This is a genomic window from Methyloparacoccus sp. NF-16 (assembly GCF_056880625.1).
Genome location: NZ_CP174130.1, coordinates 561,200 through 1,455,146 on the forward strand (window position 1 = coordinate 561,200; position 893,947 = coordinate 1,455,146).

844 protein-coding genes, 17 tRNA genes, 1 other RNA gene, 19 pseudogenes, 2 CRISPR repeat arrays and 5 other annotated features (2 of these 888 cut by a window edge) are annotated in these 893,947 nt (G+C 65.4%); of the genes and pseudogenes, 483 read left to right on the forward strand and 398 right to left on the reverse strand.

Annotated elements, in window-relative coordinates; translation table 11 throughout:
* The 3 genes in view from ACH5N8_RS02640 to ACH5N8_RS02650 are tightly spaced (at most 39 nt apart) and all read left to right on the forward strand, a layout consistent with a single transcriptional unit that may run on beyond the window.
* Positions 1 to 926, forward strand: the 3' portion of a protein-coding gene (locus ACH5N8_RS02640) for an AAA family ATPase (protein ID WP_483282397.1). It extends 79 nt beyond the left edge of the window; only the last 926 of its 1,005 coding nucleotides appear in the window; its start codon lies off the left edge, out of view; it ends in the stop codon at positions 924 to 926.
* 39 nt (positions 927 to 965) lie between these two features.
* A complete protein-coding gene (pyrE, locus tag ACH5N8_RS02645; RefSeq protein ID WP_460026630.1) occupies positions 966 to 1,607 on the forward strand; it encodes an orotate phosphoribosyltransferase in 642 nt (213 codons plus the stop codon).
* On the forward strand, positions 1,604 to 2,656 hold the full coding sequence (locus ACH5N8_RS02650) for a DUF4124 domain-containing protein (RefSeq protein ID WP_483282398.1): 1,053 nt from the start codon (positions 1,604 to 1,606) through the stop codon (positions 2,654 to 2,656). The genes pyrE and ACH5N8_RS02650 overlap by 4 nt, the downstream gene beginning before the upstream one ends.
* A 21-nt stretch (positions 2,657 to 2,677) precedes the next feature.
* On the opposite strand, the gene argB is transcribed toward ACH5N8_RS02650, so the two are convergent.
* The 3 genes from argB to coaBC are packed head-to-tail and all read right to left on the reverse strand — an operon-like array spanning position 2,678 to position 5,282.
* Positions 2,678 to 3,613: an acetylglutamate kinase gene (gene argB / locus ACH5N8_RS02655; RefSeq protein ID WP_483282399.1), complete on the reverse strand. Its 936-nt coding sequence runs from the start codon at positions 3,611 to 3,613 to the stop codon at positions 2,678 to 2,680.
* Positions 3,614 to 3,643: 30 nt separating this feature from the next.
* Positions 3,644 to 4,099: a dUTP diphosphatase gene (dut, locus tag ACH5N8_RS02660; protein ID WP_460026633.1), complete on the reverse strand. Its 456-nt coding sequence runs from the start codon at positions 4,097 to 4,099 to the stop codon at positions 3,644 to 3,646.
* Positions 4,068 to 5,282, reverse strand: a complete 1,215-nt coding sequence (coaBC, locus tag ACH5N8_RS02665; RefSeq protein WP_483282400.1) for a bifunctional phosphopantothenoylcysteine decarboxylase/phosphopantothenate--cysteine ligase CoaBC — start codon at positions 5,280 to 5,282, stop codon at positions 4,068 to 4,070. The genes dut and coaBC overlap by 32 nt, the downstream gene beginning before the upstream one ends.
* Before the next feature lie 107 nt (positions 5,283 to 5,389).
* Here coaBC and radC point away from each other — a divergent pair, with 107 nt between their 5' ends.
* Entirely contained in the window at positions 5,390 to 6,067 is a 678-nt protein-coding gene (radC, locus tag ACH5N8_RS02670) for a RadC family protein (protein WP_460026635.1), read from the forward strand.
* 72 nt (positions 6,068 to 6,139) lie between these two features.
* Here radC and ACH5N8_RS02675 read toward each other — a convergent pair whose 3' ends face one another.
* Together ACH5N8_RS02675 and mutS are read right to left on the reverse strand one after the other, a co-directional pair.
* The gene (locus ACH5N8_RS02675) at positions 6,140 to 6,994 is read right to left on the reverse strand and encodes a DJ-1/PfpI family protein (RefSeq protein ID WP_483282401.1); all 855 of its coding nucleotides are present in this window, start codon (positions 6,992 to 6,994) and stop codon (positions 6,140 to 6,142) included.
* Positions 6,995 to 7,218: 224 nt separating this feature from the next.
* Positions 7,219 to 9,801, reverse strand: a complete 2,583-nt coding sequence (gene mutS, locus ACH5N8_RS02680; protein WP_483282402.1) for a DNA mismatch repair protein MutS — start codon at positions 9,799 to 9,801, stop codon at positions 7,219 to 7,221.
* 162 nt (positions 9,802 to 9,963) lie between these two features.
* Between mutS and pncC the strand changes: the two genes are divergently transcribed.
* The 21 genes from pncC (at position 9,964) to ACH5N8_RS02785 (ending at position 26,534) form a co-directional block, all read left to right on the forward strand.
* Positions 9,964 to 10,464, forward strand: coding sequence for a nicotinamide-nucleotide amidase (pncC, locus tag ACH5N8_RS02685; protein ID WP_483282403.1), 501 nt, complete (start codon positions 9,964 to 9,966; stop codon positions 10,462 to 10,464).
* Complete coding sequence (gene thpR / locus ACH5N8_RS02690) at positions 10,430 to 11,029, forward strand: RNA 2',3'-cyclic phosphodiesterase (protein WP_483282404.1); 600 nt, start codon at positions 10,430 to 10,432, stop codon at positions 11,027 to 11,029. The genes pncC and thpR overlap by 35 nt, the downstream gene beginning before the upstream one ends.
* Before the next feature lie 42 nt (positions 11,030 to 11,071).
* Positions 11,072 to 12,121 (forward strand): recombinase RecA, encoded by a 1,050-nt coding sequence (gene recA / locus ACH5N8_RS02695; RefSeq protein WP_483282405.1) that lies wholly within the window; start codon positions 11,072 to 11,074, stop codon positions 12,119 to 12,121.
* A gap of 26 nt (positions 12,122 to 12,147) precedes the next feature.
* Complete coding sequence (locus tag ACH5N8_RS02700) at positions 12,148 to 12,591, forward strand: regulatory protein RecX (protein ID WP_483283164.1); 444 nt, start codon at positions 12,148 to 12,150, stop codon at positions 12,589 to 12,591.
* A 32-nt stretch (positions 12,592 to 12,623) separates the two neighbouring features.
* Complete coding sequence (alaS, locus tag ACH5N8_RS02705) at positions 12,624 to 15,224, forward strand: alanine--tRNA ligase (RefSeq protein WP_483282406.1); 2,601 nt, start codon at positions 12,624 to 12,626, stop codon at positions 15,222 to 15,224.
* Between the two features lie 29 nt (positions 15,225 to 15,253).
* The gene (locus ACH5N8_RS02710) at positions 15,254 to 16,483 is read left to right on the forward strand and encodes an aspartate kinase (protein ID WP_483282407.1); all 1,230 of its coding nucleotides are present in this window, start codon (positions 15,254 to 15,256) and stop codon (positions 16,481 to 16,483) included.
* A gap of 136 nt (positions 16,484 to 16,619) precedes the next feature.
* Positions 16,620 to 16,820, forward strand: coding sequence for a carbon storage regulator CsrA (csrA, locus tag ACH5N8_RS02715; RefSeq protein ID WP_483282408.1), 201 nt, complete (start codon positions 16,620 to 16,622; stop codon positions 16,818 to 16,820).
* A gap of 51 nt (positions 16,821 to 16,871) precedes the next feature.
* Positions 16,872 to 16,964: transfer RNA gene (locus ACH5N8_RS02720), tRNA-Ser, on the forward strand.
* 178 nt (positions 16,965 to 17,142) lie between these two features.
* Complete coding sequence (gene rpsP / locus ACH5N8_RS02725; RefSeq protein WP_460026644.1) at positions 17,143 to 17,406, forward strand: 30S ribosomal protein S16; 264 nt, start codon at positions 17,143 to 17,145, stop codon at positions 17,404 to 17,406.
* A 24-nt stretch (positions 17,407 to 17,430) separates the two neighbouring features.
* Positions 17,431 to 17,931, forward strand: a complete 501-nt coding sequence (rimM, locus tag ACH5N8_RS02730) for a ribosome maturation factor RimM (RefSeq protein WP_483282409.1) — start codon at positions 17,431 to 17,433, stop codon at positions 17,929 to 17,931.
* A 15-nt stretch (positions 17,932 to 17,946) separates the two neighbouring features.
* Positions 17,947 to 18,696, forward strand: coding sequence for a tRNA (guanosine(37)-N1)-methyltransferase TrmD (trmD, locus tag ACH5N8_RS02735; protein WP_483282410.1), 750 nt, complete (start codon positions 17,947 to 17,949; stop codon positions 18,694 to 18,696).
* 16 nt (positions 18,697 to 18,712) lie between these two features.
* Complete coding sequence (rplS, locus tag ACH5N8_RS02740) at positions 18,713 to 19,060, forward strand: 50S ribosomal protein L19 (RefSeq protein WP_460026647.1); 348 nt, start codon at positions 18,713 to 18,715, stop codon at positions 19,058 to 19,060.
* Positions 19,061 to 19,142: 82 nt separating this feature from the next.
* Entirely contained in the window at positions 19,143 to 19,664 is a 522-nt protein-coding gene (locus ACH5N8_RS02745; protein ID WP_483282411.1) for a methylated-DNA--[protein]-cysteine S-methyltransferase, read from the forward strand.
* Positions 19,654 to 20,550 carry a site-specific tyrosine recombinase XerD gene (gene xerD / locus ACH5N8_RS02750; RefSeq protein WP_483282412.1) on the forward strand — a complete coding sequence of 299 codons (897 nt, stop codon included), beginning with the start codon at positions 19,654 to 19,656 and terminating at the stop codon, positions 20,548 to 20,550. Before ACH5N8_RS02745 ends, xerD begins: the two co-directional genes overlap by 11 nt.
* A gap of 33 nt (positions 20,551 to 20,583) precedes the next feature.
* Positions 20,584 to 21,363, forward strand: coding sequence for an acyl-ACP--UDP-N-acetylglucosamine O-acyltransferase (lpxA, locus tag ACH5N8_RS02755; protein WP_483282413.1), 780 nt, complete (start codon positions 20,584 to 20,586; stop codon positions 21,361 to 21,363).
* Positions 21,364 to 21,396: 33 nt separating this feature from the next.
* Complete coding sequence (locus tag ACH5N8_RS02760) at positions 21,397 to 22,344, forward strand: Gfo/Idh/MocA family oxidoreductase (RefSeq protein WP_460026651.1); 948 nt, start codon at positions 21,397 to 21,399, stop codon at positions 22,342 to 22,344.
* A gap of 94 nt (positions 22,345 to 22,438) precedes the next feature.
* Positions 22,439 to 23,536, forward strand: coding sequence for a DegT/DnrJ/EryC1/StrS family aminotransferase (locus tag ACH5N8_RS02765; RefSeq protein WP_483282414.1), 1,098 nt, complete (start codon positions 22,439 to 22,441; stop codon positions 23,534 to 23,536).
* Entirely contained in the window at positions 23,529 to 24,746 is a 1,218-nt protein-coding gene (lpxB, locus tag ACH5N8_RS02770; protein ID WP_483282415.1) for a lipid-A-disaccharide synthase, read from the forward strand. The genes ACH5N8_RS02765 and lpxB overlap by 8 nt, the downstream gene beginning before the upstream one ends.
* Positions 24,747 to 24,802: 56 nt before the next feature.
* A complete protein-coding gene (locus tag ACH5N8_RS02775; protein ID WP_460026654.1) occupies positions 24,803 to 25,294 on the forward strand; it encodes a GreA/GreB family elongation factor in 492 nt (163 codons plus the stop codon).
* A gap of 5 nt (positions 25,295 to 25,299) precedes the next feature.
* Entirely contained in the window at positions 25,300 to 26,019 is a 720-nt protein-coding gene (locus ACH5N8_RS02780) for a M48 family metallopeptidase (protein WP_483282416.1), read from the forward strand.
* Positions 26,016 to 26,534: a protein disulfide oxidoreductase gene (locus tag ACH5N8_RS02785; RefSeq protein ID WP_483282417.1), complete on the forward strand. Its 519-nt coding sequence runs from the start codon at positions 26,016 to 26,018 to the stop codon at positions 26,532 to 26,534. The genes ACH5N8_RS02780 and ACH5N8_RS02785 overlap by 4 nt, the downstream gene beginning before the upstream one ends.
* Here the strand turns inward: ACH5N8_RS02785 and ACH5N8_RS02790 are convergent.
* Positions 26,528 to 27,826, reverse strand: coding sequence for a hypothetical protein (locus ACH5N8_RS02790; protein WP_460026657.1), 1,299 nt, complete (start codon positions 27,824 to 27,826; stop codon positions 26,528 to 26,530). The genes ACH5N8_RS02785 and ACH5N8_RS02790 overlap by 7 nt on opposite strands.
* Before the next feature lie 273 nt (positions 27,827 to 28,099).
* On the opposite strand from ACH5N8_RS02790, the gene ACH5N8_RS02795 reads away from it, so the two are divergent.
* Together ACH5N8_RS02795 and ppnP are read left to right on the forward strand one after the other, a co-directional pair.
* A complete protein-coding gene (locus ACH5N8_RS02795) occupies positions 28,100 to 28,591 on the forward strand; it encodes a hypothetical protein (protein WP_483282418.1) in 492 nt (163 codons plus the stop codon).
* Positions 28,592 to 28,675: 84 nt separating this feature from the next.
* Positions 28,676 to 28,990, forward strand: a complete 315-nt coding sequence (gene ppnP, locus ACH5N8_RS02800) for a pyrimidine/purine nucleoside phosphorylase (RefSeq protein ID WP_460026659.1) — start codon at positions 28,676 to 28,678, stop codon at positions 28,988 to 28,990.
* Between the two features lie 25 nt (positions 28,991 to 29,015).
* Here ppnP and ACH5N8_RS02805 read toward each other — a convergent pair whose 3' ends face one another.
* The 3 genes from ACH5N8_RS02805 to nadB are packed head-to-tail and all read right to left on the reverse strand — an operon-like array spanning position 29,016 to position 32,348.
* Positions 29,016 to 29,723: a tetratricopeptide repeat protein gene (locus ACH5N8_RS02805; RefSeq protein WP_460026660.1), complete on the reverse strand. Its 708-nt coding sequence runs from the start codon at positions 29,721 to 29,723 to the stop codon at positions 29,016 to 29,018.
* A complete protein-coding gene (locus ACH5N8_RS02810) occupies positions 29,723 to 30,733 on the reverse strand; it encodes an NAD(P)H-quinone oxidoreductase (protein ID WP_483282419.1) in 1,011 nt (336 codons plus the stop codon). The genes ACH5N8_RS02805 and ACH5N8_RS02810 overlap by 1 nt, the downstream gene beginning before the upstream one ends.
* Positions 30,734 to 30,743: 10 nt before the next feature.
* Positions 30,744 to 32,348 carry an L-aspartate oxidase gene (gene nadB, locus ACH5N8_RS02815; protein WP_483282420.1) on the reverse strand — a complete coding sequence of 535 codons (1,605 nt, stop codon included), beginning with the start codon at positions 32,346 to 32,348 and terminating at the stop codon, positions 30,744 to 30,746.
* A 284-nt stretch (positions 32,349 to 32,632) separates the two neighbouring features.
* Here nadB and rpoE point away from each other — a divergent pair, with 284 nt between their 5' ends.
* From rpoE to rnc, 8 genes are all read left to right on the forward strand, one after another.
* Positions 32,633 to 33,205 carry an RNA polymerase sigma factor RpoE gene (gene rpoE / locus ACH5N8_RS02820; RefSeq protein ID WP_460026663.1) on the forward strand — a complete coding sequence of 191 codons (573 nt, stop codon included), beginning with the start codon at positions 32,633 to 32,635 and terminating at the stop codon, positions 33,203 to 33,205.
* An 18-nt stretch (positions 33,206 to 33,223) separates the two neighbouring features.
* The gene (locus ACH5N8_RS02825; RefSeq protein WP_483282421.1) at positions 33,224 to 33,727 is read left to right on the forward strand and encodes a sigma-E factor negative regulatory protein; all 504 of its coding nucleotides are present in this window, start codon (positions 33,224 to 33,226) and stop codon (positions 33,725 to 33,727) included.
* Between the two features lie 68 nt (positions 33,728 to 33,795).
* Entirely contained in the window at positions 33,796 to 34,746 is a 951-nt protein-coding gene (locus tag ACH5N8_RS02830; RefSeq protein WP_483282422.1) for a MucB/RseB C-terminal domain-containing protein, read from the forward strand.
* 105 nt (positions 34,747 to 34,851) lie between these two features.
* Positions 34,852 to 36,300, forward strand: coding sequence for a DegQ family serine endoprotease (locus ACH5N8_RS02835; protein ID WP_483282423.1), 1,449 nt, complete (start codon positions 34,852 to 34,854; stop codon positions 36,298 to 36,300).
* Between the two features lie 4 nt (positions 36,301 to 36,304).
* Entirely contained in the window at positions 36,305 to 38,110 is a 1,806-nt protein-coding gene (gene lepA, locus ACH5N8_RS02840) for a translation elongation factor 4 (protein ID WP_483282424.1), read from the forward strand.
* Positions 38,111 to 38,887, forward strand: a complete 777-nt coding sequence (lepB, locus tag ACH5N8_RS02845; protein WP_483282425.1) for a signal peptidase I — start codon at positions 38,111 to 38,113, stop codon at positions 38,885 to 38,887.
* Positions 38,884 to 39,267, forward strand: a complete 384-nt coding sequence (locus ACH5N8_RS02850) for a DUF4845 domain-containing protein (RefSeq protein WP_483282426.1) — start codon at positions 38,884 to 38,886, stop codon at positions 39,265 to 39,267. Before lepB ends, ACH5N8_RS02850 begins: the two co-directional genes overlap by 4 nt.
* Complete coding sequence (rnc, locus tag ACH5N8_RS02855; protein WP_460026670.1) at positions 39,264 to 39,956, forward strand: ribonuclease III; 693 nt, start codon at positions 39,264 to 39,266, stop codon at positions 39,954 to 39,956. Before ACH5N8_RS02850 ends, rnc begins: the two co-directional genes overlap by 4 nt.
* Positions 39,957 to 39,970: 14 nt before the next feature.
* On the opposite strand, the gene ACH5N8_RS02860 is transcribed toward rnc, so the two are convergent.
* Complete coding sequence (locus ACH5N8_RS02860) at positions 39,971 to 40,444, reverse strand: hypothetical protein (protein WP_483282427.1); 474 nt, start codon at positions 40,442 to 40,444, stop codon at positions 39,971 to 39,973.
* A 386-nt stretch (positions 40,445 to 40,830) separates the two neighbouring features.
* Here ACH5N8_RS02860 and era point away from each other — a divergent pair, with 386 nt between their 5' ends.
* The 9 genes from era (at position 40,831) to ACH5N8_RS02905 (ending at position 49,211) form a co-directional block, all read left to right on the forward strand.
* Complete coding sequence (gene era / locus ACH5N8_RS02865) at positions 40,831 to 41,712, forward strand: GTPase Era (RefSeq protein WP_483282428.1); 882 nt, start codon at positions 40,831 to 40,833, stop codon at positions 41,710 to 41,712.
* Positions 41,713 to 41,717: 5 nt separating this feature from the next.
* Positions 41,718 to 42,437, forward strand: coding sequence for a DNA repair protein RecO (gene recO, locus ACH5N8_RS02870; RefSeq protein WP_483283165.1), 720 nt, complete (start codon positions 41,718 to 41,720; stop codon positions 42,435 to 42,437).
* Positions 42,427 to 43,173, forward strand: coding sequence for a pyridoxine 5'-phosphate synthase (gene pdxJ / locus ACH5N8_RS02875; RefSeq protein WP_483282429.1), 747 nt, complete (start codon positions 42,427 to 42,429; stop codon positions 43,171 to 43,173). Before recO ends, pdxJ begins: the two co-directional genes overlap by 11 nt.
* A 184-nt stretch (positions 43,174 to 43,357) precedes the next feature.
* Positions 43,358 to 44,026, forward strand: a complete 669-nt coding sequence (locus ACH5N8_RS02880; RefSeq protein ID WP_483282430.1) for a hypothetical protein — start codon at positions 43,358 to 43,360, stop codon at positions 44,024 to 44,026.
* A gap of 62 nt (positions 44,027 to 44,088) precedes the next feature.
* Positions 44,089 to 45,126, forward strand: coding sequence for a tRNA dihydrouridine(20/20a) synthase DusA (dusA, locus tag ACH5N8_RS02885; protein ID WP_483282431.1), 1,038 nt, complete (start codon positions 44,089 to 44,091; stop codon positions 45,124 to 45,126).
* Positions 45,127 to 45,152: 26 nt separating this feature from the next.
* On the forward strand, positions 45,153 to 45,710 hold the full coding sequence (gene folE, locus ACH5N8_RS02890; protein WP_460026677.1) for a GTP cyclohydrolase I FolE: 558 nt from the start codon (positions 45,153 to 45,155) through the stop codon (positions 45,708 to 45,710).
* Positions 45,711 to 45,809: 99 nt separating this feature from the next.
* A complete protein-coding gene (mrcB, locus tag ACH5N8_RS02895) occupies positions 45,810 to 48,134 on the forward strand; it encodes a penicillin-binding protein 1B (RefSeq protein WP_483282432.1) in 2,325 nt (774 codons plus the stop codon).
* A gap of 22 nt (positions 48,135 to 48,156) precedes the next feature.
* On the forward strand, positions 48,157 to 48,990 hold the full coding sequence (locus tag ACH5N8_RS02900; protein ID WP_483282433.1) for an SDR family oxidoreductase: 834 nt from the start codon (positions 48,157 to 48,159) through the stop codon (positions 48,988 to 48,990).
* Between the two features lie 38 nt (positions 48,991 to 49,028).
* Complete coding sequence (locus tag ACH5N8_RS02905) at positions 49,029 to 49,211, forward strand: hypothetical protein (protein ID WP_460026680.1); 183 nt, start codon at positions 49,029 to 49,031, stop codon at positions 49,209 to 49,211.
* Positions 49,212 to 49,238: 27 nt separating this feature from the next.
* Here ACH5N8_RS02905 and ACH5N8_RS02910 read toward each other — a convergent pair whose 3' ends face one another.
* The 4 genes from ACH5N8_RS02910 to ACH5N8_RS02925 form a co-directional block, all read right to left on the reverse strand.
* On the reverse strand, positions 49,239 to 50,363 hold the full coding sequence (locus ACH5N8_RS02910) for an ABC transporter ATP-binding protein (RefSeq protein ID WP_483282434.1): 1,125 nt from the start codon (positions 50,361 to 50,363) through the stop codon (positions 49,239 to 49,241).
* A 110-nt stretch (positions 50,364 to 50,473) separates the two neighbouring features.
* On the reverse strand, positions 50,474 to 51,382 hold the full coding sequence (locus ACH5N8_RS02915) for a restriction endonuclease (RefSeq protein WP_483282435.1): 909 nt from the start codon (positions 51,380 to 51,382) through the stop codon (positions 50,474 to 50,476).
* Between the two features lie 110 nt (positions 51,383 to 51,492).
* A complete protein-coding gene (locus ACH5N8_RS02920) occupies positions 51,493 to 52,113 on the reverse strand; it encodes a class I SAM-dependent methyltransferase (RefSeq protein WP_483282436.1) in 621 nt (206 codons plus the stop codon).
* A 59-nt stretch (positions 52,114 to 52,172) separates the two neighbouring features.
* Positions 52,173 to 53,177 (reverse strand): DODA-type extradiol aromatic ring-opening family dioxygenase, encoded by a 1,005-nt coding sequence (locus tag ACH5N8_RS02925; RefSeq protein WP_483282437.1) that lies wholly within the window; start codon positions 53,175 to 53,177, stop codon positions 52,173 to 52,175.
* Positions 53,178 to 53,371: 194 nt separating this feature from the next.
* On the opposite strand from ACH5N8_RS02925, the gene ACH5N8_RS02930 reads away from it, so the two are divergent.
* From ACH5N8_RS02930 to ACH5N8_RS02950, 5 genes are all read left to right on the forward strand, one after another.
* The gene (locus tag ACH5N8_RS02930; RefSeq protein WP_483282438.1) at positions 53,372 to 54,322 is read left to right on the forward strand and encodes an IS5 family transposase; all 951 of its coding nucleotides are present in this window, start codon (positions 53,372 to 53,374) and stop codon (positions 54,320 to 54,322) included.
* A 275-nt stretch (positions 54,323 to 54,597) separates the two neighbouring features.
* Positions 54,598 to 55,881: a sugar ABC transporter substrate-binding protein gene (locus ACH5N8_RS02935; RefSeq protein ID WP_483282439.1), complete on the forward strand. Its 1,284-nt coding sequence runs from the start codon at positions 54,598 to 54,600 to the stop codon at positions 55,879 to 55,881.
* Positions 55,878 to 56,759: a carbohydrate ABC transporter permease gene (locus tag ACH5N8_RS02940; protein WP_483282440.1), complete on the forward strand. Its 882-nt coding sequence runs from the start codon at positions 55,878 to 55,880 to the stop codon at positions 56,757 to 56,759. The genes ACH5N8_RS02935 and ACH5N8_RS02940 overlap by 4 nt, the downstream gene beginning before the upstream one ends.
* Positions 56,756 to 57,598 carry a carbohydrate ABC transporter permease gene (locus tag ACH5N8_RS02945; protein WP_483282441.1) on the forward strand — a complete coding sequence of 281 codons (843 nt, stop codon included), beginning with the start codon at positions 56,756 to 56,758 and terminating at the stop codon, positions 57,596 to 57,598. The genes ACH5N8_RS02940 and ACH5N8_RS02945 overlap by 4 nt, the downstream gene beginning before the upstream one ends.
* A 410-nt stretch (positions 57,599 to 58,008) precedes the next feature.
* Positions 58,009 to 61,269: a PAS domain-containing hybrid sensor histidine kinase/response regulator gene (locus ACH5N8_RS02950; protein ID WP_483282442.1), complete on the forward strand. Its 3,261-nt coding sequence runs from the start codon at positions 58,009 to 58,011 to the stop codon at positions 61,267 to 61,269.
* A gap of 14 nt (positions 61,270 to 61,283) precedes the next feature.
* Here the strand turns inward: ACH5N8_RS02950 and ACH5N8_RS02955 are convergent, their stop codons facing one another.
* The 10 genes from ACH5N8_RS02955 to rnpB all read right to left on the reverse strand — a co-directional run bounded on the left by ACH5N8_RS02955 (position 61,284) and on the right by rnpB (position 71,517).
* Complete coding sequence (locus ACH5N8_RS02955; protein WP_483282443.1) at positions 61,284 to 61,661, reverse strand: YajD family HNH nuclease; 378 nt, start codon at positions 61,659 to 61,661, stop codon at positions 61,284 to 61,286.
* 91 nt (positions 61,662 to 61,752) lie between these two features.
* Positions 61,753 to 62,166, reverse strand: a complete 414-nt coding sequence (gene arfB / locus ACH5N8_RS02960) for an alternative ribosome rescue aminoacyl-tRNA hydrolase ArfB (protein ID WP_483282444.1) — start codon at positions 62,164 to 62,166, stop codon at positions 61,753 to 61,755.
* 2 nt (positions 62,167 to 62,168) lie between these two features.
* The gene (locus tag ACH5N8_RS02965; RefSeq protein WP_483282445.1) at positions 62,169 to 62,960 is read right to left on the reverse strand and encodes a hypothetical protein; all 792 of its coding nucleotides are present in this window, start codon (positions 62,958 to 62,960) and stop codon (positions 62,169 to 62,171) included.
* Positions 62,961 to 63,133: 173 nt separating this feature from the next.
* Positions 63,134 to 63,682, reverse strand: coding sequence for a hypothetical protein (locus tag ACH5N8_RS02970; RefSeq protein WP_460028276.1), 549 nt, complete (start codon positions 63,680 to 63,682; stop codon positions 63,134 to 63,136).
* Between the two features lie 137 nt (positions 63,683 to 63,819).
* Positions 63,820 to 64,128: a c-type cytochrome gene (locus tag ACH5N8_RS02975; RefSeq protein ID WP_460028275.1), complete on the reverse strand. Its 309-nt coding sequence runs from the start codon at positions 64,126 to 64,128 to the stop codon at positions 63,820 to 63,822.
* A gap of 69 nt (positions 64,129 to 64,197) precedes the next feature.
* Positions 64,198 to 65,592: a sigma-54-dependent transcriptional regulator gene (locus ACH5N8_RS02980; protein WP_483282446.1), complete on the reverse strand. Its 1,395-nt coding sequence runs from the start codon at positions 65,590 to 65,592 to the stop codon at positions 64,198 to 64,200.
* 42 nt (positions 65,593 to 65,634) lie between these two features.
* Positions 65,635 to 66,372 (reverse strand): DUF2490 domain-containing protein, encoded by a 738-nt coding sequence (locus ACH5N8_RS02985; RefSeq protein WP_483282447.1) that lies wholly within the window; start codon positions 66,370 to 66,372, stop codon positions 65,635 to 65,637.
* Between the two features lie 63 nt (positions 66,373 to 66,435).
* Positions 66,436 to 68,316: a proton-conducting transporter transmembrane domain-containing protein gene (locus ACH5N8_RS02990; RefSeq protein ID WP_483282448.1), complete on the reverse strand. Its 1,881-nt coding sequence runs from the start codon at positions 68,314 to 68,316 to the stop codon at positions 66,436 to 66,438.
* Positions 68,313 to 70,982, reverse strand: a complete 2,670-nt coding sequence (locus ACH5N8_RS02995; RefSeq protein ID WP_483282449.1) for a YbcC family protein — start codon at positions 70,980 to 70,982, stop codon at positions 68,313 to 68,315. Before ACH5N8_RS02995 ends, ACH5N8_RS02990 begins: the two co-directional genes overlap by 4 nt.
* A gap of 161 nt (positions 70,983 to 71,143) precedes the next feature.
* Positions 71,144 to 71,517: RNase P RNA component class A (gene rnpB / locus ACH5N8_RS03000), an RNA gene on the reverse strand.
* Positions 71,518 to 71,959: 442 nt separating this feature from the next.
* Here rnpB and ACH5N8_RS03005 point away from each other — a divergent pair.
* The 11 genes from ACH5N8_RS03005 to ACH5N8_RS03055 all read left to right on the forward strand — a co-directional run bounded on the left by ACH5N8_RS03005 (position 71,960) and on the right by ACH5N8_RS03055 (position 81,826).
* Complete coding sequence (locus tag ACH5N8_RS03005) at positions 71,960 to 73,318, forward strand: Na(+)-translocating NADH-quinone reductase subunit A (RefSeq protein ID WP_483282450.1); 1,359 nt, start codon at positions 71,960 to 71,962, stop codon at positions 73,316 to 73,318.
* The gene (locus tag ACH5N8_RS03010; RefSeq protein WP_483282451.1) at positions 73,318 to 74,523 is read left to right on the forward strand and encodes an NADH:ubiquinone reductase (Na(+)-transporting) subunit B; all 1,206 of its coding nucleotides are present in this window, start codon (positions 73,318 to 73,320) and stop codon (positions 74,521 to 74,523) included. Before ACH5N8_RS03005 ends, ACH5N8_RS03010 begins: the two co-directional genes overlap by 1 nt.
* Positions 74,524 to 74,527: 4 nt before the next feature.
* On the forward strand, positions 74,528 to 75,442 hold the full coding sequence (locus ACH5N8_RS03015; protein ID WP_483282452.1) for a Na(+)-translocating NADH-quinone reductase subunit C: 915 nt from the start codon (positions 74,528 to 74,530) through the stop codon (positions 75,440 to 75,442).
* A 4-nt stretch (positions 75,443 to 75,446) separates the two neighbouring features.
* The gene (locus tag ACH5N8_RS03020) at positions 75,447 to 76,124 is read left to right on the forward strand and encodes an NADH:ubiquinone reductase (Na(+)-transporting) subunit D (RefSeq protein WP_460028267.1); all 678 of its coding nucleotides are present in this window, start codon (positions 75,447 to 75,449) and stop codon (positions 76,122 to 76,124) included.
* Between the two features lies 1 nt (position 76,125).
* The gene (nqrE, locus tag ACH5N8_RS03025) at positions 76,126 to 76,734 is read left to right on the forward strand and encodes an NADH:ubiquinone reductase (Na(+)-transporting) subunit E (protein ID WP_483282453.1); all 609 of its coding nucleotides are present in this window, start codon (positions 76,126 to 76,128) and stop codon (positions 76,732 to 76,734) included.
* 18 nt (positions 76,735 to 76,752) lie between these two features.
* On the forward strand, positions 76,753 to 77,973 hold the full coding sequence (gene nqrF, locus ACH5N8_RS03030; RefSeq protein WP_460028265.1) for an NADH:ubiquinone reductase (Na(+)-transporting) subunit F: 1,221 nt from the start codon (positions 76,753 to 76,755) through the stop codon (positions 77,971 to 77,973).
* 129 nt (positions 77,974 to 78,102) lie between these two features.
* On the forward strand, positions 78,103 to 78,288 hold the full coding sequence (nqrM, locus tag ACH5N8_RS03035; RefSeq protein WP_483282454.1) for a (Na+)-NQR maturation NqrM: 186 nt from the start codon (positions 78,103 to 78,105) through the stop codon (positions 78,286 to 78,288).
* A gap of 57 nt (positions 78,289 to 78,345) precedes the next feature.
* Positions 78,346 to 78,741 (forward strand): CBS domain-containing protein, encoded by a 396-nt coding sequence (locus ACH5N8_RS03040; protein WP_460028263.1) that lies wholly within the window; start codon positions 78,346 to 78,348, stop codon positions 78,739 to 78,741.
* A gap of 38 nt (positions 78,742 to 78,779) precedes the next feature.
* Complete coding sequence (sbcB, locus tag ACH5N8_RS03045; RefSeq protein WP_483282455.1) at positions 78,780 to 80,222, forward strand: exodeoxyribonuclease I; 1,443 nt, start codon at positions 78,780 to 78,782, stop codon at positions 80,220 to 80,222.
* Between the two features lie 63 nt (positions 80,223 to 80,285).
* A complete protein-coding gene (locus ACH5N8_RS03050; protein WP_460028261.1) occupies positions 80,286 to 80,822 on the forward strand; it encodes an SRPBCC family protein in 537 nt (178 codons plus the stop codon).
* Positions 80,823 to 80,866: 44 nt separating this feature from the next.
* Positions 80,867 to 81,826 carry a beta-propeller fold lactonase family protein gene (locus tag ACH5N8_RS03055; protein WP_483282456.1) on the forward strand — a complete coding sequence of 320 codons (960 nt, stop codon included), beginning with the start codon at positions 80,867 to 80,869 and terminating at the stop codon, positions 81,824 to 81,826.
* On the opposite strand, the gene ACH5N8_RS03060 is transcribed toward ACH5N8_RS03055, so the two are convergent.
* Together ACH5N8_RS03060 and rnd are read right to left on the reverse strand one after the other, a co-directional pair.
* Positions 81,789 to 83,390 (reverse strand): bifunctional aminoglycoside phosphotransferase/ATP-binding protein, encoded by a 1,602-nt coding sequence (locus ACH5N8_RS03060; RefSeq protein ID WP_483282457.1) that lies wholly within the window; start codon positions 83,388 to 83,390, stop codon positions 81,789 to 81,791. The genes ACH5N8_RS03055 and ACH5N8_RS03060 overlap by 38 nt on opposite strands.
* A complete protein-coding gene (gene rnd, locus ACH5N8_RS03065) occupies positions 83,383 to 84,513 on the reverse strand; it encodes a ribonuclease D (protein ID WP_483282458.1) in 1,131 nt (376 codons plus the stop codon). Before rnd ends, ACH5N8_RS03060 begins: the two co-directional genes overlap by 8 nt.
* A gap of 142 nt (positions 84,514 to 84,655) precedes the next feature.
* On the opposite strand from rnd, the gene ACH5N8_RS03070 reads away from it, so the two are divergent.
* The 35 genes from ACH5N8_RS03070 (at position 84,656) to folP (ending at position 103,664) form a co-directional block, all read left to right on the forward strand.
* A tRNA-Arg gene (locus ACH5N8_RS03070) sits at positions 84,656 to 84,732 on the forward strand.
* 38 nt (positions 84,733 to 84,770) lie between these two features.
* Positions 84,771 to 84,846, forward strand: a tRNA-Asn gene (locus ACH5N8_RS03075).
* 210 nt (positions 84,847 to 85,056) lie between these two features.
* Positions 85,057 to 85,431, forward strand: coding sequence for a 30S ribosomal protein S12 (rpsL, locus tag ACH5N8_RS03080; protein WP_460028257.1), 375 nt, complete (start codon positions 85,057 to 85,059; stop codon positions 85,429 to 85,431).
* Between the two features lie 20 nt (positions 85,432 to 85,451).
* On the forward strand, positions 85,452 to 85,928 hold the full coding sequence (gene rpsG, locus ACH5N8_RS03085) for a 30S ribosomal protein S7 (protein ID WP_483282459.1): 477 nt from the start codon (positions 85,452 to 85,454) through the stop codon (positions 85,926 to 85,928).
* Positions 85,929 to 85,973: 45 nt separating this feature from the next.
* Complete coding sequence (fusA, locus tag ACH5N8_RS03090; protein ID WP_483282460.1) at positions 85,974 to 88,076, forward strand: elongation factor G; 2,103 nt, start codon at positions 85,974 to 85,976, stop codon at positions 88,074 to 88,076.
* Between the two features lie 36 nt (positions 88,077 to 88,112).
* Positions 88,113 to 89,303, forward strand: a complete 1,191-nt coding sequence (gene tuf / locus ACH5N8_RS03095) for an elongation factor Tu (protein ID WP_483282461.1) — start codon at positions 88,113 to 88,115, stop codon at positions 89,301 to 89,303.
* A gap of 5 nt (positions 89,304 to 89,308) precedes the next feature.
* Entirely contained in the window at positions 89,309 to 89,620 is a 312-nt protein-coding gene (gene rpsJ / locus ACH5N8_RS03100) for a 30S ribosomal protein S10 (RefSeq protein ID WP_460028708.1), read from the forward strand.
* A 28-nt stretch (positions 89,621 to 89,648) separates the two neighbouring features.
* The gene (gene rplC, locus ACH5N8_RS03105) at positions 89,649 to 90,281 is read left to right on the forward strand and encodes a 50S ribosomal protein L3 (protein ID WP_483282462.1); all 633 of its coding nucleotides are present in this window, start codon (positions 89,649 to 89,651) and stop codon (positions 90,279 to 90,281) included.
* 9 nt (positions 90,282 to 90,290) lie between these two features.
* Positions 90,291 to 90,905 (forward strand): 50S ribosomal protein L4, encoded by a 615-nt coding sequence (gene rplD / locus ACH5N8_RS03110; RefSeq protein WP_483283166.1) that lies wholly within the window; start codon positions 90,291 to 90,293, stop codon positions 90,903 to 90,905.
* Entirely contained in the window at positions 90,902 to 91,195 is a 294-nt protein-coding gene (gene rplW / locus ACH5N8_RS03115) for a 50S ribosomal protein L23 (RefSeq protein ID WP_460028705.1), read from the forward strand. Before rplD ends, rplW begins: the two co-directional genes overlap by 4 nt.
* A gap of 46 nt (positions 91,196 to 91,241) precedes the next feature.
* The gene (gene rplB / locus ACH5N8_RS03120; RefSeq protein ID WP_460028704.1) at positions 91,242 to 92,066 is read left to right on the forward strand and encodes a 50S ribosomal protein L2; all 825 of its coding nucleotides are present in this window, start codon (positions 91,242 to 91,244) and stop codon (positions 92,064 to 92,066) included.
* Between the two features lie 21 nt (positions 92,067 to 92,087).
* Positions 92,088 to 92,360 carry a 30S ribosomal protein S19 gene (gene rpsS / locus ACH5N8_RS03125; protein ID WP_460028703.1) on the forward strand — a complete coding sequence of 91 codons (273 nt, stop codon included), beginning with the start codon at positions 92,088 to 92,090 and terminating at the stop codon, positions 92,358 to 92,360.
* Between the two features lie 34 nt (positions 92,361 to 92,394).
* A complete protein-coding gene (rplV, locus tag ACH5N8_RS03130) occupies positions 92,395 to 92,730 on the forward strand; it encodes a 50S ribosomal protein L22 (RefSeq protein ID WP_483282463.1) in 336 nt (111 codons plus the stop codon).
* Between the two features lie 7 nt (positions 92,731 to 92,737).
* On the forward strand, positions 92,738 to 93,406 hold the full coding sequence (gene rpsC / locus ACH5N8_RS03135) for a 30S ribosomal protein S3 (RefSeq protein WP_483282464.1): 669 nt from the start codon (positions 92,738 to 92,740) through the stop codon (positions 93,404 to 93,406).
* A 14-nt stretch (positions 93,407 to 93,420) separates the two neighbouring features.
* Positions 93,421 to 93,834 carry a 50S ribosomal protein L16 gene (rplP, locus tag ACH5N8_RS03140; RefSeq protein ID WP_460028700.1) on the forward strand — a complete coding sequence of 138 codons (414 nt, stop codon included), beginning with the start codon at positions 93,421 to 93,423 and terminating at the stop codon, positions 93,832 to 93,834.
* Complete coding sequence (gene rpmC, locus ACH5N8_RS03145; protein ID WP_483282465.1) at positions 93,834 to 94,028, forward strand: 50S ribosomal protein L29; 195 nt, start codon at positions 93,834 to 93,836, stop codon at positions 94,026 to 94,028. The genes rplP and rpmC overlap by 1 nt, the downstream gene beginning before the upstream one ends.
* Positions 94,025 to 94,285 carry a 30S ribosomal protein S17 gene (rpsQ, locus tag ACH5N8_RS03150; protein WP_483282466.1) on the forward strand — a complete coding sequence of 87 codons (261 nt, stop codon included), beginning with the start codon at positions 94,025 to 94,027 and terminating at the stop codon, positions 94,283 to 94,285. The genes rpmC and rpsQ overlap by 4 nt, the downstream gene beginning before the upstream one ends.
* Before the next feature lie 38 nt (positions 94,286 to 94,323).
* Positions 94,324 to 94,692: a 50S ribosomal protein L14 gene (rplN, locus tag ACH5N8_RS03155; RefSeq protein ID WP_483282467.1), complete on the forward strand. Its 369-nt coding sequence runs from the start codon at positions 94,324 to 94,326 to the stop codon at positions 94,690 to 94,692.
* A gap of 9 nt (positions 94,693 to 94,701) precedes the next feature.
* The gene (gene rplX, locus ACH5N8_RS03160; protein ID WP_460028696.1) at positions 94,702 to 95,019 is read left to right on the forward strand and encodes a 50S ribosomal protein L24; all 318 of its coding nucleotides are present in this window, start codon (positions 94,702 to 94,704) and stop codon (positions 95,017 to 95,019) included.
* 13 nt (positions 95,020 to 95,032) lie between these two features.
* Positions 95,033 to 95,572 carry a 50S ribosomal protein L5 gene (rplE, locus tag ACH5N8_RS03165; RefSeq protein ID WP_460028695.1) on the forward strand — a complete coding sequence of 180 codons (540 nt, stop codon included), beginning with the start codon at positions 95,033 to 95,035 and terminating at the stop codon, positions 95,570 to 95,572.
* Between the two features lie 9 nt (positions 95,573 to 95,581).
* Positions 95,582 to 95,887, forward strand: coding sequence for a 30S ribosomal protein S14 (rpsN, locus tag ACH5N8_RS03170; RefSeq protein WP_483282468.1), 306 nt, complete (start codon positions 95,582 to 95,584; stop codon positions 95,885 to 95,887).
* Between the two features lie 30 nt (positions 95,888 to 95,917).
* Positions 95,918 to 96,313, forward strand: coding sequence for a 30S ribosomal protein S8 (gene rpsH, locus ACH5N8_RS03175; protein WP_483282469.1), 396 nt, complete (start codon positions 95,918 to 95,920; stop codon positions 96,311 to 96,313).
* Positions 96,314 to 96,327: 14 nt separating this feature from the next.
* Positions 96,328 to 96,864: a 50S ribosomal protein L6 gene (gene rplF / locus ACH5N8_RS03180; RefSeq protein WP_483282470.1), complete on the forward strand. Its 537-nt coding sequence runs from the start codon at positions 96,328 to 96,330 to the stop codon at positions 96,862 to 96,864.
* A gap of 10 nt (positions 96,865 to 96,874) precedes the next feature.
* A complete protein-coding gene (gene rplR / locus ACH5N8_RS03185) occupies positions 96,875 to 97,228 on the forward strand; it encodes a 50S ribosomal protein L18 (RefSeq protein ID WP_483282471.1) in 354 nt (117 codons plus the stop codon).
* A 15-nt stretch (positions 97,229 to 97,243) separates the two neighbouring features.
* Entirely contained in the window at positions 97,244 to 97,747 is a 504-nt protein-coding gene (rpsE, locus tag ACH5N8_RS03190) for a 30S ribosomal protein S5 (protein WP_483282472.1), read from the forward strand.
* Positions 97,748 to 97,753: 6 nt separating this feature from the next.
* A complete protein-coding gene (gene rpmD, locus ACH5N8_RS03195) occupies positions 97,754 to 97,936 on the forward strand; it encodes a 50S ribosomal protein L30 (protein WP_460028689.1) in 183 nt (60 codons plus the stop codon).
* A gap of 2 nt (positions 97,937 to 97,938) precedes the next feature.
* Positions 97,939 to 98,373, forward strand: coding sequence for a 50S ribosomal protein L15 (gene rplO, locus ACH5N8_RS03200; RefSeq protein WP_483282473.1), 435 nt, complete (start codon positions 97,939 to 97,941; stop codon positions 98,371 to 98,373).
* A gap of 1 nt (position 98,374) precedes the next feature.
* Positions 98,375 to 99,700, forward strand: a complete 1,326-nt coding sequence (gene secY, locus ACH5N8_RS03205) for a preprotein translocase subunit SecY (protein ID WP_460028687.1) — start codon at positions 98,375 to 98,377, stop codon at positions 99,698 to 99,700.
* A 30-nt stretch (positions 99,701 to 99,730) separates the two neighbouring features.
* A complete protein-coding gene (gene rpmJ / locus ACH5N8_RS03210) occupies positions 99,731 to 99,844 on the forward strand; it encodes a 50S ribosomal protein L36 (RefSeq protein ID WP_460028686.1) in 114 nt (37 codons plus the stop codon).
* A gap of 60 nt (positions 99,845 to 99,904) precedes the next feature.
* A complete protein-coding gene (rpsM, locus tag ACH5N8_RS03215; protein ID WP_483282474.1) occupies positions 99,905 to 100,261 on the forward strand; it encodes a 30S ribosomal protein S13 in 357 nt (118 codons plus the stop codon).
* A 41-nt stretch (positions 100,262 to 100,302) separates the two neighbouring features.
* Positions 100,303 to 100,689, forward strand: a complete 387-nt coding sequence (gene rpsK, locus ACH5N8_RS03220; protein WP_460028684.1) for a 30S ribosomal protein S11 — start codon at positions 100,303 to 100,305, stop codon at positions 100,687 to 100,689.
* 15 nt (positions 100,690 to 100,704) lie between these two features.
* The gene (gene rpsD / locus ACH5N8_RS03225) at positions 100,705 to 101,325 is read left to right on the forward strand and encodes a 30S ribosomal protein S4 (RefSeq protein WP_460028683.1); all 621 of its coding nucleotides are present in this window, start codon (positions 100,705 to 100,707) and stop codon (positions 101,323 to 101,325) included.
* 9 nt (positions 101,326 to 101,334) lie between these two features.
* Positions 101,335 to 102,330, forward strand: a complete 996-nt coding sequence (locus ACH5N8_RS03230; protein WP_460028682.1) for a DNA-directed RNA polymerase subunit alpha — start codon at positions 101,335 to 101,337, stop codon at positions 102,328 to 102,330.
* A 12-nt stretch (positions 102,331 to 102,342) separates the two neighbouring features.
* The gene (gene rplQ / locus ACH5N8_RS03235; protein ID WP_460028681.1) at positions 102,343 to 102,708 is read left to right on the forward strand and encodes a 50S ribosomal protein L17; all 366 of its coding nucleotides are present in this window, start codon (positions 102,343 to 102,345) and stop codon (positions 102,706 to 102,708) included.
* 89 nt (positions 102,709 to 102,797) lie between these two features.
* Positions 102,798 to 103,664: a dihydropteroate synthase gene (folP, locus tag ACH5N8_RS03240; RefSeq protein WP_460028680.1), complete on the forward strand. Its 867-nt coding sequence runs from the start codon at positions 102,798 to 102,800 to the stop codon at positions 103,662 to 103,664.
* Positions 103,665 to 103,748: 84 nt separating this feature from the next.
* Here the strand turns inward: folP and panD are convergent, their stop codons facing one another.
* Complete coding sequence (panD, locus tag ACH5N8_RS03245) at positions 103,749 to 104,129, reverse strand: aspartate 1-decarboxylase (RefSeq protein WP_483282475.1); 381 nt, start codon at positions 104,127 to 104,129, stop codon at positions 103,749 to 103,751.
* Positions 104,130 to 104,454: 325 nt separating this feature from the next.
* On the opposite strand from panD, the gene tatB reads away from it, so the two are divergent.
* Positions 104,455 to 104,790, forward strand: a complete 336-nt coding sequence (tatB, locus tag ACH5N8_RS03250) for a Sec-independent protein translocase protein TatB (protein WP_483282476.1) — start codon at positions 104,455 to 104,457, stop codon at positions 104,788 to 104,790.
* Between the two features lie 134 nt (positions 104,791 to 104,924).
* On the forward strand, positions 104,925 to 106,031 hold the full coding sequence (locus ACH5N8_RS03255) for a response regulator (protein ID WP_483282477.1): 1,107 nt from the start codon (positions 104,925 to 104,927) through the stop codon (positions 106,029 to 106,031).
* Positions 106,032 to 106,033: 2 nt separating this feature from the next.
* On the opposite strand, the gene ACH5N8_RS03260 is transcribed toward ACH5N8_RS03255, so the two are convergent.
* From ACH5N8_RS03260 to ACH5N8_RS03285, 6 genes are all read right to left on the reverse strand, one after another.
* Positions 106,034 to 107,359: an HD-GYP domain-containing protein gene (locus ACH5N8_RS03260; RefSeq protein WP_483282478.1), complete on the reverse strand. Its 1,326-nt coding sequence runs from the start codon at positions 107,357 to 107,359 to the stop codon at positions 106,034 to 106,036.
* The gene (locus ACH5N8_RS03265) at positions 107,356 to 107,946 is read right to left on the reverse strand and encodes a diguanylate cyclase (protein ID WP_483282479.1); all 591 of its coding nucleotides are present in this window, start codon (positions 107,944 to 107,946) and stop codon (positions 107,356 to 107,358) included. Before ACH5N8_RS03265 ends, ACH5N8_RS03260 begins: the two co-directional genes overlap by 4 nt.
* Complete coding sequence (locus ACH5N8_RS03270) at positions 107,885 to 108,325, reverse strand: response regulator (RefSeq protein WP_483282480.1); 441 nt, start codon at positions 108,323 to 108,325, stop codon at positions 107,885 to 107,887. The genes ACH5N8_RS03265 and ACH5N8_RS03270 overlap by 62 nt, the downstream gene beginning before the upstream one ends.
* A gap of 4 nt (positions 108,326 to 108,329) precedes the next feature.
* Positions 108,330 to 110,954, reverse strand: coding sequence for an ATP-binding protein (locus ACH5N8_RS03275; RefSeq protein ID WP_483282481.1), 2,625 nt, complete (start codon positions 110,952 to 110,954; stop codon positions 108,330 to 108,332).
* Positions 110,955 to 111,101: 147 nt separating this feature from the next.
* Complete coding sequence (locus ACH5N8_RS03280) at positions 111,102 to 115,511, reverse strand: PAS domain S-box protein (RefSeq protein ID WP_483282482.1); 4,410 nt, start codon at positions 115,509 to 115,511, stop codon at positions 111,102 to 111,104.
* A gap of 295 nt (positions 115,512 to 115,806) precedes the next feature.
* Entirely contained in the window at positions 115,807 to 116,391 is a 585-nt protein-coding gene (locus ACH5N8_RS03285; RefSeq protein ID WP_460028006.1) for a hypothetical protein, read from the reverse strand.
* A gap of 243 nt (positions 116,392 to 116,634) precedes the next feature.
* Between ACH5N8_RS03285 and ACH5N8_RS03290 the strand changes: the two genes are divergently transcribed.
* Entirely contained in the window at positions 116,635 to 118,395 is a 1,761-nt protein-coding gene (locus tag ACH5N8_RS03290) for a sigma 54-interacting transcriptional regulator (protein WP_483282483.1), read from the forward strand.
* 29 nt (positions 118,396 to 118,424) lie between these two features.
* Here the strand turns inward: ACH5N8_RS03290 and ACH5N8_RS03295 are convergent, their stop codons facing one another.
* The 5 genes from ACH5N8_RS03295 to ACH5N8_RS03315 form a co-directional block, all read right to left on the reverse strand.
* The gene (locus ACH5N8_RS03295; RefSeq protein WP_483282484.1) at positions 118,425 to 118,820 is read right to left on the reverse strand and encodes an Hpt domain-containing protein; all 396 of its coding nucleotides are present in this window, start codon (positions 118,818 to 118,820) and stop codon (positions 118,425 to 118,427) included.
* Between the two features lie 118 nt (positions 118,821 to 118,938).
* Entirely contained in the window at positions 118,939 to 119,343 is a 405-nt protein-coding gene (locus ACH5N8_RS03300) for a hypothetical protein (RefSeq protein WP_483282485.1), read from the reverse strand.
* 54 nt (positions 119,344 to 119,397) lie between these two features.
* Positions 119,398 to 120,213, reverse strand: coding sequence for a 2,3,4,5-tetrahydropyridine-2,6-dicarboxylate N-succinyltransferase (dapD, locus tag ACH5N8_RS03305; protein ID WP_483282486.1), 816 nt, complete (start codon positions 120,211 to 120,213; stop codon positions 119,398 to 119,400).
* Between the two features lie 20 nt (positions 120,214 to 120,233).
* Positions 120,234 to 121,427: a succinyldiaminopimelate transaminase gene (gene dapC / locus ACH5N8_RS03310; RefSeq protein WP_483282487.1), complete on the reverse strand. Its 1,194-nt coding sequence runs from the start codon at positions 121,425 to 121,427 to the stop codon at positions 120,234 to 120,236.
* Positions 121,428 to 121,583: 156 nt separating this feature from the next.
* The gene (locus ACH5N8_RS03315; RefSeq protein WP_483282488.1) at positions 121,584 to 123,293 is read right to left on the reverse strand and encodes a proline--tRNA ligase; all 1,710 of its coding nucleotides are present in this window, start codon (positions 123,291 to 123,293) and stop codon (positions 121,584 to 121,586) included.
* A 147-nt stretch (positions 123,294 to 123,440) separates the two neighbouring features.
* Here ACH5N8_RS03315 and ACH5N8_RS03320 point away from each other — a divergent pair, with 147 nt between their 5' ends.
* The 11 genes and pseudogenes from ACH5N8_RS03320 (at position 123,441) to ACH5N8_RS03370 (ending at position 134,388) form a co-directional block, all read left to right on the forward strand.
* A complete protein-coding gene (locus ACH5N8_RS03320) occupies positions 123,441 to 123,872 on the forward strand; it encodes a secondary thiamine-phosphate synthase enzyme YjbQ (protein WP_483282489.1) in 432 nt (143 codons plus the stop codon).
* 47 nt (positions 123,873 to 123,919) lie between these two features.
* Complete coding sequence (locus tag ACH5N8_RS03325; protein WP_483282490.1) at positions 123,920 to 124,366, forward strand: DUF411 domain-containing protein; 447 nt, start codon at positions 123,920 to 123,922, stop codon at positions 124,364 to 124,366.
* Between the two features lie 58 nt (positions 124,367 to 124,424).
* Positions 124,425 to 125,414 (forward strand): glucokinase, encoded by a 990-nt coding sequence (gene glk / locus ACH5N8_RS03330; protein WP_460028015.1) that lies wholly within the window; start codon positions 124,425 to 124,427, stop codon positions 125,412 to 125,414.
* 27 nt (positions 125,415 to 125,441) lie between these two features.
* A pseudogene (locus ACH5N8_RS03335) lies at positions 125,442 to 126,124 on the forward strand (protein-L-isoaspartate(D-aspartate) O-methyltransferase).
* A gap of 99 nt (positions 126,125 to 126,223) precedes the next feature.
* Positions 126,224 to 127,147, forward strand: a complete 924-nt coding sequence (gene glyQ / locus ACH5N8_RS03340; protein ID WP_460028017.1) for a glycine--tRNA ligase subunit alpha — start codon at positions 126,224 to 126,226, stop codon at positions 127,145 to 127,147.
* Positions 127,140 to 129,215: a glycine--tRNA ligase subunit beta gene (gene glyS / locus ACH5N8_RS03345; protein WP_483282491.1), complete on the forward strand. Its 2,076-nt coding sequence runs from the start codon at positions 127,140 to 127,142 to the stop codon at positions 129,213 to 129,215. The genes glyQ and glyS overlap by 8 nt, the downstream gene beginning before the upstream one ends.
* A 21-nt stretch (positions 129,216 to 129,236) precedes the next feature.
* The gene (gene gmhB, locus ACH5N8_RS03350) at positions 129,237 to 129,773 is read left to right on the forward strand and encodes a D-glycero-beta-D-manno-heptose 1,7-bisphosphate 7-phosphatase (protein ID WP_460028019.1); all 537 of its coding nucleotides are present in this window, start codon (positions 129,237 to 129,239) and stop codon (positions 129,771 to 129,773) included.
* Entirely contained in the window at positions 129,766 to 130,536 is a 771-nt protein-coding gene (locus ACH5N8_RS03355; RefSeq protein ID WP_460028020.1) for a lysophospholipid acyltransferase family protein, read from the forward strand. Before gmhB ends, ACH5N8_RS03355 begins: the two co-directional genes overlap by 8 nt.
* 645 nt (positions 130,537 to 131,181) lie before the next feature.
* Complete coding sequence (locus ACH5N8_RS03360) at positions 131,182 to 131,430, forward strand: OadG family protein (protein WP_460028021.1); 249 nt, start codon at positions 131,182 to 131,184, stop codon at positions 131,428 to 131,430.
* A 40-nt stretch (positions 131,431 to 131,470) separates the two neighbouring features.
* Positions 131,471 to 133,249, forward strand: a complete 1,779-nt coding sequence (gene oadA / locus ACH5N8_RS03365) for a sodium-extruding oxaloacetate decarboxylase subunit alpha (protein ID WP_483282492.1) — start codon at positions 131,471 to 131,473, stop codon at positions 133,247 to 133,249.
* A gap of 8 nt (positions 133,250 to 133,257) precedes the next feature.
* Positions 133,258 to 134,388, forward strand: coding sequence for a sodium ion-translocating decarboxylase subunit beta (locus tag ACH5N8_RS03370; protein ID WP_460028023.1), 1,131 nt, complete (start codon positions 133,258 to 133,260; stop codon positions 134,386 to 134,388).
* Between the two features lie 432 nt (positions 134,389 to 134,820).
* Here ACH5N8_RS03370 and ACH5N8_RS03375 read toward each other — a convergent pair whose 3' ends face one another.
* Together ACH5N8_RS03375 and ACH5N8_RS03380 are read right to left on the reverse strand one after the other, a co-directional pair.
* Positions 134,821 to 135,570, reverse strand: coding sequence for an ABC transporter ATP-binding protein (locus ACH5N8_RS03375; protein ID WP_483282493.1), 750 nt, complete (start codon positions 135,568 to 135,570; stop codon positions 134,821 to 134,823).
* Positions 135,567 to 136,310, reverse strand: coding sequence for an ABC transporter permease (locus ACH5N8_RS03380; protein WP_483282494.1), 744 nt, complete (start codon positions 136,308 to 136,310; stop codon positions 135,567 to 135,569). Before ACH5N8_RS03380 ends, ACH5N8_RS03375 begins: the two co-directional genes overlap by 4 nt.
* A 126-nt stretch (positions 136,311 to 136,436) precedes the next feature.
* On the opposite strand from ACH5N8_RS03380, the gene ACH5N8_RS03385 reads away from it, so the two are divergent.
* The 3 genes from ACH5N8_RS03385 to ACH5N8_RS03395 all read left to right on the forward strand — a co-directional run bounded on the left by ACH5N8_RS03385 (position 136,437) and on the right by ACH5N8_RS03395 (position 138,845).
* A complete protein-coding gene (locus ACH5N8_RS03385; protein WP_483282495.1) occupies positions 136,437 to 138,029 on the forward strand; it encodes a thymidine phosphorylase family protein in 1,593 nt (530 codons plus the stop codon).
* 102 nt (positions 138,030 to 138,131) lie between these two features.
* On the forward strand, positions 138,132 to 138,407 hold the full coding sequence (locus ACH5N8_RS03390) for a hypothetical protein (RefSeq protein ID WP_483282496.1): 276 nt from the start codon (positions 138,132 to 138,134) through the stop codon (positions 138,405 to 138,407).
* A 12-nt stretch (positions 138,408 to 138,419) separates the two neighbouring features.
* Complete coding sequence (locus ACH5N8_RS03395) at positions 138,420 to 138,845, forward strand: hypothetical protein (protein WP_460028028.1); 426 nt, start codon at positions 138,420 to 138,422, stop codon at positions 138,843 to 138,845.
* Between the two features lie 77 nt (positions 138,846 to 138,922).
* Here ACH5N8_RS03395 and ACH5N8_RS03400 read toward each other — a convergent pair whose 3' ends face one another.
* The 5 genes from ACH5N8_RS03400 to ACH5N8_RS03420 form a co-directional block, all read right to left on the reverse strand.
* A complete protein-coding gene (locus ACH5N8_RS03400; protein WP_460028029.1) occupies positions 138,923 to 139,288 on the reverse strand; it encodes an exosortase system-associated protein, TIGR04073 family in 366 nt (121 codons plus the stop codon).
* Between the two features lie 139 nt (positions 139,289 to 139,427).
* Positions 139,428 to 139,982: an exosortase system-associated protein, TIGR04073 family gene (locus ACH5N8_RS03405; protein WP_483282497.1), complete on the reverse strand. Its 555-nt coding sequence runs from the start codon at positions 139,980 to 139,982 to the stop codon at positions 139,428 to 139,430.
* Positions 139,979 to 140,995, reverse strand: coding sequence for a hydroxylamine oxidation protein HaoB (gene haoB / locus ACH5N8_RS03410; protein WP_483282498.1), 1,017 nt, complete (start codon positions 140,993 to 140,995; stop codon positions 139,979 to 139,981). The genes ACH5N8_RS03405 and haoB overlap by 4 nt, the downstream gene beginning before the upstream one ends.
* Positions 140,996 to 141,113: 118 nt before the next feature.
* Positions 141,114 to 142,703, reverse strand: a complete 1,590-nt coding sequence (locus ACH5N8_RS03415; RefSeq protein ID WP_483282499.1) for a multiheme c-type cytochrome — start codon at positions 142,701 to 142,703, stop codon at positions 141,114 to 141,116.
* A gap of 145 nt (positions 142,704 to 142,848) precedes the next feature.
* Positions 142,849 to 144,080 (reverse strand): IS3 family transposase gene (locus ACH5N8_RS03420; protein ID WP_483282500.1). Its coding sequence is split into 2 segments (ribosomal slippage): positions 142,849 to 143,789 and positions 143,789 to 144,080, totalling 1,233 coding nucleotides; the frame shifts between segments, so codons are not numbered across the junction.
* Positions 143,686 to 143,802 (reverse strand) — a sequence feature (AL1L pseudoknot). It overlaps the preceding gene by 117 nt.
* Positions 144,081 to 144,155: 75 nt before the next feature.
* Between ACH5N8_RS03420 and ACH5N8_RS03425 the strand changes: the two genes are divergently transcribed.
* Entirely contained in the window at positions 144,156 to 145,847 is a 1,692-nt protein-coding gene (locus tag ACH5N8_RS03425; protein WP_483282501.1) for a DUF927 domain-containing protein, read from the forward strand.
* Positions 145,848 to 146,388: 541 nt separating this feature from the next.
* Here the strand turns inward: ACH5N8_RS03425 and ACH5N8_RS03430 are convergent.
* Positions 146,389 to 146,464: transfer RNA gene (locus ACH5N8_RS03430), tRNA-Thr, on the reverse strand.
* Positions 146,465 to 146,538: 74 nt separating this feature from the next.
* On the reverse strand, positions 146,539 to 147,198 hold the full coding sequence (locus ACH5N8_RS03435; protein ID WP_483282502.1) for an LON peptidase substrate-binding domain-containing protein: 660 nt from the start codon (positions 147,196 to 147,198) through the stop codon (positions 146,539 to 146,541).
* Positions 147,199 to 147,391: 193 nt separating this feature from the next.
* Between ACH5N8_RS03435 and ACH5N8_RS03440 the strand changes: the two genes are divergently transcribed.
* Entirely contained in the window at positions 147,392 to 148,258 is an 867-nt protein-coding gene (locus ACH5N8_RS03440; protein ID WP_483282503.1) for a RibD family protein, read from the forward strand.
* Positions 148,251 to 148,994: a pteridine reductase gene (locus tag ACH5N8_RS03445; protein WP_460028634.1), complete on the forward strand. Its 744-nt coding sequence runs from the start codon at positions 148,251 to 148,253 to the stop codon at positions 148,992 to 148,994. Before ACH5N8_RS03440 ends, ACH5N8_RS03445 begins: the two co-directional genes overlap by 8 nt.
* Here the strand turns inward: ACH5N8_RS03445 and folK are convergent.
* Positions 148,987 to 149,481, reverse strand: coding sequence for a 2-amino-4-hydroxy-6-hydroxymethyldihydropteridine diphosphokinase (gene folK, locus ACH5N8_RS03450; protein ID WP_483282504.1), 495 nt, complete (start codon positions 149,479 to 149,481; stop codon positions 148,987 to 148,989). The genes ACH5N8_RS03445 and folK overlap by 8 nt on opposite strands.
* Positions 149,474 to 149,839: a dihydroneopterin aldolase gene (folB, locus tag ACH5N8_RS03455; protein WP_460028636.1), complete on the reverse strand. Its 366-nt coding sequence runs from the start codon at positions 149,837 to 149,839 to the stop codon at positions 149,474 to 149,476. The genes folK and folB overlap by 8 nt, the downstream gene beginning before the upstream one ends.
* Before the next feature lie 80 nt (positions 149,840 to 149,919).
* Here folB and plsY point away from each other — a divergent pair, with 80 nt between their 5' ends.
* The 5 genes from plsY to argF all read left to right on the forward strand — a co-directional run bounded on the left by plsY (position 149,920) and on the right by argF (position 155,511).
* Entirely contained in the window at positions 149,920 to 150,510 is a 591-nt protein-coding gene (gene plsY, locus ACH5N8_RS03460; protein ID WP_483283167.1) for a glycerol-3-phosphate 1-O-acyltransferase PlsY, read from the forward strand.
* A 72-nt stretch (positions 150,511 to 150,582) separates the two neighbouring features.
* Positions 150,583 to 151,200 (forward strand): DedA family protein, encoded by a 618-nt coding sequence (locus tag ACH5N8_RS03465; RefSeq protein ID WP_483282505.1) that lies wholly within the window; start codon positions 150,583 to 150,585, stop codon positions 151,198 to 151,200.
* Positions 151,201 to 151,297: 97 nt separating this feature from the next.
* Positions 151,298 to 153,187: a DNA topoisomerase IV subunit B gene (gene parE / locus ACH5N8_RS03470; protein ID WP_483282506.1), complete on the forward strand. Its 1,890-nt coding sequence runs from the start codon at positions 151,298 to 151,300 to the stop codon at positions 153,185 to 153,187.
* Positions 153,188 to 153,396: 209 nt separating this feature from the next.
* Positions 153,397 to 154,566 (forward strand): acetylornithine/succinylornithine family transaminase, encoded by a 1,170-nt coding sequence (locus ACH5N8_RS03475; RefSeq protein ID WP_483282507.1) that lies wholly within the window; start codon positions 153,397 to 153,399, stop codon positions 154,564 to 154,566.
* 18 nt (positions 154,567 to 154,584) lie between these two features.
* Positions 154,585 to 155,511: an ornithine carbamoyltransferase gene (gene argF / locus ACH5N8_RS03480; protein WP_483282508.1), complete on the forward strand. Its 927-nt coding sequence runs from the start codon at positions 154,585 to 154,587 to the stop codon at positions 155,509 to 155,511.
* Between the two features lie 64 nt (positions 155,512 to 155,575).
* Here the strand turns inward: argF and ACH5N8_RS03485 are convergent, their stop codons facing one another.
* From ACH5N8_RS03485 to ACH5N8_RS03495, 3 genes are all read right to left on the reverse strand, one after another.
* A complete protein-coding gene (locus ACH5N8_RS03485; protein WP_483282509.1) occupies positions 155,576 to 156,556 on the reverse strand; it encodes a malate dehydrogenase in 981 nt (326 codons plus the stop codon).
* Between the two features lie 71 nt (positions 156,557 to 156,627).
* Positions 156,628 to 156,834, reverse strand: coding sequence for a heavy-metal-associated domain-containing protein (locus tag ACH5N8_RS03490; protein ID WP_460028642.1), 207 nt, complete (start codon positions 156,832 to 156,834; stop codon positions 156,628 to 156,630).
* A 41-nt stretch (positions 156,835 to 156,875) separates the two neighbouring features.
* Complete coding sequence (locus ACH5N8_RS03495; protein WP_483282510.1) at positions 156,876 to 157,151, reverse strand: DUF4389 domain-containing protein; 276 nt, start codon at positions 157,149 to 157,151, stop codon at positions 156,876 to 156,878.
* Between the two features lie 104 nt (positions 157,152 to 157,255).
* Here ACH5N8_RS03495 and ACH5N8_RS03500 point away from each other — a divergent pair, with 104 nt between their 5' ends.
* Both ACH5N8_RS03500 and ACH5N8_RS03505 read left to right on the forward strand, forming a co-directional pair.
* Positions 157,256 to 157,843: an alpha-ketoglutarate-dependent dioxygenase AlkB family protein gene (locus tag ACH5N8_RS03500; protein WP_460028644.1), complete on the forward strand. Its 588-nt coding sequence runs from the start codon at positions 157,256 to 157,258 to the stop codon at positions 157,841 to 157,843.
* 5 nt (positions 157,844 to 157,848) lie between these two features.
* Positions 157,849 to 158,034: a hypothetical protein gene (locus tag ACH5N8_RS03505; protein WP_483282511.1), complete on the forward strand. Its 186-nt coding sequence runs from the start codon at positions 157,849 to 157,851 to the stop codon at positions 158,032 to 158,034.
* Here ACH5N8_RS03505 and ACH5N8_RS03510 read toward each other — a convergent pair.
* Positions 158,015 to 158,455 (reverse strand): gamma-glutamylcyclotransferase family protein, encoded by a 441-nt coding sequence (locus ACH5N8_RS03510; protein WP_483282512.1) that lies wholly within the window; start codon positions 158,453 to 158,455, stop codon positions 158,015 to 158,017. The genes ACH5N8_RS03505 and ACH5N8_RS03510 overlap by 20 nt on opposite strands.
* Positions 158,456 to 158,575: 120 nt before the next feature.
* On the opposite strand from ACH5N8_RS03510, the gene ACH5N8_RS03515 reads away from it, so the two are divergent.
* Positions 158,576 to 160,009 carry a helicase HerA-like domain-containing protein gene (locus ACH5N8_RS03515; RefSeq protein WP_483282513.1) on the forward strand — a complete coding sequence of 478 codons (1,434 nt, stop codon included), beginning with the start codon at positions 158,576 to 158,578 and terminating at the stop codon, positions 160,007 to 160,009.
* Between the two features lie 8 nt (positions 160,010 to 160,017).
* Here ACH5N8_RS03515 and rdgB read toward each other — a convergent pair whose 3' ends face one another.
* A complete protein-coding gene (rdgB, locus tag ACH5N8_RS03520; protein ID WP_483282514.1) occupies positions 160,018 to 160,629 on the reverse strand; it encodes an RdgB/HAM1 family non-canonical purine NTP pyrophosphatase in 612 nt (203 codons plus the stop codon).
* A gap of 116 nt (positions 160,630 to 160,745) precedes the next feature.
* Here rdgB and ACH5N8_RS03525 point away from each other — a divergent pair, with 116 nt between their 5' ends.
* The gene (locus tag ACH5N8_RS03525) at positions 160,746 to 161,324 is read left to right on the forward strand and encodes a beta-class carbonic anhydrase (protein ID WP_483282515.1); all 579 of its coding nucleotides are present in this window, start codon (positions 160,746 to 160,748) and stop codon (positions 161,322 to 161,324) included.
* Between the two features lie 61 nt (positions 161,325 to 161,385).
* On the opposite strand, the gene rph is transcribed toward ACH5N8_RS03525, so the two are convergent.
* A complete protein-coding gene (gene rph, locus ACH5N8_RS03530; RefSeq protein ID WP_483282516.1) occupies positions 161,386 to 162,111 on the reverse strand; it encodes a ribonuclease PH in 726 nt (241 codons plus the stop codon).
* A 145-nt stretch (positions 162,112 to 162,256) separates the two neighbouring features.
* On the opposite strand from rph, the gene ACH5N8_RS03535 reads away from it, so the two are divergent.
* Positions 162,257 to 164,626: a penicillin acylase family protein gene (locus ACH5N8_RS03535; RefSeq protein ID WP_483282517.1), complete on the forward strand. Its 2,370-nt coding sequence runs from the start codon at positions 162,257 to 162,259 to the stop codon at positions 164,624 to 164,626.
* A gap of 488 nt (positions 164,627 to 165,114) precedes the next feature.
* On the opposite strand, the gene ACH5N8_RS03540 is transcribed toward ACH5N8_RS03535, so the two are convergent.
* Positions 165,115 to 165,360, reverse strand: coding sequence for a hypothetical protein (locus ACH5N8_RS03540; RefSeq protein WP_483282518.1), 246 nt, complete (start codon positions 165,358 to 165,360; stop codon positions 165,115 to 165,117).
* Positions 165,361 to 165,679: 319 nt separating this feature from the next.
* On the opposite strand from ACH5N8_RS03540, the gene ACH5N8_RS03545 reads away from it, so the two are divergent.
* Positions 165,680 to 165,756: transfer RNA gene (locus ACH5N8_RS03545), tRNA-Pro, on the forward strand.
* Between the two features lie 6 nt (positions 165,757 to 165,762).
* Here ACH5N8_RS03545 and ACH5N8_RS03550 read toward each other — a convergent pair.
* The 13 genes and pseudogenes from ACH5N8_RS03550 to ACH5N8_RS03610 form a co-directional block, all read right to left on the reverse strand.
* Positions 165,763 to 166,845 carry a tyrosine-type recombinase/integrase gene (locus ACH5N8_RS03550; protein WP_483282519.1) on the reverse strand — a complete coding sequence of 361 codons (1,083 nt, stop codon included), beginning with the start codon at positions 166,843 to 166,845 and terminating at the stop codon, positions 165,763 to 165,765.
* A gap of 71 nt (positions 166,846 to 166,916) precedes the next feature.
* A pseudogene (locus ACH5N8_RS03555) lies at positions 166,917 to 167,075 on the reverse strand (helix-turn-helix domain-containing protein); the annotation flags it as partial.
* Positions 167,072 to 167,251 (reverse strand): hypothetical protein, encoded by a 180-nt coding sequence (locus ACH5N8_RS03560; RefSeq protein WP_483282520.1) that lies wholly within the window; start codon positions 167,249 to 167,251, stop codon positions 167,072 to 167,074. The gene ACH5N8_RS03560 and the pseudogene ACH5N8_RS03555, both read right to left, overlap by 4 nt.
* Positions 167,252 to 167,357: 106 nt before the next feature.
* Entirely contained in the window at positions 167,358 to 167,603 is a 246-nt protein-coding gene (locus ACH5N8_RS03565) for a hypothetical protein (RefSeq protein ID WP_483282521.1), read from the reverse strand.
* Positions 167,600 to 169,204, reverse strand: coding sequence for a lambda-exonuclease family protein (locus tag ACH5N8_RS03570; protein WP_483282522.1), 1,605 nt, complete (start codon positions 169,202 to 169,204; stop codon positions 167,600 to 167,602). The genes ACH5N8_RS03565 and ACH5N8_RS03570 overlap by 4 nt, the downstream gene beginning before the upstream one ends.
* Positions 169,201 to 170,064: a phage recombination protein Bet gene (gene bet / locus ACH5N8_RS03575; RefSeq protein WP_483282523.1), complete on the reverse strand. Its 864-nt coding sequence runs from the start codon at positions 170,062 to 170,064 to the stop codon at positions 169,201 to 169,203. The genes ACH5N8_RS03570 and bet overlap by 4 nt, the downstream gene beginning before the upstream one ends.
* Positions 170,061 to 170,243, reverse strand: a complete 183-nt coding sequence (locus ACH5N8_RS03580; RefSeq protein WP_483282524.1) for a hypothetical protein — start codon at positions 170,241 to 170,243, stop codon at positions 170,061 to 170,063. The genes bet and ACH5N8_RS03580 overlap by 4 nt, the downstream gene beginning before the upstream one ends.
* Positions 170,240 to 170,473, reverse strand: a complete 234-nt coding sequence (locus tag ACH5N8_RS03585; protein ID WP_483282525.1) for a hypothetical protein — start codon at positions 170,471 to 170,473, stop codon at positions 170,240 to 170,242. The genes ACH5N8_RS03580 and ACH5N8_RS03585 overlap by 4 nt, the downstream gene beginning before the upstream one ends.
* A gap of 178 nt (positions 170,474 to 170,651) precedes the next feature.
* Positions 170,652 to 171,170: a J domain-containing protein gene (locus tag ACH5N8_RS03590; RefSeq protein ID WP_483282526.1), complete on the reverse strand. Its 519-nt coding sequence runs from the start codon at positions 171,168 to 171,170 to the stop codon at positions 170,652 to 170,654.
* The gene (locus tag ACH5N8_RS03595; protein WP_483282527.1) at positions 171,167 to 171,823 is read right to left on the reverse strand and encodes a hypothetical protein; all 657 of its coding nucleotides are present in this window, start codon (positions 171,821 to 171,823) and stop codon (positions 171,167 to 171,169) included. Before ACH5N8_RS03595 ends, ACH5N8_RS03590 begins: the two co-directional genes overlap by 4 nt.
* Positions 171,820 to 172,059, reverse strand: a complete 240-nt coding sequence (locus tag ACH5N8_RS03600; RefSeq protein ID WP_483282528.1) for a hypothetical protein — start codon at positions 172,057 to 172,059, stop codon at positions 171,820 to 171,822. Before ACH5N8_RS03600 ends, ACH5N8_RS03595 begins: the two co-directional genes overlap by 4 nt.
* Positions 172,060 to 172,132: 73 nt before the next feature.
* The gene (locus ACH5N8_RS03605) at positions 172,133 to 172,357 is read right to left on the reverse strand and encodes a hypothetical protein (protein ID WP_483282529.1); all 225 of its coding nucleotides are present in this window, start codon (positions 172,355 to 172,357) and stop codon (positions 172,133 to 172,135) included.
* A 69-nt stretch (positions 172,358 to 172,426) separates the two neighbouring features.
* Positions 172,427 to 172,822 carry a hypothetical protein gene (locus ACH5N8_RS03610; protein ID WP_483282530.1) on the reverse strand — a complete coding sequence of 132 codons (396 nt, stop codon included), beginning with the start codon at positions 172,820 to 172,822 and terminating at the stop codon, positions 172,427 to 172,429.
* 3,736 nt (positions 172,823 to 176,558) lie between these two features.
* Here ACH5N8_RS03610 and ACH5N8_RS03615 point away from each other — a divergent pair.
* The 9 genes from ACH5N8_RS03615 (at position 176,559) to ACH5N8_RS03655 (ending at position 192,091) form a co-directional block, all read left to right on the forward strand.
* Positions 176,559 to 180,140 carry a helicase-related protein gene (locus ACH5N8_RS03615; protein WP_483282531.1) on the forward strand — a complete coding sequence of 1,194 codons (3,582 nt, stop codon included), beginning with the start codon at positions 176,559 to 176,561 and terminating at the stop codon, positions 180,138 to 180,140.
* Positions 180,141 to 180,393: 253 nt separating this feature from the next.
* Positions 180,394 to 181,338, forward strand: a complete 945-nt coding sequence (locus ACH5N8_RS03620; RefSeq protein ID WP_483282532.1) for a hypothetical protein — start codon at positions 180,394 to 180,396, stop codon at positions 181,336 to 181,338.
* 6 nt (positions 181,339 to 181,344) lie between these two features.
* Positions 181,345 to 182,562 (forward strand): hypothetical protein, encoded by a 1,218-nt coding sequence (locus ACH5N8_RS03625; RefSeq protein WP_483282533.1) that lies wholly within the window; start codon positions 181,345 to 181,347, stop codon positions 182,560 to 182,562.
* Position 182,563: 1 nt separating this feature from the next.
* The gene (locus ACH5N8_RS03630) at positions 182,564 to 184,387 is read left to right on the forward strand and encodes an Hsp70 family protein (RefSeq protein WP_483282534.1); all 1,824 of its coding nucleotides are present in this window, start codon (positions 182,564 to 182,566) and stop codon (positions 184,385 to 184,387) included.
* On the forward strand, positions 184,384 to 187,389 hold the full coding sequence (locus ACH5N8_RS03635; RefSeq protein WP_483282535.1) for a DUF1156 domain-containing protein: 3,006 nt from the start codon (positions 184,384 to 184,386) through the stop codon (positions 187,387 to 187,389). The genes ACH5N8_RS03630 and ACH5N8_RS03635 overlap by 4 nt, the downstream gene beginning before the upstream one ends.
* A 22-nt stretch (positions 187,390 to 187,411) precedes the next feature.
* Entirely contained in the window at positions 187,412 to 187,708 is a 297-nt protein-coding gene (locus tag ACH5N8_RS03640; protein ID WP_483282536.1) for a nucleotidyltransferase family protein, read from the forward strand.
* Between the two features lie 22 nt (positions 187,709 to 187,730).
* Positions 187,731 to 188,030: a HepT-like ribonuclease domain-containing protein gene (locus tag ACH5N8_RS03645; protein WP_483282537.1), complete on the forward strand. Its 300-nt coding sequence runs from the start codon at positions 187,731 to 187,733 to the stop codon at positions 188,028 to 188,030.
* 15 nt (positions 188,031 to 188,045) lie between these two features.
* Positions 188,046 to 191,384 carry a Swt1 family HEPN domain-containing protein gene (locus ACH5N8_RS03650; protein ID WP_483282538.1) on the forward strand — a complete coding sequence of 1,113 codons (3,339 nt, stop codon included), beginning with the start codon at positions 188,046 to 188,048 and terminating at the stop codon, positions 191,382 to 191,384.
* 74 nt (positions 191,385 to 191,458) lie between these two features.
* Positions 191,459 to 192,091, forward strand: coding sequence for a hypothetical protein (locus tag ACH5N8_RS03655; protein ID WP_483282539.1), 633 nt, complete (start codon positions 191,459 to 191,461; stop codon positions 192,089 to 192,091).
* A gap of 396 nt (positions 192,092 to 192,487) precedes the next feature.
* Here ACH5N8_RS03655 and ACH5N8_RS03660 read toward each other — a convergent pair whose 3' ends face one another.
* The 22 genes from ACH5N8_RS03660 to ACH5N8_RS03765 form a co-directional block, all read right to left on the reverse strand.
* Positions 192,488 to 193,540 carry a hypothetical protein gene (locus ACH5N8_RS03660; protein ID WP_483282540.1) on the reverse strand — a complete coding sequence of 351 codons (1,053 nt, stop codon included), beginning with the start codon at positions 193,538 to 193,540 and terminating at the stop codon, positions 192,488 to 192,490.
* Positions 193,541 to 193,956: 416 nt separating this feature from the next.
* Positions 193,957 to 194,475, reverse strand: a complete 519-nt coding sequence (locus ACH5N8_RS03665) for a hypothetical protein (RefSeq protein WP_483282541.1) — start codon at positions 194,473 to 194,475, stop codon at positions 193,957 to 193,959.
* Between the two features lie 153 nt (positions 194,476 to 194,628).
* Positions 194,629 to 194,835 carry a hypothetical protein gene (locus tag ACH5N8_RS03670; protein ID WP_483282542.1) on the reverse strand — a complete coding sequence of 69 codons (207 nt, stop codon included), beginning with the start codon at positions 194,833 to 194,835 and terminating at the stop codon, positions 194,629 to 194,631.
* The gene (locus ACH5N8_RS03675; RefSeq protein WP_483282543.1) at positions 194,828 to 195,937 is read right to left on the reverse strand and encodes a LamG-like jellyroll fold domain-containing protein; all 1,110 of its coding nucleotides are present in this window, start codon (positions 195,935 to 195,937) and stop codon (positions 194,828 to 194,830) included. Before ACH5N8_RS03675 ends, ACH5N8_RS03670 begins: the two co-directional genes overlap by 8 nt.
* A gap of 6 nt (positions 195,938 to 195,943) precedes the next feature.
* Complete coding sequence (locus tag ACH5N8_RS03680) at positions 195,944 to 196,591, reverse strand: hypothetical protein (protein WP_483282544.1); 648 nt, start codon at positions 196,589 to 196,591, stop codon at positions 195,944 to 195,946.
* 10 nt (positions 196,592 to 196,601) lie between these two features.
* A complete protein-coding gene (locus tag ACH5N8_RS03685; RefSeq protein ID WP_483282545.1) occupies positions 196,602 to 196,979 on the reverse strand; it encodes a hypothetical protein in 378 nt (125 codons plus the stop codon).
* Positions 196,979 to 197,287: an SH3 domain-containing protein gene (locus ACH5N8_RS03690; RefSeq protein WP_483282546.1), complete on the reverse strand. Its 309-nt coding sequence runs from the start codon at positions 197,285 to 197,287 to the stop codon at positions 196,979 to 196,981. Before ACH5N8_RS03690 ends, ACH5N8_RS03685 begins: the two co-directional genes overlap by 1 nt.
* Before the next feature lie 2 nt (positions 197,288 to 197,289).
* On the reverse strand, positions 197,290 to 197,655 hold the full coding sequence (locus ACH5N8_RS03695; protein ID WP_483282547.1) for an HMG-box domain-containing protein: 366 nt from the start codon (positions 197,653 to 197,655) through the stop codon (positions 197,290 to 197,292).
* The gene (locus ACH5N8_RS03700; RefSeq protein ID WP_483282548.1) at positions 197,652 to 198,347 is read right to left on the reverse strand and encodes a hypothetical protein; all 696 of its coding nucleotides are present in this window, start codon (positions 198,345 to 198,347) and stop codon (positions 197,652 to 197,654) included. The genes ACH5N8_RS03695 and ACH5N8_RS03700 overlap by 4 nt, the downstream gene beginning before the upstream one ends.
* Complete coding sequence (locus ACH5N8_RS03705; RefSeq protein WP_483282549.1) at positions 198,338 to 198,760, reverse strand: hypothetical protein; 423 nt, start codon at positions 198,758 to 198,760, stop codon at positions 198,338 to 198,340. The genes ACH5N8_RS03700 and ACH5N8_RS03705 overlap by 10 nt, the downstream gene beginning before the upstream one ends.
* On the reverse strand, positions 198,757 to 198,981 hold the full coding sequence (locus ACH5N8_RS03710; RefSeq protein WP_483282550.1) for a hypothetical protein: 225 nt from the start codon (positions 198,979 to 198,981) through the stop codon (positions 198,757 to 198,759). Before ACH5N8_RS03710 ends, ACH5N8_RS03705 begins: the two co-directional genes overlap by 4 nt.
* A gap of 64 nt (positions 198,982 to 199,045) precedes the next feature.
* Positions 199,046 to 200,035: a hypothetical protein gene (locus ACH5N8_RS03715; protein ID WP_483282551.1), complete on the reverse strand. Its 990-nt coding sequence runs from the start codon at positions 200,033 to 200,035 to the stop codon at positions 199,046 to 199,048.
* A gap of 20 nt (positions 200,036 to 200,055) precedes the next feature.
* Positions 200,056 to 200,589 carry a phospholipase D-like domain-containing protein gene (locus tag ACH5N8_RS03720; protein ID WP_483282552.1) on the reverse strand — a complete coding sequence of 178 codons (534 nt, stop codon included), beginning with the start codon at positions 200,587 to 200,589 and terminating at the stop codon, positions 200,056 to 200,058.
* A gap of 3 nt (positions 200,590 to 200,592) precedes the next feature.
* Positions 200,593 to 201,099: a M15 family metallopeptidase gene (locus ACH5N8_RS03725; RefSeq protein WP_483282553.1), complete on the reverse strand. Its 507-nt coding sequence runs from the start codon at positions 201,097 to 201,099 to the stop codon at positions 200,593 to 200,595.
* Between the two features lie 9 nt (positions 201,100 to 201,108).
* On the reverse strand, positions 201,109 to 201,423 hold the full coding sequence (locus ACH5N8_RS03730; protein WP_483282554.1) for a hypothetical protein: 315 nt from the start codon (positions 201,421 to 201,423) through the stop codon (positions 201,109 to 201,111).
* Entirely contained in the window at positions 201,423 to 201,797 is a 375-nt protein-coding gene (locus ACH5N8_RS03735; RefSeq protein ID WP_483282555.1) for a phage holin family protein, read from the reverse strand. Before ACH5N8_RS03735 ends, ACH5N8_RS03730 begins: the two co-directional genes overlap by 1 nt.
* A 9-nt stretch (positions 201,798 to 201,806) precedes the next feature.
* A complete protein-coding gene (locus ACH5N8_RS03740) occupies positions 201,807 to 202,142 on the reverse strand; it encodes a hypothetical protein (protein WP_483282556.1) in 336 nt (111 codons plus the stop codon).
* 74 nt (positions 202,143 to 202,216) lie between these two features.
* The gene (locus ACH5N8_RS03745) at positions 202,217 to 202,435 is read right to left on the reverse strand and encodes a hypothetical protein (RefSeq protein WP_483282557.1); all 219 of its coding nucleotides are present in this window, start codon (positions 202,433 to 202,435) and stop codon (positions 202,217 to 202,219) included.
* Between the two features lie 9 nt (positions 202,436 to 202,444).
* Entirely contained in the window at positions 202,445 to 202,813 is a 369-nt protein-coding gene (locus tag ACH5N8_RS03750) for a hypothetical protein (protein WP_483282558.1), read from the reverse strand.
* Positions 202,810 to 203,175 (reverse strand): hypothetical protein, encoded by a 366-nt coding sequence (locus tag ACH5N8_RS03755; protein WP_483282559.1) that lies wholly within the window; start codon positions 203,173 to 203,175, stop codon positions 202,810 to 202,812. The genes ACH5N8_RS03750 and ACH5N8_RS03755 overlap by 4 nt, the downstream gene beginning before the upstream one ends.
* A 7-nt stretch (positions 203,176 to 203,182) precedes the next feature.
* Positions 203,183 to 204,001 (reverse strand): helix-turn-helix domain-containing protein, encoded by an 819-nt coding sequence (locus tag ACH5N8_RS03760; RefSeq protein ID WP_483282560.1) that lies wholly within the window; start codon positions 203,999 to 204,001, stop codon positions 203,183 to 203,185.
* Positions 203,998 to 204,222 carry a helix-turn-helix domain-containing protein gene (locus ACH5N8_RS03765; RefSeq protein ID WP_483282561.1) on the reverse strand — a complete coding sequence of 75 codons (225 nt, stop codon included), beginning with the start codon at positions 204,220 to 204,222 and terminating at the stop codon, positions 203,998 to 204,000. Before ACH5N8_RS03765 ends, ACH5N8_RS03760 begins: the two co-directional genes overlap by 4 nt.
* Positions 204,223 to 204,314: 92 nt before the next feature.
* Here ACH5N8_RS03765 and ACH5N8_RS03770 point away from each other — a divergent pair, with 92 nt between their 5' ends.
* A complete protein-coding gene (locus ACH5N8_RS03770; RefSeq protein ID WP_483282562.1) occupies positions 204,315 to 204,782 on the forward strand; it encodes a helix-turn-helix domain-containing protein in 468 nt (155 codons plus the stop codon).
* 486 nt (positions 204,783 to 205,268) lie between these two features.
* Positions 205,269 to 205,578 (forward strand): annotated as a pseudogene (locus ACH5N8_RS03775) (DDE-type integrase/transposase/recombinase); the annotation flags it as partial.
* 35 nt (positions 205,579 to 205,613) lie between these two features.
* On the opposite strand, the pseudogene ACH5N8_RS03780 reads toward ACH5N8_RS03775, so the two are convergent.
* The 3 genes and pseudogenes from ACH5N8_RS03780 to ACH5N8_RS03790 all read right to left on the reverse strand — a co-directional run.
* Positions 205,614 to 205,913 (reverse strand): annotated as a pseudogene (locus tag ACH5N8_RS03780) (IS3 family transposase); the annotation flags it as partial.
* Between the two features lie 16 nt (positions 205,914 to 205,929).
* Positions 205,930 to 207,012: an IS110 family RNA-guided transposase gene (locus ACH5N8_RS03785; protein WP_483281294.1), complete on the reverse strand. Its 1,083-nt coding sequence runs from the start codon at positions 207,010 to 207,012 to the stop codon at positions 205,930 to 205,932.
* A 294-nt stretch (positions 207,013 to 207,306) separates the two neighbouring features.
* Positions 207,307 to 208,220: pseudogene (locus ACH5N8_RS03790) on the reverse strand (IS3 family transposase); the annotation flags it as partial.
* Positions 207,826 to 207,942: a sequence feature (AL1L pseudoknot), on the reverse strand. (Overlaps the previous pseudogene by 117 nt.)
* A 51-nt stretch (positions 208,221 to 208,271) precedes the next feature.
* Here ACH5N8_RS03790 and ACH5N8_RS03795 point away from each other — a divergent pair.
* Positions 208,272 to 208,406 (forward strand): annotated as a pseudogene (locus tag ACH5N8_RS03795) (IS3 family transposase); the annotation flags it as partial.
* A gap of 270 nt (positions 208,407 to 208,676) precedes the next feature.
* Here the strand turns inward: ACH5N8_RS03795 and ACH5N8_RS03800 are convergent.
* From ACH5N8_RS03800 to ACH5N8_RS03810, 3 genes are all read right to left on the reverse strand, one after another.
* Positions 208,677 to 209,030, reverse strand: a complete 354-nt coding sequence (locus ACH5N8_RS03800) for a DUF3301 domain-containing protein (RefSeq protein WP_483282563.1) — start codon at positions 209,028 to 209,030, stop codon at positions 208,677 to 208,679.
* A complete protein-coding gene (locus ACH5N8_RS03805) occupies positions 209,027 to 209,710 on the reverse strand; it encodes an SOS response-associated peptidase (protein WP_483282564.1) in 684 nt (227 codons plus the stop codon). Before ACH5N8_RS03805 ends, ACH5N8_RS03800 begins: the two co-directional genes overlap by 4 nt.
* Before the next feature lie 89 nt (positions 209,711 to 209,799).
* A complete protein-coding gene (locus tag ACH5N8_RS03810; protein ID WP_483282565.1) occupies positions 209,800 to 211,782 on the reverse strand; it encodes a peptidase U32 family protein in 1,983 nt (660 codons plus the stop codon).
* A 277-nt stretch (positions 211,783 to 212,059) separates the two neighbouring features.
* Here ACH5N8_RS03810 and ACH5N8_RS03815 point away from each other — a divergent pair, with 277 nt between their 5' ends.
* Positions 212,060 to 212,623 (forward strand): hypothetical protein, encoded by a 564-nt coding sequence (locus ACH5N8_RS03815; RefSeq protein ID WP_483282566.1) that lies wholly within the window; start codon positions 212,060 to 212,062, stop codon positions 212,621 to 212,623.
* 124 nt (positions 212,624 to 212,747) lie between these two features.
* Here the strand turns inward: ACH5N8_RS03815 and polA are convergent, their stop codons facing one another.
* Positions 212,748 to 215,450 carry a DNA polymerase I gene (gene polA, locus ACH5N8_RS03820; RefSeq protein ID WP_483282567.1) on the reverse strand — a complete coding sequence of 901 codons (2,703 nt, stop codon included), beginning with the start codon at positions 215,448 to 215,450 and terminating at the stop codon, positions 212,748 to 212,750.
* A gap of 251 nt (positions 215,451 to 215,701) precedes the next feature.
* On the opposite strand from polA, the gene rpe reads away from it, so the two are divergent.
* The 17 genes and pseudogenes from rpe (at position 215,702) to ACH5N8_RS03905 (ending at position 232,599) form a co-directional block, all read left to right on the forward strand.
* The gene (gene rpe, locus ACH5N8_RS03825) at positions 215,702 to 216,442 is read left to right on the forward strand and encodes a ribulose-phosphate 3-epimerase (protein ID WP_483282568.1); all 741 of its coding nucleotides are present in this window, start codon (positions 215,702 to 215,704) and stop codon (positions 216,440 to 216,442) included.
* Positions 216,418 to 217,110, forward strand: coding sequence for a phosphoglycolate phosphatase (locus ACH5N8_RS03830; protein ID WP_483282569.1), 693 nt, complete (start codon positions 216,418 to 216,420; stop codon positions 217,108 to 217,110). The genes rpe and ACH5N8_RS03830 overlap by 25 nt, the downstream gene beginning before the upstream one ends.
* Before the next feature lie 57 nt (positions 217,111 to 217,167).
* Entirely contained in the window at positions 217,168 to 218,646 is a 1,479-nt protein-coding gene (trpE, locus tag ACH5N8_RS03835) for an anthranilate synthase component I (RefSeq protein WP_483282570.1), read from the forward strand.
* A 67-nt stretch (positions 218,647 to 218,713) separates the two neighbouring features.
* Entirely contained in the window at positions 218,714 to 219,622 is a 909-nt protein-coding gene (locus ACH5N8_RS03840; protein ID WP_483282571.1) for a cation diffusion facilitator family transporter, read from the forward strand.
* A gap of 56 nt (positions 219,623 to 219,678) precedes the next feature.
* On the forward strand, positions 219,679 to 220,248 hold the full coding sequence (locus tag ACH5N8_RS03845; RefSeq protein ID WP_483282572.1) for a transglycosylase SLT domain-containing protein: 570 nt from the start codon (positions 219,679 to 219,681) through the stop codon (positions 220,246 to 220,248).
* A 29-nt stretch (positions 220,249 to 220,277) separates the two neighbouring features.
* On the forward strand, positions 220,278 to 222,485 hold the full coding sequence (gene rlmKL / locus ACH5N8_RS03850) for a bifunctional 23S rRNA (guanine(2069)-N(7))-methyltransferase RlmK/23S rRNA (guanine(2445)-N(2))-methyltransferase RlmL (protein ID WP_483282573.1): 2,208 nt from the start codon (positions 220,278 to 220,280) through the stop codon (positions 222,483 to 222,485).
* Complete coding sequence (locus tag ACH5N8_RS03855; RefSeq protein WP_483282574.1) at positions 222,464 to 222,760, forward strand: acylphosphatase; 297 nt, start codon at positions 222,464 to 222,466, stop codon at positions 222,758 to 222,760. Before rlmKL ends, ACH5N8_RS03855 begins: the two co-directional genes overlap by 22 nt.
* Positions 222,761 to 222,963: 203 nt before the next feature.
* Positions 222,964 to 223,170 (forward strand): annotated as a pseudogene (locus tag ACH5N8_RS03860) (IS3 family transposase); the annotation flags it as partial.
* A gap of 321 nt (positions 223,171 to 223,491) precedes the next feature.
* A complete protein-coding gene (locus tag ACH5N8_RS03865) occupies positions 223,492 to 226,935 on the forward strand; it encodes an HAD-IC family P-type ATPase (RefSeq protein ID WP_483282575.1) in 3,444 nt (1,147 codons plus the stop codon).
* Between the two features lie 85 nt (positions 226,936 to 227,020).
* Positions 227,021 to 227,431 (forward strand): DUF1924 domain-containing protein, encoded by a 411-nt coding sequence (locus ACH5N8_RS03870; RefSeq protein WP_483282576.1) that lies wholly within the window; start codon positions 227,021 to 227,023, stop codon positions 227,429 to 227,431.
* 14 nt (positions 227,432 to 227,445) lie between these two features.
* The gene (locus tag ACH5N8_RS03875; RefSeq protein ID WP_483282577.1) at positions 227,446 to 227,934 is read left to right on the forward strand and encodes a diheme cytochrome c; all 489 of its coding nucleotides are present in this window, start codon (positions 227,446 to 227,448) and stop codon (positions 227,932 to 227,934) included.
* A 10-nt stretch (positions 227,935 to 227,944) separates the two neighbouring features.
* Complete coding sequence (locus tag ACH5N8_RS03880; protein WP_483282578.1) at positions 227,945 to 228,610, forward strand: cytochrome b/b6 domain-containing protein; 666 nt, start codon at positions 227,945 to 227,947, stop codon at positions 228,608 to 228,610.
* A gap of 19 nt (positions 228,611 to 228,629) precedes the next feature.
* Positions 228,630 to 228,836: pseudogene (locus ACH5N8_RS03885) on the forward strand (DUF1153 domain-containing protein); the annotation flags it as partial.
* 34 nt (positions 228,837 to 228,870) lie between these two features.
* A protein-coding gene (locus ACH5N8_RS03890) for an IS3 family transposase (protein WP_483282500.1) occupies positions 228,871 to 230,102 on the forward strand; the annotation gives its coding sequence in 2 pieces (ribosomal slippage) (positions 228,871 to 229,162 and positions 229,162 to 230,102; 1,233 coding nt in all).
* Positions 229,149 to 229,265: a sequence feature (AL1L pseudoknot), on the forward strand. It overlaps the preceding gene by 117 nt.
* A gap of 535 nt (positions 230,103 to 230,637) precedes the next feature.
* The gene (locus ACH5N8_RS03895) at positions 230,638 to 230,907 is read left to right on the forward strand and encodes a hypothetical protein (protein ID WP_483282579.1); all 270 of its coding nucleotides are present in this window, start codon (positions 230,638 to 230,640) and stop codon (positions 230,905 to 230,907) included.
* A 220-nt stretch (positions 230,908 to 231,127) separates the two neighbouring features.
* Complete coding sequence (locus tag ACH5N8_RS03900; RefSeq protein WP_483282580.1) at positions 231,128 to 232,144, forward strand: IS481 family transposase; 1,017 nt, start codon at positions 231,128 to 231,130, stop codon at positions 232,142 to 232,144.
* A gap of 35 nt (positions 232,145 to 232,179) precedes the next feature.
* On the forward strand, positions 232,180 to 232,599 hold the full coding sequence (locus ACH5N8_RS03905; protein WP_483282581.1) for a hypothetical protein: 420 nt from the start codon (positions 232,180 to 232,182) through the stop codon (positions 232,597 to 232,599).
* A 42-nt stretch (positions 232,600 to 232,641) separates the two neighbouring features.
* Here ACH5N8_RS03905 and yjjJ read toward each other — a convergent pair whose 3' ends face one another.
* The 27 genes from yjjJ to map all read right to left on the reverse strand — a co-directional run bounded on the left by yjjJ (position 232,642) and on the right by map (position 255,506).
* Positions 232,642 to 233,976, reverse strand: coding sequence for a type II toxin-antitoxin system HipA family toxin YjjJ (gene yjjJ, locus ACH5N8_RS03910; protein WP_483282582.1), 1,335 nt, complete (start codon positions 233,974 to 233,976; stop codon positions 232,642 to 232,644).
* Between the two features lie 284 nt (positions 233,977 to 234,260).
* A complete protein-coding gene (locus ACH5N8_RS03915) occupies positions 234,261 to 234,503 on the reverse strand; it encodes a hypothetical protein (protein WP_483282583.1) in 243 nt (80 codons plus the stop codon).
* A complete protein-coding gene (locus ACH5N8_RS03920) occupies positions 234,500 to 234,832 on the reverse strand; it encodes a hypothetical protein (RefSeq protein WP_483282584.1) in 333 nt (110 codons plus the stop codon). The genes ACH5N8_RS03915 and ACH5N8_RS03920 overlap by 4 nt, the downstream gene beginning before the upstream one ends.
* A 296-nt stretch (positions 234,833 to 235,128) precedes the next feature.
* Positions 235,129 to 235,629, reverse strand: coding sequence for a hypothetical protein (locus tag ACH5N8_RS03925; protein ID WP_483282585.1), 501 nt, complete (start codon positions 235,627 to 235,629; stop codon positions 235,129 to 235,131).
* Positions 235,630 to 236,037, reverse strand: coding sequence for a hypothetical protein (locus tag ACH5N8_RS03930; protein WP_483282586.1), 408 nt, complete (start codon positions 236,035 to 236,037; stop codon positions 235,630 to 235,632).
* A gap of 64 nt (positions 236,038 to 236,101) precedes the next feature.
* Positions 236,102 to 236,497, reverse strand: a complete 396-nt coding sequence (locus ACH5N8_RS03935) for a hypothetical protein (RefSeq protein ID WP_483282587.1) — start codon at positions 236,495 to 236,497, stop codon at positions 236,102 to 236,104.
* The gene (locus ACH5N8_RS03940) at positions 236,487 to 236,864 is read right to left on the reverse strand and encodes a hypothetical protein (RefSeq protein ID WP_483282588.1); all 378 of its coding nucleotides are present in this window, start codon (positions 236,862 to 236,864) and stop codon (positions 236,487 to 236,489) included. Before ACH5N8_RS03940 ends, ACH5N8_RS03935 begins: the two co-directional genes overlap by 11 nt.
* Before the next feature lie 838 nt (positions 236,865 to 237,702).
* Positions 237,703 to 238,143: a hypothetical protein gene (locus ACH5N8_RS03945; RefSeq protein WP_483282589.1), complete on the reverse strand. Its 441-nt coding sequence runs from the start codon at positions 238,141 to 238,143 to the stop codon at positions 237,703 to 237,705.
* Positions 238,143 to 240,779: a DNA-primase RepB domain-containing protein gene (locus ACH5N8_RS03950; RefSeq protein ID WP_483282590.1), complete on the reverse strand. Its 2,637-nt coding sequence runs from the start codon at positions 240,777 to 240,779 to the stop codon at positions 238,143 to 238,145. Before ACH5N8_RS03950 ends, ACH5N8_RS03945 begins: the two co-directional genes overlap by 1 nt.
* The gene (locus ACH5N8_RS03955) at positions 240,769 to 241,005 is read right to left on the reverse strand and encodes a hypothetical protein (RefSeq protein WP_483282591.1); all 237 of its coding nucleotides are present in this window, start codon (positions 241,003 to 241,005) and stop codon (positions 240,769 to 240,771) included. The genes ACH5N8_RS03950 and ACH5N8_RS03955 overlap by 11 nt, the downstream gene beginning before the upstream one ends.
* Entirely contained in the window at positions 240,992 to 241,489 is a 498-nt protein-coding gene (locus ACH5N8_RS03960; RefSeq protein WP_483282592.1) for a hypothetical protein, read from the reverse strand. Before ACH5N8_RS03960 ends, ACH5N8_RS03955 begins: the two co-directional genes overlap by 14 nt.
* Positions 241,490 to 241,773: 284 nt before the next feature.
* Positions 241,774 to 241,980, reverse strand: a complete 207-nt coding sequence (locus tag ACH5N8_RS03965) for a helix-turn-helix transcriptional regulator (protein ID WP_483282593.1) — start codon at positions 241,978 to 241,980, stop codon at positions 241,774 to 241,776.
* A gap of 101 nt (positions 241,981 to 242,081) precedes the next feature.
* On the reverse strand, positions 242,082 to 242,795 hold the full coding sequence (locus tag ACH5N8_RS03970; RefSeq protein ID WP_483282594.1) for a hypothetical protein: 714 nt from the start codon (positions 242,793 to 242,795) through the stop codon (positions 242,082 to 242,084).
* Positions 242,796 to 242,945: 150 nt separating this feature from the next.
* Positions 242,946 to 244,184, reverse strand: a complete 1,239-nt coding sequence (locus tag ACH5N8_RS03975; protein WP_483282595.1) for a tyrosine-type recombinase/integrase — start codon at positions 244,182 to 244,184, stop codon at positions 242,946 to 242,948.
* Positions 244,185 to 244,278: 94 nt separating this feature from the next.
* A tRNA-Met gene (locus ACH5N8_RS03980) sits at positions 244,279 to 244,355 on the reverse strand.
* Between the two features lie 92 nt (positions 244,356 to 244,447).
* A complete protein-coding gene (locus tag ACH5N8_RS03985) occupies positions 244,448 to 244,969 on the reverse strand; it encodes a phosphatidylglycerophosphatase A family protein (protein WP_483282596.1) in 522 nt (173 codons plus the stop codon).
* Positions 244,947 to 245,909, reverse strand: coding sequence for a thiamine-phosphate kinase (thiL, locus tag ACH5N8_RS03990; RefSeq protein ID WP_483282597.1), 963 nt, complete (start codon positions 245,907 to 245,909; stop codon positions 244,947 to 244,949). The genes ACH5N8_RS03985 and thiL overlap by 23 nt, the downstream gene beginning before the upstream one ends.
* 7 nt (positions 245,910 to 245,916) lie before the next feature.
* Positions 245,917 to 246,354 (reverse strand): transcription antitermination factor NusB, encoded by a 438-nt coding sequence (gene nusB / locus ACH5N8_RS03995; protein ID WP_483282598.1) that lies wholly within the window; start codon positions 246,352 to 246,354, stop codon positions 245,917 to 245,919.
* Positions 246,351 to 246,833: a 6,7-dimethyl-8-ribityllumazine synthase gene (gene ribH / locus ACH5N8_RS04000; protein WP_460026911.1), complete on the reverse strand. Its 483-nt coding sequence runs from the start codon at positions 246,831 to 246,833 to the stop codon at positions 246,351 to 246,353. The genes nusB and ribH overlap by 4 nt, the downstream gene beginning before the upstream one ends.
* A complete protein-coding gene (locus ACH5N8_RS04005; protein WP_483282599.1) occupies positions 246,830 to 247,165 on the reverse strand; it encodes a hypothetical protein in 336 nt (111 codons plus the stop codon). Before ACH5N8_RS04005 ends, ribH begins: the two co-directional genes overlap by 4 nt.
* 19 nt (positions 247,166 to 247,184) lie before the next feature.
* Positions 247,185 to 248,294, reverse strand: a complete 1,110-nt coding sequence (ribBA, locus tag ACH5N8_RS04010) for a bifunctional 3,4-dihydroxy-2-butanone-4-phosphate synthase/GTP cyclohydrolase II (RefSeq protein ID WP_460026913.1) — start codon at positions 248,292 to 248,294, stop codon at positions 247,185 to 247,187.
* Positions 248,291 to 248,947 (reverse strand): riboflavin synthase, encoded by a 657-nt coding sequence (locus ACH5N8_RS04015; protein ID WP_483282600.1) that lies wholly within the window; start codon positions 248,945 to 248,947, stop codon positions 248,291 to 248,293. Before ACH5N8_RS04015 ends, ribBA begins: the two co-directional genes overlap by 4 nt.
* A gap of 10 nt (positions 248,948 to 248,957) precedes the next feature.
* Positions 248,958 to 250,094, reverse strand: coding sequence for a bifunctional diaminohydroxyphosphoribosylaminopyrimidine deaminase/5-amino-6-(5-phosphoribosylamino)uracil reductase RibD (gene ribD, locus ACH5N8_RS04020; protein ID WP_483282601.1), 1,137 nt, complete (start codon positions 250,092 to 250,094; stop codon positions 248,958 to 248,960).
* A 75-nt stretch (positions 250,095 to 250,169) separates the two neighbouring features.
* Positions 250,170 to 250,676 carry a transcriptional regulator NrdR gene (nrdR, locus tag ACH5N8_RS04025; RefSeq protein WP_483282602.1) on the reverse strand — a complete coding sequence of 169 codons (507 nt, stop codon included), beginning with the start codon at positions 250,674 to 250,676 and terminating at the stop codon, positions 250,170 to 250,172.
* A 34-nt stretch (positions 250,677 to 250,710) separates the two neighbouring features.
* On the reverse strand, positions 250,711 to 251,967 hold the full coding sequence (glyA, locus tag ACH5N8_RS04030; protein WP_483282603.1) for a serine hydroxymethyltransferase: 1,257 nt from the start codon (positions 251,965 to 251,967) through the stop codon (positions 250,711 to 250,713).
* A 121-nt stretch (positions 251,968 to 252,088) separates the two neighbouring features.
* Positions 252,089 to 254,680 carry a [protein-PII] uridylyltransferase gene (gene glnD, locus ACH5N8_RS04035; protein ID WP_483283168.1) on the reverse strand — a complete coding sequence of 864 codons (2,592 nt, stop codon included), beginning with the start codon at positions 254,678 to 254,680 and terminating at the stop codon, positions 252,089 to 252,091.
* 25 nt (positions 254,681 to 254,705) lie between these two features.
* On the reverse strand, positions 254,706 to 255,506 hold the full coding sequence (gene map, locus ACH5N8_RS04040) for a type I methionyl aminopeptidase (protein WP_483282604.1): 801 nt from the start codon (positions 255,504 to 255,506) through the stop codon (positions 254,706 to 254,708).
* Between the two features lie 202 nt (positions 255,507 to 255,708).
* Here map and rpsB point away from each other — a divergent pair, with 202 nt between their 5' ends.
* From rpsB to ACH5N8_RS04085, 9 genes are all read left to right on the forward strand, one after another.
* Complete coding sequence (gene rpsB, locus ACH5N8_RS04045) at positions 255,709 to 256,473, forward strand: 30S ribosomal protein S2 (RefSeq protein ID WP_460026919.1); 765 nt, start codon at positions 255,709 to 255,711, stop codon at positions 256,471 to 256,473.
* A gap of 147 nt (positions 256,474 to 256,620) precedes the next feature.
* Positions 256,621 to 257,508: a translation elongation factor Ts gene (gene tsf / locus ACH5N8_RS04050; RefSeq protein WP_483282605.1), complete on the forward strand. Its 888-nt coding sequence runs from the start codon at positions 256,621 to 256,623 to the stop codon at positions 257,506 to 257,508.
* Between the two features lie 74 nt (positions 257,509 to 257,582).
* Complete coding sequence (gene pyrH, locus ACH5N8_RS04055; protein ID WP_460026921.1) at positions 257,583 to 258,311, forward strand: UMP kinase; 729 nt, start codon at positions 257,583 to 257,585, stop codon at positions 258,309 to 258,311.
* Positions 258,308 to 258,865 carry a ribosome recycling factor gene (frr, locus tag ACH5N8_RS04060; protein WP_460026922.1) on the forward strand — a complete coding sequence of 186 codons (558 nt, stop codon included), beginning with the start codon at positions 258,308 to 258,310 and terminating at the stop codon, positions 258,863 to 258,865. The genes pyrH and frr overlap by 4 nt, the downstream gene beginning before the upstream one ends.
* Before the next feature lie 102 nt (positions 258,866 to 258,967).
* The gene (gene uppS / locus ACH5N8_RS04065) at positions 258,968 to 259,750 is read left to right on the forward strand and encodes a polyprenyl diphosphate synthase (protein WP_460026923.1); all 783 of its coding nucleotides are present in this window, start codon (positions 258,968 to 258,970) and stop codon (positions 259,748 to 259,750) included.
* A gap of 20 nt (positions 259,751 to 259,770) precedes the next feature.
* Positions 259,771 to 260,754, forward strand: a complete 984-nt coding sequence (locus ACH5N8_RS04070; protein ID WP_483282606.1) for a phosphatidate cytidylyltransferase — start codon at positions 259,771 to 259,773, stop codon at positions 260,752 to 260,754.
* Positions 260,751 to 261,926, forward strand: a complete 1,176-nt coding sequence (ispC, locus tag ACH5N8_RS04075) for a 1-deoxy-D-xylulose-5-phosphate reductoisomerase (RefSeq protein ID WP_483282607.1) — start codon at positions 260,751 to 260,753, stop codon at positions 261,924 to 261,926. Before ACH5N8_RS04070 ends, ispC begins: the two co-directional genes overlap by 4 nt.
* A gap of 21 nt (positions 261,927 to 261,947) precedes the next feature.
* Positions 261,948 to 263,312 carry an RIP metalloprotease RseP gene (rseP, locus tag ACH5N8_RS04080; RefSeq protein WP_483282608.1) on the forward strand — a complete coding sequence of 455 codons (1,365 nt, stop codon included), beginning with the start codon at positions 261,948 to 261,950 and terminating at the stop codon, positions 263,310 to 263,312.
* Positions 263,313 to 263,330: 18 nt separating this feature from the next.
* Positions 263,331 to 264,092 carry a DsbC family protein gene (locus tag ACH5N8_RS04085; protein WP_460026927.1) on the forward strand — a complete coding sequence of 254 codons (762 nt, stop codon included), beginning with the start codon at positions 263,331 to 263,333 and terminating at the stop codon, positions 264,090 to 264,092.
* A 96-nt stretch (positions 264,093 to 264,188) separates the two neighbouring features.
* Here the strand turns inward: ACH5N8_RS04085 and ACH5N8_RS04090 are convergent, their stop codons facing one another.
* The 3 genes from ACH5N8_RS04090 to pgi form a co-directional block, all read right to left on the reverse strand.
* Positions 264,189 to 265,418 carry a pyrophosphate--fructose-6-phosphate 1-phosphotransferase gene (locus tag ACH5N8_RS04090; protein WP_483282609.1) on the reverse strand — a complete coding sequence of 410 codons (1,230 nt, stop codon included), beginning with the start codon at positions 265,416 to 265,418 and terminating at the stop codon, positions 264,189 to 264,191.
* A 111-nt stretch (positions 265,419 to 265,529) separates the two neighbouring features.
* Positions 265,530 to 266,273 carry a 6-phosphogluconolactonase gene (gene pgl, locus ACH5N8_RS04095; protein ID WP_483282610.1) on the reverse strand — a complete coding sequence of 248 codons (744 nt, stop codon included), beginning with the start codon at positions 266,271 to 266,273 and terminating at the stop codon, positions 265,530 to 265,532.
* On the reverse strand, positions 266,270 to 267,910 hold the full coding sequence (gene pgi / locus ACH5N8_RS04100) for a glucose-6-phosphate isomerase (RefSeq protein WP_460026930.1): 1,641 nt from the start codon (positions 267,908 to 267,910) through the stop codon (positions 266,270 to 266,272). The genes pgl and pgi overlap by 4 nt, the downstream gene beginning before the upstream one ends.
* Positions 267,911 to 268,068: 158 nt before the next feature.
* Here pgi and ACH5N8_RS04105 point away from each other — a divergent pair, with 158 nt between their 5' ends.
* The 5 genes from ACH5N8_RS04105 to ACH5N8_RS04125 all read left to right on the forward strand — a co-directional run bounded on the left by ACH5N8_RS04105 (position 268,069) and on the right by ACH5N8_RS04125 (position 274,655).
* Positions 268,069 to 268,722: a thiopurine S-methyltransferase gene (locus ACH5N8_RS04105; protein ID WP_483282611.1), complete on the forward strand. Its 654-nt coding sequence runs from the start codon at positions 268,069 to 268,071 to the stop codon at positions 268,720 to 268,722.
* Positions 268,723 to 268,799: 77 nt separating this feature from the next.
* On the forward strand, positions 268,800 to 269,726 hold the full coding sequence (hemC, locus tag ACH5N8_RS04110) for a hydroxymethylbilane synthase (protein WP_483283169.1): 927 nt from the start codon (positions 268,800 to 268,802) through the stop codon (positions 269,724 to 269,726).
* 1 nt (position 269,727) lies between these two features.
* Positions 269,728 to 272,109, forward strand: coding sequence for a fused uroporphyrinogen-III synthase HemD/membrane protein HemX (gene hemDX, locus ACH5N8_RS04115; protein WP_483282612.1), 2,382 nt, complete (start codon positions 269,728 to 269,730; stop codon positions 272,107 to 272,109).
* Positions 272,106 to 273,389, forward strand: coding sequence for a heme biosynthesis HemY N-terminal domain-containing protein (locus tag ACH5N8_RS04120; RefSeq protein ID WP_483282613.1), 1,284 nt, complete (start codon positions 272,106 to 272,108; stop codon positions 273,387 to 273,389). The genes hemDX and ACH5N8_RS04120 overlap by 4 nt, the downstream gene beginning before the upstream one ends.
* 45 nt (positions 273,390 to 273,434) lie before the next feature.
* On the forward strand, positions 273,435 to 274,655 hold the full coding sequence (locus ACH5N8_RS04125) for an ABC transporter ATP-binding protein (RefSeq protein ID WP_483282614.1): 1,221 nt from the start codon (positions 273,435 to 273,437) through the stop codon (positions 274,653 to 274,655).
* Here ACH5N8_RS04125 and ACH5N8_RS04130 read toward each other — a convergent pair.
* Genes ACH5N8_RS04130 through ACH5N8_RS04140 form a run of 3 tightly spaced genes read right to left on the reverse strand, consistent with a single transcriptional unit; the run spans position 274,642 to position 276,816 of the window.
* A complete protein-coding gene (locus tag ACH5N8_RS04130; RefSeq protein WP_460026935.1) occupies positions 274,642 to 275,490 on the reverse strand; it encodes an endonuclease/exonuclease/phosphatase family protein in 849 nt (282 codons plus the stop codon). The genes ACH5N8_RS04125 and ACH5N8_RS04130 overlap by 14 nt on opposite strands.
* A 59-nt stretch (positions 275,491 to 275,549) precedes the next feature.
* Complete coding sequence (locus tag ACH5N8_RS04135) at positions 275,550 to 276,191, reverse strand: thiol:disulfide interchange protein DsbA/DsbL (protein WP_483282615.1); 642 nt, start codon at positions 276,189 to 276,191, stop codon at positions 275,550 to 275,552.
* Positions 276,192 to 276,216: 25 nt separating this feature from the next.
* Positions 276,217 to 276,816, reverse strand: a complete 600-nt coding sequence (locus tag ACH5N8_RS04140) for a c-type cytochrome (protein ID WP_483282616.1) — start codon at positions 276,814 to 276,816, stop codon at positions 276,217 to 276,219.
* Positions 276,817 to 276,967: 151 nt separating this feature from the next.
* On the opposite strand from ACH5N8_RS04140, the gene yihA reads away from it, so the two are divergent.
* From yihA to ACH5N8_RS04155, 3 genes are all read left to right on the forward strand, one after another.
* On the forward strand, positions 276,968 to 277,576 hold the full coding sequence (yihA, locus tag ACH5N8_RS04145; protein ID WP_483282617.1) for a ribosome biogenesis GTP-binding protein YihA/YsxC: 609 nt from the start codon (positions 276,968 to 276,970) through the stop codon (positions 277,574 to 277,576).
* Positions 277,577 to 277,868: 292 nt separating this feature from the next.
* Complete coding sequence (locus ACH5N8_RS04150; RefSeq protein WP_460026939.1) at positions 277,869 to 278,270, forward strand: hypothetical protein; 402 nt, start codon at positions 277,869 to 277,871, stop codon at positions 278,268 to 278,270.
* A gap of 117 nt (positions 278,271 to 278,387) precedes the next feature.
* Positions 278,388 to 281,744 carry a GH36-type glycosyl hydrolase domain-containing protein gene (locus tag ACH5N8_RS04155; protein ID WP_483282618.1) on the forward strand — a complete coding sequence of 1,119 codons (3,357 nt, stop codon included), beginning with the start codon at positions 278,388 to 278,390 and terminating at the stop codon, positions 281,742 to 281,744.
* A gap of 290 nt (positions 281,745 to 282,034) precedes the next feature.
* Here ACH5N8_RS04155 and dtd read toward each other — a convergent pair whose 3' ends face one another.
* The 5 genes from dtd to ACH5N8_RS04180 form a co-directional block, all read right to left on the reverse strand.
* The gene (dtd, locus tag ACH5N8_RS04160) at positions 282,035 to 282,526 is read right to left on the reverse strand and encodes a D-aminoacyl-tRNA deacylase (RefSeq protein WP_483282619.1); all 492 of its coding nucleotides are present in this window, start codon (positions 282,524 to 282,526) and stop codon (positions 282,035 to 282,037) included.
* A gap of 3 nt (positions 282,527 to 282,529) precedes the next feature.
* Positions 282,530 to 282,850 carry a rhodanese-like domain-containing protein gene (locus tag ACH5N8_RS04165; protein ID WP_483282620.1) on the reverse strand — a complete coding sequence of 107 codons (321 nt, stop codon included), beginning with the start codon at positions 282,848 to 282,850 and terminating at the stop codon, positions 282,530 to 282,532.
* A 64-nt stretch (positions 282,851 to 282,914) separates the two neighbouring features.
* Entirely contained in the window at positions 282,915 to 283,805 is an 891-nt protein-coding gene (gene sucD / locus ACH5N8_RS04170) for a succinate--CoA ligase subunit alpha (protein WP_460026943.1), read from the reverse strand.
* A complete protein-coding gene (gene sucC / locus ACH5N8_RS04175) occupies positions 283,802 to 284,986 on the reverse strand; it encodes an ADP-forming succinate--CoA ligase subunit beta (protein WP_483282621.1) in 1,185 nt (394 codons plus the stop codon). Before sucC ends, sucD begins: the two co-directional genes overlap by 4 nt.
* A gap of 116 nt (positions 284,987 to 285,102) precedes the next feature.
* Positions 285,103 to 286,068 (reverse strand): HpcH/HpaI aldolase/citrate lyase family protein, encoded by a 966-nt coding sequence (locus tag ACH5N8_RS04180; RefSeq protein WP_483282622.1) that lies wholly within the window; start codon positions 286,066 to 286,068, stop codon positions 285,103 to 285,105.
* A 442-nt stretch (positions 286,069 to 286,510) separates the two neighbouring features.
* Here ACH5N8_RS04180 and ACH5N8_RS04185 point away from each other — a divergent pair, with 442 nt between their 5' ends.
* The 3 genes from ACH5N8_RS04185 (at position 286,511) to ACH5N8_RS04195 (ending at position 289,168) form a co-directional block, all read left to right on the forward strand.
* Positions 286,511 to 287,467: a hypothetical protein gene (locus ACH5N8_RS04185; RefSeq protein ID WP_483282623.1), complete on the forward strand. Its 957-nt coding sequence runs from the start codon at positions 286,511 to 286,513 to the stop codon at positions 287,465 to 287,467.
* Positions 287,468 to 287,597: 130 nt separating this feature from the next.
* Entirely contained in the window at positions 287,598 to 288,566 is a 969-nt protein-coding gene (gene pip, locus ACH5N8_RS04190) for a prolyl aminopeptidase (RefSeq protein ID WP_460028385.1), read from the forward strand.
* Positions 288,563 to 289,168, forward strand: a complete 606-nt coding sequence (locus ACH5N8_RS04195) for a UbiX family flavin prenyltransferase (protein WP_460028384.1) — start codon at positions 288,563 to 288,565, stop codon at positions 289,166 to 289,168. Before pip ends, ACH5N8_RS04195 begins: the two co-directional genes overlap by 4 nt.
* Here the strand turns inward: ACH5N8_RS04195 and pqqE are convergent.
* The 9 genes from pqqE to ACH5N8_RS04240 all read right to left on the reverse strand — a co-directional run bounded on the left by pqqE (position 289,165) and on the right by ACH5N8_RS04240 (position 296,089).
* Complete coding sequence (gene pqqE / locus ACH5N8_RS04200) at positions 289,165 to 290,301, reverse strand: pyrroloquinoline quinone biosynthesis protein PqqE (RefSeq protein WP_460028383.1); 1,137 nt, start codon at positions 290,299 to 290,301, stop codon at positions 289,165 to 289,167. The two genes, ACH5N8_RS04195 and pqqE, sit on opposite strands and share 4 nt — an antisense overlap.
* Entirely contained in the window at positions 290,276 to 290,557 is a 282-nt protein-coding gene (gene pqqD, locus ACH5N8_RS04205) for a pyrroloquinoline quinone biosynthesis peptide chaperone PqqD (RefSeq protein WP_460028382.1), read from the reverse strand. Before pqqD ends, pqqE begins: the two co-directional genes overlap by 26 nt.
* Positions 290,554 to 291,282, reverse strand: a complete 729-nt coding sequence (gene pqqC / locus ACH5N8_RS04210; protein WP_460028381.1) for a pyrroloquinoline-quinone synthase PqqC — start codon at positions 291,280 to 291,282, stop codon at positions 290,554 to 290,556. Before pqqC ends, pqqD begins: the two co-directional genes overlap by 4 nt.
* Positions 291,283 to 291,289: 7 nt before the next feature.
* The gene (gene pqqB / locus ACH5N8_RS04215; protein WP_483282624.1) at positions 291,290 to 292,201 is read right to left on the reverse strand and encodes a pyrroloquinoline quinone biosynthesis protein PqqB; all 912 of its coding nucleotides are present in this window, start codon (positions 292,199 to 292,201) and stop codon (positions 291,290 to 291,292) included.
* Between the two features lie 84 nt (positions 292,202 to 292,285).
* Positions 292,286 to 292,360: a pyrroloquinoline quinone precursor peptide PqqA gene (gene pqqA, locus ACH5N8_RS04220; protein ID WP_460028388.1), complete on the reverse strand. Its 75-nt coding sequence runs from the start codon at positions 292,358 to 292,360 to the stop codon at positions 292,286 to 292,288.
* Between the two features lie 162 nt (positions 292,361 to 292,522).
* Positions 292,523 to 294,142 (reverse strand): citramalate synthase, encoded by a 1,620-nt coding sequence (gene cimA / locus ACH5N8_RS04225; RefSeq protein WP_483282625.1) that lies wholly within the window; start codon positions 294,140 to 294,142, stop codon positions 292,523 to 292,525.
* Between the two features lie 15 nt (positions 294,143 to 294,157).
* A complete protein-coding gene (locus ACH5N8_RS04230) occupies positions 294,158 to 295,042 on the reverse strand; it encodes a carbon-nitrogen hydrolase family protein (protein WP_483282626.1) in 885 nt (294 codons plus the stop codon).
* Positions 295,042 to 295,656 carry a GNAT family N-acetyltransferase gene (locus tag ACH5N8_RS04235; protein ID WP_483282627.1) on the reverse strand — a complete coding sequence of 205 codons (615 nt, stop codon included), beginning with the start codon at positions 295,654 to 295,656 and terminating at the stop codon, positions 295,042 to 295,044. The genes ACH5N8_RS04230 and ACH5N8_RS04235 overlap by 1 nt, the downstream gene beginning before the upstream one ends.
* A gap of 25 nt (positions 295,657 to 295,681) precedes the next feature.
* Positions 295,682 to 296,089 carry a ketosteroid isomerase-related protein gene (locus ACH5N8_RS04240; protein ID WP_483282628.1) on the reverse strand — a complete coding sequence of 136 codons (408 nt, stop codon included), beginning with the start codon at positions 296,087 to 296,089 and terminating at the stop codon, positions 295,682 to 295,684.
* Positions 296,090 to 296,327: 238 nt separating this feature from the next.
* Between ACH5N8_RS04240 and ACH5N8_RS04245 the strand changes: the two genes are divergently transcribed.
* From ACH5N8_RS04245 to hisC, 7 genes and pseudogenes are all read left to right on the forward strand, one after another.
* Positions 296,328 to 296,924 (forward strand): hypothetical protein, encoded by a 597-nt coding sequence (locus tag ACH5N8_RS04245; RefSeq protein WP_483282629.1) that lies wholly within the window; start codon positions 296,328 to 296,330, stop codon positions 296,922 to 296,924.
* A 97-nt stretch (positions 296,925 to 297,021) separates the two neighbouring features.
* Entirely contained in the window at positions 297,022 to 297,681 is a 660-nt protein-coding gene (locus tag ACH5N8_RS04250) for a TIGR03067 domain-containing protein (protein WP_483282630.1), read from the forward strand.
* A gap of 255 nt (positions 297,682 to 297,936) precedes the next feature.
* Positions 297,937 to 298,527 carry a lipocalin family protein gene (locus ACH5N8_RS04255; protein WP_483282631.1) on the forward strand — a complete coding sequence of 197 codons (591 nt, stop codon included), beginning with the start codon at positions 297,937 to 297,939 and terminating at the stop codon, positions 298,525 to 298,527.
* 359 nt (positions 298,528 to 298,886) lie between these two features.
* The gene (locus tag ACH5N8_RS04260; protein ID WP_483282632.1) at positions 298,887 to 300,227 is read left to right on the forward strand and encodes an IS5 family transposase; all 1,341 of its coding nucleotides are present in this window, start codon (positions 298,887 to 298,889) and stop codon (positions 300,225 to 300,227) included.
* Between the two features lie 270 nt (positions 300,228 to 300,497).
* Entirely contained in the window at positions 300,498 to 300,701 is a 204-nt protein-coding gene (locus ACH5N8_RS04265) for a hypothetical protein (RefSeq protein WP_483282633.1), read from the forward strand.
* Positions 300,698 to 300,961, forward strand: coding sequence for a GNAT family N-acetyltransferase (locus tag ACH5N8_RS04270; RefSeq protein ID WP_483283170.1), 264 nt, complete (start codon positions 300,698 to 300,700; stop codon positions 300,959 to 300,961). Before ACH5N8_RS04265 ends, ACH5N8_RS04270 begins: the two co-directional genes overlap by 4 nt.
* Positions 300,954 to 302,022, forward strand: a pseudogene (gene hisC, locus ACH5N8_RS04275) (histidinol-phosphate transaminase). Before ACH5N8_RS04270 ends, hisC begins: the two are co-directional and overlap by 8 nt.
* A gap of 198 nt (positions 302,023 to 302,220) precedes the next feature.
* On the opposite strand, the gene ACH5N8_RS04280 reads toward hisC, so the two are convergent.
* Entirely contained in the window at positions 302,221 to 303,642 is a 1,422-nt protein-coding gene (locus ACH5N8_RS04280; protein ID WP_483282634.1) for an aminotransferase-like domain-containing protein, read from the reverse strand.
* A gap of 128 nt (positions 303,643 to 303,770) precedes the next feature.
* On the opposite strand from ACH5N8_RS04280, the gene ACH5N8_RS04285 reads away from it, so the two are divergent.
* The 5 genes from ACH5N8_RS04285 to ACH5N8_RS04305 are packed head-to-tail and all read left to right on the forward strand — an operon-like array spanning position 303,771 to position 308,171.
* Positions 303,771 to 304,817 (forward strand): DMT family transporter, encoded by a 1,047-nt coding sequence (locus ACH5N8_RS04285; RefSeq protein WP_483282635.1) that lies wholly within the window; start codon positions 303,771 to 303,773, stop codon positions 304,815 to 304,817.
* Position 304,818: 1 nt separating this feature from the next.
* Positions 304,819 to 305,373 (forward strand): glutathione S-transferase family protein, encoded by a 555-nt coding sequence (locus tag ACH5N8_RS04290; protein WP_483283171.1) that lies wholly within the window; start codon positions 304,819 to 304,821, stop codon positions 305,371 to 305,373.
* 2 nt (positions 305,374 to 305,375) lie between these two features.
* Entirely contained in the window at positions 305,376 to 306,575 is a 1,200-nt protein-coding gene (locus ACH5N8_RS04295) for an aminotransferase-like domain-containing protein (protein ID WP_483282636.1), read from the forward strand.
* A 28-nt stretch (positions 306,576 to 306,603) separates the two neighbouring features.
* Positions 306,604 to 307,254, forward strand: a complete 651-nt coding sequence (locus ACH5N8_RS04300; RefSeq protein ID WP_483282637.1) for a glutathione S-transferase family protein — start codon at positions 306,604 to 306,606, stop codon at positions 307,252 to 307,254.
* Between the two features lie 14 nt (positions 307,255 to 307,268).
* The gene (locus ACH5N8_RS04305) at positions 307,269 to 308,171 is read left to right on the forward strand and encodes an EamA family transporter (protein ID WP_483282638.1); all 903 of its coding nucleotides are present in this window, start codon (positions 307,269 to 307,271) and stop codon (positions 308,169 to 308,171) included.
* Positions 308,172 to 308,233: 62 nt separating this feature from the next.
* Here the strand turns inward: ACH5N8_RS04305 and xseA are convergent, their stop codons facing one another.
* The gene (gene xseA, locus ACH5N8_RS04310; RefSeq protein WP_483282639.1) at positions 308,234 to 309,622 is read right to left on the reverse strand and encodes an exodeoxyribonuclease VII large subunit; all 1,389 of its coding nucleotides are present in this window, start codon (positions 309,620 to 309,622) and stop codon (positions 308,234 to 308,236) included.
* On the reverse strand, positions 309,619 to 310,038 hold the full coding sequence (locus tag ACH5N8_RS04315) for an RNA-binding S4 domain-containing protein (RefSeq protein ID WP_483282640.1): 420 nt from the start codon (positions 310,036 to 310,038) through the stop codon (positions 309,619 to 309,621). The genes xseA and ACH5N8_RS04315 overlap by 4 nt, the downstream gene beginning before the upstream one ends.
* Before the next feature lie 314 nt (positions 310,039 to 310,352).
* On the opposite strand from ACH5N8_RS04315, the gene rimP reads away from it, so the two are divergent.
* The 7 genes from rimP to pnp all read left to right on the forward strand — a co-directional run bounded on the left by rimP (position 310,353) and on the right by pnp (position 318,753).
* The gene (gene rimP, locus ACH5N8_RS04320; protein WP_483282641.1) at positions 310,353 to 310,805 is read left to right on the forward strand and encodes a ribosome maturation factor RimP; all 453 of its coding nucleotides are present in this window, start codon (positions 310,353 to 310,355) and stop codon (positions 310,803 to 310,805) included.
* A 36-nt stretch (positions 310,806 to 310,841) separates the two neighbouring features.
* Positions 310,842 to 312,338, forward strand: a complete 1,497-nt coding sequence (gene nusA, locus ACH5N8_RS04325; protein ID WP_483282642.1) for a transcription termination factor NusA — start codon at positions 310,842 to 310,844, stop codon at positions 312,336 to 312,338.
* 28 nt (positions 312,339 to 312,366) lie between these two features.
* Positions 312,367 to 314,955: a translation initiation factor IF-2 gene (gene infB, locus ACH5N8_RS04330; protein WP_483282643.1), complete on the forward strand. Its 2,589-nt coding sequence runs from the start codon at positions 312,367 to 312,369 to the stop codon at positions 314,953 to 314,955.
* Complete coding sequence (gene rbfA, locus ACH5N8_RS04335; RefSeq protein WP_483282644.1) at positions 314,955 to 315,338, forward strand: 30S ribosome-binding factor RbfA; 384 nt, start codon at positions 314,955 to 314,957, stop codon at positions 315,336 to 315,338. Before infB ends, rbfA begins: the two co-directional genes overlap by 1 nt.
* Entirely contained in the window at positions 315,335 to 316,309 is a 975-nt protein-coding gene (gene truB, locus ACH5N8_RS04340; RefSeq protein WP_460028181.1) for a tRNA pseudouridine(55) synthase TruB, read from the forward strand. The genes rbfA and truB overlap by 4 nt, the downstream gene beginning before the upstream one ends.
* 66 nt (positions 316,310 to 316,375) lie before the next feature.
* Positions 316,376 to 316,645: a 30S ribosomal protein S15 gene (gene rpsO / locus ACH5N8_RS04345; RefSeq protein WP_460028180.1), complete on the forward strand. Its 270-nt coding sequence runs from the start codon at positions 316,376 to 316,378 to the stop codon at positions 316,643 to 316,645.
* A 23-nt stretch (positions 316,646 to 316,668) separates the two neighbouring features.
* Positions 316,669 to 318,753, forward strand: coding sequence for a polyribonucleotide nucleotidyltransferase (gene pnp / locus ACH5N8_RS04350; RefSeq protein ID WP_483282645.1), 2,085 nt, complete (start codon positions 316,669 to 316,671; stop codon positions 318,751 to 318,753).
* Between the two features lie 73 nt (positions 318,754 to 318,826).
* Here pnp and epmB read toward each other — a convergent pair whose 3' ends face one another.
* A complete protein-coding gene (gene epmB, locus ACH5N8_RS04355; protein WP_483282646.1) occupies positions 318,827 to 319,807 on the reverse strand; it encodes an EF-P beta-lysylation protein EpmB in 981 nt (326 codons plus the stop codon).
* A gap of 84 nt (positions 319,808 to 319,891) precedes the next feature.
* Between epmB and efp the strand changes: the two genes are divergently transcribed.
* From efp to ACH5N8_RS04370, 3 genes are all read left to right on the forward strand, one after another.
* A complete protein-coding gene (gene efp / locus ACH5N8_RS04360) occupies positions 319,892 to 320,458 on the forward strand; it encodes an elongation factor P (RefSeq protein ID WP_460028177.1) in 567 nt (188 codons plus the stop codon).
* A gap of 81 nt (positions 320,459 to 320,539) precedes the next feature.
* The gene (epmA, locus tag ACH5N8_RS04365; RefSeq protein ID WP_483282647.1) at positions 320,540 to 321,541 is read left to right on the forward strand and encodes an EF-P lysine aminoacylase EpmA; all 1,002 of its coding nucleotides are present in this window, start codon (positions 320,540 to 320,542) and stop codon (positions 321,539 to 321,541) included.
* Positions 321,542 to 321,629: 88 nt separating this feature from the next.
* Positions 321,630 to 321,717 (forward strand) — tRNA-Ser (locus tag ACH5N8_RS04370).
* A gap of 690 nt (positions 321,718 to 322,407) precedes the next feature.
* On the opposite strand, the gene ACH5N8_RS04375 is transcribed toward ACH5N8_RS04370, so the two are convergent.
* Positions 322,408 to 324,012: a hypothetical protein gene (locus tag ACH5N8_RS04375; RefSeq protein WP_483282648.1), complete on the reverse strand. Its 1,605-nt coding sequence runs from the start codon at positions 324,010 to 324,012 to the stop codon at positions 322,408 to 322,410.
* Between the two features lie 343 nt (positions 324,013 to 324,355).
* Between ACH5N8_RS04375 and ACH5N8_RS04380 the strand changes: the two genes are divergently transcribed.
* Positions 324,356 to 325,306 (forward strand): IS5 family transposase, encoded by a 951-nt coding sequence (locus ACH5N8_RS04380; RefSeq protein WP_483282649.1) that lies wholly within the window; start codon positions 324,356 to 324,358, stop codon positions 325,304 to 325,306.
* Positions 325,307 to 325,908: 602 nt separating this feature from the next.
* On the opposite strand, the gene ACH5N8_RS04385 is transcribed toward ACH5N8_RS04380, so the two are convergent.
* Positions 325,909 to 326,586 (reverse strand): response regulator, encoded by a 678-nt coding sequence (locus ACH5N8_RS04385; protein WP_483282650.1) that lies wholly within the window; start codon positions 326,584 to 326,586, stop codon positions 325,909 to 325,911.
* 452 nt (positions 326,587 to 327,038) lie between these two features.
* On the opposite strand from ACH5N8_RS04385, the gene ACH5N8_RS04390 reads away from it, so the two are divergent.
* Complete coding sequence (locus tag ACH5N8_RS04390; RefSeq protein WP_483282651.1) at positions 327,039 to 327,893, forward strand: hypothetical protein; 855 nt, start codon at positions 327,039 to 327,041, stop codon at positions 327,891 to 327,893.
* 230 nt (positions 327,894 to 328,123) lie between these two features.
* The gene (locus tag ACH5N8_RS04395) at positions 328,124 to 329,209 is read left to right on the forward strand and encodes a glycosyltransferase family 2 protein (protein WP_483282652.1); all 1,086 of its coding nucleotides are present in this window, start codon (positions 328,124 to 328,126) and stop codon (positions 329,207 to 329,209) included.
* Between the two features lie 22 nt (positions 329,210 to 329,231).
* Here ACH5N8_RS04395 and ACH5N8_RS04400 read toward each other — a convergent pair whose 3' ends face one another.
* Positions 329,232 to 330,731, reverse strand: coding sequence for a sensor histidine kinase (locus tag ACH5N8_RS04400; protein ID WP_483282653.1), 1,500 nt, complete (start codon positions 330,729 to 330,731; stop codon positions 329,232 to 329,234).
* Positions 330,728 to 331,762, reverse strand: a complete 1,035-nt coding sequence (gene dctP / locus ACH5N8_RS04405; RefSeq protein WP_483282654.1) for a TRAP transporter substrate-binding protein DctP — start codon at positions 331,760 to 331,762, stop codon at positions 330,728 to 330,730. The genes ACH5N8_RS04400 and dctP overlap by 4 nt, the downstream gene beginning before the upstream one ends.
* A gap of 203 nt (positions 331,763 to 331,965) precedes the next feature.
* On the opposite strand from dctP, the gene ACH5N8_RS04410 reads away from it, so the two are divergent.
* From ACH5N8_RS04410 to ACH5N8_RS04420, 3 genes are all read left to right on the forward strand, one after another.
* Positions 331,966 to 333,729 carry a glycoside hydrolase family 3 protein gene (locus tag ACH5N8_RS04410; protein ID WP_483282655.1) on the forward strand — a complete coding sequence of 588 codons (1,764 nt, stop codon included), beginning with the start codon at positions 331,966 to 331,968 and terminating at the stop codon, positions 333,727 to 333,729.
* Positions 333,730 to 333,927: 198 nt separating this feature from the next.
* Positions 333,928 to 334,368, forward strand: a complete 441-nt coding sequence (locus ACH5N8_RS04415; protein ID WP_483282656.1) for a hypothetical protein — start codon at positions 333,928 to 333,930, stop codon at positions 334,366 to 334,368.
* A gap of 84 nt (positions 334,369 to 334,452) precedes the next feature.
* Positions 334,453 to 334,965, forward strand: coding sequence for an O-acetyl-ADP-ribose deacetylase (locus ACH5N8_RS04420; RefSeq protein ID WP_483282657.1), 513 nt, complete (start codon positions 334,453 to 334,455; stop codon positions 334,963 to 334,965).
* On the opposite strand, the gene ACH5N8_RS04425 is transcribed toward ACH5N8_RS04420, so the two are convergent.
* Entirely contained in the window at positions 334,962 to 335,744 is a 783-nt protein-coding gene (locus ACH5N8_RS04425) for a class I SAM-dependent methyltransferase (protein ID WP_483282658.1), read from the reverse strand. The genes ACH5N8_RS04420 and ACH5N8_RS04425 overlap by 4 nt on opposite strands.
* 172 nt (positions 335,745 to 335,916) lie before the next feature.
* Here ACH5N8_RS04425 and ACH5N8_RS04430 point away from each other — a divergent pair, with 172 nt between their 5' ends.
* The 4 genes from ACH5N8_RS04430 to ACH5N8_RS04445 are packed head-to-tail and all read left to right on the forward strand — an operon-like array spanning position 335,917 to position 340,397.
* A complete protein-coding gene (locus ACH5N8_RS04430) occupies positions 335,917 to 336,507 on the forward strand; it encodes an isochorismatase family protein (RefSeq protein ID WP_483282659.1) in 591 nt (196 codons plus the stop codon).
* Complete coding sequence (locus ACH5N8_RS04435) at positions 336,500 to 337,900, forward strand: nicotinate phosphoribosyltransferase (RefSeq protein ID WP_483282660.1); 1,401 nt, start codon at positions 336,500 to 336,502, stop codon at positions 337,898 to 337,900. Before ACH5N8_RS04430 ends, ACH5N8_RS04435 begins: the two co-directional genes overlap by 8 nt.
* Complete coding sequence (locus ACH5N8_RS04440; protein WP_483282661.1) at positions 337,897 to 340,023, forward strand: glycosyl hydrolase family 57; 2,127 nt, start codon at positions 337,897 to 337,899, stop codon at positions 340,021 to 340,023. The genes ACH5N8_RS04435 and ACH5N8_RS04440 overlap by 4 nt, the downstream gene beginning before the upstream one ends.
* A 47-nt stretch (positions 340,024 to 340,070) precedes the next feature.
* Positions 340,071 to 340,397: a hypothetical protein gene (locus ACH5N8_RS04445; RefSeq protein WP_483282662.1), complete on the forward strand. Its 327-nt coding sequence runs from the start codon at positions 340,071 to 340,073 to the stop codon at positions 340,395 to 340,397.
* 31 nt (positions 340,398 to 340,428) lie between these two features.
* Here ACH5N8_RS04445 and ACH5N8_RS04450 read toward each other — a convergent pair whose 3' ends face one another.
* A complete protein-coding gene (locus ACH5N8_RS04450) occupies positions 340,429 to 342,054 on the reverse strand; it encodes a SagB/ThcOx family dehydrogenase (protein ID WP_483282663.1) in 1,626 nt (541 codons plus the stop codon).
* Positions 342,055 to 342,585: 531 nt separating this feature from the next.
* On the opposite strand from ACH5N8_RS04450, the pseudogene ACH5N8_RS04455 reads away from it, so the two are divergent.
* From ACH5N8_RS04455 to ACH5N8_RS04470, 4 genes and pseudogenes are all read left to right on the forward strand, one after another.
* Positions 342,586 to 342,974: pseudogene (locus ACH5N8_RS04455) on the forward strand (bacteriohemerythrin).
* 326 nt (positions 342,975 to 343,300) lie between these two features.
* Positions 343,301 to 343,858 carry a LexA family protein gene (locus tag ACH5N8_RS04460; protein ID WP_483282664.1) on the forward strand — a complete coding sequence of 186 codons (558 nt, stop codon included), beginning with the start codon at positions 343,301 to 343,303 and terminating at the stop codon, positions 343,856 to 343,858.
* A complete protein-coding gene (bamE, locus tag ACH5N8_RS04465) occupies positions 343,858 to 344,172 on the forward strand; it encodes an outer membrane protein assembly factor BamE domain-containing protein (protein ID WP_483282665.1) in 315 nt (104 codons plus the stop codon). Before ACH5N8_RS04460 ends, bamE begins: the two co-directional genes overlap by 1 nt.
* 5 nt (positions 344,173 to 344,177) lie before the next feature.
* A complete protein-coding gene (locus tag ACH5N8_RS04470; RefSeq protein ID WP_483282666.1) occupies positions 344,178 to 344,699 on the forward strand; it encodes a hypothetical protein in 522 nt (173 codons plus the stop codon).
* A gap of 222 nt (positions 344,700 to 344,921) precedes the next feature.
* Positions 344,922 to 345,621: direct repeats of the CRISPR family, unit length 29 nt; unit sequence CGGTTCATCCCCACGGGCGTGGGGAACGC.
* A gap of 148 nt (positions 345,622 to 345,769) precedes the next feature.
* On the opposite strand, the gene cas2e is transcribed toward ACH5N8_RS04470, so the two are convergent.
* The 6 genes from cas2e to ACH5N8_RS04500 form a co-directional block, all read right to left on the reverse strand.
* On the reverse strand, positions 345,770 to 346,072 hold the full coding sequence (gene cas2e / locus ACH5N8_RS04475; RefSeq protein ID WP_483282667.1) for a type I-E CRISPR-associated endoribonuclease Cas2e: 303 nt from the start codon (positions 346,070 to 346,072) through the stop codon (positions 345,770 to 345,772).
* Positions 346,073 to 346,165: 93 nt separating this feature from the next.
* Positions 346,166 to 346,972, reverse strand: coding sequence for a type I-E CRISPR-associated endonuclease Cas1e (gene cas1e / locus ACH5N8_RS04480; protein WP_483282668.1), 807 nt, complete (start codon positions 346,970 to 346,972; stop codon positions 346,166 to 346,168).
* On the reverse strand, positions 346,969 to 347,484 hold the full coding sequence (locus ACH5N8_RS04485; protein ID WP_483282669.1) for a PIN domain-containing protein: 516 nt from the start codon (positions 347,482 to 347,484) through the stop codon (positions 346,969 to 346,971). The genes cas1e and ACH5N8_RS04485 overlap by 4 nt, the downstream gene beginning before the upstream one ends.
* Complete coding sequence (locus ACH5N8_RS04490; protein ID WP_483282670.1) at positions 347,468 to 347,791, reverse strand: UPF0175 family protein; 324 nt, start codon at positions 347,789 to 347,791, stop codon at positions 347,468 to 347,470. Before ACH5N8_RS04490 ends, ACH5N8_RS04485 begins: the two co-directional genes overlap by 17 nt.
* 37 nt (positions 347,792 to 347,828) lie before the next feature.
* A complete protein-coding gene (gene cas6e, locus ACH5N8_RS04495) occupies positions 347,829 to 348,197 on the reverse strand; it encodes a type I-E CRISPR-associated protein Cas6/Cse3/CasE (protein ID WP_483282671.1) in 369 nt (122 codons plus the stop codon).
* A protein-coding gene (locus tag ACH5N8_RS04500; RefSeq protein WP_483282672.1) for an IS3 family transposase occupies positions 348,197 to 349,341 on the reverse strand; the annotation gives its coding sequence in 2 pieces (ribosomal slippage) (positions 348,197 to 349,095 and positions 349,095 to 349,341; 1,146 coding nt in all). Before ACH5N8_RS04500 ends, cas6e begins: the two co-directional genes overlap by 1 nt.
* 506 nt (positions 349,342 to 349,847) lie before the next feature.
* Here ACH5N8_RS04500 and ACH5N8_RS04505 point away from each other — a divergent pair.
* The 3 genes from ACH5N8_RS04505 (at position 349,848) to ACH5N8_RS04515 (ending at position 353,750) form a co-directional block, all read left to right on the forward strand.
* Positions 349,848 to 350,642 (forward strand): class I SAM-dependent methyltransferase, encoded by a 795-nt coding sequence (locus ACH5N8_RS04505; protein WP_460028406.1) that lies wholly within the window; start codon positions 349,848 to 349,850, stop codon positions 350,640 to 350,642.
* Positions 350,643 to 350,776: 134 nt separating this feature from the next.
* Entirely contained in the window at positions 350,777 to 351,844 is a 1,068-nt protein-coding gene (locus ACH5N8_RS04510; protein ID WP_483282673.1) for a hypothetical protein, read from the forward strand.
* 208 nt (positions 351,845 to 352,052) lie between these two features.
* Positions 352,053 to 353,750, forward strand: coding sequence for an NAD-dependent malic enzyme (locus ACH5N8_RS04515; protein ID WP_483282674.1), 1,698 nt, complete (start codon positions 352,053 to 352,055; stop codon positions 353,748 to 353,750).
* A 9-nt stretch (positions 353,751 to 353,759) separates the two neighbouring features.
* Here the strand turns inward: ACH5N8_RS04515 and mutL are convergent, their stop codons facing one another.
* The 4 genes from mutL to ACH5N8_RS04535 all read right to left on the reverse strand — a co-directional run bounded on the left by mutL (position 353,760) and on the right by ACH5N8_RS04535 (position 358,454).
* A complete protein-coding gene (gene mutL / locus ACH5N8_RS04520; RefSeq protein WP_483282675.1) occupies positions 353,760 to 355,589 on the reverse strand; it encodes a DNA mismatch repair endonuclease MutL in 1,830 nt (609 codons plus the stop codon).
* 92 nt (positions 355,590 to 355,681) lie between these two features.
* Positions 355,682 to 356,848: a hypothetical protein gene (locus tag ACH5N8_RS04525; RefSeq protein ID WP_483282676.1), complete on the reverse strand. Its 1,167-nt coding sequence runs from the start codon at positions 356,846 to 356,848 to the stop codon at positions 355,682 to 355,684.
* 2 nt (positions 356,849 to 356,850) lie between these two features.
* On the reverse strand, positions 356,851 to 358,191 hold the full coding sequence (locus tag ACH5N8_RS04530) for an MBOAT family O-acyltransferase (protein ID WP_483282677.1): 1,341 nt from the start codon (positions 358,189 to 358,191) through the stop codon (positions 356,851 to 356,853).
* Positions 358,191 to 358,454: a hypothetical protein gene (locus ACH5N8_RS04535; protein WP_483282678.1), complete on the reverse strand. Its 264-nt coding sequence runs from the start codon at positions 358,452 to 358,454 to the stop codon at positions 358,191 to 358,193. Before ACH5N8_RS04535 ends, ACH5N8_RS04530 begins: the two co-directional genes overlap by 1 nt.
* Positions 358,455 to 358,950: 496 nt before the next feature.
* Between ACH5N8_RS04535 and hrpA the strand changes: the two genes are divergently transcribed.
* The 8 genes from hrpA (at position 358,951) to ACH5N8_RS04575 (ending at position 370,376) form a co-directional block, all read left to right on the forward strand.
* Positions 358,951 to 362,862 carry an ATP-dependent RNA helicase HrpA gene (gene hrpA, locus ACH5N8_RS04540; RefSeq protein WP_483282679.1) on the forward strand — a complete coding sequence of 1,304 codons (3,912 nt, stop codon included), beginning with the start codon at positions 358,951 to 358,953 and terminating at the stop codon, positions 362,860 to 362,862.
* Between the two features lie 75 nt (positions 362,863 to 362,937).
* Entirely contained in the window at positions 362,938 to 363,714 is a 777-nt protein-coding gene (gene kdsB / locus ACH5N8_RS04545) for a 3-deoxy-manno-octulosonate cytidylyltransferase (RefSeq protein ID WP_483282680.1), read from the forward strand.
* A 20-nt stretch (positions 363,715 to 363,734) separates the two neighbouring features.
* The gene (locus ACH5N8_RS04550) at positions 363,735 to 364,670 is read left to right on the forward strand and encodes a DNA ligase (RefSeq protein WP_483282681.1); all 936 of its coding nucleotides are present in this window, start codon (positions 363,735 to 363,737) and stop codon (positions 364,668 to 364,670) included.
* Positions 364,671 to 364,687: 17 nt separating this feature from the next.
* A complete protein-coding gene (locus ACH5N8_RS04555; RefSeq protein ID WP_483282682.1) occupies positions 364,688 to 365,335 on the forward strand; it encodes a DUF2238 domain-containing protein in 648 nt (215 codons plus the stop codon).
* 296 nt (positions 365,336 to 365,631) lie between these two features.
* Positions 365,632 to 367,194: a TolC family protein gene (locus ACH5N8_RS04560; protein WP_483282683.1), complete on the forward strand. Its 1,563-nt coding sequence runs from the start codon at positions 365,632 to 365,634 to the stop codon at positions 367,192 to 367,194.
* Between the two features lie 80 nt (positions 367,195 to 367,274).
* Positions 367,275 to 368,450: an efflux RND transporter periplasmic adaptor subunit gene (locus ACH5N8_RS04565; RefSeq protein ID WP_483282684.1), complete on the forward strand. Its 1,176-nt coding sequence runs from the start codon at positions 367,275 to 367,277 to the stop codon at positions 368,448 to 368,450.
* A gap of 2 nt (positions 368,451 to 368,452) precedes the next feature.
* Positions 368,453 to 369,166, forward strand: coding sequence for an ABC transporter ATP-binding protein (locus ACH5N8_RS04570; RefSeq protein WP_460028393.1), 714 nt, complete (start codon positions 368,453 to 368,455; stop codon positions 369,164 to 369,166).
* Entirely contained in the window at positions 369,153 to 370,376 is a 1,224-nt protein-coding gene (locus tag ACH5N8_RS04575; protein ID WP_483282685.1) for an ABC transporter permease, read from the forward strand. The genes ACH5N8_RS04570 and ACH5N8_RS04575 overlap by 14 nt, the downstream gene beginning before the upstream one ends.
* 74 nt (positions 370,377 to 370,450) lie before the next feature.
* Here ACH5N8_RS04575 and ACH5N8_RS04580 read toward each other — a convergent pair whose 3' ends face one another.
* From ACH5N8_RS04580 to ACH5N8_RS04590, 3 genes are all read right to left on the reverse strand, one after another.
* Complete coding sequence (locus tag ACH5N8_RS04580) at positions 370,451 to 370,879, reverse strand: universal stress protein (RefSeq protein ID WP_483282686.1); 429 nt, start codon at positions 370,877 to 370,879, stop codon at positions 370,451 to 370,453.
* Positions 370,880 to 370,895: 16 nt separating this feature from the next.
* Positions 370,896 to 371,639 carry a TerC family protein gene (locus ACH5N8_RS04585; RefSeq protein ID WP_483282687.1) on the reverse strand — a complete coding sequence of 248 codons (744 nt, stop codon included), beginning with the start codon at positions 371,637 to 371,639 and terminating at the stop codon, positions 370,896 to 370,898.
* A gap of 298 nt (positions 371,640 to 371,937) precedes the next feature.
* Complete coding sequence (locus tag ACH5N8_RS04590; protein WP_483282688.1) at positions 371,938 to 373,812, reverse strand: DNA recombination protein RmuC; 1,875 nt, start codon at positions 373,810 to 373,812, stop codon at positions 371,938 to 371,940.
* Positions 373,813 to 374,075: 263 nt separating this feature from the next.
* Here ACH5N8_RS04590 and ACH5N8_RS04595 point away from each other — a divergent pair, with 263 nt between their 5' ends.
* The 7 genes from ACH5N8_RS04595 (at position 374,076) to ACH5N8_RS04625 (ending at position 385,620) form a co-directional block, all read left to right on the forward strand.
* A complete protein-coding gene (locus ACH5N8_RS04595) occupies positions 374,076 to 374,360 on the forward strand; it encodes a hypothetical protein (RefSeq protein ID WP_483282689.1) in 285 nt (94 codons plus the stop codon).
* An 823-nt stretch (positions 374,361 to 375,183) separates the two neighbouring features.
* Positions 375,184 to 376,095 carry a hypothetical protein gene (locus ACH5N8_RS04600; protein ID WP_483282690.1) on the forward strand — a complete coding sequence of 304 codons (912 nt, stop codon included), beginning with the start codon at positions 375,184 to 375,186 and terminating at the stop codon, positions 376,093 to 376,095.
* 231 nt (positions 376,096 to 376,326) lie between these two features.
* Positions 376,327 to 377,499, forward strand: coding sequence for a hypothetical protein (locus ACH5N8_RS04605; RefSeq protein ID WP_483282691.1), 1,173 nt, complete (start codon positions 376,327 to 376,329; stop codon positions 377,497 to 377,499).
* Positions 377,500 to 377,833: 334 nt separating this feature from the next.
* Complete coding sequence (locus tag ACH5N8_RS04610) at positions 377,834 to 379,696, forward strand: sensor histidine kinase (protein WP_483282692.1); 1,863 nt, start codon at positions 377,834 to 377,836, stop codon at positions 379,694 to 379,696.
* Positions 379,681 to 380,367, forward strand: a complete 687-nt coding sequence (locus tag ACH5N8_RS04615) for a response regulator transcription factor (RefSeq protein WP_483282693.1) — start codon at positions 379,681 to 379,683, stop codon at positions 380,365 to 380,367. Before ACH5N8_RS04610 ends, ACH5N8_RS04615 begins: the two co-directional genes overlap by 16 nt.
* 476 nt (positions 380,368 to 380,843) lie before the next feature.
* Positions 380,844 to 383,564, forward strand: coding sequence for an RCC1 domain-containing protein (locus tag ACH5N8_RS04620; protein WP_483282694.1), 2,721 nt, complete (start codon positions 380,844 to 380,846; stop codon positions 383,562 to 383,564).
* Between the two features lie 130 nt (positions 383,565 to 383,694).
* Positions 383,695 to 385,620: a sensor histidine kinase gene (locus tag ACH5N8_RS04625; protein WP_483282695.1), complete on the forward strand. Its 1,926-nt coding sequence runs from the start codon at positions 383,695 to 383,697 to the stop codon at positions 385,618 to 385,620.
* 38 nt (positions 385,621 to 385,658) lie between these two features.
* Here ACH5N8_RS04625 and ACH5N8_RS04630 read toward each other — a convergent pair whose 3' ends face one another.
* Positions 385,659 to 386,318: a response regulator transcription factor gene (locus ACH5N8_RS04630; RefSeq protein ID WP_483282696.1), complete on the reverse strand. Its 660-nt coding sequence runs from the start codon at positions 386,316 to 386,318 to the stop codon at positions 385,659 to 385,661.
* 428 nt (positions 386,319 to 386,746) lie between these two features.
* On the opposite strand from ACH5N8_RS04630, the gene ACH5N8_RS04635 reads away from it, so the two are divergent.
* The 4 genes from ACH5N8_RS04635 to ACH5N8_RS04650 all read left to right on the forward strand — a co-directional run bounded on the left by ACH5N8_RS04635 (position 386,747) and on the right by ACH5N8_RS04650 (position 393,550).
* Positions 386,747 to 388,366: a hypothetical protein gene (locus ACH5N8_RS04635; protein ID WP_483282697.1), complete on the forward strand. Its 1,620-nt coding sequence runs from the start codon at positions 386,747 to 386,749 to the stop codon at positions 388,364 to 388,366.
* Positions 388,367 to 388,376: 10 nt separating this feature from the next.
* Entirely contained in the window at positions 388,377 to 389,834 is a 1,458-nt protein-coding gene (locus ACH5N8_RS04640; protein ID WP_483282698.1) for a phosphatidylinositol-specific phospholipase C, read from the forward strand.
* A 228-nt stretch (positions 389,835 to 390,062) separates the two neighbouring features.
* Positions 390,063 to 391,928, forward strand: a complete 1,866-nt coding sequence (locus ACH5N8_RS04645) for an MAC/perforin domain-containing protein (protein ID WP_483282699.1) — start codon at positions 390,063 to 390,065, stop codon at positions 391,926 to 391,928.
* Positions 391,929 to 392,026: 98 nt separating this feature from the next.
* The gene (locus ACH5N8_RS04650; protein ID WP_483282700.1) at positions 392,027 to 393,550 is read left to right on the forward strand and encodes a metallophosphoesterase; all 1,524 of its coding nucleotides are present in this window, start codon (positions 392,027 to 392,029) and stop codon (positions 393,548 to 393,550) included.
* Positions 393,551 to 393,591: 41 nt separating this feature from the next.
* Here ACH5N8_RS04650 and ACH5N8_RS04655 read toward each other — a convergent pair whose 3' ends face one another.
* Together ACH5N8_RS04655 and ACH5N8_RS04660 are read right to left on the reverse strand one after the other, a co-directional pair.
* Entirely contained in the window at positions 393,592 to 394,611 is a 1,020-nt protein-coding gene (locus tag ACH5N8_RS04655) for an NAD(P)/FAD-dependent oxidoreductase (protein WP_483282701.1), read from the reverse strand.
* Positions 394,612 to 394,620: 9 nt separating this feature from the next.
* Positions 394,621 to 395,634 (reverse strand): tryptophan--tRNA ligase, encoded by a 1,014-nt coding sequence (locus ACH5N8_RS04660; protein WP_483282702.1) that lies wholly within the window; start codon positions 395,632 to 395,634, stop codon positions 394,621 to 394,623.
* 211 nt (positions 395,635 to 395,845) lie between these two features.
* Here ACH5N8_RS04660 and ACH5N8_RS04665 point away from each other — a divergent pair, with 211 nt between their 5' ends.
* The 3 genes from ACH5N8_RS04665 to ACH5N8_RS04675 are packed head-to-tail and all read left to right on the forward strand — an operon-like array spanning position 395,846 to position 397,062.
* Positions 395,846 to 396,142, forward strand: coding sequence for a hypothetical protein (locus ACH5N8_RS04665; RefSeq protein WP_483282703.1), 297 nt, complete (start codon positions 395,846 to 395,848; stop codon positions 396,140 to 396,142).
* Positions 396,143 to 396,183: 41 nt separating this feature from the next.
* Positions 396,184 to 396,588: a 6-pyruvoyl trahydropterin synthase family protein gene (locus tag ACH5N8_RS04670; RefSeq protein WP_460027887.1), complete on the forward strand. Its 405-nt coding sequence runs from the start codon at positions 396,184 to 396,186 to the stop codon at positions 396,586 to 396,588.
* Between the two features lie 9 nt (positions 396,589 to 396,597).
* Positions 396,598 to 397,062: a DUF1249 domain-containing protein gene (locus tag ACH5N8_RS04675; protein ID WP_483282704.1), complete on the forward strand. Its 465-nt coding sequence runs from the start codon at positions 396,598 to 396,600 to the stop codon at positions 397,060 to 397,062.
* Between the two features lie 48 nt (positions 397,063 to 397,110).
* On the opposite strand, the gene ACH5N8_RS04680 is transcribed toward ACH5N8_RS04675, so the two are convergent.
* From ACH5N8_RS04680 to ACH5N8_RS04695, 4 genes are read right to left on the reverse strand one after another with little or no spacing between them, the layout of a single operon-like run.
* Positions 397,111 to 397,689 (reverse strand): CPBP family intramembrane glutamic endopeptidase, encoded by a 579-nt coding sequence (locus tag ACH5N8_RS04680; RefSeq protein WP_460027885.1) that lies wholly within the window; start codon positions 397,687 to 397,689, stop codon positions 397,111 to 397,113.
* Complete coding sequence (locus tag ACH5N8_RS04685; protein ID WP_460027884.1) at positions 397,680 to 398,186, reverse strand: CYTH domain-containing protein; 507 nt, start codon at positions 398,184 to 398,186, stop codon at positions 397,680 to 397,682. The genes ACH5N8_RS04680 and ACH5N8_RS04685 overlap by 10 nt, the downstream gene beginning before the upstream one ends.
* Positions 398,183 to 398,368 (reverse strand): hypothetical protein, encoded by a 186-nt coding sequence (locus ACH5N8_RS04690; protein WP_483282705.1) that lies wholly within the window; start codon positions 398,366 to 398,368, stop codon positions 398,183 to 398,185. The genes ACH5N8_RS04685 and ACH5N8_RS04690 overlap by 4 nt, the downstream gene beginning before the upstream one ends.
* 17 nt (positions 398,369 to 398,385) lie before the next feature.
* Positions 398,386 to 399,318, reverse strand: a complete 933-nt coding sequence (locus ACH5N8_RS04695; RefSeq protein WP_460027882.1) for a substrate binding domain-containing protein — start codon at positions 399,316 to 399,318, stop codon at positions 398,386 to 398,388.
* A 126-nt stretch (positions 399,319 to 399,444) separates the two neighbouring features.
* On the opposite strand from ACH5N8_RS04695, the gene ACH5N8_RS04700 reads away from it, so the two are divergent.
* From ACH5N8_RS04700 to ACH5N8_RS04720, 5 genes are all read left to right on the forward strand, one after another.
* Complete coding sequence (locus ACH5N8_RS04700) at positions 399,445 to 399,909, forward strand: YybH family protein (RefSeq protein ID WP_483282706.1); 465 nt, start codon at positions 399,445 to 399,447, stop codon at positions 399,907 to 399,909.
* Positions 399,910 to 400,260: 351 nt separating this feature from the next.
* Positions 400,261 to 400,842 carry a superoxide dismutase gene (locus ACH5N8_RS04705; protein ID WP_483282707.1) on the forward strand — a complete coding sequence of 194 codons (582 nt, stop codon included), beginning with the start codon at positions 400,261 to 400,263 and terminating at the stop codon, positions 400,840 to 400,842.
* Positions 400,843 to 401,033: 191 nt separating this feature from the next.
* Positions 401,034 to 401,453 (forward strand): exosortase system-associated protein, TIGR04073 family, encoded by a 420-nt coding sequence (locus ACH5N8_RS04710; RefSeq protein WP_483282708.1) that lies wholly within the window; start codon positions 401,034 to 401,036, stop codon positions 401,451 to 401,453.
* A gap of 21 nt (positions 401,454 to 401,474) precedes the next feature.
* Positions 401,475 to 404,087, forward strand: a complete 2,613-nt coding sequence (locus ACH5N8_RS04715) for a PAS domain S-box protein (protein WP_483282709.1) — start codon at positions 401,475 to 401,477, stop codon at positions 404,085 to 404,087.
* Between the two features lie 70 nt (positions 404,088 to 404,157).
* Complete coding sequence (locus tag ACH5N8_RS04720) at positions 404,158 to 404,499, forward strand: c-type cytochrome (RefSeq protein WP_483282710.1); 342 nt, start codon at positions 404,158 to 404,160, stop codon at positions 404,497 to 404,499.
* 24 nt (positions 404,500 to 404,523) lie between these two features.
* Here ACH5N8_RS04720 and nth read toward each other — a convergent pair whose 3' ends face one another.
* From nth to dksA, 9 genes are read right to left on the reverse strand one after another with little or no spacing between them, the layout of a single operon-like run.
* Complete coding sequence (gene nth / locus ACH5N8_RS04725) at positions 404,524 to 405,171, reverse strand: endonuclease III (protein ID WP_483282711.1); 648 nt, start codon at positions 405,169 to 405,171, stop codon at positions 404,524 to 404,526.
* Positions 405,168 to 405,881, reverse strand: a complete 714-nt coding sequence (locus tag ACH5N8_RS04730) for an electron transport complex subunit E (RefSeq protein ID WP_483282712.1) — start codon at positions 405,879 to 405,881, stop codon at positions 405,168 to 405,170. Before ACH5N8_RS04730 ends, nth begins: the two co-directional genes overlap by 4 nt.
* Positions 405,878 to 406,534 (reverse strand): electron transport complex subunit RsxG, encoded by a 657-nt coding sequence (gene rsxG, locus ACH5N8_RS04735; RefSeq protein ID WP_483282713.1) that lies wholly within the window; start codon positions 406,532 to 406,534, stop codon positions 405,878 to 405,880. Before rsxG ends, ACH5N8_RS04730 begins: the two co-directional genes overlap by 4 nt.
* Positions 406,531 to 407,541 carry an RnfABCDGE type electron transport complex subunit D gene (locus ACH5N8_RS04740; protein WP_483282714.1) on the reverse strand — a complete coding sequence of 337 codons (1,011 nt, stop codon included), beginning with the start codon at positions 407,539 to 407,541 and terminating at the stop codon, positions 406,531 to 406,533. The genes rsxG and ACH5N8_RS04740 overlap by 4 nt, the downstream gene beginning before the upstream one ends.
* Positions 407,528 to 409,078 (reverse strand): electron transport complex subunit RsxC, encoded by a 1,551-nt coding sequence (rsxC, locus tag ACH5N8_RS04745; protein WP_483282715.1) that lies wholly within the window; start codon positions 409,076 to 409,078, stop codon positions 407,528 to 407,530. Before rsxC ends, ACH5N8_RS04740 begins: the two co-directional genes overlap by 14 nt.
* A complete protein-coding gene (rsxB, locus tag ACH5N8_RS04750; RefSeq protein ID WP_483282716.1) occupies positions 409,075 to 409,602 on the reverse strand; it encodes an electron transport complex subunit RsxB in 528 nt (175 codons plus the stop codon). The genes rsxC and rsxB overlap by 4 nt, the downstream gene beginning before the upstream one ends.
* A gap of 5 nt (positions 409,603 to 409,607) precedes the next feature.
* Positions 409,608 to 410,189, reverse strand: coding sequence for an electron transport complex subunit RsxA (rsxA, locus tag ACH5N8_RS04755; RefSeq protein WP_483282717.1), 582 nt, complete (start codon positions 410,187 to 410,189; stop codon positions 409,608 to 409,610).
* A complete protein-coding gene (gluQRS, locus tag ACH5N8_RS04760; RefSeq protein WP_483282718.1) occupies positions 410,186 to 411,109 on the reverse strand; it encodes a tRNA glutamyl-Q(34) synthetase GluQRS in 924 nt (307 codons plus the stop codon). The genes rsxA and gluQRS overlap by 4 nt, the downstream gene beginning before the upstream one ends.
* Before the next feature lie 10 nt (positions 411,110 to 411,119).
* On the reverse strand, positions 411,120 to 411,560 hold the full coding sequence (gene dksA, locus ACH5N8_RS04765; RefSeq protein WP_460027868.1) for an RNA polymerase-binding protein DksA: 441 nt from the start codon (positions 411,558 to 411,560) through the stop codon (positions 411,120 to 411,122).
* Positions 411,561 to 411,696: 136 nt separating this feature from the next.
* On the opposite strand from dksA, the gene ACH5N8_RS04770 reads away from it, so the two are divergent.
* The 3 genes from ACH5N8_RS04770 to ACH5N8_RS04780 all read left to right on the forward strand — a co-directional run bounded on the left by ACH5N8_RS04770 (position 411,697) and on the right by ACH5N8_RS04780 (position 413,585).
* Complete coding sequence (locus ACH5N8_RS04770; protein ID WP_483282719.1) at positions 411,697 to 412,863, forward strand: aminotransferase class I/II-fold pyridoxal phosphate-dependent enzyme; 1,167 nt, start codon at positions 411,697 to 411,699, stop codon at positions 412,861 to 412,863.
* Between the two features lie 84 nt (positions 412,864 to 412,947).
* On the forward strand, positions 412,948 to 413,079 hold the full coding sequence (locus ACH5N8_RS04775; RefSeq protein WP_483282720.1) for a hypothetical protein: 132 nt from the start codon (positions 412,948 to 412,950) through the stop codon (positions 413,077 to 413,079).
* On the forward strand, positions 413,076 to 413,585 hold the full coding sequence (locus tag ACH5N8_RS04780; RefSeq protein ID WP_483282721.1) for an FKBP-type peptidyl-prolyl cis-trans isomerase: 510 nt from the start codon (positions 413,076 to 413,078) through the stop codon (positions 413,583 to 413,585). Before ACH5N8_RS04775 ends, ACH5N8_RS04780 begins: the two co-directional genes overlap by 4 nt.
* 66 nt (positions 413,586 to 413,651) lie before the next feature.
* On the opposite strand, the gene ACH5N8_RS04785 is transcribed toward ACH5N8_RS04780, so the two are convergent.
* From ACH5N8_RS04785 to ACH5N8_RS04795, 3 genes are read right to left on the reverse strand one after another with little or no spacing between them, the layout of a single operon-like run.
* Complete coding sequence (locus ACH5N8_RS04785; protein WP_460027864.1) at positions 413,652 to 414,053, reverse strand: hypothetical protein; 402 nt, start codon at positions 414,051 to 414,053, stop codon at positions 413,652 to 413,654.
* Between the two features lie 32 nt (positions 414,054 to 414,085).
* Positions 414,086 to 415,297 carry a lysophospholipid transporter LplT gene (gene lplT / locus ACH5N8_RS04790; protein ID WP_460027863.1) on the reverse strand — a complete coding sequence of 404 codons (1,212 nt, stop codon included), beginning with the start codon at positions 415,295 to 415,297 and terminating at the stop codon, positions 414,086 to 414,088.
* Positions 415,294 to 417,450: an AMP-binding protein gene (locus ACH5N8_RS04795; protein ID WP_483282722.1), complete on the reverse strand. Its 2,157-nt coding sequence runs from the start codon at positions 417,448 to 417,450 to the stop codon at positions 415,294 to 415,296. Before ACH5N8_RS04795 ends, lplT begins: the two co-directional genes overlap by 4 nt.
* A gap of 55 nt (positions 417,451 to 417,505) precedes the next feature.
* Between ACH5N8_RS04795 and ACH5N8_RS04800 the strand changes: the two genes are divergently transcribed.
* A complete protein-coding gene (locus ACH5N8_RS04800; RefSeq protein WP_483282723.1) occupies positions 417,506 to 418,501 on the forward strand; it encodes a lysophospholipase in 996 nt (331 codons plus the stop codon).
* A gap of 69 nt (positions 418,502 to 418,570) precedes the next feature.
* On the opposite strand, the gene ACH5N8_RS04805 is transcribed toward ACH5N8_RS04800, so the two are convergent.
* From ACH5N8_RS04805 to ACH5N8_RS04820, 4 genes are all read right to left on the reverse strand, one after another.
* Complete coding sequence (locus ACH5N8_RS04805; RefSeq protein WP_483282724.1) at positions 418,571 to 418,765, reverse strand: hypothetical protein; 195 nt, start codon at positions 418,763 to 418,765, stop codon at positions 418,571 to 418,573.
* A gap of 162 nt (positions 418,766 to 418,927) precedes the next feature.
* The gene (locus ACH5N8_RS04810; RefSeq protein ID WP_483282725.1) at positions 418,928 to 419,602 is read right to left on the reverse strand and encodes an HvfX family Cu-binding RiPP maturation protein; all 675 of its coding nucleotides are present in this window, start codon (positions 419,600 to 419,602) and stop codon (positions 418,928 to 418,930) included.
* Between the two features lie 157 nt (positions 419,603 to 419,759).
* Positions 419,760 to 420,227, reverse strand: coding sequence for an RDD family protein (locus ACH5N8_RS04815; protein WP_483282726.1), 468 nt, complete (start codon positions 420,225 to 420,227; stop codon positions 419,760 to 419,762).
* Positions 420,228 to 420,328: 101 nt separating this feature from the next.
* Complete coding sequence (locus ACH5N8_RS04820) at positions 420,329 to 421,255, reverse strand: LysR family transcriptional regulator (RefSeq protein WP_483282727.1); 927 nt, start codon at positions 421,253 to 421,255, stop codon at positions 420,329 to 420,331.
* A gap of 173 nt (positions 421,256 to 421,428) precedes the next feature.
* Here ACH5N8_RS04820 and ACH5N8_RS04825 point away from each other — a divergent pair, with 173 nt between their 5' ends.
* From ACH5N8_RS04825 to ACH5N8_RS04845, 5 genes are read left to right on the forward strand one after another with little or no spacing between them, the layout of a single operon-like run.
* Positions 421,429 to 423,027 carry a proton-conducting transporter transmembrane domain-containing protein gene (locus tag ACH5N8_RS04825; protein ID WP_460027856.1) on the forward strand — a complete coding sequence of 533 codons (1,599 nt, stop codon included), beginning with the start codon at positions 421,429 to 421,431 and terminating at the stop codon, positions 423,025 to 423,027.
* Positions 423,028 to 423,042: 15 nt separating this feature from the next.
* Positions 423,043 to 425,643, forward strand: coding sequence for a YbcC family protein (locus ACH5N8_RS04830; protein WP_460027855.1), 2,601 nt, complete (start codon positions 423,043 to 423,045; stop codon positions 425,641 to 425,643).
* 12 nt (positions 425,644 to 425,655) lie between these two features.
* Positions 425,656 to 426,609 (forward strand): sulfate adenylyltransferase subunit CysD, encoded by a 954-nt coding sequence (gene cysD / locus ACH5N8_RS04835; RefSeq protein WP_483282728.1) that lies wholly within the window; start codon positions 425,656 to 425,658, stop codon positions 426,607 to 426,609.
* Complete coding sequence (locus tag ACH5N8_RS04840; protein WP_483282729.1) at positions 426,609 to 428,015, forward strand: sulfate adenylyltransferase subunit 1; 1,407 nt, start codon at positions 426,609 to 426,611, stop codon at positions 428,013 to 428,015. Before cysD ends, ACH5N8_RS04840 begins: the two co-directional genes overlap by 1 nt.
* A 4-nt stretch (positions 428,016 to 428,019) precedes the next feature.
* Positions 428,020 to 428,370 carry a hypothetical protein gene (locus tag ACH5N8_RS04845; protein WP_460027852.1) on the forward strand — a complete coding sequence of 117 codons (351 nt, stop codon included), beginning with the start codon at positions 428,020 to 428,022 and terminating at the stop codon, positions 428,368 to 428,370.
* Between the two features lie 232 nt (positions 428,371 to 428,602).
* Here the strand turns inward: ACH5N8_RS04845 and ACH5N8_RS04850 are convergent, their stop codons facing one another.
* A complete protein-coding gene (locus ACH5N8_RS04850; protein ID WP_483282730.1) occupies positions 428,603 to 428,983 on the reverse strand; it encodes a hypothetical protein in 381 nt (126 codons plus the stop codon).
* A 375-nt stretch (positions 428,984 to 429,358) separates the two neighbouring features.
* Between ACH5N8_RS04850 and ACH5N8_RS04855 the strand changes: the two genes are divergently transcribed.
* Positions 429,359 to 429,571, forward strand: coding sequence for a hypothetical protein (locus ACH5N8_RS04855; protein ID WP_460028512.1), 213 nt, complete (start codon positions 429,359 to 429,361; stop codon positions 429,569 to 429,571).
* 32 nt (positions 429,572 to 429,603) lie between these two features.
* On the opposite strand, the gene ACH5N8_RS04860 is transcribed toward ACH5N8_RS04855, so the two are convergent.
* Complete coding sequence (locus tag ACH5N8_RS04860; protein ID WP_483282731.1) at positions 429,604 to 432,801, reverse strand: discoidin domain-containing protein; 3,198 nt, start codon at positions 432,799 to 432,801, stop codon at positions 429,604 to 429,606.
* Positions 432,765 to 435,527, reverse strand: coding sequence for a cation-translocating P-type ATPase (locus tag ACH5N8_RS04865; protein ID WP_483282732.1), 2,763 nt, complete (start codon positions 435,525 to 435,527; stop codon positions 432,765 to 432,767). The genes ACH5N8_RS04860 and ACH5N8_RS04865 overlap by 37 nt, the downstream gene beginning before the upstream one ends.
* A gap of 162 nt (positions 435,528 to 435,689) precedes the next feature.
* Between ACH5N8_RS04865 and ACH5N8_RS04870 the strand changes: the two genes are divergently transcribed.
* Entirely contained in the window at positions 435,690 to 436,550 is an 861-nt protein-coding gene (locus ACH5N8_RS04870; protein WP_460028515.1) for an isocitrate lyase/PEP mutase family protein, read from the forward strand.
* A gap of 62 nt (positions 436,551 to 436,612) precedes the next feature.
* On the opposite strand, the gene ACH5N8_RS04875 is transcribed toward ACH5N8_RS04870, so the two are convergent.
* Positions 436,613 to 437,482, reverse strand: a complete 870-nt coding sequence (locus ACH5N8_RS04875; RefSeq protein WP_483282733.1) for a DUF542 domain-containing protein — start codon at positions 437,480 to 437,482, stop codon at positions 436,613 to 436,615.
* 376 nt (positions 437,483 to 437,858) lie between these two features.
* Here ACH5N8_RS04875 and ACH5N8_RS04880 point away from each other — a divergent pair, with 376 nt between their 5' ends.
* Positions 437,859 to 441,221 (forward strand): CHASE domain-containing protein, encoded by a 3,363-nt coding sequence (locus tag ACH5N8_RS04880; RefSeq protein ID WP_483282734.1) that lies wholly within the window; start codon positions 437,859 to 437,861, stop codon positions 441,219 to 441,221.
* A 63-nt stretch (positions 441,222 to 441,284) separates the two neighbouring features.
* On the opposite strand, the gene ACH5N8_RS04885 is transcribed toward ACH5N8_RS04880, so the two are convergent.
* The 3 genes from ACH5N8_RS04885 to ACH5N8_RS04895 are packed head-to-tail and all read right to left on the reverse strand — an operon-like array spanning position 441,285 to position 443,000.
* Entirely contained in the window at positions 441,285 to 441,971 is a 687-nt protein-coding gene (locus ACH5N8_RS04885; protein WP_483282735.1) for an alpha/beta hydrolase family protein, read from the reverse strand.
* A 43-nt stretch (positions 441,972 to 442,014) separates the two neighbouring features.
* Positions 442,015 to 442,464, reverse strand: a complete 450-nt coding sequence (locus ACH5N8_RS04890; protein ID WP_483282736.1) for a DUF2721 domain-containing protein — start codon at positions 442,462 to 442,464, stop codon at positions 442,015 to 442,017.
* Complete coding sequence (locus ACH5N8_RS04895) at positions 442,461 to 443,000, reverse strand: YkgJ family cysteine cluster protein (RefSeq protein ID WP_483282737.1); 540 nt, start codon at positions 442,998 to 443,000, stop codon at positions 442,461 to 442,463. Before ACH5N8_RS04895 ends, ACH5N8_RS04890 begins: the two co-directional genes overlap by 4 nt.
* A 501-nt stretch (positions 443,001 to 443,501) precedes the next feature.
* Between ACH5N8_RS04895 and ACH5N8_RS04900 the strand changes: the two genes are divergently transcribed.
* On the forward strand, positions 443,502 to 444,935 hold the full coding sequence (locus ACH5N8_RS04900; RefSeq protein WP_460028521.1) for a patatin-like phospholipase family protein: 1,434 nt from the start codon (positions 443,502 to 443,504) through the stop codon (positions 444,933 to 444,935).
* 15 nt (positions 444,936 to 444,950) lie between these two features.
* On the opposite strand, the gene ACH5N8_RS04905 is transcribed toward ACH5N8_RS04900, so the two are convergent.
* Both ACH5N8_RS04905 and glpK read right to left on the reverse strand, forming a co-directional pair.
* Positions 444,951 to 447,014 (reverse strand): InlB B-repeat-containing protein, encoded by a 2,064-nt coding sequence (locus ACH5N8_RS04905; RefSeq protein WP_460028522.1) that lies wholly within the window; start codon positions 447,012 to 447,014, stop codon positions 444,951 to 444,953.
* Positions 447,015 to 447,125: 111 nt separating this feature from the next.
* Positions 447,126 to 448,634: a glycerol kinase GlpK gene (glpK, locus tag ACH5N8_RS04910; protein WP_460028523.1), complete on the reverse strand. Its 1,509-nt coding sequence runs from the start codon at positions 448,632 to 448,634 to the stop codon at positions 447,126 to 447,128.
* 169 nt (positions 448,635 to 448,803) lie between these two features.
* On the opposite strand from glpK, the gene ACH5N8_RS04915 reads away from it, so the two are divergent.
* From ACH5N8_RS04915 to ACH5N8_RS04950, 8 genes and pseudogenes are all read left to right on the forward strand, one after another.
* Entirely contained in the window at positions 448,804 to 449,823 is a 1,020-nt protein-coding gene (locus ACH5N8_RS04915) for a TonB-dependent receptor (protein WP_460028524.1), read from the forward strand.
* Positions 449,824 to 450,144: 321 nt separating this feature from the next.
* A pseudogene (locus ACH5N8_RS04920) lies at positions 450,145 to 450,486 on the forward strand (transposase); the annotation flags it as partial.
* Between the two features lie 268 nt (positions 450,487 to 450,754).
* The gene (locus tag ACH5N8_RS04925) at positions 450,755 to 451,270 is read left to right on the forward strand and encodes a hypothetical protein (RefSeq protein WP_483282738.1); all 516 of its coding nucleotides are present in this window, start codon (positions 450,755 to 450,757) and stop codon (positions 451,268 to 451,270) included.
* An 86-nt stretch (positions 451,271 to 451,356) separates the two neighbouring features.
* Positions 451,357 to 451,827 (forward strand): hypothetical protein, encoded by a 471-nt coding sequence (locus ACH5N8_RS04930; RefSeq protein WP_460028606.1) that lies wholly within the window; start codon positions 451,357 to 451,359, stop codon positions 451,825 to 451,827.
* Positions 451,828 to 452,017: 190 nt separating this feature from the next.
* A complete protein-coding gene (locus ACH5N8_RS04935; protein ID WP_483281920.1) occupies positions 452,018 to 452,452 on the forward strand; it encodes a helix-turn-helix domain-containing protein in 435 nt (144 codons plus the stop codon).
* Positions 452,371 to 452,967, forward strand: coding sequence for an IS630 family transposase (locus ACH5N8_RS04940; RefSeq protein ID WP_483282739.1), 597 nt, complete (start codon positions 452,371 to 452,373; stop codon positions 452,965 to 452,967). Before ACH5N8_RS04935 ends, ACH5N8_RS04940 begins: the two co-directional genes overlap by 82 nt.
* A gap of 429 nt (positions 452,968 to 453,396) precedes the next feature.
* Positions 453,397 to 455,631 (forward strand): DNA topoisomerase IV subunit A, encoded by a 2,235-nt coding sequence (gene parC / locus ACH5N8_RS04945; RefSeq protein WP_460028607.1) that lies wholly within the window; start codon positions 453,397 to 453,399, stop codon positions 455,629 to 455,631.
* Complete coding sequence (locus ACH5N8_RS04950; protein WP_460028608.1) at positions 455,628 to 455,897, forward strand: sulfurtransferase TusA family protein; 270 nt, start codon at positions 455,628 to 455,630, stop codon at positions 455,895 to 455,897. Before parC ends, ACH5N8_RS04950 begins: the two co-directional genes overlap by 4 nt.
* Before the next feature lie 42 nt (positions 455,898 to 455,939).
* Here ACH5N8_RS04950 and ACH5N8_RS04955 read toward each other — a convergent pair whose 3' ends face one another.
* Positions 455,940 to 456,650 carry a histidinol-phosphatase gene (locus ACH5N8_RS04955; protein ID WP_460028609.1) on the reverse strand — a complete coding sequence of 237 codons (711 nt, stop codon included), beginning with the start codon at positions 456,648 to 456,650 and terminating at the stop codon, positions 455,940 to 455,942.
* Between the two features lie 132 nt (positions 456,651 to 456,782).
* Between ACH5N8_RS04955 and ACH5N8_RS04960 the strand changes: the two genes are divergently transcribed.
* Entirely contained in the window at positions 456,783 to 457,304 is a 522-nt protein-coding gene (locus ACH5N8_RS04960; protein ID WP_460028610.1) for an RNA pyrophosphohydrolase, read from the forward strand.
* An 18-nt stretch (positions 457,305 to 457,322) separates the two neighbouring features.
* Here ACH5N8_RS04960 and cpdA read toward each other — a convergent pair whose 3' ends face one another.
* The 11 genes from cpdA to ACH5N8_RS05015 form a co-directional block, all read right to left on the reverse strand.
* Positions 457,323 to 458,159, reverse strand: a complete 837-nt coding sequence (gene cpdA / locus ACH5N8_RS04965) for a 3',5'-cyclic-AMP phosphodiesterase (RefSeq protein WP_460028611.1) — start codon at positions 458,157 to 458,159, stop codon at positions 457,323 to 457,325.
* Positions 458,160 to 458,184: 25 nt separating this feature from the next.
* Positions 458,185 to 458,700, reverse strand: a complete 516-nt coding sequence (locus ACH5N8_RS04970; protein WP_483282740.1) for an adenine phosphoribosyltransferase — start codon at positions 458,698 to 458,700, stop codon at positions 458,185 to 458,187.
* Entirely contained in the window at positions 458,700 to 460,592 is a 1,893-nt protein-coding gene (gene dxs, locus ACH5N8_RS04975; RefSeq protein WP_483282741.1) for a 1-deoxy-D-xylulose-5-phosphate synthase, read from the reverse strand. The genes ACH5N8_RS04970 and dxs overlap by 1 nt, the downstream gene beginning before the upstream one ends.
* Before the next feature lie 126 nt (positions 460,593 to 460,718).
* A complete protein-coding gene (gene ispA / locus ACH5N8_RS04980; protein ID WP_483282742.1) occupies positions 460,719 to 461,621 on the reverse strand; it encodes a (2E,6E)-farnesyl diphosphate synthase in 903 nt (300 codons plus the stop codon).
* Complete coding sequence (locus ACH5N8_RS04985; RefSeq protein WP_460028615.1) at positions 461,608 to 461,841, reverse strand: exodeoxyribonuclease VII small subunit; 234 nt, start codon at positions 461,839 to 461,841, stop codon at positions 461,608 to 461,610. Before ACH5N8_RS04985 ends, ispA begins: the two co-directional genes overlap by 14 nt.
* A 131-nt stretch (positions 461,842 to 461,972) precedes the next feature.
* The gene (gene sseA, locus ACH5N8_RS04990; protein WP_460028616.1) at positions 461,973 to 462,833 is read right to left on the reverse strand and encodes a 3-mercaptopyruvate sulfurtransferase; all 861 of its coding nucleotides are present in this window, start codon (positions 462,831 to 462,833) and stop codon (positions 461,973 to 461,975) included.
* A gap of 22 nt (positions 462,834 to 462,855) precedes the next feature.
* Complete coding sequence (dapE, locus tag ACH5N8_RS04995) at positions 462,856 to 463,986, reverse strand: succinyl-diaminopimelate desuccinylase (RefSeq protein ID WP_460028617.1); 1,131 nt, start codon at positions 463,984 to 463,986, stop codon at positions 462,856 to 462,858.
* The gene (locus tag ACH5N8_RS05000; protein WP_460028618.1) at positions 463,983 to 464,324 is read right to left on the reverse strand and encodes an ArsC family reductase; all 342 of its coding nucleotides are present in this window, start codon (positions 464,322 to 464,324) and stop codon (positions 463,983 to 463,985) included. Before ACH5N8_RS05000 ends, dapE begins: the two co-directional genes overlap by 4 nt.
* 6 nt (positions 464,325 to 464,330) lie before the next feature.
* Entirely contained in the window at positions 464,331 to 464,921 is a 591-nt protein-coding gene (locus tag ACH5N8_RS05005) for a DUF2726 domain-containing protein (protein WP_460028619.1), read from the reverse strand.
* 142 nt (positions 464,922 to 465,063) lie between these two features.
* The gene (locus tag ACH5N8_RS05010; RefSeq protein WP_483282743.1) at positions 465,064 to 466,194 is read right to left on the reverse strand and encodes a PilT/PilU family type 4a pilus ATPase; all 1,131 of its coding nucleotides are present in this window, start codon (positions 466,192 to 466,194) and stop codon (positions 465,064 to 465,066) included.
* Positions 466,195 to 466,208: 14 nt separating this feature from the next.
* Positions 466,209 to 467,243: a type IV pilus twitching motility protein PilT gene (locus ACH5N8_RS05015; protein ID WP_483282744.1), complete on the reverse strand. Its 1,035-nt coding sequence runs from the start codon at positions 467,241 to 467,243 to the stop codon at positions 466,209 to 466,211.
* A 98-nt stretch (positions 467,244 to 467,341) separates the two neighbouring features.
* On the opposite strand from ACH5N8_RS05015, the gene ACH5N8_RS05020 reads away from it, so the two are divergent.
* From ACH5N8_RS05020 to ACH5N8_RS05035, 4 genes are read left to right on the forward strand one after another with little or no spacing between them, the layout of a single operon-like run.
* Complete coding sequence (locus ACH5N8_RS05020; protein WP_483282745.1) at positions 467,342 to 468,028, forward strand: YggS family pyridoxal phosphate-dependent enzyme; 687 nt, start codon at positions 467,342 to 467,344, stop codon at positions 468,026 to 468,028.
* A gap of 45 nt (positions 468,029 to 468,073) precedes the next feature.
* A complete protein-coding gene (proC, locus tag ACH5N8_RS05025; RefSeq protein ID WP_483282746.1) occupies positions 468,074 to 468,898 on the forward strand; it encodes a pyrroline-5-carboxylate reductase in 825 nt (274 codons plus the stop codon).
* A 2-nt stretch (positions 468,899 to 468,900) separates the two neighbouring features.
* Complete coding sequence (locus ACH5N8_RS05030; RefSeq protein ID WP_483282747.1) at positions 468,901 to 469,476, forward strand: YggT family protein; 576 nt, start codon at positions 468,901 to 468,903, stop codon at positions 469,474 to 469,476.
* Positions 469,477 to 469,483: 7 nt separating this feature from the next.
* Entirely contained in the window at positions 469,484 to 469,753 is a 270-nt protein-coding gene (locus tag ACH5N8_RS05035; RefSeq protein ID WP_460028625.1) for a DUF167 family protein, read from the forward strand.
* 21 nt (positions 469,754 to 469,774) lie between these two features.
* On the opposite strand, the gene trmB is transcribed toward ACH5N8_RS05035, so the two are convergent.
* From trmB to cas3, 9 genes are all read right to left on the reverse strand, one after another.
* On the reverse strand, positions 469,775 to 470,500 hold the full coding sequence (gene trmB, locus ACH5N8_RS05040; RefSeq protein ID WP_483282748.1) for a tRNA (guanosine(46)-N7)-methyltransferase TrmB: 726 nt from the start codon (positions 470,498 to 470,500) through the stop codon (positions 469,775 to 469,777).
* A gap of 316 nt (positions 470,501 to 470,816) precedes the next feature.
* The gene (locus ACH5N8_RS05045) at positions 470,817 to 470,987 is read right to left on the reverse strand and encodes a hypothetical protein (RefSeq protein ID WP_483282749.1); all 171 of its coding nucleotides are present in this window, start codon (positions 470,985 to 470,987) and stop codon (positions 470,817 to 470,819) included.
* A gap of 49 nt (positions 470,988 to 471,036) precedes the next feature.
* A CRISPR array of direct repeats spans positions 471,037 to 474,674; the repeat unit is 37 nt; unit sequence GTTTCAATCCACTCCCGGCGGTTAAGCCGGGAGATAC.
* A gap of 187 nt (positions 474,675 to 474,861) precedes the next feature.
* Positions 474,862 to 475,152, reverse strand: coding sequence for a CRISPR-associated endonuclease Cas2 (cas2, locus tag ACH5N8_RS05050; RefSeq protein WP_483282750.1), 291 nt, complete (start codon positions 475,150 to 475,152; stop codon positions 474,862 to 474,864).
* 15 nt (positions 475,153 to 475,167) lie between these two features.
* Positions 475,168 to 476,202: a type I-C CRISPR-associated endonuclease Cas1c gene (gene cas1c, locus ACH5N8_RS05055; RefSeq protein WP_483282751.1), complete on the reverse strand. Its 1,035-nt coding sequence runs from the start codon at positions 476,200 to 476,202 to the stop codon at positions 475,168 to 475,170.
* Positions 476,199 to 476,843, reverse strand: a complete 645-nt coding sequence (gene cas4 / locus ACH5N8_RS05060) for a CRISPR-associated protein Cas4 (RefSeq protein ID WP_483282752.1) — start codon at positions 476,841 to 476,843, stop codon at positions 476,199 to 476,201. Before cas4 ends, cas1c begins: the two co-directional genes overlap by 4 nt.
* Before the next feature lie 149 nt (positions 476,844 to 476,992).
* Positions 476,993 to 477,877: a type I-C CRISPR-associated protein Cas7/Csd2 gene (gene cas7c / locus ACH5N8_RS05065; protein WP_483282753.1), complete on the reverse strand. Its 885-nt coding sequence runs from the start codon at positions 477,875 to 477,877 to the stop codon at positions 476,993 to 476,995.
* A 55-nt stretch (positions 477,878 to 477,932) separates the two neighbouring features.
* Positions 477,933 to 479,729 carry a type I-C CRISPR-associated protein Cas8c/Csd1 gene (cas8c, locus tag ACH5N8_RS05070; RefSeq protein WP_483282754.1) on the reverse strand — a complete coding sequence of 599 codons (1,797 nt, stop codon included), beginning with the start codon at positions 479,727 to 479,729 and terminating at the stop codon, positions 477,933 to 477,935.
* The gene (gene cas5c, locus ACH5N8_RS05075) at positions 479,726 to 480,391 is read right to left on the reverse strand and encodes a type I-C CRISPR-associated protein Cas5c (RefSeq protein WP_483282755.1); all 666 of its coding nucleotides are present in this window, start codon (positions 480,389 to 480,391) and stop codon (positions 479,726 to 479,728) included. The genes cas8c and cas5c overlap by 4 nt, the downstream gene beginning before the upstream one ends.
* A 9-nt stretch (positions 480,392 to 480,400) precedes the next feature.
* The gene (gene cas3 / locus ACH5N8_RS05080) at positions 480,401 to 482,644 is read right to left on the reverse strand and encodes a CRISPR-associated helicase Cas3' (RefSeq protein WP_483282756.1); all 2,244 of its coding nucleotides are present in this window, start codon (positions 482,642 to 482,644) and stop codon (positions 480,401 to 480,403) included.
* 360 nt (positions 482,645 to 483,004) lie between these two features.
* Here cas3 and ACH5N8_RS05085 point away from each other — a divergent pair, with 360 nt between their 5' ends.
* Both ACH5N8_RS05085 and ACH5N8_RS05090 read left to right on the forward strand, forming a co-directional pair.
* On the forward strand, positions 483,005 to 484,366 hold the full coding sequence (locus ACH5N8_RS05085) for a lipase family protein (protein WP_483282757.1): 1,362 nt from the start codon (positions 483,005 to 483,007) through the stop codon (positions 484,364 to 484,366).
* 120 nt (positions 484,367 to 484,486) lie between these two features.
* Positions 484,487 to 485,692 (forward strand): STAS domain-containing protein, encoded by a 1,206-nt coding sequence (locus ACH5N8_RS05090; protein ID WP_483282758.1) that lies wholly within the window; start codon positions 484,487 to 484,489, stop codon positions 485,690 to 485,692.
* 72 nt (positions 485,693 to 485,764) lie between these two features.
* On the opposite strand, the gene soxZ is transcribed toward ACH5N8_RS05090, so the two are convergent.
* On the reverse strand, positions 485,765 to 486,091 hold the full coding sequence (gene soxZ, locus ACH5N8_RS05095; RefSeq protein WP_483282759.1) for a thiosulfate oxidation carrier complex protein SoxZ: 327 nt from the start codon (positions 486,089 to 486,091) through the stop codon (positions 485,765 to 485,767).
* Between the two features lie 47 nt (positions 486,092 to 486,138).
* On the opposite strand from soxZ, the gene ACH5N8_RS05100 reads away from it, so the two are divergent.
* Positions 486,139 to 486,627 (forward strand): thiosulfate oxidation carrier protein SoxY, encoded by a 489-nt coding sequence (locus ACH5N8_RS05100; RefSeq protein ID WP_483282760.1) that lies wholly within the window; start codon positions 486,139 to 486,141, stop codon positions 486,625 to 486,627.
* 42 nt (positions 486,628 to 486,669) lie between these two features.
* Here ACH5N8_RS05100 and ACH5N8_RS05105 read toward each other — a convergent pair whose 3' ends face one another.
* Genes ACH5N8_RS05105 through ACH5N8_RS05135 form a run of 7 tightly spaced genes read right to left on the reverse strand, consistent with a single transcriptional unit; the run spans position 486,670 to position 493,369 of the window.
* Positions 486,670 to 488,697: a transglutaminase TgpA family protein gene (locus ACH5N8_RS05105; protein WP_483282761.1), complete on the reverse strand. Its 2,028-nt coding sequence runs from the start codon at positions 488,695 to 488,697 to the stop codon at positions 486,670 to 486,672.
* Positions 488,694 to 489,692, reverse strand: a complete 999-nt coding sequence (locus ACH5N8_RS05110; protein WP_483282762.1) for a DUF58 domain-containing protein — start codon at positions 489,690 to 489,692, stop codon at positions 488,694 to 488,696. Before ACH5N8_RS05110 ends, ACH5N8_RS05105 begins: the two co-directional genes overlap by 4 nt.
* Positions 489,692 to 490,612, reverse strand: a complete 921-nt coding sequence (locus ACH5N8_RS05115) for an AAA family ATPase (protein ID WP_460028286.1) — start codon at positions 490,610 to 490,612, stop codon at positions 489,692 to 489,694. The genes ACH5N8_RS05110 and ACH5N8_RS05115 overlap by 1 nt, the downstream gene beginning before the upstream one ends.
* A gap of 40 nt (positions 490,613 to 490,652) precedes the next feature.
* Positions 490,653 to 491,393 (reverse strand): S-methyl-5'-thioinosine phosphorylase, encoded by a 741-nt coding sequence (locus ACH5N8_RS05120; protein WP_483282763.1) that lies wholly within the window; start codon positions 491,391 to 491,393, stop codon positions 490,653 to 490,655.
* Between the two features lie 34 nt (positions 491,394 to 491,427).
* A complete protein-coding gene (locus tag ACH5N8_RS05125) occupies positions 491,428 to 491,979 on the reverse strand; it encodes a hypoxanthine-guanine phosphoribosyltransferase (protein ID WP_483282764.1) in 552 nt (183 codons plus the stop codon).
* A gap of 6 nt (positions 491,980 to 491,985) precedes the next feature.
* Positions 491,986 to 493,005, reverse strand: a complete 1,020-nt coding sequence (nagZ, locus tag ACH5N8_RS05130) for a beta-N-acetylhexosaminidase (RefSeq protein WP_483282765.1) — start codon at positions 493,003 to 493,005, stop codon at positions 491,986 to 491,988.
* 52 nt (positions 493,006 to 493,057) lie between these two features.
* Complete coding sequence (locus tag ACH5N8_RS05135) at positions 493,058 to 493,369, reverse strand: DUF1244 domain-containing protein (protein WP_460028290.1); 312 nt, start codon at positions 493,367 to 493,369, stop codon at positions 493,058 to 493,060.
* A gap of 202 nt (positions 493,370 to 493,571) precedes the next feature.
* Here ACH5N8_RS05135 and ACH5N8_RS05140 point away from each other — a divergent pair, with 202 nt between their 5' ends.
* From ACH5N8_RS05140 to ACH5N8_RS05155, 4 genes are read left to right on the forward strand one after another with little or no spacing between them, the layout of a single operon-like run.
* Positions 493,572 to 494,117, forward strand: coding sequence for a septation protein A (locus tag ACH5N8_RS05140; protein ID WP_483282766.1), 546 nt, complete (start codon positions 493,572 to 493,574; stop codon positions 494,115 to 494,117).
* A gap of 2 nt (positions 494,118 to 494,119) precedes the next feature.
* Positions 494,120 to 494,422: a YciI family protein gene (locus ACH5N8_RS05145; protein WP_460028292.1), complete on the forward strand. Its 303-nt coding sequence runs from the start codon at positions 494,120 to 494,122 to the stop codon at positions 494,420 to 494,422.
* Complete coding sequence (locus ACH5N8_RS05150) at positions 494,419 to 494,694, forward strand: BolA family protein (RefSeq protein WP_460028293.1); 276 nt, start codon at positions 494,419 to 494,421, stop codon at positions 494,692 to 494,694. The genes ACH5N8_RS05145 and ACH5N8_RS05150 overlap by 4 nt, the downstream gene beginning before the upstream one ends.
* Before the next feature lie 21 nt (positions 494,695 to 494,715).
* Entirely contained in the window at positions 494,716 to 495,984 is a 1,269-nt protein-coding gene (locus ACH5N8_RS05155; protein ID WP_483282767.1) for a peptidylprolyl isomerase, read from the forward strand.
* Between the two features lie 69 nt (positions 495,985 to 496,053).
* Here the strand turns inward: ACH5N8_RS05155 and ACH5N8_RS05160 are convergent, their stop codons facing one another.
* The gene (locus ACH5N8_RS05160; protein WP_483282768.1) at positions 496,054 to 497,151 is read right to left on the reverse strand and encodes a PA0069 family radical SAM protein; all 1,098 of its coding nucleotides are present in this window, start codon (positions 497,149 to 497,151) and stop codon (positions 496,054 to 496,056) included.
* An 88-nt stretch (positions 497,152 to 497,239) separates the two neighbouring features.
* On the opposite strand from ACH5N8_RS05160, the gene aroK reads away from it, so the two are divergent.
* The 3 genes from aroK to hemE all read left to right on the forward strand — a co-directional run bounded on the left by aroK (position 497,240) and on the right by hemE (position 500,021).
* Entirely contained in the window at positions 497,240 to 497,794 is a 555-nt protein-coding gene (gene aroK / locus ACH5N8_RS05165; protein ID WP_483282769.1) for a shikimate kinase AroK, read from the forward strand.
* Positions 497,775 to 498,857: a 3-dehydroquinate synthase gene (gene aroB / locus ACH5N8_RS05170; protein WP_483282770.1), complete on the forward strand. Its 1,083-nt coding sequence runs from the start codon at positions 497,775 to 497,777 to the stop codon at positions 498,855 to 498,857. The genes aroK and aroB overlap by 20 nt, the downstream gene beginning before the upstream one ends.
* Before the next feature lie 84 nt (positions 498,858 to 498,941).
* Entirely contained in the window at positions 498,942 to 500,021 is a 1,080-nt protein-coding gene (gene hemE / locus ACH5N8_RS05175; RefSeq protein WP_483282771.1) for a uroporphyrinogen decarboxylase, read from the forward strand.
* A gap of 30 nt (positions 500,022 to 500,051) precedes the next feature.
* On the opposite strand, the gene ACH5N8_RS05180 is transcribed toward hemE, so the two are convergent.
* The gene (locus ACH5N8_RS05180) at positions 500,052 to 501,632 is read right to left on the reverse strand and encodes an amino acid permease (RefSeq protein ID WP_460028299.1); all 1,581 of its coding nucleotides are present in this window, start codon (positions 501,630 to 501,632) and stop codon (positions 500,052 to 500,054) included.
* Between the two features lie 178 nt (positions 501,633 to 501,810).
* Here ACH5N8_RS05180 and ACH5N8_RS05185 point away from each other — a divergent pair, with 178 nt between their 5' ends.
* From ACH5N8_RS05185 to ACH5N8_RS05195, 3 genes are all read left to right on the forward strand, one after another.
* A complete protein-coding gene (locus ACH5N8_RS05185; protein ID WP_483282772.1) occupies positions 501,811 to 502,941 on the forward strand; it encodes a MalY/PatB family protein in 1,131 nt (376 codons plus the stop codon).
* Between the two features lie 57 nt (positions 502,942 to 502,998).
* Positions 502,999 to 503,760, forward strand: a complete 762-nt coding sequence (gene gloB, locus ACH5N8_RS05190) for a hydroxyacylglutathione hydrolase (RefSeq protein WP_483282773.1) — start codon at positions 502,999 to 503,001, stop codon at positions 503,758 to 503,760.
* Between the two features lie 155 nt (positions 503,761 to 503,915).
* Positions 503,916 to 505,841: an OmpA family protein gene (locus ACH5N8_RS05195; RefSeq protein ID WP_483282774.1), complete on the forward strand. Its 1,926-nt coding sequence runs from the start codon at positions 503,916 to 503,918 to the stop codon at positions 505,839 to 505,841.
* An 84-nt stretch (positions 505,842 to 505,925) separates the two neighbouring features.
* Here ACH5N8_RS05195 and ACH5N8_RS05200 read toward each other — a convergent pair whose 3' ends face one another.
* The gene (locus tag ACH5N8_RS05200) at positions 505,926 to 506,306 is read right to left on the reverse strand and encodes a hypothetical protein (protein ID WP_483282775.1); all 381 of its coding nucleotides are present in this window, start codon (positions 506,304 to 506,306) and stop codon (positions 505,926 to 505,928) included.
* 307 nt (positions 506,307 to 506,613) lie between these two features.
* Here ACH5N8_RS05200 and ACH5N8_RS05205 point away from each other — a divergent pair, with 307 nt between their 5' ends.
* From ACH5N8_RS05205 to ACH5N8_RS05215, 3 genes are read left to right on the forward strand one after another with little or no spacing between them, the layout of a single operon-like run.
* Positions 506,614 to 507,693 (forward strand): ABC transporter ATP-binding protein, encoded by a 1,080-nt coding sequence (locus ACH5N8_RS05205; protein ID WP_483282776.1) that lies wholly within the window; start codon positions 506,614 to 506,616, stop codon positions 507,691 to 507,693.
* 22 nt (positions 507,694 to 507,715) lie between these two features.
* Complete coding sequence (locus tag ACH5N8_RS05210; protein WP_483282777.1) at positions 507,716 to 509,407, forward strand: ABC transporter substrate-binding protein; 1,692 nt, start codon at positions 507,716 to 507,718, stop codon at positions 509,405 to 509,407.
* Entirely contained in the window at positions 509,404 to 511,098 is a 1,695-nt protein-coding gene (locus ACH5N8_RS05215) for an ABC transporter permease (RefSeq protein WP_483282778.1), read from the forward strand. The genes ACH5N8_RS05210 and ACH5N8_RS05215 overlap by 4 nt, the downstream gene beginning before the upstream one ends.
* Before the next feature lie 117 nt (positions 511,099 to 511,215).
* Here ACH5N8_RS05215 and ACH5N8_RS05220 read toward each other — a convergent pair whose 3' ends face one another.
* The 13 genes from ACH5N8_RS05220 to ACH5N8_RS05280 form a co-directional block, all read right to left on the reverse strand.
* Positions 511,216 to 514,602, reverse strand: coding sequence for a type I restriction endonuclease subunit R (locus tag ACH5N8_RS05220; protein WP_483282779.1), 3,387 nt, complete (start codon positions 514,600 to 514,602; stop codon positions 511,216 to 511,218).
* A gap of 220 nt (positions 514,603 to 514,822) precedes the next feature.
* Positions 514,823 to 515,326, reverse strand: coding sequence for a hypothetical protein (locus ACH5N8_RS05225; RefSeq protein ID WP_483282780.1), 504 nt, complete (start codon positions 515,324 to 515,326; stop codon positions 514,823 to 514,825).
* Complete coding sequence (locus ACH5N8_RS05230; RefSeq protein ID WP_483282781.1) at positions 515,326 to 516,027, reverse strand: DUF3800 domain-containing protein; 702 nt, start codon at positions 516,025 to 516,027, stop codon at positions 515,326 to 515,328. The genes ACH5N8_RS05225 and ACH5N8_RS05230 overlap by 1 nt, the downstream gene beginning before the upstream one ends.
* Complete coding sequence (locus ACH5N8_RS05235; protein WP_483282782.1) at positions 516,024 to 517,424, reverse strand: restriction endonuclease subunit S; 1,401 nt, start codon at positions 517,422 to 517,424, stop codon at positions 516,024 to 516,026. Before ACH5N8_RS05235 ends, ACH5N8_RS05230 begins: the two co-directional genes overlap by 4 nt.
* A complete protein-coding gene (locus tag ACH5N8_RS05240; protein WP_483282783.1) occupies positions 517,414 to 519,126 on the reverse strand; it encodes a class I SAM-dependent DNA methyltransferase in 1,713 nt (570 codons plus the stop codon). The genes ACH5N8_RS05235 and ACH5N8_RS05240 overlap by 11 nt, the downstream gene beginning before the upstream one ends.
* A 388-nt stretch (positions 519,127 to 519,514) precedes the next feature.
* Entirely contained in the window at positions 519,515 to 521,200 is a 1,686-nt protein-coding gene (locus ACH5N8_RS05245; protein WP_483282784.1) for a hypothetical protein, read from the reverse strand.
* 259 nt (positions 521,201 to 521,459) lie between these two features.
* On the reverse strand, positions 521,460 to 521,888 hold the full coding sequence (locus ACH5N8_RS05250; protein WP_460027750.1) for a DUF6691 family protein: 429 nt from the start codon (positions 521,886 to 521,888) through the stop codon (positions 521,460 to 521,462).
* Positions 521,888 to 522,352, reverse strand: a complete 465-nt coding sequence (locus ACH5N8_RS05255) for a YeeE/YedE family protein (protein WP_460027751.1) — start codon at positions 522,350 to 522,352, stop codon at positions 521,888 to 521,890. The genes ACH5N8_RS05250 and ACH5N8_RS05255 overlap by 1 nt, the downstream gene beginning before the upstream one ends.
* 64 nt (positions 522,353 to 522,416) lie before the next feature.
* Positions 522,417 to 523,211 carry an SDR family NAD(P)-dependent oxidoreductase gene (locus tag ACH5N8_RS05260; RefSeq protein WP_483282785.1) on the reverse strand — a complete coding sequence of 265 codons (795 nt, stop codon included), beginning with the start codon at positions 523,209 to 523,211 and terminating at the stop codon, positions 522,417 to 522,419.
* Positions 523,212 to 523,269: 58 nt separating this feature from the next.
* On the reverse strand, positions 523,270 to 526,371 hold the full coding sequence (locus ACH5N8_RS05265) for an efflux RND transporter permease subunit (RefSeq protein ID WP_483282786.1): 3,102 nt from the start codon (positions 526,369 to 526,371) through the stop codon (positions 523,270 to 523,272).
* Positions 526,368 to 527,483, reverse strand: a complete 1,116-nt coding sequence (locus tag ACH5N8_RS05270; protein ID WP_483282787.1) for an efflux RND transporter periplasmic adaptor subunit — start codon at positions 527,481 to 527,483, stop codon at positions 526,368 to 526,370. The genes ACH5N8_RS05265 and ACH5N8_RS05270 overlap by 4 nt, the downstream gene beginning before the upstream one ends.
* Complete coding sequence (locus ACH5N8_RS05275) at positions 527,480 to 529,000, reverse strand: efflux transporter outer membrane subunit (RefSeq protein ID WP_483282788.1); 1,521 nt, start codon at positions 528,998 to 529,000, stop codon at positions 527,480 to 527,482. The genes ACH5N8_RS05270 and ACH5N8_RS05275 overlap by 4 nt, the downstream gene beginning before the upstream one ends.
* Positions 528,987 to 529,652, reverse strand: a complete 666-nt coding sequence (locus tag ACH5N8_RS05280) for a CerR family C-terminal domain-containing protein (protein ID WP_483282789.1) — start codon at positions 529,650 to 529,652, stop codon at positions 528,987 to 528,989. Before ACH5N8_RS05280 ends, ACH5N8_RS05275 begins: the two co-directional genes overlap by 14 nt.
* A gap of 165 nt (positions 529,653 to 529,817) precedes the next feature.
* Here ACH5N8_RS05280 and corA point away from each other — a divergent pair, with 165 nt between their 5' ends.
* A complete protein-coding gene (gene corA, locus ACH5N8_RS05285; protein WP_483282790.1) occupies positions 529,818 to 530,972 on the forward strand; it encodes a magnesium/cobalt transporter CorA in 1,155 nt (384 codons plus the stop codon).
* Positions 530,973 to 531,263: 291 nt separating this feature from the next.
* On the opposite strand, the gene ACH5N8_RS05290 is transcribed toward corA, so the two are convergent.
* The 9 genes from ACH5N8_RS05290 to ACH5N8_RS05330 form a co-directional block, all read right to left on the reverse strand.
* Entirely contained in the window at positions 531,264 to 532,517 is a 1,254-nt protein-coding gene (locus ACH5N8_RS05290; RefSeq protein ID WP_483282791.1) for a class I SAM-dependent methyltransferase, read from the reverse strand.
* Positions 532,514 to 533,293 carry a DUF1365 domain-containing protein gene (locus ACH5N8_RS05295; protein ID WP_483282792.1) on the reverse strand — a complete coding sequence of 260 codons (780 nt, stop codon included), beginning with the start codon at positions 533,291 to 533,293 and terminating at the stop codon, positions 532,514 to 532,516. Before ACH5N8_RS05295 ends, ACH5N8_RS05290 begins: the two co-directional genes overlap by 4 nt.
* A gap of 87 nt (positions 533,294 to 533,380) precedes the next feature.
* Positions 533,381 to 534,625 (reverse strand): NAD(P)/FAD-dependent oxidoreductase, encoded by a 1,245-nt coding sequence (locus tag ACH5N8_RS05300; RefSeq protein ID WP_483282793.1) that lies wholly within the window; start codon positions 534,623 to 534,625, stop codon positions 533,381 to 533,383.
* A complete protein-coding gene (locus ACH5N8_RS05305) occupies positions 534,622 to 535,617 on the reverse strand; it encodes an acyl-CoA desaturase (protein ID WP_483282794.1) in 996 nt (331 codons plus the stop codon). The genes ACH5N8_RS05300 and ACH5N8_RS05305 overlap by 4 nt, the downstream gene beginning before the upstream one ends.
* On the reverse strand, positions 535,611 to 536,138 hold the full coding sequence (locus ACH5N8_RS05310; protein ID WP_460027762.1) for a lipocalin family protein: 528 nt from the start codon (positions 536,136 to 536,138) through the stop codon (positions 535,611 to 535,613). The genes ACH5N8_RS05305 and ACH5N8_RS05310 overlap by 7 nt, the downstream gene beginning before the upstream one ends.
* A gap of 15 nt (positions 536,139 to 536,153) precedes the next feature.
* Positions 536,154 to 536,798: a DUF6134 family protein gene (locus ACH5N8_RS05315; protein WP_460027763.1), complete on the reverse strand. Its 645-nt coding sequence runs from the start codon at positions 536,796 to 536,798 to the stop codon at positions 536,154 to 536,156.
* Positions 536,795 to 537,583 (reverse strand): DUF1295 domain-containing protein, encoded by a 789-nt coding sequence (locus ACH5N8_RS05320; protein ID WP_483282795.1) that lies wholly within the window; start codon positions 537,581 to 537,583, stop codon positions 536,795 to 536,797. Before ACH5N8_RS05320 ends, ACH5N8_RS05315 begins: the two co-directional genes overlap by 4 nt.
* Entirely contained in the window at positions 537,576 to 538,127 is a 552-nt protein-coding gene (locus ACH5N8_RS05325; protein ID WP_483282796.1) for a DUF2878 domain-containing protein, read from the reverse strand. The genes ACH5N8_RS05320 and ACH5N8_RS05325 overlap by 8 nt, the downstream gene beginning before the upstream one ends.
* Positions 538,128 to 538,139: 12 nt before the next feature.
* Positions 538,140 to 539,192, reverse strand: a complete 1,053-nt coding sequence (locus ACH5N8_RS05330) for an SAM-dependent methyltransferase (RefSeq protein ID WP_483282797.1) — start codon at positions 539,190 to 539,192, stop codon at positions 538,140 to 538,142.
* 241 nt (positions 539,193 to 539,433) lie between these two features.
* Here ACH5N8_RS05330 and ACH5N8_RS05335 point away from each other — a divergent pair, with 241 nt between their 5' ends.
* On the forward strand, positions 539,434 to 540,570 hold the full coding sequence (locus tag ACH5N8_RS05335; protein ID WP_483282798.1) for a calcium:cation antiporter: 1,137 nt from the start codon (positions 539,434 to 539,436) through the stop codon (positions 540,568 to 540,570).
* Between the two features lie 7 nt (positions 540,571 to 540,577).
* Here ACH5N8_RS05335 and ACH5N8_RS05340 read toward each other — a convergent pair whose 3' ends face one another.
* The 4 genes from ACH5N8_RS05340 to ACH5N8_RS05355 are packed head-to-tail and all read right to left on the reverse strand — an operon-like array spanning position 540,578 to position 544,653.
* Positions 540,578 to 540,883, reverse strand: coding sequence for a hypothetical protein (locus tag ACH5N8_RS05340; protein ID WP_460027768.1), 306 nt, complete (start codon positions 540,881 to 540,883; stop codon positions 540,578 to 540,580).
* A 43-nt stretch (positions 540,884 to 540,926) separates the two neighbouring features.
* Positions 540,927 to 542,843, reverse strand: coding sequence for an ATP-binding cassette domain-containing protein (locus ACH5N8_RS05345; protein ID WP_483282799.1), 1,917 nt, complete (start codon positions 542,841 to 542,843; stop codon positions 540,927 to 540,929).
* 37 nt (positions 542,844 to 542,880) lie between these two features.
* The gene (locus ACH5N8_RS05350; protein ID WP_483282800.1) at positions 542,881 to 543,330 is read right to left on the reverse strand and encodes a DUF2845 domain-containing protein; all 450 of its coding nucleotides are present in this window, start codon (positions 543,328 to 543,330) and stop codon (positions 542,881 to 542,883) included.
* An 18-nt stretch (positions 543,331 to 543,348) separates the two neighbouring features.
* Positions 543,349 to 544,653 carry a citrate synthase gene (locus ACH5N8_RS05355; RefSeq protein WP_460027771.1) on the reverse strand — a complete coding sequence of 435 codons (1,305 nt, stop codon included), beginning with the start codon at positions 544,651 to 544,653 and terminating at the stop codon, positions 543,349 to 543,351.
* 213 nt (positions 544,654 to 544,866) lie between these two features.
* On the opposite strand from ACH5N8_RS05355, the gene truA reads away from it, so the two are divergent.
* From truA to ACH5N8_RS05415, 12 genes are all read left to right on the forward strand, one after another.
* A complete protein-coding gene (gene truA, locus ACH5N8_RS05360; RefSeq protein WP_483282801.1) occupies positions 544,867 to 545,715 on the forward strand; it encodes a tRNA pseudouridine(38-40) synthase TruA in 849 nt (282 codons plus the stop codon).
* Positions 545,678 to 546,337, forward strand: a complete 660-nt coding sequence (locus ACH5N8_RS05365; protein ID WP_483282802.1) for a phosphoribosylanthranilate isomerase — start codon at positions 545,678 to 545,680, stop codon at positions 546,335 to 546,337. The genes truA and ACH5N8_RS05365 overlap by 38 nt, the downstream gene beginning before the upstream one ends.
* Positions 546,318 to 547,532, forward strand: a complete 1,215-nt coding sequence (trpB, locus tag ACH5N8_RS05370; RefSeq protein ID WP_460027774.1) for a tryptophan synthase subunit beta — start codon at positions 546,318 to 546,320, stop codon at positions 547,530 to 547,532. The genes ACH5N8_RS05365 and trpB overlap by 20 nt, the downstream gene beginning before the upstream one ends.
* Positions 547,529 to 548,347, forward strand: a complete 819-nt coding sequence (gene trpA / locus ACH5N8_RS05375; protein WP_483282803.1) for a tryptophan synthase subunit alpha — start codon at positions 547,529 to 547,531, stop codon at positions 548,345 to 548,347. The genes trpB and trpA overlap by 4 nt, the downstream gene beginning before the upstream one ends.
* 16 nt (positions 548,348 to 548,363) lie before the next feature.
* A complete protein-coding gene (gene accD / locus ACH5N8_RS05380; RefSeq protein WP_460027776.1) occupies positions 548,364 to 549,272 on the forward strand; it encodes an acetyl-CoA carboxylase, carboxyltransferase subunit beta in 909 nt (302 codons plus the stop codon).
* A 26-nt stretch (positions 549,273 to 549,298) separates the two neighbouring features.
* A complete protein-coding gene (folC, locus tag ACH5N8_RS05385) occupies positions 549,299 to 550,573 on the forward strand; it encodes a bifunctional tetrahydrofolate synthase/dihydrofolate synthase (protein WP_483282804.1) in 1,275 nt (424 codons plus the stop codon).
* 5 nt (positions 550,574 to 550,578) lie between these two features.
* Positions 550,579 to 551,502: an SPOR domain-containing protein gene (locus ACH5N8_RS05390; RefSeq protein WP_483282805.1), complete on the forward strand. Its 924-nt coding sequence runs from the start codon at positions 550,579 to 550,581 to the stop codon at positions 551,500 to 551,502.
* Positions 551,503 to 551,548: 46 nt separating this feature from the next.
* Positions 551,549 to 552,064 (forward strand): CvpA family protein, encoded by a 516-nt coding sequence (locus tag ACH5N8_RS05395; protein ID WP_483283172.1) that lies wholly within the window; start codon positions 551,549 to 551,551, stop codon positions 552,062 to 552,064.
* A gap of 10 nt (positions 552,065 to 552,074) precedes the next feature.
* The gene (purF, locus tag ACH5N8_RS05400; RefSeq protein WP_460027779.1) at positions 552,075 to 553,583 is read left to right on the forward strand and encodes an amidophosphoribosyltransferase; all 1,509 of its coding nucleotides are present in this window, start codon (positions 552,075 to 552,077) and stop codon (positions 553,581 to 553,583) included.
* 13 nt (positions 553,584 to 553,596) lie between these two features.
* The gene (locus ACH5N8_RS05405) at positions 553,597 to 554,784 is read left to right on the forward strand and encodes an O-succinylhomoserine sulfhydrylase (RefSeq protein ID WP_483282806.1); all 1,188 of its coding nucleotides are present in this window, start codon (positions 553,597 to 553,599) and stop codon (positions 554,782 to 554,784) included.
* Between the two features lie 39 nt (positions 554,785 to 554,823).
* The gene (locus ACH5N8_RS05410) at positions 554,824 to 556,170 is read left to right on the forward strand and encodes a UDP-glucose dehydrogenase family protein (protein ID WP_483282807.1); all 1,347 of its coding nucleotides are present in this window, start codon (positions 554,824 to 554,826) and stop codon (positions 556,168 to 556,170) included.
* 89 nt (positions 556,171 to 556,259) lie between these two features.
* Entirely contained in the window at positions 556,260 to 556,598 is a 339-nt protein-coding gene (locus ACH5N8_RS05415; RefSeq protein WP_483282808.1) for a hypothetical protein, read from the forward strand.
* Here ACH5N8_RS05415 and ACH5N8_RS05420 read toward each other — a convergent pair.
* Together ACH5N8_RS05420 and ACH5N8_RS05425 are read right to left on the reverse strand one after the other, a co-directional pair.
* Positions 556,553 to 558,631: an iron-containing redox enzyme family protein gene (locus tag ACH5N8_RS05420; RefSeq protein WP_483282809.1), complete on the reverse strand. Its 2,079-nt coding sequence runs from the start codon at positions 558,629 to 558,631 to the stop codon at positions 556,553 to 556,555. The genes ACH5N8_RS05415 and ACH5N8_RS05420 overlap by 46 nt on opposite strands.
* Complete coding sequence (locus ACH5N8_RS05425) at positions 558,628 to 560,394, reverse strand: carbamoyltransferase family protein (RefSeq protein ID WP_483282810.1); 1,767 nt, start codon at positions 560,392 to 560,394, stop codon at positions 558,628 to 558,630. Before ACH5N8_RS05425 ends, ACH5N8_RS05420 begins: the two co-directional genes overlap by 4 nt.
* 107 nt (positions 560,395 to 560,501) lie before the next feature.
* On the opposite strand from ACH5N8_RS05425, the gene ACH5N8_RS05430 reads away from it, so the two are divergent.
* On the forward strand, positions 560,502 to 561,605 hold the full coding sequence (locus tag ACH5N8_RS05430) for a fatty acid desaturase (protein ID WP_483282811.1): 1,104 nt from the start codon (positions 560,502 to 560,504) through the stop codon (positions 561,603 to 561,605).
* A gap of 9 nt (positions 561,606 to 561,614) precedes the next feature.
* On the opposite strand, the gene aqpZ is transcribed toward ACH5N8_RS05430, so the two are convergent.
* Together aqpZ and ACH5N8_RS05440 are read right to left on the reverse strand one after the other, a co-directional pair.
* Complete coding sequence (gene aqpZ, locus ACH5N8_RS05435) at positions 561,615 to 562,304, reverse strand: aquaporin Z (RefSeq protein ID WP_483283173.1); 690 nt, start codon at positions 562,302 to 562,304, stop codon at positions 561,615 to 561,617.
* A 158-nt stretch (positions 562,305 to 562,462) separates the two neighbouring features.
* On the reverse strand, positions 562,463 to 565,159 hold the full coding sequence (locus ACH5N8_RS05440) for a PAS domain S-box protein (protein ID WP_483282812.1): 2,697 nt from the start codon (positions 565,157 to 565,159) through the stop codon (positions 562,463 to 562,465).
* Positions 565,160 to 565,531: 372 nt separating this feature from the next.
* Here ACH5N8_RS05440 and aceE point away from each other — a divergent pair, with 372 nt between their 5' ends.
* The 3 genes from aceE to lpdA all read left to right on the forward strand — a co-directional run bounded on the left by aceE (position 565,532) and on the right by lpdA (position 571,624).
* The gene (gene aceE / locus ACH5N8_RS05445; RefSeq protein WP_483283174.1) at positions 565,532 to 568,228 is read left to right on the forward strand and encodes a pyruvate dehydrogenase (acetyl-transferring), homodimeric type; all 2,697 of its coding nucleotides are present in this window, start codon (positions 565,532 to 565,534) and stop codon (positions 568,226 to 568,228) included.
* Between the two features lie 9 nt (positions 568,229 to 568,237).
* Complete coding sequence (aceF, locus tag ACH5N8_RS05450) at positions 568,238 to 569,878, forward strand: dihydrolipoyllysine-residue acetyltransferase (RefSeq protein WP_483282813.1); 1,641 nt, start codon at positions 568,238 to 568,240, stop codon at positions 569,876 to 569,878.
* A gap of 327 nt (positions 569,879 to 570,205) precedes the next feature.
* Positions 570,206 to 571,624, forward strand: a complete 1,419-nt coding sequence (gene lpdA, locus ACH5N8_RS05455; RefSeq protein WP_483282814.1) for a dihydrolipoyl dehydrogenase — start codon at positions 570,206 to 570,208, stop codon at positions 571,622 to 571,624.
* 117 nt (positions 571,625 to 571,741) lie between these two features.
* On the opposite strand, the gene ACH5N8_RS05460 is transcribed toward lpdA, so the two are convergent.
* Both ACH5N8_RS05460 and ACH5N8_RS05465 read right to left on the reverse strand, forming a co-directional pair.
* Positions 571,742 to 573,016 carry an AmpG family muropeptide MFS transporter gene (locus tag ACH5N8_RS05460; RefSeq protein ID WP_483282815.1) on the reverse strand — a complete coding sequence of 425 codons (1,275 nt, stop codon included), beginning with the start codon at positions 573,014 to 573,016 and terminating at the stop codon, positions 571,742 to 571,744.
* On the reverse strand, positions 572,994 to 573,773 hold the full coding sequence (locus tag ACH5N8_RS05465; RefSeq protein WP_483282816.1) for an exodeoxyribonuclease III: 780 nt from the start codon (positions 573,771 to 573,773) through the stop codon (positions 572,994 to 572,996). The genes ACH5N8_RS05460 and ACH5N8_RS05465 overlap by 23 nt, the downstream gene beginning before the upstream one ends.
* 130 nt (positions 573,774 to 573,903) lie before the next feature.
* Here ACH5N8_RS05465 and rpmE point away from each other — a divergent pair, with 130 nt between their 5' ends.
* Positions 573,904 to 574,104, forward strand: a complete 201-nt coding sequence (gene rpmE / locus ACH5N8_RS05470; RefSeq protein WP_460028212.1) for a 50S ribosomal protein L31 — start codon at positions 573,904 to 573,906, stop codon at positions 574,102 to 574,104.
* Positions 574,105 to 574,201: 97 nt separating this feature from the next.
* Here rpmE and ACH5N8_RS05475 read toward each other — a convergent pair whose 3' ends face one another.
* On the reverse strand, positions 574,202 to 576,616 hold the full coding sequence (locus tag ACH5N8_RS05475) for a penicillin-binding protein 1A (protein WP_483282817.1): 2,415 nt from the start codon (positions 576,614 to 576,616) through the stop codon (positions 574,202 to 574,204).
* A 211-nt stretch (positions 576,617 to 576,827) separates the two neighbouring features.
* Here ACH5N8_RS05475 and pilM point away from each other — a divergent pair, with 211 nt between their 5' ends.
* The 23 genes from pilM to ACH5N8_RS05590 all read left to right on the forward strand — a co-directional run bounded on the left by pilM (position 576,828) and on the right by ACH5N8_RS05590 (position 590,589).
* Positions 576,828 to 577,892 carry a type IV pilus assembly protein PilM gene (gene pilM / locus ACH5N8_RS05480; protein ID WP_483282818.1) on the forward strand — a complete coding sequence of 355 codons (1,065 nt, stop codon included), beginning with the start codon at positions 576,828 to 576,830 and terminating at the stop codon, positions 577,890 to 577,892.
* Positions 577,893 to 578,032: 140 nt separating this feature from the next.
* Complete coding sequence (locus ACH5N8_RS05485) at positions 578,033 to 578,632, forward strand: PilN domain-containing protein (RefSeq protein WP_483282819.1); 600 nt, start codon at positions 578,033 to 578,035, stop codon at positions 578,630 to 578,632.
* On the forward strand, positions 578,629 to 579,273 hold the full coding sequence (locus ACH5N8_RS05490) for a type IV pilus inner membrane component PilO (RefSeq protein WP_483282820.1): 645 nt from the start codon (positions 578,629 to 578,631) through the stop codon (positions 579,271 to 579,273). Before ACH5N8_RS05485 ends, ACH5N8_RS05490 begins: the two co-directional genes overlap by 4 nt.
* 108 nt (positions 579,274 to 579,381) lie before the next feature.
* The gene (locus ACH5N8_RS05495) at positions 579,382 to 579,807 is read left to right on the forward strand and encodes a pilus assembly protein PilP (RefSeq protein WP_483282821.1); all 426 of its coding nucleotides are present in this window, start codon (positions 579,382 to 579,384) and stop codon (positions 579,805 to 579,807) included.
* A gap of 160 nt (positions 579,808 to 579,967) precedes the next feature.
* Positions 579,968 to 581,236: a tyrosine-type recombinase/integrase gene (locus ACH5N8_RS05500; protein WP_460028206.1), complete on the forward strand. Its 1,269-nt coding sequence runs from the start codon at positions 579,968 to 579,970 to the stop codon at positions 581,234 to 581,236.
* Positions 581,237 to 581,513: 277 nt separating this feature from the next.
* On the forward strand, positions 581,514 to 581,831 hold the full coding sequence (locus ACH5N8_RS05505) for a helix-turn-helix transcriptional regulator (protein WP_460028205.1): 318 nt from the start codon (positions 581,514 to 581,516) through the stop codon (positions 581,829 to 581,831).
* A gap of 392 nt (positions 581,832 to 582,223) precedes the next feature.
* Complete coding sequence (locus tag ACH5N8_RS05510) at positions 582,224 to 582,658, forward strand: hypothetical protein (RefSeq protein ID WP_460028204.1); 435 nt, start codon at positions 582,224 to 582,226, stop codon at positions 582,656 to 582,658.
* Positions 582,648 to 583,124: a hypothetical protein gene (locus tag ACH5N8_RS05515; protein ID WP_460028203.1), complete on the forward strand. Its 477-nt coding sequence runs from the start codon at positions 582,648 to 582,650 to the stop codon at positions 583,122 to 583,124. Before ACH5N8_RS05510 ends, ACH5N8_RS05515 begins: the two co-directional genes overlap by 11 nt.
* Positions 583,111 to 584,511 (forward strand): AAA family ATPase, encoded by a 1,401-nt coding sequence (locus tag ACH5N8_RS05520; RefSeq protein ID WP_460028202.1) that lies wholly within the window; start codon positions 583,111 to 583,113, stop codon positions 584,509 to 584,511. Before ACH5N8_RS05515 ends, ACH5N8_RS05520 begins: the two co-directional genes overlap by 14 nt.
* The gene (locus ACH5N8_RS05525) at positions 584,508 to 585,035 is read left to right on the forward strand and encodes a hypothetical protein (RefSeq protein ID WP_460028201.1); all 528 of its coding nucleotides are present in this window, start codon (positions 584,508 to 584,510) and stop codon (positions 585,033 to 585,035) included. Before ACH5N8_RS05520 ends, ACH5N8_RS05525 begins: the two co-directional genes overlap by 4 nt.
* Positions 585,036 to 585,183: 148 nt before the next feature.
* Positions 585,184 to 585,807 (forward strand): phage replication initiation protein, NGO0469 family, encoded by a 624-nt coding sequence (locus ACH5N8_RS05530; RefSeq protein WP_483282822.1) that lies wholly within the window; start codon positions 585,184 to 585,186, stop codon positions 585,805 to 585,807.
* Between the two features lie 14 nt (positions 585,808 to 585,821).
* Positions 585,822 to 586,547, forward strand: a complete 726-nt coding sequence (locus ACH5N8_RS05535; RefSeq protein ID WP_460028199.1) for a 3'-5' exonuclease family protein — start codon at positions 585,822 to 585,824, stop codon at positions 586,545 to 586,547.
* Positions 586,544 to 586,918, forward strand: a complete 375-nt coding sequence (locus ACH5N8_RS05540; RefSeq protein ID WP_460028198.1) for a hypothetical protein — start codon at positions 586,544 to 586,546, stop codon at positions 586,916 to 586,918. The genes ACH5N8_RS05535 and ACH5N8_RS05540 overlap by 4 nt, the downstream gene beginning before the upstream one ends.
* A complete protein-coding gene (locus tag ACH5N8_RS05545) occupies positions 586,915 to 587,157 on the forward strand; it encodes a hypothetical protein (RefSeq protein WP_460028197.1) in 243 nt (80 codons plus the stop codon). The genes ACH5N8_RS05540 and ACH5N8_RS05545 overlap by 4 nt, the downstream gene beginning before the upstream one ends.
* Complete coding sequence (locus ACH5N8_RS05550) at positions 587,142 to 587,627, forward strand: RuvC family protein (protein WP_460028196.1); 486 nt, start codon at positions 587,142 to 587,144, stop codon at positions 587,625 to 587,627. Before ACH5N8_RS05545 ends, ACH5N8_RS05550 begins: the two co-directional genes overlap by 16 nt.
* Positions 587,621 to 587,794 (forward strand): hypothetical protein, encoded by a 174-nt coding sequence (locus ACH5N8_RS05555; protein WP_460028195.1) that lies wholly within the window; start codon positions 587,621 to 587,623, stop codon positions 587,792 to 587,794. Before ACH5N8_RS05550 ends, ACH5N8_RS05555 begins: the two co-directional genes overlap by 7 nt.
* Positions 587,787 to 588,110 carry a hypothetical protein gene (locus ACH5N8_RS05560; protein WP_460028194.1) on the forward strand — a complete coding sequence of 108 codons (324 nt, stop codon included), beginning with the start codon at positions 587,787 to 587,789 and terminating at the stop codon, positions 588,108 to 588,110. The genes ACH5N8_RS05555 and ACH5N8_RS05560 overlap by 8 nt, the downstream gene beginning before the upstream one ends.
* 27 nt (positions 588,111 to 588,137) lie before the next feature.
* A complete protein-coding gene (locus ACH5N8_RS05565; protein ID WP_460028193.1) occupies positions 588,138 to 588,596 on the forward strand; it encodes a DUF5681 domain-containing protein in 459 nt (152 codons plus the stop codon).
* Positions 588,593 to 589,078: a hypothetical protein gene (locus ACH5N8_RS05570; RefSeq protein WP_460028192.1), complete on the forward strand. Its 486-nt coding sequence runs from the start codon at positions 588,593 to 588,595 to the stop codon at positions 589,076 to 589,078. Before ACH5N8_RS05565 ends, ACH5N8_RS05570 begins: the two co-directional genes overlap by 4 nt.
* Positions 589,075 to 589,314 (forward strand): hypothetical protein, encoded by a 240-nt coding sequence (locus ACH5N8_RS05575; protein WP_460028191.1) that lies wholly within the window; start codon positions 589,075 to 589,077, stop codon positions 589,312 to 589,314. The genes ACH5N8_RS05570 and ACH5N8_RS05575 overlap by 4 nt, the downstream gene beginning before the upstream one ends.
* 13 nt (positions 589,315 to 589,327) lie before the next feature.
* Positions 589,328 to 590,044 (forward strand): hypothetical protein, encoded by a 717-nt coding sequence (locus ACH5N8_RS05580; RefSeq protein ID WP_460028190.1) that lies wholly within the window; start codon positions 589,328 to 589,330, stop codon positions 590,042 to 590,044.
* Complete coding sequence (locus ACH5N8_RS05585; protein WP_460028189.1) at positions 590,029 to 590,274, forward strand: hypothetical protein; 246 nt, start codon at positions 590,029 to 590,031, stop codon at positions 590,272 to 590,274. Before ACH5N8_RS05580 ends, ACH5N8_RS05585 begins: the two co-directional genes overlap by 16 nt.
* Before the next feature lie 81 nt (positions 590,275 to 590,355).
* Positions 590,356 to 590,589: a hypothetical protein gene (locus tag ACH5N8_RS05590; protein WP_460028188.1), complete on the forward strand. Its 234-nt coding sequence runs from the start codon at positions 590,356 to 590,358 to the stop codon at positions 590,587 to 590,589.
* Positions 590,590 to 590,660: 71 nt separating this feature from the next.
* On the opposite strand, the gene ACH5N8_RS05595 is transcribed toward ACH5N8_RS05590, so the two are convergent.
* Complete coding sequence (locus tag ACH5N8_RS05595) at positions 590,661 to 591,857, reverse strand: ATP-binding protein (protein WP_460028187.1); 1,197 nt, start codon at positions 591,855 to 591,857, stop codon at positions 590,661 to 590,663.
* Positions 591,858 to 591,956: 99 nt separating this feature from the next.
* Here ACH5N8_RS05595 and ACH5N8_RS05600 point away from each other — a divergent pair, with 99 nt between their 5' ends.
* From ACH5N8_RS05600 to ACH5N8_RS05615, 4 genes are all read left to right on the forward strand, one after another.
* Positions 591,957 to 592,166 carry a hypothetical protein gene (locus tag ACH5N8_RS05600; RefSeq protein WP_460028186.1) on the forward strand — a complete coding sequence of 70 codons (210 nt, stop codon included), beginning with the start codon at positions 591,957 to 591,959 and terminating at the stop codon, positions 592,164 to 592,166.
* A 16-nt stretch (positions 592,167 to 592,182) separates the two neighbouring features.
* The gene (locus ACH5N8_RS05605) at positions 592,183 to 592,989 is read left to right on the forward strand and encodes a WecB/TagA/CpsF family glycosyltransferase (protein ID WP_483282823.1); all 807 of its coding nucleotides are present in this window, start codon (positions 592,183 to 592,185) and stop codon (positions 592,987 to 592,989) included.
* Positions 592,986 to 593,807 carry a polysaccharide deacetylase family protein gene (locus tag ACH5N8_RS05610; protein WP_483282824.1) on the forward strand — a complete coding sequence of 274 codons (822 nt, stop codon included), beginning with the start codon at positions 592,986 to 592,988 and terminating at the stop codon, positions 593,805 to 593,807. Before ACH5N8_RS05605 ends, ACH5N8_RS05610 begins: the two co-directional genes overlap by 4 nt.
* Before the next feature lie 266 nt (positions 593,808 to 594,073).
* The gene (locus ACH5N8_RS05615) at positions 594,074 to 596,284 is read left to right on the forward strand and encodes a type IV pilus secretin PilQ (protein ID WP_483282825.1); all 2,211 of its coding nucleotides are present in this window, start codon (positions 594,074 to 594,076) and stop codon (positions 596,282 to 596,284) included.
* 57 nt (positions 596,285 to 596,341) lie between these two features.
* On the opposite strand, the gene ACH5N8_RS05620 is transcribed toward ACH5N8_RS05615, so the two are convergent.
* Positions 596,342 to 599,245, reverse strand: coding sequence for an Rne/Rng family ribonuclease (locus tag ACH5N8_RS05620; protein WP_483282826.1), 2,904 nt, complete (start codon positions 599,243 to 599,245; stop codon positions 596,342 to 596,344).
* A 567-nt stretch (positions 599,246 to 599,812) separates the two neighbouring features.
* Here ACH5N8_RS05620 and rluC point away from each other — a divergent pair.
* From rluC to ACH5N8_RS05700, 16 genes are all read left to right on the forward strand, one after another.
* On the forward strand, positions 599,813 to 600,763 hold the full coding sequence (gene rluC / locus ACH5N8_RS05625; RefSeq protein WP_483282827.1) for a 23S rRNA pseudouridine(955/2504/2580) synthase RluC: 951 nt from the start codon (positions 599,813 to 599,815) through the stop codon (positions 600,761 to 600,763).
* Positions 600,760 to 601,413 carry an HAD family hydrolase gene (locus ACH5N8_RS05630; RefSeq protein WP_460028314.1) on the forward strand — a complete coding sequence of 218 codons (654 nt, stop codon included), beginning with the start codon at positions 600,760 to 600,762 and terminating at the stop codon, positions 601,411 to 601,413. Before rluC ends, ACH5N8_RS05630 begins: the two co-directional genes overlap by 4 nt.
* A 4-nt stretch (positions 601,414 to 601,417) precedes the next feature.
* A complete protein-coding gene (locus ACH5N8_RS05635; protein ID WP_483282828.1) occupies positions 601,418 to 602,401 on the forward strand; it encodes a S49 family peptidase in 984 nt (327 codons plus the stop codon).
* Positions 602,402 to 602,412: 11 nt separating this feature from the next.
* On the forward strand, positions 602,413 to 603,009 hold the full coding sequence (locus tag ACH5N8_RS05640) for an NUDIX domain-containing protein (RefSeq protein WP_460028316.1): 597 nt from the start codon (positions 602,413 to 602,415) through the stop codon (positions 603,007 to 603,009).
* A 162-nt stretch (positions 603,010 to 603,171) separates the two neighbouring features.
* The gene (locus tag ACH5N8_RS05645) at positions 603,172 to 604,053 is read left to right on the forward strand and encodes a hypothetical protein (RefSeq protein WP_483282829.1); all 882 of its coding nucleotides are present in this window, start codon (positions 603,172 to 603,174) and stop codon (positions 604,051 to 604,053) included.
* A 41-nt stretch (positions 604,054 to 604,094) separates the two neighbouring features.
* A complete protein-coding gene (locus ACH5N8_RS05650; RefSeq protein WP_483282830.1) occupies positions 604,095 to 604,970 on the forward strand; it encodes a hypothetical protein in 876 nt (291 codons plus the stop codon).
* A 75-nt stretch (positions 604,971 to 605,045) separates the two neighbouring features.
* Positions 605,046 to 605,969 carry a hypothetical protein gene (locus ACH5N8_RS05655; protein WP_483282831.1) on the forward strand — a complete coding sequence of 308 codons (924 nt, stop codon included), beginning with the start codon at positions 605,046 to 605,048 and terminating at the stop codon, positions 605,967 to 605,969.
* Between the two features lie 100 nt (positions 605,970 to 606,069).
* Complete coding sequence (locus ACH5N8_RS05660; RefSeq protein WP_483282832.1) at positions 606,070 to 606,573, forward strand: TlpA disulfide reductase family protein; 504 nt, start codon at positions 606,070 to 606,072, stop codon at positions 606,571 to 606,573.
* Positions 606,574 to 606,646: 73 nt separating this feature from the next.
* A complete protein-coding gene (locus ACH5N8_RS05665; protein ID WP_483282833.1) occupies positions 606,647 to 606,883 on the forward strand; it encodes a DUF4266 domain-containing protein in 237 nt (78 codons plus the stop codon).
* Between the two features lie 33 nt (positions 606,884 to 606,916).
* Positions 606,917 to 609,574 (forward strand): DUF3570 domain-containing protein, encoded by a 2,658-nt coding sequence (locus ACH5N8_RS05670; RefSeq protein WP_483282834.1) that lies wholly within the window; start codon positions 606,917 to 606,919, stop codon positions 609,572 to 609,574.
* Between the two features lie 61 nt (positions 609,575 to 609,635).
* Positions 609,636 to 610,556 carry an FAD:protein FMN transferase gene (locus tag ACH5N8_RS05675; protein ID WP_460028323.1) on the forward strand — a complete coding sequence of 307 codons (921 nt, stop codon included), beginning with the start codon at positions 609,636 to 609,638 and terminating at the stop codon, positions 610,554 to 610,556.
* Positions 610,557 to 610,620: 64 nt separating this feature from the next.
* On the forward strand, positions 610,621 to 611,949 hold the full coding sequence (locus ACH5N8_RS05680; RefSeq protein WP_483282835.1) for a serine hydrolase domain-containing protein: 1,329 nt from the start codon (positions 610,621 to 610,623) through the stop codon (positions 611,947 to 611,949).
* A gap of 16 nt (positions 611,950 to 611,965) precedes the next feature.
* Positions 611,966 to 612,550, forward strand: a complete 585-nt coding sequence (locus ACH5N8_RS05685) for a hypothetical protein (protein WP_483282836.1) — start codon at positions 611,966 to 611,968, stop codon at positions 612,548 to 612,550.
* A gap of 184 nt (positions 612,551 to 612,734) precedes the next feature.
* Complete coding sequence (locus tag ACH5N8_RS05690) at positions 612,735 to 613,526, forward strand: hypothetical protein (RefSeq protein WP_483282837.1); 792 nt, start codon at positions 612,735 to 612,737, stop codon at positions 613,524 to 613,526.
* Positions 613,527 to 617,264 carry a PAS domain S-box protein gene (locus ACH5N8_RS05695; RefSeq protein ID WP_483282838.1) on the forward strand — a complete coding sequence of 1,246 codons (3,738 nt, stop codon included), beginning with the start codon at positions 613,527 to 613,529 and terminating at the stop codon, positions 617,262 to 617,264.
* 21 nt (positions 617,265 to 617,285) lie between these two features.
* On the forward strand, positions 617,286 to 618,311 hold the full coding sequence (locus ACH5N8_RS05700; protein WP_460028328.1) for an HD domain-containing phosphohydrolase: 1,026 nt from the start codon (positions 617,286 to 617,288) through the stop codon (positions 618,309 to 618,311).
* 168 nt (positions 618,312 to 618,479) lie between these two features.
* Here ACH5N8_RS05700 and ACH5N8_RS05705 read toward each other — a convergent pair whose 3' ends face one another.
* Positions 618,480 to 618,701: an integrase core domain-containing protein gene (locus ACH5N8_RS05705; protein ID WP_483282839.1), complete on the reverse strand. Its 222-nt coding sequence runs from the start codon at positions 618,699 to 618,701 to the stop codon at positions 618,480 to 618,482.
* 351 nt (positions 618,702 to 619,052) lie between these two features.
* Positions 619,053 to 619,706: pseudogene (locus tag ACH5N8_RS05710) on the reverse strand (IS5 family transposase); the annotation flags it as partial.
* A gap of 52 nt (positions 619,707 to 619,758) precedes the next feature.
* Here ACH5N8_RS05710 and ACH5N8_RS05715 point away from each other — a divergent pair.
* Positions 619,759 to 620,990 (forward strand): IS3 family transposase gene (locus tag ACH5N8_RS05715; RefSeq protein ID WP_483282840.1). Its coding sequence is split into 2 segments (ribosomal slippage): positions 619,759 to 620,050 and positions 620,050 to 620,990, totalling 1,233 coding nucleotides; the frame shifts between segments, so codons are not numbered across the junction.
* Positions 620,037 to 620,153 (forward strand) — a sequence feature (AL1L pseudoknot). It overlaps the preceding gene by 117 nt.
* A 121-nt stretch (positions 620,991 to 621,111) precedes the next feature.
* On the opposite strand, the gene ACH5N8_RS05720 is transcribed toward ACH5N8_RS05715, so the two are convergent.
* A complete protein-coding gene (locus tag ACH5N8_RS05720; RefSeq protein ID WP_483282841.1) occupies positions 621,112 to 623,010 on the reverse strand; it encodes a hypothetical protein in 1,899 nt (632 codons plus the stop codon).
* Positions 623,011 to 623,341: 331 nt separating this feature from the next.
* Positions 623,342 to 623,881, reverse strand: coding sequence for a hypothetical protein (locus ACH5N8_RS05725; RefSeq protein ID WP_483282842.1), 540 nt, complete (start codon positions 623,879 to 623,881; stop codon positions 623,342 to 623,344).
* 180 nt (positions 623,882 to 624,061) lie between these two features.
* Here ACH5N8_RS05725 and ACH5N8_RS05730 point away from each other — a divergent pair.
* Positions 624,062 to 625,059, forward strand: a pseudogene (locus tag ACH5N8_RS05730) (IS481 family transposase).
* Between the two features lie 365 nt (positions 625,060 to 625,424).
* Here the strand turns inward: ACH5N8_RS05730 and ACH5N8_RS05735 are convergent.
* The 11 genes from ACH5N8_RS05735 to ACH5N8_RS05785 all read right to left on the reverse strand — a co-directional run bounded on the left by ACH5N8_RS05735 (position 625,425) and on the right by ACH5N8_RS05785 (position 637,470).
* Positions 625,425 to 625,595: a hypothetical protein gene (locus ACH5N8_RS05735; protein ID WP_483282843.1), complete on the reverse strand. Its 171-nt coding sequence runs from the start codon at positions 625,593 to 625,595 to the stop codon at positions 625,425 to 625,427.
* A 256-nt stretch (positions 625,596 to 625,851) separates the two neighbouring features.
* Positions 625,852 to 626,859: a COX15/CtaA family protein gene (locus ACH5N8_RS05740; protein WP_483282844.1), complete on the reverse strand. Its 1,008-nt coding sequence runs from the start codon at positions 626,857 to 626,859 to the stop codon at positions 625,852 to 625,854.
* Positions 626,860 to 626,982: 123 nt separating this feature from the next.
* Positions 626,983 to 628,440 (reverse strand): TrkH family potassium uptake protein, encoded by a 1,458-nt coding sequence (locus tag ACH5N8_RS05745; protein WP_483282845.1) that lies wholly within the window; start codon positions 628,438 to 628,440, stop codon positions 626,983 to 626,985.
* A gap of 63 nt (positions 628,441 to 628,503) precedes the next feature.
* Positions 628,504 to 629,958 carry a sodium:proton antiporter NhaD gene (gene nhaD / locus ACH5N8_RS05750; protein ID WP_483282846.1) on the reverse strand — a complete coding sequence of 485 codons (1,455 nt, stop codon included), beginning with the start codon at positions 629,956 to 629,958 and terminating at the stop codon, positions 628,504 to 628,506.
* A 203-nt stretch (positions 629,959 to 630,161) separates the two neighbouring features.
* The gene (locus ACH5N8_RS05755; protein ID WP_483282847.1) at positions 630,162 to 630,992 is read right to left on the reverse strand and encodes an ABC transporter ATP-binding protein; all 831 of its coding nucleotides are present in this window, start codon (positions 630,990 to 630,992) and stop codon (positions 630,162 to 630,164) included.
* Positions 630,989 to 631,927, reverse strand: a complete 939-nt coding sequence (locus ACH5N8_RS05760; RefSeq protein WP_460028355.1) for an ABC transporter permease — start codon at positions 631,925 to 631,927, stop codon at positions 630,989 to 630,991. Before ACH5N8_RS05760 ends, ACH5N8_RS05755 begins: the two co-directional genes overlap by 4 nt.
* Positions 631,924 to 633,171: an STAS domain-containing protein gene (locus tag ACH5N8_RS05765; RefSeq protein WP_483282848.1), complete on the reverse strand. Its 1,248-nt coding sequence runs from the start codon at positions 633,169 to 633,171 to the stop codon at positions 631,924 to 631,926. Before ACH5N8_RS05765 ends, ACH5N8_RS05760 begins: the two co-directional genes overlap by 4 nt.
* Before the next feature lie 12 nt (positions 633,172 to 633,183).
* The gene (locus tag ACH5N8_RS05770; protein WP_483282849.1) at positions 633,184 to 636,144 is read right to left on the reverse strand and encodes an ABC transporter substrate-binding protein; all 2,961 of its coding nucleotides are present in this window, start codon (positions 636,142 to 636,144) and stop codon (positions 633,184 to 633,186) included.
* A gap of 68 nt (positions 636,145 to 636,212) precedes the next feature.
* Positions 636,213 to 636,422, reverse strand: coding sequence for a hypothetical protein (locus ACH5N8_RS05775; RefSeq protein WP_483282850.1), 210 nt, complete (start codon positions 636,420 to 636,422; stop codon positions 636,213 to 636,215).
* Between the two features lie 176 nt (positions 636,423 to 636,598).
* On the reverse strand, positions 636,599 to 636,910 hold the full coding sequence (locus tag ACH5N8_RS05780) for a YceK/YidQ family lipoprotein (protein ID WP_483282851.1): 312 nt from the start codon (positions 636,908 to 636,910) through the stop codon (positions 636,599 to 636,601).
* 113 nt (positions 636,911 to 637,023) lie between these two features.
* Positions 637,024 to 637,470, reverse strand: coding sequence for a hypothetical protein (locus tag ACH5N8_RS05785; protein ID WP_483282852.1), 447 nt, complete (start codon positions 637,468 to 637,470; stop codon positions 637,024 to 637,026).
* Positions 637,471 to 637,544: 74 nt separating this feature from the next.
* Here ACH5N8_RS05785 and ACH5N8_RS05790 point away from each other — a divergent pair, with 74 nt between their 5' ends.
* The 4 genes from ACH5N8_RS05790 (at position 637,545) to ACH5N8_RS05805 (ending at position 640,629) form a co-directional block, all read left to right on the forward strand.
* Positions 637,545 to 638,075 (forward strand): hypothetical protein, encoded by a 531-nt coding sequence (locus ACH5N8_RS05790; protein WP_483282853.1) that lies wholly within the window; start codon positions 637,545 to 637,547, stop codon positions 638,073 to 638,075.
* A gap of 71 nt (positions 638,076 to 638,146) precedes the next feature.
* Positions 638,147 to 638,692 (forward strand): peroxiredoxin, encoded by a 546-nt coding sequence (locus ACH5N8_RS05795; protein WP_483282854.1) that lies wholly within the window; start codon positions 638,147 to 638,149, stop codon positions 638,690 to 638,692.
* An 18-nt stretch (positions 638,693 to 638,710) separates the two neighbouring features.
* On the forward strand, positions 638,711 to 639,631 hold the full coding sequence (locus ACH5N8_RS05800) for a SphA family protein (protein WP_483282855.1): 921 nt from the start codon (positions 638,711 to 638,713) through the stop codon (positions 639,629 to 639,631).
* A complete protein-coding gene (locus tag ACH5N8_RS05805; protein ID WP_483282856.1) occupies positions 639,628 to 640,629 on the forward strand; it encodes a hydrolase in 1,002 nt (333 codons plus the stop codon). The genes ACH5N8_RS05800 and ACH5N8_RS05805 overlap by 4 nt, the downstream gene beginning before the upstream one ends.
* A 16-nt stretch (positions 640,630 to 640,645) precedes the next feature.
* Here ACH5N8_RS05805 and ACH5N8_RS05810 read toward each other — a convergent pair whose 3' ends face one another.
* On the reverse strand, positions 640,646 to 641,560 hold the full coding sequence (locus ACH5N8_RS05810; RefSeq protein WP_483282857.1) for a 1-phosphofructokinase family hexose kinase: 915 nt from the start codon (positions 641,558 to 641,560) through the stop codon (positions 640,646 to 640,648).
* Between the two features lie 387 nt (positions 641,561 to 641,947).
* Here ACH5N8_RS05810 and ACH5N8_RS05815 point away from each other — a divergent pair, with 387 nt between their 5' ends.
* The 3 genes from ACH5N8_RS05815 to ACH5N8_RS05825 are packed head-to-tail and all read left to right on the forward strand — an operon-like array spanning position 641,948 to position 643,796.
* Positions 641,948 to 642,949 (forward strand): DnaJ C-terminal domain-containing protein, encoded by a 1,002-nt coding sequence (locus ACH5N8_RS05815; RefSeq protein WP_483282858.1) that lies wholly within the window; start codon positions 641,948 to 641,950, stop codon positions 642,947 to 642,949.
* Positions 642,950 to 642,968: 19 nt separating this feature from the next.
* Positions 642,969 to 643,301 carry a chaperone modulator CbpM gene (locus tag ACH5N8_RS05820; RefSeq protein WP_483282859.1) on the forward strand — a complete coding sequence of 111 codons (333 nt, stop codon included), beginning with the start codon at positions 642,969 to 642,971 and terminating at the stop codon, positions 643,299 to 643,301.
* 24 nt (positions 643,302 to 643,325) lie between these two features.
* Entirely contained in the window at positions 643,326 to 643,796 is a 471-nt protein-coding gene (locus ACH5N8_RS05825) for an MOSC domain-containing protein (protein WP_483282860.1), read from the forward strand.
* 46 nt (positions 643,797 to 643,842) lie between these two features.
* Here ACH5N8_RS05825 and ACH5N8_RS05830 read toward each other — a convergent pair whose 3' ends face one another.
* From ACH5N8_RS05830 to ACH5N8_RS05845, 4 genes are all read right to left on the reverse strand, one after another.
* On the reverse strand, positions 643,843 to 647,115 hold the full coding sequence (locus ACH5N8_RS05830; RefSeq protein WP_460028341.1) for an efflux RND transporter permease subunit: 3,273 nt from the start codon (positions 647,113 to 647,115) through the stop codon (positions 643,843 to 643,845).
* A 19-nt stretch (positions 647,116 to 647,134) separates the two neighbouring features.
* Positions 647,135 to 648,304 (reverse strand): efflux RND transporter periplasmic adaptor subunit, encoded by a 1,170-nt coding sequence (locus tag ACH5N8_RS05835; RefSeq protein ID WP_483282861.1) that lies wholly within the window; start codon positions 648,302 to 648,304, stop codon positions 647,135 to 647,137.
* A gap of 10 nt (positions 648,305 to 648,314) precedes the next feature.
* Positions 648,315 to 649,826 carry an efflux transporter outer membrane subunit gene (locus ACH5N8_RS05840; protein WP_483282862.1) on the reverse strand — a complete coding sequence of 504 codons (1,512 nt, stop codon included), beginning with the start codon at positions 649,824 to 649,826 and terminating at the stop codon, positions 648,315 to 648,317.
* A gap of 220 nt (positions 649,827 to 650,046) precedes the next feature.
* Positions 650,047 to 651,669, reverse strand: a complete 1,623-nt coding sequence (locus ACH5N8_RS05845) for a MutS-related protein (protein ID WP_483282863.1) — start codon at positions 651,667 to 651,669, stop codon at positions 650,047 to 650,049.
* Between the two features lie 214 nt (positions 651,670 to 651,883).
* Between ACH5N8_RS05845 and msrB the strand changes: the two genes are divergently transcribed.
* The 4 genes from msrB to ACH5N8_RS05865 all read left to right on the forward strand — a co-directional run bounded on the left by msrB (position 651,884) and on the right by ACH5N8_RS05865 (position 656,009).
* Positions 651,884 to 652,354: a peptide-methionine (R)-S-oxide reductase MsrB gene (gene msrB, locus ACH5N8_RS05850; RefSeq protein WP_460028337.1), complete on the forward strand. Its 471-nt coding sequence runs from the start codon at positions 651,884 to 651,886 to the stop codon at positions 652,352 to 652,354.
* A gap of 91 nt (positions 652,355 to 652,445) precedes the next feature.
* Positions 652,446 to 654,764 carry a polyphosphate kinase 1 gene (gene ppk1 / locus ACH5N8_RS05855; RefSeq protein ID WP_483282864.1) on the forward strand — a complete coding sequence of 773 codons (2,319 nt, stop codon included), beginning with the start codon at positions 652,446 to 652,448 and terminating at the stop codon, positions 654,762 to 654,764.
* 224 nt (positions 654,765 to 654,988) lie between these two features.
* Positions 654,989 to 655,540: a hypothetical protein gene (locus ACH5N8_RS05860; RefSeq protein WP_483282865.1), complete on the forward strand. Its 552-nt coding sequence runs from the start codon at positions 654,989 to 654,991 to the stop codon at positions 655,538 to 655,540.
* Positions 655,541 to 655,568: 28 nt separating this feature from the next.
* Entirely contained in the window at positions 655,569 to 656,009 is a 441-nt protein-coding gene (locus tag ACH5N8_RS05865) for a hypothetical protein (protein WP_483282866.1), read from the forward strand.
* Between the two features lie 241 nt (positions 656,010 to 656,250).
* On the opposite strand, the gene ACH5N8_RS05870 is transcribed toward ACH5N8_RS05865, so the two are convergent.
* The 7 genes from ACH5N8_RS05870 to ACH5N8_RS05900 all read right to left on the reverse strand — a co-directional run bounded on the left by ACH5N8_RS05870 (position 656,251) and on the right by ACH5N8_RS05900 (position 664,102).
* Complete coding sequence (locus tag ACH5N8_RS05870; protein WP_483282867.1) at positions 656,251 to 657,525, reverse strand: NAD(P)/FAD-dependent oxidoreductase; 1,275 nt, start codon at positions 657,523 to 657,525, stop codon at positions 656,251 to 656,253.
* Positions 657,526 to 657,576: 51 nt separating this feature from the next.
* Positions 657,577 to 657,804: a YgaP family membrane protein gene (locus tag ACH5N8_RS05875; RefSeq protein ID WP_483282868.1), complete on the reverse strand. Its 228-nt coding sequence runs from the start codon at positions 657,802 to 657,804 to the stop codon at positions 657,577 to 657,579.
* Positions 657,805 to 657,822: 18 nt separating this feature from the next.
* A complete protein-coding gene (locus ACH5N8_RS05880) occupies positions 657,823 to 661,089 on the reverse strand; it encodes an efflux RND transporter permease subunit (protein WP_483282869.1) in 3,267 nt (1,088 codons plus the stop codon).
* A complete protein-coding gene (locus tag ACH5N8_RS05885) occupies positions 661,086 to 662,171 on the reverse strand; it encodes an efflux RND transporter periplasmic adaptor subunit (RefSeq protein ID WP_483282870.1) in 1,086 nt (361 codons plus the stop codon). Before ACH5N8_RS05885 ends, ACH5N8_RS05880 begins: the two co-directional genes overlap by 4 nt.
* 13 nt (positions 662,172 to 662,184) lie before the next feature.
* Positions 662,185 to 662,340 carry a hypothetical protein gene (locus ACH5N8_RS05890; RefSeq protein WP_483282871.1) on the reverse strand — a complete coding sequence of 52 codons (156 nt, stop codon included), beginning with the start codon at positions 662,338 to 662,340 and terminating at the stop codon, positions 662,185 to 662,187.
* Positions 662,337 to 663,719: a TolC family protein gene (locus ACH5N8_RS05895; RefSeq protein ID WP_483282872.1), complete on the reverse strand. Its 1,383-nt coding sequence runs from the start codon at positions 663,717 to 663,719 to the stop codon at positions 662,337 to 662,339. The genes ACH5N8_RS05890 and ACH5N8_RS05895 overlap by 4 nt, the downstream gene beginning before the upstream one ends.
* A gap of 158 nt (positions 663,720 to 663,877) precedes the next feature.
* Positions 663,878 to 664,102, reverse strand: coding sequence for a helix-turn-helix domain-containing protein (locus ACH5N8_RS05900; protein WP_483282873.1), 225 nt, complete (start codon positions 664,100 to 664,102; stop codon positions 663,878 to 663,880).
* Between the two features lie 746 nt (positions 664,103 to 664,848).
* Here ACH5N8_RS05900 and cydX point away from each other — a divergent pair.
* Positions 664,849 to 664,992, forward strand: coding sequence for a cytochrome bd-I oxidase subunit CydX (gene cydX / locus ACH5N8_RS05905; protein ID WP_483282874.1), 144 nt, complete (start codon positions 664,849 to 664,851; stop codon positions 664,990 to 664,992).
* A gap of 315 nt (positions 664,993 to 665,307) precedes the next feature.
* Here the strand turns inward: cydX and ACH5N8_RS05910 are convergent, their stop codons facing one another.
* Positions 665,308 to 665,814: a hypothetical protein gene (locus ACH5N8_RS05910; protein WP_483282875.1), complete on the reverse strand. Its 507-nt coding sequence runs from the start codon at positions 665,812 to 665,814 to the stop codon at positions 665,308 to 665,310.
* A 127-nt stretch (positions 665,815 to 665,941) separates the two neighbouring features.
* On the opposite strand from ACH5N8_RS05910, the gene ACH5N8_RS05915 reads away from it, so the two are divergent.
* The 3 genes from ACH5N8_RS05915 (at position 665,942) to ACH5N8_RS05925 (ending at position 667,774) form a co-directional block, all read left to right on the forward strand.
* The gene (locus tag ACH5N8_RS05915; RefSeq protein WP_460028742.1) at positions 665,942 to 666,157 is read left to right on the forward strand and encodes a hypothetical protein; all 216 of its coding nucleotides are present in this window, start codon (positions 665,942 to 665,944) and stop codon (positions 666,155 to 666,157) included.
* A gap of 92 nt (positions 666,158 to 666,249) precedes the next feature.
* Positions 666,250 to 667,341, forward strand: coding sequence for an urease accessory protein UreH domain-containing protein (locus ACH5N8_RS05920; protein ID WP_483282876.1), 1,092 nt, complete (start codon positions 666,250 to 666,252; stop codon positions 667,339 to 667,341).
* A 73-nt stretch (positions 667,342 to 667,414) separates the two neighbouring features.
* The gene (locus ACH5N8_RS05925; protein WP_483282877.1) at positions 667,415 to 667,774 is read left to right on the forward strand and encodes a DsrE family protein; all 360 of its coding nucleotides are present in this window, start codon (positions 667,415 to 667,417) and stop codon (positions 667,772 to 667,774) included.
* 108 nt (positions 667,775 to 667,882) lie between these two features.
* Here ACH5N8_RS05925 and ACH5N8_RS05930 read toward each other — a convergent pair whose 3' ends face one another.
* Complete coding sequence (locus ACH5N8_RS05930; protein WP_483282878.1) at positions 667,883 to 669,460, reverse strand: sigma 54-interacting transcriptional regulator; 1,578 nt, start codon at positions 669,458 to 669,460, stop codon at positions 667,883 to 667,885.
* 201 nt (positions 669,461 to 669,661) lie between these two features.
* Between ACH5N8_RS05930 and ACH5N8_RS05935 the strand changes: the two genes are divergently transcribed.
* The 6 genes from ACH5N8_RS05935 to ACH5N8_RS05960 all read left to right on the forward strand — a co-directional run bounded on the left by ACH5N8_RS05935 (position 669,662) and on the right by ACH5N8_RS05960 (position 673,787).
* Positions 669,662 to 670,312 (forward strand): DUF938 domain-containing protein, encoded by a 651-nt coding sequence (locus ACH5N8_RS05935; RefSeq protein ID WP_460028746.1) that lies wholly within the window; start codon positions 669,662 to 669,664, stop codon positions 670,310 to 670,312.
* Between the two features lie 57 nt (positions 670,313 to 670,369).
* A complete protein-coding gene (locus tag ACH5N8_RS05940) occupies positions 670,370 to 670,948 on the forward strand; it encodes a beta-class carbonic anhydrase (RefSeq protein ID WP_483282879.1) in 579 nt (192 codons plus the stop codon).
* A gap of 88 nt (positions 670,949 to 671,036) precedes the next feature.
* The gene (locus tag ACH5N8_RS05945; RefSeq protein ID WP_483282880.1) at positions 671,037 to 671,456 is read left to right on the forward strand and encodes a cupin domain-containing protein; all 420 of its coding nucleotides are present in this window, start codon (positions 671,037 to 671,039) and stop codon (positions 671,454 to 671,456) included.
* A 1-nt stretch (position 671,457) separates the two neighbouring features.
* Positions 671,458 to 671,850, forward strand: coding sequence for a DUF6632 domain-containing protein (locus ACH5N8_RS05950; RefSeq protein WP_460028676.1), 393 nt, complete (start codon positions 671,458 to 671,460; stop codon positions 671,848 to 671,850).
* A complete protein-coding gene (locus tag ACH5N8_RS05955; protein WP_483282881.1) occupies positions 671,843 to 672,580 on the forward strand; it encodes an SDR family NAD(P)-dependent oxidoreductase in 738 nt (245 codons plus the stop codon). Before ACH5N8_RS05950 ends, ACH5N8_RS05955 begins: the two co-directional genes overlap by 8 nt.
* Before the next feature lie 178 nt (positions 672,581 to 672,758).
* Positions 672,759 to 673,787, forward strand: coding sequence for a sodium:calcium antiporter (locus ACH5N8_RS05960; protein WP_483282882.1), 1,029 nt, complete (start codon positions 672,759 to 672,761; stop codon positions 673,785 to 673,787).
* 39 nt (positions 673,788 to 673,826) lie between these two features.
* On the opposite strand, the gene uvrA is transcribed toward ACH5N8_RS05960, so the two are convergent.
* Positions 673,827 to 676,661: an excinuclease ABC subunit UvrA gene (gene uvrA, locus ACH5N8_RS05965; RefSeq protein WP_483282883.1), complete on the reverse strand. Its 2,835-nt coding sequence runs from the start codon at positions 676,659 to 676,661 to the stop codon at positions 673,827 to 673,829.
* A gap of 142 nt (positions 676,662 to 676,803) precedes the next feature.
* Here uvrA and ACH5N8_RS05970 point away from each other — a divergent pair, with 142 nt between their 5' ends.
* Positions 676,804 to 677,148: a DUF4156 domain-containing protein gene (locus ACH5N8_RS05970; protein WP_460028672.1), complete on the forward strand. Its 345-nt coding sequence runs from the start codon at positions 676,804 to 676,806 to the stop codon at positions 677,146 to 677,148.
* Between the two features lie 51 nt (positions 677,149 to 677,199).
* On the opposite strand, the gene ACH5N8_RS05975 is transcribed toward ACH5N8_RS05970, so the two are convergent.
* On the reverse strand, positions 677,200 to 678,405 hold the full coding sequence (locus tag ACH5N8_RS05975; RefSeq protein WP_483282884.1) for a glycosyltransferase: 1,206 nt from the start codon (positions 678,403 to 678,405) through the stop codon (positions 677,200 to 677,202).
* A 101-nt stretch (positions 678,406 to 678,506) separates the two neighbouring features.
* On the reverse strand, positions 678,507 to 679,271 hold the full coding sequence (locus ACH5N8_RS05980; protein WP_483282885.1) for a hypothetical protein: 765 nt from the start codon (positions 679,269 to 679,271) through the stop codon (positions 678,507 to 678,509).
* Between the two features lie 204 nt (positions 679,272 to 679,475).
* Between ACH5N8_RS05980 and amrB the strand changes: the two genes are divergently transcribed.
* Positions 679,476 to 680,891: an AmmeMemoRadiSam system protein B gene (gene amrB / locus ACH5N8_RS05985; RefSeq protein WP_483282886.1), complete on the forward strand. Its 1,416-nt coding sequence runs from the start codon at positions 679,476 to 679,478 to the stop codon at positions 680,889 to 680,891.
* Positions 680,888 to 681,997: an AmmeMemoRadiSam system radical SAM enzyme gene (amrS, locus tag ACH5N8_RS05990; RefSeq protein ID WP_483282887.1), complete on the forward strand. Its 1,110-nt coding sequence runs from the start codon at positions 680,888 to 680,890 to the stop codon at positions 681,995 to 681,997. The genes amrB and amrS overlap by 4 nt, the downstream gene beginning before the upstream one ends.
* A 116-nt stretch (positions 681,998 to 682,113) precedes the next feature.
* On the opposite strand, the gene ACH5N8_RS05995 is transcribed toward amrS, so the two are convergent.
* Positions 682,114 to 682,593 carry a hypothetical protein gene (locus tag ACH5N8_RS05995; RefSeq protein WP_483282888.1) on the reverse strand — a complete coding sequence of 160 codons (480 nt, stop codon included), beginning with the start codon at positions 682,591 to 682,593 and terminating at the stop codon, positions 682,114 to 682,116.
* Between the two features lie 201 nt (positions 682,594 to 682,794).
* On the opposite strand from ACH5N8_RS05995, the gene ACH5N8_RS06000 reads away from it, so the two are divergent.
* The 6 genes and pseudogenes from ACH5N8_RS06000 to ACH5N8_RS06025 all read left to right on the forward strand — a co-directional run.
* The gene (locus tag ACH5N8_RS06000) at positions 682,795 to 683,520 is read left to right on the forward strand and encodes a response regulator (protein WP_483282889.1); all 726 of its coding nucleotides are present in this window, start codon (positions 682,795 to 682,797) and stop codon (positions 683,518 to 683,520) included.
* Positions 683,521 to 684,888, forward strand: coding sequence for an ATP-binding protein (locus ACH5N8_RS06005; protein ID WP_483282890.1), 1,368 nt, complete (start codon positions 683,521 to 683,523; stop codon positions 684,886 to 684,888).
* 53 nt (positions 684,889 to 684,941) lie between these two features.
* A complete protein-coding gene (locus ACH5N8_RS06010) occupies positions 684,942 to 685,541 on the forward strand; it encodes a hypothetical protein (RefSeq protein WP_483282891.1) in 600 nt (199 codons plus the stop codon).
* Positions 685,542 to 686,442: 901 nt separating this feature from the next.
* A pseudogene (locus tag ACH5N8_RS06015) lies at positions 686,443 to 687,308 on the forward strand (IS3 family transposase); the annotation flags it as partial.
* Positions 687,309 to 687,602: 294 nt separating this feature from the next.
* Positions 687,603 to 688,685, forward strand: a complete 1,083-nt coding sequence (locus ACH5N8_RS06020) for an IS110 family RNA-guided transposase (RefSeq protein WP_483281294.1) — start codon at positions 687,603 to 687,605, stop codon at positions 688,683 to 688,685.
* A gap of 16 nt (positions 688,686 to 688,701) precedes the next feature.
* Positions 688,702 to 688,998, forward strand: a pseudogene (locus tag ACH5N8_RS06025) (IS3 family transposase); the annotation flags it as partial.
* A 238-nt stretch (positions 688,999 to 689,236) separates the two neighbouring features.
* Here ACH5N8_RS06025 and ACH5N8_RS06030 read toward each other — a convergent pair.
* The 18 genes and pseudogenes from ACH5N8_RS06030 to asd all read right to left on the reverse strand — a co-directional run bounded on the left by ACH5N8_RS06030 (position 689,237) and on the right by asd (position 711,378).
* Positions 689,237 to 689,560: an RNA recognition motif domain-containing protein gene (locus ACH5N8_RS06030; protein ID WP_460027785.1), complete on the reverse strand. Its 324-nt coding sequence runs from the start codon at positions 689,558 to 689,560 to the stop codon at positions 689,237 to 689,239.
* A gap of 163 nt (positions 689,561 to 689,723) precedes the next feature.
* Positions 689,724 to 689,990 (reverse strand): RNA recognition motif domain-containing protein, encoded by a 267-nt coding sequence (locus tag ACH5N8_RS06035; protein ID WP_460027786.1) that lies wholly within the window; start codon positions 689,988 to 689,990, stop codon positions 689,724 to 689,726.
* Between the two features lie 83 nt (positions 689,991 to 690,073).
* A complete protein-coding gene (locus ACH5N8_RS06040; protein ID WP_483282892.1) occupies positions 690,074 to 691,348 on the reverse strand; it encodes a DEAD/DEAH box helicase in 1,275 nt (424 codons plus the stop codon).
* Between the two features lie 309 nt (positions 691,349 to 691,657).
* A complete protein-coding gene (locus ACH5N8_RS06045) occupies positions 691,658 to 692,152 on the reverse strand; it encodes a hypothetical protein (protein ID WP_483282893.1) in 495 nt (164 codons plus the stop codon).
* 56 nt (positions 692,153 to 692,208) lie between these two features.
* On the reverse strand, positions 692,209 to 692,718 hold the full coding sequence (locus ACH5N8_RS06050; protein ID WP_483282894.1) for a DUF302 domain-containing protein: 510 nt from the start codon (positions 692,716 to 692,718) through the stop codon (positions 692,209 to 692,211).
* 137 nt (positions 692,719 to 692,855) lie between these two features.
* Entirely contained in the window at positions 692,856 to 694,178 is a 1,323-nt protein-coding gene (locus tag ACH5N8_RS06055; RefSeq protein ID WP_483282895.1) for a TolC family protein, read from the reverse strand.
* A complete protein-coding gene (locus ACH5N8_RS06060) occupies positions 694,175 to 697,282 on the reverse strand; it encodes an efflux RND transporter permease subunit (RefSeq protein ID WP_483282896.1) in 3,108 nt (1,035 codons plus the stop codon). Before ACH5N8_RS06060 ends, ACH5N8_RS06055 begins: the two co-directional genes overlap by 4 nt.
* Positions 697,283 to 697,290: 8 nt before the next feature.
* Positions 697,291 to 698,430, reverse strand: coding sequence for an efflux RND transporter periplasmic adaptor subunit (locus tag ACH5N8_RS06065; RefSeq protein WP_483282897.1), 1,140 nt, complete (start codon positions 698,428 to 698,430; stop codon positions 697,291 to 697,293).
* Between the two features lie 75 nt (positions 698,431 to 698,505).
* Positions 698,506 to 699,669 carry a transporter gene (locus ACH5N8_RS06070; RefSeq protein ID WP_460027793.1) on the reverse strand — a complete coding sequence of 388 codons (1,164 nt, stop codon included), beginning with the start codon at positions 699,667 to 699,669 and terminating at the stop codon, positions 698,506 to 698,508.
* 14 nt (positions 699,670 to 699,683) lie between these two features.
* A complete protein-coding gene (locus tag ACH5N8_RS06075; RefSeq protein ID WP_483282898.1) occupies positions 699,684 to 700,067 on the reverse strand; it encodes a hypothetical protein in 384 nt (127 codons plus the stop codon).
* Between the two features lie 790 nt (positions 700,068 to 700,857).
* Positions 700,858 to 703,578, reverse strand: a pseudogene (ppdK, locus tag ACH5N8_RS06080) (pyruvate, phosphate dikinase); the annotation flags it as partial.
* Between the two features lie 72 nt (positions 703,579 to 703,650).
* Entirely contained in the window at positions 703,651 to 704,097 is a 447-nt protein-coding gene (gene atpC, locus ACH5N8_RS06085; RefSeq protein WP_483282899.1) for an ATP synthase F1 subunit epsilon, read from the reverse strand.
* Positions 704,098 to 704,107: 10 nt separating this feature from the next.
* On the reverse strand, positions 704,108 to 704,833 hold the full coding sequence (locus ACH5N8_RS06090; RefSeq protein ID WP_483282900.1) for a cytidylate kinase-like family protein: 726 nt from the start codon (positions 704,831 to 704,833) through the stop codon (positions 704,108 to 704,110).
* 97 nt (positions 704,834 to 704,930) lie between these two features.
* Positions 704,931 to 707,768 carry an RNA polymerase-associated protein RapA gene (rapA, locus tag ACH5N8_RS06095; RefSeq protein WP_483282901.1) on the reverse strand — a complete coding sequence of 946 codons (2,838 nt, stop codon included), beginning with the start codon at positions 707,766 to 707,768 and terminating at the stop codon, positions 704,931 to 704,933.
* A gap of 136 nt (positions 707,769 to 707,904) precedes the next feature.
* Complete coding sequence (locus tag ACH5N8_RS06100) at positions 707,905 to 708,702, reverse strand: ABC transporter permease (protein WP_460027798.1); 798 nt, start codon at positions 708,700 to 708,702, stop codon at positions 707,905 to 707,907.
* Positions 708,699 to 709,442 (reverse strand): ABC transporter ATP-binding protein, encoded by a 744-nt coding sequence (locus ACH5N8_RS06105; RefSeq protein ID WP_483282902.1) that lies wholly within the window; start codon positions 709,440 to 709,442, stop codon positions 708,699 to 708,701. The genes ACH5N8_RS06100 and ACH5N8_RS06105 overlap by 4 nt, the downstream gene beginning before the upstream one ends.
* Complete coding sequence (locus ACH5N8_RS06110) at positions 709,439 to 710,404, reverse strand: PQQ-dependent catabolism-associated beta-propeller protein (protein WP_483282903.1); 966 nt, start codon at positions 710,402 to 710,404, stop codon at positions 709,439 to 709,441. The genes ACH5N8_RS06105 and ACH5N8_RS06110 overlap by 4 nt, the downstream gene beginning before the upstream one ends.
* A gap of 104 nt (positions 710,405 to 710,508) precedes the next feature.
* Complete coding sequence (asd, locus tag ACH5N8_RS06115; protein WP_483283175.1) at positions 710,509 to 711,378, reverse strand: archaetidylserine decarboxylase; 870 nt, start codon at positions 711,376 to 711,378, stop codon at positions 710,509 to 710,511.
* Between the two features lie 169 nt (positions 711,379 to 711,547).
* On the opposite strand from asd, the gene galE reads away from it, so the two are divergent.
* Positions 711,548 to 712,573, forward strand: coding sequence for a UDP-glucose 4-epimerase GalE (galE, locus tag ACH5N8_RS06120; protein ID WP_483282904.1), 1,026 nt, complete (start codon positions 711,548 to 711,550; stop codon positions 712,571 to 712,573).
* A gap of 24 nt (positions 712,574 to 712,597) precedes the next feature.
* On the opposite strand, the gene ACH5N8_RS06125 is transcribed toward galE, so the two are convergent.
* From ACH5N8_RS06125 to ACH5N8_RS06135, 3 genes are all read right to left on the reverse strand, one after another.
* Entirely contained in the window at positions 712,598 to 713,224 is a 627-nt protein-coding gene (locus ACH5N8_RS06125) for a DUF2062 domain-containing protein (RefSeq protein ID WP_483282905.1), read from the reverse strand.
* 111 nt (positions 713,225 to 713,335) lie between these two features.
* A complete protein-coding gene (locus ACH5N8_RS06130; RefSeq protein WP_483282906.1) occupies positions 713,336 to 714,424 on the reverse strand; it encodes a dipeptide epimerase in 1,089 nt (362 codons plus the stop codon).
* Between the two features lie 11 nt (positions 714,425 to 714,435).
* A complete protein-coding gene (locus tag ACH5N8_RS06135; protein WP_460027804.1) occupies positions 714,436 to 715,740 on the reverse strand; it encodes an MFS transporter in 1,305 nt (434 codons plus the stop codon).
* 122 nt (positions 715,741 to 715,862) lie between these two features.
* On the opposite strand from ACH5N8_RS06135, the gene ACH5N8_RS06140 reads away from it, so the two are divergent.
* A complete protein-coding gene (locus tag ACH5N8_RS06140) occupies positions 715,863 to 717,278 on the forward strand; it encodes an aldehyde dehydrogenase family protein (protein ID WP_483282907.1) in 1,416 nt (471 codons plus the stop codon).
* Complete coding sequence (locus ACH5N8_RS06145) at positions 717,271 to 717,594, forward strand: STAS domain-containing protein (protein WP_460027806.1); 324 nt, start codon at positions 717,271 to 717,273, stop codon at positions 717,592 to 717,594. Before ACH5N8_RS06140 ends, ACH5N8_RS06145 begins: the two co-directional genes overlap by 8 nt.
* Positions 717,595 to 717,623: 29 nt before the next feature.
* Here the strand turns inward: ACH5N8_RS06145 and ACH5N8_RS06150 are convergent, their stop codons facing one another.
* The 4 genes from ACH5N8_RS06150 to ACH5N8_RS06165 all read right to left on the reverse strand — a co-directional run bounded on the left by ACH5N8_RS06150 (position 717,624) and on the right by ACH5N8_RS06165 (position 720,051).
* Positions 717,624 to 718,628, reverse strand: coding sequence for an NAD(P)H-dependent glycerol-3-phosphate dehydrogenase (locus ACH5N8_RS06150; protein WP_483282908.1), 1,005 nt, complete (start codon positions 718,626 to 718,628; stop codon positions 717,624 to 717,626).
* A 64-nt stretch (positions 718,629 to 718,692) separates the two neighbouring features.
* Positions 718,693 to 719,169, reverse strand: coding sequence for a protein-export chaperone SecB (gene secB / locus ACH5N8_RS06155; protein ID WP_460027808.1), 477 nt, complete (start codon positions 719,167 to 719,169; stop codon positions 718,693 to 718,695).
* Positions 719,170 to 719,271: 102 nt separating this feature from the next.
* Positions 719,272 to 719,715, reverse strand: coding sequence for a rhodanese-like domain-containing protein (locus tag ACH5N8_RS06160; RefSeq protein WP_460027809.1), 444 nt, complete (start codon positions 719,713 to 719,715; stop codon positions 719,272 to 719,274).
* Positions 719,716 to 719,718: 3 nt separating this feature from the next.
* The gene (locus ACH5N8_RS06165; RefSeq protein WP_460027810.1) at positions 719,719 to 720,051 is read right to left on the reverse strand and encodes an ArsR/SmtB family transcription factor; all 333 of its coding nucleotides are present in this window, start codon (positions 720,049 to 720,051) and stop codon (positions 719,719 to 719,721) included.
* A 203-nt stretch (positions 720,052 to 720,254) separates the two neighbouring features.
* Between ACH5N8_RS06165 and gpmI the strand changes: the two genes are divergently transcribed.
* From gpmI to ACH5N8_RS06180, 3 genes are all read left to right on the forward strand, one after another.
* The gene (gpmI, locus tag ACH5N8_RS06170; RefSeq protein WP_483282909.1) at positions 720,255 to 721,772 is read left to right on the forward strand and encodes a 2,3-bisphosphoglycerate-independent phosphoglycerate mutase; all 1,518 of its coding nucleotides are present in this window, start codon (positions 720,255 to 720,257) and stop codon (positions 721,770 to 721,772) included.
* Positions 721,773 to 721,882: 110 nt separating this feature from the next.
* Entirely contained in the window at positions 721,883 to 723,001 is a 1,119-nt protein-coding gene (locus ACH5N8_RS06175) for a murein hydrolase activator EnvC family protein (protein ID WP_483282910.1), read from the forward strand.
* A 40-nt stretch (positions 723,002 to 723,041) separates the two neighbouring features.
* Complete coding sequence (locus ACH5N8_RS06180; RefSeq protein WP_460027813.1) at positions 723,042 to 724,448, forward strand: S41 family peptidase; 1,407 nt, start codon at positions 723,042 to 723,044, stop codon at positions 724,446 to 724,448.
* A 204-nt stretch (positions 724,449 to 724,652) separates the two neighbouring features.
* Here ACH5N8_RS06180 and ACH5N8_RS06185 read toward each other — a convergent pair whose 3' ends face one another.
* Positions 724,653 to 727,844, reverse strand: a complete 3,192-nt coding sequence (locus tag ACH5N8_RS06185; protein ID WP_483282911.1) for a PAS domain-containing protein — start codon at positions 727,842 to 727,844, stop codon at positions 724,653 to 724,655.
* A 210-nt stretch (positions 727,845 to 728,054) separates the two neighbouring features.
* Here ACH5N8_RS06185 and ACH5N8_RS06190 point away from each other — a divergent pair, with 210 nt between their 5' ends.
* Together ACH5N8_RS06190 and ACH5N8_RS06195 are read left to right on the forward strand one after the other, a co-directional pair.
* Entirely contained in the window at positions 728,055 to 729,173 is a 1,119-nt protein-coding gene (locus ACH5N8_RS06190; RefSeq protein ID WP_483282912.1) for a bacteriohemerythrin, read from the forward strand.
* Between the two features lie 76 nt (positions 729,174 to 729,249).
* On the forward strand, positions 729,250 to 730,434 hold the full coding sequence (locus ACH5N8_RS06195; RefSeq protein WP_483282913.1) for an EAL domain-containing protein: 1,185 nt from the start codon (positions 729,250 to 729,252) through the stop codon (positions 730,432 to 730,434).
* Here the strand turns inward: ACH5N8_RS06195 and ACH5N8_RS06200 are convergent.
* Complete coding sequence (locus ACH5N8_RS06200) at positions 730,431 to 730,979, reverse strand: Got1/Sft2-like family vesicle transport protein (protein WP_483282914.1); 549 nt, start codon at positions 730,977 to 730,979, stop codon at positions 730,431 to 730,433. The genes ACH5N8_RS06195 and ACH5N8_RS06200 overlap by 4 nt on opposite strands.
* A 95-nt stretch (positions 730,980 to 731,074) precedes the next feature.
* Here ACH5N8_RS06200 and ACH5N8_RS06205 point away from each other — a divergent pair, with 95 nt between their 5' ends.
* Entirely contained in the window at positions 731,075 to 731,785 is a 711-nt protein-coding gene (locus ACH5N8_RS06205; protein WP_483282915.1) for a M15 family metallopeptidase, read from the forward strand.
* Positions 731,786 to 731,859: 74 nt separating this feature from the next.
* A complete protein-coding gene (locus ACH5N8_RS06210) occupies positions 731,860 to 733,881 on the forward strand; it encodes a methyl-accepting chemotaxis protein (protein WP_483282916.1) in 2,022 nt (673 codons plus the stop codon).
* A 43-nt stretch (positions 733,882 to 733,924) separates the two neighbouring features.
* Here ACH5N8_RS06210 and ACH5N8_RS06215 read toward each other — a convergent pair whose 3' ends face one another.
* From ACH5N8_RS06215 to ACH5N8_RS06250, 8 genes are all read right to left on the reverse strand, one after another.
* Entirely contained in the window at positions 733,925 to 734,956 is a 1,032-nt protein-coding gene (locus ACH5N8_RS06215; RefSeq protein ID WP_483282917.1) for a zinc-dependent alcohol dehydrogenase family protein, read from the reverse strand.
* 90 nt (positions 734,957 to 735,046) lie between these two features.
* Positions 735,047 to 738,568 (reverse strand): DNA polymerase III subunit alpha, encoded by a 3,522-nt coding sequence (gene dnaE, locus ACH5N8_RS06220; protein WP_483282918.1) that lies wholly within the window; start codon positions 738,566 to 738,568, stop codon positions 735,047 to 735,049.
* Positions 738,569 to 738,579: 11 nt separating this feature from the next.
* The gene (gene rfbD, locus ACH5N8_RS06225; RefSeq protein WP_483282919.1) at positions 738,580 to 739,497 is read right to left on the reverse strand and encodes a dTDP-4-dehydrorhamnose reductase; all 918 of its coding nucleotides are present in this window, start codon (positions 739,495 to 739,497) and stop codon (positions 738,580 to 738,582) included.
* Complete coding sequence (rfbC, locus tag ACH5N8_RS06230; RefSeq protein ID WP_483282920.1) at positions 739,491 to 740,042, reverse strand: dTDP-4-dehydrorhamnose 3,5-epimerase; 552 nt, start codon at positions 740,040 to 740,042, stop codon at positions 739,491 to 739,493. The genes rfbD and rfbC overlap by 7 nt, the downstream gene beginning before the upstream one ends.
* The gene (gene rfbA / locus ACH5N8_RS06235) at positions 740,039 to 740,926 is read right to left on the reverse strand and encodes a glucose-1-phosphate thymidylyltransferase RfbA (RefSeq protein WP_483282921.1); all 888 of its coding nucleotides are present in this window, start codon (positions 740,924 to 740,926) and stop codon (positions 740,039 to 740,041) included. The genes rfbC and rfbA overlap by 4 nt, the downstream gene beginning before the upstream one ends.
* Before the next feature lie 58 nt (positions 740,927 to 740,984).
* Positions 740,985 to 742,058 carry a dTDP-glucose 4,6-dehydratase gene (gene rfbB / locus ACH5N8_RS06240; protein WP_483282922.1) on the reverse strand — a complete coding sequence of 358 codons (1,074 nt, stop codon included), beginning with the start codon at positions 742,056 to 742,058 and terminating at the stop codon, positions 740,985 to 740,987.
* A gap of 433 nt (positions 742,059 to 742,491) precedes the next feature.
* On the reverse strand, positions 742,492 to 742,833 hold the full coding sequence (locus tag ACH5N8_RS06245) for a septal ring lytic transglycosylase RlpA family protein (protein WP_460027551.1): 342 nt from the start codon (positions 742,831 to 742,833) through the stop codon (positions 742,492 to 742,494).
* Positions 742,834 to 743,249: 416 nt separating this feature from the next.
* Positions 743,250 to 744,851: an FAD-binding oxidoreductase gene (locus ACH5N8_RS06250; protein ID WP_483282923.1), complete on the reverse strand. Its 1,602-nt coding sequence runs from the start codon at positions 744,849 to 744,851 to the stop codon at positions 743,250 to 743,252.
* 89 nt (positions 744,852 to 744,940) lie between these two features.
* Here ACH5N8_RS06250 and ACH5N8_RS06255 point away from each other — a divergent pair, with 89 nt between their 5' ends.
* Positions 744,941 to 745,954, forward strand: a complete 1,014-nt coding sequence (locus ACH5N8_RS06255) for an NAD-dependent epimerase/dehydratase family protein (protein WP_483282924.1) — start codon at positions 744,941 to 744,943, stop codon at positions 745,952 to 745,954.
* Between the two features lie 56 nt (positions 745,955 to 746,010).
* Positions 746,011 to 747,135 (forward strand): Rieske 2Fe-2S domain-containing protein, encoded by a 1,125-nt coding sequence (locus ACH5N8_RS06260; protein ID WP_483282925.1) that lies wholly within the window; start codon positions 746,011 to 746,013, stop codon positions 747,133 to 747,135.
* Between the two features lie 49 nt (positions 747,136 to 747,184).
* Here the strand turns inward: ACH5N8_RS06260 and ACH5N8_RS06265 are convergent.
* Positions 747,185 to 747,864, reverse strand: a pseudogene (locus ACH5N8_RS06265) (YqiA/YcfP family alpha/beta fold hydrolase).
* 44 nt (positions 747,865 to 747,908) lie between these two features.
* On the opposite strand from ACH5N8_RS06265, the gene bfr (ACH5N8_RS06270) reads away from it, so the two are divergent.
* Positions 747,909 to 748,373 carry a bacterioferritin gene (bfr, locus tag ACH5N8_RS06270; protein WP_460027556.1) on the forward strand — a complete coding sequence of 155 codons (465 nt, stop codon included), beginning with the start codon at positions 747,909 to 747,911 and terminating at the stop codon, positions 748,371 to 748,373.
* Positions 748,374 to 748,454: 81 nt separating this feature from the next.
* Here bfr (ACH5N8_RS06270) and ACH5N8_RS06275 read toward each other — a convergent pair whose 3' ends face one another.
* A complete protein-coding gene (locus tag ACH5N8_RS06275) occupies positions 748,455 to 748,661 on the reverse strand; it encodes a (2Fe-2S)-binding protein (RefSeq protein WP_483282926.1) in 207 nt (68 codons plus the stop codon).
* 107 nt (positions 748,662 to 748,768) lie between these two features.
* A complete protein-coding gene (gene bfr / locus ACH5N8_RS06280; RefSeq protein WP_483282927.1) occupies positions 748,769 to 749,236 on the reverse strand; it encodes a bacterioferritin in 468 nt (155 codons plus the stop codon).
* 93 nt (positions 749,237 to 749,329) lie between these two features.
* Between bfr (ACH5N8_RS06280) and ACH5N8_RS06285 the strand changes: the two genes are divergently transcribed.
* The 4 genes from ACH5N8_RS06285 to ACH5N8_RS06300 are packed head-to-tail and all read left to right on the forward strand — an operon-like array spanning position 749,330 to position 752,815.
* A complete protein-coding gene (locus tag ACH5N8_RS06285) occupies positions 749,330 to 749,905 on the forward strand; it encodes a YcxB family protein (RefSeq protein ID WP_460027559.1) in 576 nt (191 codons plus the stop codon).
* Positions 749,906 to 749,944: 39 nt separating this feature from the next.
* The gene (locus tag ACH5N8_RS06290) at positions 749,945 to 751,831 is read left to right on the forward strand and encodes an ABC-F family ATP-binding cassette domain-containing protein (RefSeq protein ID WP_483282928.1); all 1,887 of its coding nucleotides are present in this window, start codon (positions 749,945 to 749,947) and stop codon (positions 751,829 to 751,831) included.
* A 22-nt stretch (positions 751,832 to 751,853) separates the two neighbouring features.
* Positions 751,854 to 752,357, forward strand: coding sequence for a hypothetical protein (locus ACH5N8_RS06295; protein WP_483282929.1), 504 nt, complete (start codon positions 751,854 to 751,856; stop codon positions 752,355 to 752,357).
* A gap of 14 nt (positions 752,358 to 752,371) precedes the next feature.
* The gene (locus tag ACH5N8_RS06300) at positions 752,372 to 752,815 is read left to right on the forward strand and encodes a universal stress protein (RefSeq protein ID WP_483282930.1); all 444 of its coding nucleotides are present in this window, start codon (positions 752,372 to 752,374) and stop codon (positions 752,813 to 752,815) included.
* 31 nt (positions 752,816 to 752,846) lie between these two features.
* Here the strand turns inward: ACH5N8_RS06300 and ACH5N8_RS06305 are convergent, their stop codons facing one another.
* From ACH5N8_RS06305 to def, 6 genes are read right to left on the reverse strand one after another with little or no spacing between them, the layout of a single operon-like run.
* Positions 752,847 to 754,214, reverse strand: a complete 1,368-nt coding sequence (locus ACH5N8_RS06305; protein WP_460027563.1) for a sigma-54-dependent transcriptional regulator — start codon at positions 754,212 to 754,214, stop codon at positions 752,847 to 752,849.
* Positions 754,211 to 756,376, reverse strand: a complete 2,166-nt coding sequence (locus ACH5N8_RS06310; RefSeq protein ID WP_483282931.1) for a sensor histidine kinase — start codon at positions 756,374 to 756,376, stop codon at positions 754,211 to 754,213. The genes ACH5N8_RS06305 and ACH5N8_RS06310 overlap by 4 nt, the downstream gene beginning before the upstream one ends.
* On the reverse strand, positions 756,358 to 756,918 hold the full coding sequence (locus tag ACH5N8_RS06315) for a DUF4390 domain-containing protein (RefSeq protein WP_460027565.1): 561 nt from the start codon (positions 756,916 to 756,918) through the stop codon (positions 756,358 to 756,360). Before ACH5N8_RS06315 ends, ACH5N8_RS06310 begins: the two co-directional genes overlap by 19 nt.
* Positions 756,909 to 758,213: a 16S rRNA (cytosine(967)-C(5))-methyltransferase RsmB gene (gene rsmB / locus ACH5N8_RS06320; protein ID WP_460027566.1), complete on the reverse strand. Its 1,305-nt coding sequence runs from the start codon at positions 758,211 to 758,213 to the stop codon at positions 756,909 to 756,911. Before rsmB ends, ACH5N8_RS06315 begins: the two co-directional genes overlap by 10 nt.
* Positions 758,204 to 759,136 (reverse strand): methionyl-tRNA formyltransferase, encoded by a 933-nt coding sequence (fmt, locus tag ACH5N8_RS06325; protein ID WP_483282932.1) that lies wholly within the window; start codon positions 759,134 to 759,136, stop codon positions 758,204 to 758,206. Before fmt ends, rsmB begins: the two co-directional genes overlap by 10 nt.
* A complete protein-coding gene (def, locus tag ACH5N8_RS06330) occupies positions 759,133 to 759,672 on the reverse strand; it encodes a peptide deformylase (protein ID WP_483282933.1) in 540 nt (179 codons plus the stop codon). Before def ends, fmt begins: the two co-directional genes overlap by 4 nt.
* A gap of 150 nt (positions 759,673 to 759,822) precedes the next feature.
* On the opposite strand from def, the gene ACH5N8_RS06335 reads away from it, so the two are divergent.
* The 6 genes from ACH5N8_RS06335 to ACH5N8_RS06360 all read left to right on the forward strand — a co-directional run bounded on the left by ACH5N8_RS06335 (position 759,823) and on the right by ACH5N8_RS06360 (position 766,217).
* Entirely contained in the window at positions 759,823 to 760,860 is a 1,038-nt protein-coding gene (locus ACH5N8_RS06335) for a LysM peptidoglycan-binding domain-containing protein (RefSeq protein ID WP_483282934.1), read from the forward strand.
* Positions 760,860 to 761,975 carry a DNA-processing protein DprA gene (dprA, locus tag ACH5N8_RS06340; protein ID WP_483282935.1) on the forward strand — a complete coding sequence of 372 codons (1,116 nt, stop codon included), beginning with the start codon at positions 760,860 to 760,862 and terminating at the stop codon, positions 761,973 to 761,975. The genes ACH5N8_RS06335 and dprA overlap by 1 nt, the downstream gene beginning before the upstream one ends.
* A 36-nt stretch (positions 761,976 to 762,011) precedes the next feature.
* Positions 762,012 to 762,479: a Smg family protein gene (locus ACH5N8_RS06345; RefSeq protein ID WP_460027571.1), complete on the forward strand. Its 468-nt coding sequence runs from the start codon at positions 762,012 to 762,014 to the stop codon at positions 762,477 to 762,479.
* A gap of 64 nt (positions 762,480 to 762,543) precedes the next feature.
* Positions 762,544 to 764,871: a type I DNA topoisomerase gene (topA, locus tag ACH5N8_RS06350; protein ID WP_483282936.1), complete on the forward strand. Its 2,328-nt coding sequence runs from the start codon at positions 762,544 to 762,546 to the stop codon at positions 764,869 to 764,871.
* A gap of 137 nt (positions 764,872 to 765,008) precedes the next feature.
* Positions 765,009 to 766,007, forward strand: coding sequence for an octaprenyl diphosphate synthase (ispB, locus tag ACH5N8_RS06355; RefSeq protein WP_483282937.1), 999 nt, complete (start codon positions 765,009 to 765,011; stop codon positions 766,005 to 766,007).
* 133 nt (positions 766,008 to 766,140) lie between these two features.
* A tRNA-Pro gene (locus ACH5N8_RS06360) sits at positions 766,141 to 766,217 on the forward strand.
* A 295-nt stretch (positions 766,218 to 766,512) separates the two neighbouring features.
* Here ACH5N8_RS06360 and ACH5N8_RS06365 read toward each other — a convergent pair.
* Positions 766,513 to 766,601, reverse strand: a tRNA-Ser gene (locus ACH5N8_RS06365).
* Positions 766,602 to 766,942: 341 nt separating this feature from the next.
* On the opposite strand from ACH5N8_RS06365, the gene ACH5N8_RS06370 reads away from it, so the two are divergent.
* The 5 genes from ACH5N8_RS06370 (at position 766,943) to ACH5N8_RS06390 (ending at position 771,021) form a co-directional block, all read left to right on the forward strand.
* On the forward strand, positions 766,943 to 767,290 hold the full coding sequence (locus tag ACH5N8_RS06370; RefSeq protein ID WP_460027574.1) for a c-type cytochrome: 348 nt from the start codon (positions 766,943 to 766,945) through the stop codon (positions 767,288 to 767,290).
* Between the two features lie 353 nt (positions 767,291 to 767,643).
* Positions 767,644 to 769,008: a transglycosylase SLT domain-containing protein gene (locus ACH5N8_RS06375; RefSeq protein WP_483282938.1), complete on the forward strand. Its 1,365-nt coding sequence runs from the start codon at positions 767,644 to 767,646 to the stop codon at positions 769,006 to 769,008.
* A gap of 7 nt (positions 769,009 to 769,015) precedes the next feature.
* Positions 769,016 to 769,516, forward strand: coding sequence for a CreA family protein (locus tag ACH5N8_RS06380; RefSeq protein WP_483282939.1), 501 nt, complete (start codon positions 769,016 to 769,018; stop codon positions 769,514 to 769,516).
* A 223-nt stretch (positions 769,517 to 769,739) separates the two neighbouring features.
* Positions 769,740 to 770,123, forward strand: coding sequence for a DUF488 domain-containing protein (locus tag ACH5N8_RS06385; RefSeq protein ID WP_483282940.1), 384 nt, complete (start codon positions 769,740 to 769,742; stop codon positions 770,121 to 770,123).
* A 643-nt stretch (positions 770,124 to 770,766) separates the two neighbouring features.
* Positions 770,767 to 771,021, forward strand: a complete 255-nt coding sequence (locus ACH5N8_RS06390; protein WP_483282941.1) for a cupin domain-containing protein — start codon at positions 770,767 to 770,769, stop codon at positions 771,019 to 771,021.
* Positions 771,022 to 771,192: 171 nt separating this feature from the next.
* Here ACH5N8_RS06390 and ACH5N8_RS06395 read toward each other — a convergent pair whose 3' ends face one another.
* From ACH5N8_RS06395 to ACH5N8_RS06420, 6 genes are all read right to left on the reverse strand, one after another.
* Complete coding sequence (locus tag ACH5N8_RS06395; protein WP_483282942.1) at positions 771,193 to 771,888, reverse strand: DUF2076 domain-containing protein; 696 nt, start codon at positions 771,886 to 771,888, stop codon at positions 771,193 to 771,195.
* A gap of 209 nt (positions 771,889 to 772,097) precedes the next feature.
* A complete protein-coding gene (locus tag ACH5N8_RS06400; protein ID WP_483282943.1) occupies positions 772,098 to 773,390 on the reverse strand; it encodes a dicarboxylate/amino acid:cation symporter in 1,293 nt (430 codons plus the stop codon).
* A gap of 122 nt (positions 773,391 to 773,512) precedes the next feature.
* Positions 773,513 to 774,301 (reverse strand): ParA family protein, encoded by a 789-nt coding sequence (locus ACH5N8_RS06405; protein ID WP_483282944.1) that lies wholly within the window; start codon positions 774,299 to 774,301, stop codon positions 773,513 to 773,515.
* 94 nt (positions 774,302 to 774,395) lie between these two features.
* The gene (gene dnaQ / locus ACH5N8_RS06410) at positions 774,396 to 775,124 is read right to left on the reverse strand and encodes a DNA polymerase III subunit epsilon (protein ID WP_483282945.1); all 729 of its coding nucleotides are present in this window, start codon (positions 775,122 to 775,124) and stop codon (positions 774,396 to 774,398) included.
* A 2-nt stretch (positions 775,125 to 775,126) separates the two neighbouring features.
* Complete coding sequence (gene rnhA / locus ACH5N8_RS06415; RefSeq protein ID WP_483282946.1) at positions 775,127 to 775,582, reverse strand: ribonuclease HI; 456 nt, start codon at positions 775,580 to 775,582, stop codon at positions 775,127 to 775,129.
* Positions 775,579 to 776,202: a class I SAM-dependent methyltransferase gene (locus tag ACH5N8_RS06420; RefSeq protein ID WP_483282947.1), complete on the reverse strand. Its 624-nt coding sequence runs from the start codon at positions 776,200 to 776,202 to the stop codon at positions 775,579 to 775,581. The genes rnhA and ACH5N8_RS06420 overlap by 4 nt, the downstream gene beginning before the upstream one ends.
* Before the next feature lie 214 nt (positions 776,203 to 776,416).
* On the opposite strand from ACH5N8_RS06420, the gene ACH5N8_RS06425 reads away from it, so the two are divergent.
* On the forward strand, positions 776,417 to 778,222 hold the full coding sequence (locus tag ACH5N8_RS06425) for a lytic transglycosylase (protein WP_483282948.1): 1,806 nt from the start codon (positions 776,417 to 776,419) through the stop codon (positions 778,220 to 778,222).
* 99 nt (positions 778,223 to 778,321) lie between these two features.
* Positions 778,322 to 778,693, forward strand: a complete 372-nt coding sequence (gene rsfS, locus ACH5N8_RS06430; protein WP_460027587.1) for a ribosome silencing factor — start codon at positions 778,322 to 778,324, stop codon at positions 778,691 to 778,693.
* A 111-nt stretch (positions 778,694 to 778,804) separates the two neighbouring features.
* Here rsfS and ACH5N8_RS06435 read toward each other — a convergent pair whose 3' ends face one another.
* Positions 778,805 to 779,185 (reverse strand): (2Fe-2S) ferredoxin domain-containing protein, encoded by a 381-nt coding sequence (locus ACH5N8_RS06435; protein WP_483282949.1) that lies wholly within the window; start codon positions 779,183 to 779,185, stop codon positions 778,805 to 778,807.
* A 101-nt stretch (positions 779,186 to 779,286) separates the two neighbouring features.
* Between ACH5N8_RS06435 and ACH5N8_RS06440 the strand changes: the two genes are divergently transcribed.
* Together ACH5N8_RS06440 and ACH5N8_RS06445 are read left to right on the forward strand one after the other, a co-directional pair.
* Positions 779,287 to 780,867 (forward strand): peptide chain release factor 3, encoded by a 1,581-nt coding sequence (locus tag ACH5N8_RS06440; protein ID WP_460027589.1) that lies wholly within the window; start codon positions 779,287 to 779,289, stop codon positions 780,865 to 780,867.
* Between the two features lie 21 nt (positions 780,868 to 780,888).
* On the forward strand, positions 780,889 to 781,092 hold the full coding sequence (locus tag ACH5N8_RS06445) for a hypothetical protein (RefSeq protein ID WP_483283206.1): 204 nt from the start codon (positions 780,889 to 780,891) through the stop codon (positions 781,090 to 781,092).
* 76 nt (positions 781,093 to 781,168) lie between these two features.
* On the opposite strand, the pseudogene ACH5N8_RS06450 reads toward ACH5N8_RS06445, so the two are convergent.
* From ACH5N8_RS06450 to ACH5N8_RS06460, 3 genes and pseudogenes are all read right to left on the reverse strand, one after another.
* Positions 781,169 to 781,321, reverse strand: a pseudogene (locus ACH5N8_RS06450) (PsiF family protein); the annotation flags it as partial.
* Between the two features lie 253 nt (positions 781,322 to 781,574).
* Positions 781,575 to 782,255, reverse strand: coding sequence for a DUF2231 domain-containing protein (locus ACH5N8_RS06455; RefSeq protein WP_483282950.1), 681 nt, complete (start codon positions 782,253 to 782,255; stop codon positions 781,575 to 781,577).
* A 143-nt stretch (positions 782,256 to 782,398) separates the two neighbouring features.
* Positions 782,399 to 782,905, reverse strand: coding sequence for an NUDIX hydrolase (locus ACH5N8_RS06460; protein ID WP_483282951.1), 507 nt, complete (start codon positions 782,903 to 782,905; stop codon positions 782,399 to 782,401).
* 117 nt (positions 782,906 to 783,022) lie between these two features.
* On the opposite strand from ACH5N8_RS06460, the gene ACH5N8_RS06465 reads away from it, so the two are divergent.
* Complete coding sequence (locus ACH5N8_RS06465; RefSeq protein ID WP_460027592.1) at positions 783,023 to 783,319, forward strand: FmdB family zinc ribbon protein; 297 nt, start codon at positions 783,023 to 783,025, stop codon at positions 783,317 to 783,319.
* 194 nt (positions 783,320 to 783,513) lie between these two features.
* The gene (gene aspS, locus ACH5N8_RS06470) at positions 783,514 to 785,301 is read left to right on the forward strand and encodes an aspartate--tRNA ligase (protein WP_483282952.1); all 1,788 of its coding nucleotides are present in this window, start codon (positions 783,514 to 783,516) and stop codon (positions 785,299 to 785,301) included.
* Between the two features lie 107 nt (positions 785,302 to 785,408).
* On the opposite strand, the gene ACH5N8_RS06475 is transcribed toward aspS, so the two are convergent.
* The 3 genes from ACH5N8_RS06475 to ACH5N8_RS06485 all read right to left on the reverse strand — a co-directional run bounded on the left by ACH5N8_RS06475 (position 785,409) and on the right by ACH5N8_RS06485 (position 788,626).
* Positions 785,409 to 785,564 (reverse strand): hypothetical protein, encoded by a 156-nt coding sequence (locus ACH5N8_RS06475; protein WP_483282953.1) that lies wholly within the window; start codon positions 785,562 to 785,564, stop codon positions 785,409 to 785,411.
* Positions 785,565 to 785,644: 80 nt separating this feature from the next.
* Positions 785,645 to 787,051 carry a Re/Si-specific NAD(P)(+) transhydrogenase subunit beta gene (pntB, locus tag ACH5N8_RS06480; protein WP_483282954.1) on the reverse strand — a complete coding sequence of 469 codons (1,407 nt, stop codon included), beginning with the start codon at positions 787,049 to 787,051 and terminating at the stop codon, positions 785,645 to 785,647.
* An 18-nt stretch (positions 787,052 to 787,069) separates the two neighbouring features.
* The gene (locus tag ACH5N8_RS06485; RefSeq protein WP_483282955.1) at positions 787,070 to 788,626 is read right to left on the reverse strand and encodes a Re/Si-specific NAD(P)(+) transhydrogenase subunit alpha; all 1,557 of its coding nucleotides are present in this window, start codon (positions 788,624 to 788,626) and stop codon (positions 787,070 to 787,072) included.
* A gap of 298 nt (positions 788,627 to 788,924) precedes the next feature.
* Between ACH5N8_RS06485 and ACH5N8_RS06490 the strand changes: the two genes are divergently transcribed.
* From ACH5N8_RS06490 to ACH5N8_RS06540, 11 genes are all read left to right on the forward strand, one after another.
* The gene (locus ACH5N8_RS06490) at positions 788,925 to 789,878 is read left to right on the forward strand and encodes an ABC transporter ATP-binding protein (RefSeq protein ID WP_460027597.1); all 954 of its coding nucleotides are present in this window, start codon (positions 788,925 to 788,927) and stop codon (positions 789,876 to 789,878) included.
* Positions 789,875 to 790,630 (forward strand): ABC transporter permease subunit, encoded by a 756-nt coding sequence (locus ACH5N8_RS06495; protein ID WP_460027598.1) that lies wholly within the window; start codon positions 789,875 to 789,877, stop codon positions 790,628 to 790,630. Before ACH5N8_RS06490 ends, ACH5N8_RS06495 begins: the two co-directional genes overlap by 4 nt.
* Entirely contained in the window at positions 790,627 to 792,039 is a 1,413-nt protein-coding gene (locus tag ACH5N8_RS06500; protein ID WP_483282956.1) for a GldG family protein, read from the forward strand. Before ACH5N8_RS06495 ends, ACH5N8_RS06500 begins: the two co-directional genes overlap by 4 nt.
* 2 nt (positions 792,040 to 792,041) lie before the next feature.
* Complete coding sequence (locus ACH5N8_RS06505; RefSeq protein ID WP_483282957.1) at positions 792,042 to 793,013, forward strand: DUF4340 domain-containing protein; 972 nt, start codon at positions 792,042 to 792,044, stop codon at positions 793,011 to 793,013.
* A 35-nt stretch (positions 793,014 to 793,048) separates the two neighbouring features.
* Positions 793,049 to 793,864, forward strand: coding sequence for a bifunctional DNA-formamidopyrimidine glycosylase/DNA-(apurinic or apyrimidinic site) lyase (mutM, locus tag ACH5N8_RS06510; protein ID WP_483282958.1), 816 nt, complete (start codon positions 793,049 to 793,051; stop codon positions 793,862 to 793,864).
* A gap of 107 nt (positions 793,865 to 793,971) precedes the next feature.
* A complete protein-coding gene (fchA, locus tag ACH5N8_RS06515; protein ID WP_483282959.1) occupies positions 793,972 to 794,586 on the forward strand; it encodes a methenyltetrahydrofolate cyclohydrolase in 615 nt (204 codons plus the stop codon).
* 128 nt (positions 794,587 to 794,714) lie between these two features.
* A tRNA-Pro gene (locus ACH5N8_RS06520) sits at positions 794,715 to 794,791 on the forward strand.
* Positions 794,792 to 794,795: 4 nt separating this feature from the next.
* A tRNA-Arg gene (locus ACH5N8_RS06525) sits at positions 794,796 to 794,872 on the forward strand.
* A 21-nt stretch (positions 794,873 to 794,893) separates the two neighbouring features.
* Positions 794,894 to 794,969: transfer RNA gene (locus tag ACH5N8_RS06530), tRNA-His, on the forward strand.
* A gap of 28 nt (positions 794,970 to 794,997) precedes the next feature.
* Positions 794,998 to 795,073 (forward strand) — tRNA-Lys (locus tag ACH5N8_RS06535).
* Positions 795,074 to 795,227: 154 nt separating this feature from the next.
* Positions 795,228 to 795,485, forward strand: a complete 258-nt coding sequence (locus ACH5N8_RS06540; protein ID WP_483282960.1) for a hypothetical protein — start codon at positions 795,228 to 795,230, stop codon at positions 795,483 to 795,485.
* Positions 795,486 to 795,516: 31 nt separating this feature from the next.
* On the opposite strand, the gene ACH5N8_RS06545 is transcribed toward ACH5N8_RS06540, so the two are convergent.
* A protein-coding gene (locus tag ACH5N8_RS06545; RefSeq protein ID WP_483282500.1) for an IS3 family transposase occupies positions 795,517 to 796,748 on the reverse strand; the annotation gives its coding sequence in 2 pieces (ribosomal slippage) (positions 795,517 to 796,457 and positions 796,457 to 796,748; 1,233 coding nt in all).
* Positions 796,354 to 796,470, reverse strand: a sequence feature (AL1L pseudoknot). (Overlaps the previous gene by 117 nt.)
* A 369-nt stretch (positions 796,749 to 797,117) precedes the next feature.
* On the opposite strand from ACH5N8_RS06545, the gene ACH5N8_RS06550 reads away from it, so the two are divergent.
* The 3 genes from ACH5N8_RS06550 to hpnR all read left to right on the forward strand — a co-directional run bounded on the left by ACH5N8_RS06550 (position 797,118) and on the right by hpnR (position 800,080).
* Positions 797,118 to 797,759: a carbonic anhydrase gene (locus tag ACH5N8_RS06550; RefSeq protein WP_483282961.1), complete on the forward strand. Its 642-nt coding sequence runs from the start codon at positions 797,118 to 797,120 to the stop codon at positions 797,757 to 797,759.
* 65 nt (positions 797,760 to 797,824) lie between these two features.
* Entirely contained in the window at positions 797,825 to 798,271 is a 447-nt protein-coding gene (locus ACH5N8_RS06555; RefSeq protein ID WP_483282962.1) for a hypothetical protein, read from the forward strand.
* Positions 798,272 to 798,532: 261 nt separating this feature from the next.
* On the forward strand, positions 798,533 to 800,080 hold the full coding sequence (gene hpnR, locus ACH5N8_RS06560) for a hopanoid C-3 methylase HpnR (RefSeq protein WP_483282963.1): 1,548 nt from the start codon (positions 798,533 to 798,535) through the stop codon (positions 800,078 to 800,080).
* Between the two features lie 60 nt (positions 800,081 to 800,140).
* Here the strand turns inward: hpnR and ACH5N8_RS06565 are convergent, their stop codons facing one another.
* Complete coding sequence (locus ACH5N8_RS06565) at positions 800,141 to 801,316, reverse strand: 5-(carboxyamino)imidazole ribonucleotide synthase (protein WP_483282964.1); 1,176 nt, start codon at positions 801,314 to 801,316, stop codon at positions 800,141 to 800,143.
* Between the two features lie 277 nt (positions 801,317 to 801,593).
* Between ACH5N8_RS06565 and ACH5N8_RS06570 the strand changes: the two genes are divergently transcribed.
* Positions 801,594 to 802,742 carry an IS3 family transposase gene (locus tag ACH5N8_RS06570; RefSeq protein ID WP_483282965.1) on the forward strand — a complete coding sequence of 383 codons (1,149 nt, stop codon included), beginning with the start codon at positions 801,594 to 801,596 and terminating at the stop codon, positions 802,740 to 802,742.
* A 217-nt stretch (positions 802,743 to 802,959) separates the two neighbouring features.
* On the opposite strand, the pseudogene ACH5N8_RS06575 reads toward ACH5N8_RS06570, so the two are convergent.
* Both ACH5N8_RS06575 and purE read right to left on the reverse strand, forming a co-directional pair.
* A pseudogene (locus ACH5N8_RS06575) lies at positions 802,960 to 803,365 on the reverse strand (IS3 family transposase); the annotation flags it as partial.
* A gap of 522 nt (positions 803,366 to 803,887) precedes the next feature.
* Positions 803,888 to 804,376 (reverse strand): 5-(carboxyamino)imidazole ribonucleotide mutase, encoded by a 489-nt coding sequence (purE, locus tag ACH5N8_RS06580; RefSeq protein ID WP_483282966.1) that lies wholly within the window; start codon positions 804,374 to 804,376, stop codon positions 803,888 to 803,890.
* A 118-nt stretch (positions 804,377 to 804,494) separates the two neighbouring features.
* Between purE and ubiG the strand changes: the two genes are divergently transcribed.
* On the forward strand, positions 804,495 to 805,238 hold the full coding sequence (ubiG, locus tag ACH5N8_RS06585) for a bifunctional 2-polyprenyl-6-hydroxyphenol methylase/3-demethylubiquinol 3-O-methyltransferase UbiG (RefSeq protein ID WP_483282967.1): 744 nt from the start codon (positions 804,495 to 804,497) through the stop codon (positions 805,236 to 805,238).
* Here ubiG and ACH5N8_RS06590 read toward each other — a convergent pair.
* Positions 805,222 to 805,698, reverse strand: coding sequence for an SRPBCC family protein (locus ACH5N8_RS06590; protein ID WP_483282968.1), 477 nt, complete (start codon positions 805,696 to 805,698; stop codon positions 805,222 to 805,224). The two genes, ubiG and ACH5N8_RS06590, sit on opposite strands and share 17 nt — an antisense overlap.
* A gap of 531 nt (positions 805,699 to 806,229) precedes the next feature.
* On the opposite strand from ACH5N8_RS06590, the gene ACH5N8_RS06595 reads away from it, so the two are divergent.
* Positions 806,230 to 806,901, forward strand: coding sequence for a response regulator (locus ACH5N8_RS06595; protein WP_483282969.1), 672 nt, complete (start codon positions 806,230 to 806,232; stop codon positions 806,899 to 806,901).
* A 120-nt stretch (positions 806,902 to 807,021) separates the two neighbouring features.
* Here the strand turns inward: ACH5N8_RS06595 and ACH5N8_RS06600 are convergent.
* The 4 genes from ACH5N8_RS06600 to uvrC all read right to left on the reverse strand — a co-directional run bounded on the left by ACH5N8_RS06600 (position 807,022) and on the right by uvrC (position 809,729).
* Positions 807,022 to 807,095, reverse strand: a tRNA-Cys gene (locus ACH5N8_RS06600).
* A gap of 98 nt (positions 807,096 to 807,193) precedes the next feature.
* Positions 807,194 to 807,269: transfer RNA gene (locus ACH5N8_RS06605), tRNA-Gly, on the reverse strand.
* Between the two features lie 18 nt (positions 807,270 to 807,287).
* Complete coding sequence (gene pgsA, locus ACH5N8_RS06610) at positions 807,288 to 807,884, reverse strand: CDP-diacylglycerol--glycerol-3-phosphate 3-phosphatidyltransferase (RefSeq protein ID WP_460027134.1); 597 nt, start codon at positions 807,882 to 807,884, stop codon at positions 807,288 to 807,290.
* 9 nt (positions 807,885 to 807,893) lie between these two features.
* Entirely contained in the window at positions 807,894 to 809,729 is a 1,836-nt protein-coding gene (gene uvrC, locus ACH5N8_RS06615; RefSeq protein WP_483282970.1) for an excinuclease ABC subunit UvrC, read from the reverse strand.
* A gap of 85 nt (positions 809,730 to 809,814) precedes the next feature.
* Here uvrC and ACH5N8_RS06620 point away from each other — a divergent pair, with 85 nt between their 5' ends.
* From ACH5N8_RS06620 to fusA (ACH5N8_RS06640), 5 genes are all read left to right on the forward strand, one after another.
* Positions 809,815 to 811,293: an AAA family ATPase gene (locus tag ACH5N8_RS06620; RefSeq protein WP_460027132.1), complete on the forward strand. Its 1,479-nt coding sequence runs from the start codon at positions 809,815 to 809,817 to the stop codon at positions 811,291 to 811,293.
* Between the two features lie 131 nt (positions 811,294 to 811,424).
* A complete protein-coding gene (gene gltX / locus ACH5N8_RS06625; protein ID WP_483282971.1) occupies positions 811,425 to 812,828 on the forward strand; it encodes a glutamate--tRNA ligase in 1,404 nt (467 codons plus the stop codon).
* A 43-nt stretch (positions 812,829 to 812,871) separates the two neighbouring features.
* Positions 812,872 to 812,947, forward strand: a tRNA-Ala gene (locus ACH5N8_RS06630).
* A gap of 20 nt (positions 812,948 to 812,967) precedes the next feature.
* Positions 812,968 to 813,043, forward strand: a tRNA-Glu gene (locus ACH5N8_RS06635).
* 236 nt (positions 813,044 to 813,279) lie between these two features.
* The gene (gene fusA, locus ACH5N8_RS06640) at positions 813,280 to 815,364 is read left to right on the forward strand and encodes an elongation factor G (protein ID WP_483282972.1); all 2,085 of its coding nucleotides are present in this window, start codon (positions 813,280 to 813,282) and stop codon (positions 815,362 to 815,364) included.
* 103 nt (positions 815,365 to 815,467) lie between these two features.
* Here fusA (ACH5N8_RS06640) and ACH5N8_RS06645 read toward each other — a convergent pair whose 3' ends face one another.
* The 5 genes from ACH5N8_RS06645 to ACH5N8_RS06665 all read right to left on the reverse strand — a co-directional run bounded on the left by ACH5N8_RS06645 (position 815,468) and on the right by ACH5N8_RS06665 (position 822,238).
* Positions 815,468 to 816,130: a class I SAM-dependent methyltransferase gene (locus ACH5N8_RS06645; protein WP_460027129.1), complete on the reverse strand. Its 663-nt coding sequence runs from the start codon at positions 816,128 to 816,130 to the stop codon at positions 815,468 to 815,470.
* Between the two features lie 11 nt (positions 816,131 to 816,141).
* Entirely contained in the window at positions 816,142 to 816,891 is a 750-nt protein-coding gene (locus tag ACH5N8_RS06650; protein WP_483282973.1) for a globin domain-containing protein, read from the reverse strand.
* 159 nt (positions 816,892 to 817,050) lie between these two features.
* On the reverse strand, positions 817,051 to 818,742 hold the full coding sequence (locus tag ACH5N8_RS06655; RefSeq protein WP_483282974.1) for a GTPase: 1,692 nt from the start codon (positions 818,740 to 818,742) through the stop codon (positions 817,051 to 817,053).
* Positions 818,743 to 818,749: 7 nt separating this feature from the next.
* Positions 818,750 to 820,561, reverse strand: a complete 1,812-nt coding sequence (locus ACH5N8_RS06660; RefSeq protein ID WP_483282975.1) for a GTPase — start codon at positions 820,559 to 820,561, stop codon at positions 818,750 to 818,752.
* 18 nt (positions 820,562 to 820,579) lie between these two features.
* The gene (locus ACH5N8_RS06665) at positions 820,580 to 822,238 is read right to left on the reverse strand and encodes an MFS transporter (RefSeq protein WP_483282976.1); all 1,659 of its coding nucleotides are present in this window, start codon (positions 822,236 to 822,238) and stop codon (positions 820,580 to 820,582) included.
* Between the two features lie 143 nt (positions 822,239 to 822,381).
* Between ACH5N8_RS06665 and ACH5N8_RS06670 the strand changes: the two genes are divergently transcribed.
* The gene (locus tag ACH5N8_RS06670) at positions 822,382 to 822,906 is read left to right on the forward strand and encodes a hypothetical protein (RefSeq protein ID WP_483282977.1); all 525 of its coding nucleotides are present in this window, start codon (positions 822,382 to 822,384) and stop codon (positions 822,904 to 822,906) included.
* Positions 822,907 to 822,912: 6 nt separating this feature from the next.
* Here the strand turns inward: ACH5N8_RS06670 and ACH5N8_RS06675 are convergent, their stop codons facing one another.
* From ACH5N8_RS06675 to ACH5N8_RS06700, 6 genes are all read right to left on the reverse strand, one after another.
* A complete protein-coding gene (locus ACH5N8_RS06675; RefSeq protein WP_483282978.1) occupies positions 822,913 to 824,163 on the reverse strand; it encodes a dicarboxylate/amino acid:cation symporter in 1,251 nt (416 codons plus the stop codon).
* Between the two features lie 4 nt (positions 824,164 to 824,167).
* Positions 824,168 to 824,860 (reverse strand): SIMPL domain-containing protein, encoded by a 693-nt coding sequence (locus ACH5N8_RS06680; protein ID WP_483282979.1) that lies wholly within the window; start codon positions 824,858 to 824,860, stop codon positions 824,168 to 824,170.
* A gap of 95 nt (positions 824,861 to 824,955) precedes the next feature.
* Positions 824,956 to 827,859, reverse strand: coding sequence for an aminomethyl-transferring glycine dehydrogenase (gcvP, locus tag ACH5N8_RS06685; protein ID WP_483282980.1), 2,904 nt, complete (start codon positions 827,857 to 827,859; stop codon positions 824,956 to 824,958).
* Between the two features lie 10 nt (positions 827,860 to 827,869).
* Positions 827,870 to 828,256: a glycine cleavage system protein GcvH gene (gene gcvH / locus ACH5N8_RS06690; protein WP_460027120.1), complete on the reverse strand. Its 387-nt coding sequence runs from the start codon at positions 828,254 to 828,256 to the stop codon at positions 827,870 to 827,872.
* Between the two features lie 26 nt (positions 828,257 to 828,282).
* Entirely contained in the window at positions 828,283 to 829,377 is a 1,095-nt protein-coding gene (gene gcvT / locus ACH5N8_RS06695; RefSeq protein WP_483282981.1) for a glycine cleavage system aminomethyltransferase GcvT, read from the reverse strand.
* Positions 829,374 to 830,090: a potassium channel family protein gene (locus ACH5N8_RS06700; protein WP_483282982.1), complete on the reverse strand. Its 717-nt coding sequence runs from the start codon at positions 830,088 to 830,090 to the stop codon at positions 829,374 to 829,376. The genes gcvT and ACH5N8_RS06700 overlap by 4 nt, the downstream gene beginning before the upstream one ends.
* A 51-nt stretch (positions 830,091 to 830,141) precedes the next feature.
* Here ACH5N8_RS06700 and ACH5N8_RS06705 point away from each other — a divergent pair, with 51 nt between their 5' ends.
* The gene (locus tag ACH5N8_RS06705; protein ID WP_483282983.1) at positions 830,142 to 831,440 is read left to right on the forward strand and encodes a transporter substrate-binding domain-containing protein; all 1,299 of its coding nucleotides are present in this window, start codon (positions 830,142 to 830,144) and stop codon (positions 831,438 to 831,440) included.
* Between the two features lie 86 nt (positions 831,441 to 831,526).
* Here ACH5N8_RS06705 and ACH5N8_RS06710 read toward each other — a convergent pair whose 3' ends face one another.
* Complete coding sequence (locus tag ACH5N8_RS06710; RefSeq protein WP_483282984.1) at positions 831,527 to 831,763, reverse strand: YgaP family membrane protein; 237 nt, start codon at positions 831,761 to 831,763, stop codon at positions 831,527 to 831,529.
* 546 nt (positions 831,764 to 832,309) lie between these two features.
* Here ACH5N8_RS06710 and ACH5N8_RS06715 point away from each other — a divergent pair.
* The 5 genes from ACH5N8_RS06715 (at position 832,310) to ACH5N8_RS06735 (ending at position 839,886) form a co-directional block, all read left to right on the forward strand.
* Positions 832,310 to 832,990 (forward strand): ABC transporter ATP-binding protein, encoded by a 681-nt coding sequence (locus ACH5N8_RS06715; RefSeq protein ID WP_483282985.1) that lies wholly within the window; start codon positions 832,310 to 832,312, stop codon positions 832,988 to 832,990.
* On the forward strand, positions 832,987 to 835,545 hold the full coding sequence (locus tag ACH5N8_RS06720) for an FtsX-like permease family protein (protein WP_483282986.1): 2,559 nt from the start codon (positions 832,987 to 832,989) through the stop codon (positions 835,543 to 835,545). The genes ACH5N8_RS06715 and ACH5N8_RS06720 overlap by 4 nt, the downstream gene beginning before the upstream one ends.
* 4 nt (positions 835,546 to 835,549) lie before the next feature.
* A complete protein-coding gene (locus tag ACH5N8_RS06725) occupies positions 835,550 to 836,695 on the forward strand; it encodes a lipocalin-like domain-containing protein (protein ID WP_460027113.1) in 1,146 nt (381 codons plus the stop codon).
* Positions 836,696 to 836,848: 153 nt separating this feature from the next.
* Positions 836,849 to 837,292 (forward strand): YqaA family protein, encoded by a 444-nt coding sequence (locus tag ACH5N8_RS06730; RefSeq protein ID WP_483282987.1) that lies wholly within the window; start codon positions 836,849 to 836,851, stop codon positions 837,290 to 837,292.
* A 128-nt stretch (positions 837,293 to 837,420) separates the two neighbouring features.
* Complete coding sequence (locus ACH5N8_RS06735; protein WP_483282988.1) at positions 837,421 to 839,886, forward strand: glycogen/starch/alpha-glucan phosphorylase; 2,466 nt, start codon at positions 837,421 to 837,423, stop codon at positions 839,884 to 839,886.
* Between the two features lie 19 nt (positions 839,887 to 839,905).
* On the opposite strand, the gene ACH5N8_RS06740 is transcribed toward ACH5N8_RS06735, so the two are convergent.
* From ACH5N8_RS06740 to pepN, 6 genes are all read right to left on the reverse strand, one after another.
* Positions 839,906 to 840,211, reverse strand: a complete 306-nt coding sequence (locus tag ACH5N8_RS06740) for a hypothetical protein (RefSeq protein WP_483282989.1) — start codon at positions 840,209 to 840,211, stop codon at positions 839,906 to 839,908.
* Positions 840,212 to 840,290: 79 nt separating this feature from the next.
* A complete protein-coding gene (locus ACH5N8_RS06745; RefSeq protein WP_483282990.1) occupies positions 840,291 to 841,283 on the reverse strand; it encodes a vWA domain-containing protein in 993 nt (330 codons plus the stop codon).
* A gap of 44 nt (positions 841,284 to 841,327) precedes the next feature.
* A complete protein-coding gene (locus tag ACH5N8_RS06750; RefSeq protein WP_483282991.1) occupies positions 841,328 to 841,888 on the reverse strand; it encodes an MxaK protein in 561 nt (186 codons plus the stop codon).
* Positions 841,876 to 842,859 carry a vWA domain-containing protein gene (locus tag ACH5N8_RS06755; RefSeq protein WP_483282992.1) on the reverse strand — a complete coding sequence of 328 codons (984 nt, stop codon included), beginning with the start codon at positions 842,857 to 842,859 and terminating at the stop codon, positions 841,876 to 841,878. Before ACH5N8_RS06755 ends, ACH5N8_RS06750 begins: the two co-directional genes overlap by 13 nt.
* A complete protein-coding gene (locus ACH5N8_RS06760) occupies positions 842,856 to 843,779 on the reverse strand; it encodes a hypothetical protein (RefSeq protein WP_483282993.1) in 924 nt (307 codons plus the stop codon). Before ACH5N8_RS06760 ends, ACH5N8_RS06755 begins: the two co-directional genes overlap by 4 nt.
* Position 843,780: 1 nt before the next feature.
* Complete coding sequence (gene pepN, locus ACH5N8_RS06765) at positions 843,781 to 846,423, reverse strand: aminopeptidase N (RefSeq protein WP_483283176.1); 2,643 nt, start codon at positions 846,421 to 846,423, stop codon at positions 843,781 to 843,783.
* A gap of 276 nt (positions 846,424 to 846,699) precedes the next feature.
* On the opposite strand from pepN, the gene ACH5N8_RS06770 reads away from it, so the two are divergent.
* Both ACH5N8_RS06770 and ACH5N8_RS06775 read left to right on the forward strand, forming a co-directional pair.
* Positions 846,700 to 850,365 carry an FAD-dependent oxidoreductase gene (locus ACH5N8_RS06770; protein ID WP_483282994.1) on the forward strand — a complete coding sequence of 1,222 codons (3,666 nt, stop codon included), beginning with the start codon at positions 846,700 to 846,702 and terminating at the stop codon, positions 850,363 to 850,365.
* Between the two features lie 177 nt (positions 850,366 to 850,542).
* The gene (locus tag ACH5N8_RS06775; protein WP_460027104.1) at positions 850,543 to 850,914 is read left to right on the forward strand and encodes a hypothetical protein; all 372 of its coding nucleotides are present in this window, start codon (positions 850,543 to 850,545) and stop codon (positions 850,912 to 850,914) included.
* A 110-nt stretch (positions 850,915 to 851,024) separates the two neighbouring features.
* On the opposite strand, the gene gshA is transcribed toward ACH5N8_RS06775, so the two are convergent.
* Positions 851,025 to 852,596 carry a glutamate--cysteine ligase gene (gshA, locus tag ACH5N8_RS06780; protein ID WP_483282995.1) on the reverse strand — a complete coding sequence of 524 codons (1,572 nt, stop codon included), beginning with the start codon at positions 852,594 to 852,596 and terminating at the stop codon, positions 851,025 to 851,027.
* A gap of 85 nt (positions 852,597 to 852,681) precedes the next feature.
* A complete protein-coding gene (locus ACH5N8_RS06785) occupies positions 852,682 to 853,014 on the reverse strand; it encodes a DUF2782 domain-containing protein (RefSeq protein WP_460027102.1) in 333 nt (110 codons plus the stop codon).
* Between the two features lie 169 nt (positions 853,015 to 853,183).
* Here ACH5N8_RS06785 and ACH5N8_RS06790 point away from each other — a divergent pair, with 169 nt between their 5' ends.
* The 5 genes from ACH5N8_RS06790 (at position 853,184) to ACH5N8_RS06810 (ending at position 856,350) form a co-directional block, all read left to right on the forward strand.
* On the forward strand, positions 853,184 to 853,933 hold the full coding sequence (locus ACH5N8_RS06790) for a HesA/MoeB/ThiF family protein (RefSeq protein WP_483282996.1): 750 nt from the start codon (positions 853,184 to 853,186) through the stop codon (positions 853,931 to 853,933).
* A 145-nt stretch (positions 853,934 to 854,078) separates the two neighbouring features.
* On the forward strand, positions 854,079 to 854,507 hold the full coding sequence (locus ACH5N8_RS06795; RefSeq protein ID WP_460027100.1) for a hypothetical protein: 429 nt from the start codon (positions 854,079 to 854,081) through the stop codon (positions 854,505 to 854,507).
* Between the two features lie 88 nt (positions 854,508 to 854,595).
* Positions 854,596 to 855,639 carry a tRNA preQ1(34) S-adenosylmethionine ribosyltransferase-isomerase QueA gene (queA, locus tag ACH5N8_RS06800; protein WP_483282997.1) on the forward strand — a complete coding sequence of 348 codons (1,044 nt, stop codon included), beginning with the start codon at positions 854,596 to 854,598 and terminating at the stop codon, positions 855,637 to 855,639.
* A complete protein-coding gene (locus ACH5N8_RS06805) occupies positions 855,629 to 856,069 on the forward strand; it encodes an HIT domain-containing protein (RefSeq protein WP_483282998.1) in 441 nt (146 codons plus the stop codon). The genes queA and ACH5N8_RS06805 overlap by 11 nt, the downstream gene beginning before the upstream one ends.
* Positions 856,069 to 856,350, forward strand: coding sequence for a YkgJ family cysteine cluster protein (locus ACH5N8_RS06810; RefSeq protein WP_460027097.1), 282 nt, complete (start codon positions 856,069 to 856,071; stop codon positions 856,348 to 856,350). Before ACH5N8_RS06805 ends, ACH5N8_RS06810 begins: the two co-directional genes overlap by 1 nt.
* Here the strand turns inward: ACH5N8_RS06810 and odhB are convergent.
* Together odhB and ACH5N8_RS06820 are read right to left on the reverse strand one after the other, a co-directional pair.
* Positions 856,347 to 857,585 carry a 2-oxoglutarate dehydrogenase complex dihydrolipoyllysine-residue succinyltransferase gene (gene odhB, locus ACH5N8_RS06815; RefSeq protein ID WP_483282999.1) on the reverse strand — a complete coding sequence of 413 codons (1,239 nt, stop codon included), beginning with the start codon at positions 857,583 to 857,585 and terminating at the stop codon, positions 856,347 to 856,349. The genes ACH5N8_RS06810 and odhB overlap by 4 nt on opposite strands.
* A gap of 9 nt (positions 857,586 to 857,594) precedes the next feature.
* Positions 857,595 to 860,387, reverse strand: coding sequence for a 2-oxoglutarate dehydrogenase E1 component (locus ACH5N8_RS06820; RefSeq protein WP_483283000.1), 2,793 nt, complete (start codon positions 860,385 to 860,387; stop codon positions 857,595 to 857,597).
* 278 nt (positions 860,388 to 860,665) lie between these two features.
* Here ACH5N8_RS06820 and moaA point away from each other — a divergent pair, with 278 nt between their 5' ends.
* The gene (gene moaA / locus ACH5N8_RS06825) at positions 860,666 to 861,676 is read left to right on the forward strand and encodes a GTP 3',8-cyclase MoaA (RefSeq protein ID WP_483283001.1); all 1,011 of its coding nucleotides are present in this window, start codon (positions 860,666 to 860,668) and stop codon (positions 861,674 to 861,676) included.
* Positions 861,677 to 861,679: 3 nt separating this feature from the next.
* Here the strand turns inward: moaA and moaB are convergent, their stop codons facing one another.
* Positions 861,680 to 862,207: a molybdenum cofactor biosynthesis protein B gene (gene moaB, locus ACH5N8_RS06830; protein ID WP_460027144.1), complete on the reverse strand. Its 528-nt coding sequence runs from the start codon at positions 862,205 to 862,207 to the stop codon at positions 861,680 to 861,682.
* A gap of 246 nt (positions 862,208 to 862,453) precedes the next feature.
* Here moaB and ACH5N8_RS06835 point away from each other — a divergent pair, with 246 nt between their 5' ends.
* On the forward strand, positions 862,454 to 864,328 hold the full coding sequence (locus ACH5N8_RS06835; RefSeq protein WP_483283002.1) for a potassium transporter Kup: 1,875 nt from the start codon (positions 862,454 to 862,456) through the stop codon (positions 864,326 to 864,328).
* A gap of 22 nt (positions 864,329 to 864,350) precedes the next feature.
* On the opposite strand, the gene ACH5N8_RS06840 is transcribed toward ACH5N8_RS06835, so the two are convergent.
* Positions 864,351 to 864,785, reverse strand: a complete 435-nt coding sequence (locus ACH5N8_RS06840; protein WP_483283003.1) for an NUDIX domain-containing protein — start codon at positions 864,783 to 864,785, stop codon at positions 864,351 to 864,353.
* Between the two features lie 208 nt (positions 864,786 to 864,993).
* Here ACH5N8_RS06840 and ACH5N8_RS06845 point away from each other — a divergent pair, with 208 nt between their 5' ends.
* The 4 genes from ACH5N8_RS06845 to ACH5N8_RS06860 all read left to right on the forward strand — a co-directional run bounded on the left by ACH5N8_RS06845 (position 864,994) and on the right by ACH5N8_RS06860 (position 867,977).
* The gene (locus ACH5N8_RS06845) at positions 864,994 to 865,722 is read left to right on the forward strand and encodes a sulfite exporter TauE/SafE family protein (RefSeq protein WP_460027091.1); all 729 of its coding nucleotides are present in this window, start codon (positions 864,994 to 864,996) and stop codon (positions 865,720 to 865,722) included.
* Between the two features lie 19 nt (positions 865,723 to 865,741).
* On the forward strand, positions 865,742 to 866,683 hold the full coding sequence (locus ACH5N8_RS06850; protein ID WP_460027090.1) for a sigma-54 interaction domain-containing protein: 942 nt from the start codon (positions 865,742 to 865,744) through the stop codon (positions 866,681 to 866,683).
* An 81-nt stretch (positions 866,684 to 866,764) separates the two neighbouring features.
* Positions 866,765 to 867,511, forward strand: a complete 747-nt coding sequence (locus ACH5N8_RS06855) for a DUF5765 domain-containing protein (RefSeq protein ID WP_483283004.1) — start codon at positions 866,765 to 866,767, stop codon at positions 867,509 to 867,511.
* A gap of 31 nt (positions 867,512 to 867,542) precedes the next feature.
* A complete protein-coding gene (locus ACH5N8_RS06860) occupies positions 867,543 to 867,977 on the forward strand; it encodes a protease inhibitor I42 family protein (protein WP_483283005.1) in 435 nt (144 codons plus the stop codon).
* Positions 867,978 to 868,049: 72 nt separating this feature from the next.
* Here ACH5N8_RS06860 and ACH5N8_RS06865 read toward each other — a convergent pair whose 3' ends face one another.
* The 7 genes from ACH5N8_RS06865 to ACH5N8_RS06895 form a co-directional block, all read right to left on the reverse strand.
* Entirely contained in the window at positions 868,050 to 869,273 is a 1,224-nt protein-coding gene (locus ACH5N8_RS06865) for an argininosuccinate synthase (protein ID WP_483283006.1), read from the reverse strand.
* Between the two features lie 129 nt (positions 869,274 to 869,402).
* Entirely contained in the window at positions 869,403 to 870,626 is a 1,224-nt protein-coding gene (locus ACH5N8_RS06870; protein WP_483283007.1) for a DUF1615 domain-containing protein, read from the reverse strand.
* A 37-nt stretch (positions 870,627 to 870,663) separates the two neighbouring features.
* Positions 870,664 to 871,758: an alanine racemase gene (gene alr / locus ACH5N8_RS06875; RefSeq protein ID WP_460028586.1), complete on the reverse strand. Its 1,095-nt coding sequence runs from the start codon at positions 871,756 to 871,758 to the stop codon at positions 870,664 to 870,666.
* Complete coding sequence (gene dnaB, locus ACH5N8_RS06880) at positions 871,745 to 873,133, reverse strand: replicative DNA helicase (RefSeq protein ID WP_460028585.1); 1,389 nt, start codon at positions 873,131 to 873,133, stop codon at positions 871,745 to 871,747. Before dnaB ends, alr begins: the two co-directional genes overlap by 14 nt.
* Before the next feature lie 2 nt (positions 873,134 to 873,135).
* Positions 873,136 to 874,596 (reverse strand): bifunctional D-glycero-beta-D-manno-heptose-7-phosphate kinase/D-glycero-beta-D-manno-heptose 1-phosphate adenylyltransferase HldE, encoded by a 1,461-nt coding sequence (gene hldE, locus ACH5N8_RS06885; RefSeq protein WP_483283008.1) that lies wholly within the window; start codon positions 874,594 to 874,596, stop codon positions 873,136 to 873,138.
* A 215-nt stretch (positions 874,597 to 874,811) separates the two neighbouring features.
* Positions 874,812 to 875,498 carry a Bax inhibitor-1/YccA family protein gene (locus tag ACH5N8_RS06890; protein ID WP_483283009.1) on the reverse strand — a complete coding sequence of 229 codons (687 nt, stop codon included), beginning with the start codon at positions 875,496 to 875,498 and terminating at the stop codon, positions 874,812 to 874,814.
* Positions 875,495 to 875,713, reverse strand: coding sequence for a hypothetical protein (locus tag ACH5N8_RS06895; protein WP_460028582.1), 219 nt, complete (start codon positions 875,711 to 875,713; stop codon positions 875,495 to 875,497). The genes ACH5N8_RS06890 and ACH5N8_RS06895 overlap by 4 nt, the downstream gene beginning before the upstream one ends.
* Between ACH5N8_RS06895 and ACH5N8_RS06900 the strand changes: the two genes are divergently transcribed.
* The 29 genes from ACH5N8_RS06900 to ACH5N8_RS07040 form a co-directional block, all read left to right on the forward strand.
* Positions 875,712 to 876,692: a Tim44 domain-containing protein gene (locus tag ACH5N8_RS06900; RefSeq protein WP_483283010.1), complete on the forward strand. Its 981-nt coding sequence runs from the start codon at positions 875,712 to 875,714 to the stop codon at positions 876,690 to 876,692. The two genes, ACH5N8_RS06895 and ACH5N8_RS06900, sit on opposite strands and share 2 nt — an antisense overlap.
* A gap of 123 nt (positions 876,693 to 876,815) precedes the next feature.
* Positions 876,816 to 877,238: a protoporphyrinogen oxidase HemJ gene (gene hemJ, locus ACH5N8_RS06905; RefSeq protein WP_460028580.1), complete on the forward strand. Its 423-nt coding sequence runs from the start codon at positions 876,816 to 876,818 to the stop codon at positions 877,236 to 877,238.
* A 65-nt stretch (positions 877,239 to 877,303) separates the two neighbouring features.
* Complete coding sequence (locus ACH5N8_RS06910) at positions 877,304 to 877,537, forward strand: FmdB family zinc ribbon protein (RefSeq protein WP_460028579.1); 234 nt, start codon at positions 877,304 to 877,306, stop codon at positions 877,535 to 877,537.
* 187 nt (positions 877,538 to 877,724) lie between these two features.
* A complete protein-coding gene (gene rpsF / locus ACH5N8_RS06915; RefSeq protein WP_460028578.1) occupies positions 877,725 to 878,126 on the forward strand; it encodes a 30S ribosomal protein S6 in 402 nt (133 codons plus the stop codon).
* A gap of 57 nt (positions 878,127 to 878,183) precedes the next feature.
* On the forward strand, positions 878,184 to 878,411 hold the full coding sequence (rpsR, locus tag ACH5N8_RS06920; RefSeq protein WP_460028577.1) for a 30S ribosomal protein S18: 228 nt from the start codon (positions 878,184 to 878,186) through the stop codon (positions 878,409 to 878,411).
* Between the two features lie 34 nt (positions 878,412 to 878,445).
* Positions 878,446 to 879,354, forward strand: coding sequence for a DUF2232 domain-containing protein (locus ACH5N8_RS06925; RefSeq protein ID WP_483283011.1), 909 nt, complete (start codon positions 878,446 to 878,448; stop codon positions 879,352 to 879,354).
* 53 nt (positions 879,355 to 879,407) lie between these two features.
* Positions 879,408 to 879,854, forward strand: a complete 447-nt coding sequence (rplI, locus tag ACH5N8_RS06930) for a 50S ribosomal protein L9 (protein ID WP_483283012.1) — start codon at positions 879,408 to 879,410, stop codon at positions 879,852 to 879,854.
* Between the two features lie 54 nt (positions 879,855 to 879,908).
* Positions 879,909 to 881,195: a lipid IV(A) 3-deoxy-D-manno-octulosonic acid transferase gene (waaA, locus tag ACH5N8_RS06935; RefSeq protein WP_483283013.1), complete on the forward strand. Its 1,287-nt coding sequence runs from the start codon at positions 879,909 to 879,911 to the stop codon at positions 881,193 to 881,195.
* A 40-nt stretch (positions 881,196 to 881,235) separates the two neighbouring features.
* On the forward strand, positions 881,236 to 882,327 hold the full coding sequence (gene ychF, locus ACH5N8_RS06940) for a redox-regulated ATPase YchF (RefSeq protein ID WP_483283014.1): 1,092 nt from the start codon (positions 881,236 to 881,238) through the stop codon (positions 882,325 to 882,327).
* 298 nt (positions 882,328 to 882,625) lie between these two features.
* Positions 882,626 to 883,894, forward strand: coding sequence for a tyrosine-type recombinase/integrase (locus ACH5N8_RS06945; protein ID WP_483283015.1), 1,269 nt, complete (start codon positions 882,626 to 882,628; stop codon positions 883,892 to 883,894).
* A gap of 111 nt (positions 883,895 to 884,005) precedes the next feature.
* The gene (locus ACH5N8_RS06950) at positions 884,006 to 884,596 is read left to right on the forward strand and encodes a hypothetical protein (RefSeq protein ID WP_483283016.1); all 591 of its coding nucleotides are present in this window, start codon (positions 884,006 to 884,008) and stop codon (positions 884,594 to 884,596) included.
* Between the two features lie 459 nt (positions 884,597 to 885,055).
* Positions 885,056 to 885,295, forward strand: coding sequence for a hypothetical protein (locus tag ACH5N8_RS06955; RefSeq protein WP_483283017.1), 240 nt, complete (start codon positions 885,056 to 885,058; stop codon positions 885,293 to 885,295).
* A complete protein-coding gene (locus ACH5N8_RS06960; protein ID WP_483283018.1) occupies positions 885,288 to 885,650 on the forward strand; it encodes a hypothetical protein in 363 nt (120 codons plus the stop codon). The genes ACH5N8_RS06955 and ACH5N8_RS06960 overlap by 8 nt, the downstream gene beginning before the upstream one ends.
* Positions 885,647 to 885,871 (forward strand): hypothetical protein, encoded by a 225-nt coding sequence (locus tag ACH5N8_RS06965; protein WP_483283019.1) that lies wholly within the window; start codon positions 885,647 to 885,649, stop codon positions 885,869 to 885,871. Before ACH5N8_RS06960 ends, ACH5N8_RS06965 begins: the two co-directional genes overlap by 4 nt.
* Positions 885,872 to 886,231: 360 nt before the next feature.
* Positions 886,232 to 886,558: a helix-turn-helix transcriptional regulator gene (locus ACH5N8_RS06970; protein ID WP_483283020.1), complete on the forward strand. Its 327-nt coding sequence runs from the start codon at positions 886,232 to 886,234 to the stop codon at positions 886,556 to 886,558.
* Between the two features lie 357 nt (positions 886,559 to 886,915).
* Complete coding sequence (locus tag ACH5N8_RS06975) at positions 886,916 to 887,176, forward strand: hypothetical protein (RefSeq protein WP_483283021.1); 261 nt, start codon at positions 886,916 to 886,918, stop codon at positions 887,174 to 887,176.
* Positions 887,169 to 888,929 carry a hypothetical protein gene (locus ACH5N8_RS06980; RefSeq protein WP_483283022.1) on the forward strand — a complete coding sequence of 587 codons (1,761 nt, stop codon included), beginning with the start codon at positions 887,169 to 887,171 and terminating at the stop codon, positions 888,927 to 888,929. The genes ACH5N8_RS06975 and ACH5N8_RS06980 overlap by 8 nt, the downstream gene beginning before the upstream one ends.
* Positions 888,926 to 889,600 (forward strand): TubC N-terminal docking domain-related protein, encoded by a 675-nt coding sequence (locus ACH5N8_RS06985; protein WP_483283023.1) that lies wholly within the window; start codon positions 888,926 to 888,928, stop codon positions 889,598 to 889,600. Before ACH5N8_RS06980 ends, ACH5N8_RS06985 begins: the two co-directional genes overlap by 4 nt.
* A gap of 150 nt (positions 889,601 to 889,750) precedes the next feature.
* Positions 889,751 to 890,374 (forward strand): phage replication initiation protein, NGO0469 family, encoded by a 624-nt coding sequence (locus ACH5N8_RS06990; RefSeq protein WP_483283024.1) that lies wholly within the window; start codon positions 889,751 to 889,753, stop codon positions 890,372 to 890,374.
* A 14-nt stretch (positions 890,375 to 890,388) separates the two neighbouring features.
* A complete protein-coding gene (locus ACH5N8_RS06995) occupies positions 890,389 to 891,114 on the forward strand; it encodes a 3'-5' exonuclease family protein (RefSeq protein ID WP_460028199.1) in 726 nt (241 codons plus the stop codon).
* On the forward strand, positions 891,111 to 891,485 hold the full coding sequence (locus ACH5N8_RS07000; protein ID WP_460028198.1) for a hypothetical protein: 375 nt from the start codon (positions 891,111 to 891,113) through the stop codon (positions 891,483 to 891,485). The genes ACH5N8_RS06995 and ACH5N8_RS07000 overlap by 4 nt, the downstream gene beginning before the upstream one ends.
* Complete coding sequence (locus ACH5N8_RS07005; RefSeq protein WP_460028197.1) at positions 891,482 to 891,724, forward strand: hypothetical protein; 243 nt, start codon at positions 891,482 to 891,484, stop codon at positions 891,722 to 891,724. Before ACH5N8_RS07000 ends, ACH5N8_RS07005 begins: the two co-directional genes overlap by 4 nt.
* Positions 891,709 to 892,194 (forward strand): hypothetical protein, encoded by a 486-nt coding sequence (locus ACH5N8_RS07010; RefSeq protein ID WP_483283025.1) that lies wholly within the window; start codon positions 891,709 to 891,711, stop codon positions 892,192 to 892,194. Before ACH5N8_RS07005 ends, ACH5N8_RS07010 begins: the two co-directional genes overlap by 16 nt.
* Positions 892,188 to 892,361 (forward strand): hypothetical protein, encoded by a 174-nt coding sequence (locus ACH5N8_RS07015; protein ID WP_483283026.1) that lies wholly within the window; start codon positions 892,188 to 892,190, stop codon positions 892,359 to 892,361. The genes ACH5N8_RS07010 and ACH5N8_RS07015 overlap by 7 nt, the downstream gene beginning before the upstream one ends.
* Positions 892,354 to 892,677 carry a hypothetical protein gene (locus ACH5N8_RS07020; RefSeq protein ID WP_460028194.1) on the forward strand — a complete coding sequence of 108 codons (324 nt, stop codon included), beginning with the start codon at positions 892,354 to 892,356 and terminating at the stop codon, positions 892,675 to 892,677. Before ACH5N8_RS07015 ends, ACH5N8_RS07020 begins: the two co-directional genes overlap by 8 nt.
* A 27-nt stretch (positions 892,678 to 892,704) precedes the next feature.
* On the forward strand, positions 892,705 to 893,163 hold the full coding sequence (locus ACH5N8_RS07025; protein ID WP_460028193.1) for a DUF5681 domain-containing protein: 459 nt from the start codon (positions 892,705 to 892,707) through the stop codon (positions 893,161 to 893,163).
* Positions 893,160 to 893,645 carry a hypothetical protein gene (locus ACH5N8_RS07030; RefSeq protein WP_460028192.1) on the forward strand — a complete coding sequence of 162 codons (486 nt, stop codon included), beginning with the start codon at positions 893,160 to 893,162 and terminating at the stop codon, positions 893,643 to 893,645. The genes ACH5N8_RS07025 and ACH5N8_RS07030 overlap by 4 nt, the downstream gene beginning before the upstream one ends.
* Complete coding sequence (locus ACH5N8_RS07035; protein ID WP_460028191.1) at positions 893,642 to 893,881, forward strand: hypothetical protein; 240 nt, start codon at positions 893,642 to 893,644, stop codon at positions 893,879 to 893,881. The genes ACH5N8_RS07030 and ACH5N8_RS07035 overlap by 4 nt, the downstream gene beginning before the upstream one ends.
* Before the next feature lie 13 nt (positions 893,882 to 893,894).
* Positions 893,895 to 893,947 carry the beginning of a hypothetical protein gene (locus tag ACH5N8_RS07040; RefSeq protein ID WP_460028190.1) on the forward strand. It continues 664 nt past the right edge of the window, so 53 of the gene's 717 nt are visible here — the first part of the coding sequence; its start codon is at positions 893,895 to 893,897; the stop codon falls past the right edge of the window.

Sequence of the window (893,947 nt, forward strand, 5' to 3'; positions counted from 1 at the left end):
CCAGCCAGGTGCTGGGGCAGGAGCGGCTGGTCGAGTGCATGCTGATCGCCTTGCTGGCGGACGGACACATCCTGGTCGAGGGTGCGCCGGGTCTGGCCAAGACCCGCGCCATCCACGTGCTGAGCCGTGGCCTCGAAGGGGATTTTCACCGTGTCCAGTTCACGCCGGACCTCCTGCCGGCCGACCTGACCGGCACGGAAATCTACCGCCCGCAGGATGGCTCCTTCCACTTCCAGACCGGCCCCCTGTTCCATAACCTGGTGCTGGCGGACGAGATCAATCGTTCTCCGGCCAAGGTGCAGTCGGCCCTGCTGGAAGCCATGGCCGAGCGGCAGATCACCGTGGGACGCACCACCTATCCGCTGCCCGAGCTGTTCATGGTCATGGCGACCCAGAACCCGATCGAGCAGGAAGGCACCTACCCCCTGCCGGAGGCGCAGCTGGACCGCTTCATGCTTTATGTCCGCATCGGCTACCCCGAGGCCCGGCACGAGCGCGCCATCCTGCGGCTGGTGCGCGAGGAGGCGAAACGGGGCGCGCGCCAGGCGGTCGGCACCTTCGCGCCGGTGCCGCAGAGCGTGCTGTTTGCCGCCAGACAGGAAGTGCTGGATCTCTACCTGGCCGATTCGCTGGAGGAGTACCTGCTGCAGCTGGTGCTGGCGACGCGCCATCCCGGCGCCTACGACGAAAGCCTGGGCCGCTGGCTTCAGTACGGGGCCAGTCCGCGCGCCACCTTGGCGCTGGATCGCGGCGCCCGCGCCCGCGCCTGGCTGCAGGGGCGGGATTACGTCCTCCCCGAGGATATCCAGTCGATCGCGCCCGATGTGCTGCGTCACCGCCTGATCCTGAGCTACGAAGCGGAGGCCGATGGCGTCGATGCCGACCGGGTGATCCGCGAGTTGCTGCGGCGGGTTGCCGTGCCCTGAGGATTGACCGCTTTCCCCGAACCGTTTGCCGGAGTTCACGTGCAGCCCTACCAAGAAGCCTTCATCCGTTATGCCATCGATTGCCAGGTCCTGCGTTTCGGCGATTTCACGCTGAAGTCCGGGCGGCGCAGCCCCTATTTCTTCAATACCGGTCTGTTCAACACCGGCGCCCGCCTGGATCGTCTGGGCCAGTTCTACGCCGAAGCCCTGCTGCACGCCGGCATCCAGGCGGATGTCCTGTACGGCCCGGCCTACAAGGGCATTCCCCTGGCCTGCGCCACGGCGATGGCGCTGGCGCGTCGCACTGGCCGGGAGATTCCCTTCGCCTTCAACCGCAAGGAGGCCAAGGATCATGGCGAGGGGGGCACCCTTGTCGGTTCGCCGCTGCAGGGACAGGTGCTGATCCTGGACGATGTCATCACCGCCGGTACCTCGGTGCGGGAATCGGTGGACATCATCCGCGCGGCGGGGGCGACGCCCTCCGGGGTGCTGATCGCGCTCGACCGCGAGGAGCGCGGCCAGGGCGCGCAGTCCGCGGTCGAGGAAGTGGCGGCGCTCTATCGCACGCCCGTCTACAGCATCATCCGGCTGGCCGACATCGTCGCCTATCTCGATGTCAGTGGCCGGGAGACCGAACTGGCCGCGATACGCCGCTATCGGGCCGGAGCCGGCCTGTCATGAGCGTGCCGGGACCGTCGCGGCCGGGATGCCTGGCCGCCGCGGTTCTGTCCCTCCTGCCGGCCGCGGCCCCGGCCGAGACCTATCGCTGGACGGACGACAGGGGTGGCGTGAACTATTCCGATCGCGTGCCGCCCGAGCAGGCCAGAAATCGCCGCGCCCGGCTCAATTCGCTGGGCTTCGAGGTGGAGGTGCTGGAGGCGCCGAAGACGCGCGAGCAGCTCCAGCGCGAACAGCTGCTGCAGCAGCTGCGGGCGCAGCAGGAAAAGGTTCTCAGCGAGCAGCGCGAGCAGGACAGGGCGCTGATGCGGACCTATCGCAGCAGCGACGAGATTCTCGCGGCGCTGAAGATCAAGCTGGATGGCCTCGATGGCAGCATCAAGCTGACCGAGGCCAGTCTCCAGCGCGACCAGGCCCACCTGCGGGTCCAGGATCAGCGCGTCCGCGACCTGGGGGCCCGGGGGCAGCCGGTTCCGGAACCCCTGCGCCAGTCCCTGCACGCTCTGGGCCGGCGCCTGGATGCCTACCGCGCGCAGATGCAGCGCCTGGAGAACGAGAAGCTGGCCACCGTCGACCGCTACAATCGCGACCTGCGGCGCTTCCAGGCCATCAGGGCCATGCAGGCGCGCAACGAAAATCCCAATGCTGACTGGACCCATGCCGTGGTCAAGGCCAGCGGCGACAGCAACAGCGACATCCTCATCAGTGCCGTCGAGTGCGCCGACACGCGCCAGTGCGACCGCTACTGGGAACTCGCGCGGGAACTGCTGGGCCGCGAGTATGGCTATCGGGTATCGGTCGATACCGACAAGATCCTGCAGACTCCCTATCCGCGCAACGAAACCGATTTCGGCATCACCATCACCCGCATCCCCGGGAACCCCCACCAGATGGTGTTCATGGATGTCATCTGCCGGCCGACGACGATCGGCGAACAGCTCTGCAAGAGCGACCGGGCGCGGGAACTGCACGAACGCTTCCGGGCATCCATGGCCCTGCCGGCGGCGGGCGCCGCCACCGGCACCGCGCGACCGGGCGTGACGACGCCCTGATCTGCGGGTGGCGGCGGGGGCTCAGACCCAGGCCGACAGCGCGCCGATGCGGGACGGCATCAGCAGGGTGCCGATGCCGCGGTCGGTCAGCAGTTCCAGCAGTACCGCGTGTTCGACGCGGCCGTCGATGATGTGCACGCTCTTGACGCCGCCCTTGAGGGCATCGGTGGCGCAGTTGACCTTGGGGATCATGCCGCCGCTGATGGTGCCGTCGGCGATCAGGTCGTCGACCTCCGGCAGCGACAGCCCGGTCAGCAGTTCGCCCTGCCGGTCCAGGATGCCGGCGGTGTTGGTCAGCAGCATGAGCTTCTCGGCCCGCAATACCTCGGCCATCTTGCCGGCCACCAGGTCGGCGTTGATGTTGTAGGAGAAGCCGTCGTCGCCGACGCCGATGGGCGCGATGACGGGGATGAAGTCGCTCTGGATCAGGGTGTCGACGATGCCGGGATCGATGCTGCGCACCCGGCCGACATGGCCGAGGTCGATGATTTCCGGTTCGTCGGTCTCCGCCGACCGCTGCGTCACGGAAATCTTCTCGGCCCGGACCAGATCGCCATCCTTGCCGGTCAGGCCCACGGCCGAACCACCATGCTGGTTGATGAGGTTGACGATTTCCTTGTTGACCAGGCCGCCCAGCACCATTTCGACCACGTCCATGGTCTCGGCGTCGGTGACCCGCATGCCCTGCACGAACTGGCTGGTCTTGCCGAGCCGCTGCAGCAGGTTGCCGATCTGCGGCCCGCCGCCGTGCACCACCACGGGATTGATGCCGACCAGCTTGAGCAGCACGATGTCGCGGGCGAAGCTGTGCTTGAGGCGGTCGTCGGTCATGGCGTTGCCGCCGTACTTGATGACCAGTGTCTTGCCCTTGAAGCGCCGGATGTAGGGCAGCGCCTCGATGAGGACATGCGCGATGCGGGCGGCGGATTCGGTTTCCAGAGCGGCTTGTTTCTGCACGGATGCTCCTGACGTGGGTGGAAGGGACGCCTAGCGGTGGCCGGTATGGCCGAAGCCGCCCTCGGCGCGATGGCTGGCGGTGAACGCCTCGACCCGCTCGAACTGGACCTGCAACACCGGCACGAACACCATCTGCGCGATGCGGTCGCCGATGCCGATGTCGAAGGCCACCGGGCCGCGATTCCAGCACGACACGAACACCTGCCCCTGATAGTCGGAGTCGATCAGGCCGACCAGGTTGCCGAGCACGATGCCATGCTTGTGGCCGAGGCCGGAACGCGGCAGCAGCACGGCGGCCAGATTGGGGTCGTCGATGTGGATGGCGAGGCCGGTCGGGATCAGCCGTGTCTCGCCCGGCTGCAGGGTCAGCGGTTCGCTGAGGCAGGCGCGCAGATCCAGCCCCGCCGAGCCCTGTGTGGCGTAGTCCGGCAGGGGAATCTTGCGGCCGAGGCGGTCATCGAGGATCTTGAGCTGGATGGTGTGCATGGTAACGGTCGGCGATAAGGTCCAGGAGTTGATGGGCCAGTACGGTCTTGGGCGCGGTCGGCAGGCGGGTTTCGCCATCCGGCCAGCAGACGTACAGGGCGTTGTCGTCCACCTCGAAGCCCAGCCCCGCGCCGACGGCATTGGCGGCCACCATGTCCAGCCGCTTGGCCGCCAGTTTTGCCCGGGCGTAGGTTTCGAGATCGCGGGTCTCGGCGGCGAAGCCCACCGTGAACGGACGCTCCGGCAGGCCGGCCACCGCCGCCAGGATGTCCCGGGTGCGGGTGAGCGTCAGGGTCAGCGTGTCCGCGTCCTTCTTGATCTTGTCCGCGGATGGTGCCGGGGCGTAGTCGGCGACGGCGGCGGTCCCGATGTAGATGTCGCTGGCGGGTGCCAGTCCCAGCACGGCTTCAGCCATCTCGGCGGCAGATTCCACGGCGACGTGGCGCTCGACGTCGGGGCGGGGCAGGGCGGTGGGCCCGCTGACCAGGCTGACCCGCGCGCCCTGTGCCGTCGCGGCGGCGGCGAGCGCGTAACCCATCCTGCCCGAGCTGCGGTTGGTCAGGTAGCGCACCGGATCGATGGCCTCGCGCGTCGGTCCGGCGCTGATGAGGATGCGCACGCCGGCGAGCCGGCCGGAAGGCTCCGCTGTGATCAGAGCCGCGAGGATCGCGGCAGGTTCCAGCATGCGGCCGGGGCCGGTTTCGCCGCAGGCCTGCTCGCCGGTGGCCGGGCCGAGCAGGCGGATGCCGCGCTGGCGCAGGACGGCGGCGTTTTCCCGGGTGGCGGGGTGTTGCCACATGGCCTGGTTCATGGCCGGCGCCAGGATCACCGGCGCCGTGGCGGCGAGACAGAGCGTGGTCAGCAGGTCGTCCGCCAGGCCGGCCCGCAGCCGGGCCATGACGTCGGCCGAGGCGGGGGCCACCACGATGCGGTCGGCCCAGCGTGCCAGGGCGATGTGACCCATGGCCGATTCCGCCGCCGGATCCAGCAGTTCGCTCGATACCGGATGGCCGGAGAGCGCCTGGAAGGTCAGGGGGCCGACGAACTCGGCCGCGGCCGGGGTCATGACCACGCGCACCTCGGCGCCGGCGCCGCGCAGCAGGCGCAGCAGTTCGGCCGCCTTGTAGGCGGCGATGCCGCCGGTGACGCCAAGCAGGATGTTCTGGCCGCTCAGGGGGCTCACGCTAAGGGTCCGGAAGGGATGATGACGGGGGCGGCATTATGGCAAGTTTGCCGCGAGCCTTCTATGCTTCAGGCCGATTGACGGATACCGAACGGCGGAGCAAGCCTATGCCCATCACCGACTGGCCCGATGCGGAACGCCCCCGCGAAAAGCTGCTGGCGCGGGGAGCCGGCAGCCTGTCCGATGCCGAACTGCTGGCGATCTTTCTCCGCACCGGGATTCCGGGCAAGACTGCGGTCGATCTGGCGCGCGACCTGCTGAAGGACTTCGGCTCGCTGCGCGCCCTGCTGGAAAGCGATTTCGCCCGTTTCCGCCAGAGCCCGGGACTTGGCATGGCCAAGTACGCCCAGTTGCAGGCGGTGCTGGAAATGGCCCGCCGCCATCTCAGGGAGAGTTTGCAGCGCGGCAACGCCCTCACCAGCCCGGACCTGACCCGCCAGTATCTTGCCGCCCAGATGCGTGCCTATCCGCACGAGGTGTTCGCCTGCCTGCTGCTCGACAACCAGCACCGGGTCATCGACTTCCGCGAACTGTTCCGCGGTACCATCGACAGCGCCAGCGTCTATCCGCGCGAGGTGGTCAAGACGGCACTGGCCTGCAACGCGGCCGCGGTGATCTTTGCCCACAACCATCCCTCCGGCGTCGCCGAACCCAGCGAGGCCGACCGGCTCATCACCCAGCGGCTCCGGCAGGCACTGGGACTGGTCGATATCCGGGTGCTGGATCACTTCATCGTCGGCGACGGCGAGCACGCCTACTCGTTCGCCGAGCACGGCCTGCTGTGAGTCTCCCGGGAGGCCGGGAGAGAAAGCATCCGCGGCGACGGCCGCGCCGGCGCGCTGCGCCCCCGGATTCCGTCAGGGCAGCGGCGCGAGCCTCAGGGCCCAGTCATAGCCGGGAACATCGGGGTTGTAGAGGAACATGTCGTACATCTCCTGCATGGCACCGCGGACGAAGCGGTTGGTCTTGGCCGGACTGCCGCCGCGCACCGGCGGGTGCGGGTCGTATTGCAGCTCCAGCATCACAGCCTGCGTGTAGTCTCTGCCGCCATGGCCGTCATGGGCATAGAGCTGCTTGACGATGGCGAGCGCCATGTCGATGCCCGCGGTCACGCCGGCGCCGGTGACCAGCTTGCCGTCGAAGACATAGCGCTGGCCCGGGCGCGGGATGGCCCGGAACTTGGTCAGGATTTCCGCAGCGCGATACCAGTTGCTGGTGGCCTGCTTGCCTTTCAGCAGTCCGGCGGCTCCCAGAATCCAGGCACCGGTACAGACGCTGGTCGTGTAGACGGTGGTCCGGTCGATCCGCCGGATCCAGTCCAGCAGGTCTTCGTCGCGGGTCTGCGCGGCCGTTTCCAGGGTTCCGCCCGGCACCACCAGGATATCCAGCTGCGACACCTCGGCGATCGAACGGCTGACGTTGATGCTGAGCCCGTTGCTGGTGACGACCGGCTGGCGCGTGTCCTTGGCGATCAGGAAAGGTTTCAGTCCGGCCGCGCCGAAGACCTGCATGGGACCGAGAAAATCCATGGCGTTCATGCCGTTGTAGACATAGATGCCGACCCCGTGCTGTTTCACGTTCGGCCGGGGTTGGAGCATCATGAGCTCCGCGTGGGTCAGGGCCCGGGCCAGGCCCGGCAGCAGCAATGCGCACAGCGGCAGCCAGAACAAAAGGAGCCAGGACGGTCGGCGGGGAGGCAGGCGTCGTTTCATGCAGGGTGGTTTCCTTGGCTGCGTGATGAGGTGGAGGCAGCCGGTACGGCTGCCGCGGGACCCCAAGCATGAAAGATGCCTGAATCAGCCAGCCAGCGGGCATTGCTCGCCCGGCTCGGCGTCGGGGGCGGCGACCCCGGCGGCCGGCCAGCCTGTGCCGACGCACCGGCGAAGATGGGCGGGGCGGATTGCGCCATATGGCGCAGATGATTGCGTGATATCGCTCAGCTCATGTCCGGCTGGCCGTTCTGCAGGGCCTTGAGCCGATAGAGAAGGTCCAGCGCCTCGCGCGGCGCCATCGTATCCGGATCGATGGTCTCCAGCAGGGCCAGCACCGGGTTTGCCGCTGGCTGTTCGAAGAGATCCAGTTGCCGGGTGCGGGGCGGGTGCTCGGCCTGCGACTGGCGCTCCAGCTGCGCCAGCTTCTCCCGCGCCCGCTGCACGACGACCGGGGGCACCCCGGCCAGGGCGGCGACCTGCAGGCCGTAACTCTGGTTGGCCGGTCCTTCCTTGACGGCGTGCAGGAACACCACGCCGTCCTGGTGCTCGACGGCGTCCAGATGCACGTTGCGCACTTCCGGGTAGTCGTCCGCCAGCGTGATCAGCTCGAAATAGTGGGTGGCGAACAGCGTCAGGGCGCGGATCTGCCGCGCCAGCTGCTCGGCGGTGGCGAAGGCCAGTGACAGGCCGTCGAAGGTGCTGGTGCCGCGGCCGATCTCGTCCATCAGCACCAGGCTGCTGGGTGTGGCATGGTGGAGGATGTGCGCCGTCTCGGTCATTTCCACCATGAAGGTCGAGCGGCCGCTGGCCAGGTCGTCCGCGGCGCCGATGCGGGTGAAGATGCGGTCGACGGGCCCGATTGCGGCATGCTCGGCGGGTACGAAGCTGCCGATATGCGCCAGCAGCACGATGACCGCCGCCTGCCGCATGTAGGTGGACTTGCCGCCCATGTTGGGGCCGGTGATGATCAGCATGCGCCGCTCGGGCGACAGCTCCAGGTCGTTGGGCACGAACGGGGTGTCGAGCACCGCCTCCACCACCGGATGGCGGCCGCCGGTGATCCGGAGGCCGGTCTCGTCGCTCAGCTGCGGCCGCGACAGGCGCAGGCTCTCGGCCCGCTCGGCGAAATTGGCCAGCACATCCAGCTCGGCCAGTGCCTGCGCCGTTGCCTGAAGCTCGGTGATATGCCCGCCGAGCTGGTCCAGCAGGGCCTCGTACAGCGCCTTTTCGCAGGCCAGCGAGCGTTCGCGGGCGCCCAGCACCTTGTCCTCGAATTGCTTCAGTTCCGGCGTGATGTAGCGTTCCACCCCTTTCAGGGTCTGGCGCCGGACGTAGTCCGCTGGCACCCGGTCGGCCTGGGCGCGGGACAACTCCAGGTAGAAGCCCTGCACGCGGTTGTAGCCGACCTTGAGCGTGGCGATGCCGGTACGCTCGCGCTCGCGTTGCTCCAGTTCCAGCAGGAACTGCTCGTGGTTGTGGCTGAGGTGGCGCAACTCGTCCAGTTCGGCATCGTAGCCCGGCGCGATCACGCCACCATCGCGGATCAGCATGGGCGGGTTGTCGATCAGGGCGCGGCCCAGCAGATCGGCCAGCTCCGGTTGCGGCGGCATGGCCATGGCCAGTGTCTGCAGTCGGGGCGCTTCCAGGCTTCCCAGCATGTCATGCAGGGCCGGCAGGCTGGCCAGCGTCAGCCGCAGGGTGGCGAGATCGCGCGGGCGCGCCGATTTCAGGGCGATGCGGGAGACGATGCGCTCGATGTCGCCGATCGCCCGCAGGCTGTCCCTGAGGCGCGGATACTGGAGGGTGTCCAGCAGCAGCGCGACGGCGTCGTGACGTTCGCGCAGCGTCGCCTGATCGCGCAGCGGGCGGTGCAGCCAGCGCCGCAGCAGCCGCCCGCCCATGGCGGTCACCGTGCGGTCCAGCACGCCGAACAGGGTGAGGTCGGTTCGCCCGGAGGGGTGGGTGTCCAGCTCCAGGTTGCGGCGACTGGCAGCGTCGAGGGTGATTACCTCCGTGTGGCGCTCCAGGCGGATGCCCTGGACATGCGGCAGCGCGGCTTGCTGGGTGTCGCGGACATACTGCAACAGCGCGCCCGCCGCGGCGATGGCCGCCGGCAGATCCGCGCAGCCGAACGCCGCCAGATCATGCACGCCGAACTGCCGCAGCAGCAGCTGGCGGGCGCTTTCCGGCTCGAAGTGCCAGGCTGGCCGGCGGGCGAGGCCGCGGCGCTGCGACAGCGCCGCCGGCAGCGGCCAGTCCTCGCTGACCAGCAGCTCGGCCGGATCGAGCCGTTCCAGCTCGCCGAACAGTGCCTCGGCGGTTTCCGGCTGTTGTACCGTGAGGCGGCCGCCGGCAAGATCCAGCGCCGCCAGGCCGAAGACTTTCCCCAGCGGTGCGACGGTGACCAGCAGGTTGTCGCGACGGTCCTCCAGCAGCGCTTCCTCGGTCACGGTGCCGGGTGTCACGATGCGCGTCACGCGGCGCTCGACCGGGCCTTTCGCGGTCGCCGGGTCGCCGATCTGCTCGCAGATGGCGATCGATTCGCCCAGTTTCACCAGCCGGGCCAGATAGCCCTCGGCCGCGTGGTAGGGCACACCGGCCATCGGGATGCGCTGACCGGCCGATTCCCCGCGCGTGGTCAGTGTGATGTCCAGCAGCCGGGCGGCCTTGCGGGCGTCATCGTAGAACAGTTCGTAGAAATCGCCCATGCGGAAGAAGACCAGACGGTCCGGGTGTTCGCTCTTGATGCGCAGGTACTGCTGCATCAGCGGGGTATGCTGGGGCGACGGCTGTGGCTTCTCGGGCATGCGCATGGTGACAGGGCTGGCTGGGGCTTGGCAATGCTGCGGCGGCTGGGTGGGTATTCTATAGGTCCGGCTTACCGGCTTCGATGCGGGCTGCTGGGCCGGGGTGGCCGGATGGCTGGCCGTTGCCGGTTGCATCCGGCGGGAGCGGGAAGGGAGGAACGGGTGGACGATGCGAAAGACTTGTATGACCTCGCCGACCGGGTGGGGGCGGTGCTGGTGCGGGCCGGGCTGATGCTGGCGACGGCCGAATCCTGCACCGGCGGCTGGATCGCCCAGTGCGTGACCGACATCGCCGGCAGCTCGGCCTGGTTCGACCGCGGTTTTGTGACCTACAGCAATGCGGCGAAGACGGCGATGCTGGGCGTCGCGCCGCAGCTGATCGAATCGCAGGGCGCGGTCAGCGAGGCGGTGGTGCGGGCCATGGTGGCCGGCGCCCTGCATCACAGCCGGGCACAGCTTGCGGTGGCGGTGAGCGGTATCGCCGGGCCGGGCGGCGGCACACCGGAGAAGCCCGTGGGAACGGTGTGGCTGGCCTGGCAGCGGGCCGGCGGCGAGCCGCTCGCCCACTGCGCGCGATTCGGCGGCGATCGCCGGGCCGTGCGCCGACAGGCCGTGGCGATGGCCTTGCATGGCGTGCTGGAACATGTCGGGCCGGGCGGCTGAGCCCCTGCGGCTGTTCTTTGCCCTGTGGCCCGATCCGGCGGCGGTGGCTCGCCTCGCGCTGCGCCGCGCGGCCCTGCGGCGCCAGATCGCCGGTCGCTGGCTGCGGGCGGAGGATTGCCATGTGACGCTGGTTTTCCTGGGTCCGGTCGCGGCGGCCGGGTTGCCGGGCTTGCGCAAACTGGCGGGGGCCATCACCGTGCCGGCTTTTGCGCTGGTGCTGGATCGGCTCGAATGCTGGGGGCGCGGCCGGGTCCTGTGCCTGACGCCCACGCACGTGCCGGCAGAGCTGGCGCTGCTGGTCGGGCGGCTCGAGGCGGGGTTGAGCGAGGCCGGTCGCGCACCGGAGGGGCGCTCCTATCGTCCGCACCTGACGCTGGCGCGCGACGTTCGGCCGGCAACCGTCGACGAGCCCCCGGTCGAGCCGATCACGCTGGCCATTCGCGGCTTCCGCCTGGTGCAGTCGGCCCCGCAGCCGGATGGCGCGCGTTACCGCTGCCTCGACAGCTGGCGTCTTGCCGGCGGCGCAGGCGCAGGGATACCCGGTGGCCAAGACCCTGTGACATAATTCTTTTTTCGCCTCCTCATCACCCAGCCCAGAGTCATCTCGATGGACGAGAACAAGCAAAGAGCGCTCAACGCGGCCCTGTCCCAGATCGAAAAGCAGTTCGGCAAGGGTTCGGTCATGCGCATGGGCGATACCCCGGCCAACCGCGACCTCGAGGTGATTCCCACCGGTTCGCTGACGCTGGACATCGCCCTGGGTTGCGGCGGACTGCCGCGCGGGCGCATCGTCGAAATTTACGGCCCCGAGTCCTCGGGCAAGACCACCCTGACCCTGGAGGTCATCGCCCAGGCGCAGAAACTCGGCGGTGTGGCGGCCTTCATCGATGCCGAGCATGCGCTGGATCCGGGCTACGCCGAGAAGATCGGCGTCAACCTGGGTGACCTGCTGGTTTCCCAGCCCGATACCGGTGAGCAGGCGCTGGAGATTGCCGACATGCTGGTGCGCTCCGGCGGCATCGATGTCGTCGTCATCGATTCGGTGGCCGCGCTGACGCCCAAGGCGGAAATCGAGGGCGAGATGGGCGACTCCCACGTGGGCCTGCAGGCGCGCCTGATGTCGCAGGCGCTGCGCAAGCTCACCGCCAACATCAAGCGTTCGAATACCCTGGTGATCTTCATCAACCAGATCCGCATGAAGATCGGCGTCATGTTCGGCAGCCCGGAAACGACCACGGGCGGCAACGCGCTCAAGTTCTATGCCTCGGTGCGGCTGGATATCCGCCGGCTGGCCGCCATCAAGAGCGGTGACGAGGTGGTGGGCAACGAAACCCGCGTGAAGGTGGTCAAGAACAAGGTCGCGCCACCCTTCCGCAACGCCGAATTCGAGATCATCTACGGCGAGGGCGTTTCCCGCGAGGGTGAACTGGTCGATCTGGGGGTCGGCTACGAGTTGGTGCAGAAGTCGGGCTCGTGGTACAGCTATGGCGGCGATCGGATCGGGCAGGGCAAGGACAATGTCCGCGCCTACCTGAAGGAGCGCCCCGATCTTGCCAGCGAACTGGAGGGCAGGATTCGCGAGAAGGCCTTCGGTACCACGGCGGTCCGGCCGGCGGGCCCTGCGGCGGTGGCCGCCGAGCCGGAGGGCGATTTCTGACCGAGGCGGACGAACTCAGGCAGGCGATCGGAAACGCCTGTCTCGGGTATCTGGCCAGTCGCGAGCACAGCGCGCGCGAGCTGATGCAGAAACTGGCTCACAAGGGTTATCCCGCGGCCAGAATCCACGAGGTATTGGCCGATTTTCAGCAACGCGGACTGCAAAGCGATCGCCGCTTTGCCGAAGCCTTCGTCCGCGCGCGTCTGGCCCGTGGCTATGGTCGCCTGCGGATCGAGCAGGAGCTGCGGCAACGCGGCATCGACGCGCGGGCCTTCGTCGAGCCGGTGGCCTGGGCGGAGGCGGGCGAAGGGCTGCTGGAGCGCGTCCATGACCGCCGCTATGGCGATGGCGTGCCACAATCGCCACAGGAGCGGGCCGCGCGCGAGCGCTATCTGCTGCGGCGGGGATTTTCCCGAGACGATATAGGACGCCTCTTTCGGCGGCTGCGCGAAGGCGGCACAGACGATTGACGCCAGCATCAACAAGGACTAACGGCTGAACCATGACCAGCGCGGAACTGCGGAACCTGTTTATACGCTTCTTCGAGGCGCGCGGGCACAAGCCCGTGGCCTCGAGCCCCCTGATACCGGCCAATGACCCGACCCTGCTGTTCACCAACGCGGGCATGGTGCAGTTCAAGGATGTCTTCCTGGGGCGCGAGGAACGGCCCTATGTGCGGGCAGCTTCCTCCCAGCGCTGCGTGCGCGCTGGCGGCAAGCACAACGATCTCGAGAATGTCGGCTACACGGCGCGTCACCACACCTTCTTCGAGATGCTGGGGAATTTCAGCTTCGGCGACTATTTCAAGCGCGAGGCCATCCAGTATGCCTGGGAGTTCCTCACCGACGTGCTCGGGATTCCGCCGCAGCGCCTGTGGGTCACGATCTACGACCAGGATACCGAGGCCGAGCGTATCTGGTTGCAGGAGGTGGGGGTCGATCCCGCGCGCTTCTCGCGCATCGGCACCAGGGACAATTTCTGGAGCATGGGCGATACCGGTCCCTGCGGTCCCTGCACCGAGATCTTCTACGATCATGGCGAGCACATTCCGGGTGGGCCGCCTGGTTCTCCCGACGAAGAGGGCGACCGCTACATCGAGATCTGGAATCTCGTCTTCATGCAGTATGACCGCTCGGCGGACGGAACCCTGACGCCGCTGCCCAAGCCTTCGGTGGACACGGGCATGGGGCTGGAGCGCATCGCCGCCGTCGTCCAGGGCGTGCACAGCAATTACGACACCGATCTCTTCAGGCCGCTGGTGGCGGCTGCCGCGCGCCTGGCCGGGCTCGACGGCACGGATCACAGTTCCCTGAGGGTGCTGGCCGATCACATCCGTTCCTGTTCCTTCCTGATCGCCGACGGTGTGCTGCCGTCCAACGAGGGGCGCGGCTACGTGCTGCGGCGCATCATTCGCCGCGCCATCCGCCATGGCTACAAGCTGGGCATACGGGAAAATTTCTTCCACCGCCTGGTGGCGCCGCTGTGCGAGCTGATGGGGTCGGCCTATCCGGAACTGGCAGCGGCGCGAACGACAGTCGAGCAGGTGTTGCGCAAGGAGGAGGAACGCTTCGCCGAGACCCTGGAGCAGGGCATGCGCATCCTCGACAGCCAGCTCAGGCAGGTGCGGGGGGGCATGATTCCGGGTGACATCGTGTTCCAGCTCTACGACACCTATGGCTTTCCCATGGACCTGACCGCCGACATCGCCCGCGAGCACGGGCTGGTGGCGGACCTCGCCGGTTTCGAGCAGGCCATGGCGGCGCAGCGCGAACGGGCGCGTGCCTCCAGCCATTTCGCCGTGGACTATTCGCACGAGGTGCATGTCGACAAGCCCTGCGAATTCACCGGCTATGAGCATCTGCGCGAGAATACCCGGATCGTCGGCCTGTATCGCGAGGGGCAGGCGGTGGAGCGCCTGTCGGCAGGCGAGAGCGGCACCGTCATCCTGGCGAAAACGCCTTTCTATGGCGAGTCGGGCGGCCAGGCCGGCGACCGGGGCATGATCCGCTCGGCTGCCGCCAGCTTCGAGGTGGCCGACACCCAGAAGCCGGGGGCGGATGTCATCGTGCATGCCGGGCGTGTCATGGCGGGCGCATTCGGTGTCGACGACGAGGTCAGCGCCGAGGTGGATGCCGACAATCGCCTGGCGACGGCGCTCAATCATTCCGCTACGCATCTTCTGCACGCGGCCTTGCGGCGCCTCTTGGGCGAGCATGTCGCACAGAAGGGCTCGCAGGTTTCCGCGCAGCGGCTGCGCTTCGACTTTTCTCACTTCGAGCCGGTTACGCCGGCACAGCTCGAGACCATCGAACGCCTGGTGAACGAGCAGATTCGCCTGAACAGCCCGGTCCGGGCCGATGTCATGGCCAAGGACGAGGCGCTCAAGGTCGGGGCCATGGCCCTGTTCGGCGAGAAATATGGCGATCAGGTGCGCGTGTTGCGCATCGGCGATTTTTCCACCGAGCTGTGCGGTGGCACCCACGCGCAGCGGGCCGGGGATATCGGTTTCTTCAAGATCGTCGGCGAATCGGGCGTGGCGTCCGGGGTGCGTCGCATCGAGGCCGTGACCGGCACCGGAGCCTGGGAATGGGTCAGGTCGGGCGAGCGGCTGATCGTCGCGCTGGGCGAGCGGGTCAAGGCGGGGCGCGAGCAGCTGGAGGAAAAGCTCGGACAGATACTGGAGCGGAATCGTGGCCTGGAGAAGGAGCTGGAACGACTGAAAGGCCGGCTGGCCAGCGCCTCGGGCGATGATCTGGCGACGCAGGCGGTACAGCTGGATGGCCTCAAGGTATTGGCGGCGCGCGTGGACGACATGGATGCCAAGGCGCTGCGCGAGCTGGTGGACCAGCTGCGCAACAAGCTGGGCAGCTCGGCGGTGGTTCTCGGCAGTGTGACCGACGGCAAGGTCAGCCTGATTGCCGGTGTTTCCAAGGACCAGACCGGGCGCATCAAGGCTGGTGAGCTCGTCAATGCGGTCGCGACCCAGGTTGGCGGCAAGGGCGGCGGGCGCCCGGACCTCGCCCAGGCGGGTGGCACCGACCCGGCATGCCTCGATGCCGCCCTTGCGAGTGTCCAGGACTGGGTCAGGCAGGCCCTGGCCTGACGGAACAGACGCGGAAACCATCGGATACCATGGCCTTATACGTACACAAATATGGCGGCACCTCGGTCGGCAGTGCCGAGCGCATACAGCATGTGGCCGACAATGTCATCCGGGCGCGGCAGCGTGGCGAGGATATCGTCGTCGTCGTTTCGGCGATGAGCGGCGAGACCAACCGTCTGGTTACCCTGGCCAGGGAGATACAGCCCGCTCCCGATCCGCGCGAGATGGATGTCCTGCTGGCCACCGGCGAGCAGGTCACCATCGCGCTGCTGGCGATGGCGCTGCAGCAGCGGGGGTGTCAGGCCACGTCCTACACGGGCGGGCAGGTTGCGATCGTGACCGACAAGGTGCACACCAAGGCCCGGATTCTCGACATCGACACACAGCGCATACGGGCCGACCTCGCGGTTGGCAGGGTGGTCGTGGTGGCGGGTTTTCAGGGGGTGAGCGAGTCGGGCGATATCACCACGCTGGGGCGGGGCGGTTCCGATACCACGGCGGTGGCGCTGGCGGCGGCGTTGCGGGCGGACGAATGCCTGATCTATACCGATGTCGACGGCGTGTACACTACCGATCCGCGTGTCGAGCCCAAGGCCCGCCGGCTCGAGAGGATCACCTTCGAGGAGATGCTGGAAATGGCCAGTCTCGGCTCCAAGGTGTTGCAGATCCGCTCGGTGGAGTTTGCCGGCAAATACAATGTGCCCCTGCGCGTGCTTTCCAGTTTCCAGGAAGGCGCCGGCACCTTGATCAGCTATGAGGATGACAGCATGGAAAAGCCCCTGATTTCCGGGATAGCCTTCAATCGCGACGAGGCCAAGCTGACGATGCTCGGGGTGCCGGATCGGCCGGGGATCGCCTCGCGCATCCTGGGGCCGGTCGCCGCGGCCAATATCGAGGTGGACATGATCGTGCAGAATGTGTCCGAGGATGGCACCACGAACTTCACCTTCACCGTCAACCGCGGCGACTATGCCCGCGCCCTGTCGATCCTCGGGACGATCAGCGCCGAGCTGGGCGCCCGCGAGGTGCTGGGTGATGATTCCATCGTCAAGGTTTCGATCGTCGGTGTCGGCATGCGCTCGCATGCCGGTATCGCAGCCAAGATGTTCGATACCCTGGCCACCGAGGGCATTAATATCCAGATGATCTCGACATCGGAGATCAAGATTTCCGTGGTGCTGAACGAAAAATACCTGGAGCTGGCGGTGCGCTCGCTGCATGAAGCCTTCGAACTGGACAAGGCGGCTGTGTCGGGCTGAGAAAATAATCATTTTCGGCCAGCCGAAAAGTGCTATAATGTCGCTCTCGTTCGGTGCCTGACACGTCGATCGCAGAATTCCCGTAGCCGGGCGTGGCATCGACAGGCAGACGCTCGAAGCTCAAAGGGACGGTTTTATGCTGATATTGACGCGCAGGGTCGGTGAGACGCTCATGATAGGTGACGATGTCACCGTGACGGTCCTGGGTGTCAAGGGCAATCAGGTGCGTATCGGTGTCAATGCGCCCAAGGATGTTTCGGTGCATCGCGAGGAGATATACGAGCGCATCAAGCGAGAGCACCATGCCGACGAGGCAGGTGGCGATCGGCACGACTGATCGGTCTTTCCGGTTGGCAGGCTCGGTCGACAGCAAGCAATTCCCCTATTCGGAGAGATGGCCGAGAGGCTGAAGGCGCTCCCCTGCTAAGGGAGTATAGGGTTAAAAGCTCTATCGAGGGTTCGAATCCCTCTCTCTCCGCCATTCCCATGGGTGGCCGCCGCCATGCGCCAAGCTGTTGCCTTGTCGCGTGTGAGTGGGTGGTTTCGTTCCCCGCAGGCTCCCGGATGTGGTCACGGATCGCGAGGGCTTCTGTGTTTCGTTTTTTTTGGCTATAATGCGCGGATTTTTCGGCCGTGCCGTACTTGTTTGAGGGAAACTGATGGTTACGATTCGATTGTCTCGCGGTGGCGCCAAGAAGCGTCCGTTTTATCATGTGGTGGTTGCCGACAGCCGCAACAAGCGTGACGGCCGCTACATCGAACGTCTGGGCTTCTTTAATCCGGTGGCAACCGGCAAGGCCGAGCGTCTGTCGCTGAACGAGGAGCGCATCCAGTACTGGCTGGGTCATGGCGCACAGGCGACCGATCGTGTTCACAGTCTCTTGAAGGAGTTCCGCAAGGCAAGCGAGGCAGTTGCCGCCTGATCGCCCACCGGCTGGGTTGGCGCTGTGTCCAGGCCGGTCAAGGTCGGCGATGTGGTCGGCGCCTTTGGTGTGCAGGGTTGGGTCAAGATCAGAAGTTTTACCGACCCTCCTGGGAACATCCTCGGCTACTCGCCTTGGCTGTTGGACCTTCGCGGTGAGGCCAAGACCGTCGAGGTCATGGCGGGGCGCGTCCACGGTGGTTTCGTTGTTGCCCAGTTGCAGGGTGTCGAGACTCGAGATGAGGCGGTCGCGCTCAGGGGCGTTTCCGTCAGCGTTCCCCGGCACCGCTTCCCGCGCTTGAGCGATGGCCGTTATTACTGGGCGGATCTGGTCGGACTCGAGGTGTTGACCGAATCGGGTCAGTCGCTGGGACAGGTGCATGGCCTGCTAGAGACAGGGGCCAACGATGTGCTGGACGTGCGAGGCGATCGTGATCGCCTGATTCCCTTCGTCCAGGGCCAGTATGTGAAGAAGGTTTGCCTCGACTCGGGCCGGCTGGTCGTGGATTGGGATCCGGATTTCTGATGGCGCGGGGCTGCGATGCGGTTTGACATCGTCACCCTGTTTCCCGATCTGGTCCGGCGCATGACCGGCGAGGGCGTGACGGGGCGGGCTGTCGCCCGGGGACTGGTTGACTTGCGATTGTGGGATCCCCGCTCGTTTGCGAAGGATCGCTACCGCACGGTTGACGACCGCCCTTATGGCGGTGGTCCGGGGATGGTCATGAAGGTCGAGCCCCTGCGCGACGCCATCCGGGCCGCAAGGCAGGACAGCGAGAATCCGGCCCGCGTGCTCTACATGAGCCCGCAAGGTCGGCTCCTTGATCAGGCCGCCGTGATCGAGATGTCGCGTTGTCCCCGCCTGATTCTGGTGGCAGGGCGATACGAGGGTATCGACGAGCGCCTGATCGAGAGCGAGATCGACGAAGAGTGGTCAATCGGCGATTACGTGTTGAGCGGCGGGGAGCTGGCGGCACTGGTGGTTTTCGACGCGGTCGTACGGCTGCTGCCGGGGGTGCTTGGAGATGCCGAATCGGCACGGCAGGACTCGCACATGGCCGGACTGCTGGATTGCCCCCACTACACGCGGCCCGAGGTCGTTGACGGGCGGGGCGTGCCGGCGGTGCTGCAGTCCGGCAACCATGAAGCGATACGCCGATGGCGCTTGCGCGAATCGCTGCAAAGGACGCGGCTGCGTCGCCCGGATCTGCTGGAGAAGGCCAGCCTGGATCGTGAACAGCGGGCATTGCTTGAGGAATTGGAACGGAACGGCTTGACCGACAGGAACTGAGATAAAGAGAACTGCTATGTCAAACATCATTCAGCAACTTGAAACCGAATGGATGGCCGGGAAGGTCATTCCCGCCTTTGGCCCTGGCGATACCGTCGTCGTCCAGGTGAAGGTCAAGGAAGGTAACCGCGAGCGCTTGCAGGCCTACGAGGGCGTCGTTATCGCCAAGCGCAACCGCGGCTATCATTCGGCCTTCACCGTGCGGAAGATCTCCCATGGCGAAGGTGTCGAGCGCGTATTCCAGACCTACAGCCCGCAGGTGCAGGAGATCCTGGTCAAGCGCCGGGGCGACGTGCGTCGGGCCAAGCTCTACTACCTCCGCGATCGCACCGGCAAGGCGGCGCGCATCAAGGAAAAGATCTAGTCATCACGGCGCGTGGCGCGCGCGGTTCGATCGTTTCTGCGGAAGGGCGGCTTGACCGCCCTTCTGTGCGTCTGCTGTCCGGATGGCTGAAACGCTGCCCGTCGGGCCCGTCAGCCAGGCCTGGATGGAAACCCCGTTTGGCTGGATGGCATTCGAGGTGCGTGGCGAACGGCTGACCGGCATCGACCTGCATCCGGCCGGCGTGGCCAGACCGGAGGCCGAGCGCCGGCCGCAGCATGCCCTGCTGGCCGAGGTGATACGGCAGTTCGAGCGCTACTTCACGCAGCCGGCCTGCGTGTTCGATCTGCCTCTCGCGGAACTGGGCACGGCCTATCAGCAGCGGCTGTGGCGGGCCTTGCGCGCTATCCCGGTAGGCGAGGTTCGCAGCTATGCCGCTCTGGCCGCCCAGGAGCAAAGCGGTCCGCGGGCGGTAGCCTCGGCCTGCCGGGCCAATCCCTTTCCGATCATCGTGCCTTGCCATCGCGTGGTCGCGCGTCACGATCTCGGTGGCTATTGCGGCGCACGGACTGGCCCGATGCTGGATATCAAGTGCTGGCTGCTGCGTCACGAAGGCTATCGGGCGGATGTCCCGGATGCCGGCTGAGTATCCGCTGGTGCGACGCTTCGAGGAGTCGCTGTGGCTGGAGGACGGGCTCAGCGAGAACACCCGCAAGGCATACGTCAGCGACCTCGTGCAGTTTCTCGGCTGGGCCGAACAGAAACGGGGACACTCGCTCGAAGGCGTCGAGACAGCGGATATCGAGGCCTATCTGGCCGGCAAATATCGCGACAACGCCAGCAGCCGGAGCATGGCGCGACTGGTTTCCAGCCTGCGAAGATTCTTCCGCTATCTGGTCCGCGAGGGCGACCTCGGCCAGGATCCGACGCTGGGGATAGAGCCCCCGCGCACCGGCAGGCCGCTGCCCGCCACCCTGACCGAAGCCGACGTGGATGCGCTGCTGGCGGCGCCGGACGTTGCCGATACCCTCGGTTGCCGGGATCGTGCCATGCTGGAACTGCTCTATGCCACTGGCCTGCGGGTCAGCGAACTGGTTTCCTTGCAGCTCGGCCAGGTGAACCTGCGCCAGGGCGTCGTGCGTGTGCTCGGCAAGGGCAGCAAGGACCGGCTGGTGCCCCTGGGCGAGCCAGCCGAGGACTGGGTGGGGCGCTATGTCGCCACGGCCCGGGCGGCGTTGCTGGGGGTGCGGCAGAGCGACGACCTGTTCGTCACGGCGCGGGGGGCGGCCATGACCCGGCAGGCGTTCTGGCATCTCATCAAGCGCTACGCCATCCAGGCCGGCATACGCAAGCCGCTTTCGCCGCACACGCTGCGGCATGCCTTCGCCACCCACCTGCTCAACCATGGCGCCGACCTGCGCGTGGTTCAGCTGTTGCTGGGGCATAGCGACTTGTCCAGCACACAGATTTATACTCACGTCGCCCAGGAACGTTTGAAGGACTTGCATGCCCGCTGTCATCCCCGTGGTTGAAACCGACCGCCGCCCGCCTGCCTCCGCCACGCCATGATTCATCCCACCGCCCTCATCGGTCCCGCTGTCGAACTGGGCGCCGGCGTCACGGTAGGTGCCTTTGCCGTGATCGAAGGCCCCGCCCGTCTCGGCCCTGGCTGCATGATCGACCCGCATGCGGTGATCCGCCCCTTCGTGCGGCTGGGCTGCGACAATCGCGTGCACGCCCATGCGGTACTGGGTGGACTGCCGCAGGATCTGGCTTTCGATCCCGCCACCGAGACCTGGTTCGAGGCTGGCGACGGCAATGTCTTTCGCGAGGGCGTCACCCTCGGTCGGGCCACCCGGGCGGGAACCGCCACGCGCGTGGGGTCGCGCAACTATTTCATGAACAACAGCCATGTGGGGCACGACTGTACGCTCGGCGACAACAACATCCTGGCCAGCGGCGCCACCCTGGGAGGGCATGTCGAGGTGGGCGACCGCGTCTTCATGGGGGGCGGGGTGATGGTGCACCAGTTCTGCCGCGTCGGCAGCTTCGCCATCCTCCAGGGGCTCGCGGGCATCAACAAGGATGTGCTGCCGTTCGCGATGGTGGGTGGCCGTCCCGGCAAGCATTACCGGCTCAACCTTGTCGGTCTGCGGCGAGCCGGCGTCGACGGGGACCGCCTGAAGGCGGTATCCGCCGCCTTTCGCCGGATCAAGGCCCGGCAGTCGCTGGACGGTTTGCCCGAGACCCCTGAACTCGGGTATCTGCGCGCCTGGCTGGCCGCAGGTTCCAGGCGGGGTGGCTGGCTGGGCTTCATCGAGGCCAGGAGCCGCGATGAGGATTGACGGGTATCGCCATGGTGGCGAGGGAGGCGTCTGATGTCACAAACGGATTCCAGACTGCGCTGTGCCGTCGTCGGTACCGGTTATCTGGGCCGCTTCCACGCTGAAAAATATGCCGCGCTGGCGGACTGCGAGCTGGTGGCGGTGGTCGATGTCGACCCCGAGGCCGCACAGGCCGTTGCCGGGAAGCATGGGACCCGCGCTCTGACCGACTACCGTTCGTTGCTCGGGCAGGTCGACGCCGTCAGCGTCGTCGTGCCTACCCGCCTGCATCATGCTGTCGCGCGCGATTTCCTCGCCGCCGGGGCGCATGTGCTGGTGGAAAAGCCCATCACGGTGACCCTGGAGGAAGCGGACGAACTCATCGAGCTGGCCCGGCGACATGATCGGCGGCTGATGGTGGGGCATCTGGAGCGTTTCAACGCCGCCCTGCTCGGGCTGGACCTGGTTCAGGAAAAGCCGCTGTTCATCGAGTCGCACCGGCTGGCGCCCTTCAATCCGCGCGCCAACGATGTCAGCGTGGTGCTGGACCTGATGATCCACGATATCGATATCATCCTCGACCTCGTCGACTCCGAGGTCGAACGCATCGACGCCAAGGGGGTGACGGTCCTGACTGCCGACACCGACATCGCCAATGCCCGACTGACCTTCCGCAACGGCTGCGTTGCCAATGTCACGGCCAGCCGCGCCAGCCTCAAGGTCGAGCGGAAGATGCGCATGTTCATGCCCAACCGTTACCTTTCGGTGGATTTCCAGAACCGGGTGCTGGCCCAGCACCGCAAGGGTGAGCGCGAGATGTTTCCGGGTGTGCCGGAGATTCTCAGCGAGGAGTCGGTGTTCGAGAACGGAGATGCCCTGATGGAGGAAATCAGGCATTTCGTCGCCTGCATCCGCGCCGGCCGGGATCCCCTGGTGTCGGGCGTCGCCGGGCGCCGGGCCCTGGCCACGGCCATCGAGATCACGCGCCTGCTCAGGGCGTGAGGACCCCGCCCGGCCTGCCGGGGCCCTCGGGTACCTGCAACTCGTCCCCTCCGGTAACCGGCCTCTTCCCGCAACACAAGGAGCACCCTTCATCATGATCCCAATGGTCGATCTGAAGACCCAGTATCACCAGCTCAAGGATGAGATCGATGCCGGCCTGCTGGCAGCGCTGGAGAATACCGCCTTCGTGATGGGGCCCAACGTCCAGGCGTTCGAGCGGGAAGTCGCCGACTATCTGGGCGTGAGGCACGCCATCGGTGTGGCCAACGGTACCGAGGCCCTGCATCTGGCCCTGCTTGCCGCCGGCATTGGGCCGGGCGACGAAGTCATCACCTCCGCCTTTACCTTCATCGCCACCGCCGAGGCCATCCGCTACGTGGGAGCGACGCCGGTGTTCGTGGACATCGATCCCAGAACCTTCAACATCACCGCGGCCCGGGTCGAGGCCGCCATCACGCCGAAGACCAGGGCCATCATGCCGGTGCATCTGTTCGGCCAGCCCTGCGACATGGCGCCTCTCCTGGCCGTTGCCGAGCGGCATGGCCTGAAGCTCATCGAGGATTGTGCCCAGTCCTTCGGCGCGACCATCGGTGGGCGGCAGACCGGTGGATTCGGCCTCGCGGCCGGCTTCAGCTTCTTCCCCAGCAAGAATCTGGGCGCCTATGGCGACGGTGGTCTGGTGACAACGGATGACGATGCCATTGCCGCCCAGGTCAGGAAGCTGCGCAACCACGGTTCCGAGGTGCGCTACTACCACGATGCGATCGGCTACAACAGCCGGCTGGACGAGCTGCAGGCCGTGGTGCTGCGGGTGAAGCTGCAACACATCGACCGCTTCAATGCCGGTCGCCGCCGGGCCGCCCGGCTGTACACCGAAGGGATGGCCGATCTGCCGCTGGAAACCCCTTTCGAGGATGGCGTGGGCGTGCATGTCTATCACCAGTACACGCTGCTGACCGACCATCGCGACGCCATCATGGCCGCGCTGCAAGGTGCCGGTATCGCCTGCGCCATTTACTATCCGGTGCCGCTGCACCGGCAGAAGGTGTTCGCCGATGCCTGCCGGGGTGTGGCGCTGCCGCATACCGAGGCGGTCGCGGCCCGCTGCCTGTCCTTGCCGATCTTCCCCGAACTGACGGAGGAGCAGGTGCGGGACGTGGTGCAGGCGATCCGCTCGGCCCTGAATGCCTAGCGCCGACCCGGTCATGGCTGCCGGCGGGAATCCCGTGCAGGCGGGAGCCGGTCACTCGCCGCTGGTCATGATCTCCGCCGGCGAGGCCTCCGGCGACCGCCACGGTGCCGCGCTGTTCCGGGAACTCAGCCAGCTCTTGCCCGGTGTCCGGGGCGTCGGCATGGGGGCCGCGGCCATGCGCGAAGCGGGTGTCGAGCTGTGCGTCGACTCCTCGGGCATCGGTGTGATCGGTCTTGCCGAGATTCTCCGGCATTACGGGGAAATCCGCGCCGCCCTGGCGACAATGCGGCGCGCCCTGTACCAGTACCGGCCGGACCTGCTGATCTGCGTCGACTACAAGGAGTTCAACTTCCGGCTGGCGCAGACCGCCAAGGCCGCCGGCATCAGGGTGCTATTCTATGTCAGCCCGCAGGTGTGGGCCTGGCGCCCCGGACGGGTTCGCACCTATGGCCGCATCGTCGACCACATGGCGCTCATCTTTCCCTTCGAGCTGCCCTACTACGAGGCCTATGGCGTGCCGGCCACCTATGTCGGCCACCCGCTGGCGGGCAAGGTCAAACCGGCCTTGTCCGTGGCGGCGGCCAGGCGGCAATACGACTTGCCGGGCGCGGAGGCGGGCGTGCCCGTCATCGGCCTGCTGCCGGGCAGTCGCGGCAACGAGATCAGGCGCCTGTTGCCGGTGATCCTGGTGGCGGCCGACCGTCTGGCGGCTGAATTCGGTCAGGCCCGTTTCCTGCTCTTTCAGGCACCCTCGGTCGATGATGCTGCCCTGCAGGCGGCGCTGGCGCAGCATGCGCTGACCATTCGCGTCATCCGTGGCCAGGACTACGATGTCCTGCAATGCTGCGATGCGGTCGTGACCGTGTCGGGTACCGCCACCCTCGAAGTGGCACTGCTTGGGGTGCCCATGGTCATCGTCTACAAGCTGTCGCCGCTGAGCTACTGGCTGGGACGGCTGTTGGTCAAGGTGGCCTTCATCGGCTTGCCCAACATCCTGGCGGGCCACGGTGTGGTGCGGGAATTCATCCAGGCCGACGCCACGCCCGACAATATTGCGGCCGAGGTCCGACGCCTGCTCACGGATGCCACCTATGCGGAGCGGATGCGGACCGAGCTGCGGGCGATTCGCGAGAAACTGGGGAATCGCGACGGCTCGGCCGAGCTGGCGCGACTGGCGGCCAGACTGCTCGGCAGGGCGCCGGCATCCTGAGTGTCCCGGGCCAGCCCGTTTCGTCTCGACTTTTTTCTGACATTGGCAAGCACCGCATGAGCCGCGCATTCGTCAAGGAGCAGGATGACCAGGCCGACCGTGAAACACCGGTCCGGCCGCAGAGCCCGCACATCAATTACGTCACGCCCAGGGGGCTGGCGCTGTTGCGGCAGAAGGTCGAGGAGCTGGCTGCGGCACGCCAAACGCTGGCGGGGCGTGAGGATCTGTCCAGTCAGCCGGCGTTGCGGGAGCTGGACCGGGAGCTGGCCTATTACAGCGAGCGCCTGAGTCGGGCCGTGCGGGTCGAACCCCGGATGGCGGACGATGCCGTCCACTTTGGCGCCAGCGTGTGTGTCGAGGACGCCACGGGTGAGCGAATGACGGTGGTGATCGTCGGCGAGGACGAGGCCGATGTCGCGACCGGGCGCATCAGCTGGGTATCGCCGCTGGCGAAGGCGCTGATGAATGCCCGTGTCGGCGACGTGGTGACCTGGCGGCGCCCGGCCGGCGACAGGGAGCTGGAAATCCTGGCGATCAACGGAGGCTGACGCCGGTGAGCGCGCCTGCCGGGGTCACGCTGCGCCGGAGTCCGCGCGCCAGGCAGCTGCGCCTGGTGGTGAAACCCCAGGGAATCGAGCTGGTGATCCCGGATGGGATCGGCGAGACCCAGGCGCTGGCATTCTTCCAGCGTCATCGTGTCTGGGCCGAGCGCAAGCTGGCCGAGATCCGCGAACGCGCGGCGCGGATCGAGCCCGATGCGCCGCTGGCGCGGGGAGGCGCCGTGCCCTTTCAGGGGCAGGCGACGCCCCTGATTGTCACGCCCTCGGCATTGTCCCGGCGTCTGCAAATCCTTCGCCGCGATGATGGAGCCTTCGAAATCACGCTGCCGGCGGGGTATTCCGGCAGCGCCGAGCAGCAGGTCAGGGCAGCCCTGTTTGCCTGGATACGGCGCTGGCTGGAGGGCGAGGCGCGACGGCTGGCGTCATGGCATGGCGAGGAGCCGGGATTGCTGCCGCGAGCCATACGCATCAAGCGCATGAACACGCGCTGGGGCAGCTGTGGCCCCGCCAACGATATCAGCCTGAACTGGGTGCTGGCCTTTGCGCCGCCGGCGGTGCTGGAGTATGTCATTGTGCATGAACTTTGCCATATCCGCCACCGCAATCATTCCGAAGCCTACTGGATGCTGGTGTCCGAGCTGTTGCCGGACTGGCCCCGCCGCCGAGCCTGGCTGAAGCAGCATGGCGTTGCGCTGTTGCGGCGATTTGCATGAGCGGTCGAGGGGCTGGCCGGGCGAGGTCGGTCCTCGGTTGGGTAATCACCCTGGCCTTGATCGGCCTGTTGCAGGCCTTCCTGACCCGCGGCATGGTGGATGGCGGCAGGGTGCCGGCGCTGGGCGGGCAGCAGACGGACGGGCAGGTCTTTGCCGGAATCGCGCAACTGCCCAAGCCGGCCCTGGTCTACATCTGGGCCAGCTGGTGCGGTGTCTGTCGGGCGATGCAGGGTACGCTCAACGAACTGGCCAAGACGCACGCACTCGTTACCGTGGCGACGCAGTCGGGGGATCGTGCCACCGTGTCCGCCTATATGGCCGCACACGATTTTCATGTGCCGACCCTGGTCGATGAGGATGGTCGGATCGCTCGACGGTTCGGGATTCGCGGGGTTCCGGCACTGTTCTTCATCGACCGGCAAGGCGATATCCGCTCGGTCGCGAGCGGCTATACCTCCGCCTGGGGAATCCGTCTGCGGCTCTGGTTGGCGGGCCGCCCGGCGGACGATCAGTAGCCTTCCTTCTCGATCAGGTAGCGCTGCACGGCGGACTCGTAGACTTCGGTGGAGATCTTCACGCCGTAAACCACGGTCTGGCAGTGCTCCTCGAGAATGATGCTGAGCAGGCGGAAGGCATTGCGCGGCGTCAGCTGGCGGACGATGAAGTTGGCCTTGCTGCCACCCTCTTCCTCGAACAGGTCGGCCAGGTGGATGGGCGGGCTGCCGGGCTTGCGGCCGACATTCATCCGTTTCTCGATCAGCCGGATCATGTTGTCGGGCGACCAGTTGATCGACGAGATGGTCTTGATGCGGTCGCTGCGGTAATACTTCTTGAGATCGTGCAGTTCGTAGGGCAGGAACAGGATGATGCCCAGGTTGTCGATCTGGAACAGCTGGTCGTTGAGGATGGGGGTGACCAGCTCGCGCATCTTTTCCGGATCACCCTTGATGCTGGTCGGCTCGTCGACACGGTCAACCAGCAGGTAGACGCCGGACAGCCCGAAATACCGCACCAGTTCCATGAAGCTCTTGAGCAGGGTGAAACGGTTTTCCGTGTTGCGCGGGATGCCGTGGAACTCGAACAGTCCCACGCCGATTTCCTGGATGGTCTTGACCATGCCCTCAAGGGAAACCGGTACCCCGCGGATGTGGCGGTAGATCTCGCCGGCCAGCATCTTGGCCTGCTTGTTCATGAAGAACGGCACTTTCCTCTCGTAGCTGGCGATGCCCATCAGCTTGCGCAGGGTCGCCACCTTGCTGGAAAGATCGTTGGGTGCGTAGTAGAGCGCCGCCAGCAGGAGGAATTTCTCGGCGATTTCCCGGTTGTTTTTCAGCAGGTCCTCGCGCGGCGTGTCGACGATGGTCCGGTACAGTTCCTCGATGCCCAGCTTGAGGATGTAGTCCAGATGATCGTCCAGGGTCATCTTGGTTTCACGGCCCAAGGGGATCTGCTTCTTGCGCTTGAAGAGCCGTGCCAGGGCCGACTTGTCGGCGGCATAGCCAATCGGCAGGTTGCGCGGTCGTGCCACCTCGGCCAGCAGCTCGTTGAACTCCACGTAGGAAATGACCAGCACCTGGTCGCGGTAATCGTTCAGATAGCGCTCGGTGTCGATGCGCATCGACGATTTGCCGGCGCCGCGAATGGCGAAAATCACATAGGGGCTGGGTTTGTCGATATGGAGCAGCACCGATCGCAGGGAGGTGTTCTCCACCATCGAGGTTTGCAGGTAGGGATCCCGGTCGGCGTCGAAGATGACGAAGGGATTGTGTTCAAACTGCCAAACCTGCAGCCACTCTTTGATTTCCATGAAGCTCTCGATGGGATGGTTTAGGTTTTGGGCTGTTGAACGCCTCTAGCTCTCTTGGGGAAGCCTTGATGTCCGGGATCGGCAGTCGCGCTCGTCGGTCGGGAAAGTGCGCATCCAGCAATTTTCGGCGGGGAACTATATCATAGTTAGAATTGGCCCCAAGGCCCCGTCTTCCCGCTGTGGATGACGGTCGTCGGGGGTCCGCCGGGACGGGTGCCGGGGCGCTTGCGCACCGGCCGGACACCTTGGATTCTCCCACAAGTCGCGACGAGCATGACCGAGCCTGACCTGCACGAAACCACGCCGACAGAGGGGCTGCGCGAGCTCTCCGCCGAGGGTGTCCAGCCAAGCTGGACACCGCTGTACTGGTTCGTTGGCGCGCTGACGGTGCTGATCGTGCTGGGCGAATTCTTCCTCGATATCGTGCTGGAGGTCATCGAGACCTTGTGGCTGGTGCTCATCGAGGCACCCGAGGAGATGCTGGAGGATCTGCTGGCCGACTGGCTCAAGCAGCACTTCCCCCAGGATGCCCATCGCTACTCCGAGGTGACGACGGCGATCGGGCTCACGCCGTTGAAGATCGTCCTCATCCTTCTGGCCGCCCGCTGGGGCTGGCGGTACGGCCGCCGGACGCTCTGGCCGCGCCTCAAGCGCTGGGCCGGGCTTCGCTACCTGGAAGTCCGGCTGGCCTGGGGCGAACTGGCCTGGCCCTACCGGCTGCTGGCGGGCCTCATCCTGCTGGGGCTGCTGGTCATCCTGATCTGATGCCGGCGCCGGTGTCTCAGCCAGGCTTTCGATTGTTACCCTGGAAAACCCGAGTTATCCACCCATCCTCACGAGGTTGTATCGATGTCGCAGTTCGAACAGGTCAGTGTCGTCAAGAAATCCAATGTGTACTTCGATGGCAAGTGCGTCAGCCATACCGTGCTGTTCGCCGATGGCAGCCGCAAGACCCTGGGCGTGATCTTTCCCTCGATCCTGACTTTCAGTACGGCGGCGCCGGAAGTGATGGAGGTTGTGGCCGGCCGCTGCCGCGTTCGCCTGGATGGCGAGACGGGCTGGCAGGCGTACGGCGCCGGCCAATCGTTCAGTATTCCGGGCAACAGCCGTTTCGATATCGAGACCATCGAGTTGCTGGACTACGTCTGCCACTTCGGCGAGTGACTCCAGGCGGCCCATCGGGCGTGGCCTAGCGCCGGGATTTTGCCGGTGTCGCCGGTGAAGCCGCCTGGCGTGCGCTGGCCTTGGGGCGGGGCGGCGTCCGTGCCGGCGCCGTGGTCGATTCCACCGTCGCTTCCGACCGCATGGCGTCCCGGTGGCGGTGCTGCTGGTGCCAGACTTCCAGATGGGTCAATGCCGTGTTGAGCTCGGACGGCGACAGTTGTTCGGCCAGTTGCTGGCGCGGCGTCCTGGCCTCGTCCTTGCCGAGTTCGCCGGCGACCGAATACCAGAGATAGGCCTCGGACCGGTTGGCGCCGACGCCGTCACCCTGCCGATACATTTCCGCCAGAATCAGGGCGGCGTCGGCGTTTCCCGCATCGGCCGCCTGGCGGAACCAGCGCGCGGCCTCGGCGTGGTCCTCCTGCGCACCCAGCCCGTAGAAGTGCATGAGCCCCAGCTTGCCCAAGGCCACCGGCTGTCCCGAGCGGGCGGCCTTCTCATACCATTGGTGGGCGTTTTCGTAGCTCTGCTCCACGCCCAGTCCGCGCATGTACAGGTTGCCGAGGTTGACCTGGGCGTCCGGATCCCCGCGCGTTGCCAGTGGGCGGAATTCTGCCAGGGCCCGGTCCCAGTCGCCAGCCTCGACCGCAGCCATGCCCTTGGCGAAATCGGCCGCAGCGAGTCCGGTGGCCAGGAAAAGTCCCGCTAGCCCCGGCCAGAACGGTGCGCATCGCATCAGTCGCCCTCCAGGGTCAGGACGAGCTTGCCGAAGTGTTGCCCACTGGCCAGGTAACGGTGGGCGTCGTCGGCGCCGGCGAGGGGGAAGCGGCGATCGAGCACGGCGCGCAGCTGGCCGTCGCACACCCAGGGCCAGACACGTTTCCGGATGACCGCGGCCAGCCGGACCTTTTCCGCCAGCGAGCGCGAGCGCAGGGTCGAGCCGGTGATCGTCAGCCGCCTGAGCAGGATCGGCAGGAGGTTGATCTCGGCCCTGGGGCCGCCCTGCACGGCGATTAGGGACAGGCGTCCGCCGGGCGCCAGGATGGCCAGATGGTCCTTGAGAGAGGGGCCGCCGACGATGTCCAGGATGACGTCGACGCCTCTGCCTTCCGTCAGCTCGAGCACCCGCGTCCTGAGGTCATCGCGCCGGTAATCGATGGCTTTGGCGCCCAGCCGCTCGCAGGCCGCGCATTTTTCGGCGCCGCCCGCCGTCGCCATGACCTGCGCCCCGGCCAGCCGCGCCATCTGGATCGCGGTGGTGCCGATGCCGCTGCCACCGCCCTGGATCAGCAGGGTTTCGCCGGTCCGCAGCCCGCCGCTCTCGAAGACATTGGCCCAGACGGTGAACAGGGCCTCCGGCAGCGCGGCCGCTTCCGCGAGGGGTACGCTGTCCGGCACCGGCAGGCACAGCGCGGCGGCGGCGCGGACATACTCGGCATAGCCACCGCCCGGCAGCAGCGCGGCGACGCGCTCGCCGACGGCTGGCTGGTGGACGCCGGGGCCGGTCATGACCACCGTGCCCGCGACCTCGAGTCCCGGCGTGGCCGGTGTGCCCGGCGGAGGCGGATAAAGCCCCCGGGCCTGCATGATGTCCGCCCGGTTGACGCCCGCCGCCGCAACCCGGATCAGGGCCTCGTCGGGTCCGGGCACCGGCACGGGTTCGTCCCGGCACGTCAGGGCATAGTGCTCGCCGGGCAAGTCGACGGCCACGGCGCGCATGCGTGCAGGGATGGCGGGTACCGGCATGGATGTCCGCTCAGGCTTTGCGGGGATGCAGGACCGTGTTGCGCGGCGGCGCGGAGGTGTCGGCCTCCGGATGGTCGAGCGTGAAGTGCAGCCCGCGGCTCTCCTTGCGCATCAGGGCGCAGCGGATGATCAGCTCGGCGACGATGACCAGGTTGCGCAGTTCCAGCAGGTCGTTGGTCACGCGGAAGTTGCCGTAGTATTCGGCGATTTCCTGCTTCAGCAGTTCCACCCGCCGCAAGGCTCGCTGCAGGCGCTTGTCGGTGCGGACGATGCCGACATAATCCCACATGAAGCGGCGGATTTCGTCCCAGTTGTGGGCCACCACCACCTCCTCGTCCGAATCCGTCACCTGGGACTCGTCCCAGTCCGGCAGGGGCGGTGGCGGCGGGCGCTGGTGCAGGTTGACCTGGATGTATTCCGCGGTCTGCCTGGCAAACACTAGGCACTCCAGCAGCGAGTTGCTGGCCATGCGGTTGGCGCCGTGCAGGCCGGTGCAGGCGGCTTCGCCGATCGCCAGCAGTCCCGCCACGCTGGTGCAGCCGCGATGGTCGCTCAGGATGCCGCCGCAGGTGTAATGCGCGGCCGGCACGACCGGGATCGGATCGCGGGTGATGTCGATGCCGAGTTCCAGGCAGCGCGCATGAATGGTCGGAAAATGCTGGACGATGAAGTCGGCCGGCCGGTGGGAAATGTCCAGGAACACGCAGTCGGCGCCCAGCCGCTTCATCTCGTGGTCGATGGCGCGGGCGACGATGTCGCGCGGGGCCAGCTCGGCGCGCGGGTCGAAGCGCTGCATGAATGGCGTGCCGTCGCGCAGCAGCAGGCGCCCGCCTTCGCCGCGCACCGCCTCCGAGATCAGGAAGGAGCGGGCATGCGGGTGGTACAGACAGGTCGGGTGGAACTGGATGAATTCCAGGTTGGCCACGCTGGCGCCGGCCCGCCAGGCCATGGCGATGCCGTCGCCGGTGGCGATGTCCGGGTTGCTGGTATAGAGGTAGACCTTGCTGGCGCCACCCGAGGCGATCACGACGAAGCGGGCGCGGAAGGTTTCCACCTGCTGGGTCTGGCCGTTCAGGACGTAGGCGCCCAATACCCCGAGGTCGCCGAGGCCCAGTTTCGCTCCCGTGATCAGGTCGATGGCGTTGTGGTACTCGAACAGGTGGATGTTGGGGTGTTCGCGCGCGCGTCGTTCCAGCGAGGTTTCCACGGCCCGCCCGGTGGCATCGGCCGCATGGACGACCCGCCGATGGGTATGTCCACCCTCGCGGGTGAGGTGCAGCTGATGCGTGCCGCTGTCGGATGCGACTTCCGTGAAGGCAACGCCCTGGTCCAGCAGCCAGTCGATGCAGGCCTTGCCGTGCGAAACGACCAGCCGGACCGTGTCCGGATCACAGAGGCCGGCGCCGGCCTCGAGCGTGTCCTGGATGTGCGATTCGATCGAATCCTCGGCGTCGAGAACCGCCGAGATGCCGCCCTGCGCATAGAGGGTGTTCGATTCGATCAGTGCCGTCTTGGAGATGACGGCGACCGAAATCTGGTCGGCGAGCCGCAACGCAAGGCTCAGCCCGGAGGCGCCGCTGCCTATGATGAGAACGTCGTACCAAGGGGAGGGCATGCGCGCGGTCGCTGGATGAATCGGAATTTCATCGTACTGTAAAAAAAAATCCCCGGCCATCGTCGGGGCGAGGGGCGGGGCGTCCCCGTGGCGGCGGTTTCGATTGAATGGCAGGCAACAAACAAAGATAATGACGCATTCGTTGCCATGCTCAACCCTGTCAGGGTCCGGAACGCGCTGGACCATTCCGGGTGATCGGCCGGCTGTCCAGCAGGCTTTGTGCTGAAACACCTCGGCGACACACCAAAATCAACGGGCTCATTTAGGTCAGGAAGGTTTCCCGGATGGGAGAGGAACTCGACGAGGAACTGGTCAGACGTGTGCAGCAGGGTGACAAGAAGGCCTTCGACAGCCTGGTTCGCAAATACCAGTACAAGATCGCGCAACTCATCAATCGCTATATCAAGGACCAGCACGAGGCGCTGGATGTCGCGCAGGAGACCTTCATCAAGGCTTATCGCGCCTTGCCGGGGTTTCGCGGGGACAGCGCCTTCTACACCTGGCTGTATCGAATCGCGATCAATACGGCCAAGAATCACCTCTCGATGCGCAGCCGTCGCCCCACGGATGACGAGATCGAGATCGAGGACGCGGAACAATTTGAATCGGGGGGGCGTCTCAGGAACTACGAGACACCCGAGGGGATGCTACTGACCGAGGAAATCGCGGCTGCCATTCAGGATGCCCTCAGGAAGCTGCCGGAAGAGCTGCGCATGGCCATCTCGCTCAGGGAGTTCGACGGCTTGAGCTACGACGAGATTGCCAAGGTCATGGGGTGTCCCGTGGGTACTGTCAGATCGCGAATTTTCCGGGCGCGCGAAGCCATCGACAAGCGCCTCGAACCCTTGATTAGGTGAACGACCATGAACAACGACATGCAAGAAAACTTGAGCGCGTACCTGGACGATGAGCTGGGTTACCACGAATCGTTGGGCGTCATGTCCCGCGTGCAGGCGGACCCGCAGGTCGCGGCCAGGCTGTACCGCTACGCGGTTGCCCGCGAACTGATGCGCTCCTCCTCCGCCCTGGTGCCGGATCCGGGGTTCGCCGACCGTGTGCAGGCGGCTCTGGCGGACGAACCGGTCGTGCTCGCGCCGCGCAGCTGGCGGTCCCGCTACCGCGAGAAGGTCACGACGCTGGCGTTGGCTGCCTCGGTGGCGGCGCTGGCCCTGCTGGTGGGGCGCTCCATCAGTCAGCATGTGCCCTGGCAGGGCGGAGAAATGCTGGCGCAGGCCCCGCTCAGTGCGCCAGTCGTCAGGGCCGGCGTGGACCCGGACTTGCAGGACTTCGTCGCCCTGCACAACGAATCCACCTATCTTTCGGGCGCCCAGGGCATGCTGCCTTCGGTCCGGCTGGTAAGCGGTCAGTCCGGACATTGAGTCATTCGGGAACCTTCCACGTGATGCGCGGGCTGCCAAAACAATCCCGAGGAAACTTTCTGGGCCTCATGCTGGTGCTGATCCCCCTGTGGGCACTGGCCGGAGAAGATCACGCCGCAGCACCGGCATCCGGCCTGGAGTGGCTGGCCGGCATGCGCAAGGCGGCCAGCACACTGACCTATCAGGGCGTGGTCGCCTACATCAAGGACCAGCAGGTCGACAGCTTCAAGCTCTACCATCAGGTCCGGGGCGGGCATGAACAGGAGCGGCTGGTCGCCATGAACAGCCCCTACCGCGAGGTGGTTCGCACGGACGGCAACCTGGCCCGCTACACGGGGGAGAACCAGCGGGTGGTGGTCGAGACCAAGCCCGCCAGCCAGTCCGTCCTGATCAACCTTCCCGAGGACTCGGCAACCCTGGAACGCCTCTATCGCGTTCACCTGCGGGGTCGGGAATATGTCGCCGGGGCACTGACCCAGGTGGTTGCCCTGGAGCCGAAGGATGGCTACCGCTACAGCCGCCTCCTGTGGATCGACACCGAAACCTGCCTGCCGCTCAAGCTGGACGTGCTGAACGAGGATGGCCAGTCGGTCGAACAGATGGTCTTCACCACCATCGACACCCGGAACCCGATCGCCCCGGAGGATTTGCAGCCCTCGTCCCGGACGCAATCCGCCGTGACCCAGGTCAGCCACCGTGAGGCACGGCCGCTGGAGAGCCTCAACTGGTCGCTGCGCCGGGTGCCGGAGGGCTTCCAGATTGTCTCCTATTCCCTGTTCATGCGGCCTCCGGCCAACCAGCCCATCGAACATGTCTTGCTGAGTGATGGCTTCTCGACCGTCTCCGTGTACATCGAGAAGCGCGGCAATCCCGTCAATGCCGGCGCTTACCGGCTGGGCGCCGTCAACGTTGAGACCGCCGCCCTGAGCGACCATGTCGTGACGGTGATGGGCGAGGTGCCGGCCAAGACCGTAGGGCTCATCGCCAGCGGCATACAGCCGAAGGCGCCGGCGCCCTGATTCCCGGGGCCCGGAGTCTCCCTGACAACCTGCCGGTCGATGGACAGCCGTTCGATCCCGTTTTTCCATAGCCCTCCTTCCGTGCCTCTCCAGAGCTACCCTACTATGCCTAAAGCCCACTGGTCCCGAGTCCTGCTGCTGGTGTCCGTGACGCTGTTCGCGCCTTTCGGACAGGCGCAGCTTCCCGACTTCACCGCCCTGGTCGAGCAGAACAATGCTGCCGTGGTCAACATCAGCACGACCCAGAAAGTGGCGGCCAACGATTTGCAGCCGCAGCTTCCCGAGGGCATGGAAATTCCCGAAGGAACACCTTTCGATGACCTGTTGCGACGCTATTTCGGCGAAGGCGTGCCCGGCATGCCGGGAGGACCCGGCGGGCCTGGCGGCGAGCCGAGCGAGTCCAAGTCGCTGGGGTCGGGGTTCATCATTTCGCCGGACGGCTACATCATCACCAATCATCATGTGATCAAGGATGCCGACGAGGTTGTCGTCCGGCTCCAGGATCGCCGCGAGCTGGTGGCCCGTATCGTCGGTTCCGACAAGCGCAGCGACATTGCCCTGCTGAAGGTCGAGGCCAGGGAACTGCCGGTGGTGAAACTGGGTTCCTCCGAGGATCTCAAGGTCGGCGAGTGGGTCCTGGCGATTGGTTCGCCGTTCGGCTTCGATCACTCCGTGACCGCCGGCATCGTCAGCGCCAAGGGCCGCAGCCTGCCGAGCGACAATTACGTGCCGTTCATCCAGACCGACGTGGCCATCAATCCCGGCAATTCCGGCGGGCCCCTGTTCAATCTGGACGGTGAGGTGGTCGGCGTCAATTCGCAGATCTACAGCCGCACCGGCGGCTTCATGGGGCTGTCCTTCGCCATCCCCATGGATGTGGCCATGCAGGTGGTCGAACAGCTCAAGAGCCAGGGCAAGGTATCCCGCGGCTGGCTGGGTGTGCAGATCCAGGATGTGACGCGGGAGTTGGCCGAATCCTTCGGCATGAAAAAGCCGCAGGGCGCGCTGGTGGCCAAGATTCTGCCCAAGAGCCCGGCCGAGACGGCCGGGCTGCAGATCGGCGACATCATCGAGGCGTTCAACGGACGCGAGATCGAATCCTCCGCCGCGTTGCCGCCGATGGTCGGCGCCACCAAGATCGGCGAGACCGCCAAACTCAAGGTGCTGCGGCAGGGCAAGAGCATGGAGGTGCCGATCAAGATCGGCATGCTGCCCGACGAGGAGCCACAGGCAGCCGGCGGCGCCGAGGAAAGCGGTGCCGGCAACAAGGTCGAACGCCTGAACGTCACCCTTGCCGACCTGACCGACGCGCAGCGCGAGCAGCTGGAACTGCCCAAGACCGGCGGGGCCCTGATCACCGGCGTGAAGCCGGGACTTGCCGCCGAGGCCGGCATCCGTCGCGGCGACGTCATACTCCGCGTGCAGGATCAGCCGGTCCGCGATGCCAAGCACCTGGCCGACCTGGTCAACGGCCTGCCCAAGGGCAAGACCGTCGCCGTGCTGGTGCAGCGCCGGGGTGGCTCGCAGTTCCTTGCCATCAAGCTGAAGGATTGAGCCGGTGGCGGATCAACAGCACATACGCAACTTTTCCATCATCGCCCACATCGATCATGGCAAATCGACCCTGGCGGATCGCTTCATCCAGACCTGCGGCGGCCTGAGCGAGCGCGAAATGTCGGCGCAGGTGCTCGATTCCATGGATATCGAGCGCGAGCGCGGCATCACCATCAAGGCGCAGAGCGTGACCCTGGCGTACCAGGCTCGGGATGGCGAAACCTATCAGCTGAACCTGATCGATACGCCCGGGCATGTGGACTTCTCCTATGAGGTGTCGCGTTCCCTGGCTGCCTGCGAGGGCGCCTTGCTGGTCGTCGACGCGGCCCAGGGCGTGGAGGCGCAGAGCGTCGCCAACTGCTACACCGCGATCGAGCAGGGGCTGGAAGTCATCCCCGTGCTCAACAAGATCGATCTGCCCTCGGCCGAGCCGGAGCGGGTCTGCACCGAGATCGAGGAGATCATCGGCGTGCCGGCGGACGAGGCCCTGAAGATCAGCGCCAAGACCGGTCTCGGCGTCGACGAACTGCTGGAGCAACTGGTCGCCAAGGTGCCGCCGCCCAAGGGCGACCCCGCCGCGCCCTTGCAGGCCTTGATCATCGACTCCTGGTTCGACAATTACCTGGGCGTGGTGTCGCTGGTGCGGGTGGTCAACGGCTCGATCCATCGCAAACAGAAAATCCTGCTGATGTCGACCGGCAAGAGTCATCTGGCCGACAGGCTGGGGGTATTCACGCCCAAGTCGCTGAACAAGGAGACACTGGAGACGGGCGAGGTCGGCTTCGTCATCGCTGGTATCAAGGACATCTTCGGCGCACCGGTGGGCGACACCATCACCGCCGCCGACCAGCCCTGCGCGGAACCCCTGCCCGGCTTCCAGCAGGTACAGCCGCGCGTGTTCGCCGGACTCTATCCGGTGGACTCCGACGACTATGAGGATCTGCGCGAGGCGCTGAACAAGCTGCATCTCAACGACGCGGCGCTGCACTACGAACCGGAGACCTCCCAGGCGCTGGGCTTCGGCTTCCGCTGCGGGTTCCTCGGCATGCTGCACATGGAGATCATCCAGGAGCGGCTGGAGCGCGAGTATGACCTCGACCTGATCACCACCGCGCCGACCGTGGTCTACGAGGTACTGAAGACCGACGAGGCGACGATCGAGATCGACAATCCGTCCAAGCTGCCGCCACCTAACGAGGTTGTCGAGATCCGCGAGCCGATCATCGAGGCCAACATCCTGGTGCCGCAGGACTATCTGGGCAACGTCATCAGCCTGTGCATCGAGAAGCGCGGTGTGCAGCGGCGCATGCAGTTCATGGGCGGCCAGGTAGCCATCAGTTTCGAGCTGCCGCTCAGCGAAGTGGTGCTGGATTTCTTCGATCGGCTGAAATCCGTGAGTCGTGGCTTCGCTTCCTTCGACTATGAGTTCTTGCGCTTTCAGGCGGCGCCCCTGGTCAAGCTGGACATCCTCATCAACACCGAGCGGGTCGACGCCCTGTCCCTGATTGCCCACCGTGATATCAGCCAGACCCGCGGCCGCGATCTGGTCGAGCGCATGAAGGATCTGATTCCGCGGCAGATGTACGAGGTGGCCATCCAGGCGGCGATCGGCTCCAAGATCATCGCCCGCTCCACGGTCAAGGCCATGCGCAAGAATGTCCTCGCCAAGTGTTATGGCGGCGACATCACCCGCAAGAAAAAGCTGCTGGAAAAACAGAAGGCCGGCAAGAAGCGCATGAAGCAGGTGGGCAAGATCGACATTCCCCAGGAAGCCTTCCTGGCCGTGCTGCGCGTCAACAAGGACTCATAGATGGACTACGATTTTTCCTTCTTCCTGGTGCTGGGGACCTTTGTCACCGGCATCGTCTGGGGTGTGTATGCGCTGATGCAGCGTTACCGGCTGGTCGAGGCAGGGCAGCCTGAGCCGGTACTGGTGGAATACGCGCGGTCCTTCTTTCCGGTGGTGCTGATCGTGCTGCTGCTGCGGTCCTTCCTGGTCGAGCCGTTCCGCATCCCCTCCGGATCCATGATGCCGACGCTGCTGGTGGGTGACTTCATCCTCGTCAACAAATTCACCTACGGCGTGCGCCTGCCGGTACTGAACACCAAGATCATCGAAAATGGCGCGCCCGAGCGCGGCGATATCGTCGTGTTCCGCTTTCCCAAGGATCCGACCGTCGACTACATCAAGCGCGTGATCGGCCTGCCGGGAGACCGCATCGGCTATTACAACAAGCAGGTCTTCGTCAACGGCACCGCCATCAAGCAGACGCCGCTGGGCGTCTATTCGGGTGGCAGCCAGGGCGGCAGCATGGACGGCGAGGCCCTGTTGAACGAGGAGCTTGGCGCGGTCCATCACGACATCCTGGTTCGGGCTGGCGAACCCTCGGCCCGCGAGGGTGAGTTCGTGGTGCCGGAGGGGCACTATTTCGTCATGGGTGATAACCGGGACAACAGCAACGACAGCCGCTTCTGGGGTGCCGTGCCCGAGGCCAACCTGGTCGGGCGCGCATTCTTCATCTGGATGAGCTGGGATTCCGGCAAGCCCGGCATCGCCTTCAACCGCATCGGCACCCTCCTGGAATGAGTGACCGTTCGCCCGGTCGGCGACAGGCGGGTGTCACCCTGACCGGCTTTCTGCTGCTGGCGGCCGTGGCCGCCCTGGCCGGCAAGCTCTTGTTGAGCCTGCTGCCGGTCTACCTCGACCATTTCAAGGTCGTGGCGGCGCTGGAGTCGCTGCAGGCCCAGCCGGACTGGCCGTCGCGTTCGCGGGAGGAGATCCTCGCCACGCTGCAGAAGCGCTGGGAGATCGATTCCGTCACCTACGTGACAGCACCCGATGTGACGGTCAGCCGCGAGGGTCGCCTGACCCGGGTGCGCATCGCCTACGATGTCGCCCGTCCGTTTATCCGCAACATCGAACTGCTCGTCCATTTCGATGACGCGATCGAGGCGGAACCGCGTTGACGCACGAACCCGAAAAGCTGGCCCGCAAGCTGGGCCTCCGGTTCTCCGATCCGGACCTGGTCCGGCGCGCGCTCACCCACCGCAGCGCGGCGGCGGACAACAACGAGCGGCTGGAGTTTCTCGGTGACTCGGTGCTGGGATTCGTCATCGCCGAGCGGCTGTACCAGAAGTTTTCCGGTGCCGATGAAGGTGTCCTGAGCCGTTTGCGGGCCACGCTGGTCAACCAGACCGCGCTCGCTAACATCGCCCGGCAGCTGCACCTGGGCGACCATCTCATCCTGGGCTCCGGTGAACTCAAGAGCGGCGGCTATCGGCGGGATTCCATCCTTTCGGACGCGCTGGAGGCGCTGATCGGCGCCTTGCTGCTGGATCAGGGCATGGATGCCTGCCGGACGTGGATACTCAAGCTGTTTGCCGAGCAGATCGAGGGGCTGTCCATCCGCGACTGGAAGAAGGATCCGAAGACCCGCCTGCAGGAATCCATGCAGGCCCGCGGCCTGCAACTGCCCATGTACACGCTGCGCTCGGTCGTGGGCCAGCCGCATGACCAGAGCTTCGTGGTGGAATGTCGGGTATCGCTGACCGAGGAGACCTGCGAGGGGCGGGGTTCCTCGCGCAAGCGGGCGGAGCAGGCCTCTGCCGAGAAGATGCTGGCCAAGCTGGCCGAGGAATTCGGCCTCAAGACCTGAGCCTTGCCAGCCGCTCAGGGAGCTGGCGGCAGCGTCAGGACGCCGCCGCCGATATCCTCGTTCAGCTCGAGCAGGGTCATGCAGGTGGATGGGGCGTTGCCCATGCTGTAGCGGTAGCGACGCTGTTCGGCGAGGTTGAGGTGACCGATGCCGGGCAGGGGCTCGCTGACGTCGCCCTCGAAGGTTTTGGCGATGGCTGGCGGATTGCGCCTGGCCGGCGTGTAGCGGCGCGCGGCCAGCAGTATGCCCTGGCCACCCGGATAGCCGCCGATGCCGTTGAGCGTGAGCCAGTCGCCGTCGGGTTTGAGCAGAACCCGGCCACCTTCCTGCACATAGCGACCGGCGTTGATGCCGTTGCCGGGCGGGAAGCTCAAGGCATAGGTTCCATCCGCGCGGAACGCCAGGCTGCCGCGGGCACCGTTCACGCTGCTGGCGGTGCGCTTCGCGGCGTTGGGGCAGGTCTTCTTCAGCACGAGATCGGTGTTCATCTTCACTGGCCACTGGGTTCCCGCCAGGACGGGGTCAGCTGCTGGCAGCTTGCGGATTCAGCAGCCACGAGGCGGCGAGCGCGAGGACGAGACGTTGCATGGTTCCTCCGTGGGCATTCAGGGGTATGGGCAGGCTGCCGGATGGTCGCCAGGGCAAGATGTTAGGGGCGGGTTCCGGATGGGTCCAGCATCAGAATGCTCATGTCCGGTCGTGTGGTATCCCGGGGCAAGCGTCCTGCCCGTCTTCTGGCGTCGGCGGTGGTTGCGGCGGAGGGGGGTGGATGCAGCCGTGCTATGCTCTGATTCATGCGCAGCAGCCACCTCTGCACCCACACACATTCTGGAATCAACACAGTGAGCCATAGCTTGAACGCGGGGTTGCAAGCATGAAAGCGGGATTTGTCGCCCTCGTCGGTCGGCCGAACGTCGGCAAGTCGACCCTGCTGAATCATCTGGTCGGGCAGAAGATCAGCATCACCTCTCGGCGGCCCCAGACCACGCGGCACCGGATTCATGGCATCAAGACCACCGAGGTGGGGCAGGCGGTCTATGTCGATACCCCCGGCATCCATGCGAGCGAGAAGCGGGCCATGAACCGTTATCTCAACAAGACTGCCGGTTCGGCGCTGGGCGATGTCGATCTGGTCGTCTGGCTGATCGATCGCGCCGGCTGGCTGCCGGAGGATGAACTGGTGCTGAAGCGGATCAAGGCCGCCGGTGTGCCGGTGATCCTGGCGATCAACAAGATCGACCGGCTGGAGGACAAGGATACGCTCCTGCCCTTCCTGCAGCAGGTCGCCGCCAGCCATGATTTCGCGGCCATGATCCCGTTTTCGGCGCTCAAGGGTACCAACCTGGAGACACTGGACCGCACCATCATGGACCTGCTGCCGGAGGGTGATCCGATTTTCCCCGAGGATCAGGTTACCGACCGCTCCATGCGCTTCATGGCCGCCGAGATCGTCCGCGAGAAGCTGCTGCGGGCGCTGGGACAGGAAGTCCCGCATGCCATCACCGTCGAGATCGAGCAGTTCCGGCAGGACGGCGCGCTGACCCGCATCAGCGCCCTGATCTGGGTCGAGCGCCCGGGCCAGAAGGCCATCGTCATCGGCAAGCAGGGCGAAGTGCTCAAGAAGGTCGGCGAGCGTGCCCGCCATGATCTGGAGCGCATGCTGGAGGGCAAGGTGTTCCTGCAGCTGTGGGTCAAGGTCAAGGAAGGCTGGTCCGATGACGAACGGGCCTTGCGGAGCCTCGGCTACGCGGATTGAGCGGGGTGGAACGGGAAGGGTTCGAGCGGGCGCTGGTCCTGCATGTGCGGCCCCACCGGGAAACCAGTCTCCTGGTCGAGGTGCTGACCGAGCGGCATGGCCGGGTGCGCTGCCTGGCCAGGGGCGCACGCCGGGGCCGGCATCCGCAATCGCATATCCTGCGGCCGCTGAATCCGGTCCGGCTGGGCTGGCTGGGGCGAGGCGAACTGCCGCTGCTGACCCAGGTCGAGGCCGCCGAGCCGGCTCTTCCGTTGCAGGGCCGGGCGCTCTATTGCGGGTTCTACATCGGCGAGCTGTTGCACCGCCTGTTGCCGCTGGGCGATCCGCAGCCCATGGTTCTGGCCCTGAGCCTGGAGGTCCTGGTCCGGCTGGCAGCCGGCGATGACGAAGCGGGCTGTCTGCGGCACTTCGAACTGGCCCTGCTGGAGGCGCTCGGCTACGGACTGCAACTGGAGACCGACGCCGAGGGCCTGCCGATCCAGGCCGGGCGGCGCTATCGCTATCACCCGGAGCAGGGTGCGCTGGCGGCGCCCGCCAACCAGCCGGATGCCGTCGCCGGCGGCACGCTCCTGGCCCTGTGGCAGCGGGCGCCCCTGAGCGCCGGCCAGCAGGGTGAGGCCAAGCGCCTGATGCGTGCCGTCATCCAGCACCATCTGGACGGCCGACCGCTGAAAAGCCGCGAACTCTTTCAATCAGACCCGACCCGATACCGACGTGCAGACTAGACCGCCCATCTACCTAGGCCTCAACATCGATCACATCGCCACGGTCCGCCAGGCGCGGGGAACCCGGTACCCCGAGGTTGTCCATGCCGCGCTCCTGGCCGAACAGGCCGGCGCGGATGGCATCACCGCGCACCTGCGGGAAGACCGGCGCCATATCCAGGACCGCGACATCCACCTGCTGGCGAGCCTCTTGCAGACCCGCCTGAACCTGGAGATGGCGGTGACGGACGCGATGGTCGAAATCGCCCTGGCGGTGCGGCCGGGCGCCTGCTGCCTGGTCCCGGAGAAGCGCGCGGAGCTGACCACCGAAGGTGGCCTGGATGTCGCCGGCAATTTCCCGCGTATCGCGTCGGCCTGCCGGCAGCTGGGCGCCGCCGGCGTCGAGGTGTCGCTGTTCATCGATGCCGAGCCGCACCAGATCGAGGCCTCCCACCAGGCGGGCGCGCCGGTGATCGAACTGCATACGGGCCACTATGCCGATGCGGCCACTCCCGAAGCCGCCATGGCCGAGCTCGATCGCCTGCGCCAGGCCGCCGAGCAGGCCGCCGGTCTGGGGCTGAGCGTGAACGCCGGCCATGGCCTGCACTACCACAATGTTGCCGGGATTTGCCGCATCCCGCAGTTTCGCGAACTCAACATCGGCCATGCCATCATCGCCCGGGCGCTGTTCTCCGGGCTGGAGCAGGCCGTGCGCGACATGAAGGCCATCATGCAGACGGCCCGGTCGGCCATTTGATTGACCCCCGCCCGGGCTTCTGGGATAGTTGACCATTCAATGGGTACTCGGAGACCGCACGGCTTTTCCGGCGAGGCAACCCAATGGCGCGCCAGACCGCGTCCTCCGCGGGTGCGGAGATCCGGTTCTGGACCCTGCGCCGTCACTGCCGCGCCGTCCCGCGAACTGCGCCGTCCTCAAAGGCATGCCTGAACCACGTCACCAGTCTGAAGCCGCGGGCCATCGCCCCGCGCGCCATCTGTCGGCGCCGCGCCTGGCGGCACCTGCCCGGAGCTTCCGGGCCTTTGCCTTGGGCTTGCTGGTCCTGTTCGCGCTGCTCGGCCTGCTGTATCAGTTCCATACCCAGCTGGACACGCTGGAGGCGCGCCTGCTGAGCCAGCCGGCCGGTGGCGAGCGGCTGCAGGCCATGGGCCGGCAGATGGGCGTCCTGCGCGAGCGGCTGCACGGACTCATGGCCGACTCTGTGGAGATGCGGCTGAAGTCGCTTGAGCGCAGCCTGTCCTCGGGCAGGATCAATGCCGAGGATCTGGCCTTGTTCCAGACGCTGCAACAGGATCTCAAGGCGCTGGAAAGCTACAGCGAGGCGTATGGTCCCGCCGGCCTCGACGATGCCGGCCGCGAGCATCCCCGCTACCAAGCGGCGGGCGCCGTGGCGGCGGTCGTCAGCCAGAGCGAGCTGCTGCGGGAAATCTCGCGCCTGCGCCTGTTGCTGTATCTCTGCCTGACCGGACTGGTTGCCGGTGGCGGTTTCCTGGCCACCCGCTCCTGGCTCGCCCATCGCGCCACGCCGGCGCTCAAGAACCCCGCGCGCCCGCGCACCGCCCTGCTGCCCCGGAAGCGGCGCGCCGGCTGATTCCCCCAGAGCCCCCGGCCATCGGCCGGTGGGCGCCGCATCGACAAACGCAACGCCAGGCTGTGTTGAATTCCCCCGCCATCGAGGCCAGCGGCCTCTCCCGGCGCCTTTGCGTGGCGCCCATGCTCGACTGGACCGACCGGCATTGCCGCTATTTCCTGCGACGGATCGCGCCGCAGGTCTTGCTGTACACGGAGATGGTGACCACCGCCGCCATCCTGCACGGCAATCGCGAGCACCTGCTGGGCTTCGATCCCGACGAGCAGCCGCTGGCCCTGCAACTCGGCGGCAGCAACCCCGCCGATCTGGCCGCCTGCGCGCGGATAGGCGAGGCCTGGGGCTACCGGGAAATCAATCTCAACGTCGGCTGCCCCAGCGACCGTGTCCAGCAGGGGCGCTTTGGTGCCTGCCTCATGGCCGAGCCGGAACTGGTTGCCGACTGCGTCGCGGCCATGCGGCAGGCGGTGTCGGTCCCGGTGACCGTCAAGACGCGCATCGGCATCGACGCGCGCGATTCCTACGAGGAACTGGCTCATTTCGTGGCCACCGTGGCCGCCGCTGGCTGCCAGACCTTCGTCATCCATGCCCGTAAGGCCTGGCTGAGCGGCCTTTCGCCCCGCGAGAACCGCGAGATTCCGCCGCTGCGCTACGACGTGGCCGCCGCGCTCAAGCGCGATTTTCCCGGGCTGGAGATCGTGCTCAATGGCGGCATCCAGAACCTCGACGAGGCGGCCCGCCACCTCGAGACCTTCGACGGCGTGATGATCGGCCGCGCCGCCTACCACAACCCCTATCTGCTGGCGGAAGCCGGCAGGCTGTTCGGCAGGCGCGACCCCGCGCCCTCCCGGCGCGAGGTGGTCGAGCGCATGCTGCCCTACATCCAGCGGCAACTGGAGCGCGGAACCCGCCTGCATGCCATCAGCCGCCACATGCTGGGTCTGTATCACGGCCAGCCCGGCGGTCGCCTCTGGCGCCGGCGGCTGGGCGAGGCCGCGACACGCAAGGATGCCGGCGTGGCGGATATCCTCGCGGTGCTGCCGGCGGACCCTCGCGCCGCCCCGGTCTCGCAGCCAGCCGGCGAGCCGTGCGGGGTATACTGACCGCCCTTCCCATCAAGGTGATAGAGATGCAAAACACGGAAATGGAAGAACTCTTCTCCCGGCTGATCCAGGGTATCGGCGAGGACGTGACCCGCGAAGGTCTCCTCGACACGCCCAAGCGGGCGGCGGCCGCGTTCCGCTTCCTCAACAACGGCTACAACCGCAGCCTGGAGAATGTCCTCAACAACGCCATCTTCGAGGCCGATACCGAGGACATGGTGATCGTCAAGGACATCGAGCTGTATTCCCTCTGCGAGCACCACCTGCTGCCCTTCATCGGCAAGTGCCATGTCGCCTATCTGCCCAAGGGGAAGGTCATCGGGCTCTCCAAGGTGGCGCGCATCGTCGACATGTACGCCCGCCGCCTGCAGATCCAGGAGCGGCTGACCAACCAGATCGCCACGGCCCTGCAGACCGCCATCAATCCCGCCGGCGTCGCCGTGGTCATCGAGGCCAAGCACCTCTGCATGATGATGCGCGGCGTGGAAAAGCAGAATTCGGTGATGACCACCTCGTCCATGCTGGGCCTGTTCCGCCGGCAGATCAGCACCCGCTCCGAGTTTCTCAACCTCATCAACCGCTAGGCCTGTCGTGGCCGGCCCGCCCCGCCCATCGGCCTGCCGGCCTGCCAGCCGGGACGGACAACCGTCCCGGTGCGCGCCCCCGGCTCCGGTCGCCTGACGATGCGCGCCGCAAGGACCGCCGCCCGCCCGCCCGCCCGCCGTCCGCCCCGGCGGAGACGCTCGTTCCTGGGGGACTTCGCGCGTCTCCTGCTGTATCCGCTACCTTTCCTGCTTGCCGCCCTGGCCGCCTATGTCGGCTACCAGGACCGGCTGGTCCGTGAACAGTTCGAGGGCAAGCGCTGGGCCCTGCCGGCCCGCGTCTATGCCAGCCCGGCCGAGATCTTCGTCGGCGCCGCCTACGATGCCGACAGCTTCGAGTGGCTGCTGGGGCAGCTGAAGTACCGCCGGGACGCGCAGCTGGCGACCCAGGGCAGCTATGTCCGCCTGGGTGACGAAGTCGTTTTCAAGACCCGCGAGTTCCAGTTCCCGGACAAGCCGGAGCCGGCGCGCGAGCTACGGGCCCAGTTCACCGACGGGCAGATCATCCTGCTGGAAGACATGAACAGCGGCAAATCCGTTGCCCTGCTGCGCATGGAGCCGCCGCAGATCGGCAGCTTCTATCCGGCCCGGCGCGAGGACCGGGTGCTCATCCAGCTCGGCCAGGCACCGAAGAATCTCCTCAATGCCCTCTTCGCCAGCGAGGACCGCGACTTCTATCGCCATCCCGGCGTTTCCCTGCGCGGCATCCTGCGCGCCCTGTTCGCCAATGTCCGCGCCGGCGGCATCGTCCAGGGCGGCAGCACCCTGACCCAGCAGCTGGTCAAGAACTTCTACCTGTCCTCGGAGCGCACCTGGTGGCGCAAGCTCAACGAGATCGCGATGGCCATCATCCTGGATGCCCGCTACTCCAAGGACGAGATACTCGAAGCCTATCTCAACGAAATCTATCTGGGCCAGGACGGCAGTCGCGCGGTACATGGCTTCGGCCTCGCCAGCCAGTACTACTTCGGCCGTTCCGTCGAGGAGCTGGACCTGCACCATATCGCCCTGCTGGTGGCGCTGGTGCGCGGGCCCTCCTACTACGATCCCTACAGGTTCCCCGAGCGGGTGCAGAAACGTCGCGACCTGATCCTCGACGAGATGGTGGCGCAGGGCTATGTCGCGCCGGAGGCGGCGGCGGAGGCCAAGTCGCATCCGCTGGACGTGGTCGCCGACCCGCACCAGTCGGTCACCCGCTACCCGGCGTTCATGGATCTGGTCCGCCGGCAACTGCAGAAGGAGTACCGCCCCGAGGACCTGACCTCCGAGGGCCTGCGCATCTTCACGACGCTGGACGTGAATCTCCAGCGACAGCTCGAACTCGCCATCACGGCCAATCTCGATGCGCTGGACAAGCGCCGGCGGGCATCCCCGCTGGAAACCGCGGCCATCCTCACGCGCCGGGGTACCGGGGAGATCGCCGCGCTGGCGGGCAGCCGCGATCCCGAGTCCACCGGGTTCAACCGGGCGCTGGATGCCGTGCGGCAGATCGGCTCGCTGTACAAGCCGGTGGTCTACCTGACCGCGCTGGAGGAATCCGACCGCTACACGGTTGCCACCCTGCTGCAGGATTCCGCCATCCAGCTGAAGATCCCCGGCTCCACCTGGACGCCCAAGAACTTCGATGGCCGCGAGCATGGCGCCGTCCCCCTGTTCCGCGCCCTGGCCCATTCCTACAACCTGGCCACAGTGCGGCTGGGCATGGACCTTGGCATCGCCCACACCGCGCAGACCCTGCGCCGGCTGGGGGTCGAGCGGCCGGTCGAGATGGTACCCTCGCTGCTGCTGGGAACGGCCACGCTCTCGCCGCTGGAGGTCGCCCAGATGTACCAGACCCTGGCCAGCGATGGCTTCGTCACCCCGCTGCGGGCCATCCAGGCCGTGGTGTCACCGGAGGGCAAGCTCCTGCAGCGCTTCGGTCTCGACGTGCGGCAGGCCTTCGACGCCGCCACGGTCTACATCCTCAATACCCTGCTCAAGGAGGTCATGCGCAGCGGCACCGGCCGGCCGGCGCTGAGCCTGATGCCGGCCAGCCTGCAACCGGCCGGCAAGACCGGCACCACCAACGACCTCCGCGACAGCTGGTTCGCTGGCTTCACCGGCGATTACCTGGGCGTGGTCTGGATCGGTCGGGATGACAACCAGCCGACCGGCTACACCGGCGCGGAGGGCGCGCTGCGCATCTGGGCGACGGTGATGCAGCGGGTCAGCCGCGAACCGCTGGAACTCGACCGGCCGGACAACGTCGATCTCCTGTGGGTCGATGCCCAGCGCGGCGGCCGTTCCGCGGAAGGCTGCCCGGGCGTCATCCGCCTGCCTTTCCGGCAGGGCACCGAGCCCGACCGCAGCGCCAGCTGCGGCGGCAAGCCCGCGAAATCCCCGGCATCCGCCGACGATCTGTTCTGATTGTGTCTGTTGTCTGACTGCCATGACCACGCCCCGACCCGTTCTCATTACCGGCTGCTCCTCCGGCATCGGTCTGTGCGCCGCCCACGGCCTGCGCGCGCGTGGCTTCCGCGTCTTTGCCTCGGCCCGCCGCGACGAGGATGTCCGCCGCCTGGCCGATCTCGGCTTCGAGGCGGTGCGGCTGGACCTGGCCGATTCGGCCTCCATCCAGGCCGCCGTGCAGGCCGTGCTGGACGCGACCGGCGGCACGCTGTACGGGCTCTTCAACAATGGCGCCTATGGCCAACCCGGCGCCGTCGAGGACCTCAGCCGCGAAGTGCTGCGCGAACAGTTCGAAACCAACCTGTTCGGTACCCATGAACTGACCCAGCGCGTCATTCCGGTCATGCGCCGCCAGGGTGGCGGTCGCATCGTCCAGAACAGCTCGGTGCTGGGCTTTGCGGCGATGCGCTTCCGCGGCGCCTACAACGCCAGCAAGTACGCCCTGGAGGGGCTGACCGACACGCTGCGGCTGGAACTGGCCGGCAGCGGCGTGCAGGTGTCGCTGGTGGAGCCGGGACCGATACTGAGCCGGTTCCGCGACAATGCCTTCGCCAAGTACCGGCAGCACATCGACCCGACGCACAGCCCGCACCGCGAGACCTATCTCGCGATGGAGGCGCGCCTGCAGAAGACGGGGCCGGCCGTGCCCTTCACGCTGGGACCCGAGGCAGTGGTCGCCAAGGTGATCCACGCGCTGGAGTCGCCACGGCCGAAGGCCCGCTACTATGTGACCTTTCCCACCTATCTGTTCGGTGCCCTCAAGCGCGTCCTGCCCACGCGAGCCCTGGACTGGGTGCTGGGCAAGGTGGGCTGAAAGGTTTTCGCTGTGACCGACCCAACGCATGACCGACGATGAAGATGCTCAACTATGTCCTGCTGATCGTTGCCGGCGCCATCGGCATGTCGCTGCTGGATGGCGATCCCACGTCCGTCTCCCTGGAGGAGTGGGCCATTTATGCGGTCATGCTGTATGCCTCGTGGCGGCTGGTTCAGGCGCTGATCGAGTACATCCGCGATCACGAGGGCGGTATCTGAGCCTGCCGTCCGCGTCGCGGCGGACGGCTAGCTTGCGAGCGGGAACAGCCTGAGATGGGCCGGCGCGACCCGCGCCAGCCGTAGCCGCGCGCCGCGAGCGGGTGCCGCGCCGCCGGGCCAGCGGACGATCCAGGGCTTGGCATCCGGTGCGGCCGGCAGTTCGCTGGCCGGCCGGCAGTGCACCAGCGTTTCGTGACCGAGATACTCGCTGGCGATCACCTCGACCGTGAAGCCCGCCTCGTCCGCCCCAGCCGCCCGGAGATGGTCCGGGCGGATGCCGGCGAGGCAGACAGGCGGCGCCATGCCGGGCGGTGGCAGCCGGTGCAGCAGGGTGCTGGTTTGCTCGGGACTGGCCGTGGCGACCGGCTGGTCGCCGACCATCACCCGCCCGGCGCCATCCGCTGCCGGCAGCAGGCTTGCCCGGAACAGATTCATTGGCGGACTGCCGATGAAACCGGCGACGAAGGGGGTGGCGGGTGCGTCATACAGCGTCTGCGGGTCGGCCAGCTGTTCCAGTTCGCCGCGATTCAGCACGGCGATGCGCTGGCCCAGCGTCATGGCTTCCACCTGATCGTGGGTGACGTAGACCATGGTGGTGCCGGTGCGCTGCTGCAGGTCGCTGATTTCCGTGCGCACCTGGGTGCGCAGCCTGGCGTCCAGGTTGGACAGCGGCTCGTCCAGCAGGAACACCGAAGGTTCGCGCACCAGCGCCCGCCCCATGGCCACCCGCTGCCGCTGTCCGCCGGACAGCTCGCGGGGCAACCGCTCCAGTACGCCACCGAGGTCCAGCAGTTCCGCCGCCCAGCGCACGCGGCGCTGCCGTTCCGGCGGCGGCAGCCGGCGCATCTTCAGGGGGAATGCGAGGTTCTCCCGTACCGTCATGGTCGGATACAGGGCGTAGTCCTGGAACACCATGGCAATGTTGCGGGCCTGCGGCGTCAGGTCGTTGGCGACCGCGCCGTCGATCAACAAGGTGCCGCTGCTGATGGTTTCCAGACCCGCCAGCAGGCGCAGGAACGTCGACTTGCCGCAGCCCGAGGGGCCGACCACTACCATCAGCTCCCCGTCGCGGATTTCCAGATCCAGTCCGCGAATGGCCGTGCAGCCGTTGGGATAGGTCTTGCCGACCCGTGCGAAACGTATGGTGGCCACGTTCAGATGTTGTCTGGATCAGGTGGGGTTCGTAGAGGAGGCCGGCGGCCAGGTCCTATACCGCCGGCAGAGGGGCATGACCGCATGACTGGCGGCAAGCGCAAACCTTGTTATGCGTCCTGCTCCTCGAAGAAGTCCGAATCGATATGCTTCAATTCAAGCGTGCGGGATGAGGAGACACCCACGCCGACATCAATCATGAAGTCCGCCAGCTGGGCGCCATCAATGAGCGCTATTCTGGGGTCAATATGCTGTACATAGCTGACAGCCTCTGCCGAGAAACTGCCTGTTGTGATAAAGACACCCTTGCGGGCGCGTTTGCCATGGAGGGCGCCTACGAATTTCTGGATCTCCGGTCGGCCGACGGTTCCCTCCCAGCGCTTTGCTTGCAGATAAACCATTTCCAAGCCAAGCCTGTCCTCAGAGATGATGCCATCAATGCCTTCATCCCCAGACTGTCCCACCCGTTCACCGTTGCCGCCAGCCTTCCCGTAGCCCATTTGCAATAGCAGTTCAACGACAAGGTGTTCAAAGAAGCGCGGGCTACATGATTTGACCCTTGCCAGAATTTCTGAAGCCAGATTCTGGCGAATGGTGAGATATGCCGACTCAAGTGCCTCTTCAGGCGACTGGACGCTGTCGGGCTGTTGCTGTTCCTCCTGTGCCTGGTTTGTCGAGCGGCTGCGGAATTCCTGAAATTCCGGATATTGGCCAAGGAACTCTATTGTTATGCGTTCTGGTGGATGTTGCAGAACTTCCCGGCCACGCTGGGTAATGGCAAACTTCCCTCGCGCGGGAGACGCAATCAGGCCGCCTCTTTCCAGATAGACCTTGGCCCACGCCACCCGGTTTGCATACCGTGATTGCTTGCCGCTGGGCAAAAGCTCCTCCTGCTCTTCAGTGGACAGCTTGAAGCCTGTAGCCAGGCGAGCACGCGCATCGGCGAGTGACCACGTGGTGCCATCTACAGCAAGCTTCAGCATGGGAAGGGTCATATCCTGAAATCCTGGTACCGGCATGCATGCCTCAAGTTGTCTGGCTCATGGTTGTGGTTATCGCGTGGTGGACGAGCCGAGAGCCTGGGTTTTTGACCGCCCGGCGCATGGGGTGAGCGATTCCGGACACCCTGTCACGGTTTTTGCGCGATGACATAAAGATGCGGTTCCGGGTACCGGTCATATTCCAGGTGCCGGCACATGCAGCCGGCGTCCGACAACACGCCGAGCATTCCGGGAATGCCCAGGGTACTGTAATACATCCGGGGCCCCATGGCGGAATCCACCTTTTCCTGCGGGGCATCCAGCCCGCCCATGGTGAAGAGGCAGACACCGCCCGGCATCAGGGCGTCCAGCATCCGTTTCAGGACAGGCTCCTGCTCCGGCAGCGGCAGGTGCCAGAGGCTGTCCCATGCCGACATGAAATGGTATCGCCCCGGGAAGGGCCACCTGACGATATCGGCATGATGAAAGATGACATCGGGATGACGTTGCCTGGCCAGCTGGATCATCCGCCCGGACACATCCACGCCTTCGACGGAAAAGCCATGGCTTGCCAGCAGATCGATGATCCTGCCGCTGCACCCGCAGCCAATGTCCAGGGCGGGGCCCCTTGCCGTGACGAAGGCAATCGCCCGCTCGTGCTGCCTGATGCCGTTGTCGCGAGGGAAGTCCTCGCGGTTCCAGATGTCGGCGATCTGATCGTAGCTTTCGGCAATGTCATCGGGTGTCACGGGGTGCTCGCAGGTTCTCATGCTGGCGTTCAGAAGCAGGGGCTTCGCACGGCGGGGCAGGCGTCACCGGCAACACCGGGTTAGCTTTCGATCTCCCACAGATACATGCTCGATTGCCTGTTGAGAATCTGGAGTTCGTATGCAGCGGAACACGCCGATGCCGCAAAGCCATAGCAAACATGAAGGGGGAGCAAGTGCTCCTCCCGCGGATGGCAATAGCGTGCAAAAGGCGCGGATGCCCAATCGATGAGCTGTTGTTTTCTTGCATCTTCGGAGAGCTCCCGACTGGAGCACGTTTCCAGAAGCCAGTGCTCGAATGCACGGTTCATGGCCCTTGCATCATCCGTCTCCGGCGTGAAAAAGGCCCTCATGTTGTGGAACGAAAACCCGGAGCCAATCAGGAGCAACGATGGATTGCCAAGATTACGCATGGCCTGGCCCAGTCTTATATGCTCGGCAGGATCAAGGCTTCTGATCAACGATAGTTGAACGCATGGGATATCCGCTTCCGGGTACATTAAGGCCAGTGGAACAAACAAGCCATGATCGAACCCTCTGGCGTCATCAAGAGCCACGGTGATGCCTGCATTGCCAAGCTGTTCGGCAATGGCGTGCGCTAGCCGCGGTTCACCCGGGCAGGGGTATTCGAGCTCGTAGGATGCCTTTGGAAAGCCGTAGTAATCGTATATGAGAGCCGGTTTCGTGCCGGAGGTTACCGTCGGGCGGCTTTCCTCCCAGTGAGCGCTTGCAACAATGATTGCCGATGGTCTTGCCATGGTTGTCGCGATATGCTTTAACCGCGATACCAGCTCCCCATGGGCTTTGTCCCCCAGGAGTGGCAGAGGTCCGCCGCCATGAGACAGGAACAGCGCTCGATGTTGAGTTTTCAAGGTGGTGATAAGCAAGCTTGATAGGTTCGAGAATATTCGTTGTGAATGGCTCTTGGACTCTTGGACTTGTTCCTCAGGACATCTTATGCGTCCTATGTAAGTTGGCTGGAACGGCGCGACATTGTAGCCTTCAATTTTTGTCCAGCCTTGGCTGACCTCGCCCTGGTCTTGAAGCTCTGATTGCAGACTCGACATTTGTAGAGTCCAGTACCATCACTGTGGAGGTGGGCGAGCCTGCCATCCTTATCGTAGCAGCTCTGAAAAAAAGGCTCATATTGACCGTCTGAATTCCTCATCTTGTAGATCGGCCCATTCCATTTTAGGGAACCTCTGAACAACTCCCTGCGGCAGGATAGCTTTCACCGTTTGCTGCCCCGTTGGATGGCCCCATGAAACAGACCACCTTTGCCTCCCTCAGTTATGACGCCAAGAAGAAGCAAACCCGTCGGGAGCGCTTTGTGCTGGAGATGGAGCAGGTGGTGCCATGGGAGGCGCTGTTGGCCGTGGTCGAACCGTTCTATCCGAAATCAGGCCAGCCAGGGCGTCAGCCGATGCCGTTGAACATGATGTTGCGGATTCACGGTTTGCAACAGGGGTTCAATCTGTCGGACCCGGGGGCTGAGGATGCGCTGTATGAGATCGAGTCCATGCGCCGCTTTGCCGGCATTGAGTTGGGCGAGACCCCGGTCCCGGATGAGACGACGATGCTCAATTTCCGGCGGTTATTGGAACAGCATCAGCTGACGGCCGCCTTCATGAACACCATCAATGACGGGTTGGAACAGGAAGGGTTGCTGCTGAAAGGCGGCACCAGGGTCGATGTCACCCTCATCCATGCGGCCCCCTCGACCCAGCATCGGGACAAGACCCGCGACCCCGACCTACATCAGACCCAAAAGGGCAATCAAGGGTACTTCGGCATGAAGATTCACGTGGGGGCGGATGTCGAGAGTGGTGTGGTTCACACCGTATCGGTCACCCCGGCAAATGTGGCGGATGTTACCGAACTGCCTGACCTCTTGCGAGAGGATGATCGGGCTGGGTTCGGTGATGCCGGCTATGTCAATGATCAGTACAAGCGGGCCGCTCGGCGGGCGGGTGTCTATTGGGGTGTCGCGCTGAAAGCGCGTCCCACGTCCCGCTTGGGGTCCAGCCAGAAGCAGAGGAACCGCAAGCACGCATCGATCCGCAGCCGGGTTGAACACGTATTCCGGATCATCAAGTGCCAGTTTGGCTATACCAAGGTCCGTTACAAAGGTTTAGCCAAGAATGCCGCCCAGGTCTTCATGCTCGTGGGACTGGCGAATCTCTATCTCAAGCGCAGGGCGTTGCTGGCGTGACGGGAGCAATCCGTCCGCAACGTGGGGAAACCCATGCGCAGGCGGCCATCAGGGGAAATCCTTGAGCGAAAAGCCGAGTTTTTCGACCCGTTGAATGGAAAAAACGATCTACCTCCCTCTTCCACGGCAGGAAAACGGAGTTGTTCAGAGGTTCCTACGGATGTGGTGGTGACTGCCATGATCGATATTCAGGTTCTGAAGCGGGAGAGCAAAGGCTTGGCCAGCCTATTGGGTCGACGGTGGGATCGAGTCCAATGTCAGTCAGGTTGCCTGCTTTGAATGGGCGAATAGCCGCGGCCTTGCGGGGCTGGATGCTCGGCGCATGGCTATCCCTGCTCGCGGCCTGTTCCGAGCCGACCGCCGACCGTATCCTGCATCTGTGGGCCATGGGACGCGAGGGCGAGGCGGTGCAGACATTGATGGCGGCTTTCGAGCACCGGCATCCCGGCGTCCGCGTGCAGGTGCAGCAGATTCCCTGGAGCGCGGCGCACGAGAAGCTGTTGACCGCCTACGCCGGCCAGGTACTGCCGGATATCGTCCAGCTGGGCAACACCTGGATAGCGGAATTCGCCGCCCTGGATGCGTTGCTGCCGCTGGATGACTGGCGGGCCGAGGCCGGGGACGCTTTTCCCGGCATTCTGGCCAGCAGTCAGGTGGAGGGGCGGTTGTTGGCGATGCCCTGGTATGTCGATACACGGCTGCTGTTCTACCGCAAGGATCTGCTTGCCCAGGCCGGCGTTGCCGCTCCGCCCACAAGCTGGGCCGGCTGGCGCGCGGCGATGGCGCGGCTGCGCGCGGTGCTGGGCGAGGATCGCCATGCCCTGCTGTTGCCGGTCAACGAGTGGCAGCCCCTCGTCATCCTGGCATTGCAGGCGGGTTCCGGCCTGTTGCGGGACGGTGCCCGCTACGGCGATTTCGAGGCCGAGGCCTTCCGGCGTGCCTTCCGCTACTACCTGGATCTGTTCCGCGACGGTTTCGCGCCGGCGATTGCCGAAACCCAGGTGAGTAACCTCTACCAGGGCTTTACCCGTGGCCAGTTTGCCTTCTATGTCAGCGGTCCCTGGCATATCGACGAATTCCGCCGACGCCTGCCGGCGGCCTTGCGGGACCGCTGGGACACGGCGCCGATGCCGGGCCCGGACGGTCCGGGGCTGTCGCTGGCGGGCGGTGCCAGCCTGGCACTGTGCCGTTCCTCGCCACACCCGGAGGCGGCGAAGGCGCTGATCCGCTATCTGACCGAACCCGAGCAGCAGCTCGCCTTGCACCGGCTGACCGGCGACCTGCCCGCCAGCCGCTCCGCCTGGCGGCGGCCGGAACTGAGCCAGGCGCCGCACACGGAGGCCTTCCGCCGGCAGCTGGAACAGGTGCGACCGACGCCGACCATCCCGGAATGGGAGCGCATCGCCGACCGGATCGCCCACTATGCGAAGAAGGCGGTGCGCGGCGAACTGGGCGAGGATGAGGCGCTGGCTGCGCTGAACCGGGATGTGGACCGCATCCTGGCCAAGCGGCGCTGGCTGCTGGAACGCGCGCAAGCATCGCCGGGGGCAGGGCGATGAGGTATCCGGCCAGCCTGCCGCCCGCCGTCTGGTTCATCGCGCCGGCCCTCGGCCTGATCGCGGTGTTCTTCTTTCTGCCGATGGCGGCCGCGCTGCTGCTCGGGTTCACCGATTTCGACATCTACGCGCTGGGGCGGCTGGACCGGCTGCGCTGGGTGGGGCTGGAGAATTACCGGCGGCTGCTGGCCGATCCGCTGTTCTGGCAGGCGTTGGTCAACACGGCCTATTTCGTTGTCCTGGGCGGGCCGCTGTCGGTGCTGGTCTCGCTGGGGACGGCGCTGCTGGTCAATCACCGGCTGGCGCGCTGGCGCGGGGTGTTCCGCTCGCTGCTATTCCTGCCGGTGGTCACCACGCTGGTGGCGGTGGCGGTGGTCTGGCGCTACCTCTATCAGCCCCGCCAGGGTCTGCTGAACCATCTGCTCGGGCTGGCTGGCCTGCCGCCCATCGACTGGCTGGGCGATCCGCACTGGGCGATGCCGGCCATCGTCCTGATGGCGGTGTGGAAGAACTTCGGCTTCAACATGGTGGTGTTTGTCGCCGGCTTGCAGAGCATCCAGCGGCGCCTCTACGAGGCGGCCGAGATCGACGGTGCCGACGGCTGGCAGCAATTTCGCCATATCACGCTGCCGATGCTGGCGCCGACCTTCCTGTTCGTGACGGTCATCACCCTGATCGGCTATTGTCAGCTGTTTGCCGAGCCCTATGTCATGACTCAGGGAGGGCCCTCGGACAGCACCTTGAGCATCGCCCTGCTGATGTTCCAGGAGGGCTTTCGCTGGTGGAATCTCGGTTATGCGGCGGCGATTTCCTTCATGCTGTTCCTCATCGTGCTGGCGGGGACGCTGCTGCAGGCCCGCCTGCGCCGGGGGCGGGGATGAGGCGGGGACCATGGCCCCGACGGCACTGGCTGCCGTCCTGCCTGGTCAATCTGGCGCTGCTGCTGCTGACGGCCGTTACCCTGTTTCCCTTGCTGTGGATGGTGTCGGTGTCCCTGCTGTCGGCGGAGGAGGCCGCCCGCCTGCCGCCGCCGCTGTGGCCGCGGCAGCCGACCCTGGCCAATTACCGCCTGCTGTTCCAGCGCCTGGACATCGGCCGCTACGCGCTGAACAGCGCTATGATCGCGGCGACCGTCACCCTGCTGTCGCTGCTGCTCAACGCGCTGGCCGGCTATGCCTTCGCCAAGCTGCGCTTTGCCGGGCGCGAGCGGCTGTTCCGCGTCCTGCTGGCGGTCATGGTGATTCCCGGCCAGGCGGCCATGCTGCCCCTGTTCCTGATGCTGCGGGAGCTGGGGCTGATCAATACCTACGCCGGCGTGATCGTTCCCGGGGCGGCCAGCATCTTCGGCATCTTCCTGATCCGCCAGCACGCACAGAGTATCCCCGACAGCCTGCTCGACGCGGCGCGCATCGACGGTGCCGGGGAGCTGCGCATCTTCTGGTCTCTGGTGCTGCCGCTGTGCCGGCCCATCCTGGTGACGCTGGCGATGTTCACCTTCATGGGCAGCTGGAACGACTTCATGTGGCCGCTGATCGTCCTGACCGGCAGCGAACGGCACACCCTGCCGGTGGCGCTGGCCAATCTCCTGGGCGAGCATGTCCAGGACCCGGAACTGATGATGGCGGGCGCGGTGCTGACCACCCTGCCGGTGATCCTGCTGTTCCTGGCCCTCCAGCGCCACTATCTCGAAGGATTGGTCCAGGGCGGCGTCAAGGATTGAGCGGGCGGGGTGGCGGCGGCTGAATTGCCCGCCCGGCGCGCCGGCTGTGCTGGACTTTGCCGTCGTCCTCGCCGGTTCCGCAGGGCGCCGGCGCGCCTGCCCGAGGCGCGTGCCCGCTGTGCCCTTGCGGCAACCTGCCCTCCGGCCATGGATCCGCCATTTCCGATGGTCAGTATTTGGCAGAACTTCCGCCTTTTCCTCCAGCCTAAAATTACAGGATAAATAGCTGCAAGGCTTATGTACCGTGCCCTTGGGCGGGTGGTATCCGGGCAAGCCGCAGGAAATGCCGGCGGTCTCCCACATGCGTGGCCATGCCCGGGCGCCCGGGCACGGTTGTGTTCCCGCGATCGCGATCGTCTCCACGTCAACTCCCTTTCGAGGTGCTCTTGCGAACGAAAGTCACCCGAGACATGCCATGCCTGTATCCGGAAAGCGGCATTCTGTTCGATTCGATACCGTTGGGTATCGTGATCCAGGATGCTGTCGGCGCCATCGTCGGCGCGAATCCCGCCGCCGAGCGGATACTCGGCCTGTCTCTCGACCAGATGCGCGGCAGGACATCGGCGGATTCCGGCTGGCATGCGGTCCGCGAGGATGGCTCGCCCTTTCCGGGATGCGAGCATCCGGCCATGGTGACGCTGAGGACCGGGCAGGCGGTCAACGACGTGGTGATGGGGATCCGCAGCCCGCGGGGGGAGGCGCTGACCTGGATCAACATCAAGTCGGTCCCGATCGACACCGGGGATGGCCAGCCACCCGCCGGCGTCTACACGCTGTTCGAGGACATCACCGCGCGCAAGGCGGCCGAGGCCGAACTCAGGCTGCGTACCCATTTTCTCGAAGTCGCCCAGCGCATGGCGCAGCTCGGCTATTACGTTACCGACATCCAGGCCCAGCGCTGGGTCAGTTCGCCCATGCTTGACGAGGTGCTGGGTATCGACCAGGATTTCGACCGAACAGTCGAGAATTGGAGCCGTCTGGTGCATCCCGAGGATCGGCACAAGGCCACCGCCGAATTCACGCAGGCGGCGCAAGGCCGGCGGAACCTGCATCACCAGTACCGCATCATCCGGCCCCGGGACGGGCAGATACGCTGGGTCGACGCCTGGGGCAGCTTCGAATGCCGGGATGGGCAGGCCTGGTGCCTGATCGGGACTGTCAAGGATATTACCGAGCGCATGGAGGCCCAGCTGGAACTGGAGCGGCACCGGGATCAGCTGGAGCTGCTGGTGGCCCGGCGGGCCCGGGAACTGGAGAACAAGACCGAGGCGCTGGTCAGGACCTCCGAACGGCTGCGGCTGGCGATGGAAGCCACCCGGGATGGTCTCTGGGACTGGAGCCCGGTGACCGGCGAGTTCTATGCCAACGATGCCTTCTTCCGCATGCTGGGCTACGAGCGCCCGATGGGGGACCGCAATCTTCTCCCGCATGCGGTCGCCCTGCTGTCGCGTCGCGAGCGCAAGGCGGTCATCGGCCGCATCCAGCGGGAACTCCGGTCGGCAGGGCATTACGAGCTGGAGCTGCGCATGCGGGCGAGCAGTGGCGCCTACCGCTGGATATTGAGCCGCGGCCGGGTCGTCGAGCGCGACTCGCGGGGCGATCCGGTGCGAGTGGTCGGCACCCATGTCGACGTCACCGAACGCAAGCAGGCCGAGCGCCAGATCCGGGAAAGCCGGGAGAAGCTCATGCTGGCCATCGACGGGGCGAGGCTGGGCACCTGGCACTGGGACATCCCGTCGAATGTGCTTCTCTGGTCCGATTACATGTGCGAACTGTTCGGCGCGCCTCCCGGCAGACCGTTGCGGTACGAAGGGTTTTTGGCCGCCCTGCATCCGGACGACCGCGAAAGCGTCGATGCCGCGATCCGCGCCTCCCTGGAGCGCGGTGTCCACTACGAGAAGGAGTACCGCGTCGTCTGGCCCGATGGCTCCGAGCACTGGATACTCGGCGTGGGCCGCGTCTACCGGAATGCCGCCGGCCAGCCGCTGCGCATGGAAGGGGTGGTCAGCGACATCACCGAACGTAAGCAGGCGCAGCAGGAGCTGCAAGCCAAGACCCGGTTGCTGCAGGAGACGAACGACCGGCTGCGCAAGATGGCCGCACGGGTGCCCGGGATCATCTTCCAGTACCGGCTGCGGCCGGACGGCAGCTCCTGTTTTCCCTATGCCAGCGAGGCCATCCGCAATATCTACGGGGTCGAGCCGGCGGCGGTCAGGGAGGATGCCTCCCCGGTCTTCGCCACCCTGCATCCGCAGGACCTTGCGCCGGTCAGCGACTCGCTCCGGCGTTCGGCGGAGGCGCTGGCCCCCTGGCAGATGGAGTATCGCGTGCTGGGCGGGGATGGCGCGGTGCGCTGGGTATTCGGCGATTCCGTGCCGGAACGGGAGGCGGATGGCAGCATCCTCTGGCACGGCTGCATCTACGACATCACCGAGCGCAAGCAGGCCGAGCTGGCGCTGCGGGAGCTCAACCTCTCGCTGGAGCAGAAGGTCCAGGAGCGGACCGCCCAGCTGGCCGCCGCCAGCGCCGCCAAGACGCAGTTCCTCGCCCACATGAGCCACGAGATCCGCACGCCCATGAATGCCGTGCTGGGGCTGGCGCAGCTGCTCAGTCGCGAGCCCCTGTCGCCCGGGCAGCTGACCATGGTCCGGCATCTTGGCGAGGCGGGCGACGCGCTGCTCAACATCATCGACGACATTCTCGACTTCTCCAAGATCGAGGCGGGACAGCTGCGCATCGATGTGCAGGCCTTCAGCGTGGCGACGGTGCTGGAGCGGGTGCGTCATCTGTTCCAGAATTCGGCTGCCGCCAAGGGGCTGGATTTCCGCGTCAATTCGCCGGCCGCGACGGCGCTTGGCACCCTGCGGGGCGATCCGCGCCGCATCGAGCAGATACTCATCAATCTCTTGGGCAACGCGATCAAGTTCACCGCGACGGGCGGCGTCGAGCTGGTGATCCTGCCCCAGGCCTCGGCCGACGATGCGGTGCGCCTGCGCTTCGAGGTGCGGGATACCGGGATCGGCGTGGCGCCCGAGGCGTTGTCCCGCCTGTTCCAGCCGTTCAGCCAGGGCGATGCCAGCATCACCCGCCGTTTCGGCGGTACCGGCCTGGGATTGGCGATCAGCCAGCGGCTGGTGACGCTGATGGGGGGAGCCCTCGGCGCCGAGAGCAGGCCGGGCCAGGGCAGCACTTTCTGGTTCGAACTCCCCTTCGCGCGCGACGGGGAATCGCCGCCGGTGCCTGTTGCAGCGCCGTCGCCGGTCGGTGCCCGGCTCGCGGGCTTGCGGGTGCTGGCGGTCGACGACAATCGCATCAACCTGCTGGTGCTGGCACGGGCGCTCCAGCAGGCGGGCGCCCTGACGACCCTGGTCGCCGATGGTCAGGAGGCGCTCGACAGGCTGCGCGCCACGCCCGACGGTTTCGACGTGGTGCTGATGGACATCCAGATGCCGGTCATGGACGGCCTCACGGCCACCCGCGAGATTCGCCGGGACGCCGATCTCGCCCATCTGCCGGTCATCGCGCTGACGGCGGGGGTGCTGGCCGAGGAGCGCGAGGCCGCGCTGCGGGCCGGGGTCGACGATTTTCTGGCCAAGCCGCTGGACATGGCGCGCCTGCAGGACCTGCTGTCCCGCTATCTCGGCAGCGCGCGCGAGGCGGCCGTGGTCTGACGGCGGCGCCGGCTTCAGGCTTTTTTCAGCAGGGCTTCCAGACCGGCGAAGGCCTTGTGGGTTGTGCCGGTGCCGTTGCCGGGGCGATCGTCGCCGTAAAGACCGGCGTTGTTGTAGCGGGAATGCTCGTCGTCATGGCAATACAGGCACAGCAACTCCCAGTTGCTGCCGTCCAGCGGGTTGTCGTCGTGATTGTGGTTGCGGTGGTGGACGGTCAGCTCGTGCAGGTTCTGCTGGTTGAACTCGCGGGTGCAGCGACCGCAGACCCAAGGATACATCTTCAGCGCCCGCTCGCGGTAGCCTTTCTCGCGTTCCTCCTTGTCGCGGCGGGCATTGGCGACGACCTGATCGAGCTTGCTGTGGTTGAGGCCGCCTCGGCGTCGTATGGCCATGGTTTTCTCCTGTCGGCTGGAAGGTTGGGGGGGTGCGACCGGCACCGCGGGGGTCCGGTCGATACGAGCGGCAAAGATAGCCGTGCGGCGCTCAATCGGCCAGTCGTGTGCGTTGCCGCTTGGTGTCGGCGCGCCGTTTCTTGTCGCTCAGGCGCCTTTCCCGGGCGGCGCGGCTGGGCCGCGTCGGCTGGCGGATTTTGCCCGGTTTCGCCGTCGCCCGGATCAGCGAGACCAGCCGCTCCAGCGCGTCGGCGCGATTGCGTTCCTGGCTGCTGTGGGTCTGGGCCTTGATGACGATCGTGCCGTTCCGGGCCAGTCGCCGGTCGCCGAGTTCCAGCAGGGCGCATTTGTACGCCTCGGGCAGGCTGGAGGCCCGGATGTCGAAGCGCAGCTGAACTGCGGTGGCCAGCTTGTTGACGTTCTGCCCGCCCGGACCCTGGGCGCGGACGGCGGTGAACACGATGTCTGTCAGCGGCAGGGCGATGCCGGGCGCGATGCGCAGCACGGTCAATACAGGTAGAGGCGGTAGCCGTCGGCGTTCCGCACCGGTTGCGGGGTCAGCTGGCGCTGGCCCAGCCAGATGCGTTCGGCCGGGCGCAGGCGGCGCAGGGTCAGGCGCTCCCGCCAGCCCGGCGCGGGGGCGGCGACGGGGCCGTCGCGCCATGGTTGCCATTGGCCGAATGCCCGGGTCCAGGCTTCCGCCTGGCGGCAGCGGCGGATATGGATGGGGTCCCAGCCATACCAGTCCGGCGGCGTTTCCACCCAGCCGGTCCGGTAGCGCTGGTGCAGGGCCCGCATGCCGGCATCGAGCCGGGCGATTTCATTCTGCAGGCCGGACCATTCGGCCGGATGGCCGGGAAAGAGCAGGCGCCGAGCCAGTTCGAAGCGCAGCGGCGTCAGTCGGGCCAGGCTGGCCATCGGCAGTGACATCAGCACGCTGTTGCTGCCGCGATGCCGAAGCCGGCGCAGGAGGGTCTCCAGTCCGTCGAGCAGGGTCTCCGCCAATATGCCATAGACCAGGTCGTTGCCCAGGTCAGCGATGACGGCCAGCGGCGGTGTCTGGCCGGATCGTTCCGCCAGGTGCTGCCAGAGTCCGCAGCCGAGGATGCCGGGCAGGGCGCGTCCCGCGAACCGGCTCCAGGAGCCGTAGGCGCGGCCATGTCCCATCGCCACGACGAGGTCCAGTGGTGTTCCGAGCCCGCCGCGCAGCAGATCCGGCAGCTTCGGGAAAGCCCGCACCAGGTTGCTGGCGCCGAGCAGGATGATGGTCCGGCGCGGTGGCTCCGGTGCCGGATTCATGCGGGTTGCCGGGCGGTCATGCCGTGCGTGGGGGCGTCAGCCCGGCATGCGCCAGGCGCTTCGTGCGTGAGTCATGGCAACCGGGCGATCAGGGATGCCGGCCCGTCATGGAGAAGGCGGCCTCTAAGGCCGCCTTGCCTGCCGTTACCCATGCTGGCCGGATCGGCCCGGCATCACTTCTTCATGACGCTTGCGGGATTGACATCGCGCGGCAGGATTGGCGTTTCGGTGCTGATCTTGAGATCGGACAGCAGGTTGAGTTCGTTCTCGATCTGCAGGAACTGGCCGGCGATGGTGGCCGAGGTGGCCTTCTTGATGCGCTCGTAGTACTTGCGGAACAGGTCGTTGCGGTCGTCGCGGATCTTGAGTGAACGGCGCGCCAGGTTGTCGGCGATGTCGTCGTTCATGTTGTCGTAATTGGCGGCGTAGTCGCGGATGATGCTGTAGCGCTCGTCGTAGATTTTCTTGAGCTCGGCCTCGTAGGCGTAGTACTCGCGCCAGAAGCCGTCATGCTCGGACGAGCTCAGGTTCAGGGCCTTCTCGATCAGTGCCACCTTCTTCTCGCGGTACTTGGCACGGTCGGCGTCCAGCGCCTTCATTTCCGGATCGTTGGCGGAAATGGGGGTCAGCGGCTTGGGGGTCATGTTGCAGCCGGCCAGCATGACGGAAGCCAGCAGGGATGCCGACAGGAGGCGGCGAGTGATTCCGGAGCGGTTGTTCATGATGTGTTGTCCTTCTTGTGGGTTGCTCGGCATGGCCTCGGGGCGGCTGCCAGGGTGTCGCGGCCGGGTGTCCCCGGACGGGACCGGTCGCCGCAAGGCGGCATTCTATCCCACGCGATGACTTTTCGGGCTTGACTTCACAGCGGCTTCTGGTCGAAGTGATAGAAGCTCTTGTTGAGGTAGTACAGCACGTCCTCGATCTCCTCGCGGGTCCACGGGTTGCCGGTGTGCGAGGCCCAGTCCCGGATCCGTCCACGCAGGGCATCCAGGGTCTTGAGCTTGCGGTTGCGGGCGTGCATCAGGTCCTCGTGGCAGGACTGGCAGTGGTGGTTGTAGAGCTCTTGGCCACGGGCGAAATTCTGTGCCTGTGCGGCCGGTTGGCCGAGCAGCAGTGCCAGGACGACGCCGGCCGGGATGGCCGGCAGGGCGGCAGGACGTTTGGACATGGTGAGGACTCCTTGCGGTTGTGCCGGGACTTCAGACTATACCAGCAGCCCGCATCCGGAAGCCGGGCCTCAGGGAGTCTCCTTCAGCCCGTACTTGCGCACCCGGTAGCGCAGCGTTTCCCGTGTCGTTCCCAGGGCGCGGGCGGCGCCGGTGACGTTGCCGTGATGGCGATTGAGCGTGGTCTCGATGATGTAGCGGTCCATGTCGTCGAGGTCCATGCTGCCGTCCAGCGGTATGAACAGCCCGTCCGGCGTCGCGCCCGGCATGAAGGGCCCCGAGGGCGTCTGCCGGCTTGGCAGTTGCAGCCACTGGCCGGGAAAGACGGGGCCATCGGCAAACAGGACGCAGCGCTCGACCACGTTGCGCAGCTCGCGCACGTTGCCCGGCCAGTCGTGGGCGCGCAGCTCGGCCCAGACCTTGTCCGCGATGACCCGCACCTGCTTGCCGGCCTTGGCGTTCAGCTCGGCGACGAACAGCGGCACCAGCTCGTCGAGGTCATCCTTGACCTCGCGCAGTGGCGGCAGGTTGAGCCTGAAGACGCTGAGCCGATGGAACAGGTCGCTGCGGAAGGTGCCTTCGCGCACCATTTCCTCCAGGTTGCGGTGGCTGGCGGCCAGCACTTGCACGTCGACCTTGATTTCCCGCTCCGAGCCCAGACGGCGGAACTTGCGGTCCTCGATGGCCTTGAGCAGTTTCGCCTGGAGGTCGAGCGGCATCTCGCCGATCTCGTCCAGGAACAGGGTGCCGCCGTCAGCCTGCTCGATCAGTCCCCGGTGGCGGCCGGTGGCGCCGGTGAAGGCGCCGGCCTCGTGACCGAACAGCTCGGACTCCAGGATTTCCCGCGGCAGGGCGGCGCAGTTGAGTTCGACCAGCGGCTGGGTGCCGCGCTTGCCGCCATGGTGGAGGATGCGCGCGACCAGTCCCTTGCCGGTGCCGGTCTCGCCGGCAATGATGATCGCGCTGAAGGGCACATGCGTCAGCCGCGCCAGCATGTCCCGGACCTCCTGGGCGCGGGCGCTCTTGCCGACGAAGGTTTCCGGCGAGTACTTGCGGTGGCCGATCTCGGCCTGTTCGAGCAAGCGCCGTTGCGCCAGGGCGCTGCGCGCGGCGCTGGCCATGACCAGATCCAGCCGGTCCATTTCGCAGGGCTTTTCGAGGAATTCGTAGGCGCCCAGGCGCAGCGCCCGGACCGACTCGGGCACGCTGCCATAGCCGGTCAGGAACAGCCACTCGCCGTGCGGCAGCCGGCCCTTGTAGGTTTCCATCAGGTCCAGGGCGTTGCCGTCCGGCAGGTTCATGTCGGACAGCACCAGCAGGGGTTCCAGATGCTGTTCCTCCAGCAGCTGGCGCGCCTCGGCCAGGTTGTTGGCCCATTCGACTTCCCAGCCGGCCTTGCTGTAGTGGCGGCTGAGCTCGTTGCCGAGCAGGGGTTCATCCTCGATGATGAGTAGCGTATTGGGCATGGAGTGAAGGCGGTTGGGTGGTGTCGGGGTGGCGGCTGTTCCTCAGTCCGGTACGTCGACGTACAGATTGAGCGAGAGCACGTTGAAGATGCGGTCGTAGACCAGATCGCGGTTGATGTACTGGTTCATGTAGCCGATCTCGGTACGGAAGGCGGTATCGAACTTGTAGCCCACGCCGACGAACACGCGATTCTGGTCGAAGCCGGCCACCGGTCCCCAGTCCACGGTGTTGGCGTTGATGAAGAGTTCGTCCCAGCCCACCAGGGACCAGGACGGGTTCAGGGGATAGGATAACCGCAACATTTCCCGGAAGCGGACGGCGGTGCCGGAGCCGACGTTGACGGTGCGCTGTTCGAGCCGGGAGCGGGACTGGAAGGCGCCGGCCGGCGTCGTGGCGGCATAGGTGTACTGTTCCCAGGCCCGGTTCTCATTGGTGGGCTCGCGGGCCAGGGGCGGTATGGCATAGGCGAAGGCGTAGCCGACATGCAGCGCGTGATGCTCGTCGAAGCGGTAGCCGATGGCGTCGTGGGTAATCACGCTGGAGACCTGATATTCCTGTCCCGAGGGTGGAAACGGCCGCGCCGTCTCGGTCGTTCGCAGGGAGACGTCGCCGTAGTACACCCAGGGCGAATCCTTGGCAAACCGGCCGTTGACGATCACGTTGGTCCAGGTGCCGAACAGCTGTTCGGTCCCTTCGTGGGTGTCGGCAGCCGGCAGCGACTGGCAGGCGAGGAGCAGCGGGGTGATCCGCAGGGCGAGTTGAGGCTGTCTGGTCGGCATGAGGGATGGTGTGTCCGTGAGGCGATGCTGGCCAGATTATATTGATCCGAAATCTTTTGTGGGTCATGACGCTGGCCTCGCCGAGCGCAGCTCGGTCGGGCGTCCCGCGCAGAGCCGCATGTAAACGCCGGAGAGCGAGATGCCGTTGAGCACCAGCGCTACCGTGATCAAGGGGGCCAGCCAGGCGTGCTCGCCGCTGACGTGGTACAGCAGCAGATCCTGGCCGAGAAACGCCGGCGTCAGCGGGAAACCGACCAGTCCGAGGAATGCCAGCAGGAGCAGCAAGGCCAGGCCGGGGCGCCACTCGTCCATGCCGCGGAACTGGAACGGATTGTCGCCGGCGGGATGGCACTGCTCCATGCGCCGGATGACCCACAGGCCGAGCAGCCAGGCGCCCAGGATGCCGCCGAGGAAGATTTCCACGTACCCGCGGGCATCCCCGCCCGCCAGCCAGGTCGCCACCGGCGCCAGCAGGCTGCTGAGTCCGGCCTGGGTCCAGGTGCGCAGCGGTTGCCGTTTGCGGGTGAAGGCCAGCAGCGCCAGACAGCACATGGCGAGGGCGGCAAGCAGGCCCAGGTAGGGGCGGGGGGACAGGTCCAGTGCCGCGAGGGTGAGGATCAGCGCCACCGCGGCCACGATCCCGCCATGGCGGACCCGGCTGCCGAGCCGGCCCAGGCGCAGCCCCAGGGCGCGGAAGGAATCCCACAGCAAGGCGCGTACCCGCATTTCAAGGTTGAACTCCTGCAGGGCGACGACCAGCAGCGTGTTCTGCAGCGCATCCGGCAGCGCTTCACGCAGGCTCAGTGGCAGCGACGCCGCCATCGGGCTGGTGCGCAGATCGAAGGCAACGTCGGTGGCACCGGCTTCCCGCAGCCGGTAGGTCACCACCGAGGGCGATACCAGCAGCTGATAGCAGCGCAGGCAGGCATTGCCGAAGCAGTGGATCAGCGCCAGGGCCTCGAAGCCGAGACCCAGCTCGATGAACATGAGTCCCACCTGGGCGATCGAGGCGTAGGCGATCTGGCCCTTGATGTTGGCCTGCATCTGCTCCGACAGCACCGCCACCAGCACCGTGAGCCCGCCGATGACGACGATCAGCAGGCGGGCGGCCCAGGAGGACGCCCAGATCGGCTGGGTTCGCAACAGCAGGAACACCCCGAGATGGATGGACAGCGCGCCGTAGAACATGGCGCTGGACGGGGTCGGACCTTCCATGGCGCGGGGAATCCAGAAGCAGAAGGGAAACTGCGCCGACTTGCCTGCTGCCGCCAGGATCAGCAGCAGGGAAAGACCCAGCAGCGCCAGCTGGCCGGCCGGCGGCGAGCCGTCGCCCATGGCCGCCGCCAGCTCGCTGAAATGGTTGTGGCCCTTGAGAAGCAGGTCGATCAGCAGGGCCGCCAGCAGCAGCCCGAAATCGCACAGCCGGTAGATGCTGTAGGCGCGCAGGGCGTTGCGGATGGGCTGATAGCGGTGACGGTAGAAGGCGATCAGCAGGAACGAGGAGATGCCGACAATTTCCCAGCCGGCGAACAGCAGGTCGAGCATGCCGGAAAAGATCACCAGCTGGACGCCGAAGATGAAGCCGAAGATGGTGACGAAGAAGCGACGGTAGCCCGGCTCCCGGTGCAGGTAATGGCGGCAATAGCGGACGATGACCGAGAACACCAGCCAGGTGCAGAGCAGGTAGACGGCGCCGATGTGGTCGAAATAGAACAGGATCCTCAGCTGATAGTCGCCTTGGCGGAACAGTGTCAGCCAGGGATATTCGTGACGGGGAAAGCCGAGCCGTGCCCATGTCGCCAGCAGCCCGAGGACGGCCAGCCCCAGCAGGCGCGTGGTCCAGCGGCTGATCCGGGCGATGCGGCTTTCGCGCTGGCCCGCGACCAGCATGAGCAGAATGCCGGCCAGCGGCAGCAGCTGGCAGGCCAGGATCAGCGGATTCATGCGCGTCTCCCGGTCAGCCGGTGGACCGGTATGGTCTCGGTGTGTCCCGCATAGATGTCGCGCGAGTGGCGGGCCGTGGGCGTCCTGAAGTCCTCGGGCAGCCGGACCGCTTCCCAGTCACCGGACCGGTACAGGCGGCTCGCGCGGGTGTCGGGGTCGATCGCCGCCAGCCGGACCCACTCATTGTCCAGCCAGTCGCGCATCGATCCGAGCCGGGCGATGGCGGCATCCAGCAGGCTGGTCATCTGCTCGACAACGATCAGGAGGCGCGCGGGCTCGTGCACCTCGATCATCTGTGCCGGCAGCCCCGTTCGCAGGTCGCCCTCCATGCCGTTGGCGACGCCCAAGAGCCCGACGACGTTGTGCGGCAGCTTGCTGCCGGCTCCGTACATGGCGTTGTCGATGCGCGAGAACAGGTATTCCAGGTTGATGCCGCCGCAGACCGGCATCACGGTTGCCAGGATGCGCGCGAGCGTGGACCCGTCGGTATCCGTCGACGGGTCGTAGGAGTGCAGGAACGCGCGCCGGTCCAGGAACAGTCCCGCCGTCAGGGCGCGCCGTCCGACCACGCAGTACAGGTTGTTCGAGTGGTTCAGCTCCGGTCGCGGCTCGAAGATGGAGCCGGCGCGCGCCCTGACATGGGCGATGGCCGCGGCCTTGCCGAGGGCGCTCGGGGCGAGCTCGAACCAGCGGCAGCGTTCGTGCGCGTTGCGCCGCAGCGCCAGCGCCATGGTGGTCCGGAAGCGCGACAGGGATTCCGGGGCGGGGTCGGGCCAGCTCTGGGTGTCGAGGTAGCTGATCCGGTCGCGGCTGGTGTCGTGCAGGGCTGCCACGAACAGGGTGGCGGGCGGGATGTCGATGCCGCGGGCGCGCAGCAGGCTGCGCACCTTTGCATCGTTGGCCATGCCGGCGAAGGCGCGCGCATTGGGTGCGCCGGGCTTGCCCGCGCAGGCGCCGCAATCGTAGGCGGCGAAGTGCGGGTTGTTGGTGCTGCTGGAACCGTGCGCGACCACGACCACCAGCGGCGCGAATGCCTTTATCAGGCCGATACTGCGCAGCAGGCTTTCGAGCCGATCGGCCATTTCCGCATGCGAGAACCCCAGCAGGCGACCGTCCGCCGACGGTTGGTCGGTCTCGCGGACGAGATGCAGGCGACTGTGGGATTCCACCGTGCCGAGCTTTCCCAGACGGAGCAGTTCGGCGCCCGGGCGGAACACGTCCCAGGCCATCTTGGCCGCGTAGCCGAGACCTCCTGTCTGGGTCAGCAGCCAGCCGCGCAGCCAGGACTGCCGCCGCAGGGGTTGCAGGCGGGGGCGGGACCTTGCCGGCACTGCGCCAGTGCCGGACTCGACCACCAGATGGCCGGGCTTGACAGATGCGGGACATTGCGAGACCGGGTAGATGTCGTCGCTACCCTTGTAGAAGAAATCGATGCCGAAATAGCCGGCAACACCGAACGTCTCGATGTCCGGGTCGATTTCCTCCAGGTGGCGCCGCAGCGAGCATTCCCGGTCGTCGAGGCAGAACAGCGCCTGGACCTGTGGATGCCGCTGCCGGTCCGGGTCGGCGGGTGTTTGGCCCAGGGCCTGGAGCAGCTCGGCATGCAGCGAAAATTCCATCGCCTCGTGCCAGACCCGCAGCGTGCGGGGAACCTTTGCCTCGCTCAGCACCGTCGCGAAGGAATCCGACTGCTCGATGCCGGGCGTTGCCGAAACGGAGCGGAACTGGCGGCCGCGCCTGAGATTCAGGATCGCCAGTTCCATCGCCAGTTCGACCGCCAGGTATTCCTTGAGACTGATGGCGCGGCGTGACAGCAGGCTGTCCGGGTACCGCTCGATGACGCGCACCATGCCCGACCAGCCGGGATGGGCCAGTGCTATCTCGAGAAGGTAGCCGCCGTAGAGGCTTTCGTCGCCGACGATGCGTTCCAGGCAATGCAGCAGTGCCTCGTCGACCGGCAGGCGGATCACCGACCGCGCTTCCGGCTCGGCGAACGGATACAGCGGAATGAAGCTGTCCTCGACCAGGCGCCAGATGCAAGGCCACAGCGATTCGCCCGGGCGGGCCACGGTCCAGCGGCTGACGCCCTGGTCGAGGAAATTGGCCGTCAACCGGAACAGCAGGGGATGCACCTGGGCATCGAGGTTGACTTCGAGGCGGGTCAGCCAGGTTTTGCGCATGCCATGCAGCGCCAGCGAGGGCGGCGGATAGTGGGCTTCCGGATCGGCAGCGAACAGCGATGCCCGCAGTGCCATGCGCCGGTCGGGGTCGGGTTCGTTCCGCGCGACCGCCCAATCGATGGCGAACTCATGGATGCGCCCGCGCCGATGACGGGCCTGGTAGTCGCTCAGGGGCAGGTAGCTGCGCGCCCCGTAAACCTGCGCTGCCAGAGCGACGGCCTCGTGGAATGGACGGTTCTGCAGCACATGCAGGGGATTGTGATGAATGAAGTCCTTCAGCGGGCTCTGGGTGGGCAGCCAGCGGGCGATGCCGTCGATGGCGTCATCCAGCCGGAAGCGGATACCGGTCGCCGGTCCGTTGTCAGCGACGCTGGCGGTGGGGACTCCAGGCGCGCCGGCTGGGTTCCGGTTGGCGGGTCGACTGGTCGCGAGTGCATGGCGGGTCATGGTGAGGATGTTCTCGGAGCCGGTAATGCCGAGCTCCATGCGATTTGCGTGCCATCCTCCGGTGTGCGGTCAAGTCCTTGACATGGCTCGGGCGACGCGGAGTCGTATTGTGTCGATGCGATTCGGCAAGGGGGCAAAAGAACCACCAGGCAGCGTGCTGCCGGCCCGGGAGCGTGGCGTTGCGGGTGCTGTGACGGGAGGGGTGGAGTCAGCCGATAAGCCGGGTTCTGTCGTGGGCAGCCATTCATCTGGGACGCCGCTCGCGCGGCGCCTCTAGCGACCTACCCGGGAGCCGTGCGGACCACACGTCCGGGGTCGAGCCCCGATGCCCCCCTATTTGGTCTTGCTTCGGACGGGGTTTACCCTGCCACTTCCGTTGCCGGAAGCGCGGTGCGCTCTTACCGCACCATTTCACCCTTACCCCACTGGCGGTTGCCAGACGGGCGGTATCTTTTCTGTGGCACTTTCCGTGGGCTCGCGCCCCCCAGGCGTTACCTGGCGTCCTGTCCTCCGAAGCCCGGACTTTCCTCCCCCCCGGCGCATGCGCCGGGAGAGTGGCTGCCTGGCCGACTCCTGGCCGCAGTCTAGGGAACTTGCCGGTGTTTGGCCAGCCCGGGCGCGGCTGGCTTGCCGCGGAGAGACGGGATCGTGCCTGCTGTGTATGATTGGTTTCGCGGCGAATCCATCTGCTGGCAATGGCGGCAGTGCCCGGTTGATGCCCGCGTCAGGGCGATGCCATCGCCGGGGTCTGTCGGGTGTCGTGGGGCGGCTTGCGTTTCATTGAGCTTGCCGGGTGTTTGTGATTTAATTTCGGCGTTTTAGCCGTTGTTCGCGGGTTCTTGCGCCAGTCGATGCGTGGGCGGGTTCCGGTGGGGCATTTGTGCCGTCAGCACGGGTGCCGCCTGGCCAGGCAATGGAGCCAAACTTCAAGAAATTCAACGTTTCAGTCGCGGCCTTTCCTCATTCCTGGCGGCGATTGTTGTGCCTATAGTTTTTGCGTTCTATTGGGCTTGCCTATGCAAATCAACACGAAAAAAGGTCTGGACTTGCCCATTGCGGGCGAGCCGGAACAGGTCATCTACGGCAACGGCGGTGCCGTTAGGTCGGTTGCCCTGCTTGGGCCTGACTACGTCGGGCTGAAACCGTCCATGAAAGTGGCCGAGGGCGACAAGGTAAAGCTGGGTGATGTGCTGTTCGCGGACAAGCAGTACCCGGAGGTTGTCTATACCGCCCCGGGTGCCGGCGTGGTCAAGGCCATCAACCGCGGCGAGCGGCGGGCGCTCAATTCGGTCGTCATCGAGCTGAGCGGCAACGACGCCGTGAAGTTCAAGGCCTATGCCGCCGCCAAGCTGGCGACCCTGACCGGTGAGCAGATCCGCGAGAACCTTCTGGCATCGGGCTTGTGGACCACGCTGCGTACCCGTCCCTACAGCCGGGTGCCGAATCCCGCCTCGACGCCGCATTCCCTGTTTGTGACGGCCATCGACACCAGCCCGCTCGCGGCCAGGCCGGAAGTCGTCATCGCCGAGCGCTCCGCCGACTTCCAGAATGGCCTGATGGTCATCGCCAAGCTGACCGAGGGGCGCGTTTTTCTGTGCAAGTCTCCGGGCGCGGACATCGCGGTGCCGGAACTGGCGTCGTTGCAGGTCGTCGAGTTCGAGGGCCCGCATCCCGCCGGTCTGGTCGGTACGCATATCCACTACCTGGATCCGGTGGGGCCGAACAAGACCGTCTGGCATCTGGATTATCAGTCCGTGATGGCGATCGGCAGCCTGTTCACGACGGGCAGGCTGAACGTCGAGCGTGTCGTTTCCCTGGCAGGCTCCATGGTTAGCCACCCGCGGCTGCTCAAGACCCGGGCTGGCGCCTGCCTGTCCGATCTGGTCCGCGGGCAGCTCAAGGACGGGGACACGCCGCGCGTCATTTCCGGTTCCGTGCTGCATGGCCGCCAGGCGGAAGGCTGGTCCGATTATCTAGGGCGCTTCCACAATCAGGTCTCGGTGATTGCCGAGAATCATGATCGCGAGTTCATGGGCTGGGTGGCGCCGACCGGCAACAAGTACTCGTTCCTGAATGTGCTGCTGACCAGTCTGCCGAAAATGCGCGGCCGCAAGTTCAGCTTCAATACGAACAAGTACGGTAGTCCCCGTGCCATCGTGCCGGTGGGTGTGTTCGAGGACGTCGTGCCGCTGGATATCCTGCCGACCCAGCTGCTGCGCTACCTCATCGTTGGCGACACCGACATGGCGCAGGCACTGGGCGCGCTGGAACTGGACGAGGAGGATCTGTCCCTGTGTACGTTCGTGGATCCCGGCAAGCATGACTTTGGACCGGTCCTGCGCAAGAACCTGACCCAAATTGAGAAGGAGGGCTAATGGCCAGTACCCGCGAATTCCTGGATAAGCTCCATCCTCACTTCGTGAAGGGTGGACGCTTCGAAAAGCTTTATCCCGTCTACGAGATGGTGGACACGTTCCTGTACAGTCCACCCGATGTGACGGCCGGCGCCACTCATGTCCGCGACGCCATCGACCTCAAGCGGGTCATGACCTATGTCTGGATCGCCGCCCTGCCATGCATGCTGATGGCGCTGTTCAATACCGGTTATCAGGCCAATGCCGCCATGCAGGCGCTGGGGCTTGGCGAAGTGCCCGGCTGGCGCGGCGTGGTCGTCAATCTGTTCGGTCACAATCCCTACAACCCCCTGTCCGATCTGGTCCACGGGGCCATGTACTTCCTGCCGGTCTACATCGTGACGCTGGTGGCGGGCGGTATCTGGGAGGTGCTGTTTGCCGTCGTGCGCAAGCACGATGTCAACGAGGGCTTCTTCGTGTCCTCAATACTCTACGCGCTGACCTTGCCCCCGAGCACTCCCCTGTGGCAGGTGGCGTTGGGTATTTCCTTTGGCGTGGTGATCGGCAAGGAGGTGTTCGGCGGAACCGGCAAGAACTTCCTCAACCCGGCCCTGACCGGCCGCGCGTTCCTGTATTTTGCATATCCCGCCTCGATGTCCGGTGATGCGGTATGGACGGCGGTCGACGGTTTCACCGGCGCCACGGCCTTGGGTCACGCCGCCATGGGGGGCATTCAGGCCATCCGTGACGCGGGCATTTCCTGGTGGTCCACCTTCCTGGGCTTCGAGCAGGGCTCGATGGGCGAGACCTCCACCCTGGCCTGCCTGATCGGTGCCGTATTCCTCATCTATACCCGCATTGCCAACTGGCGCATCATGGCCGGCGTGATGATCGGCATGATCGCCACTTCGACCCTGTTCAATATCATCGGCAGTTCGTCCGACGCGATGTTCGCGATGCCGTGGTACTGGCACCTGACCTTGGGCGGTTTCGCTTTCGGTACCGTGTACATGGCCACCGATCCGGTCAGCGCAGCCCATACCAATACCGGTCGCTGGATATTCGGGGCGCTGATTGGTTTCATGACCGTACTGATCCGGGTCGTCAACCCGGCTTTCCCCGAAGGCATCATGCTGGCGATCCTGTTCGCCAACATCTTCGCGCCGCTGATCGATTATGCCGTCATCAAGATCAACATAGCCAGGAGGGTAAAGCGCTATGCCTGAGACCGTGAATAGCACTCCCGAAGCCGTGGGCTTCAAGCAGAAACTCACCGGTTATGTCGAGACCGTCCAGGTCTACGCCCAGCCCTATCTGGAACTGCCGAACGACAGTTTCAAGAAAACCGTGGCGGTGGCCCTGGCCCTTTGCCTGGTCGGTGCCGTGGTGGTATCGGGTTCGGCCGTGATCCTGCGGCCCCTGCAGGAGTGGAACAAGTCCAAGGACGAAAAAGTCAACATCCTCGAAGTCGCCGAGCTGTACCAGAAGGGCATGGATGTCGACGCGGCGTTCAAGAACATCGAGACCCGCATCGTCGATCTGGCGACCGGTGAGTACGTCGACAACATCGACGCGAGCACCTATGACCAGTGGAAGGCGGCCAAGGAACCCGCCAGTAGCGAGGCCATTCCTGCGGACAAGGATATCGCCAGCATCAAGCGCAAGCCGAAATATGCCAAGGTCTACCTGGTCAAGGAGGGCAACAAGCTCAAGTCGGTCATCCTGCCGGTCAACGGCTACGGCTTGTGGTCGACCATGTACGGTTTCATGGCGCTCGAGGCCGATGGCCAGACCGTGGTCGGGATGAACCTCTACGATCAGGCGGAAACCCCCGGTCTTGGCGGCGAGGTCGTCAACCCGAAATGGAAGGCTCTCTGGAAAGGCAAGAAGGTTTACAACTTTTCGGGCAAGGAGGTTCACGAGAGCAACCTGAGCGAGAAGGGGCAAACCATCGAGATCGGCGAAGTGGCCCTGGGTCTGGTCAAGGGCTCGGTCGATTCTGCCAAGCCGGGTTCGGAATACCAGGTGGATGCACTGGCCGGAGCCACGCTCACCAGTCGCGGTGTCAGCAATCTGGTCCAGTACTGGATGGGCAAGGACGGTTACGGCCTGTATCTGGCCAAGCTTAGATCCGCAAGAGGTTGAAACTATGGAACTCACCGAAGAAAACAAGAAGGTTCTCGTCGAGCCGCTGGTCGACAACAATCCCATCACGCTGCAGGTGCTGGGTATCTGTTCGGCTCTGGCGGTAACGTCCCAGCTGTCCACGGCGCTGATCATGAGCTTGGCGCTGACCTCGGTGACGGCCTGCTCCAGTGCGGGCATCGCCTTCATTCGCAATCATGTCCCCAGCAGCATCCGCATCATCGCGCAGATGGTGATCATCGCCTCGCTGGTGATCGTGGTCGACCAGCTGCTGAAGGCATTCGCCTATGAAATCAGCAAGCAGCTGTCGGTGTTCGTCGGGCTGATAATTACCAACTGCATCGTGATGGGGCGCGCCGAAGCCTACGCGATGAAAAATCCGCCGTGGGAAAGCTTCCTCGACGGCATCGGCAATGGTCTGGGTTACAGCCTGATCCTGATCACCGTCGCCACCATTCGCGAGCTGTTCGGTTCCGGCAAGCTGCTCGGCATCGATGTGCTCCCGCTGGTCAAGGATGGCGGCTGGTACGTGCCGAACGGTCTCTTGTTGCTGCCGCCCAGCGCCTTCTTCCTCATCGGCCTGATCATCTGGGCGGTGAGAACCTGGAAGCCCAAGCAGGTCGAAAAGGCCGATTTCGCCATCCAGCCGGCACATGGCATCGCACACGGGGAGGCTCACTGAGATGGAAGTCTATATCAATCTGTTCATCAAGTCGGTCTTCATCGAGAACATGGCGCTGTCCTTCTTCCTGGGGATGTGCACCTTCATCGCCGTTTCCAAGAAGATCGAAACCGCCGTGGGCCTCGGTATTGCCGTGGTCATCGTGCAGACCTTGACCGTACCCGCGAACAACCTGATCTACTCGTACCTGCTGAAGGAGAATGCCCTCAGCTGGGCCGGCATCCAGGGTGTGGATCTCAGCTTCATTGCGCTGATGGCCTGTATCGGCGTGATCGCCGCCATCGTGCAGATCCTGGAAATGGTGCTGGACCGGTTCTTCCCGGCGCTCTACAACGCCCTCGGCATCTTCCTGCCGCTGATCACGGTGAACTGCGCCATTCTCGCCGGTTCGCTGTTCATGATCGAGCGCGACTACAACTTCAAGGAAAGCGTGGTCTACGGCGTCGGCAGTGGCTTCGGCTGGGCGCTGGCCATCACTGCCATGGCCGGTGTGCGTGAAAAGCTGAAGTACAGCGATGTGCCCCCGGGTCTTCGCGGTCTCGGCATCACCTTTATCACGGCCGGGCTGATGGCGCTGGGTTTCATGGCGTTCTCCGGCATACAACTCTAAGGAGCAGGGTAAGAAACCATGTTGGAAATCATCCTGGGTGTACTGTTCTTCACCTTCATCGTTGTTGCGCTGGTGTTCGTCATCCTGGGCGCCAAGTCCAAGCTGGTCGCCGAAGGCAATGTCGACATCCTGATCAACGACGAAAAGACCATCCATGTGCCGATAGGCTCCAAGCTCCTGACCGCACTGGCTGACAACAACCTGTTCGTTTCCTCGGCCTGTGGCGGTGGCGGAACCTGTGCCCAGTGCCGGGTAAAGGTACACGAGGGCGGTGGCGATATCCTGCCGACCGAGCTTTCCCACATCACCAAGCGCGAGGCGGCGGCGGGCGATCGTCTGGCCTGTCAGGTCACTGTCAAGCAGGACATGAAGATCCATGTCCATGACGAGGTCTTTGGCGTCAAGAAATGGGTGACCACGGTACGCTCCAACCATAACGTCGCAACCTTCATCAAGGAGCTGGTGCTGGAACTGCCCAAGGGTGAGAAGGTCGATTTCCGCGCCGGGGGCTACATCCAGATCGAATGTCCGCCTTACCAGGCCAGGTTCACGGATTTCGATATCGAGGAAAAATTCCGTGATGATTGGGACAAGTACAACATCTGGCAGTACGAGTCCGTGGTCAAGGAACCGGCCATCCGCGCCTACTCCATGGCCAACTACCCGGAGGAGAGCGACATCATCATGCTCAACGTGCGTATCGCCACACCGCCTCCCGGGGCCAAGGGCATATCGCCGGGCGTGATGTCGTCCTACATCTTCAATCTGAAGCCGGGCGACAAGGTGGTCATCTCAGGTCCCTTCGGCGAGTTCTTCGCCCGCGAGACCAATAACGAGATGGTCTTCATCGGCGGTGGCGCGGGCATGGCGCCGATGCGCTCGCATATCTTCGACCAGCTGCGTCGCATCAAGACCAAGCGGAAGATGACCTTCTGGTATGGGGCAAGAAGTCTCCGGGAAATGTTCTATGTGGACGACTTCAACATGCTGCAGCGGGAGAATCCCAACTTCGAGTGGCATATCGCCTTGTCCGAGCCGAAACCCGAGGACAACTGGACGGGCTACACCGGGTTCATACACAACGTTCTCTACGAGAACTATCTGAAGAACCACCCCGCCCCCGAGGATTGCGAGTACTACATGTGCGGACCGCCCATGATGAATGCGGCCGTCATCAAAATGCTGCTGGACATCGGTGTCGAGCGCGAGAACATCATGCTCGACGATTTCGGCGGCTGACAGGCGGGACTATCGAGAATCAAGCGGAGACACCGGTCTCCGCTTTTTTTTTCGTGAGAAAAGAGTAAAGTCGCACGGACCATCCGTGCCTGGAATCGGTCGTCGACCGCAGAAGAACAGGAGGCAACCATGACCTTATTTATGACCACATTTCTCATCATCGGTGTCGTCATCGCGCTGATGTCCGTCGGCGTGATGTTCGGGCGCGGGGCCATCAAGGGCAGCTGTGGCGGCGTCAACAATGGCGGCGAGTGCATCTGTACCCAGAAGTGCGAGAAACGCCGCAAGCTCGAGGCGATGGCGCAGAATCAATAAGTCGATAACAAGGGCGGGCTGTCCGTCCGCTGGGTCCATGAACAAGGGGGTTCAACCATGCTGGCAAAATTGACCGTGCGCGAATACATGACCCGTAACCCGCTGGTTTTCCAGTCGGATACGGATGTCTTCGGCGCCATCAAGGAACTGATCGCACACAAGATTACCGGGGCCCCGGTGGTGGGTGGTGGCGGCAGGCTGCTGGGACTGTTCTCGGAACTGGATTGCATGAAGGCCGTTGCCAACGCTTCCTATTTCGAGGAGCTACCGGGCAAGGTCGGCGACATGATGACCACCGATGTCCGCAGCGTGGACGCCAACACCAGTATCGTCGAGCTGGCCGAGGTGTTCGCCAACTCGAACTTGCGCCAGTTGCCGGTCATGGAAGATGGCAAGCTGGTCGGTGTGATCAGCCGGGTCGATATTCTGAGAGCGCTGGTCACCAACTGGTGATCCGGTTGCCGCGCTGTTGGTGATCGCGTCCGAAGGCAATGGACGGCAGTCAGGGCGAAACCTTTTATTGGTACGACTACGAGACCTTCGGCGCCGATCCCGCCCGCGACAGGGCGGTCCAGTTTGCCGGGCTGCGCACGGACAGCCGGCTCGATTCGATCGCCGAGCCAACCGTTCTGCACTGCCGGCTAAGTCCCGATAGCCTTCCCCAGCCCGATGCCTGCCTGATCACCGGCATCACGCCGTTGCAGGTTCGCGAGCGCGGCCTGTGCGAGGCGGATTTCATGCGCGCGATCAACGCGGCGTTCTCCGTTCCCGGGACCTGCGTGGTCGGTTACAACAACATCCGCTTCGACGACGAAGTCACCCGGTACGCGTTGTATCGCAATCTGATGGATCCCTATGCCAGGGAATGGCGCAATGGCAACTCGCGCTGGGATCTGATCGATGTGGTGCGCATGGCTTATGCGCTCAGGCCGGAGGGCATGGTCTGGCCCAGGGACGAGGAGGGCCGGGTCAGTTTCAAGCTGGAACGGCTGACGGAAGCGAACGGTCTTGCCCATGATGCCGCCCATGACGCACTCAGCGACGTACAGGCGACCATCGCGCTGGCTCGGCTGCTGCGCGACCGGCAACCCCGGCTGTTCGACTTTCTGCTGAAGCATCGCGCCAAGGCCCAGGCGGCCAGGCTGCTGGCGTTGGGCGAGCAGCGACCGCTGGTTCACGTTTCCTCCCGTTTTCCGGTCGAGCGTGGCTGTTGCGCCATAGTCGTGGCTCTGGCCCGTGATCCGGCAAACAGCAACGGCATCGTCTGCTACGACCTCACGGTTGATCCCGAGCCCCTGTTGACGCTCGAGCCCGAGATTCTGCGCCAGCGTCTCTTCACGCCGCGGGCGTTGCTTCCGGAGGGGGTGGAACGGCTGCCCCTGAAGACCGTGCATCTCAACAAATCCCCGGCGTTAGCGCCCCTGCAGGTTGTCCGGCCGGAAGATGCGGAGCGCCTGGGCCTCGATCTGGATACCTGCTGGCGACATCTGGCAAGGTTGCGGGGCGCCCCGGGTCTGGCTCCCAAGATCCAGGCGATCGTCGCGGGCGATGCCAGGCCGCCACAGGATGACGATCCCGATCTGATGCTTTACCGGGGCTTCATCCCCGATTCGGATCGGCGCGAACTGGAGCGATTGACCCAGCTGTCTGGCGAGCGGCTGGCCCGCGAAGCGACATCGTTCCAGGATCCCCGCCTGCCGGAGCTTCTGTTTCGCTACCGCGGCCGAAACTTTCCCGAAAGCCTGGATTCCGCCGAGCAACGGATATGGGCGGACTTCTGCCGGGCCCGACTCACGGGCGAGATCCCCGGCAACAGCCTGACGCTGGAGCAGTTCGACCGGCGGCTGCGCGAACTGGAGCAGACGCCGCTCTCCGATTCGCAGCGTCGGGTGGTCCAGGAACTGGAGACATATCGCCAAACCCTTCCCCTGTAACCCCGGTGGCTGTTTTGCCGTATACTTCGGGCCGTTTTTTTACCTCGTATCTGGGAGAACTCCATGAAGAAATTCCTGCCCCTGTTCGCGGCATCCTCCTTGTTCTGGGTCGGTCTGGCCGATGCGCATGGCCCCACGCGCGAGAAGCTCAGCGAGGCGGTCGAGGTTGCCGCATCACCCGATGTCGTCTGGGCTCTGGTGGGAGACTTCGCGCACCCCGAAAAATGGATGCCGGCCGTCGAGAGCACCACGGCTCAGGGCGGTAACGAGAAGGGAGCGACCCGCGAGCTGAAGCTCAAGCCGAGCGGTGGCGTGATCAAGGAGGAGTTGAAGAATTACGATGCCGATAAGAAGGTGGTCCAGTACAAGATCATCGATCCCACCGACCCGGCCGTGCTGCCCGTGAACAATTACTCGGCCAAGATTTCGGTTGAGGCCAGCGGGTCAGGCACCAAGGTGGAATGGGATGCCGCCTTCTACCGCTGGTTCCTGAACAACAATCCGCCGGAAGGCCAGAACGAGGCGGCGGCCAAGGCTGCCATCGAAAAGGTCGTCAAGGAGTCGCTGGCCAACCTCAAGGCGGTTGCCGAGAAACACTGAACTCCATGCGGCCGGTTCTCGGTTTCGCTTTGGAAAAGAGGGCGTTGGCGCAGGCCGCCGCCCTCTTTTTATGGATGGGCGGGCTGGCAGCCGAGCCCTATGCCTTCATTACCAATCAGAAGGCTGATAACGTCTCCGTCATCGACACCGCCACCGGTCAGGTGGTGCGCACCATTGCAGTCGGCAAGGACCCGGCAGGCGTGGCTGTCAGCCGGGATGGTGCCCAGGTCTGGGTGACTAATCCCGGGAGTCGGGATGTTGCGCTGATCGACGGGCAGCACCTGACGCTGAAGGAGCGCTGGCCTGTCGGTGACGGCCCGCTGGGGATCGCGCTGGATCCCGCCGGCTCGCGTGTCTACGTTGCGGATTTCTACGGGCACTTCGTTTCTGTGCTGGATCTCGGCGACCACACTATCCTGAAGCGGGTGCCGGTTGGCCATTATCCGGCTGGGATCGTCGTCAGCGGCGACGGCGCCAGGGTTTATGTGGCAGACCGGGAAGACAACACCGTGTCGGTGGTCAATGCTCTTACCCTGTCGGTGGACAGGTCGATCGGTGTGGGTCGGCATCCTTTCGGTTTGTTGCTGGACGAGCACCGCCAGCGTTTGTATACCGCCAATGTCGAGAGCAACGATGTCACCGTGCTGGATCTGCGCAGCCTGAGGGTGGTGGGATCGGTGCGGGTGGGCGAGCGCCCCTATGCCTTGGCCAGCGCTCTTGGCGGCCGGCGGATATTCGTCACCAACCAATACGACAGCACGATTTCCGTGATCGATGCCGAACGGCTGGAGGTGGTGAAAACCCTCCCGGTCGGCGAGTATCCGGAGGGAATCGCCCGGCATCCCGACGATCGGCATCTTTATGTGGCCAACTGGTTCGACAACAGCGTTTCCGTGGTGGATGCCGATGCCCTGCGTGTCGTCAAGACCATTGCCACAGGCAACGGTAGCCGGGCCTTCGGCGAATTCATCCCGGCCAGCCCTCCGGCAGCGACTTCGCCCTAAACGTCTGGTGCCGGGGCGGCGCCAGGCCAGGCAGGCGCAGTCGTTCGGCCAGCTGGTCGGCATCCACCGTTTCCATGTCAAGGCCGATGGCGGTCGTCTGTTCGTCGATTTGCAGCGGCTCCTGCTGATGGCGTTGCCGTTCAAGCACGTCCAGCGTGGCATCGGAGGGATCGCCGCCCTGTTGCATCCGCTGCCGGATGCGGTCCTGCAGGATGGCTTCGGATGCCCGGCAGTCGAGCAGCGTGAAGATTGCCCCGGCCCGGTGGGCGAGAGCCCGCGCCTGTTCGCGGTGGGCGCGCTTGAGAAAGGTGGCGTCGACGATCACCGATTGCCCGCTGCCGAGCAGCAATTCCGCCAACGCCAGGATGTGTCGATACACGTTGTCCCTGGCCGCCTCGCTGTACCGTGGTGGTGCGGCGGTCGGTCGCTTGCGTTCGTTGTCGGAGCGTACGCAGAGCGCCGGCAGGGTCCAGGTCAGGGCTCTGGCCAGATGCGATTTTCCGCTCCCGGATAGTCCGTGCAGGATGATTAGTCGCTTTGGGCGGGGCTTTATCAGCCAATGGCCATAATCGATGTGGCGGCTGACTGCTTCCCGTTGCCGCTGCTTTTCTCCGGTGGACTCGACCTGAGCGCATCGCAACGCGGCGACTTTGGCGCGCACCATCGCTCGGTACAGTCGATAGTAATCCATAAGGGCGATCCCGGCATGATCCCCGCTTATCGACAGGTAGCGGTCGAGAAAGCCACAGGCGAGATGCGGCTCGGCCTGCATCTCGAGGTCCATCATCGTGAATGCGGCTTCGTTGAGGGTGTCGATCTGGCGCAGATCGGCATTGAATTCGATGCCGTCGAACAGTCGCGGCCTACCATCCAGGAGTACCACGTTGCCGAGATGCAGGTCCCCATGGCACTCCTTGAAGTGGCCACCCTCAATCCGTTGTTCAAGCTGGCAGCCCAGGCGTTCGCGGGCCGTGCGCGACCAATCCTGTAGCTGCGCCAGCAGGGACTCTTCCCGGGAGTCGCGCACGAAGGGCGTCAGCACCGAAAAATTGGCGGCCACAAAGTGATCCGACCTGTCCCGTGCATACTTGGCGACAGCTTCCGGAAGTGGCGGGAGCCGCAGATGCAGGCGGGCAATCTCTTCGGCCAGTTCGGCTACCTGACCGACCTGTAACTGGCCGTTTTGCGCAAGGTGGTCGAACGTCTGTGCCGGCTCGAAGCGGCGCATCACCACCGCGTAATCGAGAACGGGACCTTGGCCGCCGATGACAGGACTCCGCTCGGTTCCGGTGATGGCCACCGTGCGTAGGTAAAGATCCGGGGCATAGCGTTGGTTGATCTCGATTTCCTGTTCGCAAGCCCATTGGCGCCGTTCCAGTGTCGAGAAGTCCAGGAAGCCGAAGCTCACCGGCTTCTTGATCTTGTAGGCATGGCGTCCGGCCAGGATGACCCAGGAGATATGGGTTTCAATCAGTTCGACAGGCCGGTCGCCGCCGTTCTGTCCGGGATAAAGCGCGGGGTTGAGCAGAGCCTGGATAAGCGTCGGCTGCTGCGACCTATCCATGACCGGTTTCCGCAGCGGTATTGCCGACGATCCGCCGCAGGGGAAGGCCAACGATCTCGTGTCGCCACCCCTTGAGCAGGCGCGAGGATGCCGGATTCTCGAGCAGCTGCTCAAGGTCGCGCCGGGATGCCAGCAAGGCGGGGGCGATGCCGAGCTGTTCCGCGATGCGGCGTACCTCGCTGGTCATTTTCGCCATCAATGCCTTCTGTGCGGGGTCCGGACGGGGCCAGTTCGACAGCGGCACTTCCAGTGGCGGGCATGGATGGTCGGCCAGTACCACGCGTAACTCCCTCAGCAGCTGCTGCTGAGCAGCGTTGCCGATGCCGCGGGCACGGGGCAGCTCGGCATCCTTGCCTTGGCGGGACAGTGTGAGTTCATGGAGGGTCTCGTCGCGGAGGATCCAGTTGCGCGGGATATCGAGACGCTGGGCCGACCGCTCGCGCCAGGTTGCCAAGGCCTTGAACCTGACCAGTGCCGCGCCTGTCAGTGGCTGGGCGCTGGCGACGCGTTTCCAGGCAAGCTCGGGGGACATGTCGTAAAGCCCGGGGCCCAGCAGGGCTTCGGAATCCTGTCGTACCCAGTCCCACCGGCCCTGCTCGCTGAGCTCGGTTTCCAGCCTGCGATAGGCGGGCAGCAGGTAGGCGACATCCTCGCCGGCATACTGGATCTGCTCGGGGCTCAGGGGGCGGCGCGACCAGTCGGTGCGGGTATGGGTCTTGGGGAGCCGATGGCCAAACAGGCGCTCGACCAGACTGGCATAGCCGCACTGCTCGGCATGACCTGCAAGTCCGGCGGCTATCTGGGTGTCGCAGAGGTTTCTGGGCAGTTGACCGAAGTACCGGAGCAGTACCTCCATGTCCTGGCGTCCCGAATGCACGACCTTGACGATGCGGGGATCCATTAGCAGCGCGCACAGCGGCTCCAGCGAGCGAAGCCGGAGCGGGTCCACACACGCAACCAGATCATCCGTCGCAATCTGCAGCAAACAGAAGGCAGGATAGTAGGTGCGCTCGCGTACGAACTCGGTATCCAGGGCAAAGGCTGGGAGCGGCCCAAGCCTCTCGACGAGCTGGTTCAGTGCGTCATCGTGGTCGATGAGTTGCGGGGCAGGAGAGGACGTCATAGGGGAATGGCTGGCTTTGAATCACGCGATCTCGCCATTGGATTATCACCCGATTGTCACTTGGCTGCCGGCCATGCGGAAAAGTTGGTGCAGAATGCTTGACATGCACTCCTCTGATGAGCATAATTCACAGCTCTTCTATGCGCCCGTAGCTCAGTTGGATAGAGTACCTGGCTACGAACTAGGTGGTCGGGAGTTCGAATCTCTCCGGGCGCGCCATCTTCCGGCATCATTCCGTCGGAGTGATGACAGGATTTTCCCCTGTAGCTCAGTCGGTAGAGCAAGTGACTGTTAATCACTGGGTCGGCGGTTCGAGCCCGTCCGGGGGAGCCACATTCGAGTGAAGCAAAGCCCGCGCATCCGCGGGCTTTTTATTTTGTGCGCGTTGCGCCGTCGGCTGCTTTTGTGGTTGACAGTGCTTGCTGTATTCCGTAAATTGGACGGCTTTACTGTGGGGTGCCCTGCCCCCTCCCTGTGCGCCCTCCGTGATTTGGTGGCCGCTACAGAAGCACGGCCGAGCAATAACGCTTTTGGAGTTTGGTAATGACCACAATCAATCAGTTGGTGCGGAAACCGCGAGTACGCAAGAAGGATAAGAGTAACGTCCCGGCGCTGGAGAGTTGTCCGCAGCGTCGCGGTGTTTGCACCCGTGTCTATACGACGACCCCGAAGAAGCCGAACTCGGCGCTGCGTAAGGTTGCTCGTGTCAGGCTGACGAACGGTGCCGAGGTGAGCAGCTACATCGGCGGCGAGGGGCACAACCTGCAGGAGCACTCGGTCGTGCTTATTCGTGGCGGCCGCGTCAAGGACTTGCCGGGTGTTCGTTACCACGTCGTGCGCGGCAGTCTCGATACGGCCGGCGTCGCCAAGCGTCGCCAGGGTCGTTCGAAGTACGGCGCCAAGCGTCCGAAAGGTTAATTGAGGTTCGGATTTAAGTCATGTCTAGAAGAAGAGTTTCCCAGAAAAGAGAACTGGTGCCCGATCCGCGTTTTGGCAGTGAAACCTTGGCGCGATTCGTCAACATGCTGATGCTGAGCGGCAAGAAGTCGGTGGCCGAGCGCGTGGTTTATGGGGCCCTGGATCAGATTCAGGTCAAGGTGGGAGGGAGCGTCGACTCTATCGAGGTTCTGACCAAGGCTCTCGAGAATGTCCAGCCGTTCGTGGAGGTCAAGTCCCGCCGCGTCGGTGGTGCGACCTATCAGGTTCCGGTTGAGGTTCGGCCTAACCGCCGGGTGGCTCTGGCCATGCGATGGCTGATCGACGCGGCTCGCAAGCGTAGCGAAAAGGGCATGGTGGCCCGCCTGGCGGGCGAGCTCTATGACGCTCATGAAAATCGCGGTTCGGCCGTGAAGAAGCGTGAGGATACCCACCGCATGGCGGAGGCCAACAAGGCCTTCTCGCATTACCGCTGGTAATCCAGCTTCAGCAGAATTCCGCTCCAGGACCAACCAAGTACCAGCGTGGCTCGCACGACCCCTATTGAGCGCTACCGGAATATCGGCATTTCCGCGCACATCGATGCGGGGAAGACGACGACGACCGAGCGCGTCCTGTACTACACCGGCATCAATCACAAGATCGGCGAGGTCCATGATGGTGCCGCGACGATGGACTGGATGGAGCAGGAGCAGGAGCGTGGGATAACCATCACTTCCGCCGCTACCACGACCTACTGGCGTGGCATGGCGATGAACTATCCCGAGCATCGCATCAACATCATCGATACGCCGGGGCACGTCGACTTCACGATCGAGGTCGAGCGTTCCATGCGGGTGCTCGATGGTGCCTGCATGCTCTATTGCGCGGTTGGTGGTGTCCAGCCGCAATCCGAGACCGTCTGGCGTCAGGCCACCAAATATGGTGTCCCACGCATCGCCTTCGTCAACAAGATGGATCGCTCGGGTGCCGATTTCTTCAAGGTCTACGGCCAGATGCGCCAGCGTCTGCATGCCTGCCCGGTCCCGGTTCAGGTGCCGATTGGGGCGGAAGAGAGCTTCAAGGGGGTGGTCGATCTCGTCAAGATGAAATCCATCGTCTGGAGCGAGGCCGACAATGGTGCCACCTTCGTGTACGAGGACATTCCCGAGTCGCTTCGCGAGCTGGCTCTGGAGTGGCGGGAAAAGATGGTGGAGGCGGCCGCCGAATCCAGTGAAGAACTGATGAACAAATACCTCGAGGAGGGTGACCTCGGCGAGGAAGATATCAAGTCAGGCCTGCGCAAGCGGACCATAGGGCTTGAGATTGTGCCCATGCTTTGCGGTTCGGCCTTCAAGAACAAGGGTGTCCAGGCCATGCTGGATGCCGTGATCGACTACCTGCCATCCCCGATGGATGTGCCGCCAATCAAGGGTTCCGATGCCGAGACCCATGAGTCTGTCGAGCGCCACTCGAGTGACGACGAGCCATTCTCCGCGCTGGCATTCAAGATCATGACCGATCCTTTTGTCGGAACGCTGACCTTCGTGCGCGTATACTCGGGGGTCCTGAGTTCCGGCGACAGCGTAATCAACTCTGCCAGTGGCAACAAGGAACGCATCGGGCGGCTGCTGCGGATGCATGCCAACTCCCGGGAGGAAGTCAAGGAGATTCGGGCGGGCGATATTGCTGCCTGCGTCGGATTGCGGGACATCGTAACCGGCACAACCTTGTCGGCGGTTGGCAAACCGGTGGTACTCGAACGCATGGAGTTTCCGGAGCCGGTCATTTCGGTGGCGGTCGAGCCCCGGACCAAGAGCGATCAGGAAAAGATGGGGTTGGCGCTGCAGCGCCTGGCTCAGGAGGATCCTTCCTTCCGGGTTCATACGGATGAAGAGTCCGGCCAGACGATCATTTCGGGGATGGGCGAACTGCACCTCGAGATCATCGTCGACCGGATGAAGCGGGAGTTCAAGGTGGAGGCCAACGTCGGCGCGCCCCAGGTGGCCTATCGTGAAACCATCCGCAGATCGGTCGAGCAGGAAGGCAAGTATGTCCGCCAGACGGGCGGTCGAGGTCAGTATGGCCATGTATGGCTTCGTGTCGAGCCTCTCCCTGAAGGTGGGGGGTACGCGTTCGAAAACGCCGTTGTCGGCGGCGTGGTGCCAAAAGAATATATCCCGGCGGTCGATAAGGGTGTTCAAGAGCAGCTACAGAATGGTATACTTGCCGGCTACCCGGTAGTTGATGTCAAGGTAACCCTGTTCGACGGCTCCTACCACGATGTCGACTCCAGCGAGATGGCGTTCAAGATCGCCGGCTCCATGTGCTTCAAGGAAGGGTGCAGGAAAGCCAGTCCTGTTCTGTTGGAGCCCATCATGGGTGTCGAGGTTGAGACGCCGGAGGATTACATGGGTGATGTGGTGGGCGATCTCAATCGTCGGCGCGGCGTGATTCTCGGCATGGACGACAATGCCGGGGTCAAGGTTCTCAAGGCTGAGGTTCCGCTGGCGGAAATGTTCGGTTACTCGACGAGTCTTCGCTCCCAGAGCCAGGGGCGGGCCACCTACTCGATGGAATTCAAGAAGTACCAGGAGGCCCCGGCCAATGTGGCTGAGGCGGTGATCAAGAAGGCTTCGGTCAGTTAAGCGAGTTTGAATAGGTAAGAGCGAGGTATTAGGGTCGTGTCCAAAGAAAAATTCACGCGTACAAAGCCGCATGTCAATGTCGGAACGATCGGTCACGTTGACCACGGCAAGACGACCCTGACGGCGGCGCTGACCAAGGTCGGTGCGGAGCGCTTCGGTGGCGCCTTCAAGGCCTATGACCAGATCGACGCGGCGCCCGAAGAGCGCGCGCGCGGCATCACCATCGCCACCGCCCACGTCGAATACGAATCCCCCACCCGGCACTACGCCCACGTGGACTGCCCCGGCCACGCCGACTACGTCAAGAACATGATCACCGGCGCCGCGCAGATGGATGGTGCCATCCTGGTCTGCTCCGCAGCCGACGGTCCCATGCCGCAGACCCGCGAGCACATCCTGCTGGCCCGCCAGGTCGGCGTGCCCTACATCGTCGTGTTCCTCAACAAGGCCGACATGGTCGACGATGCCGAGTTGATCGAACTGGTCGAGATGGAAGTGCGCGAACTGCTCTCCAAGTACGACTTCCCGGGCGACGACACTCCCATCGTCAAGGGGTCTGCCCTCAAGGCGCTGGAAGGCGATCAGAGCGAGATCGGCGTCCCCGCCATCATCCAGCTGGTCGATGCCCTGGACAGCTACATCCCCGAGCCCGAGCGCGACATCGAAAAGCCCTTCCTGATGCCGATCGAAGACGTGTTCTCCATCTCCGGTCGTGGCACCGTCGTCACCGGCCGTATCGAGCGCGGTCGTGTCAAGGTTGGTGACGAAGTCGAGATCGTCGGCATTCGTGACACCGCCAAGACCACCTGCACTGGCGTCGAAATGTTCCGCAAGCTGCTGGACGAAGGTGTTGCCGGTGACAACGTCGGCGTCCTGCTGCGTGGCACCAAGCGTGAAGACGTCGAGCGCGGCCAGGTACTGGCCAAGCCCGGCAGCATCACCCCGCACACCCATTTCGAGGCGGAAATCTACGTCCTCTCCAAGGACGAAGGCGGTCGCCACACCCCGTTCTTCAACGGCTACCGGCCGCAGTTCTACTTCCGGACCACCGACGTGACCGGATCCATGGAGCTGCCGCAGGGTGTCGAAATGGTCATGCCCGGCGACAACATCAAAGTCACCGTCAAGCTGATCAGCCCGATCGCCATGGAGGAAGGCCTGCGCTTCGCGGTACGCGAAGGTGGCCGTACCGTGGGCGCCGGGGTCGTATCCAAGGTTCTGGAGTAATTGCCGTGCAGAAACAACGTATTCGTATCCGCCTAAAGGGCTTTGATCACCGTCTTATTGACCAGTCGGCCAGCGAGATTGTTGAGACGGCAAAGCGGACCGGCGCCCAGGTACTTGGGCCGATTCCCCTGCCGACGAAAAAGGAAAGATATACGGTTCTGATCTCCCCGCATGTCAACAAGGACGCGCGCGATCAGTATGAGTTGAGAACCCACAAGCGATTGATGGATATCATCGAGCCTACCGACAAGACGGTTGACGCCTTGATGAAGCTCGATCTGTCTGCGGGTGTGGATGTTCAGATCAAATTGAACTAATAGATAGGTTTTATAGCGGGAGCGTGTGATGGCCCTGGGATTGATTGGACGGAAGTGCGGCATGACTCGCATCTTCCACGAGGATGGATCTGCCGAACCCGTAACTGTCGTGCAAGTTGAGCCGAACCGGGTCGTCCAGGTCAAGAATGCTGAGACGGATGGCTACTGCGCCGTTCAGGTCACGACCGGTTCCGTCAAGCGTTCCCGCCTGACCAAGGCCATGTCTGGCCATTACGCGAAGGTCGGGGTCGAAGCTGGCGACCAACTGATGGAGTTTCGCCTGGGTGATGGCCACGGGTATGCCGTGGGCGCCGAGATCGGGCTGGAGCTGTTTCAGGAAGGCCAGTTTGTCGATGTGAGCGGGATCAGTGTCGGCAAGGGATTTGCTGGTGTCGTGAAGCGGTATAACTTCAGAACGCAGGACGCGACGCACGGTAACTCCCTGTCACACCGTGCGCCAGGCTCGATTGGTCAGAACCAGACGCCTGGGCGCGTGTTCAAGGGGAAGAAAATGGCGGGCCACATGGGCGCCGAGCAAGTAACCATCCAGAATCTGAAGATTTCCGGTATCGATAAGGGCAGGAATCTCTTGATGATCAAGGGGGCTGTCCCTGGTCCCAAGGGTGGTCGTGTCGTCGTCAAAGCCGCAGTCAAGAAATAGGAATAAATGATGTCGATCGTAATTCCTTCGGCAGTATCGGGAGCGCAAGGCGTGAACGCCTCGGCGGACGTTTTCGGCCGCGATTTCAATGAAAGCCTGGTTCATCAGTTGGTTGTTTCCTATATGGCGGCCGCCCGCTCTGGAACCAAGGCCCAGAAAACACGTTCGGATGTGAGTGGCGGTGGGGCGAAGCCGTGGAAACAGAAGGGAAGTGGCCGTGCACGCGCAGGTACGACCCGTAGCCCTCTCTGGCGCACGGGTGGTGTGACCTTCGCCGCTCGCAATCGCAATTATGAGCAGAAGCTGAACAAGAAGATGTACCGCGCCGCGATGAGATCCATCTTCTCGGAGCTTCTGCGGCAGGGTCGCCTGGTGGTGGTTGACGAACTGTTGCTGCCGGAAGTAAGGACCAAGGCTCTGCGATCGCAGCTTGCGGAGATGGGTTTCGACAAGGGCACCATCATCACTAAGGACGTGGATGCGAACCTGTTTCTGTCAGCCAGGAATATGCCGCATGTCTATGTGGCAGAGGCAAAATCACTGAATCCGGTTCAGCTCGTGCATAGCAACAAGGTCATCATGACGGCTGAAGCACTCAAGGCAGTTGAGGAGGGCTTGGCGTGAGACAGATTGAACTCATGAAGGTATTGGAAGCACCTGTCATCTCCGAAAAGAGCAGCTTGTCTGCCGAGAAAGAGAAAAGAGTGGTGTTCAAGGTTAGGAAAAACTCTACCAAGCAGCAGATTAAGCGTGCAGTAGAGATGCTGTTCGAGGTCGAAGTCGATTCTGTTCATGTCCTGAATGTGAAGGGTAAACAGAAGCGCTTTGGGCGCTTCATCGGCGCCCGATCGGACTGGAAAAAGGCTTATATAAAGCTCAAGCCTGGGTTTGACATCGACTTTGCTTCTGCTTAGCGTCGGCCGGGCATTGGCATAGAGAAATAGTTACTGGATAGCAATTATGGCACTCGTTAAATCCAAGCCAACTTCCGCCGGCTCCCGCTTTGTCGTGAGAGTGAAGACCGAAGGTCTTCACAAGGGCCGACCAGAAGCGAAGCTCATCGAGAAAAAGAATCGCAGCAGCGGCAGGAACAACCAAGGGCGCGTTACCACCCGCCATAAGGGTGGTGGGCACAAGCAGTTCTATCGCTTGATCGACTTCAAGCGGGACAAGCTCGAAGTGCCAGGTCATGTCGAGCGCATCGAATATGACCCAAACCGCACGGCACACATTGCCTTGGTCGTCTATCGGGATGGCGAGCGCCGCTATGTGATTGCCCCCCGGGGGCTTGTGGTTGGTCAGGAGATCGTCTCGTCAGAACATGCCGGCATAAAGCTTGGCAACTGCCTGCCGCTGCGCAATGTTCCAGTGGGCTCTGTCGTGCATTGCGTAGAGTTGAAACCAGGCAAGGGTGCTCAGCTGGCGAGAGCGGGTGGAAGTTCCGTTCAGCTTGTGGCCAAAGAGGGTGCCTATGCGACGATCCGCCTGCGCTCAGGCGAGATGCGCAAGGTTCTGGCCGAGTGCAAGGCGGTAATCGGCGAAGTTTCCAATCACGAGCATAACCTGGCTTCGTTGGGCAAGGCGGGTGCGAAACGCTGGCGCGGTATTCGGCCGACCGTCCGTGGTGTTGCGATGAACCCGGTAGACCATCCGCATGGTGGTGGCGAAGGCAGAACATCCGGTGGTCGTCATCCTGTATCGCCTTGGGGTACACCGGCGAAGGGTTATAAAACCCGCAACAATAAGCGAACTGACAAGCTTATTATCCGTGGCCGCAAGAAATAAATTAGCTGTGAGGTAGATCCCGTGCCACGTTCGATTAAAAAAGGTCCTTTCATCGATCACCATCTTCTGGGCAAGGTGCTCGAGAGCGCCAATTCCGGCAACAAGAGACCAATAAAAACCTGGTCGCGCCGTTCGATGATCCTGCCGGAAATGATTGGTCTGACAATTGCGGTGCATAACGGAAGGCAGCATATCCCGGTACTGATCAGCGACAATATGGTCGGTCACAAGTTGGGAGAGTTCGCGCCAACCCGTACCTACAAAGGGCATCAGGCAGATAAGAAGTCGAAGTAAACGGCTTAAACGTCATCAGGTTAAGGTTCAGACAATGGCTACAATTGCTAGGTTAAATACCGCCAGGATTTCGGCGCAGAAATGCCGGCTGGTGGCTGATCAGATTCGTGGCCTGAAGGTAGATAGAGCAATCGATTTGCTTACCTTCAGCCCCAAGAAGTCTGCGAAGATTGTGAAGAAAGTTCTGGAATCGGCCATTGCGAACGCAGAGCACAATGACGGTGCAGACATCGATGAGCTCCGCGTGGAAGCCATCGAGGTGGGGGAGGGTGCAACCTTGAAGCGCATGTCCCCGCGGGCGAAGGGGCGCGCAAACCGCATCAGCAAGCGCACTTGTCATATTTCAATCAAAGTCACTGAAAAACGCTAGGCCGATCATGGGACAGAAAGTACATCCTACCGGTATTAGACTGGGTATCATCAAAGATTGGACTTCGCGCTGGTATGCCAGCAGCAAAGACTATGCTGGTTTCCTCCACAAGGATTTGCTGGTGAGGGACTTTCTGCGCAGAAAGCTGGGGCATGCTTCGGTCAGCAGGATCCAGATCAATCGGCCGGCGAACAATGCTCATATCACCATTCACACCGCCCGGCCCGGCTTGGTGATCGGCAAGAAAGGCGAAGATATCGACGCCTTGCGCCGGGAAGTCTCGCAGATGATGTCGGTCCCCGTACAGATCAGCGTCGAGGAAATCCGGAAGCCTGAACTAGACGCCCAGCTTGTCGCCGAGGGTGTTGCCCAGCAGTTGGAAAAGCGCATCATGTTCAGGCGAGCAATGAAGCGGGCGGTACAGAACACGCTCAGGCTGGGCGCTGAAGGTATCAAGATCAGTGTAAGCGGGCGCCTTAACGGTGCCGAAATTGCCAGAACCGAATGGTATCGCGAAGGTCGTGTACCACTGCATACTTTTCGTGCCGATATCGATTATGGTTTTGCGGAAGCAAAAACAACATATGGCGTGATTGGCGTCAAAGTATGGATCTTCAAGGGTGAAATCCTGCCCGAGTATGGCACTGACGTGAAAGGCCAGGCCGCTGAAGCATAATTGGGATATAGACTATGTTACAGCCTAAACGTACAAAATACAGAAAGCAGCACAAGGGACGGAATACCGGTCTTGCGCTCAAAGGCAACAAGGTAAGCTTCGGTGAGTTCGGGCTTAAATCCGTTGAACGCGGCCGCATGACCGCGAGGCAGATAGAGTCTGCTCGGCGTGCGATTACGCGACACGTGAAGAGGGGCGGCAAAATCTGGATCCGTGTTTTCCCGGACAAACCCATTACCAAGAAGCCACTCGAAGTCCGTATGGGCAGCGGCAAGGGGAGCGTTGAATATTGGGTTGCGGAAATCAAGCCAGGAACGATGCTTTATGAGCTTCAGGGTGTCAGCGAGGAACTGGCACGTGAAGCATTCGCTTTGGCAGCGGCAAAGTTACCGGTTAAGACTATCTTTGCTGTCAGGACGGTGATGTAATGAAAACTGAGGAAATCCGCTCAAAGACGGAAGAAGAGCTGGCCCAGGAATTGGTTAACCTGCACAGGGAACAATTCAATCTTAGAATGCAGAAAACCACGGGACAGCTGTCCAAGCCGGACCAGCTACAAAAAAACCGTAAAACGATTGCCCGAATCAATACCATTCTGCGCGAAAAGGGTGTGAAGTCATGAGTGCCGAGCTGAAGAATATCCATACCCTGACTGGCACTGTCGTTAGCGACAAGATGGAAAAAACGGTTGCCGTACGTGTTGATCGAATGGTTGCCCACCCTCTGTATGGCAAATACATCCGGCGCTCCACGAAGGTGCTGGCTCACGACGAAAACAATGAAGCCAAGGTCGGTGATGTCGTTGTCGTAGCTGCCTGCCGTCCTGTATCGGCAAAAAAGGTGTGGAAGCTGGATCGAATCCTAGAGCGGTCTCGGTGAGATCCTATCAAGCGAATTCATAGATTTAGGTAAGTGACATGATTCAGATGCAAACCAACCTTGATGTCGCCGACAATAGTGGTGCCAGGAAGGTTATGTGTATAAAGGTCCTGGGTGGCTCGCATAGACGCTATGCGAATGTAGGCGATATCATCAAGGTGAGCATCAAGGAAGCGATTCCTCGCGGTCGTGTAAAGAAAGGCGAAGTCTACAACGCTGTTGTTGTTCGTACTCGAAAGGGTGTTCGCCGTGCCGACGGCTCTCTCATTCGGTTCGACGGCAATGCAGCCGTCCTGCTCAATAACCAGCACCAGCCCATAGGGACCCGCATTTTCGGACCCGTGACACGAGAACTGCGCTCGGAAAAATTCATGAAGATCATTTCACTGGCCCCTGAAGTCATCTAGGAGTCGATCATGCGAAAGATTAGGAAAGGTGACCAGGTCGTCGTTCTGACCGGTAAGGACAAGGGCAAGGTAGGTGCTGTGCTTGCCATACATGATGATGGCAAGATTGTTGTCGACGGCATCAATGTTGCCCGCAAGCACCAGAAGCCCATGCCGATGAAAGGAATTGCCGGTGGTATAGTGGATAAGGCCATGCCTCTGCACATATCCAATGTTGGCCTTCTGAATCCCGCCACCAACAAGGCTGATCGTGTCGGCTTTCGACTGCTGGCAGATGGACGCAAGGTGCGGTTCTTCAAGTCCAGTAACGAAGTGATTGACGCGTAGTCGGTATATCAAAATGGCTAGATTACAACAGCTTTATAAAGACGCAATAATACCCGCGCTCACCGAGAAATTCGGCTACAAGTCCCTCATGGAGGTGCCCAAGCTGGAGAAGATCACCCTGAATATGGGGGTTGGTGAGGCTGTTGCAGACAAGAAAATCCTGCAGAACGCGCTCGATGATCTGCAGAAGATTTCCGGGCAGAAGCCTATCATTACCATTTCCAAGAAGTCCATTGCCGGCTTCAAAATCCGCGATGGAATGCCGATTGGCTGCAAGGTTACGCTGCGTCGGGATAGGATGTATGAGTTCCTTGACAGGCTGATCACGGTGGCCATCCCGCGGATCCGTGACTTCCGTGGTCTGAATGGTCGGTCGTTCGATGGTCGCGGGAATTACAGCATGGGCGTTAAGGAGCAGATCATCTTTCCGGAGATCGACTTTGACAAGGTCGACGTGGTGAGAGGTCTCGACATAACGATTACGACCAGCGCAAAAACCGATCAGGAAGCCAAGGCATTGCTGGAGCAGTTCAAATTTCCGTTCAGGACCTAGGGTTATACGATGGCTAAAAAATCAATGATTGCCAGAGAAGTTAAGCGGCAGAAGCTTGTGCAGAAGTATTCGGCAAAACGTCAGGCCTTGAAGGCTGTCATCGTCGATCGCATGGCGAGCGAAGAGGACAAGATCAATGCAGAGATGAGCCTGCAGAAGCTTCCTCGTGATTCCTCTGCCTCACGGCTTCGCAATCGTTGCAATTTGACAGGCAGACCACATGGTTTCTACCGGAAGTTCGGCCTTGGTCGCAACAAGCTGCGTGAATCGGTCATGCGCGGTGATGTGCCTGGTGTAACCAAGGCAAGCTGGTAGAACGTGTCATCTGTTTTTTGGAGTCTCTAAATGAGCATCACCGATCCCTTGGCTGACCTTCTGACTCGTGTACGTAACGGTCAGGCTGCCAACAAGACTTTCGTTTCCATGCCGTCATCGAAGCTGAAAGCTTCGGTATGTCAGGTGCTAAAGGAAGAAGGTTATATCGAAGACTTTAATGTCGAGGCCGTTGGCAGCAAGCCGGTCCTGACTGTCACATTGAAGTATTTTCAGGGCTCGCCTGTCATCGAGAGCATCCAGCGCATCAGTAAACCAGGTCGTAGAGTCTATAAATCGGCTGATGATCTTCCCAAGGTCTTGGGGGGATTTGGTGTTGCCATCATTTCTACTTCCAAAGGCGTGATGACCGATAAGTCAGCGCGTGAGGGAAGGCATGGTGGTGAAATACTCTGCACTGTTTCGTAAGGGTTAAACCGATCATGTCTAGAGTTGCAAAAAATCCTATCTCATTGCCAAAAGGGGTAGAAGTCGTAAAAGACCAGGCCGGCCTCGTGACGGTCAAGGGACCGAAAGGGACCTTGATGTCGAGTGTGCACCCCCTTGTCGAAGTTGTTATCGAGGGTGCTCAGATAGCAGTCATCGGCGATGTCAGCGATAAAGAAAAGGACGCCATGGCAGGTACTACGCGCGCGAATCTCGCCAATATGGTGTTCGGCGTTAGCACGGGCTATGAGCGCAAGTTGACCATGGTCGGTGTTGGCTATCGTGCCCAAGCTCAAGGCAATGCTTTGAACCTGAGCCTGGGTTTCTCGCACCCTGTCAATTTTCCTGTCCCGGCAGGAATTGTAATAGAAACACCATCACAAACCGAAATCGTCATCAAAGGCTGCGACAAGCAGCAAGTCGGTCAGGTTGCCGCCAACATCAGAGCCTATCGTCCCCCGGAGCCCTACAAGGGCAAAGGCATTCGATATGCCGATGAGGTCATCGTCAAGAAAGAAGCGAAAAAGAAATAGGTTGAGTGAAATGGACAAGAAGGCAGCTCGGCTGCGCAGGGCGGCAAAAACTCGCGCAATCATCCGCAATCTCGGTACTGACCGACTGACTGTGTTCCGGACTCCGCGGCATATCTATGCTCAGGTCATCACTGCCGATGGATCCAAGGTACTGGCCTGTTCATCGACCCTGGAGAAGGACATTAAGGCATCCTTGAAAAATACGGGTAATGTGGAAGCGGCAAAAGCCGTCGGCAAGCTTGTCGCTGAGCGTGCTCTCGCCGCAGGCATCAACCAGGTAGCCTTTGATCGTTCTGGCTTCAAGTATCACGGGCGCGTCAAGGCAGTGGCAGATGCCGCGCGTGAAGCCGGACTTCAGTTCTAGACAGGAGCGCGATCAATGGCAAATCAGAATGTTCAGGGTGGTTCGGCGGATGGCTTTCAGGAGAAGCTGGTTGCTGTCCGGCGAGTGGCGAAGGTTGTCAAGGGTGGTCGTGTTTTTGGTTTTACCGCATTGACAGTGGTCGGTGATGGTAACGGACGCGTGGGCTATGGCTTGTGCAAAGCCAGGGAAGTTCCGGTTGCCATCCAGAAGTCCATGGAGCAGGCGCGTCGCAATATGCGCAAGGTCAGCCTTAATGGGGATACCTTGCATTATGCCGTTGCTTCGTCGACCGGTGCCGCCAAGGTCTTCATGCAGCCAGCATCGGCAGGTACCGGCATCATCGCAGGAGGCGCCATGCGCGCTGTCTTCGAGGTGGTAGGTGTTCACAATGTCCTTGCGAAGTGTATTGGTACGAACAATCCCATCAACGTTGTTCGGGCAACCATCAAGGGTCTTACAGAGATTGCCGACCCTGCCAAGCTGGCAGCCAAACGTGGCAAGCAGCTCGAAACGCGGTAAATAGTCATGAGTCAAAAGCAAGTTAATATTACCCAGATCAAGAGCTCGATTGGCCGACACGAATCCCACAAAGCCTGCCTCAGGGGTTTGGGCATTCGTCGTATGCACCAGCGTGTCGCGGTGATCGCTACCCCGGAAAACATGGGGATGATCAATAAAATCAGCTATATGCTCAAGGTTGAGGACTGACTATGTTTTTGAATGATCTACATCCTGCCGAAGGCAGCCGGCAGGCCAAGAAGCGCTTGGGCAGGGGCATTGGTTCCACGCTCGGTAAAACCAGTGGTAAAGGCCACAAGGGTCAGAAAGCCAGAGCTGGTGGTTTCCACAAGGTCGGCTTCGAGGGAGGCCAGATGCCCTTGCAACGGCGTCTCCCTAAGGTCGGCTTCAGGTCCCAAAGCAAGAAGTTCAGCGCTCAGGTTCGTTTGCATGAGTTGGCTTCGGTGGACTCTGCCGTCATTGATGTGCTGGCGCTGAAGGCTGCCAACCTGGTTCCCGCCTATGCAAAATCCGTGAGCCTGATTGATTCGGGCGAGATTGCCAAGACAGTTACCATATCGGGTCTCAGAGTAACCCCTGGGGCAAGAGCAAAGATCGAAGCCGCTGGCGGAAAGGTCGAGGGTTAGTATGAGTGCCGCGAGCTCTGCACTTGCCGAACGTTTCGGTCGCCTCGGGGAGCTTCGGCAGAGACTGCTCTTTGTCCTAGGCGCCCTGTTCGTTTATCGTGTCGGTGCGCACATTCCGATTCCGGGTATTGATCCCAAGGCCCTGGCCACCATGTTTGCCGACAAGGGTGGCATTCTCGACATGGTCAACATGTTTTCGGGCGGTGCGCTGAAACGCCTTAGCATCTTCGCCTTGGGGATCATGCCCTATATTTCAGCCTCGATCATTCTTCAGCTGATGGCGGGTGTTGTCCCGCAGCTTGAGCAGATTAAGAAGGAGGGTGAGAGTGGTCGCAAGAAAATCAACCAGTATACCCGCTATGCCACAGTGTTCCTGGCCAGCTTCCAGGCGGTCGGCATAGCGCTGGCACTGCAGAACCAGTCGGCTGGTGGTATGCCGGTCGTCATCAGTCCCGGGTTCCAGTTCGTATTCGTTTGTGCCGTATCGCTGGTCTGCGGGACCGTCTTCCTGATGTGGTTGGGTGAGCAGATCACCGAACGCGGTATCGGCAACGGCATCTCGATCATCATCTTTTCCGGCATCGTGGCGGGGCTTCCGACAGCGATCGGTGGCACTCTTGAGCTGGCTCGCACAGGTGAACTGGGAGCCTTCAGCATCATTGCCCTGTTTGCCATTGCCATCGGCGTTACAGCCCTTGTTGTCTTCGTCGAGCGGGGCCAGCGGCGCATCGTGATCAATTATGCCAAGCGTCAGGAAGGGCGGAAGATGTACGCCGCCCACAAGAGCTTCCTGCCGCTCAAGCTGAACATGTCCGGCGTCATTCCGCCCATCTTTGCTTCGAGCATCATCCTGTTCCCGGCGACCTTGGCCGGATGGTTCGGCAACGCGGAGGGCATGAGCTGGCTGCAAGATGTGGCAACGACGCTGTCTCCCGGTCAGCCTGTTTATGTGCTATTCTATGCGGCTGCCATCGTCTTCTTCTGTTTCTTCTACGCGGCCTTGGTGTTCAACTCCAATGAAACCGCCGAAAATCTCAAGAAGTCTGGCGCAATTATCCCTGGCGTACGCCCGGGCCAGCAGACAGCTCAGTACATCGATGCGGTAATGACGCGGCTGACACTCGTGGGAGCCTTCTACATTACGGCGGTTTGCTTGCTGCCTGAATTCCTTATTCTCTACTGGAATGTTCCGTTCTATTTTGGCGGCACGTCGCTGCTGATCATCGTTGTCGTTGTCATGGACTTCATGTCACAGATACAGACCTACGTGATCTCGCATCAGTACGAGGGTCTTCTGAAGAAAAGTAATTTGAAGCTCGGCTCCTGAGCCCAGCAGGCGTTTGTCGAGGAAGAAATAATGAAAGTTCGCGCATCGGTAAAGAAAATTTGCAGGAATTGCAAGGTCCTTAAACGCAATGGCATTGTCCGCATCATTTGCAAGGATGCGCGTCATAAGCAGCGCCAAGGTTGAGCCTGTGATGTCGGCATTGGCGAGAGCAGTAACCTACTCAGTTTGTCGGAGATAACCTAGATGGCCCGTATTGCAGGCGTAAATATTCCTGACCATAAGCATTTGGTCATATCATTGACCGCAATCTATGGTATCGGTAGAAATAGAGCCGCCGAGATCTGCCAGCGTCTTGCCATTGCTCCGTCGACCAAGGTCAAGAGTCTTTCTGAGGAAGAGGTTGAGAGGTTACGTGAAGAGGTTGCCAAGTTCACGGTCGAAGGTGATCTGCGCAGGGAAACTGCAATGAACATCAAGCGGCTGATGGATCTGGGTTGCTATCGTGGCATGAGACATCGTCGCGGTTTGCCCTTGCGCGGCCAGCGGACCCGTACCAATGCACGTACCCGCAAGGGGCCTCGCCGTCCTGTTCGTAAGTGATTTCGACGATTTCAACAAGCTCACAAAGTTAAGGTTTAGTCATGGCCGGTCCTGGACGTCCTACCAAAAAAATCAAGCGCGATATCTCCGATGGCGTTGTTCATATCAATGCCACGTTCAATAACACCATCATCACCATTACCGACCGAAAAGGTAATGCATTGGCCTGGGCTACCGCAGGTGCTTCTGGGTTCCGTGGGTCGCGCAAAAGCACGCCCTTCGCTGCCCAGGTGGCGGCCGAAAAGGTGGGTAATATCGTCAAGGATTACGGTGTCAAGAATCTCGATGTTGTCATCAAGGGGCCAGGCCCCGGACGAGAGTCGGCGGTGCGGTCTCTTAATAATATGGGTTTCAAGATCAATAACATTGTTGACGGCACTCCCATTCCCCACAACGGTTGCCGTCCGCCCAAGAAGCGCCGCGTTTAATTTTCAGGAGTTATCATGGCAAGATATCTTGGTCCCAAGTGCAAGCTTAGCCGACGGGAAGGAACCGATCTTTTTCTGAAGTCCCGCGGCAAGTCCCTCGAGGGGAAGTGCAAACTGGATCAGCAGCCCGGCCAACATGGCACCAAACGTGCCCGCATGTCCGATTACGCCACCCAGTTGCGTGAAAAGCAGAAGCTCCGTCGTATATATGGTGTACTGGAGCGCCAATTCCGCAACTACTACAAGGCGGCTGCCCAGCAGAAGGGATCCACAGGCCAGAACCTCCTGAACTTCCTGGAGGCGAGATTGGACAATGTGGTATACCGCATGGGTTTTGCGGCTACCCGGGCGGAGGCGCGCCAGCTGGTTAGCCACAAGGCGATTGCCGTGAACGGGAATGCTTTGAATATTCCGTCTTATCAGGTCAAGCCTGGTGATGTCATCAGTGTCCGCGAGAAATCCAAGAGCCAGCTCAGGATCAAGGACGCCCTTGGGGTTGCCGAGCAATATGGTTTTCCCGTCTGGTTGGATGTGGATACGCAAAAAATGCAGGGTGTCTATAAATCGTCGCCGGACCGCAGTGAGCTTGGAAGCGAAATCAACGAACAGCTGGTTGTCGAGTTGTATTCTAAGTAATTGAGCGACATGCAAAGTTATCTGGCAAATTTGATCAAGCCAAGACTGGTGGATGTAACCCCGGTCAGCAAAAATAATGCGCGTATCGTCATCGAACCTCTGGAAAGGGGCTTTGGTCATACGCTTGGCAATGCATTGCGCCGAGTGTTGCTGTCGTCCATTCCAGGGTGTGCCGTTACGTCGGTTGCCATTGCCGGGGTCGACCACGAATACTCATCGATTGACGGCGTCCGTGAGGACGTCCTGGATATCTTGCTCAACCTCAAGAATCTTGCCATCCGGATCCATGAGGGTGACCGGGCAACACTCTCGTTGAAGCGCAGCGGTCCTGGCAAGGTCACGGCGGCCGATATTACTTCGACGCATCAGGCCGAAGTTCTGAACGGAGACATGGAAATTGCCAACCTCACCGATTCTGGTGAGTTGGAAATCAAACTCCATGTCCAGCGTGGTCGTGGATATCAGCCGGTCTTGTCCAGGCAGGATAATGGGGAAGAGCTTGAGGTGGGTGCCCTCAAGCTTGATGCTTCGTTCAGCCCCATTCGCCGGGTTTCTTATGTGGTCGAAAGCGCACGTGTCGAGCAGCGCACGGACCTCGATAAACTGGTGATCGACATCGAGACGAATGGTACCCTGGAGCCGGAAGATGCCGTGCGTCAGGCAGCCGCCATCCTCAACGAACACCTTTCGGTCTTCATTGCGCTGAAAGGCGTTGATGCTCCGGGTGCTGCAGAGGCAAGCTCCGAATTCGATCCCCTGTTGCTGCGGCCGGTCGATGATCTCGAGTTAACGGTACGTTCCGCTAATTGTCTGAAGGCGGAGAACATCTTCTATATTGGCGACCTGATTCAGAGGACCGAGAACGATCTCCTCAAGACGCCCAATCTGGGCAAGAAGTCGCTAACGGAAATCAAGGATATTCTGGCTACCAAGGGCTTGTCTTTGGGCATGCGCCTTGAAAACTGGCCACCGGAGAATCTGAAGCCGGAAGAGCAAGAGAATTAAAGAGAACTGCACATGAGACATCGCAAAGCTGGTCGGAAATTGAACATGAACAGCAGCCATCGGGCTGCATTGTTCCGTAATCTCACGAATGCCCTGATTCACAACGAGGTCATCAAGACCACGTTGCCCCGCGCCAAGGAAATGCGTCGCTTTGCCGAACCGCTGATCACCTTGTCGAAGGAGGACAGCGTTGCTGCCCGACGTCTGGCTTTCGCACGAACCCGTGACCGTGTTGCTGTGACCAAGCTCTTCGAGAGTCTGGGTCCGCGCTACAAGAACAGGCCCGGTGGCTATCTGCGGATTCTGAAGTGTGGTCTTCGTCCAGGAGACTCGGCCCCCATGGCCTATGTCGAACTGGTGGATCGCAGCGAAGGCTGATCGCCAATCAAGCGAGGAAAAACCCTGCTATGCGGGGTTTTTTTTCGTCGGTACAAACCCAGTGACTCAGAAACTCTGACGAGAGCGCCGTGGCCGTGTTTACCCTGTCTGATCGATTGGCTGAGCGCCGGCCCTTGATCATGGGCATACTGAATGTGACCCCCGACAGCTTTTCGGATGGTGGCCGCTATAGAGATATCGATGTCGCCCTGCGTCACGCCATGACGATGATCGACGAGGGGGCGGACATCATCGATGTCGGGGGGGAGTCAACCCGCCCGGGCTCGGAGCCGGTGGTTGCCGAAGAGCAACTCGCGCGGGTCATGCCGGTCATTCTGAAACTGGTGCAAACCCGGCGATCATTGCCGAACAGGCACTTCCTGATCAGTATTGATACCTCGCTGAGTCGCGTGGCGGAGCAGGCCGTGCAGGCTGGTGCGGATATCATCAATGATGTTTCGGCAGGTACCGATGATGACGACATGTATGCCGTCGCTGCGCGCCTTGGCGCGCCCATCGTGCTGATGCATCGGCAAGGAACATCAAAAACGATGCAGGATCGCCCTGCCTATGTGGATGTTGTGGCCGAGGTAAAAGATTATCTGCGCGCGCGGGCGGATGCGGCCATGCTGGCGGGTATCGATGCTGGACGCATCGTGGTTGACCCTGGCATCGGTTTTGGCAAGAGTCGGTCGCATAATCTGGCCCTGCTCGGCAGGCTTGATGATATCGTTGAACTGGGCTATCCGGTCCTGCTTGGCTGTAGCCGCAAGCGTTTCATGGGCTCGCTGTGCCAGGAGGAAAATCCTGCCGATCTTCTGGGAGCCACCGTCGCAACCACCGTCATGGGCATGATGGCAGGCGTTTCGATCGTTCGGGTGCACGATGTGCGGCCCAATCGCCAGGCGGTGCAGGTCGCCCACGCGATTGAGGCTTGCGCCAGCAGCATTGATTGACAGGGCGGCGGCTATGCCGAAAGGGGCGGTCGGTGCTGCCCGCAGGCTTTCCGGAAATGGAGGGTTGAGGGGAAACCGGCGCGGTCAGGCTGCCTGAACCGGTATTTCGTGGCCGACCCTCAGGATCTGATTGCCGGCGTCCAGATAGATCAGCGTGGGCTGGAAGTTCGTGAGTTCGGCCTGATCCAGGCCGACATAGGCGCAAATGATCAGGACATCTCCGGGCGCGGCCAGTCTGGCGGCGGCGCCATTGACGGAAATCACTCCCGAGCCTTCCTGGGCACGTATGGCATAGGTGACGAAGCGGGCACCTGTGTTGACGTTGTAGATGTGAATCTGTTCGTATTCACAAATACCCGAGCGCTCCAGGAGCCCGGCATCGATGGCGCAGGAGCCTTCGTATTCAAGCTCCGCGTGAGTCACCCGGGCCCTGTGCAGTTTGGCCTTCAACATCGTGGTGAGCATCTGAATAAGCCTAGAGTTTGGTAAAGACCGAACATCGAATTATCTATAAAATTCATAGCCGTCGCAATGATGTGCTGGTCAGCGGGGGGTGGGGCGGCATGGTTGCCAGCCTTGCCGGCCGGGTGTCCCGGCCTCGGGGTTGGTATGCGGGCGTCGCGTCTGCCGTTTTTGTTCATCCTCGCGTTTTGTGGGGCGTCCGGGAACGCAGGATGCCGGTTGGGTGATCCGCGAGCGTTCAGTAAGGGTTTCTCCTTCAGTCGTCCGCCAGCCTGAGGCTGACAAGCCTGAATCCTCATAATGTGTGAGCACCGAGGTCTGAGTTGCTATGTTTGATATCGGGTTCTGGGAGTTGATGTTGATTGCACTGGTAGCGCTGCTGGTCTTCGGTCCCGAGCGCCTGCCGCGCATGGTCCGGGAAACCTCCCTGTGGATTCGCCGGGCGCGGATGATGGTGGCCTCGGCGAAGACGGAGATCGATCGCGAACTGCAACTGTACGAGCTCAGGCAAAGCCTGGAGGAAAAGCGCCGGCATTTTGAAAAGGAAGTCGATGCCATGACCGTCAAGCCATCGTCCTTGTCGATGACGAAGCGGGACGATCCGGGACCGGGTGATGTCACGAGCATTGCCGCTGTACCCAAGGAGCCCGATACCAGCGGGTAGTCGTTCGCGTTTATCATCCAGCCTGGCTGGCTGTGATCCCGGTCAGTGGATCATGGTGACAGGCATCTGCACCGCAACGGACAACCACCATGGCGGATTTGACTCGACCCGTCGATCGACCCTGCTTGCTGGTCGTGGATGACATCCCAGACAACCTGAACCTGATCGGTAACCTGCTGCGTGAGGACTACCGGGTGCGCGTGGCCAGCCATGGCGAGCGGGCACTTGCGATCGCCAGGTCCGATATGCCGCCCGACCTTATCCTGCTCGACGTGATGATGCCGGGCATGAATGGCTACGAGGTTTGTCGACGGCTCAAGGAAGATCCGCGCACGGCCAAGATCCCGGTCATTTTCCTGACTGCCAGATCCGATCCGGGCGACGAGATGCATGGCCTGTCGCTGGGCGCCGTCGATTACATCGCCAAGCCCATCAGCCCGCCGATTGTTCAGGCGCGTGTCAGGAATCATCTGGCGATGAAGCATCTGCAGGACTGCCTTCACGACCGGAATCGCTCTCTCGAGTCGGAAGTGCGGGAACGTGTGCGGGAAATCGAGGCGATCCAGGACATCACGGTGCAAACCTTGACCTCTCTCGCCGAGACGCGCGACAGCGAAACCGGCAATCACATTCGACGGACCCAGCACTATGTCCGTCTGCTGGCGGAGTCGCTGAGGCGACATCCTCGCTTTGCCGCTGTGTTGGATGATGATCGCACCATCGACCTTCTGTTCAAGTCGGCCCCCCTGCATGACATCGGCAAGGTTGGCATTCCCGATCATATCCTGCTCCGGCCCGGCAGGCTGAGTCCCGCAGAATTCGAGGTGATGAAGTCGCATACCACGCTGGGGCGGGATGCGATCCTGCAAGCCGAGCGGGCGCTGGGCCAGGAGATCCCATTCCTGCGCTTCGCCAAGGAAATCGCCTACGGCCATCATGAAAAATGGGACGGCAGCGGTTACCCCCAGGGGCTGGCCGGCGAAGCCATTCCCATTTCCGCGCGTTTGATGGCACTTTGCGATGTGTTCGACGCGCTCATTTCCAGGCGCGTCTACAAGTCCGCCCTGCCTTATGACGAGGCCATCGTCCTCATCCTCCAGGGCAAGGGCAAGCACTTCGATCCTGACGTGGTGGACGCCTTCCTGAAGCTGGAAGCCCAGTTCAGGGCCATCGCCACCCGCTACGCTGACATGCCGCCGGGCAGCCTATCGGCCGGAGCCGGCATGATCGGGCCTGCTTGACTTTAGTGTCGGGTCGGGTGATCGGTAGCTTTCGCCGCCGACATGGCGCCGGGTAGGTCGGCCAGCACGAGAGCCACGATCTCGCCATCGAGTTCGCCCTTCTGGGCCATTTCCTCCAGCAGGGTGCCGGCGTGCTCCGGCGGGAGCGCCTTGCGAAACGGACGATCCTGCATCATGGCCTGGAACACATCGGCCACGCGCATGATGCGCGCCTCCAGAACCAGCTGTTCGCGCTGGGGCCGGAACGGTTCGCGAGACGTGGCAGGACGCTCCAGGTCATAGGCGATCCAGTCACGGATTTCGTCGAAGCCGGCGACCCGCCTGAGTATCTGGAAGGTCTCGAAGCTGTGTGTCTTCATGATGTGCCGCTCGAACTCATCCAGTGGACCCGGCTTCTCGATGATTTCATCGGGGATGCGCAGCTTGCCAAGATCGTGCAGTAAGCCGGCGATTTCGATCTTGTCGCAGGTCTCGGCATCCAGATGATGGTGCTCGGCAAGCCAGCGGGCGAGCTGGGACACGCCTTGCGAATGGCCCGTCATGTAGGGACTCTTGGCATCGACGATGCGCGAGAACACATGGGCGAGACAACGCAGTTCGCGCATGGGTGTCATGATGGGAGCACTCTGCTTGAGCATCTGGCCCAGGTAGAGATGCACCGATTGTGGTTCGAGATTCAGCCAGAAGGATTCCGGCGCCGAGACGGCAAGGAAATCGACCACCAGGCGAGGTGAAAAATAGGTGTTCACGCGAGCCGTGACGGCCTCGCGGATGGCGAACGCATGCCTGAGCAGGAACTGGCGGTCGGCATAGTAAGGCGCTGCCAGCATGTTGACCCGGTCCGCCAGGAAAATCCGGTTGGCCTGCTCGCGGGTGCGCTGTGGCAGCGACATCTGCTGCAGCCGGTCCCAGCGCGTATGGTGCAGCCGGACCGGCTCGGCCAGGGCCGCCAGCGGTCGCACCTGCCGCAGCAGCGCGGCGCCCAGTTCGCAGTGTTCCTGTACGCCTTCCCAATCGAATTCCTGCAACAGGTGGGCATGGACGTGGGTGGACGACACGCCGATATCGCGCAGCAGGCCGACGTCAAACAGAAAGGTGATGTCGTGCTGGTCCAGCCCTGCCTGCTTGCCGCACTCCGCGGCAATGATGGCAACTCGTTTGCCGCCTGTGACATCGTCCACCCCGACCAGGTCCAGCGTGTCGGACAGGGCATAGATGATCTGCCGCAGGTCGGCCCGGATGCCGGTGCTCTGCCGCCGCGGGGATGGCTCCCGGCTGGCATGTCCAGATGGCGGGCGAAGGCCAGCCTCGGGTTCGTCAACCATCATCCTGACTCGCTGCAAACGACCTGATTGCGGCCCTGCGCCTTGGCGGCATAGAGCGCGTTGTCGGCCCGGCGCGTCAGTTCGTCGATGGCATTGAGATCCCCTCCGCCAGGGGTTGCGGGGAGCGGTCGACCGAACTCATCGACCGTCGAGGGTTGGGGAGGATAGCGGGGGATGCCGCCTCCCACACCGATGCTGACGGTCACCACCGCCGAGGTTTCCGAACGCGCGTGCGGGATCTGCAGTGCCTCAACGGCCTGGCGGATCTTCTCGGCGACCCGCTGGGCCTGTTCTCCCAGGCAGTTGGGCAGGAGTACGGCAAACTCCTCGCCGCCGAAGCGGGCGGCGAGATCGCCGGCGCGCACGACATTGGCGGCGATGGTTTCGGCGACCCGGCGCAAGGTGCTGTCACCTTCTGGATGGCCGTAAAAATCGTTGTAGGGCTTGAAGAAGTCGATATCGATCATCAGCAGGAACAGGGGGTGCCGATGTCGCATGGCACGGCGCCATTCCTGTTCGAGCTGCTCATCAAGATGGCGCCGGTTGGCGATGCCGGTCAGCGCGTCGCTGCGTGTCAGCCTGCGCAGCATGTCGCTGTTCCGCTTGAGCTCCATCTGGGTTCTGACCCGCGCCCGGATGACCGGCGGGTTCAGCGGCTTGGATATGAAGTCCACCGCGCCCGCATCCAGGGCCCGCACCTCGCTCTGGGGATCGTTGGCGGCGGTGACGGATGACCGGCGTATCCGGATATTCGGCCTTCAGCAGCCGGCACGTGGCGTAGCCGTCGAGTTCCGGCATGTTGGCATCCATCAGTACCAGGTCGGCGACCTCCTCGGACAGGCGCTGCATGGCTTGCTGGCCGCTGGTGGCGAAACGGATCTCGCCCTGGCCTTCGAGCACGTTATGCAGGCTCTGGATGGCCAGCGGATCGTCGTCGACGATCAGGATCTTGGGTGGGCCCTTGTTCATCCGTTTAGTCACCGGGTTCGTATTGTTCCAGCCAGGCGAGCGCCTTGTCGAAATCCAAGGCGGCCACGGCCTGATCGAGTTGCCCAATCGATTCGGCATCGTGTCGGTCCCGTAACGTGGGACCGAGGTCGGTGTAGAGCCGGATGGCGGCCAGATCGTGGCGTGACAGCGCCACACACAGGAATTTTAGCTGCTCGGGCGTGATCCCGCTCGTGTCGGCGGTCGGCGTTGCGGCGTGATGCAGCCAGGGTCTGCTGGCGGCGACCAAGGCGTGCAGGGCCTGGCGGAAGGCATCCAGCTGCGCCGCCAGATCCGCGGGCTGCTGCGGAAGGGTTGCCTCCAGGCGGCGGGCGATCTCCGCCAGTTCCGTGGCGCCGAGATTGCCGGCGTTGCCTCGCAGGTTGTGCAGCCGGCGGGTTGCCGACTCGCGGTCGCCGCGGGCCAGGTCGGCGCGCAACGAGTTGTCCGCGTCCTCGAATTCATCCACGAACAGCCCAAGCATTTTCACAAAGAATGCCGGGTCGTTGCCGGTCGCAAGAGCCGCACGCTGGGCATCGATGCCGGCGATGGACGGCAATGCGTCCCCGGTGACCGGTGGGAGGGGCTCCGGCCGGGCCTCGACCGCTGCGGCTGGAGCTGTCTCGGGGCAATGGGCGAGCAGCGCCCCGATCAACTGCGCGAGGTCGATGGGCTTGGTCAGAAAGCCGTCCATGCCGGCCGCCTCGGCGGCTGTCCGCTCCTCGGCGAGAGCACCGGCCGTGAGCGCGATCACCGGCACCCGACCCAGTCGCGCATCGGCACGGATGGCCCGGGTGGCGCTCAGTCCATCCATCACCGGCATCTGGATGTCCATCAGCACGACATCGAAATCCTCGGGTTTCGCACGCAGCAGGTTCAGCGCTTGCTGGCCATCGCTAGCCAGCATTACCCATGCGCCCTGTTGCCGCAGAACTTTTTCCAGCAGGGTACGGTTCATCGCGCTGTCGTCGACCACCAGCACCCGCAGGCCCTTGAGGCTCGGGTCGGGTATCGGTGCCGGGCTGCTGCTGGGCGTGGCGGCCGCGCACGATCCCGTCGCCAGTTCGAACGGTACCTCGAACCAGAAGGTGCTGCCGGCGCCGATCTGGCTGTCGACACCGATGATACCTCCCATCAATTCCACCAGGTGGCGGCAGATGGCAAGTCCGAGGCCGGTGCCGCCATGGCGCCGGGTAATGCTGCCGTCGGCCTGGGAGAACGGGGAGAATATCCGCGCCTGCACAGGTCTCGCTATGCCGATGCCGGTGTCCCGGACCTCGAATCGCAGGCGTGTCTCCCGGGGCGCATCGCCCGTCGCCCGCACCGCAATCGAAACCTGGCCCCGCTCGGTGAACTTGATGGCATTGCTGACGAGGTTGCCCAGTACCTGCTGCAGGCGCAGGCTGTCGCCGAGCAGCGGTGCCGTCAGGCCGGGCGCGATCTCCAGCTGTAGCTGAAGGCCTTTTTCGTGAGCCTGATCGCGCAGCTGATCCACGAGTCTATGCAGGAGGGCGGCCGGTTCGAAGGGTTGCGACTGTAGCTGGATACGCCCGGCCTCGATGCGGGCGATGTCGAGAATGTCGTCGATGATGCGCAACAGCGCTTCGCCTGCCGCGCGAATCTTGCCCAGGGTTTCGCGCTGGTCGGCGCGCTGGGGATCGTGCTCCAGCAGTTGGGTGAACCCCAGAATCGCGTTCATCGGTGTGCGGATCTCGTGGCTCATGTTGGCCAGGAACTGGCTTTTCGCCGCGCTGGCGATGGCCAGCTGTTCGGTGCGTTCCGCCACCTCGCGTTGCAGCCGGTCGTTCAGTTCCCGGATCAGCTGCTCGCGCTCCTTGCGCGGGCTGATATCGCGCAGCACACAGGTATGGCCGCCGAGGGTCATTTCCAGAGGAAAGGTCGAGCCATCCTTGCGCAGGCCGATGAACTCCACGCCATGCGCCCCCCCGGGCCCGCCTGTCCGGTCCTCGGGCGGCGCGGCCGGATCGCTCGCCAGCAGATCGGCCAGCGGGCGCCCCAGCAGTTCCTCGGCGGTGTAGCCGAACATGTTCGCGGTCGCCGGGTTGCCGAGCACGATGTGTCCCGTATCGTCCGTGGTGACGATGGCGTCGGCGGCATTGTCCATGACCGTACGCAGCTGCTGCTCCAGCATCCGGCGCCGTTGCGCTTCCGCCCGCACGTCGGCCAGGGTCTGTTGATGGCTGGCGATTTCCTCGGTCAGGCGGGCATTGGTGGCCGCCAGCCGGGCGGTACCGGCCAATGCCTTGTCCAGAACCGGCCAGACCAGGATGGCGGTCGCCAGGGATACCAGTGCGGTGAAGGCCTTGATGCCGCCTTCCAGCAGGTAGTCCGGCGACCACAGTGTCCAGATGTCCATGGCATGGGTCGCCGCACAGGCGAGGATGAAGGTGGCAAAGAGGATAAAGATGTGCGTGAAGGCGAAATCCCGGCGACGCTGCACGAACAGGCCGAGGGCGATGGGGATGACCACATAGGCCAGGGTGATGAGGCCATCCGCGACGATGTGCAGCGCTATCAGCACGGGATCCCTGAGCAGACAGACGCTATGGGGCAGATAGCCCGTCATGTCCGGCATCAGCGTAGTAGGCATGTGAGGCTTCTCCAGACGTGATCGTGACGCCCGTACTCCGCCCGGCCGCAGGTTCCCGAGCCGCATGGAAGCGCGTGTACGCCCGAGCGCGACTGTAGCACAAGGCGCGGGGAAGCGAGCTTGCCTGTCCCCTGGCTTCCGGGGGGATCAGGCGGCGGTCGGGCGATAGGGCGACAGGGCGGCCACCAGTTGGCCGAGGTCGACGGGCTTGGTCAGAAAATCATTGACGCCGGCGTTGAGCGCGGCCTCGCGCTCTTCCGGCAGGACACCCGCAGTCAGGGCGATCACCGGCAGATGGTCGAAGGTTTCATCCTCGCGCAAGGCTCGCGTCGCGGTCAGGCCATCCATGACCGGCATCTGGATATCCATGAGCACCGCATCGAAATCGGTCGGGTTCGCGGTCAGGGTGTCCAGCGCTTCCTGGCCGTTGGTGGCCGATTGCGTTGCGGCACCCTGCAATTTCAGCGCCCGCTCGACCAGCAGCCGGTTCATGGCGTTGTCGTCCACGACCAGCACCCGCAGGCCGTCCAGCCGCGAGGGCTGGTCCTGATCGGCTGACGCCGTGTCGGCAGGCTGCATGGCCGGATTCTGGGTGAACCGCTGGAACGGCAGTTCGAACCAGAAGGTACAGCCCTCGCCGGGCGTGCTGTCCACGCCGATTTCGCCGCCCATCAGGTCCACCAGCCGCCGGCAGATTGCAAGTCCCAGACCGGTGCCGCCGAACCGGCGGGTGATGCTGGTATCGGCCTGCGTGAAGGGCTGGAACAGCCGGGGCATGGTTTCGGGCGCAATGCCGATGCCGGTGTCGGCGACGGTGAAGCGCAGCCGCGCATGGGCCGGCGTCAGGGCGACCGGCGCGACCTGGACGCGGATATGGCCGCGCTCGGTGAACTTGACCGCGTTGCTGGAGAGGTTGATGAGGATCTGCTCCAGCCGCAGGGCATCGCCGAGCACCGGGCCCACGCGTGTCTCCGGCGGGTTGGCGATGAAGGCGATATTGCGGCTTTCCGCCGGCACGGTCATCAGATTGCGCAACCGTGTCAGCACCGCCTCGACCTCGAAGGGCTTCTTCTCCAGCGACATGCGGCCAGCCTCGATCTTCGAGAAATCGAGGATGTCGTTGATGATATGCAGCAGCGAACCGCCAGCCTCGCGGATGTGCTGCACCAGCTCGCGCTGTTCCGTCGCCAGGGATTCCTGCGCCAGCAGCTGCGCCATGCCCAGGATGGCGTTCATCGGGGTGCGGATTTCATGGCTCATGTGCGCCAGGAACTGCGATTTTGCCGCGCTGGCGGCGGCGAGCTCCGCGGTGCGCTTGGCGACCTTCTGTTCCAGGCTGGCGTTCAGCTCGCGAATGGCCTGCTCGGCGTGCTTGCGCTCGGTGATGTCCTGGTGGGTGCCGATGGCCCGCACCGGCTTGCCGTTATCGTCATGCTTGACGACCTTGCCCCGCCCGAGAATCCAGCGCTGCTCGCCGGTGGCCGTGCGCATGCGGAATTCGGTCTCGTATTGGCCGGATTCCATGAACAGCTCGGCCATTTGCTGGGTGACCCGCGCCCGGTCGCTCGGATGCAGCCGCCGGGTGAAAAGGCTCTCGAACGTGTTTTCGATGTCTCCCGGCTCGAAGCCCAGCATGCGCAGGTAGGCCGGGTTGCAGTAGAACTCGCCGGCATCCGGGCGGTAGTCCCAGAGGCCGTCGCTGGAGGCCTCCATGGCCAGCCGGAAGCGCTCCTCGCTCTCCACCAGCTCCCCGGTGCGGCGCATCAGTTCGGCCGTGCGCTCCTCGACGCGTGCCTCCAGTTCGGTGTTCAGCTGTTCGATGGCGGCCTTGGCCGCCAGCCGCGCGGTGATGTCGCGGCTGATGGCGCAGTTGTATTCGCGGCCCTCGTAGATGATGAGGTTGGCACTGATCTCGACCGGGATTCTGCGCCCGTCGCGGGTTTTGTGTATCGATTCGAGCAGGATGTGCTGGCGCTGCCGCAGGTCTTCCCAGTGCTCCCGCCACTGCTCCGCGTTGAACAGGGGGTCGATGTCGGTTGCCGAAAGGGTCAGCAGTTCCTCCCGGCTGTAGCCGAGCATCTTGCTGGTCGCGTCGTTGACGTAGACGAAATGACCGTCCGGACGGATCCAGTAGAACGCATCCGGTGATTGCTCGATGGAGAATTGCGTCAGCCGCAGCATCTGCTCGGCGGTCTTGCGTTCGGTGATGTCGCGCGACACACCCAGCAGGCCGATGCAGCGTCCGTCGTCATCGTGCCGGGACGAGGCGGCGACATCGACCCAGATGAAAGTGCCATCCTTGCGGATGATCTCGAGTTCTCCGCGGAAGTCGGTGGACGGTGCTTTCGCGTCGAGCCCGTGGATCAACGCCTGAAAGCGGGTCTGCGAAGCGGTGCAGGTGCCCGGATTCAGGATGTCCAGGATGGCCAGATTCAGGGCTTCGGCCACGCTATATCCGCTGAGTCGTTCGATGGCGGGGCTGACGTAGTTCAGCCGGCCGTCGAGCCCCACGGTCCAGATGACATCGGCCAGGTTGTCCGCCAGCAGCCGATAGTGCTGCTCGCTGCGGCGCAGGGCTTCCTGGGCCCGCGAGCGGTCGATGGCGATGGCGGCGAGATGCGCGCCCTGCGCCAGCAGCTGGAGATCGGAGGCTCCGGGCTTGCGGGGCCGGGCATGGTAGATGGCGAAACTGCCGAGTATGCTGCCGTTGGCCGAGCGTATCGGTTCCGACCAGCAGGCGGCGAGCTGGGCCTTGGCCGCCGCGGCCCGGAACTCGGCGTTCCAGAACGGATGGGTCTGGATGTTCTCGGCGATGCAGCGCTGACGGGTGTAGGCGGCAGTGCCGCAGCTGCCGGCCGTGGGGCCGATGACCAGGCCGTCGACAAGGCTGCTGTAATCCTGCGGCAGGCTCGGCGCAGCGCCGGTCATCAGGCGCTGCCCGGCCGCGTCCAGCAGCATGATGCTGCACCGCACCTCCGGATTGCCGGTTTCGACATCGCGGATGATGGCCTCGAGGATGTCGGGCAGGGGCGCGCCCTGGGCCAGCAGCTCCAGGACGCGGGCACGCGTCAGCTGCTGGTTTTCCGCCCGCTTGCGTTCGGTGATGTCCAGCTTGACGGCGACGTGCTGGTAGATTCGGTCGTTTTCGTCCAGAACCGGGCTGATGTGTGCTTCCTCCCAGTAAAGTTCGCCGCTCTTGCGCCGGTTGATGAATTCGCCGGACCAGGTGCGTCCCTGCTTGAGGTTCAGCCAGAGGTCGAGATAGGCGCTCCGGTCCGTCAGTCCGGAGCTGAACATGCTGGGATTGCGCCCCAGGACCTCATCAACGCTGTAGCCCGTGGCCTCGGTGAAACGCGGATTGACATATTCGATGCGATTATCCGGCCCGGTGATGACGATGGACGTCGGGCTTTGCTCGACCGCGGTAGACAGGGTACGCAGCTGATTCTCCGTCTGCCTGGCCTTGCGCGTGATTTCGTTCAGGCGACGGTTGTTGCGAAGGATGTAAAGGAGCTGCGCGCTCAGTGCGACCAGTCCCGCCAGGCTGCCGGCCAGGGTCCAGCGCAAGGCTCGCAGGTGGCCGGTATCCGGTGTGTCCGCGTGGAGGAAATCGTCCAGCGGCCAGTCCGCGGGCAGCATGCCGATGCTGGCGTAGGTGTCGGCGATGTGTCGCCAGCGCCCCGGGTTCATGTAGCCCAGTGCGACCAGATCGTTGCGGATCAGGGGACGCATCGCCTCGACCTCGAAACGCAGGTGCTCCCGGTCGTGGCGCTGCGGGTAGCTGGCCAGTATCAGATCGATGATCTCATCGGGATGTGCCAGCGCATATTCCCACCCGCGCAGGCTGGCATCGCGAAACCCTCGGGCGCGCTCGGGGTGGCGGCGCAGCTCGTGCTCCGAGGTGAACAGGTTGTCGCCGTAGAAATCAATGCCGGCGGCGCGGGGACTGTAGACCTGATACGGGAACCTGGCGCGGTCGAGGAAATAGGGTTCCGTGGTGGAATAGGCCGAGATGGCGTCGGTCTTGCCCCGGATGAGATCGTTGAAGTCGAGGCTATGGGCCTGCCTTTGCAGGCGTTCCAGCGGAATGCCCTCGGATTTCAGGTAGGCCAGCAACTCCTCGGCACCGGGTTCCAGCATCAGTCGCTTGCCCAGCAGGTCGTGCAGGCTCTGGGTTTCGCCGCGGTAGGGCGCCAGCAGAATATAGGGGGAATGCTGGAAGATGACCGCCAGGGTCACCACCGGCTGGCCGGCGTGGCGCGCCAGTATCAGGCTGCTGCTGCCGGTGCCGTAGTTCGCCCGCCCCCGGCTCACCTCGTCGGCGATATCCAGCCCGGGCATGGCTTCCCGGATGGTCACATCCAGGCCGGCTGCCTGGTAGTAACCCTTGGCCTTGGCGGCGTAGTAACCGGCAAACTGGAAGCTGTGGGTCCATTTCAGCTGCAGGGTAACGGGTTCCAGGGCGTCTGCTGGCAGGGCGAAGCTCAGCAGCAACAGGTACCGACAACCCACCAGACAACTCAGCAGTCGTTCGCGCCAGCGACGGAGAGAGTTCATGGTGGTGGCTGTATTACCAAACTAAGCAAACAGCATAATCTATCTGGTTTTGAGTGGCGTGACACAAACCCCGGGTGAAAACCCGGCCCGGCGCCGGTTCGAGAGGTGCCTGAACCGGTGGATGGCAGATGCCGCGGGGCGGGCGCTGCCCGGCCTGTACGGCTGGTCGGGACGGGGGATGGGCAAGAGGAGCGGCCATGCCGGGCCGGTGACCGATCCGGAGGCCGAAAGCGGTAACGAGCCGACATGACAGGTCATGTCGGCTCGTTACCGGCTGCTTGGCGAATCCGGGGTGTTATTGCTTCTGGAAGCGGTTGATGGTCACATTGGCCGTACCGATGGGAATGCCCTCCTTGAAGGCTTCGACGCTGAACAGGTTGTTGAGCGCATCGGCGGCGGCGGCGGTCAGGGTCAGACCGACGTTGTTGACACGGATTCTGCCCTTGCCAAGGTCGGCGCCCAGCCCGCCGAGATCCAGATCGAACAGCGGCACACGGCCGATGAGGCTGCCGTTGGCAATGACCAGCCCCGTCAATACCGGACTTTCCTGGGTCGTGTCGATGATGAAGCTGGACAGGATGATGCGGGTACCGCCGGCGGTCAGGCTGAGGCCGCCTGAGTGGTCGACTTCGGCCGAGGGCAGCTGGATCGCGCCGGTGGTCACGGGAAAGGAGGCGACGCCACTGGCGCGAAGAGTCGCGGGTTTGATCGCACCCGGCCGGACGTTGAGGGATTCCAGGGCGAGCACCAGCTCGCTCGATAGGGTGACCCGGGTCTGGCCAGCCAGGGGGATGTAGGTTTCGGCTGCGGTAGCGGTAATGGTCGGCAGGGTCAGCGCGCTGCCGAGCAGGAGAATACCGATGGATTGTTTCAGGTTCATGGCTGGATTCCTCGAGGATTTTGGGTTGCCGTAATGGGTCTTGTCTTGCGACCTTTACCTGCCAAGAATCATGCCGATCCAGATAAAATAAGCGGAATCAAAGGGTTGTTGTCACTGTTGGGGAGGCTGTCAGTCAGCCTGACACGGTCCTGACCAGGTTTGGCACAGTCCTGTTTGTGTCAGGGCTGTATCATTGAGACGGTTTGCAGCGGGTAGTCCGATACTGATGGCTGGGGGGATGCGATGATTTCTGAAACGCCGCCGGCGGGGTCGGAGTGGCTGACCATTCTGACGACCGCTATCGACCAGGCTTTCAATGCGGTCGTCATCACGGACGCCGTGCTGGATGGCGGGGGGCCGCACATTCTCTATGCCAATCCGGCGTTTTGCCGCATGACAGGCTATGCCCGGGAGGAGCTGCAGGGGGTCTCGCCACGTATCCTGCAGGGCGAGAGAACCGATCCGGCGGTAATTGCCGAGCTGCGCCAGTGCCTGCGGGATGGTCGACTGTTCTCGGGATCGACCTACAACTACCGCAAGGATGGCAGTCCCTACATCGTCGGCTGGAGCATCTCGCCGATACGCAACGAAGCCGGGCTGATTACCCATTACGTCTCCCTGCAGCAGGACATTACCGAGAAGGTGAAGGCCAGCGAGGCGCTGGAACGGCTGGCCGAGGCCTTGCGTCGCAGCCGGGATGATGCCATCGCGATACTCAACAGTTTTCCCACGGCGACACTGATCATCGAAGCGGACGGCACGCTGGGATTCTGCAGCCCCAACGGCGCCAGCATGCTGGACCTCGTGGTCGCCGACAGCCTGGGCCGGCCCTGGGACGCGGTGTTGCCACTGGAACCGGCCGGACGGCAGGCGTTGGCGAAATCTCTGCGGACGCCCGAGCCGGAACGGCAACGGCAAACCCTGGCCTGCCGGGGCGATGCCGGGCCGCGCTGGGTGTCCTGCTGGATCAAGGACGATCCCCGCGACGCCGACCGGCGGCTGGTCTTCCTGGAGGACGAAACCGAGCTGCAACGCTTGCGCCAGCAAGTGGAGACCCAGCGCTATGCCGGACTCATTGGCGAGAGCGAAGCCATGCAGATGCTATATCGCCAGATTGGCGATGTCGCCCGCGGCAACTGGACCGTGCTGATCGAAGGCGAGACCGGTACCGGCAAGGAACTGGTGGCGCGGGCCATCCACAAGGCCAGCCCGCGCCGGCAGGGCCCCTTCATCGCCGTCAACTCGGCCGGCCTCAGCGAATCCCTGATGACCAGTCAGCTGTTCGGCCACCGCAAGGGCGCCTTTACCGGGGCGGTCACCGATCACAAGGGGCTGTTCGAGGCAGCGGCGGGCGGCACGATTTTCCTCGACGAAATCGGCGACATGCCGCTGGCGATTCAGGCCGCGCTGCTCAGGGTGTTGCAGGAGAGCGAGGTGACACGGGTGGGGGAAACCCAGGCGCGGCCGATCGATGTCCGCGTCATCGCCGCCACCCACCGTCATCTGGTCGACGAGGTCGCCGCCGGCCGTTTCCGCGAGGATCTGCTGTACCGTTTTCGGGTGGCGCGCATCCAGATACCGCCGCTGCGGCAACGCAAGACGGATATCCCGCTGCTGGCCATGCACTTCCTGCAGGTGGCGGGCACCATGGCCGGCAAGTCGCTGACGGGCCTGAGCCCCGGAGCGATGCGCCGCCTGCTCTCGCATGAATGGCCGGGCAACGTGCGCGAATTGCGTGCTGCCATGGATTTTGCCGCCATCTATGCCCACGGGCCGCGGCTGGAAGCCGCCGATTTGCCACCTGAAATCCAGACGGCCGGCGGGAGCCGGCCGCCCGGGGAAGTGTTGGGCGAGGCCGGTACGGTGGCGGATGAATCCGCCCGTATCCAGGCGGCCTTGACGCATTGCCGCGGCAACCGCACGCAGGCGGCGCACCTGCTCGGCATGAGCCGCTCGACCTTCTATCGGCGCCTGCGCGAGCTACGGCTGGATGTGGGTGGCTAGGGCGGCCAGCAGGCCATGCTCTGAGGCGCCTATTCGTTCGTCTGGCCGGATGCCGCCCGCAGGGCGGGGAGCAGCGTGTCCAGACAAGCCGCCAGCGTGGCCACCGCTTCGGCGGGAGGTTGTCCTTGCCTGAGGGCTGCTTCCAGTGTGGCCGCCTGTCGGGACAGGGCCTCCAGCCCCAGGTTGGCGGCGGTGCCTTTCAGTCCGTGCATTTGCCGCGCCAGATTGTCGATATCGCCTGTGGCCAGCGCGCTGGCGGTTTCGGCAGGCAGGTTGGCATACTGGGCCGCGAACTCGCCGAGCAGTTCGGCCAGCATGGCGCGGTCACCGCCCAGCAGGGCCAGCACCGGCTCGAAGTTGACACCAGGGAGCGTATCCAGATCCCCGGTGGTGGCTGGGGGGGGCGTCGGGTCGGAATGCGACATGGGATGATCTCCGTCTGGAGGATGGCCGAGTGCCGTTGACTGGGTTGTCTGTGGTGTTGCGGCGCCACTGGTGGTCTCGGACCGGCGGGTCAGTGGCGCACGCCGGGAGCGAACGGCCTTACTTGACCCGGATGAGTTCCTTGCCTTCGCTGTCGAAATGGCAGATGCCGCCGACAAAATAGCCGCATTCGGGCGATTGCTCGACCTTGGCGCCTTCGGCGCCGAGCGTGATCTTCAGTGAGCAGTGGCGGGCCTCGCCCTCGATCTGCCGGCGCAGGGTGATCTCGTTGTCGCCGGTGGACTTGGCGTCGCCGCTGACCTCGGCGGAGCAGGGCTTGCGGTCGGCCTCGGCCGGGCCGTTCGGTTCGAAGTCGACATCCATGCTGGCGTTGATGTCGTCACCGAGACGGGTGATCTTCAGGTGCTGCACATGGTTGCCGTCACGCCGCACGTAATGCTCCGTGCCGGCGAGCGCGGCACTGGAAACCCACAGGGCAAGGGTAGCTAACAGGATTTTCTTCATGGTGGACCTCATGAGTGGGTGGGGTAGGCCCGGCTGTTCGGCCGGGCGCCGGGCCTAGTCGCGCAGCAGTTCGTTGATGCCGACCTTGCCGCGGGTCTTTTCGTCGACCTGCTTGATGATGACCGCGCAGTAGAGGCTGTGGCTGCCGTCCTTGGCCGGCAGGTTGCCGGAGACCACCACCGACCCCGCGGGGATGCGGCCATAGGTGATCTCGCCGGTCATGCGGTTGTAGATCTTGGTGCTCTGGCCGATGTAGACGCCCATGGAAATCACCGAACCTTCCTCGACCACCACGCCTTCGACCACCTCCGAGCGGGCGCCGATGAAGCAGTTGTCCTCGATGATGGTGGGGCCGGCCTGCAAGGGTTCCAGCACGCCGCCGATGCCGACGCCGCCGGACAGGTGGACGTTCTTGCCGATCTGGGCGCAGGAACCGACCGTGGCCCAGGTGTCGACCATGGTGCCGGCGTCGACATAGGCGCCGATGTTGACGAAGGACGGCATCAGCACCACGCCGGGCGCGACGTAGGCCCCGCGACGCACGGCGGCGGGCGGCACCACGCGCACGCCGCCGGCGGCGAACTGTTCGGGCGAGTAGCTGCCGAACTTGGGCTCGACCTTGTCGAAATACTTGGCCTCGCCACCGTCCATCACGCGGTTGTCGGTGACCCGGAAGGACAGCAGCACGGCCTTCTTCAGCCACTGGTTGACCACCCACCGGCCGTCCTTCTTCTCGGCCACGCGGGCCTGGCCGCTGTCGAGCAGGCGCAGGGATTCCAGAATGGCCTCGCGGACCTCGGCGGAGACGTTGGCGGGATTGATGCTGGCGCGATCGTCGAACGCGGTGTTGATGATGTTTTCGAGTGACATGCGCTTGTGGTTGTGCGGATTTAGGATTGAAGGAAGTCGCGGATGCGTTCGGCGGCGTCCACGCAGGCATCCAGCGGGGCGACCAGCGCCATGCGGACATGGCCGCGGCCGGGATTGATGCCGAACTGGTCGCGCGACAGGTAGCTGCCGGGCAGCACGGTCACATTCGTTTGTGCGTACAGTTCGCGGGCAAAGTCCTGGTCGTCGGCCGGGGTGCGGGGCCAGAGATAGAAACCGGCCGCTGGGACCGTGAACGCCAGCACACCGGCGAGAATGGTCTGAACGGCCGCGAACTTCTCGCGGTACAGCGCCCGGTTGGCGACGACGTGCGCCTCGTCGCGCCAGGCCGCCAGGCTGGCCTGCTGCACCGGCAGCGAGAGCGCGCAACCGTGGTAGGTCCGGTAGCGCAGGAAGCGGGCGAGGATATCCGCATCGCCGGCCACGAAACCGGAACGCAAGCCCGGCGCATTGGACCGCTTGGACAGGCTGTGGAAGACGACGCAGCGACGGAAGGTCGTGTTGCCCATGGCCCAGGCGGTTTGCAGCAGGCCCGGCGGCGGTTGGGCTTCGTCGTTGTAGAGCTCGGAATAGCACTCGTCGGACGCGATGGCGAAGTCGTGGCGCTCCGCCAGCTCGATCAACTGCCGCTGCCGGTCGGCAGGCATGACCGCGCCGCTGGGATTGCCGGGCGAGCAGATGTAGATAAGCTGGCAACGACGCCAGATATCCTCGGGCACGCTGTCGATATCCGGCAGGTAGCCGGCTTCGGCCGTGGTGTTGAGGAAATAGGGCTGGGCGCCCGCCAGCAGGGCCGCACCCTCGTAGATCTGGTAGAACGGGTTCGGCATCAGCACCAGGGGGTTCCGGCCGGGATCGACCACCGCCTGGGCGAAGGCGAACAGCGCTTCGCGGGTGCCATTGCAGGGCAGCACCTGACGGCCGGGATCGACGCTGCCGGCGGGCAGGTGGAACCGCCGTTCCAGCCAGGCGGCGATGCCTTCCCGCAATGCGGGCAATCCCTGGGTGGCGGGGTAACGGGTCAGCTCGGCCAGATGTTCGCTCAGGGTGGCCCCGATGAAGGCCGGTGTCGGATGTTGCGGTTCGCCGATCGAGAGTGCGATCGGCGAGCGGTCAGGTGGCGGTGCAACACCCTGTTTCAAGCGGGCCAGCTTCTCGAAGGGATAGGGCTGGAGCGTATCGAGCAGGGGGTTCATCGCGGGTGGGTCGATTCCGGTAGCCTTCGGGCAAGCCGGGCATTATAGGGGAATGGCGTAACGGGGCAAAATCGATGCCGCCCGCGCCACGGCGCCGGCAGGAGCGGGGGGGGTCCGCCGGTTCGTCCCGTGGCCGCGGGATGCCGGGCACGGGTCTCAGGCCTGCCCCAGACGCGACAGCAGGAAGGGAATGACCTCCTCGACGGCGATTTCGAGCGCTTCCGCATCGCGGCGGCCCTTGTATTCGGCGCGGCCCGCCTCCAGCAGGCGTTCGCTCAGGACGATCCGGTGCGGGATGCCGACCAGTTCCATGTCGGCGAACATCACGCCCGGCCGCGCCTTGCGGTCGTCGAACAGCACGTCGATACCGGCGGCGCGCATGGTTTCGTAGAGATGTTCCGCGGTCGCCTGGAGTTTCTCCGAGGTCTGCATGTTGATCGGTGTCAGCGCCACCTGGAACGGCGCCAGCGCCTCCGGCCAGATGATGCCGCGCGCATCGTGGTTCTGTTCGATGGCCGCCGCGACCACGCGCGACACGCCGATGCCGTAGCAGCCCATGGTCAGCACCTGACTGCGCCCCTCCTCGTTCAGCACCGTGGCCTGCATCGCCTCGCTGTACTTGGTGCCGAGCTGGAAGATGTGGCCGACCTCGATGCCGCGCGCGATGCGCAGATGGCCCTTGCCATCCGGACTGGGGTCACCCTCGACTGCCAGGCGCAGATCGGCGACATCGGGCCGGGGCAGGTCGCGCTCCCAGTTGACGCCGGTCAGGTGCCGGCCGTCGCTGTTGGCGCCGCAGACGAAGTTGACCAGCGCCGCCGCGCTGCGGTCGGCGACCAGCGTGGCCTTGAGGTCGATCGGGCCGACCGAGCCCGGCGCGCAGCCGGCGGCGGCGCGGACCTCCTCGTCGCTGGCGAACTGGAGCGGCGTGGCCACGGCCGGGTGCTTGGTCGCCTTGATCGGATTCAGCTCGTGATCGCCGCGCAGCAGCAGGGCGACGACGCCTCCGTCCGTCCCCCGCACCAGCAGGGTCTTGAGGATGCGGCTGGGGTCCACCCTGAGGAAGGCGCTGACCTCCTCGATGCTGTGCTGGCCGGGCGTGTCGGCCGTGGCGAGAACCTGCGGCTCCTCGGCGGGTACGCCGAGAGCGGCGGCCTCGGCCATTTCGATGTTGGCGGCGTAGTCACTCTGGTCGGAGAAGGCGATGGCGTCCTCGCCGGAATCGGCCAGCACATGGAATTCGTGCGAGAGGCTGCCGCCGATGGCGCCGGTGTCGGCCAGCACGGCGCGGAATTCCAGTCCCAGCCGCTCGAAGATACGGCTGTAGGCGGCGTACATGACCTCGTAGGTTTCATGAAGGGATTCCTGGGTCATATGGAAGGAGTAGGCATCCTTCATCAGGAACTCGCGGGCCCGCATCACGCCGAAGCGTGGGCGGATTTCGTCGCGGAACTTGCTCTGGATCTGATAGTAGTTGACCGGGACCTGCTTGTAGCTCTTGATTTCGTTCCGCACCAGATCGGTGATGATTTCCTCGTGGGTGGGGCCGAGGCAGAAGTCGCGCTGATGGCGATCCCGGAACCGGCACAGCTCCGGTCCGAACACCTCCCAGCGGCCCGAGTCCTGCCACAGTTCCGCCGGTTGCACGGCGGGCATCAGCACTTCCAGGGCGCCGGCACGCTCCATCTCCTCGCGTACCACCGTCTCCACCTTGCGCAGCACCCTGAGACCCAGCGGCAGCCAGCTGTAGAGACCGGCCGCCAGCTTGCGGATCAGGCCGGCGCGGATCATCAGCTGATGGCTGATGATCTCGGCATCAGCCGGGGTTTCCTTGACGGTGTTGAGCGGGAATCGGCTGGTGCGCATATGGGCAGAGGGGGCGGGGTCGAAAAGATGGCCATTGTAGCCGGTTTGCCTGGCCTGCGGGGCTCCCGGGGACTGCCCACCCGGAGCGGGTGGAGGCGCCTGCCATCCGTCTGGCCGGGATGCCGCGCGCGTGTATGATAGCTACCCATGTGGATACAGAAGACGTTGACCCTGAAGCCGCGGCCACGCGGGTTCCATCTGGTGACCCAGGAGCTGCTCGGGCAGTTGCCGGAACTCGGCCGGGTTCGCGTCGGTTTGGCGCATTTCTTCATCCAGCACACCTCCGCGTCGCTGACGCTCAACGAGAATGCCGATCCCGATGTCCGCCGCGATCTGGAGGCGCATCTGCGGCAGCTGGCACCGGATGCCGCGGCGCACTATGTGCATGTCCTGGAGGGCCCGGACGATATGCCCGCTCATATCAAGGCCAGCCTGATGGGGGCCAGCGTCAGCGTGCCGATCACTGACGGGCGCCTGGGCATGGGCATCTGGCAGGGCATCTATCTCGGCGAGCATCGCAACCATGGCGGTCCGCGCCAGGTGGTCGCGACGCTCCAGGGCGAGGGTCGTGAGGCCTGAGTCCGTCGGTATCGCCGTTTGCAACTCCCGCAACCTTCGGAGCCACCATGAACAAGCGCCTGTCCATATTGCTGCTGGGGCTGGTCGCCCCCGTATTCGCTGCCCCACCGGCCCCTGTCGAGATGACGGTCTACCGCAGCCCCACCTGCGGTTGCTGTGGCAAGTGGGTGGCGCACATGCGGCAGAACGGTTTCGCCGTGCAGGACATCCAGACCGAGGCCATGGACGACATCAAGCGGCGATACGGTGTCCCGACGACGCTGCAATCCTGTCACACCGCCCTGGTGGGCGGCTATGTGGTGGAGGGGCATGTGCCCGCCGCGGATGTCAGGGCACTGCTCGACGGCCGGCCGGCGGTGGTCGGCCTCAGTGTCCCGGGGATGCCGGCCGGCACGCCGGGCATGGAGATGGGCGCGCGCAAGGACCCCTACGCGGTGGTGCAGTTCGACCGCAGCGGCCAGGCAAGCGTCTTTCGCGATCACCCCGCTCCCTAGCGAGGCGGGCGGGGGGGCTTCGTCCGATGGTGTCCGTTCACGTTCAGGAGAATCCAGCATGCTGCTAGCCGGCGACGTGGGTGGCACCAAGACCATCCTGGCCCAGTACGAAAAGACGACCGACGGTCTCGAGCGGGTGCGCGAGCGGCTGTTCCCCAGTGCCGACTATGCCTCGCTGGACGAGGTCGTCGCCGAGTTCCTCAGCGATCAGAGTGTTCCCCTGGAGGCTGCCTGTTTTGGCGTGGCCGGCCCGGTATTCGACGGTGCCTCGCGCATCACCAATCTGCCGTGGCTGATCGAGGAGCGCTCCCTGACGGTCACGACCGGCGTCCAGCGGGTCAAGCTCCTCAACGACCTGCAGGCGATGTCGCTGGGGCTGCTGCGGCTGGGTCCGGAAGAGTGGCTGGAGCTGAATCCGAATGCCGAGCCGGCCACCGGCAACCGTGCCGTGCTGGCTGCCGGCACCGGTCTTGGCGAGGCCATCCTTTACTGGGACGGCATGAACTATCACCCCATTGCCACCGAGGGGGGGCACAGCGATTTTGCGCCCAATGACGAACTGGAGGATGGCCTGCTGGCCTATCTGCGCCGGCAGTTCGGCGGCCATGTCAGTTGCGAGCGCATTCTCTCGGGCGCCGGCATCGCGCAGGTCTATGCCTATCTGCGCGAGATCGGTCACGAACCTGAATCCCCGGCGCTGGCCCGGGCGCTGGCGACGAGCGATGATCCGGCACGGGAGATCAGCCAGCATGCGCAGGCCTGCCAGGATCCCCTGGCCCGCGCGGCCCTGCATCGTTTCGCCAGGATCTATGGCGCCGAGGCCGGCAATCTGGCCCTCAAGAGTCTGGCCCGCGGCGGGGTGCTGATCGGGGGCGGTATCGCGCCCAAGATTCTCAACGCCCTGGTGGAGAACCATGCCTTCATGGAGGGATTTTGCGCCAAGGGGCGCTTCGCCGATTTCCTCCGCCATATCCCCGTGCGCGTGGCGCTCAATCCCAACACCGCGCTGCTCGGCGCGGCGGACTATGCGGCGCGCTGTCTCCTGTAAGGGGCCCCGCCGGGCGGATGGCCCGGCATGAGCGGTCGGGAAACGGCGCTGGCCACCGAGCGCGAGCGACTGGTCGAGGAGATTCAGGCCGAGATTCGTGCCACCGCCGCCCAGACCGGCATCGAGCGACTGGGGACACGGGTGCTCGATGCCTTGCGGCGGGTGCCGAGGCACCGCTTCGTGGCCGCCGGGCTGGAATCCGTGGCCTATGTCAATGCGCCCCTGTCGATCGGGCATGGACAGACGGTCTCGCAGCCCTACATCGTTGCCCTGATGACCGCCCTGGCCGGGCTGGAAAGCGGCGCCCGGGTGCTGGAGATCGGTACCGGGTCCGGCTACCAGGCTGCCGTGCTGGCCGAGATCGCCTGCGAGGTCTACTCCATCGAGCGGGTGGAGGACCTTGCCGAGACGGCGCCCGGCGCCTCGGGGCGCTCGGCTATGCGAACGTGCAGGTCCGCTGCGGCGACGGTTTCGCCGGTTGGCCCGAGCAGGCGCCTTTCGACGCCATTCTGGTGACGGCCGCCACCGACGCCCCACCACCACCCCTGCTGGCGCAGCTCAGGCCGGGCGGCCGACTGGTGATTCCCCTCGGCCAGGCCGGCGATGGCCAGGAATTGACGGTGGTCACCCGCGAGCCGGGTGGCGGTTTCGCCAGCCGGAGTGCTCTGGCGGTCCGGTTCGTGCCTTTCGTGCGGGATGCCTCGGCCTGATCCGATGGCCCTCCGAAAGGGGAGGTGTGGCGGGCGGTCGGCGCAATTTCGCTATAATCGGCGGCTTTCTCCTCCTTCTCGCCTACCGGAGCGGCCTGCGTGACGCTACAACAACGCGATGTTTCCACCTTCCAGGGGTTGATCCTGGCGCTGCAGGACTACTGGGCAGCGCAGGGCTGCGTGATTCTGCAACCGCTGGATCTCGAAGTCGGCGCCGGCACCTTCCACCCTGCCACCTTTCTGCGGTCCATCGGGCCGGAGCCATGGAACACGGCCTATGTGCAGCCCTCGCGTCGTCCGACCGACGGCCGCTATGGCGAAAATCCCAACCGTCTGCAGCATTATTACCAGTTCCAAGTGATCATGAAGCCTTCGCCGGCGGACTTCCAGGAACTGTACCTGGGGTCGCTGCAATATCTGGGCTTCGATCTCGGCGAACATGACATCCGCTTCGTCGAGGACAACTGGGAATCGCCGACCCTGGGCGCCTGGGGGCTGGGCTGGGAGGTCTGGCTGAACGGCATGGAGGTGACGCAGTTCACCTACTTCCAGCAGGTGGGAGGGCTCGATTGCCGGCCGGTAAGCGGCGAGATCACCTATGGTCTCGAACGCATCGCCATGTACTTGCAGGCCAGGGAGAGCGTGTTCGACCTGATCTGGGCGCGCGGCCCGCAGGGCGCGGTGACCTATGGCGACGTCTATCATCAGAACGAGGTGGAAATGTCGGCCTTCAACTTCGAGCATGCCGATACCGCCTTCCTGTTCAACGCCTTCGATGCCTACGAGCAGGATTGCCGACGCCTGATCGAGCTGGATCTGCCGTTGCCGGCCTACGAGATGGTACTGAAGGCTTCCCACGCCTTCAATCTGCTGGATGCGCGCAAGGCCATTTCGGTCACCGAGCGCCAGCGCTTCATCCTGCGCGTCCGCGAGCTGGCCAAGGCGGTGGCCGAGGCCTATTACCAGCGTCGCGAGCGTCTGGGGTTCCCGATGCTGAACCGGGGAGGCAAGGCCCATGGCTGAGGTCCGCGACCTGTTGTTCGAGCTCGGTACCGAGGAGTTGCCGCCCAAATCCCTGTTGACCCTGAGCCGTGCCCTGCAAGCGCAGGTCGAGGCCGGGCTGGGCAAGGCCGGTCTGACGTTTGCCGGCATCGAGTCCTATGCCACGCCGCGCCGCCTGGCCCTGATCGTCCGGTGCCTGGATGTTGCGCAGCCGGATCAGGAAATCGAGCGGCGCGGCCCGGCGGCGCAGGCGGCGTATCAGCCGGACGGCTCGCCGTCCAGGGCGCTGGAAGGCTTCCTGCGCAGTTGCAACGCCACCGCCGAGCAACTCATCACCCTGGAAACCGACAAGGGCGCCTGGGTGGCGGTGCGACAGACCGTCAAGGGGATGCGCACGGCCGAGAGGGTGCCGGACATCCTGCGCCAGGCGCTGGCCGGCTTGCCCATCGCCAAGCGCATGCGCTGGGGCGACGGCACGGCTGAGTTCGTGCGACCGGTGCACTGGGTCGTGCTGCTGTTCGGTGACGAGGTGATCGAGGCGGACATCCTCGGCATCCCGACCGGCCGGACCAGCCGTGGCCATCGTTTCCATGGCCAGGGATCGATCACCCTGGCGTCGCCGGCCGACTATGCCGCCACACTCGAACGCGATGGCCGGGTGCTGGCCGATTTCGCGACGCGCCAGCGCAAGGTCCGGGCCCTCGCCGAGGCGGCGGCAGCCAGCGTCAATGGCCGGGCCGTCATCGATGATGACCTGCTGGATGAGGTGACGGCGCTGGTCGAGTGGCCGGTTCCCGTGCTCGGCGGCATCGAGGCGCGCTATCTGGAACTGCCGGCCGAGGTGCTCATCACCACCATCCAGAACAACCAGAAGTATTTCCCGGTCAAGGACGCCCAGGGCCGCCTGCTGCCGTATTTCATCACCTTCAGCAATCTGGACAGCACCCGGCCTGATACGGTGCGCGAGGGCAACGAGCGCGTGGTGCGGCCACGCCTCGCGGATGCTGAGTTCTTCTGGAATCTGGACCGCAGGCGCACCCTGGAAAGCCGCGTCGAGGAGCTGGGCCAGGTGACCTTCCAGAAGACCCTGGGGTCGCTGCTCGACAAGAATGAGCGTGTCCGTCACTTGGCGCAGATCATTGCCGAGCGGCTCGGTTTCGACGGCGCGGCCGCCGATCGCGCGGCCAGGCTGGCCAAGGCCGATCTGCTGACCGCCATGGTCGGCGAATTTCCCGAACTGCAGGGCATCATGGGCCGCTACTACGCACTGGCGGAGGGCGAGCCCGTGGCGATCGCGATGGCGATCGAGGAGCAATATCTGCCCAGGGTCTCGGGCGGGGCACTGCCTGAAACCGATACCGGCCGGGTGCTGGCGCTGGCCGAGAAGCTCGATACGCTCGCCGGCATCTTCAGTGCCGGTCTGATCCCGACCGGCGACAAGGATCCCTATGCCCTGCGGCGTGCCGCCCTCGGCGCGATCCGCATCATCATCGAGTCCGGTTTGGAACTGGATGTGCCGGAACTGCTCGATGCCGCGCTGGGGCAATTCCGGCACGCGTTCGATGCCGGCAAGACCCGTGAACTGGTGCATAACTTCATGCTCGAGCGCCTGCGCGGCTACTGTCTGGACCGCGGTTACCGGCCGGACGAGTTCGAGGCGGTGCTTGCCGTTTGGCCGGCCAGCCTGGTCGACTTCGAGCGCCGTCTTGGTGCCGTGCGGGCATTCCGGCATCTGCCGGAGGCCGAGAGTCTCGCCGCCGCCAACAAGCGTATCCGCAACATCCTGCGTAAGGCCGGGGAGGCGGTGGTCGCCAATGTCGATGACGCCGGGCTGAGCGAACCCGCCGAGAAGGCACTGCTCGAGGCGGTGCGCGATGCACGGGAAAGCACCCTGCCGATGCTGCAACAGGGCGACTATACGGCTGCCCTGCGCCGGCTGGCGCAGCTGCGCGCGTGCGTGGATGGTTTCTTTGATACCGTCATGGTCATGGCCGAGGATGACGCCCTGCGCCGCAACCGGCTGGGATTGCTGGCAATCGTCGAGGGGCTGTTCCTCGACATTGCCGACATTTCCAGGTTGCAGGGCTGATGGTTCTGTCTGGCTGACGACATGCGCTTCGTCATCCTGGACCGCGACGGGGTCATCAACGAGGATTCCGACGCCTTCATCAAGGCGCCGGAGGAATGGGTGCCCATCCCCGGTAGCCTCGAGGCCATCGAGTTGCTGACGCTGAGGGGCTACCGGATCGTTGTGCTGACCAATCAGTCAGGCATCGCCCGTGGCTATTTCGACGAGGCGATGCTGGAGCGCATCCATGCACGCATGCTGGCGGCGGTCGAGGCGCGTGGCGGCCGGATCGAGGCCATTTTTCATTGCCCGCATGGCCCCGAGGATTTCTGCGCCTGCCGCAAGCCGCGGCCGGGGCTCTTCCAGCAGTTTGCCGAGCGCTTTGGTGTCGAGCTGACCGGCATCCCGGCGGTTGGCGATTCCTTCCGCGACCTCGAGGCCGCCCGTGCGGTCGGGGCGGCGCCGATCCTGGTCGAGACCGGCAAGGGCGAGAGGACGCTGGCACGCTACCCCGATCTCGACCTGCCGATCTGTTCCAATCTCTACGAAGCCGCCCAGTACATTCTTCACCATGGTTAACCCGCTGGTTGTCCTGCGTTCCGCCGTCTACCTCACGGGACAGGTGCTGTCGACCCTGATTCTCGGACCGGTCATGCTGCTGCTGTCGCCCTGGCCTTTCGCAACCCGCTATGCGGCGGCCAATCGCTGGGTGCGCTGGAACCTGTGGCTGTTGCGCACGGTGTGCGGCCTGAGCTACCGCGTCACCGGCGCCGAGCATATTCCGGCGGAGGGCAGCGGCCTGATACTTTGCAAGCACCAGTCCGCTTTTGAGACCCTCGCGTTGCAGGTCATCTTTCCGCCGGTGGTGTTCATTCTCAAGCAGGAATTACTGCGTATTCCGGTCTGGGGCTGGGCAATGGCGACCCTGGAACCTATTGCCATCGATCGGCAGGCCAGATCGGTCGCGCTCAAGCAGATCCTCCGGGATGGCGTGAAGCGGATCGCGACCGGACGCTGGGTCGTACTGTTCCCGGAAGGTACCCGGGTCGCGCCCGGTCAGCGCGGCAGGTTCGGTTCCAGTGGCGGCTTGCTGGCCCAGCGCGCGCGTTGCCCGGTGATTCCGGTCGCCCACAACGCCGGAGAGTTCTGGGGCAGGAACGGGTTCCTCAAGTATCCCGGTGTCATCGAATTCCGGGTGGGGCCGGCGATCCACGGCGCCGACTTGACCGCGACTGAGATCAATGCCGCAGCAGAGTCCTGGATCGAGTCGGAAATGGCCAGGATCTCCGGACAGGGACCTCGTTTCCCGGGCCGGGACGATGGCATTCCGGTGGGTCGATAGCCCATTCCCCATGGCCATGACAACCCAGCCAAATACTCGGAAATTAGGGCCATCATCGAATTCTGATGATTCTCAATTGCCTGATTTTCCTATGGAAATCGCGGGTCCCGGTCAGGGGGGCAGGCGTCAGGGAAAAAAGCTGGACACCCCTCGTTTTTTGATTAGACTTGGCTGCTGTCCCGGCCGGATGAGCGCAAAGGCTGACCCGGGCTGGAGAATGAAGAGGAGGAGATGCCCTGAGGGGCCATAACAATAACAACGGCACTGGCCATGGTCGCGATGCTGTCTGCTTGGGACCATTCTGGATAACAACAATAAAAAACGCCTGCGATAGCAGGCTTTTTTTTGCCTGCCGACGCCAGGCAAAAAAAAGCGACCACGAGGGTCGCCGAAGGAGGAGAACTGCCGAAAATACGTAGTGACTGAGTCGAGCGTGTCGTCGGTGTTCCGTTGAGGTTGGATATAAGTTTCACACGGAAGTGACCGCAGTTCTAATCAGGAATGCTTATGATACGGATAGGCGTTGCTTAATGGAATTCTGCTAGGGCGCGGCTGGCCGGGGCGGAGTTCGACTTTCACGGGGCGCCAAATTATCATAACCGGACCTTGCAGGGCCTGGTGGCCCCACCGTCTGTCCGAGTCTCCATGGAACCCTCGCTTTCCGAACTGTTGCTGCCCGGTCTCAAGCTGATGCTGGTCGGCATGGGTATCGTTTTCCTGTTTCTCTCGCTGCTGGTCTGGGTCATCGGCGCCACGGCCCGGCTGGTCAAGTCTAGCGATCAGGCTCAGCCGGTTGCCCAGCGCGTTCCGGCAGGCGCCGAGGCTGACGAGGCCGAGCGGGTTGCGGTGATCGCGGCCGCGCTCCGGTTGTCCCGTGGTTTGCGGAGACATTGAGCGTCCCGACCCGCCCTGCCCAACACAGAAGGATTCAATCATGGCCAAACCCCTGGGTATCACCGATGTCGTCCTGCGCGATGCGCACCAGTCGCTGCTGGCAACGCGCCTGCGCATCGATGACATGCTGCCGATCTGCAGCAAGCTCGACAAAGTCGGCTTCTGGTCGCTGGAGAGCTGGGGCGGAGCAACCTTCGATGCCTGCATCCGCTACCTGGGCGAGGATCCGTGGGAGCGTCTGCGGACGCTGAAGAAGGCCCTGCCGAGAACGCCGCTGCAGATGCTGCTGCGTGGCCAGAACCTGCTGGGTTATCGGCACTACGCCGACGATGTGGTCGAAAGGTTTGTCGAGCGCTGTGCGACCAATGGCGTGGATGTCTTCCGCATCTTCGACGCCATGAACGACCCGCGCAATTTCGAGCGCGCCATTCGGGCCACGATCGCCAACGGCAAGCATGCCCAAGGCACCATTTCCTACACGGTCAGCCCGGTGCATACCATCGACATGTGGGTGGATCTGGCCAGGCGCCTGGAGGACATGGGGTCACATTCCATCGCCATCAAGGATATGGCGGGCTTGCTCAAGCCCTATGATGCCCATGAACTGGTCTCGCGGCTGAAGCAAGCCGTCAGCGTACCGATTCACATGCAGTGCCATGCAACGACCGGTCTCAGCACGGCCACCATCATGAAGGCGGCGGAAGCGGGTATCGATAACGTCGACACCGCGATTTCCTCCATGAGCATGACCTATGGCCACAGTGCGACCGAGGCGGTGGTGGCCGCCCTGCAGGGCCAGGAACGCGATACGGGCCTGAATCTCAAGCTGCTCGAGGAGATCGCCGCCTACTTCCGCGAGGTGCGCAGGAAATACGCGAAATTCGAAGGGACGCTGCGCGGGGTGGATAGCCGCATCTTGGTGGCTCAGGTGCCGGGCGGCATGCTCACCAATCTCGAGAGCCAGCTCAAGGAGCAGAATGCGCTCGACAGGTTCGACGCCGTGCTCGATGAAATTCCCAAGGTGCGCAAGGATCTCGGTTATATCCCGCTGGTGACGCCCACCTCCCAGATCGTCGGCAGCCAGGCGGTCATCAACGTGCTGATGGGGGAGCGCTACAAGTCCATCACCAAGGAGACCCAGGGCGTGCTGCGCGGCGAATATGGCGCGACTCCGGCAGCCGTCAACAAGACCCTGCAGAAAAAGGTTCTCGGCACCGACAAGCCGATCACCTGCCGGCCGGCCGACCTTCTGGAACCGGAACTCGACAAGCTGGCAGCGGAGCTCAAGGCGCAGGCCGCACAGGACGGCGTCAAGGTGGCCAGGGACGAGATCGACGATGTGCTCACCTACGCGCTGTTTCCGCAGATCGGCTACAAGTTCCTGCAGAACCGCGGCAACCCCACGGCTTTCGAGCCGCCGCCACAGGCAGACGAGAGTGTGGCCGGCGAGGCTGCCGGCGCTCTCGACGTGACCGTCAACGGGCGCAGCTATCGGGTCGAGAGTGCGGATGCCGGCGCGCTGGTGGTCAACGGTCGCCGCTACACGGTGGCGATCACGCCGGCGGGTGAGGCGACCGTTGTCGCCGCATCACCGGCTCAGGGTGGCGGCGAGGTGGTGAAGGCGCCCATGGCCGGCCATATCCTGCGCATCAATGTGGCTCCCGGGCAGCATGTCGAGCCGAATACCGTGGTCATCGTCATGGAAGCCATGAAGATGGAGACCGAGATTCGGACCCGCACGGGCGGCATCGTCGCCAGTCTCGCCGTCAAGGTCGGCGAGACCGTGGCGTCCCAGGATGACCTGCTGACGCTGGAATGAGGTAAGTCATGGAAGGTTTGATGCAGCTCTGGGCCAGCACCGGCCTGTCCAATTTCCAGCCGGGCCAGGTCGTCATGATGACGGTCGGCATCGGCCTGCTTTACCTTGCCATCAAGAAGGAATTCGAGCCGCTGCTGCTGCTGCCGATCGGTTTCGGCGCCGTGCTCAGCAACATTCCGGTGGCCGGGATTGCGGAGGAGGGCGGCTTGCTCTCCTATCTCTATTTCGGCATCAAGTCGGGGATATTCCCGCTCCTCATCTTCATGGGGGTCGGCGCCATGACCGATTTCGGTCCCATGCTGGCCAATCCCAAGACCCTGTTGCTGGGAGCCGCCGCCCAGTTCGGCATCTTCGGCACCCTGTTCGGCGCCCTGGCGCTCAATCTGGTGCCGGGCATCAGCTTTACCTTCAAGGATGCCGCCGCAATTGCCATCATCGGCGGGGCCGACGGGCCGACCTCGATCTATGTGGCATCCAAGCTGGCGCCGGAGCTGCTGGGGGCCATTGCCGTGGCTGCCTATTCCTACATGGCCCTGGTACCGCTGATCCAGCCACCCATCATGCGGGCGCTGACGACGCCTCAGGAGCGCCTGATCGAGATGGCCCAGCTGCGTCATGTCGGACGGCTGGAAAAGATCATCTTTCCCGGATTGCTGCTGATCCTGACCGCGATGCTGCTGCCGTCGGCGGCGCCGCTGATCGGCATGTTCTGCCTCGGCAACCTGATCCGTGAATGCGGTGTGGTGGACCGTCTCAGCAAGACGGCGCAGAACGAGCTGATCAACGTCGTCACCATTTTCCTCGGTTTGTCGGTCGGCTCCAAGCTCAGTGCTGAGCAGTTCCTGCGACCGGAGACGCTCGGCATCCTGGCGCTGGGCGCCATGGCCTTCAGTTTCGGCACGGCTTCGGGCGTCATCATGGCGAAGCTCATGAATGCCTTCTCCCCGGACAACAAGATCAACCCGCTGATCGGTGCCGCCGGTGTTTCGGCTGTGCCGATGTCGGCGCGCGTCGCCAACAAGGTGGGGCAGGAGTCCAATCCGCACAATTTCCTGCTCATGCACGCCATGGGGCCCAATGTGGCCGGCGTGATCGGTTCTGCCGTCGCGGCCGGCGTACTGCTGGCGCTGGTGCAGTAGGGCTTCATCCTGGCCGCCGACTGTCTGGTCGCGCGCGGCTGCAAATCGGTTCAGGCGACATTGCCGTCATCAGCGCGGATGGGGTGGTCCTTCCGCATGCCGGCGATGTTCCCGTATGACAGGCTTGCGGCGCCGGGCGCACTCACGTAGGGCGCAGGTGCTGCGTCCCGGTCCGGGCTCCTCCGCCTCTGCCGAGATTGCCGCCGAGGCAGCGCCCCTCCTTCTTCCCCGCTTGTCCAGGTCTGAGGTTTCCGCTCGGCCCGCAAGGGTGGCTGCATCCGCTGCAACCGCATGACCGGCCAGGGCAGCCAGACGCGGCGCGATCTGCGCTCTGGCGGCCAGTCCGCGGGATCGGGTCGGCAGGCTCCCGTGAGCCGGTGCTGGCAGGTTGCTTCCCCCCGCGCCCCGGCCTTGCCACCGGGCCGAACATCCCTAGAGCAGGCCAGCCAGCGCCGGACACTCCCGCCGCAGGCGTTGCCTGAAATCCTCGATGGCCAGCGAATCGCGTTGCGCTCGGGGGATATCGACCGGGATGTCGCCGACCACCCGGGCCGGCGATGGGGACAGGAATACCAGACGGTCGCCCAGTTCCACTGCTTCGCCAAGATCGTGGGTCACGAACAGCACGGTATGCGGGCGCTCCATCCAGAGCTGCAGAATCAGTTGGCGGATACGCCGGGCCGTGGGGGGGTCCAGTGATACCAGCGGCTCGTCCATCAGCAACAGATTGGGATTGACGGCGAAGGCGCGTACCAGGGCGGCGCGGCGACTCATCCCCAGCGAGAGTCGCTCCGGGTAGAGCGCCTGGATGGCGGGTGGCAGGCCGACCACGTCGAACAGGTGATCGACATGGGTTCTGTCATGATCCTCCGGCAGCGCCAGGGCGATGTTCTCGCGCACGGTTCGCCAGGGCAGCAGGCGTGGATTCTGGAAGACGTAGCCCAGACGTGGCTTTGCCCCCGACGGTAGGTCGCCATGACGGATCTGGCCCTCGAAATCCGCATCCAGGCCGGCCAGCATGTTCAGCAGGGTCGTCTTGCCGCAGCCCGAGGGGCCGACCAGGCAGACAAAGGCACCTGCCGGAATGTCGAGCCGCAGGTTCTCGATGATGGTTCGCCGGGTGACAGCGGTGTCTGCCTCCGCATACTGTTTGCGCTGGATCAGCAGCGAACAGCCGGTCATCGTCGCCACCCGTGGGTCCTGCGCTCCAGAGGTTTCAGGCACAGCGTTTCGATGACCTGCACCACCGCAATGAAGGCGATCGAGTAGGCCAGGATGCCGGCCACGTCGAACATCTGGAAGAACAGGTGCAACTGGTAACCCATGCCATTGCTGCGGCCCAGCAATTCCACCACCAGGATGATTTTCCAGATCAGTGCCAGGCCGGTGCGGGCCGCGGTCAGCAGGAACGGCAGGAGCTGCGGCCAGATGACGTGCCGCAGGGTTCTGGCCGGACCGAACCGGTATACCCGAGCCATTTCCAGCAGGTCCCGGTCGAGACCGCGCGCGCCCTCCCGCAGGGTGACAATGACGTTGGGCAGCTTGTTGATGATCACCGCCGCCAGTGCCGCCGTTTCGATCAGCCCGAACCAGACATAGCAGAGAATGATCGTCACCAGTGCCGGAATGTTCAGCGCGATCACCAGCCAGCCATTGAAAAACCGGTCCAGGCGCGGATGGCTGCCCAGTACCAGGCCAATGGCCGAACCCAGCAGCATGGACAGCGTGAAGCTGACCGCAAGACGCGCCAGGGTAATGCCGAGATGGTAGGGCAGGCGGCCCGAATCCACCTCCCGTATCAGCACCTCGAAGACCCTTGCGGGCCCCGGCAGCAGCGATGAATGCGCGTACCAGGCCGCCAGCTGCCACAGCAACAGCAGAACGGACGACGAAAGCAGGGGTACGAGCAGGCGTCTGGCCATGGTCCAGGAAGACGGGCGACAACAGGGCGGCTTTGGCGGAAGCCCCGGTAAAGGCCTGCTATTGTAAGGCCTGGACGGGCGGCAGGTCGGCACTGCCCCTGTTTTCACTCCAGACGAGGACCGATCATGAACCATGAGCGCATCGATCCCGAAGCCTCCACCGCTACCGACCCTGTGTCGGCCGGCTCCACGACACGTCTGCGCCTGCGCCGCGTGGCCATCGATACCTACCACGAGAATGTTGCATACCTGCACCGTGACTGCGGTGTCTACCGGGCCGAGGGATTTCAGGCGTTGGCGAAGATCCGGGTTGCCTGCGAAGACCGGGTCATCGAGGCGGTGCTCAACGTGGTCGACGACGACCGCATCGTCGGCACGGACGAACTGGGTCTCTCGGAACAGGCATTCGAGCAGATCTGCGTCGGCGATCGCGGCGAGGTGCAGGTAGCGCAGGCGGAGCCGCCAGCGTCGATGGATGCGGTGCGGCGCAAGATCGGTGGGCATCGGCTGACCCAGGAGGACTACCGTGCCATTACCCGCGACATCGCCGATAGCCGCTACTCCAAGATGGAGATGGCCGCCTTCCTGGTCGCCACCGGGCAGAATGGCCTGGATCGGGACGAGGTCTTCATGCTCACCCGGGCCATGCTGGAAACCGGCACCCGTATCGACTGGAACGAGCCGCTGGTGGCCGACAAGCACTGCATCGGCGGTATCCCCGGGAATCGTACCTCCATGCTGGTCGTGCCGATCGTCGCGGCGCATGGGATGCTGATTCCCAAGACCTCCAGCCGTGCCATCACCTCCCCGGCGGGTACCGCCGACACCATGGAGCTCCTGGCGAAGGTCGATGTCGAGCCGGAGACGCTGGATCGCCTAGTGCGCCACGAGCGAGGTTGTCTGGCCTGGGGTGGGACCACCCGGCTGGCCCCGGTTGACGACTTGCTGATCTCGGTCGAACGGCCGCTGGGTATCGACTCCCAGGGCCAGATGGTGGCCTCCATCCTGTCGAAGAAGCTTGCGGCCGGCTCCACCCATCTGTTGCTCGATATTCCGGTTGGCTCCACGGCCAAAGTGCGCCAGATGCGCGAGGCCATGCAACTGCGCAAGCTGTTCGAGTACGTGGGCGACCGCATGGGCCTGCATCTCGAAGCCATCATCACCGATGGTCGTCAACCGATCGGTCGTGGCATCGGCCCGGTGCTGGAGGTCCGTGACGTGTTGCTGGTGCTGCAGAACGATCCGGCGGCACCGGTGGACCTGCGCGAGAAGTCGTTGCGACTGGCGGGACGGATCATCGAGTTTGATCCGGATGTGCGTGGCGGGCAGGGCTATGCGATTGCCCGTGAAATCCTCGAATCCGGTCGTGCGCTGACGAAGATGGACCGCATTATCAAGGCGCAGGGCGAGAGGCTCCAACGCCCGCCGTTGGGTCGGTTGAGTTTTGTCGTGCAGGCCGACAGCAGCGGCATCGTCACGGCTATCGACAACTATTTTCTGGCCCGACTGGCCCGACTGGCCGGCGCGCCAATTTCCCCCGGCGCGGGCGTGGATCTCTTGCGCAAGCTGGGCGAGCGGGTCGAGCCGGGCGACGAGCTTTATCGTGTCTACGCCGAGTTTCCCTCCAACTTCGAGTTTGCCCGCGATTTTGTCGCCAACGGCAGCGGCTACAGACTGGGTGAGACGGCGTTGCCGTCACGCTATTACGTCGATTATTGAGGGGGGAGGTGAGGGGGTCCCGGTTGCCGTTGTGCCTGTCTTGCCGGATGCATTATTCTGGTTATCGTAAGATACGATTTTTTACCGACGCACGGACAACTTATGGATATGCGAACAACAGGCCGCCTGGCCTTGCTGGCAGTGGCCATCTGGCTGGCGGGCTGCGCCCCTTCGGTCGGTGGTACGGGAATGGGTGGCATGGGCATGATGGGTATGCCCATGGGCGGTTTCGCCTATGGCGGTGCCTGGGGGCATTCGACCAACGTGGCAGTCGTCAATAACCATACCACCGATGTGTATGCTTCCAGTCGGACCAGCAACACTTTCGTGAATGATGAGCATCGCGATAATTTTTACCACCCTGGCCGCATCCGCTGAGGAGAATATGGCATGAAGCGATTTTGGGCGTTGGCGGGTTTGGCGCTTTGTGGTTCGGTCTCGGCTTCCGAGCCGGAAGGTATTCGCAAGCTGGACCCGGCCTGGAAGGAGATGGAGCACCGCGTCGGCAAATTGCTGGGGCAGGCCGATCAGCGAAAATTGCTGGATATGGCTTATGCGCAGGTTGCCGTCGATGCTTGCCCCGGTTTGGCGATCGACGCCAAGGGTTTCGAGCACGCCTTTGCCGGGATGGCGGGCAAGGGGCAAAGAACGCCCACCGAGCAACGGCGTTTCGAGAACGAAATGATGGTCGACTTCGGTGTCTACACCGGTCTGGTACTGGCGGAGAGTTTTCTCGACAAGCCGGTTTTTTGCGAAGCCGTCGAGAGGATCAGGCAGAAAGCGGGTGGCCCCTCGCATTTCTGGTTGCCCCGTTGAAAGGGGAGGTCGGACAGCCCAAGCAGGGCTGTCCGAGGGGTTTTGAGTCTGAGTGGCCGGATGTTGCCGCCGGATTTTCAATCCGTCATTTCTGGCGCGGCATAGGTGGTGGGATCGTCGAATCGCTCGAATACATAGGGCGGGTTGATCATGCTCTTGGTCGGAACCGGGCTGCTGATGATGTCGAAGACGCCGGTGCTGGTTCTGCCCAGGGTTTGCAGGGTGCCGAGAATAATCCCGCCCGGGATCCCGGCAAAGATGTTGGTTTCCCTGCTGGCCCAGCTGATGCTTTTGGGTACCTCTATCAGGCCGGTGAAGAGATTGGCCGTTCCGCGGATGAACTTTTCCGAGACATCCGACAGATAGTCGCCTCCCCAGCTGACCGGAGTATAGGCGGCTGCACTGATGAGAGCTGCCATGACAACAAGTTTTGGAAATTTCATGATATTGACCTGCTGGCTATTGCTGGTTTATCTGGTTAAAAGGGATGCCTCCCGTACGGTCATCGCTGCGGATCGCATGACACGGTGATTCATGACGCGCCATCCATCCGTCGCTCTGTCCGGTCCGGGAGTCTCGAGGTCAGGGTTGTGACGGCGCCGGCTGGTTGCCGGCCGGTGTACCGGGTGTGGTTCTCGCCGTCGTCCCGCCGTAAGTGGTCAATTTGTCAAAGTCATAGAACACGTAAGGGGGATCGATCAGGTTGCGGGTGGGGATCGGCGTGAGAATGACGTCCAGCACGCCAATACCGGTTCGGCCGATGGTTTGCAAGGTGCCCAGCAGCAGCCCTCCGGGTACCCCGAGCGCGGGATGGGTTTCGTGGCTGACCCAGGCGATGTTCTTGGGTATCTCGACCAATCCGGTGAACACATTGGTGATGCCGCGCGTGAACTTTTCCGAGGTTTCCGAAAGGTAATCGTCGGCTTGTGAAAAGGCCGTCGAGGTGGCTGCCGAGAGCAGGGCAGCAATCAGTATCCGTGGCATGGGTTTCATCTTGGTCTCCTTCAGATGGTGGTTTGGATTGCGAGCTACATTCCGATGGGTATGCGATGGCTTTCTGGTCAGGTCGTTGGGTTTCGTTTTGCTGGTTGAATTGTCGGGCTGATCTCGTGGCGTTCGCTTGCCGCAACGCTTCACGTCCTGGCTGGTAGGATTTCATGGATGACGAGGTAGGCGCCCCAGGTTGACTGGTGCACCAGATGGGTGTCGGGCAGCGGATTTTCCAGTGCCTGCGTAAAGGGCAGCAGCCGTGCCAGCAGGGTTCGTGACCCCGCCTCCGTGGTGATCCGCCAGGCCTTGACCCCACCGCCGGGTATTTGCTGGACCAGGTAGTTGCCGAGGTCGCCTGCCTCGCTGGCCCAGCGCCTTACCGCCGCAATCTGTGCATGAATGTTCGGCGCCGGGGGGAAATACCGCATTTCCAGGGGAATTTTGACGCCGCTCAAGGCCTCGATCTCTCCCAGCCGTGCCAGGTCGTCCACGCAGACCAGCCAATACAGCGACCGGTTCGAAGGCAACGCCCTGCGAATATCCGCCAGTGCCTGCTCGGCATCCATGGTCAGCCATTTGGCCAGCTGGATCGCGGGCTGCTCGTCTCGTGCGGCTCCGCCCGCGGCCTTGATCCAGAAGTCCCGCAGTGGGGAGTCGGCAAACCCTGACGTGGCCGCCTGTCTCGGCCAGGTTTCCCGCCCGGTGAGGAAGTGAATCCGCTGAGCGTTGTCCCACCAGCTCAGGAACAGGGCATCCTCTTGCGTATGTTCGCGGATGGCCTGTGCCGTGCTCCCCCACAGCGACATCCTTGTGCCCGGTTCAGCGGCCAGTCCCGTGCCCGGATTGGCCGGGTAAACGATCACGCTCCGGGCTTGCCCTGCATCATCCCGGTAATCGACGATGCCGAGCCGGATATCGACGCCCCGCCCTGTCTCGATGCGGTAGTTCGACAGTCGCTCCACCGGGAAACGAGGCGATATCCCGCTGTCCCGCAGGTCGCTGCCAGGGCGAATATCGAGCAGTTCATGGCGAGCGCTTGGGTGCTGCGCCTTCCATGCGTTCCCGATCATCCAGGCGCTTCCCGTCAGCACCAAGCCCAATCCCAGCAGCAGGGGAAGCCGGTTTGGGTCTGCCATCGACAGCGGGTTCGGTTTTTTCATGGTGCGGCTTGCAGGTTTCCATGTGGGTGGTCAGGGGCGACTCAGGCATGCTCCGCCACCGGGTGCCGGGAGGGCTGGCGAGAGAAGACGTCGCCCTGACCTTGGCCCGATGGCCGGGTCATGACCGCTTCTTCCTGAGCAGGACATAACGGAGGATGAAGATGCCGCCCAGGGTAATCAGCACACCCGGAATGAATCCTCCAAAGCCCTGGCGGGATTGCTTGGCTTCCTCCCGCAGACGGGTGTTTTCATCCATGATTTCCGAGTAATCCCGCAGCAAGGGCGACCAGCCTTCGGTATAGGTGAAGCCGCCAGGATTGTTGTGGAACAGGCCCTTGTACAGCTTGATCAGGTCGTGTTCCCACATGTCGGCATAGATGCGCTCCACCCGGCTCGGGTTGTTGCCCTTGGCCCAGAAGAGCTGGAAGAAGCCACCCGCGGCGTCCTTCTCGGGATCCGGCGGCAAGGGGCGGTTGCTGTTCTGACCGACCAGCAGGCCGTCCTTGAACAGATCCTCGACCACCTTCTTGGCTTCCTGCTCGACTTTCAGACCCGCGATGGTGCCCTTGTCGGCTGCCGTGAGCGCACTCTCGGCAAAGCTTCTGGAGTGGCAGTTGGAGCAGGTCTTGAGCCACATCTCCTTGCGCTCCTCGAACCAGGGATGGTTGAGGTTGTCGGCAATGGCCGGCGTGGGATTGAAGGCCCAGCGTACCTTCTTCACGAGATTGTGCGAGAACTGACCGTTCGCCTCGAAGTGACAGTACTGGCAGGTCGGCGCGGTGTAGTTGCCCTTGGTCAGCGCATCCTTGAGCGGTGCCTCGAAATTCCAGTTGGCCTTGCCGAGCGTTTGATAGACCGTGCCATGCTTCGAGGTCATGTAATTCTCGAACTCGTTGTGATCGACCCCGTTGTGGCAGGTCGCGCAGGCTTCCGGCTGTCTGGCCTCAGCGGTGGAGAAGCTGTGGCGGGTATGGCAGCCGTCGCACTTGTTCTGCTGGTAGTGGCATTGGTCACAGCCCTGCGCGATTTCCCGCTCCGGCATGGCCGCCCAGACGGCGGTCTCGACATTGGCCTTCCAGTCGAAGGCATGCGAGGGATGGCCCTTGCCCCATTGCTTTTGCGGCCATTCCTGTTCCTTTTCCGATTCGGCTTCGGCGAACTCGTTGACATGGCAGGTGCCGCAACTCGCCCGATCCGGCATCACCAGCGTCTTGTCGTGTTCGATGGCAGTGGCGCCGACCTTTCCATGGCAGTCGATGCAGCCGACCTCCTGAAGCTTCTCGCCCTCCTTCAGCAACTGTTGCTGCATCAGGTTGCGTTCGACCTCGGCCAGCTTCTGTTTCTTGTAGAACTGCGGATCATTGGCGTCGGTTAGATTCCGGAGCGCCTCCAGATTGGCATGGGTGCTGTTGTTCCATGCATGGTAGGCACCGGGCGTAATCGACTGATGGCAGGCCACGCACATGTCGCGTTTGACCTCGCCGGGAACGGTGCTCGGCGGCTTGTAGAAGTCCTTGGGATTCCAGTATTTCTGGATGGGAATGGCCTCCCAGTATTGTCCGTGCTTGCCCTTGCCGGGATGATCCCGGTAGTACTGCTCCTTCAGCTTGGGAAACGATGTCCCGTCCACCGCAGCCATGGCATGGCCGGTGATCAGGGACAGACACATGAGGATCGCCAGGAACACGAACTTGGTCAGGATTTTCATTGTTGTTCTCCCCTGAGTCCCGGTTGGCCGAATGGCAAGATGCAAGACGCATAGAAAGTATCGACAAAAAACAAAGCGACTGTCAACCCTGATGCTCCTGGTGCATTGGGTTGAACGGCCCCGGGTATCGAGGAGGCCAGTTGGTTTAAGTTGAGGCCGATGTGGCGGCCTCACTGGCGAGTTGCCGCCAGTAGTTTGCCTCAGCTTCTGCCGGAGGGATGCCCCCAATCGGCTTGAGCAGTCGGATGTGGTTGAACCAATGCAGCCATTGCAGGGTGGCCAGTTCCACGGATTCCCTGGTTTTCCAGGGGCCCCGGCGGTGAATCCATTCGGCTTTGTACAGCCCGTTGATGGTCTCGGCCAGCGCGTTGTCGTAGGAGTCGCCCTTGCTGCCGACCGAGGGTCGGATGCCGGCTTCGGACAGGCGTTCCGTGTACCGAATGGACAGGTATTGCGACCCCCTGTCCGAATGGTGCACCAGGGCATTGGCAGCGGGCTGACGCTCGTACAGGGCCTGCTCCAGCGCATCAAGCACGAAGTCCGTCTGCATGGTGCGGCTGACGCGCCAGCCCACGATGCGCCGGGCAAACACGTCGACGACGAAGGCCACGTACAGCCAGCCCTGCCACGTGCTGACGTAGGTGAAGTCCGACACCCACAGTTGATTGGGACGCTCGGCCTTGAACACCCGATTGACCCGGTCCAGCGGGCACGGCGCTGCTGCATCTGGCGTGGTCGTGCGAACGCTCTTGCCTCGACGCGCGCCCTGCAGCCCCAGGCGCCTCATCAGCCGCTCGACCGTGCAACGCGCCACCCGGATGCCTTCGCGGTTCATCTGCAGCCAGACCTTGTCGGCACCGTAGACCTGCCAGTTGGCGTGCCACACGCGCTGGATGTCAGCCGCAAGGGCCTGGTCACGCTGGGCGCGGGCGCTGCGCAGTTCAGGCCGGCGCCGGCGGGCCGCGTGGCGCCAATAACACGACGGGGCCATCTGCAACACCTGGCAGATGGACTCGACCCCGAACATGTTGCGGTGCTGGTCGATGAAGCGCTTCAGCTCTTCAAACGGCGGTCGAGCTCCGCCTGGGCGAAAAACGCGCTGGCGGCCTTGAGGATGTCGTTGGCGCGGCGCAGCTCCTTGTTCTCACGCTCCAGTTGCTTGAGGCGTTCGCGCTCGCTGCTGCTCAGGCCATCACGCTGGCCGGCATCGACTTCCTCGCGCTTGACCCAGTCCAGCAGCGTCTGCGGCACGCAGCCAATCTTGGGCGCAATCGATTCCACGGCTGCCCACAGCGACGGGTAGTCGCCCCGGTGCTCTTGCACCATGCGCACAGCGCGCTCGCGCACCTCGGGTGAGAACTTTGTTGACTTGTTCATGGCTCCATCTTCTCAAGTGTTGGAGCCTCCTCAAAACCCGGGGCCGTTCATATCGAGGAACGGCCGCGTTTCGTTGTGCTGGACGAGTGGCACAAGGAGGGCGAGCGGCGTTACCGGCCGGGCGTCTGGTTTTTCGGCTCCAAGCAAGGCAAAAACGACGCGCCGCCGATTTCGATCGAGCAATGGGTTTGTTCACCGCTTCACATTGAAGCGGTCACCCACGACGCGCAAAGCAACAACATCGGCCGTCTGTTGCGGTTCAAGACCACGTTGGGCGCGTGGCGCGAATGGGCTATGCCTTGCGATATGCTGGCCGGCGACGGTTCCGAATTGCGCGGCGAGCTTCTATCAATGGGCGTCGAGCTGGATCCTCTGAGCCGGAATCTTTTTGCCCAGTACCTGAATCGGCCAGCGCCCAAGCGGCGGATTCACTGCGCGCTGTCGGTCGGCTGGTGCGGCGGTTCGTTCGTGTTGCCAGATCAGGTCATCGGACCCAAGGCGGCCGGCGTCATTTTCCAGTCCGGCGAGCGCGGTCACGATGAATACGCCACCGCCGGCACACTGGAGGGCTGGCAGCAGGCCATAGGCGCGCGCGCGGTCGGCAATCCTTTGTTATGCCTTGCGCTATCGGCCGCGTTCGCCGGGCCGGTACTCGGTCGCGTCAACGGCGAATCCGGCGGCATTCATATCGTCGGAGACAGTTCCACCGGCAAGAGTACCGCCATCGAGGCGGCATGTTCGGTCTGGGGCGGCGCTGGCTTCAAGCGTTCATGGCGAGCCACAAGCAACGGCATGGAGGCCGCGGCGAGCCTGTTCAATGATTCCTTGCTGGCGTTGGATGAAATCAGCGAATGCGATCCGCGCGAGGTAGGCGCAATTGTTTACAGCCTGGGGAATGGGAAAGGCAAGCAGCGAGCGAGCCGCACCGGGCGCGCGCGGTCCGTTTCCCGTTGGCGCTGTTTCGTGTTGTCGTCTGGCGAGCGGACCATAAGCACGACCATGAGCGAAGGCGGCCACCGGACCAAAGCCGGGCAGGCTGTCAGGCTTTTGGACGTGCCAGCCGCGCGCACCTATGGAGCCTGGGACCATCTTCACGGCTTCGCCAGCGGGCAGCAACTATCGGACGTGCTGAAGTCAGGCGCGGCCACTCACTACGGACACGCCGGGCGCGCATTCCTGGAGCGTCTGACGCGCGACAATCGCAACCTTGCCGATTACCTGGAGCGGTTCAAGCAATGGCCGGAGTTCAGCCCGCCGGACGCTGAAGGCCAGGACAAGCGCGCGGCGGCGCGGTTTGCGCTGTTGGCACTGGCTGGCGAATTGGCGGCTGAATACGGTATCACCACATGGGACGAAGGCGAGGCTAGCAAGGCGGCGGCGGTCGGCTTTCAGGCATGGCGAGCCATGCGTGGACGCGGCAATGATGAGCGCAAGCAAATCACGCAAGCGGTCACGGCATTCATTGAGCGCCACGGCGATTCCCGATTTAGCCATGCCGACCGCGAAGGCGACGCGATCCGCGTCAACCGGGCGGGATGGTATGAGGATTCGCCGGATGGTCGCGTGTTCCTGTTCAGTGCGGACGGGCTTCGCGAGGCGCTCAAAGGTTTCGACTTCCGCCGGGCGCTGGATGTGCTGGAGGCGGCCGGAGCCATTCCCAAGGCCGGAGCGAATGGCGAGCGGGCCAGGCTGCGCCGCATCGCCGGCCGCGCGGTCAAGCTGTACCCGATCATCGCCGGGCGGCTGGAGGTCATTAGTGGGCATTGAGTCACTGCTGAGCCGGCGCGCGAATCAGCCTGAAACGTCTGAAACGGCGCGCGGAAACCTGCCGTTTCAGCCGAAACCCACGGCTGGCGCGGGCTGTACGCCTGAAACGTGTGAAACGTGGCATTTCGACAAGAGCGGGACTCAATCAAGCGGCGCGGTTACTTGCGCGGACTGTCGGCACGCGATCCCGGCCGCGTTCCATACGATGATGGTCGCCTGCGGGCGCGGCGTCGAGTCCGGCAACCCTACTCGGCATTATTGGGCGACGGACACTCACGCCTGCGATGCGTTCGACGAGAAAGCGCCGGGTCCTTCCCCAAAGCGTGCGAGTAGGGTAGTGGGAACCACCTTCCATTTCTAGTCGCGCACCACCTATAGGTTCCTCCACTAATATTATGAATCTCTAATATTTAGACCCTTGGCAACGTTGCCAGAATCGAATCGACCGGGCTGATGCCCGGTTTTTCTTGTTCGAACCTAGCAATGTCATAGCAACGGCAGAAACGAAAAAGGGCTAGCTTTCGCTAACCCTTTGATTTTATGGAGCCGATGACAAGATTCGAACTTGCGACCCGCACATTACGAATGTGCTGCTCTACCGGCTGAGCTACATCGGCCAAGTCGCGCATTATAGGGATCACCACCTCCCGGCATCAAGGCATTGGTCGCTGGTGCGCGGCGGCCAGCCCGATCAATGCCGGGTTGACGCGCCATTGAGGCTGTGCGTGACGTCGAATTCGAGCAGGTGCATGAAACGGAAAACCCGCTCTTCGGGGGTGACGGCCTCGACCAGCACCTGCTTCTCCGCGTTGGCCAGAGGCAACTGGCTGGCCATCAGGTTGACGAGCTGCGGAACCGGCACCTGCTCCAGGGCCGACCAGTCGGTCTGGAGCCCCTTGCGGTCGAAGTAGGTCTTGAGCAGCGACATCAGCCGTGACCGGTCATAGCCCTGCTGTTCCCCGGCGGCTTCGAGATCGCTGCGGAAACGCTGCCAGTCGACTTCGGCCTGGCGGTAAGACGTCGTGACGGCGATTTCCTGGCGCAGGTCGAAGCGCGAGACGCCCAGCAGCACGGTCAGCAGGCGTCCATCCGGCAATTCGTTGAAGGAGACGATCCGCCCGGCGGTGCCGATGCGATATAGCGGAGCCTCCTCGGGCCGGTCCGGCTCCGGCTGAATCATGCCGATGAGGCGGTGTGTCTTGAGGCTGTCCAGGGTCATCTCGATGTAACGCGGCTCGAAGATGTTGAGCGGGAGGTGGCAGCCGGGCATCACGATGGCCTCCGGCAACGGGAACAAGGGCAGGACGTCGGGCAAACTCTCGAAGCCCGGGGTGAAGCGGTTGTTGGACATTCTGCCTCCCGGTGAGGAACTCGCGGTTGAATGACCTTCGATATGGGGCAACCAGGCAGAAATCCAAGCGGATCGCCACCATCGGAGTGTTGCCGGGTCGGGCTCTTGCGGCCGTCGCCAGCCAGACCGTTACGGCAGCGCCGGGGATGGATTACCATGCCGCCATCTCGAGGCTTCCCTGGTGCCGAATGCCGTGCCGAAAACCCTGCTGCGCCTGTTCCCTACCCCGTGCGAGACCGTCGAGCTTGCCGGGCTGTATCTGCGCCTGCGCCTGCACGAGCGCGGCAGCCCGGAGCAGCCCTTTGTCTATGCGAACTTTCTGACCAGCCTCGATGGACGCATCGCCCTGGAGGATGACAGCGGCCTGCCTTACCTGCCCAAGTCGCTGACGACCCCGGATGATTTCCGGCTGTTCCTGGAACTGCAATGCCAGGCCGATTGCCTGATCACCCATGGCGGCTACCTGCGATCGTTGGCCGAGGGGCGGCTCGGCAACATCCTGCAGATCGGCGCGCATGCCGCCGGCGCCGACCTGCCCGCCTGGCGCCTGGCGCAAGGCCTGCCGCCGCAGCCGGCCATCGTGATCGCCAGCGCCAGCCTCGATTTCCCCATGCCTGCCTCGATCCGCGAGCATCGCCAGCCCTGTTACATCGCCACCGGCGCAGATGCCGATCCGGCGCGGGTGGCCTACTGGCGGGATCAGGGATACGAGGTCATCTTCGCCGGCCAGGGCCGCATGGTGGCCGGCGCGGCGCTGACCCAGCGGCTGGGCGAGCGGGGCTACCACAGCCTGTATCTGATCGCCGGCCCGCACATGCTCGACACGATGGTGCGCGAGGAGCGGCTGGCGCTGCTGTTCCAGACCATGACCCACCAGCTCATGGGGGGCGAGGCATTCCGCTCCCTGGTGCCCGGGCCGGAAATGGGCCCCTTCGGGCATTTGCACCTGCGCTCGCTGTACTACGATCCGGCGGCGCCGAACGGGGCCGGACAATGGTTTGCCCAGTTCGCCTGCGCCGCCTATGCGGCACCACTCCCGGGAGACACCACGCATGGATGAGAAGACAACGCCGGCCGCGCTGGTCACGGGCGGCGCCCGGCGCATCGGCGCGGAAATCGTCCGCGGCCTGCATGCGGCCGGCTGGCGCGTGGTCCTGCACTATCACCGCTCGGCGACGGAGGCCGAGAGCCTCGCCGCCGCGCTGAACGCGCTGAGAACCGATTCGGTCCTGGCCCTGCAGGCGGACCTGGACGACCCGGCCGCCCTGGCCGCACTGGTCGAGACAGCCGCCCGCCGCTGGGGGCGGCTCGATGGCCTGGTCAACAACGCATCGTCCTTCTACCCGACCCCGCTCGGCAACATCACCGAAACGGACTGGACCCATCTGCTGGGCAGCAATCTGAAGGCTCCCCTGTTCCTGGCACAGGCCGCGGCTCCCCACCTGCGGCGCCGGGGCGGCGCCATTGTCAACCTGATCGACGTCTACGCCGAACGGCCGCTCAAGGGTTATCCGGTCTACTCGGTCGCCAAGGCCGGCCTGGCTGCTCTCACCCGGTCGCTGGCCGTGGAATTCGCGCCCGAGGTGCGCGTCAACGGCGTTTCGCCCGGCGCCATTCTCTGGCCGGAACAACAGGATGACGGACCGCAGCCGGCGGACATTCTCGCCAAGGTGCCGCTGGCGCGCCCGGGCACACCCGGCGACATCGCCCGGACCGTGCGCTTCCTGCTGGAGGAGGCGCCCTATGTGACCGGGCAGATCCTGGCGGTCGACGGCGGCCGCAGCGTCTTCATCTGAGCTCCGGCACCGGCAGCCGCTTCTGCGCCAGCCCGGTTTTGTCGAAGGCGGCCCAGAGTGCCGCATAGGTCTGGCCCAGCACGGGATGGCGGCGCTGGGGCGCCAGCTCGGACAGGGGCTCCAGCACGAAGGCGTAGCGAGTGATCTCGTCCCGCGGCAAGCGCAGGCCATCCGCCTCGACGATCCGGTCCCCGTACAGGATGAGGTCGACATCGAGCGTGCGGGAACTGAACTTCTGGCTGTTGCGGGTGCGGCCATGCCGCTCCTCGATCTCGCGCAAGCGGCGCGCGATGACGGCCGGTTCCTCCTCCGAGACGAACGCGGCGACGAGATTGTGGAAGGGTGGTCCCTCGAAGCCCACCGCGGCGGTCTCGTAGAGGCTGGAAAGCGCCAGGGGACCGAAGGTCTGGCGCAGATCCTCCAGCGCCGCCGGGATGTGAATCTCGGGATCGATGTTGCTGCCGAGGCTCAGGAACACGTCAGGCATGGCCGGAACGGGACCCCCGCTCGATCAGGATGCCGACATCGCTGGCACCACGGATGGCGCCCTTCTTGTTCAGCGTCAGCCGCACCCAGGGCACGGCGAATTCGTCGAGGACGATGGCGGCGATGCGCTCGGCGAGTGTCTCGACCAGAAAGAAACTGCTGGTCTCGACAAAACCGATGATGCGCTTCGACACCGCCTTGTAGTCGAGGGTATGGGCGATATCGTCGGTGGCGGCTGCCGGGCGGATATCGGTGCCCATTTCCAGGTCGATGATGACGGTCTGGCGGATGGTTCGCTCCCAGTCATAGATACCGATGACGGTTTCCACCTCGAGTCCGCGCAGGAAGATGATGTCCATTCAAGAGTCCGGTAAGGCTGTGGTTCGGCGCGACTTGGTAACATAGCCCTCTCTCCATGACAACCCAAACATACCCTGCCATGGCCATCTGGTTCCTCGTTCCGTTCGCCTATCTCCTCGGCTCGCTTTCCACCGCGGTCATCGTCAGCAAGCTGGCCGGGCTGCCCGACCCGCGCGAACAGGGTTCGAAGAATCCCGGCGCGACCAACGTCCTGCGGCTGGGCGGCAAGAAGGCAGCCATCATCACCCTGCTGGGGGATGCACTGAAGGGCCTGGTACCGGTAGTCATCGCGGATGCCCTGTCCGCATCGCCGGACATCCTGGCCGCGGTGGGTCTGGCCGCCTTCCTCGGCCATTTGTACCCGGTGTTCTTCGGCTTCAAGGGTGGCAAGGGCGTGGCCACGGCGCTGGGGGTCCTGTCGGGTTTCTCCGTCTGGGTCGGTCTCGCCGTGCTGGCCACCTGGCTGCTGATGGCTTTCCTGTTCCGCATCTCCTCGCTGGCGGCCCTGACCGCGGCCACCCTGGCGCCGCTGTATGTATGGCTGCTGCGGGAATCGCCCGTCCTGAGCGGTGCGGCGCTGGCCATGGCCCTGCTGCTGATCTCCCGCCATCGCGGCAACATCGAGCGCCTGTTGCGCGGCGAGGAGAGCCGGATCGGCCAGAAATCCTGAGGCCGGCCGGTATACCGGTTTCCTCGCCGCTTCGGCGATAATCGCCACTTCACCCCACACCGCGGACTCTTCATGCACGAACTCGTCAACTGGCTGGTCAACACCATCGGCGCCATGGGCTATCCGGGCATTTTCCTACTCATGGCGATGGAAAGCTCGGTCTTCCCGATTCCCAGCGAAGTCGTCATGCCCCCGGCCGGCTACCTGGTGCACGAGGGCAAGATGAACATGTGGCTGGTGATCCTCAGCGGTACGCTCGGCAGCCTGGCGGGGGCCTATGCCAATTACTTCGTCGCCCGCTGGCTGGGCCGGCCGCTGGTGATCCGGTATGGCCGCTACGTCTGGATTACCGAGGAACACTTCGACAAGGTGGAAGGTTTCTTCCTCCGCCACGGCGAGATTTCCACCTTCATCGGCCGGCTGCTGCCGGTGATCCGGCACCTCATCTCCATACCGGCCGGCATCGCCCGCATGAACCACTGGCGTTTCAGCCTCTACACCACGGTTGGCGCAGGCCTCTGGGTCAGCATCCTGTCCTGGATCGGCTATTTCATCGGCCAGAACGAGGCGCTGATCGCCGAGTATTCGCATGAAGCCGTGATCGCCGTGATCGTCTTCAGCCTCGTCCTGGGTGGGCTCTACGCGGTCCTGCACCAGCGCAAGCTGCGCCGCCAGGCCGATCCGGCCTGAAACGTCATCGCCAACCGCCCAACTCCCGAACCTCCGGCCCGCCCCACCCTTTCCGCCATCACCACGGCGGAGGGGCGCGACCTTCCCGCTGCCGATCATGAGCCACACCTACGACGCCGCCTCGATTGAAGTGCTCTCCGGGCTGGACCCGGTACGCAAGCGCCCCGGCATGTACACCGATACCAGCCGGCCCAACCACCTGGCCCAGGAAGTCATCGACAACAGCGTCGACGAGGCGCTGGCCGGCTTCGCCCGGAACATCGAGGTCCGCCTGATGACCGACGGCGGGGTCGAGGTGCGTGACGATGGCCGCGGCATGCCGGTCGACCTGCACCCCGAGGAGGGTGTATCCGGCGTCGAGGTGATCCTCACCAAGCTGCACGCCGGCGGCAAGTTTTCCAACAAGAGCTACGGCTTCTCCGGTGGTCTGCATGGTGTCGGTGTGTCCGTGGTCAATGCGCTGTCCGACCGGCTGGACGTGGAGGTCCGCCGCGATGGCCGAATCTGGGACATCGGTTTCGCGCGCGGCGAGAAGATCCGCGACCTGACCGCGACCGGCACGACGAGCAAGCGTGACACCGGCACCAGCGTGCGTTTCTGGCCCGAGGCCCGGTACTTCGACTCGCCACGCATCGCCACGCCGAGGCTCAAGGCGCTGCTGCGCGCCAAGGCCGTGCTCTGCCCCGGCCTGCGCATCACCCTGACCGACGAGACGGTCCACGAGACCGAGAGCTGGTATTTCGAGAACGGCCTGCCGCAGTACCTGCTGGATCGCGTCGGCAGCCAGCACTGCCTGCCGGAGGAACCCTTCGTCGCCAGTCTCAGCGGGCAGCAGGAAGCGGTCGACTGGGCCGTGCTGTGGACCCCCGAGGGCGGCGGCGAGCCGGTCACCGAGAGCTATGTCAACCTGGTGCCGACGGCGCAGGGCGGCACCCACGTCAATGGCCTGCGTACCGGCCTGACCGAGGCGGTGCGGGAGTTCTGCGAATTCCGCAACCTGCTGCCGCGTGGCCTCAAGATCGCGCCCGAGGATGTCTGGGAACGCTGCCATTACGTCCTCTCCCTGAAGATGCTGGACCCGCAGTTCTCCGGGCAGACCAAGGAGCGTCTGAGTTCGCGCGAATGCGCCGCCTTCGTCGCCGGCGTGGCCAAGGACGCCTTCAGCCTGTGGCTGAACCAGCACCCCACGATCGGCGAGCGGATCGCCGAACTGGTCATCGAGAGCGCCCAGAAGCGCCTGAAGGCCAGCCGCCAGGTCACACGCAAGAAGGTCACCAGCGGCCCGGCGCTGCCCGGCAAGCTGTCCGACTGCGCCTCGCAGGACCTCGGCCTGACCGAGCTGTTCCTGGTCGAGGGCGACTCCGCCGGCGGTTCCGCCAAACAGGCGCGCGACAAGGACTATCAGGCCATCATGCCCCTGCGCGGCAAGATCCTGAACACGTGGGAGGTGGAATCCGGCGGCGTGCTGGCCTCGCAGGAAGTCCACGACATCAGCGTCGCCATCGGCGTCGATCCCGGGTCCGCCGAGCTCGCGGGGCTCCGCTACGGCAAGATCTGCATCCTCGCCGACGCCGATTCCGATGGCAATCACATCGCCACCCTGCTGTGCGCCTTGTTCGTACGGCATTTCCGGCCGCTGGTCGAGGCCGGCCATGTCTTTGTCGCCATGCCGCCGCTCTATCGCATCGATGTCGGCAAGCAGGTGTTCTATGCCCTGGACGAGGCCGAGAAGAAGGGCGTGCTGGACCGCATCGAGGCGGAAAAGCTCAAGGGAAAGGTCAATGTGCAGCGCTTCAAGGGTCTGGGTGAAATGAACCCCTCCCAGCTCCGCGAAACCACCATGAATCCGGACACGCGCCGCCTGGTACAGCTCACGCTGGTGGATACCGCCGGCACCGACGAGAAGCTGGACCTGCTGCTGGCCAAGAAGCGTGCCGCCGACCGCAAGGCCTGGCTGGAGGAGAAGGGCAACCTGGCCGAGGTCTGAGCCGGCCGTGCCCATCGCGGCCAGCCGCCATCCCCGCCCCGGGCCGCGGTGCAGGCAACTGTCACATCGTCGTCACCGAGGCTGCAATCCGGATTTATCCTTGCCATCGAAGCCCATTACCCTATAATACTTCACCCTATAATACTTCGCTTGTTTTTTTGAAGGGCAGTCCCTGGGCTGCCTTTTTTGTTTTCGGGGAGGATGTTTCGATGTCCAGTCAAGTGATGCCGACCTACGCACGGCTGCCCGTCGTCTTCGAACGCGGCGAGGGCCCCTGGCTGTGGAGCACGTACGGTACCCGCTACTTCGACGCCATCTCCGGCATCGCGGTCTGCAACCTGGGCCATGCCCACCCTGCCGTCGCCGCCGCCATCTGTGACCAGGCCGGCAAGCTGGTGCACACGTCCAACCTCTATGGCATCGCCCTGCAGGAGCAACTGGCGGCCGAGCTGTGCCGGCTGGGCGGCATGGACAATGCGTTCTTCTGCAATTCCGGCGCCGAGGCCAACGAGGCGGCGCTGAAACTGGCCCGCCGGCATGGCCACGGCAGAGGCATCGCCCATCCGAAGGTCGTCGTCATGGAAAACAGCTTCCATGGCCGCACCCTCTTCACCCTCAGCGCCACCGGCAACACCAAGGTCCAGGAAAGCTTCGAGCCCTTGGTGGACAGCTTCATCCGTGTCCCCTACGGCAATGCCGAGGCCGTCGCCGCCATCGACGATGCCAGCGTGGTGGCCGTGCTGGTCGAGCCCATCCAGGGCGAGGGCGGCGTGCGCGTGCCGCCGGCGGAATTCCTGCCGTCGCTGCGCCAGCTGTGTGACCAGCGCGGCTGGCTGCTGATGCTCGACGAGGTACAGACCGGCATGGCCCGTACCGGCGCCTGGTTCGGCTTCCAGCACGCCGGCATCCAGCCGGATGTCATGACCCTGGCCAAGGCGCTCGGCAACGGCGTGCCCATCGGCGCCTGCCTCGCGCGCGGCGCGGCGGCCGACGTGCTGACGGCGGGCCGGCACGGCTCCACCTTCGGCGGCAATCCGCTGGCCTGTCGCGCGGCGCTGAGCGTCATCGAGACACTCCAGCGACAGAACCTGATCGCCCGCGCCGCCTTCCTCGGCCAGCGGCTGCTGAACGGTTTCCGCTCGGCCCTGGCCGATCATCCGCAGGTGCTCGACATCCGTGGCCGCGGCCTGCTGATCGGCATCGAGCTGGACCGTCCCTGCGCCGAGCTGACCCAGCGCGCCCTGGCCGCAGGCTATCTCATCAATGTCACCGCGGAACGCACCATTCGCCTGTTGCCGCCATTGATCCTGACCGACGAGGAAGTGCAGCACCTGATCGAGGGCGTGGTGCGGCTCGTCAACGACTTTACGGCCGCCTGAAGCCGGGAGAATGCTTTCATGTCTGTTCGCCACCTGGTGAACCTGTCGGATCTGAGCCCCGCCGAGCTGCGTGGACTGATCCGGCGGGCCATCGAACTCAAACAGTCGCGGACTGTCCACGAGCCGCTGAAGAACCGGGTTCTCGGCATGCTGTTCGAGAAGTCCTCCACCCGCACCCGCATTTCCTTCGAGGCGGGCATGATCCAGCTGGGCGGCGCGGCGATCTTCCTCTCGCCCCGCGACACCCAGCTCGGGCGCGGCGAGCCCATCGAGGATTCCGCCCGCGTGATTTCGCGCATGGTCGATTGCATCATGCTGCGCACCCATGCGCACCGGACGGTGGAAATCTTCGCCAAATATTCCCGCGTCCCCGTCATCAACGGCCTGACCGACCGCAGCCACCCCTGCCAGCTGCTGGCCGACCTGCAAACCTATGTCGAGCACCGCGGGGAGATCAGTGGCCGGCGCGTCGCCTGGATCGGCGACGGCAACAACATGTGCCACTCCTGGCTCGAAGCCGCGGGATTGCTGGACTTCGAACTGAACGTCGCCTGCCCCGCAGGCTACGAGCCGGAACCCGAATTTCTCGAACTCGCCGGCGGGCGGGCACGTGTTCTCCGGCATCCCGCCGAGGCGGTGCGGGATGCCGACCTGGTCGTCACCGACGTGTGGGCCAGCATGGGCCAGGAAGAGGAGCAGGCGAAGCGCGTGCAGGCCTTCCGCGACTATCAGGTTGACGCCGAGCTGATGCGGCAGGCACGGTCCGACACCCTGTTCATGCACTGCCTGCCGGCCCACCGGGGCGAGGAAGTCAGCGCTGAGGTGCTGGAAGGTCCGCAGAGCGTGGTTTGGGAGGAGGCGGAAAACCGCCTGCACGCGCAGAAGGCGCTGCTGGAATTCCTCCTGGTCGAGAGCAGCCCGGTCAGGCAGCTCGCCTCTCGCTGAAGCGGCCGTCCGCCCGGGGGCGAGGTATCCCCCCGGCCCTGTCCGCCCGCCGGCGTAGGTAGCCTCAGGGCAGCAGGTGCCGGACCATGTCGCGCTCCCGCAGGATTTCCCCCTCGCTGGCGCGAATCCGCTCGCGACTGAAATCGTCGATCGTCAGTCCCTGAACGATGCGCCAGCGTCCCTCCCGAATTTCGACGGGGTAGGAAAACATCAGCCCCGGCTCGATGCCGTAACTGCCGTCGCTGCACACTGCCATGCTGGTCCAGCGCCCCGCCGGCAGGCCGAAGACCCAGTCGCGCATGTGTTCCAGCGCGGCATTGGCCCCCGACGCGGCACTGGACTTGCCGCGCACGCGGATCACCTCCGCGCCGCGATGCTGGATGGTGCCGATGAAGGTCTGCTCGTACCACGCGTGCCCGACCAGTTCCAGCGCGGGCTGTCCGCCGATGGTGGCATGCCGGATGTCCGGGTACTGGGTGGTGGAATGGTTGCCCCAGATGATCACGCCTTCGACCTCGCGGATGCGCCGCCCGGTGCGGGCGGCCAGCTGACTGACGGCGCGGTTGTGGTCCAGCCGGGTCATGGCGGCGAAGTTTTCCGGCGGCAGATCGGGCGCGTTGGCGCGGGTGATCAGCGCATTGGTGTTGACCGGATTGCCGACCACGAGCACCTTGACGGTGCGGCGGGCCGCCGCATTGAGCGCCCGACCCTGCACGGAAAAAATGCCGGCGTTCACCTCCATCAGGTCGCGCCGCTCCATGCCCGGGCCGCGCGGCTGGGCGCCCACCAGGAAAACCAGATCGGCCCCCTCGAAGGCGCGCTCGGGATCGCTGTGACAGGAAACGTCCTGCAGCAGCGGCGCGGCGCAATCGGCCAGTTCCATGGCAACCCCCTCGAGGTTGCCGACAGCCTGCGGCACCTCCAGCAGGCTCAGGCTGACGGGCTGATCCGGACCCAGCAGATCGCCGGCGATGATCCTGAACAGGAGGGCATAACTAATCTGGCCTGCCGCACCGGAAACGGCAATCTTCACCGGTGTTTTCATGGGCTATCCTGCGCCTGACGTCAGGCCTGGGTCGATGATGCCAATCGCGGGCGAAACGGGGGACGCTGACCTCAGGCCAGAGGATAACCCTTGGCCTGCACGGCCTGCTGGATGGCTTCCAGGGTGGTCGTGGCGTCATCGTACTCGACCTCGACCAGCCCGTCCCGGGCGGACGCCTTGCTCGACTGGACGCCGGGAACGGCATCGGCCGCGGACTGCACCGCCTTCTCGCAACCCCCGCATTTCATGCCGCCAACCTTGAAGCTTGCCTTGGCCATGTCATATTCCTCGGTATTGGATGAATGCGCCCCAGACAAGCTCAGGACTCGCTGCGGCTGTTGAACGGGAACGGTTTTTCGTTGGTGCTGTAGCTGAGATACAGCCAGATGCGGTAGATGTATTCGGCCACGATCGCCCCGGCCCGACGAGCGCCGGCATTGGGCTGCGCGCCGACCAGGTGCAGCAGGACCTGGACCAGCAACACGCCCCAGAGCACGAACCGCACGATGCCGAGGATGATGACATAGACAAGGATGTAGAACAGCCGGACAAAGAAATTTCCCGGATCGGTCACACTCGGTTCGATACTGGACATACGGCACATCACCAACGCAAAAATGAACGGGAAGCCTCGCACCCGGCAACCGTTACAATGGCGGCCAGCCACGGAGACAACTGGCGCGGAAGCATACCCCAATCATGAATCGTCTGCTAAATCGCGACGGCGAAATCCACTACCGGGAGGACTTTCTCGAGGCCGGCGAAGCCGAGCGCCGCTTCCGGGACCTGCTGGCCGGGCTGGACTGGCATGACGAATGTCTCCGCCTCGCGGGGCGTAGGGTCCAGGTGCCCCGGCGCGTCTGCTGGTACGGCGATGCCGGTGCGGTCTACCGTTATGCCGGTGTCGTCCACGAACCGCAGGCCTGGACCGACACGCTGGCGGATCTCAGGGCCCGGGTGGAAACCGCGCTTGGGCGTCCCTTCAACAGCGTGCTGGGCAACCTGTACCGGAACGGCCAGGACGCGATGGGCTGGCATGCCGACGCCGAGGCCGAGCTGGGCGCCTGCCCGGTCATCGCCTCGCTGAGCCTGGGCGCCGAGCGGCGCTTCGAAATCCGCCACCGGCACACGCGGGAGCGGCTGAGGATGGAACTGGCGCCAGGGAGCCTCCTGGTCATGTCCGGCCCCTTCCAGGAGCACTGGCAACATCGCGTGCCCCGGCAACCCGCCCTCGCCGCGCCCCGCATCAACCTGACCTTCCGCCTCATTATTCAGACCGCACGCTAGCGCACATGGCCGACATCATCCCGTTCCGCCGTCCCAAGGCGTCGGAGCGGCATCAGGGCAAGACCCTGTGCCGTTCCGGCTTCCACAAGTGGGAGATCGACAAGGCCCGCATCTTCGATGTCAGGCAGGGCCGGCTGGTGACCGTGCTGCGCTGTCCCCGCTGCGGCGCGGTCAGGCACGAACTGCGCTGAGGTGGCCGCCCCGGGAATCGGACGTCAGGCAGCGGGACAGGAAGTCATGCAGATGCTGGCGGCAGAAGTCGTCGAGCACCCAAGGCCGGCGGTCGATCACGGCAGACTCATCGAACGGGATCACATATGCCTCCGCCAAGTGGCGCCGACCCCCGACAGTGGTCACCCAGAGGCTTGCGCGGCGGTAGAAATCGTCCTCGAAATGATCCAGGCATGTCGCAGCCCCGTCGTCGAGCCCGCAATACAGCAGGCCCTGCGTGGCGGCGCCCGGCTCGGCGATCAGGCCGGGATAGGTCAGGCCGTGCAGGGCATAGCGGGCATATCCCGCCAGCGTGGCGGGCTCACCGATGCGGTCCAGCCCCGTCACCGCGCAGAAGACCTCGGGCAGTTGCAGGGTTCCGTAGGCAAACAGATTGAACATGATCGTGCCTCTCCCCGATTGCCGGGCCCCACCCGGCATGGGTCACCCTCATGGCATTGACAGGCAGCCAGCCCCGGGGTTTAAGCTGATGGCCTTTTCGTGCTGGCATCAAGTATAGGCATGTCCGAACACCATATCCTGATGGGCCGGGGCAAATCGCCCTGTTATCTGGAGGGCCGCTACGCCAATCGCCATGGCCTGATCGCCGGCGCCACCGGTACCGGCAAGACGGTCTCCCTGCAGGTGCTGGCCGAAGGCTTCTCCCGTCTCGGCATTCCCGTCTTCCTGGCCGACATCAAGGGCGATCTCGCCGGGCTGGCCTGCCCGGGCGCGGACAATCCGAAACTGGCCGAGCGCGCCGCTACCCTCGGGGTCAGCGACTACGGCCCGCAGGCCTTTCCGGTGGTGTTCTGGGATGTGCTGGGCGAGCAGGGCCACCCGGTGCGCGCGACGCTGTCCGACATGGGGCCGCTGCTGCTCTCGCGCCTGCTGGAGCTGAGCGACATCCAGCAGAGCGTGCTGACCCTGCTGTTCAAGTACGCCGACGATCATGGGCTGTTGCTGCTGGATCTCAAGGATCTGCAGGCGCTGATCAGCCACGCCGCCGACCATGCCGCGGAGCTGGCCCAGGATTACGGAACCATCAGCCGCCAGACCCTCGGCATCCTGCAGCGCGAACTGCTGACCCTGGAACAGGAAGGCGCCGAACATTTCTTCGGCGAACCCTCGCTGCGCCTGGAGGATCTGATGCAGACCACCCTGGACGGGCGCGGGCACATCAACATTCTGGCAGCCGACCGCCTGTTCCTCAAGCCGAGGCTGTACGCAACCTTCCTGCTCTGGCTGCTCTCCGAGCTGTACGAAAACCTGCCGGAGCGCGGCGACGCCCCCCTGCCCAGGCTGGCATTCTTCTTCGACGAGGCGCACCTGCTGTTCGACGATGCGCCCAAGGCGCTGATCGACAAGGTCGAGCAGGTCGTGCGGCTGATCCGCTCCAAAGGCGTGGGCGTTTATTTCATCACCCAGAATCCCCTGGACATACCGGAAAAGATTCTGGGTCAGCTGGGAAACCGCATCCAGCATGCCCTGCGGGCTTTCACGCCCAAGGACCAGAAGGCCGTCCGGGCCGCCGCCGAGACCTTCCGGAGCAACCCGGATCTGGATGTGGCCGGCGCCATTACCGAGCTGGCCGTGGGCGAGGCGCTGGTATCGACCCTGACGGAAGGCGGCGTACCCAGCCCGGTCGAGCGGGCCAGGATTTGCCCGCCGCGCTCGCGCATGGGCGCCATCACGGCCGAGGAACGCGAGACCATCCTGCAGCGCTCGCCCTATCGGGAGCGCTACGCCGAGACGGTGGACCGGGAATCGGCCTATGAGCGCCTGAGCGCGCGGGCAGAGCGGGCTTCCGGACCGGCATCCGTGATTGGCGAGGAGCTGCAAGGCTTCCTGGAAAAGGCGGCCAGGAGCGCCGTATCCGCCGCCAGCTCGGAACTGGGCCGCAAACTAGGCCGGCAGCTGCTGCGCGGCATCCTGGGCTCGCTGGGCAACCGCTGACCGGGCGATCAGCCGCCAGACGTTCCGGCCGTGGCGGCGAGCGCCCGGGCCAGGGCACGCAAGGCCTGTCCCCGATGGCTGAGCCGGTTCTTCACCGCCGGCGCCAGTTCGGCGCTGGTGCAACCCTGCTCCGGCAGGTAGAACAAGGGATCGTAACCAAACCCATCCTGACCCCGGGGTGCCGCCAGGATGCGTCCCGGCCAGCTGGCCTCGGCGATGATCGGGCTGGGGTCGGCCGCGTGGCGCAGATAGACCATGACACAGCGGAAACGGGCGCTGCGTCCGGCATCCGCCACCCCGGCCAGCGCCGCCAGCAGCTTGGCATTGTTGTCGGCATCGGTCGCGCCGATGCCGGCATAGCGGGCGGAAAATATTCCCGGCGCCCCCGCCAGGGCGTCGACTTCCAGTCCCGAGTCGTCGGCGATCGCCGGCAGGCCGGACAGGCGGGCCGCATGACGGGCCTTGAGGATGGCGTTCTCGACAAAGCTGAGACCGGTTTCCTCCGCATCGCCGATGTCGCATTCGGCCTGCGTTATCACCGAAAAATCATGCTCTGCTAATATCGCCCGGACCTCGCGGATTTTCCCGGGGTTGCCGCTAGCGAGGAGAATTTTTTTCATCGTTGGCACCTGGATGAAGAATGCCCGGCATGTCCCTCCGCCAGGCCACCTGGACAAATGGCGGGGCGTGGACGCGGCCCTTTCATGAACAACAACATATCGAGGAGATACCGCCCATGAGCAAGATACTGACCGAAGTCCTGAAAGCCAACGAAGGCTACGCCGCCAGCTTCACCAAGGGTGACCTGGCCCTGCCGCCGGCACGCGGCTTCGCCATCCTCACCTGCATGGATGCCCGGCTCGACCCGGCCAAGTACGCCGGCCTGTCCGAGGGCGACGCCCACGTCACCCGCAACGCCGGCGGCCGCGCCAGCGACGACGCCATCCGCTCGCTGGTGATCTCGCACAAGCTGCTCGGCACCCAGGAGTTCTTCGTCATCCATCACACCGACTGCGGCATGCAGCTGTTCGACAACGACATCATGGGCGATCTCCTGGCCAGCAGCCTGGACACCGCCAGCATCGACGCCACGGGCTGGCACGACAACGGCCAGTACCCCGGCTCCACCGACGGCCGCTACCTCAACTGGCTGACCTTCAGGAACAACGAGCAGAGCGTGCTGGAAGACGTGCGGCGCATCCGCCACCATACCCTGGTGCCGAACTACATCCCGATCTACGGCTTCATCTATGACGTCAGGACCGGCAAGCTGGTCGAGGTGCCGGAAGCCATGGCCGCCGGCCGTCCGCTCTGACGGTCGCCGTCCCGGGCATGGAGGGCGGGCGGCCTGGCCGGCCCGCCCGCCCGCGGCTTTCTCAGGAACGCGTCCGTTCCAGCGCCTCGCGCTGGTGCTGCATCAGATCGGCAATGCCGCGGGTTGCCAGATCGAGCATCGCATTCAGTTCGTGACGGTGGAAGGCATGCCCTTCGGCAGTACCCTGCACCTCGATGAAGGCGCCGGCCTCGTTCATGACCACATTCATGTCGGTCTCCGCCTCGCAGTCCTCGCGGTAGTCCAGATCCAGCACGGGAACGCCCTGATAGATACCCACCGAAACCGAGGCAATCTGCCCGTGGATCGGATTGGCGCGCAACCGCCGGGCCTTCATCAGGCGCTCGACCGCCAGGTGCAATGCGACATAGCCACCGGTGATGGAGGCCGTGCGCGTACCGCCGTCGGCCTGGATGACATCGCAGTCGATGGTGAGGGTACGCTCGCCCAGGGCTTCCAGATCCAGCGCCGCGCGCAGCGACCGGCCAATCAGCCGCTGGATTTCCATGGTGCGACCACCCTGCTTGCCCCGCGCCGCCTCGCGACCGGAACGCTCGTGGGTCGCTCGCGGCAGCATGCCGTATTCGGCCGTGATCCAGCCGCTGCCCTTGCCCTTCAGGAACGGCGGCACGCGCTCCTCGATGCTGGCGGTGCAGATCACGCGCGTATCACCAAACTCGACCAGGACCGAACCTTCGGCATGCTTGGTGAAATGGGGCGTGATGAGGATGGAACGCAACTGATCGGGCTGGCGGCCGCTCGGTCTCATGGCATTGCTCGCTGAACGAAAAACCGGGCAGTATACCCCATGCATCCGAACCGCCCTGCCGGCCAGACGCTTCCTCCGCAGATACCCATGCCGCCTCGGCGGCGGCGACCGCGTGCAGCCCGACCATGAACCATCCGTCCATCACATGACCCTCAAACGCGCCGTCTTCCTGCTGGGCTTCGTGCTGTTGCTGGCCGTGGCGCCCATCGCCTACCAGATCGACCGGGCCGCTCAATCATTGCCGCAAATGGACGGCGATATCCGGCTGCCGGGACTGCGCGAGCCCGCGACGATCCGCTTCGATGCCAGAGGCATTGCCGAAATCCAGGCCGCCTCGCGGCTCGATGCCTACCGTCTGCTCGGTTTCCTGCATGCGCGCGACCGGCTGTTCCAAATGGATCTGCTGCGCCGCCGGATGACCGGCCGGCTGGCCGAGGTGCTGGGCCAGCCGGCCGCGGCGGCGGATCGCCGGCAACGTCTCTACGGCTTCGACAGGGTAGCCCTCCAGGCCGTGGCGCGGCTCCCGGCTCACCAGCGCGCGGTGCTGGACGCCTATACCGCGGGCGTCAATGCCGTCATCGATACAGCCCGGGAATTCCCGCCCGAATTCCGTCTGCTGCACTATCGGCCCGCGCGCTGGGCACCAGCGGACAGCCTGCTGATCGGCGCCTCGATGTTCCAGACCCTGACCGACACGGAGGCCGAGGAGCGCATGCTGACGCTGATGCAGGCCTGCCTGCCGGCGGCGGTGGCGGGCTTTCTGACCCCCGATACGGATGCCTTCGATCGCACACTGGCCGGCGGTGAGCGCTCCCGGCGCCCCGAACGGTCGGTACCGACCGAGGCCATCGCCGCGCTGCTGGCAGACCCTCGCCGACAGTCGCAACAGGTTTCGGCCGTGGGCACCGACGACTTCACCCTGGGCTCGAACAATTGGACGGTCAGCGGCAGCAAGACCGCTGATGGCCGCGCCATTCTTGCCGATGACATGCACCTGCCGCTGGGCGTACCCAACCTGTGGTATCGCGCCCATCTCCGCTATGCCAACCACCGGCTGGATGGCCTGACGATACCCGGGCTGCCATTGCTCGTGGCCGGCGGCAACGGTCATGTCGCCTGGGGATTCACCAACCTGAACGCCGACGTGCTGGACCTGATCCGGCTGGAAACCCACCCGGACCATCCCGAGGCTTATCGCACACCCGAAGGCTGGCAACCTTTCGACGTGGCGACGGAGGCCCTCGAAATCCGTGACGCACCAGCAGAGCAACTGACGATCCGCAGGACCCTCTGGGGCCCGGTGCCGGAACGCCCCCTGCTGGGCGCCCCGGTGGCCCTGCGCTGGACAGCGCTGGATCCGGCCGCGATCAACCTGGAATTGCTCGACATCGACCGGGCCGAGACCCTGGACGCCGCCATGCGCCTCTTCAACCGCTTCGGCGCGCCGCCGCAGAATGTCGTCCTGGCCGACGAGCGGGGCCAGATTGCCTGGACTCTGACCGGGCTGCTGCCGGAGCGACGGGGATTCGATGGCGCCACCAGCCAGAACTGGGCCGCGACCGGCGCGGGCTGGTCGGGTTACCTGGCGCCGGCGTCCCTGCCTCGCCTGCTGAATCCGCCCGAGGGCTATATCGCCACCGCCAACAACCGCACCGTTGGCGGCGACTACCCGCATAGCCTTGGCCACAATCCCGCCAACGGCTATCGGGCCTTTCGCATCCGCCAGCGACTGGCCGAACAGCCGCGACTCGACGAGCGTGACCTGCATTCGCTGCAACTGGACATGCGTGGCGGGTTCTATGAGTTTTATCGGCTGCTGGCGCTGTCCCTGCTGCCGGAAACCGCCAGCCTCTCACCAGAGGCCCGCGAGGTCCGCGCAGCGATAGCCGGCTGGGACGGGCAACTCGCACCGGACAGCCGGGGTATCGCGCTGCTGGTACATTGGCGGTCGGTGCTGGCACAGGCGCTGATCGACCCTCTGGTGGCCCGCTGCCGGCAGGCGGATCCCGACTTCGTCTATCAATGGCGCCAGCTGGATACCCCCCTGCAGGCCCTGATCCGGCAGGGCCTGCCGCAACTGGCCAGCGCGCGCGGGCAACCGGACTGGAACGCCTACCTGCGCGCGATGCTGCTGGACAGCGCCCGGGAGCTCAAACAGCGGCACCGGGTGGACACCCTGGCGCAACTGCCATGGCGCCATGTCAACGCCGTGCGCATCCAGCATCCCTTCAGCCGCGCGCAACCCTGGGCCGGAAGTTTGCTGGACATGCCCACCATCCCCGGCGCCTGCAACAGCAATTGTGTAAAGGTGCTGCACGAGCGCAACGGCGCCAGCGAACGGCTGGTGCTCTCACCCAACCATCCGGAGGCTGCCAGTCTGCAAATGCCGGGCGGACAATCGGGGCATCCGCTATCGCCCCATTACCGCGACCAGCAGGCCGACTGGGCCGATGGCCAGATGTCCGCCTTCCTGCCCGGCCCGACCCAGCACCAGTTGCACCTGCTGCCTCCCTGAAGCGGGACAGGCAACATGACCGGAGCGCCGCCCGGCGACCACCACCCCGCATGCGTATCTGCGCCACGCAAAATCTGGGACAATCGCATCTGCCTTTCCGCCGGGATGGCCACGATGCCAGCCGCAAGACGGCCAGACGGTAACCTTCTTCCCGAACCAGACGCCCGGTGAAACAAACACTACTGTCCCTGCTGCTTCTGACGATCGGCCCGACCTGCCTGATCCTGCCCACGCAAAGTCCCGCCGCCTGGCAGGGCGCGATCCTCCTCGCGGCCGAGGACGAGGAGGATGAAGAGGACGAAGACGACGAGGACATGGGCAGCGGGGGCGGTGCGCGATCCTACTCCCGCAGTTTTTCCGGTTACAGGGAGCCCCATGTCCGCAGCTATCGGCAGGTTGACCAGTCAGCCTGGCATCGCCCCGTCCACCGCAAATCCCGCCATGCGGCAAGAGGACACGGCCGCCACGCACGGCCGGCAACCCACTGGTCACACCACCACGGCTCGCGGAACGTCGTGGCAGCCGCCCATCGGCAGCACGCTCACACCAAATCCGCGACCAAAGGGCGCCATGGCAAGGCCCACCTCCACCGGGCCAGCCATCACCACAGACACGCCGCGCACGCACATGATGGAAAAAGCCGAACCACTACGCGGCACGCCAAGGCGACGCACCCACGCCAGCATGCCAATGGCAGCAAGCGGCATCATCCGGTCCGGCAGAATGTCACGCAACGCAGGCAAGCCCGATCTTTCGCCAAGACGAGCTCGCGCCACCACGCGGACCTATCCAGCCACCCGGCAAACCACCGGAATCCCGGACGACACCCATCCCATCGCAGCACGAAAGCGGCCAGAGGCAAAACCCGTCATCGGTGAACCTCCACCCCGCCAGCAGGCCCAGCCGATGGCCAGCCCCATGGCAACCGGGTAGCAGGACGCATCCGCCTTGCGGTTCGACCGACCGGCTTTTGCGTCTGGGGGGATCACCCACTTCGGCAACACCACCTGATTTTTGACTTAATGGCGCTCTCTCGTTATGATGCCGTTCTTTCGGGGTGTAGCGCAGCCTGGTAGCGCACCTGTATGGGGTGCAGGGGGTCGCAGGTTCGAATCCTGTCTCCCCGACCAATTAAATCAGGAGCTTAGGTACCCCATACCACTAAGCTCCGAACGGCCGGCGTGACCAGATCGTGACATCTGGTCCAGCCGACCAACCGCCGCCCGGATGTTGTCCTGGGCCAGATGGGCATAGCGCTCGGTCATTGTGACCGAACTATGACCCAGCAGGTCCCGGACCTCCGGCAACGGCACTCCCGCGGACACCAGCCAAGCAGCGCAGGTGTGGCGCAGATCATGAATCCGAAAATCCTCAATCCCAGCCACCCGGCAAGCCGTCGCGAATGACCGCTTGATGCAGGTGATCCGTGCTCCGGCCGCGTTGGCGAAGACCCACGGCGAATCCGGACACGTCTCAGCGCGAAACCTCGCCCGATTGATGAGCGCGGCCCGTGCGCTATCATTCACCGGCACCGTGCGGCTTTTTCCTGCCTTTGTGTGCTGAGCCTCCAGGCGGATCGTGCCCGCATGGAGGTTCACCCTCGCCCACTCCAGCCCCAGCATTTCACCCCGGCGCATCCCGGTATTTAGGGCCAGCGCCAGGAAGTCAGCCAGGTACGGCGCCCGTTCGTTCGAGCTGGCGGCGTCGACCAGCTTTTCAGCCTCTCCCAGCGACAGCCAGCGGGTCCGGCCTTCCGGTTCCTTGAGCTTTCGCCCCTGAATCGGGTTGGGCAGGGCCCACCCCAGTTCACGGTTACACCAGCCGATGCAGGCCGCGAGAAAGGCCAGTTCACGGTTGACCGTGCTGTTACTCACCCCGGTCTCTTTCCGCGCGGCGATGTAGCCGTGAATATCCGCCGGCTTGAGGCTTTGCACGGTCCGCCCTGGCAGCAACTGCCGCCAGCGTCTGGCATGCAGCAGGTCGTCCTCATGGCTGCGCTTGTCGCTCTTGGCCTTGAGGAAGGCCAGCATCACGGCCTCAATTTCCCGGTCGGGTTCCCGTCCCCATTGCCGCGCTTCGTGGGCTTCGAGCTTCCAGCGTGCTTCGAGCGCGGCGGCTTCCCGTTTGTCGGTCGTGCCAGTAGAGCGTCTAACGCGCTTCCCGCTTGGGTCGGTGTAGCTCGCCCAGTAAATGGGACTATCTTCTCGTTTGTAGGGCATCTCGTTGTCTCCTGTGGTCGATGCCCCGCGCGCCTGTCATTATGCGTAGAGCGCAAAGATTCGGCAACCCATGCGGCAATCGCCGTGCTGGGGATCGTCACGCGGCCCATGACGCGCACGGTTGGCAGATCACCGGCCTCGATCAGCCGGCGCACGGTCCGCACCGAGACCCCGCCCAACTGGGCGGCGGCGTCGGCGAGGTTCAGCAGCAGGGGGGCGTCGGTCGTCATTCGCCATCCTCCGTGAGCGGCTCCGCCAGCAGCGCATTCCCGCAGAAGCAGCAGAATGCAAAGTCGTTCGACTCGGGGTTGCCGTCGACAAAGGCGAAGCATTCCCCGCAGTCCGTGTCCCACTTGCCGTCGATGTCCTCGGTCCAGACGCAGTGCTGTTTGGGTGTGTCGGTCATGGATCCCACTCCTCCAGTTCGCCGGGTTCACCCGGCAGGCCAGCGGCCCAGACCAGACCGGCCAGGACCGCCAGGATGACTATCGCGCCGATGACTTGGGCGGCGCTCATGCCGCCTTCCGGTGTTCGACTTTCAGGGCTTCTTCAAGCTGGGCGCGGGCGGCGTCCGGGCTCCCGTGCCGCATCTCATACAGGACGCTATCGATGGTGCCGGCGTCGAGAATCTCCCAGTAACTGACCGTCTCCTCCCAGGCGTCGAAGTCCGACATTTCCGGGCTGCGCGGATCGTTAACATGCCCGCTGCAGGCGGGCCAGGTGGCGCTGTCGCCAGCGCCGAAAGCCAGGGCGTTCATGCGGCCTCCTGTTGGCGTTGATGAGCGTCGGCGCGACGCTTGGCCACGAACTTGCAGAACTCGACCAGTACCGAACGAATGTGCGAATGCTCTTTGCCGAAGTCGCGCTCCTTGAGGAAAGCTTGAATCTCGGTGAGATCGAACAGCAGCACACCCAAACTCTCGGGTTCTACCGGCTCTTCGGGGATTTCGACCCGGGCCGCTTCCGGCTTTGGCGCAGGCTGGGCGGCGGCGGCTTGGGCGACGGCCGCGGCTGCGGCCTGCTCGGCTTCGGCTTGTTCGCTCGCCTTGAGCTGAGCTTCGACGATGCTTTCCCGATGCTTGCGGATGCGTAACTCGGCGAGGGCGTCAAAGTCTTCGTCGTTCTTGGTGCCGACCTCGGCGAAGTCCGGAAAGAGTGAATACCAGTCGCAGACCGGGTGACACAGGCTCTCGCGATTGCGCGCCAGACGATCGGCCGCGCGGCTCAATTCCGTGCGCAACTCGCTGCACTTGGCTTCCAGGGCGTTGCGGCATGAGGCAATCGATTTCAGCCCCTTGATGGCGTCACCCAGCAGGGCGGGCGCCGGGTAGTGCTGCCAGTGCGCCCCGTTGCCGGCGTTGAGCGCGTCGACGTGGGCAACCAGTTGCCGATGGAACTCGGCCACCAGTTCAGCCCGTACCTGCTCCTTGCGGGCCTTGATCTGCTTGTCGAGCTGCAAGCGCGTGGATCTGAGCTTTTCCTTGAGCCCGTCCATGACCCGGAAGATTTCCTCGATGTCGGCCGTTTGGGACAGGGCCTGCTTCTTGACCAAATCAAGCCTATCCTCGGCCTGCTTGCAGAACTTCACGGTAGCCTCGGCGTCGGCGAAATCCTGATCCGATTCCAGGTTGGTCTTGATGGCGCAGACCAGCGCATCGGCCGCGCCCATGAACCGCGCCAGGTTGGTGGACACCACGCGCCCCTCTAGCTCGACGACCAGCGCCGGCAGTTGGCTGATGGGACTCGCGACCGGCTCCGGCTGGGCGGCGCTGGGTTGATACTTGGCCAGGTCGATCGCGAACCGTTGCCAGCCGACGATGAGTTGCTGGCGGAGAACGGGTATCGATTCGTACCAGACGCACTGCATATCCTCGCGATTGCCCGAACTGGCCATGAACAGCACCCGCTCTGCCCCGCTGACGAGCAAGATTTGCTCGAGCTGCGGCCGGTAATCGTTGGGGACTTCACCGTCTGCCAGCAGCCGACCGACACGGGCGGACAGCGTCTTATGCTCCCAGGCGACATCACCCGCGAGGGTGAGCCCGTCCATGCTGGAGGAAAGGTTAAGCCCGGAAACTTGCCTTGACATGGTCACTGGGTAAAGTTCCTCGCCTATCAGCGCTTCGGCCCACGGCCGCGCCTGCGCTTCGAAGGCATGCCCCCGGTCGAACCTTGCCTGTGTCTCGGCGTCGACTTCCGGCGTGATGCCGCTCGCCTTCTCGGCTAGCAGTTGTTCGCGGGTTTTGTAGGGCGACAACCCCAGCATGGCGGCGGCGTCGGATGCGTTGAAACTGCCGGCCCGGTGCGCATGCCATTCGGGCGAACCCTGGACCAGGTTATGTGTGGTGGGTGCGTTCATGATGGATCCTCCGGGTTGTAGCTGTTGAGCCAAGCGGCGTTGGCGTCGGACTGGGGCTGATCGAGCGCGGCAATGGCTTGCCGCTGTTCGGGCGTGAGGTCGTACTTGCTGGATACCGTGGCGAGAATGTCGCCGGCTGATTTCTTGCCGCTGTTCACAAGGGCGGCGAACTTCTGCAGACTGATGGCAAAGTCTTCGTCACTGGCGACAGGCAGGGCCGCGATTGCGGGGCTAGCCGCTGGACTGATGGGCTGCGCTTCGGCTTCCAGCTCGACGGCTTGGCCGATCATTTCCTCCGCCGTTGGCGCCGATCCCAACTCCGGAAACGCCTTGCGCAAGGCCTGGGCTTCGGCGCACTTTGCGAGCATTCCGTAAGGCCGCCGTGACCACATGGCATTGGGGGAGATGTCCTTTTGTTTACCGCCCTTGGCGGCATAGTTTTCCTTCCAGAACTCGCGGGCCGAGAACTCGACCACGGCCCCGGACTTGAGCGCCCGCTTGACCGTGACCCGGCACCACTGGGGATAGGTGATATCGACAGAGCCGATACGCTCCGACACATCCGGCCCGAACTCTGGATCTCCGATGCCGGCATATTCGCCCGTGCGCGCCGCGCCGGTGCGATAGAGCCCGATCCCGGGCATGATCACATCCCGATAGCGCCCCCGCTTCTCGTCCCACATGGGCACGATATGCACGGGCCTTTGCATCGGATCGAGCCCCGCGGCCAGGCAGTAGCCCAGCACCAGGCCGATGGACTCGGGCGACGCACCCGGGTAGAAACTGGATTCCAGAACCTGCACCAGGTCCGCATCCGTTGCGGCCGACTGACCCGGCCTGAGTGGCGTTACCGCGTTCATACGTCCTCCTCGGATAGTTCCCGCAAACTCGCGGGGATGTAGGTTTGCGGAGGCTCGACGTCCACCGCGTTGTTTAGCCACTGGACGACCCAGCGCCAGACGTGACAGAGCAGACCGGCCAGGCACAGCACCGCGCACCAGCCGGCCAGGAACAGCACGAGAAACAGCGCTTCGTTCATGCCCATTCCTCCTTCGCGGCCATGAGCGCCGCCTGTTGATGGGCCAGATACCAGGCTTCGAATGAGCGATTGAGGTAGAGCCGCAGCCGCGCCCGGGCGCCGGCCACCTGCCCGCTATCCAACTCGGAAAGCACTTGATCCAACTCGACCGGCGACAGCGCGACCGAGTAACTCACCTTCTCCTCCCAGACCGCCCGAGCGGCCTGCCTCTTTGCGTCTGCGTCCATCATTCGCACCCTTGGTTCTGAGCTATGCGCAAAACTGTAATGCTTGCAGCGCATAATATCAAGCAAAAAAAGCCCTTTTTGTGTGCTACACGCACAGGGCCGGCCCCGTGTGCTATGTTTCGACCGTGGCATGTCTGCCCCGGTGGGCACTGTAGGCGCAAGCCGGATATGCCACCCTGCTTCATGGCTGCAGCCGCTCCCGATCGGCTTCCGGTTGCCGCCGGCCACGGCTGACGGACTCGGACCCATGCACTTCGCGGATTTTGTCCATGTCCCACTGCCCGCGATTGGATGAGCGCCATTCGGGCGGGCGGAAGTACCACATGAATTTTTTCGACGCCCAGAAAAAGCCCGCGGCTTTCAGCGCGGCCTTGTGGGTCTTCGTGTCACCCGACACCCACACCCAGGCGCCGCAAACCTCCAAGCGCAAGCCGGCCAGATCGACCACGGCATTGATCGCGGCATTCAGCGCGTCGCCATAGTCGGCATTCGCCGAGGGCTCGGCGTTCACCGGACGATCCCAATCCAGGCCCTGCAGGACCTGCCAGGCGGCGTTCACCGCCTGCATCATTTGCAAACCGCCCGGGTTCCTGTCGGGGTGATATTTCTGCGAGGCCCGCCGATAGGCGGCCTTGGCCTGTTCCAAGGTAATGTTGGAGCCGGTAAGCCCCAGCACGTTGAGCGCGTCTTGCAGTTTCATGGCATGACCTCCACGGGGTTGCAGGCAGGGTGGAACACTTGCGCGGGAAACCAGCGCCAGGCTTGCGCCCAGCAGCCCGGCCCCGTGATGGACCGCCAGGCGCCCGGCCCCGGAGCCGGCAACAGGGAACCCGAAAAGCCCAGCGGAAAGGCGAACAGCGGCAGGCCCCGGGCCAGCGCCAGACGGCAGGCCAGCGCCGACCCATGCGACCGGGGGGAACTGAACAACACCACCGCCGAGGCCGTGGCGTCGGCGATGACCGTGCGGGTGCGTTGGGCCAGGCGCGCTTTCAGCGGCACCTCTGGACCACCGCCCGCCCAGGGCATGACCAGCCCGCCCCGTTGCCGATGCTCGGCGACAGCGGCCAGCGCGGAACCCGACCATGCCCCGACCGCCGTGTAATGCCGTGGCGGCGGAGCCAGAACCGGGGACACCGGCCCGAACGCGGACCAGACCGTCGTGCGCGACCAGCCAAACCGGGCCGAGGCCCGGATAACGCATTCGTCGACGCCCACGCAGCAACCGACCGCCAACCCGGCCCCGGCATCGAGCAGATAAGCCGTGACCCGTTCGACTTGCGGCCGCAACCCGGCAGGCAGAACGCGCGAACCGCACACCGCCACGATGAACCCCGAGGTAGCCCCGGCCTTCATTGCGCACCCCCGCCCGGTAATGCCCACGGGGCCAGGCAGGATTCGAAACCGATACCCGACACCGACCGTTGACGGTGATACTCGCGCACCAGGCGCGGCGTAGCCGGCCGACACACCAGATGGGTAACCGGCAGCTTTGCCGACGCGGCGAACCCCGCCAGCGCGGAAGCGGGATCCTTTTCCGAAACCAGCCGCATGAAATAACCGGCCGAATTGATGATGACGAATTGAGGCATGACAGATCCCCGAAAATTGTGGTGATCCCAGGACCCAGCGGCGCAGCCGCTGGAATCCGGGGGCAAAAGCGGCCTACTCGAACCAGCGACCCTCGCCGTCTTCCAGCGCGGTAACCAGACCGTCGAAGTCTTCCGACGGACCGAGGGCATGGGCCATACAGAAAACTGTTGAGGGCTCCACGCCATACTCTTCGGCCAGGTTGAGCAGATACTCGCGGCGACTGGCAAAGCCGGCTGCCAGATAGGCCGCGCGGTGATCGGCCGCTGGAACGAGAACTGATGAGATGGAATCGGACATGGTGAAAACCTCCGTGGGTGATGAGCCCCAGACCCGGCGGCGCAGCCGCCGGGTTGAGGGATGGAAAAACTAGGCGAGGAAACCCGGGCGGAAACCCGACCCGCAGACCGTGGCAATGTCGGCGTAAGCCGCGCGCCCAGTGACGCCAGCCGGCAGGCGCACCTTGAGCACGAACGGCGGAACGGAACCCGTGACCGCCTGGACCACTTGCGAACCGGCCGTGCCCCGTGAAACCGAGCAGGACCAGCCGAGGACAGCCCGGACCCGGGCCATGTCGGCGCAAGCCTGAGCGCCCGACTCGTATGCAATGAACAGACACGGCGGCGCCGGATGCCAGCCGAGGCCGCCAGGCAGAACCCGACGCGCCCAGACGTACCCTTTGCCCGCCCGCGCCACGATCGGCGCATGGCGCCGGCCTTGAACAGCCACGAATCCGCGGCCTTGAGTGTTTGCTGTTGTTGCCATGGCACCCTCCAAATAACGCTTGTTGAACCGACACAGCCCCCCCACACCGCCTTAACGGCGCACATTTGCCGAAGGGGCTGGAATGCCAGCGGACGTGGAATAAATGGGGGGGACCCGTTGCCGCCGCGCTGAGCCTGAACGCGGCTGGCACGAATGAGGGCGGCAAGGGGGAGCAAACCGTTTATGCCGCGAAAGCCGCTTGCATAGTGCGCAGCGGATACGCGGGGAACGCGCATCGATTAACCCGCGACCGTGACACGCGGGGAAGGCGCTGGATGCACCCTTGCGCACGGTCCTGACCCTTCGGCAAATACTGACTGCCCGTGGTGTGGGGGAGAACACGGCACGGCCTGAACAAGCCGAGGATTTGGCGAAGCCCGCCGGGTCCACGGCGCGAGAGTGTCTGCCGCGATGCAGGGCGACCGGAATGGAGTGAAGCCGACCGCACCGACACAGCCGGCGGTACCCCGCTGGCGAATTCGACACAACCGGTGGGCGTAGCGGGAATGGAGGGAGTCCCGGAATAAGGCAGTCACGACCGCGCGTCTCCAAGGTTTTCGCGCCCGAGCGGTACTCCGCTGGGGTGCCACCCTGTCAGTTCGCCGGCGCCCTGACTGACTGCCTGGAAGTGAGGGGGTCGGCGAACACGGGGTTTTCCGCACAGGCCGCGACCTCGCGGGCCGTGCCGCGACATCAGTCCGCCCGGGTGCTGGGCGAAGACGTGCAGACGAGCGCACGGGCGGACACTGGGATTGCCGACAGGGCGTGTACCCACGCGCTGGCCACCCGGTCTAGCGAGTGCCGGTAGGCGTCACGAGCAACCCCGGGATTTGCCGACAGGCCGCGATCCGGTCGAATCCCCATGATCCGCTGCGGTATTCCGCTGCGGACACACAGAAACAGCCCCTTGGTTTGCCTGCCCACATGAAGAGCGGCGAACAGAGGCACGAAGGCTGGGAGGCGTGAGCTGAAAGGAGGGTCCAGGGCGAGACCCCACGCCGAACACGCAGCCGAGCGCACCGCAGAAAGCGGCAGGTACTCCGGGCGCGTCATCAACCAACTCGCTGGGCGGAGTGCCACCGATGCCGACCGCCTGGGCCCGACTGAAAGCGGTAGCCGGACGGCCGCAGGGCCGCTATTGGCCGCGACCGGGCACGGCTAAGCCATGGGTCCGGCTTGAAGCCGGGCAAGGAGGCCGGGCGTTCTGGCCATGGATGGCCTCCGGTGGGCGTGGCGGCGGCTGAGTGGCGCTCCGTGAGGGACTAGGCGCGCCGCCAGCCAGAGCCGCGACGAGCGGACCTAAACAACGGCGCTGCCGGAACTCCGGGAGCGACAGCAAGACCGCAGCGTCTGGAGTGCCAGAAGCCTGGAACGGCGGGCAGTGCGGGCGTGTGCCGATGCCGTGGCGTGGAGTTGCCCGCGCCCCGCCCGACTGGCGCCACCTTGGCCAGCGGCGGACGCGGCGAACCGGACATGACCGCGCTTGGCGGGCAGGCGTGCGGGCGACGGAACGGCACAAAGCGGCGCTGACCGCTCTGCCTGCCGGCCACCACGCGGGAACGTGTCCGCCCATCGCTGGGCCGGTACTCCGGGCCAGCCAGCAAGACCGATGAGACAGGCACTCGGGAACGCCTGCCGTGAGCCTTGCGGGCGTGTGCGGGTGCAGCCGAATGGAGGCGACAGCGCCCCGCCTGCCGTGCGCCTCGATTGATGCCGGCGCTGGCGCTGGCGACACAAGACAGCCGCGCTCGGCGGGCGGGCGTGCTGGCGCTGGAATGAGGCGAACCGGCGCAGACCGCTAGGCGAACCTGCCGCTCCGCTATCGAAACTCCGTCCTGCCATCCGCCCGGGGCGTATGCAAACCCGGGGATTGCCCTGCAAGGGATTGCGTGAGGGATGCGCAGGGGCAGTCAGACGGCTGGCAGGCGGGGCCGCAGCGCTCGTGTTTCTTGATCGGGTTTTGATGCCCCGCCTTGCTGACGGCTGACCGGAGCGCAGCGTAGCCCATAGCAGCCCGACCCCGCGCCCGCACGACGCCGGCTGCTGGGTGGTCCTGTTCCAGGCGCGGGGGCACGCCTAAACGAACCGGCATGGCAAGACTACCCGTCTGGCGTAAAGGTGAGGCCGGATAAACAGCAGCCGCCAACAGGCCAAAGACGGACGAGAGAAACCGCTATGGAAGCGTCATGGACCGATATTCCGCCAAAAGCGGAGTGATCAAAGCCGATGCCGGATGCTTGGGTTTTCGCCCCGACAACCGAACGCCATTGCCCGTTGAGGACAAGGACCCGGGAGGCCAAAGCGCGGCAGGCAGAAACCAAGGCGGGGCGGGGTTGCAGGTAGGGCAATGGTGGGCGGGGGAGGTGGCGGACCCAACTGACGTGAGCACCGCGAACGCCACGCCCCACGGCCCCCGGCGTGGGACCCAAGTCAGCCGGGGCCGCAACTGCCGAGCGTGACCGTGAGCGCAGCGAGCGGGCCGCGAGGTCTACGGAGAGACAGCCCCGGAACGGCATCACCACGAACGCGGCGACGGGCCGGGTCCACGTCCACAGCGGCGGGCGGTACTCCGCTGGCCGCCACAAGGCCCCTGCAGGCTCGCTGGTGCTGGGTGCGGCGCTGTCGAGCGGCGGCAGGGTGCGGCCACGGCGCGTGGGTCCGGTAATCAGGCTGATCCGCACGCTGCGGCCGCGAGTGGGCACGGCGTCGGTCGCGGTCATCGATAGGGCAGTGAGCGGGTATTGATCGAAGGGCTCGACGAAGGGTTGCCGAGTCTGTTTCTGGTCGTGTTCAGAGCCTGGCGCGGTGCTGTCCGGGTCTGTTTATGGACGTTTTCTCGCGCACCACAGGCCCATGCACGGGTATTCGATGCGTGTGTTGTAGGTGTCCACTCAAGTCCCTGCGCGTAAACCGGGCCATATATTCAGCTCTTTCGCTTGTCCGGTATGAATTCAATATGAATGCCAGGTGCCCAGTCGGTGGCCAGTCAGTTCATTTGAAATGAAAAGATAACAATCATTTCAATTTAGTTTTGTATTGAATTCGAGGCTCTCTGTTTAGTGTAGGACAGCCGTTGAAGATCTGTCCCTTGGCATTTTGCAGGGTGCCTCAATCAATGTGTTGTGGCTTTTCAGTGGGTGATTTCTCATCTCTCAACGCTTTTTGTCGTTGTTACTGCTTCGCATTCGGGTCCGCTATATCTCCGGGGTGATACCGGTCTTGTCCTAGCCGGTGATGCCCTGTATTCCACCGTAATGCCGGCAGAGTCTTCCGGGACGAATGTCAACCCGCACCCGCAGCAAACGGGACACCCGACTCAACCTTGCTAGACCTCTACAACCGATCCATATTGTTCAATCCGAGTTGCGGGATGCATGGCTGTTTCAAGTCAATTGCAACTTGTGCGCTTGGATTCAGCCTACAAGCAACATGGATAGTCTTCAACCTATCATGCAACTCGTGATTCATCATTTGTATCGGACCAATAAAGAACCAGGCATGCGTTAAGGCCGACACCCGCAGCCTGCTTTCGCAAGGACTCGTGTGAGCCATTCATGGGTGTCAAAGCCGGCTTGATGTTCCTCATATCAGTGCGAGGATTGGCACTTATGCCATCATCAACTATGATTCCCACTCATTCCGGACTATTCTGATACATAAACTCGGACGGTCTGGATAGGACAGTACGACTAAAGACGAGCAATGGACCCTGCCTTCCGATCAGGACACACCACCCTTGAACCTCGAAGACCTTCAGCCTGAGGCTACCTTGCGTGGCGTTCTGCCCGATGCCGCGGTCACCGTGGTCAATGTCACCTGGCATGGATCGGACGCCCTGACGCTGATCTATCGTGGCCCGGATGGGCGCGTCGCCGATGAAATCCTCTACCGGTACGACGAGCCCCGCCTGGACATCGTGGCGGCTGGCCGGCCATGGAGTTTCGACGGCGACGGGGCCTTGTACCGACTGGTGGCCGAGGCGCATCGCATCCGCCTGGCCCACTTGTTCGATCCGGTGCTGGCCGTACATACCTCGCTCGTCGACCCGCTGCCGCATCAAATCACGGCGGTCTACGAAGCCATGTTGCCGCGCCAGCCCTTGCGCTTCCTGCTGGCCGACGATCCGGGCGCGGGCAAGACCATCATGGCGGGCCTGCTCATCAAGGAACTGATTGCGCGCGGCGATTTGCGCCGCTGTCTGATCGTCTGTCCCGGCAGTCTCGTGGAGCAATGGCAGGACGAACTGTCCCGGCGTTTCCACCTGCCGTTCGAGATCATGACCAATGACAAGTTCGAGGCCGCCCGCACCGGCAACTGGTTCCTCGAAAACGATCTGGCCATCGCCCGGCTCGACAAACTCTCTCGCAATGAAGACGTTCAGCATAAGCTCACGGCGGCGGATTGCCGCTATGACCTGATCGTTTGCGACGAGGCCCACAAGCTGTCGGCCACCTTCTTCGGCGGCGAGGTCAAGTACACCAAGCGCTACCGGCTCGGCCAGTTGCTTTCAGGACTCACGCGGCATTTCCTGCTGATGACCGCAACGCCCCACAACGGCAAGGAAGAAGATTTCCAGTTGTTTCTGGCCCTGCTGGATGGCGACCGTTTCGAGGGCCGATTCCGCGATGGCGTTCACCAGGTGGAAGTGGCGGACCTGATGCGGCGCATGGTCAAGGAGAACCTGCTCAAATTCGACGGCCGGCCCCTGTTCCCCGAGCGGATTGCCTACACGGTGCCCTACCGGCTATCCGACCCTGAGGTGAAGCTCTACAAGGCCGTCACCGACTATGTCCGGGAAGAATTCAACCGCGCCGAGGCGCTGGAGAATGGCAAGCGGGCCGGTACGGTCGGCTTCGCGTTGACCATCCTGCAGCGGCGACTGGCCTCTTCCCCGGAAGCCATCTACCAGTCGCTGCGTCGCCGCCGTGACCGACTGGAGAAGCGCTGGCGCGAACTGGAACTTCTGCAGCGCGGGGCGGCTGTCAGCGCTCCGCTGGAGTCCGGCCCGCTGCTGGATGCCGAGGATGTCGAGGACCTGGATGAGGCGCCCGAGAACGAAGTCGAAGCCGCCGAGGAGCGGGTACTCGACCAGGCCACGGCGGCGGCCACGCTGGCCGAACTGAAGACCGAAATCGCCACGCTGGAGCAACTGGAAGCCCTGGCCGGTGAAGTCCGGCGCAGCGGCCAGGACACCAAGTGGCGCGAACTTTCGCACCTGCTCGGCGAGATATTTACCCCAGCCGCGCTCTCGGATCGAATCAGCGAACCCGCCGCGCCCTTTGGCTCGGGGCCGATACCCAAGCACACGCCCTCGCCCCGCCAGAAGCTGGTGCTCTTCACCGAACACCGCGACACGCTCAATTACCTGGAGCGCCAAATCAGCGCCCTTCTTGGCCGGCCGCAGGCGGTCGCCATGATCCACGGCGGCATGGGCCGGGAAGAACGGCGCAAGGCCCAAACCAGCTTCCTGCACGATCCCGAAGTCCAGGTCCTGCTCGCCACGGATGCCGCCGGCGAAGGCATCAACCTGCAGCGCGCCCACCTGATGGTCAACTATGACCTGCCTTGGAATCCGAATCGTCTGGAACAGCGCTTTGGCCGTATCCACCGCATCGGTCAAACCGAAGTCTGCCATTTGTGGAACCTGGTGGCCGAGGAAACCCGCGAGGGCGACGTTTACCGCCGCCTGCTGGAGAAACTCGAAGAGGCGCGTCAGGCGCTGGGTGGGCAGGTGTTCGACGTGCTGGGCAAACTCCAGTTTGTCGACGACGGCGGACCCCGCACCCTCCGGGAGCTGCTGCTCCAGGCCATCCGTTACGGCGACCAACCGGAGATTCGTGATCGCCTCAACATCGCCATCGACGGCGGCGTCGACCGCGCCAACCTGGAAAGCCTGATCGAAGACCGGGCGCTGGCCCATGATGTCATGGACGCCAGCCGCGTGGCGCGCATACGGGAAGACATGGAACGCGCCGAAGCGCGGCGACTGCAGCCGCACTATATCGAAGCGTTTTTCCTGGAAGCCTTCAGGCAACTGGGCGGCAGCATCCGCCAGCGCGAATCCCGCCGCTATGAGGTGACCCATGTGCCCGCCCCGGTGCGCAACCGCGACCGCCAGATCGGTTCGGGCGATCCGGTGCAGCCCCGCTATGAGCGCATCACCTTCGACAAGACCCTGATCGCCCCACCCGGCCAACCGTTCGCGGCCTTTGTCTGTCCGGGCCACCCGTTGCTCGATGCCGCCCTGGACCTCACCCTGGAACGCCACCGCGATTTGCTGAAACGCGGCACGGTGCTGGTCGATACCCGCGACCCCGGCCTGCAACCCAGGGTCCTCATCACCCTGGAACATGCCATCCAGGATGCCAGCCTCTTGCCCTCGGGGGAGCGCCGCAGCATCTCGCGGCGGCTGCTCTATGTCGAGATGGACGCCGCCGGCCAGACCCGGAACTTGCACTACGCCCCCTATCTCGACTATCGGCCGCTCACCGCCGAGGAGCCCTCGGTGGCCGACTTGCTGGCCCGGCCCGAATGCGCCTGGATCACCCGGGCGCTCGAACAGCAGGCGCAACACCACGCCATTGCTCATGTCGTGCCCGAGCACATCCAGGAAGTTCGGGACCGGCGGCTGAACTGGATCGACAAGACCCGGGCGGCCGTCAAGGATCGCCTGACCAAGGAAATCGCCTACTGGGACCACCGCGCCGAACAACTCAAACTCCAGGAACAGACCGGCCGGGCCGGGGCGCGGCTGAATTCGCTGGAAGCACGCCGCCGCGCCGATGACCTGCAGACCCGGCTGCAACGGCGCCTGGCCGAACTGGACCGCGAAGCGCAGGTGTCCGCCTTGCCGCCCGTCGTGGTCGGCGCCCTGGTGGTCGCGCCGCTGGGGCTAATCGCCGCCATGACCGGAAAGCCGCTGCCTACACAGCCCGCCGACACTCAGGCCGCCGCCGCCCGAGCTCGCGCGGTGGTGATGGCGGCCGAGCGCGCCATGGGTTACGAACCGGTAGACCGGGAACTGGAAAAGCTCGGCTATGACATCGAAAGTCGCATACCCGGCAGCGGTCGATTACGCTTTATCGAAGTCAAGGGCCGGGTAACCGGGGCGGACACGGTGACGGTGACCAAGAATGAAATCCTGACCAGTCTCAACAAGCCGGACGACTTCATTCTGGCCATCGTCGAGTTCCTGGACGACACGGAACACCGTCTGCATTACCTCCGGCGGCCTTTCCAGCGGGAACCGGACTTCGGGGTAACGAGCGTGAATTATGACCTTAGTGACTTACTGCGAAAAGCAACAGAACCTAATTAACCAGCATAACAGCATGATGGTCACTAAAAGCCTTTTTGGCGTGTGTCAGCAGGGCTTACCATAAAAGAATACTGGAGGACATGGAATGGGGTTTTGGCATACTGGATATATAGAATTTCATCAGGAGCATGGCCTTGGTGACTCGTATACTATATCGCCGCCTGTATATCATTGTTCCACTTGCCAGGAGCCCTTTCCAACCCTTGCCCAATTAAGAGAGCATCGGTTTCAAAGCCACCCTTATACGAGGCCAATGCTATTCGTCCGCGATGTGGAAGTAGGTGGAACTCCAATCAAAATCACCAAACCCCTGGCCGAAGGTGATTTGCAATTCGAGGGTTACACAGGAGCATTACTCAATGGCAAGACAGTAACTAAATCCGAACTCGAAGAAGGCTTAGCCAAATTACGAAAAGACACTGCCACGATTGAATTGCAGGGTGACCATGTTAAATCTGTCTTCACCCTAAGGTTCGAGATTGCCGAAGAGGAAGATCTGCAGGGTGTCAGCCGTTGTTTTCAGGAAGTCGCGCATGGGCGTAGGCTGGATAAGCGCGCAATCGATGATTTCATAAAAGCCTCAAGGCGATATGACACAGCAATTGGCTATTGCGATGGAATTGCCGACTATTTTTATGGTGTGCTGTTAAAAGAGCGCTCCGAGGAAACAACCCTCCCTTTTGATGCCTATCGAGATAAGTTCACCCGGGCGGCGGATCAATTAAAGACCTATGATCAACCCTTGGCCAGGATGATTGGGGGTGTAATTGCATTTCACTTCAATCATTTTAACGAAGTCCTGTCGTTAGCCGGTCAAACAAGACTGGGAATTGTTTCAAAGCGTTTTGTTCATTGGCTCGAAGGCACAGATGACCCTATACCTGAACATGAGTTAGATCATGGACAGACAGGAGCAAGCCTGGAACCCTTGATTACCGACATGGAAACCGAGCAAATCCTGCGCTGGAGTGTTGCGGGCTGGAAAAAATGGGCGTCCAACATGGGTGAGATGGAAGTATTTTCCAGACAGAACCTGCCTGGCTACGATAGGGCCAAGCTACACATCATGCTTGCGCAATTTTCCCTTCAGAATGGAAATAAAGACCAGGCATTGCGATATGCCAAGGAATACAGAAACAATCCTAGCTTGAGCGTATGGGCAGAACATATTGTTGAAGCCTGCCATAAACTACAGTAATCATCTATGAAATCCAATAACGTAACAATCACCAACAAGAAGACCGGGGAAATTACCACGGCGGAATCGCAGCAAGGTAAGGTGCCGCCAAAACATAGACCTCCATCGGTTCCAACTGCTTCCGAACTTACTGAGGAGGAGTGGGGCGAACCCACCCGCCCCCCGGTAAGCCTAACGCCCACGGCAGATCCGGAACCCAAAAAGGAAAAGACACGACCGGAACCGAGCAGCCTGGAGGAATTCATTGAACATGCTTACAAGCGAAAGGGGCAGCGGGTCTCTCTGAGCGAAAAGACTGAGAAGGCCATCAGCCAGGATTTTATATTACGGCCAGATGTTCAAACTCGCCTACTGGAAATTGCCAAGCAAGATTCTTTGCTTCTTGTACCCAAGCAACTCTTATTGGTGGCCCATGGCATCAAAAGATATCCTCCACTCAGGACCGAACTACAAAAGTTCATCTTGGCCGCTCTGAATCAAAATCCACTTTTTACTTTCCACCAATTATCAGACGTACTCAGAAATATTCCAGGCTCAATGAGCCCTGAAAGAGCGCTATCGAAAGTATTTGCGACTGATATTGCATTGGTACAAAAGCGGATTACGGACTTCAATCTAAAGCTCGCAGAATATAAAAAACTCCAGGCAAATCTCATTTATTGTATTGCCATATTTCTTGAAGGGACTTACTCATATTCGCTCCTACAGATCAGCAAATTGCTTTATGACTCGCTTTGGATGCCAAGCGCGCCAAAAGATGCCGATACAACCCACAAACTCCGGATACTCACTGATATCACTGATGTGGAAGGTGTAGGACAGGCATGCTCCCTCTTCAAAACTGAAGTTGACGTACAGACGGCATCCAATGCGGCCTTGCAGTCTCGCATCAGGAATCTTGAGGAAAATGTTGTGAGGCTGGAGGGCGAATGCCAAAAATCTGCGCAGGAGTTACAGATACGTGATGACAAGCTTCGCGGCATGGAAGCTCAATTGCTGAACGAAAGAAAATCACATGAAGATGCACTTACACACCTTCGTGATGACAAGGAGCAAATGCGAGCCAAGTTATTACGGCGGCTCAAAGCCGAAGCAAATCTACTTAGCGACGGCTTACATGCACTCCGGCGTGATCCGCCCAAAATTCACGTCATGGACGATCATGCGGCTCGTGTATTGGATGGACTCTACGCGGCAATCAAGGAACTGGACCTGGAGAAATAATATGAGTGTTGTCGGCTTCGATTTTGGCACTACAAACAGCCTCGTTTCATATATCCAGGGCGGCAAGGCGATTAATTATCTCGATGATGAGGGGTTACCCATACCCTCCGTGGTGTGCTACGAAGGAAGCAAAACGATTGTCGGCGCAGAGGCAAAACAACGCCTCGGCGATGCCGGACTAGGCATCAAAGGCAATGTGGTACGTTCACCCAAGATGTACCTCGGCAAGGAATCTATTTACATCGAGAATATTGAAAGAAACCCTGTCGATATCGTTGCAGATGTTGTTGATTTTGTTGCCAAAAAAATGGCATCCACAGCCCGAGGAAACATAGTCCTTGAGCGAGCCGTGGTAACAATACCTGTCGACATGAAGGGCTATCAGCGAGCGGCTCTTCGTGATGCTTTCATGCAGGCCGGTATCAGCATCGTCCAATTTGTGCATGAACCCCTTGCTGCATTGTATGGGTATTTTCGATCCCAGACTGATTTGGCTGCGATGCTTCGCAACTATGATCGAAAGTTAATTCTGGTTTTCGATTGGGGTGGTGGAACATTAGACCTTACCTTATGCCGCCTGATGGATGGCATGTTGGTCCAGATCAAGAATGATGGTACCGATGAAGTCGGAGGCGACGCCTTTGACGACATCATGAAAAATGAGCTCATACGACGGGCCTTGAAGCAGCGCGGCCTGGATGAATCAACCCAAATAGCGATAGATGCCAAAACGCGACTACTGCACCGATGCGAAAGAGCCAAGATTGATTTATCCACCCGTGATCAGGTTGGCCTTTATGTAGCTGATTTCTTCAAAGGTCAAGCAGATGTAGATTTTGACTACTCCTTAAGCCGTGATGAACTGGAAAGCATCATTTCGCCCTTACTGGATAAGGGCTTAAACCGCATCAATACCTTATTGGAGTCGGCCAATATTGCACCGGCTCAAATCTCAATGTGTCTGGCTACTGGCGGCATGGCAAACATGCCGGCGATTAAAGCCCGTCTGCACGAGTGGTTTGGTGCACAACGAGTCCATATTTCTGACAAGTCAGGAACTCTCATTGCCGAGGGCGCAGCCTGGATAGCTCACGATAGGGCGCAATTACAACTGGCCAAGAGGTTTGAGCTACTAATGGCCAGAAATTCCTATATTACCCTCATTGAATCCGGGGTTACCATGCCTACCGAAGGCGAGGTGCAGGGCGATCAATTCCATTTGTATTGTGTTGACCCCCGCGATGGACATGCCAAGTTTCAGTTGTGCGCGCCGGTGCGGCCTGGCAAAAAGATACTGCCGAATGATAAAAGACTGCCTCTGGCGGTCATGGTACTTGCGGTGGATGGTGCTGCGCGCCCGTTTCATGAAAGGCTTGAGCTTGACATCAAGATTGATGACAACCTGATTCTCCATGCCACGGCTACCTCGCTCAATAAAAAAGACCTGGTGGAGGAAGAAGTACACGATCTTGAGTTCGCCTTGTCTCTCGCCGAGGCTTCCGATGCCGACAATATACTCGATGAAGAGGATGATATTGCAACCAACAAGGAGGACCACGAATCCGGCAGCCTTGCTCTGCGATCCAATATCGTGGACCGTAAAAATGATTTCTTTGTGCCAGGAGAACTCCTGTATACATACAACCCCGCTTATTTCGATCCGGAATCAAATCTCCCAAAGATTCAGGATATGGAAAAACTGTATTACCAACCCTGTGCCATCTGTAAACGTGCGGCCAATGACCCTTTGTGCAGGTGCGCTTCCGAACTTTGGAACACTTCGTCCTCCCAGCTCAATAATCAAACAGGCCACCAGCAGCCATGACCCCCAAGAAAAAACTCATCGAAGTCGCCTTGCCGCTGGATGCGATCAACAAGGCGTGTGCGCGGGAGAAGTCGATTCGGCATGGGCACCCGAGCACCTTGCACCTATGGTGGGCGCGGCGGCCGTTGGCGGCGGCGCGGGCGGTGATCTTCGCGCAGATGGTGGATGACCCGTCCGCCTATGTGGATGTATTACGCGCGGACCCAAAGCTCAAGCGCAAGGCCGAGGGCCTGCTCAAGGCCCGGCGGAAACTGTGGGAGGAGGCGCGGACCCTCGCCGACAAAGCCGAGGGTACCGGCATGTCGGTCCCGGAACCGGGGCCGGAACCGACCCTGGACGAGGTGCTGGCCGACCAGGAGCGCCAGCGGCTGTTCCGCATCATCGAGGACCTGGTGTTGTGGGAGAACACCACCAACGAAACCGTGCTGCAGGCCGCGCGGGACGAAATCTGGGCCAGTTGGCGGCGGGCTTGCGCCGAGAACGCCGACCATCCGCGCGCCGCCGAGTTGTTTGATCGGCACAAGCTGCCGGCCTTTCACGATCCGTTCGCCGGTGGAGGGGCGCTGCCGCTGGAAGCGCAGCGGCTGGGGCTGGAAAGTTACGCCAGCGACCTGAATCCGGTGGCGGTGCTGATCAACAAGGCGATGATTGAAATCCCGCCCAAGTTTGCCGGCCAGCCGCCGGTGAATCCTGTTTCCCGCGCCAATGCGGCGAGTAGCGGAAGCTGGAGGGGCGCGACCGGCTTGGCCGAGGATGTTCGTTACTACGGCCAGTGGATGCGCGACGAGGCCGAAAAGCGCATTGGTCACCTGTATCCGAAGGTCGAAGTCACCGCCGAGATGGCGCGGGAGCGGCCCGATCTCCTGCCCTATGTCGGCCGCCAACTGACTGTGATCGCCTGGCTCTGGGCGCGGACAGTGAAGAGCCCGAACCCAGCATTAGCCAATGTTTATGTGCCACTCGTGTCGACCTTCGTGCTCTCAACCAAGGCGGGAAAGGAGGCCTATGTTCAACCAGTTATCGTTGGCGATAGCTACCAATTTACCGTTAAGGCGGGTAAACCGGTGGATGCAGATGCGGCAAAGAACGGTACCAAACTAACTAGAGCGAACTTCGCGTGCTTGATAACCGGCACTCCAATATCGGGCGACTACATAAAAGCTGAAGCCAAAGCGGGGCGCATGGGCGCACGGCTGATGGCGATTGTGGCAGGGGGCGATCGGAGGCGGTTCTATCTCACCCCAAACGCAGACCATGAATCAGCCGCACGCCTACCAGTTCCGGACTGGAGACCGGAGGTAACAATCTCGGGTACCACGCAGTACATCGGTGTAAAACCTTATGGGATGGACCGATTTGACCAGCTTTTCACAGATCGTCAGCTGGTGGCGCTAACTACTTTCTCCGACCTAGTAAATGTCGTGCGCGAGCGTGTGCAAAGGGATGCGTTTAGTAACGGCGGTATAAACCTCGGCAAGCAGGTGCAAGATGGATGTAACGACCCTGCAGCCTATGCTGAGGCTGTTGCTATTTATCTGACCCTTGGTGTCAGCAAGATCGCCGATAGCGGAAATGCTCTCGTGTCATGGAAGGCGAGCATGGATCAGCCGATCCACCTTTTTACGCGGCAAGCTATCCCGATGATGTGGGACTTTGCCGAACCGAACGTCTTTTCAAACGCAATGGGAGATTTAAACGTAACGTTGAAAAACATTGCGCGAGTCGTTGAACAGCTACCATGTTTGGTTAAGTCTGAGGCTTCGCAGCAGGATGCACAGTCCCAGACCATCAGCATCGATAAAGTAGTATCCAGCGACCCGCCATACTATGACAATGTTCCCTATGCTGACTTGTCGGACTTCTTTTACGTCTGGTTGCGCCGATCACTTCGGCCCGTTTTCCCCAACCTCTTTGCGACGCTCGCTGTGCCCAAATCTGAGGAATTGGTCGCATTTGCCTACCGACACGATGGCAAGGCCGGTGCCGAGGCGTTCTTCCTCAATGGCATGACCCAAGCAATGCACCGGCTAGCCGAACAAGCGCATCCGGCCTTCCCAGTCACTATCTACTATGCATTCAAACAAGCCGAGAGCGATATGACAGAGGGCACAGCCAGTACAGGGTGGGAAACCTTCCTCGATGCTGTCATCCGCGCCGGTTTCGCCACCAGTGGCACTTGGCCGATGCGAACCGAACTTGCCAACCGTATGAGGGGCATTGACTCTAACGCCCTTGCCTCCAGCATCGTCCTCGTCTGCCGCAAACGCCCCGCCGACGCCACCACCGCCACCCGCCGCGAGTTCGTCAACGCGCTCAAGGCTGAATTGCCCGTCGCCCTGGCCCATCTGCAGCGCGGCAATATCGCGCCGGTGGACCTGGCGCAGGCGGCTATCGGCCCGGGTATGGCGATCTATACCCGCTACTCAAAAGTGCTGGATGCGCAGGGCCAGCCGCTGAGCGTGCGCGAGGCGCTGGCGCTGATCAACCAGACCCTCGACGAAGCGCTGGCCGAGCAGGAAGGCGACTTTGACGCCGACAGCCGCTGGGCGCTGACCTGGTTCGAGCAGCAGGGCTTCGCCGAGGGGGAATACGGCGTGGCCGAGCAACTGTCCAAGTCCAAGAACACCAGCGTCGCCGGCATGGTCGAGGCCGGCATCCTCGAATCGAAACGCGGCAAGGTGCGATTGCTGCCACCTGATGAACTACCGGCCGACTGGGACCCGGCCAAGGACGGGCGCCTAACCGCCTGGGAGTGCGTCCATCAGTTGATCCGTGCGCTGGGCACAGGCGGCGAAAGCGCGGCGGCGGCGCTGGTCGCCCAACTTGGCGCCAAAGCCGAGGTGGCCCGGGAACTCTGCTACCGGCTCTATACCCTCTGCGAGCGGAAGAAGCGCGCCGAGGATGCGCTGGCCTATAACGGCCTGGTGCAAAGCTGGCCCGAGATCGTCCGCCTGGCCCGCGACGTCGTCGCCCGCAGCCCGGTCCAGGAAGAACTGTTCTAGCGCGATCACGCAGGAGAATCCGATGGCCCATTTGGCGATTGATGATCAGCAACTAGCCCAGTTTTGCCGCGCCCACCATATCCGCAAGCTGGCCTTGTTCGGCTCGGTCCTCAAGGGCACCGCCCGGCCCGACAGCGATATCGACCTGCTGGTCGAGTTCGATCCGGCCCACATTCCGGGTTTGCTGGAGATAGTGGGCATGGAAATCGAGCTCGGCGAGAAGCTGGGCCGCAAGGTCGATTTGCGCACAGCCCGGGATCTGTCGCGCTATTTCCGCGACGAGGTGCTGCGCACGGCCGAGGTGCAGTATGCGGCCTGATGACCAGATTCGTTGGCGGCACATGATCGAAGCCGCAGAGGACGCCATCGACTTTGTCGACGGACGTACCCGCGCCGACCTGGATCGGGACCGCATGCTGCTGTATGCCGTCGTACGCGCGATCGAAATCATTGGCGAGGCCGCCAGCAAGCTGACGGCCGAGACGCGCGCGGCCCATGACACGATCCCCTGGCCCGCCATCATCGGCATGCGCAACCGCCTGGTGCATGCCTACTTCGATATCGATACCGACATTGTCTGGGTGGCGGTGACGAGGGAAATCCCCGGACTGCTGGCCCAACTGCAAGCCTTCAACGAATAGCCAAGAGAAAACCCCATGGCCATGAGCAATCAGGAACGCGTCGGCAAGGCGATGGAACTGCTCCGGAAGGGGCTGGCGCCGTTTGTGGAGCGTGAATTCAAGAACCTCCATGGCGACCGGGCCCTGGAAGTGGCGCGGCGGTATTTCCCCGATGACCGCATCGCCAACGCCAAGCTGCTGGCGGACTGGGACGTGGCGGCGCTGCTGAAGCTGTTGTGGGATAGCTGGAACGATGTATTTGGCCGCACGCTGGGCCGGGCCGAACGCTCGCTGGTGACCGAACTGCGCGATGCCCGCAACAAATGGGCGCATCAGGAGCCGTTCTCCAGCGACGATGCCGATCGCGCGCTGGACTCGATGGCGCGGCTGCTGACGGCGGTGTCCGCGCCGGAAGCGGATGAGGTCAACCGGATGAAGCTGGAACTGCGGCGGCTGACCTTCGACGAGCAGGTGCGCGGCGAGAAGCGCAAGGCGGGCGGCTCGCTGATCGAGGCGGCGGCGACCGGTACCCTGAAACCCTGGCGAGAGGTGGCCACGCCGCATGCCGATGTCGCCAGCGGCCGTTACCAGCAGGCGGAGTTCGCCGCCGACCTGTGGCAGGTCCACCTCGGCGAGGGGGCGGACGAATACCGCGATCCGAAAGAGTTTTACCGGCGCACCTACCTGACCGAGAGCCTCAAGCGCTTGCTGGTGGGCGGGGTGCAGCGACTGACCGGGTTGGGCGGTGATCCGGTGGTGCAATTGCAGACCAATTTCGGTGGCGGCAAGACGCACTCCATGCTGGCGCTCTATCACCTGTTCTCCGGGGTCAACGCCAGCGACCTGGCCGGCATCGACACGGTGCTGGCCGAGGCCGATGTGAAGACCTTGCCCCGGGCCAGAACCGTGGTGCTGGTCGGCAACAAGATTTCGCCCGGCAACCCGGTGACCAAACCCGATGGGACGGTGGTGCGGACCCTGTGGGGTGAACTGGCCTGGCAGTTGGGCGGACCCGCCGCCTATGCCCGGCTGCAGGCCGACGATGAGCAGGCCACCAATCCCGGCGACCGCTTGCGTGAATTGTTCAAGGATTACGGGCCGTGCCTGATCCTGATCGACGAATGGGTGGCCTATGCCCGCCAGTTGCACGACCAAAGCGACCTGCCGGCCGGCGGCTTCGAGACCCAGTTCACCTTTGCCCAGGCGCTGACCGAATCGGCGAAGCTGGCTGGAAACTGCCTGCTGGTGATTTCGCTGCCGGCCTCGGATACGTCGGGTTCGCCGCACACGCAGACCGACGATGTGGAAGTCGGCGGCATCCGGGGCCGAGAGGCTCTGGACCGGCTGCGCAATGTGGTGGGCCGGGTGGAATCGTCGTGGCGACCGGCCACGGCCGAAGAGGGCTTCGAGATCGTGCGGCGGCGGCTGTTCGAGCCGCTGGCCGGGCCGGAGGCGTTCAAGCAGCGCGACGTGACGGCGCGGGCGTTCGCGGACCTTTACCACGCCCAATCGGCGGAGTTCCCGCCCGAGTGCAAGGGGGGTGATTACGAGAAACGCATGCAGGCGGCGTATCCGATTCATCCCGAAATCTTCGACCGGCTGTATACCGACTGGTCGACGCTGGTGAAATTCCAGCGCACCCGGGGCGTGTTGCGGCTGATGGCGGCGGTGATCCATAGCCTGTGGGAAAAGGGCGACCGCAATCCGCTGATCCTGCCGTCGACCATCCCCATCGACGACCCGCGCGTGCAGTCCGAACTGACGCGCTATCTCTCCGATAACTGGGCGCCCATCATCGAGAAGGATGTCGACGGTTCCAGCTCGCTGCCGCTCAAGATCGACGCGGACCAGCCCAACCTGGGCAAGCTGCATGCGGCGCGGCGGGTGGCGCGGACCATCTATCTCGGCTCTGCTCCCACCTCGGCGGCCGCGCATCGGGGGCTGGAGGATCGTCGGGTGAAGCTGGGCTGCGTCATGCCGGGCGAAGCGCCCGCCGTGTTCGGCGATGCCCTGCGCCGGCTGGCGGCGGCGGCAACGTATCTGTATCAGGATGGTCCGCGATTCTGGTATGCCACCCAGCCGACGGTGACCAAGCTCGCCGAGGACCGCGCCGAACAGCTCAAGCGCGATCCCGACAAGGTGGCGCAAGCACTGGACGAGCGCCTGCGTGCCGACTTGCGCCAGTCCGGCGACTTTGGGCGCATCCATCCGCTGCCGCGCTCGGGCGCCGACGTGCCCGACGATTTCGACACGCGGCTGGTGGTGCTGCCTCCGGAGCATCCCTATGGCAAGGAGGCCAACAGCGCCGCCGAACGCGCCGCCAAGGCGATTCTGGAAACCCGGGGCCAAACGCCACGCCTCTACCGCAACACGCTGGTATTTCTGGCCGCCGACAAGCTGCGCTTGCAGGATCTGGATGAGGCCGTCCGCCGTTACCTGGCCTGGCAATCGATCCTCGATGAAAAGGCCACGCTCAATCTCGACCCGCATCAGGTGCGCCAAGCAGAGACGCAGCGGCAGGCCGCGGATGGGACGGTCACGGCCCGCTTGCCGGAAACCTACCAATGGCTGCTGGTGCCGGAGCAGACGAGCCCGCAGGCGCCTATCACCTGGCAGGCGACCCGGCTGACCGGTACTGAGGCGCTGGCCGTGCGCGCCAGCAAGAAACTGCGCAGCGACGAAGCGCTGGTAGCCGCGCTCGGCTCCACCGTGCTGCGCAAGCATCTGGACGATGTGCCGCTATGGCGCGGCGATCATGTGCCGGTCCGGCAACTGGTGGCGGACTTTGCCACCTACCTGTACCTGCCGAGGCTCGCCGGCCCCGAAGTGCTGCTGCAGGCCATGCGCGACGGCCTCGCGCTGCTGACCTGGCAGACGGATACCTTCGCCTTTGCCGAGAGCCATGACGAGGCGGCGGGGCGCTACCGGGGGCTGTTCCATGGCCACGGCGCGATCCTGAATGCCGACAGTACCGGGCTCCTGGTGAAACCCGATGTGGCCAAGCGCCAGATCGACGCGGAAGTGGCGCCGGTCGCGCCGGAACCGGGCACCGGGTCGACGCCTCAACCCGGAGCGGGCCCCGGACCGGGGCCTGTCGTGACACCGCCACCGACGACACCCGCGACGCCACCCAAGCCCCGATTACGCCGATATCACGGAACCGTCACCTTGGACCCGGCGCGGGTCGGTCGCGACGCCAGCCGCATCGCCGATGAGGTCATTGCGCATTTCGCGGGACAGGTGGGGGCGCGCGTCACCGTTACCCTGGAAATCGAGGCATCCCTGCCGGATGGGGCATCCGACCAGATGGTCCGCACGGTGACCGAGAACAGCCAGACCTTGAAATTCACGAGTCATGGGTTCGAGGAGGATTGACGGGGGGCAGCGATGCGGGGCAATGCGGGACCACCGATCGTACCCAACATGACGCCCATGCAGACACGAGGACCATGAGCAAGAAAGCAGAACCGCCGTGTGTACTTGGCGATTCCCTGGCAAGGGGGCTAACCAATAAGATCGCGAGGGATTTCACCAAGGCTTTCTCTGCCGATAACTTTGTTCCTTCGCTGATGGTCGGGCGAAGGACGCGATTAAGCGTCCTCAATCACACGGTTTCAGAATATGCCCGGCAAAGTGGACCCGGACTCATGAAACGAATTGAGTCTGGAGAAGGTAAAAGGAAGGTGATTACGCTTATAACAGCCGGATTGGCTGAAGGTGGGCATATGATATTTGAGCATCTGACGTTCAGCGCAAAGACGCCAAAAGCGGCACCGGAACAGTCGTATTACCCGGATGCCATCATCCTGAACCATGCGATACAGCGTGCCATTCAAAATTTGAAGACGACTGATTTGAAAACTTTAGGCCTGGAATTTTATGCCCATGCAAAACAGACTGTCGGAGTCCAAATAGGGCATGAGGCTTATTACACAATGACGAATAAAGGGCTCGCCATCTGGTCTCAGTATTCCGAAGACGATGACAGTCTGGTTTGCAGGACGTTCATAGGAGCCGACGTGCTGGATGGTAAGAACGCGATTAGAAGGCAGCGGTGGCTGGAGGGCTTGGATTTTCAATAGCTCGGTGAGCTGAGTTAAGGCGGAGACGAAACCCAGCGACGTGGGCCAATTTTTGCTGGGTAACCCGTGTGTGCTCTACGCAGCCTTGTCCGTTTCTGGATGCGTTAAAGCAAGAACAGCATGATTGGGTGACGCTGGCTTAGGGGCCGGGGATTGCTGTTGCGACAGCGAAATAGCAAGAATACCGTGTGTGGCATTTCCTCCGATTACGCTGCGCTAATCGGAGCTACGAGTTCTCCGGCACGTAAAAAATGCCACCCGTGGGGCCTATGGCCGAAGGCGTAAGGCCGTTTTTCAACAGCCTGATAAGCCCTTGTGTCTGCCTAATAATGAAGCTTGGCAGCAATAATTGAGCACAGAGAAAACCCCGCCCGGTGGAGCGCCTTGTTATGTGAATCATAGAAATTCACTCATATTGTCTTGTACAAGCTTATGTTCATCATCAGTCTTAGCTATTGACAATGCCTTTTCAAAAATCTTTTTACCCCATTTCTTGTCATTTAGTTTCTCACTTGTTGCAATGTTGCACGCTATAATTGAAAAGTCCCAAGCCGTTTTCGCATGTCTAAGTGCCGCAGCAAATATAGATTTAGACTTTTCTTTATCTAAACTCTCAACAAAACATGCAATATCCAACAAATAAAAGGGATCATCAATCGGATCAATGCTTTTCATGCATAGTTCTATAGCCCACTCTTTGTCATCCAATACCTCCCTATTTGCAACCGCTTTGGCAATATCAAAATAATCGGGCTCAGCATATTTACTAACTTCCGCTACCGCCTTCTTAAACCATTCCCGGCCTTTAGTTTTATTATCTAATTTTTTTTCATGGGCCAAACAAAGAGCAATCTGCAGGCAATCATTACCATACTCGACATTTTCAGTCGCCCTATTTATCAAGTCTGACGCCCATTTTTTATCTCCAAGGATCCCGTCTTCAGCAATTAGTTGAGCTATTTCAATAATATCACTACTGAAAAAATGCTTAGCCAGTGCCATTTCAAATATTTCTTTCGCCCATTGTTTGTCATTTAGCACATCACAATCAGCCACCTCAGAAGCTACTTCGCAATATAAATCAATCGAACGAAGCCCTTTATCAATTTTATCAGTTTCCAGCTTTAAAGACTCTTCAAATAGCTTTCTACCCCAGTCTTTATCACTTAACAAATCTGCAGAAGCGACATTTCTGGCTAGCTGAAGGAAATCGGTGCTATCTTCGGCTAGTTTAGATGCTGCTTCAAATATTTCCCGCGCCCATATTGTATCGTTTAAACCATCTTTGTGACATATTGCAGCAGCAATTCCAATATAATCAGATATATCTTCCGCCTTATTTAATGCCTCTTGCAGTAACTTTTTTTTACTTGTCTCGCTCAAAGACTTTTCATTTTTCTTTATATGGGCACAGATGTCTAGTACACTTAATTTTTCTGGGCTTATCACTGATTTTTCCTCTTTCCTGACACACAAAAAAAGTAAACACCCGAAATGGTGTCTTTCATTATTCTGTTTCGGGTTTATTAAGATGGCTATACAACGCCTTGCGCTTGAAAAACCAGTATGGGCTAACCTTTATCGGGGTGCTGCTGCATCTTGTTATGCGCCATGACTATAGCTATTAGCCATGTTGCGCGCCCGATGCCAAAAAGTACAGAGGACCAAAAAACCCATGCACCCTCGCCCATTCCACCTCTCTCGGGTGCTAGCCATCAATTTTTTGCTGACTTTGCATGAAGTTCGCCAACTGGTAAAGCGTGACCGAGCCGCAGTCAAGCCCCCCCTGAAATCCGGGCACAAAAAACCCCGGCACGGTGGCCGGGGTTGACATGCTGCCGAAACTAAACGGCTTTGGAGGCGAATCAGGTGTAATCCGGCGGAACCGCGCCCGGGGTGTCCGCGAGTCCGATCAGGGACAGCGCGTACTGGTAGATGAAGAAGACTTCACCCGCCGTGATGGGCGTACCGGGGACGCCGCCCGGGTCCGCCTGGTAGACGTCGTTGATCTTCGGGGTGAAGCCTGCGGCTTCTGCTTCCCATGCGGCCTTTTCGCCCGCTTCCAGCGCGGCAAAGGCGGACTGGGCGGCATCGTAGGACAGGCCACCCGCGCCGATGATCGAGGCGGTGAGGTAACCATTCCAGGCTTGCCCGCCCGGAGTGACGGCCTTGATGCGCTCTTTGTCCGTGAGGGTCTGGGTCGGGGCCTTCATCGTGGTGGTGTTAACCCAGTTCTGCATCGCGCCGGTTACCCGGGTACGGTTGCGGGCGGTGGTCTGGCCGGCCGTCTGCGGATTGGACGGGGTGACCAACTGCCGAACGGTATTGCGGCCCTTCCACTTGCCGAAAACCAAGGTACCGCCGAAGGCGCCCGCGGCATCCATCGACATGAGGGGTCCAGTAACTTTAGCCATCTGCGGCCTCCTGCATTTCTGCTGTAAGTGATTGAAACGGCAAGAAGTCTACTGCCCGTGAACGAACGCCTGTCAAGACTCAGGCGCTGCAGAAAGGGATTTCTTTTGGTTCTTTTCTTTGGCTCAGGCCGAAACCGGCCACAACTGGCCCGTGGTGCGGCTGGGCGGCGGCGCGGTGCCGCCCGTGCTCAGCGGAAAGGTAATGGCGGTGGTGGGCACGTAGGGCACGAGGTTAGAGCTTGCCGCCGGCTCGTAGCGAATGGCGGTCGAGGGGGTGTAGTTGGCCGCGTCCTTGATCTGAATCGCGGTGGTGGGCGTGTAGTTACTCACTGGCTTCAACCGGCCAGATCGGCCCGTGGATGATGGGCTGGACCACGCGATGTTTCGCGGTCCAGGTATAGGCCCCGTCGGTCACGGTGGCATTGAGTTCGGTCGGCCAGTCCGGTTCGGTGTTGCCGCTCTTCGGCGACTGCGGGCCGAGTGACTTGAGCTTCCAGGGCGTGAATGTGGCCGTCTGGCGGGCATGGCCCCGGGTCAGGGTGACGTCGAACAGGTTGCCGGTCCAGACCGCTTGCGGCGCGTTCGGCAAGGCCCCGAGGTAGAGCGGGCCGCTGATGCTGCCGGCCAGCGCGATCGTGGCCACGAGCGTGCCGTTCCGGATCACGTAGAGGGTGCCGGCCTGCCGCGCCAGAATCCAGGGCTCCCAGACGGCTGTGGGGAAATTGGTCGAGGCGAATAGCTCGGTCGTCCCCAGCCAGAGCTTCAATGGTTCCAGGCGCTTCCCCTCCAGCTTGAGTTCGGTGCCGGAGCCGGGGACGCCGTAACAGAAGACGGTGCCGCGCGTGGAGCCGTAATAGTCGCGCACCCAGAACTGCAGGGTGAAATCGTCGGTCCCGATAGTTAGGTCCGCATGATCCATGGTGACGGGGCCGTAATAGGCGGACGGGTGGAACTGGATCGAGCCGTCACCGAGGGACACGTAGCCATCACCTTGCGGGGCATTCCAGGTTCCCTGCGCCCAATAGGGCGGGGTGGCACCCAGGGCCAGTTCATGGCCCTTGTCGTCGGTGATGCCGGTGTCGCCGGTGATCCTCACGACCACGTCGTCCCAGTAGGGGTCGTTGTTGACGGGCGTCACGCCGGTGAGTTCGTAGAGGAACAGCCCCGCCTTCTCGCGCGGCATGATCAGCGCCCCGAGTTCATAGGCCCAGGTGGTGCGCCACCATTCATCAAACTTGGGGGTAATGACCAGCATGTAAGAGATCGAGGCCGAGTACATGTCGATGGACCAGTCGACCGGGGTTGAGCCGTTCGAGGCGACTTCTATTTCGTCCTCGATGTAGAGGCCTGCCGTGTCCAGGAACGCCAGACGCCAGCGCTCGATGGTGACGCCGGGATCGGTGATGGCGAGAGAGCCGGTAATGACGGTCATGACGGGTTATACCTCGCGGGTCAGGTAGACGAAGGACACGGCCAGGGCGGCGCTGGGTCCGGTGTTGGTGATGGCGGCGGGCAGGATGGCGCTGGGCTCGGCCTCCATGTTCGCGCCGTGGGCGTGGGGATCGAGGTCGAGACTGCCGGCAGCGGTGAGAACGACTTCCAGAATGAGCCCGGTACCGGGCGTGGGCGCGGTGCTGACGGGCCGCGCCAGATCGGCGGCGCGGGCTGCGGCGCTGCTGTACAGCCGGATGCGGCAGGGGCCATCCGCGCTCACGCGCAAGACTTCGAACGAGGGCGACAGGGTGATGCCGGCCTGTTCGGTGGCGTTGGTGTCCAGGCTGGCGGTGGTATGCGTGGCGGTCTGGCGGGTGATGGCGCCGCCGTCGTTGCCATCCTCGCCCGGTTTGCCTTCGACCAGCTCGAAATCCAGCACGGCATGCAGCGAGTCGCCGGAGTTGGTGACCGATGCCGTTCCGCCGTGCGGAATGGTCGTGACGCTGCCAATGGCGATGCTGCCGGTCAAGCCGTCCACGCCGGCGAATGCGGTCCCTGGCAGGCGGTAGCATTCAAGGCCCCGCTGAATCAGGATCGCGTCGGTTTCCAGTACCGGCCCTTCAAGCAGTTCCAGTTCGCGTATTTCGGGCATGGGTCAGTCCTCAGACCAGGAGGCGGCGGCCGTAGCCGTCGGTGATGGGCCGACCATCCGCCAGGGTCAGCGCGTTGACCGGATTGCGCAGTTCGTACAGCCGCGCGGCCAGGAACAGGTTCCAGCCATTGGGCGCGGTCGTGGCTCGGGCCTGATCCAGCCACCAGGCACGGGCGGACGGTGACAGGGTGCGCCATTCGGCGGCGATGCCGGCGACCTCGGCGCGGATGGTGGCTTGCTGCGGGGAAGCCGACTGCTGCCGGGAGGATCGGCCCAGCGCCGGAATGACGACTTGCGGGCCGTTCCTCGTGGTCCGGAACTGCACCAGGCCTTGGCCGACTGAGCCGCTGGCCGAGAATGACATGAGCGGGCCTTTGACCCGAGCCATTACAGCCCCTCGTCGGGCCGCATGGTGTCCGAAATGAAGGCGGTGAAGCCGGTACGGCCGCTGGTCATGCCGCGCAGGCTCCAGTAGGCCTTGTCCTCGTCGCCGAGTGCGCTCCAGGCGTCGCACGCGGCCTTGAACTTGAGGCGCTGGGCTTCCTGGGCTGGGGATGGCGGGGTTTGGTTCTGTTCGCGGGGATCCATCGGACGGTAAACGTGACAGCCTTGCGGGGTGGTGCGGAACTGCAGTTTACCGCCCGTGACATTGCCCCTGGCTTCCATGGACATGAGCGGACCCTTGACGCGGGCCATGGTCAGAAGCCATCCAGCGGGTTGGCGGCGCAGAACTCCTTCACCCAGAGATTGAACCCGGTCATGCCCAGCAGGTCGGCGCGTTGCCGGTAGGCCTGTTTCTCCGCATCGGGCTTGGCCTGCCATTGCCGGGTGGCTTCCGCCATGCGGGCGCGGCCCTGCAGTTGCGTGGTCGAGGGGTTGTCCATGCGGTTGTAACTCCGGCGCAGGGTGTAGGCCTGGCCGTCTTGTCCGGTGAAGGTGCCGCGCCCGGGTTTGGCGCGGGCGTAGATGACGGTCTGGGACTCGGCCGCGTCGGGCGTGGGCTTGAGCTTTACCTTGCCGGTGAGGCCCAAACAGAGTTCGTGGGGGAGCTTGCGGCGGGTCATGCGTAGAAGTCCGGGGCGCGGTTCGGGGTGTTGTCCCGATCCGTCTGGTAATGGAAATCCACGGTGAGGCCAAAGATGTTGTCCGTGTTTTCGGTCCCGCCATTGGCGACCCGGTAGAGGTTCACCAGCAGCAGTTCGTCTGGCTCGGTAAGGATCAAGGCCTGATCGTCTCCGACCTCTGCCACCATGTGTTGCCAAACGACGCCGCTGGGCGTCTGCGTCACCGTCAATGTCTGCGGCACGCCGAAGGCGGCTTGCTGATGCCCCTTGGCTCGGCTGATCTTGAATTGCCAGCGCACGGGCTGCGGGTTGATGCCGTTCGGCGACCAATGGACGTGAATGAGGGCCAGCCCGCCTGGTTTTACATCGTGATCCACATGGAAAGGGTCAAGTTCCACGTAATCGCCCACCGCGAATGCCAATTCTCGGCGAAAGCCATCCGGACCGAAGGGCAGCAAGTTCGGGGCTGACGCGCCGAGGGCAGCGCGCGCGACACCCGCGGTGAGATCGCGCCAGCCGGTGAGCTTGGGCTGATACAGGGCATCGGCGGATTCCCGGGACAGCCCATCCAGAACCTCATTGCGCAGCTTTTTCACGGCAACCGAACGTAATCCGTCCTCGTCCTCGATGATGGCGAGTTCCGTGCCGGTCAGCGGCGCGGAGCGTTCCTTGTGGTCCGAGATCATAGACATAGGCCGAGCGTCTCCAGGAAGTACAGGCCGATGATGCTGTTGATGCTCGCGGCCCGCCGGCGGTGGGCAGGGGTGGTGACGCGATACTCGCGCATCCACAGGTTGTAACCGGTGATCGGCAGGCTCTTCGCCCGTTGGCGGTAGAGGTCCTGCTCGGCCCGGGTGAGCGCCTGCCAGTCGGCATTCGCGCGGCGGAAGCGCTCCCGGTGCGGGGCGTTCTTGCTGGTGAGGCGGTCGGTGCGGGTGCCCTTGCGGCGAAGCTGCAAGTCACGGCCGCCCGGGCTGATGAGGTTGCCCTTGCCTTCATTCCGGCGCTGATACACCCAAGCCTCGGCCCCGGCTTCTCCGGGATCCACGTCAATCCGGATTTGCCCGGTGGGCAACAGGCAGACCTCGTGCAGGCGGGGGCTCATGGCGAGCACTCCGGATGATCGAGCAGCCATTGCCGCCAGAAGGTTGGCCAGTCGGGTACGCGCCGCCAGGTGGTGTGCTGGCCATCCCAAAAGGCGGTGGGCGGAATCGCGCTGTGCGCGGCCTTGGCCTTGGCGAAGCAGGCGCGGCGGGAGAGTTGGCCGGGTGTCGGGTTGTCGCGCGGTTGCGCCTGGGCGATGAACTGCGGCCCGTTGCGGCTCATGCGGAAGGAACCGATGTCGGCGATACGACCGTGAGCGGAATCCGAGAAGAGAGGGCGGACGACTTTAACCATTCCAGGCCTTGGCTTGATACACGCGAACCGTGACGCTTTGCGAGACGCGCACGGCGTCATTGCGGGCAAAGTATATGCCCCGGCTGGGAGGGGTCGTGATGCGCAACATCAAGCGGTTAGCCGTCGGCCGGTCCTCGAAACTGGGCTTCTGCACGGCATTCCTGAGGGTCCGCCAGTTCGCGGTGCAGGTCCAGTCACTGACGAGGTCCGGGGCCATGACCATCCGCGCGAGGTCGTCCTGGTGCCAGTGGGTGATGAGTTCGGCCGGCACGGGCGGCGGCGTGTTCACGTCGTGGTACAGGTAGGGCCAGACACCCAGGGCGAACCACGATTCATAGCCGCGAAATGAGGCATCCGCTCTGACGCTGCCCTCGACCACGACCAACACGGGCCGCTCGATGGTCCGGCCGGTGGGCCGGTACAGCGTCACGGGCAGGGCGTAGGTCAGGCGACGCTGGGCAAACCAGAGATCGCGCCAGACGCCGGCAATCACGGCCCCTTGCCAGCCCGGGCCGGGGTTCTGCGGCGTGCCCTGCCCGCTGGGCGTCGGGTAGCTGCGCAGGGCGCTGCCGAACTCGCAGACGCTGGGCAGGCGCGTCTCGTCGAACCACGGCTTGTTGAGGTCGCCGGCATACACGCCGATGGTGGGCTCGCCGTAGTCGGTCACGTCCTCTATGGGGTCCAGTGCGTACCAATACTTCTCGGGGAAGGTCAGCGAGTAGATTTCCTCGCGCCGGTTCTGCTGGAACAGACGCGGGTCCTCGCCGTGCTGATCGTCGGGCCAATGCCCGTCCAGCCAGAGACTGGCATCGCGCAGGATGCGCAGCGAACGCGGCGGCACGGGCGCCCGTTGGCCGAAGCGGGCCGAGGGGGCCAGACCGATGACCGCGCCGCTGCCGCTGGTGCTGCCGGGAATGCTGAGGACTTTGGCCACGCCCGCCCGAAGGCTGGGCGGTATGGACTGATTGATGGCCTTGGCCATGGTGGGGCTCCCGCCCGGGGTCAGGCGTGTTGGTCGAGGGGGACGGCGATCCGCCAGATGTCCCAGAAGTGACGCTCCAGGGCCTTGGCGGTGACGGTGGACTCCAGCGCGAGGGTGCAATCGTAGTTGCTGGTGGCGCTGGCTTTGGAGATGTTGTGCGATCCGACCAGGCACAGGCGCTTGTCGATGATCATGACCTTCTCATGCAGGGTCCGCCGATCCGGCACCTTGCGCATGATCCAGCCCGAGGCCTCCAGTTGCCGCGCCGCCTTGATGTTGTAGGGCTCCTTCCGTCCCTGTACGTTCGGCTGGTCGATGATGCCCCGGCAGTTCAGCCCGCGGGCTCCGGCCGCCGCCAGGGTGTCCGTCATGTCCAGCTTGCCGGTGGTGGGATCGCGCCAGTGGTGCGAAATCATGTAGATGCTGAGGTAGATCGACTCGCGGGCCTCGCGGATGGCCCATTCGAACCAGGGCGCCCAGTCGTCGCCGGTCAGCAGCGTGACGCGGACGCCGGACTCGATCCAGGAAGGCGGGGAGACTGGGCAGGCGGGCATCGGTCAGGCGCGGGGCAACTGCCAGTGGGGGCCGTCCTTGAAGCGGGTCCAGTCGCCGCCCCATTCGACGACCACGCCGACTTCCCGCGCGGCCTGCTTCACGGCTGCGGCAAGCGGGTGGTAATACTGCCAATCCCATGAGACCTTGCCATTCACCAGCGGGGCGATGTCGACGGCGTGACCGGTGATGTGCCGGCTGTTCATGGTCTTGGACGCGCCTTTCGCCACCAACTGGCGTTGCCGTTCGCGTGAGCGCAGGCCTTCCAGGACGGTGAAATCAATGGGCGTGATTTCGATGGCGCGTTTCACCACGCGGATCAGGTCCGGATGGACGCCGGCCAGGCGCTGCAGCGAGGCCGCGCCGAGTTGAAAGCCGGACTTGGGCAGGGGCACGGCCAGCTTGTCCGGGTAGTCCAGTTCGATGCGCTGGCGAAGGCTCCCCAAGTCCGGGTAGTCCTTGAGGATGCGAAGGAGGCTCTTGGCTTCGGCGTCGGAGATGTTCATCTGCATGGTCGGTCCTCACGGTGGCACGGGTTGAGCGGGGGCCTGAATCAACTGGCTCTGGTACTCGGAGAGGTAGAGCTGATAGCCGGACAGGCCGGTATTCAGGGCGGCGCTACGCCAGGCCTGTTTAGCGGTGGCGTCCAGCGCCTTCCAGCCGGCCACGGCTTCGGCGAAGCGGGCGCTCTGGGCTTGCTGGGCCGGCGTGCGGGGCTTGGTGATGACGCGCGGGGCCGCGACGGTGGTTTGGCCGTTGCCGGTGCGGAATTCCAGCGTGTCCTTGAACACGCCGGATGCGCTGACGCTGAACAGCGGGCCGATGACCTTGACCATTAGCCCTCCTCCTCCACGGCCAGCGTGGCCTTGATCTGCTTCTGCACCAGCCTTTGCATCGAGAACAGCAGGCGGGCGCCCATGTGGCTACCGATGCACACCAGCACGATGATGGTCATTTCCGGCAGTTCCGAAGCCTGCCCCATGAAATACGTGGTCAGGCCGGCTAGCAGCGAATAGCTCACGTCCATGATCAGCGCCAGGATGGGGCGCTGGGGCGGCTTCTCGGAGAGGAATCGGGAGAGGTATCCGGCCACGGCCGACAGCAGGCTGAGGGCGACGACCCAGAGGTAGGAGACCAGTGGAACGGACGAGGGGTCCTGATGTGACATGGCGGCAATGGTCTCCCGTAGGGTAAGTGTCTGATTCTTCATGCTTCCCTCTCATTCTACTTGGGCACTCCAAAGCTCAATCCCCTGCTCCAGGTAGGCGATGCCCTCGCCGTTGCGCGCCATGTCCGGGGTCAGGCGGAGCACGGTCCAGTCCAGCAGGGCCGCGCAGTTGAGCTTGTGGCAGTCGGCCGTGAAACCGGCTCCGCGCACATGCCGGCCCTGGGTGTGAATCCCGCCATCGATCTCCACCGCCAGCCGGAAGGCCGGCCAGGCGAAATCGAACCGCCACAGCTTGGAAGGGTGAAAGCGGTATTCCCGCTCTGGCGGCGGCAAGCGCAGCGCTCGGATTTGCAGGGCAAAGGCGGCTTCATGCGCGGACTCAGTCATTGTCGGGGCCACCGAACAGGGCAATCATCAGCAGGATCATGGTCAGGGCATAGCCCAGATCGTCGAGGGTCAGGTCAAGGATGGTCATCGGTGAAACGCTCCAGGGTGAGAGGGCAAAGCCCGCGCAAGTCGGCGGGCGGCGGTTGGGTGCCATCGTGCAGGCCCAGCAGCCGACGCCAGGCCCGGTTGAACTCGCGGGGATCGGCATTCACCCGTCGCCATTGCTCCAGCGATCCGCCCCGATGCAGGAAGGCGGCGCGGATGGCGGCATGGGTCTTCTGGTGCCGGGTCATGCCAGGGGCTCATGGGCTGATGTGCTCGACCCAGCGCGACACGGACCAGCGAATACAGGGCTCGATCACGTCGTCGGGTTGCTCCAGCAAGACCGAGAGTCGGGCGATGCAGGCGATGCCCTGCTCTCGCGTCATGCGGTGGGTGACGATCAATTGCGCCAGATGCTTGCAGACCTCGTCGGCAATGGCCTGCCGTTCGGGACCGGTGATGCCCCGGCAAGCCTCGGCCCGCAAGGCCTTCAGCTTGTCGAGCACGGCGTCGCTGCTCCGCTGCACGAAGGCGCCAAGCTGATTGGCCGTCATGCGCTCGCGGTTGCTCCAGATGAAGCGCTCCTCCTCCCGCGTCCACCGACGTTTGCCGCCCTTGGCCGTGTTCATGTCGTGCCGCCCGTCCGGGTCGTGGCCGTCGGACTTGGTTGGCCGGGTCCGCGCAACTGGGCCCGTAACTCGGCCAGCACGCGGGCAACGCGCTCCGGATTCACGGGCGGCTTGGGCAGGGCGACATAGCGGGCATGGGCGGGTTCCGCGGCCGGCTGCCGACAAAGCTGTATGAATTCGGGCAGGGACGGCGGCCAGGTATCGGCCCTGGTCAGCAGAGCCCGGAGGCCCGCGCTGATGTCGTCGCGCGTCAGGTCGCGCAAACCCCGTTGCCAGGTATCCATCGCGCCATGCGATCCGCCGTACTGGCTCACCCAGCGATGCCCATACATTTCCGCCATGCGTGCCCACAGGCGCGACATGGCAGCGTCAGGCAGTCCGGTACTCGTTGAGTTCGATGACGTTGCATGGCTGCCTGGCTCTGAGCCAGTCGTCGGCGGATTGGCGGGCGCGTTCAACGGCGGGCACAGGCGGCTGATGGGTTGCATGGCGGGGTGGTCCTGGGTGAGAGCGATAGGGTTGCGGGCCGCGCAGACCGGCCCAGTCCTCGCGGATGGCGGTCTTGAGGGCGGCATCCCAGTCCACGTACTGGTAGCCGCGGGCCTCGGCTTTCAGGACGAAAGCCTCGTGGTGATGCTCCAACTGGCCGTAGCCCTTCGCCTCCGCCCAGCGGCGCACGGCGGGTGAAATGCCGAAGCCGTCAGGCAGGGATCGTTTCCGGGGTTTCGCGCTGGACGATGGCGAGGTGATCGCGGGGGGATCACCGGGCGATTTCGCGCCGGTCCCCTCCTGGGGGGTTATTGGGGGATTCAGTGGGGGATTCTGTGTCCCAAAATCGGGACGGGTACCGGACCCTGTTTCGGGACTACCCCGTCCCGTTTTCGGTACCGGTACCGTTTCCGGGACCGGTGCCGTTTTCGGCACGGGTGCGGCCTGGTGCTGCAGGTTCAGGACGTACCGGGTCGAGGTGCCGGCCTGCCTGCTTTTCTGGATCAGGCCGGCCGCTTCCAGATCGGCCAGGGCGCCGATGACGGTCTTCCGGTTCAGCCCGGTGTCCTGCCCGATGCGGGCAACGCTCGGATAACACTGGGCGGCATCGTTTGAGCGTTCGACCAGGTTGAGCAACACCAGCAGCCGGGTCGCCGGCAGGGGCTGGGACCAGGCCCAGCGGTAGTTATGGCTGCTCATGACGACCGTCCCGCGCGCCGTTTGGCGGGCTTGTAGGGGGTCTCGCCCAGCAGTTCGCCGACGCTGCAATTCAGCGCTTTGGCGATTTCCCTGATGGTCGACAGGGACGGGTTGTATTCACCCCGCTCCATGCGGCAGATGCCGGACTGTGACAGCCCGGTGGCCTGACTGACCTCGATCTGACTCAAGCCCTGGGCTTCCCTGATCTCTCTGAGTTTCATGATGACCGCTCTCCTGTGCGATTCACGCACTAATTATGTTACCTGTACGCATATCTATGGACAAATGATGATTCCCGCGCATAATCGACAGCATGGACATTCGATTAGTCGGGCAACAAATTAAACGGCTGCGGGAACAGCGGGGGTTCTCGCAATCGGAACTCGCGCGACGGGTGGACATGAATCCGTCGGGTGTGTCGCGAGCCGAAAGTGGCAAACATGGCTTGTCGCTGGACACCTTGACCGCGATTGCCCGGGCCTTGGGCGTGACCTTGAATGACCTCACTCAGCTTGAGGCCGAGACCGAGGATGCGCGTTACAACAGGCAAGCCGATCCTCGCCTGACGCTCCAGTGCGATCCCAACGCACCGCCGGGTCTGCGGGCGCTCGCCCGCGATGACGCGCTGTGTGACGCGCACCGAATCATGCCGGAAGAATGGCGGCGGTTGATGTCCTGCCGCCTGCCTGAAAGCGTCCGGAAATCCGGCTGGCTGCAGTTGCTGATTACGATGCGCGCCATCACGGCGGACATCGACGATGATGACGTGACCGAATCGTGACATATCCCAGTCACACATGGTCCAGATGGGGCCATCCCTGGCCGATTTGCGCGGGGCGGTTCATTTTAAGTCATTGATTTAACATGCCGTTTTCGCGGCTTGTCTGCATGGGGTGCAGGTGGTCGGAGGTTCGAATCCTCTCACCCCGACCAAATAAATCAATAGCTTACAAAAGCACAGCCGGTCCCCATGCCGGCTTTTTTGTTTCCGGGATAACTTTCGGGATAACAATTTCATACATTAGCTACCGATCGTTCCGTTTTGGTCCGTCCCTTCCGCATGGGTGTCAGACCTTAGCGAATCTATTCCCACGGCATGGGATACGCACAGATTCATCGAGTGCCGAAACACACCTAAAAAAACAACGGTGGACTGGAAGGCGAGCCTGGCGCCCGAAAATCCTGCTGATCAGTGCGGCTAGCCCCCCAGACAAGATGAATGAGGACTTGTGAGTAGCGGCAGAGGCCGTGGCAGTTCTTGACGGCTCTGGCGCGTTGCACGGTCGATCGGCGGATGCGCAGCCTGGGACCGCATGGCGCGCGAGGGCGTGCGCGCCAATACACCAGACACATCGGCACCGGGCCCGCTGGACCGCGTCAACTGGGTGTTCCATGCCAGCCGGGCCAACGAACTGTGGATGCCGGACTTCACCTACGTCAACACCTGCCAGGGTTGGCGGTAGGTGGCCTTGATCATTGACGTATACCCCCGCCGCATCACGGGCTGGCGGGTCAGCCGCGCCATGCGCACCGACTTTATGATGGATTCGCTGGAACAGGCCCTGTACGAAGGCCAGCTGAACGGCCCCGGGTATCGAGGAGGCCAGTTGGTTTAAGTTGAGGCCGATGTGGCGGCCTCACTGGCGAGTTGCCGCCAGTAGTTTGCCTCAGCTTCTGCCGGAGGGATGCCCCCAATCGGCTTGAGCAGTCGGATGTGGTTGAACCAATGCACCCATTGCAGGGTGGCCAGTTCCACGGATTCCCTGGTTTTCCAGGGGCCCCGGCGGTGAATCCATTCGGCCTTGTACAGCCCGTTGATGGTCTAGGAGTCGCCCTTGCTGCCGACCGAGGGTCGGATGCCGGCTTCGGACAGGCGTTCCGTGTACCGAATGGACAGGTATTGCGACCCCCTGACGCCCTTCTAAGTGTCAAGGGGTAATTTGAACCTGGTTGATGTCGCGATTACGTTTCCGAATCAGGCCGAAGACCTCGCGGGCGATGTACCGCTTCAGGCAACGAAGGGCTTCGAGCTTAGAATGTCCCTCGGCAATCCGCTTTGCCACGTAGGCCTGGGTGCGCGGATCGGTCCGCAACCGGCCGATAGCGATGATGTGCAGCGCGCTGTTGGCTGCTCGATCACCGCCGCGGTTTAGGCGATGCCGGGTAACTTTACCGGAGGAGGCCGGCACGGGACTGGCGCCGCAGAGCGCGGCGAAGCTGGCTTCCGACTTCAAGCGCTCGGGGTTATCGCCGGCCGTCAGTAGCAACTGTGCGGCCGATTCATAACCGATGGAGTTTCGCGCAATCAGGTCGGGCGCCAATTCCTGGACCAAGCCTGCAATCATGATATCCAGGTCGGCAATTTCGTCATGGAGTTCCAGATAGCGCCGCGCCAAGGATTTCAGGGTGATCCGGTAAGCCGAGGCCACCTGACGATAATCGGTCAGATCAGGACGCCAGGCGGCCAAGGTCCGGATGAGTTGCATGCGGGTCAGGGTTCTGAGGGACTCACGCAACTCATCGGGAGCTGCCACGATGGTGGTCTGGATCATCTGGAGGGCGACGCGGCGGGCGGCTACTGCGGTCTTACGACACACCTTCAGGACCCGTAGGGACTCAATCATGCCGTCCCGGCGCTTGGGCGTCACCGTGCGCGTGCCCGCGAAGGCAGCATGGGCGGCGTTTTGCGCATCGATGACATCATCCTTGCCTCGTTTACGACGATCCGTTTTGTCAGGCGTGGTCACCTCCAGCACCGTGACGCCGGATGTCTGCAGGAACCGCAGCAAGCCGGCGCCATAGGTCCCCGTGCACTCCACGCCGACGCGGATGACCTCGCCAAAAGATCGCATCCAGGCGAGCATCTGTCGGTAACCTTGGCGAGTGCTGGCAAAGCACTCGGTGCCCAATACGTGATCGTGCTCATCGACCACGGCGGCCATGTGCAGGTCTTTATGCGTGTCGACGCCGCCAACCACGCGGCGATTGATGGGATGCTGATGCTCAGACATGAGAACTCTCCGGTTCTGGACCCTGGGGAATGGCGTTACCTGAACCAAATGTCTGGACAAGACAGTAAAGCGACAGGACGTCAGGCCCTTCTCGAGTCACAGGCACCGGCGAGGTCTTGCCTCACCGCAAAGCGTTTCCAGGTGGCCGACAGGTCCGGGGAAAGACACGGAGTTCAGTCGATCGGAGTGGGGGGCAAGCCGCCTGGAACACATCGCAGTGCCCTATCATCCCTGGCTGGTCGATCGTTGTGAGAATCAGGCCGCCCAGGAACCACGGGCGAAGACATTCTTACTGTCCGAATGGTGCACCAGGGCATTGGCAGCGGGCTGACGCTCGTACAGGGCCTGCTCCAGCGCATCAAGCACGAAGTCCGTCTGCATGGTGCGGCTGACGCGCCAGCCCACGATGCGCCGGGCAAACACGTCGACGACGAAGGCCACGTACAGCCAGCCCTGCCACGTGCTGACGTAGGTGAAGTCCGACACCCACAGTTGATTGGGACGCTCGGCCTTGAACACCCGATTGACCCGGTCCAGCGGGCACGGCGCTGCTGCATCTGGCGTGGTCGTGCGAACGCTCTTGCCTCGACGCGCGCCCTGCAGCCCCAGGCGCCTCATCAGCCGCTCGACCGTGCAACGCGCCACCCGGATGCCTTCGCGGTTCATCTGCAGCCAGACCTTGTCGGCACCGTAGACCTGCCAGTTGGCGTGCCACACGCGCTGGATGTCAGCCGCAAGGGCCTGGTCACGCTGGGCGCGGGCGCTGCGCAGTTCAGGCCGGCGCCGGCGGGCCGCGTGGCGCCAATAACACGACGGGGCCATCTGCAACACCTGGCAGATGGACTCGACCCCGAACATGTTGCGGTGCTGGTCGATGAAGCGCTTCAGCTCTTCAAACGGCGGTCGAGCTCCGCCTGGGCGAAAAACGCGCTGGCGGCCTTGAGGATGTCGTTGGCGCGGCGCAGCTCCTTGTTCTCACGCTCCAGTTGCTTGAGGCGTTCGCGCTCGCTGCTGCTCAGGCCATCACGCTGGCCGGCATCGACTTCCTCGCGCTTGACCCAGTCCAGCAGCGTCTGCGGCACGCAGCCAATCTTGGGCGCAATCGATTCCACGGCTGCCCACAGCGACGGGTAGTCGCCCCGGTGCTCTTGCACCATGCGCACAGCGCGCTCGCGCACCTCGGGTGAGAACTTTGTTGACTTGTTCATGGCTCCATCTTCTCAAGTGTTGGAGCCTCCTCAAAACCCGGGGCCGTTCATTTCGAGACCCGAGAGCAGGCCAAGCAAGAGATCTTCGAGTACATCGAAGTGTTTTATAACCGGCAGCGCAAGCATTCGACACTCGGTTATCGAACTCCCGTCGAGTTCGAGCAACTGCACCGAAAAGCTGCCTGATTTTGTGTCCGGAAAAGTCTTGCCAGATCAGCGATCAGCAGCGCGGCCAGCAGGGTTCGCAGGATGGACAACATGGTTGCAGTACTCCGGTATGGGGCATGTTGAAGCTTGGGGTCGCGTGTCCCGCCCGTTCGTGAGCCACGACAGCCGGACAGCGGGCGGGGGAGTGTGTCGGATGCGGCGGCTGCGGGCAACCCGGCATCGCATCCGGCGGCCTGTGCGGGGGTGGGGAGCGGTTGGTCGGTCCCGCCCTGGTTATGCCGCCGTGACTCAGTGGTTGTCCGTCCAGCGGCTCCGCTCGACGTCTCGCGGCTGGGGCGTCGGTTGCCCCAGGCTGAGCAGGATCACCTCGTCCCCCAGCAGGTGGATGCTGCCGGGCCGGCGGTTATCGCCTGTGTCGCTGTATTCGAAGGCATAGACCCGCAGCCAGCAGAGCTGGCCGGTGCGGTTGCGCTGTGGTCGCATGCGCACGAAGGCGATGGTTTCATCCAGCAATTGCAGTCCTTCCGCCTCGCAGGCGGCGTGGACGGCCACAAGCCCGGCTTCCCGCGCCCGCATGGCGCTGTACCAGTAGCCGCCAATGCCGGCGATCAGCCCGGCGATGGCGAGATCAGCCAGCATCATGGCGTGTCCGCTTCCCTGGGGTGCAGCAGGTCGGGGCCATCGTTCCGGGGATTGTTGACCACGGTGCTGACCGGATGGAGGCTTATCCGCGCCGCCGGGCAGGCCGCCAGCAGCGGCTGCAAGGCGGCGGGATCGGTTGTGCCCGGATCCAGCCAGTCGGCATATCGGTCGGGTGGCAGGATGACCGGCATCCGCTCATGGATGGGCCGCATGCGGCTGTTGGCGGCGGTGACCAGGATGGAGCAGCTGTCCAGCGGCGTTCGCCCGTCGCGCGTCCAGTGCTCCCAGATGCCGGCGAAGGCGAAGGGTTGCCGGTCGGACAGGTGGACATAGTAGGGCTGCTTGTGGCCGTCCGGCTGCGGTTGCCATTCATAGAAGCCGTCGGCGGCGATCAGGCAGCGCCGATGGCGGAAGGCGGAGCGGAAGGCCGGTTTGTCGGCGACGGTCTCGGCGCGGGCGTTGATGGTCGAGTAGGCCGTCTTCGGCTCGTCGGACCAGGCCGGCACCAGCCCCCATTTGAGCAGCGCCAGCTGGCGATGACCGTCGCGGCCCAGCCGGGCCACCAGGATGCGGCTGCCGCGCGCGATGTTGTAGCTGGGCCGGTCCTCGGGGTGGCCCTCGGCGTCGAAGAGCCCGGCGAATACCGCGACCGGCGAGTAACGGACAAAGCGGCCACACATCCCGGCGATCCGTGGCGGCTAGCGCTGGCGCCCGGGCGCCGGGCCCCGGTTGCCGGCGGGCAGCGCTCGCGCTATGCGGCAATGCATGATCAGCCGGCCGGGGCGGTCTTGGCCCGGTGTCGATAGAACCGCAGCGGCTGCGCCGCCACCTCGTTCATCACGGTGCGCTTGATCCTGCCCACCACGTGCATTTCGCAGGCCTTGCAGTCGAACTGCAGGGTCAGCCGCTCCTTGCCGTTGACCAGTTGCAGCGGTTCGGCCTTGATGGTGCCCTGGACGCCGGTTACGCCCCTGGTCTGCTTCGGGCACAGCGACAGCGAGTAACGCACGCAGTGCTTGGTGATCATCAGGCTCGCCGCGCCGGTTTCCTCGTGGCTTTCGTAGGCGGCCTCGACCAACTGGACGCCATGCTGCAGGTAGAAGCGCTGGGCCGCATGGTTGTAGACATTGGCGAGATAGCTGAGGCTGTCGCCGGGATACCGGGCGGGCGGCGCCACCGGGATGGCGCGGGGCAGGCGGGTCCAGGCGTCGGCGCGGGCCTGTTCCAGCGCGGCGATGCCGTCGCGGCGCAGGGCGTTCAGCAGCGCCGCCGGCCAGAAGCCGGGCCGGTTCCGCTCCAGCGGCTGCACGACAATGTCCCGTGCCGCGAACAGGGTGTTGCCCAGCTTGCTGAGGGCGTCCCGTATCGTGGCTTCGGCACGGACCGGGTCGCGGGCGGCCTGGCGTTCGTGGGGCCGCTCGACATAGGCGCCATGGCCATCCTCGTCGCGCACTTGCAGGGCCAGTCCGGTGGGCGTTTCGATCAGTGCCAGATCCACGCCGATGCGCCGCTCCGCCGTGCGGTCGCTCTCCATCAGCCTTTCCCAGGCCATGTCCCGGCTGCGGGAAAGCTCCACGCCTTTCCGCAAATCCTTGAATGCCGCCATCGGCTCGTTGGGGAACGCCCGCCAACGTTGACCGCCCACGGCTTCGGCGGTGTTGACCCGGAAGCCCCGCAACTCCCTCTGCAAGTCGAAATAGGTCAGGGTATCGCCGTTGTTCAGGGCCGCGACGCCCTCGTGCAATTCCACCTCGAGATGATCGGCGGCGGTCTTCTGCACCCAGCCCAGCGGCAGCCCGGCGTGTTGCGGCGTATCGAAGGCGCCGATGTCCTGCTGCCGGCCGTTGACGAAGTAATCGGTGCGGCCCCGGTTGTAGCTGCGCTCCGGGTCGGGGGTGAAGAACAGCCGGGTCGTGCCGCCGGAGGCCCGGCCCAGGTCGGGGCGTTCTTCCAGCAACTGGTCCAGCAGCCGGCGGTAATGGCCGGTGATGTTCTTCACGTAGGCCAGATCCTTGTAGCGGCCCTCGATCTTGAAGCTGCGCACCCCGGCGTCGACCAGCGCCCTGAGGTTGCCGCTCTGGTCGTTGTCCTTGACCGACAGGACGTGCTTCTGGTGGGCGACGATGCGGCCCTGGCCGTCCAGTACCTCGTAGGGCAGGCGGCAGGCCTGCGAGCAATCGCCGCGGTTGGCGCTGCGGCCGGTGTGGGCGTGGCTGATGTAGCACTGGCCGCTGTAGGCCACGCACAGCGCGCCGTGGATGAAGAACTCGAGTGCCGCCCGATCCAGCACGGCCGCCACGGCGCGAACCTGGTCGAGCGTCAGTTCGCGTGCCACCACGATCTGCGAGAAGCCGGCGTCCTGCAGGAAGCGGGCCTTCTCCGGGGTGCGGATGTCGCACTGGGTGCTGGCATGCAGCTGGAGGGGCGGCAGGTCCAGCGTCAACAGGCCCATGTCCTGCACGATCAGCGCATCGGCGCCGGCCTCGTGGACCTGCCAGGCCAGGCGGCGGGCGGTTTCCAGTTCGTCGTCGCGGAGGATGGTGTTGAGGGTGACGAAGACGCGGGCATCGTAGCGGTGGGCATGGCGCGCGAGCCGTTCGATGTCGGCCACGGCGTTGCCGGCGTTGTGGCGGGCGCCGAAGCCGGGACCGCCGATGTAGACGGCGTCGGCACCGTGGTTGACGGCGGCGATGCCGATAGCGGCGGTCCTGGCCGGCGCCAGCAGTTCGAGAGAGTGGGGGGAGGCGTTCATGGCGGGATGTCGGTGGGGAGAACGGCGGCGTTATGGTAATGCAAAGCCGGCGGCGGATTCGTGATCATGCCGGATGACGGGCCGGCTTTCCCTCTGCCGGACCAGCCCGTGGCCCGGTGTTCGCGAGCCCGCCGCCGGCGCAGATGGGTCCGCCGGGCAGGACTGAAAGTATTCAGTCGAAAATAATTCTGGCAAATATTTTGCGTCGATACCATAATGTCCGCGGCGGGATCGCCTTCCCGCGGACCTATGATCATGATGTTGAGGTACTACAACCATGAAAGAACAACTATTGAGCTTCACACAGGCGGGATTCCTGGGTCTCTGCATCGCCGGCGCGCCTGCCTGGGCGGCCACCGATCACCTCAAGTTCAAGGATGTCGAGGCCGAGTGGAAGGGACGGGCCAAGACCCTAGAGATCGAGATCGAGACCCAGGGCGGCATCCCCATGGATGGCAAGGCCGGGGCCTTTGGCTATGGTGCCCTGACGGATGGCGCCAACAATGTCCTGGTGCTGACCACCCATCTGCCCATCGACGACAGCACGCATGAACAGCTGCCCAGCGGCTTTCACACCCATGTGCTGGATCTGAAGCCGCCGACGCCAGCCTGCGCGGGCGCGAATTTCGAGGTCGACCTGGAAAATTCCGGCAAGAACAAGGCGTTCGATGCCGACTACACCTGGTCCATCCAGGGCGACGAAGTCAAGCTCAAGAACGTTCCCGCCGCCGACCTGGGGGATGCGGGTGTCGAGAGCATCGTCAGCTTTACCATCAAGCCGCTGCTGGACAGCCAGCAGAAGCCGACCAACCTCTGTATCACCGTGGTCGACCAGATCTGAACTTGCCACTTGAGCACTTGGCCGGCGGCGCCCGTTCCGGGCCCGCCGGATTTTTTTGCCCGGCATAAACCGCATCGGGCATCCTCCGCTGCACCCGCTGGGCCACCCGGAAGCCTGCACCGCCTCAGTGCGCCTCGTCCCAGTTGGCGCCGGCACCGATGTCGACCGCGAGCGGCACCGACAGCGATACCGCCTCCGCCATCAGGCCCCGTATGGATTCGGTGGCCCGTTCGAGAGCGTCCTCCGCCACCTCGAAGACCAGTTCGTCGTGCACCTGCATGATCATGCGCACGCCGCAATCCGAGGACTGAATCCAGCCGTCCACGGCGATCATCGCCGACTTGATGATATCCGCGGCGGTGCCCTGCATCGGCGCGTTGATGGCCGTGCGTTCCGCGTACTGGCGGCTTTGCGCGTTGCGGGAATGGATGTCCGGCACGTACAGCCGGCGTCCCAGCAGCGTTTCCACGTAGCCGCGCGCGCGGGCGGTTTCCCGGCTCTGATCCATGAACGCCTTGACGCCGGGGTAGCGTCGGAAATAGATATCGATGTACTCCTGCGCCAGCCCCCGGTCGATGCCCAGCTGCCTGGCCAGACCGAACGCCGACATGCCATAGATCAGGCCGAAATTGATCGCCTTCGCCGAGCGGCGCTGATCGGCGGTCACCGCCTCCGGGGCGACGCTGAACACGTCGGCCGCCGTGTGGCGATGCACATCGGTGCCTGCGGCAAAGGCGGCGCGCAGGCTGGCATCGCCGGAAAAATGCGCCATGATGCGCAGCTCGATCTGCGAATAGTCCGCCGCCAGGATGCGGTGGCCGGACGGAGCGACAAAGGCCTGGCGAATGCGGCGGCCTTCGGCGGTGCGGACCGGTATGTTCTGCAGGTTGGGATCGGACGATGACAGCCGGCCGGTGGCCGCTACCGCCTGGTGATAGGAGGTATGCACCCGCCCGGTCCGCGGGTTGATCTGCTGCGGCAGCTTTTCGGTGTAGGTCGAGCGCAGCTTGGCGACCGAGCGGTAATCGAGGATCAGGCGCGGCAGGTCGTAGTGCTCCGCCAGTTCCGCCAGCACCGATTCGTCGGTCGAGGGCTGTCCCTTGGGCGTCTTCTTCAGTACCGGCAGCTGCAGCTGATCGTAGAGGACGGCCTGGATCTGCTTGGGCGAGCCGAGATTGAACGCGCCACCGGCAACCTCGTGCGCCGCCTGCTCGATGTCCTGCAGCCGCTGCTCCAGCTCGCGGCTCTGCGCGGCCAGCTTGAAAACGTCCACCAGCACGCCGGTGCGTTCGATGCGGGTGAGGACCGGCACCAGGGGGATTTCCAGGGTCTCGTAGACCCGCTTCAGCTCCGCCTCGGCTTCGAGCCGCGGCCACAGATGCTGGTGCAGGCGCAGGGTGATGTCCGCATCCTCGGCCGCGTAGGCGGTGGCGTCGGCGATCTCGACCGCCGCGAACGGCATCTGCTTGGCGCCCTTGCCGGCGACATCCTCGTAGGTGATGGTGGTGTGTCCCAGGTAATGCCGGGCGAGCGAATCCATGTCATGGCGGCTCGCGGTGCTGTTCAGCACATAGGATTGCAGCATCGTGTCATGGCGGATACCGCGCAGGGCGATGCCATGATTGGCGAGCACATGGGCGTCGTACTTGAGGTTCTGTCCGACCTTGGCGCGCCGGGGGTCTTCCAGCAGCGGCCGCAGCCGCGCTAGCACGGCATCCCGCGACAGCTGCTCGGGCCGGCCGGGATAATCGTGCGCCAGCGGCACGTAGGCCGCCTCGCCGGCGGTCATGGCAAACGAGACACCGACGATGTCCGCCTGCATGTAGTCCAGGCTGGTGGTTTCGGTATCGAAGGCGAACAGCTCGGCCGCGGCCAGCCTTGCCAGCCAGCGCTCCAGGTCGGCTTCCGTCAGCACGCAGGCGTGGCGCGTCTCGATCCCGCTGCGCGGTGCCGCCGGAGCGGGATCGCCGTCGGCCTCCAGCTGCCGCAACCAGCTGTGGAATTCCAGTCGTGTCAGCCAGGCGCGCAGCTCGGCCAGGTCCGGCGGCGCGCAGCCCAGCTGGTCGGGCGTCAGCGGCAATTCCAGGTCGCAGCGGATGGTTGCCAGCTGCCGCGACAGGGGAATCTGTCCGAGCGAGGCGCGCAGGTTCTCGCCGACCTTGCCGGCGACCGTATCGGCCCGGGCCACCAGTTCGTCCAGCGAGCCATGGTCCTGCAGCCATTTGGCGGCGGTCTTGGGTCCGACCTTGGGCACGCCCGGAATGTTGTCGGCGGTGTCGCCGACCAGGGTCAGGTAGTCGACGATGCGTTCCGGTGGCACGCCGAACTTGGCGATGACGCCCTCGCGGTCCAGGCGGGTATCGGTCATGGTGTTTTCCAGCGTGATGCGGTCGCTGACCAGCTGTGCCATGTCCTTGTCGCCGGTGGAGATGATCACGTCATAGCCGGCCGCCGCCGCCCGCACCGCCAGGCTGCCGATGACGTCGTCGGCCTCCACGCCGGTCTCGATCAGCAGTGGCAGCCCCATGGCGCGGATGACGGCATGCAGGGGCTCGACCTGCGCCCGCAGGGCATCCGGCATCGGCGGGCGGTGGGATTTGTAGGCTTCGAACAGATCGTCGCGAAAGGTCCGCCCCGGCGCGTCGAAGACCACGCCGATATGGGCGCCGGGATAGGCCGACAGCAGCTTGCGCAGCATGCTGGCGACGCCCAGTACCGCTCCGGTCGGCTCCTCGCGGGAGTTGGTCAGCGGCGGCAGGGCATGGAAGGCACGGTAGAGGAACGACGAGCCGTCGACGAGGACGAGGGTGCGGGCAGGGTTGGACATGCGGACCATGGCGCGGGGATGAGGTGGCGGCATTCTAGCAGTCCCCCCGCCCGACACCCTGCCACCCCGCTGCGGCACCGAAGGCCGGCAGCCGGACGGTTGCTTGCCGGTCCTCAAGCCAAGTGTGAGAATACTCGCCTTCAAGCCCCGGCCCGGCGAGATTGGCGCTCGTTCGGGAAATGGGCAAGCCTGGTTCCGGCACGGCGCGGGAGCCGGCCACCTCATCCGTCCATCGAGCGAGCCACCCGATCATGAATACACCCTGGATTGCCCCCTCCATCCTGTCTGCCGACTTCGCCCGCCTGGGCGAGGAAGTGGCCAATGTTCTCAAGGCCGGCGCCGATGTCGTGCACTTCGACGTGATGGACAACCACTACGTGCCCAATCTCACCATCGGCCCGCTGGTCTGCGAGGCGCTGCGGAAGTACGGCGTCACCGCGCCGATCGACGTGCACCTGATGGTCAAGCCGGTGGACCGCATCATCCCCGATTTCGCCAAGGCCGGCGCCACCTACATCACCTTTCATCCGGAAGCCTCCGAGCACGTCGACCGCACCCTCGGCCTGATCAAGGATTCCGGCTGCAAGGCCGGTCTGGTGTTCAATCCGGCCTCGCCCATCGACGTGCTGGAATACACGCTGGAAAAGATCGACATGATCCTGCTGATGTCGGTCAACCCCGGCTTCGGCGGCCAGAAGTTCATCCCCTATGTGCTGGAGAAGGCCCGCCACGTCAGCCAGATCATCCAGGCCTCGGGCCGCGACATCCGCCTGGAGATCGACGGCGGCGTCGGTCCGGCCAACATCCGCGAGATCGCCGAGGCGGGGGTCGACACCTTCGTTGCCGGTTCCGCCGTGTTCGGCGCCGGCAAGGACAGCGATCCCAACCGCTACGACAGCATCATCCAGGCGATGCGCGACGAACTTGCCAAGGCCCAGCCGCCGAAGGCCCATGCCCACTCCGGCGGATGCTGCGGCGGCGGCCATCACTGATCGTCTTTGATCTGGACGGCACGCTGGTCGACAGCGCGCCGGATCTGGCCCATTCGATCGACGCGATGCTGACCCGGCTGGGCCGTCCGCCCGCCGGGGAAGGCAGGGTGCGCGGCTGGATCGGCCACGGCATGCCGATGCTGGTCAAGCGGGCGCTGACCGGCGAGCAGTGGCCGGTGGCGGAGCCGGAGGGCTTTGCCGACGCGCTGGCGCTGTACATGGATATCTACGGCGCCAACCTCAGCCGCCGGACCCGGCTCTACGCCGGGGCCCGGGACTGCCTCGAGCGCCTGCGCGCCCGCGGCTACCGGCTGGCCTGCGTCACCAACAAGCACTCCCGTTTCACGCGCGACCTGCTGGAGCAACTGGGCGTGGCCGGGTATTTCGAAGTCCTGGCTTCGGGCGACCAGTTCCAGCATCACAAGCCGCATCCCGAGCCTCTGCTGAAGACCGCCGAGCGGCTTGGCGTCGAGCCCGCGCAGGCGCTGATGGTCGGTGATTCCCCGGCGGATGCCGAGGCTGCCCGTGCGGCCGGCTTCATGTTCGTGGCCGTGCCCTACGGTTACCATGGTGGCGCGGGCGCGGCGGCACTGGCGCCGGATGCCGTGGTCGAGAGCCTGGCCGAATTGCCGGAACTCGTGGACGCCGCGCCGGCGCTCAGCCCGTGACCCTTTCCCGACGGCTTTCGCCGATGGCATCAACCACCTCCAGACCGAAGCGCACCCATGACGCCTGAACAGTTCGAGCGCTACGCCCGCGAGGGCTACAACCGCATACCCGTCACCCGCGAGGTGCTGGCCGACCTCGACACGCCGCTCAGCGCCTATCTCAAGCTGGCGGACGCGCCGTACTCCTATCTGTTCGAATCGGTCCATGGCGGCGAGCAGTGGGGGCGCTATTCGATCATCGGCCTGCCTTGCCAGACCGTCATTCGCGTGCGTGGCCCCGCGATCACCATCGAGCGCGACGGCCGCATCGAGGAGAGCCTGGCCGTCGGTGATCCGCTGAGCTGGATCCGGGATTTCGCCGCCTGTTACCGGGTGCCCGCCATTGATGGCCTGCCGCGCTTTACCGGCGGGCTGGTCGGCTACTTCGGCTACGAGACCATCCACTACATCGAGCCGCAGCTGCGCAGCGACAAGCCCGATCCCATCGGCGCACCGGATATCCTGCTGATGGTGTCCGAGGACGTGCTGGTGTTCGACAACCTCAGGGGCCGGTTGCTCGTGATCACCCACGCCGATCCTGCCGAGCCGGACGCCTTGGTGCGCGCCGAGGCGCGGCTCGACGGGCTCATCCGCGAGCTCCGCCAGACGCGCCTGCCGGAAAGCCGGCTGGCGTCGCCGCGCGCGGTCGAGGAGACCGATTTCGTGTCCGGCTTCACCCAGGAGGGCTTCGAGAAGGGCGTGCGCCGCATCAAGGACTACATCGTCGAGGGCGATGTCATGCAGGTGGTGCTGTCGCAGCGCATGTCCATCCCGTTCGCGGCCGCGCCGCTGGACCTCTATCGGGCACTGCGCTGCCTGAATCCCTCGCCGTACCTGTTCCAGCTCAACCTCGGCGATTTCCAGGTCGTCGGTTCCTCGCCGGAGATCCTGGTGCGGCTGGAGGACGGCGTGGTCACCGTCCGGCCGATTGCCGGCACCCGCCGCCGCGGCAAGACGCCAGAGGAGGATCTGGCGCTGGAAAAGGATCTCCTGGCCGATCCCAAGGAGGTCGCCGAACACCTGATGCTCATCGATCTCGGCCGCAATGATGCCGGCCGGGTGGCCGAGACCGGCTCGGTCAAGGTCACCGACCGCATGATCATCGAGCGCTATTCGCACGTGATGCACATCGTCTCCAACGTCACCGGCCGTCTGCAAGGCGGCAAGGATGCTTTCGACGTGCTGCGCGCCACCTTCCCGGCCGGTACCGTCAGCGGCGCGCCGAAGATCCGGGCGATGGAAATCATCGGCGAGCTGGAACCGGTCAAGCGCGGCGTCTACTCCGGCGCGGTCGGCTATGTCGGCTGGTCCGGCAACCTCGATACCGCCATCGCCATCCGTACCGCCGTCATCAAGGATGGCACCCTGCATATCCAGGCCGGCGCCGGCGTGGTGCACGACTCCATTCCGCTCAACGAGTGGGAGGAAACGCTCAACAAGGGACGCGCCGTGTTCCGAGCCGTCGCCATGGCCGAGGCCGGGCTGGACCAGGGATGAGCGCTTCGCCTGCCACTGCCCCGGCCCGACCCGCCGGTACCCGGCGCGCCGTCCACGAGATGTGCCGATGTCCGCATCCGGCGGCTCGCTGAGATCCATCCTCTTCGCCCTGGGGGCGAATGCCGCCATCGCCGTCGCCAAGCTGGCCGCGGCGATTCATACCGGCTCGAACTCGATGCTGGCGGAGGCGATCCACTCCTTTGCCGATTGCGGCAACCAGGGGCTCTTGCTGTGGGGCCTGAAGCGCGCCCAGCAGCCGCCCAGCCCCGAGCATCCGCTGGGTTACGGCAAGGCGATCTATTTCTGGTCCTTCATCGTGGCGCTGATCCTGTTCAGCATGGGCGGCGTGTTTTCCATCTATGAGGGCGTTCACAAGCTGGACCAGGAGACCGCGCTCGCCACGCCCTGGCTGGCGGTGGTGATCCTGGTCTTCAGCATCGTCATGGAGGCGTTCTCCCTGCGCGCCTGCCTGCAGGAGGTCGACCGGGTGCGGGGGTCTCAGGGTCTGTGGGCATGGTTCCGCGAGACCCGGCAGAGCGCTCTGCTCGTGGTGCTGGGTGAGGATATCGCCGCCCTGGCGGGCTTGTTGCTGGCCCTGATCGCCATCCTGTTGACCATCGCGACCGGCAATCCGGTCTTCGATGCCCTGGGCAGCATCGCCATCGGACTGCTGCTGGTGGGCGTCGCCATCGGGGTCGGCGCCGAGGTGAAGAGCCTGCTGATCGGCGAGAGCGTGGAGCCACAGACCCGCCAGGCGATGCGGGAATGGCTCGAGGACCGGCCGGAGGTTGTCCGGGTGTTCAACCTCATCACCCTGCAGCTGGGCGACGACATCATGGTGGCGGTGAAGGCCGAATTGCGCGAGCAACCCGGCTCGCGCCAGCTGATCGATGCCATCAACGCCTGCGAGCGGGCGCTGAAGACCGCATTCCCCCGGGTGCGCTGGCTGTTCTTCGAACCGGACCACTGCGATTGAGCAGCGGACGGCGGCATCGCAGTCGGGCGCATCACCTCCCGTGGGCGCTGGGAACCGTGTTCGGCCTGGCGAGCTGTGCCACGACACCGCCCAGCGAGCCGGCCAGCGTGTGCAGCATTTTCCGGGAGCAGGACGGCTGGTACGCGGCCGCCCGCAGCTCGCAGCAGCGCTGGGGCGTGCCCATCGCCGTGCAAATGGCGATCATCCGCCACGAGTCCGGCTATGTCGCCGATGCGCAACCGCCGCGTCGCTGGTGGCTGGGCGTCATCCCGTTGTCCCGCCCCTCGACCGCCTATGGCTACAGCCAGGCCCTGGACGGCACCTGGGAGCGCTACCGGGACAGCACCGGCAATGACGGCGCCGAGCGTGACGATTTCGCCGCTGCCGTGGATTTCGTCGGCTGGTATGCGCGTCAGAGCCAGGTCGAGCTCGGCATTCCGCCCCGCGATGCGTACCGCCACTACCTGGCCTACCACGAAGGGCAGGGCGGCTACGCGCGGGGCAGCCACCGCCAGAAGCCCTGGCTCCTGAGTTACGCCAGGCATGTCCAGGAAACCGCCGATCGCTACCAGCGGCAGTTGCAGGACTGCCGGGCCGAGCTCGACCAGATGCTGGCCTCCAACTGAACCGCCCGTCCGCCAGTCAACAAGCCATCATGACATCCGCCACCCGCTTCTTCGCCACCGCCCCGCTGGGCATTGAACTGTTGCTGGCCCAGGAACTGCGCGATCTCGGCCTTGCCGGCGTGAGCGAGGCCCGCGCCGGCGTCGCCTTCGACGGTGATCTGGCCGCAGCCTACCGGGTCTGTCTGTGGTCGCGGCTGTCCAACCGCGTTCTCATGCCGCTCGCACGTTTCCCTGCCGCGACGGAAGCCGCCCTCTATGCCGGTGTCGATGCCATCGACTGGGATCTCCACCTGGAGCCGGAAGCGACCCTGGCGGTGGATTTCGCCGCCAGCCGTTCCCGTATCACCCACACCCTGTATGGGGCGCAGAAGGTCAAGGACGCCATCGTCGACCAGTGCCGCCGCCGTCACGGCACCCGGCCGTCCATCGACCTGGCGCGGCCGGATGTGCGCGTGAATGTCTACCTGGACCGTGACCAGGCGACCGTCAGCATTGATCTTTCCGGCGACAGCCTGCACAGGCGCGGTTACCGCACCGAGGGCGGCAAGGCGCCACTGAAGGAGAATCTCGCCGCGGCCATTCTGCTCCGGGCCGGTTGGCCTGCCGTCGCCGCGGCCGGCGGCCAGTTCCTGGACCCGATGTGCGGCTCCGGCACCCTGCCGATCGAGGCGGCGTTGATGGCGGCCGACGTGGCGCCGGGACTGCATCGGCCCTGGTTCGGCTTTCTCGGCTGGCGCGGGCACGACGCATCCCGGTGGCTGGCGGCGGTCGCGGAGGCGGAGGCACGCGCCGCGGCGGGACTGGCCGGGCTGCCGCCCATCGTCGGCCACGATGCCGACCGCCACGCCGTTCATGCGGCACTCGGCAATCTGGAGCGGGCCGGCCTGCGCGGGCATGTCCATATCGAACGCAAGCCGCTCAGCGAGGCCCGGCCGCGGCTGGCGCACGGTCTCCTGGCGGTCAATCCGCCCTATGGCGAACGGCTGGGCGACGAGGCGAGCCTAGCGCCGCTCTACCGGGAACTGGGCGCCACGCTGCGCGACCATTTTCCGGGCTGGCATGCCAGCGTGTTCACCGGCAATCCGGAACTGGCCTTCAAGCTGGGGCTGCGCGCCACGCGGCAGTATGCGCTCTACAACGGTGCCTTGCCCTGCAAGCTGTTCAATTTCGAGGTGGCCGAGGCACGTTTCTTCACGCCCCACGAGGGCGAGCCGCCCACCGAGGCCGAGCGCGAGCGCCGACGCCTGCTGCGCCGGGCGCGCGCGGTGGCGGTTGACAGCGGCGGTGCCGGCATGCTTGCCAACCGGCTGCGCAAGAACCTGCGCACGCTGGGGCGCTGGGCCCGGCAGCAGGGCGTCGCCTGTTACCGGCTCTACGACGCCGACCTGCCGGAATATGCCATTGCCATCGATCTCTATCCGAGCGAGGGCACGCTCTGGGTGCATGCGCAGGAGTACGAGGCTCCGGCAAGCATCGACCCGGTCAAGGCGGAAACCCGGCTGATCGAGGCGCTAGCCGTCATTCCCGCCGTGCTGGCGATAGCGCCCGAGCAACTGGTGCTCAAGGTCCGCCGCCGGCAGAAGGGCACGGCCCAGTACGAGAAACAGGCCCAGTCGGAACAGTTCCGCATCGTCGAGGAGGGCGGTCTGAAGTTCCGGGTCAACCTCGAGGATTATCTGGACACCGGGCTGTTTCTCGATCATCGCCTGACCCGCAGCCTCATCCGTGAGCAGGTGCGGGGCAAGCGGTTCCTCAACCTGTTCGCCTACACCGGCACCGCGACCGTCTATGCCGCCAGCGGCGGGGCGGCGGCGACCACCACCGTCGACCTGTCGCGCACCTATCTCGACTGGGCCGCCCGCAATCTGGCTCTCAATGGCCTGCAGGATGCCCGGCATGCGTTCATCCAGGCGGATTGCCTGGCCTGGCTCGCCGAGGCCGTTGCGACCCGTCAGCGTCACGATGTCATCTTCCTTGATCCACCGACCTTCTCCACCTCCAAGCGGATGGCGGGCACGCTGGACATCCAGCGCGACCATGTCGGCCTCATCCGCCAATGCCTGGCGCTGCTGGCGCCAGGCGGGCAGCTGCTGTTTTCCAACAATCACCGCAAGTTCCGGCTCGATCGGGCGTCGCTTGCCGATTGCCGGGTCGAGGACATCAGCCGCGAGACCTTGCCGCGGGATTTCGAGCGCAATCCGAGGATACATGCGGCATGGCTGATCGGGCCGGCATGAAGCGGCTGCGCCTCGTCGTGGCTGGCCGGGTGCAGGGCGTGTTTTTTCGCGCGGCGACCCGGGAGGTGGCCGAACGCCTGGGCCTGGTCGGCTGGGTCAGGAATCTCGCCGACGGTCGGGTGGAACTGGTTGCCGAGGGCCCGGCAGATGCCTTGCTGGAACTCAAGGCCTGGTGTCGTCAGGGGCCGCCCCTGGCCCGGGTCGCAAGCTGTGAAGTGACCGAGGAGCCACCCGCCGGCGCTTTCACCCGTTTCCGCGTCGAGCGGGATGGGTGAGTCATGAGCAGGGTAAGAAGGGGCGCGCTCAAAAACCAAGAGCAACACCCTGACCGTGTAGGGTGTTGCGATGGGAAAACAGTACGAACAATTGAAGCCTGAAGAACGGGCAACGGTGATGCGGATGGACCGTGAGGGTTCCAGTCTCCGAGCGATGTCCAGGGCGTTGAAGAGGTCCCCGAGTACGATCAGCCGTGAAATGATCAGGGCGACTGTTACGACATGCCGCCATGGAAAGCTTCTTCCATACGCTGAAGGTGGAACAGATACAGGGGGCGCGTTACCCGACCCGGGCAGCGGCCAAAGCCGATGTCTTTGAGTACATCGAAACCTACTACAACCCAAAACGCCGCCATTCAACCCTCAACTATCAGTCACCCTGGGACTTTGAGAACCCTATGGCCGCTTAATGAAGTTGGTGTCCAAAAAAAGGTTGCAAGATCAGCGCGCCTCCTCAAAACCCGGGGCGGTTCAGACTGGCGGCGGTGGGATGTTGGGAAGAGCAACGCGATCTATTCACACGCTCCTGAAATCAGCGCATCATGCGCATCCTGATAGCCCACTCAATAATTACTACAAGCGGTCGGAGGAAATGTGCTGCGGAGAATCAAGCAGTGGTGAGAACCTCATCGAATCGCCATTCCAATCGAATACATCCACCCAAGTTGCAGGGTAAGAACACCAAATCTTTAACTCGGGTCCCGCTGCGGCTTACCTGAGGCAATCGATCAATGCGTCGAGATATCCCCCGCGCCCGCTGGCAAGCCTTGTCGCCAGAGGCTACCTGCCTGACCAGTCTGCAGGTCCACCAGCAACGTGCCCGCTCTGGCCGGAACGACATCATCGAGGCGGTCGCCAACCCCTGGATGGCCGTGGCTCGGGATACGCTCAAGGATCCCATGATAGGTTTCCTGGTCGTGACCGGCGCGGTCTATGGGCTGCTGGGCAGCTACACCGAGTCACTCACCCTCCTGGTTGCCATCCTGCCGCTCATCGGCATGGATGCCTTTCTGCATCGGCGAACGCAGGCTTCCACCGAAGGCTTGAGTCGGCAACTGGCCGACACGGCCGTGGTCATGCGCGACGGCCGGCTCTGCGCCATTCCAGCCGCCGAGCTGGTTCCGGGGGACCGGGTGCGCATCAAGGCCGGCGAGTCCTTTCCCGCCGACGGCCGCATCGTCGAGGGGCTGGATATCCAGGTCGATGAATCCTCCCTTACCGGTGAGTCGCTGCCGGTAGCCAAGCGTCATGACGCGATGCCCCTCGTCAGTTCCGATGATCGAGCCGACTCCATCTGGCTTGAGGGCGACCAATGGGGATTCGCCGGAACCCGCCTGCTGACCGGCACGGCCGACATGCAGGTGATTTTCACGGGCAGGGAAACCCTCTACGGCCAGATCGCGCAGGCCGCCAGCGCGCGGACGGTCGAGCAGACACCGCTGCAAGTCGCCATCGGCAGCCTGGTGAAGTTCCTGATGGTGGCCGCTGCCATTCTCTGCCTGATTCTGGCCGCGGTGAGACTCCGGCAGGGGCATGACTGGCTCGACGCGCTGGTCAGCGCAGCCACCCTGGCCGTGGCGGCGCTGCCGGAAGAGTTCCCGGTGGTCTTCTCCGTGTTTCTGGGCGTGGGCGTGTATCGGCTGGCCCGCAGCAAGGCCCTGGTGAGACGCGGCGTCTCCGTGGAAAACATAGGCCGGGTGACCTGTGTCTGCTCGGACAAGACCGGCACGATCACCGAAGGCCGCTTGCGGCTTGAACACCTGCTGCCCGCCAGTAACGTGACCGAGGAGGATCTGCTCGAATTCGCCGCACTGGCCTCGCGGGCCGAATCCGGTGATCCCGTGGATCAGGCCATCATCGAGCGCCAGGGCTCATCCCGCGAGGGTGTAGTGGCGAATTACCCCTACACCGAGGGCCGCCGGCGGGAGACGACCGTCATCAGGACCCCTGAGGGTCTGCGTGCGGTCAGCAAGGGGGCTCCGGAAGCCTTGCTGGAGATTTCCAGTCTTGATCCGACCGAGCGCGAATTCTGGCTGGAACAGGTGCGCCGGTTCGCGGCTCAAGGACACAAGGTCCTGGCTTGCGTTCACTGGCATCTCGGCGCCGACTGGGTCGGCGGGGAACCCGATCGCAACGCGGTCTTCGCGGGCTTGCTGGCCTGCGAGGATCGCATTCGGCATGGCGTTCGCGAGGCCGTGCGGGAATGCCGTGACGCCGGGATTCGCGTCATCATGCTGACCGGCGACCATCCGGCCACCGCCGCCAGTGTCGCGCGGGACATCGGCCTGATCGACAGTTCGACCGATGGCGTCATTCTCGGCGAGAGTCTGGAGGATGCCGGAACCCTGCGCGACCTGGCCGATATTCGCGTCGTGGCCAGGGCGCTCCCGGCCCAGAAGCTCGATCTCGTCAGGGCCTTGCGGAACGCTGGCGAGATCGTGGCCGTCACCGGGGATGGCGTCAACGATGTTCCCGCCCTGCAAGCGGCGGACATCGGCATCGCCATGGGCGAGCGAGGCACCCGCAGCGCGCGTGAAATCGCCTCGATCGTTCTGTTGAACGACAATTTCAGCACCATCGTTCGCGCCATCGCCGAGGGCAGGCAATTGTTTCTCAACCTGCAGCTCAGCTTTCTGTACATCCTGATGCTGCACATCCCGCTGGTGGTCACCGCCGCTTTCGTGCCCCTGGCCGGATACCCGATTCTTTACCTGCCGATCCATATCGTCTGGTACGAGATGATCATCCATCCCACCGCCTTGCTGGCCTTCCAGGCGCGCGCCGGTCAGGGTCCGCTTCGAGCCTTGGAGAAACGCGAGGCCGCGCGATTCTTCTCGCGCGGCGATTGGCTGCTGATCGGCGCCGTCGGCGCCTTGCTGACGCTGCTGCTGCTCTGGACCTTCGATCGCAGCCTCTACCCCGACGAAAATCTGGCCCATGCCCGGGCGATGGCCATGGTGGTCCTGACCTGTGCCAGCGCCTCGGCAACCGCCGTTCTGTCGCGCTTGCGGACGGTCGCCGCCGGCATGATCGTGCTCCTGACCCTGGGATCTTCGCTGCTGCTGGTTCAGGTGGGCCAGATATCGCGGGCCCTCAGCATGGAACCCTTGCATTGGGACGACTGGCTGATCGCCATGGCGGGCGGCATGCTCTGCGTGTCGGTTCCCGTCGGCATCATGCGGGTTGTGTTGAGGCTGCGGGAAGCCGCCCGCAAACGAGGGCAGGAGCTGGCTCAGGCCAATCTTGCCGTATCCATGGACGTCGATGAGCCGGTTGCGGCACCGGCGCCCAACCTGATGCGCTACGCGGTCTGGTCGGTCATCACGGCATTGGTCACCATTGCCTTGAAGGCTGGCGCCTACCTCATGACCGGATCGGTGGCCTTACTGTCGGATGCCGCCGAATCGCTGGTCAATCTGGTGGCGGCCTGTTTCGCTCTGTTTACCCTCAAGGTGGCCTCACAGCCGGCGGATCGCAAGCATCCCTTCGGTCACGGCACGGCCGAATATTTTTCCAGCGGCTTCGAGGGCGCGATGATCCTGCTGGCGGCCGCCGGCATCATCTATTCCGCGGTCGAGCGACTCTTTGATCCCCATCCGCTCACCTCGCTGGATTGGGGCATGGGCGTTGCGATCGTGGCATCCGCGCTCAATCTGCTGATGGCCCGAGCCCTGCTGAGGGCCGGTCGGCAACACCGTTCCATCATTCTGGAAGCGGATGGCCATCACTTGATGACCGATGTCTGGACGACCGTCGCGATCCTGCTGGGGCTTGGCGGTGTCGCCCTGACCGACTGGCTGTGGCTCGATTCGGCCATTGCCATCCTGGCCGCGCTCAATATTGTCTTCGCGGGGATCCGGCTGATCTCGCGGTCGCTCTCCGGCCTGATGGGCAGCGCCCTGCCGGAGGAGGATCGGCAAATCATCGAGGACATTCTCAAGCCCTATCGACAGCGCGGCTATGATTTCCATGATCTTCGCGCTCGAATCGCCGGCAGCCATCGCTTTGTCACGTTCCACGTTCTGGTGCCCGGCGACATGACCATCCAGGATGCCCATCAACTGCTGGACGAGATCGAGGCGGCCATTGCCCGGAAGTTGCCCAATCTCCTGATCGTTACCCATGTAGAGCCACTCGATGACCCGGCATCCTTCCGGCATGAAATGATCGACTGAGCTTCGTCGCGACAATCACCGTTGCCCATAATGTTGGCTTAATCTTCACCGTTCATGCTTGCTCTTACCATTCCCACGGAGGAGCATGATGATCAAGCAATCCCTGCCAGTTCTCTGCGTTCTGGCGATATCCCTGCCGTCCCTGGCGGAAGAGCCCCGGGATTTTCTCGACCGCTACCGTCTTGAAGCCCGCCAGGCTGATCCTGCCTTCACCGGATTCGATGGCCAGCGGGGACAGCAATTTTTTGTGACGCCGCACGGCCAGGATTGGAGTTGCTCCAGTTGTCATACCGACAATCCGGCGGCCACCGGGACCCATGCGGTCACGCGGAAAAGCATTCAGCCCCTGGCGCCGGCGGCCAATCCCGAGCGTTTTCGCAATGTGGCCAAGGTCGAGAAATGGTTCAAGCGCAATTGCCTGGATGTACTCAAGCGGGCATGCACCCCCGAGGAAAGGGGCGATGTGCTGACCTATTTGCTGAGCGTTGGCAAGTGAGCGGGAGACACCGCATGAAACGGAAAACCAACTATCCGATGCTCGGCCTGATGGGATTGATGATCGGAGCGAGCGCAAGCTGTGTTCAGGCCAGCGGTGGCGGTGAATCGAAAAGGAGTCCGCCCGATCCGGTGTATCTGCAGGAGTGCGGGAGTTGTCACGCGCCGTATCCGGCCCGTCTGTTGTCGGAGGACTCCTGGAAAACCCTCATGCGGGGGCTCGACCAGCACTTCGGCACGGATGCCAGCCTGGATCAGCCGGCGACGGCGAAAGCCATCGAGGATTATCTGGTTGGCCATGCCCGTCACAAACCGACGCGGGACGACGGCGGAAGACCGCTGTTGCGGGTGACGGAGACACCCTGGTTTCGTCACGAGCACGATGAGGTGCCGGATGCCATCTGGAAATCGAAGTCGGTCGGAACCCCCGGCAACTGCGGCGCTTGCCATGATGGCGCCGAGCAGGGGAAATTTTCCGAACACAACGTGCGCATGCCGCGGTGAGGTCAACCCGATGAAAAAGACATCCATTCTGGTCTGGGATTTGCCTACCCGAATCTTCCACTGGACGCTGGCCGGGAGTTTTCTGCTGGCCTATCTGAGCGGGGAGAGCGAGCGATGGGCCAAGGTCCACGTCGTGGCGGGTTACACCCTGGTGGGGCTGATCCTGTTTCGCCTGGTCTGGGGATTGGCCGGTACGCGATACGCCCGCTTCAGCAGCTTCTGGCCGGATTTCGCGGGCATCAAACGCCATGTTCAGGGCTTGTTGAGGGGGCGTGTAGAGGACGAACCGGGTCATAATCCCATCGGCGCGCTGGCCGTTCAGGATTTGCTCCTGCTGGGAATCGTCACCGGTATCAGCGGTTGGTTGACCTTCGAGGACATGGGCGGCGACTGGCTGGGGGAAATTCATGAAGCTGCCGCCTCGCTCATGTTGGCCATCGTGGCCTTGCACATAGTCGGCGTGATCGTGACCAGCCGTTTGAGCGGGCAGAGGCTGATCCGGGCCATGGTGAGCGGCAGGAAAAAGGGCTACCCCCGGCAAGCCATCGACGGCAACCGGCCGCTGGTGGCGCTGATCCTGCTGGCCTGCCTCACGGGCTTCTGGTTCTGGTCATTCAGTCAGCCGGAGAATTGTACTGACCCAGTGAATTCCTGCTCAGGTGTTAATCTTTATTGAGGCACCTATGAGCACCGTAATGGACGAAGACATCAAACGTTGGACCAGTCGCCGCAAGAGCGCCTTGGTCATGGAAATCTTTCAGGGCAAAACGACCGTTGCTGAAGCGAGTCGGGCCTACGATCTCACTCCCTCAGAGATCGAGGGCTGGATGGAGGATGCTCGAAGCGGCATGGAAAACGCCCTTCGGACAAAGCCATTGGATCTCCGTGAACGGCCCCGGGTTTTGAGGAGGCTCCAACACTTGAGAAGATGGAGCCATGAACAAGTCAACAAAGTTCTCACCCGAGGTGCGCGAGCGCGCTGTGCGCATGGTGCAAGAGCACCGGGGCGACTACCCGTCGCTGTGGGCAGCCGTGGAATCGATTGCGCCCAAGATTGGCTGCGTGCCGCAGACGCTGCTGGACTGGGTCAAGCGCGAGGAAGTCGATGCCGGCCAGCGTGATGGCCTGAGCAGCAGCGAGCGCGAACGCCTCAAGCAACTGGAGCGTGAGAACAAGGAGCTGCGCCGCGCCAACGACATCCTCAAGGCCGCCAGCGCGTTTTTCGCCCAGGCGGAGCTCGACCGCCGTTTGAAGAGCTGAAGCGCTTCATCGACCAGCACCGCAACATGTTCGGGGTCGAGTCCATCTGCCAGGTGTTGCAGATGGCCCCGTCGTGTTATTGGCGCCACGCGGCCCGCCGGCGCCGGCCTGAACTGCGCAGCGCCCGCGCCCAGCGTGACCAGGCCCTTGCGGCTGACATCCAGCGCGTGTGGCACGCCAACTGGCAGGTCTACGGTGCCGACAAGGTCTGGCTGCAGATGAACCGCGAAGGCATCCGGGTGGCGCGTTGCACGGTCGAGCGGCTGATGAGGCGCCTGGGGCTGCAGGGCGCGCGTCGAGGCAAGAGCGTTCGCACGACCACGCCAGATGCAGCAGCGCCGTGCCCGCTGGACCGGGTCAATCGGGTGTTCAAGGCCGAGCGTCCCAATCAACTGTGGGTGTCGGACTTCACCTACGTCAGCACGTGGCAGGGCTGGCTGTACGTGGCCTTCGTCGTCGACGTGTTTGCCCGGCGCATCGTGGGCTGGCGCGTCAGCCGCACCATGCAGACGGACTTCGTGCTTGATGCGCTGGAGCAGGCCCTGTACGAGCGTCAGCCCGCTGCCAATGCCCTGGTGCACCATTCGGACAGGGGGTCGCAATACCTGTCCATTCGGTACACGGAACGCCTGTCCGAAGCCGGCATCCGACCCTCGGTCGGGAGCAAGGGCGACTCCTACGACAACGCGCTGGCCGAGACCATCAACGGGCTGTACAAAGCCGAATGGATTCACCGCCGGGGCCCCTGGAAAACCAGGGAATCCGTGGAACTGGCCACCCTGCAATGGCTGCATTGGTTCAACCACATCCGACTGCTCAAGCCGATTGGGGGCATCCCTCCGGCAGAAGCTGAGGCAAACTACTGGCGGCAACTCGCCAGTGAGGCCGCCACATCGGCCTCAACTTAAACCAACTGGCCTCCTCGATACCCGGGGCCGTTCAACCCGGGGAACCACCTTGTACCGCGCGGGTTCCAGAGGTTCCCTGGTGGTTCCCCCGGCCAGAACAGGGGGAACCTGGCCCGTTGCTGACCAAAATCTGTCCAACGCGCCCCAAGCCCTGCCGGGTGCGCCCGCCAGCTGGTCATGCGCTGGTTGTCCACAGGGTTGCGCACGCGGATGGTGGATAACCGATCATGTGATAGTGTCACGATTTCCATCACGCGCTTGCCCTGCATGTGCGTGGCAAGGCTGGTGTGCCTCCTGTAACGCTTGTCGAATATCTTCGTCGCGTGTTTGAGTGACTTCGGCTAGAACTCTGAATCCGCCCTGGAAAAGGACCCCGGGGTCCTTTTTATGTCCAAGCTGAGCATGTACTGGTACCAGCCGATACTGCCTCAACAAGCTCTGGCGCACCTCTGCGGTCGACGTCCATAGCGCGCTCCATAGTGCGCGTTCCGACACCGGCTTTCTCGGCTGCCGCCTCAGTTGCCAAAGTGCAAATTTGCACTTTGCCACCAGCAGGCGTCAGCGGGTAGATGTGCAAATTTGCACATCTATAGCTTTGCCACATGCCCGAGCGGAACTCACTGCCAAGAAACGGCAGATTTTGTGGGAGTCTCTGCGTGAGCAGGAATCGGGTGGACCTCAAGGTGCCACCCGAATTGTTGGGTACAAGCAGCCGCCAGAAAATGAAAAAGGCTTTGCTGCCGCCACAGCTGCCGCTGTTGGAATGAGTAAGAAGAACATCAACGAATACATTCGTCATGCTTGAGGATATTCATGCAGATGCTCCTGATACGCCACAGATACCGCACAGGTCCCGCGCTATGGCGCGATTGCATGGCAGCCTTCCCTAACCTGCCAGATAATGCGTAACGGCGCTCTACGTGTTGCGTCCCGCGAGATTATATTCCTTTAAGGAGTTATGCTTTGTTTGAGGCTCGAAGCATTCTTCGGGAGGTGTTTGGTTGTGACGTACAGGGGAAAACCGCATGAACATCCGTCTTCATCAGCAGGCTCGTACGACACCTGCGATTCGTCGGGAGATTCAATCTTCCTCTCTGAGTGAACGGGCGCTGGCCCGCCTTTACAACACCACCCGCTCGACCATCCGCAAGTGGAGGAAACGTGACGACGTGGCGGACGCATCGCACCGTCCTCACCAGCTGCAAACCACTTTGACACTGGCCCAGGAAAGCATTGTGGTGTATCTGAGAACCGCCTTGCAGTTGCCTCTGGATGATTTGTTGACAGTGACGCGAGAGTTCCTCAATCCAGCGGTGTCCCGCTCCGGCCTGGACCGGTGTTTACGTCGTCATGGTGTGTCCAACCTGAAGGCCCTGCAACCCCGGGCATCGCGACCTGTCGTAAAACCGTTCAAGGCCTACGAACCGGGCTTTGTGCACATCGATGTCAAATACCTGCCGGCCATTGAGGGTGACCCTCGACGCTATCTCTTCGTTGCCATTGATCGGGCGACGCGCTGGGTCTTCATTGCGGTGAAGAAAGACCGCACCGCACTGTCAGCCAAAGCCTTCTTGAAAGCCTTGATTCAGGCCGCACCCTTCCGTATTCAGAAATGCCTGACCGACAATGGCTCCGAATTCACCGATCGCTGTCTGCGCCGCGAACAGGGCCCCTCAGGGGAGCACACCTTTGATCGCGCCTGCGCCGAACAGGACATCGAGCATCGCCTGATACCGCCACGCCACCCCCAAACCAACGGCATGGTCGAGCGCTTCAATGGCAGGATTGCCGAGGTACTGCAAACCCACCATTTCGAATCCACAGAGGACCTCGAAGCCACATTGCATCGATACACGCACCTTTACAACCACCACATCCCGCAAAAAGCCTTGAACCATCGATCACCGGTGCAGAGCATGAAAGAATGGCAGTCTTCACACCCTCATCTCTTTCGAAAAAAGGTTTATCAGCTCACGGGACTCGACATCTACGGCGGCCCTGCAAGGCTTGTCAGTACTGCGTCAAAACCCGTGATGACCTAGAATATCGTCATTCTTCCATCGCCGTGATACTGATCGTGAATACCTGCGCCAATTGCGAGAAGCCGACACATCGTCCCAGGTTTTGCACTGACCGATGCCAATCGGCCTTTTGGGCGCGGGAGCGTCGGGCAAAACAGCTTGGTGCCGATATGCCGCCATCACGGGATGTGCAAGCCAAGTTGAAGGAACAGCGGGAGGAATCACAGGCGGTTACAGATACTCCAGCAACAGCCGGTATTGTGATTGACGATTTTGCGGTGTTCCGGCTGATTACGCGCGGGTATCTGCCGCCAGCTCGGCTAGCCGATCCCGTCGATGGTCGTCCGCTGTGGGATATTTACGGAATCGCCAAGCTGCTCGGCATTGATACCCTTGAGCTTGCGCAGACTGTTGCAATGAACGGTCCCAAGTTTCTGGAAGAACAGGGAATACCGTCCAGTTGGGGAATGCTGTAGGATTTTCTCAATCGCTTTTTGCAACTGCCATGGCCATCAGGATCACTCCTGCCGGTCGATCATCCCCCCGGCATCATCAATGTGATCCTGAATCGCCTCGATACAGTCGGAAAAGCCTGAACTAAAGCGTTCATCTGTGCGCAGTCTGCCCATGAAGCACAGGGCCATTTGCCTGGCGTGCCGCCATACAGTTGCTGGCACGCTCGGGGTAAGGTCTGCCCGAGGAATTTTCGTCGGGACGGACCCTGATCGAGTTGGCGCAAGCGCCATCGGCGTCATGTCGTAGGCTGGTGCAACCTGGTATGGCTGCCCATGCTCAGACAAGAAAGCCAGGTTGCCAAGGTGCATGTCTGAATTGCCGATCAGGGAGCCAAAAGCCCACAGGGTCTGGACTTGAGCGACAGAGTCTTTCGTTATCCTGCGATCCTCATAAAGCAACCTGGCTATCTCTGGCCACAGTGATCTACCCTGTCCTACAAACTGCGCATACATCACTTCAAGTGAAATCATCGCGATTCGACCGCGCTCCCCGACACGATCGAACCGCTCTGCCACCAAAAAGCGCTGATCTCCCTCATCAACCAAGCATGTCCGTGCGGCTGGGCAGCCATAGGCTAGCAGGGTCTCAAGCGCCAAATGCTCGGCCAGCAGCAGGTCACGCCAGCGCTGCGCAATTTCATTGCCTGATCCTGCGAACTTGACGATGGCATGTCCTGGCCCGTCGATAGTTTGGGTATATGCGGTAAATTTTGGTTGCTCTCCGCCAGCAGAGGATCCCGGCGTTTCACCGTCGGACGCTTCTCGCGCCAATTGTGGGAAATCACGATGATGAACCAATTCTGGCTGACTCATGGTCAAGAACAAGCGCCTTGCATGGTCTCCCAACAACAAATTCCCGATCCCGTCATGGCCATGCGCCAGCAGTGATCGAAGTACTTGCGTGCCTGACCAATGCCGGCAATCTTCGGGAAATCCGAAAGCCCTCCCATGTCTTGCCGCGTAGGCTCGCCCCAAAAAACCTTGCGGCCTCATGTCATCAAGCCACCACGGCAGCCCCTCGAAGTACTCCGTGACACCATCACATTGCGCAAAGACAAGCGCATCCGGGCTGGGATGCACTGGGATCAGGTACCCAAGAAGTCGGATTTCCCCCTCAGCAGAGACTCGGTAAACCGGGATGTCCTCGATCCCCCTGAATCGGTCCCTGGCGGCGTACTGAATAGATCGCCCCGCCCCAATACGGATGACCTCCTTGCCAAGAGATGCCATCGCCCTTGATACGGTTGGCTGGCTAACTCCAAGTTTTTCAGATAGATAGCGAGATGTACGCGGCTGCAAAAGCAAAGCATCCCGCGCTCTCTCGGCGTGCGTAGCCATCAGGTGAATAGAGACATGAATAGGATGGTGAATGCATGGACAGTGTAGCGCGGACGGCAACAAAAAACCCGCCGGGCGGCGGGCTATCTCGTCGGACCGGTGGCCATCAGCGGCCCAACAGCTGCATGGCTTGGGCGATGGTCGACAAGGGCAGGTGGAAGCCGCGCATCCTAGCCGCTGTCCAGACGGCCGGAGCGGAAGCGCGAACAGTGCGCCCTGGCGAGTGGGCGATGAAGGTCAGCACGGCTTCCGCGGCTAGATACAACTCCAGCCGCCTGACTGGGTCAGCCTTCGGCAATCTCGGTATCAGCCGGCTCTGGTGCATGTAGCAGGGTTGGCTGGTACTTGGCTCGGCCGCGTCTGGCGTCCAGCTCATGCTGAAAAACGGTCGCCAAGTATTCCAGGTCGTCCAGCGCCAGCTGCTCGGCAAGGTGGGCCATGGCGATCCGCGTCATCGCCGGCCGCAGTGTCTCGCTGCGGTTCAGCAGATGCAAGCCGCGCTCGCGGTGATCGAAAATGGCGGTCATCCGGGGAAAAACTCGCCGGCCTCGTTGCAAAACCCCCATGCCGCAGAGGCGTCAAGCTCGATCCGCTGCGCACGATGTGGTGAATGGATGCTGGCGTACTTTTTGCCGATTGGGCCGAAGGGCGAATTGAAGTGGCCCCAGTACCGCCCGCTGGCGTCACGCTCGATGAAGTCGCCAGCCCATAGGTCCACTCGCCAGGGTTTGGGTTTCTGCTCTGCCGCCTTTACAGGCTTTGCAGCAGCAGCCTGGCGCTTCGGTTCGGCCTGCGCATGGCGGGATGCTTTCAGGTCCGCAGCCTTGCGCAGCCTGCGTAGGTGGTCATTGTCCATGCCCAGGGAGCCCGGTCCACGGTTCAAAAGAACGCCAGTGGGCGGTCCGGATCGTCTAGCGGGTGAAGCCATAGTCAGGTTCCTCAATATGAAAAGTTGCCGCTGCACTGGGTGACACAGCCAGCGGCGTGGTTTACCTCGATGTCAGGCGAGGCGAACTCATGGTGATGTGTTTTGTGAAAAAACCCCGCCCCGGAGGGCGGGAAGCTCTCAACCACAACCACAACACAACCGAAACTTGGAAAGGCCGCCGGAGCGGCCGGTGCTGGTGCTTACGCTCGCCAGCAAGCGATTCTTCATGCGGCCTCGTCGATGCCCAGGACGATGGCCGGATCAGCATCGGGTCGGCGCGTGATGTCGACGCCCTGACCCTCAAGGGTGACAACCAGCCGCTCCTCTTCGATCTCCAATTCGCGGCGCTTGGTCTCCAATTCGCGGATGGCGTCGTCACGGCCAGCAGCTGGGAGAGCGCCGTGTTCAGCGAACGGCGCTGCGGATTCGATCAACCTGGCTTTGAGCTGGTCTCCGAAGAGCCAGGCCAGCAACGGGACCAACTTTCGCGGTTCGCCCGCAACAGCGCTTTCGATCATGGCGAAGTCGATCTCACGACCGGGTCGAGCCAGGTTCAAACCTAGCCAGCCGGAATCGACGAGCCCGCGCCAGCGGTCGACGGTGCCTTCAACCTTATCCTTGATCTCGCCCGCAGTCAGGGCTGCATTTTCGATGCTGGCGATCTCGCCGCTGAGCTCTGCTATCTGCGTGCGTATCGCCTGCAAGCGTTTCAATTCGTTTGCCATTCAGATATTCCTCGCGAAGTCACGCAGACGGGTGGCCAAGCCGTTGATCTCGTAGTATTTCGATTCGGCAGCGGCCAGCTGCTCGAGCGTAGACTGGTGGCAAATCTTCGCGGCTCTCAGCTCGCGCAAGGCTCGGGTCACGGGATCGTCCGGTACGCTATCAAGCGCGGCCTCGATCCTCGCTGGATTGGCCTCGTATTCAGCAACAAATCCAGCAGCATCACGTGGGCCTAAACCAAGCAGCTCACGCGGCAGGCGTGCGCTGGAAACGGTCGCCCTCGCAACATGCCTAGCGCCGTGGACTTCGCGTGCGCGAAAGTCGGCGGTCTCCTTGAGATTGTCGACGATAACTTTTGCCGCTGCCGCTCGTAGTTCAAACCGTTCGAGTTTGGCGAAATCTAGTTCCATATGCCCTCACTGGGTTTCAGTAGGTATATGAAACCATTCCCGGAATCAAAATAAAACCGGGTTCCTATTTTGAATTACGACACCGTCGAACTTCATGCCAAAGCGCATCGGCGGTCGTCGCAGCACTGGGATATGCAGCTAATGCAGAGTGTATGTGCCGCGCCAGTTGCTCGGTGGGGTTTCTGTATGTCCGGCGTTGCCGGTCGAACTCGGCGGACAGAATTTTGGCGATAGACAGATTCGACACGCTCGGCTGATCGAGCAAGGATATTGCAGCGTCGATATGCTGCCGCCAGTGGTGACGGTGATAGGCATCACGCAATCCGGGGCCGAAAGCGACGGGGAGGGAATCGCCATCAAGATGGCGGCGGAATGAATCGCGAAGCCATGCGATTGTTTCTGATGAAGGGCTATCTGCGGTCAGCAGGTCATCCAGATGGGCGGCGCTGTCAGGCGGCATTGCTTGATCCCTCGCCGTCGCTGTCACCTGGCAGGCCACTTGCGAGTTCGGCCAATGCCTCATACACCAGCGTTTTGGCAAGCTGGCCTATCTCATGTTGGGATTTTCCCGAGCACTCGACAGCGAGTCGCCCTGGCAGATTCAGCAGTCGTGACCTGGCGTTGCCAATTAGACGGGACCAATGTCCCAACACTGCCTCAGCGGGTATTAGGGCCTTTTCTTTCTCAGCCCGTTGCAGCTCAACCAGCCCACGCCGGGCTTTGTCGAGTGCGGCCTTTTCCTGAGCTGGATCGAGTCCGCCGTCCGGGCAGTATATGGCCAACAAGGCCGAGGCGCTGTTGAAGGTGTTATCAGCGGCTGGCGTCATATCCGCCAATCGCCTCTGAATGGTCCGTCGGTCCCGGCCGGTAAGGTCGGCCAAAAAGTTGATAGTTACGCGCATCATGTCACCAATAGTGATTATGTGCCGACAATATAATACTTCGCTGAATCTACCGCAATTCAGACTATCGGTGAGGCTTATAGAGGCTTTGTGACTGGAAAATGAAGGTGGTTCCCACTACCCCACTCACACGCTTTGAGGAAGGACCCAAGGCGTTTTGGCGGGAATCTCGGGCAGTATTTCAGCCCACGTCGCCAGTAACCGCATGAGATGCGCGTAGCGGCGCGATGCCATTGGGCAGTGTGGGGTTGTATAGGTCAGGGTGTTATCGGCGCTCTACGGGGGTTGTGGGCGGTCGATATTCGGGTTGGTTGGAATGAAGGGCAGCCGGATTGCCCGACCGCCCAACATGCCTGTCATACAGACCTGATCGACGCCCTCCGTCTCCACGCCTCAGCGTGCCTGATCGCCTCTTGCCGACGATGCCGTAGCCATGCCCGGATGTCGTCCAGCAGCTCGGCTTCCGAAGCCGTATCCCAACTGTAGGTCCAGGCCGGCTCGGTCCCAATCCAAATGTCGCCGTCGCGCGCATCCAGGTGACGCCAGCGGGCGCTGTGGTCGGATTGCCTGGCCTCGGCCAGTTGCAGGACTGGTTGCGGTCGCGGCCCGGGGCTGTAGCTGGAGCACTTCCGCCAATAACCGCAACCGATCAGCTGCCGGTGCGTGACCTCGCAGAACTTGCTGGGTCGTGCCGGACAGTGCCGGCAGTCTTTGCACCTGACTGCATCAGGACTTGAGGGTCCGAAGTGGGGGGTGGTGGTACTCATGTTGCCTCCTGTATGTTCAGGTACCAAGCGCATAGGTGTCTGTCGGTCGCCCAGAAACCACCAACGACCGTGCCCGAGTCCACGCCGGCAGTGCAGGCGGCCAGCATCGGATGTTGGTGACGGCGGGCATGCCGGCAGGTGGCGCAGGTGACAGGCTCCAGCTTGCGCTGGAAGTGCGCGGCCAGCGCCAGCGGCTCCAGCTCGGACGGTACCCGATGGCGATGGTTTGCCGCTTCGATGTCATTGCCGGCCGGCCCTGCCGGCAGCAGCGCCTCCGACGCGCGGAGCGCTGCCGCCAACTCAGCCTTGTGGTCAACGATGTATCGACGCTGGCCAGGCTCCAGTCGAGTGGCAGGACTGACGGCGAGGTTGCCGCCCACCTCAGCCAAGGTGAAGCCTGCCCTGCGGATGTGGTGGATGAAGGTTGCCGCGTCCATCAGAACAACTCCATATCAGGCGAAAAATTCCTCCCCGCCGGGCCATCGCGGCCCGCGATGGGGTGGGGCATCGTGCCGCTGACACTTTTTTGCTGTGGCTGGAAAACACCCGACTTACCCGACTTACCCGACTCATGCGCGGATGTTTTGCTGGTGCGGGAGTCGGGTGAGTCGGGTTGATCGGGTGATTCCGGCTCGCGGTGCAAAAGTGTCAAACGCCACTGTACGCCGTTGCGCTTGAAGGTCTCATCCTTGACGATCCGCATACCGTCCACGATCCTGCCGGCGTGAGACTTGAGCCACTTGCCGAGACGCACCCGGTCGATCACGTCGCCCCTGCTGCCGGCAATTTCCAACAGCACGTCACTGAGGTCCTTAACGTCGTTTGCGCGGGTTATCAGCGCCCGCACCATCTGCGGATCGCGCCCAAAACATCTTTGCCAAATGTGCAACAGTTGGCCGAGCGTTTCCCGGTCCGGGTCGTCGGCCATCTGCGCGAACATGCCTTCGCACGGGTCCGGCAGCCCAAGCCACAGCAGCGGCTCCCTGCACCAGTCGGACCACTGACCAAAACCGTTAAGCGGCCTGGCCCCACTGGCCGGCCGGCCGGCGTTGACCCATGCCGTGATGATGGTCAGGGCGTCGGCCAGGTACTCCCCTCGATGGATTTTCAGGTGATTGAGCGGATCGGCACTGTAGTTCCGCGCGGCCGGGGTTTCGCTTTGCGGGTCCAGGTGGATGGTGACAACGCGCCGCCCCATGTCGAGCACGGCTTGAACATTGTTCCCGGCGAACAGCATCAACGAACGGGTCGATGGCCGGGCCATCTTGGAAACGCCCAAAATCCGGCCCTCGATGCGTTCGGAGGTCAGCGCCGACAACAAGCACTTGATGGGGATGAGGTCGCCCCGCATCTCATCGAATTTGATGACCGATGGGGATTCCATGAGGGTGGCGACAAGCTGCTTCCTCATCTCATCGTCATCGATCACAAACGTGGTCGACGCAATGTTGTCAGGGGTGGCGAACGCAGCCAGGATGTCCAGCAAGTAGCTCTTGCCGGAACCAAAGGTGTGCGCGGTCGCCAGGAAGCCCGGAGCCGTTGGCAGTGAGGTACGCGCGGCGGCTGTCAGCATTCCGCTGATCGCGGCGGACAGGTCGCTCTTGGCCCGAAACTCGAATTCGCCCAACAAATCAGTCAAGCGCCCCAGGGCCAGTTCCGCATCCCGCTGGGTGGGGGCCGGGATGATCGGGAATGATCGCGGATCGAACACGCCGAAAAGCCCGGTCTCCGCGTCATAGCCCGAGGACGCGCAAGCCGTACCGTTGGGGCGTAGGAACGGTTGTCGTGCCAGGGTCAGTAGCGGCGGCAGGCTACGGTACTCGGCGGCGTCCCACAGTACGGTTGAGTGATTGGTGGGAGCATCAATCTCGAACCACGCATCCGCCCGCTTATCCAGCCGCATCCAGCTGGCCAGCCGGGTTAAGACCATCTGCACGGCGGGCTTGGTCAGCGGGACCACGCGGGTCTCGCCCCATTGGTCGGTGACAATCTGGACGATCAGTCCGCCCTGCTGAAAATAATGCCCGGTCTCGGCCAGCAGTCGCTCCGCGTGATTGACGATGGTGTGCAGCGCCCCGCCCTGCACCTTGATCTGCGGTCGGTTCTTGGCCTCTACCGATGTGACGCCTATCTCGTCCAGCAGCGCCCCGATGCGTCGCCCAGTGCAGTGCCCATGCTGGCACTTGAAGCCGCCCCTGGTATAGGTAGCGTCCGGTTCCCAGTAGGCAGTTCCACCGTCGATCTGATCGGTGTGGTCCTTTACCCACGGGCATGTGATGTCGTGCTTGCCGCTCCCGAGCGGGGACTTGTACAGTCCCCTCGTTTTCAGGATGGTGATGACGGGGTTCTCGTCGGCTTGTGCTTGGAATACCTCATCGTCTGACACTTCAATTTTCGATCCCCTAAGGGCACCCCGCTTGCCCCGACTCCTGACGGGTTCGTGAACGGTCAGGTCGAGTCCAAGCTGGTCGGCCAGTTCCAACGGATCGTAGCGACGGGTCGGCTCCCACACGGCCAGCCGGTGCTGGAAGGGGTCTCCGTATTTGCCCTTGGTGTTTGCGCCCACCGGCAGGCGGGCATACCGGGTGACGTTTTGCCCACCGGCATCGGTCAGCCTGCCGGCGGCGGTCAGCGCCTTGATATACGCATCCGCATCCGTTGCGCCCTCAATCGGTGTTGTGAACGCATAGCCGGCCTGATAGTTGCCCGGTGAAGTCTCGATCAACCATGTGGGCGGGACCGGCAGTTCCTCATCGGCCTTGGTGCCGAGGTCGTCCAGCATGACGCAGGGCAAGCCGGCGAAACACTCCTTCCGGCGGCTGATGGTCGCCAGCACGTCGCCCCTCTTAGATGCGTACTTGACCAAGCCAATCGAGAAAAACGTATTCGCGGTGCCGAGGGTGCCGAATTCCTTGCCATCCCATTTCTGGCCAAACCACACCTTCGCGGGCGCTGTGGTCGGGTCAGGCCAGAATGTCGTTACCCAGGCATAGCAGCGCGGATCGCGATCAGGGTCCAGGTACTCGCCAAACAGCCCGTTGAGAAAGTCAGCGTTGGTGACTTCAGCGGTCATGTGTCACCTCCGCCTGAATTGACGCCATCCGGGCCATGCGCAGCGCTGCGGTGCGCTGTGCCTCCGTCATGCCCAATACTGAATCCAGCAGCAGCGCGGCGTACAGCAAGCTTACAAACACCATTGCGACTGTCTCGCGCAGTTTGGTATTCTTGGGTTGCTGTGTTTCGCTATTGGCCGCGTTCCCGGTTGCCGCCGGGCGCGGCTTTCGTTTATCTGGCGTCATGGCGGCCCTCCTGGCGGTCAGCCAGATAACCCACCTCAATCAGGTCGTCGCCCTCGAAGCCCTCTGCGGCCTTCCACGCGGCCTGAGGGGTCGTGTAGTCCCGAGTAACCCGGACGGTGTGAATCGCCTTTGGTGCGCCATCGGTGACAATCTTGCGGCCGATGTAGTAGCGCCAGCCCCTATTCATGGGCGGGTCGATCTTTTCGTCATCAGCCAATACACCAAGCGCACGGGCGAGCGAGTCCAGCTTTACTGATTTCGCAAAGATTCCGTTGGCCTTATCAGCGATGGCGTATGTGCCGTTCTCGCGCCTTTCGGCGGTGCCTTCGCGAGTCTTGATTAGGAACTGCCCGTGCAGTGCCAGCCTGCGGCGGATGCGCTTGATGATGGTGGCCTCGCGGACCCAGCGAATCTCGCTGGCGGTGCCGGCGGTGGAAGGGGTGGTGTTCGGGCGGACTGCGCCCAGGGTGTTGTCGTGTGACATTTCGGACTCCAAGTGTGGGTTGTTAACCCGCCCCCGAGCCACGCCAATGACATGGGGACGGACTGAACGAGGTTGGCGTACCGGCCACTTGGAACCGGCCCCATTGCTGGGCCTCGCCCAGCCCGTCATAGATGGAGCTTGAGCGATAGGCAAAAAGAAGCCGCGATTGTACGCGGCGCTTTTTGCGCCAAGTGGTTTCGGGACGCCAATCCCGGCCACCTCATTGAGGAGGTGACGTTGAACAGTTTGTCCCTGACCGCCTGGGACTGTCAAGTGGTTGACCATCATGCGTCACCACCCAGGGGTTCACCCTCGGCACGACGCCTGACCCAGTCCCGGACCTCAACGCTGTTCCAGGCCGACGCTCGGCCCAACTTTATGCGGCGCGGGAACTTGCCCTGCCGCTCCCATAGATAGATCGCGCTCTTCTTGACGCCGAGTTCAGATTCAAGGCGCGGTAAGCGCCAGAGTTCACCGATGTGTGTAGACATTTCCTGATCATCCGTCGATTGTGATTGACGGACGATAGTTTTTCTAAACCATGTCTCGGTGTCCGGACGATTCGCGGTTGTTTTTTTGGGCGAATCGTCCTCTATGCTTTTCGGATGACGTCCTCGCTCATGTCGGTGCCAAGCGCGTCATTGATCGCTACCAGCGATCCCACTGAAATCTGTTGCCCGCAAATTTCTATGATTAACGGCTTCAGTATTCTGATGAAATCCTTTGTCGATGACTTTCGCGATGCAGCAATTGCCGTGTAAACATCGATGTTTATTTCACCAAAGTCCGCGATGGTCATGGGGAGCAGTGCCCGCAGCATTTCGCCATGTCGCGGTCGATGTTGGTCCGTGTTGAATCTGCCGGCAAGGCTAGAAAAAGTGCTCTTTTTGTGATCGTCTATGATGTCTGCCCGAAGCATGAGCTTCAGTGGGTCATCAAGCCAATCGGGCGGTACAAGCATTGCGTCATATGCCTTCTCATTGATGGCATCAATCAAATCGATAGATTTTTCAACGACAGCTAGGTATTCACCGATCAGAGACCTTAAATCTGCTCGCGCTTCGCGAACATCTCTTAACCCATCCTTTTTATAGCTAGCATAGACTTGCGCTATATTTTGCAGTAGAGCAAAACGAACTGCCCGCTGATCAACAATCTCCCATATTTCCTCGAATGCAGGGCGCATTATTTCATAGTGATGCGCCATCTTATCGAGTATTTTTTGCGTGCCTATACTGATGTTGTGGTCAGCGAGAGACTGTTTGATCTCGCCAAGTAGCTCAATGGCTTCTGAACGTACTGACATGCCGCTCTCACACGGTAATAACTCTCACTGAATGGAAACCGCGACATGGGAAGGTGAGAGGCTTCCCCGGCTGGCCGGCCGTGTCGCGGTAATCGGATTATACCCTTATGCCCTGCATGGGTCTGGGACAGTGATGCGGCTGGTGATTCCTCAGATAACGGCTTCCCTGAGATCATCCAGATAATCGGCCCAGGTCTGCATCATCGCCTTGCGTTCGTCCAGATACTGAGTCCGGTTATAGGCCCGGCCAAGCGGGTCACGCACGACATGCCCGAGCTGCTGCTCGACAATATCGGCGGGGAATTTCAGCTTCTCCACCAGCAGCGTCCTGGCGGTTGCTCGCCAGCCGTGCGCGACAAGAACAGCTTGCTCAATACCCATTGACCGGTACGCGGCGGTAATGGCGGCGTCACTCATTGGCCTGTCACCTTTTGGCGCTCGCTGTGACGGCATGACGTAGATGCCGCGTCCGGTCAGTGGGTGCAGGTCCATGATGACGGCCATTGCCTGGCGGGACAGCGGAACAATCTGTGGGGCCTTGGTCTTGCTCAGGATGAAGCGCCATTCACAGGCATCAAGGTCCAGGTCGGCCCAGCGCATCGTGCGTAGCTCGCCAGGTCGGCAGAACAGCAATGGCCCCAGGCGCAGGCCGGCCCGCACGGCGGGATAGCCACCATATCCATCGAACTGGCGCAGCGCAGCGCCAATGGCGGCGGGGTCGAGCAGGGCAGGGAAGTGGTCCGGACTGGCAGGCGGCAGTGCGCCCTTGAGGCTGGGTGTCGGATCGGACCCGGCCCGGCTCGTGGCAATGGCATAACGGAATACCTGCCCGATGGATTGCTTGGTCTTGTGGGCGGACTCCAGCCTGCCGGCCGCCTCCATGCGCCGGAGAAGCGCCAGGATCATGGGCGCGGTGATCTCGGTGATCGGCTTGTTGCCGATGAAGGGCATGACGTGATTGCTTAGCCGCTCCATCACGCGCTTGGCGTGCGCCGGTGCCCAGGTGGGCGAGTGCTTGGCGTGCCACTCCAGGGCGATAGCCGCGAAAGTATCAGCGGCGGCATCCTTGGTGGCCCTGCGCTGGTCGCTCGGGTCGATGCCTTGTGCCAGCAGGGCGCGGTACTGATCGCGAGTTACCCGCGCCTGGCTGAGGGTAACTTCCGGGTAGGTGCCGAGACTGAGCAGCTTCTCCTTGCCGCCGAATCGGTACCGGAATCGCCACCACTTCGCGCCACTCGGCTGGATCAGGATGAACAGGCCCTTGGCGTCGGCCTTCTTGATGGGCTTGGGGCCAGGCTTGGTCAGCCTGACGGCGGTGTCTGTGAGGGCCATTGCGGGTAACTCCAAATCGGGTAACTCAGTTACCCGCAGTAGAGCGTGGCTACCCACGGTTGCCCGTGGACGTGTATGGAAGCAAAAGACAATAAAAAACCGGCACTTAGCCGGTTTTCTGTGCGCTTACGGAAGCCCGTAAACAATAAAGTGGTAGCGGGGGCAGGATTTGAACCTACGACCTTCGGGTTATGAGCCCGACGAGCTACCAGACTGCTCCACCCCGCGAAAGAAGCATAATTATAGCCGAACCTTTCCCGCGTTCGCAAGCGCTGATTTCTTCACGGTCCCGACATCAGGATGGCGGGATGCCCCACTTGTCAGACCAGGTAGGGCCGGACAGCCCACAGGCTGACGGCGGCGAGGATGCCGGCCAGGGCATCGTCGAGCATGATACCCAGGCCGCCATGCAGCGAGCGGTCCAGTTTGCGGATGGGCCAGGGTTTCAGGATGTCGAACAGGCGGAAAAGCAGGAAGCCTGCCGCCAGGGTTCGCCAGTCCAAGGGAGTACCGGTCATGGTGATGAGATAACCGACGATCTCATCCCAGACAATGCCGGAATGGTCGCTGACGCCCAGGCGATCTTCGGTGTGCTGGCAGATCCGGATGCCAGCGATGAACAGCAGACCGGCGATGGCGAGGTAGGCGGGCCAATCCAGCGGGGACAGCAGGGCATAGAGCGGCAGGGCGGCCAGCGTGCCCAAGGTGCCGGGCGCCTTGGGCGAAAGCCCCGTGCCGAAGCCGAGGCCGAGCAGGCAGAGGGGATCGGTCAGGAGATGCCGGGCGGGAAAAGGGATCGCTCCCCGCTTGGCCGGTCTGTCAGGGGGAGGGGAAGTGGTCATAACCCTTCTTCTGCAAGGTGAGGGGCGCTCCATGCCTGAATATTCTCAGTCCGGGCTGCTCCTCGACCTCGCCGATGCAGCCGCCGGCCAGCTCGAGCCGTCGCAGCAGTTCGTCAGCCTCGCGGCGGCGTGCCCTGGGGATCGTGAAGCAGAGTTCGTAGTCGTCCCCGGCCATCAGGGGAAGTGCCGCGTCCCCGCCGGACGCGATATGCCGCCTGACCCTGTCGCTCAGGGGGACCTGCTCATAAAGCAGACGGGCTCCGACCCGGCTGGCGGTCAGCAGGTGTCCCAGATCGGCGGCGAGACCATCGGAAACATCGATGCAGGCGCTGGCCAGTCCGCGCAGCGCCCTGCCCAGGGCACAGCGGGGTTGCGGCGTTTCCAGCGCGGCGACGGTGGGCGGGTCCAGCGGCAGCACCGTACCCTGCTGCATCGCAAGCCCCAGCCCGGCACTGCCCAGCGGACCGCTGACATAGATCAGGTCGCTGGGGCGGGCTCCCGAGCGTCCGAGCGCCTGCCCCGGCGGCACCAGGCCGATGGCCTGGACGGTGATGGACAGGGGACCGCGCGTCGTGTCGCCGCCCACCAGGTCGACGCCGTGTGCCCGGGCCAGGTCGCGGAAACCGCCGGAGAAGCGCCGCAGCCAGTCCTCGTCGGCGGCCGGCAGGGTCAGGGCCAGCAGGCACCAGGCGGGCTCCGCGCCCATGGCCGCCAGATCGCTGAGATTCACGGCCAGGACCTTGTGGCCGAGCGTGGCCGGATCGACGCCGGGCAGGAAATGCACGCCCGCCAGCAGGGTATCGGTGGTGACCGCCAGTTCCAGGCCTGCGGGCGGGCGCAGCAGTGCGGCGTCGTCGCCGATGCCCAGCGCGGTATCGCCCCGGCCGGGACGGGTATCGGCGAAATAGCGGCGGATCAGCTCGAACTCGCCCAGGGCCATGCCGCTGTCAGCGTGTCTTGCGGGCGGCCGTCTCCGCGGCGCGCAGCTTGTGGGCGAGCCGGTCGAGCAGGCCATTGACGAACCTGTGGCTCTGGCTGGCGCCGAATTCCTTGGCCAGGTTGATGCCTTCGTTGACGACGACGCGGTAGGGAATTTCCGGGTGTCTCAACAGCTCGTAGGTGCTGATGCGCAGCACCGCGCGCTCTACCGGATCGATCTGCTCGATCGGCCGGCTGGTGAATTCGGCCAGGGCGGCATCGATTTCGTCCAGCGACCTGGGCACGTTGTGCAGCAGATCCTGGAAGTAGGGCCGTTCCGCCGTCGTCAGGCCATGCTCCTCGACGAACTGCCGTTCTATCTCCGACAGGTTGTCGCCGGTCAGCTGCCATTGGTAGAGGGCCTGGACGGCACTGCGGCGGGCGAGACTTTTCGGGCTGCTGCTCATCCGGCGTCGATTTCCCGCAGCAGGTTGACCATCTCGATGGCGGACAGCGCGGCTTCCGCCCCTTTGTTGCCGGCCTTGGTGCCGGCGCGCTCGATGGCCTGCTCGATGGTGTCCACGGTCAGCACCCCGAAGGCAACGGGGATCTCGTGCTTGAGGGAGATGCTGCTGATACCCTTCACGCATTCGCCGGCCACGTAGTCGAAATGCGGTGTCGCGCCGCGGATGACGGCGCCCAGCGCGATGATGGCGTCGTAACGGCCGGTCGCGGCGGCCTTCTGCACGGCCAGCGGCAGCTCATAGGCGCCCGGAACCCGGATCAGGTGAATGTCGTCGCGCTGGGCGCCGTGCCGGACCAGCGCATCGGTGGCGCCAGCCGTCAGCGCATCGACGATGAAGCTGTTGAAGCGGGCGGCGACCAGGCAGAAATGGGCCCCTTGCACCAGCATCTGGCCCTCGTAGGTCTTGAGTATGCTTGTCATGTTGCTTGTCTCTCTGAAGTGGGTGGGATGGCGGTTCCCGCGGCCAGGTCGGACAGCCCCGCCGCAAGGCGGCCGAGGTGGGGGACGACCCAGGGATTCTGGTCGACCCAGGTGGCGCCCAGATAGTCGCCGAGGCTCCGCAATCCGCTCGGCCAGGCGGCGCGGCCGGCCCGTAGCCCGGCCAGCAGGCGCCGGGTTTGCTGCAGCGCCTGTTCCGTGAGCAGAGCGGCTGGATGGCCCAGCTCTTCCTGCCGCTGTCGCTCCAGTGCGGCGATCAGTTTGCTCAGCTGCCGGGACAGGCCGGCGATGTCGTCCGTGGTGTGGTTGATCATGACGTCGGCCCCGGGCGGCTCAGGGGCTGACCAGCTCGACGACCTCCAGCCCGTATCCCGACAGCCCCAGGTACTTCTTCGGCGAACTGCCGAGCACGCGCAGCTTGCGGATGCCGAGATCGGCCAGGATCTGCGCGCCGGTGCCGGTGGTGCGCCAGTCTTCCTGCGAGATCGCCGGGGTGGCCAATTCTACCCCGTGGTCCTCCATCTGGTACTGGTGGATGCGTTCCACCAGGGATTTGTCGTCCTCTTCCCGGCGGATCACCACCAGCGCGCCGCGGCCCTCGTCGGCAATGCGCTGCATGGCCGTGCGCAGGGGCAGCGAGGTGCCCTCGCGCTTGCCGCTGAGCAGATCGCTGAGCAGGTTGCGTCCGTGCACACGCACCAGCACCGGCTCGTCGCCGGCGATCCGGCCCATGGTCAGCGCCAGATGCAGCCGTCGGTCGACCTGATCCTGGTAGGCGATCATGCGGAACTGGCCGTAGTCGGTCGGGAAATCGCATTCACAGATGCGCTCGACGGTCTTTTCGTTCTGGATACGGTACTGGATCAGGTCGGTGATGGTGCCGATCCTGAGGCCGTGCTCGGTGGCAAATGCCTCCAGATCGGCGCGGCGTGCCATGGAGCCGTCTTCGTTGAGTATCTCGACGATCACCGCCGCCGGTTCCAGTCCGGCAAGCCGGGCCAGATCGCAGCCGGCCTCGGTGTGGCCGGCGCGGTTGAGCACGCCGCCGGGCTGGGCCATCAGCGGAAACACATGGCCGGGCTGGACCAGGTCGTCGGGCTTGGCGGACGGCGCCACGGCGCACTGGATGGTACGCGCCCGGTCAGCCGCAGAGATGCCGGTGGTGACGCCGGTCGCGGCTTCGATGGATACGGTGAAATTGGTGGAGTGGGGGGTCCGGTTCTCGTTCACCATCAGGGGCAGCCGCAGCTGCTGGCAACGCTCCCGGGTCAGGGTCAGGCAGATGAGCCCGCGGCCATAGCGGGCCATGAAGTTGATGTCCTCGGGCCGGGTATGCATGGCCGCCAGCACCAGATCCCCCTCGTTCTCGCGATCCTCGTCGTCCAGCAGGACGACCATCTTGCCGAGCCGGATGTCCTCGATCAGTTCCGCGGTGCTGTTCATGACAGGAAGCCTGTGTGCTTGAGGAGTTCCAGGGATACGCCGCCAGCCGGTTCCGCCGCTGCGTCGCCCTGCAGCAGGCGTTCCAGGTAGCGGGCCAGGAGATCGACCTCCAGGTTGACCGCGTCGCTGGGTTGCAGCTTGCCGAAGGTGGTTTCGGCCAGCGTGTGCGGCACGATGTTGACGCCAAAGCGCGCACCTTGCACGGCATTGACGGTCAGGCTGACGCCATCGATGCAGATGGAGCCCTTTTCGGCGATGTAGCGGGCCAGCGCCGCCGGGGCCTCGAGTTCGAAACGCCAGGAGCGGCCGTCGTCGCGCCTGTCCAGCACCCGGCCGATGCCGTCGACATGGCCGCTGACCAGATGGCCGCCGAGGCGCATGGTTGGCAGCAGGGCCAGTTCGAGGTTGACCGGCGAGCCGGCGCGGGCCTGGCCGAGCGTGGTGCGCGACAGCGTCTCGCGCGAGACATCGGCGCAGAAAGCCTGCGGGCCGAGGCCGACGGCCGTCAGGCAGACGCCATTCACGGCGATGCTGTCGCCGAGCCGGACCTCGTCCATCGGCAGCTTGCCGGTGGCGATGCACAGGCGGCAATCGCCGCCACGAGAGTCGATCTGGGTCAGGGTCCCGATGGCCTGGATGATGCCGGTGAACATGGCGCGTTGCCTATGGATGGATCGGTGATGGGGGGCCCTGCCGGGACGGGGCGCGGAGGGTCAGCCGCAGGTCCTGCCCCAGCTGGTGTGTCGCGTGCAGTTCCAGCGCCGGCCGGTCCGCCATCCGGCTCAGCCCCGGCAGGTGGAACAGGCCGCGCGCTGCGTCGCCCAGCACCACCGGCGCCAGGTACACGATCCATTCGTCGACCCAGCCTGCCTGCAGCAGCGCGCCGTTGAGCGTGGGACCGGCCTCGAACAGGACCTCGTTGAACTCCTGTTCCGCGAGCCAGGCGAGCACTGCCTCCAGCACCAGCCGGCCGTGGGCGTCGCCGGGCAGGGTGACGATCTCGCAGCCCGGCCAGTTCTCGCGTTGCAGCCTGGTCTGTACGGTGAGGATGACCGTCCGGCCCGGCGCGTCGATCAGGCGTGCGCCCGGCGGTATCCTGAGGCGCGAATCGAGGATGATGCGCACGGGCTGGTGAACGGCGGTGCCGCTGGTTTCCAGCCGGGCGGTCAGCTGCGGATCGTCGGCCAGGACCGTGCCTGTGCCGGTCACGATCGCCGAGCTGCGCGCTCGCAGGCGGTGGACATCGCGGCGGGCTTGCGCGCCGGTGATCCAGCGGCTTTCGCCGGAGGCCATGGCGGTGCGGCCATCCAGGCTCATGGCCAGCTTGCTGCGGACCAGGGGCTTGCCCCGTCGCATGCGCTGGCAGAAGCCCGGGTTGAGCGCCTCCGCCTCCGGACGCAGCAGGTCGCAGGTGGTCTGGATGCCGGCTTCGCGCAATTGCCGCAGGCCCGAGCCGGCCACCTTCGGATTCGGGTCTTCCATCGCCGCAACCACCCGGCGGACGTTGGCCTGGATCAGCGCCTGACTGCAGGGCGGCGTCTTGCCATGATGGCTGCAGGGTTCGAGACTCACGTAGACATCGGCGCCGGCAGCCGCGCTGCCGGCGGCGCGCAGGGCGATGACCTCGGCATGCGGTTCGCCGGCGCGCTGGTGCCAGCCCTCGCCGACGATGCGGCCCTCTCTGACGATGACGCAGCCCACCCGTGGGTTGGGGTCGGTGGTGTACAGGCCGCGGCGCGCCAGCTCGATGGCGCGCGCCATGTAGGCGGCATCCTCGCGGGTCGGGGGCGGGCCAGCCATCAGGGGCAGTCGCGCGTTGGTGCCGGCGGTTGGCTCGCCGCCGCCTTACGGCGGGAGCTGGGGCCCGTTCCCGGTTCAGGCGCGGGTGCCGCCACGGAAAACGTCGGCCTGCCCGCTATCATCAGGCTTGGGTTCGTGTTCGAGGTGGTCAATGACTTCGCGGAATTCGTTGATGTCTTCAAAGCTGCGATAGACCGAGGCGAACCGGACATAGGCAACATGATCGAGCCGGGCCAGTTCCGCCATGACGTTTTCCCCGATCAGGCGGGAAGGGATTTCGCGCTCGCCGCAGGCCAGCAGTTTCTTCTTGATGCGCGTGATGGCCGCCTCGATCTGGTCGCTGCCCACCGGGCGTTTCTCCAGGGCGCGCAGCATGCCTGCCCGCAGCTTGTCCTCCCGGAAGGGCTCGCGACTGCCATTGGTCTTGATCACGCGGGGCAGGCTCAGCTCCGCGGATTCGAAGGTGGTGAAGCGCTCGCGGCATTCCGTGCACTCGCGCCGCCGGCGTACCTGATCGCCTTCCTGGGACAGCCTGGAGTCGATGACGCGGGTGTCCTGGGCGCCGCAGAAAGGGCATCTCATGGTCGGGCCCTGGCCCCTTGGTCCGGCTTGCGCCTCAGTCGGCGTACACCGGGTAGCGGCGGCACAGCTGGCTGACCTGGTCGCGAACCCGGTCGATCACGGCGTCGTTGTCGAGATCGTCGAGGATGTCGCAGATCCAGTCGGCCAGGGTGATGCACTCGCTTTCGGTGAAGCCGCGCGTGGTGACCGCCGGCGTGCCGATGCGGATGCCGCTGGTGACGAACGGCGATTGTGGATCATTGGGCACGGCGTTCTTGTTGACGGTGATGTGGGCCCGGCCAAGCGCCGCGTCGGCGGCCTTGCCGGTAATGCCGCGGGCGATCAGATCCACCAGCATCAGATGATTGTCGGTTCCGCCGGAGACGATGCTGAGGCCGCGCTCGAGGAGCCTGTGCGCCATGGCGCGGGCATTGGCGAGTACCTGCTGCTGGTAGGTGTGGAATTCCGGCTGCATGGCTTCCTTCAGGGCCACGGCCTTGGCGGCGATGACATGCATCAGGGGGCCGCCCTGGATGCCCGGGAAGACCAGCGAATTCAGCTTCCGCTCGATTTCCTCGTTGGCCCTGGCGAGGATCAGTCCGCCGCGCGGGCCGCGCAGGGTCTTGTGGGTGGTGGTCGTGGTCACGTCGGCGATGCCGACCGGGCTTGGGTAGACGCCCGCCGCCACCAAGCCGGCGACATGCGCCATGTCGACCAGCAGGTAGGCGCCGGCCTCGTCGGCGATGTCGCGGAAGCGTTGCCAGTCGACCACCCGGCTGTAGGCCGAGAAACCGGCCACGATCATGCGCGGACGATGTTCGCGGGCCAGTGCCTCGACCTGGTCATAGTTGATCAGGCCGGTTTCGGTATTGAGTCCATACTGTATGGCGTGGTAGATCTTGCCGGAGAAATTGACCTTGGCGCCGTGGGTCAGGTGGCCGCCGTGGGCGAGGCTCATGCCGAGGATGGTGTCGCCGGGATTCAGCAGCGCCATGTAAGCGGCGGCATTGGACTGCGAGCCGGAGTGCGGCTGCACATTGGCATAGTCCGCGCCGAACAGCCGGCGGGCACGTTCGATGGCCAGCGACTCGGCGATGTCGACGAATTCGCAGCCGCCGTAATAGCGCTTGCCGGGATAGCCCTCGGCATACTTGTTGGTCAGCGCGCTGCCCTGGGCTTGCAGCACGCGCGGGCTGGCGTAATTTTCCGAGGCGATCAGCTCGATGTGATCTTCCTGGCGCCGTTCCTCGTCGCGGATGGCAGACCAGAGCTCATCGTCGAAACCAGCGATTTCCATGCCTTTGCTGAACATGAAGGGAACCCTTGTGTGGCAGAAGTGAGGCCGGCCGGTCGGCGGGGCCCGGGCGCGGTCGATCGCGCTTTATAGCAGAATCATGCCGTATTGACACGAAATGCACCGTTTGCCGGCACAGTCAGGAGGCGCCGACCAGGCCGATGATGGTGTCCTTGAGCGCCTGCCGGTGGGCCGGGTCGCTGATCGGCAGGTTGTCCTGGCCGGTCAGGTAGAAGATGTCCTCGGCCCGGCTGCCGATGGTGGAAATCCGCGCGTTGAAAAGCCGCAGTCCACAGAGCGAGAAGGCCCGGCCGACCTTGGACAGGAGACCCGGCCGGTCGGTGGCGATCAACTCCAGGATGGTATGGCGCTGCTGCGGGTCCTCGTGGAAGTAGACCTGGGTCGGCACGTTGAAATGGCGGATCTGGCGCGATTCGCGTCGCTGGACCTTGAGCGGGGCCTGCACGGCACCGCACAGGCACTCCTTCAGCCTGACGCAGATCTGGACCTGGCGCATGGGATCGCGAATCGGCTCGCCGGTTTGCTCCAGCACGTGGTAGCTGTGCAGCACATGGCCGTCCTGTCCGGTGATGATGCGGGCATCGAAGACCGTCAGGTTGAGCTGGTCGAGCACGGCCGTGGTGTGGGCGAACAGGAAGTCCTGCCGCTGTGCGCGGATGAAGATCTCGGCGCTGCCGCGCTGGCTGACCGGTCGCAGCAGGATCAGTGGCAGTTCGTCAGGGCGGGCGGCGCTGAGGGCGATGGTGTGCCAGGCTGCTTCCTCGGCGTGGTAGCGCAGGAAATATTCGTCGGTCAGCTGCGCCGCCCAGACCCGGTCGATGGCGTCGTCGTCCAGGCTCAGCCGGGTCAGCAGGGCGTGACTTTCGGCCTTGACGTCGGCGATCTTCTCCGCCTGCTGCCAGGGCTTGGCGAGCCCGCGCCGGAACAGCCAGCGGGTCTGCAGGTAGAGTTCCCGCAGCAGCGCGTCCTTCCAGGAATTCCAGAGGCTGGGATTGGTGGCGCGGATGTCGGCGCAGGTGAGGAGATAGAGGTGATCCAGCGCGCTCTGGTCGCCGATGGCGGTGGCGAAGGACTGGATGACTTCCGGATCGTTGATGTCCTTGCGCTGGGCGGTCAGCGACATCAGCAGATGGTTCTGCACCAGCCAGCAGACCAGCCCGGTTTCGCGCTGGCTCAGGCTGTGTCGCTGGCAGAAATCGCGGGCGATGGTTGCGCCCACGGTGGAGTGATCGCCGCCGCTGCCCTTGGCGATGTCGTGCATCAGGGCGGCGACATAGAGCAGTTCCGGCCGGTCGATCAGCTCGAAGACCTCGTTGCACAGCGGGTGGTCGGGGCGGTGTTCCTCCAGCGCGAAGCGCCGCAGGTTGCGGACCACGAACAGGGTGTGCTCGTCGACCGTGTAGACATGGAAGAGGTCGTACTGCATGCGCCCGACGACCCGGGCGAAGGCCGGCAGATAGGCCGCCAGCACGCCATAGCGGTTCATGCGCCGCAGCTGGTGGGTGACGCCGATCGGCTGGCTCAGGATGGTCATGAACAGCCGGCAGGCTTCCGTCTCGCTGCGGAACCGGTCGTCGATCAGGTACAGGTGCTGCCGGATCAGGCGGATGGTGGAGGCGCGGATGCCCTTGAGTTCGGGGCGGGTCTGGAGCAGCAGGAAGATCTGGAACAGCGCCAGCGGCTGCTCGCGGAACACGTCCGGGTGGCGGACCTCGACGTAGCGATTGACCGCCTGGAACTGCTCGTCGATGGGCTCGATCCGCAGGTCCCGGCCCTGGCCCAGGGCAACCTCCTGGAACAGCTGCATCAGCAGCTCGTTCAGGCGTTCCAGCCCCATCACCGTGCGGTAGTAGAGCTGCATGAACTGCTCGACCGCTTGGTTGATGTTCTGGTCCTGGACCCCGAACTGGCGGGCGAGATCCTTCTGGTATTCGAACAGCAGCCGGTCCTCGCAGCGGTCGGTCATCGCATGCAGCGCGAACCGGATTTCCCAGAGGAAGTCCCGCGCCCGCAGCAGCTCTGCCTGTTCCGCCTCGGTCAGCCAGCCTTCCTGCACCAGGTTGAGCGAGCGGGTGTTGTAGTGACGCTTGATGATCCAGTGGATGTTCTGGATGTCGCGCAGGCCGCCAGGGCCTTCCTTGATGTTGGGTTCGAGGTTGTAGGCGGTATCGTGGTACTTGGCGTAGCGGGCCGCCTGTTCCGCCTGCTTGGCCTCGAAGAATGCCGGCGAGGGCCACAGCTGGTTCGGGGCCAGGCGTTCCCACAGCCGGTCGAACAGGGGCGCCGAGCCGAGGATCAGCCGGCATTCGAGCAGATTGGTCATCACCGTCTGGTCGGCCCGCGCCTGCTCGATGCAGTCCTCCAGTGTGCGCACGCTCTGCGCCAGCTTGAGGCCGATGTCCCAGAGAAAGCTCAGGAAGCCGGAGACGCGGGCATTCAGTTCGGGGTGGGCGGCGTCGGTGTCGTCGAGCAGCACCAGGATGTCGATGTCCGAGTGCGGGTGCAGTTCCTGCCGGCCGTAGCCGCCGACCGCGATCAGGGCCAGCCGCTCGCTGTGCTCGGCGAGGAACTGCCGCCAGGCGAGGGCGAGGATTTCATCGATGAAGTCCGAACGCTGGCGGATGAGCAGGGCGGCAGCGGTGCCGGCGCGAAAGCTCTCGGTCAGCTGGGTCCGGTTGGCCCTGAGACAGTCGCTGAAAACCTGGTGCAGGTCGGAGGGGTGGTGGCCGCCCTGCTCAAGCCAGTTCCTTAAGATGTCCGTTTTCAAGGGCGTGTGCTTCCTCTTGGCGCAGGGTCAGGATTTCGTGGCCGGTTTCCGTGACCAGGATCGTGTGTTCCCACTGGGCCGACAGGCTGTGATCCTTGGTGACCGCGGTCCAGCCATCGGGCAGGATTTTGACGTGGCGCTTGCCGAGATTGATCATCGGTTCGATCGTGAAGATCATCCCGGCCTGCAGGATCGGACCATCATCCGGCCGGCCATAGTGCAGGACCTGCGGGTCCTCGTGGAATTCCCGGCCGATGCCGTGTCCGCAGAACTCCTGTACCACCGAGTAGCCGTGCGACTCGGCATGGCGCTGGATGGCGTGGCCGATGCTGCCGAGCCGCACGCCCGGCCTGACCTCGCGTATGCCGAGATAGAGGCACTCCTGGCAGACCCGCGCCAGCCGGCTGGCGCGGATCGGTACCTCGCCGACCAGGAACATCTGGCTGGTGTCGCCGTGGTAGCCGTCCTTGATGACGGTGATGTCGACATTGATGATGTCGCCGCTTTTCAGCTTCTTCGGGCCCGGGATGCCATGGCACACCGTATGGTTGACGGAGGTGCAGATGGACTTGGGGAAGCCCTTGTAGTTGAGGGGCGCCGGGATGGCCTGCTGGACGTCGACGATGTGGTCGTGGCAGATGCGGTCCAGTTCGTCGGTGGTGACGCCCGGGATGACGTAGGGGGCGATCATGTCCAGGACCTCCGCGGCGAGACGCCCGGCGACGCGCATTTTCTCGATTTCGTCCGGCGTCTTGATGCTGATGCTCATGGCGGGATAGGGTGGCGCTGGCGGGCCCGGCGGCGGTCCGCAGATTGTTGAGGCAAGCGGTTCATGGTATAAAGGCCTGCTTTTTTTGGCAACCACACACACATATCGTCACGTCCGGCAGGGTGCCGCCCCGTCCGCGCGGGCTGGTCGCCGGTCGGGATATGTGGAGGCTCAACCCTGAACGTTCCTTAGGAGATTATCGATGTCGAACGTCACGATGCGTCAGATGCTCGAGGCCGGTGTCCATTTCGGCCACCAGACGCGTTACTGGAATCCCAAGATGGCCCCGTTCATCTTCGGTGCCCGCAGCAATATCCACATCATCAACCTTGAGAAGACCCTGCCGCTGTTCAAGCAGGCCATGGCGTACCTGGAGCAGGTTTCCGCCAAGCGCGGCAAGATCCTCTTCGTTGGCACCAAGCGCACCACCCGCACCGTGGTGCAGGAAGAGGCGCTGCGCTGCGGCATGCCCTACGTCAACCATCGCTGGCTGGGCGGCATGCTGACCAACTTCAAGACCATCAAGCAGTCGGTGGCGCGCATGAAGGAACTCGAGGCCATGCGCGACGATGGCCGCCTGCAGCGGTTCAGCAAGAAGGAAGCGCTGGGGATGATGCGCGAGCTCGACAAGCTGGTGAACAGCATGGGCGGTATCCGTGACATGGATCGGCTGCCCGACGTGCTGTTCGTGCTGGATGTCGGCTACGAGCACAACGCCATCAGCGAGGCGCACAAGCTGGGCATTCCGGTGGTCGGCGTGGTCGACACCAACAACAACCCGACCGGCATCGACTACATCATCCCTGGTAATGATGACTCCATCCGCGCCGTGCAGCTGTATGTGCAGGGCGCTGCGACCGCCATCCTGCAGGGCAGGGCCAACAGCCTGACCGCCAGCGTCGCCGAAGGCGAGGATGAGTTCGTCGAGATGGATGCCGTTCCCGCTGCCGCCGGCGCGGACGCCTGATCACGGGGCCCCGCCGGACTGGCCCTCGCCGGGCGGTCCGGGCCCGGGTGCTCAAGGATAACGCCCCCGAGTCTGGGGGCGTTTTGTTAGGCAGGGAAGCCCCGACTGGATTACCCACGTTAGCTTTAGAAGATAGAGGATTGGTCAATGTCGAATATTACGGCTGGTATGGTGAAGGAACTGCGCGAACGCACCGGTTCCGGCATGATGGAGTGCAAGAAGGCCCTGACGGAAACCAATGGCGATCTGGAAGCGGCAGTCGAACTGATGCGCAAGGCCGGTCTCGCCAAGGCCGACAAGAAGTCCGGGCGCACCGCCGCCGAGGGTTGCATCTGCTGCAAGGCCAGCGCCGACGGCAAGCGCGCCGCGATCGTCGAGATCAACAGCGAAACCGACTTCGTGGCCAAGGGCGATGATTTCGTCGAATTCGCCAACCTGGTGGCGCAGACCGCGCTGGACTCCGGCGCCGATACGGTCGAGGCACTGCTGGAGGCCCGCATTCCGGGCAACGGCGCCACCGTCGAGGAAACCCGCCGGGCCATGGTGGCCAAGATCGGCGAGAACATCGCCGTGCGCCGTTTCGAGCGTCTGGAAGCCCCGGCCGGCCTGGTGGCCAGCTACCTGCACGGCAGCCGCATCGGTGTCCTGGTCGCTCTGGACGGCGGCGACGCCGAGCTTGGCAAGGACATCGCGATGCACGTGGCCGCCAGCAAGCCGGCCTGTGTGGATGAAAGCGGCGTCGATCCCGATGTCGTCGAGAAGGAAAGGGTCATCTTCAGCGCCCAGGCCGAGGCCAGCGGCAAGCCGGCCAATGTCATCGAGAAAATGATCGAGGGCCGCATCAAGAAATTCCTGGGCGAGATCACGCTGGTCGGCCAGCCCTTCGTCAAGGACCCGGACCAGACTGTCGGCAAGCTGCTGGCGGACAAGGGTGCCAGGGTCGCGCGCTTCGTCCGTCTGGAAGTCGGCGAGGGCATCGAGAAGGTCGAGAGCAATTTCGCCGAAGAGGTCATGGCGCAGGTCCGGGCGTCCTGATCTCCCAGTGCCGTCCGGGTGCCGGCAAGGGTGCCCGGACGGGTGGTTTCATCCCCCATCGCAGCGGCTTACCGATGAGTACACCCCGATATACGCGCATCCTGCTGAAACTCAGTGGCGAAGCCCTGATGGGCGAGCAAGCCGGCGGCATCGACCCCGGTGTCATTCGCCGTCTGGCGCAGGAAGTGGCCGATCTCTGCGATGCCGGCGTCCAGGTCGGCCTGGTCATCGGCGGCGGCAACTTCATTCGTGGCGCCCAGACCGCGGGTGAGGGGCTGGAGCGGACCACCGGCGATTACATGGGCATGCTGGCCACGGTCCTCAATGCGCTGGCCATGCAGGACGCCCTCGAGCACCGTGGCCGTCCCGTGCGGGTGATGTCGGCGCTCAAGATCAACCAGGTGTGCGAGGACTACATTCGCCGCCGTGCCGTGCGGCACCTGGAAAAGGGCCGCGTGGTGATCTTCGCGGCCGGGACGGGCAATCCCTTCTTCACCACTGATACGGCTGCCAGCCTGCGGGCCATCGAAATCAACGCCGAGCTGCTGATCAAGGCCACCAAGGTCGATGGCGTCTACAGCGCAGACCCGATGAAGGACCCGGGCGCCACGCTCTACAAGCGGCTCACCTACGACGAGGCGCTCGACCAGCGCCTGAACGTGATGGATGCCTCCGCACTGGTGCTCTGCCGCGACCACGACATGCCCCTCAGGGTCATGAATGTATTCGAATCCGGAGCCGTGATGCGCCTGGTGCAGGGCGAGGACGTCGGCTCCCTGATAGTAACGGGTAAACCAGCATGATTGACGATCTCCACAAACGTACCGCCGAGCGCATGGGCAAGAGCATCGACTCGCTCAGGCACGAACTGGCCAAGATTCGCACCGGCCGCGCCCATCCCAGCCTGCTCGATCATGTCACCGTGTCCTATTACGGCAACGAGGTGCCTCTCAGCCAGACGGCCAACATCACGGTCGAGGATGCCCGTACCCTGGCGGTGGCGCCCTGGGAACGCAACATGGTGCAGGCGATCGAGAAGGCCATCATGACCTCCGACCTGGGGCTCAACCCGTCCACCGCCGGCACCGTGATCCGGGTGCCGATGCCGCCGCTGACCGAGGAGCGTCGCCGCGACCTCATCAAGGTCGTGCGGCATGAGGCCGAGAACGCCCGCGTCGCCATCCGCAATATCCGCCGCGATGCCAACAACGATCTCAAGAATGCGCTCAAGGACAAGCTGATCTCCGAGGACGAGGAGCGGCGCAGCCAGGAGCAGGTCCAGAAACTGACCGACCAATACGTGAAGGAGGTCGATGTCGTGCTGGCGGAAAAAGAAAAGGACCTGATGGCGATCTGAGGCCTTCCGAGGGCTGTTCCCCCCGTCTTTCCACGGCGCCGGCCAGGCGGCCCGACCCGGTGGTCGGGTCCGGATGGCTGGCCGACCCACCCGGTAGTGTCCATGTCCGTTCCCCCGGTCTCGCCCGATTCCCGCCTGCCCCGGCATGTCGCCATCATCATGGATGGGAATGGGCGCTGGGCCAAGCAGCGTTATCTGCCGCGGCCCGCCGGCCATCGCGCCGGGGTGACCTCCGTGCGCCGGACCGTCGAGCAGTGCATCGCCAAGGGGATTGAGGTGCTGACCCTGTTTGCTTTCAGCAGCGAGAACTGGCGGCGTCCGCCGCAGGAGGTCTCGCTGCTGATGGAGCTTTTCATCGCCAGCCTGGAGCGGGAAACCCGCAAGCTGCACGAGAATGGCGTGCGCCTGCGCGTCATCGGCGAGCGCACCGCCTTCGCGCCCAGGCTCCAGGACAAGATTGCCGAGGCCGAGGCCATGACCGCCGCCAATCGCGGCCTGCATCTGGTCATCGCCGCCAACTATGGCGGCCGCTGGGACATCGCGCAGGCCAGCCGGCAGCTGGCCATCGAGGTGGCCGAGGGTCGCCTGCGGCCCGACGAGATCACCTCGGAGCGGCTGGCGTCACGCCTGGTGCTGGCCGACCTGCCGGAGCCGGACCTGTTCATCCGTACCGGCGGCGAGCAGCGCATCAGCAATTTCCTGCTCTGGCAGCTGGCCTATACCGAGCTGTATTTCACCCCGCGCCTCTGGCCCGACTTCGACGAGACGGCCTTCGGCGAGGCGCTGGCGAGTTTTGCCAGCCGCCAGCGGCGCTTCGGTTACACCGGCGACCAGATCGAGCAGATCACCCAGCGCCAAGTCCCGCCCGATCCGACCCAAACCTGAACGTTTCCCGGAAGAACCTCATGCTCAAGAACCGCGTACTTACCGCTTCGCTATTGGCGCCGTTCATCATCGCGGCGATCCTGTTCCTGCCGCCGGACGGTTTCGCCGGACTGTGGGGTGCCATCATCCTGCTGGGTGCCTGGGAGTGGGGCGGGCTGTCCGGCCTGCCGCAGGGCGGGCGCATCGGTTTCACTCTCGGTATCCTGCTGGTGCTGCTGGTGGCCCGCTTCTTCGCCATCTACTGGGCGCCGGGCGAGTTGCCGATCTGGTTCTATGCGCCGGTGCTCGTCTGGTGGCTCGGCTGGGGCATTGCCTTCCGGAAGATGCCGGAGAAGCTGGTCAAACTGCGCTATCCGGTGCCGGCGCGGCTGGCCGGCGGCGCGCTGGTGCTGATTTCCGGCTGGGTACTGATGGTATGGCTGCGGCTGAATTTTTCCGAATACCAGGTGCTCTACCTGGTGCTGCTGATCTGGCTGGCCGACATCGCCGCCTATTTCGTCGGCAAGCGCTGGGGCTTCGCGAAACTGGTGCAGGCGGTCAGCCCCGGCAAGACCATCGAGGGCGTGTATGGCGCGCTGTTCGCCGCCGTGGTGCTGGCGGTTCCGGTGGGCCTGCTGGTCGGGCTTGAAACCATGACGCTGGTGGATTTCGTCTTCCTGTCGCTGCTGACGGTGGCCTTCTCGGTCTGCGGCGACCTGTTCGAGAGCCTGGCCAAACGCGTCCGCGGGGTCAAGGACAGCAGCGGCATCCTGCCGGGGCATGGCGGCGTCCTGGACCGCATCGACAGCCTGCTGTCGGCCGCAGCTATCTTCTATGCCGGCTCCCTGCTGATTCCCGTGTTCCTGCTGCCGGGACCGATGCTGGAGCCGGAGATCATCATGCAGATGGACGAGGCGCCGGCACTGGAGGCGCCGCCGGCCGACCATCACTACGATGGTCCGATGGAAGTGCCGCCGGAACTGGAACCCGACGCCCGGCACGACGGTGCGGAGACCCGGCCATGAAGGGGATCTGCGTACTGGGTTCGACCGGATCGATTGGTGTCAGCACGCTGGATGTGGTCGGCCGGCATCCCGACCGCTATCGCGTGGTCGCGCTGACCGCCAACCACAACATCGACCGGCTGTTCGAGCAGTGCCGGCGTTTCCGCCCCCCCTATGCCGTCATGATCGACGAGCCGCCGGCGGCCGAGCTGCGCCGGCGGCTCCGGGACGCCGGTATCGAGACCGAGGTTCTGAGCGGCGTGCGCGCGCTGGAGGCGGTCTGCGTGCTGCCCGAGGTGGACTCGGTGATGGCCGCCATCGTCGGCGCGGCCGGCCTGCTGCCCACGCTGGCCGCGGCCAGGGCCGGCAAGACCGTGCTGCTGGCCAACAAGGAAGCGCTGGTGATGTCCGGTCCGCTGTTCATGTCCGCCGTGCGCGAATCCGGGGCGGACCTCCTGCCGATCGACAGCGAGCACAATGCCATCTTCCAGTGCATGCCGGCCAACTATCATGCCGGCCGAACCGCCCCCGAGGTGCGTCGTATCCTGCTCACTGCGTCGGGTGGCCCGTTCCTGCGCAAGGGCCTGGGCGAACTGCACGATGTCACGCCGGCCGAGGCCGTGGCCCATCCGAACTGGGTGATGGGGCGCAAGATATCGGTGGACTCGGCCACCATGATGAACAAGGGGCTGGAACTCATCGAGGCCTGTCTGCTGTTCAATGCGCCGCCGGAGCTGGTGCAGGTGGTGATCCACCCGCAGAGCGTGATCCACTCCATGGTCGACTATGTCGACGGTACCGTGCTGGCGCAGATGGGCAATCCCGACATGCGGATTCCGATCGCCCATGCCATGGCTTGGCCCGAGCGGTTCGATTCCGGCGCCGAACCGCTGGACCTGTTCGCGGTCAAACGGCTCGATTTCGAGGCGCCCGACTTCCAGCGCTTCCCCTGTCTGCAGCGGGCCTATGACGCCGTACGGGCAGGTGGCACCATGCCGGCGATACTCAACGCGGCCAACGAGCTGGCAGTGGCATCGTTTCTCGATGGCGGCATCCGCTTCACCGATATCCCCGATGTGATCAGTCACTGCATGATGTCGGTGCCGGTCGGGCGGGCGGACAGTATCGAAACGGTGCTGGAGGCCGACCGTTCGGCGCGCGAGACGGCCGGGGCGTATATTCGGAAGCTCTGACGCCACCCACAGGCCAATGTCATGTCATCGCTACCCCACACGCTGTTCTTCTTCGTCGTCTCGCTGGTCATCCTGATTGCCGTGCACGAGTTTGGCCATTACTGGATGGCCAGAAAGCTCGGCGTCAAGGTTCTGCGCTTCTCGCTGGGCTTCGGCCGCATCATCTGGCGCTGGCAGAAGACGCCGCAGGACACTGAGTTCACCCTCTCGGCGCTGCCCCTGGGCGGCTATGTGAAGATGGTTGATGAGCGGGAGGGCGAGGTGGCGAGCGCCGACCTGCCGTACGCCTTCAACCGGCAGCCGGTCGCGTGCCGTGCCGCTATCGTGCTGGCGGGGCCCGTGTTCAATTTCCTGCTGGCGATCCTGGTCTACTGGCTGGCCTTCCTGTGGGGTGAGACCGGAACGCGGCCGGTGGTCGGCGAACTCAAGTCCGGCACCCTGGCCGAGCGTGCCGGCTTCCGTGAAGGCGACGAAATCGTCGTCATCGGCGATGAGGGCACGCCGACCTGGAGCCTCGCCATCAGCCGGATTCTGGAACTGGCGCTGGACGAGGAGCCGATTCCCGTCACCGTGACCGAGGCCGACGGCTCCACCCGCCATCTGTCGCTGGTGATTCCCCATGAGGACGTGCAGAAGCCGGAGGTGCTCTATCGCCGGCTCGGCCTGCGGCCCTGGGAACCGGTGCTGGAGCCCGTGGTCGAGCGTGTCGAGCCCGGCGGCGCCGCGGAACGGGCCGGTCTCATGGCGGCCGATCGCATCGTCAGCGCCGACGGCCTGGCCATCAGGAACTGGAAGCAGTGGGTCGACTTCGTGCGCGACCGACCCGATCAGGCCATCCAGACCGCGATCGAGCGCGACGGGGCGCGCCTTGGCCTCGTCATCACGCCGGCTATCGCCGAGGCGGACGGACAGCGGATCGGCCGCATTGGCGCCGCCGTGCAGGTGCCGCCGAAGCTGATCGAGGCGATGACGGTCGAGTATCGTCTCGGTGTCTGGCCGGCCTTGGTCGCGGCCACCCGCAAGACCGCCGATATTTCCCTGGCCACCCTCAGGATGGCTGGTCGCATGCTGGTCGGCAAGGCCGCCGTGGAGAACCTCAGCGGCCCCATCAGCATCGCCCAGTATGCCGGCCAGTCCGCCAGCCTCGGCTTCGGCCAGTTCATGAAGTTTCTCGCCCTGGTCAGCATCAGCCTGGGTGTCCTGAACCTGCTGCCGATTCCTGTGCTGGACGGTGGGCATCTGTTCTTCTATCTGGTCGAGGCGATCAAGGGCAGTCCCCTGTCGGATCAGGCCCAGATGGCGTTCCAGCAGGTCGGCATGTTTATCCTTCTGTGCCTGATGGCGCTGGGGTTCTACCTCGACATCGGGCGCGTTTTCGCCTCCTAATCCCCATTGAGGTTACTCATGAAGAAGATGACTCTGGCTGCCATTGCTGGTCTGGCCCTGTTCGGCACCCAGGCCGAGGCCGATACCAAGACGGTTGAAGCGGCGCTCAAGCAGGCCCTGCCGACCATCAAGCCGGATGCGATCAGCGAGTCGCCCCTGAAGGGGCTGTACGAGGTCGTCGTCGGTGCCCGGCTGTTTTACGTGTCGGAGGATGGCCGCTACCTGATGCAGGGGTCGATGATCGACCTCAAGAGTCGGGAGGATCTGACCGAGAAGAAGCTTGCCGATGCCCGTCTCGGGGCACTCAAGAAGCTGGGCACGGACAAGATGATCGTCTTCAAGCCCAAGATTCTCCGCCATGTCGCCTATGTGTTCACCGATATCGACTGCGGTTACTGCCGGAAACTCCATTCGGAAATGGATCAGTACCTGAAGGAAGGCATCGAGATCCGCTACCTGTTCTTCCCCCGTGCCGGCAAGGATTCCGACTCCTACTACAAGGCGGTAACCGTCTGGTGCGCCAAGGATCGCAACGAGGCCCTGACCCGGGCCAAGAACGGCGAGAACCTGGCTCGCAAGACCTGTGACAATCCGGTGGACGAGCACATGGAACTGGCCTCGGCCATGGGGGCCAACGGGACGCCGATGATCGTGACCGAGAAGGGCGCGATTCTGCCGGGTTACGTTCCCGCGCCGCAGCTGACCAAGATGATGGAGGAAAAACCGGTGGCGCTCCCAGAGGCCGCGCAGGATACCGTCGAGGAAGCCAAAAAGCCTTGAGGCGCCGCCACCTGGTCTGCAACAGGGCCGGGATGGGCGGAAGGGACAGAAAAAAGGCCGGCAATGCCGGCCTTTTTCATGGCTGAAGGTTAACCCTCAGTGGCTGACCTCGACCTTCTTGCCCTTGGCCTGACCGATGGCCTTGAGTATTTCGCCGAACCAGGGCACATCGATGTCGAACGGCTTGCCGCCCTTGATGCGCGGGAACTCGATGGCGCGCAGGACGTTGTTGTTGTCCTCGTCGTGGCCGATGACGCCGGACTCGCGCTTGAACGCGCACTCGACGGCCAGATCGGTGCAGGACTTGATCAGGCGCAGGTCGTCGGCATTGGCGGCAGCGGCGCGGGCGAAGTAGCCGGACTTCTGCACCAGCACCTTTTCGGCGCCCAGCATCTTGGCGAACTGTTCGCCAAACCACTTGCCCGGGTTGATGGTGTCCAGCTTGATGTGGCCGAAGGCATCGCGCTCCACTTCCTGACCCTTGGCCTGCATTTCCGCGACGATGGCATCGACGCCGGCGCCTTCGGAAATGAACAGATTGACGCAGTCATACTTATCCATGACACCGCGCAGACGCTCGGCTTCGGCGGCCAGATCGATGTCCATCTCCGGCACAAAGACGGCGTGGACGTCATAGCAATCACGACCCAGACCGATGCCAGGAACCCACTCTTCGCGATCCAGCAGTTTGCGGTATTCCAGCGCGGTGGCGGCGGTCAGCCAGCCACAGTTGCGGCCCATGACTTCGTGCACGATCAGCATGCGCGGGTTGGCGCCGGTTTCGGCGACGACATTGCGGTAATAACGCGCGCCCTGCTCGGCGGCGGTCCAGGCGCCCAGTGACTGCCTGATGGGGAAGACGTCGTTGTCGACGGTCTTGGGCAGGCCGATCACGGTCAGGCCGTAGTTGTTCCGGGCCAGGAAAGCGGCCAGATCCGCCGCGGCGGTATTGGTGTCGTCGCCGCCGATGGTGTGCAGGATGTCGACGCCGTCCTTGACCAGCTGGTCGGCCGCGACCTTCTGCGGGTCCTCGCCCTCCTTCACCAGGCCCCGCTTGACGCAGTCCTTGACGTTGGTCAGCTTGACGCGGCTGTTGCCGATCGGCGAACCGCCGAACTTGTGCAGCAGGTGCGCCTTTTCGCGGATTTCCGGCGTGATCTTGTAGGAGTCGCCCAGCAGCAGTCCCTTGTAGCCGCCATGGTAGGCGATGATTTCGATGCTGGGATCGATCTCGGTGTAACGCTCGATCAGGCCGCCGACGGCGGAGCTGAGGCAGGGGGCAAGGCCACCTGCGGTCAGGAGTGCGACTTTCTTGGGTTTGCTCATGGATATCTGTAAGAGTTGTGGGTGGAAAAACCGGAAAGAATAGCGGAAGCCGGCTCGGCGGATAAGGTCGGCGGGTCTTGTGCGGCGCGGGTCGGGATGCGGGATGCGGCGCTAGCTCCCGGCCGGCAGCTGGGCCGCCGCCTCGCGATCCGTCAACCAGAGCGATCCGCCCTCTGCCGCCCGGATGCGGGCGGCGGGCAAGGCGGCGGGCGCGCCGGGCGGGGTTTCGAAAACGGTTCTCAGTGTGGCGGCCTTGTCCGCGCCGGTGACCAGAAACCAGACCGCCCGGGATCGGTTGAGCGTTGCCGCCGTCAGGGTCAGCCGCGTCGGCGGCGGTTTCGGCGAGTCGCGGACGACGGACACCGCACCCGCCGGCTCGGGCCGGCCGGGAAACAGGGATGCGGTATGGCCATCGGGGCCCATGCCGAGCAGCGCCAGGTCCAGCACGATGGGGTCCGGCCGGAAGAAGCGGGCCAATTCCTCCGCATAGGCCGTGGCACAGGTCTCCGGGGATTCGCCCTCGGTCGGCATGGCGTGGAACTGTTCGGCGGCGATGGGCAGGCCCGCCAGCAGGGTTTCCCGCACCAGGCGGGCGGTGCTCTCGGCATCCGCTGGCGCCACGAAGCGCTCGTCGGCCAGGAACAGATGCACCCGGCTCCAGTCGAGCGCCTGGCGGTAGGGGGGCTGGGTCAGCAGCTGGTAGAGCCGCCGGGGTGTCGAACCGCCCGAGAGGGCGACGGTGAAGCGCGCGCGTTCCCGCAGTGCCTGGGTGGCCAGTTCGACCAGCCGGCTGGCAGCCTCGCGGGCCAGATCGTCGGCGCTGCCGGCGACGAAGAGTTCGCGCCCGTGGCTCATCGCAGGGACTTGTAGCGGTTGATCAGCCCGTTGGTCGAGCTGTCGTGGGCGTGCGAGGGCTCCGGTCCCTTGAGGTCGGCGAGGATCTTGCGCGCCAGCTGCTTGCCCAGCTCCACTCCCATCTGGTCGAAGGAGTTGATGTTCCAGATGGCGCCCTGCACGAATATCTTGTGTTCGTAGAGCGCGATCAGGCTGCCCAGTGTCTCCGGCGTCAGCTTGCGGTAGAGGATGGAGTTGGACGGCCGGTTGCCGCGGAAGGTCTTGGCCGCGGCAAGCTCCTGCAAGCGTTCTCCCTTGATGCCTTCGGCCTTCAGTTCGGCCTTGGCCTCCTCGAAGGTCTTGCCCAGCATCAGCGCCTCGGTCTGGGCGATGAAATTGGAAATCAGCAGTTCGTGGTGCTCGCCGAGGTTGTGATGGCTCTGGGCGGCGGCAATGAAATCGCAGGGAATCAGCGCGCTGCCCTGGTGCATCAGCTGGTAGAAGGCATGCTGGCCGTTGGTGCCGGGCTGGCCGAAGATGATCGGCCCGGTACTGTAGTTGACCGGATGTCCCTCGAGATCGACGGTCTTGCCGTTGCTCTCCATGTCGCCCTGCTGGAGATAGGCGGGCAGGTATTCCAGATGCTGGTCGTAGGGCAGGATGGCGTAGGCGTCGGCGGCGAAGAAATTATCGTACCAGATGCCGAGCAGCGCCATGATCACCGGGATGTTGCGGTGGAAGGGCGCGGTACGGAAATGCTCGTCGATGCGGTGAGCGCCTTCCAGCATCGCCTCGAAACGGTCCATGCCGACCGCCAGCGCGATGGGCAGGCCGATGGCCGCCCAGATCGAATAGCGCCCGCCGACCCAGTCCCAGAATTCGAACATGTTGGCGGTGTCGATGCCGAACTCGGCGACCTTTTCCGAGTTCGTCGAGATGGCCACGAAATGCTTGGCGACGGCGCTGGAATCCTGCACCCGCGCCAGCAGCCATTCCCGGGCCGACTTGGCGTTGGCCATGGTCTCGAGGGTGGTGAAGGTCTTCGAGGCGACGCAGAACAGCGTGGTCTCGGGATCCAGCCCGAACAGGGTCTTCACCAGGTCGGCATCGTCGACATTGGAAATGAAATGCACCCGCAGACCGGGATCGACATAGGGCCAGAGCGCCCGCACCACCATGCGCGAGCCGAGATCCGAACCACCGATGCCGATGTTGACGACATCCGTGATCGACTTGCCGGTGCAGCCCTTCCAGCGACCGGAGCGCACCGCCTCGGTGAAGCGGCGCATCATGCCCAGCACGCGGTTGACGTCCGGCATCACGTCGTCGCCGTCGAGCAGGATCGGCCGGTTGGACCGGTTGCGGAGCGCGATGTGCAGCACCGCGCGGTTCTCCGTGACGTTGATGCGGGCGCCGCGGAACATGGCCTCGATCTTGGCCGAAAGCTTGGACTCCTCGGCCAGCTGTTCCAGCAGGCTCATCGTCTTCTCGGTGATCCGGTTCTTCGAGAAGTCGAACAGGATGTCGTTGAAGGTCAGGGAGAAGCGCTCGAAACGCTGTGGATCAGCCGCGAAAAGGTCGCGCATATCCACGCCCGCCATCTCTTGCCGGTGTTTATCGAGTGCCCGCCAGGCCGGTAATTGGGTAGGTTGAGTCATTCAGTGATCACCGACAAATGATGAGCGCGATGCTATCAAACCGCGCTGGCCAGAGGAACATTTAGTTGTAGCGGCACGCGGCGCAGTTACCGGGGAAGATCGTGCAGGCGACAAAGGGGATTTATCATGTGAAATTATCGCGAATCAGGGAGCCAAGCATGCATGCCGAATTCTGGTTGAAGAAGTGGGAAGACGCCGAAACCGGATTTCACCAGGACCAGGTCCATCCGTTGCTGGTCCGGCATTGGCCGGCGCTGGAGCGGGGGCCCGGTTGTCGGGTTCTGGTGCCCCTGTGCGGCAAGTCGGTGGACATGGTCTATCTTGCGGGCCTGGATCATGCCGTCACCGGCATCGAGTTGAGCGCCCTGGCCATCCGCCAGTTCTTCGCCGAGCAGGGCCTTGAGCCCGAGACCTCGGCGCGGGCCGGGTTCCGGGTGCATGCCGCCGGGGCGCTGAGGCTGATCGAGGGCGATTTCTTCGCCCTGGAGACCGGCCTCGTGGGGCCGGTCGACGCGGTCTACGACCGGGCTGCCCTGATCGCCATGCCGCCCGAGCGGCAGACGGACTATGTCCGGCAACTCGAGCCCCTGGCGGCGACGGCGCCGATTCTCCTGGTCACGCTCGATTACGATCCGGCGGAGATGCAGGGGCCTCCCTTCGCAACGCCGCCGGCGCAGGTCGAGCGGCTGTTCGACGAGCGTTACCGGATACATTGCCTGGCGCGGCAGGACGCCCTGGCCGACAACCCCGGCCTCGCGCGGCGGGGCCTGACAGGCCTGAGCGAAACCGTCTGGCACCTTCGGCCCCGTTGAGGAAGGCGCGTCCCGCGGGCGCTGCGCTATCTGGTAAACTCGCGCCATTTTTCGCTGGACCGGAACCGCCCGACGTGCTGAAAATCCTACGGATCGCCACCCGCAAGAGTCCGCTGGCACTGTGGCAGGCCGAACATGTTGCCGAACGCCTTCGGTGTGCGCATCCCAGCCTGGAGGTGCGCCTCGTCACGATGGTGACGCGCGGCGACAAGATACTGGACGCACCGCTGGCCAAGGTGGGCGGCAAGGGGCTGTTCGTCAAGGAACTCGAGCAGGGGCTGCAGGACGGCGAGGCCGACATTGCCGTGCATTCGATGAAGGATGTTCCGGCCGAACTGCCCGAAGGCCTGCAGCTCAGCGCCATCCTCACGCGCGAGGATCCGCGCGATGCCCTGGTCTCGCACCGCCATGCCGGGTTGCATGAGCTTCCCGCCGACGCGCGTATCGGTACCTCCAGCCTGCGTCGCCAGTGCCAGCTGCGCCAGCACCGCCCCGATTGCCGCATCAGCAGCCTGCGCGGCAATGTCGGTACGCGGCTGGAAAAGCTCGCAAGCGAGAACCTGGACGCGATCGTGCTGGCGGCGGCCGGCCTGATCCGCCTCGGCCTGGCCGAGCGCATCACCCAGGTGCTGGCGCCCGAGGACAGCCTGCCGGCTGTCGGCCAGGGCGCGATCGGTATCGAGAGCCGCCGGGACGATGCTGCCGTCAACGATCTGCTGGCCCCGCTGCACGATAGCGACACCGCCACCTGTGTCGGTGCCGAGCGGGCCTTCAACCAGCGCCTCAACGGCGGCTGCCAGGTGCCGATCGCCGGCTACGCCGAACTCGCCGACCAGCGGCTGTGGCTGCGGGGCCTGGTGGCCGATCCCGTGACCGGCCATGCTGTCCGTGGCGAGATACGGGGACCCCGGGACCAGGCCGAAGCCTTGGGGGTGGCGCTGGCGGACCGCCTGCTTGCCGAGGGGGCCGAGCGGATTCTCCGGGAACTGTACGCCGCCTCATGACATGAAGACGCATGCCCTGCAGCCGCTGGCGGATATGACCATCCTCGTGACCCGGCCCGAGGGCCAGGGCGAGGGGCTGGCCCGACTGATTGCCGAGGCCGGCGGCCGGCCGCTGCTAGCGCCACTGCTGGCGATCGCGCCGGTCGAGTCCCCGGCCGAGGCGCAGCAGCGGCTGGCGGCGTTGTCCTCCTGGGACTGGCTGGTCTTCGTCAGCGCCAATGCGGTCCGGCAATCGCTGCGGCTGGTTCCGTGGGCCGGCCAGCGTCCGCCCGGCACCCGCCTCGCCGCCGTGGGCGAGGCGACGGCGGCGGCGCTGGAGCAGGCGGGACTGGCGGTCGACCTGATTCCCTACCCGGATTTCAACAGCGAGACCCTGCTCGCCGATCCGCGACTGGCCGAGGTCTCAGGCCAGCGGATACTCATCGTGCGCGGCCGGGGCGGCCGCGAGCATATGGCCGACGTACTCCGCCAGCGCGGGGCGGAGGTCGACTATGCCGAGGTCTACCGCCGGGTGCCGGTCGCGGCGGAGATTTTCGCGCCGGCGCTCGCCGCCTGGCAGGAGGGTGATCTGGCCGCCGTGGTGGTCACCAGTGGCGAGGCGCTGTCGCATCTCGCCGAGCTCCTGCGCGGAGCCGCCCTGGCCGATCGCGAGCGACCGACACTGATCGTGCCGGGGGCCCGCATCGCCGCGCTGGCCCGCACCTTGGGCTGGTCACAGGTGATGATTGCCGAGCAGGCCAGCGACGAGGCCATCGTCCAGTCGCTGAAGCAGCTCGCCCATGCCCGCAAGACCGGTCAGGGGCCCGCCGCCCTGCTGGCCGTGCCGCCATCCGTGTCCCCGGCCGAAGTGATCCCGCCCGAACCCGAATCCACACCGACGGTCGCGCCGGGTTTGCCGCCGTCATCCCCAGAACCCGCGCTGCGGGGGGAGCATCCCTTGACCGAGTCTGAAACCATTTCCGCGCCGGCTGGCCCGGCTCCCGAGACCTCCCTCGCGGAGACCACGCCGCCCAGCGCCGAGGAAAAGGCGCCCGAACAGCCGCAGACGAAGGCCAGGGGCAAAGGCCGGCCGGCGGCGGGCGAGACCGGCTCCACCGGGCCGAAGAAGTCCCGCAGCCTGGCCTGGGTCGGGTATCTGATCCTGCTGGGGGTCGTCGGCCTGGCCGTCGGCGGCTGGTTCCTGCTGCAGGAGCTGCGCTCGCGCCAGGAGGGGCTGGGCGGCCAGATTTCCGACAAGTCGCAGCAGGTTCAGGAGGTGAGCCATCAGATGAGCGCCGTGCAGTCGGAACTGGCTGCGCTGCACTCGCAGCTGGCGACGCTGCAGAACCAGTTCTCCGGCAGCGACGCCAAGCTGGAGCGCCGGCTGGGCGAGCAGGGCGAGCAGCTCGACCTGAAGCTGGACGCCGCCCGCAGCGAACTGGCGGACGCGATCCAGCAGATCCAGCGCCAGCTCGACAAGACGCGGGGCGATGTCCTGATTACCGACGCCGAATACCTGCTCAATGTCGCCAACCAGAAGCTCAGCCTGGTCGGCGATGTGAAATCGGTCCTCGCAGCCATGGAAGCCGCCGATCAGCGGCTGCACGAAAGCGGCGATCCGGCCGTCTACAAGGTGCGCGAGGTGCTCGCCGGCGAGATCGCCGCGCTGCGGAAAATCCAGGCCCCGGACGTGGTCGGCGTTTCCGCCCGGTTGCTGGCCCTGGAGAGGAAGGTGCCCGGCCTGCCGCTGATCCTGCCTCATGCCGGCACGGTCAAGCAGCATGAGAAGGCCAGGGACGAGGCGCCTGTCCAGCAGCCGGATGAGGCGGCGCAGGGCGATGCGCTGGACAGTGCCCTCAAGGGTTTCAAGGAACTGGTCACCGTGCGCCGGACCGATCAGCCGGTCGAGGCGTTGCTGACCCCGGAGCAGGTCGAAGTCCTGCGGCAACTGCTGTTGCTCAAGCTGGAAGCCACCCGGGCGGCACTGCTCAGGAATGACGACCAGTTGTACCGCGACAGCCTGTCCGCGGCGATCGACTGGCTCGAACGGCATTTCGACGGCAAGGCGCCGGAAACACGGGCCATGCGCGAGGAGCTGGAGGCGCTGGCGGATCGCTCCCTCAAGGTCGCCTATCCCGACATCAGCCAGTCGATGCTCATGTTGCAGAACATCGAGAAGCTGCGGCTCGAGGCGGAGGATGCCGTGCTGCGTGGCAAATCCTCCTCGCCGGCACCGGTTGCCGCGCCGGTGGCGCCCTCTGTCCTCTCGCCGGCCGCGAGCGAGTCGTCCGCAGCGCAGCCAAAAGAGGAAACGCCGGTTCCCGCCGGCCAACCGGCAGCGCCGGCCGAAGGCTCGCCGCCCACCGAGGCCAGCCCCGCCCAGGATGCGGGAGAGCGTCTGTGAGACGCCGCATCGTCTTTTCCCTGGCGGCCTTCCTGCTGGCGTTCGCGCTGGTCGCGCTGGGCTACCGTCATCTCTCGTCCGCCGGCAACGCCGGCTATGTCATCGTCGGCCTTGGTGACTGGGTGCTGGAGACGTCGCTCTACTTCGTGATCGTGGTGCTGGTGCTGCTGTTTCTGGCCCTGTATCTGGGTATCCGCTTCCTGACCGGCGCAGCCAGGCTGCCCGACTCGATCAAGAAGCGCAACACCGAGCAGCGCGTCCGGAAATCGGTGGAAGCCTTGCTCAGCGGCCTGATCGACACGGTCGAGGGCAAGTGGGAAAAGGCCGAGCGCAACCTCATCCGGCATGCTGCCGACAGCAGCCTGCCACTGCTCAATTACCTGACCGCGGCGCGTGCCGCCCATGCCCGCGGTGCGCCGGAGCAGCGCGAGGACTATCTGCAGCGGGCCCGCAACAGCGCACCGCAAGCCGAACTGGCAGTCGACCTCAGTCGCGTCAAGCTGCTGATGGGCAGCCATCAGTTTGCCGAGGCACTCGAGTGCCTGAACGAGATCAACCGCAAGACGGCCAATCATCCCGTGGCCCTGCGTCTCATGTGCGAGTCCTATGTCCAGACCCGCGACTGGGATGCCCTGCATCATCTGATTCCCGTCCTGCGCGAAGGCAAGCTGTTCGGCGAGAAGGAACTGCGCGGACTGGAGATACGCGCCTACCGGTCATTGCTGGAGAAGCGCGCCCTGACCCGCGACCCGGCGCTCATCCGCGAGATCTGGCGCATGGTGCCGGACGTGGTCCGCAGCGAGGCGGACGTGGCCTTTCCCTATTGCCAGGGCATGATCGATGCCGGCGTCGGCGACGAGGTCGAAGAGGATGTCCGCCTGGCCCTGGGCCGTGACTGGCAGCCGCGCCTGTTGGCGCTCTATGCCCGGATCGCGGGCGATGCGGAGCGGCAGCTGGCCAGTGCCGAACATTGGCTGGGGCCGCACCACGAGGATCCGCAGCTGTTGCAGGTACTGGCCATCCTGGCCCGCCGGGCGGGGCAGGCCGACAAGGCCCGCGAGTATGTCCTGCGCAGCCTGGCCATCAGGCCGACGGCCGAAGCCTGCCAGCTGATGGGCGACCTGCTTTACGAAGCGCGGGATTTTGTCGCCGCGGCCGGCGTCTATCGGCAGGGGATGCGCCTGGCCGGTGGAGAGCCGATCGATGCCGATGCGCTTGAGCGTGCCGCCCGGATACTGGCGCCGCCGGCCGGCGAATCCCTGGACGCCGGCGCGACCTGAGCCCGTTTCCCGCCGGTCGGCTGGCCTGCCATCGTTCGAGGGGACGTGAACGATATCGTCATCCGCTGCGAAGGGCTGGGGAAAATCTTCCGCCGGACCACGCGGGCCTCGCTCATCCATGGCTCTACCGACCTGTTGCGGCGGGCTCTGCGCCTGCCGCCCGTCACCCGCCTGCGCGGCGACGAGTTCTGGGCCTTGCGCGAGGTCACGTTCGCGGCGCGGCGCGGCGAGTGCCTGGGCATCATCGGCCCCAATGGCGCCGGCAAGAGCACCCTGCTCAAGCTCGTCAACGGCGATCTGAAGCCCACCGTCGGCCGCCTCGAGCGGCAGGGCGGCGTCACCTCGCTGATCCGCCTGGGCAACGGCCTGCAGCCCCTGCTGACCGGGCGCGAGAACATCTATGTGAAATGCGCCGAACGGGGTTTCAGCAAGCGCGAGACCGACGACCGGCTGGCGCAGATCGTCGCGTTTTCCGGGCTCGAAAGGTCGCTGGATCTACTGGTCAAGCGTTACTCGGACGGCATGTACGCGCGGCTGGAATTCGCCATCGCGACCAGCGAGCCGATGCCCATCCTGCTGATCGACGAGGTGCTGGCCGTCGGCGACGTCGCCTTCCAGATGCGTTGCCTGCAACGTCTGGAGCAGCTCAAGCGGGCTGGCACGACCATTCTTTTCGTCTCCCACGCCGAGATGAATGTCCGCCACATTGCCGACCGCTGCCTGCTGCTGTTCGACGGCGAGGCGCTGGCCTTGGGCGAGACCGACGGTCTCTTCCGTCGCTACTATGAAGCTGCCGGATTCCTGGACCGCGCGCTGGAACCCCTGGGGTTCGCCCCGCCGGTGCCGGAGGAGTTCGACGGCGGGCTGTCCCTGACCGCGCTCTGGCGGGAGGGTAGCGAGCCGGATGCGGAGCGGATCCGTACCGGCGCGTCGCTGCGGCTGGGGTTTCGCTACCGCAATCCGTCCGCAACGACAATGGGCGTGCATCTCCATCTACAGTTCTGGAGCGCTAGCGGACTGCTGCTGGCGGCCTGCGATGCGCATCCGCAGGCGACCGGGACCGGCTTGTCCAGCCAGGGCGAGGGCACGCTCGAACTGCCTTTCCTCGGGCTTCCGGCCGGCGTCTACCGGATTGCCGGAGGATTCCGCACGGAGGCGGGACGCTGGCTGGGCTACCGATCGGAACTGCTGCGCTTGCCCGTGCTCCAGGCCGCGTTCCCGGCCGAGGGGCTGTTTGCCCTGCCGGGCCGGCTCAGTCTGCGCTAGCGGCCGGCGGCGCGTCCCAGGCGGCCAAGGTAAGGCCGTCCGGCAACATCACGTCCAGGGCGATGGGCAGATGGTCGGAGCAGGGGAAGTGCAGTACCTGGGCGTGCTCCACCTGGAGGCTGGGGCTGACCAGGATATGGTCGATCATGCGGCTGGGCTGCCAGCTGGGCCAGGTATGCAGGTTGCCGGCAGGGTCGCCAAGCCGGGCCGTTCGGGTCAGCAGCCGGATCTCCGGGGAGTCGGGCTCGCAGTTGAAGTCACCCATCACCACCGCGTGCGGCAGCCCGCGCAATATCTCGCCGACAAACTGGAGCTGGCGCAGGCGTGCGCGCTGGCTCAGGGCCAGATGCACGACACAGACGTGCAGCGAGTCCTCCACATGGCGCCCGAAGCGCGCCACCACTGCGCCGCGGCCGGGCAGTCCCGGCAGCTTGTAGTCGGCGACCTCGTGCGGCTTGATGCGGCTGAGCAGGCCATTGCTGTGCAGCGCGATGTCGCCGATACGGCGGTTGATCTGGTTGTGCCAGTGGGGAAAGCCACCGTGCTCGGCCAGGTACTGGGTCTGCACGATGCGGTGGCTGCGAAGCCCGCCACCGTCCACTTCCTGCAAGCCGACGATGTCGAAGGGGCGGATGACCTGGGCGATGCGGTTGAGGTTCGGCAGTCGCTTGCGACTCGGCCAGACGTGACGCCAGCTGCCGGTGATCATGTCCCGGTAGGAACTGGTGCTGATACCGGTCTGGATATTGAAGCTGGCGAGGCGCAGCCGTCGTGGGTGGGCGGTTGCCGGGCGGTCGGCGATCCCCGCCAGACGGGTTTCGATGGCCAAGGTCATGGCGCGGTGTTGCGGAAGACGGCGCGCGCCGGCCTGTCAGGCGCGGCGCACGAGGTTCGTTAGCGGGCGCCGGATTCCTGCTTGATCAGCGCGTTGGTGATCTCGAGCATGCGCGGGAAGGACTTGGCCTTGCCGGGGCTGACCAGGTACTTGCCGTTGACGACGATGGAGGGCGTCCCGGTGATGCCGTATTTCGCGCCCATGCCGCCGGCCTGGCGCATCTTGGAGTCCACCGCGAAGGATTTGTAGGCCTGGCGGAAGGCCGCCTCATCGACGCCCTGCGCCTTGAAGAATGCCGCCTGCTCATCCTCGCTCACCAGCTTTTCGTGCTTGTTCTGGATGGCGTCGTAGAGCTCCGGATGCAGTCTGTCCAGCACGCCCAGCGCCTCGGCGGTGAAGAAGGCCTTGGCATGGGCGCCCCATTGCTCGTTGAACACGGCCGGCTGGCGGATGAAAGCGACATTGGCGGGCTTGTGCTTGAGCCAGGCGTTGAGTTCCGGTTCGAAGTGATAGCAATGCGGGCAGCCATACCAGAAGAACTCCATCACCTCGATCTTGCCGGGGTCGGCGGTCGGCTGCGGCGGATTGACCAGATCGTAGTCGGTGCCGGCCTTGAACTCTTCCGCGCCAGCGGGGGCGGCGGCGAAAACGGATGCAACGAGGCTCAGGGCGGTCAGCAGGCCCAGGAAATGTTTGCTCATGGATTTCTCGGCTCGCAGGGTCGGTTTACTTGAGGGTGGAGACGTATTCGGCGACAGCGCTGATTTCGGCATCGCTCAGCTTGGCGGCGATGGTGCGCATCATGGCGTTCATGTCGTTGGCGCGCTCGCCCGCCTTGAAGTCGTGCAGGGTCTTCTCGACATAGGCCGCGTACTGGCCGTGCAGCTGCGGGAAGTTCGCCTGCGGATTGCCGGCGCCTTCCGGGCTGTGGCAGCCGGTGCAGGCCGGCACGCCGCCGGCGGGATTGCCGCTGCGGTAGAGCTTCTCGCCGAGGCGGTTGGTTTCGCCGTTTTCGGCGGTGATCGGCTGTGCCGCATAATACGCGGCGATATCGTGCATGTCCTGCTCGGACAGGGGCTCCGCCATGGCGTTCATGGTGGGTTCCACCCGCCGCTGTGTCTTGAAGTCGGACAGCTGCTTGAACAGGTAGGAGGCATGCTGGTCCGCCAGTTTGGGAAAGATCGGCGCGGCACCGTTGCCGTTCTCGCCGTGGCAACCGCCGCATGCCGCCGCCTTTTCCTTGCCCTCCGCAGGGTTCCCCGCGGCCTGGACCAGCGTGGCGCAGCCCAGCAGACCGACACCGGCCAGATATGTGATGACCCTCATGCCCACTACCTCTTTACTGTAATTCTCGATGTGCTCATCCGGACGCGGTGCCTCGGTTGGCGCCGCATGACGATGGGACGGATATCCCGCCTTCGCCAACCCATCATCAAATACGGGTAAACTTGAAAAGTCAACAATCAGGAATTCCAGGATGGCGCTGAATCCGCTCTATCACCAAGCCTGCTTTCTCGCCAGCGCGTCGAGGCTCGGCAATGCTCCCGCCGACCAGGGTTTCGAGGTGGCTTTCGCGGGCCGTTCGAATGCCGGCAAGTCCAGTGCCATCAACACCCTGACACAGCAGAAAACCCTGGCTCGGGTCAGCAAGACACCCGGACGGACGCAACTGCTCAATTTCTTCCGTCTGGACGACGCGCGGCGCCTGGTGGACCTGCCCGGTTATGGCTATGCCAAGGTGCCGGAAGGCATGCAGCATGCGTGGGGGCAGATGATCGAGCAGTATCTGAGCCGGCGCGAGGCGCTGAAGGGCGTTTTCCTGATCATGGATGCCCGTCATCCACTGACGCCCTTCGACGCGCGCATGATCGACTGGTGCCAGCATTTCGGACTGCCCCTGCACGTCGCCTTGACCAAATCCGACAAGCTCAGCCGCGGCGCCGCGCTCGATACTCTCCACAAGGTTGCCGCGACGCTGCGGCGAGAGTACGCCCCGCCGATCAGCGTGCAGTTGTTCTCCTCGCTCAAGCGTCAGGGTATCGAGGAGGCACATGCCGTGCTCGACGGCTGGCTGGCCATCGGCTGACGACCGGCAAAAAAAAGCCCCGTCGCGGTTGCTGCCGCTTCGGGGCATCAGATGCCCGGTCAGGGGATACCGGGTAGAAACCACTCGCCATACCCGCAGTTCGTCACTGTCAAATCTGTGGAAGGCACAACAATGACCTCCTGTTCGGACAAGAAGTTCCATGGCAACCGTCTTGCCCCCTCTGATCAGGCAGGAAGGGGCGACCGTCCATCGCCCGGCGGGAAACGGGAACTTAATCCTGCCCGTGGCTCACGAACGGACCCGACTGGTTCCATCAAACGCAGAGCCCGCCATGATGCTCAGGAAATTTGTCACCCTGCACTTTCACCTCGCGGTCTGGCTGTCCATCCTGGGCGGTATTGCCGCGTTCACCTATCCCGACCTGATCATCGTCGATGATGAGGGTCTGTTCGGACCGCTGCGCCACAACCTGCTGTTCGCTGTTGCCTATCTCCTGCTGGGGCAGATTGGTCTCTGGTATCTCCGTTACCTCAGGGGCGGCTATTCCGAAGCCTTGCTGATGGGCTACACGTTTCTCGCCACCGCCTTCGGTGCCCAGGTTTATGCCGAGGTCAATGGTCTGCCGGTGTCCGCCTATTTCATTGGCGCCCTGTTCTATTTCGCCGCCGCGCACGGGCTGTACTACTTTCTGGGACGTCCTCCGGCGCAAGACGCCGAATCGCCATCGACCTGAGAGGCAGGTCATCGCGCTTCCCGATCGGCGGGTTTCAGCCCTATGATGCGGCAGTTCCCGGCCGCATCATCGTCACCGGCTGCCCATCTCGCGCAGCCACGAAACCCGGATAGCCGCATGTCCCAGCCCAGCCAGTTTCCCCAACGCCTCGTCAGCGCCAGCGGACTGACCGCGACGATCAACGCCAACGGTACCCTGCGGCGCCTGGATTATGGCGATATCGTCGTCAATCTCTTTCCCGCCAACGAGCTTGAGCCGGGGCTGGTCAATCTGTATCTGCGCCGGCACGACGAATCCGTGACCTTCACGCCCCTGCTGGGGCCGGGCAGTCCTGCCACTTTCCGGATCGAGCAGGGATGCTTCATCGCCTGCGGCGAATGGTCGGGTATCCGCTACCGGGCCTGCCTCGTGCTGGCCGAGGCGTCCCCCGCCTGGTTCTGGCGGGTGAGGCTGGAAAACACCGGCACCGAGCTTGTCCGGCTCGATCTGATCCATACGCAGGACCTGGCCCTGGCGAGCTACGGCGCGATCCGCCTGAACGAGTACTACGTCAGCCAGTATCTGGATCATGCGCCGATCCGGCACCCACGCCGGGGGCGGGTGGTCGCCACCCGCCAGAACCTGGCGGTGGGCGGGTGCCATCCCTGGTGCCTGCTGGGAGCGCTGGGCGAGGGTGCCGCCTGCGCCACCGATGCCTTGCAGGTGTTCGGCTTCGCGGGACGCACCGGCGCGCCGCCGCCCGGTCTGCTCCGGGGGCTGCCGGATGAGCGCTGGCAGCACGAGCATGCCATGGTGGCGATCCAGGATGCGCCCTTCAGCCTCGCTCCCGGCGAAGCGGTCGAGCGCGGTTTCTTCGGCTGGCTGGAGGCACACCATCCGGATGCCAGCTCGGCGGCGGATCTTGCGTTCGTCGACCGGGCGCTGGCCCTGCCGGAATGCTCCGCAGCGTTGCCGGCCGGCGACGGCCCGGCGTGGCCTTCCGGCGCCGGCCTGTTCAGCCGCCAGACCGGGCTGACGGCGCAGGATCTTGACGAATCCGAGCTGGACCGCTGGTTCGGCAACCCGCGCCGCCTGGAAGAGCGGGACGACGGCCACCTGCTGTCGTTCTTCCTGGAGGGGTGCCGTCATGGCGTGCTGCGACGCAAGGAACTGGCGGTGCTGCGGCCGCACGGCCACATTCTGCGCAGCGGCGGCACGCTGCTGCCGGACGAGGCGGCCATGACCTCCACCGTCTGGATGGATGGCGTGTTCCACTCGATGGTCACGCAGGGGCACGTCAGCATCAACCGTTTCCTGTCCACCACCCACGGCTATCTGAGCCTGTTCCGCAGCCACGGTCAGCGTATCTTCATCGAGACGGCGGCAGGCTGGCGGCGGCTGGATCTGCCGTCGGCCTTCGACATGCGGCCGGACGCCTGCCGCTGGCTTTACCGGCTCCCGGAGGTGCTGATCGAGATTCGCAGCGCCGCCCTGACGACATGTCATGCGCTGACCCTGGACATCGTCGTCCATGAGGGATCGCCGATGCGCTGCCTGGTCACCCATCACGTGGCGCTGAACGGTGACGATGGCAGCGAGTCCCGGGCCGTGCTCTGGGAGAGGCATGGCGCCGGCGTGCGCGTCCGGGCGCTGCCTGACAGCGATGTCGGCCGGCGTTTCCCGGCCGGCGGTTTCCTGATCGAACCCCAGCCGGGCACGACGATCGAGGCCATCGACGACGACCGATGCCTGTTCGACGACGGCAGGCGTCGCGGGCTGCCGTTCCTCTGCCTGGTGCTGTCGCCGGCCCGCGAGCGACGGCTGCGGCTTACCGCCGACCTGGTGCCGGCGCCCGCGACCGGCCTGGAGGATGCCGACGGCTACTGGCGCATGGTGACGGCCGGCCTGGCGATTTCCGCCCCGGCGCCCCTGCCAGTGCAGCGCCTGGCCGAAATCCTGCCCTGGTTCGTGCACAACGCCCTCGTCCATTTCCTCTCGCCGCGCGGGCTGGAGCAGTATTCCGGCGGTGGCTGGGGCACGCGCGACGTCACCCAGGGTCCCGTCGAGCTGATGCTGGCCATTGGTCAGTCCGCGCCCGTGCGGGAGATACTGCTGCGGGTCTTCCGTCAGCAGAACCCGGATGGCGACTGGCCGCAGTGGTTCATGTTCTTCGAGCGCGAGCGCCTGATCCGGCCCGGCGATTCGCATGGCGACATCGTCTTCTGGCCCTTGCTGGCCCTGGCGCAGTATCTGGTCGCAACCGGCGACGCCGGCGTGCTGGAGGCACCCGTGCCATTTTTCGCCGACGATGCGGCGCAGGCCGGGCCGGTCCCCCTCTGGCAGCATGTCGAGCGGGCGCTGGCGCTGATCCAGGCGCGGGTGATTCCCGGGACGCATCTGGCCGCCTATGGCCATGGTGACTGGAACGATTCCCTGCAGCCCGCCGATCCCGCGCTGCGGGAGCGGCTCTGCAGCGCCTGGACCGTCACCCTGCATTACCAGACGCTGACGACCCTGGCCCAGGCGCTGGGCCTTATCGGCCAGGTCGTGCCGGCTGCGGCCCTGGAGTCCATGGCGGGCGAGGTGGCGGCCGATTTCCGCCGCCATTTGCTGGTGGATGGCGTCATCGCCGGTTACGCCTATTTCGGGGCAGACGGCGACGTCGACTATCTGCTGCATCCGCGCGACCGCAGAACTGGCCTGACCTACAGCCTGCTGCCGATGATCCACGCCGTGATCAACGACATGCTGGCGCCCGACGAGGCCCGCCAGCATCTGGCACTGATCCGCCAGCACCTGCGAGGTCCGGACGGGGCGCATCTGTTCGACTGGCCGATGGCGTACCGTGGCGGTCCCGTGCGCATCTTCCAGCGCGCCGAGAGCAGCAGTTTCTTCGGCCGCGAGATCGGCAACATGTATACCCATGCGCACCTGCGCTATGCCGAGGCGCTGTGGCGGGTCGGCGATGCCGAGGGTTTCTGCGAGGCCCTGTCGCAGATCGTGCCCATCGACATCAAGGCCCAGGTGGCGGCCGCCGCGCCCCGCCAGGCCAATTGCTATTACTCCAGCTCGGACGCGGCATTCCGGGACCGCTATCGGGCTCATGCTGACTATCGGCGCGCCCTGACCGGCGACATCCCCCTGGAGGGCGGCTGGCGGGTCTACTCCAGCGGTGCGGGCATTGCCACCAGCCTGATACTGCGCTGCCTCCTCGGCCTTCGTCGCTCGGCCACGCATCTGGTGGTCGATCCCCTGTTGCCGGCCTGCTGCGACGGGCTGCGGGTGAGGCTCGATCTGTATGGCCACCCGTTCGATATCCACTACCAGGTCGGCCCCGTCGGCTGCGGTCCTCTCTCACTGACGCTGAACGGGGTGGATCTGCCGTTCCGGCGGCTCGACAATCCCTGTCGCACAGGGGGCGTGGAGGTCCCCCGTGCACGCATCCTGGAAAGGCTTGGGGAAGCGCCGGGCTGCCTGACCGTCAGGCTGGGCTGAGTCGCACCGCGCCCGAGCGGCGCTCGGATATGCCGAGCTTGCCGAGGCTTGTCGGGGTGGTCATGGGCTGCTGGCCGAGCAAGGTCACCGGGCCGGCCAGGCCGGGGTTGCGCAAAATCGAGGATCGGCCGGCGGGGCCCAGGCAGGTACCCGCGAAACCCGGCAGCAAGCCGGGGCGCTGTGCCCGCCTGGGAGAGGGCATCGGGTTGCGGTTTGCGCAAGTATGCGGCCCGTCCCCCGTCCCGGGCAGGCGATGATGGGGACGCGGGGAAGCGGCGAGTCCGGTCGGGTCAGGCAGCGGGATGCGGCAGGGGATTCCGGTATACGCCTGCCGGGCCCGCCGGCGCCACTCGCAGGCAGAAGGTGACCGGGCCATCGTTCACCAGCGATACCTGCATGTCGGCGCCGAACTGGCCGGTGGCGACGGTCGGGTGTCGTTGTCGCACCTGTTCCACCAGCGCTGCGAACAGTCGGCGGCCGGTCTCGGGCTCCGCCGCCGGGGTGAAGCTGGGGCGCATGCCTTTGCGGGTGTCGGCGGCGAGAGTGAACTGGGAGATCAGCAGCACGCCACCGCCGACCTCGCCGACATTCAGGTTCATCCTGCCGGTCGTGTCGCCGAAGACGCGATAGCCCAGCAGCCGTTCCGTCAGTCGCACGGCCTCGGCCTCGCCGTCGCCCTTCTCCACTGCGACCAGGGCGACCAGGCCGTGACCGATGCGTCCGATGCTTTCGCCGTGCACCGTCACCTCGGCGCGGGTGACGCGCTGGATGACGGCAATCATGGATCAGTAGCGTGGCATTGCCGGGTCGATCGTCTGGGCCCAGGCATCGATGCCGCCCTGCAGGTTGGTGATGCGGGTATAGCCTTGCGATTCCAGGAACTGGGCCACGGCCTGGCTGCGCATGCCGTGATGGCAGACGGTGACGATCTCGGCTGCCGCGTCGAGTTCGCTCAGCCGGGACGGTACGCTGTTCATGGGGATGTTGATGCTGCCGTCGATCCGGCAGTGGGCGAATTCGTGTGGTTCGCGCACATCCAGGAGCATCGGCGCATCATCGGCCGATTTGAGCAGGGTGTAGAGTTCGGCAGGGCTGATCTGGCGCATGGGCATTCTGTTCTGGGCTGGGGCGGAGCCGCCCGTGGTGGGTGACGGCTCCGGGCAGGCGGGCCTATCGGACGGCGATGCCGCGTTCCTGCATGGCCTGGAGCACGGTCCGGCCGATATGGGCCGGGTTGCGGGCGACATAGTGGCCCAGTTGCTCCATGGCATCCATCTTGGCCGCGGCGGTGTCCGCCTCGCTGGCGATGATGGCGCCGGCGTGGCCCATGCGGCGGCCGGGCGGCGCGGCGAGGCCGGCGACGAAGCCGATCAGCGGCTTGCTAAGGTTCTCCTTGGCCCAGCGGGCGGCGGCGACTTCCTGCGGTCCGCCGATCTCGCCGATCATCACCACGACTTCCGTTTCCGGGTCGGCCTCGAAGGCCTTGAGCACGGTGACGAAGTCGGTGCCGTTCACGGGGTCGCCGCCGATGCCGACCGAGGTGGTGATGCCCAGTCCCAGGGCGGCCATCTGCTCGGTGGCTTCATAGTTGAGCGTGCCCGAGCGCGAGACGATGCCGACATTGCCCTTGCGGTAGATGTTCGAGGGCATGATGCCGACCTTGCACTCGCCCGGGGTGATGATGCCGGGGGTGTTGGGGCCGATGATGATGGCGTCCTTGCCGACCCGGTAACGTTGCAGGCGCACCATGTCGTGGATCGGGATGCCGTCGGCGATGGTGACGGCGACCTTGATGCCGGCGTCGATGGCCTCCATCAGGGCGTCGGCGTTGAAGGGCGGGGGTACGAACACGGCCGAAACATCGGCGCCGGTGGCGGCGACGGCCTCGGCGACGGTATCGAATACCGGCAGCCCGAGGTGGGTGGTGCCGCCCTTGCCGGGCGTGACGCCGCCGACCACCCGGGTTCCCATGCTCATGGCGTCCTGCGCATGGAAGGTGGCGTGCTCGCCGGTGAAGCCCTGGAAGATGACCTTGGAGTGCTTGTTGACGAATACGCTCATGGCTGTTGTTCCTTGACGATGGCGACAGCCTTGGCGGCCGCGTCATCCAGATTTTCCGCGGTGATGAAGGACAGGCCCGATTCGGCCAGGATTTTCCGGCCCTCCTCGACGTTGGTGCCGGCCAGGCGGACGATCAGCGGAACCTGTATCTTGAGGCTGTCGCAGGCCTGGATGAGCCCCTTGGCGATCCAGTCGCAACGATTGATGCCGGCAAAGATGTTGACCAGGATGCACCTGACGTTGGGGTCTTCCAGCACGATGCGGCAGGCGTTGGTGACCTTTTCCGGCGAGGCGCCGCCGCCGACGTCCAGGAAATTCGCCGGACGTCCGCCGTGCAGGGTGATGGCGTCCAGCGAGGCCATGGCCAGGCCGGCGCCATTGACGATGCAGCCGATGTTGCCATCCAGGGCGATGTAGTTGAGGCCATGGCCGGTGGCCTCGACTTCCTTGGGGTCTTCCTCGGCCAGGTCGCGCATCTCGACGATGGTCTTCTGCCGGTAGAGGGCGTTGTCGTCGAAATTGAACTTGGCGTCCAGCACCATCAGCTTTTCGTCCTCTCCGCCGCTGCCGACCACTGCCAGCGGGTTGATTTCCGCCTGCAGGGCGTCGCGATCGCGCAGGCAGCGGTAGATGGCCTTCATCAGCTTGACCATCTGCGGCATCAGCTTGCCCTTCAGGCCGATGGCGGTGGCCACCTTGCGGCACTGGAAGTCGCGCAGGCCGATGGCGGGATCGATGACTTCCCTGATGATCTTGTCGGGCGATGTCTTGGCGACTTCCTCGATGTCCATGCCGCCCTCGCTCGAGGCGATGACGGTAATGCGCTGCGTGCCGCGGTCGATGACGAAGCCGAGGTAGAACTCCCGGCGGATCGGGCTGGCTTCCTCGATCCAGACACGCTGCACCAGCGAGCCTTCGGGCCCCGTCTGATGCGTGACCAGGCGCGTGCCGATCATGGCCTCGGCGGCCTTCTTGACCTCGTCCAGGGCATCGACGACCTTGACGCCGCCCGCCTTGCCGCGGCCACCGGCGTGGATCTGCGCCTTGACGACCCAGCGGCTGCCGCCCAGCTCTTCGGCTACCTGGCGGGCCTGCGTGGGATTGAAGGCGACGCCGCCGGTGGGGACCGGAACGCCATAGGATTGCAGGAGTTCCTTGGCTTGGTACTCATGGATGTTCACGGGTGCTGTTTCCTCTGCTTCTGACAGGTGCCGGACCGTGGCGGGGACGGCGGTTGGCGGGGTATACGCGTGCTCGCGGCGGCGGGGATGGCCCGTGGTGGCCCCCCGCCCGCCGTTCAGTGCTGGCGTGCCTCGATCTGCTCGATCTGCTTGACGACGTTCTCCGCCATGCGGATGGAGGCGGCATCGATCAGGCGACCCTCCAGGGAGACGGCGCCCTTGCCCTCGCGGGCGGCCTTTTCCATTTCGACCAGGATGCGGCGGGCGCGGTCGACCTCCCTGGCCGTCGGGGTGAAGACGTCGTTGGCCAGTTCCACCTGCGAGGGGTGAATGGCCCATTTGCCTTCGCAGCCCAGCGCGGCGGCGCGCCGGGCTGCGACCTTGTAGCCTTCCGGATCGTTGAAGTCGCCGAAGGGGCCGTCGATGGGGCGCAGGCCATAGGCGCGGCAGGCCGCCACCATGCGGGAAATGCCGAAGTGCCACTGGTCGCCCCAGTGATAGGCGCGGTGCCCCTGTTCGTCCGGGTCGGTGAGCATGCCGTACTCCGGATTGGCGCCGCCGATCTGGGTGGTGCGGGCGCGCACCGAGGCGGCGTAGTCGGCCACGCCGAAGACCATCGCCTCCAGGCGCTCGGGGCAGGCCCGGGCGATTTCCTCGACATTGGCCATGCCCATCGCGGTCTCGATGAGAATGTGAATATTGATCGGTTTGAGGCCCTTCGCGGCCTCGATCTGCGACAGCAATGTCGCCACGAAGTAGACGTCGGCGGCGCTGCCAACCTTGGGGATGAGGATGGTGTCCAGCTTGTCGCCACAGGTCTCGACGATATCGACCAGGTCCCGGTAGGCATAGTGCGTATCCAGGCCGTTCATGCGGATGGACACGGCGCAGCGGGACCAGTCGTAGGTGTTGAGGGCCTCGATGATGTTGGTCCGGGCCTGTTCCTTGTCGTCCGGCGCAACAGCGTCCTCAAGGTCGAGGAAGACCACATCCGCGCCCGACAGGGGGGCCTTTTCCAGCATGCGCTTGTTGCTGCCGGGTACTGCCAGTTCGCTGCGGTGCAAGCGATTCTTTACCGCCATGGTGTCTTGCCTCGTGTCAATGTTGGGTGGATTCGGAGGGTGCCCGGCTACCGACCACTTGGCCAGCGTGCCCATCGCAAGGCAAGGACCGGCCGGTGAGGGGTGATGGCGTCATCACCTGCGGCTGGATATGGCCCGGGCTGGAATCAAGCCGGCAATTATAACCTGATCGGACCGGCCTTGCGTCGTGAGGTGTCATTTATGCAACAAATGCCGGCGTGCCAATGTCACTGTTGTCTGTCGGGATAACAATCCGTTTCGTGGGGATGGCTGTGGGGGGATTTGGCCGGCCCGTAACCTGATCTCAGGCGGCCTGAAAGTCCCGACAGGACAAAAAAGTTGTAAAAATGAAGGAATTTGATACGATTAGGTACCGCAACAACAATTGTTGTAGGTTGGCAACCAATACATTCCTAACTCCAAAGTAAGGAGACCTATAATCATGAAAGCGCTCAAGAACACCCTGAGCCTGGCCGCCGCGGTCAGCGCAGGCGTGGCTATGGCAGCCATGGCCCCCGAGGCACTGGCCCACAAGACCAGCACGTCCGCCAAGAAGACCACCGCCACCCATCATTCCAGCAGCTACAGCACCACCGCCGCGACTCTGCGTGCCGACGACGCCCGCCTGCGCGCGCTGGAAGACGAGGTCAGCGTACTGCGCAACGAACTCAGCGCCACCAAGGCGGCCCACGCCGAGGTCGAGACCAAGCAGCAGCAGCTGGAAACCCAGGTTGCCGAAGAGGCTGCCAAGGAGAATGCCAAGAACAACCTGGTCTTCTTCCGTGGCGGCTTTGCGTCCCTGACCTCCAACCGCAACAACGAACTGCTCACCTCCAACGCGACCCTGTCCCAGTTTTCCGGTGTGCCCTCCAACAACGGCAATGGCAACGGCTGGTACGTCGGCGCTGGTATGGACTTCCGTGCCACGGATGACCTTTGGGGCGCCACCGACCTGATCGCCCTGGACGGCGAACTGATGTTCGAGTACCAGAACTATGGCGAGGGCTACAACGGTTACGCAACGGCCGAGATCTCCAGCTTGGTTGGCGCGCCAGTCAAGGTTCGCAACCAGGTCACCATGCTGACCATCGCGGCGTCGCCGAAGTTGAAGTTCAACCTCATGGACGGCAACTTCCGTCCGTGGATCATCCCGGCCGGTTTCGCAATCAATGTCGTCAGCCCGCCTTCCAGCGGCGTCACCGTGCTCAACCCGGGCCTGATGCTGGGCACCGGTATGGAATATCGCCTCTGGCAGGATATCTGGCTCGGTACCGACTTCCGTTACCAGTTCACCGGCGGCGATCTGAACTACAAGGTCAACTACGGCGGTACCACCTTGCTGCAGAACACCCCGACCCAGGGGCTCACCGCAGGTGGCTATATCGGTATCGGCTTCTAAGTAAAGCCGTTCCGTTTGCCGACCCAAAGGGGCCTTCGGGCCCCTTTTTTGTTGCCCATTCCCGCTTGCGGCCGCACCTGGATGCGGCGATACGGTAATCTTGTTGCCTTTTGGCTGTCTTTCCGCCTGCATGCGCAAGCTTTATCCCGACATCGAGCCCTACCGGAGCTGGTACCTGACACGGGGCGGTCATCGCATTCATGTCGAGGAAGCCGGCAACCCCGAAGGGATGCCGGTCCTCTTCCTGCATGGTGGCCCCGGTTCGGGTTGCAAGCCCTGCCAGCGGCGTTTCTTCGATCCGGCCCGTTACCGCATCATCCTGTTTGACCAGCGCGGGGCGGGGCAATCCACCCCTCAGGGGAGGCTGGACGGGAACACTACGGCCGAGCTGATCGGCGACATGGAGGCGCTGCGGCTCTCCCTCGCTATCGAGCGCTGGCTGCTGTTCGGTGGCTCCTGGGGGGCGGCGCTGGCTTTGCTGTATGCCGAGGCTCATGCCCGGCGGGTCTCTGGCCTGGTGCTTCGTGGCACATTTCTGGCGCGGGCATCGGACCTTGCCTGGTTTGCCTCGGAAACCGGCGCGCCGCGCCTGTATCCCGAGGTCTGGGAGCAATTGCTGAGAATATTGCCACAGGCCACGCGACACCGTCCCTTGACGGCTCTGCACGGGCTTCTGAACGGTCCGGACGAGCTTGCCCGGCGGCGCGCGGCGCGGGCTTGGGAGCACTGGAGCAGCCAGGTGGTGCTGGGGGAGGGCTTTTCTGCCGGCAGTCTCGAGGAGGGGCCCGCATCGCTCGCGATCCTGCATCAGGCGCGCATCGAACTGCACTACGCCGTCAATCACTATTTCATTGCCGAGAACGCCATTCTCGAGGGGGCTGATCGTCTGGCCGGATTACCCATGCACATCATCCACGGTACCCGCGATTTCGTCTGTCCGGTCGAAGCGGCCTATCGCTTGCATCGGCGCCTGCCGGAGGCCCGCTTGCAGGTGTTGCCAGGGGCGGGTCATATCGCAGCCGGCGATGACATGATCGATGCCCTGGTGCAGGCTGCCGACGACATGCTGGCAGGCGCCGACTGGAAGGTGGCGCGATGAACCGGCGACTGATCGTCGGCATGACCGGCGCGACCGGCGCCATCTACGGCAAGCGGCTGCTCGAAGTGCTGCGGCAGGTCGGAGGCTGGGAAACGCATCTGGTTCTGTCGGATGCCGGTGTGCTCAACATCCACCACGAACTGGGCATGAAGCGCAAGGCTTTCCAGGCCCTCGCCGATGTCGTGCATCCCATCGACGACATTGCGGCCAGCATTGCCAGCGGCGGTTACCGCACCGAGGGCATGATCGTCGCGCCCTGTTCCATGAAGACCCTCGCCGCCATCGCGCACGGCTTCGGCGACAACCTGCTGACCCGGGCCGCCGACGTGGTGCTCAAGGAACGCCGACGGCTGGTCATCGTGCCCCGCGAGGCGCCGCTCAATCTGGCGCACATCCGCAACATGGCTGCCGTGACCGAGATGGGCGGCATCATCTACCCGCCGTTGCCAGCCTTTTACGGGCCGCCGAAATCCCTGGAGCAGATGGTCGATGAAACCGTGGGTCGCATCCTGGCGGCGGCCGGTATCGAGGTGGCGGGGCTATTCGAGCCGTGGGAAGGGTTGCCGCAGCCGCGTTCGGCAGCCGCGGCCGGGGAGCGCTAAACGGGTTTCCCGAGCGCGCGCGAGTTGCGGCTGTTGCGGAAGACCAGCGGCCGGGGATCGGCGGAAAGGCCCTCGGCGCGGGCCGACTCGATGGCCTCGGCGATCCTGTTGCGTTGCGGCGAGAGGCCGCAGACGGGATCGGTGGCGTTCATGTCGCCGGTCAGGAGGTAGGCCTGGCAGCGGCAGCCGCCGTAGTCCTTGATCTTTTCCGGGCAGGAGCGGCAGGGCTCCTGCATCCATGCGAAGTTGCGGAAGCGGTTGAAGGCGTCCGACTTTTCCCAGATGTCGCGGATGCTCATGTCGCGGACGTTGGGACAGTCCAGTCCGGGGAGGATGCGCGCCTCATGGCAGGGCAGGGCGAGCCCATCGGGGGCGATGGTGAGGAAGGTGGTGCCCCAGCCGTTCATGCAGGCCTTGGGGCGCTCCTCGTAATAGTCCGGGACGACGTAGTAGATCTTCATGCGGCCCTTCAGTTTCGCCTTGTATTCCTGGGCGATGGCCTCGGCGGCCTGGAACTGCTCGCGATTCGGCAATAGCTGGTCACGGTTCAGGTGTGCCCAGCCGTAATACTGGGTGTTGGCCAGTTCCAGGTAATCCGCACCCAGTTCGATGGCCATTTCCAGAATGTCGCGCATCAAATGGATGTTGTGGCGGTGGATGACCACACACAGCACCATGGGATAGCCATGCTGCTTGATGAGATGTGCGACGGCTTTCTTGGCGTCGTAGGAATCGGTTCCGGCCAGGTAGTTGTTGAGGGTTTTCTCCGGTGCCTGGATGCTGATCTGGATATGGTCGAGGCCGGCCTCGCGGAGGGCCAGGATTTTCGCCTCGGTCAGGCCGTAGCCCGACGTGATCAGGTTGCTGTAGTAGCCGAGCTCACGGGCATGGCGGACCAGTTCGGGCAGGTCCGCCCGGGTCAGCGGCTCGCCACCGGACAGTCCCAGTTGCACGGCACCCATGGCGCGGGCTTCGGAGAACACCCGCCGCCATTCTTCGGTGCTCAGCTCGGCCGAGTGTTCGGCATAGTCGATGGGATTGGAGCAGTACGGGCATTGCAGCGGGCAGGCATAGGTCAGCTCCGCCAGCAGCCAGCGCGGGTTGCCGCTAGGGTAGGGTGCGGATCCAGCCATTTTCCAGGGCCGATTCGAGCAGTTCGACGATGTCGCCGCGCAGGCCAGTGGTCTCGAACTGGTGCTCCAGCTCCGACACGATGTCGTCCAGCCGCCGGGTGCCGTCACAGAGCTTGAGGATTTCGGCCGCCGGCAGGTTCAGTTCCACCATGCCCTCCGGATAGAGGATCACGTATTTCTGCTGGGATTCCTCCCATTGCAGACGGTGCAGCGGCGAAAAGGCCAGGCGCGACTGTGGGTCGAAGGACACGCTCATCGTGCGGTCACGTTGAAGTAGGGTGGCTTACCATCGATGTAGGCCAGCCACATGGCATCGAGCATGGTCCACAGCACGTCGAGTTTGAACTGCAGGATGGCGACGGCGCGTTCCTGCTGCTCGCGGGTGCGGAAGTGCTCGAGCGTGATGGCCAGTCCATGCTCGACATCGCGGCTGGCCTGGCTGACGCGCTTGCGGAAGTAGGCCAGGCCTTCCTGATCGATCCAGGGGTAGAGGTCGGGCCAGCCGGCGAGTCGCTGCTTGTGGATGGTCGGGGCGAACATCTCCGTCAGCGAGGAGCAGGCAGCTTCCTGCCAGGAGGCATGGCGGGCGAAATTGACATAGGCGTCGACGGCGAAGCGCACACCTGGTAGCGCGCGCTTCTGCGACCAGAGTTCCTCGCGCGGGATGCCGACAGCCTCGCCGAGATGGGTCCAGGCTTCGATGCCGCCCGCGTCGGCCTCGTCGCCGTCATGATCGCGGATACGCTGTATCCATAGTCGCCGGGTGTCGCGATCCGGGCAATTGGCGAGAATGTTCGCGTCCTTGACCGGGATCATCACCTGATAATAGAAGCGGTTGGCCACCCAGCCCTGGATCTGCTCGCGGCTCAGTCGGCCGGCGGCCATCTCGATATGGTAGGGGTGATGGATGTGGTAATGAATTTCCTTGCCGCGCAACTGCGCTTCGAAGTCCGCGCGGCTCCAGGGGGCTTGCTCGCTCATGTCCGCCTCACAAATGAATCTCTAGCCCGTCGTGGGCCACTTCGATGCCGGCGTCGTTCAGGATGCGGCGTTCGCCGGAATTTTCGTCGAGAATCGGGTTGGTGTTGTTGATGTGGATCAGTATCCTGCGTGCCTTGAGGGCTTGCAGGTGCTCGATCATGCCCCCCGCTCCCGATTGCGGCAGATGACCCATGTCCAGCGCCCGCTTGGTGCTGATGCCGGCCCGCTCCATCTCGTCGTGCTGCCAGAAGGTGCCGTCGACCAGCACACCGTCGGCCGAGGCCATGGCCGCGCCGACATGCGGCTCGATCTCGCCGAGGCCCGGTGCATAGTACAGCCGGCGGCCGGTGGAAACCTGCTCGATGATGACGCCGATGTTGTCGCCGTCGTGCGGGTCGTGCCGGTGCGGCGAGTAGGGTGGTGCCTTGCTCTTCAGCGTGTGGCTGTGGAAACGCAGGTCCTCGATGCCGGGAATGGTGAAGGCGCCACCATCCAGGGGTACGGGGTGGTGGTTGACGCCACAATAGTGCGACAGCATGGTGAACAGGGGAAAACCTGTGGTCAGATCCTGTCTCACCATCTCGCTGCAGTAGACGTCCAGCGGCTGCGTTGATTCACGCAGCATGAGAAGCCCGGTGGTGTGATCGATCTGGCTGTCGATCAGGATGATGGCCTTGATGCCGCTGTCGCGGATGCCGTGGCGGGGATGCGAGGCCGGGAACTGTTCCAGCTGGGTACGGATGTCGGGCGAGGCGTTGAACAGTACCCAGCGCTCGCCATCGCTGCTGACGGCAATGGACGATTGCGTCCGCGATCGGGCCGTCAACCGGCCCTGGCGCAGGCCGGCGCAGTTGCGACAGTTGCAGTTCCATTGCGGGAAGCCGCCGCCGGCACCGGCACCCAGGATTCGGATGATCATCGACTGTACGAGCGAAAAGCCGTCTCGGATATGAAAACGGGGCGCCGCATTGCTGTGGCGCCCCGTTGATTCGTCAACCGTTGATTAACGGTTGTAGATGTACATGGTCACTTCGAAGCCGAAACGCATGTCATTGAAGCTCGGTTTTTCCCATCTCATTCGGTCGTCCTCCAAAAGGTTGGTTCATTCTTGTGTGGCCACGCTTTTTCAAGCTCGGCGTGAAGTATACGTGGCGGGTTTTGCGAAAGCAACCGAGCACCGTGGCCTTGCGAGCAGGCCGCGATGCACGGATTTTGCGGCTTGCCACGCATCGCAGTGTGCTCAGGCCGCCGGGCTGGCTTTGTCGAGCATCAGCTTGTACTGGACGGCGTCGGCAAGGGCCTGATAGCTGGCGTCCACCATGTTGGCGGAGACCCCCACCGTGCCCCACTTGGCCTGGCCATCGGTCGACTCGATCAGCACCCGCACCATGGCGCGGGTGGCCTGCTGGGTGGTCAGGACGCGCACCTTGAAGTCGGTGAGGCGCATGCCGGCGAGACCTGGATAATAAGGTATCAGTGCATTCCTCAGGGCGTTGTCGAGCGCGTTCACGGGGCCGTTGCCGCGTGCCGAGGTGGTGGTGGTCTGCTGCCCCACGCGCAGAGTGATGCAGACTTCCGAAATCGGTTCTTCCTCGTGGCCCTGTTTCTCGTCGATGACGCGAAAGCCGTCGAGCTCGAAATAGGGCTGGAAACGATCCATGGCCTTGAGCAGCAACAGCTGAAACGACGCTTCCGCGCCCTCGTAGGCGAAGCCGCGGTTCTCCAGTTCCTTGACCCGCTGGATGGCCTTGCGCACGGCAGGGTCGTTGCCATCGAGATTCAGGTCCAGGCCCATCTCGGCCATCTTCAGTTGGACGGTGCTCTTGCCGGCCTGGTCCGAGACCAGGATCAGGCGCTCGTTGCCGACCAGCGCCGGATCAATGTGCTCGTAGAGCCGCGAGTCCTTCCGGACCGCCGAGGCGTGGATACCGCCCTTGTGCGCGAAGGCGTTGAGACCGACAAAGGGCTGGTGCTGCCAGGGCAGGCGGTTGGCCATTTCGTTGACGAAACGCGATAGCGAGCCCAGCTGCTGCATGTGTGCGGCGTCGATGCCGCAGTCGAGCCCCAGCTTGAAGTACAGGACGGGAATGATGGAAACCAGGTTGGCGTTGCCGCAGCGCTCGCCAATGCCGTTGATGGTGCCCTGTACCATGCGCGCGCCGGCCCGCGCCGCCGCAACCGAATTGGCCACGGCCAGTTCGCAATCGTTGTGGGCGTGAATGCCGATCAGCGTGTCCGGGAAATGGTGGACGACCTCGGCGACGATTTCGGCGACTGTGAACGGCAGGCTGCCGCCATTGGTGTCGCACAGCACCAGTCCGTCCGCCCCGGCGGACCGGGCTGCCTTGAGCACTTCCAGGGCATAGCCTGGATTGTCGCGGTAGCCGTCGAAGAAATGCTCGGCGTCGAAGAACACCGTCGGCAGCTGTTCCTTGAGCCAGCCGACCGAGTCGTGTACCAGATCGAGGTTTTCCGGCAGCTCGATCCCCAGCGCCTTGGTGACATGCAAGTCCCAGCTCTTGCCGAACACGCACACGCCATCGGCGCCGCTTTCGGCCAGATGTCGCAATCCGGGGTCCGCACTGGCGCTCTTGCCGGGCCTGGCCATGCTGCCGAAGGCGAGCAGCCGGCTTTTCGGCCAGCGGCGGTCACGCATCTGCTCGAAGAACTGGCTGTCCTTGGGGCTGGCGCCGGGCCAGCCACCCTCGATCCAGTCGATGCCGAACTCGGCCAGCCGGTCGGCAATGCGGAGCTTGTCCTCGACCGAGAAGTTGATGCCGGCTGTCTGGCTACCATCGCGCAGGGTCGTGTCGAACAGCTGGACCCGGTCGGTACCGGGCGAATGCTCGCGGGCGGTCATGGTGTCGGAGTGGGGTCAGGAGGCGGAAGCCCGGTCCAGGCAGCGGAACTGCCCGGACCAGTCACGATAATTGAAGACCTGGCCGCTCTGGCGGATGCGGGCGATGGCGGCGGTGTCGATATCGGCATATACCCACCGGGTGGCGTTCAGTTCGCCGATGGCCAGCACGCCGTTATCAGGGAAACCATAATCCACCGGGGTATAGATCGCCGCCGCACCGATATTGACGTCCACCGCCTCTGACCAGGGGGCCAGCCCGACGGTGGGCGACTGTACGACATAGCACTGGTTTTCCAGTGCCCGCGCCTGGCAGCCGATGCGTACCCGCCAGTAACCGGCGGTGGTGTCGGTACAGCTCGGTACCAGGATCAGGTCGGCGCCAGCCTCGACCTGGCGCCGGGCCAGCATGGGGAACTCGCTGTCGTAACAGATGTTGATGCCGATGCGGCCAAGCTCGGTGTCGAAGGTCTTGAGTTCGTCGCCGCCGGAGATGAGCCACTGCTCGTTCTCGAAGCGGGTCATCTGCAATTTGTCCTGATGGTCGCAGGTGCCGTCCGGGCGCACCAGGTAGGCGCGGTTGCGATAGTGCCCCCCCGGCTGGCGGACCGGGAAGGTGCCGGCAACGATGTAGACGCCATGCGCGCGGGCCGTCTCGGCGAACAGCTCCCGGAAATCCGGCAGCAGCGCCTGCATTGTCTCCAGCTGCCGGGACAGGGAGCGCTGGATATCCTCCTCGAACAGCGAGGCCAGCTCCATGCTGAAGTACTCCGGGAACACCAGCAGCCGCGCACCCGCCGCGGCGGCTTGCGAGACCCAGCGCCGGATCTTGCTCTCGTAGTCGGTCCAGCTTTCCAGGGTGCCGATATCGTACTGGGCGGCGGCGATGCGGAAGGCGGGCATCAGGTAGCCTCCCGCAACGACTTCAGCCAGAACACCATCGGTTTGGGCGATGCCTGGGTTTCATTGACGTCTTTCCAGTCATAGGTGGTGGTCAGTTCGGGATGCTTCACATAGCCGAACTTGCTCCAGATGCGGTCCAGCGGCACGTAATCCGCCGGTCGCAGCGGATGGTTGTCGGCCCGTTGCACGCAGCAGAAGGTGCAGAGATCGAAGCGGCCCAGTGCCCGCGCGTGGCCTTCGCGCTCGGCGAAGAAGCGGGGGTACACGCCTCGCCCCCTATACTCCGGCAGCAGCACCGACTCCGCACAGTAGAAGATGCGCCCGGGGTCATGGCCGGCATCGAGGAAGGGCTGCTGGAACTCCACGGTTTCGGCGTCCAGCGGCAGGCCGGTGGTCGCGCCGACTGCCCGCTCACCGTCCAGTACCAGCACGACGATGCTTTCGGGGCATCTGGTGTAGGTCTCCAGGTACGTTTCCTCGTATTCGACGGTACCGTCGTACAGATAGGGAAAATCGCGGAACACCTGGATGCGCAGGCGCGCCAAATCCGGCAGGCAGGCCTTCAGTGCCGGGTCGCTGCCGGTCAGACGGCGGATGGTCAGGGAATCGTTCATGACGGGCCGCGCGGGCTTGTGTGGTTCAGGCGCTGACCTGGGCGATCCAGTCTTCCAGGTTGTAGTAGTTGGTGATGCGCGCCACCTTGCCGTCGCGGATGTCGAAGAAGGCGCCGGCCGGCAGGCGGTACTGCTGGCCTCTGGCTTCCGGCAGGCCCTCGTCGGTGACCAGGTATTCGCCCAGCACCACGAATTCGGCCGCCGCCCGTGCGCCGTCCTCGCTGGTCATGATGACCATGTCCACCAGCTGTTCCCTGTAGTTGCGGTTCATGCGGTTCATGAAGGCGCGGAAAGCGTCCTTGCCGGTTTCGCGCGGGCCTTGGTTGATGTCATGCGCGACATCGTCGCTGAGCAGGCTCAGGAAGGTGTCCATGTCGCCGGCATTGAAGGCCGCATAGTAGGTCTGGATCAGATCGTGGCTGGCTTGGTTCATGGTGGTTATGAATTTATATGAATTTATTATTATGCTTGCAAGGGGAATAAATTGTCAATCTTACTTATTTTTGGTGGGGTTTGTCCATGCGTATAAATACGTATCAATTTTGTCTTTGGAGGCATGCTTGACAAGTCACAGATATGTTGGAAAATGAACACAGGCTTTGAGGGTAACGCCACAATATAAGGCAATACTTGAAAGCCTAATTAACATCTTTGTTAACAAGGAGCTTATCATGAAAACTCTTATCTCCACATCAGTGGCAGCCCTGCTCGCAGGCGCGGCTCTGACGACATCGCCGGCAGCCATGGCTGTTGGTACCTTCGCGCCCAGGCTGGGTGACAGCGTCACGATCGGCTGTACTCTCCCGGGCGGTCTGAACGGCTCCAAGGTTTACAGCATCGATCACAAGAACGCCACCAACCAGGATATCCAGATCCCGGTTGATCTGGAGGACAGCTGCTCGAAGGCGCTCAACAATCTGACCCCGAAGACCGGCAGCGGCATCCTGTTCGACGTATTGCAGACCAACTGTGGCCAGAGCCAGTCCCTCGGCACCCAGAACAACTTCCTGGGTGTATGGCAGGCTGCCGGTCAGTCGCCCAGCAACAGCCTGGCGGCTATTTCCAATGACCCGACCGCTACGGGAACCATCATCAATGCGCTGGTTACCCAGCAGCTGGCACCTCCGGGACCGGCACAGCCCGTGCTCCTGGCGCCGCCGAATGCGTCCAGCAACTATGCGCTGGTCTCCTACACTTTCGTCTGCGCACTGCCGACGGGCACCCTGTCCTATCTGCTGATCGCGCAGGATCTGCAGCCGGCGCCGTAAGTCAGGGCTGATCACGCCGTCATGTAAGCATCGCTGAAGCCCGTATCGGGATTCGGTTGATGGGCCGCTTGGTGGAGCCGCTATCGATGCTATCGATATGCTCCATCGAAGCGGCTTTATATTTTTGATTGTCTATGCCTGTCGTTCGAGTGTTTGCCTGTCCGGTGGCGCATCAGCGGGATGCGTGGCCGGAATTTTCGGGTGGAGTGCCCGCACGGATGGCTGGCAGTTCCAGTTTTTTCGGTTTGACTGCCATCAGGTCGTCGCTGATCTGCGGCTTATGGATTTTCAATATCAGGTGGATCTACGCATGAAACTGATAAGTTCCCTATTGATGGCGTGTGCCTTTGTATTTGCCGTACCCGCGATGGGTGTTCAAAGTGCTGACAAGGATCTTGCCTCCTTGCGGGGCGTGTGGGAAACCCTTGATTTCAGGGCCGACGGCGATGCCGCGCCCGATAAGCTCAAGATGAAAATCAGGCTGGTTTTCAAACAGGACAGGCTACAGATATTTGGCTTGTCCAAGGAGGGGCGTGAATACAGTATCAAGCTGGATCCGGAAAAGAAGCCGAAAGTTATTTTCATCACGCCGATTGGCGGCGCGTTCAAGGATCAGACGGTTCCTGGCATCTACGAGATCGAGGGGGACAACCTCAAATTTGTGATGCCTAATCAAGTGATCAGCGAGCCACCCAAGGCCTTCGAAGCACCCAAGGGCTCGAATCTCGCCTTGTTTGTTTCCAGGCGGTCCAGGTAATCCCTTGCAAAACTATCGATCGACTTTGGTGTCGGGGAGATGAGTGTGCATGTGCAGAAGAGGGTTTCGTCTGTTTTGACAGGCATCGCGCTCCTGGCGGTGCTGCTGTTGTTGGCCATCTGGTTGCTCAAGCGATTCCTGCTGGCACCTCCCGCTGGTCTGGAAGCGATGGAGCCTGTCAACCTGGACGACTTTGCCGGGCCCTGGCACGAAATTGCCCGCCTGGACAATGCTGTCGAGGCGGACATGAATCCCGTGCACCTGGCCTTCCGCCCAGGCCTGCCGCAGGAGGGCGGAAGAGTCTATGAGATCAGCCTCGTAGGGCATCTTGAAGGGGGCGATGAAAGGCGTTGGCGGCAATCCGCGATATGGACGGCCGAGAAAGTGCAGGCTTCGCAAGGGAGTCTTCAGATTCCCTGCGGCTTTGCGGGGCTCAACTGTGGTCTGCACATCATCGCCATCGCGGCCAAGACCCGGCATTGGCTGATGTTGACAGGGCCGACACGGCAGTTTCTCTGGATCATTGCCAGGGAACCCGCCATGTCCGAAAGCGAGCTGCTTGCCGTTTTGGAGCAAGCCAAGGAAATGGGCTTCGATACCCGCGATGTGGTGCTAGGCAAGAACAAGATGCCGTCCCTGCCCACGCTGCCGGCTCTGCCCTATGAAACGCCCATATCGAAGATGCCGCCACCGCCGAACCTTTCCGGGCAAGGCGCTGACGAACCCTTGAACATGCCCTCAGAGCCACCGCTAATGCCGATTGTGCCGCCACCGATGCCGGCGGGGCCACCGCCAATGCCGGCCGGGCCACCGCCGATGCCGGCTGAACCGCCACCGATGCCCTGAGGCATGAAGGGCCCCCGACGCTCCGTTCGGGGGTTTTCTTTTTGGTGGCTCGCCTTATCGCTGCGCGATTCGATTCAGGCCATGTCCAGCGCATATCGGATCATCGTTCCTCATGATCCGGCGCAATTCCCGTCCACCGCCCTGGTAACGCCCCGCGCGCGACACCGCATGCCAGTGCCGTCCTCTCCGAGCGGGTGCCCAGCAAAACCGGGCTGGCCGCCATCTATCGCTACTGAGTCCGAGCTGAATAACTCTTAGTCCTTTGATTTGCTTTATAAAAGGACCATCTTTTAAGGTCTGGAATTGCCAGAATTGAGATAATAGAGCCCTGTTTTCTTGCAAATTCTGTCGGGGTTTTTATGGGACCTAAGCCGTCGGGACTGCAAACGGGAGATCTGTTCAGACACCCGTTGGTCGAGATGATCAACCTCAAGCATCCTCTGGTGAAACTCGCGGATGTGATGGACTGGACGTTGATCGAAAACGCCTTCGGGGCCCCTTTTGCGAGTACGACCGGGCGGCCGGCGTTGTCCCCCCGGTTGGTGGCTGGCTTGCTCTATCTGCAGCACGCCTATGGCTGTTCCGATGAAGAGATCGTGAACACCTGGACGGAGAATCCTTACGTCCAGTACTTCACGGGCGAGATCTACTTCCAGACGGAAGCACCCATGGATAGCTCCAGCCTGACCCGCTGGCGTCAGCGGATCGGAGAGGCAGGCGTGGAGTCCATGTTGATGGTCACCCTGGCTGCCGCCCAGCAGATCGGTGCGGTAAAAGCCGTCAGCTTTGACCGGGTGATCGTTGACACCACGGTCATGCCGAAAGCCATCGCGCATCCCACCGATAGCCGCCTCCTGGAGCGAAGCCGCCAACATCTGGTCAAGCTGGCTGACGAACACGGCATTGCGCTGCGGCAAAACTACAACCGTGAAGCCCCACGGATAGCGGCCCAGATTGGCCGTTACGCGCATGCCAAACAGTTCAAGCGGATGCACAAGGCGGTCAAGATCTTGAAGACACGGGTCGGACGGGTGTATCGCGACGTGCAGAGAAACCTGGACCAGATTCCGGAAGCCCATCAGGCCAGAGCTCGCGATCTGCTGTCTCGCGTCAACCGGATTCTGACCCAGCAGCGGAAAGACAAGAACAAACTGTATGCCCTGCACGCTCCGGAGGTTGAGTGCATTTCCAAGGGTAAAACCCGGACACCTTACGAATTTGGGGTGAAGGTGACGGTGGCCACCACACTCAATGAAGGACTCGTGGTCGGTATCCGATCCATGCCGGGGAATCCATGGGATGGTGACACGCTGGAGGAGACAGTTGAGCAGGCCAGCATTCTCATGGACAGAATGCCAAAAACTGTCATCGTCGACCGCGGGTACCAGGGCATCAAGGTCGAGGGGGTTCAGATACTGAGATCCGGACAACGCCGTGGCGTCACCCGTGGACTGAAGGCCATGATCAAACGCCGAAGTGCCATTGAGCCCACCATCGGGCATATGAAAACCGATGGCCGACTGGGCCGGAATCCGTTGAAGGGCTCCCTGGGCGATGCGCTACATGCGGTGCTCTGCGGTGCCGGTCACAACCTCCGACTCCTGATGAAGAGGCTGCGGCTTCTTTGGCCCGAAATTATGGATTGGTTGAATGCCGAATTGGCCGGCAATCGGGTCAACACATCAATCCTGACAGCCTGATTTAGGGTTATTCAGCGCGGACTACTGAGGCCGGCTCGCCCCTGGCGGAGTGAGGACAAAAAGGCGCCTCCGGGCGATCTGTGCGCCAGCTGCCGGCTCAAGAGAGAAGATGCCGGAAGAGAACACAAAACGAGGCTAAGCCGGATTTGCCGCAAGGCCCCCGGCAGACTCGCATGATCGGCGAGAAGCGAGCCTCCGAGCACGCCTCTTGTTGACGTCGCTTGGAACTGATGTCTTGATTCCGGCGTTTTCGGCGAACGCTAACAGCCCATGGACATGCGAACCGCAAGGCCGGATGATGCGCCGCGCATCAGCGCTCTCGTCCGCGATCTTGCCTGCAAGTACATCGCGCACGAATTTTCCGAACAGGGAGCCGGCCGCTTGCTCGAATCGATGAGCGAAGCGGCGATCGAGGGTTATCTGGAGTCGATCGGTATCATGTCGCCGAGGAAAACGGCGAGTTGGCCGGCGTGATCGCGATCAGGGACAATCGCCATCTTTATCATCTGTTTGTGTCCGAACGTTTCCAGGATAAGGGCGTGGCGAGAAGGCTCTGGGAAGTCGCCAAGGCCGTGAGCCTCGATACCGGAAACCCCGGCGTATTCACCGTCAATTCTTCCCGCTACGCCGTCGGTCTCTATGAGACATTCGGATTCGTCGGGCAGTCCGAAGCGATCGACCGTTCGGGCGTGATCTGTATACCCATGAAGCTGGAGTCGGCCATTCGTGAATAAACTTTGGAGCCCGGCTGTCCGGGATTTGACCCCTTACACCCCCGGCGAACAGCCCAAGCTGAGCCATCTGATCAAGCTCAACACCAACGAAAACCCGTATCCGCCTTCGCCCAGGGTGTTGGAAGCCTTGCGTGGCGAGACGGGCGAAACGCTCCGGCTTTACCCGATCCCGAGGCCGATCGCCTGAAAGAGGCCATCGGCCGATTTTACGGCGTCGAGAAGAAACAGGTCTTCGTCGGCAACGGATCGGACGAGGTGCTGGCCCACACATTTCAAGCGCTGCTGAAGCACAGCCTGCCCACGCTGTTCCCCGATATCACCTACAGTTTCTATCCGGTCTACTGCGGCCTTTACGGCATCGAACACGCCTGCGTTCCGCTGGCCGAAGGCTTCGAGATCCGGATCGACGATTACCGCTGCCCGAACGGCGGAATCATCTTCCCGAATCCGAACGCGCCCACGGGTTGCCTGCTGCCGCTCGCCGAGATCGAAGCGCTGCTCGAATACAACACCGAATCGGTCGTCGTGATCGACGAAGCCTATATCGATTTCGGCGGCGAATCCGCCGTGGCGCTGGTCGAACGCTTCCCCAATCTGCTGGTGATCCAAACCCTGTCCAAGCCAGCGGTCGCTGGCAGGCCTCCGGGTGGGTTTCGCCATGGGAGACGCCGGCTTGATCGAAGCTCTGGAGCGCGTGAAAGGCAGCTTCAATTCCTATCCGCTGGATCGCCTGGCCATCGCCGGCGCGGTGGCCGCGTTCGAGGACCTGGATTATTTCGAGAGCACCCGGCAAGCCGTCGTCCGCAGCCGGAACCGGCTCGTCCGGGAGCTGTGCGTATTGGGTTTCGAGGTCTTGCCGTCCGCCGCAAACTTCGTGTTCATCCGCCATCCCTTTCGGGGCGCGGGAGGAACTGACGGCGGCGCTGCGGGAGCGGCATATCGTCGTACGCCATTTCAGTCAGCCGCGGATAGAGCAATTCATGCGCATCACCATCGGCACCGACGCTCAGTGCCGGGCTTTGGCGGCCGCGCTCGGGGCTATCTTGCGGTCACCGCGCTGAAAGCGATGGCTCCGGATTTTCGCCGGAGAACGGCTCGTCGCGCGGGCGAATCCGCAGCCCGCGGTTATGTCGTCGGGACGGGTCCGGGCTTCTGCCGTCGTTTTTTCTGCGATTGGCCTTCCTGCCCGCACCCGCGCGTCCTTGAGTCCCCGCAGGTGATCCTCTGTGGCCACCTTCATCATCGCCTGCCTGCCGGCTTCAGAAAACTTGCCGGGATAGCTGCGCGTGGGACTCGCGCAGGAAGCGGAAGATGGCCGGGTTGCCGCAACCCGCGGCATTGAAACGTAGCCAGGGCGAGGCTTCCTGCTGCGGCCTGAACAGGGCGCCGGGGGCCAGCATGATGCCCTGGCTGGCGGCCGCCGCGGCCACGTGCGTGGCGTTTTCCGACGCCGCGCGCCGGGCCCAGATGAACATCCCGTCCTCCGTGTCCTGGTAGATTTCCAGCCCGCTGCTCTCGAGATTCCGGATCGCCTCGCCGCGCGCCTTGCGCAGGCGCGAGCGCAGCTTCTCCAGGTGTTTCCGGTAATAGCCATCGGTAAGCAGTTCGTAGACCAGCCGTTCGTCGATTTCCGGGGTGGTCAGGCTGGTCAGCAGCTTGAGATCGGTCAGGCTCTCAGCCACCTCGTACCGGCAGGCCAGGAAGCCGACCCGGAGGCTTGCGGAAACGGTTTTGGAAAAACTGCTGACGAACACCACCCGTTCCAGTTGGTCGAGCGTCGCAAGGCGCGTTGCCTGCCCAGTCAGCAAGTCGCCATAGATATCGTCCTCCACGATCATCAGGTCGTAGCGTTCGGCCAGTTGCAGAACCCGGTGGGCAACCGGCTGGGTAATGCTGACTCCGGTCGGGTTGTGCAGCAGGGTATTGGTGAAAAACACCTTGGGCCGGTGCTCCTCGATCAGGCTTTCCATCGCGACCGTATCCGGCCCCTGCGGGGTCCAGGGCACGCCGACCAGTCGCGCCCCGGACAGCTTCAGATAGCCGAACAGGGTGTAGTACCCGGGATCGTCCACCAGCACGGCGTCGCCCGGTTTGACGAACAGCCGGCTGATCAGGTCCAGGGCATGGGTGGCCCCGCGGGTAGTGACGATCTGCCGGGTCGAGCAGCCGATACCCTGGTCGTCGAGCCGCCGTGCCAGCAGCGACCGCAAGGGTTCGTAGCCGGCCGGCAGACCGTAGCCGGTCAGATAGGCGCCGCTCTTGCGGGCGAGCGTGCGCAGACTCCGCTGAATGCCCTCGCCATCCATCCACTCGCCGGGCAGCCAGCCGGCCCCGGGCATGGCAAGGTGGGATTGCTCCTGCAGGGCATTGCGCAGCAGCCAGAGCACGTCCATGGCCCGCTCCAGCCGGCAGGACTGATTCGCCGCAGCGCCGGCCTCCGAGCGTTGCGCCACGTAAAAACCCGATCCTTGCCGGGATTTCAGATAACCCATCGCGACCAGCCGGTCGAAGGCCTGGACCACGGTGAACTTGCTGACCCGATGCGTGTTCGTGAAATGCCGGATCGACGGCAGGCGCGCGCCAGGCCGCAAGGCGCGCTCGTCGACGCGCTGCTTGATGCCGGCCACGATCTGCTCGATCAGGGGCCGGCTGTCGTGGGGATCGAGGTTGAGGGAATGCATGATTGTTATGGTTCCATGGCCGATACAGTCTAGTGGGTTGAATGGCAACTGTATCTGTATTGTCCAGACTTGGGGGCCTATGGTGACGCTGACACGGTTCGGAGACACCCTTGACGGAGGTATGCCACATGCAAGCGGACGCGATGACTCTACGGCGGGCCTGGCTGCCCGCCTTCCTGGGCGCGGCCGGGTTCAGCCTGACGTTGCCCGCGACGCGCATGGCCGTCCTGTATTTCGATCCCTGGCTGGTTGCCCTCGGGCGTGGCGTGCTCGCCGCAGGGTTGGCCGCCATGGCCTTGCTGGTCACCCGGCAGCCCCGGCCAAAGCGCCATCAGCTCGGGCGTCTGGCCCTGGTTGCCGTGGGGGTAGTCATTGGGTTTCCGGTCCTTTCCGCCTGGGCCATGCAGCAATTGCCGGCATCCCACGGCAGCATCACGCTGTCGCTGACGCCCTTGGCCACGGCCTGTTTCGGCACCTGGCTGGCGCGCGAGCGATTGCCGGCACGTTTCTGGATTGCGGCGCTGTGCGGCGCCGGCGCGGTGTTCGGATTCGCCCTCGACGCCGGTGGCGGCAAGCTTCGCCCGGGCGATCTCTGGCTGTTCGCAGCCGCCTTGCTGGCGGCCCTGGGTTATGCCGAAGGTGCCCGCTTGACCCGCAGCCTCGGTGGCTGGCAGGTGATCAGCTGGGCGCTGGTGCTGGCCGCGCCCTGGTTGCTGCTGCCCCTGTGCTGGCTGGCGCTCCATGCCGAACTCTCGGCACCGCCTTCCGCCTGGGGCGGGTTCGTCTATGTCGCCGTGGTCAGCCAGTTTCTGGCATTCGTGTTCTGGTATCGCGGTCTGGCCCTGGGCGGTATCGCGCGGATGGGTCAGCTCCAGTTGCTGCAACCGTTCCTGACCTTGGGCGCTTGCGCCGGATGGCTGGGCGAGCCGTTGACCGGCTCGCTGTTCGGCGTGGCGGCCATCGTGGTGACCAGCCTGTGGGTCAGCCAGCGCGCACCGGCGCGATTGGTCGAGAGCAGGCCCGACGGCCATCGCGGTTCGGCAGTCCGTGATGTCCTGGATCAGGAACCCGTCTTCAAGCGTCACGGGCAGTGCCGGCGTGGTACCCACGGTAATTTGAAGGCGGCTTCCAGGAACAACCACATTCCAATCAGGAACGATCATGAAGCTTTATGACATGGAATTATCGGGGAATTGCTACAAAGTGAGGCTGTTTTGTTCATTGCTGGGGGTGAATTGCGAGTCCATCCCTATCGACCTGATGCAAGGGGAACACCGGGAGGCAGCTTTCCTGGCCTTGAATCCGCGTGGCCAGGTGCCGGTACTGGATGATGCCGGCATCCTCGTGTGGGATTCGATGGCGATCCTGGTCTATCTGGCCAGGAAACACGGCGGCGATCGCTGGCTTCCCCTCGATGCGGCGGCGATGGCCAGTGTCATGCAGTGGCTGGCGGTGTCGGAAAACGAAATCCTGTATGGACTGGCATGCGCCCGTGCGATCACCCGTTTCAACCGTCCCTGGGAACTGGCACCATGCCAGGCCTTGGGCCGGGCCGGACTGGCGGTCATGGAACGCCATCTAGGGCACCAGCCATGGCTCGCCACCGACCGCCCGACCATCGCCGACATCGCCTGCTATCCGTATGTCGCGCTGGACGAGGTTCCCGAGGTCCGGCAATGGATCGCGCGTATCCGCGCCTTGCCGGGCTACATCGGCATGCCGGGGCTGTAAGCATGGCACCCCGATTGTCCCGCCGTGCCGGACGGCTCACTAGCTCTCTGGTCCGCGACATCCTGCAGCTGACCCAGCGGCCCGGCATGATTTCCTTTGCCGGTGGCTTGCCGGCCATCGATGCGATGCCGCCCCTGAATTTCCGGGACTTCGCCGATGATGCTCGGCAATACGGTCCCAGCGAGGGGGAACCGGCCCTGCGCAGCCTGATCGCACGCAATCTGTCGGCACTGGGCATGGCTTGCAGCGTCGAGCAGGTGCTGGTGACGTCCGGCTCGCAGCAGGGTATCGATCTGGTCGGCAAGCTGTTCATCGATGAAGGTGCGCCGGTCCTTTTGGAAGCGCCCACCTATCTCGCCACGATTCAGGCGCTCGGCGTGTATGGTGCGGAATTCGAGGGGCTCCCGCTGTCCGCCGACGGCATCGACCCGGACAATCTGCGCCGGGCCATCGCCCGTCGCCGGCCGGCGTTCGTCTACCTCATCCCGACGTTCCAGAACCCGTCCGGCTGTTGTTACACGGACGAGATCCGGCGTGCCGTGGCCGAGATTCTCGACGAAACCGGGGTGCCGCTGATCGAGGACGATCCCTACCGGGAACTGATTTACCAGCCGGTCGACCGGACGCCGCTCTGTGCCTACCTGGAGCGGGCGCCCTGGGTTTATCTCGGCAGCTTTTCCAAGATCACCGCGCCGGGTTTGCGGGTGGGCTACCTCGCCGCGTCGCCATCGCTGTTCTGCGGACTGGTCCGGCTGAAACAGTCCAGCGACCTGCACACCAACCGGATCGGCCAGGCCTGGCTGACGCAGTTTCTGGACTCGGCCGGGTTCGCTGAACACCTCGTGCGGCTGCTGCGGCTCTACGGGGAGCGGCGTGCTGCCATGCAAGCTGCCTTGCGGCAGCATTTCGGCGGACTCGCCGAGTGGCGGGCGCCGGCCGGTGGCCTGTTCTTCTGGCTGCGCCTGACCCGCGAATGCGACACCCTGGCGGCGCTGCATGCGGCACTGGATCGCAAGGTGGCGTTCATGCCGGGCGATCCGTTCTTCCCCACGGGAGAACTGCGCTATCCGGCCTTGCGTCTCAACTTCAGCCATGCGTCCCCGGAACAGATCGCGCAGGGCGTTGCCTGGCTCGCGGAGATTCTGGACGAAGCCGCCAGCGTGCAACATGACCGCGCGCGCGTCGCCCTGATGTCCCGGTAAGTCTTTTTATCGAAACGAGGTGCCTGTCATGCGTCTGACTCTGGTCATCGGCAACAAGAATTATTCCTCCTGGTCCCTGCGGCCCTGGCTGTTCCTGAAACACCATGGCATTCCGTTTGCGGAAATCCGGATCCCCCTGTACCGGGAGGACTCGCCGGCTCGCATCGCCGCTTACGCGCCGGCCGGCAAAGTCCCCGTGCTGATTGACGGTGACGTGACTGTCTGGGATTCGCTGGCCATCCTCGAGTATCTGGCCGAGCGCTTCCCGGAAACCCGAGGATGGCCGGCGGCGATGCCCGACCGGGCGCAGGCCCGCTCCCTTGCGGCGGAAATGCATGCGGGCTTTGCCGCCCTGCGCGGTCACTGCGGCATGAACTGCCGGCGGCCGCCGGCGCCTAAGGCCTTGCCCGAAGCGGTCTCCCGGGATGTTGCGCGCATCGGCCAAATCTGGCGCGAGTGCCGTGAACGGCATGGAAGCTCCGGTCCCTGGCTGCTGGGCCAGTTCAGCAGCCTGGACGCCATGTACGCGCCAGTCGCCCTGCGCTTCCACTCGTATCAACTGGAGGCCGGGCCAGCGGCGCTGGAATACGTGAACACGGTGCTCGGCCATCCGGCCGTGGCGGAATGGGTCGCGGCGGGCAAGGCGGAAACCGAGATCATCCCGGCATTCGAGCCATGAAAACGAAAATCTGGATGGCACTGCTGGCGGTTTACCTCGTCTGGGGGTCGACCTACCTGGTGATCCGCTTCGCGGTGGAGACCCTGCCGCCCTTTTTGTCGGCCGGCCTCCGCTTTCTGGTTTCGGGCGCGATCCTGTTTGTCTGGCGCCGCGTGGCCGGCGATGCTCTGCCGACGCTGCGTCAATGGCGATCGGCGGCCATTGTCGGCACCCTGCTGCTGCTCGGCGGCAACGGCCTGGTCGCCTGGGCCGAGCAGACCGTGCCTTCGGGCGTCGCAGCCCTGATCATCGGCGCGGTGCCGATGTTCATGGTGATCGCCGACGCGCTCAGGCCGCGGGGCGAGAGACCGGGTGTTGGCGTGATGGCGGGGCTCGCCAGCGGTTTCGCGGGGATTTACCTGCTGGTCGGCCCTTCGCGCGATGCCGATGGCCTGCAGCCGGATGCTTTCGGCATGACGGCGCTCCTGATCGCCGGTTTCCTGTGGGCGGTCGGCTCGATCTGCGGCAAGGCCCTGGACCTGCCGAAGTCCACCCTGATGACCACGGGCGCGGAAATGCTGACCGGCGGTCTCGCCCTGATGGCCGCGAGCGCCATCGCCGGTGAGTTGAGGGGGTTCAGTTTCGCCCAGGTGTCCGCCGACTCATGGCTGGCCCTGGCTTATCTGGTCGCCTTCGGCTCGATGATCGGTTTCGTCGCTTATGCCTGGCTCCTGCAGAACGCGCCGATTCCGCTGGTATCGACCTACGCCTACGTCAATCCGCTGGTGGCGGTGTTCCTCGGCAACTGGCTCGCCCAGGAACCCTTGACCCCGCGCATCCTGTCGGCGTCGGCGATCATCGTCGGATCGGTGGTGTTCATCAGCGCCGCGGGCCGGTTGAAAGCCCGCAAGCAAGCGGTGGCTGTGGCAAGCGAATAGCGCGTTTCCGGCACTCCGCCGCCGATATCGGGGGCACGACAACGCAGGTTCCGTGTGCGGGGCTAGGCGTCGGTCGGGTTCTCGATCGTCTCGACCGTGCTGACCAGTATGCCGTCGCGGAGCAGGGTCTGGATGCGGGTGCCGGGCTCCACGGCCACCGGCGAATCCAGCAATGCCCCCGTGTCCACCCGGGTGGTGATGCTGTAGCCCCTGGCGAGGGTGGCCAGCGGGCTGACGGCGTGCAGGGCCTGGGCCAGGCGTTCGGTCCGGTGCTGCGCGAGATCGTGCCGTCGCTGCCACGCGGCGGCCAGCTGCCGGCTGGCCTGTTCCAGCCGTGCCTCCAGCAGCGGCATGCGCGAATCCGGGCGCGAGCCCAGCAGGCGATTCCGCTGCATCAGCAGCTGTTGCGCCAATCCCCGGCCATGCTGGCGCATGGCCCGGTTCATGCGCAGTTCCAGTTCATCCAGCCGCTGCGCCCGGGTGCGAAGGCGCTGCTCGGGATGCTGGGATGCCAGCCGCTTCTCGAACTGCCGCAGCTGCTGGCGGGCCTGTTCCAGCCGCTGCCGCAGGTTCTGGCTCAGACGCCCCCGCAGCCGGTCCAGCCGGGCGAGCCATTCCTGGCGGTCCGGGCTGACGGCAACCGCCGCGGCCGATGGTGTGGGCGCGCGCAGGTCGGCGACGAAATCGCTGATGGTGAAGTCGGTCTCGTGGCCGACGGCGGAGACGACCGGAATGTGCGAGTGGAAGATGGCGCGCGCCACGGCCTCCTCGTTGAAGCACCAGAGATCCTCGGTCGAGCCGCCGCCGCGGCCGAGGATGATGACGTCGCAGTTCTTCAGCCGGTTGGCCAGTTGCAGCGCGCGGACGATCTCGTCCCTGGCGGCGCTCCCCTGCACCTTGGTCGGGTAGAGGACGACCTCGATGGCCGGAAACCGGCGCCGCAGCACGGTCAGGATGTCGCGGATGGCCGCCCCGGTCGGGGAGGTGATGACACCGACGGTTTTCGGCAGGGCTGGCAGGGGTTGCTTGTGGATTTCGTCGAACAGCCCTTCGGCGGCGAGCCTGGCCTTGAGCCGCTCGAAGGCCAGGGCCAGGGCGCCGTTGCCGGCCGGCTCCAGACTTTCGACGATCAGCTGGTAGTCGCCGCGCGGCTCGTACAGGCTGACCTGCGCGCCCAGCAGCACGTGATCGCCGTTCTGCGGGCGGCTCCTCAACCGTTGCGCCTGGGGTCTGAACATGGCGCAGCGGACCTGTGCCTCGGTGTCCTTGAGCGTGAAGTACAGGTGCCCGGAGGTGGCGGCGGTGAAATTGGAGATTTCGCCCTCGATCCGGATCATGCCGAGGCTTTCGTTGAGCAGGAACCGGCAGACGCGGTTCAGGCCCGAGACGGTGAAGACTGGCTGCTCGGCCGGTGTGTCGGCTGTGGCCATGCCGGCCAGGGTCGCGCTCATGCTTCGGAGCGCTTGAAACGGTGGATCAGGCGCCGTTCCCGCTTGTTCGGACGGCCATCGACCGGCACGCCCAGTTCCCGCTCGGCGCGGCGGCGTTCGGCCTCCGCCTGGCGCCGCAGGCGGCTCGCCTCGCTCTCCTCGTAGAGCAGGGCGGCTTCCTGGGCCGGACGCCGCTGCTTTTGCAGGGCGGTCACGGTGATGTCCCAGGCATAGGGCTCCTTGGTGAGGGCGATGCGGGTGCCGATGCCGATCTCCTTGCCGGGTTTGCTGCGCTGGCCGTCGACGTGGACCTTGCCGCCATTGATGGCTTCGATGGCCAGCTGGCGTGTCTTGAAGAAACGGGCCGCCCACAGCCACTTGTCCAGGCGCATGCGTTCGGCGGCAGGTTGCGGCGGGCTGTTCTGCGGGGGTGGCATGGCGGCGTGATGGCGTCGGGGTGGCGAATCGGGGGCTCATTATCCCACGGCGGTCGCGCCGCCGATGGTGTCCCCTGGCCGCGCGGGGCTCCGGCGTTATCCGGCGGTGGTGGCCGGCCACCACCGCCGGTATCGCATGGACGAGCAATCATGCTATTATGATCAAGGTTTTATGGTTGTCTGAGCTGCCTCCCGGTAGCGCACGGGCTTCCATCAGGATTCGCCCCTCCGGGGCGTTTTTGGTTTCTGAGCACTGTTGATTGCGATGGTGGGCCTAGTGCCCATTTTTTGTTTTGGCCTTTGTGAGGTGCGGGTTGAAGGCGCGCGATGGTCTGGTGGAGTTGTTGGACCCCGTGGTGCAGGGCATGGGCTACGAGCTGGTCGGCGTCGAGTTCGATGGGCATCAGCGCACCCTGCGTGTCTATATTGACCGCCCCGAGGGCATCACGCTCGACGATTGCTCGGCGGTGAGCTATCAGCTCAGTGGCGTGCTGGATGTGGAGGATCCCATTCCCGGCCGCTATCAGCTCGAGGTTTCCTCTCCGGGCATGGATCGGCCGCTGTTCACGCGGGCGCATTTCGAGCGGTTCGCGGGCGAGGTGGTGCGGTTGCAGCTCAATCGCCCCCTGGATGGCCGCCGGCGCTTCAAGGCGCGGCTGCAGGGCCTCGAAGGCGACGAAATCCTGCTGCAGGATGAGGACAAATTGATCCGCATCCCCTATGAATCCATTGAGAAGGCGCGGTTGGTGCCGGCCTTCGATCACTGAAAGTTTCCGGAATTTGACTATTGAAGGGATGACGCTATGGCGAACAAAGAAATCCTCCTAGTGGTTGATGCCTTCTCCCACGAGAAGGACATCGATAAAGAAATCGTCTTCGCCGCCATTGAGGATGCGTTGCGCATGGCGACCATCAAGAGCCACGAGGGTCGTATCGACGCCAGCGTCAGCATCGACCGCAAGACCGGCGACTACGAAACCTTCCGTCGCTGGCGGGTGGTGGAGTCCGAGGCTGCCGAGGATTTCAATCCCGAGCTGCAGCTGACGCTGGAGGCTGCGCAGCAGCGCTCGCCCGGCATCGCGGTGGGTGAATACGTGGTCGAGCCGATGGAATCGGTGGGCTTCGGCCGCATCGAGGCGCAGACCGCCAAGCAGGTCATCGTGCAGCGGGTGCGCGACGCCGAGCGCCGCAAGGTCGTCGAAGCCTACAAGGACCGGGTCGGCGAGCTGGTCACCGGCATCATCAAGCGGGTCGAGCGTGGCAATGTGTTCCTGGACCTCGGCAACAATGTCGAGGCCTTCATCCCCCGCGAGGAAATGATCCCCCGCGAGGCGGTGCGTGCCGGCGACCGGTTGCGCGGCTATCTCAAGGATGTCAGGCAGGAGGTCCGCGGGCCGCAGCTGTTCGTGTCGCGTACTTCGCCGGATCTCATCATCGCGCTGTTCCGGCTGGAGGTGCCCGAGGTCGGCGAGGGCATCATCGAGATCATGGGCGCCGCGCGCGATCCCGGGGTGCGCGCCAAGATCGCCGTCCGCAGCCGCGATCCCCGGCTCGACCCGGTGGGTGCCTGTGTCGGCATGCGCGGCTCGCGGGTGCAGGCGGTCTCCAACGAACTGGCCGGCGAGCGCGTCGACATCATCCTCTGGAACGAAAACGAGGCCCAGTTTGTCGTCAACGCCATGTCGCCGGCCGAGATCGTGTCCATCGTGGTGGACGAGGACCGGCACTCCATGGATATTGCCGTGGCTGATGAAAACCTTTCCATGGCCATCGGCCGCGGCGGCCAGAACGTCCGGCTCGCCTCCGAGCTGACCGGCTGGACCCTGAACGTGATGAGCGAGACCCAGGCGGAGGAGAAGAGCGAGCAGGAAACCGAAGCGCTGGTGCAGGGCTTTGTCGAGCAGCTGGATGTCGACGAAAGCGTGGCCGAGGTGCTGGTCCGCGAGGGATTCTCCACCGTCGAGGAGCTGGCCTACGTGCCCGCCAAGGAGCTGCTGGAAATCGAGGAATTCGACGAGGGTCTGGTCGAGGAGTTGCGCAACCGTGCCCGCGATTCCCTGCTGATCAAGGCCATCGCCACGGAAGAGCAGCTGGAGACCGCCCCGCCGGCCGATGAGCTGCTCAACATGGAGGGCATGGACCGCGCCACGGCGCACCAACTGGCGGCGAGAGGTGTCAAGACCATGGAGGATCTGGCCGAGCTGTCGATCGACGAGCTGCTGGATATCGATGGGATGGATGAGGCGCGGGCCGGCGCCCTGATCATGGCGGCACGCCGGCCTTGGTTCGCGGAAAGTTAACGAATTCGGATGCGATGAGGCTTAAGTTATGAGTGATTTAACAGTACGACAACTCGCCGAGGTCGTTGGCATTCCGCTGGAGCGACTGCTTTCCCAGCTGAGCGAGGCAGGGCTGCAGAAGAGCGGCGCCGACGAGCAGCTGACGGACGCCGAAAAACTCAAGTTTCTGACCTTTCTCCGGCAGAGTCACGGCAAGGCCCAGGCCGAGGACCTCACCAATCCCAAGCGTGTCACCCTGCAGCGGCGCACGGTCAGCGAACTCAAGCAGGGCAAGGCGCCCGGCAAGGCCGCCAAGACCATCAGCGTCGAGGTTCGCAAGAAGCGCACCTATGTCAAGCGCAGCGAACTCCCGGAAGTCAGCGAGCAGCGCCACGAGGTGGAGCAGGCCCGCCAGGCCCTGGAAGATCAGCAGCGCCGCCTGGCCGAGGTCGAGGCGCAACGCCTGGCCCGCCAGGAGGATGAGCGCCGCAAGGCCGAAGAGCTGGAGCGTCTGCGTCGCGAGGAAATGGAGCGCATTGCCGCCGAACAGGAGGCCGCCCGCCGCCAGGAGGAAGAGCGGCGCCGCACCGAACTGGAAGCGACGGCGAGCGAGGAACCCGTGATCGAGGCGCTGCCGGCCGAACCACCGCCCGTCGTCACCGAGAAGCCCAAGGCACCGGCCCCCGCCGCCCCTCGGGAGCCGGCCCGCGCGGTCGATGACGATGACCGGCGCGGCAAGAAGCGCGAGCGCGAAAAGTCGGGCGAGAGCCTGGCGCTCGACGGCATGCGCGGCAAGCCCAAGGTCAAGAAGAAGCTCAGGAGCGGCAGGGCGCCGGTGATGCCGGAGGCGCGTCATGGCTTCGAGAGGCCCACCGGGCCGATGGTGCGCGAGGTCAGCGTGCCGGCGTCCATCTCCGTGTCCGATCTGGCGCAGCGCATGTCGGTCAAGGCGACCGAGGTTATCAAGACCCTCATGAAAATGGGCGTCATGGCGACCATCAACCAGATGCTGGACCAGGACACGGCCGTGCTGGTGGTGGAGGAGATGGGCCATACCGCCGTACTGCAGGTCGAGAATGTACTCGAGGCGGAGATTGAGGCCACCCTCAGCCTGGCCTCCCAGGCGGAAAAGGCGCCGCGCGCGCCTGTGGTCACCATCATGGGCCATGTCGATCACGGCAAGACCTCGCTGCTGGACTACATCCGCAAGAGCCGCGTCGCCGCCGGCGAGGCGGGCGGCATCACCCAGCATATCGGTGCCTACCAGGTGAAGACCGATCACGGCACCATCACCTTCCTCGATACGCCCGGCCATGCCGCCTTCACGGCCATGCGCGCCCGTGGCGCCCAGGCCACCGACATCGTCGTGCTGGTGGTGGCGGCCGACGACGGCGTGATGCCGCAGACCCGCGAGGCCATCGATCATTCACGGGCGGCCAATGTACCGATCGTGGTGGCGGTGAACAAGATCGACAAGCCGGAGGCCGACCCCGAGAAGGTCAAGCATGAACTGACCACCTTCAACGTCATCCCCGAGGAGTGGGGCGGCGACACGCAGTTCATCCCCGTGTCAGCCAAGACCGGGCAGGGTATCGACAACCTGCTCGACGCCATCCTTCTGCAGGCGGAGGTGCTGGAGCTCAAGGCGGCGCACGACATTCCGGCGACCGGCGTGGTGCTGGAGTCGAAGCTGGAGAAGGGCCGTGGCCCGGTGGCCGACATCCTGATCCAGCAGGGACGCCTCAAGAAGGGGGATTTCATCCTCTGCGGCATGGAGTTCGGTCGTGTCCGCGCCATGTTCAACGAGAACGGCAAGCCGCTGAAGGAGGCCGGGCCTTCCTCTCCGGTCGAGGTGCTGGGGCTGTCCGGCGCGCCCAATGCCGGCGACGAGTTCATCGTCGTCAGCGATGAGCGCAAGGCCCGTGAAATCGCCATGCAGCGCGAGGAGAAGCTGCGCACCAGCAAGCTGGCCGAGCAGCAGGCCCTGAAGCTGGACAACATCTTTGCCCGCATGGAGAGCAGTGCCGGGAGCGTCGACCTCAACATCATCATCAAGGCGGATGTCCAGGGCAGCCTCGAGGCCCTGCGCGGCTCGCTGACCGACCTGTCCACCGACAAGGTCAAGGTCAAGGTGATCGGCGGCGGCGTCGGCGGCATCAGCGAGTCCGACGCCAACCTGGCGCTGGCCTCCAATGCCATCATCATCGGCTTCAACGTGCGCGCCGACGCCGGTGCCCGCAAGCTGATCGAGGAGCGCGGCGTCGATCTCCACTACTACAGCATCATCTACGAGGCGATCGACGAGATCAAAAAGTCGCTCAAGGGCATGCTGGAACCGGAGTTCCGCGAGCAGATCGTCGGCAATGCCGAGGTTCGCGACGTGTTCCGGCACCCCAAGTTCGGTGCCATCGCCGGCTGCATGGTCACGGAGGGCTTCGTCAAGCGCAACCTGCCGATCCGCGTGCTGCGCGACAACGTCGTCATCTTCGAAGGGCAGCTCGACTCGCTGCGGCGCTTCAAGGATGACGTGCCCGAAGTGAAGGCCGGCATGGAATGTGGCATGGGTGTCAAGAACTACAACGACATCAAGGTCGGCGACCAGATTGAGGTGTTCGAGAAGGTCCAGGTTCCGCACTGATGCCCAGGGAGTTCAGCCGCAGCGACCGGGTGGCGTCGCAGATCCAGCGGGAAATGGCCGACCTGATCCGGACCCAGGTCAAGGATCCGGCGCTGGGCATGATCACCCTCAGCGATGTCGAGCTGAGCCGGGATCTGGCCGTGGCCAAGCTCTATGTGACGTTTCTGGCCGCCGCCGTGACGCCGCCGCAGGCCGTCAAGCGGCTCGCCGAGTTCGTGCCGGAGCTGCGCCGCGAGCTGGGCAAGCGTATCCGCGTCCGCGTGCTGCCGGAACTGCGCTTCGTTCACGACGACTCGATTGATCGCGGCATGCGGATGGACACGCTGTTGCAGGCCTTGTCGCACGAACGGGACGCCGATGACCGGGATGGCACCGGCGAATGACCGCACGGACGCGACCGGAGTGGCGGCCCGTTCATGGCCTCTTCCTGCTCGACAAGGCCAGCGGCTATTCCTCGAATGCATCGTTGCAGAAGGTCCGGCGCCTGTTCCGGGCGCAGAAGGCCGGGCATACGGGCAGCCTTGACCCGCTTGCCAGCGGCCTGTTGCCGATCTGTCTTGGCGAGGCGACCAAGCTGTCCGGCTACCTGCTCAACACCGACAAGCGCTATGCAGTGCGGATCCGGCTGGGGGTGGAGACGGATACGGCCGACAGCGAGGGGGCCGCGATCCGCACCCAGCCGGTACCACCCCTGTCGGAGGCCCTGATCGAGACCGTTCTGGCCGGTTTCCGCGGCGACAGCCAGCAGGTACCGCCCATGTATTCCGCCCTCAAGCATGAGGGCAAGCGGCTCTACGATCTGGCCCGCCGGGGGCTGGAGGTCGAGCGGCCGCCGCGCCCCATCACCATCCATGCCCTGAACCTGCTGGACTTTGACGCGGCTTCCCTGAGCCTGGACGTCCACTGCTCCAAGGGCACCTATATCCGTACCCTGGCCGAGGATATCGGTCGCGCGCTTGGTTGCGGCGGCCATGTCGAAATGTTGCGCCGGACCGCCGTGGGCACTCTGAGTGTCGATGCCGCCTGTACGGTGGAACAACTGGAGGCCGAGGCGCCGGAGGCCCGCGATGCCCGGCTGCTGCCGCTGGATACGCTGGTCGACCACCTGCCGGCAATCGGGCTGAACGAGACGATGAGCCGGTTCGCCCGGCAGGGCAACCCCCTGTTCGTGCCGCAGGCACCGACCCGGGGCTGGGTTCGCCTCTACGGCCATGACTCGGGTTTCCTGGGGCTGGGGGAGATCCTCGACGACGGCCGCGTCGGTCCGCGGCGCATGATGAATTATGGTCCGGCCGGGCGGGCGCCAGCCGGTGATCCAGGCCGCGGGACCGGCCTGTCCAAGGCCTTGGATTGATCAATCCGAGCCTGAAACGATAGAATGCCCTGTTTCATGAAAAGCCGAGATTTTTAGGAGCCGAACATGCCTTACACCGCCACCGAGAAAAGCGCTGTCGTCAAGGACTACCAGCGCGCCGCCAACGATACCGGGTCGCCGGAAGTCCAGGTTGCCCTGCTGACCGCGCGCATCAATCATCTGACCCCGCACTTCGTCCAGAACAAGAAGGATCACCATTCGCGCCGTGGCCTGCTGCGCCTGGTGAACCAGCGCCGCAAGCTGCTGGATTACCTCAAGCGCAAGGATGTCGACCGTTACAAGAACCTGATCGAAAGACTGGGCCTGCGTCGCTAATCCGAATTTCGAAGGTTAATGTTGTGAATCCCATCCGGAAACAATTCCAGTACGGCGCGCATCTGGTCACCCTGGAAACAGGCGAAATCGCGCGACAGGCCGATGCGGCGGTAATGGTCGACATGGCCGGCACCGTGGTGCTGGTGACGGCGGTCGGCAAGAAGGACGCTTCCCCCGACATCGATTTCTTCCCCTTGCGGGTCGATTACCAGGAGAAGGCCTACGCAGCCGGCAAGATTCCGGGCGGATTCTTCAAGCGCGAAGGTCGTCCTTCCGAGAAGGAGACGCTGACGGCGCGCCTGATCGACCGGCCGGTGCGCCCGCTGTTCCCGGAGGGCTTTACCAACGAGGTGCAGATCACCGCCACGGTGCTGTCCCTGAACCCGGAAATCGACCCCGACGTGCCGGCCATGCTCGGTGCCTCCGCGGCGCTGACGCTTTCCGGAATCCCCTTCAAGGGGCCGATCGGCGCGGCACGGGTGGCGTTCATCGACGAGCGCTACGTGCTCAATCCCACCGCCAGCGAGCTGGATGAATCCCTGCTCGACCTGGTGGTCGCCGGGACCGAGAACGCCGTGCTGATGGTCGAGTCGGAAGCCGACATGCTCTCCGAGGACGAAATGCTGGGTGCGGTCATCTTCGGTCACGAGCAGATGCAGGCCGCCATTGTCGCCATCCGCGAGCTGGCCAGCGAGGTTGGCGTCACGTCCTGGGATTGGCAGCCGCCGGCGCGGAATGAAGGGCTGGTCGAGTCGGTCAAGACACAGGCGGGCGCTGCCATCCTGACCGCCTACCAGATTGCCGACAAGCAGGCCCGCCAGCAGGCGCTGAAGCAGGCCCGCGCGGGCGCCATCGAGGCTCTGACGGCCGAAGGGCAGCATACCGCCAAGGCGGTCAAGGTCGTGCTCGAGGAACTGGAATACGACACCGTCCGGGCCCAGATTCTGGACGAATCCCGTCGTATCGACGGGCGCGACCTCGCGACCGTGCGTCCCATCAGCATCCGTACCGGCGTGTTGCCGCGTACCCACGGTTCCGCCTTGTTCACCCGCGGCGAAACGCAGGCGCTGGTGGTGGCCACCCTGGGCACCGGGCGCGACGCGCAGGTCATCGATGCGATCGAAGGCGAGTACAAGGAAACCTTCCTGTTCCATTACAACTTCCCGCCCTACTGCGTCGGCGAGATCGGCATGATCGGCTCGCCCAAGCGCCGCGAGGTCGGCCATGGACGTCTCGCCAAGCGCGGCGTGCAGGCCGTCATGCCGGATCCGGACGAGTTCCCCTATGTCATCCGCGTTGTGTCCGAGATCACCGAGTCGAATGGCTCCAGCTCGATGGCCTCGGTCTGCGGCTCCAGCCTGGCGCTGATGGACGCGGGCGTGCCCACGCTGGCGCCCGTGGCCGGCATCGCCATGGGCCTGATCAAGGAGGGTGACCGCTACGCAGTGCTGTCCGACATCATGGGCGACGAAGACCACCTGGGCGACATGGACTTCAAGGTAGCCGGTACCCACGATGGCATCACCGCGCTGCAGATGGACATCAAGATCGACGGCATCACCGCCGAGATCATGCGCAAGGCGCTGGAGCAGGCCAAGGCAGGCCGGCTGCACATCCTCGGCAAGATGGGCGAGGCCCTGCCGGAACCGCGCAAGGAGATGTCCGACTACGCGCCGCGCATCATCAGCTTCAGCATCGACCCGAGCAAGATTCGCGACGTGATCGGCAAGGGCGGCGCCACCATCCGTGCCATCACCGAGGAAACCGGCGCCAGCATCGACATCACCGATGACGGTCTGGTCAAGGTCGCCTCCGTCGACCGCGAGGCCGGTGACGAGGCCCGGCGACGCATCGAGGCCATCACCGCCGAGGTCGAGGTGGGCAAGATCTACGAGGGCAAGGTTGCCCGCCTGATGGATTTTGGTGCCTTCGTCACCGTGCTGCCGGGCAAGGACGGCCTGGTGCACATCTCGCAGATCTCCGACGAGCACGTCGAGAAAGTCAGCGACAAGCTGGCCGAGGGCGACATCGTCCGGGTCAAGGTGCTGGAAATCGATCGCCAGGGCCGCGTGCGCCTGAGTATGAAGGCGGTCGAGATCGAGGGCTGAGGTACTCCGGGCCGCCTGGCCAGGACCGGCAAAAGGGGCGCTCGACGCCCCTTTTTCATGCCGGTCCGAAACGTCAGCCAACCGGCCGCTTGCAGGCCTCTCCGGCGACTTCGCGCACCAGGCGGGGTATCAGATAGCCGGGCAGGCGGGCCCGCAAGCTCTCCATCAGCTCCAGCGCCCGGTTTTCCTCGACCTCGAAATGGGCGGTGCCCCGTGCCCGGTCCAGCAGGTGCAGGTAGTAGGGCAGGGTGCCGGCGTCGGCCAGGGTTTCGCTCAGCTGGGCCAAGGTGTCAGCATCGTCGTTGATGCCCCGCAGCAGCACCGACTGGTTCAGCAGCAGGAAGCCCCGGCCCGACAGCACCGCCAGTCCGGCGCGGGTTGCGCTCCCCAGCTCGCGGGGGTGATTCGCGTGAATGACCACCACGATGCCGAGACGGCTTTCAGTCAGGTTGTCGAGCAACGCCTGCGTCAGCCGGCTGGGCAGCACCACCGGGATGCGGGTATGCAGGCGCAGTCGCCGGATCTGCGGGATCTCGGCGATGGCCCGGATCAGCTGCCCCAGCCGTTCGTCGCCGAGCGCCAAGGGATCGCCGCCGCTGAGGATCACCTCGCTGATGCCCGGATCGCCGGCAATGGCGGCCAGCGCGGCCGATTCCCGCCGCCGCGCCAGCTGCTGCTCGTCGTAGGGAAAGTCGCGCCGGAAGCAGTAGCGGCAGTGGATGGCACAGGCGCCGGTGGTGACCAGCAGCGCCCGGCCGCGATATTTGTGCAGCAGGCCAGGCGCCGCCGCGGCAGCGAGATCGCCAACCGGGTCGAGTCCGAAGCCCGGCACGGCGCGGAGCTCTTCCGCCAGCGGCAGCACCTGGCGCAGCAACGGGTCGCCCGGATCACCCTTGCGCATCTGCTCGGCATAGGTTTGCGTCACCTTGAAGGGGAAGGTCGCCGCTGCTGCCGCCAGCTGCGGAAATTGCGTCGCATCGAGTTGCAGGTATTCGAGCAGCGCCCGGGGGTTCGTGTAGGCATGGGCCAGTTCCGTCTGCCAGCTTGGGTACATGAGGGCGAACAACGCTGCATAAGCAAAAGGGGTTCCATTATAATGGCGAGCTTTTCCCGAGCTCATTACTCCACAGAGGCACGAATGGCGACTGTCAGCACCAGCGAATTCAGGAACGGCATGAAGTTGATGATGGACGGCGATCCGTACACCATCCTCGAGAATGAATTCGTCAAGCCTGGCAAGGGCCAGGCCTTCAACCGCGTCAAGCTGCGCAACCTCAAAACCGGCCGGGTGATCGAGCGCACCTTCAAGTCGGGTGAAACCATGGAAACCGCCGACGTGGTGGATACCGACATGCAGTATCTCTACAACGATGGCGAGATGTGGCATTTCATGGTCGTCGAGACGTTCGAGCAGTACGCCGCCGATGCCGCCGCCGTGGCCGATGCGCAGAAATGGCTGAAGGAACAGGATGTCTGCCAGGTAACGCTCTACAACGGCACCCCGATCGGCGTCATGCCGCCCAACTTCGTCGAACTGAAGATCGTCGAGACCGACCCCGGCGTGCGTGGCGATACCTCCGGTGGTGGCGGCAAGCCGGCCACCCTGGAGACCGGCGCCGTCGTGCGGGTACCGCTGTTCATCCAGAGCGAGGAAGTGATCCGGGTCGATACCCGGACCGGCGAATACGTTTCCCGCGTCAAGTAACGGCCGCACCAGGCCGCACGACCGGCTCCCCGCCGGTGGGCGAGTCGTGCGGTCCTGCCCGATGACCGGTCTGCCCGCTCCGTGAACGAAGCCGCCAGCCACGTCGCCTGGCAGCCGAGCGGCGATCGCCGGGCGCTATTGCGCCGGACCCGCCTGAATCGCCGCATCCGCGCCTTCTTCGAGGCGCGCGGCGTGCTGGAGGTCGAAACCCCCCTGCTGGGGCGCTGCACCGTCACCGACCCCGGCCTGACGGGATTCGTCACCCGCTTCCACCTGCCCGGCCAGTCCGCCGGTACCCCGCTGTACCTGCAAACTTCCCCGGAATTCGCCATGAAGCGGCTGCTCGCGGCGGGCAGTGGCTCCATCTTCCAGATTTGCAAGGCCTTCCGCGACGAGGAGAGCGGCCGTCAGCACAATCCCGAATTCACCCTGCTGGAGTGGTACCGGGTCGGCCATGGCCTGTTCGACCTGATCGACGAGGTCGAGGCACTGATGCGACACTTGGCCGAAGGCGAGGCCGAACTGGGCGCGCCCGAGCGGTTCCGTTACCGGGATGTCTGCCGGCGCTACCTCGGTCTCGATCCCGTGACCGCCAGCCTGGATGAATTTGCCGCCTGCGCGGATGCGCACGGCCTGGTCGGTGCGCACGCCCTTTGCGGCGAGACGCGCAGTATCTGGCTGGATCTCCTCTTCAGCCATCTCGTGCAGCCACACCTCGGCCGGGGGCGGGTGACCAGCGTCCATCACTATCCTGCCTTCATGCCCTCGCTGGCCGCCCGCTGTCCCGGCGACGCCGATACGGTGGAGCGGGTGGAAATCTTTCTGGCCGGGATGGAACTCGGCAATGGCTTTCATGAACTTGCCGATGCCCGGGAACAGCGGGCGCGGTTCGAACGGGATCTGGACATGCGCCGGTCCCTTGGCCTTACCGTACCCGACATCGACGAGCGCCTGCTGGCGGCCCTGGCATCCGGATTGCCCGACTGCGCCGGTATCGCCATTGGCCTGGATCGTCTGCTGATGGCCCTGTTCGGGCAGACGGCCATCGACGAGGTGCTGGCATTTCCCGTGATGCGCGCCTGAGGCTGCGTGGGTATCGCCGATACATCGCAGGAAAGTGCTGTTTTTGGCTGACAAGCGCGTCGGCATGGTCTACAATTTGCGGCTTGCTGGAGAGGTGGCCGAGTGGTCGAAGGCGCACGACTGGAAATCGTGTATACGGCAACGTATCGAGGGTTCGAATCCCTCTCTCTCCGCCACAAGCTTAGATAACCCGTTGAGATTCAACGGGTTTTTTATTGCCTAATGTTTCTGCCGCCCTTCCTGGCGGCTATCCCCTCCAGTCCTCCTGCCTGCCAAGGTTGCCAGGTTGCCTGATGCCCGGTTGCTTTTCTCGCTCGGGCCGGTGCGTCACTGTGATATTACTCCGGCCACAATAAAACGTACGGCCATGGGGTCAGTTGCCGCGCCACACAAGGCTTCCATGGTTTGTAGCCGTTCGATAAAAAATGGCCGGGTTAATATCGCGCACCGATATCGGGAATAGGGCACGAATACCTTGCTGTGTCACTTGGTCCTTGAAGCCGCCGAACGTATCGACGCATCAGACTTGACCCCAGCATATGATGCCGAACCTCAGGGGATGCTGATTTGAGTTTTTAGGCTTGGCTGCTTGCACGGGATAACCCCTTTTAAGGTTCCGGGAAAAATGCCGATATAAGCCATCCTGAAGCGGTAGTCTGGCTGCCTCACGGTTTGTCATCGGAGTGCGTTCAAGAGTGGGCGGCAACTGCTGTTGCGCCCATGGTGGACGGGTTTGATGACTATCCAACAGGTCCGCCCATCCTCAGGGAATCGCTGGGATGGGCGGAATAGCCGGCTGATGGGGCTGCGAGCCGGGCAAAAGTCGCGAGTTTCAACCAAAGGCCTGACCAATCGACAGCAGCAGCTCAGTTGTGTCGGTAAATCTTACCCTCAATTTTTGCCAGCAACGCTCTGGCTTGGTTCAACGGCGCTGATAAAGAATTACTGCCTTTGTCCTTGTTGGTCATGGCTGTGTGAAGGATGTCCCTGGCTTGCATGAGCGTTTGAATTGCGTCAGGATAGAATGCGCCTTTTCTGTTCGGTGTGGTGGGCGGCTTGGAGAGCGGACCTGTATTCAGTACCTTAATGCCATCCATCGTGTCGGCAATGGCCAGCTTGACCATTTCCTTGGCTTCCCTTTCTCCCAGATTGGGCGCGATTGCCTTATCTATGTAGGTGATGGCCGAGCGGGCATTTTCCGCAGCATTGAGGGCTCGTAGAAAGCCACCAATATTATTGACATCGGCTGGGCCAAAGGCGAATGCGCGACCCTCATTGCCAGCAGAGGCATCGAAAGCATCGCTACCATAGAACCTTATGGCGTCCTCAAGGGTATCGAAGCTGTTGTTATGGAAATAAGGAGCGGTATCGGCGGCTTCATATAGGGACTGAGGATTGAAATAGCCTTGGATAGGCATGTTTACTCCATTGACGGGGCCATAGACGAGATCCCCAATGAAGGATGCCCGAAGAGTTGTTCCATTGGCGCAGGCTACATCTCCAGAAAAGGTGCTTGAGCCATAAGCGTTGTCGGGGCCTCTTCCAAATCCACCGTCACCTGAGACTTCAAGGGGTGTCTCCAGGGATAAGCCCCTGCAGGCCGCTGAGGTCGGTGCAAAACTGACATTCGTGACCCGGTTACGGTTGGTGAATTGGATTTCAGTATCCGATCCAGCATTATTATGACATCCGCCGCAACGTCTTTTATCCGGTTTGGCCTCGGCGGGGTTGAGCTCAAGCTGGCGCACGCCTTTTCTGGTAAGGATCTTGGCATTTGCCGTTACGTCTCTTCCGTATTCGGCAAAACTATTCAGGAAGGTAATTGAATTCAGATTGAGGGTTGCTTGGCGACCGGAGGCAAGCTGGAATGCGAGCAGAGCATCGAGTTCATGCTCCGTGGGGAAGCGGAAATCGGCGGTCATGCCTTGAGTGACTTGATCGGGCCTTACACGATCTAATGTCTTGGGAAAGTGTTGAATGATCGCTCCAAGTGCGAAGCATCGGAGTGACCCATCACCTGGTGCCCCATCGCCAGACCACCCTGTCTCATGCACAACGTTGCCGGGTACGCCTGAGCTTGGGTCATTCGTGCCGCCCGTGGTTTGGCTCAGGCCGAGCGTGTGCATCACGCTTCTAAAAACGCAGGGCTTATCAAAGCCATCAAGATTTTCACAAATCAACCCAAATTTCCTCAGCATTTCTGAATTTTCGAGGTCGACCAATTTTGGGTTTGTCTCGTTCACGAACAGGGGGTCCGACGCAGGCAGCTGAGCAATAATGTCGGTATCTATTGTGAAGTTTTTGTTCTCGCGGTGACATGTTTCACATGTGCGACCATTCCCCTGGAAGGTTTCTTCCTTGAAGAGACGCCGCCCCTCGGCCACGAGAGCGGCGTTAGTTTTATCAACATTCTTATCGGAACAGGTCTCGGGTGTGACGGGCGCATCATCTGATGCCAATGTGGACTGCATGGTCAGGATAAGGATTGCTGACGCAATAGCCAAGTGTCTTGCACACTTATATGAGCTCATGTTGTTGCCCTTATGGAATGTATTATATTATTATGTTCTGGGGCCCTGAAACGCATGGGATCGTTCGGGTTAAGGGGCTAAACCGCTAAACCGCCACAGGGTTTGTGCCGGCAGCACCCAGGTTCAGGATATCAATAAAGCCAGCCGTATTGGATGCTTTGAACACCGTCGCCATGAGAAAATCACCGCATTATTGATATTATTGGAGCATGACCGAGCGAAGGAAGCTCTGATCAAATCGCTGGTAAGCTGCTTTCACTGAACTTCAGCCCGCGGTGACCTTATGAAACAGACCACCTTCGCTTCCCTCGCCTTTGACCACAAGAAGAAGCCAACCCGGCGAGAAAAGTTCTTGGCCGAGATGGAACGGACGGTACCCTGGGCCGCGTTGTTGGCGGTCATCGAGCCCCACTATCCCAAGGCTGGCCGGCGTGGGCGTCAGCCCTACCCCCTGGCGACGATGCTGCGGTTGTACTGTCTCCAGCAGTGGTATGCCTTGTCTGATCCCGGCCTGGAAGACGCCCTGTACGAGATTGAATCCCTGCGGCGGTTTGCCAGGCTGGAGCTTGCGGACGACGCACTGCCGGACGAAACCACGATCTTGAACTTCCGGTGCCTGCTGGAGCGGCACGCACTGACGGCCAAGCTCATGAACACGATCAACGACGTTCTGGAAGAGCAAGGTCTGTTGCTGAAGGGCGGCACGATGGTCGATGCCACGATCCTTCATGCCCCGCCCTCGACCAAGAACCAGGATAAGGCCCGCGATCCCGAAATGCATCAGACCAGGAAAGGGAAGCAATGGTACTTCGGCATGAAAATCCACGTCGGCGCGGATGTGGATAGCGGTCTTGCCCATACCGTATCCGTCACACCCGCCAATGTGGCGGATATCACCGAACTGCCCAACCTCCTGCGGGAGGACGACCGAGCGGTATTGGGCGATGCGGCGTATGCCAACAATTCCTGCAAGCGTGCTGCCCGGAGAGCGGGTGTCTACTGGGGTGTTGCGCTGAAAGCGCGTCCAAAGTCCCGCTTAGGGTCCAGCCAGAAGCAGAGGAACCGCAAGCACTCCGCCATCCGCAGCCGGGTGGAACACCTGTTCCGGGTCATCAAGTGCCAGTTTGGCTATACCAAAGTCCGCTACAAAGGATTGGCCAAGAATGCCGCCCAGGTTTTCATGCTGGTGGGCCTGGCGAACCTCTATCTCAAGCGCAGGGAGTTGCCAGCATGACGGGAGTCATCCGTCCGCAGCGTGGGGAACCCCCAGCAAAGCAACAATTACCGGCGATCCATGAGTCAAAACGCGAGCTTTTCGACACGGTGACTGAAAAAAACGACCCAGCTCGGCCTTCACTCGCCGAAATGCAGATTTATTCAGAGGTTCCCGAACCGAGGGGTAATGGAGAATCTGCTTGCGGCGGTGGAGCGAGCAGCCAGGTGGAGTCGGGGGGGGGGGGGATGTGCTGAACGCGCGGAATGGGCCTGTCGATTGCTACGAGGCTTCCGGGCTGTCGGCATGGCGGCCCCCGCCGGTGTCCCCGCTCATGACCTCCCCTATCGTTGAGCCGGCGCTCGATCGTTATGGCAGCCCTGCCACCCTGTCCAGACCGATCGTTACCGGGTTGTTGTGACGAAAATCGGGTCTGCGATCTGGCTCGCGCGCCAGTACGGCCTGGAAGCCTTGTGGCGACACACCGTTAGTTTGAAGCCATGGCAAGTCGCTTCGCGTTCGACAGGATCGCCACTGTCAGTACACAGGGAGCGTTCGGATTCATGCTCCAGGAGGGACCACGAACGCGGAACTGTTCTTGCCGTCATTAGCAGGGCCCGCACTCAGGGGATCAAACCGGCATCCCGCGCCTTGATCACGGCCTGCGTTTGCGAATTGACCTGGAGTTTGCGGTAGAGGTTGCGGATATTGGTCTGCACGGTCGAGAGCTTGACGTTCATGATCTGGGCTACATCCTTGTAGGAATGTCCGCGAGACAGCAGCTTCAAGGTCTCGAATTCCCGTGGCGACAGATTGAGCTTGCGGGCGTCCACTTGTCCGATCGGGGCTCCCGCCAACTTGAACAGGCTGCGCGCCAAGGCCGGGCTGATCGGGTAATTTCCCTCCAGCACATCGTCTATGGACTTTGCCATGGCGGTTTCGCTGTCGCCTTTCAGAATATAGCCATGTGCGCCCGCGCGGATGGCTTCGAGCAACGTCCGTTCCGAGGAAATCACCGATATGACCAGTATCGGCAGTTCCTCGAAGCGATGCCGCAAGGCCCGGATAATCTCCAGTCCACTCATGTCGGGTAATCCGATATCGATCAACGCCAGGTCAAGTCGCAGTCTAGGTTGTCCCAGAACCTCCAGCGCGGCGGCGCCGGTCTGGCATGCAATGATCTGATGGCCTCCGCGACGTCCCATCAGAATGTCGCGGATTTGTCTCGCGAACAGTGGATTGTCTTCCACGATCAAAACCTTTTCCAGCGCTTTACGGAGAGTCGGTCCTTGTTTGATCATGGCCTCTATGGCTGTCCTTGAACGGGGTATCTGGCCGGCGGCGAGCCGGCTTTTGGCACTGGCCCAGGACCGAGTTTGTCCGCATATTCGGCGTCGCAGGAGTGAGTCCTGACGTACGGCCCGTACGTGGGGTGCCCCGTGAATAAATCGATGAAGCACAGCTGATGCAAACCCCATGCGATATCTCAATGGCCGCTGGCTACGGTGACTTGGCGAGCCGTCTCATCAGCCATATTTCTATAGCAGCCGGCCACGGGCTCGTCAAATATCGACCGGTGATCTCCCATATTCATGGGATAAGTCCCGTTTTCATGGGATGGTGATATTCCGGTATGTGAGTAACCTATCCGGGCTGTCGTGACGCTGTCATTCGATGAATGCCTGGCATGCGATGGCCTGACTATTTCAGTCGGGATACATGACGTGATTATCGATAGGATTTGGAGATGCATATGTTAAAGAAAACCCTTGCGTCCTCGCTCATCGCAATATTGTGTGGTGCGAGTGCGCTGAGCAGCGCGGAGGTCAGCGCCGCCCCCGTCATCGGCTGGTGGTCGGCCAAGCCGATGACCTATTCCGGGACCTGGCAGCCCAAGACCCTGTATACCGTGGGCAGCGTCGTCAACTATCAGGACGGCACCTGGATCGCCACGCAAGCCAGCAAGGGCGAAGCGCCGGGGTTGTCCGGCAAGTGGCTTACCTTCTCGGGTGCCCAGGGGCCGCAGGGGATCGCGGGTCCCATCGGGCCGGCCGGGCCTATGGGTCCGCAGGGCATTCAGGGCGCCACCGGCCCCGAAGGGCTGATGGGTCCGGCCGGTCCGGCAGGTGCCGTGGGTCCGGCGGGTCCGAAGGGTGACGCGGGTGTGGCTGGTGCGGAAGGTCCGGCGGGTCCCGCGGGCACGGGCCGGGCAGCGACCGCCTGGTGGCCCAATTGCAACTTTGAGCCGTCTGTTACCGTTAACGGCTTCGAAACATGCAAGTTGTTAGTAGAAAGCTCCGGTGACAAGCAGATTTTGCCAGAATTGTTTGGAGACGGCGGAAATGCCGACATAAGATTCGATGATGTTCTACCCGGCAGCTATCTGGTATCGCTGAATCTATCGGGGAATGCCTGTGCCATGGAGATAGTGAGCCCACTAGGTATAAGAGTAATCGAGCTTTCGCCGGTGGGATCCACTCCATTTACTATCGTCGTGAATGCGTCTGTCACAAGCCCGACTCGGCTCACGTTGAGTAGACTAGCTGGTTCGTGTGACAGGGTCACGATTGGCCTGAGCGTCCTGCAGCTCTCCGGCGAGCCGGTCTAACCGACTGTGCGGACCCGGACGGGGGTGCCGCCATGGCCAGCACCGCCGGTGCCGGCCTTCTTGCGGCGCTCGCGCGAAGGTCCGATCCCCGCAAAGGCAGTGTCCCCTCCGCCGGTGAGGTCGAGGGGCGGCTGCCACGATCAACCCGGTGTTTGCCGTCGACGCGGACGGCAGGATCGGCCCTTGTCTCACCCATGGTCACGATGCCCACCCTCTGTCTCTGTGCGATCGTGCGCAATGAAAGCCAACGGGTCCGCCGCTGGCTCGACGCCGCCAAGCCCATCCTCGACGCGGTCGCCATCTGCGATACCGGCTCCACGGACGATACCGTCGCCCGGATCGAGCAGTGGGGGCGGGAGAATCATGTGCCGACCCGGGTCCGGTCGGACCCCTTCGTCGACTGCGGTCATAACCGCAGTCGCGCCCTCAACTGGGCCCGGGCGGCATTCCCGCAGGCCGACTACCTGCTGCTGCTGGATGCCGATCAGATCCTTCAGATCGAACCCGGTTGGGCGGCGCAGCCACTCGTGAGCGATGCCTACTGGGTCCGGCAGCGGCAAGCCTGCCACGACACCTGGAACCTCCACCTGATGCGGGCGCGCCTGCCCTGGGTGGCGGTAGGCGTCACCCGTGCCGCTTGGGATTGCCCGGCGCCCTACGCCGTCGAGCGCTTGAGCACGCTCTGGATCGACGACCGCGGCGATAGCCGACACCTGGCCGACACGCGCGAGCGGGACAAGCGGCTGCTGCTGGCCGCCATCCGCGATCCCGCCACCCCGGAGCCCCTGCTGAGCCGCTACTATTTTTATCTGGCCCAAACCTTCCGCGACCTCAATGACACGCAACAGGCCCTGCACTGGTACCAGAAGCGGGTCGAGCGGGGTGGAAGCGCCGAGGAGACCTACATGGCCCAGGCCGAGAAGGCCCGGCTGACCATCCTGGCCAAGGCACCGCATGCGGTCATCCTCGCGGAACATCTCAAGGCCTTCGCCCTCAGACCGACACGGGCCGAGGCCCTGTGGCAGCTGGCGGCCTATTGCCGGGAAAGCCAGCGCTATCCGCTGGGCTATCTGTTTGCCAGCCTGGGGAAGGACATGCCCATGCCCGACGACATGCTGTTCGTCCGGCGGGATGTTCACGAATGGCGGCTGCTGGATGAGCTCGCGATCTGCGCTTACTGGATCGGCCGCTACCAGGAGAGTCTTGAGGCGTCCCAACGGCTGCTCGCGGAAGCCAGGTTCCCGCCGTTGGAGCAGCCCAGGATCGAAGCGTACCGTGATTTCGCCCGGGCCAGGCTAGCCTCGGCGCGGGCCTAGGTGTCCCGGGAACCCCGCCGGGTCACTCGACATCCAGGGGCTCCCGCGTCGGCAGGAGGGGCAGCCTGAGCGACACCCGGGTACCGGGATGCAGCGGTTCCAGGCACAACGCGGCGCCCAGATCCCGCGCCCGGCTTTTCATGTTGGCCAGGCCCCGTCCCGCCCGGACCGTGTCGGGCAGGCCGACACCATCATCGGCCACGGCGAGGCAGACGTGACCGTTGACCTCATACGCGGCCTCGACCCGGACTTCCCGGGCTCGCGCGTGCTTGATGGCATTGTTGATGGCTTCCTGCACGATCCTCAGCACCTGCAGGATCTGCCGGCTTTCCAGCGACGGGCATTGGTCCAGCTGGAGTTGCCAGGTCAGCTTCAGCTGGAACTCCGAGAGCCGGTACTGGTAACGGTGACGCAAATCCGCCAGGGCATCGGGCAGGCTTTGCGCGTCGTTGCCCATGGTGTCGACGACCAGATGCAAATCGTCCAGACATTGCCGCAGCAGGTCATCGACTTCGGCCTGCGGCAGCCCCTCATGTTTCATCCGCAGCCGGGCGGTCGCCAACTGGGAGCCGAAACCATCGTGGACATCCCGCAGCAAGCGCTCGCGCTCGCGCTGTCGCGTGCGCTCGACCTTCATGGCCGTGAAGGCGCGGTTTGCCCTTTCGATGGCCTGCCGGGAGAGCACGGTATCGGTGATATCAGTCAGGACGCCCTCCCAGACCGTCGAGCCGTCCGCCAAATTCCGCGGCAGCGCATGAACGCTCACCCAGCGGGTTGACCCATGAATGACCAGGCGCGCCTGGCCGGACAGCTCGCGCTGCTGGTGGCAGGCGGCGGCGTGCGCCTGTTCCCAGGCCATGCGGTCGTCGGGATGGACACAGGCATGGGCACGCCGGGGATCGTGCAGGACATCCTGTCTCCTGACGCCCATGAGCTTGAGAAATCGGGCGCTGAGGAAGGTATAGCGCCACCGGTCCTCGCCAGGCCTCCGGACCAGCGCAAAGAGGCCGACCGCGATGGCATCGGTCAGTTTCAGGGCGGTTTGCTCCAGCCGCAGGATGGTCTGGTAGGCGGCGGCGATCTCGGTCGTATGGCTCGCGATGAGCGTCCGGCCGATGGCCAGGAACATCGCGACATACAGGGGCAGGAGCGCGAGCAGCGGTCCCAGGCGGACCGTGCCGATACCATAGGTCCGATCGATGCCGCTGGGGGGCCCGAACAGGGCCAGGGCCAGCCTGGCGCACTCGATGGCCAGTTGGCCGACCAACAACCACAACAGTTTCTGGTGCGGCAGGGACGATCCGCGGATGTTCAGGACCAGGGCTTCCACCATCGCCCAGACCGCCAGGCAAATCAGCAATGCCAGGAGGAGCAGGTGGTGACTGCGCTGCAAGGTCAGCAACACCAGAATTTCCAGGCAGAAGTTCAGGACGAGGATCAGGCAGCTCAGGATGCCGATCACCTGCAGCGGCAGCGCGGCGGTTCTCAACCACTCGCGCGAAGGCGGGACATCGGGCCTCATCTGGCCGGGCCCAAGGGGATGCCCAGGACCGGAGCGACCGTCTGCCGCCATTCCTCCGAGCAGCCCGGGTGCAGCCGATCGCACCGTGCGGACCAATCCCTGAAGGTGGTTTGCTCAAAGGCCGCTTGGAGGCGCTGGTGGTCCTCGGGACGGGGGATGACGTTGACGAGATGGTAGGGCACGCCATGGGCGCAGGGGCCTCCCACGTTACAGGCGGTAAACGCCTCATGAAAACGCTCCGCGTTGGCCCATATCGCCGCCACATGGGTCTTGACAGCCGTTTCCAGCGTGGCCTGCTGATGCCGGGACAGACGATCCCACAGGGTCAGGTTGATCAGGTAGCCGTTGATGCCCATCTGGGTGCTCGGCCCGAAGAAGTGGGTCGAGTACTGCGGCCAGCCCGCGGCGTTGCCCGACATCGCGCTGGTAATGGCGCAATCGACCAGGCCTTGCCTCAGCGCATCCTTCACGTCCTCGATCGGCAGAACCACCGCTGTTCCACCGAAGAAGGCGATCAAGGGCGCGAAATTCTCGCTCCCGACCCTGACCTTGAGTCCCGCCAGATCCCTCAGGCCCGCAATGCGCCTGCGGCAGAAAAACACCTGGGGACCAAATGGCCATACCCCCAGGAGCTTGGCGTTGAAATCCCGACGCAGCAGGCGATCCAGAAGCGGCGCATAGACCTCGGCCGCCGCGCGGGCCGTTCCGAAATCGGAGGAGGCCCCCAGCAGGTCGACGCCCAGCAGGCCGGGTTCGACCGTGGCATTCTGCAGAAAACGCAGCGAAACCAGATCCAGCGCGCCCGTCTTCAGCATCAGCAACTGGTAGGTATCCTTGATACCCAGACGGTCATTGGGCGTATAGCGCACCTCAAGGGGCAGGCCTGTGGTGGCGGCCAGCTGCTCGAAGAAGCGTTGCTCCTGTTGCTGGATCATGCCGGTGATGGAGGGTTGTCCCACAACCTTGATGGGAACGCTGTCCAGCTTTTGCCAGGCATAGACAAACCCCCAGGCGAGAAGGCTGGCGAACACTATCCTTGACCACATAAATGATGTTCTGTCGGGTGAATCACGCTGGTCTGGCGGGCCTTTTGCCAGGGAAGGATAGGCTGACGAGGGTGGCCCTGGCGCCTGCTGACAGGTATCGTCAGAATTTCGTAACTTACCGGCTCTTCCGGGCGAATCGCACCCTCGATCCCGGTCATGAAACCCATCCTCCGCATGTCTCACGCACCATGATGCCGTGCCCGCAACCCAGGCCCTGGTGGGTCATCCTCGGTCTCCTGACGATACCGGGCCTGGTCGCGGCGACACCCGGGCCGCAGGAAGCCCTGTGGATATCCAGGACCCTCGCCCGCATGACCCTGGAGGAGAAGGTAGGGCAGCTGTTCGTCAGCCGCGCGCGAGGCGTCACCGCCGACACGGCCGATCCCGCGGCGGTCGCGCAAAACCGCCGCGAGGCGGGCGTCGACAACGCGCTGGCGCTTGTCCGGACCTACCATGTGGGCGGCTTGATCTACTTCGGGGACAACATCACGACGCCGGAGGCCCTGGCGCGTTTCGGCAATGCCGTCCAGGCCGCCGCCGAGGAAGCCCGCGTGCCTATCCCCATCCTCACCACCATCGACCAGGAGCAGGGGCTGGTGGTTCGGGTGGGACCGCCGGCGACGCAGTTCCCCGGCAGTATGGCGCTGGGCGCTTCCCGCCAACCGGGTGCCGCCCGGATTGCCGCCCGGATTACCGGGCGGGAGCTGGCCGCGCTGGGCGTCTTCGGCGATTACGCGCCGGTGGCCGATGTCAATATCAATCCCGCCAACCCGGTGATTGGCATCCGTTCGTTCGGCGCCCGCGCTTCGCTGGTGGCCCGCTTCGTCCAGGCACAGGTACGGGGCTTCCGGGATGTCGGCATGGTCTCTGCCGCCAAGCACTTTCCCGGGCATGGCGACACCAGCGTCGACAGCCATACCGGCCTGCCGGTGATCACCCACGACCGCCAACAGCTGGACAGCATCGACCTGCCGCCGTTCCGTTCGGCCATCGCCGCCGGTGTCCTGTCCATCATGACCGCCCATATCGTTGTGCCGGCGCTCGATCCTTCCGGCAGCCCTGCTACCTTGTCCAGACCGATCGTCACCGGGTTGTTGCGCGGTGAGATGCACTACGACGGCGTCGTGGTGACCGATTCCCTGCGCATGGAGGCTGTGCGCCAGACATACGGCGATGACCGCGTGGCGGTGCTGGCGATCCTGGCCGGCGTCGACCAGCTGCTGGATCCTCCCGACCTGAAGCTGGCCTACAACGCCGTTCTCTCGGCCGTCCGCAGCGGCGAGATTCCCGGAACCCGGCTGGATGCCTCGGTGGCCCGCATCCTCAGGCTGAAACGGCAGCTCGGCCTGATCGCCGCGCCCTACGTGGACGAGCAGCGGGTCAGCCGCATCGTCGGCCGTCCGCGGCACTTGCGGGTGGCCCAGCGCATCAGCGACGCAACCCCCACGTTGATCGCCAACCGGTCCCGGCTGCTGCCGGCCAGGGTCCGGCAGCGCAAGGTGCTGGTGGTCGGGCGCAGTGTCGCGGCGCCGGCCTTGGCCAGTGCGCTCTCGGGCCGGGGCGCGGCCGTCACCTTGCTGGAAACCGGGCTCAGGCCGGGCGTGGAGCAACGGCAGGCGGCCCTCGCCCGGTCGCGGGGACAGGATCTGATCGTTGTCGCGATCTACAACGCTCTCCAATATGTCGAACAGATCCCGCTGGTCAAAGACCTGCTCGGGACGGGTGTTCCCGTGGCGATCGTCGCCACCGGGACGCCCTACGACATCGCCGCCTTCCCCGAAGCGCCCACCTATCTGGCGAGCTACTCCTTCCGCGGCGTGGCGATGGCATCCGCCATCAAGATCATCACGGGAGCCCTCCCGCCACGGGGCAAGCTGCCGGTTTCGATACCCTCGCTGACCGCACCGGAGCAGATCCTCTACCCCTACGGCTTCGGTCTGCGCTGGCGCTGAAACATCGGTTCGGATCGGTGAGGGGGCTCCGCGACCGTCCGGTGCCGCGCGGACGCCACGACGGCCGGGGAGGATTTGTTATGCTTGCGGCGACCCTATCGATCGACCTGTCGCGGCAAGCCCGAGCCGGGCGCTGCCGCAGCGGTTGCCCGCAGAACGCCCGATGTGAACCCTTTCGTCAGCCGCATGGTGGAGAAGATGACGCGATATCTCGTTGCCCTCGGGCTTTGCTGTCTGGCCGCCCATGCTCAGGCCGCCTGTCCCAAACGGCTGAGCGGCAAGTATGTCTCGTCGGTTGAGTACACCATCATGAGTCAGGTGTCCCAACCTCCGGGATACCAGAACAGCGTCGCCAATGTCCGCTACGACATCACCTCGGCCGAGATCAAGGGCAATACGCTGACCTTCGTCAAGGTCTTCTCCGCCTACGCGGGCAGCGGCGACATTGCCCGGGAAGTCGAGGGGAAAAGCTTTCCCGTGGTCTTCGATTCCAGGACCTGCACCGGCTATTTTGGCGAACGGACCAACCCGATCCATTTTGTCGTGGGCGACTCGGGTCGAGTCATCAAATCCCTCAAGGGCAGCACCCCGCTTTCGAACACCATCGCTGCCTCGCTGGGTGAATTCATCCGTCAGTAAGCCCGCGCCGTCACCGTCCGACAGCAGCCGTTGCGCAGGGCAAGGCCATCGGCCGGGGGCGCGACGCCCGACGGACAGCAACCCATGCCGATGCGTGTCGTCCTGGCCGACATCACGACGCTGAGCGTCGATGCCATCGTCAATGCCGCCAATACCAGCCTGCTCGGTGGCGGCGGGGTGGATGGCGCCATTCATCGGGCGGCGGGGCCGGAACTGCTGGAAGCCTGTCGTGCCCTCGGCGGTTGTCCGCCCGGCGAGGCGCGCATCACGCCGGCCTTCGGTTTGCCGGCCCGCTACGTCATCCACGCCGTGGGACCGATCTGGCGCGGCGGTCATCATGGCGAGGCCGAGCTATTGGCGAGGTGCTACCGTCATGCGCTCGAACTGGCGCTGGGGCAGCGGCTGGCCAGCATCGCCTTTCCCGCCATCAGCACGGGCGCCTATGGTTATCCGGTCGAGCTGGCCGCCGCCGTCGCCATCGGCACCGTCGGCGCGGTCGTCGAGCGAGCGCCGGGGCTGCAGGTAAGTTTCTGCTGTTTCTCGGCCGCCGACTGCGCGGTCTACCTGCGCCAACTCGCTTCCCGCGGCAGTGTCTAGGCCCGTTCCCCTGGCGGCGCGGGCCGCCTGCGCAGCGCGCAGATCAGCACGTCATAGTGCCAGCCGCCCCGGCCGCTGGTCTCGTCCCAGAAGTGCCGGCGCACATAATCGACAAAGTCCTCCTCGCTGACCGGCCGGGAGAAGGCGTCCTGGTCGCGATCGCAGAGCGCCAGGCGGGCGATTGCCAGCGTGTCCTCCAGGCGGTGTGTCACGAACGAGCCCGGTACGCGGTCGAGGGCGTAATTGAAGCCCCCGTCCATGGCCATCACGGGCCAGAGCCCTTCCACCAGGTTGAAGCGGGCCGCGCCGAAATGTTCCAGCATCCGGTTGCAGCCCGAGTCCGGATCCTTCAGCAGCACCAGCAGCACGCCGTCATCCGACAGCTGCCGGGCGGCCCGCAACACGCTGGCGGCCCACTTGTGATCGGGGATGTGATAGAGCACATGGCTGATGATGCCGACATCCACCGGCCGCGGCGGCACGGTGGTGCCCAGGGTGCCCGCCACGACCTCGGCGCCCGGGCAATCGGCGGCCAGCCGGGCGCGGAACACGGGGCTGGGTTCCACCGCCAGGACGTGCCGGAAGCGCTCCAGCAGCAGCCGGGTCAGGTCACCGCCACCCGCGCCCCAGTCCACCGCCAGGGCCTCGGCCGGATAGCGGCTGCATATCCCGCGCAGGTAGGCATGCACATGCGGCCGTTCGCCCGAGCTTGCCAGCAGGGTCGCAAAGGCACGTTCGTAGTCCGGGTCTTCCCAGCGGAATCGTCGCAGTTCGCTCATGTAGGGCTCCGGTCAGTCCTCGGCTATCTCAGCACATCGCCGGAGAAAGGAACAGCGGCACGACCCTCGGCCGGGCCATGCCCCGCGGCATGGCTGCATTGGCCGCCGGCGCCGCAGCCGGTAACATGGCCGGCATCCAAGGCGCCGTGATGCCACGGGAATCGAGAAGCTCATGTCAATACCGGAAACCGTCGGGGCGGAAACGGGCGATGCGCTGGTGATCATCGACGTGCAGAACGATTTTCTCCCGGGCGGCGCGCTGCCCGTGCCGGCGGGCGATGAGGTCGTCGCGCCGCTCAACGGCTGGCTGGCGATCTTCGCCGCCCGCGCGCTGCCCGTTTTCGCCACCCGCGACTGCCATCCGCCCGATCACTGCTCCTTCCGGGCGCAGGGCGGCCCCTGGCCCCGCCACTGCGTCAAGGGTTCGCCTGGCGCGGATTTTCCCATCGCCCTGCGGTTGCCGCCGGTCGCCCGGATCATCGACAAGCCGGACTGCGCTGATCGCGAGACCTACTCCGCCTTCACCGGGACCGCGCTGGAAGCGGAACTGCGCGCCGCCGGCGTCACCCGGCTCTGGGTCGGCGGGCTGGCGACCGACTACTGCGTCCTCAACACCGTGCTGGATGCCCTGCGGCTGGGCTTCCGGGTGCTGCTGCTGGTCGAGGCCCTGCGCGCGGTCGACGCCGAGCCCGGCGATGGCGACCGGGCCATGGCCCGCATGACCGCCGAGGGCGCCATCCCGATCGGGTCTCGTCATGGCTGAAGCGGCCCTGCTCACCGATCTCTACCAGCTGACCATGCTCAAGGCGTATGCCGACCAAGGCATGCGGGAAACGGCGGTATTCGAGTTTTTCGTCCGCCGCCTGCCGGCGCGGCGCCGGTTTCTCATGGCGGCCGGGCTGGAGCAGGTGCTCGACTACCTGGAGCAGCTGGCGTTCACGCCGGAGGAGCTGGCCTGGCTGCGCGATTCGGGCCGGTTCGACGCCGGCTTTGTCGACAGCCTGGCCGATTTCCGCTTCACCGGCGACGTCGACGCCATGCCGGAAGGCACGGTGTTTTTCGCCGACGAGCCGATCCTGCGGGTGACAGCGCCGCTGCCGGAGGCACAGTTCGTCGAATCCCGCATCATCAACCTCCTGCATTTCCAGACCCTGATCGCCTCCAAGGCTGCCCGCGTGCGGCTCGCCGCGCCGGACCGGCTACTGGCCGACTTCGGCCTGCGCCGCGCCCACGGCGCGGAGGCGGGGCTCTTGTCCGCGCGCGCCAGCCATATCGCCGGTTTCGACGGCAGCGCCACCGTGCTGGCCGGCATGCGCTGGGGCATCCCGCTGTTCGGCACGCTGGCGCATGCCTACATCCAGGCCCACGATTGCGAGCTCATGGCCTTCGAGCATTTCGTCCAGTCGCATCCGGCGGGCACGACGCTGCTGATCGATACCTACGACACCGAAGCGGCCGCGCATTCCCTGGTGCCGCTGCTGCGGCGCTGGGCCGGCGAGGGCAGGGGCATCCAGGGCGTGCGGCTGGACAGCGGCGATCTGGCCGAACATGCCCGGCAGGTCCGCGCCATCCTCGATGCCGGCGGTTTTCCCGGGGTCAGGATCATCGCCAGCAGCAGCCTGGACGAGGACAGCATCCGCCAGCTGGTGGCGGATGGCGCGCCCATCGACGGCTTCGGCGTCGGCACCCGCATGAACACCAGCAGCGACCAGCCGTATCTCGATTGTGCCTACAAGTTGCAGGAATATGCCGGCGTCGCCCGCCGCAAGCGCTCCGAAGGCAAGGCAACCTGGCCGGGGCGCAAGCAGGTGTTCCGGACATTCGACGCGCTTGGCCGGGCCACGGGTGATACCCTGACCCTGGTGGACGACAGCGCGGCCGGCATTCCCCTGCTGCGACCGGTGATGCGTGCTGGCCGGCGGCTGGCCGCTTCGCCGCCCCTGGCCGAGGTGCGCGACCATGCCCGGGCGCAGCTCGACAGCTTGCCGCCCGCCCTGTGCCAGCCCGGCGCCACCGAGCCCTATCCGGTGCGGGTTGCCGACAGCCTGCGGGCGCTGGCGGCGGCGCTGGACCGGCAGGACCACCAGGGCGCCCGCCTGCCGGCGCCCTGCGGTGGGACATCCCCGATATCCCGCACGCGAGAGAGGTCATCATGACGCACGTTTTCACCCGCCTTGAGCTGACACACTGCCCCGCGCAGCTGCCCTGCGCGGCGGACGGCCGCAACCCGGCCTTCGACATCCGCTTCAGCGCCGACGGCGAGGTTCCCTTTCCGCAGGTGATCCTGCATGGCCAGGGTCGCCAGAAACTCATCAAGGACCAGGCGATCACCGGCAGCCGCGAGGCCAGCGGCGCCTGGCAGTATGTCGCCAGCATCCCGGCCGGCCTCCTTGAAGGCGGCCGCATCACCGTGCAGGTGGAAGGCTGCCGACGGGCGAACCTGGCCGAGGCCGGCGGCGATGACTGGATCAAGCGCTTCCAGGAATGCCAGCTGATCCCGCCGCCGCGTCCCATGGCCGAGCCGCGCCTGGTGGTGTCGGGTGGTGCCGAGCTCAGGGTGTACTTCGGCATTCACAAGCACATGCACCAGCCGTACTACAACACCACCGACCGCCACTACTGGGACGGCGAGAAGGATGGCATCTTCGGTTCCCGCGGCGGCAACTACACCGATTTCATTCCCGCCGCCGCGCGCCAGTACCTCAATGGCGGCCTGCCGCATGCGGGCCTGTCGACCAGCTGGAGCGGCTCGCTGATCGAGCAGCTCGACCGCTGCGGCGACGAGGGTCTGTGCGGCGGCCGCTTCGCCGGCTGGAACCAGCCGCTGCGCGCCATCGCCGGCGCCCGCACGACGCTGGGCAACCCGCGCGTGTCGTTTTCCGCCTTCGGCTTCTTCCATCCGCTGATGCCGCTGATCCCGCACCGCGACATCGTGCGCCAGATTCACTGGCATCGCGACGCCATTCGCCGCGCCTTCGGCGTCGAGGCCTCGCGGGTGCTGTTTCCGCCCGAGACCGCCTTCCATGTGCGCATGATCCCGGCGCTGGTCGAGGCCGGCATCGAGGCGGTGATCTACGACTCCATCCACCGCTTCCGCGCCTGTCGCGACTACCCCTATGCCGGCATCGGCGAGGGCATGCTGCCGCCCAACCCGGCCGAGCAGGTCAACCCGCCGGTGGACGACTGGCTGCAACTGCACAACATCTGGGCCGGTTCGAAGATTTCCCCCGGCCTGTTGCGGCCGGAATATGTCGGCTACGAGGACCCGGACGGCCATCTGCACCAGCTCATCGCCGTGCCGGCGGAGCGCTACATCGGCAACGAGGACGCGCGCGGCGGCTTCGGCGCCCTGCAATACCCGGACGTGCTGGGCCAGGTGTACGACCGCATCGTCGAGAGCAACAGCTTCGATCCCGCGCATCCGCCGTTCTTCCTGCTGCATTCCGATGGCGACAACCACGGCGGCGGCGCCGACAGCTACTACCACCACAACACCGGCCGGCTGGTCGAATGGCTGCAACAGGATCGCAGCTTCGAGCTGACCACGGTCGAGGATTACCTGCAACGCTTTCCGCCCGACCCCGACCGGGTGATCCATATCGAACCGGGGTCCTGGGCCGGCGCCGACAACGGCGATCCGCAGTTCATGAAGTGGTTCAGCCGCTACGATCAGCCGTACTCGCCCGACCTCAACTCCTGGGCGGTACTGACCGCCTTCCAGAACCGGGTGCAGACCTTGGAGTGTGCCGAGCCCGAGCATCCCGCCCTGGCCGAGGCCATCCGCCTGCTGCTGACCGCCGAAACCAGCTGCTACTGGTACTGGACCGGCCAGGAGGTCTGGGACCGGCAGGTGACCCAGGCCGCCAACCTGGCCCACGGCCTGCTCGGGCCGGCGCTGAACCCCCTGCTCGCCGCCGGCCACGATCGCAGCGGGCCGACCATCTTCCCGCCCTGGGTGACGCCGGAAAATCCCGGCGGCCAGCGCTGGGGCCAGGGTTGCCTGCTCGACGCGCCGCGCCAGGGCGTCGCACACACCTTCGTGGCCGATGTCTCCGGCCTCAAGCGGGTCGAGCTGGTGTTGCGCACGGCCGCGGGCGAGAGCCGTCTCGCCATGCGCAACCATGGCCCTTACCCCTCGCGCACCGGCGCGCTGGCCACGGCCGACTACCTCACCGCCGAACTGCCGGTCGGCCTGGGTGACGTGCGCTATTTCATCGAAGCGGAAGACCGGCGCGGGAATGTCGCATGGGGCTCCCTGGAACGCATCTTCCTGCCCTAGCCAGGACTGGCCAGGCGTGCCGGATCCCGGCACGGCGCGCGGCCAGCGTGCTGTTCGCCGGTCTTCTGGGCTGCACCGCCGTGGTCGACCGCTTCAGCGGTCGGGGCGATGCCTGCGCGATCCTGGCCACCGGCACGCCGGCCATGGCCACCATCGCCGCCATCCACGACACCGGCATCACCGTCAACAACGACCCGGTGGTCGATTTTGACCTCGACGTGCAGCCCGCCGGCGGCAAGCCGTTCAGATCCGCCGCCCGGGCGCTGGTCTCGCGGCTGGCGGTGCCCCGGATCCAGCCCGGCCGCACGCTGCCGGTCAAATACGATCCCGCGCAACCCGGCCGGGCGGCCATCGACGCCTGGGATTGTCGCTGACCGGCCGCAGCGCTGCCGGCGCGGTCCGGGGTCACGCCTGTCCGCCGGCGCGTGCATCCAGGTGGGCGTAGGGCGGCAGGGTTCTCAGCCGGTGATCCTCCCGATGCCTGCCGACGGTGAAATGGTAGAGGCTCTGGTAGCGGGTGTCGCCCAGTCCCAGCAGCGCATGCACGCCGTCGTCGAAGAAGCAGCCGATGCCGGTACCGCGTACCCCGGCCAGCTCGGCTTCCAGGTACAGCGCCTGGCCGATGAGGCCGCATTCCCAGAACAGCCGCCGGTATTGCCAGGCGCCGTCGGCCAGCGCCGCGTCGAACTCCGCCAGCATGCCCAGGCTGAAGGCGCCGTCGCTGGCGATGTCCTGATGGCAGGCGAGGCGTTGGGCCAGGCTGCCGCAAGGCCCGGCGGCCAGGCGCAGGAGGCGCAGCCCGTCCGGCGCGTCCGGCACGGCCGCCCATTCGAATTCGGGCCGCAGGGCGGCGCGTAGCGGAGCCTCGGCATCGGCCCGCCGGGGGCAGAGGTACAGGCCGGGCGCCAGTCCCTCAACCCGTTGCACGAACAGCAGCAGGTGAACGCGCGGCGGCCAGGTCCAGACATCCAGCGGCGGCTGCGGGCCGGGCAGGGTGACCGCGAGCAGTGTCCACAGCGTCTGTCGCGAGATGGCGGTGATGCCATCGAAGGCCTGGGCGCTGCGGCGCTGCTGCAGGATGTCCCAGGCCGGCACGTCGGTCGCCCGTGGCGTGCGCGTGACCGGCAGTACGGCGGCAGACGTTCTGGCCAGCGGCTGCGTGCGAGGCTTGCGCGTGGCGACGTGGACTGTCTCGATCAGCGGCCAGTCGTGCCGATGCGCGGGACTCAGCCGGTTGGCCTGTCCGAGCCATCGCCCGGCCGCCGCGGCCTCCAGCAGCGGGTCGATGGCCGGCGCCGGTCCGGCCCCGGGGCCGACCCGGCACAGGAGGTCGGCGGCCTCGCGCTCGGCGTCGGCAAAATCGCCGTCGCGGTCCAGTCCCAGCAGGCGGGCGATATCCCCATCGCCCCAGTCGTCCAGCAGCCGCACCTGCCAGCCCAGCAGGCCGGCCGCCATCCGCAGCGCCGCCAGGGCGTGGCCGATGTCATGCTGGCAGTAGCGGAACGCGCGCTCGCCGTATTTCCAGGCCTCCCGCCAGTGCACCGAACTGAGGCCGATCAGGCAGCCATCCAGCGGCAACACCGCGCGGCACCGTTGCTCCAGCGCATGATCGTAGGGCCGGTAGTGGTAGACACCGGCCGCCAGATCCGGCCGGCCCGGTCCCAGCGCCACGTAGGCCTCGGTCGGGTGCAGGTTGCCGCTCGACGGATTGCAGCGCAGCGCCCAGCGCGACCCCGGGATTTCCTTCCACGCGGACAGCCCGAAGGCGCCCTGCAGCAGGCTGCCGAGGGTGTCCGGATTCAGCGGACAGGCAGCGATGGCCCCCGGTATGTGCAGGTCGGCCCAGCTGGCCCGGCGCCGATCGCCCGTGGCCAGGGGCAGGGGGACGAGCGGTGCGCCACGGAAGGTCCGGAAAGGGTCCGGCTGTGTCTCCCAGTCGAGAAACCCCGGCCCCGGCGCATAGGCCTCGAAGCGGTGTTTGCTGCGGTCATGGTAGCGGCGGGCGATAGCGAGAGCGTTGCGGGTGTTCATGCGCAGCCAGGCGTAGGGAAGCGACGTCGGAGCGAAGGATATGCCAGCGCCGGGGTGGCTGGCGATCCGGCATGGCCTGGAGGTCCCGCCCATCCAGGCCGGGCCGGCGGGCTGTCATGGTGTGGCGGTCATGCCTGTCCCGGTTCAGCAGCCAGAGGCCAGGGCAGCGGGCTGTATGCCTCCCAGCGGGTGGCGTATCGTTCGCGAACGATGCGCTGTCTGCGTCAGCGCATCCTCTGAAACGGTTGAGTCATGGCCGTTGCGGTTTTCCGGAAGCCGGTTCTAATCGTGGCCGCATTGGCTGATACGTCACCCGCGATCAGCCGCTCATGCCGGTTCGGTCGGTCGCGCTTCAGGCAGCGTTTCCTTGCGTGAAGGTTGCATTGTGTGCCCTCCGATTATTCCTGCCATTCCCCAAGGTCCCCGCAGCTGGAGGTCCTTCCTTGACATTCTTTGACAGGTATCAAAGAAGAGGGGGAAGACAAAAGCGCAGACTTCGGGCTCCAATAAAACCGGAAAGGAGGAGCAATCATGGCCTTGATTACCTGGACCCAGGAGCAGTACGGCACCAACGTCGGTTTCGCGGACGAGGAACACAAAAAGCTGTTCGGCCTGCTCAACAAACTGTATGACGAAGCCACCAGCGGCGCGCCACGAGTCACGATTGGCTCATCCCTGGACGCGCTCATTGCCTACGTGGTGGACCACTTTGCCCATGAGGAAAAGGAAATGCAGTCTACAGTGCCTATGGTCAACATAAGGCCGAGCATGACGCTCTGGTGGAGATTTGCGCCGATCTGCAGAAGAAATTCCATGCTGGCCAGGCTGAGGTCACCGATGAGGTTGGTCAAATGGTCAAGAGTTGGCTGGATAACCATATTCCGAAGTTCGACAAGGGCTACAGCAGCGTCCTGAAGTAACTTCCGCCTGATTGGCGATTCCATGGCCGTTGCCCGGCATGCGGCTGGGCGGCGACCGCCGGTCATGCGGCCAATCCAGCGCTACAGGATGTGCCTCTCCCAGCGGGAGGCACACCACTCGTGAAAAATGTGTTTCCCGCGTCAGCGCGTATGGCCGCGCCCGTCAAGGTGGTGGAAATTCCGGGACGGAATTCCGGTTCGGTTGACTCGTTCTTGGCGGCGGGCAGGCGAGCCTATGCGGATAGCGTGGATGGGGCCACCAACGGTTCATCCCCACGCCCGTGGGGAACGGGTACCAGCACATCGCCGGCCTCAAGCCGATCAGCTTGCAGGCCGCCGTTGCCTATGCCTCCGGGTTTGGCTGCACACTGGCAGACATCAGCCCCGCCATGGCCGCAGAGATCGACAAGGCAAAGCGCGTGACGGGAAATGTCGAGCCGAACGTGGTTGAGTACATACCTGTGATAGGATTACATAAATGTTTTCCTATCATCAGCTGGGTTCAGGCGGGCATGTGGAGTGAGATCGTCGATCAGTTCCCGCGCGGTAGCGCCGATGAGTACTTCTATACCGTCAACAGCCACGGCCCGCACACCTTCGCATTGCGCGTCGTCGGTGACAGCATGGAGCCTGAGTACCGCGAGGGTGACATCATTCTGGTTGATCCTGACGTGTCGCCCCGTCCGGGTGATGCCGTAGTGGCCCGCAACCACCACGAGGAGGCCACCTTCAAGAAGTATCGTTCTCGCGGCCGTGACGCGGACGGCAATGACGTTTTCGAGCTGGTGCCGCTGAATGCGGACTACGCTACGATCAGATCCGATGAAGAACCGATCCGCATCATCGGTGTCGTGGTTCAGCATACGAGAATGAGGAAGCCTTGATGACAAAAGCCGCATTTTTAGCCCTCGTCTTTACCATTGCTGCATGCACTTACGGCACAGGAACGCGCTTCGAGTGGCAAGAGGCAAACCGTGTCACAAACGGCATGACGCGCGAACAGGTCATCTCAATCATGGGCAGCAAGCCAGACATGGCTGGCGATGATTACATCAGTTGGAACTGGTTTTGGGTTAACAGCTTGACAGGAAGCTACGAAACAAAAAACGTCAAATTTAGCTTTGACAAAAACGGCAAGACTATTGGCGTTCCTGATGGTGGAGTCGGGAGAAACATTGTTAAATATGTTGATGATTGAGCAGCATGAAAATCATTCTGGCATCGCTTATCGCCATCCTGGCAGCAGGCTGCACCACAGGCCAAGCCATTTTCACCGTCTCCGGTGTCAACGGATCAAGTCAGCTGTTGCGCACAAAAACCATTGGCACAATGGTCGAGCCTGACGCGAACATGATGAGCCGCAATCTTGAAAAATCATTGATTACAGAACTTCAGCGCAGCAAGTATAAATATCAGCCGCGCAAGCCAGACGTTGTCATCAAGGTTCAGGCCGACCATGCGGGGCGCGGAACTGGCAACAGCTGGTCATATGTTCCGATATGGGGCGGCATACAAACAAAAACCGAGCAACTGGAATTGGTCAATCTGGAATTCCAGGCATCCGAAAACGGCAAGCCATTCTGGGAGGCGCGCATCAGCGGCAGCGGCGACGTTGTACTGGGTGAGCTACAGGGCGGATGCATTCGCGAACTATTGCTCAACCATACCGACGACAACGAAACGCGCGAAGATCGCTGTTACAAGGATTGGTGGCCGCCAAGGTAAATAAAAAGCCCTCTCACGAGGGCTTTTTTGCGTCATGGCACTACCATTCAACCAGACTTCAAATACCGAAACGCTTCATCGGCACTGTCTGGCGTAATGATGCCTGGGAACTCACGCGGCCTGCCGTTCGTTTTCAGGTATACCTTGGCCCCATGGTCGAGGAATTGAGCCGCGACACGAATCAGCCATGAAGCAGGTGGCGTCCAGTCTGGCGTCTGGCTGCGGTTCATCCCCACGGGCGTGGGGAACGCTCTCCAAAGATGGGGAGGAGTGATGAGTACAACGGTTCATCCCCACGGGCGTGGGGAACGCTTCACGCCAAGGCAGCTGGTCGATCCCGGCACCGGTTCATCCCCACGGGCGTGGGGAACGCGCGCAGCAGACCGCCGCCGGGCTGGCAAAAGCCGGTTCATCCCCACGGGCGTGGGGAACGCATCAAGCATGTCCCGGCCAACCAGCGTCTGGGCGGTTCATCCCCACGGGCGTGGGGAACGCGTATGCGCTATCCACGATGACGATATCGGTCCCGGTTCATCCCCACGGGCGTGGGGAACGCCGGCCGATTCGGGCTGCGGGATAATTCCGCCGCGGTTCATCCCCACGGGCGTGGGGAACGCAATCCCGGCAGGCTTCATCCAGCAAAATGATCCGGTTCATCCCCACGGGCGTGGGGAACGCCCGAGGGATACCATGGACTTTTACACCGACTACGGTTCATCCCCACGGGCGTGGGGAACGCAGCTCGATTTCCTTCAGGCTGGCGCGGATGTCCGGTTCATCCCCACGGGCGTGGGGAACGCGCAGCCGGCCATTGCCGGCGCGGGTCACGCGCCGGTTCATCCCCACGGGCGTGGGGAACGCTCCGATCCGGCCAGCGCCGGCAGCCCCGAGGCCGGTTCATCCCCACGGGCGTGGGGAACGCACCAATCGTAACCGATTGTCAGGGAAGGAAAAAAACAGCGCGGCGCGGGGTACCCGCTTTTGAAGGCTGGGCGCCATTCCGGAACCCTTGGCAGATCAATGGGTTGCATTTTGTCAAAGAGCACGGTGGCGGTTCCACCGGCAACGGTTCAGGAGGAGCCATTGAGCGGGGGTTCGGGCGGGTAAAAGGAGACGAGCTTGAGCCCGTCCAACTCGACCGCCATGCGCCGGTTCTTGCCCAAGGTGACGAAATCGAAGCCTGATTCGGTATTGGTGGACCAGACCATGACGGCGTTGCCCTCGCCCAGACCCTGCTCGACCTGGCTCCAGATCATTTCGCGCACGCGCCGCGACAGGTCACCCACATAAACGCCGGCGCGGACTTCCACCAGCCAGACGCCCAGGCGGCCGCGCAGCCGGGGCGGGACATTCTCAACCACGATGACCAGCATCGCCCAGGGGCTCCGGGTTGGGGATGGCGGGGCCGACGGCGTCTTCCGGCGGGGCAGGTGGCTCCAGTCCGCCCGCGCTCAGCACGTCCTCGATCAGGGGAATGATCTTCCCAGCAGGCGGGTCTTGCGGAACATGTCGCGGCAGGCCAGCCGGACCTCGCGCTCGGGCTCGGCCGGGTCACGCGCGGCGATCTGGAAGGCAATGGGCGCCACTGACTCGAACTTGAACAGGTCGGCGATATCGTAGACGAACGACAGCGGCTTGCCGGTGTGGATGAAGCCGACCGCCGGCGCATAGCCTGCCGCCAGCACGGCGGCCTCGGTGATGCCGTAGAGACAGGCGGTGGCGGAACTCATGCAGCGGTTGGGCACGTCGCCGGACCCCCGTTCCTGGGCATCGTAATCGCGGTGCTTCCAGACCACGCCATAGCGCCTGGCCAACAGTTCGTAGGTCTTGCGCACCCGCGCGCCTTCGATGCCGCGCAGTTGCTGCACGCTGCGTCGCTCGGGCGGCTTCTCGCCAAAGCGGATTTCGTACATCTTGCGCACGACTTTGAGTCGGGCGTCGTCATCCAGCGCCAGTCTGGCCTGGTACAGCAGCCGGTCGGAACGCGCCCCGCCGGGCTGGCCGGAGGCATAGAGCCGCACGCCGGCCTCGCCGACCCAGACCAGCAGGGTGCCGACCCGCGCCGCCAGCGCCGCCGCCCGGTGCGAGACGCGGGTACCGGGTTCCAGCATGATGCAGGCGATGGCGCCGACCGGGATGTGGGTGCGGACGCCGTTCTGGTCGATGACGACGAAGGCCCCGTCCAGAACGTCGATCTCGCCGCGCTCGATGAAGACGAGGGAGACGCGCTCCTTCATGGCGATGGGTTTGAGGGGAGGGAGCAGGTCGGTCATGAGGATGCGTCCGAGGCGGAAAGGGGGGATTCGCCGACCAGCCGCAGGGCGCTCTCGATCACCCTGTCGGCCAGGTAATACCCGGACGCCGCCAGGGCTGCCACCGAGGGCCCGATCTCCGATAACAACCTCGCGCGTTTGGCGAGCACCCGGATGCCCAGGGTGCCGACCACCGGCAAACCCAGGTGTCCCGCCAGTCTGCGCCCGGCCCGGTCGTCCATGACGATGCCCGCCGACAATTCGAGTGCCGCCGCGATGGCGCTGGCCTCGCCGGGGTCCACGGTCCAGGCGGGATGCGCCGGGGTGGGCCGCACTCCGAGTTGTCCAGCGCCGATGGCGGTCCGGATGGCCGTACATTCGCGCCGGACGCTACCGGCGCAGCACTCGGCCAGCACGGTCTCCGTCATCCATGCGCGGGAGAACAGGGCGGGTAGGAGATGCAGAGCGTCCAGTCTTGCCAAGGCGATCAGGGGGCCGGCGTCGGCGACGACGATTTCAACCGAAGGCTTCAATCTCTTGCTCCAGTTCGCCGGGCCGGGGCCGGGCGACCGGGATGCGCAGTTCGGCCAGCCGATCCATGAACTCGGCCAGGTCGAGCCCCGCCAGCCGCGCAGCTTGGCCCAGCGACAGGGTTTCCTCGTCGAACAGCTTCACCGCCAGGGCCAGGCCCACTCCGCCCCTCAGCAGGGCGTCGCCGAAGGGCACGGCCACGAACACTGGCGCACCGTCGCGGGTGACCAGGCACAGCCTGCCCGCCTCGGTGTCTTCGGCCAGTTCGCCGACATGTTCTGGCAGGTCGCGCAGGGAAAAGGTATGCATGGTGTCGCGTCTCCTGGATGTTGGGATCGGCAACACTCTAGGCCAGCCGCCGGACCAGGAGCAAACCACAGCCGAAGCTCTTGGCGGGGCCGATGCCGTTGCGAAGCTTGCCCCGCAAAATCTCCGGTGCCGTAACCTTGAGCAAGCCTTGGTACGTGACGGTCAACAGCTTGCCATGGTGCTGGCTCTTATCACGGAAGAACAGCGCTGGATGCGGCTGGACCGCCACGGATTCCACACTGGCGCAATCACCCAATCGGCCATTGAGCCAGGCGATTTGCTCTTCTTCAAGAAACAAGGGCTTTCGGCACTTGAATTCTCCCCGTTTGTTAGGTTTTTTACCCGGTTTGGTATCGGAATATTGGTCGGTGTGATCTTGCAACCTTATTTGGGACACCGCCTTCATTAAGCAGCCATACGCTTCTCAAACTCCCAGGGTGACTGGTAGTTGAGGGTCGAATGGCGGCGCTTGGGGTTGTAGTAGGTCTCGATGTAGTCGAAGACCTCGGCCTTGGCCGCTTCCCGGGTGGGGTAACGGGCCCCATGCACCTGCTCCACCTTCAGGGTATGAAAGAAGCTTTCCATGGCGGCATTGTCGTAACAGTCGCCCTTCCTGCTCATGCTGCAAAGGAAGCCCTGTTGCTCAAGGAGCGCCTGGTAATCCCGTGCCGCGTATTGGCTGCCCCGATCCGAATGCACCAGCAACCCGGGTGCGGGCCGGCGGCGCCAGATCGCCATACCGAGCGCGTTGATCACGAGGTCTTTGGTGATCCGTTCGGCCATGGACCAACCGACCACCGCCCGGGCAAAGAGATCCAACACTACCGCCAGATACAACCAGCCTTCGCCGGTCCAGAGGTACGTGATGTCGGCGACCCACTTCTGATTGGGGCCGGCCGCCGTGAAGTCCTGCTCCAGTCGGTTCGGCGCCACGGGGAGGGCATGCTTGGACTGCGTGGTGGCCTTGAAGCGTCGGGCGGCCCGCGCCCTGAGGCCCATGGCCCGCACCCGCTGAGCGACTCGCCGCCGACTCACCCGCCAGCCCTCGGCCTGCAGATCCAGCGTGATCCGGGGCGCGCCATAACGGCCCCGGTGCGCGTCAAAGAGCCGCTGAATGTCAGCGTCCAGACGCCGGTTTTCGGCCGCCCGGGGTGACTCGGGAGCGCGCCGCCAAGCGTAATAACCGCTCCTGCTCACCCGCAGTACCCGACACATCGCCGCCACCGTAAAGACTCTTTCATGCGCTTGGATGAAGGCGTACCTTACCGAGATTCCCTGGCAAAGTACGCCGCCGCTTTTTTTAGGATCGCGACCTCCTCCTCGCGTTGCGCCAAGAGACGCTTGAGTCGCGTGAGTTCCGCCGCTTGCTCGGCCTGCAGTGCCGCCGCCCCATTCCGCAGCCGATACCGCGCGAGCCAGTTGTGCAGCAAGCTCTCGCCAATGTCCAACTCCCGCGCCACCACCGCGGCCTTATGCCCGGCCAACACCCGCTTCACCGCCTGTTCCCGGAACTCCGGGGTAAATTTCCGGCGCACTGACTTCTTGCTCATAGTCATGAATCACCCCGTCATTGTTACTCACAAACAAGGTGTCCACTAAATGATGGCAAGATCAATTACTCCGGCCACAATAAAACGTACGACCACGGGGTCAGTTGCTGCGCCAGACAAGGCTTCCATGGGTTGCAGACGTTCGATAAAAAGTGGCCGGGTTCATAGAAAACGGCGCAAGGGATTCCCGCTGGCTGCCATGCCCCGGTGCCGACAGGGCCGGTAGTTCCGGTCCCTGGCCATGATCGCTGCGGTGGCATGCCGCTGGGCCGGATGCCACCGCTTCCGTTGCCGGCCGCTTGCTATCCTGTCGGTGGCGTGTCGCTTCCATAAGGGCTTGCAATACCCTTGCCCGCGCGGCCGGCAGGTGGCGCCGTGGCGCCGGCCTTGCGGTCGACATCTCCCCCTGCGGGGTGGTACGATGGGATCATCAGGGTTGACTGATTCGAGCGCCCGTAACCGTCCCGTCCCCGGGAACCCCCCGATCCTCAACCGGAGTACCATGCATGGCAGGCTATGTGGACGACGTCGTCATCCCTTACGACCGGGATCTCGGGCCGGTACTGTTCGAGCACTATGGCGCCGACACTGCCCGGCGCGTGGCCGAGCGATCGCCCGGTGACGTGCTGGAAATCGCCGCCGGTACCGGCATTGTCACGCGGCATCTGCGCAACCTGCTGCCCAGGGATGCGCGGCTGACGGCGATCGACATCAGCGATTCGATGATGGCGCTCGCCCGGACAAAGTTTCTGCCCGACGAGCAGGTCACGTTCCGGAACGCGGACGCCACGGCGTTGCCATTCATGGACGCGTCGTTCGATGCGGTGGTCTGCCAGTTCGGGATCATGTTCTTCGATCAGGACCAGGCATTCGGCGAGGTGTACCGGACCCTCAGGCGCGGCGGGCGTTACCTGTTCCGCGTCTGGGATTCGGAGCAGTACAACCCGTTTGCCAGCCTGAGCTTCGAGGTGCTGAAGCGCTTCTTCCCGTCGGATACGCCCCGCTTCCTGTGCGATCCGGTGGCCTGCCATCAAATCGATCCGATCAAGGAACGGCTGATCCGGGCCGGGTTCGATCCCATCGTGATTTCCGTGCAGCGGCATACCTACGACATCCTCGACGTGTCGGCCTTTGCCCGCGCCTTGGTGTATACGCCGATCATCTTCGAGATCAGGGACCGCGGTGGCGTCAATCCCGAGGACATCGTCGATGCCCTTGCCGAGGCCTTCCGCCAGGCATACGGCGCCAGCCCCACGCGTTATCCGATGCAGGCCATCCTGTTCGAAACGGAGAAGCGATAGGGCCGCCGGGCGTGTCCCGTCATCGGGGCCATCGTCCCACCCATTCCCGACCCTCGCATGGGCGGGACCCCCTTCCTGAACACCTGCGCCGGAGGCCCGTTTCCAGGGCCAGGGCCGAATCTTTCGAGGTATCCATGCAGATGAACGAGAGCACGCCGATGGCAAGATGCTGCGCCGTGGCGCTGCTGCTGATCTTGGGCCAGGGGGCCGCCAGCGCCATGCCGGGCATGTCCCTGGCGGGCGGGGGTGGCGCGGAGCCGCCGCCCACCTCGCAGCCGCTGGGCGGCGGGCTGGCCTCGCCGGGTTCCAATTTCGAGATCACCTACAGCGCCGATGGCAAAACGGCCCTGTTCACCTCGACCCGCCCGGGCAGCGTCGAGTCGGGGACGCCCTACAACTTCGATGTCTGGCTGGCCCGCAACGCCGATGGGATCTGGCAGGCGCCGATCCCGCTCGGGGCTGGCATCGATCCCGCCGTCGGGCCGGACATCAACACCCCCGACTGGGAACTGGAGGCGAGCTTTTCCGACGACGGCAACCTCATCTATTTCACCCGCTACCGGGCCGGCAACCTGTCGACCGGCGACCTTTACGTGGCCCAGAAGGTCAACGGCGTCTGGCAGCCGGCCCGGAACTGGAACGAGGTGCCGGAACTGCCGCATCTCAACACCCCGACCGGTGAGGAGCATTGCCCGATCATCGCTTCCGACAGCCTGATCTACTTCAACTACCAGCAGCCGGGCGTCACCCAGGACAGCGATATCTGGAAGGTCGAGAAGAAGGACGGTGTCTGGCAGAAACCGGAGAGCCTGGGGCCCCGGATCAATTCACCCTACCGCGACCACCTGCACTGGACCGGGCTGTCCAGGGACGGCAAGAGCCTGATCGTCACCAGCAACCGGCCCGACCTGGGCTCGCGGGGCGGGCACGATGAGTGGATCGCCTACCAGAACCCCAAGGGCGAATGGCAGGAGCCCCTGAACCTCGGCGACACCATCAATACCGCCGGGGAGGACATGTGCTGGACCTTCACGCCCGATGGCCAGTCATTCACCGGCGGCTGGGGGCCGCAGGGCAGCTACAACATGGCGATCCACCGGGTCGCCAAGGACGATATTCCCCTGCTGAAGCGTTTCGAACCCATCGGCCCGCCGCCCAATCTGCTTGCCAGCGGCGCGGTGAAGCAGAAGAATAGCCACTGACGCGACCCGCCATCCCCGTTGCGCGGCGCCATCCGCCCGGCCGCCCCGCCGGCGGGGCGGATGGCGGCGGAGTCAGTCTCGATCGGTCCAAGCGGCAACCCCATCCGACGGCCATGATGAATTCGTACTGGACAGATGCCCCGGTCCGACGGCCGGTTCACGGCAGCCGGCCGCGCCCGTCGCGATCGGGTCGACCGGAGCCGCACCCATGATTCCCCACCGACGCGATACCCCGCGGCCGTTCCTGCCGGGCTACCTGTACGGGCAGACCCTGCTGGAGAATCCCATCTACAACAAGGGCAGCGCCTTTACCGAGGCGGAGCGCGACGTCTATGGCCTGCGCGGCCTGCTGCCGCCGCATGTGGACACCCTCGACGAGCAGCTGGCGCGCGCCTACGGCGCCTTTCGCGAGGCCGAGGGCGATCTCGGCAAGCACATCTACCTGCGGCAGTTGCAGGACACCAACGAGGTGCTGTTCTACCGCCTCCTGCTGGCCCACATCGAGGAGATGCTGCCGGTCGTCTATACCCCGACCGTGGGGCTGGCCTGCCAGCGTTTCAGCCAGATCTACCGGCGGCCCCGCGGCCTGTTCATCTCCTGGCCGAACCGCGGCAACATCCGCCGCATCCTGGCCAACCGCCCGGTCGGCGATATCGACGTCATCGTGGTCTCGGACGGCGAGCGCATCCTCGGCATCGGCGACCAGGGCGCCGGCGGCATGGGCATCCCGATCGGCAAGCTGTCCCTCTACACCCTGATAGGCGGCATCCACCCGGAGCACACCCTGCCGATCATGCTGGATGTCGGCACCAACAATCCGGAGCGCCTGGCCGATTCGCTGTATCTCGGCTGGCACCACGAGCGGGTGACCGGCGACGACTACTACGATTTCGTGGACGAGTTCGTGCAGGCGGTCACGGCGGAGATGCCGCGGGTCTGCCTGCAATGGGAGGATTTCGCCACTCCGCACGCGCGGCCGCTGCTGGAGCGCTACCGCGACCGCCTGCTCAGCTTCAACGACGACATCCAGGGCACGGCGGCGGTGGCGCTAGGCGCGGTGCTCAGCGCCGTCAACGTCGCCGGCGAGGCCCTGCGCGATCAGCGCATCGTCTTCCTCGGCGCGGGCTCGGCCGGCATCGGCGTCGCCGATTACCTGCGCGCCGCCCTGGTCAAGCAGGGCCTGAGCGAAGCCGAGGCGCGCGCCCGCTTCTATCTGATCGACAAGGACGGCCTGCTGCACGACCGGCGCGCCGACCTGCTGCCGGAGCAGCGCCCCTACGCCCAGCCATGGGCGGCCGTGGCTGACTGGCCCAGGAGCGCGCGCGGCACGATCGGCCTGGCCGAGGTGATCGGCCAGATCCGCGCCACCATCCTGATCGGCCTGTCCACCGTGGCCGGCGCCTTTGACGAAGCGGTGGTGCGCGGCATGGCCGGCAAGGTCGAGCGGCCGATCATCTTCCCGCTGTCCAACCCGACCTGCCGCGCCGAGGCCACCGCCGAACAGCTGATCGCCTGGACCGACGGCCGCGTCCTGGTGGCGACCGGATCGCCGTTCCCGGCCGTTGCCCATGCCGGGCGCGACTACCGCATCGCCCAGTGCAACAACGTCTACATCTTCCCGGCGGTCGGTCTGGCGCTGGTGGCCGGGCGTGCCTGGCGGGTCACCGACAGCATGCTCATCGCCGCCGCCGAGGCGCTGGCGCGCCTGTCGCCCGCCTTGTCGGCACCCGGCGCGCCGCTGCTGCCGCCCTTGCAGCGGGCGCGGGAAGTGGCCGCCGAGGTGGCGCTGGCGGTGGCCCTGCAGGCGGTGGCGGATGGCGTCGCGCCGGTGGCGGATCGCGAATCCCTGCGCGAGGCCATCCGCCTCAACCAGTGGCAGCCGGCCTATTGCGAGCTGCCGCTGTAGCCGGCCCGGCTAGCGGCCGCGCAGGAACAGGTTGTCGAGCTCGGCGAGGCTCAGCCGGACCCAGGTCGGGCGGCCGTGATTGCACTGGCCGCTGCGCTCGGTGGCCTCCATCTCCCGCAGCAGGGCGTTCATCTCCGGCACGCTCAACTTGCGGTTGGCGCGTACCGAGCCGTGACAGGCCATGGTGGCGAGCAGGGCGTTCAGCTTTTCCTCGACCCGGCGGCTCCGGCCATCGGCCAGCAGGTCGGCCAGCACGTCGCGCACCAGCGGTTCGCCGTCGCCCTGGCAGAGCAGGGCCGGCAGCGCGCGGACCAGCAACGTGTCCGGGCCGATCCGCCCCAGCTCGATGCCCAGCGCCGCCAGCTCGGCCTCGCGTTCGACCGCCAGTTCCGCCTCGGCCTCGCTGACCCGCAGCCGGATGGGCAGCAACAGCGGCTGGCTGGGGATATTGCCCGCTGCCCGTTGCCGTTTCAGCTTCTCGTAGGTCACCCGCTCGTGCGCCGCGTGGGCGTCGACCAGGACCAGGCCTTCGGCATTCTCGGCCAGGATGAAGGCGCCGTGGAGGTGGGCGAGGGCATAGCCCAGCGGCGGCAGGTTTCTCCCGTCGGCAGCGGTGGGCGCGGCGGCTCCGGTGTCCGGCGGCGCATACAGCGCCGTGTAGCGCGGCAGCAGCTCCGCCACGTTCAGCGGCAGCTCGGCCTGGCGGGGCGGCAGGGCGGTCCCGGCCTGCCCAGTCTGGGCGGGCGCCGCGAAGACGGGGCGCGCGGCCGGGGCGGCGACGGCCGGTTGTGCCGGCGCCATCGTCTCCTCCACCACGGCGGCCGCAACGCCGAGTCCGGCCCTGGCGCCACCCAGCGCGCGGTGCAGCCCGCGGAAGAGGAAATCGTGCACCAGCCGCGCCTCCCGGAAGCGCACTTCCATCTTGGTCGGGTGGGCGTTGACGTCGACCAGGCCGGGGTCCAGTTCCAGGTACAGCACATAGACCGGATGCCGGCCATGGTAGAGCACGTCCTGATAGCTCTGGCGGATGGCGACGCTCACCAGCTTGTCGCGCACCAGTCGGCCGTTCACGTAGAAATACTGCTGGTCGGCCTGGCTACGGGAAAAGGTCGGCAGGCCGATCCAGCCGTGCAGGCGCAGGCCGGAGGCGCCGATGTCCAGCGGCAGGCTCTGTTCCAGGAAATCCTCGCCCAGCAGGGCCGCCAGCCGCCGCTCGACGTCGGCCGGGTCGCGGCCGGGCCGGAGTTGCAGGACACGGCGCTGGTTGTGGCTGAGCGACAGCCCCAGGTCCAGCCGACCCAGCGCCAGGCGGCGGACCAGCGTCTCGATATGCTGGAACTCGGTCTTCTCCGAGCGCAGGAACTTGCGCCGGGCCGGCGTGTTGTAGAACAGGTCGCGCACCTCCACCGTGCTGCCTTCGGGGTGCGCCGCCGGGCGGATGTCGAACGTCGCCTCGGCGCCATCGCTGCTGACCTGCCAGGCATGCGGCTCGCCGCGCGGGCGCGAGGTGAGCACCAGCCGCGACACCGAGCTGATGCTCGGCAGCGCCTCGCCGCGGAAACCCAGGGTCATGACCTGCTCGAGATCGTCGAGGCTGGCGATCTTGCTGGTGGCATGGCGCGACAGCGCCAGGGTCAGCTCGTCGCGGGCGATGCCGCACCCGTCGTCGCGCACCCGCAGCAGCCGCAGTCCGCCCTGCTCGATCTCGATCTCGACCTGGCCGGCGCCGGCGTCGATGGCGTTCTCGACCAGTTCCTTGACCGCCGAGGCGGGCCGCTCGACGACCTCGCCGGCGGCGATCTGGTTGATGAGTTGCGGCGGCAGGGGGCGGATGGGCATGGTGGGGTCAGTGGTTGCAGGAACGGGTATCGCTCGGGGATGGCGATCGCAAGTTGGCGCGTCTCAGTGACTGTTGCGGTCACGGCGCCTTCTCAATGAATTTTTGACAGGTAGGCATCGATTTGGGCGCCGATGTCCATGAGCGGATAGTCCGCAGCTCGTCTGGTGATGATTCGGATGTAGGGTTCGATGTTGCTTGGCGTCAGTTCATGTTCGCCATTTTTCATCCAATGCAACATTAGCGAATTGTAGCGCTGGTGGTAGTGGCTGGTGTCTTTGTAGTTCGCGATGTCATCGAGGAAGTTCTCGTTTTCAAAACCGAAAACATGAATGTTTGGGTAACTGGCGCTCTTGTTCACGACCAGCCGTAATATCTCTAAATATTCCTCGAATCGCTGCGGGTTGCTCTGCTGCAGTATGGCGAAGTTCAAACGCGAGTAAGGAGGAAAGAACAAGTAGAAGTGCGTCTGCGGATATTGATCTGCCAGTTTCAGCACATCATCCTGAAAGACGCGCCCATCTCGTGCAGTCTCTTTTTTGGTCCGGGCCAAGTCAACAGGTACGACCTGGCCGGATTCGATCCGACGGATGCTGTCGCCTATGGGCTTTAATGCGTCTCTGATTTGTGCATCGTTTTTCGCCTCTAACCACTTGCTCAGCCCGCCGAATCGCCTGCTGTGCTCCCGGTTGGAATGCCATTCCACGAGGTTTTCCAGGTCACTTTTCAGGTTTGGGCAGAGTTTTATTCTGTCAGCTAAGTGGCTGCGACAAAAGGCATAGCGAATGGCCTTCCAGCTGATGGCATAGATCATGATATCGTTACCCCGATTGTCATCGTAGAGAAAGGTGTAGGGGGCAATGGGAGCCCCGGAGGCAACGGTACGCAACGAATTCCAATCAAACGAAAGAATAATTTCCGATAGCTTTTTTCGATGGAGCGCGTAAGTCAAGGCCAGCGATCTTTCTGGGATGCTGGATCCATCCATCGATATATTCACGAAACGGTCGCCAAAAAGCTGGCTGGCATCTCTGGGGGAAAAGTTTGCAGCCATACTGGAGCCAAGGATGATGGAATCAAACTCTTCGGTATTGATAATGCCAGCCGCTGTGTCGCGCATGGATCGGTCGCTGGTGTAATAATTGTTGCCAATCCACGGTTTGTGAAATATCCGATATGGATCAACTGTCCAGTTGATGGCGACAATTATGGCAAGAGGCAGCATCCAGGCCAATGTGAGTATCAGTAGATAGCGACGCATGGCTAGAACTGGAAGTAAAGAAACTCGCTGATCTTTGTCAGCGACATTACGCAGGAATAGAATAAAAATCCCATTGCCAAGGCCAGTGTAACCGAGGGTTGCCACACCGCTAATCGCGCGATCAGACCTTTCGATATCGGCGCAGGAGTGGGTTTGCCTGCCATGTCGTTCCAGGTTGGTTTGTAGTCGCGCATGAATTGTCGGGTATTCGGAAATAGCCAAACCAGCGCCAAGCCAATGGCAATGCTGCCAATTGTCTGTCCAGTGCTAAGGTACGTGTTGGGAAACATGCCGCCGAACAGTGGTGTTATCAGTCCATGGTTTGTGAATAGAGGGGATAGATGTGATTCCAGCGATGTTGGCAGCGACAAACCGTTCAGTCCCGCCATGCCGGCGAGTATGGATAGCGCTGAGGCAAAACTGTCCGCACGGAAAAACACCCATGCCACGACAATCGCGAGGAAGGTCAGTGCACCCGCGCCGAGTTTGGCCAGTCGTCCCCCACTCCTGATCCAGCCAAGCTTGGCTCTCAGTTCGCGCCAGGCATGGTTGATCATCAGATACAGGCCGTGCAATCCCCCCCAGATGACGAAGGTCCAGCCTGCGCCATGCCAGAGTCCGCCCAGCAGCATGGTAATCATCAGGTTGAGGTAGCGGCGGACAGAACCGTTGCGATTCCCGCCAAGTGGGATATAGAGGTAGTCACGGAGAAAAGTCGACAGCGTCATGTGCCACCGCCGCCAGAAGTCGATGATGTTGGTGGCCTTGTACGGTGAGTCGAAGTTGAGCGGCAGGCGCACGTTGAACATCAACGACAGCCCGATCGCCATGTCGGAATAGCCAGAAAAATCGAAATACAGTTGCAGCGTATAGGACAGCGCTCCGACCCAGGACTCGAAGAACATGAGGGTGTGCCCCTCGCTGGCCGCCTTGAAGATGGGTGTGGCATAGTCCGCCAGGTTATCGGCGAGTAGCACTTTCTTTGCAAGGCCGATTACGAAGATGGTCAGACCCACGGCGACATGTTCCAGATTGATGCGGTAGGTACTGGCATGACCAAATTGCGGCATCATCTGTTTGTGGTGCAGTACCGGGCCGGCGATCAGGTGTGGAAACCAGGTCACGAACAGCAGGTAGTGAATGAAACTGTACTCACGGGCGATGCCGCGATAAACATCCACCAGAAAGGCAATCTGGGTAAAGGTAAAGAAGGAAATGCCCAGCGGCAGGATGATGTCCAGCGTCGGAATGCGGCTATCGAAAAGCTGGTTCGCTGAATCAATGAAAAAGTTGGCGTACTTGAAATAACCGAGCGCTATCAGATTGACAGTGATCGCGGTCATCAGAACGGTTTTTGCCTGCCTGCCTGCCTGCCTGCCTGTTTTCGTTGCATGCAATGACCAATCCAATAACCGGCGGAATAGTTGAAGGCTATGGATGTAAGCAATAGCAAAACGAAGCGCGCGTCCCAAACCGCATAAAAGGTTAGCGAAGCCATGACCAGCCAGAGGGCGGCCAGCCGGTGGCTGTAGCGCCCCAGCCAGAACATGCCGGCGAAGGTAATGGGCAAATAGAGGAAGATAAAACTGTAGGAATTGAAAAGCATGGTTGTGCTGCCTCGTGAACATCAACCTTTCAGTACACGCACTGCTGGGCGTATGCCGCGCCGCTGCGCTCTGCGGGTCAGGCGTCCGTCATCGAATGTCAGAAACCCCGGGTACCCATGGCGGTTGCATGGATGAACGGCGGCGGAGGTTGCCTGGTCGCTTGCGGGTTCTTCGAGTCGTCGACATGGACGCATGCCAGCAGGCACAAAATCCTAATGGGCAGCCGGGTCGTATGCCAAGCTTTCGGCGAATGACGCTGGCCGGGATGACGACCTGGCCTGTCCCAGACGGTGACGGCGGATATGGCAATCTCGCTTCTCGCCGGGCAAGCCATCATAGCATTCCCCGGGTAGGGCTCTGTCCCGAGGGTTGCGGCCAGGCACGGGTTTCGTTGCGCGGTGCTCCCGGCCGCATCCGGCCCCATTCGCGGTCCGGCTTGCTTGTATCATGGCAGGCTGGCCGGCCTTCGTTGTTCGTCACGTATCCTCTCCCTTGATGTTGTCAGCAATCAGTTCCCTCGATTCACGGCTTGCGCACTGTCTCAGAAAGGACCAGCACCGTCTGCGCCGGGCGCTGGAGCGAATCAGGACCGACGCCAGGGCTGGCAAGGATGTCGCGGCCGAACTGGCCGGGCTGCAGGCGCGGATCGAAGCCTCGGCGGCCCTCCGCGCGGCGCGGGTGGCGAGCGTGCCGAAGCTCGACTATCCTGACCTGCCGGTGTCGGAGAAAAAGGACGAGATTCTGGCGGCGATGCTGGCGCATCCGGTGGTCATCGTCTGCGGCGAGACCGGCTCCGGCAAGACCACGCAGTTGCCGAAGATCTGCCTGGAGGCGGGGCGGGGGCTGACCGGCTTCATCGGCCATACCCAGCCGCGCCGCATCGCCGCCCGCACGGTGGCGGCGCGCATCGCCGAGGAGCTGGGGCAGCCGCTGGGCCAGGCGGTCGGCTACAAGGTGCGCTTCCAGGACAAGACCCGCCCGGACAGCCTGGTCAAGCTGATGACCGACGGCATCCTGCTGGCGGAAACGCAGCACGACCGCTTTCTCGACCAGTACGACACGCTGATCGTCGACGAGGCCCACGAGCGCAGTCTCAACATCGATTTCCTGCTCGGGTATCTCAAGTGGCTGCTGCCGCGCCGGCCCGACTTCAAGCTGATCATCACCTCGGCTACCATCGACCCGGAGCGCTTTGCCCGCCATTTCGGTCAGGGCGGACGCGACGCGCCGATCATCAACGTGTCCGGGCGGACCTACCCGGTTGACGTACGCTACCGGCCGGTGGCGATCGAAGAGGGCGACGAGACCGACAAGGCCGAACAAACCGCCATTCTCAATGCGGTGGACGAACTCTGGCGCGAGCTGCCGGGCGACATCCTCATCTTCCTCAGCGGCGAGCGCGAGATCCGCGAGACGGCGGAGTCGCTGCGCAAGCATCATCCGTCCAAATGCGAGATCCTGCCGCTGTATTCGCGGCTGTCGCAGTCGGAGCAGGAGAAGGTGTTCCGGCCTACCGGCGCGCGCCGCATCGTGCTGGCCACCAACGTGGCCGAGACCTCGCTGACGGTGCCGGGCATCCGTTCGGTGATCGATACCGGCCATGCCCGCATCAGCCGCTATTCCCACCGCAGCAAGCTGCAACGGCTGCCGATCGAGAAGGTGTCGCGCGCATCCGCCAGCCAGCGCTCGGGCCGCTGCGGCCGCGTCGGGCCGGGCATCGCCATCCGCCTGTACCCGGAGCAGGATTACCTCAACCGGCCGGAATTCACCGATCCGGAAATCCTGCGCACCAACCTGGCTGCCGTCATCCTGCAGATGCACGCGCTGAAGCTGGGCGACATCAGCCGTTTTCCGTTTGTCGAACCGCCCGATCCACGTCTGATCCGCGACGGGATGCGCACCCTGCAGGAGGTCAACGCGCTGGACGAGCGCGGCCAGATCACCGACCTCGGCCGCCGGCTCGCCAAATTGCCGGTCGACCCGCGCCTGGGCCGCATGCTGCTGGCCGGGGCGGAGGAGCATTGCCTGAGCGAGATCGCCGTCATCGTCGCCGCGCTGAGCGTGCCCGATCCGCGCGAGCGGCCGGCGGACAAGGCCGCTCATGCCGATCAGAAGCATGCCCGCTTCAAGGACGAAAACTCGGATTTCCTGTCCCTGCTCAGGCTCTGGCAGGACTTCGAGGAACAGAAGCAGCACCTGTCGCGGGCCAAGCTGCGCCAGTACTGCCGTGATAACTTCCTGTCCTATGTGCGCATGACCGAGTGGCACGACATCCACAGCCAGATCATGGAGGTGGTCAAGGGCGAGCTGGAGCTGAAGCCGAACCAGGCCCCGGGCGAATACGGCGAAATCCACCGGGCGTTGCTGGCGGGCCTCCTGTCCAACGTCTGCCTGCGCCAGGAGCAGGCCGAGTATGTCGGCGCGCGCGGGGCGAAGCTGTTCATCCACCCCGGCTCCTTCCTGTTCAAGGTCAAGCCGAAGTGGATGGTCTGCGCCGAGCAGGTGGAAACCACCAAGGTCTACGCGCGCACGGTGGCGAAGATCGAGCCGGAGTGGATCGAGCAGGTCGGCGCGCACCTGGTCAAGCACCAGTACTACGACCCGCACTGGGAGCGCAAGGCGGCGCGGGTGGCGGTGCACGAGCGGACGCTGCTGTTCGGCCTGACCGTGCAGGCCGGGCGCAAGATTCCCTACGAGCGGGTCAATCCGGTCGAGGCCCGCGAGCTGTTCATCCGCCACGCGCTGGTGCAGATGGACTACGACAGCAAGGCGCCGTTCTTCCTGCACAACCTGAAGCTGCTGAGCGAGGCCGACTACCTGCAACAGAAGGGCCGGCGCGTCGATCTGGTGGTGGACGACGCCTGGCTGTACCGCTTCTTCGACGAGCGCATCCCGCCGGAGGCGGTCAACGGCGTCACCTTCGAGCGCTGGCGCAAGGGCGCAGAGCGGCGCGATCCGGAGCTGCTCAGGCTGACCGTCGGCGACATCACCGCCAAGCAGGATGCCTCGCTGGACGATCGCAATTTCCCCGATCACATTCAGGTCGGGGCGCTGCGCATCGCCCTGCAATACCGCTTCGAGCCCGGCCACGAGGACGACGGCGTCACTGCCATCATCCCCCTGCACCTGCTCAACCCGCTGGACCCGGAGCCGTTCCGCTGGCTGGTGCCGGGCCTGTTGCGGGAAAAGGTCGCGGCCCTGATCAAGTCCCTGCCCAAGACCCTGCGCATCCATTTCGTGCCCGTGCCCGAGCATGCCGAGCGCGTGCTGCCGATGCTGGACGTCGGGCAGGGTGCGCTCTACGCGCAGCTGTCGGCGGCGCTGAAGAAGACCGGCGGCATCGCCGTCTCCACCCAGTCGTTCCGCGAGGAGCTGCTGCCGGCGCACCTGCGGATGAATTTCGCCGTGGTCAACGAGGCCAACCAGGTCATCGACCGCGCGCGCGACCTCGACCCGCTCAAGCACCGCCATGCCGCCGATGCCGGCCAGCAGTTCCGCCAGCTGGCGCAGGAAGCCTACCTGCATACCGGCAGCCGGGCCTGGGACTTCGGCGAGTTGCCGGCGGTCTTCGATGGTGAGCATGACGGGCAGACCGTCCATGGCTTTCCGGCGGTGGTCGACGAAGGCGAGACCGTCGGTGTGCGGGTCTTTCCCACGCCGGAGGAAGCCGCCTGCCAGCAGGAGGCGGGGCTTGCGCGGCTGTTCCGGCTGGCGCTGGCCCGGGATCTGAAATATCTGCGCAAGCATCTGGCGCTGAATGCTCAGGCCGAGCTGCTCTACCGGCAGCTGCCGGCGCACCCGTTCCTGTACCCGGAACTCAAGGCCGAGCGCGACCTGCGCGACGACCTGCTCGACCGGCTGATGGCGGCGCTGTTTCTGGAGGACCAGCCTGACATCCGCGGTGCCGCCGATTTCGAGGCGCGCCTTCGGGCGCGGCGGACCGGGCTGGTCGCCAAGGCCGAGGCGATGGCGGCAACGGCACAGACCGCCCTGGCGCTGTATGCCGAGGTCCAGACCCGCCTGAAGGCCTGTCGCGCCGCGTCACTGGCCGACGACGTGCGGGCCCAGCTGGGCCTGCTGTTCTATCGCGGCTTCTGGGTCACGACACCGTATCGCCACATCGGCGAACTGCCGCGCTACCTGAAGGCGGTGCTCAACCGGCTGGAGAAGGGCCCCCAGGATCCCTTGCGCGATCTCCGGCAGTACCGGGAGATCGAACCGTTCCTGGACCGCTATTGGCAGGCGGTGAAAGCCAGCCATGGGCGCATCGTTCCGGAGCGGGATGCTTTCCGCTGGCAACTGGAGGAGTTCCGGGTATCCCTGTTCGCCCAGCAGCTGAAGACGCCGTACCCCGTCTCCGCCAAGCGGCTGGCCGAGGCGTGGAAGGCCGCGGGGCCGGCCCGCTGATTCCGGTGCCCCGGCATGGCAATATGCGCGTCCAGTCCCCCTTCGTTCAGAAACCGACCTCGCCAATCGATACCCATGCCGATGGAAACCAGCGCCTTCAAGATCGTCATTCCGGCCCGGCACGGCTCCAGCCGCCTGCCGGGCAAGCCCTTGCTGGAAATTGCCGGCAAGCCGATGATCGCCCATGTCTGCGAGCGGGCGCTGGCCGCCGGCACCGAGGTGTTCGTCGCCACCGACGACCCGCGCATCTGCGCCGCGGTGGCCGGCCTGCCGGTCACCGCCGTGATGACCCGGTCCGACCATGCCAGCGGCACCGAGCGCATCGCCGAGGTGGCCGAGCGGCTCGGCTGGCCGGATGCTACCCGGATCGTCAATCTTCAGGGCGACGAGCCGCTGATGCAGCCGGAACTCATCCGCCGGCTGGCCGCGACGCTGGCCGGCGCGACACAGGCCGAGGTCGCCACCCTGGCCGCGCCGATCGCCGATCCCGCCGATGTCTTCGATCCCCACGCGGTCAAGGTCGTGCTCGACCGCCATGGCCATGCGCTCTATTTCAGCCGGGCGCCCATCCCCTGGCACCGCGACAGCTTCGGCCAGACCGGCCGGGCCGCGGCTGACGCCTATCCCTGGCTGCGGCATATCGGCATCTACGCCTACACCGCCGGCTTTCTGCGCCGCTACGTCGGCTGGCCCGCCTCCCGGCTGGAGGCGGTGGAAGCGCTGGAACAGCTGCGCATTCTCTGGCAGGGCGAGCGCATCCGCGTCGTCACCGTTGAGGATGCGCCGCATGCGGGGGTGGACACGGAGGCGGATCTCCGGCGCGTGCAGCAACTGCTGGCCGGCTCTGCCTAGCCCGGCCCGCGACGTTCCCGATGACAGGCCAGGCATCCGCCGGACAGGCGGCAGGGTTCGGCAACCGGCCGGCGCCGCCGCCCCGCCGTGCGCGCCCCGGGCGCGGCCTGCGGCGGACGATCCTGGCCGCCGGCCTGGCCATGGGCGCCGCCAGCGCCGGGGAGCCGCCGGCTTTGCTGCTGGCGAACACCCTGCGGGCCGACGTTCGCGTCGAGGACTATCTGGTCAGCGAGAAGTACGATGGCGTCCGTGGCTACTGGACCGGCTCGCGCTTCCTGACCCGCGGCGGCGAGACGATTCCGGCGCCTGCCTGGTTCACCGCCGGCTGGCCCCGGCAGGCGCTGGATGGCGAGCTGTGGGCCGGCCGGGGCCGATTTGCCCGCAGCGTGTCGATCCTCAGGCCGCCGGCGGGGGGCACGGCCGCCTGGCGCGAGATCCGCTACCTGGTCTTCGATCTCCCCGATCATCCGGGGCCTTTCCTGGAGCGCTACCGGGCACTGACGGCGCTGGTGGCCGGCATCGGCCAGCCATGGGTGCAGGCGGTCGAGCAGACGCCGGTCGCCAGCCGCGCCGCCCTGACCGCCCGCCTGCAGGAGGTCGTCCGCCAGGGCGGCGAGGGGCTCATGCTGCACCGGGCGGACGCGCCATATCGGCCCGGGCGCAGCGATGACCTGCTCAAGCTCAAGCCGTTCACGGATGCCGATGCCCGCGTCGTCGGCCATGTGCCCGGCAAGGGGCGCTACGCGGGGTTGCTGGGGTCCCTGGAGGTGGAAACGCCCGAGGGCATCCGCTTCCGGCTGGGCAGCGGCTTCAGCGTTGAAGAGCGGCGCGCCCCGCCACCCATCGGCAGCTGGGTGAGCTACCGCCATGACGGTATCCACCCGCAATCCGGCATTCCGCGTTTCGCCCGCTTCCTGCGGTTGCGGGACGATCTGGCCGGCCGCCAGCCGCCCTGAGCGCGCGGGACGCCGGCATGGCCCCATCCCGCCGCCTGCTGTCGGGCATGTCGCTCATCCTGCTGGCCTTCCTGGCCTGGTCCGGCCGCCAGGCTTACGATGGCCCGACCTGGTTGCTCGAGGTCCTGCCGGTTCTCATCGTGCTGCCGCTGCTCTGGCTGACCCGCCGCCGGTTTCCGCTGACCGCGCTGCTGTATGGGCTGATCCTTTTGCACGGCATCGTCTTGATCGAGGGCGGCCAGTACACCTATGCCCGTGTGCCGCTGGGGTTCCAGCTTCAGGACTGGCTGGGCTTGAGCCGCAATCCCTATGACAGGCTGGGCCACTTCTTCCAGGGCCTGGTACCGGCTATGGCGGCGCGGGAAATCCTGCTGCGCGGTGGCTACGTCAACGGCGACCGCATGCGCGCCTTCCTGATCGTCTGCATCGCCCTGGCCATCAGCGCCGTCTACGAGCTGATCGAGTGGCTGCTGGCCATCCTGTTCGGCGAGGGCGCGGTGGCTTTCCTCGGCACCCAGGGCGATCCCTGGGACGCGCAGGGCGACATGCTGTTCGCCCTCATCGGTGCCCTTGCCGCCCTGCTGGCGCTGTCCCGCTGGCATGACCGGCAGCTGCGCACCCTGGCCGGCGGGTCATGCCCGCCGGCGCCGCGGCGGCAGGCCTGACACCGATCCGGGCACGGACCTGCGGGCGTGGCCGGCAGGCCGGCGGCCAGCCGGTGTCCACCATGGCCGGGCGCGCTGTGGCACCATATGGCGGTGTTTCCGGGGCCCCTCGGCCGGCCGGCGGGTTGCACGCGGAACCCCGAGGGGTTGCCCGGGGTCGATGGCCGGCGGGCGACCGCCCCGCGGGCCCCGGTTTGTATCGGGACATGTCCTGACGGCTGCCGGATACAGGCCGATACAAACCGGCCGGACCGCACCGGTGACGGCGCCCCCGGTGCCCGGTACAAGAATCCTCCATGCCATCAGCTACGCCTTCCTCCCAGCGTTTCGTGCGCCGCCGCCCGTCTTTGTCGCCACTCCACCGGCCCGGTCCGGCTGCCGGCAGCCGCTGCGGCATCTGGCTGATCGCCGGCCTGCTGGCATGGCAGACCGGTCCGGCGCGGGCCGGGGACTGGGTGGACTATCCGGACGACCCGCTCGACACCCATGGGGCGGTATCGGCTACGCCCGGCCGGGCTCCGGTCCGGTCCGGCGCGGACCCCTGCCGGATACTGACCCAGAGCCCGGAGGCCTGGGGCCTGATCGACGTGATCGAGCAGGCGCTGTGCCACAATCCGGAGACTCGCCAGGCCTGGGCCAATGCCCGCCAGCAGGCGTCGCAGCTGGGCGTGGCGCAGTCGGCCTATCTGCCCTCGCTCAACTTTTCCATGCCCATCTCGCGCAGCAAGAACACGGCCGGCGGCGGCATCAGCAACGGCGTGCCGGTCCAGGGCGGCGGCGATTTCCGCGCCGAGAACACCCGCATCGTGCCGACGCTCAGCCTCAATTACCTGCTGCTGGATTTCGGCGGCCGGGCCGCGCGGGTGGAGGCGGCCCGGCAGGCCCTGGAGGCGGCCAACTGGAGCCATGCCGCGATCCTGCAGACCGTGCTCTTCAGGGCCATCCAGGCGTATTACCAGCTGTTTGCCGCCAACGCGACGCTGGACGCGGCCGAGGCCACCGTCAGGTCGACGCAGAAGGCGCTGGATGCGGCGGCCTACCGCTACGACATCGGCGCCGCCGCCCTGGGCGACAAGTTGCAGGCGCAGACCTCCCATGCGCAGGCCAAGGTCAACCAGCGCACCGCCGTCGGCAATGCCCAGGCAGCCCTGGGGGCGCTGGCCAGGGTGATGGGGCTGAAGCCGAAGTCCTCGATGCGTTTCGAGCCGCCCAGCCTGACCGGGCCGGTGCAGGAGCGGGAGAAGGATGTGCAGACCCTGATCGAGCTGGCCAGGCAGTCGCGCCCCGACCTGGCCGCCGCCGAGGCGCAGGTCAAGGCATCCGAGGCCAACATCCTCCAGGCGCGCTCGGGCAGCCTGCCGACGCTGTCGCTGGTCGGCAATTACACCTACTTCGAGACCGTGGGGGTCGCCAACCTGCCCAGCTGGGCGGTGGGCGTGCAGGTGGCCATGCCGCTGTTCACCGGTTTCAGCAATACCTATCAGATCAAGAGCGCCGAGGAGCAGGTGGAGGCGCAGGCGGCCAACCGCGACCGGCTGGAGCAATCGATCGCCGAGGAGGTCTGGCGGGCCTATTACACGCTGGCGGCGACGCGGGAGAACCTGCAGAACACCCAGGAGCTGCTGGACAGCGCCACCCAGGCGGAGGCGGTGGCGCTGGGACGCTATCAGGAGGGCGTCGGCAACATCGTCGAGCTGCTCAATGCCGAGGCCAACCTGGCCAATGCCCGCAACCAGCATGTCCAGGCGCACTACAACTGGCGCATCGGCAAGGCCCAGCTGGCGCAGGCGCTGGGCCGGCTGGACATGGACGACGTCGCGGCCGTGGACGGGCCGGGGGAGCGCCACCTTGCCGACTGAGCCACAGACAGGGCCGGCCGCCCACGGGGCTGCGCCGGCGGGGGAACCGAACTTGACCCGCGCGGGAAGGAGGCGGAGCGATGTGGCGTAGGGTTGTGATAGTGCTGCTGGTCGTCGCCCTGGCCGGGCTGGGCTGGTGGCAGTGGCAGGAACGGCAGATGCCGGCGGCGGATGCCTACCTGACCGAGACGGTCGACCGGGGACCGATTCTCAAGGTCGTGTCGGCCAACGGTACGCTCAATCCGGTGGTGCTGGTCAATGTCGGCACCCAGGTGTCCGGCACCGTCCAGAGCCTGTATGCCGACTTCAACGACCGGGTCAGGTCCGGCCAGGTGCTGGCGAAGCTGGACCCCCCGCTGTTCCAGGCCGCGCTGGAGCAGAGCCGCGCCAAGCTGGCCAATGCCGAGGCCACGCTCAGGCTGGCCGAGGCCAACGCCGGCCGCACCCGGGCGCTGTTCGAGAAGGGCTATGTGGCGCGCGCCGACTGGGACCAGGCGGTGCAGGCGATCGGCGTCGGCCGCGCCCAGGTCGATGCGGCCCGGGCCGAGATCCTGCGCGACCAAACCAACCTGCGCTACAGCGTCATCGTCTCGCCGGTGTCCGGCATCGTGGTGTCGCGCAACGTCGACGTCGGCCAGACGGTGGCGGCCAGTTTCCAGACGCCGGTGCTGTTCACCATCGCCGAGAATCTCAAGCGCATGCAGATCGACACCACGGTGGCGGAGGCGGACGTGGGCGGTATCAAGGTCGGCCAGGTGGCGACCTTCACCGTGGACGCCTTCCCCGGGCGCGAGTACCGCGGCCAGGTGCGGCAGATCCGCCTGAATTCGCAGGTCCTGCAGAACGTCGTCACCTACAACGTGGTGATTGACGTCGCCAACCCCGACGAAACCCTGCTGCCCGGCATGACGGCCTTCGTCAACGTCGCCATCGCCAGCCGTGACGCGGTGCTGCGCATCCCGCTCAGCGCCCTGCGCTACAAGCCCAGCGAGGCGGTCGCGGGCAGGATCCCCCCGGCCGGCGGCGCGCCGAAGCCGCGCTCGCAGCAGGCGGAGGAGAAGACCGTCTACCGCCTCAGGAACGGCCTGGTCTCGCCGGTGACGCTGCGGCCCGGCCTCAGCGACAGCAGGTTCATGGAGGTGCTGTCGGGCGACCTGCAAGCCGGCGATGTCCTCGTCATCGAGGATAGCCGGCCGGCGGACAAGGCTGGCGGCAATGGCGGCGGGCGCTCGTCCTTCCGGGTCCGGATGTTCTGACCGTGGCCGAGGCGAGTCCGCTGATCCAGGCCCGGGGGTTGCGCAAGGACTACCCCATGGGCGACGGCGAGACGCTGCCGGTGCTGCACGGCCTCAATTTCAGCATCCAGGCCGGCGATTTCGTCGCCATCATGGGGCCGTCGGGTTCCGGCAAGTCGACCCTGATGAACATCCTCGGCTGCCTCGACGTGCCGAGCGCGGGGCATTACCTCATTAACGGCATCGATACCGCCGGCCTGGGGCCGGACGAACTGGCGGACCTGCGCAACCGGCTGATCGGCTTTGTCTTCCAGGGATTCAACCTGCTGCCGCGCAAGACCATCCTCGACAACGTGGCGCTGCCCCTGGTCTATGCCGGCGTCAGGCGCGCCGAGCGGGAGTCGATCGCCCGCCAGATCCTGACCCGGGTCGGGCTGGGCGACCGCATCCGGCATCGGCCCACCCAGCTCAGTGGCGGCCAGCAGCAGCGCGTGGCGATTGCCCGCGCGCTGGCCAATGCGCCCCGGCTGATCCTCGCCGACGAGCCGACCGGCAACCTCGACAGCCAGACCAGCGAGGACATCCTGGCCCTGTTCGAGGAGCTCAACCGCCAGGGGCTGACCATCGTGCTGGTGACGCACGAGGCCGACGTGGCCCGCCATGCCCAGCGCATCATGTCCATCGTCGACGGCCGCATCGCCGGCATCATCCGGAACTTCCATCATGACCCTGGCTGACACCCTCGACGAAGCCCTGCAGGCCATGGGCGCGAACCGCCTGCGGACCGGGCTGACCATGCTCGGCATGATCATCGGCGTGGGCGCGGTGGTGCTGATGCTGGCGGTGGGGCAGGGCGCGCAGAGCATGGTGAGCGAGTCCATCGCCGCCATGGGCAGCAATCTGTTCATCGTCCTGTCCGGTTCCTCGACCTCGGGCGGGGTGCGCATGGGGGGCGGCACCGTTCCCACCCTGACCGCCAGCGACGCCCTGGCGCTGGAGGAACTGCCGGACATCGCCGCGGTGGCGCCGATCTCGCCCAACAACGCCCAGATGATCTACGGGCCGAACAACTGGACCACCATGGTGGCCGGTACCACGCCGTCGATCTTCGAGATTCGCGACTGGCCGACGGTGTCGGGCGCCGGCTTCACCGAGGTCGACGTGCGTTCGGCGACCCGCGTCACGGTGCTAGGGCAGACGGTGGCGCGCAACCTGTTCGGTGACGAGGACCCGGTCGGCAAGACCGTGCGCATCAAGAACAGCCCGTTCCTGGTGGTCGGCCTGCTGGCGCCCAAGGGGCAGAGCCTGGACGGCCGCGACCAGGACGACACGGCGCTGGTGCCGCTCAGCACCGCGCAGCGGCAGCTGTTCGGCAACCAGTTTCCCGGCATGGTGCGCTTCATGATGGTCAAGGCCCGCTCCGGGCAAGTGATGGAGCGGGCCGAGCGGCAGATCAACGAGGTGCTGCGCCAGCGCCACCGCATCCGCGCCGGCCAGGACGACGACTTCACGGTGCGCAACCTGACCGCCCTGGCCGCCACGGCGGCGACCGCGACCCGGGCCATGTCGATGATGCTCGGCGCCATCGCCGGCATCTCGCTGCTGGTCGGCGGCATCGGCATCATGAACATCATGCTGGTCTCCGTGACCGAGCGGACCCGCGAGATCGGCATCCGCATGGCCATCGGCGCGCGCCGTCGCAACGTGCTGGTGCAGTTCCTGGTCGAGGCGCTGATCATTTCCCTGGCTGGCAGCCTGATCGGCGTCGGCCTCGGCATCGGTTGCGCCTGGCTGGTGGCGGCATTCGTCGGGATGTCGGTGGTGGTGACGCTGTGGTCGATCCTGCTGTCCTTCAGCGTCGCCGCGGCGGTCGGCATCTTCTTCGGCTTCTACCCGGCGCGCAAGGCCGCCCAGCTGCGCCCCATCGAAGCCCTGCGCTATCAGTAGCCCGCTTCGCCTCTGCCGGGAAATCCCCCGTGGCCGCCGCCCCGGGCTGGGTAACGGCAGGGCGTTCCCGGCGGCTACTTGATCAGCATCACCGGCACCTCGGCCAGCTGGATGACGCGCGAGGCGACCGATCCCAGGACCAGCGAGGCCAGCTTGCCGAGTCCGCGCGTGCCCATGACGATCTGGTCGCACTGCTTCTCGCGGGCGAACTGGACGATAGTTTCGGCCGGGTCGCCGACGCCGATGTGGAAGGCGTAGGCCAGGCCGGCCGCGTCGAGCCGGTCGCGCGCCACCTGCAGCGCCTTGATGCCCTCGTCATGATGGTAGCTGCGGATCTGGTCCCTGCTGAGGAACATGCCGACCTCGCCATGCAGGGCCGGCTGCACGTTGATGAGATGCAGGTCGACCGCTTCCGCCAGCCGGGGCAGCCACTGGCGGGCCAGGTATTCGACCAGCCGCACGGCGTTGTCGGAGCCGTCCACCGGCACGAGCAGTTTCAGCATCTTGAGTCTCCAGGGGTTAGCGGCGGGCTTGGGGCTGTTCGTCGTCGCGGGCCAGGTCCACGAAGGCCGGCGCCCGGGCGGCCAGCCGGCGTTGCGCCTGCCACTTGCCGAGCGCCACCACCAGCAGGGCGCCGGCCAGCGGCAGCCAGGCATGCAGCGGGCTGGCTTCGCCGAACAGCGGCCAGCGCGCCAGCGCGGGCTCGCCGACCAGCATCTCACCGGCGACGTAGCCGAGGATGGCCGCGCCCAGGGTGATGATGACGGGGAAGCGGTCCATCAGGCGCAGGATCACCGTGCTGCCGAAGATCACCAGCGGGATGCTGATGCCGAGCCCCAGCATCAGCAGCAGGTTGTCGCCACGGGCGGCAGCGGCCACCGCCAGGACGTTGTCCAGGCTCATGACCAGGTCGGCGATGAGGATGGTACGGATGGCGGCGACCAGTGACTGGTTGCCGGCGATGCCGTCGCCCTCGTGCTCTTCGGGGGCCAGCAGCTTCAGGGCGATCCAGAACAGGAGCCCGCTGCCGACCAGCTTCAGCCATGGCAGCTGCAACAGCTGCAGGGCCACCACGGTAAGGATCACACGCATGACGATGGCGGCGATCGAGCCCCACACCACCGCCTGCCGGCGCTGGCGTTCCGGCAGGGAGCGCGCCGCCAGGGCGATGACGACGGCGTTGTCGCCCGAGAGAACGATGTTGACCAGCATGATCTGGCCGAGTCCGACCCAGAAAACGGGGTCCAGTGCAATTGAGGGCATCCGCGCGAAACTCCGGGCTAGGGACGGTGAGGATGGCAAGGCTGGGCGGACGATCATCCCGCAAGCGGGGGCGTCCGGCCGTTGCCAGCGGCTGTCGAGCGCGCGATTCTATCAGGCCATGGCCGGTCGGGCAGGCGTTGCCCGCCATCCCGCCGGAACGGCGAGCCGGCGCTGCCGGCCGCCGCGGTGAGGGTGGCAATGGCCGCCGGTATCCCGCCAACCCGTCTGGGGTGTCGCCGTGGCGCGGGTGGCCAGGCGGCAGGGTGTTGCCGCCAGCCGGACAGCGGCCGGGCGGCCATCAGGCCTGATTCGGCGGGTCCACCAGCAGGCTGGGATCCTCGGTCAGGTCCTCGAGCAGGCCGCGCGACTGCACCGGTGGCAGGGATTCCACCTTGCGCAGGGACCGGTCGATGGCGCGCGTGCGGACCTCGGCCTGGTCGATGGTGCGGGTGGCCTCCTCCAGCTTTTTCTTGGTCTTGGCCAGCACGTCGCCGAACTTGCCGAATTCCGTCTTCACCGCGCCGAGCACCTGCCAGACCTCGCTGGAGCGCTTTTCGATCGCCAGGGTGCGGAAGCCCATTTGCAGGCTGTTGAGGATGGCGGTCAGCGTGGTCGGGCCGGTGAGGGTGATGCGGTAGTCGCGCTGCAGCGCGTCGAACAGGCCGGGCCGGCGGATGACCTCGGCATACAACCCCTCGATGGGCAGGAACAGCAGGCCGAAGTCGGTCGTGTGCGGCGGTTCGATGTACTTGTCGCGGATGGTCTTGGCCTCGGCGCGGATGCGGTTTTCCAGTGCGCGGCCGGCATCTTCCATGGCGGCCACATCGCCCTGTTCCTGCGCCTCCAGCAGCTTCTGGTAATCCTCCAGCGGGAACTTGGCATCGATGGGCAGCCAGATCACGCTGCCAGCCTCGTCGCGGCCGGGCAGGCGGATGGCGAATTCCACCCGTTCCGTGCTGTTGGGCCGGGTGGCGACGTTCTTGGCGTACTGGCCGGCGCTCAGGATCTGCTCCAGGAGGTTGTCCAGCTGCACCTCGCCCCAGGTGCCGCGCACCTTGACGTTGCTCAGCACCTTCTTGAGGTCGCCGACGCCGGAGGCCAGGCTCTGCATCTCGCCGAGCCCCGCGTGCACCCGTTCCAGCTGTTCGCTGACCCGCTTGAAGGATTCGCCCAGGCGCTGCTCCAGGGTGCTGTGCAGCTTTTCGTCGACAGTCTGGCGCATCTGCTCCAGCTTCTGGTTGTTGTCGGTCTGGATGTCGCCGAGGCGCTGCTCGATGCTGGCCCGCAGGGTGTCCATGCCCTCGGTGTTGCGCTGCATCAGCTGGTGCAACTGGCCGGTCAGGGTCTCGCCGAAACGCTTGAGGCTCTCGCCCTGTTCCACCCGGCCATCGCGGGCATCCTGCTGGGCCTGATTGAGTTTCTCGTCGACGGTCTGGCGCATCCGCTCCAGCTTCTGGCCGTTGTCGGTCTGGATGTCGCCGAGGCGCTGCTCGATGCTGGCCCGCAGGGTGTCCATGCCCTCGGTGTTGCGCTGCATCAGCTGGTGCAGCTGGCCGGTCAGGGTCTCGCCGAAACGCTTGAGGCTCTCGCCCTGTTCCACCCGGCCATCGCGGGCATCCTGCTGGGCCTGATTGAGTTTCTCGTCGACGGTCTGGCGCATCCGCTCCAGCTTCTGGCCGTTGTCGGTCTGGATGTCGCCGAGGCGCTGCTCGATGGCGGCCCGCAGGGTGTCCATGCCCTCGGTGTTGTGTTGCGTCAGCTGGTGCAGCTGGCCGGTCAGGGTCTCGCCGAAGCGCCTGAGGCTCTCGCCCTGTTCCGCGCGCCCGGCGCGGGCATCCTGCTGGGCCTGGTTGAGTTTCTCGTCGATGCGCTGGCGCAGCTGCTCGTTCTGGCCCGACAGGGTGCCGCTCAGCCGCTCGCTGGCCCGGTTCAGTTCGTCGCGGGTCTGCCCGAGCGAGGTCGCCACCTCGTGCCGGTTGATGGCCAGTTCCTCCCGGAGGCCGCGTTCCAGCCGCTCGCCGCTGCCCTGCAAATGCTGGAAGCGACCTTGCAGGTCGGCAAGGCGCGCGCCCAGCCGCAGAAACAAGCCGAGCAGTAGCAGCAGGAGCAGGAATGTCGCGGCCAGCAAGGGGCCGATCCAGGGTTCGAGGCTGGTCATCATCGGGGCAGGCAAGGGTTGTGGAGGGATCCGGCGACCGGGGCGGGCGGGGCTCGCCCGCGTGTCGGCCGGTTATGGTACGACGCAGGCCGGATGCCGTCGAATGCGGGGCGATGAGTCGGCGAATGGCGCCAGGCTTGGGCTGGACGGCGCACCGGACAGGCAACCCTGGCGCCTTGGCGAGGATGTCGTATGCTGGCGGCGACCCCGAGGCGGTGTCTGCCGCGGTCCCGGGCGTCTTCCCTGACGCGTGCTGCCATCCCGAACGAGAGCCCAACATGATGCGATCTCTGCTGACATTCCTTTTGCTTATGCTGCTGACCAGCTGTGCCGGCAGCTCTGGCATGGGCGGAGGCGGGATGGGCACCGACTGGGGCAGTGGCGGCATGGAGATGGGGGTTCACCTGGGCGGCTGGGGCGATGGCTATGGCGGCAGCTGGGGACACGCCCCCACCACCGGCGTGCTGTCGGATCTCGACAACGATCCGCATGCCGCATCGACCTACCGGAATCCACTGTTCTCGCCCGGCGCCGCCACCGGCTACTACCATCCCGCCCGCTAGGCCCAGGCGGATGGGGGCGGCCAAGACCGCCGCGGATTCGCCGGGATTCCGCAAGGCTCAGCTTCGGCGCCATGCCTGTCGGCAATGGCTGGCCGTAGCACGGCATGCGTACCGGCCGCCTGATCGACGATGCCCAAGGGCATCACACCTGCACCCGCGTGCCTCGCGAACCAACTCCAACACATGCCCAAGGCGCGGAAATCGCCCGACATCAGGCATGGCCCGGACAGCTGGACCCAAGGGTATATTTCACAGATCATGAGCAGCCATGGCGACGGCCGGGCAACGGGAGTACCAAGGGCCCGGTGCCTGCGTCGCGTCGTGCTTCCTGATGGATGATGAGCGGCCTTGTTGGGCGGGATGGCCTTCTTGTTAAGGTTTCGCAAGGTTATCCGCGATGCCGGTGGTAGCCTTCGAGGTGCGCCTTCATGCTCCGAGTCTTGTTGGGTGGTTTCCGGAACGCGACCCAGGCCGGGCGGGCAGCCCGGGGTTATGGGGCGCACGGTATGAAGACCGGGTGGAATCCAGCCCTGGCTCAACACGGGAGGCGCGCGTGTCTTGTCGCCATGTGCGGAAGCCGATTGCTTGCCATCTGCCTGCGGGATCGTCTGATTCAGGGGCATCTTGGGGGTAATGGCCTGGTTGCTTGGGCTTGGGACGTTGTTGTCTGTGAGGCTATGGGGGGCAGAAGCTGTCTCTGTCCCGAGGTTTTATGGGCGGGCCGGGGTATGGGTTTCGAGTGCCGCATGATTTGCGCTCAGGCATTTGTGGTCCGGCCAAAACATTATTGCGGGTGATGACTATGTCTTCTGTGAGAGCCGTTGTGCCCATCAAGGCAAAAAGAATGTTACCAGCGCTGGTTGCTTGTCTTTTGGCGCTGGCCTTCTCGCAGGCCAGTTATGCCGGTGCGGGATACCGCTTCCTGCTGACCAACAAGATGAAGCCTCTGGCGAGCGACCCCGGTTATCCCCAGCTGACCGTTCATGTTGCTGGAGGATACAACTGCTGGTACCTGAATGGCATTGCCGACTGGAATCAGTATTCCAAGCCAGGCGATATTGAAATCAATCTATACACCGAAAGGAAGAACAGCCTGGACTGTTTCTATGGCATTACACCTTCTGCCTCCACCGATGTCGGGGTGTTTGTCAAGGCTAACCCTGATGCACCATGGGTGCGTCTGGGCACGCGATCGGTGCTGTGGAATGTTGGCAATCTTGATAATGGCTTCTATATCGATCCTCCGCTTCCGCTCAGCGGCTTGTTCGGTATGTGTGGGCTCACCGTGAATTCGCTTGCCACGGTGATAAACTCGACTGTACCCGGTACCAATCTCGCCCAGGTTACCGTGAGTGGTACCCCAAAAATTGACGGCTGTCAGGATGCCTATTCAACGACTGCCACGCAGCTGGAATCCGTACGTTCGTCGACAGTTGATGGGGACGCGGGTATCAGGAACGTCAGGACGATCAGGCTGAAGCGCGGGCAGACGAGGAAAATAAGCCTCGCGGGTCTGGATCCCGAGTCTGTTTGGGAGCTGGATGGTGGGACTTGCAAGGGCGATCCCGTATTGACCTCCGACCTCAAGGCCAACCATACGCGACATCGGGTACTGCCGCAGACTGTCAATGTTACCGCCATCGGAGTGGGGCGGCGGGTGTGCGATCTCACCGCCTATCATTATCCGGAGCGGTCCTTCGTCTCCAGCCGGCGGTTCATATTCATCGTCAAGTGAGTCAGGCGGGCATGCAAGGCGCCTGTGCGCTCAAAGACCGCTTGCGCCCGGGGTTTGAAAACGCCCCGGGCAAGGGGGCTGGCCGGCGGCGCTCCGGGCCACTGCATGGGCGGATATATGCCTGTCCTGCCGGTGGTCAGGACGGTTCTGAGCGGGCCATGGAGGAGCTTGACATCACCCCTGTCGTGCAGGTGTTTCCGTTGTTTTGATGAGCATTATGGGAGATCAGTCATGAAATCTGCATTCGGAAAAGCCTTCCTGGCGATTTGGCTTCTGCTGGCGCTGTCGGGCTTTGCCTCTCATGTGTGGGCGGCCAAGTACTATGCGATTGTCGATGCCGGGAGCAGCGGTTCAAGGTTGTATCTGTACAAGTCGGAGGCTGACGCCCGAGGCAATCCGGTCGCCGAAAATATTCCTTTGGCCGGCAATAAGGTCACGCCTGGTATCTCTACCCTCGTCACCCAGCCATCCAAGGTCGGGGCTTATATCGCCCCGCTCTTCAATCTGCTCGATGCCGAGCTGAAGGCCAGAGGCGTGCCACAAACCGATGTGAAGTTTTCTCTCATGGCGACAGCCGGGATGCGAGTGGAGTCTCCCTTGCAGCAGAAGAAGGTCTACGAGGCAGTAGCGGATGAGGCAAAAAAGACGCTCCCCGGCATGAATGTCCAGTATACCTTGACTCTGCAGGGACGTTACGAGGGCGCTTTTCAATGGCTATCGGTCAATTATCTGAAGGGGAACCTGGCGGCGGGAGGTGGCACGAATGGCGTCCTGGAGACGGGTGGCGGCTCCTACCAGATGACCTGGGCGACCTCAGTCAAGGCCAGGAACACCATTGATATCTTTTCCCTGACGTACGGGGTTACCCCCTACACCCTGTTTTCGAGAAGCTATACCGGCCTTGGCGGCAATTATTCCCGAGAGGATGCAACCGATGATCCCAGCTCATTTCCGGTCGGTTATCCCTTGGCGAGTGGTGCGGTGGGTTCGGGCAATTACAGGAAGGGACTTGTCAATACCCGTAAGCTGATCAGGGCTCGGCCGACGGCAATCCCAGAAGCCGTGAAGGTGCCACGTCTGGAAAGCTTTGTCGGGGTGGGGCTGTTCAAGAATGTAGCGACGAACTTGAAACTTGGGGACAGTATTTCCTCCGCGCGGGTTGACCGGGCTGCTACCGTGATTGCGCTGACACCTTGGGCGGTTCAGGTGAGTGAGCAGCCCAATAATCCATTTCTTTTCGGTCAGGTGGATTCTGCGCAATTGGTCTCGGAGCTGATACGAACCTGGTTCCAGAGCAATCGTGAGCTACCGGTCGCGGATCAAATCAACGGGACGGAGATAAGCTGGACGTTGGGAGCCGTGCTTTTCCTGGCGTCGAATAACCTGCTGCCAACGCAGTGGTGATCCGTTTGGACGCAATCCACCACGATCGCGACAGCCGGGTGCCTTTTGGGGCTTGGCAATATGAGTCAGTGCAATCACGGCAGGGCTGTGCGCCTTGGCATGCTGCTGATGGGCAAGTGGTGGACTTACTACATGAACAGGGCCGTGACGAACCAATAGAGGTTGCTGGGACAGTGTGGCCATGAACTGACCCGCCATTCTCGCCTGCAACCGGTTGCTGCACTACGGCACCCGTACCGGCAACCTGCTTGATCACGACCAGTATCCGGGGCTTCAGATCCTCCTGGAGGGTGGCATCGAGCACCCTGCGCGGCGGATTGTTGGATTGAAGGACATGTCCAGGCCAAGACAGCATCTGCTTTTTTTTCTGCTGACGGCAGCCTTGTCGGCCGGCGCCGATGACCGCATCACCCGCCGGGCCGTGTTCGAGGACACATCGGCGGCGCTGGATTTTCAGCAGGTTCAGCCCCAGGTCTTCACGTCCTACGACGGCATCCTCAGCCGGGGGTACAGCCGCTCGGCCCTTTGGGTCCGGCTGCACGTCGAGCCGGACCCAGGCAAGGCGTCGGAGTCGCTGATCCTGCGCATCCGGCCCGGGTATCTCGACGAGGTGCGGCTGTACGACCCCGGCTACCACTCATTGGGGCGCGAGGTCACCGGCGATCGCTATCCCATCGCACAGGATCGTTATCGATCCCTGAACATCAATCTGACGATTCCGCAGGGCGAGCGGCCCCGGGACATCTGGCTGCGGATCGCATCGACCAGCACGCTGCTGTTCCAGGTACAGGCGCTGAGTCAGGCCGAAGCCCTGCAACTCGACCGTACCCAGGAAATCTCCTACAGCCTGTATCTGGCCACCGTGGGATTTTTTCTCGCCTGGGGCATGGCCCATTGGCTGTCCCTGCGGGACAGGCTGGTACAGGCATTCGTGCTGAAACAAGCCGCCTGCCTCATCTTCATGATCGGTTTCCTTGGCTATGCCAGAACGTTCTGGCCGGCGGGGTTGACGGGCTGGAATGCCGGCCAATACACCGACTGGACCTTCCCGTTTTACGTCATCATGGGCTCGATATTCGATTACCGGCTGCTGCGCTCGTTTCGAGCCCATCGCGCAGGGCTGCTCATCCTGCGGAGCCTGATTGCCGGTGCGGCGCTTTGCTATCTGCTGCTGATCTTCGGTCAGGCACGCTTGGCCTTCATGATTTTGGCCAGCGTGATTCTGGCCGAGATCAGCCTCACCCTGGTGCTCGCAGTGAACACCCCTCCGCCGGAGACGCTACCGGGCCAGGAGCATCCGCTGATGAGTCGCCGTGCTCTGATATGCCTGTATCTGGCGATTTTTCTGGGTTTCACGTTCTCGTCGCTGCCAGCCCTTGGATTGACCAGGGCCGAGTTTTTGGTGTTCGACGGATTCCTGACCCATAGCCTGATTTCCGGCGTGGCGCTGCTGGTCGTCATGATGCGACGCGTTCGCGAAAGCGAGAGGCTCCGCATCAGCGCTGAAACGGCCTGCCAGTTCGCCGAGCGCCGGGCGATGGATGAACGGCATCGGCGTCAGGAACAGGCTGCGTTCCTGACCATGCTGACCCATGAGCTCAAGACGCCGCTCGCGGTGGTCCGCATGGTGCTCGGGGCCAGAATGACGACCTCAGCCATGAAGGCGGAGGCCGAGCGCTCCATTCGCGACATGAGCAACATCATTCAGCGCTGCACGCAGGTGGAAAGGCTGGTCGATCACGCCGCGCAGAACAACATGCAGCCATGTGACCTGCAAGAAGAACTGACCGACTTGATAAGCGGCACCCCCCAATCCAGCCGTCTGGTCTGGCAAGCCGCTGCCTTGTCGCCCATTCGGACCGACCCGTTCCTGCTGCGCCTGATCATCGCCAACCTGATCGACAATGCCTGCAAGTACAGTCCGGATGGCAGCCCCATCACGCTGGAAATCACGGAGGCGATCGTGAGGGAAAGCCCATGGCTTTGCATTCGCGTGGCCAACCGGCCGGGCAAGGCTGGCTGGCCAGATCCGCAACGGGTGTTTCAGAAATACTACCGCCACCCGCGCGCCCATGAGCACACCGGCAGTGGACTGGGGCTGTTTCTCTCCGCCCGCCTGGCCGAGCGCTTGGAGGGCAAATTGCGCTACTGCCCCACCCAGACCGAAATCAGGTTTGAGTTATGGATACCGCGCTGAGCATTGTTCTGGTCGAAGATCACGCCGCATTGCGCCGGGTCACAGCGGAGGTATTGCGGCAGGAGGGGCACAGGGTCACGGAACTCGCCTGCGCCGAGGATATGGAGGACGAGTTCGGCGCCCAGCCAGCCGATCTCTTCATCATCGATCTCAGCCTGCCGGGTGAGGATGGCCTCAGTCTCGCCGGCCGTCTCAGAGCGGTACAACCGGGGCTGGGCATCATCATGCTGACGGCCCGCGATCAGGCGGAGGACATGGTCGCAGGCTTTGTCACGGGCGCCGACCTGTACCTGGTCAAGCCGGTGGATACACAGGTGCTGCTGGCGGCCATCGGTGCCCTGTCACGACGGTTCAGGTCCTCATCGGGGGAGGATGTTCTACGTCTGGAAAGCCTCAGCCTGCACCTTCGCGGTGTCCAGGGGGAAAGCCATCTCTCGTCCGGCGAAGCGAGAGTGCTCACCGGCCTGGCCCGAGCTCCGGGTCAACGGCTCGCCCTGTTCCAGGTGGCCGAACTCATGGGGCAGAGCGTCGAAGGTTTCAACAAGGCCAGCCTCGAAGTCCGCATGGCGCGCCTGCGCAAGAAGCTCATCGAGGTCGGCGCGCCCGCCGGCTGTCTCAAGGCCCTCCGAAACGAGGGTTATCAACTCTGCTTGTCGATCCATATCCGCTAAGCACGGCGGCAAAGCCGACAATCCCACGCGACGTGGGTGGCTTCTCCGTCTCCGTTAAGGTTTTGCAAGCTTACCAATAAAGCCAGTGATAGATTCGGATGCGCAGAAAACATGGATGAGCCCGATGTCTGGGGAGGCGTTCCCCTCCGGGTGCGGGCAGCCCGCGCCGAACTCAAGGCGCGTAGCGGAACGGAATCGGACCGACTGGAAGCCGGCTGGGGATTGCCCCGAGGGGGTAACCCGCCGGAATGTGGAGATCACCGGTTTTGTGAGGAGCACGAGTCATGTTTAAACACGTTTTTCCAACCGTTGCAGGCGTCGCCTGCCTGAGTTTGTTGGCCATGATGCCACTCCATGGCCAGGCCAGCACCGGCAAGCCAGCCCTGCCGACACCGATTCGTCCGGTGGCATCATCCAGCCCCTTCACCTTTCAGCAAAGGTTGCCGGACATTCCCAGCAACCTCGAGCGGAGGTATGTGGCCGTCGATACCGGTGGTTCGGCGACCTGTGCGATCCGGGCCAAGGATCGCGGAATCGATTGCTGGGGACTCAACGAACTCGGCCAGGCCTCGCCACCGCTCAAGGGCAAGTTCAAGTCCCTGTCCCTGGGCGGCAGCGTGGGCTGCGCACTGACGATCGGCAATCGCCTGGCATGCTGGGGGCAGGAAACCAGCTTGCCCGGCCCTGATCAGGTCCGCAGACGCTATGTTGCCGTCAGTGCAGGCGAGGGCCATGTCTGCGCGATCCGAGCGGGCAATCGTGCCGTCGAGTGCTGGGGCAGTAATACCCACGGGCAGCTGAACAGCCCCCGGGGCGCGTTCAGGTCGATCTCGTCTCGCGCCAACAAGACCTGTGGCGTGCGCCAGAATGGCCTATTGGCGTGCTGGGGCGACCCGGCCTTCCTGGCCTATCCGCGCCCGACCGGAACATTCAGGGACGTATCGGTAGGGACCCTGCATGGCTGCGCCGTGCGTGCCGATGACAGCAAGGTCGTCTGCTGGGGGAATGGATACTATGGTGAGGATCTGCCGCCGGCAGGGCGCTTCAGGTCGGTGACCAGCGGCACCGATCATACCTGTGGGCTGCGCACTGATGGCACAACAGCCTGCTGGGGGCGAAACCAGTGGGGCCAACTGGACATCCCCGGCGATCTCCCGGTCCGGACCCTGATGGCGGGTGGTGCCCAGACCTGTGCGCTGGACAGGGATCGCCGGCTGCTCTGCCGCGGCTCATTTGCCTTCAACACGCTGCTGTTTCCACGCCATCCGATGGCGCAGTCCGGCGGGGGGGAGCCACAGGCATCACCCCAGGTTGCGATCATCGATGACCTTGCCTCCAGCGTCATCACCAACTTCCTGGGAAATCTCTTCACAAATTGGGGCGATGCCACCGACGGCGCCCTCGGGGATACCTTGCTGTTCGTCGGCGGACTGCTGGGTGGCAGCTCGGACAAGGCAACCATCGAAAAGCTGCAAGCCATCCAGAGTCAGCTCGATGCCTTGGCCAATTCCCTGTCGGCTGTCGATAAAAAGGCCAGCGTCATCCTGTCCGACATCAAGATACTGCAATGCGATGACAAGCTGGGTGACCTGGACGGTGCGGTCCGGAGTATCCGTGCCGCCAGCCTGAAGTACCATGGCTCGGGTATCCTCACCGATACCGGTTCCTATATGGCGCAGGTCCGTAATGAACTGACGAAGGCGCAGCAGGCCGGATACGTGCCAACCGACCTGCGGCCCTCGATGCGTCAGTTCGTGGCGGACTGGTACGACAAGGTTGCCGGGGACATGGCGCGAATCGATGAGGTCCTGATGAACGCCGGCTACAAGACCGGACCGCTGGGCGCCTGTCTCGACAAGGCCTTCATGGCGTTCCAGACCCGGGCCGGCGACAAGCAGTTCGATGATCGGCGGGTTTATCAGGGCATCTACTGGGTGATCCAGAAAGCCATGGTGGATCAGGCGCTGGGCGCGCAGATGCTGCTGGACATGAACAAGTTCGGTGCGATCACCGCCCTGTCGGACCCGGCGGTCGAGCCGGATACGCCGGTGATCCCGGAAGGTGGCGAGTGGCAGGCGCAGACCCTGTGTGCCGACGTCAAGGGTCATGCCGCCAAGGCGGCGAGTAACCGGCGTTGGGACAGGGCGCTTCAGGCCTGTCAGCGTAACGAGAACGTGACGCGCCTCCTCTACCGCAACCTGGTGCAGCAAATCGAGCTCGCGGGGGCGCCTTACACCGACAAGGACGTGATGTTGTCCATGGGCTCCGACCTATTGGGTAAGGGGACAGCCAAGGATAACCTGCTCTGGCTGCGCAGCTTTGAGCGTAAGCTGCCCGGCGTGCGCGCCCGTCACTGGAACTGGGCCATGGACCAGAGCAATAACGACCTTACCGGTCATGGCGGCGCCAACATCTACTTCTCTGAAGGTGATCGCGACCAGGTGGGCACCTGGAGAGCCGATGGGCGCAGTTGGAGCGATCTTTTCCAGAACGCGGAGGCTTCAGGCTTTGAGAAGGACAGGGTCACCTTCATGGCCAATACGGTGAGCGACATCGATGGGAGCAGCCTGTTCAATCCGGAAATCAAGGGCATCACGTTCTGGATGACAGGCTCGACCTATCGTCTTGACTGGCGTGATGTGATACCGGACAACGCCGAAGCCAACAGCGCCCCGATGGACGGTGCCAAATGCTTTGTCGGGAGTGAAATCATGAAGATATGTTCCTCGCAGGAACTTGGCGGCATCAGTGGCCTGAGCTATGACAGCCGCGGTTTTGGGACAAAATATTACAACCTTCGCTGGAACGACAAATACAGGTCATATACCCAAGCGCTTGGCGACTATACGGTGCCCTACTATACGTATAACTTTAATACATCGCGGCCCATGCACCCTGACCCCGATAAGATCACGCAGGAGGCGAATTTCTGGCCCCAGCGCGATACCCTGCTGTATCGCATGCCGGTATTGAATGTGAAATACCGGAACTGCACCTCCGCCATGGTCATCGCCAATCAGGACAAGCAGAGGGTGAGTGTCCGCCTGGTCGCGGGCAACGATGGCGTCACCCGGGAACTGCCGAGTCGTTGTGGAACCGATCTCGATTACTTCATCGACAAGATGATCAAGCGTCCCGACGTGCCTGAGCTCGACAGGCTGGTGCGCAAGCCGGTCTATCCGGCGGGCGTGAATTAGGCTGATTGTCTGGCGACCCGCTCCGGGCCTATCCGGTCTCCCGCTCCCCCGGGCGCGGGAGACCGCACAATTCGGCCCACTCTTGCGTCATGGCCCCGAGATCCGGCGCGATCCGTCATCCGAGGGAGCGATGATGATCGGCCTGCTCCTGCGGCGATGGTTCATGGTCCTGGTTCTGCTCGGGCTTGCGTCCACGGGGACGGTCGCGCAGGAGCAGGCGGACGCGGATGTGTCAGGGACCGTCGTATTCGCCGGCCACATCGAGATGCTGTCGGACCCCGGCGGCGCATGGGAAGCCGCCCAGGTTCTCGCCCAACCGGGTGGGAACTGGCAGCGGGTGGTGTCCGGGGTGTTGCCGCTGGGTTACCGGACCGGAGTCTGGTGGGTGCGCTGGCAGTTGCGCAATGCCGGGCAGCGGCCGGCACAGCGCCTTCTGGAGGTCGGCTGGCCCCTGCTGGACTGGCTGGACGTTGACCTCGTCGACGAGCAGGGCGAGATACGGCAGCGCTGGCGCACCGGCGACCAGCGGCCGGTCGGAACCCGGCCCTGGCCGGGACCGGACTTTGTTTTCCCGGTCGAGCTGCCCCCGGGCCAGAGCCGTCTTGTCCTCCTGCGGCTGGCGCTGCGCGACGGGGTATTCGACATGGTGCCCTTGCGGCTCTGGCAGCCGGAGGCCTTCGTAGCCAGCCAGCAAGCGCTGTTGCTGTGGCAGGGCCTGTATTTCGGCGCCATCCTTGCCATCCTCGTCTACAACGGGCTGCTGTACTGCGGCACTCGCGACCGCCACTTTTTCGACTACGTCGTGTACCTGGGGCTACTGGCCCTCTGGGCCTTCGGCTATCGTGGTTACGGCTATCTCCATGTGTGGCCGGGCGCACCCTGGATCAACAACCTGCTGAATCTCGTCGTGCCGGTCGCCGCCGTGGTCGCGGCGACCCGTTTCGCGATGGGATTTCTGGAAACCCGGCGGCGGGCACCGGGGCTGCATCGTGTCCTGCTGGCGATCACCGGCCTGATGCTGGTACCCGCCGCGGGTTCCCTGCTGGACCAGTTCGGTCATGCCGTCCCGGTACGGCCGATTTTCCAGCTGCACGTTGCGCTGGTGCTGGCCAACAGCCTGCTCCAGATCGCGACCGGCATCGTCGTCTATCGACGCGGTCTGGGGGCCGCCCGCTATTTCCTCTGGGCCTGGGCCTGCCTGGGGTTGGGCGTGGCGGTGTTCCTGCTTGCCTCCGTCGATAACGCCGTGCTGCCCTTCAATGCCTGGACCAGCAATGCCGTCAACATCGGCTCCGCGCTGGAGTTCCTGCTGCTGGCCCTGGGGCTGGGTGATCGCTACCGGCAACTGCGCGAGCACAACCGGCAGATGGAGGCGGAGGCTTACCGGATGCAGATCCGCCAGAATGTGTTTGCCACCGTCTCGCACGAAATCCGCACGCCACTGACCATCATCCACAGCGCCGCCGAGAATCTGCTGCTCATGGCCGAGCCACTGCAAGCGGCCACCCGACGGCGTTTCGAGCGTATCCGTAGCGCGAGCCAGCGGCTGATGGCGCTGTTCGACGAAGCGGGTGGCCCGGACCTGCTCGGGTCCGACCGGGGGGTGTCGCGCCAGCCCTGCGATCCACGCCAGCTGCTGGAGGATGCCGCCGGAGCCGCGCGGCTGGTATCCGGCCACCATGTCGTCAGCGTCGACACCCGCGGCCTGCCGCCCGTGTGCCATTGCGACTTGGGGCTGACCCGCCTGGCCCTGCGCAGCCTGGCCGACAACGCGGTCAAGTACACGCCGGCCGGTACCCAGGTCGACTTTCGCGGCGGTCATGATCGGCAAGGCATCTGGCTGGCGGTCGCGGACCAGGGGCCGGCGCTGGCGCCGGAATTGCTGGAGCGGTTGTTCGAACCCGGTTTCCGTGGCGCCGGGGACATGCCCGGCACGGGCTTGGGTTTGACGCTGGCCCGTCTGATGATCGAGCAGCAGGGCGGTACCCTGACCGCCAGCAGCCAACCGGGCGGGGGCTGCTGCTTCATCCTCCGCTTGCCGCAACGGAACCGATAACCGTCCGCCGGGCCCGGCGCCAGTCCCGCGACACAAGCTCAGACGCAGCGTATCGGCACGCCGAAGCTGTAGCCGTGACGGTGTCGCGTCTTCAGTGGCAGCGGCTCGCCGGTGACGCTTTGCCAGCGTGAGCGCAAGCGGCAGATGGCGGTGTCCAGCCGGCGCAGGTCGAAGTCCTCCCAGCGGTAACCCATCGCAGTCACCAGCTCCTTGCGGCTCAGGGTCGCGCTTCCGGCGACCGCCAGCCGTTCAAACAGCAGCATTTCAAAGGGCTTGAGGTCAAGCTGCCGGCCATCCGGATCGATGAGCCGCTGGGTCTGGCTGTCGAGCCGCCAGCTCCGGCCGACGCGCCGCAGCAGCGCCGCGACAATGGCGGCCAGCTCGGGCAGCTGGAAGGGCTTGACCAGGAAATGATCGGCGCCGCCGTCAAGCCCTCGCAGCCTGTCGTCGAGTGCGCTGCGCCCGGTCAGGATGATGATGCCGACCCGGGGTGAAGCCTGCCGCAGGCGGCTGGCGGCCGCGTAGCCGTCGCCGTCGGGCAGGCCGATGTCCAGGATGGCGATGTCCGCCTCCGCCATGAGTGGCCAGAAGTCGGCCAGGCGGCTCGCGCTCCGCACCTGATGACCGCAATAGGCGAGGAAGTCCGCCAGCTCCTCACGAATGTCCTCGTCATCTTCCAGCACTATCAGGGAGGCCATTGCGTTGCGGGTTCGGGGTATGGGCCGACTGTTGGGGGGGCTGAGCGTACCACCGGCAGCCGTGGCGCTTCCAGCTCACGGTTGGCCCGGGGCGCGCGACGGCGCGCAAAGGCTTGGCGGCACACAGGGCAAGGTCCTGGTAAGCATTTGTAAGGGAAGCCAAGGCCGGGATGTGGCAGGTTACGCGGGGAAACGATCCTGCTGCCCTTCGCCACCCATAGCCCGGGGTGAGCTCGCGTTCGGCGGGTCTCCCGAACGGAATGCCGGTGATATCGGTTGCGGAGCCGGGATGGGGAGGGGAGCTGCCGGAACGGCAAGGGAAGGTGTCACAGGCGAGGGATGGCGATGTCCGGGGAGATGCCCGGACGAAGGACGAGGCCTCAGGAAACAGGGCGTCGGTAACCGATCAACAATAATGAGGAAAGCACGTGAGCAACGAAATCCACCCCCCCGAGTCCGGGCGAGTCGCCGGCGGGATCGCATTCATCCTGTGTTTCCTGGCCAGCCTGTGTTCTCAGCAGGTCATGGCGTTCGGCTCCGCCATGACGCTGGGGCAGAACAATGAGCATGACCGTATCACTCAGGCCGCCCTGGGATGCGATTCCCAATATGACCCCCTCACCAAGCCTGCCCCCTGTTTTGAAAGAAAGACGCTGGACAATCTGGCGGGAATCTCGTTCGCGTATTTCTCCGCCGTGACGGCACCGGATGATATCGCCATGCACCTGTCCGGCGGGCCCGACTGGTGGCATTGCGACAAGGCCGATTTCTACAACGGTCCCGGCTACCCCATCTCACGGCCGGAAGCCACCCGGAAATTGCAGGAATGTCGCAAGTGGGCCAAGTACATCCTGACGAATGGCGTGAGCTATGACGATCCGCTCTGCCGGAATTCGGGTACCAACAAGCTGCGCTGGACGTTTCGCTGCGAAGGTGCGGCGAGTCTGGGATATCTCATGCTGGACGGTAAGGGCAACGTCGATGTTTCCCAGCCAGCGTCCTTCGGATGCGTGTTCAACGGCGCGAAGGGGCGCATCAAGTGCCAGGTGCTCCAGCAGTTCGGCTATACCCTGCATACCTTGCAGGATTTCTACTCGCATAGCAATTATGCGGATCTCAACATGACCTGGCCGCTCTCCTGGGAAAGCATTCCAGGCCTTGGCCTGGAAAAAACCCCCGAGTTCTGGAATCTTGGCCTGGATACCCCGGACTTGCCCGTGCTTCCGGATGAACGCTTGTCCAGTGGTTGCTACCCGGATGGTTCATGCGCCAAGCAAAGCCGATCGAATCATGAGCAGAACAACAAGGACAAGTCCGATATCAATCTCATCACCGGCAAGGTAACCAATCCCAGGACGCCCCGTGGCCAGCTGGAGTATTTCGGCATCAGCAACGCCCAGCGCGCCGTCGACCTGGCCATCCAGCAGACACGCATCGCCTGGACCAATCTGCAGGCGGAGATCATCCGCAAGGAAGGTGCCGAGCGGGGCGCCAGGATCATCTGTGCGATCGCCAGTGATCGGCCAAACGATTGTGGAAAAACCCGGGCCCAGCTCAACTCGGCTATGCCGGTCGCGCAGCCCGAGTCGCCCTCGGAGGTCGAGAAGCCGTTTGAATGGGTGATCAAGGCTTATCAGGAAGCGGCCTCGCAGCTGGAGCAGAGCCGGCAAACGGGTGCGCCGGTGGCCGAGTACACGCCAAGCATCGCCACGACCGCCGAGTTGGCCAAGGCGAACTGGAAGAGTTGCGGGACGCTCATCGTCGATCCGCGCCCCGTGGAGGTCGGTGACGACACGGATCCCCGTCTGGTGGTGACCAACTTGCGGGTGAGGGGCAGCAGCTGCCAAGCGGCAGCCCGCATGGTCAAGACCAAGCGTCTGTCCAATACCCAGCTGGGCAAGGGCATCAAGTCGCCCCTGCAATGTATTGCCATCCCGGATGTGGAAACCCCGCCGAGTGAAGATGCGCTGGTTGTGTGCAGGAACAGAAAGGAAACCATTGAAATCATGTTCACCCCGGATTGTCCCGACGGTGAATGTGGGCTTTGAGCACAGCTGATTGCCGCTATTGGAAAACCGGATTTGTCTGATTAGTATGATGATAAAGAAAAAAACTTTGGCCCTGGCACTGGTCATGCTCTCGATGTCGGAACTGGCCTTGGGTGCATCCCAGAAAACCATCCTCTGCGTGCGCAACCGAACGGCCCAGGCTCATGAGCTGGATGTGACCGGTATCGACAATTTCGATTGGGATGGCATATCGCGCCCCGACAACAACTTCAGGGGACAGCGCATCGCTCCCGGCGAGACGCGCTGTAACCGCGAAGAAGTCAATGCCTACAGCAACCCTGCCTTCACCTTCCTGGTCGATGGGGATCCCACCCGCATGATGCTCTTGGGGCGTGCGTGGTTTGCCTTTCAATCGAGCGATAATCCCAATGCCCTGTACGGCGACAGGATGACCGATACGCACCCGCAGATTCTCCTCGAGGGTTACGCCTGCAATAACGACCCTGCCTGTCGGCTCTTCGAGATCCGGCAGGATGTGGCACCCAGCACCGCCTGGATGGGACAGCTGCCGGATGCCACCCGCCTGAACCAGATCACCATCCCCGGAACACACGATTCGGCTGCCTACCAGGGCAACGATTGGGCCGGCTGGCCGTTCTATATCGCCCAGTACATGGGCCTGGGTGATCGTTCCAGCCAGAGGTCCGATGATTTCAGGGGCGCACCGCAAATGTCGATTTACGAGCAGCTGATGGCGGGTGTGCGCTTCCTCGATCTGCGGGGGCGACGCGTCAAGGGGGGATGCGCCCTGCATCATGGCGCTTACTATCTCAATCAGGGTTGCGGGGAATTCCTGGATACCGTCTACGGATTCTTGCGCACTCATCCAACCGAAACGGTCGTGATTTCCGTCAAGGAAGAAGATACCCCGATGGATGAGAGTTTGCCTTTCGAAGAGACGATCAAGCGCTATATCGACCAGAATCCGGAGTATTGGTATGTCGGCAACGGGATTCCTTCCCTGGGCGTCAACACAACCCGCACACGGCTGGCGGTGGAGGACGGTAACACCAACGTTCGCGGTCGCATCGTGCTGATTCGCCGTTACGATGCGCCGCTCACCCAGTACGGGATCGATGCGTTCCGTGGCTGGCCGGACAATGGCGTCGGCATTACCCGAAGTGGACACTTCTATGTCCAGGACGGTTACAAGAATTATCTGGCAAACGACAAGTGGGGGCTGTTTGCAAGTGCTTCCGAGTCGGCAAGGGTTGCCGATGTCAAGGATGCCTCGGCTCCCTGGTACCTGAATTTCTCAAGCGGCTATTTTGGCATCCCGAATCCCTATAATTTCTCGAAAAACCTCAACTTCAGGGTCAGGGACTTTTACACCATCAACCACAGAACGGGCCACTTCGGCACGGTCATCATGGACTTCATGACGCCGGAACTGGCCAGGACGCTGTATTCCACCAATTTTGCGCCCGGCTGGGGCAGGCGCAATTGAGTGGCCGGGGTGCCTGGCAAGTGCCGGAGCCATCGCGGTCAGGATGACATGAGGGGACATCAAGTACCTGTTCTCTTGATGTTGCCGGGAACGATAAAGTGCCGTCAGGCATTCCTGATTCGGCAGGCGAGCTCTCGGCGGGACTCTTTCGAGGCACCCCTTTCTCACCGGCAGCCCGCTCAGGGGGGCTGCCGGTACCTCTACCTACATTCCTGAGGGGGCGGCCTCATGCGATTCGTCAGCCGGTTTGCGACGGTGGCAGCGCTTTCAGCCATTCTGACGGCGCAAGCCGCCGCGGTGGCTCCGCCTTGCCCGGAGGGGCTCTGTCCCGGCCTCGGCAAGGCGTTTTATCTCCCCGTGACCAATCTCCTGGATGCCAAGGCCAACAGTGGTGGTCGAGCGGTCTTCAAGGACACCCGTATCGGCAGCTGTGCTACCCAGGTCGATCATCAGGAGGGCTTTCGCAGCTTTCGCACCCATGAGAGCGCCAGCCAGCTGACCGAGTCGCTGAACAACACTGTCGAGATCAAGGCCGGTTTCCCGGTGCAGCAGGTGAATATCGGTGGCACGGTCAATGCCACCACCGGACATCAATCGGTGCAGACCGGGGATTTCAAGTCGGTGGTTCTGGACATTGCCTCGGTCAACCTCCTGATTGATTTCGATCAATCCAGCCGCTGTCTGTTTCCGGACAATCTCGACCCCAACTTTCAGGCGGCTTTCGAGGCGCTGGCCCTGCCCAGCCCGGAACAGGCTGGCGAATCCTTCACCTGGGCCGGCTATACGCAATTTCTGCAGAACTGGGGTTCGCATGTGCAGGTGCAGCAGCAGATCGGCAGCCGGGTGCAGCAATGGGTGAGCAGCAAGACCGGCAGCACCGTCTCGACCGATACGCTCAAGGCGAAGGCCTGTTTCGAGCTGGAGGGTTTCACGGGCGGCTGGAGCGCCAGGCCCTGCGCCATCATCGATGCCGGCAAGCGCTATGAATCCTCGACCCAGGACACCAACAATCAGCGTTATATCGCCGGCGGCACGGCCGCGACCCGCACGGCGCTGCTGAGAGATTTCAACGAGAAAAATCTGCAGGATTTCATCGATGCCGCCCACCTGGGCGATCAGCCCGTCGCTTACCGCTACCTGCCGCTCTGGTCGGTGCTGCAGGAGGTGTATCGGGCGCCCTGCGGCCAGGCCGGCAAAGATTCGGCTGCCTGCAAGAACCTGCAGCGGGCGGTGGCGTTGCAAGCGGCCTACGAGGGTTTTGGCGCCTACGCCTGCAACAGGCAGGTCGACGGGCGCAATGCCATCATTCAAACGCTACGCGCACAGGGTCCGGACAGTCTGGGCATCTATTATTTCGCCTGCCATCAATCCAAGACCGGCTGCCGGGAGAACAGCGATTGCAAGGTGTATCCCGGCGAACTCGCCTTTCAGTGCTACTGTGAGGGGCCCGGCTGCATCGACGCCAGCGCCATCAGCGGAATCCTCCAACGCCGCAATTTCGTGCGCGGCGAGGCCGAATACGACTATTGGGATTCCGACAAGGGCGTGAATGCCTCTTGCCAGGACAAGATCCTCAGCTGCAACTGCGACGAGGGCTGGTCCGGCGGTCCGCTGGCCCGCGACATCTGGGATCAGGCGCTGAGCGGCACCGGCGCGAGGGTTGCCTCAGGCCGCACCGCGGCATCGGCAAGCACGGCAAGTGCCATCCAGCCGGCGGAGGTCGAGCCGTCCGAGCCGAACTTCTACACACTGCATGTCGACGTCGGCACCCAGGAAATCCTCACGCCCGCGGAGGCGCGCCGGGCTGAAAAGGCGGCGCAACGGGCCGAAGCGCTGGGCGATACCAGACATAACCGGGTCTGGAGCGAACCGGCGGGCATCGACTGCCCGGGCCTGTGCGAGGCGGCTTTCCCCAGGGGCACCACGATCACCCTGCGCTACGAGGAAAACCTCGACCATCAATTCGTCGAGTGGACCGGCACGGCTTGCTATAAACGCACCAACCAGCAAGCCACCCGCGGCAAGACCTGCCTGATCGAAAGCATGGGCGAGGAAAAGCGCGTGGGCGCGGTGTTCAGGATCGCACCGAAATGAAGAGCTGGTTCGCACGGCGCCAACCGTTTTCGTCTCTCCCTAACGCCCGGCTGTCCCGGGCAATATCGCCCCAAGAAACACCACGCGCAGAGCCGCATATGTCCACCGTCCTGGAACGCATGACTCGAATCGCCCTGTTCACGATCGCCGCTATCGTGTTGGCCCCACAGGGCACAGCGACCGCCGATGCGCGGGTCGATAACGTCTTTGTTGCCTATACGCTGGTAGCGCCAGTGGCGCAGGTGCCCTCCGGCTTGCTGGCCAGGGCGGTCGTTCCCGCCGGGGGCACCTGTCCTGTCTTGCGGGTGAAAAAAGGCAGCGGTGGGAGCACGGCCTGGTCCAAGGTGCCGATGTCCGAGCGCAGGCCGCCCGATACCACCTATCCCGCCTTTTCCGCCGTACGGGTCTGCGAGGCGGCCATACCGAGACACTCGCTGGCAGCAAGGGTGTTGGGCCGGGACATCCCCGCGCACATGCCGTCTCGCATCAAGCGGCTGGCGGTACTGGGCGACACCGGTTGTCGGGTGGGGCAGCAGGATTGCAGCAATCCCGACAGGTGGCCATTGGCCAGGACGGCCGAACGTATTGCCGAGGGCAAGCCACATGTGGTCCTGTTCCTGGGGGACTTCTTCTACCGTGAGAAACCATGCCCGGCCGATCAGTGGCAATGGTGCGGTTCGACGCCGGAACCGATCGAAGGACCGGCGCCTGATTTCTTCAAGTTCTCCGATACGGATTACAGCTGGCTGGCCGACGTCTTCATACCGATGCGCCCATTGCTTGCGGCGGCCCCTCTGGTGGTGGTGCGCGGCAATCATGAGGCGTGCAGCCGTGGCGGCAACGGTTATTTCCTCTTCTTCGACCCGCGCCGGGATACGGCCAATGTCTGCGCGCCGAGCGTCACCGGCGGTCCCGTGCCAGTCAACAGCATTACGCCCAGCTGGTCTGCCGACCTGAAGATTCGTCCCGACTGGCGGCTGCGCCTGGCAATCGTCGATTCCGCCAGCCCGGAAAAGCGTGGTGATTATGATGTCGTTTCCTATGGCATCAACTGGGCCGAGGCCTACCGTCCCTTCTTCGCCCAGGCAGCCGGCTTCACGGCACCGCAAGCGGGTGTCGAGTCTTGGTTGCTGACCCACCGGCCGGTCTTCGGCATCGCCCATGAAACCGCGCCCGATCTCTGTCTTGGCGCGGCATCCTGCACCCTTTGGACGTCCGTCCCCAACCAGTCGGCCGCCTATGGGCTGCTGGACAACTACAGCCTGATACTGTCCAGTCATATTCATCTTGCGCAAAGCACGCAAATACCCGGACAGCCGCCTCAGCTGGTGCTTGGGAATGGCGGCACCCACCTTGAAACGGAGGTCGATTATTCGCTCCCGCTGGCGGGCGGGCCGCTGACGGGGGTCAAGGATCTGCCGGCCTGGGTGACGCAGCCTTATCCCACGGCTACCTCGAGCTGGACGGACGTCCGTTTCGGTTACGCCATACTCCATCCCGGCAAGCGCAGGGGGGAATGGCGATGGCAGCACATGACCCCGGAGGGCAGGGTATTCGCCCAATGCGAGCAGGCCGGGAGATCGTTCGACTGCGCTTCCCGGGTGGCCCATCCGGAACCGTAGGGTGTTTGGCGGGGGCGGCCGATCAGGCCGCTGACGGCTCCCTAGAAGATATAGGGATGCGCCGCGCTGAAGCCATGGACCTTGGCACGCGGCTGGAAGACCGGTGGCTGCCAGGGATCGGCGGTCTGGCCGCTGAGGAACCGGGCCAGCCAGAGGGCCTGCTGGCGGATGGGCATGACGTAGGCATAGATGCGGCCATCGGCGCATTCGGCGGCGTCGCCGAGGGCGTGGATGGCCGGGTCCGTGGTGCGCAGGTAGCCGTCGACGCGGATGCCGCGCCCGATCGCGAGGCCGGCGGCCTCGGCCAGCGCCGTGCGCGGCTTGAAGCCGGTGGCGACGAGGATGCCGTCGAATCCGCCCATGCGCTCATCGGCCAGCCGGATGGCCAACTGGTCGCCGTCCGCCTCGAAGGCTTCGGCACCGGCATTCAGGCGTACCTCGATGCCCAGGCCTTGCAGCACCGTCAGCAGGGTGGCGGAATCCTCCTCCACCAGCTGGCGTTCCATGAGGCGTGGCAGGGCATGGAACAGCACCACCTGGTCGCCGGCCTTGGCGAGATCGGAGCCGACCTCGCAGCCGATCAGCCCGCCGCCGATGACGGCCCAGCGCGGCGTCCTGCCGCCGGCTAGGATGCCCGCGCGCTCCCGGCGCAGGGCGATGAGGTCGTCCAGGCTGTTGATGACCCGGAACCGCTGCTCGGAGCCACGGAACGGTGGTGGTACGAAGGCGTCCGAACCGGGCGCCAGCACCAGCCGGTCATAGCCGATGCTGGCTTCCTGGCCGTCCTGGCGGCAGGTGACCGACCGGGATGGCCGGTCGATGGACAGGACCTCGATGCCGGCACGCACCTCGATGCCCTCGGCCCGGAGGGCGTCGAAGGATTTCAGGACAATCCTGGTTTCCACATCGTCCTGTGAAAAGCCGTGGGAAAGCATGGGGCGCGAATAGTAGCCATGCGTTTCCCGGGTCAGCACGGTCAGCCGGGTGTCGGGGGACAGCTTGTGCAGTTCCTCGGCCAGGAGAATGCCGGCCATGCCGGAGCCGATGATGACGATGTGCATGCGGGTGCCTCAGCCGAGTGGACGAATGCCGATGCTGGCGCGGATTTCCTTCATGAACGGACCGCTGTAGGCGCGGGCCTTGGCCGCACCTTCCTGCAGCGCCTCCTCGATTTTCCCGGGCGCTTCCAGCAGCGCCTCGTAGCGCTCGCGAGCGGCCTTGAGATGGTCGTTGAGGTATTCGAACAGGATGCCCTTCATCTCGCCCCAGCCGATGCCCTCGGCATAGCGGACGCGGATGGCGGCGGTTTCCTCGGGCCGGGCGAAGGCCTTGTAGAGGCTGAACAGGGTGCAGCTATCGGGATCCTTGGGCTCGCCCGGCTCCTGCGAGTTGGTCTTGATCTTGTTGATGAGCTTGCGGAACTTCTTCTCCTCCAGGAACAGCGGAATGGTGTTGTCGTAGCTCTTGCTCATCTTGCGTCCATCCAGGCCGAGCAGGGTGGCGGTGTCCTCGCTGATGACGGCCTCGGGGATGACGAAGTGCTCGCCATAGATATGGTTGAAGCGGCCGGCGATGTCGCGCGCCATCTCGATGTGCTGGACCTGATCGCGGCCGACCGGCACCCGGTGGGCGTTGAACATCAGGATGTCGGCGGCCATCAGCACCGGATAATTGAACAGGCCCATGGTGACGCCCTTGTCCGGGTCGCTCTCGCCGCTGTCCTGGTTCGCCTGTACGGCGGCCTTGTAGGCATGGGCGCGGTTCATCAGGCCCTTGGCGGTGACGCAGTTGAGTAGCCAGGCCAGTTCGGCAATTTCCGGCACGTCGGACTGGCGGTAGAAAACGGCGTTGGCGGTATCCAGTCCCAGGGCCAGCCAGGTGGCGGCGATTTCCAGCGTCGATTGCCGCACCCGCTCGGGGTCCTGGCACTTGATGAGGGCGTGATAATCGGCCAGGAAATAGAAGGGCAGCACATCATGCCGATGGCTGGCCTCGATGGCCGGGCGGATGGCGCCGACGTAGTTGCCAAGGTGGGGCGTACCGGTGGTGGTGATGCCGGTCAGGACATGCAGTTTGCTGCTCATGAATGCGATGGTCTGGACGTGAGCGATGGGTGAATCGTCAGGGGAACGGTCGGTCCCCGGCAAGCGTCGAACAATAGCACAGGGCCTGTTGCGGGCGAAGAGCGCGGGTTGCGGTCTGGCGCCAGAGGCAAGTCTGGTCCGCCCCAGGCGGAGACCCGGCGCCGGGTCTGCATTACAATTGAGTGCTTTGATGTCCGTCCGGAGAACCCCTGTGAACCATGAGCCCCCCGCCAGTCCGGGGGAAATGCCCCTGAACAGCGAGGTGGCCTACCGTCCCATTGCCGAAGCCGCTGCCAGCAGTGGCCAGGGCATCGCCCTCAGTGGCGACGGCATCCGCTTCCGTGGCCCCCGGGCACTGAAGCCGGGCACGGCGGCCGAAGTGCGTATCGCCCCCGTCCGTGGTCTGTCGCCGCCGCTCACGGCCTATATCGAGGTCAGCCGCTGCGATGCCGAGCCCGGCGGCGAATTCCGGATCGCCGGGGTCATCAAGGGCATTCGCAGCGAGTGACGCCCGTCCTGCCCGGATCTTCCTCCAGTTTGTCTTTTCCCATGTACACCATCACCAAGGACGTCTATTTCTGCTACGGGCACCGTCTCATGGCGCATCCCGGCAAATGCCGCCATCTGCATGGCCACAGCGTGAAGGCGGCGATCACCGTGGCCGCGCCGGCGCTGAACGAACAGGGCATGGTGTGCGATTTCGCCGACATCAGCGCCGTGGCGCACCGCTACATCGATACCGTGCTGGATCACAACCTGTTGCTGCATCGCGACGATCCGCTGGTGCCGGCGCTGGAACAGGCCGGCGAGCGCTTCCTGCTGCTGGAAGAACACCCGACGGCGGAATGCCTTGCTCGCATGATCTACGAGGAAGTGAAGGCGCAGGGCCTGAATGTGCAGCGGGTCTCCCTGTGGGAGACGACCAGCGCCTGTGCCAGCTACGCCGAGCCCTGACGCCGGTCCATGAGCGTTTTCAATCCGGTCGAGAAATCCCTGTGCCTGCATCAGCTGTGCGAAGCGAACTACGCCCGCCTGTGCCGCCTGGTGCCGGATCTTGCGCGGCGCGAGCGGGCGGCCGTCGCCACCGCGCAGGGCAAGCCGGCCCTCTACCTGCGGGTGGTGGAACGTTCGCCCTTCACGCTGGTGGTGGAACTGACCCATGACTTTGCCGCGGGTTACGAGGCCGGGATGGAGCCGGCCGTGCGGCTGCGTGTCTGTCTCGACGCGCAGACCGTGGAGATGCTCAACGACGCCGCCCGGCCGCGGGTCCATGAGGCGCTCAGCGGCGATCCGCTGCCGGAGGCGGTACTGGACTACAAGTGGTCGCTGAACTACTTCCTGTCCCGCTGGCTCGACCATTGCCTGGCCAGCCGTTACCGCTTCGGCAGCGAAGTCCGGGAAACCGAGGCGCGGCTGGCCTCGGCCTGACGATCATCGCCGGGGCAGGGACTGGCTCCGCCGCCTGACCGGCGTGACTTATGCCGCTCGCTGCCGCCGCCAGGCGCTGGCCACGGCGACGAAGGCCAGAAAGTCGTAGAGGGCGTGGATCAGGATGGGGGTCAGCAGGTTGCGTTCCGGTCCGACGTCCAGCATCAGGCCCAGGTAGAGTCCGCACACCCCGGCCAGCAGCGCGTAGACGGGCGTGATCCAGTGGACCAGGGCGAAGGCAAGGTTGCTGAAGACGAGCCCGCCCAGCCAGCCCCAGTCGAGCTCCAGCCAGGGTTGCAGCAGCCCGCGGAACAGGATTTCCTCGGTGATGCCGGCCAGGAGTCCCAGGTAGAGCAGTTCCGGTCCGCTGCACGCAGCCAGCAAGGGTCCCATCTTGTCGATCAGGAAACGCCGGATCTCGCGGGTGGCATCCAGCCGGTCGGACAGCAGGAACAGGCCATAGAGCGGCAGTGTGCCGAGGGCGCCCCAGAACAGACCGGTCGCGTCGACGCGCAGCGCCGCCACGGGGTCGATGTCCAGCAACCCGCCGAGCGCGTAGGCCAGCACCACCAGGCCCAGTTCGAAGACGCTGGCCAGCCAGAGGAACTGTCCCCGGGTCAGTCGCATGCGGATGGCGGGTCGCGCCAGTCGCGATAGGGATGGGAGGCCAGGCAGGTGTTGTAGTAGCGCGGGTCGTGGGTAACTTCCTCGCCGACCCAGGCGGGTTTCTCGAAGGGCTCGTCAGGATCGTCCAGCTCGATTTCGGCGACCACGAGGCCGGCGTTGGCACCTTCGAAAACGTCCACCTCCCAGGTATGCCCGCCCACATCGACCAGATGCCGGGTTTTTTCGATCAGCGGCTTGCAGGTGAGGGTATCGAGCATGCGGTGCGCATCCGCCAGCGGGATGGGGTAGTCGAACTCGAGCCGCTGCGCGCCGATGGTGACGCCCTTGAGGTTCAGCCAGGCGCTGTCTCCGGCGATGCGCACACGCACCGAGCAGTGCTGCTCGTGGTTGAGATAGCCCTGGCGCATGCGGGTGGCGCATCTGGCCTCGGTCCGCCAGGCCTCCGAGCGCACCAGGAACTTGCGCTCGATTTCCAGATGGGAGCGGTTACCGTTCACCAGCCCAGCAGTTTCCGCCGCAGACGGCTGATCGGGGCCTCGAAATAGAGCAGGCCGGCGATGCTGAGGATGACCGCCGCCGCCAGGTAGCGTCCGGCGACCAGGGTGCCCATGCCGGCCAGCAGGGCGAACAGGGTCAGCATTTCCTTGAAGGCGAGCAGCAAGGCGTCTCTCTCGTTCATCGCGCCATTCTCCGGCATCAGGCTTCTTGCAACTGGTCCTGGGCCCACTCTTCCCAGTAGGGCTTCGGGTGGAAGCGTTCATGCAGGAAATCCACGAAGGTCCGCACCTTGGCCGACAGGTGCTTGCGGTGCGGATAGACGGCGTGGATTTCCAGTGGGGCGGGCACGTATTCCGTCAGCACAGCCTGCAGGCGGTTCCTGCGGATGTCCTGCCCGACCATGTAGGTCGGCAGTATGACCAGGCCCAGACCGCTGAGTGCCGCGATGCGCAGGGCATCGGCGACGTTGGCCTGCATGGTGCCGCCGACCTTGATCACGGTGGTCTCGCCGCCGGGAATGTTGAACTGCCAGTGATCGCGCGGCGCCATGCTCATGTTGATCAGGCAGTTGTGCTGGCGCAGTTCCTCCGGCGTCCTCGGCACCCCATGCCGGCTGAAATAGGCCGGCGATCCGCAGACTACCCGCTGCGAGGTGCCGAGCGAGCGCGCGATCAGGCTGGAATCCTGCAACTCGTCGAGCTGGATGGCCAGGTCGTAGCCCTCCTCGATCAGGTCGATGCTGCCGGTCTGCAGGCTCAGCTCCACGTGCACGTCGGGGTAGACCTCCATGTAGGCGCCGATGGCGGGGGCCAAGTGATAGGAGCCGAAAAAGGGGGTGGCGCAGACCTTGAGCAGGCCGCGTGGCTCGGTCTGCAAGCGGGTGACGGCGAGCTCCATCTCTTCCATGTCGTCGAGAATCTGCCGGCAGCGCTCCAGGTAGACCGCGCCCACTTCCGTGAGGTTGAGGTTGCGGGTGGTGCGGTTCAGCAGCCGGATGCCCAGGCCGTTTTCCAGCTGCATGACGTGTTTTGTCGCCATGGCGCGCGACAGGCCCAGTTCCTTGGCCGCGGCGGCAAAGCTGCCGGCCTTGGCAACCTTGCTGAAGACCAGCATGCTTGTCAGTTTATCCATCTCGACAGGTCAGACTATTGTTGTTGTTTATAGAAACAATCAGCAATCTTTATTGGATATTGTAAACCGATAGTGTTGTCATGTACCACGACCTCGACCCGAGGTCGACACCGATGGAGGTTTACCATGCAGCGTACTTTAGGACTATTACTTGCTTTAGTCACTATCGCAGGGGCTGCCCGGGCCGAGACCGAGCCGGCCGCCCGCCAGATCGCGGAGGCGGCGGCGGCGCAGTGGAATGCGGCATTCGCGCAGGGCCGTGTCGAGGATGTGCTGTCTCTGTATGCCGACGACGCCCTGCTGTTGCAGCCCAACGGCACGGTTGCCCACGGGGCCGGCCAGATCCGCGATTTCTGGCAGCAGCTCATGCGGCAGGGCGCCTATGCCATGGACGTGCTCGACGTCCGGCGCGAGCTCGACGGCACGATCGTCACCCGGATCCGGTTCTCGGATGTCAAGAGCATGCCGAGTGTCCGCCCGCAGACGATGAAGTACCGCTACGGCGGCGTCATCTACAGCGTGCTCAGGCAACAGTCCGATGGCCGCTGGAAGGCCGAGGTGCAGCGCTGGGACCGCGACCGCAATATCTGAGGTCACTCCCCGCTGTGTATTCGACACGTCCGATCATGATGGATGAACCATGAACGACCGGCGGATTGCGGCCCTTGGTCGCCGACGAAACGAGAGCTTCCCCTGGAAGCTCTTTTTTTGCCCGGCGGTCTGGTGTCGCGGCGCCATGCGCGCGGGCCCGGGATCGGCGCCAGCTTCCCGGCCCGCGGCCCGATGTCCGGGGCGTCCGGCCCGGTAACCGTCATGCTGCCCGACTTTGCCCGTCCGGCCACGGATGGTAGACTGATTCCATAGCAATTCACTAGGGATTGCGTCATCAACCCTGCCGGCGATCGCCGGCGGTATTCAATCGACGATCGAGATGGAGTTTGCATGAAGCACGAGCTGCCCCCCTTGCCCTACGAGAAAACCGCACTGGAGCCTTTCATCACCGCGGAGACGCTGGAATACCACTACGGCAAGCACCACCAGGCCTACGTCACCAACCTCAACAACCTGATTGTCGGTACCGAGTTCGAGGATCTCCCGCTCGAGGAGATTGTCCGCAAGTCCTCCGGCGGTATCTTCAACAACGCCGCCCAGGTCTGGAACCACACCTTCTACTGGAGCTGCATGAAGCCGAACGGTGGCGGTCAGCCGACCGGCGCGCTGGCCGAGGCCATCGACAAGGCCTTCGGCTCCTTCGACGCGTTCAAGGAAGCGTTCACCAAGTGCGCCGTCACCACCTTCGGTTCCGGCTGGGCCTGGCTGGTCAGGAATGCCGACGGCAGTGTGGCGCTGGTGAGCACCGGCAACGCCGGCTGCCCGCTGACCAGTGGCCAGACGCCGCTGCTGACCTGCGATGTCTGGGAGCACGCCTACTACATCGTCTACCGCAACGCGCGTCCCAAGTACGTGGAGGATTTCTTCGGCGTCATCAACTGGGACTTCGTCGCTGCCAATTTCGCCGGCTGAGCCGGCGTCCGCGGACGCTCGCAAAGCCGCCGGGCGCCCTGCGTGCCCGGCGGCTTTTTTCTGTGCCGCGATCGGGCGTCCAGCCCCTTCCGCGGGCCGGGTTTCGAGATTCGTCCCGATATCAAGCATAATTGCCCGCCGGCGTATCCCCGTGTTGCGCCTTTCCCGTCCACCACCATGGAGTCGACCGCGTGCGCACCTGGATTTCCCGTTTGCCCCTGCTGCTGGCCCTGGGCATGGGCCAGCCCGCCCTGGCCGAGGAGGCCACCTATGGCGAGATGGTCCGCGCCAAGCTGGCCTCGGGCATCACCAACATGGCTTTCGGGCTGGCCGAATTACCCAAGAACGTCATCAACACCTCGAACGAGGTGAACGTGCTGCTGGGTGCCACCGGCGGGGTCCTCAAGGGCACCTTGCACACCCTCGGCCGTCTCCTGGCCGGAACCCTGGATTTCATCACCTTCCCGGTACCGTCGCAGCCGATCACCCATCCCGCCTACGTGTGGCAGCAGTTCGGCACCGACACCACCTACGGACCCTTCTTCGACATGAGCCGCAAGCTGTCCGAGGAGCGGACCCGCCTGCCGGCGGCAGCGCCGAGGGCGCCCTGACCGGCGGGCGGTAACCGTCCCATGGCGCAGGTCTCGGCCCCTCCGGCGGCCGCCGGGCTGGATGCACTGACCCGGGCGCTGCTGTCCATCAGCGACACGCTGCTGTTCGTGCTCGACGAGCAGGGTCGTCTGCTGGCCGCCAGCAGCAGCGCATGCCAGCGACTGGGCCTGGCGGATCACCCGGTGCCGGGCGAAGACCTGCTGGGGCGGCTGGGCTTCGCGGCCCAACGGCTGGCCGCCGAACATTTCGACGCCGCCGGGCCCCGCTGCCTGGGCGAGATCGAACTGACCCTGCCCGACGGCGAGCGCGCCAGGTTCCAGGCCCGTCTGGCGCGCAACGCCGGCCCCGGCGCCTGGTGCTGGCTGCTGGCGCTGGAGGACGAGGATGCCCAGTTCTGCGATGTGGAAGCGCATTTCCGCGCCATTGTCGACACCATCACCGACAGCGTCATCGTCATCGACGAGCACGGCATCATCCAACTGGTCAACCCGGCCGTTACCCAGTTGTTCGGCTACCGTCGCGAGGAACTGATCGGCCACAGCATCAACATGCTCATGCCGTCGCCGGAGCATGACCGTCACGACGGCTACCTGCGCCGCTATTGCGCCACCGGCGAGCCGCACATCATCGGCGAAGGCCGCGAGGTTGTCGCCCTGCGCAAGGATGGCCAGCGGTTGCCCATCTATCTGGCGGTCGGCGAACTCGGCTACGATGGCCCGCACCGTTTCGTCGGCATCATCCACGACCTGAGCCCGCGCCGGCAGGCCGAGGAACGCCTGATCCTTTTGTCCAGCGCGGTGGAGCAGGCGCCGGCCGGCATTCTCATCACCAGTCTCAAGGGCGAGATCGAATACCTCAACGCCGGCTTTACCCGGCTGACCGGCTACACCGCCGAGGAGGTCATCGGCCGCAACCTGTTTGCCGCCAATTCCGTGCTGCCGGCCATCGCCGGCAATGCCTCGCTGTGCTGGCGGCTGCTGTCGGTGCGGGAATGGTGCGGCGAGCTGGCCGACCGCCGCAAGACCGGCGAGGCTTACTGGGCCTCGGTGACGTTCTCCCCGATCCAGGACAAGCAGGGCGTGGCCATGCGGCTGCTGGGGCGCTTTCAGGACATCACCCAGCAGAAGCACGACCAGGAGGCACTGGCCGAGAGCGAGGAACGCTTCAGCGAGGTGGCCCGGATGGTCGGCGAGTGGCTGTGGGAACAGGATGCGGCGGGCTTCTACACCTACAGCAGCGACGCGGTCGAGGACATCCTCGGCTATCCGCCCGAGGCCATCATCGGCAAGCATTATCTCGACCTCCTGACCGAGGCCGACCGCCACCTCTGGTCCAGCACCCTGCCGCCGGCCGAGCGCGTCAAGGGGCCCTTCAAGCGGCTCATCAACCACTACCGCCATCGCGACGGCCACGAGGTCTTCACCGAATCCTCCGGCGTGCCGATCGCCGACGACAAGGGTGAAACCCAGCGCTGGCGGGGCGTTGACATGGACATCACCGAGCGCAAGCGCAGCGAGGACGCCCTGCGCCTGCGCGAGCGCGCCATCGAGGCCGCCAGCGTCGGCATCGCCATCGCCGACGCGCGCACTCCGTACTTCCCCAACATCTACGTCAACTCGGCCCTGTGCCGGATCACCGGCTACGACGAGAGCGAGCTGCTCGGCAACAGCCTCCGTCTCCTGCAGGGACGCGGCACCGATGCCGCCGCCCGCGAGAAGATCCGCCAGGCGCTCGACAGCGGTGGTTCCTGCGAGGTCATCATCCGCAACTACCGCAAGGACGGCACCGGCTTCTGGAACGAACTGCTGCTGTCGCCCGTGCATGACGAGCAGGGCGTCCTGACCCACTACATCGGCATCATCGCCGATGTCAGCGAGCGCCGCCGCGCCGAGGACGAACGCCACGAACTGGAAATCGCCCGCCAGATCCAGATGTCCCTGCTGCCGAAAGCGCCCCTGCGGCTGTCTGATGTCGAGGTGGCCGGGGTCTGCGTGCCGGCGGCGCAGGTCGGCGGCGACTACTACGACTATTTCCAGCACGGCGACTGCATCGATGTCGTCATCGCCGACGTGTCCGGCCACAGCGTCGGCGCCGCCCTGATCATGGCCGAGATGCGCAGCACCCTGAAGGCGGAACTGCGCCGCACCCACGCCGAGCTCGACAGCACCGCCCAGCTGCTGGGGGCGCTCAACGAGGTCCTGCACGCCGATCTCAGCGGCGCGGACCTGTTCATCACCATGTTCTACCTGCGCTATAACCGCAAGACCCGGCGTCTGCGCTACGCCAGCGCTGGCCACAACCCGCCCTTGCTGCTGCGCGCCTCGGCCCCGACCTGCATCGGCCTCGATGCCGAAGGCCTGGTGCTCGGGGTCAATCGCCAGGTCCGCTTCCTCGAGGAGGAGATGCAGCTGGAGCCGGGCGACCGGCTGCTGCTCTATACCGACGGCGTCACCGAGATGCAGAACAGCCACTGCGAGTTCTTCGGTTGCAAGCGCCTGTGCAATGCCTTCTCCGGTCTGCGGCAGCAGACGGCCGCCACCACCCTGGAGAGCCTGCTCGATCAGCTGCGCGAATTCCGTTCCGCCAAGGTATTCATGGACGACATCAGCATGGTGGCCATGAATGTATTCTGAGCTGGTGCCGGCGCGCCCCGCGCGGCGGCCACCCGTCCCGCCCCTGCTTCCCGTAACCCTGTCGAAAGCCATGGCTGTCCGCTCACTTGCCCTGCTGTTCGTCTCCCTGCTGGCCGGCTGTTCTGGTGGTTCGCCGGATGCCGGGCATTATCAGCCCGATTACAACCGCGGTCTGACGCTCTACAACGCCCAGTGCGGTTCCTGCCACGAGGACGGCCGGCTCAACGCGCCCTCGATACACGACCAGGAGGAATGGGATCCCGGCACCTTGAGCCGGCCCGGCGTGATGCGCCAGCACCTGGCGATGAACTGGCTGTCCGCGGCGCGTTCCGCCCCGCTGTCCGAGTACGACGAGGCGGACGTGCTGTTCTATCTGCAGCAGGAACTCGGCAAGGCCGAATCGAGCTACTGAGTGGTGACCGGCCGGCGCCGGCCCTCAGGGCGGGGCGGCGCCGGCGGTCTTGTCGGGATACTCGCACAGATCGCCGATCGGGCAGCTGCCGCAGCGTGGCTTGCGGGCCGTGCAGGTGTAGCGCCCATGCAGGATCAGCAGATGGTGCGCGTCGCGCAGGAACGCCCTGGGGGTGGTGCGCGCCAGCCGCTGCTCGACGGCCAGGACGGTCTTGCCCGGCGCCAGCCGCATGCGATTGGCGACGCGGAAGATGTGGGTGTCGACGGCGATGGTCGGTTCGCCGAAGGCGGTGTTGAGCATCACGTTGGCCGTCTTGCGGCCCACCCCCGGCAGCGCCTCCAGGGCCTCGCGGGTGCGTGGCACCTCGCCGCCGTGCCGCTCCAGCAGCTGCTGGCAGAGGGCCACGATATGCCGGGCCTTGCTGTTGAACAGACCGATGCTGTTGATGTAGGACTTCAGGCCCTCCTCGCCCAGCGCCAGGATGGCCGCCGGTGTCCTGGCCACCGGGAACAGCCGGCGCGTGGCCTTGTTGACACCCTTGTCGGTGGCCTGCGCCGACAGCACCACCGCGATCAGCAGCTCGAACGGGGTCTCGTATTCCAGCTCGGTGGTCGGCTCCGGAATCACGGCGGCCAGCCGCTCGAAGATCTGCCGGCGTTTGTCCGCGTTCATGGCTGCTCCCGATCAGCGGGGAAAGGCGCCTCGACCAGCCGCACCCGCGCCCGGGGCGTCGTCGCCTGACGAGCGGCGTCGAGGCGATTCTTCAGCGCCAGCATCAGCCCCAGCCCGAAGAAGGCGCCGGGCGGCAGCAGGGCCAGCAGGAAGCCGCCGTAGCCGGATATGACCTCGACGGTCCAGCCGGCGGCCCCGGGGCCGAACAGCTGCTCGGCGCCCGCCAGCAGCCGGCCGGTACCGAGCAGCTCCCGCAGACCGCCCAGCAGCGCGATCACCAGCAGGAAGCCCAGCCCCATGAACAGCCCGTCCAGCACGGCATGGGTCACCGGCTGTCGCGAGGCGTAGGTTTCGATGCGGGCCAGGATCGCGCAATTGGTGACGATGAGCGGGATGAACAACCCCAGGGTCCGGTGCAGTTCGGGAAAGCCGGCCTGCATGACCAGATCGACGGCGGTGACGATCGCCGCCATCAGCAGCACGAACAGCGGCAGCCGGATCGCCGGCAGGACGCTGCCGCGCAGCGCCGAGACCAGGCCGTTGGACAGCACCAGAGTGGCGGTGGTCGCGAGCCCCAGCGCCAGGCCGTTGATCAGCGTGGTGCTGACGGCCAGCAAGGGGCAGAGTCCCAACAGGGCTACCAGCCCGGGGTTGCGGGACCAGAGACCCTCGCGGGCCAGTTCGCGCAGGACGGCGGGGGAGGGTGTCATGGCGGTGCAGCTCCGGTGGCAGGGATGGGGACGGGAAAAATGGCCTCGCGGTCGCGCGCGAATACGGCCAGGGCCTCCCGCAGCGCCCTGACGACGGCCCGCGGAGTGATGGTGGCGCCGGCGAACTGGTCGAAGTCACCGCCGTCGCGGCGTACCGCCCAGCGCCCGGGCGACGGGTCCTGCAGCGAACGGCCGGCGAAGCGGCCGATCCAGTCCGACTTGCCGATCTCGATGCCGTCGCCGAGGCCGGGCGTCTCCCGGTGCTCCAGCACGCGTGCGCCGGCCACTCGTCCGTCCGGGCGGATCGCCACCAGCAGGCGGATCGCGCCGCTGTAACCGTCGGGCGCCATCACCGGCAGGACCGCAGCCACCGGCTCGCCCCGCCGGCGCAGGCGATAGACCGTGACCGGGCCGGTCTGTCCCAGCCGCGCATCCCGGATGAACCCGGTATCGCGCAGCGGATCGTTATCCCAGGTGTCGGTGGGCACCAGGCTTGCCAGCGTGTCGCGCAGCCGGGCTTCGGCATGGGCCGCGATGCGGTCGGCGGTCAGCGCCTGCAAAAGCCACAGCGCCCCCATCGCCAGCAGTCCCAGGCCGCCCAGTTGCCAGGCCGGCTGCCGGGTCATCCGCTCGATCAGCCAGGCGCGGTTCACCGGTCGTGCCCGTAGACCCGTGGGCGGGTCCAGTGGTCCAGCGTCGGTGCCGCGAAATTCATCAGCAGCACGGCGAAGGCGATGCCGTCGGGATAGCCGCCGAAGGTCCGGATGACGTATGCCAGCAGCCCGATGCCGGCCCCATGCAGCAGCCGCCCGCGCGGTGTCGCGGGCGCGCTGACCGGGTCGGTGGCGATGAAGAAGGCGGCCAGCAGCGTACCGCCGCCCAGCAGGTGGAACAGCGGCGACGGATAGCGGGCGTCATCGGCCAGATAGCCGGCCACGGCGCAGAGCGCGAGCATGGCCAGCATGGCGGCCGGCAAGCGACCGTCAAGTATCCGCCGCCGCCACAGCCACAGGCCGCCGGCCAGGTAGGCGAGATTGCTCCAGGCCCAGGGCATCAGGCCGGCCAGGCTGTCGTCGCGCCGGGGCAGCGCGCCACGGCTGAGTTCGGTGCGCAGGACATCCAGCGGCGTCGCCCGCGCCAGCGCGTCCAGCTTCTCGCCGCCGAACTGGCCGAACACCGCCGCCAGACCCCGATCCATGCCGGCCGCGGATGGCAGCCAGTCCAGCGGCACGGGCCAGCGGGTCATCTCGCGCGGGAAGGCGATCAGCAGCACCGCGTAGCCCAGCATGGCCGGATTGAAGGGGTTGCAGCCCAGTCCGCCGTACACCTGCTTGCCGAACAGCACCGCGAACAGGGTGCCGACCACGATGACCCAGGCCGGGGCCAGGCAAGGGATGGCGAGCGCCAGCAGCACGCCTGTCACGCTGACGCTGAGGTCGCCGAGCGCCGGCCGGAGCGGCCGCCCGCGCAGCCGCAGGGCGGCGGCCTCGGCCAGCCAGGCGGTCGCCAGGGCCAGGACGATCTGCACCAGCACGGCGGGACCGAAGACCCCGCACTGCACGGCCAGCCCCGGCACCAGCGCCAGCAGCACGGCGCCCATGACGCCACGCACGCTGCCGGTGCCGGGCGGCGTGGCGATGATGGTTTCAGCGGTTGTCATCGGTGTCCTCCGGGGGTGGCGCGGTTCCGGCACGTTTCTGCCGGGCACGGGCCAGAGCCGCCTGGATGTTCGGCGAGCCGCCCTGTGCCAGCTGCGAACGCCGCCGCTGGGTCGCCTGCTCGCGTTCGGCCTGTTCCCGGGCCTTGCGCGCCAGCCGGGCCTCATGGCGTTGCCGGGCCTGCTCCGCCCGGGCCCGCGCCAGCCGTTCGGCGTGCAGGGCTGCCTTCCCCCGGCGGAAGTGCGCGACCAGGGGAATATGGCTGGGGCAGACGGCATCGCAGAGACCGCACTCGATGCAGTCCAGCACGGCGCGCCCGGCATCCGGTCGCTGGCGGCCACCCGACAGGATCCTGAAGAGTTCCTCCGGCAGCAGCCGGGCGGGGCAGACCTCGGTGCAGGCACCGCAGCGGATGCAGGGTTCGGGTGCATGGACCGCCGGCAGTTCGCCCGGTGCGGCGACCAGCACCGCGTTGACCGAGGGACTGACCGGCACGGCATCCGATGCCGCCGGATAGCCGGTCAACGGTCCGCCGATCAGCAGCCGCTCGACCGGCCCGGCCGGCCCGCCGCAGGCCGCGATCAGCTGGGCCAGCGGCGTGCCGAAACGCACCTCCAGGTTCTGTGGCTGGCGAACGCCGCCACCCGCGACCGTGACGATGCGCGAGACCGGGATCTCGCCCAGCACGGCGGCGCGCTGCAGTGCGGCGCAGGTGGCGGCGTTCAGCGACAGGATGCCGAGGTCGGCGGGCCGGCCGGCGGCGGGAATCTCGCGGCCCGTCAGGGTCTGGATCAGTTGGCGTTCGCTGCCGGCCGGGTAGCGTGCCGGCACGACCGCCACCCGCAGCTGCCGGAGTTCCAGCCGGTCCAGGGTTTGTTCGAGGCTGGCCAGCGCCTCGGGCATGTCCGCCTCGACCGCGATCACGGCCAGCTCCACGCCGAAACAGCGCTGCAGCAACGCCGCGCCGCGCGCCACCGCCTCGGCGCGCTCCCGCAGCAACCGGTCGTCGCAGCTGAGGTAGGGTTCGCACTCGACGCCGTTGACGATCAGGGTGTGCGCTCCTGCCGGATTCGCCGCCAGCTTGGCCGCGGTCGGGAATACCGCCCCGCCATGGCCGGTGATGCCGGCGTCCTGGGCGCGCCGGATCAGCGCCTCCCGCGTGCAGCGCTGCGGGTCCAGCGGCGGCAGGGGCGGGGCCGGCCTGTCCTCGCCGTCGGCGGCGAGGACCAGGCAGGGGCCCTCCGGTGCTTCGCGGAAGGGCTGCGGATGCTGGGCGATGGCGACGAGGGTGCCGGAGGTGGCGGCGTGGATCGGCGGGTCCAGAGGATGGCTGCCGCCGGCCAGCCGGTCGCCGCGCCGGACGGTATCGCCGGGGGCGACGCAAGGTTTGGCGAGGTTGCCATCACGCTGGCGCAGCGGGTAGACCAGCCGCCCGGGCAGGCCGGCCGTGCCGATCGGGCGGGCGTTCGCCGGCGCCTTGCGCGGTTGCAGGTGGCAGCCACCCGGGAAACGCCCCGCCAGCGGATGACGCCGGCTCATGGCGACGTTCCCCCGTCGCGCCAGGCCGGTGCGGCGCCGAGCGGACGCATCTCGATGCAGTCGACCGGACAGGCCGGCACGCACAGGTCGCAGCCGGTGCATTCGGCGGCGATGACGGTGTGCAGGAATTTCGGCGCACCGACGATGGCGTCCACCGGGCAGGCCGGCAGGCACAGCGCGCAACCGATGCAGCGGGTTTCGTCGATGAAGGCCACCGCCGGCGGCTGTTCCGGCCCGAAGGCCGGGTCCAGCGGTTTCGGTTCGCGGCCCAGCAGCTCGGCCAGCCCGGCGACGCAGCGGTCGCCACCCGGCGGGCACTGGTTGATGTCGGCCTCGCCGCGGGCGATGGCATCGGCGTAGGGCCGGCAGCCGGGATAGCCGCACTGGCCGCACTGGATCTGCGGCAGCAATGCGTTGATGCGTTCGCCCAGCGGATTGTCCACGATCCGCAGCCGCTGTTCCGACCAGCCCAGCAGCAGACCGACCACCGCCAGAAGCAGGCCGAGGGCAAGCACCGCGAGCATCCGCCTCAGCTCCGGACCAGGCCGGCAAAGCCCATGAAGGCGACCGCCACGATGCCGGCCGTGATCAGGCCGATGGCGTTGCCGCGGAACGGCGCCGGCACGTCGGCCGTCTCCAGGCGTTCCCGCAGCCCGGCGAACAGGACCAGCACCAGGGTGAAGCCCAGCGCGGCGCCGAGCCCGTAGCAAAGGGATTCCAGCGCGTCATGGGCGGCCTGCGCGTTCAGCAGGGCTACGCCCAGCACGGCGCAATTGGTCGTGATCAGCGGCAGATAGATGCCCATGACCTGATGCAGCAGCGGGTGGAAACGTCGCAGCAATTGCTCGGTCAGCTGCACCAGGCCGGCGATGAGGACGATGAAGGCGATGGTTCTGAGATAGCCGGCATCGAGCGGCACCAGCAGGTAGCGGTTCACCGCGTGGCTGAGCACGGCCGCCAGGGTCAGCACGAAGGTCGTCGCCAGCCCCATGCCGAGGGCCGTCTGCCGTCGCCGGGAAACGCCCATGAGTGGGCAGAGCCCGAGAAACTTGGCGACCACCAGGTTGTTGACCAGCAGGGTGCCAAGCAGGATGGTCAGGTAATGCGTCATGGGTCCAGGGCGGTTTCGTCGACCACGATCGGTCCGATACCCCGCAGCCGCTCGAGCCGCCAGTTCGCCACCGCCCACGCCAGGATCTCGCCGGGCGGGGCGGCCAGCAGCCCGGCGGGCAACGGCTGCCGCAGCCAGGTCAACAGGTGGGCCAGCAGGCGTCCGGGGCGACGGGTCTCGGCCTCCGGCGACAGTCGGCGCTTGCTCAGCTTGCGGCCCTCGGCATCGACCAGCAGCGGCGTGTGCACATAATCGGGCGTCGGCAGGTCGAGCAGCTGTTGCAGGCAGATCTGCCGCGGTGTGGCATCCAGCAGGTCCTGGCCGCGCAGGATGGTCGTCACGCCTTGTTCTGCGTCGTCGACGACCGTGGCCAGATGGTAGGCAAAGGCGCCGTCACGGCGGAACAGCACGAAATCGCCGACCTCCCGGGCCAGCGACTGGCGCACGCGGCCCTGCACGTGATCCTCGAAGGCATAGCTGGCATCCGGCACCATCAGTCGCAGCGCCTGCGGGCCGGTACCGCCAGCCGCGGGCCGCTGCCGGCAGGTGCCGGGATAGATGCCGGACAGCTCGCGCCGCGAGCAGCGGCAGGCATAGAGCCAGCCCCCGGCCTGCAGCCGTTCCAGTGCCTCCCGGTAGCGTTCCAGGCGCCGGCTCTGGTACAGCGGTGCGCCGTCCCAGTGCAGGCCCAGTGCTTCAAGGCTGGCCAGGATCCGGTCGACCGCGCCGGGACGGGTCCGGTAGGGGTCGAGGTCGTCGATGCGCAGGCGCCACTCGCCGCCCTGCGCGCGGGCATCCAGGTAGCTGGCCAACGCCGTGAGCAGGGAGCCCAGGTGCAGGGGACCGCTGGGCGACGGGGCGAAGCGCCCCCGATAGAGGGAGGTGGGGGAGGGCGGGCCGCAATGCGCGCCTTCCGGCATGTCGGATGGCCTAGCCGAGCTGGCGCTCGCGCAGTTCGTCGAGGGTCTTGCAGTCAATGCACTGCGTGGCGGTTGGACGCGCTTCCAGGCGCCGCAGGCCGATTTCGATGCCGCAGGTCTCGCAGTAGCCGTAGTCGCCCCGCTCCAGGTTCTGCAGCGATTCGTCGATCTTCTTGATCAGCTTGCGTTCGCGGTCGCGGGTGCGCAGCTCCAGGCTGAATTCGGATTCCTGGGTGGCGCGGTCGTTGGGATCGGGGAAGTTGGCCGCGTCGTCCTGCATGTGATGCACGGTGCGGTCGACCTCGCTCATCAGCTCCGCCTTCCAGTTGTTCAGAATCTTGCGGAAGTGCTCGACCTGCGCCTCGTTCATGTACTCTTCGCCTTCCGACAGCTGATAAGGTTCGAAGGTAAACGGCGTTGAAAGAGTCTCAGGTTTGTTGTGGCTGGACATTCAAAACTCCTGCTACCGGTATCCGAAAAAATCCGGCAAGTATAGGCAGAAATCGGTGTCAATGGAAATCAGGGCGCCCGGCCCGGGCCGGGCGATCCGGCCGGTGCGCCGGGGCCATCCGGCGGACGGTGGCGCGATGACGGGTGCGCTGCGCATGGCGGCGATCCGCCCCTTTCACGTCATGGAAATCCTCGGCCGCGCCAGGACGCTGGAGGCGCAGGGACGCGATATCGTCCACATGGAAATCGGCGAGCCGGATTTTCCGACGCCGCCGCGGATCATCGCGGCGGCGGAGCGTGCCTTGCGGGACGGCGATGTCACGTACACCCCGGCCGCCGGCCTGCCGGAACTGCGGCTGGCGATCGCCGGGCACTACCGCGACCGCCATGGTCTCGATCTCGATCCCCGGCGGATTTTCGTGACCCCGGGCGCGTCGGGCGCCCTGCTGCTGGCTCTGGGCATCCTGGTCAACCCCGGCGATGCGGTGGCCCATGCCGATCCCGGCTACCCCTGCTATCCCAATTTCATCCGCCTGTTCGACGCCGTGCCCGAGGCGATCGCCGTGGATGGCGCTGAGGACTTCAACCTGTCCGCCGGGCTGCTGGCGGCGCCCCGGGACCGGCATCTGGCCGGCCTCATCGTGGCGTCGCCGGCCAACCCCACCGGCGCCATCCTCGCGCCGGATGCGCTTCAGGCGCTGGTATCCGCCATGGCGTCCGAGGGCGGTTTCGTGATCGCCGACGAGATCTACCAGGGGCTGGAATACGGTGTCGCGGCCGAGACGGCGCTGCGCTGTTCGGATCAGGTTTTCGTCATCAACAGCTTCTCCAAGTATTTCGGCATGACCGGCTGGCGCCTGGGCTGGGCGGTGGTGCCGGACTGGGCCATCGACGCGGCCGAGCGGCTGGCGCAGAACCTGTTCATCTCCGCGCCCACCCTCTCGCAGCGGGCGGCGCTGGCGGCCTTCGAGCCGGACAACCTGGCCGAGCTGGAGCGTCGCCGGGAGGTGTTCACCCGGCGGCGCGACCGGCTGCTGCAGGGTCTGGCGGAGCTCGGCCTGCGGATTCCGGTGCGTCCCGACGGCGCTTTCTATGTCTACGCGGATGCCGGCGCACTGACCGCGGACAGCCACGGCTTCGCCCTGCGACTCCTGGAGGCGGCGGGCGTGGCGGTGACGCCGGGGCTGGATTTCGGCCGCCATCGAGCCGAGCGCTACCTGCGTTTCTGCTATACGGCGGCGGAGGCGCGCATCCAGACCGGGCTGGATCGGCTCGCCGACTTCATCCGCCGCGGCGTGGCGTGAGCCATGCGTCCGGCGTCCCCGTCAGGCACGGCCTGGCCGGCTGGGGTATGATGCCGGCCCTTTGCGATTTCCCCGTTGCGCCTCATGCCGTCTCGACCGAAACCCGCGCCGCTGAACTGGCGCACGCTGCTGCGCCTGCTGGCTGCCGTGGCGGTGCTGGAGCTGGGCTTCTTCCTGCTGCGTCTGGGCGCCTCGGGCTGGAATCCCCCGCCATGACCCGCATCCCTCAGGAGAACCGCATGACTCGCGCCCATGGAACCTCACTCAAAACCCTTGTCCTGGCCGCGATGCTGGCCGCTCTCGGGCTCGGCGGCTGTGCCCGGCAGTCCGAGAACCTCGAGCAGGTCAGGCAGCAGAGCGCCGCGTTCCTGGCCGAGAATGCCGCCAGGCCCGGGGTCACGACGACCGCCAGCGGACTCCAGTATCAGGTCCTGCAGGAGGGCAGCGGGGCGATGCCGGGCCCGACCGATACCGTGACCGTCAACTATCGGGGCACCCTGATCGACGGCAAGGAATTCGACAGCGGGGAGAACATCCACTTCCCCTTGAACCGGGTCATCCCGGGGTGGACCGAGGGCTTGCAGCTGATGAAGGAGGGCGCCCGCTACCGCTTCTTCATTCCCGCCGATCTGGCCTATGGCGAGCGCGGCGCCGGCGGCATGATTCCGCCGCATGCGGCGCTGGTGTTCGAGGTGGATCTGATCAAGGTCGGCCAGCCCTGAGCCAGGCCCTGCCGCTCCCCCGGGGCGGCGTTGCCGTGGGCCGGCCATGGGAGCCGGCAGGCTCTCTCAGGGGATGAGATCCTCGACGGTCTGCGAGGCCTCCTCGCAGGCCGGCACCGCATCGATCAGGTCGAGCTTCAGCTGCAGGCCGACGTTCTCGCCGGACAGGGTTTCCGACACCAGTTCGTTGAGCGGTTCGCAGACGCGCACCATCTTCTTCTCGGCAGCCTCCAGCCGGGTGATCTCGTCGGTGTCCTCGTCCTTGCGCTCGTCGCCGACCTCGATCAGTTCCCCCATCACCTGGTTGTGAAAGCGGAACACATGCTCGACGTAGCGGGCGAATTCCTCCTGCGTCATCACGATTTCCTCGCCCGAGGGTTTGTGCGTCGTGATGGTCGTGCAGGCCGCCAGGAGGCAGAGGCAGCCTCCGCCGGCGGTGCGCATCATCCTGTAAACCCGGTTCCTCATGGGGGAAATCTTACACGCATGCGGTGCGGGACTCAGCCATCCGTCAACGGTGTTCTCGGCAGGCGCAGCGCGACGATTACGGTTGCCAGCCAGACCAGCCCGCCCAGCACCAGAATGGTCGCCACCGGTCCCGCGCCATGGCCGGCGGCGATCGAGTAGATGCCCATGCCGAGCAGGATGGCGCTGTTCTGGAAGAAGTTCTGCACCGCCACGGCACCGCCGCTGCCCACCCCGCCATGGCCGATTTCCTGGACCGCGGCATTCAGTGGCACCACGAACATGCCGCCGCACAGGCCGATGCAGAACAGGGCCACCTTGGCGGTGAGCACATCGGTGACCAGGGCCAGCAGCACGAACAGGGTGCCCATGGCATAGGCCGCGAAGCGGGTTCTCCGCACCCGGTCGAGCGGGATCAGGCGCGGCACCAGACCGGCGCCGACGACGATGCCGATGGCCATGAAGAAGGTCAGGTCGGCGATGGCGGAGGCCGAGGTGGCGCCCAGCGCCTCCGGCGCCCAGGCGACCAGCACCACCCGCAGGGTGGCGGCGGCGGCCCAGAACAGGCTCAGCGCCAGCAGGATGAACCGCGCCCGCAGGGACCCCAGCAGGGCGCGCATCCAGGCCATGAGGTTGCCCCAGGCCGAGCGTCCGTTGGCAGGGGATGGCACCACCCGGCCGGGCAGCAGGAAGGTGGCCAGCCCGGAAATCAGGTACAGGCCGATGACGGTCGCCAGCGCGAGGCCGGCGGAGCGGTCGGCCAGCCGCGCGCCGCCCACCGTCCCGAACAGGATGGCGGCGATGGTGGCACCCTCCACCCAGCCGTTGGCCCGCACCAGATTCTGCGTCGAGGTCAGTTCCGGGATGATGCCGTATTTCGCCGGCCCGTAGCTGGCGGCGCCGACGCCCACCAGGGCATAGCCCAGCAGGGGATCGATGCCGAAGAAGATGGCCAGGGCGCCCAGGCCCTTGACCAGGTTGGCGAAGAACAGGATGCGCGGCTTCGGGTAGCGGTCCGCCAGGGTGCCGACCCAGGGCGTCAAGGTGACATAGGCCACCAGGAAGGCGCTCTGCAGGGCCGGGATGTACCAGGCGCCGCGGTCCCCGGCCTTGAGGGTCATGGAAATGACGGTGAAGAGGATGGCATTGTCGCCGAAGGCCGAGAGGAACTGCGCGCCGACCAGGGTCAGCAGTCCCCGGTTCAGGGCGGGTTCTTCCCGCGTCCGGGGCTGGCGTAAGGCCGTCATGCGCCCAGCGCCTGCTGGACCAGGCGGTTAAGGGCCGGGTAATTCACCTTGCCGGAGCCCAGTAGCGGCAGTTCCTTCGCGTACAGGATCTCGCGCGGCGCGTACAGTTCGCTGTAGCCCTGTGCCTGTGCGGCGCGCGCGAATTCGGCCCGCTGGGCCTCGCGATGCTGGGTGACCAGCAGGATGCGTTCGCCCTTGCGTTCGTCATCCTGGGCCACCGCGGCATGCAGGCAGCCTGGCCAGAGCCGCGTGGCGATTTCCTCGACGGCGGTCAGGGAGACCATTTCCCCGCCGATCTTGGCGAAACGCTTGACCCGGCCGCAGATGGTGACGAAGCCGTCGGCGTCGATGCGGACGATGTCGCCGGTGTCGTACCAGCCGGGCCCGTAGCGGGAAACGGGGGGCTCCAGCACGCCGGGATTGTTCGGGTGCAGGTATCCCAGCATGACGTTGGGGCCATGGACATGCAGGCGGCCGCCCTCGCCGACCCCGGGCACTTCCTCCAGTTGCCAGTCGATGCCGGGCATGAAGCGGCCGACGGTGCCCTCGCGGTAGAACATCGGCGTGTTGGCGGCGAGGATGGGGGAGGTTTCCGTCGCGCCGTAGCCTTCCAGCACCCGCAGGCCGAACTTGTCCACCCACAGCCGGCGCGTGTCGTCCTGGAGCTTCTCGGCACCGGCGAACACGTAGCGGACGCTGTAGAAGTCGTAGGGATGGGCATGCCTGGCATAACCGGCCAGGAAGGTGTTGGTGCCGAACAGGATGGTCGCGTTCAGGTCATAGGCGATCTCGGGAATGATGCGGTAATGCAGGGGCGACGGGTACAGAAAGGTGCGCATGCCATACAGCAGCGGCAGCAGGGTGCCGGCCGTGAGTCCGAAGGCATGGAACATCGGCAGGGCGTTGAGGATGGTGTCCTGCGCGTTCAGATCCAGCCGTGCGGCCAGCTGTTCGCGGTTGGACAGCAGGTTGCCGTGCGACAGCACCACGCCCTTGGGCGCCCCCTCGGAGCCGGAAGTGAACAGGATGACGGCGGGCTCGCCGGCCTGCTGGCGGTCGCGCTGGCGGTACCACAGCGCGGCCGTGAGGGAGCCCAGCATGGCTCGCAGCTTGTCCGCCCGGGTCACCGAGGCGCCCAGCTCCTCCAGGAACACCACCCGGTGTTCCGCCGCCAGGGCTTCCACCGTGGCCTCCAGCCTGGCATTGACGACGAAGCGGCGCGAGGTGACGAAGGTCTGGATCCGGGCGGTGCGGAAGGCCGAGGCCAGATTGTGCAGGCCGGCGCTGAAGTTCAGCATCGCCGGCACCCGGCCATGCAGTTGCAGGCCCAGCAGCAGGGCGACCGTGGCATTGGTGTTCGGCAGCAGGATGCCCACGGCCTCTCCCGGCTGGGTCATCGGCGCCAGCTTCCGGCCCAGGGCCAGGGTCAGCGCGATCAGCCGGTTGTAGCTCAGGGGCTTGCGCTGCACGTCCTCCAGCAGCCGATGCCCGCCGCCGTGGATGCGGCGCGCATCCAGCAGGGCCGCGAACAGGGTCTGCCGGTGGTTGCCGGTCTCGAACATCATGTCGCTCATGATGTCGGTCAGCATCAGGCCCATGCGCTGGCGGCGGTCGTGGGCATCCGCGCCGCGCGGGTGCATGAGGTCGCGCGGCGGCAGGATGTTCAGCGTGATGGGCGGAAACCAGCGCAGCCGCACCACGCCGTGCAGGCGCGAGAGCGGGGTATATTGGCCGCCGTCGATGCGGATCGGCAGGACCGCCGCGCCGGAGCGCTCGGCCACCACGGCCGCGCCGTCGTAGACTTTCATCAGCGCGCCGGTCACCGTGATGCGGCCCTCGGGGAAGATGACCGCCTTGCGGTCTTCCCGCAGGTAATGGGTCAGCGACTTGATCGACAGGGGTTGCAGCGGGTCCATGGGAAACACCCGGGCGAAGCGCAGCGCCGGGCGTACCCACCATTGGCGGGCGATATCGGTGTTGATGGCGAAGGTGATCTCGTCCGGCAGGAAGGCCCACAGCAGGATGGGATCCAGATAGGAGGTGTGGTTGGCGACGATCAGGACGCGGTCACCGGCCAGCGCATAGTTCTCCATGCCGATGAGTTTGACCCTGAACAGCATCGTCAGCAGCCACCGAACGATTTTTTTCATCATGCCGCGCTTTCCTCCCGCAAGTCGCATAGCTTACCAGCCGGGGCCGGCCGGTAGCGTGGCCGCGGCGAGCGGCGGTTGCTGGCGTCGCCTCGGCGCCGCGCTGTTCGCCCTGCTGCTCGCAGGCTGCGCCGGCGTGCCGGTCCAGCCGCCGCGGGGAGCGGACCAGGCGCGGCTGGCACGCTCGCATTTCGTCACCCCGGACGGGGCCGTGCTGCCGGTGCGCAGCTGGCAGCCCGGCCGCGGGGCGCCGCGCGCCATCGTCATCGCCGTGCATGGCTTCAACGACTACAGCCGCGCCTTCGCGTCGCCCGGACAGTACCTGAGCCAGCGCGGCATCGCCCTGATCGCCTACGACCAGCGCGGTTTCGGCAACGCGCCCGGGCGCGGGCGCTGGGCCGGCGAGGCCGCCTATGCCGGCGATCTGCTGGCCCTGATCCGGCAGGTCCGCCGGCAGCAGCCGGGGGTGCCGGTCTACGTCCTGGGGGAGAGCATGGGCGGGGCCGTCGCCATGGTGGCCCTGACCCGTCCCGATGCACCCGGGGTGGCGGGGCTGATCCTCTCGGCGCCGGCGGTCTGGTCGCGCGAGCACATGCCCTGGTACCAGCGTCTGGTTCTGGCGCTGGCATCCTCCACCCTGCCGGCGCTGGAAGTGACCGGCAGCGGCCTGAACATCCAGGCGTCCGACAACATCGAGATGCTGCGCGGGCTGGGACGCGATCCGCTGGTGATCAAGTCGACCCGCGTCGACGCCCTCGAAGGGCTGGTCGACCTCATGGACAGCGCCCAGGCAAGGGCCGGCCAGCTGCGCGTGCCGGTGCTGGTGCTGTACGGCGCCTGTGACCAGGTCATCCCGGCCGCGCCGCTCGGGGCCGCCCTGGCCAGACTGCCACGGCTGCCCGGCAACCGCAGTGTCGTCTATGCCGGGGGCTATCACCTGCTGCTCCGGGACCTGCGGGCGGACCTGCCGCTGGGCGACATCGCGCGCTGGATTGACCGCGGCGGCCGGCCAGTCGAGCGGATGGCGCTGGCGCCGGAGCGCCTGTCGCCCTGACGCGGTTGACGGGGCTATCAGGCCCCGCGTTCCGCTCGCCCCTCCTTCCCGGGTATCCCGTTCCTGCCGTCAGTCGTCGGTTTCGCCGATCTCGAAATCCACGGTTTCGTCCTGCAACAGCTCGATGGCCAGGCGCAGTTCCTGAACCGCCAGCGCCAGGCGGACGCGGTCCAGCGCTTCGGGGCCCTCCATCAGGCTGGTGATGATCCGCGCGCCGGACAGGGCGTGCTCGCGCGCCTCGTCCAGCAGGTAGTGACTGTTCATGCGTTGCTCCCGTTGAGGATTTGGATAGCCTGGATTCCGGGTGTCAGGGACAGCGGTCCCGGCCCATGGCCAGCGGCTGGTCCGTGGCTGAAAACCCTGTCCCTGTCGCTGCCCCGGCCGCGCGGTCGACGGGATCGCATCAGGTTCCTGCGAGGCGCGCCGTCAACTCCCAAGATAGCGCCGCCGCAGCCAGTCATCCACGCTGACATGGCGGCCGCCGCCCATGAACAGCAGCGCCAGCAGCATCACGAAGTAGGTGGCGGCGAACTCGATGCCGTTGTTGAGGACGACGAAGTCGCCGTTGGCGGTGAGCCAGCTGTAGTCGCCATGCTGCTTCAGCAGTTCCCGCGCCTTGGCCAGCCGCTCGATGGCGCCCTGGGTCCGCTCGCTGGCGAACAGGCCGCTGCCGGTGGCGATGGCCAGCCAGCCGTTTTCCCAGTGCGCGGAAAAGGCCGCCACCAGCATGGTGAACATCAGCGGCAGGCTGGTCCAGCGCACGGCGAAGCCGAACAGCAGGCACAGCGCACCCAGCGTCTCGGTGCTGGCGGCCAGGAACGCCAGCAGTCCCGGCCATGGCAGGCCGAGTCCCCATTCGGCATTGCCGAACCAGGCGACGGTCGGTTCGAAATGGGCGAATTTCCGCGTGCCGGCCATCCAGAACACCGGCGCCAGATACAGCCGCAGCAGCAGGGGCGCGAGGAAGTCCAGCCCCTGCAACCTGTCCATCTGTCGCTGGCAGCGCCGGCCGCGTTCGATCCAGCGTTGCCGCCAGGCGATGCCGGCGGGGGATGCCAGGTAAGCCCGCAGGGACTCCAGCCAGGCGGTCGGTCCGTTCATGAGACCCTCCTCGATAGGCGGTGGATGGCGGCATGCGGGATGGCATGAGGCCGGCCCGGAAGGCCGCGGACGGGGTGCACTCTACGCTGCGGGATGCCGGTTTCGCAAGGAAGCCCTCAGGGACCGGCGGGGTGGGGATGCTGGCGCCGGGGGCGCCTCACGGCCGGTTGCCGGATCGTGGCCTGGCGACCTCCCGGATCACGACCGTACCGGCCAGCTTGTCGTGAAACCCCTGCTTGCGGCGGTCGAAGGCGATCCACAGATAGCCAAGCCCCACGGGCAACAGGGACAGGAGGTAACCGAAATAGCGGACGATGTCCTGTCGCGTGCCAGGTTCGCCGCCCGTGCGGGCATCCACGATCCGGGCGCGGATGGCCATCTTGCCCAGCGTCGCCTGCTTGCGGCGCCAGAAGACGATCACCGCCACCGCCGGAAAGACCCAGTTGATCAGCACGTCCGCCGGCCCGAGGATCAGCTTCCCGCTGGTCAGCATGGCATCCCCGTAGATGGCGTACATCAGGGGGATGGTCCACAGCGAGAACAGCACCAGGTCGATGAGGGAGGCCCAGAGACGGAGCCAGAATCCGGCATATGCGGTTCCGGGGGGCAGGGGAGGGGGCGGCATGGCTTCCAGGCGGTCATGCGAATCAGGGAAGGCGCGGTGATGCGGCTGGCACAAGGGAGATGTCCGGTCCCGGCGGCGCGAGCCGTCCATGCGGGCCGGCATCATATCCCATCCGCCGGTTGCCGGGGATCGGCGGACGGGGCCGGACTCGTGCTCATCACCCGTGCCAGCAGCTCGCGGATGACGGCGTTCGGGAAGCGTCGCCCGGGAACGATGGCGTAGAAGCGTTCGCGCAGGTCGGGAATCCGGCAGCGCTCGACCAGGGCACCGCTGCGCAGTTCGTCGAGCACGACCACCGGCGGCACCAGCGCCAGCTGGCCGGAGTCCCGCGCCAGCAGGCGCAGCATGGCCATGTCGTCGACCTCGGCCACCACCCGGGGCCGGATGCCGGCCTGCTCCAGCAGGAAGTCGAAGGCCGTGCGGATTTCGCTCTCGATGCTGGGCAGCAGCAGCGGTGTCTCGCGCAGATCCTCGGGGAAGCGCAGCGGGGCGGTTGCCGGCGCCGGGCGGCTGACCAGACTGACCGGCTGCTCCTCGACGAGGTGGCAGTGCCAGTTGGCCTCGGCATCGCGCGGCAGGGGGCGGTTGGACAGCACCAGGTCGATGGTGTGGGTGTGCAGCTGCCGGAGCAGCTCGGCCAGGCTGCCGGAGCGCAGCACCAGCTCGATGTCGGCGCGGTCCAGCAGCGGCCGGACCAGCTCCATCTGGAAGTTGCGCGAGAGGGTCGCCACCGCGCCGATCCGCACCAGCTGCCGCTGGGCCGTCTGGCCCTGCATCAGGCTGATCAGCTCGTCGCCGGTGCGGAAGATGGCGTTGGCGTAGTCCAGCGCGATGCGCCCGGCCTCCGTCAGCAGCAGCCGCTTGCCCTCCCGCTCGAACAGTTTCTGTCCCAGCGACGCTTCCAGCTGCCGCAGCTGGATGCTCAGTGCCGACTGGGAGACATGCAGCCGCTCCGCCGCCCGCGTGAGGTGGCCCTCGTTGGCGATCATCCAGAAGTAGCGCAGGTGGTGATAGTTGAGCTGGGCCATGAATTCATTCAATAAATGAAACGTAGAGATTCAATACATATATTGGATGAAATATAGGGGCATTGCTAGCATCTTCCCACACCACCACCCAGGGAGATCGCCATGTTCACCGTCAGCCACCGCCAGCGTCCGATCGTCCATCTGTCCACCGGGCTCGCGCCGGAGGTGCGGCCATGAGCCTGCTGCTTGCCCTCCTGACCGCGGGTGGTCCCTTGCTGCTGCTGTCGACCGGGATCATGCCGGACGCCTGGTGCGATCGCCGGCCCGCGACCCTGCGGCGCCTGGTCACCGGCGCGGCGCATGCGGCCCTGCTGAGCAGCATCGCCGCCGTAGCCGGCTTCCTGATCCTGGGGCCGGTCGACCGCTCGCTCGGCGGCATCGAGATCTACCTCGACGCCCTGTCCGCCATCATGCTGTTGCTGGTCGCCGGCATCGGCACGGTGGTCATCCGCTACTCGCGCCGCTATCTGGATGGCGATCCGGGGCAGGGGCGCTTCTTCAGATGGCTGGCCCTGACCATCGGTTCGGTCCTGGTGCTGGTGATCTCGGGCAACCTGATCCAGTTCACGCTGGCCTGGATGGCGACCAGCCTGAGCCTGCACCGGCTGCTGCTGTTCTATCCCGAGCGGGCCGGCGCGCGACAGGCCGCGCACAAGAAATTCGTCATCAGCCGCCTCGGCGATCTGTGCCTGGCTGGTGCCATGCTGCTGATCTACGGCACCTTCGGCAGCCTGCACTTCGGCGAGATCTTCGCCGATGCCGAGCTGCATGCCCGCCATGTGGCGGAAGGGCTGTCGCCCTGGTCCGGCGGCGGGCTGTTCTGGGCCGCCCTGCTGCTGGTGTTCGGCGCGGTGCTGAAATCGGCGCAGCTTCCCTTCCACAGCTGGCTGCCGGAGGTGATGGAGACGCCCACGCCGGTATCCGCCCTGATGCATGCCGGCATCATCAACGCTGGCGGCTTCCTGATCGTGCGCATGAGCCCGGTGATGGTGCTCAGCCCCACCGCCCTGAACCTGCTGGCGACGATCGGCGCGGCGACCGCCCTGTTCGGCGCACTGGCCATGCTGACCCAGACCAGCATCAAGAAATCGCTGGCCTTTTCCACCGTCGGCCAGATGGGGTTCATGATGCTGCAATGCGGCCTGGGCGCCTTTTCCTCGGCGATCCTGCACATCGTCGCCCATGGCCTCTACAAGGCACACGCCTTCCTGTCCAGCGGCAGCATCATCGACATTGCCAAGGCGTCCTGGGTGCCGACCCCGCGCGCCAGCCGCCATCCCGGCGAGCTGCCGCTGGCCTTCGCCGCCGCCCTGGCCATTACCTGGTTCACAGCCACGCTGCTGGACGTGACCCTGGCCGAGGAGCCCGGCATCGTGCTGCTGGGCGCGATCCTGCAGATCGCCCTGACCTACCTGCTCTGGAACAGCCTGGCCGGCCAGATCGGCCTGGCGCAGATTCTGCGGGGGCTGAGCCTGGCCATCCTGGTCGGCGCCAGCTACTTCAGCCTGCAGGTCGCCTTCGCCCACCTGCTGCAAGGCACGGTGACCAGCATCGTCCCGGCGCGCGGCCTGTTCGACTGGCTGCTGCCGGTCGCCGTGCTGGTCGCTTTCATGGGCGTCCTGCTGATGCAGGTGCGCTTCCCCGGCGATGCCGCCGGCCGTCTCTGGCAGGCCGCCTACGTGCATGTCCACAACGGGTTCTACGTCAGCACGCTGGCCAACCGGCTGTTGCAGCGCTTCTGGCCCGCGCCCCGTCACCCGCAATCACCTTGAGCCACAGGAGTCGCCATGTCCGTCGTCACCCCCCTGTTCAAAGTCGCCCATCCCGGCCAGCCCGGCTGGATCCAGCCCACCTGGCAGGCGCATGGCCGTCTGCCTCGGGCCTGGCTGGAACACGCCGTCGGCGAAGCGACGCGCCGTATCGCGCCCCTCTGGCCGCTGCGGCATTTCGTCGCCGTGAACCCCTTCCTGGGGCTGGCCGACCATGATTTCCGTTCGGCCTGCGAGCTGATCGGCCGGGTCGGTCATGGCGACATGCTGATGCCGCCGCGCTTCTACGCCGAGCAGCTTGCCCGGGGCCGGATCACCGACGCCGACCTGGCCCAGGCGCTCGACGGCCTCGATCCGCCGGCCAGTGGTTCGCGCACGCCCGCCACGCTCCGCCTGCATCTCCAGCTCCTGTGCGAGGTGGAAACCGCGGCGCATGCGGGCAGCGGCCAGCGGGTGCTGACGGTGGCCGATTTCCTCGATGCCGGCAGCAGCAGCCGGTGGGCGGATTTCGTCACCGACGACATTTCCAAATGGTGCGCCGCTTGGTTCGACGAGGGCCAGTCGGCCTGGCGCATGCCCTGGCGCAGCCTGCCGCTGTACAACGCCTGGAAGCGTGCCGCCCGCTTCGACCGCAATCCGGAAATCGCCGGCCTGCCGGAATTCCGCAAGCTGGTCGCGGCGCTGCCGGAAACGCCGCTGGAGGCGCTGGCCTTCATGCTGGACGCGCTGGAGCCGGAGGGATCGTGCCTGGTCGATCTCCTGCACCGGCAACTGATGAGCGTGGCCGGCTGGGCCGGCTGGATCCGTCACGGCGAGCGGGAGGCGGCCCTGCGCGGCGAGGCCTGCGACCGGCTGCCCCATCTCCTGGCGATTCGCTTGGCCTACGACTACGCGCTGGCGCAGCGGCTGCTGAGTGCCGACGGCCTGCGCGACTGGCGCCATGCGCTGCTCGGCGACGCCGGCGAGCGGCAACGCGAACGGGAGCGGCTCGAGCTGTTGCATGTCTTGCACCTGGCCTACGAACTGCATGGGCAGGCCGACCTGGTGACGCGGCTCGGGCGCGGCGCGGCCAAGGTGGCCGCGGAGCCGTCGTCGGCGACGCGCAAGGCGGCGCAGGCGGTGTTCTGCATCGACGTGCGTTCGGAGGTGTTCCGCCGCGCGCTGGAGACCACCTCGCCCGAGCTGGAGACCCTGGGCTTCGCCGGCTTCTTCGGCTTCCCGATCGAGTACATCCCCCTGGGCCATCACCGTGGCGCCGCCCAATGCCCGGTGCTGATCGCGCCCCGCCATCGCATCCGCGAGAGCGTGGCGGGCGCCGATGTCACCGAGCTGCGCGGCATCCTGCACCGGCGCTGGCTGCGCAAGCGGCTGAACCGGCTGTGGAAGTCGTTCAAGACCTCGGCGGTCTCGTGTTTTTCCTACGTCGAGATCGCCGGGCTCCTGTTCGGCGTCAAGCTGGTGACCGACAGCCTGGGCCTGACCCGGCCAGTGGCCCGGCCCGGCGAGGCCGGACTCGACCCGCAGGTGGCGCGGCGGATTCGCCCCCTGGTCGCGCGCCAGCGTGGCCGGCTGATGGCGAAGACCCCGGTGGTGGAAACCGGCATCGCGCTCAACGACCGCATCGAGCTGGCCGCCAATGCCTTGCGCGGCATGGGCCTGAACCAGGATTTCGCGCGCCTGGTCCTGCTGTGCGGGCATGGCAGCAGCACGGTCAACAACCCCTATGGCTCCGGGCTCGACTGTGGCGCCTGCGGCGGCCACAGCGGCGAGGCCAATGCCCGGGTCGCGGCCATGGTGCTGAACGATCCCCAGGTGCGCGCCGGCCTGCGTGCTCGCGGGCTGTGCGTTCCGGATGACACCTGGTTCCTTGCCGGGCTGCACGACACGACCCTGGACACGGTCACCCTGTTCGATGCGGACGAATTGCCCGGGCACCTGGCGCGCGACCTGGCGCGCTTGCAGGGCTGGCTGGCCCGGGCCGGCGGGCTGGCGCGACAGGAGCGGGCCGCGAGCCTGGGACTGGCCGGTCTCCGGCCGGATGCGCTGACCAGCGCCGTGGAGACCCGCAGCCATGACTGGTCGGAAGTCCGTCCCGAATGGGGCCTGGCCGGCAACGCCGCCTTCATCGCCGCGCCGCGCGAGCGTACCCGCGGAATTGCGCTGGCGGGCCGGGCCTTCCTGCACGAGTACGACCATCGCCACGATCCCGACGGCGCCATCCTCGGCCTGATCATGACCGCGCCGATGGTGGTGGCGAGCTGGATCAACCTCCAGTACTACGGCTCCACGGTCGACAACCGGCTGTTCGGCAGTGGCAACAAGGTGCTGCACAACGTGGTCGGCGCCTTCGGCGTGCTGGAGGGCAATGGCGGCGACCTGCGGGTCGGCCTGCCCTGGCAGTCGCTGCATGACGGCCACGACTACCGCCATGAGCCCAGACGGCTGACGGTGCTGATCGAGGCACCGGCTGCCGCCATCGAGCGGGTGCTGGAGCAGCACGCCGAGGTCCGGCAACTGGTCGAACATGGCTGGCTGCACCTGCTGCGGATCGCGTCCGAGGATGGCCGCTGCCACCGCTATCGGCGCATCGGTCACTGGCAACCCCTACCCACACCTTGAGAGGAGCACGACATGCAGACTCCCATCGCCCGCCGCCCGCACGGCGATCGTCCCGTGTCGGCCTGGCATCACGCCCTGGATCAGCTCGACCTGCTGGAAGCGGAGGCCATCTTCATCCTGCGCGAGGTGGCGGCCGAGTGCCGCCACCCGGCGCTGCTGTTCTCCGGCGGCAAGGATTCGGCCGTGCTCCTGCACCTGGCCTGGAAGGCCTGGTACCCGGAACGGCTGGGCTGTCCGCTGCTGCACATCGACACCGGCCACAACTACCCGGAGGTCATCGCCTACCGCGACCGCATGGTGCGGCGCTACGGCGCCACCCTGCACGTGCGTGGCGTGGAGGACTCGATCCGCCGCGGCACGGTGCGGCTGTGCGATCCGCTGGAGTCGCGCAACGCGCACCAGTCGGTGACGCTGATGGAAGCCATCGCCGAGTTCGGCTTCGACGCCTGCCTGGGCGGTGCCCGCCGCGACGAGGAAAAGGCCCGCGCCAAGGAACGGGTGTTCAGCGTGCGCGACGAGTTCGGCCAGTGGGAACCCAAGGCGCAGCGGCCGGAGCTGTGGTCGCTCTACAACACCGGCGTCGCACCGGGTGGGCACCTGCGCGTGTTTCCGATTTCCAACTGGACCGAGCTGGATGTCTGGCGCTATCTCCAGCGCGAGCGCATCCCGCTGCCGGAGCTTTACTTCGCCCACTTCCGCGAGGTGGTCCGGCGCGGCGACGTGCTGGCGCCGGTCACCGAACTGACGCCGGCCCGGCCCGGCGAAACCGTGGAGCGGGTCATGTGCCGGTTCCGCACCGTGGGCGACATCTCCTGCACCGCACCGGTGGAGTCCTCGGCCAGCTCGCTGGAGGCGATCATCGCCGAGACCGCCGAATGCCGGATCACCGAACGCGGCGCCACCCGGCTGGACGACCGGGCCGCCGAGGCCGCCATGGAACTGCGCAAGAAAGAGGGGTACTTCTGATGAACGTCGTCGCCATCCATTCCCACGGTTCCGGCCAGCCCGGACACGCGCCCGCCTCCGGGCTGCTGCGGTTCATCACCGCCGGCAGCGTCGATGACGGCAAGAGCACGCTGATCGGTCGCCTGCTGCATGACACCGGCAACGTCGCCAGCGACCAGATCGAGGCCATCCGCGCCAGCTCGGCGCGGCGCGGTTTCGACGGGCTCGATCTCTCGCTGCTGACCGATGGCCTCCAGGCCGAGCGCGAGCAGGGCATCACCATCGATGTCGCCTACCGCTATTTCGCCACCGCGCGGCGCAAGTTCATCATTGGCGACGCGCCGGGTCACGAGCAGTACACCCGCAACATGGTGACGGCGGCCTCGACCGCCGATCTCGCCATCCTCATGGTCGACGCCGGCAAGGGCGTGGTCACCCAGACCCGCCGTCATGCCTACCTGGCGCACCTGCTGGGCATCCGGGAGCTGGTACTGGCGGTCAACAAGATGGACCGGGTGGACTGGAGCCCGTCGGTCTTCAACGACATCGTCGCCGATTTCGCCCGCTTCGCGGCCTGGCTGGGCTGCGAGGCGCCGCTGGCGATTCCGCTGTCGGCGCTGGGCGGCGACAACGTGGTGACGCGCAGCCTGGCGACGCCCTGGTATCGCGGCCCGACCCTGCTCGAATGCCTGCACGAGGCGCCGGCCCGACGCGACGTGACCGATGGACCGCTGCGGTTCCCGGTGCAGCGGGTGGTGCGCGTGATGCTGGGCAATGCGGCCACGGCGGCTCCCGGTGGCGAGGCGTCCGACCCGGTGCCGGCGGATTTCCGTGGCTATCAGGGCACCCTGGCGGGGGGCGAACTGCGGGTTGGCGACAGCGTACGGGTCCTGCCCTCGGGCCGCGTCACCCGGGTCGGCTCGATCCGGCTGGCGGGCCGCGCGCTGGAGCAGGCCACGGCGGACCAGGCGGTGGTCATCGGCCTCGAGGACGAGATCGACCTTTCGCGCGGCGACATGCTGGTCGATCCGGACCGGCCGGCCGAGAGCCGGCGCGAACTGACGGCCGATATCTGCTGGCTGGCCGAGGAGCCCCTGCAACCGGGGCGCAAATACCTGATCAAACACACTACCCGCAACGTGTCCGGCCTGTTCACGGCACTTGAGTACCGCACCGATGTCAATACCCTGGCGCACGAGCCCGGGCCGACGACGGCACACATGAACGACATCCTGCGGGTACGCCTGCGCCTGCAGCAGCCGCTGTTCGTCGACCCCTATGCCGGCAACCGGACCACCGGCAGCTTCATCGTCATCGACCCGGCCACCCGCGCCACGCTGGCGGCCGGCATCGTGGCGGAAGCCGGCGCCGACCGGGCAGGCGGTGAGACCTGGCACCCGTACCACCCTGAACAGGAAGGAGGATAGCGACATGCGACACATGACCCACCTGGCGCTGGCCCTGGCGCTCGGCGCCTGCGCCACCGGCAATGTCCCCAAGCCCCACGACTGGGCGCTGGAAGTGCAGACGGCCGAAACCCGCGATGCCCACAACCGGCTGGCCGAGCATTACGAGGATGTGGCCCGCACCATGGATGCCGACGCCACCGAGGAGCGCGCCATGCTGGACAAGTACATTGCCTCGCCACACAAGTACGGCAAGCAGATTCTCGACATCAAGGCCCGTTCCCAGGCCATGATCCACGATTTCGAGCTGGCTGCCGCCGAGAGCCGCAAGATGGCGGCCTATCATCGCCAGCTCGCCAGCAGCGCGACGCCGTGACCCGTGGCATGCCGCCGCCGGCGATCCGCTGGCGGCATCAGGCCCCGCCGGCATTGCGCTATCGCCCGCCGCTGACGGACCGGTGAGTCTGCGGTCAGGGCCCATGCCCGACGGTTGACACGCCCCCGTGCCGGCCCGGGATACCGGTATTCCGGCCCAAGAATGATGATGCCGGGTGGCGCCGGCGAGCGCCGCCCGCGGAGCGTGTTGCCGCCCCCCGGCTGCCGCGGTCTCACGTCCGGGAACTGTCCCGCGCCGTCCGCGCCTGACGCCGTTCCAGCCAGCCCAGATAGCCGGCCTGCACCCGGGTGTTCAGCCGGCGAAACAGCCAGACATTGAAACCCACGACCGCCGCCGCCTCCAGCCAGGCGGTGAACATCTGCGCGGTATGGCGGGAGAGGTCGAAGGCTTCCTGCAGGGCATGCTTGAGCATCAGCGACAGCCCGCTGGCGGCGACATAGAGCAGCTTGAGGACTAGCAGGAGGATCGCGTCCGGAAACAGGATGAGCATGGCGATGCTCACCAGCAGGGCCATGCGTTTCCGCTCGCTGGGCTGTCTGCCGAGCCTGGGGGCAAGGTTCCGGGGTCTTTCGCCGGTGGGCAAATTCGGCATCGTGCACCTTCCTCGTGGTCGTGGCGGCGCTCCGGCCCCGATGTCCGGGGCCGCGCCGGCGGGCCTGGCCAGATGATGCTAGGTGGCCTCTGTCATGCTTTCCAATATATTTATATGGCTTTCTTGTTTTGCTGAATCTATCGATATGGGTGCTGTGGCCGGGCTGGCACGCGGGCCCCTTGACCCGGAACTCGCAGGGCGGCCTCCAGTCGTAGGTTTCCGCGGCCCGGCTGACCAGCGGTCGGGAGCCGGGAGGTTTCGGCACGGCCCGACGGGGGCGTTGCCGGCGCTGGCTTCGGCGCCGCTCCGGGGGAAACCCTGCGGTTTCCCGTATGCCCCCTGACCGGTCATGACCGGTCCCACGAGGTCAACGCCATGAAAGTCAGCCACATCATGTTCGCCAGTGTGATCGCCGCCGTATTGGGCGACGTCCTGCTGCTCAGCCACAATCGCAGCGAGGAGGACGAGTGGGCGGTCTTCCGCGAGAGTCATCACTGCAAGCCGCTGGGCGTGACCGACGGCAGCAATCGCGCGGGCTATCAGTGCGACGATGGCCAGATCCATTATCGCTGGCGACAGATGCGCTGACCGGGCGGGTCGGGCGGCGCCGCCCGGCGTCATCAGTGCCGGAACACGATCCGGGCGGGAAGTTCGCGGATGGTCGGTGGGCTTTGCGTGACGGGCACCGGGACGCCGTTGACCGTGATGGCCACCGGTCGCGAGGGCAGCGGCGGATCGACGACCAGGCCGTCCGCCGGCACCTCCGGCCCCGCCGCCACGGTCATGCGGGTCTCGCCGGGCAAGGCCTCGAGGTGGTAGCTCAGCCTGCCGAACGGCGTCCGCAAGCCGGTAATGCCCGATCCGCCCGGTGTCTCCAGCCAGGCACGCGGCAATCCGGCCGCCAGCACCAGGCGCCGGCCGGCCTCCTCGTAGGCGAACTGTGACAGGAAGGCCTGGATGAACTCCGCGCCCACCCAGGTGTGCGGCAGGTCGCCGATGAAATTGGCCGGCGCCGGGTCCCGCCATACCACCTCGGGCCACTGGTTCCAGGCCACCGGCCGGCGGCCGTCCAGCAGGGCGCGCAGCGTGCCCTGGGCGGCGTCGCGCTCGCCCAGCCTGACCATCGCCGAGACATTGCGGAATTCGTAGGGGGTATAGGCCTTCCACAGGGATTCCCCGCGGCTCCTGGCCTCCACCTCGGCGAAATAGCGCCGGAAGGTTGCCCTCAGCGTCGGCAGGAGCGCGGGCGAGGCCGTCAGGCCAAGCACCGGCGCGATCGCCGCGGAGGTCGGGTCGAGGTCGCCCAGTTCGGCGGCGCCCGGCAGGTAGTCGACCTTGAACCGTGCCTGCGTCAGTCCGATCGACTGCTCGACGTCCGCCCGCATGGCCTTGCCGATGTCGGCATAGCGGGCCGCCCGCCCGGCATCGCCCCGCTGGGCGGCGAGCCAGGCCGCGTCCTCGAATCCCCGCAGGGCCCAGAAATCGTCCCAATACGCGTGCACGGGATGCCCGATATAGCCCTCGTGGCTGGCCGATTCGGGCAGCAGTCCGAAGAAGCGCCTGGCCTCGCCCTGCGCATAGGCTGGCGCCAGCCGCTGCTGGCGCAGGGCGATCAGGTACTCGACGCTGCGCACGACGTTCGGCCACAGCCGCTCCAGGAACGGCCGGTCATGCGTGTAGCGGACATAGCTGGCGACGGTGTAGACGAATTCTCCGGCGCTGTCGTGCTCGATCATGCTGTCCGGCCCCCAGGGGTCGAGGCAGCAGGGAATGGCCCCGTCGGCGCCCTGGTAGCGGACGAATCCGTCGATGAATTCGCGCACCTCCGCGGCATGCCCCAGCGCCAGCAGCGCGGACGAGGTGACGGCGGCGTCGCGAATCCAGGTGCGGCCATAGCGCCGCGAGCCGGGCCGCAGCGCCGGGCCATCGCGGTTGACGAGGATATGGGCCAGCGTCGAGCGCAGGGCCCGGACCCCGTCCTCGGCGGATGGCGGCACCTGGAATTGCACCCGGTCCACCTGCGCCGCCCAGCCGGCCAGCACCCTGTCGCGGGCCCGCGTCCAGAATCCGGGCGCCTTGCCGGCATCGGCAAGCCGGCGTGCCGCGCCGGCCTCCTCCCGGGCGGGCAGGGCCAGGACGAACGCCCGCTTGCCGCCCGGCGGCAGGGATATGTGATAGCGCAGCGCGCCGCTGGCCTTGCCGGCGGCATCGTCCACCGCGGTGGTTGCAGGAACCTGGTCGCGCGCCAGCAGGCTGGTCAGCGGCGCTTCGTCGAACCCCAGCACGCCGACCCGGTCGGGCGGGGCCAGCGGGATGACCGCCGGGTGGCCATCGACCCACAGGCAGCCGTTCCGGTAGCGCAGGCGGTGGATCGACGACACCCCGCCGGCGGTGTGGGTGGCCTGCCAGGGCGGGTTGACCAGGAACGGCCGGACGGCCAGGAACAGGCTGGCCTCCAGCGGCCGTTGCCCGTGGTTCTCGACCTCGTAGCGGGCCAGCAGGTCTTCCGAACTGTCGCTGCCGGCCAGGGCGGTGACGGTCACGGTCGCCTCGCCCTGGGCGAGACGCACCGACGGGACCGGCAGATCGCCACGCGCCAGCGAGGGCGTGCTCTGGGCGTCGGCCCAGGTGTGCAGTCGGCCATCGAAATACAGGAAGGGTTCGATGGTGAAGGCACCCTCGTCGGTTTCCAGCTGGCCGTCGACGTTGAGCAGGGCCTCCCGCCGCGCGCCCGCGCGTTCGCTGCCGGCACTGCCGGCGATTGTCCAGTAGCTCTGCTCGCCGAGCAGATAGCGCGGGTAGCGTCCCCGTTCCGCATCCCGGGCGATGCGCTCGAACAGCGGTGTCGAACTGGCGCTGAAGGCGAGCGGGGCGACCTCCAGGCGGCGCAGCCCGAATCCCTGCCCGCGCTGGCTGCGGAGCAGGCGCAGCCTGAGGAAACGCGATTCCGATTCCGGCAGCGGCAGGTAGTCGCGGCCGCCGTTGCCGTGGGTGACGGTATAGGCCGGCTCCCACTGTCTGCCGTCGTCCGAGCGCTCCACTACGTAATGGCTCGCGTAGTCGTCCGCGTCCCAGTCCAGGACCAGGCCACCGTATTCGCGGGGCGCGGCGAAATCCAGCTGGAGCCATTGCGGGCGTCGGCCGGGGGCGCTGTGCCAGCCCGGTCCGTCGGCGCTCGCCAGCAGGCGGTCGGCGGACCGCTCGGGCAGCGCGCTCGAGGCCTTGACCGCCATGGCGCCCGTGTCGGGGCGGTCCGGCGGGCGCGGCTCCAGGCCCAGATCGTCGATCCAGATCGAGCCGCGGCTGCCCGCGCCCCGGCCGATCACGAACTCGACGAGGCCCAGTGCCCGCGGCTTGCCGCCGGCCGCCGGACCCCAGCCGAACGCGAACTGCCGCTGCTTGACGCGGATCGTCCGCCAGGCCGGCGGAATCCGGAACTCGGGGTGCTCGTAGCGCCAGACATTCTGCCCGGAGGCGTCGACCAAGCGCACTTCCAGCGGCTGCGTCGCCGTGCCCCGCAGGCGGAACGTCACCGCGTAATTGTCCGGCAGGGTCAGCGGCAGATGTCTGTGGACGATGATCTCGCCGCCACCCTGGGTGAAATCGAAATCGACGCGCATCGACGAGCCCTGCCGGTCCCGTTCCCGCGCGATCGCCGCCCTGGCTTTGCCGGCCGGGATGGCGGCCCATTCGGCGACACTGTCGAAACTGTCGAGCCGCTGCGCCGTATCCGCCGCGTGGGCGCTGGCCGGCAGGGCGATGAGCAGGAGCGCCAGCACCTTCATGGGTGATCCCGGCGCTGCCGCCAGCGCACGCATGCCTTGCGGGTTTCCTCGGCGGCCAGAAACAGCCACGGCGTCGCCAGTACCGGCAGCCACTGGGCCGGCGCCAGTGCCCGCTGGCCGAGCACGGCGGCAATCGGCGGCAGGTAGACGAAGGCCAGCAGCAGGAGCAGTTCGACCGCCACCGCCGCCAGCAGCAGGCGATTCGCGAGCGGCCCGATGCGGAACAGGGAGGCCGGATTCGACCGGCACGCGAAGGCATTCGCCATCTGCATGACGACGATGGCGGCGAACACCAGCGTCGACAACAGCGCCAGATCCGGACCTTGCATCGGCCATGGCATCCGCGGCCAGTCGAGGAACAGCCAGGCGCCCAGCGGCAGCATGGCCATCGACAGCAGCGCCTCGATCGGCCCGAGGAAGCCGAAGGCGCGCCCGAGTAGCCGGTAGTCCAGCAGGCGGGCGTCCCGCGCCCGCGGCGGACGACGCATGGCAGAGGGTTCCGGCCGCTCGGCGCCGAGCGCGAGCGCGGGCAGCAGATCGGTGCCGATGTCCAGGGCCAGTACCTGCAGGACCGAGATCATCAGCGGAATCTCGCCGCCGGAGAGGGCCCAGACGACAAAGGGTGCGAGTTCGGCGACATTGTCCGTGAGATGGTAGGTGAGAAAGCGCTTGATATTGTCGAAGGCGGCGCGGCCTTCCTCAACCGATTCGACGATATGGGCGAAATTGTCGTCGAGCAATACCAGGTCGGCGGCCTCGCGGGCGACATCGGTGCCGCCCTTGCCCATGGCCACGCCGATATCGGCCTGACGCAGGGCGGGGGCATCGTTGACACCGTCGCCGGTCATCGCCACCACCTCGCCGAGATCCTGCAGGACCCGGGCGATGCGCAGCTTGTCCTCCGGCGCCACGCGCGCCAGCACCGGCGGTTCGTCGGCCAGCAGCCGGGCCAGGTCCGCGTCCTCGGCGGGGAGTTCGCTGCCGAGCAGGACCTGCCCGGCCGGAATGCCGGCCTCCCGCGCCACCGCCAGCGCGGTGGCCGGGTGGTCCCCGGTGATCATGACGATCCGGATGCCGGCGGCGCGCGCCTTGTCGATGGCGTCCGGCACCTCGGGGCGCACCGGGTCCGCCATGCCGACCAGACCGGCGAAGACCATGTCCAGCTCCGCCTCGGCGGCCGTTTCCGGCAGCTTGCCGGGGGCCATCTCGCGCCGGGCGAAGGCCAGCACCCGCAGGCCCTGCTGCGCCAGGCCATCGACCTCGGCCATGATCCCCGCGCGCGCCGCCTCGTCCAGGGGCGCGCCGTTTCCAAGCCCGCGGCAGAGCGGCAGGATGGCTTCGGGAGAGCCCTTGGCCAGGACCTCGTAGGCGCCGCTGGCCAGGTGGTGCACGGTGCTCATGCGCTGGCGCGCCGACTCGAACGGAAATTCGCGCAGCCGGGGCATGCGTCTTTCCATGTCTTGGCGTTCCACGCCGCCTTTCCGGGCCAGGACCAGCAGGGCGCCCTCGGTCGGATCGCCGACACAGCGCCAGCGGCCGTTGACCGGCTCGACGCGGGTGTCGCCGCACAGCGCGGAGGCCAGCAGCAGCGGTCGCAGATCGGCGCGCTCGCCATCGTTCAGCGGCCGTCCCGCCGCGCTCAGGATGGCGCCGCCGGGCTCGTAGCCGGAACCGGTGGTGCGGAACCTCTGCCCGGGAATGATCGCTTCCCGGGCGGTCATCTCGTTGCGGGTGACGGTGCCGGTCTTGTCGGTGCAGATCACCGTGGTCGAGCCGAGGGTCTCGACCGACTCCAGGCGGCGCACCAGCGCGCCGCGCCTGGCCATCCGGGTGGCGCTCATGGCCAGCGACAGGGACAGCGTCGGCAACAGTCCTTCGGGCACCAGGGCCACGATGACGCCGATCGAGAACAGGATGCCGTCATGAACCGGCGTGCCCAGGGAAATCGCCACGCCGAAAAAGATCAGGCCGGTTGCGACCGCCAGGCCGGCAATCAGGCGCACGGCCCGGTTGAGCTGCTTCCTCAGCGGGGTTGGCCGTTCGGCGATCTGCCCGGTGAGGGCCGAGATGCCGCCCAGCCGGGTGGCCGCCCCCGTGGCCACTACGATTGCCGTGGCCGACCCGGAGGTGACGAAGGTGCCGGCGAAGACGACATTGCCCGCCTGCAGGGTGTCGGCCGGCGCCGTCGTCAGCGCTCCGGCGGTCCTGGGCAGCGGTTCCGACTCGCCGGTCAGGGTGGACATGTCGACCTTGAGTTCGGATGAGCGCAGCACCCGGGCGTCGGCCGAGATGCGGTCGCCCTCCTTCAGCAGGAGGATGTCGCCCGGCACCAGCTCGGTCGCCGGAAGGGTGAGCTTGCGGCCGGCGCGGCGGATCGTGGCCTGGTCCGGCACCAGCGCGGCCAGCGCCACGGCGGCGCGCTCGGCGCGGTATTCCTGCACGAAGCTGAAGGCCCCGTTGACGAGGATGACGACAATGATGGCGATGCCCAGCTGCGGCATGCCGCCCAGGAAGCACAGCAGGGCCGCGGCCCAGAGCATCAGCGCGAAGAAGTGCACCATCTGGTCGAGCAGCTTCCGGGCCAGGCCCGGGCCGTGGTGCTCGGGCAGCCGGTTGGGGCCAAGGCGGCGCAGGCGGTCGGCGGCCGCCTCGCCGGAAAGTCCGGCCCGCGACGCGCGCAACTGGGCCATGACCGCCTCGTCGGTGGCCATGGCCGCTTGCAGCAGCGACAATTGCTGGCGTGAAGGATCGTCGGCCATGGGGTGTCTCCGATGCCGCCTGGACGTCAACCTGCCGAAGGACCGGCAGAACCGCTGGGCGGCGTCCCGTTGCCGCCGCGTGCCGATAGTTATGGACCCGACCCGGCCTCGGCGCAACGGGTCCGCTACCCGGCTCCCGACACCAACTCCAACTCCGCATCCATGAATCCGTCAATCGAAAAGCTCAAGAACCTGCTGGCCGGTCCCGATCTGCTGACGATGCCCTGCTGTTTCGACGGCCTGTCGGCGCGGCTGGTCGAGCAGGCCGGTTTCCCACTGACCTTCATGAGCGGCTTCGCCGTGTCGGCGGCCCGCCTGGCCCGCCCCGATACCGGCCTGATCTCCTATGGCGAGATGCTGGATCAGGGGCGCGCCATCCTCGAGGCGGTCGGCATTCCGGTCATCGGCGACGGGGACACCGGTTACGGCAATGTCGCCAACGTCCGGCGCACCGTCGAGGGCTACGCCCGCGCCGGCTTTGCCGGGATCATGATCGAGGACCAGGTGGCGCCCAAGCGATGCGGCCACACCCGGGGGAAGGCGGTCGTCGAGCGCGCCGAGGCCTGCGCCCGCATCCGGGCCGCCGTGCAGACCCGCGACAGCGGCGCCGGGATTCTCGTCATGGCGCGCACCGATGCCCGCGCCACGGAGGGTTTTGCCGAGGCCCTCTGGCGCATGCAAGCGTTCGCCGATCTGGGTGCCGACATCCTGTTTCTCGAGGCGCCGCAGGACGAGGCCGAAATGGAACGCTTCTGCAACTCGGTGCCGGGCCCCAAGATGGCGAACATGCTGGAGGAGGGCGTCACGCCCATTTTGCCGCCGGCGCGGCTGGCCGAACTGGGCTACAGCATCGCCGCCTATCCCCTGACCCTGCTGGCCACCGCCGTATATGCGATGCGCGTGGCCCTGGCCGATCTGGCCGCCGGCCGCACCCCCGAGCGCCGGGTCGACTTCGGGACCCTCCGCGACATCGTCGGCTTCGACGCCCATGACGACTGGCTGGCGTCATTCGACCGGCGGTGACGCCAAGGGGCGGGTGAGCCAGCGCTGAGACCGCCGGGAACCCCGGAAACCCTGCGGCCGGGTCAAGGCCCATCGCACAGCTGCCGCAGGCGCGGGAACAGCACTTCGTTCTCCAGGTAGATGTGGTGCATCAGGTGGGTTTCCAGCTCCTCGAGGGCCTGGAACGCGATGCGGTAGGTCGAGCAAGCATCGGTGGGCGGGGTGAAATCGGCGCTGAGTTCGCGAAGCTGCCGCAGCAGGGCGCCAAGGGCCTTGTGCTCGCGCCGGTTTCTGTCGATCAGTTCGCCGATCGACGCGAAGTCGGCCGGCGACGGCATGGCCTGTTTCGGCGCGGGGTGGTGCAGCGCCTTGATGCAGGGGAGCAGGATGTCTTCCTCCTGGAGCAGGTGCGATGCCAGGATCGCCTGCAGTTCGGCGAAGCCGTCGGCCAGCGGTTGCAACTCCGGATGGGCGCCACCGTGCTGGGCGAGTACCTTGCCGAGAAGGGTCTGAATGCGGGGCAGTCTGGCCCGGGTGAAGCGATGGTGCCGGCCCGAGATGAAGCCGGCCTGTTCGGTCACCGTCTGTTGCTCGGGTGCCAGCAGGCTTTCGCCTTGCGCCCGCACCAGGGCGCCGAAGACGTCGTCCAGGTCGAGCTGGTTTCGCCGGCACGCTTCCGCCAGCGTCTGTTCGCCCATGCAGCAGGCATCGAGGCGATAGGTTTCCAGCACCCTGGCGGCGGCGGAACCGGACAGGGCGATGTCTCTGAGCGTCATGGCGGTGTTGATGGTCATGGCGTGGCTGTCTGCGGTGGTGGGACGGTCGGGCAACCCGGCCGGCATTGTACGCGGCATGCCGGTGGCATCGGCCGTGGAGACGATGGCGGCGAATCGGGGGAGTGTCTCCGCCCGGTCGCCCGGGCCCCTAGGCTTCCTGCCGGCGCCATTGCTCATGTCCGTGGGCAAGGGCTTTTTAATAATTTCGAAATGGGAGAGACTAGCAATATTTGATGAGCAATCATAAATACAGTTTTTCGACCGTATTTGTGATCCGATATTTCCTGCCGGCAGGACCGTTGTCCGCCGCGATTTCCGGCTGCCTGCCAGCCAGCAACGCCTTGGCCGGATTTGGCCTGCCGGGGCCGCGGGACGGGGAATTTCCGGGCCGCGGGCGTGTCTGCACGCCATTTTGGGCCGCATGCGAAAGGGTTTCTCCCGGCAGGTGGTTCCCTGCCGCTGGCCCGGTGCCGGACGCCGTGGCCGGGTCGGGCCCAGGTTCCCGGGATATGTCGCCCTCTCTTGCGCCACCTGATCGTATTTCCGCGCCGCCATGACGATCCTTGAGCAGCTCCGCCTGGCGATGGCCTATGTGGGGCTTGGGGCCATCGGGCTGATGCTGGCGATAGCCCCCGGGTATGCCAGCCCGATATTTCCCGCCGCCGGCCTGGCGCTGGCCGCCGTGCTCAATCATGGCCGATCCGCCCTGCCGGCGCTATGGCTGGGGTCCTTTGTCCTGAATCTGGCGCACACCGTCATCCATGGTGTCCTCGACCCGGCCAGCACCTGGGCGGCGGCCATCATCGCCCTCGGGTCATCCATGCAGGCCTGGTCGGGCAGCCTGCTCGTGCGCCACGGGCTGGGCACGGCCTGGCGGCGGCTCGAAACCGAGCGGGATACGCTCCGGTTCCTGTTCTTCGGTGGCTTCCTGGCCTGCACCATTGCCGCCTCCATCAACGCCCCGGCACTCCTTGCCATCGGCATCATCCACAGGGCCCAGTTCGCCTTTACCTGGTGGAACTGGTATGTCGGCGATTTGCTGGGTGTCCTGATCTTTGCGCCGCTGACCATCTGTTTTGTCTGCTCCCGGGAAATCTTATGGCGCGAACGCTGCCAGAAAATGGCCGCCCCGGTGATCCTGACGCTTGGGCTGACGGCACTGGCCTTCATGGGGGTTGCCCGATGGGAGGAATTGATCCAGAGGCAAAACCTCGAGAGCGACGGGGAAAAAATCGCCAAGAATATTGCCGACCGGCTGGTCACCCACCGGGAGGTCCTGGCATCCCTGAATCATTTCATCCAGGCGCGGCCGGATTTCACCTTCCAGGAATTCGAAACGTTTACCCGGGTAACCCTGCGGGACAATCCGGATATCTTTGCCCTCAGCGTCAACGATCTGGTGCCCGACGGGCAGCGGGCCGCCTACGAGCGGGCGATGAGCGAGCTGTCACCCCTGGGGGCCTTCCGCATCACCGACCGGGACAGCCGCAAGCAGCCGATTCCTTCGGCCCATCGCCTGTTTCATGTGGTCGTCCGCTACATCGTGCCGCTGGCCGGCAACCATGAGGCGGTCGGCTTCGATATCAATTCCGAGCCCATCCGCCAGGACGCCATCGCGCGGGCCATGGCCAGCGGCAGGATGGCGGTCACCGCGCCCATCCGCCTGGTGCAGGAAAAACAGTCGCGGGTTGGCGTGCTTGAGCTCGACCCCATCCTCGAACATCCCCTGTCCGGGATCCGGGGCGTTGCCGACGTGCGCCGTTTCGCGGTCTCCGTGGTCAAGGTCGACCAGATGCTCGAGATCGCCACGCGCGGCCTGGTGCCGGAGGGCCTGTCGTTCCGGGTGACCGATGCCCGCGAGGCCGGCCCCCATGGCCTGTTGTACCGGTCCACCGCGACCGGGGACGCGGCGACGCCCGCGGACGCCCGGCACCGGGATGCCCCGGAATGGACGACATCCCTGCACATGGCCGACCGCGAGTGGCTGCTCACGGTCGCCGCCGACGAAGCCTATCGACAGCAGCAGCGCCCCTGGCTGGCCTGGGCCGTGGGCGTGGTCGGCTTGCTGTTTACCGCGCTTTTGCAGATTCTGCTCCTGGGCATGACGGGCCGGGCGGCGCTGATCCGGCAGCAGAACGACATCCTGCAGGCCAGCCAGGCGCAACGGCTGCTGGCCGAGCAGAAGCTGCAAGCCCTGAACAGCCGGCTCGAGCAGCGCGTGGCGGCGCGCACCGAGGCCCTGGCCCGGAAATCCACCGAGTTGGCCATTGCCGAGGAACGCATGCGCCTGGCGCTGCAGGCCAGCAACGGGAGCCTGTGGGACTGGAATGTCACGACCGGGGAAACCTATTGCAACCCGGCCTACTACCGCATGCTGGGCTACGATCCGCAGGAACTGGGAAGCGGCATCCAGGGCCATCTCGTCGAACTCCTGCACCCGGAAGACAGGGAGCGGGTCTTCACCCTGATCCGCGAGCGGCTGGTGTCTCCCGGCAGTTTCGAGGTCGAGTTCCGCCTGCGGGACAAGGGCGGCCACTATCATTGGATGCTCAGCAAGGGACATACGGTTGACTGGGATACCCGCGGCAGGCCCGTGCGCGCGGTGGGAACCTACACCGACATCACCGAGCGCAAGGAGGCCGAGCTGGCCCTGCAGCAGAGCGAGCTGCGATATCGGGACCTGAGCAACCTGCTGGAGAAGAAGGTCGCGGAGCGCACCGAGCAGCTGGCGGAAGCCAGTGCCGCCAAGAGCACCTTCCTCGCCCACATGAGTCATGAGCTGAGGACCCCGATGAACGCCATACTGGGCTTCGCGCAGATACTCCGGCACGATCGGTTGACGGCCGAACAGGTGGACATGGTGGCGACGATCCATGAGGCGGGCGAAAACCTCATGACCATCATCAACGACATTCTGGATCTGTCGAAGATCGAATCCGGGCAGCTTCGCATGGAGCGGCAGGAATTTACCCTGACCGTCCTGCTCGACCGGGTTCGGCGATTGTTGCAGAACATGGCCAAGGGCAAGGGTCTGGGCTTTCAGCTGCTGCCGCCCGAACAGGAGCTGGGCACCCTGTATGGCGACCCCCAGCGGCTCCAGCAGGTGCTGATCAACCTGGCCGGCAATGCCATCAAGTTTACCGAGCGGGGCAGCGTCCAGATTCTGGTGATTGCCGAGAGCGCGCAGGGCCATTCCGCGCGCGTGCGCTTCGAGGTCAGGGATACCGGCATCGGCATCGCTGCCGACGTCCTGGCAAGGCTTTTCCAGCCGTTCAACCAGGGCGATGCCAGCATCACGCGGCGGTTCGGCGGTACCGGTCTGGGGCTGGTCATCAGCAAGGGGCTGGTGGAACAGATGGGCGGCCAGATGGGCGTCGTCAGCCGGCTGGGGCAGGGCAGCACCTTCTGGTTCGAGATGCCGTTCGACCGGGCCGTGCAGGAATATCCGGCGGTGATCCGGCTGGTCCCGAAGCCCAGGCCGCCGGCCAGCGGCCGCCTGGCCGGGACAAGGGTGTTGGTGGTCGAGGACAACCTCATCAACCAGCGTCTGGCCCGGCGCGTTCTCCAGCAGCAAGGTGCCATCGTCGGACTCGCGGGCAATGGGCAGGAGGCGCTGGACACCCTGACCAGCCAGCCGCACGGCTTCGACATCGTGCTGATGGACATCCAGATGCCGGTCATGGACGGACTGACCACCGCCCGGGAAATCCGCAAGCACGACACCCTCAAGGACTTGCCGATCATCGCCCTGTCGGCCGGGGTCCTGCCCGAGGAACGCGAGGCCGCCTTCCGGGCCGGCATGGACGATTTCCTCGCCAAGCCGCTGGATCTGGACCAGCTGACCGAGGTATTGCCCCGTTACTGCCAATCTCCCGCTCCCGGCCCGGAAGCGGCCGGGGCGAGGGAGTTGACGTGAGATGAGCCGGCTGTAGCCCCTGGCCGGTGGCCCCGCGGGGTCCGCGAGAGCCACCGGGGTGCATCACCGGGGCAGCCGGTCCATCCAGTCCAGGGTAGCCCGGATCATGTCCCGGTAGACCGAGTCCTGGTCCAGGCCGAGCGCTTTCGCCACCTTGAAACCGTGATCGCCGCCCGCGACGATCTTCAGGGCGGCGGGGCCGGCCAGTTGCGGCAGCTGCGCTTGCAGCAGGTCAAGGTCGCACAGGGTATCCCGGGTGCCTTGCAGGAACAGGGCCGGGCAGTGAATGTCCGGCCAGTGCCCGGTGCGAATCCTGTCAGGCTGCCGGGCCGGATGCAGCGGGTAGCCGAGGAACACCAGCCCGTCGCATGGCAGGCCGTGGGCAACGGCCAGCGAAGCCATCCGGCCACCCATGCTCTTGCCGCCCAGCAGCAGCCGACCCGGCCGCCAGCTGGGGTGATGCCTGACGGCGCTGGCGACGGCCACCCAGGTCTGTTCCAGCACCGCCGGGCGGTCCGGGGCCTTGCGCCCGGATTCGGTATAGGGGAAGTTGAAGGTGACGCTGAGCAGGCCGGCCCTGGCAAAGGCCCGGTGAAAACAGCGCATGAACGGATGGTGCATGTCGTTGCCCGCCCCGTGCGCCAGGATGATGGCGTCGGACTGGCCCGGCACGAAGCGGTCCGGCATGGCCCAGAGCGCGGTGATGTCGGTGCCCGGCCGGACGCGTATCGTGTGCGAGTGCTCCTGCATGGCGGCGTTCCCGTGGTGGTGGTCCAGGTGGCGGCCGGCCCCGTCACTCGCGCCGGAGCGTGCTGCCCACCCAGGTATGCCGGACCGCCATCTGGATTTCCCCCAGGAACAGGATCAGCGCCAGGATCAAGGTGCACATCGCCAGCACGAACAGCACGCCGAGGGTCTCCGAGGGATCGAAGTGCAGCAGGCCGCCGAGAAACAGCAGGGCCACCAGCGTGCAGATCAGCAGGGCACTGGCGACGCACAGGCCGACCGCCGAGCCGGCCAGTTTCAGGCGGCGCAGCTGAACCTTCAGCTCGACCCGCGATATCTCGACCGATTGCCCGGCCTCGATGAGCGTTTCCAGCCGGCGGGCGCGATCCACCAGACGGGCGATGCGGATACTCAGCACATTGATGAAGCTGCCGATGCCGGTCAGCAGGAACACGGGCGCCACCGCCACCTTGATCAGTTCGGCGATATCGGCGACGTCGTAGTAGCTCTCTATCATGGCGGGCTGTCTCCCGCATTCGGCACGTCATCCGTCCCGGACCGCTGGCCGAACGCCGACGCGAACCAGTCCGTCAATGCCCGTGCCTGCCCAAGGTCGCGCAGGCCACGCTGTACGCGATCCTGATTGCCCCACACCACCTCCGCCAGCTCGCCGCTGGCGACACGCGCCTCGATGTCCCGGCAGTACAGGCCCAGGTCCCGCTCGACGTAGAAACCGTAGGTCCGGCACGCCACGGGGCGATAGGCATAGACGCGGCAGGCGCCAGCGGTGCGATCCAGCAGCGGGCAGACCAGCGGGCGCTGCGGCGTCGCGGCCAGGGACCGGAGCGCCTGGCGGATGCTGTCGAGTTGTGCCGGTGGCAGCGCGTTCAAGCCCTGGTGGAGCAACGCCCACTCCGCGGGCGTCAGTTGCGGCATCTCCGCCAGGCGCCGGCAGCAGCCATCGCAGCCGCGGCGGCAGAGCCAGTCGGGGTGCGCCGCGCGAATCGCCTCGACGCGTGCCGCGATGTCGGCATGGAGTCGGGCGAGCGTCATGGCTGGCCGCCGGCTATCGGGGCGGCATCCCGGGCGATGCGGGCAGCGTGAGGGTCCGGCATGTTCAGATCGGCAGGATGGAGGGTCGACGTCCAGACGCGGCCCGGCGCAGGTCGGCATCGCCCCGCCCGCCGGCGTCCCAAGGGGTCACTTGATACCCAATAACGACGCATTGTTCAACAGGTGCCGGCCGCCGTGTGCGGGTCCGTCCTAGGCACCGCCGGGACGCCGCCGTCCGCCGCAAAACGGATCGAGGCTCGGGTGTCCAACCCGCGCAACCCGTGGCAAACGGCTCGTTTGCGGAACAGTGCCAAAATTCGCCTTGATGATGCGCGAAGCCATAGAATGACGACCGTCCCGAGGGTTCGAGATGGGCCTTGCCGTCCAGCCGCAAAGGGCGGGATCGGCATGGCCTGCCGTTGCGGGCCTTGCGCCACGCCATTTTCGCTTCCCAGCGGGCAACCCGACCCTTTCCTCCATTTGTCCTGTGAGTTTTTCAACGTGAGCGACAGATTCCGCCCAAGGATTCCCCGTACCTTCTTCCTGCTGGCGTTGCTGCTGGTGCAGGGCTGCGCGTCGATCTACAAGCCGCAGAACGAGCCGATTAGCAAGATCGACAACAGCAAGGGGTACCGGATGCGGACCACGCGCAACGGCGATTTCGGCGATCACCTCATCTTCATGGCGTTCTCCGGCGGCGGTACCCGCGCGGCAGCGCTTTCCTACGGGGTATTGAAGGAGCTGCGCGATACGCAGGTCAATTCGCATCAGCAGCGCGTGCGGCTGCTGGATGAGGTCGACACCATCAGCTCGGTGTCGGGCGGCAGCTTTACCGCCGCCTACTACGGCCTGTTCGGCGACAAGATCTTCACGGATTACGAAGGGGTCTTCCTGCGGCAGAGCATCCAGGGCACGCTGATCCGCAAGCTGTTCAGTCCGGCCTATTGGTGGAACAGCCTTTTCAGCGGCTTCGACCGCACCGAGATGGCCATCGACTATTACGACCGGCAAATCTTCGAGGGCAAGACCTTTGCCGATTTCAACCTGAGGCAGGGACCTTTCATCGAGATCAATGCCACCGATCTGGGGGTCGGCAACCGTTTCTCCTTCATCCAGGGTTTCTTCGACCTGATCTGCTCGGACCTGGACCAGATGTCCATCGCCCGTGCGGTGACGGCCTCCTCGGCGGTGCCGATCGCGTTCCCGACCGTGGTGCTCAAGAACTACGCCGGGCAATGCGACCAGCGTGACTCGGGGCTGGTCAAGTTCTTCGACCGGTACAGCGGCGAAGACCCGCGGGTCAAGGAAATAAAGGACCGCATCGCCTCCTACCTGGACGGCAAGAGCCGCCCCTACATCCACCTGGTGGACGGCGGCATCAGCGACAACCTGGGCCTCAGGGCCTTGACCGACCGCATCGAGACGCTGGGCAGCGGACTGATCTTCGAGACCCTGCACAAGGTGCCGAGGAACATCCTGGTCATCTTCGTCAACGCTCAGGTGAAGCCGGAGCGCGGGATCGACCGCTCGGCGGAAAAGCCCTCGATCACCGATACCATCGATGCCTTCTCGGACGCGCAGATGTCGCTCTACAACGACGAGACCCGGCTGCTGATCCAGCGAAAGCTGCAAGAGCTGAAGGATCACATGCACGAGCGGGGCCATGAGGTGAACGTCTATCTCTCCGAGGTCTCGTTCGAGTCCGTCCAGGCGAAGACCCTGAGGACCTACCTCAACAGCCTGCCGACGACCCTGGAGCTGTCCGACCAGGATGTCGACATGCTGATCGATGCCGCTGCCACCATCCTTCGCGGCAATCCCGGTTACCGCAACTTCCTGGAGGCGAATGGCGGCCTGCGGTTCAGCCACCCCACCCATGCCGGGGATGGCCGTCCGCCGGTGGTGAAGGCCGCCGCACCTTCCGCCAGGCCATAGCCATCGGGGCCGGCTTCATTCGAAGCGTGCGCTGACCTTGCGGCGGCCATCCATCTGCACCTGGCAGGCGGGATCGGTGCCGCTGCAACCGTCGCCCCAGCCGACGAAGCGATGGCCGGCGGCCGGGGTGGCGCTGAGGGTGACGGCGGTCCCGGCGGTGAAGCGCGCTTGGCAGCGGCGGGCCTGGTTGCCGCATGTCAGGCCCGCCGGTGCGCTGGCGACGCTGCCGAAACGGGTTTTGCCGAGGTCGAGGGTGTATTTCGGCAACGGCTTGAACTGCGCCTGTACCGTGGTCGTCGGCCGGGTCAGGGTCACCGTGCAGCGCGACCCCTCGGCGGCCGGGCATCCCGTCCATTTGCCGGACTGGTAGCCTGCCTTCGGGGTGGCGCTCAGGGTGACCACGGCATCCTTGCCAAAGGCTTGCTGGCAGTTTATCTCCTGGCCGCCGCAGCTGATGCCTGCCGGCTCGCTGCTGACCAGGCCGTTGCCCGGGCGCTGGACCTTGAGCTTGTAGTCGGCCGAGGCCACGAACCGGGCCGATACCTCGCGATTCTGGTTCATCCGCAGTTCGCAAGCCTTGGTGCCCTGGCAGGCGCCCGACCAGCCGAGGAAATTGCTGTCCGCGGCTGGCGCGGCGAGCAGCGTGATCTTGGTGCCCTCCAGGAAGCTCGCGTTGCAGGTCTTGCCGCAGTCGATCCCCGATGGGGTGCTGGTGACGGCGCCGGCCCCGGGCGTGCCGGTGCGGCTTACCTTGAGCGTGTAATGCTGGGCAACATAGCGGCCCAGACTGGCCTGCACGATTCCGACAGCACCATGATTGGCCAGCCAGACCACGGCTGCGCGGTTCTTGCCCTGCATCGTCACCTGCGGCAGTTCCGCTTTCTGGCTGGCCTGGCTCAGGACGGCGCTCGGCGACCAGCCGCCGTCCTGGTAATGACTGCCGCGGATGAGGTCCAGCGTACCGTTGGAGCGTGTCCAGGCAGCCGTCGCGTTGCCGCTGGCATCCATCGCGATGCGGGGAAAGGCCGCGTTGAGGTTGGCGACAAAGTCCGGCAGTTCGTTCCAGGCCCCGCCCTGATAGCGCCGGCTGCGGATCACCCAGACGCCGTCCGGACGCTGCTGCATCCACATGGCCATGGCAACGCCCGCCAGGCTGGCGGCGACCTGGGGGCTGTTCGCGTTTTCCCCGAGTGGACTCAGCAGGGTTGCCTGGCTCCAGCCGCCGTTGGCGAAGCGCCGGCTGAGCACGTAGTAGAGACCGCCGCCACCGGCCTGCAGCCAGACCACCGTGACCTCCCCGTTTTCGTCCACTGCCAGCTGCGGCTGCCTGGCGATACCGTCCATGGTGGTCAATGGCACGACGGTGGTCCACTGTCCGTTCTCGAAGTGGATGCTCTCGATGCTGCTGAACGAGCCCAGGCTGCTGGTCCAGACGACCGTCACATGGCCGCCCGGGCCGATCGCCACCTGTGGCTCGGAAGCGTTTTCCTGTGACCGGCTCAGCTGGTAGACCCTGCTCCAGTTGCCGTCCAGCAGCAGGCGGGCCTGCAGCACGCGGCTGTTGCCGGCCACGCTGATCCAGGTCGCGACCGCCTGACCGGTGGCGTTCATCGCGACGCGGGGGGTATCCGGGAGGATGCCCGGTTCACTGAGCGCCAGTGGCGTATTCCAGCCGGCAGCCTCGCGGCGGTAGAGGGCGGTTGCAACCGCTTCGGTAATGCCGTCGGAATTGACCCAGACAGCCCGCGCATTGCCGTTCCCGTCCATGGCGACGTCCGGCTGGGCGGCATTTTCCCCCAGCCGGTTGACCCGGGTGGTCGGCCCCCAGGTGCTGTTGTCCAGCTGCGCGCTCTGCAGGACCAGGTTGTTGCCATTGTTGAGCACCCATACCGCCGCCGCCTGGCCCGCCTGGTTGCCGGCGATCCGTGGCGGTCGCGCGTTGCGCAGGCTGCTGCTCAGGTTGCGGATGTCGTCGGACCAGATCCAGCCGGCCCGGCAGGTGGACACGAGGCTGAGGGCGATCAGCAACAGCAGGGCCAGCCGCCGCGCGGTGGCCTTCGGACGGGTATGGGCAGTCATGGATGGGTCCCCCTTCGAATTGTTCGTGAAACCACCGTGGTGTCAGGGGCATCCAGCATACCAAGCGGCAAGCCAGAAGATCAGGCGGTTTATCCTTTTATCTGGCGCCGCTTATTGCCCTGCTTCCGCGCTCTGCGAATCCACCCAGTCCAGGCTGCGGGTCACGGCCTTTTTCCAGCCGCCATACAGGGCAGCCTGCCGGTCGGCCTCCATCCGCGGTTCCCAGATCCGGTCGGATTGCCAGAGCCGGCGAAGCTCCGTCAGGTCGCGCCAGAGGCCGACCGCGAGCCCGGCTGCATAGGCCGCGCCCAGTGCCGTCGTTTCCGCGATGCGCGGGCGGATGACGGGCGCGCCCAGCAGGTCGGCCTGGAACTGCATCAGCAGCTCGTTGCCGACCATGCCGCCATCGACCTTGAGATGGCTCAGGGCATGGCCGGCGTCGAGCCGCATGGCGTCGAGGATTTCGCGGGTCTGGTAGGCGGTGGCTTCCAGGGTGGCGCGCGCCAGATGCCCCTTGTTGGCGTAGCGGGTCAGGCCGACGATGACGCCGCGGGCATCGTCGCGCCAGTAGGGTGCGAACAGACCGGAAAAGGCCGGGACGATATAGATGCCGCCGTTGTCGGGGACGGTCAGGGCCAGCGCCTCGATCTCGGCCGCCGACCGGATCAGCCCGAGATTGTCGCGTAGCCACTGCACCAGCGAGCCGGTCACGGCGATGGAGCCTTCCAGCGCGAAAACGGGCGCAGCCCCCTCCAGCTGGTAGGCGACCGTGGTCAGCAGGCCATGGGTGGAGCGCAGTCGCTGCTCTCCCGTGTTGAGCAGCATGAAGCAGCCGGTGCCGTAGGTATTTTTGGCCTCGCCCACCGCGAAGCAGGTTTGCCCGAACAGGGCCGCCTGCTGGTCGCCGAGGATGCCGGCCACGGGAACGCCCGAGAGGCAGCCGCGGGCAGTGCCGTGCCTGGCCGACGAGGGCCGGATGGTGGGCAGGAGGCTGCGCGGGATCGCCATCGCCTCCAGCAGTTCCTCGTCCCAGTCCAGCGTGTCGAGGTTCATCAGCAGCGTGCGCGAGGCGTTGCTGGGGTCGGTCACATGTACGCCCCCGGTCAGGTTCCACACCAGCCAGGTATCGAGGGTGCCGAACAGGAGTTCGCCGCGCCGGGCCCTTGCCCGTGCGCCGGGGACGTGATCCAGCAGCCATTGCAGCTTGGGACCGGAGAAGTAGGTGGCGATCGGCAGGCCGGTTTTGTCGCGCAGCCGGTCCGCCCCGGCCGCGCCGGCCAGCCGCCGGCACAGCGCCGCGGTGCGGGTGTCCTGCCAGACGATGGCGGGATGGATGGGCTGGCCGGTTGCCCGGTCCCAGACCACCACCGTCTCGCGCTGATTGGTGATGCCGACGGCGGCAACGTCATGGGACTTGCAGCCGGCCTGGGCCAGGGTTTCCCGGATGAGCCGCTCGCTGGTGTGCCAGATTTCCAGCGCATCATGCTCGACCCAGCCGGGCCGGGGATAAAACTGCCGATGCTCGGTTTGGGCGACGGCGACCATGCCGCCCCCACGGTTGAACAGGATGCAACGGGTACTGGTGGTGCCTTGATCGATGGCCAGCAAATAGTCGGACATGACGCCTGGGTGGGCAGCGGTGGGTCGGGGAATGCGGCAGAATACCGGAGCCATGGCCGCGAATGGAATGCCTCCTCAACCCCGGTTCCGTCCACCCATCCGCTTGCGGCAGACCGGCCGCCGGGGCGGGTCGGCGGCTGGATCGCCCTGGGGAAGGGCCGCACCGCTGTTGCCGGCCTGCCTGATCCTGTGGCTGTGCCGTCCGGGGTGGTCGATTGCCGGGGAGGATTGGCAGGCGCGGGCCTGGAGCACCTTCTATTATACCGACGATGTCGCTCTCTTCTCCGCGTCGCGCCGCTTGTCGCTGAATGCCGATCCGACCCAGCCGGCGCTGGACGATCGGCTGACGGGGCAGGGCAGCGACGGCGTTTTCGAACCGGGCCTGAAACTTTCCAGAAATTTCCGGACCGATTTCGGCACAACCCGGCTTGAGGCCAGCGGCGATGGCTATGTCTACCTGACCCGCACGCAGTTCACGCATGGCACCCTGCGACTACAGGCGCAGCAGGCCTTTACCGACACCACCGCGCTGAACCTGATCTATTACTACAGCCCCGATCTGTACCTGGGCGAGAATCTGGTGCGCCAGCCGGGACTGTTGCCGGCGGCGGCCGAGCCGGATGCCGAAGCGGGGCCTCTCGCCCCCGAAGTCCTGACCAGCAACATCGTCTCCCTGAGGCTGGATCAATCCCTGACGTCGACGCTCGGCTTCCAGCTGCTGGCCCGATACGGTAGCCGTCGCTACGACCCGGCCTTTGCGCAGCGCGATCTCGATTTCTGGACCCTGGGGCCTCACCTGAGCTGGAAGCCGCTGGCGGAGCTGACCTGGCTGGTCGGCTATCACTTCGAGCGCGGTCTGGCGGACGGACGCAGACAGCCCTGGCTGGCGGACGATGTCTCCTATGACAACAACTTTGTTTCCACCGAGCTGGAATACGAGTTTGCCGAACGCAACCGCCTGACGCTGGGACTGCACTACGAACTGAATGACTGGCTCAGCCGGCAGGCCCGCGACGCCCGCTATGGCACCTGCGAGAACGTCTATCAGGGTGAGATACTGCTCAGCCATGACTTCAGCGCGCTTACCCGGCTATATGGCGGTGTTCAGTATTCCAGCCGTTCGATCAATACGGATGATCCCGCGATCACCAATCTCAATGTCGCCTTCGGTATCCGGATGGATTTCTGAATCGGCGGGCGGCGCGGTGGTTCTGAACGGGGATTCCGGTCCATCCCGGCGCGATATCCTCCGCGTCTGATCCGTCCGGGGCGCGAGGTTTGAGCCGGACCCATGCGGTTTGTGCGCCTATCCGGGGCACCACTGTCCCATGCCTGAGGCGTTGTAGTCGGCCCTGAACAACCGCTGCAGCCCGCATGAATGCTGGCTTTTGGGGTGAGCACGAAGGTTCAGAACTCCCCGAATGAATTCCACTAGGTGCCAGTTTCTGGGAGATTTGTGATGTTCGCCGACGCGGCCACCGAGGACTTTTTCCGCGCCCGCCTGGACCCCATGATCGATCTGCGCCACCCGCTGGTGGTGTTGGCCTCTCGCATGCCGTGGCAGCGGCTCGAGGCATCGGTGGCGCACCTGTTCTCGCGCAAGGCGCGCGCCGCGCAGGCCATGCCCGATCTGGATCGGTTTGGTGAGGCTGGGCAACCCCTGGCGCGCAAGTCCAACGCCGGGCGCCCGCGGGTGCCGCTGCGCATCATGATGGCGCTGCTCTACCTCAAGCACGCCGTCAACCGCAGCGACGAGGCCGTGGTCGAGCGCGGGTGCGAGACACCTCGCTGGCAGTACGTCTCAGGTCTGGCGTACGACGAGGAGCGCCGGCCATGCGACGCCACCACGCGGGTCACGTGCCGCCGCCTGCTCGGCGAGGAAGGCGTGGAGGCGTTGTTGGCGCAGACTGTCAACCTGGCCGTGTCGCTCAAGCTACTTCCTGCGGCGGCCCTGGCCACCGTGGTGGTGGACGCCACCGTGCCGGAGACGGCGGTGGCGCACCCCACCGATTCGAAGCTGCTGGAGACGGCCCGCGCCAAACTGGTGGCCGCCGCGCAGGACGCCCTACGAGTTTGGGGTGAAGGTGGGCATTGCCGCCACCCTCCGGCACAACCTGATCGTGGGCGCCCGTGCGTTCCCCGGCAACCCGTACGACGGACACACCCTCAAAGAGCAGCTGGAGCAGGCGGCCATCGTGATGCAGGAGACGGGCATGAAGCCCGTGACGGCGTATGTGGACCTGGGCTACCGGGGCGTTGATGCCGACAACCCCACCGTTGCCATCAAGCACCGCGGCACGTACAAGACGCTCCCGGCCCGGGAGCGAACGCTGCTCAAACGCAGGCAAGCGATCGAGCTGATCATCGGGCACCTCACGGGCGATCACCGTATGGATCGCTGTCACGTGAAGGGCGAGCTGGGCGACAGCCTGCACGCTGGGTTGTGTGCGGCGGGCGACAACCTTCGCTGGCTGTTGCGCATGATTGCCAAGAAGGGCGTGTCCTTCTGGCTGCGGCTTTATTGGCGCCTGTGTCAGGCGGCGCCCATGCGGGCCAACTGGCCCCGGATGCTGCGCGACATCGCCTCCATCACGTCGAACCGGCCAGCGCCGGGAAGGGCGGCAGCTTGCGGATGAATAAATCAGGGCCGACGTTGTGGCCGCACACCGCATGCTGTACAGTCGAACAGGCCGATATCATAAGCACAAGAGAGGTACCTGCCGTGAACTCCGTCACTGTATATGCCGCCTGCACTCTGGCGCTTTTCCTCGCTTCCGGCGATCTCCTGGCGGCAAGATCGGGGCGGGGGCACGACCATGCTACAGCCGTCCAGGCCCAGAGCGAGAAAACCCAGAAATTCTGTTCCATCCAGACCTTGAAGGGCACCTACCTGTACTCGGAACGGGGTTACGACGAGGGCAATCCCTTTGCCGAGAGCGGTATGGAAACCTATGACGGCAAGGGCAACATCATCGGGTTCGGGAGCGACAGCAGCGACCCTGTCAATGGTTCGTTCGTCGGAACCTACCGTATCGAAGGGGACTGCTCGGGCACCCTGACCTATGACGGCGGGACGGTCTACAACATCTATGTGCAGCCCGATGGCAGCCTTTTCTCATTCCTCGATACCACCACGGGCAGCGTGCTTTCCGGCGAAGAGAAACGCATCTCGAAGAAACTGATTCTCAAGTAACCCTGGTCAGCCAGCGCCCAGGGTATTCCCACGGCGGGAATACGGCGGCATACCGGGTTTTCCGAAGGGTAAGCACTTCGCGACAAGTTGATTTGCCGTAAACTCTCGGCATTCTGGGATATGGACGGACGAGAGAGCAGTGGCACGAGTTGCACCGATAGAATTGGAGGACAGTGAGCGCGAATGCCTGATGGAGATCATCAAGAAGGGCGCGGATTGGCGCGAGCGAGATCGGGCGGAAACGATCTTGTTGCTGGCAGCAGGGTATAGCGTGCAATCGGTGGCGGAACAGCAGAGGCTGTGCCGGGAAGCGGTGCGGGTTCGGCGGCGCAAATGGCTAAAATCAGGTTTGGCGAGTTTGCCGGATCGACCGCGCAGCGGGGCACCGAGCAAGCTGACGGACGAGCACCGCCAGCAGTTGGGAACGTGGGTGGAGAGTGAAGCGTTGTCGTCGCGGGAATTGCTGACGCGCCTGGAGCGTGAATACCAGGTTGTCATCGGTCGGACCACCTTGCGCCTGGAATTGAAGCAACTGGGCTACGTGTGGAAGCGTACGCGCTACAGCTTGAAAAAAAACGCGATCCGGAGCGATTCGAACGGGCCCGAGGCGACATCGAAGATCTGATCCAACAGGCCCAAGCGGGCGAAATTGAGCTGGCTTATGTGGATGAGGCGGGTTTCGCGCCGCAACCGCCGAACCGCTCGGCCTGGAGCAAGGTGGGTGAAACGCATGCGGTGGTATCGAAGCGGCCGCAACGCCTGAATGTCATTGGCGCGCTGCTGTCCTCGAGGCGGTTGATGATGGCGAAGCTGTGGCATAGCGTGAATGGCCTGTGGTTCTTCGGTTTTCTCATGGCCCTGATCGAGCGGGTCAAGAAGCCGATGGTGGTAATCCTGGACAATGCATCGATCCACACGGCGAAAGCGCTGGAACCGTATTGGGAACTGCTGAAGGAGAAAGGCATGCGGTTTTACTTCCTGCCGCCCTACAGCCCGGAGTTGAACCGGATCGAAATCCTGTGGAAGAAGATGAAGTACGAATGGCTGCCCTTCAAGTCCTTCACGCCGACTGAGTTGGAACAGGCCATCGACAAAATCGGGGCTGGTTTCGGCTCAGAATACCAACTGACTTTCTGCTAGGCACTTAATGGCCGGTTTCATGCCGGCGGGTGGTGCGGAAAGACCGGCGCCGGGATAGCCGTTCTGGCGGATTGCCCCGGGACATCCGGACGTGGACGTGACGGATGGCCCGGCCCTGGCAGCAAGCCTGCCATCGGCAGGGGTTGCCAGCGCAATGCTGTGCCTGCCCACGAAGCGCGGATGACCGCGCTTGCCGCGACTGGCTTGCGGAAAGTCATCGCCCCGTCGAGTTCCCGGGCACAATCCATCGAGTCGGGCTGGCCCATCCCTCGTCAGGCCAGGGTGCCGGTCCTCCTGCCCGGGGAAACGGGTACCGGAGGACCGGCAAGGGAACGCGCGTCCCCGGGCCGGGACGATCCCTCCGGAACCCGCTAGAATTCGGCGTCCAGGCGACGCCTGACATCCTGTTCCCTCATCCGAACGTCATTCGTGAACGCACTCTCCCACGAACAGCTGCCCCTGCTCGACTTCACCGAGAAGGCGTACCTGGACTATTCCATGTACGTCATCCTCGATCGCGCCCTGCCCCACATCGCCGACGGGCTGAAACCGGTGCAGCGGCGCATCGTCTATGCCATGTCCGAGCTGGGCCTCTCGCCGACCGCCAAGTACAAGAAATCCGCCCGTACCGTGGGCGATGTGCTCGGCATGTATCACCCGCACGGCGACCAGGCCTGCTACGAGGCCATGGTGCTGATGGCGCAGCCCTTTTCCTACCGCTATCCCCTGATCGACGGCCAGGGCAACTGGGGCTCGCCGGACGATCCCAAATCCTTCGCCGCCATGCGCTATACCGAGTCGCGCCTGACGCCCTACGCGCAGACCCTGCTGGCGGAACTGGAGCAGGGCACGGTGGACTGGCAGGCCAATTACGACGGCACCAAGGACGAGCCGCGGCTGTTGCCGGCGCGGCTGCCGAACGTGCTGCTGAACGGCGCCACCGGCATTGCCGTCGGCATGTCCACCGACATCCCGCCGCACAACCTGCGCGAAGTGGTCGAGGCCTGCATCCACCTGCTGGAAACGCCGGACGCCAGCCTGGAAGCCCTGTGCGAGCATGTGCGCGGACCCGACTTCACTACCGAGGCGGAAATCATCACCCCGCGCGAGGACATCCTCCGCCTCTATCGCACCGGCAACGGTTCGGTGCGCCTCCGTGCCCGCTGGGAGGTCGAGGATGGCAACATCGTCATCACGGCGCTGCCGCACCAGGTCTCGGGCGACACCGTCCTGCAGGCGATCGCCGCGCAGATGCAGGCCAAGAAGCTGCCGCTGGTCGAGGACCTGCGCGACGAGTCCGACCATGAGAATCCCTGTCGCCTGGTGATCATGCCGCGCGGTCGCAAATGCGATGCCGAGCAGCTGATGTCGCATCTGTTTGCCACCACCGATCTGGAGAAGAGCTACCGCGTCAATCTCAACATGATCGGTCTCAGCGGCAAGCCGCAGGTCAAGGGCTTGCGCGACATTCTGGTCGAGTGGCTGAGTTTCCGCACCGAGACCGTCCGCCGCCGTCTGCAACATCGGCTGGACAGGGTCCTCGCCCGGCTGCACATCCTCGATGGTCTCTTGATCGCCTTTCTCAATATCGACGAGGTCATCGCCATCATCCGCCGCGAGGATCAGCCCAAGCCGGTGCTGATGGCGCGCTTCGGACTCACCGATGTCCAGGCCGAGGCCATCCTGGAGCTGAAATTGCGCCATCTCGCCAAGCTGGAGGAGATGAGGATCCGCGGCGAGCAGGCGGAACTGTCGGAGGAGCGCGAGCGCCTGGAGGGCCTGCTGGCGTCGCCGCAGCAGCTCAGGAACCTGATCCAGCAGGAACTGCGGCAGGATGCGGACCGCTACGGCGATGCGCGTCGTTCGCCCATCGTCGCCCGCCAGGCGGCGCAGGCGCTGGACGTGACGGCGGTGATCGGCAGCGAGCCGGTGACCATCATTCTGTCCGAGAAGGGCTGGATACGGGCCGCCAAGGGCCACGAGGTCGATCCGCCGTCGTTGGCCTATCGCTCCGGGGACAGCTTCCTCGCCGCGGCCGCCGGCCGCAGCAACCAGCCGGTCTACCTGCTGGATTCCACCGGCCGGAGTTATGCCGTGCCGGCGCATGAGCTGCCCTCGGCGCGTACCCAGGGCGAGCCGTTGACCGGGCGCCTGAGTCCGCCAGGCGGCGCCGTCTTCAGCGCGGTTCTGGCCGGCGGCGAGGAGGACTGGTATCTCCTGGCCACCAGTGCGGGCTACGGGTTCCTCGCGCCGCTGAAGGAGTTCCACAGCAAGAACCGCACCGGCAAGGCACTGCTGACCGTGCCCCCCCATGCCACGGTGCTGCGCCCCGTCCGCATTGCCGCGCCGGAACACGATACGGTGGCGGTCGTGACCCGGCAGGGGCGCCTGCTGGCGTTCCCGGCGGCCGAGATCCCGGTGCTGAACAAGGGCAAGGGCAACAAGCTGATCCAGATCGTGACGGAGGAACTGGCCAATGGCACCGACAGCCTACTGGCGATGACGGGCCTCCCGGCGGGCGCCGGGCTCAGGCTCCACTGTGGCAAGCGCCACCTGAGCCTGTCGGCATCGGAGCTTGCCGGCTATCTGGGAGGCCGTGGCCGCCGCGGCAATCACCTGCCGCGCGGGTTTCAGCGGGTGGACAGCCTGGAGGTCCTGGCATGAGCGGTGGTCATGCCGGGGGCGATCGGTTGTCGGCCTTGCTGGCGTTCGATCTGGAAATCGACACCCGCGGGCTCATGTGTCCCTTGCCGTTGCTGCGCCTGAAAAAGGCCCTGCAAACCCTGGAGGGTGGGCAAGTCGTGCGGGTGTTGGCGACCGATCCGGCGTCGGTGCTGGATTTCGGGGTTTTCGTCGAGCAGACGGGTCACGCGCTGCTGGACTGGCGCGAGGAGACCGGCGTCTTCATCTACCTGATCCGCAAGGGCTGAACGCCGGCCGTGGGACAGTTCCGGCAACCCGGCGCTAGTCGCTCACAGCCAGGGCTTGCCCCGGCCCACCCGCGTCAGGTGGTGATCGGGACAGCTGCCGTCGCGCAGGCTGATCACGGACCAGCCCCGGCTCTCGGCCTCCCGTTCCAGGATAGCGTCCGGGTCGACTGCCACCGGGTGCTCCACCTGTTCGAGCAGGGGCAAGTCGTTGTGGGAGTCGCTGTAGAACCAGCTGCCGCGGAGATCGTGTCCGTTCCCGGCCAGCCATTCCTGTAGCCGGGTAACCTTGCCGGCCTGGAAGCAGGGGGTGCCCTCGTATCGGCCGGTGTAGTGGCCATCGCTGAACTCCGGCGCGGTGGCGATCAGGTGCTCGATGCCGTACAGCACCGCGATGGGTTCGGTGACGAAGCGGTTGGTCGCGGTGACGATCAGCAGGGTGTCGCCCGCCGCCCGGTGGCGCGCGATCAGCTCGCGCGCGGCCGGCAGCAGGATCGGTTCGATCTTTTCGTGCACGAACGCCGATCGCCAGCGGTGAAGCTGGTCGGCCGGGTGCTCCGACAACGGTTTCAGGGCGAAGGCCAGGAATTCGCCGATATCCAGTTTCCCCGCCTTGTAGTCCTCATAGAAGCGCGCATTTGCCGCTTCATAATGATCGCGATCGACGATACCCCGGTCGACGAGGAACTGGCCCCAGAGATAATCGCTGTCACCGGCGATGAGGGTGTTGTCGAGGTCAAAGATTGCCAGAGTCACGCGTTTCCTTTACATTCGGCGATTAGTGAAAAGGCCGGTCTGACCCGGCGCGGTGGGCTCGCCTGCTGGCCCCGCGGCCGGCGGCACAAAGCCGCGGATTATACCTATTCGAATTCCTGAACCTGGCCAGCCATGATAGACCGTGACGGATACCGCCTGAATGTCGGCATCGTGCTTTGCAACAACGAGCGCCGTGTCTTCTGGGCGCGCCGGGTCGGCATGCGTTCCTGGCAGTTTCCCCAGGGCGGCATCAAGCGCAACGAGAATCCCGAGGACGCCATGTACCGGGAGCTCTACGAGGAGGTCGGCCTGCGCAGCCGCGATGTCCAGCTGATCGGGCGCACCAGCCAGTGGCTGCATTACGACCTGCCGGAGCGTTACATCCGCAAGCGTTCCTATCCGCTCTGCATCGGCCAGAAGCAGCTATGGTTCATGCTGCGGCTGATGTCGCCGGAATCCCATATCCGGCTGGATTGCTCGGTAAAGCCCGAATTCGATACCTGGTGCTGGGTCGACTACTGGGATCCGGTCAGGGATGTGGTCTATTTCAAGCGCCAGGTCTACCAGCAGGCCCTGACCGAACTGGGCGACCTGCTTGGCTTCGCCCGACCCAAGTCCGAACTGCCGGCGCTGTTGCAGGCCGAGCACCACTGACCCTCATCGCCGTGCCGCTCAATAGCCGGCCGAGCCGACATCCAGCCCTGCCGGCAACCGGTCCAGGCGCCTGACCACGGTCGCCAGGGTACCGTCCTCGCGCAACTCGATCCAGCGATATCCCGGCGGAACCGCGTCCAGGCCGAAATCCGCCTGCCGTGGTCCGAACTGGAAGCAGGTCGACGGGCTACCCAGCAGGCGAATGCCGTTCAGTTCCTCATCCAGAACTTGGTGGATGTGGCCGAAGACGATGCCGCGCACCTGTGGGTGCCGCGAGAGCTGCTCGAAGAACGCGCCGGTGTTTTCGAGCTGCATCGTGTCCATCCAGGCGCTACCGCTCGGGACCGGGTGGTGGTGCAGGGCGATCAGGGCGTGCCGCTCCGGTTGCTGTTCCAGGAGGCTGGCCAGTGTCGCGAGTTGCGCCGCCGACAAGCGGCCCTTCGGCGAGCCAGGCACGGTGCTGTCCAGACAGATGATCTGCCAGTCCGGCAGCAGTATCTGCGGTTGGACATGCAGGCGTCCCCCGGCCAGATGGCGCGCCAGCAGTGCCGGATCGTCATGATTGCCGGGCAGGCACCAGGCCTGGCAGGGCAGGTCGGCCAGTAGGCTGGCCAGGCGCATGTAGGTTTCGGGGCAGGCATCCTGGACCAGGTCCCCGGTCAGCAGCGCCAGATCGGGCGGGGTGCCATCGGCAAGCGCGGCAGCCAGCGTTTCCCGGAAGCTGCGCTCGGTATCCACGCCCAGCAGCGTGTCGCCGGGCGCCTTGCGAAGATGAAAATCCGTCAGCTGCAACAGGCGTATCAGGCGGGTATCCTCGGTCAGGCGTGGTTTCGCGGTGCCGCCCCGGGGCGGCATTCCGGCGGGCGGCGGCGCCGCTCGATCAATAATGCAGCAGCGAATGAATCGGCCAGCGCTCCAGTCTGTCGCGGCCGCGCAGCGCGTCCAGTTCGACCATGAAGGCGCACCCCGCCACCTCGGCACCCAGCGACTCGATCAGCTCGCAGCTGGCCCGTGCCGTGCCGCCGGTTGCCAGCAGGTCATCGATGATCAGTACGCGGTCACCCTCGCCGACGGCATCGGTATGTACCTCCAGGGCGGCCGATCCGTACTCCAGGTCGTATTCCATCGATTTCACCTGGTAGGGCAGCTTGCCGGGCTTGCGCAGCGGCACGAAGCCAACGCCCAATTCCCAGGCCACCAGGGAACCGAAGATGAAGCCGCGAGCCTCCATGCCGGCGACCGCGGTGACGCCCTGGCCGAGGAACGGCCGGTGCAGGCACTCCACGGCCAGCCGCAGGCACTCGGCATCGAGTACCACTGGCGTGATATCCTTGAAGAGGATGCCTGGCCTGGGGAAATCGGGAATGTCGCGGATCCTGGCCTTGATCCGTTCCATCAGGCGCTTTTCCTGGCGGGTTTGGCGCCGGTCGCGCGGTAATGCTCGATGCTCTTCAGGATGCCGGCTGTATCCAGTCCTGCCACTGACAGCACTTCTTCGCGGGTGCCCTGCTCGATGAACAGGTCGGGCAGGCCGATGGTGAGCAGCGGCGTGCGGCAATGGTGGGCGTTCAGCACCTCGTTGACGCCATTGCCGGCGCCGCCGGAGATGACGTTTTCCTCGATCGTGACCAGCAGTTCGTGCTCCTTGGCCAGCTTCAGGATCAGTGCCTCATCCAGGGGTTTCACGAAGCGCATGTTGACGACCGTGGCATTCAGCTGCTCGCCGACTTCCAGGGCCGGCTGGACCATGGCGCCGAAGGCCAGCAGCGCGATGCCCTTGCCCTGGCGCCGCACGTCGGCCTTGCCCAGCGGCAGCGCGCTCATGGCCGCTTCGACCGGCGTGCCGGGACCCTTGCCGCGCGGATAGCGGACCGCGGCCGGACCGTCGAGCAGGAAGCCGGTGTAGAGCATCTGCCGGCATTCGTTCTCGTCGGCCGGCGCCATGATGACCATGCCCGGCAGGCAGCGCAGATAGCTGAGGTCGAAGCTGCCGGCATGGGTCGGGCCGTCCGGGCCGACCAGGCCGGCGCGGTCGATGGCGAACAGCACGGGCAGCTGCTGCAGCACCACGTCATGGATCAACTGGTCATAGGCGCGCTGCAGGAAGGTCGAGTAGATGGCGACCACCGGCTTGAAGCCCTCGCAGGCCTGGCCGGCCGCCAGTGTCACGGCATGCTGCTCGGCGATGCCGACGTCGAAATAGCGTTCCGGGAAGCGTTTCTCGAATTCCACCAGTCCCGAACCTTCCCGCATCGCCGGCGTGACGCCGAGCAGGCGCGGGTCGCGTTCGGCCATGTCGCACAGCCACTGCCCGAACACCTCGGTGTAGGTCGGCGAGCTGGGCTTGGCCTTGGGCAGGTGGTCCTTGCTGGGATCGAAGGTACCGACGCCATGATAGGCGACCGGGTCCTTTTCGGCTGGCAGGTAGCCCTTGCCCTTCCTGGTGACGACATGCAGGAACCGAGGGCCATCGGTCTGGCGCAGGTTGCGCAGGGTCGTGATCAGCGTGTCCAGGTCGTGGCCGTCGATCGGGCCGATGTAGTTGAAGCCCAGCTCCTCGAACAGGGTACCGGGTGCGACCATGCCCTTGACATGCTCTTCCGCCCGCCGGGCCAGCTCCCACACCGTCGGCATGCGATTCTTCAGCAGCTGCTTGCTGCCCTGCCGGATGGTGGAATAGAAGCGGCCCGACAGCAGCTTGGCCAGGTAGTTGTTCATCGCCCCCACGTTCGGCGAGATCGACATCTCGTTGTCGTTGAGCACGACCAGCAGGTTGGCGTCCAGGGCACCGGCATGATTGAGGGCCTCGAAGGCCATGCCGCCGGTCAGCCCGCCGTCGCCGATGATGGCCACGGCATGGGCGTTGCGCTGTTCCAGCCGGGCGGCGATGGCCATGCCCAGGGCGGCGCTGATGGAGGTGCTGGAGTGACCCACGCCGAAGGTGTCGTAGTCACTCTCGTTGCGGCAGGGGAAGGCCGACAGCCCGTCCTTCTTGCGGATGGTGGGCATGCGTTCGCGCCGCCCGGTCAGGATCTTGTGCGGATAGGCCTGATGGCCGACGTCCCAGACCAGCCGGTCGTGCGGGGTATCGAAGACATAGTGCAGCGCGATCGTCAGCTCGACCGTGCCCAGGCCCGCCGCCAGGTGGCCGCCCGACTGGCTGACGCTGTGCAGCAGGAAGTCGCGCAGTTCCTCGGCCAGTTGCGGCAGCTGGTCTTCCGACAGGGCGCGCAGGTCGGCCGGGTCGGTGATGGTGTCGAGCAGGGGGGCGTGGGTGGATTGAGTCATGGGGAGTTCTGTCCTGGCGGTCGGCGAGCGCCGCGGGTGATGCAACCTAGTTGATGAAGCGCGCGAGGTTTCCGTGTCGCATGGCGAGGCAGCGGCTCTGCGGCCAGCCGGGCGGGGTTGCCGGGGTCAATGATGCCTCTCGATGATGAACCGCGACAACTCGCGCAGCAGGTTGGCCTCCGGGCCCATGCCCGCGAGGCTGTCCAGCGCCGATTCGTGCAGCTCCCGGGCCTTCTGTTTGGCGCCGGCCAGCCCCAGCAGGGCCGGGTAGTTGGGCTTGTTGTTGTCGCGATCCTTGCCTTGGGTCTTGCCGAGGGTCTGGGTATCGCTTTCCTCGTCGAGGATGTCGTCCTGGATCTGGAAGGCCAGCCCGATGCACTTGGCATAGTGGTCGAGGCGGTCGGTCACCACCGGCTCGATGGGCGTCTGGGCCAGCGCCGCCAGCTTGACGCTGGCACGGATTAGGGCGCCGGTCTTGCGGATGTGCATGCTTTCGAGGCTCGGCAGGTCCAGCGCCTGGCCGACCGCATCCAGGTCGATGGCCTGGCCGCCGACCATGCCCAGCGAGCCGCTGGCCATGGCCAGGCACTCGATCATGGCGACGCGGTTTTCCGCCGGTACCCTGATGCTCGGGTCATGGGCCAGCACGTGAAACGCCAGCGCCTGCAGGCCGTCGCCGGCGAGGATCGCGGTGGCCTCGTCGAAGGCGATATGACAGGTGGGCTTGCCGCGCCGCAGGGTGTCGTTGTCCATCGCCGGCAGGTCGTCGTGAATCAGCGAGTAGACGTGAATCATCTCCACCGCGGCTGCCGGGCCGTCCAGCAGGTCGAGCGCCAGGCCCAGCGCCTGCCCGGTGGCATAGGTGAGCAGCGGCCGCAGCCGCTTGCCGCCGCCCAGCGCGGAATAGCGCATGGCCTGGTGCAGCCGTTCCGGCATGCGGGTCTCGGCGGGCAGGCGGGCGTCCAGGGCGGCTTCGGCGCGGGTCTGGCAGGCCGCCATGAAGTCTGGCAAGGCGTCAGGAGATGTCATCGGTGAAAGGCTTGTAGGTGGGTTCGCCGTTTTCTTCCAGCAGGATGCGAACTTTCTGCTCGGCTTCCTTGAGGGCATTCTGGCAGCTGCGCGTCAGCTGCACGCCGCGTTCGAACAGGCGCAGGGATTCCTCCAGGGAGAGATTGCCCTGCTCCATGCGCTCGACCAGCTGCTCCAGCTCGGTCAACGACTCTTCGAAATGCGGAGCTTTTCTGGCCATGCGTCGTTGATCGCGCTGCTCGCGGGCAATAAAGCCGTATTATGGCAAAACTTCTTTGTTGAGAAAAATACTGGGTTTTAGGCCCGGCCGGGGCGAGCGGGTCGCCGTCGCCACCATTCCGCCTGTCCCGGTCATGCCGCGCCGGTGCTGACCGGCATATCCTCGCGGGCGCCCCACTCCGACCAGGAGCCGTCGTAGACCGCCACGTATTCGTTGCCCAGACGGTAGAGACCCAGGGCCAGGATCGCGGCGGTGACGCCACTGCCGCAGGTGGTGACGACCGGCTTGTCCGGGTCGATGCCGGCGGCGAGGAACGCCTGGCGCAGCGCGTCGACCGGCTTCAGGCAGTGGCTGTCGTCGTCGATCAGGCGGCGGAAGAACAGGTTGTGGCTGCCGGGGATGTGTCCGGACCGGAGTTCCGGTCGCGGCTCCGGCTCGCTGCCGGTGAAGCGGCCCGGCGAGCGGGCGTCCAGCAACTGCGTCTCGGGATGGCCGATGGCGTCGCGTATCTCGTCGAGGTTGCGCACCAGCGCGGGGCGATGAACCGCGTGGAAGTGGCGGCTCTGCGCCGGCTCCGGTCCCGAGCGCGTGGGCAGGTTCAGCGCCTGCCAGCGGGCCAGCCCACCGTCGAGCACCAGGACATGGTCGTGGTCGAAGACCCGGAAAGTCCACCAGGCGCGGGCGGCGGCCATGAAATCGTTGTTGTCGTAGATGACGACCGTGGTGAATTCCTCGATGCCGAGCTTGCCGGCCGCCGCCGAGAACGCCTCGGCGCTTGGCAGCATGTGCGGCAGCGGCGTGTCGTGATCGGCGATCACGTCGATATCGAAGAACAGGGCGCCGGGAATGTGCGCGTGCAGGTACTCGTCGCGCGCGTTGCGACCCTGGCTCGGCAGGAAGAAGGTGGCATCCAGGATGACCAGGTCCGGCGCGTCCAGCCGTTCGGCCAGCCACTCGGCGGAAACCAGGGGGGCGTTTGCTTGTTCGGTCATGCGGTGGCTCCAGTCCGAAGGTTCATGCAACCAGCAGGTTGACCAGGATGTTTTCGTAGATGTCGGACAGCAGGTCAAGGTCCGCCACCGGGACCGCTTCGTTGACCTTGTGGATCGTCCCGTTCAGGGGGCCGAGTTCCACCACTTCGGCGCCGGTGGGCGCGACGAAGCGGCCGTCGGAGGTGCCGCCGCCGGTATCCGCCCGCGCCGGCTGGCCGACCACCCGCCGCAGGGCCGACTGGGTCGCCTCGATCAGCGTCGTGCCCGTGGTCAGGAACGGTGCCCCGGACAGCCGCCAGTCCAGCTCGTAGCGCAGGCCATGCCGGTCGAGTATGGCGTGGACGCGCCTCCGGATGTCGGCCTCGGTGAGCGCCGTGGAGTAGCGGAAGTTGAAACTGGCCACCAGCCGCCCGGGGATGACATTCTCGGCGCCGGTGCCGGCCTGGATGTTCGAGACCTGGAAGCTGGTCGGCGGGAAGCAGTCATTGCCCGCGTCCCACACTTCCGCCGTCAGTTCCGCCAGCGCCGGGGCAAGGCGGTGGATCGGGTTGTCGGCCTTGTCCGGGTAGGCCACGTGACCCTGCACGCCATGCACGGTCAGAGTGCCGCAGAGCGAGCCGCGGCGGCCGATCCGGATGACGTCGCCCAGCCGGTCGAAGCTCGACGGTTCGCCGATCAGGCACCAGGTGATCTTTTCCCCGCGCGCCTCGAAGGTCTCGATGACCCTGGCCACGCCATGGGTTGCCGTCCCTTCCTCGTCGCTGGTCATGAGGATGGCGACCGAGCCCCTGTGGTCGGGATGGCGGGTGACGAAGCGTTGCAGCGCCGTCACCATGGCGGCGACACCGCTCTTCATGTCGGCGGCGCCACGGCCGTGCAGCAGGCCGTTCTCGATCACCGGCGCGAAGGGTGGATGGCGCCAGTCCGATTCCGGTCCGGACGGCACCACATCGGTATGTCCCAGGAGCACCAGCAGCGGCGCCCCGGTTCCGTGGCGCATGTAGAGATTCTGCGTGTCGGCGAAGTCCAGCCGCTCCAGGGTGAAGCCGCAGGGCGACAGGTGCTCGGCGATCAGCTCCATGCAGCCGGCATCGTCCGGGGTCACCGAGCGCCGGCGGATGAGTTCGCAGGTCAGTTCCAGGGTTGCGCTCATGTCAGCTCGGCATAGCGTTCGGTTGAAAATCCCGCCAGCAGGCGGTCGCCGGCGACCAGCAGCGGCCGCTTGATCAGCGTTGGCTGCGCCAGCATCAGTGCCAGCGCGCGCGCCTCGTCCAGGTCCTGGCGCGCCGCCTCGGGCAGCTGGCGCCAGGTCGTGCTCTTGCGGTTGAGCAGGTTTTCCCAGCCCAGCCGGCTTGCCCAGTCCTGCAGCAGGGCGGGTTCCAGCCCGTCGGCGCGCAGGTCGTGAAAACGGTGGGCGCGGCCGTGCGCGTGCAACCAGGCAGCGGCCTTGCGGCAGCTGTCGCAGTTCTTGATCCCGTACAGGGTCCACATGACGGTTCAGAGCTCCAGTTTTTCCAGTTCGGCGATGGTCGGCTCCTTGCGGCCATCGGTTTCGGTGATGAACAACGGCTCCCGGCGCACGGCCTCGGCAACGGCCTGGCGGATATCGTGGCGGTCGTAAAAGGGGCTGGCTTCCATGCGCAGCAGCGGCAGGCCGGCCGCGGCGCAGATGGTTTTCAGCGGATGTTCGGCCAGCTCGCGGCCCCGGCGCCCCGGCAGCTTGTGCTGGACCAGCTGGATGGCGCAGGCGATGGACAGATCCGAGAGCTTGCAGAGCACGAACGGGAAGTGCATCTCGCCCAGTTGCTCCAGGGCATCCCAGGCGGCATCGGTGCCGGTCGCGGCACGCGGGGTGACGATATCGTCGATGCGCACCCGGCCGAAGACCGCATAGTCCTCGCCGATGGCCTGGCGCAGGGCTTTGTACAGCTGGCGTTCCTCCGGCGACAGCAGGAAATCCTGCCGCGTGTAGCTGGTGCGGGTGGAGCGCCGGGCTCGCAGCAGGCGGACACCGGTGAGAAACACCAGCAGGATGGCGACGGGCAGCAGGTAGGGCAGCCACCCGGTGAGGAATTCGGCCTTGTCCAAGGTTTATGGGTATCCCGGTTTCGATGCTGTGCCACGATCACGGCCGATCCCTTCGATGGCGCCGGCGGCGTGCAACAGGCAGTGGCATGGATTATACGGGATGCGCCGCCCTTCGCCGGCCTTGGCGCGGGACGCCGGCGGATCAGTCCGGCCCGTCGTCCTCCACCAGCGTCATGCCGGCCGTGGGGTCCGGCGCATCGGGATGGCTGGCGTCCTCGGCCAGCTTGATCATCAGCCGCACCTCGTTCTGCGAATCCGCAGCACGCAGGGCATCCTCGTAGTCGATCCTGCCGTCCCGGTAGAGTGCGAACAGGCACTGGTCGAAGGTCTGCATGCCTTGCTCGCGGGAATGCTTCATCAGTTCCTTGAGCAGATGCACCTCGCCCTTGCGGATGAGGTCGGCGGCACGCGGCGTGTTGACCAGGATCTCGATGGCCGCTACCCGACCCTTGCCGTCGCGCCGGCGGAGCAGCTGCTGCGCAACGATGGCGCGCAGGTTCAGGGACAGGTCCATGAACAGCTGCGGGTGCATCTCCTCCGGGAAGAAGTGCAGGATGCGGTCCAGTGCCTGATTGGCGTTGTTGGCGTGCAGGGTGCTGAGGCACAGGTGGCCGGTCTCGGCGAAGGTGATGGCCTGCTGCATGGTTTCCCGCGTGCGGATCTCGCCGATCAGGATCACGTCGGGCGCCTGGCGCAGGGTGTTCTTCAGCGCCACCTCGTAGGATTCCGTGTCGATGCCGACCTCGCGCTGGGTGACGATGCAGCCGGCATGCGCATGCACGTACTCCAGCGGGTCCTCGATGGTGATGATGTGGCCGCTGGAATGTTCGTTGCGGTGGCGGATCAGCGCGGCCAGCGAGGTCGACTTGCCGGTGCCGGTGCCGCCGACGAACAGGATCAGGCCGCGTTTCTGCATCACCAGCTCGCCGAGGATGGCCGGCAGCCCCAGTTCCTGCCAGCCGGGCACCTGCGTCTGGATGCGGCGCAGCACCATCGCCGCGCAATCGCGCTGCATGAAGGCGCTGACGCGGAAGCGGCCGAGTTCGCCGGCCTCGATGGCGAAGTTGCACTCGTGGGTGCGCTCGAACTCCTCCCGCTGCGCCGCGTTCATGATGCTGAGCACCACCTGCAGCGCCTGCTCCCGGGTCAGCCGGTTGCGGCTGATCGGCTGCAGGACGCCATCCACCTTGATGGTGGGCTCGCGATCCGCGGTGATGAACATGTCCGACGCCTGATGGCGCGTCATGATCTCCAGCAGGGTGGTGAAGTTCATGCCGGCCGGCGCACTCAGAAGGCCGCCTTCTGGGCGGCCCTGGTGCGCGCCGCCTCGCGGGTGACGACGCCCTTCTCGACCAGTTCCTGCAAGTGCTGGTCCAGGGTCTGCATGCCGTCGCGGCGGCCGGTCTGGATGGCCGAATACATCTGCGCCACCTTGTCCTCGCGGATCAGGTTGCGGATGGCTGGCGTCCCGACCATGATTTCCCAGGCCGCCGTGCGGCCGCCGCCGGTCTTCTTCAGCAGCGCCTGCGAAATGACCGCCTGCAGCGATTCCGACAGCATCGAGCGGATGACGCCCTTTTCAGCGGCCGGGAACACGTCGATGATGCGGTCGATGGTCTTGGCGGCGGAACTGGTGTGCAGGGTGCCGAATACCAGGTGTCCGGTTTCCGCCGCGGTCAGCGCCAGGCGGATGGTTTCCAGGTCACGCATTTCGCCGACCAGGATCACGTCCGGGTCCTCGCGCAGGGCCGAGCGCAGCGCCTCGTTGAAACCCAGCGTGTCGCGGTGCACCTCGCGCTGGTTGATCAGGCAGCGTTTGCTCTGGTGCACGAATTCGATCGGATCCTCGATGGTCAGGATATGCGCGTAGTCGTTGGTGTTGATGTGGTCGATCATCGCCGCCAGCGTGGTCGACTTGCCCGACCCGGTCGGGCCGGTGACCAGGATCAGGCCGCGCGGCTGGCGGATGACTTCGCGGAAGAACGCCGGACAGCCGAGCTGCTCCAGCGTCAGGATCGTCGACGGAATGGTGCGGAATACGGCAGCCGAGCCACGATCCTGGTTGAAGGCATTGACGCGGAAGCGGGCGATGCCCGACAGCTCGAACGAGAAGTCGCACTCCAGGAATTCCTCGTAATCGCGCCGCTGCCTGTCGTTCATGATGTCGTAGATCAGTGCGTGCACCGCCTTGGTGTCCAGCGCCGGCACGTTGATGCGGCGGATGTCGCCGTCGACGCGGATCATGGGCGGCAGGCCTGCCGACAGGTGCAGGTCCGAGGCATTGTGCTTGACCGCGAAGGCGAGCAGTTCGGTGATGTCCATCTCGCTCAGGATGTGGCTTGTGCCGCTGGATCGGAGTCTTTACGCTCTTCCGCGCCCGGATGTACCGGGGCCGCAGTATAGATCAACCGTTTTGTGCCATGACTCCGACCCTCAGCGAACGCCTGCATGCCGTCCAGGAACGCATCCACGCCGCCGAGCGCGCCGCCGGCCGCCCGCCCGGCAGCGTCGGCCTGATCGCCGTGAGCAAGACCCAGCCGGTGGCTGCCCTCCGCGCCGCCGTCCAGGCCGGGCAGCGCGACTTCGGCGAGAACTACCTGCAGGAGGCGCTGGCCAAGCAGACGGAACTGGCCGACTACCCGGCGATTCGCTGGCATTTCATCGGGCCGATCCAGTCCAACAAGACCCGTCCGATCGCCACCCATTTCGACTGGGTCCATAGCGTCGACCGCCTCAAGGTGGCCGAACGCCTGAGCGAGCAGCGTCCTTCCCAGAAGCCCGCGCTGAATATCTGCCTGCAGGTCAACATCAGCCACGAGGACAGCAAGAGCGGTATCAACCTGGCCGAACTGCCGGAGCTGGCACGGGCCGTGGCCGCCCTGCCGCGGCTGCGGCTGCGCGGACTCATGGCCATACCGGCGCCGACCGCTGACCCCGCATCCCAGCGGCAGGCGTTCCGCACGCTGCGGCTGGCCCTGGAGAACCTGGACCTGCCGGGGCTGGACACGCTCTCCATGGGCATGTCGGACGACCTGGAGGCCGCCATCCTGGAAGGCGCCACCCTGGTTCGGGTCGGCACTGCCGTGTTTGGGCCGCGGGTGCGCTAGGCTAGAATGCCGCCTCTCCCGAACAGCAACCGGATTCGCAATCCCATGAAACAGCCTTCCCTCGGATTCATCGGCGCCGGCAACATGGCTGGCGCCCTGATCGGCGGCCTGGTCGCGGACGGCTACCCCGCCGACTACCTCTGGGTATCCGATATCGATACCCAGGCGCTGGCGCGACTGGCCGGCGCCCATGGCGTCCAGACCAGCGCCCGCAATGCCATCGTTGCCGAGCATGCGGAGGTGCTGGTGCTGGCGGTCAAGCCGCAGATACTGGGCGGCGTCGTGCGCGACCTGGCCGACATCATCCAGGCACGCCGGCCGCTGGTGGTCAGCATTGCCGCCGGCATCGGCGCCGGCAGCATCGACCGCTGGGCGGGCGGCAACGTCGCCATCGTACGCTGCATGCCGAACACCCCGGCCATGGTCAAGACCGGCGCGACCGGGCTCTATGCCACCGAGCAGGTCAGCGCCGAGCAGCGCAACCAGGCGGAGGCGATCCTGCGCGCCGTGGGCCTGACCGTCTGGGTCGACGACGAGGCTCAGCTCGACGCGGTGACGGCCCTCTCCGGCAGTGGCCCGGCCTATTTCTTCCTGCTCATGGAGGCGATGGAGGAGGCCGGCATCGCGCTGGGACTGCCCGCCGCCACCGCCCGGCTGCTCAGCCAGCAGACCGCCCTGGGCGCCGGCCGCATCGCCATCGAATCCGACGCGGCGCCGGCCGAACTCCGGCGCCGCGTCACCTCGCCCGGCGGCACCACCGAGCAGGCCATCGCCGCCTTCGAGGCCGGCGGGCTGCGCGAGATGGTCGCCAGGGCCATGCAGGCCGCCGCCCGGCGCGCCACGGAATTGTCCGAACAACTGGGGGCCTGAACATGAACCAGGCCTATTGGGTGGCCCCCGCCATCTTCCTCGCCGACACGCTGTTCAGCCTGTACCTCTTCGCCCTGATGCTGCGCTTCCTGTTCCAGTGGAGCGGGGCGGACTACCAGAACCCGGTCTCGCAGTTCCTGATCCGCGTCACCCATCCGCCGCTGCGCTTCCTGCGCCAGTACATCCCGGCGCTGGGACGGGTGGACACGGCCGCCATCGTCCTGATGCAGGCCTTGCAGATGCTCGGCGGCTATCTGATCTTCCTGATCCAGGGCGCCGCGCCGTCCTTTCCGGCGCTGTCGATCTGGGCCGTGGCGCAGCTGCTGGAGCTGCTGCTGAACATCTACTTCTACGCCATCATCATCCGGGCGTTGCTCAGCTGGCTGGGTCCGATGCGCTACAACCCGATGATATCCCTGCTGTACAGCCTCACCGAGCCCCTGCTGCACGCCAGCCGCCGGTTGCTGCCAGCCGCCGGGGGCATCGACCTCTCTCCCATCGTGCCGCTGATCGGCATCCAGCTGGCCAGGATGCTGCTGCTGCCGCCGTTGCAGCAACTCGCCACCCTCCTCAACTGAACCCGCCGTGAGTCTGCCGCCGGACCTGATTCTCGACCTGCACATCCAGCCGCGTGCCTCGCGGGACGAGATCGCCGGCTATCATGGCGGCCGGCTGAAAATCCGCATCACCGCGCCCCCGGTCGACGGCAAGGCCAACCAGCACCTGATCGGCTTCCTGGCCGAGGTCTTCGGCGTGCCCAAGCGGAATGTGGAACTGCTGGCCGGCGAATCCGGCCGCGAGAAGCGCGTCAGGATCGCCCGGCCGGCGCGCTTGCCGGGCATCCTTCAGCCCTGACCGACCGCGCCGGGCCGGGTTTCAGACCCGTCGGTAGAGCAGGTCCCAGACGCCATGTCCCAGGCGCTCGCCGCGCCGCTCGAACTTGGTCTGCGGCCGGTAGGCCGGGCGCCGGGAATAGGGTGAATCCGGATTCAGACTGACCAGGTTCGCACACGTTTCCAGCGCCTCCGCCATGTGTTCCGCGTAGGGTTGCCAGTCGGTGGCGGCGTGGAAGATGCCGCCCGGTCTCAGCTTGCCCGCCACCAGACGCAGAAAGTCGGCATTGACGATGCGGCGCTTGTGGTGCCGCTTTTTTGGCCAGGGGTCGGGGAAGAACAGCTGCACCCGATCCAGCGCCTGGTCGGCAACCCGATGCGTCAGGATGTCGATGGCATCCGCGCAGTACACGCGCAGGTTGGTCAGTGCCTGCGCCTCGGCCCGCAGCAGCAGATGCCCGACGCCGGGCCGATGCACCTCGATACCGACGAAATCCTCGTTCCGGTTGGTCGCCGCCATCGCCGCCAGGGATTCGCCATCGCCAAAGCCGATTTCCAGCACCAGCGGCGCGTTGCGGCCGAACAGGCCTGCCGGGTCCAGCGGCCGGTCGGGCGCCAGCCCGTAGACCGGCCACAGCGCCTCCAGCGCGCGCGCCTGCCCCAGCGTAATGCGGCCCTGCCGGCGGATGAAACTGCGGATGCGACGTTCCCGCCCGGAGGCATCGGCGTCGGCGGAGGGAAGGGCGGAAAGCGGCTGGTCCTGGCTCATGCGCGTGGGGAAAGACGGTTCTGCGGGTCGGAAAAATGGCGCGGATCATAGCATTGGCCGCCCGCAAGGCGATGCGCGGACCCGGGAGGTCGGCGCGCCGGGGTGGTGGTTTCGGATGCTCTTGGCGGGGGGGCTGGTTTGCTCGATTTTCTGGGATTCAATCCACTCCCGGCGGTTAAGCCGGGAGATACGCGCGGTTGTGGCAGCATTCGCCGCGCTGAGCGGAAATCGGTAACGCCAATATGTATCCAGTCCACTACACTACGGACTGGTGTGGCGAGTATCAGCCGATCCGATCAGCGAGCTGAAATAGGCGCTAACCATCTCGCGCCTTTTTCTCCCGCACCGCATCATCAATATAAGCCGACGCATTCGGCTGTGATCTGAGGATTTCCAGCACATCAGGGGCCAATCGGTAAGACGCCATCTTCTTGCGCTCGCTCTCGGCCATGCGTGGGCGACCGGGGCCGCATTTTGGTTCAGTCATTCATGCCTCTCGGTGTGGCCATCCTTGGCCGTGTGGGTGATTATTTTCTGTTTCAATCCACTCCCGGCGGTTAAGCCGGGAGATACGCACTTGACGGCCACGCCCTCCAGGGTCGAGAAGTTTCAATCCACTCCCGGCGGTTAAGCCGGGAGATACAACAAGGCAAGCAAGAACAACAGCAACGATCAGGAGTTTCAATCCACTCCCGGCGGTTAAGCCGGGAGATACATCCCGGCTCATGGTGTGAGCGAGGCATTTGCCGCTGTTTCAATCCACTCCCGGCGGTTAAGCCGGGAGATACTGCAAGTGATATGGCCATTCTGTAACTCGTCTTTGTTTCAATCCACTCCCGGCGGTTAAGCCGGGAGATACGCCGACGCCGAGAATCATGATGACCTCGCCGGTCGTTTCAATCCACTCCCGGCGGTTAAGCCGGGAGATACGCCCGGCATTCGCCAAACTGGAGCCCCCTGAAGGTTTCAATCCACTCCCGGCGGTTAAGCCGGGAGATACTGCCGGGAAAATATCGGCAGGAATGGTGGCCAGCGAGTTTCAATCCACTCCCGGCGGTTAAGCCGGGAGATACCCAGCAGCTCCGCTTGCAGCAGAGCCGCCTTGGCCTGTTTCAATCCACTCCCGGCGGTTAAGCCGGGAGATACGAACCAAGATTCGCGAGCGAGCCAAGAACGCAGAGAGTTTCAATCCACTCCCGGCGGTTAAGCCGGGAGATACCGGCCGCCGCACCGTGGGCTGCGTCAAGGTAAACAGTTTCAATCCACTCCCGGCGGTTAAGCCGGGAGATACGTGCGTCCCGAGATGAGATAGCCGCCTTCGACGGGTTTCAATCCACTCCCGGCGGTTAAGCCGGGAGATACGTTCGGCCGCCTTGCAATAGCCGACGCCATCGAAGTTTCAATCCACTCCCGGCGGTTAAGCCGGGAGATACGCATCCGTAACCGTGCCGTCAGGGTCTGCGGAAATGTTTCAATCCACTCCCGGCGGTTAAGCCGGGAGATACCAATGCCGCCGTTGTTGCTCCACTGATATTTGTCGATGTTTCAATCCACTCCCGGCGGTTAAGCCGGGAGATACGGATGATGTGCAGGTCAACCGGGCTCTCTTGCAGGTTTCAATCCACTCCCGGCGGTTAAGCCGGGAGATACGCCGATCTCGTGCGGAATGACACGCTGATAATCCGGGTTTCAATCCACTCCCGGCGGTTAAGCCGGGAGATACCCCTCGCCGCATCCACCACGCCGCCGGTCGCCTCACGGTTTCAATCCACTCCCGGCGGTTAAGCCGGGAGATACATCCCCGAGCATTGGACGGCACCCTGGCAGCCGCTGGTTTCAATCCACTCCCGGCGGTTAAGCCGGGAGATACTGTAAGGGGCACCATAAACACGGACAATGACGAGATGTTTCAATCCACTCCCGGCGGTTAAGCCGGGAGATACGGTTGCTCTGCGCCTCGATCTCATAGCCCTTGTCGTTTCAATCCACTCCCGGCGGTTAAGCCGGGAGATACATCAGCCAGTCGGGTTTTTGTGAGGCCGTCATCTCGCGTTTCAATCCACTCCCGGCGGTTAAGCCGGGAGATACCTTGGCGTGCAGGGTCTGGTGGTCGTAGTCGATCAGGTTTCAATCCACTCCCGGCGGTTAAGCCGGGAGATACTCCGGGATCGATGTCATCTGCTCGCCGGGATTCTGGTTTCAATCCACTCCCGGCGGTTAAGCCGGGAGATACCGGAGATGTTGGGCATGTCGCGGAACACAGTGGCGTTTCAATCCACTCCCGGCGGTTAAGCCGGGAGATACGACCAGGAGTAACGTATGGCCAATCAAATCTCGATGGTTTCAATCCACTCCCGGCGGTTAAGCCGGGAGATACTTTCCGACGGCTCCGCCACCGGCATCCAGGCCATGTTTCAATCCACTCCCGGCGGTTAAGCCGGGAGATACCCCAGCAGTCCGGCCTGCAACAGCGCGGCCTTGGCTTGTTTCAATCCACTCCCGGCGGTTAAGCCGGGAGATACCGTAGTCCCGCAGCCGGCCCATGTACTGATCCCAGTTTCAATCCACTCCCGGCGGTTAAGCCGGGAGATACCGGCTGTGGTAATTGAATTATCTATATACGCCAGCGGTTTCAATCCACTCCCGGCGGTTAAGCCGGGAGATACGGCTTGGTCTCCCGCAGTCGGCGCTCGCATTCGATGTTTCAATCCACTCCCGGCGGTTAAGCCGGGAGATACCTGTCGCGGCTAACTAACCAACAGGAGTCAAGATGTTTCAATCCACTCCCGGCGGTTAAGCCGGGAGATACGCCTTCGGTCAAAATGCCGACATTGGCAATGGCGGGTTTCAATCCACTCCCGGCGGTTAAGCCGGGAGATACGTCGACGCCGTCACCATCGGTGACATCGAGATCAAGTTTCAATCCACTCCCGGCGGTTAAGCCGGGAGATACGGTGAGCCGCTGGGTGCATCAAACCGAACAACGCGGTTTCAATCCACTCCCGGCGGTTAAGCCGGGAGATACGAACGATTCCTCGACATCTCGCTGGATAATGTTTTGTTTCAATCCACTCCCGGCGGTTAAGCCGGGAGATACCTTCCTTGCCGTCACGGGATACCAGCGTGCCGAAGTTTCAATCCACTCCCGGCGGTTAAGCCGGGAGATACCAACTGGCGGGTCAGCGGTAATATCGACGTAATACAAGTTTCAATCCACTCCCGGCGGTTAAGCCGGGAGATACCTTCCTTGCCGTCACGGGATACCAGCGTGCCGAAGTTTCAATCCACTCCCGGCGGTTAAGCCGGGAGATGCCCGTATGACGCCCTCCTGCGGGCCTGCGCCACCGCGTTTCAATCCACTCCCGGCGGTTAAGCCGGGAGATACCAGAAGAGGGAGAGCAAATTAAGCGGAAACTGGATGTTTCAATCCACTCCCGGCGGTTAAGCCGGGAGATACCCGCCTCGGCCGCCCGCCATTGATCCACAGCAGGTTTCAATCCACTCCCGGCGGTTAAGCCGGGAGATACAGCTGGCCGAGGTAGTCCACGACTATCTACTGAAGTTTCAATCCACTCCCGGCGGTTAAGCCGGGAGATACCTTGCTCAGCTTGAGCGAGTAGCGGTCATAAGGCTCGTTTCAATCCACTCCCGGCGGTTAAGCCGGGAGATACCACACTGGCCGAAGCCATGGCGAAATATCAAAAGGTTTCAATCCACTCCCGGCGGTTAAGCCGGGAGATACCAAGGGCACGGGCTGGCCCGATGGGCGCTGGACGGGTTTCAATCCACTCCCGGCGGTTAAGCCGGGAGATACAGATGAGGAGTCTGAAATGGACACATTTACGCTAGTTTCAATCCACTCCCGGCGGTTAAGCCGGGAGATACAATGCCGTCACGAATGCCTCCGAGCACAAGAACGGGTTTCAATCCACTCCCGGCGGTTAAGCCGGGAGATACAGGATCCCTGCCGGGTGGTATCGCACTTGATGGCGTTTCAATCCACTCCCGGCGGTTAAGCCGGGAGATACTTTCCCGCTGGGGCCATGGCGATTCGCCTCGACCAGTTTCAATCCACTCCCGGCGGTTAAGCCGGGAGATACCTGTCTGACAGCCGGACATCATATCCGGCCATGGGCGGTTTCAATCCACTCCCGGCGGTTAAGCCGGGAGATACTGCCTTTCAGCAGCTGTATGATAAAACGAAAATTTTTGAGCACATAGCGCGGACCTCGGGCCGAGTGGATGGCCAAGGCTCACCAAGGGGGCGGGGGTAGGCGGAAAGGCAATATCGATCAATGGGTTATCAAGAGCGCGAAACTCTCGACATCTGCCGATGGCTTGGGGTCCGCGCAACTTGAGGATCATACGATCAGGGTGTCGTTGAAGTCGATGGAGTGGAAGTGCCCGAACTCCATCACATGCTTGTCCAGGGGTTCGGGAATTCGGTAGATTCTCAGGTTGTCCTCGGTCTTGTCTATTGCTGCGAGCAATTCGCATTTCAATGTTTCGAGCTGGGCTTGGTTGACCCGGCACTCGAATACGGATTTTTGCACTCGTTGTCCATGGTTCAGGCAGATTTTTGCAATTCGACGCAACCGTCTTTGGCCTCCGGCCGTTTCGGTTGATACATCGTAAGATACCAGTACCAGCATGCGTATACTACCTCTTTAACGATGCAGGTAAGGCACATAGTGTGTCACGTCGTGACGTAGGTAACGGGCCAGCAAGCGCGCTTGCCAGTGGGGCAATAGGCCAATTGGTAAGGTCTGTTTCAGAACCGGATGGCTAATTTCCTCCTGTTTACGCGCCTGATAGCTGGTGATGACCGTTTTACGGCCCTCGTCATTGAGCAAAACTGCTCCGCCTTCCCGCTCGTCGAAATCTCCCGCTTGCAGTTGTGCCCGGTTGATCAGGGTCAGTGCTAGCCGGTCACCCAGCGGTGCACGGAATTCCTCCATCAGGTCAAGCGCCAAGGCTGGACGACCGGGACGTACGGCATGTAGAAATCCGAGTTGCGGATCAAGTCCCACGGCTTCCAGGGCGGCGCGGCAATCGCTGAGTATCAGCGCGTAGAGAAATGAAATCAGCGCATTGAAGCGATCGCGCGGTGGGCGTCGGCTGCGACCGTCGAAAGGGAAATCGGTGCGCGTCTGTGGTTTGATGATCCTGGGTAGAGCCTCGAAATACAGGCGGGCGGCATCGCCTTCCAGTCCTCGCAGGGTATCAAGGTCTGGAGCTTGCGGGAGTTTCCTTACCTGGATGGCGAGCAATTTGGCGGTGTGCGCTAGTACTTCCCGGTCGTCAGGCCGGTCAGCTTCTCGCGCCCCACGCATTAGCACCTGACGGCTGTTACGCAGTTTTCCGGCAAGTAACGCGCGGGCCATGATCAAGGTTTGAGCGCTATCTTCCGCGGCACGAAACTGCGCTTGCCGCAGCAGGATATTGCCGTTTACCGGCCCTTCCAGGCGTGCCCTGAATTTCCCCGAGCGGTCCATCCATACCACGGAGCGGCCATCTTCGGCACAGCGTCCCAGCAAGGCTGGGCTGAGCATCACATGATCGAACAGTACGAAGGCCGCAAGGTGGTGCAACGGCACCTGCAGTCGTTTATTGTCCCCGATCATCACGCATACGGTTTCACCCTCCAGGCGCAGGTAGGCCTCAGGTGTGGTGACGTAGAGAGTGTTCTGCAATAGGGTCATTGGCGATCCTCTTCCGGCTCGGATTCCGGCTCAAACAGGGATTCGGCGAGACTGTCGAGCCGGTCGGCGGATAGGAGCATCTGCGGTTGGCAGGTTTCCGCCAGCGAGCAACCCCGGCAGCGCTCAGGATCGCTCGCCGGGGGTGGTAACTTCCCTCTATCCAGCATGGCTCTGACTTCGACGATGAGTCTTTCAACTATGGCCCTCAACTCGGGTGTAATTGGCAAGACACGTCGTCGCCGCGAACTGTGATGAAAGATTATCCCCTCGGGGATCTGCTTGCCGGTCATCTCCTCAAGGCATAGGGCTTGCGCTACCACCTGAATGTCATCATGAGTTTTCTGCCGCCGTGGGCCATGCTTGTATTCCACTGGCCGGGGAGTGCCATCCGGCAGGAATTCCACGATGTCGGCCTTGCCGGTCAATCCCAAACGATCACTGAAAAGGGGCAAAGCTTGCTCAATCCGTACACCTTTTTCGCAACGGGTATCAGGCTTGTCCACACGCTCATGTACCCGTTGGCCACGTAGAGTGAAGAGATTGTCTGTGAATGTTTGTTCTTGGTGGATCAGCGCACATTGCCGGGGACAGTAGCTGTAATGCTGGAGGGCCGATAGCGGAATGCAGGTCTGTTCGTTCATACGCAGGGCGTTTGTGGGCCTGGGGCCGATTGATCAGGACACCGCGTGTCAGAGCCATGTCCCAGCCACCATCGTTTGATGGTGGCTGGGGTTATCCATCATGCTGGTCTTCCTTCAATTCAGGCCCTTTCCTCGGGCTTGATTCCTCACTAACGAATCAGCAGCTCGACACCGGGAAAGGCCTGGAGCTTGCCGGCTGAGGGAGACTCGACACAGTAGTCGTCGTAACCTCTCGGTATCTCGACCTTTGGACGGACATGAATGAGATCGAAGAGTGCGTGGGCGGGTGCGTTGCCCAGTTCGGAGTCGTGCTTGAAGACATACAGGCCCCGCGTGGCCATTTCACCCCTGGCGGCGGAGCGGTCGTGCTCGAACATGTTGGCGAGCGCATCCCAGAGCAGCGTGAGGTCTTCCTCATTGAAGCCGGTTTGCTTGGCCAGGAAGGCGGATACGAAGCCATGGGCCATGTAGAGGCCATAGGGTACGGTGTGTTTGCGGCCCATGGTGCGGTTGTCGCCCTCCTGCTTCTCGGCCTCTGCCTCGGTGGCGACGGCCATGCGGGTGATGGAATGTTCCTGGGCGATGATGGGGTCGATGGAACGGGCGAAGGTCAGTTGAACCGGGCCGCGCACCTGGCCGCAGTTGACGCCGGTGGACATGACCGCGCCGAAGGTGCGCACATCAAAGAAATTCTTGCACATCCAGTCGCGCGCCTTGCTCACGGTGTCACCGCCGCCCTTGCGCTTCTTGTCCTCGCCCTTCAGGGCGTCTTCGGCGCCGATGGCAATGTAGGCGCGCTCATGGGTTTTGTTCAGGATCGCCTTCTCCTTCACGTAGATTTCATGAGGCGGCTGCTCGCCCTTCACCAGGCCGACGAAGTTGCGCACCTTGCGTTTCAGGGCCACGTCGGTTACCAAGCCATGGCCGCTTTCCGCATCCAGGCGCGGCAGGTTGCCGGCGTCCGGGTCGCCGTTGGGGTTGCCGTCGCGGACATCAAACAGAAGAACAAAGTCGTATCGGTTGCTGATCGTCATTTCCATTCCCTCGTGTAGTTGGATCACCATTGGGTTTGCCGTCATTTACGTCGTTTCAATCCGCTCCGGGTTTGTCCTCCCGCGAGAAAAATGCTTGCCGCTGATGGTAGTAGCCGAGGGCGAAACGGGCTTGGTCCTGCAAGGCAAGGTGGCGTGGAGGGAAGGTGCCGGCGTTGAAGCCGTCCATGATTTCGCCCACCAGCCGCTCACGCACAACTGCGAGGCCTTGGGATAGCTTCCCGAGATGGTGTTTTTCCAATCTCAGCAAAGTGGAAAAGACCGCAGCCGGCGTACTGGAGGCGGCGCCGTAGTAGCGGTCCCGAATCGTGGCATTGAGTTTTCCAGCGCCGCCAGCCGCATCCTCCTGGATGCGCTCAAGGGTGGCGAAAAGTCGGCCGAGCAGGTAGCCGGGGTTGGTATTTGAAGGGTCGAGCATGGTTTGGTACTCCCTTTCATTGGTGTTGCGATAACGGATGGTTCTGTTGAGGCTGGCCTTGATGGCTGCAGCACGGGCGTAACTGACGTTGGGGATTGGTTTCCCGTTCTGGTCTTTTCTGGCCTGTTCAGCTTTGCAGCGCTGTACCGCCAGATTGAGCATCGGCGCGGGGTAGGGCAAGCCTTCCAAAATGGCGCGCATGATCCCGCCGCCCAGATTGGGCGGGATGTTGTCTGCCTTGTTCAGCACGGCCAGCCCGGTCAGCAGACGGAACAGCGACAGGTGCTCGGGCTCGTAAGGGGCGTGGACGATTCCGATGTCCTCGAAGTGCAGCCGGATGCGCCGGGCAAGCTCGATGGCGGGAGCCGTTTCCCAGAAGCGGATGGCGATGCGCGCCGCGTTGGGGGCCAGTCCGAGGACATGGAAACGGGTGTCGGCGTCGCCCTTGCTGAACTTGCCCGATTGCACGGCGGCATAGAGCGTCCGCAGGGCGTCGGTGCCGCGCGCCGGGTCGTCGCGCATCACCTCGCCGAACAGGTCCTCCATCTCGTGTGCTTCTTCCGCCCAGAACACGGTGGAAGTATCGCCCACCTGCATGCGTTGGCGGGAGTCCTTGGCGAGCAGGTGGTTGAGGGCAGTGGTGTAGGCAAAGGCGGCCGGTTTGCCAACTGGTGAGGTAAACCCCTGCTGTTTGCCATACGAGGCAAATGATGGGGTTTGCCCGCTGTTGTTGCCACTTTCGTTTTTGTTGTTGATGGACACAATGTTGGCCCCGGAGGTCTGGGCACCCCATACCCCTTTGATGGCGGGGTGCAGGCGTTCGATGGCGGCGGGGTCGCCGCTCACCAGGCAGATGCCGTCCGCTTGCGCGTCGTCTTCGGTGGCCGCCGTAGCGGCGATCACGGCCGGGCGCTGGCAGACCAGCCCCAGGTCGCCATGGAGGCGGAAGCTCAGCACCGGGTTACCGGCCTGGATGTCCGGCCAGGCCGGCATGGCCTCCAGCTGCGACTTGTCCGGCCCATCCAGGAAGGCCAGCACGGCGCATACGCCGGCGTCGTTTCCGGCGGCTTCAGGCAAGGCCTCGATACGGGCACGAAAGGCGCTGTGCTGTTCTGCCACCCGTTCTGGTTTCCCCCGCGTGTCGACGCCGAGGACGTATTCGGCGGTATCCCACAGCAGGTTGGCGGCGACCCCGGAGGTCTTCTTGACCCCCTGGGGCACCAGGAAGCGTTGCCCGGTCTTCTTCTTGCCCTCGCCGGAGCGGGTGTCGGTCAGATTGATGAGATCCCCGGCCGCGTCGATCTCCAGGATGAAGGGGATCTCCTTCTCCTCCAGCCCGAACGCCGGGAGCCGGCCGGCCGGGTCGGGATCGGCCTGCTTGCGGCGGTAGTAGTCGTTCAGTGCCTGCAGAATCATCCCCGTACCTCCCCGCTATCCCAGGCCGGCACCTCGACCACGCCCCGGTTTAGCGCGGCGCGGAAGAATCGTGGCTGGGGATCGTTGGGCTTCGTGAAATCCAGGCCGTGGAGCATGAAACCAAGATCGCGGGTTTCATCGATGGGGACTGATTCGTCATCGGCATCGGTTACCAGCCGGAAGGCGGCGGCGAATTCGCGGCAACCCAGGTAGGGCTGGTTCACGCATTGCCCCTTGCCGGCGCGGCGCTCAAACATCTCGTGATACTTCGTGGCGGAGGCCTCAGAGTCGCGCTCGCGCAGGAATTCCAGATCGGCGTGGACGCGGTAGGCGACGTCACGCAGGAACAGGCCGGCACGCTGCTGGCGGTCGTCCTCGATGTAGAGCGCCAGGTCTCCCGTGCCGTTCCTCATCGCAGTTTCCACGTTGCGGGTCGACATCACCGAGGCCACCTCGTTGCGTCGCAGGTTGATCCAGCGGACGGGCTTGAGGACCTCGATTTTGCGAACATGCCAGCGGATGGCGGGTTTCCACAGGATGGCTTCGAAACAGGCCCGCGCCGCAGAAGGTGTCATCACGTCGTAGCTGACGCGTTCGACCTTCATCTCGGGTCGGGTGAAGCAGGCCCAGGGGCCGGAGAGTTCAAGGCAATAGCGCTTCATGTGCCTCCTTCATGCGATGACGCTTGTCGGTGTGGGGGGCGTACCGTTTGGGTTGAGCCCGAGATCGGGGTGGTAGAGCCAGTCGCTGACCTGCAGACAAAGCCCAGGTATGGCCTCTTCGATATCACCTTGCTTCAGCAGCCTGTCTGCGTCGCGGCGATGAACGTTCACCGTGTAACGTTGCAACTTGCGCATCAGCCAGCGTTGCGGGCCATCCTTGCGCAGGGTGGCGATCCATTTTTCGACGTCACTGCCCGCGCCGCGATAGAGGACCACGACAGGAATGCTGTCCTCATCCTGGATCAGCCGGAACCGCTCGCCGGCGGTGCGGAAATTGACCGCGAGGGTCTGGCTATCGACCTTGAGCAGTTCGGCGATGTGTCGCTCGTCCAGATTGCAGGTATGGTAGAGGCGCTCGAAGTATCGGCCGAACAGACTACGCTCAAGCGGGTTGCCGGGACGGTCATGCAGCACGCTCCGACAGGCATCCTCGCCTTTGCGCAGCAGGCCGGGGGGCGCGGGTTTGGGGGCTACGAAGACGACAACCTTGCCCTTGTCGAGTTTGCCCTCCCGGTTGCAGCGCCCGGCTGCCTGGGCGATGGAGTCGAGGCCGGCCAGTGCCCGGTAGACCACTGGGAAATCCACATCCACGCCGGCCTCGACCAGTTGGGTGCTGATGACCCGCGTCGGGGTGCCGGCCTTCAGCCGAGCCTTGATGTAGGAAATCACCTGCGAGCGGTGGGCGCCGCACATCAAGGCGGACAGGTGCAGGGTGCCTTCCGGCAGGCATTTCCAGAGTTCGCGGGCATCCTGCCGGCGGTTGACAATGGCCAGGACGGATTCGTGGCCGACCAGTTCTTGCGCCAGAGTGGGCCAATCGGTGGGCGTGTGCCAATCGTCGGGCAGGCGGATGTTCACGCGTTCGAGCCGGCGGTAGAGATCATCCGGGTCGTCAACGATCTCGCGCACATTGTCCAGGCCGCGCAGGTTCTGCCTGGCATCGAAGTATTCACGCGTGGCCAGGGCCGGCTGGGTGGCGGTGGAGAGCACGACCGTGGCGCCGTAATGCGCGGTGAGCAGCTTGAGTACGTCGAGGATGGGCTGCAAGAATTCCGGCGGCAGCAATTGCGCCTCGTCCAGCACCACGACGCTGTCGACGATGTTGTGCAGCTTGCGGCAGCGCGAGGTTTTCGCGGCGAACAGCGATTCGAAGAACTGCACGTTGGTGGTGACGACGATGGGCGCATCCCAGTTCTCGCAGGCCAGTCGACTCTGGTTGGTTTCCCTGGCTGGATCGACTTCGGCGTTACTGTGGTGCTCGATGACGGCCTCGCCGAAGATGCTGCGAAAGATGTCGGCAGTCTGTTCGATGATGCTGGTGTAGGGGATGACGTAGATGATCCGCCGCTTGCCGTGGGCCCTGGCATGCTCTAGGGCGAAGGCCATGCTGGACAGGGTTTTGCCGCCGCCGGTAGGCACGGTGAGGGAGAATAGGCCGGGCGCCTCCTGGGCCTTGGCCTGGCATTGGCGGAGGATGACCGCGCGCAGGCGGTTGACCTCGGTAGGTGGGGCCTTCGCCAATAGATCGGACAGGTATTGATTGAACAGTGGCAGAAGCGCCTGGAGTGCCGGTTGATCCTTGCGCAACTCGAACCGTTCCGGGTTCATATAACGCTCGGTATCGAGAAAATCGGCATCCACCAGTGCAGAGAACAGCATGCGCAGCCAGAGCGCGAAACCGTCCTTGCCGCCCGGTATGGCTTTCAGGTTGAGGTCGAAACCGGCGCTCTCCAGCAATTCGGCCGGCGGCTGGGCAGCCAGGGCCTCATCGAGTTCCTGCCGGCTGTTCGGCAGGTTCAGCCGGTATTCCAGGCTGTCGTTTTCGGAGTTCCAGTCGTACAGGCCGGCATGGTGGCCGGCGATCAGGTAAGCCAACACCCGCCCGGCGGTCTGGAAACGATCACACGCCAGGAGGGCGCCCGCGGTGGAGTGGGGCGCTTTGCCGGCTTCTCCCTTGATGTGGGCATCGGCTTCGAAACCGCTGACGAGACGGATGTAGTTTTGGAAACGTTGCCGAAACTTGCCGAGGTCATGCCAGAGGCCGGCGAGGTGTGCCCAGTCGGCTCCGGATTTCCGGGCGAAGTGGGCGGCCAGCGCCGCCACGCCGGTGAGATGTTCGACGAGGTCGTGCGGTTCCCGCCAGTTGCCATCGGCATCCTTGGAGGCATGGGCGATGGGGCTATTGTTCGGCATGACATTCTCTCCGCACGTTAAGAGCCGCTATTGGTCCGGGCTTGCACAAGGGCTTTCTGGAACCGATTTCCAGCTGCCCCGAGCAACAAGCCCTCACCCAACTGCTGGCCTCGGATACGACAGCAATGTCCCGTGTCGTGTCCGTTTCCCCTGATGTCGCGCCAGCACCGGCAGGCGTCGTGTGCTTGCCGGGTAGCATTTGGTGCCTGCCGATCAGGGCAGTCCTGCGCGACAGGCGCATTGTTCAGGCTTCCCCCGGGAACAAAAGTCCAATACCCTTGGATGATGGGGGCTGCCCCATCTTTTTATAAGAAAAATCGTTTCATTGCCATGAGAGCATCAATGATAGGGAAGGTCCGCTTGACGCAACTCGTTTTCCTGGCGCTGCTGGGCCTTGCATGCACGCAAGGCTTTGCCGCCGGGTGTGATCCGAGCAACCGGCTGGACCTGACGCAAACCACCTTCCTGCTCAATTTCCTGGCAAACAGCACCGCCAATCCCCGTGGCACGGCGCAGCAGTTGGCTGATTTTGAGTACGGGGTGGTCGTCGATGGGAACATGGACAGCCCATTGAATAACTGGACCGCGCCCGGACTCATCAAGACACTGGGCTGCCAGCTCGTTGGGGGAGACTGGAAGCTGGCCTGGGGGCCTGGCGTTTATGAAATCCTTCCCCTCTCGGGCAAGGCTGACAATACCGCCTACGTTGTCTACAGTCCGTCCCTGGATACCTACATCCTGGCGATAGCCGGCACCGATGCGACGGCGATCCTGGATTGGCTGGTGGAGGATCTCGAGGTCGGCCCCAACAGCCTGGTCAACTGGCCCTACCCGGCCAGCCAACCCCCCGTCACAGCGCCCAGGAATCCCGGCATGCCGCAGATTTCGCTGGGTACCGCAAAGGGACTCTACTATCTGCTCAACCAGCTGGTCCAGGCAGCCAAAACTCCACAGCCGGGCGTCAGTCTCGGTCAGTACCTCCGTCAGCTGCAAAGCAAATCTGCCCAGACGAAGCTGATCGTGACCGGGCACAGCCTCGGCGGCGCCTTGGCGCCGACGGTCGCCAACTGGGCGCGGCTAACCCTCGCCCGGGGAACCGCTTGGCGCGGCAGCATTTATGCCATGCCGACAGCAGGCCCGACACCTGGCAACAAGACCTATGCAAAAGCCTGGGATCGGGCCTTCCCCAGGACCGCTGTTCCGACCCATCCAGGAAACCATGTCCAGTATCTCAACAGCCTGGTCTACAACGGCTGGGATCTCGTTCCCCACGCGTGGAACCGGATATCGACCGTGTTGCCATGGAATCCCGCCGGCTATTATTTCTGGGATTGGACGGGCCTCGATTTATTCAACCCGAAAGCCGGGTCGTACAGCATAAGCTCGCAGCTGGGTCAGCTTCAGCTACCGGCCAACAAACTATCAAAATCATTCCTCGCAGCCGTGAGCCTGGCCAAGCTCGCCGGCGCCAACGCGCAGATGGGCGCATCGTCTCAGCGAATCGAGCTTCCGGGTACCTGGCCGATGTCGATCATCAAGAATGATGAGGTCTGCTCATACCCCGGCCCTGGCCCCGTACCGATCCCGTCGCTTGGGCCTTTCCTGGAGGCGCTGGGCCAGATCCACATTTGGGGATACGGGGCGGGCTTCGGTATTCCCATCGAGACGTTCGCAAGCGTCAAGGCCAGGAATGTAGTCAAAAGCGGAAATTGCCAGAACTGATCAGGTTTGCTGTGGACGGGGGCCTGACAGCCGGTTTCCAGGCGGTCGGTCGGGCCGCCATGCATCCGGTTTGCACGCCTGCCCCATACCCCCCACCCCGCATCGAATGAGACCCAAGACATGAGCGGTGACCTCGCAGCCTCGATATTGACGGTAAGGATCCCTCCACGCCTGGATGTGAACACGGCTCCAGCCCTGGAGCAGACGCTCGAGCTGGCCGGTGTGCGCGAACTGATACTTGATTTCGATGCGTGCGAATATGTCTCCAGCGCTGGCATCCGCATGATCCTCAAGGCTTTCCAGCGCCTGTCCAGGGTCGGCGGCGCCATGGTGGTCAAGAATGTGGCCGGGGAGGTGTATGGGATATTCGATATATCGGGCCTTGCCCAGATGATTCCCCTGGAAAGAAAGCTGCGGGAAATTTCTCTCGATGGGCTGGAGCCCCTGTCAGCCGGTGTCTGCGGGGAATGCTTCCGCCTGGACGAGGAGACTGTCGTCAAGCTCTACCGGGAGGGGGTCGACCCGTCCATTGCCGTGCAGGAAAAGCGACATGCCAGGGCGGCTTTTGTCATGGGCATACCGACCGCCATTTCCTACGAGCTTGTCGTTTGCGGCACGCGGACAGGGGTGGTTTTTGAAATGCTGGAGGCCGAGCTTTTCAGCTCGGTCATTCGCAACGATGTGGCGAATCTGGACCTTCACGCCAGGACGCTGGCCGAGGTCATGAAGAGGCTTCATGCGGCCAAGGGCGATCCCGCGGTGCTGCCCGACATGAAGGCCCGCTTCCGGGGCTATATTGAGCAGATCGGCGGGTATTTGAGCGACCAGGAAAGCCGGTTCCTCCTGGAAAGGCTGGAGGCCATTCCTGAGGCGGACACCTGCGTTCACTTCGATCTGCACAGCAGCAACATCATGATCCGGGAGGGTGAGCCGGTCATCATTGACATGGGCGACCTGTCCATTGGCAGCTATCTCTTTGACGTCGGGTTGATGTATACCATCTATGGCATACCGGAATTTGGCTTCAGCGAGCTGGCGACGCAGATTTCCGCTGATACCGGTCTCGAATTCTGGCGCTGCTTCGAGCGCCATTTTTTCGAGGACAGAAGCGCGGAAGAGTATGCCTTCTTCGATGAAAACCGGTATTTTCTCGCGTCCCTGAGGGTCATCTATACGATCACCTTCCTGCCGCAGGTCAGGGAGAATTTCGTCAGAATCCTCAAGGAAAGCCTGCTTCCCAGGATGATGGATAGCCAGCCACCCGCCTCGGGCGACTGTCCCGCCGCACGGAGGCTTCACGCCCACCCTCGGCCGGCTCCCGAGTAGCCTGCTGCCGGTTGCCGCCGGCCCGGCCCGGGGCAGTCGTCATCCGTGCACGCGCTGCCACGGCGGTGCCCATCAGCCGTCCCCCGCCTCGCCGATTCGGGCCTCGGCGCTGGCGTGCTGTCCCAGATTGTCGACCCAGGCGATGCGGATCAGGTCGCCGGGCCGGGCGTTGCCCAGGCGGAAGGCGAAGTAGGGGTTGCGCGAGACGGCGGTGGACAGCAGCCCGTGCACGGCCGGCCGGCCGTTGTGTTCGACGGTCAGTTCGGTGATGTAGTGGGCGGGCACCGGGCGGCCGGTCTGTTCGTCCGGACGGCGCCCCGTTTCCATGGGGTGCTCGATCAGCAGACGAACCAGCGTCTTGTCGCCTTGCGGTTTGGTGCGTATTTTGATGCCGGTCATGCGATGAATCCCCGAATCCGGATGGCCTGCAAGCTTAGCCCCCGACCATGAGCGACTCAACCCGACGGGATTCCCCCGCCTGCCTTGTCCATCGCCGGCATGTGCTGCGCCTGCTGGGCGGGTTCGGCCTGCTGCTGCCGCTGCGAACGCTGGCCCGTGCCGGCGGCCGGACGGTGCCGCCACCCGCACCGGCGGCCGGGGACTTCCGCCTGGCGCTCGCCACCGCCTTGCAGGGCCACGGCTGGACCGCCAGCGATCAGGTGTTGCTGGAGGTTCCGCTGCTGGCGGAAAACGGCGCCATCGTCCCGCTGACCGTCGAGAGCCGGTTGCCGGATACCCGGCGCCTGCTGGTCTTCGCCGAGCGGAACCCCGGTCCGCTGCTGGCGGAATTCCAGCTGGAAGCCGGCGCCGATCCGTGGCTGTCGCTGCGGGTCAAGCTCAACGGCTCCGGTCCGCTGCTGGCCATCGCCGAGTCGGGCGGGCGCTACTACGGCACCCAGGTCGAGGTCAAGGTGATGGTGGGCGGCTGCGGCTGAGCCGCTTGCATCGGGGTCGGCGGCGGCCGGGCCGGGTTGTGGCTATTCGCCGGCCAGCCAGCGTTTCATGCGATGCGCGATGGCCCGCCGGCGCAGGCGGGCCAGCAACTGCCGCATCGTCCTCAGCAGCGCCTTGCGTTCGCCTTCATCGGGCGCCCCGGCATACAGCCAGCCGGCATAGCGCGCGCTGAGCTCGCCGAAGCCGGCCGCCTCGGGGGCTCCCGCTGCCCCCATCCGGCGGGCAAAGCCCATGGGGGTCTCCGTCGGGGCGCGGGGCCAGCCGAGTGTTCCGTACAGCTGGCACAGGCGGCGGTAACGGATGGTCAGCGGGTCGGTGCGCGGGTGTTCGCGGTCGCGTCGCCGGAGCCAGAGCAGGAAGCCGGCCAGCGTCAGGCCGAGACCCCCGGTGAAGACCGACAGCAGACCCCAGACCGTATCCAGCCGTAGCCGTTGCAGCAGGGACTGCCGGCGGTCGTTGTCGTAGCCGAGAATCCAGCGCCCGACCAGGTAATCCAGATGGTCGAGCTTGATGCGCAGCAGCCCGAGCAGCGATTGCCGGCCCGACACCCGCCGCCCCAGCAGCGTTGCGAAGGCCGGGCTGTCGGGGAACAGTTCGGCGAAGCCCCGTTCGACCCGCTCCGGTGCCACGACGGCGGTGGGGTCGACGCGCCACCAGCCCGAGTCGTCCCGCCAGATTTCGGCCCAGGCGTGGGCGTCGTACTGCCGCACCGTCACATAGCGCTCCTGGAGATTGCGCTGCCCGCCCTGATAGCCCATGACCACCCGCGCCGGAATGCCGGCGGCGCGCATGAGGAAAACGAAGGCGCCGGCGAAGTGCTCGCAGAAGCCGCGCCGGGTCTCGAACAGGAAGCCATCGACGCTGTCGTCGCCGAGCAGCGGCGGTTCCAGGGTGTAGACGAAGGACTGGTGATAGAGGCGCAGCGCCTGCTCGACGATGGCGTCGGCACTGGCGCCGTCGCGCCGCCAGCTCCGCCCCAGCGCCAAGGCGCGGGCGTTGCCCCGGACAGGCAGCCGCAGGTAGCGCTCCCGCTCGGCCGGGGTCAGCATTGGTGGCGGCGCGCCGGGCTCGGTCCAGACGTCGTAGCTGATGCGTTCGAACAGCGCCTGGCGGTAGCGGAACAGATGCTCGCCGTTGCCGGCGATGCGGTCGTCGGCCAGGCGCGCCCGGTCCAGGGTGAAGATCCAGCGATGTTCGTGCGGCTCCAGCACGATGCTGTAGGCCGGCGTTCCGGCCGGCCGTGGCGGCGTGCCGGTGTTGGCCCAGCGATAATGGCAGTCGCATGCGTTGCTCCAGCGACGGCCGTCGAAGGTATCCAGTACCGTGCCGCGCCAGTACAGTGTTGCCGCCGGGGGAATGCCGCCGGGAAAGCCGGCCCGGAAGGCCAGTTCGGCCGAGCGCGCCGGCCGGCTGAAATCGCCCGGGCTCATGTCCTCGCCCATGCCGATCCTGGCTTCCGGCTTGTGCAGGGGCAGGGACCACAGCGGCGGCAGCCGCGGCATGACGACGAACAGTAAGACCAGCAGCGGCAGGGCCAGTCCCAGGGTGGTGGCCGCCGTGCGCAGGGGGGCCAGCGGTTGTCTGGCCAGCTGGTGTGGGTCGGCATGGACGGCGGCCAGCGCCGCGACGATCAGGTGGACCTGCAACAGGGCCAGCAGGGTGGCGGCGAAATCCTGGCGATAGAGCAGGAAGGCCATCAGGGCCAGCAGCGCGATGTAAAGGAAGCGCTGGGCGCTGGCGGTGTGATAAAGCTCCAGCGATTTCAGCGACAGCCCGGCCATCAGCAGGGCGACATAGACATCCAGGCTGAGGCCGGAACGATAGGCCGCGGCGATGCCGGCACAGCTGGCCGCGACCAGCAGGGCCTTGACGGCGCGCCCGGGGAAGGCCAGCCGCCCGCGGTGGATCAGCAGCCGCCAGACGATGCAGCCGGCGCCGAGCAGGGACAGGCCAACGGGCAGGTCGCCGGCCAGCAGACCTGCCGCTGCCGCCAGCGCGGCCAGACAGTAGAGCAGGGCGGGGCGCGACAGCTGCGCCGCCGGCGCGCTCATGAAACCGGGCATTCCGCCAGCGCCCGCAGCACGGCGCGCAGATGCCCATCGCCCCGGTCCGGCTCGATGCGGGTGCCGGGCAGCCGCAGGCCGAAGGCCCGGCCCTCGGCGGTCAGGTCCAGCGCGTGCCGGCAGAGCCGCGACAGGCGTGTCTCCGGATCGGCCTCGCCGAGGGCGGCATAGTCCAGCCAGCGCTCGTCGCTCCGGTAATCCACCTGCTCGCGCACCAGCAGGCCATGTCCCGCGGCCTGGTGCTTCCAGGAAATTCGCGCCAGCGGATCGCCGCGGACGTAGCCGCGCAGGCCGAGGAAATCGTCGCTGCCGGCGATCGGCTGGCCGCGGTCCTTGCTGCCGGTGCCGCCGGGGGCGGACGGTATTTCGCCGTCCAGGGGGCGCGGGTACACCAGCAGCTCGATGTCGAGGTCCAGCCAGGTCCAGCAGCGGATCAGGCCGTAGGGATACACCGACTGCACGCGCAGGCGGCCCGGCCGCTGGCGGCCACGCCGGTGGGTGGGAAACGCGACGGCGGTCCGCAGCGGCTGTCCCGCGGCCATCGAGACCCGGGTGGCGGGCGCCTCGGCGAAGCCCAGCGCCAGTTGCTGCCGTGGACGGCTGGCGTCGAGTTCGAGCAGGCACAGGGCCGTGTCGCCGGCGAACACCGGTTCGGTTGCGATGTGGCGCAGGCTCAGCCCGCTCAGGTTGGCGAAGGTCTGATGAAGGGTCACGAACAGCAGCGCCAGCAGCAGGAAGCACAGGGCCAGCACCAGATTGTTCTGGAAGTTGGTGGCGCCGATCCAGATCAGGGCCGCGGTCAGCAGGTAACCCCCGCCTTGGCGGGATGGCAGGACGAACAGGTTCCGCTGGTTCAGGCGGATTTCGCGGCCGGGCGGGATGCGGCGGTTCAGCCAGCGCTGGAGCCGGGCCCGCCAGGCCTGTCGGAGTCCGTCGGGCAGCCGGACCCGGGCGGGTTTCCGGGTGGCGTCGGCGGCCAGCATCAGCCGAGCACGTCGACGTGCTCCAGGAGGGTCCGCGCCGGATCGGCCGGGCCGCCGCCGCGCATCTGCTGGCGCAGCCGGTGCGAGACCACCGGCGCGAGAACCGCCTGTACATCCTCCGGCAGCAGGTGCGTGCGGGCATGGAGCAGCGCCCAGGCGCGGGCTGTCTGCACCAGGCCGACGGCCGCCCGCGGCGACAGCCCCCACTGGAAGCGCCCGGAATGGCGGCTGAAGTCGACCAGCCGCTGCACGTAGTCGAGCACGCTGGCGGAGGCGTGGATGCCTGGCACGCACGCCTGCAGATCGGCCCACTCGCCAGGGCTGACGACGGCCTCCAGCGTGGTCAGCGTCGCGCGGGGGTTGAGCCCTTCCAGCAGGCGGCGCTCGGTGCCGGCGTCGGGAAAGCCCAGCGACAGCTGCATGAGGAAGCGGTCGAGCTGGGATTCCGGCAACGGATAGGTGCCGGCCTGGTGCAGGGGGTTCTGGGTGGCGATGACGAAGAACGGCTCCGGCAGCCGATGGGTCTCGCCGTCGATGCTGACCTGGTGCTCCTCCATCGCCTCCAGCAGGGCGCTCTGGGTCTTCGGCGAACTGCGGTTGATCTCGTCGGCCAGCAGCAGCTGGGTGAAGACCGGGCCGGGATGCAGGCGGAACTGCTGCTTGCCGGGCTCGTAGATGCGCGCGCCGAGGATGTCGGCGGGCAGCAGGTCGCTGGTGAACTGGACGCGGGTGTAGGCCAGGCCCAGCGCCGCCGCCAGGGCATGGGCGAAGGTCGTCTTGCCCATGCCGGGCAGATCCTCGATGAGGAGATGCCCGCGCGCCAGCATGCAGGCCAACGCCAGGCGGATCGGTTCGTCCTTGCCCAGCAGCACCCGGCCGACGGCCGCGGCGATGCGTTCCGCGGCCGGGTTCAGGGCCATGCGCGCGGTGCCGGAAGGCCGGAGCGGCGGCCGGGCGGGCTCAGGCCGGCAGCCCGTGTCGCAGCAGGCAGGCAAGGTCCGCCATGCCGCGCTCCAGGTTGGCCTCGATCTCGGCCAGGGTGATCTCGCCCGGCTGCTTGCCCGCCGCCCAGTTGGCGACGACCGCGCAGCAGGCGTACTCCAGGTTCTGCTCGCGGGCCAGGGCGGCTTCCGGCATGCCGGTCATGCCGACCAGGTCGCAGCCGTCGCGCGCCATGCGGGCGATCTCGGCGGCGGTTTCCAGGCGCGGCCCCTGGGTGCAGCCATAGACGCCGCCATCGACCAGGTCGAGACCGGCCTTGCGGCCCGCCTCCAGCAGCCATGCCCGCAGACCGGGCGAGTAGGGCGCGGAAAAGTCGATATGCGTGACGGCCCGCAGGTTGTCCTCGAAGAAGGTCTGCGCGCGGCCGTAGCTGTAGTCGATCAGCTGGTCCGGGACCACCAGGCGGGCCGGCGCCATGCGCGAGGTGATGCCGCCGACCGCGGCCACGGCCAGGATCCGGCTGGCGCCCGCGGTCTTCAGCGCCCAGATGTTGGCACGGTAGTTCACCTTGTGGGGCGGGATGATGTGCGGATCGCCGTGCCGGGCCAGGAACACGACTTCCCGCCCGTACAGGCGGCCGAAGACCAGGTCCGCCGAGGGGTCGCCGTAGGGTGTGGTCAGGCATTCGCGCTCCTCGACGGTGAAGTGCTCCAGCCGGGCAAGGCCGGTGCCTCCGATGATGGCGATGAGGTTGGACATGGATGGATTCCCGGCTTGCTTGCCCTTGGCGGTTTCAGTAGACGGTGCGGCAGGCGTAGATGCCTGGCCAGTTGCGCAGATGGTTCTTGTAGTCCAGCCCGTAGCCGAACAGGTAGCGGTTCTCCGCCGTCAGTCCGACGAAGTCGGGGCGGCAGGGCTTGTCGCGGCCGATCAGCTTGTCGACCAGCACGGCGGTGAGTACCCGGCCGGCACCGGCTGCCTCGCAGTAGCGGACGATTTCCGCCAGGGTCAGCCCCTCGTCGAGAATGTCGTCGATCACCAGCACGGTCCGCCCGCTCAGCGGCAGGGCCGGCGTCAGCGTCCAGCGCATGGCCGAGCCCCGGGTCTCGCCCTGGTAGCGGCCGGCCTTGATGGAATCGAGTTCCAGCGGGAAGTCCAGTTGCAGCAGCAGTTCGCCAGCAAAGAAGATGCCACCGTTCAGGACGGTGAGGACGACAGGATGGCTGTCCGTCAGCGCGGCACCGATCTCCCGCGCCAGCCGGGCGATGGCGGTGCCAATCTGCTCCCGGTCGTACAGACAGTCCGCTTCCGCGATGACGCGGCGGATTTCCTCGTTGATATCCATGGTGATTCAGGTTTCGTTGAGCGCGGCCACGCGGGCCGAAACGGCATGCCATTCCGGACTGGCCAGGAGGGCCGCGCGGTCCAGGGGGAAGCGGCCGCGCATGCGCGCCAGCCGGGTGGCGCGGGCGGAATCGCCGGGCAGGCCGGCCAGGGCTTCGAGCACCTCGGCGGCGGCGCCGGGCGCGTTGCACACCAGTACCATGTCGCAGCCTGCCGCCAGCGCCAGCCGGGCGCGGTCGACCGCATCGCCGGCATAGGCCGCGCCGGCCATCGAAAGGTCGTCGCTGAAGACGGCGCCGGCAAAGCCCAGGCGGGTGCGCAGGACGTCCTGGATCCAGTAGCACGAGAAGCCGGCCGGGTGCGCGTCGATCCGCTCGTAGATGACATGCGCCGGCATGACGCCTTCGAGTCCTGCGGCGATCAGGGCGGCGAACGGCCTGAGATCGCGCGCCTCGATGGCGGCGAGCGGTCGCCGGTCCACCGGCAGGGCCAGGTGCGAATCCTCGGCCACGCTGCCATGCCCCGGAAAATGCTTGCCCACCGCCGCCATGCCGGCACGGCGCATGCCGCGTGCGAAGGCGGTGGCCAGCCGGACCACCGTCTCCGGCTCCTGCCCGAAGGCACGGTCGCCGATGACCTGGCTGATGCCGCACTCCACGTCCAGCACCGGGGCGAAGCTGAAGTCGATGTCGAGGGCGCGCAGCTCCGCCGCCATCAGCCAGCCGGCCTGCTCCGCCAGTTCCGGATCGTGGGCCAGCGCATAGCGGGCTGCCGGCGGCAGGCGGGTGAAGCCGTCGCGGAACCGCTGCACCCGGCCGCCTTCGTGGTCGACGGCGATCAGGAGGGCGGGGTTGGCGTCGCGGATCGCGGTTACCAGCTCCATCAGCTGGGCGGGTGACTCGAAGTTGCGGCGGAACAGGATCAGCCCGCCGGTGGCGGGATGGCGGAGGCGCTGCCGCTCCTCGTCGCTGAGGGACAGGCCCTCGACGTCGAGCATGACCGGGCCGGGCATCGGGTGCTGGGACATGACGCGCTGGTGCGAATGGAAAAGGTGACCGGCGGGCGGCGCGGGGCCGCCGCTATTGCTGCTGCTGTTCCTGGGCCTGCCGCCGCGCTTCGAAGGCGCGCAGCTGCTCGGGGGTGGCCTCGGCCTGGTGGCGGGACTTCCACTCCGCGTAGGGCATGCCGTAGACGATCTCCTGCGCCTCGGCATAGCCGAGCTCGAGACCCCGCTCGGCTGCGGCGGCGCTGTACCATTTGGCCAGGCAGTTGCGGCAGAAGTCGGCGAGGATCATGAGGTCGATGTTCTGCACCTCGGGGTGTTCGCGCAGGTGCCGGAGCAGGCGGCGGAAGGCGGCGGCTTCGAGTTCGGTCCGGGTTTGCGGGTCCATGGAATGGGTGGCGTGGGCTTGGCGGCGGCGGACAACCCGCTTGATGGCAAGCGAGCTGGGTTATAATGCGAAAAAGTATAGCGCAGTGTTACGGGCGTCCCGGGCATCCTTCCAGAACCCGCCCTTTCGCAGGGTCCTGCCGATCCGAGCCAATCCCCATCCCCACCCAAATTTCCCTGAATCAAGGGGCTTAATTCCCAGCATGAAATTACTGGTCGACTTTTTCCCGATCGTTCTGTTTTTTGCCGCCTACAAACTGGCCGATATCTACGTGGCGACCCTGGCGGCGATCGTCGGCGCGGTGCTGCAGGTCGCCTACACCTGGCTACGGACCCGCAAGGTCGAGACCATGCACCTGATATCCCTGGTGCTGATCCTGGTCTTCGGCGGCGCCACCTGGTTCCTGCGCGACCCGACCTTCATCAAGTGGAAGCCGACCGTGCTCAACTGGCTGTTCGCCATCGTCTTCCTGGGCAGCCAGTTCATCGGCCGGCAGCCCGTCATCCAGCGCATGCTGAGCGCCCAGATCGAACTGCCGGCGGAGATCTGGCGCCGGCTGAACCTTGCCTGGACCGCTTTCTTCATCGTCATCGGCGGCATCAACCTGTACGTGGCCTTCCATTTCGAGGAGAGCGTCTGGGTCAACTTCAAGCTGTTCGGCATGCTCGGCCTGACCGTGCTGTTCGTCCTGCTGCAATCGTTCTATCTGGCGCGGCACATGCCCGACGGCGCCACCGAGGAGAAGTGACCATGCTGTTCGCCATCGTGTGCGAGGATGCTCCCGGCAGCCTGCCGCTACGCCAGGCGACGCGCCCGGCCCACCTGGAACGCCTGGAGGCCTTGCAGGACGAGGGCCGGCTGGTGCTGGCGGGGCCTTTCCCGGCCATCGAGAGTACCGATCCCGGCGCGGCCGGCTTCACCGGCAGCCTGATCGTGGCCGAATTCGACAGCCTGGCCGCCGCGCAGGCGTGGGCCGGGCAGGATCCCTATCAACGGGCGGGCGTCTACGCGCGCGTCACCGTCAAACCCTTCAAGCAGGTATTTCCCCGATGACCGATCGTGTCGACAAGATCCGCGCGCTGCTCGAGGCGGCGCTGCAACCCCGTGAACTGGACCTCCATGACGACAGCGCCGCCCATGCCGGGCATGCGGGCGCGTTGCAGAGCGGCGGCGGCCACTTCTCCGTCTACATCGTGGCGGATGCCTTTGCCGGCAAGTCGCTGCTGCAGCGCCATCAGATGGTCTACCAGGCGCTGGGCGACCTGATGAGAACGGATATCCATGCCCTGATGATCAAGGCATTGACCCCGGAAGAACTGACCTAACCCTCAACCCAAGGAAACTGCATGAACAGATACTCCCTCGCTTCCGCCATCGCGCTGGCCTTGCTGGTGACTGGCTGTGACCAGACCGGCGATCCGGCCCAGAAGGCCCCGCCCGCCCCTAACCAGGCCCAGAAGGCACCAGCAGCAACCGCTGCCGATCAGGCCCAGAAGGCGCCTGCCGCACCCGAGGTCGTCGCTGTCGGTGAATCGGTGGCCATCGTCAACGGCAAGCCGATCAGCAAGGCCGCCTTCGAGATACTCGCCGAGGAAGTCAACGAGCGCCGCGGCGACAACAAGGTTCCCGACGACAAGATCGTCGAGGAGCTGATCAAGCGCGAACTGCTGAGCCAGGAGATCGCCGCGTCGGGCCTGCTCAGGGATCCCAAGTTCGCCGCCAAGATCGAGAACGCCCAGCGCATGCTGCTCTCCCAGGCGGCTGCCGAGGAGTTCATCGGCAAGGTGGAGGTATCGGACGAGGATCTGAAGAAGGAGTACGACCAGCGTGTCGGCCCGATGAAGAATACCGAGTACAAGGCCAAGCACATCCTGGTCGAGACCGAGCAGGAAGCCAAGGACATCATCGCCAAGCTCCAGAAAGGCGAGAAGTTCGATGTGCTGGCCAAGAAACTCTCCAAGGATCCCGGCTCCAAGGACCGTGGCGGTGATCTCGGCTGGTTCAGCCCGCAGCAGATGGTGCAGCCGTTCTCCGAGGCGGTGATGGCGCTCAAGAACGGCGAAACCACCCAGACCCCGGTACAGAGCCAGTTCGGCTGGCACGTCATTCAGCGCGAGGAATCGCGCGAGCAGGCGCCGCCGCCCTTCGACGCCGTCAAGGATCAGCTCAAGAGCATGATCCAGACCCAGAAGCTACAGCAGCACATCGCTGACCTGCAGACCAAGGCCAAGGTGGAGAACAAGCTGTCGGCCCAGCCTGCCGCTCCGGCTCCGGCCGCCAAGCCTGCCGCTCCGGCTCCGGCCGCCAAGCCTGCTGCCCCGGCCCAGCCTGCCGCTCCGGCTCCGGCCGCCAAGCCTGCTGCCCCGGCCCAGCCTGCCGCTCCGGCTCCGGCCGCCAAGCCTGCTGCCCCGGCCCAGCCTGCCGCTCCGGCTCCGGCCGCCAAGCCTGCTGCCCCGGCCCAGCCTGCCGCTCCGGCTCCGGCCGCCAAGCCTGCTGCCCCGGCCCAGCCTGCCGCTCCGGCTCCGGTTGCCAAGCCTGCGACGCCGGCGGAGAAGCCCGCTGCCCCGGCCGCCAAGCCGGCGGCTCCGGCTCAGCCGGCCACGTCCGCGCACTGAGCCGCACGGACCAGACCGCGAAAAAGCCGGGCACGTCCCGGCTTTTTCATGTGTGGGACCCGGGCATTCTCAGAACAGGCTCAGCTGTACCGGCCCCGAGGCTGGCACCCGAAAACGCGAGCTGTCGAGATCGGGGGTAGCGGGCTGCAGGCCCAGTCGGCGCATGGCCAGGCGGAAGCGCTGGCCGATCATGTCGGCATAGGCCCCGGAGCCCCGCTGCCGGCTGCCGAACTCGGCCCGGTAGATGCGCCCTCCGTGGCTGGCCCGGATCAGGTTCAGCACCTGTGTCCGGCGCTGCGGAGCATGGGCGACCAGCCACTCGTCGAACAGGGCGTGCAGTTCCAGCGGCAGGCGCAGCAGGCTGTAGCCGGCAGCGCTGGCGCCGGCCTCCGCGCCGGCGGCCAGCACGCGTTCGAGCTCGGCGTCGGTCAGGGCCGGGATCACCGGCGCCACCAGCACCGTCAACGGGATGCCGGCCGCGCTCAGGCGGCGCACCGTTTCCAGCCGCCGCGCCGGGGTGGCGGCACGGGGCTCCAGATGCCGTGCCAGCTCGCGATCCAGGGTGGTGATGGAGATCTGCACCTGAAGCAGCCGCTCCCGCGCCATGCCGGCCAGGATGTCGAGGTCGCGCTCGATCAGGCTGCCCTTGGTTGTCAGGCCGACCGGATGGCGGAAATCCCGTAGCACCTCGAGGATCGCGCGCGTCAGCCGCATGGTCCGCTCGATCGGCTGATAGGGGTCGGTATTGGCGCCCAGCGCGATCGGCGCCACGCGATAGCCGGGCCGGCCGAGCGTCTCGCGCAGCCTTGCGGCCGCGTCCGGTTTGGCGTGGAGCCGGCTCTCGAAATCCAGGCCCGGCGACAGTCCCAGCCAGGCATGGGTGGGGCGTGCGTAGCAATAGATGCAGCCATGTTCGCAGCCGCGATAGGGATTCACCGACTGCTCGAAGGGCAGGTCGGGGGAGGTGTTGCGGCTGATGATGCTGCGGGTCGTTTCCAGACTGACCGTTGTGCGCAGGGGCGCGCGCTCCTCGGGCCGCCAGCCGTCGTCGAGGGCTTCGCGGTGGGTTGCGGCGAAGCGGCAAGGGGGGTTGCCGAGGGCGCCGCGGCCCTTTGGCGATGGTGGTCGGCCAGGCGCGGGCGGGTCGCTCGGGGTGTCGGCGGTCATGGCGGGGCGGCGCAGGGGCGAGGGCGCGGCAGCCGCCGGGAAGGCGGCTGGACCGTGATATTATCCGCCATTTTCCGGCTGCCCCGGCATGCGACACGCCTCCGCTCTTTTCCTGATCGGTCCCATGGGTGCGGGCAAAAGCACCATCGGCCGTCTGCTGGCCAAGGCGCTGGACGCGGAATTCGTCGACAGCGACAAGGAAATCGAGCGGCGCACGGGCGTCAGCATCCCGATGATCTTCGAGTACGAGGGCGAGGCGGGCTTCCGGCGGCGGGAGGCCGAGGTGATCCGCGAGCTGACCGAGCGCAGCGATATCGTCCTGGCGACCGGCGGCGGCTCGGTGCTGCTGCCGGAGAATCGCGCCCGGCTGCGCGAGCGGGGCTTCGTGGTCTATCTGCATTGCCCGGTGGACAAGCAGCTGGAGCGGACCCACAAGGATTCCAACCGGCCCATGCTGAACACCGGCAACCCGCGCCAGCGGCTCACCGAGCTGTTCGAGATGCGCGAGCCGATCTACCGGGAGCTGGCCGACTGCATCGTCGACACCGGCCAGAACTCCAGCCGCAGCGTCGTCCGGCAAATCCTTCGTGCCCATGAGCGGGCCCAATCGCACGTTTCTGCCCATGAGAACCCTGAACGTTGACCTCGGCGATCGCGCCTATCCCATCTACATCGGCCAGCGCCTGCTGGACCAGCCCGCGCTGATCGCGCGCCATGTCGACGCCGGGCAGGTGATGATCGTTACCAACGCGACGGTGGCGCCGCTCTACCTGGCACCGGTCGAGGCGGCCCTGTCCGGCCGGCAGCTGGCCAGGGTCGTGCTGCCCGATGGCGAGGCCTACAAGAGCATGGACTCGGCCATGGCCGTCTTCGACGAGCTGCTGCGGCTTCGCTTCAGCCGCAGCGCGCACCTGATCGCCCTGGGCGGCGGCGTGATCGGCGACCTGACCGGTTTTGCCGCCGCCTGCTACCAGCGTGGCGTGCCGTTCATCCAGGTGCCGACCACCCTGCTGGCCCAGGTGGATTCCTCGGTCGGCGGCAAGACGGCCGTCAATCATCCGCGCGGCAAGAACATGATCGGCGCCTTCTACCAGCCGAAATGCGTGATCGCCGACATGGGCACCCTGGATACCCTGGCCGACCGCGAGCTGAGCGCGGGCTTGGCCGAGGTCATCAAGTACGGTCTCATCCGCGATCCCGGTTTCTTCGACTGGCTGGAAGCTAACATCGAGCGTCTCCTGGCCCGCGACCCGGAGGCGCTGGCGCTGGCGGTGGAGCGCTCCTGCCGCAACAAGGCCGAGGTCGTGGCCGCCGACGAACGCGAATCCGGCGAGCGCGCCACCCTCAATCTCGGCCATACCTTCGGGCATGCCGTGGAAACCGGGATGGGCTATGGTGCGGTGCTGCACGGCGAGGCCGTGGCCATCGGCATGTGCCAGGCGGCCGACCTCTCGCGGCGGCTGGGCTGGCTGGACGAGGCCACGGTACGGCGCATCGTCGGCCTGCTGGAACGCGCCCGGCTGCCGGTCCGGCCGCCGGCCGGGCTGGATGCCGACGCTTTCCTCGAATACATGGCGGTGGACAAGAAGAATGTCGAGGGCCAGCTGCGGCTCGTCCTGCTGGAGCGCATCGGCCGTGCCACGCTGCCGATGGCGGTCGATACCGCCACCCTGCGCCAGACGCTGACAGGCTATGCCCGCGGCTGAGTGCCCGGCAGCCCCCGCATGACGCCGGGACCGGCCGGCTGTCCCGACCCTGACCCCTCTTGCTGACCCTTCCAGGATGCTCCGATGACTGTTCTCCTCAATGACTGTTTCCTGCGCGCGCTGCTGCGCCAGCCGGTGGACCGGACCCCGGTCTGGATGATGCGGCAGGCCGGACGCTACCTGCCCGAGTATCGCCGCGTGCGTGAACGGGCGGGCAGCTTCATGAGTCTCTGCACGACGCCGGAGCTGGCCTGCGAGGTCACCCTGCAACCCCTGGCGCGCTACCGGCTCGACGCCGCGATCCTGTTTTCCGACATTCTCACCATCCCGGATGCCATGGGGCTGGGGCTGGAATTCGTCGAGGGCGAGGGCCCGCAGTTCCGTCACCCGCTGCGGACGGCGGACGCCATCCGCCAGCTGCCGATCCCCGATCCCGAGCAAAGCCTCGGCTACGTGACGGACGCCGTGCGGCTGATCCGCCGGGAACTGGGCGGCCGCGTGCCGCTGATCGGTTTCTCGGGCAGTCCCTGGACCCTGGCCACCTACATGGTGGAGGGCCGCAGCAGCCGGGAATTCCGCCGGATCAAGGGGCTGATGTACGAGCAGCCCGAGCTGCTGCATCAGCTGCTGGACCGGCTGGCCCAGGCGGTCGGACGCTACCTCGCCGCGCAGATCGCCGCGGGCGTCGATGCCGTCATGGTCTTCGATACCTGGGGCGGCGTCCTGTCGCCGGCGCAGTACCGGGCCTTCTCGCTGGATTACGCCGCGCAGTCGCTGGACGGCCTGCCGCGCGAGCGTGCCGGGCGGCGGATACCCGCGATCCTGTTCACCAAGGGTGGCGGCCAGTGGCTGGAGGGCATGGCGGCGGCCGGTTACGACGCGCTGGGCCTGGACTGGACCACCGATATCGGCGAGGCGCGCGCGCGGGTCGGCGACCGGGTCGCCTTGCAGGGCAATCTGGACCCGCAGGCCCTCTACGCGCCGATACCGCGGCTACGGGAGGAGGTCCGGGCCATCCTGGCCGGCTTCGGGCCGGGCAGCGGCCATGTGTTCAATCTTGGCCATGGTGTCTGGCCGGACGCCGACCCCGAGCATGTCGGCGCCATGATCGAGGCGGTGCACGAGTTCAGCCCGGCCATCCACGCCGCCGGCCGCAACGCCTGAGCGAGCGACCGGCCGGCCTGTCCGGCGGCCTCAGGGGGCTGCCCGTTCCCCGGCCTCGTCCGGGTTCGCCCCTTCCTCGCCCAGATCCGCCAGCGGCCGTATTTCCGCCAGCAGTTCCTCGCCGCCCGCCGGTGTCGGAATGCCCAGCGCCAGATGGCTCCTGCGGTAGCCGTACAGGAAATAGAAGGTCAGGCCGATCAGGCCCCAGACCGGGAAGACCAGCTGGGCCTCGGTCGGCAGGAAGATGAACAGGATCGCGCAGCCCAGCATGGCCATGGGGCCGACGATCCAGATGCCCGGCGTGCGGAATGGCCGGTGGCGGTCCTTTTCCTTGACCCGCAGGATCATCACGGCGATCGAGACCACGAAGAAGGCGAACAGGGTGCCGGAGTTGGAGATGTCGGCGAGCTTGCCCACCGGCAGGAAGGCCGCCGCCAGGGTGACGCCGGCGCCGGTGATCATCGTCACGATGTGCGGCGTCCGGAAGCGGGGATGGACGCGGCTGAGGACATCCGGCAGCAGCCCGTCGCGGGCCATGACGAAGAAGATGCGGGTCTGGCCGAACAGCAGCATCAGGATCACCGACGGCAGGGCCAGGAAGGCCGCGAGGCCCAGCAGGTTGCCCAGCCTGTCCCAGCCGATCTGCCGCAGCACCAGCGCCAGGGCTTCCCGGGAGCACACCAGCGGCTGCTGGCCGGCCGTCGCGAGTTGCTGGCATTCCGCGGCCAGGGCCGGGGAGCCGGGCGGCAGGCCGGCGCCGCTGGCGTCCGTCAGCGGCTGGGCGCCGATGGCGCCGATGGCGCCGGCCGACACCAGCAGGTAGAACACGGTGCAGATGCCCAGCGAGCCGATCAGGCCGATCGGCACGTTGCGCTGCGGGTTGCGGGTCTCCTCGGCGGCGGTCGAAACGGCGTCGAAACCGACATAGGCGAAGAAGATCGAGGCCGCCGCCGCCACGGCGCCGGAACCTCCCAGCGGCAGGAAGGGCTGGAAATGCTCGCTTTTCAGAGCCGGCAGGGCGATGAGGATGAACACGCTCAGGGCGATGATCTTGACCGCCACCAGGATGGCGTTGAAGGTGGCGCTCTCGCGGGTGCCGACGATCAGCAGCCCGGTCACGAACAGGCTGATGATCACCGCTGGCAGATTGATGAGGCCGCCGGCATAGGGGCCGTTGGCTAGCGCCATGGGTATCTCGATGCCGAGGGAATTGTGCAGCAGACCGGCGAAATAGCCGGACCAGCCGACCGCCACCGCACTGGAGGCGACGGCGTATTCCAGCACCAGGGCCCAGCCAACCATCCAGGCGATGAGTTCGCCCAGCACCGCATAGGAATAGGTGTAGGCGGAGCCCGATACCGGCACCATCGATGACAGTTCGGAATAGCACAGCGCCGCCACCGCGCAGACGAAGCCGGCGATGATGAAGGAGAGCATCATGCCGGGCCCGGCCTTCTGCGCGGCTTCCGCCGTCAGCACGAAGATGCCGGTACCGATGATGGCGCCGATGCCGAGCAGGGTCAGCTGCCAGGCCCCGAGCGAGCGGTGCAGGCTCTTCCTTTCGGCTGTCAGCAGGATGGCGTCCACGGGTTTAACGCGCCAGAAGATCATGATGGTTTCATCCTCGGTGGGTGAGTGGTTGAGCGGCGGGGAGTGTAACGGAATTGACACGGTTTCCCGAGAGCCCGGCACGCGGTGCCGGGTCGGTCGCGGGTGGCCTGAAACCCGTGCAAGATTTCAGCCATTTCTGGGCCGGGGCGGATCTTCCTGCATGAGCGGAGACGGCGACATGACCGATTTCGACCTTCCCATCGACCGGCACAGCACCGGCAGCGTCAAATGGAACCGCTATGCGGGGCGGGACATCCTGCCGCTGTGGGTGGCCGACATGGACTTCCGCTGCCCGCCGGCGGTGCTGGCGGCGCTGCATCGGCGCATCGCGCATGGCGTGCTCGGGTATGGCGAGCCCTCGGCCGGGCTGCTCGACGCGGTGACCGGCTACCTCAGGGCCAGCTACGGCTGGTCGCCGCCGCCCGAGGCGCTGGTCTGGCTGCCGGGACTGGTCGTCGGGCTGAACCTTGCCTGCCGGGCGGTGGGTGCGCCCGGCGACGCCGTGATCAGCGCCACGCCTGTCTACCCGCCGTTTCTCGCGGCGCCGAGGCTGGCGGAGCGGACGCTGGTCCGCGTGCCGCTGCGCCAGGCGGCGGACGGCTGGCGCTGGGACTTCGAGGCGCTGGAACGGGCGCTGACACCGCGCACCCGCCTGCTGCTGCTCTGCCATCCCCACAATCCGGTCGGCCGCGCCTGGACACCGGAGGAACTGCGGCAGCTGCTGGCCATCGCCCGCCGCCACGATCTCCTGATCTGTTCCGACGAGATCCACGGCGACCTGATACTCGAACCCGGGCGCCGGCATGTGCCGCTGGCCTTGATCGACCCGGCCTTTGCCGAGCGCACCCTCACCCTGATGGCCCCGTCCAAGACCTGGAACCTGCCGGGACTGGGCTGCTCCTTCGCGGTGATTCCGGACCCCGCGCTGCGCCGGCGTTTCCGGCGGGAGATGGCGGGACTGGTGCCACCGGTCAACGTGCTCGGGCTGACCGCCGCCGAGGCCGCCTATCGGGACGACGGCCGCTGGCGCGCCGACCTGCTGGCCTACCTGCGCGGCAACCGGGCGCTGCTGCGCGACTGGTTCGGCGACAGCCGGCGCCTGCGCTGGACCTGCCCGGAGGCGACCTATCTGGCCTGGATCGACGCCCGCGCCATTGACCCCGTCGACCCGCTGCCGGCCTTCGAGGCGCTGGGCGTGGGACTTTCGGATGGCCGGGATTTCGGCTGCCCCGGTTTCGTGCGGCTGAATTTCGGCTGCCGCCGCGCCCTGCTGGCGCAAGCCCTGGAGCGCCTGGCGCCGCTGCGCTGACGCGGCCATGCCAGCGCCATTTTCCCCCGATCCTCACCAAGCCCTGGGAGCAAGACCATGGAAATCGTTCAGATACCCGCGCTGGCGGACAACTATGTCTATCTGCTGCACGAGCCCGCCAGCGGGACGACGGCGGCGGTCGACCCGCCGGAGGCCGAAGGCGTGCTGCGCGCCCTGGCCGAACGGGGCTGGGCGCTGACCCATATCCTCAACACGCATTTTCATGGCGACCATGTCGGCGGCAATCTGACGCTGAAATCGGTCACCGGCTGCCGGATCGTCGGCCACGCCACGGCGCGCGAGCCGATCCCGGGGCTCGACCAGCCGGTCGACGAGGGCGACTGCGTGCGGCTGGGTGACAGCGAGGCCCGGGTGCTGGCGGTACCCGGGCACACGGCCGGGCATGTCGCCTACTGGTTGCCAGCGACATCCCGTCTCTTCTGTGGCGACACCCTGTTCGGCATGGGCTGCGGGCGGCTGCTGGGCGGCAGCGCCGGGCAGCTGTGGGCCTCGCTGCAACGCCTGCGGCAATTGCCGGGCGACACCCTGGTGTACTGCGCCCACGAGTACACGCTGAACAACGGCCGCTTCGCGCTGACGGTGGAGCCCGGCAATCCGCGGCTGGTCGAGCGCCAGCAGCGGACCCGGGCGCTGCGCGAGGCGGGTCGTCCGACGGTGCCCTCGCGCCTCGCCGAGGAGTGCGACACCAATCCCTTCCTGCGTCCCGAAAGCCCGGCCATCCGCGCCAGCCTGGGGCTGGAAGGGGCGAGCGATCTGGCGGTCTTCAGCGAACTGCGCCGCCGCAAGGACCACTTCTAGCGTTGCCCGCCGGTTCGCCGGACGGACCGGTGGCGTGTCGTCGACACCATGGCATTCAAGCGCTTGCGTAAGCCAAACGAGGCCCAGTCCGCTATCATTGGCCGTCGATCGGCTGGCCCCGCCGCCAACCCAACCCAGATTCAGGAGAGCCCTCGATGGCCTTGTTGACCGAAATCGTGCAAGAGACCGCTGACAGTTTTGGCCTGGGCGACAGGGCGCCGGCCCTGGTGGCCGAGGCGCTCCGGCTGGTCTTCAACGAGCGCAACGGCGGTCTGCGCGGTCTGCTCGACCGCTGCGGGCAGGCGGGGCTGGGCGACCTGGCGGACAACTGGTGCGACAGCCATGCGGCCCTGAAGCTGCTGGACGGCGGGCAGCTGGAAAAGGTGGTCGGTGCCGCCGCCATCGCCGAGGCCGGCAAGACGCTGGGCATGGCCAATGCCCGCGTCAGGACCGCCATGGCCTTCGTCATTCCCCGGCTGGTAAGGCTCTTCGCGGCGGGTGGCAAGCTGCCTCGCGAGATGCCGTCGGCGGTACAGGCGTTCCTGCGCAGCGACGCGGCCAGGCCCAGGCCGCCGGCCGGCAAGCCCCGGACGCCGGTCACCTCCAGGCCCTCGCACGCCTGGCTGGGGTGGACCGTCGGCACGCTGGCCCTGCTGCTGACGGCCGGCTACAGCGGCCTGCAAATCCTCGGGAGCCGTGACGGCACCCCGCCGCTGGCACCGCCACCGCCGCCGCCCGCGGCCGCCATCGAGACGCCGGCCGCCCCGATGCCCGAACCCGAGCCCGGCAAGCCGATCGCCAGGCTGACCATCCGCAACGATGGCGGTCGCTTCGAGTACGCCGGCGAAGTCGGCGATGCCGGCATGAAGACCGCGATCGGCAACCAGTTGCTGACCTTCTTCGGCCAGGCCCGCCTGAGCGGCAACCTGGACATCAATCCCCTGGTCGGCGTGCCGCCCTGGTTTGCCAAGCTGGACCGGGTACTGCCGCAGCTGAACGTGCCGGGCACGGTTCTGCGCCTGGAGGGCAATACCGCCCGGCTGGGCGGCTGGCTGTCGGACCCGGATCGGGAAAGCGTGCTGAACAGCATCCGCACGGCGATGGGGCCCGGCTTCCGCTACGGCTACCTGGGTGACGAGACCCAGGAGCTGGCCCAGGAATCGCGCAGCCGTGCGCTCCAGGCGCTGGCCGCGCTGCCGCCCGCTTACCAGGGCCAGGATATCGTCGCCATCCTCAACCAGTGGGTGATCCTGTTTGCCGAGGACAGCGCGGCCCTCCCGGACAGCAGCCGCGAAGTGATCTACAAGGCCGCCGAGCTGATGCGGATCATGGCCCAGCCGGTGGTGTTCGAGATCGGTGGCCATACCGACAACCAGGGCAATGTCCATGCGAGCCAGAAGCTCTCCCTGGAGCGCGCGGTGGCGGTGAAGAATGCCTTCATCCAGGCCGGTCTGCCGGAGCCCATGGTGCGCGCCAGGGGCTATGGCGGCACGCGGCCGATCGCCGCGAACGACACGCCCTATGGCCAGTTCCGCAACCGCCGGATCGAGTTCGCCGTGCTGGAACCCTGCCTGACCAAGTCGGCCTGTGGCCTGCCGGATCCGGCGGCCATCCTCGAACCCCCGCCGGCACCGGTCCTCGAGCCGCTGGAAAGCCTGGAGCCCCTGCCCGAGGCGATCAGCCCGCCGGTGGTCCGCGAAAGCCGGCCGGCTGCCGCGCCGGCCGAGGCAGCACCCGAGTACCGGCCCAGACCCCGGCCGCGTCCGCGCGATACCGGCGGAGAGTCCGCCGCCACCGGTTCGGGCCGCGGCGCGAGGCCGGCCAGCGGCGACGAGTCCGGGGCCAGACCGGCCGCTCCCCGACCCGCCCGCAGCAGCGCGACGCCGCCGGGCACGCCTGGCAAGGGCACCGACGGCAAGGCCAGGCCAGCCGAGACGAAGAAGCCGGCCGCCAGCGCCGGCGGTGCCCCGGCGTCGACCACGGAGCCGAAGAAGACCGACGCGGCGGCGCCGAAGCCGAAACCCAAGCCGGCTCCGGCACCCCGCACGACCAGCCCCGGCAGCGTCCAGGATCTGTTCTGATGGCGGGTCAGGCCGGTCGGCGGCCTGGCCTGGCTACGGCGGGATGGGGTGCGGGCCCGGCGGGTTTCCCGCTCCCCGTGTCGCTCAGGGAAGCGCGGCTTCCAGCTGGCCGGCGGCTGCCTCGCAGGCCGGGACCGCGTCCACCAGCGCCGGGTCGATCGGCGCGCCGGTCAGCTCGGCCAGGACCCGTTCCGCCACCAGTTCGCTGAACGGTTCGCAGGCCTTGGCCATCCGGCGCGCGGCCACCGCGAGCGGCTGGTCCTCGTCGATATCCTCCTCGGAAAAATTGCCGACCGCCCGGATCAGCTGGCCGGTGACCCGGCTCTGCTGGCGGTAGACCTGCTCCACATAGCGCGTGAAGGCTTCCGGCGTCATCTCCAGGGTTTCGCCCGAAGGTGTGTGCGCGACGATGGTCGTGCAGCCGGACAGCAGGGCCAGTCCGGCGCCCAGCAGGCGGTTTCGCATGACGGCATTTCCCCGGCCGGCCGGCCGGGGACGGGGATGGGGGCAGGTCTTCGGCCCTGTCCGGGCGGGGGCTCGATGGCGCATCTTGCGTCAGCTGGGGTCTGGGTCCGCGCGAGGGTGACGCTCCTGGCCGGATCCTCTGGCCAGCTCGGGTATCGCCGCCGGTCCGGCCGGGCGACAGCGCATCCGTCCGCTGCGGGCGGGTTGCGGGGGCGCCATCATACCGCAGCGGGTTTTGTGGTTTCATGTGGGCCTGCGGGCCAGCGCCCGTCTGCCCGCCAGCCGGTTTTTCCCACAGACATCACGCATGGTCGCGCTTTCGATACGACAACTCAGCAAACGCTTCGGCGAGCAGACGGTGCTCGATGCCATCGACCTGCGCATCGCGGCGGGCGAGCTGTTCTTCCTGCTGGGGCCGAGCGGCTGTGGCAAGACCACCCTGCTGCGACACCTGGCCGGTTTCCTGGTCCCCGACGCCGGTGCCATCTGGTTCGGCGACCAGGACGTGACCCAGCTGCCGCCGCACCGCCGCGGCACGGCGATGATGTTCCAGAGCTATGCGCTGTGGCCGCATCTGAGCGTCGCCGGGAACGTTGCCTTCGGGCTGGAGGAGCGGCGGCTGTCCCGGGCGGAGATTGCTGCCCGCGTCGACGAGGCGCTGGCGCTGGTGCAGCTTGGCGGGCTGGGCGAGCGGCGCATCCAGCAGCTGTCCGGCGGCCAGCAGCAGCGTGTGGCGCTGGCGCGGGCACTGGTGGTGCGGCCGCGCTGCCTGTTGCTGGACGAGCCCCTGTCCAATCTCGATGCCCGGCTGCGGCTGGAGATGCGTGTCGAAATCCGTCGCATCTGCAAGGAATTCGGCCTGACGGCTGTCTATGTCACCCACGATCAGGCGGAAGCCCTGTCGATGGCCGACCGGCTGGCGGTGATGGTGGCCGGCCGGCTGGCACAGGTGGGGACGCCGCGCGAGGTCTACCGGCGACCGCTGGACCGGCGGGTGGCGGCGTTCATCGGCGAGACCAATCTGCTGCCGGCGCGGGTGCTGGCGCGGGATGCGGGGACGGGCGTCGCCATGGCCGAGACTCCGGCCGGGCGGCTGCGGGCCACGGTCGGCGGGCACGGCTGGCAGCCCGCCAGCGGCGACAATGCCTGGCTGTCGGTGCGGCCCGAGGCCCTGCGCTGGCTGCCGGCGCCGGAGGCCACCGAGACGCTGGCAGGGGTGCTGGCGGATGCCGTCTATCTCGGCGCCACCGCGCAATACCGGCTGCGGCTGGCGGACGACAGCAGCCTCGCGGTGATCGAGCAGAACCCCACCGACCTGTCGCGCGTACCCGGCGAGCACGTCGCCGTCAGCGCGGCGGTGGACGATCTGGTGCTGCTGCCGGACTGAACGATTCATCCGCGCCGCCCGCATGTCCACGTCGCCGCCACCTGTTGCCACCCGGGCCAGCCACGGCCGTGCCATGGCCGGGGTGCTGCTCGCGCTGCTGCTGATCCTGGGCGGTCCTTTCCTGTTGCGGCCGCGCGAGGCTGGCGAGGCGCTGCGCTACGACCGCCGGCTGGTGATCCTGTCGCCGCACAACGAGCGGGTGCGGCGCGAAATCGGCCGAGCCTTTGTCGAGGACTGGAAGGCCCGCACCGGCGAAACGGTCTACCTGGACTGGCGCATCCCGGGCGGCTCGACCGAGATCGCCCTGTTCCTGAAATCCGAATTCGCCGGCGCCTTCCAGTATTTCTGGGAGACCACCCGGCACCAGCCCTGGACGGCGGCGGTCGCCTCGGCCTTTGCCGATCCCGGGACGCCGCCGCCCGAGCCGGCCGGGAGCCCGGACGATCTGGCCAGGGCGGCGCGACGGGCCTTCCTCGCCGCGCCGGTCGGCGTGGGCGTCGATCTCCTGTTCGGTGGCGGCGCCTACGACTTCCACCAGCTGGCCGAGGCGGGCTACCTGGTGGCCGGCGACGCGGCCGCGGGTACCGGGCTCGCCGCCATCCGCACCGCCTATCCCGACTGGTTCGGGCCGGAAGCCCTGCCGGCGGCAGCCGGCGGCGAGCCGTTCCGCGATCCGGCCGACCGCTGGTGCGGGGTGGTGCTGGCGACTTTCGGCATCGTCTACAACCGCGACGTGCTGCGGCGGCTGGGCATCGCCAGCGAACCCGGGCAATGGAGCGACCTCGGCCAGCCCGGGCTGTCGGGCCAGGTGGCGCTGTCCGATCCCACCAAGAGCGGTTCGGTGGCCAAGGCGTTCGAGCTGATCGTCCAGCAGCGGATGCAGCAGGCCGTTGCGGCCGCCGCCGCGCGCGGCCGGCCGGAGGCCGACGGCATCCGCGAGGGCTGGCTGGCGGGGCTGCGGCTGATCCAGCGCATCAGCGCCAATGCCCGCTACTTCACCGATTCCGCCGCGAAGATTCCGCTGGAGGTCGCCCGTGGCGATGCCGCCGCGGGCATGGCCATCGACGCCTATGGCCGGGCGACGCAGGAATTCGTGCGCCGGCCCGACGGCAGCAGCCGGGTCGGTTTCGCCACCCCGCTGGGTGGCACTTCGGTCAGCGTCGATCCCATCGCCCTGTTGCGTGGCGCGCCCGATCCCCGGCTGGCGACGGCCTTCATGCGCTTCGTGCTGTCGCCACGCGGACAGAAGCTGTGGGCCTTCCGTCCCGGCACGCCGGAGGGGCCGGTGGCCTCGGCCTTGCGGCGCCTGCCGGTACGGCGGGATTTCTACACGGCGGAGAACCGGCGCTACCGCAACGATCCCGACGAGCAGCCCTATCGGCAGGCCGAGCATTTCGTCTATCACGCCGGCTGGACCGGACCGGTGTTCGGCGCCCTGCGCTTCCTGATCCGGGTGATGTGCGTGGACACCCATGACGAGCAGCGGAGCGCCTGGCGGGCGCTGATCGCGGGCGATCTCCCGGCTCCGGCGCTGGCCGCCTTCCACGATCTCGATGGGCTCGACTACGATGCCGTGCGCGACCGCATCGCCCCGGTGCTGCGGGCCAAGGACAAGGTGGCCGAGGTGCGCCTGGCGCGCGAGCTGACACTGGCCTTCCGCGAGCGCTACCGGCGCGCCCGGCAGCTGGCCCAGGGCGGGGAGGGGGGCCGGTGAGTCCGCGGCTGGAAAGGCTGGTGTCGGTGGTCGCGGCCCTGTTCTTCGGCCTGTTCTTCGTGCTGCCGATCTGGGGCACGCTGCGCGCGGCCTTTGTCGATCCGGCGGGCGGCCATACGCTGGCCTTCGTCGGTGAGGTCTTCCGCCATCCGCTGTATCGCGAGGGATTGGTCAATTCCTTCCTGATCGCCGTGCTCTCGACCCTGGGCTGCCTGATGCTGGCCTTGCCGCTGGCCGTGGCCTATGTCCGCTACACCTTTCCCGGCCGCACGCTGTGCAACTCCCTCCTGCTGACGCCCCTGATCCTGCCGCCCTTCGTCGGCGCCCTGGGCGTGCAGGCGATGCTGGGGCAGGCGGGGGCGCTCAACAGCCTGCTGGCCGGGCTGGGCCTGATCTCGGCCGAACGGCCGATCGACTGGCTGGGCGAGGGGCGCCTGGCCGGTGTCGTGCTGATGAACGTCCTGCACCTCTATCCCATCGTCTACCTGAATGTCGCGGCCTCGCTCGCCAATCTCGATCCGGCCCTGGAGGAGGCCGCGGCCAACCTCGGCTGCCCGCCCTGGCGGCGGTTCTGGCGCATCACCCTGCCGCTGACCCTGCCGGGGCTGTTCGCGGGCGCCGCCATTGCCTTCATCTGGGCCTTCACCGAACTGGGGGTGCCGTTGATCTTCGATTACGCTCGCGTGACCTCGGTGCAGATCTTCAGCGCCATCAAGGATCTCAACGATAACCCCTTTCCCTACGCGCTGGTGGTGGTGCTGCTGTTCTTCACCACGCTCTTCTACGCCCTCGGCCGGCTGGCCCTGCGCGGCGACTGGTCCGGCGGCGGGGGCCGGGCGACAACGGCGCGGACGCCGGTGGCGCTGGCGGGCGCCCGGGGCTGGCTGTGCGCGGCCGGGTTTCTCGGCGTCATCGCCCTGGCCCTGCTGCCGCATGCCGGGGTGGTGCTGATGTCGCTGGCCGGCGACTGGTACCGGACCGTCCTGCCGCAGCCGCTCACGCTCGCGCACTACCGCGGCGCGCTGGGACACGAGCTGACGCTGACCGCCATCGCCAACAGCCTCAAGTACGCCTCGCTGGCGACCCTGCTGGACGCTGTGCTGGGCGTTGCCGTGGCCTGGGCGGTAGTCCGCGGCACCACCCGCTGGCGGCACTGGCTGGATACCCTGGCCATGCTGCCCCTGGCGGTGCCGGGCATCGTCATGGCCTTCGGCTACCTGGCCCTGTCGCGCGAGGGGCAGCCGCTGCACGGGTTGATGCTGGGCGAGGATCCGGTGCTGCTGCTGGTGATCGCCTATGCCATGCGGCGGCTGCCCTATGTGGTGCGCTCCGCCGCGGCGGGGCTGCAACAGGTCAGCCCGGCGCTGGAGGAGGCGGCGCAGAATCTCGGCGCTGCGCCACTGCGGGCGCTGTGGCGCATCACCCTGCCGCTGGTGGCGCCGAACCTGCTCGCCGGCGGATTGCTGGCCTTCGCCTTCGCCATGCTGGAGGTCAGCGACTCGATGATCCTGGCGCAGCAGACCGTTACCTTTCCCATCACCAAGGCCATCTATACCCTGGCCTCGGCCCTCGGCGACGGACCCGCCCAGGCGGCGGCGCTGGGCGTCTGGTCGATGCTGTTCCTGACCCTCACGCTGATTGCCGCCGGCCTGGCGCTGGGTCGCCGGCTGGGCGCCCTGTTCCGGACCTGAGGCGCGCGGCTGGTTCCGGATGGCGAGGCTTTCGGTGGCAGCGAAATCGCAGCAGTATGGCGTGCAACGGCCGCTCCATTGGGATGATCGTCGACCGTTAAGACCCTCCAGCGCCTATCACGTCGACCACTCATTCGACAGCGATTCCGCCTGCTTGAGCACCAGCTCGACCGCATCGGCCTGCTGGTCGGGCGGGTACTTCCACTTCTGCAGGCAGCGCCGCACCAGAATCCGCAATTTCGCCCGGACGCTTTCGCGTACCTGCCAATCGACCGTGGTGCTGGCACGCAACTTTTCCGTGATCTCGATGGCAATCTTCTTCAGGATGTCATCACCCAGTTCGCGGACCGCGCTTTCATTGTTGGCCAGCGCGTCATAGAAGGCGATCTCGTCCTGGCCCAAGCCCAGCGCCGCTTCGCGCTCCAGAACGGCCTGAAATTCCTTGGCCATCTGGATCAGCTCCTCGATGACCTGCGCTGTTTCGATGGCGCGGTTGTGGTACTTGCGCAGGGTTTCCAGCAGACGGTCGCCGTACTTCTTCTCCTGTACCACGTTGTTGCGCGCCCGCGCCTTGATCTCGTCCCGCAGCAGCTTTTCCAGCAGTTCCACCGCCAGGTTGCGGCTGTCCATCTGGCGCACATCTTCCAGAAACTCGTCGGACAGCAGACCGATGTTGGGTTTGTCCAGCCCCGCCAGCGCAAAAATGTCAGCCACACCATCGGCAACGATGGCGTTGTCCAGAATCTGCTTCAGTGCGCTGTTCTTCTCTTCGGTGGAGCGCTTCTTGTCCACCGTAGTGAACTTGGTGATGGCCGCCTTGATGGCCGAGAAGAAGGCGATCTCCTTGCGCAGCGCGGCGGCTTCATCCAGCGTGCCGCACAGCGAATAGGCCTTGGCCACCGCCACCATGGTGTCGAGGAAGCGCTGCTTGCCGTCCTTCAGGCCCAGCAGATGGTTGGCGCAGGGCAGCAGCAGTTGCATGGCGTGCGTCTCGAAGCCGTTGTAGTTGCAGCCGTGCATCATGCCGCGCACGATGTCCATCTTCTCCAGCAGTACCGACAGCGCTTCGGCCGCGTTGTGCGTCGGGTCGCCCTTGCCCTTGGCTTCGGTGTAGGCCTTGAGCGCGGCTTTCAGCTCATTGGCGATGCCGATGTAATCCACCACCAGGCCGCCGGGCTTGTTCTTGAACACCCGGTTGACGCGCGCGATGGCCTGCATCAGGTTGTGGCCCTTCATGGGCTTGTCCACGTACATGGTGTGGCAGCAGGGCGCGTCGAAGCCGGTCAGCCACATGTCGCGCACGATCACCAGCTTCAACGGGTCTTGGGCATCCTTGAAGCGCTTCTCCAGCCGCTTCTTCACCTGCTTGCTGTACAGGTGGGGTTGCAGCAGTGGCTTGTCGGCCGCTGAACCGGTCATCACGATCTTGATGGCCCCTTGCTCGGGGTCGTCGCTGTGCCAGTCGGGCCGCAATGTGATGATGGCGTTGTAGAGCTGGGCGCAGATGTCGCGGCTCATGCACACGATCATCGCCTTGCCCTCCAGCGTCGCGCTGCGGGTTTCGAAGTGCTCCACCAGATCTTTCGCCACCTGCGCCAGCCGCGGCTCGGCGCCTACCAGCTTGGCAAGCTGTGCCCATTCGCTCTTGGTCTTCTCGCGGCTGGCGATGTCCTCTTCATCCTCGACAACTTCTTCCACCTGCGCGTTGAGCGCGTCGATCTCGGCCTGCTTCACATCCAGCCTGGCCAGACGGCTCTCATAGAAAATGGGCACCGTCGCGCCATCGTCCACCGCATCCTGAATGTCATAGATGCTGACGTAGTCGCCGAATACCGCGCGGGTGTCCTTGTCCTCCAGGGCGATGGGCGTCCCGGTGAAACCGATGAAGGTGGCGTTCGGGAGCGCATCGCGCAGGTGCTTGGCATAGCCGAACACGTACGTGCCCGTCCTGGTGTCCAGCCGTCCCTTGGTGCCGTACTGACTGCGGTGGGCTTCGTCCGAAATCACCACGATGTTGGAGCGGTCGGACAGCAGCGGGTGTTTGTCCTCCTCCTCCAGCAGTGCGAATTTCTGCACCGTGGTGAAGATGATCCCGCCTGCCTGACGCGAGGCCAGCATCTCGCGCAGTTCGTCACGACTGCCTGCCTGCACGGGCGTGGTCTTGAGCAAGTCACTGGCGGCGCAGAAAGTGGCAAACAACTGGCCGTCCAGATCGTTGCGGTCCGTCACCACCACCAGCGTCGGGTTCTTCATCTCCGGCTGTTGCAGCAGCTTGCCTGCGTAGCAGGCCATGGTGATGCTCTTGCCCGAGCCTTGCGTGTGCCACACCACACCCGCCTTGCGCGAGCCGGGCACGACCTCCTTGCCGTAGGTGGCCCGCTCGTCGCGCACCTCCAGCAAGCCCTTGTCGGTATCCTGAGACGCGATCACGGTGGCTCGCACCGCCTCGCGCACCGCATGGAACTGGTGATAGCCGGCAATCTTCTTGACGAGACTGTCGCCGTCCTGCTCGAACAGCACGAAGTGCCGCACGTAGTCTAGGAACAGTTCCGGCTTGAAGAAGCCACGCACCACCGTTTCCAGCTCCAACTGGAGGCGGGGCCGATCATCTTCGTTTTCGATGGTGCGCCAAGGCAGCATGCGCTCCGCATTCGCGGTGAGCGAGCCCACGCGTGCCGTCCAGCCATCGCTCACCACCAGGGCGGCATTGCTGTTGAACAGGTCACCGATCTCGTCCTTGTAGGTCTGCAACTGGTTGAAGGCATCCCACACGTCCGCCTGCTCATTGGCGGGGTTCTTCAGTTCCACCACCGCCAGCGGCAGGCCGTTCACGAAAACGATCACATCCGGGCGGCGTGGCTGCTTGGTACCGGTGATGGTGAACTGGTTCACCACCAAAAAATCGTTATTGCTAGGCTGCGCGAAGTCGATGAAGTGCACCAGATCGGCTTTCTTCTCATCTCCCACCGCAAACTCCACCAGCAAACCGCCTAGCAACAAACGGTGCACGCTGCGGTTACGCACCACCATCTGCGGCTCGCTCACCGTTTGCAGCGCATGTGCGGCCTGCTCCAGCGCAGCGGGCGGAATCTGCGGGTTAATGCGCGCCAGCGCCGTGAGCAAGCGCTCGCGCAGCACCACCTGCCGGTAGTCGGTGCGCTCTGGGGCGCTGCTGTCGGGCGCAATGTCCGGGCCGTGGGCAAAGCGCCAGCCAGCGTCCTGAAACCAGCCGAGGCAGAGCTCTTCGAGTTGTTGCTCGTTCAGCATGTGAAATTCCTTGCCATTGCACTCGCCACGATTTGCGATGAAATAAGAAAAACCATAACAATCAACGACTTGGCGAACATAGAACGACCATTTCGCGTTTGCGATGGGATAGCAATGGGCACATACCGCGATGACCTGTCGATGGGTTCGACACGTCGCAAAAACATGTCGAAAAACACGAGAAAAATCGACATATCTGGAGATCGGCTCTGCCCATGCTCCCGCTTTGCGGCCCATGCTGCAGAGCCACGCTAGTCACACAGAGCCCCCAAAGGTGAGAACCTCGCCCCCAAAGCAGTCAACTTGGTGAACCCAGTCTGGGCAGGAGAACTGCGCATATCGCCCTGCGTTACGCCGGGTTTGCCGGTTCCAGGTGCGTCTGGTAAACTCCAGCCCAGCTCATCTACCACGTGTAGAAGGAGTATCCGAAGCCCTTGCACAGCAGTGTGCCGGGGCTTCAGTCTTTTTGGGCTGCTCGCCATGCGTCGCGTTCCTTGGTGAATTTGCGGATCGTGTGCGACCGCAGGCAGTACGCGGTCTTGAGCAGATAGAAACGCGGGCCCTGTTGCGTCAGGCGCTTGGCAAGCACCACGGCAAAGTCGTGTTCCTCCGCCCAGATCACCACATGGGTTTCTCGGCCACGCTCGTTCTCCCACCACGAAAAGCCTGCTTCATGGGCATTTTGAATACACCAAGCCACCCACCGTACACGCTCACAACGGCGTAGATCAGGGATACGCTCATCCTCGTCGCGGTTGCCCTGATCCGGCGCCTCCGAGATCAAGTGCCAAAAACCGTAGCCCTTGCGTTTGGACTCTGGCATGTAGCGCACCTTGACTGGGTCGCCCCTAAACACCAGGCCCGCACGTGCCACGGTCTGCAAATACGCTGCGTAGATAGCATCTTCGTAGGCGGCCCAGTCAGGGTAGCTGGCCAACAACATCAGTTCTGGAGGCGGCATCAGGTCTGCGCCTTCCAGACGAACAGGTTGAACTTCTCTGCCCGCAACAGCGAGCTTTGCTCCAAACGAAGTCCCGAGCGGTGCCGCAGGTGTGCCACCAGTGCCTGCTTGGCTGGGCTGTCGTGCAGCCCCCTGTGCACATAAGACAGCGCACCAATCAGCACGTCGGCCAGCTGCAGCAACAACACATCGTGGGACTGCACCAGCTCAATCGACTCAATGATGCTGCGGTCAAAGTCGTAATTGGCGTTGCACAGCACATCGTGCAGCTTGAGCACCTTCTTTTGGCCCCGCGTGTCTTTGATGTCCAGATAGATGCGGTAACGCTTTTCAGGGTCGATCAGGCGATTGAGCAGCGTGTACCACTGCTTGTAATAAAAATCGTCGTGGTTCTGCGCAAACCGCCCGTGGTCCAGCGCCTGCTTGTCGGGCACCACCAGCCCGCGAAAGTGCAGCAGTGGCTCATCAAAAAACAAATCCAGCAGCGCTTGGTAAAACGGCAACTGGCCCGGCGACACCTTGACCCACTTGATTTCAAAACTGGCCGGCAAGCCATGCTCTGCCTTCAGCGCCTTAATCTTGCGCGCCAGGAACTTGCGATGCGATGCCGGGCACCACAAGGCCCCCAGCACCATGGCTTTCATGCCATCGTTTTCCAGGTGACAGGACTCGTCGCAGTAGATGTGGATGGAGCCGGTCATGCCTCGGCCTCCGCCGTGGCATCAGCAACCGACAGCTCGCCGGAGAGGAGTTTGGGGAGGAGGGTGTCGCGGAGGGTCGCGAGCATCGATACCTCGCTAAGGTATGAATTCTTCGCCTCTACCAAGGAAGAAGAAAAATTCTCAAACGCAGCGATGACTTCCGATCCTGCGGTCATCATGGGCAACTCAGAGAGTATTGCCGTATTGAGGTTGGGCATCGTTGCACCCACGGCATGTCGAAGCAACCATTCGAGGGTTTCTGGCAGTGCCAGTGCGCAGGAAACATAGGTAGAGACGGGGCTGGTTGTACTTGGGCGAACCAATAGGCATCCCGTGCCGCACAGCCAACCGACTTCCTGTTTGGTCACCAGGGCATGTCGGCCAACATCTCCGCGACGACTGAAGACAACATCGCCCTGCTTCATGCGGTGCCGTTGGAGTCGCTGCGCATCGCTTTCGGAAATACGTGCAATCTTGGAAGTTTGGATTCGTTGCCCTGACAAATCTTGAGGCATGACAACAGGAACACCGTCGTCGCAATAGTCACGGGCATGAAGCTGGCTACCGAATGGACCGGTTTGAATCAAGCCCCCATGCGCCGCACATATTTCACCAAGAGTGGATGACTTCCACCCCATCGGAATCTCCCCCAACTCCGACGCCTCCATCTCATCGGGAAACAGCGCGGCGGTGGCGGCGAGCTGGGCGTATTGCTCGGGTGGCAGGGCGTCGAGGTCGGCGTCGGGCTTGCCACTGATGGCGCTCATTGCCGCGCGCAACGGGTCGCGGCCTTCCTGCTTGGCGGTGATCTTGGCTTTGACAGGGTCGAAATCAACAAACCACGATTTGAAGGTGGCTTGTGCCATGGCTTCGAGGGTTTGGTTGATGCGGCGGTTGATGTCGATTTTGGAATCCACTGAACTGAGCATCTTTGCGATGTTTGATTCAGCGACACCGTGACGAGGGATATCAATCTTTTCCAGAACCGGAATGCGAATATTGCTGACCGTCGATCCTGTGCCCTCGTTCCAGCGGATCTGATTCTGAACAAAAGGTGACTGGAGAGCGTAGAGCAGATAGTCCGGATCGATTTCAGGCTTTGGTCTCAGCAGAACTTGCCTCTGTCCCAAACAGCACTCAAGACCCTTAGGAATCTTGCAAACTTCACCCATCGGGGCCTCTCTTGTTATGACAATGTCACCAGCACGAGGAGCCAGTCGTCGTGTTCGATGCTTGAAGTGTTCTTCGTCCGTGTAACTTGGCGCTGTTAAGTCAAGTCGCCCATCCTTGATATTCTGATTTCGTAGGACAATAAAACCCGAGTCCGTCCAAACCGGAGTGGAATGCGGGCAGTCAACAACCGCTTCGCACATGGATGCCAGTGTTTCAGTCTTCAAAGGCATAACCCAACCCCGCCAAATTCTTCTTGATCTCCCCCTCCAGCTTGGCACTCTCGGCAAATTGTTCTGCCAATTGTGCTGTCAGCCTCGCCATTTTGTCGGCAAACGCCTCGCCGTCGTCTATTTGCTCCTCCGCGCCTACATAGCGCCCCGGCGTCAGCACATGCTCGTGCTTGCGGATGTCGTCCAGCGAGGCCGAGTAACAGAAGCCCGCCACATCCTCATAGCCTTCACCCAGTTGCCAGGCGTGGAAGGTGTCGGCCACCTGCTTGATGTCCTCCACGGTGAAATCGCGCAGCACGCGGTCTTTCATGTAACCGAGCTGGCGGGCATCAATGAACAGGAACTCGCCGCGCCGGTCGCGCTTGGTTTTGTTGAGTGCCAGCCCGTTGCGCTTGTCGCGGGTGAGGAACCAGATGCAGGCCGGGATTTGCGTGTTGGTGAAAAGCTGGCCGGGCAGGGCGACCATGCATTCCACGTAGTCGTCTTCGATGAGCTTCTTGCGGATCTCGCCTTCGTTGTTGGTGTTGCTGCTCATCGAGCCATTGGCCAGCAGCAGGGCCATGCTGCCCGCCGGGGCCAGGTGGTAGAGCATGTGCTGCAACCAGGCGAAGTTAGCGTTGCCTTGCGGCGGCGTACCGGCGATCCAGCGCGGATCGTTCTCCAGTTTGGCGTTCCACCATTCCTTCATGTTGAAGGGTGGGTTGGCCATGACGAAGTCGGCACGCAAGTCGGGATGCAGGTCATTGAGCAGTGTGTCGCCCGGGGCACCGCCGAAGTTGAAGTCAATGCCACGAATGGCCATGTTCATCGCGGCCAAGCGCCAGGTGGTGGGGTTGCTCTCTTGGCCATAGACGCTGATCTGACCGGTTTTACCGTTGGCGACCTTGCCGCCGTGCTGCTCGATGAATTCCTCGCTCTGCACGAAAAATCCACCCGAACCCATCGCCGGGTCATACACCCGGCCCTTGAAGGGCTGCAGCATTTCAACAATCAGCGTGACGATGCTCTTGGGTGTGTAGTACTGGCCGCCCTTCTTGCCTTCGGCCAGGGCGAACTGGCCGAGGAAGTATTCGTAGACGTGGCCGAGGATATCCTTGCTTTTCAGGCTGAGCGGCTGGCCGTTGTATTCCTTGGCGTGGAATTGGGTATCGGAGAAGTGGGCGATCAGGTCGGCGAGCTTGTGGCTGTCGATCTGCGTGCGGGCGAAGTCCTTGTTGAGAACGTTCTTGAGCTTCTTCTCGTTCTCGCGCTCGATCGCTTCCATGGCATTGTCGATCAGCCAGCCGACACTGCGCATTTCTTCGGGCTCGTCCTTGCCGGGTTTGCTCCAGGGCAGCGGCGCCTTGGGCGGCAGTTGGGCGCAGTCGCGCAGGGTTTGCCAGCGCGCTTCCAGCGGCACCCAGAACACGTTTTTCTCGGTGTAGTAGTCGCGGACTTCCAGCTCGGCCGCGATATGGCCTGCGTAGTCGTCGGCATATTCTTCCGGGGCCATGTAGTAGTCGTGATCCGGGTCGCGGAACTGGGCGTTCAACTCCTTCTGACGCTCCTCGAAAGCATCGGAGACGTATTTCAGAAAAATCAGGCCCAGCACCACATGCTTGTAGACGGCGGCATCCAGGTTGGAGCGCAGTTTGTCGGCGGCGGTCCAGAGTTTCTTTTCGAGATCGTTGAAGAACTGCTGTTCAATGGGGTTCATGGATTGTTCCCTGATGAATTTGCCTGAGCAGGCGCAGGTTGACGGTTAGAGAGTGCGTGTCGTGAACGGCTCAGTATCCCGTAACTCCGCCGCGCGCGGCAGCGGATGGTGATGGCGACCTCTGTGGAATCCGGCTGGCGCCGAGGCGTTGCCGGGAGGGCCATCGCTGATCGGCTTCCCGGCGGTTGCCGGCGGAAAGCCGCATGGATGGCCGGTCGCGTCAAGGGATGGGCCGGGAGATTCTGGGGTTTTCCCGCGCCAGATGCCGGCCATGCCGCCTGTTGGCGGCATGGCGTTTGAACCGCCCTGCGGGCGGGTCCGGCGACGGGCTGGCTGTGATCTGCCCGGGTGCGCGCCGGAAAGGAACCCGGGTTTTATCGCCCGCGCATCAATACTGCGTGTTGTCCGGGTAAACCCGGGTGCAGGGGCCGGTGATGATGTCACCCTCATCGGCCATCACAAGATTTTCAGGCGCCTTGCATACAATCTTGTCGCCCGGTCTGCCATCCAGCGCGTTGATGCGGGTCAGCCCGCTGCCGCCGATCAGCGTGTCCTTGCCGGGTCCACCGATGAGCAAGCTTTCAACCCCTCCTTCCACTTCGATTCGGTCATTGCCCAGTCCGCCATTGGCCGCGGTCTGGTTGGCGGAAAGCAGGAATCTGTCATTGCCGGGACCGCCGAATCCGACCGATTTCGGGTTTTCCAGGTTGATCGTATCGTTCTCGAGGCCACCGAACAGGACGCTGCCCTCCTGCAGGCTGCTCAGCTGGTCTGCCCGGGGTGTTCCATATTGGAGGCTACCCATCTGGGCCACACCCGCTTTTGCCTCGCGACAGATCACCTGAAGCTGAACCCGGGTGTTGGCGCGCTCCCTTGGCAGGCGGACCTGGCCACCGAACAGTCCCTTGACCTTGATGGGTTCCACATCATTTGCGCTGACATCCCGGGGCTCGCCCCAGGCTTCGGCGTTGACGGGTTTCATGCCCCTGGGACAAAGCGCATACAGGGGGGTGCGCCCATCGCCGACGACATTTTGCACAACGATACCTGGGCCTTGCGGCGTCATCTCCGCCCCGGCCTGGTTGACCGCCAAGCCGGAAAGGCTGGGCGTCGCATCGGTTTGCGGCACTGAAACAGGGGCCGTGTGCGTCTGGCCCCCTGTGGCGGTGTATTTCTGGGTGAGCTTGACCTGATGGGAATCGCTCTGGGAGCCCACCCAGCCGGTCGTGGGGGGCGTGGGTGCCGGATCAGCCTGTACATCCGGATTTGTCGGCATGGCGGCATAGATCAGCACCGTCCCGGGCGTCGGGAAGAGCGGGTTTTCGTCTGGGTCCTGGCCGGCAAAGGTGGTCAGGATCGTGGCATTGCCGTTGCCGTCCAGTATCCCCTTGCCAATGATCCAGTCAGCATACGGATTGGCGGCCTTCGTGCTGGAGGCGTCTTTTTGCTGGTAAAGGTACACGGTGCCCTGAGCGGGACTGTTGCCATAGGGCGCGGCAACGGACACGCTCACCATCGCCGGCGTCCCGAGGTCAGCCTTGCCTGGATAGCCTGTGATTTTCGTGGTGGTGATGTACACCTTGTTGGTCCTGATATCGCCATGGTTGCCGTTGCAGTTATGGAGATACTGGTCGTCGGCAACCCCGCCATTCTCCTGTGTCTGCCACAGCACCCCCGCGCCCCAGTGCCGGCTGCCATCCTCCGTATTCTGCGCCCAATAGGTTATGGAAGAGCCAAAATCCGTCGCCTCGTACATGTGGTCGATGCTGACGCCCCCGGATTGGCCCTTGCAGGTGTACTGCTTTTGGTAGCCCGGCGCGGTGCTGCTGGTCCACGTCTGGGTTTCGAAGGCTCCGATCTTCCTGTTGTCGAGCCCTGCCGTATAGGCGCATTCGTAAAGTCCGTTGGTGGAGGCCATGAGGGAATCACTGCTGCCACCGGTCGCCGAACTGCAGCTCGGAGGTTTTGGCGAGGCGTCGGCAACGGCTTGAGGAATGCCACCGGACCATGGCGAAGCGGCGGCCATCAGGAAAAGTCCCGTCCTTAACCATCCGGTTATTGGTTGTTCTTGCATCGCGGTCATCTCCCTGCAGGCTGGATTGCGGCTGTGGCATTAAAGGCGTTATCGGTTGCCGCGGGTGGAGGCTATAGGTCTGAAAATGATCTTGCAACCGCATGCTTGACCCCGCCTGTCCCAAGCCGCCATGCGTTTCCCAAGGTTCCGGAATGGCCGGGCCTCGGGGGACGACTGGCGGCGTCCCGGGTGGTGATCGGTGGTCCCGATGCATGCGAGGACCCCGGCGCGGGTGGACGCCGGGACATCCGGTGGCTTGTCAATCTTCTCCCTCGCGGCGCGGAGGGAACCAGCGCCCCTGGACATAGGCCCCGGCGGCGATGCCGGCCAGGGCGAACAGCAGCGGCCAGTTGCCGACGCCGAGGCCGGCGATGGCGGGACCCGGACAGACGCCGGTCATGCCCCAGCCGACGCCGAACAGGGCGGCACCCAGCAGCGTCCGCCCGTTCAGGGCCGAGGCATGCCGGTGAAAGTGCGGCTCCAGCAAGGGCCGCCGCAGCAGGCGCGGACCCAGCTGGTAGGCCAGCAGTGCGACCATGACCGCGCCGCCCAGCACCAGGAGCAGGCCGAGGTCGCGGAACAGCAGGAAATCCAGCACGACTTCCGGTTTCACCATCGTCGCCACCGACAGCCCCAGGCCGAACAGGGCGCCGCAGCCGAGGACGGCAATCGCGGACAGGGCGCGCATCAGGCCACCCCCAGCGCGCGCAGCAGATGGGCGACGCCGATCGCCGTTGCCAGGAAGGTGGCGACGGCCAGCAGCGCCGGCGCTTGCAGGGAGGCCAGTCCGCAGATGCCGTGGCCGGCCGTGCAGCCGTTGCCGAGGCGGGCGCCGAAGCCGATGAAGAAACCGCCGATCAGCAGCCGCCAGGCCGGCACCTGGGTCTGGAACGGCTCGCCGCCGGCCAGCAGGTAGGTCAGGCCGCCGAGAACCAGGCCGGCGGCGTAGACCAGTCGCCAGCCGCGACTGCCCAGAAAGCGCGGCAGATGAAAGAAGGGCGCCTGGCTGACGAACGACCAGGTCGAGGTGAACACGGTGCTCATGCCGCCGATCAGGCCGGTCAGGAGAAACAGGAGTCCAACCGCCGCGCCGATCATCAGGCCGCCGGCGAGGTAATGGGTCATGCCCTCAGGGAACAGGTCGGTCAGCATCGCGCCCTCGATCGAATGCAAAAGGCGCGCAGTTTACCGGATGCGGCGGACCCGCTGTGGCCGCTCAGCCGTCCTCGCACCATGTCCGCATGGCGCGGGCCGACAGCGGCAGCAGCCAGCGCCGGGGCAGGTGGCGGGATACCCCGGCGAGCAGGCGGTTCCGCCAGCCGGGGATGGCTTCGAAGCGTCCCGCCTGCAGGGCGTTCAGGGCTGCCTCGACCACGGCCTCGGGTGTCTGCATGAGCGGCATGTCCGGCGCCCGTCCGGCACCGAATCCGGCCACCGCGAAGAACTCGGTGCGGGTCGGTCCCGGGCACAGCGCCAGCACGCGCACGCCGGTACCGGCGCACTCGGCCGCCAGGGCTTCCGAGAAGGCCAGCAGGAACGCCTTGGTGGCGCCGTAAACGGCCAGGTAGGGTGTCGGCTGGAAGGCGGCGAGCGAGGCGACGTTGACGATGGCGCCCCGGCCACGTGCCTTCATCGCCGGCAGGACGTGGCGGCAGAGCGTCATGGGGCCGGCGACGTTGACCCTCAGCATGGCCTCGTAATCGGCCAGCGGCTGCGCTTCGAAGGCGCCGACGCGACCGAAGCCGGCGTTGTTGACCAGCATCTCGACCACCCAGCCCGCCGTCTCGCAATGCCGGCAAAGCGCCTCCGCCGCGCCTGCCGCGGCAAGATCCAGCGCCACGGTTTCCACCGGCACCGCGTGCCGATCCCGCAGTTCCGCCTGCAGGGCTTGCAGGCGGGCGGAATCGCGCGCGGTCAGGATCAGGGGTTGGCCCGCGGCGGCGAGGCGGCGGGCGAAGGCGGCGCCGATGCCGCGGCTGGCGCCGGTGACGAGGGTATATCCGGTGGTCATGGAGGGCTCTTCTCGGAATGACGGTGAGGGTTTCGCCGGCGCCGCCGCCAGCGTGCCGCTAGGCGGTGCCGGGGGGCGCGCGGCCGACAGGCCGCGACGGCAGCCAGCCGAGGATCAGCTGCTTGATGTCGTCCAGCACCGTATAGACCGGCGGGATCACCAGCAGGCTGAGGATCGTCGAGGTCACCAGGCCGCCGATGACGGCATAGGCCATGGGGCTGCGGAAGGAGGCGTCGGCGGCGCCGAAACCCAGGGCCACGGGCAGCATGCCGGCACCCATGGCGATGGTGGTCATGACCACCGGGCGGGCGCGCTTGTGGCAGGCGTCGAGCAGGGCTTCGAAGCGGCCCAGGCCCAGCTCGCGGCGGGCGACGATGGCGTACTCGACCAGCAGGATGGAATTCTTGGTGGCGATGCCCATCAGCATCACCAGGCCGATCAGGGATGGCATCGACAGCGCCTTGTCGGCCAGCAGCAGGGCCACGAAGCCGCCGCCGAAGGCCAGCGGCAGGGCGGCGAGGATGGTGACCGGCTGCAGGAAATCCTTGAACAGCAGCACCAGCACCACGAAGATGCACAGCACGCCGGTCAGCATGGCGAGGCCGAAGCTGCCGAACAGCTCGGCCATCATCTCGGCGTCGCCGACATTGACCTGGCGCACGCCGGCCGGCAGGTTCCGCAGGCTCGGCAGCTGGCCGACCCGTTCGGTCACCTCGCCCAGCGGCAGGCCGGACAGCTCGATCTCCAGATTGATGTTGCGGGCGCGGTCGTAGCGGTTGATGACGGCGGGGCCGCTGGTCAGCTCCAGCTGCGCCACCTGGCCCAGCATCACCGAGCCGGCGCCGGCCTTGGTCGAGGGCACGGCCAGCCGCTCCAGCAGGTGCAGGTCGGCGCGGCCGCTGGCGTTCAGCCGCACCATCACCGGCACCTGCCGCTGCGACAGGTTGAGCTTGGGCAGCAGCCAGTCGTAATCGCCGACGGTGGCGATGCGCAGGGTTTCGGCGATGGCGGCGGAGGTGACGCCAAGGTCGGCGGCGCGGGCGAAATCCGGGCGCACGGCGATTTCCGGTCGCACCAGGGCGGCGGTGGAGGCGATGTTGCCGAGGCCGGGCAGCGTCCTGAGATCGCGTTCGACGTTGACGGCGGCGCGGTTCAGCGCCGCGGGATCGTCCCCGCTCAGCACCAGCACGTATTTTTCCCCGGAGCCGCCCAGGCCGACCTTGGTGCGCACGCCGGGCAGGGTTTCCAGGGCCGCGCGGATCCGGTTCTCGATGACCTGCTTGCGCACCGGCCGGTACCTGCGGTCCGCCAGGGTGACCGTCAGGGTGGCCTTGCGCACCTCGCCGCCGGTCTGGGTTGCCATCGGGTCGCTGCCGGCGGTGCCGCCGCCGATGGTGGTGTAGACGGTCCTGACGTAGGGCACGCGGGCCACCTGCTGCCGCGCCGCTTCGGCCGCCGCCGAGGTCTGCGCCAGCGTCGAACCCGGTGGCAGTTCCACGAACACCTGGGTCTGGGGATTGTCGTCGGCCGGGATGAAGCCGGTCGGCAGCAGCGGGATCAGCAGCAGCGAGCCGATGAAGAACCCGGCGGCGCCGGCCAGGGTGACGAAACGGTGCCGCAGGCACCAGGTCGCCAGTCGCAGATAGCCGCGCATCAGCCAGCCGCTGCGCGCGTCGTCGCCATGGGCGATGTCCTTGAGCAGGTAGGCCGACATCATCGGCGTCAGCATGCGGGCCACCACCAGCGAGGCGAACACCGCCAGCGCGGCGGTCCAGCCGAACTGCTTGAAGAAACGGCCGACCACCCCGCTCATGAAGGCGGTGGGCAGGAACACCGCGATCAGGGCGAAGGTGGTGGCGATTACCGCCAGGCCGATCTCGTCGGCCGCCTCCATCGCCGCCTGATAGGGCGTCTTGCCCATGTGCAGATGGCGGACGATGTTCTCGACCTCGACGATGGCGTCGTCGACCAGGATGCCGACCACCAGCGACAGGGCCAGCAGCGACACCACGTTGAGCGAGAAGCCGAAGGCATGCATGCCGATGAAGGTCGGGATGGCCGACAGCGGCAGCGCCACGGCGGCGATGAAGGTTGCCCGCCAGTCCCGCAGGAACAGCCACACCACCAGCACCGCCAGCGCCGCGCCCTCGTAGAGCAGCGCCATGGAGGCCTGGAATTCCTCCTCGACCGGCTTGACGAAGTTGAACGCCTCGGTGAACACCAGGTCGGGCGTGGCCCGTTGCAACTCGGCCAGCACCCGGCGCACCTCGGCACCGACCTCCAGCTCGCTGGCGCCGCGGCTGCGGCTGATCTCGAAGCCGACCACCGGCCGGCCGTCGAGGCGCGCCTCGGCGCGCGGCTCGGCCACCGTGTCGCTGACCTCGGCGAGCTGCTCCAGGCGGATGCGCCGGCCGCCGGACAGCGACAGCTCCAGGGTGCGCAACGCCTCCGCCGAGGCCACGGTGGCCAGGGTGCGCACCGGCTGTTCGCCGCTGCCGAGCTGGGTGCGGCCGCCGGCGCTCTCGCGCTGGACGTCGCGCAACTGGCGGGAGACCTCGGCGGCCGTGGTGCCCAGGGCCTGGAGCTTGATCGGGTCGAGGGCGATGGCGATCTCGCGGTTGACGCCGCCGACCCGGGTCACCGCGCCGACGCCGGGTATGGCCAGCAAGCGCTTGGACAGCGTGTCGTCGACGAACCAGGACAGGGCCTCGTCGTCGCGCTGCGCCGAAGCCAGGGTGTAGGCCAGGATCGGTGACTTGATCAGGTCCAGCTTGCTGACCACCGGATCGCGGAGATCGCTGGGCAGGTCGGCGCGGACCTTGGAAACCGCCGAGCGGGCATCGTCCAGGGCTTCCTCGACCGGCTTCTCCAGGCGGAATTCCAGCGTCAGGGTGACGTTGCCGTCCTGAATCTGGGTGGTGATGTGCTTGAGCCCCTGCAGCGTGGCGATGGCGTTCTCCAGCTTGCGGGCGACCTCGGCCTCCAGCTGCGGCGGCGCGGCGCCGGGCAGGCTGGCGCTGATGGTGACGGTCGGCAGGTCCAGGTCGGGGAAGTTCTGGACCTTCATGGCCGCGAAGCCCATCAGCCCGCCGACGGTCAGCAGCAGGAACAGCATCACCGCCGGCAGCGGCGTGCGGATGCAGGCCGCGGAAATGTTCATGGCACCACCCGCACGGTGTCGCCGTCGCTGAGGAAGGCGGCGCCGCTGGCCACCAGCCGGTCGTCGGGCGTCAGCCCGCCGAGGATCTCGATGCGGTCGCCGGCGCTGCGGCCGAGCGTCACCTTGACCTGCATCACCCGCGCCAGCCCGTTCCGCGGCGCCTCGCCGAGCCGGAAGACGTAACTGAAGCCCTCGCGCAGGGACAGCGCCGCGCGGGGCACGGTCAAGGCGGTCTGCGCGCCATGGCGGAATTCGCCATGGGCGAACATGCCCGGCTTGAAGCCGGTCGCGCTGGCCTCGGGCAGGTCGACGTAGACCAGGGCGTTGCGGCTCTGCGGGTCCAGCGTCGGTCCGATGGCGCGGATCCGGCCCGTGACCTGGCCGATGTCCGGTACCTCCACCCGCGCCGGCAATCCCGGTTTCAGCCAGGGCAGCTCGGCCGCGGTCACCTCGGCCCGCCACTCCAGCCGGTTCTGCCGGACCAGCCGGAACAGTTCCTGGCCCTCGCCGGTCACGGCGCCGAGCGTCGCGCTGCGGCTGGAAACGACACCGTCGTCGTTGGCCACCACCCGGGTATGGCCGAGCCGCAGCAGCTGCTGATCCAGCTGCGCCCGCGCCAGTTTCATGCGCGCTTCCGCCGTCTTCTCGCCGGTCAGGTACTGGCCGACCTGCTGCGCGCTGAGGGCGCCGTCCTCGATCACCTGGCGCACCCGCTGGGCGTTCAGGCGGGCCTCGTGCAGGTTGGCTTCCGCCTCGGCCAGCGCCGCCTGGCTCTGCGCCACGTCGACGGCCACGCGCTCGCGGTCGAACACCGCCAGCACCTGGCCCTTGCGCACCTGGTCGCCGACCTGGGCGTGGATCTCGGTCAGCCGCAGGCCGCCGACCTCGGCGCCGATGATGGCTTCCTGCCAGGCGGCGATGGAGCCATTGGCGCTGAGCATCAGCGGCAGCTCGCGCAGTTCCGGCCGGATCAGCTCGACATTCAGCGCCGGCTGGGGCGCGGCCGGTTCGGGCGGCGGCTCGGCATGCGGCGACAGGGCGGCGAGCCCGAGTCCGGCTGCGAGCGCTGCGAGCAGGAGGGCGGTCAGCGCCCGCGAGGATGGCGGTTTCATGAGGGGTTCTCCGTCGTCCCGGCAGCCGGCCGGGCGGCTTCACCGGCACCGGGTGCGCCGGCCAGGGCGTGGTTGTCGCTGTCCTCCCAGCCGCCACCGGCCGCCCGGTAGAGCGCGATCCAGGCGGATACCCGCTCCTGTTCCAGATCGGCGACGGTGCGCTCGGCATTGAGCGCCTGCCGCCGCGAGGCCTCGACATCGATCAGGTTGCCAAGACCGATCCGGTACAGCTGGTCGGTGGCGCGGAAGTTGTCGCGGTAGCCCCGCACGGCGGCGCGGGCTTCCGGCAGGCGTTCCTCGGCGTTGTGCAGGCGCACCAGGGCGTCCTCGACCTCCTTGACCGCGGTCCGGACGGTGGCCCGGAATTTCGAGGCCGACGCCTCGTAGCGCGCCCGGGCGGCCTCGACATCGGCGGCACGCTTGCCGGCGTCGAAGATCGGCAGGGTCAGGGTCGGGCCGATCTGCCAGGTGTGCGCCAGGTAGAGGGCGGCGCCGTTGATGCTCTGCAGCGTCGGCGTGACGTTGCCGGACAGGCTGAGCCGCGGGTAGCGCTTGGCCTCTTCCACGCCGATGCTGGCGCTGGCCTCGGCCACCTGGCGCTCGGCGGCGGCGACATCGGGCCGCTGCATCAGCGCCCGGGCCGGTATCCCGCCCAGACGGAACGGCGGCGGTTCCGGCAGGCGGGCGAGCTGCCCGGGCTGGGCGGTGAGCCGGTGGCGGACCTCCGCCTCGCCGAGGCCGGTCAGGGCGACCAGGCTCTTGACGGCGCGCTCGCAGACGCCGTGCTGGCGCGCCAGCAGTTCCCGGCCGTCGGCGGCGCTGGCCTGCGACAGCGCCACGTCGGCGGGCGCGCGCAGCCCGACCTGTCCGGCCACTTCGACCAGACGGGCCGAGGCCCTGCGCGAGGCGGCGTCGGCCGCGGCGATGTTCACCAGCGCCTGGCAGTGGCGATAGCCGAGATAGGCGTTGGCGACCTCGACCGCCACGGCGACGCGGGCATCGTGCCAGGCATCGGTGCGGGCGTCGAGCTGGCTGAGGGCGGCCTCGCGCTGCCGGGCGATGCCGCCGAAGAGATCGATTTCCCAGCTGGACTGCAAGCCGGTCTGATAGCGGGTCCACTCGAACACCGGCCCGCCGAAGCTGCCTTCCTGGCGGACGAAATCGGTCTGCGAATTGAGGTTCGGCAGCCCGGCGGCGATGGCGCCGACCATGCCGGCGCGGGCTTCGTCGATGCGCGAACGGGCCTCCGCGACCGAGGCGCTCTCCCGCTGGGCCGCGGCCAGGAACCGCGCCAGCACGCGATCGTCGAAGCGATCCCACCAGCGCTTGAGGCTGGCCGGGTCGCCGCCGTGGGCGCGCGGAACGTCCGGCTGCGGCGCCTGCCAGCGGGGCGCGGCGGGCACCGCCGGTTCCCCGTAATCGGGGCCGACCGTGGTGATCAGCCCGCCGCCGCAGCCGCCCAGCAGCGCCATGCCGAGGAGGAGGGCGGCCCGCCGCCCGGGCTCAGCCGCCGGCATGCTGCTGCTGGGCGGCCAGACGCCGGGCTTCGCCTGTGATCATGGACAGCGCGTAGCCCGATAGCCGCTCGGCCAGGATGTCGATGGCGGCCGGGTCCATGAGGATCTCGGGCTGGATGGCGGCGACGATCTCCTGGCCGGCATAGAAATGCACGGCCATGCCCATGATGGCGAAGGCCAGGCGATGGATGTCGGTGTCCGGGCAGGCCGTGCCCAGGTGCCGGCGCAGCAGCATCGCCAGGGCGTCGTGGTGGGGCTTGATCTCGGCATCGATCTCGTGGCGCCAGGCGCCGGTCGGCTCGATCATTTCGCGGATGTGCAGCTTCATCACCAGGCGGAAATCCTCGCCGCGCTTGAGCGGTTCGAGGAAATCCCGGAACAGCTGTCCCAGCGCCGCCGCCAGCGGCAACTCGGCATAGCGCTCGCGGTTCAGGCGGGCGGGGAGATCGGCCATCGGCTCCGTGAAGGCGGCCCGGTAGAGACCGGCCTTGTCGCCGAAGTAGTAGCGGATGGCGGAGATGTTGGCGCCCGCGGCCTCGGCGATTTCGCGGGTGCCGGCGGCTTCGTAGCCTTTTTCGGCGAACAGCCGCAGGGCTGCCTGGACCAGCCGGCTGTGGGCGCTGGGGCCGGCCGGGGTGTCGTGTGGTGGCATGATGGGGGAGGGGTCAGGTTTCAATCAAACGATTGATCATAATGTCTCAATCGATTGATTGACTGTCAAGTCGCACCGATGCCGGGCGCCTTGCTGATCCCGGCGCCGCCGATCCCCTATGATGGCCGCGAGGCGCAACCGGCAGCTTGGGAGAGAGGCAAGGGCATGAAGATTCGGCAACAGAAGACGGACCGCGCCAGCGCGCGGCAGGGACGCTGGTTCGGCAAGGCCTGTGGCGGCGCGGGCACGCCGGCACTGGGGCTGGGACTTCCCGAGGTGCCGGCGGCGCCCGAATCCGTGGTCGGCGCACCGGTACCGGCCGGGTCGCCGCGCATCACCTGCGTCGATTTCTGCGAGCAGCGGGCCGAGCGCCGCGACATCGATGACCTGCCGGGCTTCGTCGGGACGCATCGGCCGGACTGGTCCAAGGTTCGCTGGATCAACGTCGCCGGCGGCAATCGCGAGGATGTCCTGGCCCTGTTCGCGCAGAAATACAGCCTGCACCCCCTGGCGGTGGAGGACATTCTCACCGGCAGCCAGCGGCCCAAGGTGGAGGATTACCCGGCCTCGGCCGAGGCGCCCGGGCGCCTGTTCATCGTCGCGCGGCTGGCCGATCTCCAGGACGGCGCGCTGCGCACGGATCAGGTCAACCTGTTTCTCGGCCGCAGCACCCTGCTGACCTTCCAGGAGCACGCCAACGGCGTCTTCGAGCCGATCTACCGGCGGCTGGAATACGCCGGTTCGCGGCTGCGCGCCAACGACGCCAGCTTCCTCTGCTATGCGCTGCTGGACGCCATCGTCGACAGCTATTTTCCGGTGCTGGAGCACTACTCCGCCTGCATCGAGGCGATCGAGGAGGAACTGCTCGACGAGCCGCGCCAGTTCATGCTGCAGAAGGCGCATGCCGTGAAGCGCGGCCTGCTCCTGCTGCGGCGCTCCATCTGGCCGATGCGCGAGCTGATCGCCCAGTTGCAGCGCGAGCGCCACGAATGCCTGTCGGACAACACCCTGACCTATTTCCGCGATGTCTATGACCATTGCGTGCAGATCCTCGATCTCAACGAGACCTATCACGAGATCGCCACGGCACTGACGGAAACCTACATGTCGGTGGTCTCCAACCACATGAACGAGGTGGTCAAGGTGCTGACCATCATCAGCACCATCTTCATCCCGCTGACCTTCATCGCCGGGGTCTACGGCATGAACATGCCGATTCCGGAGAACGCCTGGGAATGGAGCTATCCGGTGTTCTGGGTGATCTGCCTGCTGATCGCCGCCGGCATGCTGACGCTGTTCCGCCGCCGGGGGTGGCTCTGATTTTCCCGGCCGGCCAGTCCCTCTTCAGGTTCAGGCATCGGCCGGCCTGTTTCCGGGCCGGCTGGCCAGGGACAGCGGCAGCTTGACCCGTTGCACCCGGCGATGGGTGTCGGTCCTGGCGAAGAGGGTGGGCAGGTGGCGGCGGACGCCGGGGTGAGCACGCTTGACGGCTTCCCCCACAGGGATGGGGAACCCTCCCAGGCCGCACTGGCGCGGGGTGCCGGGCGTTGCCCCGGTTTCCTGCCCGTGCCGCCCGTTGCCGAATCCGCCAGCAAGCCGGAGGCGACGGGGTCAGCCGCGATACAGCGGCCTGGCCATCAGCAGGTGCACATCGCCCAGGGCGCGCTCGAGGTAGCCGCCCTCGCAGTAGGCGAGATAGAACTCCCAGAGCCGGATGAAGGCCTCGGAATGGCCCTGGGCGCGCACGGCGTCGAGCCGGGCCAGGAAGGCTTCCCGCCAGCGGCGCAGGGTGGTGGCGTAATGCGGGCCGATGTCGTCGAGCTGGATGAGTTGCAGGTCGGAGGCGCGGGTGGCGGCACCGACCAGGGCGGTGATGGCCGGGATGCAGGAGCCGGGGAAGATGTAGCGCTTGATGAAGTCGACCTCGTCGCGCGCCCGGCGGTAGTACCGGTCGTTGATGGTGATGGCCTGCACCAGCATCAGCCCCTCGGGCTTCAGCAGCGCCGCGCACTGGCGGAAGAAGGTCGGGTAGTAGTGGTGGCCGACCGCCTCGATCATCTCGATGGAGACCAGCTTGTCATACTGGCCGCGCAGCTGGCGGTAGTCCTGCCTGAGCAGGGTGATGCGGTCCTCCAGCCCGGCCGCGCGGATGCGCTCGGCGGCGAGCCGGTGCTGGTTCTCGGAGATGGTGGTGGTGGTGACATGGCAGCCGTAGCGGCTGGCGGCGTGCAGGGCGAAGCCGCCCCAGCCGGTGCCGATCTCGATCACCCGGTCGGAGGGTTTCAGATCCAGCCGCTGGCAGATGCGATCCAGCTTGGCGACCTGGGCTTCCTGCAGGGTCATGTCGGACCGCTCGAACAGCGCGCAGGAGTACATCAGCGTGTCGTCGAGGAACAGCTTGAAAAACTCGTTGCCGAGGTCGTAGTGGGCGGCGATGTTGCGCTGGCTGCCGGCCTCGGTGTTGCGGTTCCAGGCGTGCAGCAGCTTGCGCAGCGGTGCCGCCACCAGCGACAGGCCGCCGTCCAGCCCGTCCAGCACGTGGCGGTTGCGCACCATGATCCGTACCAGGCCGACCAGGTCGGAGCAGCGCCAGGCATCGGCCATGTAGCCCTCCGCCGCGCCGACGCTGCCGCCGAAGACGGTGTTGCCGTAGAACGCGGGGTGACGGATGTCGATGCGCACCGGGACGGGAAACGCCTCGGTGACGCGGCCGAAGCGCAGGGATTCGCCGTGGTCGGCGAGAACGATTTCGCCGGCTTCGAGCCGGGCCAGCTGGCGATGCAGCAGCCGGGCCGCCCAGCGGTTGAGGACGCCGGCCGAGCGGGTGGGAATGGCGGGGGTCGCGAGCGCGATCGAAGGCTTCATCGGTTGACTCCGGGTTGACCGGGCGAGGATTCGCCAGGGTGATCGTAAACAGGGATGCGTTTCCATTGGAGCCGGGCCGCTTGCCAGTAGATGCCGGCGACGACCTGCGCCGTCATCAGCGGATGGCGGATCAGCGCCCCGGCCAGTTCGGCGCTGGAAAGCTCGCGTCGTTGCAGGTCCAGGGTGGCGTCGAACAGCTTGGTGCCATGCCGGTCCAGCCGCATGTGGACATTCAGCTTGTCGCCCGGTTCGCCGAAGCGCCAGTCGTAGTCGATGTCCATGGGCATGAACGGCGAGACGTGGAAATCCTTGGCGAAGCGCCAGCGGTGATGCCGGCCCCGGGGCTCGTCCCGTCCAGGCGTCAGCACATAGGCGCGGCGCTCGTTCCAGGGGGTGTTGGTGATCTCGGCGAGCAGGGTTTCCACCCGGGTGTCGGCCGCGTCGAAGCAGTAATAGAAGCTGACCGGGTTGAACACGTAGCCGAAGTAGCGGAGGTGGGTCAGCAGGCGGATCGGCCCGGCCGGGCGGCGGCCGGTTTCCTGCTCCACCCGGTCGCGCACGGCGGTGTCCAGCGGGATGGCCGGGTCGCCCAGGTAATCGGCGCGGCGGAACCAGGCGAGGTTGGGGCGGCCGACCGACCACAGCCAGCGGTCCTGGAACACCGTGTCCAGTTCGGCCAGGTCCAGGTATGGCATGAACAGCCGGTAGCGGAATTGGTGGGGTCGCGGCAGAAAGCGGCGATGGCGGACCCAGCCGGTGTAGAGGGCGCTATGCATGGCTCAGGGCTGCCGGGCCGGCGATGTCATGCGGCCATCCCCCTGGGAGGGGGAGAACCGTGAGGGGCAGTCCTTTCCCGTGGCGCATCAGCGGTTGCCATCGAGCTGGGCGGCGGCGCGCAACCCGCTCTTCACCCCGTCCTCGTGGAAGCCGAAGCCCCAGTAGGCGCCGGCGTAGTAGGTGCGGTTGACGCCGCTGATCTCGCCGTGGCGCGCCTGGGCGGCGACGCCGGCCGGCGTGTAGGCCGGGTGATGGTAGGTCAGGCGCCGGAGGATGCGGGCGGGGTCGATGCGCTCGCCGTCGTTGAGACTGACGCAGAAGGTCTCGGGCGCGTCCAGCCCCTGCAGGATGTTCATGTTGTAGGTGACAGCGACGCGATCCGGTGCCGCGCGCGGGATGTGGTAGTTCCAGGCGGCCCAGGCCAGTTTGGCCCGCGGCAGCACCGAGGCGTCGGTGTGCAGGATGGCTTCGTTCTCCTGGTAGGGGATGGCGCCGAGCAGTTCCCGTTCCACCGCGGTCGGGCGCTCCAGCAGAGCCAGGGCCTGGTCGCTGTGGCAGGCCAGGACCACGGCGTCGAAGCGCGCCTCGGCGCCGGTGGCGGTGCGCAGCGTCACGCCGTCGGCATCGCGGGCGATGCGGGCCACCGGCATGGCCCGCTGGATGCGCTCGCGGAACGGCGCGGTCAGCGGATCGACATAGCTGCGCGAGCCGCCCCGGATCACCCGCCACTGTGGTCGCCGGTCGACACTCAGCATGCCGTGATTGTGGAAGAAACGGATGAAGTAGCGGGCCGGGAAGTTGAGCATGTCGCCGGGCGCGGCCGACCAGATCGCGGCGCCCATGGGGATGATGTAATGCTCGCGGAACTCGCGCCGGTAGCCGTTGGCGCTCAGATAGTCGCCCAGCCGGGTGTCGTCATCGCCGGTCTCCAGGAACCCGCGCGCCTCGCGGTTGAAGCGCAGGATGTCCCGGATCATGCCGTGGAAGCTTGGCGAGAACAGGTTGCGGCGCTGGGCGAACAGCGTGTTCAGCGTGGTGCCGTTGTATTCCAGTCCGGTCTTTTCGCAGCGCACGCTGAAACTCATCGAGCTGGGCTGGGAGGCCACGCCCAGCTCGTCCATCAGGGCGATAAAGTTGGGGTAGGTCCAGTCGTTGAAGACGATGAAGCCGGTGTCGATGGCCCAGTGCCGGCCGCCCAGTTCGATGTCATGGGTGTGGGTGTGGCCGCCGACGTGGTCGTTGGCCTCGAACACCGTGATCTCGTGACGGGGGTGCAGTTTGTGCGCGGCGGTCAGGCCGGCGATGCCGGTGCCGACGATGGCGAGTTTCATGATGCCGCCCCCGTGCGGATGCGCCGGCCGTCCCGGACATGGGCGGGCAGGGGCTGGAGATCCCAGACCAGGCCCAGGCTGGCCATCAGCCGCAGGGCGTACCAGGTCGGGTCGATCTCCCACCAGTAGAAGCCCTGGCGCACCGTGGCCGGATAGTGGTGATGGTTGTTGTGCCAGCCCTCGCCCAGTGTAAGCAGTGCCAGCAAGGCATTGTTGCGGCTGTCGTCGCGGGTGGCGTAGCGGCGCCTGCCCCAGACATGGGCCAGCGAGTTGACCGTGAAGGTGGCGTGGTAGAGCAGGATGGTCGAGACGACGAAACCCCAGACCAGCAGCTGCCAGCCGTTGGTGTCCCAGTGGGGCCACCGCCAGGCCAGCAGCTCGCCCAGACCGAACAGGGCCAGGGCCATGAGGATGGGCACCAGGCTGTCGTAGCGGTCGAGGAAGCGCAGCTCGGGGAACGATAGCCAGTCGCGGATCAGTTCGGCGCGGGTACGGAAATTGACCCGGCACAGGAACCAGCCCATATGGCTCCACAGGAAGCCGCGCTGCCGGGGCGAGTGCGCGTCCCCGGGCTCGTCGGAGTGCACATGATGGTGGCGATGATGCGCCGCCCACCACAGCGGCCCGCGCTGCGCCGCCGCGGCACCCACCAGGGCGAACAGGAACTGTACCGGCCGCGAGGTGCGGAAGGCCCGATGCGAGAAGTAGCGGTGGTAGAAGCCCGTGATGGCGAACATGCGCAGCACGTACAGGCCCGCCGCCACCGCCACCGCCACCGGGCTGACGCCGACCCAGAACACGGCCAGGCAGGCCAGGTGCAGGGCGGCGAAGGGCACGGTGCGCAGCCAGTCGATGCGGTCATTCTGGCCGTCGTCGGGCAGCGCGCCCGCTTCGTTGTCGATCCACCGCCGCAGGGTGATGCGCCAGCCTTGCGAAGGCGCGGCTAGGGGGGCGGGGGGGCGGGATGCCGGGGGCGTGTCGGGCGTTACCATTGCTGCGGAACCTTGCGGATTTGGCCGATGTTATAGCCTTCGCGACCCAGCAGATCGAGCAATTTCCGGTAGTCGGCCTCGGGGATGCTCGGCGTGCGGGCCATGATCCAGACATAATCGCGCGCCTCGCGGCCGATGATGGTCTGGGTATAGCCGGGATCCAGGTAGACGATGCGGAAATCCGACTTGAAGGGCCAGACGAAGCGCATGCCCCAGACGGCATTGCTGCTCCTGTCCAGCACGAAGCCGGTGGGCTGGTAGCGTTTCAGCGGGCCGTCGAAGCTGTCCTGGCGGTAGGTGAAGGTGGTGGCGATGGTGCCATCCGGATTCAGCCGGTAGGACTCCACGGCATTGTGCGCGCCTTTCTCGATGAAGGTGGGAATGTTGGCGATCACGTACCAGTCGCCCATGAAGCGCGGCAGATCCACCTTGGACGCCAGGGTGATGGGGGGATGCGCCGGCGAGGAGCACCCGCCGAGGCCGAACAGGGCAACAAGGCCCGCGCCGATGTGTCGTTTCATGGTGTGTGTCCTGGTCTATTCGATGCGGTAGCGCAGGGTGCGACCGTTGTCGAGCCGCGAATCCAGCGCGACCCAGCGGCCGCCGTCGGCATACCAGAGGTCGATCTGGAATTTGCCGGCGTCGAGATGCCACTTGTCCGCGGCCACCGCCTGTCCGCGCACGGGCACGCTCTCGCGGCCCCGCGGCTGGATCCGGACCGGGGTGAACTCCCCGTTCTGCGGGTTGAGCAGGTGGCTTTGCCGCAGCATCAGCGGGTTCCAGTAGGCGAAGCTCATGATGCAGGCTGGCAGCTTTTCCGCCTGGTCGTCCTTGCGCAGCTCGAACCGGTCGCCTTGCGACTGGCCGCGCAGCGTCGTGCGCTCGCCGTTGTCGTCGGTCTGCGCCTCGATCGCGCCGAGACAGTCGCCCCGCCAGGTTTCGCGGGCCTGATGCTGGTAACGGTAGGCCTCGATCATGAGCAGCTTGACCGAGAAGCGCGCCTCGCTGCGCAGCTCGCGCATGGCCGGCGTCTCGTCGAGACTGAAACGGTGGTGGCCGACGCGGTCATCGTCCAGATAGACGGTGAAGTTCCAGTCGCGCTCCGCCGTCTGGGGCACGGCCCCGGCGGCGCCGGCGAGACCCAGCAGCGCGGCGGCCAGTGTGGCAATCGGCCAGTTCATGATGGCGTTCTCCCGGGTGGGCGCGGGACGAAGGCGCTGGTGTTGCGGATGTAGTCCCGGTAGGCCGGCCGCCGTTCGGCGATATCGGCCTCCAGCAGGGGGACGCCGGATACCTTGACCAGCAGGAAGGTGATCAGCAGGGGCGAGACGACGATCCACAGGGGCGCGCCGGCGGCGACCGCGACGAGATAGAACCCCCACCACAGCAGCGTCTCGCCGAAATAGTTCGGATGCCGCGAATAGCGCCAGAGGCCGCTGTCCAGAACGGCGTCATGGCCGCGCGGCCGTGCCCGGAAGCGGGCCATCTGCAGATCGGCGAGGCTCTCGATACACCAGCCGGCAAGGAACAGGGCAACGCCCAGCGCGTCGAGTCCGCCCAGGGCGGCCGGCGATTTCATTGCCGGCAGGATCGGCCAGGCGATGACCCAGGCCAGCAGGGCCTGCAGGGCGAACACGATCACCAGGCTCTTGACGGCGTAATGCGGCTGGTTGCGGGCGCGGATCGCCTGGTAGCGGCGGTCCTCCGGCTGGCCCCAGTTGCGCCAGGTCAGGTAACCGCTGAGGCGCAGGCCCCAGAGGCTGACCAGCAGCAGCGTCAGGCTGGCCCTGGGGCCATTGGTAGGCAGGGGCGTCCACCACCACAGCAGCAGGGCGGCCAGGAAAAACCAGGACCAGACGCTGTCGACGATGCTGACATCGCGCTTGCGGAGGCTGAGCAGCCAGGTCATGGTGGCCAGCGCCAGCATCAGCAACAGGCCCTGGCCGGCCAGATTCCAGTCAAACATGAGCTTTCTCCGGAGGATTTGCGCCGTTGCCCAGGCGTCCTGCCATGTGCAGCAGCAGCGGCATCAGCAGGGCCCAGCCCAGCCCGATGATGGCGAGCGACAGGCTGCGATCCGGCAGCTCCAGCGCCTGCAGGTGCTCGCCCGCGTACCAGGCCAGCGGCCCGCCAAGCAGGCCCAGCACGGCGGCCAGCAGATGGCGGCCCTGCAGCCAGCGCAGGGAGGCGTTGAAGGTGGTTGCGAACGCCAGCCACAGGGCCACGATCCAGACCGGGGGAAACTGTTCCAGCCCGTTGCCGTGGTAGCGCACCCAGCCGCCCTTGACCAGCAGCGTTTCCCAGGCGGCGCCGATGAAGCCGGTCGCCAGGATGATCCCGAACTCGCGGCCGGGATGCGGGCTGGCGGCAAGATGCAGTCCGCAGACCGCCAGCACCGCGATCACGCCCGCCAGGAAATGCCCGGCCCCGGCACCCATCACGCAGGCGAACCAGGCCAGCTGATAGAGGCCGAAATTGAGCGGCGGCGGAATCCTGTGCATGGCGGGCATCGGCAACCTCCCTCAGTCCGGTTGGGCGCTGCGGCGGAACAGATAGTGGCCGACCGGCCATTCCGTACCCTGGCGGTAGCCGAACAGTTCCGCGCAGGCCATGAAGAAGATGCGCCAGCGCACCCACCACAGCGGCGCCTGGCCGGGGCCGTAGGTGCTTTCCAGCAGGGGCCACAGCGCTTGCCGGTGGCGGTCCATGTTGGCCAGCCAGGCATTGGCGGTCTGCTCGTAGTGGCGGCCGCTCCATTGCCAGCGCTGTACCAGCTGCAGGGGGCTGTCGAGCTGCGTGGCCAGATCCCAGGAGGGCATCATGCCGCCGGAGAAGAAGTAGCGGCTCATCCAGTCCGACGCATCCTGGACCTCGAACCGATAGGGCAGGGCGCGGTGGCAGAACACATGCATGAAGAACCGGCCATCCGGTTTCAGCCAGCCGTCGATGCGTCCGAACAGCCGCGACCAGTTGCGCATGTGCTCGAACATTTCCACCGACACCACCCGGTCGAAGCGCCGCTCGGTGTCGAAATGGTTCATGTCGCAGGTGACGATTTCCAGATTGCTCAGTCCCGCCGCCTGCGCCCGGGCCAGGATGCTCTCGCGCTGGCTGTGCGAGTTGGAGACGCCGACGATCTGGCTGCGCGGGAACTGCTCCGCCATCCACAGGCTGAGCGAGCCCCAGCCACAGCCCAGTTCCAGGATGGCCTGGCCGTCGCGAAGATCCGCGTGCTCGGCGGTTTCGCGCAGGGCCGCCGCCTCCGCCTCGTCCAGGGTGCGCGCCCCCGCCGGCCACAGGCAGCTGCTGTACTTCCGTCGCCGGCCCAGCACCGCCTCGAAAAAGGCGGCCGGCACCTCGTAGTGCTGCTCGTTGGCCTTGTCGGGCACCAGGGCGATCGGCGCCGCCGCCATGTCGCGGAGGAAATCCTGCACGTAGCGGTCGGCGGCGGCCGGGTTGTCCAGCGGCAATGCCGCCAGCCGCGAGCGCAGCAGTCGACGGATGCCCAGGCGGATGGCCCAGTCAGGCACGAGCCCGCGCTCGGTCAGGGAAATCAGGGTAGATGTCGGCGTCATGCAGTGTGTTCCTCGGTGTGACGCCTGATTAGTGCGTGCCGCGGGCAAATGGTGCCCCGGATCGGGTGAAATTCTGCCGGACGGGTCTCAGGTCTGCATGATGGCGCTCACCCGCGGGCATCGGGCGGGGTCTTGCCGGTGCGGGATTCACTGGTATCGGCGAACGCCGCGCGCCGGCTGGTTAAAATGAACCATGCCTTAAGATGAACCATTCCCCGCTGCCATTCCAGTCCGAATGCCTGTGAACATCCTGAACTCCTGTCTGGCTGTTGTCTGGCGGCAAAAGCTCGCCACGCTGGCCTGGCTGGCCTGGCTGCTGATGACCGCCGTGCCGGGGCTTTTCGCCGGCACGGGGGCCGGCGTGTGCGTCGCCATCGAGGGCGCGGTGATCCTGCTGCTGATCCTCGGCTGCGTGTTCACGGTCGTGGAACATGCCGACGCCCTGGCGGAACGGCTGGGCGAACCCTACGGGACCCTGGTGCTGACGCTGTCGGCGACGGCGATCGAGGCGACGCTGCTGCTCAGCGTGATGCTGTCCGGGGAGCAGAACCCAACCCTGCTGCGCGACACGGTGTTCGCGACCCTGATGGTGGCGCTCAACGGACTGGTGGGGCTGGCGCTGACGGCCGGCGGCTGGCGGCATATCGAGCAGGCCTTCAACCTGCGCGGGGCGCTCGCCTTCCTGCACATCATCGCGCCGCTGTCGTTGCTGATCCTGGTGCTGCCGAACTTCACCCGCCAGACCCCCGGGCCGACGCTGGCGCCGGTGCAGGAGGCGTTCATGGGCATCCTCTGCGTGCTGGTCTATGCCGTGTTCCTGCGCCTGCAGGTCGGCCGCCACCGCTCGCATTTCGCCCATGTCGTCCATGACAGCCATGCGCTGGCGTCCGTGCCGGGCGGGCAGGACGGCGAGGCGGGCGAAGCCGGATCCCTGGCGGCCTCGCTGGGGGGGCTGTTGTTCGCGCTGCTGCCGATCATGCTGCTGTCGGAGCGGGTGGCGGCGATACTCGACTACGTGATCGAGGACCTGCGCCTGCCGGCCGGCCTGGGCGGGCTGATCGTCACGGCGCTGGTGCTGTCGCCGGAGGGCATGGGCGCCCTGCGCGCGGCGGTCGGCAACCGGGTGCAGCGCGCCATCAACATCTGTCTGGGTTCGGCGCTGTCGACCATCGCGCTGACCATACCGACGGTGCTGATCGCCGCCGCCCTGCTGGGCCATGCGCTGGTGCTCGGCATCGATCAGCTGGACGTCAGCCTGCTGTACGCCACCCTGATCGTCGCCTTCATCACCTTCGTCAGCGGCCGGGCCAACCTGCTGCAGGGCGTGGTGCACCTGATGATCTTCGCCGCCTACCTGTTCTTCATGTTCTTCCCCTAGGGGATGTTCAGCGCTCGTAGACGCCCTGGGGACCGTCGATCTCGATGGGCTGCATGCTGTCGTTGGGATTGGCCCGGAAGCCTTCGCCGTCGCAGGTCTGGTTGCCCGTGCGCCAGCCCTGGGCATATTCGCCGTCGTTCAGGTAGCGCGGGTCGTCGCGAACGAACGCGCCGGTCTTGTTGCTGGCCGTGGACGTGCCATTCTGGCAGCCATCCCGGTAACCGGCGGCATAGGCAGGCGAGGCGTTCTGCAGCAGCTGGTCCTGGCTGCATCCCGCGAACAGGACCAGGGCGAGAAGAGTGGTGCGGATCATGGCGGTTGCTCGGGTGGGGGACATGGGGGTGGAAGTGGCCGGTTCAGCCGCCGCCGCCTTCCTGCAGGGCCTCGAGCGCTTCCCAGCGGGCGTAGGCGGATTCCAGCCGGGCCTGTCTCTCGGCCGCCGCGGCCTGGGCCTGGGTGATGGCTTCCCGGGGCTGCTGGTAGAAGCCGGCCTGGGTCATGGTCTGGTTCATGGCGGCGATCTCGGTTTCCAGACGTTCGATGGTGGCGGGCAGCTCGGCCAGCTCCTTCTGCTCCTTGTAGCTGAGCCGGCGCGGCCTGGCGGGGGCCGGGGATGGCGGCGGTGCGGCGGTGCGGGGCTGTTCCGCCGCCGGGGCAGGGGATGGCGCGGGCTGGGCTAGCGCCGGTCGCTGGCGGACCCAGTCGTCATAGCCGCCGACGTATTCGTTGACGACGCCGTTGCCCTCGAAGGCCAGCACGCTGGTGACCAGGTTGTTGAGGAATGCCCGGTCATGGCTGACCACCAGCACGGTGCCGCTGTAGTCGATCAGCAGTTCCTCCAGCAGATCCAGGGTGTCGGCGTCGAGGTCGTTGGTGGGTTCGTCCAGCACCAGCAGGTTGGCGGGCTGGGTGAACAGCCGCGCCAGCAGCAGCCGGTTGCGTTCGCCGCCGGAGAGCGACTTGACCGGCTGGCGGGCGCGGTCCGGCGTGAACAGGAAATCCTGCAGGTAGCCGATGACATGGGTGTTGCGCCCGTTGACCGTGACCCGGTCGCTGCCCTCGGCGACGTTGTCGATGACCGAGGCCTCCTCGTCCAGCGCCGTGCGGTACTGGTCGAAGTAGGCGATCTGCAGGTTGGTGCCGAGCCTGATGGTTCCGGTGGTGGGCTGCAGCTGGCCCAGCATCAGCCGCAGCAGCGTGGTCTTGCCGCAGCCGTTGGGACCGATGATGCCGACCTTGTCGCCGCGCAGGATGGTGGTGTTCAGCCCCTCGACGATGGGCCGGTCCGCATAGCGGAAACCGACTCCCTCGGCTTCGACCACCAGTTTGCCGGAGCGCTCGGCCTGCTGGATCTGCAGGTTCACCTGGCCGGCGCGGACGCGGCGCTCGCTGCGGGCCTCGCGCATTTCCTTGAGCCGCTTGACCCGGCCCATGTCGCGGGTGCGCCGGGCCTTGATGCCCTGACGGATCCAGGCCTCTTCCTGGGCCAGCTTCTTGTCGAATTCGGCGTTGGCCCTGGCTTCGGCCTCCAGCAGCTCCGCCTTGCGCCGCAGGTAGGTCGGATAGTCGCCGGGAAAATCGGTGAGCCGGCCGCGATCCAGCTCGATGATGCGGGTCGCCAGCCGCTGCAGGAACACGCGGTCATGGGTGATGAACACCAGGGTACCCGGCCAGCCGAGCAGGAATTCCTCCAGCCAGAGGATGGCCTCCAGGTCGAGATGGTTGGTCGGCTCGTCCAGCAGCAGGACGTCAGGCTGCGAGGCCAGCGCCCGCGCCAGCAGCACCCGCCGCTTGAGTCCGCCCGAGAGGGCGGCGACATCGTCGTCGATCGGCAGGCTCAGGCGGGTGAGCAGGTTCTCGACGGTCTTTTCCATGTCCCAGGCGCCGGCCGCCTCGATCACATGCTGGCATGCCTCCAGCTCCTGCAGGTTGGCCGCGCTCGGCTGGCCGGCCAGCTCGTGGGTCAGGTGATGGTAGCGGCGGATGGCATCGCCGATTGCGCCGAGGCCGGCCGCGACTACGTCGAAGACGCTGCCGGCCGTTTCCAGCGGCACTTCCTGGTCAAGGCGGGCCACCCGGACGCCGTCGGCATAGGCGAGATCGCCGTCGTCGGCGACGATCTGCCGGTCGATGAGCTTGAGCAGGGTCGATTTGCCGGTGCCGTTACGGCCGACCAGGGCGACCCGTTCGCCCTTTTCCAGCGAGAAGCCGATGCCGTCCAGCAGCGGGTGACCGTAGCCGAGATGGATGTTGTTGAGCGAAATGAGCGACATGGCGCGTGTCGGGCAAGCAGGGGAAAGGTATGGCGGTTCAGTGGCGCAGGTGCCACAGGGTTTCGATCCAGGCCAGCCGGCCGGCCTCGAAATGCAGCGCCTTGGGCACGCTGACATCGTCGTAGAACCAGACCTCGATGTCCACGGGCACGGAGTAGCTGATCGGCACCGGCATGCAGACGGTTCTCGGCACGCTGGACGGGCTGCCCGCCGCTGATGCCGGGCCTGGCTTGGACGGCAGGGGCCGGGGTTCCATCACGGTCTGGCATTGCTGCTGGTAGACGGTCTGCAGGCGCCATTCGGTCTGGTGTTCGGCCGACGCCGGATCGCCGCAGAGCGATCGTACCTCGTAGAAGCTGTGTCCCGGTTCGATCAGGCGGCCGTTGCAGCGCCAGGCCCAGACCGTCGGGGCGCCGCCCAGCAGCAGAAGCAGGGCGGTGGCCAGTCGCGGCGGTGCGGTCGGTCGGCGCGGGATGGACGGGCGCACGGTGCCGGAGCGGATGCTTCAGCCTTCCGCGCGCACGCGCTGTCCCAGCGGCAGGTAGCTGCGCAGGGACGGGCCGACGTAGATCTGCCGGGGTCTCGCGATGCGCGTGCCGGGATCCTCGATCATTTCCTTCCAGTGCGCGATCCAGCCGGGCAGCCGGCCGAGCGCGAACAGGACGGTGAACATGTTGGTCGGGAATCCCATCGCCCGGTACAGCACCCCGGAATAGAAGTCGACGTTGGGATAGAGCTTGCGTTCGATGAAATAGGGGTCGGTCAGGGCCGCCTCCTCCAGTCCCTTGGCGATGTCGAAGATGGGGTCGCTGATGCCGAGCTGGTCGAGAATCTGGTCGCAGTATTTCTTCAGGATCGCCGCCCGCGGGTCGTAGCTCTTGTAGACGCGATGGCCGAAGCCCATGAGCCGGAAGGGGTCGTTCCGGTCCTTGGCCTTCTCGATGTATTTCCGGTAGTGGCAGCCGTCCCGGGCGATGTCCTCCAGCATCTCGATGACCGACTGGTTGGCGCCGCCATGCAGCGGTCCCCACAGCGCGCAGACGCCGGCCGAGATGGAGGCGAACAGGTTGGCCTTGGACGAGCCGACCATGCGCACGGTCGAGGTCGAGCAGTTCTGCTCGTGGTCGGCGTGCAGGATGAACAGCACGTCCAGCGCCTTGCGCACGGTCTCGCTGGCGACGTAGTCACGCATCGGGGTGGTGAACATCATGTGCAGGAAGTTCGAGACGTAGTCGAGCTCCGGGCGGGTATAGGCGAAGGCCTCGCCCACCGAGCGCTTGTAGGCGAAGGCCGCCAGCACCCGGACCTTGGACAGTAGGCGGGTGATGGTCTGGCTGGCCTCCTTGGCGGTGGGGTTGGGCTTGAGCAGCTCCGGGTGATACACCGACAGCGAGCAGACCATCGACGACAGGATGGCCATGGGATGGGCATGTCCCGGATAGGAGGTGAAGAAGCTCTTCATGTCCTCGTGAATCAGGGAATGCAGCAGGATCTTGTCCTTGAACCGGGTGAATTCCTCCGCGGTCGGCAGCTCGCCGTGGATCAGCAGGTAGCTGACCTCCATGAAGGTGGATTTCTCGCACAGCTCGGCGATGTCGTAGCCACGGTAGCGCAGGATGCCCTGATCGCCGTCGATGTAGGTGATGGCGGATTTGCAGGCACCGGTGTTGGCATAGCCGGGGTCGAGGGTGATGTAGCCGGACTCGGCCTGCAGCCGGGTGACGTCCACACCCTTCTCCTGCTCCGTGCCGATAACGACCGGCAATTCAACGATTTGCCCGTCCAGTTCGAGTTTTGCCGTGACAGCCATGAACCTTCACCTTGTGATTGCGTTGTATGCTTGGATGCACAGGAGTGTATCGGTAACCCCCCGGGCTTCGCCAGCGGCGGCCCCCGCCACGCCGGGGAATGCCCGCGTCTCGCGATGCCCGGCGCAACGGCGGCAACCGTCCGCTTGTCCGGGAACGGGCAGTAGCCCGCCGACACCGTGATCCGGCTTTGATGAGGGAGCTTGCGAGTTTCGATGCGTATCGCAATGGGCGTGGAATACGACGGTTCCGGCTTTGCCGGCTGGCAATGGCAGCCCGGCCGGCGGACCGTGCAGGAGGAGCTGGAAAAGGCCCTGGGCCGGGTGGCCGACGAGCCTGTGCGGATCGTCTGCGCCGGGCGCACCGATGCCGGCGTGCATGCCACGGCGCAGGTGCTGCACTTCGATACCGGGGCGGCGCGCAGCCCCTACTCCTGGGTCATGGGCAGCAACTCGCGGCTGCCGCCGGATGTCCGCGTGCTCTGGGCCACGCCGGTTCCGGACGATTTCCATGCCCGCGCCAGCGCCATCGCCCGTCACTACCGCTACGTGATTCTCAACCGCGGCATGGCCTCCGCCCTGAGGCGGCGGCAGCTGACAACCGTGCATCTGCCGCTGGCGGTCGCGCCCATGCGGGAGGCGGCCGCGCATCTGCTCGGCGAGCACGATTTCTCCTCCTTCCGGGCGCAGGGCTGCCAGTCCCGCAGCCCCAACCGCTATCTGCACTTCATCCATGTCGAGCGTGAGGGCGATCGCATGCGCATCGACATCTGTGCCAACGCCTTCCTGCATCACATGGTCCGCAACATCGCCGGGGTCCTGATCGATGTCGGCACCGGCCGGCAGCCGGCGGACTGGGCCCGGCAGGTGCTGGAGGCCCGCGACCGCGCCGCCGGCGGTGTGACGGCCCCGCCCGACGGGTTATACTTCGCCGGCATCCACTATCCCGCCGCTTTCGGCTTGCCGCGCCATCCCATCTTCGATCATCTGCCCGCCGATGCCCGGCGCTACAGCCCTGCCGAGTGCCGTGAAAATTCCATATCCCTGCCATCGAACTCGGGTTAAAATTTGCGGCCTGACGCGCCCCGGCGACGCCCTCAAGGCGGTCGAACTGGGCGTCGACGCGATCGGCCTGGTCTTCTATCCGCCCAGCCCCCGGCATGTCACCATCGAGCAGGCCCGCGCCATCGTTGCCGGCTTGCCACCGTTCGTGACCGTCGTCGGCCTGTTCGTGGACGAGTCCCCCGCCAGCCTGCGCGAGGTGCTGGCGCAGGTGCGCATCGACGTGTTGCAGTTCCATGGCGACGAGGACCCGGTGCATTGCCGGGCGTTCGGCAGGTCCTGGATCAAGGCGCTGCGCATGAAGCCCGGCCTGGACCTGGCCGCAGCCATGGCGCCCTACGCGGGCGCCGGCGGCTTCCTGGTCGATGCCTGGCAGGCCGATGCGGCCGGCGGCACGGGGGCGACCTTCGACTGGCGCCGGCTGCCGGCGGAGCTGGCCCATCAGGTGATCCTGGCGGGCGGACTGACGCCGGACAACATCGGCGCCGCGCTCCGGTCGGTGCGGCCCTACGCGGTGGATGTCTCCAGCGGCGTCGAGGCCGGCAAGGGCATCAAGGATGCCGACAGGATGGCGGCTTTCCTCAAGCATGTGCAGCGATTTGACTATGAGCGACTCAGCGACTGAACCCTACAACCTGCCGGACGAGCGTGGCCATTTCGGCCCCTATGGCGGCGTCTTCGTGGCCGAGACCCTGATGGAGCCCATCGAGGAGCTGCGCCTGGCCTACCAGCGCTACCTGCAGGACCCGGAATTCCTGGCCGAGCTGGACCGCGACCTCCAGCACTATGTCGGCCGGCCCTCGCCGGTCTATCACGCCGAGCGGCTCAGCCGTCATCTCGGCGGCGGGCAGATTTTCCTCAAGCGGGAGGATCTCAACCATACCGGCGCCCACAAGGTCAACAACACCATCGGCCAGGCCCTGCTGGCCAAGCGCATGGGCAAGACCCGCATCATCGCCGAGACGGGCGCCGGCCAGCATGGCGTGGCCACGGCGACGGTGGCGGCGCGGCTGGGCCTGGAGTGCATCGTCTACATGGGGGAGGTGGATGTCGCGCGGCAGGCGCCCAACGTCCTCCGCATGCGGCTGCTCGGCGCGCAGGTGGTGCCCGTGTCCTCCGGTTCCCGGACGCTCAAGGACGCTCTCAACGAGGCCATGCGCGACTGGGTGACCAACGTCGACAACACCTTCTACATCATCGGTACGGTGGCCGGCCCGCATCCGTATCCGGCCATGGTGCGCGATTTCCAGGCCATCATCGGCCGCGAGTCGCGAGAGCAGATGCTGCAGCAGACCGGCCGCCTGCCGGACGCGCTGGTGGCCTGCGTGGGTGGCGGCTCCAACGCCATCGGGCTGTTCCATCCCTTCATCGGCGACGCCGGCGTGCGCATGTACGGGGTCGAGGCGGCCGGCGACGGCATCGAGACCGGCCGCCATTCCGCACCTCTCAGCGCCGGCCGGCCGGGCGTGCTGCACGGCAACCGCACCTACCTGATGGAGGATGAGGACGGCGAGATCATCGAGACCCACTCGATCTCGGCCGGTCTCGACTACCCCGGCGTCGGTCCCGAGCATGCCTGGCTGAAGGACAGCGGCCGGGCCACCTACGTCAGCATCACCGACACCGAGGCGATGGAAGGTTTCCATACCCTGACGCGCATGGAGGGCATCATTCCCGCGCTGGAGTCCAGCCATGCCGTGGCCTACGCGATGAAGCTGGCGCCGACCCTCAGCCAGGATCAGCAGATTCTGGTCAACCTGTCCGGTCGCGGGGACAAGGACATCAACACCATTGCCGCTCGGGAGGGCATCGCGCTGTGAGTCGATTGACTGCCAAGTTCCAGGCCCTCGGCCAGGCTCGCCGCACGGCCCTGATTCCATTCATCACCGCGGGCGATCCGACCCCGGCGTTCACCGTTCCCGCCCTGCACGCACTGGTCGAGGCCGGCGCCGACGTGCTCGAGATCGGCGTGCCGTTCTCCGATCCGATGGCCGACGGCCCGGTGATCCAGCGCGCCAGCGAGCGCGCCCTCGCGCACCACATGAGCCTGCGCAAGACCCTGGCCCTCGTCGGCGAGTTCCGCCAGCGCGACCAGGATACGCCGGTCGTCCTGATGGGCTACCTGAACCCGGTCGAGGCCATGGGCTATGCGGCGTTCGCCGAGCAGGCCAGCGCGGTCGGCGTCGACGGCGTGCTCACCGTCGACATGCCGCCCGAGGAGTCGTCCGAGCTGCTGATCCTGCTGGAGCGGGCGGGCATCGATCCGATCTTCCTCCTGGCGCCCAACAGCACCGAGCAGCGCATACGCAAGATGGGGCAGCTGGGGCGCGGCTATCTCTACTACGTCGCCCTCAAGGGCGTGACCGGGGCCGCGCACCTGGATCTGGCCGATGTCGAGCGCAAGCTGGCCCAGATTCGCGGCCTGACGGACCTGCCCCTGGGCGTCGGCTTCGGTGTCAAGAACGCTGGGACGGCGGCCGCCATCGGCCGTTTCGCCGATGCGGTGGTGGTCGGCAGCGCCCTGGTCGGCAGGATTGAGGCGGCGGGCGAGGATGCCGGGCGAGCTTTGTCGGATATCGTCGAATTGATACGGTCCATGCGCGAGGCCCTGGACGCGGCCTCCGCGGGCGTCTGAGCGCGGAGAGAAAACCTTGAGCTGGTTCCACAAGCTAGTCCCGTCCAAGATCCGCACCGAGGCCTCCAGCAAGGGCGCCGTGCCCGAAGGGCTGTGGAGCAAGTGTCCGCACTGCAACGCCATCCTCTATCGCTCGGAGGTCGAGCGCAATCTTGCCGTCTGCGCCAAGTGCGGCCACCACATGCGCCTGAGCGCCCGCAAGCGCCTGCATGCCTTCCTTGACCCGGGCAACCGCATCGAACTGGCGGAGTCGCTGGTTTCCGTGGATGCGCTGAAGTTCAAGGACAGCAAGAAATACAAGGATCGCCTGAGCCAGGCACAGAAGGCCACGGGCGAGAAGGATGCCCTCATCGTCGTGGCGGGCCAGCTGCTGGGCCGCCCGCTCGTGGCTGCCGCCTTCAACTTCGAGTTCATGGGCGGGTCCATGGGCTCCGTGGTCGGCGAGCGCTTCGTGCGCGGCGTCAACCACTGCATCGCCCAGCGCGCCCCCCTGGTGGCGTTCTCCGCCAGCGGCGGTGCCCGCATGCAGGAATCCCTGCTGTCGCTGTTCCAGATGGCCAAGACCAGTGCCGCCCTGGCGATGATGGCCAAGGCCGGCATTCCCTTCATCTCGGTCATGACCGACCCGACCATGGGCGGGGTATCGGCCAGCCTGGCGATGCTGGGCGACATCAACATCGGCGAGCCCGGCGCGCTGATCGGTTTCGCCGGTCCCCGCGTCATCGAGCAGACGGTGCGGGAAAAACTGCCGGAAGGCTTCCAGCGCAGCGAATTCCTGCTGGAGCACGGCGCGCTGGACATGATCGTGGATCGCCGGGAGCTGCGCGAGCGCATCGCCGGCCTGATCGACATGCTGCTGCCCGATGCCCGCCGGAGCCCGGAACCGGATCCGCATCTCATGCTGGGGTCCGGCGAAAGCCTCTGAAAGCCCCCTGGCGCAGACTGCGATCCATGCGTTTCGGCACGCTGGCCGAGTGGCTGGCCTGGCAGGAGACCCTGCACCCCAAGGCCATCGACCTCGGACTGGGGCGTGTTTCCCGGGTTCTGGCCGGCATGGGGCTGCCGCCATCCCTGCCGTACACCATCAGCGTCGGCGGCACCAACGGCAAGGGCTCCTGCGTCGCGATGCTGGACAGCATCCTGCGCGCCGCCGGCTACCGGGTGGGCACCTACACCTCGCCGCACATCCTGCGCTACAACGAGCGCATCTGCATCGATGGCGTGCCGGTCGACGACGCCCGCATCATGCGGGCCTTCGAGCGGATCGAGGCAGCGCGGGGCGACATTTCCCTGAGCTTCTTCGAGTTCGGCACCCTGGCGGCCCTGGAGATTTTCAGCTCGGCCGGGCTGGATATCCAGATTCTGGAAGTGGGGCTGGGGGGACGGCTCGACGCGGTCAACATCGTCGACGCCCAGATTGCCCTGATCGCCAGCATCGACATCGATCATCAGGAATGGCTGGGCGATACCCGCGAGGCGATCGGTCGCGAGAAGGCCGGCATCTTCCGCCGCCAGCGGCCCGCCGTGCTCGGCGATCCCGACGCGCCGGCCTCGGTGCTGGCCGTGGCCGAGGAGAAGGGCGCCAGGCTTGCCCGGCAGGGTGTCGATTTCGGCTTTGCACTGGAGGGCGACCGCTGGTCCTGGTGGGGCCATGGCGGCCGGCACGAGGGTTTGCCGCCGCCGGCCATACCCGGCGAGCATCAGTACCTGAATGCGGCGGCGGTGCTCCAGTGCCTGGCCCAGGCCCATGCGGCGCTCCCGGTGTCGCGGGACGCGCTCGAGCGGGGGCTGCGCGAGGTCCGGCTGGCGGGCCGGTTCCAGTATTTCTCGGGCGAGATACCGGTCCTGCTGGATGTCGCCCACAATCCGCAGTCGGTACGGGTGCTGGCGGGGCATCTGCGCCGGCACTTCCCGGGGCGGCGCGTGCATGCCGTCTTCTCGGTCATGCGCGACAAGGATATCCCCGGCATACTGGCGCCGATACAGCCGCTCATCGATCACTGGTATCTGGCTCCCCTGAGCCTGTCGCGGGCCGCGACGCCTGAAGAGTTGACGGAAATCCTCCATAATGCCGGCATCGACCGTGTCGAGAGCGGCTTTGCCGATGCCGCCGCCGCCTGTCTGACGGCCAGGGCCCGGGCGGTGCCGGGAGATCTGTTGCTCGTCTTCGGTTCGTTTTTTCTGGTTTCTGACTATCTGGCACAGGTTGCCGGTCAAGGGGGTTGATGCCTATGGACGAACAATTGAAGCGCCGCCTGATCGGCGCGGCCCTGATCATGGGGCTGCTGGTGCTGGTGGTGCCCTACTTCTTCGAGGACAAGACACCCACCGACCCGGCCGCGCTGCCCAGGGCCCTGGAGGAGCGACCGCTGGAACTGCCCCGCGACGATCGTCCCGCCGCCACCGCCCCGGCCGCCGACGCCGGCGCGCCGGCGGCCACCGCGACATCTTCCCCGGCATCGCGCAAGCGCAAGTATGAGATCGTCCCGCTGGAGGAGGCGCCGCCGAAGCCGGCCAGAATCGAGCCCGCCGACGTCCCGCCGCCCGCCGCCGATGCCGAGGCGGACGCCCTGGCTGTGCCTGGCGACGAGGAGGCCGAGGCCGGCATCCCTGCGCCGCCCGCCGCCCCGAGGTCTGCCGCGCCCGTGACCAGCCGGGCCGCCCCGGCACCCGCCGCCAGGAGCCCATTGCCCCGGCAGCCGGCGACCAGGGCCGAGGCAAGCCCCGCGCCGAGGCCGGCAAAACCGCCTGCCGCCGTCGCCAGCAAGGCCACTTCCGCCAAGCCTGCCACCGCGGACAAGACCGGCAAGCCCGCCGCGGCCGCGGACAGGAAACCGACCGCCCCGCCGGCTGCCGATGCCAGCCAGAAAACTGCCAGGAAGCCGGCTGCGGCCGCCAGCGCGCCGGCCCAGCCCCCGGCCGCCCAGTACACGGTGCAGGCCGGCACGTTCGCCGACGAGTCCAATGCCCGCAAGCTCGCGGAAAAGCTGCGCAAGCGCAATCTGCCGGTGAATATCCATCCGGCCGACGGCGCCAACGGCAAGGTCTACCGGGTAACCGTCGGTCCCCGGCTGGATCGGGCCCGCGCCGAGCAGATCCAGAAGCAGTTGTCCACCGACGACGGTGTCCAGGGCGTCATTCTGCAGAGTCGCTGATGGGTGAGCGCCGTTCCTGCCCCGATGCCGGGTGCGGCTGCGCGTGATGCCGTTCAACTGGCTGGATGTCTTCATCGTTGTCGTCATCGGTCTCTCCGGGCTGGTGGGCATGGTGCGCGGGCTGGTGCGCGAGGTGCTGTCGCTGGCCTCCTGGGGGCTGGCCATCTGGGTCGGCGTCAGTTTCAACGGTATGGTGGCGGATACGCTGACCACCGCCATGCCCTCGCCCACGGCCAGAACGGCGGCGGCCTTCGGCATCCTGTTCATCCTTACCCTGCTGCTGGCGGGCATGGTGGGATTCCTGCTGACGCGCATGCTGGAAAGCACCGGCCTGTCCGGCATCGATCGCCTGGCGGGGCTCTTGTTCGGTCTCGCGCGCGGCGCCCTGGTGATCACGGTGCTGGTGTTCCTGGCGCGCTCCTCTCCCTTGCCCCGCGAGAACTGGTGGCGCCAGTCGCAGCTGATGCCCCTGTTCCAGTCGCTGGCGCTGTGGCTGGATACCCAGCTCCCGCCGGGACTGGTCTCGCGCCTCGACAGCAAGTTCGTTTTCCCGACCAAGTAGACAGACGACTATGTGCGGTATTGCCGGAATCGTGTCCCATGAGGACGTCAACCAGGAACTTTATGAAGCGCTCACGGTGTTGCAGCACCGCGGCCAGGACGCGGCCGGGATCGTCACCTGCGAGGGTGACCGGTTCCACCTGCGCAAGGACAGCGGGCTGGTCCGCGATGTCTTCCATACCCGTCACATGCTCAACCTGCGTGGCACCATGGGGATCGCCCATGTGCGCTATCCGACCGCCGGCTGCACCACCTCGGCCGAGGCGCAGCCGTTCTACGTGAATTCGCCCTATGGCATCACGCTGGCCCACAACGGCAATCTCACCAACGCCGAAACCCTGAAGAAGGAGCTGTTCGTCCAGGACCAGCGCCATCTCAACACCGATTCGGATTCCGAGGTCCTGCTGAACGTGTTCGCCCACGAGCTGCACGAGCTGGGCAAGCTGCGCATCGGCCCGGAGGATGTCTTCCACGCAGTGGCCGGGGTGCACGCGCGCTGCCGCGGCGCCTATTCCGTCGTGGCCATGATCACCGGATTCGGGGTGCTGGCCTTCCGCGACCCGCACGGCATCCGCCCGCTGATCTACGGCGAGCGCAAGACCGATCGCGGGACCGACTACATGTTCGCTTCCGAAAGCGTCGCCCTGGATGTGCTGGGCTTCGCCACCGTGCGCGACCTGGAGCCCGGCGAGGCCATCTTCATCGAGCGCGACGGCACCCTGCATGCCCGCCAGTGCGCGCGGCAGACCAGCCTGTCGCCCTGCATCTTCGAGTACGTCTATTTCGCCCGGCCCGATACCATCATCGACAACATCTCGGTCTACAAGGCGCGGCGCCGCATGGGCGACAAGCTGGCCGACAAGATCCGCCGCCTGCGCCCCGACCACGACATCGACGTGGTCATCCCCATCCCCGACACCAGCCGCACGGCGGCGCTGCAACTGGCCAACAAGCTGAAGGTGAAGTACCGCGAGGGCTTCATCAAGAACCGCTACATCGGCCGGACCTTCATCATGCCGGGCCAGCAGCTGCGCAAGAAGTCGGTGCGCCAGAAGCTCAACGCCATCAGCATGGAATTCAAGGACCGCAACGTGCTGCTGGTGGATGATTCCATCGTGCGCGGCACCACGTCCGAGCAGATCATCCAGATGGCCCGCGATGCCGGCGCCAACAAGGTCTATCTCGCCTCGGCCGCGCCGCCGGTGCGCTACCCCAACGTCTACGGCATCGACATGCCGGCCGCCGAGGAGCTGATCGCCCATGACCGCACCGAGGCCGAGATCGAGCATGCCCTGGGCTGCGACTGGCTGATCTACCAGGACCTGCCGGATCTGATCGACGCGGTGCAGCGCGGCAATCCCGCGATACGGCGCTTCGATACCTCCTGCTTCAACGGCGAGTACGTTACCGGCGACGTCAATCAGGCCTACCTCGATCGGCTGAGCCATCACCGCAACGACCAGGCCAAGGCCAACCGGCAGGGTTCGGCCTCGACCATCGGCCTCTACAACGTCGGCTAGGGAGACCAGGATCATGGACGAAATCGACTGGAGCGGGTTCCATCCGGACACACAGGCCATTCGCGCCGGCCAGCACCGCACGCCCGAGGGCGAGCATGCCGAGCCGATCTTTACGACCTCCAGCTATGTCTTCGGCAGCGCCGCCGAGGCGGCCGCCCGCTTCTCCGGCCAGGTGCCCGGTAACATCTACTCGCGCTTCACCAATCCCACCGTCCGCACCTTCGAGGAGCGCCTGGCGGCGCTGGAGGGCGGGGAGCGCTGCATCGCCGTCGCCTCCGGCATGGCGGCCATCGCCAGCCTGGCGTTCGGGCTGCTCAAGGCCGGCGATCACGTGCTGTGCTCGCGCGGGGTGTTCGGCAATACCGTGCTGCTGTTCCAGAACTACCTGGCCAAGTTCGGCGTGGAAACGACCTTTGTCGACCTGACCGACGCGGCCGCCTGGGCGGCCGCGATCCGCCCGGCGACCCGGCTGCTGTTCGTCGAGACGCCATCCAACCCGCTGACCGAGATCGCCGACATCCCCCGGCTGGCGGACCTGGCCCACCGGCATGGCGCGCTGCTGGCGGTCGACAACTGCTTCTGCACGCCGGCCCTGCAGAAGCCGCTGGCGCTGGGCGCCGACATCATCATCCACTCCGCCACCAAGTACCTGGACGGGCAGGGCCGTTGCGTGGGCGGCGCCATCGTCGGCGAGCGCGAACTGCTCGACAGGCATGTCTATCCCTTCCTGCGCACCGGCGGGCCGACCATGAGCCCCTTCAACGCCTGGGTATTCCTCAAGGGGCTGGAAACCCTGGGGCTGCGCATGCGTGCCCACAGCGACAATGCCCTCGCCCTCGCCACCTGGCTGGAGCGGCAGGCCGTGGTCGAGCGGGTCAACTATCCCGGCCTGCCGTCCCACCCCCAGCATGCGCTGGCCATGCGCCAGCAGACGGCGGGCGGCGGGATTGCCAGCTTCGAGGTCCGCGGCGGGCGCGAGGCCGCCTGGCGAGTCATCGACGCCACCCGGCTGCTGTCCATCACGGCCAATCTCGGCGACGTCAAGACCACCATCACCCATCCGGCCACCACCACGCACGGGCGCCTGACCGCGGACGAGCGCGAGGCCGCCGGCATCCGCGAGGGCCTGATCCGCATCGCCGTGGGGCTGGAACACATCGACGATATCCGCGCCGACCTGCAACGCGGCCTGGATGGCTGAGCCCCGCGACCTTCCATCACTGCTTCGGGAAAACCTGTCATGAAAGTCACCATCTTCGGGTCCGGCTATGTCGGACTGGTCACCGGCGCCTGCCTGGCCGAAGTCGGCAACGAGGTCGTCTGCGTCGACATCGACCAGGGCAAGATCGACCGGCTCAACCAGGGCGAGGTGCCCATCCACGAGCCGGGACTCGACGCGATCATCGCCCGCAACCGGGCGGCCCAGCGGCTGCGTTTCACCACCGATGTCGACCTGGGCGTGGCCCACGGCCTGTTCCAGTTCATTGCCGTCGGCACGCCGCCCGACGAGGATGGCTCGGCCGATCTCCAGTATGTCACCGCCGTCGCGCGCGCCATCGGCGAGCGCCTGCACGATTACCGCATCGTGGTCAACAAGTCGACGGTGCCGGTCGGTACCGCCGACAAGGTGCGGGACACCATCCGCGCGGTCCTCTCGGAGCGGCAGGCGGCGATCGAATTCGATGTCGTCTCCAACCCCGAATTCCTCAAGGAAGGCGCCGCCATCGAGGATTTCATGAAGCCGGACCGCATCGTCGTCGGCACCGACAATCCGCGCACCACCGAACTGCTGCGGGCGCTGTACGCGCCGTTCAACCGCAACCACGACCGCTTGGTATGCATGGACATCCGCTCCGCCGAGCTGACCAAGTACGCCGCCAACGCCATGCTGGCGACCAAGATCAGCTTCATGAACGAGCTGGCCAACCTGGCCGAGCGACTCGGCGCGGACATCGAGAAGGTGCGCGTCGGCATCGGCTCCGACCCGCGCATCGGCTATCACTTCATCTATCCGGGCTGCGGCTATGGCGGCTCCTGTTTCCCCAAGGATGTCAAGGCGCTGGAACGCACCGCCCGCGAGGTGGACTATTCGGCGCAGCTGCTGCAAGCGGTGGAAGGCGTCAACGAGCGGCAGAAGCTGCGGCTGTTCGAAAAGCTGGCGGCCTATTTCCAGGGCCGGCTGCAGGGCCGCACCTTCGCCCTCTGGGGCCTGGCCTTCAAGCCCAATACCGACGACATGCGCGAGGCGTCCAGCCGCGTCCTCATGGAACGGCTGTGGGCCGCCGGCGCCCGTGTGCGGGCCTTCGATCCCGTCGCCCGGGACGAGGCGCGGCGCCTGTACGGCGAGCGTGCCGATCTGGTGTTGTGCGACAGTCCCGAGGCCACCCTGGAGGGGGCCGACGCGCTGGTCATCGTGACCGAGTGGAATGTCTTCCGCAGTCCGGATTTCGACATGATCAGGTCGACGCTCTCGCACCCGGCCATCTTCGACGGCCGCAACCTCTACGATCCCACCCGCCTGAAAAGCCTGGGGTTCCACTACTTCGGCATCGGCCGGGGCGAGGCCACCCGCGCCCCCGGCGCGTAGAATTCGGCGCGGCCCCGTTCCGGCGCACCCGGATCGGGCACGGCCGGCACCGCGGTAAGCTTCCCCGCTGGACACACGGAGGACAGGCGATGCATTCGGGAGCGCGCAGGCCGTCGGCGAGCGGCCCATGGTCGGACGAGCAGCTGGACCGCTGGGCGCGCCTGCGGCGCGGCGGCATGCGGCACTTCATCTGGTCGCATGGTGTGCTGCGCTGGGGCGGCTTCATGTTCTGGTTTTCCCTGGCGGTGTTCCAGTACGCGCATTTCGGCACGCCCTTCAGCCTGGAGGGCAACTGGCTGTTGCGCGTGCTGCTCGCGCTGCTGACCTGGACCTTCGTCGGCTATGGGTACGGGCGCTCGCAATGGCATCGCAACGAGGCCATCTACCGGTGCCAGCGCCCGGACGCCACCGCCGGACTGGAGGCCTGAGCCGGCTCGCCGGGTGCCCGGCCGCCCGGCTCGGCGACCCGCCAGCCCAGCCGGTGCAGGGCATAGCGCAGCAGGATGCCGGCCGACAGGCGCAGACTGGCGACAGCGAACATCCGGTAGCCGCAGCCGATCCGCGCCCAGGCCGACGCGACCGCAGCGTCGCCCTCGTGCTGGCGCAGGTCCTCCAGATAAAGCTCGATGGCCTGCCGCGCCCGCGCGGTGTGTCCCGAGGCGGGATTGTCGATGGACAGGTGCAGCCGGACGATGGTCGGGTCCATGCCATGCCGGCGGAGGATATCCACGGCCCGCAGGTAGCCCGCGCCGAGACCGCTCAGCTCGATGGCAAGGTTGAGACCCAGCCGCTCCGCCCGAAACCGTTCGCCGGCCAGTCCCATCGCCAGCAGGCAGGCGGGGATGTCGAAGGCCGCGTTCATGCAGCCGGGCTGGTCGACGAAGGCGGGGTCCGCCAGTTCCGGCAGCGCGATCCCCTGGCTTTCCAGCAGCCGCCGGTAGACGTTCGGGTGATGCCAGTCAGGCCGGCCCTCGCCCAGTTCGTCGACCAGTATCTGCAACAGGTGGCGGTCGCTGGCAGTGAGCGTTTCGGCCGCCCCGGCGCTGCCCGCGAGCCAGGCGCCGTCCACTAGGATCGCCGGGGCCAGTTGCAGCAGGGTCCAGCGGCAGAACGCGCGGTCTACCGCCGGCACCCTGGCCAGCGGCCGATAGCGGCCGACTTCGGCGCGGTGCCGCGCCGCGATGAAATTGCCCAGAACACCGGTTGCATAGCTTGTCGGCCAGCCCTTGCGGTGCAAATAGGCCAGCCGGCGTGCCCACCCCAGCCAGCGCGCCACGCAGGCGTCGGCCACCGGTTGCGCCTCGGTGGCCGACTCGCAGCGCAGCAGATGGCGGACGATATCCCTGACCTTGCGCGGCTGTGACGCGGGCGCCGCCGGCCCGGGTTCGCCGGCGGGCAGGACCGGGTCGACGACGGATGCCGGCCCTGCGGGTTGCGGTTCACCGCCTGATGCAGGCGCGGCCAGCCAGGCGCGGATGGCGTCCTGTTCCCCGGCATCGAAGACGCCGAACATGGGGCCGCCGAACGCCGTCGCCCGCAGCAGCCGGCTGCCGGCCGGACAGGTGCCACGGCCCGGCGGCGACTCGCGCAGGGCTGCGAGCAGCGCCGGCGTCTCCTGCGGACAGGACCGCAGCCAGTCGTCCAGGTTGCGGCCGGCCAGCCGGACCCGGCCGTGATAGCCGATGGCGTGCGGCAGCTTGGCGGCGACGATGGCGGCCATGCGGCTGGACGGAGCGGCCGCGGGCGTTTCCCGTGGCTCGGCCAGTGCCTGATACAGCCGGGAAAACGCTGCGACATAGAGCGCCGCGCCGGCGGCGACCCGGGCCGGGTCCAGGTCCGCCGCGGCGACCTCGGCCCGCAGGTCGGCCAGATGCCGCTGCCGCAACCGGCTGTCGGCCGGGTCGTCCCAGCTGGCGGGTTCGCGCGTCAGGTGGGCGAGGGTATAGCCGGCGATTTCGGCCGCCCGCGTCATCGGGTACTGGCTCAGCGCCAGGTGCAGCGCGGCCAGGGCCACGCCGGCTTCGGGCAGCGCCGGGTCGGCGAAGAACAGCGGGCTGCGCAGCTCGGGCAGGGTGATGCCCGCCATGACCAGCCTGGCCCGATAGCGCAGGGGCGGGGCGTCCGCGGGCGATTGCAGCCCGACCAGTTCCGTGAACAGCTGCAACAGCCGATTCGTCAGCGGGCGATGACTGGTGGCCGGCAAGGCGATGCGGGACAGCCACACACCTTCCAGCAGGCCGGCCGGCGCCATGCCGGTCAGCCATCGCCTTTCCCCGTCCGTGCCGGGTGCCGGCCCGACATCCGGAGCCGGCCGCCAGGCTGTGCCGGGCGCGGTGCGGGCGTCGGCCAGTGCCGCTGCCTCGGCCAGGGCGGTCGCCAGCAGGCGATCGGCCGCTTGCCGATCGGCGGCTTGCCGGGGGCCGTTCAGCCAGCGCTGGCAGCGCGCGCGCAGCGGGCTCATGCCAGCCGGCCGGGTTTGTCGAACATATAGTCGCCGATCACCAGCGCATCCAGGCCCGAGCCCATGAAGACGGCAAAGGCATCCTCGACGCTGTGGACGATGGGTTTGCCCATGACGTTGAAGCTGGTATTCAGCAGTACCGGAACCTGCGTCAGGTCGTGGAAGCGCCGCAACAGGGCGTGGAAGCGCGGGTTCCAGTCCGGCCGGACGGTCTGCAGGCGGCCGGTGCCATCGACATGTACCACGGCCGGTACCCGGTCGCGGACATCGGGCCGGAAGCGCAGCGTGCGGTCCATGTAGGGCGTTTCCTGGTAATCCTCGAAATACGCGGGGCCGAACTCGTCCAGGATGGCCGGCGCATAGGGGCGAAACCGTTCGCGGAACTTCACCGTGGCGTTGATCCGGTCCATCATCGCCGGTGAGCGGGGATCGGCGAGGATCGAGCGGTTGCCCAGCGCCCGCGGGCCGAATTCCGCCCGTCCCTGCATCCAGCCGACGACATGACCTTGGGCGAGCAAGCGCGCCGTGGCGTCGACGACGGCGCCGTCGGGCAGGTGCCGGACCGGTAGGCCGGCGTAGCGGGCAAAGCGCGCGGCGGCGGCAGCATCCACCTCGCTGCCGAGATAGGGCGAGAGCGGCGCGGGCGCCGGAACAACCTCCGGGTGATTCTCATGCCAGGCCAGCAGCGCCGCGCCCAGCGCCGTGCCGTCGTCGGCCGGCGCCGAGGGAATGTGCAGGCGCCGGAACGGTGTCGCTGCCAGCAGCTGGCCGTTGGCGACCGAGTTCAGGGCGCAGCCGCCGCCCAGCGCCAGGTTCTCCTCCCCCGTTGCCCGCTGCAGGTTGGCCAGCAGCTGGTTGACCAGCTCGACGAAGAACTGCTGGCCGGTATGGGCGAGGTCGGCGGCCGCCTCCGGTGGCTCCTCGGGGGGGCGGCGGCGGCTTTCCAGCTTTTGCAGAAGCCTGAAAAAGGTCGAACGGTCCTGGTGGATGTCCAGTCCTTCCACCCGCATCAGGTCGCGCAGCCAGCCCAGCACTTCCACGTCGGTCCGGCCGTAGGACGCCAGGCCCATGACCTTCCATTCCTCGCCGCCCAGCCAGTCGAAACCGCACAGTTCGGTCAGCTTCATGTAGAAGAACCCCAGGCTCTGCGGTCCGCGCGAGACGAACAGCGGCGTCAGCCGCCCGCGGCCATAGCGGAAGAAGGCCAGCGAGCCGCGTTCGCCGTAGGAGTCGATGACGGCGGCGGCCGCCTCGCCGAAGGGACTGCCATGGCAGGCGAGAGCGGCGTGGGCAAGGTGATGGTCATAATGGCGGAAGACGACCTCGGCGCCGGGGTAATGCCGCCGCAGGCTGCGGGCGAGGTTGAGGCCGGACCGGCGCAGGGCGTGATGCTGGCATGCCTGCATGTGGTTGAGTTCCCAGGTCGGCAGGCAGGTGGTGAGCTGGCGGCCCCGGTAGCCCAGGATGCCGCGCGGCGTCAGCCAGCCGAGTTGCCGGGCCAGCCGCTCGTACCAGGGGCGGGCGGCGCGCCAGTTGCCGGCGACGACGAAACGCTCCGCGTCCGGGCAGTGGCGGGCCAGCAGGTCGGGCAGCTGGAAGGGCTGGTCCGGTTCGCAGTTGAGGGCACGCTTGTATTGCAGTACCCGCTCGGTGGCTTCGGCGAAGCGGATGTTGCCCTGGCCGTCGATCAGGGCGACGGCGGGATCGTGATAGGTCGAACAGAAGCCAAGGTAAACTGTGCGTGCGTGTGGTTGGGGATTCATGATGGCCTTCGGGAGCGCGTCGTGATTGACCCGGGACGGATGCGGCGGCGGCCGGGAACCGGAAGCGCGCGGTGGCATCTCAGACCGGTCATTCCAGCCAGCACCCCATGCTCACTCCCGCGATCAAACGACTCGATTCCGCCTGTCGCCGGCTGCTGTCCTCTCTGGGCATTCCCTGGTGGACCGGCTTTGCCCTTGCCTGGTTCCTGCCACTGGCGACCCTGGCCTTCTTTCTGACCGGTCCGCACGCGGCCGGAGACGCGCTGCTCTGGACCGCGCCGGTGTGGCTGCTGATCGTTGCCGATCGCGTGGGGCCGCGCGAGGTGCGGAACGTGCCGGCGCATGTGCCGCGCGCCTTCTTCGATACGTTGCTGCATGGCCTGGTCGCGTTCCAGCTGGCGAATGTCCTCGCCATGGGCTGGATGGTCTCGCGGTTGGACTTTTCCCTGTCGGACCCGGCCAGCCTCGGCACCGCCTTTGCCAACCTGCTGGCGCTGAGGATTCTGGGCGGCACCAACGCCTGCTGTTCGGTCATCGCCCCCGCGCATGAGCTGATCCACCGGCGCACGCGCCGGCAACGCCGCTGGGGCCGCATCCTGCTGATGACGGTGTTCTACGATCATTTCCATGTCGCGCACCGGCTGGGGCATCATGCCCGGCTGGGCAGCGCGGGCGATCCCTCGACGGCCGAGCCGCGGGAGGACTACGAGGCATTCTGCCGCCGCTCGCTGCGGCAGCAGTGGCGGATCGCCTGGCAGCACCAGCCCGGCACCGTGCGCCAGGGATTGCTGCTGCAGCTGGCCCTGATGGCGGCCTATGGCGTCGCCTTCGGCGGATTGGCCCTGTTCGCCTGGTGTTACATCAACCTTGTCGCCGTGCGCCTGCTGGAGGCGGTCAACTATTTTCAGCATTTCGGCATGACCCAGGCGTCGGGGCGCGCCAGGGACACGGCCTGGCGGTGCGAGTCGGCCCTGAGCCTGTTCCTGTTCCTGGGGCTGACCCGGCATGCCGATCATCATCGCCGGCCCGGCATTGCCTACCCCGAGCTGCTGGACCGTGGCGGGCCGGCCTGCCTGCCGCATGGCTACCTGTGGACGGCGATCTGGGTCAAGAACCGCAGCGGCAGCTTCCGGCGCTGGGCGGCGGGGCAGGGATTCGGTGCGGAAGCGGCGGGACATCCCTGTCGCGCCGCGGTTTCCGGCGAGGTCTGACGCGCCGGATCAGGCGGAGGGCGCCAGCCGCCGGTAGACCTTGCCGGCCAGCCAGCCGCCCAGGAGCGGGGCGATCCAGAACAGCCACAGCTGCGCCAGCGCCCAGTCGCCGACGAACAGCGCCGGCCCGGTGCTGCGGGCCGGATTGACGGACAGGTTGTCCACCGGGATGCCGATCAGGTGGATCAGCGTCAGCCCGAGGCCGATGGCGATGGGCGCGAAGCCGGCCGGGGCGCGGCCGTCCGTGGCGCCCAGGATGATCATCAGGAACATGAAGGTCAGCACCACCTCGGCCAGCAGCGCGGCCACCAGGCCATACTGGCCCGGCGAGTGCTCACCGTAGCCGTTCGCGGCGAATCCCGAGGCGCTGGCGTCGAAGCCGGCCTTGCCGCTGGCGATGAGGTAGAGGACGCCCGCGCCGACGATGGCCCCCAGGACCTGCGCCGCCAGGTAGGGCAGGATGTCGCGGCACGGAAAGCGGCCCGCCGCCCAGAGACCGATGGAGACCGCCGGATTCAGGTGGCAGCCGGACACGTGGCCGATGGCATAGGCCATGGTCATCACGGTGAGCCCGAAGGCCAGCGCGACGCCCAGCCAGCCGATGCCGACCTCGGGCACGCCGGCCGCCAGGACGGCGCTGCCGCAGCCGCCGAAGACCAGCCAGAAGGCGCCCATGAATTCCGCTGCCGAACGATGCATCAGAGTCATTGTTTTCTCCCCCGCATAATGGTTTTGATGGGTAAGCACCGGCCCTGCGGCCACCTCGACCGCCTGGCGTGGCGCCCGCTCGCATGGTCCGGGATGTCACAAAAATGTGCAAGTCGGGCCGGCCAGACCGGCCGGCCGCAGGTTGGATGTCATGGGGTTTCCGCATCGCCGGGCCGTTCGGCTGGCGGAGGGCGGAGCATCCTTCCCAGGTTTTCCAGCAGCTCGTGCATCTGCTCGATGCCCAGCGGTTTCGCCAGAAAGTCATCCACGCCCGCTGCCATGGCGGCCTGGCGCTCCTCGACCAGCACACCCGCCGTCAGCGCGATCACCGGCAGGTGCGCCAGGCGCGGATCCTGGCGAATCAGGCGGGTCGCCGCCAGCCCGTCCAGGATCGGCATCTGCACGTCCATGAACACGACATCGAAGTCTGCCGGAGCGGCGCGCAACCGTTCCAGCGCCTGCTGGCCATCGCCGGCCTGCGTACTGTCGATGCCTTCGTGCCTGAGCATGCGCGCCACCAGCTGGCGGTTGATCGCGTTGTCGTCCACCACCAGCGCCCTGAGGATGGCCGGTCGGTCTGTTGCAAGGGGCTCGATGGGCGAGACTTCGCTGTCGCCCGGCACCGGGCTGCCCGCCACGCGCTGAAACGGCAGTTCGAACCAGAACAGGCTGCCCCGGCCCTCGATGCTGCTGGCACCGATTGTGCCCCCCATCAGCTCGACCAGGCGCTTGCTGATGGACAGGCCCAGCCCCGTCCCGCCGAATCGCCGGGTGATCGAGCCGTCTGCCTGGGTGAAGGGGCGGAACAGGCGTTCCAGGATTTCCGCGCCCATGCCGATGCCGGTGTCCTCGACCTCGAAGCGCAGCCGCACAGGCTCCGCGTCCGGAGCGCCGGCCCTGACCCGGAGCGTAACCCCGCCCTGATGGGTGAACTTGAGGGCGTTGCCCACCAGGTTGAACAGCACCTGTTCCAGGCGCAGGGGATCGCCCAGGAACCGGCCGCCGAGTTCGGGCAGTGGCTCCAGCCTCAATGTGATGCCCTTGTCGCGGGCGACCACCGAGAGGATTTTGGCCACGTTGGCCAGCTTGCGCGGCAGGTCGAACGGCTGGCTCTCGATCTGCAACTGGCCGGCTTCGATCTTGGAAAAGTCCAGGATGTCGTTGATGATGCTGAGCAGGGAGCGTCCGGCCGAGCGGATGTTGGCGACCATTTCCGCCTGGTCGGGACTCAGCGATTCCTGTTCCAGCAGCTGGGCCATGCCCAGCACGCCGTTCAATGGCGTGCGGATCTCGTGGCTCATGTGGGCCAGGAACTGGCTCTTGGCCCGGTTGGCGGCTTCCGCGGCCTCCCGCGCGTGTTGCAAGTCGCTCTCGTAACGCTTGCGCTCGCTGATGTCCTGCACCTGGGAGATGAAATACAGCGGCTGGCCGTCGCTATCCCTGACCAGCGAAGAGGCCACTTCACAGGTGATCACGTGGCCGTCCCGATGCCGGTAACGCTTCTCGAAGTTGGATTGCTCGGCAACGCCCTGCCGGGCCTCGCGCATGAATCTCAGGCTGACACTGGCGTCATCCGTCAGCGACAGATCATTGACGGTCATGGCTTCCAGCTCGGCCTTGCGATAACCGAAAATGGTGCACATCTTGGCGTTGACGCGGGTGATCCGGCCTTCCAGGTCGACCAGGCACATGCCGGTGTTGGCGTTCTCGAAGGCCAGTCGCAGGGTGGTCTCGCTCTGGCGCAGGGCGGCCTCGATTTCCACCCGCCGGCTGATGTCATAAACCTGCGCCACCATGTAGTCCGGCTGTCCATCCGCCGTGTGCACGCAGGCCACGCTTATCAGGGCGGGCACTACCCGGCCATCGGCCCCGATGTAGCGTTTCTCCATGGAAAAGCCCTGGATCTCCCCGCGCAGCACGCGGTGGAACTGGGCGTTGTCGGCGGCCAGGTCATCCGGATGGGTCAGCTCGGCCCAGGTCTTGGTCCGCAATTCCTCGCGCGAGTACCCCAGTATCTGGCAGAGGCGATCGTTGACCTCCAGCCAGCCCTTTTCCAGCGAGGTGATCGCCATGCCGACCAGCGACAGGTTGAAGTTGCTGCGGAAGAGCTGCTCGCTGGCCCGGATGGCGCCCTCGGCTTTCTGCAGCGCGATCATGTCGTCCTCCAGCCTGGCCAGTGCCAGCGTGTGATCGTATTCGAGCCGCTGGGCATTCATGATGATCTGGCTGATGGCGATCAGCAGGGCGTTGAAGGAAATCACCAGCACGACGAAGCCCTGCACCGGCGGGACTCCGGCGAAATCCCGCATCGGTCCCACCCCGCCCAGCAACAGGTGCCCGCCGCGAAACAGGTACTCCGCCGCGAACAGGGCCCACAACCCGGCCTGCCATTTCTCGCTCGCGCCCGCATAGGGGGGGCGGTTGCTCAGCAGCGCCCGGATCATGGTCAGGCTGAAGCCGAGCCCGAACACCGACATCACCACGAATCGCCCGTTGATGTCGGGCACCGTGTAGGTGTAGTGATAAAACGGCGGCAGGTACAGCAGGGTGACCAGGATGGTCCAGCCCGCGGACGGCGGCGGCTGTCCATAGAAACGCCGCGTGCCGCGCAGGTACAGCAGGGGTTCGATGAGCAGCAGCCAGTTGGGGAGCAGGATGGTGAACCAGGGCGGCAGCGTGTCCCGCGGCAGCAGGATCAGAATGGCGGCCAGGGTGCGGCAGCCGGTGCCGGCCAGCCAGTCGCCGAAGCCCGGGTAGGTGCGACGGGTAAGGTAGACCATCCCCAGGCTGAGGCTGGTCGCCAGGCACACGACCAGGGCCGAAATGATGAGGGTTCTCAAGTCCATGGCGGACGAATTCCAGCCGTCTCCAAACTGGGGAAGGATCAGCTTTGGGTCCGCATCATGTCGTGCTCCGGCGTCGAGCCGGCAATCCGGTCCCGATGTCATCCGGGCGACGCACCGGTTGTCGAACCATCCGGCACGACCTCGCCCCTCGGCGAGCGGGATTATGCCCCATGCGGCGTGTGTCGGGCGCCCCGGGGACACGCCGGAGGACCGGCGGGGTGGGAAAGCGGCAGAATCGAGGCCCGATGTCCTCAGCATCGAGGATGCCGGCATGAGCAGGCGCGAACGCCAAATCAATGGAACCGGGGGGGTGGCTTGTCTATAATCGCCGCTTTCGTTCGGATGAACCCCACGTCCAAGGAATCCCTCAATATGGCGGTTGGCACACCTTCGCATTCGCAGCAGAACCTTCACCTGACCCATGATTCCGATCCCGAGGAAACCCGCGAGTGGCTGGAGGCCCTGCAGGCGGTGATCGGCTCGGAAGGCGTCGAGCGGGCGCATTTCCTGATCGAGAATCTGGTCGACCAGGCCCGCCGCGCCGGCGCCAACCTCCCCTACAAGGCCAACACGGCCTACATCAACACGATTCCGCCGCATCTGGAGGCGCGCCTGCCGGGCGATGCCAGCATCGAGCACCGCATCCGCTCCTTCATCCGCTGGAACGCCATGGCCATGGTGGTGCGCGCCAATCGTAAGTCCACCGAGTATGGCGGGCACATCGCCAGCTTCGCCTCGGCGGCGACGCTCTACGATGTCGGTTTCAACCACTTTTTCCGGGCGCCGAGCAAGGATTTTGGCGGCGACCTGGTGTACTTCCAGGGCCATGCCGCGCCGGGCATCTATGCCCGCGCCTTCATGGAGGGGCGCCTCAGCGAGGCGCAGCTGGACCACTTCCGCGCCGAGATCGAGGGCCAGGGCAATGGCCTGAGCTCCTACCCGCACCCCTGGCTGATGCCGGATTTCTGGCAGTTCCCGACCGTGTCCATGGGCCTTGGGCCCATCATGTCGATCTACCAGGCGCGCTTCATGAAGTACCTGGAAGACCGCGGCATCCTGCATACCGCCGGGCGCAAGGTCTGGTGCTACTGCGGCGACGGCGAGATGGACGAGCCGGAATCCCTGGGCGCCATCGGCCTGGCCGGGCGCGAGAAGCTGGACAACCTGGTCTTCGTCATCAACTGCAACCTGCAGCGGCTGGATGGCCCGGTGCGCGGTGACGGCAAGATCATCCAGGAGCTGGAGGCCAACTTCCGCGGCGCCGGCTGGAACGTGATCAAGGTGATCTGGGGTTCCTATTGGGATCCGCTGCTGGCCAGGGACACCAAGGGCCTGTTGCGCAAGCGCATGGAAGAGGCGGTGGACGGCGAATACCAGGCCTACAAGGCCAAGGGCGGCGCCTATACCCGCGAGCATTTCTTCGGCAAGTATCCCGAGCTCAAGGAAATGGTCGCCAACATGACCGACGAGGACATCTGGCGCCTGAACCGTGGCGGTCACGACGCGCACAAGGTCTACGCCGCCTATCATGCGGCGGTGCACCACAGCGGCCAGCCGACCGTGATCCTGGCCAAGACGGTCAAGGGCTACGGCATGGGGCCGGTGGGTGAGGGGCGCATGTCCACCCATCAGCAGAAGAAGCTCGACGATGCCTCGATCAAGGCCTTCCGTGACCGCTTCAAGATTCCGCTGGCGGACGACCAGCTGGCCAGCGTGCCCTATTACCGGCCGCCCGAGGACAGCCCGGAAATGCAGTACATGAAGGCGCGGCGGGAGGCCCTGGGCGGCTTCCTGCCGCAGCGCCGGCGCGAGGCGCCGCACCTTCAGGTGCCCGATCTCTCGATCTTCGACAGCATGCTGAAAAGCAGCGAGGATCGCGACATGTCGACGACCATGGCCTTCGTGCGCATGCTGACCCTGCTGCTGCGCGACAACAAGGTCGGCCGCTACGTGGTGCCCATCGTCCCGGACGAGGCGCGTACCTTCGGCATGGACAGCCTGTTCCGCCAGTACCGCATCTACTCCTCGGTGGGCCAGCTGTACGAGCCCGAGGATTCCGACAGCGTCATGTACTACCGCGAGGACAAGTCCGGGCAGATTCTGGAGGAAGGCATCAACGAGGCCGGCTCCATGTGCTCCTGGATCGCGGCGGGCACCGCCTACAGCAATCACAACGTGCAGATGATCCCGTTCTACATCTACTACTCGATGTTCGGGTTCCAGCGCGTCGGCGACCTCATGTGGGCAGCCGGCGACATGCGCGCCAAGGGTTTCCTGCTGGGCGGCACCGCCGGTCGCACCACCCTGGCGGGCGAGGGACTCCAGCACCAGGACGGGCACAGCCTGCTGGCGATGTCGGCCATTCCCAACTGCGTGTCCTACGATCCCTGCTATGCCTACGAACTGGCGGTGATCATCCAGGACGGTCTGCGGCGCATGTATCAGGAAGGCGAGCAGGTGTTCTACTACCTGACCGTCATGAACGAGAACTACACCCACCCGGCCATGCCGGAGGGCAGCCGCGAGGGCATCGTCAGGGGCATGTACCGGATCCGCGAGGGCGGCCCGTCGGCCAGGCGGGTGCAACTGCTCGGCAGCGGCACCATCCTGCGCGAGGCGCTGGCGGCGGCGGACCTGCTCAGGGCGGACTATGGCGTCGAGGCCGATGTCTGGAGCGTCACCAGCTATAACGAGTTGCGCCGCGACGGGCTGGATGCCGAGCGCTGGAACCTGCTGCATCCCGGCCAGCCGCGCCGGCTCAGCTATGTCGAGCAGCAGCTGGGCGGTACGGAGGGTCCGATCGTGGCCGCCTCGGATTACATGCGCATCGTTGCCGACCAGATCCGTCCCTACGTGCCACGCGCCTTCACGGTCCTCGGTACCGACGGCTTTGGCCGCAGCGACCGGCGCTCGCAACTGCGCCGCTTCTTCGAAGTGGACCGCAACTACATCACGCTGGCCGCGCTCAAGGCCTTGGCCGATGAGGGCACGCTGACCGCCAAGGAGGTGGCCAAGGCCATCGCCAAACTGGGCATCGATCCCGAAAAGCCCAACCCCCTGACCGTCTGAGGAAGCGACATGGCCGCAGTGCAGAAAAAGGTACACGTCCCCGACATCGGCGACTTCAAGGACATCGAGGTCATCGAGGTGCTGGTCAAGCCCGGCGACGTCATCCGGCCGGAGGATTCGCTGATCACGCTGGAGAGCGACAAGGCCGCGATGGAAGTCCCGTCGCCCATCGGCGGCACGGTGGTGAGCCTGACGGTCAAGCCCGGCGACCGGGTCAGCCAGGGCTCCCTGATCCTGGTGATCGACGCCGCGGAGGAGATGCGTCCTGTGCCTGCGGCTGCGCCGCCGGCCCAGCCGGTCGCCACGGCCGCCGAACCGGCTCCGACCGCGCCCGTGATCGCGGCCCCGTCCCCGCAGGTCGCTGCGGCCGCTGGCGGTCCCGCCAGCGAGGAAGAAATTCGCGTCCCCGACATCGGCGACTTCAAGGACATCGAGGTCATCGAGGTGCTGGTCAAGCCGGGTGACAGCATCCAGGCCGAGGCTTCGCTGATCACGCTGGAGAGCGACAAGGCCGCGATGGAGGTGCCCTCGCCCAAGAGCGGCCGGGTCAAGACCGTGCATGTCAAGCCGGGCGACCGGGTCAGCCAGGGTACGCCGATCCTGCTGCTGGAGGTTGCCGGCGCGGTGGCCACCACGCCACCGGCACCGGCCGTCGCCTCCAGCGCGCCCGCGCCGGTGGCCGCCGCTGTCACCGGCCGTCCGTCAGCGGTAGCGGCCGTGGCCGCGCCGCCGGCCGCCGATGCCAAGGTGCCACCGCATGCGAGTCCGGCCATCCGCAAGTTCGCCCGCGAGCTGGGCGTCGACCTGGCAAGGGTGAGCGGTTCCGGTCCCAAGAGCCGCATCACCCGCGAAGACATCCAGGGTTTCGTCAAGCGGAGCCTGGCGCAAGCCCCGGCGGCGGCCGCGCCGGGGCTCGGCTTTCCGCCCGCCCCCGAGATCGATTTCAGCCGGTTCGGCGCGGTCGAGACGCTGCCGCTGACGCGCATCCAGAAACTCTCGGGGCCCAACCTGCACCGCAACTGGGTGTCCATCCCGCACATCACCCAGCACGACGATGCCGACATCACCGAGCTCGAGGCATTCCGCGTGTCGCTCAGGGGCGAGGCGGAGAAGCGCGGCATCAAGCTGTCTCTCCTGCCGTTCGTAATGAAGGCGGTGGCCGCCAGTCTCAAGGCCTTCCCGACCTTCAACGCCAGCCTGGCGCCCAACGGCGAGACGCTGATCCTCAAGCGATACTGCCATGTCGGCGTCGCCGTCGATACGCCGGAAGGCCTGGTGGTGCCGGTGATCCGCGACGTGGATCGTAAAAGCGTCTTCGAACTGGCGGCGGAACTGGCGGATGTCAGCCAGCGGGCGCGCAGCAAGAAGCTGCGCGGCACCGACCTGGAGGGTGGCTGCTTCACCATCTCCAGCCTCGGCGGCATCGGCGGCACGGCCTTCACGCCCATCATCAACGCCCCCGAGGTGGCGATCCTGGGCCTGTCCCGCAGCCAGATGAAGCCGGTCTACCGCGACGGCCAGTTCGTGCCGCGCCTGATGCTGCCGCTGTCGCTGTCCTATGACCATCGCGTCATCGACGGCGCGCTGGGTGCGCGTTTCGTCGTGCACCTCGGCACCACGCTGGCGGACCTCAGGCGTATCCTGCTGTAGTCGGGCGCCGTCCATGACTGCCGTCCCGCACCCCGGATGCCCGCCCGAGGCCTGCCCGGAATGGCGAGCCCGCCCGTCGGTCAGGCGCGAGCATCCAGCCGCCGCGGAAAACCGCGGCCGGGGGCACAGGTTCCCATGTCGCCCATCACTGGACGTCCACGCCCGGCGAGGGCGTAGCGGTGGCCGGTTGCGTCGGCCTGGATGCCGGGCACGGCTGGCCGGTGGCGGCAAGCATGTTCTCCCGCCCGTCGAACGACCGGACCCGCAGACCGGCGCCGACCCTGGCGTCGGCGCCAACCTCCTGACCCCATCCCAAGGATTCCCGCCATGAGCGAAAACGCCTCCCTGCACGCCGACGTCCTGGTCCTCGGAGCCGGACCCGGCGGTTATACCGCCGCTTTCCGCGCCGCCGATCTCGGCAAGAAGGTCGTCCTGGTCGAGCGCTATCCAACCTTGGGCGGCGTCTGCCTGAATGTCGGCTGCATCCCGTCCAAGGCCCTGTTGCACTCGGCGCAGATCATCCACGAGACGGCGGAGAGCGCCAATACCGGGGTCAGGTTCGCACCGCCCGAAATCGATCTCGACAAGGTGCGCGATCACAAGAACAAGGTGGTCAAGACCCTGACCATGGGGTTGGCTGCCATGGCCAGGCAGCGCGGCGTGACCGTGATCCAGGGGCTCGGCCGGTTCATCAGCGACAAGTCGCTGGCGGTGAGCAGCGCCGAGGGCGAGCGGACCGTGACCTTCGATCATGCCATCATCGCCGTGGGTTCGCAGCCAGTGAAGATTCCCGGTTTCCCGCATGACGACCCGCGCCTGATCGACTCCACCGGCGCGCTGGAACTGGCGGATATCCCCGCACGCCTCCTGATCGTCGGCGGCGGCATCATCGGCCTGGAAATGGCGACCGTCTACCATGCGCTGGGCTCCGCCATCACCGTGGTCGAGCTGATGGACCAGCTCATTCCCGGCTGCGACGCCGACCTGGTCAAGCCGCTGCATCAGCGCGTCAAGAAGTGGTACGAGAATATCCACCTCAAGACCCGGGTCACCCGTATCGAGGCCAGGGCCGAGGGACTGGAGGTGTTTTTCGAGGGCGAGGGTGCCCCGGCCTCCGCAGTGTTCGACAAGGTGCTGGTGTCCGTCGGACGGCGCCCGAACGGGCTCGGCATCGGCGCCGAACAGGCCGGCGTGCAGGTCGACGAGCGCGGCTTCATCCCGGTCGACCGCCAGCAGCGCACCAATGTGCCGCACATCTTCGCCATCGGCGACGTGGTCGGCAATCCCATGCTGGCGCACAAGGCAACCCATGAGGCCAAGGTTGCCGCCGAGGTCATCGCCGGCCACAAGTCGGCCTTCCAGGCGCTGACCATTCCCTCGGTTGCCTACACCGATCCGGAACTGGCCTGGATGGGACTGACCGAGACCCAGGCCCGGGCGCAGAGCATCGCCGTCGAGACCGCCACCTTCCCCTGGGCCGCCAGCGGCCGCGCGCTGGGTATCGGGCGCCGCGAGGGCCTGACCAAGATCATCGTCGACCCGGAGACCCATCGCATCCTCGGCGCCGGCATGGTCGGTCCCAACGCCGGCGAGCTGATCGGCGAGGCGGTGCTGGCGCTGGAGATGGGCGCCGATGTCGCCGACATCGCCCTGACCATCCATCCGCATCCCACGCTCTCGGAAACCTTCGCCTTCGCCGCGGAAATGGTCGAGGGGACGATCACCGATCTCTATCTCAAGAAGTAGGCGTCAGCGGCACGCCGCCGGCACTTGGCCGACCCAGGGCGCTCGCCGCCTCTGGCGCTGGCGGGGTGATACCCCGTGGCCGGCGTGCCCTCGGCAACGCGACGCCGTCGGCGCGACTCAGGCCGGACGCCTGTCGGCCCATGGGGCTACCTTGAACAGCAGCAGCATGCCGGGCAGGGCTGCGCCGAAGCAGACGAGGAAGAATCGTTCCCATCCCAGGGCCTCGACGTGGAACAGGCCGATGTCTCCGCCCTCGACGAGGAAGCCGGTGACGGCATTGGCCAGGGTGCGCGGCGTTGCGGCCAGGCTGGTGAACAGCGCGAACTGGGTTGCCGTGTAGGCCGGGTGGGTGGCGTTGGCGGTAAAGGCGACGAAGGCGGCGGTGCCCAGGCCGACGCCGAAGGCTTCGGCGCCGATCACGGCGGCCAGCCCCGCCAGCGTATGTCCGGCCGTCGCCAGCCAGGCGAAGCCGAGGATCACCAGCGCCTGCAGCACGCCGAAGACCCATAGCGCGCGGTTGAGGCCGAGCCGCATCATCCAGATGCCGCCCAGGATGCCGCCGACGACATTCGGCCAGAGACCGGCATTCTTGGCGATCATGCCGATCTCGGTCTTGCTGTAGCCCATGTCCAGGTAGAAGGGCGTGGCCAGCGAGGTCGCCATGCTGTCGCCAAGCTTGTAGAAGAAGATGAAGGCCAGTACCGCCAGGGCACTGCCCCAGCCCCGGCGGCCGATGAACTCCCGGAACGGTTCGACGACCGCCTGTCGCAGGCTGGCCGGTGCGCGGACCGAGGCCGGCGGTTCCTCCACCAGAAGCGTCATGAGCAGTCCCGGCAGCATGAACAGGGCGGTGATCGGATACACCGCATGCCAGGCGAGGTGATCGGCCAGGATCAGCGACAGCGAGCCCGGCACGAGGCCGGCGATCTTGTAGGCATTGACGTGCACCACGTTGCCGAGGCCCTGCTCCTCGTCGCGCAGGAGTTCGCGCCGGAACGCGTCGATGGCGATGTCCTGGGTTGCGGAGAAGAAGGCCACGGCGACGGCCAGCGCACTGATGGCGGGCAGGTCCGCCTGCGGCGACAGCCAGCCGAACAGCGGGATGCTGGCCAGCAGGGCCAGCTGGCTGACGAGCATCCAGCCGCGCCGGCGGCCGAGTCGCAAGCCGAGCCCGTAGCGGTCGCACAGCGGCGCCCAGGCGAATTTCCAGATGTAGGGGAACTGCACCAGCGCCAGCAGGCCGATGGCCTTGAGATCGACCCCGCCCTCGCGCAGCCAGGCGGTGAGCAGGCTGATCAGCACGAACAGCGGCAGCCCCGACGAAAAGCCGGTCAGGATGCAGAGCAGGATGCGCCGGTTCAGCAGGCGTTCACGCCGGGAAGGGGTAGTCATAGTCGATGGTCAGGGGGGCATGATCGGAGAAGCGGCTGTCCTTGTAGATCGCGGCGGCGCGCAGACAGGGGGCGAGGCGGGGGCTGACGACCTGATAGTCGATGCGCCAGCCGACGTTCTTGGCCCAGGCCTGGCCGCGGTTGGACCACCAGGTGTACTGCTCGGGCCGGTCGTCGAGGGCGCGGAAGGCGTCCACCCAGCCTTCCCGGTCGAACACCTGGTCCAGCCAGGCGCGCTCTTCTGGCAGGAAGCCGGAATGCTTCCGGTTGCCGCGCCAGTTCTTGAGGTCGATGGGCTTGTGGGCGATGTTCCAGTCGCCGCAGAAGATGTAGTCGCGCCCGGAAGCGGCGCAGTCGCGCAGGTAGGGCAGGAAGCGTTCCAGGAAGCCGAACTTGACCGACTGGCGTTCCTCGCTGGAAGAGCCCGAGGGGAGGTAGATCGACACCACGCTGAGATTGCCCCAGCGCGCCTCCAGATAGCGTCCCTCGGCGTCCATGTCCGGCCAGCCCAGACCCCGGATGATGTCATCCGGCTCCCGCCGCGAGTACAGGGCAACCCCGCTGTAGCCCTTTTTCTCGGCATCCACGTAGTAGGTGGAGTAGCCGTCCGGCCAGAAATGCCGATCATCCAGCTGGTGTTCCTGCGACTTGGTTTCCTGGAGACAGACGATATCGGCGTCCTGCCGTGCCATCCAGTCGAAGAAGCCCTTGCGGGCGGCGGAACGGATACCGTTGGCGTTGAGTGTGACGATCCGCATGCGCGGGAATACCGGGGCGAGGAGGGGGGATCAGCGGCGGCTCAAGCTTGCGTCCGGCTTGCCATGCCTGTCGCTAGCAGGTAGGATGCCGGGTTTGTTTTTGTTGGCCAAGTTTCGCAGGAAAACACTCATGAAGCCGGATATCCATCCCAACTATGCGCCGCTGACCGTGAATTGCAGCTGCGGCAATACCTTTGAAACCCGCTCCACGCTCGGCAAGGATCTGCATGTGGAAGTGTGCGCGGCATGCCACCCATTCTATACGGGCAAGCAGCGCGTCGTCGACACGGCGGGTCGCGTCGACAAGTTCCGCCGCCGCTACAGCCGCTAGCGCCAGGCGCCGAATAGCGAAGCAAAAAACCCCCGCCCGACGGGGGTTTTTTGTGGGCGGATGAATTGCACCGCCGGCTCTTCCGGCGCGACCTTGTCTAGAACAGCGACTCGATCGCCCGTCCACGGGCGGGCGCCGGCTGCGGCTTGGGTTTGTTGCCGGCCTGGCCGGCGCGGGACTTGGCGCTGTCCCCGCCCTCGGAATCAACGAAGCGCTCGCCCTTGTTGCCGGAGTAATACTCGACGTCGGTCGATACGGTGCCGCGACGGTTGACCTTGACCTTCTTCGCATGGCCGCCCGCGGGTGCCGGGAACCTGTATTCCGGCACGCCTTCCAGCGCGACGCGCATGAACTTGATCCACATCGGCAGCGCCAGATCGCCACCCATGACGTTGTGCCCCAGCGATTTGTAGGTGTCGTAGCCGAACCAGGCGATGGTCACCAGGGCCGGGGTATAACCGTTGAACCAGGCATCGAAGGACTTGTTGGTGGTGCCGGTCTTGCCGGCGACATCGGTGCGTCCCAGCGCCAGTGCGCGCCGCGCCGTGCCCATGCGCACCACGTCCTGGAGCATGGAGTTCATCATGTAGTGCACCTTGGGCGAGAGCACCCGCCTGGCCATGGTCTGGGGCGGCGTCCGGGTTTCCTCGCATTCCGCGCAGGCCGTGGGCGGTGTCGCCTGGTAGACGGTCTTGCCACTGTCGCTGTCCACCCGCGAGATGAAATAGGGATCGACCCGGAAGCCACCGTTGGCGAATACCGAGTACATCTGGGCCATGCGCAGCGGGCTGGCGGAGCCGCTGCCCAGCGCCAGCGGCAACACCCGCGGCAGTTCGTCCTCCTCGAAGCCGAAGTCCTTGGCCAGCCGGATGACGTTGTCGATGCCGACCCTCTGCATCAGCCTGACGGCGACGACGTTGCGCGAATAGACCAGGGCCGTGCGCAGGGGCGTGGGGCCGTAATAGCGCCGCGAAGCGTTCATGGGCGTCCAGTTGCCGATGCGGATGGGGGCGTCGACGACCACGCTGGAAGGCGTCATGCCGGAGGCCAGTGCGGCCGAGTAGACCACCGGCTTGAAGCCCGAGCCGGGCTGGCGCTTGGACTGGATGGCGCGATTGAATTTGCTGTAGTGGAAGTCATAGCCGCCGGCCAGGGCCACGACCTGGCCATCCTTGGGCAGCACCGAGACCAGCGCAGCGCCGACTTCGGGAATCTGGGTCAGCCGCAGCCGGGTGCCATCGTTGCGCAGGCGGATGACATCGCCTGCGGCCAGGGGCTTGCTGCTGCCCTTGGGTTCGTGCTTGCGCCTGTGACCGTCGAGCCAGCGGTGGGCCCAGCTCAGTGCGCTGGCGCTCAGCTCCATCCGTTTGCCACCGCCCAGGTAAACCTCGGCGGCACCGTTCTTGAGCGTCAGGATCAGCGCCGGCTCGGTGTAGCCCAGCCTGCCGAAACGGGCCAGCTCCCTGTCCCAGTCCCCCTCGCTGGTGTGGCGCTCCAGGTCGATGTGCTCCTGGATGGGCCGGAAGCGGCGGCGTTCGTCGAAATGGTGCTGGCTGGCGCGCAGCGTATCCTCGGCCAGCGCCTGCAGGCGGGCATCGATGGTGGTCCGCACCTGGTAGCCGTCGTCGTAGGCGTTCTCGCCGTATTGCTCGTACATCTGGTTGCGCACGATCTCGGCGATGTAGGGCAGGTCGAGATCCACGCTGTGTCCCTTGAGCGCTGCCGTATTGGGGGAAACCAGCGCGTCGGCATACTCGCTCTGGCTGATGTGGCCCAGCGCCAGCATGCGATCCAGCACGTAATCACGGCGTACCATGGCCCGTTCCGGGTTGGCGATGGGATTGAAGGCCGAGGGCGCCTTCGGCAGTCCGGCGATGGTGGCGATCTCGGCCAGATCCAGTTCGTCGATCCGCTTGTTGTAGTAAATCTTGGCCGCCGCGCCGACGCCGTAGGCATGGTTGCCGAGATAGATCTTGTTCAGGTACAGCTCGAGAATCTTGTCCTTGGGCAGTTCGGACTCGATTTTCATCGCCAGCAGAATCTCCCTGATCTTGCGCAGGAAGGTCTTCTCGTTGCTGAGAAAGAAGTTGCGGGCGACCTGCATGGTGATGGTGCTGCCGCCCTGGCGCTTCTCCCCGGTGCTGAGAAAGGTGATCGAGGCCCGCAGCAATCCCTGGTAGTCGAACCCGGGATGTTCGTAGAAGCGGTAGTCCTCCGCGGCCAGGAAGGCCTGGCGCATCCGCTCGGGCATTTCCTCCAGTGTCAGCGGGTAGCGGACTTTCTCGCCGAACTGGCCGATCAGCACGCCATCACGGCTGTAGATCTTCATCGGGCTCTGGTAGCGGATGTCCTTGAGGGCATCCAGCTCCGGCAGCTGGGTCTGCAAATACAGGTAGAGCCCCAGCAGCAGCAGGCCGATGGTCATCATGCCGGCGGCGACGCCGAGCATCAGGCGGCCGAGCGATGCCAGGAAAGCGACGAAGCCCGAGCGGTGGGAGCCAGAGGTATCCAAGACGTGAGGTGATGAGCGCTGGTCAGCGGTGGCGTCCGTTCGGGTCGCGGCGGCTGCGCGGAGCCCCGGCGGGCAGGGATTGGGGAACGATTGCCGTCGGCGTGCCGGTGGAAAACTGCGGGTACTATACTACAGCCCCGATATCCGGGCTGTCAGCCGATCCGGGCCCTGCCGGGCCGGCAGTCCCGGCCACCGAACCATGTCGCGCGCCATGTTCCGATTCCCGCATACCCCGCCTCGCTACTTGGGGGTCGACATCAGCCCCAGCTCGGTCAAGGTGGTCGAACTGGCATGCGAAAACGAGCAGCTGATCCTCAAGGGCTATGCGATCGTGCCGGTGGCGCCCGCCGATCCCAAGGCCAAACCCAGGGAGGATGGCCGCCTGCAGCTGGCCGGCGGCGCCATCCGCAAGGCCATGCGGCAACTGGGGACCCGGTTGCCGCAGGCGGTCACCGCGGTGCCGACGTCGGCTGTCATCGCCAAGATTCTGACCTTTCCCGCCTCCCTGAACGAGGACGATATCGAGGCGCAGATCGAGCTGGAGGCCGAACAGTACATTCCCTATCCGCTGGAGGATGTCAGCCTGGATTTTTTCGTGGTCGGCCCTTCGGAGAAGCTTCCCGGTTCCGTGGACGTGCAGGTGGTGGCCTCGCGCAAGGAATATGTCGAGGATCGGGCCGCGGCGCTGGAGTGGGCGGGGCTCCGGGCGGCAGCGGTCGACGTCGAGTCGTTCGCCATGATGCGGGCCTGCGCGCGGCTGATGGCGCAGCAGAGCGGCGATCCGGACGAGGTGTATGCCATCAGCGATGCCGGCGACAACACCACCTCGCTGGTCGTCTTTCACCGCCAGCAAATGCTGTACACCCGCGAGCAGACGTTCGGCGGCCGCCAGCTGAGCGAGGAGATCCAGCGGCATTACGGCATACCGCGGGAGCAGGCCGAACGGGCCAGGCGCTATGGCGGCTTGCCGGATGATTATGAAACCGCCGTCTACCGGCCGTTCGTCGAGGCGCTGGGTCAGCAGATCAACCGTTCCCTGCACCTGTTCCGGGCGTCGCAGCCGCAGGTCAACCTCACCCGGCTCTACCTTGCCGGTGGTTGCGCGGCCGACGACGGCGTGCTGCAGGCCGTGGATGCCGGTCCCGAAACCGTGGTCCAGCGGCTCGATCCCTTCGAAGGCATGGTCATCAGTCCGCGGGCGGCCCGCCCCCATCTGGCGCGCGAGGCGCCGGCGCTGCTGGTGGCGACGGGGCTGGCGCTGCGCAGCTTTGCCTGAGCTGGCATGCCGGATCGCAGCACAAGGCCTTACCCACGCCGGGGCCGGATTTTGCGGACCCGGCGCCGGCGATGCCGCAGCCCTGGCCGCTGTGCCAGGGCCGGCAGGCCGAGGCGCATAGGCGGGAACCGGCGATGGGCATGATCAACCTCCTGCCCTGGCGCGAGGAGCGCCGCAAGCGGCGGCAACGCCAGTTTGGCATGGCCGCCGTCGCGGCCCTGCTCGCCACGGCCCTGCTGATGCTGCTGGTGCATGTGGGCATCGCCGGGCGCATCGAGCACCAGCGGGCGCGCAACCAGTTTCTCGGGGGCGAAATCGCGATACTGGAACGCAAGATCAAGGAAATCCTGGAGCTCGAGAAGAGCAAGAAAAACCTCATCGCCCGGATGGACGTGATTCAGAAACTGCAAGTCAGCCGGCCTGAGGCGGTCCACCTGTTCGACGAGCTCGCGCGCACGGTCCCGGAAGGCCTGCAGCTGCTCGACGTCACCCAGGCCGACCGGGTTCTGGCGATCAACGGCATCGCCCAGTCCAATGCGCGGGTCTCGGTCTACATGCGCAATCTCGACCTGTCGCCCTGGTTCGAGCAGCCCTCGCTGCTGGTGATCGAGTCGAAGCCCGGGGCCGCCGACAGGAAGGATCGGCAGATGAGCCGGTTTTCGCTGAAGGTCCGGCAGAGCGAGGAAAGGACCGCCGGGTCCGGCTCCGCGCCGGCCGCCAGTCCCGCGCCCAGGCCATGAATCTGTCCGAGATCAGCTGGGATCTGGAATATGCGGGCAGCTGGCCGCTGCCGGTCAAGGCCCTCGTCATCGTCATGCTCTGCGGAACGCTGATCGGCTTCTGGTATTACCTGGATACCGCCGACCAGCTTGCCCAGCTGGCCACCGAGGAAGCCAAGGAAACCGAGCTGCGCGCCAGCTTCGAACACAAGCAGCGCAAGGCGGCCAGCCTCGACGAATACCGCGAGCAGCTGGCGGAGATCGAGCGGACCTTCGGCGATCTCCTGCGGCAACTGCCGAACAAGACCCAGGTGCCGGAGTTGCTGGTCGATGTCTCCCAGACCGGCCTGGCCAGCGGCCTCGAATTCGAGCTGTTCAAGCCCGGCAGCGAGACGGTCAGGGATTTCTACGCCGAGTTGCCGATCGAGGTGCGCGTCCTGGGGCGCTACACCGATTTCGGCGCCTTCGTCAGCGGCCTGGCTTCCCTGCCGCGCATCGTGACCGTGCACAATGTGAAAATCTTGCCCAACGGCGGCAAGGAACCGGCCGGTCGGAACGAGCGATTCCCGCTGGTCATGACGGCGCTGGTGCGCACCTACCGCTATCTGGACGATGGCGAGATGGCGGCGGCCAGCAAACCGCGCCCGGCGCCGAAACGCTGAGGCGGCGCGCGCATGCGTCATTTCGCCAGGGCTGGAGGAGGCCATGCGCGGCGGTGGCTCTGCCTGGGCCTGGCCGGGTGCCTGCTGGCAGCGTGCGGCAGTGCGGACATGACCGACCTGCAGGCCTATGTGCAGGCGGTCAGGCAGCGGCCCAAGGCGCCCATCGAGCCGCTGCCCGACATCAAGGTCGTCGAGCCGTTCCTGTTCCGGCCCAATGCCGTCCGTGATCCGTTCGAGCCGGACGAGGTGCTCAAGGAGCCGGAGGAGGTGCAGGTCGAGACCGGCATCCGCCCCGACATGCTGCGGCCGCGCGAGGAACTGGAAAACTTCGAGCTGGATACCTTGCGCATGGTCGGCACCGTCCGGCAGTCCGGCGTCGTCTGGGCCCTGGTCGGCGCCAAGGACGGCACCATCCACCGGGTCCGGGTCGGCAACTACATCGGCAGGAATTACGGAAAGGTCGTGAACATTCTCGATAAGAAGGAAGAGTGGCGATTTTTCTTGTCTAGCCCTGACCCATTCACCTACCGGTAACCCCCGTCATTCGGGGGTTTGTTGTTTTTTCCTGTTGCACTTCGTCCCGTGATTGCCCAAGATTCGTGTGTACCACCTTGCGTACCACTGGGCCGTAAGGTCTCGGTGGTACAGCAATTTCCTTTGCAAACGTGTACCACCAGACCGATGGGGGGCTGACATGCCGACAATGACAGACAGGGCGATCCAGTCGTGGATCAGGAAAGGGGAGCGGTTTGAGGGCAGGGCGGATGGCGGCGGGCTATACCTGTCCTATCGCGAGAACTTCAAAACACCCGTCTGGCGGTTCCGCTACCGGCTGGCGGGCAAGGCCCGTGTGATGGTGCTGGGCAGCTATGCGGACCTGCCCCTGGCAGAGGCCAGGAGGCTGGCGAAGAGCCTGCGGGCCAAGGTGGCCCTGGGCCACGACCCTGCGCTTGAGAAGCAGGATCGGATTCGGGAGGTGGTGGCGCGGCACAGCGCCTTGACGGTCAACCAACTGGCGGACGATTTCTACAACCTCAGAGTCAAAGACCGACTGAAGCGCCCGGACCTGATTCGTAACCTGCTGGAGCGTGACATACGCCCCTGCCTGGGCAATCTGCGACTGGACGAGGTAAAGCCCCGCCACATTGACAGGATGCTGCGGGCCATCGCGGGCCGAGGCGCACCGACCACGGCAAACGATGTACTGAGCTTGACCAAGCGCCTGTTCGCCTTCGCGGTTGTCCGCCAGATGATCGAGTCCAACCCGGCGATTGCGTTCGAGGTGTCGGACGCTGGCGGGAAGGAAAAGCCGAGGGACCGCGCCCTGTCACGGCCCGAGATCGTCAAGTTCCTCGACGCCCTGCAAACGACCACCGAGCAGAACCGGCTGACCTTCAAGCTGCTGCTGATGCTGGGGGTACGCAAGCAGGAGCTGGCGGCGGCCAGAGTGCGCGAGTTCGACCTTGAGGCAGGGGTCTGGCGGCTGCCCGTGGATCGATCCAAGACGGCGGCCGCGATTGAGATTCCGCTACCTGGACCGGCTGTCGAGATGATCCGGGAGCTGATCCGGCTGGGGTGCTCAAGTCACTACCTCTTGCCCGCCAGGAAGTCACAACACCGGATGCTGCCGCACATCAGCGAGTCCACCCTGAACGTGGCATTGACCGACATCAGAGCCCACCTGCCGGACGTACCGCACTTCACGGTGCATGACCTGCGCCGGACCTGCCGCACCCAGCTGGCGGCCCTGGGCATCGCGCCCCACGTGGCGGAGCGTTGCCTGAATCACAAGCTCAAGGGCATGGAGGGCGTCTACGACGCCCACGACTATTTCGAGGAACGCCGCGATGCCCTGAACCAGTGGGCGGCCCTGCTGGGGGCCCTGGAGCGTGGCGAGGACTGGAACGTGACCCCGCTGCGGCAGGCGGGGCGGCACATGCAAGCCGTTGATAAAGAGCCGTAATATGCCGGGATTAGGCGAAACGGATCAAAATAAACTTGCTTTTTCCGGTCGGTCGGAGCCAGAATTTTTGGGGTCGAGGCGCATTACGTCAGCGGCATTGCTTCAGCGCGATGCTTTCGGTCCCAGCCGGGAAATCCTCCTCCTGGTGCGCCGGCCCACTGAGGCATGGGACATGCGGTAGCCAGCCGGCTGCGACGGCGGACAAACGAGGCCCAGGCGATGCCTGAGCTTCACCTCGACTGTGGCTCGGGCATCGCTCCAAACGGAGCCGACGATCATGCCCGAGCAAACCACCACCCTTCACATCCCCCGCCGCCGCGGCCGTCCGCGCAAGGCCACGCCCTCCGAGCCCGTGGACGCCAGGCCGCCCATACTGCCGACCGAGCTCGTCGAGTTTGACAAGCTTCCGGCCTCTGCCTTTGTCCGTGAACCGATTGTTCGTTGGTTGTACGGGAACATCGGCAGATCGACTCTCTGGCGTCATGTAGCGACCAATCAAATTCCACGGCCGTCAAAGATCGGCCAGAACGTCACCGCCTGGCAGGTTGGTGAGCTGCGGGCCGCGCTGGCGGAGGTGGCAAATGCGCCGCGGTAAGCCAGCACCGGGCCAGAAAGCCAGCCGGACGCTTCGGCGGCGCAAGCGCAAGTGGTCGCGGGGGGGGCATGAGCACCGCCACCCATAAGCCGGGCGCCGCTATCATGCCGGCCGGTATAAAAAACTCTGACTTTTCGCGCCAGCGCCAGCGGGTAGACTTCGACCCGTCCCAGTTCGCAAACTGGGCAGGGCGTAGCAACCCTGTGAGTCAAGGCGCATCAAGCGCCATATCGAAGGCGCTTTTTCATGCCCGTCGTTCCTCTATGGCGGCTGGCGTGGGGCATCCTTCGGGATGGCCGGACCTTGGCCCGGTTTGCTACCCCCACGCCAGTCCGCCACCCAATGCCGTAGCAAGCATCGTGGCGGATTCCTCAACAGCCAAGGAGTCCATCATGTCTCACGACACCCCCACGGGCGCAATCCGCGCCGCCAACCCCGCCAACCCCCATCACATCGCCGCCGAGTTCATGGCCGTCTCTGGCCTGGACAAAGCCGGCGACGAGATCACGATCACCAGGGACGACCTGAACGAGATGCTGCGCCAGGTCGCGGCGCAGGCCCTGGCCATTGGCAAAGCCCAGGCCGGGGCTGCCCCCTCTTGCGAAACCCTGCACCGCATCGTGGTCGATTGCCGGCGTGCGGAAATGCTCGTGCGTGCCATCGTCCGGATCGCCGATGCTGCCGGCGAGATCGACGACCTTGATGACGCGATTTCCGCACTGCTGGAGATCGAACACGTGGCCGGCGTGGCCGTTGATTCCGCGTCCTATGCTTGCGGTGCTGCCGGCGAACTTCTGTGCCGCGCCGGGGGCGTCTATGGCGAGTGAACCTATCGACCGCCTGCTGAATCGCCTGGACCGCGTGAAGCCGACCGGCCCGGGCACCTGGCTGGCGAGCTGCCCCACCGCCGCCCACCAGCATGGCGACCGTTCCCGTGGCCTGTCCATTCGCGAAGGAGACGACAGACGGGTGTTGGTCCACTGTTTCAGCGGCTGCAGCGCTGCCGAGGTAGTGGGTGCGCTGGGCCTTGAGCTGGCCGACCTGTTTCCCGACCGCGCCATCACCTATCCGCATCAATCGCCGCGTGGCGGGCTGATCGGCCGCGGACGTGTGCCGCGCGTTCCCTGGCGGGACTTCTTCGAGGGCATCGAGCACGACCTGCGGGCCTGTTCGCTGGCCTTCGGCGACCTGGCAGCGGGCGTGGTCTTCAGTCCGGCGGACGCCACCAGCATTGCCAAACTGGCGAGCCACCTGGCCGACGAAATCGCGGAGGTGCGCCATGCCGGGCATTGACGATTACCGGGCGCGAGCGGGCGAGCAGCTGTCCGGCGAGCTGCCGGCGGTGGATCTGATCTGCGGCGCGACCGTCACGCCGGAGCCCATTGAGTGGCTATGGTTCGAGTGGCTGGCGGCCGGCAAGCTGGAGATCCTCGCTGGGCCGCCCGGCACCGGCAAGACCACCATCGCTGCCGCACTGTGCGCCACGTTGTCCTCTGGCGGACGCTGGCCGGATGGCACCCGGGCGGAGGCTGGCAACGCGTTGATATGGTCGGGCGAGGATGACCCCAAGGACACCCTCGCACCCCGCCTGCTGGCCTGTGGGGCCGACATGCGTCGCATCTACTTCGTAGGCGATGTGCGGGACGGCGACGAGGAACTTGCCTTCGATCCGGCCCGGCACATGGACGCGCTGACCCGGGCGGCGACCAAGATTGGTGGGGTGAAGCTGCTGATCGTGGATCCCATCGTGTCGGCCATCGCGGGCGACTCACACAAGAATGCGGAAGTGAGGCGCGGCCTGCAGCCCCTGGTGACGCTGGCGGCCAAGCTCAACTGCGCCGTGCTCGGCATCAGCCATTTCACCAAGGGCACCAGCGGCCGCGATCCGGTGGAACGGTTCAACGGCAGCATCGCTTTCGGTGCCTTGGCACGCGTCACGTTCGTGGGCGTGAAGATGCCGGCCCACGATCAGGGCGGCGGCTCGCGGCTGTTCTGCCGCGCGAAGAGCAACATTGGGCCGGACTCCGGTGGCTTCCGCTACGACCTGGAACAAGTCGAGCTGGAGCACCATGCCGGGGTGTTCGCCTCGCGGCTGGTCTGGGGGGAGGCGGTCGATGGCACTGCCAGGGAGCTGCTGGTCAGGGCCGAGGCGCTGCCGCCGGAGGAGGACAACGGCGACGACGAGCCGGAAGCGCCTGAGTGCGCCATCTGGCTGCGGGACTTTCTCGCCAGCGGACCCAAGACCGCCAAGGAGGTGTTCGCCGCCGGTCGTGATGACGGTTACAGCAAGGACCAGATCAAGCGGGCGAAAGCCAGGCTCGGGGTCACTTCGGGCAAGCACGCCTTCAATGGCCCCTGGGCATGGGCGATGCCCGAAGGATCGTTCAACAACCCGGCCGATGACAGCGACGAAGGGAGCGCCAGCTACCAAGGCCAAAATGGGGTGCGCCCTTCGCACCCTTCGCTGAAACCCACGGCTGGCGAGGCCTCCAGCGAGCGCACCCTTCGCGATCTTGACGCCACCCCGCTCCCTTCGACGGAGGCCACGGGTGACGCGGCTTCCAGCGTTTCCGGATTGCGAAGGGAGCGAAGAGAGCGCTTTTCTCAGGATGTTCGGAAAATCGTCCCCTTCGCGCCAAAACCGGGCGCTCCCTTTGCTGATGAGGGGGTGATCGAGTGACCCCCGCAGAGCGCATCCGGGCCGCCGGCTTCGACCTCCGGGTCGAGGCTGGCCGGCTGGTGGTCTCGCCCTTCTCGAAGCTGAGCCGGCTCCACCGCAGCTACCTGACCCAGTACCGGGATGAGATCGTGGCGGAGCTGCTGGCCGCCGGCCCCGCTGCGAACGCCCCGCAAGCCCTGCCGCCGGAGCTGGTCAGCGCCGCCCTGGCGGTCTGCCGCCTTTACGGCGACTCAGAGACCAGCCAGGAGGCGATGCTGGCCGACCTGGCCGAGCATCCGCCCGGGCACTGGCCGGCGCTCACGGAGCATTTCCGGGCCAAACTCACCCCAGTCGCCTGTACCAGTTGCCGGCACGCAAGGCCGCACCCGCATCCCGCGGCCCTGTCCTGCGCGACGGGCGTCGATGCCGGCAACGCGGTCGGCGGCTGGTGGGCCACCGATCAGCACCTTTGCCCGTGGCGGCCGCGGGAGGCTACCGGTTCGGGTCCCGCTCCAGGTCCACCGGGACCCCCTTTTTCGGAATAGCGCTTGCGAATAGCGCCATTATCTGCCAGCAATCCCTTATAATATCCACTCAACCTATCCAAGCAGGTGTCACACCCATGAATACCGTAACCAGACCGTCCAATATCATCATGCTTTATCTGTTTCAGCGATTTAAGGAGTTTCCGTTATGGGCCTCTCAGTTTCCGATTCCGGCGGTTCTTTTGAACTGCCTCCCGCTGGCGTTCATGTTGCCCGCTGCTACCGCCTGATCGATCTCGGTACGCAGACCTCCAACTGGCAGGGAAAAGAAACCCGCCAACCGAAAATCTCCCTCGCCTGGGAACTGTTGGGCGACGAACGCACGTCCGACGGCCGGCCCTTTTCCATCACCCGCCGCCTCACGGCCAGCCTTGGCGAAAAGGCCACGCTACGCGCCCTGCTCAAGAGCTGGCGCGGGCGCGACTTCACCGCCGAGGAGCTCAAACTCTTCGATCTCAAGACGGTCGTCGGCGTGTATGGTCTCGCGAACGTGGTTCACGAGACCCGCGACGGTAATACCTATGCGAATCTCGCCAGCCTGATGCCTTTGCCAAGAGGCATGCCCAAACCGGAAGCGGTCAACGGCATTCAGGTATTCGATCTGTCCAATCCGGACAATAATGTCTGGGAACAGCTTTCCCAGAAAATGCAGGAAACCATTCTCGAATCCCCCGAGGGCAAAGCTTGGTTCAACGGCCATCCCGCCGCACCTGACCCCACGACAGAACCAGTGGGGGCCGGGGTGGATTTCGATGATGAGATTCCGTTTTGAGGGGGGTGGATCAGATGCGCATCTTCATTGACGTGGAAACCATGCCGACGCGCGATCCCGCAGTCATCGCGGAGATTCGGGCGAACATCAAACCGCCGGCAAACTACTCGAAACCTGAATCCATCGCGCAATGGATGGAGACCAAGGGCGAGGAGGCCGCGGCGGAGGCCATCGGCAGGACTGCCCTCCAGCCGGAGCTGGGCGAGCTGATCGCCGTCGGCATCGCCGTCGAGGATGACCCGGTCCAGGTGCTGGTTCGCGATCCGTCAGAGGCCACCGACGCCGGCCTGTTGCGGGCGGCCATCGGCTACATCAACGACGCGCTGGAGGATGCCGGCCTGGAAAGCCCGACCGACGGGGAGCGCATGTTCCGGCCGGACCCGTGGTGGATCGCCCACAACGCGGCGTTCGACCTGGCCTGGCTGTGGAAGCGGGCGGTAATCCACGGACTCTCGCTGCCCTTCAAGTTGCCGAGCCCGACCGAGGCGCGGCACGGCAAGACCCACTACTGCACGATGGAAGCATGGGCAGGGTACCGGGACCGCATCTCGCTGGATCGGCTCTGCCGCACCCTGGGCATCCCGTCGCCGAAGGCGGGCGAGATCAGCGGCACAAACGCCTGGCAGTTCTGGGAGCGCGGGGAGATCGAGGCTGTCCAGGCCTACTGTGCTGGCGACGTTGAGGCGGCGCGCGCCGTGTATCACCGGCTGTTCTCCGTCAACAGCGGGGTGGCGGCATGAGTACGACCATCGCGACCATCCTCGACACCGGGCGGTTCAGCGACCGGGATCTGGCCCTCACGGAATTTGTCGGACCCGCCGGGCGGATGCTCCAGCTGACGCAGGGTCTCGGCACCGAGCTGGGGCCAGATGAACCCGGCTTCGTGCAGCTGAGCCTCGTTGACGCCTATCAGCTGATCGCGGCACTGGCCGGGTGGCTCAAGAGCGAGTCGAGCCGACGCGCCGATGTGTTGGCCGAGCTGCTGGCCCAGCACGAGGCGCTGCGCAAGACGTGGGTGCGGGACGCGGTCGAGTGCCAGCGGTTCATCGATGAGCTGGCCGTCCTGGGCGTTCCCGTCCGGTTGCTGGACACGGTCCGGGAGGACGCATGAGCAACTTCGAGATTGCCGAGGTGGCCGTGTGCCAGACGCCGGACGGGGCCACCTTCCCGATTCGCAAGGACGCGGAGCGCCACCTGGTGCGGCTGGCGATCGACCATCGCATCGACCGCTACCTGGCCCGGCTTGAGGTCGGCGACAGAGGCAAGTCCCGAGCTGGGGCCTGCCTGCGTCGCTTCCTGCTGTGGGAGTCCGGCCTGGACGAGGAGGTGCCGCCATGTCGCGAAACCTGACATTGGGCATCGACCCCGGCTTGCACGGCGCGGTGGCCATCATCGAGGGGCGGGAGGTCCGGCTTCTCGATGACCTGCCCACCGTCCAGTTCAGCACTGCCCGGATCAAGCATCGCATCGACGCGGCCAGCCTGGCCGAGCTGCTGGCGCCGTTCGCGGACGCCGTGCGGATGGCGGTCATCGAGAAGGTGGCTGCACGCCCAGGAGAGGCCCCCTCCGGGGCGTTCTCGTTCGGGTACACCTCCGGTGCCATCGCGGGCGTGCTGGGCGCTCTGCGCGTTCCGGTGACGACAGTGGCCCCGGCTGTCTGGAAACGGGCAATGGGGCTGGGGGCCGACAAGGACCTGAGCAGGGCACGTGCCCTTGAGCTGTTCCCCGCCGTGGCCGACCGGCTGGCCCGCAAGAAGGACCATGACCGGGCCGAGGCCTTGCTGCTGGCGGCCTGGGGCGGGAGGGACGCGTCATGCTGACAAGGCTGCTGCGCAGTCTGTGGCTGGCGCCGCCCGGCTGGAAGCTGGTGCCGAAAACCCCGACGCTGGCGATGATCCAGGCCGGCCATGAGGCCGCTCGTGGTGGCGTGGTCTGTGTCTGGAAGGCGATGGTCGACGCCGCCCGGGACGGAGATTTTCATGCCTGACATCACAAAGTTCGAGGCGGCCATGCAGCGGTACGCGGCGCTGGCCGAAGCCGGGCAGGGCGATACCCGCGAGGCCGGGCAGGCGCTCAATGAGGCCTTCGACCATGCGCCCGCCTGGTTCATTGAAGGGGCCAAGCGCAGGCTGGCCGAGGCGGGCCTCAAGGTACCTGAACCTTGCGGACTGGACTCGGCCGGCCGGCCGGTCTACGCGGTCACGGACATCGCGGCGGCCATGGGCGTCGAGCTGGCCTCGGTGGTCGGGTTTATGGACGGACTGGGCATTGAGCCGGCAACAATGGCGACACGGGTCCAGTAGGGAATTCTGAAATAAGCAGGAGGCGACATGAGCGATCACGAACCCCGCAGCCCAGGCCAGTGGAAGCCCGGCCAGAGCGGCAATCCAAAAGGCCGGCCGCCCGGCTCGCCCGACAAGCGGGGCAAGTTCCGGCGGGCAATCCAGGAGCACGGCGACGAACTGGTCAAAATCGTCCTGAGGTCCGCCCTGGCAGGCGATCCCCAGGCGCTGAAGCTTTGCCTCGAGCGGATCGCGCCGCCGCTTCGGCCGTCCGCCGAGCCCATCCACGTTGACATCCCCACACACGCCACGGCCCATGAGCAGGCCGCGGCGGTGCTGGGCGCCATCGCCAGAGGGGAGGTTGATCCGGTCAACGGCAAGCTGCTGGTGGACATCATCGGCACGGTCTCCACCCTCTCCGAACTCCCGGCCATCCTGGCTCGACTGGATGCCCTGGAGAGTCGGGGGCACATCATCGAACACGCATCAGGAGATTCTGATTCATGAAAAAGTACCTGAACCACGTTCAGCAGTGCCTGGCCTACGCGGGCCTGGCGGTGCTGGACTGCCAAACGATCTACGAACTTGAGCCCTGGAGCTGGCCGCACAGGGTGTCGGCCACGCTGGATTCCGTCCATCCGCTGAAACTGGCGCACGCCCTGATCGCCTGCCTGCCGGGGCTCCACTTCATCGAGTGCGACCTGGCCGGCCGGCGGGTGCTGGTGGCGGCCAGAAGCCTCCTCAGCATCGAGGACCGGCTGGAGACGCTGACCGGTCACCGTCCTGCCGCGATCAAGGAGGTGAAGCCGACCACCGCCGCTTTCCTGGAACAGACCCGGGTGCCGGAGGTGAAGCAGCCGCTGGAGCTCGAATTCCCGCCGGACTTTGATCCAGAGGCCTTCGCGGCGGCCATCCCGCGGCACGATTGTCCCCGGCGGGTGCAGATGACCGCGAAGCTGCGCCGCTGGCACGAGCTGAACCCCGCGTGAGCAGCACCCGGCTGGCGACGGTCCGGCGGCGGCTGGATGGCCTGGAATGGCTGGCGGGCATGAAGGGGCGGCAACACGTTGCGGTGATCTTCGTCGACCCGGAAGGTGCGCTACCCACCTCGGCCAGCGCTGACCGGGCGTATTCGCGGCAGCCTGAGGAAGGCGAGCAGGCCTTTATCGGCCGCGTCATGGCATCCCTCCCGCAGGGCTGGCGCGGCTTTGTTTTTATCGAATAATCAGGAGAACCCTATGGGCATCGAGCTGGAACACTACCTCAGCGCCACCGAGCGGGCCGCGCTGGAGGATGACGAGGTTGGAGCGGGTACAGCCACCGGCAGCCCAACCCATGACGCCGAGCCGGTCATTGTGGAGGAAATCGAGAACGCCACGCTTTTGCGGCTGGCCGAGTCGACCGCCACGCCGGCGGTACTGGGACAGGCCATCACGGAGCTGGTCGCGGCCAAGGACGCTCTGGAGTCGGCCTACGAGGCGGGCGACAGCGAGCTGACCTATGCCGAGCACCGCGCCAAGCTGCGCGAGATCGATGCGGCGCTGCTGGACCTGAACGCCGAGCGGGCCGAGGCCGGCCTGGTGCACAGGATGGCCGGCGAGGCGCGGCAGAAGGATTGGCGGCGGCAGATCGAGGAAACGCGGCGCGAAGCCGGGCGGCTGGGGCTTGATCTCAAGCCGGGCAGCGAGCTGGAGGCCCAGTGGGACCGGGCTGTGAAATATCTGGGGGCGGACCCAGCCAACAACCATCGCGATGCCGCGTGGTTCCTGAGAGAGGCGCTGAACATGGTGGCCGCCAGGCACGGCAAGCATCCCGCCACCCGGGACGACCATCGGCCCGGCGCGGGATCCCGGGGCGCTGCTCCGGCGGACCTGGAGGGGCTTAAGGGCCTGGCGCTGGAACAGGCGCTGGCGCGGATGAGCCCCGAGCAGGCCGACCAGTGGCTGAACAGCTGATGGCCCGGGCCATGCGGGACGAGGAGACCTACAGCGCCGCCATGGCCGCCCTGGAGCAATTGCGGCAGGCTGGCCGGGGGCAATCCAGGCAGGCGGCTTTCCTGCTCATGACGGCGGCGGAACATGCCACCCCGGAGCAGGCGCGCGCGATCCTTGCCCGGAAGCAGCCGCAGCCAAGCGCCACAACAGACGCCAATGGCCAGCGCGATTACCGCGCCCTGTGGCGGTAGCCCACACCCGGCAACCTGCCCGGAACCCCGGTCGGCGCCCGCCACCGGGGTTTTTTACTGACCTCTGCATGGATACCGCGCATGGCAACATCCTCCCTTGATCCCGTCCTGGTCGGCAACCCACGCCCCCTGCTGGCGCTCTGGACCGCCGTGCTGCACCGCGCCCTGCTGGACTACCGGGCCGGCGGGAAGGAGCGGGAGAAGGTCGCGTGGTGGCTTACCACCCGCGACTTCTTGGCGGTCTGCGAGCTGGCGGGATTCGAGCCTGATGGCGTCAGGCGGGCATTCAGCGTGGGGCGCGTACCGCAAGACTGAAAACCTCGGGGGTAAAGCTCCAGCGGGTGAGCTTGGGCGGCTTTCTCAAATCTGGCCGACATCGCGCAGGTTCACCAATTTGAACTCCCATCCCCAGACCCAGCCTGCGGCGCGGGGCCTGGTACTCGCATCGCCTTTTGCTGTCGCCATGCTTGCCGGACGAAAGGGTCCGCCACGACGTAAACGCCATAAGACGGGCGCACGATCACATCCGCCGCGATCATGCGATCGACCATGTTCTGAACTTGCGGCGTGTCAACCGGCATGCCGATCTGCTCTGAGTAACTGTTGATGGCGTCCGTGGAAAACAGTTTGGACTCACCATCCTCTTTACCGGAAGCAATCCGGTCAAAGATGGCTGAGGCCAAGTCACCCAGTGCCTCGATGGTCGCGATTTCCACCTCTGCGGCCGTTGACGCCAGGGTTGAGCAAATGATGGGGAAAGCTACGTCGGGCGCCTCTGGTCGTGATTGCAACAGGACTAGCGCGCGCTGCAACTCCTCGGGGCGCTGGCCAACCGCCAGGAATCCCTCAACCATCACGTCCTGGGATGGGAGCTTGATGCCCTCGCTCTGCTCCAGTTGCGCCCTTTTCCAGCGGACAAAGTCCGAGCCTAAAGGCTCATACCCGGTGGATACCGCACCCGCGAACGGCTTGGACCGGCGGGTGGCCATGTCTGCCACCAGCGACTTGTGCGAGCCGGTACCCAGCACCAGCAGGTAGCCTGGCGTGCCTGGGCGGGTGTTCACGGCGTCACGGGCCGCCTTCAATGCAAACAGCAGGTTGCTCCCGTCCTCGCCAGCCAGCGCGTGCTGCACCTCGTCAATGATCAGCACTACGTCGGTCTTTACCTTGTCCACCAGCTCGGTAAGCACATCCCCCAATGTGGCACCACCGGGCTTGCCCACGGCATCCAGCTGAAATCCAAAGGAAAGGCCCGCCGCGCCGATGCTCATGCCCTTGAATCGCTCCCATAACCCGGTGCCGGGCGTCGTCAACGTCGACAGCGTTGCCTTGACGGCTTCATGCACGAGCGAGGCAGAGCTTTTGCTGCGATCTGCCCAAAGGTCTACGTAGATCACCAAGGCACCCATCGACTCCAGCGCCGGAATCAAGTCCTGCCGAAGAAACGTGGTTTTCCCGATGCGGCGGATGCCAGACAGAAACACCCCGGATCGCACCTGCATCTGCAATGCGCTGGGCTTCAACAGCTGCTGAGCCATGTCAGCGGCGTACTGGGGGCGGTGGAAAACGGCCTCAGGCGTCATGATGTATCCTTTCTTATCTGTATCGGATAATTATCAGCTTTGGATAACTTACAGTAAACACATGGTGGCCTTGACCCCGCCCCACACCAGGACAAGTCCATGACGATTTCGAACGCACCGCGCCGCCGAGGTTTAATATCCGCCAAGGAGAAAGCCCGGCGCGAGCGGGCAGCGCTACGGTTAAAAGAGCGGCTCTCATCCGTGCCCTTCTACGCGCAGAGGGCGGCTAGATGCCGGGCGCGTGGCGGGGAGGAAGCGGAGATGCTCTACTGGCGGCAGCTGCACGGCAGCGCGGTGCTGAGCGACTAGATGGTGATCTGGGCAAATGTGCTCCGACAAAATTGAATTGCAGCCCTCGCTCAACGGCGGGCTTCATAGGCAGCACCGGCAATTGCCGGTGTTCGGTGTCCCGATTCGTGACGTCACCCTGGAAGAGGCGCTGGCCCTGCTCGAGGGCATGATCGATGCCCGGCCCGCCCGCACGCACTGCGTCTACTTCGCCAATGCGCACACGCTCAATCTGGCCTGCGACATCCCTGGGTACCGCGAGGTGCTGGGAAGCGCCGATCATGTGTTCGGGGATGGCACCGGGGTTCGCTGGGCCATGCGCGCCCTGCATCGCCAGCGGTTGCGGGACAACGTCAACGGGACCGACCTGATACCCCGGCTGTTACGTTCACAGCCCGGTGCGGGCCGGCGAGTCTACCTGCTCGGCAACCGGCCCGACCGGATCGGACGTGCGGCCGGCTACGTGCGCCGGCATTTCCCCGCCTGGACGCTGGCGGGCTATCACCACGGCTTCATCGATGCGGTCGAGAGCGCCCGCGTCGTCGAAGCGATCAATGCCGCAGCGCCGCATGTGCTGCTGGTCGGCATGGGCAATCCCGTGCAGGAACTGTGGCTGCACCAGCATCGGCACCAGCTGCGCGTTCCGGTCTGCCTGGGGGTCGGTGGCCTGTTCGACTACTGGTCCGGCGACCTTGTGCGCGCCCCCGCATGGATGCGCGCGCTGGGACATGAGTGGGTGAACATCCTGATCCGGCAACCGCACAAGGCGCGACGCTACCTGCTGGGCAATCCCCGGTTCCTGCTGCGCCTCGCCCGGGCCAAGCGGCGAGGAACCCCCGGATGAGCATCGGCCGCACCCGCTGGATCATCAAGAAAACCGCCCGATGCGGCATGGCCCTCGGCGCTTGCCTGGCACGCCCGCGGCACGCCTCCGGCGAGGCGGTGGTCCGGGCGCTGACCTATCATGGCGTCGGCGACTCGTTTCGCGACCCCTGGTGTGTCGCGCCCTCGGTCTTCGAGGCCCAGATGCGGTTCCTTGCCGAACACCAGCTCGCGGTCTCGCTGGACGATGTGCTTCGTGTTGTCCGGGGCGACGTCGCACTCAAACAGGATTCGGTGCTGGTGACCCTGGATGACGGGTTGCGCAGCGTCCGTACCGTCGCCGCCCCGATCATGCAGCGGTACGGCATTCCGGGCATCGCCTTCATCACCACCGCGCTGGTCGAGAGCGAAGGCTATCTCGGCTGGCAACAGGTCCGTGAATTGCGCGACCTCGGCCTTGTCATCGGCTCCCATGCCCATACCCATCGCTCGTTGGGGCGAATATCACCGGAGGCGGCGTGGCAGGAAGCCGTGTGCTCCAAACAGCTGCTGGAGCAGCAGCTCGGGCAGGCCATCAACAGCTTTGCCTACCCGTTCGGCATGCGTTTCGACGAGAACCCCACGACCGCCCGGCTTCTGGCCACGGCCGGTTACACCAGCGTGTTCATTGCCCAGCATGGCGTCATCCGGCCCGGCAGCGATCGATTGCGCCTGCCGCGGGTGAAGGTCGAGGGCGGCGATCCCGGGTGGCTGTTCCCCCGCCTGTGCGCGGGTGCGATGGATGGCTGGCGATACGTCGATGGCACCCTGTGGCGTCTCCAGCGGCCCCGAGCCGGATAGGCACAAGGGCTGACTACACCGACATCCGTCCCATCCACCGACGGTGGATAACGGGGCGTCACCCCCAAGAATGGCCACACTTCGATTTTGTGTGTACCACGTCTTGTACCACCAAATCGAAAAAAGCCCTGTAGGGCCTTATTCTGCTGGATTCTCCACATTCTCGATAACCAGATCGAACTGGTGGAAATCTACGCGGAAAGCTCGGGCGTCTGGCGCGAGCGCAAGGCCATCATCGCCATGCCCGATCCCCGGGACAAGCGCTCATGAACGGCAACCGTCGTGCCGCTTGTCGGCGCCGGCCCCAGCCACCGCTGCGCTTGCTGGCGGGGCTGGCACTGTGCCTGGTCCCGTTGGCCACGGTGCTTGCCGCGGCCGTGCACCTGCAAAGCCTCGATTTCAACCTGCTGCCGGGTGATCGCCTCGAATTCGTGCTGGGTCTGGATGGGCCGGTGAGCACCCCGCGGGATTTCCAGACCGAGACCCCCAACCGGATCGTGCTCGACCTGCCCGGGGTCGGCAACGGTCTCAAGACGCGCGCGATGAACATCCAGCGCGCCGGTGTCCGCAGTCTCCAGGTGGTCGAGGCAGGCGGGCGCACCCGCCTGGTCTTCAATCTGGATGTCATGCAGCCCTATGCGATCCGCAATGCCGGCAACCGGCTGTATCTGACCCTGCAACCCGAGAGGACGCCCCCCGCGGGGATTGCCCGGCGCCCGTCGTCCGACCCGCTGGCCGGCACCCCGTCCGCCTATGCTGTCACCCGCGAGATCGGCAATGTCGATTTCCGTCGCGGCGAGCGGGGCGAGGGACGGTTGCTGATCACGCTGGGCGACCCCAAGGCCATGGCAGACATCCGCCGCGAAGGCCGCAAGGTGGTGGTGCGCCTGCCCGGCGCGATCCTGCCCGCGCGCCTGGTCCGCCGTCTGGACGTCATCGACTTCGCGACCCCCGTGCACTATATCGAGGCGCTTGCCGAAGGCGGTGGCGCCGGCATCGTCGTCACGCCGGTCAACGACCAGTACGAGTTCTCCTCCTACCAGTCCGGCGGGCTGCTGGCGGTGGAGTTCCGTGCCCTCACCGACAGGGAGCGGGATCAGGCCAGCCGCGGCAAGCCGATCACCTATGCGGGCAACAAGCTGACACTCAACTTCCAGGACATTGCCGTCCGCTCCGTCCTGCAGATCCTGGCCGACTTCACCAATGTCAACATCGTCGCCAGCGATACCGTCGAGGGCAACGTAACCCTGCGGCTGCAGGATGTGCCCTGGGACCAGGCGCTGGATCTGGTGCTGAAGTCCAAGGGGCTCGGCAAGCGCCAGGAGGGCAACATCATCCGCGTGGCGCCGCTGGAGGAGCTCAACAAGCAGGAGCAGGAAGAACTGGAGGCGCGGCAGGTGGTCGAGGAACTGGAGCCGCTGCGCACCGAGATCATCCAGGTCAATTACACCAAGGCGGAAGAGCTGAAGAAGATCATCCTCGGCGCCAGCGAGCGATCCGACAAATCCGTCACCGACATCAACCCGATCACCGGGCAGAAAACCACGGCGCGGACCACGGCCGTCGATGTCGGCCAGACCCTGCTTTCGCCGCGCGGCAATGTCACCACCGATCCGCGCACCAACCAGCTCATCGTCCACGAGACCAGCCGCAACCTGGAACGCATCCGCGACATGGTCGCCAAGCTGGACAAGCCGGTCCGGCAGGTGCTGGTGGAATCGCGGGTGGTGATCGCGACCAACGACTTCACCCGCGAACTGGGCGCGCGGCTGTCGCTGAACAGGGCGGGAGCGGTCAACGAATATTCCAAATATAAGAACGCCTACAACACCGATTACCCGATCACCCCGCCCGCCGACCAGGGCGGCGTCAGCGGCGATGCCCTGGTCGACCTGGCGTCCACCGCCGCCTCGGCCAGCGGGGGTTATTTCGGCGTGACCTTTCTCAAGGTCGGCGAATACCTCCTGGACCTGGAGTTGTCGGCGGCGCAGATCGACGGCAGGACCGAAATCATCTCGACGCCGAAGGTCGTCACCACCGATGGCGCCGAGGCCTACATCCTGCAGGGCCAGCAGATACCGTATTCGCAGAACAACGCCCTGGGCGCGTCCAACACGCAGTTCAAGGACGCGGTGCTGGAACTCAAGGTGACGCCGCACATCACGGCGGACGAGAACATCCTGATGGATCTGTCGGTCAAGAAGGACGCCGTGTCGGAGGCACGCTACGCCAACAACAATCCGGGCATCGACAAGCGCGAAATCGTCACCAGCGCCCAGGTTTCCAACGGCGATACCATGGTGCTGGGTGGCGTTTTCGAGGGAGACAAGGTGGATCGGACCGACAAGGTTCCCTTCCTCGGCGACCTGCCGGGCGTCGGCTTCATGTTCCGCAAGAGCATTACCCGCGACAACAAGCGGGAGCTTCTGATCTTCATCACGCCCAAGATCGTCGGCTCGGAACTGGTCCGCCGCTGACCCCGGGGCCGGGGAGGGAGGGGCGGGAGGCATCCCGGGAGACGCCTCCCGGGCCGGTTACTCGGCTGACTGGCTGTCGCGAGCGGCGGCGGGCTGGTCGGGCGCGGACGCGTCGGCCTCGGCCTCGGCCTCGCGCCGGGCCGGTTCGACGACCATCGGCACCGCCATCGGGGGGGGCTCCGTGGCCTGGATTTCCGCCATCGCCACCGGTGCGGCATCGGCCACCTCCGGGGTGTCCAGGTCAGTCTCGAACGGGGCCGGCGCGGCTTCGGCCGTCGCCGCCGCAGGGTTGGCTGGCGGCCGCAGCGGGATGCGGCGGTCGCGCCGGCTGCGGTTGCGGCGGCGGGGCAGCCGGCGGGGTGATTCCGGCGTCTCCTCGTCGGCGCTCAAGGCCGCCTCCTCCGTGGATTCCGCTTCGGGCAGGGACGTGGCCAGGGTGGCAGCCGCAGTGTCGTCGATTTTGCTGGCGGCTTCCGCTGCCGTTGCCGCTTCCGGCGCATCGTCGTCGTCGAAGCGGACCACGACATCCTCGGTCTCGGGAATTTCCGGCGCCCGGTCCTCGCCCGGCGCCCGCATGCCGCGATGGCGGGGCGAGCGGGAGGTGCGGATGCTCTGCTGCCACTCGGGCGCCGACGGCGTTTCGGGCCGGATTGCCGTCGCTTCGGCGGCCGTTTCGTCCACTGCCGCTGTCTCGCTTGCGATGTCAGGCGTCAGGCTGGCGGTCTCGCCATCCGCCATCGCCTTGCCGGGACCCGCTTCACCAGCACGCCCGGGTTCGCCCTCGCCACGCCGTCCCCGGCGGCGGCGGCCGTTGCGGCGGCTACCCTCGCGCGGCCGGCGCTCGCCTTCCAGGCCGTCATCGAGCTGGCCGCCGGTCCCGGGCGAGACATCCTCAGCGGTGTGATCGACCGGGAGCGTCTCCTCCGTGACGAGCGCCAGCGATGTCTTGGGTTCTTCCCCGCGCCGGCCGCCGCGGGCCTGGCGTTCCTGACGGTCGGAGCGGTCGGAGCGGTCGGAGCGGTCGGAGCGGTCGGAGCGGTCGGAGCGGTCGGAGCGGTCGGAGCGGTCGGAGCGGTCGGAGCGGTCGGAGCGGTCGGAGCGGTCGGAACGGTCGGAACGGTCGGAACGGTCGGGGCGCTGCTCACGGTCCACGCGATCCGCGCGGCGCTGGGCGGGGGCTGGTGCCGGTCGGCGCTGGGTGGATGCTTGTGGTTCGACGGTTTCCAGCGGCATCATGGGCTCGGGGCCTTCTTCCTCCACCCGGGTTCCGGTCAGGAGCGTGATGAAGCGCTTGAACAGGCTGCCACCGCTGCGCCCGGGGGCGGCCGGTGCCAGACCGCGCTGGGGTACCGGCTGGTCGGGGAGGAACTCCTTGACCGCGGGCTCGACCGGGCCACCGCTGGACTGGCGGGTATAGCGGTCGGTTTCCACCGGCACCGGCCGGGCGATCTGGTAGCTGGGTGTCTTTTCGTCCTCGTCCCCCGCATCGGAGCCGCGCACGCGCTGGATGTCGTAGGCCGGTGTCTCCAGATGCCTGCTGGGTATGATCAGCACCGCGACGTTGTGCCGTTTCTCGATGTCGTTGACGCTCTGGCGCTTCTCGTTGAGCAGGTAGGTGGCCGAATCGACCGGCAGGTAGGCGATGACCTTGGCGGTATTCTTCTTGATCGCCTCTTCCTCGATGATGCGCAGCACCGACAGGGCCAGCGATTCCACGCTGCGGATGCTGCCCTGGCCGCTGCAGCGCGGGCAGGTGAGGAGGCTGGATTCGCCCAGCGACGGCCGCAGGCGCTGGCGCGACATTTCCAGCAGCCCGAAGCGCGAGATGCGGCCCAGCTGGATGCGCGCCCGGTCCATCTTCACCGCCTCGCGCAGGCGATTCTCGACGGCCCGTTGATTGCGGGCCGCCATCATGTCGATGAAGTCGATCACGAACAGGCCACCAAGGTCGCGCAGGCGCAGCTGGCGGGCGATTTCGTCGGCGGCTTCAAGGTTGGTGTTGAGCGCGGTTTCCTCGATGTCCCCGCCCTTGGTGGCGCGGGCCGAGTTGATGTCGATCGCGGTCAGGGCCTCCGAGTGATCGATGACGATGGCGCCGCCGGACGGCAGGGGCACCTCGCGGCAGTAGGCCAGCTCGATCTGGCTCTCGATCTGGTAACGGTTGAACAGCGGGACGTTGTCCTGGTAGTGGCGCGCCTTGTTGATGAACTGCGGCATCACCTGCTGCAGGAAACTCCTGACCAGCTTGAAGGTACCGGGGTGGTCGATGAGGATCTCGTCGATGTCGCCGCGCAGGTGATCGCGCAGGGCGCGGATGATGACGTTGCTCTCCTGGAACACCAGCAGCGGCGCCGGCTTTTCCCGTGCCGAGCGCTCGATGGCATCCCACAGTTGCAGCAGGTAGTTGAGATCCCATTGCAGCTCCTCCACCGATTTGCCGCCACCCGCGGTGCGGATGATCAGGCCCATGCCTTCCGGGACCTGCAGCGCGGCCATGACCTCGCGCATGTCGGTGCGGGTATCGCCCTCGATGCGGCGGGAGATGCCGCCGGCGCGCGGGTTGTTGGGCATCAGCACCAGGTAGCTGCCGGCCAGGCTGATATAGGTGGTCAGCGCCGCACCCTTGGTGCCGCGTTCCTCCTTCTCGACCTGGATCAGCAGCTCTTGGCCTTCCTTCAGGTATTCCTTGATGTCGCGGCGGCTGACTTCCTGCTCGGGTGGCAGGCCGAGATAGGCCGGGACGATCTCCTTGAACGGCAGGAAGCCATGGCGTTCCGAGCCGAAATTGACGAAGGCGGCTTCCAGGCTGGGCTCGACCCGGCTGATGACGCCCTTGTAGATGTTGGCCTTTTTCTGCTCCCGGGAAGGAACCTCGATGTCAAAGTCGTAGAGTTTCTGGCCATCCACCAGCGCGACCCGGAGTTCTTCCGGTTGCGTGGCATTGATCAACATTCTTTTCATTCACTAATCCTTTAGCGTCCCGAGGCAACCGATTCCTCCGGTCGCGCACAGCCTGCTGTCGTTCAGACACGGGGGCGGGGGTGATCGTCACCGACGGGGCCCTCTGCTGCGTGCAGCCTCGTAAATCCGGGTAGCTGCACCCACCGACGGGTTCGTCCTGGCGGGTGGATACACGTGTTGCCTCTCGGGTCGCGTGCGGCGCGCTCGTCATGGGTCGAGCGGTAAAACCCTTGTCTGTCGATGATTCGCTTTCCCGCCGCCATGCGCCGCGCCGCATGGCGCGCTCAGGTCGGCGGAAGCACTGCGGGATTCAAACAGGTACAGACCGGGCTGATCCGGTCATGTGCCGGGGCCACAGCGGACTGTACATATCGGAATTCTTGGGGGAGGGTCGTCCTGGTCGGGCAGCATGGCTTCACCCCCGCGAGAGAAGCGGATGCCGTTGTTTTCATGATTTTTCCGACCGGCGTCGCCGATGCCATGCAAACGTCACAACCCACCGCGCGCCACTATAGCAACGGGGAATGGAATCATCAATTTAATCCTTGCAGCTGTTATGATTTCCGGATGACAAACCCTTTGGTCAATGCGGCGGTGCAATGGATCGAGGTCGACGCCGAGCACGCCGGCCAGCGCATCGACAACTACCTGCTGACCCGTCTCAAGGGCGTCCCCAAGAGCCACATCTACCGCATTCTCCGGACCGGCGAGGTGCGCCGCAACGGCGGTCGCGTCAAGGCGCAGGACCGGCTGGATGGCGGCGATGTGCTGCGGGTGCCGCCGATACGCCTGGCCGAGCGCGCCACCGAGACCCTGCCGCTCAACCTGCTCCGCGCCCGGATCGAGCCCCGCATCCTGTTCGAGGACGACGACCTCCTGGTCCTGAACAAGCCTTCCGGCATGGCCGTGCATGGCGGTAGCGGTCTGAGCTATGGCGTCATCGAGGCGCTGCGCGAGCTGCGGCCCGCCGCCCGTTTCCTGGAACTGGTCCACCGGCTCGACCGCGAAACCTCGGGCTGCCTGCTCATTGCCAAGAAGCGCAGCGCGCTCAGGGCCCTGCACGAGCAGTTTCGCGAGGACGACGTCAACAAGGTCTACCTGGCCTTGCTGGTCGGCGTCTGGGCCAGGAATCGCCTCATGGTCGATGCGCCCCTGCGGAAGAATGTCCTGCAGAGCGGCGAGCGCCTGGTGCGGGTCGCGCCCGACGGCAAGTCGGCTATCACCGAGTTCCGCCGGCTGGAGCGCTATGCCCGGGCTACGCTGGTGGAGGCCCGGCCGGTCACCGGCCGCACGCACCAGATCCGCGTGCATGCCCGGCACATCGGGCACCCCCTGGCTGGCGACGCGCGTTACACGCCGGAGGAGGCCAACCGCGAGTTTCGCCGGCATGGCCTCAAGCGCCTGTTCCTGCATGCGTGCCGGACAACCTTCCTGCATCCGCGCCGGCAGCAGCCCCTGAGCGTGGAGGCGCCGCTGGACGATGAGCTGGCGCAGGTGCTGCGGGAGCTGCCCCGGTGAGACCGGCCTACGATCTGATTGTCTTCGACTGGGATGGCACCCTGTTCGATTCGGTCGGCTGGATCGTCGACTGCATCCAGCGGGCGGCGCTGGCCAGCGACAGGGCCGTGCCCAGCGAGCAGGCGGCGCGTTCGGTGATCGGGCTCAGCCTGCAACAGGCGATGGCGGCGCTGTATCCCGGCTCGAACGAGGTCGAGATGCAGCGGTTCGTCGCCCACTACCGCACCCTCTACCACGCGCCCCCGGGCGCTTCCCTGCAGGTCTTCGCGGGCGTGTCGGAGCTGTTGACGGCCCTGCGCGCCCAGGGCTACAAGCTCGGCCTGGCCACCGGCAAGGCCCGTTCGGGCCTGGAGCATGCGCTTCAGGCGACCGGCATGGGCGGCTACTTTGACGCCACCCGCTGCGCCGACGAGACCGCCTCCAAGCCGCACCCGCGCATGCTGCACGAGTTGCTGGAGCAACTGAGCGTCCCGCGCCGGCGCGCGTTGCTGGTAGGGGATTCCCTGCACGATCTGCGCATGGCCCGCAATGCCGGCGTCGATGCCGTCGCGGTGAGCTGTGGCGCCAACACGCCGGAGGAACTGGCGGAACTCGCGCCGCTGGCCTGTCTCGAAGGCCCGAGCGCGCTTTACTCCTTCCTGAATGGATAGACCGATGTCCGACACACCCGCTGAACCCACATCCACCGGCAGCAACCGGCAGCCGGAAAGCCCGCTCTGGGAGCGGCAGACCCTGGAGAAGGTGCTCCTTGCCTCGGTGGAGGAACAGCGCCGGGCGCGGCGCTGGGGCATCTTCTTCAAATCCCTGCTGGCGCTCTACCTGGGCGTCGCCGTCTGGATGACCATGAAGCCGCTGGATGGCCACTCGGAGAGCGGCGGCCACACGGCGGTCATCGACGTCGCCGGCATCATCGCGCCCGGCCAGCTGGCCAGCGCCGACAATATCATCGAGGGCCTGCGCGACGCCGTCGACGACCGCAAGACCCGCGGCATCATCTTGCGCATGAACAGCCCCGGCGGCAGCCCGGTGCAGTCCGCCTATGTCTGGGCGGAAATCCGGCGCATCAAGAAGGAGAAGCCCGAGCTGCCGATCCATGCCGTCGTTGCCGACCTGTGCGCCTCCGGCTGCTACTACATCGCCTCGGCCGCCGACAGGATCTATGTCAGTCCCGCCAGTGTGGTGGGTTCCATCGGCGTCATCATGGGCAGCTTCGGCTTCGTCGACACCATGAAGATGCTGGGGGTCGAGCGCCGCATCATGACCGCCGGCGAGCACAAGGCCCTGCTCGATCCCTTCGCCCCGGTCGACCCGGTGGCCCGGCAGCACATGCAGGGTGTGCTCGGCCAGGTGCACCAGCAGTTCATCGACGCCGTCAGGCAGGGGCGGGGCCAGCGGCTCAAGGAAAATCCGCAGATGTTCTCCGGCCTCATCTGGACCGGCGCCGAGGGCATCACGCTGGGGCTGGCGGACGAACTGGGCGATACCCGCCAGGTGGCCGAGAAGGTCATCGGCGCGGAAAAGCTGATCGACTTCAATCCGGACGAAAACATGCTGGATCGTCTGAGCCGGCGGTTCGGCGCGGCGGTCGGCGGCGTCCTGCTGGAGTCGCTCATGGGTGGCCTCGGCGCGCCCCGCTAGCAGGTGCCGGCATGGCCAAGGCTTTCGACATCCTCGAGAGAAGGCCTGTTTACCGGGGCTTTTTCAAGCTCACGGCCTATCGTCTTCGCCATACCCTGTACGCCGGTGGCTGGAGCCAGCCGATCGAGCGCGAACTGTTCCACCGCGGCCGCTGCGTCGCGGTGCTGCCCTACGATCCTGCCACGGAGACGGTTCTGCTGATCGAGCAGTTCCGCATCGGCGCGGTGGCGGGTGCGGCAACGCCCTGGCTGCTGGAGATCGTCGCCGGCGCGGTCGAGCCGGGCGAAAGTCCCGAGGACGTGGCGCGCCGCGAGGCACTGGAAGAGGCCGGCTGCCGTCTGGACAGCCTGCTGCGCATCGGCGAGTTCTACACCACGCCGGGCGGCTGCTCGGAAAGGGTCACCATCTTCTGCGGGCTGGTGTCGCAGCCCCTGCAGCCCGGCCTCCATGGGCTGGCCGAGGAGGGCGAGGATATCCGCGCCCTGGTCGCCGGCCTGGACGAGGCACTGATGTGGGTGGAAAACGGCCAGATCGATTCCGCGGTGCCGGCGCTGGCGCTGCAATGGCTGGCCCTGAACCGCGCGCGTCTGTCCGCCGTGCGCGCGTGACCCGACATTGGCCCGGGTGCGGGATATGCCGCACCCGGGTGTGGCATATCCCGCAGTTCTGCCGCATGCGGTATGCGGTATCCTTGTAACCCAATGATATTCATGGCGGTTTTTCGGGGCATGAAATGTGCCTGTAGCAGGGCCTTAGTCGCTGCCGGACCGATGATGAGACACAATCTCGATAGCTATCGCGCCCCTGCCCACCGGTTTCCGCGGGCACTTTTGCTGCTGGGGGCCATGCTGGCCACCCGGGCGCAGGCGCTGACCGGCGGGGCATCGGCTGGCCAGCCGGCGACGCCGGCGGTCCTCGTGCAGGTAGGGCCGGATGGCACCATCGACCTGGAAGCCCGCTCCGTGCCCATCGGCCAGGTTCTGGAAGCCTTGGCGCAGCGCTTGTCGGTGCCCATCCATTACCAGGCGGCGCCGCCGCAGCCGGTTGCCATTGCCTGCCATGCGCGGGGGCTGGAGGCGGTGCTGCGCTGCGCGCTGGGGACCGGTGCCGATCTGGCCTTTGCTTATGCGGGCGGGGCAGGGGATGCTGATCGCCGGCCGGCCAGCGTCAAGGTGCTGGCTTCGACCTTCGACGAATTCCCGGCAACGGCCGGGGCGCAGGCCCATCCCGTCCCGGGCGAGGCGCTGCCTGCACGCGAGACGCCACCGCGGCTGGCTGCCGGCGAATCCCTGGATGCGCTGCTCGGCGACACGCACAACGCCGATCCCGAATTGCGGGCGCAGGCGCTCGAAAGGCTGCGCCAGGCGCCGGGCGCCGACGAGGCTACCCTGCGGGCAGCCTACCAGGCCGCGCTGTCGGACCCGAACGGGGATGTGCGGGCGGAAGCCCTGACCGGCATGGCCCTGCTGGACGAGGAGCACAGCTTCGGGCTGCTGAGCTCCGCCATGCTGGATGGCGATGCTTCGGTGCGGCTGGCCGCGCTCGACAACCTGGAGCTGGATCGCCGCAGCCGTGCCATTTACCGGACGGCGCTGGGGGATCCCGATGAATCGGTCCGCCAACTGGCTGCCTTGAGACTGGGGCTGGAGTGACCGCCGCCTTGCCCGCCAACCGATCCGCCGAGGGAACGACCATGAACCGAACCACGGGTTTCCGCCTATCCGGCCTCGTCCGGCGCAGCCTGCTTGCGGCGGGCGCCGGTGCCTTGCTGGCCTCTCCCGCCTGGGCGCACAGCCTGCGCGGCACCCTCGGCACGGCGCCCGATGCGGTGGCCCAGTACACGCTGGACTGCTACCCGGTGGGAGGCTATGCCACCGAGGGTTTTGTTTTCAGCATCAACGCCCGGACTCGCAATCGCCCGTATACCCTCAAGGCCGTCGTCAGCAAGGGCAATGCAACTGTCGAGGCGACCGATCCGGCCAATGGCGATCTCAAGCCGGGTCTCACCCGGATACTCAACGGCAGGGACGGCACCTACCTGGTCAGTGTGGTCAAGGTGCCCAGCGGCGCCAAGCCCGCCAAGGGCAACATGGTGTTCGACTTCGAGCATCATTGCCAGGCCGCCAATGGCTTCCATACCGGCACGACCACGCCGACCAAGGTCCAGATGAAAGCCGCCGGCCTGCATGCGTTTTCCGGCACCATCGGCGCAGGCTCCGCGGCGGTTGCCCGCTACCGGGTCATCTGCGCGCCGGAGGCGGGTCGCGCCACCGCCCGCTACGGTTTCCGCGTGAAGGCGGAAAGCAAGAATCGCAATTTCGGCGTGAAACTGGCGGTGGCCAAGGATGGGCTCACGGCCGAGGCCATCGACTACCTGTCCGGGGACAGCGCCGACAGCGGCGGCTGGACCTATCTCGAGGCGGGCGACGGCAGCTATGACCTGACGCTCGGCAAGATCGCCGAGGCCGGTGGGCCGACCAAAGGCAAGATGGTTTTCAAGGTCGAGAATACCTGCGAGTCCGTGGAGGCAGGTCTGAATTCGGCCATCTCGCTACCCATCAAGCGGTGAAAACCGGGAAACGATTCCTGTCCAAGGCCGGCGTCTTACGGGGCTGGTCTCCATAACGGCAATGAAGGCAAGTTCATGAAGAAAACCGCACTATCGGCAGGCCTGTTGTGCATCGGGCTGATATCGCTTGATGCTGAAGCGCATCAGCTCAACGGGCTCATCGCCAATGGGGCGACCGCCAACGCCCGCTACTCTCTGGTCTGTTATGACGATGGCAATGGCGCACCGGACAGATTGTTTTTCAACATCGAGGGAAAAACCTCTAGCGCGCCCTATACCGTATCCCTGACCGTGCGCAAAACGGTCGATGGCCAGGAGCTGCGGGCGGGACCCTTGGTCGACAAGGAAAACGGGGATGGCAAATCCAGCCCGTCAGGCTGGCTGTCGGGTGGGCCTGGCACCTACTACCTGGATATCGACAAGGTGGGCAGCAAGACCACTGGCGGTATGACGTTCAGCATTAATTATCATTGCGAGACCGCCGGTGGAGTTGATCACACCGGCACGGAAACACCTATTCGTCTCAAGGGCAATGATTCGTCCGGTCCCGGAGACCCCGAAAATCCCGAGAAGCCCGAAAATCCTGAAAATCCCGAGAAACCGGCAACACCCAAGTATTCCAAGCTGACCGGATCACTCGCAAAGCTCGGCATCGAGAAAACCTATGTGGCCAGCTGTGCCGCCAACCAGAAGGGTGCCACGGACCGTCTCTGGTTCCAGGTGCGTGCCGCAACCAAGAACCGGCCTTACAAGCTCCAGCTGGCGGTCAGCAAGGGCGATCAGCTGGTTACCGTTACCGATCCTGTCAATGGCGACAGGGATTTCGGTGCATGGGGTTCGCTCCCGGGTGGCGACGGCGAGTATCAGCTGAAGCTGGTGAAGGTGCCCGACGAGGAGGGCGGCAGCACCCGGGGCAACATGGCCTTCGCGGTGCAGTACAGCTGTGAATCGGCAACCGGCGCCAAGACCAGGACCAGGAACGCCAAGATCAGGAAATGAACCCGCCCGCCAGGCGTCGGGCGGCCCCGGGTCGAGGCCGGCGCCGGGCGGACCGATGTTGTCCATCGCACCCGTCGTCCCATACAGGATCACCATGGCCATGAAATTGAATCCAGGCATCAGTCTGCTCGTCTCCATGCTGTCGCTCCCCATCGCCCAGGCGTCCGAGCTCAAGGCCGGCGATATCGCGCCGCAGTGCGATCTGCACGCCCTGGCCAGTCCGGACCGGAAAGGTTTCGAGCAGTACAAGGGCAAGGTGCTCTACGTGGACTTCTGGGCCTCCTGGTGTGGTCCCTGTGCCCAATCGTTCCCGTTCATGAACAAGCTGCACCAGGAACTCAAGGGCAAGGGCCTCGAGATCATCGGCATCAACCTCGACGAAGAGGCGACGGACGCCGAGGGTTTCCTGAAGAAGACACCGGCGCAGTTCACCATCCTGGCGGACAACAGCGGCGAGTGCCCGCAGAAGTTCGGCGTCAAGGCGATGCCGTCAACCTATCTCATCGACCGCAACGGGGTCGTCCGGGAAGTCCATCTGGGCTTCAAGCCTGGCGAGGCGGAACAGTTCCGCAAGCAGGTGGAAGCCCTGCTGGCTGCGCGTTGACCGACACGCCGCCGCGCGTCTGCCACCGGTCTAGCCGCCGCCAGTCTCCCCGGGTCACGCCAGCCCGCCGATCATGAGCCGACTGCTGCCGCTGGCCATTCGCCGTGCCCTGCCGCTGGTCTGCATGGCCGCGCTACTGTGCGGCTGCAGCCCGGTGCAGCCCTGGGAGCGCGGTACCCTCGCCAAACCGCACATGGCCCTCCAGCCTTTCCCCGTCCAGGCCGCGTTCCGCGAGCATATCTACGGCTCGCGCGAGGCCGCTTCCGGTGGCACGGCCTCCGCGGGCGGCGGCGGCTGCGGCTGTTACTAGCACGACCCCGGCCGCCCGCCTGACGAATCCGCCGTGATCAAGACCCTCGTACGCGCCCTGCGGCAAGCCGGCCTGCGCCCCCGGGTGGCGGAGCCGTGCCTGCGTCTGCGCCGCCTGACGGTTGCCGCCGCGCCGCCGGCCAGCGGTGAGCGCGCGGGACTCAGGGCCCTGACGGCGGCCGCCCTGGCGCTGCCCGGCCTGGCCCAGGCACCCGCCGCCACCGCCGCGCCCGGCGATGCCGCGTCGTTCGAGTACGGCTACTACAAGCAGACGCCCTGGAAGCTGCTGGGCGGACTCAAGAGCCAGTACAGTCCGCTGCAGGTGGACAACATCGAAGCGAACGGCATGATCACGCTGGAGGATCGCTGGAAGTTCGGCTTCAACTACGCCCAGGACACCTGGTCCGGGGCGACGCCGGTGGCCTCGGCGCCCTACGCGCTGGGTGGCAACAACCCCACGCCGGCAGGCGCCTCGCCGCTGATCCGCGGCAATGGCTCCATCCTCTATGACCGCAACCTGTCGCCCTACGCGCTGGACGAGGAAACCGCGACCTATGTGCCGGACAACCGGCTGGTGCAGACGGTGGCCTCGGCTTCGGTGGAAGTCCGCAACCAGGGCGATTTCCGGCTCGGCTACGAATGGGACGAGGCGGCGGTCAACGTGGGCGGCGGCGTTTCCCAGGAGCCGGACTACAACTCCGCCTTCGGCAGCCTCAATGGCCGGATGGACTTCAACCAGAAGCTGACCTCCGCCAACCTGGGGCTCAGCTACACCAACAGCGATATCTACGCCCTGATCAATCCGCTCTATGCGCCCTACGTCAACAAGTCCTACTACGCCAGCCGCGGGCAGATCCAGACCGAGACCGACGCCAACGGCGGGGTGACGCAGCATCTGACCGGCAACCGGCAGGACTGGGCGACCCACCTCAGCGTGGCGCAGGTGATGAACAAGGACCTGCTGCTGGAATCCGGCATCGGCTTCACCCGCAGCACCGGCTTCCTCGCCAATCCCTACAAGGCGGTGGACATGCTGTATGTCGACACCAACAGTGCGCCCTTCATCGGTCCCGACTTCGGCCTGCCGGACCTCTGGGCGCCGGTGGTCGAGGGCGTCATCGAGCGTCGCCCGGAGGAGCGTAATCAGGGCATCTGGGACATCCGCCTGGTGCAGTACGTCGACGCGCTGGATGCCTCGCTGCACGGCGGCTACCGCTTCTTCATCGACAGCTGGGGCATCTCGGCGCATACCTTCGATGTCGACTGGGTGCAGCCGATCGGCGAATGGTCGATCACGCCGCGCTTCCGCTATTACTCGCAGAACGCCGCATCCTTCTACGAGCCCTATTTCCTGTTCTCCGGCGCCGCGCCGACCGCCCCCTCGGGACAGTTCAATCTGGCCGGCGTGCCGCTGGACGCCTATTCCAGCGATTACCGGCTGTCCGCCTACGGCGCCCTCAGTACCGGCGTGACCGTGGCCCGGCCGCTGGGCAAGGCGCTGGCCTTCGAGGCCGGATTCGAGTTCTACACCCACTCGGGTGATCTGCGCCTGGGCGGAGCCGGGCTCGGCAGCTGGTCGAACTTCGACTACTACCAGTTCAACGCGGCCCTCAAGGTCGACCTGTCGGCCGCCAGCACCGCCAGCCTGGATCTGGGCGACGACCCGCACGCGCATCATCACCATCACCACGAGGATCATCGCCAGCAGCACCTTGGCATGGATGCGCCTTCCGGCATCCTCTTCAACCATATGCTGGCCAAGGCCGGCGACACCATGGTCGGCGTGCGCTATTCCTACATGCTGCAGCAGGGCGGCATGTACCAGGGCACCCGCCCCGTCGGCGACCTGGAGATCGTCAACCGGGGCTGCGGTCCCTTCATCAAGTGCACGTACAAGCCCAGGGAAATGGACATGAGCATGGCCATGCTGGACCTCATGTACGCGCCGACCGACTGGCTGACCCTGATGCTGATGCCGCAGTTCATGAGCATGGACATGCACCTGACCCGCCTGGACGGTGCGCCGCCACCCAGTCCGGAGGACATCCATGCCTCCCACGGCGGCAACCCCTTCCATTCCACCGGCGGCGTCGGCGACATCGTCATGGCCGGCATGGTCAAACTCCACGAGGAGCCGGGCCACAAGGTGCATCTGACCCTGGGTTTCACCGCGCCCACCGGCAGCGTCAACGAGCGCGTCAACGGCAACTCCGAGTTCGAGCATTACGGCATGCAGCTCGGCAGCGGTACCTGGAGCATCTGGCCCAGCCTCAGCTACAACGGCTACGAGGGCGACTTCAACTGGGGCGCGCAGCTCAGCACTCTGGCGCCGCTGGAGAGCTACAACGATTCCGGCTTCGCCTTCGGCACCCTGTTCCAGACCACCGCCTGGGGCGGCTACCAGATCAAGGACTGGCTGTCCGGCTCGCTACGGGCGCTGTATACCTTCCAGGACGCCATCGACGGCCAGTACCCCAAGCCCTTCGTGCCCACTGGGCCCATGGACACCCCGCAGAGCTACGGCGGCCAGTATCTCGACATCGGTTTCGGCCTCAATGCCATGGTCATGTCCGGGGACTTCGCGGGCAACCATTTCGGCATCGAATGGCTGCAACCCGCCTACAACGACTACAACGGCTACCAGATGGAGCGCACCGGCACGCTGTGGGCCTCATGGGGTCTGTCCTTCTGATCCAGCGGCCGATCGCGAGCATCTGGCCGGGAGTGACCGTTCCGGCACCTGGGCTGCCGCGATGACCCGCGGCGGGCCGGTCTACGTCGAGCAGGCGTTCAACGCCATGGGCTCGCCCTGTGAGATCAAGCTGTATGCCAAGACCCGGCCACGGGCCATGCACATGGTCCGGCGCGCCATTGCCGAGGTCGAGCGGCTGGAGGCCCGCTATTCCCGCTATCGCCCGGACAGCCTGCTGTCGGCCATCAACCAGATTGCCGCGACCGGCGGCCAGGTGCGCGTCGACGAGGAGACCGCCGGGCTGCTGAACTACGTCGAGACCTGCTACCGGGAGAGCGGCGGCCTTTTCGACGTGACCTCGGGATTGCTGCGCCATGCCTGGCGGTTCCGCGACGGCAGGGTGCCGGAGCCGGCGACCGTCGCGACCTTGCTGGCGCGGATCGGCTGGCACCGGCTGCGCTGGGAGCCGCCGGTCCTGGCTTTTCCCGAGCCCGGCCTGGAGCTGGACTTCGGCGGCGCGGTCAAGGAGTACGCGGTGGACCGGGTCGCCGCCCTGTGCTGGGAGGCCGAGATCCGCCATGGCCTGATCAACCTGGGCGGCGACATCAAGATCATCGGGCCGCACCCCGATGGCAGTCCCTGGGCCATCGGCATCGCCCATCCGCGGCAGCCGGGCAGCTTCATCCGTACCCTGCGGCTGCAGCGGGGCGCCATGGCCAGCAGCGGCGACTACGAGCGCTGCATCGAGGTCGACGGCGTGCGCTACGGGCATGTGCTCAATCCCCGTACCGGCTGGCCGGTCCGTCACCTGGCGGCGGTCAGCGTGGTGGCCGACCTGTGCGTCGTTGCCGGCAGCGCTGCTACCATCGCCATGCTGAAGGAGGCACAGGGGCCAGCTTGGCTGGCGGAACTGGGGCTGGCGCACTTCTGGGTCGACGTCCACGGCCGCTCTGGCGGCAACTGGATGCCCGGCGCGCGCTAGCCGGCCTCCCGCATCAGCCTGCCGTGCGCGTCGCCGGCAGTCATTCCATCGGGGTTGAAAGAACATGACACGCATCCTGTCGTTTGCCCTGGCCGCCGCCCTGTTGTCCCATCCGGCCCTGGCCGACGAGATCAGGCCGGTACGGCCCGAACAGGTCGGCCTGTCCAGCGCCCGGCTGAGCCGGATCGGCGCGCTGGTGCAGCAGCACATCGATCAGCGCAAGATCGCCGGCGCCGTCGTGCTGGTGGCCCGCAAGGGCAAAATCGCCTACTTCGAGCCGCTGGGACTTGCCGATGCCGGCAAGCCCATGCGCCGGGACACCCTGTTTCGCATCGCCTCCATGACCAAGCCGCTGGTCAGCGTTGCCGTGCTGCAACTCTACGAGGAGGGGCGCCTGCTGCTGTCGGACCCGGTGGCCAAGTACATCCCGGAATTCGCCCGGCCCCGGGTGCTGGAAATGCAGCCGCAAGGCTCCGCTCCCGCCTTCCGGCTGGTACCCGCCCGGCGCGAACTGACGGTCAAGGATCTGCTCACCCACACCGCGGGGTTGCCATATCCCTTCGCCTCCGAGTGGTATCCGGGGAATCCCCTGTACCGGCAGATGCATGCCTTCTACGAGGAGGCCGGCATCAGCAGCGGGCTGTACGAGACCCAGGGCACCATCGGCGACATGGTCCGGCGGCTGGCGCGCTTGCCGCTGTCCCGCCAGCCGGGCGAGACCTTTGAATATGGCCTGGCCGCCGATGTGCTGGGCTACCTGGTCGAGGTGGTGTCGGGGATGAGGCTGGACGATTACCTGCGGCAGCGGGTGCTCGAGCCGCTGAAGATGCACGATACCGACTTCTTCATGCCGGACAGCCGGCAGCGGCGCCTGTCGGCACTGTGGAAGACCGACGGAAACGGCCGGTTGGAGAAGGTGCCCGACGGCCCGCAACGGGAGGGTGATTATGTCTACTCCGCCAGCTTCCAGACCCGCGGGCCGAAGACCTTCCTGTCCGGCGGTGTCGGCCTTACCAGCACGGCCTACGACTACTACCGGTTCTGCCAGATGCTGCTGAACCAGGGCGAACTGGACGGCGTGCGCCTGCTCAGCCGCAAGACGGTGGAATTGATGACCGCCACCAACCAGATCGGCGCGCTCAGCGCCACCACGCTGCACGACGAGGGCTGGAAATTCGGCCTGGGCGTGGCGATACAGGCAGACCGCTCGCACAACGTCGACAGCGGCGATATCGGCACATTCGAGTGGGCGGGCATTTTTTCCACACGCTTCAGCGTCGATCCGCAAGAGCAGAAAATCACGATATTCCTGTCACAGACTCACCCGTTCCATTACCATTTTGATATCTGGGACAAGCTGCTGGTCCTCTCCAGCGCCAGCATCGCCGATTGAGGTCATGAGGTCCGACATGAAACCGAGCAAGATTGCCGCTGCTGGCGGGCGCCTGGGCGCCCTGATGCTGGCGTTGCCGCTGCTGTGGCCGGCGCCTGCGCTGGCCACGGCACCGCGCATCGCACCGCAGCTGTTCGGCGAGGAGCGGGTCACCGACATCGTCGCTTACCGGTTGGCGCCGGACAGCGAGGCCGAGAGCGCCGAGAGTGCCCTGGCCGTGGCGCTTGTCGCGGCGGCCTTCGCGGCGGCGGGCCAGACGCCGGTGATCGATGTGCTGCCGTCCCGGCAGCTGGCCCGGTATGTCCTGGACCAGAACGAGGCGGCGGCCCTGATCGGTGGCCCGGGCGATCCCGGCGTCGCCGAAACGGCGGCGGACCGGCGGGTGGTGTTCTATCTGCGGGAGACCGGCGAGCCGCTCTCGCTGATCTTCAGCAAAACCCATCCACGTGCCGGTAAGCTGTTCGATGCCTTCCGCGATGGCCTGCGCCGGATTGTCGCCAGCGGCCGCTATCGGGAGCTGCTGGAGCAGCACGGCCGCGCACCCGGGGCCGCCGCGGATGCCGTGGTCCGCCTGCAGCGGCTCGATCCCGGTTGGCCGTGAACGTCCTCCGGCGATGCCGGGTAGCGCGGGCCGTTCCCGTTTCCCGCGCCAGCAGGGATGAGCCGGGATGCGCGTCCTGCTGATCGTACCCATGCCGCTAGGTTGTCCACCGCTTGCCCGTCCCCTGCCTTCGCGGGTTGCCGCGGCAACCGCCAGGGGCAGGCGCGCGGGATGGCGGCGGGTCATGGCCTTGCTGGCCTGCTGCCTGGCGGTCAGCGGTCGGGCGGCGGAGGCGCCGGCGACCATCGTGGTTCAGTCGACCGACACGCCCCCCCTCTGGTCTCCCTCCCTGCCTGACGATGGCGTCGGCGGCGCGATCCTGCGGTTGCTGTCGGCCAACGCCGGGGTTGCCTACGCGCTCGAATACCTGCCGGTCAAGCGCTTCCGCCAGAGCCGGGCGCCCTATATCGTCGGCGACCCCGACATCCTCGTGCACAAGAGGCCGCGCGCCGTCTTTCCCATCGGCATTTTCCGCTCGGCATTCTTCTTTTACCGGCCGCATCACGATATCCACGCGCTTCCCGGCATCCGGGCGCTGCGCGGATGGACGCTGGGCGTCCTGCGCGGCACCCTGGAGAATCCGGCATACTTTCTCGGCAACGGCCTTCAGGTCGAGGAAAGCGATTCGATCGAGTCGCTGTTGCGCATGTTGAAACGGGGGCGCATCGATGTCTGCATCCTGGTTGACGCGGCCGGCCAGTACATGATCAAGCGGCTGTTTCCCGACGAACAGGACCGGTTTGCCGCGATCCCCATACCGGGATCGGAACGGCCCCTGGCGCTGATGATCGATGTCAGCCAGCCGGGAGCTCGGGCCGTGGCCGAGCGCTACCGTGGTGCACTGCGCCGGACGCTCGAGAGCCGGCAATATGCCCGCATCCTCGAGGGCCTGTATGGCAAGGGCCGGATGCCACCGGATCTGCCCCGGCTGCTGCAGCGGTTCGGGCGGGCATACGCCACCGAGCAGGAGCGCTGAGTGGCATCGCGGGAGCAGGGCACCGCGCAACGGGCGCCGCGCAAGCCGCGATCGCTGTTCGGCGACCTCACCCTGGCCCTGGTGCTGCTGGTCACCGTGGTATCGGGCCTGGGCAGCCTGCTCAACTATGTCTATTTCACCCGGCAGACGCAGGCGGCCCAGGAGGCCCGTGCGGGCGAATATGCCGAATACCTGCGCGACTCGCTGGAGTGGCCGCTGTGGAACATCGACGATGAGTTGATCAGGAAAATCGGCGACGCCTTCGCCTCCAACGCCGACATGGCGACGCTGACCATCCGCGACGATCAGGATCGGGTCGTCTACCGCCACGAAAATCCCGAGCTCCAGCAGCGCCGGCAGCGGATCGCCATCCGCCACCGGGGGCAGGCGATCGGCAGTGTCGAGTTCGGCATCTCGCCCGGTCTGTACCAGGCGCGCGACCGGCAGCTGCTGACGGCCAGCCTGGCCACCATGGCCTTGCTGGTGGCGGTGCTGTTGCTGGCGACGCGCTGGATCCTGGCGCGCCTTTTGCGGCAGCCGGTTGCGGCCCTCGTGACGGCAACCAGTCACATGGTCGAGGGCAAGTACCAGAAGATCAGTCTGCCCGAGTCCTACCGGGAGTTCGCCACCATCCTGGACGGCTTCCAGGCCATGTCGGATGCGGTGGCCAACCGGGAGGACAGCCTGCGGCGGAGCAACCGGCTGCTGGCCAGCGAGATGGCCGAGCGGAACCGTGCCCAGGAGGCCCTGCGCAGCAGCGAGCAGCGTTTTGCCAAGCTGATGAAGAAGGTTTCGATTCCGCTCTGCTATGTCAGCGAAGGCGGTGTGATCGAAGGCTTCAACGATCGTTTTGACCAGGTGTTCGGCTACACCCGCGCGGAAATCCCCACCATGGAGGCCTGGTGGCGGCTTGCCTATCCCGATCCGGACTATCGCCAGGGGGCCATGACGACCTGGCGCGACGCGGTGCGCCGCGCCGCTGCGACCGGCGAGGACATCCCGCCGAACGAGTACCGGGTGACCTGCAGGAACGGCGAGGTCCGCATCATGGAGATCTCGGGCGTTGTCCTGGAGGACGACTTCCTGGCGACCTTCGTCGACATCACCGCCCGCAAGCAGGCCGAGGACGCCCTGAAACTGGCGTCGCACTATTCCAGGAGCCTGATCGAAGCCAGCATGGATCCCTTGGTGACGATCAGCGCCGAGGGCAAGATCACCGATGTCAACCGGGCCACAGAGAAGGCCACCGGCCTGGCTCGTGAGCAGCTGATCGGCAGCGATTTCGCGGACTACTTCACCGAGCCGGAGAAGGCTCGCGAGGGCTATCAGCTGGCCTTCTCGCAGGGATTCGTGACGGATTACCCGCTGGCCATCCGTCATGTCTCCGGGCATGTCACCGCGGTGCTCTACAACGCCAGCGTGTTCAACGACGAGGCCGGCAACGTGCTGGGCGTGTTTGCCGCCGCCCGCGACATCACCGAACGCCTGAAGGCCGAGACGGCGGTGCTCCAGCTCAGCCTGCGCAACCGGCTGATCCTGGACTCGGCGGGGGAGGGCATCTACGGGCTGGATAACGATGGCCGCTGCACCTTTGCCAATCCGGCCGCCTCGCAGGCACTCGGGTTCGGCGTCGAGGAACTGATCGGGCAATGCAGCCACGCCCTGTTTCACCACAGCCGGCCGGACGGCCAGCTCTATCCGCTGGAGGATTGCCCGGTGCACGGGGTCTACCGCAGCGTGGCGCCGCATCGCGGGGTCGATCTCTTCTGGCGCAAGGACGGCAGCAGTTTTCCGGTCGAGTATGTCAGTTCGCCGATCATGGAGCGCGGGAAGATCACCGGCGCGGTGGTGATCTTCAGCAATATCACCGAGCGCCGGCTGGCCGAGGAGAAGCTGCAGCAGAGCGAAAACTCCCTGGCCGAGGCGCAGCGTATTGCCCACCTGGGCAACTGGGAGCTGGATCTGGTCCGGGATCGCCTGGTCTGGTCGGCGGAAATGCTGCGGATTTTCGGCATGTCGCTGGACGAATTCGGTGCAACCTACCAGGCGTTCCTCGACCGGCTGCACCCCGAGGATCGCGAGCGGGTCAACCAGGCCTACCTGGCCTCCCTGGCCCCGGATGGCCATTTCGACATCGAGTACCGCATCCTGCGCCAATCGGATGGCCAGGAACGCTGGATCTACGCCTGCTGCGAGCATGCCCGGGATGGCGAGGGGAAGGTGGTGCGCTCCATCGGCACGGCGCTGGACATCACCGAGCGCAAGCAGGCGGAGCAGGAGCTGTGCCGCTACAAGGACCATCTGGAGGAGGAGGTACAGCAGCGTACCGCCGAGCTGGTGCTGGCGCGCAACGCGGCAGAGGGGGCCAACCGGGCCAAGAGCGTGTTCCTGGCCAACATGAATCACGAACTGCGTACGCCGCTCAACGCCATCCTCGGCTTCTCCAACCTGCTGCGCAAACAGTCCGGCCTCTCGTCCGTGCAGTGCGATTATCTCGACATCATCCACCGCAGTGGCGAGCACCTGCTGACACTGATCAACGATGTGCTGGAAATGTCCAAGATCGAGGCCGGCCGGGTGCAGATCGACAGCGCGCCGTTCGACCTCGGCGGCCTGGTCCGCGATGTGGCCGACATGATGCAGGTGCGTGCCCAGGAGAAAGGTCTGCAACTGCGGGTCGAGCAGACCTCCCGGGTACCGCGCTACATCCGCAGCGACGAGGCCAGGCTGCGCCAGGTCCTGATCAACCTGGTCGGCAATGCGATCAAGTTCACCCGCGAAGGTTCGGTTGTCGTCCACCTGGGCGTCCGGCCGGAGACCGGGGCGGAACGCCTGCTGATCGAGGTCGAGGACAGCGGCGTCGGCATCCGCCCCGAAGACCAGCCCAGAATCTTCGAGGCCTTCGTGCAGCTGGGCGAGGATGCCTCGCAGAAGGGCACCGGGCTGGGGCTGGCGCTGACGCGTCAATATGTGGAGCTGATGGGGGGACATGTTCGGGTCGATAGCATCCCTGGCCGGGGCTCGCGGTTCGCGGTCGACTTGCCGCTGGAGCGGGCCGATGTCCCCGCCGGCGACGCGCCTGCGGCGCAGACGGCGCGCGAGGTGGTGGGACTCGCGCCGGGCCAGCCGGTTCGGCGCATCCTGATCGTGGAGGATCAGCGGGAAAACCAGCTGCTGCTGGCCCGGCTGATGCGGGATCTCGGCCTCGAGGTCAAAATCGTCGAGAATGGCGCGCTGGCGGTGGCCCTGTTCCAGCGCTGGCGCCCGCATCTGGTCTGGATGGACCGGCGCATGCCGGTGATGGACGGTATCGAGGCCACCCGGCGCATCCGTCAGCTGCCCGGCGGGAAGGATGTGAAAATCGTTGCCGTCACCGCCTCGGCCATGGCCGAACAGCGCGCCGAGATGCTGGCGGCCGGCATGGACGATGCCATCAACAAGCCCTATCGCTTCCACGAGATTTACGAATGCCTCGCCCGGCAGCTGGGCGTGGCCTATGTCTATGCCGATCCCGCCCCCGCCGCGTCTGCCGCGCCCACGCCGGCGCTGACGGCCGATCGCCTGGCCCGGCTGCCTGAACCCTTGCGGCATGCGTTGCGCGAGGCCCTGGAAAGCCTTGAAAGCGAGCGCATCGATGCGGCCATCGCCCAGGTCGGCGAACATGATGCCGAGCTGCGCGACCAGCTGGCGCAACGGGTGGAGAACTTCGATTACCCGGCCATTCTCAACGTTTTGTGACCCCAGAGGACCATTTCGGCAATGAACAGCAAAGGACGCATCCTGGCCGTCGACGATACCCCGGCCTCCCTGAAACTCCTGAACGATCTGCTCAAGGCGGAAGGCTACGAGGTGCGCTCCGCCATCAGCGGCGAACTTGCCCTGCGCGCCGCGGCGATCGATCCACCCGAGCTGATCCTGCTCGACATCCGCATGCCGGACATGAACGGCTTCGAGGTCTGCCAGCGTCTCAAGGCGATGCCGGAGACCCGCGACGTGCCGGTCATCTTCGTCAGCGCCGTCACGGAAACCGATGAAAAGGTGCAGGGGTTCGAGTTCGGTGCCGTCGATTTTGTGACCAAGCCCTATCAGCGCAACGAGCTGCTGGCGCGGGTGCGCACCCATCTGGAGCTGAATCGCCTGCGCAACCATCTGGAAGAGCTGGTGCAGCAGCGTACCGAGGCCCTGCTGGCCAGCGAACAGCGCTTGCGCACCAGCCGGCTGGATTCCATCGCGGCGCTGGCGGCGATGGTCGAGCTGCGCGATCCCTACACCGCCGGCCACCAGCGGCGCGTCGCCGAGCTTGCCGTGGCGCTCGCCCGGCAGCTGCAACTGCCGGAGGCACAGGTCGAAGGCATCCAGCTGGCCAGCGTGGTCCATGACGTCGGCAAGATCCGGATTCCGGCCGAAATCCTCAGCAAGCCGGGGCGGCTCACCGAACTGGAGTTCGCCCTCATCAAGCAGCATGCCCAGGCCGGCTACGAGATCCTCAAGACCATCGATTTCCCCTGGCCGATTGCCCGCATTGTCCAGCAGCATCACGAGCGCCTGGACGGCAGCGGCTACCCCGACGGTCTCCGGGGCGATGCGATCCTGCTGGAATCCCGCATCGTCGCCGTTGCCGACGTGGTCGAAGCCATGCATTCCCATCGACCCTACCGGCCCGGCCTCGGCATCGAGGTCGCGCTGGACGAAATCGCCAAGCATCGTGGCCAGCTCTATGATCCCGACGTGGCCGATGCCTGCCTGGCGCTCTTCCATGAGCATGGCTATACGCTGGCGCGCTAGCATCCTGAGAGGGAGGAGCAATAGTGACTGCCAGGCTGCCAAGCCTATCAGGCTGACTTTTCGCATCGAGCCTTGCCTGAAAGAGACGCTGCGCACAGCAGCCGCCCACGAGCACCGCTCCATCGCCAACATGGTGGAGGTGTAATGACCCAGCGAAATCTGCACAGGTTAAGCTGCTAATTTGAAAACCTCGGATGGGGTTTTCATTCCCAATGCCTGATGAGGGCGTTGATGGTTGTAGAAATGAATCCAGTCGCCCACCGCTCGTGATGCGTGCTGTAAGGTTTCGAACCGGTGACGATGGATGCACTGCTCTTTTAAAGTCCGAATGACCCGTTCCACCAACCCGTTTTGCTGTGGGGTGTAAGGCGTGATGAATTCCTGCCTCAAACCATGGCTTTTGACGAGCGCGCTGTAGCTCCGACTCGAGAAAACGAGCCCATTGTCTGATCGAAGCAGGAAGGGCTCATGCGCGGCGCCTAGGGAACCTCTGAATAAATCTGCATTTCGGCGAGTGAAGGCCGAGTTGGGTCGTTTTTTTCAGTCACCGTGTCGAAAAGCTCGCGTTTTGACTCATGGCTCGCCGGTAATTGTTGCTTTGTTGGGCACCTCGAAAAACCTCTTTTTCTGAAAAATCACGTCCTGTAAATCAGTAGGTTATAGAGATAAATCTGACGAAATCCGGGGTTTTTCGAGGTGCCCTGTTGGGGGTTTCCCCACGCTGCGGACGGATGACTCCCGTCATGCTAGCAACTCCCTGCGCTTGAGATAGAGGTTCGCCAGGCCCACCAGCATGAAAACCTGGGCGGCATTCTTGGCCAATCCTTTGTAGCGGACTTTGGTATAGCCAAACTGGCACTTGATGACCCGGAACAGGTGTTCCACCCGGCTGCGGATGGCGGAGTGCTTGCGGTTCCTCTGCTTCTGGCTGGACCCTAAGCGGGACTTTGGACGCGCTTTCAGCGCAACACCCCAGTAGACACCCGCTCTCCGGGCAGCACGCTTGCAGGAATTGTTGGCATACGCCGCATCGCCCAATACCGCTCGGTCGTCCTCCCGCAGGAGGTTGGGCAGTTCGGTGATATCCGCCACATTGGCGGGTGTGACGGATACGGTATGGGCAAGACCGCTATCCACATCCGCGCCGACGTGGATTTTCATGCCGAAGTACCATTGCTTCCCTTTCCTGGTCTGATGCATTTCGGGATCGCGGGCCTTATCCTGGTTCTTGGTCGAGGGCGGGGCATGAAGGATCGTGGCATCGACCATCGTGCCGCCCTTCAGCAACAGACCTTGCTCTTCCAGAACGTCGTTGATCGTGTTCATGAGCTTGGCCGTCAGTGCGTGCCGCTCCAGCAGGCGCCGGAAGTTCAAGATCGTGGTTTCGTCCGGCAGTGTGAACGGCCCCGGGTTTTGAGGAGGCTCCAACACTTGAGAAGATGGAGCCATGAACAAGTCAACAAAGTTCTCACCCGAGGTGCGCGAGCGCGCTGTGCGCATGGTGCAAGAGCACCGGGGCGACTACCCGTCGCTGTGGGCAGCCGTGGAATCGATTGCGCCCAAGATTGGCTGCGTGCCGCAGACGCTGCTGGACTGGGTCAAGCGCGAGGAAGTCGATGCCGGCCAGCGTGATGGCCTGAGCAGCAGCGAGCGCGAACGCCTCAAGCAACTGGAGCGTGAGAACAAGGAGCTGCGCCGCGCCAACGACATCCTCAAGGCCGCCAGCGCGTTTTTCGCCCAGGCGGAGCTCGACCGCCGCTTGAAGAGCTGAAGCGCTTCATCGACCAGCACCGCAACATGTTCGGGGTCGAGTCCATCTGCCAGGTGTTGCAGATGGCCCCGTCGTGTTATTGGCGCCACGCGGCCCGCCGGCGCCGGCCTGAACTGCGCAGCGCCCGCGCCCAGCGTGACCAGGCCCTTGCGGCTGACATCCAGCGCGTGTGGCACGCCAACTGGCAGGTCTACGGTGCCGACAAGGTCTGGCTGCAGATGAACCGCGAAGGCATCCGGGTGGCGCGTTGCACGGTCGAGCGGCTGATGAGGCGCCTGGGGCTGCAGGGCGCGCGTCGAGGCAAGAGCGTTCGCACGACCACGCCAGATGCAGCAGCGCCGTGCCCGCTGGACCGGGTCAATCGGGTGTTCAAGGCCGAGCGTCCCAATCAACTGTGGGTGTCGGACTTCACCTACGTCAGCACGTGGCAGGGCTGGCTGTACGTGGCCTTCGTCGTCGACGTGTTTGCCCGGCGCATCGTGGGCTGGCGCGTCAGCCGCACCATGCAGACGGACTTCGTGCTTGATGCGCTGGAGCAGGCCCTGTACGAGCGTCAGCCCGCTGCCAATGCCCTGGTGCACCATTCGGACAGGGGGTCGCAATACCTGTCCATTCGGTACACGGAACGCCTGTCCGAAGCCGGCATCCGACCCTCGGTCGGGAGCAAGGGCGACTCCTACGACAACGCGCTGGCCGAGACCATCAACGGGCTGTACAAAGCCGAATGGATTCACCGCCGGGGCCCCTGGAAAACCAGGGAATCCGTGGAACTGGCCACCCTGCAATGGGTGCATTGGTTCAACCACATCCGACTGCTCAAGCCGATTGGGGGCATCCCTCCGGCAGAAGCTGAGGCAAACTACTGGCGGCAACTCGCCAGTGAGGCCGCCACATCGGCCTCAACTTAAACCAACTGGCCTCCTCGATACCCGGGGCCGTTCAGCTCTGGCATCTACGCGTCAACACTAGGAAAGCGCGATGATGGGCAGCGGATGGGCAAAGCGGCCACACATACCTTGAATGATGCGATCAGTTACTCTGCCCGAGCTGGTACAGGGCATATTCAAGTTCTGACGCAATTTCCTTGTACTCTGGATTGGCCGCGGCCAATGTCAACAGGGAGAGCAATGAGTCACTCGGTTGATCGGCACTTGCGAATGTCCCTATGGCCGAGGCGATGCCAGATGCCAGGCTCAAATTTTTGCCACCCAATGCTGCCTGCAGGCGTCGTTCAAGCTCGGCCAAGGTGTTTTGATCATCCTCTGTGCCTTTCTGGGTGTCGTTGAAGTCCTGTAATGCCCGGGCACTCCAGTATTCGATTTCCGAATCCATGGATGTTTTCGCTGCCTGCGACAGAACGCGACTCTGTCCTGCGGGGTGGGTCGAATTGAGTGCTTCGCGAGACTGCAAGCGGATACCAGTCGCCGCGTTGCCCTGCGAACTGGAAAGGGATACGGTTGAAACTGTACCGGCCGAAATTTCCTCTGCAGCTGCGATCTGATACAGCCTTGCTGCCGCCAACCCGGAGACGCGGACATCATTCAACAGGGTCTTGAGCAGCGGAAGGCTCTCTGTGGCGCACTGAGCAATGTATGTGGGTGAGGTGGAAATGGTATTGACCAGAAAGCTGATCTGCCCACCGGTCAGGCCTGCCGGGTCAACTTTTGCGTAAATTTTATTGATCTTTTTGCAGGTCGACGCTGCGGTGTCGTTGAGTATCGACAGGGTTCCGGCGGCGAACAACCGCCTTTCGAGCTTGCTGGCCGTCAGGTTGCTTCGGATCTGCCCTTTGAATCGGGACCAGTCGACACCCCTGTTATGGGCGCTGGACGCTGACATGTAGAGGATTTCCCAGCCTTTTTCACGCTGATTAGCGGCCTTGAACAGGGCGCTGATACCGGCACGGGTGTCGAGGACCGCTGGTAAACCGTCATAAAGCGTATCCGGTTCATCGAGGGCGAGGGCAGCTGCCTGTTTGCGATTGAGTCCATGAAATGGAGAGGACGGATCAGCAGGGGTGGGGCAATTCTCGGCAGAGGCTTTGACGAGATCGTCAGTCAGGTAGGCGGTAGTCTTGAAGATATTGTCGAGATTGGCGGTATACCATTCAATGGCCCATGCATCCTCCGAACGTACCGGTGTCTGATATTTGCTGGCGACGGCTTCAAAATTGTCGATATAGCATTGTTCGGTTATTGCATACTTCGGCAGTATGATTTCTGGGAAGTTTAGGTTGACCAAGGAGAACCAATAGTCGGATCTTTGATTGATCTCGTCGTTGTAGCTGCACAGCGTGCATGTGTAGGCGGGCGGCACAAATCTGGCCCATCCCAGATATTTGTCGATGGAAATGGTGGATGGGTTGACCTGAATGCCATTATTTATATACCACTGCTTGATAATGGAATAGGTCATCCAGACAGCTTCGCGAAATTTATTTATATCCAGATGCACCCGATCCGGATTATGGCCCGCTACCGCATGGCCAAAATATGCTTCATACCCCTCATGTGCGAAGCTATCCAGGTAGGTATGCAGTGCCATGCCCAGTGCATAGGGGTCATTGGCTTCCAGCCCCTTGTTTACGTTGTGTTTGGCAAACTCTGAGTTGCGACGGGTGACACCATAGGAATTGACGAGCCATCCCTCGTCCATCTTGGCTGGAAAGTGCCAGTTCCTTCTCTGTTGTGCCTTGGTTGGATTCAGTGAAGGCAGCGTGTTGGGGTTATCGTCCACATACTGGTTTGACATGGCCGCCAGGAGCTTCTTTTCCACCATGGGCGAACCGGTTCTATCCAAATCGGCCAGAATCATGGCTATCACATAATAGTGAACATCCCTGTCATAAGCCAAAGTTCGAGAGGGCTCAATGGCAATGCAGGTTGCTGAAACCAGTATTTTCCAGATGTTTGATTTTCTGATCTTCATGAGATTGGCCTAGTCTATTGTACACCATGGTAACGAACTGACTTCGGTTCGATGGCTGTTGACGCCACAAGTGATATTTTGCATTGCGGCTTGCAAGAGCTCCTGGTATCTGGCGGGAAATTAACCAGATGCGTGTTGTGTTTCTGTGGGTGAGAGTCAATTACTGCCCCTTTAGAGAGAGCAGTCAAGTCTGCCGATAGCGCTTCGAGGGGTAAGGTCGGAAGTGTTGAGGTCGGCTTGTATCGAATCGGTAGGCCATGTAGTCATTGTGGTTCAAAAAAGGTGAAAAATTTTTTTCGTCGCTATGGGTGGAGTTTTCCACAAGATTCATCTACACACTATCTTCATTCCAGATATGATGCTCACGATCTTCAGGATGAAGTTTTTGTCGATTTTCAGGGTCAATATGCCAATAGGACTGGTCAATGGCGGATTCTTCGTAGAAGGGTTTCCGTTCATGGAAGAATGGACACCAGAAATTCTCTACCGTTTTGACGAGATAGGTGGACCATTCATAGAGGCCCACGCTGAGTGGACAGTAGAGGTTGCAGTTGAACGCCCAGAAAACTTTCAAGCTGGCCCAGGGAGCCGTAGGGTCAAAGCGAAAAGTGATCTGTTCCCGCATGCTGCTGTACCTGAATGTATTCCCTTTAGGGAGAAAGTCGCGATAGCCTTTGAGGTTCTTTGCCCCCAATATGGCGAGGTGCGCGTACAGAATCAACGCACCCAGAAGCACGAACGGCAGGGATAGGAAAAGAGGCAGATAGATAAGGGCGGCACCTAAATATCGTCGCCATGCCGGCAGTTCGTAGAAGCTTTTGCCAATTGCGATGCGGTCATTCCGACATTGCTCACAGGTCTTGGTTTGCATGTGCTTGCCTCTTAAAGTGTATTGTTGCGGCCTGGCTTGAAGGGGATCGGCTATCCCTTGGCATATCGGGTATTTGTCAGGTTCCGGATGATTCAATATCAGTAAAGAGTTATCCTCTGTTTATGGCCCGAACCGGCTTAGCAGCATTCATCCAGGAACAACGTGACGCAGGCCCAATCGATGCAACTTAACCTCCATGCCAATGCCACTACCACGCCTAAGGTCCGCGCGGCTATCCAGGCATCCCCATTGTCTGACCGCAAACTGGCGGCTGAGCTGGGCGTGTCAGTCAGCACCGTCCGCCGTTGGCGTCAGCGAACTTCCGTGGCGGATCTCTCGCACACGCCGCATCGGTTGCCGACGACCCTGAGTCCGGCCCAAGAACGACTGGTAGTCGAACTACGCCAACTGTTGGAGTTGCCCTTGGATGATCTACTGGTGGTCACCCGCGAATTCATCCATCCCGAGGTGTCGCGCTCGGGCCTGGCCCGCTGCCTCAGTCGCCATGGCCTCCCGGACTTGCGGACCTTGAAGACCCAGCGCACCGCGGCCCAAGCCATTCCCGCGAAGTCCTTCAAGGCCTATGAACCGGGCTATGTCCATGTCGACGTGAAATATCTGCCGAAGCTCGGCGAGGCGCCCCGCCAGTATCTGTTGGTCGCCATCGATCGGGCGTCCCGCTGGGTCTATGTCGCGGTCAAGCCCAACAAACGTGCGCATACCGCCAAGGCCTTCTTCAAGGCTGTGATCCGTGCCGCCCCTTTCAAGATTCAGAAACTCCTCACCGATAACGGCAAGGAATTCACGGACCGCTTCACGGCGCAGGGCGAACGCACGCCGATCGGTGACCATCCGGTCGACCAAGTTTGTGCCCAGGAACAGATCGAACATCGCCTTATCCCGCCCCGTCGCCCGCAAACCAACGGCATGGTCGAACGATTCAATGGCCGCATCAGCGACATCCTGATGACTCATCACTTCGACTCAGGTGACGATTTAACCCAGACCCTGCAGAGGTATGTCTACCTCTACAATTACCACATCCCGCAAAAAACTTGAATCACAAAACCCCTATAGATACCCTGAAGGCTTGGCAAACAACCCACCCTCACTTATTTAAAAAACACGTTATTAATCATCCGGGACCCGATAGGTATGATCAGCACGACAGCCGATAGGTCGCCTCTTCACCGAAGTGACCTTATGGGTGGGATGCCTATATGATGTCTTTGCACCCCCCGAGGCATCAACGCTGATCATCATGCGCCAATCCTGCTGGATCATCTTTGGTTGACACGTCGCCTCGCTCCGGCGTTTCGCACAATCACGGCGTTTCTGTCAGCAGCAATGAGTTCGAGGTGCCCGTCAGGAGCCGGCTGAACGATATATGTGGACACCCACCGGACACTGCTCTTGAGTGGATGTGATTTTCAAATTCGAGTGGATGCATGCCGATGATTGATCTTGGTGCATCGTGGCATTCCATCTCGAGGGTAGGAAAACCCAGCGCCACTTTTGACGCTGGGTCCGAGGCGATGCCTGTTCAGAGCACCAGGAACAGAAGCACGAGTCCGCCGACGACGTAATACAGCCGGGGGAGGCGATTCTGCCAGCCACCAATTGCCCAGGTGTCGACCACTTTGAGCCAGTTCAGCATGCATGCGGTGTGTTGGCAGCCATCGCCTCTACACCCGGTTTTTTCCTCTTCGGCCATGGGTCTCCTCCAGATCATTGTTGTTATGGTGGCCGCCTAGACGGCGCTGCCATGGTACTCCGCCGTCAACGCCTGACAAGCGTTTGTTGCTAACAAAATCTGTCAGGCGCCAGGAATGGGCGATGTCGGGGAATCCGAAAGACCTCCCGGCGGAGCCACGCCCAAAAAACCGGCGAATCGGGCTGCTCTCGGCCTGGCTCACGGCGTTTCATGGGGAACGAGGCGGTAATTCGAGGTTCCCACCAGCACGGCGGCTTCAGAGCCTGGTCGCGGAGCCGGGGATGGTCAGCGCCGCCGGCGGGGCGCTCCGGGCGTAGCCTGTCGCGTTGAACAGGAAGAACTGGCAGCCGAAGATCAGGTTGGCCAGCAGCAGGTGAAAGGGCTGCACATAGGCCGGGAAGCCCAGCCGGTCCAGCGTCACCCCGGTCAGGATGGCCACCACGACCAGCCCTGCCAGCAGCAGGCCCACCCGGCGCAGGAGATGGCCGGGTGCCAGCGCCTGCCACAGCTTCCACGCCAGCCACAGGTTGGTGAACAGGATCACGGAAGAGAACGAGCGGTGCACGTAGAAGATGATCGGGAAATGCTCGCGCCAGATATTGCGCTCGGCGATCACCTGCGCGTTGGTGATGCCATCCACCGCCTCGCGAATCTGCGTGCCCATCGCCACCTGCAGCAGCGTCAGGCCCAGCGCCACGCCCAGCACCGTCCGCCAGCGCGGTGGCAGGCCACGGGTGTCGAGTCCGGTCAGCCAGTCCCGCCGGGCACGGCAGAGGGTATGGAGCAGCAGCGACACGATGATGAAGGCGACCACCATGTGCACGGTGATCAGGACCGGTTTCAGTTCGCTGGCCACCACCCGTGAGCCCAGCCAGCCCTGGAAGCCGACCAGCAGGAAAGCGCCCAGCGCCTGGTGGAAGACGGGCGGATCGGTCCTGCGGAACGGCCAGGCGCGGAGGAAGGTGGTCAGGATCAGCAGGCCGATGGTGACGCCCAGCAGCCGGTTCACGTATTCGGTCCAGGTCTTGACCGGGTTGAAGGTGGTGTCGCCGTAGCCGATGTATTTCTCGTGATAGTCCGGCGGCAGCTGCGATTCCTGCGTGGGCGGGATCAGCCGTCCGAAACAGGTCGGCCAGTCCGGACAGCCCATGCCCGAACCCGAGGCCCGCACCACGCCGCCGACGAAGATCAGCAGGTAGACCGCAAGCACGGTGATGAGTCCGATGCGCCAGAATTTGTCGATGGGGTCGGTGGAAGGGGTCATGCGGAAAGCGCTCCCGGGTTGTGTCGTTGAGCCGGTGGGGTGATGGGCCGCCGGTACCGGTTGCCCGCCAGCGGGATCGGACCGGAAATCCCGAACATCATTCGTGACCGTGATCCGTCCGGCCTATTTGCGCCAGAACGCCGGCGTGAACAGGATCAGTGCCGTGAAGACCTCGATGCGGCCGAGAAACATCGCCAGGGTGCAGATCCAGGTCTGGAAGTCGGTCAGGCCGGCATAGTTGCTGGCAGGGCCGACTTCGCCGAGGCCGGGGCCGGCGTTGTTGATGCTCGCGATCACGGCCGTCAGGGACGAGATGAAGTCCAGATCGCTGATGACCAGCAGCAGGGTCAGGATGACGATGGTCATGAAGTAGGCAAAGATGAAGCCCAGCACCGACAACACGATGCGCGAGCTCACCACGGTATGGCCCAGTTTCAGGGGGTTGATCGCCGAGGGGTGCGTCAGCTGGAACATCTGGTTCTGAGTTTGCTTGATCAGGATCAGGGTGCGCATCATTTTGATGCCGCCCCCGGTGGAGCCGGTGCAGGCCGCGACACAGCTAACGAACAGCATCCACAGCGGGGCGAAGATCGGCCAGTCGTTGAAGTCGGTGCTGGCGAAGCCGCAGTCCGTTCCGATCGACACCAGATTGAAGCTGGCATGGCGCAGGGCGGTGAAATAGTCCTCGTAAACCCCCTCCTGCCACAGGTAGAGCCCCAGCCCGGCGCAACTGCCCAGCATCAGGACCAGAAAGGGCATGGCTTCGAGATCGTGCCGGTAGGGGGTCAGGCTCCGTTGCTGCAGGGCGATGAAATGGGTGGCGAAATTCATGCCCGCCAGCAGCATGAAGACGATCAGCACGAATTCGATTTCCGGTGAGTTGAAGAAGCCGACGCTGGCGTCATGGGTCGAGAAGCCGCCCAGTCCCATGGTGGCGAAGGCGTGGCAGACGGCGTCCAGCCAGTCCATGCCGGCCCAGCGCAGGGCCAGGATGCAGGCGACGGTGATGAGGGCGTAGGTCACCCAGAGATTCTTGGCCGTCTCGGTGATGCGCGGCGTCAGCTTGCTGTCCTTGATGGGGCCCGGCGTTTCGGCGACATAGAGCTGGCGGCCACCGATGCCGAGGATCGGCAGAATGGCCACGGCCAGCACGATGATGCCCATGCCGCCGAGCCAGTTGAGCTCGTGGCGCCACAGGTTGATGGCCGGGGGCAGATAGTCCAGGTTGCTGAGCACCGTCGAGCCGGTGGTCGTCAGGCCCGACATGGTCTCGAAATAGGCGTCGGTGAAGGACAGGTCCTGCAGGTAGGAGGTCAGCGGAAAGGTGGCGAAGGCCGCCATGCCCAGCCAGGCCAGTACCACCAGGATGAAGCCGTCGCGGGCCTTGATGTCCTGCTGGAAATGGCGCGTCAGGCCGAACAGCGCGGCACCGATGCCAAGCGTCAGGCCCATGTCCATGACGAACAGCAGTTCGGTGCCGTCGTCGTAGATCAGCGCGGTGGCGATGGGCAGCAGGTAGGTGATGCTGAAGACCACCAGCATCATCCCGAAGATGCGGGCGAGGGAAAGCAGGCGGGTCACGGCGTCGGGTCCAGGGTCCGGGCGCCGCTGGCCGGCCACGGCATGGTGGCGCCGCCCGGGTGTTCAGAAGAAACGGGCATTGATGGCGAAATGGGTCAGGATGCTGGCGGCATAGCCCAGCGCGATGGCCGGCAGCCACTTGAGATGCGTCATGAAGGAATAGATGCCCTTGGTCTGCCCCAGCAGGCCGACGCCGGCCGCCGAGCCGATCGCCAGCATGCTGCCGCCGACGCCGGCGGTCAGCGTCACCAGCAGCCACTGGCCCTCGGAAATCTTCGGCGCCATGGTCAGCACGGCATACATGATGGTGCCATTGTCGATGAAGGCCGACACCACGCCGACCAGCACATTGGCCAGCGTCGGATCGAGGTCGGTGTAGAGGAAGTTCGAGGCCAAGGTCAGGTAGCCGATGAAACTCAGGCCGCCGACGCTGACCATGACGCCGTAGAAAAACAGCAGGGTGTCCCACTCCAGTCGCGAGACATTGTGGAACACGTCGAAATACGCATGCTGGTCGGTCAGCTCGCTCCTGACCGCCTCGGCGACTTCATGGTCCTCGTCCGCCGGCAGCGGGTCGACCAGGGTTCCCTGGTCCTTCGCCCGTGAGCTGTAGAGGTAGTAGAAATAGAAGCTCAGGTAACTGAGGCCCGCCAGCATGCCGGCCGCCGGCGGCAGGTCGAGGAAGTTCTCGAAGCAGACCGCCGTGATGATGGTCAGGAAGAACAGCGCGATGATGCCCAGCGCCCCGCGCCGCATCGGCATCAGCTGGGTGGCGGCGGCCGGCTGCCCGCGGGGAACCCAGAAGTTCATCAGCATGGCCGGGACGACGAAGTTGACGACCGCCGGCAGGAACAGCGAGAAGAAGTGCGCGAACGGCACGACACCCTTCTGCCAGACCAGCAGCGTGGTGATGTCGCCGAACGGACTGAAGGAGCCGCCGGCGTTGGTCGCCACCACGATGTTGACGCAGGCGACGCCGATGAAGCGGCGATTGTCCCGGGCCATGGCCAGCACCACGGCGCCCATCAGCAGGGCCGTGGTCAGGTTGTTGAGCACCGAGGACATGAAGAACGACAGGGTGCCGGTGATCCAGAACAGCTTGCGGTAGCCGAAACCCTTGCTCAGCAGCCAGACCCTGAGGTTGTCGAACACGCCACGCTGCTCCATAGCATTCAGGTAGGTCATCGACACCAGGATGAACAGGAACAGCTCGGCGTAGCCCTCCAGGCTGCTGCGGAAGGCATGTCCGGAGACCTCGCCCATGCCGCCCCGCACGTAGACCGCGCCGATCAGCACCCAGATCAGGCTGGCGGCGAACACCATCGGCTTGGATTTCCGCAGCATGGTCGATTCTTCGAGCATGGCCAGGATGTAGGCCAGGAAGAAGATGGCGAGGGCGCCGTAGCCGACCCAGTGGTGGGTGAGATCCAGCGGCGGACCATCCGGGGCCGCGGCAAGAACGGTCGCCGGCAGCCCGAAACCCAGGAGCGCGGCGATGAACGACAGGAAGACTGGCATGGGGCTTGGTGTCCTTGGCAGCATTGAATTCCAGTATTCAGGTGGATGTCGAGCGGCCGGCCGGCGCATGCCGGCCTCCCCGGCAGGCGGATCAGGCTGCGGAATGATACCCGAGCGCATCCCGTTGCGGCGCGGCGCGTCTTCCTGCCGGCGGCTGTCCGCCGCCTCGGCAAGCGTTCCGGGCGGCCGTGTGCGCATGGCTGCTACACATACTGCCGCCGCAGCAGCTCGGCGGCGCTTTCGTCCAGCAGCTCGCGCCGGCGCACGTTCTCGAAGATGGCCAGCAGGTCGTCGGCCCGCTGGCGGCGTTTCTCGCTACCGCTGAAATCATGCAGGATCTGGCCCTTGTGCATCATCACGATGCGGTCGCCCAGGTTCACCGCCTGCTGCATGGCATGCGTGACCATCAGCGTGGTCAGGCGTTCCCGGCGGATGATGCGGTCGGTGAGGGCGATGACCTGATCGGCACTCCGCGGGTCGAGGGCCGCGGTATGCTCGTCCAGCAGCAGCAGGCGCGGCTTCAGCCAGCTCGCCATGAGCAGGGTCAGCGCCTGGCGCTGGCCGCCGGAGAGGCTGCCGATGGCGGTGTCGAGCCGGTTTTCCAGTCCCATCTTCAGCTCGCGGACGCGGTCGCGCAGCTCGTCCATGCGCGCTGCCGAGGTGGCCCAGCCGAGGCCGCGGAACAGGCCGCGGCGCATCGCCAGGGCGAAGTTCTCGGCGATGGTCATGTTCGGCGCGGTGCCCGAGAAGGGGTTCTGGAACACCCGCCCGATCAGCGCGGCGCGCCGGTGCTCCGGCCAGTCGGTGACGTCGTGGCCGTCCAGCGCGATGCGGCCGCTGTCGAGCCGGAAGCTGCCGGCGATGGCATTGAGCAGCGTCGACTTGCCCGAGCCGTTGCCGCCGAGCACGATGACGAAGGCCCCCTCGGCGATTTCCAGGTCGACCCGCTGCAACGGGCGTACCTCGTTGACGGTGCCGGCATGGAAGGTCTTGCTGGCGGCGCTGAGCCTGACCAGCGGCGTCGGTGTGCTCATGCGTCCTCCCGCCGTCGCGCCGTCGACAGCCTGGCCAGGATGTCCGGCAGGATCAGCGCGGCGAACACGAACACCGCTGTCACCAGCTTCAGGTCGTTGGGGTTGAGGCCGAACGACAGGGCGATGGCCACCAGTTCCCGGAACAGCACCGAGCCGAGCACGGCGCCGGCGATGGCGAGTCCCACCCCCGCGCCGGCGCCGGTCATGGCCTCGCCGATGATGACGCTGGCCAGGCCCCAGACGACCATGCCGATGCCCATCTGGGCGTCGGCGAAATTCTGGTACTGCGCCCACAGCGAACCGGCCAGTCCCACCAGCCCGTTGGCCAGCGCCAGGCCGATCACCCGGTAGGCCTCGACCGGGCCGCCCAGGGCGCGAACCATCTGCGGGTTGTCGCCCGAGGCGCGCATGGCGGTACCGAGGTCGGTCTTGAGGAAGGCCCACAGCGCCGTCGCCACCGCCGCCACCAGCAGCGCCATGAGCAACAGCACGGTCAGGTCGGCACTGGCCACCTCCCAGCCGAGCAGGTCGATGCGCTCGGCGCCGAACCAGGCCAGGCCCAGGTCCTCGCACAGCGTGGACAGGGTGGTCGCGCCCAGGAAGGGCAGGTTGCTGCGACCCATGACGCGAAGGTTCACCGAGTACAGCGCCGTCATCACCAGGATGCCGGCCAGCAGGGCGTTGATGCGGAAGCGGGTCTGGAGGATGCCGGTCACCGTGCCGGCCGCCATGCCGGCGAGGAAACCGGCCCCGGTCGCCGGCAGCGGATGCATGCCGCCCTTGACCAGCAGCACGCCGGTGACAGCGGCGCCGAGGGTCAGCGAGCCGTCCACCGTGATGTCGGCGATGGCGAAGATGCGGAACGACAGGTATACGCCGATGGCCAGCAGGGCGAGGATCGTGCCCAGGGTCAGCGCGCCGATCAGGAGCGTCATGGCGGGGTCTCCGGCGGGTTGGCGGGCGGGACGTCGAGATGCAGCGGCGCGCACCAGATCGCGCCGCGGCGGAGGTGGCTCTCGCCGGCGCCGATGCCCTCGCGGTCGTCGTTGAGCAGGTGCAGGACGCCGCGCAGGCACTCGCTCTCCAGCAGCCCGGCCAGGGTCGGGGCCAGCTCGATCAGCCCCTTGTGGACCGGGCGATAGGGCACCACGGCGGCATGGCAGTGGGCGTCGAGCTCGCCACCATGGCCGAGGGGACGCAGCAGGCCGGCCAAGGGTGCCCGGGGGCCGCGTGCTACCACGCCGACGATCAGGCAGGTTTCGCTGGCGTGCGCGGGCTCGGCGGTGAACAGCAGGCGGTCGCGCAGGGCCGGGAATGCGAACCAGTCGTCCGCCGGCCGCTCCGGCGGCGCCTGCAGGGCGGCGCCGACCAGGCTGGCGGTTTCCGCGACCATCACCAGCACTGCCTGCTCCGTCGCGCAGCGTTCCAGCGCGGCGGCGGCCAGCTGGCCGAGCGGCAGGGGCGGGGAATCGGGCAGCAGGCCGAAGCGCAGCAAATGGCGGAACCGGCCGCTGGCATGCAGCCCGTAGTACAGGCGCAGGCTGGCGACGAGATCGCCTTCGCTGACCAGCCAGTCGGGATGCGAGGGGTCGTCGCCTGGCAGGCAGACGGCGAGCCCGGCGACGCCCAGCAGTTCCCCGGCCCGTGCCGGATTGACCTCATCGCCCAGCGAGCCCAGTCCCAGCGCCAGCGAGTCTGCCGTCAGGCGCAGCGCCAGGGGTTCCGCCAGTGCCAGGCTGCCGGCCGGCGACAGGGGCTGCCCGGCCACGCGCCCGGCAAACCGCGCGCCGGCATCCAGTGTGTAGGCCTCGTAGGTTTCGCCGCCCCAGGACCAGCTTTCCCGCTGCGGCGTCGCTACCGGCGATGGCGCGGCGGCGGGCGGCGGCTCGATCAGCCGGTGGAAGCCGACCATGTCCAGCACTTCCCGCACCTGCGTCGATTGCGCGCTGATGTGCAGCTTGCCGCCGATGCTCTTCAGCTGCTTGGCCAGCAGCATCAGCACGCGGATGCCGGCGGAACTCAGATAGTTGACCTGGGCGAGATCGAGGATGACGCTGTGGCAGCCGACCAGCAGGGTTTCCTGCAGGGTCTTGCCGACCGTGCCGCTCCAGGCAGCATCCAGCCGGCCGGCGAGTTCGACGTGCATGGTCTCGCCGTCGAGATGGGTCTGGATGTCCATGGTGACTTCTCCTCAGGGGTGGGCGTCGAGGCGAAGGTCGGCCTGCTCCAGCAGCGCCGGCGGCAGGTTCATGCCCAGGCTGCGGGCGTGTGCCTCGCTGACCACCAGGCGGATGTTCGTCGGCCGGCTGAAGGGCATCCCGGCTGGCGACTTGCCGCGCAGGATGTCGGCGACCTTCAGGGCGGCATCGAAACCGGCCTGGTGATAATCCATGGTCAGGCCGACCGCCGCGCCCTGGCGGACGCCGGATTCGATGAAGGTGAACAGCGGCTTGCGGGCCCGCGCGGCCGCCCGGGCGATGGCGGTGAAGCCGGAGGAGGACTGGTTGTCGAGGATCTGCACGATGGCGTCGATGGGTTTCGCCGCCAGCGCCAGCGCAGCATCCGGCAGTTCGCCCGGCGAGTTGACCGGCAGGGGGACGAGGCCGAGGCCGCGCCGGGCCGCCTCGGCCTCGAACACCTCGCGGTTGTGCACCGAGTTGTCCTCCGCCGGCGAGTACAGCGTCCCCAGCGTGCGGTACTGCGGGAAATGCCTGGCGAGCAGTTCCGCCATCTCCGCATAGGGCCCCAGTGTGTAGACGCCGGTGACGTTCGGCAGGTGATGGCTGTCGTCCCGGCCCGCGCCAGCCACCACCGGATCGGCGACGAAGGTGAAGACGATCGGCAGATCCCTGATCCTCCGCACCGCGGTTTCCAGGGTCGGCGTCGAGAGAACGACCAGCAGCTCGGTGCCGTCGCTGCGCGCGGCATCGGCCAGTGCCGGCAGCACCGTCATGTCGCCCTGGGCCGAGGCCTCCTTCAGCGTGTAGTCGCGTCCCGCCACCAGCCCCGCAGCCTGGAAGCCCTCGTCCATGCCGCGCAGGGTGTCCTCGGCCGGCGCCGATTCCACATAGAGGATGCGCTTGATCCGCCAGGGATGGTCCAGCGGCCTGGCCTCGGTCGCCGGCGCTGGTGCCGGCGGTGTCGCGGCGGGCGTGACCAGGGCGCGCACGCGGTCCGGAAAGACGATGCCGAGCCGTCTGGCGCTGGCCTCGTTCAGCATCACCGTGCGCTGGGAGACATTGCGGAACGGGATATCGGCCGGCCTGGCGCCGTTCAGCACCCGTGCCAGCGGCTCGGCGGCCGCGCGCCCGCTCTCGCGGTAATCCGCGCCGACCATCATCAGGGCATCGTGGTCGAGGAAGTCCGACTGGTCGATCATCAGTGGCAGCCCGGCGTCGCGGGCGGTCTTGGCGATGGCGTCGAAGGCCTGGTAGAAGGTGTTGTCGCCGACCGCGAGAATGGCGCCGACCCGTCGTGCCACCAGCGCCTGCGTCGCCTGGACTACCTCGGCGGTGTTGTTGATGGGGATTTCCACCAGGGTCAGGCCGGCCCGCTCGACATGCTCCCGCAGTACCGCCGCCACCTTCACCGAATTGGCCTCGCTGGGGTTGTAGAGCGTGCCGAGGATGCGGACGTTCGGCAGCACCTGGCGGGTCAGCTCGAGCAGGTCCCCGACCGGCGGCATGGAGCCGATGCCGGTCACGTTCGGCTGGTGGTCAGTGAAACTTTTCCCGGCACCCGCCGCCAGCGGATCGGACACGTAGGTGAACACCACCGGCTTGCGCTTCGCGCCCAGCCCCGCGCCCTGCAGCACCGGTGTCGTCAGGGTCAGGATGGCGTCGGCGTCGCTGCTGTCGAGCACCTGGCCGATGGTGGGAATCTGGGCGATCTCCGCCTGGGCGTGCATCATCCGGAACTGAAGGTTGAGGCCTTCCCGGTAGCCGAACCGGGCCAGTTCCGACTTGAGGCCGTCGAGCACCGCGTCGATGCCGGGTTCCGGCGCGAAGTAGGCGACGCCGACACGGTAGTTGCGCCCCAGCTGCGGCCCGGGTATGCCGCCACTGCCGCTGCCGGCCGTCGGCTGGTCCGCCGGCGGGGTGCCGACGGCCGGGAGGGTTTCGCTGGCTTCGGCCCGGACATCGGCGGGGAACTGCCAGGCGTCGCGCAGGCCGGTGCGGACCTGCTCGTTCAGCAGCAGCCGGCGCGGCAGGTAGTCGCGCACCGGCATCCGCGCCGGATCGGCACCGGCCAGGATGTCGCCGGCGATGCGCCCGATTTCCTCGCCGACCTCGTAGTAATTGGCGCCGAGGTCGAACAGGCCGCCGTTCCTGACGTGGCCGGCCATGTTGGAGAACACCGGCAGCCGCGCCGCCCGGGCCACGCCCATCAGGCTGTCGACGGCATTGTTGACGGTGGCGTCGCCGCCGGTCCAGAACGCCTCGGCGCCACGCGCCACCAGCGATTCCGCCGCCTCGCGGACATCCTTGGTCTGCTCGACCGGCGCCTCCAGCAGCGTGATGCCGAGTTCCGCCGAAATTGACCGCGCCCGCCGGGTGCAGATCTCGGAATTGACCTCGGCCGGGTTCCAGACCACGCCGACGGTCTTCAGCGCCGGGTTGAGCCGGCGCGCCAGGCGGAAGCTGTCCTCGACCGGCTGCGGCGTGCCGATGCCGGTCAGCTGCGGCGGCTTGTCCAGGCTGTCCAGCGCGCGGATGCCGACGCCGGCGCCGACCGGCGAGGTCACCGCGCCGAACACCTGCGGCAGCCGGCCCAGCTTGTTGGCATTGGCCAGCGCCTGCAGCATCACGGTGGAAACGCTGATCGCCAGGCGGTCGTTGCCGCTGGCGATTTTCTGCGCCATGAGGTTGCCGGTGGGCAGGTCGCCCTCCGGGTTGTAGAGCGTCACCGCGATTTCCTGCCCGTCGCGGAAACCGCGCGCGGCCAGTCCGTCGATCACGCCGCGGCGGGTGTCGTCGAACAGCGGATTGGAGCTGTGCACCAGCAGGGCCACCGGAATCCGGCTGACCGGCAGTGGCGTGGGGCCCTGGGCATGGCGGCTATGGCGGTCCGACCACAGTAGCATGGCGGCCGCGAGCAGGATCAGCGTCAGGGCGAATCCCAGGCGTTGGACGGGGGCTGGCAGGATGCTCATGGGCCGGTCGGAGATGAGATGTGCGGGCATGCTACCGGTTTTCACCCACCTTGTGACCCGCCCGCGCCTCAATCGCTCCCGGGATGGGGCCGATCCGCGCGAGCCGCCTCGGGCCGTCCGCACACGCGTCCGCGCTCATCGAAATGGAAGTCGACGCGCTGGTCGCGGTAGGACCAGGGCGTTGCCGTCGTGTCCAGCCAGATCAGTCTGCCGTGGTCGCCGCCTTCCACCGTCACCGGCGGCGTACCCATGATGGCGATGACCTCCGCGCGGGTCATGCCGTTGCGCACGAGGCTGGCGCGATCCGGGTCGAACGGCTCGCCGATGCCGGAGCAGGCCGCCAGCAGGCCGGCCAGGAGGCTCGCCGCCAGCCATCGGCCTCTTCGCCCTGGCGATGTGCCGGGCGTCGGTGTCCGGCCGGGTCGGCAGCGGGCGGCCAGCGGTGCGGGAGGGTTCAGGGCGTTTCCGGTTGCCGCTGGACCTGATAGATGTCGTAGGGCAGTGCGACGGTGTCCAGGGCGGTGGAGAAGGGCAGGTCGGCCACCAGGATCGGCACTACCATGGCCGGTGTCCAGGATGGCCCCTTGAGCTTGCCCTCGAAGGCGGCGCCGAGATCGGAAATGTCGCGGCGTACGCCGGGGTAGACCATCCAGTCCTGCGGTTCGAGCTCGGTGCGGCTGCGCACGCTGGAACAACCGTCCTCCAGCAGGGCGAGCAGGGCCAGGGCGCCCATCAGCAGGGTTTTGCGATAATCGATGTGCTTCACGGTCGGATTGCCTAGAAACATGCTGGTCGGGCCTTGCGGGCGGGGTAGGTGACGGGGCGGCCAGTATGCCTGAATCCGTGCGAAAACGTAGCGGTTTCAACGGCTCCGGCGCATCAGCGGCGGCAGAACGCGCGCATCAGGCGGTCCTGATCGCCGACCGGCAGGCCGGTCTGCTCGATGCTGAGCCAGCTGGTTTCGCCGCGCTGCGGGTTGACCGCCTCGATCAGGCCCTCGTCCCGGAAATCGCCGCGCCAGACCTCGCCGACCCGGGGCTTGTTCCAGCCCAGCAGCAGCGGTTCGGTCGCAACGCCCATGACACCCTGCCAGAGCACGATGAACAGCACGGCGTCCTCGCGTCCGCAACGACCGAGATCGGCGGTGATCAGGACGCTGTCGCCGGCTTCCGGCCCGGTTGGCGCGGCAGCGCAGCATGTCGTGCCGCTCAGCGCGAGCAGCATCCACAGACCGGCCGCCGGCCAGCCTCGTCGCCGGGCGGCGGACAGCTTGTGGCGGGTCGGGCGATGACGGTCGGCGCGGTCGGCGAATGGCATGCGCGGCATAATACAAGGCCTGCACATGCCCGGCGGCAGTGCCGCCGGGCAGGGTCGTGTCGCCAGAATCGAGCTTGATTGCCATGCGCCGTTGGTTTGTCAGTTGCCTTGCCGTTGTTCGCCATCCGCCGATCCGGCCGCTGGCTTCGCGCCGCCCGGGCGTCGCCGGGACGGGCGGCCTGTGGCTGCTGGCGATGCTGCTGCTGGGGGGCTGCTCGCTGTTCGCGACCGGGGATGCGGACACGGACGAGCAGAAGGCCGCCTGCGGGCAGCAGTGCCTGCAGAACGGCGAGGTTTGCAGCCAGTATTTCGCCCGCCGCAACGAGGACCAGCGGCGGCTGTTCGAGCAGGCCAAGGAGAACTACTGGCTGTGCCTGCGCAAGTTTCCGGGTGCCGAATCGCGTCCCGACGGGCCCTGCCTGGCGCCACCGCCGCCCGAGGAGACCTTCGACAGCTGCGGCCAGCAGCTGGACGAGTGCCTGACGGATTGCCAGACCAGCCTGGACGATCTGGCCGATACCCTGGAACGGCTGCGCCGCCGGCCCCCGGCCCGGCCGGAGGCCGCCCCGGATGCTGCTTCCGGATCCGGGAGCAGCGAGCAGACGGCGGAATAGCCCATGGCGAACCGGCGCGGCCGGGGCCTGTCTGAAACCCCGCGTCCCCCACTTTCACCCGAGGAAAACCCGTGAACACACCCAAGCACAGCTGGTTGAGGAAAGCCGCCCTGATGATGTCCCTGGGCCTGCCGCTGACGTCCACTGCCCGCGCCGAGCCCCTGGCGGTCGGTCAGCCGGCGCCGAAGTTCCAGCTGAAGAGCCAGGACGGCCAGACGGTCAGTCTCGCCGACCGCGCCGGCAAGGGCTGGACCGTGCTGTACTTCTACCCCAAGGCCGGCACGCCCGGCTGCACCACCCAGGCCTGCGCGTTCCGCGACGCGATCCGCCAGGTCCGCGACCGCAATGCCGAGGTCTACGGCATCAGCACCGACGAGGTGCCGGCATTGGCGGAGTTCTACCGCAGGCATCGCCTCAACTTCACCCTGCTGTCCGACTCCGACGCCGCCATTACCGACGCCTACGGCGTGAAGATGCCGGTGCTGAAGATGGCCAAGCGCTGGACCTTCATCATCGACCCCGAACTGGTCATCCGCGACATCAACGACGACGTCGACCCGGCGCTGGATGCGCAGGTGGTGGCCGAACGGCTGAAGCGGCTGCAGGACGGCGCCTGAGCGCCAGCGGACCGGCGCATGCGTACTCCCGCACCGCTGCGCGGCATGCTGCTGGTGCTCGGGCTGTTGCCGGCGGCCGCGCTGGCCGACGAGGGTTTCGGCCAGCGCATCCTCGGCACCCTGGGACTGGACGCCGGCACGCAGTCGGCGCCCGGGTTCTACTACGGCGACCGCTTCATTCTCTTCACCGCCGACCGGCTGCTGGGCCGCGATGGCCAGCCATTGCCGGTCCGCGGGCTGGACATGTCGGCATTCGCCAATATCTTCGGCATGGCCGGCACCTGGCAATTCGGCGACGGGCCCTACTACACCGCCGCCTTCGCCGTGCCGGTGGCGGGCATGCGTCTGCGCTCCGACCTGCCGCCCAACACGCTAGACCGCCAGGGTCTGGGCGACATCTTCCTCTCACCGATCAAGCTGGGCTGGCGGTTTCCCCGGCTCGACCTCGTGTCGTCCTACAGCCTCTACGCGCCCACCGGCCAGCTGAACCGTCGCGGTGTGGCGCGGCCGCAGTGGACGCAGCAGGTCTCGGCGGGCGGCACGGTATTTTTCGACGATGAGCGGGCCTTCCGGCTGTCGGCCCTGACCAGCTACAACCTCTACGAGCGCAAGCCGGGGCTGGATGTGACCCGGGGCGATACGGTGCAGGTCCAGGGCGGCATCGGCAGCCGCCTGTTCCAACTGCTCGATGTCGGCGTGGTGGGCTACGGTTTCTGGCAGGTCGCCGCCGATACGGGTTCGGACCTGCCCGCGTCGCTGCGCGGCATCCGCGAATATGCCGTGGGCGTCGGCCCCGAGGTCGGCATCCTCATTCCCGCGCTGCAAGGCAAGCTGACGGCGCGCTACGAATGGGAGGTCGCCGGCCGTTCCCGGCTCGATGGCCAGGTGCTGGTGGTCAGCCTGTCGCTGCTGGGCTGGAAGCCGGACGGGCAGGAATGAGCCCGGCGGCGTTCAGGCCCGCCTGGTGGCTGCCGGGCGGACATCTGCAAACCCTCTGGCAGCCGTTGCTGCGCCAGCGGCCGCATCCCGACACCGTGCGCGAGTCGCTGGCAACGCCGGATGGCGACTTCCTGGACCTGGACTGGTACGGCCCCGAGACCGAGCGCATCGTCATCCTGCTGCACGGGCTGTCCGGTTCCTCGCGCTCGCCCTATATCCGCGGCATGCAGGTGGCCCTGGCGCGGCAGGGCTGGCGCAGCGTCGCGCTCAACTTTCGTGGCTGCGGCGGGCGGCCCAACCATACCTGGCGTGGCTATCACTCGGGCGAGACCGGCGACTTCCATCATCTGCTGACGTGGCTGCGGCAGCGGCATCCCGCCGCGGCGCTGGCGGCGATCGGCTACTCGCTGGGCGGCAATGTGCTGCTGAAGTGGCTGGGCGAGCAGGGTGCCGGTGCGCCCTTGCTGGCGGCGGCGGCCGTGTCAGTACCGCTGCGGCTGGACCTCTGCGCCACCCGGCTGGACCGGGGCCTGTCCCGGCTCTATCGCGACCAGCTGCTGCGGGAGCTGAAGGCCTATGTCATCGACAAGCGGCGGTATCTGGAGCGGACGGGGCGGACGGAGGACGCGCAACGGCTGGCGGCGCTGGGCGATCCCGGGCCTCTGCGCTCCTTCTGGGAATACGACTACCACATCGTCGCGCGCCTGTATGGTTTCCGGGATGCACGGGACTACTACCGATGCTCCAGCTCGCGGCAGTACCTGCGGCGCATCCGGCGGCCGACCCTGCTGATCCAGTCCCGCGATGATCCCTTCATGACGCCCGCGGTGTTGCCGGAGCCGGACGAGCTGGCGCCCGCCGTGCGGCTGGAAGTCACCGCCAGCGGCGGGCATGTGGGGTTTGTCGGCGGTACCTGGCCCTGGCGGGCGGATTACTGGCTGGAGCGGCGGATACCGGCTTTCCTGGCCGCCTGCCTGGCGCAGGGTGACGCCGGATGAGCGCTCCCGCCGCGGCTCAGGCTGTCGCCCCGTTGCGGGTCATGTCTTCCACGACCACGGCATCCAGCAGGTCTTCGACCTCGCCTGGCTCGATCAGCGCGACATCCTGACGCCGGGCGTTGGCGGCGCCGGCGGCCGAGGCGAAGCGCAGGCGCTCTGCCGGCGGCCATCCCCGCAGCCAGCCGTGGGCGAGCCCGGCCAGATAGCAGTCGCCCGAGCCGACCGGGTTGACCTGCCGGATGGGTGGCGGCGTCACCCGCCAGGCTGGCCTGCCGGAGCGCTCCACCCGCACCGGGGCGGCGCCGTCGGTGATGTGCAGTTCCGCGACCGCGTCCCAGCGGGCGGACTGGGCGTGCTCCTCCCGGTTGGGCTTCGCCAGCTGCGGCGGATGCGGGCCGGCCAGGGCCTGCTGCAGGGCCGCGCCGTGGGCATCCAGCCAGCAGGGCACGCCGGCGGCCCGGCAGAGATCCAGCAGCTCGGTGTACAGGCCATTGGCGACCGGGTCTGGTACCGAACCGCTGATGATCGCCAGCCGCGCCCCCGCCAGCCGCTGGCGGGTCTGTTCCAGCAGCCGCGCGCATTCCTCGCCGGTGACCGGGAACCCGTTGGGCAGCACCGTCGTCGGATGTTCGTCCTGGCCGCTGGAAGCCATGAAGCCCACGCGCACCGGTGCGGCGGTTTGCACGAAGGCATCCTCGATCCCCTCGTTGCGAATCAGCTCGCGCAGCCAGGCGCCGCTGTGGCCGCCGGCGAAGCCGGTCAGTGTCACGGCATGGCCCAGGCGCGCCAGTACCCGCGCCACGTTCACGCCCTTGCCCTCGGCATGCATGGCCAGCCCGGCGACACGGTTGATGGCGCCCGGCACGAATCTGCCGGTGTGTACCAGGTTGAGCAGGGGGTTGGTATTGATGATGAGGGTGTCGCCTGGCATGTCCGGCAGTCGAGCTCCGTCTGGTCGAAGGGCAGGGCGGGTGGCGGCCCGGTGAGAGGACACATCCCGTCAGGCATGGGTTTGTGAAAGCAACAGGATATGACAGTATGCGCCGGATGCCCCGGCCCGGCGTTCCCGCTCATGGTGCCACAATGGTCCGGGGAGGCGTCGGGGTGGGCGGCTGCGCGCGTGCCCACTCGAAAATCCGCTCGGGCGCTCCCCTGTCCGGCTGTGGTCAGGGCACTGCCCGCCGTGGCTCGGCAGTCGGTCCGGCAACCCGGGACCTCCAGGAGAATGCCAGCCAGGGGGGGGGCAGGTTGCCCCATCCGATCCGCGGCGCGCCTGGCATCGGGTCTCGGCAACGCTCTGCAACAGGAAAGGGTTCACATGAAATTCAAGGATTACTACGAAACGCTGGGTGTCGCCCGCGATGCCAGCATCGAGGAGATCAAGAAGGCCTACCGCAAGCTGGCCCACAAGTATCATCCGGACATCTCCAAGGATCCCGAGGGCGAGGAGAAATTCAAGGTGGTCAACGAGGCCTACAAGACGCTCAAGGATCCCGAGCTGCGCAAGGCCTATGACGAACTGGGACGCCATGAGAGCGGGGAAAACTTCCAGCCGCCGCCGGACTGGGCCAGCCATTTTGGCCAGGGCGGTGCGGGTGGTCCCGGGGCCACGGATTTCGCCTTCGAGGGTGTCGATCTGGCCGATCTGTTCGAGCATCTGGCCCGTGCGCGCGGGGCGGGTGCCGGCGGCTTCGGCCGTAGCCATGCAGGCGCGGGACACGGCGGCCAGGCCTTTCCGGTGCCGGGCGCCGACTTCGAGGTGACGGCGCCGATCACGCTGGAGCAGGCGGCCTCGGGCACGGTGCTGGAGCTGAATCTCGACATGCCGGAATACGATGGGAGCAGCCGCCCGCGGCGGATGCCGCGCTCGTTCAAGGCACGCATTCCCAAGGGCGTCACCGACGGGCAGAAGATGCGGCTGGCCGGCAGGGGCGGCAAGGGCATCCATGGTGGCCGCGACGGGGATCTATACCTGAACATCGTGCTCAAGCCGCATCCCCTGTTCCGGCCGAGCGAGCACGATCTGTTCCTGGATTTGCCGGTGACGCCGTGGGAGGCGGCGCTGGGGGCGACCGTCGAGGTGCCGACCCTGGGGGCGCCGGTCAGCCTGAAGATCCCGCCCGGTACCCCCACCGGCCGCCGGATGCGGCTGGCCGGCAAGGGTCTGCCCAAGCCGCGCGACGGGCACGGTGACCTCTATGTGATCGTCCAGGTGGCCACACCGCCGCATCTGACCGAGCAGGAGGCGTCGCTCTACCGCGAGCTGGCCAGCGTCTCGACCTTCAACCCGCGCAGCCAGCTTGGCCAGCCGAAATCCTGAATCCCGAGGGCACGTCACCATGACACAGCATGTCAATTCCGTCCTGCAGGCCGAGATCGCCTGGCTCAGCCTGACCGAGTTCACCGAGGTTTCCGGCCTCGACGCCGCCCAGGTGAGGGAACTGGTCGACATGGGCATCCTCTCGCCCGGCTGCTCCGGCAGCGGCGACTGGTCCTTCAACCCGCAGACCATGGTCCTGGCCCGGCGCCTGCGCCGTCTGCGGCAGGATCTCGACCTCGATCTCGACTTGCAGGCGCTGGCCCTGGGATACCGGCTGCTGGAACGCATCGCCGAACTGGAGGCCCAGCTTTGCCGGGCACGGGCGGCCGTCATGCCGGCGAAGGATGCCTGACGAGCGCCACCGGCCGGCCCGCTCGTGACCTGTGAGCCCCGGCTGGTCTGGATCGGCCTGCGTCCCCGCCAGCGGTCGCCGGTCGCGCCGGTGGATCGCGCCGAGGCGCGCGCGGGGCTGGGGCTGCTCGGCGATCATGCCCGCCGCCGGGATTCGGCGCGGCAGCTGACCTTGATCCACCGGGGCGACATCGAGGCCCTGGAAGCCGCGCTGGGACAGCCGGTCGATCCGTCGCTGCTGCGTCGCAATCTGCTCGTCGACGCGCCCGCCGGCTGGCTGCGCGTGGGGCACCGCTATGTGGCGGGGCCGGTAGTGCTGGAGATCACCGGCCCCTGCGCGCCCTGCGGCCGCATGCGCGAGGCGCTGGGCGAGGCGGGCTACCGGGCCATGCGCGGGCGGGGTGGCGTGACGGCGCGGCTGCTGACCGGTGGCTGCCTCCGGCTCGGCGAGCCCATCCGCCCCTTGCAGCGGGACCTCTTCGAGCGGCCCGGCTGACCGGCTACCGTTCACCGTTCAGGGTGGTCACGCCGGCCCGTCAGGGTCAGGCGTCGCCAGAAGCCTTCACGGGCGGATGGGCGGGCTGGCCGCGGTGGCTGAGCCCCATCATCACGACGAAGAACATCGGCACGAACAGCACGGCGACGCAGGTCGAGCCGAGCATGCCGCCGACGATGCCGGCGCCGACCGAGTTCTGGGCATGCGCGCCGGCGCCGGTGGCCGTCACCAGCGGCACGGCGCCGAGGATGAAGGCGATCGAGGTCATGACGATGGGGCGGAAACGCAGCCGTGCCGCATGGATGGCGGCGTCGCGATAGGACATGCCTTCCTTCCTGACCCCGTCGATGGCGAATTCCACGATCAGGATGGCGTTCTTGGCCGACAGGCCGATCAGGGTCAGCAGGCTGACCTGGAAATAGAGGTCGTTCGGCATCCGGAACACCAGCAGCACGAAGGCGGCGCCGAACAGGGCGAACGGCAGGGCCATGACGATGGCGATCGGCAGCGACCACATCTCGAACAGGGCGGCCAGGATCAGGAACACCATGATGAGGCCCAGCGACAGGGCGATGGCCGACTGGTTGCCGGCGATCTTTTGCTGGTAGGCCAGGCCGAACCACTTGATGTCGTAGCGGTTGCCGAGCACCCTGGGAACGACGTCCTCGATGATGTCCATGATCTCGCCCGAGGTGTGCCCGTTGTCCGAGTCGGGGTCGACCACGATCTGGCTGGCGAGGAAGTCGTTCAGCCGCGTCACCACCTCGGCGCCGGTGGTTTCGGTCAGCTTCATGATGTTGCCGGCCGGCACCATCTCGCCCTTGTTGTTCTTGATGTAGACGGTGTTCAGCAGTTCGGGATTCTTGCGGTAGTTGTAGTCGCCGGTGATCTCCACCCAGAACAGGTCGGCCCATTTGGTGAAGAAATCGATGTAGTAGAGGCCGAACACGCCCTGCAGCGAGTTGTAGGCGTTCTTGAAGTCGACGCCATAGTAGTAGGCCTTCTCGGCGTCGACATCGACCCGCAGTTCCGGCGTGTCGATCTCGTAGAACTGGCTGGCGCGCTTCACCGAGGGGTAGTGCTTTTCCAGGTATTCCACCAGCTTGACCGAGTCGTCGTGGATCTCCTTGAGCGACACCGGCTGGGTGGCCTGCAGGTAGAAGGTCACGCCGCCCGACGGGCTCAGGCCGCGGATGGGCGGCTGGTTGAAGGCATAGCCGTTGATGTTCTTGTTTTCCAGGTTGATCCTGGAGGTCTCCTCGATGGCCGTGTCGATGGTCTGGTGCACCATGTCGCGGTCGTCCTCGTCGTTGAGCACGCCCATGATGGTCGACGTGTTGGTCTTGAAGGTGCCGTTGTCGATGATGTCCTGGGAACCCATCACCACCAGGCGGTCCAGGTAGGGAATGCGCCGCATCATCTCGGCGGCGACCTTGTTCGATTCGTCGACCACGTACTTGAGCGCGCCACCCGGATTGACATGGATGACATCGTAGAAATAGCCCATGTCCTCCAGCGGGATCAGCGAGGTCGGGATGCGCAGGAACATGCCGACGGTCAGGGCGAAGACCACCGCCCAGGCCGTCAGCGCGATCCGCGAGTGATCGATAATCCAGATCACCGCGGCCATGTAGCCGTTCTGCAACCGGGCGAACCCGGCGTCGAACCAGCGGAAGAACAGAAGCTTGGGTTTCTCGGTAGCGTGCGTGACATTCCTCAGGAAGATGACGCACAGGGCCGGGGTCAGGGTCAGCGCGACGAAGCCGGAAATCACGACCGAGATGGCGATGGTGACGGCGAACTGCTGCATCATGGTGCCGCTGAAGCCACCCAGGAAGGCCACCGGCACGAATACCGCGTTCAGCACCAGCACGATGGCGATGACCGGCGCGGACACCTCGCGCATGGCCTTGAGGGTGGCCTCGAAGGAATCGAGCCTGTCCTCCGCCATGATGCGCTCGACGTTTTCCAGCACCACGATGGCATCGTCCACCACGATGCCGATGGCCAGTACCAGTCCGAACAGCGACAGCGTGTTGATGTTGAAGCCGCTCGCGTAGATGCCGGCGAAGGCGCCGATGACCGCCACCGGAATGGCCAGGATGGGGATGATGGTGCCGCGGAAGTTCTGGATGAACAGGTAGACCACCACGAAGACCAGCAGGAAGGCGATCAGCAGTGTCTCCACCACGCCGTGGATGGCCTGGTAGACGAAGATCGACGAGTCGTAGTGGTAGAAGTACTTGATGCCCCTGGGCAGGAACTGGTCGATGCGGTCCATCGCCTCCTTGACCGCGGCCTTGGTCGCGAGCTGGTTGGCGCCGGGCACCAGGTAGAGCTGCAGGGAAACCGCCTCGAAGGTCTTGATCTCGCCGGTCTTCTCGTCGCGCTTGTGGACGTGGAAGTAGTTGTTGTAGTTGTTGGCATCCAGCTCGACCCGGGCCACGTCCTTCAGCTTCACGATCTGGGCGTTGCCGGCCAGGCTGAAGTCGGGCGGCTCGGTCTTGTCCGCGTTGACCAGCGCGACCTCGTTCTTGCCGTCCAGGTTGGCCCGCAGGACGATGTTCTCGAACTGCTTGACGTCGGTGTAGTAACCGGTCGTCGTGATCAGGAAGTTCGACTTTTCCGGTCCGTAGGTCGGTGGCATGGCGTTCTGGCCCACCGCGTACTGGTTGCTCTGGTCGCGGACCTTCTCGATGATCTCGGGAATGCCGATCTTGTAGAACGCCAGTTTCTTCGGATCGACGTTGATGCGGATGGCATAGGACCGCTGGCCGAGGATGTTGACGAAGCCGACCCCGTGAATCTGCTCGATCACCGGGTAGATGTAGCGCTGCACGTAGTTGGCGATGTACAGCGGGTCGGGCGAGCCGGTCTCGGAGTAGAAGGGGATGACCTGGAACAGGTCGGGAATCATCTTGCGGATGCGGATGCCCTGTGCCCGGGCCTGTTCCGGAATGTAGGAGTTGGAGGCGGTCAGGGAGCGGTTCAGCGTGTCCGCTTCGACGATGCCGAGGCTGGTGCCGACATTGAAATAGACGTTGATCGACACGCTGTTGCTGCCGTTCTGGCTGGCCGACTGCATGTAGATCATGTCCTCGGTGCCGGCGATCTGGTCCTCGATCGGCGCCGCGACCGAATTGGCGATGGCCTCGGCGCTCGCCCCGGGGAAGGTGGCGCTGATGTTCAGCACCGGCGGAATGATCAGCGGATACTGGTCGATGGGGGCATAGAGCGCCGCCATGACCCCGCCGATGACGATCATGATCGAGCAGACGATGGCCAGGACCGGCCGCGAGATGAACTTTTCCGAAATCATCCGTGTTGGCTCAGCGGGGTTACGGGCTCTGTGCGGGCCTGTTCAGGGCCAGGTCGCTGACGGTCTGGTCCACCACGACCGGATCGCCATCGGCGATCCGGACCCCGCCGTTGGTGATGACCCTCATCCCGTCCTGGAGACCGCTGTCGACCAGCTGCGTGCCGTCCATCAGGTATTTGCCGGCCTTGATGCGTAGCTTCCTGACCTTGCCGCCATCCTCGATGAACACATAGGAGGATTCGGTGTCGCGGAAGATGGCCTCCTGCGGGATGGCGTAGGTGCTGCGGACCGTCAGGTTGCGCAGGTAGACATGGACGAACTGCCCGGCCAGCAGCTTGTTGCGCGACAGGCGCGTGTTGTCGATGCTGGCGCGCAGCTGCCAGACGCCGTCCGAGAACGATACGCGGATGTCCTTGAACTCGACCCGCCCGGCATCCGCTACCCGCGTGCCGTCGGCCAGTTCCAGGTCCACCGGGAAGCGATAGTCGGCCGGTACCCGGTAGAGCTGGTCGAGAATGCCGTTCTCGATGCCCAGGCGATCGAGTTCCGGCATGGCGAACGCCACGTACATGGTATCGTGCGAGTTGATCACGTTGAGCTGGGTCTGGAAGGCGGTGACCATCATGCCCTCGGATACCATGCGTTCGGAGATGTAGCCCGCCGCCGGCGCCCGCACCGTGCAGTACTCCAGGTTCAGCCTGGCGTTGCTGATGTTGGCGAGATCGGTCTTCACGTTGCCCGCCGCCCCCTGATAGTTGATCAGCGCCGTGTTGACGTCCTGCACCGAGGTCACGTCCTGCCGGGTCAGGCTGGCATAGCGATCGTAGATGATCTTGTAGTTGTCCATCGCCGCCTTGTCCTTCTGGTACTGCCCCTCGTAGGTTTGCAGGGCGAACAGGTAAGGCCGCTTGTCGATCTCGTACAGGGGTTGATCCTTCTGCACGTAGCTCCCTTCCTGGTAGAGCTGCCTGAAGATGGCGCCGCTGACGCGGGGAATCACCGGATAGTCGATGACGCCCTGCACCACGCCCGGGTATTCGTAGATGTACTCGATGTCGTGGCCGTAGACCTGCTGCGCATCCACGTGCATGACCGGTGGCGGCGGTTCGGGTTGCCTGGAACAGCCCGGCAGCAGGGGCAGCCAGGCGAGCAGAAGGGTGAGCAGAAGGGTGAGCAGTGAAGTGCGCATGGCTCGTGAGCTAGAACAAATCGCCAAACCGGTGACCCTCGCCGAGATCGTGCGCGGTCTCGTTGTCCTTGATCTTGTACCCGCCGCCCAGATCCTGATACAGGTTGACGATGCTCATCAGCTGCGCAAGCTTGCTCTGCGCGGTCTGTAGCGCCGCCTGGTTCAGGCTCACGCGCATCGCCAGGACGTCGGGGTAGGCCGTCAGTCCGCCCTGGTAGCGCGCCTGTTGGTTGTTCAGGCGGCTCCGGGTCGTCTGATAGAAATCCACCATCCGCGCCAGGCTTTCGGTGTAGTTGCGGTGCCCCGCCAGGTCGCTATCGACCGCGGCGAAAGCGTTCCTCACCGTTTCGAGGTAGGCATGGTAATCGGAATAGTACTGGGCCTTGGCCGACTTGATGGCGCCGAAGGCGCCCAGGTTCAGCACCGGCATGTTGATGCCGCCCTGGTATTGCCAGTAGCTGTTCTGGGCATTGCTGAGATTGCTCAGGGAGCTCGTGGCCAGGCCGAAGGGCGTGGTCAATTTGATGGTCGGGAAGAAGAAGGTGGTGTTCACGCCGATGTTGGCGCTGGATTGCCTCAGCACCGCCTCGGCATAAATGACGTCGGGACGGTTCCTGAGCACCGTGGCGGGCAGATTGCCGCTGACGATGCCCTGGTACGCCAGGTCCATGAAGGCGTGTCCGGGCTGGATCGGGCCCGGGTTCTCGTTCAGCAGCACATGCAGCGTGTTGCCGAGGCGGACGATGTTGTATTCGATGACCGGTATCTCGGCCCTCGCCCTGGCCAGCTCGACCTGGTACTGGCGCAGGGTGAAGTAGGCGATCAGCCCCTCACGGTGCGCATCCCCGTAGCGGTCGACCATCTCTGCCAGATTGGCTGCCAGCTGTCGTTGCTGGGTCAGCCGGTATTCCTCCTCCCGCAGGCCGAAATAGCCGCCGACAACCTGGCCGATGATCGCCAGCCGCACCGCGTTCTTGGCCGCGACGCTGGCGGCGATGTTGGCCTCGGCCTGCTCCTGGGTGCGCAGCTGCTGCAGGATGTTCAGCGAGTAGTTGGGAATGAAGCCGGCCGTGAAGGCCGGGAAGGGCAGAGAGGAGAGCGTGCTGTTATCGAGCTGGTTTTCGTTGTTGATGTAACCGGCACCGGCATTCAGGGTCGGCACCCAGTTCATCTGGATCTGCTGCAGCATGGCCCGGGCCTTGAAGACCGCGCCGATCGCCGACTGGATGTTGTTGTTGCGCGCCAGCGCCCTGTCGACCAGCTGTTGCAGTTGCGGGTCGCCGAACCTGTTCCACCAGGCCATCTCGGGGATCCGCGCCGCGCCCATCGATACGTAGGGGTCCCGGGATGGCCAGGCCGTCGGTGCGGCGATGGCCGGCGGCTGATAGTCGGGACCCCAGATGCCGCAGCCGGCGAGGCTCAGCAGGATCGCGCCCGCGACGATGCCCGCCCCGCCCCGGAACAGGGCGCGACGCCTTGCCCCTTTCCCCGGAACAGGGCGCAAGGCGGACACCGGGGGCATCGAATCGCTGCTCCCGGGAGAAGCCTGCCGGGGGGCGGGCCTGGCCGGGCGGGCGGGAACCGCCCTGTCCGCCGTCCCGGCCTCGGCGCGGGTGGGCCGGGACGACGGGCGGGAATACGGTGCCGCGTCCGCGCCAGCCTGCGGCCGGGCAATCGCTATCCTGAGGCGCAGGTCCATCCCGGAAAGCATTCGTCCCTGAAGGCTTCGGTGTGTCGCAGGCTCAGGCCTTGGTCTCGCGGTTGCCGGACAGGTAGCGGGCGATATCTTCCTTCGAGAACCCGATCTTGCGTGCCACGCGGTCGGCATGGCTGACGCGGGAAATGCCCTCGATGACCCGGTAGGTGGGCTGCTCGTTCCGGAACTCGACCTGCCTGGCCATGCCGATGCCCTTCTGCTGGCAGCGGTCCACCAGCTCGTGATTGTGGGTGATCAGCAGGGTGCTGTTGCCCTTCTGGTGGAAGCCGTCGAGGATGTTCATGGAAATCTCGATCTTCTCCTCGTGGGTCGTACCCTCGGACAGCTCGTCCATGATCACCAGGCTGCGCGGGGAGGCGGCGAGGAAGATCGCCTTGGTGCGGCGCAGCTCGGTGCCGAATCGCCCCTCGCCATCGGCCAGATGGCTGATTTCCGGCACCTGGTAGAAAATCCGGTCGGCGACCGTCATCTCGGCTTCGCGGGCCGGTACGTAGCTGCCGATCTGCCCGAGCAGCTGGGTCTGCGCCAGGGTCTTGCAGAAGGCGGTCTTGCCGCCGCTGTTGGGGCCGGTGATCAGCGCCAGCCGCGACTGGCCGAGATCGATGTCGTTGCCGACATAGGCCGGATTGGCCTTGGCCAGTATCGGGTTGCGGACCTCCCGCACGCGCAGCCGGTGCTGCGCGGCGTCGACCAGCCTGGGTAGGCATACGGGATGGCCGAAGCTCTCCCGGAAACGGATCAGGCCCAGCAGTTCGTCCAGCTGGCCGAGCCCGTCCAGCGCCTGCTGCACCTCGGGCGAGGTGCGGAAGCTGTCGCGCAGCAGGTAGATGCAGCCGTCGCGATCGAAGCCGCCGACGATGGGGATGTACAGCAGGCTGATGGGCAGCAGGAACAGCCAGAAGGCCGAAGCGACCGAGGCGACGATGTCCAGCAGCAGGGGCACGAATTCCACCATCAGGAACAGCGCGACCAGGAACAGCGTCAGCCCGATCGGCTTGAACAGCGATGGCCGGAAACGGATGGCCGGCGTGAACCAGCCCTTTTCCTCGCGCGTGAGCATGCCCTGCTCGGCGCGGTAGGCCGGCCCCCTGGCCAGTGCGTAGGCCCTGGCATGCTTGAGGTCGGTGATCCGTTCGAGCACAGCGGCGAGATAGGCGCTGTCGGGCGCTGGCACCTGCCCGGCACTTTCGACCAGATCGAGCATGAAGCGGGTGCCGTTGATGTAGGCGCCATAGCCGTAACCCTCCAGTTCCAGATCGTGGGCGCGCGAGCTGAACATGCCGAGAAAGCTGCCGTAGAGCAGCTCGTAGAAGTCCTTTTCCTGCTGCCCGGCCTGCTCGACGAGAGTTTCCAGCCGCCGGCGCAGCGCCGGGTTGGCCTCGATCTCGGCGATGGCGGCCTGCTTGGCTTCGAGCACATCGAGCCGGTCCAGGGGTTGCCGCAGGGAGCGGTACAGCGTGGCCTGGCCGATGCGGGTGCCGGCATGATTGACGCTCTCGAACAGCCGGTCGACCTCGATCGCCTGGAAGGTGCTGCCGTCGATGACGCCGTCCAGCCCCTGCCCGGGCGGTTCGGGCCGGATCGCTGGCGGAGCCTTGGCAGCGGATTGCAGTAGCGTGGGGTAGAGGGCGCTGAGAATATCCTTCATGATGGCCGGGGCTCCGGGCAATGGTTGAGGGAGGGTAAGCTACACCGTGGGTCCGAGGGCTTCAACTTCCACCCGGTCGCACCCGGCCAAAGGGCGGACCCGTTGAACCGTGAGGCTGCCGCGGTGGTCGATGCGGGGCAGGGGTCATGCCGGGCCCGTGTCGCGGGCGGCGCTTCCCGGCCAGCCGAATGCCATCATAACGAGGAGAAAATTCATGACCTGGGATTGTTCCTGTTTCACCAAGCCCGACCCTGAGGAACTCCGGGCCCTGCTGACCGAGGAGCAGTATCGCGTCACGCAGGGTGACGGTACCGAGCGGCCCTTCCACAACCCTTACTGGAACCATCATGAGCCAGGCATTTATGTCGATGTCGTGTCCGGCGAGCCGTTGTTCAGCTCCACCGACAAGTTCGATTCCGGTACCGGCTGGCCGAGCTTCTGCCGGCCGATCCGGCCCGAGCAGGTCGTGACCCGCACCGACCGCTCGCTGCTGCATGTGCGCACCGAGGTGCGCAGCCGTTATGCGGACTCCCATCTGGGGCATGTCTTCAACGACGGTCCGCCGCCCACCGGGCTGCGCTACTGCATCAATTCGGCCGCGATCCGTTTCGTGCCCCGGGAGGAACTGGAGGCCCGGGGCTACGGCGAGTTCCAAGGCCTGTTCGAAGGCGCGGCGGCCGGCTGAAGCCTGGTTTCCCGGGCCTGGTGCCGGGCAGGGCGCCGCCGTCGCGCACCCTTATCATCGACAACCCACCATCCCAACCACGCAGATCACCATGGCGAGCAAGGCACTGACCACCACGCGACACATCAAGGGCGTTGGCAAGACGACCCGCGGCATCCTTGCCGAGCACGGCATCTTCTCGGTCGAGGAACTGGCCAACGCCGATCTCGACCAGCTGGTGAAGATACCGGGTTTCGGCAAGTCCAAGGCCATGCGCATGATCCGGGCGGCCAGGTACATGATCGGCGAGAGCCAGCAGGTCGAGCACGCCGGACAGCATCCGAACGGGGAGGGCGGCAAGGACGCCGGCACCGTCGACTTCTCCGACGGCCGGCTCTACATCAACCAGGAGCTGAGCCTCCTGGAGTTCAACCGGCGGGTGCTGGAACAGGCCAAGGATGGCCGCACGCCCCTGCTGGAGCGGCTGAATTTCCTCTGCATCTCGTGCTCGAATCTGGACGAGTTCTTCGAGGTGCGGGCCGCCGGCCTGATCCAGCGCGCCGAGCTGGGGGCGACGCGCACCGCGCCCGATCACCTGACCCCGCAGGAGACGCTGGCGGTCATTTGCGAGCGCGCGCACGAGCTGGTCGCGGACCAGTACCGGGTGCTGAACACGATCGTGCTGCCGGAGCTGGAGGCCGAGGGCATCCGATTCCTGCGCCGCTGCCAGTGGAGCGACTCGCAGCAGGCCTGGCTGAAGAGCTATTTCAGCGAGCAGCTGCTGCCGATCCTCAGCCCGATCGGTCTCGATCCGGCGCACCCGTTCCCGCGCATCCTCAACAAGAGCCTCAACTTCATCATCTCGCTGTCCGGCAAGGATGCCTTCGGCCGCGAGATCGATCTTGCCATCCTGCAGGCGCCACGGTCGCTGCCGCGCATCATCCGCCTGCCGCCGCAGGAGACGGACAGCGGACCGCACGACTTCGTCTTTCTGTCCTCGATCATCCATGCCTTCGTCGACGAGCTGTTCCACGGCGTCAAGGTCAAGGACCTGTACCAGTTCCGGGTTACCCGCAACAGCGAGATGTACCTGGACGAGGAGGAGATCGACGATCTCCTGCGCGCCCTGGAAGGCGAGCTGAGCAGCCGCAACTACGGCGACGAGGTGCGGCTGGAGGTGGACGACAACTGCCCCGAACCGATCGTCGACTACCTGCTGAGCCAGTTCGCCCTTGGCGGCGACCGGCTCTACCGGGTGGACGGACCGGTCAACCTCAGCCGGCTGCGCGAGGTCTACGACCTGATCGACCGGCCCGACCTCAAGTATCCCCCCTTCGTGCCGGGCGGGCCAGCCGAGCTGGCCGGCGGTCACGATCTGTTCGAGGCCCTCCGCAAGCGCGACATCCTGCTGCATCATCCTTATGAGAGTTTCGCGCCGATCATCGAGCTGATCCGCCAGGCCGGCAACGATCCACAGGTCGTCGCCATCAAGCAGACCCTCTACCGTACCGGCGCCAACTCGCCGGTGGTCGATGCCCTGCTCCGCGCAGCCAAGGCCGGCAAGGAGGTGACCGTGGTGGTCGAGCTGCGGGCCCGCTTCGACGAGAAGGCCAACATTTCCCTGGCAACCCGGCTGCAGGAAGCCGGTGTGCAGGTGGTGTACGGCATCGTCGGCTACAAGACCCACGGCAAGATGCTGCTGATCCTGCGCCGCGAGGGCCGGCACCTGCGCTATTACACGCATCTCGGTACCGGCAACTACCATCTCAGTACCGCCCGGCTGTACACCGATTACGGCCTGCTCAGCGCCGACCAGGAACTGGGCGAGGATGTGCGCAAGGTGTTCGTCCAGCTCACCAGCCTCGGCAAGGTCGGCAAGCTGCACAAGCTGCTGCAGGCGCCATTCACCCTGCACCAGACCCTGCTCAAGAAGATTCAGCGCGAGACTGAACACGCCCTGGCCGGCAAACCGGCGCGGATCATCGTCAAGGTCAACGCGGTAGCCGAGCCCCTGCTGATACAGGCGCTGTACCGTGCCTCCATGGCCGGCGTGAAGATCCAGCTCATCGTTCGCGGCATCTGTTGCCTGCGTCCCGGGGTGCCGGGGGTTTCCGAGAACATCGAAGTGCGCTCCATCATCGGCCGCTTCCTCGAGCACAGCCGCGTCTACTGTTTCGAGAACGACGGCAACCCGGAGGTCTATGCCGCCAGCGCCGACTTCCTGGCCCGCAACATGTTCCGCCGCATCGAGGCCTGTTTCCCCATCGTGCAGCGCAAGCTGGCCGAGCGGGTACGGGAGGAACTGGAGCTCTGCCTCAAGGACGATACGCGGGCCTGGCTGTTGCAGGCGGATGGCAGTTACGTGCGCGCGCCCAGTGGTCCGCAGCCGTTCGAGGCGCAGTCCGCCCTGCTCGAACGCTGGAAACGCTAGGTCCGCGTTGGCGGGCCGCTGGCCTGGGTGGGCGGCGAGGCGGCCCGGTATCCGGGCAGGTGGGCGATCCGGCGGCGCGGTTGCAACAGGCTCGCGGGGACAGGTGGCCTGTCCCCGCGATGACGCCGGTCATCTCCGCCGGCCTCGCGCTTTGACACCATGCGCGCTTGTGCACAAACTTGCTCCGCGGGTCTGCATCACAACATCCGACACGGAGCTGAGCCATGAAGAAAACTGTCATCGCCTTGTCCGCCACGATTTCCACCATCATTCTGTCGTCCGGGGTTGAAGCCAGGACGGTCCTGAGTGCCAGGGAGCGCTGTTTCCAGATCGGCCAGCCCGTACCCGGTGGCTGGAACGAAGTGCTCAAGATCAAGCCGCAACAGGCACTGACGGACAAACCCGGCGCCCTTGCCGAAACCATCGGCCTTGTCCATGGCGCGAAACCCCCCCATCCCCCGCTGAACTACTACAACCAGTTTGCCGGTGCGGCCTCCTATATTCCGCCCGGAGATCAGGAAGTCGATAACGTCGTCCAGATTGCGCTCGTCGGCACGAGCTATGGCACGGATACGGGTACTCCGGAGGGGATTTATGGCCTCTGGACCCTGGGTTATTCACTGATCCTGGAGCCGGAGAAGAAAGGCAAGATCCCTGGCGGCCAGATTGTCGGGGGGAAACGGTTCAAGCCCATCGGCAACGGGCATGATGCCGATCCACCCAAGGAAACCCTGGTCGATGCGCCGGTTGCCGAGATTTCCTGCTCAAGCTTCTGATGATCGCACGGCTGGGGTCAGGACCGCCGTGGTCAACGCGCAGGCCGAAATAGAAACAGGGGTGGGTTGGGCGAAGGGCCTGACCAACAAGTTTTGCACGTTCAAGACCAGCGATCATTTCGGCATGATCGACTTGCAGACACTCACATCGAAGAATCCTTCGATAGCGGCCACCTATCTGTTGCAAGGGCTGGACATGGTGGAGCTTGAGAAGGTGATTCCGGAGAACTTTGAAGGCAACCCGGGAACCTTGTACTGCCAGGCCTTGGCGGGCTCCTCGATTACCCGCTATTCAAGCGGTGGCTTTGCGACGAAGGAAGGTCAGGATGAGGTTTGCGTGTTCGGCGATGCATCAAAGATAAGCATCTGGGTTCTGGTGTATGTCTCGGATGACCCGGACTATCTCTCAATGCGGAAAGCCGTCAAATCAACGCCGCTGGCATTGGACCTGCCCTATATGAAGCAGTAATTCCTTTTGCCGTCACCACCGATAGACCCGACTGGCGCGGGTCTATCGGTTCCCGCGTGGCAATGGCGATTGCCCGAGGACTCTGCGGGGCCTCTACAGGCATCCCTTGCAAGTGCCGGTTAGATTCCATATGGAAAGCTAGCGTTTTGGCATCCTGCCTGACGGGCGAAAGTCAGGCCGATGTCATCGCAGACGGCCAGCCCCGCTCAAGGCAGGGTTTGGCCGCCACCGGAACCGGCTGTCAGTTCTTCTTCAGCCGCATGACGCCCATGGCCTTGAGGGTCAGGCGCTCGTAGGTGGGCTCGCTGATGCCCTTGCGGACCTTGCGGATGAAGTACTTTTCGTAGGCGATCTTGGCCCAGTGCACCCAGCGGCCCTGCGAGGCCCACTGCACGTTGCGCGGCGGGATCTGCGGCATGGCCAGGAAGGCGACGCCGGAATCGCCGAAATCGGCCAGGCACAGCGCGTTCCAGGTGCCTTTCTCGGCCGGTTCCTTGCCGTCCAGCTCGGCCCGTATGTTGTGCGCCGTGGCGGTCACCATCGACTCGATCATGTAGCCGGTCTTCGGTGTGCCGGTCGGTACCGGGGTCTGCTCCAGCGGCGGGATGGCGATGCAGACGCCGACCGAGTAGACATTCTTGAAGGTGGGGTTGCGCTGGTGTTCGTCGACGATGACGAAGCCGCGCGGGTTGACCAGTCCCTCGATGCCCATGAGACCGTCGACGCCCTTGAAGGCCGGCAGCATCATGCTGTGCTTGAACGGCAGTTCATGCTTCTTCTTTTCCTGGCCGTTCTCGTCGAACTCGGTCACGTGCATCATGCCGGCCTCGATCCTGTCGACCTTGGCGTTGCAGATCCAGTTGATGTGCTTCTCGCGCAGCTCGCTCTCCAGCAGACCCTTGGTATCGCCGACGCCCCCCAGCCCCAGGTGCCCGATGTAGGGCTCGGAGGTGACATAGGTCATTTTCACCTTGTCGCGGATCTTGCGCCGGCGCAGGTCGGTCTCGGCGATGAACAGGTATTCGTAGGCCGGGCCGAAGCAGGAGGCGCCCTGGACCGCGCCGATGATGATGGGGCCGGGATCCTTGACGAAGTCGTCCCAGAACCTGCCGGATTCGCCGGCGTGGTCGACATGGCAGACCGATTGGGTGTGGCCGTCGGGGCCAAGCCCCGGCACCTCATCGAAGGCCAGCTTGGGGCCGGTGGCGATGATCAGGAAGTCGTAGTCGACCAGGGTGCCGTCGGCCAGCTCGACCCGGTTTTCGGCGGGCTTGAAGCGGGTGACCTTGGCCTGGATGAAGCCGATGCCCTTCTTCTCGAACACCGGCGCCAGCTCGACCTTGATGTCGTCCGGCTTGCGCCAGTTGACCGCCACCCAGGGGTTGGAGGGTACGAAGTGGAAGGTGGGCGTATCGGCGATGACGACGACCTCGTCCTGCTTGCGGGCGTTTTCCTTCATTTCGAAGGCCATGGGGATGCCGCCGATGCCGGCGCCGACGATGACGATTTTGGCCATGATGAACTCCTCGGTGGTTGTGATGGCGAGAGTGCCTGGTGTTGTTATGGATCAGTGGCAGGGGCTGGCTTCGCCGCCGGACTTGACGCCCAGTTTCTTCAGTATCAGCTCCAGCGGGCAGAACCGGGTGAAGCCGCTCTGCAGCAGGTTGGCCCCGACGAAGGCGGTGAACCAGAGCCAGTTGGGGCTGTGGAACAGGGGGCTGGCCTCGACGCCCAGGCTCAGCGAGAGCAGGACGAAGAAGCCGGCGACGATGCGGACGATGCGGTCGGTGGTCATGGAGGGTCTCCGGTGCGGTCAGGAAGTGGGTGCGGCCTTGCCGCGGTTCAGCAGGAAGTACACCACGGGTACGACGTACAGCGAGAACGCCGTCGAGGCGAAGATGCCGAAGATGAAACTCCAGGCCAGTCCCGAGAAGATCGGGTCCAGGGTGATGATGAAGGACCCGAACAGCGCCGCGCCGGCGGTCAGGAAGATGGGCCGCATGCGGGTGGCGCCGGCCTCGATCAGGGCCTCGATCAGCGGCGCGCCCTGCTCGCGCAGCCGCTGGATGAAATCGATGAGGATGATGGAGTTGCGCACCACGATGCCGGCCAGGGCGATCATGCCGATCATGGCCGTCGCCGTGAACAGGATCGGGTTGTCGTAACCCGCCACCGGTTCGGTGAACAGCGCGTTCAGCAGCCAGAAGCCGGGCATGATGCCGATCACGGTCAGCGGAATCGCCACCATGATGATCAGCGGCATGCCCAGCGAGCCGGTCTGCGCCACCAGCAGCACGTAGATCATCAGCAGCGCCGCGCCGAAGGCCAGCCCGAGATCGCGGAACACGTCGACGGTGATCTTCCATTCGCCCTCGCCGGCCAGGTCGACGCTGTAGCCGTCCGGCAGCGGCTGCCGCTCGCGGATGTCACCCCAGTCCAGCACCGCTTCCACCGGCTCGCGGCCGACCATTTCGGCAATGACGTAGTTCAGGCGCCGCAGGTTCTTGTGGTAGATGGTGAGGTCGGCCGGTTCCTCGGTGGCGGTGCCGATCTCGCCCAGCGGGATCAGCGATCCGTCGCCGCCGCGCACGCGCAGGGTTTCCAGGTCGGCCAGGGACGACCGCTGTTCCCGTGGCAGGCGGATGTGGATATCCAGTGGCTGGCGTTCGCCGGTAGCATGGACGATGCCGGCGCTTTCCCCGGCCAGGGCCGTGCGCAGGGTACGGGTCACCTCGGCCACGGTTACCCCGTGCAGGGCCGCCTGCTGCCGGTCGAGCCGGAAATGGACGACGGTCTGTGGCTCGTCGACATAATCGTCGACGTCGACCACGCCGCGGATGCCGGTCACCTCCGCGCGCACCTGCTCGGTGACCTTGGCCAGTGCGGTATTGTCCGCGTCCAGCGGCCCGTAGACCTCGGCGACGAAGGTCGACAGCACCGGCGGTCCGGGCGGACTCTCGACGATCTTGACGTTGGCGCCGTGCGCCCTGGCGATGCGCTCGATGTCGGGGCGGATGCGCAGGGCGATCTCGTGGGACTGATGCTCGCGGCGTTCCTTGGGCAGCAGGTTGAGGCGGATGTCGGCCTGGTGCGGCGCCTGGCGCTGGTAGTAGTGCCGCACCATGCCGTTGAAGTCCATTGGCGAGTTGTCGCCGACGTAGGTTTCGAAATCGGTCACCTCGTTGATTCGGGCGAGGTAGTCGCCCAGTTCCCGCGCCACGGCGTCGGTGTTTTCCAGGGTGGTGCCGCGCGGCAGGTCGATGACCAGCTGCAACTCGTTCTTGTTGTCGTAGGGCAGCAGCTTCAGCGGCACGATGCGGTACACCGCCAGCAGCGCGGAGGCGACGAAGGCCACCAGCACCAGCAGCAGGAAGACGCGCGCGGCATTCGGCGCTTCCAGCAGCGGGCGCAGGGTGCGGTCGTAGAACCGCCACAGTCCGGAGGCGCGGGGGTCCTCCAGCTCGCCCTTGCCCCACTCGTGCTTGAGCAGGTGGAAGGTGGCCCAGGGCGTGACGGTAAAGGCGACCAGCAGCGACATCAGCATCGCGACCGGCACGTTGAAGGCCATCGGCGCCATGTAGGGACCCATCATGCCGGTGATGTAGAACATCGGCAGGAACGACACGATGACGGTGAAGGTGGCGAAGATGGTCGGCGGCCGCACCTCGTCGATGGCGGTCAGCGCCGCTTCCAGCGGCGGCTCCCGGCGCAGCTTGAAGTGGCGGAAGATGTTCTCGACGTCGACGATGGGATCGTCGACCAGCAGGCCCAGCGACAGGATCAGCGCAAACAGGGTCACGCGGTTGATGGTGTAGCCGAAGATCAGGTCGCAGAGCAGGGTCACGCCCAGGGTCATCGGCACCGCCAGCGCGACGATGAAGGCTTCCTTGGGGCCCAGGGCGAAGGCCAGCAGGATGACGATGGTGACGATGGCGATCAGCAGATGCTTCACCAGCTCGTTGACCTTGTGGTTGGCGGTTTCGCCGTTGTCGCGGGTGACCGTGACGGTGACCTCCTCGGGGATGATGTCCCCGCGCAATGCGCGGGCGGTCTCGATGACCTGCGCGGCGACGGCCACGGCATTGGCGCCCTTGCGCTTGGCGATGCCGATGGTGACCGCCTGGCGCAGCTCGCCCGGCCGCGGTGGGGTGACCTCCGCCTGTTCGCCACCGTCCCCGGCCTGCACGGTCCTGCTCTCGGCCGCTGCCTGGCCGAAGCCGATGCGGGTGTAGCGCTGGACCTCGGCGGGGCCGTCCTCGATACGGGCGACGTCGCGCAGGTAGACCAGCCGCCCGCCCCGGCTGCGGACCGGCGTGCCGGCCACGTCCTCGACGCGGGTGAAGGCGGGGCCGGCGTCCAGCCGGACGCTGCGGTTGGCCTGCTCGAAGCGGCCGGCCTGGATGTTGACGTTGGCGGCCTGCAGCGCCTGCAGCAGGTCGGTCAGGGTCAGACCATGCGCCGCCAGCCGGGCCGGGTCGGGATAGACCTGCACGCGCCGCGGTTCGCCGCCGGTGACGACGATGCGGCCGGCGTCCTCGACCAGGGCCAGCTTGTCCTTCATCTCGTCGGCCAGGCGGCGCAGCGCGGCGCCATCATAGGCGGGATCGCTGGCGGACAGCGTCAGGGTGACGATGGGCACGTCGTCGATCTCGACCGGTTTGACGCTCCAGTTGGCCACCACCGGCGGGATGCGGTCCTGATTGGACATCAGCTTGTTCCAGACCTTGACCAGGCTGTCCTCCCTGTCCTCGCCGACGAAGAAGCGCACCGTCACCAGGGCCTGGTTTTCCTGCGAGGCCGAGTAGACGTACTCGACGCCGTCGACTTCCCGCAGCATGGATTCCAGCGACGTCGCCACCAGTTTTTCCACTTCCTCGGCGGAGGCGCCGGGTGCCGCGACGAGAATGTCCGCCACCGGCACGACGATCTGCGGTTCTTCCTCGCGCGGGGTCAGCACCAGCGCGGCGAAACCCGCCAGGAAGCTGGCGATCAGCAGCAGCAGCGAGAGCTTGGAGGTGATGAACAGCTCGACGATGCGGGAGGTCAGCCCGCGCTCGGGTGGCTGGGCGATGCCGCTCATCGGCGCTCACCCGCGACCAGGATGGCGTCGCCCTCGTTCAGCCCGGACAGGATTTCCACGGCATCGCCGTGGCGCTTGCCGGTACGGACATGGCGCAGCCGCGGCTTGCCGTCGACCACCAGCCGCACGCTTTCCAGCTGACCGATGCGCGTCACGGCGGCGGCCGGCGCCAGCAGGACCGATTCACGGCCGCAGGCCTGTTGCAGCCAGGCGAAGGCGCCCGGCTGCGCGTCCGAGCCGGCCGGCAGCCGGGCCTTGGCCAGCACGGTGCGGGTGTCCGGGTCGCTGGAAGGCTCGATCTCGTCGAGGATGGCCCGCAGCTCGCGCGGCGGGTTGCCGAGCCGGACGCCAAGGGGCTTGCCGATCGCCAGGAAGGGGGCGCAGGTCGACGGCACGTGCGCCTCGACACGCAGGGTATCGGCCTGCAGCAGTGTGAGGACCGGCATGCCGGGCAGGGCCATGTCGCCGGGTTCCTGATGGCGGCGTTCGACAACGCCGTCGTAGGGTGCCTGTAGGACGGTCTCGCCCAGATGCGATTCGATCTCGCGGATGACCTGGCGGGCCTGCTCGACCTGGGCCTGTTCGGCCTTGGCGACCGCCAGCGCGGCGTCGAGCGCCTGCCGGGTGGCGGCCTCGCGCTGGTAGAGATTCTGCAGCCGGGTGGCGTCGGCGCGTGAGCGGGTGGCGCTGGCCTCGGCCGCGACCAGGCCGCTGCGGGCCTGCGCCAGCCGGGCCTGGGTCTCGGTCGGATCCAGCCGGACCAGAACCTGGCCGCGCCTGACCGGCTGGCCGGTACGCGCCGTGATCTCGAGGATACGGCCCGGCACCTTCGGGGCGATCTGGATCACCTTCAGCGCCGCGACCGTTGCCGGCCAGCTGAACAGGGCCTCGGTGTCGCGGCGTTCCACCCGCACCAGCTGGCCGCCGGCCGGCTGCTCCCCGGCCACCGCCCCGGCGATGCCGGGGCTGGCCTTGTGCTCGAAGGCGCCTTCCAGCCACATCAGCAGCAAGACCAGACCGATCGTCGTGGCGAGGATGCGGAGCAGGGTGGTTCGGGGCGAGGTTTGCTGGGCGTGCGACATGCGATGGCCTAATTCAGTGTCGGGGCGTTTGCGGCGGGTTGCCTGGCTCGGTTGCGCTCTCCGGCGGGCCGGAACGATGGGCGGCGAAGGGCAGCGCCGGCAATGCCGGGCAGGTGAAGGCCAGCGGGCTGTCGCCGGCCTTCTGGATCAGCTGGATACCTGCGCTCATCGCCAGTGCCCTACCGCCTGCTGGAGTTGCGCCTCGGCGACCTGGGCTTCGAAACGGGCCACGATCGCCCGCAGCGTTGCCGCCGCCCGATCCGTTTCGGCCTCGAGATAGCGCGTGACGGTGGCCGTGCCGCCGTGATACTGCTCGTTGACCAGCCGCAGGGCTTCCTCCGCCGAGGTGGCGCCGGCTTCCGCCACCGCCACGCGTTCCAGCGCCTGTTCCAGGGTGGAATAGGCCTGACGCACCTCGTTCTCGATGTCCAGCCGGATTTTCTCCTCCACCGCCTGGGCCTCGACCAGCCGGCGCTCGGCCGCCGAGATGCGGGCCTGGATGGCCCCGCCGGCGAACAGGTCGTATTCGGCGTTGATGCCGATGCTGGCGTTGTCCTTGTAGGTGGACGGATCCAGGGTGCGGCTGTTGGAGCCGTAGGCGGCATAGGCATTGATGCGCGGCAGGTTGGCGCCGTTGGCGGCATCGAGTTCGTGCTGGCGGATCTGCACCTGATGGGCGGCGGCCTGCATCTCCGGGCGCTGGCTCAGGGCCAGGTCGAATGTCTTCAGCAGGTTGTCCTTGAGCTGCGGCAGCGGCAGTTCGGTTTCGCGCAGTGCCGGCAGTTCGTTCTTCGATTCGCCGATCAGGGTCTTGAGCGCCGAGCGCGACAGGTTGATGGCATTGCGCGCCTGCAATTCGTTTTCCCGTGCCGCCTTGGCGCGCACTTCCAGCGACAGCACATCGGCGCGCAGCGCGACGCCCTCGTTCACCCGTGCGCGGGTCATTTCCATTTCCTGCTCCACGGTGGCGACCGAGCGCTGGGCCACCGCCATCTGCCTGGGTGCCGAAAGCACGGCGTAATAGGCCGAGGTGACCGCCGCCGCCAGGCGGTTGCGCACGGCGGCATGCTCCAGCTCGGTGGCGGTGACGCCCAGTTCCGCGGCCTTCTTCAGGTAGTCGTCCTGGCCGCCGCGATACAGGTTGATGCTGCCGATGACCTCGGGGCGGAAGTTCTCGACCCAGCCCGGGTTGTTGATCTGGCCATCGAAGTCGGCGGGATTGGCGCTGAAGCGCCGCTGGGCGACGATGTACGAGAAGGCCAGCGCCGGGTTGCTGGTGTAGTCGTAGCCCACCCGCGCCGTGACCTTGGGGTAGAAGCCGGCGGCGACTTCCGCCACGCGCGATTCAGCCTGACCGATGCGGGCCTCTGCGGCCTTGAGATCGGGATTCTGGGCGAAGGCGAGATCGATGGCGTCGGCCAGGCTGAGTGTTGGCGAGGCATGCGCCCTGGCCGCGGCGGCCCGGCCCTCGCTGGGCGCGCCGGCAAAGCCGAGGATCAGGGCGGCCAGCAGACAGCTGCCCGCGACGGACTGGCGCCGGTTACTCATGTCGGCAGGCGCCCCGGCGGCGCGGAGGACGGGGGAAGGACATTCGCAGAGAACATGGAGCCGTCGATCTCATAAATATCAGAATTTAATTATAGACTCTGATCTCCTCGCGAGGGAAGCGGTCCGCCTGCCGGCAGGGTGCTCCCGGCCCGTGGCTGTCAGCTGTCCCGGCTCGCCAGACGCCGGAGGGCGGCAGGATCAAGCAGTTCCACCATGCCCCGCCTCAGTCCGACCCAATGACGATTTTCCCAGCGCTTCAGATGCCGCGACACGACTTCCCGGGCGCTGCCGATCGCGATCGGCAGATCCTGCCGGGGCGTCCCCGACCTTGCCCTCGGCCGCGCGCTCCAGCAGCGTGCGGGCCAGCATGCGGCCGACAACACCGGACAGGCACGCCGCTGGACCCTTGAAGATGAAGGTGCGAAAGCAGCGCGATTGCCTCGGCGCCTGATGGAAATCCTCAGCAGGGATGGCCTGCGCGGTCACCGGTGTTTCGGTGATGCCGAGCCCGGGTAATCGTTGGCGCCGGACAGGCAGGAGGTCGTGAGGGTGCAGGGCTGGTGGGTTTGCACCCGGCACAGAAGCATCGCGCGGCCGCTGGGGCGGCATGATCGGCACGCGCATCGCGCCATCCTCGGCAGCCGGGAAGGCTGGAAAGTACCGAGAGCAGATTTCACGAGCAGCCATGCGGGCTCCGGTAAGGTCCAGGCGGGCAGGGCGGCTCTGCCGCACCCGATTCGGGACGTATGGTCGGCCGGGGGCCATGGTCTGTCAAACCTCGTTGTCCGGCCCGGAGCGACGGCCGTTGTGGAAGGCTGATGACCTTGCACGGCGCCCTGTTCCTGAAGTGGCGGCCCGGTGGGCGCTGGACCGGCCCGAGATTGCCGTCATGCCGGTCCGGGATGCGTTCCTCGCCCGTGCGGCAGGCTTCGGGCTATGTCCCCCTTCCTGCTGTTCTCGACCAGCGATCCCGGTTCCAGCCGGCTGACCCCCCGGAATCAGCGTGGTTTTCCTGCCAATCATACCGCTGCATGGCCGCTGGATTTGTTGCGTCATCCGGGGCGGCATCACCGAGAAAACGGTTCCGGACGACTCGCATATCCTTTAACTGAAAACAGGAGGCATGCGCATGTGGTGCTTCACCTGGATACTGGGCGTCGGTTTTACGGCGACCTTCGCCGTCATCAAGGCCATGTGGCTGGAATCGGTCTGCGATACCGATACCCATGGCATCGATGCGCCCTGCGAGCGGGCCGCAAACGCCCGCGACTGAAAGCCAGCCGGTTCTGGTCGCGCAGGAACGCGCTGCCCCGCCCACGCATCCTCGCCATTGGCGGCGCGGCATGCGAGGTGGCCCATGACGCCCTGGTACTTGCCACCGGGGCCGAGCCCGTCCGGCCGCCGCTGCCAGGCATCGACCTCCCTGCTGTCCATGGCCTGCCGGGGCTGGATGCGAAGATAGCGGCCCATGTCGACTGTAGCGGCTGTTCTCGAAAACCGCTGGCCGCATCCCCGGCGTCCAGGCGGTGGCGGGAGGCGGATGTGGCGCGGCGCATCGATGTCATCACCATGGTGCTGCAGGTGGGCGTCACGGTGTTTGATCCGGGGCAGCCGGGCCTTGTTGCGCGCCGCCATACGGCGCCGCGAGGGGTCCGGTCAACATGGCGGCCATGATGGCCGGCGGCAGCAGCTGGCAGGATTCCCCCGCGGCCGCGAGATCTGGCGCGTCTGCGGGGGAATCCTGCGCGCTTCCCGTGCCTTGCGTATACTCCGGCAGCACGGCATCCGGGGCAGGGTGCCGAGCGGCGGCATGAATACCTATCGCACCTTGCAAAACCGCGATGCGGATGCCAGATAGGTGAAGGACCGATTCGGGCCGGAACATGAGGTTTTCACATTCACCCGCTTCTGTGCCACTATCTGCCTTCCTGCCGGTTCCGAAACCCCGCCGTCGGCGACGATCCGGCCGTGCCAGCGCCATAACGATTGAACTGGAATGTTGCCCGAGTATCTTAATCATCTCGATGACGACGCGGTCATCGGTATCGACACGGCCTGCGAGCTCCTCGGTTTCAGCAAAACCCAACTGGAGCACTGGGCCCTGAGCAAATCATTCGGGCTACGGAGCGTCGCCCCGAAGATGAAGCGCCAATTCGTTGTCCGCGACTTGCGCGCCTTCCTGGAAGCCCGGAACCGGGCCCTTACCCAAACTGGAGAGTTGAATGCAAAGACCTGAACTGCTGAACGAGCAGGAAGCCAGTCGGCTGATCGGGATCAGCCGCAGCGAGCTCAAACGTCACACCCAGCAGCGTACGTTTGGCCTGCGGCCAAAATTCTGTACCCGCAACGAATGCTTCTACGATCCGAACATTCTGCGGGACTTCCAACGCAACCTCACCGCCCAGAAAGCGGCGGAATCGCTGTTCGGCTCGTCCTGACGAATCAGGGCATAGGTCCGGTCCGCTGCCGGCACCGAGTCTCCCGTCCTGCCGTCCAGCGCATGAGCCTGTCTCTCCTGCGGAGGTAGATCGTGGCCCATCGCGAGGAATGTCTCCGGCTGGCCGGCATGCACTGCGCCGGTTGCGAGGTGGCCGCCGAGTCCGCCCTGACGTCGCTGCCGGGCGTGCTGACCGCCGAGGCGGATCAGGCCAGCGGCCTGGTGCGGGTCCGTTTCGACGAAACCAGGGTCCGGCTCAGCCAGGTCATCGCCGCCATTGAGGACGCCGGCTACAACGTGGTCCTGGATGCCGCTCCGCTGCCCGGGGTCCATCCTGGCTGGCGACGGTTCGGCAGGGGTATCGTCACCCTGCTGCTGCTCCTGGCGGTCGGGGGCATTGTCTTCTGGGGCAAGAGCCTGATGCCCGGCCTGATGGCGCAGATGCACAGCCCGGATGTCGGCTACGCGATGATCCTGCTGGTCGGTTTTCTCACCGGCTTCCATTGCATCGGCATGTGCGGCAGTTTCGTCGTCTCCTACGCGGCGCCCGCCAGCCGCTACCGGGGCGATCTGGCCTTGCGCCATCTGGCGTATGGCGGCGGCAAGACCCTTTCCTACGCGACCCTGGGCGCCGTTTTCGGCGCGCTGGGCGCCCTGTTTACCCTCACGGCGTTCCTGCGCGGGGCCCTGGCCATTGCCGCCGGGCTCTATCTGGTGCTGTACGGCCTGCGCCTCCTGGGCTGGTTCGCCGGGCCGGCATGGCTGAACTGGGCGTTTCCCAAGGCGGTCATGCGCGGCGTCCAGACCGGCATGCGCGCCCAGCCCCGGCCATGGGTGATCGGGCTCCTCAACGGCTTCCTGCTGGGCTGCGGTCCGCTGCAGGCCATGTACATTCTCGCGGCCGGCACCGGCAGTCCCCGGGAAGGCGCCCTGCTGCTGATGTTCTTTGGCCTGGGCACGCTGGGTCCGCTGCTGGGCTTCGGGGTTTTCGCCCACCTGCTGTCGCAGCGCCTGCTGCACGAGATGCTGCGCGTGTCGGGCATTCTTGTGCTGCTGATGGGGCTGCTGATGACCGATCGCGGCCTGCGGCTGACGGAGTCCGGTTTCGACCTGGACACCCTGCGCGGACACTGGCGGGCACTCATGCAGCACGACACGGCGGCAGGGGACCATGGCGGACACTGAGCCGGGTGACCCTCGCCGGTTCCGGGTCATGCGGCCCTTTCCATTCGACACCGGGTAAACCAAAGGAGGACACATGCGTTCATTCATCATCACCGGCAGCCGGGGCACGGACGATCCCACCATGGCCACGCTGCCGCTCATCGCAGCCAAGGTCGCCAAGGAGCAGGGCCACGATGTCGTGCTGTGGCTCTGGAACGAGGCCGTGACCCTGGGGCGCCAGGGGACGGCCGATCATGTGGTGGGCGTCAACCTGCCGCCGCTCGGGGACCTGCTGGCCGCGGTCCAGGCCGCCGGCATCCCGATCTGGGTTTGTGGCGCCTGCGCCGTCGCCCGGCAGATCACGGATGCCGATCTGGTTGCCGGCGCCAGCATCAAGGGCATGCCGGACTACATCGCCGCGGTGGCGGAGCGCGACCGCAACGTGTCTTTCTGACATTCCCCGCCGGCTTGCCGGCGGCCTTCAGCCCGGTACTGGCCCTGATCGGACGGCTGCCGCGGTTGTCGCCGGCACGGCCCGGGTTCTGCCTGAACCGATGCCGGTTCAGGTGGTACGTTCGGGTCGGTAGCGCGAAGGATTGAGGCTGTGCTTCTTGAGCTTCATGTAGGCGGCCCGCCGGCTGATGCCCAATCGTCCGGCGAGCTGCCCGACGTCACCCCGGCACCGCCGCAGTTCCTGGTCCAGGTAATCCCTCTCGGCCTGGGCCAGCCAGTTCTGTCGGCTGTCGCCCGCTGACGACTGGGGGGCGACGGGTGTCGGCGAGCTGAACTCGACGCGATCCAGCCAGGGCGCCGCGGCGAACAGCACGGCCCGTTCGAGCGTGTTTTCCAGTTCCCTGACGTTGCCCGGCCAGTCGTGGGCCAGCAGCTGTTGCATCAGCTGCGGCGTCACCCCCAGGATCGGCTTGCGGTAACGCTGGGACAGCCGCCGGAGGATCAGATCGATCAGGCGGGGAATGTCCTCCTGCCGTTCCGAGAGCCGCGGGATGAAGAGCGTGACGACGTTGATGCGATAGAACAGGTCCTGCCGGAAGGCGCCCCGCTGCACGGCCTGCGCCAGCCCGGCGTTGGTGGCCGCCACGATCCGCACGTCCAGCGACAGGTTGCGCTGTCCGCCGACGCGCTCCAGCTCGCCCTCCTGCAGTACCCGCAGCAGCCGGACCTGAATGGCGGGCGACAGGGCATCGATCTCGTCCAGGAACAGCGTGCCCCCGTCGGCCCGCTCGAAATAGCCGCGGTGAACCTCGATGGCACCGGTGAAGGCGCCTTTCTCATGTCCGAACAGGACGCTTTCCACCAGGCTTTCCGGAATGGCGCCGCAGTTGACGGCGATGAAGGGTTTGCCGCTGCGGTCGCTCATGGCATGGATCGCCCGGGCCACCAGTTCCTTGCCGACGCCGGTCGCACCCTCGATCAGCACGGTGGCGGGCGTCGGCGCCAGGGTTTCGACGGCGCCGAGCACGCCCTTCATGGCAGCCGATTCGGCGATCAGGATGGGACGGTCCAGCTCTTCGGGGTCACCTCGGCATGGCTTGGCCTGGCACCAGAGCGCATGCAGGCGCTCGTCGATCCGGCTCTGCAAGGTAACGGCTTCCGGCTCCCGCCGGGCCGCCTTGTCCTGACCACGATAATCGATGCCTTCATGCGCCAGTGCCGCGGCCGGCTCCAGGTGGATGACCACCGAGCATCGCGGATGGCCCAGGGCGATGCGCTCGCGCAGCTCGACGCGGGCATAGCCGAAATTCCGGGCCGCGATGCCGCCGAAGACGCTGGACGTCATGCGGCACAGCTCCGGCGAATGCCGCACGCCGTCGCCGAAGGGACAACGGCTGCTGACGACCTCGATACGCCCGGCATCCACCGATACCGGTGCGAAATGTCCGCCGATGTGGTTCTTCAGGCCGATGATGAGGTCGGCGTAGCGCTCCTGCGACAGCGTTCCGGCGAGGCCGTGTTCCTCCCGGTAGGCTTCCTCGAAAAAGCGGCTGGCGCTCTGCGCGATCCGCTCGATGATGTCCTCGGCTTGGCTGCCCACGCTGGCCTCGCACAGCTGCATGAGTTCCAGCACGAAGGTTTGCAGGAAACCGATCGGTGTCAGGTGCGAGAAGGCGTGAGTGTCCATCGGGTCAGCCTGCGAGGGCAGGAAGGGAAACCCATCTTCTCATGGTGAAGTGAAACTTCATGCATCGCGCGGGAGGTGATTCTGCAAGCCCTTGATTCGCATGCGCCCAGCGGTGGGGCCCCGGCTGGTCCGAAATGTGTATCGGCTGCTTGCGTCCCTGCGGGGACCACCAGAACAACAAGCCATTCCCGGAGGAGATACATGACCCGACCGAAGCCGCCACTTGATCCGCATCCCTTGAGCCCCTACGTATCCTGGGCCGGACACCGCAACCGCGATCCGATCCTGGACGTGTTCCGGCAACGCTTTCCCGAGCAGGCCGGCGACGTGCTGGAGTTCGCCAGCGGCAGCGGCATGCACATCAACTATTTCGCGCCGCATTTCCCGCACCTGAGGTTCCAGCCGTCGGACCTCAACGAGCATGCGCTGGAGAACATCGCCCGCGTCAGCTGGGAAAAGGAGGTCGAGAACGTCGACAAGCCGATCCTGCTGGACCTGGCCCGGGAGGACACCTGGCCCAGTCCGGCAACGCGCCTGTATGACGTGATTTTCGTCATCAACATCTTCCAGGTGGCACCCATCGCGGTGGCCGACGGCATGATGAAATGCGCGGCGGAGCTGCTGCACAAGGATGGCTTTCTGTTTGTCTACGGGCCCTTTAAGGATCATGGCCAGTACCTCACCGACTCGAACCAGGAGTTCGACGCCATGGTCCAGTCGGCCGGCGTCGATGAGTGGGGCCTGAAGGATATCGCCGATCTGGAAACCGCGGCCCGCAATCATGCGCTGAAGCTGACGGAAAAGCTTCTCATGCCCGCCAACAACTATGGGCTGATGTTCGGCCGTTCCTGACCGGACGGTCCCCCACCCGATCCCGCACGACAACCATACCCGACAGGAGAAACCCACATGAGCAAGATACTGACCGAAGTCCTGAAAGCCAACGAAGGCTACGCCGCCAGCTTCACCAAGGGTGACCTGGCCCTGCCGCCGGCACGCGGCTTCGCCATCCTCACCTGCATGGATGCCCGGCTCGACCCGGCCAAGTACGCCGGCCTGTCCGAGGGCGACGCCCACGTCACCCGCAATGCCGGTGGCCGCGCCAGCGACGACGCCATCCGCTCGCTGGTGATCTCGCACAAGCTGCTCGGCACCCAGGAGTTCTTCGTCATCCATCACACCGACTGCGGCATGCAGCTATTCGACAACGACATCATGGGCGATCTCCTGGCCAGCAGCCTGGACACCGCCAGCATCGACGCCACGGGCTGGCACGACAACGGCCAGTACCCCGGCTCCACCGACGGCCGCTACCTCAACTGGCTGACCTTCAGGAACAACGAGCAGAGCGTGCTGGAAGACGTGCAGCGCATCCGCCACCATACCCTGGTGCCGAACTACATCCCGATCTACGGCTTCATCTATGACGTCAGGACCGGCAAGCTGGTCGAGGTGCCGGAAGCCATGGCCGCCGGCCGTCCGCTCTGACGGTCGCCGTCCCGGGCATGGAGGGCGGGCGGCTTGGCCGGCCCGCCCTCCTCCCGGCCATCCCATGACAGCAGCGAGGCATTCCACCATGACAACACCACTTCGTTCCGCCACGCCATGCGGGCTTCTGCTCGGCGCACTGGTCCTCTTGGCACCGTCGGTCCGGGCCGAGGAACCGGCATCGCCCGCGCCGGGCATGAGTCGCCAGATTCTGATGATGCAGGCCTTGCCGCCGCTCGGAGCCAGCCCCCAGGCGCGCGTGATCCGCGTGCAGTTTCCCTCCGGCTACAAGACGCCCCTGCATACCCATGAGGGCGCCGGTCCCCGCTATGTTCTCAAGGGCCGGCTGCGCGTCGAGGACCATGGACAAATCCGCGACTACGGTCCCGGCGATGTCTTCTGGGAGACCGGTTCCGCGATGACGGTCCGGAGCATCGGCGGTTCCGACGCGGAAATGGTGATCTTCGAGATCGCCCCGCTTGCCCAGCCGTCGGCGGGGGGGCACTAACGTGCGGGAAGCGGATCGCGACCGCTGCCTGAGGACCGCCCTGCGCGTCTTCGGTTGGGTCTACCTCGTCGGCGTGCCGGTGCTGATGCTGTGGCTGTGGCCCTCCGGGTGGGGCTGGAATCCGCCGCAACCCAAGTACGAGCACATGATCATGGGCGTCTATTCGACGCTGGGGGTCTTCCTGCTGCGGGCCGCGCGGGACCCGGCCGCCCATGCCAGCCTGATCTGGTTCACCATCGCGTCGAACATCGTGCACGGCGCCATCATGCTCGGCCACGCGCTGGTCGACGAGACCGAGCGCGCCAACCTGGTCGGCGATGTGCCGGCGCTGTTCCTGGTCGCGGGCGTGCTCTGGTATCTGATGCCAGTGCGGCAGGAGGCCGCGCATGGGTAAGCCGCGCCCGCGTTCGGCGGTGGTGGTCGGCGTGGGGCCTGTCCACGGGCTGGGCGCCGGGCTGGCCGGCTACTTCGCCCGCCAGGGGCTGACCGTGTTTGCCGTCGGCCGGACGCCGGATCGCCTGCGCGCCACCGTCAGCAGCCTCGATGCGGGGCCGGGGACGATCCTGCCGCTGTTCGGCGACGCCACCTCGGAGACGGACATCCGGTACCTGTTCCAGCAGGTTGCGGAACGCACGGAACCGGAACTGGTGGTCTACAACGTCGATCGCAACGAGCGGGCACCCCTGCTGGATACCGGTCTCGAACTGTTCGAGGACCTGTGGCGACAGAATTGCCTGGGGGGTTTCCTGGTCGCCCGGGAGGCGATACGCCATTTCCTGCCACGGCAGCGTGGCACGCTGATCGTTACCGGCGCCACGGCTTCGCTGCGGGCCCGCCCGCCCTTCACCGCCTTCGCCGCCGCCAAGGCGGGGCTGCGCGCGCTCGCCCAGGGCCTGGCCCGGGAGTACGGGCCACAGGGCATCCATGTCGTGCACGCGGTCATCGACGGGGTCATCGATGGCGACCGGGCGCGCGCGCAGTTTCCCGACTTCGTCGCCGCCAAGGGACCCGAGGGCCTGCTGGACCCGGTCGCCATCGCCGGGACCTACTGGGCCTTGCACCAGCAGCCACGCTCCGCCTGGACGCACGAGCTGGATCTGCGTCCCTGTCTGGAGAGCTTCTGAGGCCGGCCGGCTTGTCACCAGCCACCGGCTCGGGTGGCGTGCGGGCGTGCGGCATCTGCGCCTAGAATGCGGGGCCAGGCCCGTCGGCCAGGTCGCCCGCCACCGGGATGGCGATCGGTACGGCAGGCGGGGATTTTGGCGCCTGGCGTCTTCTCCCGTTTCCCGCGAGACCCTTTGCTTGAGCATTTTCCTGGAATTTCTGCTTCTGGCCGGCAGCCTGGGCCTGGCCGGCTTCTACCTGACGCTTTACGGCGATGCCATTGCCGAGAAGACCGGACTCGGCGGTACCTGGGTGGGGCTGGCGATGATGGCCAGCGTGACCTCCCTGCCGGAACTGGTGACCGGCATCAGTGCCGTGCGGCTGGTCGACGCGCCCAATATTGCCCTGGGCGATGCGATCGGCAGCTGCGTCTTCAATCTGCTGCTGATCGTGATGCTGGATTTCCTGCACCGGGAGGCCCCGGTCTATACCCGGCTCAGCCAGGGGCACATCCTGTCGGCCGGTTTCGGCGTCATCCTGCTGGCCCTGGTCGCCTTCAGCATCCTGCTGGGCAAGCGTGCGACCGGCCTGGTCGTCGGCCATGTCGGCGTTACCTCGCTGGCGATCGTGCTGCTCTACCTCATCGCCGTCTTCACGGTTTTCCAGTACGAGCGGAAGAACCTCAGGGAGCATGCAGGCGAACTGGCCGAGCGTCATCCGCGGATGAGCCTGCCCCAGGCCGTCTGGCGCTATCTCGCCGCTGCCACCCTGGTGGTGCTCGTCGGCCTGCGGCTGCCGATGACGGCCGAGCACATGGCCACGGCGATGGGCTGGGACCGGACCTTCGTCGGCACCCTGTTCGTGGCGATGGCCACCTCCCTGCCCGAGCTGGCGGTGACGCTGTCTGCCATCCGCATCGGTGCCCTGGACATGGCCATGAGCAATCTGTTCGGCAGCAACCTGTTCGACCTGTTCATCGTCGCCGTGGACGATCTGGCTTATACCAAGGGGCCGTTGCTGGCCGCCGTCTCGCCGCTGCACCTGGTTTCGACCCAGTCGGCGATCATGATGACCGGCGTCGCAGTGGTCGGGCTGCTCTACCGTCCGAAGAGCCGGGTGCTGAGGACGGTCGGCTGGGTCAGCCTGCTGATCCTGTCCCTGTACGTGCTCAACGCGGCGGTGCTCTATCTGAGCCAGGACGGCAGGGCGATCGTGATCGGCGGCTGAGCACCGCCCCGGGCGATCCCGGGAGCTCCGCCGCCGGTTTCAGCCCGCCGCCTGCCGCGCCAGGATCTGCCGCAGGAACAGCCCGGTGTGCGAGCCGGGATCGGCCGCCACGGTTTCCGGGCTGCCTGCGGCGATGATGCGGCCGCCGCCCTCGCCGCCCTCGGGGCCGAGATCGATGATCCAGTCGGCGGTCTTGATCACATCGAGATTGTGCTCGATGACGATCACGGTGTTGCCATGGTCGCGCAGCTGGTGCAGCACGCCCAGGAGCTGGCGGATGTCGTGGAAATGCAGGCCGGTGGTGGGTTCGTCGAGGATGTACAGGGTCTTGCCGGTGTCGCGCTTGGACAGTTCCCGCGCCAGCTTGACCCGCTGGGCCTCGCCGCCGGAGAGCGTCACGGCGTTCTGGCCCAGGGTGATGTAGCCGAGGCCGACATCCATCAGGGTGTCGAGCTTGCGGGCCACCGTCGGGATGGCCGAGAAGAATTCGGCGGCTTCCTCCACCGTCATGCTCAGCACCTCGTGGATGGTCTTGCCCTTGTAGCGGATTTCCAGGGTCTCGCGGTTGTAGCGCCGGCCCTGGCAGATGTCGCAATTGACGAAGATATCGGGCAGGAAGTGCATCTCCACCTTGATGACGCCGTCGCCGGTGCAGGCCTCGCAGCGTCCGCCCTTGACGTTGAAGCTGAAGCGGCCCGGGGTGTAGCCGCGCGAGCGGGCCTCCGGCGTCGCCGCGAACAGCTCGCGGATCGGCGTGAACACCTGGGTGTAGGTGGCGGGGTTGGAGCGGGGCGTGCGGCCGATGGGGCTCTGGTCGATGTCCACCACCTTGTCGAAGTGCTCCAGCCCCTCGATGCCGGCGCAGGGCGCCGGGGCGGCGGTGGCGCCGTTCAGCTCGCGCGCGGCCAGCCGGTGCAGGGTGTCGTTGACCAGGGTGGACTTGCCGGAGCCGGACACCCCGGTCACGCAGGTCAGCAGGCCGACCGGGAAGCGCGCGTCGACGCCCTTGAGGTTGTTGCCGCTGGCGCCCCGCAGCAGCAGCACGCGCTCGGGGTCGAAGGGCCAGCGCTCCTCCGGCACCTCGATGGTCTCCCGTCCCGACAGGTACTGGCCGGTCAGCGAATCCGGATGCGCCATGATCGCCTCGGGTGAGCCTTCCGCCACGATCCGGCCGCCATGGACACCCGCGCCGGGACCGATGTCGACGACATGATCGGCCAGACGGATGGCATCCTCGTCGTGCTCGACCACGATCACCGTGTTGCCGAGATCGCGCAGGTGCAGCAGCGTGTCGAGCAGGCGCTGGTTGTCGCGCTGGTGCAGGCCGATGGAGGGCTCGTCGAGCACGTACATCACGCCCACCAGGCCGGCGCCGACCTGACTGGCCAGGCGGATGCGTTGCGCCTCGCCGCCGGACAGCGTGTCGGCGCTGCGATCCAGGGTCAGGTAGTCCAGCCCCACGTTGACCAGGAAGCTCAGGCGCTCGCGGATTTCCTTGACGATCCTCTCCGCCACCTCGCCGCGCTGGCCGGGCAGATCCAGTTGTTCGAAGAAAGCGACCGCGCGGCGGATAGGCAGGGCGGTCAGTTCGGGCAAGGGATGCCCCTCGATGAACACATGGCGGGCGGCGCGGTTGAGGCGCGCGCCCTGGCAGTCGGGGCAGGGCTTGCTGGCCTGGTAGCGGGCCAGCTCCTCGCGCACCGCCGGCGAGTCGGTCTCGCGGTAGCGGCGTTCCAGGTTGGGGATGACGCCCTCGAAGCGGTGCCGCTGGGTGACCGGCGCGCCACGCGCGCTCAGGGTCTCGAAGGCGATGGCCTCACGGCCGCTGCCATGCAGGATCACCTCCCTGACGGCTTCCGGCAGCTGTTCGAAGGGCTGCTCGGGGTCGAAGCCGTAATGCGCGGCCAGCGACAGGATCAGCCGGTAGTAGTGGGCGTTGCGCCGGTCCCAGTTGCGCACCGCGCCGTCGGCCAGGCTCAGGTGGGGACTGTGGACCACCAGCCGGGGGTCGAAGTACTGCCGCACCCCCAGCCCGTCGCAGGCAGGGCAGGCGCCCTTGGGGTTGTTGAAGGAAAAGATGCGCGGCTCCAGCTCGCTCAGCGCATAGCCGCAGTGCGGGCAGGCGTACTGGTCGGAGAGCATCAGGCTGCGGGCCGGATCGTCCATCGAGACCACCAGGGCGATGCCACCCGCCAGCTTCAGCGCGGTCTCGAAGGATTCCGCCAGGCGGATGGCCAGGTCCGGCCGTACCCTGAAGCGGTCGACCACCGCCTCGATGGTGTGCTTCTTGCGCAGCTCCAGCCTGGGCGGATCGTCCAGCTCGCAGACCTCGCCGTCGATGCGGGCGCGGACGAAACCCCGGTTGCGCAGGTCCTCCAGGACCTGCACATGCTCGCCCTTGCGCTCGCTCACCACCGGCGCCAGCAGCATCCAGCGGCTGTCCACCGGCTCGGCCATCACCTGATCGACCATCTGGCTGATGGTCTGCGCGGTCAGCGACACACCGTGTTCGGGGCAGCGCGGGATGCCGACGCGGGCATACAGCAGGCGCAGGTAATCGTAGATCTCGGTGATGGTGCCGACCGTCGAGCGCGGGTTGTGTGAAGTCGATTTCTGCTCGATCGAGATGGCTGGCGACAGCCCCTCGATATGGTCGACGTCGGGTTTCTCCATCACCGACAGGAATTGCCGGGCGTAGGCCGACAGGGACTCCACGTAGCGGCGCTGGCCCTCGGCGTAGATGGTGTCGAAGGCCAGCGAGGACTTGCCGGACCCCGACAGGCCGGTGATCACAATCAGGCGGTCGCGCGGCAGGTCGAGATTGATGTTCCGCAGGTTGTGCGTGCGGGCACCGCGGATGCGGATGTAGTCCATGGCGAAAACGATGGCGGGAGGGAGGAGGGAGCCGGTGCAATCCGCTGGCTTGACCCCCGGAATTATACGGCGTAGCGTTTTGGCCGATGTGGACCGACCGCGTGTTCGAGGTCCCGATGGCGATTATTCTGACGAGGACACCATGAAGAAACTGCTGATGCTTGCCGCGCTGGTCTCCCTAGCCGGCTGTGCCGCCAATCCCCTGAACAAGGGCGCCGAGCGCGTCGAGATCATGACGGCACTCAAGGAGGTCAGGAAGTGCACCTATGTGGGCGATGTCATGGGCAGCCAGGGCAACCGTTTCTCCGGGACCTTCACCGCCAACGAAAACCTCATGCTGGGTGCCCGCAATGCCATCAAGAACGACGCCGCGCGCCTGGGCGCCAACGCGGTGCTGATCCAGCAGCAGCAGAACGCCCAGCACGAGCTCGGCGGCGGCACCGTCAATTCCACCCTGATCGGCAAGGCCTACCGCTGCGAGGGGTAGCCGCCGGCCCCGCAAGACCGGCCATCCGTACCCGGCATGCCGGGGGCTACCTCAAGGCGCCACCCTGTCGGCAACCTTCCCGTCCAGCCGCGAGCCGCGGTCGAGCCGGTAATGGCGGCCGCGCCAGTTGACCTCCCGCCGGGTCCATATCTGGACGTAAACCAGGGGCGCGACCAGCCAGATCAGCAGCGATCCCCAGGCGAATTTCGCCGGCACCCGGGACCCTGCCATGCGGAAATGCAGGTCGTTGATGGTCAGCGAGACGGATAGCGGCAGCGTGGCGGCGAACAGCGCCAGCGGCAGGCTCCCGACCGCGCCGGCCCAGAGGGCGGCGATCAGCCCGCTCCAGAAGGCCATCCCGGTCAGCCAGTGCGGCAGTTTGCAGGTCAGGACCGGCAGGCCGGACATGGAGAAGGCGATCCAGCGCACCAGAACCTGGGTGAACTCGTCCAGCGACAGGTCCTGCTGGATGATGGCCGCCGGCTTTGGCGAGAGCCTGTTGCGGTAGCCTGCCAGGTTCAGGCAGCGTCCCAGGTACATGTCGTCGACCAGCTGGCCCTCCGCGGCTTCCAGCCCGCCGATCGCAGCCAGGGCAGCGCGCCTGAACACCATCATGTGCCCCATGATGAAGGGCAGCGCGCCACCCATCTGGTGCGCGGTTGCCAGCGCGGCAGGCTCGTACAGCCCGTTGATCATCAGGGCGTAGCCCACGTCGCCGAGGGTTCGCGGTGGCGCCATGGAGACCACCGTCGGGAAGGCCGAACCCGTCCGGGCGTCCGCGAGCAGGGTTGCCACCAGTATGCGCAGGTCGTCCCGATCCTGGCGGATGTCGGAGTCGACGAAGGCGATCAGCTCGTTGCGGGCCGCCGCGAGGCCGGCAATCATGGCATTGAGCTTGCCCGTGCGGTTGGCGGGCGGCTGACCCGAGAAAATGACACGGCTGTCGACCATGGCGCCGGTCCGGGCCATTTCCGCCATCACCTTTTCCACCAGCGGCAGGGCCGGCTCGCTGCCATCGTCGAAGACGAACAGGATCTCGACCCCGCCGGGGTAGCCGTGGTCGAAGGCGGCGCGCAGGTTTTCTTCCATGCCGCTGTCCATGCCCTTGATCGGGCGGATGATGGTCAGGGAGGGGTAGCCCGCCGGTTCGATCGGGTCGGGGCGGTCGCGAATGGCCCGCCGCTGCCAAAGATAGAACAGCCAGACCCAGCTCAGCAGCCCCAGCAGCGGCAGCATCAGGACCGTTTCATGATTCATGCGTCAACTCCTCATCCCTGTTGAAAAAATGGCGATCGTGTCGATGGTCTGGTGATGGGGCCAGCATGTCGGCGTCGTGGGGGACGCTTGTCCCCGGACCTTCATGATGGCGATTTCCGGAAGATGGCCAGGAACCGGCTGAAAAAGCTGGAGCGATCCAGGTTCCGCTCGCGGGCATCCTTCAGGGCCTGTTTCAGCTCCTGTTTCAGCTGCAAGTCGGAGAGGCGGGCATCGTCGCGGACCGGGGCCTTTTCCGCCTTTTCCAGGTGGATGAGGGCGTTCCTGAAGTCGCCCTGCTCCAGCAGGAAATCCCCGTAGAAGTAGTTGGTGTCCAGGGCGTCGGGAAAGAACCGCAGGGCGGTTTCCAGGTGGCGGCGCGCCAGCTCGTTGTCGCCGAAGGAGATGGGCCAGCCGGGCAGCCGGTAGTAGAGATTGCCGAGGATGACGAAGGCGCTGCCTTCCATGGCCAGGGGATCCAGCTTCAGGGACTTTTCCAGGAGCTCCCGCGCGTCCCGCAACTTGCCCAGGGCGCCGAAGCCCCCATCGGCCGCCGCCAGGGCGCAGAGGATCAAGGTTTCCATGATCAACGGCTCGGCCGCCTGCGGATAGCGCCGGGCGAGCTCCCGCACCCGCGGCAGCAGGGCTTCGAGCTTGGGTGTCTGCTGGTCGCGCGGCTGCCGGTAGAAGATCTCGGCCCACGCCGTCTTCAGCTCGTCGACGGCCCGTACCGCGGCAGCTTCGCCGGTGGCGTCGGCCATCGGCGACAGGGCCAGCAGCCAGGCGAAGGTCACGGCGGCCAGCCATGCGGTGGCTGGCGGCAGGACAGGCAGCAGGGTCTTTCGGATTTCCGTGAAACGGGTTGCCATCTCGGGACGATGCGTCGAGGTCGGGTTGCGCAGAGCTTCGGTTTCGAGGCGATCAGACGCCAGAGTAAGGGCGGGATTATAGGCCTCTCTTCCCGCCGATTTCAGGGGCCGGCGGAAGCTGGCGGAGTGGCGGACCCTTGATTGAGTTCCCTGTCGGCACCACAGTATTTTCCAGCCGCTCTTTCACCTTGCCGAGATCGCCTCATGGCCACCGTGTCGTCCCGCCTGCCTCATCCGCCTCTCGGCCATCGCCCTGCCGCCGTGTCCGGACGCTTTTATCCCGCCAGCCCGGGCGCGCTGCGCGAGCAGGTGCTGGCCTGGCTGACGGCATCCGCCCCGTCGCCCGGCAGCCAGCCGCCGAAGCTGATCGTGGTGCCGCATGCCGGCTATGTCTATTCCGGAGCGATGGCCGCACGGGGCCATGCCTTATTGGCACCGTTCCGCGAGCGCATCCGTCGGGTGGTGCTGCTGGGGCCTGCCCACCGCGTGGTACTGCCGGGCCTGGCGTTGCCGACGGTCGCGGCATTCGACACCCCCCTGGGTCCGGTCCCGCTGGACCGGGAGGCCATGGCGCGGATCGCGGACCTGCCGGACGTCACCTTCGACGACGGCGCGCATGCCCGCGAGCATGCCCTGGAAGTGCAGCTGCCGTTCCTGCAAACGGCGCTGGATGCCTTCGCGCTGGTGCCCCTGGTCGTCGGCCAGGCCGCCGCCGGCAGCGTGGCCGGCGTGCTGGAGCGGCTCTGGGGTGGCGAGGAGACCGTGATCGTCGTCAGCAGCGATCTCTCCCACTTCCTGAGCGATGCGCAGGCCCGGCATCGCGATGCCGGGACGCTGCGGCGCATCGAGGGCCTGGACGCTACCCTGGCGCCCGACGATGCCTGTGGCGCCCATCCCCTCAATGGTGCGCTGCACGTCGCCGCGCGGCATGGCCTGCGCCCCGCGTTGCTCGGGTATTGCCATTCCGGCGCTGTCACTGGCGACGCGACACGGGTGGTCGGCTATGCGGCACTGGCCTTCTGGCCGCCGGCCGCCCGGCGGGAGACCGACGCCGACGATGCGCAGCGCCTGGGGCAGGCGCTCCTGAGCCGCGCCCGCAATGCCATCGCGGTGCCTCTGGGTTTACCCTGCCGCGAGGAACCGCCGCATGCGGCGCTGGCGCGGCCGGGCGCCACCTTTGTCACCCTGCACCATCACGGGCGCCTGCGCGGCTGCATCGGCCGGCTGGACGTGGGCGTGGCGCCGCTGGATGTGGACGTGCGCCGCAACGCCCGGCGCGCGGCCTTCGAGGATCCCCGCTTTGCGCCCCTGCGGGTGGACGAGTGGGACGCGCTGGAAATCGAGGTCTCGGTCCTGGAGACCCCGCAGCGATTGTCCGTCGACTCGGAAGCCGAGGCCCTGGCGGCGCTGCGTCCGGGGCGGGATGGCGTGATCTTCCGCTGGGGCCGGCATCGCAGCACCTTCCTGCCGCAGGTCTGGTCGCAACTGCCGGTGGCCGGCGATTTTCTGGCGGCGCTGAAGCGCAAGGCCGGCCTGCCCGCCGATTTCTGGGCCGATGACGTCGAGCTGTCGCGTTATGCGGTCCGGCTGTTCCGCGAAGCGGGGGCGGTGCCGCGATGAACGCCACGACCGGCGACAGCAACGCCCCGCGCCCGGGCGAGGCCCATCCGGCCCGCTGGTGGCACCGGCTGGCGGATGGCCGCGTGCAGTGCGACCTCTGCCCGCGCGAATGCCGTCTGCACGAGGGGCAGCGCGGCCTGTGCTTCGTCCGTGCCCGCCAGGACGATGCCCTGGTGCTGACGACCTATGGCCGCAGCTCGGGTTTCTGCATCGATCCGATCGAGAAGAAGCCGCTGAATCATTTTTACCCCGGTACCCCGGTGTTCTCCTTCGGCACCGCCGGCTGCAACCTGGCCTGCAAGTTCTGCCAGAACTGGGACATCTCCAGGAGCAGGGAAATGGACCGCCTACAGGATGCCGCCAGTCCCGCCCGCATCGCCGAGGTGGCCCGGACGAGCGGTTGCCGGAGTGTCGCCTTTACCTACAACGACCCGGTGATCTTCGCCGAGTACGCCATGGACACCGCCGATGCATGCCATGCGCTGGGGCTGGGAACGGTCGCGGTGACGGCCGGCTACCTCCATGCCGCGCCGCGGCGGGACTTCTTCGCCAGAATGGATGCCGCCAATATCGACCTCAAGGCTTTCTCGGACGATTTCTATGTCCGCCAGACCGGCTCGCATCTGGCGCCCGTCCTGGATACCCTGCGCTACGTTCACCACGAGACGGACTGCTGGCTGGAGATCACCACGCTGCTGATCCCGGGTCTGAACGACGGCGACGCCGAACTGGACGCCATGACCCGCTGGATCGCGGAGCAGCTGGGTAGCGACGTGCCGCTGCACTTCACGGCCTTTCATCCTGCCTACAAACTGACCGGCACCGGCCGCACGCCGGCGGCAACCCTGCGCCGCGCGCGCCGCATGGCCCGGGCGAACGGCCTGGCGCATGTCTACCTGGGCAACGTGCGCGACCCCGAGGGCGGCACGACCGCCTGCACTGGCTGCGGCGCCGTCCTGATCGAGCGCGACTGGCATGTCGTCACCCGCTACGCGCTGGGGCCCGACGGCGCCTGTGGCGTCTGTGGCACCCGCCTGGCCGGCCGGTTCGCCGCCGAATCCGGTCACTTCGGCCGGCAGCGGATACCGGTGCGGGTCGCGGTCTGAGGACAGCCTCCCGGCTGCCCGCGGCCGGCCGGCACCGGCGCCAGCTGGCGGGCCCTCCGCTGGTGGAGGATGAGGTTTGGGCGACTGCACGCAGGGGCCGTCGCCGGGCGGTTCCCTCAACCCTGAGGGCCGGAGCCGTCGGATTTTCCCGGCCCGGGATGCTCCGGCCAGGGCCTGAACCGGGTGTCGAAGGTCTTGCGCTGCGCTGCCGTCAGGCTGCCGTAGAACGTCCGCGTCGCTGCCAGGCGTGCCTGTTTGAAGGCCAGCTGTTTTTCCAGCCGTTCCACGACCGGCAGGGTCGCCCAGTCGGCCTGGTGCTGATGCCTCAGCCGGCCGTCGTCGCCCTGGAACAGCGCCGCCCAGGCATCCCAGGATGCTTCCTGCCCGGGTTGCAGTTGCAGGGCCGTGCGCAGCTCGGTCAGCTGCTCCCGCCGGCGTTCGGCGCACGGCATTCGTTGCGGGCAGCGTTCAAGGGTGGCGGGTGCCGAAGCCCCGGTGGCTGGCGGGGTGGGTTCCGCCGCCTGGGCGATGCCGGCGGTGGCGAGGCTTGCCAGGATGGCGAGCGCGCGCGGGACGGGCTTGGCGGTTGTGATCATCGTGGACCTCCATAATGCTGTCGATGACGGGGATGGGGGCGGCGCCTGCCGCCGCCACGCCGACATTGAACACCCGTCCGAACGCGCGGATGTTTCCGGTTTGTATCGCGAGGTGTCGTGCTCCCTGCCGGATACAGGACGATACAAACGCGCCGGGCCGGGCCGATGACAAGGGCTCCGCTACCCGCTAGAAAATTCCCCATGGACGCACAACCGCACCTTCTGGTCGTCGACGACGACCGCGACATCCGGACCCTGGTCCGGGACTACCTGAACCAGAACGGCTACCGGGTCAGCCTGGCCGTCGACGGCCGGCAGATGCACACCGTGCTGGAGCAGAGCCGCATCGACCTGGTCATCCTCGATCTCATGCTGCCGGGCGAGGACGGCCTGAGCCTGTGCCGCAAGCTGCGCGCCCAATCCAGCCTGCCCGTGCTCATGCTGACGGCGAAGAGCGAACCGATCGACCGGATACTGGGGCTGGAACTCGGCGCCGACGACTACCTGACCAAGCCCTTCGAACCCCGCGAACTGCTGGCGCGCATCCGCAACATCCTGCGCCGGGCGCAGTCGCTGCCACCCAACCTGGTGCCGGAGCGGGAGTGCCGCTACCGCTTCGCCGGCTGGCTGCTGGATACCCGTACCCATCAGCTGACATCGCCGCGCGCTGTCACCGTCATTCTGTCCATGTCCGAATTCCGGTTGCTGAAGGTCTTTCTGGCGCACCCCAACCGGGTCCTCAGCCGCGATCAGCTGATGGATCTGGTCAAGGGACGCGAGCAGGATGCCTTCGACCGTTCCATCGACCTGCGCGTGAGCCGCCTGCGCCACAAACTGCAGGACGACGCCAAGGCGCCGCGGCTGATCAAGACCCTGCGCAACGAAGGCTATGTCCTCGCCACGGCGGTCGAGGCGGAGTACGACTAGATGTTGCGCCTGCCCGCCCTGTCGCTGTCCGCGCGGCTGTTCCTGATCGTCCTCGGCGGTGTTCTGCTGGCGACCCTGCTGAGCAACGTCATTCACTCGTCCGAGCGCTCCCGCTGGATTGCCGAAAACCGCGAGACGGCCGCCGTCGATCATCTCACCGATGCCATCCGCTTGCTGGCGGCGCTGCCGGCGGCGTCGCGCGACCCGGCCATCGGTTCGCTGGCGTCGCTCGATTGGCGTTCCTCCCGCGACGGTTTCGTCCCTGCCGGGGCGGGCATCCCGGCGCCACTCTTTGCCGAGCGGCTGAGTCTGGGGCTGGACAACATGGCGGTGGTGGAGGGGGCCTGGGTCGAGTGGACGGACGCCTGCGGAGAGTCGCCCCGCTGCCCGATGACCTACAGTACCGACCTGCGCTTCGCGGACGGCCAGAAACTGACGCTGGCCTACACCACCCGGCGGCATGCGCGGCCCGAACGGCCGATCTGGCAGATACGCACCCGCGACCTCTTCGAGCTCGGCGTCATGGCCGTGGTTGCCTGGATCGTCATCCGGCTGGCCCTGCGGCCGCTGGAGCGCATGACCCGGGCGGTGGAGGACTTCGGGCGGGATATCGCCCATCCGGCGCTGGCGGTGGCGGGCCCGGTCGAGTTGCAGCGCGCCATCCGGGCCTTCAACACCATGCAGGACCGCATACGCGGCTTCATGGCGGAACGCACGCAGATTCTCGCGGCCGTGACGCACGATCTCAAGACGCCGATGACGCGCATGCGCCTGCGGCTGGAAAACTGTGCCGATGCCGGGTTGCGACGGAAGCTGTGCGGCGATCTGGCCGCCATGCAGTCGCTGGTGGATGAGGGGCTGGAGCTGGCGCGGAGCCTGGACAGCGTGGAGCCACTGCAGGCGCTGGATCTCCAGGCCCTGTTGCAGAGCCTGTGCGACGATCTGGCCGAGTCCGGTCTGCCGGTGACCTGGCGGGAACCCGCGGCTTGCTCCGGTCTGCTGGTCATGGCGCGGCCCAATGCCCTGCGCCGGGTGCTGGAGAACATCATCGACAACGCCATCAAGTATGGCCACACAGCGATGGTCTCGGCCGGGCGCCAGGGCGACCGGGCCTGGGTACAAGTCTGCGATCGGGGCCCCGGCATTCCCGAGGACCAGTTCGCGGAAGTGCTCAAGCCTTTTGTCCGGCTGGAGGCGTCGCGGTCGCGGGAAACGGGGGGAACCGGCCTCGGTCTGGCCATCGCGGTCAATCTGCTGCGGGCCCAGCAGGGGGAAATCCATCTCGCCAACCGGCCGGAGGGCGGGCTGGCCGTCAGTGTGGTGCTGCCGTGCCTGGCAGCGGCGGCCAGCGCAAGGCCCGCCGCTTGAACTGGCCGGGGCAGCGGGCGTGTTGATCATCATCGACCGGACAGGAGGCTGTCATGAGGTGGATTCTGCTGTGCTGGCTGGCGTGGCTGGTTTCCGGCTGCGCCACTTATCCCGGCTATCCGGCCGGCCGTTACCCCGGGGGCTATCCCGCCTACGGCTGGAGTGGCTGGCCGGCCTGGCCGGCCTATTCCGGCTGGCATGGCTACCGTGCCTACGCGCCGCCGCCGGTCCGGCGGCCGCTTCCCGGCTGGCATGGCGGTCACCTGGCCGAGCGTCGCTTCGCACCCGGTCCCGGGTCCTGGCACGGCGATGGCTTCAGGGCGCCTCATCCCGCTTGGCGGGGCGGCTTCCGGGAGCCCGGCCATGCTGGCGGCGGCTATCACGAGGGCGGTCCGGAGCGCCGGGAACGGGCAGGTGCCCGGGAGCCTGACGGGCGCGGCAGGGACGGCCATCTGGCACCCGGTCCGGGCCGGCGTGGCGCTGCTGCGGCACCGGCACCGGATCGAGGCGATGGGCATGCCGGCCCAGGCCGCCGCGGGGGTGGCGATGCCGGGTCGGCCGGGCCATGGGGTGGGGGCGATTTTGGTAGTCCGGGTCGCCGGGGCGGGGGCGGTGCCATGGCCTCGGCGGGACGCGGCAGAGGCCGGAACTGAGCCGTGGGCGAAACCCCATGTCCGGGCCGATCTGGAGCGCCTGGGGTATGACAACGTCCGGGTACGGATCGGAGATGGCTATCGCTACCATCATCCTCGCCTGCGCGCCGGACAGGGGGGCCGGCGCCACTGCTTGGGCAACTCAGGGGCGGCGGGCGCATGATCATCCCGGTGGGCGTGTCCCCGGATCAGGCGCTGTACCTTTTGACCGAGTGGAACGGCAAGTTGGACCGGCAGGCGATGGCGCGGCGGGACAGGTTGGCCGCCGGCCCCTTGGGCTGTTCACGGCCATGGGCTGGTGGGCGCGGTGTGTTCACGACCCGCGGTCTGCCCCCGCTGCCCTCCAGGATCGGGTTGTGGCGTTCAACCAGGTCCTGATGCTGGGTTTTGCCGTCCTGGCCTGGCCACGCCTGCCGGGGCGGTTCCGGCCCCTGTCCATGCCCCGGAATCCACCGCGGGTGCATCCCTCACCTCGCGGGTCCGGGTCTCCTGCAAGCGATCAGGGCTGGAGCGCGGCGGTGCATGTCGGCGGCGAGGTGGCGAAGGCGGGAGGAACCTGCCCCGCGCCCCGCTTCTGGGCACGGCACCGGGGGCCCCAAAACCCCGCCATGACATGGGCGTCTTCGTCGTCGTGGTTCCTGCGGTTGCCGGGGGACGCTAATCAGGCACGAGCCAGCCGCACAGCCTGTGACGAGAACCCTGGCATCAAGGAGATGCGCGGGGTAGGGGAGGTCGAGGAGGTGTTCTAGCCCCAGAATCAAGGCTACGGGTTACCATCGCAATGAGGTCCTTGTTACCTTTGCCCCCTGATGGTCACCTCCCTCCGTATTCGGTCGACTGAGGTAGCCTGACGAAAACGGACACGCCCGCTTGGTAGAGTCTGTACTGAACGAGGAACGTGATGCAGGACCAAAATTATTCCCCTGAGTTGCGGGCCGGGGCCATCAAGCTGGTCCTCGAGCAGGGACTGTCGCAGCAGGCGGCGGCCAAACGGCTCTCGATTCCGAAGGGTACGCTGGGCAACCGGATAGCCGTGGCCAAGCGTGGTGGTGCCGTTGCAGCGCCCGGCGGACGTTCCGTCCCGGAGTTGGAGGCGGAAAACGCCCGGTTGCGCAAGGACCTGGCTGAAGCCCGACTGGAGCGCGACATTCTAAAAAAGGCGACGGCGTACTTTGCCAGGGCGTCGCTGCAAGGTACGCGTTCATGAAGCGATCGAACGGGGTGTTTCCGGTCAGCCTGATGAGCCGTGTGCTCGGGGTCTCCCGCAGCGGCTACTCCGACTGGCTACGCCGAGCGCCCTCGGCGCGCTCATGGGAAGACGAGCGGCTCAAGGTGGCGATCAAGGCGGCCCACACGCGGTCTCGCGAGACGTACGGTGCGCGTCGTCTGCAGCCTGAACTGGCGAGCGAGGGGTTTGTCGCAGGGCGCGACCGGATCGCGCGCCTGCGCCGGGAGTTGGGGCTACGCTGCCGGCAGAAGCGCCGCTTCAAGGCGACCACGAACTCCAGGCATGATCTGCCGGTCGCGGAGAATCTGTTGGGGCAGCAGTTCTCGCCGAGTCGGCCGAATCAGGTCTGGGTGACTGACATCACCTACATCCCCACGGACGAAGGGTGGCTGTACTTGGCCGGCATCAAGGACGTCTTCACCTGCGAACTGGTTGGCTACGCGCTGGGCGAGCGGATGACTCAGGTGCTCACGCGCCAGGCGCTGTTGCGGGCGATCGACCACAAGCGCCCGCCTGCGGGGTTGATCCATCACTCGGACAGTAAGAATGTCTTCGCCCGTGGTTCCTGGGCGGCCTGATTCTCACAACGATCGACCAGCCAGGGATGATAGGGCACTGCGATGTGTTCCAGGCGGCTTGCCCCCCACTCCGATCGACTGAACTCCGTGTCTTTCCCCGGACCTGTCGGCCACCTGGAAACGCTTTGCGGTGAGGCAAGACCTCGCCGGTGCCTGTGACTCGAGAAGGGCCTGACGTCCTGTCGCTTTACTGTCTTGTCCAGACATTTGGTTCAGGTAACACCATTCCCCAGGGTCCAGAACCGGAGAGTTCTCATGTCTGAGCATCAGCATCCCATCAATCGCCGCGTGGTTGGCGGCGTCGACACGCATAAAGACCTGCACATGGCCGCCGTGGTCGATGAGCACGATCACGTATTGGGCACCGAGTGCTTTGCCAGCACTCGCCAAGGTTACCGACAGATGCTCGCCTGGATGCGATCTTTTGGCGAGGTCATCCGCGTCGGCGTGGAGTGCACGGGGACCTATGGCGCCGGCTTGCTGCGGTTCCTGCAGACATCCGGCGTCACGGTGCTGGAGGTGACCACGCCTGACAAAACGGATCGTCGTAAACGAGGCAAGGATGATGTCATCGATGCGCAAAACGCCGCCCATGCTGCCTTCGCGGGCACGCGCACGGTGACGCCCAAGCGCCGGGACGGCATGATTGAGTCCCTACGGGTCCTGAAGGTGTGTCGTAAGACCGCAGTAGCCGCCCGCCGCGTCGCCCTCCAGATGATCCAGACCACCATCGTGGCAGCTCCCGATGAGTTGCGTGAGTCCCTCAGAACCCTGACCCGCATGCAACTCATCCGGACCTTGGCCGCCTGGCGTCCTGATCTGACCGATTATCGTCAGGTGGCCTCGGCTTACCGGATCACCCTGAAATCCTTGGCGCGGCGCTATCTGGAACTCCATGACGAAATTGCCGACCTGGATATCATGATTGCAGGCTTGGTCCAGGAATTGGCGCCCGACCTGATTGCGCGAAACTCCATCGGTTATGAATCGGCCGCACAGTTGCTACTGACGGCCGGCGATAACCCCGAGCGCTTGAAGTCGGAAGCCAGCTTCGCCGCGCTCTGCGGCGCCAGTCCCGTGCCGGCCTCCTCCGGTAAAGTTACCCGGCATCGCCTAAACCGCGGCGGTGATCGAGCAGCCAACAGCGCGCTGCACATCATCGCTATCGGCCGGTTGCGGACCGATCCGCGCACCCAGGCCTACGTGGCAAAGCGGATTGCCGAGGGACATTCTAAGCTCGAAGCCCTTCGTTGCCTGAAGCGGTACATCGCCCGCGAGGTCTTCGGCCTGATTCGGAAACGTAATCGCGACATCAACCAGGTTCAAATTACCCCTTGACACTTAGAAGGGCGTCCGCGGCAGCCAGTACTGTGCCCATGACTACCGGGCGCTGCTCGAGCAGAGCGGGCTCGTCGCCTCGATGTCGCGCAAGGGTAACGGCTATGACGATGCGCCGATGGAGAGCTTCTGGGGCAGCCTCAAGAATGAGCTGATCCACTCTCGTCGCTTCCAGACTCGGGCGCAGGCCGAGGCGGCGATCCGCGAATACATCGAGATCTTCTATAACCGCCAGCGGCGCCACTCGCGCCTTGGCTATCTGTCACCGGCCGTGTTCGCAAAGAACTTCAGGGAATCGGCCGCGACCCACTGAGGCGAGTGTGTCCGATATTGTCAGGACACCTCAGTTAACCTTGCAACCGGATTTCCGAACTCCAAGTTGGTACGCCGGTAGGGGGCAGGTCAGCACCAGTTGCCCCGGCCTTTGTTTCTGACTGCCGGGCGGGCAGGTGTTCCGCCCCGGGAGCGGGATCCCGTTTGCCACCAGCGCCTCTGAATGGCGGGCAAAAAAAAGCCCGGCGCAAGGCCGGGCTTTGTGCCGGGTTGACGGCTTAGAAACGGCGTCCGCCGCCGAAGCCGCCCTCGCGGCGACCACCGCCGCCACCACCGAAGCTGCCGCCACGGTCTTCGCGCGGCCGTGCCTCGTTGACGGTCAGATTGCGACCATTGACGTCCTTGCCGTGCAGGGCGTCGATGGCGGCCTGGGCCTGCTGGTCAGTGCCCATTTCGACAAAACCGAAACCCTTCGAACGACCGGTTTCGCGGTCGGTGATGATGCTGGCGGAGCTGACGCTGCCGTGCGGCGCGAACATTTCTTCCAGATCGCTGTTGCTGACGTTGTAGCTCAGGTTGCCGACGTATAACTTCTTGCCCATGAAAACAAAACCTCGAATGAAAAATGAGAGACGCGATGCCGGCCCATTCCCTTGGACGCGGATCGATGACTGACGACGAATGATTCGGTGGCCTGGCGTCCGGTCCGGGCCCACTGCCGGAATCATGAGAGCCGGCTCTTGAGCCGGCACATTCTGCGAATGCCTAGCGGCGACCGCCACGCCCCCGCGCCTTCGGCCGCTCCTCGTTGACGCGCAGGCTGCTGCCGCGCAGGCTGCGGCCGTTGAGGCCGGTGATGGCGGCGCGAGCCTCGTGGCCTTCCATCTCGATGAAGCCGAAGCCGCGGCAGCGCCCGGAGAAGATGTCACGGGCCAGTTCGTAATTGAAGACGCGGCCGAATTCCGCGAACAGTTCGGTGAATTCCTTTTCGGTGATGTCGGCGGGCAGGTTGCCGGCGTAGAGTCTGATCATGGTTGTCCTCCATAGACGCGAGAGAGAAAGTGACAGCCGGCAGGGGCAAAGCGGGGCGTTGTCCCTGCCGGGACAAGCGGGGCTCAGAGGGCGCCGCGACGCGGACCCTGGCTGGGGCGTCGGCTGCGCTGCTGGCCGCCACGGCCGGCCGGCGGCTGGCCCCGGCGCGGCGGTGGCCGATGGGCGGGCGCCGGTTCCGCACTGCGCGGTAACGGCTGGATGCCCGCGGGGGTTTCCCGCACCGGCAGCTTGCGCTTCAGCAGGCGTTCGATGTCGCGCAGCTGGGTGACTTCCTCGCCGGATACCAGGGAGATGGCCTCGCCACCGGCGCCGGCACGGCCGGTGCGACCGATGCGGTGGACATAGTCCGCCGGGACGTCGGGCAGCTCGTAGTTGACGACGTGCGGCAGCTCGCGGATATCCAGGCCGCGCGCGGCGATGTCGGTCGCCACCAGCACCTGGATCCGGTATTCCTTGAAGTCGGCCAGCGCCCGGGTGCGGGCGCTCTGGCTCTTGTTGCCATGGATCACGCCGACCGTGAAGCCGCCGCGCTCCAGCTGCTGTGCCAGCTTGTTGGCACCGTGCTTGGTGCGGGTGAACACCAGCGTCTGGCCCCAGCCGCCGGTTTCGATGAGATGGGCCAGCAGCGGCTGCTTGCAGTCCTTGGCCACCTGGTAGATGCACTGCTGCACCCGGTCGGCGGTGGTGTTCGGCGGCGCCACCTCGACGCTCAGGGGGTTGCGCAGGATACCTGCTGCCAGTTCGCGGATTTCCCTGGAGAAGGTGGCCGAGAACAGCAGGTTCTGGCGGACCTTGGGCAGCAGCGGCAGTATCCGCTTGATGTCGCGAATGAAGCCCATGTCCAGCATGCGGTCGGCTTCGTCGAGCACCAGCACGTCGACTTCCTTGAGCTTGGCGTGACCCTGGCCGACCAGGTCGAGCAGGCGGCCGGGGGTCGCGATCAGGAGGTCGATACCGCGCCGCAGCGCGTCGATCTGCGGTTGCAGACCAACCCCGCCGAAGACGACGGCGGCGCGCAGATCCGTGAACTGGCCATAGGCGCGGACGCTGTCGTTGACCTGTGCGGCCAGTTCGCGGGTGGGCACCAGCACCAGCACCCGCGGGGCCCGACCGGGCCGGGTGCGTTCGCCGGTGCGGCTGAATTCAAGCAGGCGTTGCAGCAGGGGCAGGGTGAAGGCGGCGGTCTTGCCGGTGCCGGTCTGGGCGGCAGCCAGAAGATCGCGACCGGCGAGTACCGCCGGGATGGCCTGCGACTGGATCGGCGTCGGTGCCGAATAGCCCTGCTCCGCGATGGCACGCAGGAGGGGCTTGTCGAGGCCCAAGTGAGAAAAAGGCATGAGTAGAGTTCCTGTGCGCCGGTCCGTTGAGTCGTCCTTGGACGACCTGGGCGCGTTGATGGGGTGATCAAGGCCGGAGCGAACGCAGGAAACGGACTTCCATGGCGTCGCTGGGTTTGCAGGAGGAATCGAAGCGGGGAATCGCCAGGGGCGATAGCTCAGACGAGGGATGGCCGGACGTATCCTCGGGGCCGGTCAGGGACCGTGCCGCGACAAACTGACGGCTAGCATAACCCCATTGTCAGACAATAGCGAATTTATTTTTTGCCGCCGGGCTAGCGGTCGGGACGACGGGACCGGCGGCGGGCATCAGGGCTGGACTGGGGCTGCGGGTGTGGCGGGTGTGGCGGGTGTGGCGGGTGTGGCGGGTGTGGCCGCCAGCTTCGGGAAGCAGGATTCGGCCTGCTGCCGGGCATCCTTCAGCCGGTCGCGGAAAATCTTGGATTTGGGCGGATCGCGGAACTCGCCGCCCTTCTCGCCGGGTGTATCGAACATGTAGGTGAAGGTGAGGGCCTCGGAATAGTCCTGGAAGCTCATCAGGCTGGCGATTTTGTCGACCGCACAGACACAGTGGTACATGTTGTCGAGATTGGCGCCGCCCCGTTCCGCCATGCATTGCATGACGTATTCGACGCGGGCCTGGGTGGGAAAGTCGTTCGCCAGGGGCCTGGCGGGCGCGGCCTGTTTCGCCCGGGGATTGCTGGCGGCCGGCGGGTGCCCTTTGGCAGCCTCCGCGGTACCGCTGACGGTGGTTCCCAGCAGCGAGGACAGTACGGCGACGGAGCAAGCAAGTTTCGGATTCATCGGCATGACGGGGCGGTTGGCAATGGCGGGCATGATAGTGGAGTGACGGCGCCGGCTCAATCTTCGACCGCGAAGCGGACGATGTCCTTGAGCCGGTCGTTCATCCGGCGGGCGAAGGCGTTCAGGCGCGGATCGGCGGCGTCGGTCGGCAGCAGGTGCGTGGTGACGATCACCTTGCCGTTTTCCGCGCGGACCGCCACATTGCACGGCATCCAGGCCACCGTCGCCGGGGACAATTCCAGCATGACACGGGCGTCGCTGAGGTTGCAGAACTGGATCGTGTCGTAGTCGGGAAAGGCGATCCGTTCACGCTCGCGGATGACGCTGCCGATGTGGTTGTGACCGGTGATGCGGAAGTTGCGTTCGGTGATCGCGACTTCGAGTTCCTGCAGCACGTCCGCATAGGGCTTGGTTGCGGTCTCGGCGGAGAAATAGGCGGGTTCCGGCGGCGCGGCGGGCTGGCAGGCCAGCAACGACAGGCTCAGCAACGAAACCAGGCCGCTGCGGCGTTGGCCCGGTGGGGACTGACGGGCGGCGGGCGGGAATGGATGGTGGAAGCGTGGCATGGGCGGATAGACCTTGTGGTCTGCGGCGGGAATGCGGTTCGCGAGTATCGGTCAGTCGGCGGCCAGCGGTCACGCCCGCTGCGGCGGTTGCCCTGGCGGAAGGGAGTCCCGCGTTCAAGCCGGCCGGGGTTTTCGACTCAGGGCGGTGGCCGTGACGCGATGGTCCTGATCAGCAATCCCGAGGCCTTGAGCGCATCCAGTTCGGCCTCGGTCTCGGCCCGGCACAGGTCGACGTAGGTCAGTCGCACCTCGGTGCGGGAGCGGGTCGCGTCGAGCAGTTCCAGCAGCGTACCCTTGCCGTACTGGTAGGCGGCTTCCCCCATGGCCTTCAGGTCGGGCAGCCTGGCGAGCACATCGCGTTCGAATTTGCCCCGGGTATCCTGCCGGCGGGCCAGCAGGGCGGTCGCGCGGTCGATGGCGACGCGGGTCTGGGAGGCAATCGCCTGCCGTTCCACGGCCGCCTTTTCCTTTTCCGAGGCCGCCCTGGCCATGCCGCCCTGGCCGTAGTCGAAAACCGGCAACTCCATGGAAAAGCCGCCGAACAGCGCATGGCCATAGGGTCTCTCGGTAAAGGCCGAGCCGAACATGATGGTCGGTACCGGCCAGCGCTCGCTGCGGGCCTTTTCGAGTCCGGCGTCGGCCGCCACCTCGCCGCGCCGGGCCGTTTCGAGCTCGGGGTTGGAATGCTCGGCTTCTTCCCACAGCTTCTCGGCGTTGGCGGGGACGCCCAGGGGCTTCAGGTTTCCCAGCGCTTCCGGGTTCCAGTCCGGCAGGCCCAGCACGACACCCAGTTCGCCGGCCGTACCCAGCTGTTCGTTACGTTCGTTTTCCAGTTGCGCCTCGATGTCGCGGGTCTCCAGGCTGATGCGGAGCACATCGAAATGGCTGGCGGTGCCGGCTTGCTCGCGGCCGGTCACCAGGTCGGTCAGGTGCTGCATCTCGCGGTGGGTTTCCTCGAGAATGGCGATGCGCTCCCGATCCGCCAGCAGTTTCACGAACAGGCGCCAGATATCGTAGGCAAGCCCGGAAAAATCCGCCTCGACGCCGGCTTCCGTGGCTTCCACCTGCTTTTCGGCGGCTTCGATGCGGGCGCCGCGCTGGCCCGAGATCAGCACCGGAACCTCAAGCACCACCTCGCGTTGCACCTTGCCGTCATACATCGTGTTGGTCTGGCTGATCAGGCCATAGTTGCCGAAGTTGATGCGCGGGTTGGGCATGACGCCGGCCGCCACCACATCGGCCCGCGCCAGTTCCACCCGCTGCCGCAGCGCCGCGTAGCGCGGGCTTTTCTCCCGCGCGATGTCGAGCAGTTGCTGGATGGTGACCGCCCTGGGCAACGGGCTGGTCTCCGGCCGGGCGGCCGCCACGGCATGGCCGCTGGTGGCCAGCAGCAGGATCGCGCCGGCGAGGATCGCCCGCCGGCCAGGCCGGCCGGCCGGCCGGAGGAGCGACCGGTTCATGGGATGATCTCCCTCGGCAGGGATTCTTCCGCCGCCGTCCTGATCGAGCGCGGTGCCAGATAGGAATAGATCACCGGCAGGACCAGCATCGCCACCAGGAACGTGGTGAACATGCCGCCGACGATGACCAGCGCGAAGGGCTGCTGGGTTTCGCTGCCGATGCCCGTCGACACCGCCATCGGCAACAGACCCAGCAGTGCCAGCATCGAGGCCATGAGCACCGGGCGCAGGCGTTCGCTGGCGCCGGCCCGGATGGCCTCGCGCAACGGCATGCCGGCCCGCCGGCGCTGGTTGGCGGCGCTGAGCACCAGCAGGCCCATCAGCGAGACCTGGCCGAGGAGGGCGATGAAGCCGATGGCGGCGCTCACCGACAGCGGAATGTGCCGGAGCAGCAGCACGAAGATGCCGCCCGTCATGGCGAAAGGCGCGCACAGGAGGATGGCAATGGCGCTCGCGCCCGATTGCAGGGCGGTGTACAGCAGGCCGAAGACGATGAGGACGGCGATCGGCACCACGACGCCCAGCCGGCCCATGGCGCGTTGCTGGTTCTCGAACTCTCCGCCCCAGACGAAGAAATGGCCCTCGGGCGCCTTCACCTCGCGTTCGACGATGGCCATCGCATCGTGTACCACCGAGCCCAGGTCGCGGTTCTCGACATTGAACTTGAGCGCCAGGTAGCGGCTGTTGGCCTCGCGCTCGATCGAGGTGCGGCCGCTCTCGATGCCGATATTGGCGATTTCCCGCAGCGGGATGCGCCCGCCGACCGGCGTCGGGACCATCAGCTTGCCGATCCGGTCGATTTCGCCGTGCTCGTGCCGCGGCACGATGGTCCGCACCGGTACCGGCCGCTCGCCCTGCCAGACGTCGGTCAGGATCCGCCCGGCGAGGGCGGTCTCGATGGTGTCCTGGGCGGCATCGACCGTGATTCCCTCGCGCGCCAGGGCATCGCGATCCAGGCGTATCTGAAGCTGCGGGACGCGCGATTCCCGGTAGAGATCGAGGTCGATGACGCCGGGAACCGCCTTGAGGGCGCTCTTGGCCCGTTCGAGCGTGGCCCGCATGCTTTCCAGGTCGGGGCCGTAGATTTTCAGCACCACCTTGCCGCGGACGCCGCTGACCGATTCCTCGACGTTGTCCTTGATCGGCTGGGAAAAGTTGAAGCGTACCCCGGGAATGGCGAGCAGCGATTGCCGCATGCCTTCCACCAGATGTTCCTTGTCGACGCCGGGGCGCCATTGCTCGCGGGGTTTCAGGTGCACGAAGGTTTCGCTCATGTTGACACCCTCGTTGTCGGTGCCGTCCTCCGAACGGCCCTGCTGGCTGAGAATGCCCGCCACCTCGGGAAAGGCGCCCAGGCGCCGGCGCATGTCGAGGAGGATGTCCTGCCCCTTGCCTAGGGAAATGCTGGACGGCATCTCGACGAAGACGTGGATGTCCCCTTCGTCCAGTTCGGGCAGAAACTCGGTGCCCACGTGGGGCAGGGCGAGCGCGGCGGTGACCAGCAGCAACAGGGCCGCCGCCAGGGTCATCAGACGCCCCCGCAGGGCGATGCCGAGGAGCCTGTCGTAAAGGCCGCGCAGCAGGCGCAGGAAGCGCGGTTCCTGGTCCTGGAAATCACGCTGGCGCATGATGGTGGCGCAGAGCGCCGGCACCAGTGTCAGCGCGAAGCAAAGCCCCCCGACCAGGGCAAAGCTGTAGGTCAGTGCCAGCGGCCGGAAAATGCGGCCCTCGACGCGCTCCAGCGTGAACACCGGCAGCAGGGCCGCGATGATGATCAGCATGGCGAAGAAGGTCGGCTGCGCGACTTCCAGCGCCGCCTGGGCGATCAGCTGGTTGAGGGCGCGGCGGGATGCCGGTCGCTCATGACTGGCGCGGTGTATGACATTCTCGACCACCACCACCGCGCCATCCAGGATGATGCCGAAATCGATGGCGCCCATGGAGATCAGGTTCGCGGGCAGGCCCAGCTGGTAGAGTCCGAGGAACGCCACCAGCAGCGAGAGCGGTATCACCGCGGCGACGATCAGCGAGGCGCGCAGGCTGCGCAGGAACAGCCAGACCACCCCCACGACCAGCAGGAAGCCGTGTAGCAGGTTGTCGTAGACCGTGTGCAGGGTCCGGTGCACCAGTTCGGTTCGATCGAGAAACGCCACCACCCGCATGCCGCTCGGCAGCATGCCGCCATTCAGGGCGGTGACGCGCTCGTGCAGGGCTTCCAGTACCCGGGAAGGGTTCTGTCCCCGCCGCAGCAGCACCATTCCTTCGACCACCTCCCGCTGATCGTCCAGACCCACCGCACCCTGCCGCGGCGTCGCCGCCTGCACCAGCCGCGACACATCGCCCACGGTCACCGGCGTTCCCCCGATGCTTTTCAGGACGATCTTGCGGACATCCTCGGGCGAGCTGAGATAGCCGACGCCGCGGATGACCATCTGCTGATCGCCGTGGACGAAAAAGCCGGCGCCGACGTTGCGGTTCGACTGGGTGATGGCCTGGTTGATGTCCTCCAGCGTCAGCCCGAAGGACTCCATGCGCACCGGATCGATCTCGACGTGGATCTCCTTGAAGAAGCCGCCGAAGGTCAGTACGTCGGCAACGCCCTGCACCTGTTTCAGCACGCGCGACACGTTCCACTCCATTTCCGAACGCAGCTCGTACAGCGAGTGCCTGTCGCTGGTGAGGATGAACTTGTAGATTTCGCCCAGGGGGGTGTAATCGGGTGCCAGCGCGGGACGCACCTCGGCCGGGAGGTCGGCGCTGGACAGACGTTCCGTGACCAAGGTGCGGGAGTGGAAACTGTCGACGCCATCGTTGAATGTCAGGGTGACCAGCGACAGCCCGAACAGGCTCTGGCTGCGCATCTGCAGCATGCCCGGCGTGCCGTTGAGCGCGCGCTCCAGCGGCACGGTGACCTGACGCTCCACCTCCTCCGGCGCGTATCCCGGCATCAGCGAAATCACCGTCACCTGGGTGTTGGTGACATCGGGGTAGGCTTCGATGGGCGTCTCGAGGTAGGCGTAGCAACCGAAGAGCGCGACGACGACGGTCACGACGAGGGTGGCCAGCCGCCGGCTGACGCAGGCTTCGACGAGGGACTTGAGCATGTCGGCGCCTAGAGCAGCAGGGCGGCCTCGCCATCCACCAGCAGGGCGCCGCGGACCACGACCGCTTCGCCGGGCGAGAGGCCCTGCAGGATCGGCGTTTTGCCTTCGCGGGCCTGACCGATGGTGACCGGGCGGGCTTCGAAGGTTCCCGCATCCGTCTCGACATAGACCAGGGTTTCGCGACCGTTGCGGATCAGAATGGCTTCGCTGGGCAGCACGATCTGGCTGGGCGCGGAAACCTTGATGGTGACGCGGGCGTACATGCCCGGTCGCAGGGGCAATCTGGCGTTGTTGGGTTCGATGAACACCGAGGCGCGCCGCAGGTCGGTCTGGATGGCGGCGCTTTCGCCGACGACATGGCCGGCGATCGGATTGGGCAGGGAGGCCAGTTCGATGCTGGCGCTGGCTCCCAGCTCGACCAGCAGCAAGTCCCGCTCGAAGACATCGGCCACGATCCAGGCCGCGGAGGGCTTGCCCAGGTCGAACAGCGGCGAATCCGAGCTCACGGTGGCGCCCACCGCCACATGGGATTTCAGGATGACGCTGTCCATCGGCGCCCGCACCGTGACTTCATTGGCGATGCCGCCGCCCAGCAGGTTGAGCATTTCCCGGCTTCGTTGCAGCTCGGTCCTGGCCTGCTTGAGCTGGGTTTCGGCGGCGACGCGCTCGATTTCGAGTCCCACCCCGGCCTGCATCATTTCGACTTGGCGGCGGTACTGGTCCTCGGCGCGGGCCAGTTCGGTCTGGTCGCGGGCATACTCCGCCCGCAGCTGGGAGGCCTCGGCGCTGGCCAGGGTCGCCAGCGGATCGCCGGCCCGGACATGATCACCGATCTGTACGTGGATGCGGGTCACCCGGCCACTGACCAGCGTGCCCGCGGTCGAAATGCCCTGGGAGCGGAACTCGACCCGCGCCGGCGCCGAAATCGTGCTGGCCAGGGTTTCCGGCTGAATGCGCTGTACCGTGATGTAGGGCAGGGATTCCGGCCTGACAGTGACCTTCCGCGGGGACAGGGCCTGCTCTTCCGCCCGGGGCTGAATCACGGGCGGCAGGGCTTGCCGGGCGTCAGTCGCGTCCGGCATGCCGAGCGGGACACCCGCGGGCAGGAGGGCGGCAAGGAGAAGCAGGCAACGATGCAGGGAGTTCATGGGACAGGGTTTTGGAGACGGAATGCTCCATCCCGCCGCATTATAGGTTCGCCAGCTTTCACCAACCTTTCAGTTTCAGAAGGCGACGGCAAAACCGACAAAACTGATGAGCGCGGGTGTGTACTTGTTGAGGCCGGCGCTGGTCTGGCCATACATGGCCACGCGCGTGTCGATGGTCCAGACGAAGCCGCCACCGATGGCATCCTGCTTGAGGCTGGATACATCCTCGAAGGCACGGTCAGCGGGCGGAATCTCGACGTTGGGAAGCCGGGGCAAGGTCATGGCATTCAGGAATCCATGCACGAACAGGGCAATGTCGCCGTCGAAGAAATCGCGTTGCAAGGCCCACTGGAAACTGAGGCTCCATTCGTTCTCGCGCAGGTAGTTCTGTGATCGTATCGCGCCGATATTGTATTCGAGGTCGATATCCAGCGGTAACGACTGGTCGAAGTTGAAGGTGAAGCCGGGTTGGGTGCCACTGTTGGTTGCCGAGTTGCCAAGCCATTGGGTCTGGATGTAGGCCTCGAATCCCGCCGCCGGCACGTAGATGTCGGGCTTTTCCGTCCAGAGCTGGATCTTGGTGTCGAACGCGAGAGGGGAGAAGGACCAGTCCGAGTAGGGCCTGCCGGTCCAGGCAGGCCCGTTGCCGAACACGCGCAGTTCGATGTTGTCGGTCGCGCCGTAGCGCAGTAGGAATTCCATGTTGTACTGCTCCGGACTGCCCTGGGCCAGGCCGTAATAGGTGAATGGCGAGAATTCCAGGTATACCCGGCCCTGCGGCAGGGTGAAGGCGCTGTTGGGGAAATTCGCCAGGTCCGGGCCGGGGTTGGCGATATCGGGATTCAGGCGCCAGGCTTCGATGTTTTCCGGCAGCCGGGCGCGCGAGCGGTTGTAACGGCCCTTGAGAAAATAATCGCTGTCGATGTTGGCGGATGGATTGGTGTAATGCTTGAACCGGCCGTATTCGTCGAAACGCGGTACGGATTCGGGCGGCGTCCCGTCGCGGGCCAGGCCCCTGTGCCAGGTGTTCCGGGCGTACTGCCGCCCGTATTGCCGGAAGGCATCGAACTGGGTGTCGCGGTAGGGTTCGATGATCAGCGGCTGGGCGGGGGCGTCGGGGAGCTCCGGCGACGAGAGGGGCTCCGGTTCGAAGGGGGCGGCGAGGGTCGCGCGGGCGGGCCAGAATAGGGCGAGGCCGAACATCAGCCCGGTGAAAACCGACGACAGGCCGCGCGTCATGGAGCCAGTGCGGGTCAGTGGATCAGAGGAATCTCTTCCTCGATGCCGGCATCGATGAATGCCTTGATTTTCTCCTCGATCTGGACGAAGCGCGCCAGTTCCAGCGGCGGCAATAGCTTCTCCAGTTCCGCCACCATGCGCTGGAGCAGCCGCAGGCGGTCCTCCTCCATGGCCAGCTTCCGGGCGACATAGTCGCGGGCGTCCTCGTCGGACATGTTGTCGTAGTTCTCGCCGAGATCGCCGAGGATCTCGTGGTGGCGGTCGCGGATGCTGTTCAGCGCGGCCAGGTAGCGCTCGTAGCGTGGCCAGAACTGCCCGGCGACCTCCGGCTTCAGCCGCAGCGACTGGCGCATCAGCTGTTTCCGGAGTTCGACCATGCGTGCATCGCCGGCCGCCATCTCCTGATCGATGGCGGGCGCAGCATGGGCAAGGGGACGGGTCGCGGCCGCGACCGTCGCCAGGATCGCGGCCGCGGCCAGCCGGGTGGAGCGGCGGATCAGGGGCTTACTCCTTCGGTGGCTTGTCCACGTAGTCGATGAAGCGGCGCATGTTCCGGCGCAGCTTTCTCCAGCCCGACAGCGGCGGCTCTTCCGCCGTGGGCCGGGGGGTGGCGGCTGCCGGCACCGGCACCTCCGGCGCGGATATGCTGGCGGCTGCTGGTGCTGGTGCTGGTGCTGGTGCTGGTGCTGGTGCTGGTGCTGGTGCTGGTGCTGGTGCTGGTGCTGGTGCTGGTGCTGGTGCTGGTGCTGGTGCTGGTGCTGGTTCGGGCCGGAGCGGCTCGGGTTCGACGATCGGCACGACGGGCGCCGGCGGCATTTCCGGTTCTGCCGCGACGGCGGGCAGCGGGATTGCGACCGCTGCAGCGGCCGGCGGTACCGGCGCCGGCGCGACAGTCGCAGCGGCCGCCAGGGAGTCGATATAGGACTGGACGCTGGTCCTGGGGGCCGGCTGGGGAGCCGGGGCGGCGGTCGTGGCCGGCGGTACGGCTGACGCCGCGACGGGTTCGGGGGGCTGCGCCGGAGCTGCAGCCGGAGCCGGCATTGACACGGCTGGCCTGACGGGCGGGGGTGCGGCGGCCGGCGTCGTGGCTGGCTCGGCGGCCGGCGCGGCAGCGGGCGCCTGGCCGGCATTCATGACCACCAGCCCGGCCCGCAGGGTTGGCGCTGCCGCCGGAATGCCGCGCGCCTGCAGCATGGCCTGTGCCGCCGCCAGCCGTGCCACCGGTACCCGATGCGGGGAACAGGACACGTAGTTGATGCCGATTTCGTGGCAGAAACGGATGGAGTCGGGATCGCCGCCCTGCTCGCCGCAGATGCCGACCTTGAGGTCCGGGTTGGTGGCGCGGCCGGAGGTCACGCTCATCTGCATCAGCACGCCCACGCCCTTGACGTCCAGGGTCTCGAACGGATTGTCATGCAGGATGCCGGTGTCGGTATACAGGGGCAGGAACTTGTTTTCGGCATCCTCGCGCGAGAAGGAATAGGCCGCCTGAGTGAGGTCGTTGGTGCCGAAGGAGAAGAACTCCGCCAGCTGTGCCAGGTCGGCCGCGCGGGTACAGGCCCGTACCGTCTCGATCATGCTGCCGAACCTGAAGCTCAGCGGGATGCCGTAGCGTGCCTCGACTTCGGCGCGCACCTTGTCGGCGCTGGCGCGGACGCGCTTGAGCTCCTGCACCGTGATGACCTGCGGCACCATGATTTCCGGACATACGGCAATCCCGGCCCGGAGGCAGCCGGCCTCGGCCTCCAGGATGGCGCGGATCTGCATCTCGTAGATTTCCGGGTAGGTGATGCCGAGACGGACACCACGATGCCCGAGCATCGGGTTGACCTCGTGCAGGTCGCGGACCTTCTTCAGCATCAGTTCCTTGCGGGCGATGATGCTGTTGACGAGGTCCTCGTTGATGCCGGCATCGGCTTCCTGGGCCAGGTTCAGCGCGTTGATGGCGGCCAGGGCGGTGGTGCGGCCCTTGACCACCAGCCGGTATTCCCTGAGAGCCTCGATCTCGTCCAGCAGCTGCGCTTCGCTGGGCAGGAACTCGTGCATGGGCGGGTCAAGCAGCCGTACCGTGACCGGGTTCGGCGCGACGATGCGGAACATTTCCTCGAAATCCTGGCGCTGCATCGGCAGCAGCTTGTCCAGGGCGGCCTGGCGCTCCTCCAGGGTGCGGGCCATGATCATCTCGACCACCACCGGCAGCCGCTCGCTGGCGTTGAACATGCGCTCCGTGCGGCACAGGCCGACGCCCCTGGCGCCGTACTTGACGGCCACCCTGGCCATCTCGGGGGTGTCGCCGTTGGCCATGACCTTGAGCCGGGCCTTTTCGTCGGCCCAGCCGAGCAGGGTGTTCAGTTCGTCCGAGAACTCCGGCGGCAGGGTCGGAATCTCGCCCAGATAGACGTAGCCGTTGGAGCCGTCGATGGTGATGACGTCGCCCTCGCGCAGGACGATGTCGCCGATCCTGGCCAGCCGCGCCCGGCTGTCGACGGCGATGCCCTCGGCGCCGGCGACGCAGGCCTTGCCCATGCCGCGGGCGACCACGGCGGCGTGCGAGGTCTTGCCGCCGCGGCTGGTCAGGATGCCCTGGGCGGCGAAGAAGCCGTGGATGTCCTCCGGCTTGGTCTCCTCGCGTACCAGGATCACCTTCTCGCCGGCACGGCCGAGCATCTCGGCCTGGTCGGCGTCGAACACGCAGCGGCCGCTGGCGGCGCCGGGCGAGGCCGGCAGGCCCTGGGCCAGCGGCGTCTGGCTGTGGTGCGGGTCGAGGCGCGGATGCAGGAGCTGCTCCAGCAGGGCGGGATTGACCCGCAGCAGCGCCTGGTCCTTGCTGATCAGCCCCTCGGCGTACATTTCGACCGAGGTGCGCACCATGGCGGTGGCGTTCATCTTGCCGTTGCGGGTCTGCAGGCAGTAGAGCACGCCTTTCTCGATGGTGTACTCGTAGTCCTGCACCTCGCGGTAATGCGCTTCCAGCTTGTTGCGCAGTTCGACCAGCTGGTGGTACATCTCCGGCATTTCGTGCGCCATCTCGGCCACCGGCTTGGGCGTGCGGATACCGGCGACGACGTCCTCGCCCTGGGCATTGACCAGGTACTCGCCGTACATCTCGTTCTCGCCGGTGCCGGGATTGCGGGTGAAGCCGACGCCGGTGGCGCAGTCGTTGCCCATGTTGCCGAACACCATGGTGACGACGTTGACCGCCGTGCCGTTGGCCATCTCCGGGGTGATGTTGAACTCGCGCCGATAGTCCACCGCGCGCTTGCCCGTCCAGGAATTGAAGACCGCCTGGATGGCCAGCTCGAGCTGCTGGTAGGGGTCCTGCGGGAAGGGACGCCCGGTCTGTTCCTGCACCACCTGCAGGAACAGCTGGCCGATCTCGCGCAGGTCGGCGGCGCTCAGGCCCACGTCGACCTTGACGCCGGCGCGGCGCTTGACGGCCTCGAAATGCTCGTCGAAACAGTGCTCGTCGATGCCCAGCGCGATCTTGCCGAACAGCTGGATGAAGCGGCGGTAGGCGTCGTAGCCGAAGCGCTCGTTGCCGGTCAGGCGGATCAGTCCCTGCAGGGTGGTCTCGTTGAGGCCCAGGTTGAGGATGGTATCCATCATGCCGGGCATGGACAGGGCCGAGCCCGAGCGCACCGAGACCAGCAGCGGATTGCTGTCCCCGCCGAACTGCTTGCCGGTCTGCTGCTCCAGCAGCTGGATGTTGCGCAGCACCTGCTCCATCAGCTCCTGCGGCAGGACTTTCCGCTCCAGATATTCGAGGCAGGCTTCCGTGGTGATGACGAAACCCGGCGGTACGTTCAGGCCAATCTGGGTCATCTCGCAGAGATTGGCGCCCTTGCCGCCGAGGAGCCGCTTGTTCTTGCCGTCTCCCTCGCTGAATGCGTAAACGTATCGCTTGTGCATGATGGTTCCTTGGTGCGGAGAAGTGGATGGAGGCTGGTTCGGTGATGGGGAAGCCGGGTGTCCTGCGCTATTTTAGCGTCGGTCTCTTTTCAGTCGATGAATTTCGGCGTGTTGCAGGACCTGAAGCTGGGCGAGGGCGCGGGCCAGGTTGAGCTTGGCGAGGTCGCGGTCCTCGAGGGCATGACTCTGGCGCAGCGCCTGCTCGGCCTCGTCCCGGGCCGCCTGCGCCTGCGTCCGGTCGATCTCGCTGCTGCGCAGCGCCGCGTCGGCAAGGATGCTGACGGCACTGTGCCGGACTTCCATGAATCCGCCCGAGACGAAGTAGAAGTGGTCGTCGCCGGACGCGGTATGCACGCGCACGGTGCCCGGGCGCAGGTGGGTCAGCAGCGCCGCATGGCGCGGCAGGATGCAGACCTCGCCGCCGGCCGCGGGTGCGGTCACGCGCTGGCAGTGGCCGGAGAAGATCAGCCGGCCGACGTCGACGATGTCGACTTGCAGCAGTGGGGGGTGGTTGTCCATCGGGTCGGGTTCAGTGGGACGGCGCCCTGGCCGCCGGCTTGCTGAGGTCGAAGCCGGTCTGCTGGAGCGCCAGAAGAATGATGGGTACGGCCTTCTCCGCCGCGATGCGGTCGGTGTTCAGGATCAGATCGAAATTCTTGGCGTAATTCAGCGAGCAGTGCTCGTAGCTGTCCTTGAACAGGTTCTCGATCGATTTGTGGCGTTTGTTGTTGATCTCGTAGACCTTGCGCTCGGCCGCCTCCAGCGGCAGGCCATTCTCCTGGGCGACCCGCTTGGCGCAGATGAGGCGCGAACCGACGATGCGCAGGCGGAAGGTCCGCTTGCCGGACAGGATCAGGTGGGCGCCACGCCCGACCAGCACGCAATCCCGCTGGGCCAGTTCGAGCACCGACTCGAACAGCGCCCGCCGGTAGATTTCGAGGTTGCCGGCGCTGCCGGTCAGCAGGCTGAAGATGAAGTTGGAGACGCTGGAGGAGCGGCAGTCGCCGATCTCGGCAAAGTGCAGCGGATCCACCCTGGCCTTGCGCGCCGCCAGCTCGAGGATTTCCCGGTCGTAGAGCGGTACCGAGAGCTTCTCCGCCAGCTGGTGGGCGATCTCGTCGCCACCGGCGCCATAGTCGCGCGACACGGTGACGATCAGGGGCGGTCGGGACGGCTTGCCGGGGCGCGCCTGGGCGTGGGCCTCTTCCGTCGCGATCAGGGTCTCGAGGAAGGTGTAGGGATCGTTGCCGGACATGAGGCCTCCTCCTGGATCGGTGATGTGCGCGGCCATTATGGCAGCTCCCGGGTCGATCCCGCAGGCAGGGATCGCCGCCTTCCGCCGGGGTCGGATCTCAGGCGGTGACGATCACCCGGACCGCATCGAGCCGCTGCCGGCCGGCCTGGATGCTGGCATGCATGTCCAGAGCATGAGCCTTCAGCTGGTCCAGTTCTTCCTGGCGGACGTTCGGGTTGACCTTGCGCAGGGCAGCCAGCCGCTTCAGTTCCCCGGTCATGGCGGCCAGCATGCGGCTGGTGGCCGCTTCGAGGATGCCGGGTACCTGTTTCCTGGCCCGCGCCTCGGCGCGCTTGATGGCGGCTTCGATGGGCTTGCGCTGGGCCCGCAGCAGTTCCAGGGCATGCTCGCGGTCGAACTGCCGCGGGACCCGTTCCAGGCTTTCGAAGGGCAGGTGGCTGAGATCGTTGCCCTCATGGTCCAGCAGGGTGCGGATCAGCACCGGCGGGAAGAAGCGGGCGATATGCAGGTGTTTCGGCGCACTGCAATCGACCACATGGAAGCATTCCACCAGCAGCTGCCCCGGGTCGAGATCGGGATGCCGCAGGATGCTCAGGGCGGCGTTGCCGTGCTCGCTGTTGAGGATGATGTCCATGGCGCCCCGCACCATCGGGTGCTCGAAGCTGAGGAACAGGATGTCCTCCCGCGACAATCCGGTGTCGCGGTCCAGCGTCACCGTCACGCCCTCGTCGGGCAGTTCCGGGAACTGCATGCGCATGTGCTCGCCGGGTCTCAGGATCAGGCAACGCTCGGAGTGTTCCTCGACGCTGATGCCGTAGGCGTCGAAGACCCGCTCCAGCCATGGCCACAGGGTCGGGTCGGCGTCCTGCGCGTGCAGGGCCTCGACCAGCCGCCGGGCCTCCGCCTCGCGGCAGGAATTGAGTTCCAGCAGGCGGTCGCGGCCCCGCTGCAGGGCGGCCTGGGTTGCCCGCGACAGGACGCCGGCCTCCGCCAGAAGCGCCGCCTCGCCGGCCGGATCGGGGTTGGCCAGCAGGTCCAGCAACCGCGCCTGCAGTCGGGCATGGACGGTCGGTGCAGCCGGGTTGAGCTGCTCGAAGGCGCCCAGGCCATCCTGGTACCAGTGGTAGAGCGTCTCCTGGGCGCTGTTCTCCAGGTAGCCGAGATGGATCTGGATGGTCTCGCTCTGGCCGATGCGGTCCAGCCGCCCGATGCGCTGTTCCAGCAGGTCGGGGTTGAGCGGCAGGTCGAACAGGACCAGGTGGTGGGCAAACTGGAAATTGCGGCCCTCGCTGCCGATTTCCGAGCAGACCAGCACCTGCGCGCCGTCCTCCCGGTCGGCGAACCAGGCCGCGGCCCGGTCGCGGGCGACGATGCTGAGCCCTTCGTGGAACGCGGCGGCGCGGATGCCGGCGATGCGCAGGGCTTCCTCCAGGTCCATGGCCGTCTCGCGCTGCGCACAGATGACCAGCGTCTTGGCCTGGCGCAGGGATTTGAGGGTCGCCGTCAGCCAGGCCACGCGCGGGTCCTGCCGCCACCATTGGCCATCGGCTGTCACCCAGCGCTCCGGCCACAGCCGCTGTTCGGGCGACAGGCCGGGGCTGGCCAGCGCCACCCCGTAATGGGCGGGCAGCGGCAGCGCTGTGGGCAACAGCCGGCGTCCCGGAAAACCCTTGACCGTGGCGCGGGTGTTACGGAACAGGATGCGGCCGGTGCCGTGGCGGTCCAGCAGCAGCTGGGTCAGCGCCTGCCGCGCGGCCTGGCTGGATGCGGGATCGTCCAGGCGCTCCAGCAGGTCATCGGCCAGATCCTCGGCCAGCAGCTCGCGCAGACGGCCGAGCTGAGTCCGGTCCAGCACCGCATCGTCGAGCAGATGCTGGATGACATCGGCCAGGCCCGCGTAGTCGCGCTCCTCGGCAAGAAACGGCTCGTAGCTGTGGAAGCGGTCCGGATCCAGCAGCCGCAGACGGGCGAAATGGCTTTCCTTGCCCAGCTGTTCCGGCGTGGCGGTCAGCAGCAGCAGCCCCGGGACCTGCTTGCCGAGGCTCTCGACGAAGCGATATTCGGGGCTGGGCGCTGCCTGCGACCAGCCGAGGTGATGGGCCTCGTCGATCACGCAGAGATCCCAGCCGGCGGCGATGGCGTCGCTCTGGTGCTGGGGCGAGGCCATCAGGAAGTCCAGGCTGCACAGCACCAGCTGCTCGCTCTGGAAGGGATTCGGCTCGCCGGCCTCGCGGTAGCGCTCGGCGTCGAAGAGGCTGAAGCGCAGGTTGAAGCGGCGCCGCATTTCTACCAGCCACTGGTGCAGCAGCGGTTCGGGCACGACGACGAGCAAGCGCTCGGCCCGGCCGGTGATCAGCTGGTGGTGGAGGATCAGGCCGGCCTCGATGGTCTTGCCCAGGCCGACTTCGTCGGCCAGCAGCACGCGCGGCGATGGGCGGTTGGAGACCTCGTGGGCGATGAACAGCTGATGCGGAATCGGACTGGCGCGCCCGCCGCAGAGTCCGCGCACCGGCGACTGCTCCAGCCGGCCGATCAGCCGCACCGTGTCGTGGCGCAGGTTGAACAGCTCGGCGCTGTCCAGCTGGCCGGTGAACAGCCGTTCCTGCGGCTTGTTGAATTGCAGATGGGGGTTGAGGTCCACTTCCTCCAGTGCGAGCGGTTCGCCATCCTCGTCGCGGCCCCGGTAGGTGAGAAGCCCGTCCTGCTCATCCACGGCGGTCACCGTCATGCTCCAGCCGTCCTGGCTCTGCACCTGGTCGCCCGGGGCGAAGCGGACGCGTGCCAGCGGGGCATTCCGCGTCGCGTAGATCCTGCGGTCGCCGGCGGCCATGAACAGCAGGGTCACACGGTTGCCCTCCTCCGACAGCACGATGCCGAGGCCGAGTTCGGGTTCTGTCTCGCTGATCCAGCGTTGTCCGGGGACGAAGTCAGGCAAGGGATGAACCTCCGTGGGTCAGGTTGGGACGGGACATGTCAGGCCGGCGATTATAGCCAAGGCCAGCCTCGGGCCGGCCGGGCGGGTGGCCGCGATGCCGGCAGCGGCGGCCGGTCGCGGCGTTGGCAAGCGGTGCTCAGCCCTTGCGGCGCATGGCGCCACGGGCCGGGTTGTAGCCGAGGATGGCGATGGCCATGAAGACCAGCAGGGCGCCCGCCGTGACCCAGCAGGCCTCCGCGTTGAACTGCCCGTAGAGGGCGAACCGGATCAGTTCCACGGCATGGGTGAAGGGGTTGAGCTGCGCCAGCCGGTAGAGCAGCAGGCTGGATTCCTGGATCTTCCACAGGGGGTACAGGGCGGAGGAGAGGAAGAACATCGGGAAGATGACGAAATTCATCACGCCGGCGAAATTCTCCAGCTGCCGGATGAAGGACGACAGCAGCAGTCCCAGCGCGCCCAGCATCAGCCCCGACAGCAGCAATGCCGGCAGTACCGTGAGATAGCCCAGCGGCGGTGCCTCGATGCCGTACAGCCAGGCGACCAGCAGGAACACATAGGCCTGCAGCACCGACACCAGCACGCCGGCCAGCAGCTTGCAGGTGAGCAGGTAGCCGCGCGGCAGCGGGCTGACCAGCAGTGTCTTCATGCTGCCCATCTCGCGGTCGTAGACCATCGACAGCGAGCTCTGCATGCCGTTGAACAGCTGCACCATGCCGAGCAGCCCCGGCGTGATGTAGACCTCGTAGAGGATGTAGGTCTCGTAGGGCGGAATGATGGCCACGCCCAGGGTGGAGCGGAAGCCGGCGGCGAAGATGAACAGCCACATCAGGGGGCGTACCAGCGCCGAGACGAAGCGCTCGCGCTGATGCACGAAGCGCAGCAGCTCCCGTCCCGTGATGCCGCGCAAGGCGCGCAGGTAATGCCAGGGACTCATGCGGCCTCCGGACGGTGGGTCAGCCGTTCGAAGGCGGCGCCGATGCTGTCGGCGCCGGTTTGCGCCAGGACCTCGGCGACGTCCCCGATGGCGCGGATGCGGCCGGCGTGCAGGACGACCAGGCGGTCGCTGTCGCGGATTTCGTCGATCAGGTGCGTGGCCCACAGCACCGAAAGGCGTCCGCTCCGGGTCAGCTCATGCACATGATCGACGATGGCCTTGCGGCTGGGGACATCCAGGCCCACCGTCGGCTCGTCGAGCAGCAGCAGCCGCGGCCGGTGCAGCAGGGCGCGGGCGATCTCGACGCGGCGCCGGTGGCCGCCGTTGAGCTGGCGGACCTTCTCGCCGGCACGCTCGTACATGCCCTGCCGCCGCAGTTCCTCCTCGATGCGCTGCATGGCCTCCCGGCGGCCGATGCCGTGCAGGGCGGCGTGGTACAGCAGGTTCTGGGTGACGGTGAGATCGAGGTCCAGTGTCGGTTGCTGGAACACCACGCCCAGCTTGGCCAGCGCCCGGCCGGCATCGCGGTGCAGGTCGAAACCGGCGATGCGGACATGGCCTTCGCGGCTGTCGTAGAGGCGGGTGATCAGCGAGAACAGGGTGGTCTTGCCGGCGCCGTTCGGCCCGAGCAGGATCGCGCACTGGCCGGAATCGACGGTGAAGCTGACCTGGTCCAGCGCCTGCTTACGGCCGTAGGCATGGCCGAGGCGCTCGACGGCGAGGGCGGGCGTGGCGCTCACGGCTTCACCGCCACGCCCCAGGGATACTGCCCCACGGCAACCGAGCGGACCACCTTGCGCGACGCCAGATCGATGATGGAAATGTCGTTGCTGACGCCGTTGGTGGTGTAGAGCCGCTGCTGGTCCGGCGAGAACGCCAGGTTCCAGACCCGCTGGCCGACCAGCCAGTAGTCGACCACCTCATAGGTCCTGGCATCGATCACCGCCACCCGGTTGGCCGGCCCCAGGGCGACGTAGGCATAGCGGCGGTCCTTGTCGATGCGGATGCCGACCGGCTGGATTTTCTCCTGGGTCACGCCGGGTATCCGGAAGCCGATCTTGTGGGTTTCCCTGCGGGTGCCGCTGTCGAGCACGGTCACGGTGCCGGCGATCTCGGAGCTGACCCACAGCTCTTGGCTGTCGTCGCTGAAGGCGCAGGCGCGGGGGCGCGGGTCGACCAGGGTGTTGTCGACGATTTCCAGGGTCTGGCGATCGATCCAGTGCGCCATGTTGGTCGTCTCGCTGGTGCTGACGATCCACCTGCCGTCGGGGCTGGCGGCGATGCCCTCGGGTTCGACGCCGACCGCTACCGTCTTGACGGTCTTGCGGGTGGCGAGGTCGATGACGGTCACCTGGTTGTCGTCCTCGTTGGAGGCGAACAGCAGCTTGCCGGCCGGATCGATGGCGAAGGTTTCCGGATCCTCGCCCGACGGCAGCTTGCCGGTGATCTTCAGGGTTTCGGTATCGATCACCTTGATGGTGTCCTCGTCGCTGACGGCCACGTACAGCGATCGTCCGTCCGGACTCAGGCCCAGCCCTCGCGGGCGCTTGCCGATCTTGAGGGTCTTCTCCCGCTTGCCGTCCGGCCCCGAGAGGACGGCGATGGCATTGTCCTTCTCCAGCGAGACATAGAGCGTTTCGGCCCGGGCCGTGGCGGCCATCGTGGCGGTCAGCAGGGCAATCGGCAGGGTGATCGATTTCATGGCGGATATCCGTCTTGCGATCCCGCTATTATCCGGCCGAAGCCGTGTCGAGGAAACTCCAGGACGCTGCCGGTCCGGGGCGCCGCCCTCCCGAGTGCCCGCGGCTAGCGGGCGGCGCGAACGACCCGGCCCATGGCCTCGCCCATGCGCATCGGGGCGCCGGGCTGGAGACGCGCGTTCCATTCGATCGCCTCCGGCCCGAACAGGACGATGATGGTGGAGCCCATGTTGAAGCGGCCCATTTCCGCGCCGCGTGCCAGGGTGATCGGGGTGTCGGCGTAGGACCAGGTCCGGATGCCGGGGGCCGCGGGCGGGGTGACGACGCCGTGCCAGACGGTCTCGATGCTGGCCACGAAGATGGCGCCGACCAGTATCAGCGCCATGGGGCCGGCCTCGGTATCGAACAGCGCAGCCACCCGTTCGTTGCGGGCGAACAGGTTCGGCACGCCGCGCGCCGTGGCATCGTTGACGCTGAACAGCCGGCCGGGCACGTGCACCATCTCGCGCAGGGTGCCGGCGAGCGGCATGTGCAGGCGGTGGTAATCGCGTGGCGACAGGTAGATGGTGGCGAACGCGCCGCCGAGGAACGGCGCCGCCCGCGCCGGATCGCCGCCGAGCAGGGTTTCGGCGCTGTAGTCCATGCCCTTGGCCTGGAGCAGGCGGCCGGCCTCGATGCGGCCGGCCTGGCTCAGGAAGCCGTCGGCCGGGCTGGCGATCACGCTCGGCTGGTCCGCGATCGGCCGGGCGCCGGGTTTCAGCGCCCGGGTGAAGAAGTCGTTGAAGCAGGAATAGGCGTTGAGGTCGGGTTCCTGCGCCTCGTCCAGGTCGATCCGGTAGGCACGGCTGATGCTGCGGATGAGGGTATGCCTGACGGCCGGGTTCCGGCAGTGGGTCAGGCGTCCCATGAGCCGCGACAGCCAGTGGTGCGGCAGCGGATACTGACCGAGGACGAAGAGCTTTTCCTTGAGCGGCATGAGCGTGAGGGGTACCGGGGTATCGATCGGGAGGCCGGCATTCTTGATGAGACCCCGCAGTGCGTCAACCGGGATCGCGGCGGCCGGATGGGGCGGCGGCATGCCTTGGACATGGCTCAGCCGGCATAATGGCGGGCCAGGCAACAACCCGACATTCGGCCATATCCCCATGACAGCTGCTCCTCCCTCCATCCTGGTTACCGGCGGCGCCGGTTACATCGGCTCCCACACCTGCGTGACGCTGCTCGAGGCGGGTTACCGGGTGGTGGTCTACGACAATTTCTGCAACAGCCAGCCGGCCGCCATCGCGCGCGTGCGGCGGATCGCCTCCGGCGAGATCGTGGTGGTGAACGGCGATGTCCGCGACCAGCCGCTGCTGGAGCGGACCCTGCGCGAGCAGGACTGCCAGTCGGTGATCCATTTCGCCGGCCTCAAGGCGGTGGGCGAATCGGTGGCCAGGCCGCTGGATTACTACGACACCAACGTGATCGGCAGCCACCGGTTGCTGCGGGCGATGCAGGCGACCGGTGTCCGCACCCTGGTCTTCAGTTCCTCGGCGACGGTTTACGGCGATCCGGTCTGCCTGCCCTACACCGAGACGCACCCCCTGGCGCCGACCAATCCCTACGGCCGGACCAAGCTGATGGTGGAGGACATGCTGCGCGACCTGCACCGCTCCGACGACAGCTGGCGGGTCGCTATCCTGCGCTATTTCAACCCGGTCGGCGCGCACCCCAGCGGGCTGATCGGCGAGGATCCGCAGGGCATTCCCAACAACCTCATGCCGTTCATCGCCCAGGTGGCGGTAGGCCGGCGGGCCGAGCTCAACGTCTGGGGCAACGACTACCCGACGCCGGACGGTACCGGCGTGCGCGACTACATCCATGTGATGGATCTGGCCGAGGGGCATCTCTGCGCCCTGCGCCGGTTGGCCGAGCCCGGCTGTCTGACCGTGAATCTCGGCACCGGCCGGGGCTACAGCGTGCTGGACATGGTGCGCGCCTTCGAACGTGCCTCCGGCCGCACGATACCGCTGCATTTCGCCGCCCGGCGGCCGGGCGATCTGGCCGAATACTATGCCGATCCGGCCCAGGCGGAAGCCCTGCTGGGCTGGCGGGCGAGCCGCGACATCGATGCCATCTGCGGGGACCACTGGGGCTGGCAGCACGCCAACCCCGACGGCTACCGGGGCTGAGTTGTCCGCCCGCCGCCGGCGGGATCAGGTGCCGCCGGATCGGTCGTCGCGGGATTGCGGATGAGGATGGGTGTGGTGGGCGATGAATTTCTGGTAGGTGGCGTAGCTTTCGCGGGCCATGACCGCCGAGTTGAACGGCGAGCTGCGGAACTTGCGCAGTTCCACCGCATGCCGGATCGAGCGCCGCCAGAGCCACTGCACCCCGAAGTAACCGAGCACGCCGCCGATGTTCATGAGGATGAAGCAGCCCAGCAGCAGGGGCGTGCCCAGCGCCATGGCCTTCTCGATGCTGAACAGCTCGGAGAACTGCTCGAAGCTGAAGGTGGTCGATCCCATCGCCAGCGCGCCGACTTCGTAGGCGAAGTAGTACATCGGCAGCCAGGTCAAGGGGTTGGTGATCCACACCAGCGCAACGGCGATCGGCAGGTTGGCGTTGAACCAGATGGCGCCGATGGCGGCGAGCACCTGCTGCCAGGGCAGCGGCGGGGTGTACATGCACCAGAGCCCGATGGCGAAGGCGCGGGATACGGAACGGCGGTTGAGGTGCCAGAGGTTGGGCGAGTGCAGGCGGTCGCCGAGAAACCCGAGGGCCTTGATCTGCTTGATCTTGTCGGGGTTGGGCAGGTACCGCTGCAATAGCTTCTTGGGCATGGGATCTGATCCTTTTTGGCGATGAGGTATTTCCTGGCTGGTGGCTATTGTACGAAGCGAGCCCATAAACGGGTATGAATTTTTCGAGTCCACACCGTGGTGGATGCGAGCTCAGGGTTCGACTCGCGGCGTCATGCCCAACCCCGGCGCTTCGCAGACCGACAGGTCCGGTCCGCAATAGCCATAACCGCCCGTCAGCGGGTCGGTCGCCAGCAGCAAGGGCGTGTCGAGATCGAGATGCTCGATGCCGCCGATGCCCATGACCAGCGCCAGCGAGCAGCCCATCGCCAGACGCGATTCCACCATGCCGCCGATCATGAGTCCCAGGCCCGCGGCGCGGGCGATCTCGGCGATGTACAGGGTTTCCAGCACGCCGGATTTCATGATCTTGAGGTTGATGATGTCGGCCGCCCCGGCCTCGATGACCCGCAGGGCGTCCCTGGCGCTGAAGACGGCCTCGTCGGCGGCAATCGGCACCGGGGTCCGGGCGCGCAGCCAGGCCATCCCGGCCAGATCCTCGCGCGCCACCGGTTGCTCGAACAGGCGGATGCGGCAGCCGGTGGCGCTGGCCGCGGCGATGAAATCCAGCGCCTGCTCGCGGTTGTAGCCCTGGTTGGCGTCGAAGATGAACGCGACGTCGGGATGCCGGCTGGCCAGTTCCCGGACCAGGGCGATCTCTGCCGCAGGATCGCGGCCGACCTTCAGCTTGAGCGTGTCGAAGCCGCGCGACCGCCATTGCGCCGCCAGTTCGAGGGTGCGCCCCGCGTCGAGGATCGGCAGGGTAACATCGGTGCGTGCCGGCTGTGCCCGCGCTCCGCCCCAGAAGGCCCACAGAGGCAGGCCCAGGGCGCGACAGAAGGCATCCAGCATGGCCGTTTCCAGGCCGCAGCGGGCGGCAGGTTGCTCCGGCGCGGCACAGGCGAGCGAGGCGCTCAGCGCGCGGTAGTGCGTCACCGGCTGGCCCAGCAGCGTCTCGCGCAGATGTTGCGCGGCTCCGAGACTGCCGGTGCGGGTTTCGCCGGTCAGGGCGGTGAAGGGGGCCATTTCCCCGTAGCCGCGGACGCCGTTGGCGAGCGTCACGCGGACATAGGCGCTTTCGGCGATCGTCAGGGTGCCCCTGGCAATGGCGAAGGGGTCGGTCAGCGGAATGTCGACCGGCCAGGCGTCGATGCGGGTGATGGCGAGGGCGCCGGGCTGCATGACGGAACGGGTCAGCTGGGGCTTTCTGATGCCGGCATCCGCCCCCAGCCGGCGAAGGCCCGGTGGTCCAGCCGGCGGATGGCCAGCGCCGCCAGGATGAACAGGGCGATCAGGTATAGCCCGAACACCTCGAAGCCGGCAGCGATGCCGAGTTCCCGGGTCAGCCAGGCCGCCAGCAGGGGGGCGGTGCTGCCGAAGACTGGCGAGGCGATGTTCACGGCCACGCTGACGCCACTGTAGCGGACCTCGGTCCCGAACAGCCCGGCCACCGCCGCGAAGGCGGCGCTGGTGTAGAGCCCGAGCAGGGCGGCGAAGGCGAAATAGGCCGGCAGCACCGGCGCCAGCCCGTGGCTGCCCGACAGCCAGCCCGTCAGCGGGTAGACGGTGGCCAGCAGCAGGCTGGCACCCACCGCCAGCACCGGCCGGTAGCCCCGGCGATCGGCCAGCCAGCCACCGGCCAGTGTCATGGCGAGCGACAGCAGCAGTCCCCCGGACGTGATCATCAGTGCCTGCCGGGCCGTCAGGTGCAGCTCGGCCATCATGAAGCTGTTGAAGTACACGAAGGCGAAGAAGAAACCGCAGGTCATGGGCGTCACCACGGCGACGCCGAGCAGGATGGCGCGCCGATGGTGGGCCAGTACCGCGCGGATGGGATTGCGCAGCAGCCGGTCCTCGCTGCGTGCCAGTTCGTAAAGCGCGCTCTCCGGCATGTGGCGGCGGATGGCCAGGCCGATGCCGGCTGCCAGCAGGCCCAGCAGGAAGGGCACGCGCCAGCCCCAGTCGTTGAACTGTGTTTCCGTCAGCAAGGCCGAGATGGCGCTGGAAATGGCGGTACCGAGCAGCAGCCCGGTGCAGGTGCTAGCCTGGATCAGTCCGGAAGCCAGGCCGATGCGGCGTTCGGGCGTATGCTCCATCACATAGGTGATTGCTCCGCCCATCTCGCCGCCCAGCGACAGTCCCTGGAACAGTCGCAGCAGCACCAGCACCAGGGTGGCGGTGTAGCCGATCTGGTCATAGCCGGGCAGCAGACCGATGCCGGCGGTGGGAATGGCCATGCCCAGCATCGACAGCGACAGGGCCCTGCGGCGTCCATGGCGGTCGCCGATGGCGCTGAACAGCATGGCGCCGAGGGGCCGCATGAAGAAGCTCACGCTGAAAACGGCAAAGGCCGCCAGCATGGCGAGTCCCGCTTCCTCCCTGGGAAAGAAGGTCTGGCCGATGAACAGGGAGAAATGGCCGTAGAGGGCGAAGTCGTACCACTCCAGCATGTTGCCGAGAATCCCGGCGATGATGGCCTTGCGGGTGAGGGAAGTCATGGCTTGGACGGCGTTCCGGGAGGTCGGCGGAGGGGCTGGGTTTGCTGGAGGCGAGATTGTGCCCGAAAAACCGGCATGGGATGATGCCCGTCCGGGCCGCATCACGAGCAGATCAGAATCTTATGGTGGATATCGACGACATCATGCAGCGCGCGGTGACGGCCGCCGCCGTGTTCAGCCAGTACGACCAGGCCGAGACCGATCGTATCGTCGAGGCCGTCTACCGCGCCGCCTTCGCTGCCCGCGTGCGCCTGGCCCGCCAGGCGCACGAGGAGACGGGCATCGGCCGCTGGGAGGACAAGGTCATCAAGAATGTGGTGGCCACCCAGTTCGTCTACGAGGACATCCGCGATCTCCGGACCGTGGGCATCGTCCATGAGGATGCCCAGGCCGGCATCATCGAGATTGCCCAGCCGGTGGGGCCCATCCTGGCCGTCATCCCGGCCACCAATCCCACCTCGACCGTATTCTTCAAGGTGCTCAGCGCGCTCAAGACCCGCAACCCGGTCATCGTCAGCCCGTCCCGCCGGGCTCGCGGCTGTTCCGTCGAGGCGGCGCGCATCTGCTACGAGGCGGCGCTCGTGGCCGGCGCCCCGGAGGACTGCGTGCAGTGGCTGGAGGAAGTGTCGCGGGTCCAGACCCAGGCCCTGATGGCGCATCCGCAGCTGGCCATGATTCTCGCCACCGGCGCCACCAGCCTGGTGCATACGGCCTACAGTTCCGGCACCCCGACCTTGGGCGTCGGGCCCGGCAACGTGCCGGTCTATGTCGATGCCAGTGCCGACGTGGCGTTTGCCGTGCGGGAAATTTGCGCCTCCAAGCTGTTCGACTACGGTACCATCTGCGCCAGCGAGCAGGCCATCGTCGCCGACCGCGCCATCGCCGACGAGCTGATGGAGGCCTTCCGCCAGCAGGGCGCCTATTTCCTCGACAACCGCGAGGCGAAGCGGCTGGAGCCGGTCGTCCTCGACGAAAGCGGCCACATGGCGGGCGATATCGTCGGTCGTCCGGCCGAGGAAATCGCCCGCAAGGCCGGCATCCCCGTGCCGCCGGGCACCACCCTGCTGATCGCCACCCTGGAGGGGGTCGGCGACGACTATCCGCTGTCGCGCGAGATCCTGGTGCCGGTGCTGGCCTTCTACATCGCCGAGGATTTCGCCGCCGGCGTGGAGACCTGCATCGATCTCAATTTCTACGGCGGCATCGGCCATACCGTCAGCCTGTTCTGCAACGACGAGGCGCGCATCCGCGAGTTTTCGGTACTGATGAATGCCGGCCGGATCGTCGTCAACATGCCTTCGGCGCTGGGAGCGGTCGGCCATCTCTACAACCGCATTCCGCCCTCGCTGACTCTGGGCTGCGGCACCGGCGGCAAGAACATCACCACCGACAACGTCACCGCCCGCCACCTGATCAATGTGCAGCGCATCACCCGGCGCCGCGAGAACACGGTTTTCCAGCGCTTCGACAAGGCCCTCTACCTGGACGAGAGCCTCGATGCCGACGCCATCCATGCCCGGTACCACCGCAATGTCTGACTACAAGAACGCCCCGCCCGATATCCTGGACCAGGACAATAGCCTGCTCGTCCGCTTTCATGGCCGCATGGATGGCCTGCATACCGGCGCATTCAGCGAGGCGGTGCTGAGCCGCATCCGGGCCGCTGCCGGGCCCGTGGTGTTCGATCTTGCCGAGGTCGGCTTCCTGTCCTCGGTATTCCTGAGTCTTTGCATCACGGCGGCCAAGACCCTCGGTCCCGAGCGCTTGCAGCTCGTCAACGTCAGCCCGGAACTGCGGAAGGTGCTGAAGATCGCCGGTCTTGATGCGGGGCTGGTGACCCTGACGCCGCATTGAGTGACGGGCGCCGCTCGCCCGGGCGGGGCTCAGCGGTTGCCGGTTTCCGGCTTGGGTTCGCGCAGGAGCAGGTTGGTCACCGCTTCCGCCGGCGGCAATCCCTCGTAGAGGATGCGGTAGACCTGTTCGGTGATGGGCATGTCGATGCCGTGCCGGCGGGCCAGGTCGTGGACGATGCGCGCCGTCGGGATGCCTTCGATTTCCTGGCCGATCGCCCGGGCCACGGTGTCCGGCGTCTCGCCGCGGCCGAGCCCGATGCCGAAGCGGCGGTTGCGCGACTGGTTGTCGGTGCAGGTGAGGATGAGATCGCCGACGCCGGACAGCCCCATCAGGGTGTCGGGCCGGCCACCCAGCGTGGTGCCGAGCCGCATCATCTCGGCCAGGCCGCGGGTGATCAGCGCGGCGCGCGCGTTGGCGCCGTATCCGAGGCCGTCGGCGACCCCGGCGGCGATGGCCAGCACGTTCTTGATGGCGCCACCCAGCTCGACGCCGACCATGTCGGAGCTGCTGTAGGCGCGAAAGCGCGGATTGTGCAGCAGCCCCACCAGTTCGGCGGCGAAGTCCGGCACCGCCGAGGCAACGGTGATGGCGGTGGGCTGTCCCTCGGCCACCTCGCCGGCGAAGGTCGGACCTGACAGGACGGCCGCGGGCATGTCCTCGCCGAGGACCTCGGCCACCACGCGGTGCAGCGGCAGTCCGCTTTCCAGTTCCAGGCCCTTGGTGGCCCAGGCGATCCGGGCATGCCGGCGGCAATGAGGCCGCAGCGCCTCCAGCTGCTCGCGGAAGGCATGGCTGGGCACGGCGACCAGCAGCACGCTGGCGGCGTCGACCGCCTCGGCCAGGTCGGCCGTGGTCGTCAGATTAGCGGGGAAGGGCGCCTGCGGCAGATAGCGGATGTTGCGCCGCTCGCGCGCCAGCTCCGCCATGTGCCCGGCGCGATGGCCCCACAGCTGCACCGGATGGCCATTGCGCGCCAGCACCAGCGCCAGTGCCGTGCCCCAGGAGCCGGCACCCAGCACCGCGATCCGGGTCATGTCGCGTCGAATGTCGTCATGTCGGGGCGGCGGATGCCGGCAAGCCGGCGAGGCGCCGATCTGCTCAGTGGCTGGTGACGGACTGGCCGCCGCCCTGCTGCATCTGTTGCAGGTGCTGGGCGTAGAGGGCGTCGAAGTTGACCGGGGCGAGCAGCATGGGCGGGAAGCCGCCCTTGGCGACCAGATCGGAAACCACCTCGCGGGCATAGGGGAACAGCAGGTTGGGGCAATAGCTGCCGAGCAGATGGCCCATTTCCTCGTTCTGGAAGCCGCTGGCATTGAAGATGCCGGCCTGGGTGATCTCGACCAGGTAGGCGGTCTTCTGTTCCAGCTTGACGGTCAGGGTAATGGTCAGGCCCACCTCGTAGACGCCGTCCTGGATCTGCTGCGCGCTGCTGGCGAGGTTGAACTCGACCTGCGGCTCCCAGGTCTGGGTGAAGACCTGCGGCGAATTCGGCGTTTCGAAGGAGATGTCCTTGACGTAGATCTTCTGGATGCTGAACTGGCGTTCGGCTTGATTGCTGGTGTTTTCTTCGGCCATGGCTAGGGTGTCAGGGTTGAGTGCGAAAAGGGGAGCGGACCCCGTCGCGGGCGGGGTGGCTGACGGGATTGCGGACAGTCGTGCGTGCGGTGGCGGCCGCGATCAGCCGCGCTTCTTGGAAACGGGCAGGCTCTGGTCCTTCCAGGCGAACATGCCGCCCTTCATTTCATAGACCTTGGTGAAGCCGAGCTTGGTCAGCTGCTTGCCGGCGGCCAGGGAACGGGTGCCCGACTGGCAGGTGACGATCAGCGGGTGTTCCCGGTGCGGCGCCAGTTCGGCGGCGCGCTCGCCGAGCTTGGCCAGAGGGATGTTGCGGGCGCCCTCGATATGGCCCTCGGCGAATTCGTTGGGTTCGCGCACGTCGATCACCACGGTCTCGTCCTGGTTCATCAGCAGCACGGCTTCGTTCGGCGTCACGCTCTGATGCTTGCGGAAGGCGGAATCGATGAGGTCCTGGACAAGCAGGAGGGTGACGATGAACAGACCGCTGGTCATGACCCAGTGGTTGCCGATGAATTCCAGTAGCTGCTCGGGAGTGATGTTCATGTTTTATTCGGAGTCGGTGTTGCTGTGGGGGTTGCCGTCGGCGCAGAAGACTTCGCGCATCATCTGGATGAGCTTGAGGGTGCGCTTGTCGTCGATGAAGTAGTACACGCGGTTGGCCTCCTTGCGGCAACCCAGGATGCCCTTCGACCGCATGATGGCCAGATGCTGCGAGATGTTGCTCTGCGTCGTGCCGCAGATGTCGACGATGTCCTGCACGTTGACGCTTTCATCGCCCAGGATGCAGAGAATCTTCAGCCGCAGCGGGTGGGCCATGGCCTTGATGGACAGCGCGGCGCGGGTGATGTCCTCGTCCCGGCTGATGAGTTCTTCCTTCATGTTACGGTCTGCTGACTCCGGCGTTGTGGCTCCAGTTCGCATCGGTCCGATGGGCCACCGGGCACGACGCGTGAAGGAAAAACGGCTAAAATCCCGGCCAGCGGCGCCAGGTGGCGCCGATTCCCATTCCAGATCGACCATCCTGGTTCGATCCGTGATCAGCCGGAGATTATACGTTGAACTCGCCTCGCCCTAAACCCGTCGTGCTCATTATCCTGGATGGATTCGGCTACAACGAGTCCGATCAATACAACGCCATCGCGGCCGCCAACACGCCGACCTGGACGCAGCTCTGGAACGACTGTCCCCATACGCTGCTCCACTGCGCCGGCGAGACTGTCGGCCTGCCGGACGACCAGATGGGCAATTCCGAGGTCGGGCATCTTCACCTGGGCGCCGGCCGTCTCATCAACCAGGACTTCACCGCCGTCAACAAGGCCATCCGCGACGGTTCCTTCTTCGACAATCCGGCACTGTCGGCGGCGGCCGAGAAGGCCAGGGAAACGGGCAAGGCCCTGCACATCTTCGGCCTGCTGTCGCCGGGTGGTGTGCACAGCCACGACTTCCAGATCCAGGCCATGGCCGAGCTGGCCGTCCGCAAGGGCGTGGAGAAGGTCTACATGCACGCCTTCCTCGACGGTCGCGATACGCCGCCGCAAAGCGCGGCCGGTTCCATCCGGGCCCTGGAGGCCAAGTTCGCCGAGCTGGGTCGGGGGCGCATCGCCTCGCTGGCCGGCCGTTTCTATGCGATGGACCGGGACAATCGCTGGGAACGCGTCGAGAAGGCCTACCAGCTGATCGCCGAGGGCCAGGGCGAGTTCACCGCTCCGACCGCGATGGCGGGTCTGGAAATGGCCTACGCCCGCGGCGAAACCGATGAATTTGTCCAGACCACCGCCATCGTCCCGGCCGGGGAACAGCCCGTTCACCTCGAGGACGGCGATGTCGTGGTGTTCATGAACTTCCGTGCCGATCGCGCCCGCGAGATCACCAAGGCGATCAACGACGCCGATTTCGGCGGCTTTCCGCGCCGGGTCGTGCGCAAACTGGGTGCCTATGCCACCCTGACCGAATACCATCAGGACTTCACCTATCCGGTCGCGTTTCCGCCGCTGTCCATCACCCATACGCTGGGCCAGGTGCTGGCCGAGCAGGGGCTTACCCAGCTCCGCCTGGCAGAAACCGAGAAGTATGCCCATGTGACCTTCTTCTTCAATGGCGGCAAGGATGAACCCTTCCCGGGCGAGTCCCGGATACTCATCCCGTCGCCGAAGGTCAAGACCTACGACCTGCAGCCGGAAATGAGCGCGCCGGAAGTCACGGACGAGCTGGTCAAGGCCATCGAGGGTGGTCAGTTCGACGTCATCATCTGCAACTATGCCAACGGCGACATGGTCGGGCATACCGGCATCATGTCGGCCGCCGTCAAGGCGGTCGAGGTTCTGGACGCTTCGCTCGCACGGGTTGTGGCGGCGCTCGACAAGGTGGGCGGCGAGCTCCTGATCACCGCCGACCATGGCAATGTCGAGCAGATGGTCGACCCGGAAACCGGTGTCGCCCTGACCCAGCACACTACCTTCCCGGTGCCCCTGGTCTACAAGGGGCGTCCTGGCCGCACCCTGGCCGAGGACGGCAACCTGGCGGATATCGCGCCGACGCTGCTGGACATGCTGGGGGTCGCCAAGCCGACCGAGATGACGGGGCGGTCGCTGCTGCACTGAGCCACTCGCACCATGGCCGCCAATCCTCCCGCTCGCAGGCGCGCGGGCCGCACCTGACACGGTTCAGCTTGTCTCCGATCGGGCGGGCGATTTTCCTCCGGTCCCTGGCGATGCTGCTGGCCAGCCGGGCCGGCGTGCTGGAGGCGATGGTCGAACCTGTGACCGAGCCGTTGGCGAATATCCAGCAGCGCATCGAGAGCACGCGCCAGACGCGCGATGCGCTGCAATCGGTCCGGGACCGGCTCGATCAGCAGCTGGCCGATATCGAGCGCCGCCAGGGCGAGCTGAGCCGTGAAATCGCCGAGCTGGAAGCCCAGCTGCGTGCCAGGGAGCAGCGCATTGCCGGACTGAAGCGGCAGCGCAAGCAGCTGGATGCGGAGATCCGGCGCCAGCAGCGTCTCCTGGCCGGACAGATGCGCAGCGCCTACGCGATCGGCCACAAGGACTGGATGAAACTCCTCCTCAATCAGGAGGAGCCGTCGCGCCTGGCGCGTGTGCTAGCCTATTACGGCTATCTGAACCAGTCCCGATCGGCCCTGATTCAGACCTGGCGGGAAGACCACATCCGTCTGGGCGACCTTGAGTCGGAGCTGAACGGGGAGATGACGCTGGGGCGCGAGACCCGGCGGCACGTTCAGCACGAGCGGGCCGACCTGCAGGCGGCGACCCAGGCAAGACGGCAACTGCTGGCCAGCTGGGACCGCGAGCTGAGCAGCCAGGCGGCCCGTCTGGCGCAACTCCGCGAGGACGAGCGGCGTCTGGCGGAACTGGTGAAGTCCGTCGGCGCGGAGTCTCCGCCGGCCGAGGCGCCGGCTCCGGATGCCAGGTCGCCGTCCGTTCAGGACAAACCACGCAAGGCGCGTTGTCCGCCGGCCGGTGCGCTGCTGGCGGCGTTCGGCAGCCCGCGGTTGAGCGGGCGCTGGGATGGCTTGCTGATCGCCGGCAGGGAAGGTGCGCCAGTCCGTTCGGTTGCTGGTGGCCAGGTCGCCTTCGCCGACTGGTTTCGGGGCTACGGCCTGCTGCTGATCCTCGATCATGGCGATGGCGTCATGAGCCTTTATGCCTTCAACCAGACTCTCTACAAGCGCCAGGGCGACGCGGTGACGGCAGGCGAGATGATCGCGGCCGTCGGCTCCAGCGGCGGCCGCGACAAGCCCGGGCTCTACTTCGGTATCCGGCGGAACGGACAGCCCGTCGACCCCGTGTCCTGGTGTGCCGGACGTGCCTGAGCGCCGGCGAACCCGTTTAACCCTTTCACGAGATTTCTCTATGTTGCGACCGAACCCCCTCTTGACTCTGATCGGCGCGCCGGTACTGGGCCTGACCCTGGGCGTGACGGGCATGGCGCTGGCCGAGAAGCCCGAACCGCCGGCCAACGCCACCCTGGAGGGCAAGACCGACGATCAGGCCCAGATACCGTTCGAGGGACTCAAGACCTTCTCCGAGGTGTATGGCCGGATCAAGCAGGACTATGTCGAGCCGGTCAAGGACGACAAGCTGCTGGAGGACGCGATTCGCGGCATGCTCACCGGACTGGATCCGCATTCGGCCTACCTCGACAAGGAACAGTACGACGAACTGAAGGTGGGCACCACCGGCCAGTTCGGCGGGCTGGGCATCGAGGTCGGCATGGAGAACGGTTTCGTCAAGGTCATCGCCCCGATCGACGACACCCCCGCGCAGAAGGCCGGGGTCAAGGCGGGCGATCTCATCATCCGCCTCGACGAGAAGCCGGTGAAGGGCCTGAGCCTCAACGACGCGGTCAAGATCATGCGCGGTGAGCCCGGCAGTCCCATCGTGCTGACCATCGTCCGCGAGGGCGCGGAACAGCCGATCAAGATCAAGCTGGTGCGCGACATCATCAAGGTCAAGAGCGTCAAGAGCCGCCTGCTGGAAGAGGGCTACGGCTATGTGCGGCTGTCCAGCTTCCAGGCCAAGACCGGCGAGAGCATGATCGAAGCCATCGACGAGCTGAAGAAGAAGGGCAAGCTCAAGGGGCTGGTCATCGATCTGCGCAACAATCCGGGCGGTGTCCTCAATGCCGCCGTTACGGTCAGCGATGCCTTCCTCGACGACGGCCTGATCGTCTACACCGATGGTCGTGTCGAGGACGCCAAGATGAAGTTCAGCGCCTCCTCCGGCGACCTGCTCGAGGGCGCGCCCATCGTCGTGCTGATCAATGCCGGTTCGGCCTCGGCCTCGGAGATCGTCGCCGGCGCCCTGCAGGATCACAAGCGCGCCATCATCATGGGCGAGAAGACCTTCGGCAAGGGGTCGGTGCAGACCATCCTGCCGACCAGCAACGGCGGCGCGGTCAAGCTGACGACGGCGCGCTACTACACACCCTCCGGCCGGTCGATCCAGGCCGAGGGCATCACCCCGGACGTGCCGATTTCCCGCGTCAAGCTGGAAGCCGCGCAGCAATCCGAGTTCGGTCCGCTCAAGGAGTCCGACCTGGCTAACCACCTGGAGAACCCCAAGGTTGGCCAGAAGCCGGCAACGCCGCCGCCGGCCGCCACCGAACCGGCCAAGGAGCCGCTGCTGCAGAAGGCTCCGGAGAAGACGCCGGAAGAGCAGGAGGAGGCGCTGGCCCTGCAGGACTACCCGCTCAACGAGGCGCTCAACCTGCTCAAGGGCATCAACATCATGCGCAAGGGCGAGGTCAAGAAGAAATAGCCGCCGGGGCGGGCCGCCCGCGCGCGAGCCTGCCGGCGAGGCGCCATGCCGCGGTGGCGCACGGGAACCGGCTACACCCGGTCATTGCCTCCCCGACGGTTCCTCGCGGATGGCTGTCGCCACGCGGGTGGCGGCCGGACCTCGAGCCCGGCAGCAGGGTAAATCGCCGGCGCGCACGGTTGGCGGGCCGTATCCCCCCCGCGTTCAGCCGGATCGCGGCTCGTCCACGCCCGGGGGCCGGGGATCCGTTGCCGGGGATGCGGCAGATGCCGCCTGGTGTCCGATCGCACCCCTTGGGGGGGTGTCGACGGGTACCGTGAACCAGAAGAGGCTGCCGTGCCCCTCCCGGCTTCTCGCGCCCAGCTTGCCACCCATCAGCTCCACCAGCTGTTTGCTGATGGCGAGACCCAGCCCGGTGCCGCCGAAACGGCGGGTGAGGCTGGCATCGCCCTGGCTGAAGGGCTGGAAGATCTTCGCCAGTACCCCGGGCTTCATGCCGATACCGGTATCGCGAACCTCGAAGCGCAGTCGCCCGCTTGCGGAATCCCGCGGCCGATACCGTACGGTCAGGAGGATCTGGCCCTGCTCGGTGAACTTGATGGCGTTGCCCAGCAGGTTGATGAGCACCTGTTCCAGCCGGTCGGGATAACCCAGCAGGGTTGGCGGCGCGGCGGCCGGTCCCTCGATCTGCAGGGACAGCCCCTTGGTCTCGGCCATGTGGCGCAGCAGGCGATCGACCCGGCGCACCAAGACCGGCAGCAGGAAGGCCTGCCGATCCAGGCGCAAGCGACCGGCCTCGATGGTGGACAGGTCGAGCACATCGTTGATGATGCCCAGGAGGTGATCGCCGGCCTCGCGGATCAGGCCGACCGTCTCGCGCTGCTCCGCCGGGATGCGGTCCTGCTCCAGCACCTGGGCGAAGCCCAGGATCGCGTTCAGGGGCGTCCGCAGCTCATGGCTCATGTGGGCCAGGAACTGGCTCTTGGCGGCACTGGCGGCGGCCAGCTGGGCGGTACGCTGCTCGACCATTCTCTCCAGATTCTCGCTCAACTCGCGATAGCGCCGCTCGCTTTCCTGCAAGGCGAGTTCCGACTCCTTGCGGCGGGTGATGTCGAGATGCGTGCCCGACATGCGTAGCGGCTTGCCGTCCTCGCGCCATTCGACCACCCGCCCGCGGTCTAGGACCCAGACCCAGTCGCCGCTGCGGTGCCGCATGCGGAATTCGCACTCGTAGAATTCCAGCTCACGGGCAAAGTGGTGCTTGAGCTGGGCCAGCGCCTGGTCCAGGTCGTCCGGATGCACCAGGTCGGTCCAGGCGCGGATGGTCAGGGGTTCCAGCTCCTTCAGCGTCAGTCCCAGGATTTCGGCCCAGCGCTCGTTGAACGCTACTTCGTCGGTGACGACATTCCAGTCCCAGGTGCCGACATGGGTGCCCCAGATGATATCGGCCAGGCGCTGCCGCTGGCATTGCGCGGCATGCTCGCTGTCCTGCAGGGCCTGGGTCCGTTCCGCCACCAGGCGTTCCAGGTTGTGGCGGTGGTGTTCCAGCTCCAGCTCCGCCGTTTTCCGTGCGGTGATGTCCATGATGGTGCCGATGAGCCGCGCGGGAGTGCCATCCTGATATTCGATGCTGCCCCAGGCGTCCACCCAGCGGATCTGTCCATCGCCGGGACGAACGATCCGGTACTGATCCTTGAGGAATTTGCCGATCTGCACCACCAGCCGGAAATGCGCCATGGCCCGCGGCCTGTCCTCTGGATGGATCAGGCTGCTCCACGCTTCGGCAGTCCTTGCGAACCGCGGGCCGATGCCGAGGATGCCGTCCAGCACCGGCGAACTGGTCCAGCGGCCGAGGCGCAGATCGGCCTCGTAATAGCCGATGTGGGCATTGCGCTGGGCAACCTCCAGCAGGTGTGTGCGGTGCCTCAGTTCGGCCTCCTGGCGGCGCCGGTCGGACACATCGCGCGTGGCCCCGATCAGCTGCATGGCCCGGCCTGCGGCATCGCGGACGATCGTGCACTGGTCTTCGACCTCGGTGTAGCGCCCATCCTTGCGGCGCAGACGATAGGCGCAGGTCCATCGGCATTGCGCGGAATCGAGCGTGCGGCGGATGCTGGCCATGACACGCCTGCGGTCATCGGGATGAATTCGCTCCCGCCAGGCCGCCACGCCTCTGCCCAGTTCTTCCGCGGCATAGCCGAACAGTGACTCGAACGCGGCATACCAGCTCACCCGGTCGCGGGCAACGTCATATACCCAGGTGGTGTCGAACGTGTTGCCGATGACCAGCCGGAAACGCGCCTCGCTGTCCCGCAGGCGGCGGTGCAGGCGGTAGACGTGGAGAGCGGCGCCGCTGATCAGCGCCAGGCTGGCCAGCGCGGCGGCGAGGTAGGCATGCGGCCACTGGCGCCCTTGTGTCCAGCCGGTGTCCTCGAACAGGAACCGGTCCAGCGTGAAATCTGCCGGCAGCATGCCTAGCTCGGCATAGGCATCGGCGATGTGGCGCCAGCGCTCGCGGTTCATGTAGCCCAGCGGCACCAGCGGATGCTGGACCAGCGGCGCGATATGCCGGGCCTCGAATTCGAGCGCCTCGGGGCTGGCCTGCGGCGCATAGCGTTCGCGGATCAGCCGGATGGTGTCGTCGATGTGCTCCAGGGCGTACCGCCAGCCTTTCAGGCTGGCTTCGCGAAACGCCAGTGCCCGCTGCGGGTGCTGCCGGATTTCCCGCTCGGTGGTGAAGAGGTTGTCGCCGTAGAAGTCGATTCCGGCGGCGCGCGGACTGTATAGCTGATAGGCGAAGGACGCCCGGCCGAGCAGGAACGGAGCGATGGTGACATAGGCCGCCATCGCGTCCGTCTTGCCGGCGATCAGGTCCTGCAGCTGGAAACTATGCTCCGGACGCGTGAACTGCCTTTCCGTCAGCCCTTCGCGGCGCAGGTAGGCGAGCAGTTCCTCGGCGCCAGGCTCCATCATGATGCGTTTGCCAAGCAAATCGTGAACGCTCTGCGCGTAGCCACGGTCGGGCACTATCAGAACGTAGGGAGAGTGCTGGAAGATGGCGGCTAGGGCGACCACTGGTTGCCCCGCCTGCCGGGCCAGCAGCAGGCTGCTGGAGCTGGTTCCGTAGTCGGCCCGGCCCGCGACGACTTCCTGGATGGCATCGAGCCCGGGGCTGGCCTCGCGGAGGGTCACGTCAAGCCCGGCCTCACGGTAATAGCCCTGTTCCCGGGCGGTGTAATAGCCGGCGAACTGGAACGCGTGCTTCCACTTGAGCTGCAGGGTTACCGGTTCGTTCGCGCTGGCCTGGCCCGAGCCGCCTGCCGCCATGACGGCAGCAGTCAGAATCCAGTTCCACAGGCATTTCCCTCGGCCCTGGCGGAGGTTTTTCATTGGCATGCAGGCGATCTTTTCACCACGGAGGATCGAGGGGTATCCCGGGCGGCTTCCCAAAATGGTTATATTTATAAGTTCGACTATAGACCGTTTGCCCGGACGCGCATCGCCATGGCTCATGAGACCTGCTAGGACTGCCGGATATCCGGATTGTTCGAGCCGCCGTGAATCGGCGGCTCCCGATAAACATCACCCGCGAGAGGCCTGAAGCCCATGGAATCGTTTCAGTGGACCCGTCAGTTCGAAACGGGCATCGGCGACATCGACGAGCAGCACCTGCGGCTGGTCGAGCTCATCAACGCTTTCGGCGATCACCTCACGGGGTCGGCGGATCTCGATCTGGCGGAGCTCGAAACGGTATTCGCCGAGTTGGCCGCCTATGCCGATTACCACTTCAAGGCCGAGGAGGCGATGATGGCCGAGAGCCGGCTGGACGAACGTTTCCAGACGCTGCACGTGCAGCAACACGCCGACTTTCTCGACGAAGTTCAGCGACTGCGGCAGAACATGCTGAAAGGTGATCCGGAGGGGGCGCAGCGCCTGCTGATGTACCTGATTCACTGGCTGGCCTATCACATTCTCGGGACCGACAGATCCATGGCCAGCCAGCTGATGGCAGTACACGGGGGCATGTCGCCCGAGCGGGCTTATCTGGACAACACCCGCCGTACGGCGGATGGGGCGATGGATTTGCTGCTGGGCGCCCTGAACGGCCTGTTTCACGAGGTTTCCGAACGCAACCGCGAGCTGGTGCAGCTCAACGCGTCGCTGGAACGCAAGGTCGCCGAGCGCACGCAGGCGCTGCAGGAAGCCAATCGCCAGCTGGAGCAGCTGGCCAATACCGACGCCCTGACCGGCCTGCCCAACCGGCGTCAGGCGCTTTACCGGCTGGCCCGCGCCTGGCAGGCAGCCGAGCAGGCGGATGCGCCGCTGGCCTGCCTGATGCTGGATGCCGACGGTTTCAAGCAGGCCAACGACACCCATGGCCATGATGCCGGCGACGAGGTGATACGGCAGCTGGGCTGGCTGCTGCGTGACAGTCTGCGCACCGACGATTTCGTCGGCCGCATGGGGGGCGACGAGTTTCTGGTCATCCTGCCCGATACCCCGCTGGCAGGTGCCCTCCTCATCGCCGAACAGCTGCGCGAGGCGGGGACACGGTTGCGGGTGCCCCTCGGGACCGCCGAATGGCGCGGCAGCCTCAGCATCGGCGTCGCCGTGCGTGCGCCCGGCATGCCGGGTTACGAGGCGCTCATCAAGGCTGCCGACAACGGGCTCTACGCCGCCAAGCGCCAGGGCCGCAACCGTGTGGGGCAGGCATCCGGGCCTTAGGCTTGGGCATGCGTGCTACCATCCCGACTCACGCCTTATCCCAATGCCTGCCATGCCTTCATCGCTGGAATCGGCTTTGAATGAGGCTCTCGAAGAGGGCCAGTTCGTGTACTACTACCAGCCGAAAGTGTGCCTGCAGGATGGCCGCCTGTCCGGCGTCGAGGCACTGCTGCGCTGGATGAAGCCTTGCGGGACCATGGTCCAGCCGGCCGATTTCCTGCCGGAAGCCGAATCCAGCGGTTTCATCCGGGAAATTTCCAAGGGCATGCTGGACCGGCTGCTGGTCGATTTCGTGCTCATTCACGAGTTGCATCCCGCCTTGGTGCTCTCGTTCAACCTGACCGCCCAGGACTTCGATTCCAGCGAGATCGTGGATCGTCTGCGACGGTCCATCGGCAGTCTGTGCATCGATCCCCGCTACCTGCAGGTCGAACTGACGGAGACCTCGCTGATCCACAGCTCGCCGGTCGTGCGCGAGAACATCCACGCCCTGGTGGAAATGGGCATCGCGCTGGCGATGGACGACTTCGGCACCGGCTATTCCACCATCGACGTACTCAGCCAGTGGCCGTTCAGCGTGGTCAAGATCCACCAGGGCCTGGTCGAGCGGGTACTGGCGTGCAGCAAGAGCATGGCGATCGTCAAGTCCTGCATCTACATGGCGCACCAGCTTGGCGTGAAGGTGGTTGCCGAGGGCATCGAGAGTGCCGAAGTCTATGATTTTCTGCTGCATGCCGGCTGTACCGAGGGACAGGGCTACTGGATGGGGCGCCCGATGCCGCTCGATCAACTGCTCGAATACCTCAAGCAGGACCATCACTGGGCCGGCAGCCCCATCGGCTTCATCCACATGGCGCAGATGGATCACCTGTGCTGGCGGCGCAACTTCATCGAGTGGGTGATCGCCCGGAATTTCGGCCGCGATCCGCCGCCGATGGGCGAATGGCTGCATGTCTCGATCGCGGAGGGCGAGTGCGATCTCGATCGCTGGTATCGCGAGCAGGGCCGCGTCTTTCGCGGCATGGCCGCCTACGACGCGCTGGACAGGCCGCACCGCCTGTTTCATGCCGGCTGCCGGGAGATCGTCGAGGCGGTCGACAAGGGGGCCAATCTGGCCGAGATCGTCGACCGGCTGCGGCACATGATGCAGTGGTCCGGCGAGGTTCTGACCCGCCTGCAGGAACTGGAACTGGAAGCCTTGCTGGCGCGCAGCCAGTCGGCGATCGGCCAGGCACCATCCGACTTACCGCCGCCGGTCTAGGACCGGTCACCCGCGCTGTCGCTTTCCAGCGGCTGCAGGCGACGGCGCCAGGCCGACAGGCGCTGCAGCGCGATTTGCCGGATCAGCCGTGCCTGGCGATAAACCGCCGTGGCCCGGATGCGTTCGCGAGCCCAACCCAGCCAATAGGTCACGCTGCCATGCAGCCGGGCGAACCAGCGGAAGCTCAGCAACTTCTCCCGGGTCAGCGCAAACAGGTGCGAAAGCAGGAGCGTCCCGGCCAGTTTGGCCGCGACGAGCAGGGCGATACCCTGCACGACATGGCCGCGGGCCATGAGCCAGACGGCGACGAACTTGAACGGCGTCACCAGGAGGACCGGCAGCAGGAAGGTGGCCATCGCGACACGGGGACTGGCCGCCAGCAGCCAGCGGTCGAAGCTCAGCAGGTGCAGCCAGGCCGACAGACGGTAGCCCAGCGCCGTCAGCCATTCCCAGATCCATTCCTCGAGGATCAGCAGGAAGGCCAGCAGCGACAGGAGGAGTTTCTTCATCTTCAACGAGGAGTGGTTGTAGGCGGGATGAGGCATTCTAGGCCATCGCCGTCCCCGCGGCCCGCATGGCAACCGCGCCTGTCGCCGGAAGACCTCAGGCCGCCCCGACGTCCGCCACGTAGAGTCCATCCATGAAACCCTATCAAGGTCTGCCGATCGCCGAATGCGGCGAGCCGCTGGTGACGATTCCGCCGGCCCGGTTCCGGCTGGCCACGCCTCACCCCTACGTGGCGCTGGGCGCGCCGTATCATGGCAGCGCTCCCTGGCGGCTGCGGCTCGGCGTTCTCGAGGCGCTGACCCGGGCGCAGCGGCACTTGCAGCGGCTACGCCCGGGATGGTGGCTCAGGCTGTTCGACGCCTATCGGCCGATTGCCGTGCAGGCCTTCATGGTCGAGCGGGAGTTCAGGCAGCTCGCCGGCGGGCGTATCCCCAGCGAGGTGCCGGCGGCGGAACGCGCCATCCTGCTGGAGCGCGCCTACCGCATCTGGGCGCCCCCCAGCCATGATCCCGCCACGCCGCCGCCGCACAGCACCGGTGCGGCGGTCGACCTCAGCCTGTGCGATGCCGAAGGACGCGAGATTCACATGGGATCGCCGATCGACGAGAACTCCGCGCGTTCCGAGCCGGACCACTTCATGGCGCTCGACCCCGTGGCGCATGCGCACCGCTGCCTGCTGTGCCGGGTGATGACGGACGCCGGCTTCCGCCGGCATCCGGGGGAATGGTGGCATTTCAGCCTCGGCGATCAGCTGTGGGCCTGGCAGATGCGCGAGGCAGGCGTGACCGGCCGCGTGGTGGCGCGCTACGGACGTGCCGACCTGCTGCACGACTCGGGGCCATGAGCGGGCATGCTTCGCGCCGGGCCGATGGCTGGTCTGCCTCGGGGTAGAATCAAGTTTTTGGTTCCGCATCGCCCATGAGCCTGAGAGCCCGACTGCTGTGGATGGTCCTGCCGTTTCTGGCCCTCGCCGTGCTGGTTCTGGCCGTCGGCATGAGCTGGTTCTCGCGCCAGACCGTGCTACGCCAGGCAATGCAGGACGGTCAGCTGCTGAGCAGTGTGCTGGCCCGCAGCATCGAGGTCAGCCAGAGCACCCGGCAGGGCATGGAATTCATGATCGCCCGCGATCTCATGAGCTCGGCCGGCATCCTGGCGCACTTCGTCGCCGTTGCCGAGGCCTGCCAGCTGCCGGCCGCTGCCATCACCGAGCGATTGCGGAGCATGGTGAGCCCCGACAACCTGTCGGAAATCTGGATCACCGACGTTCGTGGACATGCCTACCTGCATACCGTGCCGGACATCGACTTCCAGTTTTCCCCCGATCCCGCCCTCCAGCCGCAGGCATCGGCATTCTGGCCGCTGCTGTCGCCCGCGCCGCCACCTGCCGTCGTCCAGCAGCTCAAGCCGCGCGAGGTGGATGGCCAGCCCTTCAAGTATGTCGGCGTTCCGGGTGTCGATCAGCCGCGGATCGTGCAGGTGGGGCTGGACGGCCACATGCTGGCCGGGATGCTGGATTCGCTGGGCGTGCAGGAACTGCTGGACCATATCGTGGAAGAGGGCGACATCCAGCGCGTATGGGTGGTGAACCGGCAGGCCGAGGTCGAGAACATGGCCATGCGTGGCGGCACGGGACCGAAGCCGGCTCCAGCCGAGCCGGACCTGCGCCTGCTGAGGGACGTCATGGCCCAGGGCCGGGCCGGGAGCCGGCTGGACGAGGATTACATCGCCATCGCCGCGCCGCTGGCGCTGTTGCCGAATCTTGCCGACGGCGGGGGGCGACAGCGGCCGGACGCGAAAGCCCTACCGACCGGTGCCCTGCTGCTGCATGTTTCCATGGGCATGCTGGATCGCCTGCTGGTGCGCGAAGTCTGGGTCGCCATCGCAACGGCCGCCCTGGCCTTGCTGCTGGGCACCTGGCTGGCGGCGGCCTTCGCCCGGCGCATCGTCCGGCCGGTCGAGCTTGCCGCGGCTGCCGCCGAGAAGGTGTCGGCGGGCGACCTGACGGTGGAACTGGTGGCGCCGGGCCGGGACGAAATCGGTAAGCTGATCAACGCCCTGGGCCGGATGGTGGCCTATCTGAACGCGCTGATCGGCCAGGTGCAGCGCTCGACCATCGACCTGGTCTCGACCGCCAACAGCCTCAGCGCCATGTCCAAGACCCAGAGCGAGGAGGTCAACAACCTCGGCTCCACCACCACCGAGATCGCCGCCGCCACCCAGGAAATCTCCGCCACCTCCGAGGAGCTGCTCGGCACCATGGCCGGCCTGACCCAGGTGGCCGACCAGACCACCGCCCTGGCCAACGCCGGCCAGGCCTCGCTGGGTCACATGGAAGGGGCGATGCGCGCCCTGGCGGAGGCCACCCAGTCGATCTCCGGGCGGCTGGGCCTGATCAACGAGAAGGCCAACACCATCGGCAGCGTCACCACCACCATCACCCGGATCGCCGACCAGACCAACCTCCTGTCGCTGAACGCCTCGATCGAGGCCGAGAAGGCCGGGGAATACGGCCTTGGCTTCGCCGTGCTGGCACGGGAGATTCGCCGGCTGGCGGATCAGACCGCGGTAGCCACCCTCGACATCGAGCAGATGGTCAAGGAAATGCAGGACTCGGTGACCGGCGGGGTGATGGAGATGGACAAGTTTGCCGAACAGGTCAACCGCAGCGTGGCCGACACCGGTGTGATCAGCCAGCGGTTCGGCGAGATCATCCAGCAGGTGCAGGCGCTGCTGCCGCAGTTTGACGCCGTGCACGAAGGCATGCGGGCGCAGTCGGCGGGTGCGCGGCAGATACGCGACGCCATGGTCAGCCTGACCGAGAGCGTGCGGGTGTCGGTACGGGCGCTGGAGGCGACCACCACGGCCACCCATCGGCTGGAGGGGGCCATTGACGAGCTGCGTGGCGAGATCTCGGCATTCCGGCTGCGCGGGGAGGGCTGACGGCGCGGTTCGCGGTTGGCCGGGCCGGTCGCCCGCGCGCGGCCTAGGACCGGATCCGCAGGACCTTGGCGCCGCGGGTATGGTGGTGCTTGAGGGCGACCAGCGCCCGGTTGGCGTCAGCCAGCGGGTACTCCTCCACGACCGGGCGGATCGGGATGCGGGCGGCCAGCGACAGGAATTCGGAGACATCGGCGCGGGTTACGTTGGCGACGCTCTGTATCCGTTTTTCCAGCCATAGATGCCGGGGGTAATCGAGTCGCAGCAGGGCCGCCTTGTCCGACTCCTCCTTGCGGATGGCGTTGATGACCAGCCGTCCGCCGGGCAAGAGGTTGGCCAGCGCGGCGAGCACGGTGTTCCAGGCCGGCGTGGTATCGATGATGGCCGCCAGGGGTTCGGGCGCGGCGGCGGTGACCTCGCCCGCCCAGGCAGCCCCCAGGGCGATGGCGAATGCCCGTTCCTCGGCCTGGCGGGCGAAGACGAAGACAGGCGATGCCGGAAAGCGGAACCGGGCCAGCTTCAGGACCAGATGGGCCGACGCGCCGAATCCCATGAGACCCAGCGGCTGACCGTCCCGGAGCTTTGCCAGCCGCAGGGAGCGATAGCCGATGGCGCCGGCGCAGAGCAGCGGAGCGGCCTCGGCGTCGCCATAGATATCGGGTATCGCGTAGGTGAACGCGGCCGGCACGACCATGCGTTCGGCATAGCCGCCATGGACATCCCGGCCCGTGGCCCGGAAATCGGGGCAGAGGTTTTCGCACCCCGCGAGGCACTGCGGGCAGTGGCCGCAGCTCGAATGTATCCAGGCCACGCCCAGCCGTTTGCCCACCGGGATGCCGGTGACACCCGCGCCGGTTTCCAGCACCCGGCCGACCACCTGATGGCCAGGGATGACCGGCAGCCGGGGGGGCGGGGTTCGGCCCTCGATCTCGTCGAGCTCGGTATGGCAGACGCCGCAGGTCAGCACGTCCAGCAGCACTTCCCCGTCGCCCGGCGTGGGGTCCCGCCAGTTCCGCAGCCGCAGGGGCGCGCTGCCCTCGGGCAGTTCGGCTAGCGATTCCAGGATCATGGCCTTCATGCGTGGACTCCGGCAGGGACGGTAGCCCTCATTATCGCGGCAAACGGGGCTCTCCGGGAGCGGACCGGGGCGGAGAGGTACGGCGATCCGTCACTGATAGACCAGCTGGACCGGCTCCTCGTCATGCAACGCCCGCAACTGTTTCAGCAGGGGCTCCTCGGGCCGGACGCGCCAGCGTTCGCCCAGGTGCATGAGGGTCTCGGCGCCGCGGCTGCGGAATTCGACGAACACCTGGCAATGGCCGCCCGTATAGGGTTCCAGCAGGTCCCTCAGCGACGCGACGCTCGTGTCGCCGGCGCCATTGGGCGACGGCTCGCGCCACTTCAGGATCAGTCGCTTCGCGAACTCGACCCGTGCCGCCTCGATGCTCATCAGACGCTCGGCGCCAAGCCGCAGCTGGCCGGCGAAGTCGTCCCAGCTCAGGTTGCCTTCAGCCACCAGCAGCGTGTCCTTGACCAGGTATTCGCGACAGCGGTCGAAGGCTTCCGAGAAGATGGCGACCTCCAGCCGGCCGGTCCGGTCGTCCAGGGTCACGAATGCCATGCGCTTGCCGTTCTTGTTCTGCTTGGTGCGCAGATCCACGATCAGTCCGGCCACCACCGCCCTGATTTCCTGGCGCCGGCCATAGCCGCTTTCGGTGCCGCCGCTGCGGTCGTGCTTCTCGGCGAGCGGGCCGAGCCGGTCGCTGATGAAGTGGGTGATGTCCCGTTCGTAGGCGGTGATGGGGTGACCGGTCAGATAGAGGCCCAGGGTGGCCTTTTCCTGGCTGAGGCGTTCCGCCTCGGGCCAGGGTTCCACCTCCGGCATGGCCGGGTCGTTCGACGCGGGCGCCGGCTCGTCCGACAGCCCGAACAGGTCATCCTGACCGGAAGCCGCCATGGCGCCATGCTGCTCGGCGGCCCTGAGGGCGTCGCCCAGCGCCGCCATGTGGTGGGCGCGGTTGGGGTCGAGGCTGTCCAGCGCGCCGGCGCGGATCAGGGCCTCCAGCACACGGCGGTTGACCTTGCGGCCGTCGATGCGCCGGCAGAGATTGCGCAGGTCGCGGAACGGGCCGTTGCGGCGACGCTCTTCCAGGATATCGCCGATAGCGCTTTCGCCGACACCCTTGATGGCGCCCAGCCCGTACTGGATGACGCCGTCATCCTGGGCCGAGAAACGGAACTCCGAGCGGTTGATGTCGGGCGGGAGGAGGGCCAGCTTCATGTTGCGGCATTCCTCGATGAACACCACGACCTTGTCGGTCTTGTCCATGTCCGAGGACAGCACCGCCGCCATGAAGGCCGATGGATAGTGCGCCTTGAGCCAGGCCGTCTGGTAGGAGACCAGGGCATAGGCTGCCGAATGCGACTTGTTGAAACCGTAGCCGGCGAACTTCTCCATCAGGTCGAAGATGTAGCCGGAAATGGCCGGGTCGATGCCCTTCGCCGTGGCGCCGCCGACGAAGATTTCCCGCTGCTTGGCCATCTCCTCCGGCTTCTTCTTGCCCATGGCGCGGCGCAGCAGGTCGGCGCCGCCCAGGGTGTAGCCGGCCATGTCCTGGGCGATCTTCATCACCTGTTCCTGGTAGACGATGACGCCGTTGGTGGGCTTGAGGATGGGTTCCAGGAGCGGGTGCGGGTACTCGGCCTGCTGCTTGCCGTGCTTGACGTTGATGTAGTCGTCGACCATGCCCGACTGCAGGGGGCCGGGCCGGAACAGCGCCACCAGGGCGATGATGTCCTCGAAGCAGTCCGGCCGGAGCCGCTTGATCAGGTCCTTCATGCCGCGCGATTCCAGCTGGAACACGGCGGTGGTCTGACAGCTCTTCAGCAGCTCGTAGGCGGCCGGATCATCGAGCGGAATCTGGGCGATATCGATGGCGGCCTCGCCCCGGCCGGCCCGCTGGCGGTTGATGGTCTGCAGCGCCCAGTCGATGATGGTCAGCGTCCGCAGGCCGAGGAAGTCGAACTTGACCAGGCCGATGGCTTCGACATCGTCCTTGTCGAACTGGGTGACCAGGTTGTCGCCGCCGGCCTCGCAATAGAGCGGGCAGAAGTCGGTGAGATCGGTGGGCGCGATCACCACGCCGCCGGCATGCTTGCCGGCGTTGCGGGTCAGGCCCTCCAGCGACTGCGCCAGGTCGATCAGTGCCCGCACCTCGTCGTCGGCTTCGTACAGTGCCCGCAGGTCCTCGCTGTCCTGCAGGGCCTTTTCGAGGGTGATGCCAAGCTCGAACGGGATCAGCTTGGCGATGCGGTCGACGAAACCGTAGGGATGGCCGAGCACGCGTCCGACATCGCGGACCACGGCCTTGGCCGCCATGCTGCCGTAGGTGATGATCTGCGACACGCGGTCGCGACCATAGGTGCGGGCGACATAGTCGATCACCTCGTCGCGGCGATCCATGCAGAAATCGACGTCGAAGTCGGGCATGGAGACCCGCTCCGGATTGAGGAAGCGCTCGAACAGCAGCTCGAATTCGATCGGGTCGAGGTCGGTGATCTTGAGGGCGTAGGCCACCAGCGAGCCGGCGCCCGAGCCGCGCCCCGGGCCGACGGGTATGCCATGCTGCTTGGCCCACTGGATGAAGTCGGCGACGATCAGGAAGTAGCCGGGGAAATCCATCTGGTTGATGACGCCGATTTCCAGCTCCAGCCGCTCCTGGTAGGACCGGGTGCGCTCCTCCAGCGAGTCCTTGCCGACCGGGGCGCGCACCGCCAGGCGCTCGCGCAGGCCCTGGCGGGAGGCTTCGGCGAAATAATCGCCGGTGCTCATGCCGGCCGGCACCGGGTACTGGGGCAGGAAGTTCTGGCCCAGGGTCAGCCTGAGGTTGCAGCGCTTGGCGATTTCGACGGCGTTTTCCAAGGCCTCGGGCAGATCGGCGAACAGCTCGGCCATCTCCGCCGGGCTCTTGAGATACTGCTGATCGGTGTAGTCGCGAGGCCGCCGCGGATCCTCCAGCACCCGCCCCTGATGGATGCAGACGCGGGCTTCATGGGCGTCGAACTCGCTGGCATGCAGGAAGCGCACATCGTTGGTGGCGACGACCGGCAGCGCCAGTTCCGTGGCCAGCGCCACGGCGGCATCCAGGTAGATATCCTCGTGCGGCCGGCCGGTGCGCTGCAATTCCAGGTAGAAGCGGTCCGGAAAGATGCCCTGCCAGTATCCGGCCAGCTGCCGGGCCTCTTCCCAGTTGCCGGCCAGCAGGGTCCGGCCGATCTGTCCCTGCCGTCCGCCGGACAGGGCGATCAGCCCGGCATTGCGCTCTTCCAGCCAGTGTGGCACGACCTGTGCCACGCCCTGGTGCTGGTTCTCTCGGTAGGCGCGGGACAGCAGTTCGCTGAGGCTGCGATAGCCGGTCTCATCCTGGACCAGCAGGGTCAGCAGGTAGGGCGAGGCCGGTTCGGCGGCATTGTAGAGCAGCACGTCGGCGCCGGTGATCGGCTTGACGCCGGCGGACTGGGCCGCCTTGTAGAACTTGACCAGCGAGAAGAGATTGGTGTGGTCGGTGACGGCCACCGCCGGCATGCCCAGTTTGGCGCATTGCCTGACCAAGGCCTTGATGTCGATCAGACCGTCGATCAGCGAGTACTCGGTGTGCAGACGCAGGTGGACGAAGGCGGGCGGGTTCATCGCGCGTCGGCTCAGCGGGACAGGGCGATTTCATCCAGGCACAGCTCCAGCGACTGGCGCCAGTCCGGCAACTGGAGGCCGAATGTCCGGGCGAGCCGGTCGCCGGCCAGCACCGAATAGGCTGGCCGTCGGGCAGGGGTCGGATATTCGGCTGTCGCGATGGGCCGGAGCCGGGCGGCCGTCGCTTCCAGCAGACCCCGGGCCAGGGCCAGCTCCCGGATGGCGGCGGCGAAGCCGTACCAGCTGGTGACGCCGGCAGCGGTCAGGTGGTAGGTACCGGCGTGATCGGCCAGCGCGAAGCGGTCCCGATCAAGACAGCGCGCCAGCATCAGGGCGGTGGCCTCGGCAATCAGCCGGCTCCAGGTGGGAGCGCCGATCTGGTCGTCGACGATGCCGAGGTTGTCGCGCTCGCGCATCAGACGGAGCATGGTCAGCAGGAAATTCTGTCCGCGGCCGCCGTAGATCCAGGCCGTGCGCAGGATCAGGTGGGGAATGCCGGCGGCACGGATGACCGCCTCGCCGGCGAGCTTGCTGAGCCCGTACTGGCCGAGCGGAGCGGTCGGATCGTCCTCGCGATAGGGGCGGCCGGCATCGCCTGCGAACACGTAGTCGGTCGAGTAGTGCACCAGGCCGCACCCGGCGGCGCGCGCCGCCTGCGCCAGGATGCCGACGGCCTCGGCGTTGATCCGCCGCGCCTGTTCGGGTTCCTGCTCGGCCCGGTCGACCGCGGTGTAGGCGGCGGCATTGACGATCAGCTGCGGTCGCAATTCGCGCACGGTCTTGGCGAGCGTTTCCGGGCGGGCCAGGTCGATGGCCGGCGCGCCGGTGCGTCCCAGGGCCACGACCTCGCCCAGGCAGGCCAGGGTGCGGCGCAGTTCCCAGGCGAGCTGACCGTCCCGACCGATCAGCAGGATGGCCGGTTTCACCATACGCTCAGGGCATCGCGCGGGAAGTCGCCAAGAGGCCGGCCCTGGCGATCCTTGGGCGAGAGCTCGGGCTGTTCGAGCGGCCAGCGGATGCCGATGTTGGGGTCGTTCCAGAGCAGGCTGTGCTCGCTGCCGGGATCGTAGAAACCGGTGCACTTGTAGGCGAACAGGGCGGTTTCGCTGGTGACGCAGAAGCCGTGCGCAAAGCCTTCCGGGACGAACAGCTGCCGATGGTTTTCCGCCGACAGGGTTTCGCCGTACCACTGGCCGAAGGTCGGGGAATCGGCCCGCACGTCGACGGCCACGTCGAAGACCTCGCCCTGCAGGACGTACACCAGCTTGCCTTGCGGCCCCGGATTCTGGAAATGCAGCCCCCGCAGGATGCCGCGGCGCGACCAGGACAGGTTGTCCTGCACGAACTGCCGGTCCAGGCCGGCTTCCGCGTAGCGCCGCTGGTGCCAGGTTTCCTGGAAAAAGCCGCGCTCGTCGCCGAAGACGTCCGGCTGGACTCGCAACAGGCCGGGGAGCGGCGTGGTTTCGATGATCATGCCGGCCGCTCCATGGTCAGGAGACGCAGGAGATACTCGCCGTAGTGGCTCTTGCGCAGGGGTTCCGCCTGCGCGGCAAGCTGTTCCGAGCTGATCCAGCCCTGACTCCAGGCGATTTCCTCGGGGCAGCTGACCTTGAGGCCCTGGCGCTGCTCGATGGTCTGGATGAAGTTGGATGCCTGCAGCAGCGAGTCATGGGTGCCGGTATCGAGCCAGGCGATGCCGCGGCCCAGCTTTTCCACCTGCAGCTGCCCCAGGGCCAGATAGAGGTTGTTGATGTCGGTGATCTCCAGTTCGCCCCGGGCGCCCGGCTTCAGGTCGCGGGCCATGTCGATGACCTGGTGATCGTAAAAGTACAGGCCGGTCACGGCGTAGTTGGACTTCGGCGCCCTGGGTTTCTCGACCAGGCTGACCACCCGGCCTGCGGCATCGAATTCGGCCACGCCGTAGCGTTCCGGATCCTGGACCCAGTAGCCGAACACGGTGGCGCCCTCCGGTCGGGCCGCCGCCCGGGCGAGGGTTTCGGTAAAGCCATGGCCGTAGAAGATGTTGTCGCCGAGGATCAGGCAGGAGCGATCCCGGCCGATGAAGTCGCGCCCGATGACGAAGGCCTGTGCCAGTCCCTCGGGCCGCGGTTGCTCGCGGTAGCTGAGCGCCATGCCCCACTGGCTGCCGGCGCCCAGCAGCCGCTGGAACATCGGCGCGTCGTGCGGCGTGGTGATGATGAGCACGTCGCGAATGCCGGCCAGCATGAGCACCGACAGCGGGTAGTAGATCATCGGCTTGTCGTAGACCGGCAGCAGCTGCTTGCTGGTCACGTGGGTGAGCGGGTGCAGCCGGGTGCCGGAGCCGCCGGCGAGAATGATGCCTTTCAGGGTCGACATAGGGCAGGGAGACTCGGAGCGTGTGGTGTCGGGGATGCGGTGTCCTGGCGAGGGTGGCTCAGCCGGCCGTGCCGGTGCCCAGCCGCTCGCCGCGATAGCTGCCGTCCATGACCCGCTGACACCAGTTCTGGTGGTCCAGATACCAGCGCACGGTCTTGCGCAGCCCGGTCGCGAAGGTTTCGCTCGGCACCCAGCCCAGCTGCGAGGCGATCTTGCCGGCGTCGATGGCGTAGCGCCGGTCGTGTCCCGGGCGGTCGGTGACGAAGTTGATCAGCTGACGGTGCGGCCTGTGCGGTGAATCCGGGCACAGTTCGTCCAGCAGATCGCAGAGCGCCTGTACCACCGACAGGTTGGTCAGCTCGTTGTTGCCGCCGACATTGTAAACCTCGCCCGGCGTGCCGGCTTCCAGTACCCGCTCGATCGCCCGGCAGTGGTCTTCCACGTACAGCCAGTCGCGGACATTCGAGCCGTCACCGTAGACCGGCAGCGGCCGGCCCGCCAGGGCGTTGTGGATCATCAGGGGGATCAGTTTTTCCGGAAACTGGAAGGGCCCATAGTTGTTGGAGCAGTTGGTGGTCAGGACAGGCAGGCCATAGGTATGGAAATACGCCCGCACCAGATGGTCGGAACTGGCCTTGGAGGCGGAATAGGGCGAGTTGGGTTGGTAGGGCGTGGTCTCGGTGAACCTGCCGCTGGGCCCGAGGCTGCCGTAGACCTCATCGGTCGACACATGCAGGAAGCGGAACCGGTTCCGGGCGTCATCCGCCAGGTTGCGCCAGTAGCGGCGGGCCGCTTCCAGCAACTGGAAGGTGCCGAGGATATTGGTCTGGATGAAGGCCTCGGGTGAGTCGATCGAGCGATCGACATGGCTCTCGGCGGCAAAATTGACGATGGCCGTGGGTTGGTGGCGGAGCAGCAGATAATCCACCAGCGCGCTGTCGCCGATCGAGCCGAGCACGAAATTGTGGTTCGGGTGATCCTCCACGCTGTCCAGAGTATCCAGGTTGCCGGCATAGGTGAGCGCGTCCAGGTTGACGATCTCCGTATCGCCGCGCTGTATCTGGCGAATGACGAAATTGCCGCCGATGAACCCGGCGCCGCCGGTAACGAGTAGGGTCTGGGTGGTCTGCATCAAGCGACTCCGGCTGGGTTTGCGCGTGGAATTGGGCCCGTCGCATTGGTGGGCAACGATGGCCGGTAGGAGAGACGGGGCCGTTCCGCCTGTCTGCCCGTATAGCAGATCATCGGGCGACCGGCTGTCGGCGACGGAATCCGGGCAGGCGCCCGCGATTCATATGGCCGTGGCACCGCGATAATGCCGCGAATTCTACCGCATCGCCGGCGGGTCGGGAGCGTCCCGCGGGTGACCGCGGAAGGATCGGGCGGGGCTATCCGGGCTCGCCCGATCCGGAGGGGGAAGTTAAGTGGATAGGGGGATTGGTGACATTGCTGGCGATTCCGGAGTGCCGTGGCGGTTCCTGTTCCTTTCGCCAATTCCTCTATCTACGTGGCTTGACGGTCCTGTCGCTGCTCGCCGGAGGCGAGGAGCGTCCGCCGAGTGTGCCTCAGTCCAGGGCGGTGACTTCTACCTTGCCGATACCGCGGAGGCCGATGGCGCGGGCAGCCGCCTGGGAAAGATCGATCAGGCGGCCGCGCGAAAAGGGCCCACGGTCATTGATCTCGACGACGACGGATTCATTGTTGGCCAGATTGGTCACCCGCACATGGGAGTTCAGGGGCAGGGACTTGTGCGCCGCGGTCAGCGCATGCCGGCTGAAGCGTTTCCCGGAGGCGGTCTTGTGGCCATCGAAACCGGGACCGTACCAGGAGGCATGGCCCACGGCCTGGTAGGCCATGGTCTCGCCGGAAGCCAGCAAGGTTGTCGCAAACAAGAGCTTTTTGATCATTTTTCACCTCGATCATAGGTTGTCATGAGCCATGGGTTGCATGGTTTCATCACGGGTTGAGCAATCTCGCGCCCACGCGAAACGGTCTTCGGTGGAGGCCGATCCCGTTTGCGGTGTCAGGTGCCAGGATTGCCGGGGAGAATCAGCCTCTCGGCTGACAGGCCAGGAACCCACCGTCGCCGGGCGGCGATTGCCACGTCGGTTTCGCGCTGGGTACCGTTCGGTTCACGGACGCCATGGCCCGTGGATGTTGTTCAGGTAAGTCGCATGGACTGGTTGACAGTGGTTACAGTGTAACCATGATGGTGGGCGACGATCAAGCCCCGGCCGACGGTGCCGCCACTGCCGCCTTGCCGTATGGGCGGCATGCCTCCCCGATACCGCGCCCGGATGGTCAGGATGGGTGTTGTGCCGTTCTAGCTTGGCGATGCGCCGGCGTCGCGTGACCTGAGCTTGCGCATTTCCACCGGAGAAATGCGTCCGCGGGCGGAAACCTTGTCGTAAATCTCGCCGAAGGCCTGCTTGCAATAGGGCAGCTGCTCCCGCAGGTGGTCGTAGGCGCTGTGGTCGAACATGCGGCGGAAATCGGTTTCACTCAGCAGGGTCTTGGCGTAGAGCGCCTGGTAGCCGTGGTGCTCGATGACGAAGCGCTCCAGCAAGGGCAGGGCGGTGCGGCCGTCGAAGCCCGCCTTTTTCGCTGTGCCATAAGCGCCGATGTCCACGTACATTTCGTCGACCTTGCCCCGGGCGTCCCGATACGGGTGGACCAGCCCCAGGTGCCGGGGATTGTCGAAGATTGCCATCGGCGAGAGCCACAGTGGGTAGATGTCGAAGTGCTCGTCGAAGTATTCGATGGACTGTTTCAGCCAGGCCATCGGCATCAGCATGTCCTGTACCACATGATGCTTTTCGCGCAGCCGGCGGGTGGTCTCGGTCTCGGTGTATTTCAGCAGTTCGATGCGCGGCGGCAGCGCCCAGCCCAGCAGCCAGCGGAACAGCGGATGATTGCCGAACGGGATGATCTCCTCCATTGCCCAGAAATAGCTCCGGGTGTGGCGGTGCAGATAATCGCGCAGGGGAACGTACTCGACCACCGGCCGGCCGGCCTTGAGCAGGCTCTCGACATGCTTGTAGAACCAGGGCTGGTACCAGCGGCCGATGCGGTTGACCGGACCCTCCTGCCCCGGCCTGTCGGTCAGCGTCCCGGTCATGATGACGCCGGTATCGCGGCTGTAGACCAGTGCCTCGACGTACTCGTTGGCGTCAACCTTGCGGCATTCGCGGTCGAAGCCCGCACACAGCTCGTCCAGGGTGGTGACCGGCTGGTAGTGGACGCGGACGTATTGCCGCGCCGGAATGATCTTCAGCTCCGCGGCGACCAGGAAACCCAGCGTGCCATGGCTCCAGGGGATCAGATGGAACAGCTCGCTGTTCTCGGTGGCGCTGCAATGCACCCGTTTGCCCTCGGCGGTGACGATGTCGAAGGACTCGCAGATGTACTGGAACAGGCCGTACTTGTGGCTGCTGGTCTCGACGCCGAAGCCCATGATCAGTCCGCCGACGGTGAGGTCATCCAGCTCCGGCACCACCGGCAGGATCCAGCCCTGGGCGATCAGGGTGCGCGAGACCTGTCCCATGCTGGCCAGCGGCTCCACCCGGACGGTCCCCTTTTCGGTGTTGATCTCCAGGACATCGTAGAGGCTGATGCGGATGTTGCGCCGCGACAGTTTGTACTTCGGCACCATCTCGCTCATGGCCTGCCAGCCCGAGCGGGCGGTACAGAGCTGTTCCCTGGCGCCGGCCTGCTGCCAGTCCTCGATCTGCCGGATCACGTCCCGAACCCGCTGCTCGTGCCGGCTCGGGGCCGAACGCAGGCGAAACAGGATATGGTTGCGCAGGTAGACGTAACTGCTGTAGAGGCAGGAGATCGGCAACAGCACCAGCGTGGCGAACAGCCCGCGGTGATGGGTCAGGATGTACTCGAACAGTTGGCCGGCCGGCTGCTTGTCTTGGCTCATGGAAACCCGTGCTTGGTGGCATTGTCGGCGGTTGCGCAGATTTCGACATGGTACCATTGGCGGCTTATGCGAGACTGCGTCAAATATCGATGGGCCACGGCAAGATACTGCTGACGGGGGCGACCGGCCATCTCGGGGCCAACCTGCTCAGGCGTCTGCTCGCCGACGGCGAGGAGGTCAGGATTCTGGTGCGCCCCGGGCGCGACAACGGTGCCCTGGCCGGGCTCGATGTGGAGCGGGTCGAGGGCGATCTGCGCGAGCGGGGCTCGGTGTTCCAGGCCATGCGTGGTTGCGACCGCATCCACCATTGTGCCGCCCTGGTCTCGACCATCCACGGCAATGCCGCGCACCGGCGCGAGGTGTTCGATACCAATGTCCTGGGCACTCGCCATGTGCTGGATGCCGCGCTCGAGCTGGGTGTCGACAAGGTTGTCGTCTCGGGTTCTCTGAGCGCCACCGGCTACGAGGGGGATCGGCCCAGTCACGAGGCGATGCCGTTCTATCCCTTCGATCGGCATCTGCCCTACGGTTTCACCAAGCATCTGGTGGAGCACCATTGCCTGCAGGCGCATGCCGATGGACTGAACGTGGTGGTGGCCACCTCCTGCGCCATCGTCGGTCCCCATGATTACGTCCCCTCGCGTATCGGACAGGTGCTGGTCGACTACGCTCACGGTCGCCTGCGAGCCTATATTCCGGGCGGATTCGAGTTCGTCTCCGCGCGCGACATGGCCGAGGGGCATGTGCTGGCCATGCAGGCAGGGCGTTCGGGACAGAAATACATCTTCAGCACGGCCTATTCCAGCGTCGATGACCTGCTGGGGCTGTTCGGCGAGGTCACGGGCAAGCCCAAACCCCGCCTGCGCCTGCCGCCGCCGGTCATGGCCGCCATGGCCGAAGTCGCCGACAGGACCTGGTTCCGGGTTTTCCCCAATCGTCCGCGCCGCTTCACGCCGGCGGCGGTGCGCCTGCTGCGCATGCGGCGCCGTGCAGACCACGGCAAGGCACGCGAGGAACTGGGATTCCGTCCCACCTCGTTGCGCGATGCCGTGCGGGACGCCTACGAGGATTTCGTGCGCCGGGGCGTCATTCGGCCTCGCTGACCGGGGCGCCGCACGTCCCGCGCTGTCCATCACCCAAGCCATGGAGACCATCGCCCATGCGGAATACCCTGCACCCGACCCGAGAGACCTTGCCGCCGCCCACCTTTGAGGACGCCCGCAATACCCGCCAGAAGGCCCGCGCCTCGGGTCTCGATCCCGAGCGCTGGTATGCGGTCGAATACGATCAGGCCATCAAGAAGGGCGAGGTCAGGGAAATCGTCTTTTGGAACCTCTCCATCGCCGTATTCCGGGGCGAGGACGGGGTCCTGGGCGCGGTACAGAACCGCTGTCCGCATCGGCACCTCAAGCTCAGTCATGGCGCCGTCGACAAGTGCCAGCTGCGCTGCGCCTACCATGGCTGGTCCTTCGACCGTGACGGCTGGCTGACCGACTATTCCCACGACAGCTTCGGCAAGTCGCTGATCAAGCACCAGCTGCGCACCTACCCCATCCAGGTGCTGTATGGCCTGATCTGGATCTTCCCGGGCGATGCGGAGCAGGCGGAAACCCTCCGGCCGCCACAGATCCCCGAGCTGCTGCGTGACGATCCCTGGGCCGGTTTCACCGTCGACTACACCTGGAAGACCCATCATTCCATGGTGATCGACAATATCTGCGACTTCGCCCATGCCTTCCTGCACCGGAAGTACCAGCCCTTCGTCGACGCCAAGCTGACCCATTACGAGGCCGATGACGACCGGGTCTATCTGACCTACGACACCTACATGGCCGAGGGCAAGTTCTCCAAGTATTTCGTCAACCGTCAGCGCGTCAACACGCGGTCCATCGAAATCTGCTACGAGTACCCCTACCAGTGGTCGAACACCGGTGACAGCATCAAGCATTACTGCTTCCTGCTGCCTATCGACGAGCGCACCACCCGGGTGTTCTTCGTGTTCTATTTCGACAGCGTGAAGATCCCACTGATCGCCATGAACGCGCCCAAGTGGCTGACCCAGATGGTGCTCAACGCCTCGGTGCCGCTGCTGTTCAAGCCCTTGCTGGCCGAGGACGGGGTGGCGCTGGAGGCGGAGCAGATCGGTTACGATGCCCATTGGGATGCCCCGCCGATCGAGCTCAACCCCGTGGTGCCGCTGTTGCAGAAGCTGACCGTGCAGAAGTGGCAGGATTTCCTGGACCGTTCCGGGCCTGTCCGGGTCGCCCGCCGCCAGGCGGGCTAGGGGGTACGCGCGCCGGATGGAGGGCTGTCCGGCGCCGGGGTTTTTGCCGTCAGTCCGGTTGCTGCCCCGCCGGCTGCGATGCCAGGCCGGCCTGGCTCAGGATCTCGTCGAGCAGCCGCGGGAAGCTCTGCAGGCCGTGGTTGCCACCCTCGATGACGGTCTGGCGGGCACCCGCATAGCGTGACACCGCCTCGCGGTAGTCGAGCATCTCATCGCCCGTCTCCACGATCAGCCAGAACCGCGACGGCTGCCGTAGCGTCGGCACAGCCAGCGCCTTAAGTTCCTCGAGTGGCGCCCGGTGAACGCGAAGGTCTCGCCCGTGTAGAGATTGGTGTGGGTGCCGATCCAGGGTTGCAGCGTCCTGTCGGCATAGGTGGCGGGGTTGATCAGGATGGCCCGCAGGTCGTGTTTCTCGGCCAGGTAGGTGGCGTAGTAACCGCCCAGCGAGCTGCCGATGAGCACGGGTTTGCCATCCTGGGCGGCAATGGCGGCCTCGACCTGGTCGATGGCCTGACGTGGGCTGACCGCCAGTTGCTCGCACCAGAGCCGATCGCCGAGCCCCTGCTGCTGCAGGCGGGTGTGCAATAGCCGAGCCTTGGTCGAAGTCGGTGCCGAACGGAAGCCGTGCAGGTAGATGATCATCGGGTGAGGTGCTGGTGGGTGGCCGGCGATGCGAGGGCGCCGCCCCCGCGATTGCTCGGCGGGCAGCAAGGCGTTAGGCTTTGCCATAATCTGTATCTGGGTCGTAAGGATATCAACCGGAGGCAATCCCGATGAAAGGCGATAAAAAAGTCATCAAGCATCTCAACAAGGTCCTGTCGAATGAGCTGACCGCGATCAACCAGTACTTTCTGCATGCCCGCATGTTCAAGAACTGGGGGTTGAGCAAGCTGAACGAGAAGGAGTACCACGAGTCCATCGACGAGATGAAGCATGCCGACCGGGTGATCGAGCGCATCCTCTTTCTGGAGGGATTGCCGAACCTGCAGGATCTGGGCAAGCTCAAGATCGGCGAGCATACCAAGGAGATGCTGGAATGCGATCTCGCCCTGGAGCATGAGGCGCTTCCCGAACTGAAGGAGGCGATCGCCTACTGTGAACAGATCGGCGATTTCGTCAGTCGCGACCTGTTCCAGTCGATACTGGAAAGCGAGGAGGAACATATCGACTGGATCGAGACCCAGCTCGATCTCATCGCCCGGATCGGCGAACAGAACTATCAGCAGTCGATGATGTGATTGCGGGGGCAATGCAGAGCCGTTCTCCCGTCTCCACCATTCGCGACGCCTGCCGGATCGGCCGATCCGGCAGGCGTTCTGTTACGCGGCCGTCAGCAGATGGCGGTCATGATGCCGGATTTCGTCGACGCACTCGCTGATCAGCTGTCGGGCTTCCGGTGCGCACTTGCCACACTGGTCGCAGGCGCCCAGTTCGCGGCGCAGGCCACGCAGATTGCGTACCCCCTTATCGCGCACGCACTTCCTGATCTGGCTGTCGGTCACGCTTTTGCAAATGCAGACGTACATGGCTTGTTCATCCGGTGGAGTCGGATGACATCCTAGAGCAAACAAGAACGGTTATCAATAGGCGCCGATGTCATTCCCTCTGCCGTGGTAACCGATTCCAGTCACGCCTACAGCTGCGCCTGGAGATAGTTGTCCAGTCCGATCTTGCCGATCAGTCCCAGCTGGGTTTCCAGCCAGCGGGTGTGATCCTCCTCCGTGTCCCTGAGCAATTCCAGCAGCAGGTCGCGGGTCGGGTAGTCCCGGACCTTTTCGCACAGGGCGATGGCCTCCCGCAGCTCGGCAATCACCCGGTACTCGAGGCTCAGGTCGTTACCGAAGATTTCCGGCACATCGCGCCCGATGTGCAGCGGTTGCCGCTGATCCAGGCTGGGGATCTCGCCGAAAAACAGGATGCGGCGTATCAGCGCGTCGGCATGTCCCTGTTCCTCCTGCATTTCATGGGCGAGATGTTCATGGAGCCGGGTCAGGCCCCATTCCCGGCACAGCCGGCCATGGAGGAAATACTGGTCGATGGCGGTCAGCTCGCCGGCCAGCAGATGATTGAGCGTGGCGATGACATCGGGATGGCCTTGCATTGCGGTATCTCCTGTAAAGAGGGGCTGCGGCCTGGGTGACAGGCGCCCGGTAGAAACGGTAATCTGCCAGTGAAGTGCGTATACTAACTCGCTTTGAAAAGCCAGCAGCGACTGGCGCGCCGTTTCTTCCTCAATCCCCCCGTTGCCATGACCGAAATCCAGTACGAGTTGCGCGAGAAGGATTTGCTCGCGTTCAACGATCATCAGCTGAAAAGTGCCGAAAAGCTGCAAAAGACCCTGCGCCGGCATCAGGCGACCATACCCGGCCTCATGATCCTGATCGCCATGGTCGTGTGGTTTTATTACCAGGATACGCTGACGGCCGCCTGGATCGGCGTTGCCGCGGTGGTTTGGGGGCTGGCGGCGCCGTTCTACATTCGCTGGAGCACGCGGCGCAAGATTGCCCGCCTGTACACGGACGAGGACAAGACCCGCATCCTTGGCGACTACACGCTGCGGATCGAGCCCAAGGAACTGGTGGAGCAGAGCAAGGAAGGCGAATCGCGCATACGCTGGGACGACATCCTGCGCATCGAGGCGATCAAGAATTATGCCTTCATCTTCGTCTCGCTGGATTCGGCGCTGATCATCCCCCGGGCTACCGTCAAGCAGGGTGACATCGTCGAGTTCTTCAAGGAAGCCGAAAAGCGCATTGAAAAGGCGTCCTGATCCCGGCTCCGGCCAGCGCCAGACTTCGCGGATTCCAGCATGATCAATGCCCGCTCGCTGACCCTGCGCCGCGGCACCAAGGTTCTGTTCGAGAATGCCAGCTTCACTCTCAACCGGGGTGACCGGATCGGCATCACCGGCGCCAATGGTGCCGGGAAATCGAGCCTGTTCGAACTCATGCTCGGGCACCTGCAGCCCGAGGCCGGCGATCTGAGTCTGCCGCCCGGCCTGGAAATCGCCCATGTCGCCCAGGAAACCCCGGCGGTCGAGGATACGGCGCTGGATTACGTGCTGGAGGGCGATCGCGAGCTCAGGTCGATCCAGTACCAAATCAGCGAAGCCGAGTTGGCCGGCGATGGTCTCGGACTGGCGCAACTCCACGTCCGCTTCGAGCAGATTGGCGGCTACGACGCGCAGGCCCGCGCGGCGCGCCTGCTCCGTGGACTGGGTTTCGCGCCGGGGCAGGAGACCTGGCGGGTATCGCAGTTCTCCGGCGGCTGGCGGGTACGTCTCAATGTCGCCCAGGCGCTCATGTGCCGGTCCGACATCCTGCTGCTGGACGAACCCACCAACCATCTCGACCTGGATGCCGTGATCTGGCTGCAGGACTGGCTGGCCGGCTATCCCGGCACGCTGTTGCTGGTGTCCCACGACCGCGACTTTCTGGACGATCTCGCCACCCACATCCTGCACATCGAGCAGGGCCGAGTCAGCCTGCACACCGGCAATTACAGCGCCTTCGAAACGCGCCGGGCGGAGATGCTGGCGCAACAGCAGGCGGCCTACCAGCGGCAGCAGCGGGAACTGCAACGCATCCAGGGCTTCGTCGACCGCTTCCGTGCCCAGGCCACCAAGGCCCGGCAGGTACAGAGCCGCATCAAGGCACTGGACCGCATGCGCCTCATCGCGCTGGCGCAGGCGGATTCGGCGCTGGAATTCCGCTTCGAGCGCCCGGAACGGTCGCCCTCGCCGCTGCTCAAGCTGGAGGCGGCCGCGGCCGGTTACGGGGCGCAGGCCATCCTCGACGGTGTGGGGCTGACCATCAACCCCGGCGACCGGATCGGCCTCCTGGGTCCCAATGGCGCGGGCAAGTCCACCCTGATGAAGGTCCTGGCCGGCGCGTTGCCGATCCAGGCCGGCGAACGCCTGCCGGCACAGGATCTCCGGATCGGCTATTTCGCCCAGCACCAGCTGGAGCAGTTGCGCCCGGAGGAAAGTCCCCTGTGGCATCTGCAGCGCCTCGATGGCCGGGCGGGCGAAAAGGAGCTGCGCAATTACCTCGGCGGTTTCGGCTTTCGCGGCGAGCAGACGCTCGCTCCCATCGGCCCCTTCTCGGGTGGCGAGAAGTCCCGGCTGGTTCTGGCCTTGCTGGTGTACCAGCGGCCCAATCTCCTGCTGCTCGATGAGCCAACCAATCACCTCGATCTGCAGACCAGGGACGCGCTGAGCCTGGCCTTGCAGGATTACGAGGGTGCCCTGGTGGTGGTCTCGCACGACCGCTACCTGCTGCGAACGGTTGCCGATGATCTCTGGCTGGTTGCCGATGGCCGGGCAAGCCCCTTCGACGGCGATCTCGACGACTATCGCCGCTGGCTGGGCGAGCATCGCCTGTCCCTGGCCGGGAGATCGCAGCCGGCTGATGCGTCCTCGCCCAGGCCGCAGCGGCGCCAGGCCGCCGACCGGCGGCGGGCGCTCAGACCGCTGATGAGCGCGGTCGAGAAGGCCGAACAGGCCATGAACCACTGGCTGGTCCAGCGTCAGGCGATCGAGGAAAAGCTGGCCGATCCCGGGCTGTATCTGTCTTCGGCCAGGGACAGCCTGCAATCGCTGCTGGCCGAGCGGACCCGCATCGAGGCCGCCATCGCCGAAACCGAGCACCGCTGGCTGGTCGCCGCGGAAGCGCTGGAAGCCGCCACGGACGAATAGCCCTCTGCCATCGCGTTCGCCAATGCCCCTGATCAAGCTGTTCCTGGACATCTGCCGGTTTCGCCTTGGCCCCCAGGACGTGCCCCGGTCCGGTTTCCTGCTGGGTCTGGTGCTGGCCCTGAATGCCCTGGCCAGCCTGTTGCTGGGGCTGCTGGAGGTCGACATGGCGACGGCAGGGTTGCAGACTCTGGTGGCGCTGGCCCTGTTGACGGCGTTCATCTTCGCCAGTCTGCGCCTCTCGCGCCATCCCGGCCGGTTCCAGCAGACGCTGACGGCGGCGCTGGGCTGCGATGCGCTCATCACGGCGCTCGCGCTTCCGCTGTTGGCCGCCGGTCTGCTGCTGCCGTCGGTGCAGGTGACCGTCAGCCTGATGCTGCTGGCCACCATGCTGTGGGAAATCGCCGTGATCGGGCATATCCTGCGGCATGCCCTGGGCTTGCCCTATCTGGCCGGACTGGTGGTGTCGCTGGTCTATACCATGCTGAGCCTGAAAGTCATGGCAACCGTTTTCCCCGCGCTGCATTAACACTGGAGGATGCGATGACCTACGCAACCATTCTGCTGGCCCATGACTTCTCGGCCGGCGGCGGCAAGGCACTGGAGCAGGCGGCGGCGCTGGCCGGAACGTTCGGCGCCCAGCTGCACCTGCTGCACATCGTCGAATATCTGCCACCGGTCGATACCTCGTTCGGCACCGTCTCGCCATTCGAGGTTGATCTCACCGACCAGATGATCGCCTCGGCCAGGAAGCGCGTGCACGCCTTGGCGGGCGAGCAGGGCATCGCCGTCGATCATTGCTGGGTCGAGGTTGGCAGCCCGAAGCTGGAGATCATCCGCATCGCCAGGGAAATCGGCGCCGACCTCATCGTCCTCGGCACCCATGGGCGGCATGGGCTGGGGCTGCTGCTGGGTTCCACCGCCGCAAGCGTGGTCAACCACGCCCCGTGCGACGTACTGGCGGTGCGCCTGCGGGACGCGGATTGACCCCGGCCCCGGCGAGTACCGGCGGCATCCGCTAGCGCTTCTCGCGAAAGCGGATGCCGAGCGAGTTCAGCTTGCGGTAGAGATGGGTGCGTTCCAGCCCGATGGCGGCCGAGAGCCGCGCGACGCTGCCGGCGTACTTGTCGAGGTGAAATTCGAGGTAGGCCTTCTCGAAACGCTCCCGGGCCTCCTTCAACGGCAGGTTGTAGAAATCGGGTAACGGCTGTCGCCCGCCGGCGGATTCGACCACCGGTTCACCGACCGCCAGCTTGACCTCTTCCAGTTCCACTTCCTCGCCATTGCCGAGGATCAGCAGGCGCTGAACCAGATTCTTGAGTTCCCGGATGTTGCCGTGCCAGGGATAGTTGCGGAGAAAGTTCTGCGCCGCCACCGGGAACTTGCGGAACGGCAGTTTCTCGCGGCTGACGAAATAGTCGACGTAGAACTTGAGCAGGTCGGGAATGTCCTCGCTGTGCTCCTTCAGCGACGGCACCTTGAGCGAGACCACGTTCAGCAGGTAGTAGAGCTCGGCCCGGAAACGGCCGCTGCGGACTTCCTCTTCCAGCGATTTGCAGGTGGAGGCGATGATGCGGACATCGACGTGCAGCAGCTCGGTTCCACCGACCCGGGAAAAGGAGTTGGATTCCAGTGCGCTCATCAGCCGCACTTGGGTTTCCGGCTCCATGTGCGCCACCTCGTCGAGAAACAGCGTGCCCCCGTGGGCCTGCTCCAGCAGCCCATGCTGGATCGTCTCGCCATCGACGCGGCCGAAGAACTCCACTGCCGAGTTGCTGCTGGCGATGGTGCCGACGCCGACATCAATGAAGGGACCCTCGCGCCGGGAGCTGTTGGCGTGCAGGTAACGGGCCAGGGTTTCCTTGCCGGAGCCCGGCTCGCCGATCAGCAGTACCCGGGCGTCGTGCTGGGCCAGCCGCCTGATCTGCTCGCGCAGGCGCTCCATCACCAGGCTTTTGCCGATCGGCTCCACCGGTACGTCCATGCGCCGCTTGAGTCCCAGGTTTTCGCGTTTCAGTTGCGCGGTTTCCAGCGCCCGCTCGACGGTGACCAGTAGCTTGGCCATCGACAGCGGCTTCTCCAGGAAGTCGTAGGCGCCGAGGCGGGTGGCCTCGACCGCCGTTTCGACGGTCGCATGACCCGACATCATCACCACCGGGCACAGGTCGTCCTCGCGCAGCCAGTCCTTCAGCAGGCTGATGCCGTCCTCGTCGGGCATCCAGATATCCAGCAGGATCAGGTCGGGGTGGTGCTCCAGACGCAGGGTGCGAGCCGTGCCGGCGTTCTCGGCCGCGTGGATGATGTAGCCCTCGTCCTCCAGGATGTCCTGCAACAGCTGGCGGATATCCGGTTCGTCATCGACCACCAGGATGGTTTTTTGATTCATGCGCTGTGTTCACCTTTGGCCTGGAGTGGCGCCACCGGCAGTTTGATGAGGAAGCGGGCACCGTCCGAATAAGTCATGTCCAGGCGGATCTGGCCGCCCAGCTCCTCGATGATCCGCTTGATGATGGCCAGTCCGAGACCGGTTCCCTTGGTTTTCGTCGTCACGTAGGGCTCGAAGATACGTTCCGCCCGGTCGACCGGGATGCCGGGACCGTTGTCGCTGACCGAAATTTCGACGTGGGCATCGACGGCGCGAGTCGTAATCCTCATTTTACCTGATTGTCCCTGGGGCATTGCTTCCTGAGCATTCTTGATCAGGTTGTGCATGACCTGCCGCAGCTTTACAGGATCGGCCTGGACAACGGGCAGGTCCCCGGCCAGCGTCAGTTCGAAGCCGATGCCGGAAGCCGAGGGATACAGCCCGGTGACCTCCTCGATCAGGGTGTTCAGCGCCACCGGGCGCAACTGCGCATGGCCGGGCTTGGCGTACTCGGCGAAGGCGTTGACCATGCTCTTCATGGCTTCCACCTGCTGGACAATGGTTTTCGTCGATTTTTCCAGCACTTCGAGCTCGCCATCGCGCAGGGTCTTGGCCAGCTTGTGCCGCAGCCGTTCGGCCGAGAGCTGGATCGGCGTCAGCGGATTCTTGATCTCGTGCGCCAGGCGCCGCGCCACCTCGCTCCAGGCGTTGCTGCGCTGCGCCTGGATCAGGGTGGTGACATCATCGATGACCAGAACCGTGCCGACGGTTTCACCGGCCGGGCCGAGCAGGGGCGTGCCCCGACACAGCAGTTCCTGGTGACCATCGGGGCCGATCAGGCTGATCTCCTCGCGCCAGCCCCGCTCGCCGCCAGCGTTCAGGTGCGGCGCCAGCTTTTCCATCAGCGGCAGAAGATGCGGGTGGGCGCCGCCGAGCACCTCCAGCGGCCAGCCGAGATACTGGTGGAATTCCGCGTGCAGCACGCTGTTGGCCGCCTGGTTGGCGGTCTGCAGATGTTGCCGGGCGTCCAGCCCGATGACCGCCGACGACAGGTTGGCCAGCACCGTCTCCAGATAGGCGTGCTGCCGCTCGACTTCGCGCTGGGAACGCTGGGCCTCGTCCCGGGCCTGGGCGATCTTGTCGGTCATGGCGTTGAAGGATTCGACCAGAAAGCCCAGTTCGTCCCGGTGCCGGACCGGCAGGCGCATTTCGTAGTCGCCCTCCGCCAGCGCGCGGGTGCCGACGGCCAGCAGGCGGACCGGCTCGATGATCCGGCGGATGCTGAGAAAGGCCGCCCAGATGGCCGCCAGCAGGCTGAGCAGCAGCACCAGCGACAAGGTCAGGCCGAAGGTCAGCTTCAGCGAGTTGCGCAGGAAGGTCAGTTCCTTGTAATGGAGATACGCCGATTCGACCGTGTCGGTGAGCGCCGCCAGGCGCAGCGGTACCGGATAGATGGCCTGCAGGAAAATGGCGTCCTCACCAATCAGCGAGACCACGGCACGTATCTGCATGCCCTCCGGCTGTGCCGGTTCCAGGCCGACATAGGGCTTGCCCTGCCGGACCTGGACCATGATGCCGATCTCCGGCAGGTCGGGCAGGATACTGTCGGTCTGCGCGCCGCTGACCGCGATCACCTGGCCCTGGCGGGTAAAGAGCGTCAGTTCGGCATCCTCGCTTTCGTTGAGTTCGCTCAGCCGCACCGACAGCAGCGAGATGGGCGAGGTGGCAAGCTGCTCGGCGGTCCGCTCGGTCTGGGTGAGCAGGCTGCGCATGCGCTCGTCCAGGGCGTTGCGGCCGAGTTGCAGGGCATCTTCCATGGCATGGTCGATACGCACGTCGAACCAGCTGTCGATGCTGCGGTCGAGGAACTGCATCGAGTAGTAGAAGACGATCGACGCCGGTGCCAGGGTCAGCATGCTGAACAGGAAGATCATCCGCGACGTCAGGTGCGAGCCGGCCTCGCGCTTGCGCAGCTGGCGCACCAGCCAGACGGCGTTGACGACCACCAGTCCCAGCAGCAGCAGCGAGGCCAGCGCGTTGATCAGCACCAGTCCCGAGTACAGTTCGCTCAGGCGGGAAGCGTCCTGCGTCGCCGAGCTCATCAGGTGCAGGGACGCCACGATCGCCACGAACAGGGCGATGATGGAGGCGGTCAGGGGCGGTTTCAGGGTTCCAGCGGCCATTCGAACGGGGGGCTGTCGAGCTGCCAGTTCGGTGCCAGATAGGCAACTACCCGCAACGGCAGCGGCAGTGATTCCACATCCAGCCGCAGTTGCAGGCAGGCGCGGTAGCGCTGCCGGGGCTCCAGCCGGTAGTCGGCGCCGATCTGCCAGCCGCGGAGCCGGCTGAGCGTTTCCAGCATGGCGGCGAGGCCGGCGAAGTTCTGTACCGCGCCGCTGACCTGGTCGGCAATCTGGTAAGACTTGGCCAGGGGGTGATAGCGCAGCTCGATGCGCCGTTCCTCCTCGGCAATGGTTTCGGCGAACCAGAACGGACGCTCCCGACGGATGGCGAACTGTACCAGCAGCGTCAGCGGCACGCCGTTTTCCAGCGCCTCCAGCATGGCGGGCTTGAATCGGTAACTCACGTCCGCGCTGATGCTGCTGGTGTCGTTGCGCCGGCTCAGGCTGGCGCTCTGGATGAAGATGCCGTAGGGCTCCTCTGCCATGGCCACCGGCAGCGCCAGCATCGCGGCCAGAGCCAGCAGCAGGACTTTCAGCGGCATGGGGTGTCCGGTGTCTTGCTCAGCCGGGCATAGTAGAAGCCGTCCATGCCCTCGCTCGCCGTCAATATCTGCCGCCCGTGGTGGACCGCCACGCCCCAGTCGGCCGTGATCGGCTGTTCCCGCGCCGCGGGATGGTCCCGAAGGAAGCGGGCGATGGTCTGTTCGTTTTCCTGTCGCAGGACCGAACAGGTGGCATAGACAAGTTCCCCGTCCGCCGCCAGCATCTGCCACGCCGCTGCGAGGATGCGCTGCTGCTGGCGGGCGAGTTCGTCGATGTCGGCTGCCTGGCGGAGAATCTTGATGTCGGGATGGCGGCGGATGACGCCGGTGGCCGAGCAGGGGGCGTCGACCAGGATGCGGTCGAATGGCCGTCCGTCCCACCATGCCTCGGGCCGGGCGGCATCGGCGGCGATCAGCCGGGCGTCGAGTCCGCAGCGGTGCAGATTGTCCCGGATCCGCTGCAGACGCTCAGGCGCGATATCCACGGCCACCAGCTCCGCGAGGTCGGGGCAGGTTTCCAGCATGTGAACGGTCTTGCCGCCGGGAGCGGCGCAGACATCCAGCACGCGCTGGCCGGCGCGCAGGTTCATCAGGCCGGCCGCAAGCTGCGCGGCACCATCCTGCACCGATACCAGGCCCTGGTCGAAGCCGGGGATGGCGTCGACCGGCAATGGCTGCTCCAGCGTCAGCGCCGAGCTGCAGTAACCGGCCGCGCGAGCCGGAATGCCTTGCCGGGTCAGTTGTTCCAGGTAGTCGTCCCGCGCAATCCGCAGGCGATTGACGCGCAGGGTCAAGGGCGCCGGTTCGTTGTTGTGCTGCAACAGGTCGGCGCAGGTCTCGGGCCAGTCCCGTTGCAGCCACTCGACCAGCCAGGCCGGGTGGGCCGTGGCCGCGGCAAGGTCTGTCGCGGCCAGTTCCTCGAGCCTGGCCTGTTCGCGCTGGTAACTGCGCAGGATGCCGTTCAGCAGGGGCCTGGCCCAGGGACTCGCCGCCGCCACCGTTTCGCCGACGGCCGCATGCGGCTTGACGCGCATGTCCCGCAGCTGGAACAGGCCCAGCAGAGCCAGGGTGCGCACCCGGGCATCCTTGATCGGCTTGCGGGTCAGCAGTGCCAGGATCTTCGTCAGCCGGAAATAGCCGCGCAGCACGCCATAACCGAGCGCCTGCACAAAGGCGCGATCATTGGCATTCGGTATCAGGGCGAGGGTCGATTCCAGCCGTGCCGTGAGGGATTGGCCGCCCTCGATGACATCGACGAGGAGATCGGCGGCGAGTCCCCGGGTGTTCAAGGACATGGGCCCAGTCGCAGATCGGAGCGGGGGTTTGCATTGAGGAAGTCCCGGGCGCTGATGCGTTTGCCGCCCGGCAGCTGGATTTCCAGCAGTTGCAGGGTACCCTGGCCGGTGGCGACTTCGAGTCGGTCGGCCACGATCGCCAGCATGCCGGGCGCTCCCCGGGACGCCTGATCGATGGCCCGGGCGCGCCAGATGCGCAGCGTCTGGCCGTCGTAGCGGGTTTCGGCCACGGGCCAGGGGTTGAAGGCACGGATCTGCCGCGCCAGTTCCTGCGCGGGGCGGGACCAGTCGAGGCAGGCCTCTTCCTTGCTGATCTTGGCGGCATAGGTCACCTGCGTCTCGTCCTGGAGCACCGCCGCAGCGGCACCCGACGCGATGAGCGGCAGGGCTTCCATCAGCGCCTCGGCGCCCAGCAGGGCCAGGCGGTCATGTAGTTCCCCGGCGGTTTCGTCCGTGCCGATGGGCGTGGCCTTCCTGAGCAGCATGGGGCCCGCGTCCAGGCGCGGCTCGATGGTCATGATGGTTACGCCGGTCTCCGGATCACCGGCCTCGACGGCGCGCTGGATGGGCGCCGCGCCGCGCCAGCGCGGCAACAGCGAGGCATGGATGTTGACGCAGCCGAGGTGGGGCAGTTCGATGACGGCCTTGGGCAGCAGCAGGCCATAGGCCACCACGACCATGAGGTCCGGCGCCAGGCGGGCCAGCTCGTCCTGGGCCGCCGGATCCTTCAGCGTTTCCGGCTGGAACACCGCCAGATTGGCGGCCTGCGCGACCGCTTTGACGGGGCTGGGGGTCAGCTTGCGACCACGCCCTGCCGGACGGTCCGGCTGGGTGTAGACGCCACACAAGGTATGCCCGGAGGCGATGAGGGCCTTGAGGGGAGGGACCGCGAATTCCGGGGTGCCGGCAAACAGTATCCTCACGCCACACCACGCAAGCGTGGCGACTCGTGCCCGGCCTCGCGCTGTCGCTGCTCCTTCCTGACCTTCTTGCGCGCCAGCTGGCGCTTGAGGGGCGAGAGGTAGTCGACGAACAGTTTGCCGTCGAGGTGATCCATTTCATGCTGGATGCAGACGGCCAGCAGACCATCGGCCTCCAGCTCGAAGGGCTGGCCATCCCGGTCCAGGGCCTTGACCCGTATTTTCTCGGCCCGCTTGACCTTTTCGAAGACACCGGGTACCGAAAGGCAACCCTCGTCGGATTCCTCCTCGCCCGTCTTCATGATCAGTTCCGGGTTGATGAAGGCCTGCGGGCTGTTCTTTTCCTCGGAGATGTCCAGCACCAGGATGCGCTGCTGCACGTTGACCTGGGTGGCGGCGAGGCCGATGCCGGGCGCGGCGTACATGGTCTCGAACATGTCGTCGATCAGCCGCCGGGTGCCGGCATCGACGGTTTCGACGGGTTTGGCCTTTTTCCGCAGACGCTCGTCCGGAAACTCGAGTATGGTTAGGATAGCCATGGCATGGGATCTGTTCAGGTATCTGAATTTAGCGAGGGATTCTAACGAATCCCCCACTTCTTTGTATCGATCGGATTGAGAGACCGCTGTCATCGGCAAGTTCCGGTCGGGCCAGCAGCACGGGAGGTAGGACAGTTGCGGAGGAGAACGGTGCAATCGTGCCTTGAGGGCTTTGCCTGCCGTTTTGGCTTGGCCGCCTGGCTGCTGGCCGTGTCCAGCGCTGGCGCGGTCGAATGGAATCCCGAACGCCCGGAGGCCTACCGCGTGGTCGAGGGCGATACCCTGTGGAGCATCGCCGGGCGCTTCCTGCAGCGGCCCTGGGACTGGCCGCAGGTCTGGCGGGGCAATCCCGGCATCGAGTGTCCGGACCGCATCTATCCGGGCGACCTGATTGTCGTCGAGGGCCGTGGCGGAGCGCCCCATCTGCACCTGCAGGGGGTGGCCAGCGAACGTCTCAGCCCGCATATCCGTGTCACGCCGCTGGCGAATCCGGTGCCGGTGATACCGCTCGATGCCATTCGCCCATTCCTGAGCCGGCCGCAGGTCATCGAGGCGGAGGCCCTGGACAGCCTGCCCTATGTCGTCGATCTGGCCGAGGAGCATGTGATCGGCGGGCCCGGTGACCGCTTCTATGTGCGCGCCATTCCCCAGCCCCGGCCGGTCGACTACACCGTGTTGCGGCCGGGGGAGGCCTATCGCGAGGGTACGACGGGGGCCATTCTGGGGCATGAGGCGATCTACGTGGCCGATGCCGTCCTGGAGCAGGCCGGCGATCCTGCAACCTTGATGGTCAAGCGGGCGCAACGGGAGGCGCGCATCGGCGACCGGCTCCTGCCGACCCAGCCGCTCGAGATCGGTACCGGCTTCTACCCGCATGCGGCCCGCGCCGGGCTCCGGGGCCATATCATCAGCGTGCTGGACGGGGTCAGCCAGATCGGCCAGTTCTCGGTGGTGGCTATCGACCGGGGCCAGGCGGACCGGGTGCAGGTCGGCGATGTGTTCGAAATCTGGCAGAAGGGCGAAGCGCTGCGGGACACGATCAGGCCGCAGTTCGGCGAGAAACTGGTGGGCCCCGAGCAAAAGGCCGGCGTCCTCATGGCCTTCCTGATCTACCGCCGGGTCAGTTTTGCCCTGGTCATGCAGGCCGAGCGTTTCCTGCACGTGATGGACAGCATCCGGGCGCCCTGATGGTGGCCGTCACCGATGTCGATGCCGACGCGCTGCGTTTCTGGCTGGCCCTGCACCGGGCGCCGCTCATCGGTAACCGACGCTTTCACCGCCTGCTGGCGCATTTCGGCACACCCCGGGCGGTCTTCGCGGCGGGGCGGCCGGTCTGGGAAGCGCTGAACCTTCCCGCCCGTTCCATCGATTATCTGGCGAAGCCTGACTGGGCGCGGGTCGATGCCGACCTGGCCTGGCTGGCGGCCGGGGCCGATCGGCGGCTGCTTACCCTGGCGCATCCCGAGTATCCCACCCGGCTGCGGGAAGTCGATGATCCCCCGGCGCTCCTGTTCGTGACCGGGCAGGCGGCGGCGCTGGCCGGGCCATTGGTGGCCGTCGTCGGCAGCCGCAGTCCCACGCCTGCCGGCCTCAAGGCGGCCCGCGAGCTTTCCCAGGCGCTGGCGGCGGCGGGGATCGGCGTGGTCAGTGGCCTTGCCGTCGGTATCGATGCGGCGGCCCATCAGGGCGCCCTGGCCGGCGGTGGCGTCACGCTGGCCGTTGCCGGCACCGGCCCCGACCAGGTCTACCCGCGCTACCACGCAAAGCTGGCCGCCGAGATCGTGGCCGGCGGCGGTGCCCTCGTCAGTGAATATCCGCCGGGAACGGGACCCCTCGCGGCCAATTTTCCGCGCCGCAACCGGATCATCAGCGGCTTGTCCCACGGCACGCTGGTGGTGGAGGCGGCGCTGCGTTCCGGTTCCCTGATCACTGCCCGGCTGGCGCTGGAGCAGGGGCGGGACGTGTTCGCCGTGCCGGGCTCGATCTACAGCCCCCAGGCGTGCGGCTGCAACGCCTTGATCCAGCAAGGCGCCAAGCTGGTGCAAACGGTGGCGGACATCCTGGAGGAGTTGCCGGCCGGGATATGCCTGCGGCCGGATCCCGGCTCCGCTGGCGAGTCTGGCGCCATGCCTGGCGAGCCATCCGGCATCCTGAAATATATTGCTTATGAACCGGTGACTGTGGATACTCTTGTCGCCGCCACGGGTCTGTCCGCCGACCGTATCAGCACGGAATTGCTGGAGCTGGAGCTACAAGGAGCGGTGAATGCCCTGCCCGGTGGAGCCTATATCCGGGCCGAATGACCGGGACTGGCGCCCTCTGAACAGCATGAGCCCTCAATGAAAGAAAACGTTTTCGACGTTCTGATCTACCTCTTCGAAAAATTCCTCGACGACGATATCGATATGCAGCCGGATGCCGAGGGCGTCCGCAGCGACCTGCTTGAAGCGGGCTTTCCCCAGGGTGAAGTCACCAAGGCTCTGGACTGGCTGGATACCCTGACGCACCGGCACGAGGCGCCGGTGGTTTCCTCTCCCTCCTTTCGCGTGTTCTCGTCAGCCGAGATGGCGCGGCTGGATGCCGAGGGGCGCGGTCTGATCATGTTTCTCGAGCAGTGCGGCATCCTCACACCGGCCAGCCGGGAACTGGTCATCGACCGGGTGATGGCCATCGACGAGGAGCGGCTCACGCTCGAGAACCTGAAGTGGATGATCCTCATGGTGCTGTTCAGTCAGCCGGACGAAGAGCTGGCCTTCGCCCGCATGGAGCATCTGGTATACGGCAACCTGCCGGCCTATCTGCACTGAACCGGCCTGCCGGCGCGGCTTGCAGCCCTTCGTTTCCCTAATTCCCACGCATTGACCGTCACCGATGAGTCGCAATCTCGTCATAGTCGAATCGCCCGCCAAGGCCAAGACCATCGAAAAGTATCTCGGCAAGGACTACCAGGTCTTCGCCTCGTATGGGCATGTCCGTGACCTGGTGCCCAAGGAGGGTGCGGTCGATCCAGACAATGATTTTGCCATGCGCTACGAGCTCATCGAGCGCAACGAAAAACACGTCCAGACCATCGCCAAGGCGGCCAAGCAGGCCGATGCCCTGTTTCTGGCCACCGACCCGGATCGCGAGGGGGAGGCCATTTCCTGGCACATCCACGAGATTCTCAAGGAGCGCAAGCTGCTGGGCGACAAGCCCGTGCACCGTGTCGTCTTTCACGAGATCACCAAGCGGGCGGTGACCGAGGCCATCGAGCACCCGCAGCAGCTCTCCGGTGATCTGATCAATGCCCAGCAGGCCCGGCGCGCGCTAGATTACCTGGTCGGCTTCAAGCTCTCGCCGCTGCTGTGGAAAAAGATCCGGCGCGGTCTGTCGGCCGGGCGCGTGCAAAGCCCGGCCTTGCGCATGATCGTCGAGCGCGAGCAGGAGATCGAGCAATTCGTCAGCCGGGAGTACTGGACCCTGGTGGCGGACGCCGCCAGCGAGGGGCAGCCTTTTGCCGCCAGGCTGACGCATCTTCGCGGTGAAAAGCTCGAACAGTTCAGCCTCACCCAGGAGACGCAGGCCTTCGGCGCCCGTGATGGGTTGCTGGCTGCCGCCCGGGGCAGGCTGACCGTCAGCAAGGTCGAGGAAAAGGAGCGCAAGCGCAATCCTGCCGCGCCATTCACCACCTCGACCCTGCAACAGGAAGCCTCGCGGAAACTCGGCTTCACCACCCGCCGCACCATGACGGTGGCACAGCAGCTGTACGAAGGTATCGACCTGGGTGGCGAGTCGGTTGGCCTGATCACCTACATGCGTACCGATTCGGTCACCTTGGCCAATGATGCCGTCCAGGAGTTGCGCGAGCTGATCGCCCAGCGTTTTGGTGCCGACAACGTGCCGGCGACACCGCCACAGTACAAGACCAAGAGCAAGAATGCCCAGGAGGCGCACGAGGCCATTCGTCCAACCTCGGCCTTCCGCGTGCCGGAACAGGTCAAGTCCTTCCTGAGCCCGGACCAGTTCAAGCTCTATTCGTTGATCTGGAAGCGGGCCGTGGCTTCGCAGATGATCCATGCGACCATCAGCACTGTCGCCGTGGACCTTGCCTGTGGCCAGGCAGGCGAGGGTGTTTTTCGCGCCAACGGTTCGACCGTGCTGGCGCCGGGCTTCATGACCGTCTATCTGGAGGGGCGTGACGACGCGGCGCCCGCGGAGGAAGAAGAGGGGTTCCTGCCCAAGTTGAAACAGGGGCAGGTGGTGGATCTGGTCGATATCGCCGCCCTCCAGCATTTCACCGAGCCACCTCCCCGCTATACCGAGGCCAGTCTGGTCAAGGCCTTGGAGGAATACGGTATCGGTCGGCCCTCCACCTATGCCTCGATCATTTCCACGCTGCAGCAGCGCAAGTATGTGGAACTGGAAAACAAGCGCTTCCATCCCACCGATGTCGGTCGTATCGTCAACAAGTTCCTGACGGAGCACTTCACCCGCTACGTGGACTACAACTTCACGGCGCACCTGGAGGACGATCTGGACGCCGTGTCGCGGGGTGAAAAGAACTGGATCCCGCTGATGCGGGAATTCTGGGGGCCGTTCAGCAGCCTCATCGAGGACAAGGATGAGAGCCTCAAGCGTGCCGATGTCACCCACGAGGAGATGGACGAGGCCTGCCCGGAATGTGGCAGCAAGCTGTCGATCCGGCTGGGCCGGAACGGCCGCTTCATCGGCTGCACCAACTATCCGACCTGCAAATACACCCGCAATCTGAAGGATGATGGTCCCCAGGCCGCGCCGGAAATCGTCGAGGGGCGGACCTGTCCCAAGTGCGATTCGCCACTGGTCATCAAGAGCGGCCGTTACGGCAAGTTCATCGGTTGCAGCGGCTACCCGGCCTGCAAGCATATCGAGCCGCTGGAGAAGCCCGAGGACACCGGGGTCGGCTGCCCGGAATGCGGGAAAGGCAGCCTAATCAAGCGCAAGTCCCGGTTCGGCAAGCTGTTCTACTCCTGTTCGACCTATCCCGACTGTTCCTATGCTGTCTGGAATCCGCCGCTTGCCGAGTCCTGCCCGAATTGCGCTTGGCCGGTGCTGACCCTGAAGGTTACCAAGCGCAGGGGCGCCGAAAAGGTTTGTCCACGCAAGGAGTGCAGTTATGCCACCCCCTTCGAGGGACCCTTGCCGGCCGACCATCCGGATGGGCCGGCGGCTTCCGCCTGATTGCCAGGCAGGCGCGATGACCGGCTCGCTCACGTGTCGTCGCCTTGACAGGCCAGTGCCCCACCCCTAGCATTCCCCGATTTTTTCAACGGCATCCCCACTCGCGATGGAGCGGGCGCCGCCTTCCGATGCGTCCCATGACTGCCACCGAAACCACAGCTCCGCGGCCCGACTTTGCCAGCATCCGACGCCTCGTCGAAGAACCCATGCAGGCGGTTGACCGGTTGATCCTTGACGAACTGCGGTCCGAGGTCGTGCTCATCAACCAGATCGGTCATTACATCGTCAACAGCGGTGGCAAGCGCCTCCGCCCCATGCTGTTGCTGCTGGCGGCCGAGGCGATAGCCTGTACCCAGCCGCACAAGGTGACGCTGGCGGCGGTGATCGAGTTCATTCACACCGCCACCCTGCTCCATGACGATGTGGTTGACGAGTCCACCCTGCGGCGCGGGCAGGAAACGGCAAATGCCCTGTGGGGAAATTCCGCCAGTGTTCTGGTCGGCGATTATCTGTATTCCCGCTCCTTCGAGCTGATGGTCAGCGTGCGGAGTCTCAGGGTCATGGAGATACTGTCCCGCACCACCACCGCGATCGCCGAAGGCGAGGTGCTGCAGCTGCTCAATTGCAACAATCCCGCGACCACCGAAGAGGATTACCTCAAGGTGATTTCCCGCAAGACGGCCATCCTGTTCAGCACGGCGGTACAGCTGGTGGCGGTGCTGGCCGAGGCGCCTGCCGCCATCGAGCAGGGCCTGAAGGATTATGGCCTGCATCTCGGCATAGCCTTTCAGCTCATCGACGACGCGCTCGATTACCGCGCCAAACCCGAGGAACTCGGCAAGAACCTGGGCGATGATCTGGCGGATGGCAAGCCGACCTTGCCGCTTATTTATGCCATGGCCCATGCCGATGCCGCGCAGGCCGAGATCCTGCGTCATGCCATCGAGCAGGGTGACCGCGACGCCTTCCGCGATGTCTTTGCGGTGGTCCAGGCCACGGATGCCATTGCCTATACCTCGCGGCGCGCCGTGGAAGAGGCCGACAAGGCCGTGGCTGCCCTGACGGTATTGCCCGACTCGGTCTATCGCCAGGCCCTGATCGATCTGGCCCGGTTCTCGGTCGAGCGCAATTTCTGAGCGCCTGTTTGGCATTGGCGGGCGTGATCTTTTGCGTATTTCAGCGTTGAGTTGAAGCGCGGCAGCCTGTATAATGCGCAGCTTGAATCCGCTGTTGCATGATTCGCTTTACAGCGATTCGGTCCGTTTCAGGCGGGGTGTAGCTCAGCTTGGTAGAGCGCTACCTTCGGGAGGTAGAAGTCGGAGGTTCGAATCCTCTCACCCCGACCAATTCATATGTAATAACCCACCATGTGGGTGCTCCTTGCCTAAGGCATGAAGGTCCCGGGCCCGATGGGTCTCCTTCATGGCTGCGGTCCCTCTGATTTTCCACCAAAACAGGATTCTCTCCCCATCTGGCTGGAATCCGGCATTCGTTTCGCCACAAGCATCCGGTCGTGGATGGATCCTTCGATCCAGGTTGGCCTGTGAGTCGAAGCTTCAGGCGCTCGTCGGGATGGATGCGAGGGGGGGATGTTGCCGCTTATGGCGTGGCCACGAACGGCCGCCATTGTGCAGCAGGGAATGGCGGAAGCGGTGAGATTCGAACTCACGGAGGGGGTTGCCCTCGGCAGTTTTCAAGACTGCTGCCTTAAACCACTCGGCCACACTTCCGACGATACAGCTTCATGGCAGGAGGTCCGTGGTTGTGACCTTTGCCTTCGTCTGCCGGGTCCCGTTCGCTGTGGAGACCGCCGGGCAGGGCCGCAAAGCATACCCGAGAAATGTGCGCGCTACCAGAGTGGATGCCCGCACCCCGGGCCGGCAGGGGTTGCCATCGCGTCGGTCTCAGGCACTCGCCGACCCGCTGATTCCGGGGTGTCACGGGAGTGATTTCCCTTGTGACCCCCTGTTGAGTCTGAAATAATCCCGTGCGTTCGCGCCGGCACGTCCTGCCACAGGCCGGCCGGGGCGGGCACAAAGTACTTTGTCGTTCCAGAAGAGATGGAAATAACATGATGAATGTAAAGCCTTTGAAGGGTCTGTTGCTGATCGCGGGTCTGGTCGTTGCCGGTGCTTCCCTGGCTGGCGAACCCACCGCCGAAATTGGCGAAAAGATCTATACCCGCGCCTTCGGTCGGGGTTGCGGCACCTGCCACGATGTTCAGCCCAACCCCAATCTGTTCGAAAGCGTGAACAAGCTGAGCAAGGAAGAGCTGACCAAGGTTCTGGTCGAAGGTCGTAACGCCATGCCCAAGGCCATGGATCAGATCATGGCGCTGGGCCCCGTCAAGAGCGCAGGCCTTACCCAGGATCAGGCTATCGACGCGCTGATTGCCTATCTGAAGGCGGGCAAGAAGTAAGCCGGTCGCGTTGACCCCCCATAAACGCCGGGCTTCCGTGCCCGGCGTTTCGTACCGTGCGCTGCGCGAGGGCGGCTGCATGGCGGAATTCCCATCCCTGATGGCATCAACCCTCTTCTTGTCTGGTCAAGCCTAGCTGTGGAGGCAAGTCTGTGCTGAGTCGGTCCTGCGTCCCATTCAGTCAAGAGTTTCCGGCTGCCCGGGTATCCCTTTTCCCTCTGGCGCTGGCGGCATTGTATTTCAGCGGCTGCGCCACATCGACCCCAGCGGTCTCGCCGACGAGTATTGCCGCCCGCGCGGGCTCTGGCCGGCCGGCCACGGTGAGTCTCGGGCCGCGCAGAGGCAACCCGGCCATGACATCCTCGCCGATCTCGGCCGTCAGCTATCTTCCCGAGCTCAACTTCGGCGATGCTTCCTTTACCACTGCTGCCATGATCGATCGTGTGGTGGCCCGCCATCGGCAGCAGCAGGCCGAGCTGGACCGTAATCGCCTGCGGGGGGCATCGGCGAAAAAACGGGGCGCCCTGGCGCACGCTGGCCGGAGTCGCAAGGGGCAGGCTCTGCCTGACGCCGGCCACCTGGCTGCCAATGGTTCGGGAGCCGCGGGTGATGCCTGCGCGAGTGCCATGGCCCGGCCCGCAAGCCATGCCGGGATGCGCGGTTCAGCAAGTGCGAGGCGGGGTTGTTTCCTGGCCGCTACTGCGCCGGCGGACGCGCCGGACATGGCCATGGTGCAGCGGACCTCCTGGCGTCAGGGCGATGTCTGGAATGCCGTGCGCGGTGGCCTGGTTCTGCCGGGCGTTCAGCATGAGTGGCTGGATGCCTATCTTGAACAGTTGCGGCAGCGACCGGGTTCGGTCGACTTCCTCCTGGCCCGCGCCGAGCCTTATCTGCCATACCTGCTGGACGAGATCCGTCGTCAACGGCTGCCCAACGACATCGTCTTCGTGCCCATGGTCGAGAGCGCCTTCCAGACCACCGCCATTTCCAGCAAGCAGGCGGCCGGGTTATGGCAATTCATCGCCAGTACCGGCCAGCAGTATGGTCTCCAGCTGACCGAGGACTACGATGGCCGCTTCGATACCCATCCCGCCACCCAGGCCGCATTGAAGTACCTGAGCCATCTCAACCGGCTGTTCAATGGCGATTGGCTGTTGAGCTTCGCTGCCTACAATGCCGGCGAGGGCGCCGTGCAGCGGGCCATTCAGGCAAACCGTCAGGCCGGGGGCAGCGGCACCTTCTGGGAGCTGGAACTGCCGGCCGAGACCCGTCAGTATGTCGTCAGGATCGTCACGCTGAGCAAGGTGGTTGCCAATCCGGCGGCCTACGGCTTCAAGCCGCGCCATGCGTCCCCGCGCAACACCCTGGCACGGATCGAGACTCGCCCGGATGTCACCGTGGCGGAACTGATTGCCCGCTCCGGCATCGCGCCCGACGAGTTCTACAGGCTGAATCCGGCCTACAAGCCGGATGTCGAGCCGCCGGTGCAGGCGCGCAATTTCCTGCTGCCGCTGGAGCAGGCGGAAATTCTCATGGCGGCCAATCTGCCGGGCGCCAAGGTCTTCGCCCCGCGCAAGGTGGTCGTGAAGAAGGGGGAGACCCTGACCGCCATCGCCCGCCGGCATGGCATACCGGAGATGAAGCTGGCCGAGTGGAACGGTCTCTCGCCGAGCGCACCACTCAAGCCTGGCCAGGAAATTCTGGTATTGGGGGTCTGATCAGCCGATGGAACCGGTCAAGCATTCCACGACGAGCGGCAAGCCCGTCAGGCTTCATCCAGGCCGCTTGCTGCTTCTCCTGCTGCTGAATGGTCTCGCTTCAAGCGGAGTGGCCGAGGAAATCGGCTCGGTCAACTATCGTTTCAAATGGCTGGGTCCCAGCGACAAGATCGTGGTCGAAGCCTTTGACGATCCGCAGGTGGCCGGTGTCACCTGCTACCTCTCGCGGGCGGAGACCGGCGGCGTCAAGGGGCTGATGGGACTGGCGGAAAACCCGCCCAAGGTGTCGCTGGCCTGTCGCCAGATCGGTCCCATCGACGCGGTTGCCGTGACGCGGCTCAAGGACGCCCAGGAAGTGTTCAGCGCCCGCGCCTCGGCGATTTTCAAGACGACCCAGGTGGTGCGCTTCTATGATGAAAGGCGCGCCGTTCTGGTCTACCTGACCTATACCGACCGCATCATTGATGGCAGTCCCGAAAACGCCATCAGCATCGTGCCGGTACGCTGAGCCTCGGGTCGTCGCCGGCAAGACCCTGTCCCGGTCGGTCACCGCCGTTTCCGGGATGCCGTCGCAGGGTTCGAGCGAGCGGAACCGGGCGCTTGCGATCCTCTGCCGAGCAACGGGCCGGGCCGGTCATCACCATCAAGGTCCAGGACAGGCTCTGTCACCCCGGGCGGGCCCTTGGGCTCTCGCATCGATGATCGGGTCAACCGCCGCGTGAGTCCTTGCCATGAACATCACCGTCCGACGCGTTTATGACCGGCCTGTCAGGGAGGATGGTATCCGGGTTTTGGTGGATCGCCTGTGGCCGCGTGGCCTGTCGAAGGCCAGCGCCGAGATCGATGTCTGGATGAAGGAGCTGGCCCCTTCCTCCGCACTTCGCCAGTGGTACCGGCACGACATCCAGAAATGGCCCGAATTCAAGGCGAAATACGTTGCCGAACTCGATGCGAATCCCGAAGCGCTTGGCAATCTGATCGAGCTTGCGACTCGCAACCCGGTGGTCCTGCTGTACGGAGCCCGCGAAGCGCGATGCAACAATGCCTCCGTCCTGAAAGAGTATCTCGAGGCCAGGTTAAGCGGGGCATGGCCGGCAGCTGGCCGGCTTTCATGACGGCGGCGTGAGGTGCGCCACGACCCCGGCGATCTTCGTCAGGCATGCGCCAACGCATGCGCAGATCGCCACTGCGGTTTCCATTCACCGATTTGTATCGGCGCGTATCGGATTTTTCACCGGATACAGACCGATACATAAAGGCCGGATCAGGCCGATGACAGCGTGACCGGTGGCAGTCAAAAATCTCCCCGCAAGCAAGGCCCGATCGTCGGGCGATTCTTACATTCGTGCCGGTGGAGAGAAAATGGAAAGCTCAAGCAAGATGTTGCGCAGGCTGTCGTTCGCGGTCGGCCTCCTGAGCCTCGGTGGATTGTCGGCGGCCTGGGCGCATGGTCCCACTTGGCCCATGCCGTATCCCCCCGCGCCCGGCATCTCCATACAGTTGCCGCCCGTCATGGTCGGGGTACCCTTTGCCCCGCTGCCGCCCCCACCTCCCGTATATTGGGGCGGGGGGATGCATCACCACCACCATGATTGGCACCCTCCGCATTACCATCACCCGCATCGGGGCCATCATCATCACCATGGCCGCTGGCATTGATCATTTCGGCATCGGGCCGGCAGGGACAGGGCAAGCGCCGGAGATGGCCGGTGCGGCAGGTGGTGGACGCCTGGCTAGCGCCTGAACCGGGAGGTAACGATGGATATCAAATCGGTGCGACAGGACTGGCAGCAGCGCGGGTTCACCTGCGATCTGTGGGTGGACCCGCCGGGTCAGCGCTGGGAGAGCTATGTGCACGCCACCGATGAACGGGTGATGGCCGTCGAGGGTATGGTCGAATTCGAGGTGGCGGGCATCGTCCATCGTCCTGCTCCGGGCGTGGCGCTGCGCATACCGGCAGGCGTGCTGCATTCCGTGCGTAACCGCGGTCAGTCGCCGGCCCGGTGGCTGTAGGGCTATGGCCGGCGTCGCACCGGGCCGGGGATATCCTGCTTGATCCTCCCGGCTGGGGGAGTATCCCCGCTGTGTGATCAGGGCGCCGAAACGCCAAGGCGTGGGCCGACGCGCGCTGTGGCGTTCGGGTCCAGCGTTGCGGGTTTCGTCGGCATGTCGTCCGCGCGCTGGTCAGACATCCAAGCTGTTGATGTCGTCATCGTCGCCATCGACGGCCCAGTCATCCAGGCTGGCCGGCGAATCCTCGCCAAGGCGGTTGTCGAAGCCGGCCTCCTGGCCGGCGGGGCTCATGTCTCCGCCATAGTAGTGGTTGATGGTGACGTTTTCCGGTGCCATGTGAGCATCCTGGGGGCTCGCTTCACTGAGCCCATGACCGGCGCCCGGATGTTGCCCCAACAGGCTTTCGAGGCCGTGAAACAGGAAGGCGCCGCCTGCCACGCCCGCGGCCGTTGCCGCGGCGGCGCCGAGGAAACTGCCGAAGCCACCCCCCATCGGCGTCGATCCCGGCAGGGGATTGGCGCCGGTGCCAGACGCCGGCTGTCCCGCCCGCAGCAGCGGGGCGGAGCCCGTCGTGGTGGGGTGTTGTGCCCAGGGGTCATGGCCGAGAAAACCGCCGGGCGCCGCCGTCAGACCGCTGTTCCGGGCCCGGCGGAGCTGGTCTTCCAGCTGCTCGATACGGGCTTGGGCGGCCCGCAGCCCCTGTTCCTGCAGTAGCGCCTTCTGAACCAGCAGGTACAGGGCATCGGGCTGGATCTGTGCGGCGCGGGCGATCAGTTGCTCGGCTTCGGGGTCCTTGGCAAGGCCGCGAATGTTTTCCAGCTGCGCCAGAAATTCGGTCAGCAGCTTTTTTTCGTCGGGATTCATCATGCGGGACGGAGAGGGTTGCTGGGGGTTGGGAGAATCAGTCTTGCGTGGACAGCGTCACGGCATGGGATGTATGGCGTCGATCCTGCTATTCAAGGGGCAAGCCGGCAACGCTGGCACGCGTGATCTCGCCTTGACGAGGCGGGATTGCCGTTCATTTCGGCGCGGGGTACCCGTCGGCGTCATGTCGGGCGCCTGAAACAGCCACCCGGTCAGTCATTCGGGTAGCGTTTTTCCCAGGCATCCAGCAGGATGGCGACCAGCATGTCGCTGAGCACGTTGACGGCCGAGCGGAGGCGGGCCAGCAGCCAGTCCACCGGCGCGATCAGGGGGATGGCTGCCGCTACAACGGTTTCCGGCAACCCGGCGGCGCTCAGCACCAGCGGCAGGACGATCAGCCCGGCTTCGGGGACACCGGCGATACCCATTCCGGCCAGCAGCGCGGCCAGGGCGACCTGCAATTCCTGGCCGAATTGCAGGTCGCTACCCAGTGCCTGCATCAGGAACAGTGCGGTCATCACCTCGTAGAGGGTGACGCCGTCATTGTTGAAATTCGTGCCGGCACAGGCGGCGAGCCGCGCCGAGCGATCGCCGACACCCAGGCGCTTGAGGCAGCGCAGGGTGACCGGCACCGTCGCCAGGCTGCTGTTGGTGGAGAGCCCGGTCAGTATCGCATCGGCTCCGTGTCCGAGGTAGGCGCGGGGCGGTTGTCTGGCGACCAGCCAGGCCATCAGGGGGTAATAGACCAGCCCATGCAGGATGAGGCCGAGCGCGATGACGCCGAAATAGCCGGTGAGATCGGCGAATATCCCCAGTCCAGCCTTGCCCACCGCCTGGGCCACCAGGCCCAGTACCGCCAGAGGTATGAACCGGACCAGCCAGCCGAGAACCTGGCTCAGGACCGCGTAGAACGCGCTGATCGACCCTGTCAGCGGTGTCAGGTCGATGAGGTCGCCATTGCCCGGTTGACGCCGCAGGCGGGCAATGGCGGCACCGAACAGCAGTGCCAGCAGCACCACGCCGATCACGTTACCGTTCAGGATGGGATCGAGCAGACTTTGCGGGACGAGGCTGCCGAGACTTTGCAGGGGCTCCAGCGAAGTCTTGGGCAAGTTGCTCGCCGGTGCCGTTGGCGGTGCACTGATCCTGGTCATCAGCTCGTCGAGGTGACCCCGCCAGGCCAGCCCGGGCTGGAGCAGGCGCATCAGGCTGAGTCCGAGCGCGAGCGCCACCGTGACATTGAAAAGGCAGATGCATATCAGGCGCCTGCCACTGCGTGCCGAGATGGGATGCCGGACGAAGGCGTCGAGGATGCCGAAGAGGATCAGCGGAATGGCCAGAGCCTTGAGCAGGCGGATGATCAGCAGGCCGATCTGGCCGAGATCGGCGTTACCCAGCCCCCGGAGATAGGGCTCGGAGCCGCCGGCAACGCCGAGGATCATGCCCAGTAGCAGGGCGAGCAGAACCCGCACGGAAAGTGGCCAGCGGGCAGGGTGCAGGCTCATGGCCATTGCTGCGGGGAGAGCGGTTACCGTCGCGCCGTGGCGGCAGCATGGCTCGCCGGGACAGGATGGGCGCGGGTGCTGGGCATGGATAGCCGGCGGCAACGCGCCCGTCAACCGGCGATCTAGCCGGTGCGACGCTGGTCAAGTTCGCGGTGCAGGGCGCGGAACTCCTCGCTCAGCTTGTGTTCCGGCACGTAGTGGATCAGGGGGCGCGAGAGGCTGTGCGACTCCCGCACCTTGACCGAGGGCGAGAGCTTGGTATCGAGTACCGGCTGGCCCTGGTTGAGCAATTCATCGACCAGCTGTTGCGGCAACTTGGCACGGGTCTGGAACTGGTTGACGATAACGCCCTCGATTTCCAGGTCGGGATTGTGGTCTGCCCGGATTTCTTCCAGTGCATTCAGCAGGTTGTAGAGCGCCTCGCGCGAGAAGGCATCGCAGTCGAAGGGGATGAGGCAGCTGCGGGCGGCGATCAGCGCCGATCGGCTGTAGAAATTGAGCACCGGTGGCGTGTCGATGTAGACGCGCTCGAAGCTCGTCAGGCTCTCCAGCGCCTCGCGCAGTTTGTAGATCTTGTAGCGCGATTCCAGTCGCGATTGCAAGGGTTCCAGTTCGGGGTGCGAGGGCAGGACATGCAGGTTGGGATAAGGCGTTTCGTGGATCAGATCATTCAGGTGGTCGCCCTGGCCCTTGCCGAACAGGTTCAGGCTCAGCGATTCCTTGAAGAAGTGGGCGATGGTGGCGTCGGCATCGGCAACCTTGTCGCCGAGCAGGTAGTGCGAGGAGTTGCCCTGGACGTCCAGATCGATGACCAGGGTTTTCCTGCCCTCCGCTGCGCTGATGGCCGCCAGGTTGCACGCGATCGTGGATTTGCCCACGCCCCCTTTCTGATTGAATATCACCCTGCGCATTCGGTATTCCCCGTTGGATTGGTGCCTCCGAAGTATAAGCAAAAATCCAACCCTCCCCAATGCCCTCCCTCGCGAAGGATGGGCGCGGCGGGTTTCAACCGGCCTGTTTCCAGAGGCAATGGCCGCCGCTGGCCTTGTCGATGGCTTCGAGCCGGGCGGCATGGGCGGCCAATTCCGCGTCCGTGCAGCGAAGTATCTTCAGCGGCAGGCGTTGACGCGGTCTGGTTGCCGCGAGGTCCATCGGTTGCGCCGCGCCAGGCCCCGGCTGGGGCAGCGGCTCGGGTTCCAGCAGCAGGGTGGTCTGGCCGCCGGTCATGGCCAGGTACACCTCGGCCAGGATTTCGGCGTCCAGCAAGGCACCGTGCCGGTTGCGGTGGGTATTGTCGATCCCGTAGCGCTTGCACAGGGCATCCAGGCTGTTGCGCTGGCCGGGATGTTTCTTGCGGGCCATCAGCAGCGTGTCGAGAATCGCGCAGTAATCGCCGATGGTTTTGTAGCCCGCGGTGAGCCGGTTCAGCTCGTGGTTGAGGAAGCCGACATCGAAGGGGGCGTTATGGATGATGAGTTCGGCCCCGGTGACGAAGTCGATGAAGTCCTGGACGATATCCGCAAAGCGCGGCTTGTCCGCCAGGAAGTCATTGCTGAGGCCATGCACCGCGACGGCACCGGCGTCGACTTCCCGCTCCGGATTGAGATAGACGTGAAAGCGGCTGCCGGTCAGCTTGCGATCCAGCAGTTCGACGCAGCCGATTTCGATGATGCGGTGTCCCTGCGCCGGTTCCAGACCGGTCGTCTCGGTATCCAGGATGAGTTGTCGGGCCATGATCAGGAACCTTGCTTGCGGGTGGTCAGGATTTCGTCGATGCCGCGATTGGCCAACCGGTCGGCCCGCTCGTTCCCGGGATGGCCGGCGTGTCCCTTCACCCAGCACCACTCGACCCGGTGCGGTGATTGGACCGCTACCAGCTGTTGCCAGAGATCGGCATTTTTGACCGGGGTGTTGCCGGCAGTACGCCAGCCCTTGCGTACCCAGTTGGGCAGCCACTCGGTGATGCCTTTCATCACATAGGTGGAGTCGGTGGTGATGATGGCCGCGCAGGGGCGCTTGAGCGCCTGCAGCGCCTGGATGGCCGCCATCAGTTCCATGCGGTTGTTGGTGGTATCGGGCTCGCCGCCATAGAGTTCCAGTTCGCGGCTTCCGCAGCGGAGCAGGGCGCCCCAGCCGCCGGGGCCGGGATTGCCGCGGCAGGCGCCATCGGTATAGATCTGCACGGATGTCATGTCGTGGTGCGGTTGGGGTTCAGTTGCGGTGTTTCGATCAGTTTGCTGGTTACCAGCTGGCTCAGGGATGACCATTCCGGCTCGATGGGGATGAGGGTATAGCTGCGCTTGATGGCCTTGATCGCATAGGCCAGTGAGAGGCCCGCCTTGACCTCTTCCCAACCCGTTTGCGGATTTCTCAGCGCCTTCTCGCGCAGGCTGTCGAAGGCCGCCACCAGTTCGGCGTCGAATTTCAGCAGGCTCAGCCAGTCCAGCAGGTGATGGCCGGCGATCAGCCGCGCCTTCCAGAACGAGTCGCGCTGGCCCAGCTTCAGCAGGCGGCGGGGGCTCCAGGGGTTGAGGCCGAGGATGAACAGCCGGCCCTCGGGCTTCAGCACCCGTTCCGCCTCGCGCAGCACCTGGTGGCGGTCGGAGACGAACTCCAGCACGTGCGGCAGCAGCAGGATATCCATGCTTTCGGTCGCAAAGGGCAGGGCGCCGGCGCTGCCCTGCACAAAGGTGGGAAAGCTTCGCGGCCCCTGCCGGTCGAGCAGGGCGAACCCGCCAACGAAGTCGGCATCGATGTAGCGGCTCTCGCAGCCGAGCCGGCCGACCTGCAGCGTCCGGGTGCCGTAGGCCATGTTGAGGTTCGTGCGGAGATACGTGGATTCAAGGGCTTGCAGCGCTTGTCCCAGACTGGCCACGTGATACCATTTGAGGAACTCGTGTCGAGAATGAGGGTTGGCCGATTGCATTTTTACTTGTGTATACGGCGCGTCAACGCGTTCAGGACTGGTTCAACCCGACAAGATGAGGGCTACCAAGGCAATGCTGCTGAATAAATCCCAGATCAGAATGATCTGCTGCGTTTCCATCGTTGCATCAGTCCTGGCAGGATGCTCCAGAAACGAAGTCAAAAGGAAACCCACTATACCCGATAGCGCGGAGGCCTCGTCAACCGTCGGCAAGGCCAAGAAGAAGGCCTCCCGCGGCTCGCAATATGACACCCTCTGGGACCGCCTGTTCGCTCTCTACGCGCTGCCGAATATCGATCACCCTGACATCGATCGCGAGCTGAGCTGGTTCGCCAACCACCCCAGCTACCTGGAGCGGGCGCAGAACCGTGCCGAACCGTTCCTTTATTCCATCGTGAAGCTGGTCGAGAAGAAGAAGATTCCCGGCGAGCTGGCGCTGCTGCCGATCGTCGAGAGCGCCTTCCAGCCCAATGTGGTCTCGCCCGCCAAGGCTGCCGGCATCTGGCAGTTCATCCCCTCCACCGGCTCGAACTATGGGCTCAAGCGCAGCCACTCCTATGATGGGCGCCGCGACGTCTATGCGTCCACCAAGGCGGCCATCAAGTACCTCCGGAAGCTGCATGGCGATTTCGGTGACTGGCTGCTGGCGATAGCCGCCTACAATTGTGGCGAAGGCGCCGTGGCCCGCGCCATACGGCGCAATGAGGCCGCCGGCTTGCCCACCGATTTCTGGTCGCTGAATCTGCCCCAGGAAACCCGTGCCTATGTGCCCAAGCTGCTGGCGGTTGCCCGGCTGTTTGCGGATGCCGAGCGCTATGGCATCGCCCTCAAGGATCTGCCCAATGTGGCGCGGTACAAGCCCGTCAAGATCAACAACCAGCTGGATCTTGCCTTGGCCGCCGATGCTGCCGGCATCTCCCTGGAGAAACTCTACGAACTGAACCCGGGTTTCCGCGGCCAGTTTGCGGATGTCGACGGCAGCTTCCACCTCTATATTCCCGCGGACAAGAAGGCTGCCGATTTCCGCCAGGAAGTCGAGCGGCTGTCGATGACGCGGCGTTCCTATCTGAGGTCCGATCCCTATGCGGAGGCGGAGAGCCTGCCCAGCGAGCCCGATGGCGCTTTCCAGAGCTTCCGTCGTGAATTCAGCCGGAATCCGCCGCCCCCGTCTGGAAGAATCACCGGGGGACGCTACATTCCGATGTCGGCGGCAATGCCGGCCGATGCCGAGCCGGATCCCAATCAGCCCGCCGTCGAGCGCAGCGTGACAGCGGAACCTTCCCGGCCGGCACGCATGGCCAGCCTTGCCCGCATGGATGCCGGCCGCTCCCCGGCCCCGACCCTGACGGAATCGGTCCCCGTCGAACTTCCGGCAGCATTGCCCGGCGAACGCAGCGGCAGGCGAATGGCGGCTGAATCGCGGTCGCCACCGCCCGCCACCCGCCGTGCCGAGCCGGAGGAAGTCGCCACGATCGAGACCGCCAAGGCCAGGCCAAGGCCGGCCAAGGCCAGCCATCACGAGGTGCAGAAAGGGGAAACCCTCTATGCCGTTGCGCGGAGGTATTCGCTCGACGTGACGCAGCTGGCCGAATGGAACAACATTCCCATCACCACGCGGGTACAGGCCGGACAAAAGCTGGTGGTGAGCGACACTCAGGCGGCCAGGAAGGCTCCAGCCGCCGGTCTGGTTTCGGCCAAGGCCGCCGGCCTGCCTGCTACTGCCAGAACGCGAGGCTCGGCAACGGGCGGTACGGGTCCGGCGAAGCCGGCGGGTACCTCCGCTGCCACCAAGCATGCCGACAGCAGCAAAACCAGGGTTGCTGCCAGCAACGCGAATAACCGCAAAAAGCCGGGCGCCAATACCGCAGCGGCGGCCGACTTGCGCAAGGTGGCGGCCAACCGCTGAAGGCCGCTCTGGTCCCGCTGCGCCGGCAAGACCCGCGTAGCCGGCTATCCCGGCCCCGGGCGCCCGGGGCCTCCAAACCTTTCCATCCCGCTCATCCGCATGAATGCCGAACAGTTACTGAAGCTTGTGCTTGATACGCTTGAAGATGCCAAAAGCCGTGATGTTGTTGTCATGGATGTCCGCGGCAAGACCAACATGACGGATTTCATGGTCATGGCCAGCGGCACCTCGGAACGTCATGTCAGGTCCATCGCCGGGCATGTTGCCGAAGAGGCCAAGAAAAACCAGATCCTGCCGCTGGGGATGGAGGGCGAGACTGTCGGCGAGTGGGTACTGGTCGATCTGGGCGACGTCATCGTGCATGTGATGAAGCCCGAGACCCGCGAGTTCTACCAGCTGGAAAAATTGTGGCGGGGTGAGGCAGGGATGGCGGCAAACGCCGGCGAATTGCGCCAGCAGGTGGCCGCCTGAGGAGCGTCTCCCACCCCTCCTCGTGCTCATGGCGGGCAACTGCCCGATCCATGGTGATCCGCCCTGCCGGTCCGGGAAGTCCCTGCCACCGGGAGGGTATGCCGACCTGTCTCAGGGCAGCCGGTCGGGACCCGCGAACTGGTAATCTCTGAGCGGGACGCCACCGATCAGGTGGCTCTGGATGATGGCTTCCAGCACCTCGGGTGTGCAGGAGTGATACCAGATGCCCTCCGGGTACACCACGCTGATGGGGCCCTGCAGACAGAGCCTCAGGCAGTTGGCCTTGGTTCTGGCCACCTTGCCGGGTTTCGAGAGACCCAGTTCATCGAGCCGTTTCTTCAGGTATTCCCAGGACGCCAATCCGGCCTCCAGGTCGCAGCACTTGGGTTTGCTCTGTTCGGCGCAGAGAAAAATATGCCGCTCGCTGACGCCTATGCCCAGGGCATCGGCAGCTTTTCGCAGTCGGGTGTTGGCGTTGCGGGTCTCGGGCATGTTCAGCTCCATTATGCGATGGGTGTATGGCTTTGGGCTTCCTGTGAGCGAAGCGGTTCGTGGACCGCGCGCTATAATCATGGGTTTTTTCCCTGTCTTCAATGTCTGATTTATCCGCGGAACTCGAACGGCGGCGCACGTTCGCCATCATCTCCCATCCCGACGCCGGCAAGACTACTCTGACCGAGAAGCTGCTCCTGTTCGGTGGCGCAATTCAGCTGGCCGGCTCGGTCAAGGGCCGCAAGGCGGCCCGCCATGCCACCTCCGACTGGATGGAGATGGAAAAGCAGCGCGGTATCTCGGTGACGACCTCGGTCATGCAGTTCGAACACCGCGCGCGGATCTTCAACCTGCTCGACACGCCCGGCCACGAGGACTTCTCCGAGGACACCTACCGCACCCTCACCGCTGTCGATTCGGCCCTGATGGTCATCGACAGCGCCAAGGGTGTCGAGGAGCGGACCATCAAGCTGATGGAAGTCTGCCGGTTGCGCGACACGCCGATTCTCACCTTCGTCAACAAACTCGACCGCGAGGGCCGCGAGCCCATCGAACTGCTGGACGAAGTCGAGCGTATACTCAGGATCCGGTGCGCACCCATGACCTGGCCCATCGGCATGGGCAAGCGTTTCAAGGGCGTCTACCACCTGTACCGGAATGCCGTGCAGTTGTTCAGCCCTTCGCACGGCGACCGTATCGTCGAGGGCGAGATCATCGAGGGGCTGGACAATCCGCGGCTGGACGAAATCCTGGGCGATCAGGCGGACGAGCTGCGCATGGAAATCGAGCTTGTGCGCGGCGCCAGCCATACCTTCGATCAGGCGGCCTACCTGGCCGGGAAGCTGACGCCGGTGTTCTTCGGTTCGGCCATCAACAACTTCGGTGTGCTGGAACTGCTGGATACCTTCGCCGATTTCGCGCCCTGTCCGCAGGCGCGCCAGGCCCGTGAACGGGTGGTCCTACCGGAGGAGGAAAGGTTTTCCGGTTTTGTTTTCAAAATCCAGGCCAACATGGATCCGGCGCACCGTGACCGCATCGCCTTCCTGCGCATCTGCTCGGGCAAGTACACCAAGGGCATGAAGATGACTCATGTCCGCACTGGCAAGACCGTGCAGATCGCCAATGCGCTGACCTTCCAGGCCGACAGCCGCGTCAACGTCGAGGATGCCTATCCGGGCGACATCATCGGCCTGCACAACCACGGTACCATCCAGGTCGGCGATACCTTCACGCAGGGCGAGTCGCTGAAGTACGAGGGCGTGCCGTATTTTGCCCCCGAGCTGTTCCGCCGCGTGGTACTCAAGGATCCCCTGCGTGGCAAGGCCTTGCAGAAGGGCTTGCAGCAACTGACGGAGGAGGGGGCCACCCAGCTGTTCAAGCCGCTGAAGAACAACGATCTCATCCTGGGTGCGGTTGGCGTGCTGCAGTTCGATGTCACCGCCTTCCGCCTCAAGTCCGAGTACAACGTCGAATGCGTCTATGACGCCGTGCCGGTGACCACTGCCCGCTGGGTTTCCTGCGACGACCCCAGGAAGCTGGAGGAATTCAGGCGCAAGGTGCACGACAGTCTGGCCGAGGATGGCAGCGGTTATCTGGTCTACCTCGCCACCAGCCGTGTCAACCTGTCCCTGGCCCAGGAACGCTGGCCGGATATCCGGTTCAGCGCGACGCGCGAGCTTTGACGCTGTCCAGCGGCCAAAAAAATGCCCGATGCCTGGCGAGGCATCGGGCGCTTGACCGGAGCCAGTCCGGCGCCGAAGCTTATCGAGCTGCTGGAGCTGCTGGAGCTGCTGGAGCTGCTGGAGCTGCTGGAGCTGCTGGAGCTGCCGGAGCTGCCGGAGCTGCCGGAGCTGCCGGAGCTGCCGGAGCTGCCGGAGCTGCCGGAGCTGCCGGAGCTGCCGCCTTGACCGGTGCCGGTGCGGCGTTGGTGGCCGCCGGAGCCGCTGCCGGCGCTGCCTCGCCCGGTTTCTTCGACAGGCATCCCTTCATGAAACTCTTGCGAGCTTCTCCCTTGAGAGACTGGGTTTTGGCCTCGGCATTGCAGGTTTTCATCTTCTCCTGTTGGGCGGTCAGCGCAAACGCCGAGTGTGCGCCGAATGCAAGCATTGCCGCGACCAGGATGACGGGTTTGTTCATGCGGTTGACTCCTTCTTGATTGAGAGCTGATATAAGGGACGGAATCGTCGGCCATCAGTCCGCGATGCCGCCCGGTGAAGTCTAGCAGCTGATGGAACCGGCGTGGACCGGGTCGACCTAGAAAGAGGGAAGCATGGATTGCCGTTCGGCCGGAGCCGGGCATGTGTCGCGGACCCCGGACCAACGGCAATCCGGCTCGTGGCGGGCCGTCACTGGCAGGCGTGATCGAACGCGCTTCTTTCTCCGCGCCATCTCAGGGCGTGTCTCCGCTGGCCGGCGTTGCCACTTCTGTGTCCGGGCTGCCGTGCAGGTGATGGTGGTGTTCCTCGTTGGTTTGCAGGCTTTGCACGCCGACGCCGTGCCGGTAGACCATCATGCCGCCCAGGTCGGCACCCAGGAACAGGATCAGGGACATGAGGCCGGACAGCATAAGACTCAGGGCCAGCGCCATGCTTGAGTGCGGTATGCCGCCGATTCGGCGCCAGAGTGCAAGGGCAACGGACAGCGAGGCAACGGTAAGGCCGGCGCGCTCGTGCCATTCCATGATGTCATGCACCCGAGCGCCATGCGGGACCGTTTCTGCGGCGATCAGTCCGGAGGCAGCGGTGACGACCGCCCCGAACGCCCCGAGGTAAAGAAGGCCACTGGCAAGTTGCCGGGCCGCCCTGTTCCTGAAGAGCAGGCCATAGAGCTCGACCAGGAAAAACCCCATCAGAAAGGCAATGGGGAAATGCAGGGCCAGCGGATGAAGGTTGGTGCCCAGCGTTTCGATTCCGCCCAGCAGGTTCCAGCTGCCGGGGCCATCGCGGGTGATGGCGGCCAGGAAATGGTCGATCAGGGCCACCAGTCCGCCGCTCTGGTCATGGCCGGCATGCACGCCGGGGAGCAGGTCGCTGGGGTCGGCGCCGCCGAAGTCGAGGGAAAATATAGCCATGGTGTGCTCTGTGACGGTGTTGGGGGTGTTGTCGGTTGGTTTTACCCTGCCTTGGCGCAGTTAGTCCCGAGTGTCGTATTCAAGTTTCCGTCGGCACCGGACGCGGTGGGTCGGCGGATGTGACCGTCGCTAGCGGCCCGGGATTATCGGGCCGACCGGGCACAGCCGTACAGCCAGCCAGTCGCAGCATCCGCAACCAGCCCCGAGCCGCTGTCACGACTGTGCCGGCCGGCACGGATCACGGCGTCCAGCCCATCCACCAGCGGCCATGCCGCCAGTGCCTCGGGGCTTGCCCAGCGTGCCTCCGCCGCGTCCGAGGCAGCCTGTGGCAGGGCTGGCGTGCCTGGCTGGAGGTACGCCAGGAAATCGATGATCACGTAGTGGAAGCCTTCGATGCGACGATCGGCGATAGCGATGATTCTCTCCGGCAGAACGAGCAGCCCCGTTTCTTCCCGTACCTCGCGCCGGCAACAGTCTTCCACGGTTTCGCCATACTCCAGCCGGCCGCCCGGCAGATGCCACTGTCCGGCGTGCGGCGGGTGTGCCCGGCGGACCAGCAGTACCTGCCCTTCGGCATCGAACACGAGCGCGCCGACGCCGATGGCTGGCGGCAGCCGGCTTGGTGTGACAATGGTTGTACTATCCGGCATGGGGGGCCCGCCCGCTAAAATGCCCTGCATTATGCGCAAATTGCCGCCTCGTGGGTTCTTGAAATTGCCACGGGTCGCCTTATCTCGTTTCAGTCCCAACTCAACAGGAGTCGATGCATGCCTATCTACGAATATCAATGCAAAGCTTGCGGCCATGAGATGGAAGCCTTTCAGCGGCTTTCCGACGACCCGCTCAAGGAGTGTCCGGCGTGCGGCGATCTCGAACTGACCAAGCTCGTTTCGGCGGCGGGTTTCCGCCTGAAGGGCGGCGGCTGGTATGAAACCGATTTCAAGGGCAAGCAGGACAAGAAAAGGAACCTGGCCGGCGATACCGGTTCGAGCGGGGGTGACGCCGGCAAGGGGGCCGGCAGCAGCACGGGTGGCGACGCCAAGCCCACCTCGACGGCCGGCTGAGCCCGTCTGGCAGGCCGGAGTGGCCTGCCAGACCCTGGCCTTGCGTTTCCCGCGGCAACGGCCTTGCCTGCGGTCCCATGGTGCCCGGCGTCCGGTGTCGTCCGGTTCCTGACCGGCGGGCGTGGCCGCCGGTTGTATCCCCTCCTGCAAGTCCCTAAAATTCACGCCTTTTTCACCGAATTCGAGAATCAGACATGCGTAGCCACCGATGTGGGGAAGTAACGGAAAGCCATCTGGGCCAGGAAGTCGATCTATGCGGCTGGGTCCATCGGCGGCGCGACCATGGCGGCGTCATCTTCATCGACCTTCGGGACCGGGAGGGTCTGGTTCAGGTTGTATTTGATCCTGATTACGCGGAAGCCTTCGGTCTGGCGGAGTCGGTGCGCAGCGAATACGTGCTGCGGGTGCATGGCAAGGTGCGTACGCGCCCGGCCGGTACCGAGAACCCGAACCTGACAACCGGCAAGATCGAGGTGCTCGCCACCCGGCTGGAAATCCTCAACAAGGCCGAGACGCCGCCGTTCCCGCTGGAGAGCGAGGTCGAGGTCAGCGAGGAGACGCGCCTGCGCTACCGCTACATCGACCTGCGTCGTCCCGTCATGCAGCAGCGCATGCGTCTGCGCCGCGACATCACCCGGCACCTGCGCAACTTCATGGACCATCACGGCTTCTACGAGATCGAGACGCCGTTTCTGACCAAGGCCACCCCGGAGGGTGCGCGCGATTACCTGGTACCCAGCCGCACCCATCCCAATCACTTCTTCGCCTTGCCACAGTCACCGCAGCTGTACAAGCAGCTACTGATGATCTCCGGCATGGATCGCTACTATCAGGTGGTGCGCTGCTTCCGCGACGAGGATCTGCGCGCCGACCGCCAGCCGGAATTCACGCAGCTCGACATCGAGACCTCGTTCATGGACGAGAGGGCCATCACCGACCTGATGGAGGCGATGATCCGCGAGCTGTTCCAGAAGACACTGGGTGTCGAACTGCCCGATCCGTTCCCGCGTCTGACCCACGCCGAGGCCATGCGACGGTTCGGTTCCGACAAGCCCGATCTGCGCATTCCGCTGGAGTTGGTCGACGTCGCCGACCTGCTCGAGGACATCGAGTTCAAGGTCTTCGCCGGCCCGGCCAGGGATCCGGATGGCCGGGTGGTGGCATTGCGCCTGCCCAAGGGCGGTGAGCTGTCGCGCAAGGAGATCGACGAACTGACCCAGTTCGTCGCCATCTATGGTGCCAAGGGGCTCGCCTACATCAAGGTCACCGATCGGGCTGCCGGCATCGAGGGGCTGCAATCGCCCATCGTCAAGTTCCTGCCGCCGGAAGCCGTCCTGGCCATCCTGGATCGGGTCGGGGCCGAAAACGGAGACCTGGTGTTCTTCGGTGCCGACAAGGCCAAGGTCGTCAACGAATCCATGGGTGCCCTGCGGCTCAGGGTGGGACATGACCGCGGCCTGGCGCAAGGCGACTGGGCGCCGCTGTGGGTGGTGGATTTCCCCATGTTCGAGTGGGACGACAAGGAGAACCGCTGGTTTGCCCTGCATCATCCGTTTACCGCGCCCAAGTGCACGCTGGAGGAACTCCGGGCCAATCCCGGCCAGGCGATCTCGCGCGCCTACGACATGGTACTCAACGGTACCGAAATCGGCGGCGGTTCGGTACGCATCCACCAGACCGAGATGCAGGATGCGGTGTTCAAGCTGCTCGGCATTGGCGACGAGGAAGCGCAGCAGAAATTCGGTTTCCTGCTCAACGCGCTGAAGTATGGCGCCCCCCCGCATGGCGGCATCGCCTTCGGCCTCGACCGGCTGGTGATGCTGATGAGCGGCGCGACCTCGATCCGCGAGGTCATGGCGTTCCCCAAGACCCAGTCCGCCTGGTGTCCGATGATCGACGCGCCAGCCGAGGTCAACGACCTGCAACTGCGGGAACTCGGGATACGCTTGCGCAAACCGGCCGAAACGGCAAAGGCGGAGTGACCCGAGGGGGCGGTGCCGGCCCCTGGCGGGCGCCGGCACCCGCCGCCCCGGTGGTCGGATCGTTCGCCACAGCTGCGCCAAATCGGGGCGAGCCGGTCGGCTTGGCCCTAGCGACAGCGTCCGGTCTTGTAGTCGATGCCGGCCGGGCAATCGCCCGCTGGGACCGGCGGGGCTTGCTCCACGCCTTCCGGCACGCGCGTATAGCTCGCGCCACAGCCGCTCAGCAGTATCAGCGCCAGCACCAGCGGCCAGCAGGGTTTCATGGCATGTTCCTCCCTGACGCGGTGCAACGCTCGATGGCTGCCGTGCCGCTGGGGCAGGGCGGTGCGGCAGCCACCCGCTTTCAGGCTTGCAGGTTTTTCAGTACCTCGTCGAGCATCTTCTTGGCGTCACCGAACAGCATCCGGTTGTTTTCCTTGTAGAACAGCGGATTGTCGACGCCAGCATAGCCGGACGCCATGGAGCGCTTCATGACGATGGAGGTCTTGGCCTTCCACACCTCCAGCACCGGCATGCCGGCGATGGGGCTGTTGGGGTCATCCTGTGCGCCCGGATTGACGATGTCGTTGGCGCCGATGACCATGGCGACGTCGGTCTCGGGGAAATCCTCATTGATCTCGTCCATCTCCAGCACGATGTCGTAGGGCACCCGCGCCTCGGCCAACAGGACGTTCATGTGGCCGGGCATGCGGCCCGCGACGGGGTGGATGGCGAAGCGCACATTCACGCCCTTGTCGCGCAGCAGCTGGGTGATCTGCTGGACGGTGTGCTGAGCCTGCGCCACCGCCATGCCGTAGCCGGGCACGATGATGACGTTCTGCGCGGCGCGCAACAGCTCGGCGGTTTCCTCGGCCGAGATCGGTGTGACTTCTCCCTCCGGGGCCGCGCCGGCTGCCGGACTGGTGCCGCCGCTGGTGCCGAAGCCGCCGGCGATGACCGACAGGAAGTGGCGGTTCATGGCCCGGCACATGATGTAGGACAGGATCGCGCCCGAGGAACCGACCAACGCGCCGGTGACGATCAGCAGATCGTTGTTCAGCATGAAACCGGTGGCCGAGGCCGCCCAGCCCGAGTAGCTGTTGAGCATGGACACCACCACCGGCATGTCGGCGCCGCCGATGGCCATGACCATGTGCACGCCGAAGGCCAGGGCGATGGCGGTCATCAGGTAGAGCGGCAGCAGCCCTTCGTGGCCCTCGACAGCGAGGAACCACCTCCCGATCACGATGGCGGCGATCAGCAGGCCGAGGTTGAGAAAGTGCCGCGCCGGCAGGATGACCGGCTTGCCGGTGATCTTGCCAGACAGCTTGCCGAAGGCGATGACCGAGCCGGAGAAGGTCACGGCGCCGATCAGGATGCCGACGTAGATCTCCACCTCGTGGATGGTCTTCTCCACGCCGGTCAGGCTGGCGGACGGATCGAGGTAGTTGGCGTAGCCGACCAGCACGGCGGCGAGACCCACCAGGCTGTGCATCAGTGCGACCAGTTCCGGCATTTCGGTCATCTTGACCTTGCGGGCCGCGTAGATGCCGATGTTGCCGCCGATCAGCATGGCGACGATCAGCGGCGCGTAGCCGCTGCCGGTGACCTTGGGGCCGGCCACGGTGGCCAGGATGGCGATGGCCATGCCGAGGATGCCGTAGAAATTGCCCCTGCGAGCCGTCTCCGGATTGGACAGGCCGCCCAGGCTCAGGATGAAGAGGATGGTGGCGGCGATATAGGAAACGGTGACGAGTCCTTGTGAAAACATGGTGGCGAACTCCTCGGCTTACTTGCGGAACATGCCGAGCATGCGCTGGGTGACCCAGAAACCGCCGGCCATGTTGATGGAGGTGAGGACCAGAGCGATGCCCGCCAGGATGACGATCTCGGGCGAGGAAATCTGCACCAGGGCACCGATGGCGATGATGCTGGAGATGGCGTTGGTGACGCTCATCAGCGGCGTGTGCAGCGCCGGGGTGACGTTCCAGATGACCATGTAGCCGACAAAGCAGGCCAGCACGAACACCGTGAAGTGCTCCATGAAGGCGGCCGGGGCATTGGCGCCGACCCACCAAAACAGGAGGCCGGCGCCGCCGATGCTCAGGGCGGTTTTTGCCCAGGCCGGCAGCAGCGCTGGCTTCTCCGCCTTCACGGCGGGAACGGTGGGCGACGCGGCGGCCGGCTTGGCGGCGGCGGAAACGGAAATCGGCGGTGGCGGCCAGGTGATGCCGCCGTCCTTGACCACGGTGGCACCACGGATCATCTCGTCGTCCATGTTGACGATAATGTTGCCGTCCTTCTCCTTGCACAGCTCCTCGATCAGGCGCAGCAGGTTGGTGGCGTACAGGGTCGAGGACTGCCGCGCCAGCCGGCTGGGCAGGTCGGTGTAGCCGATGATGGTGACACCGTGGCGCACGGCCACCTCGCCGGGCACGCACAACTCGCAGTTGCCGCCCTGTTCGGCGGCCAGGTCGACGATCACGCTGCCGGGCTTCATCGACTGGACCATGTCGGCGGTGATCAGCCGGGGCGCGGGCTTGCCGGGAATCAGCGCGGTGGTGATGACGATGTCGACGTCCTGGCACTGCCTCGCGATCATATCCCGCTGGGCCTTCTGGTAGGTCTCGCTCATGACTCTGGCGTAGCCGGTGGTCGAGACGCTCTCGTCCTCCCTGTAGTCGGGTTCGACCCACTCGGCGCCCATGGATTTGACCTGGTCCCGGACTTCCGGACGGGTGTCGCAGGCCCGCACGATGGCGCCGAGGCCGTTGGCGGCGCCGATGGCGGCGAGGCCGGCGACGCCGACGCCGATGACGAAGACCTTGGCCGGCGGCACCTTGCCGGCGGCGGTGATCTGGCCGGTAAAGAAGCGGCCGAATTCATGCGCGGCCTCGATGACGGCGCGATAGCCGGCGATGTTGGCCATGGAGCTGAGCGCGTCGAGCTTCTGCGCGCGCGAGATGCGCGGTACGCAATCCATGGCCAGCACCGTTGCCTTGCGGGCGGCCAGTGTCTGCATCAGTTCCGGGTATTGCGCCGGCCAGATGAAACTGATCAGGCTGGCGCCCTCCTTCAGGCTGGCCACCTCGTCGATGCCCTGTTCGGAGTGGGTTTCCGGCCCGCGCACCTTGAGGATGATGTCCGCCGCCGACCAGACACCCGCGCGATCCGCGATCTCGCAGCCCACGGCCCGGTAGGCCTCGTCGGAAAAGTTGGCGCCCGCTCCCGCGTCGCTCTCCACCGTGACGGAAAAGCCCAGCTTGATGAGTTTTTCGGCGACCTCGGGAACGGTGGCGACCCGCTTTTCCCCGGGGTGGATTTCTCTAGGGACACCAATTCGCATACGCGTTTCTCCTCGTTATAATTCGGCGCGCATCGCAGCCCGGACGGGTGTGCGCTGTTGGTTTATCGAATTCCTGGGTGGTGAATGTCCTTGAGCGGCGTTCGAAGGCTGCGCGGGATCTCTCCCTTGCCAGCCGCGTTGCCGCAAGGGGGTGACACGGGTCACTCCCTTGCGGGCCGCATCCCTGTGGGCGCCGGGTCTTTGTAAAGGAGATGCCGGGTGCGGTCAACATTTTCCTGGCGCCGCGACGAGGCCATCCGCCGCCGGACAAAGCCAGCTTCCCAACGCTTCAGACATCATGAATGAACTGATACAGGTCGACCAACTGACCCGCTATTACGACGACCACTGCGCCGTCGACAATGTCACCTTCAGCCTGCAGAAAGGCGAGATTCTCGGATTTCTGGGGCCCAACGGTGCCGGAAAATCCTCCACCATGCAGATGATCTGCGGGAATCTCGCGCCCACCTCCGGGCAGATTCTCGTCAACGGTATCGATATCCTCGACAATCCCAAGGAGGCCAAGCGCGAGCTTGGGTACCTGCCGGAGATTCCGCCGGTCTATCGGGAATTGACCGTCGACGAATTTCTGAACTACTGCGCGCGCCTGCACGGCATCGCCCGCGACCGGCAACGGGCCGCCCTGGAGCAGGCCAAGGAGCGCTGCGGCCTGACCGAGGTCGGGCAGCGGCTGATCGGCAATCTGTCGAAGGGTTACCAGCAGCGTGTCGGCATTGCCCAGGCGATCCTGCACATGCCGGCCGTCATCATCCTGGACGAGCCCACCGTCGGCCTGGATCCCTTGCAGATTCGCGAAATCCGCGAGCTCATCCGCGAGCTTGGCAAGGAGCACGGGGTCATTCTCTCGACCCATATCCTCCCGGAAGTGCAGGAGTCCTGCACCCGCGTACAGATCATCAACAAGGGCAAGCTGGTGCTGAATGACAGCATCGAGGGGCTGGAGCAGCAGATGCGCGCTTCCAGCCTGGTGGTCGAGACCCAGCAGCCGCCCGATCTCGCCCGCCTGGGTTCGGTGGCGTCGGTGCAGAAGATCGATGATCTCGGCGACCGGCGCTATCGCATCTTCCACGACAAGGAACACAACCCGGCCGAGCGGCTGGCCGAGCTGATCGTGTCCGCCGGCTGGGGGCTGCGGGAATTGACGCCCGAGCGACGCAGCATGGAACAGATCTTCATCGACATCACCCGGCAGACCTCGACCCCGGCGGACAATCAGGAGCAAACGGCATGATGGCCTTGGTCATTGCGGGACGTGAATTCCGCTCCCTGTTTCTTTCCCCGCTGGCCTGGACGATCCTGGGCGTGATCCAGATCATCCTGGCCTACATGTTTCTCGCCCAGCTTGATTACTACCTGATGGTGCAGGCGCGTATCGCCGGCATGGAGGAGGCGCCGGGCATCACCGACCTGATCGTGGCGCCGCTGTTCGGCAACGCCGGTGTCATCCTGCTGCTGGTCACGCCGCTGCTGACCATGCGCCTGATCAGCGAGGAGCGCCGCAACCGCACCCTGAGCCTGCTGTTCACCGCGCCGGTGTCCATGGCCGAGATCGTGCTCGGCAAGTATCTTGGGGTGATCGCCTTCCTGCTGGTCATGGTCGGCATGATCCTGCTCATGCCGCTCTCGCTGCTGCTGGGCGGCGGGCTGGACGGCGGCAAGCTGGCGGCCTGCGTGATGGCCCTGACCCTGTTGCTGGCCGGGTTCGCTGCCGTCGGCCTGTACATGTCGGCGCTGGCGGCACAGCCCACGGTCGCCGCCGTCAGCACCTTCGGCGCCCTGCTGCTGCTGTGGATCATCGACTGGTCCTCGCAGGCCAGCGGCAAGGGCGGTGGCGTGCTCGAATACCTGTCCTTGCTGCGCCATTACGAGGGGCTGCTCAAGGGCCTCATCACGACGACCGATCTCCTCTATTTCGTGCTGTTCATCACCACCTTCCTGGTCTTGAGCATTCACCGCCTGGACAACGATCGCCTGCAAAAATGAAGATCAACCGCAAGACGCATCTCGAAATCCGCCTGCAGAACCTGCTCTTCAGCCTGCTGTTTCTGGTGGCTGTCGGCCTGCTGGCGTGGCTGAGCACCCAGTATTCCGCCCAGTTCGACTGGACGGCCAGCCATCGGCATACCCTGTCCGAGGCCAGCCTTAAGGTGCTGGGGCTGCTCAAGGAACCGGTCACCATTACCGCTTATGCCCGCGAGAACCAGCAGGTGCGCGATCCGATACGCGACCTGGTCGAGCGCTATCGCCGCACCAAGCAGGATGTCGCGCTCAGCTTCGTCAACCCGGACACCCAGCCGGAGAAGGTGCGCCAGCTGGGGATACAGGTCGATGGCGAACTGGTAATCGAGTATCAGGGACGCACCGAGAAGATCCAGGAGCCGGGGGAGACCAGCCTGACCAACGCGCTCCAGCGCCTGGCCACGGCTGAGGAGCGTCATGTGGTGTTTCTGGAAGGGCATGGCGACCGCTCGCCGCAGGGCAGGGCCAATCATGACCTGCAACAGTTCGCGGATGAGCTCAAGCGCAAGGGCATCAATGTCTCCATGGCCAATCTGGCCGTCACCCCGATCATTCCCGACAACACCGACGTGCTGGTCATCGCCGGTCCGCGCACGAACCTGCTGCCCGGCGAGGTGAAGCTGATCCAGGATTACGTCACCAAGGGCGGCAACCTCTGGTGGCTGGGCGATCCGGGCGATCTGCATGGCCTGGTACCGCTGGCGGAACAGCTGGGCGTGACGTTCCTGGCGGGTACCATCGTCGATGCTTCCACCCAGTTGCTCGGCATCGACGACCCGACCTTCGCCCTGGTCGCCGACTATCCGCCGCATCCGATCACCCAGGGGTTTCAGCAGATGACCCTGTTCCCCGCCGCGGCGGCGCTGGGGCAGAACGACAAGAGCGATTTCGAGAAGGAGCCGTTGCTGACCACCTTGCAGCGCTCCTGGACCGAGACCGGTCCCATCGAGGGCAAGATCGCCTTCGACGCGGATAAGGGCGAACGGCAGGGGCCGCTGGAACTGGGCTATGCCATCAACCGCGCCATCAGCCCGCCGGAACCGGCGAAAAAGCCGGATGCCAAGGCCGACGGCGGGCAACCGCCGGCGGCGCAAACGCCCAGCGAGCAGCGCATCGTCGTGGTCGGGGACGGCGATTTCCTCTCCAACGCCTTTCTCGGCAATGGCGGCAACCTGGAACTGGGTCTGAACATGATCCAGTGGCTGAGCCATGGGGATGCGCTGATCAACATCCCGGCCAAGGTCGCGCCGGATCGCAAGCTGCAACTCTCGCCGCTGGCGTCCGGTACCATCGCCGTCGGTTTCCTGTTTGTCCTGCCCATCCTGCTGATTGGCACGGGGGCCTGGATCTGGTTCAAGCGCCGGGGGAGCTGAGCATGAAGTCGCGGCTGTTGATCAACCTGGTGCTGCTGGTCGTGATCGCGGTGCTGGGGCTGGTGGCCTACCTCAAGCCAGGCAAAGAGGAAGCGGAAACCGTGCCGCTACTGACCCTGGACACCCAGTCCCTGAAGCGCATCGGCCTGCAGAACAAGACCTCAATGGCGTTCGAAAAGGACGTCACCGGGGTATGGCGTCTGAGCTCGCCATTTGCCGCACCGGTCAACTCGATACGCATCGGCCAGTTGCTGGATATTGCCAAGGCCAACAGCGAGGCCCGTTACCCGGTCAAGTCCGATGAGCTGGCCCAATTTGGCCTGGACAGGCCGGAGGCGACCCTGACTCTGGGCGATACCGTGCTGCAGTTCGGCGGCACCGATCCCATCAACATGCGCCGGTATGTCCGTTTGGGCGATACCCTGCACCTGGTGGATGACAGCTTTTTCCACCATCTGACCGCCTCGGCGGTGGATTACGTGGACAAGAAGCTGCTGCCGGAAGATGCCAGGATTCAGCGCATCGGCTTACCGGGCGTCGCGTTCAGCCGGGGTGCCGACGGCCAGTGGAAGTCCGAGCCGGCGGCCGACGACAAGACCGATCCCGCAGAGCTGGCGTCGGCCTGGGCCACTGCCCGGGCCATCGAGGTCAAGCATCTCGAGGCGGTGCCGGTGGGGGACGTGCTGAGCATTGCCCTGTCGGAGGGGGAGCCCATCGAGTTCGTGATCGTCCAGCGGCAGCCTGCGTTGCTGCTGGCGCGCAAGGATCTGCTGCTCCAGTACGAGATCACCAGCGACGTGGCCCGTGAACTGCTCAACCAGCCAGCCCCGGAAGCCAGTCCGCCATCCACGCCCGGCAAGCCGCAATCTACTTCCGGCACCAGCCCGGGGTATCACGAGGATGACGCCGACGAGCCCGATGAGGCGGCGGAATCGGTTGAGGACGATCACGAAGACGCCGCGGATCATGATTAGGCGACATCCTCGGCACTGAATCTTCCGTACCCGCCGTGCCTGAGCTGCCCGAAGTCGAAACGACACTCCGAGGTATTCGGCCGTACCTGCACGGTCACTTGGTCCACGCGCTTCAGGTTCGCGAGCCGCGTTTGCGCTGGTCGGTCGCGGCGGATTTGCCCGAGCGCTTGCAGGGCCAGAAAGTCCATGCCTTGGAGCGGCGCGGGAAATACCTGCTGATCCGGGTAGGGGAGGGGTGTCTGATAGTCCATCTTGGCATGTCGGGCAGCCTGCGGGTGACGGAATCGGCCACTCCGCCCCGCAAACACGATCACTACGACCTGCTTCTGTCCACTGGTCTCTGCCTGCGCTTTCACGACCCACGCCGCTTCGGGTGCCTGCTGTGGACCGATGCCGAGCCGCACCGACACCCGCTGCTGGCCGGTTTGGGCCCCGAGCCTCTGGAAGATGGATTCGATGGCTATTACCTGTTCGGGCGATCGAGGGGGCGCCGCCAGGCCGTCAAGCCATTCATCATGGACAGCAGCATCGTGGTTGGTGTGGGCAACATCTACGCCAGCGAGGCGCTGTTTCGGGCCGGCATTGCGCCCCAGCGTGCCGCGGGGCGGATTTCCCGCGAACGATATCAGCGGCTGGCCGAATCCATCCGGACAGTCCTGGCGGCGGCCATCGTGCAGGGCGGCACAACGCTGCGTGATTTCGTCAATGAGAGGGGTCAGCCGGGCTACTTCAAGCAGACCCTGCATGTCTATGACCGGGCCGGCCAGCCTTGCCGGCATTGCGCGACGCCCATCAGCGTCGACCGGCTGGGGCAGCGTTCCACGTTCTGGTGTCCGCGCTGCCAGCGCTGACTGGCGGGGTCCCGGGTAATCCCGGGACGCTGGACTGATGGGGGCATCCGGCCCTGGACTATAATCGCGACCACTTTTTGAACCCCCGCTTGCAGGAGCATATCGGCATGATTCAGGACACTCCCATCCGTCAATTTCTGGATGAACTGGCCAGCGCGTCGCCGACGCCGGGCGGGGGCAGTGTTGCTGCCATCATGGGCGCTCTGGGCGCGGCCCTGGTGGCGATGGTTTGCCAATTGACGCTGGGCAAGAAAGGCTACGAGTCGGTGGATGCGGAGATGGCCGAGATCTTCCCCGCAGCCGAGGCATTGCGGGGCCGCATGCTGGCCTTGGTGGCCGCCGATATCGAGGCCTTTGATACCGTCATGGCGGCTTACCGGTTACCCAGGGAGCCTGACCCGGTCGCGCGCGGCGAGCGTATCCAGTCTGCCCTCAAGGCTGCCACCCGTGTGCCGCTTGACTGTGCCCATGCCTGCATGGAGCTGATTCAGCTGTGTCAGTCCGTGGCCGACAAGGGCAACAGGAATGTCATCAGCGATGCCGGTGTTGGCGTGATGGCGGCCAGCGCGGCCTTGCGCAGCGCCGCCCTGAACGTGCAGGTAAATACGGGGAGCATCCGTGACGAGGCGTTCGTGGCGGCGGCGCAGGAGGAGTTGAACGGCTTGCTCCGCGGACTCGAGCAGGTTGAAAGCACCTATGAGACGGTGAAAGCGAGGCTGTGAGACCACCGAGAAACCCGGCAACCGGCGAACTGGTCTCGGATGGTCATGAGGTCTTGACCTTCACCTGACAAGGTTATATGATTCGCTTTCTTGATGGAGCGTCCAGCAGCGACTCAAGTTAGGCTCTACGGGGTATAGCGCAGTCTGGTAGCGCGTCTGCTTTGGGAGCAGAATGTCGGGGGTTCGAATCCCTCTACCCCGACCAAGAAGCGCTTGTAGCTCAGCTGGATAGAGCATCGGCCTTCTAAGCCGAGGGTCGCAGGTTCGAGTCCTGCCAAGCGCGCCACCATCAGCGACCCATGCCATGGTGACTGTAGCTCAGTTGGTAGAGTCCAGGATTGTGATTCCTGTTGTCGCGGGTTCGAGCCCCGTCAGTCACCCCACCCGCACCGACGGGTGTAACAAGTTTCCGGGCCGTTAGCTCAGCTGGTAGAGCAGTGGACTCTTAATCCATCGGTCGTAAGTTCGAATCTTACACGGCCCACCAAAAACAACAATTAAATCAAGCGATTACAGCAATGTGATCGCTTTTTTTATGCCTAAAATCTGCTTGCACACCGCTTACACACTTACCTGAGCGGGTCACGAGTTGCACACGGAAAGGAATTGTCCATTCTGCTGACCGGCTGTACAGTTGCAGCATGGCCCAGCAATCTGCGACGACACATACGATCATCCCTAAACAGCTCGTCGTCTATCGGCGCGAGCGCAGTGACGTGTGGCAATGTCGCTTTAAGGTGGCGGGTACGTGGCAACGCGCATCGACGAAGCAAAGCTATCTGCAAGCGGCCATAAAACGTGCCAATGAGTTGCTGATCGAAGCGGAGATACGCTGGCGCAGCAACTTACCCGTTGTCACGCGCAAGTTTCGCGATGTGGCACGCTTGGCGATTGAGTGAACGGCCCCGGGTATCGAGGAGGCCAGTTGGTTTAAGTTGAGGCCGATGTGGCGGCCTCACTGGCGAGTTGCCGCCAGTAGTTTGCCTCAGCTTCTGCCGGAGGGATGCCCCCAATCGGCTTGAGCAGTCGGATGTGGTTGAACCAATGCAGCCATTGCAGGGTGGCCAGTTCCACGGATTCCCTGGTTTTCCAGGGGCCCCGGCGGTGAATCCATTCGGCTTTGTACAGCCCGTTGATGGTCTCGGCCAGCGCGTTGTCGTAGGAGTCGCCCTTGCTCCCGACCGAGGGTCGGATGCCGGCTTCGGACAGGCGTTCCGTGTACCGAATGGACAGGTATTGCGACCCCCTGTCCGAATGGTGCACCAGGGCATTGGCAGCGGGCTGACGCTCGTACAGGGCCTGCTCCAGCGCATCAAGCACGAAGTCCGTCTGCATGGTGCGGCTGACGCGCCAGCCCACGATGCGCCGGGCAAACACGTCGACGACGAAGGCCACGTACAGCCAGCCCTGCCACGTGCTGACGTAGGTGAAGTCCGACACCCACAGTTGATTGGGACGCTCGGCCTTGAACACCCGATTGACCCGGTCCAGCGGGCACGGCGCTGCTGCATCTGGCGTGGTCGTGCGAACGCTCTTGCCTCGACGCGCGCCCTGCAGCCCCAGGCGCCTCATCAGCCGCTCGACCGTGCAACGCGCCACCCGGATGCCTTCGCGGTTCATCTGCAGCCAGACCTTGTCGGCACCGTAGACCTGCCAGTTGGCGTGCCACACGCGCTGGATGTCAGCCGCAAGGGCCTGGTCACGCTGGGCGCGGGCGCTGCGCAGTTCAGGCCGGCGCCGGCGGGCCGCGTGGCGCCAATAACACGACGGGGCCATCTGCAACACCTGGCAGATGGACTCGACCCCGAACATGTTGCGGTGCTGGTCGATGAAGCGCTTCAGCTCTTCAAACGGCGGTCGAGCTCCGCCTGGGCGAAAAACGCGCTGGCGGCCTTGAGGATGTCGTTGGCGCGGCGCAGCTCCTTGTTCTCACGCTCCAGTTGCTTGAGGCGTTCGCGCTCGCTGCTGCTCAGGCCATCACGCTGGCCGGCATCGACTTCCTCGCGCTTGACCCAGTCCAGCAGCGTCTGCGGCACGCAGCCAATCTTGGGCGCAATCGATTCCACGGCTGCCCACAGCGACGGGTAGTCGCCCCGGTGCTCTTGCACCATGCGCACAGCGCGCTCGCGCACCTCGGGTGAGAACTTTGTTGACTTGTTCATGGCTCCATCTTCTCAAGTGTTGGAGCCTCCTCAAAACCCGGGGCCGTTCACGTCTCGACGGTGCCGGCGTCAAAAGCGATCTAGCTCGATGCGACAGCTTTTTTGACAAGCGCCGGGGCTTGTCTCCCACCAGCTGCCAGGCCCGCGTATAGAGGTTTTGCTCCACGAATCCCATGCGCACTGCCCCGCGGACAGCTGTGGCGCTCCCGGAAGCTTATCTCGCCGATCAGGTCTAAATGAACCAATCTGATCCAGAAAGTGGTTTTTTTGCCGGTGGCTGGTTGTGGAGAGCCGGTTGGCATGATTTAATGGTTTCGACGCAATACGTAATGTCGCGTCGATTCTCTTCAGACAGTCCAGGAGCCGCCAGTGAAAACCTTCGAAAAATTACTGCTCGAGAACAAGGCTTGGGCGCAGGATATGGTGCTCGCTGATCCCAACTTCTTCAGCCGTCTTGCCGATGTGCAAAAGCCGGAAGTTCTCTGGATCGGCTGTTCGGACAGCCGGGTGCCGTCCGAGATCGTTGTCAATGCCCAGCCAGGCGAGATCTTCGTCCACCGCAACATCGCCAACCAGGTCATCACGACCGATTTCAACAGCCTCAGTGTGCTGCAGTACGCGGTTGATGTACTGAAGGTCAACCATGTCATCGTCTGTGGCCACTACAATTGTGGTGGCATCCGCGCCTCCCTGAAGAAACAGAATCCCAACCTGCTGATGGTCAACAAGTGGCTCAAGCACATCAAGGATGTCTATCGGCTGCACGAAGGGGAACTGGACGCCCTGGGCTCGGAGGATGCGCGTGTCCATCGCCTGGTCGAGCTGAACGTCATCGAGCAGATTTACAATCTGGCACATACCTCCATCATCCAAGGCGCCTGGAACCAGGATCGCCGGCCGATACTGCATGGCTGGGTTTACGGCTTGCAGGATGGGATCATCAAGGAGCTCATCAGCCTGCCGCCGGGCAGTCAGCTCAGCCCCATCTACGAGTACGCCGACGTGGCCTGATGCCCCGGCCGGCGGAGCTGGTTTTCTCGATACCTTCCAGTTGTGAGCGATGAGGAGGATGTCACATGAGATACCCGCGCACGTTTCACCCTGTCGGCCTGCCACGCCGGCAGGAATCCGGCAGCCGGGCAACACAGCGGCTCTGGCGGTCCCCAGCCGTCGTCTACTCCCTGCTGGTGCTGGTCTTCTGGCTGTTCGGGGGCGTCATCCTGGGCACCATCCTGCACATGTTGCACATTCTGATCGAGGTGCTGGAACTGGCGCTGGAGCACCTGCTGGAGGCCCTCTTTCATGTGGAGGGCCATACCGCGCAGATGTATACCGCATGGGTCGGCTTCACCATCTTCATGATGCTGGCGGCCTGCATCTGGTGCTGTGCCCGCCGGGCGTTCCGGGCCCGTTTCTGCTCCCGGGGCGAGGCTTTGCGGGCGTTTTGCTCTTGGGCGCTGGCGCACTGGGGCACCCTGACGCCGCCGGCGCTGGTGTTGGCCTTCAGCGCGCTGTTGCTGTAGATGGCACCGATCGATGTTCTTGCCGGGGGCTGTGGCGGGGACGGAATCCCGTCGCGCCGCCGGCTCGACGCAGCACCTTTGCGGTATTCGCGCCTGCCCTCAACCTGGTGGGCAGCGGTCCGATGCGGGCGGCTTTCGTCCGCTGCCCCGCGAAGTCAGGCCGTATCGGCACGCCCATGCCAACGGCTAAATCTATGGGTTTCTCTCCGTAAACGGGGATAATTTCATCGCCAACCGAACCTTTCCAGCGAGGTCGCATTCATGAAATTTCTGGCCGTTCATCCCAGTCCGCTGATGTACACGAAGATCTTTCTGCGGCTGGAGCCCTTGGGGCTGGAACTGGTCTGCGAGACCGTGCGGCGTCGCGGGCATGATGTGCGGCTCATCGACCTGCAGGCGGAACCTCAGGCGGCGCTGTTCAGGCTGTTCGACGATTATGCACCGGATGTCGTCGGCTTCTCCCTGAACTATCTGGCCAATGTTCCGGAGGTGGTGGACCTGGCCAAGGCGCTGAAGCAGCGCCGACCGGGCTGCTTCATTTTCGTTGGCGGTCACAGCGCGTCCTTTATTGCCCATGACCTTCTCAATCATGGTGAAGGCCTGATCGACTGCGTGATCCGGGGCGAGGGGGAATCCGGTGTCACGGCCCTGTTCGAGGCGCTGGAAGAGGACCGGACGGCCATCGCCCAGGTTGCCGGCGCCGTGACGCTGGAGGGGGAAGGCCCACCCCCCCGGTTTGTCGAGAACCTGAACGACATCGGGCCTGCCCGCGACCTGCTGCGCAACCGCCGCAAGTACTTCATCGGCACACTGGACCCCTGTGCCTCCATCGAATTCTCGCGTGGCTGCCCCTGGGACTGTTCCTTCTGCAGCGCCTGGACCTTCTACGGCCGCAGCTACCGGGTGCTGGGGACCGAGCGGGTGATCGAGGATCTGCAACGTATCCGCGAGCCCGGTATCTTCATCGTCGACGATGTGGCCTTCATCCAGGACAAGCACGGCTTCGAGATCGGCGAGGCCATCGCTCGCCATGGCATCAGGAAGAGCTACTATCTGGAGACCCGGGGCGATGTGTTGCTGCGCAACAAGGAGGTGTTCAGGTTCTGGAAGCAGCTCGGCATGGAATACATGTTTCTCGGGGTCGAGGCCATCGACGAGGAGGGGCTGCAGAAATTCCGCAAGCGGGTCAGCCTGGGCAGGAACTTCGAGGCACTGGCATTCGCCCGCTCGCTGGGGATCACGGTGGCCATCAACATCATCGCCGATCCGGACTGGGACCGCGACCGTTTCGAGGTCATCCGCCAGTGGTGCATGGAAATCCCCGAGATCGTCAACATCAGTGTCAACACGCCCTATCCCGGCACCGAATCCTGGCTTACCGAATCGCGCAAGCTGACCACCCGCGATTACCGGCTGTTCGACATTCAGCATGCGGTGCTGCCGACCCGTCTGCCCCTGCCGGAGTTCTATGCGGAACTGGTCAAGACCCAGCAGGTGCTGTTCAAGAAACACATGGGCTGGGCTGCGGTGCGTGACACCCTGAAAATCCTCGGTGGCCACCTGTTGCACGGGCAGACCAATTTCCTGCGCAGCCTGTGGAAATTCAACAGCGTCTTCAACCCCGAGTTGCAACTGGCGGACCACCGGCAGCCAGTCAAGTACGAGATGTCACTGCCGCCGGCGCCCTCCGAGGAGCGCATCCGGCAAAAAACCCTGTATGTGCACAGGAACCTGGGGCGGCGCGGGCGCTCGCTTGACGATGCCAGCGAGCGTTTCGTCGACGAGACCCGCATGTCCGAGGCGCTCTGAGGGCACGCGGCAGGCCAGGCCGGGCAAGTGGATGCGCCGCCCCCTAAGACGGGGAATGTCTCAGCTTTCCGAGGGTGACGGCGAACCGGATGCTGTCGCCCGATTCCGCCGCAGCGACGATTTCAGGTCATCCGCCTGGTGCAGCGCCGCATCGGTATCTTCCGCCAGCACGTTGAAATGGCCCATCTTGCGGCCAATGCGGGCCGACTTCTTGCCATACAGGTGGAGCAGGACATTCGGCTGGCTCAGCAGTCGATCCCAGGCGGGTTCGCCGTCCTGCCAGATGTCGCCGAGCAGGTTGACCATCACGGCCGGACTCAGCAGGCGGGTGTCGCCTGGCGGCAGGCCGCAGAGCGTGCGCACCTGCTGCTCGAACTGGCTGGTGAGCGTGGCATCCAGCGTGTAGTGCCCGCTGTTGTGGGGACGGGGCGCAATTTCGTTGATGACCAGGCTGTCGTCATTCAGCACGAAAAACTCCACCGCCAGTACGCCGATGTAGTCCATCGCCTCGGCCAGCCGCAGGGCCATGACACGTGCCTGTTCCGCCACGGCCGGTGCAATGCGCGCCGGAACGATGCTGACATCGAGGATGCCGCCTTCGTGCCGGTTTTCCGCCACCGGAAAGCAGATTTCCTCGCCGGGACCGGTGCGCGCGACGATGACCGAGATCTCCGTCCTGAGCGGGAGCAAGCGTTCCAGTACGCATGGTTTCTCGCCCAGCGTGCGGAATGCCGATCGGGCTTCCTCGGCCGTGCCGACGCGAATCTGGCCCTTGCCGTCGTAGCCCAGGCGGGCCAGTTTGAGAATGCCCGGCAGGCAGTCGCCCAGCGGCGCGTCGAGATCGACCGGCCCGTGAATAGCGCGATACGGCGCCACCCGCAGACCCGCTTCGGCGATGAAGCGTTTTTCCGCGATGCGGTCCTGGGCGATGGCGACACTGGCGGCGGCGGGAGAGACTTTTACCCGCTCGGCCAGCCGGGCAAGGCAACTGGCCGGTACGTTCTCGAATTCGGTGGTGACGGCCGCGCAGGTTGTCGCCAGTCGGTCCAGGGCATCGGCATCGTCATAGGGCGCGCAGATGTGGACATCGGCCAAGGTACCGGCTGGGCAGTCGGCATCGGGTTCCAGAACGGTGATCCGATACCCCATCGAGCGGGCAGCGACGGTGAACATGCGGCCCAGCTGGCCGCCGCCGATGATGCCCAGCATGGCGTTGGGAAGTATGAAGCTAGCCATTTAGACTTTCTTGGTTCCTTGTGGATCAATTGTTTATTAAGGGTGGCCATTGCACTGATCACCCTGTGCGCACATATTTTCGCATGTGCCCACTACACAAAAGCTATCCAGCATAGCGTTACCTGATGCTCCATGACAGGCTGGGAAAAACCTCCACCATTTCCCTTGCCCACCCGTCCCGTCAAAAAATCAGTCCGCTCGGTGTCGCTTTGGCGCTCAGGGCGGGTTGAACCGCCCTGACTTTCCCGGAGGCTCCAACCTTTGAGAGGATGGAGCCATGAAGAAGTCCACCCAGTACTCCCCGGAAGTCCGCGAGCGCGCCGTACGCATGGTCCGCGAGCATCAGGACGAGCCTGAATCCCGGTGGGCAGCGACCTGCTCCATCGCCGGCAAGATTGGCTGTACGCCTGAAACACTTCGGCTCTGGGTGCGTCAGGCCGAGCGTGACGACGGCGAGCGCGAAGGGCTGACTACCACGGAGCGTGAGCGGCTCAAGGCGCTGGAGCGCGAAGTCCGCGAACTGCGTCAGGCCAAGGAGATCCTGCGCAAGGCCTACGGGGTCGAACCGATCGGCAAGGTATTGCCGATGGCCCCCTCGACCTACTACAAACATGCCGTCCGCAAGGCCGACCCTGAACGGCTGCCCACTCGCCTTCGCCGGGATGAGGCACTCTGTGCCCAGGTTCAGCGCGTCTGGAGCGAAAACGTCGAGGTCTACGGCGTACGCAAGGTCTGGCGACAGCTGCGACGCGAAGGCTTCGACATGGCGCGCTGCACGGTCGAACGGCTGATGCGCCGGCTGGGGCTGCGTGGTGTGGTTCGTGGCAAGACACTTCGTACTACTGTCAGCGACCGAGCGACGCCGTGCCCGCAGGATCACGTCAATCGCCAGTTCCAGGCCAGTCGCCCGAACACCCTGTGGGTCTCGGATTTCACCTGCGTCTCCACCTGGCAGGGCTTTGTCGATGCCGCCTTCATCATCGACGTCTTTGCCCGGCGAATCGTCGGCTGGAGGGTATCCAGCCCGGCGCGCACCGACTTCGTGCTGGATGCTCTGGAGCAGGCGCGGTATGCCCATGCCCGCCCGCCCGTGCAGGGCGGGCTGATCCATCACCGTGACAGAGGCGTGCAGCATGTCTCGATCCGCTACACGGAGCGCCTGGCCGAGGCCGGTATCGAGCCTTCGGTGGGCAGCGTGGGCGATTCCTGCGACAACGCCCTGGCCGAGACGATCAACGGCCTGTACAAGGCGGAAGTGATCCATCGTCAGCCTTGGAAAAGCCGTGAGGCCGTGGAGCTGGCGACTCTGACCTGGGTGGACTGGTACAACAACCGCCGGCTGCTGCGTTCCATCGGCAACATCCCGCCGGCGGAAGCTGATGCCGCGTATTATCGACAACTCGACGAGTCAGCCCGGGTGGCATGACTCAAACCAGAGAGCCTCCGGAATTCTCGGGGCGGTTCAGGTTGGAGGCTTTTTGGGGCTTTTTTCGCCTCCGAACCCCGCCGCTGGGCGAATCTCGGGCGCGCCCCGCCGCAGGCAGTCGCCACTTGGAGCACCGGGATGAAGGTTGGCAACGTCATCAACCGGGTCAGGTTGTCGGCGATAAACCAGAACACCGCTTGATGACGTCCCCCCCGGTCTTGTAGCGCCCGCTGGTGGACTCGGCCAGCGCATTATCGTAGCTGCCGCCCCGGCAACCCACCGAGGCTTAATGCCGGCTTCGGCGAGGCGCTCCGAGTCGCGAATCGGCAGGTATTGCGAGTCCCGGTCCGAAGGGTGAACCAAGGCGACAGGGACTGGTCCAGGGCGTCGGGGGCACGAAGTCAGTCTGCATGGTGCGACTGACCTGCCAGCCCTGCCAGGTTGAGACGTCGGTAAGTCCGACACCCACAGCTCGTGGGGCGGCTGGCCTTGAACACCCGATTGACGCGGTCCAGCGGGCACGGCGCCGAGGTATCTGGCAGCGTGTCACGACACGCTGCCCCTGCCGTGCGCTGCAGCCAGACCTTGTCAGCCTCGTAGACCTGCCCGTTGGTATGCCATACGATATTCTTTAGATGTCGGGCGCACGGTAATGCATGACGGGGTATCTGAGGTTCCTGTGGTGGTGCTCAACAGCATTGCCCGTTCGGTCGTCGACAGCCTGCGGAGCTTGTATCCCGATTCTGTCTTCACTGATCAGAACGGGAAGGGCAAACGGAACCGGCTAGCACGGATGAACAACGAGGCTTAGCGTATGGCACGCGAGAGGGCCGACTTGCCGATGGGGCGGGTTCACGATCTGCGGCATACCTCCGGCCGACGCCTGCGGGCAGCCGGGGTATCGCTAGAAGATCGCCAGGACCTGTTGGGATACAAGTCGAATCGGATCAGCTTCTGGTGAAGCTGATCCGCCAGAGCACAACTGCGCAAACCCTACACGAACGCCGCGAGGTTGCGAAATAGCGTTCTAGGTCATCGGGTTACAGTGGCAAAATGCTCCCCGTGAGACCGCCATGGCATTGGCCAGCGCGTGTTTCATCGCAGGCGTCAGGAGAGGAGCGTCGGGGAGCCCATGTGGTCGCGGCTCAATCGATTTCCGGCAGCTGGGCGTCCAGCACGCTTTGTGTCTGCCGGTTGCGGAACTGCTGCAACCGTTCGCGTATTCCATCGTCATGGTTGGCCAGCAGCGCGGTAGCGAACAGCGCCGCGTTCACGGCGCCTGCCTCGCCGATGGCGAAGGTGGCGACCGGAACGCCCTTGGGCATCTGCACGATCGACAGCAGCGAGTCCTCCCCACACAGGTACCTGCTCGGCACCGGTACCCCGAGTACCGGCACCGTTGTCTTGGCGGCCAGCATGCCGGGCAGGTGCGCCGCCCCCCCTGCACCGGCAATGATGCAGGTCAGCCCCCGTTCACGGGCCGTTTCCGCGTATTCGAACAGCAGGTCCGGCGTCCGGTGGGCGGATACGATCCGGGTCTCGCAGGGTATGTCCAGTTCCTTCAGCTGGCGGGCTGCCAGTTGCATGATGTCCCAGTCGCTGGCGCTACCCATGACGATGCCGATCTGAACCATGGTCGATCATCCGCAAAAAAGCGGACATTCTAGCCTAGTTGACTGATATGACGACAAACCGGCTTGCCTCGGTCGAAAGCACCGAAACTTCATCCAGCCTCAGCGAGACCAAACCACCATGAAACCCCTCTCCACCGTCGATCCTGCCGAAGCGGCCCGCTTCGAAAAACTGGCCAACCTCTGGTGGGATGCCAGTGGTCCGTTCTGGCCCCTGCATGCCATGAATGCACTCAGGGCAGGTTACATCCGTGATCTGTCGATTCGCCGGCTGGGATGGGTCGGATCAGCGGAAAAACCTCTGCGCGGTCTGCGCGTGCTCGATATCGGCTGTGGTGGCGGGCTTCTCAGTGAAGCCCTCGCCCATTGGGGCGCCCAGGTGCACGGGGTGGATATGGTCGAACGGAACATCCGCATCGCCGGGCGGCACGCGCAAGCGCAGGGGCTCGATATCCGCTACGAGTGCGGTACCGTCGAACAGTTGGCGCAGCGACAGCTCATGTATGACCTGGTGCTCAACATGGAGGTGGTCGAGCATGTCACCGACCTGCCGTTGTTCATGCGCGGCTGCGCGAGCCTGGTCAGGCCGGGCGGCATCATGTTCGTGGCGACCCTCAACCGGACGCTGGCGTCCTTTCTGGCTGCCATCGTCGGCGCCGAATACATGTTGCGCTGGTTGCCCAGGGGTACGCATCAATGGCGAAAGTTTCCCCGGCCTGACGAAATCGAGAGACTCCTGAAGGATGACGGGCTGTCCGTGGTCGAGCGGACCGGTGTGACGGTGAATCCGTTCACCCGCCGGTTCCGCCTGACGTCGTACCTCGGCGTCAATTATCTGCTGGTGGCGGTCAAGCCGGGTGCCTGACCGGCTTGACCCAGCGTCTCGCCAGGTAGTCGCGACGAAAGTCGAAGATGGCATTCAGCCGTCGCCGTATGAACAGCCAGTGAATCAGCTCGCCCAGCCAGCCCCAGGGCATTGCGTAGTGGACGATGTCTTCCATGACGATGCCTTCGGCCGCCGCCCGGAAGCGGTGTTCATGAAACCAGAAACGAAAGGGGCCGAGGCGCTGCTCGTCGACGAAGCGAGACAGGTGTTCCACATGCTTGATTTCGGTGACCCAGGTCATGGGGATACCGGCCACGGCAGCGATCCGGTAGGTGATGATCAGGCCCGCGTAAATGTCCTCGGGCACTTCGGAGGTGATGCGGAAGCGCAGGAAATCCGGCGTTATCGCTTCCAGATTCCGCGGCGTCGAGAAGAATGGCCAGGCTTCCGCCAAGCTGATGGGCAATGGTTGCGAGCGGGTCAGGTGGTGGATTCTCATGATTTCCTCGTCAGTCAGAGCCGCCACTGACAGCCTGGACCTTCAAATGCTCCCGATCATGGGCATTTTCCGCCGGCCAGGGCGCCTCGGGTAACCAGTAAACATCCGGGAAGAATTCCTGAAGATGGGTGGGCAAGGCTCCTGCCGCTTGACCCCTGGATATGGCTCTCTTAGCCTGATTCCTGCCATCCGTGATTGTGACGGCCGACGCCCCCTGCCGCCAAGCTCCGCAATCCTGCCGCTGTGCCCGCGAAACCTGGCCTCTGGTCTTGCTTGAATCTGCCATTGGACTTGCGGCGGGACTGATGGCGGCCAGCCGGGCCTGAGGCGCCTCTTGGGGGGTCTGGAATGCCGTGGTGGCAGCGTGCGGTCAGGCATGGGAAACCTCGCGACTGTCCCGAGGCGTCAGCGGGGAAGGGCTGGGTTGGGCGGAGTGCCCAGGCATGCGGGGGCCTGCAATGGTCGCGCTGGCAGCCCGGCCGGCTCGCTGGCATGCCGGAAGTTCCTGATTATCGGTCGAGAGGTAGAGCCATGAACGATCCTGTCACTATCATGCTGGTCGATGACCATGCCGTAGTCCGGGCGGGTTACCAATTGTTGCTGAGTCAGATATCCCGGCTGAGCGTGATCTGCGAGGCCAGCACGGGGGAGGAAGCCTGCGAGAAATATCAGAAATTCCACCCCGATATCGTGGTGATGGACATGAACCTGCCGGGATTCGGGGGGCTGGAGGCGGTTCGCCGTATCCTTGCCCGGGATCCGGAGGCGAACATCCTGATGTTCAGCATCCATGACGAGCCCGTTTACGTCTCCCGCGCGCTGGATGCCGGGGCGCGGGGCTACATCAGCAAAAGCAGCGAGCCCGATGTGCTGGTCGAAGCCGTCGTCGCCTGCAGCACGGGCCAGGCGTTCATCGATCCCGCCCTGCGCGAGCGCTTTGCCCGTGCAACACGGCAGCTGGACAAACAGCCGGTCGCGCAGCTGACCCCGCGTGAATTCGACATCTTTCGCCTCATGTCCCAGGGCTACAGCGTGCGGGACACTGCCCAGGAATTGCGGATCGGCATCAAGACCGTGGCCAACTACGCTACCACCATCAAGGAAAAGCTCGGCGTGAAGTCGACGTCGGAACTGGTCCGGCTGGCTTACGAACAGCGCCTGAGTTTTCCGCCTCCGCCCCCTGATTCGACGCCCGTCGGTTAGCAGTCGGCGAGATTGCCCCCGGATGGATGGAGCAGGCCGCTTGTTCCAGGCGCTGCGCCGATTTTGGACATAAAAAAAAGCGATTCCTGTGAATCGCTTTCCTGTAACTGCCTGATTTTATGGAGGCGCGTGGCGGAGTCGAACCGCCCTGGATGGATTTGCAATCCACTGCATAACCGCTTTGCTAACGCGCCGCGAGAGGATTCGCAGGAGTCTTGGTCGATGACCCGGCGATGAAATTCGTTCACCCTGAATGAAAAAGCCGCTACGGGAGCGGCTTTTATGATTCATTTGGAGCGGGAAACGAGACTCGAACTCGCGACCCCAACCTTGGCAAGGTTGTGCTCTACCAACTGAGCTATTCCCGCCTCAACAAGCCATGCATTCTACGGGGTTGTTTTTGCCTTGTCAACAACCACGGTCTTCATGTCGCGCGAAAATGCCGGCATGGCGGCCCGCAGGTAGATGACCATCGACCAGAGCGTCAACGCTGCCGCCAGTACCAGCAGCCACTGCCCCAGGTATTGCAGGTTTTCGCGCCAGACATCCATCCCCAGCAGCAGGAGTGTGATGGAGACCATCTGGGCGGTGGTCTTCCACTTGCCCAACTCCGAGACGGCAACCTTCTTGCGCTCGCCAATTTCCGCCATCCATTCGCGCAGCGAGGCGATGGTGATTTCACGGCCGATGATGATGGCCGCGGCGACAGCCACCAATGGGCTGGGATCGGCCTGCACGATGAGCACCAGGGTGACGGCGACCATAAGCTTGTCGGCGACGGGATCGAGGAAGGCGCCGAAATGGGTGGTGAGTGCCATGCGCCGGGCGAGATAGCCGTCCAGCCAGTCAGTGATCCCGGCCAGGGAAAAGACAATGGCACAGGCCAGGTGCGCATGCGGCCAGGGCAGATAGAACAGCACCACCAGAACCGGGATCAGGAGTATCCGCAGCAGGGTCAGGTAGGTGGGGAGATTCAACTCCATAAGGCAAACTCAGGTTTCCTGTTCATGGAAGGTGTCGTAAATCCGCTGTGCCAGCTGTGCGCTGATGCCGTCGATGCGCGCCAGTGCATCGACCCCGGCCCGGCTGATCTCCCGCAGCCCGCCAAACTGCCGCAACAATTGCTGGCGTCGCTTGGGGCCGAGGCCGGGGATGTCCTCCAGCATGGACTGCCGACGCGCCTTGGCCCGGCGCTGCCGGTGGCCGGTGATGGCGAACCGGTGCGCCTCATCCCGGATCTGCTGGATCAGCAGCAAGGCAGGGGAATGAGAGGGTAGCATGAAAGGTCGGCCGGATTCCGCCGGAATCAGCACTTCCATGCCGGGTTTGCGATCCGGTCCCTTGGCGATGCCGAGGATGCGGATATTGGGGTACCCGATCCCGGCCAGTGCCTGGCTGACGGCACTCACCTGGCCTTTGCCGCCATCGATGAACAGGATATCGGGCGGCTCGATCTCGCCCGCCTGGATGCGCCGGTAGTGCCGGCTCACGGCCTGGGCGAGTGCGGCGTAGTCGTCGCCGGGCTGTATGCCTTCGATGTTGAAACGGCGGTAGGCCGACTTGACCGGCCCCTGACGGTCGAAGACCACGCAGGAGGCGACGGTCAGCTCGCCCTGGGTGTGGCTGATGTCGAAGCACTCCAGCCGTTTCGTCGGGGCCGGGCAGTGCAGGGCCTCGCCCAGCGCCAGAAAGCGGGCGTGCAGATCCTGGCGGTTGCTCAGTCTGGTCGCGAGGGCGCTCTCGGCATTGGTCACCGCCAGCTGCAGCCGCCGTGCACGCTCGCCGCGCAGTCGCGCGCTGACCCGCACGGCGTGACCGGCGTGCTCGCTCAGCATGGTTTCCAGCAGCGACTGATCGTCGAGCGGGTGATTGACCAGGATTTCCCTTGGTATCGGCTTGCCAAGGTAATACTGACCGATGAAGGCCTGCAGCAGGGCACCCGGCGTGGGTTCCTCGGGCATGTGCGGGAAGAAGCTCCGGTCACCGATATGCTGGCCGCCACGGATGAAGATCATCTGCACGCAGGCGACGTTGCCCTGGATCGCGCAGGCGATGATGTCGAGGTCGCCGTGCTCGCCGTGCACCGCCTGCTTTTCCAGCAGCGTGCGCAGGCTGGCGATCTGGTCCCGGTAGCGGGCGGCCTTCTCGAAGTGGAGTTCGGCGGCAGCCTTTTCCATGCGCCGCGCCAGCTGGTCGACCAGCTGGCGGCCATCGCCCTCCAGAAACATCAGCGTGTCCCGAACATCCTCGGCATAGCCGGCCTCGTCGATCAGCCCGACGCAGGGTGCCGTGCAACGCTCGATCTGGTACTCCAGGCAGGGGCGGCTGCGGTTTTCGAAATAGGCGTCGCGGCATTGCCTGACGGGGAAGATCTTCTGCAGCAGCTTCAGGCTCTCGCGGACGGCGCTGGCGCTGGGATAGGGTCCGAAATAGCGCCCACTCCGGCTCTTCGCGCCGCGATGAAAGGCCAGGCGCGGGAAGGGCTGGTGCGTGGAGACGTAGATGGATGGATAGCTCTTGTCATCCCGCAGGGTGATGTTGTAGCGCGGCCGGTATTGCTTGATGAGCTGGCTTTCCAGCAACAGCGCCTCGCCTTCGGTGTGCGTGACGCGCACGTCGATGCTGTGTATGCGGGCTACCATGGCCTGCTGCTTGGGCGAGCAGTCCTTGTGGCTGAAATAGCTGGAAACCCGCTTTTTCAGGTTCTTCGCCTTGCCGACGTAAATCACCTCGCCGCGCTCGTCCAGCATGCGGTAGACGCCGGGACGCGAGGTAAGGGCGTCGAGGAACGCCGGGATGTCGAAGAGCGGTGCGCTGGGCGGGGTCATGGGCGGCAGGCTGGGTGACCGGTTGCTCATTATAATGAGACGCTTCGGCGCGGAAACGCAGCCTCATCGCTACCGGTATTCACCCATGCACGACAAGCCGAATCCCCACCTGGTCAAGGGCCTGATCAACCAGTATCCCCTCATCTATCTACAGAGTCGCGAGGAGCAGCGGCTGGAGCGTCAGCTGACAGCGCTTTCCCGGGCTCATTACGGCGACGACCGGCCGATCATGCTCTGGAGCACGGCGCTGGGGCTCCAGGGCGATGCGGCCTTGTCCGAGCCGCTGGAGATGATCCGTATCCTGCGCCAGAGTAACCAGGAATGCTTCTATCTGTTGCGCGATCTGCCGGCCCTGTTCGCCGGCAATCCGGTGCTGGTGCGCGCCCTGCGGGATCTCTACCGCGATCTGGCGGGACAGAACCGCTTCGTCTTCATGTCCCATCCGGGGCTCCTGTTGCCGGATGAGCTCAAGGGGCAGCTGTGGCTGGTCGATATGGGCATGCCGGACGAACAGGAACTGCTGGGCTACCTGCAGGAATTGCTGGCCGTGGCCGGCAAGGCGGCGGCCGTCGACGAGGCCTGGTATCAGCAGTGTGCCACGGCGATGAAGGGGCTGATGCTGGACGAGGTCCGGCATCTGGCCCAGGGCTGGATTCACGAGAACCGCTTCGACCTGCACAGCGTCCTGCCGGACATCTATGCCGACAAGACCGCTGCCCTGCAGAAGGAGGGCTGCCTCCAGTTCATCTCCAAGAGCATCGAGGTCGACCAGGTCGGCGGGCTTGAAAATCTCAAGGAGTGGGTGCTCAGCCGCAAGTCCCTGTTCAGTCGGCAGTCCTTCCAGACCGGCATCCCGATGCCGGCCGGCATCCTGTTCATGGGCATCAGCGGCTGCGGCAAGAGCATGGCGGCCAAGGTCATTGCCAGTGCCTGGAACCTGCCGCTGGTGCGTCTGGACATGAACCTGGTGATGTCCGGTGCCTTCGGCTCGCCGGAATACGCCTTCGACAGCGCTCTCAGGACCGCCGAGAATATTTCGCCGCTAGTACTGTGGATCGATGAGATGGAGAACAGTTTCGGCTATGACAGCATGGGCGGGAGCACGGGCGGCAGCAGCAGCATTTTCTCCAGCTTCCTCACCTGGATGCAGGAAAAGCCGGCCCAGGTGTTCGTCGTCGCCACCGCCAACCGCATCGAGAAGCTGCCCGCCGAGGTCATCCGCAAGGGCCGTTTCGATCAGCTGTTCTTCCTCGATCTGCCCTCCGACGAGGAGCGCCGCGCGATCTTCCGCATCCACATCAAGGCTTATGGCGCCGATCCCGACACCTTCAACATGAACCTCCTGTCCATTGTCACCAAGGACTGGAGCGGCGCGGAGATCGAGCAGGCCGTCAAGGCGGCGCGCATCCATGCCTTCCAGGAGGGCCGGGTCTTCGACGAGAAGGACATCACCTACACCTCGGCGCGGATGGTGCCGCTGTCGCGCACGATGGAGGAGCAGATCAAGCATCTGCGCCAGTGGTCGCAGACCCGGGCGACGCCGGCATCCAAGAAGGCTGCCTAGCGCGGGCGGATTTACCCGCCTTGGCCGGCAGCCGGCTTTGCTAACATGCGCGCTTTTCGGCAGGCGCCTGCCGCTTTCCCTCATCCGGCGCCCCCGACGGGGCGCCGTCTGTTTTTCAGGACCTTAACCGCATGACCATACGTACCCGTTTCGCGCCCAGCCCGACTGGCTACCTGCATGTCGGCGGCGCCCGCACCGCGCTGTTTTCCTGGCTGTTCGCCCGCAAGCATGGCGGCACCTTCGTCTTGCGTATCGAGGACACCGACCTCGAGCGTTCGACCGCGGAATCCGTCAATGCCATTCTCGAAGGCATGACCTGGCTGGGGCTCGAATACGACGAGGGGCCGTTCTATCAGACGCATCGCTTCGATCGCTACAAGGCGCTGATCCAGCAGTTGCTCGACGAAGGCAAGGCCTACCATTGCTACTGCAGCAAGGATGAGCTGGACGCCATGCGCGAGGCGCAGATGGCCCGCAAGGAGAAACCCCGCTACGACGGCCGCTGCCGCCATCGCCAGGCACCGGTGGCGGGGGTGCCGCCGGTCGTGCGTTTCCGCAATCCCGACGAGGGCGAGGTGGTCATCGACGATCTGGTCAAGGGCCGTATCGTCGTCCGCAACAGCGAGCTGGATGATCTCATCATCGCCCGCTCGGATGGTTCACCGACCTACAATTTCACGGTGGTGGTCGACGATCTCGACATGCGCATCACGCATGTCATCCGCGGCGACGACCATGTCAACAACACGCCCCGCCAGATCAACATTCTCAAGGCGCTGGGTGCCGAGCTGCCGAAATACGCGCATGTGCCGATGATTCTCGGCGCCGACGGCGCCCGCCTGTCCAAGCGGCATGGCGCCGTCAGCGTGATGCAGTACCGCGACGATGGCTATCTGCCGGAAGCGGTGCTCAATTATCTGGTGCGGCTGGGCTGGTCGCACGGCGATCAGGAAATCTTCTCCATCGACCAGATGATCGAATCGTTCGACGTGCCCGACATCAATCATTCGGCTTCGACCTTCAATCCCGACAAACTGCTGTGGCTCAACCACCACTACCTGATGCACTCCGATCCCGTGCATGTCGCCCACCATCTGCGCTGGCATCTTGGGCGTCTGAGCATCGACCCGACCGAGGGCCCGGACCCCGTCGAAGTCGTGAAGGCGCAGCGTGAGCGCTGCAAGACGCTGGTCGAGATGGCCGAGGCCAGCGTGTTCTTCTACCGGGACTTCCAGCATTACGACGAGAAGGCCGCCCGCAAGCACCTGGGCGAGGACGCCGCGCGAGGTCTCAGGCATCTGTGCGATACCCTGGCCGCCCTGCGTCCCTGGGTGCGGGAGAGCATCCACGACGTCATTGCCGCCACCGCCGAATCGCTGGGTCTGAAGATGGGCGGCGTGGCGCAGCCACTGCGGGTTGCCGTGTCCGGCACGTCGGTGTCGCCGCCGATCGACTGGACGCTGGCGATCCTGGGCCAGACGAAGTCGATCGCGCGCATCGAACGTGCGATCGACTGGATCGAAAAAAAAGACTAGACAGGCCTGGACAAGCTGTCTAGAATGCACAGCTTAACGTTGAGGGGCCATAGCTCAGCTGGGAGAGCGCTACAATGGCATTGTAGAGGTCGCGAGTTCGATCCTCGCTGGCTCCACCAACATCAACGTGATGCGTTCCGTCCCCATCGTCTAGAGGCCTAGGACACCGCCCTTTCACGGCGGCGACGGGGGTTCGAATCCCCCTGGGGACGCCATTGCATGAGGGTTCGGAAGGCAGTCGCCGCAGCGCGCGGTGGGCCGTGATCCGGCTTTGCAAAACAGGGTGCCTTGGGCGCCTTTTTTGTATGGCCAGCATTTGGGTCCCGGTGCCGGGTTCCGAATTGCCCATGATCGAATTCCCCGGGCCCGGCCGTCCACGATTCCAGCGGCAACGCAGCGCCCCGGTCATCAGACTCCAACCCTAGAGCAATCAACCCCGTAGAGCATTTCCATGACTGACCTGACGCACTACCGAAACATTGGCATCTTCGCCCACGTGGATGCTGGCAAGACCACCACCACCGAGCGCATTCTCAAGCTCACCGGCAAGATTCATCGGATCGGCGAAGTTCACGAAGGTGAGTCGACCATGGACTTCATGGATCAGGAAGCCGAGCGCGGGATCACCATCCAGTCCGCCGCGACCACCTGCTTCTGGAATGGCCACCGGTTCAACATCATCGACACCCCCGGTCACGTCGACTTCACCATCGAAGTCTATCGCTCCCTGAAAGTCCTGGACGGCGGTATCGGCGTGTTCTGCGGTTCGGGCGGTGTCGAGCCGCAGTCCGAGACCAACTGGCGCTATGCCAACGACTCCGAGGTTGCCCGCGTCATCTACATCAACAAGCTGGATCGCATCGGCGCCGATTTCTATCGCGTCGTCAAGCAGATCAAGGACGTCCTGGGCGCCCACCCGCTGGTGATGACCCTGCCCATCGGCCGCGAGGACGGCTTCGTCGGCATGGTCGAACTGCTGACCCGCAAGGCCTGGATCTGGGACGACTCCGGCGATCCCATGAAATACGAGATCAAGGACGTTCCCGCCGACATGGTCGAGGATGTCGAGACATGGCGCGCCGAACTCGTCGAAAAGGCCGTTGAGCAGGACGACGAGGTCATGGAGAAGTATCTGGAAGGTGAAGAGCCGGATGTCGACACCCTCAAGCGCCTGATCCGCAAGGGCACCATCAACATGGACTTCTTCCCCACCTATTGCGGCTCCTCGTTCAAGAACAAGGGCGTGCAGCTGGTGCTGGATGCAGTGGTGGACTATCTGCCCAACCCGACCGAAGTCAAGCCGCAGCCGGAAGTCGACCTGGAAGGCCACGAGACCGGCAATTTCGCGGTCGTCGATCCGAGCCGTCCGCTGCGCGCCCTGGCCTTCAAGATCATGGACGACCGCTACGGCGCGCTGACCTTCCTGCGCCTCTATTCCGGCAAGCTGGAGAAAGGTACCACCGTACTGAACACCTTCACCGGCAAGACCGAGCGCATCGGCCGCATTGTCGAGATGCACGCCAACAACCGTCAGGAGCTGGATACGGCCCAGGCCGGCGACATCGTGGCCGTGCTGGGTATGAAGAACGTGCAGACCGGTCATACCCTGTGCGACCCGGACAATCCCGCAACCCTGGAACCGATGGTCTTCCCCGATCCGGTCATTTCCATCGCCATTGCCCCCAAGGACAAGGCCGGCAACGAGAAGATGGGCATCGCGCTGGGCAAGATGGTGGCCGAAGACCCGTCCTTCCACGTCGGCACCGACGAGGAAAGCGGCGAGACCATCCTCAAGGGCATGGGCGAGCTGCACCTCGATATCAAGATCGACATCCTCAAGCGCACCCATGGCGTCGAGGTCATCGTCGGCAAGCCCCAGGTGGCCTACCGCGAAACCATCACCAAGCGGGTCGAGGACGAATACACCCACAAGAAGCAGTCGGGCGGCTCCGGTCAGTACGCCAAGATCAACTACGTCATCGAGCCGGGCGAACCGGGGGCTGGCTTCGTGTTCGAGTCCACCGTGACTGGCGGCAACGTGCCGCGCGAATACTGGCCGGCGGTGGAAAAGGGCTTCAAGAGCATGCTCGACAAAGGCACGCTGGCGGGTTTCCCCTGCGTGGATTTCAAGGTCACGCTGACTGACGGTGGCTTCCATGCCGTCGACTCCTCTTCGTTGGCTTTCGAAATCGCGGCAAGGGCGGCGTTCCGGCAGACCATTCCGAAGTGCGCACCGCAGCTGATGGAGCCGATCATGAAGGTCGACACCTTCACGCCCGAGTCCCATGTCGGTGACGTCATCGGCGACCTCAACCGCCGCCGCGGCATGATCAAGTCCCAGGAAGCCGGTGCCACCGGTGTGCGCATCAAGTCGGAAGTGCCGCTGTCGGAAATGTTCGGCTATATCGGCGATCTGCGGACCATGACCTCCGGTCGCGGCCAGTTCTCCATGGAGTTCTCGCACTACATGCCGTGCCCGAGGCAGGTGGCCGATGCGGTCATCAAGGAAGTCAACGAGCGGAACGCGAGCAAGTAAGCGCTCGTCCGGCCCGCCTGCCCCGAGGGGGGGCAGGCGGATGCAGGAACCCCGCGGAAGGCGGCCCATCGGCAACGGTGGGCCGCCTTTTTGCATTGGTCGGCTAGAGCTTCAGGGCCAGGCCGAGGCCATCGGCGACCGGCAGCAGGCTGTAAGCAATGCGGTTGTCGTGCCGCAGCTTGTCGTTGAGTGCACGGATGGCCAGGGTGTCGGCGTCCATGGCGGCGGGATCGGCAACCCGTCCGCTCCACAGCAGGTTGTCGATCACCACGATGCCGCCGGGCCTGACCAGAACCAGCGCCCGTTCGTAGTAATCATCGTAATGGGCCTTGTCGGCATCGATAAAAGCCATGTCGAAACTATTCTCGCGCCCCTCCGCCAGCAGCTGGTTGAGCGTGGCGAGCGCCGGGCCGAGTCGCAGGTCCACGCGCGAGGCCACGCCGGCCAGTGCCCAGTAGCGGCGGGCCACGGCGGTCCAGCTCTCGCTGAGGTCGCAGGCCAGCATGTGTCCGTCCGCCGGCATCGCCAGCAGCACCGCGAGCGAGCTGTAGCCGGTGAAGACACCGATTTCGAGCACCTGCCGTGCCTTGCTGAGTCGGGTCAGCCAGCCCATGAACTGGCCCTGCTCAGGCGTGATCTGCATCATGGCCTCCGGCAGCGTGGCGGTTTCCTCGCGTAGCTGTCGCAGCAGATCGTGCTCCCGCGGCGTGGCGGCAAGCAGGTAGTCGTAGAGTTCCTCGCCCAGCGCCAGGGCCTTGCCTGCCATGTCCAGTCCTCTCAGGATGTTTGCTTCAGGTGCCGGACGAGATCGGCCGCGGTGACCAGGCCGATCAGCCTGCCATCGGCGTCGACCACCGGCAGTGCCGCGACATCGGGCCGTGACAGCCACTCGGCAGCTTCCTGGAGGGTGCTGGTCGGGGTGAGCCGGTGGCGAACCGGCGACAGGATGCCGGCCAGCGTGGCGGGGCGAGGCCCGCTGGCCGGCGGGACTGCCGCGGCGCCGGCGTTGGCTGCCGGCACGGAGGATGTGATCGGTGCCGAGACAGGCGAGGCCGATGGCCGGGTTGCCGGGGCATTTCCCGGCGCGGCGGGTTCGCACGGCGCCCGGTTGAGGATATCGTCACGGGTGCTTTCGCAGATCGCCATGACCTCCCCGGTCAACGCCTCGGCAACCTGCAATTCCGCCAGCGTCTGCCGCAGATGGTCGAGGACGATATCGAAATGCTGGTCCCGGAGTCCCATGCCGACCAGTCTGGCATGGCTGGCCCGCAGGTCCCGCCCGCTATATGCGTGCGGTCCGCCGAAGGCCATGGTCAGGAAGGACTTCTGCTTTGCCGCCTGCTCGCTGAGGTTGACGCCGAAGAAGAAGTAGTTGACCCGCGGATCGGCGATGACCTTGCGGTAGAAGATATCGACGGCCCGGTTGACGGTGGACTCGCCGCCGAGGCGTTCATAGAGGCTGGCATTCGGCGTGGCGGGTACCGCGTCATGCCGTCTTCGGAAGACATTGGCCAGGGTTTCGCTCATGAAGGTTGGCTCCTGTGGCGGAAAGGGATGCTAGGGGGATGCAGCCAGCGCGGGTCCGGCTTGCAGGCGGGAAGTCTGCCGCATTCATGAACACCCCAGCAAACGGTCTCCTGGCCGGGATGTTCCGATGCGATCCGGGGCATGTCTCTGGCAAAAGTCTCAGGGCGACATCGCCCGGCGAGCCGAGGGGTTGCCATCCTGGGTCAGCAGCATGCGCTGCAGCAGCGCGGGCACCGGCTCGCTGGCGGCTGGCGCCGGCGTGAGCGAGTGGAGCGCTGCCAGCAGCCGTTCGCCCTCGGCGAGGGTATCGGCACGGTGCCGGTCGGCCTCCGCCAGGATCTGGCCGACCGCCTCCGCCTGCGCGGCCAGGGCGGCGGCAACGCCCTCGCGCAGGCCCCGCAGGGCGCTGTTCTCGACCGAGGGCCGCAGACGCGTGCAGGCAAACCATGGCAGCAGCCAGGCGAGGCCGATCAGCAGCAGGCTGTGGATGGCGAAGTCGGTGCCCAGATAATCGAGATGCCGGGTGGTGCTCTCGTAATAGCCCGTGACGACCTGATAGCTGGCCCAGCCCAAGGCTGCCAGCGGCAGGATCACGGCGAGCAGGCCCATGAACCGCAGCGCCACCCGCTGCGGGCGATTGCCGGGCAGGGCGAGAGCCTGGCGCAGCCGCAGCTGGCCACGGGCGAGCACCTGCCGGCCGGTCTCGGCCGGCACCGGGTCCAACACCGATTTCAGCGGCAGCGCCGGCAGCCCCAGGCGACCGGCTTCCACGACCAGCTGGCTCAGGGCATCGCGCACCCGGCCCTCGGCCCAGTCGTCCCAGAGCGGGGCCTGTACCGGCGCGGGCCGGTTCTCTGCCTCCGGGAGCGCGGGGCTCAGGACCAGGGCGCGGGCCAGCGGATTGGCGTCGCGGCCGGCGAAACCGGCGGCGGTCAGGCGCATGGGCCACGCCAGCCCGGCCATCAGATCCTCCTGTGCGGCGGCCCAGATACGTTCCCAGGCGCGGTCGAGCTCGCGATAGCCGGCAGCGCTGCCCAGCCGGGCGAGCGTTTGCTGCAGGGCCTCCCGCAGGCTCGCGATCCGGGCCCGCTCGGCGCGTGCTTCGAGTTGTCCGAGCAGGTGCCGCTCGGAAACCTGCCGCAGCAGTCGCTGCAGTTCGGGGAAGTCGTCCGGCCGGCGCTCGGCGGCATTTTCCCGGCAGTCGGTCCGCAGCACGACGGGATCGTCGAAGCCGGCCGTGTTCAGCAGCCGGCGGAAATCGTCGTACTGGGCCTCGATCCCGCGATCCCACTGGTTGAGGACGAACAGCCAGGCATGGTCGCCGGCATGCTCGCGCAGCAGTCGCCAGCCGCGATCGTCACGGTAGCGTTCCGGACTGACGACGTAGACCAGCACATCGATGTGCGGCAGCCACTCCAGCACCAGTTCGCGATTGTGTTGCTCGACGCTGTCGATGTCCGGCATGTCGATCCAGAGCACCTGGCGCATGGCGTCGTCGTGGTGCGGCGCGCTGCGTACCCTGTCCAGCGGAAAGTCCCGCGGCAGCTGGGCGATCTGGATGGAGGCATGGTGATAGACGGACACCTCGCGCGAGGTGGGACGTTCGACGCCGGTGCGGGCGATCGGCTGTCCCGCCAGGCGGTTCAGCAGGCTGCTCTTGCCGACGCCGGTACCGCCGAAGAACGCCGCCACCAGCGGCCGATGGCTGCCGGCCTCGAACAGCATGCCGGGGCTGGCTGTTTCCAGGGCGTTCAGTTCGCGGATGTCCCGGGCCTGTAGCCAGCGCTCGCGCACGGTGTGCTCGGCCCAGGCGCGCGCGCGGTCGAGGAGATCGTCGAAGTTCGGGCTCATGGGCGGGTCACTGCAGGCGGGCTGTCGCCTGGGCCAGGGTTTCCGGCGCGATGCCGATGCGGAGCTCGGGGTCGATGCGCCCGGGAATCTGCGCCAGGCGCTCGAACAGGGCGGTGCGGAACAGCATGGCCACGGCGCTGCGCTGCCGTTGCTTCAGCTGCTCGGCGGCCCGGTTCATGTAGCGGCCGAGGGTGCTTTCGGTGAGCAGGCTGGTCACCGACAGCATCGCCGGCGCGATGACGAAGTCCTGCACGCCGATGCCGCCCGTGTGCAGGGCCATGGCAAGTGCGGCGGCATCGGTCGTGACCCGCGTGGCGCGCAGGCTGTTGAGGACCAGCGGATGTTCCTGCAGGTGGGCATAGAGCCCGCGCGCGGTGCGCTCGATTTCCGGCCGGAAGCCCTCGACATAGGCGTGGGTGGCCGCGTCGAAATCCTGCAGCATGGCGGCGCGCTGCGCCGACAGCTGCTGGTTGACCAGGCTCCACCAGCGTTGCGCGACCGGGTCCGGCGCGGCTTCCAGCAGCAGGCTCTCGCCGAGCAGGGCGAGCGCGTGCTCGGCGGTCTGCCGCAGCAGCGCGGGTTCGCCGCCGGCGATCGCCTGCCGGTGGCCCGAGGCGAGGCGACCCAGCTGCCGCACCGGCCAGGTCACCATCCGGCGCGCTCCCTGGAGCAGGCTGCCAAGTCCCGGGATTTCCAGCAGGGTCAGCAGTTCGCCCAGCGCCCGCTGGAAGGTCTCGTAATGCAGGGGATGATCGAGGTAGTCGCGCTGATAGCGCTTCAGGCAGTCCTGCAGCGTCTGGTCGAGCCGCTGTTGCCAGTCCTCCTGCAGCCGGTGTTCGGCCACCACCGGCGCCGACCAGGCCGGCCAATGGGCGCTCAGCAGCCGGCGGGACGCGTCGGCATAGCGCCCCCGCTGTACCTGCCGGCGGGCCTGTGCGAGGCTGGCAAGCATCTGCTGGCGTTCCGCCGCCAGGCCGGCGAGTCCGGGCGGATTCTGCAGGTAGGGCAGGGCGATCACCGGGGCTGGCGGATCGCTGCGGAAATCGCGCCACTTGCCGGCGAGCGAGCGCAGCAGCGTGGTCTGGGCGGCGGGGTCGGTCTTGTTGAGCAGGATCAGGGTCGGCTGCGCCAGAGGTTGCAGCAGGCGCATGAATTCCCACACCGACAGATCGGCGTACTTGTCCTTGCTGACGACCAGGACGACGATGTCCGCCAGTGCTGCCACCCGCAGCACGGCATGACGGTATTCGCCGGACTGCACCGAGTCGAAATCGGGCGTGTCCCAGAGCACGGCATCCCGCAGCGCCGGTTCCGCGGTCGTCGGTTCCGCCGAGTCCAGGCTGAAGCTGTCCAGCCGGGTGGCGTCCAGCATTTCCCGGGGCAGGCGGCGGTAACCGTGGAAATAGCCTTCCATATCCCGCAGCAGCGGCGCCGACACCGGTGCGAGCGCGAAGCCCTGGGCATGCACGGTAAAGCCGGCCAGGGGGCTGATGCTGGCCAGCTCCAGGCCCGCGAGCCAGTTCATCGCCGAACTCTTGCCGGCCTGGGTGGGGCCGAGGATGGCGATCTGCAGCGGCGGCGCGGGCTGTTGTCCTTCCAGCCACGCCAGTTTTTCCAGCACGGCCTCTGCGAAACCCAGCGAGGGCAGCAGCGGCGCCAGGGCTTCGCGGCGGCCGGGTACGGTGCCTGGCGCGGCGTCGGCGAGGGCGCGGTACCGCTCTTGCAGCAGGCGGAGAAAGGCGAGCATGAGGTCGGCGGGAGCGGCTTCGGGATGCGGCGGATTGTACACGATGGCGTTGCGGGCACCGGCGCGTGTCATGGCGTCCGGCCGGCCCCGTCAGACGCTGCGCAGCCGGAACAGGCGTACCGCGCCGATGGCGGCGAACGGCACCGCCAGGCCGATGATCGTCACCACCATCAGCAGCTGGCCCAGTTCGCTGTAGTCGGCCGGGACGCTGACCTGGCCGGTGGCGGCATCCCGGACCTCGCGCGTGACGGTATAGATCTGGTTCAGGTATTTGGTGCCCAGCTGGCTGAGCGCCAGGGACAGATTGGTGAACGAGGCCATGACGGCGAAGAAGGTCGCCTTCAGGTGGCTGGGCGCGGCGTGGGCGATCCAGGCCAGCATGGGCACCATGGCGATGTGGCCCAGCGGCGATTCCAGCGCCGTATCGACGATGGCGATGAAGCGCGCGTCGACCAGGCCGCCGGTCAGGCGCGCGGTCCACTCGTGCAGCCCGTAATACATGCCGATGACCGGCAGCGACAGCGCCGCACCGATCAAGGTCAGCAGCGCCACCACGGCGGCGATGGAGCGCTCAGCCATGAAGCGGCGGAACAGGAACAGCCCGGCCAGGCTGAGCACGCTGCCGATCAGCGACAGCCGGGCCATGAAGGACTGGTCGAAGCCGAGCACGTCGATCATCCACCAGCTGGAGCCGGGACCGGGGGTCGGCACAGCACGGAAGAAGAAGATCAGCACCGCGGTGCCGACCAGCGTCGAACGGGCGGCGGGCGCCATGTCGTTGGTCAATTGGTACATCAGCGCCAGAATGATGCCCATGGAGATGGTGAAGATGATTTCCTGGCCGAAGGCGAGATCGGCCAGCCCTACCGCGACGGTTCCGGCCGCGAAGGCGATGCCGCCGCCAAGAATCCACCAGTTCGGCGACGTGCGCGTCTCGTGTACCGCGGTCATGGCGGCGATCTCCGCCGTCGAGTAGCCGAGCCGGCGCAGATCCTGCCGCTGGCGGCGCTGCAGATGGGCAGCGAAAGCCACGCCGAAACAGGACGTGGCGGGGATGATCAGCGCCATCAGGTAGAGCCTGCGGTAGATGGCGATCTTGTCGGCCTCGGACATGCCCTCGACGCCGTTGAACATCAGCACGTTGACCAGCGCCACGATCAGCGTGCCGGCGATGATGGCGACGCGCCCCAGCGTCTGCATGGTTGCATGCATCAGGCGCTGCTCGTCCTCCGGATAGGGGCGGCCGGCCTCGTCGACGGCGGGCACGGCCTCCACGGTCATGGCATCGGCGACGACGTCCTGGATCACATAGCCGGCCGGTGCCAGCAACACGCTCAGCACATACCAGCTGCCGGCCGGCAGGATGGCCTCCATGGCCGCCCGGTCGTGGAGCAGGCCGAGCATGATCAGCAGGCTGGTGGCGATCAGGCCGGCGCCGAGAAACACCAGCCCACCCTTGTAGCGCCAGATGAGGTCGACCAGGTGGCCTACCGGCAGCTTCAGCGTCCACGGCAGCATGGCCCAGAACGACAGGCCGGCGAGGAACTCGGCCGAGAGACCCAGGTATTCCTTGACGAAGAAGGTGCCGACGATGGCCGTGAGCCCGGAAATGCCGGCCGCCAGGTACACCATCAGCGGTGGCAGGTAGCTGATGCGCAGCTCGCGGCCCAGCTCGATGAAGTTGCGGTCGAACCAGCGCCAGAGCGATGCCAGCAGGGCGGGAACAGGTTGGGGGAAAGGCGTTTGCATGATGGGGATGGGAAAGCGGGGACGATGCCGGATTTTACCGGAATGGCCCCGGTGGGCGCGGCGCGGGTAAGATGCGCAGGGCCGGCCGCATCGCGGGGCAGGCCGGCCCGATGGTGCCAAGCAGCCCGCGCATGATGGTCACGATGAAGATACTGTCCGGATGCCTCCTTGTCCTGCTGCCGATGCTGGCCCAGGCCGTCAACTGGGAAGCCAGCATCACCAATTCCGACACCCCGCTGCTCGACAGCGAGATCCAGCAGGCCCTGGGCCAGGGCATCGGCCAGGGGTTCGCCACCGCCTTTCCGGGACGCCAGTACGGCATCCAGGTCCTGCTGGATACCCAGCCTTTGCCGGCGGCAAACGGCGATCTCGTCTATCTGGCCCTGGGACTTTGCCACCGGCTGCAGAACGGCGCGCTGGAAATCCCCGTCGGGCGCTTCAGCGACCTGCTGCTGTTGCCGCAGGGCATGGCCCCGGAGGCCCGCAAGGAAGCCGTCGTGCAGAAGCTGACGGCCGTCGCCGCCAGCTTTGCCCGCGCCATGATCCAGAACAAGCCGGCCTTCGACCATGCCCTCTCGTCCCGTCCGCAGGTTTCCGGGCACTGGTCGGAATGGCCTGATTACCGGCCTGCCAACCCGTCCGGCACGGTCGACGGGGCAGCCAGGTAGCGTACCTCAGTCGTCGGCGGGCAGGCCGCTGACCCGGTGGACGATGAGCGAACCCACCAGATCGCCCTCGACGTTGACGGCCGTGCGCACGGCATCGATCAGGCGGTCGATGGGCAACAGGATGCCGATGGCTTCGACCGGCAGTCCCACCGATTGCAGGACCATGACCATGGTGACCATGCCGGCGCTGGGCAGTCCCGGGGCGCCGACCGAGGCCAGCATCGCCATCAGGCAGACCACCAGCTGTTGCAGCAGGTTCAGCTCCACGCCTGCCAGGTTGGCGACGAACAGCGCCGCGCCCGCCTCGTAGAGTGCCGTGCCGTCCATGTTGACGGTCGCGCCCAGCGGCAGCACGAAGCGGGCGACCCGGGGCGCCACCTGCAGATGCTCGCAGGCGACGCGCAGGGTTACCGCCAGGGTGGCGGAACTGGAACAGGTGGCGAAGGCGGTCAGCAGGGCTTCCTGCGCATGTCCGTAGAAAGCGCGCGGCCGATGGCGGGTCAGCAGCCAGAGGAGGCCCGGCAGCAGCACCAGGCCGTGGATCAGGAGGCCGCCGACGGCAACGGCGATGAAGCCGGTAAGGCTGGCGAACAGGGCCGTGGTCTGGGTGGCGACCAGATGCGTCAGCAGGGCGAAGACACCGATGGGCGCCAGGCGCATGATGCCGCCGATCAGTACCAGCATCACGTTCAGGGCATCGTCCAGCAGCTGCCGCAGGCGGCTCGCCGACTCGCCCAGGCGGGCGATGGCCAGTCCCAGCAGCAGGGCGAAAACCACCGTCGGCATCACCGCGCCTTCCGCCATCGCCTTGAAGGGATTGACGAAGAGTCCGTGCAGGAAATGCGTCAGAAATTCCCCCAACCCCAGCGGCGCCAGCGCCGGGCCGCTGCCCATGGCGTCGCGGAACATCGCCAGGCTCAGTCCCTGGCCGGGCGCGAACAGGTTCATCAGCCCCAGTCCCAGGCCGGCTGCCAGCGCCGTGGTGCCGAGGTAGTACAAGAGGGTCGTGCGCCAGATGCGGTCCGACTGTTCGTGATCGCCGAGGCTGGCGACGCCCGAGGCGACCGACGCCAGTACCAGCGGCACCAGGACCATCTTCAGCAGATCGACGAACAGCCCGCCCAGCAGTTGCAGTGGCGGCAGCCAGACGGCGCGCGCCGGGCTGTCGTCGGCGGCCAGGTTCAGGTAGACGCCGACCAGGAGGCCGGCCAGCGCCGCCAGCAGGATTTGCCCGTTGAGGCCGGGGCGGCGGGGCATCGGCTCAGTCCGCCTGCAGCTCGATGGTGCCCTGCACGGTGACGGTCACGGTCTGTTCGCCCGCCTCCAGTGCGGGGCTGGCGGTTTCCGCCACCATGGCCCGTGGGGCCATCCGGAAGGCGGGCGGCGGCGCCGAGCCGGCGGTGTTCACATCCAGGTTGACCAGGCGGTAGCGCTTGCGGCCCAGATCCTGGGTGATGCGCTCGGCCCGCAGCTGAAAGGCCTTGAGGGCCTCCGAGATCAGCCGGTCCTGGGTGGCATGCAGGCTTTCGGGCGAGATCTCGTAGCTGACGGATTCGACCTTCAGGGTTTTCTGCAACTCGCCGATCAGCCGGCCGAGCTTTTCCGGACTGCGGCTTTCCAGCCGGATGGACTGCTGCACGCTCCAGCCGTTGACCTTCTGGTTCTGGTAGGTCGGTTGCGTCTGGTAGTTCAGCGTCTGCACGGATACCTCCGCGACCTTGCGCGCCTGTTCCACGGCCGCAGCGATGGCCTTGTTGACGTCGGCCGCCAGCGGTTCGGCCTGCGGGCCCTCGCTGCGCTGGAACAGCACGGCGACCAGCAGATCGTTGGCGGCCTTGCCTTGGGCGGCGGCGCCGAGGTTGATGCGGTCGTAGATCAGAGGGGTGTCGGCGGCATGGGACATGGGCGTGCTCAGGGACAGCAGGGACAGGGCGAGGAAGATCAGGCGTTTCATGGACGACTCCGGGTGGCTGGACGATGAAGGTATCCCAGGGCGTATTTGCCTGGCGCGAATCGGCAGAGGGCGCGGGTTTGTCGCGGCCGGCCTCCTCAGGCGGCCGGGCCGGGCGGCGCAGCGCCAGTGTCGTAGGACGCGGTGGGCGGGCAGCTGCATTGCAGGTGGCGGTCGCCCCAGACCTCGTCGATGCGGTTGACGCTGGGCCAGAACTTGTTGGCGCGCAGCCAGGGCAGGGGGAAGACGGCCTCCGCGCGGCTGTAGGGACGGTTCCAGTCGTCCGCGACCACATCGGCCTGTGTGTGCGGGGCCCGTTTCAGGGGGTTGTCGTCGGCGGGCCAGAGACCGGACTCGACCTTGCGGATCTCGGCGCGGATGCCCGCCATGGCCTCGACGAAGCGATCCAGTTCCGCCCGGGTTTCCGACTCGGTGGGCTCGATCATGATAGTGCCCGGCACCGGAAAGCTCACCGTCGGCGCATGAAAGCCATAGTCCATCAGCCGCTTGGCGATATCGATCTCGGCGATGCCGGTCGCCGCCCGGATGGGCCGGATGTCGAGGATGCATTCATGCGCGACCCGACCCCGGCGGCCGCTGTAGAGCACCGGGTAATGCTCGCCCAGCCGCGTGGCCAGGTAGTTGGCGTTGAGAATGGCGATGCGGCTGGCCTGCACCAGGCCGGTGCCGCCCAGCATCGCCAGGTACATCCAGGTGATCGGCAGGATCGAGGCCGAGCCATGGGGCGCCGCGTTCACCGCGCCCTGCCCGCATTGTTCCGGGCCAGGTACCGGGTGGCCGGGCATGAACGGCGCGAGATGGGCCGCAAGGCCGATCGGCCCCATGCCGGGGCCGCCGCCGCCGTGCGGGATGGCGAAGGTCTTGTGCAGGTTCATGTGGCAGACATCCGCGCCCATGTCGGCGGGCCGGGCCAGCCCCACCAGCGCGTTGAGATTGGCGCCGTCCAGGTACACCTGCCCGCCGTGGCGATGCACGATGGCGCAGATGTCGCGGATTGCCTCCTCGAACACGCCGTGGGTGGAAGGATAGGTGATCATCAGTGCCGCCAGCCGGCCGGCGTGCTCTGCCGCCTTGCGCTCCAGGTCGGCGATGTCCACGTTGCCCTGGGCATCGCAGGCCACGACCACCACCTCCAGCCCGCAGAGATGGGCGCTGGCGGGATTGGTGCCGTGCGCGGACTGCGGAATCAGGCAGATATCGCGCTGTCCCTCGCCGCGGCTGTCATGGTAGCGGCGGATGCCGACCAGCCCGGCATATTCGCCCTGGGCGCCCGAATTGGGTTGCAGGGAGATGGCATCGAAGCCGGTGATGGCCGTCAGCCAGGCCGCTAGATCGTCGAGCAGCTGGCGATAGCCGGCCGTCTGATCGGCCGGCGCGAAAGGGTGCAGGTCGGCGAATTCGGGCCAGCCGACCGGGATCATGGCACTGGCCGGGTTCAGCTTCATGGTGCAGGAACCCAGCGGGATCATGGCGTGATCCAGCGCCAGATCGCGGTTCTGCAATGCCTTCAGATAGCGCAGCATGCCATGCTCGGTGCGGTGCCGGTGAAACACGGGATGGCTGAGGATGGCATCCTGGCGCAGCAGCGCCGGCGGCAGGTTCTCGCCGGTCGCGATGACTTCCGCATCCAGCCGTTCGAGGTCGGCTTCCCGGTCGGTGATCAGGCTCAGCAGCTGTGCCAGCGCCTCCGGCGTCACCGTCTCGTCGAAGGCCGCCGCCAGCCCGCCATCATCCAGCCGGCGCAGGTTGTAGCCGGCCCCGGTCAGGATGTCGTGGAGCGCCGGCGTCCGCTCGCCGGCATCGAAGCGGACGCTATCGAAGAAGTGCCGGTGCCGGACCGCGATGCCGGCCGCGCGCAGGCCCGCCGCGAACAGGGCGGCCAGGCGATGGATGCGGCGGGCGATGGTGCGCAGGCCCTCGGGACCGTGGTAGGTGGCATAGAAGCCGGCCAGGTTGGCCAGCAGCACCTGCGAAGTGCAGATGTTGGAGTTGGCCTTCTCGCGGCGGATGTGCTGCTCGCGGGTTTGCAGAGTCATGCGCAGCGCGGTCCTGCCGCGCGCGTCGCGCGCAACGCCGATGATGCGGCCCGGCATCGAACGCACGCAGTCCTCGCGGGTGGCGAAGAAGGCGGCATGCGGGCCGCCATAACCCATCGGCAGGCCGAAGCGCTGCACGGAGCCGAGGGCGATGTCGGCACCCAGTGCGCCGGGGGATTTCAGCAGCACCAGGGCCATCGGATCGCAGGCCACCGCGACGATCGCCCCGCTGGCCTTGAGGCCGGCGATGGCCGGGCCGAGATCGGCGACCAGGCCCCGGTCGTCGGGATATTGCAGCAGGGCGCCGAAGCAGTTGCTCTGCGCCGCGGTCGCGAGCGGTCCGCTGACCAGCTCGAAGCCGAGATAGCGGGCCCGGGTCTCGAGGACGGCTCGGGTCTGCGGGAAGCTGTATTCGTCGACGAAGAACCGCCTGGAGTCCGACTTCGACAGCCGTCGCGCCATGGCCATGGCTTCGGCGGCGGCCGTTGCCTCGTCCAGCAGCGAGGCGTTGGCGATGTCCAGCCCGGTGAGATCGACCACCAGCTGCTGGTAGTTCAGCAGGGCCTCGAGCCGGCCCTGGGCAATTTCCGGCTGGTAGGGCGTGTAGGCGGTGTACCAGCCGGGGTTTTCCAGGACGTTGCGGCGGATGACCGACGGCATGACGGTGCCGTGGTAGCCCATGCCGATCAGCGAGCGCTGCACACGGTTGTGCCGGGCCCGCGCCGCGAGATCGGCCAGGGCGCGATCCTCCCGGCGCGGACCGGGCAGTGCCAGGGGTTGCCGCAGGCGGATGCTTTCCGGCACCGCCTGGTCGATCAGCTCATCCAGGCTGGCGAGCCCGAGGACCGACAGCATGCCGGCGACCTCCGCGGCGCTTGGCCCTAGGTGCCGGGCGAGGAAGTCGTCCTCCTGGGTCAGCTCGTCGAGGCGCGGCTGTCCGGTCATGACCGCCAGCTCAGGTTGGTTCGACGAGGGCGCGGTAGCCCTCGGCATCCAGCAGCCCGTCGAGATCGGCCGGATCGTCCGGTTGCAACCGGATCAGCCAGGCCGCGTAGGCATCCTGGTTGAGCGCCTCGGGAGCCGCCGCCAGCGCTTCGTTGACGGCGATGACGGTGCCGGCCACCGGGGCGTAGACATCGGAGGCGGCCTTGACCGATTCCACGACGATGATGTCCTTGCGGGCGGCAACCGTGGTGCCGACAGCCGGCAGTTCGATGTAGACCAGGTCCCCGAGGGCTTCCTGGGCATGGTCGGTGATGCCGATCGTGAGGCTACCATCGCTTTCGTGGCGGACCCACTCGTGGCTATCGGTGTACCTGAGGCTGGCGGGGATCTGGGACATGAAATCTCCTGTCGGATGGTGCGGTTTCAAACGAGAATCTTGCCATGCCGGACGAACGGCGGCTGCACGACGCGGGCCGGGGCCGGGCGTCCACGGATGTCGACCGCCACGGTGTCACCCGGCCGGGATGCCAGCGGCAGGCGCGCCAGGGCAATGGATTGTTGCAAGGTCGGCGCAAAGCTGCCACTGGTGATATGCCCGGGGCCGTGTTCGGTGGCGACCGACTGACCGGCCCGGAGCATGCCGCGCTGCGTCAGCACCAGACCGAGCAGGCGGTGGCGCTGCCCCTGCGCCCGCAGGGCGGACTGGCCGATGAAGTCCCGCCCGTCGTCCAGCCTTACCGTCCAGCCGAGTCCGGCATCCAGTGGCGAGGTGTCCTCGTCCATGTCCTGGCCGTAGAGGTTCATCCCGGCTTCCAGCCGCAGGGTGTCGCGCGCGCCGAGGCCGGCCGGCCGGATGCCGGCCGCCGTCAGGGCCTGCCAGGTGGTCTCGGCCAGCCCGGCGGGCAGCAGGATCTCGAAGCCGTCCTCGCCGGTGTAGCCGGTGCGGGCGACGAACCAGGGTCCGGTCTCGGCGGCCTGGAAGGGCGCGAGGGCGTCCGTGGCGGGCCGGATTTCCGGCAGGGCCTGCCAGACCCTGTCCCGCGCCCGCGGACCCTGGATGGCGAGCAGGGCCAGGTCGCGGCGCGCCTGGATGGCCAGGTCGCTGTGTCGCGCCTGTCGCTGCTGCTCCAGCCAGGCCAGATCCTTGTCGGCGGTGCCGGCGTTGACGATCAGCCGATACTGGCTGGCCGACCGGCGATAGACGATCAGGTCGTCGATGACGCCGCCATGGGCATTGAGCATGCAGCTGTAGAGCGCCTGGCCGGGCGTGCGCAGCCTGGCCACATCGTTGGCCAGCAGATGCCGCAGGAAGTCCTCGGCGCCGGGACCGGCGATGTCCACCGGCAGCATGTGGCTGACGTCGAACAGCCCGGCGTCCTGGCGCACGGCCAGATGCTCCTCGATCTGCGAGCCGTAGCTCAGCGGCATGTCCCAGCCGCCGAAATCCATCATCCGGGCGCCCAGCGCCCGGTGCCGGGCATGCAGGGGGGTGGTCTTGAGCGTGGTGTTCAGGTTCATGGTGCGTCGTGGCGATGAGGGTCTGTCCTGGGCGCGGGCGCCGCTTTCTGCAGCTGGCCCACATGGGCGCCGACCAAGCGCGAGATGAGGATGGCCAGGTACAGCTGGCCGCTGACCGCCTCGATCACGGCCAGCGCGCGTGCCGGGCGGGACATGGGCACGATGTCGCCATACCCCAGGGTCGCGAGGGTCACGAAGCTGAAATAGGTGAAATCGTCGCGGTTCAGGGTGGCGACGGGGCCGTGGAAGGAGTCGGGCATGCCCATGGCCAGAAACTCGTAGACATAGGCCCAGACGAGGCCCAGCAGCAGATAGGCGCAGACAGCGGCGAAGATGACGTCATGCGTCACGCGGCGTCGTTCCGTCCAGATGTAGCCTGCCACGTTGACGAGGGCGTGCAGCAGGAACAGCAGGGACGACAGGCTGACGACGATGGGGATCAGCTCGGCGTCGCTGAGGTGCAGATGAACGCGGCCGACGAGGCTGACGGAGGCGATGCCGATGGCCAGCCGGTAGTTGTAGCGCTGGCGCCGGACCGCGTAGATGCCGGCCAGGAAGGTGCCGAGAAACAGCAGATCGGTCAGCAGGCCGCCTTCACCGTCCTCGTCCAGGAACGGCCGGATCAGCATCATCAGCAGCAGGGCCAGCGTCAGCAGGCCGAAGCTGCCGATTTGCCGCTGCAGGCCCGAAAAGCCGGCGCGTAATCGAGACATGCGGGGAATCTCCGGTTGCGGTTCGCGTCATTATCCCCGATCCTGATTCCCTTGCCCGATTCCGCGCCTGTCGTCATGCTGCCCGATACCCTCAAACCTGCCTGCCGCCGGATAACGGCCATCCTGGCCTTCGCCCTGCTGCCGGCCTGTTCGACGCCGCCGGCACCCCGGCCGGACATGCCAGCGCCACCGATCATCGTGGGTGTCAGCGGCGACTACCCGCCCTTCTGCGAGGCCCGGTCCGGTCCGGGCACGTGGCAGGGCTACTCGGGTTTCGACATCGAACTCCTGCGACAGCTGTCCGCCGATCTTGGCCGGCCGGTGAGCCTGCGACCCTACCGGTGGGGCGAGCTGTCGAAACTGATGGCCGAGGGGCGGCTGGATCTCGCGGTCTGCGGCATCACCCTGCGTGGCGACCGGGCGTCGGCGATGGCCTTTTCCCGGCCCTATGCGTCCAGCGGCGCGGTGACAGTGATACGCGCCGAGGATGCCGCGGAGCTGCCGACGCTGGCCGCCCTGGACCGGCCGGGGCGGCGCATCGCGGTCAATGCCGGCGGCCATCTGGAGCGGGTTGCGCGGAGCCGCTTCCGGCATGCCGAACTGCGCCCCCTGGACGACAACCGCCGCTTGCGCGAGGCGCTGGCGCGCGGCGGGGTCGAGGCGGTGGTTTCGGACATTCACGAGGCGGGCCGCTGGTCCGGTGTCCGGCAGCTGGGGCCCTTTACCAGCGATCTGAAGGCGCTGGCCATGCCGCTCGATCGGTTGCCGCTGCGCCGGGATATCGATGACTGGCTGGCCCGGCAGGAAGCCAGCGGCGGGCTGGCCGCGCTGCGCCAGCGGCAGCTGCTGGCGGGCGCCGCGGCGTCGCCGGCGGGCTGGTGCGCCCGGGCCCTGGCGGTGGCCATCGACCTGCGCTTGTCGCTGATGCCGCGGGTCGCCGCCGTGAAGCGCCGCGCGCGACTGCCGATCAGCGACCCGGCGCAGGAGCGCCAGGTGCTGGCGCGGGTCCGTGCGGATGCCGGGCGCGCGGGGCTGGACGAGGCGGCGGCCGGGCGTCTGTTCCAGGTACTGATGGCGCAGGCCCGGCAGATTCAGGCCCGGAGCCCGACGGCGGCGGCCGCGGACGTGTCGCTGGCGGACCTGCGCCGGGCGGTTGCGGCGGCGAGCGACTCGCTGCTGCCGGAAATCGCGCGCTGCCGGAGCGTGCTGGCGGGGCAGGAAGAGGCGGTGCGCGGGAGTCTCGACGACCGGTTGTCGGACCGGCTGGATGAGGGGGCGATCGAGGCGTTGCTGGCGGTGTTGCCGCCGCGGGCGGATTTTTCGCCTTCCCGGGTGTCAGAGCAGCGGTGATTCAGGGATCTTCCCGCTGCCGGGTGGCGTGGCATGGTGACGGGAGCCGCCCGCAGAGGGCGGCTCGGTCCTTGCCGGCCAGCGGCCTAGACGACCGGTGGCTTGTCCTCCGGACCCACGGTGCTCCTGCCCAGCAGCGAGTAGGCCGGACACCACTTCAGTACCGCCATTGTCGCGACCACGAGACCCGCCAGCATCAGCAGGCCACTTTCCATGATGGAGGCCAGGATCATGAGGCCGACACCGACGCCCAGGCGGATTTGCTGGTCCTTTTTGCCGACATTGAATTCCCGTTTGAGCAAGCGCGAAAAATCGAGACTCATCGTCATCCTCCGGTTTGTTGTTGTTATGCGAGAGCTGTTGTGCCACCGGCTGTTACCGGTATTGGAAAGCCGCTGCGGCCAACCGCGCGATACTATCATGGCGGGGGATGCGAGCGGACGACATACCAGGGGTATCCCGCGGGCACTCGGCCAGGGTTTGCGACCGGCGGGCAAGGGGCGAGACTTCCTGGGGCGGGGTCGGGCGCGCCTGCGCCATAAGCCGGGCGATATCCGGGTCTTGCCATGGGCGGTTTCCGCTCGGCCCGCCCGGCCGGCAGCCGGGTTTGCTCCGCAGGGCGAGCCATGGGCGCAATCCGGCATCCGGTATGGCGGGATATGCCGGCCTCTCCCGTTCGGCGCAAGCGAAAGAGGGTTTCCTGGACCTGGACGATACGGGATTCGCGCGCTTGCCATCGCGCCGTCCAAGGGCCGGGTGGAATCCCTTGCCGGCATGGGGGAAACCTTGGTCAGGCCCGTATTGCGCCCGATTCACCAAGGCCGCGCCGCCTGTCTTGAGGTCGTTGTCGTGAACTCATGGAAGAAACGATGAAACGATTGCTGCATCTCCGGCAGGTTTCCCATGGTTACCGCGAAGCCGGTGCCTGGCGGACGGTATTGCGGGGCGTGGACCTCGACGTTGACGAAGGGGAACAGCTTGCCCTCATCGGCCAGAGCGGGTCGGGCAAGTCGACGCTGATGCACCTGATCGGCGGGCTGGATCTGCCGCAGGCGGGGACGATCCGTTTCGGCGAGACCGATCTGGCCGCCCTCGGCGAACCGGCGCGAACCCTGTGGCGGCGGCGGCAGGTCGGTTTCATCTACCAGTTCTTCAACCTGATTCCGACCTTGACGGTGATCGAGAATGTCCTGCTGCCGCTGGAGCTGAACGGCGTGACCGAACCCCGGGGACGGCCGGCGGCGCTGGCCCTGCTGGCGGAGGTCGGGCTCGGGGAGCGTGCCGAGAGTTACCCCGACCGGCTCTCCGGCGGCGAACAGCAGCGGGTCGCCATCGTCCGGGCGCTGGTTCACCAGCCGCGGCTGGTGCTGGCCGACGAGCCGACCGGCAACCTCGACGCCGCGACCGGCGAGCAAGTGCTGGACCTGCTCGACCGGCTGGTGCGGGCGCGCGGGCGCACGCTGATCCTGGTGACGCACAGCGCCGAGGTCGCGCGCCGCGCCGATCGCCGTGTCCGGCTGGTGGACGGCCGCATCGCGCCGGTCGCGTGAGCGTGTTGCTCCTGGGCCGGGCCAACCGGCGGCACTTCATCCGCCATCCCCTGCAGGGGTTGCTGGCCGTGCTTGGCGTCGCCCTGGGGGTGGCGATGGTGATATCCATCGACCTGGCCGCGACCAGCACGCACAGGGCGTTCGCCCTGTCCATGGCGGCGCTGACCGGCCACTACACCCACCATATCCGCAGCCACGGGCCGGATGGCCTGCCGGAGGCTCTGTTCGCGCGTCTTCGCACCGAGGCGGGCTTGCACGAGAGCGCGCCGGCCATCGAGGGATTCGCCAGCCTGGCCGGGACGACCCTGCGGCTGGTGGGCTTCGATCCCTTTGCCGAGCGCAACGCCGGCAGCCGCTTTGCCCGCGCCTCGCGCGGCGACTCGAGCCTGCGGCTGCTGACGGAGCCGGGCAGCGTGTTGCTGTCCGCGGTCAGTGCCGGACGGCTGGGGGTGCGCGTCGGCGACACCCTGGAAGTCACCCTGGCGACCCAGCCGCAGCGGCTGCGGGTGGTCGGCCTGATCGAGGCCGACGGGCCGCCCGATCCGGCGCTGGAAGGCGTCATCCTGGCTGACATGGCGACCGCGCAGGAACTGCTGGGGCGCGTCGGCTGGCTGGATCGCATCGATCTGGTGCTGGACGGATCATCCGCCAGCGAGGCGCGGGTCCGGGCGCTGTTGCCGCCTGGCGTCACCCTGGCCTCCGCCGCCGGCCGGCAGAGCGCGACGCAGAACATGACGGCGGCCTTCGAGCTGAACCTCCGCGCCATGAGCCTGCTGGCGCTGCTGGTCGGGTCGTTCCTGATCTACAACACCATGGCCTTCTCGGTACTGCAGCGGCGCGAGCTGCTGGCATCCCTGCGCCTGCTGGGCGCGACCGGCCGGCAGCTGCTGGCGGAGATCCTGCTGGAAGCCGCGCTGCTCGGGCTGCTCGGCAGCGCCCTGGGGCTGGCGCTCGGCGGGCTGGTCGCCCGCGCGCTGCTGCACATGGTCACGCGCACCATCAACGATCTCTATTTTGTGCTGACCGTCAGCGAACTCATCGTCGACCCGCTGGTGCTGGCCAGCGGCGCCGGCCTGGGCGTGGCCGTCGCGGTGCTGGCGGCCCTGGGACCGGCCGTCGAGGCGGCGCTGACCTCGCCGATCCTGACCCGGGCCCGCTCCGGCGCCGAGCACTCGATGCGGCGGGCCCTGCCCTGGCTGGGCGCGGCCGCCGTCCTCGCCCTGCTCGGGGCCGGCGCCTTGCTGACGGTGGACCTGCCGGGTCTGGCGCCGGCCATCGCCGGGGTGTTCCTGCTGCTGCTGGGGTATGGGCTGCTGACGCCGCTGGCGCTGGTCGCCGGCACACGCCTTGCCGCCCGGTGGGGGACGGCAGTGGCCGGTGCACGGCAGGGGCCAGGCCGGGCCTGGCTGCTCCGTCTCGCCGTGCGCGGCATTGCGGCTTCCCTCAGCCGCACGGGGCTGGCGATCGCCGCGCTGTCCATCGCCGTGGCGGTCAGCATTGGCGTCGGCACCATGATCGAGAGTTTCCGTGGCACCATCGCCGAATGGCTGGAGCAGATCCTGCAAGCCGATATCTATATCGCCGCGCCCAGCTCGACCTCGCGCGCCAGCCCGCCCCTGCCGCCGGACCTCGCCGGGCAACTGGCCGGGATTCCCGGTGTCGACCGGCTGAGCCCCGGGCGGCGGCTGTTCCTCGACACCTCGCTCGGCGAAAGCGAATTGCTGGTGCTGGACCCGCCCTACCTCGACCGGCCCGGCTTCCGCTTCCGCGACGGCGATGGCCGCCGGCTGTGGGCGCGGTTTCCCGAGCTGGAAGGTCTCCTGGTCTCGGAGCCCTACGCGCAGCGGCATCGGCTCAGGGTCGGCGACCCCGTCGGGCTGGGTACGCCCAGCGGGCCGGTGAGCCTGCCGGTGGCCGGCATCTTCTTCGACTATCGGTCCGATCAGGGCCTGATCGTGATGCACCGGCGGCTGTTCGAGCGCTACTGGCCGGCTGCCGCCAGCACCACGCTGGGCCTGTACCTGGCGCCGGGCGCCGATTTCGCCAGCGTGCGTGCCGAGGTCGAGCGGCGGCTGGCGGCTCTCGGCGAGCCGCTGATGGTGCGCTCCAACCGCGAGATCCGCGCCGCGTCGCTGGAGACCTTCGAGCGCACCTTCGCCATCACCCAGGTACTGCGCCTGCTGGCGGTGGGGGTCGCCTTCATCGGCATCGTCAGCGCCCTTCTGGCCCTGCAGACCGAGCGCGGCCGCGAACTGGCGGTGCTGCGCGCGATCGGCCTGACGCCCCGGCAGACGGGGGCACTGGTGCTGTTGCAGACCGGCTGCATGGGGCTGATCGCGGGATGTCTCGCGGTGCCGCTGGGGCTGGCCGTGGCGGTGGCCCTGGTGCAGGTCATCAATCTGCGCTCCTTCGGCTGGACCATGGCGCTGACGGTTTCCGGGCCGCCCCTGTTCCTGGCGGTGGCGCTGGCGCTGCTGGCGGCGCTGCTGGCCGGGCTCTACCCGGCGCGGCGGGCCATGCGGATAGCGCCGGCACTGGCCTTGCGGGAGGAATGAGGCCATGACGACCTGGCGCATTGCCGGCATCCTGCTGGCGCTGCTGAGCCTGCCGGGCTGTGAGGCGCCAGTGCCGCCGGGCGAGGGTGTGGCGGCCACGCTGCATCAGGCCGACACGCAGGGCTTCGCGCGGGCGCTGGCGGTGCGGCCGCTCGCCTTCCCCGCCGACCATGGCCCACACCCCGATTTCCGCGATGAGTGGTGGTATGTGACCGGCAATCTGGAGGGGCCCGGAAGCCGGCGCTTCGGCTTCCAGATCACCTTTTTCCGCCACGGGCTGCGGCATGGCCGGCGGCCGGGCGCTTCCCGTTGGGCCGGACAGGACGCCTGGATGGCCCATTTCGCCCTTACCGATGTCGCCGGCCGGCGCTATACCGCGTTCCAGCGCCTGTCGCGCGAGGCCATCGGTCTCGCGGGCGCGCAGGCCGAACCGTTTCGCGTCTGGCTGGACGACTGGCGCATCGAAGCCCCGGCGGATGCGCCGACGGTGTGGCGTCTGACCGCGGCGCAGGGGGATGTCGCCCTGGCGCTCGAACTCACGCCCCGGAAGCCACCCGTCCTGCAGGGCGATCGCGGGCTGAGCCAGAAAAGCGCGGAGCCCGGCAACGCCTCCTACTATTATTCGATGACGCGCCTGCAGGCCAGGGGGCAGGTGCGTCTCGCCGGGACGACATGGCCGGTCGACGGCCTTGCCTGGCTGGACCGCGAATGGAGCACCAGCATGCTCGCGCCGGACCAGGCTGGCTGGGACTGGTTCTCGCTGCAACTGGACGATGGCCGCGATCTCATGTATTTCCGCATGCGGCGCCGCAATGGCGGGGACGATCCGCTGAGTTCCGGCGCGCTGTTCGCGGCCGAGGGTGCGGGGCGTCATCTGGCGCACGAGGACGTGACGCTGGCGGTGCTGGACCACTGGCGCAGCCCCGGCGGTTACGATTACCCGGCGGCCTGGCGGCTGACCGTGAAGCCCACGGGGCAGACATGGGAAATCCGTCCTGTCCTGGCCGACCAGGAATTCCGCCACGACGCGCACTACTGGGAGGGCGCCGTCGATGTGCTCGATGCCACGACCCGTCGCCGCCTGGGCCGCGGCTATGTCGAACTCACCGGCTACGCCCCGGGAGCGGTGGAGCGCAGCGGCGAACCATGAAGGGCTGGGCCGTACCGTGCCGGGGCGCGCGGGGCCGGCCTGACCGGCATCATCGTGCCGGCTGCCCCGGGACATGCCCGCTTCCTGGTACCCGGGCCCGCCGCCCGGCATGGCGGAAACGGCGAGGCGCACATTCCGGAGCATCCGACCTTGATGGACATGACAGACGTGGCGGGCGGTTCCGCCGGCCTGGGGGGGCTGTTCCTCAGCGCCTTCATTTCTTCCACCCTGGCACCCGGCGGGTCCGAGGCGGTGCTGGCCTACCTGATCAGCCAGTCGCACGGGGCGGCCGCGCAGCTGGTCGCGGTGGCGACGGTCGGCAATACCCTGGGGGCGCTGACGACCTGGGGATTGGGCTACTGGCTGAGCCGGCGCTATCCGGCCGACCGGCCGCTCGACGCCCGCCGCCGCGCCGCGGTCCTGCGGGTGCGCCGCTGGGGCAGGCCTCTGTTGCTGCTGTCCTGGCTGCCGCTGGTGGGCGATGGCTTCTGCTTCGCCGCCGGCTGGCTGCGCCTGCCGCTGGCGAGCTCCACGTTGCTGATCGCCCTCGGCAAGGGCGCCCGTTACGGCGCCATAGCCTGGGCCATGCTGGCCTGAGGAACGGGCCATTGCCTCGTTGCGGCGCCCGCTTGGCCCCGGATGCGGGATAATCTGTCTCCGCGCCGCGACAAGCCGAACCTGACGGGCGCGCCATCCTTCCCCATTCCCCATCTTGCGGCATACCCATGGATACCCGTATCCCCGAACTCTCCCATCCCGACGAGAACCTGACCGGCCTGGAGCAGGCCCTGGTGCAGCGGCTGATGTATCTGCTCGGCAAGGATCCGGTGGATACCAGCCAGCGCGACTGGTTTCTGGCGCTGGCGCATGTGGTCAGGGATCTCCTGACCTCGCAGTGGATGGACTCGATGCGCCGCTACTATCTGCAGGATGCCAAGCGGGTCTATTACCTGTCGATGGAGTTCCTGATCGGCCGCACGCTGGGCAACGCGCTGCTCAACATGCAGTGCGCCGGGGCGTTTCGCGAGGCGCTGGAGAATGTGGGCCTGCGGCTGGAGGAGATCGGCGAATGGGAGGCGGAGGCGGGGCTCGGCAATGGCGGGCTGGGCCGCCTGGCCGCCTGCTTCATGGATTCGCTGGCGACCCTCAACATGCCTGGCTTCGGTTACGGCATCCGCTACGAATACGGAATGTTCACGCAGCAGATCGAGGCGGGCTGGCAGGTCGAGCATCCCGACAACTGGCTGCGCTTCGGCAACCCCTGGGAATTCCCGCGCACGGATGTCATGTACCGGGTGCAGTTCCAGGGCACAGCCGTGCAGGTCGCCTGCACCGACGACTGCCCGCGCTACGAGTGGCGCGATACCGAGGACGTCATGGCCATGGCCTACGATACCCCGGTTCCAGGCTATGGCGGCAAGACCGTCAACAATCTGCGCCTGTGGTCGGCCAAGGCCTCGCGCGACTTTGACCTCCAGTATTTCAACGAGGGCAACTACATCCGCGCGGTGGAGCAGAAGACCCGCTCGGAAAACCTTTCGAAGGTCCTGTATCCCGACGATACCACCCAGATGGGGCGCGAGTTGCGGCTGCGGCAGGAGTATTTCTTCGTTTCCGCCACCCTGCAGGACATCCTGTCGCACTTCACCACCGATCACGCCTCGTTCGACGACCTGCCGAGCGAAGTCGCCATCCAGCTCAACGACACCCATCCGGCGATCGCCATCCCCGAGCTGATGCGACTGCTGGTGGACCAGTACGGGCTCGCCTGGGAGCCGGCCTGGGACATCACGGTGCGGACCTTCGCCTACACCAACCATACCCTGCTGCCCGAGGCGCTGGAAACCTGGTCGGTCGGCCTGATGAACCGCCTGCTGCCGCGGCATCTCCTGATCATCTACGAGATCAACCGGCGCTTCCTGGCCGAGGTCAGCCTGCGCCATCCGGGGGACATGGACCTGATCCGGCGCGTCTCGCTGATCGACGAGGAGCATGGCCAGCGGGTGCGCATGTCGCATCTGGCGATCGTCGGTAGCCACAAGGTCAACGGCGTGGCCAAGCTGCACTCGCATCTGATGCAGACAACGATCTTCCGCGATTTCGCGATGATCTTCCCGGACCGCTTCATCAACATCACCAATGGCGTCACGCCGAGGCGCTGGTTGCATCAGGCCAATCCGGGCCTTTCGGCGCTGGTCACCGAGGCTATTGGTCCGGGCTGGATCGCCGACCTCGAGCGTCTCGCCGATCTGGAGCCCCTGGCCGAGGACGCCGGCTTCCGCGAACGCTTCCGGGCCGTGAAGATGGCCAACAAGGCGCGTTGGGCCCGCGGTTTCGCGCTGGCGACGGGGCAGCTGATGCATCCGGAATGGCTGTTCGATGCGCAGATCAAGCGCATCCACGAATACAAGCGCCAGCTGCTGAACGTCCTGCACGTGGTGACCCGCTACAACCGCCTGCGTACCCATCCCGATCTGGCGCTGCCGGCGCGCACCGTCATCATCGGCGGCAAGGCCGCGCCCGGGTACCGGATGGCCAAGCTGATCATCAAGCTGATCAACGATGTCGGCGCCGTCATCAATCGCGATCCCGCGGTGAAGGATCGCCTGAATCTCGTGTTTCTGGCCGATTACAACGTTTCGCGGGCCATGGAGCTGATCCCTGCGGTGGAGCTGTCGGAGCAGATCTCGATGGCCGGTACCGAGGCCTCCGGCACCAGCAACATGAAGATGGCGCTCAACGGCGCCCTGACGCTGGGCACCTTGGACGGCGCCAACATCGAGATCCGCGACGCGGTGGGGGAGGAGAACTTCTTCCTGTTCGGCCACACCGCCGAACAGCTGTCGGCGCTTCGCCGGCAGGGCTACAACCCGTGGGATCACTATCACGGCAATCCCGAGCTGAAACAGGCCTTGGACATGATTGCCGGCGGTCATTTCAGCCCGGACGATCCGGGCCGTTTCCAGCCCCTGGTCGATACCCTGCTGCTGGGCGGTGACCGCTATGCCCTGCTGGCGGACTATGGCGGCTATGTCGCCAGCCAGGAGGCTGTGGATGCCCTGTATGCGGACCAGGAAGCCTGGACCCGCAAGGCCATCGTGAACGTGGCGCGCTCGGGGATCTTCTCCAGCGACCGCGCCATCCAGGCCTATGCCCGCGATGTCTGGGGGGTTGCGCCGCGCCCGGATTGAGGCCGGCGGCGGGATCGTCTCAGGACGAGACCTTCACGTTGCTCTTCAGCAGGGCAAACCGGTATACCAGCAGGGCGGCAACCACGCCGACGGCGATCCAGGAATGGCCGATCAGTCCCGCCGCGAGGCTGGTCTTGTTGGCGGTACCCTGCAGCGAGGTCAGGTAGGGCTTGGAGATCAGCAGCATCCAGGCCCAGGCGGGCAGCTGGTACGACACGGCGCCGACGATCGCCCACTGCACGCTGTTGGCCTGCCGGTGCACGGCCGTCCTGTAGAACCAGAAGGCGAAGCCGATCGTCAGCAGTACGGACAAGAACATGGCCATGGGTCGTCTCCTCTCGAGTCGTTGTTATTGAAGCGGACGCGGGGCTTCCCCCGCATGTTGCGGCTGCCGAGTATACCGCTCAGCCAGCGGACCGGCGGAAGCCTTTGACGCGGCCATGGCCGGGAGGTTTCCCTTTGCCATGGCTCCCCCGGCGCCGTTCGTAGCCATAGCTCAGGGCCAGCAGCAAGAGGGCCATGCCGGCCAGATGGGGCCGGACGTCGGTCGAGGTCGGGCGGCGCTCGGCGAACTCGGCGCGGGTCATGAAGGCCATGAACGCGGCGGGGTCGTCGAGGCGCAGATAGCGCAGGCCGGTGCCGGCGGACAGGACCTTCAGGTGCGCCTCGTCCAGCCAGGAGAGATAGGGCCCCTCGGCCGGCAGGCTGCGGGTCTCGACCTTGACCGAGTAGACGGTGGTCGAGACCGGCGGTTTCTCGATGTCGGCGTTTTCCCAGATGCCCAGCGGCCGGTTTTCCCGATCGTAGCGCGGTACCGTCACCGGCGCGGTTCCGCCCACGCCGACCAGCAGCCCCGGCACTTCGCCGGGGCTGCCGTCGAACTGTGGCTGCACCGTTTGCGGCGGAGTCTCCTGGCCATCGGTGAGAAACACCAGCCGCAGGCCGGCATCGCGTTTCCGCACCTCGCGAATGGCGTGGTAGAGCCCCGTCTCCACGTGGGTGTCCGCCGACCAGGCCATGCGCCAGTCGATATGGTTCAGGACATCGTCGATGATCGGCAGATGGGTGCAGACTTCCAGCGGCTCGAACAGCAGCTGCACGGTCTGCGTGGTGAAGAGGCCCAGTCCCACCTCGGAGCCGCAGGGCAGCGCCTTGATGCTTTCCCGCACCGCCTGCTTGGCGTAGCCCAGCCGGTCCTCGGGCCAGCCGGCCCGATGGTAGTCGCGGGTGTTCATGCTCTGGGTGATGTCGAACACCATCACATAGCGATAGACCTCCTGTGGCAAGGTCATCCGGGGCTGCAGGAGGGCGAGGGCGACCAGCAGGGCGGCGAGTGCCAGCCAGAGGGTACGCCCGTGCCGGCGCGGCCAGGGCCAGGCGCGTTGCCGGCGACTCATGGGACGCGGCGACCGGGTCTGGTCATGGCGCTGTTGCCCATGACTCAGGGGCCGCCGCCGGGAATGCTGGGCAAGGTCGCGAACACGCTACCCTTGGAGCCCTGGAAATCGTTCTTGGGCTTCTCCTTGGGCGGTGGCGTGATGCGGTAGGCATATTCCAGGTTATAGCGGGCATCCCATTGGGTGGGGTCCAGGCTGAGGGATTCGCGCAGGCTGTCCTTGGCCGCCGCCAGCAGGGTGTTGATGCGCACGTGTTCCAGCAGCCCGCGGTCCTTCCACAGTCTGGCGGCATCGCGCAGGTAGAGCGTGCCCAGGTTGTAGCGTACCCGCGCGCGGAAGCGGGCATCGCCCTGCTGCAATATCGTCCCGTAGAGGCGGATGGCTTCGAGCGGATCGCCACCCGACTGGAGCCGGTAGGCCTTGGCCAAGACCAGGCCGGCATCGGTGTCGGGCGTGATGTCGATAGATGCCGGCTCCGCCAGCCGCCGATTGTATTCATGCAGCCGGTACCAGCGCGCGCCGGCATGCAGGGCGCCGGCCAGGCACAGGAGCGCCAGGCCGCCGAGCAGCCAGGGCGACAGGAGGTGGCGCATCAGGCGTTCCATGACGGAATCTCCAGGGCTCGTCCGGCCAGCAGGAGGAGCATCAGCACCAGCGCCGCTCCGTAGAAGCCGCCCGCGAGGTCCTCGCGCGGGCGTCTCTGCTGGTAGGGCAGCGGCAGGTTCTCCAGCCGCTCGACTTCGGCGATAGCCTTTTCCATGGCGTTCGGGTTCTCGGCCTCGAAGGCGCGATAGGGGATGTCCAGGGACTCGAAATAGGCGTTGAGGAAGTATTCGGGGGTCGTCGTTTCATTGGGGTTGGCCGGCCTTTCGGTGAGCGGCGCGCTGGTCGGGTTGCGCAGATAGATCCAGTACAGGGTGGTCTCCGTCTCCCGGAAGGTCTGGCGCAGCCGGTCCCGGGTTTCGTCGTCGATGCGGGCGGCGCCATCGGAAACCAGCAGGATGATGCGCGAACCCCGACGCGGCGTTTGGGCGAAAAAGTCCAGTGCCATCGCCAGCCCCGGGGCAATATGGGTGACGCCATGGCCCCGGCCGCCGGCTGCCGCGATCGCTGCCTGCACGGCGGCCTTGTCCTCGGTCAGCGGCAGGACATAGATGGGCGCGGCGGCGAACGCGACCATGCCGAACAGGTCGTGCCGGCGGCGTTCGACGAACTCGGACAGCAGCTTCCTGGCCATGGCGCTCTTCGATTCGGTGGCCCGCGCCCCCAGGTAACGGCCGGTGAAGTTCTCGTTCATGCTGCTGCTGCGGTCCAGCAGCAGCACGATGTGCGCGCCGGTACCGATACGTTCGACGACCTGCTCCCGCCGGTAGGGTCCCGACATCGCCACGATCAGGCAGAAGAACACCAGGCAGGCGGCTATCCGCAGGCCCCGGTCGATGACCTCCGACCAGGGGTCCTCGGGGATGAGCGCCAGCGAGGAGCAGGTGACAGCCGCCTGGCCGCGGCGGAACCAGGGCAGGGCGGCCAGCGGCAGCAGGGTCAGCGCCAGAGGGTGCAGGACGCCCAGGCTCATGTCAGTCGGCGCTCGGCGCTCAGGCAGCGCTCCATCAGATCGCGCAGCCATCGGCGGGTTTCGGCATCCAGGCGGACCGGTGCGCCGGGATCGAAAAACAGGGCCTGCGACCAGCCGAGAAACTCCGCCAGCCGTTCGCGCAGCGAGGCGAAGGCCGGGCAGGTGGCGCAGAAGCGGTCGAGCTGGTTGCTAAACAGGGTTTCGCCGAAGGTCTGGTCCAGTGCCCGGTGCAGGGTGCGGGCAGCGGCGCGCAGGGTCTCGGCGTCGTGGCCGGAGGCGAGTATCTGGCGCAGTTCGCGGGACGCGCGGGCGAAAGGCAGCACCCTGCGGCGGCGCAGGTATTGGCGCAGGCCGATCAGACCACCGGTCGACGCCAGGCCGGTCAGCCAGCCGGCCAGGGGCTTCGCGGCCGCGTTCGTGTCGGCGGATTCGGGCGGCAGCGGGTCGCGTACCTCGACCTGCTCGTCGGGCAGATCGGGCGGGATCACCGGGGCCAGGGTGAAGGACCAGGCGGGGGTCTTGAGCTCATGCGGGGGCGGTCCGGCGATGCGCAGGCTCAGGGGCGGGATGGCGACCGTTTCCGGCTGCCGCACCCCCTTGAATACCTGATAGGCCAGGTCGAGCCGGACGCGCGGCCGCGCACCGCCGTCGAGTGGCTGCACACGACTGTCGCGCAGCGTCAGCCAGTCGTCGAGGGGACCGTTCGGCGGCAGATCCTGGCGTTCCAGCGACTGTCCCTCGGCCAGTTCCAGGGTGATGGCGTGGTGGATTTCATCGCCTAGCACATAGCCGTAATCGCGCGTGGGCGACAGGCTGGCGGCCGGCAGCCGGTCCGGGTCGCCGGCCGGCCCGCATCCCGCCAGCGTCAGCAGCACCAGCCCGATGCCGGCCCCCGGCGTGCACGAGGCAGGGCGGGCCATGTCAGGCGGCCAGGGCCTTGGTGGCAACTTCATAGACATCGGGCGATAGTCCGGCTGTCTCCGCCACCTGTTCCAGCGCGGCGCGCATCAGCGCCTGCCGGTGCGGTTCGTAGCGGCGCCAGGTGGTCAGTGCGGTCAGCATGCGGGCGGCAATCTGCGGGTTGATGCCGTTCAGCTCGACGACGCGATCGGCCAGGAAGCGATAGCCGGCGCCATCCCCGGCATGGAAGTTCACCGGATTCGACTGGCTGAAGGCACCGATCAGGGAGCGCACATGATTGGGCATGCGGATATCGAAGGCAGGGTGCCGCATCAGTGCCTGAACCCGCGCCAGCCCACCGGGCAGACGGCTGGTGGCCTGGAGCGTGAACCATTTGCCGACCACCAGATCCTCGTCCCGCCACTGCCGGTAGAACGCCTCCAGGGCTGCGGTCTGATGGGGATGGTGACTGTTGACGATGGCGGCCAGGGCGGCGATGCGGTCGGTCATGGTCCGGCAGGTCTCGAATTGCCGCAGCGCCAGCTCGTGCGCGTCGGCATCGTCCAGGCTGGCGAGATAGTCCAGGGCGGTGTTCTTCAGCCGCCGGCGTCCGATCGCCGGGGCGTCGAACTGGTTGTACTCGTCGCGATGGTGGTCGTGGTAGAGCGTCCGCCAGGCCTCGGTCAGTTCGCTTGCCAGCCGGCGGCGAATGTCCTGACGTGCCTGGTGCAGCGCCACCGGATCGACGCTGTCGAGGCAGCCGCTGACATAGTCCTCGCCGGGCAGGGTCAACAGCAGGGCCTGGTAGGAGAGATCCTGCGACGTTTCCCGGGTGAGGGCACGGAAGGTCGCCACCAGCAGATCGGCGCAGCGGGCGTCTTCCGGTCGCTGCAGGGTTTCCAGGATGGCCTGAGTGGCGAGTTGCTGGCCCGCATCCCAGCGGGTGCAGGCGTCGCTGTCGCGCGCGAACAGGAAGGCCAGTTCGTCCGGCGTCCGCGCCAGCGTCAGGCGGACCGGGGCGGAAAATCCGCGCAGGGCGGAGATGACCGGTTTCGCCGGCAGGTTGACGAAGCGAAAGCGCTGTTCGGGTTCGCGGATCGCCAGCACGCGGGTCGTCGCGGGGGACGGGTCGCTCTCGCCGTCGAGCTGCAGCGGCAGCTCGAACCCGTCGGCATCGAGCAATCCCAGCGCCAGGGGGATGTGCAGGGGCAGCTTGTCCGGCTGCCCGGGTGTGGCCGGGCAACGCTGGCGGACCATCAGTTCGAGGCTGGCGCTGGCGGGGTCGTGGTGGCTTTCCAGGGTCAGTTCCGGGGTGCCCGCCTGGCTGTACCAGCGCCGGAACTGCGCGAGGTCGACGCCATTGGCGTCTTCCATGCAGCGGACGAAGTCCTCGCAGGTGACGGCCTGACCGTCGTGCCGCGTGAAGTAGAGATCGCTGCCGGACCGGAAGCCGCCGGCGCCGAGCAGGGTGCGCAGCATGCGGATCAGCTCCGCGCCCTTTTCATACACCGTCAGGGTGTAGAAGTTGTTGATCTCGATGTAGGACTCCGGGCGCACGGGGTGGGCGAGAGGGCCCGCGTCCTCGGCGAACTGGCGGGTGCGCAGCATGTTGACGTCGTCGATGCGCTTGACGGCCCGGGAATGCCGGTCGGCGGAAAACTCCTGGTCGCGGAAGACCGTCAGGCCCTCCTTGAGGCTGAGCTGGAACCAGTCGCGGCAGGTGATCCGGTTACCCGTCCAGTTGTGGAAATATTCGTGGCCGATGACGCCCTCGACGTGCTCGTAGTCGGCGTCGGTTGCCGTGTCCGGCCGCGCCAGCACGTAGCGGGTGTTGAAGATGTTAAGCCCCTTGTTTTCCATCGCCCCCATGTTGAAGTGGCTCACGGCAACGATCATGTACAGATCGAGGTCGTACTCCCGGCCAAAGTTGTCCTCGTCCCAGCGCATGGCGTTCCTGAGCGAGGCCATGGCGTGGCCGCACTTGTCGATGTCGTGCGCCTCGGCGAAGATGCGCAGCGTCACCGCCCGGCCTGAGCGGGTCGTGTAATGGTCCTCCAGGCACTCCAGCTGTCCCGCGACCAGCGCGAACAGGTAGCTGGGCTTGGGGTAGGGGTCGATCCAGCGTGCCCAGTGGCGACCGTTCAGCAGGTCGCCGCTGCCGTCGAGGTTGCCGTTGGACAGCAATACCGGGTAGCGCGCCTTGTCCGCGACCAGGGTGGTGGTGTAGACGGCCATGACGTCCGGCCGGTCCGGGAAGTAGGTGATCCTGCGGAAGCCCTGGGCCTCGCACTGGGTGCAAAACATGCCGCCGGAGAGGTAAAGCCCTTCCAGGGCGGTGTTGGCGGACGGATCGATGATCGTGACGGTTTCCAGGACGAACGGTTGCCCGGGAATCTCGCGGACGATCAGGGCATCGGCGTGCACCGCGTAACGGGACTGTTCCAGCAGCAGTCCATCCAGCTTCAGCGAGACCAGTCGCAGCTGCTCGCCGTCCAGCGACAGGACGGCGGCACGGCGGGCCCCGGAACGCCGCCGCATGGCCAGGGTGGCCGTGACCCGTGTCGCCTGTTCGTCGAGCTCGATCAGAAGGTCGATGCGGTCGACGAGAAAGTCCGGGGGGGTGTAATCCTTCAGGTAGACGGTTCTGGGCGAGGCATCGCGCATGGGCAGCGTCATGTCGGTTGGCGGCGGATGGGGGTGGCAGGGGCCCGATAGCGGCTTTCACAGCCAACTGTGCGGTTTTCCCTAAGAATACCAAGACTATGCCCCGCCTTGCGGGTTCCGGCCCGGCATGTCCGTTGGCCGGGGCCCACGGTAATGGGCGCGGCAACCCCACGAAAGAGACTGTAAATCGACTTGAACCCTTCGATGGCCTAGAATTGGGCCATTTTGATCGCTGGCCCAACTGCTTCCGACATCCATTTTCCCGACGATACATCCATGACCCTGACTGCGCCCCTGCAACTGGGAATTCCCGGTTTCGATTACGCCGATCTCTATCATCCGGCTCGACTGAAGGATTTGGCCGAATGTTTCGACACGGAACTGGCCAGCCGGCAGCCGGAGCTGTTCGCGGAGTTCCAGGCATACCGGGACTGCCGGGGCGATGGGATGGCGCCGGAAGCGGTGTCCGACCTGCTGGTCCGGCTGGCTCCCCGGGTGGGCGATTTCGTTGCCCGGCTGTTCGGGGTGGAGTGCGAGCGGGAGAGCCAGGCCACAGCCATCCGGGCCGATTTCGACACGGTGTTCGCCTACAAGAACGAGATCGTGGCCAAGTCCGCCAGCCGCTACAAGGGCGAAGATCCGGCCAACTGGGACATCAAGGCCATCAGCCACCTGTTCGCAACGCTCGTCCAGGCGGCCATCGACGAGGAACGGCTGTCCGCCGACCGCGAGGCCGCCATCGCTGGCTTCGCCATTGCCCTGAAGCGGGCCGTCGAGACGCCGGGGACGACATCCTGGGTGGCCACCGTGCGCGGTCGCCTGATGGCGGATACGTCCGCAGCGCCCCTGTTCGCGGATGCGCTCGCGGGCGATGACGCGGTGCTGGCCGCCGCCCTGCATGATCTGGTGGGGCGCTGGACCTTTGCCGCCACCCGCGATGCGGGGCTGCAAGGTGAGGTCAAGCACTGGGTCAGCTTCAAGACCCCGGCCAAGACCGACTTCGCGCAGCTGGTGCATCACGAGTTGCTGCCGGTCGATGGCTACAAGGTCTGGCGGGGCCCTGCCGGGCATCATCGTCGCCGCGACGGGTTCGGTCTGACCGATCCCCGCTTCCCCGAGCGGCGCGTGCTGTACGAGGTGGATCATTGCATCTACTGCCATGACCGCGATACCGACTCGTGCTCCAAGGGCATGCGCAACAGGAAGGATGGCAGCTACAAGGTCAACCCGCTGGGTGTCACCATCACCGGCTGCCCGCTGGAAGAGAAGATCTCCGAGATGCACCTCGTTAAGCGCCAGGGCGACAACCTGGGCGCGCTGGCGCTGATCACCATCGACAATCCGCTGTGCCCCGGCACCGGTCATCGCATCTGCAACGACTGCATGAAGGGTTGCATCTACCAGAAGACCCAGCCGGTCAACATCCCGCAGATCGAGACCAACGTCCTGACCGATGTCCTCTTCATGCCCTGGGGCTTCGAGATCTACAGCCTGCTGACGCGCTGGAATCCGCTCAACGTCAAGCGGCCGGTGGTGCTGCCCTACAACGGCCGCAACGTGCTGGTCGCCGGCATGGGGCCGGCCGGCTACACGCTGGCGCATTACCTGCTGAACGAGGGCTTCGGCGTGGTCGGCATCGATGGCCTCAAGATCGAGCCCCTGCCGGCGCACCTGGTGGGCGACGCCAACAGGCCGCCACAGCCGATCCGCGATTTCCGGGAGCTCTACGAGGATCTCGACCGGCGCATCATGCTGGGTTTCGGCGGCGTGGCCGAGTACGGCATCACCGTGCGCTGGGACAAGAATTTCCTCAAGGTCATCTACCTCAACCTGCTGCGTCGGCAGACCTTCCGCATCTATGGCGGCGTGCGCTTTGGCGGCACGCTGACCATCAACGAGGCCTGGGATCTGGGCTTCGACCACATCGCCATTGCCTCGGGCGCCGGCAAGCCGACGCTGATCGGTCTCAAGAACAATCTGATCCGCGGTATCCGCAAGGCGTCCGATTTCCTGATGGGCCTGCAGCTGACCGGTGCGGCCAAGGAATCCTCGCTGGCCAACATGCAGGTGCGCCTGCCCGCCGGTGTCATCGGCGGCGGTCTGACGGCCATCGATACCTGTACCGAGGTGCTGGCCTACTACCCGGTCCAGGTGGAGAAGATTCTCCACCGCTATGAAAAGCTCACCGCCCTGCAGGGCGAGGAGGCCGTGCGCGCGATGTACGATGAGGAAGAGCAGCTGATCCTGGACGAATTCCTGGCGCACGGACGGGCCATCCAGGCGGAGCGTCGGCGTGCCGAGGCGGCCGGCGAGAAGCCCGATTTCCTGCCGCTGCTGGACAGCTGGGGCGGCGTGACCATGTTCTACCGCAAGGGCATCGAGGATTCGCCGGCCTACCGGCAGAACGCCGAGGAAATCACCGAAGCGCTGGACGAGGGCATCCGTCTGGCGCCGGGCATGAATCCGCTGGAAGCCCTGGAGGATGACTACGGCCACCTGCGGGCGGTGCGGTTCGAGCAATTGCGGCTGGCCGATGGCCAGTGGCAGAAGGCCGGCGAGCAGGACGTGGTCCTGCGCAGCCTGTTCGTCGCCGCCGGCACCTCGCCCAACACCATCTACGAATCCGAGCACCCGGACAGCTTCGAGATGGACAAGAAATTCTACCAGCGTTACGAGCCGCAGTGGCTGGATGGAATCCCCGAGCTGGAGCCGATTCAGGACACGGCCGAGGTCAAGATCGGCAAGCCGGCGCCGTTCACCTCCTACCGCCGCCACGGCAAGTTCATCACCTTCTACGGTGACAACCATCCCGTCTATGCCGGCAACGTGGTCAAGGCCATGGCCAGCGCCAAAGATGGCTATCCCTATATCACCCGGCTTTACGAAACGGAGCTGGCGGTTCTCGATCCCGCCGGACAGACGGTCCGCGACCAGGCCCTCAGGCAGTTCCAGACGCGCCTGGACGATCAGTTGCTGGCCCGCATCGTGGAAATCAACCGCATCACGCCGACCATCATCGAGGTCATCGTGCGTGCGCCGATGGCGGCCAAGCATTTCGCCCCGGGCCAGTTCTACCGCGTGCAGAACTTCGAGGCACTGGCGCCGGTGATCGAGGAGACGGTGCTGGTGGCCGAGGGACTGGCCTTGACCGGCGCCTGGGTGGACAAGGAGCAGGGGCTGATTTCCCTCATCGCCCTGGAAATGGGTTCCTCGTCACGCATGCTGTCGCTGTGGAAACCGGGCGACCCGGTGGTCGTCATGGGCGTGACCGGCGCACCGACCGAGATCCCGGCCGGCCAGACCGTGGCGTTGATCGGCGGCGGTCTGGGCAATGCCGTGCTCTTCTCCATCGGCAAGGCCCTGCGCGGGGCAGGCAGCCAGGTGGTCTATTTCGCCGGCTATCGCAAGCGCGAGGATGTCTTCAAGGTGCGCGACATCGAGGCCGCCTCGGATGTGGTGGTCTGGGCCGTCGACGCGTCCGAGGGCGCCGAGCCCATCCCGGTGCTGCGGCCGCAGGACAAGACCTTTGTCGGCAACATCGTCGAAGCGATGGTGGCCTATGCCAGGGGTGACCTGGGGCCGACGCCCATTCACCTCGACGATGTCGATCACATGATCGTGATCGGCTCGGACCGCATGATGGCGGCGGTCAAGCACGCCCGCTACGGGGTGCTGAAGCCCTACATCAAGTCCCATCATGTCGCCATCGGTTCGATCAATTCGCCGATGCAGTGCATGATGAAGGGGGTCTGCGCCCAGTGTCTCTGCAAGCATGTCGAACCGGAGACGGGCAAGGAATACTTCGTGTACTCCTGCTACAACCAGGATCAGGAACTGGATCGGGTGGACTTCCCCAACCTGAACGCGCGCCTGCGCCAGAACTCGGTGCAGGAGAAACTCTCCGGCAGGTGGCTGGCGCACCTGGTCGGCCGGCGCTCATGAGGCGTCGGCATGTGCCGGCCCGGCATTTTGAAAAATGCCGCAATAAAGCATGACAAGGCCGGAGAACTCTTTTACTATGGCCACCCGTTGATGCCGGCAGAAGTCCGAGTCACCAACTGGTCTATTTGGAAAACTGATTGGGTTGCCTGCAGGGCTGCCTAAGGAGACACTAGAAACATGAAAATGAGCAAGATTTCCACCGTTGTCAGCAGCGCACTTTTGGCCCTGGCTGTTTCCGGTAACGTATTCGCAGCCGAAAACGCCGAAGGCGTCAAGGAGCACTTCGCGCTGACTCAAAAGGAAGTGAAGGAAGCTCAGGCAGCGGCGGCGGCTGGCAACAAGGAAGAGTGCGTGAAGCACTACAAGCAGGCCAAGCAGCACTACAAGGAAATCACCGGCAACGCGGCAAGCATGCGGCTCCAGAAAGCCATCGATGTCATGCAGACCGGCAAGGAAGCTTGCCAGGCTGGCGATGTCGCCAAGGGTGCTGAAGTTGGCGTTCACGTATCCAAGGAGCTTGACGAGATTGCAAAGGAAAGCCTGAAGTAAGAACGGTTTTCTTCGGCAAGATCAAGCCAGGGCAGACTGGATTCCAGTCTGCCTTTTTTATTGCCCGAATTCTGGTGGCGGCGGCGGGAACCGGTTCGGCGACTGCCCGCTCAGGCCTGCTGCCAGTACGCGCTCAGGAAATCGTCCAGGGAGAGACGGTCGGCCGCCTCGATCTGCATTTGCCGATTCCAGGAGGCTTCGGCTTCAGCGGCGAAACGGCCCAGCCGATCCTTGTCCAGGCGATGGGCCAGCCAGTGCCTGGCGTGCTCCCGCGAGAGGCGCAGGGCAAATTCGGCGAAGGTTTCCCGGTTGTCGCGCAACTCCCGCAGCACGCGCGCCGAGGCCGTCAGTTCCGGTTCCTGGCAGGCCGGGCGATAGCGCTGGACGCTGTCGCGGTAGGGGGTCCCCGCCTGCCCCTCATCCAGGATGGCGGCGATATCCTCCAGGCGCTCAACGATCTCCATTGCCCACTGGGCCAGCGGAACCTCGCGGCCGGTCCGGGACAGCGGCAATGCGGGGCCACGGCCACAGCAGGCGACAGTCAGGCTGTTGCGGCTGCACTCGGCCTTTTCCTCGGTCGACAGCGGGGGACTCGCTTCGAGCAGGCAGTACAGTACGAACGTCTCGAGAAAGCGGAGCTCATCGAGGGCGACGCCGGCCGGTTCGGTGCCGAGCAGGTCCAGGGCGCGCAGTTCCAGATAGCGGACCCCGCGCTTGCGCAGCGCCAGGGTTGGCCTCTCGCCGGAAAAGGTGATCTGCTTGGGCCGTATCGCGCTGTAGTACTCGTTCTCGATCTGCAGGATGTTGGCGTTCAGTTGCCGGTATTCGCCATCCACCTTGATGCCGATCCGTTCGTAAGGCGGGTAAGGCTGCCTGATGGCGGCCTCCAGGCTGGCGATGTAGTCGTCCAGGGCGTTGAAGGAAATGTCGAGGCTGGTCTGATTGTCGTTGCGGTAGCCGATATCGCTCATGCGCAGGGAGGTTGCGAATGGCCGGTAGTAGGTTTCGGGATCAAGCTCGGCGAAGCGCGTGGCCAGGTTTTCACGGCCACTGAAGAAGGACTTGCAGATGGCCGGTGAGTTGCCGAACAGGTAGATCAGCAGCCATCCGTGGCGGTGGATGTTGCGGATGATGCCGAAGTAGGCTTCGGACACGAAAGCGGACAGCTCGGCCGCCGGCTGCTCCAGATCGTGCAGGACTGGCCAGAGCGCTTCGTTGATCGAGTAGTTGAAGTGCACTCCGGCGATGGATTGCATGGTGCGCCCGTAGCGGTGTGCCAGGCCGCGCCGGTAGATCTGCTTCATGAGGCCGATGTTCGACCGCCCATAGCGGGCGATCGGAATGCTGTCGTCGCCATCCAGCCCGATCGGCATCGACGTGGCCAGCAGGATTTCGCCCTCGAGGTGCTGATGCACGTAGGCGTGAATGTCGCCCAGAAATCCCAGGGTCTCCTCGGCGCTGGCCGCGGGTGGGGTGATCAGTTCGATCAGGGCTTCCGAGTAATCGGTGGTGATCCACTCATGGGTCAGGGCCGAACCCAGGGCGGCGGGGTGCGGTGTCTGGGCGATGCGGCCATCCGGGTCGAGGCGCAGGCTCTCCTTCTCGAGCCCCTTGAGTCCGTCTCGCAAAAATCCTTGTTGTCCTGCCCGGAGCAGGTTTTCCAAACGGCTGCTGTGCGCCATGTCGCTAGACTTCGGGAAATAAGGTGGAGGGTGACTCCGGTGTGAGGGTCGGTCCGACCCCAGGCGGTCCGTGGGATGCGCCAGCTTACCAGCTGAACAGGACCCACCTGTTGATGTTCATGCCCTTCTGGTTATCACCCTGGCGGACCTCCAGGTTGCCGTCGCCATCGCGATCGACGAGCACGTAGGCAGGGCCGATGACGGGCGTGATCTTGACCATGTAGAGCTGGTTGTTGATGCGGTATTCTTCGATCGTTTCCTCTCCCCGCCGGATGATGGTCACATCCGGTTCCATGGGCTGGCCGCTCTGCACGGGCGCCGGCAGATCCGGCTGATCCGGAATGGGCACAGGGATCTCGTCCTCGGCGTGAACCTGGCCTGCCAACAGGACCGACAACAGCGACAACATCCGAATCATGAGAAAGTACGGCTTTTCAGAGGTTTTTGGCGGGCAATGATAGTACAGATCGCACGGCGATGGTTCCGCAAGCCTGGCGCCCGGCGCCGCGGCCACTGTGCCAGGGTGACATCCACCGGGGTGCCACACGGGTCAAAACATATTGTTCACTCCCTTTTGTCCCACGATCATGGATGATGATCAGCTGCTGCGCTACAGCCGTCAGATCCTGCTGCCGCAGATCGATCTTTCCGGACAGCGGAAGCTTCTGGATGCCACCGTGTTCATCGTCGGCCTGGGGGGGCTGGGTTCACCCGCGGCCATGTACCTGGCGGCGGCGGGCGTCGGCCATTTGCTCGTCAATGATTTCGACCGGGTCGACCTGAGCAACCTGCAACGTCAGATTTTGCATGCCACCGACGATATCGGCACCGCCAAGACCCGCTCGGCGATGGCAACACTCCATCGCCTCAACCCCGAAGTTCGCATCACGCCGATCGGGGAGCGTCTGGACGAGGCCGGCCTTGAAACAGCCATGAACCAGGCGAACGTAGTGCTGGACTGTTCCGATAACCTGGCCACCCGCTTCGCCGTCAACCGTGCCTGCTTTCGCCAGGGCAAACCGCTGGTCAGCGGGGCGGCCATTCGCTTCGAGGGCCAGCTGGCGGTTTTCTGGCCCGGGGTTGGCGACAGCGCCTGCTACAACTGCCTGTACCCGCATGACGAGGGCGGGGTCGAAACCTGTAGCCAGAATGGCGTGGCGGCGCCTGTGCCGGGCATCATCGGCAGCCTGCAGGCGCTGGAGGCAATCAAGCTGCTGACCTTGCCCGCTTATGCGCCCTTCAACGTGCTCCATCTGTTCGACGGGCTTGGCTTCGAGTGGCAGAGAATGAGGGTCACCCGCAACCCCGATTGCGCGACCTGCGGGCGGAATGGCTGACAGGCCCCTGACCCAGCCGGGGACCATGCGCCGTCTCGCCACCCATCTGGTATCGTGTCAATAATAGCTGAGCCGCCAGCACGTCACCGTCCTCCCATCGAATCCGAATGCTTCACCGATTCAAACCCGGTCATGGAGACAAGCGATGAGCGAACAACAGCCACAAACGCCAGCCCGTGACGCGTCTTCCGGCCGGGTCTGGCGGTTGCGACGCCGCGTCCTGGCCTGGTTTGCCTGGCTGATGACACTGCTGTACTGGGATGTGCTGCTGGATTTCCTGCTGCATCTCCTGCACATCGTCATCGAGTATCTCGAGCTGGGGCTGGAGGGTGTCCTGGAGGCCCTGTTTCATCTGGAAGGTCATGATGCGCAGATGGTGACCGCCTGGATCGGCAGCCTGATGCTCGCCAGCCTGGCCGGCCTGCTCTATATCCTCTGTCTGCGGCGCCTGAAGAGACGCTATCGGTCCTCCTGGGGCTATTTCTGGCTCTGTCTCAAGGATGGCGCCCAGCACAACTGGGGCTTCCTGTCCTTGCTGGCCATGGCCTACGTCGGCAGCCTGCTGCTCTTCTGAGCGGCGGGCGCCTGGATGCCCGGGAACGGGGCGGCAAAGCCGCTTCCGTGGCTGCAATCGCCAGGCCGAATTGCTACCATGCGCCGCCATGCGCAAGAGTGACTTCCACTACGACCTTCCCGAGCATCTGATCGCTCAGGCGCCCCTGCCGGAACGGACCGCCTCCAGGCTGCTCTGCCTGCTGGAGGGTGGGAGCCTGGAGGACCGCGGTTTCAGGGATTTGCCCAGCCTGCTGCGTCCGGGAGATCTTCTGGTTCTGAACGATACCCGCGTCATACCGGCCCGCCTGCATGGACGCAAGGCTACCGGCGGGCGCATCGAAATCCTGGTCGAACGGCTGCTCGACGAACGGACGCTGCTGGTGCATCTGCGGGCCAGCAAGTCGCCCAAGCCGGATACCTGGCTGCATCTCGATGGCGGCTATGAGTGTCGGGTACTGGAGCGGCGCGAGGATCTGTTCGTGCTGGAATTTGCGGCCGGGATCAGCGCTCCTGAGGTGCTGGAAGCCGTGGGTCATGTACCGCTGCCGCCCTATATCCAGCGGCCGGACACGAACACCGATCACCATCGCTATCAGACCGTGTTCGCGCGCTCGGCAGGCGCCGTGGCGGCGCCGACGGCGGGTTTGCACTTCGACGAAATCCTGCTGCGCGATCTTGCCGGGCAGGGCATCGATCATGTCTGCGTGACCCTGCACGTCGGCAGCGGCACCTTCCTGCCGGTACGCGTCGACAATCTCGATCAGCACCGCATGCATGCGGAGCGGTGCAGCGTGCCGGAAACCGTGGTTCGCCGCATCCGGGCAGCGCGGGCCAGCGGCGGGCGGGTCATCGCCGTCGGCACGACGGTGGTACGGGCACTGGAGACCGCCGCGCGGTCGGGGGAACTCGAACCCTACGAGGGCGAGACGCGATTGTTCATCCGGCCGGGCTTCGATTTTCGCTGCGTCGATGTCCTGCTGACGAATTTCCATCTGCCGGAATCGACCTTGCTGACCCTGGTTTGCGCGTTCTCGGGGCATGCGCCCGTGATGGCGGCCTACCGGCATGCCGTACGCGAGGGCTACCGCTTCTTCAGCTATGGCGATGCCATGTTCCTGATCCGCGAGGAGGCTGGCCGGGATGCACGCTGACGCTTTCGAACTGCATCCGCAGCTGAGGTCCGATTGTCTGGAACTGGGCCGTTTCCGGCTCTGCCGGCTGTTGCTGATGAACGAGCGCCGGTATCCCTGGCTGATTCTCGTGCCCGAACGGCCCGGAATCGGCGAAATCCATGAACTTGGCGACACAGACCAGGATCACCTCATCCGTGAATCCTCGTGTCTGGCCGGGCATCTCAAGCGGGTATTTGCCGCCGATCGTGTCAATGTCGCGGCCATTGGCAACCTGGTGCCGCAGCTGCATGTGCATCATGTGGTACGCCGGCGGGACGATGCCGCCTGGCCGGCTCCGGTCTGGGGGCGCAGCCCCCCGGAGCCCTACACGGAAGCGGAGCGGGCCGGGCTGATCAGCCGGTTGCAGCTGGCCGCTCTGCCCGGCCTGCGGATCGGACCGGCACCCTGATGGATTGCCGGCCCGGCTGCGGAGCCTGCTGCATCGCACCATCCATACGCTCGGCCATCCCCAGCATGCCCCAAGGCAAGCCGGCGGGGCTGGCCTGCGTCCAGCTCGGCGAGGACTGGCGCTGCCGCATTTTCGGCCAGCCGGAGCGCCCCGCCTGTTGTCGGGGGTTGCAGCCCAGCGGGGAGATGTGCGGCGACAGCCGCGAGGCCGCGCTCGCTCATCTCGCCTGGCTGGAGCAGGCAACGGCGCCCGATGATCCGCCCGTGGCGCCGTTGGTCTAGACGCCAAGCAGCAGGCGGGCCGGGTCCTCCAGCAGTTCCTTGACCGTGAACAGGAAGGAGACGGCCTCGCGACCATCGATGATGCGGTGATCGTAGGACAGGGCCAGGTAGATGATCGGGCGGATGACGATCTGTCCGTCCTCGACCACCGGGCGCTCCTTGATGGCGTGCATGCCCAGGATGGCGCTCTGCGGCGGATTCAGGATGGGCGTCGACAGCATCGAGCCGAAGATGCCGCCATTGGTGATGGTGAAGGTGCCACCGGTCAATTCCTCGAAGCTCAGCTTGCCGTCGCGAGCCCGCAGCGAGAACTCGTTGATGGCTTTCTCGATTTCGGCGAAGTCCAGCGTGTCGGCATGGCGCAGCACCGGGACCACCAGGCCGCGTTCGGTGGTGACCGCGATGCCGATGTCGTAGACGTCGTGATAGACGACGTCCTGGCCCTCGACCGAGGCGTTGATGATGGGGAAGCGCTTGAGTGCCTCGACCGAAGCCTTGACGAAGAACGACATCAGGCCGAGCTTGACCTGGTGCGTCTGCTCGAAACGCGCCCGGTGCTGCTGGCGGATATCGAAAATCTTCTGCAGGTTCACCTCGTTGAAGGTGGTCAGGGTGGCCGTGCTGTGCTGCGCCTCGAGCATCCGTTCCGCGATGCGGGCGCGGATGCGTGTCATCGGCACGCGGCGCTCGCCGCCCTTGGGTGAGGACGGGCCGGATGCCGCCTCATGGCCGGACGGCGGGACGGGCGCGGGTGGGGTCGAGCGCTGCTCCAGAACGTTCAGCACATCCTGCTTGGTGATGCGCCCGCTGACCGGGATGTCGGAAGGCTCCAGATTATGTTCGGCCAGCAGCCGCCTCACCGCCGGGCTCATGGGCTGGTCAAGAGCGGGCGCGTGGCCGGTTGCGGAGGGTTCGCCCGCGGGTGGCCCGGCGTTCCCGGCCGGCGGCATCTCCGGCAGCGCTTGCGGCTCGGTGACGGCTAGCGGGCGAAGCTCGGCTTCGGTTTCGATGACGGCCAGCAGATCGCCGCTGGAGACGATATCGCCCTTGTGACGGCAGATTTCCTTGAGCATGCCCGATTCCGGCACGGGTACCTCGAGGATGACCTTGTCGGTTTCCAGGTCGATCAGGTTGGCATCCTTCTGAACGAGGGCGCCATCCTGGAAGTGCCAGTCGAGCAGCGTGGCGTCGCTGACGGATTCGGGCAGGTTGGGAACGAGGACTTCGATGCGCATCGGATTTCCTTAGCTGTGAGAGGCGGCGGGGCCATAGAGTGCATCCTGCACCACCTGCTTCTGTTCCTCGAGATGGCGATGGAATTGCCCGACCGCCGGCGCCGGGCACATCGGCCGTCCGGCGTAGACCAGTGCGATACGGTTCTCCAGGTGGCCGAAGAAGCGGTGCTTGATCTGATGCCAGGCGCCCTGGTTCTCCGGCTCCTCCTGGCACCAGACCAGTTCCTTGAGGTTGCCATAGCGGGACAATACCTCGGTGAAGGCCTCGTCCGGGAATGGATAGAGCTGTTCGACGCGCAGGATGGCGATGTGGGACAGGCCGGACTTGCGGCGGGCCTCCAGGAGGTCGTAGTAGATCTTGCCGGCGCAGACGATGGCGCGGCTGATCCCCGCCGGGTCGTGCGGATCGATTTCGCCGATGATGTTGCGGAACGTTCCCTCGGCGAGCTCGGTCAGGGTGGAAACCGCCAGCTTGTGCCGCAGCAGGCTCTTGGGGGTCATGACGATCAGCGGCCGCCGGTAGGGCCTGAGGATTTGCCGGCGGAGCAGGTGGTATATCTGTGCCGGCGTGGTCGGAATGCAGACCTGCATGTTCTGCTCGGCGCACAGCTGCAGATAGCGCTCGATGCGCGCCGAGGAATGCTCCGGCCCCTGGCCCTCGTAGCCATGCGGCAACAGCAGCGTGAGCCCGCACAGCCGGCCCCACTTGCTCTCCCCCGAGGCGATGAACTGGTCGATGACAACCTGGGCGTTGTTGGCGAAATCGCCGAACTGCGCCTCCCAGATCACCAGCGTCTCGGGGGCCGAGGTCGCGTAGCCATACTCGAATCCCAGCACCCCCTCCTCCGACAGCAGCGAGTCATAGATCCGGAATGGCGCGGCGTTTTCCAGGTGCTGCAGGGGAATGCAGGTCGCTCCCGTGTTCTGGTCGTAGAGAATGGCGTGGCGGTGGAAAAAGGTTCCCCGGCCGACATCCTGGCCGCTGAAGCGGATGGTATGGCCGTCATCGAGCAGGCTGGCATAGGCGAGGTTTTCCGCAAATCCCCAGTCCATCGGTTGCTCGCCCCTGGCCATGGCCCGGCGACCCTCGACGATCGCCGCCGCACGCGGATGCAGGGAGAAGTTCGTTGGCAGCCGCAACATGCGTCCGGCCAGCTCCTTCAGCTTCTCCAGCGGCATGCGGGCGTCGTAGGGGGTGGTCCACAGCTGATTCTGGTAGGCGGTCCAGGAGGGCTTGGGGAACCTTCCCTCGGCATCGATCAGCGGGCGGGAGACGATGTCGTCCCGGGCCAGGGCGGATTGGTAGTCCGTTTCCATCGCCTTTTCCTGGGCGGCGCTGATGACGCCGGCACGGATCAGCCGCTCGGCATACAGCCGTCGCACGGTCGGCTGCTGGCGGATGAAGCGATACATGGCCGGCTGGGTGACGGCGGGCTCGTCGGCCTCGTTGTGCCCGTGGCGGCGATAGCAGATCAGGTCGATGACCACGTCGCGGTTGAACCGCATCCGGTAGTCGACCGCCAGCCGCGTCACGAACAGCACCGCTTCCGGATCGTCACCGTTCACGTGGAATACCGGTGCCTGGACCATGTTGGCGACATCCGTGCAGTACAGCGTGGAGCGCGCATCGAAGGGATTGCTGGTGGTAAAGCCGATCTGGTTGTTGACGACGATGTGGATGGTGCCACCGGTGGTGTAGGCGCGGGTTTCCGCCATGTTCAGGGTTTCCATCACCACGCCTTGCCCGGCGAAGGCGGCATCGCCGTGAATCAGTACCGCCATGACGGTATTCTCGGCATTGCCGGCCTGGCGGTCCTGCCGCGCCCGGACTGAGCCCTCGACTACCGGGTCGATGATCTCCAGGTGGGAGGGGTTGAAGGCGAGCGCGACATGCACGGGGCCGCTGCGGGTGAGGATGTCCGAGGAGAAGCCCATGTGGTACTTGACGTCGCCGGCACTCGCCAGCGGCAGGTTGGCGGCGGTGCCCTCGAATTCCTGGAACAGGGAACTGGGCTTCTTGCCCAGCACGTTGATGAGCACATTCAGCCGGCCGCGGTGCGCCATGCCGATCACCAGTTCGCGTACGCCCTGTTCGCTGCCGCGCTCGATGACTTCGTCGAGCAGGGGGATCAGGCTCTCGGCACCCTCCAGGGAAAAACGCTTCTGCCCGACATACTTGCGGTGCAGATAGCGCTCGATACCTTCCGCGGCGGTCAGGGCCCGCAACAGCGACGTCTGGCTCTCCGGTTCCGGGAAGGCCCGGCCGCGGGTATTCTCCAGCCGCGTCTGGATCCAGTGCTTGATGTCGCTGTCGACGATATGCATGTACTCGGCGCCGATGCTCTCACAATAGGTCTGGCGCAGCAGGGCGAGGATTTCCCGCAGCGGCAGCCGGCGGGAATGATGCAGGATGTCGACGTAGAAGTGCCGGTCCAGATCCTGGGCCGTCAGGCCATAGTAGGCCGGATCGAGATCCTTGAGTATGGTCGGCGGATTCAGCCTGAGCGGATTGTTGTCGGCAACCTGATGGCCGCGGGTCCGGTAGTGGTAGATCAGCTGGTCCACCGCCGCCTGCTTGCGCAGCGTGGCCTCGATCTCGCTGCCGTCGTCGTCGTGGGGAAGGGGCGGACGGGGGCCGGACAGCTCGGGAGTGGCATCCTGTATGGAGCGGAATTTGTCGCGCCAGCTGGAGTCGACCGAGTCCGGATCGAGCAGGAACCGCTCGTAGAGGTCTTCCAGAAAGCCCAGGTTATCCTCGGCGATGGCCGCCGAACCTTCGAATAATTGCTGCAGCCGTTTCATGCGTGTTCCCGTCGTGATGGCTTCGCGCCAGCCTTCACTGGCTGGCGTCACCGCTCCCTGGTTGGGCGGGTCGGGTTTGAGCGTCGCTGTTTTGATTGCACATCACTACATAGTTTCCCTGATTTCGGCAGAAATTGCCCGCTTGTCGCGGGGTGAGCGTAGCCGGGCCGGGCCGCGGCGGCGGGTATCTGCACAAGGCAATTCCCGAGTGTTATGCTCAAGATATAGCAGGGCCGGACTGTCAGGGTCCGAACGCAACCCGGAGAAGGTTTGTTGCCATGGAAAATGCCGTCGCCAATACTCCCCAGCTCACCGACCGTTTCGGCCGGCGGGTCAGCTACGTGCGGGTGTCGATCACCGATCGCTGCGATTTGCGCTGCCTCTACTGCATGAGCGAGGACATGCGCTTTCTGCCCAGACCGCAGATTCTTACCCTGGAGGAGATCCACCGGGTGTGCGAGGCCTTCGTTGCCCTGGGCGTGGACAAGATTCGCATCACCGGCGGCGAGCCCCTGGTGCGGCGCGGTGCGGTCGACCTGATGGCCGGCATCGCCCGCTTGCCCGGGCTGCGCGAACTGGTGCTGAGCAGCAACGGAACCCGCCTGGCCGAATTGGCCGGCGACATCAGGGCGGCCGGGGTGCGCCGCATCAACATCAGCCTGGATTCCCTCGATCCGCAGCGCTTTCGGCAACTGACCCGGGTCGGCGATCTCGCCAGGGTTCTGGACGGTATCGAGGCGGCGCTGAAGGCGGGCTTCGAGCGCATCAAGATCAATGCCGTCATCCTGCAGGGTCGCAATCATGACGAGGTCGTCAGCCTGACGCGCTTTGCCATCGACCATGGCATCGATATCAGCTTCATCGAGGAGATGCCGCTGGGCCACGTCGATGGCCATGACCGGGCCGAGGAGTTCTATTCCAGCGATGCCATCCGCCGGGACCTGGAACAGGTGTTCGAACTGCTGCCCAGCCCGGAGACCACCGGTGGTCCGTCGCGCTATTTCCGTATCGCCGGGAGTGCCTCGCGGGTGGGTTTCATCTCTCCCCATTCACACAATTTTTGCGGTAGCTGCAACCGGGTGCGGGTCACGGCCGAGGGCCGCCTGCTGCTGTGCCTGGGCAATGAGCACGCGGTCGAGCTCAAGGATGTGCTGCGGGCCGAGCAGGCTTCGGCCGAGGCGCTCAAGGCGACGATCCGCAATGCCATGGCCATCAAGCCCGAGCGCCATCATTTCGACCTTGAGGCCCAGCCGGTCATCCTGCGGCACATGAACGCCACCGGCGGCTGAAACTCAGCTTTCCAGCAGTCTCGGCATCAGTTCGACCAGATTGCAGGGGCGGGTGCGATAGTCCAGCTGGGCCTGTATCAGGGCGTCCCAGGCCAGCCGGCAGGCATTCGGCGAACCGGGCAGACAGAACAGGTAAGTGCCGTTGGCGACGCCCGCCGTGGCCCGCGATTGCAGCGTCGAGGTGCCGATTTCCTGGTACGACAGGCTGCGAAACACCTCGCCGAAACCTTCCAGGGTCTTGTCGAACAGGACCTCCACCGCTTCCGGGGTGCCGTCGCGCCCCGTGACGCCCGTGCCGCCGGTGGTCAGGATGACATGAATGGCCGGATCGGCGATCCATTCCGAAACCCGGGCACGAATCTGGTATTTATCGTCCGCTACGATGGACCTGTCGATTACCCAGTGTCCGGCTTCGGTGACCCGCTCCCGCAGCAGGCGACCGGCGGTATCCGTGGCTTCGATGCGTGTGTCGGAGACCGTCAGGATGGTTATGGATAATGGAATAAATGAGCGTTCCTGATGCACCGGGATTTTCACGTTTTGAGTCAAAACAACCAGCTTAACACGACAGGGGTGCCGGCTCGCCACCTTATTGTGACAACGATCTTACCCTATGACATGGGTGGTCTATAATCATCTGATTTGTCCAGCTGCCGGGCATTCCGTCAATCGGATCGGACAATTCGCCTCCAGGGCGCCGGTTTTCTTGAAACGATACCGTGGCTGCGCCACGCCTTGTCTCCCGGCCGCCCGGGAACATCAGTCATGAGAGGACACATGGTTCGCAACCAGGACGAATCGCCGCATTGGAGCCTGACGCTGGGCTGTCTCGGCGTGGTATTCGGCGATATCGCCACCAGCCCGCTCTATGCCCTGCGGGTCGCGTTCACCGGCGGGGGCGGGCTGACGCCTACTCCGGAGCATGTGCTGGGCATCCTCTCCCTGGTCTTCTGGTCGCTGACGCTGGTGGTGGGCGTCAAGTATGCCTGGCTGGTGATGCGTGCCGACAACAATGGCGAGGGCGGCATCATGGCCTTGATGTCGCTGGTCCTGCGTCCCGTCAACCAGAAGCCGCGCCGCCGCTGGATCATGAGCCTGGGGCTCATCGGTACGGCGCTGTTTTTTGGCGACGCCATGATCGCGCCGGCCATTTCCGTGATGAGCGCGGTGGAAGGCCTCAAGGTTGGCGCCCCCCAGCTGAACGCCCTGATCGTGCCGGTCACGCTGATCATCCTGGGGGTGCTGTTTCTCATCCAGTATCGCGGTACCGCTTTCATCGGCTGGCTGTTCAGCCCGATCATGGTGCTGTGGCTGTTGCTGATAGCCATCCTGGGCCTGTTGAGCATCCTGCAAACGCCATCGGTCCTGCAGTCGCTTTACCCTTCCCATGGCCTGGCATTCCTGCACGAGGCCAAGGCCCAGTCCCTGGTGGTGCTGGGTGCCGTGGTGCTGGTCGTGACCGGCGCGGAGGCGCTGTATGCCGATATCGGCCATTTCGGCATCGCGCCGATCCGCTCGGCCTGGTTTCTCGCCGTTTTCCCGGCCCTGACCCTGAATTACCTCGGGCAGGGCGCCCTGCTGATCCGCGATCCCGCGGCAGCCAGCAATCCCTTCTACCTGCTGGGGCCGGGCTGGAGCGTGCTGCCCCTCCTGTCCCTGGCTACCCTGGCCACCATCATCGCGTCCCAGGGCGTGATCTCCGGAGCCTTTTCGCTGGCCGCCCAGGCCGTGAGGCTGCGCTATCTGCCGCGGCTGGCGGTTCGCCATACCTCGAAGGGACGTTACGGACAGATCTACGTGCCGGCCGTGAACTGGCTGCTGGCGCTCTCGGTCGTCCTGCTGGTGGTGAGCTTCGGGTCCTCGTCGCGGCTGGCGGCGGCCTATGGCCTTGCCGTCACCGGCACCATGGTGGTGACGACCCTGCTGATGTTCGGCCTGCTGCGCCGGGTTTCGCGCCATCACTGGCGGTTTGCCGGGCTGCTGTTCGGCCTTTTCCTGCTGGTCGACCTGAGCTTCCTGATGGCCAACGCGACCAAGATCCCGCGCGGTGGCTGGGTGTCCCTGCTGATCGGCGGGGTGATCTACCTGCTTCTCTGGACCTGGATACGGGGACGGGAACTGCTGGTGACACGCCTCAACGAAAAGGCGGTACCACTGGAGGAACTGGTTTCCCGGCAGGGCCACAACCCCCTGCCGAGAGTGCCCGGCACCGCGGTCTACCTGACGGCCGGACGTTTCGGCGCCCCGCTGTCGCTGACGCACAACATGATGATCAACAAGGTGCTGCACGCGCAGGTCATCGTGCTGACCGTGGTCACCCGGGATGAACCCTGGATTCCGCTTGCCGAACGGGTCAAGATCCGCCACTTCGGCGATCAGATCTATCGGGTACGCATCTACTACGGCTACAACCAGCAGCCCAACATTCCCGACGCCCTGGCCTATTGCCGGAGCCAGGGACTGACGGTGGATCTGGCCGAAGCCTCGTTCTTCCTGTCACGCGAGCATCTGGTCTCCACCCCGCGCGATGGCATGCCGCGCTGGTGCGAACGCCTGTTCATCCGTATGGCCATGAATGCCGAGAACGCCATGGCGTTCTGGCAGATTCCGCCCGACCGGGTGGTCGAGCTGGGTCTCAAGGTCGAACTGTGAGCCGGCCGGGCGCGGCCACCGATCAGCGCAGCGGCGCGGGTTGCCCCGTGGCCCGGAACCGCCGGTAATCCGCCAGCACCAGCGCATGATCGAACGCCAGCGGGGCAGGCAGGTTCTCCGGGTCGACGATCACCGCCTTCCTGGCGTCGTCGGCCGCTATGGGTGTTCCCGTGGCCTCGGCGACATAGACGGCCGTGACGGTATGCCCGCGGGCGTCGCGGGCCGGATCCGAGTAGTTGCCCAGCAGGGCCGTCAGCCGGACCGCAAGCCCCACCTCCTCCTGCGCCTCGCGTCGGGCCGCCGTCTCCAGGGTCTCCCCGACGTCGACGAACCCGCCCGGAATGGCCCAGCCGTGCGGCGGATACAGGCGTTCGATGAGGACGATGGGACGACCGGGACGGTCGGTCAGTTCGATGATGATGTCGGCGGCGATCTGGGGTGTGACGGGACGGGACATGAGGACGCTCGCGGTTTTTGCGGGACCTTAAGAGATCGCGGCGCCGATGGCAAGCCGGGCCCTGCCGCACTGCCAGCGCTCTTTTGGCCGGCGTCCCGCGACGCATGGCTGCTAATCCCCTACCGATCCACGGTAAAATGCGCCGTCAATCCCGGGGTCGGGAGCCGTCGCGCTCCGCCGATCCTCCCGCAAGCATGACCGGGCCAACATGAATCATCTCGACTCCGCCTTCAGCACATCCTATTTCGTCGCCCTGCTGATGGGCCTGTTCAGCGCGCTGCACTGCCTTGGCATGTGCGGCTCTATCATCGGCTCCCTGACCCTCAGCCTCAAGCGGGAAATCCGCGAGAACAAGCGCACGCTGCTGCCCTATGTCGCCAGCTACAACGCCGGACGGGTCTTCAGCTATACCATCGCCGGGCTGTTCGCCGGGCTGGCCGAGCATGTGCTGAGCATGCCACTGGGCGAGGGACATGGTCATCGGTTGCTGCAAATACTCTCGGCCCTGGTCATGCTGGGCGCGGGCCTGCATATCGCCGGCTGGTTCCCGCGCTTCGCCTACATCGAGAAATTCGGCAGCGGTGTCTGGCAGCGGATTGAACCCTACGGCCGGCGGCTGGTCCCTGTGGAGACGCTGCCCCGGGCGTTCGTGTTCGGCATGGTGTGGGGCTGGCTGCCATGCGGCCTGGTCTACACCGCGCTGGCCCTGGCCGCGACGACCGGCGATGTGGTCCGCAGCACCTTCACCATGCTGGCATTCGGCCTTGGCACCATGCCCGCGGTGATGGGCGTGGGCATCATGACCTCCTGGATGGTGCGCCTGTCGAGCATGACCCGCTTTCGCCAGCTGGCCGGAATCACCCTGATCCTGCTGGCGTTCATGGCGGCGTTTCCCGGCCTCAATCCGATGGTGCAGCAGCACACCATGGCCCATTGAGGTGCGTTGAGGTATGACCATGTTCGAAAAGCTGATAGGGCAGTCTCCCAACTTCGAATCCCTGTTGCGCAGCGCCCGCATGGTCGCCGCCACGGATGTCACAGTGCTGATCGTCGGTGAGACCGGTACCGGCAAGGAGGTGCTCGCGCAAGCGCTGCAGCAGCACAGCCCGCGCAGCGGCAAGCCCTTCATCACCATCAATTGCGCGGCCCTGCCGGAATCCCTGGTCGAGTCCGAGCTGTTCGGCCACCGGAAGGGCTCGTTCACCGGCGCCACCGCGAACCAGGTCGGCCGGCTGCAGGCGGCCAATGGCGGCACCGTCTTTCTCGACGAGGTCGATTCGCTGCCGGTTCCGCTGCAGGCGAAATTGCTGCGCTTCCTGGAAACCGGCGAGATCCAGCCGGTCGGCGAGACCGCGACGCACAATGTCGATGTCCGCATCATCGCTGCCACCAATGCCAACCTGCTGGACCGGATCAGCCGCGGCGAATTCCGCCGCGACCTCTACTACCGCCTGAACGTGGTTCCGCTGGAGATTCCCCCCCTGCGCGAACGCATCGGCGACGTGCAGGTCTTGCTGCAACACTTCATCGCCCAGTTCACCCGCGACCATGGACTGCAGAAGGTCTCGATCAGCAAGTCGGCCCTGAACCGCTTGGTGGCCTATCCCTGGCCGGGCAATGTCCGCGAATTGCGCAACGTCTGCGAGCGACTCTGCATCCTGCTTGCCGGCCGCGTCATCGAGGAAAACAATCTGCCCCCCGAGATCGTCAGCCGGCTGCCGGCACAGAAACCCGAGATCGAGCTGCCGGAGCGGGGCATCAACCTGGAACAGGTCGAGATCGACCTCATCCGCCAGGCCCTGCAGCGCACCAACGGCAACCGCAGCCGCTCGGCCAAGCTACTGGGGATTTCCCGCGATACCCTGCTGTACCGCATGCAGAAATACGGCATCAGCTAACGAGAGCGTCAGGCGCCACCGTTGCGCCGCCGCTTTGTCCGGCTCCGAATCCGATAACGATAATTTAAGAGGAAAGACCTTATGTGCTGGAGTGGAGAAGCCTCGGCCGTGCTGGCCACGGTCGGTTTTGGCACCGCCGCCTACGTTGCCTGGAAGGGCGAGTCGAAGGAGTTGTGGATTCCCTTGACCTATTTCGCCTGCATGGAACTGCTACAGGCGGCAACCTACGTCTACATCAACCTCTGCGATGCGCCACCCAACCAGATACTGACGCTTTTCGGCTATCTGCACATCGCCTTCCAGCCCTTCTTCGTCAACATGGTGGCCATGTATTTCATTCCCGAGGAGGTCAAGCGGAAGATCAGCACGGTCGTCTACAGCATCTGCGCCGTGGGGGCGCTGGCGATGCTGGTCAAGATGTATCCCTTCGCCTGGGCGGGCAAGTGCATCATCGGCTTCGAGGGATTCTGCGGGGCCGATGCCTGCTCCGTTTCCGGCGACTGGCACATCGCCTGGCAGCTGCCTCTCAACGGACTGATGTCGGACTATCCCGACAACCCCTTCGGTTTCCGTTACGGGCTGCATGGCTTCACCTACATCCTCACCGCCTTCTGGATGCCGATCCTGTACGGCTCCTGGCGCTTCGTCGGCTTCCACTACCTGGTGGGGCCGCTGATCTCCGACATCCTGACCTCCAATCCCAATGAGTACGCGGCGGTCTGGTGTCTGTTCTCGATCGCGCTCTGCGTTTCCGTGATCAAGTCGCCGATCCGGAAGTATCTGCACGTGCAGACCTGGCCGTATTACCGCAAGGCCTACGCCGTCTGAGCGCCCGGCATCGGTTGCCGGCTTGTCCGCCATGCGCCGGCGCACAGCCCGCCGATCGATCCGCCTGGCGCTGCTGGCAGGGATGCTCGCGGCCGGCGGCGGGTGTCTGCCGGTGATCGACGAGCCCGGCATCCCGGTTGTCGAGGTCGCCACGCGGGATGCCGGTGCCACCGTGGATCTGGACATGCAGCAGCGGTTGGTGATCCGTCTCGATGCCAACTGGACCACGGGCTATCGCTGGCTGCTCATCGACCGCACGGGGCAAATTCTGGAGACCGTGGGCGATGCCCCGGATTATCAGGAGCAGGCGAATCTTGGCGGACTGCTGGGGCTGGGCGGGCAGGAGGTCTGGACCTTCCGGCCGCTGGCCAGGGGCGACGGGCTGTTGCGCTTTGAGTACCGGCGCCCCTGGGGCGAGGGCCGGGAGGCCATCCGCTCGGCGGTGTTCAACGTCAGGGTACGTTGAGGCGGGACGGCCGAAGCCTCTGCCCGGTGGCGCCTCCGGGGCGCTGACCGGGCAGGGTGGTGGAGGGCGTCGTCAGGCGAAACGGGCGCCTTTCTTGGCGGCAATGCGCATGCGCAGGGCGTTCAGCTTGATGAAGCCCTCGGCATCCTTCTGGTTGTAGGCACCCCGATCATCCTCGAAAGTGGCGATGTTCATGTCGAACAGGCTGTTGTGCGCGGATTTCCGGCCGACCACGGTGACGTTGCCCTTGTACAGCTTGACGCGCACCTCGCCGTTCACGTTCGCCTGCGAGCCGTCGATCAGGTTCTGCAGCATCTGGCGCTCCGGGCTCCACCAGTAGCCGTTGTAGATCAGGCTGGCATAGCGCGGCATCAGTTCGTCCTTGAGGTGGGCAACCTCGCGGTCCAGGGTCAGGGACTCGATGGCCCGATGGGCCTTGAGCATGATGGTGCCGCCCGGGGTTTCGTAGCAGCCCCGCGACTTCATGCCGACGTAGCGGTTCTCGACGATATCCAGGCGACCGATACCGTTGGCGCCGCCCAGCTGGTTCAGGCGCGCCAGCACCCGGGCCGGGGACATGCGCTCGCCGTCGATGGCGACGATATCGCCGCGTTCATAGCTCAGCTCGACATAGGTGGGCTGGTCCGGAGCCGCCTCGGGCGAGACGCTCCAGCGCCACATGCTTTCCTCGGGTTCGGCCCACGGATCCTCCAGGACGCCGCCCTCGTAGGAAATGTGCAGCAGATTGGCGTCCATGGAGTAGGGCGAGGCCTTGCCGCGCTTCATCTCGATCGGGATGCCGTGCTGTTCCGCGTAGGCCAGCAGGGTTTCGCGCGAGGTCAGATCCCATTCGCGCCAGGGCGCGATAACCTTGATGTCGGGCTTGAGCGCGTAGGCGCCCAGTTCGAAGCGCACCTGATCGTTGCCCTTGCCGGTCGCGCCGTGGCAGATGGCGTCGCAGCCGGTTTCGTTGACGATCTCGATCAGCCGCTTGGCGATCAGCGGGCGGGCGATCGACGTGCCCAGCAGGTATTCGCCTTCGTAAATGGCGTTGGCGCGGAACATCGGGAACACGAAATCGCGTGCGAATTCTTCCGTCAGGTCGTCGATGTAGATCTCCTGGATGCCCATGGCCTGCGCCTTGGCCCGCGCCGGCTCCACTTCCTCGCCCTGGCCGATGTCCGCCGTGAAGGTGACGATTTCGCACTGATAGGTTTCCCGCAGCCATTGCAGGATGACCGAGGTGTCAAGGCCGCCGGAGTAGGCGAGGGCAACTTTCTTGATGGTGGTGGACATGGAATCGCTACCTGATGAGTCGAAAAAAAGCGGAATTATAGGGTGCCGCCGGCCTTCCCGGCAGATCGGTTGCCGTTCGGCATGACCGTTACCGTCGGTATCGGCCCGCCTGGGCGCTTGGCATGACCTTTAGCGGCGACGCAGGCAACGGTTGAAACGCTCGTTGACGCGCTGGGCGAACCGGGCCGTGGTCAGTCCGCGGGTGATTTTCGGGCTGTTCAGCCGGATTTCCGGCAAGCGTGCCGAATCTGGCCGGAGGCCGCGCCGCTGGGCCAGCAGGAACAGGCGCCGATAAAGCTCGGTCTGCTCGAAGCCGGCCGATTTCTCCTGGCGCAGGTCAGCCAGGATGGCCGATGCGCCCAGGCCCAGGGCGTTCGCCAGCTGAAGCGTGGCCTGCTGGGTCTGGCTGGGTTCCTCGCTGACAGTGCCATCCCGGTAGCGCAGGAGATCGCCGTCCGGTTCGATGTCGATGCCGGTCAGCTGGCCGATCGTCTGCTGGAAGGCCGCATTGCGGCTGGCGTAGCGACCGGCGTTGAAGTCGGCGAAGCGGTAGCGCATCTGCCGATAGGTGGCCGGGTAGTCGAGCAGGTAGGCGGCGCCGAAATACAGCCCGCCGCGGCGGCTGAACAGTTCCTCGCGCAGCGAGCCGGTGCGCGGATAGGGGTAGGGTTTTTCCCGCACCTGCCGCTCGGCGAAGGCAAGGCTGACCTGCATCGGTCCTCCCGTCCTGACCGGGTTGTAGTGCGCCAGCCATTGCCTTCCGAACGGCAGCTCGGCCATCATGTCCGCGTACAGCCGGTTCAGGTCGTTCTCGGTCCGCAAGGCAGCGATGCGCTCCCGGTAGCTGTGGCCGTCCGGCGACCGCATCGACAGGGCCAGCTCCAGCGCGCCTGCGGGAATGTGGTAGCGTTCGGCGCGCCTGTCGATCTCGGCCCGCACGATGCGTGGCAGGCCCGCCACCGGGGGATCGGCCTGGAACGAGGATTCCTGCTCGGTGACCGCGATGACGGCGCACAGGTTTTCGTCGGTCGGCGCCAGTCGCAGCGCCGCGAAGGCCGTCGCCATGTCCCGGGCCCAGCCCCCGGCATCCTGGATACCGGGCGGCAGCAGATGACGGATGCGCGTGCGGGTATCGCCGACGCCCGCCCGGACCGGCTGACTGCTGGCCGGTTCGGGGCGGGCCGGTTTCTGTCCGGACGCCGGGCTCGCCGCGGCTTCCAGCAGGTGATCGATTTCGTCTGCCGTCGGTTCGCCCCGGGTGCCCGCGGCGCCGGTCGGTGGCGGCAGGGTCGCGCAGCCCGTCAGCTGGATGGCCGCCAGTATCGCCACCAGGACCCTGTGCCACCCGCTCATGGGGACCGGTGAAAGAGGGCGTCGACGCATCCTCGCCTCAGACGTCGATGATGCGCACGCGCTGGGTGATACCGCAGAGCAGGTCGTAGGGAATGGTGCCGGCCTGGTTGGCGATCTCCTCCACCGGCAGGCCTTCCCCCCAGAGGGTGACGAGATCGCCGATGTCCGCCTCGGGACATGCGGTCAGGTCCAGCGTGATCATGTCCATCGAGACGCGCCCGATCAGCGGCACGCGCCGGCCGCGCACCAGCACCGGCGTGCCGGAGCGGGCCAGCCGGGGATAGCCGTCGCCATAGCCGATCGCCGCCACGCCCAGGCGCGTCGGATGCGGGCAGATCCAGTCGCCGCCATAGCCGACCCGGGTGCCGGCCGGCACCTGCTTGATGCTGATCAGCCGCGAGCGGAAGGTCATCACCGGTTCCAGATCCTCGTCGAGCCCGTTGCGGCCCGGGAATGGCGAGACGCCGTACAGGGTGATGCCGGGCCGCACCCATTCGCGGCGCGCATCCTGCCAGGCGAACAGGCCGGCCGAGTTGGCGATGCTGGATTCGCTGGCCACGTCGCGCGTGACATCGCGAAACAGCGTCAGCTGATGTTCGGTGAAGCGGTCCTCGATCTCGTCGGCATTGGCGAGGTGCGACATCAGCGGAATGGGCTGCCGGACCGCCGGGCAGGTTTCCAGCCGCCGCCGCAGGACATGGAATTCGCCCGGCAGCATGCCGAGCCGGTGCATGCCGGTGTCCAGCTTGAGCCAGACTGCCAGGGGACGCGGCAGCCGCGCCTGTTCCAGCCAGTCCACCTGCCAGTCGGAGTGGATCACCGGTTCCAGGCCGGCCTCCGCATGCGCCGCCAGTTCCTCGCGGCTGACGAAGCCTTGCAGGACCGCGATGCGTTGCTCGATGCCCCCCGCGCGGAGGGTCAGGCCCTCGTCGGTGCGGGCGACCGCGAAGCCGTCGGCCGCCTGCAGGCTGCGGGCGATGCGCAGCATGCCGTGCCCGTAGGCATTGGCCTTGATGACGGCCATGACCCGGGCTTCCGGCACCACGGCACGGATGCGGCGCAGGTTGCCGGCGGCAGCCGTCAGCTTGATCAGGGCATGCGCGGTGCGGGTGGGATCGTCAGTAGGACTCACCGGCGTAGGGGTCGTGGATGAAGTTCTCGAAGCGGGTATATTGGCCCAGGAAGGTCAGGCGCGCCGTGCCGATGGGGCCGTTACGCTGCTTGGCGATGATGATTTCGGCCGTGCCCTTGTCGGCGGTCTCCTTGTTGTAGACCTCGTCGCGGTAGATGAAGACGATGACATCGGCATCCTGCTCGATGGCGCCGGATTCACGCAGGTCCGACATCACCGGCCGCTTGTTCGGCCGCTGTTCGAGGCTGCGGTTGAGCTGCGACAGGGCGATCACCGGCACGTTGAGTTCCTTGGCCAGCGCTTTGAGCGAGCGGGAAATGTCGGAAATCTCGTTGACGCGGCTCTCGGCGCCGGGCGACTGCATGAGCTGGAGATAGTCCAGCACCACCAGCCCCAGCTGGCCATCGTGTTCGCGCGCCAGGCGGCGGCAGCGGGCGCGCACCTCGGTGGGCGTCATCGCCGGGGTGTCGTCGATGAAGAGTTTGGTTTCGGCGAGGATATTGATGGCCGAGGTCATGCGCGGCCATTCGTCGTCCTCCAGCTTGCCGGTGCGGACGCGGTGCTGGTCGATCCGGCCCAGCGAGGAAATCATGCGCATGGCCAGCTGTTCGCCGGGCATTTCCATGCTGAACACCGCCACCGGCACCTGCTCCTTGATGGCGACATGCTCGGCGATGTTCATGGCGAAGGTGGTCTTGCCCATGGATGGCCGGCCGGCGACGATGATCAGGTCGGAGGGTTGCAGGCCCGAGGTCATCTCGTCGAAGTCGTTGAAGCCGGAGCTGGCGCCGGTGATGTGGCCTTCCTTCTGGAACAGCATCTCGATGCGGTCGATGGCCTTAGCCAACAGCGGCTTGATGGGACTGAAGCCGGTGCCCTTGCGGCGGTACTGGTCGGCGATGTGGAAGACCCGCTGCTCGGCGGCCTCGATCAGCTCGATGGTCTGCCGGCCCTGCGGATGGTAGGCCAGATCGGCGATATCGCCGCCCGAACTGATCAGCTGCCGCAGCACGGATTTCTCGCGGACGATCTCGGCGTAGGCCACGATGTTGGCGGCGCTGGGCGTTTCTTTGGCCAGCGTGGCGAGGTAGGCCAGCCCGCCGCATTCCTCCAGCCAGCCGAGCTGCTCCAGGGTCTCGGACAGGGTGATGACATCCAGCGGCGACTGTTTTTCCGCCAGCAGCTTGATGGCGCGGTAGATCAGCTGGTGGTCGCGGCGGTAGAAATCGTCCTCGATGAGGAAGTCGGCGACCTTGTCCCAGGCCTGCTTGTCCAGCATCAGGGCGCCGATCACCGATTGCTCGGCGGTGATCGAGTAGGGCGGAACCTTCAGGGCCTCGACATTATCGGCGGGTTTGCGGGAACGTTCGGCCATGCTCAGGAATTGGCAGCGGTGGAAGCGGTGTCGAGGGTTCTCCGGCCGCTGATCCTGTCGATCAGGCCGGTGGTCGAGTGTCCCTCGACGAAGGGCAGGATACGGACCTCGCCGCCACGGGCGAGGACCAGGTCATGGCCGGCAATCGCGGTGATGTCGGGGTAGTCGCCGCCCTTGACCAGGACGTCCGGCAGCAGCCGGCCAATCAGGGCGCGCGGGGTATCGTCCTCGAACGGTACGACCCAGTCGACGCAGGCCAGCGCGGCCAGCATGGTCATGCGGTGCGGCAAGGGATTGATCGGGCGCTCCGCGCCCTTGAGCCGCCGTACCGAGTCGTCCGAATTGACCATCACCAGCAGCCGGTCGCCCAGCTTGCGGGCGCGTTGCAGGTAATCGACATGGCCGGGGTGCAGGATGTCGAAGCAACCGTTGGTGGCGACGATCCGCTCGCCCTCGGCACGCGCGGCCGCCAGCAGCGGCAGCAGCGCCTCGGCATCGGTGACGCCGCGCCGGCGGGCGGGGGAACCGCCGCGGAGCGACTGGGACAGCTCGGCCGCCGAAATGGCGGCAGTGCCCAGCTTGCCCACCGCGAGACCGGCGGCCAGATTGGCCAGGCGGGTGGCCTCGGTCAGCGGCAGCCTGGCGGCGAGGCCCGCCGCCAGGGTGGCGATGACGGTATCGCCGGCGCCGGTGACGTCGTAGACCTCCTGGGCATGGGTCGGCAGATGCAGGGGGGGCTGCTCCCGTTGCAGCAAGGTCATGCCCTGCTCGCCGCGGGTGATGAGCAAGGCCTCCAGCGCCAGTACCTCCAGCATCCTCATGCCGCGCTCGACCAGCTCCGCATCGCCGCGGCAGGCGCCCGCGACAGCCTCGAACTCGGCGCGGTTGGGCGTCATCAGGGTCGCGCCGCGATACTTGCCGAAGTCCGTGCCCTTGGGATCGACCAGAACCGGCTTTGCCTGCTCGCGGGCGATGGTGATCAATTCGCCCACCTGCCACAGGGTGCCCTTGCCGTAATCCGAGAGTACGGCGATGTCGGCCATTGCCAGCTGCTGCCTGAAACGGTCCACGAGACGGCCCGGCTCCGGCGCGGCAAAGCCTTCCTCGAAATCCAGCCGGATGAGCTGCTGGTGGCGGCTCAGCACGCGCAGCTTGGTGATGGTGGTGTTGCCCGGCAGGGTTTCGATGCCGCAGTCGATGCCGGCGGCTTGCAGCAGGTTTTCCAGGCCGGTTCCGGCTTCGTCGTCCCCGCGCCAGCCCAGCAGGCAGACCTGGCTGCCGAGGGCAGCGATATTCAGCGCCACATTGCCGGCACCGCCGACGCGCTCCTCGATCTGGTTGACCCGGACCACCGGCACGGGGGCTTCCGGGGAAATGCGCGACGTGCTGCCATGCCAGTAGCGGTCGAGCATGAGGTCGCCAAGCACCAGGAGGCGGTGGCGGGTAAAGTCGGGGAGATGCATGTTCCGGCAGGGGCGAAGAGGCCACGAAGCATAGCACAGTGGCGCACCCCGGCGGCTCGGGCATGGGCCAGGGCGCCCGGCCCCCCGGCCGGTGTCCGGCAGCAGGGAATGGTCAGCGAGGGTGTGCCGCCGGGAAGCGGATCAGCGGGTCCCGGCGGGTGTTCGTCATGAGCTCGCCGGGAGTGTCGCGTCTCTTGCCGGCGGCTATTGGGGGCTCAATCCTCGCCCTGCAGCACACCGAACAGCTGCAGAAGGCTGGTGAACAGGTTGTAGATGGAGATGAACAGGGTCAGCGTGGCCTGGATGTAGTTGGTCTCGCCGCCATGAACGATGGCGCTGGTCTGAAACAGGATGAGCCCCGACATGAGCAGCACGAACATCACCGAAACCGCCATGGACAGGCCGGTGAGGCCGGGGATGAAAAGCGCCGCCAGGCCTGCCAGGAACGCCACCAAGATGCCGGCCGACAGCATGCCGCCGAGGAAGCTGAAATCCTTGCGGCTGATCAGGGCATAGGCGGAGAGGCCGACGAAGTTCAGTCCGGTGCCGCCCATCGCCAGCATCACCAGCTGCGTGCCGTTGGCGAAGCGGCCGATGTAGGCATTCAGGATGGGGCCCAGGGTGGCACCCATGAATCCGGTCAGCGCGAACAGGAACAGAAGTCCCAGGGCGCGATCGCTGAAACGGTTGACGAGATAGAGCAGGCCGAAGTAGCCGACCAGCGTGATGAGCGGGCCGGGGTAGGGCAGGTTCATGAACATGGCCGCGCCGGCGCAGGCCGCGCTGAAGATCAGGGTCATGGCCAGCAGCGCATAGGTGTTGCGTAGCACGCGGTTGGTGGCCAGAACGCTGGCGGCCGGCTGACGGACAAGAGTCGATGTCGATGTGGGGGTCTGGCTCATGCGCAAGTCTCGCTGATGTTGGGAACGGGATTGTTCGACCACGGAATGGTAGCGCAGTTTGGTGGCGGGCAAGCCCCGGCGCGCCGGTTGGCCGCGGCTGGCGAACCTGTCTTCTGCGGGCGGGTCTCATGGGCATCGGCAGGATCGTGCTTGATTTTTCCCCGGCCGCGCACCATCTTGTTGCCGGTCAATACCTGACAGAGAAACGTATCCATGACTAGAAAATCCGGTTTCGTGACCAGTGCCCTCCTGGGGCTCCTCGTATTCACCGTGGGCGTGTCGGATGTCTCCGCGGCTCGCATGGGTGGCGGTCGCTCCTTCGGTAGCCGGCCGTCCTACAGCGCGCCGTACCAGCGTTCCACCACACCTTCGAATCCGGGCACGGCCCGGCCGGACATGCCGGCGCAGCAGCCCGCCATGTCGGCGGCCCAGCAGCGCAATCAGGCGGTGCGCGACTCCCTGGCGCAGCGCGGCGGTCTCGGCCGCTTCCTTGGCGGTCTGGCGCTCGGCGGCCTGCTGGGCGCGCTGTTCTTCGGCGGCGGCTTTGAACACATCAATTTCTTTGACCTGCTGATCTTTGCCGGTATCGCCTTCCTGCTATTCAGGCTGCTGGCCGCGCGTCGCCAGGGCCAGGCGCGTCCGGCGTCGGCGGGCGGCTATTTTGGTGGCGGCGCCGCCGATGCGGGCGAGAGCGGTTCCGTGTATGGCCGGCAGGGCAGCGATGGCCGGGCCCCCGCTGCCGGTTTCGACACCGACATCTTTTCCCGCAAGGGCGGGTCCGCCAGCGCCGCGCCCGCGGGCAATGGCGTGGCGATGCCGGCCGACTTCGATGCGCCCGCGTTCCTGAACGGTGCCCGGGTCGCTTACGAGATGATGCAGAAGGCCTGGGACCGGGGCGACCTGGCCGACTTGCGGGCACTGACCACCGACAAGGTGTTTGCCGAGTTGCAGGAGCAGATCCGTGCCCGTGGCGTCGCACCCAATCAGACCGACCTGCTCAAGGTCGAGGTTGAGCTGCTGGAGGTCCGCGATACCGGCAGCGACCGGGAGGTGACCGTGCTGTTCGATGTCCTGATGCGCGAGGAGCGGGATGCGCGACCCGAGCAGGTGCGCGAGGTCTGGCACTTCACCCGACCCCGCAACAGCCGCCAGCCGACCTGGTTCCTGGATGGCATCCAGCAACTGGAGGACTGAGTGGCATCCGGCGACGGTTTGTGATCTTGACGAGGGGCAGTGCAATCTGCCCCGCACCAACCGTCGTCGCCTGACCGGACGGCAGCTCCGGATTCCTACCCATCCAGCGGACAGACATTGCCCATGTGGCTCAAGGCCCTGCATCTGATTTTCATGGTGACCTGGTTCGCCGGGCTGTTCTATCTGCCCCGGCTGTTCGTCTACCATGCCCTGGCGGACGACACGATCAGCCGGGAGCGCTTCAAGGTCATGGAGCGCAAGCTCTACTGGGGCATCACGACGCCGGGGATGCTGCTGACGCTGCTCTTCGGCATCTGGATGCTGGCCGATTACGCCTGGGCCAGTTATGGGCATGGTGGCTGGCTGCATGCCAAGCTCGCGCTGCTGGCACTGCTGGTGGCGTATCACGTGCAGTGCGGTCGCTGGCTGAACGACTTCAGGCACGATCGCAACCGTCATGGCCATGTCTATTACCGCTGGATGAACGAGGTCCCGGTGCTGTTCCTGATCGCTATCGTCCTCCTGGCGGTTCTGAAGCCCTTCTGAAGCCCTTCTGAAGCCCTTCTGAAGCCCGAAACCTCTTCCCCTCTTTAACGACGACGGATTCACCCATGCCTACCTACGACTATCAGTGCAAATCCTGCGGCCATCCCTACACGGCCATGCACAAAATCAGTGAATCGGCGCCGGCCTGCCCGGAATGCGGCGGCGCCGACATCAGGAAACTGGTTGCGGCGCCCGCCGTACATGGCAAGGGTGGCGGCGCATCCCATGCCGAGCCGGCTTGCGCCGCGCCCGCCTTCCAGGGCGGCTGCGGTTCCGGCATGTGCGGCCACCGGCATTAAGTTCCGCGGCAACGCATGCCGGGGCGTGCCCCGGCACGCCAGATTCCTCGCTTCCTGCTGACGGCGGGTTTTGAACAACCCGCCGGAATCCTGTATATTTCCCGCCTTTTAGCCGGCGGCCAGTCATGGCCGTCACTCCTTGCCTCACCGTTGTTCCGGGAGGCTTCATCATCCGTAAGGAGCATTCATGCGTCATTATGAAATCGTCTTCATGGTTCATCCGGATCAGAGCGCGCAGGTTCCAGCCATGCTGGAGCGCTATCGCACCCTGATCGAGTCGGCATCCGGTGCCATCCACCGGCTGGAGGACTGGGGGCGCCGCCAGCTGGCATACCCGATCAACAAGATCCACAAGGCACACTATGTGCTGATGAATATCGAATGCGACCAGGCCACCCTGGAAGAGCTGGAAAGCGGCTTCCGTTTCAACGATGCGGTCCTGCGTAACCTGACCATCCGCCGGGAGAGCGCGATTACCGAGCCTTCCCCGATGGCGCGCAAGGAACATCAGGAGTCCGCCGAGATTCGCGATGCCGACGGCGAAGGCGCCCCGGCCGCCGAAGCGCCGGCGCAGCCCGTCGCCGGTTGAGCTTTCCCGGCATCGCATCATTGATACACAACGACTAACGCATTCGAGGTTAATCAGATGGCACGTCAATTCAAGCGCAAAAAATCCTGCCGTTTCTCCAGCGAGGGTGGCCAGGAAATCGATTACAAGGACCTGGACCTGCTGCAGGAATATATTTCCGAAACGGGCAAGATCGTCCCCAGCCGCATCACGGGCACCAAGGTGAAGTACCAGCGCGAGCTGGCGACCGCCATCAAGCGTGCGCGCTTCCTGGCATTGATGCCGTTCTGCGACAGCCACGAGTAAGCGCAGGGCGGACGGCGGCCGGGGCTTCCCATCCGTGAACACGCTGGCGAATTTCATCATGAAGGGCCGCTCGCAGGCCATTCTGGTGATAGCGGCACTGACCATCCTGTCCTGGATGCTGTCGCTGGCCAGCCTGCTGGCGGCGGCAGCCGTGGCGCTGCCCACCCTGCGGCGCGGCGGTCGGGAAGGGCTGTGGCTGATCGCCGGAGCGCTGCCGGTGGTTGCCTTGGCGGGGCAGATGATCATGGGCAGCGCGGTTCAGGCCGGCGGCTTTGCGCTGGCCATGTGGCTGCCCTTGCTGGTGATCGCCATGATCCTGCGGGAAACCGCCAGCCTGTCCATGGCTGTGATGGCCACCGTCGGCCTGGGCATCCTGGTCGTGTTCGGATGCTACGCGGTCATTGGGGATCCGGCGGCCTACTGGGGTGAAACCCTGGGGCAGGCCGTCAGGCCGATGCTGGAACAGCGTGGCGCCGGCGGCAACGAGGCCGCGCTCCTCCAGTCGATGGCGGTGTTTGCGCGCTTCGCCACCGGTGCGATCGCGGCGGGTTCCGTCCTGACCGTATTGCTCAGCCTGTTCATCGCTCGCTGGTGGCAGGCCAGCCTCTACAATCCGGGCGGATTCCGCGCTGAATTCCTGGGCTTGCGCATGCCGAAGTCGCTTGCCGGCGCCTTTTTGCTGATGCTGGCCGTGGCGGCAACAGGGGGTGTCGCGGGCGAAATCGCTGCCAATCTGTCAGTGCCGATGTTCATGGCCTTCCTGCTGACCGGTTTCTCGGTCGTGCACGCCCTGTGCGCGGGCAGTCCATCGGGCCGGTTCTGGCTGATCGGTCTCTACATCGGCATGATGTTCATGGCCCCCCTGCTCCTGCTGGTCGCCCTTGCGGGACTGACCGATGCCTGGCTCGACTGGCGGCGCAGGCTGCCAGCGCGGCGCGGCTGATGCAGTCCCATCCTGAATCAAGACGACATAACTAATTTCTGAGGTCAATCAACATGGAAATCATTCTTCTGGAAAAGATCCCCAACCTGGGCGGGCTGGGCGACAAGGTCAACGTCAAGCCGGGCTACGGTCGCAATTACCTGATTCCCCATGGCAAGGCCGTGGTGGCCACCGCTGAAAAACTGGAACAGTTCGAGCAGCGCCGCGCCGAACTGGAAAAGAAGGCCGCTGATACCCTGGCGGCAGCACAGGCGCGCGCCAGCGCGATCGGCGCCCTGTCCGTCACCATTACCCACAAGGCCGGCGACGAAGGCCGCCTGTACGGTTCGGTCGGCACCCGCGATATCGCCGAGGCCGTGACGGCTGCCGGCATCGCCGTCGAGAAGCAGGAGGTCCGCCTGCCGTCCGGCCCGATTCGCCATGTCGGCGAGTACGAGATCGGCATCCAGCTGCATGCCGACGTCGTGGCCATCCTGCCCCTGACCGTCGCCGCCGAGTAATCGGCTACCCGGACTGGCGCCGTTCCGCGGCGCCCCGAGCCCAGGGCAAGAAGCGTGAAGCAACTCTACACGCTGCTTTTCTACGTCTTCCTGCCCGGGGTGTTGTTGCGGCTGCTGGGGAAAAGCCGCGGGCAGCCTCGCTATCGCCAACGCATCGGTGAGCGCCTCGGGTACTACAGGGACATCCCTCCCGTACCGGCAACCCTCTGGATCCATGCGGTTTCGGTGGGTGAGTGCGAGGCCGCCTTCCCCCTGATCCGCTCGCTCCTGGACCGGCAACCCGGTCTGACCTTGCTGGTGACCTGCACCACCCCCACCGGCTCGGCGCGCATCGCCGAAGTGCTGGGCGATCGGGTCCGGCATGTCTATCTTCCCTACGATCTGCCGGGCGCGGTTGACCGCTTTTTCACGCATTTCCAGCCCCGCTTCGGCTTGATCATGGAGACCGAGATCTGGCCGAACCTGTTCCTCGCGGCACGGGCCAGGCAGGTTCCTCTGGCCATTCTCAATGGGCGACTCTCGGCGAGATCGGCGCGCGGGTATCGGCGCCTCGGCAAGCTGACCGCGCAGAGCCTTTCCGCCGTCAGCCTGATAGCCGCGCAGACGGAGGGCGATGCCGAAGCCTATCGCTCGATCGGTGCCGCTGCCGCGGCGGTCACGGTCACCGGCAACATCAAGTTCGACGCACCCTGCGACCAGGCCATGCGGGCGCGTGCGGCGGAACTCCGGCGGACGCTTTTCGGCGAGCGTCCGGTCTGGATAGCCGGCAGCACTCATCCCGGTGAGGAGGAGCAACTGCTGGAATCCCTGTCCGCCATCCGGCGCACGGTTCCAGATCTCGTGCTGGTCATCGCGCCGCGCCATCCGGAGCGCTCCGGCGAGCTGGCGAAGCTTTGCGAACGTGCCGGGCTGGCGGTGCAGTACCGCTCAGGCGGTGGCGCCTGTGGCCCGGATACCGACGTCTACCTGATCGACGGGATCGGCGAACTGCGGCTTTTCTATGGCACGGCCGACGTTGCCTTCGTCGGTGGCAGCCTGATCCCGCATGGCGGCCAGAATGTCCTGGAGCCCGCAGCGGCCGGCATCCCGGTCGTGATGGGCCCGCATGTCATGAATTTCCGCGAAATCTGTGCCAGGCTGCTGGCGGCCAACGGTGCCGTGCAGGTGAACGACGCCGGTGAGCTGGGGCAGTGGGTCAGCCGTTTTATCCGCGAGCCGGACGTGGCGCGGGCCTATGGCCGGCGTGGCCGCGACTTTGTCGAAGCCAATCGCGGCGCCCTGGCGCGGACGCTCGACTGGCTGGAGGCCTGGATGCACCAGCCATCCCCGGGCCCGCACTGACCGCTACACTTCCATCATCCTTCTCTACTGACATCCCGCTATGACGCTTTACTGTGGCATTGTCGGTTTGCCGAACGTCGGCAAATCCACGCTGTTCAACGCCTTGACCAAGGCGGCCATCGCCGCCGAGAACTATCCTTTCTGTACCATCGATCCGAATGTCGGCGTGGTGCCGGTGCCCGACCCGCGGCTCGATGCCCTGGCCAAGATCGTCAAGCCCGAGCGGGTGCTGCCGACCACCATCGAGTTTGTCGATATCGCCGGATTGGTGGCCGGGGCCTCGAAGGGCGAGGGCCTGGGCAACCAGTTCCTCGCGCATATCCGGGAAACCGATGCGATCGCCCACGTCGTTCGCTGCTTCGAGGACGAGGATGTCATCCATGTGGCTGGCAAGGTCGATCCGATTTCCGATATCGAGGTCATCAACACTGAATTGAGCCTGGCCGACATGGCCACCGTGGAGAGGGCCCTGCAGCGCGCCACCAAGGCGGCCAAATCGGGCAACAAGGACGAACAGGCGCGCAAGACCCTGTTCGAGTCCGTGCTGGCCCATCTCGACGCCGGCAAGCCGGTGCGCACCCTGGAGCTCGACGCCGAGGAGAAAGCCCTGCTGCGCGAACTGCATCTCCTGACCAGCAAGCCGACCATGTTCATCGCCAATGTTCGCGAGGACGGCTTCGAAAACAACCCCTTCCTGGGGCGGGTCAGGGCGCATGCCGAAGCCGAGGGGGCCCAAGTCGTGCCGGTCTGCGCAGCGTTCGAAGCCGAAATCGCCCAGCTGGACGAGGCGGACAAGGGCGACTTTCTGGCCGAGATCGGGATGGATGAGCCCGGCTTGAACCGCGTCATCCGCGCTGCCTACAAACTGCTCAACCTGTCGACCTACTTCACGGCCGGCGTCAAGGAAGTGCGTGCCTGGACCATTCCGGCCGGCGCCACGGCACCGCAGTCGGCCGGCGTGATTCACACCGATTTCGAGCGCGGCTTCATCCGCGCCGAGGTGATCGCCTACGATGACTACGTCAAACACGGCGGCGAGCAGGGTGCCAAGGATGCCGGCCGCTGGCGTCTCGAAGGCAAGGAATACGTGATGCACGATGGAGATGTCGTGCATTTCCGCTTTAACGTCTAAATAAATAATCGAATTTCGGCGTACACCGCCGAACGCTGAAAGCCCCGCCCCGTAAGGTGTAGCGGGGTTTTTTATGTCCGTCAGTGTGCGGGAAGGTGCGTAGAAAACCGGGTATAAACCGGGTAAGCTACCGGGTACGACGCTGGAGACGGGTCCAAAAAGACCGGGTACGGCACCCAAAATGGCCCGAAAAGCCGGTCTCAAGCGTCAGGATTTCCCCCTTACAGACCGGCTGAAAGCCAGACGCCACAAGGCTTCCAGCGAAAACCGGGTAAGGCTGCAAAAAATGGAGGCCACCATGCTTACCGACACCGCGATCCGCACCGCCAAACCCCAGGCCAAGCCGTACAAGCTGACCGACGAGAAGGGGCTGTACATCGAGATCAAGCCAAACGGGGCCAAGGCTTGGCGCTACCGCTATGAAATGCGGGTGGATGACAAGAAGAAGGAAGGGCTGTATGCGCTGGGCGACTACTGCATCCCGCCTGCCGGCGAATCGGACGAGGATGCGAAGCTGAGGCGGGCAGGCGGGCTGTTCACCCTGGCCGAGGCCAGAGACGAGCGTACCCGGTTACGGGCGCTGGTGAAGTCGGGTATCAACCCGGTTCATCAACGGAAGCTCGACAAGATCAAGGTGCAGGCAGCCAACGCCGAAACCCTGGAGAACCTGGCGGATGAATGGCTGGCCACCAAGGATTGGGCCGAGATTACCCGGTATCGCCGCCGCCAGATGATGCAGCGGGTGATATTTCCCAGGATCGGCATGTTGCCGGTCCGGCAAGTCACACCCCAACATGTCCTCGATGTGCTCAAGACCGCCGAGAAGCAGAACGGTCCCGCCGTGGCAGCCGAGGCCAAACGCACCCTGGCCGGTATCTTCGCTCTCGCGGTTTCAACGCTACGCTGCGAGACGGACCCGGTTTATCCGGTCAAGGATGCGCTGAAGCCGGTCAAGTCCCAGCACAAGCGGGCGCTTGAGCCCGAGGAAATCGGGCAGTTGCTCCGCGACATCGAAACGCATCCGGGCCGATACGAAACCATCGCCTGCTTTCAGTTGATGTGGTGGACCCTATGCCGTCCCGCCGAGGCTGTTGGAGCCCGCTGGGCGGAATTCGACCTGGAGCAAGGGCTGTGGACCATTCCGCCCTGGCGCATGAAGAAACGGAAGCTGCATGTGATCCCGCTACCGCCCCAGGCCGTGGCCATGCTGAAGGGGCTGAAGGGCGTTACCGGCAAATATGAGCATGTGTTTGTGGGCAGGGACGACAGAACCCAGCCAATGAGCTACGGCACCTTGAGGGCCGCTGTGTTCACGCTGGGCTGGGCCGGGAGGTATTCCCCCCACGCTACCCGCACCACCGGCAGCACCCGGCTCAACGAAATGCGCTACCACGCCGATGTGGTCGAGGCGCAGTTGGCCCATGTCGAAACCAATCGGGTCCGGGGCACCTACAACCACGCCACCTACCTGGATGAACGCCGCGACATGATGAACCGCTGGGCGGATTACCTGGATGCGCTGAAGGATGGCACCGACAACGTGGTGACGTTGAGGAAGGCGGGGTGAGGTAGGCGATCCGCACTACCTGTTGATGCAAATCGGCAGGAAAAACACATCATATTGTGTTCTGAATTGCGACCTTGAAGCACCAGGCGACCGGCCATAGACTCGACGATCATGGATGCCGTAATCAGCTCACTGATAGCACAGCTCAACTCCAGCGTTTTCATTCTGCTGGTGATCCTGCTCGTCATCATCTGGACGACCTTCCAGGCTGGGTCTTTGGTCGAGAGGTTCCGGACGCATGAACAGAAACTCGATGAAGCCCGCGGCATCCAGAATGAAATGATCTCCATCAGGACGAAAGTGGACCTGATTTACCAAAACACCAATCCGAACGCCCTCTTTCGAACCCAAAGCCCCTTGGGATTGACCCCGCGAGGGGAGGCCGTAGCCAAGGAATTGGCAGTGAACGCATTGCTCAACAAGCATTACGCGCAGCTGCACAGAGCCGTGGACAATGAATCCCCCAAGACCGCATACGACATTCAGGTAGCGTCTCTCAAGGCTGCAAGGGAGCAGTTGGCAGACATGCTTGAGGAGAAAGACCTGAGCGCCATCAAGGACCAGGCGTTCAAGACGGGCGCATTGCTAGATGACATGCTGGTGATTTTCGGGATCATGCTGCGGAACCGCATTCTTACCGAGCGAGGAATACCCCTCACTCAGGTTGATCTGAGCGACCCTGCCAGTCCCACGCCTGGCTAATGGGTCAAGGAATCCCCAAAACACCCAGCCACCGTGCCGGGTTTTTTGTGCCTGCCAGATTGCCCACGTTGACCGCTGGCGGATGTGAGCCCCGCACCTGGAGGATGGGGCTGGGTGGACCGATGCGGACCTGATAGGGGCGCTGGGCGAGGCATCAGGAAAACCCGGAATTTCCGGCCGGAACCATCAGAAATCCGCATGATCCACCGGGACGAAAGCGTGTAATCTCCGGTTGTCCCGGTACGCATACCGGGCAGGGCGTGACAACCCTGTGAACCAAGGCGCATCAAGCGCCACCCGTGGGCGCTTTTTCATGCCTGCCGTTTTTCTATGGCGGCTGGCGTGGGCAGCCTTCGGGCTGGCCGGTCCTTGGTCCGGTTTGTCACCCCGCGTCAGTCCGCCACCCAATGCCGTGACAAGCATCGTGGCGGTTACTCATCGAACCAAGGAGTTACCGCAATGGCACACGCCACACCTACGGGCGAAATCCGCCCAAACCTGACCCCGCACGACCTGTTTTTCCTGAACAAGGCGCTAATCGGCTGTGATGCCGTCGCCTGTCTCATCGAGGGCGCTATCCGCCACCCCGAAGCCGTGACGCCGGCCAAGCTGGTGATCCTGGCCGAGGGCCTGCGTTCCGCCGCCGATACCCTCGACCCCCGCCGCGTTCGTCAGATGGAGGGCCAGCGTCATGGATAAGCGCATCGATTCCGCCGCCATCGTGGCCGCGATCCTGGCGCAACACCTACCCGGCAAAGGAGATTCGGAACTGGTATCCATGACGGTCGGTAGCGTGCGCCTGCTGCTGGCGGACGCTGTGAGCCGCGCCAATGCATTGCACCGTGAACAGGCACATGCGGACATGCTGCGGATTACCGGCCCGCTGCTGGGCTGTGGCACGGCGCTGGAGGCTATCTGCGACACCGCCGAGAGCTTGTTGCAGATCAACGGCACAGGCAATGGCATCAGCATGGTCATCGAACTGATCAAGGCTGTGCAGTCGCGCCTGGAGTCCGCTACCGATGACTTTGAAAGGGCACGGATGCAGTCATGAGCCAGCAAGCCACCGTGCGCGAGGACGCATTACAGAGCATCTGGCAGGCGATTGTTGACCGGGCATCCGTGCTTGCGATTGTCGAGGCAGCAACTGATTCCAACCTTGAGGCACCAGATCCCGTCCATTTCAGCGTGGTGCTGCGTCAGGTACAGCGCCAACTCCTTGAAGCCGCTGACCGGCTGGACCGCTGTAGGGACGCGGGGGAGGGTGAGCCATGACCCCCGCGAATTCGGGGATTTTTGGGAGGAAAAGTCAGACGGAATGCGGCTTTTACAAAAATCCGTTTGAATTTGTCAAGCGCTGCTGGCATTCTGTTGTCAACGGACGAGAGCGGCAAACTCCTCACCTGCGGCCCGGAACAACGTTAACTGCGTTAACTGCGTTTCGCGGCTATGAGGCTCCACTCGACCCTGGTGTCCTTCGCCAGGATGACCGCAACCCCCGCATCACGCGGGGGCATCCGTTGGGGCCAGAACGTCGCAAAAAGTCCGCGGCTAAGGGGGATGACGAAGCTTGCTACCGTCTGGTAGCGGCTGCGCCATGCCCAGCCCACCAGGCGGCTCCAATCGGAGTCTCCAATGCCTGCTACCAAATCACGTCGTGGCCGTCCGGCCAAACTTTCCACTGTTGCGCCTGCCGCTCAAGCAGTCTCAGAAATCATTCAGCCCCAAGTTGCACCCAACGTAGAGGCCAGTCCTGGCCTGCTGCGCTTGGAGCGCATCATCAAGGGCAATCCCGCCAAGGGCGTCGAGCCCATCGTTCCGATCTCCCGCACAACTCTGTACGAGTTGGTGAAAACCGGCCAATTTCCCGCGCCGGTTCGAGTTCCTGGAGTTCGGGCCTCATTCTGGCGGGCAGATCAGGTTTACGCATTCATTGCCGCAACGGCAGGCGGTGCCCGGTGAAGCGGGGCAAGCCTGCGCCGGGCGTCAAGGCGAGTCGGGTACTGCGTCGAGTCAAGCGGAAATGGAGGACCAAAAATGGCCACTCCAGATAATGAAAACCCCCGCCCGGCGGCAACCGGGGCGAGGGCAAAAAGGGAATCCGACGCCGCAATTTTATCACCCGTCAGGGCAGTTCTCAACGCGTTGGACCGCGTGAAAGCCACCGGTCCGGGCACATGGCTTGCGTCCTGCCCAACGTCCGCACATCGGCATGGTGATCGTTCGCGCGGGCTCTCTGTCCGCGAAGGTGATGATGGACGAGTCCTTATCCATTGCCATGCGGGCTGCCCGGTTCATGAGGTTGTGGATGCGCTGGGCATGGAACTCTCCGACCTGTTCCCTACCCGTGAAATCGACTACCCCCACCATGCACCGCACAAAGGCATCATCGGGCGGGGACGGGTTAGGCGTGTGCCTTGGCGCGACCTGTTTGAAGCGATCCAGCGCGACCTAACGGTGTGCAGCTTGGCGTTTTCCGACATGGCGAATGGGAAAACCTTCAGCCCCGGCGACGCCGCGACCATCGCCAAGATGGCTTCGCACCTGGCGGATGAAATCAGCGAGGTCTGCCATGGATGACCTCAACGGCTATTACGAGAAGGCCGATGCCGAGGCGAAGCCCGACCTGATCGACCCTGCGACCGGCAAACCAAAGTCTCAAGCCACCCTATTGATCGAGCTTGGCAGCCGCTACACGCTCTTCCACGACCAGGACCGCAACGGGTACGCCATCGTGCCGCGCAAGGAGGCGCGGGAGGTGTGGCCTATCCGATCCATTGGGTTCCGTCACATCCTGGCCGGCGAGTTCTTCGAGCTCACGTCAAAAGGATTCAACCGCAACGCCGCGGCTGATGCGCTGGATACCCTGGAGGCGAAGGCGATCCATACCGGCAAGCAGAAGCCCGTTTATCTGCGCGTGGCGCGTGTGGACGGGGCGCTTTATCTCGACCTGTGTGACGAGCAATGGCGCGTGATCGAAGTGAAGCCGGGCGGCTGGCGCATCCTCGACAAGAGCCCTGTTCACTTCATCAGGAAGTCTGGCATGTTGCCGTTGCCGGTTCCGGCCGGCGCTGGCGATCTGGGGCGCTTGGCCGAGCTCATCAACCTGGACCGGGAGGCCGGGCACCTGGAGTTGGTTATCGGCTGGATGTTGGGGGCCATGCGGGGCCGGAGTCCGTATCCGATTCTGGTGTTGCAGGGCGAACAGGGCACCGGCAAGAGCTCCGGCAGCCGGATCATACGCCGCTTCATCGATCCCTCGACCGTACCGCTGCGGGCTCCACCCAAGGAGGCGCGAGACTTGATTGTGTCCGCGACCAACAACCATCTGGTGTGCCTCGACAATCTTTCGGGCATCAACGCCGACATTTCAGACTGTCTGTGCCGGTTTGCGACCGGGGGCGGGCTGGACATGCGGAAGTTATACACCGACGCCGAATCGGTCACGATCGACATTCAACGCCCGGTCCTCGTCAACGGCATCGATGACATTTGCCACCGCCCGGACCTGGCCGAGCGGGCCGTGATCCTGCACTTGCCCGTACTGGATGCGCCTACTCGTGTCACAGAGTCAAAATTGAGTGAGGAGGTAGATAGATACGCCCCGTCGATCATGGCCGGGCTGCTGGATGCGCTGGTTTCAGCCTTGACCCATGAGGCGACCACCCACCTGGAGCATAAGCCGAGAATGGCGGACTTCGCGGTTTGGGCAACGGCAGCCGAATCGGCCACCCCCTGGCCGCGAGGCGGTTTCATGAAAGCCTATCAGGCCATGCGGGGCCGGGCCATCGAGGAAGGGATTGATGCCTCACCCGTGGGCAGTGTGCTGGTCGAGTACCTGCACGGGCTGGCACCCATCACGGAGTGGAGCCCAACCCCCACTCATCTGTACCAAACCCTGACCGACAGGGCCGGCGACCGGGCCAAGTCGCAAGCCTGGCCGCGTACACCGCGAGGTCTGGGACAGGCGCTCAACCGCATTGCGCCCAATCTTCGCGCCATTGGAATTACCTGGACCAAGAAGGACAACGACGACCGCTCTTATCGATTCGCCGTGCAGTCTCCGAAAAAAACGCCGGAAGCGCCGGAAGCGCCTCAACCCGCGCCACATAAGGGTTTCAGGGCCGGCGCTTCTCAGGCGCATACCGGCGGACAGGCGGATAGAAGCGCCGAAGCGCCTGATGTAAAAACAGAAGCGCCGGGCGATATTCTCAATAAAAGCAATGGTCTAGGCGCATCAGGCGGAAAAGGCGCTTCCTCCGCCGACTGCACGACGATGACGGCGCGTGATTTCATGGCGACCACATCCGCGAGCACATGGGGCGAAGCATGAACGGCGCTGCCTATGTCGAAAAAATCCGATCAGCCGGTTTCGATCTGCGGGCCGATGGCGACCGGCTGCTGGTCTCTCCGGTCGATCAACTATCGGATGGCCAGCGCCAATTCCTGCGATCCCATAAGGCCGAAATCCTCGACACCCTGCGGCAATCGGGCCGGGTCATGGAGGCAGGGCAGGGTGGGCAGGATGTGCCACCCGCCAATGATCCCGACCAGGGCCGCGTCACGGTCCACGTGCCCAGCCTGCGGTTAGCCAATGGCCGGGCCGTGGCCTGCGATCTGTCCGTGCCTGCGAATCGCTTGCCCGAACTGGAAAAGGCGCTTGGTATCCAGCACCAGACGCCTGGAACCTTGCCGCCCGAACTGGTTCATGTGGCCCTGGCCATCTGTAAGGCATACGGCGACGGAGATGCTCACCAGGCGGCGATGCTGGAGGACTTGCGGCATTACCCACCCGCCCAGTTCCCGGCGCTCCTGGAGCATTTCCGGGCCAAGCTGGCCCCGGTTCGCTGCGTGGATTGCACTTATGCCCTTATCGATGCCGGTATTGCCCAGTGTCGGGCCGGAGTGGAATCCGGTTTGCCGATCCGAGGGTATTTTTATACGAGTCCGCATGTCTGCCCCTGGCACTTCAAAAGCCGGGATTCTCCCAATGCAGAAAAATAACAGCCGGAAAACAGACGAATAACAGAGCGCGAGTTATAATATTCGCTCCATCCAATCTCACCCAATAGGTGTTACATCCATGAAGACCGTTACCAGACCGTTCAAGAAATCCATGTTTTACCCATTCCATCGATTGAAGGAGATTTTCCAATGGGATTATCCGTGTCTGATGCCGGGGGCTCATTCGAGCTTCCACCCGCTGGCGTTCATGTTGCCCGCTGCTACCGCCTGATCGATCTCGGTACGCAGACCTCCAACTGGCAGGGAAAAGAAACCCGCCAACCGAAAATCTCCCTCGCCTGGGAACTGTTGGGCGACGAACGCACGTCCGACGGCCGGCCCTTTTCCATCACCCGCCGCCTCACGGCCAGCCTTGGCGAAAAGGCCACGCTACGCGCCCTGCTCAAGAGCTGGCGCGGGCGCGACTTCACCGCCGAGGAGCTCAAACGCTTCGATCTCAAGACGGTCGTCGGCGTGTATGGTCTCGCGAACGTGGTTCACGAGACCCGCGACGGTAATACCTATGCGAATCTCGCCAGCCTGATGCCTTTGCCAAAAGGCATGCCCAAACCGGAAGCGGTCAACGGCATTCAGGTATTCGATCTGTCCAATCCGGACAATAATGTCTGGGAACAGCTTTCCCAGAAAATGCAGGAAACCATTCTCGAATCCCCCGAGGGCAAAGCTTGGTTCAACGGCCATCCCGCCGCACCTGACCCCACGACAGAACCAGTGGGGGCCGGGGTGGATTTCGATGATGAGATTCCGTTTTGAGGGGGGTGGATCAGATGCGCATCTTCATTGACGTGGAAACCATGCCGACGCGCGATCCCGCAGTCATCGCGGAGATTCGGGCGAACATCAAACCGCCGGCAAACTACTCGAAACCTGAATCCATCGCGCAATGGATGGAGACCAAGGGCGAGGAGGCCGCGGCGGAGGCCATCGGCAGGACTGCCCTCCAGCCGGAGCTGGGCGAGCTGATCGCCGTCGGCATCGCCGTCGAGGATGACCCGGTCCAGGTGCTGGTTCGCGATCCGTCAGAGGCCACCGACGCCGGCCTGTTGCGGGCGGCCATCGGCTACATCAACGACGCGCTGGAGGATGCCGGCCTGGAAAGCCCGACCGACGGGGAGCGCATGTTCCGGCCGGACCCGTGGTGGATCGCCCACAACGCGGCGTTCGACCTGGCCTGGCTGTGGAAGCGGGCGGTAATCCACGGACTCTCGCTGCCCTTCAAGTTGCCGAGCCCGACCGAGGCGCGGCACGGCAAGACCCACTACTGCACGATGGAAGCATGGGCAGGGTACCGGGACCGCATCTCGCTGGATCGGCTCTGCCGCACCCTGGGCATCCCGTCGCCGAAGGCGGGCGAGATCAGCGGCACAAACGCCTGGCAGTTCTGGGAGCGCGGGGAGATCGAGGCTGTCCAGGCCTACTGTGCTGGCGACGTTGAGGCGGCGCGCGCCGTGTATCACCGGCTGTTCTCCGTCAACAGCGGGGTGGCGGCATGAGTACGACCATCGCGACCATCCTCGACACCGGGCGGTTCAGCGACCGGGATCTGGCCCTCACGGAATTTGTCGGACCCGCCGGGCGGATGCTCCAGCTGACGCAGGGTCTCGGCACCGAGCTGGGGCCAGATGAACCCGGCTTCGTGCAGCTGAGCCTCGTTGACGCCTATCAGCTGATCGCGGCACTGGCCGGGTGGCTCAAGAGCGAGTCGAGCCGACGCGCCGATGTGTTGGCCGAGCTGCTGGCCCAGCACGAGGCGCTGCGCAAGACGTGGGTGCGGGACGCGGTCGAGTGCCAGCGGTTCATCGATGAGCTGGCCGTCCTGGGCGTTCCCGTCCGGTTGCTGGACACGGTCCGGGAGGACGCATGAGCAACTTCGAGATTGCCGAGGTGGCCGTGTGCCAGACGCCGGACGGGGCCACCTTCCCGATTCGCAAGGACGCGGAGCGCCACCTGGTGCGGCTGGCGATCGACCATCGCATCGACCGCTACCTGGCCCGGCTTGAGGTCGGCGACAGAGGCAAGTCCCGAGCTGGGGCCTGCCTGCGTCGCTTCCTGCTGTGGGAGTCCGGCCTGGACGAGGAGGTGCCGCCATGTCGCGAAACCTGACATTGGGCATCGACCCCGGCTTGCACGGCGCGGTGGCCATCATCGAGGGGCGGGAGGTCCGGCTTCTCGATGACCTGCCCACCGTCCAGTTCAGCACTGCCCGGATCAAGCATCGCATCGACGCGGCCAGCCTGGCCGAGCTGCTGGCGCCGTTCGCGGACGCCGTGCGGATGGCGGTCATCGAGAAGGTGGCTGCACGCCCAGGAGAGGCCCCCTCCGGGGCGTTCTCGTTCGGGTACACCTCCGGTGCCATCGCGGGCGTGCTGGGCGCTCTGCGCGTTCCGGTGACGACAGTGGCCCCGGCTGTCTGGAAACGGGCAATGAGGCTGGGGGCCGACAAGGACCTGAGCAGGGCACGTGCCCTTGAGCTGTTCCCCGCCGTGGCCGACCGGCTGGCCCGCAAGAAGGACCATGACCGGGCCGAGGCCTTGCTGCTGGCGGCCTGGGGCGGGAGGGACGCGTCATGCTGACAAGGCTGCTGCGCAGTCTGTGGCTGGCGCCGCCCGGCTGGAAGCTGGTGCCGAAAACCCCGACGCTGGCGATGATCCAGGCCGGCCATGAGGCCGCTCGTGGTGGCGTGGTCGGTGTCTGGAAGGCGATGGTCGACGCCGCCCGGGACGGAGATTTTCATGCCTGACATCACAAAGTTCGAGGCGGCCATGCAGCGGTACGCGGCGCTGGCCGAAGCCGGGCAGGGCGATACCCGCGAGGCCGGGCAGGCGCTCAATGAGGCCTTCGACCATGCGCCCGCCTGGTTCATTGAAGGGGCCAAGCGCAGGCTGGCCGAGGCGGGCCTCAAGGTGCCTGAACCTTGCGGACTGGACTCGGCCGGCCGGCCGGTCTACGCGGTCACGGACATCGCGGCGGCCATGGGCGTCGAGCTGGCCTCGGTGGTCGGGTTTATGGACGGACTGGGCATTGAGCCGGCAACAATGGCGACACGGGTCCAGTAGGGAATTCTGAAATAAGCAGGAGGCGACATGAGCGATCACGAACCCCGCAGCCCAGGCCAGTGGAAGCCCGGCCAGAGCGGCAATCCAAAAGGCCGGCCGCCCGGCTCGCCCGACAAGCGGGGCAAGTTCCGGCGGGCAATCCAGGAGCACGGCGACGAACTGGTCAAAATCGTCCTGAGGTCCGCCCTGGCAGGCGATCCCCAGGCGCTGAAGCTTTGCCTCGAGCGGATCGCGCCGCCGCTTCGGCCGTCCGCCGAGCCCATCCACGTTGACATCCCCACACACGCCACGGCCCATGAGCAGGCCGCGGCGGTGCTGGGCGCCATCGCCAGAGGGGAGGTTGATCCGGTCAACGGCAAGCTGCTGGTGGACATCATCGGCACGGTCTCCACCCTCTCCGAACTCCCGGCCATCCTGGCTCGACTGGATGCCCTGGAGAGTCGGGGGCACATCATCGAACACGCATCAGGAGATTCTGATTCATGAAAAAGTACCTGAACCACGTTCAGCAGTGCCTGGCCTACGCGGGCCTGGCGGTGCTGGACTGCCAAACGATCTACGAACTTGAGCCCTGGAGCTGGCCGCACAGGGTGTCGGCCACGCTGGATTCCGTCCATCCGCTGAAACTGGCGCACGCCCTGATCGCCTGCCTGCCGGGGCTCCACTTCATCGAGTGCGACCTGGCCGGCCGGCGGGTGCTGGTGGCGGCCAGAAGCCTCCTCAGCATCGAGGACCGGCTGGAGACGCTGACCGGTCACCGTCCTGCCGCGATCAAGGAGGTGAAGCCGACCACCGCCGCTTTCCTGGAACAGACCCGGGTGCCGGAGGTGAAGCAGCCGCTGGAGCTCGAATTCCCGCCGGACTTTGATCCAGAGGCCTTCGCGGCGGCCATCCCGCGGCACGATTGTCCCCGGCGGGTGCAGATGACCGCGAAGCTGCGCCGCTGGCACGAGCTGAACCCCGCGTGAGCAGCACCCGGCTGGCGACGGTCCGGCGGCGGCTGGATGGCCTGGAATGGCTGGCGGGCATGAAGGGGCGGCAACACGTTGCGGTGATCTTCGTCGACCCGGAAGGTGCGCTACCCACCTCGGCCAGCGCTGACCGGGCGTATTCGCGGCAGCCTGAGGAAGGCGAGCAGGCCTTTATCGGCCGCGTCATGGCATCCCTCCCGCAGGGCTGGCGCGGCTTTGTTTTTATCGAATAATCAGGAGAACCCTATGGGCATCGAGCTGGAACACTACCTCAGCGCCACCGAGCGGGCCGCGCTGGA

What these genes read in the sequence shown, in the direction of transcription:
- ACH5N8_RS02650 (WP_483282398.1), top strand. Translation starts at nt 1,604, where the DNA reads ATGAGCGTGCCGGGACCGTCGCGGCCGGGATGCCTGGCCGCCGCGGTT.
- dut (WP_460026633.1), bottom strand. Translation starts at nt 4,099, where the DNA reads ATGCACACCATCCAGCTCAAGATCCTCGATGACCGCCTCGGCCGCAAG.
- radC (WP_460026635.1), top strand. Translation starts at nt 5,390, where the DNA reads ATGCCCATCACCGACTGGCCCGATGCGGAACGCCCCCGCGAAAAGCTG.
- ACH5N8_RS02675 (WP_483282401.1), bottom strand. Translation starts at nt 6,994, where the DNA reads ATGAAACGACGCCTGCCTCCCCGCCGACCGTCCTGGCTCCTTTTGTTC.
- mutS (WP_483282402.1), bottom strand. Translation starts at nt 9,801, where the DNA reads ATGCCCGAGAAGCCACAGCCGTCGCCCCAGCATACCCCGCTGATGCAG.
- thpR (WP_483282404.1), top strand. Translation starts at nt 10,430, where the DNA reads ATGGCGTGCTGGAACATGTCGGGCCGGGCGGCTGAGCCCCTGCGGCTG.
- recA (WP_483282405.1), top strand. Translation starts at nt 11,072, where the DNA reads ATGGACGAGAACAAGCAAAGAGCGCTCAACGCGGCCCTGTCCCAGATC.
- alaS (WP_483282406.1), top strand. Translation starts at nt 12,624, where the DNA reads ATGACCAGCGCGGAACTGCGGAACCTGTTTATACGCTTCTTCGAGGCG.
- ACH5N8_RS02710 (WP_483282407.1), top strand. Translation starts at nt 15,254, where the DNA reads ATGGCCTTATACGTACACAAATATGGCGGCACCTCGGTCGGCAGTGCC.
- csrA (WP_483282408.1), top strand. Translation starts at nt 16,620, where the DNA reads ATGCTGATATTGACGCGCAGGGTCGGTGAGACGCTCATGATAGGTGAC.
- rpsP (WP_460026644.1), top strand. Translation starts at nt 17,143, where the DNA reads ATGGTTACGATTCGATTGTCTCGCGGTGGCGCCAAGAAGCGTCCGTTT.
- trmD (WP_483282410.1), top strand. Translation starts at nt 17,947, where the DNA reads ATGCGGTTTGACATCGTCACCCTGTTTCCCGATCTGGTCCGGCGCATG.
- rplS (WP_460026647.1), top strand. Translation starts at nt 18,713, where the DNA reads ATGTCAAACATCATTCAGCAACTTGAAACCGAATGGATGGCCGGGAAG.
- ACH5N8_RS02745 (WP_483282411.1), top strand. Translation starts at nt 19,143, where the DNA reads ATGGCTGAAACGCTGCCCGTCGGGCCCGTCAGCCAGGCCTGGATGGAA.
- xerD (WP_483282412.1), top strand. Translation starts at nt 19,654, where the DNA reads ATGCCGGCTGAGTATCCGCTGGTGCGACGCTTCGAGGAGTCGCTGTGG.
- lpxA (WP_483282413.1), top strand. Translation starts at nt 20,584, where the DNA reads ATGATTCATCCCACCGCCCTCATCGGTCCCGCTGTCGAACTGGGCGCC.
- ACH5N8_RS02760 (WP_460026651.1), top strand. Translation starts at nt 21,397, where the DNA reads ATGTCACAAACGGATTCCAGACTGCGCTGTGCCGTCGTCGGTACCGGT.
- ACH5N8_RS02765 (WP_483282414.1), top strand. Translation starts at nt 22,439, where the DNA reads ATGATCCCAATGGTCGATCTGAAGACCCAGTATCACCAGCTCAAGGAT.
- lpxB (WP_483282415.1), top strand. Translation starts at nt 23,529, where the DNA reads ATGCCTAGCGCCGACCCGGTCATGGCTGCCGGCGGGAATCCCGTGCAG.
- ACH5N8_RS02775 (WP_460026654.1), top strand. Translation starts at nt 24,803, where the DNA reads ATGAGCCGCGCATTCGTCAAGGAGCAGGATGACCAGGCCGACCGTGAA.
- ACH5N8_RS02785 (WP_483282417.1), top strand. Translation starts at nt 26,016, where the DNA reads ATGAGCGGTCGAGGGGCTGGCCGGGCGAGGTCGGTCCTCGGTTGGGTA.
- ACH5N8_RS02790 (WP_460026657.1), bottom strand. Translation starts at nt 27,826, where the DNA reads ATGGAAATCAAAGAGTGGCTGCAGGTTTGGCAGTTTGAACACAATCCC.
- ACH5N8_RS02795 (WP_483282418.1), top strand. Translation starts at nt 28,100, where the DNA reads ATGACCGAGCCTGACCTGCACGAAACCACGCCGACAGAGGGGCTGCGC.
- ppnP (WP_460026659.1), top strand. Translation starts at nt 28,676, where the DNA reads ATGTCGCAGTTCGAACAGGTCAGTGTCGTCAAGAAATCCAATGTGTAC.
- ACH5N8_RS02805 (WP_460026660.1), bottom strand. Translation starts at nt 29,723, where the DNA reads ATGCGATGCGCACCGTTCTGGCCGGGGCTAGCGGGACTTTTCCTGGCC.
- ACH5N8_RS02810 (WP_483282419.1), bottom strand. Translation starts at nt 30,733, where the DNA reads ATGCCGGTACCCGCCATCCCTGCACGCATGCGCGCCGTGGCCGTCGAC.
- nadB (WP_483282420.1), bottom strand. Translation starts at nt 32,348, where the DNA reads ATGCCCTCCCCTTGGTACGACGTTCTCATCATAGGCAGCGGCGCCTCC.
- rpoE (WP_460026663.1), top strand. Translation starts at nt 32,633, where the DNA reads ATGGGAGAGGAACTCGACGAGGAACTGGTCAGACGTGTGCAGCAGGGT.
- ACH5N8_RS02825 (WP_483282421.1), top strand. Translation starts at nt 33,224, where the DNA reads ATGCAAGAAAACTTGAGCGCGTACCTGGACGATGAGCTGGGTTACCAC.
- ACH5N8_RS02830 (WP_483282422.1), top strand. Translation starts at nt 33,796, where the DNA reads ATGCTGGTGCTGATCCCCCTGTGGGCACTGGCCGGAGAAGATCACGCC.
- ACH5N8_RS02835 (WP_483282423.1), top strand. Translation starts at nt 34,852, where the DNA reads ATGCCTAAAGCCCACTGGTCCCGAGTCCTGCTGCTGGTGTCCGTGACG.
- lepB (WP_483282425.1), top strand. Translation starts at nt 38,111, where the DNA reads ATGGACTACGATTTTTCCTTCTTCCTGGTGCTGGGGACCTTTGTCACC.
- ACH5N8_RS02850 (WP_483282426.1), top strand. Translation starts at nt 38,884, where the DNA reads ATGAGTGACCGTTCGCCCGGTCGGCGACAGGCGGGTGTCACCCTGACC.
- ACH5N8_RS02860 (WP_483282427.1), bottom strand. Translation starts at nt 40,444, where the DNA reads ATGAACACCGATCTCGTGCTGAAGAAGACCTGCCCCAACGCCGCGAAG.
- era (WP_483282428.1), top strand. Translation starts at nt 40,831, where the DNA reads ATGAAAGCGGGATTTGTCGCCCTCGTCGGTCGGCCGAACGTCGGCAAG.
- ACH5N8_RS02880 (WP_483282430.1), top strand. Translation starts at nt 43,358, where the DNA reads ATGCCTGAACCACGTCACCAGTCTGAAGCCGCGGGCCATCGCCCCGCG.
- folE (WP_460026677.1), top strand. Translation starts at nt 45,153, where the DNA reads ATGCAAAACACGGAAATGGAAGAACTCTTCTCCCGGCTGATCCAGGGT.
- mrcB (WP_483282432.1), top strand. Translation starts at nt 45,810, where the DNA reads ATGCGCGCCGCAAGGACCGCCGCCCGCCCGCCCGCCCGCCGTCCGCCC.
- ACH5N8_RS02900 (WP_483282433.1), top strand. Translation starts at nt 48,157, where the DNA reads ATGACCACGCCCCGACCCGTTCTCATTACCGGCTGCTCCTCCGGCATC.
- ACH5N8_RS02905 (WP_460026680.1), top strand. Translation starts at nt 49,029, where the DNA reads ATGAAGATGCTCAACTATGTCCTGCTGATCGTTGCCGGCGCCATCGGC.
- ACH5N8_RS02915 (WP_483282435.1), bottom strand. Translation starts at nt 51,382, where the DNA reads ATGCCGGTACCAGGATTTCAGGATATGACCCTTCCCATGCTGAAGCTT.
- ACH5N8_RS02920 (WP_483282436.1), bottom strand. Translation starts at nt 52,113, where the DNA reads ATGAGAACCTGCGAGCACCCCGTGACACCCGATGACATTGCCGAAAGC.
- ACH5N8_RS02925 (WP_483282437.1), bottom strand. Translation starts at nt 53,177, where the DNA reads ATGTCGAGTCTGCAATCAGAGCTTCAAGACCAGGGCGAGGTCAGCCAA.
- ACH5N8_RS02930 (WP_483282438.1), top strand. Translation starts at nt 53,372, where the DNA reads ATGAAACAGACCACCTTTGCCTCCCTCAGTTATGACGCCAAGAAGAAG.
- ACH5N8_RS02940 (WP_483282440.1), top strand. Translation starts at nt 55,878, where the DNA reads ATGAGGTATCCGGCCAGCCTGCCGCCCGCCGTCTGGTTCATCGCGCCG.
- ACH5N8_RS02945 (WP_483282441.1), top strand. Translation starts at nt 56,756, where the DNA reads ATGAGGCGGGGACCATGGCCCCGACGGCACTGGCTGCCGTCCTGCCTG.
- ACH5N8_RS02950 (WP_483282442.1), top strand. Translation starts at nt 58,009, where the DNA reads ATGCCATGCCTGTATCCGGAAAGCGGCATTCTGTTCGATTCGATACCG.
- ACH5N8_RS02955 (WP_483282443.1), bottom strand. Translation starts at nt 61,661, where the DNA reads ATGGCCATACGACGCCGAGGCGGCCTCAACCACAGCAAGCTCGATCAG.
- ACH5N8_RS02965 (WP_483282445.1), bottom strand. Translation starts at nt 62,960, where the DNA reads ATGAATCCGGCACCGGAGCCACCGCGCCGGACCATCATCCTGCTCGGC.
- ACH5N8_RS02970 (WP_460028276.1), bottom strand. Translation starts at nt 63,682, where the DNA reads ATGAACAACCGCTCCGGAATCACTCGCCGCCTCCTGTCGGCATCCCTG.
- ACH5N8_RS02975 (WP_460028275.1), bottom strand. Translation starts at nt 64,128, where the DNA reads ATGTCCAAACGTCCTGCCGCCCTGCCGGCCATCCCGGCCGGCGTCGTC.
- ACH5N8_RS02980 (WP_483282446.1), bottom strand. Translation starts at nt 65,592, where the DNA reads ATGCCCAATACGCTACTCATCATCGAGGATGAACCCCTGCTCGGCAAC.
- ACH5N8_RS02985 (WP_483282447.1), bottom strand. Translation starts at nt 66,372, where the DNA reads ATGCCGACCAGACAGCCTCAACTCGCCCTGCGGATCACCCCGCTGCTC.
- ACH5N8_RS02990 (WP_483282448.1), bottom strand. Translation starts at nt 68,316, where the DNA reads ATGAATCCGCTGATCCTGGCCTGCCAGCTGCTGCCGCTGGCCGGCATT.
- ACH5N8_RS02995 (WP_483282449.1), bottom strand. Translation starts at nt 70,982, where the DNA reads ATGGAGCTCGGCATTACCGGCTCCGAGAACATCCTCACCATGACCCGC.
- ACH5N8_RS03005 (WP_483282450.1), top strand. Translation starts at nt 71,960, where the DNA reads ATGCAAATCAACACGAAAAAAGGTCTGGACTTGCCCATTGCGGGCGAG.
- ACH5N8_RS03010 (WP_483282451.1), top strand. Translation starts at nt 73,318, where the DNA reads ATGGCCAGTACCCGCGAATTCCTGGATAAGCTCCATCCTCACTTCGTG.
- ACH5N8_RS03020 (WP_460028267.1), top strand. Translation starts at nt 75,447, where the DNA reads ATGGAACTCACCGAAGAAAACAAGAAGGTTCTCGTCGAGCCGCTGGTC.
- nqrE (WP_483282453.1), top strand. Translation starts at nt 76,126, where the DNA reads ATGGAAGTCTATATCAATCTGTTCATCAAGTCGGTCTTCATCGAGAAC.
- nqrF (WP_460028265.1), top strand. Translation starts at nt 76,753, where the DNA reads ATGTTGGAAATCATCCTGGGTGTACTGTTCTTCACCTTCATCGTTGTT.
- nqrM (WP_483282454.1), top strand. Translation starts at nt 78,103, where the DNA reads ATGACCTTATTTATGACCACATTTCTCATCATCGGTGTCGTCATCGCG.
- ACH5N8_RS03040 (WP_460028263.1), top strand. Translation starts at nt 78,346, where the DNA reads ATGCTGGCAAAATTGACCGTGCGCGAATACATGACCCGTAACCCGCTG.
- sbcB (WP_483282455.1), top strand. Translation starts at nt 78,780, where the DNA reads ATGGACGGCAGTCAGGGCGAAACCTTTTATTGGTACGACTACGAGACC.
- ACH5N8_RS03050 (WP_460028261.1), top strand. Translation starts at nt 80,286, where the DNA reads ATGAAGAAATTCCTGCCCCTGTTCGCGGCATCCTCCTTGTTCTGGGTC.
- ACH5N8_RS03060 (WP_483282457.1), bottom strand. Translation starts at nt 83,390, where the DNA reads ATGGATAGGTCGCAGCAGCCGACGCTTATCCAGGCTCTGCTCAACCCC.
- rnd (WP_483282458.1), bottom strand. Translation starts at nt 84,513, where the DNA reads ATGACGTCCTCTCCTGCCCCGCAACTCATCGACCACGATGACGCACTG.
- rpsL (WP_460028257.1), top strand. Translation starts at nt 85,057, where the DNA reads ATGACCACAATCAATCAGTTGGTGCGGAAACCGCGAGTACGCAAGAAG.
- rpsG (WP_483282459.1), top strand. Translation starts at nt 85,452, where the DNA reads ATGTCTAGAAGAAGAGTTTCCCAGAAAAGAGAACTGGTGCCCGATCCG.
- rplC (WP_483282462.1), top strand. Translation starts at nt 89,649, where the DNA reads ATGGCCCTGGGATTGATTGGACGGAAGTGCGGCATGACTCGCATCTTC.
- rplD (WP_483283166.1), top strand. Translation starts at nt 90,291, where the DNA reads ATGTCGATCGTAATTCCTTCGGCAGTATCGGGAGCGCAAGGCGTGAAC.
- rplB (WP_460028704.1), top strand. Translation starts at nt 91,242, where the DNA reads ATGGCACTCGTTAAATCCAAGCCAACTTCCGCCGGCTCCCGCTTTGTC.
- rplV (WP_483282463.1), top strand. Translation starts at nt 92,395, where the DNA reads ATGGCTACAATTGCTAGGTTAAATACCGCCAGGATTTCGGCGCAGAAA.
- rpsC (WP_483282464.1), top strand. Translation starts at nt 92,738, where the DNA reads ATGGGACAGAAAGTACATCCTACCGGTATTAGACTGGGTATCATCAAA.
- rplP (WP_460028700.1), top strand. Translation starts at nt 93,421, where the DNA reads ATGTTACAGCCTAAACGTACAAAATACAGAAAGCAGCACAAGGGACGG.
- rpmC (WP_483282465.1), top strand. Translation starts at nt 93,834, where the DNA reads ATGAAAACTGAGGAAATCCGCTCAAAGACGGAAGAAGAGCTGGCCCAG.
- rpsQ (WP_483282466.1), top strand. Translation starts at nt 94,025, where the DNA reads ATGAGTGCCGAGCTGAAGAATATCCATACCCTGACTGGCACTGTCGTT.
- rplN (WP_483282467.1), top strand. Translation starts at nt 94,324, where the DNA reads ATGATTCAGATGCAAACCAACCTTGATGTCGCCGACAATAGTGGTGCC.
- rplX (WP_460028696.1), top strand. Translation starts at nt 94,702, where the DNA reads ATGCGAAAGATTAGGAAAGGTGACCAGGTCGTCGTTCTGACCGGTAAG.
- rplE (WP_460028695.1), top strand. Translation starts at nt 95,033, where the DNA reads ATGGCTAGATTACAACAGCTTTATAAAGACGCAATAATACCCGCGCTC.
- rpsN (WP_483282468.1), top strand. Translation starts at nt 95,582, where the DNA reads ATGGCTAAAAAATCAATGATTGCCAGAGAAGTTAAGCGGCAGAAGCTT.
- rpsH (WP_483282469.1), top strand. Translation starts at nt 95,918, where the DNA reads ATGAGCATCACCGATCCCTTGGCTGACCTTCTGACTCGTGTACGTAAC.
- rplF (WP_483282470.1), top strand. Translation starts at nt 96,328, where the DNA reads ATGTCTAGAGTTGCAAAAAATCCTATCTCATTGCCAAAAGGGGTAGAA.
- rplR (WP_483282471.1), top strand. Translation starts at nt 96,875, where the DNA reads ATGGACAAGAAGGCAGCTCGGCTGCGCAGGGCGGCAAAAACTCGCGCA.
- rpsE (WP_483282472.1), top strand. Translation starts at nt 97,244, where the DNA reads ATGGCAAATCAGAATGTTCAGGGTGGTTCGGCGGATGGCTTTCAGGAG.
- rpmD (WP_460028689.1), top strand. Translation starts at nt 97,754, where the DNA reads ATGAGTCAAAAGCAAGTTAATATTACCCAGATCAAGAGCTCGATTGGC.
- rplO (WP_483282473.1), top strand. Translation starts at nt 97,939, where the DNA reads ATGTTTTTGAATGATCTACATCCTGCCGAAGGCAGCCGGCAGGCCAAG.
- secY (WP_460028687.1), top strand. Translation starts at nt 98,375, where the DNA reads ATGAGTGCCGCGAGCTCTGCACTTGCCGAACGTTTCGGTCGCCTCGGG.
- rpmJ (WP_460028686.1), top strand. Translation starts at nt 99,731, where the DNA reads ATGAAAGTTCGCGCATCGGTAAAGAAAATTTGCAGGAATTGCAAGGTC.
- rpsM (WP_483282474.1), top strand. Translation starts at nt 99,905, where the DNA reads ATGGCCCGTATTGCAGGCGTAAATATTCCTGACCATAAGCATTTGGTC.
- rpsK (WP_460028684.1), top strand. Translation starts at nt 100,303, where the DNA reads ATGGCCGGTCCTGGACGTCCTACCAAAAAAATCAAGCGCGATATCTCC.
- rpsD (WP_460028683.1), top strand. Translation starts at nt 100,705, where the DNA reads ATGGCAAGATATCTTGGTCCCAAGTGCAAGCTTAGCCGACGGGAAGGA.
- ACH5N8_RS03230 (WP_460028682.1), top strand. Translation starts at nt 101,335, where the DNA reads ATGCAAAGTTATCTGGCAAATTTGATCAAGCCAAGACTGGTGGATGTA.
- rplQ (WP_460028681.1), top strand. Translation starts at nt 102,343, where the DNA reads ATGAGACATCGCAAAGCTGGTCGGAAATTGAACATGAACAGCAGCCAT.
- panD (WP_483282475.1), bottom strand. Translation starts at nt 104,129, where the DNA reads ATGCTCACCACGATGTTGAAGGCCAAACTGCACAGGGCCCGGGTGACT.
- tatB (WP_483282476.1), top strand. Translation starts at nt 104,455, where the DNA reads ATGTTTGATATCGGGTTCTGGGAGTTGATGTTGATTGCACTGGTAGCG.
- ACH5N8_RS03260 (WP_483282478.1), bottom strand. Translation starts at nt 107,359, where the DNA reads ATGATGGTTGACGAACCCGAGGCTGGCCTTCGCCCGCCATCTGGACAT.
- ACH5N8_RS03265 (WP_483282479.1), bottom strand. Translation starts at nt 107,946, where the DNA reads ATGCTGCGCAGGCTGACACGCAGCGACGCGCTGACCGGCATCGCCAAC.
- ACH5N8_RS03270 (WP_483282480.1), bottom strand. Translation starts at nt 108,325, where the DNA reads ATGAACAAGGGCCCACCCAAGATCCTGATCGTCGACGACGATCCGCTG.
- ACH5N8_RS03275 (WP_483282481.1), bottom strand. Translation starts at nt 110,954, where the DNA reads ATGCCTACTACGCTGATGCCGGACATGACGGGCTATCTGCCCCATAGC.
- ACH5N8_RS03280 (WP_483282482.1), bottom strand. Translation starts at nt 115,511, where the DNA reads ATGAACTCTCTCCGTCGCTGGCGCGAACGACTGCTGAGTTGTCTGGTG.
- ACH5N8_RS03285 (WP_460028006.1), bottom strand. Translation starts at nt 116,391, where the DNA reads ATGAACCTGAAACAATCCATCGGTATTCTCCTGCTCGGCAGCGCGCTG.
- ACH5N8_RS03290 (WP_483282483.1), top strand. Translation starts at nt 116,635, where the DNA reads ATGATTTCTGAAACGCCGCCGGCGGGGTCGGAGTGGCTGACCATTCTG.
- ACH5N8_RS03295 (WP_483282484.1), bottom strand. Translation starts at nt 118,820, where the DNA reads ATGTCGCATTCCGACCCGACGCCCCCCCCAGCCACCACCGGGGATCTG.
- ACH5N8_RS03300 (WP_483282485.1), bottom strand. Translation starts at nt 119,343, where the DNA reads ATGAAGAAAATCCTGTTAGCTACCCTTGCCCTGTGGGTTTCCAGTGCC.
- dapD (WP_483282486.1), bottom strand. Translation starts at nt 120,213, where the DNA reads ATGTCACTCGAAAACATCATCAACACCGCGTTCGACGATCGCGCCAGC.
- dapC (WP_483282487.1), bottom strand. Translation starts at nt 121,427, where the DNA reads ATGAACCCCCTGCTCGATACGCTCCAGCCCTATCCCTTCGAGAAGCTG.
- ACH5N8_RS03315 (WP_483282488.1), bottom strand. Translation starts at nt 123,293, where the DNA reads ATGCGCACCAGCCGATTCCCGCTCAACACCGTCAAGGAAACCCCGGCT.
- ACH5N8_RS03320 (WP_483282489.1), top strand. Translation starts at nt 123,441, where the DNA reads ATGTGGATACAGAAGACGTTGACCCTGAAGCCGCGGCCACGCGGGTTC.
- ACH5N8_RS03325 (WP_483282490.1), top strand. Translation starts at nt 123,920, where the DNA reads ATGAACAAGCGCCTGTCCATATTGCTGCTGGGGCTGGTCGCCCCCGTA.
- glk (WP_460028015.1), top strand. Translation starts at nt 124,425, where the DNA reads ATGCTGCTAGCCGGCGACGTGGGTGGCACCAAGACCATCCTGGCCCAG.
- glyS (WP_483282491.1), top strand. Translation starts at nt 127,140, where the DNA reads ATGGCTGAGGTCCGCGACCTGTTGTTCGAGCTCGGTACCGAGGAGTTG.
- gmhB (WP_460028019.1), top strand. Translation starts at nt 129,237, where the DNA reads ATGCGCTTCGTCATCCTGGACCGCGACGGGGTCATCAACGAGGATTCC.
- ACH5N8_RS03355 (WP_460028020.1), top strand. Translation starts at nt 129,766, where the DNA reads ATGGTTAACCCGCTGGTTGTCCTGCGTTCCGCCGTCTACCTCACGGGA.
- ACH5N8_RS03360 (WP_460028021.1), top strand. Translation starts at nt 131,182, where the DNA reads ATGGAACCCTCGCTTTCCGAACTGTTGCTGCCCGGTCTCAAGCTGATG.
- oadA (WP_483282492.1), top strand. Translation starts at nt 131,471, where the DNA reads ATGGCCAAACCCCTGGGTATCACCGATGTCGTCCTGCGCGATGCGCAC.
- ACH5N8_RS03370 (WP_460028023.1), top strand. Translation starts at nt 133,258, where the DNA reads ATGGAAGGTTTGATGCAGCTCTGGGCCAGCACCGGCCTGTCCAATTTC.
- ACH5N8_RS03375 (WP_483282493.1), bottom strand. Translation starts at nt 135,570, where the DNA reads ATGACCGGCTGTTCGCTGCTGATCCAGCGCAAACAGTATGCGGAGGCA.
- ACH5N8_RS03380 (WP_483282494.1), bottom strand. Translation starts at nt 136,310, where the DNA reads ATGGCCAGACGCCTGCTCGTACCCCTGCTTTCGTCGTCCGTTCTGCTG.
- ACH5N8_RS03385 (WP_483282495.1), top strand. Translation starts at nt 136,437, where the DNA reads ATGAACCATGAGCGCATCGATCCCGAAGCCTCCACCGCTACCGACCCT.
- ACH5N8_RS03390 (WP_483282496.1), top strand. Translation starts at nt 138,132, where the DNA reads ATGGATATGCGAACAACAGGCCGCCTGGCCTTGCTGGCAGTGGCCATC.
- ACH5N8_RS03395 (WP_460028028.1), top strand. Translation starts at nt 138,420, where the DNA reads ATGAAGCGATTTTGGGCGTTGGCGGGTTTGGCGCTTTGTGGTTCGGTC.
- ACH5N8_RS03400 (WP_460028029.1), bottom strand. Translation starts at nt 139,288, where the DNA reads ATGAAATTTCCAAAACTTGTTGTCATGGCAGCTCTCATCAGTGCAGCC.
- haoB (WP_483282498.1), bottom strand. Translation starts at nt 140,995, where the DNA reads ATGAAAAAACCGAACCCGCTGTCGATGGCAGACCCAAACCGGCTTCCC.
- ACH5N8_RS03415 (WP_483282499.1), bottom strand. Translation starts at nt 142,703, where the DNA reads ATGAAAATCCTGACCAAGTTCGTGTTCCTGGCGATCCTCATGTGTCTG.
- ACH5N8_RS03435 (WP_483282502.1), bottom strand. Translation starts at nt 147,198, where the DNA reads ATGTCCAACAACCGCTTCACCCCGGGCTTCGAGAGTTTGCCCGACGTC.
- ACH5N8_RS03445 (WP_460028634.1), top strand. Translation starts at nt 148,251, where the DNA reads ATGGATGAGAAGACAACGCCGGCCGCGCTGGTCACGGGCGGCGCCCGG.
- folK (WP_483282504.1), bottom strand. Translation starts at nt 149,481, where the DNA reads ATGCCTGACGTGTTCCTGAGCCTCGGCAGCAACATCGATCCCGAGATT.
- folB (WP_460028636.1), bottom strand. Translation starts at nt 149,839, where the DNA reads ATGGACATCATCTTCCTGCGCGGACTCGAGGTGGAAACCGTCATCGGT.
- plsY (WP_483283167.1), top strand. Translation starts at nt 149,920, where the DNA reads ATGGCCATCTGGTTCCTCGTTCCGTTCGCCTATCTCCTCGGCTCGCTT.
- ACH5N8_RS03465 (WP_483282505.1), top strand. Translation starts at nt 150,583, where the DNA reads ATGCACGAACTCGTCAACTGGCTGGTCAACACCATCGGCGCCATGGGC.
- parE (WP_483282506.1), top strand. Translation starts at nt 151,298, where the DNA reads ATGAGCCACACCTACGACGCCGCCTCGATTGAAGTGCTCTCCGGGCTG.
- ACH5N8_RS03475 (WP_483282507.1), top strand. Translation starts at nt 153,397, where the DNA reads ATGTCCAGTCAAGTGATGCCGACCTACGCACGGCTGCCCGTCGTCTTC.
- argF (WP_483282508.1), top strand. Translation starts at nt 154,585, where the DNA reads ATGTCTGTTCGCCACCTGGTGAACCTGTCGGATCTGAGCCCCGCCGAG.
- ACH5N8_RS03485 (WP_483282509.1), bottom strand. Translation starts at nt 156,556, where the DNA reads ATGAAAACACCGGTGAAGATTGCCGTTTCCGGTGCGGCAGGCCAGATT.
- ACH5N8_RS03490 (WP_460028642.1), bottom strand. Translation starts at nt 156,834, where the DNA reads ATGGCCAAGGCAAGCTTCAAGGTTGGCGGCATGAAATGCGGGGGTTGC.
- ACH5N8_RS03495 (WP_483282510.1), bottom strand. Translation starts at nt 157,151, where the DNA reads ATGTCCAGTATCGAACCGAGTGTGACCGATCCGGGAAATTTCTTTGTC.
- ACH5N8_RS03500 (WP_460028644.1), top strand. Translation starts at nt 157,256, where the DNA reads ATGAATCGTCTGCTAAATCGCGACGGCGAAATCCACTACCGGGAGGAC.
- ACH5N8_RS03505 (WP_483282511.1), top strand. Translation starts at nt 157,849, where the DNA reads ATGGCCGACATCATCCCGTTCCGCCGTCCCAAGGCGTCGGAGCGGCAT.
- ACH5N8_RS03510 (WP_483282512.1), bottom strand. Translation starts at nt 158,455, where the DNA reads ATGTTCAATCTGTTTGCCTACGGAACCCTGCAACTGCCCGAGGTCTTC.
- ACH5N8_RS03515 (WP_483282513.1), top strand. Translation starts at nt 158,576, where the DNA reads ATGTCCGAACACCATATCCTGATGGGCCGGGGCAAATCGCCCTGTTAT.
- rdgB (WP_483282514.1), bottom strand. Translation starts at nt 160,629, where the DNA reads ATGAAAAAAATTCTCCTCGCTAGCGGCAACCCCGGGAAAATCCGCGAG.
- ACH5N8_RS03525 (WP_483282515.1), top strand. Translation starts at nt 160,746, where the DNA reads ATGAGCAAGATACTGACCGAAGTCCTGAAAGCCAACGAAGGCTACGCC.
- rph (WP_483282516.1), bottom strand. Translation starts at nt 162,111, where the DNA reads ATGAGACCGAGCGGCCGCCAGCCCGATCAGTTGCGTTCCATCCTCATC.
- ACH5N8_RS03535 (WP_483282517.1), top strand. Translation starts at nt 162,257, where the DNA reads ATGACCCTCAAACGCGCCGTCTTCCTGCTGGGCTTCGTGCTGTTGCTG.
- ACH5N8_RS03550 (WP_483282519.1), bottom strand. Translation starts at nt 166,845, where the DNA reads ATGCCCTACAAACGAGAAGATAGTCCCATTTACTGGGCGAGCTACACC.
- ACH5N8_RS03560 (WP_483282520.1), bottom strand. Translation starts at nt 167,251, where the DNA reads ATGACCGACACACCCAAACAGCACTGCGTCTGGACCGAGGACATCGAC.
- ACH5N8_RS03565 (WP_483282521.1), bottom strand. Translation starts at nt 167,603, where the DNA reads ATGAACGCCCTGGCTTTCGGCGCTGGCGACAGCGCCACCTGGCCCGCC.
- ACH5N8_RS03570 (WP_483282522.1), bottom strand. Translation starts at nt 169,204, where the DNA reads ATGAACGCACCCACCACACATAACCTGGTCCAGGGTTCGCCCGAATGG.
- bet (WP_483282523.1), bottom strand. Translation starts at nt 170,064, where the DNA reads ATGAACGCGGTAACGCCACTCAGGCCGGGTCAGTCGGCCGCAACGGAT.
- ACH5N8_RS03580 (WP_483282524.1), bottom strand. Translation starts at nt 170,243, where the DNA reads ATGAACGAAGCGCTGTTTCTCGTGCTGTTCCTGGCCGGCTGGTGCGCG.
- ACH5N8_RS03585 (WP_483282525.1), bottom strand. Translation starts at nt 170,473, where the DNA reads ATGATGGACGCAGACGCAAAGAGGCAGGCCGCTCGGGCGGTCTGGGAG.
- ACH5N8_RS03590 (WP_483282526.1), bottom strand. Translation starts at nt 171,170, where the DNA reads ATGAAACTGCAAGACGCGCTCAACGTGCTGGGGCTTACCGGCTCCAAC.
- ACH5N8_RS03595 (WP_483282527.1), bottom strand. Translation starts at nt 171,823, where the DNA reads ATGAAGGCCGGGGCTACCTCGGGGTTCATCGTGGCGGTGTGCGGTTCG.
- ACH5N8_RS03600 (WP_483282528.1), bottom strand. Translation starts at nt 172,059, where the DNA reads ATGCCTCAATTCGTCATCATCAATTCGGCCGGTTATTTCATGCGGCTG.
- ACH5N8_RS03605 (WP_483282529.1), bottom strand. Translation starts at nt 172,357, where the DNA reads ATGTCCGATTCCATCTCATCAGTTCTCGTTCCAGCGGCCGATCACCGC.
- ACH5N8_RS03610 (WP_483282530.1), bottom strand. Translation starts at nt 172,822, where the DNA reads ATGGCAACAACAGCAAACACTCAAGGCCGCGGATTCGTGGCTGTTCAA.
- ACH5N8_RS03620 (WP_483282532.1), top strand. Translation starts at nt 180,394, where the DNA reads ATGCTATTCGTCCGCGATGTGGAAGTAGGTGGAACTCCAATCAAAATC.
- ACH5N8_RS03625 (WP_483282533.1), top strand. Translation starts at nt 181,345, where the DNA reads ATGAAATCCAATAACGTAACAATCACCAACAAGAAGACCGGGGAAATT.
- ACH5N8_RS03630 (WP_483282534.1), top strand. Translation starts at nt 182,564, where the DNA reads ATGAGTGTTGTCGGCTTCGATTTTGGCACTACAAACAGCCTCGTTTCA.
- ACH5N8_RS03635 (WP_483282535.1), top strand. Translation starts at nt 184,384, where the DNA reads ATGACCCCCAAGAAAAAACTCATCGAAGTCGCCTTGCCGCTGGATGCG.
- ACH5N8_RS03640 (WP_483282536.1), top strand. Translation starts at nt 187,412, where the DNA reads ATGGCCCATTTGGCGATTGATGATCAGCAACTAGCCCAGTTTTGCCGC.
- ACH5N8_RS03645 (WP_483282537.1), top strand. Translation starts at nt 187,731, where the DNA reads ATGATCGAAGCCGCAGAGGACGCCATCGACTTTGTCGACGGACGTACC.
- ACH5N8_RS03650 (WP_483282538.1), top strand. Translation starts at nt 188,046, where the DNA reads ATGGCCATGAGCAATCAGGAACGCGTCGGCAAGGCGATGGAACTGCTC.
- ACH5N8_RS03655 (WP_483282539.1), top strand. Translation starts at nt 191,459, where the DNA reads ATGAGCAAGAAAGCAGAACCGCCGTGTGTACTTGGCGATTCCCTGGCA.
- ACH5N8_RS03665 (WP_483282541.1), bottom strand. Translation starts at nt 194,475, where the DNA reads ATGGATGCCGCGGGCGCCTTCGGCGGTACCTTGGTTTTCGGCAAGTGG.
- ACH5N8_RS03675 (WP_483282543.1), bottom strand. Translation starts at nt 195,937, where the DNA reads ATGACCGTCATTACCGGCTCTCTCGCCATCACCGATCCCGGCGTCACC.
- ACH5N8_RS03680 (WP_483282544.1), bottom strand. Translation starts at nt 196,591, where the DNA reads ATGCCCGAAATACGCGAACTGGAACTGCTTGAAGGGCCGGTACTGGAA.
- ACH5N8_RS03685 (WP_483282545.1), bottom strand. Translation starts at nt 196,979, where the DNA reads ATGGCTCGGGTCAAAGGCCCGCTCATGTCATTCTCGGCCAGCGGCTCA.
- ACH5N8_RS03690 (WP_483282546.1), bottom strand. Translation starts at nt 197,287, where the DNA reads ATGGCCCGCGTCAAGGGTCCGCTCATGTCCATGGAAGCCAGGGGCAAT.
- ACH5N8_RS03695 (WP_483282547.1), bottom strand. Translation starts at nt 197,655, where the DNA reads ATGACCCGCCGCAAGCTCCCCCACGAACTCTGTTTGGGCCTCACCGGC.
- ACH5N8_RS03700 (WP_483282548.1), bottom strand. Translation starts at nt 198,347, where the DNA reads ATGTCTATGATCTCGGACCACAAGGAACGCTCCGCGCCGCTGACCGGC.
- ACH5N8_RS03705 (WP_483282549.1), bottom strand. Translation starts at nt 198,760, where the DNA reads ATGAGCCCCCGCCTGCACGAGGTCTGCCTGTTGCCCACCGGGCAAATC.
- ACH5N8_RS03710 (WP_483282550.1), bottom strand. Translation starts at nt 198,981, where the DNA reads ATGAGCCGCAACGGGCCGCAGTTCATCGCCCAGGCGCAACCGCGCGAC.
- ACH5N8_RS03715 (WP_483282551.1), bottom strand. Translation starts at nt 200,035, where the DNA reads ATGGCCAAGGCCATCAATCAGTCCATACCGCCCAGCCTTCGGGCGGGC.
- ACH5N8_RS03720 (WP_483282552.1), bottom strand. Translation starts at nt 200,589, where the DNA reads ATGCCCGCCTGCCCAGTCTCCCCGCCTTCCTGGATCGAGTCCGGCGTC.
- ACH5N8_RS03725 (WP_483282553.1), bottom strand. Translation starts at nt 201,099, where the DNA reads ATGCAGATGAACATCTCCGACGCCGAAGCCAAGAGCCTCCTTCGCATC.
- ACH5N8_RS03730 (WP_483282554.1), bottom strand. Translation starts at nt 201,423, where the DNA reads ATGGTCAAGGTCATCGGCCCGCTGTTCAGCGTCAGCGCATCCGGCGTG.
- ACH5N8_RS03735 (WP_483282555.1), bottom strand. Translation starts at nt 201,797, where the DNA reads ATGAAGAATCAGACACTTACCCTACGGGAGACCATTGCCGCCATGTCA.
- ACH5N8_RS03740 (WP_483282556.1), bottom strand. Translation starts at nt 202,142, where the DNA reads ATGACTGAGTCCGCGCATGAAGCCGCCTTTGCCCTGCAAATCCGAGCG.
- ACH5N8_RS03745 (WP_483282557.1), bottom strand. Translation starts at nt 202,435, where the DNA reads ATGACCCGGCACCAGAAGACCCATGCCGCCATCCGCGCCGCCTTCCTG.
- ACH5N8_RS03750 (WP_483282558.1), bottom strand. Translation starts at nt 202,813, where the DNA reads ATGAACACGGCCAAGGGCGGCAAACGTCGGTGGACGCGGGAGGAGGAG.
- ACH5N8_RS03755 (WP_483282559.1), bottom strand. Translation starts at nt 203,175, where the DNA reads ATGTCGCGCCTGTGGGCACGCATGGCGGAAATGTATGGGCATCGCTGG.
- ACH5N8_RS03760 (WP_483282560.1), bottom strand. Translation starts at nt 204,001, where the DNA reads ATGAGCAGCCATAACTACCGCTGGGCCTGGTCCCAGCCCCTGCCGGCG.
- ACH5N8_RS03765 (WP_483282561.1), bottom strand. Translation starts at nt 204,222, where the DNA reads ATGAAACTCAGAGAGATCAGGGAAGCCCAGGGCTTGAGTCAGATCGAG.
- ACH5N8_RS03770 (WP_483282562.1), top strand. Translation starts at nt 204,315, where the DNA reads ATGGACATTCGATTAGTCGGGCAACAAATTAAACGGCTGCGGGAACAG.
- ACH5N8_RS03785 (WP_483281294.1), bottom strand. Translation starts at nt 207,012, where the DNA reads ATGTCTGAGCATCAGCATCCCATCAATCGCCGCGTGGTTGGCGGCGTC.
- ACH5N8_RS03800 (WP_483282563.1), bottom strand. Translation starts at nt 209,030, where the DNA reads ATGATGCTGGCTGATCTCGCCATCGCCGGGCTGATCGCCGGCATTGGC.
- ACH5N8_RS03805 (WP_483282564.1), bottom strand. Translation starts at nt 209,710, where the DNA reads ATGTGTGGCCGCTTTGTCCGTTACTCGCCGGTCGCGGTATTCGCCGGG.
- ACH5N8_RS03810 (WP_483282565.1), bottom strand. Translation starts at nt 211,782, where the DNA reads ATGAACGCCTCCCCCCACTCTCTCGAACTGCTGGCGCCGGCCAGGACC.
- ACH5N8_RS03815 (WP_483282566.1), top strand. Translation starts at nt 212,060, where the DNA reads ATGAAAGAACAACTATTGAGCTTCACACAGGCGGGATTCCTGGGTCTC.
- polA (WP_483282567.1), bottom strand. Translation starts at nt 215,450, where the DNA reads ATGTCCAACCCTGCCCGCACCCTCGTCCTCGTCGACGGCTCGTCGTTC.
- rpe (WP_483282568.1), top strand. Translation starts at nt 215,702, where the DNA reads ATGAATACACCCTGGATTGCCCCCTCCATCCTGTCTGCCGACTTCGCC.
- ACH5N8_RS03830 (WP_483282569.1), top strand. Translation starts at nt 216,418, where the DNA reads ATGCTGCGGCGGCGGCCATCACTGATCGTCTTTGATCTGGACGGCACG.
- trpE (WP_483282570.1), top strand. Translation starts at nt 217,168, where the DNA reads ATGACGCCTGAACAGTTCGAGCGCTACGCCCGCGAGGGCTACAACCGC.
- ACH5N8_RS03840 (WP_483282571.1), top strand. Translation starts at nt 218,714, where the DNA reads ATGTCCGCATCCGGCGGCTCGCTGAGATCCATCCTCTTCGCCCTGGGG.
- rlmKL (WP_483282573.1), top strand. Translation starts at nt 220,278, where the DNA reads ATGACATCCGCCACCCGCTTCTTCGCCACCGCCCCGCTGGGCATTGAA.
- ACH5N8_RS03855 (WP_483282574.1), top strand. Translation starts at nt 222,464, where the DNA reads ATGGCTGATCGGGCCGGCATGAAGCGGCTGCGCCTCGTCGTGGCTGGC.
- ACH5N8_RS03865 (WP_483282575.1), top strand. Translation starts at nt 223,492, where the DNA reads ATGCGTCGAGATATCCCCCGCGCCCGCTGGCAAGCCTTGTCGCCAGAG.
- ACH5N8_RS03870 (WP_483282576.1), top strand. Translation starts at nt 227,021, where the DNA reads ATGATGATCAAGCAATCCCTGCCAGTTCTCTGCGTTCTGGCGATATCC.
- ACH5N8_RS03875 (WP_483282577.1), top strand. Translation starts at nt 227,446, where the DNA reads ATGAAACGGAAAACCAACTATCCGATGCTCGGCCTGATGGGATTGATG.
- ACH5N8_RS03880 (WP_483282578.1), top strand. Translation starts at nt 227,945, where the DNA reads ATGAAAAAGACATCCATTCTGGTCTGGGATTTGCCTACCCGAATCTTC.
- ACH5N8_RS03900 (WP_483282580.1), top strand. Translation starts at nt 231,128, where the DNA reads ATGAACATCCGTCTTCATCAGCAGGCTCGTACGACACCTGCGATTCGT.
- yjjJ (WP_483282582.1), bottom strand. Translation starts at nt 233,976, where the DNA reads ATGGCTACGCACGCCGAGAGAGCGCGGGATGCTTTGCTTTTGCAGCCG.
- ACH5N8_RS03915 (WP_483282583.1), bottom strand. Translation starts at nt 234,503, where the DNA reads ATGACCGCCATTTTCGATCACCGCGAGCGCGGCTTGCATCTGCTGAAC.
- ACH5N8_RS03920 (WP_483282584.1), bottom strand. Translation starts at nt 234,832, where the DNA reads ATGGACAATGACCACCTACGCAGGCTGCGCAAGGCTGCGGACCTGAAA.
- ACH5N8_RS03925 (WP_483282585.1), bottom strand. Translation starts at nt 235,629, where the DNA reads ATGGCAAACGAATTGAAACGCTTGCAGGCGATACGCACGCAGATAGCA.
- ACH5N8_RS03930 (WP_483282586.1), bottom strand. Translation starts at nt 236,037, where the DNA reads ATGGAACTAGATTTCGCCAAACTCGAACGGTTTGAACTACGAGCGGCA.
- ACH5N8_RS03935 (WP_483282587.1), bottom strand. Translation starts at nt 236,497, where the DNA reads ATGCCGCCTGACAGCGCCGCCCATCTGGATGACCTGCTGACCGCAGAT.
- ACH5N8_RS03940 (WP_483282588.1), bottom strand. Translation starts at nt 236,864, where the DNA reads ATGACGCCAGCCGCTGATAACACCTTCAACAGCGCCTCGGCCTTGTTG.
- ACH5N8_RS03945 (WP_483282589.1), bottom strand. Translation starts at nt 238,143, where the DNA reads ATGGACGCGGCAACCTTCATCCACCACATCCGCAGGGCAGGCTTCACC.
- ACH5N8_RS03950 (WP_483282590.1), bottom strand. Translation starts at nt 240,779, where the DNA reads ATGACCGCTGAAGTCACCAACGCTGACTTTCTCAACGGGCTGTTTGGC.
- ACH5N8_RS03955 (WP_483282591.1), bottom strand. Translation starts at nt 241,005, where the DNA reads ATGACGCCAGATAAACGAAAGCCGCGCCCGGCGGCAACCGGGAACGCG.
- ACH5N8_RS03960 (WP_483282592.1), bottom strand. Translation starts at nt 241,489, where the DNA reads ATGTCACACGACAACACCCTGGGCGCAGTCCGCCCGAACACCACCCCT.
- ACH5N8_RS03965 (WP_483282593.1), bottom strand. Translation starts at nt 241,980, where the DNA reads ATGTCTACACACATCGGTGAACTCTGGCGCTTACCGCGCCTTGAATCT.
- ACH5N8_RS03970 (WP_483282594.1), bottom strand. Translation starts at nt 242,795, where the DNA reads ATGTCAGTACGTTCAGAAGCCATTGAGCTACTTGGCGAGATCAAACAG.
- ACH5N8_RS03985 (WP_483282596.1), bottom strand. Translation starts at nt 244,969, where the DNA reads ATGACCACTTCCCCTCCCCCTGACAGACCGGCCAAGCGGGGAGCGATC.
- thiL (WP_483282597.1), bottom strand. Translation starts at nt 245,909, where the DNA reads ATGGCCCTGGGCGAGTTCGAGCTGATCCGCCGCTATTTCGCCGATACC.
- nusB (WP_483282598.1), bottom strand. Translation starts at nt 246,354, where the DNA reads ATGAGCAGCAGCCCGAAAAGTCTCGCCCGCCGCAGTGCCGTCCAGGCC.
- ribH (WP_460026911.1), bottom strand. Translation starts at nt 246,833, where the DNA reads ATGACAAGCATACTCAAGACCTACGAGGGCCAGATGCTGGTGCAAGGG.
- ACH5N8_RS04005 (WP_483282599.1), bottom strand. Translation starts at nt 247,165, where the DNA reads ATGATCAACCACACCACGGACGACATCGCCGGCCTGTCCCGGCAGCTG.
- ribBA (WP_460026913.1), bottom strand. Translation starts at nt 248,294, where the DNA reads ATGAACAGCACCGCGGAACTGATCGAGGACATCCGGCTCGGCAAGATG.
- ACH5N8_RS04015 (WP_483282600.1), bottom strand. Translation starts at nt 248,947, where the DNA reads ATGTTCACCGGCATCATCCAGGCCATCGGGACCCTGACCCAGATCGAC.
- ribD (WP_483282601.1), bottom strand. Translation starts at nt 250,094, where the DNA reads ATGGCTGGCCCGCCCCCGACCCGCGAGGATGCCGCCTACATGGCGCGC.
- nrdR (WP_483282602.1), bottom strand. Translation starts at nt 250,676, where the DNA reads ATGAGATGCCCTTTCTGCGGCGCCCAGGACACCCGCGTCATCGACTCC.
- glyA (WP_483282603.1), bottom strand. Translation starts at nt 251,967, where the DNA reads ATGTTCAGCAAAGGCATGGAAATCGCTGGTTTCGACGATGAGCTCTGG.
- map (WP_483282604.1), bottom strand. Translation starts at nt 255,506, where the DNA reads ATGAGCATCAGCATCAAGACGCCGGACGAAATCGAGAAAATGCGCGTC.
- rpsB (WP_460026919.1), top strand. Translation starts at nt 255,709, where the DNA reads ATGTCGAACGTCACGATGCGTCAGATGCTCGAGGCCGGTGTCCATTTC.
- tsf (WP_483282605.1), top strand. Translation starts at nt 256,621, where the DNA reads ATGTCGAATATTACGGCTGGTATGGTGAAGGAACTGCGCGAACGCACC.
- pyrH (WP_460026921.1), top strand. Translation starts at nt 257,583, where the DNA reads ATGAGTACACCCCGATATACGCGCATCCTGCTGAAACTCAGTGGCGAA.
- frr (WP_460026922.1), top strand. Translation starts at nt 258,308, where the DNA reads ATGATTGACGATCTCCACAAACGTACCGCCGAGCGCATGGGCAAGAGC.
- uppS (WP_460026923.1), top strand. Translation starts at nt 258,968, where the DNA reads ATGTCCGTTCCCCCGGTCTCGCCCGATTCCCGCCTGCCCCGGCATGTC.
- ACH5N8_RS04070 (WP_483282606.1), top strand. Translation starts at nt 259,771, where the DNA reads ATGCTCAAGAACCGCGTACTTACCGCTTCGCTATTGGCGCCGTTCATC.
- ispC (WP_483282607.1), top strand. Translation starts at nt 260,751, where the DNA reads ATGAAGGGGATCTGCGTACTGGGTTCGACCGGATCGATTGGTGTCAGC.
- rseP (WP_483282608.1), top strand. Translation starts at nt 261,948, where the DNA reads ATGTCATCGCTACCCCACACGCTGTTCTTCTTCGTCGTCTCGCTGGTC.
- ACH5N8_RS04085 (WP_460026927.1), top strand. Translation starts at nt 263,331, where the DNA reads ATGAAGAAGATGACTCTGGCTGCCATTGCTGGTCTGGCCCTGTTCGGC.
- ACH5N8_RS04090 (WP_483282609.1), bottom strand. Translation starts at nt 265,418, where the DNA reads ATGAGCAAACCCAAGAAAGTCGCACTCCTGACCGCAGGTGGCCTTGCC.
- pgl (WP_483282610.1), bottom strand. Translation starts at nt 266,273, where the DNA reads ATGAGCCACGGGCGCGAACTCTTCGTCGCCGGCAGCGCCGACGATCTG.
- pgi (WP_460026930.1), bottom strand. Translation starts at nt 267,910, where the DNA reads ATGACTCAACCTACCCAATTACCGGCCTGGCGGGCACTCGATAAACAC.
- ACH5N8_RS04105 (WP_483282611.1), top strand. Translation starts at nt 268,069, where the DNA reads ATGCATGCCGAATTCTGGTTGAAGAAGTGGGAAGACGCCGAAACCGGA.
- hemDX (WP_483282612.1), top strand. Translation starts at nt 269,728, where the DNA reads ATGAAGACGCATGCCCTGCAGCCGCTGGCGGATATGACCATCCTCGTG.
- ACH5N8_RS04130 (WP_460026935.1), bottom strand. Translation starts at nt 275,490, where the DNA reads ATGACCTTGGCCATCGAAACCCGTCTGGCGGGGATCGCCGACCGCCCG.
- ACH5N8_RS04135 (WP_483282615.1), bottom strand. Translation starts at nt 276,191, where the DNA reads ATGAGCAAACATTTCCTGGGCCTGCTGACCGCCCTGAGCCTCGTTGCA.
- ACH5N8_RS04140 (WP_483282616.1), bottom strand. Translation starts at nt 276,816, where the DNA reads ATGAGGGTCATCACATATCTGGCCGGTGTCGGTCTGCTGGGCTGCGCC.
- yihA (WP_483282617.1), top strand. Translation starts at nt 276,968, where the DNA reads ATGGCGCTGAATCCGCTCTATCACCAAGCCTGCTTTCTCGCCAGCGCG.
- ACH5N8_RS04150 (WP_460026939.1), top strand. Translation starts at nt 277,869, where the DNA reads ATGATGCTCAGGAAATTTGTCACCCTGCACTTTCACCTCGCGGTCTGG.
- ACH5N8_RS04155 (WP_483282618.1), top strand. Translation starts at nt 278,388, where the DNA reads ATGTCCCAGCCCAGCCAGTTTCCCCAACGCCTCGTCAGCGCCAGCGGA.
- dtd (WP_483282619.1), bottom strand. Translation starts at nt 282,526, where the DNA reads ATGATTGCCGTCATCCAGCGCGTCACCCGCGCCGAGGTGACGGTGCAC.
- ACH5N8_RS04165 (WP_483282620.1), bottom strand. Translation starts at nt 282,850, where the DNA reads ATGCGCCAGATCAGCCCTGCCGAACTCTACACCCTGCTCAAATCGGCC.
- sucD (WP_460026943.1), bottom strand. Translation starts at nt 283,805, where the DNA reads ATGAGCGTATTCGTCAACAAGCACTCCAAGGTCATCTTCCAGGGCTTC.
- ACH5N8_RS04180 (WP_483282622.1), bottom strand. Translation starts at nt 286,068, where the DNA reads ATGGCGGTAAAGAATCGCTTGCACCGCAGCGAACTGGCAGTACCCGGC.
- ACH5N8_RS04185 (WP_483282623.1), top strand. Translation starts at nt 286,511, where the DNA reads ATGAAAGCGCTCAAGAACACCCTGAGCCTGGCCGCCGCGGTCAGCGCA.
- pip (WP_460028385.1), top strand. Translation starts at nt 287,598, where the DNA reads ATGCGCAAGCTTTATCCCGACATCGAGCCCTACCGGAGCTGGTACCTG.
- ACH5N8_RS04195 (WP_460028384.1), top strand. Translation starts at nt 288,563, where the DNA reads ATGAACCGGCGACTGATCGTCGGCATGACCGGCGCGACCGGCGCCATC.
- pqqE (WP_460028383.1), bottom strand. Translation starts at nt 290,301, where the DNA reads ATGGCTGGATCCGCACCCTACCCTAGCGGCAACCCGCGCTGGCTGCTG.
- pqqD (WP_460028382.1), bottom strand. Translation starts at nt 290,557, where the DNA reads ATGAGCGTGTCCTTCGACCCACAGTCGCGCCTGGCCTTTTCGCCGCTG.
- pqqC (WP_460028381.1), bottom strand. Translation starts at nt 291,282, where the DNA reads ATGAGCGAGCAAGCCCCCTGGAGCCGCGCGGACTTCGAAGCGCAGTTG.
- pqqB (WP_483282624.1), bottom strand. Translation starts at nt 292,201, where the DNA reads ATGATCATCCGAATCCTGGGTGCCGGTGCCGGCGGCGGCTTCCCGCAA.
- cimA (WP_483282625.1), bottom strand. Translation starts at nt 294,142, where the DNA reads ATGACCGCCCGCGAGCATTCGCCCGGTACCGACCGGGTCCAGCTGTTC.
- ACH5N8_RS04230 (WP_483282626.1), bottom strand. Translation starts at nt 295,042, where the DNA reads ATGCCCGCCTTCCGCATCGCCGCCGCCCAGTACGATATCGGCACCCTG.
- ACH5N8_RS04235 (WP_483282627.1), bottom strand. Translation starts at nt 295,656, where the DNA reads ATGAACGATTCCCTGACCATCCGCCGTCTGACCGGCAGCGACCCGGCA.
- ACH5N8_RS04240 (WP_483282628.1), bottom strand. Translation starts at nt 296,089, where the DNA reads ATGAACCAAGCCAGCCACGATCTGATCCAGACCTACTATGCGGCCTTC.
- ACH5N8_RS04245 (WP_483282629.1), top strand. Translation starts at nt 296,328, where the DNA reads ATGAAAACTCTTATCTCCACATCAGTGGCAGCCCTGCTCGCAGGCGCG.
- ACH5N8_RS04250 (WP_483282630.1), top strand. Translation starts at nt 297,022, where the DNA reads ATGCTCCATCGAAGCGGCTTTATATTTTTGATTGTCTATGCCTGTCGT.
- ACH5N8_RS04260 (WP_483282632.1), top strand. Translation starts at nt 298,887, where the DNA reads ATGGGACCTAAGCCGTCGGGACTGCAAACGGGAGATCTGTTCAGACAC.
- ACH5N8_RS04265 (WP_483282633.1), top strand. Translation starts at nt 300,498, where the DNA reads ATGGACATGCGAACCGCAAGGCCGGATGATGCGCCGCGCATCAGCGCT.
- ACH5N8_RS04280 (WP_483282634.1), bottom strand. Translation starts at nt 303,642, where the DNA reads ATGCATTCCCTCAACCTCGATCCCCACGACAGCCGGCCCCTGATCGAG.
- ACH5N8_RS04285 (WP_483282635.1), top strand. Translation starts at nt 303,771, where the DNA reads ATGCAAGCGGACGCGATGACTCTACGGCGGGCCTGGCTGCCCGCCTTC.
- ACH5N8_RS04290 (WP_483283171.1), top strand. Translation starts at nt 304,819, where the DNA reads ATGGAATTATCGGGGAATTGCTACAAAGTGAGGCTGTTTTGTTCATTG.
- ACH5N8_RS04295 (WP_483282636.1), top strand. Translation starts at nt 305,376, where the DNA reads ATGGCACCCCGATTGTCCCGCCGTGCCGGACGGCTCACTAGCTCTCTG.
- ACH5N8_RS04300 (WP_483282637.1), top strand. Translation starts at nt 306,604, where the DNA reads ATGCGTCTGACTCTGGTCATCGGCAACAAGAATTATTCCTCCTGGTCC.
- ACH5N8_RS04305 (WP_483282638.1), top strand. Translation starts at nt 307,269, where the DNA reads ATGGCACTGCTGGCGGTTTACCTCGTCTGGGGGTCGACCTACCTGGTG.
- xseA (WP_483282639.1), bottom strand. Translation starts at nt 309,622, where the DNA reads ATGAGCGCGACCCTGGCCGGCATGGCCACAGCCGACACACCGGCCGAG.
- ACH5N8_RS04315 (WP_483282640.1), bottom strand. Translation starts at nt 310,038, where the DNA reads ATGCCACCCCCGCAGAACAGCCCGCCGCAACCTGCCGCCGAACGCATG.
- nusA (WP_483282642.1), top strand. Translation starts at nt 310,842, where the DNA reads ATGGCGAACAAAGAAATCCTCCTAGTGGTTGATGCCTTCTCCCACGAG.
- infB (WP_483282643.1), top strand. Translation starts at nt 312,367, where the DNA reads ATGAGTGATTTAACAGTACGACAACTCGCCGAGGTCGTTGGCATTCCG.
- rbfA (WP_483282644.1), top strand. Translation starts at nt 314,955, where the DNA reads ATGCCCAGGGAGTTCAGCCGCAGCGACCGGGTGGCGTCGCAGATCCAG.
- truB (WP_460028181.1), top strand. Translation starts at nt 315,335, where the DNA reads ATGACCGCACGGACGCGACCGGAGTGGCGGCCCGTTCATGGCCTCTTC.
- rpsO (WP_460028180.1), top strand. Translation starts at nt 316,376, where the DNA reads ATGCCTTACACCGCCACCGAGAAAAGCGCTGTCGTCAAGGACTACCAG.
- epmB (WP_483282646.1), bottom strand. Translation starts at nt 319,807, where the DNA reads ATGTACCCAAGCTGGCAGACGGAACTGGCCCATGCCTACACGAACCCC.
- efp (WP_460028177.1), top strand. Translation starts at nt 319,892, where the DNA reads ATGGCGACTGTCAGCACCAGCGAATTCAGGAACGGCATGAAGTTGATG.
- ACH5N8_RS04375 (WP_483282648.1), bottom strand. Translation starts at nt 324,012, where the DNA reads ATGCAGTCCACATTGGCATCAGATGATGCGCCCGTCACACCCGAGACC.
- ACH5N8_RS04380 (WP_483282649.1), top strand. Translation starts at nt 324,356, where the DNA reads ATGAAACAGACCACCTTCGCTTCCCTCGCCTTTGACCACAAGAAGAAG.
- ACH5N8_RS04385 (WP_483282650.1), bottom strand. Translation starts at nt 326,586, where the DNA reads ATGATCAAACAAGGACCGACTCTCCGTAAAGCGCTGGAAAAGGTTTTG.
- ACH5N8_RS04390 (WP_483282651.1), top strand. Translation starts at nt 327,039, where the DNA reads ATGTTAAAGAAAACCCTTGCGTCCTCGCTCATCGCAATATTGTGTGGT.
- ACH5N8_RS04400 (WP_483282653.1), bottom strand. Translation starts at nt 330,731, where the DNA reads ATGAGGCCCGATGTCCCGCCTTCGCGCGAGTGGTTGAGAACCGCCGCG.
- ACH5N8_RS04410 (WP_483282655.1), top strand. Translation starts at nt 331,966, where the DNA reads ATGATGCCGTGCCCGCAACCCAGGCCCTGGTGGGTCATCCTCGGTCTC.
- ACH5N8_RS04415 (WP_483282656.1), top strand. Translation starts at nt 333,928, where the DNA reads ATGACGCGATATCTCGTTGCCCTCGGGCTTTGCTGTCTGGCCGCCCAT.
- ACH5N8_RS04420 (WP_483282657.1), top strand. Translation starts at nt 334,453, where the DNA reads ATGCCGATGCGTGTCGTCCTGGCCGACATCACGACGCTGAGCGTCGAT.
- ACH5N8_RS04425 (WP_483282658.1), bottom strand. Translation starts at nt 335,744, where the DNA reads ATGAGCGAACTGCGACGATTCCGCTGGGAAGACCCGGACTACGAACGT.
- ACH5N8_RS04430 (WP_483282659.1), top strand. Translation starts at nt 335,917, where the DNA reads ATGTCAATACCGGAAACCGTCGGGGCGGAAACGGGCGATGCGCTGGTG.
- ACH5N8_RS04435 (WP_483282660.1), top strand. Translation starts at nt 336,500, where the DNA reads ATGGCTGAAGCGGCCCTGCTCACCGATCTCTACCAGCTGACCATGCTC.
- ACH5N8_RS04440 (WP_483282661.1), top strand. Translation starts at nt 337,897, where the DNA reads ATGACGCACGTTTTCACCCGCCTTGAGCTGACACACTGCCCCGCGCAG.
- ACH5N8_RS04450 (WP_483282663.1), bottom strand. Translation starts at nt 342,054, where the DNA reads ATGAACACCCGCAACGCTCTCGCTATCGCCCGCCGCTACCATGACCGC.
- bamE (WP_483282665.1), top strand. Translation starts at nt 343,858, where the DNA reads ATGACAAAAGCCGCATTTTTAGCCCTCGTCTTTACCATTGCTGCATGC.
- ACH5N8_RS04470 (WP_483282666.1), top strand. Translation starts at nt 344,178, where the DNA reads ATGAAAATCATTCTGGCATCGCTTATCGCCATCCTGGCAGCAGGCTGC.
- cas2e (WP_483282667.1), bottom strand. Translation starts at nt 346,072, where the DNA reads ATGCTGGTCATCGTGGTTGAGAATGTCCCGCCCCGGCTGCGCGGCCGC.
- cas1e (WP_483282668.1), bottom strand. Translation starts at nt 346,972, where the DNA reads ATGACCGACCTGCTCCCTCCCCTCAAACCCATCGCCATGAAGGAGCGC.
- ACH5N8_RS04490 (WP_483282670.1), bottom strand. Translation starts at nt 347,791, where the DNA reads ATGCATACCTTTTCCCTGCGCGACCTGCCAGAACATGTCGGCGAACTG.
- cas6e (WP_483282671.1), bottom strand. Translation starts at nt 348,197, where the DNA reads ATGAAGGCGGTGTCCCAAATAAGGTTGCAAGATCACACCGACCAATAT.
- ACH5N8_RS04505 (WP_460028406.1), top strand. Translation starts at nt 349,848, where the DNA reads ATGGCAGGCTATGTGGACGACGTCGTCATCCCTTACGACCGGGATCTC.
- ACH5N8_RS04510 (WP_483282673.1), top strand. Translation starts at nt 350,777, where the DNA reads ATGCAGATGAACGAGAGCACGCCGATGGCAAGATGCTGCGCCGTGGCG.
- ACH5N8_RS04515 (WP_483282674.1), top strand. Translation starts at nt 352,053, where the DNA reads ATGATTCCCCACCGACGCGATACCCCGCGGCCGTTCCTGCCGGGCTAC.
- mutL (WP_483282675.1), bottom strand. Translation starts at nt 355,589, where the DNA reads ATGCCCATCCGCCCCCTGCCGCCGCAACTCATCAACCAGATCGCCGCC.
- ACH5N8_RS04525 (WP_483282676.1), bottom strand. Translation starts at nt 356,848, where the DNA reads ATGCGTCGCTATCTACTGATACTCACATTGGCCTGGATGCTGCCTCTT.
- ACH5N8_RS04530 (WP_483282677.1), bottom strand. Translation starts at nt 358,191, where the DNA reads ATGACCGCGATCACTGTCAATCTGATAGCGCTCGGTTATTTCAAGTAC.
- ACH5N8_RS04535 (WP_483282678.1), bottom strand. Translation starts at nt 358,454, where the DNA reads ATGCTTTTCAATTCCTACAGTTTTATCTTCCTCTATTTGCCCATTACC.
- hrpA (WP_483282679.1), top strand. Translation starts at nt 358,951, where the DNA reads ATGTTGTCAGCAATCAGTTCCCTCGATTCACGGCTTGCGCACTGTCTC.
- kdsB (WP_483282680.1), top strand. Translation starts at nt 362,938, where the DNA reads ATGCCGATGGAAACCAGCGCCTTCAAGATCGTCATTCCGGCCCGGCAC.
- ACH5N8_RS04550 (WP_483282681.1), top strand. Translation starts at nt 363,735, where the DNA reads ATGACAGGCCAGGCATCCGCCGGACAGGCGGCAGGGTTCGGCAACCGG.
- ACH5N8_RS04555 (WP_483282682.1), top strand. Translation starts at nt 364,688, where the DNA reads ATGGCCCCATCCCGCCGCCTGCTGTCGGGCATGTCGCTCATCCTGCTG.
- ACH5N8_RS04560 (WP_483282683.1), top strand. Translation starts at nt 365,632, where the DNA reads ATGCCATCAGCTACGCCTTCCTCCCAGCGTTTCGTGCGCCGCCGCCCG.
- ACH5N8_RS04565 (WP_483282684.1), top strand. Translation starts at nt 367,275, where the DNA reads ATGTGGCGTAGGGTTGTGATAGTGCTGCTGGTCGTCGCCCTGGCCGGG.
- ACH5N8_RS04575 (WP_483282685.1), top strand. Translation starts at nt 369,153, where the DNA reads ATGACCCTGGCTGACACCCTCGACGAAGCCCTGCAGGCCATGGGCGCG.
- ACH5N8_RS04580 (WP_483282686.1), bottom strand. Translation starts at nt 370,879, where the DNA reads ATGCTGAAACTGCTCGTGCCGGTGGACGGCTCCGACAACGCCGTGCGG.
- ACH5N8_RS04585 (WP_483282687.1), bottom strand. Translation starts at nt 371,639, where the DNA reads ATGCCCTCAATTGCACTGGACCCCGTTTTCTGGGTCGGACTCGGCCAG.
- ACH5N8_RS04595 (WP_483282689.1), top strand. Translation starts at nt 374,076, where the DNA reads ATGATGCGATCTCTGCTGACATTCCTTTTGCTTATGCTGCTGACCAGC.
- ACH5N8_RS04605 (WP_483282691.1), top strand. Translation starts at nt 376,327, where the DNA reads ATGAAATCTGCATTCGGAAAAGCCTTCCTGGCGATTTGGCTTCTGCTG.
- ACH5N8_RS04610 (WP_483282692.1), top strand. Translation starts at nt 377,834, where the DNA reads ATGTCCAGGCCAAGACAGCATCTGCTTTTTTTTCTGCTGACGGCAGCC.
- ACH5N8_RS04615 (WP_483282693.1), top strand. Translation starts at nt 379,681, where the DNA reads ATGGATACCGCGCTGAGCATTGTTCTGGTCGAAGATCACGCCGCATTG.
- ACH5N8_RS04625 (WP_483282695.1), top strand. Translation starts at nt 383,695, where the DNA reads ATGATGATCGGCCTGCTCCTGCGGCGATGGTTCATGGTCCTGGTTCTG.
- ACH5N8_RS04630 (WP_483282696.1), bottom strand. Translation starts at nt 386,318, where the DNA reads ATGGCCTCCCTGATAGTGCTGGAAGATGACGAGGACATTCGTGAGGAG.
- ACH5N8_RS04645 (WP_483282699.1), top strand. Translation starts at nt 390,063, where the DNA reads ATGCGATTCGTCAGCCGGTTTGCGACGGTGGCAGCGCTTTCAGCCATT.
- ACH5N8_RS04650 (WP_483282700.1), top strand. Translation starts at nt 392,027, where the DNA reads ATGTCCACCGTCCTGGAACGCATGACTCGAATCGCCCTGTTCACGATC.
- ACH5N8_RS04655 (WP_483282701.1), bottom strand. Translation starts at nt 394,611, where the DNA reads ATGCACATCGTCATCATCGGCTCCGGCATGGCCGGCATTCTCCTGGCC.
- ACH5N8_RS04660 (WP_483282702.1), bottom strand. Translation starts at nt 395,634, where the DNA reads ATGAGCAGCAAACTGCATGTCCTGACCGGCATCACCACCACCGGTACG.
- ACH5N8_RS04670 (WP_460027887.1), top strand. Translation starts at nt 396,184, where the DNA reads ATGTACACCATCACCAAGGACGTCTATTTCTGCTACGGGCACCGTCTC.
- ACH5N8_RS04675 (WP_483282704.1), top strand. Translation starts at nt 396,598, where the DNA reads ATGAGCGTTTTCAATCCGGTCGAGAAATCCCTGTGCCTGCATCAGCTG.
- ACH5N8_RS04680 (WP_460027885.1), bottom strand. Translation starts at nt 397,689, where the DNA reads ATGCGACTGACCCGGGGACAGTTCCTCTGGCTGGCCAGCGTCTTCGAA.
- ACH5N8_RS04690 (WP_483282705.1), bottom strand. Translation starts at nt 398,368, where the DNA reads ATGAACGAGAGAGACGCCTTGCTGCTCGCCTTCAAGGAAATGCTGACC.
- ACH5N8_RS04695 (WP_460027882.1), bottom strand. Translation starts at nt 399,318, where the DNA reads ATGGATAAACTGACAAGCATGCTGGTCTTCAGCAAGGTTGCCAAGGCC.
- ACH5N8_RS04700 (WP_483282706.1), top strand. Translation starts at nt 399,445, where the DNA reads ATGCAGCGTACTTTAGGACTATTACTTGCTTTAGTCACTATCGCAGGG.
- ACH5N8_RS04705 (WP_483282707.1), top strand. Translation starts at nt 400,261, where the DNA reads ATGAAGCACGAGCTGCCCCCCTTGCCCTACGAGAAAACCGCACTGGAG.
- ACH5N8_RS04715 (WP_483282709.1), top strand. Translation starts at nt 401,475, where the DNA reads ATGGCGCAGGTCTCGGCCCCTCCGGCGGCCGCCGGGCTGGATGCACTG.
- ACH5N8_RS04720 (WP_483282710.1), top strand. Translation starts at nt 404,158, where the DNA reads ATGGCTGTCCGCTCACTTGCCCTGCTGTTCGTCTCCCTGCTGGCCGGC.
- nth (WP_483282711.1), bottom strand. Translation starts at nt 405,171, where the DNA reads ATGAACGCGGACAAACGCCGGCAGATCTTCGAGCGGCTGGCCGCCGTG.
- ACH5N8_RS04730 (WP_483282712.1), bottom strand. Translation starts at nt 405,881, where the DNA reads ATGACACCCTCCCCCGCCGTCCTGCGCGAACTGGCCCGCGAGGGTCTC.
- ACH5N8_RS04740 (WP_483282714.1), bottom strand. Translation starts at nt 407,541, where the DNA reads ATGACAACCGCTGAAACCATCATCGCCACGCCGCCCGGCACCGGCAGC.
- rsxC (WP_483282715.1), bottom strand. Translation starts at nt 409,078, where the DNA reads ATGAGCCGGCGTCATCCGCTGGCGGGGCGTTTCCCGGGTGGCTGCCAC.
- rsxB (WP_483282716.1), bottom strand. Translation starts at nt 409,602, where the DNA reads ATGCTCGCGGTGCTTGCCCTCGGCCTGCTTCTGGCGGTGGTCGGTCTG.
- rsxA (WP_483282717.1), bottom strand. Translation starts at nt 410,189, where the DNA reads ATGACGCATTACCTGACCATCCTGCTTGGCACCCTGCTGGTCAACAAC.
- gluQRS (WP_483282718.1), bottom strand. Translation starts at nt 411,109, where the DNA reads ATGCCGGAAGGCGCGCATTGCGGCCCGCCCTCCCCCACCTCCCTCTAT.
- dksA (WP_460027868.1), bottom strand. Translation starts at nt 411,560, where the DNA reads ATGTCCAGCCACAACAAACCTGAGACTCTTTCAACGCCGTTTACCTTC.
- ACH5N8_RS04770 (WP_483282719.1), top strand. Translation starts at nt 411,697, where the DNA reads ATGACGGGTGCGCTGCGCATGGCGGCGATCCGCCCCTTTCACGTCATG.
- ACH5N8_RS04775 (WP_483282720.1), top strand. Translation starts at nt 412,948, where the DNA reads ATGCCGTCTCGACCGAAACCCGCGCCGCTGAACTGGCGCACGCTGCTG.
- ACH5N8_RS04780 (WP_483282721.1), top strand. Translation starts at nt 413,076, where the DNA reads ATGACCCGCATCCCTCAGGAGAACCGCATGACTCGCGCCCATGGAACC.
- ACH5N8_RS04785 (WP_460027864.1), bottom strand. Translation starts at nt 414,053, where the DNA reads ATGAGGAACCGGGTTTACAGGATGATGCGCACCGCCGGCGGAGGCTGC.
- lplT (WP_460027863.1), bottom strand. Translation starts at nt 415,297, where the DNA reads ATGACGGCCTTACGCCAGCCCCGGACGCGGGAAGAACCCGCCCTGAAC.
- ACH5N8_RS04795 (WP_483282722.1), bottom strand. Translation starts at nt 417,450, where the DNA reads ATGATGAAAAAAATCGTTCGGTGGCTGCTGACGATGCTGTTCAGGGTC.
- ACH5N8_RS04805 (WP_483282724.1), bottom strand. Translation starts at nt 418,765, where the DNA reads ATGAACAGTCACTACCTGCTGGACGAGGCGCGCGAGCACGCCCTGTCC.
- ACH5N8_RS04810 (WP_483282725.1), bottom strand. Translation starts at nt 419,602, where the DNA reads ATGAACGGACCGACCGCCTGGCTGGAGTCCCTGCGGGCTTACCTGGCA.
- ACH5N8_RS04815 (WP_483282726.1), bottom strand. Translation starts at nt 420,227, where the DNA reads ATGCCGCCCCCTCCCCTGCCCCCCGGAACCGCATATGCCGGATTCTGG.
- ACH5N8_RS04820 (WP_483282727.1), bottom strand. Translation starts at nt 421,255, where the DNA reads ATGGCCCAGCTCAACTATCACCACCTGCGCTACTTCTGGATGATCGCC.
- ACH5N8_RS04825 (WP_460027856.1), top strand. Translation starts at nt 421,429, where the DNA reads ATGAGCCTGCTGCTTGCCCTCCTGACCGCGGGTGGTCCCTTGCTGCTG.
- ACH5N8_RS04830 (WP_460027855.1), top strand. Translation starts at nt 423,043, where the DNA reads ATGTCCGTCGTCACCCCCCTGTTCAAAGTCGCCCATCCCGGCCAGCCC.
- cysD (WP_483282728.1), top strand. Translation starts at nt 425,656, where the DNA reads ATGCAGACTCCCATCGCCCGCCGCCCGCACGGCGATCGTCCCGTGTCG.
- ACH5N8_RS04840 (WP_483282729.1), top strand. Translation starts at nt 426,609, where the DNA reads ATGAACGTCGTCGCCATCCATTCCCACGGTTCCGGCCAGCCCGGACAC.
- ACH5N8_RS04845 (WP_460027852.1), top strand. Translation starts at nt 428,020, where the DNA reads ATGCGACACATGACCCACCTGGCGCTGGCCCTGGCGCTCGGCGCCTGC.
- ACH5N8_RS04850 (WP_483282730.1), bottom strand. Translation starts at nt 428,983, where the DNA reads ATGCCGAATTTGCCCACCGGCGAAAGACCCCGGAACCTTGCCCCCAGG.
- ACH5N8_RS04855 (WP_460028512.1), top strand. Translation starts at nt 429,359, where the DNA reads ATGAAAGTCAGCCACATCATGTTCGCCAGTGTGATCGCCGCCGTATTG.
- ACH5N8_RS04860 (WP_483282731.1), bottom strand. Translation starts at nt 432,801, where the DNA reads ATGCGTGCGCTGGCGGCAGCGCCGGGATCACCCATGAAGGTGCTGGCG.
- ACH5N8_RS04865 (WP_483282732.1), bottom strand. Translation starts at nt 435,527, where the DNA reads ATGGCCGACGATCCTTCACGCCAGCAATTGTCGCTGCTGCAAGCGGCC.
- ACH5N8_RS04870 (WP_460028515.1), top strand. Translation starts at nt 435,690, where the DNA reads ATGAATCCGTCAATCGAAAAGCTCAAGAACCTGCTGGCCGGTCCCGAT.
- ACH5N8_RS04875 (WP_483282733.1), bottom strand. Translation starts at nt 437,482, where the DNA reads ATGAGCAATGGCGCCGGCAGGAAGCCTAGGGGCCCGGGCGACCGGGCG.
- ACH5N8_RS04880 (WP_483282734.1), top strand. Translation starts at nt 437,859, where the DNA reads ATGACGATCCTTGAGCAGCTCCGCCTGGCGATGGCCTATGTGGGGCTT.
- ACH5N8_RS04885 (WP_483282735.1), bottom strand. Translation starts at nt 441,971, where the DNA reads ATGCAGGAGCACTCGCACACGATACGCGTCCGGCCGGGCACCGACATC.
- ACH5N8_RS04890 (WP_483282736.1), bottom strand. Translation starts at nt 442,464, where the DNA reads ATGATAGAGAGCTACTACGACGTCGCCGATATCGCCGAACTGATCAAG.
- ACH5N8_RS04895 (WP_483282737.1), bottom strand. Translation starts at nt 443,000, where the DNA reads ATGACGCTCGCCCGACTCCATGCCGACATCGCGGCACGCGTCGAGGCG.
- ACH5N8_RS04905 (WP_460028522.1), bottom strand. Translation starts at nt 447,014, where the DNA reads ATGACTGCCCATACCCGTCCGAAGGCCACCGCGCGGCGGCTGGCCCTG.
- glpK (WP_460028523.1), bottom strand. Translation starts at nt 448,634, where the DNA reads ATGTCCGACTATTTGCTGGCCATCGATCAAGGCACCACCAGTACCCGT.
- ACH5N8_RS04935 (WP_483281920.1), top strand. Translation starts at nt 452,018, where the DNA reads ATGGAGATCATCAAGAAGGGCGCGGATTGGCGCGAGCGAGATCGGGCG.
- ACH5N8_RS04950 (WP_460028608.1), top strand. Translation starts at nt 455,628, where the DNA reads ATGAGCGGTGGTCATGCCGGGGGCGATCGGTTGTCGGCCTTGCTGGCG.
- ACH5N8_RS04960 (WP_460028610.1), top strand. Translation starts at nt 456,783, where the DNA reads ATGATAGACCGTGACGGATACCGCCTGAATGTCGGCATCGTGCTTTGC.
- cpdA (WP_460028611.1), bottom strand. Translation starts at nt 458,159, where the DNA reads ATGCCGCCCCGGGGCGGCACCGCGAAACCACGCCTGACCGAGGATACC.
- ACH5N8_RS04970 (WP_483282740.1), bottom strand. Translation starts at nt 458,700, where the DNA reads ATGGAACGGATCAAGGCCAGGATCCGCGACATTCCCGATTTCCCCAGG.
- dxs (WP_483282741.1), bottom strand. Translation starts at nt 460,592, where the DNA reads ATGACTCAATCCACCCACGCCCCCCTGCTCGACACCATCACCGACCCG.
- ispA (WP_483282742.1), bottom strand. Translation starts at nt 461,621, where the DNA reads ATGACATCTCCTGACGCCTTGCCAGACTTCATGGCGGCCTGCCAGACC.
- ACH5N8_RS04985 (WP_460028615.1), bottom strand. Translation starts at nt 461,841, where the DNA reads ATGGCCAGAAAAGCTCCGCATTTCGAAGAGTCGTTGACCGAGCTGGAG.
- sseA (WP_460028616.1), bottom strand. Translation starts at nt 462,833, where the DNA reads ATGACCGAACAAGCAAACGCCCCCCTGGTTTCCGCCGAGTGGCTGGCC.
- dapE (WP_460028617.1), bottom strand. Translation starts at nt 463,986, where the DNA reads ATGAGCGCAACCCTGGAACTGACCTGCGAACTCATCCGCCGGCGCTCG.
- ACH5N8_RS05000 (WP_460028618.1), bottom strand. Translation starts at nt 464,324, where the DNA reads ATGTGGACCCTGTACGGGATCAAGAACTGCGACAGCTGCCGCAAGGCC.
- ACH5N8_RS05010 (WP_483282743.1), bottom strand. Translation starts at nt 466,194, where the DNA reads ATGAACTTCACCACCCTGCTGGAGATCATGACGCGCCATCAGGCGTCG.
- ACH5N8_RS05015 (WP_483282744.1), bottom strand. Translation starts at nt 467,243, where the DNA reads ATGGACATCACCGAACTGCTCGCCTTCGCGGTCAAGCACAATGCCTCG.
- ACH5N8_RS05020 (WP_483282745.1), top strand. Translation starts at nt 467,342, where the DNA reads ATGACTCCGACCCTCAGCGAACGCCTGCATGCCGTCCAGGAACGCATC.
- proC (WP_483282746.1), top strand. Translation starts at nt 468,074, where the DNA reads ATGAAACAGCCTTCCCTCGGATTCATCGGCGCCGGCAACATGGCTGGC.
- ACH5N8_RS05030 (WP_483282747.1), top strand. Translation starts at nt 468,901, where the DNA reads ATGAACCAGGCCTATTGGGTGGCCCCCGCCATCTTCCTCGCCGACACG.
- trmB (WP_483282748.1), bottom strand. Translation starts at nt 470,500, where the DNA reads ATGAGCCAGGACCAGCCGCTTTCCGCCCTTCCCTCCGCCGACGCCGAT.
- ACH5N8_RS05045 (WP_483282749.1), bottom strand. Translation starts at nt 470,987, where the DNA reads ATGACTGAACCAAAATGCGGCCCCGGTCGCCCACGCATGGCCGAGAGC.
- cas2 (WP_483282750.1), bottom strand. Translation starts at nt 475,152, where the DNA reads ATGCTGGTACTGGTATCTTACGATGTATCAACCGAAACGGCCGGAGGC.
- cas1c (WP_483282751.1), bottom strand. Translation starts at nt 476,202, where the DNA reads ATGACCCTATTGCAGAACACTCTCTACGTCACCACACCTGAGGCCTAC.
- cas4 (WP_483282752.1), bottom strand. Translation starts at nt 476,843, where the DNA reads ATGAACGAACAGACCTGCATTCCGCTATCGGCCCTCCAGCATTACAGC.
- cas7c (WP_483282753.1), bottom strand. Translation starts at nt 477,877, where the DNA reads ATGACGATCAGCAACCGATACGACTTTGTTCTTCTGTTTGATGTCCGC.
- cas8c (WP_483282754.1), bottom strand. Translation starts at nt 479,729, where the DNA reads ATGATTCTGCAGGCACTGAACGACTACTACCGCCGCAAGCAGGCCGAT.
- cas5c (WP_483282755.1), bottom strand. Translation starts at nt 480,391, where the DNA reads ATGAAGCGCTATTGCCTTGAACTCTCCGGCCCCTGGGCCTGCTTCACC.
- cas3 (WP_483282756.1), bottom strand. Translation starts at nt 482,644, where the DNA reads ATGCCGAACAATAGCCCCATCGCCCATGCCTCCAAGGATGCCGATGGC.
- ACH5N8_RS05090 (WP_483282758.1), top strand. Translation starts at nt 484,487, where the DNA reads ATGAGCGGTGACCTCGCAGCCTCGATATTGACGGTAAGGATCCCTCCA.
- soxZ (WP_483282759.1), bottom strand. Translation starts at nt 486,091, where the DNA reads ATGACCGGCATCAAAATACGCACCAAACCGCAAGGCGACAAGACGCTG.
- ACH5N8_RS05100 (WP_483282760.1), top strand. Translation starts at nt 486,139, where the DNA reads ATGAGCGACTCAACCCGACGGGATTCCCCCGCCTGCCTTGTCCATCGC.
- ACH5N8_RS05105 (WP_483282761.1), bottom strand. Translation starts at nt 488,697, where the DNA reads ATGAGCGCGCCGGCGGCGCAGCTGTCGCGCCCCGCCCTGCTCTACTGT.
- ACH5N8_RS05110 (WP_483282762.1), bottom strand. Translation starts at nt 489,692, where the DNA reads ATGCTGGCCGCCGACGCCACCCGGAAACCCGCCCGGGTCCGGCTGCCC.
- ACH5N8_RS05115 (WP_460028286.1), bottom strand. Translation starts at nt 490,612, where the DNA reads ATGGCCCTGAACCCGGCCGCGGAACGCATCGCCGCGGCCGTCGGCCGG.
- ACH5N8_RS05120 (WP_483282763.1), bottom strand. Translation starts at nt 491,393, where the DNA reads ATGTCCAACCTCATCGCCATCATCGGAGGCACCGGCCTTGCCCGGCTG.
- ACH5N8_RS05125 (WP_483282764.1), bottom strand. Translation starts at nt 491,979, where the DNA reads ATGGATATCAACGAGGAAATCCGCCGCGTCATCGCGGAAGCGGACTGT.
- nagZ (WP_483282765.1), bottom strand. Translation starts at nt 493,005, where the DNA reads ATGTCCCAGCACCCGATGCCCGGCCCGGTCATGCTCGACGTCGAGGGC.
- ACH5N8_RS05135 (WP_460028290.1), bottom strand. Translation starts at nt 493,369, where the DNA reads ATGGACCCGCAAACCCGGACCGAACTCGAAGCCGCCGCCTTCCGCCGC.
- ACH5N8_RS05140 (WP_483282766.1), top strand. Translation starts at nt 493,572, where the DNA reads ATGAAATTACTGGTCGACTTTTTCCCGATCGTTCTGTTTTTTGCCGCC.
- ACH5N8_RS05145 (WP_460028292.1), top strand. Translation starts at nt 494,120, where the DNA reads ATGCTGTTCGCCATCGTGTGCGAGGATGCTCCCGGCAGCCTGCCGCTA.
- ACH5N8_RS05150 (WP_460028293.1), top strand. Translation starts at nt 494,419, where the DNA reads ATGACCGATCGTGTCGACAAGATCCGCGCGCTGCTCGAGGCGGCGCTG.
- ACH5N8_RS05155 (WP_483282767.1), top strand. Translation starts at nt 494,716, where the DNA reads ATGAACAGATACTCCCTCGCTTCCGCCATCGCGCTGGCCTTGCTGGTG.
- ACH5N8_RS05160 (WP_483282768.1), bottom strand. Translation starts at nt 497,151, where the DNA reads ATGACCGCCGACACCCCGAGCGACCCGCCCGCGCCTGGCCGACCACCA.
- aroK (WP_483282769.1), top strand. Translation starts at nt 497,240, where the DNA reads ATGCGACACGCCTCCGCTCTTTTCCTGATCGGTCCCATGGGTGCGGGC.
- aroB (WP_483282770.1), top strand. Translation starts at nt 497,775, where the DNA reads ATGAGAACCCTGAACGTTGACCTCGGCGATCGCGCCTATCCCATCTAC.
- hemE (WP_483282771.1), top strand. Translation starts at nt 498,942, where the DNA reads ATGACTGTTCTCCTCAATGACTGTTTCCTGCGCGCGCTGCTGCGCCAG.
- ACH5N8_RS05180 (WP_460028299.1), bottom strand. Translation starts at nt 501,632, where the DNA reads ATGATCTTCTGGCGCGTTAAACCCGTGGACGCCATCCTGCTGACAGCC.
- ACH5N8_RS05185 (WP_483282772.1), top strand. Translation starts at nt 501,811, where the DNA reads ATGACCGATTTCGACCTTCCCATCGACCGGCACAGCACCGGCAGCGTC.
- gloB (WP_483282773.1), top strand. Translation starts at nt 502,999, where the DNA reads ATGGAAATCGTTCAGATACCCGCGCTGGCGGACAACTATGTCTATCTG.
- ACH5N8_RS05195 (WP_483282774.1), top strand. Translation starts at nt 503,916, where the DNA reads ATGGCCTTGTTGACCGAAATCGTGCAAGAGACCGCTGACAGTTTTGGC.
- ACH5N8_RS05200 (WP_483282775.1), bottom strand. Translation starts at nt 506,306, where the DNA reads ATGCGAAACCGCCTGCTGGGCGCCGGACTGGCCCTGCTGTCCGGCTGC.
- ACH5N8_RS05205 (WP_483282776.1), top strand. Translation starts at nt 506,614, where the DNA reads ATGGTCGCGCTTTCGATACGACAACTCAGCAAACGCTTCGGCGAGCAG.
- ACH5N8_RS05210 (WP_483282777.1), top strand. Translation starts at nt 507,716, where the DNA reads ATGTCCACGTCGCCGCCACCTGTTGCCACCCGGGCCAGCCACGGCCGT.
- ACH5N8_RS05220 (WP_483282779.1), bottom strand. Translation starts at nt 514,602, where the DNA reads ATGGGCCGCAAAGCGGGAGCATGGGCAGAGCCGATCTCCAGATATGTC.
- ACH5N8_RS05225 (WP_483282780.1), bottom strand. Translation starts at nt 515,326, where the DNA reads ATGCCGCCTCCAGAACTGATGTTGTTGGCCAGCTACCCTGACTGGGCC.
- ACH5N8_RS05230 (WP_483282781.1), bottom strand. Translation starts at nt 516,027, where the DNA reads ATGACCGGCTCCATCCACATCTACTGCGACGAGTCCTGTCACCTGGAA.
- ACH5N8_RS05240 (WP_483282783.1), bottom strand. Translation starts at nt 519,126, where the DNA reads ATGAACCCCATTGAACAGCAGTTCTTCAACGATCTCGAAAAGAAACTC.
- ACH5N8_RS05245 (WP_483282784.1), bottom strand. Translation starts at nt 521,200, where the DNA reads ATGCAAGAACAACCAATAACCGGATGGTTAAGGACGGGACTTTTCCTG.
- ACH5N8_RS05250 (WP_460027750.1), bottom strand. Translation starts at nt 521,888, where the DNA reads ATGCGCGCCCTGTCCGCGATTGCCGTCCTCGGCTGCGGCGCCCTGTTC.
- ACH5N8_RS05255 (WP_460027751.1), bottom strand. Translation starts at nt 522,352, where the DNA reads ATGCTGACCGACCTGTTCCCTGAGGGCATGACCCATTACCTCGCCGGC.
- ACH5N8_RS05260 (WP_483282785.1), bottom strand. Translation starts at nt 523,211, where the DNA reads ATGACCACCGGATATACCCTCGTCACCGGCGCCAGCCGCGGCATCGGC.
- ACH5N8_RS05265 (WP_483282786.1), bottom strand. Translation starts at nt 526,371, where the DNA reads ATGAACATTTCCGCGGCCTGCATCCGCACGCCGCTGCCGGCGGTGATG.
- ACH5N8_RS05270 (WP_483282787.1), bottom strand. Translation starts at nt 527,483, where the DNA reads ATGAAACCGCCATCCTCGCGGGCGCTGACCGCCCTCCTGCTCGCAGCG.
- ACH5N8_RS05275 (WP_483282788.1), bottom strand. Translation starts at nt 529,000, where the DNA reads ATGCCGGCGGCTGAGCCCGGGCGGCGGGCCGCCCTCCTCCTCGGCATG.
- ACH5N8_RS05280 (WP_483282789.1), bottom strand. Translation starts at nt 529,652, where the DNA reads ATGCCACCACACGACACCCCGGCCGGCCCCAGCGCCCACAGCCGGCTG.
- corA (WP_483282790.1), top strand. Translation starts at nt 529,818, where the DNA reads ATGAAGATTCGGCAACAGAAGACGGACCGCGCCAGCGCGCGGCAGGGA.
- ACH5N8_RS05290 (WP_483282791.1), bottom strand. Translation starts at nt 532,517, where the DNA reads ATGAAGCCTTCGATCGCGCTCGCGACCCCCGCCATTCCCACCCGCTCG.
- ACH5N8_RS05295 (WP_483282792.1), bottom strand. Translation starts at nt 533,293, where the DNA reads ATGCATAGCGCCCTCTACACCGGCTGGGTCCGCCATCGCCGCTTTCTG.
- ACH5N8_RS05300 (WP_483282793.1), bottom strand. Translation starts at nt 534,625, where the DNA reads ATGAAACTCGCCATCGTCGGCACCGGCATCGCCGGCCTGACCGCCGCG.
- ACH5N8_RS05305 (WP_483282794.1), bottom strand. Translation starts at nt 535,617, where the DNA reads ATGGTAACGCCCGACACGCCCCCGGCATCCCGCCCCCCCGCCCCCCTA.
- ACH5N8_RS05310 (WP_460027762.1), bottom strand. Translation starts at nt 536,138, where the DNA reads ATGAAACGACACATCGGCGCGGGCCTTGTTGCCCTGTTCGGCCTCGGC.
- ACH5N8_RS05315 (WP_460027763.1), bottom strand. Translation starts at nt 536,798, where the DNA reads ATGAACTGGCCGATTGCCACACTGGCCGCCGCGCTGCTGGGTCTCGCC.
- ACH5N8_RS05320 (WP_483282795.1), bottom strand. Translation starts at nt 537,583, where the DNA reads ATGTTTGACTGGAATCTGGCCGGCCAGGGCCTGTTGCTGATGCTGGCG.
- ACH5N8_RS05325 (WP_483282796.1), bottom strand. Translation starts at nt 538,127, where the DNA reads ATGCCCGCCATGCACAGGATTCCGCCGCCGCTCAATTTCGGCCTCTAT.
- ACH5N8_RS05330 (WP_483282797.1), bottom strand. Translation starts at nt 539,192, where the DNA reads ATGACGCCGACATCTACCCTGATTTCCCTGACCGAGCGCGGGCTCGTG.
- ACH5N8_RS05340 (WP_460027768.1), bottom strand. Translation starts at nt 540,883, where the DNA reads ATGATCCGCACCACTCTTCTCGCCCTGGTCCTGTTCGCGGGATGCAGC.
- ACH5N8_RS05345 (WP_483282799.1), bottom strand. Translation starts at nt 542,843, where the DNA reads ATGTCGCTCATTTCGCTCAACAACATCCATCTCGGCTACGGTCACCCG.
- ACH5N8_RS05355 (WP_460027771.1), bottom strand. Translation starts at nt 544,653, where the DNA reads ATGGCTGTCACGGCAAAACTCGAACTGGACGGGCAAATCGTTGAATTG.
- truA (WP_483282801.1), top strand. Translation starts at nt 544,867, where the DNA reads ATGCGTATCGCAATGGGCGTGGAATACGACGGTTCCGGCTTTGCCGGC.
- trpB (WP_460027774.1), top strand. Translation starts at nt 546,318, where the DNA reads ATGAGCGACTCAGCGACTGAACCCTACAACCTGCCGGACGAGCGTGGC.
- folC (WP_483282804.1), top strand. Translation starts at nt 549,299, where the DNA reads ATGCGTTTCGGCACGCTGGCCGAGTGGCTGGCCTGGCAGGAGACCCTG.
- ACH5N8_RS05390 (WP_483282805.1), top strand. Translation starts at nt 550,579, where the DNA reads ATGGACGAACAATTGAAGCGCCGCCTGATCGGCGCGGCCCTGATCATG.
- ACH5N8_RS05395 (WP_483283172.1), top strand. Translation starts at nt 551,549, where the DNA reads ATGCCGTTCAACTGGCTGGATGTCTTCATCGTTGTCGTCATCGGTCTC.
- purF (WP_460027779.1), top strand. Translation starts at nt 552,075, where the DNA reads ATGTGCGGTATTGCCGGAATCGTGTCCCATGAGGACGTCAACCAGGAA.
- ACH5N8_RS05405 (WP_483282806.1), top strand. Translation starts at nt 553,597, where the DNA reads ATGGACGAAATCGACTGGAGCGGGTTCCATCCGGACACACAGGCCATT.
- ACH5N8_RS05410 (WP_483282807.1), top strand. Translation starts at nt 554,824, where the DNA reads ATGAAAGTCACCATCTTCGGGTCCGGCTATGTCGGACTGGTCACCGGC.
- ACH5N8_RS05415 (WP_483282808.1), top strand. Translation starts at nt 556,260, where the DNA reads ATGCATTCGGGAGCGCGCAGGCCGTCGGCGAGCGGCCCATGGTCGGAC.
- ACH5N8_RS05420 (WP_483282809.1), bottom strand. Translation starts at nt 558,631, where the DNA reads ATGAGCCCGCTGCGCGCGCGCTGCCAGCGCTGGCTGAACGGCCCCCGG.
- ACH5N8_RS05425 (WP_483282810.1), bottom strand. Translation starts at nt 560,394, where the DNA reads ATGAATCCCCAACCACACGCACGCACAGTTTACCTTGGCTTCTGTTCG.
- ACH5N8_RS05430 (WP_483282811.1), top strand. Translation starts at nt 560,502, where the DNA reads ATGCTCACTCCCGCGATCAAACGACTCGATTCCGCCTGTCGCCGGCTG.
- aqpZ (WP_483283173.1), bottom strand. Translation starts at nt 562,304, where the DNA reads ATGCATCGTTCGGCAGCGGAATTCATGGGCGCCTTCTGGCTGGTCTTC.
- ACH5N8_RS05440 (WP_483282812.1), bottom strand. Translation starts at nt 565,159, where the DNA reads ATGGACTTGAGAACCCTCATCATTTCGGCCCTGGTCGTGTGCCTGGCG.
- aceE (WP_483283174.1), top strand. Translation starts at nt 565,532, where the DNA reads ATGGCGGTTGGCACACCTTCGCATTCGCAGCAGAACCTTCACCTGACC.
- aceF (WP_483282813.1), top strand. Translation starts at nt 568,238, where the DNA reads ATGGCCGCAGTGCAGAAAAAGGTACACGTCCCCGACATCGGCGACTTC.
- lpdA (WP_483282814.1), top strand. Translation starts at nt 570,206, where the DNA reads ATGAGCGAAAACGCCTCCCTGCACGCCGACGTCCTGGTCCTCGGAGCC.
- ACH5N8_RS05460 (WP_483282815.1), bottom strand. Translation starts at nt 573,016, where the DNA reads ATGACTACCCCTTCCCGGCGTGAACGCCTGCTGAACCGGCGCATCCTG.
- ACH5N8_RS05465 (WP_483282816.1), bottom strand. Translation starts at nt 573,773, where the DNA reads ATGCGGATCGTCACACTCAACGCCAACGGTATCCGTTCCGCCGCCCGC.
- rpmE (WP_460028212.1), top strand. Translation starts at nt 573,904, where the DNA reads ATGAAGCCGGATATCCATCCCAACTATGCGCCGCTGACCGTGAATTGC.
- pilM (WP_483282818.1), top strand. Translation starts at nt 576,828, where the DNA reads ATGTTCCGATTCCCGCATACCCCGCCTCGCTACTTGGGGGTCGACATC.
- ACH5N8_RS05485 (WP_483282819.1), top strand. Translation starts at nt 578,033, where the DNA reads ATGATCAACCTCCTGCCCTGGCGCGAGGAGCGCCGCAAGCGGCGGCAA.
- ACH5N8_RS05490 (WP_483282820.1), top strand. Translation starts at nt 578,629, where the DNA reads ATGAATCTGTCCGAGATCAGCTGGGATCTGGAATATGCGGGCAGCTGG.
- ACH5N8_RS05495 (WP_483282821.1), top strand. Translation starts at nt 579,382, where the DNA reads ATGACCGACCTGCAGGCCTATGTGCAGGCGGTCAGGCAGCGGCCCAAG.
- ACH5N8_RS05500 (WP_460028206.1), top strand. Translation starts at nt 579,968, where the DNA reads ATGCCGACAATGACAGACAGGGCGATCCAGTCGTGGATCAGGAAAGGG.
- ACH5N8_RS05505 (WP_460028205.1), top strand. Translation starts at nt 581,514, where the DNA reads ATGCCCGAGCAAACCACCACCCTTCACATCCCCCGCCGCCGCGGCCGT.
- ACH5N8_RS05510 (WP_460028204.1), top strand. Translation starts at nt 582,224, where the DNA reads ATGTCTCACGACACCCCCACGGGCGCAATCCGCGCCGCCAACCCCGCC.
- ACH5N8_RS05515 (WP_460028203.1), top strand. Translation starts at nt 582,648, where the DNA reads ATGGCGAGTGAACCTATCGACCGCCTGCTGAATCGCCTGGACCGCGTG.
- ACH5N8_RS05520 (WP_460028202.1), top strand. Translation starts at nt 583,111, where the DNA reads ATGCCGGGCATTGACGATTACCGGGCGCGAGCGGGCGAGCAGCTGTCC.
- ACH5N8_RS05530 (WP_483282822.1), top strand. Translation starts at nt 585,184, where the DNA reads ATGGGCCTCTCAGTTTCCGATTCCGGCGGTTCTTTTGAACTGCCTCCC.
- ACH5N8_RS05535 (WP_460028199.1), top strand. Translation starts at nt 585,822, where the DNA reads ATGCGCATCTTCATTGACGTGGAAACCATGCCGACGCGCGATCCCGCA.
- ACH5N8_RS05540 (WP_460028198.1), top strand. Translation starts at nt 586,544, where the DNA reads ATGAGTACGACCATCGCGACCATCCTCGACACCGGGCGGTTCAGCGAC.
- ACH5N8_RS05545 (WP_460028197.1), top strand. Translation starts at nt 586,915, where the DNA reads ATGAGCAACTTCGAGATTGCCGAGGTGGCCGTGTGCCAGACGCCGGAC.
- ACH5N8_RS05550 (WP_460028196.1), top strand. Translation starts at nt 587,142, where the DNA reads ATGTCGCGAAACCTGACATTGGGCATCGACCCCGGCTTGCACGGCGCG.
- ACH5N8_RS05555 (WP_460028195.1), top strand. Translation starts at nt 587,621, where the DNA reads ATGCTGACAAGGCTGCTGCGCAGTCTGTGGCTGGCGCCGCCCGGCTGG.
- ACH5N8_RS05560 (WP_460028194.1), top strand. Translation starts at nt 587,787, where the DNA reads ATGCCTGACATCACAAAGTTCGAGGCGGCCATGCAGCGGTACGCGGCG.
- ACH5N8_RS05565 (WP_460028193.1), top strand. Translation starts at nt 588,138, where the DNA reads ATGAGCGATCACGAACCCCGCAGCCCAGGCCAGTGGAAGCCCGGCCAG.
- ACH5N8_RS05570 (WP_460028192.1), top strand. Translation starts at nt 588,593, where the DNA reads ATGAAAAAGTACCTGAACCACGTTCAGCAGTGCCTGGCCTACGCGGGC.
- ACH5N8_RS05580 (WP_460028190.1), top strand. Translation starts at nt 589,328, where the DNA reads ATGGGCATCGAGCTGGAACACTACCTCAGCGCCACCGAGCGGGCCGCG.
- ACH5N8_RS05590 (WP_460028188.1), top strand. Translation starts at nt 590,356, where the DNA reads ATGGCAACATCCTCCCTTGATCCCGTCCTGGTCGGCAACCCACGCCCC.
- ACH5N8_RS05595 (WP_460028187.1), bottom strand. Translation starts at nt 591,857, where the DNA reads ATGACGCCTGAGGCCGTTTTCCACCGCCCCCAGTACGCCGCTGACATG.
- ACH5N8_RS05600 (WP_460028186.1), top strand. Translation starts at nt 591,957, where the DNA reads ATGACGATTTCGAACGCACCGCGCCGCCGAGGTTTAATATCCGCCAAG.
- ACH5N8_RS05605 (WP_483282823.1), top strand. Translation starts at nt 592,183, where the DNA reads ATGTGCTCCGACAAAATTGAATTGCAGCCCTCGCTCAACGGCGGGCTT.
- ACH5N8_RS05610 (WP_483282824.1), top strand. Translation starts at nt 592,986, where the DNA reads ATGAGCATCGGCCGCACCCGCTGGATCATCAAGAAAACCGCCCGATGC.
- ACH5N8_RS05615 (WP_483282825.1), top strand. Translation starts at nt 594,074, where the DNA reads ATGAACGGCAACCGTCGTGCCGCTTGTCGGCGCCGGCCCCAGCCACCG.
- ACH5N8_RS05620 (WP_483282826.1), bottom strand. Translation starts at nt 599,245, where the DNA reads ATGAAAAGAATGTTGATCAATGCCACGCAACCGGAAGAACTCCGGGTC.
- rluC (WP_483282827.1), top strand. Translation starts at nt 599,813, where the DNA reads ATGACAAACCCTTTGGTCAATGCGGCGGTGCAATGGATCGAGGTCGAC.
- ACH5N8_RS05635 (WP_483282828.1), top strand. Translation starts at nt 601,418, where the DNA reads ATGTCCGACACACCCGCTGAACCCACATCCACCGGCAGCAACCGGCAG.
- ACH5N8_RS05640 (WP_460028316.1), top strand. Translation starts at nt 602,413, where the DNA reads ATGGCCAAGGCTTTCGACATCCTCGAGAGAAGGCCTGTTTACCGGGGC.
- ACH5N8_RS05645 (WP_483282829.1), top strand. Translation starts at nt 603,172, where the DNA reads ATGATGAGACACAATCTCGATAGCTATCGCGCCCCTGCCCACCGGTTT.
- ACH5N8_RS05650 (WP_483282830.1), top strand. Translation starts at nt 604,095, where the DNA reads ATGAACCGAACCACGGGTTTCCGCCTATCCGGCCTCGTCCGGCGCAGC.
- ACH5N8_RS05655 (WP_483282831.1), top strand. Translation starts at nt 605,046, where the DNA reads ATGAAGAAAACCGCACTATCGGCAGGCCTGTTGTGCATCGGGCTGATA.
- ACH5N8_RS05660 (WP_483282832.1), top strand. Translation starts at nt 606,070, where the DNA reads ATGAAATTGAATCCAGGCATCAGTCTGCTCGTCTCCATGCTGTCGCTC.
- ACH5N8_RS05665 (WP_483282833.1), top strand. Translation starts at nt 606,647, where the DNA reads ATGAGCCGACTGCTGCCGCTGGCCATTCGCCGTGCCCTGCCGCTGGTC.
- ACH5N8_RS05675 (WP_460028323.1), top strand. Translation starts at nt 609,636, where the DNA reads ATGACCCGCGGCGGGCCGGTCTACGTCGAGCAGGCGTTCAACGCCATG.
- ACH5N8_RS05680 (WP_483282835.1), top strand. Translation starts at nt 610,621, where the DNA reads ATGACACGCATCCTGTCGTTTGCCCTGGCCGCCGCCCTGTTGTCCCAT.
- ACH5N8_RS05685 (WP_483282836.1), top strand. Translation starts at nt 611,966, where the DNA reads ATGAAACCGAGCAAGATTGCCGCTGCTGGCGGGCGCCTGGGCGCCCTG.
- ACH5N8_RS05690 (WP_483282837.1), top strand. Translation starts at nt 612,735, where the DNA reads ATGGCCTTGCTGGCCTGCTGCCTGGCGGTCAGCGGTCGGGCGGCGGAG.
- ACH5N8_RS05700 (WP_460028328.1), top strand. Translation starts at nt 617,286, where the DNA reads ATGAACAGCAAAGGACGCATCCTGGCCGTCGACGATACCCCGGCCTCC.
- ACH5N8_RS05720 (WP_483282841.1), bottom strand. Translation starts at nt 623,010, where the DNA reads ATGAAGATCAGAAAATCAAACATCTGGAAAATACTGGTTTCAGCAACC.
- ACH5N8_RS05725 (WP_483282842.1), bottom strand. Translation starts at nt 623,881, where the DNA reads ATGCAAACCAAGACCTGTGAGCAATGTCGGAATGACCGCATCGCAATT.
- ACH5N8_RS05735 (WP_483282843.1), bottom strand. Translation starts at nt 625,595, where the DNA reads ATGGCCGAAGAGGAAAAAACCGGGTGTAGAGGCGATGGCTGCCAACAC.
- ACH5N8_RS05740 (WP_483282844.1), bottom strand. Translation starts at nt 626,859, where the DNA reads ATGACCCCTTCCACCGACCCCATCGACAAATTCTGGCGCATCGGACTC.
- nhaD (WP_483282846.1), bottom strand. Translation starts at nt 629,958, where the DNA reads ATGCCAGTCTTCCTGTCGTTCATCGCCGCGCTCCTGGGTTTCGGGCTG.
- ACH5N8_RS05755 (WP_483282847.1), bottom strand. Translation starts at nt 630,992, where the DNA reads ATGAGCACACCGACGCCGCTGGTCAGGCTCAGCGCCGCCAGCAAGACC.
- ACH5N8_RS05760 (WP_460028355.1), bottom strand. Translation starts at nt 631,927, where the DNA reads ATGACGCTCCTGATCGGCGCGCTGACCCTGGGCACGATCCTCGCCCTG.
- ACH5N8_RS05765 (WP_483282848.1), bottom strand. Translation starts at nt 633,171, where the DNA reads ATGGACATCCAGACCCATCTCGACGGCGAGACCATGCACGTCGAACTC.
- ACH5N8_RS05770 (WP_483282849.1), bottom strand. Translation starts at nt 636,144, where the DNA reads ATGAGCATCCTGCCAGCCCCCGTCCAACGCCTGGGATTCGCCCTGACG.
- ACH5N8_RS05775 (WP_483282850.1), bottom strand. Translation starts at nt 636,422, where the DNA reads ATGACCCGCGCGGAGGTCATCGCCATCATGGGTACGCCGCCGGTGACG.
- ACH5N8_RS05785 (WP_483282852.1), bottom strand. Translation starts at nt 637,470, where the DNA reads ATGCCGCGCATGCCATTCGCCGACCGCGCCGACCGTCATCGCCCGACC.
- ACH5N8_RS05790 (WP_483282853.1), top strand. Translation starts at nt 637,545, where the DNA reads ATGCGCCGTTGGTTTGTCAGTTGCCTTGCCGTTGTTCGCCATCCGCCG.
- ACH5N8_RS05800 (WP_483282855.1), top strand. Translation starts at nt 638,711, where the DNA reads ATGCGTACTCCCGCACCGCTGCGCGGCATGCTGCTGGTGCTCGGGCTG.
- ACH5N8_RS05805 (WP_483282856.1), top strand. Translation starts at nt 639,628, where the DNA reads ATGAGCCCGGCGGCGTTCAGGCCCGCCTGGTGGCTGCCGGGCGGACAT.
- ACH5N8_RS05810 (WP_483282857.1), bottom strand. Translation starts at nt 641,560, where the DNA reads ATGCCAGGCGACACCCTCATCATCAATACCAACCCCCTGCTCAACCTG.
- ACH5N8_RS05815 (WP_483282858.1), top strand. Translation starts at nt 641,948, where the DNA reads ATGAAATTCAAGGATTACTACGAAACGCTGGGTGTCGCCCGCGATGCC.
- ACH5N8_RS05820 (WP_483282859.1), top strand. Translation starts at nt 642,969, where the DNA reads ATGACACAGCATGTCAATTCCGTCCTGCAGGCCGAGATCGCCTGGCTC.
- ACH5N8_RS05830 (WP_460028341.1), bottom strand. Translation starts at nt 647,115, where the DNA reads ATGATTTCGGAAAAGTTCATCTCGCGGCCGGTCCTGGCCATCGTCTGC.
- ACH5N8_RS05835 (WP_483282861.1), bottom strand. Translation starts at nt 648,304, where the DNA reads ATGCGCACTTCACTGCTCACCCTTCTGCTCACCCTTCTGCTCGCCTGG.
- ACH5N8_RS05840 (WP_483282862.1), bottom strand. Translation starts at nt 649,826, where the DNA reads ATGCCCCCGGTGTCCGCCTTGCGCCCTGTTCCGGGGAAAGGGGCAAGG.
- ACH5N8_RS05845 (WP_483282863.1), bottom strand. Translation starts at nt 651,669, where the DNA reads ATGAAGGATATTCTCAGCGCCCTCTACCCCACGCTACTGCAATCCGCT.
- msrB (WP_460028337.1), top strand. Translation starts at nt 651,884, where the DNA reads ATGACCTGGGATTGTTCCTGTTTCACCAAGCCCGACCCTGAGGAACTC.
- ppk1 (WP_483282864.1), top strand. Translation starts at nt 652,446, where the DNA reads ATGGCGAGCAAGGCACTGACCACCACGCGACACATCAAGGGCGTTGGC.
- ACH5N8_RS05860 (WP_483282865.1), top strand. Translation starts at nt 654,989, where the DNA reads ATGAAGAAAACTGTCATCGCCTTGTCCGCCACGATTTCCACCATCATT.
- ACH5N8_RS05870 (WP_483282867.1), bottom strand. Translation starts at nt 657,525, where the DNA reads ATGGCCAAAATCGTCATCGTCGGCGCCGGCATCGGCGGCATCCCCATG.
- ACH5N8_RS05875 (WP_483282868.1), bottom strand. Translation starts at nt 657,804, where the DNA reads ATGACCACCGACCGCATCGTCCGCATCGTCGCCGGCTTCTTCGTCCTG.
- ACH5N8_RS05880 (WP_483282869.1), bottom strand. Translation starts at nt 661,089, where the DNA reads ATGAGCGGCATCGCCCAGCCACCCGAGCGCGGGCTGACCTCCCGCATC.
- ACH5N8_RS05885 (WP_483282870.1), bottom strand. Translation starts at nt 662,171, where the DNA reads ATGTCGCACGCCCAGCAAACCTCGCCCCGAACCACCCTGCTCCGCATC.
- ACH5N8_RS05890 (WP_483282871.1), bottom strand. Translation starts at nt 662,340, where the DNA reads ATGAGCGCAGGTATCCAGCTGATCCAGAAGGCCGGCGACAGCCCGCTG.
- ACH5N8_RS05895 (WP_483282872.1), bottom strand. Translation starts at nt 663,719, where the DNA reads ATGAGTAACCGGCGCCAGTCCGTCGCGGGCAGCTGTCTGCTGGCCGCC.
- cydX (WP_483282874.1), top strand. Translation starts at nt 664,849, where the DNA reads ATGTGGTGCTTCACCTGGATACTGGGCGTCGGTTTTACGGCGACCTTC.
- ACH5N8_RS05915 (WP_460028742.1), top strand. Translation starts at nt 665,942, where the DNA reads ATGCAAAGACCTGAACTGCTGAACGAGCAGGAAGCCAGTCGGCTGATC.
- ACH5N8_RS05925 (WP_483282877.1), top strand. Translation starts at nt 667,415, where the DNA reads ATGCGTTCATTCATCATCACCGGCAGCCGGGGCACGGACGATCCCACC.
- ACH5N8_RS05930 (WP_483282878.1), bottom strand. Translation starts at nt 669,460, where the DNA reads ATGGACACTCACGCCTTCTCGCACCTGACACCGATCGGTTTCCTGCAA.
- ACH5N8_RS05935 (WP_460028746.1), top strand. Translation starts at nt 669,662, where the DNA reads ATGACCCGACCGAAGCCGCCACTTGATCCGCATCCCTTGAGCCCCTAC.
- ACH5N8_RS05940 (WP_483282879.1), top strand. Translation starts at nt 670,370, where the DNA reads ATGAGCAAGATACTGACCGAAGTCCTGAAAGCCAACGAAGGCTACGCC.
- ACH5N8_RS05945 (WP_483282880.1), top strand. Translation starts at nt 671,037, where the DNA reads ATGACAACACCACTTCGTTCCGCCACGCCATGCGGGCTTCTGCTCGGC.
- ACH5N8_RS05955 (WP_483282881.1), top strand. Translation starts at nt 671,843, where the DNA reads ATGGGTAAGCCGCGCCCGCGTTCGGCGGTGGTGGTCGGCGTGGGGCCT.
- uvrA (WP_483282883.1), bottom strand. Translation starts at nt 676,661, where the DNA reads ATGGACTACATCCGCATCCGCGGTGCCCGCACGCACAACCTGCGGAAC.
- ACH5N8_RS05970 (WP_460028672.1), top strand. Translation starts at nt 676,804, where the DNA reads ATGAAGAAACTGCTGATGCTTGCCGCGCTGGTCTCCCTAGCCGGCTGT.
- ACH5N8_RS05975 (WP_483282884.1), bottom strand. Translation starts at nt 678,405, where the DNA reads ATGAATCATGAAACGGTCCTGATGCTGCCGCTGCTGGGGCTGCTGAGC.
- ACH5N8_RS05980 (WP_483282885.1), bottom strand. Translation starts at nt 679,271, where the DNA reads ATGGCAACCCGTTTCACGGAAATCCGAAAGACCCTGCTGCCTGTCCTG.
- amrB (WP_483282886.1), top strand. Translation starts at nt 679,476, where the DNA reads ATGGCCACCGTGTCGTCCCGCCTGCCTCATCCGCCTCTCGGCCATCGC.
- amrS (WP_483282887.1), top strand. Translation starts at nt 680,888, where the DNA reads ATGAACGCCACGACCGGCGACAGCAACGCCCCGCGCCCGGGCGAGGCC.
- ACH5N8_RS05995 (WP_483282888.1), bottom strand. Translation starts at nt 682,593, where the DNA reads ATGATCACAACCGCCAAGCCCGTCCCGCGCGCGCTCGCCATCCTGGCA.
- ACH5N8_RS06000 (WP_483282889.1), top strand. Translation starts at nt 682,795, where the DNA reads ATGGACGCACAACCGCACCTTCTGGTCGTCGACGACGACCGCGACATC.
- ACH5N8_RS06005 (WP_483282890.1), top strand. Translation starts at nt 683,521, where the DNA reads ATGTTGCGCCTGCCCGCCCTGTCGCTGTCCGCGCGGCTGTTCCTGATC.
- ACH5N8_RS06010 (WP_483282891.1), top strand. Translation starts at nt 684,942, where the DNA reads ATGAGGTGGATTCTGCTGTGCTGGCTGGCGTGGCTGGTTTCCGGCTGC.
- ACH5N8_RS06020 (WP_483281294.1), top strand. Translation starts at nt 687,603, where the DNA reads ATGTCTGAGCATCAGCATCCCATCAATCGCCGCGTGGTTGGCGGCGTC.
- ACH5N8_RS06030 (WP_460027785.1), bottom strand. Translation starts at nt 689,560, where the DNA reads ATGGGCAAGAAGTTATACGTCGGCAACCTGAGCTACAACGTCAGCAAC.
- ACH5N8_RS06035 (WP_460027786.1), bottom strand. Translation starts at nt 689,990, where the DNA reads ATGATCAGACTCTACGCCGGCAACCTGCCCGCCGACATCACCGAAAAG.
- ACH5N8_RS06040 (WP_483282892.1), bottom strand. Translation starts at nt 691,348, where the DNA reads ATGCCTTTTTCTCACTTGGGCCTCGACAAGCCCCTCCTGCGTGCCATC.
- ACH5N8_RS06045 (WP_483282893.1), bottom strand. Translation starts at nt 692,152, where the DNA reads ATGAATCCGAAACTTGCTTGCTCCGTCGCCGTACTGTCCTCGCTGCTG.
- ACH5N8_RS06050 (WP_483282894.1), bottom strand. Translation starts at nt 692,718, where the DNA reads ATGCCACGCTTCCACCATCCATTCCCGCCCGCCGCCCGTCAGTCCCCA.
- ACH5N8_RS06055 (WP_483282895.1), bottom strand. Translation starts at nt 694,178, where the DNA reads ATGAACCGGTCGCTCCTCCGGCCGGCCGGCCGGCCTGGCCGGCGGGCG.
- ACH5N8_RS06060 (WP_483282896.1), bottom strand. Translation starts at nt 697,282, where the DNA reads ATGCTCAAGTCCCTCGTCGAAGCCTGCGTCAGCCGGCGGCTGGCCACC.
- ACH5N8_RS06065 (WP_483282897.1), bottom strand. Translation starts at nt 698,430, where the DNA reads ATGAACTCCCTGCATCGTTGCCTGCTTCTCCTTGCCGCCCTCCTGCCC.
- ACH5N8_RS06070 (WP_460027793.1), bottom strand. Translation starts at nt 699,669, where the DNA reads ATGACGCGCGGCCTGTCGTCGGTTTTCACCGGGCTGATGTTCGGCCTC.
- ACH5N8_RS06075 (WP_483282898.1), bottom strand. Translation starts at nt 700,067, where the DNA reads ATGGCGGCCGGCGATGCACGCATGGTCGAACTCCGGAAACAGCTGATG.
- atpC (WP_483282899.1), bottom strand. Translation starts at nt 704,097, where the DNA reads ATGGACAACCACCCCCCACTGCTGCAAGTCGACATCGTCGACGTCGGC.
- ACH5N8_RS06090 (WP_483282900.1), bottom strand. Translation starts at nt 704,833, where the DNA reads ATGTCCGGCAACGATCCCTACACCTTCCTCGAGACCCTGATCGCGACG.
- ACH5N8_RS06100 (WP_460027798.1), bottom strand. Translation starts at nt 708,702, where the DNA reads ATGAGTCCCTGGCATTACCTGCGCGCCTTGCGCGGCATCACGGGACGG.
- ACH5N8_RS06110 (WP_483282903.1), bottom strand. Translation starts at nt 710,404, where the DNA reads ATGAAATCGATCACCCTGCCGATTGCCCTGCTGACCGCCACGATGGCC.
- asd (WP_483283175.1), bottom strand. Translation starts at nt 711,378, where the DNA reads ATGCCGCTCAAGGAAAAGCTCTTCGTCCTCGGTCAGTATCCGCTGCCG.
- galE (WP_483282904.1), top strand. Translation starts at nt 711,548, where the DNA reads ATGACAGCTGCTCCTCCCTCCATCCTGGTTACCGGCGGCGCCGGTTAC.
- ACH5N8_RS06125 (WP_483282905.1), bottom strand. Translation starts at nt 713,224, where the DNA reads ATGCCCAAGAAGCTATTGCAGCGGTACCTGCCCAACCCCGACAAGATC.
- ACH5N8_RS06130 (WP_483282906.1), bottom strand. Translation starts at nt 714,424, where the DNA reads ATGCAGCCCGGCGCCCTCGCCATCACCCGCATCGACGCCTGGCCGGTC.
- ACH5N8_RS06135 (WP_460027804.1), bottom strand. Translation starts at nt 715,740, where the DNA reads ATGACTTCCCTCACCCGCAAGGCCATCATCGCCGGGATTCTCGGCAAC.
- ACH5N8_RS06140 (WP_483282907.1), top strand. Translation starts at nt 715,863, where the DNA reads ATGGTGGATATCGACGACATCATGCAGCGCGCGGTGACGGCCGCCGCC.
- ACH5N8_RS06145 (WP_460027806.1), top strand. Translation starts at nt 717,271, where the DNA reads ATGTCTGACTACAAGAACGCCCCGCCCGATATCCTGGACCAGGACAAT.
- ACH5N8_RS06150 (WP_483282908.1), bottom strand. Translation starts at nt 718,628, where the DNA reads ATGACCCGGATCGCGGTGCTGGGTGCCGGCTCCTGGGGCACGGCACTG.
- secB (WP_460027808.1), bottom strand. Translation starts at nt 719,169, where the DNA reads ATGGCCGAAGAAAACACCAGCAATCAAGCCGAACGCCAGTTCAGCATC.
- ACH5N8_RS06160 (WP_460027809.1), bottom strand. Translation starts at nt 719,715, where the DNA reads ATGAACATCACTCCCGAGCAGCTACTGGAATTCATCGGCAACCACTGG.
- ACH5N8_RS06165 (WP_460027810.1), bottom strand. Translation starts at nt 720,051, where the DNA reads ATGAAGGAAGAACTCATCAGCCGGGACGAGGACATCACCCGCGCCGCG.
- ACH5N8_RS06175 (WP_483282910.1), top strand. Translation starts at nt 721,883, where the DNA reads ATGCTGCTGGCCAGCCGGGCCGGCGTGCTGGAGGCGATGGTCGAACCT.
- ACH5N8_RS06180 (WP_460027813.1), top strand. Translation starts at nt 723,042, where the DNA reads ATGTTGCGACCGAACCCCCTCTTGACTCTGATCGGCGCGCCGGTACTG.
- ACH5N8_RS06185 (WP_483282911.1), bottom strand. Translation starts at nt 727,844, where the DNA reads ATGCCAATGAAAAACCTCCGCCAGGGCCGAGGGAAATGCCTGTGGAAC.
- ACH5N8_RS06190 (WP_483282912.1), top strand. Translation starts at nt 728,055, where the DNA reads ATGGAATCGTTTCAGTGGACCCGTCAGTTCGAAACGGGCATCGGCGAC.
- ACH5N8_RS06200 (WP_483282914.1), bottom strand. Translation starts at nt 730,979, where the DNA reads ATGCCTCATCCCGCCTACAACCACTCCTCGTTGAAGATGAAGAAACTC.
- ACH5N8_RS06205 (WP_483282915.1), top strand. Translation starts at nt 731,075, where the DNA reads ATGAAACCCTATCAAGGTCTGCCGATCGCCGAATGCGGCGAGCCGCTG.
- ACH5N8_RS06210 (WP_483282916.1), top strand. Translation starts at nt 731,860, where the DNA reads ATGAGCCTGAGAGCCCGACTGCTGTGGATGGTCCTGCCGTTTCTGGCC.
- ACH5N8_RS06215 (WP_483282917.1), bottom strand. Translation starts at nt 734,956, where the DNA reads ATGAAGGCCATGATCCTGGAATCGCTAGCCGAACTGCCCGAGGGCAGC.
- dnaE (WP_483282918.1), bottom strand. Translation starts at nt 738,568, where the DNA reads ATGAACCCGCCCGCCTTCGTCCACCTGCGTCTGCACACCGAGTACTCG.
- rfbD (WP_483282919.1), bottom strand. Translation starts at nt 739,497, where the DNA reads ATGGTGAAACCGGCCATCCTGCTGATCGGTCGGGACGGTCAGCTCGCC.
- rfbC (WP_483282920.1), bottom strand. Translation starts at nt 740,042, where the DNA reads ATGATCATCGAAACCACGCCGCTCCCCGGCCTGTTGCGAGTCCAGCCG.
- rfbA (WP_483282921.1), bottom strand. Translation starts at nt 740,926, where the DNA reads ATGTCGACCCTGAAAGGCATCATTCTCGCCGGCGGCTCCGGCACCCGG.
- rfbB (WP_483282922.1), bottom strand. Translation starts at nt 742,058, where the DNA reads ATGCAGACCACCCAGACCCTACTCGTTACCGGCGGCGCCGGGTTCATC.
- ACH5N8_RS06245 (WP_460027551.1), bottom strand. Translation starts at nt 742,833, where the DNA reads ATGATCAAAAAGCTCTTGTTTGCGACAACCTTGCTGGCTTCCGGCGAG.
- ACH5N8_RS06250 (WP_483282923.1), bottom strand. Translation starts at nt 744,851, where the DNA reads ATGAGCCAAGACAAGCAGCCGGCCGGCCAACTGTTCGAGTACATCCTG.
- ACH5N8_RS06255 (WP_483282924.1), top strand. Translation starts at nt 744,941, where the DNA reads ATGGGCCACGGCAAGATACTGCTGACGGGGGCGACCGGCCATCTCGGG.
- ACH5N8_RS06260 (WP_483282925.1), top strand. Translation starts at nt 746,011, where the DNA reads ATGCGGAATACCCTGCACCCGACCCGAGAGACCTTGCCGCCGCCCACC.
- bfr (WP_460027556.1), top strand. Translation starts at nt 747,909, where the DNA reads ATGAAAGGCGATAAAAAAGTCATCAAGCATCTCAACAAGGTCCTGTCG.
- ACH5N8_RS06275 (WP_483282926.1), bottom strand. Translation starts at nt 748,661, where the DNA reads ATGTACGTCTGCATTTGCAAAAGCGTGACCGACAGCCAGATCAGGAAG.
- bfr (WP_483282927.1), bottom strand. Translation starts at nt 749,236, where the DNA reads ATGCAAGGCCATCCCGATGTCATCGCCACGCTCAATCATCTGCTGGCC.
- ACH5N8_RS06290 (WP_483282928.1), top strand. Translation starts at nt 749,945, where the DNA reads ATGATCAATGCCCGCTCGCTGACCCTGCGCCGCGGCACCAAGGTTCTG.
- ACH5N8_RS06295 (WP_483282929.1), top strand. Translation starts at nt 751,854, where the DNA reads ATGCCCCTGATCAAGCTGTTCCTGGACATCTGCCGGTTTCGCCTTGGC.
- ACH5N8_RS06300 (WP_483282930.1), top strand. Translation starts at nt 752,372, where the DNA reads ATGACCTACGCAACCATTCTGCTGGCCCATGACTTCTCGGCCGGCGGC.
- ACH5N8_RS06305 (WP_460027563.1), bottom strand. Translation starts at nt 754,214, where the DNA reads ATGAATCAAAAAACCATCCTGGTGGTCGATGACGAACCGGATATCCGC.
- ACH5N8_RS06310 (WP_483282931.1), bottom strand. Translation starts at nt 756,376, where the DNA reads ATGGCCGCTGGAACCCTGAAACCGCCCCTGACCGCCTCCATCATCGCC.
- ACH5N8_RS06315 (WP_460027565.1), bottom strand. Translation starts at nt 756,918, where the DNA reads ATGCCGCTGAAAGTCCTGCTGCTGGCTCTGGCCGCGATGCTGGCGCTG.
- rsmB (WP_460027566.1), bottom strand. Translation starts at nt 758,213, where the DNA reads ATGTCCTTGAACACCCGGGGACTCGCCGCCGATCTCCTCGTCGATGTC.
- def (WP_483282933.1), bottom strand. Translation starts at nt 759,672, where the DNA reads ATGGCTATCCTAACCATACTCGAGTTTCCGGACGAGCGTCTGCGGAAA.
- dprA (WP_483282935.1), top strand. Translation starts at nt 760,860, where the DNA reads ATGGTGGCCGTCACCGATGTCGATGCCGACGCGCTGCGTTTCTGGCTG.
- ACH5N8_RS06345 (WP_460027571.1), top strand. Translation starts at nt 762,012, where the DNA reads ATGAAAGAAAACGTTTTCGACGTTCTGATCTACCTCTTCGAAAAATTC.
- topA (WP_483282936.1), top strand. Translation starts at nt 762,544, where the DNA reads ATGAGTCGCAATCTCGTCATAGTCGAATCGCCCGCCAAGGCCAAGACC.
- ispB (WP_483282937.1), top strand. Translation starts at nt 765,009, where the DNA reads ATGACTGCCACCGAAACCACAGCTCCGCGGCCCGACTTTGCCAGCATC.
- ACH5N8_RS06370 (WP_460027574.1), top strand. Translation starts at nt 766,943, where the DNA reads ATGATGAATGTAAAGCCTTTGAAGGGTCTGTTGCTGATCGCGGGTCTG.
- ACH5N8_RS06375 (WP_483282938.1), top strand. Translation starts at nt 767,644, where the DNA reads ATGACATCCTCGCCGATCTCGGCCGTCAGCTATCTTCCCGAGCTCAAC.
- ACH5N8_RS06380 (WP_483282939.1), top strand. Translation starts at nt 769,016, where the DNA reads ATGGAACCGGTCAAGCATTCCACGACGAGCGGCAAGCCCGTCAGGCTT.
- ACH5N8_RS06385 (WP_483282940.1), top strand. Translation starts at nt 769,740, where the DNA reads ATGAACATCACCGTCCGACGCGTTTATGACCGGCCTGTCAGGGAGGAT.
- ACH5N8_RS06390 (WP_483282941.1), top strand. Translation starts at nt 770,767, where the DNA reads ATGGATATCAAATCGGTGCGACAGGACTGGCAGCAGCGCGGGTTCACC.
- ACH5N8_RS06395 (WP_483282942.1), bottom strand. Translation starts at nt 771,888, where the DNA reads ATGATGAATCCCGACGAAAAAAAGCTGCTGACCGAATTTCTGGCGCAG.
- ACH5N8_RS06400 (WP_483282943.1), bottom strand. Translation starts at nt 773,390, where the DNA reads ATGAGCCTGCACCCTGCCCGCTGGCCACTTTCCGTGCGGGTTCTGCTC.
- ACH5N8_RS06405 (WP_483282944.1), bottom strand. Translation starts at nt 774,301, where the DNA reads ATGCGCAGGGTGATATTCAATCAGAAAGGGGGCGTGGGCAAATCCACG.
- dnaQ (WP_483282945.1), bottom strand. Translation starts at nt 775,124, where the DNA reads ATGGCCCGACAACTCATCCTGGATACCGAGACGACCGGTCTGGAACCG.
- rnhA (WP_483282946.1), bottom strand. Translation starts at nt 775,582, where the DNA reads ATGACATCCGTGCAGATCTATACCGATGGCGCCTGCCGCGGCAATCCC.
- ACH5N8_RS06420 (WP_483282947.1), bottom strand. Translation starts at nt 776,202, where the DNA reads ATGGCCTACGGCACCCGGACGCTGCAGGTCGGCCGGCTCGGCTGCGAG.
- ACH5N8_RS06425 (WP_483282948.1), top strand. Translation starts at nt 776,417, where the DNA reads ATGATCTGCTGCGTTTCCATCGTTGCATCAGTCCTGGCAGGATGCTCC.
- rsfS (WP_460027587.1), top strand. Translation starts at nt 778,322, where the DNA reads ATGAATGCCGAACAGTTACTGAAGCTTGTGCTTGATACGCTTGAAGAT.
- ACH5N8_RS06435 (WP_483282949.1), bottom strand. Translation starts at nt 779,185, where the DNA reads ATGCCCGAGACCCGCAACGCCAACACCCGACTGCGAAAAGCTGCCGAT.
- ACH5N8_RS06440 (WP_460027589.1), top strand. Translation starts at nt 779,287, where the DNA reads ATGTCTGATTTATCCGCGGAACTCGAACGGCGGCGCACGTTCGCCATC.
- ACH5N8_RS06445 (WP_483283206.1), top strand. Translation starts at nt 780,889, where the DNA reads ATGCCCGATGCCTGGCGAGGCATCGGGCGCTTGACCGGAGCCAGTCCG.
- ACH5N8_RS06455 (WP_483282950.1), bottom strand. Translation starts at nt 782,255, where the DNA reads ATGGCTATATTTTCCCTCGACTTCGGCGGCGCCGACCCCAGCGACCTG.
- ACH5N8_RS06460 (WP_483282951.1), bottom strand. Translation starts at nt 782,905, where the DNA reads ATGCCGGATAGTACAACCATTGTCACACCAAGCCGGCTGCCGCCAGCC.
- ACH5N8_RS06465 (WP_460027592.1), top strand. Translation starts at nt 783,023, where the DNA reads ATGCCTATCTACGAATATCAATGCAAAGCTTGCGGCCATGAGATGGAA.
- aspS (WP_483282952.1), top strand. Translation starts at nt 783,514, where the DNA reads ATGCGTAGCCACCGATGTGGGGAAGTAACGGAAAGCCATCTGGGCCAG.
- ACH5N8_RS06475 (WP_483282953.1), bottom strand. Translation starts at nt 785,564, where the DNA reads ATGAAACCCTGCTGGCCGCTGGTGCTGGCGCTGATACTGCTGAGCGGC.
- pntB (WP_483282954.1), bottom strand. Translation starts at nt 787,051, where the DNA reads ATGTTTTCACAAGGACTCGTCACCGTTTCCTATATCGCCGCCACCATC.
- ACH5N8_RS06485 (WP_483282955.1), bottom strand. Translation starts at nt 788,626, where the DNA reads ATGCGAATTGGTGTCCCTAGAGAAATCCACCCCGGGGAAAAGCGGGTC.
- ACH5N8_RS06490 (WP_460027597.1), top strand. Translation starts at nt 788,925, where the DNA reads ATGAATGAACTGATACAGGTCGACCAACTGACCCGCTATTACGACGAC.
- ACH5N8_RS06495 (WP_460027598.1), top strand. Translation starts at nt 789,875, where the DNA reads ATGATGGCCTTGGTCATTGCGGGACGTGAATTCCGCTCCCTGTTTCTT.
- ACH5N8_RS06500 (WP_483282956.1), top strand. Translation starts at nt 790,627, where the DNA reads ATGAAGATCAACCGCAAGACGCATCTCGAAATCCGCCTGCAGAACCTG.
- ACH5N8_RS06505 (WP_483282957.1), top strand. Translation starts at nt 792,042, where the DNA reads ATGAAGTCGCGGCTGTTGATCAACCTGGTGCTGCTGGTCGTGATCGCG.
- fchA (WP_483282959.1), top strand. Translation starts at nt 793,972, where the DNA reads ATGATTCAGGACACTCCCATCCGTCAATTTCTGGATGAACTGGCCAGC.
- ACH5N8_RS06540 (WP_483282960.1), top strand. Translation starts at nt 795,228, where the DNA reads ATGGCCCAGCAATCTGCGACGACACATACGATCATCCCTAAACAGCTC.
- ACH5N8_RS06555 (WP_483282962.1), top strand. Translation starts at nt 797,825, where the DNA reads ATGAGATACCCGCGCACGTTTCACCCTGTCGGCCTGCCACGCCGGCAG.
- hpnR (WP_483282963.1), top strand. Translation starts at nt 798,533, where the DNA reads ATGAAATTTCTGGCCGTTCATCCCAGTCCGCTGATGTACACGAAGATC.
- ACH5N8_RS06565 (WP_483282964.1), bottom strand. Translation starts at nt 801,316, where the DNA reads ATGGCTAGCTTCATACTTCCCAACGCCATGCTGGGCATCATCGGCGGC.
- ACH5N8_RS06570 (WP_483282965.1), top strand. Translation starts at nt 801,594, where the DNA reads ATGAAGAAGTCCACCCAGTACTCCCCGGAAGTCCGCGAGCGCGCCGTA.
- purE (WP_483282966.1), bottom strand. Translation starts at nt 804,376, where the DNA reads ATGGTTCAGATCGGCATCGTCATGGGTAGCGCCAGCGACTGGGACATC.
- ubiG (WP_483282967.1), top strand. Translation starts at nt 804,495, where the DNA reads ATGAAACCCCTCTCCACCGTCGATCCTGCCGAAGCGGCCCGCTTCGAA.
- ACH5N8_RS06590 (WP_483282968.1), bottom strand. Translation starts at nt 805,698, where the DNA reads ATGAGAATCCACCACCTGACCCGCTCGCAACCATTGCCCATCAGCTTG.
- ACH5N8_RS06595 (WP_483282969.1), top strand. Translation starts at nt 806,230, where the DNA reads ATGAACGATCCTGTCACTATCATGCTGGTCGATGACCATGCCGTAGTC.
- pgsA (WP_460027134.1), bottom strand. Translation starts at nt 807,884, where the DNA reads ATGGAGTTGAATCTCCCCACCTACCTGACCCTGCTGCGGATACTCCTG.
- uvrC (WP_483282970.1), bottom strand. Translation starts at nt 809,729, where the DNA reads ATGACCCCGCCCAGCGCACCGCTCTTCGACATCCCGGCGTTCCTCGAC.
- ACH5N8_RS06620 (WP_460027132.1), top strand. Translation starts at nt 809,815, where the DNA reads ATGCACGACAAGCCGAATCCCCACCTGGTCAAGGGCCTGATCAACCAG.
- gltX (WP_483282971.1), top strand. Translation starts at nt 811,425, where the DNA reads ATGACCATACGTACCCGTTTCGCGCCCAGCCCGACTGGCTACCTGCAT.
- fusA (WP_483282972.1), top strand. Translation starts at nt 813,280, where the DNA reads ATGACTGACCTGACGCACTACCGAAACATTGGCATCTTCGCCCACGTG.
- ACH5N8_RS06645 (WP_460027129.1), bottom strand. Translation starts at nt 816,130, where the DNA reads ATGGCAGGCAAGGCCCTGGCGCTGGGCGAGGAACTCTACGACTACCTG.
- ACH5N8_RS06650 (WP_483282973.1), bottom strand. Translation starts at nt 816,891, where the DNA reads ATGAGCGAAACCCTGGCCAATGTCTTCCGAAGACGGCATGACGCGGTA.
- ACH5N8_RS06655 (WP_483282974.1), bottom strand. Translation starts at nt 818,742, where the DNA reads ATGAGCCCGAACTTCGACGATCTCCTCGACCGCGCGCGCGCCTGGGCC.
- ACH5N8_RS06660 (WP_483282975.1), bottom strand. Translation starts at nt 820,561, where the DNA reads ATGACACGCGCCGGTGCCCGCAACGCCATCGTGTACAATCCGCCGCAT.
- ACH5N8_RS06665 (WP_483282976.1), bottom strand. Translation starts at nt 822,238, where the DNA reads ATGCAAACGCCTTTCCCCCAACCTGTTCCCGCCCTGCTGGCATCGCTC.
- ACH5N8_RS06670 (WP_483282977.1), top strand. Translation starts at nt 822,382, where the DNA reads ATGAAGATACTGTCCGGATGCCTCCTTGTCCTGCTGCCGATGCTGGCC.
- ACH5N8_RS06675 (WP_483282978.1), bottom strand. Translation starts at nt 824,163, where the DNA reads ATGCCCCGCCGCCCCGGCCTCAACGGGCAAATCCTGCTGGCGGCGCTG.
- ACH5N8_RS06680 (WP_483282979.1), bottom strand. Translation starts at nt 824,860, where the DNA reads ATGAAACGCCTGATCTTCCTCGCCCTGTCCCTGCTGTCCCTGAGCACG.
- gcvP (WP_483282980.1), bottom strand. Translation starts at nt 827,859, where the DNA reads ATGACCGGACAGCCGCGCCTCGACGAGCTGACCCAGGAGGACGACTTC.
- gcvH (WP_460027120.1), bottom strand. Translation starts at nt 828,256, where the DNA reads ATGTCCCAGATCCCCGCCAGCCTCAGGTACACCGATAGCCACGAGTGG.
- gcvT (WP_483282981.1), bottom strand. Translation starts at nt 829,377, where the DNA reads ATGAACCTGAACACCACGCTCAAGACCACCCCCCTGCATGCCCGGCAC.
- ACH5N8_RS06700 (WP_483282982.1), bottom strand. Translation starts at nt 830,090, where the DNA reads ATGTCTCGATTACGCGCCGGCTTTTCGGGCCTGCAGCGGCAAATCGGC.
- ACH5N8_RS06710 (WP_483282984.1), bottom strand. Translation starts at nt 831,763, where the DNA reads ATGAGTCTCGATTTTTCGCGCTTGCTCAAACGGGAATTCAATGTCGGC.
- ACH5N8_RS06715 (WP_483282985.1), top strand. Translation starts at nt 832,310, where the DNA reads ATGAAACGATTGCTGCATCTCCGGCAGGTTTCCCATGGTTACCGCGAA.
- ACH5N8_RS06725 (WP_460027113.1), top strand. Translation starts at nt 835,550, where the DNA reads ATGACGACCTGGCGCATTGCCGGCATCCTGCTGGCGCTGCTGAGCCTG.
- ACH5N8_RS06730 (WP_483282987.1), top strand. Translation starts at nt 836,849, where the DNA reads ATGGACATGACAGACGTGGCGGGCGGTTCCGCCGGCCTGGGGGGGCTG.
- ACH5N8_RS06735 (WP_483282988.1), top strand. Translation starts at nt 837,421, where the DNA reads ATGGATACCCGTATCCCCGAACTCTCCCATCCCGACGAGAACCTGACC.
- ACH5N8_RS06740 (WP_483282989.1), bottom strand. Translation starts at nt 840,211, where the DNA reads ATGGCCATGTTCTTGTCCGTACTGCTGACGATCGGCTTCGCCTTCTGG.
- ACH5N8_RS06745 (WP_483282990.1), bottom strand. Translation starts at nt 841,283, where the DNA reads ATGAGTCGCCGGCAACGCGCCTGGCCCTGGCCGCGCCGGCACGGGCGT.
- ACH5N8_RS06750 (WP_483282991.1), bottom strand. Translation starts at nt 841,888, where the DNA reads ATGGAACGCCTGATGCGCCACCTCCTGTCGCCCTGGCTGCTCGGCGGC.
- ACH5N8_RS06755 (WP_483282992.1), bottom strand. Translation starts at nt 842,859, where the DNA reads ATGAGCCTGGGCGTCCTGCACCCTCTGGCGCTGACCCTGCTGCCGCTG.
- ACH5N8_RS06760 (WP_483282993.1), bottom strand. Translation starts at nt 843,779, where the DNA reads ATGGCCCGCCCTGCCTCGTGCACGCCGGGGGCCGGCATCGGGCTGGTG.
- pepN (WP_483283176.1), bottom strand. Translation starts at nt 846,423, where the DNA reads ATGCGCGATGCCTCGCCCAGAACCGTCTACCTGAAGGATTACACCCCC.
- ACH5N8_RS06770 (WP_483282994.1), top strand. Translation starts at nt 846,700, where the DNA reads ATGACCCTGACTGCGCCCCTGCAACTGGGAATTCCCGGTTTCGATTAC.
- ACH5N8_RS06775 (WP_460027104.1), top strand. Translation starts at nt 850,543, where the DNA reads ATGAAAATGAGCAAGATTTCCACCGTTGTCAGCAGCGCACTTTTGGCC.
- gshA (WP_483282995.1), bottom strand. Translation starts at nt 852,596, where the DNA reads ATGGCGCACAGCAGCCGTTTGGAAAACCTGCTCCGGGCAGGACAACAA.
- ACH5N8_RS06785 (WP_460027102.1), bottom strand. Translation starts at nt 853,014, where the DNA reads ATGATTCGGATGTTGTCGCTGTTGTCGGTCCTGTTGGCAGGCCAGGTT.
- ACH5N8_RS06790 (WP_483282996.1), top strand. Translation starts at nt 853,184, where the DNA reads ATGGATGATGATCAGCTGCTGCGCTACAGCCGTCAGATCCTGCTGCCG.
- ACH5N8_RS06795 (WP_460027100.1), top strand. Translation starts at nt 854,079, where the DNA reads ATGAGCGAACAACAGCCACAAACGCCAGCCCGTGACGCGTCTTCCGGC.
- queA (WP_483282997.1), top strand. Translation starts at nt 854,596, where the DNA reads ATGCGCAAGAGTGACTTCCACTACGACCTTCCCGAGCATCTGATCGCT.
- ACH5N8_RS06805 (WP_483282998.1), top strand. Translation starts at nt 855,629, where the DNA reads ATGCACGCTGACGCTTTCGAACTGCATCCGCAGCTGAGGTCCGATTGT.
- ACH5N8_RS06810 (WP_460027097.1), top strand. Translation starts at nt 856,069, where the DNA reads ATGGATTGCCGGCCCGGCTGCGGAGCCTGCTGCATCGCACCATCCATA.
- odhB (WP_483282999.1), bottom strand. Translation starts at nt 857,585, where the DNA reads ATGCGCATCGAAGTCCTCGTTCCCAACCTGCCCGAATCCGTCAGCGAC.
- ACH5N8_RS06820 (WP_483283000.1), bottom strand. Translation starts at nt 860,387, where the DNA reads ATGAAACGGCTGCAGCAATTATTCGAAGGTTCGGCGGCCATCGCCGAG.
- moaA (WP_483283001.1), top strand. Translation starts at nt 860,666, where the DNA reads ATGGAAAATGCCGTCGCCAATACTCCCCAGCTCACCGACCGTTTCGGC.
- ACH5N8_RS06835 (WP_483283002.1), top strand. Translation starts at nt 862,454, where the DNA reads ATGGTTCGCAACCAGGACGAATCGCCGCATTGGAGCCTGACGCTGGGC.
- ACH5N8_RS06840 (WP_483283003.1), bottom strand. Translation starts at nt 864,785, where the DNA reads ATGTCCCGTCCCGTCACACCCCAGATCGCCGCCGACATCATCATCGAA.
- ACH5N8_RS06845 (WP_460027091.1), top strand. Translation starts at nt 864,994, where the DNA reads ATGAATCATCTCGACTCCGCCTTCAGCACATCCTATTTCGTCGCCCTG.
- ACH5N8_RS06850 (WP_460027090.1), top strand. Translation starts at nt 865,742, where the DNA reads ATGTTCGAAAAGCTGATAGGGCAGTCTCCCAACTTCGAATCCCTGTTG.
- ACH5N8_RS06855 (WP_483283004.1), top strand. Translation starts at nt 866,765, where the DNA reads ATGTGCTGGAGTGGAGAAGCCTCGGCCGTGCTGGCCACGGTCGGTTTT.
- ACH5N8_RS06860 (WP_483283005.1), top strand. Translation starts at nt 867,543, where the DNA reads ATGCGCCGGCGCACAGCCCGCCGATCGATCCGCCTGGCGCTGCTGGCA.
- ACH5N8_RS06865 (WP_483283006.1), bottom strand. Translation starts at nt 869,273, where the DNA reads ATGTCCACCACCATCAAGAAAGTTGCCCTCGCCTACTCCGGCGGCCTT.
- ACH5N8_RS06870 (WP_483283007.1), bottom strand. Translation starts at nt 870,626, where the DNA reads ATGAGCGGGTGGCACAGGGTCCTGGTGGCGATACTGGCGGCCATCCAG.
- dnaB (WP_460028585.1), bottom strand. Translation starts at nt 873,133, where the DNA reads ATGGCCGAACGTTCCCGCAAACCCGCCGATAATGTCGAGGCCCTGAAG.
- hldE (WP_483283008.1), bottom strand. Translation starts at nt 874,596, where the DNA reads ATGCATCTCCCCGACTTTACCCGCCACCGCCTCCTGGTGCTTGGCGAC.
- ACH5N8_RS06890 (WP_483283009.1), bottom strand. Translation starts at nt 875,498, where the DNA reads ATGAGCCAGACCCCCACATCGACATCGACTCTTGTCCGTCAGCCGGCC.
- ACH5N8_RS06900 (WP_483283010.1), top strand. Translation starts at nt 875,712, where the DNA reads ATGACTAGAAAATCCGGTTTCGTGACCAGTGCCCTCCTGGGGCTCCTC.
- ACH5N8_RS06895 (WP_460028582.1), bottom strand. Translation starts at nt 875,713, where the DNA reads ATGGATACGTTTCTCTGTCAGGTATTGACCGGCAACAAGATGGTGCGC.
- hemJ (WP_460028580.1), top strand. Translation starts at nt 876,816, where the DNA reads ATGTGGCTCAAGGCCCTGCATCTGATTTTCATGGTGACCTGGTTCGCC.
- ACH5N8_RS06910 (WP_460028579.1), top strand. Translation starts at nt 877,304, where the DNA reads ATGCCTACCTACGACTATCAGTGCAAATCCTGCGGCCATCCCTACACG.
- rpsF (WP_460028578.1), top strand. Translation starts at nt 877,725, where the DNA reads ATGCGTCATTATGAAATCGTCTTCATGGTTCATCCGGATCAGAGCGCG.
- rpsR (WP_460028577.1), top strand. Translation starts at nt 878,184, where the DNA reads ATGGCACGTCAATTCAAGCGCAAAAAATCCTGCCGTTTCTCCAGCGAG.
- rplI (WP_483283012.1), top strand. Translation starts at nt 879,408, where the DNA reads ATGGAAATCATTCTTCTGGAAAAGATCCCCAACCTGGGCGGGCTGGGC.
- ychF (WP_483283014.1), top strand. Translation starts at nt 881,236, where the DNA reads ATGACGCTTTACTGTGGCATTGTCGGTTTGCCGAACGTCGGCAAATCC.
- ACH5N8_RS06945 (WP_483283015.1), top strand. Translation starts at nt 882,626, where the DNA reads ATGCTTACCGACACCGCGATCCGCACCGCCAAACCCCAGGCCAAGCCG.
- ACH5N8_RS06950 (WP_483283016.1), top strand. Translation starts at nt 884,006, where the DNA reads ATGGATGCCGTAATCAGCTCACTGATAGCACAGCTCAACTCCAGCGTT.
- ACH5N8_RS06955 (WP_483283017.1), top strand. Translation starts at nt 885,056, where the DNA reads ATGGCACACGCCACACCTACGGGCGAAATCCGCCCAAACCTGACCCCG.
- ACH5N8_RS06960 (WP_483283018.1), top strand. Translation starts at nt 885,288, where the DNA reads ATGGATAAGCGCATCGATTCCGCCGCCATCGTGGCCGCGATCCTGGCG.
- ACH5N8_RS06965 (WP_483283019.1), top strand. Translation starts at nt 885,647, where the DNA reads ATGAGCCAGCAAGCCACCGTGCGCGAGGACGCATTACAGAGCATCTGG.
- ACH5N8_RS06970 (WP_483283020.1), top strand. Translation starts at nt 886,232, where the DNA reads ATGCCTGCTACCAAATCACGTCGTGGCCGTCCGGCCAAACTTTCCACT.
- ACH5N8_RS06975 (WP_483283021.1), top strand. Translation starts at nt 886,916, where the DNA reads ATGGAACTCTCCGACCTGTTCCCTACCCGTGAAATCGACTACCCCCAC.
- ACH5N8_RS06980 (WP_483283022.1), top strand. Translation starts at nt 887,169, where the DNA reads ATGGATGACCTCAACGGCTATTACGAGAAGGCCGATGCCGAGGCGAAG.
- ACH5N8_RS06985 (WP_483283023.1), top strand. Translation starts at nt 888,926, where the DNA reads ATGAACGGCGCTGCCTATGTCGAAAAAATCCGATCAGCCGGTTTCGAT.
- ACH5N8_RS06990 (WP_483283024.1), top strand. Translation starts at nt 889,751, where the DNA reads ATGGGATTATCCGTGTCTGATGCCGGGGGCTCATTCGAGCTTCCACCC.
- ACH5N8_RS06995 (WP_460028199.1), top strand. Translation starts at nt 890,389, where the DNA reads ATGCGCATCTTCATTGACGTGGAAACCATGCCGACGCGCGATCCCGCA.
- ACH5N8_RS07000 (WP_460028198.1), top strand. Translation starts at nt 891,111, where the DNA reads ATGAGTACGACCATCGCGACCATCCTCGACACCGGGCGGTTCAGCGAC.
- ACH5N8_RS07005 (WP_460028197.1), top strand. Translation starts at nt 891,482, where the DNA reads ATGAGCAACTTCGAGATTGCCGAGGTGGCCGTGTGCCAGACGCCGGAC.
- ACH5N8_RS07010 (WP_483283025.1), top strand. Translation starts at nt 891,709, where the DNA reads ATGTCGCGAAACCTGACATTGGGCATCGACCCCGGCTTGCACGGCGCG.
- ACH5N8_RS07015 (WP_483283026.1), top strand. Translation starts at nt 892,188, where the DNA reads ATGCTGACAAGGCTGCTGCGCAGTCTGTGGCTGGCGCCGCCCGGCTGG.
- ACH5N8_RS07020 (WP_460028194.1), top strand. Translation starts at nt 892,354, where the DNA reads ATGCCTGACATCACAAAGTTCGAGGCGGCCATGCAGCGGTACGCGGCG.
- ACH5N8_RS07025 (WP_460028193.1), top strand. Translation starts at nt 892,705, where the DNA reads ATGAGCGATCACGAACCCCGCAGCCCAGGCCAGTGGAAGCCCGGCCAG.
- ACH5N8_RS07030 (WP_460028192.1), top strand. Translation starts at nt 893,160, where the DNA reads ATGAAAAAGTACCTGAACCACGTTCAGCAGTGCCTGGCCTACGCGGGC.